Source organism: Devosia lucknowensis (assembly GCF_900177655.1).
Lineage (GTDB): Bacteria > Pseudomonadota > Alphaproteobacteria > Rhizobiales > Devosiaceae > Devosia > Devosia lucknowensis.
This window is the reverse complement of record NZ_FXWK01000001.1, coordinates 1,468,215-2,364,772: the sequence shown is the minus strand read 5'-3', so window position 1 is coordinate 2,364,772 and position 896,558 is coordinate 1,468,215. Positions and strand designations below refer to the sequence as shown.

The window sequence follows — 896,558 nt, the reverse complement described above, 5'->3', positions numbered from 1 at the left end:
TTTTCGGCGCGGCCGTTACTGGGATCGTCATGCTCGCCCTCTTTGGCGGGGGACTTGGCGAGGTGACCAAGTTGGCCCAAATGTCGCCGATGGTTTGGGTAGTTATCGCCTATGTGGCGGTATTTCCCTCGATGTTCAGCCAGGTTGCCTATGCTCGCGGCGTCGAACTTGTCGGTGCCAATCGAGCCGCGCCCACGCACAACCTTATCCCCGTGTTCGGCACGCTGGGCTCCATCCTGATCCTGGGGGAAAGGCTCGAGCCCTATCACCTTCTCGCCGCGGCAATCATCGTGTTCGGTATCGTGCTCGCCGAAATGGCGGCGCGGCGTATCAGCCATCGATGACTGACATGGCATGGGACCCGGAACGTTCGGCTGTCCTGCACATTTAATTGCCGATGCTCGGTAAAGCCAAGGAGACGACGCCATGCTTTGGACAATTGCGGTTATCCTTCTGGCGCTCTGGGCGGTCGGGCTGGCTTTCAAGGTCGCCGGCGCGCTTATCCATCTCTTGCTGGTGCTGGCACTGATCGTCGTTCTCTACAACCTGTTTCTCAAGCGCAAAACTTGAGACGGCAGAGCAGCACTGAATAAAAAAGGCGGCTCGGAAGCCGCCTTCTTATTGTGTCTTGCGAGGAATTCAGAAGCTCAGTGCCTTGGCCTGCTTGACGCCTTCAAGCGCGGCGATCTGGCCAAGCTGTTCTTCGGTCAGGGTACCGTCGATCGAGACGAGCGCGATAGCGTCGCCGCCGACTTCGGCGCGGCCCAGGTTGAAGTTGGCGATGTTGATGCCGAGGGTGCCCAGCGTGGTGCCGAGGCGGCCGATGTGACCGGGCTTGTCGGCATTGGTGACATAGAGCATGTGAGGGGTGATTTCCGCTTCCATGTTGATGTCCTTGACCTGGATGATGCGCGGCTTGCCGTTGGCAAAGAGCGTACCGGCGATGGCGCGGGTCTGGCGCTCGGTGGTCACCGTGAGGCGGACATAGCCTTCATAGGCGCCCTGCTGGTCGCGGGTCGTGGTCTCGACGGTGATGCCGCGATCCTTTGCGATCTGGGGAGCCGAAACCATGTTGATGTCGCCCAACGAGGGCTTGAGCACGCCGTTGATGGCCGCGGCCACCATCGGTCGGGTGTTGAGGCCGGCGGGCGTGCCTTCGAACTCGATCTTGATGCCCGAGATGGCCGTTTCGGTGAGCTGGCCGGCAAAGGATCCCAGCGTCTCGGCGAGCTTGACCCAAGGGGTGATGATCGGGGCTTCTTCGGCCGAAATCGAGGGGAAGTTCAGGGCGTTGGTGATTTCACCGGTCATCAGATAGGCCGAAATCTGCTCGGCCACCTGCAGCGCGACATTTTCCTGGGCTTCCGTCGTCGAAGCGCCGAGATGGGGGGTGCAGATAACGTTGGGCAGGTCGAACAGCGGATTGTTCTCCGCCGGTTCGACGAGGAACACGTCGAGCGCTGCACCGGCAACCTGGCCCGACTTCAATGCAGCGTAGAGCGCCTCTTCATCGATGAGACCGCCGCGGGCGCAGTTGACGATGCGCACGCCCTTCTTGGTCTTGGCGAGGCTCTCGGCATTGAGGATGTTGCGAGTCGCATCGATCAGCGGCGTGTGCAGCGTGATGAAATCGGCGCGCGCGAGGAGATCGTCGAGCTCGACCTTTTCTACGCCCATGGTCTGGGCGCGTTCCGGCGTCAGGAACGGGTCGAAGGCGACAACCTTCATCTTGAGGCCGAGAGCGCGGTCGGCGACGATCGAGCCGATATTGCCAGCACCGATCAGACCCAGCGTCTTGTTGGTGACTTCGACGCCCATGAAGCGGTTCTTTTCCCACTTGCTGGCACGTGTCGAAGCATCGGCCTCGGGCAATTGACGGGCGAGGGCGAACATCATGGCAATGGCATGCTCGGCCGTCGTGATGGAATTGCCGAAGGGCGTGTTCATCACGATGATGCCCTTCTTGGTCGCGGCCGGAATGTCGACATTGTCGACACCGATACCGGCGCGGCCAATCACCTTGAGGTTGGTTGCCGCCGAGATGATCTTTTCGGTCACCTTGGTCGCCGAGCGGATGGCGAGACCATCATACTGGCCGATGACTTCGAACAGCTTGTCCTTGTCCTTGCCCAGATCGGGCAGGTAGTCGACGTCCACGCCATTGTCCTTGAAGATCTGGACGGCGGTGGGGCTCAGCTTGTCGGAAACGAGAACTTTTGGCATTTTTTTGATCCTGGTTGCGTGAGCAGGATTTGGACCTGCGACCTCGCATGAATGGAACTCCGCGCCCTCCCCACCGTCACCACCCGGCTTGTCCGGGTGGTCCATGGATTGCCCGGACAAGCCGGGCAATGACGATGAACGAGAGGGTGCGGTCTAAATCAGACTTAAGCAGCGGCCTTGAGGGCGGCCTTCTCCTGGGCGAAGGCCCAGTCGAGCCAAGGCGTCAGCTTCTCGAGATCCGAGGCTTCGACCGTCGAGCCGGCCCAGATGCGCAAGCCCGCAGGTGCGTCCTTGTAGGAGCCGAAATCATAGGCAACGTCGAGCTTGTCGAGGCGTGAGACGATGGCCTTGGCAAAGGCGGCCTGGGCGTCTGCGTCGAGAGCCGTCACGGCCGGATCGGTGATGGAGAAGCACACCGAGGTATTGGACCTCTGGTCGGCGTTTCTGGCCAGGAATTCGACCCAGTCGGTCTTTTCGACCCAGTCTGCCAGGACCTTGAAGTTGGCATCGGCGCGTGCCTGCATGGCCTTGAGGCCGCCGATGTCCACGCCCCATTGCATGGCGTCGATGGCGTCTTCGATGCAGAGCATGGAGACGGTGTTGATGGTCTCGGCCTTGAAAATGCCCTCGATCAGCTTGCCGCCCTTGGTCATGCGGAATATCTTGGGCAGCGGACGGTCAGGCTTGTAGGTTTCAAGCCGTTCGACGGCACGCGGCGAGAGGATCAGGATGCCGTGTGCGGCCTCGCCGCCCAACGCCTTCTGCCAGGAGAAGGTCACGACGTCGAGCTTGGCAAAATCGAGCTTCTGAGCAAAGGCGGCCGAAGTAGCGTCGCAGATGGTGAGGCCTTCGCGGTCCGCCGGAATCCAGTCTGCATTGGGCACGCGCACGCCCGAGGTCGTGCCGTTCCAGGTGAAGACCACGTCGCGCTTGAAATCGACCTGGGCAAGGTCCGGCAGTTCGCCATAAGGCGCGTCAAGGACACGGACATCGTCCAGCTTGAGCTGCTTCTGGACGTCGGTGACCCAGCCGGCCCCGAACGATTCCCAGGCCAGCATATCGACGCCACGAGCGCCGAGCGCGCTCCAGAGGAACATCTCGACGGCGCCGGTATCGGACGCAGGAACAATGCCGATGCGGTAGTCGGCCGGCACTTCGAGCAGCTCACGGGTCAGATCGATGGCCTGCTGGATGCGGGCCTTGGCGATCTTGGCGCGGTGCGAACGGCCGGTGAGGGCGCCGGAAAGGGCATCGAGCGTCCAACCTGGACGCTTGGAGCACGGACCCGACGAGAAATTTGGATTAGCCGGTTTTACCGCCGGTGCGGTTTGGGGCATTTCAGCCATTCTATACGGCCCTCCCAGGCCTATGCGCCTCGCGTTAGGGCGAGGTGTCCTGAGGCCGGAAATACGCCCGGTCGGGGACCGCCGTCAATGGAAATGTTGGAAATTGCACCAGTGACGCCGGAAGCCGTCGGGACGCCGGCTCAGGGCCTGGGTCAGACCCCCGCGAGACAGACGTATTTGATTTCGAGATAGCCCTCGATGCCGTATTTCGAACCCTCGCGGCCGAGGCCGGATTGCTTGACCCCGCCAAAGGGTGCCATTTCATTGGCGAGGGCGCCGGTATTGACCCCGACCATGCCGGCTTCGAGGGCTTCGGCAACGCGCATGATGCGGCCCATGTCGCGGGCGTAGAAATAGGACGCGAGGCCGAATTCGCTGTCATTTGCCTTGGCGATGACGTCGGCTTCGTCCTTGAAGGTGATGATAGGGGCGAGCGGCGCAAAGGTTTCTTCCTTGGCGACGAGCATGGCCTGGGTGACGTCGGCGATGACTGTGGGCTCGAAAAACGTGCTGCCGAGCGCGCTGCGCTTGCCGCCGAGAAGCAGTCGCCCGCCCTTTTCGAGTGCGTCTGCGACGTGCTGCTCAACCTTTTCGACGGCCTTGCCATCGATCAGCGGACCCTGGGTAACACCAGGCTCGGTTCCGTGGCCGAGTTGCAGTGCGCGGGCCTTGGCGACGAGCTTTTCGGCAAAGGCCTCGGCAACACTCTCCTGCACATAGATACGGTTGGCGCAGACGCAGGTCTGACCGGCATTGCGGAATTTGGAAAGCATGGCGCCGTCGACGGCCGCATCGAGATCAGCGTCGTCGAAGACAATAAAGGGGGCATTGCCGCCGAGTTCGAGCGACAGACGCTTGATGCCACCGGCCGCCTCGCGCATCAGCCAGCGGCCGACTTCTGTCGAGCCGGTGAAGGTGATTTTTGCGATCTTTGGATTGGTGCAGAATTCCTGGCCGAAGGGTTTTGCCGAACCGGTAACGACGGAAAAGACGCCAGCGGGCACACCGGCGCGTTCGGCGAGCACGGCGAGGGCCAGGGCCGAAAGCGGGGTCTGCGATGCGGGTTTGAGGATCATGGTGCAGCCGGCGGCGAGCGCCGGGCCGGCCTTGCGCGTGATCATCCCGTTGGGAAAATTCCAGGGCGTGATGGCCGCGCAGACGCCGACGGGTTGCTTCAGCACCAGAATGCGTTGGCCGGGATTGGCTCCGGGAATGATGTCGCCGTCGATGCGCTTGGCCTCTTCGGCAAACCATTCGATATAGCCTGCATTGCTCACGATCTCGCCTTTCGCTTCGGCGAGCGGCTTGCCCTGTTCGCCGGTGAGGATCAGGGCGAGATCGTCGGCATTGGCGATGATCAGATCGAACCAGCGGCGCAGGATTTGCGCGCGCTCCTTGGCGGTCTTGGCGGCCCAGGCGGGCTGGGCCTCGTGGGCAGCATTGATCGCCTGGCGAAGAACATCGACGCCAAGACTGGGGACGGTACCGATGACGGCGCCATCAAAAGGGTCCGTGACGTCAATTTTTGCGCCATCGGTCGCTGCCACCCATTGGCCGCCAACGAGGGCTTTGTCGACGAGAAGCGACGGGTCCTTGAGGGCGAGCGAACGGGTGGTCATCAATCAATATCCTGAATCTACTGCTTCTGCTTGAGCTGGCGGAGCGCCAGGATTTGCCGGTCGCGCCATGCCGCACGATCGGCGATCGAAGCGATTGGAATGCGCTCAGCAAGTTCCGCATGGGCTGCTGCAACCTGCTCTGGCGTCCAGTCATAGTCCGTCTGCGCCGCAGCGCCGAGACGCTTCATCATCGGGCCCAGACGATCGACAAAGCCCTGGAAGCCGTCAGGGGCGTTGAGATGTGCGACTTCGAATGGGCCGATGGAGGCCCAACGGAGAGCCAGGCCATCGGTGAGAACGGCGTCGATATCCTCTGGCGTGCAATAGCCCTCGCCAACCAGATGCAGCGCCTCGGCGACGAGGGTAAACTGCAGGCGGTTGAGGATAAAGCCGTCGATTTCCTTCTTGAGCAGGATCGGGCGCATGCCTGCATCGGTCATGATCCCCCAGGCCTCGGACAGGGTTTCAGGTGCGGTCCAGTGCGTGCCGCAGAGTTCAACCAGCGGGATCAGGGACGGTGGATTGACCGGGTGGACGACGAGGGCGCGCTCGGGATGAGCAAAATGCCCAAGAAAATCTGAACCCGGAATGGCCGATGTCGAAGAGGCAAGGATGGCGTCGGCAGGCGCATGTGCCGCGATTTCCGCGAACACCTCGCGCTTGACGTCGACATCCTCGCGCACGCTTTCCTGAACAAGAACGACGCCGGTGACGGCCTCGGCGATGGACGCAGCCGCGCTGATCCGGGCGACCACCGTTTCGACGTCCTCCGTGAGGAGGCCATTTTCCGACAGAAGCTCAAGTGTGCGGCGCGCACCGGGAATGGCGGTGCGCGTGACTTCGCCCTCGATGGCGTCATAAAGCCTGACATTGTGACCGGCCCGGGCAAAGACCACGGCCCAGGCGCGGCCGACAGTGCCCGCACCGATACAGGCGACGGTGCTCATTCTGCAGCCGTCGTGGTCGGGCGAGCCCAGCGGCGCTCAAATTCCCAGACTTCTTCAAACCCGATCAGGGTGTTGAATTCGGAGAAGTTGAAGAGTTTTGAATTGGGCGAGTTGGAGGTGCCTTCGTTCTTCAAGACCTGCAGCGCGTTTTCGGCGGCGGCAGCGGCAGCAAGGCCGGTAGCGGAGGGGAAGATCGCGAGCTTGTAGCCGATATCGGCCAGTTCCGCCTTGGACCGGATCGGCGTCTTGCCGCCATCGGCCATGTTGGCCATCATCGGCTTGCTGACGCGCGCGCAGGCATCGCGCATTTCCTGTTCGCTCTCGAGCGCTTCGAGGAAGACGATATCGGCGCCGGCTTCACCATAGGCGATGCCGCGCTTGAGTGCGCCTTCAAAGCCGTCGGTCTGGCGGGAGTCGGTGCGGGCGATGATCAGGGTTTCGGGGTTACGGCGCGCTTCGACGGCGACCTTGACCTTTTCCACCATGTCTTCGAGCGGGACGACACGCTTGAAGGGTGTGTGGCCGCACTTTTTCGGGAATTCCTGATCTTCGATCTGGATGGCGCAAACGCCGGCTTCCTCATAGCCGCGCACGGTGTGGTGCACGTTGAGAAGTCCGCCGTAGCCGGTGTCGGCATCGGCGATCACGGCAGCATTGGCCGTGCGGCAGAGCGTAGCGACGCGATCCACCATCTGCGTGTAGCTGGCAATGCCGGCATCGGGCAGGCCATAGGCCGAGGCCGTCATCCAATAGCCCGAGGCATAGACGAAATCGAAGCCGACCTTGTTGCTGACCACGGCGGTGATCATGTCATGGATGCCGGGGGCGACCACGAACTGGCCGGAGGCCAGAGCGGCCTTGAGGGAGGGCTTGCTCATCAATTTCGTCCTAGATTTCTGAGATATGAAACGGTTTCCTCTTCGGAGACGACGTCGCCATATTTGGCGTCCATGTCGAAGAGGTTGGCCTCGTGCGGTGCCGGATGACGGTCACCGACCGCATCGCGTACGATGATCGGAATGAAGCCGTAGGAATTACAGTCCACGCAGGTGGCGCGCACGCAGCCGCTGGTTGAAACGCCGGTATGGATCAGGGTGTCGATCCCGAGCGATGTCAGCGTCGAGGCGAGCGACGTCCCGAAGAAAGAACTTGCGTACTGCTTGGAAATGACGAGCTCGTCTTCGGACGGAACGAGGCCCTTGGGCCAGCGGCCCATCGGGTTGCCTTCGATGAAGTGGTGCAGCGTCATCGACTTCTGGAAGAAGCGGCCGCCGTTGAGCGCCGTCTTGTTGAAGACCACATTGGTGTAGATCACGGGTATACCGACCTCGCGCGCCACTGCCTGGAGGCGCAATGCGCTGGCCAGGGCATCCTCGGCGCCCGCGTAGAGCGAACAGGACGGATCGAAATAGGCCTCGACGAAATCGATCATGATCAGCGCTGGCTTCTTGCCAAAGCCGATGCGCTTGCCGAACGCGCCCTTGTAGTTCTGCGACAGGTCTTGTTCGGTCATGCTTTGTCCGTCTGGCTGAAAAGGGTGTCGAGCCGGCCATCGTCGAGGAAAAGCCAGGGCTGGGATGCGCGGAGGCGCTTTTCGAAGGCGGCGATGTCATTGGCATCTTCGGCCAGGATACCGCCGATTTCGTCGAGCCCGAGCATCAGGGCCTTCTTGCGATAGGGGTCGATCTCGAAATAGAGGGACGGGCCATTGGGAAGGATGACCAACTGCCTTTCGAGATCGATGGTGAACGGCTCCCCGCTGCCGGCCGCCAACAGTGCATTGGCATGGGCTTCGCCGGTGATGACGATGGGAAGGACGCCGTTTTTGAAGCAGTTCGAATAGAAGATTTCCCCGAAACTCGGGGCGATCACGCAGCGGATGCCGAAATCGGCCAGCGCCCAGACAGCTTGCTCACGGCTCGAGCCCGAGCCGAAATTGGCGTCGGCCACGAGTATTTTCGCCGCGTTGAAGGGAGCGATATTGAGCACGAAATCGGTGCTTGTGCCGTCCGGCCGGTGACGGCGTTCATGAAAGAGGTGCTTTCCGAGGCCAATCTTGTCCAGCAACAGGAGGAAGCGGGCCGGAAAAATGATATCGGTATCGACATCGGCTTCGGGCAGGGGGGCCGCGACGCTGGTGAGGGTAACGAATTTCTCCATCAGGCTGATTTCCCCAGGGTGCGGACATCGACAAGATGGCCCGATATCGCAGCGGCAGCCGCCATGGCCGGGCTCATCAGATGTGTGCGGCCACCTTGTCCCTGACGCCCCTCGAAGTTTCGGTTCGACGTCGAGGCGCAGCGCTCGCCGGGGGCGAGACGATCGTCGTTCATCGCCACGCACATCGAACAGCCCGAATCGCGCCACTCAAAGCCGGCTTGCTTGAAGATCTTGTCGAGCCCTTCGGCTTCGGCCTGGATGCGCACGGAGGCCGAGCCGGGGACAACGATGCCGGCGACGGTGGATGCCACGTGGCGGCCTTCGACGACTTCGGCGGCGAGACGCAGATCCTCGATTCGGCCATTGGTGCAGGAGCCAATGAAGACGCGATCTATGGCAATCTCGTCGAGCTTCATGCCCGGTGCCAACGCCATGTATTTGAGGCTCCGCTCCATCTTGGCACGGCGCGCCGGATCAGTTTCGAGCGCGGGATCGGGGATGCGGTCGGAAACCGGCGCGGTTTCGCCGGGATTTGTGCCCCAGGAGACATGCGGCACGAGCGCCGAAACATCGAGCTCGACTTCGCGATCGAAGCTGGCGTCGGCATCGCTGCGGAGGCTCATCCAATGCGTTTCAGCAGCGGCCTGCATGTCCGGGGTCGGCGCAAGCTTGCGACCGCGGACATAGTCCAGCGTGATCTGGTCCGGCGCGATCATGCCAACACGGCTGCCGGCCTCGATCGACATGTTGCACAGCGTCATGCGGGCTTCCATCGAAAGCGTCGCGATGGCGGGTCCGGCATATTCGATGGCGTGGCCGACGCCGCCATTGGTGCCAATCTTGGCGATGAGGGCCAGGATGATGTCCTTGACCGCAACGCCGGGTTGCAGGGCGCCGTTCAGCATCACCCGCATGGTCTTCTGCTTCTTCTGTCGCAAAGTCTGTGTTGCGAATACGCATTCACACTCGCTTGCGCCAATACCGAAGGCGATGGCTCCGAAGGCGCCGTGTGTGGAGGTGTGGCTATCGCCGCAGACAAGCGTTACGCCCGGCAGTGTGAAACCCAGTTCCGGCCCGATGACATGGACGATGCCATGTCGATTGTCGTTCATGCCGATATAGTGGATGCCGAAGCGTTCGCAGTTTGCCTCGAGCCGCGAAACCTGGCGCGAAGCCAGCCCGTCGGGCAGCGGCAGGTGCCGCAGGCGCGTGGGTACGGCATGATCGGCAACCGCGATATGAGCCGCGGGACGCACCAGATTCCGGCCTTCTGCAACCAATCCGGCGAAAGCCTGGGGGCTCGAAACCTCTTGCACGAGATGTCGGTCGATATAGAGCAGACTGGTGCCGTCGTCGTAGTCCTTGACGACGTGCTGCTGCCAAACCTTGTCGTAGAGAGTGAGTGCGCTCATAGCCCGCCGTGACCAGGAAACCCTATTCATGAACTGTAGTGATGCAGCGGTTGCGGGCTATTCTAGAAATCTGGAGAGGCCTGCAATCTTTGCACTTGCGAAGGTGTCGAATGGCAATCTATGCTTGAGTGAATGCGCATGCAATATCCAAAATTGGATGAGGGTGCAGGCGTGACGGGGAAGACTTTGAAGACAAGGGTAGAACCATGAGATTGGGCGTAGACGTTGGCGGGACATTCACCGACCTGCTCCTCCACGACGAGAAAGGCCGGCGAACATTCCAGGCCAAGACACCTTCAACGCCCGAGGATCAGTCGATCGGCGTCGTCGAAGGCGTGAAGCTGATCTGCGAGAAGGCCGGCATTTCGCCCGCCGATATCGACCTGATCCTGCACGGCACGACCGTTGCCACCAATGCAGTGCTTGAAGGCAAGGGGTCGCGCGTTGGCCTCCTCGTCACCGAGGGCTTTGAATACACGCTCCATCTCGCCAAGGCCTGGACCCCGGGTCCGCTGTTTGGCTGGATCAACATGGACAAGCCCGATCCGCTGGCATCGCTGGCCGATACGCGTGGCATTCCCGAGCGCATGAATGCGCGCGGCGAAGTCGTCCGCGAGCTCGATATGGCAGCAGCAACCGCGCTGATCGATGATCTCTGCTCCTCGGGCATCGAGGCGCTGACCATTTCGCTGATGCACTCCTATGCCAATGCGGCGCATGAGCGCCAATTGCGCGATATCGTGGCCCAGCGTTTCCCGGATATTCCGGTCTCGCTGTCGTCCGAAATCCTCCCTGAATTCCGCGAATATGACCGCGCCATCACCACGGTGATGAACGATTACGTCCGCCCGATCATGAAGCGCTATCTCTCGCGCATCGAAGATCGCCTGGCCGACAACGGCGTCACGGCGCGCCTTCATATCGTCCGCTCGGACGGTGGCCTGATGAGCGCGGCGGCAGCATCGGAACGTCCGGTGCACACTGTGCTGTCCGGCCCTGCGGGTGGCGTCACCTCGACCATGATGCTGTCGCGCCGTTCGGGTTTCCCGAAACTTCTGGCCTTCGACATGGGCGGCACCTCGACCGACGTGGCCGTGATCATCGATGGTGAAGCGACCATCTCGCGCTCCACCGAAGTCGGCATGTTCCCGGCAAAGGTGCCGACGCTCGACGTGCGCAGCGTGGGCGCTGGCGGCGGTTCGATCGCCGATGTTTCGGAACTGACCGGCTCGCTCCGCGTCGGTCCGCGCAGTGCCGGTGCTCGTCCTGGCCCGGTGTCCTATGGGCGCGGGGGTACGGAACCGGCCGTTAGCGACGCCAATGTTGTGCTCGGCTATCTCCCGCCAGTTCTCCTCGGCGGCGAAATGAAGCTCGACGTCGAAGGCGCCCGCAAGGCCGTTGCCAATGTCGGCCAGCAAATCGGCCTTTCGCCCGAAGACGCGGCCAAGGGCATTATCGATATCGCCAACGAAGTGATGCTCGGCGCGCTCCGCGTCATCACCGTGCAGCGTGGTCTCGACCCCAGAGAATTCGGTCTCGTCGCCTTTGGTGGCGCCGGCCCGCTCCATGGCAATGCCATGGCAGAACTTCTCGGCTGCTATCCCGTGCTCGTGCCGCCCAATCCGGGCGTGCTTTGCGCGCTCGGCTTCCTCGAAGCCGACTTCCGCAACGAATTCGTGCAGACCTATATCCGCTCGACGGTGGGTCTTGACCCAGCCGAAGTCTGGAGCCGCTTTGCCGAACTTGAAGCCAAGGCGCAGACCTGGCTGACCGAGCAGGAAGTGGAAGAGGCCGATGCCTCGATCACCTATTCGCTCGACCTGCGCTATGAGCAGCAAGGCTTCGAAGTGGCCGTGCCGGTCAGCGCTGCCGACGTGCGCAGCAAGGGCGCGTTGACGCAGACCCTCGCGGATTTCCACGACATCCACGAGCGCCTCTATGGCGTGCGTTTCACCGTACCGGTCGAGCTCGTCGCCATGCGCGTCGTTGCCCGCGGCGCGACCGAACCTGTCGAAGAATCCTTCGCCGAAGCCGCCTCGACCGACGTCAAGGCCGCCATCATCGAGACGCGTCCGGGCTATTTCAACGGCGCCTGGCAGGACACGGTCCACTATGACCGCAACAAGCTCGGGGTTGGTTCGCGCGTCGAAGGCCCGGCGATCATCCGCCAATACGACACCACGACCGTGCTTCTCCCGGCGCACTACGCCGAGATCGATGCACACGGCAATATCCTGATCTGGCCCGTTTCGAAGGGGAATTGAGCGCCATGACCAACGCAACCGACACAGCCACCGTCGATCCGATCACCCTCGACATCATCGAGAACGCGCTCAAGAACGCCCGCTATGAAATGGACGGCGTCGTGGTGCGCATTTCGCTCTCGCCGGTGATCCGCGAGCAGCACGACGAATTCCCGATGATCTGCAACGAACGTGGGCAGATGATCGTCGGGCAGTTCGGCTCCTATATTCCGTCCGTCGTCGAAAAGTTCGGCGGCGACGTCAATGAAGGCGACATCTTCGTCTGGAACGACCCCTATGCCTCGAAGGGCTCGATCTCGCACAACAATGACTGGTGCGTGATGCTGCCCATTTTCCATGAGAAGGTTCTCGTGGGCTTCTCCTCGATCTTCGGCCACATGGTCGACGTGGGCGGCACCGTGCCGGGCTCGATGCCCGCCAATGCCCGCACCATCTGGGAAGAAGGCCTGCGCGTCCCGCCGGTCAAGATCTACTCCAAGGGCGAGTTGAACCAGGGTGTCCTCGACATCATGCTCAACAATTCGCGCACCCCGGACATGAACCGGGCCGACCTCATGGCCCTGATCGCCGGCTGCCGCACCGCCGGCACGCGCGTCAAGGAACTTTGCGACCGCTTTGGCCGCGAGACGTATATGACCGCCTGCGACATGCTTCTGGCCCGCACCCGCGAAGCCATGCGCGTTGTCATCCGGAAATACATTCCGGAAGAGCCGGTGAGCTTCACCGACTATGTCGATGACGACGGTCTCGGCAATGGTCCGTTCAAGATGACGCTGACCATATCCCGTCGCGGGGATGTGGCCGTGTTCGATTGGACCGGAACGGACGCGCAGGCGGAAGGCCCGATCAACTTCCACATCCATGAAGGGCTCTGCAAGCTCTTCTTCGGCGTCTACATGATCATGTCGTTCGATCCTTCGGTGCTGTTCAACGAAGGCTTTTATGACCTCTTCGAGATTGTGCTGCCCGAGGGAAGTCTGCTCAATCCGCGCTTCCCGGCAGCGCTCTCGAACCGCCTCAACACCCACACGCGCTTCTTCGATTGCCAGGCCGGCGCGCTGGGCAAGTTCGTGCCGCAGTTGTCGATGGCTGCCGGTTACGGCACCAGCCCGCACTTCATCTTTTCGGGCACCGACAAGGACAACAAGTATTTCCAGCTCATGGAACTGCTGTTCGGCGGCGTGCCGGGTCGTCCCAAGGGCGATGGCTTCGACGGCCATGCCTGGTGGCCGCTGTTTTCGGCGACCCCGATCGAATATATCGAGAACTACTACCCCGTTCTCATCGAGCGCTATCAGCCGATCCAGGATTCCGGCGGTCCCGGCCTTCACCGTGGCGGCGCCGGCATCGAGAAGGTCTATCGCCTGCTCGAAAAGGGCCAGGTCTCGATCCATGACGACCGCGAAGTGGTGCCGCCTTGGGGCATCAATGGCGGCCTCCATGGCGGCACATCGAGCAAATGGGTGATCAAGAACGGCGAGACCGAGCCGAGCCGCATCCCATCCAAGATCGATAATCTCAAGGTCAATCCGGGCGATCGCGTCGTGTTCAAGACTGCCGGCTCCGGTGGCTGGGGCGATCCGCTCGAACGTGCGGCCGAGATCGTCGCCCGCGACGTGCGCTATGGTCTCGTCTCCCGCGAACAGGCCGAAAAGTCCTACGGGGTCATCCTGACCGCGGACAACGAAGCCGACCTCGCGGCCACGGCCAAGCTGCGCGAAGCCGCCAAGAAAGAGCGCGGCGAGCCTCCAGCTTTCGACTTCGGCTACACGCCGCCGGAACGCCAGGCAGCAGAATAAGCGAACGGGGCCGAAAGGCCCCGTTTTTCATTTCGCACTCGGGTAAACCCTAGTCTTCGGACTTTGTGACATCCGCCTCGCCGCGATAAGCCGGCGGAACGGGAATGGTGTGGCGCCATATCAGGCGACCCTTGATTGGCCGGTCGATGCCGCGCGCGATCGGTTCGGTCGGATCGTCGAGATGGAGGATCGAGAGCGTTTCGTTCACCATCTGCTCGATCGGTTGGCGCACTGTGGTGAGCTGGTAGGGGAGGCGGCGGCCCTCGGGAATATCATCGAACCCGCCAACCATGATGTCGTCGGGCACCCGCAGGCCGAGCCGATGACGCAGGGCGTCGATGGCGCCCATGGCCATGATGTCGTTGACGCCAAAGAGTGCATCGGGCCGTACGCGGTTCTTGTCGCGGATCAGCTTGATCGTCGCATTGAAGGCGCCCTCGTAGGAGGAATGCCCGTGCACCTCGACGATGTTGGAGCGCTTGACCCCGCCATCGAGCAGGCGTTCGACGAAACCGCGGACGCGGTCACCACTTGTCGTGCCCTTCAGGTCGCCGGTGATCAGCGCGAAATTCTGTGCGCCGGCAGCCAGAAAAGCCTCCGCGATCAAGGCACCGCCTGCAACATTGTCGCAGCGCACACCCGACGCATCGGAGCCCGGGATATAGCGGTTGAACAGCACGATGGGGATGCCGCGATCATGGCAAAGGCTGATCATGCGGGTGGACAGCTGCGCTGCCGTGAGCACCACGCCATCCACTTGGTATTTGAGCAGATGCATGATCGCCTCGTCGCTCTCGGAATTCGGCTCGACGGTGAAGATCAGGACCTGCCGACCCTGTTCCTGCAGACGCCTGCTGAATGTGTGCAGCACGTGGACATAGAACGGGTTGTCGAGATTGCCGATGATCAGCGCGACGATATTGGTGCGTTTCGTCGTGAGGCTGCTGGCAATCGAATTGGGCACGTAGTTAAGCTTGAGCGCTGCTTCGAGGACTCTCGTGCGGGTTTCGTCCGCTATGCGCGAGCCGGGCGTAAAGGCCCGCGATACCACCGATTGAGAAACGCCAGCCAAGGCGGCGACATCGAACGAGGTTGATCTGGAGCTCTTGCGCGCCATCAATTTTCTTTCCGTGGGCCTGCCGTCAGAATGCGCATGCATTTCCTGCCCTCGTTCTATCGTTAACCCCAGCCGTTCTGGGTTTCAATGCCAACCTGCATGCTTGGTGTGCAACTCGCCCGGAAAATCAGCGGCGAAACTGGTTCCGTCACCATAAAGATTTTTCGAACGCCGATTGACTTGGGTCTTGAGTTGCGCTCACTATGAATACGCATTCACTGTCACGAGCCCGAGGGGGGTCCGACAGTGAAATACAGGGAGATTCTCATGAACAAACGAGCGCTACTCGCGTCGGTTGGCGTCTTGACCATGTTCGTTGGCTTTGCCGGTGCTGCTCAGGCAGACGAGGTGAGCGACGGTCTGGCGCGGGCCCAGGAAAACATCGCCAAGTACACTTCAAAGCCGGAATTCGTCGCCCCCGGCGATGCCTTCGACGCAAAGACCTGCGCGGCTGGCAAGAAGATGATGTCGATCCCGAACAACAGCGGCAATCCCTTCCTCAAGGGCATCATTGATCGCATGAAGACAGCCGGCGCCGAAGTTGGTCTGGAAGTGCGGGAGTGGGAAAACCAGGGCCAGCCGAGCCAGTGGGTCCAGGGCATCGAGCTCGCAACGCGCGAGCAGTACGACATCATCGATCTGATCTCGGGCATCGATCCGGCCACCGTCGCCCCGCAGCTGCAGGCTGCCAGCGATGCCGGCGTCAAGGTGATGACGTCGCACTTCTACGATCCGAGCTTCGAGCAGCACCCGGTCGTGTCGAGCTCGCTCACCATCGGTTTTGGTGAAATCGGAACGATCCTGGCCGATTGGTCGACCGTGGCGACAGAAGGCAATGCCAATGTGGCTCTGGTGATCTCCACCGACGTGCCGCCGACCATTCCGCTGGTCGAGAACTTCAAGAAGCAGCTGGCCGAAAACTGCCCGAACTGCAAGATCGTCACCGAGATCAATGTCGGCGTCACCGAATGGGGCACCAAGATCCAGCCGGCTGTGCAGACTGCTGTCCAGGCCAATCCCGACATCAATGTCGTGATCCCGATTTATGACTCCATGAGCCAGTTCGTGGTTCCCGCTCTTCGTCTCGCTGGCAAGACCGGTCAGGTGAAGGTCGCAACCTTCAACGGGACGCCTTTCGTGCTCGACTATATTGCCCAGGGCCTCGTCGACATGGACATCGGCGAAAGCCTCGACTGGATCGCCTACGCGACCATCGACGGTCACCTGCGCGATGCATGCGACCTGCCCACGCCGACCGCGCTCAACGTGCCCTTCTACATCTTCGACAAGAACAACATTGCCGAGGCCGGCACCCCCGCTCAGTTCGATACCGGCTATGGCGATGCCTACAAGTCCGGCTTCCGCAAGCTGTGGGGCCTCGAATAATGACCGCCCTGTCGGATCAAGCACTCCCCGATCCGACCAACCATCCGGGGGCGCCTCAGGCGCTCCCGGTGCTGTCGGTGTCCAATATCTCCAAGACCTTTGGCGGCGCCAAGGCGCTGCAGAACGTGTCGTTCAAGGTCATGCCCGGCGAAGTCCATGGACTTCTCGGCAAGAATGGCTCTGGCAAATCGACCCTCGTCAAAATCCTCGCCGGTTTCCACGCGCCCGATGAGGGCGGCACGCTGGAATTCAACGGCGAACGTGTCAGCCTTCCCTTGAAGCCGGGCGATTATCGCCGGCTCGGCATGGCTTTCGTGCATCAGAATCTTGGTCTCATCCCGTCGCTGACGGTGATGGAAAACCTGCGCCTCGTGCCGCTGACCACGGCCAAATCGGCCTATATCAACTGGTCGGCCGAGGAACGCGCTACAAGGCAGGCGCTTGCCCGTTTCGGTCTCGATATCGACCCCAATGAACGCGTCGATCGCCTGACCCCGGTGCAGCGCGCCCTGCTCGCCATCGTGCGCGCCTTCGAGGAAATCGAAGCCTCCCGCGCCGTCACCGGTCGCCCGGGGCTTGTGCTGCTCGATGAACCCACGCCATTCCTGCCAGCAGCCGGCGTCGCCCAGCTGTTCGAGATGGTGCGCTCGATCACACGATCGGGCTCGAGCGTCATCTTCATTTCCCATGACATTGACGAGGTCATGGAAATCACCGACTCCATCACAGTGCTCCGCGACGGCGTCATGGCCGGCGAATTGAAGCGCGCCGACGCCACGCACGATACAATCGTCAAGATGATCGTCGGGCGAAGCCTCTCCAAAACCGATCGTCCGTCCGGTCCAGCTATCAGCCGCCTTGCCTATGCGCGCATTTCCGGCCTGGCGGGCAAAATGCTGCAGCCGTCCGATTTCGAGGTGGGCAAGGGCGAGATCCTGGGGCTGACCGGCCTCATCGGCTCAGGCTATGCGGAAGTGCCCTACCTCGTGTTCGGCGCGCACCCGGCACGATCGGGCACCATCTCCATCGAGGGCAGGGCGGCAATGGAGCAAAACGCCCTGTCGCCCAAGGCCGCCATCGATATGGGCTTCGCCCTGCTCCCCGGCGATCGCCAGGGCGCGAGCGGCGTCGATAGCCTCCCCATCGTCGACAACATGTTCCTGCCCGATGTCTCCCGCTTCTTCCGCGGCGGGTTCATGCGCAACGGCGCCATGGTGCGCGAGGCCAGGAATTTAGGGACGACCTTCGAGGTCCGGCCCAACGATCCCGGCCTCAAGCTGTCCGCGCTCTCCGGCGGCAATGCCCAGAAGGTGCTGATCGCCCGCTGGATGAACCGCTCGCCCAGCCTGCTCCTTCTCGACGAACCTACCCAGGGCGTCGATGTCGGCACGCGCCAGCAGATCTTTGCCGCCCTCCGCGCCGCTGCGGCCAAGGGAATGTCGGTGATCTGCGCAAGTTCCGAAGCCGAGCAGCTCGCCGAAATCTGCGATCGCGTGCTTGTCTTTTCAAAAGGCATGATCTGCACTGAAATTTCGGGCGATGCCGTCACCAAGGACGGGATCTCCGAAGCCTGTTACGCGACGGCGGCGCCGTCCTCTCCATCATCTTTTTCTTCGCGGGTTGCATCATGACCGACGCCGTTTCCACTCCGTCTGCCACCAAGCCCGCGGTCAACTATGCGCGCCAGTTCGAGCGTATCGCGCTGTTGCTGGTCTGGGTCATCATCATCGGCCTTTTCAGCGTCGTGATGCCCTCGGCCTTCTTCAACTGGGGCAATTTCTCGATCATGTTCGCCTCCTATGCCCCAGCAGCCCTGCTGGCATTGGCGATCATCATTCCCCTCACGGCGGGCGACTATGACCTTTCGGTCGGTGCGACGCTGACGCTTTCGGCCTCGACCATCGGCGTGCTCAACGTCTGGCACCAGATGCCGATCGGCCTCGTGCTCTGCATCGTCCTCGCCATGGGCGTTTTCGTCGGGCTCTTCCACGCGCTCTTCATCATCTATTTCCGCGTTCCGTCGCTGGTCGTGACCCTTGGGTCGACCTCGCTGATGAGCGGCGCGGTGCAGTGGATGACCAATTCCTCGACCATCGGCGGCATCGACAATAACCTGATCATGGCCGCTGTCGGCTATCGCCTCTTCGGCATTCCCTATGCGTTCTACTACGCTTTGGCCGCTGCCCTGATCATGTGGTACATTTTCGACTACACACCGCTTGGCCGAAAGCTGCTGTTTGTTGGGCGCGGACGCGAAGTCGCGCGGCTCAACGGCATCGCCGTCAATCGCGTGCGTGTTGGCGCTCTGGTGATGTCAGGTGTTCTCGCGTCGGCGGCTGGCATTCTCTATGCAGGCGTGCTGGGTTCGGCTGACCCCTATTCTGGCCTCAACTTCCTGCTTCCCGCCTTTGCCGCCGCTTTCCTCGGCGCCACCACCATCCAGCCGGGGCGCTTTAATCCCTGGGGCACGCTGGTCGCGGTCTATTTCCTCGCCACCGGCATTACCGGCCTGTCCATGCTCGGTATTCCCCTCTGGGTCACCAACGTCTTCAATGGCGGTGCGCTGATCCTGGCGGTCACCATTTCTCAGATCACCCGTGGTCGCGAAGCTTCCGATCTCGGCTAAACTCAAGGCGCAAAACGCGCAGGAGGTCCATCTTGGCCACTCATCTCAAAACTGCCGAGGCCGCCGCCGGGCGCGCCGAGGCGGACAGCAAAGTTCGCTCTACGGTTGAGGGCATCTTGGCCGACATCGAGGCGCGCGGCGACACCGCAGTGCGTGAGCTCTCGGGCAAATTCGATAACTGGTCGCCCGAAAATTTCAGGCTTTCAGAGCAGGAAATCGAAGCCGCGATGTCGAAGGTTTCGGCGCGTGACCTCGAAGACATCCGCTTTGCCCAGGCGAATGTCCGCCGATTCGCCGAACACCAGAAGGCAGCGCTCAAGGACGTCGAGGTCGAAACCGAGCCAGGCGTATTCCTTGGCCACAAGAACATCCCGGTCGATGCCGTGGGCTGCTATGTCCCCGGCGGCAAATATCCCATGGTCGCCTCGGCGCATATGAGCGTCCTCACCGCGAAGGTGGCGGGCGTCAAGCGCGTTGTCGCCGCCGCGCCTCCGTTCAAGGGTGGTGCTCACCCCGCCATTGTTGCTGCCATGCACCTGGCCGGAGCCGATGAAATCCTGGTTCTCGGCGGCGTGCAGGCCATCGGCGCCATGGCGCTCGGCACCCAAACTATTGCGCCGGTCGATATGCTCGTCGGCCCGGGCAACGCCTTCGTCGCCGAAGCCAAGCGCCAGCTTTATGGCCGCGTCGGCATCGACCTCTTTGCCGGACCCACCGAAACTCTCGTCATTGCAGATGATACTGTCGACGCCGAGATCTGCGCCACCGACCTTCTCGGCCAGGCCGAGCACGGCCCGACTTCGCCGTCGATCTTGCTCACGACCTCTGAAAAGCTCGCCCGTGAAACCATGGCCGAGGTCGAGCGTCTGCTGACGATCCTGCCGACGGCCGAGATCGCCCGCATTTCCTGGCGCGACCATGGCGAAGTCATCCTCTGTGCCGATGATGCTGAAATGCTGGCTGTCGCCAACAAACTCGCCTTCGAGCACGTCCAGGTCATGACCCATGATCCCGATTATTTCCTCGACAACATGACCAATTATGGCGCCCTGTTCCTTGGCGCCCGCACCAACGTTGCCTTTGGCGACAAGGTCATCGGCACCAACCACACCCTGCCCACCAAGCGGGCCGGCAGGTTCACTGGCGGCCTCTGGGTCGGCAAGTTCCTCAAGACCTGCACCTATCAGCGCATCACAACCGACGCGGCGAGCGCCAAGATCGGCGCCTATGGTTCGCGCCTGTCCATGCTCGAAGGCTTTGCCGGACACGCCGAACAGGCCAACATCCGCGTGCGCCGCTTCGGCGGCCGCAACGTCCCTTATGCCAGCGCCGCCGAGTGATGTTTTGATCGCACTGCCTCCCATCCCGTCGTTCCGCCTCGAGGGCAAGCGCGCGCTCGTAACCGGTGCAGGCCGGGGCCTCGGGCTGGCTGCCGCGACGGCCCTGGCCCATTTCGGCGCCGAGGTGACCCTGGTCGCCCGCAGCCGGGATGAGATCGAACAGGCGGCCGCAGCACTGACCGCTGCCGGCTTCTCTGCCGAGGCATTGCCGCTCGACGTCACCGATACCGGCGCTGTGCGGCAGGTCCTTGCGAACCGCCCGGCCCTCGACATCCTCGTCAACAATGCCGGCACCAATCGTCCGGGCCCGTTCGTCAAGGCAAGCGAGGACGACTACGACGCCGTTTTTGGCCTCAATGTCCGGTCGGTGTTCTTTGTCGCGCAGGTTGTTGCGGAACGCCTGATCGCCGAATCCAGACCCGGTTCGATCGTCAACATGTCTTCGCAAATGGGGCATGTCGGTGCGGCAAACCGCACGATCTATTGCGCATCCAAGCATGCGATCGAGGGGCTGACCAAGGCCATGGCGGTGGAGCTTGGCGGAGCGGGAATCCGCGTCAATTCGGTTTGCCCCACCTTTATCGAAACGCCTCTGACCCAGCCCTATTTTGCCGACGAAGCTTTTCGCGCCAGCGTCCTTTCGAAGATCAAGCTGGGGCGCATCGGCACGGTCGAGGACGTCGCCGGCGCGATCGTCTATCTCGCGTCCGATGCTGCGGCGCTGGTCACGGGAACGGCCCTCAAGGTCGATGGCGGCTGGACCGCCGAATAGGAGACTTCATGCAGATCCGTGCAGCCATTCTCGAACAGTCCGGCCTGCCGGCGCCCTATGCCCAGTCAAAACCCCTGCGCATTGCAGAGGTTGAGCTTGCCGGTCCAGGGCAGGGCGAGGTGCTGGTCAAGGTCATGGCCGCCGGACTTTGCCACTCCGATCTTTCCGTTATCGACGGCAATCGACCTCGCCCCCTCCCAATGGCACTGGGTCACGAGGCTGCCGGTATCGTCGAAGCCCTCGGACCCGGCGTCGAGGGCCTCGCGGTGGGCGATCATGTCGTCTTCGTGTTTGTGCCGAGTTGCGGCTCCTGTCCCTGCTGTTCCGATGGCCGGCCGGCACTCTGTATCCCCGGCGCAGCCGCCAATGGCGCGGGCACGTTGCTCTCGGGCGAGCGGCGGCTTTTCGAGCGGGACCTCGCCGTCAATCACCACCTGGGCGTGTCTGCCTTCGCCCAATATGCCACCGTCTCGCACCACTCCCTCGTGCGCATCGATCGCGCCCTGCCATTCGAGCACGCGGCGCTGTTCGGCTGCGCAGTCTTGACCGGCGTCGGCGCCGTGTTCAACGCCGCCGCGGTTCGTCCCGGTGATAAGGTCGCCGTCATCGGGCTGGGCGGCGTCGGCATGGCAGCCCTCCTCGGCGCTCGTGCGGCCGGCGCAGAACAGATCGTCGCCATCGACCTTTCGCGCGAAAAGCTCGATCTCGCCCTGTCCATGGGGGCAACCGATGTCTTTCAGGCGAGCGCCGAAGGCGTCGTTGACGCGGTCAAGGATGCGACCGATGGTGGCGTTGATCACGCGATAGAACTTGCCGGCTCCGGTGCGGCGCTGCAGACGGGTTACCATATCGTCCGGCGCGGCGGCCAGTTGACGACGGGAGGACTGCCCGGGCCATCGACCAGCTTCGCCATTCCGCCCGTCAATCTGGTGGCCGAGGAAAAGACCGTGCGCGGCAGTTATCTCGGCTCCTGCGTGCCCAGCCGCGACATTCCCCGCTTCGTCCGGCTGTATCAGCGCGGTCTCCTGCCGGTTGATCGCCTGCTTTCCGAGACGATGTCGCTCGAGGCGATCAACGCGGGCTTCGACAAGCTGCGCCAGGGCGAATTGCTGCGTGGCGTCGTTGTCATGGAGCACTAGCGCGGCCGGTTGTCGATCGGAAAAGTCTCTTCCGGCGACACCGAAAAAATAACCGGCGGCACTGGTTCTTGGACGGCAAAGGCTTTAGCGTTGCCATCTTTTCCGTTCCCTATTTCCCGATTTCCGAGCAGACCCATGGCCCAGACCAGTTTTTTTGCCCGTCTTGTTGCGCTTGTCGGCGGCGCCGCCGTTGCCATTCGCCATTCGGGCGATGGTCCACGCCAACCAGCCTATGGCACGGCGCCCAGCATTCCTGATCCCAAGCCGCAGGGCAAGATTCCGACGCTCAAGATGCCGACCGCAAAGGGCTGGGAAGGCGACCACAAGCCTACTCCGGCGCCCGGTCTCAAGGTCAATGCGTTCGCTCGCGACCTCATCCATCCGCGCAATATGTTCGTGTTGCCCAATGGCGACGTCCTGGTGGCCGAATCCATGGGTGAGGATGGTAAGCCAAGCGGAATCTTCGATCACGCCATGGCGGCGACGATGAAGCGCGCCCGCGCCCGCGGTATCAGCGCCAACCGGGTGACGCTGCTGCGCGATGCGGACGGCGACGGCATTGCCGAAGAGCGCCACGCCTTCATCGAAAACGTCCGCCAGCCTTTTGGCATCGCGCTGGTCGGCGACACGCTCTATGTCGGCGCATCCGACGCCGTATTCGCCTACCCCTATGTTGCAGGTGAAACGCGTATCGCCACGCCCGGCAAGAAGCTGATGGACCTCATCCCCGGCGGACACTGGACGCGCAATCTCATCGCCTCCAAGGACGGCAAGAAGCTCTATGTCGCGGTTGGCTCGCTGAGCAATATCGGCGATGCCGGCATGGCAGCCGAAGAGAACCGCGCCTGCATCCACGAACTGGACCTGGCGACCAACCAATCCCGCATCTTCGGGTCGGGCCTGCGCAATCCGGTCGGAATGGCCTGGGAGCCCGTCGGCGGCCATCTCTGGACAGTCGTCAACGAGCGCGACGGCCTCGGCGACGAAACCCCGCCCGATTATCTGACGTCCGTGGTCGATGGCGGCTTTTATGGCTGGCCCTACTGCTACTGGAACCGCGTGGTCGATGATCGCGTGCCGCAGGACAAGGCCAAGGTGGCGTCGGCGCTGCAACCCGACTACGCCCTGGGCGGTCATACGGCTTCGCTGGGTCTATGCTGGTTGCCCGAGGGCACATTGCCCGGCTTCCCCGCCGGCATGGCCATCGGGCAGCATGGCTCGTGGAACCGCTCCAAGCTCTCGGGATACAAGCTGGCCTTCGTGGAGTTCCAGAACGGCAAGCCGGTGGGTATGCCGCGCGAGATCCTCAAGGACTTCCTTTCGGCAGATGAAAACTACTCCTACGGTCGTCCCGTTGGTGTGGCTCTGGCAAACGACGGCGCCGTCCTGATGGCCGACGACGTCGGGGACGTCATCTGGCGCGTCACAGGCGCCTGATGATCCGAGCGATCCATCTGTCGTTACACACTTTATCTTAAGTGCATTCGCGTAATTGGGTGTGAGAACATGCCGCGCCGATACAGTATCGGCCGGCATGGAACCCGAGAGAAACGCAGTGTCTGCAGCCAGTGCTGCCAAATCGCTACTCGATACCGCCCAGTATTCAGGGCGGTTCGTCCTCGCCTATCGCTGGGTTGCTTGCGCCGTCGGTATGCTCAGCCTGTGCTGGTCGATTTTCTTTGCCTTTCACGGCGATTATCTGCTTTCGGCTTCGCAGGCCGGTGTCGCCGCCGTTGCTGCGCTTAGTGTGGCGTTGGCCAATCGCGGTCAGCTTGCGACCGCGCTTCTGATCACGCAGGCCGCGTTCCTCTTCTTCATCCTGGCGCTGTGCCTGGTGTTCGATGTTCCGAGCGCCGATGTGCCGCGGGTCTCGCATATCTTCCTTCTGGTGCTGGCCATGGTCGGCTACCTCAATTTCAAGCGGCAGCCGTCTAGAATGCAGATGGGCCTTCTGATCGCCAGCGTTGCCAGCTTCGTGATCATCGCCAGCAGCAATGTGACCCTGCCGTTCACCCTGCCGATCCCCGATGACATCAGGCTTTACGGGGCCTGGCTCAATGCCGGTTTCGCGACCCTCATGCTGGTCGCCTGCGTCTACATCTTCCAGCTCGAGCTGGAACGCAGCGACCGGCACGAGGTCGAACTCAAGAGTGCCCTTTGGAACCGGCAATTCGAACTCTTCTACCAGCCTCAGGTGAACCGCGATGGGGTTCTCATTGGTGCGGAGACGCTGATCCGCTGGAAGCATCCGTCCTGCGGTTATGTCTCGCCGGGCGAGTTCATTCCCCAGGCCGAGGATGCTGGATTGATGAGCGAGATCGGGCAGTGGGTCCTTGAGACCGCGCTGCAGACCCTGCAGGAATGGCGCAATGATCCACGTCGGCGACACCTGACGCTTTCGGTCAATGTCAGCGCCAGCCAGTTCCTGGACGAGGATTTCGAGCAGGTCGTCGTGCAGTTGCTCGACCGATACCCGATCGATCCGACGCTGCTCAAGCTCGAGATCACGGAAAGCGTCATGGTCACCAATACCGACCTCGTGGCCGCCAAGATGCAGATCCTGCGCGGCATCGGCATCGGCCTGGCGCTGGACGATTTCGGCACCGGCTATTCATCTCTCGCCTACATCCGTGGCTTGCCGTTGACCGAACTCAAGATCGACCGCAGTTTCGTCAAGGATGTCACCGAGAGCGGCCGCAGCGCGGCACTGGCGCGGAGCATCGTGCAGCTCGGACGAGACCTCGACCTGACGGTTCTCGCCGAAGGAGTGGAAACACCCGAGCAGTTTGCTTTCCTGCGCGATTGCGGATGCCAGGAATTCCAGGGCTTCTACTTCGGTCGCCCGGTTCCACTCCAGGACTTCGAAGCCACCGGAGACCGGCAGGCCGCCTGAACTCTGGCCGGTGGTGGGTTCGCGTGTCGCCTAGCGCACAGTGCCACCCATCTCATCCTCGATATGGGCGCGGACGATATCGTCAAAATTCGTTTCGGCGCGGAAACCCAGGTCAAGCGCACGCCGCGCGTCAAAATTCTGTGGCCATCCCGCCACGATGCGCGAAATGACCGGGTCATGTTCCCGTCGGACAAGCCCAAGTGCCCTCGTACCGCCAAAGCGTTCGAGAGCCGCCAGTTCTTCGGCAATGGTGGCCGAGAGCCCGGGCATCGTCAGGTTTCTGCGCTGCCCCAGAGGCGTGGTGTCTATGCTGGATGCGAGGACGAGGAAACCCACTGCCGAGCGCGGCGAGGCGAACCAGTGCCGGACGCTGTCGTCCACCGGCAGCACGGTCTCGATGCCGTTGAGTGGCTCGCGGATAATGCCCGAGAAGAAGCCGGACGCGGCTTTGTTGGGTGCTCCGGGTCGCACCACGATGGTGGGGAGGCGAATGCCGATGCCGTCGAAAAACCCGCGGCGCGAATAATCGGCCAGCAGAAGCTCGCAGATTGCCTTCTGGGTGCCATAGCTGGTCAAGGGCGTGTGCGCCATGTCGTCCTGTATGGCCGGCGGCAGCGGCGTGCCGAAGACGGCGATCGACGAGGTGAAGACGAGACGCGGGCAATATGGCGCGCTCAGGCTTTCGTGCCTGATGGCGTCGAACAGGTGCCGGGTGCCGTCGAGGTTGATCGCATAGCCCTTGTCGAAATCGGCCTCAGCTTCGCCCGAGACGATCGCAGCGAGATGGAAGATAAGGTCGGGCCGTGTTGCGATCAGCTGCTGCGCGACGCCGGGGGCGGAGAGGTCCGCCGAAAGCGTTGTCATCGGAAAGGGTGCCTCGTGCGCAACCGGCTCGACAATGTCCACAAGGGTCATGCGCGACACCGGCCGAGCCAGTACGCCCGCCAGGATGGCAGCGGTAAGTTTGCGACCCACCATGCCCGCTGCTCCGATGACGAGAATATGCATGCCGGTCCTCCTTCGGTACCCGCTCCATTGAGCACCGGGCACGGGCCGGCGTCCAGAGCGCCACAACAAAAGAGCCGGTGTCTTCTGACACCGGCCCGGATGGAAAATGGCGGTCGTGGCTCGCCGCCACGAACCGGTCAGTTGAAGCGGTAACGCAGGGTGCCGCGCACTTCGTGAACGAAGTTGTTGTCGATCGTGTAGGGGTAGGTGGCTGCGTTGTTCTGGACGCGGTTGATGTAGAGGCCGCGATAGCCCACATCGGCCACGACCTGACCAAAATCATACCCCACGCCGACCATGGCAGCGGCGGCGAAACTGGTGTTGTAGCCGCGGGTATCCGGCACGGCCGAACCCTGGCTGATCACGTCGTTGAAGGCGACACCGGCACCGGCGCCAACATAGCCGAACATGCCGCCGGCAGCGCCATATTCACCGCCGGTAAGCGGGAAATCATAATAGGCGTTGGCAAGGACCACGGTCGAGCGCAGCGACAGGGTATGGTCGCCATTCGTCAGCGGGGGATCGGCGTCAACGAGCGTCGTACGCATGTTGTCGTTGGCGAAATAGTCGACCGTCGCGTCAACGCGGAAGCCGTTGCCCAGTTCGTAACCGGCGCCGGCACCGATGGAGTAGCCGTAGCCGAACTGGTTGATGGCGAAAATGCCCGAGCCATTGACGACCGACGGGTGATTGACGTGGGGCGCCCACATCAGGTTCAGCCCGGCGCTGCCGCGCAGGTAGAACGAGCCGGAATAGCCATAGTCGACGTCAGGAATTTCGATGACGGGTGGATAATAGGGCATGTCGGCGGCGAGAGCCGGTGCGGCAATGACTGCGGCTCCTGCCATCAGCACCGCTGCATAAAGCGTACGCATGAAGAACTTCCTTTGGTTGCCACGACACCAAGTCGATTGCGACCAATATCCGTCAAACTTCTTAAAGCGTACTTAACCTAAAAACTTAACCCTAACTGGTACGTAAGAGAAATGGCTTACAGAGTATTACTGCAAGCCATTTCAATTAAGTCTTCGTCAATGAGTTTGGCTCAGGCAACCTGCTTGATTGCAGCCTCGACCTGACCGACGACCGTTTCCACCAGTCCGGCATCATCGGCCTCGCCCATGACGCGGATGACCGGCTCGGTGCCCGAGGCGCGCACCACGAGGCGCCCGCCGCTGCCCAGCATGGCCTGACCATCGGCAATGGCCTGGATCACCTGCTTGTGCTCGAGCGGCTTGCCGGACTTGAATTTTACGCTGCGCAGCAGCTGCGGCACCTTTTCGAAGCGGCGGCAGATGTCCGAGACCGGGCGCTCCATCTGCTTGAGGACGGCAAGCAGCTGCAGAGCGGCCACGAGACCGTCGCCCGTGGTGGTGAAATCGGACAGGATGATGTGGCCCGATTGTTCGCCACCGACGTTGAACCCCTTGGCGCGCATGGCTTCGAGCACGTAGCGATCGCCCACCTGCGTCCGCTCGAGCGTGAGGCCGAGCTTGGACAGATGCCGTTCGAGGCCCAGATTGCTCATGATGGTGGCGACGATGCCGCCGCCGAGCAGCATCTCGCGCTGCATCCAGCTTTCGGCGATCACGGCCATGAACTGGTCGCCGTCGACCACGTGACCCTTCTCGTCGACGATGATGACGCGATCGGCATCGCCATCGAGCGCGATCCCGATGTCGGCACGCACTTCCTTGACCTTGGCAGCAACAGCTTCGGGTGCTGTCGAGCCGACCTTGTGATTGATGTTGAAGCCATCGGGCTCGGCGCCGATGGTGAACACCTCTGCGCCAAGCTCCCAGAGGGCAATCGGGGCCACCTTGTAGGCGGCGCCGTTGGCGCAATCGAGGACGACGCGCAGTCCCGACAGGTCGACGCCGCGGGGCAGGGTGCGCTTAGCGTATTCTATGTAGCGGGTGCGCGCTTCTTCATCGCGATGGGCGCGGCCGATATCGCGTCCCTTGGCGAGGTGGCGCGTCATGTCGCTGTCGATCAGTGCCTCGATCTCGAGTTCGAGTTCGTCGCTGAGCTTGTAGCCATCGGGGCGGAACAGCTTGATACCGTTGTCATCAAAGGGATTGTGCGAGGCCGAAATCATCACGCCGAGATCGGCGCGCAGCGAGCGCGTCAGCATGGCGACGGCAGGGGTCGGCATCGGCCCCAGGAAGTAGACATCCATGCCCACGGCGGTGAAACCGGCGCCCAGCGCGCTCTCGATCATATAGCCGGAGCGGCGGGTGTCCTTGCCGATCACCACGCGATTGCGGTGGTCGCCGCGCACGAATTTCGCGCCGGCGGCCATGCCCACCTTCAGCGCCAGTTCCGGGGTCAGCTTGTCACCATTGGCAAGGCCGCGAATGCCGTCGGTGCCGAAATATTTGCGGGCCATAGCCTGCTCCCCGATTCACTGGTCTTGTAAGAATGATACCACTTCGCGCTGCAATAGCGGAGTGGCAAACAAAGCGAAAGGGCCGCCGGAGGCGACCCTTTGATGGTGTATGCCTGATCCTCAGCTTTCGGGCTGGGGCTCCATGCCGGCCTCGGGCGGGCTGTCGGGGCGCTTCTTGCCCGTCTTGCCGGCCGAGGGGACGCCCGTGGCCTTGGGAGCGGCCGGACCACTGTCATCGGGGCGCATCGGCTGCTTGCCATCCATGAGAGCACGGAGTTCGTCGCCCGTTAGGGTCTCGAATTCGAGCAGCGCCTGGGCGATGGCTTCCCACTGGTCGTGGTAGGTGGTCAGGATATGGCGGGCCGACGCTTCGCCATCCTCGATCAGCTTGCGCACTTCCTGGTCGATGATCCGTGCCGTGTCGTCTGACATATGCTGGCTCTGGGTCACCGAATGGCCGAGGAAGACTTCCTGGTCGTTCGATTTGTAGCGGACGCGGCCGAGCTTTTCGCTCATGCCCCATTCCATCACCATCGAGCGGGCCAGCGAGGTGGCCATCTGGATATCGCCCGAAGCACCCGAGGTCACCTTTTCCGGGCCGAACTTGATGATCTCGGCTTCGCGCCCACCGAACAGCATGGTCAGGCGGGCAAGCGCCTTTTCACGGCTGAACGAATAGGTGTCGGTTTCGGGCAGGGTCATCACCATGCCCAGCGCGCGGCCGCGCGGGATGATGGTGGCCTTGTGGATCGGGTCGATGCCGGCAACCTTGAGCGCGATGATGGCGTGGCCAGCTTCGTGATAGGCGGTCAGCTTCTTTTCGTCATCGGTCATGGCCATGGTGCGGCGCTCGGCGCCCATCATGATCTTGTCCTTGGCGTCTTCGAATTCCTGATGGGTGACGAAGCGCTTGTTCTTGCGCGCCGCCATCAGAGCCGCCTCGTTGACGAGGTTCATGAGATCCGCGCCGGAGAAGCCGGGCGTACCGCGCGCCAGAACCTTGAGATCGACGTCGGGCGCCAGCGGCACCTTGCGGACGTGGACCTTGAGTACCTTTTCGCGGCCCGAAACATCCGGGTTCGGCACGACGACCTGGCGGTCGAAACGGCCGGGACGCAGCAGGGCGGGATCGAGAACGTCGGGACGATTGGTCGCCGCGATCAGGATAATGCCTTCATTGGCTTCAAAGCCGTCCATCTCGACGAGGAGCTGGTTGAGGGTCTGTTCGCGTTCGTCATTACCACCGCCGAGACCGGCACCGCGCTGGCGACCGACGGCGTCAATTTCGTCGATGAAGATAATGCAGGGCGCATTCTTCTTGGCTTGTTCGAACATGTCGCGGACGCGCGAAGCACCCACACCGACGAACATTTCAACGAAGTCGGAACCCGAAATGGTGAAGAACGGCACGTTGGCTTCGCCGGCCACCGAGCGGGCCAGCAGCGTCTTACCGGTACCCGGAGGGCCGACCAGCAGCACACCGCGCGGGATACGACCGCCCAGGCGCTGGAACTTGCCCGGATCGCGCAGGAATTCGACGATTTCCTCCAGATCCTGCTTGGCTTCGTCGACGCCGGCGACGTCTTCGAAGGTCACCTTGCCCTGCGTTTCCGTCAGCAGCTTGGCGCGCGACTTGCCAAAGCCCATGGCGCCGCCACGGCCGCCGCCCTGCATCTGGCGTATAAAGAAGAACCACACGCCGATAATGACGAGGAAGGGGAGCCAGCTCGAGAGCAGGATCGACCAGAACGGGCTGGTGTCCGGCGCGCGCGCGGTGATGTTGACGTCGCGGTTTTCGAGCTTGGTGATGACATCGGCGCCATCGGGGATGATGGTCTCAAAGCGCGTCCCGTCCTGCAACTGTCCGGACACCACGTTATCGGTGATGGTGACGGTCGTCACCCGGCCCGCATCGATGTCGGAAACGAACTGGCTGTAGCTCTTTTCGGCTACGGACATGGTGCGCGTAGACGACTGGAAGACCTGGAACAGGCCCATCAGCATGAAGAGAATGACCAGCCAGATGGCGAAGTTGCGGAAATTTCCGTTCATCAAATCCTGTCCCGGAGAGGCCGGCGCGAAATGCGCGCCAGTATTTGGGCGAATGTAAGTCCCCCATTGGGGCGTTACAAGGGCAAGCCCTCTGCGTTTCCGGGCCCGTCGTCCAGTCATATTGTCGCGACGGGGTTAATACGCAGTGGCCGGCGAAAGGATGCATCGGGCAAGCGGCATCGTCCGGTCGGCTGTCGGCCTGCGGTTGGACTGCTAGTGACGGACCCCGAGGCGGACAGCGCCCCAGAATGGTAAAAATACGAGACGCGAACCGCCTCGGGGCGCCGGTTTTTGGAACTGTCCGGCGGCGGGGGATCGCTCGTCCCGTCGCGGCCGGACTGGAACCTGTGAGAGAGGCAAAACCCCCACCCGGCTCACCCGACCACTGTTCGCCTGCAGGCCGCCGCGCCGGGTGATGGGCAGGAGTATGCCGCAGGTTCGGGGCGCGGGGATATCTTTACGCCGCGATGGCAGAAATCGACCCCATTTCAGCCATTTGGTGAGCCACATTCAGTTGCTGAAACCAGCCGCCCATGATCAAGTCAAGGCATGAATGAGCAGGACTTCCACGCCAGCGTACTGAACAATCCCTTCAACAAGGAGTTGCTTCCTCGCCTCGCAAAGATCGGGTTGGGACAATGTCATCTCACCGCGGGATGCTTGTTTCAAACGATATGGAACCAGATGTCTGGTCGATCGCCAGAGTGGGGAATCAAGGATTACGACGTCTTCTATTTCGACGACACAGATTTGTCTTGGGAGGCTGAGGACCGAGTTATCCAGCATGTCGCAGAAGCATTGGCCGACCTGCCAATTAGCGTAGAAGTTCGTAACCAAGCGCGGGTCCATCTTTGGTATGGCCAGCGATTTGGGGGCGATTATCCGCAACTGCGTTCGACGCGATCAGGCATCGATCTTTATCTGATCTCCGGCACATGTGTCGGAATTGATGTTCAGACCTCAGAAGTATATGCGGCCGATGGCTTGAACGATCTGACCTCTGGCTTGCTGCGGATGAACCCAAGAAATCCTAAGCCTGACCTCTTTATTCAGAAGGCGATGAGTTATCAGGAACGTTGGCCTTGGCTAGAAATTGTGGCGTGACGGCTATTTTAGTCATCTCGCTCAACAGCTGACAGTCCGCATTCCACCCCGTAGACGCCGTCTCCTGACGACCCCATGGCCGCCCTAGATAGCAACGCCAAACCTGATATTCGCCTTACCTGTTCGTGCGGAGGCAAACTCTGCAGCAGGTTGAAAGCGCCTTGGGCCTATGCCGGACCGCGGCCGCAGTCGCATTCTTGAAGCTCAAATCTACCAGCGAAGACCCACGGCGCTTGGGGTTCAGTTCATCAGGAGGGCAAAGACCTTTCGGGCCCTGCGCACCAGGAAAACAGCCGGGACGACAGCCAGGGCCAGGAATCCATAACCGAAGAGCGCGCCCTGACGCTTCTGATGCGCGCTCAGGTCATATGCCGCTTGCGGGTCCACCAGCAGTTTTCCGTCTTGAGCGACGCCGTGAACTTGCAGTTGCGGGAAGACATTGGGCCACTGCCGGCGCCGTTCCGCCTGCTCCGCGAGGCTCGAGGTGAGATAAAGGTCGAACACGACCGGAGGAATGATTGAAACGCCCGCAGCAGCTCCAGAAAATCGAAACGTAATGCCCGGCCAATCGTCCGACTGCGCCAAAGGTAAAGCGACGCCGGTTCTCAGTGATGGACCAGACGGGCCAGCGGGCTCCCTGGTGTGCTGGACACGATCAATCCGCACGCGTTCCACGATCAGGGTATCTGGCGACGGCGGAGCCGCGTTTCGGTCCGCGCCGGAGAAACCTAACCCCGAAGCAACAAGCAGGGAAACCAGCGCCAGGGACGGCACCCAAATTGGCCTCAGGGTCTGGCGTAGGCTTCTCATTTCATCCATTGCCTAGACGGCCTCCCTTTGTGAAAAATCCGGTAAAGAGACCTTATGGCGCGCGCCAGGCGTTGACCAGCAAGGCGACAAAAACGACGCCGGCACCCACACAGAGCGATCAGGCGATGGCCCTAAAGACCCCACCCGGCTCCCCCGGCTACTGTTCCCTCCATCTGGGCATAGCCCATATGGCCTTCTCACCTAAATCGCTCCACACGAGCGATTTTGCCCAAGGGCCGGGTCGAAGCCTGTAGGCCGCCGCGCCGGGTGTGCGGAAGAATGTGGGGGATGGTGTATCTTTGTCCCTGTGGCAGCTCCCGACCCGAATAGCGACAGTATTTGCCCAACGGTTGCCCGTCCTCTTCCCGCCCCATTCCCGCCAAAACAAAAACGCCCCGGCTTGTCACCGGGGCGTTTTCAATTCTCAACGGCGCCGAGCCTGAAGCCCCCGCCAGCGAAGTCGCCCGAAATCGTCACCGGAGCGATTTTGTTTTCAGGCGCCCGCGGCTTCCTTGACCGCGTCCTGCACCTTTTCAAAGGCACGCACTTCGATCTGGCGGATGCGTTCGCGGCTGACGTCGTATTGCTGGGCCAGTTCCTCGAGCGTCGAGGGATTGTCCTGCAAACGACGGGCCTGGAAGATGGCGCGTTCACGCTCGTTGAGCACATCCATGGCCTTGTTCAGCATGCCCATGCGCTCGGAGAATTCCTCGGTCTCGCCGAGAGCGGTCTCCTGATCCGGCGTTTCATCGACCAGCCAGTCCTGCCATTCGGACGAGCCCTCGTCGGCCCGCATGGGCGAGTTGAGGGAGGCGTCGCCCGAAAGACGGGAGTTCATCTGCACCACTTCGTCCTCGGTCACATTGAGGGTGGTGGCAATCTGCTTGATCTGGTCGGGGTGCAGCGAGCCGTCGTCGAGCGCGGCGATCTGGCCCTTCACCTTGCGCAGGTTGAAGAACAGCCGCTTCTGGGCGGCAGTCGTGCCGATCTTGACCAGGCTCCACGAGCGCAGGACGTATTCCTGGATCGCGGCGCGGATCCACCACATCGCATAGGTCGCCAGCCGGAAGCCCTTTTCGGGCTCGAAGCGCTTGACCGCGTGCATGAGGCCCACATTGCCCTCGGAGATCACCTCGGAGATCGGCAGGCCGTAGCCGCGATACCCCATGGCGATCTTGGCAACGAGGCGAAGATGGCTGGTGATGAGCTTTTGCGCCGCGCCGGGGTCCGCATGTTCCTTGTACCGCTTGGCCAGCATGTATTCTTCATCCGGTTCCAGCATGGGGAACTTGCGGATTTCCTGAAGATATCGGCTGAGGCCACCCTCGGACGAGAGGACCGGAAGATTTGTTTGGGCCATGGACGCACCCCCTTTACGGCATCCCCCGCAAATCCGCGGGCGGAGAGCAGCTCCTGTCCAAGAAGGCACAGGCGCTGACGTGAGCTTATATAGGTCGCAGTTTGGCGAATTTAAGAGGATCGGGGAGAACAATCGTTACAAATTGGACAGGTATGCCCGACCCAATCGCCATTCATCGTCATAATACGATAAAGCGCGCGGAAGTTCAAACACGTTGACGTGAATCGCGCGAAGCCGCTTTGGTTGGCGCACCTTTCGACTGCAATAAGGTGGTTCTATGTCCGCGCCCGTCATCCTGCCCGTGCCTGTGTTTTCCCTGCTCTCCAATGCTGCCTTTGCCCTGCGGCGCGAGGTCTTCGTCTGGGAGCAGAAGGTGCCGGAAGAGGAGGAGCATGACGCCTACGACATTACGGCCACGCATTTCGTCGCCATCGACGCGGGAGAGGTAGTGGGGACGCTGCGGCTGATCAGCCTGCCGGAGCACACAAAGATCGGGCGGGTTGCCGTGCGGCAGGCATTTCGCGGTCGCGGCATTGCGCAGGCGATGATCGTTGCCGCCATGGACCATGCGCGCGCAACCGGCCAGGACCGCTTCTACCTGACTGCCCAATCGGACAAGCTCGGCTTTTACCAGCGGTTGGGCTTTGTTGCCTTCGGACCCGAATTTCAGGATGGCGGCATGCCGCACCGCGCGATGCGGGACTATGACAAGGACAGCGCGGCGTTGATCGATTAGGCCTTCATTAACGCATTAACCCGGCGGAGCCTCGCGGGCCACACGGCTTGCGCTATTGTGCGCTTGTCGGCCCCCTTGCGCGCCCCATGCCGCGCCGCGGGAGGCAGGTTCCGACCGATGATCAAACACATCGGCGGTCAAAATAACCCGTCTTAACGGGAGGCGCAAAAAAGCCGGCACCGGGAAGCCCCCGTCTGCCGGCTTTTTCCATGGTTTCAGCCATTGCGAGAAAAAAGCTTCGGAACGTGTGGCGACATGCGTGCGTTGCTGAAGCATCAATGGGCCGCACGACGCGTCACCGGCAAAGTTTTGCGTCGCACGGCCCTGTTCACCGCAACGATGAACCATTGGAGCCTACAATGATCCGCACGCTTCTGACCAGTTCCGCCATTGCCCTGGTGCTCAGCACTGCTGCAATTGCGCAGACGACGACCGAAACCCCGGCCACCACGACCGAAGCCCCTGCCAACGAGATGGCTCCGGCGAACGAGATGGCTCCCGCCAACGAAATGGCACCTGCCAATGAGATGGCGCCTGCCAACGAAATGGCCCCTGCCAACGAAACCGCTCCCGCGGCGACCGACAGCATGGCTGCTCCCGCCGATGCGATGACCACCCGTACGCCACTCGACATGGCTTCGGGCTACACCGCAGGTGACGGCGACGCCATCGTCTCGCAGGTGATGGGTGCCTCGATCTTCTCGAGCGCCGCTGACGATGCCGAGGAAATCGGCAAGGTCAACGACCTCGTCATTTCCGCCGATGGCCAGATCCTGGCCGTTGTGATCGGCGTGGGTGGCTTCCTCGGCATCGGCGAAAAGAACGTCGCCGTGGACTTCTCCGAGCTCGAATACACCGCTGCTGCGGACAACACCTGGCGTTGGGTCCTGCCGACCACGGCAGAAGCCCTGACTGCAGCTCCGGACTTCGTCTGGGAAGATCCGAACGCTCCCGCCATGGACCCGGCAATGGCTCCGGCTGACCCGGCCATGGCCCCGGCTGATCCGGCTGCCCCGGCCGTTCCCCAGTAAGCGCCTGGCGCTAACGCAAAAGGCCCGCTTCGGCGGGCCTTTTTGTTTGGGCTGTCCTTGCTGGATTACTGACGGCGGAAGCGCAGTCGCGCGACCTCGTCATAGCCTTCCTGCTCGATCTTGGCCTGCTCGTCCTTTTCGCGCTGATGTTCGCGCTGGTCGAGCAGTTCGACCTTCTTGAGGTCCTCGAGCGCTTCGGCAAGGGCATCCTGGGCGGCCTCGAGCTTGCCCTTCATGTCGTTGGCTGATGCCAGAAGGTTGTCGCGGCGGGAGAGGGCGGCTTTTGCGAAGGTCGAGTAGGCAAAGTGGGCGACGTCGGAAATGCCGGTCTTGGTGTGCTCGATCTCGATCTGCTGGTCGAGTTCGGACGCCATGCGCTCGAAGTCGGCAACCATCATCTCGATCTGCGCAACCTGGCGGCGCTTTTCGTCAACCTGGAATTTCTTGAGCCGGATGAGGCTCTCGCTGCGCGATTTCAAGACCTGTACTCCTTACACACCAAGTCAGTTCCGGAATGGCCCTTACTGGCAGCCATTCCATCAGCCCCGCGCATCCGCCTCGGCGATCAGCTGGGCCAGCATGGCATAGCCCTCTGCGATCGACGTCGTTTCATCCCGCTGCTGGCCCAAAAATGCCTCCAGCTGCGGGTTGATGGCGATGGCGCGGTCCACGTTCGGATCTGACCCTTTCCGGTAAGCCCCCAGCCGGATCAGTTCCTCCATGTCCGAAAAGATGGACATGAGCTCCCGCGCCCGAGACAGGGTGGGCCGGACTTCGGCCGGCACGCATCCTGGCATGGTCCGCGAGATGGACCGGAGCACATTGACGGCGGGGTAACGCCCCCGTTCGGCAATGCCGCGCTCCATTACGATGTGCCCGTCGAGAATCCCGCGAACGGCATCCGCGATAGGCTCATTGTGATCATCACCTTCCACCAAAACGGTAAATAGACCGGTAATGGAGCCGGTCGTGGGTGTACCGGGTCCGGCGCGCTCGAGAAGGCGCGGCAATTCGGTGAACACCGTCGGCGGATAGCCCTTGGCGGTGGGCGGTTCGCCGATTGACAGGCCGATTTCGCGCTGCGCCATGGCAAAGCGCGTCAGGCTGTCCATCATGCAGAGCACGCGCTTGCCCTGATCGCGGAAAAATTCCGAGATCGACATGGATATATAGGCGGCCTGGCGGCGCATCAGCGCAGCCTCGTCGGACGTGGCGACCACGACCACGGCGCGCGCCAGACCCTCTTCGCCGAGATACTCCTGGATGAACTCGTGCACCTCGCGCCCGCGCTCGCCGATCAGCCCGATCACCGAGACGTCGACATCGGTATTGCGCGCCAGCATCGACATCAGCACCGACTTGCCGACCCCGGAACCGGCAAAGATGCCCATGCGCTGGCCTTCGCACATGGTGGTAAAGGTGTTGAGGCACCGAACGCCCAGCTCGATCGGCTCGCCGACCCGCGTGCGGTCATGCGCGGCCAGGGGGGATTGGCGCAGCGGATAGGGCGTGGGGCCGCGGGGCAGGGGGCCGAGGCCGTCGATGGGTTCGCCATTGGCGTTGACGACGCGGCCCAGCCAGCCTTCCGAAGGATTGACCGAGCCGTCGTGGCGGCGGAACACCGCCTTGCAGCCCAGCCGCACGCCGCCCAGCTCGCCGAACGGCAGGCAGAGCGCATGACCGTCCCGGAAGCCGATGATTTCGGCGGCGAGGTGATTGCCATCGGTCGTCTCGATGATCACGCGGCCACCCACGCGCAATTCGCGCACCGGGCCCACGATCTCGATCAGCAGGCCCTGGACGGAGCGGACGCGGCCGAACACCTCCACATCGTCGATGGCCTCGATGGCCGAGATCAGCGGCTTCATGCTCATCGCGCGTTCACAGATCGTTCATCAAGGGTAGCCAGGGGCCGGGGCGAGCCATAATTATGGTTTCCGGTCGGGGTCGAATCGCGGCGTTTACCGAATCGGATCGTAACCGAACATTAACGTAAAAGCGCTATTGGCAGTGATGATCGGCGAAATGTGCCCTTAGCCACAAATGTGGCAAAACCTGCCCCAAATGCTTCGAATGCATGAGTCCCAAGAGTCTCTTGGAACCCTTTCTTAATGTAGAACCTTAAGAATTTTTCACCGCATTTTACGTTGATTTTCAATAACTTAATATAAATTCACCCTAACGCGCTTTGCGTATTGCGGATCAGAATTAAACTTTGTTAACTAGTTGGGCTTAGGCTTCAGTCATATCCAGTAGGGTTGGAGCGGGACAGGCAATGTGGCCTTGCCTCTCGCGGGTTCCAGCAGGAACGAATGACAAGGGGAATATAATGCGGGTACTCCTTATTGAGGACGACAGCGCTACGGCGCAGAGCATCGAGCTGATGCTGAAGTCCGAAAGTTTCAACGTCTACACCACCGATCTCGGTGAGGAAGGCGTCGATCTCGGCAAGTTATACGACTACGACATCATTCTGCTGGACCTGAACCTGCCCGATATGAGCGGTTACGAAGTCCTGCGGACCCTGCGCGTGGCGAAGGTGCAGACGCCGATCCTGATCCTTTCCGGTCTGGCCGGCATCGAGGACAAGGTGCGCGGTCTCGGCTTCGGCGCCGACGACTACATGACCAAGCCGTTCCACAAGGACGAACTCGTGGCCCGCATCCACGCCATCGTCCGCCGTTCGAAGGGCCATGCTCAGTCGGTCATTTCGACCGGCGACCTCATGGTCAACCTCGATACCAAGACGGTGGAAGTTCAGGGCGCCCGCGTGCACCTGACCGGCAAGGAATACCAGATGCTGGAGCTGCTTTCGCTCCGCAAGGGTACCACCCTCACCAAGGAAATGTTCCTCAACCACCTCTATGGTGGCATGGATGAGCCGGAACTGAAGATCATCGACGTCTTCATCTGCAAGCTGCGCAAGAAGCTCAGCGTTGCTACCGGCGGCAAGAACTACATCGAAACCGTCTGGGGCCGTGGCTACGTGCTGCGCGAGCCCGACGAGAACGAAGTGTACAGCGAGAACGTCGCCTGATCGGCTGACTTTTCGGACCATTCGAAAAAAAACCCCGCGCCTCCGAGCGCGGGGTTTTTGTTTGGGGACAGCAAAAGCCGGTGCGGTTCGAACTCCTCCTCACCGATCCCATCTGTCCGCCCTCGGATCGAGAGTGCGGAACTGTGGCCGTGGCTCGTACAGTGCGAGCGGGATAACTGAGGGGTACAGCCTCCACTCACACATCGCCAAAAAACTTCACGCTCCGATGTCGAACGGGCATCTGCCGTTCCGTCGTCTCCATGAAGGCGCCAGTCGCGCCATTGGAGGAAACGACATGATCCGCACCCTGATTGCCGCCGCGACCCTCGTTGCTGCTGGCCCGGCACTCGCCCAGTCCGCGCCTCAAGGCGACTACTCTTCGGTCAACGGCATGGAGATGTATTACGAGGTTTCGGGTGAAGGGGAGCCGCTGATCGTGCTCCATGGCGCCTACATGAACATTCCGGCCATGGGAGACATCATCGCGCGCCTCGCCGAGACCCATAAGGTCTATGCGCTGGAAACGCAGGGTCACGGCCGCACCAATGACATCGATCGGCCGATCACCTATCCCAACATGGCCGGCGACGTCGCCGCCTTCATGGATGCGGTCGGCATCGAGAAAGCCGATGTCTTCGGCTATTCGATGGGTGCCGCCACCGGCCTGAAACTGGCCATCGACCACCCCGAAAAGGTTGATCAGCTGGTCGCGGCCTCGGTCTCGTTCGACATGCAGGGCGGCCAGCCCGAATTTCTCGCCATGATCCCGTCCATGGCGCCGGAAATGTTCGTCGGCACGCCGATGGAGGATGCCTGGAAGGCGCTTTCGCCCGATCCTGATGGCTTCCGTCCGTTCGTCGAGCGCATGATTGCGCTCGAGCACGAGCCCATGGCCTGGGGCGAGGCGGTCGCCAAGCTCGAGGTTCCGGTGCTGATCATTGCCGGGGACGCCGACATGATGACGCTCGAGCACCTGGTTGAAATGTTCAAGCTGCTCGGTGGTGGCATGGCCGGAGACATGGGCAAGCCGCTCTCGGCCTCGCGCCTCGCCATCCTGCCAGCGACCTCGCATACCGCCGTCATCAATCAGACCGATCTCCTGATGGGCTTTATCGACCCGTTCCTTGCCGGTGAAACGCCCAAGGGCATGTTCGATTGAGCGCGCCATTTGCCTCGCCTTTTTCTTGACCTCGCAGATGGAGCCGTGATGCTGTCCCCCGCCGAAGCCGAACAACATCACGGGAAGGGTGGGCGCCATGGGCGATGCTGCAGTGCAGGCGCGACGGGAAACCGATCGTGCCATCGCAACGGTCTGGCGCCTCGAGCAGGCCAGGCTCATCGCCGGACTGACGCGCATGGTGCGCGATATCTCCCTTGCCGAGGAACTGGCGCAGGAAGCGCTGATGGCCGCGATGCGCGCCTGGCCCGAAACTGGCGTGCCGCGCAATCCGGGCGCCTGGCTGATGCAGGCGGGCAAGCGCAAGGCCATCGACTATTTCCGGCACCGCAAGATGGCGGCCGGCAAGCTGGAAAGCCTCGGCCGCGACATGGAGGACGAGGTGCCTGACACCGAGACCGCGCTCCATGAACAGCTGGACGACGATGTCGGCGACGATCTCCTGCGCCTCATCTTCACCTCCTGCCATCCGATCCTTCCGGCTGAAAGCCGTGTGGCCCTGACGCTGCGATTGATCGGCGGGCTGACGACGGAGGAAATCGCGCGCGCCTTTCTGGCCAACGACACGACCATCGGCCAGCGCATCGTGCGCGCCAAGCGCACGATTGCCGAGGCAGGCGTGCCTTTCGAAGTGCCGCGCGGCGCCGACAGGGAAGAGCGCGTCGCCTCCGTGCTGGGCGTGCTCTATCTGATCTTCAACGAAGGCTATTCTGCCACCTCGGGCGAAGACTGGATGCGCCCGCAATTGTGCGAGGAAGCGATGCGCATGGGGCGCATCCTCACCCGGCTCATGCCGGAGGAGCCGGAGGTGCATGGTCTGCTGGCCCTGATGGAGCTGCAGCACTCGCGCGCCAAGGCGCGCACCAATGCCAAGGGTGAGCCGGTTCTCCTGCCGAACCAGAACCGGGCGACATGGGACCAGCTCATGATCCGCCGCGGCCTTGCTGGCCTGGGCACGGCACAGCAACTGGGCGGCGTGGCCGGACCCTATACGCTGCAGGCGGCCATCGCTGCCTGCCATGCGCGGGCCCGCAAGGCCGCGGACACGGACTGGGGGCAGATCGCGGCGCTCTATGGTCTCCTCAACCAGGTCGCGCCGTCGCCCGTCATCGAGCTCAACCGCGCCGTGGCCGTGTCGATGGCGCAGGGACCCGAGGCCGCGCTCCCGATTGTCGAAGCCCTGCGCACGACGCCGGCCCTGGAAAGCTACCACCTGCTCTATGGCGTGCGGGGCGATCTCCTGCGCAAGCTCGGGCGGCACGCCGAAGCGAACGACGAGTTCCGCAAGGCCGCCGGGCTCACGCGCAATGCACGCGAAAAGGCGTTTCTGCTGAGCCGGGCGGAAGAGGGCGTTTGAGGGTATCTTTCCCCGCAAACCAGGTTGATCGAAGCGCATATTGCTTCAGAGAGCCGGTGGAGCGAACGAAGGCTGTTCTCGACCTGCCATATTGCCCGGCTTGTCCGGGTAGTCCTGAAGACAAGATGGATCACCCGATCACGTCGGGTGATGACGCCGAACATGGGGTAATGGATATGCGGTCAGGCGGCCGCGGCCTGGAATTTGGATTCCAGCACCAGCCTGTCGAATGGCTTCATCATGTAGTCGTTGGCGCCGGCCTTGAGAGCCAGGGCGATGGCGCCGATATCGTTCTCGACCGTGCAGTAGATGACCCGTGGCTTCTCGCCGCCGACATAGGCGCGCAGCAGCTTGAGGAATTCCAGCCCGCTCATGATCGGCATGTTCCAGTCGAGCAGGATGGCGTCCGGCATTTCCTGGCGGCACTTGTCGATGGCTTCCTGGCCGTCCTCGGCCTCGTCCACGACATAGTCGAGATCTTCCAGAATGCGGCGTGCGACTTTGCGCACGACACTGGAATCATCGACGATCAGGCAGGTGCGCATGTGCCGGGCCCCGGGTTGAAACGCTTTGCCGACTATGCCCCGCAAGCGTTTGCGAAAGGTTAGCGCGACGGGCTCAAATATGTCCGTCGCAACCACGGTGCGCCGCGATTTTCGCACGCCCTCAAGCGGTTAAGTGGGGTCAGGCGGCTTCGGACTTTGCCTTGGGAACGGCCGTCAAGAAGAACACGTCGTTCTCGATGCCGATATTGACGTCCATATCGGTCATCCGCGCCAGGAGGCCAGTATAAAACGGCTGGATGCCGCGGGCATCGACGCTGCCTTCTTCCGGCATGCCGGAAAGCAGGCCCGCAGAGCCAGAGGGGACCAAGGTCTTCTGGCGCTTTTCAGGATCGCTCCTGGAGGTGAACTCGAATTTTTCCTCGCCGGCGGGGCCAGTGATCGAGGCCGTCACCATGCCGCCGCGCGGCACCGAACCGGCGGCGATCAGCAGCATGTTCATGAACAGCTTGGCCTTGTGCTTGGGCAGCAGGATCAGCGGCACGTTCCATTCGAGGTCGGCCTTCTCGATCTCGAACAGGATGCGGGCGACGCGCTCGCATTCCCTGGTGTCGATGTCGGTGCCGGCGGTCGAGGAGGCGCCATAGGCCAGGCGGGCGAATTCGAGCTTGGCGCGGCTCTGCTTGGCGGCGCTGGCAATCAGGTCGCGCGCGCCTTCGGCCATTTCGCTCTGGTTCGGATCACCCAGCACTTCAAGGCCATTGCCGATGGCTCCGATGGGGTTGATGAGATCGTGGCAGACCCTGGAACACAGCATGGCGGCGAGGTCGGTTGCCTTGAGCTCGATGATATCCATGGTGGCGGGTCTCCGTGGGCGCTATGGCGCAAGAAAGTCGAGAATCAGTCAGGCGACAATAAAGCGCCGGGCAGGCCCGCACTACCGGGTCGAGAGCGTTTTGGACAGAACCTGCCAATGTTGCTCGGCCCTGAGCGCTGCCGCATCGGGCGAAAGCAGGAACGCCTCGCGGTTGGAGGCCGAGTAGAACAGGTAGAGCCGCTGCTTGTAGACGGTGTAGATCATCGGGTCGGCATCCGAGATGAAGCCGCGCGACATGCTCATGGCCCCGTGCCCGCCGAATTGCGGCGCATAGATCTCGGGATGCCGCTTGAAGATTTCCATGTTCGCTTCGTTGGCGAAAAGGAACGGCGCGCCCATCCAGCTGAATTCGAATTCCGAACGTCCCGGCATCGGCGCAGGCTCGGTGAAGTAGGATACCGGGTCCATGCCGCCCAGGGCGATCCCCGTCAGCGGGTCGGTGCGGATCCAGGTGACGATCGACTGTGCGAGCGCAGGTGAGACTGTGGCGCCGGCAAGCCCCAAAAGCGGCAGAACAAGGGCGATCATGGTTAAGATTTGTTTAGAGGTTTGCTTCATGATTGGCCCAAATGGTCGCCATGCCAGACCCTGAGACTAGGGACCGGACCTTAAGGTCTTCGTAAACGCAAGCGACCGATACGGGAGAATTGCCATGTTGAAGCGTCTAGCCCAGCTTGCTGCCACACTGCTCGCCCTTGTCGCGGTGGCGGTGCCGGCGCATGCCCAGGGATCGCTGAGCGATACGTTCTCGGGCGAGGAGCTGGTCGAGAGCGGCCGGGAATTCTTCGGATCGGCCGCGCAGGGCCTTGCCTCCGTGGTCGAACGCGCCGTCAGCGAATATGGCCAGCCCAATGGCTACATCCTGGGCGAGGAAGCGGGCGGCGCTCTGTTCATCGGCGCCAAGTATGGCGAGGGCACGCTCTACACGCGCAATGCCGGCCAGTTCAAAATTTTCTGGCAGGGTCCCAGTATCGGGCTCGATGTCGGCGGCGACGGCTCCAAGGTCATGATGCTGGTCTACAACCTGTCCAGTATCCAGGAAATCCTCGGGCGCTATCCCGGCATCGACGGCTCCGCCTATGTGGTGGGCGGCGTCGGCATGACTGTCACCAAGCGCGGCAACGTCATCGTGGTGCCGATCCGCTCGGGTCTCGGTGCGCGTCTCGGCATCAATGTGGGCTATCTCAACTTCACCAGCGAGCCGACCTGGAACCCGTTCTGAGCGTCATCGACGTCATCAAACCTGCGCAAGCCGGGGCCGCAAGCTCCGGCTTTGTCGTGACGGCGCGTCGCAAAGGCGTTAGGGTTAACGAGGGCCAAAGATGGTCCGATGCCGTGTTTGCTGGCAAAGACGGTTGGGTAAAGTCCAAGGCAGGCGTCTCGCCGCCCGGAGACCGCTAGGATGCTGATCGAGAATATCATGTACTTCGCGCTGGGCCTGCTTGTGGCAGGGCTGGTTGCGCTCATCATCATGCCGGCCGTCTGGAAACGCGCCGTGCGCCTGACCAAGCGGCGCATCGAGGCGGCGACCCCGATCACCATGGCCGAGTTCCGGGCCGACAAGGACCAGTTGCGCGCCGAGTTCGCCCTCTCCACCCGTCGGCTGGAAATGAATGTCGAAGCGCTGCGCAAGCGCCTTGCGGAACAGCTCAGCGATGTCAACCAGAAGCGCACAGATCTCGGTGCCCTCAAGGCCGAGCGCGAAAGCCACCTGGCGGTCGTGCGCGAGCTCGAAAGCCGCGAGGTCGAATTGCGGGCCCGCATTCTCGAGCTTGAAAAGGAGGGGGCCGATCTCGGCAATCGCCTGCGCAAGCGCGATCGCGAACTGGAAACGCGGGCCGGGGAGATCGAGACGCTGCGCAATTCGCTGCGCGGCGGTCTGGCGAAAGCCACGACGATCGAGGGCCTGGCCCTGTCGGGCGAGTATGAGAGCGATATCGACCAATTGACCGCCGCGCTTGCCATCGAGCGCAAGCGGGCGGCTTTTCTTGAAGACCAGGCCCATAGCCTGATCGAGCGGCTGGAGAATTCGGACCGCCGCAGCGCCGAGGCCAGCGCCGCCATTGCGCAGATGCGCGATGCCCTTGCCGGCCGCGATGCGCAGCGCGAGGCCGATGCCGAGGGGCTCATGGCGGCAGAAGCCCGGATCGCCAGCGCCGAGAACCGGCTCAATGCGCTCCTGGCCGAAACCACGGAGGTGGTGGAAAAGAGCGAGGGCAGGGTCGAGCAGTTGCTTGCCGACAAGCTCTCCATGGAAGACGAGCTGGAGCGCCTGCGCGCCAAGGTCAGCAATGTCGAGGCCGGGATCATGGCCGATTGGGAGACGGAGCGCTTCGAGGAAGCGCATCTGCGCGAAAAGCTCAACGACATCGCTGCCAGCGTCAGCCGCCTCGTCTATGCGGTGGACAACGAGGCGCCCGCCAGCGTCATGCCCGAAGAAAGCCTCTTCGACCGCGTGCAGCGGTTCGCAGATGATGGCGAGAGCGTCGACATTCTCCCTACGCCCCAGCCCAACAGCAATGGCCGGGTATCCGAGCGCCTCGCGGCGCTCAAGGAAATCCAGGGACGCTAGGGGCTGCTGTCACTACGCTCCGCCCTCGGACCTGATCCGAGGGGTGGCGAGAGGCCGACGAAACACCTAATCCGTGCCGATGGTGACACTGCGCACCAGTTCACCGGTGCCGGCATCGTAGATGTTGAGCATGGTGGCGCCGCCGGCCGAGAAGGTCACCTGGATGGTGCCGTCGGTGTTGAGCGCGGAAAGAATCTCGGCGCCTTCGGGAACCGCAACCTCGGCCGCGATGGCTGGCGGCGGGCTATCGCGCATCACGCGATAGACAAGCGCAACACCAATCGCCATAAAGCCCAGCAACAGTATGCCCATGGATACCGCGAACGAGCGGCGGGCTTTTCCCAGCATAGCCAGGGCTTCGGGCGTCAGTTCGGTGTCGGCCGCGCCGGGCTTGTTTGGTTCAGGATTGCTCATGGCTGACGATACCGATTTCGAGTTTGAGGGCGAACCCGTCGAGGTTGTGGTGGATGCCGCCATGGCCGGCGGCCGGCTCGATGCGATGTTGGCAAAGGCGCATGACGCGCTAAGCCGCAGCCGTATCAAGGATCTGATCCTGTCGGGCGCCGTCGCGGTGGACGGCAAGACAGTTGCCGAACCCAAATACCGGCTCAGGGACGGGGAGACAATCGTCCTTCTTGCCCCACCCCCCGATGACCCCGAACCGCAACCCGAGGACATTCCGCTCGACATTCTCTACGAGGACGAGCACCTGATCGTCATCAACAAGCCGGTCGGCATGGTCGTCCATCCGGCGCCGGGTTCGCCTTCGGGCACGCTGGTCAATGCGCTGATCTTCCACTGCGGGGACAGCCTCAAGGGCATTGGCGGCGTCAAGCGGCCGGGCATCGTGCACCGGCTCGACAAGGATACGTCGGGTGTCATGGTCGCGGCCAAGACCGAGAAGGCGCACAAGCATCTGTCCGAACAGTTTGCCGATCACGGCCGTACGGGCCCCCTCCATCGTGCCTATATCGCCTATGCCTGGGGGTCGACCCAGTCGGGCATGGGCACGGTGGATGCGCCGCTCGGCCGCGATCCGGGCAACAGGCTCAAGCAGGCAGTGCTCAAGAGCGGCCGCGAGGCGATCACCCACTATGCGGTGGAAGCGCGTTATGGCGAGCCGGGCTGGGACATCACCCGGATCCAGTGCCAGCTCGAAACCGGACGGACTCACCAGATCCGCGTGCACATGGCCCATATCGGCCACCCGCTGGTCTCCGACCTGCTCTACGCGCCGGGCTTTGCCACCAAGATCAACAAGCTCCCCGAAACCGTCGCCGCGGCGGTGCAGGCCCTGGGCCGCCAGGCCCTCCATGCCGCCGAGCTGGGCTTTGAACATCCGGCCACGGGCGAGGAAATGATGTTCGAGGCCGAGCTCCCCGACGACCTGCAGGCGCTCGACGATGCGCTGGCACCCTATGACCAGGTGGTCAGGCGCGGCTGAGACGCTTCAACTGCTCCAGCGCGGGCGCCTGGTGCACCAGCGCGTTGATGAAGGCCAGCTTGTCCATGACGGGCGGGGTCAGAACGAACGGATAGGCATCGGCCTGGCCCACGGCGCGGTTGAGGTTGTTGAGCAGCGACGTCAGCGGGATCCAGTGCTCGATGATCGTCGCCATGTCGGGTTCGAGATAGGGGTCGAAGGTCACGGGAGGAATGGCGAGCGCGTCGTCGCCGGTGCGGGGGCGAGCGCGAAGGCCGAAGGCTGCCGCCATTTCCACGGTGTCGATGATATGCAGCAGGTGCGCGAACGTCTCGGCGAAATCCTCCCAGGGATGCGCCGTGGCATAGGCGCTGATGTGGAATTGCGGCCAGTCGGGCGCTGCACCCTGGGCGTAGTAGGTCTGTAGCGCCTGTCCATAGTCGGTGCGCTCGTCGCCAAAGAGCCGGCGGAACTGCTCTTCGGCCGGCTGCGCCCGCACCAGCAGGTCCCAGTAGTGGTGGCCAATCTCGTGGCGAAAATGTCCGAGCAGCGTGCGGTAGGGTTCGTTGAAGCTCGTGCGCCGGTATTCGCGCTCGGCGTCGTCGGCTTCGCTCAGCGCAATGGTGATGATGCCGGTGTCGTGTCCGGTCATGACGGGTTCGGGGGCGGCGCTTTCGGCCAGGAAACGGAAGGCCAGGCCGTGCTGGGGATCTTCGCTGCGCGTCTCCAGCGGCAGGCCGAGGCGGATCAGCGAATAGACGAGCCGCTTCTTGGCGCGTTCGATGGTCTGCCAGCGCAGCAGGTTGCGCGGATCGCCGATGGGCGGAATGGTGTCGTTGTGGCGGCACGCCGCGCAATAGATGGCGCCGCCGGGCGCGGCCGGGATCAGCCAGTTGCAGGCGCCGTGCGCGGCGTTGGCGCAATAGACGAAGGCGTGATCGGGCAGGGCGGGACTGACCCACACCCCATCTTTGGCCTCGAGCGAGAGCAGGGTGCCGTGATCGGGGGAATAGCCCAGCGCGTGGCCGCAGCGCTCGCACACCGCGTTCTCGAAATAAAGGGTGTTGCCGCAATGGGAGCAGGAAAACAGTCGCATGACGAAAGACCTCGTGGTCTTCCCTTCAATGCGGCCGGTTACATTGGCGTTCCGGAGCAACCCGAAAGCCCGGCTGGCGTTGCACAGATATTGCAGGAGGAGGATGCCATGCACACCGTCGACGAGGACAAGATCCGCGACCGCGCCTACCAGCTTTGGGACCAGGCCGGACGGCCTGAAGGGCGCGAACAGGAATTCTGGTACGATGCCCAGCGCGAGCTGGCCGAAGAAGAGGATGTCGATACTTCGGCCGAGGCGGCGGCGCTCGATCTGCCGCCCTTGGTGCCGGGCCGTCTCAGCTGATTTCGCGCTGAAGACTGCCGTAGGCGCGCTGCCTCCGCAGCGCGCTCTTTTGTGTCAAGGTCATGCCTGGCGCGTCGACAGCCACCAGGTCGTGCCCGAGGCGTCCATGATGCCGCCGCGAAGGTCGGGGTCGTCCTTGCGCACTGGCTCCTGCACAACCTTGCCGCCGGCGCTCCTGGCGCGTTCGAAGCTCTCCATTACATCAGGCACATAGACGTGCACATGGGCGACAGCATTGCTGCCCTTCCATTCGCCCAGCATCAGGATCGTATCGTCGATCCACACTTCGGCATGGGCCACACTGCCGTCATTGCGGTGCACGGCATGCGGCTCGGCGTCGAACACCGCCTTGATGAAATCCAGCAGGGCCTGGGCGTCGTCGACGATCAGGTAGGGTGATAGGCTCGTATAACCGTCCGGCTTGTACATGCTGTCCTCCTCCATTGCCCTTTCACAATGCGTGGGGTCTCAGGTGAGTTCAACGCCTTGGGATAACGGGTCGACGGCGGCACGGGCTCTGGCGAAGTCGGGCGCAAACCGCCATTATGTCGTCCTGACCAGGAGGCCGTCGTGAGCTGGGAATTTTTCGTCACCACCCTTGTTGTCGTCGTGTCCCCCGGAGCCGGCGCGCTCTACACGGTCGCGGCCGGTCTCGGGCGCGGCAGCAAGGCCAGCCTCTGGGCGGCCTTCTTCTGCACCCTGGGCATTGTCCCGCACATGATCGCTGCGATTACCGGTCTTGCCGCCGTGCTGCATGCCAGCGCTCTGGCCTTCGAAATCATCAAGTATTTCGGCGTGGCCTACCTTCTCTACATGGCCTGGGCCACGCTGCGGGATACTGGTGCGCTGGCGGTCGAGGCGCAGCAGGAGCGCAAGTCGTTGCGCGCCATGGCCACCGAGGTGGTGCTGATGAACCTCCTCAATCCGAAGCTGTCGATCTTCTTCTTCGCCTTCCTGCCGCAGTTCGTTCCGGCAAGCTCTCCCGATGCACTGCCGCGCATGCTCGAGCTCAGCGGCGTGTTCATGGCCATGACCTTCGTGGTGTTCGCGTTCTATGGTCTTTTCGCTGCCGCCATCCGCGGGCAGGTGACCTCACGCCCCGAGATCATGACCTGGATGCGCCGAACCTTTGCCGCCGCATTCGTTGCCCTCGGCGCCAAGCTGGCCCTCACGCAGCAATAACCACACGCGGTCAGCGCGCGGGCCGCCGACGCATCAGATGCTGCCGACGGTCTTGAGGCGGACGCGCGGGTGCACTTCGTTCTGGCTCATGACCACGGTCTGGGGGCGGAAGCGCTCGATGATCGAACGCACATGCGGGCGGATCGAGGGCGAGGTAATCAGCACGGGCAATTCGCCCTGCTGGGCAGCGCGCTCGAAACCGGACTGCACCGCGCCGATGAATTGCTGCAGCTTGCTCGGCGCCATGGCGAGATGGCGGTTTTCGCCGTCGCCAGCCATGGACTCGGCGAAGTCGCGCTCCCATTGCGGGGACAGGGTCAGCAGCGGCAGGTTGCCGTCCGGTCCGACATTGGCGGCGCAGATCTGGCGCGCCAGCCGCGAGCGGACGTGCTCGGTGATGGTCGCCACCGAGCGGCCACTGCCGGCGATTTCAGCCACTGCTTCCAGGATCGAGGACAGATCGCGGATCGAGATGCGTTCCGTCAGCAGCGACTGCAGCACCCGCTGCAGGCCCGAAACCGTGATCTGGCTCGGCACCAGGTCTTCCACCAGCTTCTGCTGGTCCTTGGGCAGGCCCGAGAGCAGCGACTGCACGTTGGCATAGCTGAGGAGGTCGGCGACGTTGGCCTTGAGCACTTCGGTCAGGTGCGTGGAAATGACCGTCGACGGATCGATGATGGAGAGGCCGCGCAATTCGGCTTCGTCGCGCAGCGCCGGCTCGATCCAGGTTGCGGGCAGGCCGAAGGTCGGCTCGGTGGTGTGGTTGCCTGGCAGATCGATGGGGTTGCCATAGGGGTCCATGACCATCAGCTGGTTGGCGTAGATCTGGCCCGATCCGGCTTCGACTTCCTTGATGCGAACCTTGTAGTCGTTCGGCTCGAGCTGCATGTTGTCGAGGATGCGCACGGGCGGCATGACGAAGCCCAGTTCCAGCGCCAACTGGCGGCGCAGCGCCTTGATCTGTTCGGTCAGGCGGTCCTGGCCGTTGGCATCTTCCTTGACGAGGCTCAACAGCCCATAGCCCAGTTCGAGCTTGAGGTCGTCGATCTTGAGGCTGTCGGTGATCGGGGGCTCGCTGGCCTGCGGCGGCGGCGCGGCCTTGGCCACCTCGACCGCCTTTTCCTCGACTTCCCGAACCGCCTTGGTCTGGCTTGCCCGCCAGGCGACATAACCGACGCCACCGGCCAGCGCCATGAAGGGAATGAAGGGCATGCCCGGCAGGAAGGCGAGGGCGCCCATGACGGCGGCCGACATGCCGAGGGCCCGCGGATAGCCGGTGAACTGGCGCGTGAGGGCCTTGTCGGCAGCGCCGGCAACGCCGGACTTCGACACGAGGATACCGGCAGCGGTCGAGACGATCAGCGCCGGAATCTGCGAGACGAGGCCGTCGCCGATGGTCAGCAGCGTGTAGACATTGCCCGCTTCCTGGAAGCTCAGGCCCTGCTGCATGATGCCGATCAGCATGCCGGCGGAAATGTTGATGAAGGTGATGATCAGGCCGGCAATGGCATCGCCGCGCACAAACTTGCTGGCACCGTCCATGTTACCGAAGAAGGCGCTCTCGCCTTCCAGTTCGGCGCGACGCTTCTTGGCCGTGTCCTCGTCGATCAGGCCCGCCGAGAGGTCGGCGTCGATGGCCATCTGCTTGCCGGGCATGGCGTCGAGGCTGAAGCGCGCCGCGACTTCGGCGATACGGCCCGAGCCCTTGGTAATGACGATGAAGTTCACGATCACGAGGATGATGAAGATCACCGTCCCGATGATGAAATTGCCGCGGGTAATGAAATTGCCGAAGGCTTCGATGACGTGGCCGGCGGCGCTGTGGCCGTTGTGGCCTTCGCTGAGGATCAGGCGCGTGGTGGCGAGGTTGAGGCCCAGCCGCAGCATGGTGGCGATCAGCAGAACCGTCGGGAAGGAAGAGAATTCCAGCGGCTTCTGGATGAACAGCGAGGTCATGAGGATCATGACCGAGAACACGATCGAGATGGCCAGCAGCACGTCTACCAGCAGCGGCGGCATGGGGACGATCAGGATGACGATCAGCCCCATCACGCCCGCGGCGAGAGCGATGTCACCCGAGCGCAGGGTATCCAGCACCGTCTTCACGGACGGCGGCTTGAAGCCCGGTCTACCGCTGGTTGGGATATCGGTCATTGATAGAACCTTGTGGTCGCGACGATAGCCCCCTCACCGTCTCGGCTGCGCCGAGCCACCTCTCCCCGAGAGGGAGAGGAACAAGAGGCGCGCTCGGGGCCATTCTTCTCCCACTCGGGGAGAAGGTGGCGCGCAGCGCCGGATGAGGGGGTGGTTGCCACGACCATCAAGCTCAAGCCGCCCCGCGCTTTTCGCCCGGTTCAGGCACATGGACGCCCTCGTCGGAATACTGGTTGAGCTTGTTGCGCAGCGTGCGGATCGAGATGCCCAGGATATTGGCGGCGTGGGTGCGGTTGCCCAGCGTGTGATCGAGCGTGTCGAGGATCAGGTCGCGCTCGACATCAGCCACGGTGCGGCCGACGAGGGCGCGGTTCATGGCCTCGGCAGTCTGGGCGAGCTGGGCAGCCGGAGAGGCGGCTCGCGCCGCTTCGGCGAGGCCCATGCCGTCGGGCAGCACGATGGCGTCCGGGCCGATCACGTCGCCCGAGGACAGCAGTACTGCGCGGTGCAGCGTGTTTTCCAGTTCGCGCACGTTACCCGGCCAGGGCGCCTTTATGAGGGCATCGCGGGCTTCAGCCGAAAGGCTGCGCGGCGGCAGGCCATTGGCCTTGGCGTATTTGGCGACGAAGTGCTCGGAAAGCGCGACGATGTCGCCGGGCCGGTCGCGCAGCGCGGGCAGGCGCAGATTGACGACGTTCAGGCGGAACAGCAGGTCCTCGCGGAAGCTGCCTTCGCGCACGGCTTCGGTCAGGTTGCGGTTGGACGTGGCGAGAATGCGGATATCGACGGCCACGGGCTTGGTGCCGCCGACGCGGTCGATGACGCGCTCCTGGATGGCGCGCAGAAGCTTGGCCTGCAGGCGGACGTCCATTTCCGAGATTTCGTCGAGCAGCAGCGTGCCGCCCGAGGCTTCCTCGAACTTGCCGATGCGGCGGGCGATGGCGCCGGTGAAGGCGCCCTTTTCGTGGCCGAAGAGCTCGCTTTCGAGCAGCGCCTCGGGAATGGCGGCGCAGTTGACGGAGATGAAGGGCTTTTGCGCGCGCTTGCTGCGTGCATGCACGTATTTGGCAATGACTTCCTTGCCGGTGCCGCTTTCGCCGGTGATGAGGATCGAGGCCTCGGAGCCGGCAACCTGCTCGGCCATCCTGACCACGCGTTCCATGGCCGGATCGCGATAAAGGAAGTCCGAGCTTTCCCGCGCAACGGCGGCGATGACGGCGGCGATCAGCTCGGCGTCGGGGGGCAGGGGGATGTATTCCTTGGCGCCGGCGCGGATGGCGTTGACGGCGGCGGCCGCGTTGGTTTCGACGCCGCAGGCGACCACGGGAATGGCGATGCGCTCGGCTTCGAGCCCGGCGATCAGGCCGGCAATGTCCATCATGACGTCGACCAGCAGCAGGTCCGCGCCCTTGCCGGCACGCAGGGCGGCCAGGGCGATCTCGATGGACGGCGCGTGGGCGACCTTGGCGCCGCCATCCATGGCCATCTTGGTCGCGGTGGAGAGCTGGCCCTCGAGGGCCCCGATGATGAGCAGGCGCATGGTCTCGGGCTCCCTTACTGCGGCTTGATGATTTCGGTCATGGTGACGCCGAGGCGGTCTTCCACCAGCACGATTTCACCACGGGCGACCAGGCGGTCGTTGATGAAGATCTCGACGGCTTCGCCCACCTGGCGGTCGAGTTCGATCACCGTGCCGGTGTCGAGCTTCAGGAGGCTCGATACCGGCATCTTGGTGCGACCGAGCACCACCGAGACACGCACCGGCACGTCGAACACGGCTTCGAGATCGGAGGCGCTGCGCTCGATATAGCCTTCGCCGCGGGTATCGCGCTCGGGGGCGGTCATTTCGTCGAGGCTGAGGCCTTCGGATGCAGTGATGTCGTCCTGAGGATCGGTCATGAACCGTTCTCCTTGTGCTGACCGCGCGTGCGCGCAGCAAGATAGGTGGCAATCTGGCGGTCGATCTGGCGCGAGGTCTCGGCGATGTCGCGCACGAGGCCGCCATCGACCCATTCAAGCCGGCCGTCGCCGATGCGGATGTCGGGATCGCCCATCACCACCAGCCGGCCGGCAAAGCCTGCATGGGACATCTGGGCGGTGGCCATGTCGCGGATGGCGTCGGCCAGGTCGGGGTGGCAGCGGATGACCAGGTGCGGCACGCCCGAAAGGCTGGGCAGGCATTCGGCCACCAGGGCTTCGAGTTCGGCCAGCGGAAAGCGCGCGACCAGGTGCAGCGACAGCTTGCGGCCGACGCTGAGCGCCAGTTCGACGGCGTCCTGGTGGTGGCCATTGCGCGCCTCGTCGAGCGCCGCCGCCATTTTGGCCGACTGGGTGGCGAGGCTTCCCGCTGCAGCGGCGATGGTCTGGGCGGCCATCGAGGCGGCGTTCTGTTCGCCGGCGCGCATGCCCTCGGCATAGGCTTCCTCGCGCGCATTGGCGATGAGCTGGGCCACCACGTCCTCGGGGATGGAGGGTGCGGGAGGCGGCGCGGCGCGGCGGCTGGCGCGGGGCTGAAGATCGAGATCGAAGGTGAAGCGTGCGGGGCTGGCCATGGCGTCACGCAATCATCTGGTCGTCGGATTTGGACTTCATGATCAGGATTTCGCCCTTGGCGGCGAGATCCTTGGCCGTGGCGACCATGCGGGTCTGGGCCTCGTCGACGTCCTTGAGACGCACCGGCCCCATGCCCGCCATGTCGTCCTGCAGCAGCTTGGCGGCACGGCTCGACATATTGGAGAAGAAGCTTTCCTTGACCTGTTCGTTGGCGCCCTTGAGCGCCAGCGCCAAGTCGCGCTTGTCGAGCTTGGAAAGCAGCGTCTGAATGGCCGACATGTCGAGCTTGGCCAGGTCCTCGAAGGTGAACATGAGCTGCTTGATGCGCTCGGCGTCGTCGCGGTTGACCTCTTCGAGATTAGTGATGAACCGCGCCTCGGTCTGGCGATCGAAGGCGTTGAAGATTTCGGCCATCTGCTCGTGGCTGTCGCGGCGCTTGGTGTGGTTGAGCGTCGACATGAATTCGGTCCTGAGGGTCATCTCGATCTTTTCGAGGATTTCCTTCTGCACCGGGTCGAGCCCGAGCATGCGGGCGACCACGTCCATGGCCAGTTCCTCGGGCAGCACGGCGAGCACCTTGGACGCGTGCTCAGTGGCGATCTTGGAAAGGACCACGGCGATGGTCTGGGGGTATTCGTTCTTGAGGTAGGCGGCCAGCACGTCGGCCTGCACGTTGGAGAGCTTCTCCCACATGTTGCGGCCGGCCGGGCCGCGGATTTCTTCCATGATGGCGTCGACCTTGTCCTGGCTGAGAAAGCTCAGCAGCAGGCGTTCGGTCGTGTCGGTATTGCCCGAGAGCGAGCCGTTGGACGAAATCGTCGTGACGAATTCGATCATCAGGTCGTCGAGCATTTCCTGGGTAATGGGCCCGAGGCGCACCATGGCGCGCGAGAGCTGCTTGACCTCGAGCTCGTCGAGTTCGTCGAAGATCGGCTTGCCGTAATCGGGTCCGAGGGCCAGCAGCAGCGCCGCGGCTTTTTCGTCGCCTTTGAGCAGGCGCTGTTCGCCGCCCACCTGCAGCTGCGCGCCGGCCATCGGCATGGGGGTGGAGGCGGCGATGGCTTCTGGGCTGGATTGTGAAACGAGTGCCATCGATCTTACGCCGCGTTACCGAGCCAGTCGCGCACGATCAGCGCGGCCTGCTTTGGATTTTCCTCGACCAGCGTCCCGACCGTCTTGAGGGTCTGGAGCTGGGTTTCGCCCATGGACTTGGCATTGGCCACCCATGCCGGGGTCTTGTCGCGCGGTGGCGCCTCAGGTTCGGCAATCACCTGGCCGTCGGCCCCGAGCACGCCATGATGGCCGACCTCGGCCGCCACGGGCAGCGCCAGCGGCTGGGTTTCGGGTGTCAGTGCCTTCTTGAGCAGCGGGCGCATGATGAAGAACACGAGGGCCAGCGCGATCAGCAGCGTCACCGCCATTTCGGCGCCGTTCATGATGTCGTCGCGGGTGAAGTCCAGAAGGCCGCCGTTTGCTTCTGTCCCGAGCGGAGCAAGGTCGGGACGCTCGGCGAACTGCATGTTGACGACTTCGACGCTGTCGCCGCGTTCAGCCGAGAAGCCGACGGCGGAGCGCACGAGGGTCTGGATCTGGGCAATCTCGTCGGCGGTGCGCGGGGTATAGGTCAGGTTGCCGGCGCCGTCGTCGGCATAGGTGCCATCGACCACCACGGCCACCGACAGGCGCTTGACGGCGCCGGCCTCGGTCACGTTGGTCTGGGTGGTCTTGGAAATCTCGTAGTTGACGATTTCCTCGCTCGACTTGCCTTGGTCGGTGACGCCTGCGGCGCCGTTGTTCTGGCTGGCGCCCGGCAATTCGTTGGCAACCGTCACCTGGCCATTGTTGCCGCCGGTGAGGTTTTCGGTTTCCCGCGTCTGTGTCGAGCGCACGACCTGCGATTCCGGGTCGAAGCTTTCCTGGGTGGTTGTCGAGCGATTGAAGTCGAGCTCGGCCGACACCTCGACGCGGGCACGGCCACCGCCGACGACATTGGCCAGCATGTCCTCGACGCGGGTCCGCAGACGGTTTTCGAAGCCCAGCGTGCGCTCGTCGTTCTGTGCGGTCACGATGCCGTCGGCATCGTCGCCTGCGCCCGAAGCCAGGAGGTTGCCCTGGTCGTCGACGATGGACACGCGGCTCGGAGCGAGACCTTCGATGGCCGACGCGACAAGATGCTGGATGGCCCGGATTTCGCCCGCCGACAGTTCGCCGCGGGTGGTGAGGACGATCGAGGCCGACGGGTCCTTGCGCTCGCGGCGGAACAGTTCGCGTTCGGGCAGCACCAGATGCACGCGCGCGCCGGTGATTCGATTGAGCGAACCGATAGTACGGGCCAGCTCGCCTTCGAGGGCGCGGACGTTGTTGATGTTCTGGACAAAGCTCGTGGCGCCCAGCGTCGACTGCTGGTCGAAGATCTCGTAGCCGACCTGGCCGCGGCTGGGCAGGCCTTCGCCGGCCAGCGACATGCGGGTGGTGGTGATCTGGTCGCGCGGGATCAGAATCGTGTCGCCTTCGCCGCGCAATTCGTAGGGGATGTTAAGCGTTTGCAGCTCGGTTACGATCGCCGACGAGTCTTCCAGGCTCAGCCCGGAATAGAGCGGCGCCAGGTTGGGGGTTTGCGAGCGCATGATCAGGAAGGCGAAAAAGCCCAGCATCAACACGGCCACGATGACCATGGCGGCGATGCGGGGCAGGCCGATCCGGTTGATGAGTTTGGTTAGACTGTCCACGCCGCCACTCTGGTCTACATGCTGCGGTCGCTGGTGCCCCCAGAACCGATGGGCAAAAATTACCTACCGGATGGTAAACAATGTATTAACCGGCTGTCGCAGCTTGCGAATTTAGGCAAGAACTGCCGGGTTCAGTTAACAAGGGATGAATGGCATGCGCGTGCTTGGCCGGGTGACGTCGATCAATGTCCGAAAGGTGCTCTGGGCCCTGGAAGAAATGGGTCTCGCCTATGAGCGGGAGGACTGGGGCCTGCCCCTGGCCGATCCCAACGTGCCCGAATTTCTGGCGCGTAATCCCAACGGGCAGGTGCCCGTGCTGATCGATGGCGATTTTTCCATGTGGGAAAGCAATGCCATCCTCGTGTACCTCGCCGAAAAGGACGTCAGCGGTGCGCTCTTGCCGACCGATCTCCGGTCCCGTGGCCATGTGCTGCAATGGCTGGGCTGGCAGGCGACCGAGCTCAATCCACCCTGGGGCTACGCTGTGAACGCCCTGTTGCGCCGCAACCCTGACTATTCCGACCATGCGCAGATCGATGCCAGTGTGGCGCGCTGGACGGGGAAGATGGGCATTCTGGAAGCCGCGCTGGCCAAGGGCGAAGGCTTCATCGTCGGTGCGGATTTCACCATAGCCGATATCGCGCTGGGTCTTTCATGCCATCGCTGGTTCATGACGCCCTTCGACAAGCCGGTCATGCCCGCTACGGAGGATTACTATCAGCGCCTGCGCGGACGCCCGGCAGGTGCGCGCTGGATGGGCCAGGAGACGCCATAGCATGGATATTGCCGCAAAAACGCATTGGGACGGATACGACATGGGGCACTTGACCCTCCACGTCGATCTGTTCGACGCTGAGCTGCCCTTCACGCTCTTTCCCGCAGACCGCGCAGGTCCTGTGGTTACCGAAAAAATGGAAGCCACTGTCCGCGACGTGCTCGCCTTGCCACGCAGCCACATCGAGCGGATCGCGTCCATGCTCTGGGACGAGGCGAACTTTGCCTTCCAGGTGGCAGACTACGGGGTCGAGGCCGAAGCGGGCGAAACGCCGCTTGAGGCACATCTGCGCGACTTCGGCATTGCAGGCCCCGATGATGCGCTCCGCAAGAGCGTGGTCCGCGGCGTCCAGGTCATGGACGAATTCGAGAGCCGGTTTGCCCAGATCAAGATCGAAAGCGCGGCCAACAATCTCATCGCCATCATCGTCAGGAACGGCAGGATCATCGACTGGGATGACGACGGCACGTATCTGGGCTGGTTCGAAGAGGACGAGCAGACGGCCGCGAAACGTCGTGCCAAAATCCTGGGCTGAAACTCTGCTGCATCACCCTCAAGCAGGAAGGTGGTCACCACGATTGTGCCCAAACCCCGATGTCACCCTGCCCTATAGGGGAGGGTAGTGAAGCTAGGCCGCCAGGCCGTAGCGAAACTTAGGAGGGGGCGCTTTGCACGACCATAAACAAAACCCGCCGGATGGCTCCAGCGGGTTTGGTTCATTCTACCGATGATCCGGCCCGGCTTCTCGCGAAGCTCGAAGCGTGATCCTCTCAAATCTGTCCACCGGACAGATTTGACCGCCAACGGCGGTCGAGGATCACCCTTCCCGGTAATGCTGGATCCAGGTGGTCCGCAGACCTGCCAAGCCGTGTTTGTCGATGGCGGCCTGCCAGTTCAGGAATTCGTCGACACTGAGCGTATACCGCTCACAGGCTTCTTCAAGGCTGAGCAGGCCACCGCGAACGGCAGCGACAACTTCGGCCTTGCGGCGGATAACCCACCGTCTCGTATTGGCAGGCGGAAGGTCCGCAATCGTGAGCGGGCTGCCGTCTGGACCAATTACGTACTTCACGCGAGGACGCATCTGTACGGTCATTTTACTCTCTACTCAAACCTGACCATATGAGCCTGAGAGTAGGGCAGTGAGCTTAAAATACCCCTAAGGGGAAACTTACAACAGGTTAAGAAACGCGAGCCGTTTCAATCAATTGTGCTGCAAAATGCAATCGGCGATTTCCCAGCCGAAACCGCGCGCACCCTCTCAACCATCCACGGTTCCGCCCTCGGGCTTCGACCCCGAGGGTCTGTCAGCGAACACATTGTTGCAGGTGGGCGCGTGTCGAGTAGCCCTCGGGTCAGGCCCGAGGGTGGAGCTATGTTTGGGACCTGTAACCTTAAGCACCACCGCCAGCACAAAATGTGCCGTTCTCCGGCTTCGACTTGAGGGCCGCTATGGGTGTGCCAGAGCTCAGCTGTCGGTTTCTTCCGGTGTCGGGGTGGGAGCAGGCGTCGACTGGGTTACCTGGCGGATGCTGGTGATATCGGACAGGGCGACCTTGTTCTTGCCGACGGTCAGCATCGGCTCCTTGCCGGAGAAATCGACGGCCGTGACCACGCCCACCGAAGAGGTCGACACCTTGACGGTATTGCCCGCCAGGTTCGTGCCCTTGATCTCGATGGTATAGATGCCATCGGGCTTCTTGGTGCCGTCGGTGCCCATGCCATCCCACAGGAAGTTGCCTGGACCGGCATTGAGCGAGCCATTCTCCGAGTAGACGATCTGGCCGGATGCGTTCTTGATGGTCACGGTCGCGTTGGCGACGTTGGCATCGGCATTGTAGGCCCAGTAGGCGCCGCCTTCCTTGAGTTCGGCGGTCTCGCCCGACGCGGTGACTTCCTTGCCGATATAGGACACGGCGTCCGAGCGGCCCGCATTCTGCGTATTGAGCAGCAGCGCTTCGAGGAAATCGTTGGTCTTGAGCTGCTGCTCGACGCCGGTGAACTGCACCAGCTGCTGGGTAAACTGGTTGGTGTCCAGCGGATCGAGCGGGTTCTGGTTGCGCAGCTGCGTCGTCAGGATCGACAGAAAGGTGTCGAAGTTCTGCGCGATCGTCGTGCGCGACGCTGCGTTCTTCGCACTGGCCGAGCTCGAGCCGGAAACGCCATCGATTGCCATGACACCTACTCCTTACGCGATGATGTTGACGCCGCTGGCCTGCAGCGCGCCACGATAGAGATTGACCATTGGCGGCTGCTCGCTCTCGGCTGCACCCGCACCATTGTCATTGGCCGACACGCCGCCATCGGCGCCGCCCTGGCCCTTGCCGTCACCCATCTGGCCCTGCTGGCCGGCGAATGGGTTCTGCTTGAGCGAAAATTCTAGATTGGTCTTGGAGCTGTCGAGCCCTGCCTGCTGCAGGGCACGCTCGAGACCGCGCTGGTCGCGCTGCATCAGGTCGAGCGTCTCGGCCTTCTCGACGGTCAGGCGTGCATGCACCTGGCCGGATTCGTTGATGTCGAGGCGCACGTCGATGCGGCCGAGTTCGGGCGGATCGAGGCGGATCTGGAAGCGCGTATTGCCGTCCTGGACCTGCCGGGCCAGTTCGAAGGCGATCTGCGGCAGGTTGAGCTGCTGCTGGCTGGTCTGGTAGCCGGCCTGGATGATGCGCGGATTGGCCGTCGCATCGATGCGTGCGCCAGCAGGTTGCTGCACGCTGGCATCGGCCGACGGCGCCGGCGTATTGGATGCGTCCATCGCGGCGGGCGCGGCATGGGCTGCGGTCCGCGTTTCGCGCGTCGCCGGTTCGGGACGGTCGCGGCCGCGATCGGATTGCTGTGCGTCGCTGCCGGTGCGGTCCTGCCCGGTATCGGCCTGGCGGTCCGGGGCAGGGGCGGACTGGACCGGCTCGGGAGCATCGGCTTGCTGGGCATCGCCGGCCTTGCCCGTCAGCACCGGTTCGCTCACCTTGAGCGTGGGCATGGCGAGGGTCGGCTCATCGGGCACCGCAGCGTTCTGGGCCGACAGGCCGGCGGCAAAGCGGCTGAGGGCGGCTTCGATGTCCGCATCGAGCGGCTGGCCCGGCGTCATGCCGAGAGCGGCCAGCTTTTCGGCGGAAACCTTGCCGTCTTCGAGGGCACCGAGCAGTGCGGCGAGCTTGTCGCCCAGTGCCTGCAGCTGCGTGCTGGTGGCCGACGCATCGATGCTGGCCTGGGCGTTGGTGGCCGGGGTCGCCGTCGCGAGCGACTGGGCCAGCGGCGACAGCAGCTGCGTCAGGGCACCGGCGAGACCCGTTTCATCGGCGCCGGTCGTCTGCAACAGCGCGGCGAAATCGTCGGGCACCGGCAGGTCGTCGAGCTCAAGGCCAAGTGCATCGGCAAGCGCGGTCAGCGCGCCTTCCACCTGTTCGAGCAATTCGGGATCAAGCGGTTCGCCCTTGTCGAGGCTGGCCTTGAGCGCGCCGAGGGCCTCGACGAAGTCGACCATGGGCTTGGGCTCGGCCGGGATGGCCGGCACAACCGGGCCGTCGATGGCTGCGGCCAGGGCGTCTGGGTCGGCGGTGTCGTCGTCCGAGGCGTCGCCGAAATTGCCGTCGAGGCCGAGGCGGAAAAGTCCGGCGAGGTCGAGATCGCCGGTTGCCTGGGTGCCGACTGTGCCGGGGACGGCAGGCGCGGTGGGTGCCGTGGACATGGCATTTCCGAGGAGTGCCGAGAACAGTCCCATCAGCCCGCCCGGTTCGGTCGTGGCGTTCTGGGCGCTGGGCTGCTGGCCGGCAAAAGCCCGGGCAGAAGCGCTGGCGCCGCCGGTACCGCTGATAACAGTCAGATGTGAAGCCACTTGGGCGCCCCTGAACAAACACTCATCCGGCATCAGCGATGCAAGAGCCTTGCCAGATCACGGCATTTTCGAAATCCCTGTTCTCATAAGCTCTTAGCTTGGTTCGCGAGCGGCCTTTGGCCCCGGCGTCGGGGCAGTCCTGCCGGGCAGGCGGCAAAAGCTGCCGGGTGCGATGATGGACAGGCGCGGCGCTTTTGCGTATGGAAGCCCGACATCGTAGCCGCTGGCCCTTGAACCCAACCGGATACCCAGGAAATGCTGAACTCGCTTGATATTGCCAAGCGCCCAGAGGACACGCGCGTCGTCGTCGCCATGTCCGGGGGCGTGGATTCCTCCGTCGTTGCCGGATTGCTCGCCCGCGAGGGTTATGAAGTCGTCGGCGTCACCCTGCAGCTTTACGATCACGGCGAGGCCGTGCACCGCAAGGGCGCCTGCTGCGCCGGGCAGGATATCCACGATGCGCGCCGCGTCGCCGCCACGCTGGGCATCCCGCACTATGTCCTCGATTACGAGGAGCGGTTCAAGAACGCGGTCATCGAGCCCTTCGCCAATGCCTATCAGCAGGGTGAGACGCCGGTGCCGTGCATCGCCTGCAACCAGTCGGTCAAGTTCGTCGACCTGATGACGGTCGCGCAGGATCTGGGTGCCGACGTGCTGGCCACCGGCCACTATGTGCAGACCAGACTCGGCGCCGACGGCAAGCGGCATCTGTTCCGGCCGGTCGACAACGATCGCGACCAGTCCTACTTCCTGTTCGCCACCACGCAGAGCCAGCTCGATTTCCTGCGCTTTCCTCTGGGGGGCATGGGCAAGGCCGAAGTGCGCCAGCACGCGCGCGACATGGGTCTCGAAATCGCCGAAAAGCACGACAGCCAGGACATCTGCTTCGTGCCGCAGGGCAAGTATGCCGACATCATCGCCAGGATGCATCCCGAGGCGCTGGCCAAGGGCCAGATCGTCCATCTCGATGGCCGGGTGCTGGGCGAGCACGAAGGCATCGTCCATTACACCATCGGGCAGCGCAAGGGCCTGGGCATTGCCGCCGGCGAGCCGCTCTACGTGATCAAGCTCGATCACCGCACCATGCAGGTCATCGTCGGTCCGCGCGAAGCGCTCAAGACCCACACCGTGCGCCTGCGCGATGTCAACTGGCTGGGCGGCATGCCCCTGGCCGAGGCGGCAGCTGGCAATGGTGCACCGGTCGAGGTCAAGGTCCGCTCCACCCGCGGCCCGCAGCCCGCCGTCATCCAGATGCAGGGCAGCGATGTCTATGTCACGCTGATGAGCGGCGAATACGGCATCTCGCCGGGCCAGGCCTGCGTCTTCTATGCCGATGACAGCGAGAGCAGCGAAGTGCTGGGCGGCGGCTTCATCGCCGAGGCCGTGCCCCAGGCGCTGGTGGCCTAGTTCTTCCCGCCAGGGGAGGAGGCGGGGCGGCGTCAGTTCCCCGCCGGCTGCACCGCATTCGGGCTGTTCGCCTGCGCTGCTTCCTTGAGCGCGTTGTATGAGCCGAGGCCGCCCATCATCATCGAGACGGTGATCAGCAGCACCAGCGCGCCCATGGCGAGCAGGAAGATGCGGGTGCGGTTGAGGCCGAAGGGGCCGTTTTTCTGGTCGGTCATGGCACCTTCCGCAAGCGTGGAAATAATCGGCAGCCCGCCCAAAGGAGTGGCCGGGCCCCGTCGTCATAGGCACTAGAATAGCCCGGAGAGGCAAGAAGTGCATGCTCAAGTGATGGGACTGACCGCCGCACCCCCGCCGGACCCGCAGGACGCGCTTACCGACGCCCTCGTGGCGCGCGCCCGGCGCGGCGACGGCGACGCCTTCGGGGCACTGATCGAAAGTCAGTACGATCGCATCTACCGCACCGCCTGGCGCTGGTGCGGGCATCCGACCGATGCGGAGGACATCGCCCAGGATGTCTGCGTCAAGATCGGCCGCGCCATTGCCGCCTTCGACGGGCGCAGCGCCTTTTCCAGCTGGGTCTATCGCATCACGCTCAATGCCGTGCGCGACTGGCAGCGGGCCGGCGCGCGGCGCGGCCGCCATGCCCATGCCTATGCCGAGGTCAGCCCGAGCGAGGTCGAACCCGAGCAGGAGGCGGCGGCCACCAGCCGTCAGCTCTGGGAGGCGGTCCGGACCCTGCCGGAAAAGCAACGCGACGCAGTGCTGCTGGTTTATGCCGAGGAGCTGAGCCATGCCGAAGCTGCCGCCATCATGGGCATCAAGGAGGCCACTGTCGGCTTCCACGTATTCGAAGCCCGCAAGACATTGAGGGGGCTGCTATGAGCTTTCCTGAAGACCACGATCCCCTCGAAGGCCTCAAGGCCGGTGCCGTGCCCGCGCCGCGTGCGGAGGCGAAGACCCGTGCTTTGTCCGCCGCGCGCGCCGCGTTCGATGCCGAAGCGAAAAACTCCTCCGCCGCAACCAAAGGACGTGCCCCGGGCAGCCGTCTCAGGTCCATCATCAATTCCTTGAAGGGGATTTCGATCATGGACTTGCGCATTCCCGTCGGCACCGCTGCCATCGCCCTCCTCGTGCTGCCGCTCGGCTGGCAGCTCTACACGTCCACCGCGCTGACCCCGGGCGGGCAGGGGCCAGAATTCGCCCAGGTCGCTCAGCCGGCCGAGGAGCCGGTCGTCGCGCCGCAGGGCGAAACCAAGGTCGCGGCCCCGCGCGAGAAGGTCATCACTGCGGCCGACTCCCTGGCCGCTGCGCCAGAACCGATGATGGCCGAGAGCGAGATGGCGCCTCCCGCGCTCGTCGACATGGCCGCGCCGCCGGCTCCCATGCCCGCACCAACAGGCATCGTGCCGCAAATGATGACGCGCTCGGCCGGCCAGAGCCTTTCCGTGCCGCTCAGCCAGGCCGCCCAGCCCAGCGGCGACCAGTTCACGTCGTTCGACGAGCAGCGCCTCAAGGTCGCCGCGGAAGAACCTGTCTCGACCTTCTCGCTCGATGTCGACACGGCGAGTTACGCCTATACCCGCCGGATGCTCGAGGACGGCCTCGTTCCCGAGCGCGACGCGGTGCGCATCGAAGAGTTGATCAATTACTTCCCCTACGATTACCCGCCGGCTCCCAGCGCGGAAACGCCTTTCGAGCCGACCATTTCGATCTATCCCACGCCGTGGAACGCCAAGACGCAGATCATGCAGATCGGCATCAAAGGGTTCGAACCGTCTTTTGCCGATACCAGGAGCAACCTTGTCTTCCTGATCGATACGTCGGGATCGATGGACGCAGCCGACAAGCTGCCGCTGCTCAAGCGCGCCTTTGGCCTGCTGCTCGAGCAGCTTTCGGAGAACGATACCGTTTCCATCGTCACCTATGCCGGCTCGGCCGGCGTGGCGCTAGAGCCGACGCCCGCCAGCGACAAGGCAAAAATCATGGCGGCGATCGACCAGCTCAACCCCGGCGGCAGCACCGCCGGCGCGCAAGGCATCGAACTCGCCTACCGGCTTGCCGACCAGGCGCGCATTGCCGATGGCACAAACCGGGTGATCCTCGCGACCGATGGGGATTTCAACGTGGGTCTCGACGACCCAGAAAAGCTCGAGGACTTCATCGCCGACAAGCGCCGGACTGGCATCAGTCTGTCCGTACTCGGCTTCGGTCGCGGCAATCTCGACGACGCGACCATGCAGGCGCTGGCCCAGAATGGCAATGGCAATGCCAGCTACATTTCGAGCTTCGCGGAGGCCCGCAAGGTGCTGGTCGAGGAGATCGGCGGCACGCTGCACACCATCGCCAAGGATGTGAAGGTGCAGGTCGAGTTCAATCCTGCCGTCGTCGCCGAGTATCGGCTCATCGGTTATGAGACCCGCCACCTCAATCGCGAGGACTTCAACAACGATGCCGTGGATGCCGGCGACGTCGGGGCTGGCACGACCGTCACCGCCCTTTACGAAATCACGCCGACCGGCTCGGGCGGCGAAGTGGTCGATCCCCTGCGATACGGCGCCGGCACCGAACCGACCGCGTCCGGGGAAATCGCCTTCCTCAAGATGCGCTACAAGTTGCCCGACAGCGATGTCAGCCAGCTGATCGAGGAGCCCGTGACCTCGAGCGTCGTCTATGGGGACATTGCCGATGCGGGCATCGACGCCCAGTTCGCCGCAGCCGTCGCCGCCTTCGGCCAGAAGATCAAGGGGAGCGTCTATGGCGCGTCGATGCGCTGGAGCGAAATCGAGGCGCTTGCCCAGGCCGGTCGCGGCAGCGACGAAGCCGGTTACCGGGCCGAGTTCATCCGTCTGGTGGATACGGCAAGCCTGCTGAAGCCGGATACCGATACGGATGGGTGTGAGGTGGGTGTGAGCGGCTGCAACTAGCACACTGCTTGGCGGGGATAGATACCCCCACCCGTCCTCCCCCTGAAGAGGGGGAGGGGGCCGCCGGTGGTTCACATTTTTCGAAGCGCACTCGATGCATCCCTCCCCCTTCTTCAGGGGGAGGTCAGGTGGGGGTTCTTCCCCCAGGGCTCAAACCAGCGGCTTCAATCCCGCCTCGATCTGGGCGCGCCGACCTTCCAGGAAGGGCGGCAGGCTCAGGGTTTCGCCGAGGCTTTCCATCGGCTCGTCGGCGGCAAAGCCGGGAACGTCGGTTGCAATTTCGAACAGCACGCCGTTGGGCTCGCGGAAATAGAGCGAGGTGAAGTAGAACCGCTCGACTTCGCCCGACGAGCGGATGCCGAAGCTGTTCACCCGTTCGATCCACTCGCGCAGCGAATCCTGGTCCGGAGTGCGGAACGCCACATGATGGACGCCACCGGCACCGGGCCGGGCCCGCGGCAGGCTCGGGTCAACCGAGACATGCAGTTCGGCGGCCGGGCCGCCCGGACCCATTTCATAGACGAAGACTTCGCCATTGCGCTCGCGGGCCGGATAGTGCCTCACCTGCCGCATGTTCATGACGCGGGTCAGCATGGCGTCGGTGGGTTCGAGCGCGGGGACCGACAGGGTGATCGGCCCGAGGCCGATGATCTGCCTGTCTTCCGGCACGGGCGACTTGCCCCAGGGAATGACCTTGTTCTTCTCGTCGACGACGAGGCGGAAGCGCTGGCCTTCGAAATCCTCGAAATCGAGCGAGACATGGCCGAAGCGTTCCTTGATGCCTGAGGTGCCGACATTGTGCGACTGCAGATGATCCTTCCACCACTGCAGCGTTTCCGCGCTATCGACGCGCAGGCCGGTGCGGCCCACGGTGTGGTTGCCGCGCTGCTCGCGCAGGGTGTTGAAGTCGAAAAACGTCAGGTCCGCGCCGGGCGAGGCCACGCCATCGCCGTAGAACAGGTGATAGGCCGAGGTATCGTCCTGGTTCACCGTCTTCTTGATCAAGCGCATGCCCAGCGTCTGGGTGTAAAACTGCAGATTTTTCGGCGCGTCGGCCGTTACAGCGGTCAGGTGATGGATGCCGCCAAGTTCGAGGGTCATTTCCAAAACTCCCATTCGTCGCGGCGCCCGGCGCCGTGTTTCGAGAGGGAATGTATGAAAGGAACCAAGGCTTGCCTAGCAAGCCAGTCGTGACGGATTGGTGTCGATTATTGAACGATGGTCGATAGCGGTTGAAGAAACGTCAGGACCGAATTGGGTTCGGTGATCAGCTCACGCAGCGCCGCATTGAAGACCGCACCGTAATCGGCGCCGATATGTGCTTCGAAAGCAGCACGGTCCTGATAGACCTCATAGACCACGAACCGCGCGGGATCGTCCAACCGGCGATGACAGTCGAAGACGATATTGCCCGGTTCCTGCCGCACCTTCTGGGCTAGGCCTGCAAGAAGAGCGTCCACCGCGTCGGCCTTGCCAGGGCGCGCGGTAAATTCGGCAATCAGCGTCACCGCTCGGTCGGCGGGCAGTCGCGCCAGAACATCCATGTGTCTCTCCCCGCCCCGATCACAAAATCCGGACATATGTCATTTTGACATGCGCTTGCGGACCAAGCCAGCTATTCATCTGGAACAAAGGATGAACAATGGTCGCCCTGAACCTTACGCGCAAGCTTGCCATTCTGGCAGATGCTGCCAAGTACGACGCTTCCTGCGCCTCCAGCGGCAGCGAAAAACGCAACTCGGCCGGGACCAAGGGTATTGGCTCCACCGAAGGCAGTGGCATTTGTCATTCCTATGCGCCGGACGGCCGCTGCATCAGTCTCCTCAAACTGCTGCTGACCAATTTCTGCATCTACGATTGCTCCTACTGCATCAACCGGTCGTCCTCGAACGTGCAGCGGGCACGTTTTTCGGTGGACGAAGTGGTGCAGCTGACGCTCGATTTTTACCGCCGCAACTACATCGAGGGGCTGTTTCTCTCTTCGGGCATCATCAAATCGCCCGACCATACGATGGAGGAGATGGTCCGCGTCGCCCGGACGCTGCGCGAGGTCCACCTCTTCCAGGGCTATATCCACCTCAAGGTCATTCCCAATGCCGCGCCGGAACTGCTGGTCGAGGCGGGACGCTGGGCCGATCGCCTGTCCACCAATATAGAATTGCCGACGGACTCGGCGCTCGAAACCTTCGCGCCGGAAAAGCGCCCGTCCGAAATCCGGACTGCCATGGCCCGGCTTCGCGGCAAGCTCGATGAGGCAAAGCTGGAAGGAAAGCCCAAGGCCAAACCACAGAAATTCGCTCCCGCGGGGCAGTCGACGCAGATGATCGTCGGCGCCGATGGCGCCAATGATGCTGCCATTCTCAATCGCGCGGCGGGGCTCTATTCCGGCTACCAGCTGAAGCGCGTCTATTATTCCGCGTTCTCGCCCATACCCGATGCCAGCGCCAAGCTGCCGTTGAAGCCGCCACCGCTGATGCGCGAGCATCGACTCTATCAGGCCGACTGGCTGATCCGCTTTTATGGGTTCGATGTTCCCGAGATCGTTGCGGGCGGGCAGGGCGGCGATCTTGATCTCGCGATCGATCCGAAGCTGGCCTGGGCGCTGAAGCGCCGGCAGGAGTTCCCTGTCGACGTCAATCGTGCCGAGCGCGAGCGGCTGCTGCGCGTGCCGGGCCTGGGGATCAATGCGGTCGACCGGATCATACGGTCGCGCCGTCATCATCGCCTGTCGTTGGCCGATGTGGCGCGCATGGCCGCATCCATCGACAAAGTGCGCCCCTTCATCATCTGTTCGGACTGGACGCCAGGTTCGGCGCTCGACGACGGCAAATTGCGCCAGAAGCTGACGCCGGCGCCCATGCAGCTGAGCCTCTTCTGATGCTCGCCGTTCGCCTCCAAAAGCTGAACGACTTTTCCGAGTGGCGCGACAAGGCGCGCCGCCTGCTTGTTGCCGGCATGCCACCGAGCCAACTGGTCTGGCGGGCCGCTTCGGACGAGAATGGTTTGTTCGAGGCAGGCGACGACATGTTGCCTACAGCCGACGGTCCGGTCGGCACTGTGCCGCGATCGTTCATCGATCTTGCACACGAAGTTATCCAGCATTCCAATCTGGAACGCTTCGCCATTCTTTATCGCGTGCTGTGGCGATTGCAGGCCGATCCGCGTCTTCTCAGCAACGCCGGCGATAAAGATAACAGTCTGCTAACGAATATGGCTTCTGCGGTGAGGCGAGACGCACACAAGATGAAAGCTTTCGTGAGATTTCGCTCGGTTTTGAGCGAAAACGGCGAAACCTTTCTCGCCTGGTTCGAGCCCGACCACTACGTGCTGGAAGCGACCGCTCCATTCTTCGCGCGGCGCTTTGCGGGCATGCGCTGGGGCATTGTTACCCCCTATGCAAGTGCTTGGTGGGACATGGAAAAAATCGAATTCGGGCCGGGCGGAAACAAGGGCGATGTGCCGGCCGAGGATGCCGTGGAGGATGACTGGAAGACCTACTACGCCTCGATCTTCAATCCGGCCCGTCTAAAGGTCTCGATGATGAAGAGCGAAATGCCGGTCAAATACTGGCGCAACCTGCCCGAGGCCGAGATCATTAGCCCCTTGATTCGAAACGCAAAAGCGATGGAGCAGGAGATGATAGAGCGTGCCGCAACGCAGCCCCCGGCCCATCATCTGCGTCGCAAGGCAAGAGAACCGGAAGTTCAGCAAAACCATGAACTTACGTCGCTCGCCGCCGCGCGCGAGGCGGTTCAGGACTGCCGCCGGTGCCCCCTTTACGAACAGGCGACCCAGGCCGTTTTCGGGGAAGGGCCGGAGCAGGCGCAGGTCATGTTCGTGGGCGAACAGCCGGGTGATCAGGAGGACCTGGCCGGGCGCCCCTTCGTCGGCCCTGCGGGCCAAGTCTTTGACGAAGCTATCGAAAAGGTCGGCATCGATCGCAAGCGCATCTATGTGACAAATGCCGTCAAGCACTTCAAATTCGAGCCGCGCGGCAAGCGCCGCATCCACCAGCGGCCCGATGGCGGCGAGGTCCAGGCCTGCAAATTCTGGCTCAACCTCGAGCTGCAGTTCGTAAAGCCCCGTCTCGTGGTTGCGCTGGGTGCCACGGCGGCCCAGAGTCTTCTTGGCAAGGCCAGCGTCACCATCAGCAAGCTGCGTGGTCAACCCATTGAAATGCCTGACGGATCGATGCTGCTGGTGACCAACCATCCATCCTATCTGCTGCGCATCCCCGATGCCGAAGGCCGACAGGTCGAGCGCGCCAAGTTCGAGGCGGACCTGGCCCTGGCGCGGGACATGCTGCTCAGTCTGGAAAAATCCGGGAGCGCACGTGGCAATGCTTGACAGGACAAGTGCCTAAACCTAATTAGGCCACATCGGCGTTGCCGGTGCCCCTTGGGGCGGAGTAGCTCAGTTGGTTAGAGCAGCGGAATCATAATCCGTGTGTCCCCAGTTCAAATCTGGGCTTCGCTACCAATCAAACCCCCGGGAAACCGGGGGTTTTTGTTTTCCTGGATTGGTGATGCGGACGCGGTGGGGATGCGCAATCGCGCGGTTCATCCTCGTTCAACCCATTGCCAGGTCCTTCAATTCCCAGCATGTTTGCTCGCAAACCGTTGAAGGACAAACGCAATGAGCTTTTCGGACCGCGATCGAAGACTGGGTATGGATCGGCCGATCTCGCGCCGCGATTTTCTGAACGGTGTCGCCATGGCCACGGCTGGTGTCGCTGCGACGGCCCTTATGCCGAAAGGCGTTTTCGCGCAGGGAGCGGCTCCCGCCGGTGGTGATCCAAGCAAGCTGACCGGCCTTCGCGGTCACAGCGAAACGGCGATGAACGTCATGCATGCGGTGCGGGACGGGACGTTCTGGGATTCTGCCCCGACGGTGACCGAGACGGGCGAGCGCTACGATCTGGTCGTGGTTGGTGGCGGCATTTCCGGGCTTGCGGCGGCCCGCTTGTTCCAGCGGCAGAAGCCTGACGCTACCATCCTGATCCTCGAGAACAACGATGATTTCGGCGGTCATGCGCGGCGCAACGAGTTCGTCGCCAGCAACGGACAGACGCTGATCGGCTATGGCGGTTCGCAGTCGCTGCAGACACCGACCTATTTTTCGCCGCTGGTCAAAGACCTGCTCGCCGACATCGGGGTCGAGTACGAGAAGTTCGAAACATACTACGATCGCGACTGGCACGAAGAGCGCGGCCTGGGCGATGCCATCCTCTTCCGCAAGGAAGACTGGGACATGGCAGAGGACGTGCTTGTTGTGACCGCCGACAGCGCTGCCGAATGGGTGCCAGCGACGCCGCTCAACGACGAAGCGAAGGCCAATCTGATCGAGCTTCTGGACTCTCCGCCCGATTACCTTGCCGGCAAGAGCCGCGAGGAAAAGTTCGAGCAGCTGGCGCAGACCACCTATGCCGACTTCCTGACCGAAATCTGCGGCTATGATCCGCAGTTGGTCAAATATTTTCAGCGTTCGACCGAGGCCTATTTCGGCATGGGCATCGACGGCACCACGGCGCTCGATGCATGGGGCAACTGGAACCCCGGCTTCGACGGCATGGATCTGGGTGACCGGCCCTACAAGACCATGAGCCCCTCCGGCCGTCTCGCGCTCACTGACCCCGATCCCTACATCTACCACTTCCCCGACGGCAATGCGGGCGTGGCCCGCTCGCTGGTGCGCACGTTGATCCCCGAGGCTTTGCCCGGCACGACGATGGAAGACCTGGTGACGACCTCCGTCGACTACGCGCAGCTCGATGTCGAGGGCAATCCGGTGCGCCTGCGCCTCAATGCATCCGTGGTCCGCGTCAAGCACGACGGCGAACCGGAGGCCGCGACCGGCGTGACGGTGACCTACCTCGAGGGTGACACGCTCCAGACTGTCGCTGCGGAGCAGGTCGTGCTTGCCTGCTGGCACCGCATTATCCCCTACCTGACCGACGAACTCGGCGCCGAGCAGGTCGAGGCCCTCAACGACCAGCACAAGATCCCGCTCATCTATACCAATGTGCAGCTGCGCAATTGGGAAGCGCTGGACAAGGCCAAGATCGCCGGCTTCTCGGACCCGACGGGTTTCTGGAAGGGCGCCGAGATCGATTTCCCCGTCTCCATGGGCAGCTACCGTTTTGCCCAGGAGCCGGCTGATCCGATCATTCTGCACCTGAGCAAAATCCCGCTGACCGGCGATCCGTCAATGAGTGCGCGCGAGCAGGCGGCCGCCGGGCGGCATGCGCTGACGCAGATTTCGTTCGAGGACATGGAGCGCGAGATCCGCGACATGCTGCAGCGGGCGCTCGGGGCTCACGGGTTCGATGCTGCCCGCGACATCGAGGGGATCACCTGCAACCGCTGGAGCCACGGCTACGCCCTCGAATACATGCGCCCATGGGATCAGTTCTGGCCCGATGGTCCGCTGCCCATCGAGACGGCGCGCCAGCCGTGGGGACGCGTGGCGATCGCCAATTCGGATTCCGGTGCCTATGCCTATGTGCATTCGGCCATCGATCAGGCAGCGCGCGCGGTCCACGATCTCCTGGGCGACAGCGCCACGCTGACGGACTATAGCCGCTTCCCCGGCCCGCCGGTCGAGATGCTCGACCTGGTCGAGTAGCGAACGGGCACGCTCGGGGCGTCAATCCTCGAGCGTGTCGTCCACATCGGTCTCCGGCCTGTCGCCGCCCTGCGCCAGCTCTTCGTGCCACTGGCCCTTGCTGTCCTGATACTGGATAGCCTCGCTGTCGCCCGCGACCTGCTGGCGCTGAGCGGCTGCAAGGGCCGCCTCATGGGCCGCCCGGTGTGTGGGATAGGTTTCGGAAAAGACGTCTCCGACCTTGTAGGCAAAGCCGCCGTCGTGTTCGACCACGTCGTAGGTCACATGCGCCATGGTGTGTCTCCTTGTGTCAGAGGCACAAACCAACGAGGGCGACCGAAGTTGCCCCAAACAATATGATAGCGCTGAGATCGGCGGGTCTGAACTCCCGCGCGCCGTGCCTCGGGTTCAGAGGGAATGGACGTGGTTGATGGCGCCCCAGTTGGCCGAGTAGCCCACGAATTCCTCCAGGCCGCCGGCGATTATGAAGCCGTCGGCGAGAAGTATTTCGGCGGCAGCCCAGATGGCGCTTTGATAACTCTGCGGAGTGGGAAAGCGGGTCAGGATATCTGGTCTCGGATCGGCCGTCAGCGCAGCCTGCTCGGGCGTTTCCGGGAATGGGAGGTAGGCGCCCATGAACGGGAACATCTTGCCTTGGGCGTGACCGGGGCCTCGCAAATTCCAACCGGTGTAGGTTCCCAGAGGCGCCGAGAGCATGGGCGGACGGATACCCGCGATATCGTTGCCATCTCGGTCAGCCGCAGGGACCAGAACGGTGTAGGAGCCTTCGCCGAGAGGCGGATTGGCGGGTGCGGCGCCGCCGCGGGCAAAGTCTGCGCCGTAGTCGATCAGCGGCAGGGCGTTGACATCCCGTGGCAGAATTGATCCCGCTATGCCGGGAAAACTCTCGACATAGCGGGCCACCGGCACCAGCGTGCCGTCACCGACACTGGGAATGCGGGACGCCGGCGGTTGCTGTCCATCCCGCAGCCAGGCCTGCATCAGGACCAGAGTCCCGACGTCGAAGGGCGCGGTGATGACATTGTTCATGAGATAGGCGCACGGTCCTGCGACCGGCTTCATCGGCGGGGAGAACGGCGTGTGATGCGATCCCGTCCAGAGGTAGACGCGCACATCGTCTGGTTGCGCCAGATCGTTGCCCGCAGTGTCTGTGTGTACCAGGGAGCCGCGGCGGTGCCAGTATTCGGCAGAGCTTTGTGTGTGGATGACCTTTGGATCGGTCGGCGGACGCTTGAGAATGGCGTCTTGCGCGCCCGTCAGGTGGTCGGTCGACCGCGCATAGGAGAAGGGGAAGAGATCGGAGGGGTTGTCGTGGTCCTCATAGTCCCGCGCCGCTGCGATCGACAGATTGGAATAGCGGTTCATGGGGATCTTGCCTGCCCCGGCGATGTGGGGCAGCGCGCCGTCAAAGATCCGCCGGCCCCGGTGATCGGCATTGAAGCCGCGCCAGAGGAATTCGCGAAGAGCGCGACCGGCCTGTGACCGCCCTGCGCCTATGGTGCGGGAGATGGTCCCGCAAAGCGGATTGCCATCGGTCTCGTGCCGGAGAAACGAAACCAGTTCGCCCATGACCAGAAAGCCGACATCGAGTGCGAGGGCGCCGGTGGCATCGTATTCCAGCTGATAGATCCAGCCCGGACGAAAACCGGTGGAAAGGCGCAGATGGCTGTCGCTGGGCCAGATGGCGTTTTCGGGTGGAGGAAATCCGAGCTTGCCGCCGGGAGACGTTTCCACCCGCTCGAAGGCCCAGGCGTCCGAGGCAATCTCCTCGCGCGCGCTGTCCGGATAGCGCCGCCGGGTCAGACGGGCGCGGGATGTATCGAGCGACGCAGCGGGATAGGAGCGCATGCTGGTCATGCCCGAAAGGGGGACGACCGAAATCCCTTCCTCGAAGACGACATACTCCGTTGCGATACGGGTAGGGGCATCGTCGGTATAGCCGGGCAGGCTCATGGTCAGACGACCGTCGCCGGGCAACACGTCACCCTGCCAGGCGACTGAGAGAAGAGTGTAGCCTTCCTTGAGCAACCAGCCATTGCCCGCATCGGCGGGACGACGGGGCAGGTTGGTCATCGGCCCGTTGTTGTAGGTGTGCAGCAGGCGCCTGCCGCCGCGGTTCACAAGTTCGACCAATAGCGTGCCATTGGCCATCGTGGGATCGGCGGGAGCGAGAATGGAGAAATCGCCCCAGGCGTGGATCAGTCCGTCGGGCCCGGTAGTGATACTGGCCGGCGTGTAGATGCCGTCCGCACCGATGGCCTCGCCCCCGATGGCGAGATGAGCGCAACCCTCGATCAGCCGGTAGGCTCCTCGTTCGCCAAAAGCCTGCGCATTGGCGAAGGGAATGTCGGTCTCAATCTCAAGGCTTATCACGCTCATGCCGCGATCCTGTTGGCTTGTTTACGACGTGGCCGCGAGGGCTTCGAAGGCCTTGCGCCGCTCAATCTGGCGGATGGGGTGGGCCACGGGAGCAGCGAGCATCAGGCGGCGGGTATAGGGATGTTCGGGGCGTGCGGTGACCTGATCGCAATCGCCATACTCGACGATCTCGCCGCGGCTCATCACGGCGACGCGGTGGCTGATATGTCGGACGACGGAAAGGTCATGACTGACAAAGAGATAGGCAACGCCGGTCTCCTTCTGGATATCCACAAAAAGGTCGAGGACGCGGGCCTGCGTTGACAGGTCGAGAGCAGAGACCGGTTCGTCGCAGACGATGAGCTTGGGTGAGAGCGCCAGGGCCCGGGCGATGGCAACGCGCTGGCGCTGTCCGCCGGAGAACTCGCGGGGATAGCGCTGACCGGCATCGGAGGGCAGCGCCACCTGATCGAGCAAAGTGCGAACGCGCGCAAGGGCTTGCGGACGGGCCATGGTGCCGGTCGCGACAAGCGGTTCGGCAAGGATGTCCTCGATGGTCATCGAGGGATTGAGCGAGGTGTAGGGGTCCTGAAAGACCGCCTGGATATTGATGTTCCTCAGTCGCCGCTGGCGCGGTGTCATCTTGCCGATGTCATGTCCGTCGAAAGTAATTTCGCCCGATGTCACCGGTCCGATGCCGAGGACCGATCGGCCGAGGGTGGTCTTGCCCGAGCCGGATTCTCCAACCAGACCAACAGTTTCGCCGGGGCGAACGTCGATGGACACGCCATGCAGAGCGCGGAAGCCGCGGCGCTTGAGGCCCTTGGCGCCGAATTCGACGACGAGGTCGCGGACGGTGAGGATGGGTTGGATCGTCATGCCGCAACTCCTGTCGACGAGGGCGGGACATAGGCGGGCGGCGTCGAGTTCTCGAGCGTCGAACCGAGCAGCATCCTGGTGTAGTCGTGCTGCGGATTTGTGAACAGGTTGGTAACGTCTGATGCCTCCACCACGCGACCATCACGCATGACGGCGACCCGATCGCAGCTATCGGCGACGACGCCGAAATTGTGGGTCACAAGGATGACCGACATGTGGAACTCTTCCTTGAGGTCGCGCAGGAGTTTGAGCACTTCGGCCTGGACGGTGACGTCGAGGGCGGTAGTCGGCTCGTCGGCGATGAGCAGGTCGGGATTGCAGGAGACGGCGCCGGCGATGAGGACACGCTGGGCCATGCCACCCGAGATCTCGTGCGGGTAGGCGTTGAAGGCACGCATGGGATCGGGGAGCCCGACTCGGGCCAACAGCGCCAGGGCGCGCTTTTTCGCCTCGGCTTCGGAAATTCCGAGAACAGTGCGCATGGGTTCGACGAGCTGGAAGCCGATGCGGAAGGCCGGATCGAGATTGCTCATCGGCTCCTGGGGCACATAGGCGAGGCGCTTGCCGCGCAGCTTGTGCATGGACGCTTCGTCTAGACTGGTCAGGTCCTGGCCGTCAAAGACGATGGAACCCGAGACCACGCGGCCGCCGGACGACAGAAGACCGAGGACGGAGAAGGCCGTCTGGGTCTTGCCCGAGCCGCTTTCGCCGACGAGGCCGAGTGTTTCGCCGCGCTTGAGTTCGAGGCTGACGCCCTTGACCACTTCCTTGAGACCTGACGGCGTGTCGTAGCCGACGACGAGATCGGAAATGCGCAGGATGGTATCGGCCGGAGGCAGCGCTACCGGCTTTTGCGTGAGGGCGCGGCTCGCTGCGAGCTTGCGGGCCCTGGCACGGGCGCCGTGGCCGCCGGACGAGGATTTCTGCATCCAGTCGCGCATGGTGTTGCCGAGCAGGACCAGCGAGGCGACGGTCAGGGAGATGGCGAGGCCTGGCCACAGGATCGAGGTTGGCGCCACGTAGATGTTGGCAAAGGCGTCCTGCAGCATGCCGCCCCAGGTCGGGGTGCGCGGGTCGCCAAGCCCCAGAAATTCGAGACCGGACTGGATGACAATGGCGACACCCGAGACGATGGCGATCTGAATGACGATGGGCGCGCGGATGACGAGCAGGATGTGACGGGCGATGATGCGGGCATCCGACAGGCCGGAAACGCGGGCGGCATCGACGTAGAGCTCGTTCTTGACGCCCATGACGAGATTGCGCGTCAGCCGGAAAAAGCCCGGCGCCAGCATGACGCCGAAGACGGCCATGGAGAGATAGACGGAGGAGCCCAGGACCTTGAAGAAGGCGAGGAGGACGATGAGCGAGGGCAGGGCCATCAGCGCGTCCGACACCCAGCCGGCGATGAAGTCGAAGGCCTTGCCGAAATAGCCGGCGATGAGGCCGGTGGTGACGCCGAGGATGGTGGCGACGCCGACGGCGACGAGCGCTCCAAGCAGCGTGTTCCTCGCGGCAAAGAGCAGGCGGCTGAAAATGTCGCGACCGCCGCTGTCCCCACCGAGCCAGTAGGAGGTATCGGCGGCTCCGTTCATCATGTCGAGGCGCACATTGCCCGGATTGTTGGGTGCAACAAACGGCGCCAGCACAGCGGCCAGGACCATGACGACGAGCACGAGGCTGGCGGCAATGCCGAGGGGGCTGCGCAAAACGGCCTTGAGGGCGCCCTTGGTGGGATTGGTCGCTGCGGGAGCGGCTGCGGCAGTGCTCATTTGAGGCGCACCTTCGGATTGACCCAGGCATTGGCCAGGTCGATGAGGAGATTGACGAGGCTGACCAGCAGCACCAGCACAATAACGATGCCCATGATCACGGGCGTATCGCCTGAGAGCGACGCATCGACCGTCAGCGAGCCCATGCCGGGGATGGCGAACACACGCTCGATGATCACGGCGCCCGAAAGCAGCGCGATGAACTGCAGCGAGAGGACGGTGAGGGCGGGCGGGGTCGCATTGCGCAGGGCATGGCGGAAGAGAATGGAGGCCGGCGAGACGCCGCGGGCCCGCAGGGTGCGGATATAGTCCTGCTCGAGCACGTCGATGACGGCGCCGCGCACCTGCTGGGCGGCCGAGGCGATGCCCCCGACCACGAGGGCCGCCACCGGCAATGCGAGGGATGCTGCCCATCCCGAGACTGAGCGGGTGAGCGGCACATAGCCGGTGGCGGGGAACCAACGCAGGGAAACTGCGAAGGTGAGGACGAGAATCAGCGCAATCCAGAAATTGGGCAGCGAGAAGCCGAGCACCGAGATGAACTGGATGAGCCGATCGAGCCAGCCACCATACACCGCCGCCGCGACGCCCAGCAGAACGCTGATGACGGTCATGACCGTTATGGCAGTGATGACCATGGAGAGGGTCACCGGCAGGCGGTTGGCGATCGCCGAGGCCACCTGTTCATTGGTGGTCCAGGATTTCCCGAGATTGCCGGTGACGGCTTTGCCAAGCCAGGTCACATATTGAGTGGGCAGGGGCTGATCTAGCCCCAGCTCCGCATTGAGCGCGTCGACCTGTTCCTGGCTCGCGCTTTCTCCCAGGATATTGCGGGCCGCGTTCTGCGCCGAACTGAACACCAGCACGAAGGTGAGGCTGGTCAGCACGAAGACGAGGATGGCGGCGGCGCCCAAGCGCCTGAGGAGAAAGCCGAGCATCGGAGAAGCTCCTTAGTTGGCCGGCGCGAAGTTGCGCGGCCAGGGGACGATGTTCTGGTTCTGCATCTCCACCTTGGTGTCCGCATCGGTCAGGTAGATGGCGTCGACCATGAACCAGGGGGCGAAGAATGCATTTTCGGTGATGTAGCGGTTGGCCGCCTTCATCGCCTCGTCCTGGGCTTCACCAGTGGCGAGCTGGGCCGCTGTCAGCAGGTCATCGAGCGCCGGATCATCGACATGCGAGGTGTTCCAAGGCGATTCAGCGAAGGCGAAGCGACGGAAATCCATCCAGGCGGTCTGGCTGGCGAGCGACATCAGGAACAGCGGATACTTGCCGGCGAGCAGGTCGGCGATAAAGGCATTGGCCGCCACCTTTTCCCACTCGATGGTGATGTTGAGCTGATTGAGCGTCTGCTCGATGATTGGCTCATAGGAGGCAAAGCCGGGGGTCGAGGGCATCTTGACGGTGAAGCCGTTCTCGAAGCCAGCCTCCTTCATAAGCTCGCGCGCCTTGTCGATGTTGTAGGAATAGGTGCCCACAAGCGTCTCGTCGAAAGCCTGGCTCTGCAGATTGAACGGCTGGTCGATGACCGCGCCGCGATCGAGCAGCAAGTGCTTGACGAGAGCTTCCTTGTCGAAGGCGAAGTTGAGAGCCTGGCGGACACGGACGTCGGCGAGAGCCGGAACGACCTTGCCTTCGCGGTCGGCGATGATGAGGCCCTGCCAGTCGACCTGGGTGGCGTTCACAGTGAGACCCGCGCCTTCAGCCTCGGCAATGGATTTGGCGTCGGCAGCAGCGGCGTCGATCTGGCCGGACTTGAGGGCGTTGAGGCGCGCGGAAAGATCGTTCATCGGAATGATGACCATCTTTTCGAACGGGTAAGCGTCCTTGTTCCAGTAGTCGGCATTGCGCGTATAGACGTATTGGCGACCGGCAACAGTTTCGGTGGCATCGAGCACATAGGCGCCGCTGCCCACCGGGGTGGTGGCGCTGGCTTCGGTGCCGAGCGTCGCCGGGCTGGCCATGGCGCCGCCGACCATGCCGAGGTATCCGAGGAGGCCCGGATCGGGGGCGTTCAGCACGAGGTTCACTTCGTAGTCGGAGACGATCTCGACGTCCTTGACCGAGCCGACCATGTAGCTGTTCTGGCCAGCCGCATCGCGGATATATTCGATGTTGGCCTTCACGGCCTCTGCGTTGAACGCAGCGCCATCGGTGAAGGTCACACCCTCGCGCAGCTTGAGATTGAGGACGGTATTGTCGTCATTGTAGGTGAATTCGGTTGCCAGATTGGGCTGGGCGACCATCTGCGGATCGAGCACCAGCAGCGTATCGAACACCGGCATCCAGTACTGGACGCGGTGGCCAATCTGCAGGGCGCCGACATCGAAGCTGTTGTTGTCAACGGTGCTGGCGAGGCTGAGCGTCGTCGCGTCATCGTCCTGTGCCAGGGCCGGCACGGCCAGGTTGAGGGTCATCAGGCTGACTGCCACGAAGGCAGAGCGCATAAAGGTCTTCATGTTTTCCTCCTACCGGCGTGCAGAGCCGGCTGCGGCCCACACCATGTGAGACCGCATTGCTACCGTTGAGGGTGCGTTGTGAGTTTGGTGATTGCCGGTGCGGTGCTCAGGACGAGACGCTGCTGGACGGCGGGTTCAGGCCTAGCGGATGAAGCGGGTCGTGCTGGTCGTCATCGTTCCTCCCAGTCGGTCAGACTGTCTTTGCTGTTTTTTTGTCGTCGGCACGCAGGCTTGCGACGAGGTCGCTGAACCTGTCGCCCTGTACAGAAATGTGTGAGCGCATCACCAGGCGTGCGTCATCCGACCGGCCCTCGAGGATAGCCTCGACGACGGCGATGTGCTCCGCCAGGGAATTCTTGAGGCGGTTGCGGACGCGCAGCTGCAGGCGTCGATAGGGACGGAGCCGGCGATGCAAAGTGGTGCACTGGTCCTGCAGGAAATCGCTATGCGACGCCACGTAGACGAGGCGGTGGAATTCCTCGTTTTCGTAGTAGTAGGCGTCGGCATCCTCGGTTTCGGCTGCGGTTTCACACGCGCGGATCGCAGCTTCGAGCGCGAGCTTGTCCTCGACGGTGTGCCGGCGCGCGGCGAGGCTGGCGGCCATGCCCTCGAGTTCGGCCATGACCTCGAACATCTCGTACAGTCGTTCCGGCGTCGGATCGTCGACGATCGCGCCGCGGCGGGGGCGGATTGAGACGAGGCCGATAGCGCTGAGCTGCATCAAAGCCTCGCGGATCGGCGTGCGGGACACGCCAAAACGCTGCGCAAGCTGAACCTCATCGAGGCGTTCGCCCCGAGCGAATTCGCCCGTGACAATGCCGTTCTCGATCTCGTCGCGCAATTTATGGAACGCGTTGGCGCTCACATCTCTCTCCCGTGTTGCTGGCTTAATATGCGAGATTGCAGTTTGTGTATACAAGAAAATTGACTTTGCATAATTTAGGTCTTAGTCCTCGGTCATCAGCATGGTTTCACATGTGGAGGGAAACAGTGCCTGCCGCTTCCTTTTTGAACGACATGCTGCAAGCCCTGGCGATCAAGGGTCGTCGCCTGATCGGGCAGTGGGACAATGCTGCTCTCGATGTTGCACCCACCGTCGCCATTCCCAGCCTCGAAGACGAACTCGATGCCCTCGTGTCCAGCCGCGGAGAGGCGTCGGGCACGGCGCTCGCGCAGTCCATTCTCGCGCGATGGCAGGGGCTGGATAAGGAGGGGCAGCGCGATTTCCTCACGATTCTCAACCGCGATTTCGGACCTGACCGCGCCCGCCTCGATGTGGCGATCGAGCGCTATCGGCAGGATCGGAGCGCCGCCGCCCTGACCGCGCTCAGCCATGCCGCCGAGCCGCGCCGACAGGAGCTGCTGCGGCGGCTCAACCTGGCGTCGGGCGGCACGGCGACACTAGTGAAGATGCGCGAAGTCCTGCTCAAGGCGATGGCCGATGATCCGGAGCTCAAGGCGGTGGATGCCGATTTCCTCCATCTGTTCACCTCGTGGTTCAACCGCGGCTTCCTGATCCTCAAGCCGATCGACTGGACGACACCGGCCAATATTCTTGAAAAGATCATCCAGTACGAGGCGGTGCACGATATCGGCGGCTGGGACGAGTTGCGCCGGCGACTCCAGCCTTCCGACCGGCGTTGTTTCGCCTTCTTCCATCCCCAACTCAACGATGAACCGCTGATTTTCGTCGAAGTTGCCCTGACCTCGGATATCCCGCAGCGCATTTCCGACGTGCTGACCGAAAACCGCCAGAAAGTGCGGCCGGACGAGGCCAGGACGGCGGTGTTCTACTCCATCTCGAACTGCCAGACCGGGCTGCGCGGCGTGTCCTTCGGCAATTTCCTGATCAAGCAGGTAGTCGACGACCTGCGCCGGGAATTGCCAAATCTCGAAACCTTCGTGACGCTTTCACCGGTACCCGGCCTTGCCCGATGGTTGGCTGCGGAGCGCGCGTCGCCATCGGTGCTCGACGACGAATTGCTGGGCCAGCTCGATGGCCTCGACATTGCCAACTGGCAGAACGACCCGGTGGAACGTGCGGCCCTGGCTCCGGCCCTCAGCGCTGCCACGGCCGCCTATTTCCTGCGCGCCCGCAGCAACGGTCGCCTGCCCGATCCTGTAGGACGCTTTCATCTGGGCAATGGCGCGCGCCTGCACCAGATCAACGCCCTGGCGGATCTGTCGCCACGTGGCCTGCGCGAAGCGCATGGCATGATGGTGAACTACCTCTACAAGCTGGACGAAATCGGCTCGAACCACGAAGCCTTCGCGGTGCAAGACAAGACAGTGGCGTCGGACGCCGTGCAGGTCCTGTTGCCCGATCCTCGCCCCACCTCAACACAAGAAGAAGTCGCTGCCGAACGCGCCATCGCCTGAGCGGTGCGTCGGGAGCCCAGGAGGAGACCCTTTATGGGTAATCATATGTTCGATGCCATCCGTGCCGCCGCGTCGCGACGGGAGGCGCCCTTCATCGTCACGACGGAAGGGCAGACATGGACATATGGCAAGCTCCTCGACTTTACCGCCGGGCTGGCCCAGCGCCTCGTCGACCTCGGTGTTTCGCCGGGGGACCGCGTTGCCGTGCAGGTCGAGAAGAGCCCCGAAGCGCTGATGCTCTATGTGGCGTGCCTGCGCGCCGGGGCGATCTACCTGCCGCTCAACACCGGCTATACGTTGGCTGAGCTCGACTACTTCATCGGCGACGCCGAGCCCCGGCTGGTCGTTGCGACGCCAAAGGCCCGTGCAGGCATCGCGCAGCTGGCCGAGCGTCATGGCGGCCGCGTGGAGACGCTGGACGAAACCGGCGGCGGTTCGCTGCTGGAGGGACTGACCGTCGGTACCGACTTCAGCGATGCCGAACGCGGCCCGGATGACCTTGCGGCGATCCTCTACACATCCGGCACCACAGGGCGTTCCAAGGGCGCAATGCTGAGCCACGACAACCTCCTGTCCAATGCGAGGACGCTGATCGATTATTGGCAGTTCTCGGCAGCGGACCGGCTGATCCACGCGCTGCCGATCTTCCACACGCATGGCCTGTTCGTGGCCAGCAACGTGACGATGCTGTCGGGCGCTTCGATGGATTTCTTGGGGAAGTTCGAGCCGGCGCGGATCATGGCGCTGATGGACACCGCCACCTGCCTAATGGGCGTGCCCACATTCTATACGCGGCTGCTGCAGGAAAGCGCACTGACCGAGGAAAAGACGGCCGGCATGCGGCTTTTCATTTCCGGCTCGGCGCCGTTGCTGGCGGACACGCATCGCGCGTTTTCCGAGCGCACGGGCAAGGCTATTCTCGAGCGCTACGGAATGACCGAGACCAATATGAACACCTCAAATCCCTATGAAGGCAAGCGGATCGCCGGGACCGTCGGTCATCCGCTGCCGGGCGTGGCGCTCCGCATCTGCGATCCGGAGAGTGGCGCGGTGTTGGGGCAGGGCGAGATCGGCATGATCGAGGTCAAGGGGCCGAACGTCTTCAAGGGCTATTGGCGCATGCCGGAAAAGACCGCATCCGAGTTCCGGGACGACGGCTTTTTCATCACCGGCGATCTCGGCAAGATCGATGACGAGGGCTACGTGCATATCGTCGGGCGCGGCAAGGACCTCGTGATATCAGGGGGCTACAACGTCTATCCCAAGGAGATCGAAACCGAGATCGACCAGATCGCGGGGGTCGTCGAGAGCGCGGTGATCGGCGTGCCGCATCCCGATTTCGGCGAAGGCGTCACGGCCATCGTGGTGCGCTCGGCCGATGCAGCCGTCAGCGAGAGCGACATCATGTCCGCGCTGACCGGGCGTCTGGCCCGCTACAAGCAGCCCAAGTCCGTCCATTTTGTCGCCGACTTGCCGCGCAACACCATGGGCAAGGTGCAGAAGAACGTCCTGCGCCAGACCTACGGCCACATTTACGAGAACCAGGCATGAGCCCGGGTGGAGAAAAAGACATGACTGCAACGCGTATTCGCCAGCTGCTGGAGCAGATGACCCTTGAAGAAAAGGTCGCGATCCTGTCGGGCGAAGACTTCTGGTCGGTACCGTCGATCGAGCGTCTGGGCATCGGCAAGCTGCGTGTTTCCGACGGCCCAAACGGCGCGCGTGGCGGCGGTTCGCTGGTCGGTGGCGTCAAGTCTGCAAGTTTTCCCGTGGGGATCGCCATCGGCTCGACCTGGAACGTGGAGCTGGCGCGCGAGATCGGCACCGCGCTGGCCGACGAGGTGAAGTCCAAGGGCGCGCATATGCTGCTCGCCCCCACCGTCAACATCCATCGCTCGGTCACCAATGGCCGCAACTTCGAATGCTACTCGGAAGATCCGCTGCTGAGCGCGGAGCTGGCCGTCGCCTATATCGGCGGACTGCAGGATCAGGGGATCGGCGCGACCATCAAGCATTTCGTGGGCAATGAAAGCGAGATCGAACGCACGACCATCTCGAGCGAAATCGACGAGCGCAGCCTACGCGAAATCTATCTCATCCCGTTCGAATGGGCAGTGAAGAAGGCCGGCACCTGGGGCATCATGAGCTCCTACAACCGGCTCAACGGTACATTCACCTCCGAGCACAACTGGCTGCTGGGTACCGTGCTGCGCGACGAGTGGGGCTATGACGGCATCGTCATGTCCGACTGGTTCGGCTCGCACTCCACGTCCGAGACGGTCAATGCCGGTCTCGACCTCGAAATGCCTGGACCGCCCCGCGATCGCGGACAAAAGCTGGTCGACGCCGTCAATGCAGGCTCCGTCACGGTGGAGACGCTGGACGATCGCGTTCTCGCCATGATGCGGCTGATGGAACGTGTCGGATCGCTCGACGATCACCGTCCACACCAGGAACGCGCAGACGATCGGCCCGAACACCGGGCCCTGATCCGTCGCGCAGGGGCGGAAGCGGCGGTGCTGCTCAAGAATGACGGCGTTCTGCCGCTGGCGGGCGAAGGCAAGATTGCCGTCATCGGACCCAATGCCAAAACAGCGCAGATCATGGGCGGGGGCAGCGCCCAGCTCAACGCGCATTATCGGGTCTCTCCATGGCAGGGGCTGGTATCGGCCCTGGGCGAAGGTCGGTTGAACTATGCCAAGGGTTGCACCAACGACCGGTTCCAGCCGGTCCTGCGCGGCGAATTTGCGGTCGACTATTTCGATAACCTCACCCTCTCGGGCGAACCGGTGTATCGCGGCAGCATCGAAGACGCGCAGACGTTCTGGATCGGCCAGGTCGCCGAGGGGAAGGTCGATGCGCTGAACTTCTCGGCCCGTGTCCGGGGTACGTTCACACCTGAAGCCAGCGGCGTGCACAAGGTCGGCATCTATTCGGCCGGCTTCGCCAAGGTCTTTGTAGACGGCAAGCTCATCGCCGATGCCTGGTCGAACTGGACCAAGGGCCGCACCTTCTTCGAGGAAGGCTGCGACGAGGTCGTCGGCGAGATCATGCTTGAAGCGGGTCGCGCCCACGAGGTGATGATCGAATTCTGCACCAAGGATTTCTCGACGCTCGGCTTGGCGGCCTTTGCCTGCGGCATCGGCCTGCCGCTCGGGGACGAGGCGATTGCCGACGCCGTCGCCGCTGCGCGCGGCGCCGAAACAGCGTTGGTTTTCATCGGCCGCAACGGAGAGTGGGACACCGAGGGTAGCGATCTTCCCGGCATTGTCCTGCCCGGGCGCCAGAACGAGCTGGTCGAAGCCATCGCGGCCGTCAATCCGTGCACCGTCGTCGTGCTGCAGTCGGGTGGTCCAGTCGAGATGCCGTGGGCCGGCAAGGTCGCGGCCGTGGTCTCGGCCTGGTATCCGGGTCAGGAAGCGGGCAATGCCATTGCCGACGTCCTGACCGGCGCCGCCGAGCCCGGCGGACGCCTGCCGCAAACCTTCCCGGTGCGCTGGGCCGACAATCCGGCCCATAGCCAGGACCGCGAGGTCTATCCGGGTCTCGAAGGCAAGGTGCGCTACGAAGAAGGGATCTTCGTGGGCTACCGTCACTACGACAAAGTGGGCATGGCCCCGCTGTATCCGTTCGGTTTCGGCCTTGGATATACCAGCTTCACGCTCAGCGACCTCAAGGCCGATGACAGCCGTTTCGAGGCCGACGGCACCGTGACCGTGACGCTGACTGTCGCCAATACCGGCAAGCGTGCCGGTTCGACCGTGGTGCAGCTCTATGTTTCCGATACGGAAGCATCGGCCCAGCGCCCCGAAAAGGAACTCAAGGCTTTCAGCAAGCTCAAGCTTGATGCGGGAGAGAGCCGAAGCGTCGAACTGTCGCTCGACGCACGGTCCTTCGCCTTCTTCGACTCAGAGAAAAAGTGCTGGGTGGTGGAAGCCGGAGACTTTGTCCTGCATGCCGGCCAGTCATCTGCCGACCTGCCGCTCAGTGCCACTGTAAGGCGCGAGAGCTCAATGACCTTGCCGGTCTGAGGCCCGTCCTCGACCGCTCCCCCCGGTGTCGACGGCTCCCCTGGCCGCGACGCCCGTGCGCCCGGATCCTCCCATCCGGGCGCGCCCCCAAATCTGACGCGGCTCAGAGCCGCAGTCCGGCCTGATCGAATGCCAACAGCGCACCAGGCTCAAAACCGACCGTAATCGGGGCGCCGTCGGCGATGCGCGAATGTCCCTTTTGCTGGATCGTGACCTTGGTTTCTCCATCATTGCCCACGGCATAGACGAAGGATACGCCGCCCAGTTGCTCGACGACCTGCGCCCTGGCCGTCAGGTTGGGCCCGTTGGCGGTCGCCTCGGAAAAATGCTCGGGACGTATGCCGACGCTGATGGCATCGCCGATGGCGCCGCCCTGGCTGCGTCGGCGCACCACGAGCCCCGGGGCGTCGAAGGCGTCCAGCGCGACGGTGAGGTCGTTGCCGTTGATGGCAGTGATCTTGCCGTCGAGAAAATTCATGCGGGGCGAGCCGATGAAGCCAGCGACAAACCTGTTGTCCGGGTTGTCGTAGAGTTCGATCGGGCTGCCCTGCTGTTCGATGCGACCGGCCCGCAGGACGACGATGCGATCGGCCAGCGTCATGGCTTCGACCTGGTCGTGGGTCACGTAGACCATGGTCGCCCCAAGCTGCTGGTGCAGCCGGGCGATCTCGATCCGCATCTGCACGCGCAATTCGGCGTCCAGATTGGACAGGGGTTCGTCGAAGAGGAAGGCCTTGGGCTGACGCACGATGGCGCGGCCAATGGCGACGCGCTGGCGCTGGCCGCCTGACAATTGACGCGGCTTGCGGTCCAAGAGCTCCGTGAGCTCGAGGATGCGGGCCGCCTCGTTTACGCGGTCTGCAACCTGATCCCGCGGCATGCCGCCCATTCTGAGGCCAAAGCCAAGGTTTTGTTCGACGGTCATATGCGGATAGAGCGCATAGGACTGAAACACCATGGCCACGCCGCGTTCGGAGGGGTCATAATCGGTGACGTCCTCGCCGCCGATCAGCACCTGCCCCGATGAGGGCTCCTCCAGCCCGGAAATGGTGCGCAGCAGTGTCGACTTGCCACAGCCCGAGGGCCCGACAAAGACCACGAATTCGCCGTTGCCTATGTCGAGGTCGATATCGTGGATGACCTTGACGGTGCCGAAGCTCTTGTTGATGCCTCTGAGTTGAAGTTCTGCCATCGTCTCCTCCTTGCCGATGGTTGATTTCGGTCAGCGGCTGGCCCAGAGGGCGCCGCGTTCAAACATGGTGCGCATCTGCGGCACCTGGAATTCGTCGGCCACATGACCGAGCGCCGAATAAAACACCCGGCCCTTGCCGAAGCGACGCTTCCAGGCAACGGGCATGACCACGCCCTCGAGCTCGTCGAAATACTCGCCCGAAAATGTCGTCGTCGCCAGAACTTCGACGCTTGGGTCGAAGTGCATGTAGTATTGCTCCGAGTGATAGGTGAAATCGCCGATGCCCTGCATGATCGGGTCGTCCGGCCTTGTGATGTTGACGGTAAAATCGATGATGTTGCCCGGATGGGCGACCCACTGGCCACCGGTCATGAACTGGTAATCCGGCTCATTTCGAAAACTGTCGCACATGAGGCCGTGGAAGCCGGCCAGCCCGGTTCCGCCACGCACGGCGGCGATGAGATTGGTCAGTTCCTCGCGCTCGATGCGCGACATGGTGATGGCGGGAATGATCAGGTCGTAGCGCGCCAGACCGGCATCGGCAAAGGCTTCCGTGGTGGGTTCGATGTCGACGGCATAGTCATGCGCCTCCAGCATCGATCCTACCAGGCGCGCACTCTGTTCGGGGGTGTGGCCATCCCAGCCTCCCCATACGATGAGGGCGGATTTCGTCATTGTTGTTCCTCCTGGTAGGCCGACGTCCATGGGGCGCTGTAGATGTCTCGCAGCATCAGGGCTGCGGCGCCGCGAGCCCAGAGCTGATCGTCCAGCGCATGCATGATCAGTTCGGTCGATGCGAAATGTGCGCGGAAGCTGTTTGCCGAGGTCGCGGCGATGAATGCCGGCTCGACCAGCTCGCAAAAGCGCGGCGAGTCGAGCACGACGATGATTTTCTGGGGGTTGATCAGGTTGATGACATGGGACACCCCGATGCCCAGCTTGGTGCCATAGCCATCGATGAGGCCCTGAGCGCCATGCAGTCCTGCGTCACACGCCTCGGAGAGGGCCGCGAGAATGCTGGTGCGGGCGAGGGGCGTTTGCAGGAAATCGGGGCCAAATGTCTCGCCGGCCTTCTGGCGCAGGGCAGCTTCGCTGATATGGGCATTGAGGCAATCGACCTGCCCGCAATCGCAGGCAATGCCCTCGCTGCCGACCTTGAGATGCCCGAAGGTCGGGCCCAATGTGCTGGCGCCCCGATGCACGTCGTCTTCGAGCCAGATCCCCAGGCTCGCCGTCTGGTCGAGGACGACGACACCGAAACTCTTGTCCCGTTGCGCGTAGCCGAACCAGGCTTCGGCCAGTGCCAATAGGTTGGCCGGCTTTTCCAGCTTCACCGGCAGCCCGGTCCGTTCGCCGAGAAGGGCGCTGAGCGGCACTTCGCGTTCGCCGAAAACCGAACTTGAATAACTGCGGCCGGAGCGCGGATCGACCAGACCCGGCACGCCTATGCCGATGCCGCGTATGCGCTTGCGATCGACGCCTGACTTGTTGATGCAATCGTCCATCGCATCTTCGATGAGATCGGCGATGACTTCGACGGGCTGGCGGGAAAGACGGATGGGCAATTGGACCGAGGTGACCACTTCGCCCTGAAAGTCTATCAGCGTAACGGTTGTGGTTGCCTCCGAGATCTTGATGCCCAACACGTATGCGGCATCCGCCACAAGGCCGAGAAGCACGCGGGGGCGGCCCCGATGGGACTCGCCGTTGACCTCGGTATGGGTGGCGTGGATCAGCCCCTGCTCGATCAGGGCGCCGGTGATCGCGGATACGGTTGTGCCGCTCAGGAGCGTCCGTTCGGAAATCTCGACGCGCGAAATCTGCCCGTGACAGCGGATGGTTTCCAGCACGTGATATTTGTTGATCTCCCGCATCAAAAGCGGATCGGCGATTTTCACGGCCACGAAGCACCTGGAAGACTGGTTCAGGAACGCTGATTTAGTTTGTGATCTGTATCAAATAATGCTCGAATTTTCGAGAAGGGGTGTCCTTTCGAATTCGCACTTTATGATTTTTTTCTTTGTATCCGGTGGTTTGACCCCGTTTTTCCCGCAGGTTTATCGCTTAAGCATCGATGTGAGGTACGTCCCTCTTGCGCCTTTAATAAGGGATGCGTAGAAAGTAGCAAGTGCTGAGTTCAGTGGGGACTGGCTTGGCGCTGCGGCCCGGGAGGACTTTCCGGATGCGAATCCGGCGGCCGCCACAGCAACAGGAGGAACTCATGAAGCATATTGCGCTCGCCGCTATGCTGGGCCTGGCGGCCATTGCGCCAGTGCAAGCCCAGACCGTGGTCAAGCATCTGCACATCACGTCCATTCCGGCGGAAGTGGAGCTGATGAACAGCATCGCCGCCGATTTCATGGCTCAGAATCCCGACATCGTCGTGGAGCTGCCCTTTCTCGAGAACGAGGCCTTCAAGGCCAAGCTGACGACGCTGCTGCAGTCGGCAGATGCGCCCGATGTGTTCCATACCTGGGGCGGCGGCGTGTTCTATGAGCAGGCGGCCGCAGGCGTGCTGCGTCCGGTTGAAGACGTGCTTTCCGACGAGGCCAAGGCCAATGTCGGCACGGCCGGTGTCTCGGCCTTCACGGCGCCCGATGGCCACCTCTATGGCGTCGCGCGCGACGTCAGCGAAGTCGTGCTGTGGTACAACAAGACCCTGTTCGAAGAGGCGGGCGTCGATCCGGCAAGCATGTCGACCTGGGATGGTTTCCTCGCGGGCGTACAGGCGTTCAAGGATGCCGGCATCACCCCGATCGCCATCGGCGCCAAGGACAAGTGGCCGGCGCACTTCTGGTGGTCCAAGCTTGTCGTGCGGCTGGCTGGCCAGGAAGGCTTCGAAGCCGCAGCGCGCGGCGACGGCGATGGTTTCGCCGGCGAGGATTTCGTGAAGGCCGGCGAGTACTTCCTGCAGCTTGCAGAGCTTGAGCCGTGGCAGCAGGGTTTCCTGGCCGCCAGCTATGGCGACGCATCGGGCCTGTTCGGTGACGGCAAGGCCGCGATGCACCTGATGGGCGACTGGGACTACGGCGCCATGAAGGACAATTCGGCCGACAAGAACGGCATCCCGGACGAGGAGCTTGGCATCTTGCCGTTCCCCACGATCGAAGGCGGCAAGGGTGACCCGACCGACACGCTTGGCGGCCTGGGCGGCGTACTGTTCTCCAGGAACGCATCCGACGCGGCGGTGAAGTGGGTCGAATTCTTCAACAGCCCGGAAAATCAGGCCAAATACGCCAAGGACGCCTATTACATTCCGATCGCCAAGGGCGCTGCGGATGTGATGACCAACCCGTTCAAGGTGCAGATCGGCCAGAACATTTCGGGTGCCCACTGGCATGCCCTGTTCTTCGATCAGGCGCTGGGCCCCAATGTCGGTGGCGTCGTAAACGACGTTTCGGCCGAGCTCGCGGCAAATGCCATGAGCGCCGACGAAGCCGCGGAGCTGATCAAGGAAGCCGTCGACGACTCCCTGTGAGCGTTCGCTAGGACACGGCGGACGGGATGACCCGTCCGCCGGATTTCAAGTTCCATATCGCCGGACCATTCCACCCAACAGGGTCCGCGCGCGAGGAGAGCTGCCATGAGCACCGTCGTCGCCGGAGCGGGTCTGGAGCGCGCAAGCACCGATCGCCGCCGCCGCTATATGGACCGCAAGAGCCTCGTGCCGCTTCTGCTGTTCCTGCCGCCTTCGCTTATTCTTTTCACCCTGTTCGTCGTCCTGCCGATGGTGGACGCTGCCACGTTCTCGTTCTTCGACTGGAACGGGTATGGCCCGATCACGGATTTCGTCGGCTTCGAGAACTACGCCGATGTGATCACTCACCGCAATTTCGGCACGGCGGTCCGCAACAGCCTGATCGTTGTCGCGGTTTCACTCCTGATCCAGCTGCCGCTGGCCATGTGGTGCGCCATCGCGCTGGCCGAACGTGGGGCTCATATCAATCTCATCCGCGTGCTTTTCTTCCTGCCCTACATGCTGGCCGAAGTGGCGGCAGGACTGATCTGGAAATTCGTCTATGACGGCAATTACGGGCTGCTACCGGCCATCGGCGGGGCCATCGGCGTCGAAATGCCCTTCGTGCTCGGCGACAAGCTCTGGGTGATCCCGGCGATCATGCTGGTCATCACCTGGAAGTATTTCGGCTTCCACATGATGATCTTCATCGCGGGACTGCAGTCGATCCCCAACGAGGTGATCGAGGCGGCCCGGCTCGACGGCGTCAAGAAGTGGCAGATCGTGCGCCATATCAAGATCCCGATGATCCGCTCGGCAATCGTCATCTCGGTTTTCTTCGCCATCACCGGTGCGCTGCAGCTGTTCGATCTGATCATTCCGCTCAGCAACGGCGGGCCATCGCATTCGAGCCACACGATCGTGACGTTCCTCTACCAGTTCGGCATCCTGCGCATGAAGCTCGGGTTCGGCGGCGCGGTCAGCGTGCTGCTGTTCATCGCCTGCGTGGTCGTCGCCCTCGCCTATCGCCGCGTCCTGTTCAGAGTGGAGCAGAATTGATGACAGTCGCTTCCAAGAAACGCCGTCCAGTGGTTTCGCCGGTGCAGTGGGTGACGCTGTTCATCGTCGCCGCCTTCGTGGTCGTGCCGTTCTACACGACCGCGCTCGGCGGCTTCAAGGAGATCGGCGAATTGCGGGTCAATCCTTTCGGCTTGCCCGCAAGCTGGGATCCGGTGCGCTTCACCGAAATCCTGGGCGGACCGCGCTATTTCTCGTCGCTGGGCAATTCGCTGCTGATCGCGGCGGGCACCGTGATCCTCTCGACGCTGATCGCCTCGATGACGGCCTTCGCGCTGGCTCATATCAAATTTTTCGGCAGCAAGTTCGTGCTGGGCTACCTGATGCTGGGGCTGCTGTTCCCGTCGGCCACGGGCATCCTGCCCCTGTTCATCAAGATGCGCGACCTGGGCATGCTCGACAGTCACTGGGGCATCATCACGGTGCAGGTGGCGTTCAGCGTGTCGTTCTCGGTGCTGCTGTTCCACAACTTCTTCAAGGAGCTGCCCAAGGAACTGATCGACGCCGCGCGCATGGACAATTGCGGCTATATCCGCATCTACTGGTACGTGACGCTGCCGCTGTGCCTGCCGATCATCGCCACCGTGGGCGTCTTCAACTTCGTGGGGAGCTGGAACAGTTTTCTGCTGCCGCTGATCGTCCTCAACTCGGAGGCCAAATATACCTGGCCACTCGGGATCATGCAGTTCCAGGGCCAGTTCGGCTCGGACTGGCCGCGCATCTTGGCGTTCCTGACGCTCTCGATCATGCCGGCGATCGCATTCTTCCTGCTGGCACAGCGCTACGTGATCTCGGGGCTGACGGGAGGTGCAGTCAAGGGCTAGGCACGGATGCCGGGCGCTGACGCCCGGCTTCACCTGCTAGAGGCGAATGCCGTCGGCACCGAAAAGATGCACGCTGCCGGGTGCGAAACCAAGCCCGATGGTCTGGCCCACTTCGAGCTGTCCCTGGCCGGGCAGTGCAGCGGTAATCTCGCTGCCGTTCGGGAGGGCGACGCGAATGACGGTTTCGTTGCCGAGGCGCTCGACCAGTCTGACCTCGCCGCGCAGGGGACCGTCGGCCACGAGTTCGAGATCGTGCGGACGCACGCCGAAGGTCACCGATTGATCCCTTGCCCCAACCGTTGGCAGCGCGAAGTCTGACGCCAGCACAGCAGATGTCAGGCGGTCGCCGCGGATCTCGCCTGCGAGCAGGTTCATCTTGGGCGAGCCGATAAAGCCGGCCACGAACAGATTGGCGGGGCGATTGTAGAGCTCGAGCGGCGAGCCGACCTGCTGGACGACACCGGCGTCGAGCACGACGATCTTGTCGGCCAGCGTCATGGCCTCGACCTGATCATGGGTCACATAGATCATGGTGGCGCCGAGGTCGGAATGCAGGCGCGCCAGTTCCATGCGCATGTCGCCGCGCAGCGCGGCATCGAGATTGCTCAGCGGTTCGTCGAACAGAAACACGTCGGGCTCGCGCACGATTGCCCGGCCAATGGCAACGCGCTGGCGCTGGCCACCCGAGAGCTGGGAGGGGCGACGATCGAGAAGGTGCTCCATCTGCAGCACCTTGGCGGCGGCGCGGATCTTGGCGTCGCGCACCGGCTTGGGCGTGCCGGCGAGCTTCAGGCCGAAGCCGACATTGTCGTAGACGCTCATATGCGGATAGAGCGCATAGGACTGGAACACCATGGCGACGCCGCGGTCCCGCGGTTCGACATCGTTGACCACCCGGTCGCCGATGCAGATTTGGCCGCCGGTGATGTCTTCGAGACCGGCAATCATGCGCAGCAGGGTCGATTTTCCGCAGCCCGAGGGGCCGACGAAAACCACGAACTGGCCGTGCGCGATGTCGAGGTCGACGCCCTTGATCACCGGCACTTCGCCATAGGTCTTGTGGACGGAACGAAGGGTCAAGCCCGCCATGTCAGGGACTCCTGTTAGCCCTTCACCGCGCCCTGCATGAGGGCGGCGACGAACTGGCGCTGGAAGAAGAGGAAGAGAAGGATGGTGGGTGCAAGGATCAGCAATGCACCGGCACACAGCAGCGGAATATCGGTGCCCCACTGCCCCTGGAAAGCGCCCAGGGCGCCTGCCATCGTGCGCTGCATCGGATCCTGCACGAGGACCACGGGAAGCAGGAACTGGTTCCAGGTCCAGAGAAAGAGCAGGATGGTCAGCGACATGATCGCCGGACGCGCCAGCGGCACCTGGACCAGCCAGAATTCCTTCCAGCGGGTCGCGCCATCGAGCTGAGCCGCTTCGGTCAGGTCATGTGGCACATTGAGGAAGTGGGCGCGCATCCAGTACACGCCGAAAGGCATGTAGAGGCCGATAAGCGGCAGGATGATCGCGAACCGCGTGTTGAGCAGGCCAAGGGCGCGGACTTCGTAGTAGAGCGGAGTGATCACCGCCTCGAACGGCAAGGTCAGGCCGAAGACGAAGATCAGGTAGAGCCATTTGTATCTGTTGGTGGTGAGCTTGGCCAAGCCGTATCCGGCCATGGTCGCGATCAGCACGGAGAGCGGCACCACGCCCAGCACGATCAGCACGCTCGAAAGCAGCAACTGATCCATCTTGGCCACTTCGAAGGCGCGAGCGAAGTTGCCCCATTGCGGATCGGCCGGCCACTGGATGCCGTTCGGGTAGCTGCCCTGCGGCGCCAGGGCAGCCGTGAACATGGAAAGGAATGGCAGGAGCGTTATGGCCATCAAAAGGATGATGAGGCCGCGCGCAAGGATGGTATTGGGGAGGCCGGCCTTCATTTCTTTTCTCGCGCGAACCATTGGATCGGAGCGATCGAGATCAGCACCAGAACCATGAGAACGATGGCCAGAGCCGAGGCGAGGCCAACCTGCCGGTGCGCGAATGCCAGCCGGTAGATTTCGAGGCCTGGCACCGTCGTGGTGATGCCGGGTCCGCCAAGGGTCGAGATGTAGACGATGTCGAAGCTCGCCAACGCGGAAATGACGGTGAGCGTGACGCAGACGGCGATTTCCTGGCGGAGGCCGGGTAGCGTGATGTAGCGGAATTCGTGCCAGGGGCGGGCGCCATCGAGCCGCGCCGCTTCATAGAGGCTGGGGTCTATCTTGGTGATGCCGGTGACGAGCAGCATGGTGCACAGACCGAGCAGGACCCAGGCACCGATGATGCCGACGGCGGGCAGGGCCCAGACGAAGTCACCGAGCCAGCCCCGTGCCCAGCTCGACAGGCCGACGGCCTTGAGCATCTGGTTGACGACGCCGGTGGAGGCGAACATCCAGCTCCAGGCGATACCGGCGGCAACCAGCGGAATGACCTGGGGCAGGAAGAGGATTGTCCGGGTGGCCGTGCCGAATGGTCCGGCCATGTGGCCACGGATCACCGAAGCGACGGCAAGGCCAAGGCAGACCGGAATGATGGTGAAATAGCCAACGAGCTGGAAAGCGTTGCCGATGATCTGCAGCAGCTTGGGATCGGTCAGAACGGTGATGTAATTGGTCAGGCCGTGAAAGCGTGCCTCACCGATGCCGTCCCAGCGCAGGAACGAGTAGTAGAGGCTCATGGCCAGCGGCAAGAGCACGAAGGCAGCATAGGCGATCGCGGCGGGCGCGATGAAAAGCCATGCGGTTCGAACGGATTTGCGGCTCCCCCTTATCGTGGGGAGCCGCGTCTCTGGCCGCTGCGCGGCCTTTGTGGTGTTCATATTACTCACCATTGCTCATTGGGTAGCGCGCAGCGGGACGAGGACGTCAGCGGGACAACTGCGTCTCGTATTCGCGCTGCACGGCTTCGAGGAGGCCAGCTGCATTCTGCTGACCGCCTACCATCTTCTGCAGCTCGGGAGTCCAGCCAGCGGCGAAGATGGCGCCGGTGGCATTGGCGATGAAGTCCATGGCGCCATTGTCCTGGGCGAGGGTAGCGCCAGCGGCAAGGGACTGCTCGGTCACGGAGCCGGGCTCGACTGCCGGCATCGGCAGGTCGGTCGGGCCACCCGGGTTGGAGCCGCCGACGGCGACGTTGATCTTGCGTGCTTCTTCGTTGCGGGCAACCCAATCGAGGAAGAAGGCGGCGCATTCGGGATGCGCGGCCTTGGCGCCGATGCCATAGGTCAGCGGCGAAGACATGGACGCATGGCGGCCACCTTCTTCGAGGCTGGGCATGATGAAGAAGCCGAACTTGTCCTTGGCGTTGGTATCGAGATTGCCCGACTCCCAGTCGCCGTTGAACATAAACAGGCCTTCACCGCCGATGAAGCGGCTCATCATCTGGAAATATTCGATGGCATTGGCATCGGACGGGAAATAGCCGTTCTTGACCCAGCCTTCGAGATGCTCGGCCGCTTCCAGGTTGTCGGGCGTGTTGATGGTGGCGCCGTCCTTCTGGAAGATCCAGTCGTTGATCGGCTCGGGTGCGCCATAGGCGCCCATCAGGTTCTGGAGCGGGAAGGCAAAGCCGCCCGTGCCCTTGTTCCACTGCATGATCGGCAGAATGCCGGCTTCCTTGGCCTTGGCCATGGCCTCGTCGAGTTCGGCCAGGGTGGTTGGCGGCTCGGTCATGCCGATCTGGGCGGCCAGCTCCTTGTTGAAGAACACGCCGGTCATCGAGTAATTGAGACCCATGCCGTAGAGCGAGCCGGTGCCGCGCGGACGGCCACCTTCCTCGACGCGCAGCTGCACCAGCTGGCCTTCCGGGAACTGGTCCCAGCCAAGGGCGGCAAAATCCTCATCGAGGTTGCGCAGGAGGTTGTTGGCGACGAGATCGGTGATGGAGGGGACGCGGATGAGGTCCGGCGCATTGTCCTCGGAGAGGATACGCGGCGAATTCTCCATCATGTTGGCAAACTGGTCTTCCTTGATGTCGAAAGTGACATTGGGGAACTGCTTGGTGAACTCTTCGGCCAGCCGAGTGGGGAGCGGAAAGCCCGTCTCGAAATAGGAATTGAGCACGACAGGATCGGTGCCGCAGTTGGGTGCGGCGGCCATGGCGGTGCCAACCAGGGCGCTGGCGGTCATACCGAGCGTGGCGATGCGAAGCGCGTGGCGGGATGATTTCTTCACGACTACCTCCTCCGGGGTAAAGTCTGCAACGGATGTTTCCGTCTGCTAAATGGATTTAGCGCATGCGCACAAAGTGGAGTCAATATGCCTTTGTGCGGAGCGCGGCTACGAAGTGACCTTGCGCAACGCCGTGATGATTTCCGTTGCGCGCTGGTCTTCCGGGCCCATCATCCAATTGGTGATGAAACCGAAACCGATACGGTGCCGAGGGTCGGCAAAACCGACCTGTCCCCCGGCGCCGTCATGTCCGAAACAGCCGTCGCCAAGATAACGCCGCGCTTCGGAGTCGAGCTGGAAGCCATAGCCCCAGCGAGAATAGGGAGGATCGCCGCCAAAGACCGGCCTGCCTTCGCTTTGCGTCCTGGTCGCGGTGGCGATGACGGCGTCGCCGACAAGTCGTTCGCCCTTGACGGGCACAACGGTTGCCGACCAGATCGAAGCCAGGGCCGCCGCAGTGGCGATGCCGCCGGCGCCGGGGATCTCGGCGGCACGGATGCGCTCGTGGTTGAAGCCGCCATCGGCCGTGACCAGATCGGCCGGCAGAGCGTCGCCCAGCGTCATGGCCTTGTATGGCCAGTTCGGGCCGGGTTTGCCTGCCTCGTCGGCCCAGAGGGCGGAAAGGGGAGGACTGACCTGCAGATGAGCCACCCGGGGCTGCACCGCATCGGGCAGGCCGATCCAGGCGTCGACGCCCAATGGCTCGGCGATAAGCTGACGAAAATAGGCGCCAGGGGAAACGCCGGTCACCCGGCGGACGAGTTCGCCTGCGAGCCAGCCGTGGGTCAGGGCGTGATACTGATAGCCTTCGCCGATCGGCCAGAGCGGCTCCTGATCGGCGAGTATGGCGGTGACGCGATCCCAGGTCAGGATATCGTCCTCGGTCAGTGTCTGGCGCGGGGCGGAGAGACCAGCCCGATGCGCGAGGGCCTCGCCTACCGTCACCGACGCCTTGCCCGAAACGGCGAATTCCGGCCAGTAGCGGGCAACGGGCGCAAGATAGTCGAGCTTGCCGTCCTGCACGAGCCTGGCGATCAGGATCGACATCAGGCCCTTGGTGCACGAAAAGATCACCGAGGGGGTATCGGCGGTCCAGGCGCGGTTGTCGCGCGCGTCGGCAACGCCGCCCCAGAGGTCGACGACGGTCTGCCCGTCCATCTTCACATGCAGGGCCGCACCCATGGCCGGGCGACCGGCGAAGGCCGCCGCAAAGGCATCGGCAACCGGTTCGAAGCCGGGCTCGGCGGAGCCGTGTATGACGGTGCTCATGACGCCACCCGCAGGTAGCCGTCAGCGCCTGACGTGATGGGTAGCGGGTCGCAGATGCCGCCGCGGAAGCTGCCGTTTTCGGTGACGTTGTGGAATGCCAAAAGGCATGGCTGGCCGTCTCGATCAAAGCTGATGCGGCCGGCATAAAGCGTTTCGTCCACGAGCAGGCGTGCTGCGGAGAAGTCGACCGGACCGGGCAGGTCGCCGACGGGCAGGCTCCAGATGCCCCCGGTTTGTCCGACGCGGGCGCCACAGAGCTTGGCTGTGTCGCAGCAAAACACCAGATGGCGCTGACCGGCGACTTCCACGATCTGGAAGACTTCGAGGTGGGCAAATCCCGACCCGACATGCCCGATAGGCTCGTTGACCGTCCAGGTCTTGAGGTCGATCGAGACGGCGTGACCCATGATGCCGCGGTCCGGCTCGCTGCCATGCTTGCCGCGCGCGGTGGTCAGCATGTGCCAGCGCTGGTCCGCCTGGCGCCAATAGACCCAGGGATCGCGCCACGCCTCTTCGGGCCAGGACGACGTGCCCAGGGTTTCGTAGTGATCGGGGTCGGCGACGCAGACCGGGCCGGGTTGCTTGGTCCAGGTCACGAGATCGGGCGATGTGGCGAGGCCAACGGTCTCAATGTTCGCGACAGTGTCGGGCGAAAGGAAGCGCGAGCCGGTATAGAATAGCCTCCAGAGATTGTCCGGACCGCGCACGACGCTGCCCGTCCAGGTGGCGCTCCCATCGAAACTGCCTTCCGGCCCTGCGTTAAAGATCTGGCCGTGATCGGTCCAGTTGCGCAGGTCCGTCGACGTGGCGCGACCGATCCGGGCATTGCGATGCCTCAGGTCGGGATTGCCGAGCGATTTGGGGGCGTGCAGGTAGAACAGGTGATAGCTCTCGCCATCGTCGGCGAGCCAAAAATCCCAAACCCAGTGGTCCGGCAGGTGGAACGCCATTCCTCAGGCCCCTTTCCGAGGTCTTTGCTAAAACCATTTAGCCCATGCTATGATGCCGCCAACTTGTCAAGGCGGTGGCGCATGGATATCCAGTGCGAACGGATCGGCAGGACCAACGGGAGGACGAGCGGGCGTGGCAAAGAAGCGCGTGACACTGGCGGATGTCGCCCGTCTGGCAGGCCTGTCGACCACGGCTGCGTCGATGATCCTGACGGGCAAGCCGGATACGCGCCTGTCGCCCGAGGCGCACAAGAAAGTGCACGATGCCGCCGCGAGCCTCGGCTATCGGCCCAATGTCGCGGCCCGCGCGCTGCGAACCGACAAGTCGCGTTCGTTCGCGTTCATTTCCGATTATGTCGCGACGACGCGTTTTGCGAGCGGGTTGATCCGGGGGGCCCTTGGTGCAGCCGAGGACGCCAAGCACGTCATGCTGGTGCTCGAGACCGGTGGCGAACCGGCCCGCGAAATCCAGGCGGTCGAGGCGGCCCTGGATCGGCAGGTGGACGGGCTGATCTTTGCGGCCATGCGGTCGCGTGAAGTGTTCGTGCCAGATCTAGCAATCAGCGTGCCCGTGGTGATGCTCAACGGCACGAGTGCGCGCTTTCCCGTCTCAGTCCTGCCCGACGAGTATGAAGGCGGGCGCGCGGCGGTCAAGCTCCTCGCGCAGTCAGGTGTGCGCGATGGTATCGTGCTTCTCGGTCACAACGCCAAGCAGGAAGAGGGGTTGTTCAGGTCGGAGAGTATTTCGCGCAGGTTTCTCGGTATCCGCGAGGCCATGGACGATGCTGGCCTTCGCTTCAGCGCCGAACTCAGCTGCTGGAACTGGGAGCCCAATTTCGGTTACGACCTGACCCGCAAACTGCTCAAGAGCCAGCGACCGCGCGCGCTGCTATGCCTCAATGATCGGCTGGCATTCGGGGCCTATCAGGCGCTGGCCGAGGCGGGCCTGTCCATCCCCGATGACGTGGCGCTGGTCTCGTTCGACAATGACGAAATCGCGTCCTACCTGCGTCCAGGTCTCACGACCATCGGCCTTCCACACGAAGACATGGGGCGAAGAGCCGTCGAGCTGCTGCTTGAGGGACAGCAAGCGGTCACGCCGCATCTGATGACCATGCCCACCATCTCCCGGGGGTCGCTGCCTGGGGTGACGGCCGCTAAAGCATGAAGTCGGCCAGGTCCAGGTCGTCGCCCGGCGCGGTGCCGTTGGCGGGCTGCTGGACCACGCTGGCGGGGCGCGGGAAAAGCCGGTCGTGCGCCTGCCGTTCCGCCTCCATCGTGTAATGCTTGCGCAGGGACGCGAGGACCTCGATCAGCCCATCGGACGGGGTTTCGGGCACGTCATCGCGCGTCAGCGCCGCGATCGCAAGAGCGATATCGTCCAGCAACTCGGCCATGGAGGACTGGCCGGCGAGCCCGCTGGCCGCGTCCTGCAGCAAGCGGATCACCTTGGGACCATCCTTGTTGAGACGAACCAGGGCGGCGGCCATGTGCTGGTCGAGGCGCGACAGGATGTCGAGCGCCAGCGTCGCCTGCTGTTCGAGTTCACCGACCTTGCCGCCGCCCTGTCCCGCGGCCGCAGCGCTGAACGAGCCGGCAAGCTGCGACGACTGGTCGAGCCTTGCCATGGCAGCCTCTGCCGCCACCACGGTCTCGCTGGTGAGTTCGCGCAACTGGGTTGCAATCACGGTGAGGGAGGCCCCGCGCGGTCCGAGCTGGGCGCAGCGCACCGCCGCGTTGAGGCTGACGAGGCGCATATTGGCCTCGATCTCCTGCACGGCGACGACATGTTCAAGGAGGGTGCGCACGGTTGCCTGTACGGCGGAGGCAACGATTTCAAGCTTGGCACGCTCGGCTTCGAAGTCCGCGAGAATGGTGACCGCGGTCCGCAACTGTGCGGACAGGCTTGCAATTGCGGAACTCTTGCCGCGTTCGTCGCCGCCAAAGTCCCGGCTGCGGTCCATGATGGTCCCGGCATCGGCGGCCAGGGCGGACAGATCGGCCTGAGCCTGTTCAAGCTCCTGGGCAAAGCTGGCAGCCGTCTGGGACAGCTGAGTCTGCTGCAGATTGGCGATTGCTGCCAGTGCGGCAGGTCTGTCGTCCTCGGCAAAGACGTGGCCGCTGACTTCCTGTCCGTCGAGAAGATCGGCGAGGGTGGAGAGTGACGTCTCCACATGTTCGATGCGTTGCCGCGTCGCGTCGCCGACCTGAAGGGCCATGACGGCGCTACCGATGCGACCGACGATCTGCCGGGAAACCCGTCCGGTCTGGGCACTGCTTTCGAGAGCCGTGGTACGCTGCGCGCCGAGAGCCTCGAGGGTCGCGGCGAGACTTGCTCCCAGATGCGACAGCGTTTGTGCGTGCGCGGTCTCGAAGCGCGCACGCTGTGAAGCGGCGCGGTCTACCTCGGTGGTCAGCTGGCGATAGACCTGCGCGAAATCCTGGATGGTCTTGCCGGCCGAATCCGAAAGCGTCGCGATATCGGTGGTGAAGACGTCGAAGTCGTCGATATCGCCGACGATGCCCGCCGCGGTCACGCGTGCGTTGACGGAGACGATGCCCATCATCTTGACGGCACGCTTGAGGTCCGAGATCGGCGCATTTGCGGCGGCGACGACATCGACCAGCCGCGCCAGATCGGTCTTTTCCTGGCTGAAGGTGGCGGCCAGCTCTTCGGCTCGGGACGCAACGGAGTTGAGGCGAGCCGTGGCTTCCTCGACATCCTGGCCGCCCAGCGTGCCGGGAAGGGCCTCGAACACCTTGCTCAGTGTGTTGAGCAGGGCGGCGCCTTCGGTCAGCCGCGCGCCGACGGCAACGAAGGCGGTTTCGATTTCCTGTCGAGGGCTGGCGAGATTGCAGACGAGTTGCCGGACAGATGCGGGATCGACGGTGGGCATCACGGGTTGGCTCCCATGCTTGAGACCTTCTTGCGGCCGAAGGCGGTGATTTCCGCGGCCATTTTCTGGAGGGGCAGGGTGCGGACCGCAGCCCCGCGCTGGATGGCTTCCTTGGGCATGCCGAAGACCACGCACGTGGCTTCGTCCTGCGCCAGGGTCAGGCTGCCCATCTGCCGCATTTCAAGCAGCCCGCGCGCGCCGTCATCACCCATGCCCGTCAGGATCATGCCCATCGCGTTCACCCCGGCAGATTGCGCGGTGGAGCGAAACAGCACATCGACCGAAGGGCGGTGGCGCGAAACGTGCTGACCGTCCTGAATCTTGACGGTGTAGCGGGTGCCGTTGCGCACCAGTAGCATATGCAGATTTCCCGGCGCGATCAGCACCTGTCCGGCCTGGACGATGTCGCCGTCCTCGGCCTCCTTGACGCGCACCGCGCAGGTGGAGTCGAGCCGTCGCGCGAAGGCAGAGGTGAATTTTTCGGGCATGTGCTGGACGATAAGGATGGCCGGGCTCGTCGAAGGCAGGGCTTCGAGCACTTCGCGCAGCGCTTCGGTGCCACCCGTGGATGCGCCGATGGAAACGATGGGCTCGGTGACGGGCAGGCGGGCGATCAGGCTTTCGCGCCGAGCGTCCGAAATGGCTGGAATGATCGCGTCGGCCGTGAGCTTGGCCTCAACCTTCACATCGGGGCTGGGCGCCCTCAAGGCGGGGGCGACCTTGGAAATGCCGCGCATCTTGGCGTGCGCTGCGGCCTTGGCGGCGTCGCAGATGCGCATGCGCGATTCCTGGAGGAAATGGGCGGTATCGACGCGCGGCTTGGCTACGACATCGACCGCACCTGCCTCGAGCGCCTGCATGAAGGTGTCGGAACCATCCTGAGCCAGGCTCGAGCAGATCACGACCGGAATGGGCCGCTGCGACATGATCTTCTTGAGGAAGGTGATGCCATCCATGCGCGGCAGTTCGATGTCGAGAAACATCACGTCGGGTACTTCCTGGCGGATGCGCTCGACGGCGACATAGGGATCGGCTGCCGTGCCCATCACTTCAAGTTCGGGATCGGCATCGATGATGTCGCTGAGCGTCGTGCGCACCGAAGCGCTGTCATCGACGATGAGGACGCGGATTTTGCGGCTCATGGAGGCTTCAGACCTTCTGGAATACGGCGGGTGCGACCTGGCGCATGGTGATCGAGGTGCCGATCATGGACTCGGAATGACCAAGAAGAAGATAACCGCCGGGGCGAAGATGGCCGACGAGACGGGTGATGACCTTCGCCTGATCCGCCTTTTCGAAGTAGATAAGGACGTTGCGCAGGAAAATGATGTCGACGTCCCGGTCGTATGGATAGGCAGCGTCCATCAGGTTCAGCCGCTCGAAGCGCACGTGCCGGCGCAGTTCGGGGACGATACGAACCTCGGGACGCGCCCCTGAGCGCCTCGAATGCATGAGGTAGCGTGTCTGCATACCCGGCGGTACAGGCGCGATCTGCTCGGATGGATAGATGGCGCGCTGGCCGGTCTCGATAACATCGGTGGAAATGTCGGTGCCGAGAACGGCGAAACGAAAATCCCGCCGCGCGGCGTGGAGATCGGCCAGGACCATGGCGATCGTGAACGCTTCCGCTCCGGTCGAGCTGGCGGCGCTCCACACCTTGATCAGGGGCGAGCGGTCCTTGCGTTGCTCGATCAGCGTCGGCACCAGGGTTTTGACCATGCAGTCGAAGTGTTCCGGCTCGCGGAAGAAGTCGGTCTTGTTGGTGGTCACAGCGTTGATCAGATAGGGCAGTTCGCCTTCCAGACCATCGCGGCGGAACAGCAGATCGCCGTATTCGGCGAATGTCGCCAATCCAAGGTGGCGAAGGCGGCGGCGGAGGCGGCCCTCGACCATCAGGCGCTTGGCTGGGGGCAGCTTTATGCCCACTTCGGTCCCGATCAGTGTGGCGATGCGCTGGAAATCGCGCATGTCCAGATGGTCATCGACGTCAGTCGTGATCTGGCTGGCTAAGGCTGGCACCCAGGATACTCCAATACTTGGTGATGCCGGCCGGATTTCCCCGGCCGGAAACGCGATCAGGCGGCGATGTTGAGGCCGGCGGTCTCGCCGAGGAGACGATCGAGATCGAGAACGGTCACGAAGCGGCCATTCCGACGGCCGATGCCCTGGATGCAGTGTCCGCTCCAGCTGGCGCTGACGGCCGGGGCCGGGTCCAGTGTTTCGCTGTCGAGCACGGTCACTTCGAAGACGCGGTCCGCACGGAGGCCGACGACGACCTGGCCATTGGCACCACAGACGGCAAGGACTACGATGCGGGTGTTTTCCGTATCGGGTGCCGGCTCGATACCAAGCGTCTGCCGCAGGTCGAGGACGGGCACGCCTTCGCCGCGCACGTCGATCATGCCGAGCAGGTTGTCGGGCGACCTGGGCAGGCGGGCAATGGGCCGCATGTCCAGGATTTCCTGCACCTTGGTGACAGGGGCCGCGAAGAGTTCGTCGGCGACACCCAGGGTCACGTATTGAGAAAGTTCAGCCATGGTTTGTCCTGTGCCCACCGCGGCGGTTGAGGTGGACGGTCACCCGTCCACCATGTCGTTGATGTTGAGCGCGATGATCCCGGGCCGGCGCTGCCTGAGGCCCGGGAGCGCTCGGATCAGGCCGCGCCGCGACGGGAGAAGTCGCTGTCGAGGTCATCACCCATGTCGCCCATGTCGAGATCGAACCCGCCGCCGGCATTGGAGGACTTGGGCTTGCTCTTGGCGGGCTTGGCTGCCTTGGCGCGCGGCGCCATGTGCGGTGCCTTGGCCATGATGGCGGCCTTGAGCTCGTCATGCTCGACAGCGTCGTTGGCGGCCGGTGCGTGGGTCGAGGCATCGACGCGGAAGTAGCTGATGGCGGCCTGCAGCTGTTCGGCCTGGCTGGCCAGCTCTTCCGAGGTCGCCGACATTTCTTCGGCGGCCGAGGTGTTCTGCTGGGTGACCTTGTCGAGCTGCTGGATGGCCGTGTTGATCTGGGCTGCACCGGCATTCTGCTCGCGGCTGCCGGCGGAGATTTCTTCCACCAGTTCGGCCGTGCGCTGGATATCGGGCACCAACTTGCCGAGCATTTCGCCGGCGGACTGGGCGGCCTTCACGGTCGTGCCCGAAAGGGTCGAGATCTCGGCTGCTGCAGCCTGGCTGCGTTCGGCCAGCTTGCGCACTTCGGATGCCACGACTGCGAAACCGCGGCCATGTTCGCCGGCACGAGCGGCTTCCACCGCGGCGTTGAGGGCGAGAAGGTCGGTCTGGCGGGCGATTTCCTGCACGACCATGATCTTTTCGGCAATGGTCTGCATCGCCGTGACGGCGTTGTTGACGGCCTCGCCGGAGGCGATCGCATCGGCAGCAGACTGGCGGGCGATCTTTTCGGTCTGCGAAGCATTGTCGGCAGACTGCTTGATGGTGGCGGCCATTTCTTCCATGGATGCCGAGGCTTCTTCGGTCGAGGACGCCTGTTCGGTGGCACCCTGCGAGAGCTGTTCGGCCGTGGCCGACATTTCCTGCGAGCCCGCGGCGACATTGCGGGTCGCGGCGGTCACTTCGGCTACGACTTCACGCAGCTTGCGGGTCATGGCGTTGAGGGTCTTGATAAGGTCGCCGACTTCGTCGTCGCCGCTGACCTTTGCGGTGGCGGACAGATTGCCAGCCGCAACTTCTTCGGCAAGGCGTGCAGCGCTGGAGAGGGCGCGGGAAATCGACACGACGATCCAGATGGCCGCGACGGCAGCAATCAGCACCGAACCGGCGAGCAGCGCGATCAGCAGCAGGCGGCTCTGTTCGTACATGGCATTGGCATTGGTCACTGCGTCAGCGAGCACCTGGTCATTGCGGGCGACGATCTCGTCGACGAGACCGCTGATGGAGGCGCGCAAGGGAGCCGCCTCGGTGGCATTGAGCTCGTTGGCCAGGAACTGCGAGCGTTCCTGTGCGATGACGTTTGCGGCGGCACTGGCTTCGAGCAGGGTCGTCACGTCGGTGCGGACCTGGTTGAGCTGGCTGACCTCGCCGCCGGTGACCATGCGTGCAAGGCGTTCCATCTCGACCGGCAGGGCTGCGGCAGCGGCCTCGAAATCGGCGAGCCATTCGGCCTGCTTGACCGGATCACTGGAGGCCAGCAGCACGTTGCGGTGCTGACGGAAGGCGTTGGACACGCCAACCTGCAGGTCGCTGGCGACCTGATAGGCCTGGTTGGCCGAAACGTCGCCGGTCGAGATACGGCTGGTCAGGGTGCTGCGCAGCAGGCCGATCGAATTTTCGGCGGCAGTGATCGCGGCGCTGCCGCGGGTGGTCGAAATTTCGAATGCTTGCTGGTCGCTATTCTTGGATGCTTCTTCCTGAACGCGTGCAAGAGCCGTCTCGTAGGCTCCCATGGTGGTCACGATGGTCTGCATGCGCTCGTTCAGCTCGGGGAGAGCGAACTGGCCGACCATGCCCTCGGCGTTGCTGGTGAGCTTGCCGATCCGATCCGCGACATCGCGACGAAGGGCCGAGATTTCGGCATCATCGGTGCTGATGATCATGGAGCGGATATCGTTGGAGACCGACGCCATGTCATACTGCATCTGCTTGAGCGCCAGCGAGCGGGTGACAGGGCCGTTGACGATCGTGTCCATGCGCTCGTTGATCGTACCCAGGTTCTGGATGGCGATGAACATGCCGGCGCCCGAAAGCGCCACGACGGTGGTAAAGACCGCCGCCAGTTTTGTCTTGATAGTCAGTCTCACGATACTGGCCTTTCTTCTGTAGCCGTGGACGAGTTTCTGCCGTCCGTCGTTTCGAAAATTCGTTCCATGTCCGGAATGATGATGAAGCCGCCATTGCGCTTGCCGATGCCCTTGATGAATTCGGGGCGCCAACGCATGCCGACCTTGGGCGCTTCCTCGATGGAAGCGGCCTCGATATCGGTGACGTCATGGACCTTGTCGGCGAGGATGCCGGCTATGGTGGCTTCGCCATCCATATCCACTTCCATCACCACGATGCGGGTGTCCTGGTCCGGCTCGGGCCGGTTCATTCCGAACATTACCCGCAGGTCGGCGAGGGGCACGACGCGCCCCCGCACATTGATGAGGCCGCCGACGAAATCGGGAGCATTTGGGACTTCGGTAATGGGGACGAGATCGAGGATCTCGCGCACCCGTCCGGCTTCGACGGCGAAGAGTTCGTCGTCGAGCCTGATGGTCAGCGCCGTCATGGTGGACGATGCGTGTTCCTGGATCTGGCTCATGCAGCCCTCCCGGTGATGGTGCGATCGACATAAGACTGGCCTGACGCCACCAGGTGCGCTGTGTCCAGGATCAGGGCGACGGTGCCGTCACCCAGGATGGTTGCGCCGGAGAAGGACTTGATCCCCGAATGAAGCTTGGAGAGCTGCTTGATGACCGTCTGGTTGTTGCCGATGATCTGATCGACGACGAGGCCCACCCGGCCTTCGCCTGAGGAGACGATGACGACCTTCTGGTGCGGCTCGGGCTCGCTCGTGGTGCCGAAGACCTCGCGCAGCCGGAGATAGGGAACCAGCGCACCGCGGATATCGAGGAAGTTGCGGCCCCTGGCGTGGGCCTCGATGCCTTCTGGAAGCTCGACGCACTCCTCGACCGCCGATAGCGGAATGGTGTAGCGGCCGTTGCCCACCCGGATCAGCATGCCATCGATGATGGCGAGCGTCAGGGGCAGGCGCAGGGTCATGATCGAGCCCTCGCCCGGCTTGCTGGCCACGTCGATGGTGCCGCGCAGACTGTCGATCGTGCGCTTGACCACGTCCATGCCGACGCCGCGTCCGGAGAGCGACGTCACCTCCTTGGCGGTGGAGAAGCCGGGCGCGAAAATCAGGTGGTGCAGCTCCTGATCGGTGAGCTTGGCCTCGGGCGTGATCAGGCCGTTTTCTTCGGCCTTGGCGCGGATGCGGGCGGTGTTGAGCCCGGCGCCGTCGTCGGTGACCGAAATCGCGACTTCCGCACCTGAGTAGACAGCGGACAGGCGGACGACACCCTTGGCCGGCTTGCCGGCTGCGATGCGCTTTTCCGCGCTTTCGAGACCGTGGTCCACGGAATTGCGAATGAGGTGGACCAAGGGATCGGCAAGCCGCTCGATCATGGTCTTGTCGAGCTCGGTTTCCTCGCCCGTGGTGATGAACTCGATGGGCTTGCCCAGTTCGCCGGACAGGTCGTGGATAAGGCGACGGAAGCGGCTGAAGAGCGTCCCGATCGGCACCATGCGGATGCCCATCGTGGTGTCCCGCAATCCCGATGACAGGCGTTCGAGCTCTTCGGCTATGGTCTTGAGCGCCGTGTCGGAGCTGAGCCCGGCGATCTGGCTGAGACGCGCCTGGGCAATCACCAGTTCTCCGACCCGGTCCATCAGCTCGTCGAGACGTTCGGCTGGGACACGCAGCGAAGAGGCGGCGGTGCGGTCGGGCGCGTCGCCGGCCGGTGCGGGCCTTGGCTTTGCCGCCTGGTTCTGAACCTGAACAGGCGCGACGGCGACGGGCACGACGTCGAGCGCGACCTCGTCTGCCGCAGCAGCGATGTCTGCCTGGGCGGCAGCCGCGACTGCATCGTCGAGGCGAACCAGGCTCAGTTCCATGTTGTCGCGCAGGAACAGAAAGACGTCGTCGATCGCAGCGGTAGGGTCGTTGGCTTCGATATCCACGCGCCAGCCGATATGGGGCACTTCCGGGTCGAGCGCCGCGAGATCGGGGACACGGCCGGTCAGCGCAGTGACGGTCGTGGGGCCGATGCCGGCAAGTTCTTCGAGCAGAAGAAGGGGATTGGTGCCGTAGATCAGGGCATCCGAGGGCAGATAGAATTCCAGCCGCCAAATGGAGCGGGACGCGGCGACAGGCGCAGCCGGCTCATGTTCCACTTCCTGGGCGATCGACACGACCGGTGCATCATCCTTGCCGGTGACGCCGGCAATGACGGCGCGCAGACGCGTCAGGATTTCATCGCCGCCGCTGATCTCGCTTTCGGGCGACTCGATCAGCAGGTGGATATGGTCCTTGGCGTCGAGGGCGACACGGATCAGCGCCGTATTGGTCTGGCTCTGGCCCTTGCGGACCTGATCGAAAGCGGTTTCGAACTCGTGCACGAATTCGGCCACCGCGGTGAAGCCGAACATGGCGCCGGAGCCCTTGATGGTGTGCAGGGCGCGAAAGGTCGAGTTTATGAGATCGGCGTTTGACGGGTCCTGCTCGAGATCGAGCAGGCCGGCTTCGAGCTGTTCGAGCAGCTCGCGCGCTTCCTGGCGGAAAGTTTCCGAGGGATCGGAGATGTTCATGCGCCCGTGACCTTCTTGATGATCGCCAGCAGCTGATCCTGCTTGAACGGCTTGACGATCCAGCCCGTGGCGCCGGCTTCCTTGGCCTGGCGCTTCAGCTCCTCATCGGACTCGGTGGTGAGAAGGATGATCGGAATACCCTTGGAGGATGGGTGCTGGCGGTACTTGCGGATGAACTCGATGCCGTTCAGCACCGGCATGTTGAGATCGGTCAGAACGGCGTGAACCGTGTTGGTGGTGGCCTTGTCGTAGCCTTCGGCGCCATTGCCGGCTTCAATGACATCGAGCCCTGCGGCCGTCAGCGTCATGGCGACCATCTGGCGGATGGAGGCGGAATCGTCGATGGTCAGGATGGTCTTGGTCATGCTCAGTGTCCTGCTGGCTGGTCGGGCGTGGCGGACCAGAAGCCCAGGTGCTCCTGTCCGGGCGAAAGAAAGCCCGCCTGCTCCAGGACCGCCTGCAAGGGCGCGCCGAGCGGCGTCAGCATGTGCAGCGTTTTGTGGCGGGCGTTGGCAGACACCCGGGCCGACAACAAAGTCTGCACAGTCGTGATGTCCGCAGCAGACACAGTTTGCGTGTCGACTTCTATGCGGGCGTTTTGTTCGATTGCTTCATGCAGGACAGCCGCAACATCCTTTGCGGATTTGATGCCTGCATCGCCCGTCATGACGAGCGTGTGGGTACGTTCCTCGGTCATGGTCATGACCGGATACAGATGATTGAGAATGACATTCTGTCTCTCTACCGCGAATAACACAGGGAAAATCGGTAGGCGATGTGGATCGGGGGCGGGGCTATTCTCGCTCTGCTCGTTCGGGTTCCAGTTAGTTGGCCGTATTCCCATCCGGCTTTAACGTATACTTGCATTCAGTGCTTAAACATTGGTTACGCTTGAAAATTTTCCTGAAAAACAACATCCGACTTTCAAGTGTTACTTCGCGAAATATTTGTTTTAATAAAATTGTCTCTATTGTTTCGGCTTGAATCATCGTGAATCAAAGGCTGTCCCGACTGAATCGAGCGCGTTTGACTCTGAATCGATCCGGAAGAATTGGCGCAAGTATACTCGATGATTCACTTGCGGCGAAAAGTGCAGATTTGAAAATCCAGACAGGCGTGCGCTGGCCCACAAACGCAACGGCCCGCACTCAAGACCAGGGATAAAGGATCAAAACCCGACAGCTTGTGCCTGGGGAGCCGGGAGCATCGCCGCGGAAATTTCCGGCCACTTGGCGCGGAAGGCAGCGACGCAGGCAGGATCAAAATGCGAGCCGCTGCACCGCACGATTTCCGCATAGGCTTTTTCGATCGGCCATGCTGCCTTGTAGGGCCTTTCGGAACAGAGCGCGTCGAACACATCGGCGATGGCGACGATGCGCGCTTCGATCGGAATGTCGGTGCCCGAGAGGCGATCGGGATAGCCCGTGCCGTCCCACTTCTCGTGATGGCTTTGCGCGATGAGTTCGGCGGTGCGGATGAGGTCCGAGCCGCCGCGCTCTAGAATGCGTGCGCCGATGGTCACATGCTGGCGCATGATGTCCATCTCCTCGGGCGTGAGCTTGCCGGGCTTGGAAAGAATTGCGTCAGCGATGCCGATCTTGCCGATGTCGTGCAGCGGTGCGGCCAGGTAGATCATCCGGCATCGATCGGCGGGCAGGCCGATGCCCTCGCCGATCAGCTGGCTGACCTGGGCCACGCGGGACACGTGCTCGCCGGTATCGCCGTCACGATATTCGATCGCGCGGGCGAGGCGATAGATGATCTCTTCTTCGCGAGCGAGGAGATGGGCCGTGGCCCGTTCGACTTCGCGCGCCAGCCAGTTGGCGCGATCGGCCAGTTCAACCTGCGCCTGACGCAGGGCGAGTAGGTTGGCGACGCGCGCCTGGAGTTCGGTGGGGTCAAACGGCTTGTGCAGAAAATCCGTCGCACCGGCCTTGATCGCGTCGATGCGCACGGTCTTGTCGTGGTCGGAAGTGACCATGATGATCGGCACGATGCGGTAGGCGGGGCGGGCGCGCAGCGCAGCGGTAAAGGCGACCCCGTCCATTTCGGGCATGATGTGATCGACGATGATGAGGTCGAATTGTTCGTCGCGACATTTTTCCAGCGCTTCGAGGGGATTGAGGCAGAGTTCGACATCCCCCATTACAGCGTCTTTGACTATGCTGCCGATGAGCGCAAGACTTGATCGGCTGTCATCGACAATCAACATGCGCATCGTCAGGCCCCCGCCAGAAACGTCGTAATCATATGTGGCGATCTATTAGGCGAAACTTAACGGGACTTGACGAGAGGAGCGCGTTTGCCGCGGCGCTGAACATGCGCTATTGCCCACGCAACGAGCATTGGACAGGCATGGCGCGGATCGCAATCATTGGGGGTGGACCCGCCGGACTGATGGCTGCCGAAGAAGCGGCAGGACACGGCGATGACGTGGTGGTCTTCGAGGCCATGCCCACGGCAGGTCGAAAATTCCTGATGGCCGGAAAATCCGGGCTCAATATCACCCATGCCGAGGACAAGGCCCTGTTCGACCTGCGCTACGGCGCTCCCTTGCCGCGTCTCCAGGCCGCGCTTGATGCGCTTCCAGCCGCCGCGGTGCGCGCATGGTGCGCGGGGCTGGGGGTCGAGACCTTCGTCGGTTCGTCCGGGCGCGTATTTCCGGTGGCCATGAAAGCCTCGCCACTGCTGCGCGCCTGGCTCCGGCGGCTGGGTGACGTCGGTGTCAGTCTTAAAGTGCGCCACCGATGGATGGGTTTCGATGGTGATAGGCTGGTCTTCGACACGCCCGATGGCAGGGTGCGGGAAGCCTTCGATGCCGTGGTTCTGGCGCTTGGCGGAGCCAGCTGGCCCGAGCTTGGATCTGATGCGGCCTGGGTGCCGTGGCTGGTTGGGAAGGGTGTCGGCGTCGCGCCATTCCGTCCGGCAAATTGCGGTTTCCACAAGCATTGGAGCGACGTGTTCATCGAGCGCTTCGCCGGTGAGCCGATCAAGGCGGTGATCGCCACGAGCGATGCGGGCTCCATTCAGGGGGAGTTCGTCGTCACGCGCGATGGCATCGAGGGCAGCCTTGTCTATGCCCACGCCGCACAGTTGCGCGACCGGATCGAGCGGGATGGCTCGGCGGTGCTGACCCTCGATCTCGTTCCCGGGCGGACGTTGGAGAAGCTCGCTGCAGACCTGACGCGGCAACCGGCCAAGACCAGTTTTTCCAATCGGCTGCGCAAAGGCGCCGGGCTCGACGGGGTCAAGGCGGGTCTTGTTCGCGAGCTGTCACCCGATGCGCAGACCTTGGCGCCCGCACGCCTCGCAGCCCTGATCAAGGCGCTGCCGCTTGTGCTCGATGCGACGCAACCGATGTCTCGGGCCATTTCCGTAGCGGGCGGTGTTGCCTGGGATGGGGTCACCGAGGACTTCATGCTCGAAGCTTTACCCGGGGTCTTTGTCTGCGGCGAGATGCTCGACTGGGAAGCGCCGACTGGAGGTTATCTCCTCTCCGCGTGCATGGCGACCGGGCGTGCCGCCGGGCTTGCCGCCAGGCGCTACGCACATGGGCTGAACAGGGCCTAAGCCGCAGGCCTGCCCGCCGGGCACTGCATGCCGTTTCCACTCCAGTCGATCTCCACTGTGGCATGCCCGATATCGTGTTTCTTCGCGAGGTTTTGCTTGACCTCCTTGGCGACCGCAGCAGGTTCGGCACCCGTCGCAACGGCGATTTCGAGAGTTGCCATGGTCTGGCCCGATGACAGCGACCAGACGTGGAGGTGGCCTACATTGGCGAGGCCAGGGACCGTCGCCAAAAGATCTGCCTTGAGCGTTTCGAGTTCGACGCCATCAGGCGCGCCTTCCATCAGAATATTGAACGTGCGCGTCAGCAAGGTCCAGGCACTGCGCAGGATCAAAAGGCTCACCAGCACCGACAGGATGGGGTCGATCGGCATCCAGCCCGTGAGCCAGATAATCACTGCCGCAGCGATGGCGCCGACGGAGCCCAGCAGGTCGCCCAGGACATGCAGCAGCGCACCTTTGATGTTGACGTGATCGGAATCGGCTCTCGAAAGGATCCGGAAGACGACGAGATTGACGATCAGTCCCAGTACCGCAACGGCCAGCATCGGCCCGGCCAGCACGTCCTCGGGGCGGAACAGACGTTGCACGGCTTCCCAGGTGATCCAGCCCACCAGCCCGAACAGCGTCAGGGCATTGAGCAGGCCGGCCAATACTTCGAGCCGCGAGTACCCGAAACTCCGGCGCGCGTCGGCCGCCCGGCTGCCCAGGCGGAAACCAAGCCAGGCGAGGAACAGCGCAACCGTATCAGTCAACATGTGTCCGGCATCTGCGATCAGCGCGAGAGATCCCGAGAGATATCCGCCCACCAGTTCGGCGATCATGAAACTGCCGGTCAGACACAGGCCGATCAATACCGCGCGCTCGTTCGAGCGGCTCACCTTTGGCGCGTGGCTGTGCCCGGCATGGTCGTGGTGAGTGTGATCGTGGCCGGCGTGGTCATGGTGCGGATTATGGTCGTGATGCGCGGTCATCTTCGATATCCAATATGTCAACATATGAATATCTGTTTATATGTAATTCCGTCAAGCGTCGTCGGTGTGGTGCCGCTATCTGTGAAACTATGGAACGAGCCCGGTTTCCCGGAGGTCGCGCAGCAGCGCATCGTAAACCCTTGCGGCGTGAACGTCGCGACGGCGGTATAAGGTGGAGAGCTGCGGTTGACGGGCGAGGGCCCTGGCGATGGCGTCCGCATCGTTGCTGCGCGGCTCGAAACCCGCCAGCAGCTCCTTGATCTCGGGGTTTTCATCGAGATGACCGAGAATAGTGACATAATCGGCGAGAACATTCGCGCGCAGTTGTGACACACCATGTCCGACCAGGATCTCATCGCCAGCCTGCTGCGACAGGCGCAGAAACAGCGCGATCAACGTCCGTTCGGCGCCCGAACCGAACACATATCGTTCGGTTGGGCGCGCGCTGGCGACGGGCCAGTCCAGGGACAGAACCGGTGCGAACAGTCCGGCTGCGGCATCCGGCAACCAGTCGCCGGGTAGGGGCGAAGGCGGGCGGAGCCTGACGGTGGTATCGCGGCCACCCAGTGTGGCGGCCGCGGTCGACGGCTCATCGGTATCGTAACCCGCATGCCACGATGCGATGGTCGCGTCGCCGTCGCTTGAAAGAACAAGACCAAGCCGGGCGGGCAAGCGATAGCTGTCGGCGGATTGGCCTGCCGGGACCCACAAGGGCGTGGCGAGGTTCAGCCTGCAGGCCGTTGCGCCGGCTCCGGGGATGCGGTCGCAAATGATGATGCCGCCCAGTTCTTCATCCTCGCCCGCACCGGAATAGTCGAGATGAAGGCGCGGAAACGGATAGTTGGACATGTTTTGGGTGCGCTCTTCGAGCGAAACCGCCCGCACGGGCGCCAGCCACTCGCGCGGAGCGCCGTAAAGCCTCATGAGCCCAGTGGTCGCCGCGCTCACCTTGGTGTGGGGCACGAAGGGAGAGGAGGAAAGCGGGCCGATGATCGTCAGCAGAGAGTGGAGGCAGAAGCACGCCGTCGCGCCGGACAGGATTATCGGGCCGCGCTGAAATCCCCAGAGCGGACGGGCGAGCCACTGGCGAAAGGCCCAGAGAGGCGGCAGGCGGCCGCGACGGGCCGCGTGTCCGTCGATGGCGCGCAGGAGCCGGGCGCCAAGGCGCTTGGACAGCACCACGAAAATGATCAGTACGCAGAATGCGAAGAAAAATCCCATGGTCAGACGAACATCAGCGCGTGGAAAGCGAAGATGAGGACGGTGTAGCCGACGAGCGCATACCACCTCAGGGCAAGCGGCAGCGGTCGAGCCCGCACGGGCGTATGCCGGGCGGGTGCGCCGTCGTATGCAGCGTAGAGCTCCGAGAGCAGATGTCTGGAAGCGGGGTGCCGCCGCGCGAACCCGACACTGTCCTCGGACCAGCCGAAATGCCGGTCCACGAGGTCGATCCAGGTCAGCGACGGAGCGTTGCCACGTTCGAGGCCAAGCTCGAGATCCCGGACGAGGAGGCTTTCGACATATTGCTGCAGGGCCGGTGTGTCGATGTCGGGCGCGGTGAGCAGAGGCTGCCAGGCATCGGGCGCAAAGTGCCGGCTCTGCAGCAGCCAGATGATCTTGCCGATCGAGGATTCAGCGTCGCGCTCGTCGGCTTCCGGACTGTCCGGAGCGGCGATGCGACCGAAGTCAGGATGCTGACCCGAGAAGGACGGTCCGCTGTCCGCGGCGCTCGTGCTCAGTCGATCAAGGGCGGCGTCATAGGCGGCGCGGAGCGCTTCGAAGCCGGCTATGTCGCGGTCGATATCGATCAGCCGCAGACGTGCGGCATAGGCGCGCTTGATGTCGCGCTCGCCTGTGGCGGGTTCATCGAGCCCCAGTGCGGACCATGGCCATTCAGCGGACAAGGGCTCGCTCCAGATGGTCAAGCAGCGGGACGATCCGCTCCCGTTCGAGTTCGATCACCTTCGGATCCTGTCCGGCCAGCGCGACCTCGAACCGAATGCGCAGTGCCTGCGCCTGCGCGCGATCTTCGCCCAGCAGCATGGCATGGAGCTGGTCGATGGCTTCGAGCAGCGCGCGGTTGCGGGCGTCCTCGCGGGGATGAACCTTGAGCGCGTCCATTTCCTGCAGCCGCCTCGCCTTTTCAGCAGGAGACAGCGCCTGGGCGAGATTGTCGATCAGCGTCGAGAATTTGGCGCTGGTCGAGAGGATCGTAGTGTCGACGGCCAGGAGCCCGCTGGTGTCATAGGTGAAGCGGACATCGATGGCTTCTCTACCCGCCGGGGCCGGCGGTACGGGTACATTGAGCTTGCCGAGCGCGATGTTGTCCGCAACGGTCGCCGCTTCGCCCTGGTAGACCTCGATTTCGATGATCAGCTGGTTGTCGCTGATGGTCGAGAATGTGCGACTGCGGCTGGCGGGCAGGGGCGTGTTGCGCTCGATGATGGGTGCGAAGAGGCCATCGAGCAGGTGTTGTCCGCTTCGGGTGGCGCTGCTGATCCCGAGGGAAAATGGCGCCACGTCGGTCATCACCACGTCATCGAGAGCCGCGTCCCTTGTGGCGAGTCCCGCCTGGATCGCGGCGCCGAGGGCGATGGCGTGATCGGGATCGATTATCTGCACCGGTAGCTGCCGGAAAATGCGCGCGGCAAGTGAGCGGACAGCGTGCATACGCGTTGCGCCCCCGACCAGGACGACCTTGTCTATGCGCGCGACATCAATCCGAGCATCATAGAGACAGCGGTCGATGGGGCGGCGCATACGCGCCAAGAGGTCCGCTGTGGTCTTCTCGAAGGCGTTGCGATTGATGCGGAAGTCGTGGATGCGTCCCGCGATTTGCGCCGAGGCGGTCGCCTGGTCGCCCGTGGCCAGTTCGCGCTTGAAGCGCTCGGTGATGGACAACAGATGCTCGGCCTCGGTGGCAGGTAGGGACGAGAAGTCGATGCCCGCCTCACCCGACAGATGCCTGGCAAGCTGACGGGTGAAGTCCTCGCCGCCGAGCATGGCGTCACCGGCGCTGGCCCGAACCTCCATGACGCCGTCGAACATTTCGAGGACGGATACGTCGAACGTGCCACCGCCGAGGTCGAGCACCACGAAGGTCGTCTCGGCGGTACGGTCGAGCAGGCCGGTGGCCAAGGCCGCTGCGGTGGGTTCATTGATGAGGCGGGTCACCTTGAGCCCGGCAATCTCGGCAGCGTCCTTGGTTGCCTGCCGCTGAATGGCATTGAAATAGGCCGGTACGGAAATGACCGCCGCATCGACCGGGATGCCAAGTGCCGCTTCGGCGTCCGCCTTGAGGGCACGCAGCACGAATGCCGAAAGCTGGGTGGCGTCGAAGCTGCTGCGGCCCAGCTTTATCGAGGTCTTCGTTCCCATGAGGCGCTTGAAGCGCGCTGCGGTGCGGTCCGGATGAAGCGCGAGGCGGCTCAGCGCAGCCTTGCCCATCAGCATTGTCCTGCCATCGTCGGCAAGGCCGACGACTGATGGGGTCAGATAGTCGCCCAGGGCATTGGGCAGCAGCCGGGCACGTCCGTCTTCGAACACGGAAACCAGGGAATTGGTGGTTCCCAGATCGATGCCAATTGCAGTCATGTTCAATCCACCATGCCCCGGAAGGAGGCTCATGGCGTATCAAAGCTTTCAGATCATTGAATATTTCCGGGCAAAGATGCGAGTTCCAGTTCAATCGACGTGGGTATCGTCGTCCACATCTTCTGCCGCATGCGCGATCATGTCTGCGAGCATGCTCGCGATATGGTGGTCGGCCGCTTCGTAAAGTACCTGCTTGTTGCGCCGCGTGCCGCGCACCAGCCGGGCCGCCCGCAACAGGCGAAGGTGGTGGCTGACCAGCGATTGGCTGGCGCCGGTCGCCTTGGCGATGTCGCCCACGGCAATCGGGCCTTCGAGGCAGGTGAGCACGACCTTGAGGCGCGTGGGGTCTCCAAGCAGCCGGTAGGTCTCGGCGATGACGGTGAGATGGTGGTCTTCCGGCAGGGGCACTGTTGGGATCCCGTGAGGCACATCGTCAATAGTTAGGGTGGTTCGTGCGGGCTGACCAGCCTGGCACCTCAGCTTGTCCGGGCGCCTTCAGCGATATCCGGCGGCCTGGAGTTCGAACAGTTCGGCATAGCGGCCGCCAAGAGCGACCAGTTCTTCGTGCGTCCCTGCTTCGAGAATGGCGCCGCCGTCGAGCACGAGAATGCGATCGGCCATGCGCACGGTGGAGAAGCGATGTGAGATGATGACCGCGGTCTTGCCCTGCGCCAGCCCCTTGAAACGGGCAAAGACCTCCGCTTCCGCCTTGGCATCGAGAGCGGCGGTGGGTTCGTCGAGAATGATCAGCTGCGCGTCACGCATATAGGCCCGGGCTATGGCGACCTTCTGCCATTCGCCTCCCGAGAGGTCGCGGCCCTCGCGGAACAGCCTGCCGAGTTGCTGGTCGTAGCCCTTGGGGAGCTTGGCAATGACGCCGTCGGCGAGACTTTGCTCGGCGGCCCGGTCGATGCGGGTGGCATCCTCGCGCGCCGCGATCCTGCCCACCGCGATATTGTCGCGCGCGGTCAGCGAATAGCGGATGAAGTCCTGAAAGATGACGCCGATATTGGCATGGATTTCGGTCAGCGACAGCTCACGAAGGTCGACGCCGTCAATGGTCACGCGCCCTTCGTCCGGATCGTAGAGGCGGGTGATGAGCTTGACGATTGTGGTCTTGCCCGCCCCGTTTTCGCCCACCAGGGCCAGCGTCTCGCCGGCCTTGAGGTCGAAACTGAGATTGCGCACCGCCCAGGTATCGGTATCGGGATAGCGGAAACCCACATTCTCGAAGCGGATGCCCTGGCGAAGCGGCGCAGGGAAGGGCTTTGGCGTGGCAGGTGACACGATGCCGGGCTGGATCTCGAAAAACGAGAACAGGTCGTCGAGATACATCGACTGCGCGGCGACCTGAGTGAAGCCGAGCAGGATCGCCTGGAAGAGACCATTGAGCCTCAGGAACGAGCCCGAAAGGAACGCCAGATCGCCGATGGTGAACTCACCGGCAATGGTGCGCCACACGATAAATCCGTAGGCGGCGTAGTAGGTCAGGGTGGATATCGCCGCAAAAATGGCGCCCCAGAAGGCGCGCTGACGGGCGACGCGGGTGTTTTCGACAAAGATCGTGTGGGCCAGCGTCCGGAACCGCGAGACGAGGAAGTCGCCGAGGCCAAAGAGCTTGATCTCCTTGGCGGTTTCGGGTGTCGCGCCGATGTAGCGGATGTATTCGAGTTCGCGGCGTTCGGGCGTGCGCCAGCGCGAAAGCCAATAGGCGAGCTGGTTGAATCGGGTTTCCCCCAAGACCGCCGGCATGAAGGAGATGGGAAGCAGCAGGATGAGCCAGGGGGCATAGATGAACAGGCCCGCTGCCAGGGTGGCGACGGTGATCACGTTCTGCGCCTGTCCGAACAGCACGGAGAGCAGCGCATTACGGCCGGCGGCCTGCCGTCGGGCGCGTTCGAGCCGGTCCTGATATTCCGCGCTTTCGAAATGCCGCAGGTCGAGCTTTGCCGCATGCGCCATCAGATCGACGCTCATCTGGTTTGAATGCAGCTCGCTCAGGATCGAGTCGACCAGGTTCATGGCCCGGTTGATGATGTCTATGCCGACGACCAGCGCAAGTTCGATCAGCAGCAGCGTGACGACGTGATTGAGCGTGCCGCTGGCCCACCAGTCACCAAATGCCGGGCCGGGCGCGGTGATGCCGCTGAGGCGTACGACCTCGTCGATGATGAGCTTGCCCACCCAGAGCATGGCGATGGGCTGCAGTGCGCCGAGAAGACGCAGGCAGACGCTGGCGACCGCCAGAGGAGGGCTGGTGTGCCAGATCTGCACGAGCAGCCGGCCGAGCAGCCGAAAATTCTCGAGCTGCTCGCGAAAGGTGAGAGCCGTTTCAGGAAGGGGCGGCGGGCGTCGCCCGGGAAGGTCGGTCATACCCTAAATCTAGTGCTGCTCCGTCGCGCCGCCTAGGGGCTAGTTCGGCGATAATGCGCAACCTGCGCTCTCTCCCGACGTTCCGGTGATAGCAAGAGGCGAGGATGCGAGATGCTCAAGGACAAGGACAGCGCGGCCATCGTGGCCGTCGCGGACATGAAGCGCGCGACCGAATTCTACGGCACCGTGCTGGGGCTCGACTATGTCAGCGGGGACGATGACGTGGCCGAATTCCGAACCGGCAGGACCACGCTCGTGGTCTATCGGTCCGACTTTGCCGGTACCAACAAGGCCAATGCGGTCGTCTGGGGTGTCGGCGACGAGATCGACGCGATCGTCAGCAGCCTCATGGGAAAGGGCGTACGCTTCGAGCGCTATGACGGCATGGATTTCGCCGACGGCATTCACAGCGCCGGCGATTTCAAGATGGCGTGGTTCAAGGATCCGGACGGAAACATCCTTCACCTCAACAACATGTAGATCAGGGCAGGTTGCGCAGAAATCCGGCCAGGTCCGCGGTGACGTGATGCACATGCGGCCCGGTCGAGCGCCCGAGCTCCCAGGCTTCCACCTGCTCATGGGCGAAGTCGTCGCCGGCCACAACCTGCACCGTTGCCATCCCCACTTCGTGCGGCACGACGAGGTTTTTCTCGAGATCGTCGAACATGATGGCGCGGGTGGGATCGATGCCGTGCAGGGCGAAGAAGCCGTCATAAGCCGCGCGATGCGGTTTGGGCACGAAGGTCATGGCGCGGATGTCGTGCACATGTTCGAACAGTTCGTCCCCGCCCAGGCGCCTCAGCACGGAGCGGGCATGGCCGGTATCGCCATTGGTCAGGATGAACTTGCGGCCGGGCAGGGCGCGGATGGCTTCGACCAGGTCCGGATGCGGATCCACCGGTGTGTAATCGATTGCGTGGACAGTATTGAGGAAATGGTCCGCGTCGATGCTGTGCCGGTGCATCAGTCCGTTCAGAGTCGTGCCGAAGTCGCGATAATAGGTTTTCTGCAGCTCGCGGGCGCTGGCGAAATCGAGCGCCGTGACGTCCATCACATATTGGGTGATGAGCGTATCGATCTGGGCGAAGAGATTGCACTCGCGCGGATAAAGGGTGTTGTCGAGGTCGAACACCCAATCGGTCACGTGGTCGAGGCTGGAGCGAGGCATTGAGGTGAGCGCGGTCATGCGGGCATTATGGCACAGAAGCATGAAGGCTTCATCATCGCCGTGATCAAAGCGGCGGGACCTGGGTCCCGCCGCTCCGGCAGTCTTACTGGTTCGAATTGACCGCAAATCCCAGGGCCTGGATCAGGCTGGCCGGGTTGGAGGCGGCAGCCGCCAGGACCAGGACGCTGGTCGGGGTCGGGGGCTGGACCACCACTTCGAGGTTCTTGGGATCGTCGAGGAAGGCCGAGACCGGCGGCACGACGACGTCGTTGAGGGCCGGAACGCCGCTCTCGGCGATCATGGCCGGCAGCATTGCCTTGAGACCTTCGACGAAGGCGGCGCGGTCGGCACCGGACTGTGCGGCGAACATGTCGAGCAGTTTCGGGGCCAGGCCGGCGTCGTCATAGCGGATGGATGCGCTGGTGATGGTCATCGCCTGGGCGATCTCCATTCCGGCCATCATCTGCTGAGCCTGGGCTTCCTCGCTTGCCGGGTCGAGGTCGGAGCTCTGCATGGCGTAGATCTTGTCGAGCATTTCCGGGGTGAAGCCGGAGAAGTCGAACTTGATGTCGAGCTTGCCGATATCGGCGAAATCGAACAGGAATTCATCCATGACGATGTGGCCATCGGCCATGGTCCAGGTCATCGACTGGCTGATATTGCCGGCGATGTTGGTGAGCCCAAGCGCGGTGATCACGGCGCCGGCTTCCGGCTCCTCTTCGCCGACGGTCGACAGATCGGCCCAGATGTTGCTGATGGTGAAGCTCGAGATGACTTCCTCGAGGGCGTCGGAGGAGTCGTAGGTGAACTCCGAGCTGAAATCCATGCCGTCGAACTTGATCACTTCGGCCCCATCGCGGGTGATGGTCAGCGGGCCGGAGGCGACGCGGCCGACGGTCTGGAGCAGCGACACGGCGCTGGTATCACCCTCGGGCGGAAGCCAGAGATCTTCGGCGACCATGTCGACCAGGGTCAGGTGACCCACCGGGTCTTCGGCGAATTCGGTATCGATGTCCGGGACGGAGAGGCTGTCGACGGAGTAGCTGCCGTCATCGTTCTCGACGACGCCGCTAAAGGTCAGTTCGGTGTCGACGACCATCGGCTCGTCGGCGCCCTGCATGTTGACCGTCACACCGTCGACAGTGATGGTATCGCCATTGAGGGTCGCTTCGCCGAAGCTCAGGTCATAACCCATTGCGCCATAGACGGTGGCCACGCGCTCGATGAAGGCGTCGGCTTCCAGCGCCATGGCCGGCTGCATGAAGAGAACAGTGGCGAGGCCAGTGGCGGCCAGAAGGCCGGTAGTCTTGATCGTGCCGATCATTATGTAATCCCTCAATAACGTCACGCGCGGCAGGGGTTCCGGGCCGCGCGTCTCAGTTTCAGATTGCCCGCAGCAAACGCAATTGCAATGGGCTCGTGGCGGAAATAGGTCCGCGCCTTGTAGTTGCAGTTTACGTCAGCCTAATGTCGCCACCCATTTGGGTGGTTCCCATCGCTATTCCAGAAATTGCTGATAGGCCGTATTTTTTGTTTCGTCCCAATAGGGAAAGCCGATGGCATCGATGTGCGCGAAGAGGTCTGATCGGGTCTCGGGCGGCACCTCGATCCCCACCAGGACCCGGCCATAGTCGGCACCGTGGTTGCGGTAGTGGAAGAGGGTGATGTTCCAGGCGTCGTTGAGACCTTCCAGGAATTTCAACAAGGCGCCGGGGCGCTCGGGAAACTGGAAACGGAACACCATCTCATTGGCCAGGCCCGCTGCCCGGCCGCCGACCATGTGGCGCACATGCAGTTTGGCGACCTCGTTGTCCGTCAGGTCGGTGACGGCGTGGTCGTTCTGCTCGAGCATGGCGATGATGTCGTGCTTTTCCGCGTCGCCGCCGGCCAGCTTGATGCCGACGAAGATATTGGCGCTGGCGCCTGCCGCGTAGCGATAATTGAATTCGGTGATGGCGCGGCTGCCGATCAGCCGGATGAATGCACGGTAGGCGCCGGGACGCTCGGGAATGGTCACCGCCAGCAGCGCTTCGGCGCGTTCGCCGATTTCCGCGCGTTCGGCCACGTAGCGCAGCCGGTCGAAATTGACATTGGCGCCGGAATTGATGGCGATCAACGCGCCTTCGGGCGCGTTGCCGTTTTCAATATCGCGGCGTAGTCCTGCAAGGGCCAGCGCGCCCGCAGGTTCGGTGATGGCGCGATGGTCGTCGAAGATGTCCTTGATGGCGGCGCAGATTTCGTCGGCGGTCACCGTCACGATGTCATCGAGCAGCTCGCGGCAGAGGCGGAAGGTCTCGTCGCCCACCTGCCGGACGGCCACGCCATCGGCAAACAGCCCGACCTGGTCGAGCGGCACCGGGTGGCCAGCCGCGATCGCGGCCTTCATGCTCGCCGCTTCCTCGGGCTCCACGCCGATCACCCGGATTTCCGGGCGCAGGAACTTGACGAAACTGGCAATGCCCGCCGCAAGGCCGCCACCCCCGACCGGAACGTAGATGGCGCCGATGGCTTCGGGATGCTGGCGCATCAGCTCGAGGCCGACCGTGCCCTGGCCGGCGATGACGTCGGGATCGTCGAACGGGTGGACGAAAACATAGCCATGCCGCTCGGCGAGGCCCGCAGCGTATGCGCGTGCCGCATCAAACCCATCGCCGAAGAGCACGACTTCACCGCCCAGTCGCCGCACGGCATTGACCTTGATGAGCGGGGTGGTGGTCGGCATCACGATGACGGCGCGGATGCCCAGCCTTGTGGCTGACAGCGCGACACCCTGCGCATGGTTTCCGGCCGACGCGCAGATTACGCCGCGGGCTCGTTCCTCGGGCGATAGATGGACAATGCGATTGTGAGCGCCGCGGATCTTGAACGAGAAGACCGGCTGCAGGTCCTCGCGCTTGACCAGGATCGTCTGCCCAAGGCGCGCGGACAGAAGCTGCATCTTTTCAAGCGGCGTCTGTTCGGCGACTTCGTAGACAGATGAGGTCAGGATCTTGCGGACATAGTCGGTCATGGCGTGCTCCGGAAATCGCGGGTGATGGACGCCTGCTGACGAAAAATGTCAACCGTACCCGGCAAAAGTGCGCGTGAGAGGGAAGCTAAAATTTCTATCAATCAAGTGATTGATTGTGACAAGGTGGAGGTATATGCGGTGCGGTCATGCAAACTGAAAACCAAAGACGTGAAACCGGCGATGACCGGCGTACCGCCATCGCTCAAGCCGCCCGCGACATCATTGTCGAAAAGGGTCTCGAGGGCCTGCGGACGCGCGACATCGCCGCGCGCGTGGGCATCAATATCGCCACCCTGCATTATCACGTGCCCAGCAAGGAGGCGCTCGTCGCGCTGGTGGCGCAGAGCGTTCGCGAGGAATTCCGGGCACAGGACACGGCTCGGCCGCGCGCCGGCAAGACCGGGATCGAGCTGTTGCGCATGGAGTTCGAGGATGCGCTCGAATCCCAGGAACAGGCGCCCGAACGCATCGCCATCATGGCCGAGCTCAGCGAACGGGCCCGGCGCGATCCCGATATCGCTGCCATCATCCAGCCGATGCGCAGCTACTGGCATGCCTCGCTGGCCGAGATTTTTCGAAAGGGCGTTTCCGACGGCACGCTTCGTGCCGACATCGATGCCGATGCGGCCGCCAAGATATTCATCGGAATGATCGCCGGCTGGCGCAGCCGCACGCCGGATCGTGCGCAAACTCTTTCCATCTTCGCCGAATTCGAACGCGCCTTCATCGCGCGTTCACCATCTGACACCCGAAGGACAGACCTATGACAACCTACGCGGCCGAGACGGCCTCACCACCCGACCCGCGTCGGTGGCTTTCGCTGGCGATCCTGCTGATCGCCAATTTCATGAACCTGATCGATGTCACGATCGTCAACGTGGCGCTGCCATCCATGCGCGAGAGCCTGGGCGCCAGCGACAGCCAGATCGAATGGGTGATCGCCGCCTATGTGCTGGCTTTCGCGCTCGGTCTGCTGCCCTTCGGGCGCCTGGGCGACATCGTCGGGCGCACCCGCATGTTCCTGGCCGGCGTCGTGGCGTTCACCGCTGCCTCGGCCTTGTGCGGCCTTGCACCCAATATCGAGATGCTGATCGCCGCCCGCGTGCTGCAGGGCCTCGGCGGCGCGATGATGACGCCGCAGGTGCTCGCCATCGCCACCGTCACGTTTCCGCCGCACGAGCGGGGTCAGGCCTTCTCGCTTTTCGGTCTTTCGGCAGGCCTCGCCTCTGTCTGCGGGCCGATCCTGGGCGGCGTGCTGATCGATGCGCAGCTGTTTGGGCTGGACTGGCAGCCGATCTTCCTTGTCAACGTGCCGATCGGCATTGCCGCCATCGTGGCCGGCTGGTTCCTGATCCCGCGCCTTCCGGGCCATGCGGATCTCAAGAACGACTATGTCGGCATCCTCCTGTTCGGCCTGGGCATCGTCGCCGTGGTGTTTCCGATCGTCGAGGGCCGTGCCTATGGCTGGCCGCTCTGGGCCTTCGGCATGATTGCCTTTGGTGTGGTCATGCTTGGCCTGTTCTATCTCTGGCAGGGCCGGCGCGCCGCGGCAGGAGAGCCGCAGTTGCTCAACTACGCGCTGCTGCGGAGCAAGGAATTCATGTTTGGTGCCTTCGTCGTGACGGTGTTCGCATCCGGCATTCCCGGCATGTTCCTCGTCATTTCGCTGCTGCTGCAGTCGGGCTTCGGCTTCTCGCCGCTCGAATCGGGGCTCACCAACACGCCGTTCTCGGTGGGCGTGCTGATCGCCTCCGCCATTGCCGGCCGTTTCGGGGCGCATTACCTGCGCGGTCGGCTGGCCGCTGCCGGTGCGCTGCTGACTTTCGGCATCGGCTGGCTGCATTTCATCATTGCCGGGGTCGGCGACACGATCGACCATTGGTGGTTCCTGCCGCCGCTGCTCGTCGCGGGTATCGGACTTGGACTGGGCTTTTCCTCGCTGTTCCAGCTGGTCCTGCGCGCCGTGCCGCCGCGCGATGCCGGTGCCGGATCGGGCGCCCTTCAGGCGTTCCAGCAAGTGGGCGGCGCGCTGGGGATCGCGCTTGTGGGCGAAATCTTCTTCACCCATCTCGGCTCCGCCTTTGCGTCCGGATCGGGTCCGCATGCCGCATTCGCCGATGCGACGGCGCTGGCGCTCTGGTATCAGGTCATCAGCTTCGGCCTCGTCATGCTGCTCGCCTTCTTCTTCAAGGGGTCGGGCGGGCAACCGCAGGGCAGGCCCGCCGCCCCAATACCGGTGGAAGCATAAAAAGAAAGGCCGCCCTGGAGGCGGCCTTTTCATGTCGTGGCGGGCTCTACTTAGCGCACGATCAGCGTACCGGCACCGAATTCGGTGAACAGCTCGACCAGCACCACGTGCGGCTGCTTGCCGTTGAGGATGACGACGCCTTCCACGCCATTGTCGAGTGCTTCGAGGCAGGTCTCGACCTTGGGGATCATGCCGCCCGAGATGGTGCCATCGGCGATCAGCGCCTTGGCGTCGCGCACGGTCAGCTCCGGGATCAGCTTGCCGTCCTTGTCGAGCACGCCCGGCACGTCGGTCAGGAACAGCAGGCGCTTGGCGCCCAGCGATCCGGCGATGGCGCCGGCAAAGGTGTCGGCGTTGATGTTGTAGGTATTGCCGTCGCGCCCGGGGGCGACGGGAGCGATGACGGGGATCATCTCGGAGCGGGCCAGCAAGTCGAGCAGGGTGCGGTCGACTTCCACGGGTTCGCCGACGAAGCCGAGATCGAGCACGCGCTCAATGTGGGAATTGGGGTCGATGACCTTCTTTTCCGCCTTGCGGGCGAAGACCATGTTGCCGTCCTTGCCACAGAGGCCGATGGCCCATTCGCCTTCGGCATTGATCAGCGCCACGATCTCCTTGTTGATCGATCCGGCCAGGACCATTTCCACCACTTCCATGGTGCGCTGGTCCGTGACGCGCAGGCCGCCTTCGAACTTGGATTCGATGCCGAGGTTCTTGAGCATCGAGGCGATCTGCGGCCCGCCGCCGTGCACGACGATGGGATTGACCTTGGACTGCTTGAGAAGCGCGATGTCGCGGGCGAAAGCCTGTCCCAACTTCAGGTCGCCCATGGCATGCCCGCCGTATTTCACCACGACGGTCTTGCCCTCGTAGCGCTGCATGTAGGGCAGGGCCTGCGCGAGGATGCCTGCATCGTGGCTGAACCGGTCGGTCTCGGCTTGATCGGTCATGGTGGTAAGCGGCTCCCTGGCAAGGCCTGTCGTTCGGGGAAAAGGGTCTAGTCGATTTCCGGTTGCGATGAAACGGCATTGGGCAGGTTTTTTGAAGGCCATTGATCCGATTGTCCCAATCGGGCGTTATGTGCCAAAACAGAAAAACGACTATTGGACGGGAGGGACGCCAGTCCATGGCCAGGCAGAACGATACGGCTGAAATCGCCGACATGATCTCGCGCTGCGCGCTCGCAGATCGCGCGGCATTCCGGACCCTTTACCAGCGGACCAGCGCGAAACTCTTCGGAGTAGTGCTGCGTATCTTGAGAAACAGGGCCGAGGCCGAAGAGGCCATCCAGGAGGTCTATATCAAGATCTGGCAGCGTGCCGATCGTTATGTGCCGGGGCAGTATTCCCCCATCAGCTGGCTTGTGGCCATTGCTCGAAACCATGCTCTCGACATGGTTCGGGCGCGGCGTCCTGCTGGCGACGATCTGGACGCTGCCATGGAAATACCCGATGCCGCGCCGGATCCGGAGCGGATGACCGAATCGAGCGAGGATGGCGCCAGGATCGAAGCGTGCCTCGGGCAACTCGAGGCCGACAGGGCCGACGCCGTGCGCGGCGCCTACCTTGATGGCTACAGTTATGAAGAATTGGCGGAGCGCTTCGCTGTGCCGATCAATACGATGAGAACCTGGCTGCGACGCAGCCTGATACGATTGAGAGAGTGTCTGACGGCATGAGTGACGAACGGGGCAGCATCGAGGGGGATCGGCGTGGAGCGCTGGTGGCCGAGTATGTTCTGGGCCTGCTCAGCGCCCCCGAGCAGGTGCGCGTCGGCCGTCTGATCGAGGCCGATCCGGCGCTGCAGAAGGAGCGCGACTTCTGGATGGCGCGCTTTGCAGCGCTCGATGGCGAATTTGCCGAAACCCCGGCACCCGCTCATGCCTTGCAGAAGATTGAAAGGCGCCTGTTCGGCATCGATGCCCCGACGGGCTTCTGGAGCAGCCTTGCGCTCTGGCGCGGCATCGCCGCGGGCGCCGTGGCCGTTGCTGTTGCGGCAGTCGGTTTCAACCTCCTGCAACCTGCGCCAAGCGTCACCGCTCTCACCACGCAACTGGTGGCGGCGCTCGAGGCCGAAGGCAGCGATGTGCGCTTCCTTGCCCTTTACGACGGCGCGGGCGCGGTGCGGTTGACGGCACTTTCGGGCGACGTGAGCGACCAGCAGGATCTCGAGCTCTGGGCCATCCAGGGCGGCGCCGATCCGATTTCCATGGGCGTCATCCCGGTCAACCAGCGTTCCGTGGTCGAGCTTTCCGACCAGGTTCGCGCCGGGTGGGGCGAAGGGTCCGTGCTGGCTTTGACGGTCGAACCCAAGGGCGGGGCGCCGGAAGGCAAGCCGACCGGCCCGGTGGTTGCCGCCGGCGAAGTGCACGAGATCTAGTCGATCAAAAGCTCGACCTTCACCCGCTCGTCGAACGACCAGCCGCCGAGCGCCAGCACGTCCCCGGCAGCGTCGCGCACCAGCGGCGCCGTCCTTATTGCTTCGGCCGGCGTGGTCACCTTGAAGCCGAGGAAATCCTCGAGCCGGTGGCGCGGCATGAAGTCCGTTGCGCCGGCGACCAGGCTGCCATCCTCGGACACATTCGTGATCAGGAAGCGCTGGTCCCACACGAGGCCTTGCCTGGGCAGGATGACGATGTCCTGGGGCAGGGCGCGGCCGGGTTCGCGCGACACGGTGAGCGTGTCGCTCCTCAGCCGCGCGACGGCGCCGAGCAGTGTCGCCGCCCGCGGCAGCGCACCCTCGATGATCTGGTCGTAGAGCCGCTCCACCTGACCCAGCGCGCGGGGTTTCTGCCGTCCGCCGACGATGTTGAGCACACGGCCCAGGAGGCGCCGGCCGATGGCCGGGCTCAGCGCGTCGAGGGCAGCCCGGGGCACGCTTGCCGCGCCGAAGCCGTCGAGCACGACGAGTTCGGCGAAGGCCGCTTCGGCCATCTGGGCCAGGGCCGCGTCGGCCTCGGCCATGCGCGCCGCCAGGCGTGTAAGGGTCGCGCTGTCGAGGCCTTCTTCCGCCAGGGCCGGCAGGAGCTTGCGCCAGCGGACACGTTCGTAAGCCAAATCATGGTTGGATGGATCGCGTGCCGGGCTCAGTCCTGCATCCTGCACCAGCACGGCAAGGCTGGCCGGGTCGACATCGAGCAGCGGCCGGAACACCGCCACCCCTTCGACGTCGCTCACCGGTGTCATCGCCTTGAGCCCCTCGATGCCGCTGCCATGCGCGAGCCGCATCAGCACGGTTTCGGCCTGATCGCTGCGGTGGTGGCCGGTGAGGAGCAAGGTTGCGCCATCGGTCTTCATGGCCTCGCCGATGAGACGATACCGCGCCTGTCGCGCTGCCTCCTGCAGACCGGTTTCCGGTTTCTCGCCGGTCCAGCAGAGACCACGCGCGGCAAGGCCTAGGCTGGCGGCGGTGTCCAGCACCATTGCCACTTCCTCGTGGGCTTCGGCGCGGAGTTCATGATCGAGGCTGTAGACGAAGAGCTTTGGAGGCGCGGGGAGCGATGCGGCCCAACGGTGGGCCAGCAGCATCAATGCCAGACTGTCGGGTCCGCCGGAAACGGCGAGGCCGATTGCCCTGTGCCTGCCGGCTGGCGCGAACATCCGCGCCAGCACATCGGGGTCACCCAGGTCGGGTGTCAGGCCGGCGGACATTCGGCCTTGGCCTTTTCCTCGGCGAGGCGGGTCTGGAAGGCCGGGATGGTGTCGGGATAGCGGGTCGATACTTCCGAGAAGGTGCGGCAGGCGGTTTCCCTTTCACCCACGCCGGCCAGCGAGACGCCGAGCTTGAGCAGCAGGTCTGGCGCGCGCGCATGGTTGGGATCCTTCTGATAGGCATCCACCAGGACGTCAGCCGCCTCGGCATAGCCGCCCCGCGCGATCATGGCTTCGCCCAGCCAGTTGCTGGCATCCATGATCTGCGGATTGTCCGGATACAGTTCGAGGAACTGGGCGAACTGCTCCTCGGCGAAGGTGTAGTCGCCCGCGACCAGCGCTTCGTAGCCGGCGCGATATTGTGCGTCGGCATCCGGATCACCCGAGCTCGCGCCCGGATTGTAGCTGAGGTCGAGCGGCTGGCCGGTGATAAGGTCGACGCCACCGGACTGGCCCGTGCCCACGAGGGGATCGCCGGATTGGCCCAGCTCGTCAGTTGCTGCTGCGCCGTCGGTGAAGGTGGGGTCGAATTCGACCTCGCCGGGCAGCGGTTGCACACCTTGCTCGGGAATGTCTGTCAGCGGAACGTCAGCTTCGGTGGTGGCCGGGTCCTGCGGCAACGCCTCGGGCTGCGTCACGCCGCCCGGTTGGGTTGCCGCCTCAGTTTTTCCCCCAGCACCGCCTTCCAGCTGCTGGAAGCGGAATTCGGCATCTTCCTGGAAGCGGTTGAGAATTTCCTGGAGCTGGGTGAGCTGGAAGGTCAGCCCCTCGATCTGGCCGTTGAGCAGGCGGTTCTGCTCTTCGAGCTGCTGAATGCGCACCATCAGCTGCGCACTGTCGGCCTGGGCGACGAGAATTCGCCCGCCATCGTTGTTGTAGGTCAGGCCGCTCAATTCGCCCGGCGGAAACACGCTCTGTGCCTGGACAGCCGGCGCCGTAAGGCCCACTCCCAGCGCACAGAGCGCGGCGCGCCCCAGCTTTCCAATTCTTGATAGCGTCAAAGCTGCCTCCAGTATGAGCGGTGTTCCCGCCGAGATGGGTATTCTGCCCTCGCGGATAAAGAGCAATTTTGGTGAAAAGAAAGCGCCCGGGCCATTTTGTGGCTCCGGGCGCTCTTGCCTCCAGTTTTCACCGGATGGGCTCGGCCCGCCGCGTGGCGGGCCAGTCGATTACTGCACGACCGTGACCGCGCGGCGGTTCTGGCTCCAGCAGGAGATGTCGTTACAGATAGCCACAGGGCGTTCCTTGCCGAAGGACTGGGTGGTGATGCGCTGGGCGTTGACGCCGCGCGACACGAGATAGTTGACCACCACCGAACCGCGGCGGGCGCCCAGGGCGATGTTGTATTCGCGGGTTCCGCGTTCGTCGGCATGGCCTTCGATCATGATGCGGTAGTTCTGGTACTGGTTGAGCCACTGGGCCTGCTTGTCGAGGGTGGCCATGGCTTCCGACGTCAGCGAGCTGGAGTCGGTCTCGAAGAAGACGCGGTCGCCGACGGTGACGATGAATTCCTGCTGGCTGCCCGGGGCGCCGGCGCCGGTATTGCCGACCCCTGTCAGGCCGACATTGTCGGTGGAGGAACGGGAACAGGCGGCAATCACGACGACGAAAAGCATCATCGCGGCAGCGCGCATAACGGTATTGATGGGTGCGGGGATGACCACGTGAGGCTCCTGAAGACTACAATCTTAAGCGCAGCATTTACCGCGCTTAATCTTAAAAGCCGGTTTGCGGGCATGGTTAATCATTGCCTATTGGGGCGTCGGTGTGGCGGGAATCCTGGCTTTTCTGTGGCGTTGCCATGAAGCAACAGCGGCGGGCGCTCCGCTGTTAAGGTTAAGCCCGTCGTGGCTGAGCTGCGCTGCCACGGTCGTTCCGCCGCTTTTTTGCTGTGCCAGCTTCCGCCAAACGTGCCACTCTGCTAACGCACGGCGCAACACCAATCCGACCCCGGAGGCAGCACCATGGGCAATGGTTTCAAGACGCTCGACGAACTCGATCTGACGGGCAAGCGCGTGCTGCTGCGGGCCGACCTCAACGTTCCGGTTGCCGATGGCAAGGTCACCGACGCGACCCGCATCGAGCGTCTGGTTCCCACCATCCGCGAGATCGTCAAGAAGGATGGCAAGGCCATTCTTCTCAGTCATTTCGGCCGTCCCAAGGGGAAGGTCGATCCGGAATTCTCGCTCGAGCAGGTCTGCGAGGCAGTCGCCAATGAGACCGGCCATCCGGTCGGCTTCGTCGCGACCGACTGGGTCGACGTGAGCGCCGCCAAGAAAGCCATCGATGAGGCTCCGGCCGGTGCGGTGCTGGTGCTCGAAAACACCCGTTTCCATCCGGGCGAGGAGGAGAACGATCCGGAACTGGCCAAGCGCATGGCCAGTCTCGGTGACGTTTATGTCAACGATGCCTTCTCCGCCGCGCACCGCGCCCATGCCTCCACCGAAGCGCTGGCGCGGCTGCTGCCTGCCGCTGCAGGTCTGGCTATGGAAGCGGAGCTCAAGGCGCTGGAATCAGGTCTCGGCAAGCCGAAGAAGCCGGTGGTGGCCATCGTTGGCGGCGCCAAGGTTTCCTCCAAGATCGATCTGCTCGAGAACCTCGTGACCAAGGTCGATGGTCTGGTCATCGGCGGCGGCATGGCCAACACATTCCTGTTCGCGCAGGGTCATGGCGTGGGCAAGTCGCTCTGCGAGAAGGATCTCGCCGATACGGCCCGCCGGATCATGGACAAGGCGGACAAGGCCAACTGCGCCATCATCCTGCCCATCGATGCCGTGGTGTCGTGGCATTTCAAGGCCAATTCGCCGACCCGTCTCTATGGCGTCGACGCCATCGACCCCGATGGCATGATCCTGGATATCGGGCCGTCCTCGATCGAGCGCATCAACGGCGCCATCGACGATGCGCATACGGTGGTCTGGAACGGTCCGGTCGGCGCTTTCGAAATGGAGCCGTTCGACGCGGGCACCGTGGCTATCGCCAAGCATGTCGCCAAGCGCACCCATGACGACCTCCTCGTTTCCGTGGCCGGTGGTGGCGACACGGTGAGCGCACTGGCCCACGCCGGGGTCAAGGACAAGCTCACCTATGTCTCGACGGCCGGCGGTGCGTTCCTTGAATGGATGGAAGGCAAGCCGCTTCCGGGCGTCGAAGCGCTGAAGAAATAGCAGGGCTGGAACCCAAACACTTCAGGCAGGGGCGCCTCCGGTGCTCCTTCGACCTGTTTTAGGTTCCAGTAAAATCTACCATACAAGATCATCCTTTCGTCTTATAACCGGACGTCTAATCGAAAGCGGCGTGACGAAAGTCTAATCTCTGGATCAACGAAGATCCGAGGTTCACACCGCCATGACCAAGTCGCTCAATGCGATCGCCCAGAAGCTCATGACACCAGGCATGGGCATTCTTGCCGCCGATGAATCGGAGGGCACGATCGGCAAGCGCTTTTCCAAGATCAACCTGCCCAACACGCTCGAATTGCGCCGCGATTATCGCGAGATGCTGTTCGGCGCGTCCGACGCCATGCGCAAATACATCTCCGGCGTCATCCTCACCGAGGAGACGCTGAAGCAGGAAGCCGCCGACGGCACACCGTTCCGCGCCATCCTCGCCGATGCCGATGTCATTCCCGGAATCAAGGTCGATCGCGGCGCTTTCCCGATGCCGGGCGAGAGCGGCGAGAAGATCACCGAGGGTCTTGATGGGCTGCGTCAGCGCCTGGAGCAATATGCCCAGCTGGGCGCAGGATTTGCCAAGTGGCGTGCGGTCATCACCATCAACGACATCGCCCCGACCCGCAACAATATCCGCGCCAATGCCCATGCTCTGGCCCGCTATGCCATGCTGTGCCAGGAAGCCGGCATCGTTCCGATCGTCGAGCCCGAAGTGGTCGGTGATGGCGAGCCCGGCAATCATTCGATGGAACGTTGCGCCCAGGTGACCGGCGACGTGCTGGAAAATGTGTTCAAGGAACTGCGCCTGGCCGGTGTCGATCTGGCCGGCATGCTGCTCAAGCCCAACATGATCCTGCCCGGCATCAACTCGCGTGAGCGTCCAAGCATCGACGAGGTGGCCCGCCGAACCGTCGACGTGCTGAAGGAGCATGTGCCGGCTGCTGTTCCGGGGATTGCCTTCCTTTCCGGCGGGCAGACCGACGAAGAAGCGACCGGTCACCTGTCATCGATGAACCGCATTGCGGGCAAGCCCTGGCCAATGACCTTCTCCTACGGTCGCGCCCTCCAGAACGTGGCCCTGCGCACCTGGGCGGGTCGTCGCGAAAACTTCACCGCCGCCCGCGAGGCTTTTGCCCACAGGGCCCACATGAATTCGCTGGCGGCGCTGGGCGAGTGGTCGAACGATCTCGACCGGGCTGCCTGAGCGAGGTTCCAGGCCGCGAACCCAACGTCGCGGTCGCGCGCGTTCCCTGCCCCGGGGACGCGCGCTTTTCATTTGCGGCGCCAGCCATTGCCTATATCTGGTCCAGCCCCTATTGAGGCGTGTCCCTTTCTTGCCAAAATGGCGTCCTAGGGAGCGTCGTCCTTACCCGGGAACACCATGGCTCCGCAGCTCTATCTCATCACTCCAGAGGCTCCCAATCCCGAGCAGTTTCCGCGCCAGCTGATGGGCGTGCTGTCCGGCCCTGAGGTCGCGGCACTGCTGATCCGCCGTGGTGCGCTTGATGATGCCGGCTACGCGGCAATGGCCGAACGGATCGTGCAGATCGGACAGGCCGCCGGTGCGGCTGTGCTCATCGAGGATGATGTCGAAATGGCACGAACACTCGGTGCGGATGGCGTCCATGTGACCTCGGGTGGCGTAAAGGCCATTCGTGCCGCCGTCGCCGCACTCAAGCCCGACGGGATCGTCGGCGCCGGCAATGTCCGCACGCGCCACGATGCCATGAGCTTTGGCGAACTGGATGTGGACTATCTGATGTTCGGCCCCTTGGGCGGCGCCACCGATCCGCAGGCAGCCGAACTCGCGCAATGGTGGGCCGAGACCTTCGAGGTTCCTGCCATCTATTCCGATCCGGCCGCCGACCAGGCGCTGGTCACATCGACGCCCGCCGAGTTCCTGGCGTTGTCCGACTGCGTCTGGGCGGCCCCGGATGCGGGCGCCGCGCTGTCGGGCTTCGACAAGGCGGTCAAGGCCTCCGCATGAAGCTGATCCGTCCCCTGGCGCTCCTGCTCCTTTGTGGCCTCGCCACCCCGGCCTGGGCGCAGAACAATGCGGCCGACGCCATCAGCAATGATGTGTTCGGTCCGCGCGTCCCAACAGATTATGCCTTCGGTGCCTTTCAGCGCGGCTATTACCTGACGGCGCTCGAACTGGCCTTGCCCCGCGCCGAGCAGGGCGATGCGGCTGCGCAGACGCTGATTGCGGAGATTTATGCGCGCGGTCTGGGCGTGGCGCAGAATGACGAACGCGCTGCCGGCTGGTACCAGCTGGCGTCGCGCAATGGCGACCGGCTCGCGACGTTCGAACTCGGCATGCTCTATCAGGCGGGCACAGGCGTGCCGCGCAATCGCGAGCGGGCCGCCGAGCTGTTCGAGGCTTCGGCGGAAGCCGGATACGTGCCGGCAAAGTACAATCTGGCGCTGCTCCATGTCGAAGGCGTGTATGCCGAGCCCAGCCTTACGGTCGCCGCAAGCCTCATGAAAGAGGCTGCGGACGCCGAATTGCCCGAAGCGCTCTACGACTATGGCGCCATGCTGCTCGAAGGCGCGGGCGTCGCTCCCGACCTCGCAGAGGGGGCGCGATACATGGGTCTGGCGGCCGAAAAGGGGCTGGTCGATGCGCAGGTCGACTTTGCCACGCTGCTCTATCTTGGCCAGGGTGTAGACCGTGACATCGCCGAAGCGGCGCGCTGGTATGGCATTGCCGCAGAGGCGGGCAGTGTGGTCGCGCAGAATCGCTACGCCAAGCTTCTCGCGGTTGGCGAGGGCGTGCCGGTCGATCTCGAGGAAGCGGCCATGTGGCGCGCACTGGCCCGGCGCCAGGGCCTCAACGATCCTGATCTTGATCGCATGCTGGTGTCTCTGACCTCGGATGGGTTGGCGCGGGCCGAGGAAAGGGCACGGTTCTGGCCTTCGACGCCGCCGGGCGCCCAGGCCGAAGTGGCGCCTGCCGCGGTCCAGGGCCCGGTCCTGCCGGCGCCGACCGATGCTGGAAACGCACCAAGCCAGGTCGTCGACCCCAATCCGGCCGAGAGCGGTGCGGCGACATCCGAAGAAACCCCGGCCGAGCCCGATCCGGCGCAAGACCCTTGAACCTCAAGCTGTTCTGGGGCAATAAGCCCGCCACACTTCAATCCGCGGCGTCCCGTGCCGGCAGGCAGTCCCTCTGCCCGCCCCGTCCGACCCGCTTGAGCTAGCGAGCAATTTGCAATGGCGCGTTCCGCCCTTCTCAACGTCATGGTCAGCGCTGCCATCAAGGCCGGCAAGTCCCTGGGCCGCGACTTCAACGAGGTCGAGAACCTGCAGGTATCGCGCAAGGGCCCTGCCGATTTCGTGTCCAAGGCCGATCTGCGGGCCGAACAGATCGTCTATGACGAGCTGCGCAAGGCCCGTCCGACCTATGCCTTTCTGATGGAAGAGGGTGGGGAAGTCGCCGGCACCGATGGCCAGCACACCTGGATCATCGATCCGCTCGACGGAACCACCAATTTCCTCCATTCCATCCCGCTCTTTGCCGTGGCCATCGCGCTGCAGCGCGGCGACGAAATCGTGGCCTCGGTGATCTACAATCCGGTCATGGACGAACTCTACACCGCCGAAAAGGGCGGCGGCGCCTGGCTGGCCGATACCAAGCGCCTGCGCGTCGCCGGCCGCCGCCACCTGTCCGATGCCGTGGTGTCCACCGGCATCAAGACCCAGGGTACCTCCAACGACACGCTGCAGCTGCGCCAGCTCGGTTCGGTCAATCCGGCGGTCGCCGGCATCCGCCGTTCCGGCTCCATCGCGGTGGACATGGCCTGGCTTGCCGCTGGCCGTTTCGATGCGCTGTGGGAAGCAGGGCTCAAGCCCTGGGACGTGGCGCCCGGCCTGCTGATGGTCAAGGAGGCCGGCGGCCTCGTGTCGGATTTTGCCGGTACCACCGGCTCGGTCTGGAATGGCCAGATCGTTGCGGGCAACGAGACACTGCACGGTCAGTTGCTCAAGACACTGCGCACGATCCAGTAGGGAAGGCGTGCCCGCCCTTCACGTCTGGGCGCGTCGTTAACCTTTTCCATTGTCACGCCTTTCGCCCGCCTCTAGTCTCGGCGACGGATGATTTGCGCGTGAGGGGCAAGGTTCGGCAAAGATGACGCAGACTTACGATCCCTACCATCTCGCCAGCCCGACGGTTTACCTCGTCAAGATCATCATCTTCCTCGTGCTGGTAGGCCTCGTCGCCGCCATACTGTTTACCAACATCGTCACCTTCTTCTGGGCGAACCCTTTCATCAATTCGATGATCTTCTTTGCCCTGTTCATCGGCATCTTTCTCAGCTTTCGTCAGATTTTCCGGCTCTTTCCGGAAGTGAAGTGGGTCAATTCCCTGCAGGACGGCTCGGTGTCTTCGACGCGTCCGCCGGTGCTGCTGGCCCCTGTCGCCGGGCTCCTGCGCGAGCGGATCGGCGAGGCGGTGATCACCCCGTCCTCGATGCGCTCCATTCTCGACAGCGTGGGCAATCGCCTCGATGAAGCCAAGGATACCTCGCGCTACCTCACGGGCCTGCTGGTATTCCTCGGGCTCATGGGCACGTTCTACGGCCTGCTCGAAACCGTGGGCTCGGTGGCGGGCGTGATCAATGCGCTCGACGTCACCTCGGCCGACAGTGCCGCGCTGTTTTCCAACCTCAAGGAAGGCCTCGCCGCACCGCTGGGCGGCATGGGCACGGCGTTCTCGTCCTCGCTGTTCGGCCTTGCCGGCTCGCTGGTGCTGGGGTTCCTCGACCTGCAGACGAGCCAGGCGCAGAACGCCTTCTATACCGATCTCGAGGACTGGATGACCTCCATGACCGAGCTCGATCATCCGGTCAGCGCCATGCAGGCCAATGCCGGCGGCCCCGACATGACGGCGGCCATCGAGCGGCTGGGCGCCAACATGCAAAACCAGAATTCATCGCAGAATGCCATCCGCGCCATGGCCGAGCTGGCGCGCGGCATCGATGGTCTGGTCAAGCACATCCGCACCGAGCAGGACGACCTGCGCAAGTACATCACCGAGCAGGGCGAGACCAACAAGAAGCTGCGCGACCTGATCGAGGCGATGCTGAACGAAGCCGACAACGAGCGCCGGAACTGATCCATGCCTGGAGCGCGCGCCCGTCGCAGACAGGAAGCCAATTACTGGCCAGGCTTTGTCGATGCGCTGTCGAGCCTTTTGCTCGTCATCATCTTCATGCTCAGCCTGTTCATGCTGACGCAGTTCTTCCTGGGGCAGGAAATCCAGGGCCGCGACACGGCGTTGGCGCGGCTCAACAGCCAGATCGCCGAGCTTACCGACCTGCTGCAGCTCGAGCGTGCCAATTCCGATGATCTGACCTCACAACTGGCGACGCTGACGGCGACGCTGGCCGGCGCCCAGTCCGAGAACCAGTCCCTCACCGACCAGCTGGCCGGCATTGGCGCCGGCCTCGGCGACCGCGACGCGAGCATCGCCGGCCTCGAGTCGGACCTCCTTGAAGCGCAGCAGCTCTCCGATGAAGCCAATGCGCAGGTGGCCCTGCTCAACCAGCAGCTTGCCGCGCTGCGCACGCAGATCGGCGCGCTGGAGGCGGCGCTTGAAGCCTCCGAAGACCGCGATGCGGAATCGCGGACGCAGATCGCCGATCTCGGCCGCCGCCTCAATGTGGCGCTGGCGCAGCGCGTTCAGGATCTCAGCCGCTATCGATCCGACTTTTTCGGCCGTCTGCGCCAGATCCTGGAAACACGCGCAGATGTGCGGGTCGTGGGCGACCGCTTCGTGTTCCAGTCCGAAGTGCTGTTCGATCCCGGCCAGGCCGATATCGATCCGGCTGGCACGCCCGAGCTCGACGCCTTGGCCGATGCCATCCTGCAGCTCGAGACCGAAATTCCGCCCGATATCAATTGGGTGCTGCGCATCGATGGCCATACCGACAGCCGCCCGATTTCCAATGCGCGTTTCCCGTCCAACTGGGAACTTTCGGCGGCGCGCGCCATCTCGGTGGCCCAGTATCTGGTGTCGCGCGGCGTCTCGCCCAATCGGCTGGTTGCGGCCGGCTTCGGCGAGTTCACGCCGCTCGACCCCGGAACGAGCGAAGAAGCCTATCGCCGCAACCGTCGCATCGAATTCAAACTGACGGAGGGGTAATCGGCGACGGCGCGCAGTGCCGCCAGAATGCTCCGGCGGAGCATTGTGAGCCGATCACGGGTTGAGCTACGCGAAACCCCGGGGCCCTTCTACTCCCACACAACGTTCAGCACTCCGGTCAGGCCCGAGCGAATTCCCGTGGTCTGGAGGGGTTCCTGCCCACCATCACCCGAGCCTTCCAGCGTCACTCCATGCGCTCGAACAGCTGTGAATAATTCACGACCAGTCCGTCTGCGTCCACTTCCAGCACCGCTTCGAAATCGGCTGATTGAAAGCGGAAATGCGTATCATCGAGCTTGGTCAAGATCTGCTCGGACCGCTTGAAACTGAAATCGGTGGCGTCGATCCAGGCCATGGCGAAACGAACGGGTTGGTCGCTCCAGGCGGTGCGCCAGATGGGCAGGGCGTTGGTCATCGGGGTGGGCCAGATGTCCACGTCGAGGCATCCGCGCAGGGCGGGTATGGGTTCGGCCCGATCGTCCGACCAGCCGCCGGCGCCGTCCGCAAAGAGTTCCAGCACCTTGCCGTCGGTGCGCTCGATCTTGACGGTGCGCGTGTGGCCGTTTTCATCGAGCTTGAGGCGGTAGAAAAGTCCGAAATCAGGCCCGATGATGGCGCCGCGGATCCTGACGTCGCGTCCATTGGCGGTGACGTGGGCGTGCTCGAGCGTGGCAAGATCAAGCCCGCGCCAGCGGATGGATCGATTGAGCGGCATTCTTTTCCCAAACTCCGTGCCGTCCTCGGGCTCGACCCGAGGACCACTCGCCGGTGACGCATCTGCCTCAGTGAGCGCTGGTGCTGGCCCCCGGGTCAAGCCCGCGGGCGGCCCGGCGTATGGGCAGGCTATCAAAAAAAGGGCGCCCCGGAGGACGCCCTTTACCGTTCAATGCCTCAACCCGCTCGCTTAGAGCGTCTTGGCCAGCGCGACGGCGGTGTCGCCCATGCGGTTCGAGAAGCCCCACTCATTGTCGTACCAGCTCAGCACCGACACGAAGTTGCCGTCCATGACCTTGGTCTGGTCCAGCGCCATGGTCGAGGAATGCGGATCGTGGTTGAAGTCGATGGAAACGTTGGGCTGGTCGGTGTAGCCGAGCACGCCCTTGAGTTCGCCATCGGCATACTTCTTGACCGCAGCGTTGATTTCCTCGGCCGTGACATTGCGCTTGGCAATGAACTTGAAGTCGACGCAGGAGACGTTCGGGGTCGGCACGCGGATCGAGACGCCGTCGAGCTTGCCCTTGAGTTCGGGCAGCACGAGGCCGATGGCCTTGGCGGCGCCGGTCGAGGTCGGGATCTGCGAGAGTGCAGCGGCGCGGCCGCGATAGAGATCCTTGTGCATGGTGTCGAGCGTCGGCTGGTCACCGGTATACGAATGGATCGTGGTCATCATGCCCTTTTCGATGCCGAATTCCTTGTGCAGGACATAGGCAAGCGGAGCGAGGCAGTTGGTGGTGCACGAGGCGTTCGAGATCACCACGTCGTCCTTGGTCAGGCTCGTGTGGTTGATGCCGTAGACGATGGTCTTGTCAGCGCCGTCGCCGGGGGCCGAAATGATCACCTTCTTGGCGCCGGCCTTCAGATGAGCCGAGGCCTTTTCCTTGGAGGTGAAGATGCCGGTGCATTCGAGCGCGATATCGACGCCCATTGCGGCATGCGGCAGGTTGGCGGGATCGCGTTCCGCGGTCACCTTGATCGGGCCACGACCAACGTCGATGGTGTCGCCGGCAACGGTTACGGTGTGGGGGAAACGGCCATGCACGCTGTCGAAGCGCAGCAGGTGGGCATTGGTTTCCACGGGGCCCAGGTCATTGATGGCCACGACTTCGATATCGGTGCGGCCGCTCTCGATGATGGCGCGGAGAACATTGCGGCCGATACGGCCAAAACCATTGATGGCGACGCGAACTGCCATGGGAGACGCTCCTAACGGGGAGGGAAGAGAAAGGGAGGCGAGGCTCTCTTACAACTGTGCGGTGACGGCTTCAACAACGGCCTTCGACGTAATGCCAAAGTGGGCATAGAGCGCGTCGATCGGGCCGGATGCGCCGAACGAATGCATGCCGACGAAGCGACCCTTGTCGCCCAGCAGCTTGCTCCAGCTCATTTCGATGCCGGCTTCGACGGCAACGCGCGCCTTGGCCTTGCCCAGCACCTCGGCCTTGTAGGCGTCGGACTGCTTGGCAAAGAGCTCCATGGACGGCACGGAGACGACGCGGGCGGAAATGCCCTTCTCGGTCAGCTCCTTCTGTGCCTCGACGGCGATGGCGACTTCCGAACCGGTGGCAAAGATCACTGCGTCGGCATCGGCAGGGCCGACCAGGGTATAGGCGCCCTTGGCCGACTTGTTCTCGGCCGAGTATTCGGTGCGGACGGCCGGCAGGTTCTGACGGCTCAGCGCCAGGATCGAGGGGCGGTCGGCCGTTTCCATCGCCAGTTCCCAGCACTCGGCCGTTTCCATGGCGTCGGCCGGACGGAACACGAGCAGCTGCGGAATGGCGCGCAGCGCCGTCAGGTGCTCGACAGGCTGGTGGGTCGGGCCGTCTTCACCGAGGCCAATGCTGTCATGGGTCATCACATAGATGACGCGCTGTTCCATGAGGGCCGAAAGGCGGATCGCCGGGCGCGCGTAGTCGGTGAACACCATGAAGGTGCCGCCATAGGGGATGAGACCGCCATGCAGTGCCACGCCATTCATGGCCGCGCCCATCTCGTGTTCGCGGATGCCGTACATCATGTAGCGGCCAAGACGGTTGTCTGCCTGGAAGGGCAGGGTCTCGGGCGTGTTGGTCAGGTTCGAATGGGTCAGGTCGGCAGAGCCGGCCAGGGTTTCGGGCACGGCCCTGTTGATGACTTCCAGAGCCATCTGCGACGCCTTGCGGCTGGCAACCTTGGGCTTGTCGGCGGCAAGCTTCTGCTTGTAGTCGGCCATTGCCTTGGCGAAATCGGCAGGCAGCTTGCCCGACATGCGGCGGGTGAACTCGTCCTTCTTGTCCGATTTGGCAAGACGGGCTTCCCACTCACCGCGCACGTTCTGCGAGCGGGTGCCGGCAGCGCGCCAGGCGTCGAGAATGGTCGCCGGGATTTCGAAGGCGGGGTAGGTGATGCCGAGCGCGGCCTTGGCGCCTGCGAGCTCCTCGGCGCCGAGCGGAGCGCCATGAACCTTTTCCGTGCCGGCCTTCTTGGGCGCGCCAAAGCCGATCGTGGTCTTGGCGGCGATCAGGGTCGGCTTGTCGCTCGAGGCCTTGGCGTCGTTGAGCGCCTTTTCGATGGCATCCTGGTCGTGGCCGTCGATTTCGATCGTGTTCCAGCCCACGGCCTTGAAGCGGGCGATCTGGTCGGTCGAGTCCGCGTTCGAGACCTTGCCGTCAATGGTGATGTTGTTGTTGTCCCAGATCACGATCAGCTTGTTGAGCTTGAGATGACCGGCCAACGAGATGGCTTCCTGCGAGATGCCTTCCATGAGGCACCCGTCACCGGCCAGGACAAAGGTATGGTGATCGACGACGTCAGAGCCGAATTCGGCTGCGAGCTTGGCTTCGGCGACGGCGAAACCGACCGAATTGGCCAGCCCCTGGCCGAGCGGGCCGGTCGTGGTCTCGATGCCGGTGGCATGGCCGAATTCGGGGTGGCCGGCGGTCTTGGAGCCGATCTGGCGGAAGTTCTTGACCTGGTCGATGGTCATGTCTTCGTAGCCGAGCAGGTAGAGCGAAGAATAGAGCAGCATCGAGCCGTGGCCGGCCGACAGGATGAAGCGGTCGCGATCGGCCCAATGGGGGTTCGCGGGGTCGAACTTCATGACCTTGGTGAAGAGCACGGTGGCGATGTCGGCGCAGCCCATGGGCAGGCCAGGGTGACCGGAATTGGCTTTTTCGACGGCATCCATGGAAAGGGACCGGATCGCATTGGCCAAGTCGTTCTGCTGGGCTGTGTTCGTCATGGGAGGACCGCTCGCTTGCTCAAAAGTCTGGGATTTCTCGGGAGCGGCAGCCGGGCAGCCTCCTCCCAAAGGCGGGTTCGAGGCATAACAGGTTCGGCTTGCCTGTCAATGTCACCAACGGTCTTTGCCGTTCGCCTGTTTGCCGGATTTCCGGGGAGTTGGGACGGATAGCCAGTTGCAATGCCACAATCGGTGGGGCAGGCTGGCGGGGTTGGAATCGTCGCGTCTTGAGGGCAGTAGCGGCCATGAGTGAGACGGAACTTGAAGAGGGCCTGACCTCCGCCGCCGCCCGGTTCGACCGGGCCCTGGCGCGGCTGGGTACGAGCGTCCGCGATCTCAATGCCAGGGTGCAGCGCCAGCAGCGCATGGAAGTGGACACCCAGCGGCTGATCCACGAGCGGGCGCGCCTTGCCACCGAGCTCGACAAGACGGCAGCGCGGGCCAAGCGGCTCGACGACAGCGCCCACGAAGTGTCGCGACGCCTCGTCGTTGCCATGGAGACGGTGCGCTCGGTGCTGGAAAAGTCGGAGTAGCCGCGTGCCCGAAGTCAATGTCGAGATCAATGGACGCAAATACCGTATGGCCTGCGAGGATGGCCAGCAGGGCCACCTGATCGGCCTTGCCGAGCGGTTCAATACGCAGGTCGAGGGCCTCAAGGGGGCTGTTGGCGAAATCGGCGACAACCGGCTGACCGTCATGGCCGGCATCGCCGTGCTCGACGAACTGTCCGAGGCCGAGCGCCGCATCCAGGCGCTTGAAACCCAGGTGCTCGAACTCACCCGCGCGGGGCAGGAGATCGCCGTCGAGCTCGAGAATACCGAGGCCCGCTTCGCGCTCAAGCTTGCGGATGCCGCCAAGGTGCTCGAAGGCGTGGCCGATACGCTGGATCAATCCGCGATCCTGCCCTGATCGCCTTTAGCCCTCTGCGACACTGTCCATGAAGGCCTGTTCGAGGTCGAGTTTTTCGAGCATGTCGCGCACGATGGTGTCGTCGAGCTCCAGCTGGTCGCGGGCGGCGACGAGACGGCTGCGGCGTGCTTCGAGCAGCAGCTTTCCGAGGACGAGCGCTTCGTCGGTGTCGATACCGCGCGGCTTTTCCGCCTTTTGATCATGCAGGATGCGCTGGCGCATCATGGTGACGAGGCGCTCCGAGCGTGGGCCCGAGTGATCCCTGGCATAGGCGTCGAGGGCCTCGTGGGACGCGGCCTCAATGAGTTGCTCAGCGCGGGCGCGTTGCGTCGCAACAAAGCGGTCGTGGTTGGGGTCGTCGAGCTCCAGCCGGCCGATCAGCCAGGGCAGCGTCAGGCCCTGGATCAGGAGGCTGGCAATGGTCACGAGGAAGGCCAGCGAGACGATGGCCTCGCGCCCCGGAAACGGATCGCCGGTCGCTGTCAGCAGCGGCGTACCGGCCGCAGCGGCGAGGGTGACGACACCTCGCATGCCGGTCCAGGCGAGCACGGTGTTCTCCTTGGAAGTCAGCGGTGCGGGCGGCGCCGGACGCTGCCGCCGCCCGGCCCTGAGGGGGCGCTCTCGCCGGCGGATGACCCGGCGCCGGCCCACCCAGGCCGAGGCAAAGACCCAGATCGCGCGGATCGCCACCAGGGTCACGAAAATGGTGAGCGTCGTTACGGTGAGTTCTGTGGCATCGAGGCCGGCCTCGTTGGCATCGGTGATGACGAAGCGCAGCTGCAGCCCGATATAGGCGAAGACGAAGGTTTCGAGCAGCGTATCGATCGTGCGCCAGAAGGCGCTTTCCTGCATGCGTTCCTCGTATCCGGCCTGTACCGCGTGGTGGCCGATGGAAAATCCGGCTGCCACCACGGCCAGCACGCCCGAGGCATGCAGTTCTTCGGCCGTCAGGTACGCCGCGAAAGGGACGATCACCGAAAAGGCGGTGGCCAGTGACGGGCTGGCGATGCGCGAGCGCACCCAGTGGGCCAGATTGCCCACGAGCAGGCCCACGGCGATGCCGACGGCCGAAGCGTAGAGGAAATAGAGCGGCACATTGTCGATGAAGGCATGGGTGCCGGTGGCCACCGCGACCAGCACCGAAAACATGGTCAGCGCGGCCGCATCGTTGATCAGGCTTTCGCCCTTGAGCACGGTCATCAGGCCCACCGGCAGGCCGGCGCGGCGACCGATGGCGATGGCGGCCACGGCGTCGGGCGGCGCGACGACGACGCCCAGGATCAGCACGGTGATCGGCAACAGCTCGGGCAGGGCGCCGATACTGGCCGCTCCGACGCCCACGGCCGTCGCGAACACCAGGAAGACCCCGAGATTGACGATCGAGCCCATGCGGCGGAGGAATTCGGCGAAGGAGAAATCGCGTGCCGCCGAGAACAGCATGGGTGGCAGCACGATGGTCAGGATGACCTGCGGATCGATTTCGAGCTGGGGAATGCCGGGGATGTAGGAGGCGGCGAGGCCTACCATAACCACGAGCAGGGCCGGCTGGAAATTGCGGCGCTCGGCCAGGGCGCTGACGGCAATGGCGACGGTGACGACGATGAGAACATAGGCCAGCATGAAAGTGCTCCGCTTGCACCGGCTTATGCCGGCTCACAGAACTGTGCAATCCCGATCAAACCGCCATCGCCCCCTTTGCAGGATGGGCGACGCGGCCTATATCTTGGTTCGCTGCCCGGCGCGTGAGGACACACATATCCCCGGGGCCTTAATCGATCCTAAGGGAGCTGTCCCTGACCGGGCCCGTGGGCTCGGACATACGGCGCCCACCTACGTATGTAGGTTCCCGGGATCGCTCGTCCCACGGCCAGGGTGGCACTGAATTCTTTAGTGACGAGGGCGCATGGCGGACCAGGCAATCGAAGAAGCAAAGGCCGCCCTGCGCAAGGATGCACATGCGGCGCGCGCGGCGCTGTCAGGCGAAGAGCGGGCCGATGCCGCCAAGGCCGTTGCAGCGCATTTCTTCGAGCAGGTCGCCTACGCGCCCGAGGATGTCATCGCCGGCTATTGGCGCATCCGCGACGAACTCGACTGCCAGCCCATTCTCGTGCGCCTCATGGATAGCGGGCAGAAGGTAGTCCTCCCGGTGGTTCAGGGCGACGACGCGCCGCTCGATCTGCGCGTCTGGGAGGCCGATGCGCCGCTCTATGAGGCCGGCTTCGGCACGCTCGCGCCGTCCGATCTGGCGCCGCGGGCCTATCCCGATATCGTGCTGATGCCGCTCCTCGGGTTCGATAATGCGGGCACGCGCCTCGGGTACGGCGGCGGCTACTACGACCGGACGCTCGCCGGCCTGCGCAAGAGGCCGATGCTGATCGGTCTGGCCTTCGCGGCACAGGAACTGGGCCATATCCCGCGCGAGGCGCATGACGTGCCGCTCGATGCCGTCATCACCGAGAGTGGCGTCCGTTTCTTTGGGACCTCCGCATGAGACTGCTTTTCCTGGGCGACGTGATGGGCCGCTCCGGCCGCGATGGAGTGGCTGAACGGCTGCCGGGGCTGATCGCGCGCCACAAGTTCGATTTTGTGGTCGTCAACGGCGAGAATGCCAGTCATGGCAAGGGGTTGATCGAGAGCCACTTCCAGGGATTGCGCGACGCGGGCGCCGATATCGTCACGCTGGGCGACCATGCCTTCGACCAGCGCGAGGCGCTGACCTATATCGAACGCGAACCGACGCTGATCCGTCCCATCAATTATCCGCCGGGCACGCCGGGCCGCGGCGCCATGTTGGTCGAAGGGCGCAACGGCCATCGCGTGCTGGTAGTCAATGCGCTCGGCCGCGTGTTCATGCCGCCCATCGACGACCCGTTCCGCGCCGTCGATGCCGCCATTGCCGAGGCGCCGCTGGGCGATGTCGCCGATGCCGTCATCGTCGATTTTCATACCGAGGCGACGTCCGAGATCCAGGCCATGGGCCACTATCTCGATGGCCGGGCGACGCTGGTCGTCGGCACCCATACCCATATTCCCACTGCCGATCATCGTGTGCTCAGGGGCGGCACCGCCCTGATGGCCGATGCCGGTATGTGCGGCGATTTCGACAGCATCATCGGCACCGATACCGACGAGCCGCTCAACCGCTTCATCACCGGTATTCCCAACGGCCGTTTCACGCCCGCCGAGGGTGAGGCAACCCTTTGCGGTGTTGCGGTGGAAACCGATCCGCGCACCGGGCTTGCGAAGAAAGTCATGCCGCTGCGCATCGGGGGTGTGTTGGCGCAGGCCGAGCCGGTCTTCGATTGATCTGGACCGTGAAGTCGATCCTTGCCGCCGTCGCCCTGCTGGCCTTGGCCGCTCCAGCCGTGGCGCAATCCAACACCGTGCTCGAGGTCATGTCCGCCAGCGTCGGCCGGGACGACCAGACCGGCCAGCCTGCCCTCAAGATCAGCCTGACGGGCGATGGCCGTGCCGGACTGGCCGAGTTTACCGCCCGGCATGTGAACCGGGTGGTCGACGTGCTTGTCGAAGGCGCCGTCGTGACGTCCCCCTGGATCGGTTCGCCGCTCGATAGCGACTGGATCATCGTCACCGGGCCGTTTTCCGGCAGCGAGCTCGACGCCATGGCCGAGCAGATCAACCGGGGCAGTGGCGAAGTGGTGCTGCGCGCCCGCAAGGACAAGTCGCGCCAGTAGCGCCGTTCCGGGCGCTTCACAAAAACCCGGCGCTTGCCTATAAGGCGCCACCAACAGCAAATTCTCTCAGAAGCGGAGTGCGCGAATGGCCGGCCATTCACACGCCAAGAACATTATGCACCGCAAGGGCAAGTCGGACGCGATCCGTTCGAAGATCTTCTCCAAGCTGGCGCGCGAAATCACCGTGGCCGCCAAGATGGGCCAGCCCGACCCGGCGTTCAATCCGCGCCTGCGCCTCGCCATCACCAATGCCCGCGCCCAGTCCATGCCCAAGGACAATATCGAGCGTGCGGTGAAGAAGGCTTCCGGTGGCGATGCCGAGAACTACGATGAAATCCGCTATGAAGGCTACGGCCCGGGTGGCGTTGCCGTCATCGTCGAGGCACTGACCGACAATCGCAACCGCACTGCCTCGAACGTGCGCTCCTACTTCTCCAAGAACGGTGGCGCCCTGGGCGAAACCGGTTCGGTCGGCTTCATGTTCGATCGGGTCGGTGAAATCACCTATCCGGCAACCGCGGGATCCGAGGACAAGGTCATGGAAGCGGCCATCGAGGCCGGGGCCGACGACGTCGAGAGCGACGAAGAAGGCCACTACATCTACACCTCGTTCGAAGGCATGGCGGAAGTGGCCGCAGCCCTCGAAAAGGTTCTGGGCGAAGCTGAGTCCGTCAAGGCGATCTGGAAGCCCCAGAACGTCACGCCGATCGACGCCGAAAAGGGCGCGACGCTGATGAAGCTGATCAACACGCTCGAAGAAGATGACGACGTGCAGAACGTCTATTCCAACTTCGACATGAGCGACGAAGACGCCGCCAAGCTCGACGCCTAGTCCCCGGACGAAACCTCACACGAGCGTTCAGGCTCACTCGGTTTCAACTGGTGCAGCAACGTTTCAGTTCATCGTCATTGCCGGGCTTGTCCCGGCAATCCATTCCGCTGCGACATGGACCCACCGGACAAGCCGGGTGGTGACGACCGTCGCGCATGCGGCCTCGATGGCCCCGGAAAGCTTTTCAGTTCAGCCCTAGGCGCTGCGTCTGAGGTTGATGGTCGGATGGTCCTCGACCTGCACCACCGTGGCCCGGTTGCGGCCGGCGTGCTTGGCGCCGTAGAGGCGCTGGTCGGCAATGCGAAACAGCCGGGTAAAGCTCGTGTCTTCGACGAAAGCGGCGCCGCCGATGCTGACCGACAGGGACCGCTGCTGACCATCGGGCACAAAGCTGGCGCTGTTGACCGCTGCGCGGATCCGCTCGGCCACCAATTGCGCCTGATGCTGGCTGACGCCGGGCAGGAAGACGCCGAATTCTTCGCCCCCCATGCGGCCCACGATGTCGCCATTGCGCAGGATGGAGCGGATGGAACGGGCGATGATTGTCAGCGCTTCGTCGCCGACGTCATGGCCGTAGACATCATTGATGGCCTTGAAGTGGTCCGCGTCGATCATCAGCAATGCACCGGACCGGGCGGTAGTGGGGTCGCGCAGCCAGCTGTCGATGCGGCTGGTAAAGGCGCCCCGGTTGAGGCAGGCGGTCAGGCTGTCCGTGCGGGCCACGCGTCCCAGCCTGGCATTGGCCATGGTCAGGCCGCGCAGCTTCAGGCTGAACAGGAAGAACAGTGGAGCCCCGATAATGATGGGCAGCGCTGTCGCGCTGACCAGAACGCGCTGGCCCAGTTCGCCGTCAATGTCGCCGAATGCGAGCATGGTGAAGCTGATGGAGGCCGCCACGCAGGCGAGGGTGCCGAAAAGCGTCCACCGGCCGACGCTCGACCAGGCCATTGGTGAAAGATTCTTAAGAAGCATCATTGGACTGAAATCGGACCCGCATTACTGGCAACACACAAGGCTAAAGTCTTGCTGGCCTGCAATTGTTCCGCCCGGTCAATGACTTGGCGAAACCTCGGTTCGGCGCGATCGAAAAGGTATAAAACCACCCCAGTCATAAGCGCCCCACTCGTCTGCATTCCCGGCCCGATTGGTAGCCGCCGGTTCCTCAACATCATCTTGTACCAACGCATACAAATTGAACGATGGTCTTCCTGTCGACAGCTTGTTGCTCATTTGTTCACTTTGTCCTTGGTAAGCTGAAAGCCGCTCACTACAAGGGATGCCATGACACGTGCAGTACGAATCATCGGGATCGATCCGGGCCTGCGCCGTTGTGGCTGGGGCGTCATCGATGCTGTGGATAATCGCCTGAGCTTCGTGGCCGGCGGCACCATCACGCCGCCGATCGAGGGCGCGCTGGCCGAAAGGCTTGCAGCATTGGCGCTTGGGCTTGGCGAAGTCCTCGACAGCCATCGTCCCGACGAAGCCGCCGTCGAGGAAACCTTCGTCAACGCCGGTGCCCGCTCGGCACTGATCCTGGGCCAGGCGCGCGGCGTTACGCTGGTCGTGCCGGCACTGCGCGGTCTCGTCGTCGCCGAATACGCCACCAATCTCGTCAAGAAGTCCGTGGTGGGGACCGGTCACGCCGAAAAGAACCAGGTGGCCTTGATGGTCAAGACATTGATGCCGACAGCGGTGGTCAAGGGCGCGGACGCTGCCGATGCTCTGGCCGTGGCCATCTGTCATGCCCACCATCGGGTGTCGGCGCAGCGCATGGGAGCCTACGCATGATCGGCAAGCTCAAGGGCCTCGTCGACAGTTTTTCCGATGACAGTGTGCTGATCGATTGCGGCGGCGTCTGCTACGAAGTGTTCTGTTCGGGCCGCACGCTGCAATCGCTGCCCCGGGTCGGCGAGGGCGCCGTCGTCTTCATCGAGACCATCGTGCGCGAGGATTTCATCAAGCTCTACGGTTTCGGCAGCGAAGCCGAAAAAAGCTGGTTCAACCTGCTCACCACCGTGCAGGGCGTCGGGGCGCGGGTGGCGCTGTCGATTCTATCGATCATGAGCCCGTCCGAACTGTCGAGCGCGGTAGCGCTCCAGGACAAGGGCATGATCGGCCGCGCCAATGGCGTCGGTCCCAAGCTGGCGCTGCGCGTCGTTACCGAACTCAAGGGCAAGGTCCCCGCCATCGGCGCGGTGGATGCCGGGACGCTGGGTCTGCAGACCGCGCTTGGCGAAGGTGTCGCCTCGAGCAATGTGGCAGATGCGGTTTCGGCGCTGACCAATCTGGGCTATTCCAGCGCCCAGGCCTCGGCCGCGGTGGCGCGCGTCGTCGCCCGGGAAGGCGATAGTACGCCCACCGAGAAACTGATCCGCCTCGGCTTGAGGGAATTGAGCGTTTGACCGAACTCACCTCCGCATCCGCTGGCCGCGACGACAATCTCGACGTGTCGCTCCGGCCGTCCGGCTTTTCCGATTTCGTGGGGCAGGCGGCCGCTCGCGCCAATCTCGAAGTGTTCATCGAGGCCGCCAAGAAGCGCGGCTCGGCGCTCGATCATGTGCTGTTCGTCGGCCCGCCGGGTCTGGGCAAGACCACGCTGGCGCAGATCATTGCCAAGGAACTGGGCGTCGGTTTCCGCGCCACCTCCGGTCCGGTCATCGCCAAGGCCGGGGACCTTGCCGCCCTGCTCACCAATCTCGAAGAGCGCGACGTGCTTTTCATCGACGAGATCCACCGCCTGAACCCGGCGATCGAGGAAGTGCTCTATCCGGCGATGGAGGATTTCCAGCTTGATCTCATCATCGGCGAGGGCCCTGCCGCGCGCTCGGTGCGCATCGATCTCGCCAAGTTTACCCTGGTGGGCGCCACGACGCGCGCCGGTCTGCTCACGACGCCACTACGCGACCGCTTCGGCATTCCTGTCCGGCTCAATTTCTATACACCCGAGGAACTCGTGCAGATCGTCACGCGCGGGGCGCGGCTGCTGGGCATGCCCATGTCCCCCGACGGGGCGATGGAGGTGGCGCGTCGCTCCCGCGGCACGCCGCGCATTGCCGGCCGCCTGCTGCGCCGGGTCATCGATTTCGCGCAGGTGGATGGGGCCGGGGAGGTCAGCCGCACGCTGGCGGATAAGGCGCTCTTGCGCCTCGACGTCGACGCGCGCGGTCTCGACCAGCTCGACCGGCGCTATCTCACCACCATTGCCGACTTCTACAATGGCGGCCCGGTTGGGATCGAAACCATTGCCGCTGCGCTCAGCGAACCGCGCGACGCCATCGAGGAAATCGTCGAACCCTATCTGCTGCAGCAAGGCTTCATCCAGCGCACGCCGCGCGGCCGCATGCTCACTGCGATCGCCTTCCAACATCTCAACAAGATCGTGCCGCAGGGCTTTGTGGGCCTGCAGGCGAGCCTGTTCGAGGAGAGCGAGGAATGAGCGCGCGTCACGTCATCAGCTTTCCCATCGACGGGCAGCGGTTCAATTTTCGCGTCGCCGCCATCATCGTCGCCGACGATCACGTGCTGATCTGCCGCGAGGACGATGACGACTATTGCATGCTGCCCGGCGGCCGGGTCGAGCTGGGGGAGGACAGCCGCCTCAGCCTCACCCGCGAAATCGCCGAAGAACTGGCCCTTCCCGCCGACGTGGGCGCCCTGCTGGCGACCTCGGAAAGCTTCTACCGTCGCGAAGACCAGGATTTTCACGAGGTCGGCTTCTTCTACCGCGTAGACCTGCCGGGCCAGGCGCCCGACGGCAAGTCGCCCTGGCTCAAACGCTTCGACGAGGGGCACGACCTCAGCTTCCACTGGGTGCCGCTCGCCGGCGATGCGCTGGAAAGCTACAACCTGCTCCCCGCATGGCTGCCGGAATTCCTGCGCCGGCGGACGGGCGAACTGACCCACGTCGTCGACGACAAGAGGAGCAGGGCATGAGCCCGGACGATCCCATCGCCGATACGCTCAAGCTCAGCCGTCCCGCGCATCGGGCGCTGCTTCATGCCGGGATCGTCACCTTCGCCGACCTGGCGCAATGGTCCCGCCCTGACGTCGCCGCTCTCCACGGGATCGGTCCCAAGAGCTTCGTCGAACTCGATCCCGCCCTCGCGGAACGGGGCCTCGGATACAGGCCCGCATGAGCCAGCATACGCTCCCCGTCCGCATCTACTACGAAGACACCGATTTTTCCGGCAATGTCTATCATGCCGCCTATCTCAAGTTCTTCGAGCGCGGCCGCACCGAGTTCCTGCGCGATCTGGGTATCCACCACCATGAGCTGGCTCAGGAGGGCATTGCGTTCGCCGTCCGCTCCATGACGCTCGAGTTTATCGCCGCGGCGCGGATCGACGATCTTCTCAGTGTCGAGACGCGCGTGGCCGAGACGGGCGGCGTCCGACTGGTGCTCGATCAGACAATTTCGCGTGATGGCAAGCTCATGACCACGGCCCGCGTCACCGTCGTGGCCATCAGGATGAGCGGCGGCGCCGCGCGTTTGCCCGCCGAAATCCGCAAAAAGCTCGTTCCAGACGCGTGAGCGCGGAATCGGTTTGTTAACTCCTTGGTGACCATAAGGAGGGCATTGGCAGATCTGCGCCGTGCCGGCCCGTCACAAGGCCCGGAAACGCGGGCATTTCTCTTAATTTTGACAGATTTCGTCCCCATCGCACCACGTATGGGGCCGGATGTACGGGCCGGCCGGAAGGAAACTATTTCATGGAAGCCATGGACGCAGTGGGAGCAGCCGCTCCGCATGCCGACCTCTCCATCTGGGGTCTGTTCTGGATGGCCGACATCGTGGTCAAGTCGGTCATGCTCGGTCTGCTTGCCGCTTCGATCTGGTGCTGGGCCATCATCATCGACAAGACCATCACCTACCGCCGCACCCAGGCCGAGATGAACCGCTTCGAGCGTACCTTCTGGTCGGGACAGTCGCTCGAGGAACTTTACCAGCAGCAGGCTGAAAAGCCTTCCGGGGGCCTCGGTGCCGTGTTTGTCGCGGCCATGAAGGAATGGAAGCGCAGCCACGAGCAGAATGCGGCCAGCTTCGTGGGCATGCAGCAGCGCCTCGACAAGGTGCTCGATGTCGCCATCGCCCGCGAGAGCGAATATCTCGAAAAGCGCCTCGGCTTCCTCGCCACCGTTGGTTCGGCAGGCCCGTTCATCGGGCTGTTCGGCACGGTCTGGGGCATCATGAACGCCTTCACCAATATCGCGGCTTCGTCCGATACCAATCTGGCCGTCGTCGCCGGTCCCATCGCCGAAGCACTTTTCGCCACGGCCATCGGTCTCGTGGCCGCCATCCCGGCCGTTATCGCCTACAACAAGCTCAGCTCCGATGCCGGCAAGATGATCGGCCGTCTGGAAGGCTTTGCCGACGAATTCTCCACCATCCTCAGCCGCCAGCTCGAAGCGCGGAGCCGCTGACATGGGCATGGGTGGTGCAGCAGGCGGAGGAGGTGGCGGCGGACGCCGCGGCCGACGCCGCCGGAAATCGGGCGTGATGAGCGAGATCAACGTGACGCCGATGGTCGACGTCATGCTGGTGCTGCTCATCATCATGATGGTGGCCGCCCCGATGATGACGGCGGGCGTGTCGGTCGATCTGCCGCGCACCGCTGCCGGCGAAATGGCCAGCCAAACGCGGCCGATCACCGTCGCCGTCACGCCGGAAGGCGCCATCTTCGTCGATGAAACGCCGGTGACCGAGGCGGACCTCGTCACCACCGTCGGCACGCTCGCCACGGTCGAAGACCGGGTGTTCCTGCGCGGCGATACCACTGCCAATTACGGTACGGTCATGCGGGTCATGGGCCTGCTCTCGGCCGCCGGCTACACCAAGATCGGGCTCGTCACCGAGCGCGAGAGATAGGCCCCAGCGTATGCGCACTGGCCTTGGCGTATCGGTATCTGTTCATGTGTTGCTGCTGGTTATCGGCCTGATCAATCTTGGATCGACCGAGCCCCTGCAGGTGACCACGCAGTCGATCGCCGTCGACCTGGTGCCCATCGAGGAATATTCCAACATTCGCATGGGCTCGCTCAACAGCGAGGTCGTCGAAACCGACACGCCTTCTGTGGTGGAATCCGATGAGCCGGCACAGCTGGCGCAGCCCACAGGCAATACCGAAGAAAACCAGGTGACGCCGTCCCCGGCGGATATCCCCACGCCCGCGCCAGTCACCGAGACGGCCCCTGCGCCCGAGGCCGAGCCGACGCCAGAACCCGAGCCGGAACCGGAACCGGAGCCTGAACCGGCGCCGGAACCCGAACCCGCTCCAGAACCCGCTCCCACGCCTGCGCCCGTCGCTCTGCCGCAGACCCGGCCCGACGATCTCGCGCCGCCGCCCGAGCCGGAGCCCGAACCGGCCCCGGAGCCGGAGCCGGAGCCCGAACCTGCGCCCACGCCCGAGCCGACACCGGAACCTGCACCCGAGCCTGAGCCGGAACCGACACCGGAGCCGACGCCGACACCGCCGCAGGTGAATGTCGCGCTGCCCACATCGCGTCCCAACGATCTCGCCCAGATCCGCGAGCAAGCCTTGGCTGCCGAACGCCGTCGTCGCGAGGAGGCGGAACGTCAGCGCCAGGCCGCCGCCGCTGCGCAGGCCGCGCCGCCCACCAATATCAGCTCGGAAACCGCGGACGATATTTCCGCGATCATCAACAATGCGCCCACGACCGGCGCCACCACGGGGCAGGGCGGTTCACCGACCCTGGGCGATACGACAGGCACGTCCGCGCGGTTGAGCCAGACCGAGATGGACGGCCTTTCCGGTCGCGTCAAACGCTACTGGAACCTGCTGCCGAGCGATGTGAACAGCGGCATGACCGTGGTGCTGCGGCTCAACATGAATCGCGACGGTACTTTGGCGGGCACGCCGCAGATCGTCAGTTCCGACCCGTCGCCGGCCGGCCAGCAAGTGGCACGCGCCGCGCAGCGCGCCGTTGTCGCTTCGAGCCAGGAAGGCCCGTTCCAGCTTTCACCCGATGCTTACGATCAATGGCGATCGTTTGAATTGGAACTCAGACCCTGACCTTGAATTTGCCTGTTTACTGGCCAAACTGCGGCCAAAACGGCAAGACCGGAGAGATCTAGACCCATGACCCTGATGACGCGACGCACCGCGCTCAAGCTTGGCCTTGCAGGCGGCGCCCTGCTGGCCACTGCTCCCATGTCCCTCGCGCAGCTGCGCATCGTCGTGGAAGGCGCCAACTTCCAGCCGCTGCCGATTGCGATTCCCGATTTCGCATCGTCCGATCCGGCCTTCGGGCGCGAGATCGCCGACATCGTGCGCAACAACCTGCGCCGCTCGGGCCTGTTCCTGCCGCTCGATCCGGCGTCGCTGCCGGTCCAGGTCGGCGATGTCAACGCCACGCCCGATTTCAATGTCTGGCGCACGGCCAATGTCGATGGCGTCGTCATGGGCTCGGTCGAGCGCGGTGGCCAGGTTTCGGCGCAGGTCCGCGTCTGGGATACCCAGCAGGCCGCGCAGGTCGTTGGCAACAGCTATGCCACCGATCCCAATTCCGCCCGCCGCATCGGCCACATGGTGTCCGACGCGATCTATTCGCAGCTGTCGGGCGGTTCGGGCTATTTCGATACACGCGTCCTCTACGTGGCGGAAAGCGGCCCGAAGGCCAACCGCGTCCGGCGCCTCGCCATCATGGACCAGGATGGCGCCAATGTGAGCTATCTGACCGACGGGCAGAGCATGGCGCTCACGCCGCGCTTTTCCGCCAATGGCGATCTTGTCACGTACATGAACTTCGCCGACGGCAATCCGCAGGTCTACCTGCTGCAGCTGTCCACCGGCCGGCAGCAGCGCCTCGCCAATGTCGGCGCCATGACCTTTGCGCCCCGCTTCTCGCCCGATGGCGGCACTGTCGTGTTCTCGGTGGAGCAGGGCGGCGCCACCAATATCTACGCCATCTCGACCGGTGGCGGACAGCCGATGCAGCTGACTTCGGGCGCAGCCATCGATACGTCTCCGTCCTATTCGGCCGATGGCAGCAGGATCATCTTCGAAAGCGATCGTGGCGGCTCGCCCCAGATCTACATGATGGGTGCAGGCGGCGGTAATGCCCAACGCATCAGCTTCGGCCAGGGCAGCTATTCGACCCCCGTCTGGTCGCCGCAGGGCGATCTGATCGCCTTCACGCGCCAGTCGGGCGGACAGTTCCACATCGGCATCATGGCGCCCGATGGCTCGGGCGAGCGCCTGCTCTATTCGGGCTACCACGCGGAAGGCCCGACCTGGGCTCCCAATGGTCGCGTCATCATGTTCTACCAGGATCCGGGTGGAAACGACGGTCCGCGCCTGATGAGCGTCGATATCTGGGGGCGTGCCGCCCAGGCCGTTCCCACCGAAAGCTACGCGTCTGACCCGTCCTGGTCCAACCTCAGGACCTGAACACCGGCACGGTCCTCGAGCCTCGGTGCGGGAAAAGGCATGCACCACCCGATCAAATCGGGTGGTCACGCTGTGGGATGCCCGCTGCCATCTGAGGCCAACAATTCGATGCGGTCATCGTGGCGTCACGGTGACCCTGCGAATTTTGCCGCGATGCAGCGCCTTCGCATGATCGACTGTTGAGACAGTCTATTCGGTCCCTGCGCTGGACTCATGCACCGTCAGCACCGCCTGCGCCAGAATAAGCGTCGTCCCGCTCTCATCCCGCACGCCGACAGTGATGCTCGAAGCATCCCAGCTCCGCTTATGGTGATCCTTAACAACTTCTCCCAAAGCTTCGATCGCTTGGGCGCGCGCATCGGACAGCGCATTGACCTCGAGGCCGATGTCGTCATGCAGCGCATTGCCGTTGATGCGAATGTCGAAATAAAACTTTGGCATTTATACCCTTCACAAAATCACATACGGTCGGGCGCCACGCAAAGTTTCTTTGGACATGTGGTGTGAAAAACAAGATGCAGGAATTCATCCGAAAACTTGCCGGTTTCAGCCACTTGCATGCTGATGATATCGAGGCGATCCACGCTCTTGACGCTGAATTGATTACTATCGATCGCGGCGTCGACATAATCAGCGAAGGCGATAAGCCGAAATTCCTGAATCTTGTGCACGCGGGTCTTGCCTGCCGCTACAAGCTGCTTGAGGATGGACGGCGCCAGATTACGGCCTATCTCATTCCTGGCGACCTCTGCGATCTCAACGTCTACGTGCTGGACAAGATGGATCACGGAATAATGGCGCTGACGCAGACACTGATCATGCGCATCGACCGCACCGACATGGACGCACTTTTGGAGCGGCCCCGCATCGCTCTGGGGCTTTTGAAGTCGACTTTGGTTGATGAAGCCGTGTTGCGGCAATGGATTATCAGTGCCGGACGCCGCCGAGCGATCGAGGCGATCGCCCATCTTTTCTGCGAAGTGCATGCGCGGATGGCAGCAGTCGGACACGTCCAGGACGGCTCATTCTTCTTGCCGATCACCCAACAGGATTTGGGTGACACGATCGGACTGACCCCCGTGCACGTCAACAGGTCATTACAGGAGATGCGCTCGAATGACTTGATCCGCATGGATCACGGAGCACTCCACATTCCCGATATCGCCCGCTTGCACGACATAGCGGGCTTCGAACCGCTCTATCTTCATCTGCTGGAAAAAAGCGCGGCTCCTGGCAGGGCCGCGGACTTGGTCGGCAGGCCATAAAAAGCCAGGGTATAATTTCTCTGGATGCTGCGCTGGCAGACGAGCCGCAAAATTTGCTGGTATTCGTCCATGTTGCTGCCTGTCGTACGCATCACGGCGTCCGCGACTTCCCGGACAGGCACCACAACGCCGTGAGGACGAGTGCTATGCTGCAGATAGTCTAGAATAGCATTCGTCTATGGCGATGATCTGTTCGGGCAACGAAGCGGTCATGATGGCCTCCTCCTGAGACCATTCTTGATAGAAACATCGCCGTCACACTCACAAATGTTAACACGGCGAACCATCCATCGAAATTGTTCGATGAGCGCTGTGCCTAAGCCCTGAGGTCTCGGCACAGCCTCTGAATCCCGCAAAAGTGTGGGTGATCTCGACTTCGCTTATCGTGTGCAGAAGGCTGGTTCCACGAACGCAAAAGCCAAACGTTAATGGATGGCACTCGTCATTCTCCGCCATGCGGCGCAAGGGCAGCCATTCCAGGTTCGCCCTCTGAAAGCTGTCAGATCTCGGGACGACCGCAATGGGGTCGGTAAGTGACCGGCCGCTCTGGGCACCAGCTTACCGGCGGCGTTGGGGTGGAAAACGGACTGGCGGGTCTTGGCTCAGTCAGCCGAAAAGCGGACGTTATCTGTTGATGCGTGCTGGCAACCTATGGCGAGAAGGCCCGTAGTTGAGCGACACTGACAATAGCTTAGTACGGAGCGTGAGGTATGCCTGATATCGACGCGCGGGTTCAGGAGGCAGCAAGGCGCGCTGCTGGTGAGAAGACAGCCGCCGCGAACAGCCACGCTCAAGAATTGAACATGCAATCGATTTTGCAGGGGCGTCAGGGCGGGTCGCGTACCTTAGCGTTTCTTGCCGACTACCTGCGGTCGGCGCTAAAATTGGCCATGGAAGCTGCAGACGCTACCTTAGTTAAGTTCGCTCCAAATAATGTTTTCGACTATCGGGAATCGTATGCTGCCCTAATTCGTCGGGTGTCGTCGGAACTAGTGGAGATATTCAAATCGAACGGAGCGGTGGCGATTCCATTCGGGCGTACTTCGGAGCATGAAGTTTCCGAACTCGAACGCGCCCTTAGGTCTGATGGTAGTGCCCTTCTTGAAGAGTTCGATCTAGCCCATGAGGCGTCGAGACCCGCGCACTCACAATCTAGCGACGCCGCTGACGATATGCGAACGGCGATACTTAGAATCTATGCGCGGGACGGAAAATCTCACAAGATCAACGTGCTTGGTCGACCTTATCAGGCTGGTGCCCTTGAAGCAGCGTTGGGGGTGAAGTTCGACACTGAACAACGAGCATCGGCTGCGAAGGCATTCTCGGAACTGCTGTCTAGCAGCCTGTTGCAGCCGACCCATGACGATATCGCCGACCCGGAAAACTGGCTGGTCATCACAGAAAAAGGGAAAAATGCACTCAGCACTGGCACCTTTGATAGACTCGATGGTGCTCTAAACGAACTGTCGCCATCGTTTGTCACAATGAGGCGCGGAGCTTGGGCTACATCCCTAAGCGTCGGCATGGATGCTCCCCGTCAAGCGGCTCATTCTGGAAGGGAACTTCTCGCCCAAGTTCTTAGGCACCTGGCTCCTGACTTATCAAACGGAGAACGGCTTACTCGAAAAGAACGCGTCCGCATTGCCATCAAGCAAAGGCCATCAGGTACGTCGGGAACTGATGTCGAGGTGGTCGAGCATGCCGCATCCTTGGTTGACAGCCTGTACAACAAGCTAAGTGGAATTGCGCACGGACCGGGCGGTCGTGCGGAAGTGAATGTGCTTCTTCGCATGGTTGATTTGATCTTGGAGCTGCTGCTCTTCTGAGACACCACAAAGCACAAGGCCGCTTTGTTCAAGCGGCAGATTTAGGGCTGTTTGCGACTTGAACTCAATGTCCGAAACGGGGTCGGCACCTGCCATTCGGCTCTGCGCCCCATTTCAGTCATTGCGGCAATAACCCGCGCTGTCCGGAAGCGGACATCCCTCTGGGCACACGGTTTGGCTTCTTTGCGCCAAAGGCGGTCTCTTGCCCAACGGAGGCATGGCTCGGCTGGTGGCCAAATGATGCACTCTCAACCTCTATAGCAAACCCATCCCCTGAAGCTCAGACCTGCAAAGAACAGACTGGTCCGCTCGAACCCGGCCTCGGCCAACATCGCTTCCTCCTCGTCTGGCGACAGGATGGTCAACCTCATGCCGATCGCCTCTCGGGCCGCGGCAAGATGGGCAGGATCTGTGCCGGGCGGTGCGCCATAGGCCGCGTGTCGGGCGATCCATTGCGACCGCTCAGGCTCGGCCTGCGGAAAGCTGATATGCATCAGCACCAGGGGCGCCCCGGGTCGCAAGCGTTGCCGAAGCCCAGCAAGTATTCGCGCCCGCTCCGTGATCTCAATGAAGTGAAAAACCAGAAGGCAGGTCGCGCCATCGAACGGCCCTCTTGGGGCGGCTTCGATGCCGCCGTGATGGAGCCGAACCCGATCGGTATGCGGCCGGACTGTCTCAGCCGCCAGTTCAAGCATGTTCGCCGAGGGATCGACCCCGTCGAATGTCCAGCCGGGTTGCGCATCCGCAAGTGCCTTCAGTTCCATGCCGCCGCCCGCGCCCAGAATCAGCGCGCGTCCGTCTTCCGGCACTCGTTCTGCGAGCAGCATCTCGACCATGCGATGCAGGCTCGCGAAGCCCGGAACCTGGCGAGGCGGCCCCTCGAGATAGCCTCGGCCATGTCCGGCGAATGTGTTCTTCATTGCATCGTCCTCTGCCTCTGTGTGTGGCGAGGAGCAGGCTTGCCCCTCGCCCTAAAGCGGTCAGGCCATCGCTTCCTGATGCCGCGGGCCACGCAACAGCACGAAGACCAGCAGCAGCGCCATGACCACGACGCCTGCCCACATGGCCTGCTGCCACGCCTCGACGAACGCTTCCCGCGCCGAGAGTAGCACCCCAGCCGAGGCCTCATCGTTCGCCAGATCGAGTGCCCCGGCAATGCCCTTGCTGACCTCCGCCGCGACGTCGGCGGGCACGCCCACCAACCGCCTGGCAATGGCACTGCCATAGCCTGAGGTGAACATAGCCCCCAGCAACGCTACCCCCAGCGAGGTGCCGAACTCGCGCGTCACATCGTTGAGCGCCGAGGCGACGCCCTGCCTGTCACGCGGGAGCGACGACGTGATCGCCTCGGTGGATGGGGCCATGGAGAGCCCCATGCCGAGCCCCATCGCGATCATTCCCGGCAGCACGCCCACATAGCCGGCATCGACCGACACCAGCATCGACATCAGTGCCAGCCCGCTGCCGCCGAGAACCATGCCCAGCGCCATTGTAAGCCGCTGCCCGATGGCCTTGGCCACCTTCGCGGCTAGCGCCGACGACACCATCATCAGGATCGCCATGGGCATCAGCCCCAGCGTAGCCAAGAGGCCCGACCAGCCGAGCACGGCCTGGAAGAAGGGGAACAGCACCACGAACACACCGGCCTGCACACCGAACCAGACCAGCAGCGTCACCGACCCGCTGGTGAGGCTGCGTTTGGCGAAGAGGCGGATATCCAGCAGGGGCGCCGGGTGCCGCAGCTCCCACAGGGCAAAGCCGATGCTTGCTGCCACCCCAGCGACCAGACCGACCAGCGTGATCGGCGCCGTCCAGCCCTCCACCGGTCCCTCATGCAGGAACAGGATCAGCCCGACGACCGCCACCGCCGCCAGGACCGCGCCACCCAGATCGAACCTATGCGCCGAATGCTCGCGCGAGTTGGGGATGGCCCGCAGCGACAGCAGAGCGGCAGCAATCATGAGTATAACCGGCAGCACGAACAGCCAACGCCAGTCGAGCACGTCGACCAGCAGCGCCGAGAGGAACATGCCGAGAATCCCGCCGCCGCCGGCAACGCCGGTCCAGATGCCGATGGCCTTGGACCGTTCCTCCGCCGGAAAGGCCGAAGTGATAACTGACAGCGTCACCGGCATGATCATCGCCCCGCCGACCCCGGCCAAGAGCCGCGCACCGAGCATCACCGGCACCGAGAAGGCCAGCCCCGATGCCACATTGGCAACGCCGAACAGCAGCAACCCGATCAGCAGCACCGGCTTTCGCCCCCAGCGGTCGCCCACCGCCCCAAGCGGCAGCAGCAGCGCGGCCAGCGTGATGGCGTAGATGTTGATGATCCACAGCACATCGCCCTGCGAGCCATCGAGCGCGAGCGCCATTTGCGGCTGCGCAACATTGAGGCCGGACACGGCGGCGATCACCGCCATCAGTGCAATGCAGACGGCCAGGAGGATCGCGCCGCGCCGCTTGGGATCATCGATGATGGGTTCGGCGGGCGCTCTGCCCTGATCCGGGAGATTGAGGGGTGACATCACAGCTCCTTTTCACGTATCTTTTGCAGATACGAGACATTGGAGGCGACGTCAACCACTGTGATAGCGGATCAGATATGAGCGAATGCGGGAGACTGGGATGAACAAGGACACGCGCCTGTCGGGGGTTCTGCATGTGCTGCTGCATCTTGGCCAGGTCTCGGTTCCGCTGACCTCCGAGGTGCTCGCCAACACCATGGGCACCAATCCGCCGGTGTTCCGCCGCACCATGGCGGGCCTCCGTGAGGCGGGCTATGTCACCTCCGAAAAGGGCCATGGCGGCGGCTGGATGCTGGCTCGCCCCCTCAGCGAGATCACCCTTCACGACGTCTATGTCGCGCTGGACCGCCCAGGCCTCTTCGCCATCGCCAGCCGCAACGAGGAGACCGAGTGCAAGGTGGAACGCGCCGTCAACCACGCCTTGTCCGACACCATGGCCAAGGCCGAGGCGCTGTTCCTCGAGACCTTCCGCGGGATCACCCTGGACCAGCTCATGCCCGAAAGCGCACAGGGCCTCGGCATCCACTGCAAGCCGGTGTCCGCGGCCTAGGACAGCCCTGTCCTAGCGTCGCGCCAGCGCGACATAGGCCCGGCACATGGCGAGCAGCTCCACCTGCAACGCATCGATCGCCGCCTGCGACAGGTTGCGCTCGAAAGCGTTGCGGATGGTGCCAAATATCACAGTGACCAGCGCCAGATTGACCATCTGCACGTCGCCGAACGTCGCATCGGGCGCACTCCCAAGCATGGCTGTCGTCGCGGCATCCACCCGCCGGGCGAAGGCCTCAATCAGCGCTTCGTTGTCCATCTCCACCACTGACCGATACAGCGCTCGGGTCACCTCGGCCCGCTCGGTCTTGGCCCGCCAATAGGTCTCGATCAGCGCGGCCAGCATCTCGGCAACCGGCCGCCCGGCCTGCGTCTGGCAGGTCGCCTCGACCTTGTCCGCCAGCACCTCGAGATAGCGCTCGTTCAGCGCATAGATCAGCGACTGCTTGTGCGGAAAATACTGGTACATCGTACCCACCGAAACGCCGGCCCGTTCCGCCACCCGCGTAGTGGTCAGCGCCCGCATTCCGTCTGCCAGCAAAACCTGAATGGTCGCCTCGAAAATCGCGTCCAGCGTCGCCGCCGATCGCGCCTGACGCGGCTTTTTCCGGGGACTTAGGGTGGCGGGCGTGGTCGTCGGCATATGCGAATTCTCAAACTGAAGGAAGCTTCACATATTACGGCCGTTCCACGTCATTGGAAAGGTTCATCCATGGACAACAAGCGCATTGCCCTCGTCACCGGTGCCAACAAAGGGATTGGGCTGGAGATCGCCCGCCAGCTCACCGAGGCTGGCGTCACCGTCATCATCGGCTCGCGCGATGCCGGACGCGGCGAGGAAGCGGTCACCAATCTCGCGGCGCATGGCCTCGCGGCGACCTGCCTGCAGCTCGACGTGACCGACGAAACCAGCATCGCGGCCGCCGCTGCGGCCATTTCGGCGGAGCACGGTCGGCTCGACATCCTCGTCAACAATGCCGGCATCTTCGACTTCGCCGACGCCGCCCCCAGCAGCGCATCCATCGCGGCCGTCCGCAAGGTGCTGGAGACCAACTTCATCGGCGCCCTCGCCGTCACCCAGGCCATGCTGCCGCTGCTGCGCAAATCGCCGGCCGGGAGGATCGTCAACGTCTCGAGCTCGCTCGGCTCGCTCAGCGTCAACTCCGACCCGTCTTCGCCCTACTTCGCGCAACGCTATATCGGCTACAACGCCTCGAAGGCCGCGCTCAACATGCTGACCATCCAGCTCACCGAGGAATTGCGCGACGCCGGCATCGTCGTCAATTCGGTGAGCCCCGGCTTCGTCAAGACCGACCTCACCGGCTATGGAGTCATGACGCCCGAAGAGGGAGCTATGCTGCCGGTTCAGCATGCGCTGGGCGGAACCGACAATGGCCGGTTCATCGAGCCCGGCGGCTATACGCCCTGGTAGGCGGATACCGGCATAGACGGAGAATCTAAAGGCTCTGGCACGTCAGTTATCTGGATTGGGGGCGCCTCCGCCAGTCGGCAGTGCGCCCTCAGGGGCTCTCCGTGCGTTTACTGCCCTCCCGCGTGACTTCACCGCGGGACGGCTCGGATAGTGACCATCGCCGACTGGGGGCCCGGTCTTTCGGAAGAGGCGCTGCACCATGCCGTCGACCCCTTCTGGCGGCCCAGGTCAACGTCGGCAATGCGGTCGACACCTGCCAGCAGAAACGCGCCCCATACCGGCCTCTCAGCACCCTTCGACATTTGCCTGAAAGCTGCCCTGCAGTTCAAGCCGCTGCTGAGATCAAGGCGGCGAAATTAGCGGACAGGCTTCTTTCAGAAGACGACAACGGGATACGGAGCGCCGTACGACATTTCTTAGCTTGATAACGGTTGAGGTAGGTTCGTTGCTGGAGCAAGCTGTCCCAGCTATGAAGCCAGGTGTGCGCGGCCCTGGCGAAGTCGGACACGCTATCAAAACTGGAGCTACAGGCGCCAACTCGATCAAGAAATCGCGTCTATGGGTGTGCGCTCCAGTATTTGAATGACGGGTTCCCCCGTGTCTGCATCCAGCAAGGTTGCTCCCGTGTTCGGATCCATCGCGTACTGCACGACATAGTTTTCCTGCAGAAGCCGGTAACCCGGCAATTCCACCGGCGTCATCTCGGCATGCGCACGTTCCATGAACTCGGTCCAAATGGCGACCGGGAGCGTTCCGCCGTAGATGCCTGCGGATTTGTCGTCGTCCCGACCCAGCCAGACGCCGGTCACGATGTTGGCCGTGTAGCCGACGAAGCTGGCGTCCCTGGAGTTCTGGCTCGTGCCGGTCTTGCCTCCAACTTCCCAGTTCGCCAAACCGGCGCGATGCCCGGTTCCGTTCCGTACTGCTGCCACCAGCATGTCGTTCATCTGGGATACCGTCAGCGGCGATAGCACCCGCCCGGGACCGGCGTCGTCTTTCCGGTAGAGCACGCGCCCGCCCTTTGTCTCGATGCGCTCGATGACACTGGGCACGACGCCGTAGCCCTTGTTCGCGAACGGGACGAATGCTCCCGTAAGCTCCAGCAACGAGATTTCCGCCGTGCCGAGTCCTATCGACGGCACCGGCGGCATGTTCGAGCTGATACCCAGTCGTGCCGCCATCTCGATCACGGCTTGCGGCGTCACGTCTATGGCGAGGCGGGCCGCGACCGTATTGAACGAGTATGCTAGCGCGTCCCGCAGGCTGACCATGCCATGATATCGGTCACTGTCGTTCTTGGGGCTCCAGCCGTTGAAGTCAAATCGGGCGTCCTCGGCGACGGTGTCCGGGGAGTATCCCTTCTCCATGGCCGCCGCGTAGACGATCGGCTTGAACGTGGATCCCGGCTGGCGTCGAGCCGTGACAGCCCGGTTGAACTGGCTGCGTGCATAGTCGACGCCGCCCACCATGGCGATCAACTCCCCGGAAGCATCCATCGAGACGAGGGCGCCCTGGTTGAACTTGCCGTTGCCGCCCTCGCGCCGGACGTAGTCCCGTACGGTCCGCTCGGCGAACGACTGAAGGTCGCGGTCGATGGTCGTATAGACGACGACGTCACCCTCCAGCTCTCCGATGTAGCTCGTCATCAGGGCCTCGACCCAATCGGCCACATAATGTCCGGTGCTGCCGCGCGAGGCCACGACATCGCCATCGGCGCCCCGAGCCTGGTCTGCCTCCGCAGGCGTGATGGCGCCATCGCGAACCATGGCGTCGAGCGTCAGTCGCTGCCTCTTTCTCGCGAGTTCTGGGTCGGCCTTGGGGTTGTAGGTGGAGGGCGCCGGCAAGATGCCGGCAAGCATCGCCGCCTGACCGAGGCTGAGGTTGCGTGCAGACTTGGCGAAGTACACCTGGGCCGCCGCCTCGATGCCGGTGGCTCCGCTGCCGAAGTAGATCCGGTTAAGGTAGAGCTCGAGGATCTGGTCCTTGGTGAATTCGCGCTCGAGCCATAGCGCAAGCACTGCCTCCTGGATCTTTCGGGACAGGGTCGGATCCGAGGTGAGAAACAGGTTCTTCGCCACCTGCTGCGTGATCGTCGAGGCGCCACGGGTGATGCCGCCGGCTTTCGCGCTGTCCAGGAGAACAGATGCCAAGCCGACCAGATCCACGCCGAAATGCTCCCGGAAGCGTCGGTCCTCGGCGGCGATGAAGGCCGCCGGTACGTACCAGGGAAGGTCCGTGAAGCCGACTTCCTCCCCCCCGGTCTTGCCCCGGTTCGAGATCAAGGAACCGTCACGGGCAAGCACACGGATATTGGGCGCGCGGTCCGGGACCGTCCATTCGCTGGAGGCAGGCATCTGCCGTACCTGCTGTCCCACGATGGACATGATCGCCATCGAACCCGTTACCGAAAGAACGAGCGCGGCATTCATGACGTCGCGCAGCCGCAGCCATCTCGTCCGGCGCCGGCGCGTCCTGCGCTTGCGGGGTGACGGGCGGGTGGGGTTTGGACGTAGCCGGTCCTCGTGCGGGAGTTCGATCTGCATGGCTCTTCTGTGTTCGGGCCTGCCACCCCGGCTCTCCGTAGAAGGCCGGGGCGAACACTTACCCTCACGTGATGTCGCGGGAAATCAGACGACTAGAAGCGGCGATCCGCTGCGAACGTTGTCGTAGAGATGGATGATGTCCTGGGGCAGCAATCGCACGCACCCGCTGGAGATCGCCTGGCCGATCGTCTTCTCGTCCTCGTTGCCGTGGATGCGGTAGAGCGTGTCCTTGTTGCCTTGGTGGATGTAGAGAGCACGCGGACCCATCGGGTTCTCCGGACCCGGCTCCATACCGTATCGGTAGATCTCCAGCTCCGGATGACGCTTGATCATGTCGGAAGGCGGCGTCCACCGCGGCCAGGACCGCTTGTAGGCGATGTGGGCACGGCCCGACCAGGAGAAGCCGGCTGCGCCGATGCCGACGCCGTAGCGGGTCGCCATTCCGTTGTCCCGCACGTGGTACAGGAACCGGTCGGTCGTATCGACGACGACGGATCCCGCTGGTTCTCCGGTGGTGTTCGGGACTTCCTGACGCCAGAATTGCTCGGGCACCAGTGACATGTCTGACGCGCGGATCGGGTATTCGTCGTCCAGCACCGCCGCGTACATCGACGCCACCTCGGGAGGCACCGGACGGCGGACCGGCGTGCTGCCTTGCGACCGTGCCGAACTGGCGGTGGTGGCACATCCTGCCAAGGAGGAGGCGAGAAGTGCTGCGGAGCCAGCGAGGAGCGCGCGGCGGTTCAAGGTGATCATCGTGTATTGTCCTGTTGTTCGATGATTGGCGGGCCGGGGCTCAGCCCTGAAGTGCATGCGCCGGGATGTTCTCCCACTCGGTGGGGAGGACGCCGAGCATGGGTGCGATGCGGTGGATTATCCGTCCGGAGATGTCACCGGCGTTGTAGGCGGCGGTGCGCCCGGTGCCCGGCCTTTCCGGTTGGGGTTCGTCGACCATGACGACCATCGCGTATCGAGGGGCGTCCAGCGGAAAGACGGAAGAAAAGAAGGTGGTTACCTTCTCGCTGGAATACCGACCGGCGACGACTTTCTCGGCGGTTCCGGTCTTGCCGCCCATGCGATAACCATCGGCCAAGGCGTTGGCCCGGCGGGCGGAGCCCTGCAGGGCGTTTAGGCGCAGCAGGTACCGCATCTTCATGCTGGTGGCCTCGCTGATCACCTGCTGTCTGACCAAGTCGGCGCCCGCCTCTTGCTTGAGGAGCGTGGGACGAACGAGGTAGCCCCCATTCACAAGGGCCGCCGTTCCGGTCAGCATCTGCAAGGGCGTGACGCTGAGCCCGTGGCCGAAGGACACCGTCGCCGATGCGACCTCTGATAGCTTTGCAGGCACGATCGAGACGGTCTTTTCCGGAAGTTCGATCGCAGGCAAGGAGTCGAAGCCCATGCGGCCCAGGAAGGCGCGGAACTCCGTCGGCCCGATCTTCTCCGCGATGCGAACGGTGCCGATGTTGGAGGAAAAGGTGAGCACCTCCGCCACTGAGAGGTAACGGTGCTTGCCGTAATAGTCGGAGATGGAATGACGACCGAACCGTACAGGTGTGCGGGCGTCCACCTGATCGGAGATGGTCACGACGCCAGCGTCGATAGCGCCGGCTATGGTTATGGGCTTGAAGATGGAGGCAGGTTCGAACTTTCCTGCCGTTATGCGATTAAAACGCCCTTCCTCGAGCATCGTCCCCGGTCGGTTGGGATCGAAATCGGGCAACGACACCAGGCCGACGACTTCGCCGGTGTGGACATCGATGACGGTCCCAGCCGCGGCGATCGCCTGGTAGCGGGAAAGCGCGTCTTCCAGTTCCCTATGCAGCACGTTCTGGATGCGCATGTCGACCGATAGCGTGACTGGCTCCAGGGCGGCGTCTCGTCCAAGACCGGTGGAATGAAGGACGTCAAGGCTATAGAGCTCGTCGATATGGGCCTCGATTCCCGCTATGCCTGCATTGTCCACGTTCACGGCTCCCAAGACATGGGATGCCTGCCGGAAAGCGGGATAGACGCGTCGCGTCTCGGACAGGAAATCGAGGCCGGGGATACCCTTCCTCATCAGCTCGGACTGCTGGACCGGAGACAATTCCCTCGCGATCCAGGCGAAGCCAGCGTCGCCGTCGAGCCGGCTCCGCAGCCAGGTTTCCTCCAGCTCGGGCAAGACCGACGTGATCGCCGCTGCCGCCTCGTTGACATCGATGATGTGCCGCGGCTCGGCGAAGAGCGACGGCACCCGGATGTCGAGAGCCATCGGCACGCCGTTCCTGTCATTGATGACGGGGCGGGAGGCGAGCGTGGCGTTGAGGACCCGCCCGTCGAAACGGGGCTGTTCATCCGCCGTGCCCAGCTCCACGAGGCGGCCGCTGATGACGGCGAAGCAAGCCAGGATGACCCAGGTGGCGATCTTCAACCGCTTGCCGGAGACTTCGAGATTGCCGGTCCGGGCACCTTTGAGGACGATCGGCGTTTCGACGCTTGCCGAACCCGTGGTCTCGCGGTCTGATGCTGGCAGAAGGTTCTGCATGTTCAGGTGCACTCGGCAGTTGGACGTGACTGGTCGGCCCCGGGAAAAACCCGAGGTTTGAAGTTGAGACGAATGAATTTATGTAGTATGCTGATGATCAGCATACTTGTCAAATGTAGGGATGGCTGTATTGGACCTGAAGCATCTCCCCGGCCACCTCGCCCGCCGGTTCCATCAGATCTCCACCACGCTTTTCGACGTGGAGATGTCCCGTGTCGGGCTGGTCCTCACCCCTGTCCAATTCGCGGCGCTCGTCGCACTAAGGGATCGTCCGGACGTCGATCAGGCGACGCTGGCAGCGACGATCGCCTATGATCGAACCACGATCGGCGGCGTGATAGACCGTCTCGCGGAAAAGGGTATGGTCGAGCGAAATGCCGATCCTTCCGATCGGCGCTGTAAACGGCTGAAGCTCGCGCCAGCCGGACGAGACGCCTTGGCCATTGCCGAACCGCTCGTTGCTCGTTCCCAGCAAGAACTGGTCTCCAGCCTTTCGGCTACGGAGCAAGAGCAACTGCTTGGCCTCATGCAGAAAGTGGTCGATGCGTTGGGTGACAAGAGTCGAACATCGCGCTCGCACTAGTCCGGACACGATCGACCGTACTCTCGATGAATGCCGCGAACATCGTCCGCGACATCATCTGGTGTTCACCGCTCAAGCTTCGATAGGCCTATTCGAAGCCGACGCGATCGAGCTGTCCGACACCGGGAACGGTCAACACATGTTTCTTGCCGTCGCGGGCAAGCCATGTGATCGACTGCCCGATCCTAAGACCGATCAAGGCGGCACCGACCGGCGTCAATACCGATATTCGTCCCGCCGATATGTCGGCGTCGGAAGGACAGACCAGTGTCACGTCATTAAGCTCGTCGTCGTCCGTCCGGTATTGGACGCGCGACCCCATGCGGACCGTGTCGGCAGGAAGCCTTGCATCCGGAACGACGCGTGCACGCTCCATCTCGTCAAGCAGTGTTTCGGCTGCGGCGGACGAGCCGCCGCCGGCCATTGCGAGCAATTGCCGGTGTTCGCTTTCGGCAACGACTATCTTGGGCCTTAGAGTGTGACTGCGCATACTCATCTATGTCTCTCTTTCGATAAGAATCGTCGATCGGGCGTGTTGGCTACCCCGATCACTTCGACCCAGTCGCAAGCACCTTCGGCAGTGCGCCAGGACAGCCGCTGGCCCGGTCGTAAGCCCAACAAAGCGGCGCCATGCCTCGAGGTCACCGACAAACGATAACCATCGTGCCTCACTTGGCCATGTTCATCCGGGACCACGATCTTCGCGGTGCGTTGGCCGCCCGGCCCGGAAAAACGGACGACGCTGCCCAGTCGAACGACGTCGGACGGAAGCCGATCGTCGGCAATGATCCTTGCCCGGTCCAGTTCATAGAGCAGGAAGTCGATCCGCTCGGCGTCCTCGGTGATGTCTGTCAGGGCTGTCGCGACGAGGCGGCGGTGCTCCTTCTCGCCGACAATGATTTCAGGCGACCGTTCGGCCATATGGGTCAACGTCGTCATTCTTCTGACCTCTGCCGTGGGCCTTCGCGGCCGAGGCGCTCGAAGGCCGCAAACAGGTGTTCGGGTGTCGAACGCGGAGCCGAGTAGTCCTTGAAACACCAAGGGCACCTGCGGGCCGCACGCGGACGCGGTCCCGAGCAGGACCGGCAAAATCTGAGAACTTGCATGATCGGCCTCTACCTTCGGGATCGGAGGGCGCAACCAGGCTTTCCCGCAGGGTACGGGAAGCCAATGGAGATAAGGGAAGTCATCGCGATTGCCTTCAAGACAAGCAGTGTCCCCAGCCGTAGATGCTGGCGGCGGGACATAATCAGAATGGAGGATTGTCAGAGCACCCTGGCGCCACTCTTGCCCGCAGGCAGGTAGCAGCACCAGGCAATCAGCCTATCTGGCGACGACCGGAAAACGGTTGGCGATTGAAAAACAACTCGGGGCTCATGACCTCGATCATGGCCATATCCGCAGCTTTGTCAAATCGAGCGCCCGCCGCTACTCGACCAGGCCGTCCGAGACCCGGATGCGCCGGCGACAGGTGTCGGCGATCTTCTCGTCATGGGTAGAGATCAGGAACGTGGTTTTCTCGTTCTGGTTGATCTCGGCGATCAGCTCCATCACCTGGGTGGCGGACCCGCGGTCGAGGTTGCCGGTCGGCTCGTCGGCCAGGACCAGTTCGGGCTGGTTCATCAGGGCCCGGGCGATGGCCACCCTCTGCTTCTGGCCGCCGGAAAGTTTCGTCGCCAGAAAGTCCATGCGCTTCTCGAGCCCCACCCTCGCCAGGAGTTCACGGCCACGCTCGCGCGCCGCCCAGGTTTCACGCCCCGCACGGACGGCGGAAGGGAAGATGACGTTTTCCAGCGCCGTGAAGTCCGGCAACAGGTGATGAAACTGGAAAACGAAACCGATGTGGCGGTTGCGGAACTCCGTCAGGTCGCGATCGCTTGCCTTTGTGAGGTCCTCGCCGAGCATGACATGCTTGCCCGAGCTGGGCTTCATCAAGGTCCCGAGAATGGCCAGCAGGGTGCTCTTGCCGGAACCGGAGGGGCCGAGCAACGCGGCGAGTTCCCCTGTTTCCAGCTGCAGGTCGAGACCTTTGAGAACACGCGTTTCCGCCTCTCCTTCCCCATAGGTCTTGACCAGATCCATTACCTCCAGAAGCGGCCTCATTGTTCGATCACCTTGACGGGGTCGACGCGAGCGGCTGCACGCGCCGGAAGGATGGAGGCGAGAATTGCTCCGATAGCTGTGAGGGCGATGGCCAGACCGTAGGCGCCCTGCCGGACGTCGACGGGAAGGCCGCCCGGGGGCGCCAGGACGGGGCGTAGATGATCACCAGGTTCTTCAGCTACGGGCTCTGACTTCTTCCACGCGAGAAATTTGCGGCGCCATCGACGCTGATTGGCGGAGCGCGTCCTCTCGCCTTCAACGGCGCATAGCTCGACGGTACCTATATGTCTGCTTTCGGAGGGAGGCCAAGCCGGCCACAACGACTGCAATGGGGTCGCTTTCTGCCATCACGGGATGAAGATATCCCCGCTCCTTCACCGTCCCCTATACTCTCACCCATCACCCGGCGCGGCGGTCTGCAGGCGAACAGTGGTCGGGTGAGCCGGGTGGGACTTTTGCCTGTCCCACAGGTTCCAGTCCGGCCGTGACGGGACGAGCGATCCCCCGCCGCCGGACAGTTCCAAAAACCGGCGACCCGAGGCGGCGACGTCTCATTGCTTTTCCATCATCGAGACGCACGCGCCTCGGGTCCCGTCCACCCAAGCAACCGGAAGCCTTCAGGGCCGCCCGGCGGACAGCCATGCCGACCAATTGGATGCCAAAAAAGGGCCGCGCGTAGCAACCTCCTTGTGTAAGGCGCCTTCTTACGGCTCCCGCACACGATTGGATCACTGCGGAAATGTTTTGAGTTTGAGCCGCGAAAAACCGGATACTTTCAAGTTAAGTTATTGAATTATATGATGAAAATAGGCGAAAAAATTCTTTGTGCGGTTTTAGGCTGATCCGCGAAACTGCCCGGAGCGCCCTTCCGTAACTAACTTCGATCCTGCCGATGAGCGGGACCCGAATTCACACAGGAAGGAACTACCAGATGACTCTTTCTATCCGTGCCCTCTCCGTTGCCGCCGTTCTCGCTTTCGGCTCGCTCTCCGGCGCTGCCGTCATTGCCCAGGACGCTCCGATGGTTGGCGGTGCCGCCATGCCGGCCACCAACAACATCATCGAAAATGCCGTGAACTCGGCCGACCACACCACGCTCGTTGCCGCAGTTCAGGCTGCCGGCCTCGTCGAGACCCTGTCCGGCCCGGGCCCCTTCACCGTGTTCGCCCCCGTGAACGCAGCCTTTGAAGCGCTCCCGGCCGGCACCGTTGAAAACCTGCTGCTGCCCGAAAACAAGGACCAGCTGACTGCCGTCCTCACCTACCACGTCATTGCCGGTGACATTCATTCGGCTGACCTCGTCAAGATGATCGAAGACAATGGCGGTGAGTACAAGGCTGCTACCGTGCAGGGTGGCGAGCTGACCTTCAGCCTCGACGGCGACAAGGTGAAGATCACCGACGCAAACGGCGGTTCGGCTCACGTCACCATCCCTGACGTCGACCAGTCCAACGGCGTGATCCACGTTATCGACGCCGTGCTGCTGCCGGCCTCGTAACCAAAGCCTGCATCCGAGCGAATGATGTAGGTCACAGAGGCTCCGTGTCCGTCCCTCATGCGGAGCCTCATCTTGATGTGATCGCGTAGACCGCCTTCGGAATTCGTGATCACGTCACATTGCAAGGCGCTGTCTGGCCAGTCCTCCGGCCGGGCGGCGTCTCTGCCTTAAGGAGCCGTCCATGTCGTTCGATCGTCGCACCTTTCTGATTTCCGGATCGCTGGCCGCGATGGCTGCGGCCCTCGGCCTCAGCCGGGCGTCGCATGCAGCCGAAGGCGATTTCCCATTCACGCTCACCGATGCGGAATGGCAGAGCAAGCTGTCTCCGGAGGCCTATCGGGTCCTGCGCCACGAAGACACCGAGCGGCCATACAGCTCGCCCCTCAATGACGAGAAGCGCAGCGGCACGTTCCATTGCGCCGGCTGCGATCAGGCGCTGTTCGAATCCGCCACCAAGTTCGACAGCGGCACCGGCTGGCCCAGCTTCTACGATTTCATCCCGGGCGCCATCGGCACCATGGAAGACAATTCGCTCTGGATGAGCCGCATCGAGGTTCATTGTTCCAACTGCGGTGGCCACCAGGGCCATGTCTTCGACGATGGCCCGGCGCCGACCGGGTTGCGCTATTGCATCAACGGACTTGCACTGACCTTCCAGCCTGCCGCTTGATCCAGGGCCTGACGCTCCCTAAATCACAGTCGAACTGTTTGGGGTGCGTCATGCTTCGCGTCAGCGTCGAAAAATACAGAGATGGCCGCCAGGAATCCGGTTTCTGGGTTCCTGTGCCGGTGGTGAAATGGGCTGCAGGTGTCTTGCCGGAGGCGGCCAAGCGCGGTCTTCTCAAATCCGGCATCTATCTCGACGAGATGGTCAATGCGACCGAGGCCGAGACCCCGTTCGCCCGCTGGATCGAGGTCGAGGAAAAGGGCGTCCGAAAATCCATCAAGTTCACCGTGACCAGCTGATAGAGCGAGGGCTGGTCTGCATGGCGCGCTGTTGCCCGTTGCCCCTGGCCTCGGCTAGAAGCGGGGCAGCGAAAGAGTTGCCATGAAGATCACCCTTATCGAAGTCGGCCGCGTGCCCGATGCCCTGCAGGACCGGTTCTCGCCCTATCGCGATATGTTCGGACGCATGTTTGCGTCGTCCGGTCGCGATTTCGAGCTCGACGTCATCGACGTGCTCGGCGGGCAGGCATTGCCCGATCCCGCTGGCCTCGAAGCCATTGCGATCACCGGCTCGTCGGCGGGCGTCTACGAGGACCATGCCTGGCTTCCGCCGCTGCGCAGCTTCATCCGCGATGCCTATGCTGCCGCAACGCCGATGGTCGGCATCTGCTTTGGTCACCAGGTCATGGCCGATGCCCTTGGCGGCGATGTCCGCAAGTCCGAAAAGGGGTGGGGCCTCGGACGGCACACTTACGACGTGGTGTCCCGGCCGGCGTTTCTGGCCGACATACCAGCCAGCGTGAACGTGGTCTGCTCCCATCAGGATCAGGTGATCACCCCGCCTGCGGAGGCAGATGTCATTCTTGCCTCCGAATTCACGCCCAATGCGGGACTGTACTACCGCAACGGCGCAGCGTTGAGCTTCCAGCCGCATCCGGAATTTCTCGACGATTACGGCAGCGCCCTGATCGAGCTGCGCAAGGGCCGGGCCGGCGACGACGTGCTCGAGACGGCCAGACAGACGATGTCCAAGCCGTCGGATAGTGACCTCCTGGTCAAATCAATCGCCGCCTTCTTCCTGGATGGCGATCGCGGACCTGGATCAGGGCGTTAGGCCGGGCTCAGCTCTCGAGCAAGAGGGCGATTTCCGTTCGCAGCTGGGTCAGGCCCTCGCCCTTTTCACTCGATGTCAGAATGACGTCGGGATGCGCAGCCGGGCGCTTGGCGATGGATGCCACCGTCCGGGCGATGTTGGTCTCGAGTTCCCTGGCGGAGGGCTTGTCGATCTTGGTGAGCACGACCTGGTAGCTGACGGCCGCGCGGTCGAGTTCGTTCATCACCGACAGGTCATTGTCCTTGGGGCCGTGGCGGCTGTCCACCAGCACGTAGACCCGGCGCAAGGTGGCGCGGCCCGTCAGGTATTGATGGATCAACGCGGTCCAGGCCTTCACCTTCGGCTCGGGCGCCTTGGCATAGCCATAGCCGGGCATGTCGACGATACGCAGGTTTTCACTCTGGCTCTCGAAGATGTTGAGTTCCTGCGTTCGCCCGGGCGTGTTGGACGTCCGCGCGAGACCTGACGTGCCGCACAAGGCGTTGATAAGGCTCGACTTGCCGACATTGGAGCGGCCGGCAAAAGCGATCTCCACGCGATCCATTGGCGGGAGGTCGGCGAGGCGGACGCAGCCTTTGATGAACAGGAAAGGGCGGGCAAACAGCAATCGGCCGCGCTCGAGGATGTGGGGCGAGTAGTCGGGCTGCGTCATTCGGGAACCCTCAAAATGAGAGGCCCACCGGATGACCGGCGGGCCCAGATAAGTCGTGCCGCTGTCAAAATCAGCTTTCGCTGGTTCCGGCCGTCTTGGGCTTGCGACGGAAGCTGCTGACGATGTTGCCGAGCAGGTTCACCTCGACGCCGTGGCGCTTCATGATGAACCACTGCTGGGCGATCGACAGCGTGTTGTTCCAGGCCCAGTAGATCACCAGACCAGCCGGGAAGGTCCCGAGCATGAAGGTGAAGATGACCGGCATCCAGTTGAAGATCATCGCCTGGGTCGGATCCGGCGGCGGCGGGTTGAGGCGCATCTGCACCCACATGGTGATGCCCATTATGACAGGCCAGATACCGAGGTGAAGGAAGGATCCGATGATGGGGAGGGCCATCGGGTTCCACGGGATCAGACCGAACAGCGTGAAGATGTTGGTCGGATCGGGCGCCGCCAGATCCTGGATCCAGCCGAAGAACGGTGCATGGCGCATCTCGAGCGAGATAAAAATCACGGTGTAGAGCGCGAAGAAGACCGGGATCTGGATGAGGATCGGCCAGCATCCGGAAAGCGGGTTGATCTTCTCTTTCTTGTAGAGCTCCATCATCGCCTGCTGCTGGGCAGGACGGTCGTCCTTGAGACGCTCCTGGATAGCCTTCATCTCGGGCTGCACGCGGCGCATGGCGGCCATGGAGGCATAGGAGCGGTTGGCCAGCGGGAAGAAGATGGCCTTGACGATAACGGTCACGGCGAGAACTGCGAGGCCGAAATTGCCGAGGATGCCGTAGAGCGTGACCAGCAGCCAGTGCATCGGCTTGGTCAGGAAGTGGAACCAGCCCCAGTCGATCAGCAGTTCCAGGCGATCGAAGCCGTAGGTCTCCTGATAGCCGGTGATGATGCGGTCTTCCTTGGCGCCAGCGAAGACGTAGGCTTCGTGACTGACAGTGGCTCCAGCCGGCACCATGACCGGCTGGGTCTCGACGTAATTTGTCTGGAAGACGTTGTTGCCGTTGACCTGGTTGTAGGCAAAGCGTGCATTGATGGACGTGCCTGCCTTGGGCAGCACTGCGGTAGCCCAATATTTGTCGGCGATGCCGAGCCAGCCGGTCGTCGAAGACCAGTCGACCTGACGCTCGTTCTGCAGGTCGCCGTACTTGCGCGATACATAGTTGTTCGATCCCAGCACGCCGATCGGGCCTTCGTGCTGGATGAAGAAGTTCTGCACCTTGGGGTTGCCGTGGCGGACGACACGCGAATAGGGGAACAGGGCAACGTCGCCAGTGCCGGTGTTCTCGACCGTCTGGGTGATGGTGAAGAGGTAGTAGTCGTCGACCGCAAAGGTGCGGCGGAAGACGAGACCGGCCCCATTGTCGTAGCGCAACGTCACCGGTGTCTGTGCCGTCAGGGTGCTGTTGTCGCCATCAACGGTCCAGATCGACTGGCCATCGGGAACTGCGACCGACGTGCCTGCAGCTGCAGCCCAACCCTGTTCGACATAGTAGGCGTCCTGAAGACCCGCGGGCTTGAGCAGCGCAATGATCGGGGAGCTTGGGTCCGTCGTTTCGCGATACTGCTTGAGCTGAAGGTCGTCGATGCGGGCGCCGGTGAGGTTGATCGAACCTTCGAGATCGGCGGTCGAGATATCGACGCGGCTGGTTGCCGCAATGGCGCTGTCGCGATCGGCGAACACCTGCGGCGCATCCGCGGCCGGCGCTGCTGCAGTGCCGTCGGCACTGGTGGCAGGAACGGCAACCTGCTGCGTCTCGGCCTGCTGTGCGGCACGGATCTCGGCCTGGCGCTGCGCTTGCTGGAGCTGCGGGCCGGCAATGAAGAACTGCCAGCCGAACAGCACGATCATGCTGAGCACGACGGCGAGGATCACATTGCGATTGTCAGATTTCATTGTCTCGGGTTCCGTTGGCCGCGGCCGGTAGAATTTCGATTGTCGCCTGACCGGGTGTCATGCACGCGAGCGATGAGGCCGGTCAGATCAGCGACCATCTTTTCGAAGGGTTGGCTGAGAGCTTCGCGCCGCGCCAAGAGGACATAGTCATGTCCGGGCACAAAGTCACGCGCGCAAGCTGCCGCAGCAGCCCGGAGCCGCCGTTTCATGCGGTTGCGCTCTGGGGAATTCCCAACTTTCTTGGTCACGGTAAAACCCACGCCGGCTTCGCTATCCGGGCTGGGGATGACCTGCAGTCCAAACGCAGAGCGCCCGGCGCGATTGCCCCGGGCAGCCCTCAAAAACTGTGAACGCCGCTTGAGACGACGAATCGGAGCGTCTGGCGAAGAGACATCGGCCGTCATCCGGCCAACAATCCCTTAGGCCGAAAGCTTCTTGCGGCCGAGCGCGCGGCGGCGGTTCAGAATGATACGACCGTCCTTGGTGGCCATACGGGCACGGAAACCGTGACGACGGGCACGCACGAGCTTGGAGGGCTGGTATGTACGCTTCATGACATCAGACCGCGCTGTCGCACGGTTCCTCTCGTTTGGTGCTGCTTGAAAGCAGAAATAGTTGTGACGGCTGACAGATGCACCGTCTTCCGGGTTGGTGGCGTCTATAGGGAAAAGAGTCTCGCAAGTCAACGCGCCTTGGCGGCTCGAACACGCCTTGCGCACCAGTTGTCAAGCTCCGCATTCCCTCGCATAAGGAACAGCATTCATTCAAGCCTCAGGCGGACATGGCTGAGATTTCACGACCCGAGCTGTGCGTCGTCGGCGCTGGCGCTCTCGGACTGGCTCTGGCGCAATATGCGCGCAGGCTCGGCGCCGAGGTGACGCTGGTGGACCGCGGCTTTGAAGAACCCGGCGATGCGCCACAGCGCGATCTGGTCGTCGCCTCCATAATAGAGAGCGCAAGGCGTGCGCATGCGATCCGGACCGCCGGGGCCGTTGGGGTGTCGGCCGCGGCTCCCAAGATCAGTATCAAGGCGGTACTCGAGCGTGCGCAGCAGGTCGCCGAGGATCAGGCCGTGCTCGACGGTGTCGATCGACTGAAGGGCCTCGGTATCTCAGTGTTTGCAGGTGCTGCTCACTTTGTCGACGCGGCGACGCTGGCCGTGGGTGACGTGCTCGTCAAGCCACAGGCAACCGTGCTCGCGTTGGGAGAAACGAGCCTTATCCCCGCCGTGGCCGGACTTGAGGAAGCCGGATTTTTCACGCTCGATACCCTTATAGACAACACGCGAAAGCTCACGCATCTCCTCGTGATCGGCAACGATCCGGAAGGTCTGGCGCTGGCCCAGGCATATCGGCGGCTGGGGTCCGAGGTTACGGTGGTGCCGCAAGGGCAGGCACTGGCTGGCTTCGATGCCGAGGCCGCTGCCATATGGTCGCATTTTCTTCGCGAGGACGGTGTGAGCCTGCTTGATGGTGCCAGCGTCAGCGCCATCCAGCCGCGATCGCAGGGGATCGGTGCGACCGTCGCTCTTGCCGATGGTAGCGAGCTCACGCTCGATCTTTCCCACATCCTGGTCGCCAATGGTCAGGCCGCAGAATTGGCGGACCTGAATCTCGATGCTGGCAACATACGGGCTCTCAAAGGGCAGGGCGGCCTCTACGCGTCCGGGGACCTGGGACAGACAAGCAATCGCAAGGTCAGGGTCGTTGGCGCGGCGGCCGGCCTCAACCAGTGGCAACATGCTCTCGCTCATGGGCGAGCCGTGGTCGACGCTGTGGTGATCGGATCGAACCAGAATCGATCTGGAGCACAGCCTCGGATCGTGCCGACGTCTCCCGCCCTCGTGCAAATCGGGCAGCATGTCTCAGGCGATCTGCCTGCGGGATACTCGATCCTGCGGGCCAATCTGGCCGAAAACGCCCAGATCCGTAGTCAGGGCGAAAGTGGTGGGCTGATCAAGGTCATCCTCAATCCCAAAGGGCGCATTGCCGGTGCGAGCCTTGTCGGAAGCGGTGCACAGGATCTGGCTGGCGTCCTCTCGCTGGCGATGGATCAGGGGCTGCCGTTCGAGGCGTTGGCGGGGATGCCGCTGCCGCGCCCCAGTCTCTTGTCCAGCCTTGTCACGCTTTCGGAAAACCGATCGGCGCCTCAAGTCGTTGCTTCAGCAAGAAAGCGCTCCAGCGCCGTGATGCGGATGCTGCGACGTTAGTGTCGGCCTAAACTGCTGACGCCGGACAGCGAACGGCTTAGGATCGTCTCGATGAAAGACCAGCCCAGCGTCATGACCGGTCGATTTTCTGGCCTCTCGAGCAAACTGATCGCCACGATCATCGGGGTGATCCTGCTTGTGGAGATCGTCGTCTATCTGCCATCGCTGGCGAGCTTTCGAGCCACATGGCTCGAAGACCGTCTGCGGGTCGGTATCGTGGCTGCGCGGGTTCTCGATGCCGTTCCCGACGTGATGGCACTGCCGCGCAACCTCACCGATCGATTGCTCAACTCCGCCGGCGCCCATGCCATCGTCTATCGGCGCGAGGGACAAAGCCAGCTGATCGAGTTGACCGATCCGATCATCCCGGATGTCGTCGTTACCGCCGACCTGCGGCTAAGGGATTTGCCGACACAGGTCCTTGGCGCTCTCGACACGTTGTTCGCCGGGCCGGGGCGTACCTTGCGCGTCGTGGGAGCCGGCGACACCGACGAGAGCCTCGTCGAGCTCCTGATGCCCGAAACTCCGCTGCGGCGCGACATGCTGGACTATTCCCGATCCATTGCCCTGGTTTCCCTTGGGATCGCGGCGGTCACCGCGTTCGTGCTCTACGTTCTCGTCAGTCGCCTGTTCATCGATCCCGTGCTGCGCATGACCAACAACATGCTGGCCTTCAGAAAGGCGCCGGAGAATGGCTCGCTGATTCTCACGCCCACGAGACGGCGGGACGAGATCGGCATTCTGGAGCGCGAGCTGGCGGACATGGAGAGCGACCTTTTTTCCATGCTGCGCCAGCGTCGTCACCTGGCCGATCTCGGCCTTGCGGTGGCGAAGATCAATCACGACCTGCGCAATACGCTGACTTCGGCGCAATTGTTGTCGGACCAGGTGGCAACCCTCGATGACCCCAAGGTGCAGCGACTTGCGCCCCGGCTGGTCAACACGCTCGACAGGGCGACGGGGTTCGTACAGTCCGTGCTCGACTACGGGCGGGAAACGACGACCGTGCCGCAATTCAGCAGTGTCGGCCTATACGATCTCGTGGAAGATGCGGCATTCGAGGCGCGGGTCGCTGGGCACCCCCTGGTGACATTCCAGAACGACATCGACCCGGAGCTTTTTGTCGACATCGACCCGGGACAGATGGGCCGGGTTCTGGTCAACCTGATCAAGAATGCCCGCGAGGCGCTCGAGGCCGCCCAGACCGAACAGGCTATCATTGCCGTCGAAACGCGGGTGGGTGACGGTAAACTCATCATCTCCGTGCGAGACAACGGACCTGGTCTCGCACCACGCGCAAGAGCCAAACTTTTCGTGGCGTTCGAAGGCTCGGCGCGGTCGGGGGGAACTGGGTTGGGTCTCGCCATCGCCCGGGAAATCGTCGAGGCGCATGGGGGAACCCTGACCCTCGCCGAAACAGGTTCCGGGACCCAGTTCGACATCGCGCTCCCATGGCGCGGGCCTCTCGACTGATCGTTCCACAAAAATCGCCACGACCCGCTTGCATTGCCCAATATGCCCATGTATGGGTTGCCCCGCTTCGATCGGAAGCGCCAAGACGCACCGATCAAATGAAGTTCGCCGCTTGGTCGGCATGCGCGCCCGTAGCTCAGCTGGATAGAGCACCAGACTACGAATCTGGGGGTCAGGAGTTCGAATCTCTTCGGGCGCGCCATTCTTTCACACACACAGTTCTGCATTCTGCTGTCGAGGCGCGACGGATGTGGATGACCCCTGTCGTCATTGTGTTGCGCAAGTCGGGTACGCTTGGATTTTATCCTCGTGAGAACCGACCGTGCTCAGATTTTCTTCGCTCCTCGCCTTTCCATTTTTCATCCTTGCGACAATCGACGTTGGTGCAGAGTCTCATGCCCATGGTGAGCATGTCGCCAGCATTGGCGAACTCGTCGTGCTGCATGCCTGGACGATGCCAGCGCGGGCCGGCGAGGATGCTGTTGTGTTCTTCGAAGTGGAGAACGGCGGCGAGGCGGTTCTGCTCCGGGGCGGAGAGTCGGAGGCTGCCGCGACTGTGGACGTTGTTGGAGCATCGATGGCCGCTGATGGCACGCGCTCGTACCAGCCTGTCGGGGCTTATTCGATCCCTGGCGGCACAATGGCATTCGATCCAGGAGGGCTCGGACTGCGCCTTAACGACCTCCACTTCGATTTGGTGGAAGGGCAGGAGGTGCACCTTCACCTGCTGCTTGGCAGTGGCGAACTCGAGATGAGTGTCGAGGTGCAACCCGCCGGAGCCACTGCGCACAGCCATGCGGGTCACAGCCACTGAGAGGATTCAGCGTAGCGCTTCGACCACGGGCCGGCGATAGATTATCATCGCCGGCACCAGTGCAAGAACCAGCCCGATGCCCACTATCGTGCTGACCAGCGAAAGTTCGCGCGCACCGATTTCGGCGCGCATCGACACGCCGGTGGATTGGGCGATGAAGTCGGACACGACAGCTGCCAGACCCCAACCAAAACAGAGCCCGACAAGAGCACCGCCCAGCACGATGGTGGCGACGTAAACCCACACAGTGGCGCAGATAAAGATCGGCGAGGCGCCAAGGGCGCGCAGCACGGCAAAGCGCTGACGCTGCAGGTCGAGAATGGCGACCACACCCGCCAGGATTGCGGCTACCACCAGACCTTGAGCCGCCAGGGTCAGGGCCCCCATGATCGCGGTTGCATTGCCGAGCAGGCCATAGAGTTCCACCAGAACTTCGGCTGGAAAGAACGCAGTGGATTGCGGTGTGCGGTAAGCGTTGCGCAGGCCATAGGCAGCCGCCACGTCGGTGGGCTTGACCACCACGGCCGGTACGCCGGGCAGTGCCTCCTGATCGAAAGGAGGGCCGATATGGGTGTCGTCGGGGCGGTGTCCGGTGCCCAGGCCGTGAGCCACCCAATTGTACTCGATCGGGACGACGATTGCCCGATCCCACGGCGTGCCGGTTGGCTGCATGCGCCCCACCACGACAATCGTGGGGTGGTCGTCCTCCCCCGGAACGGCCTCGCCGGCCTCGATGGCGTCCGCTGCGACATCCGCGTCGGCACCGCCACCTGCACCATGTGAATGGGAGACTTCCAGTCTGTCGCCGATGGCATGTGGAGACAAGGCGCCGACGACCGTTTCGTCCACCTTTTCGAAGAGGCGGCCGTCCGCCAGTCCACCGGAGAGATGATCGACAAAAGCCGCTGTCGTGCCGACAACCGCCGCGCCCTCGATATGATCGCCGAACCCGATGGGAGCGACGATCTCTGCCTCTTGGTCGTCCAGCAGCAACGCCGTGATGGCAGGGTCGAGGAGTTCAACGGCGGTGGCGTCGAGATACACGGTCGAAAACAGGACGTCGTTGTGGCTGCCAGGCGCGGCGACGATCAGGTCGAACTTGTCTGCGGCGCGGGCGCTGCCAGTGCGAAGAGCGCGTTCCTGAGCGGAAATGGCGATACCAAGGGCCACGGCAAGCGCGACAATGGTTGCAAAGAGGATGGCCGTAAAACTGTTGCGGCGGAGCGACGCCCAAGCGAGAGGGAAGGGGTTCATGTTCGGCTCCTGGCAATCGAGACGGTATGGCCATGATCGAGCATGACCAGCAGGTGGGCGGCAGACTTGACCGCAGGATCGTGGGTGGCGGCGACTACGGTCCGGCCATCTTCTTGGGCGAGCTGACGAAGCACGTCGATCACCGCTTCCCCCGATGCGGCATCAAGACTGGCGGTTGGCTCATCCGCAAAGATGACCTGTGGGTCCGTGATGAGGGCGCGCGCAATGGCGACGCGTTGTTGCTGGCCCCGCGAAAGAAGGGCGACCTGCGCACGGCGGGACGGAACAGCAAGGCGGTCGAGTAGTTGTAGCGCCCGCTGGCGCGCAGACGCGGCCGAGAACCTGTCGAACCACAGCGGCACCAGCACATTGTCGAGCGGACTGAGCTCTTCGATGAGGTGAAAACTCTGGAAGATGAAGCCGGCATGTCGGCGGCGCCAGCGATCGCGGTGCCTCTCGCCCAAAGCGGCTATGTTTTCACCGGCCCAGAAGAACGCGCCGGAATCAGGCCGAAGCAAGCCGGAGAGAAGATAGAGCAGGCTTGATTTTCCCGATCCCGAAGGCCCGACAAGGGCGACAAGCGTTCCGGGCTCGACCGCGAGTTCAGGGAGTTCTACGGCGGTTTCACCCGCGTAGGAAAGGCGCAGGCCGGAAGCGGCAAGTGGTAGTCCCGGCATGCAAAAATCCAGCGTTAGAGGACAGTATAACGCGTATCGAGCAGCCGCACCTTGCTGACGAAGCCCGTGGGCTCGTCGGTCTTGATACCGGTGTCGAACGTCCCTTCCACCCGGATCAGGTTGGAAAAGCGCGTGAATGCCTGTTCGCCGGCGAAATAAGACAGGACGATATCATTGGGCCAATCCGCAGCGTCGTCGCAGAATGGGCAGGTTGCCATCGGTGTCTTGGTCAGGACGAAGAAGTTGATCTCAGGCTTGAGCGGGGGCGCCATGTAACCCGTCATGGCAATGCGCTGGCCCTGGAGTGACAGCGACAGATCGGAAAGGTCCTTGCCGCGGGCATACATGTCCCGAAAGCGCAACGAGGGGAGGTCGGCGAACGCCGGCCCGGTAAATCCGAGAAGGGTTCCGGCTGCTGCGAGGCTCATGAAATTGCGGCGATGCATCTGGTTTTTCTCCTCTGCTCGTCAAGTCAGGATCTTGAAATGGCATGCAGGAAGCGGAAACGCTCTTGGTCATGGCGTGAGAGGTTGTCGTAGTAGGTTCTTGCAGCTTCGAGCAGGCTGTACGTCCCCATGACGTTGGTGCGCATGAAGTCTTCGGCATCGGATATGGACCGATCGACATGGCTTTCGGCTGCCAGATGCACCACCTTGTCGGGTCGGAAGGACGCGAAAATGTTGTCCATGGCACACCGGTCGCAGATGTCGGCCAGAACGAACGTGTGTTCTGGGCGGCCAGCGATGTCGCGCAGGGATCGCAGTGATCCCGCATAAGTCAGCTTGTCTACCGTGAGGACAGTGTCGCCCTTGTCGCGTATCAGATGGCGCACGAGCGCCGAGCCGATGAACCCTGCTCCGCCGGTAACCAGCACGCGCATTATGCTGCACTCCCTATCGTAAAATAGGGCTGCATTTTCCTGAAGCAGGGAAGGTGTCGGTCCTTGTCGGACAGGAGGGACGGCTCAACGCAATCGGGCCAGGCGATCCCGAGATCGGCATCGTTCCAGCGTACGCCACGATCTGCCGACCGATCGTAATAGGCCGTGACCTTGTAGGCGACGACGGTGTCATCTGTGAGGGTACAGAAGCCATGAAGGAAACCCTCGGGCACCCAGAGCTGGTTACCGCGCTCCGCCGTCAAAATCCGCGTGACACAGTCGCCATAGGTCGCAGAGTTCTCCCGGATATCCACCGCGACATCGAAAATCGCACCACTCAGGCACTGAACCAGCTTTCCCTGGGCGGCAGGTGGCGCCTGAAAGTGCAGGCCCCTTATGGTGCCGCGCCTCAGGGTGTGGGACTGGTTTTCCTGAATGAAACGCCGGTCGCCAATATTGGAGCAGAACCAGTCGTCTCGAAACGTCTCGGCAAAATTGCCGCGCTCGTCCGCGTGCCGTGTCGGCTGAAGCTCGATAACATCTGGAATTGCCAGTTTTTGTGAACGCATTCCGGTACTCGAACTCGATGATCGATTGCTTGCGGATCAGTTTCCAGACGGTCGAAAAAGCTCGCGCCGGACTGTCATCAGGATGATCCTGAGGTCGAGCCACAGCGAGAAATTGCGGATATAGGCGAGGTCGTGGTCGACACGCCGCCTTGCGGCTGCAGCGCTGGCGATTTCACCGCGCAGTCCATTGGCTTGTGCCCAGCCGGTCAGGCCCGGGAGAACACTGAGGCGCAGATGATAGTGGGGTACGAGGGCTCGGTAATCCGCATTGCCGGCGCGCATGCCCGGAACGTGGGGGCGCGGGCCGACGAACGACATTTCGCCCCGCAGGATGTTGATCAGCTGCGGCAGCTCGTCGAGGCTGTAGCGCCGCAGAATGCGGCCAAGCGGGAAAACCCGCGGATCGCCGTCCGTGGTCTGCTGCAGTCCGGTTGGATCCATGTCGCCGGCGTTGAAGGTGCGAAATTTCCAGATCTCAAACGGACGTCCATGAATCCCCTCGCGCTTTTGCCGGAATAATACGTCGCCAGGACCTGACGCCTTGATGGCGAGAGCGAGAAGGGCGAGCACAGGCAGCAATGCAACAAGCGCCAGCGTCGCAAGCACGATATCGAACACGCGCTTGGCATCCCGTTCAGTATCGGTCAGAGGCCTTTCGGGCAGGATGGGTGCGCCGTTGAAATGCGGCAGCGGCAGTCCGCTCTGAGAGACAAAATCGTGGGGCCAGGTACCACAACCCGTGCATGACGTTGACGACCGCAATAACGCATGACTTGGCGCGGTCAGTCTAAACTCATGAAACCTCTGCAGGCCCGCCATGGTTTTACTCGCACAACACGGCAGATCCCCAATGCTGCCGCAGGATTTATATTAACAAAACATTAATACTTGGCAAGATGACGTTTTTGACTTTGTTGACGCGAAGTTTGAGGGGCGGGTGGCACGGTCAAGGGTCTGACGAACAAGCGAAATCGGGTCCATCCAGCGCAATTGGCCAGATGCTGATCTCTCCGCCGTTACGATTTATTGCGCGGCGACTGGCGCCGGCGCCTGCACACCAACGGGGCGGTACGGAAACAGCAGATTGAACTTCGAGCCCTTGCCCTCGACACTGCGGATATCGATGCGGCCACCATGCAGCGTCATGATCTGCGACACGAAATTGAGACCGATACCGGTTCCCGATATGCCTTCTGCTGTCCTTGCCCGGAAGAAGCGCTCGGTGATGAAGCCGATCTCATCGACGGGGATGCCAACGCCGTTGTCTTCCACCGAGATGGAAATGTCGCCGCCGTGACGTTCCCCCCGGACGGTGACGCGCTTATCGGCAGCGGAATATTTGAGGGCGTTGGAGACGAGGTTCTGCACGGCCTGCTCCAGAAGGGTACTATCAGCGATGGTCATGCGCGGCAGTTTTTCGATGTCGAGCACGATACGGCCCTGGTCTTCGTCGGGCTGGTTTTCGCAGACCGAGCGCATCAGTTGATGCAGGTCGCAGTCGCGTGCGTGGAAGCTGATTTCACCCTGTTCGAGGCGCGCGGCGTTGAGCGTGCTCTCCATGAGACGGGTGAGGCGCTGGCAGGCATTGCGGATTTTGGTGACGCGGTTCACCAGTTCGTCCTGCGTCATGGCGGAGCCGCGGCGCAGCATGCGCTGGGCGCTGGCGTCGATGATCGACAAAGGCGTCCGGAACTGGTGCGACACCACCGAGGTAAAGGCGCGATGCAGCCGTGATACTTCGCGCTCGTGCTGCAAGGCCGCCTGTGCCTTGGCGGTATTCTGAAGGCCTCGTACAACGATGAACGCGACGAGGATGCCGGCAGCAAGGGTTGCCAGCAGATAGCCCAAAACTTCAAACAGGATGCGTCGCCTGCCATCTCGGACGGCATCCTGGCGGTTGCGTCCATCCAGCATGCCGGCATTGGCGAAGTCGCGCATGGTCTGGGCCATGGATCGCGCAACGTCATGGAGGGCGACGATCGCCATTACGTCCCGACGCTGAACATTGGGCATCTGCTGGCGCTGCGCGTTCATGGTCGCGCGCAGGGCGGCAATGTCGTCGTCGTAACCCATGTCGGCGACGCGACGCGTCATCTGTCCTTCCTCGAACAGGCGCAGCCGACTGTCGAGCAGGTCGAAGCGAAGCATCAACTCGTCGCGCGAGACGCGGCCGGTTTCGTAGAGCAGGGCCGCATCTGCAAGGCGCATGGCTTCATACTGGCCCTGACTGGCGAACCAGATCACGCCTTCGGCAGGCTCGCCGGCGATGCGGCTTTCGTTGAGAGCGAGGCGCGTCACGGCTGCAATCAAAAGCGCGAACAGCACGGTCAGCGCAAGGGCAGCCGCCAGGAATGGCCGCGATCGCCACGGCCGGGACATCATTGGATCTTCAGCGCCTTCAACTGCCAGACCCAGCGTTCGTGCAGTTTGCGGTCTTGCAGCGCAGGAACGTCGTCGCGCGGATAGACGATCCAGAGCGGGCCCTTGTCGCTGACCTGCATCTCTTCGCCATTGAGCTCCATGGCCAGCATCACGTCATAGTCCATGAAGTCCGACATCGGCACCTCGACCGTGTAGTCGTTGAGCGCCGAAGCCAGGATGAGCGTGCCGTCGGCGCCCACGCGCTCGAGCACCGTGCGCCCCAGGACCCCGCCGAAGGTAACGACGCCATCGGTCCAGGGGGTGGATGTCCGGATTTCGGCTATGCCGAGGTCGGTCAGCATCTGACGATCGAAGGCTGCGCCTTCGGGCGTGTTGGTCACCTCCACATTGCCGCTGACGGTGAGGATCACCGGGCCGGTGGGCGCTGGCAGGGGGTCTGCAGCCTGCGTGGCGGGCAGAACCGTGAGCATCAGCGCAGCGACGGTTGCGCAGCGGGTCATCGGCCTCGCCAGCGCGTGCAGACGGGTGGTCCACTTCGAGTAAGACACGGCAATCGCCTCAACAAGGATCGGAAAAAACTGGGAACAATATGTACGCGGTGGCGAGGTGTTCTGCATCAAGATTCTTACGGCCGGATGTCGCTTTGCATCGCGGGGTAAGTCTTCGGTCGCTAGCGGAGCCATTTCAACTTTCCCGCACAAACAGGTGGGGAACAGTCGTCGGCGTTTCATTATCACGCCCCGCCATGCGGCGCCTCTGCGCGCCATTGTTTGGAGCGAAAGAAATGAACGTCCACATGCGCAAGGCGCAGGGCATGATCAGTCCGCCGCTGGCGCTTGAAATCGAAGCGTTGCGGATCCGGTTCCTGGGTCTGATTGCCCTTGGCGATGACCCGGACTACGAAACCCTGCGCGCAGTTGCCAGCAGCAACTGGGATCATCGGCCCATGCTGATCGCACGCGTCGCCAACGCAGCCGATGTCGCAGATGTCGTCGATTTTGCGCGGCGCAATATGCTGGAAATCGCCGTGCGGAGTGGCGGTCACTCCGTGTGCGGTCACAGCACCAGCGAAGGTGGCGTCGTCATCGATCTGCGCGACCTCAAGGCCATCGACATCGATCTTGACGAGATGACGGTCTGGGCGGGAAGCGGACTGACGGCGGGTGAGGTCACGCGGGCGCTCGACGGCCATGGTGTCGCGGTCGGCTTCGGAGACTCCGCATCGGTCGGTATCGGCGGACTGACCCTGGGTGGCGGCGTTGGCTATCTCACGCGCAAGCTAGGTTTGACCATCGATGCTCTGATCGCGGCGGAAATCGTCACCGCTTCGGGCAGCATCCTCACAGTCAGCGAGAGCAGCTATCCCGATCTGTTCTGGGCCATTCGGGGCGGTGGCGGCAATTTCGGCATCGTCACGCGGTTCTGCTATCGGCTGAGCCCGTTGCCCGAGTTTGTCGGCGGACCGTTGATTTTGCCGGCGACGCCGGAAAACATCGTGGGGTTTGTCGCCGCTGCGAAGGTCGCTCCGGACGACCTGACCACGATCCTCATGGTCATGCCGGCGCCCCCGATGCCGTTCATTCCACCGGGCCTCGTGGGCAAAACCGTCCTTCTGTGCATGATGGCCTACGCCGGACCGGCAGCGGAAGCAGACCACGCGTTAGCGCCTTTCCGTGCTCTCGATAACGCCATCGCCGACCTGGTTCGTCCCGGTCCCTATGGAATGATGTACCTGCCGGAGGCCCCTGGGCCCGTGCCGACGGTTTCCATCCGCAGTCTATTCCGCGACGATATCGATCTGGCTGACGCCTCCGAAATCATCAAGCGGCTGGATCTGTGCGAGGCGCCCATGCGCGTTGCGCAGATCCGCATCCTCGGTGGAGCAGCCTCCCGCATTCCTGCAGAAGCTACAGCCTATGCCCATCGCGATGCCGAAATCCTCGTCGCCTTCATGGCCATGGATAACAGCGTCGAAGCGGCGGTCGCGCATGAGCGGTGGACCGGGGTCTGCACGCTGTCCCTTGGCGGCGCGCAGGATCGCGGGACCTATGTGAACTTCCTTGCCGAACAGGGCGAGGACATGGTGCGTGCCTCATACGGAGACCAAAACTGGCAAAGGCTGCGGCAGGTCAAACACCAATATGATCCCACTAATCTCTTCCGTCGAAACCATAATATCCCGCCCGCGTGAGCCGAGGCCGGCCTCGCAGCACGACGGCGCCGGACCACATCGTCCGGCGCCGTTTTGTTTCTTCCAAGTTTCGTATTTTTTCTTTTTACTTTCGCATCCCACCCGTTTGAGGGGCGTTCGGGCGCTTCGAATGTCGTTAATGGCGCTTGTCGGAACGGGAACGCTCCCGTTCAATCTCTGAGGAAAACCACCATGCGCCGCACGCTCATGCTCTCCAGCCTCTACATGTTTGCCCTAACGGTCCTCGCGCTTCCCTACGCGCTGGCCATGTGAACCATCAGGAAAAACGAAACATGCCTCGTCTTCCCCATACCATCGACTTCGATGATCGGGCATTCCCCGAACTGGCCGAAATTTTCCGCGGCATCGATCTGGGTATCGCCGCCATCGTGGCCAGCGATCCCACAATGCGGCCCAAGCCGGCGCAAAAGCGCAGGCAGGGTCAGGGGCATGTCAGTGCACCGGGTCGTCCCCGCCGACAGGCCAGCCGTCGTGCCGCAGCCTGAACTCAGTCCTCGCCGATGGCGAGGGGGTTCGACATGAACAGGCTGATCAGGTCAGCCTGCCGATCGGTCTCGGTCTTTCGGAAAAGGTTCTTGAGCGTGTAGCTCACCGTATTGCGCGACAGCCCGAATTCCTCTGCAATCTCGTCCAACCGCAGGCCGCGAACCAGGGCAAGCGCCAATCGCGTCTCGGCCGGCGACAATCCGTAAAGCTGGGCCACGGTTTCAGCCGCATCGCTCGATCGCCATTCGGGGTCTGTCACGAACAGTCCCACGGCCGGTTCACCCGCTTTGGCTGGACCGCGGCCGAGCGGGCAGGCCACCGCGATCAACGAACGCCGACCACTTTCACGGGACAGGGCGACCGCTTCGCTGCCCTGTCGGCTGCTGCTCCCGACGCGGGCGATCGCGGTATCGACGATATCGCGCAGGGCCTGCGTCTGGGCGGGCTTTTCGCCGCGCAGCAACCCTTCGCGCGAGAGGCTCAGGCCGTCGGCTTCGTCCAGCAACTCGTCGGCGCGCCGGTTGCGGAACAGCACCTTGCGCTCGATATCGATCAAAAAGACACCCACGGCAATGCGATTGAGCGCTTCGTCAGCACCAAGCAGCGCCGCGCGCAGGGTGTTGCTGGCGTCCTCATCACGGCTCGCCGTGCCCTTGATCCGCGCGACCTGATCGAGCCGGGCGGCGATGGTGATCAGCATGAGATCGAAGTCGATCGGCTTGGTCAGGTAGTCGTCGACGCCAGCCTGCTTGCCCGCAATGATGTCCTGCCGTCCCGCCAGCGCCGTCAGGAAAATGAAGGGCAGGTCACCCTGGCCTGGTTCCTCGCGCACGGCGCGCAGCAGATCGAGGCCAGACATGCGCGGCATGGTGATGTCACAAAGCACGAGATCGTAGCTGCCCGCCCGCAGGCGCTCGAGCGCTTCCTGGCCGTTGCCGGCCTCATCCACGTCATAGCCGGCAGCCACCAGCTCCTCGCAGATGTCCGAGCGCAGATCCGCCTCGTCCTCTACGCATAAGATCCTAGTGATCATGAGCTGGATGCACCCGTCTGTCCCCGTGCCGTCCCTTGCACGGCAGGTATATTGAATTGACGTCTTGCGCAGGTCTAGCGGGTGTCGTGATCAAATCAGACAAAATTTCTGCCCAACACTCATTTGGGTGGGGACACTTTGTTCTGCATCGCCATGCACAGAAACGGTGCAAGTAATGGACCACTCGTTTGGGTGGCGACGCCGTGACTTGTTCCGTGGTCATAGGCTGCATTGCATCGCCGGAGCCGCCCATGCCAAGAACATTGAACGATTTGTCCATCATCTCCTATGCGGGGCTGGCTGCCTTTGTCGTCGGCCACGAAGTACTGGGGCTACCCATTGCGCTTGTTGCGACTGCTGTGCTTGCAGCCGTTTGGCTCGTCATCTCGCTGATCGCAGGACTGGTTGAACGCATTCGGGCGCACAGGGAGGACGACGGCGCCCCCCATATTTGGGTGGGGCGCGATTCAGGGGGGCAACGCTAGGGTGAAATCTAACCAGACCTCCTGACTGACACTGCCGCCCCATCGGGGCGGCATTTTTATTTTGGCTCAGCCTTTTAAGGCAGTCATTATGTGTCGAGTGCCCGCTCAAACAGGTGGGGCGATGTTGCGGCGAGGGCACTAGAAGCGCGCCATCACAAACGGACGCAACACAATGATCGACATTCTCGACACCTGGCGCAAACAGCGCCGCATCAACAAGACCCGCCGACAGCTCAATGGCCTCAGCGATCACATGCTCTCCGATATAGGCATCAGCCGGTCGGATATCGCCTCATATGGCCGTGTGGGCATGTCCGGTCGCCAGACCGAAATCTGAGCCGCGATTACCCATGTTTATGCGAAAGACAACCCGCCGGCGCCTGGTTCGCGCCGGCTTCATCATCCTGGCGCTGGTCGTGCTGATGCCCAAGATGGACCTTTCCGCCTTGCCGCAGTTGACCGCCATGTTCGGTGTCGCCGGGCTTGAACTCCCCACCATTGGCTAAAGCCACTCCTGCATCGTCGGCGCCTGTTCGCGGGTGTCGTCGCTGCAGACAAGCAGGCGCGTCTGTCGTTCGTTCAGAGACGGTAGATGCGCCGCGCATTGCCGTTGAGAAGACGTTGCTGCTCACTGGTACTGGCTTTCGCGATGATCTCGCGCGTGGCATTCACCCAGTCGGTCAATGTGCCGCCCAGCGTCACGACGGGATGATCCGACCCCCACACCACTCTGTCCCAACCGAAACAATCGATGATGTGCTCGACATAGGGACGTAGTCCGTCGACCGTCCAGCCTCTCCCGGCATAGGCCATGATCCCGGACACCTTGGCGTTGAGGTTCGGCAGGCGCGCGATGGAGCGGATGTTTTCGCGCCACGGGCCGGGCTGGGTGAGATCGATATCCTGTGCGCCGCAGTGGTCGAGCACAAAGGCGACGTCGGGGCAGCGGCGGACCAGCGCTTCACCGATCGGCAACTGGTCATGGCGCACGCAGAGGTCGAAAGTCAGGCCGTAGTGCGGCAGCCGCCTCAAATGCTCGGCAAACTGCGCCGTCTGGCTCAGCTCGTCTGGCGCCTCATGCAGGATACGCCTCAATCCGCGGACGCCGGGCATTGCCGCCAGACGCTCGAGCTGGGCCGGAAAGTCCGGGTGCTCGGGGCGGCAGGCCGCGATGGCGCCAACCACGCCATCCAGATGCAGGACATAGCGCGTTTCGGCCTCGATATCGGCTTCGGCAACGTCGACTTCCATGTGCACCGACGCTTCGATGCCGAGGGGGCGCGCTTCCTTGAGGTATGCTTCGATACTCCAATGACCGCTCAGCGGATGAGCCGGCGTAATCCAGGGATAGGCAAAGCGGTCAGGGTAGATCAGGTGCAGGTGCGTATCGATGATCGGGATCATTTGGTTGCCTTTGAAGTCGCTCAGCGTCTGACGCCGAGGCGGGACATTTTTTCGCTCAGCGTCCGGCGCGGCACCTGAAGCGCTTCGGCCGCCGCGGCGATGGAATTGTCATTGCGATCGAGTTCCGCTTCGATCAGGTGGCGCTCATACGACGCGAGCCGGTCCGCAAGCGATTCCCCTGTCGGCTGCGAGAGCCTTTGCCCAAGGATATCCCCGATCGAGCGGCCGGTGGCGCCGAGACCAAGGGCGAACCGGTCGGCAGCGGCCTTGAGCTCGCGGACATTGCCGGGCCAGCCATGGGAAAGCAGCGCGCTGATATCGGCGGGATGAAGCGTCGGCGCCGGGCGACCGAAACGCCGGGCCGCCTCGGACAGGAAATGATGCAACAGGATGACGCAATCATCGCCGCGATCGCGCAGGGGCGGCAGGGCAAGCGTTGCCATGTTGAGACGATAGTAAAGGTCGGCGCGGAAGCGTCCGGCCTGGCTTTCGGCCGCGAGGTCGACCTTTGAGGCGGCGATGATCCGCAGGTCAAGCGCGACCTGCTTGTTCGAGCCGAGCCGTTCCACCACGCGCTCCTGGATCACCCGCAGCACCTTGGCCTGGGCCAGCAGGGGCATGGACTCGATCTCGTCCAGCAGAAGCGTGCCGCCATTGGCATATTCGAACTTGCCGATCCGCTGGCCCGCAGCGCCCGTGAACGAGCCGGCCTCGTGTCCGAACAGTTCGCTCTCGATCAGTTCGGCCGGAATGGCTGCACAGTTGACGGCCACGAACGGACCACCAGCGCGCGGTGAAAAGTCGTGTAGGCAGCGGGCCACCACTTCCTTGCCGGTTCCGGTTTCTCCGAACAGGATGATGTCTGCGGGGATAGGCGCCAGCTCCAGCACCGAGCGACGCAGTTCCCCCATGACCCGCGATGCACCGACAAGCCGGGTGGACAGTTCGCTTTCTCCGCCGTCGAGCTTGCGTCGCAGGTCTGCCAGCTCGCGCTTGAGGCGTGCCTGCTCGGCGGCACGCGAAATGGAATGCACCAGCTGGTCGGGCACGTAAGGCTTTTGCAGGAAGTCGAAAGCGCCAGCGCGCATGGCTTCCACTGCCATGGGCACATCGCCGTGGCCGGTAATCAGGATGACCTCGGTGGGCAGGCCGCGCTCGGCGATCGAGCGCAGCAGATCCATGCCCGAAAGACCCGGCATGCGGACGTCGGTGAGGACGATGTGCGGATGCCGGTCGTCGATGGCGGCCAGTGCTTCCTGAGCATTGGCGGCCGTTGCCGTCTCGAAGCCGGATAGCCGGAGCCATTGCTCGAGTGCGGTGCGCACCATGTCTTCGTCGTCGACGATGAGCACTGTGGGGATCATGGGGTCAGGTCTTCCTGTGCACTGCTGTTCCAACCACGGCTCCGCCCTCGGGCCCGACCCGCGGGCCTTCAGGGGAGCCGCGATGGTCGGGACTATGCGCGTTGAGGGTGACCCTGGGGTCGAGCCCGATGCTGGGGTGCGGATTGAGGCTTATCATTACGCCGAAACCTCGAATGGAACGGCCGTCCCGGCCTTGGCTCCGGCAAGCGGCAGCGTCACCGTGAAAGTGCTGCCCTTGTCGGTCGTGGAGCGGACCGTGATCGTGCCGCCGGCATCGCGGATGAGGCCGGAGGAGATGGCCAGACCCAGGCCGAGCCCTTTGCCGGCCGGTTTGGTTGTGAAAAAGGGATCGAACAGGTTGGACATGTCGGCCGCTTCGATGCCCGAGCCCGTGTCGGTCACGGCGATCGAAGCGGTGTCGTGCCCCGGCGAAACGCCGATCGACAGCACGCGCATCGGCTGATCCTGCATGGCATCGGCGGCGTTGGCGATGAGATTGATCAAAACCTGTTCGAGGTGGATCGGGTTTGCCACGACGCTAACGGAAGGGTTGGGCCTTCTGTATTCGACATCGACGCCGACCTCTCGGAGGCGGTGATCCGTGAGATCAAGGGCATTGGCGATGACCGCCCCTATATCGGCCTGCATGGCGACGCGCGTTTCCTTGCGCGAAAACGTCTTGAGGTGACCCGTCAGGTTGGCCAGGCGCTCGACCACCTTGTCCATGGCGCCCAGGATCGGGCCAAGTTCGCTGCCGCCGCGGCGCTGCTCGATGAGCCGGGCGCTGGCCATGTGCGTCGCGAGGGCGGCCACCGGCTGGCTGACCTCGTGGGCGACGCCCGCCAATGTCTGGCCCAATGTGGCCAGCTTGGCGGCCTGTACCAGCCCTTGCTGGGCATCCTCTTCGGCCTTTTCGGCGCGAATGCGCTCGGCGATCTCGGCGCGCAGCTGTTCGTTCATGGCGTGCAGGTCTTCGGTTCGCTCCGCAACCCTCAGCTCGAGCTGGTTGTGGTCGGCCAACCGCTGCGCCACGAGCCGACGGCGCTGCTCGAGCAGCACGAGGATGAGCAATAGCGCGGCACAGGCGAGGGCAGCAGCCGTCGCCATCGTCAGTGCGCTGCCATAAAGCGGAGCCAGCGGCGTGAAGGACAGGAGCCGCCAGCCATGCTTGGGCAGGCGGAGTTCCTTCAGCACGAAGTATCCCGAGGTTTCCGGATCGGAGCCGGTGAGCAGGGTGAATTCCCCGCCGCGCGAGAACCAGCGGTCGGTGATGATGCCGTCATTGTCGACGCCTCGCTCGCCGTAGCGCTGTTGGTCGGCGATGGCGGCAAATTGGGTGCGCGGAATGGTCTGGAGCGGACGGTATCGCCAGTCCGGCCGTGTGGAGAGGATGATAACGTTGTTGAGGTCGACAATGCCGATCAGTTCTCCCGATCGCCACCAGGCCGCCTCGATCTCCCCCAGGTTGATCTTGGTCACGGCGACGCCCAGCGGGCCGTCCGGCCCGTCAACGCGCTGCGACAGAAACAGCCCCGGCACGCTCGTCGACATGCCAAAGGCGTAGAATTCGGCTCTGCCACGCGCCATGGCGTCGGCGAAGTATGGACGGAACGAATAATTCGTCCCGACCAGACTGGTAAGGGTCCACCAGTTGCTGGCCGCCACGACGCTTCCTGTGTCCTCCATCAGGAAAATTTCGCTCGCGCCCGCAGTCTCGTTGAGCTTGCTCAGGAAACCGTTGGCGGCCTCCACCGCCTGGGCATTGTCAGGGTTTTCCAGCGCGGCACGGGTTTCCGGTGCCTGCGAAATCGCGACGGGCAGATAATGGAAGCGCTCGATGATGGCTTCTAGCGTGCGATCGAACAATGCCAGCCGGCGTTGGGATTGCACATTGGCGTCGCGCACTGCGCCAGCCAGCGTGACCTCGAAAGCGATCCAGAACACCACGGCGATAAGACCGGCCGCCGCTCCGGCCAGGATCAGGCGCCGCCGGCGTCTCAGTCGCGCCGGTGATGTAGTCCCCTTCGTCATGGCCTTCCTTGGCAAGATATTGCCAGCACTCTGCCCGATGCACGGCAAGTTCTTGCCAGATCGATTAACACGATCCGTGCCGATTGCATATCTGCCTTGCATTTTTGCCTTGGCACGCGGTTTGCAAGAGGGATGGCAGCTCCGGGCAAGCCGGGGTGCCCCACATCATCTGGGGACATGCAATTCGGGAGGATACAATCACCATGAAGACCGTTTTCAAGGCGCTGGCACTCAGCCTCTTCGCCGCTTCTGCCCTCGGGTCCGTCGCCGTCATGGCGCAGGACTATCCCACGCAGCCTGTCACGATCGTCGTGCCGTTTGCGGCCGGTGGTCCAACCGATACGGTCACGCGTCTCGTGGCTGCGGCGATGAGCGAGGATCTCGGGCAGCAGGTGGTGGTGCAGAACGTAGGCGGCGCCGGTGGTACGCTGGGTGCCGGTCAGGTGGCAGCGGCGACCAACGATGGCTACACGCTGCTCCTGCACCACATCGGCATGTCCACGGCGCCGGCGCTCTATGCCAGCCTGCCCTATGATCCGATGACCGACTTCGCCACGATCGGCCTCGTCACCGAAGTGCCGATGACCGTCGTCGCCCGCAGGGACTTCGAGCCCGCGTCGCTGGAAGACCTGATCGCCTATATCAAGGAAAATGGCGAAAACATCACTTACGCCAATGCCGGCATCGGGGCGGCGAGCCAGCTCTGCGGCCTGCTCATCATGGATGCGCTTGGGACCAAGATGACAGAAGTTCCCTATCAGGGCACCGGTCCGGCCATGACCGATCTGCTCGGTGGCCAGATCGACATGATGTGCGACCAGACCACCAACACCACCAGCCAGATCCAGGCAGGCGAGATCAAGGCCTACGCTGTTACCACGCCCGAGCGCGTCGCCGTGTTGCCTGACCTGCCGACGCTGGCCGAAGGCGGTCTCGATAATTTCAATCTCTCGATCTGGCATGGCCTCTACGCGCCTGCCGGCACTGATCAGGCCATCATCGATCGGCTGAGCCAGTCGCTCCAGAAGGCCCTGGCCGATCAGAACCTGGGCAACAGCTTTGCCGAGCTGGGCACCTATCCGGTGCCCGCCGACCAGGCCACTCCGGCTGCGTTGTCGGAAAAGCTCGAAGGTCAGATCGGTCTCTGGGCCGAGGTTATCGCTGCTGCCGGTGTTTCCGCGCAGTAACATCAGCACTGGCGCCGGACGTGTCCGGCGCCAGTCACTCATCTGACACTGCGAAAAGCCGGACACCACGAACCGGCGCGGCAGGACCTGGGGGAGACAATGGCGCTCAACGCTTCGCGAAATGATCTGGCTGCCGGAGGCATGTTCGTTGCCTTTGGCGGCTTCTTTGCCCTGCAGGCGCTGGGCTACGAATTCGGAACGCCGTTCCGCATGGGCCCCGGCTTCATGCCGGTCGTGCTCGGCGGCATCCTTGTCGCCCTCGGCATTGCCGTCGCGGCGAAGGGCTTTGGCAAGCCCGATGACGGCGAGGCTGCGCCCTGGCCCTGGCGCGGAATAGCGCTGGTTCTGGGCACCATCATCTTCTTTGGCGCGACCATCCGGGGACTTGGCTTTGTCCCTGTCGTCCTTCTGGCCGCTTTTGCAACGGCACTGTCGTCGCGCAAGAACAACGTCGTGCAGGCCCTGATCATTTCAGTCGGCCTCACCTTCCTTTGCTACCTCATCTTCGTGGTTGGCCTGGGCATGCTGGTGCCGCTGGTCGGCCCCTGGCTGCAGTTCTAGGAGCGCGCGATGGATCTCTTCTCTTCACTGTCGCTGGGTTTTTCGGTCGCGCTTGACCCCTACAATGTCCTCTACTGCTTCGTCGGCGTGCTGCTCGGCACGCTGGTGGGCGTTCTGCCGGGCATCGGGCCTACGGCCACGATCGCCATGCTGCTGCCGATCACTTTCTCGCTCAATGCCGAGACGGCCCTGATCATGCTCGCCGGCATCTACTACGGTGCCCAGTATGGCGGCTCCACCACTGCCATTCTCATCAACCTGCCGGGCGAAAGCTCGTCCGCCGTCACCGCCATCGACGGCTACCAGATGGCCCGAAAGGGTAGGGCGGGTGCGGCCCTGGCCACCGCGGCGCTGGGTTCGTTCTTCGCCGGTTCGGTGGCGACCTTCCTACTGGCGGCTTTCGCGCCACCACTGGCCCGGGCGGCCCTGAATTTCGGCGCACCTGAATACTTTTCGCTCATTGTGCTGGGGCTACTCGTATCGATCGCCCTCGCGCACGGGTCGATCCTCAAGGCTTTAGCCATGATCGTGCTCGGATTGCTGTTGGGCATGGTCGGTCAGGACATCTACACCGGAACGCCGCGCTTCACTTTCGGGCTGCGCGAACTTTTCGGCGGTCTCAACTTCGTGGCGGTGGCCGTCGGCGTGTTCGGTATCGCCGAAATCCTGCGCAACCTCGAAAACGAACACGAGCGTGAAGTCGGGGTGAAAAAGGTCACCAACCTTTTCCTGACCCGCGAGGATATCAGGCGCATCATCTGGCCGATCCTGCGCGGCACCGGTCTCGGTTCGCTGCTCGGCATCCTGCCTGGAGGAGGGCATATCCTATCGTCCTTCGCCTCGTATTCGGCCGAGAAGCGTCTTTCCAAGCATCCGGAAGAATTCGGCAAGGGCGCTATCGAAGGCGTGGCCGGCCCGGAATCGGCGAACAACGCGGCGGCACAGACCTCGTTCATTCCGCTCATGACCCTTGGCATTCCTGCCCATCCCGTCATGGCGCTGATGATCGGTGCGTTCATTCTTCAGGGCATCACCCCGGGTCCGAACGTCATCAACGAACAGCCCGCGCTGTTCTGGGGCATCATCGCCTCCATGTGGATCGGCAACCTGCTGCTGGTCATCCTCAACCTGCCGCTAGTTGGGCTGTGGGTGAAGATGCTCTCGATCCCCTATCGCGTGCTGTTTCCGGCCATCGTGCTATTCGCCTGTATCGGCACATTCTCGATCAACCAGAATATCTATGATATCTACGCGATCGCCTTTTTCGGCATCGTCGGCTACCTGCTGATCCGCTTCGGCTGCGAGCCGGCGCCACTGCTGCTCGGTTTCGTGCTCGGGCCATTGCTGGAAGAGCACCTGCGGCGGGCCATGATCATCTCGCGCGGCGATCCGACGATTTTCGTCACCCGTCCGATCTCGGCGACGCTCCTGGCCCTGGCCCTGCTCGCCGTCCTCATCGCGGTGCTCCCGGCCATCCGCAAGAAACGCGCCGAAGTGTTCGTCGAAGACGATTGATCGGCCCCGCTGGCCTCACCGGACAGGGGAACGGACCTGTCTGGTGGGGCAATCACCTGCAGCAAACGCTATTCCGTCCTCGGGCTCGCCCCGAGGATCATTCGCGTCAGGCACGCCGCATGCGCGGGGCGACATGGAGCGGCTTGAAAGGGCGTGGTCAGGCGAGGCGGTTGCGGACTTCGGCCAGTCCGGCGGTCGTGCCCTTTGCAGGTCGGTATTCCAGCCCCACGCGACCGTCATAGCCCTGATCGAACAGCCATTTGAGCGGTGTCTTCAGGTCCAGCCCGCCCGTGCCCGGGTCCTGGCGGCCGGGATGATCTGCGACGTGCACGTGAATGACGCGGTCGACGCGGCCAGTCAGAACGTCCTGGGGTACCTCGTCCATCACGAGGGAATGGTAGAGATCGTAGAGGATGCCGATTTCGGGCCGGTCGACATCGTCGACAATGTCGAGCGCCTCGCTGGTCGAGGGCAGGAAATAGCCAGGGTGATCGATCCGCGTGTTGAGCGGCTCGACGCCAAGGCGCACTCCGTAGCCGGCCAGGACGTCGGAAGCAGCGGAGAGACAGGCCGTCAGGGCTGATCGCTGCTCGGTCCGGCTTCGTCCGGCCAGATCATGGCCTGCCTGTGCAATCAATATCCGTGCACCCAAGCGTTGCGCGACATCCACGGATCGCTTGAGACCCTCCAGGAAGGCGTCCTTATTTGCCGGATCGGTCAGCGGGATCATGGGCTCGGCGACGAAACCCGAGAGCGAGACGCCGGTCTCCCTGAGCGCGGCTTCGATCGCGTCCAGGTCCTTGTCGCTCCAGCGCCAGAACTCGACCGCATCGAGGCCCGCCTGCCGGGCGAGCCGGATACGCGCGTCGACGCTTTTCGCCTCATCGGCGAATAGCCATTCGATACATGCGGATAACTGCATCAGCCTGGTCTCGCAAAACCGCCGTCAGCGGAAGCTTGGAATGACGTGCCGCCCGTAGTTGGCGATGATTTCCTCTTCGTCGCCACTGTCGAGATAGATGTTGAACTGGGTGACACCGGCCGTTTCCAGATCGCGGATCTTGGAGATGTGGTCTTCCGGCTCGCCGAGAACGCAGAAGCTTTCGACGACGTCGTCGGAGATGAAGTCGAGGAAGGGGTTATCGGCCTGTCCGTGCTTGGAATAGTCGTAGCCGCGGCGCTTTTCGATATACGAGGTGAGCGCAGCCGGCACCTTGTCGCTATCAGAGCCGTACTTCTCGACGATATCGGCCACGTGGTTGCCGACCATTGCCGGGAACCACTTCACCTTCTCGATGGCGCGCTTCTTGTCGCCGAAATAGGCGGGCGCCGCCGCCATGGAGCGGAAGCCGGTCATGTCCTTGCCCGCAGCCTTGCCGGCATCGATGCACTGGTCGGTGAACCATTTGCACAGGCCGGGGTCGGCAATTTGCAGCACGACGCCATCGGCATGTTCGCCGGCCGTCTTGAGTGCCAGCGGGCCATAGGCGGCGATCCAGCTCGGCATGTCGTGGCCGACAGCCCAGGGAAATTTCACCGGCGCTGGGATTTCGCCATAGGTGACTTCCTCGCCACGCACCATAGCCTTGGTCTTGTGGATGAAGTCGGCAACGCGCGCGAGGGTGGCCGGCTTCTTGCCCATCACGCGCATGGAGCTGTCGCCGCGTCCCACGGCCAGGTCGAAGCGGCCTCCCGACTGCTTGGACAGCGAGCCGAAGATCGAGGCGGCCACCGACCAGTCGCGGACATCAGGGTTGGTCACGAGCGGGCCGAAGCGCATGTCGCTGGTGTGTTCCATGCACATGGCGATGGCGGCATAGCAGTCGCGCCAAAGGATATGGCTGTCGTAGAACCAGCAGTAGGAAAAGCCGGCATATTCGGCAGCGCGCACCAGATAGCGGGCGCGCTCGTGTTCAATAAAACCCTTGAAGGTGATGCCGAATTCCATGGTGTCCCGCCGCTCCCTTGATGGATCAGAAATTTGACCAGTCGATCAAATTTTTGAGTGGCCCAGGCATGATTGTCAATCGGGAATCTGGTGGGGCGGAAAGGCGTCGGCGTCGTCGTATACGATGAGCGGCCTGCCAGCCTGGGGATCACGGACTAGACGTGCGTTGACGCCGTAGATTTCCTGCAAGCGAGCGGGCGTCAGCACTTCATCGGGTCGCCCTTCGGCCGCCAGCCTGCCTTGCGAGAGCAGCACGAAATGTTCGCAGTAGCGTGCCGCGAGGTTAAGGTCGTGCAGCACCAGCAGCACCGTCATCCCGGAGGCGGACTTGCGCTTGAGGAGCGCCAGCAATTGCAGCTGCGCGGCAATGTCGAGATGGCTCGTGGGCTCGTCGAGTAGCAGCAGGCGCGGCTGTTGCGCCAGTGCCCGTGCCATATGCACGCGCTGCTGCTCGCCGCCCGAGAGGGTATCGAAGCGGCGGTCGGCAAAGGCCGTCATGCCGGTTTCATGCAGTGCCATGGCGATGATGCCGGCATCCTCGGGGGAGGGCGCCGCCTGCCAGGCCGCCTCGTGCGGGATGCGTCCAAGGGCAACGACGTCGCGGACCAGAAGGCGTTCTTCGGTCGAGGCGGACTGTTCGACCAGCGCGACCATGCGGGCCCGCTCGCGGCGCGGCATGGTGGGCAGCTCCCGGTCTTCGAACCGTGCGCTGCCCGTGGCGGTGAGGAGGCCAAGCATGGCCGAGAGCACGGTCGACTTGCCGGCGCCATTGGGGCCGATGATCCCTGTGATGGCACCCGTGGGGGCCGTGAAGGCGATGTCAGAGACGATGGCCTTGCCGGACTTGCTGACCGAGAGTCCTGAGACCACGAGGCTCATGTGACCCTCCGGTAGCGCAGGAGCACGATCAGGAAAATCGGTGCACCGATAATGGCCGTTATGATGCCCACCGGCAGTTCGCGCGGATCGAACAGGGTGCGTGCGGCAGTGTCGGTCCAGAGCATGAAGAGTGCCCCGACCAGTACGGCATGAGGCAGCAGCGCGCGGTGCTTAGAGCCGACGGCAAGCCGTACCGCATGCGGTACGACGAGGCCGACGAAACCGATGGCGCCGCCAATGGCAACCATGACACCGGTCAGAAGGGCCGTGGCGCCGAGCAGGGTCCAGCGCAGCCGGGGCACGTCGATGCCCAGGGCGGCGGCGGCGGTGTCGCCGAAGGCGAAGGCATCCAATGCGCGTCCGGCGAGAACGATCACCGGACCGCAGACGGAGAGTGCGAGAAAGGCCAGGCCCGTATCCGCCCAGAGCGAGCCGGAAAGCGAGCCCATGAGCCAGGACAGGATTTCGCGATAGCTGTCGCCGGTGGCGTACCAGAAGATGATCAGCGAGGTGAGGGCCGAAGCGAGTGCCGAAATGCAGATGCCGGCGAGGATGGCGCGGCTCGGCGTGGCGCCGCCGAGAAGGCGCGCGATCAGCAATGCCAGGGCCAGCGCGCCGAGGCTGCCGAAAAAGGCGCCAACGGGCATCAACAGCGTCAGGCCCACGAGCGCAAAACTCACCGCGCCGAGCGCAGCGCCCGAGGACAGGCCCAGCAGATAGGGATCGGCCAGGGGATTGCGGGTCAGGGCCTGCACAACCGTGCCCGACAGGGCCAGACCTGCTCCGACCGCCAGGGCCGTCAGCACGCGCGGCAGCCGCAGCTCCCAGACGATGGCGTCGCGCAGCCGCGAGACCGGACTTTCGGGCACGATGCCCAGATGATGCAGGATCACCGACCACACTTCGCCAGCCGTGATGTCGGCTGGACCGAAGGTGACGGCCACGATCGCGCTGAGGACGACGAGCAGCGCTAGCGTGGGAAGGGAGAGACGGGTCATGCTTGTATCGCGTGTGCCGGTACCTCTACCCAACATCCGCCTCTCAGGGAGAGGTTGGCTAAGGGGATTCTCCAAGACTAAACGCTCAATCTCCGAAATCCAGTCGCGCCAACTGCTCGGCCATGTCAGCCGTCGCCGGGACATTGCGAACGCCCGCTTCGGCGGCGGGGAAGGGTATGATCAGATAACGCTCGTTCGTGACGGCATCGAGTTCCCGGGTGATCGGGTTCTCGGCAAGCAGCTGCTTTTTCTGCGCGGCCGAGTTCCAGGCGGCGTCCACCAGCACGATGACATCGGGGTTGGCATCGACGATGGCTTCCCAGCTGGCCGAGGTCCAGCCGTCGTCGACATCGGCGAAGATGTTGGTGAGGCCGAGTGCCTCGAGGATCATGGCCGGCGCATTGCTGCCGGCGCCGACATAAGGGGTCTTTGTGCCGGAGGAGTACCAGACCGCGGTCAAGTCGCGGGTATCGGACTCCACCCGCTCAAGCATTGCCTGCTGTCCCTCGACGACGACTTCGGCATCGAGGGCCACGTCGAAGATCTCTCCCATTTCGCCAATCTCATCGAAGAGCTGATCGAAGGTGAGTTTGGTCGGCTTGATCGAGCGGCAGGCGGCGGGCGCGACATAGGTGGCAACGCCAAGCTGTGCCAGCGTCGGCCGTTCGCCGGCGCCGTCGGCGGCAAAATTGCTTTCCCAGCCGCCATAGACGAAGTCGGGTTCGGCCTCGAGCACAACTTCCTGGCTGGGCAGCTTGTCGGAAAGGACGGGGAGGTCCGTCGCGAGCGCCTCGGGCAAGGGCCCGTCCTGGAAGCCGACCCCGACGATCCGGTCAGCGAGGCCAAGCGAAAGCAGAAGTTCGGTCGCGGTCGACTTGATGGTCACCACACGCTCGGGCGGTGCATCGAAGGTGACGGTCTGGCCGCAATTCTCGATGGTCAGGGGGTAGGTAGTGGCCGCGAATGCCGGCGTAGCGCCGGCGAGGGCCACGAGTGGGATGACTGCGACGAACCGCATGGTGATCAATCCTGACGCTGCTTGGATTTGGATTTGACGTCCGCCAGCGCGGCATCATAGCCGAGGCGGTAGGCTTCGGCCGAACCGAAGCGGAACATGTCGTCGTCGCCGGTGCGGCTGAGGGTGCGCGCGCCAGGCGCATCGAGCCCCAGCACGAAGCGGCCGAGGCCGCGCACGACCGCCACTGGGATGCCCGTCGTCTTGCCCTTTACCAGATCCGCCGCTCCGGCGATCTCGTCGGCAATGACGGCCTGCGTGACATGGAGCGGCCGCCCGTTGGCGTCATTGCTGCCGCGCAGGTCGTCGGTCAGCTGCACGCCTGCCGCGCCGATCGCCATGTCGGTCTGTCCGATGCGCCAGGCACGGCCGATCGTGTCCGTGACGATGATGCCGATATCGACGCCGAAATGCCGACGCAGCCCCTCGCAGAGAACCCGGGCCGAGGCATCGGGGTCGGCGGGAAGGCGCAGGGCCGTGCCCTCGGGAACGTTGGACATGTCGATGCCCGCGGCGGCCATCACCAGGCCCTGCCGCGTTTCAACGATCCGGAACGTGCCGCCCGGGTGGACGCGCTCGGCAACGACGCGAACCGTGTCGGCCGCGATGGCCTGTTCGCGCTCTGCGGCCGGCACCTGCATGCCCTCTGCCTTGGAAACGATCTTCGAGGTTACGACGAGAATGTCCCCGGGGAGGAGGGCAGCATCCGGGTCGGCTGCCGATTGGGCCTCGATGGCGGTAGCGATCAGTGCGACGAGGTCGTCACCGGGTCCGATTTCCGGAATGCCGGGAATGCCCCAGACGGTGAAGCGTGGGGTCATGGAAGTTCCTCACCACGCCTCGGGAAGTGGTCACCCCCACCTGGCCTCCCCCTGCAAAAGGGGGAGGGACCGATCCAGTTGGTCGCGGGACCGGTCGCTAGCTTGATGTACCCCGCCCCCTGGCAGGGGGAGGTTGGAAGGGGGTTCTTACCCATCTTACGCCACCATCCTGCGCAGCCGTGGCAGGATTTCCTTGGCGTAGAGCGCAAGGAAGCGGCTCTGGTCGGTGCCGGGGGCATGGAAGACCAGATGGTCAAAGCCGTAGTCCATGTAGGTCTTGATGGCCGCGATATGCTCGTCCGGATCCGACGATACGATCCAGCGCTTGGCGACGCGCTCGATCGGCAGGGCATCCGCCAGGCGTTCCATCTCCTCGGGGTCCTTCACCGAGTGTTTTTCCTCTGCCGAGAGCGACAGTGCCGCCCAGTTGCGCGTGTCGTTGAGGGCACGCTCCGGGTCGGTATCGAAGGATACCTTGACCTCGATCATGCGCTCGAAGGGCTTGTTCCTGAGAGCGCTTTCGGCGCGGCCTGCCTCGACATTGGGCAGCAATTCCTTGGTGTAGAGATCGGCTCCCTTGCCCGAAGTACAGATGAAGCCATCACCGGCCCGACCGGCATATTTTGCGTTGAGCGGGCCGCCGGCCGCGATATAGATCGGTAGCGGCTCGGCCGGCTTATCGTAGATGGTGGCGTTTACGGTCTTGTAGAAGTCGCCCTCGAAGCTGACGCGATCCTCGGTCCAGAGTTGGCGGATCAGCCGGACGGCCTCGCGCAGGCGGGCCGAACGTTCTTTGAGTTCGGGCCATTCGATACCCGTCGCGGGCACCTCGTTGAGGCCTTCGCCGGTGCCGACGCCGAGGATGACGCGGCCCGGGAACATGGCGCCCATGGTGCCGAAGGCGTGGGCGACGACGGTCGGGTGGAGCCTGAAGGTCGGCGTCAGCACCGAGGTGCCGAGAATGATGCTTTCGGTGCGGGCCAGCACGGCGGACATCCAGCCGGGTGCAAAGGGCGCATGTCCATCGGTGTGCTTCCAGGGCTGGAAATGGTCCGAAACCCAGACGCTGTCGAAGCCGGCCTGTTCTGCCTCGACCGCAAAGCGCAGCAGGTCATTGGGTGCAAATTGCTCCGCCGATGCCTTATAGCCAAACCGCATATCGACCCTCCCGAAGCCCAACATCCGTATTTTTGATCGTTTGGTCAAAAATGGTTCATAGTCAAGCCGCTTCGTGATACACACCCGGGTCAAGCGACGACACAAGAGAAAAGCAAGAACAATGAAAGTTATCTTTGACACCGATCCCGGCATCGACGACGCCATGGCGCTGCTCTACCTGAGCAAGCTGCCACAGATCGAGCTTCTCGGCATCACCACCGTGGTCGGCAATGCCAGTCTCGACACGACCACGCGCAATGCGCTGTTCCTGCGCCAGAAATTCGGCATTTCCGCCCCTGTCGTGCGCGGCGCCGGCAAGACGCTCGATGGTGTCGAGAAGGCCGAGCCCGTCATCGTCCACGGTCTCAACGGCCTGGGCGAGATCGAGATTCCCGATGTCGACCAGAGCGGGCTCGCGGACGGCGAAGCCAGCCAGTTCATCATTGATACGGTTCGTGCGCATCCGGGCGAAGTGACAATCATTGCTGTCGGTCGCATGACCAATCTGGCGTTGGCGCTGCGAGCGGACCCGGAAGTCGCCAGGCTGACCAAGCAGGTCATCATCATGGGCGGCGCATTCGGCTACCAGGGGCGCAGCGGCAATATCACGCCGGCGGCCGAAGCCAACATCCATGGCGATCCGGTGGCTGCGGACGAAATTTTCGCTGCCGAGTGGCCGGTCGTGGTAGTCGGCCTCGATGTCACACATGACATCATCCTCGATACCGACTATCTCGCCGCCCTGTCGCGCGATGCCGGCGAGAATGCCGAACTGCTGCGCCAGATGTGCGACCACTACGCGCGCTTCTACAAGGAAATCATGGGGCTTTCCGGCGTCGTGGGCCATGACCTCCTCGCCGTCACCTATGCGCTTCATCCCGAATGGTTCGAAACGCGCCGCGGTCCGATCGTGGTGGTGCGCGACGGCATCGCCGTGGGGCAGACCATTCAGATGCCGGTTGAGCGCAAGGGCGGACACCCCGCATGGGCGGGACGACCGGTGCAGACCATCTGTACGGCGGTTGAGGGCGACAAGGTGCTGGCGCACTTCCGCGACACCGTCGCTGGCTGACATCAGGCGTCTATCAAAGGCATGTGCGTAACGAACCCGGCGCACTGGATACGAAGCGGCGGCAGGTGCAATCTGCCGCCGCCTTTCTTTCCAGTTCCGGATATCCGTCATGCCATTTCCCGATCTCGTCCATCCTGCCCTCGGCGCTTACGAGAGCGCGGTGACCATGCCGGCCGATTTCGCCGCATTCTGGCAGGCGACGATTGCCGAGGCGCGGACGATCGGCGGAACAGTCAGCATGGTGCCGGCCGATACGACGCTGAAGCTGGTCGAGGTCTTCGATGTCACCTTTCCCGGCTTCGGCGGCCATCCGGTCAAGGGCTGGCTGGTGTTGCCCAAGGCGCGCGAGGGCAGGCTGCCGCTTGTCGTCCAATATGTCGGTTATGGCGGCGGTCGCGGGTTTCCGCACGAACTCCTGCACTGGGCGGCGTCGGGCTTTGCCTATTTCCGGATGGACACGCGCGGGCAGGGCAGTGGCTGGAGCACGGGGGCAACGCCTGATCCGGTCGGCTCGAACGGTCAGATCCCCGGCGTCATGACCAAGGGCGTGCTCGACAAGCAGGACTACTACTACCGGCGCCTCTTCACCGATGGTGTCAGGGCAGTCGATGCCCTTGTGGCACAGGATTTCATCGATCCTGAGCGCATTGCCGTGTGCGGTGGCTCGCAGGGCGGCGGCATCGCGCTGGCCGTGGCCGGGGTCGACGACCGGGTCAAGGCGGTCATGCCCGACGTGCCGTTCCTCTGCGATTTTCCACGGGGCGTGCGTACGGCCGGGCGCGATCCCTACGGCGAGATCGTCCGCTACCTTGCTCAGCACCGCGACAAGGCGGACGTCGTGTTCGAAACCCTGCGGTATTTCGATGGCGTCAATTTTGCCCGCCAGAGCCGGGCGGCCGCGCTTTTTTCGGTCGCGCTCATGGACGACGTCTGCCCACCCTCGACGGTCTATGGCGCCTTCAGGGCCTTCGCTGGCAGCGACAAGACCATGGTCGAGTATGAATTCAACAACCACGAAGGCGGCCAGACTTTCCAGGACCGGCGGCAGATGGTGTGGCTCGCCGAGCGGTTTCGGCCCTAGCCATCGTTAAATGATCGTTGCGGGCTGGAACTTCGGTTCCGGCCCGCCGTTGCCCGGCCAGCGTCATCATCCAATTCAGAACTGGAGCTGAAGACAAATGGCTGAAAAGCAACTCGACGACCTGTTTCTCGATACGCTCAAGGACATCTATTACGCCGAGCGTCAGATCCTCAAAGCCCTCCCCAAGATGGCCAAGGCCGCCACATCGCCCGAGCTGAAAGCCGGGTTCGAACAGCACCAGGCCGAGACCGAAGGTCAGGTCGAACGCCTGCAGCAGATTTTTGAACTCCTCGGCAAGCCGGCTCGCGGCAAGACCTGCGACGCCATCCTCGGCATTATCGAGGAAGGCAAGGAAATCATGGACGAGTACAAGGGTACCGCAGCCCTCGACGCCGGTCTCGTGTCCGCGGCGCAGGCCGTCGAGCACTACGAGATCGCCCGTTACGGCACGCTGGCCACCTGGGCCAAGCAGCTCGGCCATACCGAAGCGCTGAATCTTCTCCTTGAAACGCTCAAGGAAGAAGAAGCGACCGACCAGAAGCTGAGCCAACTCGCCAAGAGTTCCGCCAACGTCAAGGCTGCGGCCTAACCGAGATCAGATCGCGTCGCCGATGCAGAAGAACACTGTCGTTGCCGAGCAGATTCGGCAAACCGCCTACTTCCTTTGGGAGCAGGACGGACGCCCGGAGGGCAACGCCACGGCCTATTGGCTGCGCGCGAAGGACATGTTGTTGCGTCAGCGCGCCTATGACCGGTGGCTGGCGGGCGGTGCGCCGCCCGACCAGGCAGAGTTGTTCTGGACCGAGGCCGAGCGTGATCTTGGTGACGAATGAAAAACGGGCCCGAAAGGGCCCGTTTGCTTTGGAGTGCACGTGGCGCTGGGCGCCTCAGTCCTTGGCGCGTTCCACGTAGGAATTGTCTTCAGTGAGGATGACGATGCGCGTGCCGGCGTCGATATGCGGCGGCACCATGACGCGCAGGCCGTTGTTGAGCGTGGCAGGCTTGTAGGACGACGACGCCGTCTGGCCCTTCACGACCGGTTCGGTCTCGGTGATCTCGAAGGTCATGCGCTGGGGCAGTTCCATGGAAAGGGCAATGCCCTCATGGGTCATCAGGTGCACCTTCATGCCATCGGAAAGATAGGCCTTCTGGTCGCCGATGACGTCGTCGCCCACCACGAGCTGCTCGTAGGTCTCGGGCTCCATGAAGTGGTGGCCTTCGCCGTCGGAATAGAGATAGTCGTAGACGCGATCGTCGACGTCAGCCTTCTCGACCATTTCCACGGTGCGCCAGCGGCCGATCACCTTCACGCCGTCGGAAATGCGGCGCATGGTGACGTTGGTCACCGAATTGCCCTTGCCGGGATGCACGTTTTCGGCGGTGAGCACCACGTGCAGATTGCCGTCCTGCTCGACCACATGGCCCTTGCGCAGGGACGAGGCGATGACCTTGACCATAATTCTTCCTTGTTCCAATCACTGGCGCGGTCTAGAGGCAGGGCCGTCCGGGCGCCGAAATTCCGTAGTGTGGTGCGCCCGATACAATATTCCGCGCCCTTTCGCCAGACCGGACGGCAAGAAACCCTGTTATGAGCGCTGCTGAAACATCGCCCTGGTGGCATCCCGATCGCCATGCCGATCGCCGGCCCGCGTTGCTGGCGCGGTCGCGCATCGATGCGGCCGTGCGCAACTGGCTGGCCGAGCGCGATTTCCTGGTCGTCGACCCGCCTGGCCTGCAGCGCTCCCCGGGCAACGAGACGCACCTGCATGCCTTCGGCACCAGCATGATCGGCAATGATGGGATCGGGCAGGCGATGTATTTCCATACCTCGCCCGAATTCACGATGAAGAAGCTGCTGGCGGCCGGCGAAACGCGGATCGCGAGCCTGCAGCATGTCTGGCGCAATCGCGAGCGTTCGGCGCTGCACCATCCCGAATTCACCATGCTCGAGTGGTATCGAGCCGATGCGCCCTATGACGCGATCATCGCCGACACCCTGGCCATCATCCGCCTTGCTGCTGACGTGACCGGGGTCGCGCAGTTCGCATTCCGCGGCCGGGTCTGCGATCCGCGCGCCGAGGCCGACCGCATCAGCGTTGCCGAGGCGTTCCAGCGTTTTGCGGGCATAGACCTGCTCGCGACCATGGACTGTTCCGGCGTGCCCGACGATGCAGCGCTGGCCCAGCAGATGCAGGCTGCCGGGATGAGCGTTCCCGATGACCGGCGCTGGAGCTACCTTTTTACCCAGGTGCTGGTGGACAGGGTCGAGCCGCAGTTGGGCAATGGCCGCGTCACCGTCCTGGATCGCTACCCGGCCTGCGAGGCGGCCCTGGCGCGCCGCGTGCCCGGCGATGCGCGCGTGTCGGAACGGTTCGAAGTCTATGCGTGCGGCGTCGAGCTCGCCAACGGCTTCGGCGAGTTGACCGATGCAGCCGAGCAGCGCGTGCGCTTTGCGGCCGAAATGGAAGAAAAGGCGCGGATCTACGGCGAGCGCTACCCGGTGGACGACGATTTCCTGGCCGCTCTCGACTTCATGCCCGAAGCCAGTGGCGTGGCCCTGGGGTTTGATCGTCTCGTCATGCTGGCGACCGCGGCGCAACGGATCGAGGCGGTGCTCTGGGCGCCGGTGGCGGAATGAGCGTGGTGATGAAACGGCACGTCGTCTCACCCCAGTCAACGGCAAGGGGTGCGGTGAAAACCGTGACCGAGCTGGAGGCGTCCGGTCTCGTGCCCGAGAAGTCCGGCCTCGCCGCCGTCGCCGAAAAATACGCCATCGGCATCACCCCTGACATCCTCGCCCTCATCGATCCGAGCGATGCCGATGACCCCATCGCGCGTCAGTTCGTACCCACCGCGGCTGAACTTATCACGACGCCAGAGGAACGCGCCGACCCGATCGGGGACCTCGCGCATGCGCCGGTTGAAGGCATCGTGCATCGTTACCCCGATCGCGTGCTGCTCAAGGCCGTCCATGTATGCCCGGTCTATTGCCGTTTCTGTTTCCGCCGCGAGATGGTGGGCCCCCAGGGCCTGGGCACGCTGACACCCACGCAGCTCGATGCAGCGATCGGCTATATCGCCGAGCATTCCGAAATCTGGGAAGTGATCCTCACGGGCGGCGATCCGCTGGTGCTGTCGCCGCGGCGGCTGCGTGATCTTATGGAGCGGCTGGCCGGGATCGAGCATGTCCGGATCGTGCGCTTTCATACCCGCGTGCCCGTGGTTGAGCCCGAGCGGATCGACGACGCCATGGTCTCGGCCCTCACCGCAAGCGGCAAGACCACCTATGTTGCCGTCCACGCCAATCATCCTCGCGAGTTCACGCCGTCCGCGCGGCTGGCATTCAGGCGTCTTTTCGAGGGCGGTGTGGCGCTGCTCAGCCAATCGGTGTTGCTCAAGGGCGTCAACGACGATGTCGAAACCCTGGCGGCCCTGATGCGCGGCTTCGTCGAGAACCGCATCAAACCCTATTACCTGCATCACCCCGATCTGGCGCCGGGGACCGGGCATTTCCGGGTGACCATCGAACAGGGGCAGGCCTTGGTGACGGCTCTGCGCGGACGGATTTCAGGGCTTTGTCAGCCCACCTATGTGCTCGACATTCCGGGCGGCCATGGCAAGGCCGATATTGGCGCGGCGAGCATTGTTGGTCAGGACGGGTGCTTTACCGTGCGCGACTGGCAGGGTGGGGAGCACGAGTACCGTTCTGGGAACGGCATCCCCACCTAACCTTCCCCTGAAGAAGGGGGAGGGACTCATCGAGTTTGCTGTGCTGCTTGTGAAAGACGCGGGTCTGCACCTCCCCCTTCTTCAGGGGGAGGCTGGGTGGGGGTGAATCCTCAATCCACGACGCGCGGATCGACGTCCTTGGAATAGTCCACGCCGCCAACGGCAAAGCCGAAGAGTTTTAGGAACTCCTCGCGATACTTGGGCAGGTCGGCGAGTTCGGCCAGGTTCTCGGTATCGAGAATTTCCCAGCGCTTGGCCAGTTCGGCCTGCATGGCGGGGGACAGCTCCCAGTCGTCGACGCGAATGCGCTCGGCTTCGTCGAGCACCACGGTGCCCTGCAGCTTGTCGCGGAACAGCCGGTCGATCTGCTGGATCGGGCCTTCGCCCAGCCCCATTTCGTCCTCGACCTTGATCAGCAGCGTGCCATAGAGCGGCACCACCGGAATGGCCGAGCTGGCTTGTGTCACCACGGCCTTGAGCGCCACGACGTGCGCGGCGTTGTCGCCGTGCTTTGCACGGATGGCCGCCGCGGCCCGGTCGAGATCGCCCTTGGCCTTGCCCAGCGTGCCCTTGTGGTAAATCGGCCAGGTCAGCTCGCTCCCCAGATAGGTGTAGTTCAACGAACTGAAACCCTCGGCGAGGACGCCGGCGTCGCTGAGCGCGGCGATCCAGAGTTCCCAATCCTCGCCACCCATCACCTTCACGGTAGCGGCGGCCTCTTCTTCGGTGGCCGGTTCGACGGAGATGGTGGAGACTTCGCCCGTGCCGGTGTTGAGGGTCTTGGATGTGACCTGCTGACCGTAAGGCTTGATGGCAGAGCGATAAGTCACGCCGTCAGCCGGATCGGTGCGGACCGGAGAAGCGAGCGAATAGACGATGAGGTCGACCTGGCCGAGCGTTTCCTTGATGGCGTCGATGGTCTGCGCCTTCACCTCGTTGGAGAATGCGTCGCCTTCGATGGTCACGGCCTTGGACCCGGCCGCACGCGCACGGTTTTCGAAAGCGCGGTTATTGTACCAACCTGCCGATGCTGGCTTGGTCTCGCCCGGCTCGCGCTCGAAGCTGACGCCGACGGTGTCGGCCCCGCTCCCGAATGTCGTCACGATGCGTGAAGCCAGGCCATAACCCGTCGAGCAGCCCAGCACCAGCACGCGCTTTTTTTCCGAAGGGATTGGTCCCTTGATCACCACATGGTCGATCTGGCGCTGCACATTGGTGGCGCAGCCGGTCGGATGGGCGGTGGTGCAGATGAAGCCGCGAATCTTGGGCTCGATGATCATGGGAATTTCTCCTCGTGTTCTTCCTGCCAATAGCCCGGATAAGGGCCGAGTGCCAGCGCCTGCCGACGTTTTGCCCCAGGCCTTGACGGCAACCTTTCAGTGCTAATATAGTTCGTTAGTGAACTAATGAACTAGTGAGGCAATGGTGTTTAGCGATCACGCTCCGATATACCGGCAGATAGGGGACCGTATCCGCGCCGATATCGTGACCGGCACGCTGGGCGCCGATCAGCAGGTCATGTCCACCAATCAATATGCGAGCTTTTACGGCATCAATCCGGCCACCGCCGCGAAGGCGTTTCAGGACCTGATCGATGAGGGCCTGCTCTACAAGCGCCGCGGCGTCGGCATGTTCGTCAGCCCCGACGCACGGGAAAAGCTTCTCGGCGTCCGGCGGGCACGGTTCTTCCAGGAGCATGTCGAGCCCATGATCGCCGAAGCTAAGGCCTTGGGCATGTCCCTCGACGACATTGCGGCACACGTTCGCGCTGCTGCTCAAACTCAGCCAAAAACCAGCGAGAAGGACCCGAAATGAGCCCAGTTCTCCAAATCAACAACCTCACTGTCCGCTATGGCAACACCGTCGCCATCGACGGACTGACGCTCGCGTTGCAAGGGGATGGCATTCACGGCCTGCTCGGCCGCAACGGGTCTGGCAAGTCATCGCTGCTTTCGGTGATTGCCGGCTTGCGCAAGGCCAGCGGTGGCAGCGTTTTGCTCGATGGACAGCCCATCTTCGAAAACGAGGCAGCAACGACGCGGATCTGTCTCATCCGTGAAGGCGGCGACACGGTCGAGGACAGCGAGACGGTCGCCACAGCACTTCGCTACGCGTCCGACATGCGACCCTTCTGGGACGGCGCCTGCGCCGAGCGTCTGCTGGGCACGTTCAAGCTCGATGCGCGCAGCCGGATTGGATCGTTGTCGCGCGGTCAGCGCTCGGCACTGGGTTGCATTCTCGGGCTCGCGGCACGGGCACCCGTGACCCTCTTCGACGAGGTCTATCTCGGCCTCGATGCGCCATCGCGCTATGCCTTCTACGAGGCGCTGCTTGCCGACTACATGGATCACCCGCGACTGATCGTGCTCTCCACGCATCTGATCGAGGAAGTAGCGCGGCTGTTTTCCGATGTCATCATCATCCACGACGGCAAGCTGCTGCTGCGCGAGGACGCGGAGACGATACAGGGCCGCGGCCTGTCGCTGATCGGGCCCGAAGATGCCGTAGCCCGCGCGACGTCGGGCCTCACAGTGCTTGCCACCAAGTCTCTCGGGCCGACGCGGTCGGTCGCCGTTTATGGTCAGGCCGAAGAGGTTGAGCGACGCGCCCGGGACGAGGGTCTCGAAGTGGGCGCCCTGCCTCTCCAGGATTTGTTTGTCCACCTGACTGCGGAAGGAATGCAGAAATGAGCGCACCATCCATCACACCGACGGTTTCGCGACGCTTTCCACATCTGCCGCTCCGCATGATCGGCGACTACGCGATCTTTGCGGCCATGGTCGCGGGTGGAGCGGTGGCTTCGATCATGCTGATCACAGTGGTCGTCTCGTTCTTCCGGCCGATCGAGGCCAGCGGCTGGGATATCGCTCAACAGCTGGGCAACTGGTTCGCCCTGGGGATCGCCGCGCATGTCGGTGCCCGTGAATTCTGGCTTTATGTCACGCACGGACAAACACGTCGCAATTTTTTCGGCGAAGCGTCGATCTTCGTTGCCATTTTCGCCCTGGTCCTGGCCGTCTTCTATTCTGTGGGCTTCTGGGTCGAAGCGCCGCTTTATGGCGTCACCGGCTGGCCGCAGCTGGCGCATCAGCCGACGCTCTATACCGACGTCCTGGCTCTGCCGATGGTGCTGCTCGAAAGCTGGCTCACCTACTTCCTTTGGGGCGCGGCGGGCCTGGCGATCGGCGCTGCATTCTATCGAAGCCTGCTTTGGGGCAGCGTGATGTGTGGCCTCTGCCTTTTCGTCGCGCAGCTGGCTTCCCTGGGCCTGGGCCAAGATGCAGGTCCCGTTGGGTCTCTGGTGCGCACTGGCGTCGTTCCGGCAGAGCCCAACCTTGCGCTCGCCATTGCCGTGCATGTGGTTGGTGGCGCCGTGCTTCTCTGCGGTGCCTGGATCGCCATGAAGGACGCGCCGATCCATAATCGCAAGTGAAAGCGATGGGCCGGGCTAGAGCGCCCGGCCGGCGGGGAATATTCCCGACATGACCGTGAAACCCGGCACGCGCCGCACCCTATCGGTCCAGCGGCGCAACGCCGGGTAGTCCTGGCGCGCGATGCCGCCTTCCTCGCTCAGCATCACATAAGGAAAGCAGGCGATGTCGGCAGTGGTTGGGTGGGCGGGCGCACACAGCCAGTCCCGCCCGGATTTTTCGCCAAACCACAGGTGCTCGTCCATGATCCTGAAAATGCGGTGGGCACCCTTTTGGGATTTTTCGATGTCGAAGGGGTAGTCGTAGCCCAGCGCGAGGCGTGCGGCCGAGGATGTCGCGGTGATGTCGTCCGCCACCGCATGCCAGCGCAGCACTTCGGCGGTGATGGCCGGGTCATCCGGGAACCACTGGCCCGAACTGTCGTAGGTCTTGGCGAGGTAGGCGAGGATGGCGCCACTATCGGACAGCACGAGGTCCCTGTCCTTGAGCACCGGCAACTGGCCGAAGGGATTGAGGCGCAGGAACCAGTCTGCCTTGTGCTCGCGACCAGGAAAGAAGTCCACCGGCACGATGTCGTAGGGAACACCGAGGATATTCATCAACAGCCGCAGCTTGTAGCAGTTGCCGGAGAGTTCGAAGTCGTAAAGGGTTATGGTCATCAGCGAACACTCATAGCGGTCGTCATTGCCCGGCGGACAAGCCGGATGCGGAGAAAACGGCGCATCGTTAGATATCCAGAACGAGGCGGCCGGATTTGGCGCGGCTGACGCAGGTCATCATGCAGGTGTTCGAGGCTTTCTCGGTCTTGTTGAGGTAGACGTCCTTGTGATCGATCTCGCCCTCGATGACACCGGTCAGACAGGTGCCACAGGCGCCCTGCTCGCAGGATGAGGGGACGGTGAGGCCCGCTTCGCGCATGGTTTCGAGGATGGTCTTGCCAGCCGGAACATGCAGCGTCATGGCCGAGCGCGCCAGTTCGACGTCGAAGGCCGATGAGGCATCGATCGTCTTGTCGTTCTGGAAATATTCGAAATGGATGGCTTCGTCCGGCCAGCCGAGGTCCGCCGCCACCTGCTGCACCATTTCGAGCATGGCGCCGGGACCGCAGATGTAGACGTGGTTGGCAAACTGGTAGGGCCCAAGGACATCGCGCACCTTGGCGCGAATGGCGTCGCGGGCCAGGCCCACATGCTTGTCGATCCGTCCGTGCAGCACGCCGAGTTCGCTCGAAAAGGCGGCGCTTTCGCCCGAGCGCACGAAGTAATGCAGCTCATAGTTGAGGCTCGACTTGTCCAGGAAGCGGGCCATGGAAAGCAGCGGCGTGATGCCGATGCCGCCGGCGATCAGCACGGTGCGAGTGGCGTCGCGGCGCAGCGGAAAATTGTTGCGCGGCTCGGAAATGGCGAGCACGTCGCCCTCGCGTACCGTCTCCACCAGCACCTTGCTGCCGCCCTTGGAGGCGCTTTCCTGCTTGACGCCGATGACGTAGCTCGACAGATCACCCGGCCCGTTGGTCAGCGAATACTGGCGCACCAGCCCATTGGGCAGGTGCACGTCGATATGGGCGCCGGGCTGGAACGTCGGCAGGTGCCTGCCGTCACGATCGGCGAGCTCGAAGCCGATGACGCCATCGGCCGATGTCCACTTGCGCTTGACCATGACGGTCAGCGTGTTGCCGCGCGGCACGGCGATGTCGGGCATGCTGGCCAGATCGACCGAAACCTTCTCGAACACCGGCTGCAGCGGTTCGGGCGCCGGCTTTCGTGCCGCGGCGCGTTCGAGGCTGTCGCGCAGCTTGGTGAGTTGCTCGTTGTAGTAGCGCAGCGTCGCCAGCGCATCGGCCGGCCGGCCGGGCAGGATGCCGCGAATGACCGCGCGATTGGCATCGACGGGCTGCACGAAGAAGAGTGCACTGCCCAATTTTACCGCCAGGCCCGGCAGAAAATCGGTGGGTTGGTCGTCGGGCGCGAGGCGGCCGAGGCCGGCGAGCACGTCTTCGGGTGTCGCGTTGACCGGCAGTGGCCGCAGCGGGAACCAGTCATGGCCCTCGGCGCCGGGGAAGGGCTCAAAGGGCTGGTCATCATTGGCGGCTGACCAGACGAGGCCAAACGCCTCGCGGATGGGGTATTTGCGGTTCTCGATGCGGCGGGCAGGCGCATCGGCCGGATGGGCGGGGATATAGGTGCAGCCGGCGGACTGATTGGCATAGCGCCAGCCGTGATACTGGCACTTGAGTTCCTGGCCCTCGTTGATGCCGATGGACAGCCGCACGCCGCGATGGAGGCAGCGGTTTTCCCACACGTTCACATTGCCATCGTCGGCCCGCCAGACGGCGAGTTCACGACCGAGCAACTGGCCATGATAGACATGGCGGAACGGCAGGTCGTCGCTCGAGGCGATCGGGTACCAGGTGGGGTCGGACAGACTGAGGGGCATTGTCGATCAGATCCAATGTTACAGGGATCGCGCCACGATCGGTGTTTGGTCAAGTCGCGGTCCTGGCGTACGGGACTCTGACTTCCTCTTCCTTTGGGAGAGGTGAAAGGTCAGGACGCCTGGGGAATGACCCCATAGGTGATGCCCTTCTGGCTCAACCATCTGCGGTAGGCGATGGCGCTCTTGTCGGCGCGGATCGGCGTTTCAGCGCGCGGGTCGAGTGGCAGCTTCTTGGGATACTGGTTTTCCAGGATCGGCTTGTCCTGGCCGAAAATGGTCTGCTGGAAGCGCCGGAGGTCGGTGATGGTCGAGGTCGAATCGATCATGGACTGCAGCAGGTGGGCGCGGCAGCGTTCCTCGGTCATGGGCTGGAGGAAGATGCCGATGACGTCGCGACGGCTCTCGTCCTCCGGACAGGATTTGTACAGCACCGAACAGAAGGGATGCGGCACGCGATAGACGTACTCCACCTCCATCGCGCCGGTCGCCGACTTGGCAGCCATGGGCTGAATGAAGCGGCACTTGGTGGCCAGCACCTCGTCGCGCTCTTCCGACACCTCGACGTCGTATTCCTTGACCTCGGTATGCGGCTCGGAGCCGAGGATATCGGTGTGGACATAGGGGAAGTGGCCCATGTCGAGGAAATTTTCCACTGCCCGCGGCGCCGAGACGTGGATGCCGATCGAGCCGCAGCTCATGTTCTTGCGGTCGGTCTCGGCATATTCCGGGATCGGGAAGAGCTCGGCCGATGGGGTGCCGAGACAGGTCCAGGTATAACCATAGGCGGTGCGCACCGGGAGACGTTCGAGCACGGTCTCGGCGTCGATCTCGTCACCGTTTTCTTCGTCGGTGCGGCGCCACACCACCGGCATGCCGTCGGTGCCGCGGGTCATGGCGAGACGCGTATCGAGCAGCAGCGTGGTTTCGACGAGGCCGATCGGCAGCTCCTCGGTCGCGGCAATGACGTGCCAGAGATTGGCGGTGATGGGATCGGGGCTTTGGGGCATGGGCAGTCTCAACTTTGGCGCCAGCATAGTGCGCTCACCTCAGAGTGCCAACAAAAAGCGCGCTGCCGCCCCATGCGCTCACCGCATGGCCGGGCATTTCACCCCGTCGCTCCCACAACACATCATGCGATGACGGCAGGAGACCGATCGGGCACAATGGCGCACGAGGAGTATTTTCATGCAGGCCGACGACACACGACGTTTCCCCGAAGCTCTTCTGCGCGAGTGCGTGGAGGCGCGCCTTGCCGAGGCCGGCGCCAGCCCCGGCTCGCGCGCGGCTGCCGGCCGCGCCATGCTGCATGCCTCGCTTGTCGGCGTCGACAGTCACGGCGTGCGCCTCGCCGAACATTACTGCCGCATGCTCGGCGGCGGGCGCCTCAAGCGCGATCCGCTCCTGTCGGTCGAACACCGCGGCGCGGGCAGCGCCATGGTCGATGGCGATGACGGCCTCGGGCACTTCGCGGCCTACAAGGCGGTCGAGGTCGGCATCGCGCTCGCCAGAACGGCCGGCGTCGGCGCGGTCGGGGTCAGGCGCTCTTCGCATCTTGGGGCGGCCGGCGCCTACGCCCTGGCCGGTGCGGAACAGGGATTTGTCACCTTCGCGACCACCAATACCGATTCCATGGTCGCACTCTTCGATGGCGCGCAGAAATTCCACGGCACCAACCCGCTGGCCTTCGCCGCGCCCCTGCCGGGCGAGCGGCCCTGGCTTCTCGACATGGCCACGAGTTCGATCCCGCTCAATCGGGTCATGCTGCATCGCTCTCTCGACAAGACCCTGCCCGAGGGTGGGGCCGCCACGCCGGACGGGGAGCCGACCACCGATCCCTACGCCGCGGACATGCTGCTGCCGCTCGGCGGCGTCGACTATGGCTACAAGGGCGCGGCGCTGGCGGGCGTCGCCACACTGTTTTCCGCGCTGCTCACCGGCACCACGCTCGATAGCGATTTCATTCCCATGTATGGCGGGGATGACATCTCGACCCCGCGCAATATGGGCCATTTCGTCCTAGTGATCGATCCGGACAAGTTTGCCGGCCGGGCCGCGTTCGGCGCCGCCATTGCCCGCTATGTGCAAAGCCTGCGCGGCTCGGTCCCGCGCGCCGGTGGCCGGGTCATGGCGCCGGGCGATCGTGAATGGGCCGAAATGGACGAGCGCCGGGCAACGGGTATTCCCGTCGATCCGGATACGGTCAGGTTTCTGGGGCTCTGAGCCTGTTGCCGTTGATGTCCACACCCGGGCCCACATAGGCGATGGCGGAAGGGTAGATGGGGCCGGCGACGTTGTCGTCGCCAAAAATGCCGCGCAGTTCAGCCACGATGGCGTCGCCCTCCTTGCGGTGGGCGGCCTCGTCCTCTCGGTCTTCAAAGGTGGCGATCGGCGGTGCCTCGCGATCCTCGGTCTCGAAGGCCATGCTCCACCAATGAATGCGGTTCGCCAGTTCGAGCGGCATATGGTGCTCCGGCGGGTGGTCGATGCCGGTATCGGCGTCGACGAAGGCATGGCGGCCCTGCCGGGGCTCGATACGCACCCTTGTTATCGGTTGGGTGCTGTCTGGTGCGCCGTAGCAGATCTTGTCGGGGTAGTAAGGCCCACTGGCGTTGGCATCGCCGAAGATGATCTTGAGTTCGGCGACGATATCCTCCCCTTCCTGCCGATGCGCCGCCTCATGCGCTTCGTCATCGAACTGTCCGAAAAGCGTCTGGCTATCGTCGTCGGCCGCGAAACTGTGGCTCCACTGGTGGATCCTGTTCGCCAGGTCGATCGGGATATAGTCATCGGGCAGGCGTTCTTCGCCGCTATCGGCATCCATGAACGGATAGCGGCCCCAGCGCGGTTGGAGCCGCACCCGGGTCAGCGGCGGAACCGGCCTCGGTTCGGAATAGTAGACGTCGTCGAAACCCTCATCGTCGGGGCGGAGTCCGAACTTCGCCTTCGAGGCCTGCCAGAATAGGCTCCGGGCCACACTGCCCAGCAGCACGATGCCGGCAAGGGGAATCGCCAACGCCCATATGTCGAACCAGGGTCGCAACAGGCCAGACCAGGCTGCGGCGAAAACGCCGATGGTAACGACGGCGTAGACGACTGCGGCATTGATGGTCTGGCTGCGGCCTTTCCTGGCATCGTCACCGTCTGGAACAAGGGCCGATCGCGCCCAGCCCAGATAGATCACTTGCGTCGCAAGGCCGAGACTGAACAGCGGCAAGGCCCAGAGGCTCAATACCATCAGTGCCGCTCCGCCCAAGGTGATGACCATGCCGGAGATGGCCCAAAGCCAACGCTTGTGCGCTTCGCTGCCTGGTTGTGCCTCGAGCGTCAGCGCGCTCAGCATCTGGTCCATCGTTCGGTCCATGACGACCATGCGCATCACCAGGAAGCCGGCGAAAACGTAGAAGGCACCGCCGAGTCTGAGTCCGATCTCGACAGCAACCATGTCTATTCTTCCGCGGGTGGCGTGTATTCCACGTCCTTGCCCACCAGCGTATTGCCTTCGATTTCGAGGGAAATCACGGCGCTGCCGCCGCTCGGGCAGCAGTTGCCGTCTTCGCTCTGCCACAGGGCCGTGCGGGCCACGTAGCCCGACCACGGATTGGAGAAATCGAAGGTCACGCCCTTCCAGATCTCCTTGCCTTCGGGCAGTTCGACACCGGCCAGCCAGTTGTCCATGTCGATCGGCGTCCAGGTCGTTCCGTCTTCCTCCAGCCGATACAGCCGGTCGGTATTGAAGACGCCGGTGCCTTGGCTGTAGCCGGGAATATGGAGGATGTTGTCGTCGTTGAAGGTCGGAACCTGGAAGAAGCCGTCCGAGGCCTTGTCGAGCACGTCCCAGCCCGTGCCGCTATGGCGGAACAGCACGAAGCCGCCGATGACACCGTATTCGCCGGTGCCGGCATGGGTCTGCCAGGCGATCAGCGGCTCGCCTTCGGCATCGCTATAGTCCGCCCGGTTGAAGTAGCCGGCCGTCAGCACCTTGCAGGTGTCGAGGTCGCTTTCAAGGCAAGTGTCGCCGATGGATTTGAGCGACACCTGGGCGTTGGCCGGAAGGGCGGTAAACAGGGTCAGGGGCAGCAAAAGGGCAAGGCGCAGCACGAGGGGTCCCTCCATGGTGCGCCCATACTGCCCGTTTGCGGGAAGCCTGTCAGCCCTCGCGATGGATGGCGAACGGTCCGATGGCCTGCGTCGTCGCCATCAGCTGGATCTTGTTGACGTTGACATGGCTTGGCAGGCTCGTCGCCCAGAAGATGCTCTCCGCAATGTCCTCGGCGGTCATGGCCTTGGTTCCGGCATAGACATTGCCCGCCTTGTCCTCGTCGCCCTTGAAGCGCACCACCGAGAATTCGGTTTCCGTCAGTCCCGGCTCGATATCGGTCACCCGGACATTCTTGCCCTGCAGGTCCGAGCGGAGATTGAGCGCGAAGTGCTTCACGAAGGCCTTCGAGGCTGCGTAGACCGAGCCGCCGGGATAGGCGAATTCGCCCGCCACCGAGCCCAGCGTCACCACATGCCCGCCGCCGCGCGCGATCAGGCCGGGCAGCAGCAGCCGCACCGTGTAGACCAGTCCCTTGATATTGGTGTCGATCATGGTTTCCCAGTCGTCGAGGTCGGTCTCGGCGGCCGGCTGCAGGCCGAGGGCGAGGCCGGCATTGGCGAGCACGATGTTGATCGCATCGAAAGGAGCAGGGATGGCGGCGATCGCGGCCTCGACGGCGGCGCGGTCGCGCACGTCGAGCGGGATGATGTGGCACTTGTCGTGTCCGAGCTCGTCGCGCAGCGCGAGCAGGCGATCCTCGCGCCGCCCCGTTGCGATCACCTTTGCGCCCGCCGCCACATAACGGCGAGCCGCGGCGGCCCCGAAGCCAGACGTGGCTCCGGTGATGAAAACGACGAAGCGGCTGGGGTCGAGCAGCGAATACATGGCATATCCAGAGGAGACAAAAGACGTCGCGACGTTGGACCCTTCGGCCGCTCACCGTCAACCACTCCCGACCCTTTGATTGGCCTCGCCCGTCAAAGCTTGCCAACCTTACGAAGTCCTAACGTGTGCCGGGGCAGGGATCGTATTATCTTGGGGCGACATCGAATTTTGCAGGACGTGGTGATTTGAAGACTTTGGCGAAGTGGCTCGTCACATTGGTGGTTCTGGGCGGCGCAGGCGCGGCGGCCTGGTGGTATTTCCTGGCTCCGACCCAGGCGAGCACGGCGCCGGATACGGTGAGCGTCGCGCGCGGCGATATTGAAACCACGGTTCTTGCGTCGGGCGTCTTGCAGGCCAGCAGTCTTGTCAGCGTTGGTGCCGAAGTCTCGGGCAGCATCAAGGCCGTGCACGTGGCTCTGGGCGATGCGGTCGAGGCCGGCGACCTCATCGCGGAGATCGACAGCCTCAATCAGGAAAATGCCGTGAAGTCGGCGGAGGCGGCGCTCGCTGGAATCGAGGCGCAGAAGCGCAACCAGGAGGCCAGTCTGGTTTCAGCCGAGGCGGCTCTCGCGCGCCAGCAGCAGCTCAGTGCCAGCAGCCTCGTGTCGCAGACAGCGCTCGAGACAGCGCAGGCCACCGTGGATCAGGGCCGGGCCCAGATCGATCAGCTGCAGGCGCAGATCGCGCAGGCTGAACTGACAGTGGAGTCCGCCGAACTCGACCTGGCGCGGACGCGCATCGTCGCACCAGCCGATGGTACCGTGGTCGCGCTCTTGGTCGAGGTGGGGCAAACGCTTAACGCCAATTCCGCGACGCCCACCATCGCCAAGATCGCCAATCTCGACACCATGGTCATCAAGGCGGAGATTTCCGAGGCCGATGTCGTCAAGGTCAAGCCGGGCCAGAAGGTCTACTTCACCATCCTCGGCGAACCCGACGAGCGCATCGAGGCCACTTTGCGCGAAATTGAGCCTGCGCCGACGTCCATCGCCGACGACACAGCCACGTCCGGCAGCGCGGTCTACTACAATGGGCTGTTCGAAGTGCCCAACGAGAACCATCGCCTGCGCATCTCGATGACCGCATCGGTGACCATCGTGCTCGACGAAGCCCGCGACGTCCTGACCTTGCCGTCCAGCCTGGTGACCCGACGCGGTCCCGATGGCGCCATTTCCGTGATGGTCTACGACCCAGCGAGCGAGGAGACCCGGCCGGCTACCGTCGAGGTGGGCCTCAACAACAATATCAGCGCCGAAATCATTTCCGGTCTCGCCGAGGGCGATCAGGTCGTCAACGCCACGGGCGCCCGGCTCTCCGGTGGTAGCCAGGGTGGCGGTTCGCGTGGCGGGCCGGGCGGCATGGGCATGATGCTGCCGCGCGGGGGTGGTTGATGAACCGGCCTTTCAGCCCCCGTGAGGGCGTCGGCGCCCAGGCCCATGATGCTGGCCGTGGTCAGCCGATCATTTCCATCTCCGGTCTCATCAGGCGCTTCCAGGCGGGCGGCGAAGCCGTCGCCGTGCTCAAGGGCGTGGACGTCGATATCCATCGCGGCGAGATGGTCGCGATCATCGGCCAGTCGGGGTCGGGCAAGTCGACCCTGATGAACATTCTGGGGTGTCTCGACCGCGCCAGCGAAGGCACCTACCGGTTCGCCGGCAAGGATGTCAGCAAGCTCGATGCCGATGCTCTGGCTGCCCTCCGGCGCGAGCATTTCGGCTTCATCTTCCAGCGCTATCAGCTTCTGCCCGATCTCGACGCCGTCGAGAATGTCGAAGTGCCGGCCGTCTATGCCGGAGCCGACGCCTCGGCGCGGCGCGAGCGGGCGATTGCCCTTCTGACGCGCCTTGGTCTGGGCGAACGTCTCGATCATCGCCCCAATGCCCTTTCAGGCGGACAGCAGCAGCGGGTCAGCGTCGCGCGGGCACTCATGAATGGCGGCGAGGTCATTCTCGCCGACGAACCCACCGGTGCGCTGGATTCGCGCTCGGGCAAGGAGCTGATGGCGCTGCTCAAGGAGCTGCATGCCGACGGACACACCATCATCATCGTCACCCACGATCCGCAGATCGCGGCCCAGGCCGAGCGTGTGATCGAGATTGCCGACGGTGAGATTGTGGCCGATCGCCTCAACAGCGAACCGCGCCGCGTCGAGGCCAGGCCGGCCGAGATCAAGGCCGCAGCCAGCTGGCGTCGCGGTCTCGACCGGTTCGGCGAGGCCCTGCGCATGGCGCTGCGGGCCATGGCCGCACACAAGCTGCGCACGTTTCTCACCATGCTCGGCATCATCATCGGCATCGCGTCGGTGGTGTCTGTCGTCGCGCTCGGGCAGGGTAGCCAGCAGGCGGTGCTGCAGAACATTTCCGCCATCGGCACCAACACCATCAACGTCTATCCGGGCAGCGGTTTTGGGGACATGCGGTCGGGTCGCGTTCGGACCTTGCGCGCAACCGACGCCGAGGCCCTTGGTGGACAGCCCTATGCCGACAGCGTCACGCCGCAGGTGACCGCCAACGCCACCGTGCTCTATCGCAACACGGCGACCAGTGCCTCGGTCACCGGCGTCGGGGCCGACTTTTTCCAGGTGAATGGCCGGACCTTCACGGCCGGATCCGGCTTTGGCGCCGACAGCATCGATGACATGGCGCAGGAAGCCGTCATCGATCAGAACGCGGTCAATGCCATCTTCACCAATGGCGAAGATCCGGTCGGACACGTGATCATGCTGGGCAAGGTGCCGGTCCGCATCATCGGCGTCGTGGCCGCCTCGACCGGTTTCGGCGGTGGACGCGACAATGCCAATGTCTATGTGCCCTACACCTCCGCCATGAGTCGCATCCTCGGGCAGAACTGGCTCAACGCCATCGCCGTGCGCGTCACCGACGACTATGACACGGCGCAGGCCGAGGCCGAGATCACCGAGTTGCTGACGCGTCTGCATGGCGGGACACAGGACTTCTTTCTCCAGAACACCGACACCATCCGCGAGACCATCCAGTCGACGACCGCGACGCTGACCATCCTGATTTCAACCATTGCCATCATTTCTCTGGTGGTGGGCGGCATCGGCGTCATGAACATCATGCTGGTCTCGGTCAGCGAACGGACCAAGGAGATTGGCATCCGCATGGCCGTGGGCGCGCGCCGCGGCGACATCATGCGCCAGTTCCTGATCGAGGCTATCCTCGTGTGCTTTGCAGGCGGGGCGGCCGGCGTGGCCCTGAGCTTTGCGCTGGGGCAGGGCCTCACGGCAATCGTGCAGGGGGCGCAGCTCGCCTATTCCACCGAATCGATCATCCTCGCCATCGTCTCGGCGAGCCTGATCGGCATCATCTTCGGCTTCATGCCTGCCCGATCGGCCTCCCGTCTCGACCCGGTCGAAGCGTTGGCCCGGGAATAAAATCTGTCGGATCAGAAGGCCGGGGCAGGGCGTCAACCGTGGCGCATCGGCCACGCCTCGGCCATCAAAACTCAACCGAGCCAACACAATGGGTGGCCCTCGGCGCCCGCTCGCCCTAAACTCGCCATGAAACCTCCGCCATTTGGGCGGGGGCGGCCGGAAGGATTAACGCAATCTTTCCGCCCGTGTGGCAATCTTCGTTTCGGCCCGGTTTGGTTGAAGCGTAAAAGGGCGGGATAGACCACTGCAACGCGCGCGTTTGGTAACGAGTATTGGCGCTTTGTGCGTCGGCCTGGCCTTGGCGGCCGGCGCCGCGCCCGCCTCTGCATTTGAGCTCTTCGGCATCAAGTTCTTCGAGGACCAGGCCGAGGAAGACGCGGCCGCGGTGATCGTCGATCCGCAGCCCTATTTCGTCACCTTCACCGCCAGTGATGGCGCCGTGGAGTCGGCGTTGCGCAATGCCTCCGCGCTGATCGCCGACGAGGCCGAACCCGCTTCGGGGGCCGCCGGGCTCATTGCCAAGGCACGCGGCGATTATCGGCGCCTGCTCGCCGCGCTTTATGGCGAAGGCTATTACGGCGGCACCGTCAGCATCCGCATCGGTGGACAGGAAGCGGCCAACCTGCCGCCTGACACCAATCTGCCCGATCCGGTGGACGTGACCATCGCCGTCACGGCCGGTCCGCTTTTCCGGTTCGGCAATGTCTCCATCGTCAATCAGGCGCCCCCGACCTCCGATCCGCACGATCAGGTCGACCTGCCGATCCTGCGCGGCTACGGCACCGGCGAGATCGCACGCTCGGCGGTTGTCCTGCGCGCTGAACAGCTGGCGCTCGAAGCCTGGCGGCAGCAGGGCCATGCCAAGGCCGAGGTCGTCTCGCGCGATGTCGTCGCCGATCATGCCACCAATACCGTCGATGCGGTGATCACCGTCAATCCCGGGCCGCGCGCGGCCTTCGGCCCGGTGCGTGTCACCGGCACCGAGAATATGAATCCGGAATTCGTTGCGCAGCAGACCGGACTCGCCGTGGGTCAGGAGTATGACCCCGACGATGTCGAGCTGGCGCAGAAGCGGCTCGATCGTCTCGAAGTCTTCCGCTCCGCGCGCCTGCAGGCCGCCGAGAGCATCGGGGCTGATGGCCTCCTGCCTTACGACCTCATCGTCGAAGAATTGCCGGGTCGGCGGTTCGGCGTCGGCGCCACTTATTCCACGGTGGATGGCCTGGGGCTCGAGGGCTACCATCTCTGGCGCAATCTCTTCGGCCAGGCCGAACGGCTGCGCCTCGACGCGCGCGTCGCCAGCATCGCCTGGCCCATCGACACGGCGCAGTTCGACTACATGATCGGCGGTACCTTCACCAAGCCCGGCTTCTACCACCCCGACGTGGATCTCGTGGCCACGGTCTCGGCTGAACGCACCATCTATCCAAAATATACCGAGACGTCGGCCGGCGGTCGGGTGGGCCTCAGCTGGTTCTTCTCCGACGAATTGACCTTCGAGGGTGGCGCCAGCTTCGAGGTAGCGCGGTTCGACGACGTCTTCGGCACGCGCGACTTCCAGACGGCCGGCGTTTATGCCGGCGTGATCTATGACGGGCGCGACAGCACGGTCGATCCGACCGAGGGCTGGTATGCCTCGGCCAATCTCGAGCCCTATTTCGACCTGCTCGGTGGCAATCCCGGCGCGCGGCTCGTGGTTGAGGGCCGCACCTATTTCGGCTTCGGCGAAACCGATCCCTTCGTCCTTGCGGGCCGCGTAAAGGCGGGGGCGGTGGTGGGGCCCGACCTCATCGATATCCCGCCCGACAAGCTGTTCTTCGCGGGCGGCGGCGGTTCGGTGCGCGGCTATGGTTTCAAGTCCATCGGCGTCGATGACGGCAATGGCAACATCACCGGCGGGCGCTATCTGCTCGAAGCCTCGCTCGAGGCGCGCGCCAAGGTCACCAACGACATCGGCGTGGTCGGCTTCGTCGATGGCGGCTATGTCGCGGCCGATACGTTCCCGGGCCTGGACGACCTGCGTCTGGGTGCTGGTGTCGGCGTCCGCTACTATACCGGTCTCGGCCCGCTCAGGCTCGACCTCGCCATCCCGCTCAACAAAAAGGCCGGCGATCCCGATTACGCCATTTATGCCGGCATCGGGCAGGCATTCTGATGCCCAGGATTTCGCCCATCACTCGCCGCCGTCTGTTCATCGCCGCCCTGCTGCTCGCACCCGCCGCCGTTCCGGTGGCGCTGGTTGCTCAGGATATGAATAATGAAGAACAGAAGGACTGGCTGACCAGCTTCGTCCAGGATCGCCTCTCGACGCCCGAGCGCCAGATCCGCCTGTCCAATATCGATGGCGCGCTCGGCTCGGATGTCTCGATCCGCGAGATCACCATATCCGACGCCGAGGGCGTCTGGTTGCGCGTCAACAATGCCAGCCTCAACTGGAACCAGGCCGCGCTCTTCACCGGGCGGCTCGAAGTCAATTCGCTGCGCGCCGATTCGATCGAATATGTGCGCAATGCCATTCCGGTCGAAGGGGCGGTCGATCTGCCATCGCCGGAAGCAGGCACGCTGGAAATTCCGGATTTCCCGGTCGCCATCAATATCGGCGAACTGGCCGTGCCGAGCGTCACCTTCGGCGAAGGCGTGTTCGGTCTCGGGTCGCAGATATCGCTCAATGGCTCGATGCGGCTCGAAAGCGGTAATCTCGATGCTGCGCTGGATATCGTTCGCCTCGACGGACCCGGCGGCACGCTCGACCTCGATGCCATCTACCGGCGTGAGGGCAATACCATCGATCTCGGGCTGTCCCTCGTCGAGCCGCCCAATGGCGTCATCGCCAATCTGCTCAATATCGAAGGGCGTCCCGCCGTTACGCTGACGCTCGACGGCGAAGGTCCGGTTTCCGACCTCACCGCCCAGATGCGCCTGCTCGCCAACGAGCAGGAAGCCTTGGCAGGAACGGCCACCATCGCCCAGACCGATGCCGGCTTTGCCGTTGATGCCGATCTTGGCGGACCGCTCTCCACACTCGTCGCCGAACCCTACCGGGCCTTCTTCGGCGCCGAAACGCGCCTTGCCGCATCGGCGCTGCTCCGCGACGAAGGCGGCATCGATATTTCCAGTCTCACCCTCAGCGGCGGCCAGCTCGGCCTGACGGCGCGGGCGCAGACCACCGCCGACAATTTCCTGTCGCTGCTCGATCTCGAGGCGACCATCGCCGATCCCCAGGGCAACAAGGTCGTCCTGCCGGTGCCCGGCAGCTCGACGCTGGTGCAGGGCGGGCAGGTTCGCATCGCCTTCGGTACCGAAACGAGCGAGAACTGGCAGGCACGATTCGATCTCGAAGGGTTCGAGACCGATGGTTTCGCCGCGCAGACATTCGGCCTCGGCATCGGTGGCGTCGCCCGCAATCTGGACGATCCGGCGACCCGTATGGTGACGTTCAACGGCGATGGCAGCCTGTCTGGCATCACCGCGGATCCGGGCGTCGAGGCAGCTTTGGGCGACAGTGTCGGCCTCGGCATTGCAGGCCTCTGGAACGCGGGCGAACCGATCGAGCTGGCTGAGCTGCGCGTGGTCGGCGAAGCTCTGGTTGCCGGCATGACCGGTACGATCGACGGCACCGATTTCAACGGCCGTATCCAGGTTGAAACCGACAGCATTGCGCCCTTCTCGGGCCTGGCAGGGCGGTCACTGACGGGGGCATTGAGCCTTGTTGCAGATGGCTCCGTTATGCCGGTTTCGGGCGGTTTCGATCTGGTGTTCGACGGCACGGGCACCAATCTCGCCATCGACGATACCACCGCCGATGCGCTGCTGGCCGGCACGGTCAACCTGTCGGGGCGTCTGGCGCGAACCGAGGCAGGCATCACTGCCGACGACTTCGCCATCGCCAATCCGCAGGTGCAGTTCCGTGCCGATGGTGCCTTTGCCACCGAGACATCAGACTTCACCATCGCCCTCGATCTCAGCGATCTCCGACTGATCTCGCCCGAAGCATCCGGCGCGCTGACGGTGCGCGGGTCGGCGCGGTCGGACGCGCCCGAGGCGCCGCTCATGCTGCTGCTCGATGGCCAGGTGCCTTCGGGTACGCTGGGTCAATATACGCTGCGCGACGCCAAGGTCGGCATTGCCGCCAGCTTGCTGGGCGGCACGATTTCGGGCGACGTCACCGGCAATGCCATGCTCGATGGGCATCGCGCAACGCTCGCGACCCATCTTGAAACCGACGATGTCAGCCAGGCGCTGACCGGCATCCGCTTCGAAATAGCGGGCACCCAGGTGTCCGGTGCGGTCACCCGCACTGTTGAAACCGGCCTTCTCGATGGTCGTCTCGACGTTGCGGCAAGCGACGTGTCGCTGGCTGCCGCGCTGCTGCTCACAGAAGCGTCGGGTGCGGTCAATGCCGCCCTCGAGCTGACGCCGCAGGATGGCAAGCAGGGAGCGGGCGTGACCGCCAATGTGTCCAATCTCGTCGTCAACGATATCGTCGTGGGACGTGCCGACCTTTCGGCAGGCATTTCCGACCTTTTCGGCGTGCCCGTCGTCAACGGCACGGCCAGCGCCAGCGCCATCGAAGCGGGCGGCGTTGAAGTCGACACGCTCAATGCACGTGCCAGCCAGTCCGGCGATACAACCAGTTTCGATGCCCAGGCGGCGCTCGCCACGGGCACCGATGTCGATCTTGCCGGATCGCTGAGCCCGGTTCAGGGCGGCTACCGTCTCTCGCTTGATCGCGCAAACCTGGTTCAGGGCCAACTCTCGGCCCGTCTTGCCAACCCCACCGCGATCATGGTGCAGGGCGAGACCGTGACGCTCGATGCGCTCCGCCTCAGTGTGGGCTCGGGCAGCATCACCGCAACCGGTAGTGCCGGCAGCGAGCTCGATATCATCATGGAAATCGAGAACCTCCCGCTCTCGATTGCCAATGCCGTCGCGCCCGATCTCGAGCTGTCCGGTACTTTGAACGGCCGCGCCGATCTCTACGGCCCGGCAAGTGATCCGCAGGTCGCCTTCGAGGCACGCGCCACCGGCGTCGGCGCCGGTGCCATCGCTCAGTTCGGCATCACGCCGCTCAGCGTGGTGGCAAGCGGGTCCTATGCCGGGAACCGAGTGAGCATTTCCGGCCTCTCCATCGATGGCAATGGCGGGCTTTCGGTCTCCGGCTCGGGCACCGTTCCGCTGGCGGGCAACGGCCTGTCGCTGTCGCTCAACGGCTCGGCGCCGCTCTCACTGGCCAACCGGTTCGTCGCCGATCGCGGCGCGCGGGTGTCGGGCACGGCGAACTTCGATGCCCGCATCGGCGGCAGCCTTTCCAGCCCGCAGTTCTCGGGCGGCGTTTCGGTGGCGGGGGGCGAGTATGTCGATCCCGACCTCAACCTGCGTCTCACCGGCATCAACGGTCGTGCCAATCTCTCGGGCACCAATGCCACCATTGAAAGCCTCACGGCGAATCTCGCGACCGGGGGCAGCGTCTCCGTGTCCGGCAGCGTTGGTCTCACCGGGGGCATGCCAGCCAATCTGACGGCCACGCTGAGCTCGGCCCGCTATGCCGATGGCGATCTGTTCGTCGCCACTCTCTCCGGCGGTCTGACCCTCACAGGCAATCTGACGGGCTCCCCGGTTCTGGGCGGCAACATTTTCATCGAGAATGCCAATATCACCGTGCCCGAAGGACTCGGCGGCGGCGCGCAACTGATCGATGTCGCGCACCGGCGCACGCCGATCGAGGTCATGCGTACGCTCGAACGGGCGCGGCTCAACGCCGTCACCGGTCAGCCGATCGAGGCGTCGCGCGGCGGTGGTGCCGGTCCGGCGCTCCAGCTCGACGTCACCGTCGACGCACCCAACCAGATCTTCATTCGTGGCCGCGGCCTCGATGCGGAAGTGGGCGGCTCCGTGCGTCTGACCGGGTCTCTGGCCAGCATCCAGCCGGTCGGCGCATTCAGCCTCATTCGTGGCCGCCTCGACGTGCTCGGCCGCCGTCTCACCTTCGAAACCGGGTCCGTCACTCTGGTGGGCGATCTCGACCCGCAGCTCAATTTCGTGGCCCGCACCGAGGGTGATGGCATCACCGTTTTCGTCACCATAGCGGGCCGTGCCTCGCAACCCGATGTGAGCTTCAGTTCCAATCCGACGCTGCCGCAGGACGAAGTCCTCAGTCGTCTGATCTTCGGCCGCTCGATGGGTGAGCTCTCCCCGATCCAGCTGGCGCAGCTGGCGGCAGCGGCAGCCGAACTCGTGGGTGGTGGCGGTGGAGGCGGCCTCGTCGACGGTCTTCGTGGCGCAGCCGGGCTTGCCGATCTTGATGTCGTCACCGACGATCAGGGCAATGTCGGCGTCCAGGCCGGGACCTATATCCAGGATAATGTCTATCTGGGCGTCACCGCCGGTGCCAATGGCCAGTCCAAGGTCACGATCAACCTCGACGTCACCGACGATCTCACCATCAAGGGCGCCGCCGGCCAGGACGGAAATACCAGCCTCGGCGTGTTCTACGAGCACGATTACTAGCGCCGTTGCGACGCCCCTCCAATCCCGCCGTTCCGTCCTCGGGTCTGACCCGAGGACCACTCGCAGCCAACACCAGCATGGCGACAGCCCCCAGCCGCCCTCGGATCAGGTCCGAGGGCGTATTGGTGCGTCTTGTATCCCGGTCCGGCTGCGGCGCTACTGCACCGCGCCGCCGGTCTTTTCGGCCTTGGCTTCGTCCCACCACCAGAGCGTGGGGAAGCCCGAGGAGAATTCGGGGAGGTTTTCGGGCCGGCTGAAGCGGTCCCAGCGGGCCGAGCGGGTCATGCGCAGCGTGTAGCTGGGGATGACGAAATGCTTGGCCAGCAGCACCCGGTCGAGGGCCTTGGTGACGGCTTCCTGCGTCTCGCGATCGTCGGCAACGATCAACTGCTCGATCAGCGCATCCACCGCCGGATCGGCGATGCCGGCATAGTTCTGCGCGCCCTGTTCATTGGCGGTCGACGAGCCGAAGAAGAAGCGCTGTTCGTTGCCCGGCGAGAACGACTGCGTCCAGCCTGCATAGATCATGTCGTAGTCGAAGCTGCGGGCCCGGTTGATGAATTGCGGGCTGTCCACCGTGCGGATCGTGGCGGCGATGCCGATCTGCGCCAGGTTGGTGACGAGGTTCTGCGCCACTGGCTCGATGGTCGGGCCGTTGAGCAGGATCTCGAAGGTGAACGGCTGGCCATCAGGGCCGATCATCTGGTTGCCCTGGAGGCTGTAACCGGCCTGGGTGAACAGATCGAGCGCCGTACGCAGGTTGGCGCGCAGCTTGGCGGGGTCGCCGCTGACAGGATTGGTGTAGGGCGTGTCGAACACCTTGGCCGGCACTTCGTCGCGCACGCTCTCGAGCACCTCGAGTTCCTCGCCCTCGGGGAGCCCGCTGGACTTGAACGGCAGGCCGAAGAAGAAGCTGTCGATGCGCTCATACTGGCCATAAAACATGGTGTTGCTGAGCTCTTCGAAATCGAAGGCATAGTTCAGCGCCTCGCGCACCCGTTCGTCGGCGAACTTGTCACGCCGCAGGTTCATGACGAAACCGACCATGAGGCCGTTGTCTGCATAGTCCTGCGGGAACAGCTCCTGCACCACGCGGCCTTCCTTGACCGCCGGGAAATCGTAGCCGGTAGCCCAGCGGCGTGCCTGGTTCTCGGTCCACCAGTCGAACTGGTCGCCCTTGAAGGCCTCGAACATCACGCTGAGGTCGAGGAAATACTCGATCCGATATTCGTCGAAATTGTTCTGCCCGACCTGGGACGGATGATCGGCACCCCAGTAGTCCTCGACGCGCTCGTAGACGATCGAGCGGCCGGCCTCGAAACTGGCCAGCCGATAGGGTCCCGAACCCATTGGCGGCTCGAGCGTCGAATCGGCGATGTTGCGCTGCTTGCCGCTGGCATCGGTGCCTTCCCACCAGTGCTGCGGCAGCACCAGCAGCTGCCCCAGGATCAGCGGCAGTTCGCGATTGTTCTTCTGGTCGAAGGTAAAGGTCACCTCACCCGGCGCCGTCACCTCGGCCGAGGTGATGTTGGCGTAGTATTGCGCGCGATCGGGATTGACCTCGATCAGCTTCTCGAACGTCCAGACCACGTCCTCGGCCGTCACCGGCTCGCCGTCGTGCCATCTGGCATCGGGATCCATGCGGAAGGTGACCGAGCCATAGTCGGGCGCGATCTTGAGCGCCTCGGCCAGGTGCACGTAATAGGTGTTGTTCTCGTCGGACGAGGGGCCCATCAGCGTTTCGTAGAGAAGCCCGATGCCGCCGGCCGGTTCGCCCTTGGGCAGGATGGGGTTGAACGTGTCGAAACCGCCCAAGTCCCCGAGCCGCACGACGCCGCCCTTGGGCGCATCGACGTTCACGTAGTCGAAATGGGTGTAGTCCATCCCGTATTTGGGCTCGCCTGACAGGGTGAAGGAATTGGTCCAGACATCGGTCTGCGTCTGTGCCATGGCTGGCACGGCGAGGCCGACTGTCACGAAGGCCGCAAGGAGCAGCGATGAAAGCTTGAAGGCGCGCGTCATGGTACGGCTCCGCAGGATGGGTCGAACGAAAGGTTAGACGGTTCCCGGTGCATTGGGCAATCGGTCCGTATTCACTGCATCGGGAGGGACGAGGTCGAGCGCCGCCGCCAACAGCTGGCGCGTATAGTCTTCCTGCGGCGCGGCGAAGATATCGGCCGCAAGGCCCTGTTCCACCACCTTGCCGTGCCGCATCACGATCAGCCGGTGCGCCAGCGCCCTGATCACCCGCAAGTCGTGGCTGATGAACATGTAGCTCAGCTGCCGCCGTTCCTGCACGGCGCGCAGGAGGTCGATCACCTGCGCCTGTATGGAAACGTCGAGAGCCGAGGTCGGCTCGTCGAGCACCAGGAAATCAGGTTCGAGCACCAGCGCCCGGGCAATGGCAATGCGCTGGCGCTGCCCGCCGGAAAATTCATGCGGGTAGCGGGACGCCGTGGCCGGGTCGAGCCCCACCTCGCGCAGCGCGGCCGCCACCTTCTCCGCCCGCTCCGGCCGGGATAGGCGCGGAAAATGCACGCCGAGCCCTTCCTCGACGATTTCGCCGACTGACAGGCGCGGACTGAGCGATCCGAATGGGTCCTGGAACACGATCTGCATGTGCCGCCGCAGAGGCCGCAGGGCACGCCAGGAACGCGACTGCACCTCGTTGCCCAGCACCACGATCCGTCCTTGCGACGGGATCAGGCGCAGCAGCGCATAGCCGAGCGAGGATTTTCCCGAGCCGCTTTCTCCCACGACGCCCAGCGTCTCGCCCTTGCGCACCGTCAGGTCGACGCCGTCCACCGCCCGGATATGTCCGACCGTACGACGGAAAAAGCCGCGGCGGATCGGAAACCACACCTTGAGGTCGTCGGCGGCGACGATGGCGGGGGCATCCTTCTTGGGCACCAGTGGCGTGCCGCGCGGCGCTGCGGCCAGAAGATGGCGGGTATAGTCATGCCGGGGCGCCGAGAAGATCGTCTCCACCGCACCCTTTTCGACGATCTCGCCCCCGGTCATCACACAGACCCTGTCGGCGATGCGCCGCACGATGGACAAATCGTGGGTGATGAACAGCATGGCCATGCCGTTCTGGCGCTGCAGCGACTTAAGCAGCTCGAGAATCTGAGCCTGTACGGTGACATCGAGTGCAGTGGTCGGTTCGTCGGCGATCAGCAGTTTCGGATCGTTCGCCAGCGCCATGGCGATCATCACGCGCTGCCGCTGCCCGCCCGAAAGCTGGTGCGGATAATCGTCGAGCCGCGAGGCCGGATCGGGAATGCCCACTGCGTCGAGCAGCTCGAGCGTGCGAGAGCGGGCCGCGTTGCGCCGCAGGCCCTGATGCACCGCCAGCACCTCGCCGATCTGCTTGCCGATGGTGTGAACCGGGTTGAGCGAGCTCATCGGCTCCTGAAAGATCATGCCGACGCGGTTGCCGCGCACCTGGCGCAGCGTTGCCTCGGGCGCCCCCACCAGTTCGGCGCCATCGAAACGGATCGATCCGCTCAAGGTCGCGGTCGGCGGCAACAGTTTGAGGACCGACAGCGCCGTCACCGACTTGCCCGACCCGCTCTCGCCCACCAGCGCCAGCGTCTCGCCCGGCGCGATGTCGAAGCTGACATTGCGGACCACCGTTGACGCGCCGAACGCGACGCTCAGGTCTTGGATGGAGAGCAGCGGGGCAGTCATCGGAACGTCTTTCGCGGATCGAAGGCGTCGCGGACGGCTTCGCCGATGAACACCAGCAGGGTCATCATGATGGCGATGGTGAAAAATCCGGTGAGGCCAAGCCAGGGGGCCTGGAGGTTGTTCTTGCCCTGGGCGAGGAGTTCGCCGAGCGAGGGCGAGCCGGGCGGCAGGCCGAAGCCGAGGAAGTCGAGCGAGGTCAGGGTTGCCACCGAACCCGACAGGATGAAGGGCATGAAGGTCAGCGTCGCCACCATCGCATTGGGCAGCAGGTGCCGCCACATGATGACACGGTTGGAGACGCCCAGCGCCCGGGCGGCGTTGACATATTCGAAGTTGCGCGCCCGCAGGAACTCAGCCCTGACGATGCCCACCAGCGTCACCCAGGAAAACAGCAGCAATATGCCCAGCAGCACCCAGAAACTGGGTGCGATCACCGACGACACGATCAGCAGCAGGTAGAGCGAGGGCACCGAGGTCCATATTTCGATGAGCCGCTGGGCAATGAGGTCGATCCAGCCGCCGAAATAGCCCTGCACGGCCCCGGCCAGCACGCCGATGACCGACGAGGCGACGGTCAGCACCAGCCCGAACAGCACGGAGATGCGGAAACCATAGATCAGCCGGGCCAGCACGTCGCGGCCGCGATCGTCGGTCCCGAGGTAGTGGTAATTTCCCGGCACGCAGTCGGGATCTTCGGTCCCTAGCGGGTAGCGCTGGCAGATCTGTTCGCGGCTCAGCAACCAGCTGGGCGGGTTGGCGCCGGAAAAGGCGACATAACTGTCCACGGTGGCGAAGTTGAAGCGGACCGGCGGCCACAGCGTCCAGCCATTGGCCGCGATCTCCTGCGCGATGAAGGGATCGCGGAAGTTGGTGGTGGCGAGGAAGCCGCCGAACCTGGATTCTGGATAGTCGACAAGGGCAGGCACCATCAGCTCGCCCTTGTAGGATACCAGGATCGGCCGGTCGTTGGCGATGAATTCGGCGCCCAGCGTCACCGTGAAGATGACGAGGAAAATCCAGAAGCTCCACCAGCCGCGACGGTTGGCGCGGAAGTTGGCAAGCCGCCGGCGGTTCAGCGGCGACAGGATGCCGGGACGGTCGGAGGCGAGGGCAGGGGACGTCATACGTCGCGCCCTTCGAAGTCGAGCCGCGGATCGACCCACATATAGGCGAGGTCGGAGATCAGTCCGATGATGAGGCCCAGCAGCGAGAAGATGTAGAGCGTGGCGAACACCACGGGATAATCGCGGTTGGCGACCGACTGGAAGCCGAGCAGGCCGAGGCCGTCGAGGGAGAAGATGGTTTCGATCAGCAGCGATCCGCCGAAGAACACGCCGATGAAGGCCCCGGGAAAGCCAGCGATGATGAGCATCATGGCATTGCGGAACACGTGGCCGTAGAGCACCTGACGCTCGGTCAGGCCCTTGGCGCGGGCCGTCACCACATATTGCTTGCCGATTTCGTCGAGAAACGAATTCTTGGTCAGGAGCGTCGAGGTGGCGAAGGCGCCCAGGCCCATGGCGATGATGGGCAAGACGAGGTGCCAGAAATAGTCCAGGATCTGCCGCCACCACGGGAATGTCGCCCAACCGGGCGACGTGAGGCCGCGCAGCGGGAAGATCGACCAGAACGAGCCGCCCGCAAACAGCACCACCAGCGCAATGGCGATCAGAAAGCCCGGCACGGCATAGCCAATGATGACGACAGTCGATGTCCAGACGTCGAAGCGGGAGCCGTCCCTGATGGCCTTGGCGATGCCCAGCGGGATCGATACCGCATAGGCGATCAGCGTCATCCACAGGCCGAGCGAGATGGAAACCGGCATCTTTTCGAGCACGAGATCGATCACCGAAATGTCGCGGTAATAGCTCTCGCCGAAGTCGAACCGGAGGTAATTGCCGATCATGGTGAAGAAGCGCTCGAGCGGCGGCTTGTCGAAGCCGAACTGCTTTTCGATGCGTTCCACGAGTTCGGGTGGCAGGCCCTGGCTGCCGCGGTATCCCGTCTGGTTGCCCTGTCCGGGCTGGGCCGAGAAGTCGCCAGCCTCGCTGCCGGTAATGCGCTCCGCCAGGCTTGCATTCTGGCCCGAGAGATTGGCCAGCGCCTGTTCCACCGGTCCGCCCGGCGCAAACTGGGTGATCAGAAAGCTGACGGCCATGATGCCGAACACGGTCGGGATCATCAGCAAGAGACGGCGGAGAATGTAGGCGCCCATCGCTGCTCCGGCGAAATGCTTCGTCCTTTCCGCAGCTTGGCGCGATGTGCCAAATCAACCGCGGGCGGGATTGAACCCAATGCAACACTTCGATGAACGCTTGGCAAGCCGTCGAGCGGGGGTACGTATGGACACGAAATTGCGACATGATGCGGGGTGCGGCGCGCTTGCGCGATCGTCGCCGAATGCGCACCATGACCTCACATGAGGAGCAGAGCATGAAATTGACGCCCATCGTCCAGGTCAAAAGCCGGTCCGCCGCGCAGGTTCTCATCGTGGCGCTGCGGGCACACGGCTTTCACCCGCTCGACACGCGCGAGGGCGGCCTGCCCGGCGTGCCGAACTTTTTCGGCGCCGATGGGTTTATCGTGGAAGTGCCCGAGGACGAGGCGGCCGATGCAACCTTGCTGGCCACCGATCTGCTTAAGGACATGGAAGGTTCGGCCCGCTGATCGAGCCTAAATCGGCCACATTGCTGTGAGACCGGGAATGTTGCGGGACGGGCAATTGAACCGGGTGGCAGCTTTGGGTATAAGCCGCCACAAGTGTTAATGTGCATTAAGCCCTAGCGGCAGGAGTGATCAATGCAGGATTGGAAGCGCGGCGCTTCATCCGTAGCCGGCCTTGTGGCCCTCGCCCTCGTGGCGGCGGCCTGTTCCCCGACCAGCCGGACCAATACCGCCAACCTCAATGTCGTGGGCCAGCCAGGCCAATTGCAGCCGGTGCAGAATTCCACCGTGCAGCAGACGACGCTGCCGGCCATCGGCGCCACTGGCACGCCGGCCCCCGGTCTTTCCGGCCAGCCGGTCCTTGGCGGGCAGACCACCACGACGACAACCGTCGCCGCTGCGACGCCGGGCGTGGGCATGGGCACCAACAGCTCCATCCAGACCCTGGGCACACCGGGCACGGCGTCCGCGCCGATGACCACCGGCGTCTCGAGCGGTCCGGAAGGCGCGTGGAACGTGGTTGCCGGTGGCGCCACCTGCCGCCTAAACCTGCCGCTCACCTCCAAGACCGGCACCAATTACTATCGCGCGTCGGCTCCGGGCTGCACCGTGGGCCAGATCGCTGCCGTTACCGGCTGGCAGCAGGTCGGCAGCCAGCTGCAGCTTTACGATGATAACGGCAACATCGCCGCGTTCCTCGCGCCCTCGGGTGGCCGTTACATCGGCACCATGAGCGGCGGCCAGGCCGTCTCGATGGCCCGCTAATCCCGAAAGCCGGTCCGATGGGCCGGCTTTTTGCTTCCGGACACCCATCCGGGCACAGTTCCTGACCAAAACTCCAGAGCCCTGAATCGCCCACCGCCCAGCCCTCGGGCTTGACCCGAGGGCTACTCTCAACGCATGGGATGGGGCGACTGGCCCTCGGGTCGAGCCCGAGGGCGGCACGGTGTTTTGATGTCTTCTGATCGTTCCCTTTCTCCCGTCCGCGCCGCCTATGACGAGCTCGTTGCCCGCGGTTCACTGACACCCGATCCGGCGCAGGTCGATGCCGCACGCGAGCTGGACCGCGTGCTCGCGGATCTCGTTGCCACGAGGCCCCGGAAACGCTTCGGCATCTTCGAGACGTCACCCCAGGCGGTGCGCGGTCTTTACCTCCATGGCGAAGTGGGGCGCGGAAAGACCATGCTGATGGACCTGTTCTTCGCGGCGGTGCCGTTCCGCGAAAAGCGGCGCGTGCATTTCCATGAATTCATGGACGAGGTGCATGCCGGCATTGCCGCCTTCCGCAAATCGCCGCGCGGCAAGAACGACGATGCCGATCCGGTGGAGGCGGTGACCAGGCCGATTCTCAAGTCAGGACTGCGCCTGCTTTGCCTTGACGAATTCCACGTGCACGACATCGCCAATGCGATGCTGCTCGACCGGTTGTTCTCGAAGCTCTTTGCCGGCGGCGTGACCTTGGTCGCGACGTCCAACGTGGTCCCCGACGGGCTCTACAAGGATGGGCTCAACCGCCAGCTGTTCCTGCCCTTTATCGCGCTTCTCAAGGAAAAGACCGTCGTCGCCGACCTGCCGAGCCAGCAGGACTATCGGCGTCTCAAGTTTGCCGGCCAGAGTGTCTATGCTTTCGGCACCGGTCCTGAGGTGAAGGCCGCCATGGACGGCATGTGGCTCAGGATCACCGGTGGCGAGCCCGGTGTGCCGGGCGTGGTCGAAAGCATCGGGCGCGAGATTCCCGTTCCGCTGGTCGCCATGGGCGCCGCGCGGTTCGGCTTTGCCGACCTCTGCGAAAAGCCGCTGGGCACCCGCGACTTCGTCCGCATCGCCCATCAGTTCGATTCCCTTGTCCTTGACGACGTTCCGCAGATGGACCGGACCCGGTCTGATGCCGCCAAGCGCTTCATCCTGCTCATCGACTCGCTCTACGATCGCGGCGTCAAGCTCGCGGCAAGCTTTGCCGTGCCGCTCGAACAGCTCGGCGCCGACGACAAGACCGCCTTCGAATTCCAGCGCACCCTGTCGCGGCTGACCGAGATGCAGTCCGAGGAATATCTGGCCAAGGGTCTTCGCGACTTCGAGGCGAGAAGGCCATGAGCGCTACGCGCGAATGGCGCGCGGAAACGTCTTTGTCCTATCCTCCGGACCACCCCTCGCCCCTTGCGGGAGAGGGTGGTTTTTCGCGTTCAGCGAAAAACCGGGTGAGGGGTTCTCTCCGCGCACTCGGCGTGTTTTTTGGGATCGCAAAACCCCTAATCCGCCCTTCGGGCACCTTCTCCCGCAAGGGGAGAAGGGGGTGCCGAGAATGTGGCGTCATCTGAGATGGTCGAATTCACCTTTGCCCATCCGGCATCGCCCCATCGCCCATCGGCATGAGCTATTCACCCTTTACGACGAAGGGTTCACTTGCCCGGTAAGGCTCCTAGGGTTAAGACGTGCGCCAATTCAACGCAGTCTGGGGATGAAGACTTATGGCCCGCAAGAAGATCGCCCTTATCGGTGCTGGACAGATCGGGGGCACGCTGGCCCTGCTGTCTGCGCAGAAGGAACTCGGTGATGTCGTGCTGTTCGACGTGGTCGACGGCGTCGGCCCGGGCAAGGCGCTCGATATTGCCCAGTCGGCCCCGGCGCAGGGCATGGCTGCCACGCTCAAGGGTACGTCCGAGTACAAGGACATCGAAGGCGCCGACGTCGTCATCGTCACCGCCGGCGTGCCGCGCAAGCCGGGCATGAGCCGCGATGATCTGCTCGAGATCAACCTCAAGGTCATGGAGCAGGTGGGTGCCGGCATTTCCAAATATGCCAAGGACGCGTTCGTCATCTGCATCACCAACCCGCTCGATGCCATGGTCTGGGCGCTGCAGAAGTTCTCCGGCCTGCCCGCCAACAAGGTGATCGGCATGGCCGGCGTGCTGGACTCGTCGCGCTTCATCCACTTCATCGCCGAAGAGCTCAAGGTCTCGACCGAAGACGTCACCGCCTTCGTGCTCGGCGGTCATGGCGACACCATGGTGCCGCTGACCCGCTATTCCACCGTTGCCGGCATTCCGCTGACCGACGTGGTCAAGATGGGCTGGATGAGCAAGGAAAAGCTCGAGGAAATCGTGCAGCGCACCCGTGATGGCGGCGCCGAGATCGTCGGCCTGCTCAAGACTGGTTCCGCCTTCTACGCGCCCGCCGCTTCCGCCATCGCCATGGCCGAGAGCTATCTCAAGGACAAGAAGCGCGTCATGCCGGCCGCCGCCTTCCTCAACGGCGAATACGGCGTCAAGGGCACCTATGTCGGCGTGCCCGTGGTGATCGGCGCCGGTGGTGCCGAGAAGGTCGTCGAGATCGCGCTCAACTCCGCCGAGCAAAAGGCGTTCGACAAGTCCGTGGGTGCCGTCGAAGGCCTCATCGAGGCGTGTAAGAAAATCGCGCCCAAGCTGGCGTAATCCATCCAAGCCGCTGGCCCCGCCCAGCGGCTTTTGGCTTTCCGGCTCCAGAAATGCCGGATTTCTGTCTGCCCATCCAAGGGGAATTGAATGAACATCCATGAACATCAGGCCAAGGCGCTGCTGAAGGAATTTGGTGCGCCCGTCGCTGCCGGCGTCGCCATCTTCTCGGTCGACGAAGCCGAAGCCGCCGCCAAGTCGCTGCCGGGCCCGCTCTATGTGGTCAAGTCGCAGATCCATGCCGGCGGTCGCGGCAAGGGCAAGTTCAAGGAACTCGGTGCCGATGCCAAGGGCGGCGTGCGCCTCGCGCGTTCGATCGAGGAAGTCGTTTCCCATGCCCGCGAAATGCTGGGCAATACCCTCGTGACCGCCCAGACTGGCGACGCCGGCAAGCAGGTCAACCGCCTCTACATCGAAGACGGCGCCGATATCGCCCGCGAACTCTACTGCTCGCTGCTGGTCGATCGCTCCGTCGGCCAGGTGGCCTTTGTCGTTTCCACCGAAGGCGGCATGGACATCGAAGCCGTCGCCCATGACACCCCGGAAAAGATCGAGACCATCGCGATCAATCCCGAAGCCGGTGTGACCGATGCCGACATCGCGCGCATCGTTAAAGCGCTCAAGCTCGACGGGGCTGCCGCCGAAGACGCCAAGAGCCTCTTCCCGATCCTCTACAAGGCCTTCAGCGACACCGACATGGCGCTGCTCGAGGTCAACCCGCTGATCGTCATGGAAAACGGCCATCTGCGCGTGCTTGACGCGAAAGTGTCGTTCGATGGCAATGCGTTGTTCCGCCACGACAATATCAAGGCGCTGCGCGACGAGACCGAAGAAGACAGCAAGGAAATCGAGGCCTCCAAGTGGGACCTCGCCTATGTCGCGCTCGACGGCAATATCGGCTGCATGGTCAATGGCGCCGGCCTTGCCATGGCGACCATGGACATCATCAAGCTCTACGGCAAGGAGCCGGCGAACTTCTGCGACGTCGGCGGCGGCGCCGGCAAGGAGAAGGTTGCGGCAGCCTTCAAGATCATCACGGCCGACCCGAAGGTCGAGGGCATCCTCGTCAACATCTTTGGCGGCATCATGAAGTGCGACGTCATCGCCGAAGGCGTTGTCGCAGCCGTCAAGGAAGTGGGTCTCAAGGTGCCGCTGGTCGTGCGCCTCGAAGGCACCAATGTCGATCTGGGCAAGAAGATCCTCAACGAGTCGGGTCTCGCGATCACGGCGGCCGACGATCTCGACGACGCCGCCAAGAAGATCGTCAAGGCGATCGAAGGCTAGTCCGGTGCGCGCGGGCCTCGCTCTCATTCTGGGCCTGGTGCTGGCGGTGACGCCGGCCTTTGCCCAGGGCAAGACCAAGACCGCCCCGGCCGACGAGGCCGTGGCGGCGCTTGAAGTGTGCGAGGCTTTTGCGAGCCGGGACAGCGGTGCGCTCGACAAGGCGATCGAGGCCGGCTGGGACGCCTATGACGAAGTCTCGGAAAGCCCGTTCGTGGTCCAGTATGGCGCGGCGCGGGAAATGCCGGGCATCGGCTGGGCCGACCTCTACGTGCTGCAGGAAGGCTATCCGGGGACCGAATTCGGCTATTGCCGCATCGACGTCACCGAGCCCAAGGGCAAGGGTGCCGCGGCCATCGAAGCCATTGCGGGTCTTGATCGCTATGAGGGCGACGTGACCACCGAGGGGCAGGGCACCTATGCCAGCCTCGAAGGCACGGGCGAGGGCCAGACCCTGCTGATGACGCATTGGGACGAAACCGGCTTTGTCCTCCAGCTCACCAAGATCGCGCCGAAAGCCGCTCCGAGCGAACAGTAAACCTCCCGCAGCCACGCGGGGAATGATTGCGGGCCAAGGCCCCAGACGGAAGAGAAACACATGTCCATTCTCGTCAACAAAGACACCAAGGTCATCGTTCAGGGCCTGACCGGCAAGACCGGCACTTTCCACACCGAACAGGCATTGGCCTATTACGGCACCCAGATGGTCGCCGGCATCCACCCCAAGAAGGGTGGCGAGACCTGGACCGGCGCCAAGGGCGAAACCCTGCCGATCTTTGCAACCGTTGCCGAAGCCAAGGAACGCACTGGCGCTGACGCCTCGGTCATCTATGTGCCGCCGGCCGGCGCTGCCGATGCCATCATCGAAGCCATCGATGCGGAAATCCCGTTCATCACCTGCATCACCGAAGGTATCCCGGTGATGGACATGGTGCGCGTCAAGGCGCGCCTTGATCGCTCCAACTCGCGCCTGCTCGGCCCGAACTGCCCGGGCATCCTGACACCGGAAGAGTGCAAGATCGGCATCATGCCGGGCTCGATCTTCCGCAAGGGTTCGGTCGGTATTGTTTCGCGCTCCGGCACGCTTACCTATGAAGCCGTGTTCCAGACCTCGAACGAGGGCCTGGGCCAGACCACCGCTGTCGGTATCGGCGGCGATCCGGTCAAGGGTACGGAGTTCATTGACGTGCTCGAGATGTTCCTGGCCGACGACGCCACCGAATCCATCATCATGATCGGTGAAATCGGCGGCTCGGCAGAAGAAGATGCAGCGCAGTTCCTGATCGACGAAGCCAGGAAGGGCCGCAAGAAGCCGATGGCCGGCTTCATCGCTGGCCGCACCGCGCCCAAGGGTCGCACCATGGGCCATGCCGGCGCCGTGGTTTCCGGCGGCAAGGGTGATGCCGAGTCCAAGATCGCAGCGATGGAAGCCGCGGGCATCCGCGTTTCGCCCTCGCCGGCGCGTCTGGGGACGACGCTGGTTGAAGTTCTGCGCGGCTAAAGACGGTCGCGACCCCCACCTAACCTCCCCCTGGAAGGGGGAGGGACTTATCGGGTTTGGCTCGATTTTGGTGGGCCACGGACAGATTCCTCCCCCTTCCAGGGGGAGGCCAGGTGGGGGTCTACCCACCCATGAAATTCCCATCTGCGACCAATGTCGGTCGCGCTTCGGTCACGGTTCGGTGTTAACCGGGACCGCGCTGGCTGGAATCGGTACGGTGCAGTGCCGGTTGAACTGGAATTGAGCCGCGTTCCTGCTCAGGGAACGCATCACTTAACAGGATACTAAGGATAAGCGGTCAGTATCCGCGCAAATTTAGGGACCGCATGAAACCGGCTTGGCCGGTTCGTTGAGAAGGATGGCAGGGCGAGAGGTCCTGCGACACAAAGCGATGACACGACAGGAAAAGAACGACACGTTCTTGCTGACCTCGTTCCTCTATGGTGGGAACGCCGACTACATCGAGCAACTCTACTCCCAGTTCAAGACTGATCCTTCCAGCGTCGATCCGACCTGGTCGAGCTTCTTCTCCCGGCTCGACGATAGCCAGGCCGATGCCCAGAAGAGCGCTGATGGCCCGAGCTGGGGCCGCAAGGACTGGCCCAAGGCCGAAGGCGGTGACCTCGTCAACGCAATCGACGGCGATTGGGGCCAGGTGGCGCTGAAGGTCGAAAAGGCCGCGGGCAAGAAGGCCGTCGCCGAAGGCAAGCCGGCGCCCGCCGCAGCCGATGTGCTGCAGGCCACGCGCGACTCGATCCGTGCCATCATGATGATCCGCGCCTACCGCATGCGTGGTCACCTGCATGCCGATCTGGATCCTTTGCGCCTCAAGTCCGACGAACCGGCACCCGAGCTCGATCCGACGAGCTACGGCTTCACCGAAGCCGACTTCAGCCGCAAGATCTTCATCGATAACGTCCTGGGTCTGGAATACGCCACGATCCCGGAAATGCTGGCGATCCTCAAGCGCACCTATTGCGGTACGCTGGGCATCGAGTTCATGCACATCTCCGATCCCGACGCCAAGCAGTGGATCCAGGAGCGCATCGAGGGTCCGGACAAGGAAATCACCTTCACCGCCGAAGGCAAGAAGGCAATCCTGGGCAAGCTCGTCGAGGCCGAAGGCTTCGAGAAGTTCCTCGACGTCAAGTATACCGGCACCAAGCGCTTCGGTCTTGATGGCGGCGAAGCCACCATTCCGGCGCTCGAGCAGATCATCAAGCGCGGCGGTGCCCTGGGCATCAAGGACATCGTGCTGGGCATGGCTCACCGCGGCCGTCTCAACGTCCTGACCCAGGTCATGCAGAAGCCGCATCGCGCCCTGTTCCACGAATTCAAGGGCGGCGCCTTCTACCCTGACGACGTCGAAGGTTCGGGCGACGTGAAGTACCACCTCGGTGCCTCGTCCGACCGCGATTTCGACGGCAACAAGGTGCACCTGTCGCTGACGGCAAACCCCAGCCACCTCGAGATCGTCGATCCCGTCGTGCTCGGCAAGTCGCGCGCCAAGCAGGACCAGCACATTTCGCCCGACCACAAGCTCGTCAACATGGCCGTCGAGGGCAAGCCGGACCGGTCCATGGTCTTGCCGCTTCTCATCCATGGTGATGCGGCTTTTGCCGGCCAGGGCGTCATTGCCGAATGCCTGGGCCTGTCCGGCCTCAAGGGCCACCGGACCGGCGGTTCGATCCACTTCGTGATCAACAACCAGATCGGTTTCACCACGAGCCCGATGTTCTCGCGCTCCTCGCCATACCCGACCGACGTCGCCAAGATGATCGAGGCGCCGGTGCTGCACGTGAACGGCGACGATCCGGAAGCCGTGGTGTTCGCGGCCAAGGTTGCGGTCGAGTTCCGCCAGAAGTTCGGCAAGCCTGTCGTCATCGACATGTTCTGCTATCGTCGCTTCGGCCATAACGAAGGCGATGAGCCCAGCTTCACCCAGCCGCTCATGTACTCCAAGATCCGGAGTCACAAGACGACGCTCGAGCTCTATGCTGAAAAGCTGATCGGCGAGGGTCATGTCACCCAGGCCGATGTCGACAAGCTCAAGGCCGACTGGAAGGCCAGGCTCGAAGGCGAATTCGAGTCGGGTCAGGACTACCGCCCGAACAAGGCCGACTGGCTCGATGGCCAGTGGAAGAGCTTCAAGCCTGCCCATGACGAAGGTCCGCGCCGTGGCGAAACCGGCGTCGACGTCGATCGCCTGGTTGCCATCGGCACGCAGCTCACCAAGGTGCCGCCCGACTTCAACGTCCACAAGACGGTGAAGCGCTTCATGGACAATCGCCTCAACGCCATCGAGAGCGGCGAGGGGATCGATTGGGCGACCGCCGAGGCTCTGGCCTTCGGTACGCTCGTCACCGAAGGGCACCCGGTTCGCCTTTCCGGCCAGGATTGCGAACGCGGTACGTTCAGCCAGCGCCATTCGGTGCTCAATGACCAGCAGGTCGAGAACAAGACCTTCACCCCGCTCAACAACCTCACGCCCGACCAGTCGCGCTACGAAGTCATCAACTCGATGCTTTCGGAAGAAGCGGTGCTCGGCTTCGAATACGGCTACTCGCTGGCAGAGCCCAAGGCGCTGACCCTGTGGGAAGCCCAGTTCGGCGATTTCGTGAACGGTGCACAGGTCGTCATCGACCAGTTCATTTCTTCGGGCGAGCGCAAGTGGTTCCGCATGTCGGGCCTCGTGATGCTGCTGCCGCATGGCTATGAAGGGCAGGGCCCGGAGCACTCCTCCGCGCGTCCCGAGCGCTTCCTCCAGCTTTGCGCCGAAGACAACATGCAGGTCGCCAACTGCACGACCCCGGCCAACTACTTCCACATCCTGCGCCGTCAGCTGAAGCGCGATTTCCGCAAGCCGCTGATCCTGATGACGCCAAAGAGCCTCCTGCGCCACAAGCGTGCGGTTTCGGGTCTGGTGGAACTGGGGCCGGACAGCGTCTTCCACCGTCTCCTCTGGGACGATGCCGAGGCGCCGGGCCTGCCCAAGACCACGGTCAAGCTCGCCTCGGACGAGAAGATCCGCCGCGTCGTGCTGTGCACGGGCAAGGTCTATTACGACTTGCTGGAAGATCGCGAGAAGAAGGGCATCGACGATGTCTATCTCCTGCGCGTCGAGCAGCTTTATCCGTTCCCGGCCAAGGCGCTCCTCGATGAACTCAACCGCTTCCCCAATGCCGAAGTGGTCTGGTGTCAGGAAGAGCCGCGCAACATGGGTGCGTGGGCGTTCATCCAGCCCTATGTTGAGTGGGTGCTCGACCAGATGGGCCGTGGCAATCAGCGCGTCCGCTATGTCGGTCGAGCCGCTGCTGCCTCGCCGGCGACCGGCCGCATGAGCGTGCACCTGGAACAGCTCCAGGCGTTCCTCGACGACGCGTTTGCGCAGTAACCCGAACAAGAAGGACAATTTTCAATGTCGACAGAAATCCGCGTCCCGACCCTGGGTGAAAGCGTCACCGAAGCCACCATCGGTCAGTGGTTCAAGCAGGTGGGCGACGCCGTCTCCGCCGATGAGCCCATTGTCGAGCTCGAAACCGACAAGGTGACGATCGAAGTCCCGGCGCCGGCCGCCGGTGTGCTTGAAGCCATCGCTGCCAATCCGGGCGATACGGTTGATGTGAACGCCCTTCTCGGCATCATCGCCGCAGCTGGTGCTGGCGCCGCGGCATCCACTCCGGCTGCTGCCCCCCCGGCTCCCGCCAAATCCGAAGTCCCGGCTGCAAATGCTGCGGGTCCGGAAGTGATCAAGGCGACCTCGACCACCGATCGCGCCCCGGCGCCGTCGGCACAGAAGCTCATCAACGAGAACGGTCTCGATGCCGGCGCCATCGCCGGTTCGGGCAAGTCCGGTCAGGTGCTCAAGGAAGACGTGCTGTCCTCCCTGGCTCGTCCGGCCGCTCCGGCTGCAGCTCCAGTGGCTGCGCCTGCTGCCGCTCCGGCGCCTGTTGCCGCCAAGGCACCGGCCGCGCCGCGCGCTCCGGTTGCCGCCGACGACGCCGCCAACGAAGAGCGGGTCAAGATGACCCGCCTCCGCCAGACCATCGCGCGCCGCCTCAAGGACGCGCAGAACACCGCCGCCATGCTCACCACCTTCAACGAGGTGGACATGAAGCCGGTCATGGACCTGCGCAATTCCTACAAGGAGCTCTTCGAGAAGAAGCATGGCGTCAAGCTGGGCTTCATGGGCTTCTTCGCCAAGGCCGTGGTTCATGCGCTCAAGGAAATCCCGGCCGTCAACGCCGAGATCGATGGCGATGACCTGATCTACAAGAAATATGCCCATCTCGGCGTCGCGGTCGGCACCGACAAGGGCCTCGTGGTTCCGGTCGTGCGCAATGCCGACCAGATGTCGATCGCCGAGATCGAGAAGGAAATCGGCAATCTCGGCAAGAAGGCCCGCGATGGCCAGCTGTCGATGGCCGACATGCAGGGCGGCACCTTCACCATCTCCAATGGTGGTGTCTATGGCTCGCTGATGTCGACCCCGATCCTCAATGCCCCGCAGTCGGGCATCCTCGGCATGCACAAGATCCAGGAGCGTCCGGTTGTTGTCGGCGGCCAGATCGTCATCCGACCGATGATGTATCTCGCCCTCAGCTACGATCACCGGATCGTCGACGGCAAGGAAGCCGTGACCTTCCTCGTGCGCGTCAAGGAAAGCCTCGAGGCGCCGGAGCGCCTGGTGCTCGACCTCTAGGTCTCGCCACAGTTCAGGACTAGAAAAGGGCTCGCTCCAGCGGGCCCTTTTTCGTGGCTCACCGAAAGGTGTGCCTGGTCCCATCGAGTGCTAACAGTCTGTTAGCAAATTGCCTGTTTATGCATGGAATATGCGCGATTTCGGCACAGCGCTGATCGGAGATTTCGAGTTGCGACGACACCAGTTTTTCGCCGCTGCCCTGTTGATGACCCTGCCTGTCCAGGCCCAGGATCAGGCGTCTGACCCCGCCCTTGTCGGCGAGCTGATGGCTTTTCACGGCTCCAAGGCCATCGTCGAAGTCATGACCACCCATTGCTACGAAACCACCGGTCTCGACACCGTCTACAAGGATGCTGCGGCCAACTGGTACCTGAGGAATATCAGTTACCTGGACCTCGCCGACCGCGTCATAGCGCGTCTTGGCGGCGGTACGGAAGGTCAGCTTCAGGCGGCCGAAACCTATGGCGGCAGCCAGATCATGACCGCCTATAACCAGGCGCCCGACAAGAACGTCTTCTGCCGGACCTTCCTCGAACAGGTCGTGGGCGGCAGCCTCGACATCGACAAGCAGCTTCCCGATATCCTCAAGCGCGCGCAGGATATTTCGGCGTCCTGAGTTTTGGCTCTGGTCAAAACCGGATGGTCGGCGCTAGGTTGCTCCAGTCTTGAGGGGGGCGGTTATTGTGCGGCGACACGTCGTTATTGTTCTTGCACTTGCGGTTTCAACGCCGGCAATCGCGGCTGACTGTACGCTCTACAACGCCCGCTACAAGCAGCCCGATGCGCCTTGGTGGCTCACCTTCACCCAGGTGCCGCAATTCGCGGCCGCCAACCAGACGGCGGCCTTCTATATCGAATTGCCCAATTCCGGCGTGAGGCTCGAAGGCGGCGTCAGCGTTCCCAATGGCTTTGGTGCGCCCCTCTGGTCGATCTCCGGGCCCTGCAGTGCCGAGGCCGATGCCGAAACCTGTACCTTCCTCAACGAAACCAGCATGCCGTCCATCTATGGCATCTACGATGGCAAGGTCACGTTCCTCGGCATCGAGCGCGGCTCGGTCGCGCCGGACCAGGTCATCCTGCCCGAACTGGCCGCGAGCCTCTGGTATTCCAGCTACCGCCAGGACGAGTGGGACGCGGACGACCTCTCCCCCGGCGATGCTTTTGAACTGGTCGGCTGCGAATAGCGTTTCGGCCACAGGTTTTTCAGAAAGCGAATTCGATCATGACCATTGAGCTCAGCCTCCTCATCTGGAGTGCGATCCTGGCCTTTGCCTATCTGGGCGTACAATCCATCGTCTATCGAATGGACTACGGCATCAAGCATGCCAACAGCCAGCGCGACAACGAGCGGCCGCCCAACAAATGGACAGTTCGGGCGCAACGCGCGCTGGGCAATTTCCTCGAAACCTATCCCGTCTTCATCGTGTTGGCGGTGGCAACTGAGCTCTCGGGCCGTTCGGACGGGCTGACCCAATGGGGCGCCATCATCTGGTTCGCCGCCCGCTGGGCCTATCTCCCGGCCTACTTCATCGACATCAAGCAACTGCGCTCGAGCATCTGGTCGATCTCGCTGATGGGCCTGTTGCTGATGTTCTTCGGCGTGGCGTTCTGACAGCGGATACCCCCACGCGCCTCCCCCATCTGCAGGGGAGGCCGGGTGGGCTGCATTGGCAACCCACCCCATGCTCATAGGGCAGGGGGAGATCGTCCAGGGCGCGTTGCCGGAGCCGCATGGGTGGTGTAACCCTTTGCCCAACTCTTGCGGCGGTGCCTCCCGATGACCTTCCCCTGGTTCGAATTTCTCGGCCTGATGCTGGCTTTCGGCATCAATGCGGTCATTCCGGGCGCCGATTTCGCCATGGTGCTCAGGCAGTCGGTCGTCCACGGCCGGCGCGAGGCGCTGTTCACCTCTGCCGGCATCGCGACGTCGATCCTCGTCCACGGCACCTATACGCTGCTCGGCGTGGGCGTCATCGTCGGGCAGTCGCTGCTGCTGTTCAATATTCTCAAGTGGGCGGGCGCGGCCTATCTGGTCTACCTGGCCATAGCGGCCCTGCGCAGCCCGCCGCCCCAACCGCCCGTCGTGGGCGATGGCGCCGTGGCGCGCAAAGGGGACATGGCCGCGTTTGCCCTTGGCTTCCTGACCAATCTGCTCAATCCCAAGGCCGTCCTGTTCTTCCTCGCCCTCTTTACGTCGCTGGTTTCGGTCCAGACGTCCGGCGAGGTCAAGACGATCTATGTGGGCAGCATGTCGCTCATGCTTTTTGCCTGGTTCGCATTGGTCTCGGTTTTCTTTACGACACCAGCTGTGCGGCAGGGGTTTTTCCGCGTCGGCCGGTGGTTTAATCGGATCACCGGCATTACATTCCTGGCGCTGGCTGTGCGTGTCGCACTCGCCCAGCAGCGCTGACAACGTTGAGGCTTCAGACAATGGCAGACCAATTCGACCTTACCATCATCGGCTCCGGCCCCGGCGGCTATGTCTGCGCGATCCGCGCGGCGCAGCTGGGAATGAAAGTGGCCGTGGTGGAGAAGTGGGCGACACTGGGCGGTACCTGTCTCAACATCGGCTGCATTCCCTCCAAGGCGCTGCTGCACGCCTCGGAACTGTTTGAGGAAGCCGGCCACGGCTTCAAGGCGCTGGGCATCGATATCCCCGCGCCGCAGCTCAACCTCAAGCAGATGCAGAACCACCGCTCCGAAACGGTGGCGTCCAATGTCGGCGGCGTCGATTACCTGTTCAAGAAGAACAAGATCACCGTGTTCCGCGGCATCGGCTCGATCCCGTCTGCCGGCAAGGTGCTGGTGACGCCGCAGACCGGCGCGCAGCAGGAAATCGCAACCAAGAACATCGTCATTGCCACGGGTTCTGTTTCGGCAAACCTGCCTGGCATCGAAATCGACGAGAAGCAGATCGTCACTTCCACTGGCGGTCTCGTCCTTGAGCAGGTGCCGAACCGCATGGTCGTCATCGGTGCCGGTGTTATCGGCCTTGAGCTCGGTTCGGTCTGGATGCGCCTCGGCGCGCAGGTCACGGTGGTCGAATATCTCGATCGCATCCTGCCGGGCATGGACAGCGAAGTTGCCCGCCAGTTTCAGCGCATGCTGCAAAAGCAGGGCATGGAATTCAAACTGTCGAGCAAGGTTGCCGGCATCGACAAGCAGGAAGATGGTTCGCTCAAGGTGCGTGTCGAGCCCGCCAAGGGCGGCGAAGCCGAGACGCTCGATGCCGATGTCGCGCTGGTCGCAATTGGCCGCAAGCCGTTTACCGAAGGTCTCGGCCTCGACCTCGCCGGCGTGGCGCTCGATGAGCGCGGCCGCGTGCGCGTCGATGCTCACTACAAGAGCTCGGTCGATGGCATCTATGCCATTGGCGACGTGATCGTCGGCCCCATGCTGGCCCACAAGGCCGAGGACGAAGGCATTGCCGTCGCCGAGATTCTCGCCGGTCAGGCGGGGCATGTGAACTACGCCGCCATTCCTGCCGTGGTCTACACCAATCCGGAAGTCGCCTCCGTGGGCAAGACCGAGGACGAGCTGAAGGCCGACGGCGTCAACTACAAGATCGGCAAATTCCCGTTCACCGCCAATGGCCGCGCCAAGGCGATGCTGGCGACGCAGGGCTTCGTGAAGATCCTGGCAGATGTCGAGACCGATCGTGTCCTGGGCGCCCATATCGTGGGCAAGAATGCCGGCGAGATGATCCACGAGCTGGTCACTCTCATGGAGTTTTCCGGGGCGTCCGAGGATCTGGCACGCACGACGCACGCACACCCGACGCTTTCCGAGGCCATTCGTGAAGCCGCGCTCGCCCTCGGCGACGGCGCCATTCACATCTAGCATCGGGACATCCTTCGACGGGCCATACCTGACTGAAAAATGAAGGGAGCCGGGGACTTGGCCTCGGCTCCCTTCTTCATTTCAAATTCATCATACAACATACCAATTATTGTATGTTGACTTGTCACTTCATCTTCCATACCAGTTTCTCCCAAGACCCGTCGATCGGTGACGATACCGGGTCGGGCGGCCGCGCCGCTGCAGCAAAGGGGGGAGGACCCCTGCGCTGAAAAATGGACCTATGGGAGGACATCCATGTTTCATCTGCCCAAGATGGCGGCTGTTGCCGTCGTCGCATCCAGCCTTATGATTTCTGCTGCCAGCGCCCAGACGGTGCTGCGCTCTTCGGATACCCATCCTGATGGCTATCCCACCGTTGAAGCGGTGAAGAAGTTCGGCGAATTGCTCTCCGAAAAGACCGACGGCCGCTATTCGGTGGAAGTGTTCCACTCGGCCCAGCTCGGTGCCGAAGCCGATACGATCGAACAGACGCAGTTCGGCGTGATCGACCTGAACCGCATTTCCATCGGCGCCTTCGGCACGCAGGTTCCGGCCGCGACCGTGACCCAGCTGCCCTACATCTTCCGCTCGGCCGACCATTTCCACAACGTGCTCGATGGCCCGATTGGCGAAGAAATCCTGGCTGCCTTCGATGCCGTGGATGTCGTTGCCCTGGCCTTCTACGATGGCGGCGCCCGCTCCTTCTACAACAGCTCCAAGCCCATCAATTCGCCCGAAGACATGGCCGGCATGAAGTTCCGCGTCATGCAGTCGGACATTTTCGTGGACATGGTCGGCGCGCTGGGCGGCAATGCCACCCCGATGCCCTATGGCGAAGTCTATTCGGGCATCCAGACCGGCGTCATCGACGGCGCTGAGAATAACTACCCGAGCTATGACACTGCCGGCCACGCCGAAGTCGCCAAGTTCTACTCGCTCGACGAACACCTGATGGTTCCGGAAGTCCTGGTCGTGTCCAAGATCATCTGGGACGGCCTGACCCCCGAAGACCAGGCCGCCATGCGCGAAGCCGCCAAGGAATCCGTAGCGACCCAGCGCGAGCTTTGGGCCGCCAAGGAAGTCGAATCCAAGGCTGCCGTGGAAGCCCTCGGCGCGACCATCAACGAAGTCGACAAGCAGCCCTTCATCGATGCGATGAAACCTGTCTACGACAAGTACGTCACCGATCCGGCCCTGCAGGACCTCGTGGCCCGCATCCAGGCCACCGAAGGCTAAGATGAAATAGCCGGGCCGGCGCAAGCCGGCCCGGATTCTATTCGGAGGACATCCTCGTGAGACAATGGCTCCTGCCTGTCAGCAATGCGCTGCGGGCCACATCCAACGCTGCTCTCTGGCTTGCCGGGGTCATGCTGGTGGTGATGACCGTCATCGTGGCCTATCAGGTCTTCATGCGCTACGTGGTCAACGCGTCTCCGTCATGGACGGAAGGAACCGCCATCATGCTGATGAGCTGGTTCATTTTCCTGGGCGCGGCCGTGGGCGTGCGCGAGAATTTCCATATGGGGTTCGATGTGCTGACCTATGTGCTGCCGCCGCGTGCCAAGGGTGCACTGCGCACCATCAGCGACCTGGCTGTCTTCGCCTTCGCTTTCGGCATGGTCTACTACGGTGGCCTGCTCGCTATCCGGGGCTGGGGCGTCAACATTCCCGTTCTGCATGTGCCGCAGACCATGACCTACTTGCCCATCGTTATCTCCGGCTTTCTCATGTGCCTTTACGCAGTCGAGCGCATTCTGCGGCGCCTCGCTGGCGAGCCCATCGATGAGCCCCCTGCCGAACTCGTGACCGAGGCCTGACGTCATGGAATACTGGATCCTCTTCGGTGTATTCACCGCGCTCATGCTGGTCGGCACGCCCATCGCCTTCTGCCTCGGCATCGCCAGCTTCGCCACCATCATCTATCTCGGCCGCCCGGCCATGGTGGTGTTCCAGCAGCTCAATTCCGGTCTTGCCGGCTTTACCCTCCTGGCCATTCCCTTCTTCATCTTCGCCGGCGACCTGATGATGCGCGGCGGCATCGCTGCGCGCATCATCCAGTTTGCCGGTGCACTGATCGGCCACGTGCGTGGTGGTCTGGGCCAGGTCAACGTCGCAGCGTCTACGCTTTTCGGTGGCATTTCCGGTTCGGCCGTGGCGGAAGCGGCGGCGGTCGGCGGCATCATGATCCCGCAGATGAAGGCGCGCGGGTATGGCGCGGACTATGCGGTGAACGTGACTTCGATGGCAGCTCTGATCGCGCTGCTGCTGCCGCCCAGCCACAACATGATCATCTATTCGCTCTCCGGTGGCGGCCGCATTTCCATTGCCGACCTCTTTACCGCCGGCATCATTCCGGGCCTGCTGCTGGCCGTGGCGCTCAGCATCACCGCCTATATCGTCGCAGTGAAGCGCGGCTATCCGACCGAGCCTTTCCCCGGCTTTGCCAAGGCCTTCCAGTATCTGCTGATCTCCATCCCGGGCCTGATGCTGATCGTCATCATCTTCGGCGGCGTGCGTTCGGGTATCTTCACCGCCACGGAAAGCTCGTGCATCGCGGTGATCTACGCGCTGCTCGTGACCCTGCTGGTCTATCGGTCGCTGACATGGAGCGAGTTCGTGCACTCCGTCATGGGGGCCGTGCGCACCACCTCCATGGTGCTGTTCATCATCGGCGCCGCCGCCTCGTTCGGCTGGCTCATGGCTTACCTGCGGGTTGCGCCGATCCTGACGGATCTGATCTCCAATCTCACCACCGATCCGCTGATGGTGCTGCTGCTGATCAACGTCATGCTGCTGCTGCTCGGCACGTTCATGGATATGGGCCCGCTGATCATCATCACCACGCCGATCTTCCTGCCCATGGTTCAGAAGTTCGGCGTCGATCCGGTGCATTTCGGCGTCATCATGATCCTCAACCTCGGTATCGGCCTCAATACGCCGCCCCTTGGGCCGGTGCAGTTCGTGGCCGCGGCGGTGGGCAAGATATCGATCATGACGGCGATGAAGAGCGTCTGGCCCTTCTACCTGGCGGGTCTCATCGTTCTCGGACTCGTCACCTACATCCCGGCGCTGTCGCTCTGGCTGCCGAGCGTGTTCAGGTGATGCCATGTCCCTGATCGACGTCACCGCCCCGGGCCGCAAGCCCAAGCTGGCCGAAATGGTGGTCGATGCGCTGCGCAAGCGCATCGGTGCCGGCGAGTTCGGCCCGGGCGAGAAGCTGCCGACCGAGAACCAGCTGACGACGCATTTCGGCGTCAGCCGGACGGTGGTGCGCGAGGCCATTGCGGCACTGGCCGCCGATGGCATGGTGCAGCCGCGGCAGGGGGCGGGCGTCTTCGTCATGGCGCAGCCCACCTCGGCGTTCAGCTCAATCGCCGGCGATCGCTCGAACAAGATTTCGGTGGCGCTCAACGTGCTCGAAGTGCGCATGGGCATCGAGATCGAGTCGGCGGGGCTGGCCGCGCAGCGCCACAGCACCAGCCAGGTCGCCGCGATCCACGAATCGTGGAACGAGTTCGGCCGCCTGCTCAAGCTGGGCAATCCCACCGGCAAGACGGACTTCGCGTTCCACCGCGCCGTTGCGGTCGCGACCAACAATCCGTTCTATCTCGAAGTGCTCGATGCGCTGGGCAGCCGGACCATTCCGTGCGACGTCGCCTCGCCCTGGGGCACGGAAAGCGTGCTCACCTACGAATATCAGGTGGGCCTGCACGAGGAGCATCGCCGCATCCTCAATGCCATCTCCGCCCGTGACGCCGATGGCGCTCGCGAAGCCATGCGCGACCACCTTTCGCGCAGCCAGGATCGCTATCGCAGTCGCCTGGCCGAACAAAGCCAAAGCAACTAGGACACCTCATGAGCACAGACTTCGACATTCGCTTCGCAATCGATCCCGGCACGGCTGCCGCCATGGGGACCGACGAGCTGCGCGAAAACTTCCTGATCGATGATCTCTTTGCCGCAGGCGAGGTGCGCTGGACCTATACGCATTACGATCGCATGGCCGTGGGTGGCGCCGTGCCGAATGGCGCTCCGCTGGCGCTCGAGGCCATCAAGCCTACGGGTACGGCCGGCTTCCTTGACCGGCGCGAACTGATCGCGGTCAATATCGGCGCGTCCGGCACGATCTCGGTGGATGGCACCGATCACGCCGTCGGCCCGCGCGACATGCTCTATATCGGCATGGGTGCAGCCGATGTGCGCTTCGGCGGCGCGGGTGCGAAATATTATCTCCTCAGCGCCCCGGCGCATGCCAGCCATCCGACGCGGCTGCTGCAGCAATCGGGCGCCAAGCGCCTCGATATGGGCAGCGCCGAAACCGCCAACGAGCGCTCGATCTTCCAGTACACCAATGATCTCAAGAGCTGCCAGCTGGTGGTCGGTCTCACGCAGTTCGCGCCGGGCTCGGTGTGGAACACCATGCCGGCCCATGTGCACGACCGTCGCATGGAGGCCTATCTCTATTTCGATCTCAAGCCCGATGCCTTCGTCGTGCACCTGATGGGCGAGCCGGACGAGACGCGGCACCTCATCGTGCGCAACGAGCAGGCGATCCTGTCGCCGCCGTGGTCGATCCACTGCGGTGCCGGCACCGGCGCCTATACCTTCATCTGGGCGATGGCCGGCGACAATGTCGACTATACCGACGCCGAGAAGGTCCCGATGGAAGATCTGCGCTGATGGATCTGCAGGCCTTTTCTCTCGCCGGCAAGACCGTCATGGTCACCGGCGCCAATACCGGCATCGGCCAGGGCATCGCGCTGTCGGTCGGTCGTGCTGGTGGCAAGGTCATCGGCGTTGGCCGCTCCTCGATGGAGCAGACCGCCGCATTGATGGCGGGGCAGGGCGCCGACTTCGTCGCCGTCAGCGCCGATCTGGGCTCGACCCAGGCCGCGCAGGCCATGTTCGAAGCCGCCTGGGACGCGCATGGCCCCATCGACGGGCTCGTCAACAATGCCGGCATCATCAAGCGGGTCGATGCGGTGGACTTCACCGAAGACGACTGGGATCAGGTGATGGACATCAATCTCAAGACGATGTTCTTCCTCAGCCAGTCCATCGGCAGGAAGGCCATCGCCGCTGGTCGCCCGGCCCGCATCGTCAACATCGCCTCGATGCTGAGTTTCCAGGGCGGCATCCGCGTCGCCAGCTACACCGCCTCCAAGAGCGGCGTGCTCGGCATCACCCGGCTTCTGGCCAATGAATGGGCGGCGAAGGGCATCAACGTCAATGCCGTAGCGCCCGGCTATATCGAGACCAACAATACCGAAGCGCTCCGCAACGATCCGGATCGCTCGGCCTCCATCCTCGGCCGCATACCGGCCGGCCGCTGGGGCGTTCCATCGGATATCGGCGATGCCGCCGTGTTCCTGCTCGCCCCTGCTTCCAACTACATGCATGGCGCCGTCATCCCCGTCGATGGCGGATGGCTTGCGAGGTAACCGACATGACCGAACCCAAACTCTTCGCCCAGCCCAACGAAACCGAATGGACGGTGCTGGCACCGGGCAATACCCGGCGCGTGCTGATCCACCTTCCTGAACTGATGCAGGTCGAGTTCGGCTTCGAAAAAGGTGCGGTGGGGGCGCTCCACAGCCACCCGCACATTCAGGTCAGCTACGTCGCCGAGGGCAGTTTCGAGGTGACGATCGACGGGGTCACCCAGGTGGTGGGGCAGGGGGGCAGCTTCATCGTGCCGCCCGATGTGGTGCATGGCGTCGTGGCGCTGGAAAAAGGGCGTCTGGTCGACGTGTTCACGCCGCACCGGGCCGATTTTCTCTAGCGCAAATCCTCCAGCATGGCGGCGTAGGCGTTGCCATGCTCGCCGTCATGGTTCTCCATGCCCGGCTTGGTCAGCCAGCCGCGCCGGGGTGGGATCATGGAATAGATCTGCCGGACAGGCTCTTCGCGCCACTGCAGGTTGAATGCCGCAAACTTGGGAAAGAACTCCATCGCGGAGTAGGGCAAGTGATCGTGTATCCACCAGGCCAGGGCCTCCCAATCGCCCGTCCGCTCATAATAGGGAATGAAGCGGTTGACGATGACGCAGGCCGTGGCACCCATGCGCCCGGCGGCATCGCGGCGGTCCCAGATATGGTGGGCAAGGTTCTTCTCGTTGCTGGCGCAGTTGAGCCGATTCTCGTTGCCGAAGCGGTTGACCTCGGGCGATCGATAGGCCGAGCGGATCGAGATGCGGCCCAACCGTGCCTGCAGGGGCTCGAGCAGCTCTTCGCAAAGCCGTCGGCCGGCAGCGATGGCGAGGTCCGGATCGTCGGGCAGGTTGGTGAAACCGTTGATCGCGGCGATCTCGGAATACAGAAAATCGCGCATGAAAAAGCTCTTGGAGAGCCTCACGCGACTGAAGGCTTCCAGCGCGCGGACGGAGCGGGGCTGACGCATGGGGCTTGCTTCCCTTGTGAGCTGCGGGCACATGCTCCATGCATAAGGGAAGCCACACAACCCGGTTTCGACCATGCTGCTGATCGCCTTCTACATCGCCGTCGCCGCCGAAGCGATGACCGCCGCCCTTGCTGCCGGGCGGCGCAGCATGGACTGGTTCGGCGTCTGCCTCATCGCCTGCGTTACGGCGCTGGGGGGCGGTACCATCCGCGATATCCTGCTCGATCACTATCCGCTGGTGTGGGTGGCCAATCCCTATATCCTGCTCATGGTGTGTGCGGCCGCCCTGCTCACCATTCCGCTGGCGCGCCTTGTCGATCGGCTGCGCTGGCCGTTCCTGCTGCTCGACGCCCTCGGTCTCGTGGTCTTCACGGTCATCGGCTGCAATATCGGCATCGAAGCGGGTGTGCACCCGATCATCGTCATCGTGGCCGGCATGGTCACGGGGACGGCGGGCGGCATCCTGCGCGACGTCCTCTGCAACGACGTGCCGCTGATCTTCCAGGGCGAACTCTATGCCAGCGTTTCGATGGTCGCCGGCATCGTCTACTTCCTGGGCCTCAGCGGCGGCGTCCAGCAGGATCTGATGGCGCTGATCGCCATTGTCCTCGGCTTTACCCTGCGCGTCCTGGCGATCGCGTTCAAATGGGAAATGCCCAAATTCGTCTACGACAGGGACATGCGCAAATGAGGCCGCAGCGGATCGTCCTCTCGCGGCGCGCGGGTTTCGATCTGCAGGCGGCCTCGCGCGCACTCAACGGTCTCGCTGCCCAATCGGTCGCGCGGCCCGGTCCCTGGGGCAATCCCTTCACGATCGATGCCGTAATGGCCGAAACCGGGCTCGATCGGGCTGCCGCACAGGCAGAAGCCGTCCAGCGTCATGCGCGCTGGATGCGCGGCGAGATCGAAGCGGCACGGCCCCGTCCGCCCCTGTCAAAAGTCCGCGCCGACCTTGGCGGCAAGAACCTGGCGTGCTGGTGCCGTGAAGGCACACCCTGCCACGTCGATACCCTCATTTCGCTGGCCAATGACTGAGCCGGCTTCATAGGAACGGAGTTACCCAGTGCGACAGACATGGCGTTGGTTCGGCCCAAAGGACCTCACCAGCATCGACGACATCACCCAGGCCGGTGCCGTCGGCGTCGTCAGTGCGTTGCACCATGTGCCCAATGGCGTCGTCTGGACGCCGGACGAGATCGAAAAACGCCATCGCGAAATCGCCACCCGCAAGGATGGTTCTGCATCCGGCCTCACCTGGGACGTTGTCGAAAGCCTGCCGGTCAGCGAGGACATCAAGAAGCAGAAGGGCGACTGGCGCGAGCACATTGCCAACTACAAGGTGTCGATGAAGCACCTTGCCGACAGCGGCATCGAGACCATCTGCTACAATTTCATGCCGGTGCTCGACTGGACGCGCACCGATCTGCGCTGGACAGTCGCGCATGGCGGCTCCTGCATGCGCTTCGACATCAACGATTTCGCGGCCTTCGATATCCACATTCTCCAGCGTTCCGGCGCTGCCGCCGATTTCACCAATGCCATCGCCGACGAGGCGGCCCGTCGCTTCGAGGCGATGGACGAAGATGACAAGAAGCAGTTGGCGCGAAACGTCACCATGGGTCTGCCCGGGTCTACGGAAAGCATGTCGCTGCAGGACGTCCAGGCGCACCTGGACGAATATGGCGCCATCAACCGCGACCAGTTGCGCGAGCATTTCATCGCCTTCCTCGAAGAGGTCGTTCCGGTCGCCGAAGATCTGGGCCTGCGCCTCTGCTGCCATCCGGACGATCCGCCGTTTGCGCTGCTCGGCCTGCCGCGCATCATGTCCACGGCCGAGGACTACAGCTATATCCTCAACGCGGTGGACAGCCCCGCCAACGGTATGACCTTCTGCACCGGCTCGCTCGGTGCGCGCCCGGACAATGACCTGCCTGCCATGTTCGGGCAGTTCGCATCCAAGGTCCATTTCCTCCACCTTCGCAACGTCAAGCGCGACACCGATGACGTCGCCGGCTCGTTCTACGAAGCGGAGCACCTGGCCGGCGACACCGACATGGTGTCGGTCATCGCTGCTATTCTTATCGAGGAACGCCGCCGCAAGGCCGAGGGGCGCGCCGATTGGGAAATCCCGATGCGCCCCGATCATGGTCAGGACATCCTTGACGATCTGGGCCGTCGGTCGCAGCCGGGTTATCCCACGATCGGGCGCATGAAGGGCCTCGCCGAACTGCGCGGCGTCATGAAGGCGCTCGAGCATGCCCAATGGGGTCTCGGTCGCGCCTGAACAACAGGCAGGTGGCAGGGCTATTTGCCCTGCCATCCCCGTCGTTGCCAATATTGCCAGCAAATCTTCCTGGTTTATTGCGTCGATCGGACAGTTCTAAAGGGCCGAGCACACTCAATATTAAGGCGAACTGATGCAGGGTCGCGCCATGTCGGGGCCCACGAATGCATTTTCTCGGATCAACGGTTTCGTCGATCGCGCCATAGGCGCGGACGGCCTGTCCCATGCATTGCGCGACAAGCTGCTTGGCCAGCAACTGGCCTCCGTGGCGCTCATGGTTCCGTCGCTGATGGCGGCGTCGCTGATCGTCTCGGCTGTCTTCATGGTAGTCACATGGGGCCAGCCGATTTTCGGCCCGCTGGCAGCGCTGCTCAGCATCATCAATGCCATTCACCTCTACGCGTCCATTCAGGCATCGCGCGGCCGTCCGCAAAAGCGGGATTCCCGTCGCGCCGTCCGCAAGGTTCTTGGATTGGCGCTGACGGTCGGCGTGCTCTGGGGCGCCGTCCTCTCCATGCTGCCCGTCGAACAGGATGCGGCCATCCGTACGGTGGCCCTGCTTGGGGCAGGCGGTCTGTTGTGCATTTCGCTGATTGCCCTCATCAATTATCCGCAGGCTCTCGCCGCTTTCACTATTCCCATCGTCATCGGATCGGCCCGAGGCCTCACCGGGCTCGGCCAGTCCGGCGACCTTCTGGTGCAGGCGACACTGATCGCAGGCTTCACCTTCATCCTGGTGACGGTGGTGTTCAATCACGCGTCCGGCTTCGTGGCCCTGCGCGCTTCGGAGATGCTGGTCGAAGAAAAACGCCAGATTATCGGCCTGCTCCTGCGCGAATTCGAACAGACGGCATCTGACTGGGTCTGGGGCGTCGATACGTCGGGGGTGGTCAATCGGCTCTCGGGTGGGTTTACCAAGGCCACGGGCGCATCGGAGGCCGACATGCTCGGCGTGGACCTCCTGGCCTTCCTCAAGGACATCACGGCTCCCGGCGATGCCATGATCCGCCAGATCGAGCGCGCCATGGCGAGTGGCGAAACTTTCCAGGATGTCGAAATCGAGATCATGGGCACGGGCCGCGAGTGCTGGTGGCGGCTGACGGGCAAGCCTGCCTATGACGAGGCCGGCAAATATCTGGGTTATCTCGGCACCGGGTCCGATATCAGCGAGCGCAAGATTTCCGAGCGTCGCATCACCCTTCTCGCACACCACGATTCGCTGACCGGGCTGCTCAACCGGACGCGGTTCACCGAGCAACTGTCACTCAACGTCTCCCGGCTCGAGCGGTACGGGACGCCATTTGCGGTCATGTATCTCGATCTCGACCAGTTCAAGGGCGTCAACGACACCAAAGGGCATATGGCCGGCGACCGGTTGCTGGCTGAAGTGGCGGCAAGAATGCAGTCGGCGCTGCGCGATATCGACCTGGCGGCCCGGTTCGGCGGCGACGAGTTTGCCATTCTGCTGCCCGAGACCGGCGACAAGGGGGCGGTGGACGCGCTGGCCGCCCGGCTCGTCGCCATGATGCGCGAGCCCTTCGTCGTGGATGGCGACATGTTCCTGATCGGGGCCAGCATCGGCATTGCCATGGCGCCCAGCGATGGCGCACGCCCCGATCACCTCCTGCGCAATGCCGATCTGGCGCTTTATCGCGCCAAGTCCGACGGACGCTCGACGTACCGCTTCTTCGAGAACCAGATGGATTCCGAGGTGCGCGAGAAGCGCATGATCGAGGCCGAATTGCGCGGTGCCATCGCGCGCGGCGAACTGGTCCTGCACTACCAGCCCCTCGTCAATGCAGATGATGGCCAGCCCACCGGCTTCGAAGCCCTGGTGCGCTGGAACCATCCCACACGCGGGCTGGTCCCGCCTGCCGACTTCATTGCCATCGCCGAGCAGTCCGACCTCATCGTCGACATCGGCGACTGGACTATCAACCAGGCTTGCCTCGCCGCCTCGTCCTGGCCCGACCATCTGACCGTCGCGGTCAACCTCTCGGCCCGCCATTTCCGTCGCTCCGACATTGGCGGCGTGGTGGAAACAGCCCTGCGCAGATCCGGCCTCGCGCCTGAACGCCTCGAAATCGAGATCACCGAAGGTCTGCTGATCGAGAACCCCGAAGAGGTGATCGAGAAGCTCGGTGAGATCCGCGCCCTTGGCGTGACCATTGCCATGGACGATTTCGGCACCGGCTATTCGTCGCTCAGCTATCTGCTGAAATTTCCGTTCGACAAGATCAAGATCGACCGCTCCTTCGTGGTCGCATCGACCAATGACCCGATCGCCCGCGACATCCTCAGGGCCATCGCCACCATGGCCAAGACGCTGAAGCTGCGGATCACGGCAGAAGGCGTCGAGACGGCCGAGCAGGCGGCGTTCCTTTCGGAAATCGCCTGCCACCAGCTTCAGGGTTTTTACTTTGCACGTCCGCTTTCGCAGGCTGACCTGCCCGCCTACCTGCTGGCGAGCATCCCGGCAGAAGCCCATGAGGAGCGGTTTCCTCAGGCGTTGGCCAGCTAGTCAGTCTTCGAGCAGGTAGCCACCCGCGCGCGTGGGCAGGATGTCCTTGCCAACGATCTTGGCGACCGAGGATCCGACGACGACATACTTGGCGCTGGCGCGCGAGAGGATGATGCCATCGGTCCCGGCACGGAGCGGGCTGCGGGCGAGGAAGGCTTCGGGACCATCCATTGCAATGATGTCGGCAACGACGTCGCCCTTCTTGACCCGGTCGCCGAGCTTGACGCGATAGGCCAGGAGACCGGGCCGGTCCGCCCGCAGGACTTCGGTCGCTTCGAAAGGCGTTGGGCCAGGCGCCGGTTTGGCTGCGGGCGGCGTCGTCTGGATGAGGCCGCGACCTGCCAGGAAATCGAAAAGCCCCTTCGCATCCTCGGCGCCGATCTCGTCATGGGTATCGGCTTGTCCCCTGTATTCGAGCGTCGCCGTCTCGGCCGCCATGGGGATCGGCACATCCGGATTGTCGCGCTGCGCCTTGCGGTAGAGATTGGGCAGAACCTCGTCGAAGGAACCGCCGCCGCTGTCTTCCGCCGTCAGCGTCGCCGCCACGCCCATATGGTCGGCGAGGTCCTGCAGACCCGGCATCAGGTCGGGCGAGGTGAAGATGTGTTTGAGGCTTTCGTCATCGCAATGCAGGTCGAGGACAATGTCGGCATCGTGTGCGGCCAGCATGATGTGACGACGCAAGCGCTGGATTGTCGTGGCGGGACTCTGAAAGGCTAGCATTTTGCTAACCGCTTCGCGGATGACGCGAATATTTGCCGACGGATCAGTGGAAAATTTATCCGAAACGGCGTCTTTTATCAGCGGATAGAGGTCCGGCCAGCGCCGGTTGAAGTTGACGCCGGTCTCCAGATCATAGCGGCCGATATGCCGGCGCAACACCCGGGTTGCAAGGCCCAGCGGGTTGACCGAAGGGTAGATGACGAAGCGCGCGTTCAGCTGACCCGCCGCATCCGCATCGCGCAGTTTTGGGAGCAGATGGTGGAGAGCCATGGTGCCGGGCTGCTCGTCGGCATGCAGGGCGGCCTGCATGTAAACCTTGGTCGCGGCGGTCGTGGGGCCGATCGTGTACCAGTAAAGGGTGTGCGTCTGGCCGGGAGTGTCGCCGGCCAGAACTTCGGAATGTTGCTGGAAAGTCATTGGGTTAGCGGATCCATTTGGGCGCGAAGCGCATGCGGGGCTGCGCCGGAAGGTGCCGCATCAGTCGCTGGTAGACGAGACCGAAGATGAAGAACACGATCAGCGAGACCATGAGGAAGTAGAGCGCCGCGACCGAAAAATGCAGGAACGCATTGAAGTCGCGCTCGAACAGGCCCTTGGCCGTAATCATCAATTCTCCCTGGCCTGAGAGCACCGGCAGGGCGAAGTAGACGATGGCGGTGGCGTGGAACAGGAAGACCACTTCGTTGGTGTAGGCGGGCCAGGCAAGGCGGATGAGATTGGGCCAGATCACCCTGGTGAACTGCTGCCGCCTGCTCATGCCATAGGCGCGCGCCGCCTCGACGGCACCACGGGGTACGGCCCGAAGCGCGCCGTAAAAAATCTCGGCCGTATAGGCCGCCGTGTTCAGGATGAGGACCAGAGGGCCCATGAACAGGGGATGGAGCACCACGCCCGACCATCCCATCGGCTTCCAGAGGCCGACATTGAGCGACAATGCCAGCGAATAGAACATGAAGAACTGGATGAAGAGCGGCGAGCCGCGGAACGCGTAGATATAGCCACGCGAGAGGCGGTTGATGAGCGGGTTCGGCGAGGCCTTGCCCAGGGCCAGGAATACGGCGAGCACGAAGCCTATCGGTATCGAGGCCAAGGCAAAATAGATGTTGAACAGAACTGCCGGCGCCATGATGGCCAGATCGTTGAAGAACCCGTCCATCAGGCCTGTGCCTCGCTGAGAATACCGCGACCGGCCCGGCGCATGATGGCTTCGAACGCACGCTCCGACAGCCAGGTGACGAGGATGTAGAAAACGAAGAGGACGAGGTAGTAGCGCCAGCGCCAGTCGTCATGCACGAGGCCGACCGAAGGCAGGAAATTGGGTGCGCCGAGGCGATCGGCCCAGAGCACGATGTCGGCGATCTGCAGCAGCGAAAGCAGCGAGGTGGCCTTGATGATCAGCATCCAGACATTGGAAAGGCCGGGGAGGGCATAGACCCACATCTGGCGGATATGGACGCGCCAGAGAACCTGCCGGGCCGACATGCCGAATGCCCGCGCCGCTTCGAGCTGTCCGGCAGGAACAGAGCGTAGCGCGCCATGGATCACGTTGGATGCGAAGGCCCCGTAGACGAGGCCGAGGGATACGCTGGCCAGGAGCAGGTATTCGGTGGTGCCGAGGAACCAGTTGGCTTCTCTGCAGGGCGGCCAGGGCGCGGTCTGCGCCGCGATCATCTCCGGGCTGCACACCTGCGTGGCGACCAGCCATTCCACGCCCTGCTCGAATGCTAGCGGAAAGAACAGGAAGAAAAGGACGTCGGGCACGCCCCGCACGATCGAGGAATAGAACCAGCCAATCATCCGGAACGGAAGAAAGCGAGAATTCTTGGCCGTGGCTCCAGCCAGGCCGAAGACGACCGCCAGCGCGCCGCCCATGAGGGCCGCGAAGATGGTGAACTGGAAGCTGGCATACCAGGTCAGGTGCTTGCCGTTGGTGAGGTAGCTGACCCAGAAGGCGATGTCGTCGAACATGCCGTCCTACATTCTGGTTGCCCCTCCCGTGGAGGGAGGGGCGTGAGTGGATCCGATTACTCGGCGAAATAGGGACCGCGGCCTTCGAACCACTGTGCGATCAGCTTGTCGACAGTGCCGTCGGCCTTGAGAGCGGTCAGCGCTTCATCGACCTTGGCCTTGAGGTCCGCATCGTCCTTGCGCAGGCCTGCACCGACGCCGTTGCCGATCATCACGTCTTCGCCCACGAAAACGATGGCGTCGGGCGAGGCCGCAACGACCGGCTCGAGGTAAGCGCCATCGGCGAGGATGGTGTCGAGATTGCCGGCCATCAGGTCGGCCATTGCCTGGTCAGCCGTCGAGAAGGTCACCACGGTGTTGCCCGAAGCGAGGTTTTCCTCGGCATAGGCAGCCTGGATCGTGCCACCCTGGACGCCAATGCGCGCGCCCGAAAGATTGGCGGGATCAACCGTGTCACCGGCAGGCGCAACGAACTTGGACGGATCGGGCGGGAAGTAGTTCTGCGAGAAGTCGATGGTCTCGAGGCGCTCGTCGGTGATCGACATGCCAGCCATGATCAGGTCGTAGTTGCCGGCGAGCAGGTTGGGGATGATCGAATCCCAGTCGTTGATGATCCATTCGCAAGACAGGCTGGCCTTCTCGCAGATGGCATTGCCGAGGTCGATTTCGAAGCCAGCCGGCGCGCCGGAATCGTTGAGGAAATTCCACGGCGCATAGGCGCCTTCGGTGGCAATGCGCACGGTTTCCTGTGCGAATGCAGGAGTGCCGAGAGCGAGGACGGCCGTGGCCGCGAGCATCAACTTCTTCATGGTTGTTCTCCGTTTTGTTTTACGTCTGCATTGTCGCCCGGCATTCCGGGTCGTTTCTCAATGCCGTCAGGCATGGCTGGCGGCATTCAGGAATTGCTTGAGGCGCGCCGATTGTGTGGCGCCGAAAACCTGTGCGGGTGTCCCCTGTTCCTCGATGTGGCCCTGGTGCAGGAAGATGACATGGTCTGAGACAGATCGAGCAAAGTCCATGTCGTGGGTCACGAGGATCATTGTGCGACCCTCGTCGGCGAGCAGCTTGATGACGCGCAGAACTTCGACTTCCAGTTCGGGGTCGAGTGCCGATGTCGGCTCGTCGAACAGCATGACGCGCGGATTGACGCAGAGTGCGCGGGCAATGGCGGCTCGCTGCTGCTGGCCGCCCGAAAGCTGGGCCGGGTAGGCATCTGCCTTGGAGCCGATGCCGACCTTGTCGAGCATGGCGCGCGCTTCGGCTTCCACCTCGGACCGCGCCCGTCTTTGCACGACCAGAGGCGCTTCCATGACGTTTTCGAGGATGGTCATGTGCGCCCAGAGATTGAACGACTGGAACACCATTCCCAATTCGGAGCGAATGCGGCGGATCTGGTTTTCGTCCGCGATGCGACGGGTCTGGCCCGACCCGGACAGGGCAATGGCTTCGCCGTCGATCAGCACGTCGCCCTGATCGGGCACTTCGAGCATGTTGATGCAGCGCAGCAGGGTCGACTTGCCTGAGCCGGACGAACCGATCAGCGAAATGACCTGTCCCTCTCGCGCTTCAAAGGAGATGCCCTTGAGCACTTCAAGCGCGCCAAACGACTTGTGAATTTCGCGCAGTACGACGACCGGCGACGCCCCCGCCTTGGCGGGTTCAGCATGCTGCATGCTCACCTTCGGCCCCTTGCAGGGCCCTTCCTGACCGGCGATCGCCTTATTTCGCTGGCAATCTTGACCGTCTGGTAGAAAACCAGAAGCGAGTGAGATAGCAAGCAAAAAAGCGGGTTTTGCCCGCCCAGGCGAAAAGGGAGCATGATGTTTTTTGCGGCCTCCAAAGCATTCTGGCTGTTTGCCCAACCGGTCAGCCTCGTGCTGCTTCTCCTCCTGGCCGGTCTTGCCTTCCTGATCCTGAAGAAGCGCCGAATGGCGATCGCATCATTGTCGCTGGCCGCTACGGCTCAGTTTCTGGTCGGTTTCACCAGCCTCGGCTATGTCCTGATTCAGCCGCTCGAGGATCGGTTCGAGCAACCCAGTGAACTGCCGACGAATGTCGGTGCGATCGTGGTGCTGGGCGGGGCCACCATGGCAAGGCCAAGCAGCGCGCGCGGTGTCGCCGAGCTCAACCAGGCAGGCGATCGCCTGACGACGACGTTGTGGCTGGCCCAGAGATATCCTGACGCCAGGGTGATCCTCAGTGGGGGCGGGGGTTTCCTGATGGGTGAGACCGAGAGCGAGGCCGAAACGATGCGCCGGTTCTTCACGAGCTTCGGCATTGCTGACGACCGGTTGATGCTCGAGGGAAATTCCATGAACACGGACGAAAATGCGAGCTTCACGCGCGCGATGATCGATCAGGCCGAAGACGGTGCGAGAGCGGTGCTTCTGGTCACGTCCGCCTTCCATATGCCCCGTTCGATCGGCATCTTCAGGAAGCAAGGTATTGCTGTCATGCCCTGGCCGACCGACTATCGAAGTTCAGGACGTCAAGGTTTCGAGCTCGATATCGCCAATCCGAACCAGAACCTCGAGACTGCGACGGTCGCGGTTCGAGAGTGGATCGGACTTCTCGCCTATCACCTGACCGGACGGACCGACGACCTGTTTCCCGCCCAATAAAAAAATGGCGCCGAGTGGGCGCCATTTTCTTTAAATCGTTATCGACCGTCAGGTCCTGCGGAACAGGCCGACGACCAGGGAAATGACCAGGAAGGCCAAGAACAGGAAGAACAGGATCTGCGCGATACCTGCCGAAGCGCCGGCAATACCACCGAAGCCAAGAACACCTGCAATCAGCGCGATCACCAGGAAGACAAGAGCATAGTACAGCATGGGAAACTCCATGATTAGAAACTTGCCATATCAACGCGGTGCTTGGGCTGGCGGTTCCGGCAGCAATGAAAAAGGCCGGCTGGAGCCGGCCTTGATCGGATAACGGGATTTCAGGCTCACGCTGCGGCGCGTGAACCCTCGTCGAAAAACAGAGCCTGGCTGATCAGCGCCTTCACCATTTCAGGGTTGAAGGGCTTGGTCACGAGGAAGGTCGGCTCGGGACGTTCGCCGGTCAACAAGCGCTCAGGGAAGGCAGTGATGAAGATTACCGGGACAGAGTGGGTATTGAGGATGTCGTTCACCGCGTCGATGCCCGAGCTACCATCGGCCAGCTGAATATCCGCAAGGATCATGCGCGGCTGGGTCTGGTTGAACAGATTGACTGCTTCCTTGTGGGTCCGCGCAATGCTCACGACCTTATGGCCAAGACTTTCGACCATCTGCTCGATATCCATAGCGATCAGCGGTTCGTCTTCGATGATCATGATCTCGGTCGCAACCTGGCGGGAGATATCGGTCGACGCCTGGTCGAGGAGTTCGGCGAATTCTGCTTCGCTGCTGTTCAGGATTTCGGCGGCCTGTGCATGGGTGAAACCTTCAACCGCAACAAGCAGGAAGGCCTGACGCGGAAGTGGCGCCAAATTGGCAAGGTTCGCCGCAGCGCGCTGTTCCCAGGCAAAGCTCGAGGACGGCTGCGGAATGGTCACTGCCGAGGACGAAAACAGGGCGGAGAAGAGCTTGTAGAGCGAGATGCGATCGCTGGACGCTTCAGGAAAGAGCGAAATATCGGCGATCAGGGCTTCAAGCGTGGCGGCAACATAAGCATCGCCCGAGGTCTGCGAGCCTGTTACCGCGCGGGAAAAACGGCGCAGGTAGGGCAGGTGCGGGGCGATCCGCGTGGACAATGACATAGACGAAACTCCCAAGATGACGCTTTAGTTCAGGACCTCACGAAGGCAGAAAACGCCGCCTTCCGATAAAAGTTCCAGCAGGTTGGAACTTTTATGCAAACGGCGCATTTCTGGGTCTGAAGTGCTAGCGGTTTCATGGACTGAGCGGTCGAAGGCGGAATGACAAAGGATGATCTGGTGACGCAGCAACGTGTGCGGATGCAGGCGGGGCGGGCGGAAGATGGGCTTGGTCCGACAACGGACATAGGCTCGCGTCTGCGCGCGCTATACGGTGCTGTCCAGGACGAAGGGGTCCCGGACCAACTGCTCGACCTGCTCGAGAAGCTGGACAATGCCGAGCAAGCGCAAGGCAGCAAGCAGAACAGCAAGGGTGGGGAGTAACCGCATGAGTGCGGAAGGAACCTCGTTCAAGCGCGAGATGCTTGCGACTCTACCCAGCCTGCGCGCGTTTGCTGTTTCGCTGACAGGCAAGCACGACAAGGCCGACGATCTGGTCCAGGACACCGTCATGAAAGCCTGGGCCAAGCAGTCCAGTTTCGAGATGGGCACCAATATCAAGGCTTGGCTTTTCACCATCCTGCGCAATGAATTCTACAGCCAGATGCGTAAACGCGGCCGCGAAGTTCAGGACAGCGATGGTGTTTTCACCGAGCGTCTTGCCGTGCATCCGTCTCAATACGGCTCCATGGATCTGGAAGATTTCAAGGCAGCGCTGTCGAAGCTCCCGGATGATCAGCGCGAAGCAATCATCCTGATCGGTGCGTCCGGCTTCTCCTACGAGGAGGCGGCGGCGATCTGTGAGTGTGCGGTGGGAACCATGAAAAGCCGCGTCAGCCGCGCGCGGACGCGCCTGACCGAACTGCTCAAGATCAGTGGCGAGTCCGATTATGGTCCGGACGCCGTTTCCGCTCAGGTCACGTCCGGCAACGGGTTCTGATCGAGCCGCAGACGGATTGCCCGGATTATGTCATCGTCCGGGACTGGCTTGACAATCACTGGGGTGCCGGGAAGTTCCGGCACGCCTTCGCGTAGGCGAAAGTCGGCGGTGATGCCGACGATGGGTATGCCGCGCGAATGAAGCTTGCGCGCCAGCTCGAACGAGGCCGGGCGGTGCAGTTCCAGTTCGATGATCGCCAGTCCAACCAGGGACAACGCGTCATCGTCCTGAGCGTCCCGCGGATTGCCGGCGATGGTGATGTGAGCAGCGTCGAGCGTTTCGAGAACGGACTGGATGCTCAGCGCGATGATGATTTCGGTCTCGACAACGAGAACCGTGCGTCCGGCAAGCATGTATCCGCCTTCATCCGTGGAAGCACTTCATCGCGGTTACCGACCGAGAAGTCATTTAACTTTGACATGCGGGAACACGCTTGGGCGGCCGTGCGTTTGAGCCTCCGAATTCCAAAGCGTCAGGAAATCTCGTGAGTCTTGTTCTTCCATCAACGGGGCGGCGAGTGCCCTGCGAACAATGTCCGTTGCGTCCCTTGCCGACGTTCCGCGACTTCACCGTACCGGAGTTGAAGTTCGTTTCGAGTTTCAAGACCGGTGAGATGACTGCCGAGCCCGGCGCGGCGATCGTCTCGGAGGGCGCCCACAGCGCCCACCTTTACACCGTGCTCTCGGGATGGGCATTCCGCTTCAAGACCCTTGATGATGGACGACGGCAAATTCTCAACTATCTGCTGCCCGGTGACCTTGTCGGGCTGCAGGGTTCGATCATCGGTGAGATGGAACACTCGGTGGAAGCCCTTTCGCCGCTCGTGCTCTGCGTGTTCCAGCGGGATCGGCTGGACGAGCTTTTCCGCAACCATCCAGGACTTGGTTTCGATGTTACTTGGCTTGCGTCCCGGGAAGAGCGCATGCTGGACGATCATCTGCTCAGCCTGGGTCGACGTACGGCAATAGAGCGGGCGGCCTACCTACTGGCCTTCCTGCATGAACGTGCGATTGCCGTCGGACTTGGGAAGGGCAATGTGCAGATCCCTCTCACCCAGCAACATGTGGCCGATACGCTCGGGCTCTCGATCGTTCACACCAACAAGACGTTGCGCAAGTTGACGAACAGGGGTCTCATCCGCTGGCTCGGCCGCAGCTGCGAGATTCTGGATGCCGGCGAGCTGGCGCGCGTTGCAGGCTGGGATGGACCAGCCGAACGTGTTCGACCGCTGATCTGAGAGGCCTCAATGCTGCCACCGGCACACTGCATTGCTAGCCGAGGCTCCGGACCTTACCGCGCCGTGAGCAGGAGATGAGCGTCTTGACCGATCGTGCGCGCAGCCCGGAGGCCATCAGGCTCGGCAAGCGAGGCACCAGACGCCTTGCTGTCTGGGTTTCGCTCGGCTTGCTGTGCCTGGCCGCTGTCGCCGCATTGCTGATGATGCAGGGCATAGATCGCCAGCTCAACGACATTACCAAGACCTATGCCGTGCGCAACGCGGCGCGCGAGCTGACGCACGCGCTCAGCCAGGCCGAGGCCAGCCAACGGGGCTACCTGCTGACCGCCGACCGGCAGTTCCTGCAGCTGTATCGCGATGCCGTGTCCGGTCTCGATCAGCGCGTGTCCACCCTGTTGGAAATGACCGCCGATGATGATGCGCAAAGCCGCCGCGTCATCAGCATCACGGGCGACATCGCCACCAAGCTGGCCGAAATGAACCGCACCGTGGAGCTCGTGAACACCGAACGCAGTGAAGAAGCGCAAACGCTGACCGAAACGGGCATGGGCGCCCGCCTGATGGCGGAAGTCAGCAGGACGCTCGAAGACTTCATTGCGGAAGAAGACATCAAACTTGAAACCCGTAACCAGGCGATCGATACGACCCGTACAGGGCTCGTCGCAGCGCTGATCGCGGCGCTTTGCGCAGCGGCGATCCTGGCCTATGCGTTGCTGATGCGTACGCAGAGACAGGTGAGCGCGCTGGCGCAGAGGCAGCACGGCCTTGTGACGCAGAATGAGGCTCTCGAAGCAGAAGTGGCTGCTCGCACGAGAGATATCGAAGAAGCGCGCGCTTACGCCGAACGCGAGCGGCAACGCGTCGAAGCCTTGCTGCAGGATACAAATCACCGGATCGGCAATTCGCTCGCGACCGTCTCGTCGCTTCTGGCACTGCAGATGATCCGCAGCAAGTCCGAGGCCGTCCGCACGGCTCTGGAGGCCGCCCGGTTACGGGTGCACGCGGTTGCGTCAGCGCATCGGCGGCTGAGACTGGGCAGCGACCTCGAGCGGGCGAGTGCTGACGAGTTCCTGGCAGCGGTGCTGGAAGATATTGCCGAGACCCAGACCGATGGCGGGCGCATTCTCCTCAGCGGGCAGATCGATGCCATCGAGGTCAGCGCGCGTGACGCGACCACCCTTGGCATTCTCGTTGGGGAGCTGGTCACCAACGCGCTCAAATATGCCTTCCCCGACGAACGGCGTGGTGAGATCAACGTCACTTTGAAGCTGGACGACCGCGACGTGCCGGTGCTCATCGTGCGCGACAATGGTGTGGGCATGCCCGCACCGGCCGGGGATTCCGAGCAAGGCCTCGGTTCGGTCATCATCCGACAATTGTCCGAGCAATTCGGCGGCCTGCCGGACTATACCGTCCCCGAAGGCGGAGGAACCAAGGTGACAATCCTGTTGCCGGAATTGACCAAGCCGGTGGTTATGGCGGGGGACCGAACGCTTTGAAAATCCGCGCCATTCTCAACCGGGACGGTGGGACGCTCCGCACCATGAACCTCGAGGAGTTCGCCAGGCGGGCCGAGGCACTCTATGCGCAGGAGGGACATGCCCTCCAATGCCGGATCGTGCCTGGGAAATCGGTTGAAGCGGAGTTGCGGAGGGCCAACCAGGATTCTGATGTCGAAGCCATCATTGCCGGTGGTGGAGACGGTACCATTTCCACGGCGGCCGCCATGGCGTTCCGTAGCGGCAAGCCGCTTGCCGTCCTGCCTGCCGGCACGATGAACCTGTTCGCGCGAGCACTCGGCATGCCGCTCGATCTCGACGGGGCGCTGCTGGCAATTGCCCGAGGCCGCCTGGACCGTATCGACATCGCGACGGCGAACGGCCGTCCGTTCGTGCATCAATTTGGTGTGGGCATCCATGCCCGCCTGGTGCGCATCCGCAATGGCATGGTCTATCGCGGGCGGGTGGGAAAAATGCTGGCAAGCCTGCGCGCCATTGCCGCCGCGGCTTTAGACCCGCCACGCTTTGAAATGGAACTGCATACTGAAAAGGGCGATCGCACCGTGACGGCGTCCGGACTGGCGGTGTCCAACAATCCGCTCGACGACAGTCCCGTCCCGGTTGCGGAGTCGCTCAAATCTGGACGGCTGGGAGTCTATGTCGCAAAGACAGTGACGACCGGAGAGCTGCTCAGCCTTGCTCTCGACGTGATGACCGGCCGGTGGCGGGCTAACCCGGTGGTGAGTGAAACCGAGGTTCGCGACCTGGTGCTGCGCTTTCCGAAACGGAAGCGCGGCACATTTGCGGTGCTTGATGGCGAGCTGATCGATCTCGAAACCGCAGTCACTTTGCAAATACATCCGCTGGCACTATCGGTGATAATGCCAGCGGCGCAGATCCGTTCAGAAACCTAGTCGCGCTTGTTGTCGCGAAGCAGGGCAATGGCGGCAATCGCTGCCGCTGGCAGGCCCAGACGAAGGATCGCGGGAGACTTCGCCAGCAACGGCAGGGCCGTCAGAGCGGCGGTGGTCAGGAATGCCCCGCTCTCGCTGGCACGCCGCTTTTCGGCCAGTTCACGCTGTCGCTTGTTCCGACCCACCATCGACCCGAGATAGACCGCGAGCGCGAGCAGCAGGAACACACCGGCCATGATCTGCGCCGCTGCGAGCGGACCGAATTCGTCAGCCAGAACCATGAACCCGGCTGCCAGAAGGAAGCCGATGGCAATAGCGGAAAACAAGCCGATCAAGCCGTAGACGAGCGCCATGGCTTTGGCGCGCGCCGCGATCCCCTCGACCTCCAGGCCGAGGAGTGCTGCAAGAGGGCCAATCAAACCCATGACTAGTGCCGGGTGAGAAGGGCGAAAACGAAGCCGATGCCAGCTGCCGCAGCCACTGCGGTGAGGGGCTTCTCGCGGATGCTGTCCTTGAGCTGCTTTTCGACTTCGCCGGCCTGATCCTGAGCTTCGCTGAGAAGCTGTTCGCCCTTGGCCTGCAGATGGCGCATCTCGGTCTTGGCAATAGCACGCGCTTCGCCGACCTTGTCGCCAGTGAGCTTGGCGAGCGTATCGGTGATGGCCTTCAGGTCATCCTGCAGCTGTGCCACCTGTGCTTCGAGCTGGCGTTCGCGCGTATCGGCGACAGCGCCACGCACACTGGCTTCAGTTGCGGCTGCTGCCTTTGCGGCGCGGGCGCCGGTTGCGGACTTGCGGCGAGTGGGTGCCATATCGGATGTGGTAGCCATGTGGACGCTCCTTTTCGTTGTCTCAATAACGCGATGGATGTGGCCAAGTTCCCTTGCACCGGCCTGCAAAAAGTAGTCCCGACAAGCGATTGCCTGCCGGGACTAAAGGCGCGGACCGTCAGGGGGCGACCGTTGGTCCGCTTAAGGCACATTCCGTTTATGGAATTCCAGAGGGACCTGGCGTGCCTGTTCGCACGTTCTGCGCTAGATGCGGCCCATAAGCACCAGGATCAGCACCACGACCAGAACGACACCGAGAATGCCGGACGGGAAGTATCCGAACCCTCGCGAATAGCCCCAGTTCGGCAAGGCGCCGATCAGCAGCAGAATAAGAATGATGATGAGAATTGTGCCAAGTGTCATGAAACCCTCCTGAAACCCAAGGCTTGGTGCGCCGTCTGACCCTAGATCAGCGCTACCAGCAGCGCGGTAGCCGTTGCCAGGATCAATGACGCTGGCAGGAGAGCGACGGCCACTTCAGCAAAGCGCGGCTGATGGTTCAGCACGTCATCACCCCATACGGCGGTGGTTGCACGGGCTGACTTTTCATACGGCTTGAGCTGAGAGTGGTTCATGTTCTTCTCCTGCGACCCGGGGTGCCGGATCTATCCTGGCGGGACTTTCGAACCGCGTGCGATATGAACGGAGAAGTATTCGAATTGGTTCCGCCGCCGCGCTATTCGACCCTCACGACATCCACAGACTGGCGAGTTTCGTGGGAGCCGTGGGTTCGCAGGACGCCGACGATCGGCGAAATGTCGGCATAGTCCCGGCCTGAGCCGATGGAAATATGGTCGGGTCCGGCGACCATGGCGTTGGTTGGGTCGAACTCCACCCAGCCAAGGCTTTTGCCGCACCACGCACGGACCCATGCATGCATGGCGTCCGCGCCTTCGAGGCGTGGTTTTCCCGGGGGAGGGTTGGTGCGCAGGAAACCGGACACATATCCCGCCGGTATGCCCAGCCCGCGCAGTCCGGCGATCATGACGTGCGCAAAATCCTGGCAGACACCCTTGCGCAATGCGAAGGCTTCGGCTGGCCGGGTTTCGACATCTGTCGCCTTGGGATCGTACTGGAAGTCCTTGTGTATCGCCATGCAGAGGGCTGTAACCGCTTCGAGCGTGGTCTGCGTGCCTGAGGTGACATCCGTCGCGTAGGCGGTGATTTCGGGTACGACCTGCACGCGCGGCGACGCTGCGAGGAAGTGCTGCGGGCTCTCGGGGGAAATGGACCAGTATTGCGCGATTTCACGAGCCAGCTCCGCCAGGGGTGGCGAGAGGTCCGCAGGCGGCGTGAGATCTTCGACGTAAACCCGCGCCGAAAGCTTTATCGTCAGCTTTTCATGCGGCTCGACCATGGTGATGGCGGTCACCGCATTGCCGAAAAAGTCGAGAAAGGCCGTCTGTCGCGCGGGCCTGGGATCGACGGTCAAAGAGGCGGCAATGACGCGCTGAATACCTTGCACGGTCGTCGGAGCGACACGGATGTGATGGCGGCCGCCATGAACGGGCGCATCGTAGTCGTATTCGAGCGTCATGCGGATGTCGTAAAGCATCGCGGCGCCTCAGGTGAAATACGCTGCGGCGATCAGGCCGGACAACATGCCGATCTCCGATGCGACGCGATCCAGCCCCTCAGGGGGCAGTTCTGCCGGCTCGGCGATCATGAGATCGGTGTGAATCTGCAATGCCAGCTTGGCGGCCGGCGAGAGTTGCCCATCCTCGACACCCCCTGGGAGGGTTTCGATTTGTGTGCGCAACTCGGCAAGCTGGAAGAGGGTGGACCGCGGATTGAGCGGGTCGAGGATCAGCAGATCGACGACGCTCTGGGTTCCCGCGCTCACCGAGTAGCGACGGCGATGCGACATGACGCTGTCACCGATTTCGAGCAGCATTTCCAAGGATCCATCGGGAGCCGACTTATCGGTCAGCCACGAAGTGGCCCGTGTGATCTGGATGGCTCGCTCGAGACGGCGGCCGAGTTCGAGGAAGCGCCAGCCAGCGAACCGATACATGTTTTCGTGTACGAGGCCGGAGAAGCCCGCAAGCTTGCGCAACAAGACCGTCATCGCTCGGGTCGCGTCATCGCCTGGGCCTACCCGCGTGGCGAAGCGCTGCGCTGTCTTCTGCAAGTCGTTGAGCGCCAGCCAGCCATCAGGCGAAAACCGATCGCGTATCTGGCCTGCACTGTGCACGGCGCTGTCGATCGACGCCAGCAGGCCGACCGGCATCGCTTCGGATGCATCGACGTCCAGCGTTTGAAGAAAAGCCGTAGTATGGCTCAATATCGGTAGGTCAGGCTTGGACAACTCGGCGAGGCGCGCATTGTAGGCCCGCAGAATGCGGACTGTGGCTTCGCACCGCTCGGCATAGCGGCCCAACCATATGAGGTTGTCCGCTGCCCGGCTCGGCAAGCTTCCAGGCGAATTTCGGACCAGCCTCTGGCCTTCCACCGGCAAGAGAGAGACCTGCTCGACGGGTTTGGACGACATGACCCAGACGTCCGCTGCCTGGCCGCCGCGCTGCATGGCGAGCGCGGTGGTGTCCGTCGTCGATCCGACCCGGGCGAAGCCGCCCGGCATGATGGTCCAGCCTGCCTCGGTCCGCGCAGCGTAGACGCGCAGCGTGATGGGCCGCGGCTCGAGCCTGCCATCGGAATAGACCGGCGCCGTGGACAGGCGGACGGGCTCCTGGCCGACATAAAAGCCGCCCTGAGCGGCGATCCGATCCCGCAACTGCGCTTTCTGCTCGACCGTCATGCTCGCACCCAGAGCGGTGCCTCTGAGGTCGTCGAAGGGCAGCTGGGTGGAGAATGCCGGGCCGATCATCAGGCTGTCGAAATTGTCGAGGACATATTCCTGTTCAGCGCCCTGGCCGCACCACCACGTGGCAATTTCGGGCAGTTCGAGACCGGTCCCCAGCAGGTGCTTGCAGATGCGGGGCATGAAGGCTGCAAAGGCGCGGGTTTCGAGAATGCCGGTACCCAACGCGTTGATCATGGATATCGAGCCCGAGCGCAGCGCCTCGACCATTCCGGGCGTGCCGATATGGCTGTCGTAGCGCAGCTCGAGCGGATCCGCGAAGCTGGCGTCGAGCCGCCGCCACAACACGCTCACGGGCCGCAAGCCGGCAACCGTCCGCACCATGACCTGACCGTCCTCGACGACGAGATCCTCGCCCTCGAGCAGCATCAATCCCAAATAGCGGGCGATGTAGGCGTGCTCGAAATAGGTTTCGTTCAGCTGCCCCGGCGTCAGGATGCCCACACGCCCGCCGTCGCGGCGGGCCTGGGCAAATAGCGCGTCGCGGAAGCCACGAAAGAAGCCCGCCAGGCGATTGATGTTCAGTCCCGAATATATGTCCGAGAGCGCGCGCGTCGTCGCCACGCGATTTTCGAGGGCAAAGCCCGCGCCGGAAGGTGCCTGGGTGCGATCGCCTAGGACCCACCAGGTCCCATCGGGGCCCCGGCCGAGTTCGAAGGCGCAGAAGTGCAGGAAGTGACCGCTGGCGGGCCGGATTCCCACCATGGGCCGCAGGAACTCGTTGTTCTGAGCCACCAGTTCGGCAGGTAGAAGGCCTTCCTGCACCAGCGTGTTGTTGCCGTAGATGTCGGCGACGATCCGCTCGAGCAATTCGGCCCGCTGCGTCAGGCCACTCGAAATCTGGATCCAGTCGGCCTCGTCGATCAAGAGCGGGATATGGGCAAGCGGCCAGGCGCGTTCCTTGCCCTCGGCGCCGTCATACTTGCGGTAGAACACGCCAGCGTCGCGCAGATATTGGTCGGCTCGTTCGAAGCGGGCAGCAAGCTCGGTCGGCCCCAGCGCATCGAAGGCGGCCATGAGCTTGTCCCAGCCCGGACGGAGCCGGCCGGACGGGTCGACCATTTCGTCGGGCACGCCCGGCAGCAGATGGTAATCAGCAATGATGCCATGACCGGCCGGAGGCTTGCCGCGGGTCTGGGAAGTGCGCGAGGTCATGGCATCACGTGAAGCGCGGCGGACGCCGGAGGTCAAGCGTCAGCGGGAAGTCATCCGCAGGCTTTTCGGGCCGCAGGACATAGGGGCCCGGTGTGTAGTCATGGGGCACGAAGCGGGCGAGGCGCCGGGCTTCGGCTTCGTTGCCATTGACGGGGAAGGTCTCGTAGTTGCGCCCGCCGGGGTGGGCGACATGGTAGGTGCACCCGCCGACGGCGCGGCCGCTCCAGGTGTCGTAGATGTCGAAGACGAGCGGCGCGTGGACGGGCATGACCGGATGCATGCCGGAGGCGGGCTGCCACGCCTTGAACCGAACACCCGCCACCAGTTGCCCCGACACCCCGCTCGGCCTGAGCGGGACGTCGCGCTGGTTGCAGGTGACCCGATACCTATCCCGATCCGGGGTCGCGAGCCTGACTTCAAGCCGTTCGACAGAGCTGTCGACAAACCGGACAGTGCCACCGATGGCGCCCTGTTCGCCCATGACATGCCAGGGTTCGAGCGCCTGGTGGAGCTCAAGCGTCACGCCTTCGACGCTGACTTCGCCACAGAAGGGAAAGCGGAATTCGCGCTGGGCGGCGAACCAGGCCGGGTCGAAGTCGAAGCCATGCTGGCGCAGATCGTCGAGGACGCCCAGAAAATCCTGCCAGACAAAGGTCGAGAGCATGAAACGGTCGTGCAGGGCCGTGCCCCACCGCGTAAAATCGCCAGCGAGGGGACGGTCCCAGTAACGGGAGATAAGGGCACGCACCAGGAGTTGCTGAGCCAGCGACATCCGTGCATTGGGCGGCATCTCGAAGCCGCGGAATTCGACGAGGCCGAGCCTGCCGGTCGGACCATCGGGCGAGTAGAGCTTGTCGATGCAGATTTCGGCCCGGTGCGTGTTGCCGGTGACGTCGACCAGCAGATTGCGGAAGAGGCGGTCGGTCAACCAGGGCAGGGGCGGCTCGCCCTCTCCGAACGACGGGACCTGGGCGAGGGCGATTTCGAGTTCGTAGAGACTGTCGTGCCGCGCTTCGTCGAGCCGGGGCGCCTGACTCGTCGGCCCGATGAACAGGCCGGAGAACAGGTAGCTCATGGAAGGGTGCCGCTGCCAATGCAGCACCAGCGATTTGAGCAGGTCCGGACGCCGCAGGAACGGGCTGTCATTGGGCGTAGCGCCGCCGACGACGACGTGATTGCCGCCACCGGTTCCGACATGCTTGCCGTCGATCATGAACTTGTCGGCTCCCAGGCGGCACTGGCGGGCCTCTTCGTAGACCGCGTTGGTCGTGGCGACGCAGTCGTCCCAGCTGGATGCGGGGTGGATATTGATCTCGATGACACCGGGGTCCGGGGCGACCCGGATGACATTGAGACGAGGATCGTGCGGAGGCGCATAACCCTCGACATGCACCGGTTTGCCGATGTCCCGCGCTGCAGCTTCGGTGGCGGCGATGAGCTCGAGATAATCCTCGAGTGCTGCGACTGGCGGCAGGAAGACGCAAAGACGGCCTTCGCGCACCTCTACCGTGACCGCAGTGCGGACGCTGGAGTCGATTTCGTCGAGGACCTGCTCGTTGATCACCTGTCCTTCGGTGGCGGCCGTGAAGCTGGCGGCAGGTTGAGGGCGGATATCGGCGGCCGATCCATTGTCTGAGGTGGCGATGATTCCCGGCTCTGGCAGCGGGCCCCGCGGCGCCCCGGGATCCATTGGCACAATGTGAGGATAGTTGGTGGCGTCGAGGTGCCGGAGGCTAGACAGGGGAAGGCGGTAGCCGGCGGCGCTGTCGCCGGGCGCCAGGTAGAGTTTGCCGCGGCGCGTCTTCCATTGCTCGGTGACCCAACGCCGGTTGTCGCTGGCCGGGGCGTTCCAGCGCTGGACAGGCAAGACATAGCCAGTGGGCGTGCTCAATCCGCGATCAAACACCCCGGCAATGCGCGCACGCTCTTCGGGATCGGCCAACCTGGAGTTGGACGGGTCGACATTGTCCGGAAGCCTGGCTTCCCGCAAAATCCATTCCGCTGGATCTTCGTATGCAGCCGCAATGGACTGCGTACCGAGACCCAGGTTGGAGGCGATGGACTGGCTCAGCGCCTCGGCATGATTGTTGGTGACGCCATAGTCGATGCCTTCTTGGGCGATGAGCTTTGCATCCTGCCAGACGGGTTTTCCGTCCACCCGCCAGTAAAGCGAGAAGGTCCAGCGCGGCAGGCTTTCTCCGGGATACCACTTGCCCTGACCGTGGTGCAGCAAGCCGTTGGGCGCGAAGCGACTGCGCAGGCGACGAATGAGATCGTCGGCCAAACGACGCTTGGTCGGCCCGACCGCGCCGGCATTCCATTCTTCGGACTCGAAATCGTCGATGGAAACGAAAGTCGGTTCGCCGCCCATGGTGAGGCGGACATCCTGCTGAGCGAGTTTGGCATCGACCTGCTTGCCCAAGGCATCGAGGCGCTCCCAACTCTCGTCAGAGAATGGTTTCGTGATCCGCGGATGCTCGGCCACCCGTGTGACCTTCATATCGAAGGCGAAATCGACTTCGGCGAAGGACGCATAGCCCGAAATCGGAGCAGCGTTGCGATAGTGCGGGGTGGCGGCAAGCGGCACGTGGCTTTCGCCGGTCAAAAGGCCTGAAGTGGGGTCGAGACCGATCCATCCGGCACCGGGCAGGTAGACTTCGCACCATGCATGCAGGTCGGTGAAATCGTGGTCAGTGCCCGCAGGTCCATCGAGCGAGACAAGGTCAGGCTTGAGCTGAATCAAGTAGCCGGAGACGAAACGCGCAGCGAAACCGAGGTGGCGCAGAATATTGACCAGCAGCCAGCTTGAATCCCGGCAGGACCCCTTGCGGTTGTGGAGTGTCTCTTCCGGCGTCCACACACCGGTCTCCATACGAACGATATAGCTGATGGTCTGCTGCAGGTGGGCATTGAGCTCGGTGACGAACGTCACCGTGTTCTTCGGGTGCTTGTCGATTGCGTCGAGATAATCCTGAAGGAGCGGCCCGGCGGGCTGGGGTTGGCGGTAGACGGCAAGGTCGGCGCGAATGTCTTCCGGGTAGTCGAACGGCCAGGTTTCTGCGCTTTCCTCGACGAAAAAGTCGAATGGATTGTAGACGGTCATGTCCGCGACCAGATCCACTTCGATCTTGAGTTCGGTCACCGGCTCGGGAAAAACGAACCGCGTGAGGAAGTTGCCGTATGGATCCTGCTGCACGTTGACAAAATGCAGCGATGGCGAGACCCGCAGCGAGTGGCTCAAGACCTTGGTGCGCGAATGCGGTGCCGGCTGCAGCCTGATAATCTGCGGCTGCAGAATGACCGGTCGATCATATTTGTAGTGGGTGAGGTGGTAGATGGCGGCTTTGATCGACATGCGGCTTTGTCGCTCGCTCTGAGGCCACAGAATAAGACTTCCCGGCAAAGAGCTTAGCCGGGAATGCGGCGCTTGGGTAGCGGGCTACTCGAGGCTGTCGATGACTTGTCGTTGGCGCAGCATTTCGAGGAAGATCTGGTAGTCGCGCTCGAACTGCGCGCGGGCCTGTGGGTTTGGCGCTCGCGATGTGCCGCCCTGCTGCATGGACAGGCAGGCCTGGTCGAGACTGGGATAGAGCAGTGCGGCGTTGGCTGCGACCATGGCCATGCCCAAAAGGGTAGCGTCAGGGGTCGACGGCTCGACCACGGTACAGCCGGTGGCGTCGGCGTAAAGCTCCATCAGCAGTGGATTTTTCGTGTGGCCGCCAGTGATGTGGAGGGTGTCGATGGCGTAGCCGCGCGTGTTCAGCGTTTCAAGGATGTGGCGGACGCCGAGGGCGATGGAGACACAGGTGCGCCAGTAGAGGCGGCAGAGCGAGTCGAAGTCACTGTCGAGTGTCAGGCCCGAAATGACGCCGCGGGCGAAAGGATCACCCAAGGGGGAGCGGTTGCCGTGGAAATCAGGCAGCACGTGCAAGCGGTTGGCGAGGGCGAGGCCCTCGCTTTCTCGCAGCTCCATGACGCGACGACAGATTGCAAGGTGCCTCTCGCGTGTCGGTTCACCGCCAGCGCCGTGCCAACGGATGATGTGATCGAGCAGCGCGCCGGTTGCGGACTGACCACCTTCATTAAGCCAGACGCCGGGCAGGACAGCACCGAAATAGGGTCCCCAGACGCCCGATGTCGGACGGTCCTCGGCCGATAAAGCCATGACGCAGCTCGATGTTCCAGCGATAAGGGCCAGATGGCGGTCGATGGTGCCGACATCGGAGGTGAAGGCACCAAGGACGCCGAGCGCGCCGGCATGAGCATCGATGAGGCCTGCGCCGACGCGGCAGTTTTCGGTCAGTCCGAGCTGGCTGGCCGCGGCCTTGGTCAGTGGGCCCAGATCGGCACCAACGGGACTGGCGCGTTCAGGAAGGGCCGCTTTTTCCAAAAGGTCGCCGAGACCGACGCGTTGGAGGAAATCCTGGCTCCAGCCGGGCGTGCGGTGGCCAAGATAAGTCCATTTGCAGGTCAGGGTCGATTGCGAGCGGGCGAGCGAGCCGGTCGCCTTCCAGGACAAAAAGTCAGCAAGATCAAACATCTGGCCGGCGCGCGCCCAGCTTTGCGGCAGGTGGCGCTTGAGCCACATGAGCTTGGGCACTTCCATTTCCGGCGACATGACGCCACCGGCAAAATGGAGTACTTCATGGCCGGTGCGATTGCATTCATCGGCCTCTTCGAGGGCGCGATGGTCAAGCCAAACGATTGTGTCCCAACGATCTTTTCCATCGTCGGAAACCGTGACCTGCTCACCCCTGATATCCCGGACGACGAGGGAGCAGGTTGCATCAAAGGCGATGCCGACGACGTCGCTACTCTTGACGTTGGCCTGCGCGATGGCGGCCTGCACCGCCTGACAGACGGCGGACCAGATATCCTCGCTGTCGTGTTCGGCGAAGTTGGCGCCGGTGCGCCTCATGGCGATGGGATTTTCGTGGCGACCCAACAGTTTGCCGTGGCGCGTGAAGACGCCGGCCCGGGCGCTGCCAGTCCCGACATCCACTCCCACCAGGAGGTCTTGCGCCACGCCGGCCTCTCTTGTTCAGTCCGGGCGGACCTTAGCGGAAGCAGGACTGAGGGGCTAGAGGCGGTCGGCGAGATAGGCTTGGAGCGTCGCCTCGGTTCCGTTTTTCCAGATGTGGTTCAAGGACTTGGTGAAAGCGGCAACGAAAGATGGAGCCTTGGCGAGGTCGCCATAGATGTCGGTCATTTCGAGCCAGGCCGCCGGGTTTTCCCTGGCTTTCCGGGACTGGGCAGTCAGCCGATCCCAGCTCGGATCATTTTGTGCGATTTCTTCGCCAGAATCCGTCGTTCCGTAGCAATAACGACACCAAAAAGCAGACACCAAAGCCAATCCGGTTAGCGAATGGTCAGCATTTGCGCGGTCGAGCGCGCTAGGGATGATGAACTTGGGCTGACGGTTCGATCCATCGAGAGCGAGACGACGGATCGTGTCGCCGATCTTGGGGTTGGCGAAGCGCTTTTCGCAGAGCGCGAGATAGTCATGAAGGTCGGTGTCCGGCACGGGAGGGACGACCGGGATGATCTCTTCGGTCTCGATCTTCCTGAGGAAGGCGGAAACGAGTGGATGCTCCATGGCCTCGTGAACGAAGTGGATATCCATAAGACCGGCCGGGTAGGCGATGGTGGCATGGCCGCCGTTGAGGATGCGGATCTTCATGTGCTCGTAGGGCGCGACATCGGGCACGAACTGGACGCCGACCTTTTCGAGAGCAGGGCGGCCGGCGGGGAAATTGTCCTCAAGCACCCATTGCTTGAAGTTTTCGCAGAAGACCGGCCAGGAATCGTCGATACCGAAATTCTCGGCGAGAAGTTTTTTCTCGCGGTCGGAGGTTGCCGGAGTTATGCGGTCGACCATGCCATTGGGGAAGGCGACCGAGGTCTTGACCCATTCGGCCAGCGCCGGATCGACCAGGCGAGCGAGGCCGGCGACAGCGTTTTCGGTGACATGGCCGTTGCCGGGAATGTTGTCGCAGCTCATGACGGTGAAGGGCTGCAGACCCGCGTTCTTGCGCGCGACGAGACCGGCAAGAATCAGGCCAAACGCGGTTTTCGGCGCGTCGGGGTTGGCGGCGTCGTAGACGATGTCGGGATGGGTCGGGTCGAATTTCTGCGAGGCCGGGTCGATATAATATCCGCCCTCGGTGATGGTCAGGGAGACGATGCGGATGGCGGGATCGGCGAGCCTGGCAATGACCGCGGCGCTGTCGCCGGGTTTCAAGTAGTCGATCATCACGCCGGTGATGCGCGCCGAGCTAGAGTCGGCCTCCTGCTCGACGACGGTGGTCAGCCAATCCTGGCCCATGAGTTTCTGGCGCATGGCTTCGTCGGCTTCGCGCACGCCAGCGCCGATCAGCGCCCAGTCGTGACCCTCGCCACGATTGAAGAGCGCGTCGAGATAGACGGCCTGATGGGCGCGATGAAAGTTGCCGACGCCGAAATGGACGATGCCGGGGGTCAGGGTGTCGCGGGAATAGGCGGGCCTGGCGGCGGTGGTGATCGAGGGAAGGGTGGCGACGGAGAGTTTGGTCATGTCGAGATAAACCTCGGAGTCATAGCCGCGAAAGCGGGAGCCTCCGTTACAGGGAAACAGGGGTTCCCGCTTTCGCGGGAATGACATTGAGGATGAGACGCGACGCTCCCATTCGTCGTCATTGCCCGGCTTGTCCGGACAATCCAGCTTGTGGCCGGATGGATCACCGGGACAAGCCCGGTGATGACGATGGTGGGTGGTGCGGTGCGCATTCAGATCGCCTGCCCTGCAGCGTCGAACTTGTAGATGCGGTTGGGATCGGGGGTGAGCCAGATCTTGTCGCCGTGGGTGAAGGTCTGGTCGCCATCGGTGCGGACCGTCATCAGTCCAAGGCCGTCCACATCGACGTGGAGGAAGGTATCGGAGCCGAGCTGTTCGGCGACGTTGACGGTCCCGCGCCACTGGCCTGCGCCTTCGGTCGTCGAAAGCGTGAAATGTTCGGGGCGGACGCCGATCGAAGCTGCCTGATGCTTCTGCGCCTCGGCGCCGTCCACGAAGTTCATCTTGGGCGATCCGATGAATCCGGCGACGAAGCGGTTTGCGGGGCGCTTGTAGAGCTCGAGCGGTGAGCCGAACTGCTCAACATTGCCGGCATTGAGCACCACAATGCGGTCGGCCATGGTCATGGCTTCGACCTGGTCGTGCGTGACGTAGATCATCGTGGTCTTGAGCTGCTGGTGCAGTTCGGTGATCTCGAGGCGCATGTTGACGCGCAGCGCTGCGTCCAGATTGGACAGCGGTTCGTCAAAGAGGAACGCCTTGGGCTCGCGGACGATGGCGCGGCCGATGGCGACGCGCTGGCGCTGCCCGCCGGACAGGGCGCGAGGCTTGCGATCGAGATAGGAAGCGAGATTGAGGGTGCGCGCGGCGTAGTCGACCTTGCGGTCGATCTCGGCCTGCGGGACCTTGGCCATCTTGAGCGGGAAGGCGATGTTGTCGCGCACGCTCATATGCGGGTAGAGCGCATAGGACTGGAAGACCATCGCGAGGCCACGGCGCGCGGGCGGAGCGTCGGTGACATCCTCTCCGTCAAGCTTGATATGGCCGGAGGTCGTGTCCTCAAGGCCCGCAATCAGCCGCAGGAGTGTCGACTTTCCGCAGCCCGAGGGCCCGACGAAGACGACGAACTCGCCATCCTTGATGTCGAGTGAAATGTCCGGGATGACCTGGACCTCGCCGAAGGACTTGTTGACGTGTTCGAGGGTGATGGAACCCATGTTTTTGGTCCTTCTAGGCTGAGCGTTTCGTGGAGGTGGGTGAGAACCCCCACCTGGCCTCCCCCTGGGAGGGGGAGGGATGCATCGAGTTTGGCAGGAGGCTGGTGAGCCACCACACGACTCCTCCCCCTACCAGGGGGAGGTTGGGCGGGGGTGTAAGCTCCTTCATTTCACCGCCCCGAACGTCAGACCACGCACGAGCTGCTTCTGGCTGAACCAGCCGAGCAGCAGGATGGGGGCGATGGCGAGGAGGGAGGCGGCGGAGAGTTTGGCGAGGAAGAGGCCCTGCGGCGACGAGAAAGACGAGATGAAGGCGGTCAGCGTGCCGGCACGGCCCGAGGTGAGCGTGATGGTCCAGAACGCTTCGTTCCAGGCGAGGATGACGTTGAGCAGGAGCGTCGAGGCGATGCCGGGGATCGCCATGGGGATGAGGACGTGGGTGATCTCGTTCCAGAGCTCGGCGCCGTCCATGCGGGCGGCTTCGAGAATGTCGACCGGGATTTCCTTGAAGTAGGTGTAGAGCATCCAGATGATGATGGGCAGGTTGATCAGGGTCATGATCAGCGTCAGGCCGTGCACGGTATCGAGGAGCCTGAGATCGCGGAAGATCAGGTAGATCGGGATCAGCACGCCGACGGCCGGCATCATCTTGGTCGAGAGCATCCACATCAGGATGTCCTTGGTGCGCTTGGTCGGGGCGAAGGCCATGGACCAGGCCGCGGGGATGGCGATCAGCAGGCCAAGAAGCGTCGAGCCGACCGAAACGATGATCGAATTGGTCGCGTGCTTGACGTAGTCGGAACGGTCCTGCACGGCGCCGAAATTGTCGAGCGTGAAGGTCTGCGGCAGGAATGTCGGCGGCGAGGCTATGGCCTCGGCCTCCGTCTTGAAGGCCGTGACGATGGTCCAAAGGATGGGCGAGAAGAGCAGGAGGGCAATGCCCCAGGCGAGGATGGTGAAACCGATGCGGGTTTGAACAGGGACGCGGCGGGCCATTTTATTTCTCCCACCCTTCCGTCGACCACCGAGTCATTCCGGCGCAGGCCGGAATCCAGGCGCGAAGCGGACCGAGAACGCAGTGGTCGAGGGAAGATGCGGACATGGATTCCGGCCTGCGCCGGAATGACACGGTGGGTGAGACGGGCATTGCGTTACGCATCGAGGTTCTTCCCCACGGAGCGCATCAGGAAGATGGCGACGATGTTGGCGATGATGACGGCCACGACGCCACCCGCGGAACCGGCGCCGATGTCGTTGGACAGGATGCCGGTGCGGAAGACGAGGAAGGCGATGTTGGTGGAGGCATAGCCCGGGCCACCGCCGGTTGTGACGCGGATTTCAGCGAAGATGCCGAGCAGGAAGATGGTCTGGATCAGGATCACGATGGTGATCGCCCGGGCCATGTGCGGCATGATGATGTAGCGGAAGCGATTGACAGCATTGGCGCCGTCCATTTCCGCGGCCTCGCGCTGTTCTTCCGAGAGGGACTGCAAGGCGGTCAAGAGGATCAGCGTCGCAAACGGCAGCCATTGCCAGGCGACGATCACGATGACCGAGAACAGTGGATACTGGTTGAACCAATCGACCGGCTGGAGACCGAAGAACTTCCAGAGATGGCCGAGCATGCCATAGCCGGGGTGCATGAAGCCGTTCTTCCAGATCAGGGCAGCGACCGGCGGCATGACGAAGAAGGGCGAAATGACGAGGATGCGCAAGATCCCCTGGCCCCATATGGGCTGATCGAGCAGGAGAGCGAGGAAGGTGCCGCCGACAATGGTGATGACCAGAACCCCGCCCACCAGCAGGAGGGTGTTGACCAGCGCCTGGGTGAAGCTTGGATCGCCGATGACGTAGACGTAGTTCGCCCAACCGGCAAAGCCCGTCATCATCGGGTTGATGAGGTTGTAGTTCTGGAACGAGAACCAGACGGTCATGACCAGTGGCACGATCATCCAGATGAAGAGCACGATGACGGCAGGCGCCATCATGGTGCGGGCAAGCGTGCGAGTCTGTCTCGTGGCCAATTTCTACCCCAGAGTCTCGGTGGACGGGGAAGAACCCCCACCCGGCCTCCCCCTGAAAAAGGGGGAGGAGTTCGCTTCACTCGGTGGCGAGATCTCGCCACGAACACCTGTTCGCTCCTCCCCCTTTTCAGGGGGAGGTTGGGTGGGGGTGCCGGAGCATCCCCACCCCATTGCCGGGCCATTCGAGCGTAGCTCTCATGGCTTTCTCGCCTCAAATCGCTCCACCGGAGCGATTTGCCCTTCGGGACGGCTCGAAGTTACTTGATGTAGCCGGCGCGGGTCATATCGCGGGTGGTGGCGTCCTGGGCCTGGGCCAGCGCGTCGTCGGCACTCATCTGGCCGGCGAGAGCGGCGGAGAAGAGCTGGCCGACATTGGTGCCGATGCCGGCGAACTCCGGAATGGCCACGAACTGCACGCCGGTATAGGGCACCGGATCGACAGTCGGGTTGTTCGGGTCGGCGGAGTTGATCGAAGCCAGGGTCATGGCGGCGAAGGGTGCGGCGGCCTGATAGTCCGCATTCTCATAGAGCGAGGTGCGGGTGCCGGGCGGCACGTTGGCCCAGCCGTCCTGTTCAGCCACGAGCTCGAGATAGGCCTTGTCGGTTGCCCAGCCGATGAACTGCTCGGCGGCCTCGGCATTCTGGGAAGACGCCGGGATGGCCAGCGACCAGGCCCAGAGCCAGTTGCCGCGCTTGCCCAGGCCATTGTCGGGCGCCTGAGCAAAGCCGACCTTGTCCGCGACCGTCGAGTCGTTGGGATTGGTCACGAAGGACGCGGCGACGGTGGCGTCGATCCACATGCCGCACTTGCCCTGCTGGAACAGGGTCAGGTTTTCGTTGAAGCCGTTGGACGAGGCACCGGCGGGGCCGGCATCGGCCATCAGCGAGAGGTAGGTATCGAGCGTTTCCTTCCACTGCGGCGTGTTGAACTGGGGCTGCCAGTTTTCGTCGAACCAGCGGGCGCCGAAGGAATTGGACATGGCGGTCAGGAAAGCCATGTTCTCGCCCCAGCCGGCCTTGCCGCGCAGGCAGATGCCGTTGATGTCGTTGGCACGGTCGGTCATGGCGCGGGCGGCCTCGCCGATGAATTCCCAGGTCGGGGCATCGGGCATTTCGAGGCCGGCTTTTTCCATCAGATCGGTGCGGTACATGATGAAGCTGGATTCGCCGTAGAAGGGCGCTGCGTAAAGCTTGCCATCAAGCGAAAGGCCGCCGCGGATAGCGGGCAGGAGATCGTCGACATCGTAATCGGCATCGGCGGCGAGGCCATCGAGGGGCTTCAGCCAGCCCTGCTTGGCCCAGATCGGGGCTTCGTAGGTGCCGATGGTCATGATGTCGTACTGGCCACCATTGGTGGCGATGTCGGTGGTGACGTTCTGACGGAGCGTATTCTCCTCCAGCACCACCCAATTGAGCTCGATGCCGGTTTCTTCGGTGAAGGCGCTCGAGAGACCCTGCATGCGGATCATGTCGCCATTGTTCACCGTCGCAATCGTCAGTGTCTGCGCCGAAGCCGAGCCAGCCAGGGCAAGCAGAATTGCGCCCGCGAAAAGGGGTGTGAGTTTCATTGATATCCTCCCAAGGACGGAGCGAGTTTTTGCTCTCATCTTGGGCAAATGTTCACCAGCTGAGCGAAAGTGTCAAGCGGGGTATTTTTGCTCGTTTGGGGTCGAGGGTGTGAAAACCGCTATTTGGGTGGGCGTCAGGCGATGCGGGAACAGAGCCGCGACGCCTGCACTATCGTCATTGCCCGGCTTGTCCGGGCAATCCACCGCGCAGCCAGATGGACCACCCGGACGAGCCGGGTGGTCACGGCCGCCGAGAATTCAGAGTGGGTCAGGCCAGCAGCATCTCGGCCGTTGCCTCGTCGGTGATGACGCCATTGGCCAAACCACTTTTCAGGGCGGCGCGGATGGAGGCGGCTTTGCTGCGGCCCATGGCGAGGGCGATGACGGGGCCCTTGGGAATCGGGGCGGAGGCGACGCGATCATTGGTGAGGCCAGCGATCAATTCGCCTGCGGCATCGAAGGTCCAGCCGCAGATTTCGCCGACGGCGCCGGCTTTCAGCAGTTCTGCGTGTTCGGTTTCGGTGATGAAACCATCGAGGAGCAGCGGCGCGTCGGGGCCGAGATGGCCGACGCCGACGAAGGTGACCTGGGCTTGCGCGGCGAGGACCAGCGTCGCTTCGATCATCGCCTGGGTGTGGAGCAATTGGCGCTCCCTGGCCGAAGAGGCAATGACCGGCAGGGGCATGGGGAAGGACCGGGCCTTCACCGTATCGGCGACGTTGAAGATGACGTTGTAGAACGCAGCGGAGCCATCGGGGGCGATATTGCCGGTGAGCGAGACGACCTTGTGGTGCTGGCAATCCATGGGCTGGAGCTGCTCGATGGCGGCTTTGAGCGTTCGGCCAGTGCCGATGGCCATGACGATTGGGTCTGTGCTCTTGAGGTAGCGCTCGATCTCGGCCGCGCCGGCTTCGGCGACCCCGATGGTGGTGGACCCAGAGGCTGGATCGGAGGGCACGACTTCGCACTGGACGAGGCCGAACCGGTCGGTAAGGCGCTGGGCAAGATCGAGGCAGCGGCCGATCGGGTGATCGAGACGGACTTTGATCAGGCCCTCGCTGACCGAGAGCGAGACGAGGCGCTGCGCGGTCTGACGCGAAATGCCCATCTTGGCGGCGATCTCTTCCTGGGTATTGCCGGCGACATAGTAGAGCCAGCCCGCCCGGGCGGCATCGTCGAGCCGGGTCGCCATGTTTTCGGTTCGCGCAGCCATCGGGCCCTCGTCGTGACGGTCACGCGATTATTCCGATCGGGCCGCCGGCCGCAAGGGCATTTACCGGCTGCGCGTGCGCGGGGGACGATCGGCCATGCTGGAGAGGGCGTTGCGGATGTCGCGCTCGGTATCCTTGAGATGAAGGCGCATGGCCTCTCCGGCGGCACGGCCATTGCCCGAGCGGATCGCCTCGAGGATGCGCTCGTGGGCGGCGATGGTGTCGAGCAGGGTGTGGCCGCGGTTGGCGTGACCGCGACGGCTGATCTGGATGCCCTGGCGCAGCGGCACGGACATGGCTTCGAACAGGTAACCCAGGATGCGGTTGCCGCTGGCGAGGGCGATGGCCTCGTGAAAGGCGACGTCGCAATCGTGGAAGCGGCGATCGGCTTCCGGGTCGTCGGCCATGGCTGATGCAGCGGTGTCGCGCATGCCCTGCAGGGCGCTCTCGATCGCCGCGGTGCCGGCACGACTGCCGCGCTTGGCGGCCATGGTGGCGCTCTGCACCTCGAGTGAGAGACGTACCTCAACGAGGTCGAACAGACCCTTGGAATCGTTGTGCAGCAGTGCGGTGAGAAAATCGGCGAAGGCGGCGCCATCGGGTTCGCGCACGACCGCGCGGCGACCGCGCGACAATTCGAGCAGGCCGCGGCCGGCGAGGAGCTTGACGGCCTCGCGGATGGTCAGGCGGCTGACGGAAAACCGCTCCGCCAGTTCGGCCTCGCTGGGCAGGTTCGCGCCGGGCGTCAGTTCGGTCAGAATTTCATTGGCCAGATCGTCGGCCACCGCTGCCGCGGCACTGGCCTGATCGGGCCGGCTTTCACCGGTCAAATCGATATAACTCCTCAAAGGTATCTGATACCTTTGAGCTGTTGTTGATCATTGGTTGACCAATTTCAACAGCTCCTCCCCGAGACGGCCGCACCATATCGAGGGTAGAAGTCGCCAGCAAGCGGGCATTCGATTTTATTGCAAGCGTCGAAAAATATACGAACCGAACGAATCCACGCTTTACAGTCCTGTCTGATTATCCTAGCGTTCGGCGCCATGGGCTTGGGAGAGTCCATGGCGACAAAAATGTCGTCCATGCCGGAGGACTTCATGCAGTTCCGAGTGGTGGCGCTTCACGGTGCCGGCCGCAGATCAAACGGTGGCAATCGATGCTCGATGCTGCGGCCTTGTGGTCGCCGCGTCCCGGGTCGCGCCCTCGCCGCCTGAAGCCAACCAACCCAGCAGACCATAAACAAACCAATCTCGAATATTTTTAGGGAGTCGAGACGTGAAGGTTCTCAAAACAATCGCGACGCTGGTCGCCACCGGTGCGCTGCTCGCCACCGCCGCCACCAGCGCCTTTGCCCAGGACAAGGGCCTGATCGGCATCGCCATGCCGACCTCGTCGTCGCTGCGCTGGATCTCGGACGGCAACGAGCTCAAGGCCGCTCTCGAAGGCATGGGCTACACCGTCGACCTTCAGTACGGCGAAGATGAAATCCCGAACCAGCTGGCCCAGGTCGAGAACATGGTCACCAAGGGCGCGAAGGCCCTGATCATCGGTTCCATCGACGGCACCACGCTGTCAGCCGTGCTGCAGCAGGCTGCCGACCAGGGCATCAAGGTCATCGCCTATGACCGCCTGATCCGCGACAGCGCGAACGTCGACTACTACACCACCTTCGACAACTTCCAGGTGGGCGTGCTCCAGGCAAACAGCCTGGTGAAGGGCCTCGAAGAGCGCTTCGCCGACGACAAGCCGTGGAACGTCGAGCTGTTCGGCGGTTCGCCGGACGACAACAACGCCTTCTTCTTCTATGACGGCGCAATGGCCGTGCTGCAGCCGATGATCGACGCTGGTGACATCGTCATCAAGTCGGGCCAGCAGGGCATGGAACAGGTCGGTACCCTCCGTTGGGACGGTGCTGTCGCTCAGGCCCGCATGGACAACATCCTGTCGGCCAACTACTCGGACGGCACCCGTGTGCACGGCGTCCTGTCTCCCTATGATGGCCTCTCGCGCGGCATCATCTCGTCGCTCCGCGGCGTTGGCTATGGCTCGGGCGACCTGAGCTGGCCGATCATCACCGGCCAGGACGCTGAAGTCCCGTCCGTGAAGGCGATCATCGCCGGCGAACAGTACTCGACCATCTTCAAGGACACCCGCGAACTGGCCCAGTACACCGCACAGCTCGTCGACACCGTCCTTTCGGGCAACGAGCCGACCGGCCTCGACACCGAGACCTACGACAACGGCGTGAAGGTCGTCCCGTCGATCCTGCTGACCCCGTATGAAGTCGACGCGACCAACTACAAGGAACGCGTGATCGACTCGGGTTACATCAAGGAAGAAGAACTGCAGTAAGCTGCGGTTCGACCGAAATGGGGCTCCGCGGCGACGCGGGGCCCTTTCCGGCCTCAAGATATCGGTTCGACGCTGCGTCATTCCCGCGAAAGCGGGAATCGTCGTTTGAGATCTGAAACGGCGGACAGGCGGTTCTCGCGGCAGCGAGCGGGCGAGAGCCAGGCAGGGCGATGTCTTTTGAAGATGGAACGAGAATGACCAATACGATCCTGGAGATGCGCAGCATCACCAAAACCTTCCCCGGCGTGAAAGCGCTGTCGGACGTCAATCTCGACGTCAAGGAAGGCGAAATCCACGCCATCTGTGGCGAAAACGGTGCCGGAAAATCCACCCTGATGAAGGTGCTGAGCGGGGTGTACCCAGCCGGCAGCTATGATGGCCAGATCATCTACAAGGGTGAGGAACAGCAGTTCAAATCCATTCGCGACAGCGAGCACAAGGGCATCGTCATCATCCACCAGGAGCTGGCGCTGGTGCCGCTGCTGTCGATTGCCGAAAACATCTTTCTCGGAAACGAACAGGCCAAGAACGGCGTGATCGACTGGGATGAGACCCGCGACGGCGCGCGCAAGCTGCTGCACATGGTGGGCCTCAGCGAAGACCCGGACACGCTGGTGACCAATATCGGCGTGGGCAAGCAGCAATTGGTGGAAATCGCCAAGGCGCTCAGCAAGCAGGTGCAGCTGCTGATCCTCGACGAACCGACAGCATCGCTCTCGGAAAAGGATAGCCAGGCGCTGCTCGAGCTGCTGCTGGAGTTCAAGAAGCAGGGCATCACCTCGATCATCATCAGCCACAAGCTGAACGAGATTTCGCGCGTTGCCGACCGCGTGACGGTGATCCGCGACGGCCGAACCATCGAAACGATGGACACCGACCAGATCACCGAAGACCGGATCATCACCTCGATGGTGGGACGTTCGCTCGAAGATCGCTACCCTTCGCGCGAGCCCAAGATCGGCGATGTGGTGTTCGAAGTGCGGAACTGGAACGTCTACCATCCGCAGCATCGCGAACGGCAGATGATCCGCGACGTCAGCGTCAACATCCGCAAGGGCGAAGTGGTGGGCATTGCCGGCCTGATGGGATCGGGCCGTACCGAATTTGCCATGAGCATTTTCGGCAAGTCCTATGGCCAGAAGATCTCGGGCGAAGTGTTCATGCACGGGCAAAAGATCGACACTTCGACGGTCGACCGGGCGATCCGCAACGGCATCGCCTATGCCACCGAGGATCGCAAGACCTATGGTCTCAACCTCATCGACCACATCAAGCACAATACGACGCTCGCCAATCTTCTGGGCGTGTCCAAGTGGGGCGTGATCGACGACCTGGCGGAACTCGACGCCGCGAACGATTATCGCAAGAAGACCAATATCCGGTCGTCCAGCGTCTATCAGGTGACGGGCAACCTTTCGGGCGGCAACCAGCAGAAGGTCGTGCTGAGCAAGTGGCTCTTCGCCAACCCCGACCTGCTGATCCTCGACGAACCGACCCGCGGCATCGACGTGGGCGCCAAGTACGAAATCTACACGATCATCAACCAGCTCGCGGCCCAGGGAAAGGCGATCCTCGTGATCTCCTCCGAAATGCCCGAGCTGCTCGGGATCACCGACCGTCTCTACGTAATGAACGAAGGCCGCATCGTTGGGGAAATGCCCACCAGCGAAGCCAGCCAGGAAAAGATCATGCGCTCCATCGTGCGCGCTGAAGGAAAAGCATCATGACAACCGAAACTGCACCGACCGGCGGCGCCGCCAAGCCGGCACAGTCCCAAGAGATGAGCCTGGTGGGGGCCCTGCGCGCCAATCTGCGCGATTACGGCCTGCTGCTGGCCCTCGTGCTGATCATGCTGTTCTTCCAGTTTTACACCAACGGCGTGCTGTTCAAACCGGTGAACCTGACCAACATCATCCTGCAGAACAGCTACATTATCGTCATGGCGCTGGGCATGCTGCTGGTGATCGTGGCCGGCCATATCGACCTGTCGGTCGGCTCGGTTTCCGGCTTCATCGGGGCTCTCGCCGCGATGCTGATGATCGGCTGGAAGTTCCCGCCGGAACTGGCTTTCCTCGCCAATCCGATCGTGGCCGGAGCCATCTGTCTCGTCGCCGGCGCCGCCATCGGTGCGGCGCAAGGCTACATCATCGCGTATCACAAGGTCCCAGCGTTCATCGTGACACTGGCCGGCATGCTGATCTTCAAGGGCCTGTCGCTGGCGATCCTCGGCGGCAAGTCCGTGGGTCCGTTCCCGGCTGAATTCCAGCTGCTTTCGGCAGGTTTCATTCCCGACGTGATCGGGCCGACCACCACGCCGTTCATCGCTGAAAACGGCAATCCGGTCGTGCTGCACACGACGACCATGGTCATCGCGATCCTGGCCATCGTCGGCATGGTGTTCTTCGCGATCCGCACCCGCGCGCGCCGCAAGGCCCGCGGCTACGATGTCGAGCCGTTCAGCCTGTTCGTGATCAAGAACATCGTCATCACCGCGCTGGTGCTGTTCTTTGCCTATATGCTCGCGTCGTATCGCGGCCTGCCCAACGTGCTCGTGGTGATGGGCATCCTGATTGCCGGCTTCGTCTTCCTGACCAAGCGCCTGACCTTCGGACGCCGCATCTATGCACTGGGCGGCAATCTCAAGGCGGCGGCGCTGTCGGGCGTGAAGACCGAACGCACGACGTTCTATATCTTCGCCATCATGGGTGCGCTGGCGGCGCTGGCCGGCATGATCTATGCGGCCCGCCTCAACTCGGCGACCCCGAAGGCCGGCCAGGGGCTCGAACTCGACGTGATCGCCGCCGTGTTCATCGGTGGTGCCTCGGCACTGGGCGGCGTGGGCCAGGTGGCCGGTGCCGTGATCGGCGCGTTCATCATGGGCGTGATGAACAACGGCATGTCGATCATGGGCGTCAATATCGACTGGCAGCAGATGATCAAGGGCGTGGTCCTGCTCGCCGCCGTGTTCTTCGACCTCTACAACAAGAACCGCTCGGCCTGACCTGATCGGTCTGAAATCAGGGGCCGCCGGGGAAACCCGGCGGCCTTTTTTGTTGGGTGGCTTCTCGGGGCAAGGGCGCTTGACGGCAGGCTCGTTATGTAACTAATAAAGTTACATTTAACAAAGTTGACCGCGATGTCCAATCCCATGCCGCTCAATGCCTACGCCGATAGTGCAATCAAGCAGGTGCCCGGGCTGCTGAGCCTGCATCGCATGACCGGGGTGCTGCTGGCCGAGAGGGTGGGAGCGGACGGACGCGTGCTGGTGCTGGGTGCCGGCGGCGGGATGGAATTGAGCACGCTCGCATCCACCCATGCGGACTGGCGCCTGGACGGGGTGGATCCGTCAGACAGCATGCTGGATGCGGCTAGAGTCGCAACGGCCAAGTTCGGCGAGCGGGTAACCTTGAGCAAAGGAACGATCAATGAGGCACCCGAGGGGCCATATGACGGCGCGACATCTATCCTTGTGTTTCATTTCATTCCCCTGGCCGAACGGCTGGCGACGCTGAAGGGCCTGCACAAGCGGTTGAAGCCCGGCGCGCCACTGGTGCTCGCCCATATGAGTTTTGCGCAGGATGGACCCAGCCGGTCGCGCTGGATGCAGCGTCACGCAGCCTTTGCCATCGCCAATGGTATCGATCCGGCTCATGCTGAAAGTGGCCGGCAGGCCATGCTCGAGCGGCTGCATCTGCTGTCGCCAGAGGCTGAAGAGGCAATGCTGGACGAAGCGGGGTTTTCGGGCGTGAGTCTCTTTTACGCCGGCTTCGACTTTCGCGGTTGGGTCGCCTACGCCTAGGTTGCGGCGGGGCCGCGTGCTGCAGCTTCGATGTTGTTGCCGTCCGGATCGAGAACGAAGGCGCCGTAGTAACCACCGGCGCCCTGGCGCGGGCCGGGTGCGCCGTTGTCGGTGCCGCCATTGGCAAGGGCGGCCTGGTAAAAGGCCTCGACCATAGCCTTGTCCTTGGCCTTAAAGGCGACGTGCATCTGGTTGATCCCGGCGCGAGAGCCCTCGGCCCAGTAAGAGGGGCGCGTGGTGCCGATCCAGAGATAAGGAATTGGCTCGGCGGCACTTTTGCCGAACAGGAAGGCTTCGGGACCGTTATCGGCTGTCTGCAAGCCGAGTGCCCTGGCGATGGCGTCGTAGAAGCGGCGAGCCCTCGCCAGGTCTGTAACGACTATTCCGGTGTGGTCGAACATGGCGGTCTCCTCTCACAAGGAGAAAGCGTCAAGCGCCACGGTTGTTCCGTCAGCTTTCGATCTCGGCGTCCTTGTGGGCGCCCCATTCGGCCCATGATCCGTCGTAGACCGATACGTCGGTTGCGCCCGCCTGTTCGAGCGCGAGGGCAAGAGTGACGGCGGTGATACCCGAGCCGCAGGAGGTGATGATGGGCTTGCCCAGATCGACCCCACGATCGGCGAAGAGGGCCCGGAGCTCGTCCGGCGACTTGAGCCTGCCGCCTTCGCTGAGCAGCCCAACCGGGACGTTGAGACTGCCCGGAATGTGGCCGGACTTGAGCCCCTTGCGCGGTTCGGCGACTTCGCCGTGGAAACGCGGCGCCGGGCGGGCATCGATGATCTGCGCGGCGTGGGTTCGCAGGTTGGCGAGAACCGTGTCGAAGTCGACGGCGGCGTCGGCATCGAAGCTGGCGTCGAAACGGACGCGGTCGCGCGTCACGAGGCCCGCTTCGATCGGGCGCTTTTCAGCGCGCCATTTCGGCCCGCCACCCTCGAGCATGACGACGTTGCCCGCGCCGAAGGCGCGGAAGGTCCACCAGACGCGGGGCGCGCTGAACAGCCCGATCTCGTCGTAGACGACGATGGTTTGCGCCTCGGAAATGCCGAGAGCACCGACGGCACGGGCGAAGTCGGCCGGCGCTGGCAGCATGTGCGGCAGGTCGGTCGTGGTATCAGCGATGCCGTCGATATCGAAGAAGACGGCGCCGGGGATGTGGCCGGCCAGATACTCGGCCTGGGCGTTGCGCGAAGCATTGGGCATGTGCCAGCTGCCATCGACGACGACCACGCCCGGGTCCCTGAGGTGGGCGGCCAGCCAGTCGGTGGAAACAAATGGATTGTCCAAGGCGCAACTCCCGTTTGATGGAACGGACAATGGGCCGATGCGGGCTTGGGGTCAAACGCTTAAAGCAGGTCAGGCGGCGCCCAGATCGAGCACGTCGCGGCTGGCGAGATGCAGGGTGACGCGATCGCCGCGCCGGGGCGGGGTGGCCGCATTTGCATTGAAGGTGTCGATACTGAGGGACGTGCCTTCGACATCCACGCGCAGTCGCAGGACAGAGCCCAGAAAGCCGATATCGGTGATGGTGCCGTCGAGCGTGGTATCGGTATCCGGCGCCGGGGCGAGCGAAATGAGCTCGGGGCGAATGGCGCGGTCAGCACCGAAGCGCGCGGCGGGTAAGGCGTTGAGGTGACCCACGAAGGTGGCGGCGAAGCGGGAGGCAGGACGATTGTAGATGTCATGCGGGGTGCCGAGCTGTTCGATATTGCCGGCATTCATCACCATGATGCGGTCGGAAATGGAGAGCGCCTCTTCCTGGTCATGGGTGACGAAGACTGTGGTGATGCCGAGCTCGCGCTGGATGGCGCGGATTTCCTCGCGCAGGGACACGCGAATCTTGGCGTCGAGTGCAGAAAGAGGTTCGTCGAGCAGCAGCAGGCGCGGGCGCGGTGCAATGGCCCGGGCGAGTGCAACGCGCTGCTGCTGGCCGCCGGACATTTCGTAGGGAAACCTGTTCTCGAAGCCGGGCAGGCCGATAAGCGCGAGCATTTCGGCGACCCGCGCCCGTCGCTCCTCGCGCGGGACGCCCGCGACTTTCAGACCGAAAGCGATGTTGTCGCCGACGGTCAGGTTGGGAAAGAGCGCATAGGCCTGGAACACCATTCCCAAACGACGCTGATTGGGCCTGAGGGCGGTCATGTCCTCGCCATCGACGTGGATGGAGCCGCCAGATGGCGTCTCGAAGCCGGCAATCATGCGCAGGATCGTGGTTTTGCCGCAGCCCGAGGGGCCGAGCAAGGAGATGAACTCGCCCTTGGCAAAGCCGCAGCTGATGCCCTTTATTACCTGGTTGACGCCGTAGAACTTGGAAAGGTTGTCGACGCGGAGGAAGTGCTGGTCGCTCATGGGAACTCAGTCCGTGCGGGCGGAGGTGCGGGGGGCGAAACGCGCCAGGAGCTGGATCATGCCCATTGCCCCCCAGGTGATGACAAAGGAAATGATCGCCAAAGCCGAGGGCTCATAGGCGCGATTGGCGCCGACGGTCTGGAGATAAGGGCCGAAGGCGGGGCGATTGAGGAGGCTGGCGATGGTGAATTCGCCGATGACGATGGCGAAGGTCAGGAAGGCGCCTGAAAGAACCGCGATGAGGATATTGGGCAGGATGACCGTCGCGATGATGCGCAGCGTGTCGGCGCCCATGATCTGGGCCGCCTCGGTGAGGGTCTTGATGTCGATGGCGCGCATGCCGGTATCGACGGCGCGATACATGTAGGGCAGGGCCAGGGTGACATAGGCGCAGGTCAGCAGGAAATCGGTGCCCAGTGCAGAGCCGGTGAAGGGAATGATCGAGCTCGAATTGTAGAGCCGGATGTAGCCATAGACGAGCACGATGGCCGGGATGATCAGCGGCAGGAGCGTGGTGAATTCCATCAGCGGGCGCAGGCGGGGCAGGCGCAGGCGCACGAAATAGACTGCCGGCACCACGACCAGAATGCCCACGACGATGGCGAGGAGCCCGACGACGGCGGAATAGAGGAAGGTGGCCTGGAAGGCAGGGTCGGAAAAGACCGAAGCGTAACTGTCGAAGCTGTAGTAGCCGCGCCGCATCTTGAGCGAGAACTCGAAGGTGGCGAGCAGCGGCACGATGAAATAGGCGGCGCCCAGTCCGAATACGACCCAAGCCCAGAGCTTGCTCTGTTTCATCGCATCCACCTTTCGGCACGGGCGGAGATGACGAGGTAGATGATGTTGGCGAGCGCGGTAATGGCGATCATGCCGAGGGCCAACGCGGCGCCGAGGCCGGGATTTTGCAGCGCGTCACCGCGGATCTGCGCGTAGAGCAGGATGGGCACGATGTTGAGCGAAGAGCCGGTCAGCGCATAGGCGGTGGCGATGGCGCCGAAGGCGTTGGCGAAGAGGAGGCTCAGCGTTCCGAGGAAGCTGGGCCAGAGAATGGGGAAGCCGACGTAACGCCAGAACTGCAGCGGCGTGGCGCCGAGGGTCTGCGAAGCCTCGCTCCATTCCTTCTTGAGGCCATCGATCGCCGGGGCGATCATCAGCACCATCAGCGGAATCTGGAAGTAGAGGTAGGTCAGCGTCAGCCCCCAGAAGGAGAGGATGTTGAAGCCGGCGCGGTAGATGTCGATGTCGAAAACGGTCTTGAGAATGACGGTGACGAGGCCGAGACGCCCAAGGGTGGAGATGAAGGCAAAGGCCAGCGGGACGCCAGCGAAATTCGAGGCGACGCCGGAAAAGGTCATGACGGCGGAACGCAGGCCATCGGGCAAGCGTCCGCGAATGATGGCGAGGGCAATGGCAAGGCCGATCAGAGCCCCGAGAATGGCGGAGGCGCCGGAAATGCGGATGGAAATCCAGTAGGCGGCGAGGATCTGGTCGGTAAAGAGCCCCGCAATGTTGTCGAGAGTGAAGCCGCCGTCACGCCCGACAAAAGCAGCGCCCACGAGGTAAAGCGTGGGCAGGATGAGAAACATCACGGCAAAGACGATGAATGGCGCGAAGCCCAGCCATTCGAGGGAGAGGCGGCTTCGGCGATGCGCGGTTGTGGCGGTCATTTCAGCTCTGAGCAGATTTTCTCGACATGCATCGGCCCGTCCTCAGGCTTGACCCTAGGACCGGTTGCAGCATTGACCGTGTGGAGAGTGGCCCCCGGGTCGAGCCCGAGGGCAGTTCGGTGGATGGGGAGGGCGTGGGTTCCTCCCCAAGGGCGCCCTATTCAGAGACGTTGGCGCCGACGGTGGAGTCCCAGCCAGTGGTGATCACTTCCTTGGCGGCGTTCTGCTGCTCGATGGTCGGGAACACGGCCTTGGCATAGGCTTCGGCGGGAGGCAGGGCGTCGAGCAGGTTCTGCGGGATCTTGCCGGCATCGGCGAGCGCGTTGAAGCGGATCGGGTGGCAGTAGCCTTCGAGCCAGAGCAGCTGACCCTCGTCGGAATAGAGGTATTCCATCCAGAGCTTGGCAGCGTTGGGATGCGGGGCGTGGGCCGAAATGGCCTGCACGTAGACGCCGGCCACGACGCCAGTTTCCGGAACGACGATCTCGGCCTGCGGATTGCCTTCGAAGCTGTCGCGCCAGGCGAGCAGATTGTAGTCCCAGGCGACGAGAACCGGGGTGGTGCCCTGGGCGACCGAGGCGGCCTTGCCGATCACCGGAACGAAGTTTCCGGCGTCGTTGACGGCCTTGAAGAAGTCGAGGCCGGCCTGGGCAGCGCCTTCATCCGAGCCGGTCTGCGCAAGGCCTGCGGCGTAGACGGACTGGATGGCCTGGGCGGAGGCACGCGGGTCGCCGGCCAGCGCGACGGAATTGGCGTATTCGGCGCCGGTGAGGTCGGACCAATCGGCGGGGAGGGTCGAGACGAGGTCGGTGTTCACCAGCATGGCCATGACGCCATAGTAGTCGCCGTACCAGTAGCCTTCTTCATCCTTTGCGTCGGCCGGGATTTCGTCCCAGGTCGAGACCTTGTAGGGCTGGAGAAGGCCTTCTTCCTTGGCCTGCGGACCGAAGGCGAGGCCGATATCGAGCACGTCGGGCGCCTGCGGGCCGGTGTTGCCGATATTGGCGCGCACCGCTTCCAGCTCGTCGGCCGAACCGGCATCCGGGTTCAGTTCGTTGACAGTGATGCCCGGATACTTGGCCTTGAAGCTCTCGATGACCTTGCTATAGCCGCACCAGTTGTGGGGCAGGGCGATGGTGGTCAGCGTGCCCTCTGCCTTGGCGGCTTCATAAAGGGCGTCGAGATCGGTCTGGGCAAAAACCGGAGCGGAAAGGCTCAGGACGGTCAGCAGCGAGACCGAGGTGGTCAGGGCGGACTTGAAGGTCATTTGGGAAATCCCTCTGATGGCGTTCGGTCGCGGGGAAAGCGCCGAATGGCTGCCGATTAGAGGGCGGTCATGTCAGTCCGATAACGGTTCGATGACACCGATGCGACAGTCCCTGGGAATGCGCTCAGCTCCGTGGTGCGGGGCCCGAGCTTTCACGCAGGACCAGCTCCACCGGCCAAAGTTCATGGATATCGGCCTGCGACTTGCCGGCGAGGATCTGCATGATCAATTCCGAGATGCGCGTGCCGGCCTGCCTGATCGAGGAGCGCGTCGTCGACATGGACGGATACATGTTGTCGGCGTTGAGATAGGGGAAAACGTCGTCGTGCGCGATCATCGACACATCGGTGCCCAGCTGCAGTCCGGCCTGCCGGATGGCGCGGAAGACGCCCAGCGCGGTCATCATGGAGCCGGCAAGGAAGGCGGTGGGGCGTGGACGCAGTTCGAGCATGGATGCGGCCATGCGGAAGGCGATTTCGTCGGTGAATGCGGTATGGCCAAGGAGCGCCGGATCGAGCGGGACCCCGCGCGCAGCGAGCGCGGCGCGATAACCGATATCCCGATGTTCGGCGAATGTGCGGCCTTTCACGCCATTGAGCATGGCGATGCGGCGATGACCGAGATCGAGCAGGTGGCCCGTGGCGCGTTCGAGCGCGCTGGTATTGTCGATATCGAGCCAGGCGACCGGCTTGCCAATGTCGGTGCGACCGTGAAGCACAAAGGGGATATTGAGCTCGGTCAGCAGCTCGGCCCGCTCGTCCCGCACGGTGGGCGAATGAAGAATGACCGCATCGACCTTCTGGCTCGCGGCGAGGCGGCGGTAGGCGGCGAGTTCTTCCTGGTGGCTGGCGACCGTCGTCACCAGCATGTCGATTTCCTGACCGGCCATGTAGCTGCCGACGCCGGACAGGAACTCCGACATATGCGGACCAAGCTCGTCGGCGCCGCGCAGCACCAGGCCGATGGCCCCGGCCCGGCCGGTGGCCAGGCGCAAGGCGCTGGCATTGGGCCGATAGCCGAGCGTGTTGGCAGCTTCGGCCACGCGACGGCGCGTGGCTTCGTTCACTTCCGGGTAGCCGTTGAGGGCACGGCTGACCGTGGTCTGCGACAAGCCGAGATGTTCGGCGAGGTCTTTCAATCTCATAGCGGCGATGCGGCCCGGTGGTATGACGCTCCGGCGCCCCGCGGCCGCAAGGACGCGCAAGACCGGTCGGCACAGCCATTAGGGCAGGCGGCGCCCTTTGAACAGGGCCTGCCGTCATTCTCCTCCACGGGTCATTCAAAGCGATTTCAAATTTTCCTGCAAGAGGCGGAAATCGTTTCCATTATTTGAGGTGCGTACATCAGGGTGGATGATACGAATTTTAACGAATGCTCGCCGGCTTACTGTTTAAATCATTGAATTACATAATGTTTTTACGTTCGTACTCCGAAATTTATGAAAATCGGCGCGTGGGCTGCTTGACAGTTTTTAGAGCCTCTGGTTCCTTATCGTCCAAAGCGCTTTAAATCTGGACGGCAAAATCGGTTCGGCAGAGTGCTTTTAAGGGGGAGGAGTTCTGGTCCGGCGCCGTGGCGCGGGTCAGCTCTGCATGCCTCTCCCGCACATTGTTTTTCTCGGGAGGATTTCCAATGATGTTGAAGACGCTGCTCGTAGCGATGATGGCGAGCGTGACTCTTGTGTCGGCCTCTGCCCAGGCCGCGGAACTGTCCATCGTTTCGGGTGACACCGGCAACGGCCTCGAGTTCCTGCGCAGCCAGCTCGACCGTTTCGAAGCCGAAACCGGTCATAAGGTGACCGTGGTGCCGATGCCCTCGTCCACCACCGACCAGTTCGGCCAGTACCGCCTGTGGCTCGCCGCAGGCAACGCCGATATCGACGTGTACCAGACCGACGTGATCTGGGCGCCGCAGCTGGCGGAGCACTTCGTCGACCTGACCGAAGCCGCTTCCGACATCGTGGGCAACCACTTCCCGTCGATTATCGAGTCGCAGACAGTGGACGGCAAGCTCGTCGCCCTGCCGGCCTTCACCGACGCGCCGGCGCTCTACTACCGCACGGACCTGCTCGAAAAGCACGGCAAGTCGGTTCCGACCACCTGGACCGAGCTCGAAACCACCGCCAAGGAAATCATGGATGCCGAGCGCGCCGAAGGTGCTTCGGAGCTCTGGGGCTTCGTGTTCCAGGCCAACGCCTATGAAGGCCTGACCTGCGACGCCCTGGAATGGGTGATGTCGAATGGCGGCGGCCAGATCGTCGAAGCCGACGGCACCGTTTCGATCAACAATGAACAGGCTGCTGCCGCCATCGACCGTGCTGCAGGCTGGGTCGGCACGATCGCGCCCGAAGGCGTGCTTGCCTACATGGAAGAAGAAAGCCGCGGCGTGTGGCAGCTCGGCAATGCCGTGTTCATGCGCAACTGGCCCTATGCCTACGCGCTGGGCAATGGCGATGACTCGGCCGTGAAGGGCAAGTTCGACGTGGCTCCGCTGCCGGCCGGTGACGGCGAAGGCGGGCGTTCGGCGGCCACGCTGGGCGGCTGGAACATGGCTGTGTCGAAGTACTCTCCGGACCAGGACGCCGCCATCGAGCTGGTGAAATTCCTGGCTTCGGAAGACGTGCAGAAGGAACGCGCCATCAAGCAGTCGAACCTGCCTACCATCCCGTCGCTCTATGAAGATGCCGACGTGCTGGCCGCATCGCCGTTCATGGCCAACTGGCAGGCGATCTTCGAGCAGGCCGTGCCGCGTCCGTCCGCACCGACCAAGACCGACTACAACGAGGTCTCCTCGCTGTTCTGGAGCGCCGTCCATGACACGCTCTCGGGCAATGGTACCGCCGCAGAGAACCTCGAAGTTCTCGAAGCCGACCTGAACGATCTCAAGGGCGACGCCTGGTAAGTCCTCCCAGCAGTCCTGGCAAGCGGGCGGTGGGGCTTCCTCCGCCGCCCGCTCCGCGCAAGTATCGAACACGACGGGGAGGGGACGATATGGCAACCGATGCAATGGCGCCGCTGGCAGTGAGCAAGGCGCCCAGGGTGAAATCGGAACTGATGCAGCAGCGGGTTCGTGCCGCGCGCTGGTTCCTGGTACCCATGCTGATCGCACTGGCCGTGGTGGCCGGATGGCCGCTGGCCCGATCGATCTATTTTTCCTTCACCGACGCGACTCTCAACAACCTCTACGGCGCCGAGTGGATCGGCTTCGGGAACTACCTGCGCTGGCAGGTGCTCGAAAGCGGCACGGTGCGCTACCGGGGCGTGCTGGCCGACGCCGACTGGTGGAACGCAGTATGGAACACGATCCGCTTCGCCTTCTGGTCGGTGTTGTGGGAAACCGTCCTGGGCATGATCGTGGCGCTGGTGCTCAACGCCGAATTCAGGGGCCGCGGCATCGTCCGCGCCGCCATCCTCATTCCGTGGGCCATCCCCACCATCGTTTCCGCCCGCATGTGGAGCTGGATGCTCAACGACCAGTTCGGCATCATCAATGACCTGGGCATGAAACTGGGCCTGCTGGCTGCGCCGGTGGCGTGGACCGCGTCGGCCGACACGGCCATGACCGCCGTGCTGATCGTCGATATCTGGAAGACAACGCCGTTCATGGCGCTGCTGATCCTGGCAGGCCTGCAGATGATCCCCAAGGACATCTACGAAGCGGCAGCCATCGACGGGGTGCATCCTGTCAAACAGTTCTTCAAGATCACGCTGCCGCTGGTGCGGCCGGCGCTGATGGTGGCGATCATCTTCCGCGTGCTCGACGCGCTGCGCATCTTCGACCTGATCTATGTGCTGACGCCAAACTCGCGCTCGACCAAGACCATGTCAGTGCTGGCGCAGGAAAATCTCTTCCAGTTCAACAATTTCGCCGAGGGCTCAACGCAATCGACGCTGCTGTTCCTGCTGATCGCGATTTTCACGATCCTCTATATCTGGCTGGGCAAGGTCAATTTCGAGGGGGGAGACCGGTAATGGGCGCGACATTCGACCTTTGGAAAGTCACCAAGACGGTGCTGTTCTACGCCCTCGTGGTGTTCATCGTGGTGGTGTCGGTTTTCCCGTTCTACTACGCCATTCTCACCAGCCTCAAATCGGGCACGGACCTGTTCCGCATCACCTATTGGCCGACGTCGCTGAGCTTCGACAACTTCCGCCAGGTGTTCACCCAAGGGGCGTTCCCGCGAAACCTGCTCAACTCGGTGTTCGTGGCGAGCGTGACGGTGATCCTGGCGCTGTTCCTTGCGATCACGGCCTCCTTCGCTCTCAGTCGCGTGCGGTTCCGGGGTCGGGGCCTGCTGCTGATGACGATCCTCGCGGTATCGATGTTTCCGCAGATCGCGGTGCTCGCCGGGCTGTTCGAAGTGATCCGGTTCCTCGGCATCTACAACACGCCCTGGGCGCTGATCTTCGCCTATACGATCTTCACGCTGCCGTTCACAGTCTGGGTGCTGACCACCTTCATGCGCGACCTGCCGGTGGAGATCGAAGAGGCGGCGATCGTCGATGGCGCCACGCCCTGGGTGATCATTACGCAGGTATTCATGCCGCTGATGTGGCCGGCGCTGGTGACGACGGGCCTGCTGGCCTTCATCGCGGCCTGGAACGAGTTCCTGTTCGCCCTGACCTTCACGGTCTCGAACGAGACGCGCACCGTGCCGGTGGCCATCGCGCTGCTTTCGGGCGGATCGCAGTACGAAATTCCCTGGGGCATCATCATGGCTGCCTCGGTCATCGTCACGGTGCCGCTCGTGGCCCTGGTGCTCATCTTCCAGCGCAAGATCGTCAGCGGCCTCACCGCCGGCGGCGTCAAGGGATAAGAGCGATGCCCGACCAACGCAGGATGACCTGCACACTCTCATCGACCGCGCCGGCGGTTTTCGCGGGTCGCGATGCCGATGCCGCGGGTGCCACCGGTTCGACCCATCCCAAACTGACTGTCCACTCGGCCTGACGGAGTCACAGAATGGCAAGCATAGAACTTCGCAACGTCCGCAAGTCCTTCGGCATGGTCGAGGTGATCAAGGGTGTCGACCTCGAGGTGCGCAAAGGGGAATTCATGGTCTTCGTCGGCCCGTCCGGCTGCGGCAAGTCCACCCTGCTGCGCCTGATCTCGGGCCTAGAGGACATCACCTCGGGCGAGATGCTGTTCGATGGCAAGGTGGTGAACGCGCTGACGCCGTCCAAGCGCGGCATCGCCATGGTGTTCCAGTCCTATGCGCTCTATCCGCACATGACGGTCTACGACAACATGGCCTTCGGCCTGAAGCTCGAGAAGGGGCACAGCAAGGACGAAATCCGCCAACGCGTCGAGCGGGCCGCGGACATGCTGCAGATCCGGCAGTATCTCGACCGCCTGCCCAAGCAGCTTTCGGGTGGCCAGCGCCAGCGCGTGGCCATCGGCCGGGCCATCACCCGGGATCCGAAAGTGTTTCTGTTCGACGAGCCGCTCAGCAATCTCGATGCGGCACTGCGCGTCGCCACCCGCATCGAAATCGCCAAGCTGCATGAAGGCATGCATGACGTGACGATGATCTATGTGACGCACGACCAGGTCGAGGCGATGACGCTGGCGGATCGCATCTGCGTCCTGCGCGACGGCCTGGTCGAACAGGTCGGTACGCCCATGGAACTCTACGAGCGCCCGGACAGCATTTTCGTGGCCGGCTTCATCGGCTCGCCGAAGATGAATTTCATCACCGGCGACAAGGCCGCCGTGCATCAATGTTCGACCCTGGGTATCCGCGGCGAGCATATGGTGGTGTCTCCCGACGGACAGTGGGAAGGCACGGTCATCCATACCGAGAACCTCGGCGCCGATACTTATGTCTATCTCGAGATGGGACAGGAAGAGCCCGTGGTGGTGCGCATCGAGGGCGCGGCCGAATATCCGAGCGGCACGACGCTGCGGGTTTCGCCGGTGGCGGACAAAGTCCACCGCTTCGACGAAACCGGCAAGCCCATGCGCTGAGGGCGATTTTCGGATGACGGTCCCGGGATCGTCATCTTTTCGATCCACCGTGTCCGAAGCAGACGGGAACCTCGAGCGCAAACAGGGGTTCCCGCCTTCGCGGGAAAGACGCGGAATTCACAAGGCCCTCTCCCCCGGGCCGATATCCTAGGAGCCTAGCAATGCCGATCCGTACCCTGGTGTGGGGCGAAAACGTCCACGAGCAAAAGAACAAGGTTGTCGCCGAGAACTACCCGAACGGCATGCACAACCAGATCGCCAAGCTCCTGTCGGAAGATGGCAACCTGTCGATCAAGACAACGACGCTGCAAGAGCCCGAGCATGGCCTGACCGATGCCGTGCTGGCGAACACCGACGTGTTGCTGTGGTGGGGTCACGCGGCCCACGACAAGGTCGACGACGTGGTGGTCAAGCGCGTCATGGAGCATGTCTGGCAGGGCATGGGCCTGATCGTGCTGCACTCGGGCCACCACTCGAAGGTATTCAAGGGCCTGATGGGTTCGCCGGCAAACCTGCACTGGCGCGAAGCAGGCGAGCGCGAGCGCCTGTGGGTGGTCAATCCGGGCCATCCGATCGCCAAGGGCCTGCCGCCGTATTTCGAACTCGAATACGAAGAAATGTATGGCGAACCCTTCACTGTGCCGGAGCCGCTCGAGACGGTGTTCGTTTCATGGTTCCAGGGTGGCGAAGTGTTCCGTTCGGGCCTCACCTATCGCCGCGGCGCGGGAAACATCTTCTACTTCCGCCCCGGCCACGAAACCTACCCCACTTATCATGATGCCAATGTCGGCAAGGTACTGCGCAATGCGGTGAACTGGGCCTATGACGGCACGCGCCATGCGCATCTGATGAAGGCGCCGAATACGCCGGTGGGCGAAGCGATCGAGGCCATCGAGGAGCGCGGCGCCAAGCTTTCCGCCGCCGACCACGCGGGCGAAGTGAAGAAGTAAGGCTGCCCGGGTGTCGTCAATGCCCGGGTTGTCCGGGCATTCCATCCTCCTGAAGCATGGACCACCCGGCATGCCGGGTGGTGACGAAATTCAGGGCTGGAGCCAGGCGGGATCACCCGCAAAGCCGGGTGAGCAGATTGTGAAAATGGTCGCGGTCAGTTCCCGCTTGCGCGGAGCCGGCGCGATGATAAAGCAGCGGGCGATTTGTCCCCTCAAGGAATAGAAGAATGCGTATCCTCATCCTGGGTACCGGCGGCATGGCCAATACGCATGCCAAGAATTTTGCGGCGATCGAGGGCGTGACCCTGGCGGGCGGCGTCGACGTCGATCCGGCGCGCGTCGAGGCGTTCTGCGCAGCGCACAATATCGAGCGCGGCTTCGGCTCGCTCGATGCCGCCATCGCATGGGGCGAGTTCGACGCCGTCGCGAATGTGACGCCCGACAGCGTGCACTATCCGACGACGATGGCTGCGCTGGCGGCCGGCAAACACGTTTTCTGCGAAAAGCCGCTGGCAACCGACCACGCCCGCGCGATGGAAATGACCGAGACGGCCGAACGGCTGGGCCTCGTCAACATGGTCAACCTGACCTACCGCAATGTCGCGCAACTCCAGAAGGCGCGCGAGATCGTGCAGTCCGGCCAAGTGGGCACAGTCAAGCATTTCGAGGCGAGCTACCTGCAGAGCTGGCTGGTCAGCAAGGCGTGGGGCGACTGGCGCACGGAAAGCCAGTGGCTGTGGCGCCTCAGCAAGAAGCACGGCTCAAACGGGGTACTGGGAGATATCGGCGTCCACATCCTGGATTTTGCAGCCTATGGTGCCGGCAGCGATTTCTCGAAGGTGTTCTGCCGTCTCGAAACGTTCGACAAGGCGCCGGGCAACCAGATCGGCGAATACGATCTCGATGCCAATGACAGTTTCGCCATGACGGCGCAGCTGGAAAACGGCGCCCTGGGTGTCGTCCATGCGACGCGCTGGGCCACCGGACATTTCAACGAGCTGCGACTGCGCGTCTATGGCGAGCTCGGGTCAGTGGAAGTGCAGCACCGGCATGACTGGTCGAAACTGTTCACCTGCCTTGGCGCAGACGTCGAGACGGGAACCTGGACCGAAGTGGCCGTAGACCCGGTGCCGACCAATTACCAGCGCTTCGTCGACGCGTGCAGGACCGGACAGAATCTCGAACCGAGCTTCCGCCACGCCACCAATATCCAGAAGGTGCTGGACCTCGGCACGGTCACGGACCGCGACCGCATGGAACATTCGGTGTAGAAAAACAGGAAGGCCGGACAGATGTCCGGCCTTCGTGCTGCAGATCGGCTTAATGCCGCTCAATAGCTCTGAAATCAGTCCTGGCTGTTGGTGTAGATCACCAGCGAACCATCCTGATTATTGCTCAGGGCGATAACATCGGACACGTCCACTGCGTTATCGCTGAGGATGCCGGTCAGGGCCTCGTTGCCATTGATGGCGTCTTGGAGAGCAGTGATGTTGCTGGCATTGCCGTTGAGCGCGTCGTTGAGCGCGTTGGCGTCGAAGTTCGCTACGTCAGCGACGTCGATAACCTGGACATCACTCACGCCGGAAATGTCGCCGATATCGGTGTTGCCGGCTTCAATCATGGACAGGATGTTCGAGAGATCGGCATTGCCGACGTCACCCACAGTGTTGCTGACATCGCCGACCGAGCCGGACGCATCGCCGCCAACATCACCGGAATTGGTCACGCCGTCGACTGTCGAATTCACGCCTTCAACGGTGGAGTCGAGCGTGTCGTTGAGTGTATTCACCGTTCCATCGACAGTATTGGTGACGCCATTTACTGCGTCGTTCAAAATATTGCTGTTATCTCCGCTCTGCGCATATGCGGCTGCGGAAGTGAGCGTGAGGGCTGCAACGGACGAAAGTAGAATTTTATGGATAGAGCGCATGGTTCCATCCTCCATTTTTTTGTGAATTATACTAAACCTTTATGGTTCGGTATCTTAATCCGTTCGGGATGATATTGTTCCGGGCAAATTCATATTGTGATCGGTCTCGCTTTGACTGGGCTTTAAGAAAATTGTTTCTAGAGAGGGGTTTAACGGCGGTGCGAGACGCCGACGATCACGGCAGCGTCATTGATTGTGATCGCAACGACGTCCTCAAAATCAATTCCAGCGTCGGAAATGGCGGCGCGAAAAGGGGAGCTTTCGTCCCAAACATGTCGCTGGTCCTGTTGCGGATCGCAAACCGCTTGCTGCACCACGATAGAGAAGCCACCAGCCAAGGCACGGTCGAGGGCATCTTCCGCAACGGTGGTACAGGGAAGACTCGAAGATCGCGCGCCCTGTGAGGCAAAGGGGCCGGCAACCTTGACTGCGGTTGCCGCTTCTGGCGTTCCCGTCGGGCTGGGCGCGTCTGCTGGAGTGTCGGGTCTGCCACCCAGTTGAATCGGGTTGTCGTTCAATGTGACGCCAAGGTCGACCGCGACATGATCATCGCCGCGACCGAGCGACAGGGAGCCACCGGAGTCAATGGATAGCGATAGGGCATCGTTTGCCAGTTCGACCGTCTGTGTCTGCGAACCCTGTCCCTCCAGGGCGGGCAATCCCTGCCCGAGCGATGGTGCGGCGCAGAACAAGACGATGGCGGGTGAAAGAAGGGTTCTCATGGTTATCTCCTGGACCGGGCCAACGGTCGCGATCCGTCCTTGTTCCGCTAGGAGATCATGACGATCGGGAGACAAAAAGAAGGCCCCGGTGAACCGGGGCCTCTTTCAATGCGTGGACCTTGCGATCAGGCGCGGTCGTCGACGTAGACGATAACCGAGCCATCGGCATTGGACTTGACGGCGACGACGTCGGACGATGCGTAGCCTTCGCTCTCAAGCTTGGCCTTGATGGTAGCGTTCGCATCAATATTGGCGTGCAGCGTCGTCTGACCCTCGGCGTCGGCCGACAGAGCTTCGTCGAGCGCAGAAGCTTCGTTAGCGGCGTTGCCCTGCAGCGACGAGAGCAGCACGATGGTGACGTTGGCCTCATCGGTCACGCCGGAGAGGTCGACGCTGGCCGAGCCTGAAATCGAGGACATGACCGAGCCGTAGGTGTTGTCGGACATGCCGCCAGCATTGGCGTTTGCATTTGCATTCGCGTTGGCGCCGGCTTTGGTCGTGTCAGTGGTGGTGGCGGCACCCGCATTGGCGTCGGTCCCGACCGAGACATCTCCGGCAGGGGTTTCGGCGTTGACGCCAGCGCCTGCGCCCGCGTTGACCCCGGCATCCTGAGCAATTGCCAGCGAGCCGGCGCTGACGAGGGTCGCGATGGAAAGTGCAGTCATGAACTTAATCATTGTTCTTAGCTCCAGTAGGTTGCTTGCCCACCCGCGGCGACACAACGTGCCCTGCGCCCGACGGTTGCAGGAGATTCGTTCACAAGTGGAATGAATTCGATTTTCAGCACGTGCTGCAACCGGTCGACGGGATCAGAACTTATTGGCTGATCACAACTTGGAGCGTCAGCACATGAATATTCTCTGGGCCATCATCATCGGATTTTTTGCCGGCCTTATCGCCAAATGGGTCACGCCCGGGGACAACAAGCCGCGGGGGTTCATTCTGACCACCCTGCTGGGCGTCGTCGGTTCGGTCCTGGCCACCTGGCTGGGGCAGCAGATCGGCTGGTATGAGGCGGGCGACGGAGCGGGTTTCATCGCCTCGATCGTCGGTGCCGTGATCATCCTGCTGATCTGGGGGCAGTTGGCGCGGCGGCGCTAAAAGGCCATTCCCGTGGCTTTGCGCAGCGTTCACTTTGTGACGCTTACAAAGTGATGACAGAGGTTGGAACCGTCCGATCAGCGTGAGGATTACCGCACAGTATAATGGTGGCGGGATTTTCAATGAGTACGAATGTTTCCCCTCGAAAGTGCTTCCTCGTCGTCGACGACGAACCGTTGATCCGCATGGACATCGTCGACCTGATCCAAGAGCATGGATTTGTCGCCTGGGAAGCGAGCAACGTGGCCGAAGCGCTCAGCATTCTCGACAAGGCCGGGGCCGATTTCACGGGGCTGATCACGGACGTGAACATGCCGGGCTCGCGCAATGGTATGGTGCTGGCAAACCACGTTCGCACAATGTGGCCGCATATCAGGATTGTCGTCGTTTCTGCGGGACGAAAGCCGATGGCGGGCGAGCTGCCTGAAAACACGGCCTTCGTGCCAAAGCCTTGGGAAGCACACGGCCTGATACAGGCCATCGGGAACTTCCACTAAGAAAAAGGGCGCCTTTCGGCGCCCTTCGCATTTCTGTCTTCAAACTGGATCACTGAAGGATGGTTATGCGCCCATCGGTGTAGGGGGTGTATTCGCCACCCTGCTTGGCGATGTAGTCGGCCAGGACCTGCTCAAGAGGCGGGCCGAAGTCATAGGGATTGTCGCCTTCGGCAAAGGTGCCGTAGCCGTCGCCGCCACCACGCATGTAGTTATTGGTGACGACCTTGTAGGTGGCTTCTTCGTCGATGGGAGCCCAGGCATCGCCGCCGACCAGCACCTGTACATCGCTGATGCGTTCGCCGACCGGATTGGTGAGGGTGTAGCTGTACTTGAGGCCCGAAACCTGCGGGAAGCGGCCTGCGCCGTTCTCGATATCGGAAACACCATTTTCCAACGCATCGATGACGTCGGCACCGGAAATTTCCACGGTGGCCAGAGTATTGGAGAAGGGCAGGACGGTCAGCACTTCACCCATGGTGATCTCACCAGCATCGATGGAGGCACGCAGACCGCCGCCGTTCTGGATGGCGATAGTGGCACCCTGATCGGCAACGCGGTCGAGCATGGCGTCGGCCACGAGATTGCCCATGGTGCATTCCTCGACGCGACAGACTTCACGACTGCCGTCGATGGCTTCGGTCGCCGTGCCAATGACTTCGGCCATCAGCTCCTGGATCGGCTCTTCGAGCTCGGCCAGGCGGGCAACGTAGCCGGCGTCGGGCTCGACGGAGGCATCGAGGAGGATAGGCGCGCCCTCGGCGGAGATGACCTTGCCCTCGTCGTCCCAGGTGACGACGATGTCGCCAAGATACTTGCCGTAGGAATAGGCAGTGACGACCGGCACTTCGACGCCGTCAGGGTTCTTCACCAGGGTCGGGTAGGGGCCGGCGGCACCTTCCTCGGTATTGGAAAGAAGCGTGTGCGAGTGGCCACCGACGACGACGTCGATGCCCGGCACGTTGGCTGCGATCTCGAGGTCATGCGTGTAGCCCACATGCGTGAGGGCGATGATCTTGGTGACGCCGGCGGCAGTCAGCGCATCCACCTGTGTGCGCAGGCTGGTGATGGTGTCGTCGAACTCGACATTTTCGCCGGGCGAGGAGGTTTCGTCGGTGTCTTCGGCCAGAGCGGAAACGAAGCCGATCTTCTCGCCGCCGATTTCGAGCACATGGGTGCCCTCCACCTTGCCAGCGAGCAGGGGTTCGTTCTCGACATTGGTATTGCCCGAGATGATCGGGAAATCGGTGGCGTCGATGAGCTTGGCCAGCTCCTCGGGGCCATCGTCGAACTCGTGATTGCCGACCGCCATGACCTCGATGCCCAGATCATTGGCGAACTCGGCAATGATCTCGCTGCGGTACTGGGTGTAGAAGAGAGAGCCCTGGAACTGGTCGCCGGCATCCACGAGGACGACATTCTGCCCATCGAGCTCGGAGCGCTTGCCATCGATGGCGGTCTTGAGGCGGGCAACACCGCCAAAGCATTCGCCGGCAGCATCGGTTTCGGCATCGCAGTTGGAATCCGTGCCGGTGATCGGGCCGAAGCGAGAGTGGAAGTCGTTGATGTGCAGAATATTCAGCGTGTACTCAGCCTGAGCGGCTGTCGAATATCCGGCGCAGAGCGCGAGCGCCGTGGCGCCCAGAAGCAGTCTCTTCATCCCTGTTTTTCCCTTTTGCTTATTGTGTTCGACGGTCTCTCCATTTCGCCGGCGCACGGAGGCGTGCACCAACCGAAAGCGTCAGCGGGCAGTTAAGCAGGGAATTGTGACAGTGGAAAGTGGACCTTCTGGTCAAATTTCCCCGGCGTTTACCGCGATCGAGAATGGTGCGGCGACGTAAACGCGACCGCAACGGATCAACGCTAGTATCAGGCAGATCCAACCAGAGCCGGATTTTTTCGATCATGAGTGCCGCCCTCCAGAGCCTGATGCGGGAGCCAGTCCAAACCTTTGGAGACGCACCACGCGCCGGCGGAATTCTGTCGTTTCTGCTTATCGGCGGCGGGGCCGCTCTTGGCTTCGTCGCGTTGTCGAGCGTGCTCGTGCCGCTGCTGCCGACGGTCGAGGAATGGCTGGTGAGCGCAGCCTGCTATGCGGCTTTCATCGTTCCGGTCTACCTGCTGCACCGACGTTTCACCTTTGCATCGGATGCGAACCACTGGCAGGCGCTGCCCCGCTACGTCGGCGTGCAGATGATGGCGCTGCTTCTGGCCGCGGCGTTTGGTCTGGTGTTTCACGGCACGCTGGCGCTGCCCAGCCTGCCCGCGGCGGTCCTCGTGATCGTGCTAACCTCGGGCGTCAACTACGTAGTGCTCAAGGGCTGGGCATTTGCGGCGTCGCGCCGGTTCGAGACAGTGGCGGCATGACGGGTATTCATCCGGGCAAGCAATTGCTCAATGCCGTGCATGGACGCCTGATTTTCGAGCGCCGGGTCGAAGCCCTGGCCGATGCGCTGGCGGCGGCGATTCCAGAAGGCCCGGCACGGGTCCTCGACCTGGGCTGCGGGGACGGGCAGGTGGCCGTGGCGCTGATGCAGCGGCGTCCGGAGCTCAGCATCGAAGGCATCGATGTGCTGGTCCGTCCGGTCACGCATATTCCGGTGACGGCATATGACGGGGCGACACTGCCGTTCGTGGATGGTGCCTTCGACTATGTGACGATCGTCGATGTGCTGCATCATACCGACGATCCCGCGCGCGTGCTGGCCGAGGCGGCGCGGGTGGCGGAGCGGGGTGTGATCGTCAAGGACCACCTTCGGGAAGGATGGCTTGCGGGTCCGGTGCTGCGGCTCATGGATTGGGTGGGCAACCGGGGACATGATGTCCGGCTGCCCTACAATTATCTCGACGAGCCGCAATGGCGGCATGCCTTCGCGGAGGCCAGCGTTTCAGAGGCCGACCGGCAAGAGCAAATCGGGCTTTATCCAGCGCCGCTCAGCTGGGTGTTCGAGCGTCGGCTGCATTTCGTGAGCAGGCTCGTGCACGCCAATCGCGTCTGACGGGCTTCCCATACCGGCTCACTCGGGTATTCTCCGCGCCGTTTGATTTGCGGGGTATCGCATATGCGCAGTGCTTTGATCGTTTACGGCGGCTGGGAAGGTCACGACCCGGAAGAATGCGCCACCATTTATCGCCGGTGGCTGCATGAGGATGGCTTTTCGGTGCGGACCGCCACCGAGACCAGCGCCTTCGCCGATCCCTCGATTGCCGACCTGTCGCTGATCATCCCGATCTTCACGATGAGCAAGATCACCAAGGAAGAGGCGGAGAACCTGACCAAGGCGGTCGAGAACGGCGTGGGTCTTGCCGGCCATCACGGCGGCATGAGCGATGCATTCCGCGAGGCGGTGGACTACCAGTTCATGGTGGGCGGCCAGTGGGTGGCCCATCCGGGCAACATCATCGACTACTCGGTCGACATCACGAAGCCTGACGATCCGATCATGGCGGGCCTCCCGACGTCTTTCCCGTACAAGTCCGAGCAGTATTACATGCATGTCGACCCCTCGAACGAGGTGCTGGCGACGACGACCTTTACCGGCGAACATGCGGCGTGGATCGATGGCGTGGTGATGCCCGTCGTGTGGAAGCGTCGCCATGGAGAGGGCAAGGTGTTCCACATGACGCTCGGCCATGCCGCCAAGGAATTCGAGAACACGAACATGGCCACCATCATGCGCCGCGGCATGAACTGGGCGGCGCGCGACGAGTAGACCTGGATCAGCCCCGGTCCCACGATATTACCCATCTCGCCCCCGGCGAGATGGTGCCTTGCCGGGATGCCGGCACACGACCAACAAAAACGTCATCGGCGTGATCGCAACCGCTCCGGGTGGGTGGGGTTCTGCCCCCATGCCCATTCAAGGAGCCCTGATGATGAAAGCCCTCATACCCGCGATCGCGGCCATGACCATTGCCGCCTTCTCGCTGCCTGCCGTCGCCCAGACCGACGGTCCATTCACTCTGCCCGACCTCGACTACGGCTATGATGCACTCGAGCCCGTGATCGACGCGCAAACGATGGAGCTGCATCACAGCAAGCATCATCAGTCGTTCGTCGACAACCTCAACAAGGCTGCTGCGGAAGGTGACGACAACCTGACCGACGTGGCGCTCGAGGACATCCTGGCCAACACGGCCGACTATGCGACGTCCATCCGGAACAATGCCGGCGGGCACTGGAACCACACGTTCTTCTGGGAAATCATCGGGCCGCCGGCCGAGTCCGGAGAACCGAGCGCGGAACTGTCCGCAGCAATCGAGGCCTCCTACGGCTCCATGGACGATTTCAAGACCGCGTTTCAGGATGCTGGCGCTGCGCGGTTCGGCTCAGGCTGGGTCTGGTTGATCGTCAACGATGCCAACGAACTCGAAATCACGACCACGCCGAACCAGGACAATCCGCTGATGGATGTCGCCGAGGTGAAGGGCACTCCCGTTATCGGCAACGATGTCTGGGAACATGCCTACTATCTTACGTACAACAACCGTCGTGCCGAATATCTCAGCAAGTGGTGGGACGTTGTGAACTGGGACGAGGTCTCGATCCGCTATGCAGAGGCGCTGGCCGAGCAGTGAGTCAAGAAAGGCTCCCGGTTCCTCCGGGAGTCTTTCCTACCAGCGCAACAAACGCTGACCCAGCAGGGCCCCGAGCCCGGCGGTGAGCGCAATGCCGAGCGAGTACCAAAGTGCCATGAAGAGCATGCCGGTCTCGGCGCAGTAGAGTGCATAAACGGCTGCGCCGAAACCGCCGGATAGCAACCCTGCTGCAAATCCGGCCATGGCTGGCGAGCGTGGAGCAAAGCGGCGCATGGCAACGATCAGCACGCCAAGCAAGGGCAGGCTGACGACGAGTATCAGCCAGGGGCATACCAGTGCCGTGGCCCCCATCAGCATAGGCATGGGAAAATCGGCACGCATCCAAAGCATGCCACCCGCGCCCAGCGCCGCGAGCACCAGGATCGCGGCGCCCACCAGAGGCCACATGATCCTGCCGTCAGGACGCGAAAGGGCAGGTGCTGTGGCAACGCCGATGAGGCCGAACGCCAGTGTGTAGGCGAGCTTGATCCAGAACATGGATCCACCAAATGCGCCGCCAAAGGGTCGACCCATGACCATGCCGACCAGCACGACGACCAGGACCACGCTCAGCGCCAATCCAGTCAAAAGGGCCATCAGGAGCCGTCGCTCCATGGCCCGTGCGGGGACGGGTGTGAGATCGCTTGCCAATTTTTCGATCAGGGCGTCGGTCATTTGTCGCCCCCGAACCGTCCCATCAACGACTTGATCCCGCGGTGAATTGATACTTTTGCAGCTGTTTCGCTGATGCCGTGGCGCGCAGCGGCCTCGGCAACGCTGGCGCCTTCAATCCTGGTCTGACGAATAAGATCGGCGGTACGGTCCGATACGGTGGCGAGTACTGCGTCGACGTCTCGGCGGTCAGCGGCGTTGGCGCTGTCGTCGGCGGCAAAGACGGGGGCATCGTCCTCTAGGTGAACCGTGGGACGGATGGCCGTGCGCCTCACATGATCTACATATTTGTGGTGCGCGATTGCATGCAACCAAGCCGTGAAGGGGCGGCTTCGATCATAGGTCATGCGCCGCGTATGGACGGCAAGCAGGGTTTCCTGCACGAGATCCTCCGCATGCGATGCGTGAGCGGGCCCCAGGCGTCGCGCAAACCAGGGGCCCAAGTAGCGCGCCAGTTCGGCAAGCAGCGCCCGATAGGCAGATGTATCGCCGTCAAACGCAGCGAGCATCAGCTCTCGCAGTCGCTGTTCGATCCCATCCACCTTTATTTCAACTCCATTCGCGGCCCTGTGGTTCGACGTTACACGCCGCAGACAAAAAAGCGAGCGGCGGTAACGATCGGCACCGGGAGAACGAATGAAAGTTACGTGCTGCAATAACATCGACGTGATGGCGAGCAGCACCGGGTTGCGTTAGCGTTACTGCAAGTGGGCCCAGCATTCGGCCGGGAGGGGAGACCATGACAGACCAACAGAGCCTGCCGCCGCAGCGCGGCCCGCTGGTGTATCGCCAGTCCATCTGGACCCGTCTGACGCATTGGACCTGGGCCATCTGCCTCTTCTTCCTGCTGCTGTCGGGACTACAGATCTTCAATGCCCATCCCGCGCTCTACATCGGTCAGCAGTCGGGTTTCGAGTTCGACAATGCCATTCTCGAAATCGGTGCGATCAACACTCCAAACGGACCGCGCGGGCAGACGACGGTATTCGGCAATACGTTCGACACGACCGGCGTGCTGGGGATGAGTGGTTCGGCAGAGCAGCCGCAATATACCGGCTTTCCCGGTGCGGTCACGATCCCGTCCTATCGCGACCTTGCCACGGGACGCGTGGTGCATTTCTTTTTCGGCTGGATCTTCGTTGCGGCCCTGTTCGTGTGGTTCCTGGCGAGCCTGATCAACGGCCATATGAAGCGGGACATCATTCCTCAGGGCGCAGACCTCTCCGGCCTGCCGCGCGACGCGCTCGATCACGCGCGGTTCCGCCTGCACCATGGCCGCCGCTATTCGCCGCTGCAGAAGCTCAGTTACTTCACCGTGTTCTTCATTCTCTTTCCGCTGATCATCCTGACAGGCCTCACCATGAGTCCGGGCATGGATGCGGCATGGCCCTGGCTGCTGGATGTCTTCGGCGGCCGGCAGACGGCTCGAACCATTCATTTCATCGTCATGGCTCTGCTGGTGCTGTTCTTCATCGTGCATATCGCGATGGTGCTGCTGGCCGGGCCGTTCAACGAATTGCGCTCGATGCTGACAGGCTGGTACCGCACGAGCCCGGGTACGCCGACCCAGGAAGGGGACAAGCCATGAGCCGGCTCATCGTCAATCGCCGCAAGTTTCTCCTCGGCTCCGCAGCGGTGGGGTCGTCCCTCGCACTGAGCGGCTGCAATCAGTTCGACTTCCTCGGGCAGCGCGGCAATCCGATCCGCGAGGCCATCGAGAGCGCCAATGTGCTGACCTATCGGGCGCAGCGGGCGCTGATCGGCGACGAAGTCCTTGCACGCGAATATGCAGAGAGCGAAATCCGGCAGGGGATGAAGCCCAATGGCTCGACCGAGCCGACGACGGCCGAATACATGTTCCTGCGCCAGGCCGAATTCGAGCCCTACCGCCTGACCATCAAGGGCATGGTGGACAAGGAAGTCAGCTTTTCGCTGGCGGAGCTGCGCAACATGCCGGCCCGGACGCAGATCACCCGGCATGACTGCGTCGAGGGGTGGAGCTGCATCGCCAAATGGACCGGTACGCCCCTGGGACCGGTGCTGGATCAGGCTGGCGTGAAGCCCGGCGCGCGTTTCGCCGTCTACCACTGCTACGACAATATCCAGCGGACGCTATCGGGCGACGTGCTCTATTATACCAGCTCCGACCTGGTGGATGCGTACCACCCGCAGTCGATCCTGAGCTACGGCCTCAATGATCAGGTTCTGCCGGTCAGCAATGGCGCTCCGATCCGCCTGAGGATCGAGCGGGCGCTGGGCTACAAGCAGCCAAAGTACCTGCACACGATCGAACTGGTCGACGACCTCACCCCCTTCGGCCGGGGCAAGGGCGGCTACTGGGAGGACAACGGCTACGACTGGTACGGCGGCATTTGAGGCTTCTGATCACCATAGCGCGGTGTCGTCCCGGCGCAAGCCGGGATCCATGTCCGCGTCTGGCAGCACCCCACCCATGCGCCGGCCGCGCTTGCACTTTTCGTGGATTTCCCCCATATGAGCGGCACGTCGCGGCAGAATGGCCGTCGATGGACTTCCCTTCTTACTCATGCGGTGAGCGGCGAAGTCACCCCGGATACCTAGATCGCCGACCGGCAATCGGTCCGGGTTTGAGCCAGCACCCGCGCGATACATCCCGTTTCGCCCGATTGCATTTTTTGACAGCGCCACCCGCCTTCGGGCCGGCGCATGCGCGATTTCGCGCAAGAGGAAAGACAACATTTTGTCCGATTTCATTTCGCTCGGCCTGCCGACCGTTATCACCGACAGCCTGACTGCCGGCGGCTTCACCGAGCCCACTAAAATCCAGACCCAGGCAATCCCAAAGCTGATCGAAGGCCGGGATATGCTGGGTATTGCCCAGACCGGGTCGGGAAAGACGGCCGCCTTCGGCCTTCCGATCCTGGCTGGCCTGCTGACCCTGACCGGGCGTCCGCGCCCGATGACGACGCGTGCCCTGGTTCTCGCGCCGACGCGTGAACTGGCCGTGCAGATCGAAGAGAACCTGCGCAAGTTCGCCGGCTCGAAGATGAAGCTCGACACCGTGCTCGTGCTCGGTGGCGTGTCGCGCTACCACCAGGTGCAGAAGATTGCCAAGGGCGTGGACGTGGTCGTGGCGACCCCGGGCCGCCTCAAGGACCTGCTGGACGACAACAAGATTCGCCTCAACGAAACGCGCTGGCTGGTGCTCGATGAAGCCGACCGCATGCTCGACATGGGTTTTATCGCTCCGGTCCGTGCCATCGCCAAGGCGATCGGCCTCAAGCGCCAGACCATGCTGTTTTCGGCGACCATGGCCGCAGAAGTGGAAGACCTGGCCAAGACACTGCTGAAAGATCCGATCAAGGTGGAAGCAGCGCCGCAGGGCTCGACGGTGGTCAAGATCGATCAGCGCGTGATCATGTCCGGATCGAAGGCCAAGCGGGGCGTTCTCAACGAGCTCCTGGCCGACGAGAAGGAAGGCATGGAGCGCGTCATCATCTTCTCGCGCACCAAACACGGCGCCGACCGCGTTGCCAAAAACCTGGCCATCGACGGGCACGAGGCCGCAGCGATCCACGGCAACAAGAGCCAGAATGCGCGTCAGGCTGCGCTCAAGGGCTTTGCCAATGGTTCGGTGCGCATTCTCGTGGCGACCGATATCGCCGCGCGTGGCATCGACGTCAAGGACATCACCCATGTGGTGAATTATGAGCTTCCCGACGATCCAGAGAACTATGTGCACCGCATCGGCCGCACCGGCCGCAACGGGGCATCGGGCATCGCCATCACGCTCTGCGACGGCACGGAGAAGAGCAAGCTGCGCGATGTCGAGCGTCTTATCCGCCGCACGTTGCCGGTGAGCGGTGACGTCAACCTGGTTGAGGAAGCTCCAGCACCGCGCCAGCCGCGCAACGCTCCCGGCGCGCCGGCAGGCGTCCGCTCGGCACGCAATCCAAAGCCCAATCCGCGCAAGTTCAACACGCCACGTCCCGGGGGGGAGCGGACCAAGGCAGCCGATGGCAAGCCTGCGCGCCGCGACGGTGAAGTGGCTCCCCAATCGGCCCGTCCCGCCGCAAACAAGCCGGGTGGTGCAAAGTCCGGAAAGCCGCGCTGGAACAAGAGCCAGCGCGAAGCCGGCCGGGCGCGTCGTGCCTCGGCAAACTGATCGAAACCGAAAGGGCGGCTCCAAGGCCGCCCTTTTTGTTTAGAGCGACAGGTCAGGCGACCGACGCGAGATAGAGAATATCGCGCGTGCCGCTACCCGGCCGCAGTGAGCCCGGAGCGAGGCGATCGAGGAAGCTCACCGCCCAATCATCGACATTGTGGCGTTGCGCGGCATCCATCAGGGCGCCCCAGCGTTCGCGCCGCTCCTCGACCGGCATGTCGAGAGCCATGCGCAGGGCCTCGGAGGTTTCGTCGGTATCGAACGGGTTGACCAGCAGGGCCTCCGGGAAGATTTCGGCGGCGCCCGCAAAGCGAGACAGGACCAGCACGCCGGGATCTTCCGGGTTCTGCGAACCAACAAACTCATGGGCGACAAGGTTCATGCCATCGCGTAAAGGGGTGACCAGGCCGACGCGAGCCAGCCGGTAGAGGCCTGCAAGACTGGGCTGGCCGTAGGCGCGCTTGACATAGGTGAGGGGCTGCCAATCCGGCTCGGCGAAATGTCCCATGACCCGGCCGCACATGGCATCGAGCGTGTCGCTCGTTTCCTGGTATTCCTTGATGCTGTCGCGCGAGGGCGGCGCCACCTGCAGCATGTGCACGGAACGGCGGAGGCGCGCGTTATTGGCGAGAAGCTTTTCGTAGGCCTCGATGCGCTGCGGCAGACCCTTGGAATAATCGAGCCGATCGACGCCCAGGATCAGGCGTTGATCGCCCAGCGCCCGCTTCATGCGGTGCACCATCTTGGTCGCGGCAGGGCTCACGGCGAGCCTGGCAAATGCGTCCGGATCGGAGCCGATGGGGAAGGCGTCCACTTCGGAACGGCTGAAGTCGATGTTGCGCACTTCGTGACCGCCGAAGGTGGATGGCGCCTGATGCTCGGCGAATTCGGTGAAGGCGGCGACGTCGCGCCGAGCCTGCATGCCGACGAGATCGTAGCGCGAGAGGTCGCGCATGAGTTCCTCGTGGTGCGGGATGGCGTAAAGTGCATCGGCCGTGGGGAAGGGAATGTGGAGGTAGAAACCGATGCGGTTACGAGCGCCCAGCTGCCGGAGTTCGGAGGCCAAGGGGATCAGGTGATAGTCATGCACCCAGATGATATCGTCCGGCTTGAGCATCGGCAGAAGGGCGCGGGCGAACTGCTGATTGACCCGGCGATAGCCCTCGTACCAGTGGCTCTCGATGGTCGCGAGATCAAGGCGCAGGTGGAAGCTGGGCCAGAGGATGGAGTTGGAGAAGCCTGCATAATAGGCGTGATGATCGTCGCGAGTGAGGTCAACCTGCGCCACTCTAAGCCCGTCGATATCCTCGAACCGCGCCTCGCGCGAGGGATCATCGGTCAGCTTGCCGGACCATCCGAACCAGAAGCCCTCCCGTTCGCTCAGTACCTTGCGCAGGGCCACAGCGAGGCCGCCGGCGGCGGGGCCTTTGCCCGGTGTGCGGTTCGATACGACAACGATGCGGCTCATGGCGGTAGCGTCTCCTTCAAGGTCAGGCTGAGCGGCCGGACGCGTCCGGCCGGGCGGTTCAGTGCGCGGTGGTTTCGGCGAGGATGGGATCTTCCTGCTCAAGCTCTTCGGCTGCCTGCGGACGCGTGGTGATTTCCGCGAGGCCGCGGAGCAGGGCGTGAACGGAAGCCACGTCGGCGATGCGCATGCGGGCAACGGTTTCGCCAGGCCCGAGCTTGATGCCGATGCCGCCCAATTCCTGGGCCACGCGGAAGGCATCCTCGTCAGTGGTGTCGTCGCCGATGAAAATCGGCGTGCGGCCGCGGAACGGTTCTTCCTGCATGAAGGCGCGAAGGGCGCTGCCCTTGTCGTAGCCGGACGGTCGTGCCTCGATCACCATTTTCCCGTGCACTAGAGTGAAGCCCGGATGGTCAGCGATCGCTTCCTGCATCACGAGAACACATTCGTTTTCGAGCTGTTGGGCCTGTCGATAGTGGAGGGCGACGGCACCATCCTTGGCCTCGAGGATGAGCTCGGGATGCGTCATCAGGAACGGCTGAACAGCCTCGGCGATGGCTTCGGCGGCGGCGCTGATTTCGTCATCGAGTTCGAGCAGCGTGCCGTCGGCGCGCCGCCGCTGGGCGCCGTGGGCACCGGCCACGGGCAAGTGCAGAGGTGAGAGGAAGCGGTCGATGTCGGCGATTTCACGTCCGGTGATGACGGCAAACGCGTGATCGAAATCTCGGGATGCCTGATCCAGCTGGTCGGTCAGTTCCGTGGATACTTCAACGGCATCAGGGGTATCGGCGATTTCGACCAGTGTGCCGTCGAAATCCGTGAAGATGGCAAGACGCGGCGCGATGGCGCCGGGATTGGTTGCGGGCTCGGACATGGCATCCCTCTTGAAAGCGTCAGGTGAAGGTTGAACGCCGGGCTAACCCAAAAGGTTCGGGGACGAATGGCGGCCATGCGCCTGAGCCATGCTGGTGAACGCAGGCTGAATGGCCCATTGGCTGGCGGTTCAACCGGCGCCCGCTAGACAAAGGCACAGGCCCAGTTGGGTCGAGCGTCAGATGAGGGTTTGACCGATGTCCAAGGTAATTTTGACGGCGCTGTTCGCCATGTCGCTCAGCTTCCTGACTTTCGCCGCATCTTTTGCGGAAGTGCCGCAGAGTGAGGCGACCTTGGAGCACTAAGCGAGGGGAATGCCCTTGCTGCCCTTGTCCCGCTGGTAGCGGGCAGACAAATCGGCATAGAGCGCGTTGAGGTCGTCGATCCGTGCCAGCAGCGTTTCCCGGTTGCCGCGGTCAAGCCCGGCAATCATGTCCTGCAGGCTGTGGCTGTTCCAGAAATCATTGCGACGGTTGTAGAGATCACGACCAGGAGAGACCGTGCCCGTTTCCGGCTCGGGTACGGCGTACACGGCCTTGAGGATCTGGATATCGTATGGGATGGCAAAGCTGTCGCGGCTGTCCTGGTGGCTGAAGAGATAGTAGAAATTGTCGAAGCCCGACCAGGTGATCCCCGAGAGGCAGAGCGAACAGGGCTCATGGGTGGCGAGGAACAGGCAATCCGCGGTTGCAGGTCGCTCGTCCGCAGGGAGTTCGAAGAAGCGCTTTATGGCATGCATCTCGCCATGCCAGAGGGGGTTTTCGATCTCGTTATTGGTTTCCGCGACCACCACTGACAGATCGGATTTGCGCAGGATCGCCGCACCGAAGAGCTTGTTGCCGCGGTCGACACCGCCTGCTGTGACGGGAGCGATATCCTTCTCGATGATATCGAGAAGGCGTGAAATCAAAGCGGCAGTTTCCACCGAACTACTCCGTCGCGCGAACCAGACCGATCAAAGGAATGCCAGCAGCATCCTTGAGCCGCAAGCTGTCGCCGTCATGTTCGAGTGAGGCGATGGCGGCCAAGGCGGCGAGGTAAGCGCGCTCCTGCTCCATCAAGGCCGGTTCGCAGGCCTTTCGCGTGGCAGCGGCGGGCCCGAAGGACATTGCGTTGTCCTCGATGCTGGCTTCAGCAAAGTAGTTGTTACAACCGGCTGAGCCGCTGGCGCGGTAATCGGCCGCGACCGAGAAGGTGAGCGGCGTCGACCCGGTGACAGGCCTGCCGCCGATGCTGGTAACCGTCCAGACCTGGTCCACCAGTTCGGCGGGCGGAAGCGGCAGGGTGGGGGGCGGATCATGCGGCGGATCGGGGGAGAAACTGACGACGATTTCCACTGGTGTGGCGGTCTGCAGGTCGACGGGGACAGGCTGCATGGCGCGGAACATGACCCGGCCTTCGCTGCTGATTTCAGCTAGAAGACCATAGGCGATGCCGGTATGCGCGACGCCGCTGCGCACATTCAGCGTGAAACCGACCGGTACACTGGCTTTGGGCGCCAGGCGCGCTGCAGCCCCCACAACAGGCTGGGCACGATCGAGAGTAACGAGCGTGACGCGAAGCTGCGCGTCCGAAGGCAGGGCGATGCGCTCCCGATAGGTCACCGTTCCGGTCAGGGTGACGTCATCGGCCCACACCGGAGTGGTCAGCATGACCATGAGCGCCAGGAGGGCACCGAGAAGTCTGGACATGTGCAACGAGCCTCCATCCCTTTGATGGGAGACTACTTCAGGCCCTGAATGGTTGCGAGGAAAGACGGGATTTAGGGTTACGGACCTGCCGTAGACGCGGAAATGGTCCAGGGCCGGTCGAAGTGATGTTCTTCCAGATTGTTTCCATCGCCGCCGCGGTCGACCACCAGGTAGGTGCTCGCACGATCGATCGGCGTGAGGACGCCATGCCAGGTATTCATGGCGATATTGATGCCCTGACCGGCAGATGGGTGGAAGGCGCGGAGCCGAACAGGCAAACCGGCATCGTCTTCGGCAACGATGACCAGCCAGGGGGCGTCCGACAAAGGGTAGAATGCCTGGCTGCCAAGCGGGTGACGCTCCACGAGCCGCAATGAGAGCGGGAGACTGTATGGCTTGCCCTCGAAAATGGAGATGAGCGGGCGCGGGTGGACGCCGCCGAGTTCGATCCGGGCGAGATCATGGTAACGCTCCGTCATCCCTGCATTGATGGGATAATGGTGCGCACCGCTCCGCTCGATGACTTGTCCGAACGGGGCGAAGGCTGCGGCCGTCAATGGCTCGATGACGATGGTCCTTGTCTCGGTCATCGTCAGAACGGCAACTTGGCGTGGCGGTTGACATCCTTGTAGAGCAGGTAGCGGAAGCGTTCCGGACCGGCGTAGCAAGCCTGGGGGCAAAAGGCGCGCAACCACATGAAGTCGCCCGCCTCGACTTCGACCCAGTCACGGTTGAGCCGATAGACGGCCTTGCCCTCGAGGACGTAGAGGCCGTGCTCCATCACATGGGTTTCCTCGAAGGGAATGACCGCGCCGGGTTCGAGCGTGACGATGTTGACGTGCATGTCGTGGCGCAGATCGCTCGGCTCGACGAAGCGCGTCGTGCCCCAGGTGTCGCGGGTCCCGGGCATCCAGCGGATGGCGATATCCTGCTCGTTGGTCACGAATGCCGGCGGAACATCGATGCCGTCGACGCGCTCGTAGCGCTTGCGGACCCAATGGAAACGCGCAGGAGCGGCGCTGCTATTGTTCAGCGTCCACCTGGCAGCTGGCGGCAAGAAGGCGTAACCGCCTTCGCTGAGTTCGTGCGCCTGCCCATCCACTGTAAGGTGGACCTGCCCTGCAACGACGAAGAGAACGCCTTCCGCCTCCGGGTTCATCTCCGGCCGCTCGCTGCCACCCCCGGGCGCGACTTCGACGATGTATTGCGAAAATGTCTCGGCAAAGCCGCTCAACGGACGAGCGATGGTCCAAACGATGCTATTGCGCCAATGGGGCAGGTAGGAGGTGACGATATCGCGCATGACGCCATGCGGAATAACGGCGTAGGCCTCGGTGAACACGGCCCGTCCGGTATGGAGCTGCATTTGCGGGGGAAGGCCGGCGGAAGGGGAGGCGTAGCTGGTCATGGAGCGATCCGTCAGGTTGTGCGTCTCAGGTCTTCGATGATCGTGCCGGCAGCCAGAACTTCGGCCTCGTGGTCGGGCTCGCGCCATGTTTCGGCGATCGCGGCTTCATACCACTCGCGCATCGGTGGCAAATCGAGCAGACGACGGGCGTAGGCATCGGCGACAGTTCCAAGACTGATGCTGTAGGTCTGCAGTCGAAATGCCACCGGCGCATAGAAGGCATCGGCTGCGGTAAAGTCCTCACCGGCAATGAACGGTCCGCCAAAGCGCTGGATGCCGGTGGTCCAGATTTCGGCAATGCGGGCGAGATCGCGCTCAAGCCCGGGCGTGCGCGCATGCAATGCGACGCGCAGTCCGCAATTCATGGTGCAGACATTGCGCAAGTGGCTAAAGCCTGCGTGCATCTCGGCGGTAACGGCGCGCGCATAGGCCCGAGCGGTCCGGTCGGTGGGCCACATCGCCGGATGGATTTCGGCGACGTAATCAACGATGGCCAGGGAATCCCAAACCGTGATGTCTCCGTCCACCAGGAGCGGCACGCGTCCGGTCGGCGAAAATGCCCGGAACGCGTCATGGCTGCCGTGGGCGACGAAGGGTTGCAAATGCTCTTCGAACGGGACGTCGAGCATGCGAAGCGCCAGCCAGGGCCGCAGCGACCACGACGAGTAATTCTTGTTGCCGATGATCAGCCTGAGCATTGTGGACACCCTTCCCGCTCAAGGAAGTAGCGCGGCAACAGGCAAGGCGGCAAGAGCCGCCACCGAGATGGTGGCGGCTTGTCTGGGTCAGACCGGGTAGCGCAGGATGGCGGCCAGATCGGCATCGCGCGGCAGATCCTGACGGCGCACAGCCATCACCTTGGCGCCCGACGCAAGGGCGCGGCCGGCGATCTCGTCTACAATCCCGTAGTCGAAGGCATCGTTGGTATCGGAGAATTCCACCGCACCGGTCTCCTCGTCCACATAGCCGCTGACCATATTGTCCATGTCGACCAGCAAAGTATCGATCGCGCCGAAGGTGGCAGCGCGGGCCGCGTCGGACAGGTCGGAAACCGCGCGGTTCTGCCCGGCCCGGCTTTCGAACAGCTCGGCAAAATCGCTGACGCGTCGGGCATAGCGCCCGTCGAGAACAGGGCGTGCCGCAGTAGCCAGTTCGGCTTCCGTCAATCGGTCCGGACTGCCAGCGATAGTGTCCGTCTCGAATTCGATGCCGCTTATCGATCGGACCATTGATGCGACCGGCTCGGTTGCCGCGAGGACGACGGGAAGGTCATCATTGGCGAGTACGGGACGCAGGGCCGCGTCGACGCGGCGGATGTACTTGGCGAGTTGGACCTTTTCGCCTTCGGAGCCGTGGATGCGACGGCTGGGCGAACGATCATTGATCGTCGCCTGATTGACGGAGTCGGCGGCGCCATCCGGCAGGCCGGGCACGCTGACCTCGACCGGCGGCAAATCGGCGGCGATCTTGATCAGGCGTACGGCATTTTCCGAAACTGCGAGAATGTTTGCGGCGTTGCGGAACGTCACTGCCCGCAATAGCGGTTTGAGATGGAAGCGGTCTGAAACCTCGACCATCTCGCTCAGCCTGTTGGCGAGGCGGAACGTGCGAATGGCATCGGGGGTAGCGAATATTGCGAGAGTATGCGCCTGGAAGCGCCAGAATTCGTTGTCGTCGGCGAGGTCGTCCAATTCTTCGCGCAACGCCTCCAGGCGCCGCTTGTCGAGACCTGCTTCGGTCAATTGCGCTATGGCTTCCTTGCCGAGGTTGCCCAAGCTTATGCGGCTCTTTTCGATATCCTGAGTGAGCGGCGTTGTTTCGAGGTAGATCGAGACACAGGCCTCGTCGCGGACGGCGCGAAGGGTGGTGAGATCCTTCTGGGTCGGAACATCGAGATAGAGCATGCTGGACAGGTCCTTTCCTGCTTGGGGTACGGGAATCGAACGTGTCGCAGACGTCAGGGTTTCGACTTCACCTGGCGATCTGGTCTGAACTTTTTGTCATTCCGTCAGCTCTGACATCGTCTTCAGTCGGCCGAGCATGCTTGCCGCATAGGCCGCGTAAGGTCCGATCCAGCGTTCGTGGATGGCGTGAACCGGGAGCGCGTCGAGATGGTTCCAGCGTTCCCGCCCACGTCTTTCGGCAACGACAAGGCCTGCTTCTTCGAGCACGCCAAGATGTTGCATGACGGTGCAGCGATCGAGCTCCGGAAATCGCGCGCAGAGCATGCCGGTTGTGAGCGTTTGCGCTTTCAGCTGGTCGAGGATGCGTCGCCGTACGCGATGGCCAAGCGCCTTGAAAATCAGGTCATCAAGATCGTCATTTGACATGTTATGAAATTATAACATAATGCCTCACAGGTCAACGGAGGACTGCGGTCATGGCGTATGAATTCACGGTGAAAGGACGAATTGCAAAGCCAGTGCACGAGGTTTTCGAGGCCGTGGCTGATCCAGGGGAGTTATCTGCTTACTTTACGACAGGCGGTGCGCAGGGCAGGCTTCAGACCGGAGCGACCGTGACTTGGGACTTTCACGACTTCCCCGGCGCCTTTCCGGTGCATGTGGTAGAGGTCGTGCCGGACAGGAAGATCGTGCTGCGCTGGGACGCCGCGCCCGATGACGACCCTGCAGGTCTCTACCAGACGACGGTGACGATGCTGTTCGAGGGGCTGGAGGATGGGCGGACGCTCGTGACCATCCATGAAGGCGGATTTCGCGAAACCGATGCCGGCCGCAAGGGTGCCTTCGGCAATTGCGAAGGCTGGACCGGCATGCTCTGCGCCATGCGCATATGGAAGGAGCACGGCATCCGCTTTCGCGAGGGGTTCTACAAGTAGACGTTAGCGCGGCGGTAAGGTTACGCAATCTTCAACACTTGGCGATAGCCTCTCAAGACCATGCGTAATGTGTTGTTGAGTATCGGTGGTCCTCCGCATCATTGGGTGCAGCATAATCTGCCCTGGCTGGCAGTGCTGGCCATGATGTTCGGTTTCGACAGGGACGAGACGGTGGACGAAGCGCCCCGTCACGACGGCTAGGGCAGGACCGCCTTCAGACGCAGATAGGCGATGCGCTCGACCTGCGCGCAGGCGGCGGCGAACTCCTCGGCTGCCGAACTGGCGACACGCCGTTCGAAATTTTCCAGGATCGACGCCTTGGTGTGGTCACGCACCGCGATGATGAACGGGAAGCCGAATTTTTCGACATAACTGGTGTTGAGCGCCGTGAAGTGGGCACGCTCAGCGTCGGTCAGGGCGTCAAGGCCGGCGGAGGACTGCTCGGCCGTGGATTCCGCCGTCAGCCGCTTGGCCGCTGCAAGCTTGCCGGCGAGATCGGGGTGGGCGCGCAAGACGGCGAGACGCTCCTCCGGCGTTGCCATGCGAAACTGGGTCCGCAGCGCGAAATGCAGGCCGATTGCGGTATCGTTGGCAGGACCCATCTCCGCTTCCCATGCACGCTCGGCGATCCAGTGTGAATGCTCGAAGATGGAGCCATAGCGCGAAACGAATTCCGCCTTTTCCAGCTGGCTGGGGATGACATCGGGCGCAACATAGGGATGATGCTCAGCCCAGTGGCGGGCTATGGCGAGACGCGTCGGCACCCAGACCTTGTCGAACGTGCCGATGTAGTCGACGAACTTCTTGAGACCCTGATAGCGGCCGGGCTGACCCACCAGCCGGCAATGAAGGCCGATCGACATCATTTTGGGCGAGCCTGCCTGGCCTTCGGCATAAAGGCAGTCAAAACTGTCCTTCAGGAACGTGAAATACTCGTCGCCATTGTCGAAGCCGGGCGCTGTTACGAAGCGCATGTCGTTGGCGCTCAACGTGTAGGGAATGATCAGCTGCGGCTTGCCGGCAATGACTTTCCAATATGGCAGGTCGTCGTCGTACGTGTCCGAAATATAGGCGAAGCCGCCCGCCTCGGCCACGAGATCAACCGTATTGAGGCTGGAGCGGCCGGTGTACCAGCCTTGCGGACGCTCGCCCGTAGCGATGGTGTGGAGGCGGATGGCCTCGGCGATCTGGGCGCGCTCGTCGGCGGGCGACATGTCCTTGTGCTGCACCCATTTGTAGCCGTGCGAGGCAATCTCCCAGCCGGCCTCCTGCATCGCGGCAAGCTGGGCGGGGGCGCGCATCAGCGCCGTGGCCACGCCGTAGATGGTGACCGGCAGGTTGGCTTCGGTGAAAAGGCGATGTAGCCGCCAGAAGCCGGCACGGGCGCCATACTCGTACATGCTCTCGACATTGGCGTGGCGCTGGTTTGGCCAGGGCTGGGCCCCGAGGACGTCGACCAGAAAAGCCTCGGAAGCTGCGTCGCCATGGAGGACGTTGTTCTCGCCGCCTTCTTCGTAGTTGAGCACGAACTGCACCGCGACATGAGCGCCGCCGGGCCAGTTGGCATGGGGCGGGGTCTGGCCGTAGCCATGCATATCGCGGGGGTAGCGGTTCATGAGCAGGTCTCATCGATTCAGTCAGGAGACCAATGGTATGCGCAAGCCGGTGGCGACCGCTAGTCCTGTGCCGCGGCCACCGTTTCGAGCTTGTCGAGGAAGCTTTTCCAGCCGGCATGGGCGCCGCCATAGGCCTGCTTCTGACTGGGGTGAAAGCCCGATTGCTCGACGCGCAGGTGCGTTCCGGAGACAGTCGGGGTCAGGGTGTAGGTGACGATGCTCTGGAGCGCGTAGAGCGGATCGTCATTGGCAAAATTCCATGTATAGGAAAGGCTGCGCTCTGGCTCGATCGCCAGCACTTCGCAGTCGAGGATGCCGCCCCACTCGCCACGCAGCTTGAACTTATGACCGACCTTGAGGTCAAAGTCGTTGTTCATCAGCCATTCGGAAATGAGGTGGGACTGTGTGAGCGCCTTCCAGATCCTGGATGCAGGTTGGGCGATCTCGCGCTCAACGACAACCGAGCGCAGTTCCGTGGAAGCAGACATGACCTAACTCCTACCTGTTGCCGTTGGCGGCAGAGGCGGCGCGGATGAGTGCCTGGAAGGCCGCCGCATCGATGGGCTCGGATTCGAAGAAGTCGATAGCGCGGCGGACATTGCCGTCCATGCTGGAATTGAAGAGGTGGTCGGGATCGTCGAGCGAAGCTCCCTTTGGGAAGGTCGTCTTCACGTAGCCCTTGTAGACCTCGCCGGTGCACAGGATGCCATTGTGCGACCAGACCGGCTTGCCCCACTTCCACTCTTCAACGACATCGGGGAGCGCCGTCCGGATGAGCTTGCGGATTTCGGCCAGCTTTGCGCCGCGCCAATCCGACAGATCGGCGATGCGCTTGTCGATCAGTTCCGTCGGCGTGGCGCCGGTCGCGAGGTCGGCTGCACTGTTCTTGCTGAACGTCATATTGTCCTCCGCTCAGAGTTTTTCACCAGGCAGGATGCTGGCCTGCCTCACCCAATCGGCGAACTGCGTTTCGTCGATCGTATCGTTTTCGTAGATATCGAGATAGCGCACTTTGGCCTGTTTCGAGGTGCCGGGCGGCAGCGGATCGAGCTGGCTTCCCTTGTGGAAGGCGACTTTCACATAGCGGGTGAGGCAGTGGTAGCTGACGAAGTAATGGTCCGGCTCGACGCCATAGAATGGCGTGTTCCACTTGACCGCCTTGAGGACGCCGGGAACGGTCTTTTCGATGATGGCGTCGAGGCTTCTGCCGACTGCGCTTTACCAGCCGGGCATTGCGGCGATGTATTGCTGTACCACGGCATCGCCATACCCCTTTGCGATCTGCGGGTTGCCGCCCGACAGCCGAACGATGCCATCCGGTCCGGGCTGCAACGCCGGGCGAGACTGCGCACTGCTTGCCATGGCTTACCCCACCATCGCAGGACGCCGACGCCGGGCATAGTGCTGCACGAACATGACAAGTCCGGACGCCAGGAGAAGGAAGAGCGGGGGCAGGGGTGCGTAGGTGACGAGCGGCGGGACGCTGGCGTAGCCCATCGTGCCAATGGCCACGAAGTTGGCCACCACGGCCAAGGTGAAGACTATCGAGGTCCAGCGGTGGAAGCTACGGACGAAGCGGGTCATTGGTCCATCCTTGTGAGCAGGTTTTCGAGGGCGTCGAGGCGACCTTCCCAGAAACCGGTCATCTCCCGGGTCCAATCCGTTAGCGGCGCGAGCGCCTCGATGCGGGCAGAATAGTGGGTCTGGCGACCTTGGGGACGATCTTTCACGAGCCCGGCCTGCTTGAGCACGGCGAGATGCTTGGAAACGGTCGGCTGTGCGACGCCGGCACTGCTGGTCAGCGTGCCTACGGTCTGTTCACCGCTTTTGCAGAGGTGCTCGAAAATGGCGCGTCGCGTGGGGTCGGCCAGAGATCTGAACAGGGCGTCCTGAAGGTCACTCATGTCATTCATTCGCGTTTGGCTATGAATCCAATCAATAGCTCGTTGGCTATGAATGTCAAGGCTGGATCGCACCCGGCAGGGCAAGACCTTCGAAAAAGGCCTTGGCGTGATCGTAGAAAATGGCGGGTGCCAGATGCAGGCTGCTGCCGGAACGCACCATGATCCCGAACCGGTTGGTCGGCAGGCCGCTGTCGCCGAGAGGCCGGAAGATCAGGCGGCCGGCAGCGATTTCGTGCTGGGCGCCGATCGGCGTCATGATGGATGCATAGTGGCCGCCGAGCGCCAGTTCGACGAGCAAGCGAATGGAATTGACCTCGACCATGGGCGGGGTGATGCCGGACGAGCCACGCAGGAATGGCTCGATGACCTCGCGGATGGAAATTTCGGGTTTGCCGACCGCCAGGGGGTAGTCGAGGCATTGCGCCACCGTCAGCCGATCGACGCTGGCAAGCGGATGGGCGGGGCTCATGACGACGCCGATCGAGACATCGCGGCGGAAGGCGATGTCGACCTGCCGGGGCGGCTTGGCAATGAAGCCGAAGCCGATATCGATGCGCTCGTCGACCAGCCGCTCGATCACTTCGGCGGACGGGATGATGGAGACGTCCAGCGTGAGGCGCGGGTAGCGCTTGCCGAAATCGCTTATGAGGTCGGGCAGGAAGGAAAGGCCTACGCTTTCGGCGGTGGCGATCCGAACCGATCCGGCGCGAACACCTCGCAACAGTTCGATCTCGGACACAGCCGCCTCGATAGGTGCTGCCAGCCGGCGTGAATGGCGGAACAGGATTTCGCCGGCCGGGGACAGCCGAAGCCGGCGCTTTTCCCGGAGGAACAGTGCAATGCCGAGGGCGTCCTCAAGCTGAGCGACCTGGCGCGTGACCGCGGACGAAGCGACATCAAGCCGTCGCGCTGCCTCGCGAATGGAGAGATAGGTGGCTACGGCGTTGAAGTAGATGAGCGACGGCTGGTGAAAGACGCGGGACAGGAGTGCCGCGGAGAGGGCATGCTCGCGGGGGCGGTCCGGTGGATGACGCATGTCGAACCTCAAGCCTCGATCTGTTGCTCCTTCGGCAGCATAATGCTCCCAATTTGAGAGTATCAAGAGCAAGTCTGCGTGCTATGGTGCTAGAGGGGAACGACGAACGCGCTCACTGCCAGGGCCCTCAAAGCCATATTCGGCCGCGGCGCGCAGAAGGAGCAGCACTATGGCGGGCGGAGCCCTCACCACCCACGTCCTTGATACCATGCACGGCACGCCGGCGCGCGGCATGCGGCTGGAACTGCATTACGTTCATGGCGACCACACCCATCACCTGGTCGACAGCTATACCAATGCCGACGGACGCGTGGACCAGCCTCTGCTCAGCGATCAATTCCAGCAGGGCGAATACGAAATCCGCTTCCATGTCGGGCAGTACTTCGAACGGATCGGGGTCGAGATCGAGACGCCTTTTCTGGACGTCGTGCCGATCCGATTCACGATCTCCGAAGACAGGCACTATCATGTGCCGCTGCTGGTCAGCCCCTTCGCCTACTCCACCTATCGCGGGAGCTGAGCCATGGTCGAAGTCGCCAATGCCATCCGGTTCCTGCTCAATGGCGAGGAGGTGACGCTAACGGATGTGGCGCCCGACCTGACGCTGCTCGACTGGTTGCGGCTTGAACGCCGGCTGCGAGGCTCCAAGGAAGGATGCGCGGAAGGCGACTGCGGCGCCTGCACGGTCCTGGTGGGCAAGCTGCTGGGCGAGGAAATCATTTATGACTCGGTGACGGCCTGTATCCGGTTCGTGGGCAGTCTCCACGGCACGCATGTGGTTACGATCGAACATCTGCGCGGAGAAAACGGTGCGCTGCATCCCGTGCAGCAGGCCATGGTCGATCATCACGGTTCGCAATGCGGCTTCTGCACGCCGGGCTTCGTCATGAGCCTTTATGGGCTCTGGATGCGCAATCCCGATCCATCGCGGGTTGCGATCGAGAAGGCTCTGCAAGGCAATCTCTGCCGCTGTACCGGCTACGCGCCGATCATCCGGGCGGGACAGGCGATTTCGAGCCATGGGCGGCCGGAAGGTGATCCGCTCTGGGCGGAACGGATTGCAGTCAAGGATAAGATTCGCGCCATGCATGACGGTCGCCGCGTTGAAATCGGCGAAGGCGACAGGCGAATCATCATCCCCGCAAGCCTCGATGATTTCGCCACCATATACGAGTCGTATCCGGACGCGCGGATCGTGGCTGGCTCGACCGATGTCGGCCTCTGGGTCACAAAGTTCATGCGGCCGATCGGCCCGGTGATCTTCATCGGTCACTTGCAGGAATTGAAGCGCATCGCCGACAATGACAGCGAAGTGCGCTTCTATGCTGGCGTGACATATTCGGAGGCCCTGCCGGTCATCGAGGCTAACCTTCCCCAGTTGAGCGAGCTCTGGAACCGGTTTGCGGGAGAGCAGGTGCGCAACATGGGGACGATCGGCGGCAATATCGCGAACGGTTCGCCGATCGGCGACACACCGCCGCCATTCATCGCGCTGGGCGCAAAGCTCAGCCTGCGGCGTGGCGAGCATCGGCGAGAGATCAAGCTGGAAGATTATTTCATTGCCTATGGCAAGCAGGACAGGCAGCCCGGCGAGTTCGTCGAGAGCGTCACCATTCCGTTGCTGCCAGCCGGTGAGACATTTGCGACCTACAAGCTCTCCAAGCGGCGGGAAGAGGATATTTCAGCGCTGTGCGGGGCCTTCCGGGTGTTCGTCAACGACGCAGGCACAGTGGGCATGGCACGGATCGCCTTCGGCGGTATGGCAGCAACACCCAAGCGCGCCAAGTCTGTGGAGACGGCACTGATCGGAAAGCCCTGGACCATGGAGACGGTCGAAGAGGTGGTTGCCCATTTCGCCGAAGACTACCAGCCGATCAGCGACATGCGGGCATCAGCCGACTATCGCTTGCTGGCGGCGAAGAACCTGCTGAAGCGCTTTTTCCTCGACAGCCAGGGACAGGGTGAGCGGCTGAAGCGGGAGGTGGCGTGATGAACAAGCAGAGCGCCATTTCTCTCGCGACTCTCCATCAATCAACCCGCCATGACAGCGGGCCAAAGCATGTCACCGGTACTGCCGAGTATATCGACGACATGATCGAACCGGTGGGCACGATGCATGCCTATCTCGGGCTGTCCACGCGGCCACACGCCGAGATCGTTTCGATCGATTTCTCGGCTGTGAAAGCTGCGCCGGATGTCATCGGTGTGCTTACGGCGGACGACATTCCCGGCGAGAACGACGTCTCGCCCAGCCATCGGCATGACGAACCGATCTTCGCCGTCGACACGGTGCAGTTCTGGGGCCAGCCGATGTTTGCGGTGATCGCGGAAACGCGCGATGCAGCTCGCCGGGCGGCACAGCTGGCGAAAATCGAATACCGCGACCGCGAATGGTTGCCCGACGTGCGTGCGGCGCAGGCGGCGGGCGGCAAGCTGGTGACCGATCCGCTCACGCTTGAACGGGGCGACATCGCAGCCGGGATGCAGGCGGCGCCGCGCCGCGCCAAGGGCGCCATTACCATTGGCGGGCAGGACCACTTCTACCTCGAAGGACAAATCGCCTTTGCGGTGCCGGGCGAAGACGAAGATATCGTCATTCATTCTTCGACCCAGCATCCGAGCGAGGTTCAGTTGATGGTCGCGCAGGTGTTGGGCATCCGGCACAATGCAGTGACAATCAATGTCCGTCGCATGGGTGGTGGGTTTGGCGGCAAGGAAACGCAGGGCAATCTCTTCGCGGCGGTTGCGGCTCTCGCGGCCAAGAAGTGGAACCGGGCCTGCAAGATTCGCCCAGATCGCGACGACGACATGCAGGCGACCGGCAAGCGGCACGACTTCGTGGTCGACTACGAGGTCGGCTACGACGACACCGGCAAGATTCTGGCGGTCGACGCTGTCTATGGCGCGCGCGCCGGATTTTCGTCAGACCTGTCCGGGCCAGTGACCGACCGTGCGCTGTTCCACGCGGACAATGCCTATTGGTATCCAGCGGTGCGCGTGCGGTCCGAGCCGCTCTACACCAATACGGTATCGAATACCGCCTTCCGGGGGTTTGGCGGTCCGCAGGGGATGATGGCCGCCGAGCGCTGGATCGAAGACATTGCCTATGCGCTGGGCAAGGACCCGCTCGATATCCGCAAGGCCAATTTTTACGGCACGGATACAGACAACGTGACGCCGTATCACCAGACGGTGGCGGACAATGTCGTCCATCGCGTGGTGGAGGAACTCGAAGCGTCGTCTGACTACGGGTCCCGGAGAGAGGCGGTACTCGCCTTCAACAGGACCAGCACGGTGCTGAAAAAGGGCATTGCGCTGACACCCGTGAAGTTCGGCATTTCATTCACGGCGACCTGGTACAACCAGGCCGGTGCGCTCGTGCACGTCTACAAGGACGGCTCGATCCATCTCAGCCATGGCGGCACGGAGATGGGGCAGGGGCTCTATATCAAGGTGGCGCAGGTCGTCGCCGATGCGTTCGGTGTCAATCTCGACACAGTCAAGATCATGGCGACGTCGACGGGCAAGGTGCCCAATACCTCGGCTACGGCAGCGTCATCCGGGTCCGATCTCAACGGCATGGCCGCTTTCGATGCTTGCCGGCAGATCAAGGAGCGGCTGATTGCGCATGCGGCCAAGCTCCACCAGGCGCAGGAGAGCGACTGCATCTGGGTACAGGGTGGGCTGCAGGTCGGTGCGGATTTCGTTCCCTTCGCGGAACTGGCGGCGTCGGCGTATCTCAACCGCGTGCAGCTCTCGGCCGCGGGCTTTTACAAGACGCCCGATATTCATTGGGACCGTGCGACCGGTCGTGGGCATCCCTTCTATTACTTCGCTTATGGCGCCTCGGTCTCGGAAGTAACCATCGATACGCTTACGGGCGAATATATCGTCGATCGGGTGGATATTCTTCATGATGTCGGGAAGTCGCTCAATCCGGCGATCGATATCGGCCAGGTTGAAGGCGGATTTATTCAGGGCATGGGTTGGCTGACGACCGAGGAGCTGGTCTGGGACGGCAAGGGGCAACTGCGCACGCATGCGCCGTCGACCTACAAGATCCCACTGGCGTCGGATGTGCCGCCTGTGTTCAACGTTCGTCTGGCGGAATGGTCGGTGAACAGGGAGCCGACCATCGGCCGGTCCAAGGCCGTGGGCGAGCCGCCCTTCATGCTGGCCATGAGCGTCGTCGAGGCCCTGGGAATGGCGGTTGCCAGCGTGGCGGATTATCGGGTGGCGCCGCAACTGGACACGCCGGTGACGCCCGAAAGAGTACTGATGGGCGTGGAGCGGATGAAGGGGGGAGCGACGCTGACATGACCGCCGCCACCGCGCTGGAAGCTTTCTTCGCTGCCAATCCCGACGCGATTGCGTGCGAACTGACTTCGGTGCGGGGATCCTCGCCGCGCGAACAGGGCACTTTCATGCTGGTGGGGCTCGGGGCGATCTACGGCACGATCGGCGGCGGGGCGCTCGAATACATGGTCATAGACCATGCGCGGCGGCTGATCGCCGAGGGGCGAGCCGAAGAGGCCATGGATGTACCGCTGGGTCCCGCGATCGGCCAATGCTGCGGCGGGCGCGTCAAAGTGGGACTGCGTTACGCGAACCCGGCGCTGCGGCGCGCGCTTCTGGCGCGGTTAGTCGCCGAGAAAGCGTCTCAATCCCATGTGTACGTGTTTGGCGCCGGACATGTGGGACGGGTTCTGGCGCAGATCCTGTCGCTGCTGCCGATCAAGCTCGAAGTCATCGACACGCGTCAGGAGGAGCTCGATAGCTTGCCGCCGGGCATTGCCCGCCGGCGGGTCGCCATGCCTGAGGCAGTGGTGCGCTCTGCGCCTTTTGGCAGCGCCTACGTCATCCTGACCCACGACCATGCCCTCGATTTCATGATTGCCAGCGAGGCGCTTGCGCGGGTGGACAGCCCTTATGTCGGCATGGTCGGCTCGCTGACGAAGCGGGCCAAGTTCAGCAGCTGGTATCTGGAACACGGTGGGGACCGTGCCGCCCTGGATCGACTGATTTTGCCGATCGGGGCGCAAGGGCTTGGGGATAAACGTCCCGGGGTTATTGCGGCACTAGCGGCGGCTGAAGTTATGGTCCAGATTGGGGGACGGGAAGCTTCAGTCGGGCACGGGTCCATCCCCATCAAACAGGGGATGGCGAGTGGATTCTGATATGCCCAATCGGCTCGAATTGAGCGGCATCACCAAGCAGTTTCCGGGCGTTCTGGCCAACGACAACGTGTCGTTCGTGGTCAAACCGGGCGAAATTCACGCTCTCCTGGGTGAAAACGGAGCGGGCAAGTCGACGCTGGTCAAGATGATCTACGGGATCATGCAGCCCGATGCCGGCGAAATCCGCTGGAACGGCGTTCCGGTGGTGGTGCCAAACCCCAAAGCGGCCCGCAAGCTCGGGATCGGCATGGTCTTCCAGCACTTTTCGCTGTTCGAGGCGCTGACGGTGCTGGAGAATATCGCCCTCGGCATGGATGCCAAGATCCCATCGCGCGAGCTCGAGGCGCGAATCCGGGACATCATGCAGACCTATGGCCTGCTGCTCGATCCACATCGTACGGTGGCGACGTTATCGGTTGGTGAGCGCCAACGTATTGAAATCGTTCGAGCTTTGCTGCTCGATCCGCGCCTGCTGATCATGGACGAACCAACCTCGGTGCTGACGCCGCAGGAAGTGGACCAGTTGTTCACCGTGCTGCGCAAGCTGGCGGCGGAGGGGTGCTCGATCCTCTACATTTCGCACAAGCTCCATGAAATCAAGGCGCTGTGCGATACGGCAACGATCCTGCGGGGCGGCAAGCTCGTGGATACCTGTGACCCCAAGCAGGAGACCAGTCGCTCGATGGCCGAGAAGATGATCGGGGCCGGGCTCAAGGATATCGTCAAGCCGGAAGCCAGGGTGTTCGGGGTACCGAAGCTGCATGTCAACGGACTGTCCATGCCAGCGCCGGGACATTTCGGGACTGCCCTCGACAGAGTCTGTTTCTCAGTGCGGGCGGGGGAAATCTTCGGGATTGCCGGTGTCGCCGGCAATGGCCAGAACGAATTGCTGCTGGCGCTCGATGGCGAACTGAGCAGCGATGCCTACGCGATCAAGCTCGGAGACGTGCCTGCGGGTGCATTGACGCCCAGCGAGCGCCGGAAGCTGGGCATGTGTTCGGTGCCCGAAGAGCGCAACGGCCACGGGGCGGTCAGCGGATTCAGCCTGGCGGACAATTCCATTCTCACGGCACGCGAACGTCCGGGAATGGTCAATCTGGGGTTCATCAACTTCGGCGCTGCAAGAAACTATACCGGCAAGGTAATCGCAGATTTTGCGGTCAAGGCTCTCGGTCCCAGTTCGACCGCTGGGTCGCTGTCGGGCGGAAATCTGCAGAAATACATCATGGGCCGCGAAATCCTGCAAAAGCCGAGCGTGCTCGTGGTGAGCCAGCCGACCTGGGGCGTCGACGCGGGGGCGGCGGCCGCCATTCATCAGGCGCTGGTGGACCTGGCCGCGGCGGGATCGGCGATCGTGGTCATCAGCCAGGATCTCGACGAATTGCGGGCTTTGAGCGACACGCTGGCCGTGATCAATATGGGGCGCCTGAGTGACGCGCGCCCGGTCAAGGATTTCAGCGTGGAAGAAATCGGCCTCTTGATGGGTGGTGTGCATGGCAAGGAGGCGGCAGCATGATGATGCCGTTCCGCCTGGAAAAGCGCCGCGATCCCTCGCAAGTCATGATTTATGCGACACCGGTCGCAGCTGTGCTGCTGACCATGATCGTGGGGGCGATCATCTTCTCGCTCATCGGTTTCGACGGGGTCGGGGCAGTGCGGGAAATCTTCCTCACGCCGCTGACAAATTCATTCAAGTGGCAGGACCTGGGGGTCAAGGCTGCGCCGCTGATCATCATCGGTGTCGGTCTATCCATCGCCTATCGCGCCAATGTCTGGAATATCGGCGCCGAAGGCCAGTACATCATGGGCGGACTGGCGGCCACATGGGTCGCGCTGTCGACGCATGGCATGGGCGGATGGTGGACGCTGCCGCTGATGGGCATCGCCGGCATGGCCGGTGGCATGGCCTATGCCGCCATTCCCGCGCTGCTGCGCACGCGCCTCAACGTCAACGAGATCCTGACCTCGCTAATGCTGACCTACGCGTCGGTGCAACTGATCTATTATCTGGTGCGGGCACCGTGGAAGGACCCCATGGGCATGGGCTTTCCGCAGACACGCCGCTTCGCCAGCGAGGCGCTGCTGCCCAACATATTCCCCGGCACGATCGTACATGCCGGGGTGCCGATCGCCATCATCGTGGCGCTGATCGCCTGGTTCGTCATGAGCCGCTCGGTGTTCGGCTACCAGATGAAGGTGGTTGGGGCGGCTCCGCACGCGGCCCGCTATGGCGGATTTTCGGAAAACAAGACGATCTGGCTGGCGCTGCTGGTATCGGGTGGACTTGCCGGTCTGGCCGGCATGCTCGAGGTCGCAGGACCATTCCAGCGCATGGTGCCAGGTTTCCCGACCAATTATGGTTTTACCGCCATCATCGTGGCCTTTCTCGGCCGGCTCAATCCGCTGGGTGTCATCTTCGCCGGTATCGTCATGGCGATCACCTTCGTGGGCGGTGAAGTGGCGCAGACAACGATCGGTCTTTCGAGTTCGGCGACCGGCGTATTCCAGGCCATGATGCTGTTCTTCCTGTTGGCGGGCGACATTCTCGTGCGCTACCGAATCAAGCGGCTCGCCCCGCAAGGGGAGGCGCGCGCATGACGACCGAACTCATCATCGCCATCATCGTGACGGTGGTCGGTGCTTCAACGCCGATTCTGATCGCCGCGATGGGCGAACTGGTGGTGGAAAAATCCGGCGTGCTGAACCTGGGCGTCGAAGGCATGATGCTGGTGGGTGCCATCACCGCATTCGTGGTGCTGTTTACCACCGGCAACCACTATCTCGCCATTCTGTGTGCGGCCGGCGCCGGCATCGCCTCGTCCATGATCTTCGGTTTCCTGACGCTCAGCCTGTCGGCCAACCAGACGGCCACCGGCCTTGCGCTGACCATTTTCGGCACGGGATTTTCGGCGCTCGCCGGACAGGGCTATTCGGCGCGACCGGTGACGCTGCTGGGTCCGCTGTTTCCCCCTGAAATCGCCATGCATCCGATCTGGCGCGTGCTGTTCGGGTATTCCGCGCTGGTCTATTTTTCCTTCGCACTCGTGATTGCCGTCTGGTGGTTCCTCAAGAGGACCCGTGCCGGGCTGATCCTGCGGGCGGTGGGCGAAAATGATCTGTCGGCGCATTCCATCGGTTATTCGGTCATCGGTGTCCGCTATGCGGCGGTGGCATTCGGCGGTGCAATGGCCGGTATTGCAGGTGCATGCTTCCCGCTGCTGCTGACGCCGCAATGGGCGGAACGCATGACAGCGGGCCGCGGCTGGATCGCCGTGGCGCTCGTGGTGTTTGCCAGCTGGAAACCATTCCGGCTGCTCGCTGGGGCGTACCTCTTCGGCCTCGTCATGACCATGGAGCTCTACGCCAAGGCCAGTGGCGGACCGCTATCGGCCATTCCGGCCGAGCTCTGGGCCGCAATGCCCTATATCGCGACCGTCGTGGTGCTGGTGCTGATCTCGATCCGCCGCGACCCTTCATCAAATGCACCGGCCTGTCTCGGCAGGCCGTTTCTGCCCTCGAATTAGGCTGGCACGGAATGACCAGCCTGATCAACAAAGCCCGTCATTCAGGAGAAAAATGATGACTCTGAACCGCCGTACACTGCTCAAGGCCGGTGCCGCCGCCGCGGCTCTGCCGCTGCTGGGCTCCAAGGCCTTCGCCCAAAGCGAACCGCTCAAGGTCGGCTTCGTGCTGATCGGCACCATCAACGACAATGGCTGGAACTTCGGCCACTCGGAAGGCGCCAAGTTCATGAAGGCCGAACTCGGTGATGCGGTCGCCGAGCCGACCATCGTCGAAAACGTACCGGAGGGCCCGGACTGCGAACGCGTGCTGCGCGAACTGGCCCAGTCCGGCCACAAGCTGATCTTCGCGACCAGCTTCGGCTATGGCGACTATGTCATCAAGGTTGCCCAGCAGTTCCCGGACGTGCGTTTCGAACACGCCACCGGCTACCAGCGCTCGGACAATGTTGCGACCTACAATGCGCGCTTCTATGAAGGCCGCGCCGTGTGCGGCACCGTGGCCGGTCATCTCTCCGAAACCGGCAAGGCCGGCTATATCGGCTCGTTCCCGATCCCGGAAGTGGTGATGGGCATCAACGCCTTCGTGCTCGCCGCGCGCAAGGTGAATCCCGAATTCACCATCACCCCGGTCTATATCTCGACCTGGAACGATCCTGCCAAGGAAGCCGACGCCGCACGCGCGATGATCGACCAGGGCATCGACATCATTGCCCAGCATACCGATGGTCCCGCTGCCCTGCAGGTGGTTGAAGAGCGCGGCGCAGTTGGCGGTTTCGGCCAGGGCGCCGACATGTCTGCCTTCGCACCAAACGCCCAGTTGACCTCGATCATCGACCATTGGGGCCCGACCTATGTCGAAAGCGCCCAGGCCGTGATCGACGGCACCTGGACCAGCGCAGACCGCTGGCCGGGGCTCAAGGAAGGCGAAGTGATGATCGGCGCCTACGGCCCGAAGGTCACCGAAGAGGTCAAGGCTGCTGCTGAAGCCGTCAAGCAGGGTCAGATCGATGGCTCGTTGCACATCTTCACCGGCCCGATCAACGACCATACCGGCGCCGAAAAGGTGCCGGCCGGCGTAACCCTGACCGATGCCGAACTGCTCAGCATGGACTGGTATGTCGAAGGCGTCATTCCGCCGGCTTGATCTGGCCTTTGATCCAAGGGCCGGCGGATCGCCGGCCCATTCTTCTCCCCATCGGGGAGAAGGTGGCGCATAGCGCCGGATGAGGGGGGTGCTGCCACGCGCGCTGCGTCTGTGGGAACATCCCCCTCACCCGTCTCGGGCTACGCCCGATCCACCCTCTCCCCGATGGGGAGAGGAATAAGGAGGAGGGGTCGATGCCCGAATATGTAATTCTCTACGAATGGGCGATGTTTGCGGCGCGGTGGCTGCATGTCGTGACGGCAATCGCCTGGATCGGCTCGTCTTTCTATTTCATCGCGCTCGACCTCGGCCTGCGGAAGACGCCGAGCCTACCGCCGCTCGCCCATGGCGAAGAGTGGCAGGTGCATGGCGGGGGCTTCTATCACATCCAGAAATACCTGGTGGCGCCAGAGTTTCTGCCCGAGCACCTGACCTGGTTCAAATGGGAGAGCTACGCGACCTGGCTGTCGGGCGCGATGCTGCTGGTGCTGCTCTATTATGTCGGCGCCGATCTCTTTCTGGTCGATCGCAACGTGCTCGATGTGCCGAGCTGGGTCGCGATCCTGCTGTCTGCCGGCTCGATCGTCCTGGGCTGGCTGCTCTACGATACGCTCTGCAAGTCGCCCATCGGCCAATCCACCACCGGCCTGATGCTGGTGTTGTTCGCCATTCTCGTAGCCATGAGCTGGGGCTATACGCAGCTCTTCACCGGGCGCGCCGCCATGCTGCATATGGGCGCTTTCACCGCCACGATCATGACGGCCAATGTGGCCATGATCATCATTCCCAACCAGAAGATCGTGGTCGGCGACCTCAAGGCCGGGCGAGTGCCGGATGCGAAATATGGCAAGATCGCCAAGCAGCGCAGCCTCCACAACAACTACCTGACGCTGCCCGTCATCTTCTTCATGCTCTCCAGCCACTACCCGCTGGCCTTCGCCACGCAGTGGAACTGGATCATCGCCTCGCTGATCTTCCTCGTCGGCGTGGTCGTGCGTCACTATTTCAACACCCGGCATGCGCGGAAGGGCAATCCGCACTGGACCTGGGCGGTCGCCGTGATCCTGATGCTGGTGATTGCCTGGCTTTCGACCTCGCCCAAGCTTCCGGGCGTCGACAGCGAAACCCTGGCATCGGCGACAGGCGAGCGGTTCATGGCGACCGAGCATTTCGCGTCGGCCAGCCTTACCGTGCAAACGCGCTGTGCCATGTGCCACACGGCGGAGCCTGTCTACGAGGGCGTTTACGAGGCACCCAAGAACGTCATCCTCGACAGTGACGTCGCGATCGCCAACCACGCGCAGCAAATCGCCATCCAGGCGGGATGGAGTCACGCGATGCCGCCTGGCAACGTGACTGAGATGACCGAGCAGGAACGCGCGCTGCTGGTGGAATGGTACAGGGAGGGCTCGGGCTCATGAGCCGGACCATCCTGCGCGGGCGGGTGCTGAGCTTCCATCGCGCGCCGCTGGCCATCGACGACGCGGAAAGCTACCTCTATCTCGAGGACGGCGCCGTCAGCATCGAGGACGGGATCGTCACGGCCGTGGGTGACTATGCCGAGGCGGAGACCGCTGGCGCTGTCATCATCGACCACCGGCCCAACCTTATCCTGCCAGGGTTCATCGACCTGCACCTGCACTATGTGCAGAGCCAGATGATGGCTGCCTATGCCGGTTCGCTGCTGGAATGGCTCAATACCTACACCTTCATCGAGGAACAGAAGTTCAGCCAGCAGGGGCATGGCGATGCGGTGGCGATCGACTTCTACGATGCGTTGATCCGTCATGGCACGACCACGGCGGTTGCCTATTGCTCAAGCCATCCACGTTCGGTCGACGCGTTCTTTGCCGAGGCGCAGCGGCGCAACATGCTCATGGTCGGCGGCAAGGTCATGATGGACCGCAACGCGCCGGAAGAGCTCTGCGACACGGCGCAGTCGGGGTATGACGACACCAAGGCGCTGATCGCGCGCTGGCACGGCCGAGGCAGGGCGCTCTACGCCATCTCGCCGCGCTTCGCCATTACGTCGACGCCTGAGCAGATGGAAGCGGCACAGGCATTGGTGGCGGAGCATCCCGAGTGCTACGTGCAGACGCATCTGAGCGAAAACGATGCCGAGATCAGCTTTTCCATGGAGCTCTATCCGCGCGCCAAGGACTATACCGGCATTTACGAGGGCTATGGGCTGCTGGGCCGAAAGACGCTTCTCGGCCACTGCATCCATCTCAACCACCGTGAGGCCGCCGTCCTTGCCGAGACGGGATCGGTCGCGGTTTTCTGCCCGACGTCGAACCTATTTCTGGGATCGGGCCTTTTCGACCGCGAGCGCCTGCTCAACAATGGTGTGCGCGTCGGTATCGCCACCGATATCGGCGGGGGGACGAGCGTCTCCATGCTGCGCACGCTCGACGAGGGCTACAAGGTCTTGCAGCTGCGCGGGCAGCGGCTCAACCCGCTTGCTTCCTTCCACATGGCGACACGGGGCAATGCCGAGGCGCTTGGGCTGGAAGACACAATCGGCTCGATTGCGCCGGGACGGGCTGCCGACCTTGTGGTGCTCGATGCGGCCGCGACGCCGACGATGCGACTGCGGCATGCGACGCTGTCGAGCCTCGTCGAAGAGTTGTTCCTGCTGCAAACGCTGGGTGACGACCGGGCCATCGCCGAAGTCTATGTGGCTGGCGCAAGGGCGAAGTCCACTTTGGTCGGGTTGTAAGGGCCGGTGGCTTTGGCCTAAACCAAGCAGCGAGTTACGTTTGGGGAGCCTTCAACCATGACTGACTATCTGACCAAATCCGGTCTGTCCGTGCACAGACTGCTTGTCGACTTCGTCGAGAAGGAAGCGCTGCCGGGACTTGAGGTATCGGCAGATCAGTTCTGGGACGGATTGGCTGGACTGGCGCGCGAGCATGTGCCCACCAATGTGCGGCTGCTGGCCAAGCGCGACGAGATTCAGGGTAAGATCGACGACTGGCACCGAAGGTATGGACCGGTGGCCAATAACCCGCAGGGTTACGAATTCTTTCTCAGGGATATCGGTTACGTCGTCGACGAGCCGGATGATTTCACCATCGAGGTCGAGGGGCTGGATCCCGAGATTTCGTCGATCTGCGGGCCTCAACTGGTGGTGCCCGTCAGCAATGCGCGCTACGCGCTCAACGCCGCCAATGCGCGCTGGGGCAGCCTCTACGACGCGCTTTACGGCACCGACGTGATTTCGCGTGAAGGTGCGCTGGCGCCCGGCAAGGCCTACAATGCCGACCGCGGCGCAGCCGTGGTCAGCCGGGCGGCACAATTCCTCGACGAGGCGTTTCCGCTGGCGGAGGGCAGCCATGCCGATGCCACGGGCTACCACGTGATCAAGGACGGCGAGCAGCAGGTGTTCGTCGTCGATACCGCGGCGGGCCGCACCGGGCTGCGCGATCCGTCGGCATTCGTCGGCTATGGCGGCACCGAGGAGCGGGGCGAGCTGGTGCTTCGGCACAACGGCCTCCACGCTGTGCTGGTGATCGATCCCAAGAGCACGATCGGGGCGACGCATGCGGCGGGGCTGAGCGATGTGATCATCGAGGCGGCGCTGACAACGATCCAGGATTGTGAGGATTCGGTCGCGGCCGTGGATGCGGAGGACAAGGTCGGCGTCTACCGCAATTGGCTGGGCCTGATGCAGGGCACGCTCGAGGATACGTTCGAGAAGGGCGGCAAGGCCCTGACGCGGCGGCTGAACGCCGACCGGGAGTACAAGGGCGTCAACGGACAGCCGTTGGTTCTCAAGGGGCGCTCCCTGCTGCTGGTGCGCAATGTTGGGCACCTCATGACCACCGATGCGGTGCTGCTCGAGGGCAAGCCTATCGGCGAAGGGCTGATGGATGCGGCGGTGACGGCGCTCTGTGCGATGCACGACAAGGGTGGCAATTCCCGCAGCGGCGCGATCTACGTCGTCAAACCCAAGATGCACGGGCCGGAAGAAGTGTCCTTTGCCTGCGCGATCTTCGCTTCGGTGGAAGGCTTCCTCGGTCTTGCGCCCAATACCATCAAGATCGGCATCATGGATGAGGAGCGCCGCACGTCGGCCAATCTCAAGGCAGCCATCCATGCGGCGCGGCAGCGCGTATTCTTCATCAATACTGGATTTCTCGATCGCACCGGCGACGAAATCCACACGTCGATGGAAGCCGGCGCCGTCTTGCGCAAGGACGAGATCAAGTCCGAACGGTGGATCTCATCCTACGAGGATCGCAATGTACTGATCGGGCTCAGCTGCGGCTTTTCGGGTCGGGCGCAGATCGGCAAGGGCATGTGGGCACGGCCCGACGACATGGCCGCAATGATGGACGCCAAGGCCGGCCACCCCAATGCCGGTGCCAATACGGCGTGGGTGCCTTCGCCGACCGCAGCAACGCTTCATGCGCTGCACTATCACCAGGTCGATGTCTTCGAAGCGCAGAAGCGTCGGCACAACCAGGCGCTGCCTGGGCTGGGTGACCTGTTCTCGATGCCGACGCAAGTCGCCTATTCGCTCAGCCGCGAGGAGATCGTCCGCGAGCTCGAGAACAATGCCCAGGGTATTCTGGGCTATGTCGTGCGCTGGGTGCAGCAGGGCGTGGGCTGTTCCAAGGTGCCCGACATCAACAATGTGGGGCTGATGGAAGACCGCGCGACCTGCCGGATTTCCTCGCAGGCCGTGGCGAACTGGCTTCGGCATGGTCTGGTGAGTCGCGACGAGGTGACATCGGTTTTCGAACGCATGGCAGCTGTGGTGGACGAACAGAATGCGGGCGATCCGATCTACCGTCCAATGGCTGACAATTTCCAGTCGGTGGCCTTTCAGGCGGCGCTCGACCTGGCTCTGCACGGGGCCGACCAGCCAAGCGGCTACACCGAACCGCTCCTGCATGCGGCTCGGCGCAAGGTCAAGGCGCGCGACGCCAAGTAGGCTTTGTCCCATCGAAATTCGCGCCACCGGCGCGAATTTGCCATTGGCCAATTCGAAGCCCGCCTTTCGGCGGGCTTTCGCTTATTGGCACGTGAAGCTTTCGTGGCTCATCTCGTCCGTGCCGGTGAAACGCGGGATGGCGGGATGCGGGCAGAGCTTGCGTGTGATGCCGATCATCTCGGGGATATACTGGTTATCCGGCGTGACTTCGGCCACCAGATGCGTGGGTGCCGTACCGTTTTCGACCCAGTCGACAAGGGCCGTGAAGGCGTCGAACTTGTCAGTGGCCGGGCTGCCGGGGCCGTGACCCATGCCCGGCACCGTATAGAGCAAGGCAAAATCTTCGGCATTGCCGTCGCTGTTGGCGTCGAGCCTTTCGTACCAGCCGATCGTGTCCATGACCGAGAAGACCGGGTCGCTTACGCCATGGAAGACGATCATCTTGCCGCCCGCTTCACGGAACTCGGCCATTGTGGGATCGTCCATGTCGGTTGGCGTCATGAACTCTACCGGAGACTCCTGAAACGCAGCATCGGTGGCGGTGACGGTGGCGTCGGTGTCGAAGTTGTAGTCGAGCAGAAATTGCTCGAGCGACGCCGGGTCGCCTGCCACATCAACGGGCGGATTGGAGAAGATCATGGCCAGCGAGGATGCCCCCATGGTGGCGATCAAGGGCAGGTTGTCCCAAGGCTGAATGGGGCTTTCCAGCTTCCAGAAGCGCCAGTCGCCGGTCGCAAGGCCGCGGTCCCAGGCCCAATTGGTGTACAGCGCCTCACCAGCGGAATTGGTGGGACCGGCATGAATACGCCGCAGGGCCTCCACCTGTGCCGGGGAGATGCAGTTTTCGGTGGCGTCGGCTTCGCAGGCAAGCGTCGCGATATCGAACGTCGCCTGGCATGCGGGCGTATCTGCAATGATACCGTCTTCAAGTCCATCAAGCCCATCGCATGCGGCGACGATGGCATCGCCCACGATTGTCAGGTCTTCAGGCGGGAATGCCTTGCGGATGTCGCCGTTGATCGCCTTGAAGCTCTGAACGTCCCAGGCGTGCTGAACGGCGGCGCGCGGCAGGTTGAAACCGGGATAGCCCGCAAGGATGCCATCGAAAGCGTCGGGCGAGCGTGTGGCCTGAACCATGGCGTGCCGCCCGCCGTTCGATCCGCCCACGCCGTAGCTGAAGGCGATTTCTTCGCCATAGTGGTCTTCGACAATTCCGGTCGCGACTGGATTGAGCTTCATGACAGCGCCGTAGCCGTAGTCGCTGCGTGCTTCGGGGTCGAAGCCGAACTTCGCGCCGCTGGCCAGGCCGGCCTCGGGATGGGCTGCACCATCGTGGCCGGCGTCGCTCGACACCACAGCATAGCCGCGTGACAGAGCGGTGTCAGCGGGATCGGCATTGAGCAAATTGCCCGTGGCCGGCACCACGGCGCCGTCGTTGCCACCGTTGAATTGGTGGACGAAACGACCGTTCCAATCGTCCGGAAGACGTAGCTCGAAGCTTATTCGATACGTGTTGCCATCCACGCCGGTTCGCTCGCCAACATGGCCACGGACAAGGCAATGCGCCACCGGCGAGTCATCACCGACCGCTTCAGCGGCGGCCTCGGTGATGACCAGCCCCTCGGCGGCAAAATCGTGGCTAGTGAGTTCGGCGCAATCAAGCGCCTGTGCGTTGGCGGCACCGGTCCAGCCGGTTGCCGCCAGGATAGCGCCTGTGGCCGCGGCATATTTCCATTGCAGTCGCATCTCGTCTCCTCCCTGAGTTTCGGAATGCGCTAAAATAGTTATGCAGAATAACTAATTTGGCAATGGGAAATCGGCGAGCCGGACCGACGGAGCGAGACGCCTCACGTCAAACCTTGCACGCTCCAGAGGTCAATCCAGTTGATAGGTGGGCAGGTTAAGCACGGTTCCGGCGCGAATGATTTCGATGTCGTTGGCCCGCATTGAGACGGCCGTGCTTATGCTTTCGTCGGTTCCCAAATTCCTCGCAAAGCGAGGATGGGCACCCGAGGCTATGACAAGGCGCAGACGATGGCCGGGCAAAAACGTGTGCGCGGTTGCATGCAGCGGTATGGTGAGGCGCCAGGAGCCATCGGCTTCGCACGGCGTTTGTGGCGTGACGCGAACAAATCCGTCACAGATGTTCCGTGAAATGCCGTCCGGCCCGACATCGTTGATCCGCACGAAGAAATCGGCGTGGGGCAGGCTGGCTCGCGCGATCAGGGTGACCTTGCACTGGCCGATGACTGTCACTTCGCTGGTGAGGACGCAGCCAGTATAGGTCAGGACATCGCCTCGGCTCTCCAGCGACGCGTTGTCCACGGCGCCAGCACCTGTGAAGGCAAAGATGGCGCCACCCAGGTTGGGTGTGGGGTCGGCAGGGTCATATCGATATGTGTCACTGCCGTCCGCAGAGGATCCATGTTCGACAAGGACGCCTTCGGCAGCAGGATACCAGGTCTGGGGCGCGGGTGGACCTGGCGGATAAGCGTCGAATTCATGCCATTGGTCGCGGCCGGATATATGCAGCCGCACCGGTCGGGCGCGCAGGCCGGTGCGGTCGCCGATCAGCCAGGCACGCATCCAGACCAGCGTCTCGCGCAGGTTGTCGCGCTGCAGTTCTTCGGCAATGTGAAACCAGGTTCCGACCGTGAGATAGGGACGGTGGCCAAGCTCGACGAGGCGCTGATAGTCAGCGAGCAATGGATCGATCATGAAATCGTACCAGCCGGAAATAAAGTGGACCGGTGGGGTATCCGCAGAGAGGCGATGGCTGTGATCGAGCTCGGTCCAGAACGCGTCATTGCCGATGGCATGGTCGAACCAATGCCGCCAGAAGCCAATCTCGTGGCCCACCGCGATCTTGTCGGCGTCGATCAGTGGCAGGGATGACGCGGCCTTGAGCGTGCGGCGTTCGATATCTCCCGAGAACATGCGGGCTGCAGTGGCCAGGGGGCGCTTGCGCAGACCTTCGATGACCTGCACCCAACTCAACCAGAGATTGAGATGGAAGGCGCCCGATGGAAACACGACGGGCCGGAAATTTGACGTGGTGACCTTGGTTGCCAGCGCTGCGGTGGGTGGAAGGGCATCGCTGATGGCCCATTGCGCATAGCCCAGATAGGACGGTCCGGTCAGTCCTATGCGACCATCCCACCAGTCCTGCGCCTTGATCCATTCGAGTGCCGCGAGGCCGTCGGCCCGCTCGTTGGCGAAGGGATCGAATTCGCCGCCGGAGCGCTCGGTGCCTCGACAGGCCTGGATGACGACGTGGAAACCGCGTTCGGCATAGGCTTCGGCAATGCCCGCAAAGCCCCTCCGTCCATAAGGCAAGCGCATCAGGATCGTCGGATGCGGGCCAGGCGCTGCCGGAGCATAATGATCGGTCTTGAGCAGAACGCCGTCGTCCATCGGTACGGAAATGCCGCGCCTGCGCTTCACGCTGTTGAGACGCGGGGGCAAATCCTCCACCCAGGCCAGGTAGAGCGACGGCAGGCTCATGGTCAGCTCACGAAATCGAATTTATCGACATCGAAAAGGCCCCTGTCAGTCATTTTGAGATGCGGAATGACGGGGAGTGCCAGGAATGCGACCTGAAGGAAGGGTTCGGGCAGGACGCAATCGAGCGCCTCAGCGGCATCGCGCAGGCGATGAAGGTCATGGGCAACCGCCTCGAACGGTTGGTCGCTCATCAAGCCTGCAATCGGCAGGGCCAGTTCGGCGGTAACGGCGCCACCATCAGCCACGGCAAATCCGCCGCCGAGTTCGATCAGGCGATTGACGGCGACAGCCATGTCCTCGTCGCTGGCACCAACCACCGTGATATTGTGGCTGTCGTGGCCAACCGAGGACGCAATGGCGCCCCGCTTGAGGCCAAAGCCCGAAACGAAGGCGCGACCGATATTGCCGTTCTTTCCGTGACGCTCGATGACAGCAACTTTGATCACATCGGCGGCGAGATCCGGCTGGAGGCCCAGATCGGTGGTGGCCAATGTCGTTTCTTCGCGGAAGGTGAGAATGAGACCCGGCTTGACGCCGATGACCGGCACCCGGTTCTGCCCGGGCCTGGGCTCCGTGATAAAGGCCTCCGCAGCGACGGGCCTGGCCTTGACCGAACCAAGGCCGACCGGGGAAACCGGCTGCCGTGCGGCGAACAACTCGGGCGACAGCAGACGCCCGCCCACGACCACGTCCGAAACGCGGCAATCCTCCAGGCTGTCGAGAACGGCAATATCGGCCCGCCAGCCAGGGCCGAGCAAGCCGCGATCGGACAGGCCGAAGATGCGGGCCGCCGAGTGGCTGGCCGCCCGATAGACGTGGTGCAGGGGGCGTCCCTTGGCGATCAGGCGTCGGATGGAACTATCGAGATGGCCTTCCTCGGCAATGTCGAGCGGATTACGATCGTCCGTGCAGAGAGCGACGAAGCTTGACGTGTTCTCGTCCAGAATCTCGGCCAGCGCATCAAGGTCTTTCGACACCGAACCTTCGCGGATCAGGATAGCCATGCCCTTGGCAAGCTTTTCGCGCGCCTCATCTGCACTGGTCGCTTCATGGTCGGTGCGGATGCCGGCGGCGAGGTAGCCATTGAGCGCCATGCCCCGGAGCAGCGGAGCGTGACCGTCGATATGCCCATCCTGAAAGGCGGCGAGCTTGGCGAGGATGCCCGGGTCGGCGTTGAGGACGCCCGGAAAATTCATCATTTCGGCCAGGCCCACCACCTTGGGATGGCTGCGGAAAGGCAGAAGATCCTCAGTTTCGAGGCGAGCGCCTGAGGTTTCGAAGGGGGTGGCAGGCACGCAGGAGGACAGATTGACCCTTATGTCCATGATCGTGCGTTCGGCACTATCGAGGAAATAGCGCAGACCTTCGGCACCGAGCACATTGGCGATCTCATGGGGATCGCACAGCACAGTGGTGACACCGTATGGCAGCACGCAGCGGTCGAATTCGAGGGGCGTCACCAGCGACGATTCGATATGTAGGTGCGTATCGATAAAGCCCGGCACGGCAAACCGGCCGGTGCCGTCGAGGAATTCGCGACCTTCATAATGCCCGTGTGTGCCGACGATACGGTCGGCGACGATGGCGATATCGGTCGTTGTGACCGTGCCTGTGATGACGTCGAGCATCCCGACGTTGCGCACGACGAGGTCAGCCGGCTCCTTGCCCTGCCCAGCCAGGATCATGCGGGTGAGCAAAGCAGGGTCGGCCATCGTTAGGTTCTCGGTTTTGGTCATGCCGAAGGGTCGGTCCGCGGCCCTTCGGCGTCAAGTCCCCGTGAAGTGCGTCACGGAACCGCAAGTGCATGGGCTCGTTGCATAAGCGAGACAAGTCAGGAGCACGCAATGGAAACCTATGACCCGAACAAGAACACCACAGAGGTGCGGCAGGCCAGCCCCCGCAAGATGAACCTGCGTGTTCTGACTGTATCGCTGATCGGTATCGTGGTTGTGTTTGCCGTGCTGTTCTTTGTCTTCGGAATGATGCAGCCGGCATCGACCTGATTGGCCCAATTGCTGCGGTGGAACCTGCCTTCAATTCGTGTGTTGTCGCCCTAGCGTCACACGATTGGGGGCTTTTATATGGATGTGGGTAACGAGTTCGGCTGGGTGGAAACATACCTTCCAGCCCATATCATCGCCATTCGCCTTGCGATCGCGGCAGCACTGGGTGCCTTGATCGGGTTCGAGCGAGAGGTCAACACGGCCGAGGCAGGGCTGCGCACGCATATCCTGATCGCCGTGGCAGCGGCGCTTTTCACCATTCTCGCCTTCGAGATTTTCCATACTATCGAATTCGGTCAGCAAGGGCCCCAGGCCGACCCGATCCGCGCGGTCGAGGCGGTCACTGCCGGCATCGCCTTTCTGGGGGCCGGGGCGATCTTCCGAAGCGGTGCGGGCGTGCAGGGGCTGACGACCGGTGCTGGCATGTGGCTGGCCGGCGCGGTGGGCGTGGCAACGTCACTCGGCTTTTACCTACTTGCGGCTGGCGTGGCGCTGCTGGCGGTGCTGGTTATGGCGGCACTGCGGTTCTTTGCCCACCACATCATCCGCGCCACGAAACCGCTCAACGACGACTAAGAGGGGCCGCGGGGAGAAGCAAACAGGCATGCCGGGCTGCGCTGAGGGACATGCGCCACCGGCGATTTGCTTCTCCCCCCGTACGAATACGACCGGGAGGTGCCGCATTCGTGCCCATGCGCTTGACCCTGCCGGGCAAGGTCGCGCTTGAGGATCGACGGTGGTGCAGACCGACGATCTTTTCCGAAAGCGGAGAGCGATACTTGGGAATGCAGACCGCCGGGAGGCAGGGCTGCAGCATCACTCTCCGCCATAAGGCATGTAACCTGTGGACGCAGGAGCTACATACCAACTGCATCCAGACGCTGATGGCGCGCCCAGAAGCTGACGATGGCAGCCACCTCATGCCTGTAGGCATCGAGTTGAGGCTGCCGAAAGAAAACGGCCGAAGCCCCTGCATCCTGCAGGACCCGGCGGCATTCCCGATCCATGCGCTGCGTCATGACGGCAAGGGGGATGCCCTTTTGCCGGAGCAGCGCATGATTGCGGCTGACGAACTCAAGATTTGCCCCGCTATGGGCCTTGAGATCGACGATCACCAATCCCGGCCACTCGCGACCGGTATCGGCCAGAATGGTCGCCAAGCCGGCTTCGCCAGCAGCGGCCGTGCCGAAATGCATGACCTCCGGAGCATCATGGGTCCGCAACATGCGGGTCAGCAGATGCGCGGAGTGGCCGTCGTCATCAATCAACGCGATGAACGGGGCCTCTTGGGCTTCCACAAACAAAAATCACCTCACACCTGCACGTGGCAGGGTCGACCGGAACAAAACGCCATCATTGTCCAAAGCCGAAATGGCCAGGGCAGGATGGATCAGACGATTTGTAGAACACGCCCGGCGGGGCCTGACCGCTCGGGAAGCATGTCGCGTTCGGTACGGCGACGAGATGGCCTATGATCGATCCGCGCGCCCGGGGGGAGGCAAATTCAGGTAAAACACACGTAATCCGCCTTGTGTTTTACATGTAACGTGGCGCAAGGTTCCGGGAGCGGCGGGGAGTCAGCGTGTCGAGCCTGGAGACAGACAGAGACCGGATCGACCAGGCATTGGAGCGTCTGCTCTCCTGGCCCGAAGTCGCGCGATCGCCGCAGCTTGCCAGGTTTCTGGGGTATATCGTCGAGCGCCGGCTGAGCGGCGACACGCAGTCTATCAAGGCATACTCCATTGCCGTAGACGTTTTCGGGCGGTCGCCCGATTTCGACCCGCAATCGGATCCGATCGTCCGGGTCCAGGCACGCCGGTTGCGCGGCCTGCTCGATCAGTATTACCGAGGTCCCGGCAGCGACGAGCCGGTGCGTATCGAGCTTCCGATCGGGCGGTATGTGCCAGAATTCGTGGATGCGCAAACGGCGGCGGCACCGCTGCCTATCGGCCGTGAGCCAAGCGTGCGGGCGCTGCCCGCTTCCCAGCCGAAACCCAAGCGGCCCAAGGGGCATGTCACGCTCCCCTGGTTCCTGCTGCTGCTTCTGGCGCTGGGCGCAGCGGCACTGACATATTCCCTTTCGACCTGGGGTCCACAGCGCGGCACTCCAGCGGTGGCGCAGCTGGGAGCGCTGCAGATGCCCAGGCTGCGGATCATGGAATTCCAGAACCTCACCGGAGATGCCAGTCTTACGCCCACCATCGCTGCGCTGGCCGTGGAACTGGTCACCGACTTCACGCCGGTGCTCATAGTCGACGCCGCATTTGGCGGACGAGGCACGGTGGGCGTTGATCCGGACCGGCAGAACGACTTCGTGCTGACGGGTGTGGTTCGCAACAGTCCGCAGCCGGACTCCTACGAATTCGACGCTATCCTGACCGACGCCGACGCGAATATCGTTGTGTGGAACTGGTCGGAAACCGTGCCACGCATCGACATCACCGAGCGCGGTGGGATCGATCTCGTTTCCCAGGAGCTCATCAGCCGCATGGGTGGTCCGCGCGGTGCGCTGCATGCCGAGGCACGCGCATTGCTGGCGCGGACGGACATAGAAGGGCGGGAAAACGGCTATCTCTGTGCGATCCTCTTTTCGATGTATCGCACTGCGCCGACGAGTGCCGCTTCCGCGCGGGTGCTCTCATGCCTCGACGCGCTACCGGAGGATCAGCAAGCCAACGGAAATATTCTGGCGGCGCGAGCGAGCCTCGTCGCCGAAGCACAGGGTGACGGAAACTGGCGCAGTGCCGAGCAGGCAGGCCGCTATGACGAAGCAAGTGCGCTGATGGAACGCGCCTTGCGCATCGCGCCGACCAGCAGCTTTGCGTGGGAGCAGCAGGCCCGGCTTTATGAAGCGACGGGACACCACGCCGATGCGGAAGCTGCCTACAGTACGTCCTTGCAGCTAAACACGGCTAATATCGACGCAGCGGCAGCGCATGGCAGACACCTGGCGCTGATCGGGCGCCTCGACCTCGCAATGCCGCTGGCGCGCCGTTCGCTTGATGCCTTGCCCGTGTCTGATACGCCCAGTTGGTTCAACTGCGTTCCGGCGATGAAGGCGCTGGCCGACCGCACCTTTATCCGCGCCGAGCGACTTGCCCAGCAATGTGCGCGCGTAGACGCGGAACTTGGTTCCGTGCTGCTGCTCCTGGCGGCCCACACGGCAGGGGACAGTACCGTGGTCCGTCAGTCCTTGCCGACGATCCTCGAAGTTCAGACCTTTCGCAGCAGCGGGATCATGCCGCGGCTCGAGCGCCGGATTACCGACAGGGTATTGCTGAGCAAGATGCGGGCTGCATTGCTCGATTCCGGTGTGCCGGAAGCAAATCTCGTCAGCGCATACTGAGGCTCAATCGCCAGCGAACCGGGCGCGGCAAAGCTCCACGAAGCGGTTGCCGCGTTCCTCGAAATTCTTGAATTGATTGTAGGACGGTGCGCCCGGCGACAGGATGATCGTGTCGAAACGGGATCTTGCGTTTCCAAGGTAGTCAATCGCCGCTTCGATGTCCTGGGCTTGATGAACAGCAATGTCCGCCGATTGGGCCAAGGTAGCGGCAGCGAGGCGCTCGCCGGTTACCGGCAGAGTGACGAGCGTGTTGACGCCGCGAGTGACGAGGAGTGATGCCAATTCGGCATAGTCCTGCTGCCGCTCGTGGCCGCCAGCAATCAGAGCGATACGGCGTCCCGGATAGGCTGCGAGCGCGGCCTTGGTCGCTTCGGGCGTGGTGGAAATAGAGTCGTTGACCACGGTCACGCCGCCGAAGACGTGTTCTTCCAGCCGGTGCGGTAGCGGGCGGAAAGCGGCAATACCCTGCAAGATGCCGTCGAGCGTTGCTCCAACCGCCAAGGCGATCTGAGCGGCGAGTTGGGCGTTGTCCAGATTGTGCGAACCACGCAGGCGCGAGCGTGCAACGGCCTGCTCGATGGTCGTGCTTTGCTCGGGCGTCAGGTCGGGGAGGAGACGGCGGTGATCGCGGACGGCCCTGGCGACAAGGGCGTTTCCGCGAGCGGCCCGCCCGAGAGCGACGGCGAAGTTGCCGTCCCGATCGACGAGGTGAAGCTTGTCGGCGTAATAGCGCTCCACCGAGCCATGCCAGTCGACGTGCTCGGGATAGAGATTGGTGATGGCCGCGACATCGGGCACGAAGGTCATGTCGGATGTCTGGTAGCTCGAGAGCTCAAAGACGACGACCGCGTGCTTGTCCGCTATTTCGAGCGGCGCCAGACCGACATTGCCGGCCAGACCCGCATCGATGCCGGACCGGGTGAGCATGAGGTGAGTGAGCGTGGCCGTCGTCGACTTGCCCTTGGTGCCGGTGATGGCAATGACCGTGCGGTTGTGCCGGAAGACGGCGCCCCAGAGATTGAGGTTCGAAGTCACTGGGATGCCGGCGGCGCGAGCGGCTTCGAAAATGGGTTTGTAGCGCGACACTCCCGGACTTTTCACGATCAGCCCGAAGCGACGGTGAGCTATCGCGTTGGGAAGGCTGTCAGGCGCGAGCTGTTCAGTATCGGGAATATCGGATGAGCCGCTATCGACTGTGACGTAGACCTTGAGACCGGGTTGACGGGCTTGCAGGAAGGCTCGCGTGGATCGGGCCTCGCGACCCGCGCCATAGAGGAGAACCGGCGCATCAAACTGCATAGGCGGCCACCTTGGCGGCAAGCGCAGGGGGAATATGGTGATCGTGGCTGTCGGTCAGACATTCGGCCATGGCGCGCTGCAGTTTCTCTTCTCCGTACTGGGCAAAGAGATCGGCCTTGATCGAGCGGACGACGGCATCCTCATGCCAATCTGCATGGCGGGTGAGGGTATAGAAACAGGCAGCCGCCTCAAGGATTTCGCCCACGCATTCCCACGGTTTCTGTCCGGTCAGTCCGGCCAGTTCGCGGAACGACTGTTCGTTTGCCGGTTCGTCCAGAAGATTCTTGCCGAAAATCTCCAGCATCCGCTGCTTGGCCATGAAGGGTGCGAAAATCAGGAAGACGAAGTGGCACTTGGGACACTCGCCGCACCAGAGCGGTCCATCATTGCCATTGAGGCGGAAATTGCGATTGCAGCTGGAAAAGACGCTGTCGAACTTGTTCTGCTTGGTGAACAGGGACGCAATGCGCGCCTCGGAATAGGGTCGCAGCAGGGAGAAGTACTTCAGGGCGCCGCCTGTGGCGTTGGCCAGCGTATCGGCGATCAGCAATTCGAAGCCAAGGGACTTGGAATATTGATGATTGGTCTCGCGGCCGTCGAAGATGACGTTGCCTTCGCTGGCCGAGCGCTCATTGGAGAGCGCAATCTGGTTGTAGCCGAAGAGGACTGCGCAGAGAGACGCGATCATTGAATTGATGGCAGTCGAGGGGACGTGGCCGTTATAAAATCCCTCTGACTGACCCAGGCGGATCATTTCGGGATCCAGCTTGCGCGTCACATAGACCGGCGCGGTGCCGATGGCATCGACCGACGAGACGATCGGTCCTTTGGGATTGACCGCGAAGGGTGTGAACTGCTGCCCGACGTGGGTCAGAAGATCCACGCTGACGAGCGAGTCCTTGCCGCCGCCAATGGGCAGGAGAGTGCGCTCCGCCAATACGACGGGCGGCTTGCGTTCCTCAGCATCCCCGGGCGCAACCAGTGTTAATTTGCCGAAGCGGGCCAGCTCGTTGCGCGCATAGAATTCGCCAAGACCATTTTCGTAGACGTCGATGACGAAGGCGCGTTCACTCGCGGTCAGCGGAATGCCTGGTGCCTCGATCTGGAAAGGGGCGCGCAACTTGAAATAGGAGACCCCGAGAACAAGCGCGGTGAGACCGAGGAGCTTCTGAAATGCGGGTGAAGCAACCGCGGCTGCGGTGGCGCCCTGGGGCAGGGTCAGCACTTCCGTGAACCGAAGATCGTTGAGAGTATAGGAAAAGCGCGCTTCGCCGGTGGCGGGGTCGAAGGAGGGCGCTTCTATGCGGAAAAATTCGGTCACGGGCAACTCGCTGGCTTTGACCACGATATAGGTGATTTGTGGGCGTGGCGGGAGTAGGGCTGTGCGCTGCATGGCTATGCAAGAGCGCCAATGTCAGTTGCGCAGAACCTTTTCCATAGGCCGACCCTTCGCCAGTTCGTCGACCAATTTATCCAGATAGCGGATTTCGCGCATGGTGGGGTGATCGATTTCTTCGATGCGCACACCGCAGATGACACCCTTTATGAGGGAGCGCGACGGATTTGGCGCGGGTGCGTGGTCGAAGAAATCCTGGAATGTCGTCTTGTCGGCGAGAGCCGCTTCAAGGTCGGCCTGGCTATAGCCTGTGAGCCAGCGCGTCACCTCGTCCACCTCGGCTCTGCTGCGCCCCTTTCGCTCGACCTTCGTGACATAATGGACATAGACGCTGGCAACGCTCATGCCATAGATGCGGTGGTTTACGTGGTTCATGGAAAAAGTCTAGCGCGGCGGCGGTATCGCTGTCGATGCCGCGACGCGCCACTCGTCGCCTTCCCAGACGCAACGAGGGAGTGGGTAGATGCTGCCAGTGCTAACCGTATTCAAATGGTCGCCCGATGGGGGCAAGGGTCTTGCCCGCGACATGCGGGTGCGGTGGGCTCTCGAAGAGGTTGGCCAGCAGTACGACGTGCGGTTCGTGACGTTCAAGGAAATGAAGGAGCCTCCTCACAAAGCGAGGCAACCTTTCGGACAGATTCCGGCCTTCGAGCAGGATGGTGTCAAGCTCTTCGAGTCTGGTGCGATCATCCATCACCTGGCGCAAGTTCATCCAGGATTGCTCCCTGGGGATCCCGACGGGAGGGCCCGAGCCGTTACCTGGATGTTTGCCGCAGTCAGTACGGTCGAACCGCCAATCGTGGAACGCGAGCAGGCTGATTTCACCGACCCCGGCCAGCCCTGGTTCAGCAAGGAACGCCTCGCGTTTCTCGACGATCGAATTCGGGCCCGTCTGGCCGACCTGTCACTTTATCTTGGCGAACGAGAGTGGCTGGAAGGCGCATTCACCGCAGGTGATCTCATGATGGTCATGGTGCTGCGCCGCGCCGATGCGTGGCTACTCGAAGAATTTCCAAGCCTTGTCGCCTATGTGCGGCGTGCCGAATCGCGTCCGGCTTATCAACGTGCATACGCGGCCCAGAACGCGCTTTATTCTGGGGAGCCGCCGCCGGTTTCGGAGTGGTAGGAGTGTGGCAACGGCCTGCCGCAGCTTGTCTTGGGCCTGTGCCTAGACAAGTCGCTCCAGCGCACCCCGGCGCTTGACGATATTCTTGTAGTCCCACTGAACGGATCGAGACTCTTCGAGCCAATTTGCCAACTCGTCGGGATCGATCTGGGTGACCAAGGTATATCGCTTTTCGGCGGCCTTGAAGGAGCCTTCCTTGTCCAGTCCCGGGGTCTGGAAGGACTGTCCGCTCCAGAACAGCAGCCGGACCGGACCCTTGAGTTTGGAATAACCCACGATCGGATTGCCGTCGAGAAACCAGACCGGGTGGGCATGCCAGATCTTGCTTTCTGCATCTTGCAGAACGCGGTCGATACTTTTGCGCAGCTCGTCGCAGATCAGACGGATGTGGTCTTCCTGAGCTGCATTGTAGGCGTCAATGGTGGCGGGCTTGGTGGTGGTCATGGGTTGTTCCCTCGGGTCGACTATAAATGGGCGACGAGGGAGGAGGGGAGATTTCGACGGCGAGAATTCAGCGCACAGCTATTCGAGCGTAGCTTTCATGGCCTCCTGATCTCAATTCGCTCAGCTGGAGCGAATTGCCCTGCGGGACGATCAGTAGATCCGCATTTGCATCCGCATGACGATGTCCGGTCCGAGGCGCTGGAAGCCGAATTCGCGCATGGTGCAGCGCCATTCCTCGCCCGCTTTTTCGATACGGAACAGGTTGTAGCGGGCTGGATCGTCGAGTGTGCCACCCTGGGCGGCGCTGGCAGCAGCGACGCCGATAACCGGTACTTCGTGGTTCTTGCCGGGGATGTGGTGGATCGACGAGCGGTGGGTGTGGCCGTGGAGAACGAGCTCGGCCCCATTTTCCGCAATCACCTGGCGGAACAGGCGATGCCCCTTCAGCCCGAACGAGGGATGCTGCAATTCGGCATTGGGCGGGTGATGGATGAGCACCACCCTGAAATAGTCGGCGTCGCCGAGAAGCCTCAGGATACGGCTGAGACGGGCCGCCTGTTTTTCTTCGAAGCGACCGATCGCCATGAAGGGTGGCGTTGGCACGGCGCTTGAACACGAGATGATCGCCACCTCGCCGACCCGGCGCACGAAGGGGAAGGCTTCGCCTTCGACGGTCTCGCCTTTCATGTAGTCGCCCCAGTGCTCGCGGGCGTAGTCCAATGAGCCGGGCACGTAGGCGTCGTGATTGCCCGGACATACGGCAGTCCGATCAGCGGAGCCAAGGGCGCGCAGCCATTCGCCAGCGCGCTCGACTTCGGCGTTCATCGCCAGATTAACGAGGTCACCGGTTACGGCGGTGAAGTCGGCGTTCTGCTCCTGCATGTGGGAGACCAGCCGTCCCAGCGTTTCGGTGTTCATCTCGCCGTGACGCTTCAGCTTCCAATTTAGGAAGCCAGTCAGTCGCTTGCCCATCAGATCGCGCATGCCAACGTCGGGCATGGGCGAAAGATGGATGTCGGAGATGTGGGCCAAGGTGATCATCGCGGGGTTTTGCCAGAACGTCGGCGCCAAGAAAACGTTCAATCGTCACAGTGCACGATTTTGTCGCGGCGCAAGCTCTGCTACCCAATGGCAAACGGAGAACGTGCCATGATGAACCGCTTCCAACGCGTCCGCGCCAAGGCCTTCCTGACGCTCAAAGGGCTGTGGCACCGCATGACCGTTGGTGCACGGGTTATGGTCGTCGATGGGGACAAGGTGCTGCTGATCCGCCATACGTATGTACCGGGCTGGCAATTTCCCGGCGGCGGCGTCGGGCCCGGGGAAACGTTTGAAGAAGCAGGTGCCCGTGAAACGCTGGAAGAGACTGGGTACCGGGTGATCGGAGCCATGGAGCTTTTCGGGCTCTATCACAATACCAGCCCGGTGACCGACCGCGACCATGTGGCGTTTTTCGTGGCCAAGACCTTCAAGCACGAATTCGAGCGCAAGCGCGACCACGAGATCGCGGAAGTGGGCTGGTTCGACCGCCACGCCCTGCCCAATGGCGTATCTCCCGCGACGAGCCAGCGCATCGATGAGTATTTCGACGGCGTCGAGAAGCGCACGGTTTGGGGGTATTGAGGGGTGGTGACCAAGTATCCCATGACCTCCCCCTTTGTCAGGGGGAGGCTGAGTGGAGAGGTGCCGTCAATCCAGGAACGGCAGTTCCGGACCGATCGGGATGATGCGGTGCGGATTGATGGTCGTGTGGCTCCAGTAATAGTGGGTGCGGATGTGGTCGAGATCGACCGTGTCCTTGACGCCAGGCACCTCATAGAGCGCTTTGAGGTAGTGGCTGAGGTTGGGGTAGTCGGCGATACGCCTGCGGTTGCACTTGAAGTGGCCGACATAGACGGCGTCGAACCGCACAAGCGTGGTGAACAGCCGCCAATCGGCCTCGGTTATGGTTTCACCGGTGAGATAGGCGGTTTCCCCGAGCAGGCCTTCAACCCAGTCCAGTGCGTCGAACAGCTTTGACACGGCTTCGTCATAGGCTTCCTGAGTAGTAGCGAAGCCGGCCTTGTAGACGCCGTTGTTGATGTCGTCGTAGACCCGCGCATTGATGGGGTCGATCTTCTCGCGCAGGTCGGCCGGGTAGTAATCGTCAGTATTGCCGGTCAATTCGTCGAAGGCCGAATTGAACATGCGAATGATTTCCGAACTTTCGTTCGAAACGATTGTCCCGGTCTTCTTGTCCCACAGCACCGGCACGGTCACGCGTCCGGTGTAATCCTTTTGTGCCTCGACATAGACCTGCCACAGCGTGTCCTTGCCAAAGAGGGCGTCGCCGGTCGAGCCTTCGCTCTTGTCAAAATTCCAGCCTGTTTCGTCGGGCATCTTGGGCGACACCACCGAGACCGAGATCAGGCTTTCCAGTTCCTTGAGCTTGCGAAAGATCAGGGTGCGGTGTGCCCACGGACAGGCCAGAGAGACGTAAAGATGGTAGCGCCCGGCTTCGGCAGCAAAGCCGCCATTGCCCGTTGGGCCCGCAGCGCCGTCAGGGGTGATCCAGTTGCGGAAACCGGACTGCGAGCGGACGAATTTCCCGCCGGATTTCTTGGTGTCGTACCACTGTGTGGACCACTTTCCGTCGATCAACTGTCCCATCGAAACTGCCTTTCCGTCATCTTGCTGTCGGTTTCTTCTGTCACTCACGCAACAGTTTCAACCGTTCATTGGTTCGGCCTACAGCTAATGGCATCGGTGCCTCGCGATAAGACCGGGTTGACGTAACAATCCGTTATGCGTCCGGGGCACAGCCATCCGGTGATGGAGGAAATGAGGTACATGGTTCGATATTCCCATTTACGCCCGTCCAAGCTGGTGCTAATGCGGATTCAGACGTGGAGGCGTCCAGGATGGTGAAAGTTTTGCAGACGAACCGACGACGCTAGGCGGTCGTTACAAGCGGATGGCTTCGGCTGACCGCATCTTGTCCTGCACATTCCTTTCCCTGGATGAAACCCATGACCACGCTCGTTGCGGCCGAGGCCGCTGCTACCCCTGTCGCCGGCCAGCCCGCTGTGCGCGTCGCTACGCCTGCGGACGACGTTTTCGTCGAAGAACTGCAGGCGACGGCCTTCGGGCCGGGCCGGTTCGCGCGAACCGCGTTCCGGGTGCGCGAGCGATTCCCGATCGATCCCACGCTCAGCCTCATCGCTGAGGTAGACGGCACGCCCTGCGGTTCGGTGTGGATGACGCCGATCAGCGTCGACGGCAAGAAGGGCTATCTGCTTGGACCGTTGGCAACGCATCCCAATTTTCGCAAGCGCGGTGCTGGCAAACTTCTGGCGCGGGAAGTCAGCAAGATGGCGCTGGCGCGCGGTGACGGGGAATTCGTGTTGCTGGTGGGTGACCAGGATTATTATTGCCCGCTCGGGTGGGACATCACCACGCCGGGCAATATTCAGTTTCCAGGGCCGGTCGATCCCACGCGTGTGTTGCTGATGGCTGAGGACAAAACGCTCGCCGCGTCGCTCAAAGGCAGCATTGCCGCCTTCGACGCCGGGTGAGGGTGTCGAAAGAGGATGCAGAAGCGTGGCCGCTGAATTAGTGTTCGGCGGCCTTACTCTTTGTTCCGAGCGTTAGCGGTCCATGGATTTCGATATCGTGAACAGCCTTGCCGGACGCCTGCTGCTCGAGCCGCCCGCTCTGGAGCTCGCGCAGGAACTGGTACCGGACTGGAAGCCCTTGCGGCCGTTCGAACGCCCACCGGTGCCGGCTGCAGTGCTGATCGCGCTGGTGCGGCGGCCCGAGGGGCACACCGTGCTCTACACAGAACGTTCGCCGGACCTGCGCGCCCATTCGGGCCAGGTGGCGTTCCCGGGCGGGAAGATCGACCAGTCGGATGCCGGCGCAGCCGCAGCTGCCTTGCGGGAAGCGCAGGAGGAAGTGGGCATGGAGCCAAGCGATGCGACGATCCTGGGCTATATGCCGAGTTACTATACCGGCACCAACTACCTGATCGTACCCGTCGTAGCCGAAGTGGAACCGAGCGGCCCGTTCGTCCCCAATCCCGGCGAAGTGCATTCCGTTTTCGAGGTACCGCTGAGCCGCATTCTCGACGTGCAGACTTATGGGCGCTTTCGGATCAGCCGGGGCGGCAAGGAGCATTCTACGTGGCAGATTGACCACGATGGACATGTCATCTGGGGTATCACCGCCAACCTCACGAGGCTTTTCCGCGACAGGGTGATGGGCGAGGCCGCGGCATGATCCCGGACCGTATCGAGAACGCCGAATGGCTCGAACGGGCCGAGGTACAGGCCATTTTTGCTGCACTGGACGGAGCGGACGGGCGGACGCGTGCCGTCGGTGGCGTGGTCCGCGATAGCCTCGCGGGCATGACGCGAAACCATGCCGATATCGACATGGCCACTGAATTTTTGCCGACCACCGTGATGCAGCGGGCCAAGGCCGCTGGAATCAGCGCTTATCCCACCGGGATCGAGCATGGAACCGTGACCCTCAGGGTCAATGATACCGTGGTCGAGGTCACCACGTTGCGTGAGGATGTGGAAACCGATGGGCGACGGGCCATCGTCAGGTTTGGAACGAATTGGCAGGCCGATGCCGAGCGACGGGATTTCACCATCAACGCCCTCTATTGTCTAGCTGACGGCACGATCGTCGATCCGATCGGCGGGGTAGGGGATCTGCTCGGAGGCCGGATCAGGTTCATCGGCGACGCGCGCCAGCGGATTGCGGAGGACGGTTTGCGCGTCTACCGGTTCTTCCGGTTCTCGGCCAGTCATGGTGGGGAGATCTATGACGCTGATGGCTTGGCAGCCTGCAGTGCGGCGGCAGACGAGTTGGATCACATTTCGCGCGAACGCGTCGGCGCTGAGATGATGCGCATGCTGGCGCTGCCGCGAGTGGCGAAAACCATAGGCGTTATGGATCGTCTCGGGCTGATCCGTGTCGCGCCCGGCGCGGCGGAGGCGCTTGTTCGCTACGAGGTGCTGGGTGGTCGCTCAGCAACCACTCGACTGGCCCTTCTTGGGCGAGAGAGCCTCGATATCCGGCAGGCCGACTGGCGATTGAGCAAGGCCATCGCCGTTAAAGCTGAACGCGTTGCAGAGGCCGCAGACCTTTTGCGCGTGGGTGATGTCGCTTGGGCTGCCTATCGCTACGGGGAAGATGCGGTGGAAGGCCTTGCCGTTGTGGCCGCATCAGATGGCTGGCCGCGCGAGCGCCTTGCGGAAGTGGCGCGGGAGTTGGGAAGACTGCGCGTCGCGCCGCTGCCGGTCGATGGCAGCGATCTTGCCGCTCGCGGCATGCGGCCCGGGCCAGAAATGGGAACGGCATTGCGGCTACTCGAGCGGGCCTGGGTGGACAGTGAATTCACGCTCCAAAAGGATGAACTGCTGTCACGCCTCTTCCACTAGCAGCCAACAAAAAGCCCCGGAGAACCGGGGCTTGGAGAGGTCAGTGCCTGGTGTCGCTGCCCGGATCGAAGTCGACGATCCGTTCCTTGATGCGCTCGACCATATCCGGGCGCACCTCAGTCTCACCGTTCAGATTGCGCATGTTTTCGACTGCGCGACGGACGACCTCGGCTTCAGACTCGGCTTCGGCCTTCCAGGTCGAGCCGGGGATGAGCGTGCCGGAATCAAAGCGTTTCATTGCATTTCCTCCTTGGTCTCTGGTGGTCTGACTTAACGGGAGGGGTGGGGTTTGGTTGCAGGGAACCTGGGTCTGCTCTGACCACGCATCAGTCGCCGGGAAAGATGCCGATGTCCGAGAGGCCTTCGATCCAGGTCCCGCCATCACGACGGATGACGCGGTGCGGCGTGACGCCAACGGCATCCTCGATTGCGCTTGCGAGAAGGGACGAGTGGGTCACGACCCATACCTTCGTGCGTTCGGCGGCACGGGCGATGGCTGTGGCCATCGCCGGAATAAGGTCAGGATGGAGCGAGGCCTCGGGTTCGTTAAAGGCAATGAAAGGCGGCGGGCGATAGCTGAGGAGCGCGCCAAGGAGCGCAAGAAACTGCAGCGTGCCGTCGGAGAGTTCGCCTGGGCCAAACGGGTGGTTCGGCATTTCAGGAAAGACCATGGCGAAACTGGCGTCGCGCCCGGGCGGAGGAATGTCGAGGCGGGCACCTGGAAACGCCTGGTCGATGGCAACGTCGAGATCCCTCGTGTCGCCGCGAATATGCTTGAGCGTGGCGAGAACGGCGCCAAGGTTTCCGCCGTCGGCATCGAGCGTCGGTGCGGTGACGGCAAGGGCAGGGCGGCGCAGCGGCGAATCCCGGTCGGTGCGGAACCCGTGATAGAAGCGCCAGCTTGAAAGGAGTTCGCGGACAATGTCGACTTCGGGCAGGGTGCCGCGCAGCTCGGACAGCGCAGTTTCACTGGCGAGAAGCGGACGATCGACCATGCGTCGTGCGCCGGTTTCGTCACGATACCAGGCAGAGGGCCCGGCGCGTTCCAAAAGGGTCACGGGACGACGGCCGGCGAGCAAGAGGCTCTCTGCCTTGATCTGAGGCTCTTCACCGAAAACAGCCTCATAGCGCGCGTCGCCAAAGCCGATCTCGACTGTATAGCGGGGCAGGAAGGCCGCGGCGTCCTCGCCGGGAAAGAGCGTGTCGAGGCCAACTTCGAGGCTGATGCGCGGCGGCTCGTTGCGCCTGCGCTCGCCCGCCCACATGGCAGAGCCGAGGCCGCCTTCGCGAGCAATGGACAACGTCAGATTGCCCGTGGCCGCGGCCTGGACGAGTTCCAGGGCGCGGTAGAGATTGGTCTTGCCCACGCCATTGCCGCCAGTGAGCACAGTCAGGCGGCGGAGGGGAAACCGGATGGATCGGATGGAACGATAGAACTTGATTTCCAGATCGGCGAGGGACATGTGTTCTGCCAGTTTTCCGGACACACTGCGCAATGGTTCGATTATGACGAAACGCTCGGGCGTGTCACTGCGTGACCGAATATGGCCGCGCATGGGGCTCCGGCGCTATGTGATTTATCTCCAGAAGCGGTTGCTGCGGCTTTCTGGTAGCCCGCACGCCGTAGCAGCAGGAGTGGCGGCGGGAGCCTCGGTTGCGATGTTGCCGCTGTTCGGCTTGCATTTCGTCCTTGGGCTGGCGCTTGCGTTTATCACGCGGGGCAGCATTCTGGCTGCGGCCATCGGGGCGTTGTGGGGCAACCCTCTGACCTTCCCGCTCTTCGTGGCTGCAGGATACGCCCTAGGCGACTGGATGCGTGGTGGTGGCGGCATGAGCCCCGAAGAAGCGACAATCGTGCATGCGGTGGCGCAGAAACTGCCGCACGGCCTGATCTCGAACGAGCTCGAAGCGATCTGGCCCACGTTCAGCACCAGCCTGATCGGTTCGATCCCGCTGGCAATCGCGGTGTACGCGATTGCCTATGTGATGGTGCGCTGGATCGTGGTGCGCTTCAGGGATGCGCGAGCCGAGCGGCTTGCGCGCAAAGCCTGATCAGGGCCACTTCACCGCGGGCGGCATGGACGAGAGGATCGAATTGACGTTGCCGCCGGTCTTGAGGCCGAACGTCGTGCCGCGGTCGTAAAGCAGGTTGAATTCGACGTAGCGACCGCGACGCACAAGTTGCTCGTCGCGCTCTGTTTCGGTCCACCTTTTTTGGAAATTGCGGCGGACCAATTCGGGGTAGATACCGAGGAATGCTTCGCCGACGGCCTTGGTGAAGGCGAAGTCCGCATCCCAGTCGCCACTGTTGAAGTGATCGTAGAAAATACCGCCGACGCCGCGCGGTTCGTTGCGATGGGGCAGGAAGAAGTATTCGTCGCACCAGGCTTTGAGTCGTTCGTAGTCCACTCCGGGGCGGCCGTCGCAGGCCGATTTCATGGCAGCGTGGAAATCCACGGTGTCTGGATCGTCCTGATTTCGCCGAGCGTCCAGCACGGGGGTGAGATCGGCGCCGCCACCCCACCATTGTTTGCCGGTGACGATCATGCGGGTGTTCATGTGCACGGCTGGAACATGCGGGTTCCAAGGGTGGATGATCAGCGAAATGCCCGAACTCCAGAACGCCGTGCCAGCCTCGGTGCCGGGCATCTGGCGAGCGAACTCCTCGGAAAAGTTGCCGTGAACAGTGGAGATGTGAACGCCGGCTTTTTCGAAGACGCGGCCGTGAAGCATCGACATTTCGCCACCGCCGCCGGCGGCACGGTCCCAGGGGCTGCGCTCGAAATGGCCGGGCGCAAGATCCTGATGGTAGGTCGAGACCTCGGTTTCGATACCTTCCAGTTCGCTGCAGATGCGGTCGCGAAGGGCACGGAACCAGGCGCTGGCGGCGGTCTTCTTGGCTTCGATGTCTGGGGGGAGGGTCATGGAGTGGAAATGAACCTTCAGGTCAGTTCTGTAAAGTGCTGCGTCTGTCGCAGTGCCTCGCCCAGTATCATGCTGCCGGCAACGGCAACATTGATCGAACGCAAACCTGGCTGCATGGGAATGCGCAGGCGCAGGTCGGAGACGTCAGCTACCTGATCTGGGACTCCTGCGCTTTCACGCCCGAGCAGCAGGATGTCCTCGCGCGTGAAATGAGCGTCATACGCAGATGTGCTCGCCTTTGTCGTCAACAGAACCAGGCGACGGTTTTTATCCCTGCGCCAGGCATCGAACGCAGCGAAGCTGGCATGTTCGGTCAGGGTGGCCTTGTCCAGGTAGTCCATTCCGGCGCGCGCGAGGTTGCGGTCGGTAAGGGCAAATCCGGCGGGATGGATGACGTGTACCGCCACGCCAAGGCAGGCGCCGAGGCGGAGGAGGGTGCCGGTATTTGCGGCGATGTCGGGCTGGTACAGCGCTAGCGCGATGGTCAAGGCGGTTTGCTCCGGACGCTCTTAAAGACCCGGAAACCGGGCTTCGTGCGGGTATAGTGTCGCAGTTTACCGCTGTCACGGTTCGTGCACTGGACAAGTGTCTGTGACAGTGCAAAAAGGACCGTACCTGACGGGCCGCTTGAGGGCGCACGGCGGTCGATTCTGCTTATGCGGTCGATTTTGCCGGTGCCGGAACCGTCAAATATGCATGTTACGGGGATACGGACCTTGGCCACGCAAGAACATTCATCTACCAACCGGCGCGACTTTCTCTACGTCGCTACCGGCGCTGTCGGCGCGGTCGGCGCTGCCGCCGTGGTCTGGCCGCTGATCAACCAGCTCAATCCCGACGCTTCGACCCTGGCGCTGGCCAGCATCGAGTTCGACGTCGGCGCCATTCCCGAGGGTCAGTCGGTGACGATCACCTGGCGCGGCTTGCCGGTTTTCGTGCGGCATCGCACGGAAAAGGAAATCGACGAGGCCAAGGCAGTCCCGCTGAGCGAGCTCAAGGACCCTGAAACCGACGAGCAGCGCACCAAGGAAGGCCACGAACAGTGGCTGGTGATGATCGCCAACTGCACGCATCTTGGGTGTATCCCTGTGGGTGAATCGGGCGATTTCGATGGCTGGTTCTGCCCGTGCCACGGCTCGCACTATGACTCCGCAGGTCGTATCCGTCGTGGCCCTGCACCCAAGAACCTGGTTGTGCCGCCATATGAATTCGTCAGCGATACGCTGATCCAGATCGGTTAGTGGGGGCTTTTCCGATGTCCGAACATTCAACTTACATTCCCGGAAATGCCGTCGAGAAGTGGCTGGACGATCGCCTGCCGGTCGTTCGCTTCGCCAAAGAACACTTGATGGACTTCCCCACGCCGAAGAATCTCAACTACTGGTGGACCTTCGGCGCCATCCTGGTGATGTGTCTCGGTGTGCAGATCGTCACCGGCATCATCCTGGCGATGCACTATACGCCGAACGTGGCTATGGCCTTCGACTCGGTGGAGCATATTCGCCGTGACGTCGCTGGCGGCCGTATCATCCAGGCCGTCCACGCCGTGGGCGCGTCGATGTTCTTCGTCGCTCTCTACATCCACATGTTCCGCGGCCTGTTCTACGGCTCCTACAAGGCGCCGCGCGAAATCATCTGGATCCTGGGCGTTCTGATCTTCATCCTGACCGTTGCGACCGCCTTCATGGGCTACATCCTGCCCTGGGGCCAGATGTCGTTCTGGGGCGCCACGGTTATCTCGAACATCTTCTCGGCCATCCCGCTGGTGGGCGAAAACATCAAGCAGCTGGTGCTGGGCGGCTTCGCCGTCGGTAACCCGACGCTCAATCGCTTCTTCTCGCTGCACTACCTGCTGCCCTTCGTGATCGCTGCCATTGTGGGCCTCCACATCTGGGCGCTCCACGTGCCGGGCAACAACAACCCGATCGGCGTTGAAGTAAAGGAAAGCCGCGATACCGTTCCCTTCCATCCGTACTATACGATGAAGGACCTGTTCGCGATGGTGCTGTTCATGATCCCGTTCGCGTGGTTCGTGTTCTTCGCCCCCGACATCCTCGGCCATCCCGACAACTACATCATGGCCAACAGCCAGGTGACGCCGGCTCATATCGTGCCCGAATGGTACCTGCTGCCGTTCTACACGATCCTGCGCGCCATCGACTTCAACGTGCTTTTCATCGACTCCAAGCTTGGCGGCGTGATCGCCATGGGCGGCGCTCTGGTGATGTTGCTGATCGTGCCGTGGCTCGATACGTCCAAGGTCCGCTCGGGCACGTTCCGTCCGCTGTTCAAGTGGTTCTACTGGCTGTTCGCCATCAACTTCGTCGGCCTGACCTATCTGGGTGCTCAGCCGGCCGAAGGCATCTACACGGTGATGGCAAAGGTCTGCACGGCGTACTACTTCCTCTACTTCCTGGTCATCCTGCCGGTGCTGTCGCGTATCGAAACGCCCAAGCCGCTGCCGACCAGCATTTCCGAGAGCGTTCTCGGCAAGGCACACGCGTGATCGGGGCGATTAACATGTTCAAGACCAAGATCATCATCGCCGCCGTTGCTGCCGTGGTCGGCCTTGCCAGCATGCCTGTGCAGGCTGCCGAAGGCGGCGCGCATGTGGAGCGCCAGAGCTGGAGCTTTGCAGGCATCTTCGGAACCTATGACGAGCACCAGCTGCAGCGTGGTTTCCAGGTGTTCCGCGAAGTCTGCTCGAGCTGCCACGGTGCGCATCTGCTCTCTTTCCGCAACCTGAGCGAAGCGGGCGGCCCTGGCTTTTCGGAAGCCCAGGTCAAGGCGCTTGCGGCCGAATATGAGGTCAACGATGCAACCGCCGAGGGTGGTCGTCGTCCTGCAGTGGCGGCAGACCGCTGGCCGTCGCCATTCGCCAACGACCAGGAAGCCCGCGATGCCAATGGCGGCGCGCTGCCGCCCGATTTCTCGGTGCTGGCCAAGGCCCGCGGCGTGACCGATCCGTTCCCGACCTGGATCTTCAACTACTTCACCGGGTACCAGGAAGGCGGCGCTGACTATATCCATGCGCTGCTCAACGGCTACCATGCAGAAGTGCCGGAGACGGCTCCGGAAGGCTTCGAGCTGGCAGAGGGCAAGTATTACAACGACTACTTCCCGGGTCATGCCATCGGCATGGCGCCACCGCTTGCCGACGGTTCCGTGACCTACACTCCCGGCGAGGATGGCGTTGCCGTTCCTGAAACTCTCGAGCAATACTCGACCGACGTCTCCGCCTTCATGATGTGGATGGCCGAACCGCACCTGGTGTCGCGCAAGCAGACCGGTTTCGTGGTTCTGCTGTTCCTCGTGCTGTTCGCCGGGCTGATGTACGCCACCAAGCGCAAGCTCTGGGCCGGCATCGAACACTGAGCCAACACCAGACCGAATTGGAGAGGGCCCCGGACGGGGCCCTTTCTTTTTGTGGTCACCGCGATTTGCAGGATCGGCGGTCGTCCGCCCCTTGCCATTGCACGGCACAGCCGCGATATTGCAACGTATTCGAATTGTTCAAGGAGATCGCGATGTCGGCCGTTCGCATTGCTGTCACAGTCGTAAGTACTGCGATCGCATTGAGCCGCCATCCCGTGGTCCGTGCCGGCGTAAAGGCCGTGGCAACCAATCCGAAGGCGCGTGAGACGGCCATCGCCACCACCCGCAACGTGGCCTACAATGCCGGCGTCATTGCCCGGCACGTGCTAGGCCGCAACAAGAACTGATCTCCATCCTTTCATTGCAAGGCTATCGATGTCGCTCGACCTGAAGTCGCTCGTCCGGACGATCCCCGACTACCCCAAGAAGGGGATCCTCTTCCGTGACATCACCACGTTGATCGAGCACCCCGAGGGCTTTAAGGAAAGCGTCGAGCGTATTGCGGCGCTCTACCGGGGGCAGGGCATCACCCACGTCGCCGGGATCGAGGCACGCGGCTTCATCTTCGGCGCGGGCGTCGCCATCGCACTTGGCGCCGGCTTCGTGCCGGTGCGGAAGAAGGGCAAGCTGCCCGGAGAGACGATCGGTCAGAACTATGCGCTGGAATACGGCGTCGACACGATCGAGATTCATGCTGATGTGGTCGACAGCCGTCACAAGGTGCTATTGGTCGATGACCTTATCGCAACCGGCGGGACGGCCATCGCCGCCATCGGTCTGTTGCGCCGCACGGGCGCCACCTGCGACGACGCAGCATTCGTCATCGACCTGCCTGATATCGGCGGCGCGGCAAAGCTCGGCGCAGAGAGCGTGAAGGTCACCGCGTTGATGGCTTTCGAGGGGCATTGAGCCAGTTCGTCTTCATCCCCCCGAAAAACATGGAGTCGTCCTCGGGCTCGATCCGAGGACTATCTAGAGCGCCTGTCATCCGGCGAGTGGCCCTCGGGTCAAGCCCCAGGCGGCTCGGAGCGTGCGGCGGGCTATGAACTGCGGCGTGAGATGCTGCTCCGTTGCGCCGCTGCAGTCGCCTACCAATTGTTGCGGCCGTCGAGCTGTTCGATTTCAACCCTGGACCAATCGAGATCGTCGACGAGGTTCAAGTTGACCTGGCACTTGGTCTTTTCAGGGATGACGGCAACGTCGCCCTTCGGCGTGCCGTCATTGTTGTAAGCCGAAGACCAGTCGACGCTCTCGCCCCAGGTGTGCATGCCGCACTTTCCGCAGAAATAGTGCAACCCATAATCGGGGTTGGTGGAGTAGCTGCTCTGCCCCTCGGCCTGCAGCACCTCGATCTGATCGTGGGTGTAATAGGCCCAGACCGCGCCGGCGCGCTGGCAGAAGGTGCAGTTGCATCGCGCTGCCTGGGTGGGGTGCTCAGGCAGTTGGATGCGGGTGCTGCCGCAATGGCAGGAAGCGATAAGGGCCATGGCCGGTCTCCGTCCTTTGTTGATGAGGACGTTAGTCCGGTCGGATGACAGGGCGTGTCAGCACCAGCCCGCCATGGGCGTGTCAGGCGGCGACGCGGGTAGCCTCGGCCGGCCGGTCGACAAGCACGAACTGATTGCCTTCAGGATCCCGCATGACCGTATAGGTGGGCAGAACCCGATCGACGCTGGCGCCGGCTTCCTTGAGGCGGTCGACCTCGTTGGCACGGTCGGAGACCTGGACGTCGAAATGTACCCGGTTATTGTCGGGACGCTGGCCATCAACATTCTGAAAGCAGATGGACGGACCCGGACCATCGAGCATGATCGTGGTCGGCACATCGGGGTCGAGGCCGAGCGCGGCGCTGATCGCGGCATCGGCCTGATCGCCCGGCCGCACGCTGTAGCCGTCCAGCAATGCGGCCCAGAACGCGGCCAGCACGGCCGGCTCGGCACAGTCGAAGACGATTTCGTGGATGGCTCCCATGTGCCAGTCTCCTTGTCGTTTCACCATTCGTTAACGGGCAATTGCGGCAAGAAAGGTGCAGGGGCCATTGAGCCCCCGCACACTACTTCCGGCGGTACTCGAGCAGCATGTGCCCGTTGCCGAAGTTGGTCTGGCCAAGCATGTCCCACTCACCGAGGCCATCCGACCCTTCAAAGATCCTGATGCCGCTTCCGTAGGTGATGGGCGCCAGCTTGAGCCTGAGGATGTCGATGCGCCGGTGCTCAAGCAGGCAGCCTGCCAGGCGCCCACCTCCGCAGAGGTAGATCGGGCCTTTGGCGTCAGCCTTGATCCGGTCGATGGTCGCCAAAGTTTCGGCCCGTTCGATATGGAGGTGCTCCCGTTCCGGCAGGTCGATCGACCTGCTGAAGACGTGGTGCGGGCGGCGCCCGTAGGGCAGGTCACCCGGCTTCATGCCGTAGGCATAGCCAATTTCATAAGTGGCCCGGCCCATGACCACCGCCGCATACGCGCCCAGTTGCCGCTGATAGGCGTCTACATGCGGACCAGTCATGACAAAGCCGGGTGCGGATCCATCAGGCCTTGCAATGTAGCCGTCGAGCGTCATAGCGACGTGGTAGATAAGGTCTTGCATCAGATTTCCTTTTGTAGGGCCCGGCTGACGCCGGGCCTTTTGTTCAGTTCTGCGGCGACTTGGCCAGCAATGTCTCCAGCGGCGGCAGCGTGTTGGTTGACAGCTTCGACAGTCGCTTTTCCGCCGACTTCGCCTGAGGTGGTTGGGGCTTGCCGTGGCGCGGCACATTGCCGGTGTGCTGGATGGGTGCAGGGCGCTGGAACTGGTTTTTAGGCATGGCGATATCCTTTCCCGCCCGGTGGTCAGACACGGGCTGGCTCAAGAAAACAATGCGCAGCAAAGCCACGCGACGAAGCGAGTTTTGGGAGGACGCCAGGGCTGCAAGGAAACGCGAAGGACGGACTAGTCCGTCAGGGCACCCACGTCTGTCGATCTCGTCGAACTTGCAGCCAGCACAAGCCGGTCACACGCATGGCGTGGAGCGGAAGCGGGGCCGGTGTCCTGGACGAGTTCTCAGATCATTTCGGGTGCGAAACCTCCGTGGAAGGCCTCAAAGATAGACAAACAAAAAGGCCGGCGTCAACCGCCGGCCTTTCCAGGTCAGGTCACGAGCGGACCAATTAGGGCTCCAGCTTGCCGGTTTCCGGATGGTCTTCGGCACTGATGTTGGGCTCGTTGCGGGTCTTCCACAAGGAGTAGCCAACACCGGCGGCGAGGATGCCGATGGTCAGCGCCAGCGATAGAGCTGTCGGGACGTGGTAGCCGAATGGCACCAGACAGATCTTGAAGCCGATCAGAACCAGGATGATCGCCAACGAAATCTGCAGATAGCGGAAGCGGTTCATCGCCGCTGCCAGCGCGAAGTAGAGCGCACGCAGGCCAAGGATGGCGAAGATGTTCGAGGTGTAGACGATGAAAGTATCCTGCGTCACCGCAAACACGGCCGGAACCGAGTCGACGGCGAAGATTAGGTCGACGATTTCGACCATGATCAAGGCCACCGCGAGTGGCGTCAGCCAGGTGACGATCTTGCCCGTCTTGGGATCAGGCTGCTTGATCGTGAACTTGCGGCCATGCAGTTCCCTGGTGATGCGGAAGCGCTTGTTGAGGAACTGGAAGATCTTGTTGTCTTCCAGGCTCGGCTCCTCGTCATCGTTGTGACGGAACATCCTGATGCCGGTGAAGATCAGGAAGGCACCGAAGAACAGCAGTATCCAGCTAAACTGGTAGACCAGGGCTGCGCCGACGCCGATCAGGACGGCCCGGAACAGGATCACGCCCAGAATGCCCCAGAACAGCACGCGATGCTGGTAGAGGCGGGGGATGTTCAGGAAGCCAAATATTGTCGCTATGACGAACATGTTGTCCATGGCCAGGGACTGTTCGATCAAATAGCCGGTAAAGAATTCGAGGCCAGACTGGGCACCACGGCTGAACCAGACCCAGGCGCCGAACGCCAGGGCAATACAAACATAGAACCCATAAAGCAGCAGGCTTTCCTTGGCTTCGATCTCGTGCTCATCCCGGTGCAGGATGCCGAGGTCGAAAACAAGCAAAGCGATCACGATCGTAATGAACGCGACCCAAAAGTAGACGGGAGTACCGAGAAAATCGCCCGAAAGGGCGGCAAAAAGCGATTCCATCGCCGGACCTTCTCCATGTAGCAGGTGGAGTAACTCCGACATCGCCATGGAGAGTCCATGACCAGAGGGGCCCGGCGTTACGTGCTCTAAATGCGCGAAATCGGGAAAAAGTTCAAGCCCCCGCCGGGGACCACGAAGGGGGCGCAGGCTGACTGGAATGGCTTACGGGCGTCACGTCATTGCCTGCGCTCAAAGTTTGTGGCTAGCTTCAGCGATGACGAGAACGCTGATCATCCTGTTTGCCGCGACGTGCACCACGCCGGCTTTGGCCTGCAATCCAGGCCTTTTCGAGCGCGTTGACCAGCCGGTGCGCGATACGGCCGATATCAGCTTCGATGTTGCGGAAATCCAGTCCACCGAAGGCGGTGAGTGGAAAGTGTGGCGCGATGCGGACGGGGACACCAATGAGGTGGCCCGGATCGACTATGGGGAGATGGGGCGGCTGGAAACGCGCATGGTGGTTGAGAGCACCGATGCCTATGCGGTGCTGGCGACGCGCTATGGCTACGCCGCCCCAATTTATGTCGAAGGCGCGATGACTGTGCGCGTCGAGACCGACATCTACATGTTCTGCGATGGGGAGCTGCTGACCCCGCCGGAGGATTTCGGCCTCAACGAGGACTATGCGAAGGCCGCGGAACGTGCGCGCGCAACCTTCGATGCGCCGGAAATCCTGGAGTATCTGCCGGCGCGTTAGCGCGGGTTGCAGAGCATGACAATGGCCTCGGCAGTCTCGAGCTGCAGGGCGGAGCCATAATTGACGTCATCGATGAGGCGACCGGCCTGGATCGACTTGTTGGCTCTCAAATTGCCGTCGTTGAAGCCGACGCCATCCTGATAGCCGGTCAGAGTTCCTGTACCGGAAGACGTGTCTCCCGCTATGCGGGAGGCCCAGCCATAGACATCGCCATAAATGGTCAGAATGCCGACCCGATTGGTGGTCTCGTCGCGGCAACTCCAATTGCCCTGGTAGGCCTGCGCAAAGGCGGGCGTTGTGGACAGGGCGGTGAGGGCGAGGCAAAGGGCGAATCGGCGCATGGACAGAGAATGCCGACGCGTCCGGGGTCTATCAAGGGGCCCGGCGGATCAGCTTTCCGAGAACAGGCACCTTTGTGAGTGCGAGCAACACGCGCAGCTTGAGGGGCATGGTGTAATCCCGGAGCTTGGAGAAACCCACGAGATCAGCGCGGTAAACCAGATCTCCGTGCTGGTTCACCGCCTCCAGGTGGTTGAACAGCAGGCCCCAGCCGGGGATGGAGTTTGAGGGGCGCTTGCCGGTTACCGTAAGAGTGTAGGTGACGACATCGCCTGGACGAACGGGCGCCTTGAATTCCATGGCGTTAACGCCGGGGGAGGGGCCGGAGACGCCGGGTTCCTGTCCGAGACCGCGCAGGCGCTGTTCCTCGGCGAACAAGGCGTCGACCATCTTGCGGTGACCGACGCTTACCGTGTGCCAACCCGATGCAATGATACCTCCGAAATGGCTGTGCCGGGCCAGCTCAGGGTCGGTGTGAAAATACTGCGGATCATACTTCGAGGCGAAGCGCACAATTTCGTCCGCCGTAAAAGTGTGATCGCCCAGCGGGAAGACTTCGTCGATCGTGATATCTTCGAACCAGCGGGTCATGCGGATGCCTCGACAGTACGGCACTCGACGAGGTTGGCCAGCCGCATGGTCATGACGGGCCTGTCCTTCTGGTTGCGGATGTCGAAGTCGAGCGTGACAATCCCCCATTGCGGGTGCCCGGAGGAGCGGCGCAACTCGGCGATAGTGACGGTGCCCCCGATCGTGTCGCCGACCATAACCGGCGCCTTCCACTTTAGATCCTTGAAGCCAAGGCCTCCGGCCGAAGCAACCTTGGACAGAAACGCATCGACCAGCATGCGCAGGCTCAACGCGCCCGTCTGCCAGCCGCTGGATGCGAGGCCGCCCAAAAGGCTTGCCTTAGCTGCGGCTTCATCGAGATGGAACGGAAAGGGGTCGAACTCCCGAGCGAAGGTGATGATCATTTCTTTCGACACTGTTGTCCGATCCAGCGCGATCACTTCGCCCACGGCGAGATCTTCGAAATGACGCCGATCTTGAGTGACAGGATTGGTCATTGGCTTGCCCTATACGTCAACGTGAGTGTTTTGGCATGGGCAAAGGGGTGGAGGCAAGGCTGCGAACGAGCCGAGCCCTGTTCTTCTCCCGATTGAAGAAGGTGCCCGCCACCGGCGCGATTGACCTCTTCGCGACCGCTCGGAGATTGACATCTCCCTCGATCCGACCCAATTGGAACCCAACAATTTCCCGGAGATACCCATGGGCTTCAAGATGGGCATTGTCGGCCTGCCGAATGTTGGCAAGTCGACGCTTTTCAACGCGCTTACCCGCACTGCCGCCGCACAGGCAGCGAACTTTCCGTTCTGCACTATCGAGCCCAATGTGGGCGAAGTCTCGGTGCCCGATCCGCGGCTCGAAAAGCTCGCATCCATCGGCAAGTCGGCGCAGATCCTGCCCGCGCGCATGAGCTTCGTCGATATTGCCGGCCTCGTGAAGGGTGCCTCGCAGGGTGAAGGCCTGGGCAATCAGTTCCTAGCCAATATCCGCGAGACAGACGCTATTGCCTATGTGCTGCGCTGTTTCGAAGACAGCAATGTCATCCATGTCTCCAATCGGGTCGATCCGCTGGCCGATGCCGAAGTGGTCGAAACCGAGCTGATGCTCGCCGATCTGGAAAGCCTCGAAAAGCGTCGCGCTGGCGTGGAAAAGAAGGCCAAGGGCAATGACAAGGAGGCCAAGCTGACGCTGGAGCTTATCGACCGCTCGCTGGCGGTCCTGCGCGATGGCAAGTCGGCCCGCTTCGTGCAGCGTGATCCCGAAGAAGAGAAGGCATTCACCGAACTGCAATTGCTGACCAGCAAACCGGTGCTCTACGTGTGCAATGTCGACGAAGGCTCCGCTGCGACCGGCAATGCCCTCTCGGAGAAGGTGGCCGAGTACGCCAAGGCCAACGAAGCCGGCATGGTGATCATTTCCGCGGAGATCGAAAGCCAGCTGGCACAGCTTTCCGACGAAGAGCAGGCCGAATATCTCGGTTCGCTCGGCCTCGAGCAGCCGGGCCTCAATCGCCTGATCCGGGCCGCATACGATCTCCTGCACCTGCAGACTTATTTTACCGTCGGCCCCAAGGAAACGCGGGCCTGGACCATCCATCGTGGCGACAAGGCTCCCCAGGCCGCCGGCGTCATCCACACCGATTTCGAGCGTGGCTTCATCCGCGCCCAGACGATCGGCTACGACGATTTCGTCACCTTGGGTGGGGAAGTGCCCGCAAAGGAAGCGGGCAAGGCACGGGACGAAGGCAAAGATTATGTCGTCAAGGACGGCGATGTCATGCTGTTCAAGTTCAACGTGTAGTCCCAGGCGCTGAACAGATCCAATTGCATTGCAAAAACCGGTGTCCGAGAGGGCGCCGGTTTTTCCATGTTGCGTCCACCGCGATAGTCGACGAGATCGCCCCAATCCATGTTCCACTCGACCCCGTCGTCCAACACGACGAATATTCCAACGAGTCCGTATCGGATACGGGCCAGCGCGGCGCGAAACAGCATCAGGTCCGGCGCCGCTTCTTCATTTTCGAGATCGCCCTCGATGCGGGCCGCCACACCGGCCGGGGTTGCACGGATGCGCACGAGCGCGGCCTGAACCGGTAGCTCGCTACCGGGCAATAATCTGTAATACCGGTCCCGCATCATGTCCTCCCGGAGAGGACGTTGCGCCGCGATGGTAAAGCGTTGGCTGCAGGATGGATTGGGAAAAACGCGGATCGATACCGGCTGACGGCGAACGCATCGGGCGATTTCCGTCTGCCCTGGCGCAATTTGCGGCAAAGGCAGGCTCTGGCGGGCATCGCGAAGAGCACGCCATCATCCCCGGTGGGCCGTTAGAAAAATATTCCTCCAATCTGTTGCCACCACGGGGCGGCGGGTGCAGTTTCGCGCTCAAGGATGGGGCCGTCGAGGCGCCCACTAAACAAGGATACGATCCATGAAGCTCACGACCCTGCTTCTCGCTGCTGGCATGCTGTCGCTGGCTGCACCGGCCTTCGCACAGAACGCGCTCGATGACGTCAAAGCCGCCGGCGTCCTGCGCATCGGCACCGAAGGCACCTACGCGCCCTTCACCTTCCACGATGCGAGCGGCGCTCTCGTGGGCTTCGACGTGGAAATCGGCCGGGCGATCGCCGAACATATCGGTGTGCAGCCCGAATTCGTCGAAGGTCCCTGGGATGGGCTCATCGCCGGTATCGACGCGAACCGTTATGACGTGGTGATCAATCAGGTCGGCATCAACGAAGAGCGCCAGGCCAAGTACGACTTCTCCGAGCCCTATATCGCCTCGAAGGCCGCGCTCATCGTCAAGGACGACAATACCGACATCACCAGCTTCGAAAGCCTTGCCGGCAAGAAGTCGGCGCAGTCTCTCACCTCCAACTTCGGCAAGCTGGCCGAGAGCTTTGGCGCCGAGCTCGTCGGCACGGAAGGCTTCGATCAGTCGATCGCGCTGGTGATCCAGGGTCGTGCGGACGCCACCATCAATGACAGCCTGTCGTTCTACGACTTCAAGACCCAGCAGCCGGATGCGCCGGTGAAGGTTGTCGCCACTGCCGAAGATGCCGATTTCTCCGGCGTGATCCTCGCAAAGGGCAAGCCTGAACTTCTCGCCGCGATCAACGAGGCGCTGGAAGCCATCAAGGCCGACGGCACCTATGCCGAGATTTCCCAGAAGTACTTCGGCGAAGACGTCTCCCCGTAAGCGATCCAAACGCATAGAGTAGCAAGGGATCGGCCGAAACCGGCCGGTCCCTTATTTCATGAGTGTGCCCATGCCGCATTGGCTGTCCCTGATGCTCGACTCGCTGCCCTCGCTTCTTTGGGCATGCATCCAATTCACCGTGCCGTTGACGCTGCTGAGCTTCGTCCTCGGGCTGATGGTCGGGTTTCTCGCGGCGGTTATCCGCCTGTTCGCGCCGGCGCCCCTGGCTTGGGTTGTCCGCTTCTACGTCTGGATCATCCGTGGTACGCCGCTTCTCGTACAGTTATTCCTGATCTTTTACGGGCTGCCGAGCGTCGGTATCGTCCTCGACGCCTTTCCTGCGGCCCTGATCGGGTTCACGCTCAACGTCGGCGCCTATACGTCCGAAATCATTCGTGCCGTGCTGCTGGCCGTGCCCAAGGGACAGTGGGAAGCGGCTTATTCGATCGGCATGACCTGGCAGCAGGCCATGCGGCGCACTGTCCTGCCGCAGGCCACGCGTATTGCCGTTCCGCCGCTGTCCAACACTTTCATTTCCCTCGTCAAGGATACGTCCCTGGCGGCGGCGATCACCGTGCCGGAGCTTTTTCGTGCGGGGCAGCGGATCGTGGCGACGACTTACGAGCCGCTGATCCTTTATGTCGAGGTGGCGCTCATATACCTGGTGGTGAGTTCGGTGTTGTCGAGCCTGCAGGGCCGGCTTGAAAAGCGTCTGTCTCGGTATGGCGGTACGATCGAGGCGGCGTCATGATCGAGCTTCAGAACATTCAAAAATACTTCGGCGAGAACCACGTTCTCAAGGGCGTCAGCGTGACTGTGCCTGCCGGCGGCGTCACCGCACTGATCGGCGCTTCCGGTAGCGGCAAGAGCACGCTGCTGCGCTGCACCAACATGCTCGAAGTCCCGCAATCGGGTACCATCCAGATCGGCGACGCAGCGGTTACTTTGGCGGCAGGTCGAAAGCCCGGCCGCGACGAGATCCTCCGGTTGCGCCGCAAGACGGGAATGGTGTTCCAGAATTTTCAGCTGTTTCCGCACCTGACGGCCGTCGAAAATGTCATGGAAGGGCTGGTGACGGTGCAGGGGTGGCCACGCGAAAGGGCTCGCGCCCGCGCCATGGAGCTGCTCGAAAAAGTCGGCATGACCGTCAAGGCAGAAGCGTGGCCGGCAAGCCTGTCGGGTGGCCAGCAGCAGCGCGTCGCCATCGCTCGTGCGCTGGCGACCTCTCCGGAAGTGTTGCTTTGCGACGAACCGACGTCGGCGCTCGATCCGCAACTGGCCGGCGAAGTCGTCGAAGTGCTGGCGCAATTGGCGCGGGAAGGCACGACAATGCTGATGGCGACGCACGACCTGCGGCTGGCGGCGTCCATCGCATCGAACGTGGTGTTCCTGGCCAACGGCGAAGTCGTCGAGGCAGGCGAGGCGAGGCAGGTTTTCGGCAGCCCGTCGGATGAGCGCACCAGGACGTTTATTTCGTCGCTGACTGCGCAGTATCAGACGGCGCTGTAACGCGCGGGGTCAGAAGGGTTACTCGCCCTTACCGAACAGCTTGTTCAGCATGTCGGCCATCGGGCCGGATTTGGGGACTTCGGCCTGCGGCTTGGATGAGCGTGCCTGCCGGATATGGCTCTGTGCTGCTGGTGCTGGCCTTTCCGGCTTTGCGGGCTCATCGCCCTTTACGGCAAGCGCCAGTTTGTTCATGAAGCCGCTGTCGTCGCCCTTGAGCAGCAGTGGCGTTTGACGGGCGATTTCGTCGAGCAGGGGGTCGAGCCAAGTCCTGTCGGCCTTGGCGAAATCACCCAGAACGTGGTGGGTGACGTTTTCCTTGCCGGGATGGCCGATACCGAGCCGGACGCGCTTGTAGTCGAGACCGATCTGGGGATCGATGGACCGAAGGCCGTTGTGGCCGCCATTGCCCCCACCGATTTTAACGCGGACCTTGCCCGGGGCGAGGTCGAGCTCGTCGTAGAACACAACGATGTCGGCCGGTGGGATTTTGTAGAAGCTCGCGACCTTCTGCACACTGTCGCCAGACTTATTCATGAAGGTTTGTGGCTTGAGCAGGAGGACGCGTTCGGAACCGATCGTGCCTTCGGCAAGGAGGCCGGAGTTCTTGGATTTCCAGCTGGCAATGCCGTTTGCGCGGGCGATGGCGTCAATGGCCATGAAGCCGATATTGTGCCGATTGCCTTCGTATTGGCCGCCCGGATTGCCCAGGCCGACGAGGAGTTTCATGGCGCGCTCGTTCTTGATCCAAGTCTCTGTTTGATCGCGTTCCAAGAGGGCATAACGCATCAATGGGGCAAATGAAAAGGGCGGCCCGGAGGCCGCCCTCAACGCTTGGAAGCTCCGACGATTACTCGGCGGTTGCTTCGCCTTCGCCTTCGTCGTCAGCGGCCTCGTCGCCACCGCTGGACTTCAGAGCCGAAGGAGCAACAATCGTGGCGATCGTCACGTCGTCTTCGTGGCTGTGGTCAGCAGTGCCCTTGGGCAGCTTGATGTTGGAGATATGGACGGTATCGCCGATATCGAGACCGGTCAGGTCAACACTCACGAATTCGGGGATGTTGTCGGCCGAAACGGTGAGGTCGAGCGTGTGGTGCACGATGTTGAGGGTACCGCCACGCTTCAGGCCGGGGCTCTGCTCTTCGTTCTCGAAGTGCACCGGAACCTGAACGTTGATCTTGGCGCCCTTGGACACGCGCAGGAAGTCGATGTGGATCGGCTGATCCATGACGACATCGAGCTGGTAGTCACGCGGGATGACCTTGTGGACGGTGCCGTCGACGTCGAGGTCGAGCACGTGCGACTTGAAGCCACCGGCGTAGATGAACTTCAGCGCGTCCTTGTAGGCCACGGAAACGGTGACGGGGGGCTTCTTGTCACCATAGATAACTGCGGGAACGAGTCCCTGACGACGAGCTTCGCGAGCGGCCCCCTTGCCCACTCCGTCACGCGCCTGTGCCTTGAGCACCTTATTCTCAGCCATGGAAAGCATCCATTGGGTTGGTGTATGCGTCATCACAACAACATACGCGCCCGTCCTCCAGGGGTGACGAGCGCTTCATGCGCCGGGCTATAGAGGAAAGACCACCGGCGGGCAAGGGATTCCCGCACTCCAGGGCATGGATTGTAGGCTCAATCCTCGGGCGGCCTCGCAAGGGCGCCTGGAGCCCTCGTGGCCCTAGTCAAGTAGGCTGGAAACACTCTGCTCGCTTGCCGTGCGGGCAATCGCTTCGCCGATGAGCGGCGCGATCGACATGCGGCGGATATTGCCGGCAGCGCGCGTGGCATCGGTTTCGGCGATCGAGTCGGTGACCACCAGTTCCTTGAGCTTGGATGCGGCGACGCGCTCGGATGCGCCCTGGGACAGCACGCCGTGCGTAATGTAGGCGGAAACGGCCTTTGCGCCGGCGTTCAGCAGCGCCTCGGCAGCGTTTACCAGGGTGCCACCAGAGTCGACGATGTCGTCGATCAGGATGCAGGTCTGGCCCTCGACATCACCGATGATGTTCATCACCTCGGAGACGCCGGCCCGCGGGCGACGCTTGTCGACGATCGCGAGGCTCGCGCCGATGCGGCTTGCCACATTTCGTGCGCGCACCACACCGCCGACGTCGGGCGAAACGATCATCACGTTACTGACTTCGTAATTGTCGCGGATATCGCGCACCATGACCGGCGCGGCAGTCAGGTTGTCGGTCGGAATGTCAAAGAAACCCTGGATCTGCGCGGCATGCAGGTCGAGCGTGAGCACACGGTTTGCGCCCGCTTCGGTGATGAGATTGGACACCAGCTTGGCGGAAATCGGGGTGCGTGACGCCGATTTCCGATCCTGGCGGGCATAGCCGAAGTAGGGGAGAACGGCCGTGATGCGGCGAGCGGAGGAACGGCGGAGCGCATCGGTGATGATGAGCAGTTCCATCAGATTGTCGTTGGCCGGGTAGCTGGTCGACTGGAGGATGAAAACGTCCTCGCCGCGGACGTTCTCGTGCACCTCGACATAGACCTCATTGTCGGCGAAGCGCTTGACCGTACAATCCGTCAGGGGCAGTTCGAGATAGCTGGCGACAGCCTGAGCCAGCGGGCGGTTGGAGTTGCCGGTCACCAGCTTCATAAGGCGCGATCCTGTCTCAACCGGCCCCGGAGGTGAGGGCCATCAGTTTCGCGGGCAGCTTTAGCGGGTCGAGTCGAGCCTGACAACGCCACTTTGGGCGAAGGGGTAAATAAACCTCATGTCAGTCCGATGACGGAAATCTGACGTCCTGTCCGCGTCTGCCTGTGCGTCGCATAGCGGTGGGAAAAATAGCGGTCGGGATGGGCGTAGGTACAGGCGCCCACTTGCTCCACCGTCGCGACTCCAGCAGCGCGGAGTTGTTTGGCCACGAAGCCAGGGAGGTCGAAATGCGGTGCCCCCTCGGGCGGCGTGTGGAAGTGGCCGGCGCCATCGGGGTGTAAGGTCAGGAAGTCACGCCGGAAGCTGTCGCCCACCTCATAATTGGCGGCATGGATCGTGGGGCCGAAGGCCGCGATGATCGCGTCACGGTGCGCACCGAGGGTGACCATCGCGGATACGGTCTCTTCTATGATCCCGTCAACGGCGCCGCGCCAACCGGCATGGGCTGCACCAATGACCCCCGCCTGCGGATCGAAAAACAGGATGGGGGTGCAATCGGCGGTCAGGATCCCGAGCGCAAGGCCAGGCGTGGCACTGACGAGGGCATCGGCGTCGATGCTGCCGGGCTCGATGGGTTCCACGATGGTCGCAACGCGCGTGGAATGGGTCTGCCTGAGGATGGCCAGCGGACCGACGTTCAGTGCGCCGGACACCAAAAGGCGATTGTTTTCAACTGTTTCTGGATCGTCTCCGACGGATGTGGAGACGTTGAGACCAGCAAAATCCACCTGCGACCTGCCGCCTGCACGGCCGAAGAAGCCGTGGCGGATGGATGTCTGGGCGGCGAGGGACGGGGCTGTTTCAAAAGGGATCATGCGACAAATCCTGGCGGCATGAGGCCGGGGCTGTGGGCGCACAGGACCTTGAACAGAGTGCCCATCTGGTCGTCTGCCGTCAGGCGGCTGAGGGCAGTCCGGATGTCGTCAGCAGATCCAGGATTGGAGCGAGACAGGGCGGAGGCTCGTTCGCCGATGCCAAGACGCGACAGGAATTGTCCCTGCGTAACAAGGGGTTGGGTCGCAAGGCCAGCGGAGCGGGCAACAGTGCTCAGGGCGCCGAAATCGACATGGGCGGAAAGATCGGTTTCCCCCGGCGCGTCGAGCACGTCGGCATAGGCGTGACGGCGGACGGCCTGAAGGGTGTCGCCGGTCTGGGTTCGGACGTAGCCATAGTCGATTGCGAGGATACTACCGCCTTGTTTGGAAATGACTTTTGCTAGCTGACGCATGACCTCGGCAGCTCCGAAAGACACTTCGAACAGGGTGTCGGGTTCGGCGTCGGCGACCGCCTCAGGCATGGCGCTGGCCGGGATCGGGGTGGGTGACAGGCCGAAGGCGCGCTTGCCATCGACCAGGCCGACCTGACGCTCGTGCCAACCATCTGGCTTGCGGATAAACTGCCGGATGGGAAGGGCGTCGAAGAATTCGTTGGCAACGACCAGAGCAGGACCCCCTTCGAAATTCTCAAAGTTTTGCAACCACTTGGGTTCGTAAACCTCGAGCCTTGCGGCCTGTTCGGCCATAAGGGGAGGGCTGGTTTCGAAGAGGCGGAGGTTAAGGGCGTCCCGGAATCCGGGCGCGCGGCAGGCGACGCGCAGGATATCGGCCATCAGGGTGCCCCGGCCGGGGCCGAGTTCGAGCAAGGTAAAGGCCTTCGGCTCGCTCATCTGTTGCCAGAGATTGACTAGCCAGAATCCGATAAGTTCCCCAAACATCTGCGAAATTTCGGGCGCGGTGATGAAGTCGCCAGCGGTGCCGATGGGTTCGCCGGTGCGGTAGTAACCCTTGCTGGGATGGGTGAGGCAGAGGCCCATATAGGTCGCTACCGACATTGGCCCGGATGTGCGGATTTGCAGCTCGATCTGCTCTTCGAGTGTCAAAGTCTGGCTCATTTTTCGCCTCTCACGGGCAATTTGCTAACAGACTGTCAGCATTTCAGGGGCGCAGCGGATTGTCGCGACGCGTTGCGGCATAGACGACGAGGACAAGGCCGCCGACGAGGATGGGGAGGCTGAGGAGCTGACCCATGGTGACCCAGCCGAGATAGAGGTAACCGAGCTGTTCGTCGGGCAGGCGGACAAATTCCACGGCGATGCGCGACAGGGCATATCCAATGGCGAAAATGCCGGCCACGAGGCCCGGCTTGCGCAGCGCATAGAAGACATGCGTGGCGACGCGAATGACGAGGAACAGAACGATGCCTTCCAGAGCGGCTTCGTAGAGCTGGCTGGGATGGCGGGCGACCTGCAGCGGATCGGTGGGAAAGATGACGCCCCAGGGAGCGGTCGTGGGCGCGCCGTAGAGTTCGGAATTGATGAAGTTGGCGATGCGGCCGAGGAAGATGCCGATCGTGGCCACCGCCGCGATGAGATCGAGCGAGGACAGCCAGTTGCCGCCCTTCGAACGGGTGAACAGGATAGCGGCCAGCATCAGGCCGAGCATGCCGCCGTGATAGGACATGCCGCCATCGAGCGTGTTGATGATCTGCGTCGGGTTCGCGAGATAGAAGGGCAGGTTGTAGAAAAGGACATAGCCCGCACGTCCGCCGATGACGATGGCGAGCATGGCCCAGAAGGCGAAGTCCCAGATGTCCTTGGCGGGGAAAGGCGGATTGCCGCGGTGCCAAAGGCGCTGGTTGGCAAGCAAGAGGTAGCCGTAAGCGGCGCCCAGCAAGACCCCGAACAGGTAGGCCAGCGCATACCAGCGGATGGCGACCGGACCGATGGCGAAGGCGATGGGGTCGATATTGGGGAAGGGCAAGTGTGGTTCTCCGAAATGTCGACCCTGAACGGCCACGGCATCTGTGCGCCCTGTCTGCCATAGCCCCGCCGCCGTTCGCTACTCAAGGGGGCGTGACAAAAAGGTGGCGTCCGCGGCCCCGTCGCGAGTGTTTGGGACGGCCAAGCGCATCGTCGTAAACAAAGAGTTAAACACTAGTTGATAGACAGAGATGGGTTTGCCTTGTCTTGCGCAGCGCGCGCCGACAACTGCCAATCCGGCGCGAAAATTTGCCCGAAAAGGCCCTGATGAGGTCGGGCCAAGATCACGTTGTCGTCGATAAACTATTGTGGACGTTTGGTTTTGCGAAACAAAGTCAAGGTGTTGCTTAAAATCTATGGACTTTGCTGAGGGGGTCCGCGATGTTCAATCCAGGTTGGGAGGCTGGCAGAATCGTGCGCCCGTATAGACAAATATTCGTCCTCGCGGCGATCCTGGCGACGACCAGCATTGCATCGGCCCAAGAGTCCAGCGACTACGATCCGTCGCCGTTTCTGACTTCGCTGATTGGCCTGCGCGCCGCGGCGGTGACCTGCGAACCCTTTGTCGCCAACAGCCCGGCAAGCCGCACCGAAAGCGTGGTGGAGTTCTTCGCCAGCATCAACCAGACGCTGCCTTCGCTCGTGGATACCGAGACGCAGGCAAGCCTCAACCGGTTCATCGGTTCGCAGGCCGCTTCGCTGTGCCGCGACAAGCTCGACGCCAGCTTCAATGCCTATGGCGTGCAGCTTCAAAACTACAACAGCAGCAAACCAGAGGAATGGCCCGCTGCTCCCGAAATTTCCCGAGCTCCCTGGTGCAGTTCCGAGAACTGCCTGGAGTTCTGAGAGCCTGTCGGCTCGTGGCGAGGAGGCCAGCATGACACGACTTTCCAAATTGGCTCTGGCGCTCGTGGCGGTTTGCGCCATTGCGTCGCCCGCAATGGCCAATGGCCTGGGCGAAGGGCGTCCCTACCAGTTCCGTACCGACAGCCAGCGCTCCGTCAACCTGACGGTGGAGCGCTCCCGTCTCGAGCTGCTTGGCCTGCTCGGTGGCGGCGGTGTCGGCGGTGGCGGCGGCGGCACTGGCCAGACCGGCAATTCGAGCTCGATCAACATCAGCGGCTCGAACAATACCGTCACCATCAACCAGACCAATAGCGGCGCGCAAACGCAGTCGCGCGATTGCTCGAGCTCAAGCTTCAACATTACCGGGGGCATGTACGGATGCTGAAACTTTTCGCGGTTTCCGCCTTCGCCCTGGCCCTGGCCGGGTGCACGTCTCTGAGCCCGATGAGCAAGCCCGAGCCAGCCTTTCACGGCCCGGTGCCGATCGCCACGGCGACGCCCGCCGACGAGGCGCTGGTTTGCCTGAGCAAATCGAGCGAAGTGCGCCATTCGGGCATCGTGATGGCCGTGCATACGGTGACCGACCAAACGCAGAAGTTTACCTCGGAAGAGGGCGGGTTCGTTCCGCGTGACGCCGCCGCCATGCTGGTGACAGCGTTGCAGAAGGCGGGCATAGCCCAGGTCAACCGCAGCAACACCGTGGTGACCGAGTGGGAAATTGCCCGCGCTCGCGAGCAGATCCTGGGTGATGGCGGCCAGAGCACGGTGGGCAACCAGACCGTGGACTTCCGTCCGGTGACCAAGGGCTCGATCCGTGGTTCAGACTATGTGATCGACGGGGCCATTACGCAGCTCGATTTCAATACGTTCTCGGGTGGCGGCGAAGCCACGGTTGGCGGCATCGGGGGTGGCGCCCGCGTGTTCGCCCTGACCGCAGCGGCCGATATCCGCGTGACCAACACCCAGTCGACCCGCATCGTGCGTGCCGGCTCCTACGCCAAGCAGGCCGTGGGCACGGAAGTCTATGCCTCGGTATTCCGCTTCTTCTCGAACGAGATGTTCGATATCAAGATCGGCGAGAAATCGCAGGAAGGCCTGCATGCCGGCGTGCGCTGGCTGATGGCCGAAGCAGCCTACGACATCGTCAGCTCGCTGGTTCACCACAATGGCTCGTGCGACAAGTACCTGCCGACGGCAACCCAGGAACTGCGCGCCGAACAGGGCGCCGCCCTGGCCGCGATCACGCCGAACTGAGGTCGCGCAAATTTCCAAAAGCCGCCCGGATGACGGGCGGCTTTTTGTTGTGCCTCGAAGGACGCGTCGGTTCAGCGGCCGGGCGGACTTGGAACGTGGGGCTTTCGCTCGGAAAGTGTGGCTGCGGCGTTGATCGTTGAACGTGGTGCAGAGCGTGCTGGTGCTGGTCGCGTGGTGGCCCGAGTTGGCGACGGGCCTAGCGGCTGATCGACACCGAGTTGCCGGTCTGCGAGCCGCCGCCGCCAGAGCTCGACTGCGGGAAGTTGGCGTTCTGGTCGACGGACAATTGGCCATTATCGTTGCCGCCCTCGGGCGGGGTCAGGACCGTGAGGTTGACGATGTTGTCCGAGGTCTGGATGATGTTGTCGCCGCGCACCGGCCTGCCGTCCGGCCCGATAACCTCGTTGATGACGGTCTGCGTACCCTCTGACGTCTGCGAGATGTTGCCGATCTTGCTCGACTGGATGAAGTTGGCGATGTTGACGCCATGCTGCTCGATCCGGCTGTCAGTAAGTTCGGCGAGGGTAACCTTGTTGTGCACGATCTGATCGCCGGCAAAAACGCGTGAGGCATTTTCGACGGTGTCGGAAATCATGATGTTGCCGGAGTTTGAGCCGTACTGCGAGATGAAAGCGCCGACGCTTGCCGTGGCGGCGAGTGCCAGGCGATTATCTATGCGTTGTTCTGCGCCCAGTTCAATTGTTTGGGCAGCAGTGCCGATAGCGTATTCGGCTTTTGCCACATTGGCGATGTTGCTGCCGCGCTGTTGGATGGAGCCGGTCAGCAGGGCAAATTCCGCGCTGTTGAGGATGAGCTGACTGGCGTCGGCGGCAAACAATTGGTCGGCCACCGTAAGTGTGTTGCTGCTTACCGAGCCGGCAATATTCGTCGCATCCTGGAAGATGACGCCACCGATGGCGTGGCCTGCCAGAGAAATGCTGTTGGTGAGGCTTTGCGTGCCATGAAAACGCTGCACCACCAGGTCCAGGTCACCGCCATAGACGATGGTGTTGACCGTATTCATCCCGAGCTGAGTGAGGTTTACGGACGTGTTGTAGTCGAGCTGTCCAGCGAACAATTCGAGTGAGGTTTCGTCGAGCTGGTTCGTCCCAGTCTGATTGCCGGACGCAAACTGGTTGATAGCCGTATCCTGCGCGATGGCGGGCGTTGCGCCTATTCCAGCCAGCAAAATTAGAACGTGCCACCGCATTTTCTTACCTCACAATAAGGGAGGGGCCGCACCGAAATGCGACCCCCAAGAGGTGTTACTCGTTGCCGCTTGGCACGCTGATCGAGTTGGCAACGTTGGTTGCCGACTGGATGGCGTTGTTGACGTCGCCCATGGTGCGGATCAGGTTCTGAGCGGTCTGTTCGGCATAGGCGTGCTGGTTGACTTCCCAACCATCGTAGCAGCCGCAGAAGATCGAAGGATCGATCTCGCCAACCGTCACGTTGTTGAGGACGTTGGTGGCCGACTGACCCAGATCGTAGACTGTGCCCCACTTGGCAAATTCGGCCGTGTTGAGGGCCGTCTGCGGGTTGTAGGAGGCGTGCTGGGTGATTGCACCGGTGAGCTCGCCGAGGTTCACGAGGTTGGCGGCATTCACAGCAGTCTGAGTCCGAACGGCGTCTTCATCATCCCATTCAAATGTCCCGCCAACATCGGCATCGTATCCACCCCAGCCGCCGCTGATGTTATTGGCGGCGTACTGAGACGTATGACTGGTCTGCTCGATGGTCTTGGACATGCCGGCGGTCAACGTGTTCACGACGTTGGTCGCTGCCTGTTCCAGATTGGTCAGCTTGCTGTGGTAGTCACCAGAGATGTTGTTGGTGGCTTCCTGGCTGCCTTCCGACTTCTGTTCGACTGCCTTGACAAGGTCGCCGGAGATCGAGTTGACAACGTTGGTTGCCGACTGGGTGGCGTCGTCGATATCGCTCGAGTTGAACCACGAACCGCCGTCGATGTTGTTGGAGGCCTTCTGCAATACGTCGGCGTACTGGTGAACGTTTGCCAGGTCGATGGCAGCGCTATCGGCATCGCCAACGTTGATCAGATTGCCGGCGTTGACAGCTTCCTGAACGATCTTGGTCGCATCGTCAAAGTCGACGATGTTGTTGATCGCTTTCTGGAAGCCGAGCAGCTTCTGGTTGAAGTCTGCGTCATCGGAGCAGAAGCCCGTGCCGCAGAAGTAGTTTTCCCAGGAACCAGTCGCGAATGCAGATGGAGCTGCGAGCACCGTGGTGCCAACAAGTGCAGCAGTAATCACGAGTTTCTTCATTTTAGTTCTCCAGTGTTTAACGTCCCAAGTGAGTACAACTCGAGCCTCTGCGGGCTCTGAGTTGCGGTGATTGAGAAAAAGCGGACACGAAGGGCCCCCGCGCGGACCGCGAGCGGTCAGCGCTTCTTTCCTTGTTTCGTCCGGATTTTCTCATCAGCAGGCATGGTTCGCCCGTCCACGCGCCAGTGGCGTCATGGTAAAATGCGGCTATGCCTGTGATTTCGATGCTTGCAGCGGTAAAAGGAGCAAAAACAACTCCTGCCGCACTTCATGCTGAAGTGTGGAAACGTCTATATTCAATACTGCAAGGCAAAACGCCCTAGAGGCGTAAGATTTCCAACATTGGCGTGATCCCTCCCGGATGACCTGCCAAAAGCGTCCCTTGTTTGAGCCTTATTTATGCCACAGCGAATTTGCCGAGTCTATATTGCATTAAGAAATCGTTAACGCTGGTTTTTTTCTTTGGCTGCCGATATTTATGGGATGATCGTGCAAGGGACGACTCGCGCGGCGAAAAAAGTGATCGCCATCATTTGGTCAAGACGAGCCCTGGTGACTTTCCACAATTTGTCATTTCGGTGACGATTATTTGGAAGCGGGCCTCGTGCACGGGCCGGCGGGGAGGGCGCATGCGGTCCGTTGCCAAACGCGGACCGGGGCTTGCCTAAACAAAAGTGGTTTGTTTGCGCTTTTCGGATAGCTTGCCGCTCGGCTCCCCGGCGGATAGGCCGGATCCGATGATTTCGGGGCCGGCGAACCATACCGATCCAGCGCCCCTGTGCGTCACCCACCTTGATGTTGAGAACCGCGATGACCCTTTACGCCGATTACCTGGCTGAAATCGAAACCAGAAAAGAGCAGGGCCTCGCTCCCAAGCCGATCGATGGCGGTGCGCTGACCGGCGAGATCATCGCCATCATCCGCGATACGGCCAATCCGCAGCGCGCCGATGCGCTGAAGTTCTTCATTTACAACACGCTGCCGGGCACGACGCCCGCCGCAAGCGTCAAGGCGGCATTCCTCAAGCAGGTGATCACGGGCGAGGCGATCGTTCCCGAGATCACACCGAGCTTTGCGCTGGAGCTGCTCTCGCACATGAAGGGCGGCCCGTCGGTGGCCGTGCTGCTCGACGTGGCGCTGAATGGCGGTCCACATGCCGCGGCCGCGGGCGACGTGCTCAAGACCCAGGTCTTCCTCTATGACGCCGACATGTTCCGCCTGCGCGACGCGTACAAGACGGGCAATGCGGTGGCCAGGGATGTACTCGAGAGCTATGCCAAGGCCGAATTCTTCACCAAGCTTCCCGAGGTCGAAGACGAGATCAAGGTCGTGACCTTCGTCGCCGCCGAGGGCGATATCTCGACCGACCTGCTGTCGCCGGGCAACCAGGCGCATTCGCGCGCCGACCGCGAGCTGCACGGCAAGTGCATGATCTCGCCTCAGGCGCAGGCCGAGATCGTGGCCCTGCAGCAGCAGCACCCGGACAAGCGGGTGATGATGATCGCCGAAAAGGGCACGATGGGCGTGGGCTCGTCGCGCATGTCGGGCGTCAACAACGTGGCGCTGTGGACCGGCAAGCCGGCCAGCCCCTATGTGCCCTTCGTCAACTTTGCCCCCATCGTGGCCGGCACCAACGGCATCTCGCCGATCTTCGCCACGACGGTCGATGTGACCGGCGGCATCGGACTCAACCTCAAGAACTGGGTCAAGAAGCTGGGCGAGGACGGCAAGCCGATCCTCAACAATGAGGGTAACCCGGTCCTCGAGCAGAAATACTCGGTCGAGACCGGCACGGTTCTGACCATCGACACCAAGGCCAAGACCCTGCGCGACGCCGACGGCAAGGAGCTGGTGGACATCGCGAGCGCCTTCACGCCGCAGAAGGTGGAGTTCATGAAGGCCGGCTCGTCCTATGCCGTGGTCTTTGGCAAGAAGCTGCAGACGTTCGCGGCCCAGACCCTCGGCGTCGAGGCGCCGCAGGTGTTCGCGCCCAACAAGGAAATCGCTGTCGAGGGCCAGGGGCTGACGGCAGTGGAGAAGATCTTCAACCGCAATGCGGTGGGCGTGACGCCGGGCAAGGTGCTGCATGCCGGCTCGGACGTGCGCGTGATCGTCAATATCGTGGGCTCGCAGGATACGACCGGGCTCATGACGGCGCAGGAACTGGAGGCCATGGCGGCCACGGTGATCTCGCCGCTGGTCGATGGCGCCTATCAGTCGGGCTGCCACACCGCTTCGGTGTGGGACAAGAAGGCCCAGGCCAATATCCCGAAGCTCATGGCCTTCATGAACAATTTCGGCGTGATCACGGCCCGTGACCCGATCGGCAAGTATCACGCGATGACCGACGTGATCCACAAGGTGCTCAACGACATCACCGTGGACGACTGGGACATCATCATCGGCGGTGACAGCCATACCCGCATGTCCAAGGGCGTGGCCTTCGGCGCGGATTCAGGCACGGTTGCGCTGGCGCTGGCCACGGGCGAGGCGACGATGCCGATCCCGCAGTCGGTCAAGGTGACCTTCAAAGGCCAGATGAAGCCGCACATGGACTTCCGCGACGTGGTGCACGCGACGCAGGCTCAGATGCTGCAGCAGCATGGCGACAACGTGTTCCAGGGTCGTATCATCGAGGTGCATATCGGCACCCTGCTCGCCGACCAGGCCTTCACGTTCACCGACTGGACGGCCGAGATGAAGGCCAAGGCGTCGATCTGTATCTCGGAAGACGCAACGCTGATCGAGTCGCTCGAGATCGCCAAGTCGCGCATGCAGATCATGATCGACAAGGGCATGGACAATGCGACCGGCACGCTCAAGGGCTTGATCGCGAAGGCGGATCGCCGCATCGCCGAAATTCGTTCGGGCGAGAAGCCGGCGCTGAAGCCCGATGCCAATGCCAAGTATTTCGCCGAAGTGGTGGTCGATCTCGACCTGATCGACGAGCCGATGATCGCCGACCCCGACGTCAACAATTCCGACGTCTCGCGCCGCTATACGCACGATACGATCCGCCCTGTCTCCTACTATGGCGGCACCAAGAAGGTGGACCTCGGGTTCGTGGGATCGTGCATGGTACACAAGGGCGACATCAAGATCGTCGCGCAGATGCTCAAGAACCTCGAAAAGGACACGGGCAAGGTCGAATTCAAGGCGCCGCTGGTGGTTGCCGCACCGACTTACAACATCATCGACGAGCTCAAGGAAGAGGGCGACTGGGAGATTCTCCAGAAGTATTCCGGCTTCGAGTTCGACGATGTGGCGCCCAAGACGGCCAACCGCACGGAATACGAGAACATCCTTTATCTCGAACGCCCGGGTTGCAACCTCTGCATGGGCAATCAGGAAAAGGCCGAGAAGGGTGACACCGTGCTGGCCACGTCCACCCGCCTGTTCCAGGGACGCGTGGTGGAAGACAGCGCCGAAAAGAAGGGCGAGTCGCTGCTGGCTTCGACGCCGGTGGTGGTGCTGTCGGCAATCCTGGGCCGTACGCCGAGTGCCGACGAATACAAGAGCGCGGTGGAAGGCATCGACCTGACGAAGTTTGCCCCCCCGACCTCGAGCAATCCGATCGACAGCAAGTCGGTCCACTACTAGGACGGAGCGGCGTCCGCGCCGCTCAGGCGAATGCCAGCCAGCTGCTGCATTGTTCGGCCCACTTGCCGGACTGCAGCCGCTGGCGAACGTCCTCGTCCTGACCGCCATAGATCTGCCCGATGGTGCGGTCGATGAAATACCAGAGCTTCTGGTTCATGCGGTATGTCTGGCCATTCATGACGGTGGCGTAATCGACGCGGGCGCCGCTGGCGTGGCGCTGGACGAGGGAGCTGATGAGTTCTTCGTGCAGGACGCAGAGCTCGTTCACGCCCGCCGATGCAGACTTGTTCTCGAGACCGAAGCTGCCGAGCACGGTTTCGGGCAGGAATGTCGCCAAGTCAGCCCGATTGCACCGCTCGAGCGTCTGGGGCGCGGCGGTGGGCAGCGCAATGTGCGGTGGGTAGATCGTGGCCAGGGACTGCTGGTCTCCCGTGGGCGTCATTTCCAGCACCGTGACAATCCCGCCCGCTTCGACGGCGACGCGCGTTCCGGAAAGGAAAATGGCGTCGTAAAAGCGTGTCCCGGACGGCTCGTCGGCCCAATGAGCGATGCCGCTCCTGGCCGTTACCTGCCAGGCGCCGAGATTGCAGAGCGCCTTGCTGCCGAAAAATCCGTGAAAGGCCGGCGGCACATCCGGCACCTGCCGCCATGGCGTGCCGTCGACATAGGGTTCGAGGCGCTGGAAATCGGATACGGAGGCTTCGCGCTGGGCCGGCAGCGGTTCAGAAGTCGGACCGGTCGTGGCTGCCGACACGACTCCCGAGGGCGCAAAGGCGGCGAGGTCAAAACCATCGTAGCGGGCGAGCAAGGCGGTGCAGTCAATGTGAGGGAGGGTGCCGAAGAAGCCGATGCGCTGCTCGACAGCGTCTTCCCAGATGCGACGGATGCGGTCGTTGTCGATTTCACGGTCGACCCAGCCGGCAATGGCCAGACGAGCACTCTCGGCCGAACCGTTGCAAAAGGTCGCGCCGGCGACCACGTCCACCGTTGCCGCCAGCTGATCGAATTTTGCATTGGCCGCGACTGCCGGCGAGGCCAGCAGAAGAGCGAGTGCGAGGGCGGCGGGAAATCGCATCAGTGGGTCCATTGCCGGTTGGGCTGTAATAGGGGTACTGCCAGGGCGGCGGTCAATTTTGTTCGGCGACAATGACTTACCGAATATGAACGCGACGCCGTACACGGTAGCCGCGATCGCACCATTCGCCGCACTGGCCAATCGCCGGCTCGTGCCCTACATATCGAGCAGAGACGAAGCACTAGCGACGGAAGCGCGCCATGAACCAGAACAATCGCATTTTTGACGGGTTGGGCCGGGTGATGAACGAGGCGGCAGGTGTCGCCGACGGCGTTCGCCGCGAAGTCGAGACCGTGGTAAAGAGCCAGGCGCAGCGGATCGTCAATGACATGGACCTGGTCAAGCGCGAGGACTTCGACGCGCTTCGTGAACTCGTTCAGGTGCAGGGCGAGGAAATCGAAGCCCTGCGCAAGGAAATCGCGGCCTTGCGCGGCAGCCAGGCATAAGCGCATCGGGCACGAGCCAGACGGTGCGCGTCGCAGTCCTGTCCGACGTTCATGGCAATGTGCCGGCGCTGGATGCGGTGCTCGCCGATATGGCGGGCCAGAGCTTCGACGCCATCGTTTGCCTGGGTGATCATGTCAGCGGTCCCGTCGATCCCTCGGGTGCGGCGGAGCGGATCATGGCGCTGGGCGCCATCTGCATCGCGGGCAATCACGATCGCTGGACGGTGGACACCACGCTCAAGCGGGCAGGCCGTATCGACAGGTTTTCGCGCTCGCGGCTCAGTGCAGAGCAACTCGACTGGCTGGCTAGCCTGGCGCCCACGGCAACATTGGGGAACGACATGTTCCTCTGCCACGGCACGCCTTCTGACGACGAGACGCCCTGGCTCGACAATTTCTATGACGGCCGGACAACGGTGCTGCCATCGGAAGAGGCTGTGGCGCGGGAAGCCGAAGGCATCGTGCAGGAGGTGATCCTGTGCGGCCATACGCATATCGCGCGGACGCTGCGGCTCAGCGACGGGCGCCTGCTGGCCAATCCGGGATCGGTGGGGATGCAGCTGGTGCGGGGGACGCCAGACGCCCACTACGCCGTGATCGAGAAGCGGCGGGCCGGATGGCAGACCGCATTGATCGGCGTGCCTTACGATACGGAAGTAGCCGCGCGGATGGCCGAAGACAATGGCTTTGCCGGTTGGGGCGCCGCGATCCGGCACGGGTGGGCCGGGCCTGAGGCATTGAGCTGAGGCTCGAGCCGGGCGCCATTGTTGAAAACCCCTGGTACGCCCCAAATCGGGACAGGGCCGGGCCGTCTCTTTAACGGTCCGTTAACCATAAGCTGGCGATCATCATCCACAAGAGATTGCCGTTCTCCCCAGACCCCGCGTCCCCTGAATCAGACGCGCAGTGTAGGGTTCACCCAGGAGGACGATTCGAACGCTGCAGTTGCAGCGCTGTTGTTCTCCAGTGTACCCGAAGCGTAGTGGCGAAAAGCCGCGTGGACGACTAACTCCTTTTGAGGACGGACTTTTTATGTCCCTGATTGAATTCGAGCCCGACCGTGTGTCCCACCCCGTGGACCTTGTCGAGCATATCGCATCGATCAACGACTGGACGTTCGAACGCCAGGATGCCGACGAGATCTCCATCTCGGTGCGTGGCGGCTGGAGCGACTACCATGTGTCGTTCAACTGGATGGAAGACCTCGAAAGCCTTCATATCGCCTGCGCCTTCGACCTCAAGGTGCCTGAAGGGCGCCGGGCCGAAATCAAGCAGCTGATCAGCCTGATCAACGAGCAGCTCTGGATCGGCCATTTCGACATCTGGCACAAGGAAGGCGTGGTGCTGTTCCGCAATTCGCACCTGCTGACCGGCGGAGCTGACGTATCGCCGCAGCAGTGCGAAGCCCTGCTGCGTTCGGCGAGCGACAGCTGCGATCTTTACTATCAGGCCTTTCAGTTCGTGGTGTGGGCCGGCAAGTCCGCCGCGGATGCGCTCAGCCACGTGATGTTCGAGACCGTCGGCGAAGCCTAGGTCCATCCGCATTCCCCCTCGTCTTCATTGCCCGGCTTGTCCGGGCAATTTCATTTGGATCTGGCCATTGCCTTGCCGGGCGCAGATGGGGCATTCCTGAAGCCGTATCAACGTCGGTCCAGGGAGTTTCAGCATGACAAATCTTCGTTCGATCGGTCCGGTCATGCTTGTCGGCGCGGGCAAGATGGGCATGGCGCTGGCGACCGGCTGGCTCGATGCCGGCCTGCCGCCGACCAACCTGATCCTTGTCGATCCGTCGCCGGGTGAGGCGGCCAGGGAACTGGCGGCCGACTACGAACTCGTCATCCACCCAGAGGCCGCCGGGCTCGTGCCAAACGTCCTGGTGCTCGCGGTCAAGCCGCAGATAATCGATGCGGTCATGGACGGGCTCAAGGCCGTCGTCGGGCCGCAGACGCTGATCGTGTCGATCGCAGCGGGCATTTCGATCGCGCGGCTTTCGGCCGGGCTGGACACTGGCCGGGTGGTCCGGACCATGCCCAATACGCCGGCACAGATCGGCAAGGGTATCACCGGGGCCGTCGCCGGTTCCGAGATCGACGCCGACGATCGGGCTGTCACCGATGCGCTGCTTTCGGCCGCGGGGCAGGTGGCCTGGTTCGACGCCGAGGGCGACCTCGACGCGGTGACGGCAGTGTCGGGCTCCGGGCCGGCCTATGTATTCAACCTGGTCGAAGCCATGGCTGCGGCCGGCGTCGCGCAGGGGCTGCCCGAGCATGTGGCCATGCAACTGGCGCGGCAGACGGTGATCGGCTCGGCTGCGCTGATGGAGGCCGATCCCGCGCCGGCCAGCGTGCTGCGGCAGAACGTGACATCGCCCAATGGCACGACGGCCGCCGCGCTGGCCGTGCTGATGGCCGATGATGGCCTGACGCCCCTGATGGAGCGGGCGGTGGACGCAGCGCGCAAGCGTAGCGAGGAACTCGGCCGCGGCTGATTATTCGCCGGGGTGCTGCCGCGCGAGGGCAGCGCCGATGGACCTGAGCCAGTCCAGCACCTCCGCATCGTGGCGTTTGCCGAGGGGGTCAGCCTCATCGAGAGCGATGCGGGCCGAGAGCAGATCGGCCTCGTTGCGTCCAATGGCATGGCGCCCGAGGTGTGCGAGCGCCAGATTTCCGAGCACGGTGGCCGCGACAGGAGACGTCGAGCCGACCGATACGGTGCGGGCCTGCACGAGAACGGCGATTGCCCTGTCTATCCTGCGTGCGGCGAGATTGGCATCCGGTTCGGCCATGGCCTCGCGAAGCAGGGCGGCGCCGCAATTGGCGAGCGCTTCGACATGCAGGTGCAGACGTGCGGCCAGACCGGGATCGCCGAGGCAGGCCTGATAGGTGGCGACGGCTTCGGCATAGTGCCCCGCCGCAATGGCGTCGCGCGCCTGAACCAGATGCTGGTGGAAGAGATCGCCTGGGTCAGTATCCGGGGGCGGGACGATGTCTGGTGCCATCCTCCCGCTCCCCCGGTTACAGCTTGGCGGTGAGGTTCAGGCGATCCAGCACCGAGCGATCGGCCGGGTCGACCATGCCGACAAGAAACTGGCGGACATAGTGTGCCGCCTCTGGCTGCATGGCGCCGATGGCGGCGTCGATGCGGCTGGCCTGCGTCACCGACAGTTGACCGAAAAACGTACGGCCCTTGTCGGTGGCATGCAGCAGGCGCTGGCGGCGGTCGGCGTGGCCCGTCTTCTGTTCGACATAGCCGTTGTCGATCAACTGCCGCAGCACACGGGCAAGGCTCTGCTTGGTGATCTTGAGGATGTCGAGCAGGTCGGCAACCGGCATGCCGGGACGCAGATTGACGAAGTAGAGAACGCGATGGTGCGCGCGGCCGAAGCCCTGTCGCTCGAGCAGCGCGTCGGCGTCGCCGGTGAAGTCGCGATAGGCGAAAAAGAACAGCCCCATGATGTCGAGCGGAAGGTGCGCCTGCTCAGCGAGAGAATTTATGTCAGCTATGTTGACATTTTTTCGGTCCGCTGGCATGGTCCCTCCGTCAGCGTGAACATAAGGTCTTATCCCAAAGCCATTCCGGTTTGCCAAGGGTATGACCCTGATGCATGATTGCGCAAAAGGCCACGCCAGGAGGCGCGGCACAAGAACGGAATTCGGAGAGGAAAGATGGCAGGCGTGCCCATGGACCAGCGCGATGGCTGGATCTGGTTTGACGGTGAACTCAAGCCCTGGAAAGACGCAAAGGTGCACGTGCTGACGCACGGGCTTCATTACGCCAGTTCCGTATTCGAGGGTGAACGTGCCTATGGCGGCGAAATCTTCAAGTCGCGCGAGCACACCGAGCGCCTGATCCGTTCGGCGGCGACGCTGGATATGCCGTTCCCCTATACGGTGGACGAAATCGAGGCTGCCAAGCAGCTGGTGCTGGAAAAGAACAACCTGGTGGATGCCTATGTGCGTCCCGTGGCGTGGCGCGGTTCGGAAGAACTGAGCGTGCCGGCGCGCAAGAACAAGGTGCATGTGGCGATCGCGGCCTGGGTGTGGCCGAGCTATTTCTCGGTCGAGGAAAAGCTCAAGGGCATCCGGCTCGAATGGAGCAAGTGGAAGCGCCCGAGCCCGGAAACCATCCCATCCTCGGCCAAGGCGGCGGGTCTCTACATGATCTGCACGCTCAGCAAGGACGCGGCGATGGCCAATGGCTATGCCGATGCGCTGATGCTGGACTATCGCGGCTATGTGGCGGAAGCCACGGGCGCCAACGTGTTCTTCATCAAGGGCAAGGAGATCACGACGCCAACGCCGGACTGCTTCCTCAACGGCATCACGCGGCAGACGCTGATCGCGCTGGCCAAGGAGAACGGGTTCACCGTGACCGAGCGGCACATCAAGCCCGAAGAACTGGACCAGTTCGACGAGTGCTTCCTGACCGGCACGGCCGCGGAAGTGACGCCGGTGTCGCTGATCGGGGACTACAAGTTTACCCCGGGCGATGCCTGCCGGACGCTGATCGATGCCTATGCCCGCGCCGTGACGCCGAAGAAGGCCGCAGCCGAATAAGGGCGTTGCCGCCCCCGCGTTTCGATGCCCGCCGAAAGGCGGGCATTTTTGTTTGGACTAGGCGGCGGGAATGGATGGAGCGCCGAAAAGGGTCTCGCGCACGAGGCCGGTGGTGTAGCCGCGGGTGTTGTGGGCGCGCGCGACATAGGCCGGATTGGCCATGAGCGCCCGATGCAGCGCCGGGAGATTGTAGAAGGGCACGCTGGGATAGAGGTGGTGCTCGAGGTGGAAATTGACTTGGTGCGGCGCGAAAAAGGCGCGCTCCCAGAGATACGGGAGCACGGAGCGGGTGCTGCCCAGTTCATGGCTGTAGTCCATGGAGCCGAAATGCTCGGCCACGCTGCGGATGTGCATGAGCAGGAAAAAGGTCGTGAGATAGGGCACGAACCAATAGAGCAGCACATCCATCCAGATGCCGAGGGCGGTGAACAGCGCCGCCATCGCGATGTAGAAGCCGAGGCGAACCAAGCGATAGTGGAGCGGCGGCTTTTCGGCGGCGCGGAGGCGATGGAGCATGCCGAAGATGTCGACGATCGAGCCCAGCACGACCAGATAGCTCAGGATTTCAAGCGCACCCTCCTGCCAGGCCTTGGGGAAGGTGAACTTGCGATGCCCGAGCTTGAACACCCAGTCGGGGTCCTTGTCGGTATTGGTGTAACGGTGATGGGCGAGGTGATTGGCGCGATAGCTGGCGACGGTCGTGAGGATCGGCCAGGCGAGGAACAGGTCGCAGACCCAGTCGCTCAGGGCCTTGTTGCCGCCGATGAAACGGTAGTGGGCGAAATCGTGCAGCAATACGCCGAAACCGTGCATGCGACCGCCGATGACGGCGACGGCGAGGAGGTAGACCAGCGGGTTTTGGGCCCATTCCGAAAGCGCGATGGCGGCGGCTATCACGGCCCAATCAAAGGTGATGGCGAGGGCGGTGCGCCAGGGCCGGAGCGTCGACAGGCGCTTGAGCGTGGCAGCGTCCACATAGGCTTGTGACACCTGTTATCCCCCCTGTTGTCATGGTGAACGAAAGGTTAACACAAAGTTCGCGGACGGGCGGCACCGTTTCCGCACGCGGTTAACGCGACCAGCGGGCGCGGGCGTCGTCGTCTGCGGGCTTCGGCTCGACCCAGCGCAGGCCATGGGGCGTTTCCTCCTGTTTCCAGAAGGGGGCGCCGGTCTTGAGGTAATCCATGAGAAACTGCGCGCCGTCGAACGCCGCCTGACGGTGGGGGGCGAGAGTGACGACCATCATGATGGTCTGGCCCGGTTCGAGACGGCCATAGCGGTGGATGACGGCTGCATCGATGAGGCCGAAGCGGGTCTTGGCCTCCTCACGGATGGCGGCGAGCTCGTTTTCGGCGAGGGCCGGGTAGCATTCGAGAATGAGGGCGCTGATGGGGTCGTCGGGGCGGGAGCGGACGATGCCGGTGAAGGTCACCATCGCGCCCGCTTCGGTATGGGCGGACTGGAAAGCGTTGGCTTCGGCGCCGGGATCGAAGCCGGCCGCGGTGACGCGGATCATTTCAGCCGCCGGTCATGGGAGGCAGGATGGCGACTTCGCGCGCGCCGGCCAGGGGCGTATCCCAGGGGACGATGCGGGCATCGCGCGACAGCTTGAAGATCGCAGGATTGACCATGGCCAGGTCAAGCGCTTCGTCCCGCTTGCGCAACCAGGCGACAAGGTCTGCCATTGTCTCCACGTCGGCAGGTGGCTCGACCTCGTCGCTGGCGCGATTGAGGCGCTCGCGCAGCCAGGCGAAATAGAGGATCTTCATTTGCCGATGCCGGAAAGATGTGGCCAGGACGCCCTGAGGTAGTCCCAGCCGGTCCAGAGCGTGATGATGCCGGCGATCCAGAGGACGATGTCGGCCACAATGCCGAGGACGGGCATGATGCCTTCGGCAATGACGAGGCCAAGGGCGACGAGCTGGATCGTGGTCTTCCACTTGGCGAGCTTGGTCACCGGCAAGACGACGGTCTTGTTGCCGAGAAACTCGCGCAGCCCGGGGATGAAAGTTTCCCGGAAGAGAATGGCGACGGCGGGGAACAGATCGAGCGCGGACAGGCTGCGGTCCCAGGCGAGGATGGTGATGAGGATAATGACGAGAATCTTGTCCGCGATCGGGTCGAGCATGCGGCCGAGGTCGGAATACTGATCCCAGGCGCGGGCGAGGTAGCCATCGACCCAGTCGCTGGCTGCCGCCAGCACGTAGAGCGAGAGGGCCACGGCGCGCAGGATCGGATCTTCGGCCAGAATAAAGGCCGAGATGGGCACAATCGCCGCGATGCGGGCGATAGTGATGATGTTCGGGACAAGGGTCAGCGGATTCCGGGTCATGACGTGACATGAACAGGATGGTGACGGGGGGTCAAGGCACCTCTTTCCCTCTCCCCTTGTGGGAGAGGGTGCCCGAAGGGCGGGTGAGGGGTGCCTGCTGCAACTTAACCTCCCTCATCCGGCGCTGCGCGCCACGTTCTCCCACAAGGGGAGAAGGGGTGCGCTGGGGGATGGATTGCCCGGACAGGCCGGGCAATGACGATGAACATGAAACCCGCGTCCCTTCGTCACCACCCGGATTGTCCGGGTGGTCTATGGTTCTCCGTCAGGCCACCGCCTGATTGTTCACCGCCCGGCGCTGTCTTACCGAGCCGGCCATGGCGCGGAGGGCGGTGACTGTCGTGTCCCAGTCGATGCAGCCGTCGGTGATGGACTGGCCGTAGGTGAGTTCCTTGCCCTCGACCAGATCCTGGCGGCCGGCGACGAGATTGGATTCGACCATGACGCCGACGATGCGCTTGTCGCCGGCAGCGAGCTGCGTCCCGATGTCGGCGAGGACCAGAGGCTGGTTTTCCGGGTTCTTGGACGAATTGGCGTGGCTGGCGTCGATCATCAGGGCCGGGTTGAGGCCAGCCTTGACGGCTGCTGCGGCGGCGGCTTCGACGCTGGGGGCGTCGTAGTTGGTGGTTTTCCCGCCGCGCAGGATGATGTGGCAATCCTCATTGCCCGAGGTGGCGGCGATGCCGGAACGACCATCCTTGGTGACGGCCATGAAATGGTGCGGCTGGCTGGCCGACAGGACGGCATCGAGGGCGATCTTCACATTGCCATCGGTGCCATTCTTGAAACCGACGGGGCAGGACAGGCCCGAAGCGAGTTCGCGATGGATCTGCGATTCCGTGGTGCGCGCGCCGATGGCGGCCCAGGCCACAAGGTCGGCGAGGTATTGCGGCGTGGTCATGTCGAGGAATTCGCAGGCGGCGGGCAGACCGAGATTCGCGATGTCGAGCAGCAGGGTGCGCGCGGTGTCGAGGCCCTGGGTGATGTTGAAGCTGCCGTCGAGATCGGGGTCATTGATCAGCCCCTTCCAGCCCACTGTGGTCCGCGGCTTTTCGAAGTAGACGCGCATGATGATCTCGAGATCGCCGGCGAGTTCCCCGCGCAGGGCGGCGAGGCGGCGGGCGTAGTCCATGGCGGCGGCGGGGTCGTGGATCGAGCAGGGCCCGACGATGACGGCGAGACGGTCATCCTGCCCCGCAAGGATGTTGTGGAAGTCATGCCGTGCCGCAATCACGGTGCGCGTGGCCGCGTCGGTGCGGGGATGGTTGCGCATTACCTCGATCGGCGTGGGCAGCGGTTTGATCTCGGTTATGCGGAGGTCGTCGGTGGACTTGAGCATTTGATGGTCTCTCGGTTGGGTCGAGGGGCCAACAAAAAAGCCGCCTCGGAAGTCGGGCGGCTGGCTTGCGATTTGGGTCTGGTCTTGTCGGGATCAGGACGCGCGCGCATTAGCCTCCGCCGGGAGCGGATAGCTAAAATACCAATAAAAGGTGGCTGCGTTGATCATGACGCGAGCGTAGCGACGAGTCGGGAGCTTGTCGAGTCCCCACTTTGGTAGGGGTCGGGGGCCGCCGCGAGAACCGTTGTGGTGTCAATGCCCATCGGCTCAGGCCCGAGAGGGGAGCGGTGATGGGATCTGCTTCCGCGACCCCATCACCAGCGTCAACTTCAGAGCGTAGCCTTGCCGGTTTCACCCATGTCGGGCTTGGCACCGGTCGCGGCTGCCACGAGCATCTTGGCGGTGCTGACGATCATGTTGGGGCTATCCCAGACTTCGCCATCATCGGGGGTGACGCGCAGCAGACGGATACGCGGGTCGTTGGCATCGTCCCACCACGCCTTGTCGAAGGATTCCCAGAGCTCCGCGATCTTGGCACGATCGTCGAGCACCTCGGCCTCGCCAGCGATGACAGCATATTTGTGCCCGCCATTGTCGGCCCAGGCGAGGGAGACGTGGGGATACTTCTCGATTTCGGTGAGCTTGTGGCCTTCGATATCGGTGAGGAAGTAGATTGCATCCTCTTCGCGCCGGACGCGGGCCGACATCGGGCGGCTGCGCTGTTGCTGTCCATCCCAGGTGGTGAACATGCAGATGTCGATCTTCTTGGCCAGTTCCCAGATACGGTCTGCGGCCTCGTTGGGAGGAAGGATGTTCTCTTTTTCGTCGCTCATGGGACACTCCGTTTGCTGGCAGCGTAACGGGTGGCGGGCGCGGAAGTTGCCGGTACGACAAAAGGTGATCTAGCCACCCGCGCCCTGATAGTTGCGAATGCTCCAGCGCCAGTGGGTGGACGCAATCAGGGCGGCGACAGGTCCTGCAATGAGGGTAGCGACGGGCGCAAGATCGTCCAGGATCGGCACGGGTTTGCCGAGCAGAACCGCCGCGGGAATATAGGCAAGGAAAGCCAGCGGGGCGAAGGTGAGCATGAGCGCCTGCAGCGGCAGCGGGAAGATGTTGAGCGGATAGCGCGCCAGTTCCCAGAAGCCGAAATAGATCGCGAACAAGTGGCGCGACCGCACCCAGACGATGGCAGTGGCGCCGATCATGGTGAGGATCGAAGCCGTGAGCATGGCCGAACTGACGATGGCCGCTCCGAAATAGATGGCTGTGCCGACCGACCAGTCGATGGAGAGGTTCATGAGGGCCCAGATCATGAGACCGATGGCCAGCGCGATGTGTCCGCCATATTCGATATTGAGGCCGGAAAAGGCCAGAAACACCCAGGGGCTGATCGGCTTGGTCAGCAGCGCGTCGAAGGTGCCCAGACGAACCTTTTCCTCCATGTCGCGGAACTGCACAAAGCTCAGCGACGCGCCCAGCGCGTAGGCGAGCAGGTGGATGGCGAGAAGCAGCGCCATCTGCGGCCAGGTCCAGCCGCCGAGGTTTTCGAAGCGGGTGATGATGAGGGCAATGGCCGCGTAGGTGCCGGCATAACCAACGGCCTGCGCGAACCAGGCCAGCACGAGCGCACCGCGATATTGCATGTGGGTGCGGATGTGGATGGAGACGAGGTGGGGGAGAACCCGGAGCGTTGCCAGCATCGCCTCAACCTCCCTGTACGATGAGACGGTGGCGGGCCCGGGACCAGAGCCAGGCGACGAAACCGGTCATGGCCAGAAGCCAGGCGCCCCCGATCAGCAGGTGAAGGCCGGCAGAGGCCAGGTCGAGCTTCCCCAGATATACCGCTGCCGGGTAGTAGCTGACCCAGGCGAAGGGGAGGTAGCCCAGGATATTGGCGATGGCTGAGGGCATGAACCAAAGCGGGATGACCCCGCCGGAGGCGACGGCCATGATGCCGCGCAGGAACCAGTCGAGTGCAAAGGCGGTGAGGATCCAAAAGGCCAGGAGACTGACGCAGGTGGCGATCATGAACAGCATCAGCCACGAGACGATCCAGTAGCCCAAAAAGAGGATGCCATGGCCCATGCTCGCCGGGGGCAGAAGGCCGAAGCTGACGCCCACGATGAGAGCAACGGGCAGGAATATGGCCAGGAAATCGAAGGCATAGCTGCCCAGCTGGTTGGACATCAGCAAGGCAGGATAGTGCAACGGCTTGAGCAGAAACACAGTGACATCGCCGGTGCGCACCGCGCCGCCGACTTCGCGGATGAAACGCGTGGTGTTCCAGTTGAGCAAGGGGCCGGCGATCAGCACATAGGTGATCATTTCGGGGAGGGTGACGCCATCGACGCTGCCGACGGCGGCGAGGCCCGCGGTCCAGACGGCGATATAGGCGAAAGTGGTGACGAGTTCTCCGAAGAGCCCGGACCAAACCTCGTTGCGATAGGCGAGGCGAGAGAGGAAAGCGGTGGTGGTGAAGGCCGGGTAGGCAGAGGCCCTCATGCCCCGACTCCCGCCAGCCGGGTCTTGTTCTGGTAGAAGGTGCGGATCACCTCCTCGATATCGGGCTCCTCGAGCTTGACGTCCTTGAGGCCGTGTCCACGGCCAACTTCGTTGAGAACATCGATGATGGAGGTGGCCTCGTTCTCGAGGACATAGTGCTTGGCGGCGCCGTCATCGCGGGCAAGGGTTGCCGAGGTGAGGGCGAGGGGACCGGGGTCAGTCGCGAATTCGAGTGTCAGGCGGCGGCGCGATCCGAGGCTGGCGCGAAGATCCCCAAGCGCTCCATCGAAGAGCAGCTTGCCATCGTCGACCATGATGAGGCGGGGGCAGATTTCCTCGATGTCCACGAGGTCGTGGGTGGTGAGGATGATGGTGGTGCCGCGCTGGCGGTTGATTTCGGACAGGAACTTGCGGACCACGTCCTTGGCGACGACGTCGAGACCGATGGTGGGCTCGTCGAGAAAAAGGATCTTCGGATCGTGCAGCAGGGCCAAAGCGATCTCGGCACGCATGCGCTGGCCGAGGCTCAACTGGCGCACGGGGCGATCGACAAAGCCGGCCATGTCGAGCATGCGGGTGAGAAAGGCGAGGTTGTCGTCGAAGCGCACCTCGGGGATATCGTAGATGTGGCGGTTGAGCGCGAAGCTGTCGTGGACCGGCAGATCCCACCAGAGCTGGCTGCGCTGGCCGAACACGACGCCGATCTCGCGCGCGTTGGCCATGCGGTTGGCATGCGGGGCGCGGCCGAGCACGCTGAGATGGCCGGCACTGGGCGTCAGAATGCCGGTCATCATCTTGATCATGGTCGATTTGCCGGCGCCATTGGGACCGAGATAGCCCACCGCTTCGCCCGGCTCGATGGAGAAGGAGATGCCATCGACGGCGCGGATATCGAGATAGTCGCGCGACACCAGGCTCTTGATGGCTCCGCGCAGGCCAGACAGGCGCTTGAGCTGGCGGAAGGTCTTGCCGACGCCAGAGGCGGAAATGATCGGTGACATGGCTGGCTCCCCTCAGGGAGGGAAGCTAGCCGATTCTCTCCATCAGTCGATGCGATTGGCGGCGTTGTCGATGCCGCCCATGTCGATGCGCGGTTCGGGGGCGCCGTCGGCAAGCGACCAGTTGAGCACCTGCTCGGTGCCGTTGATCGAGATGTCGGTGGCCGAGGCCAGATCGAGGTTGAGAACCTGTTCGGCGCCCGCGATCTCCACCTGCGCATCGGCTCCGTCGGATGCCATGGTCGCGTTGACGGTATTGCCGGCGGTGTCGACGACAAGCTTGGCAAGGTGACCGGCATTGACGACGTGGCCGGCGCCGGAGACGGCCAGTTCGACGGCCTTCTCGATGGAGACTTCGTGGCCATCGCCGTGCACAATGACCTTGCCGCAATTGCCGGTCAGGTGGATGCGGTTATCGGCGCCATAGATGCCGATGTTCTGTCCCTCGCAGGGAATGTCGCGCGACAGGCTGACGCCTTCGATGACGACTTCGTCGGCATCCTGGGTTTCGGCAGTCTGGGCGTGGGCGGCCACAGGCATGGCCAGAAGGAGAGCGAGGGGCAGGGCAAAACGCATTCCGGTATCCATTGAACAATTGTCGATGGCGCCAGAATGCGCGGGACTTCGGCATGAATGGGGCGAGCTGGGTCAGCCGGCCATATTGAAGGTCTGCAGATGCAGGATGGTCACTTCGCCATCCCATTCAGGCCAGTGCTCCCGGTGGAGCGCCACAAAACGCTCGGTCCAGTCGACGATCTCGGCTTCGGTTTCGAGCTCGTAGATGGCGTAACCGCCGACCAGTTCCTTGGACTCGGCGAAGGGACCGTCGACGACCATCTGGCCCTTGCGGGTGGTGACGGTGCCGGCCAGCGCCATGCCGCCGGTCTCGGTCATCTTGGCGCCAGCTTCCATGCCGAGCTGAACGATGGCCTGCATCAGGGCAGGCGAGGGGAAACCAGCGGTTTCGGGATTGAGGGTCTTGACCATGGTGAGGAATTTCATGGGATGCTCCGGTGTTGGTGCAAGGGCGACGAGCGGCGACTGGGAATTTCGACAGCGGGCGCTGAATTCGCGTGCGCCCAGACATTCCCCTCTTCCGGCAGCATCGTATGTGGCGTCGTTCATCTCCACCAGAAATGGAAGATGCTACGTCCGGTTGAAATGGTCGTAGACCAGCTGGGCCATCGCTTTGGAAATGGTGGGCACGGATTCGAGATCGGACAGCGAGGCGCGGGCTACGGCCTTGGCGGAACCGAAGTGGTTGAGAAGGGCGCGCTTGCGGGTGGGCCCGATGCCCTCGATCTCGTCGAGCGGGTTCTTCACCACGTCCTTCTTGCGCTTGGCGCGGTGGGTGCCGATGGCAAAGCGGTGCGCCTCGTCGCGCAGGCGCTGCACATAGTAGAGCACCGGATCGCGGTGGGGCAGCATGAAGGCGTCCTTGCCCTCCATGAAGAATTTCTCCCGGCCCGCATCGCGTTCCTCGCCCTTGGCGATGCCGATGAAGGTCACTTCCTTCTGGAGGTTCAGCCCGGCGATGACCTCGCGCACCGCATTGAGCTGGCCTGCGCCGCCATCGATGAAGACGACGTCGGGCCAGTCGGGCATGCCGGTCTGGTCATCCTCGGCATCGGTCTCGCTTTCGGCGGCGAGGCGGGCGAAGCGGCGGGTGAGCACTTCGCGCATCATGCCGAAGTCGTCACCGGCGGAGATGTCGGATTTGATGTTGAAGGTGCGGTAGTGCTTCTTGGAGAAGCCCTCCTCGCCCGCGACCACCATGGCGCCGACCATGTTGGTCCCCGAAATGTGGGAGTTGTCGTAGACCTCGATGCGGCGCGGGATGTCATCGAGGCCAAAGCAGTTGGCAACGCCTTCGAGCAGGGTGCGGTTGGATGCGCCCTCGGCGAGCTGGCGGCCGAGCGCCTCGCGGGCATTGTTGAGCGCGTGATTGACGAGATCGCGCTTTTCGCCGCGCTGGGGGATTTCGAGGCGGACCTTGCGACCGGCGCGGGTGGAAAGAGCCTCCTCGATCAGCGCCGGCTCGGTCATCTCGTGGCTGAGGAGCACGAGACGCGGCGGGGTGCGGTCCTCGTAGAACTGCACGATGAATGCCTCCAGCACTTCGGCATCGGTGAGGCTGTCGTCGGCCTTAGGGCGGAAGGCATGATTGCCCCAGTTCTGGAAGGCGCGGAAGAAGAACACCTGGACGCAGAACTGACCGCCCTCGTGATGGATGGCGAAGACGTCGGCCTCTTCGACCGAGCGGGCCGTGGCGTCGCCCTGCGACTGCACGAGCGCCAAGGCGGAGAGACGGTCGCGGATAAGGGCGGCGCGTTCGAAATCCAGGTCCTCGGCGGCCTTGTTCATGTCGGCCTGAAGGTGATTGCGCACTGCGTCGGACTTGCCGGAGAGGAATTGCCGGGCGTCTTCGACGAGTTCGGCATAGCCCTCGAGGCTGATCTCGCGGGTGCATGGGCCTGCGCAGCGCTTGATCTGATATTGAAGGCACGGCCGGGTCCGCGCGGCATAGAAACTGTCCGAGCAATTGCGCAGGAGGAAGGCCTTCTGCAGGCTGGCAATGGTGCGGCTGACTGCGACGGCGGAGGCAAAGGGACCGAAATAGTGGCCCTTGCGGCGACGCGAGCCGCGATGCTTGGTGAGCTCGGGTGCTTCGTGGTCGGTGGAAATCAGGATGTAGGGGAAGCTCTTGTCGTCGCGCAGCAGCACGTTGAAGCGGGGCTTCAGGCGCTTGATGAGATTGGCTTCGAGAAGCAGAGCCTCGGACTCTGTTTCGGTGCGCACGAATTCCATACTGACCGTTGCCGCGATCATGCGCTGAATGCGGACGGGCAGACCTTCGGGACGCGTATAGTTGGTGACGCGCGATTTCAGCGAGCGTGCCTTGCCCACATAGATGACGCCCCCATCGGCATCGAGCATGCGATAGACACCGGGCGCTGCCGGCAGCGTGCGGACAAAGGCGCGGATCACCTCCGGGCCGGAAGGTTGGGGCGTCGTGGGCGTGTCAGTCATGATCGAGGGGTGGGCGCGCGTCGGGCAGACCAGGCCAGATGCTGGCCGCCATCGAGCGCCAGCATCTGGCCGGTGAAGGACGGCATGGACAGAATGTTGAGAACGCCCTGGGCGATGGCTTCCGGGCCGGCGTGGCGTTGCAGCGGCAAGCTCTCGACGGATTTGTCGAACTCGGCCTGGCTCTGTCGGGCATGCGGCAGGACCGGGCCGGGGCCGATCGCATTGACGCGAATGGCCGGTGCGAGCGACTGCGCCAAGGTCTGGGTAGCGGTCCAGAGAACAGCCTTGGAGAGATAGTAGCTGAAATAGGCAGGGCTGGGATTGAGGACACGCTCGTCGACGATGTTGACGATATTGCCCTCGACGCCGGCGGGAAGCTGCGCGGCGAAATCGCGGGCGAGAAAGACTGGGGCCTCGGCATGTACAGCGAAATGGGCATCCCACATGGCTTCGTCAACATCGCGGGCGCTGTCGGGCTCGAAGGTTGACGCATTGTTGACCAGGACGGTCAGGGGGCCGAGCAGGCTGGCGGCGCGTTCGATCAATGCCTGGCGCTGCGCGCGCTTACCCAGGTCGGCGCGCAGGATCTCGGCGGAGCCGCCCTCGTCACGGATGCGCTTGCGCAGCGCCTTGGCGTTTTCAGGATCCGACCGGTAGTGGATGATGACGCCGTGCCCCGAACGGGCCAGCGCAAAGGCGATGGCGGCCCCGATGCGATCGCCGGCGCCAGTGACCAGGGCCACTGAGGAAGGATGATTCGGCGAAGACGGTTTCGAACTGGACATTGCGCAGACCATAGGCCGGAACAGGGGGCGGCTTCAATCCGGCTCCCCGGGGATTGGCGCGGCTTATGGTGCTCTGCTTGGTCATTCCGTGGCAGCAGGACCGATGGCAATGCAACATCGCCCCCAAGGCGCTGTTCGAAGTCTGCAATGGCGGAATGTCTGCGCGTAAACTAGGCTCCAGAAGCCTTTAAACATCGTCGCCGCCAGGTATTTCGATTCGAGTTCGTTGATGTCTTCTCCGTTGCAGCCTGACCGTGCCGACCAGGTCGGACGCGGGATCGTCCTGACGCTTATCACCATAGGCGTGTTCGGCATTCAGGATGCCGTGGCAAAATTGGTGATGCAGGACTATTCGCCGTTCCAGATCACCATGATGCGGTACTGGGCCTTTGCAGCCTTCGCCCTGTTCCTGGTGGCGCGACAGGCGCCGCTGCGCCAGGCCTTGCGGTCGCGCGCGCCAAAGTGGCAAATCTTGCGCGGCGTCCTGCTGATGGCCGATATCTGGTTTTTCGCCCTGGCCCTGCAGTCGGTACCACTGGGGGAGCTGCAGGCCATCGTCATCGTCTATCCGCTGCTGGTGACGGTCTTCGCTATCCCCATCCTGGGCGAGAAGGTCGGTCTGTTTCGCTTTGCGGCGGTCGGTGCAGGATTTGTCGGCGCGCTCATCATCATGCGGCCCGGTGGCGTACCGATCACCTGGGGCGTCGGGTTCGCACTCGCCTCGGCCACGCTTTATGCGCTCTATATCGTCATCACCCGCAAGGTCGGCGCCATAGACAGTCCTGCCACGAGCATGACCTACGCCGCGCTGGTAGGCCTCGTGCTGTCAGGTGGCGTCGGCATCTTCTTCTGGCAGCCGATGAGCTGGCCCGATTTTGCCCTGACCGCGGTGGTGATGGTGACCACCTGTGCGGGTCACGGGTTGATGACCGTGGCTTTGACCAAGGCACCGGCGAGCGTTCTACAGCCCTTTAATTACTTCTCGCTGCCCTGGGCCATCGTTCTGTCGATCGTTGTCTTTGGGCAATGGATCGATCCGATCTCGCTGCTTGGCGCCGCGGTGATCGTGGCCGCAGGCCTCGTCGTGATGGCGCGCGAGCGTGCTCGGCATGTCACCAAGGTTGCGGACGAGGCCCGGCCAGCCGTCGAATAGCGGTCTTGAAGTCACCGACCTCAAAGGGCATGTGTGTGCTGACAATGGAGGGACAGGATGATCTGGCTGATCGAGATCGCGCTGGTTCTGCTGCTCGTAGGCGGCGGCTGGACGATGATGACGCACAAGCGGCAGAGCAGCCAGCGCGAGGCGATGACCATGCGGCGTGTCGATGCCTATATCGAGACCATCCGCAGGGAACGCCGCAACCCTGATCTCGCCGCCATGACCGACTTGGAGCTGCGCGACCTGCTACATTCGGGTGCCCGCAATCTCAAAATCGCCGAACAGCGCAAGGGCTGGATCGTGCTCGGCTGCGGCGTGGCCAGCGTGTTGGGCGCCGCCGTTGCCGGCAGCCAGGAGGGATGGCTGAGCTTCGGCATCGTCGCCGCGATCGGCGCCATCGTGACCTATGGGATCAACGAATATCTGGGCCGCCGCATGCGGGCGCCACTCGAGAAGCGCGGCGTGGATATCGACCGGCTCATGGTGGAATAGGGCCCTGACGCCGACATCGCCAGACGCCCAAAACGATTGCGCCGCCCTGGTGGGGGCGGCGCTGTAGATCACTCCGGGCGTATCAGGTGCCCATGCAGAAGTAGCCGTTGGGGCCGTTGAAGCACATGCTGGCGCTCGGATTGCTCGGGTAGACCGGCTGCGGGCGCGGCGGGCGCGGGTTCCAGTGAGGCGGACGCGGGGGACGCGGATTCCAGTGCGGCGGGCGCGGCGGACGCGGATTGTTCCAGCCGCCATCATCCCAGCCCCAGTCGTCATTCCAGCTCGGACGGCCGCTGCTCAGATAGCTCGAGGAGACCCAGCCATCCGGGCCTGCCTTCTGGACGTAGCACCAGCTGCCGCGACAGTACTGGACATCGACCCGCTCGCCGCGGCGCAGGGCGTCGACGACGGCGAAGCCGGTGCCGGGACCGGAGCGAACGTTGACGTTGCTGGTCGCGACTGCCGGAGCGGCCGAGGCCGCGGCAGTGGTGACCATGATGGCGGCAGCGGCAAGACCGGCTGCAATCAGTTTGTTCTTGAGGGCCATGGCAAGTATCCTTTCCCTGTAAGTGGCATTGACGCCTTGCCCACAGAAAAGCCTATTGCGGATGAACCCAAGCTGAACGGTTCGTTTAGGCAGGCGGCATCTGCGCTAGAAACGCAGAAGATCGACAAATCGCCCAAGCGCTTCGGCGAATTTCTTGCGTTGCTTGGACTTGAGCTCGCCCAGCAGGGCTTCCTCGAGCTGCGACCAGTGATCGGCAAGACTGTTCCGGATGCGCACGCCGCGCTCCGTGAGGGCAATGCCTGGCTCGAGTTCGGGGCCAACGGCCTGCCGGGTGATGAAATCGCGACTGGCAAGCCGTTCCAGGCGCCCGGACAGCAAATCCGGAGTCATTCCGAGTTCGTCGGCAAGGTCCCTTTCGGTGGTGCCAGCGCGGCCGAGAACGAAGAGGATCGCATCGTCTCCGGGTTCGAGACCCTTCTCGAGAACCGGCACCAGCAGTGCCTTGTGCGCAAGTTGGCCGGCTTCGATGAGCCGATAGAGCGCGGAACGAGATGAGGGTCTGGACATAGGCGGGAAAATAGTCCGAACTCCTTGGCGCCGTCGATTGGCCTTGCATCCTATCGTTAATCGGCAAACGACCAAGGGCCGTTATTGTTCACCGGATGCAGATGAGTTATGCGTCGATTGCTCGTCTCTGACCGAACGGACCTCCATGACGCAGGATCTCTCCCGTATTCGCGCCTTCGTGCAGGTCTTCGATTCCGGCGGCTTTTCGGCTGCGGCCCGACAGTATGGGCGTTCCAAGGCGCTGCTCAGCAAGTACGTCACCGATCTCGAGGATTATCTCGGCGTGCGGCTGATGAACCGGACGACACGACGGCTCAGCCTGACCGAGGCAGGCGAAGCCTATTACCGCGAGGCCTCGGGCCTCCTGCAGCAGCTCGACGATCTCGACGCGACCATTGCCGACCAGACGGCGGAGCCGCGCGGCCTGCTGCGGGTGTCGGCGCCACGTAATTTCGGCGAAAGCACGCTGGCGCCGGCGATTTTCGCCTACCTGTCGAAGTTCCCCAAGGTGACGCTGGACCTGCGTCTCGAGGATCGCTACGTCGACCTGGTCGACGAAGGCATAGACGTGGCGCTCCGCATCTCGACGCTGGCGGACTCTTCGCTGATTGCCCGCAAGATCGCCGACATGCATGTGGTGATGGGGGCGTCTCCGGATTTCATCAAGCGGGTCGGCACTCCAACCCATCCGGAAGACCTGCGACACCTGCCATGTATCGTGGACGTCAATCTGCAGGGACAATCGAACTGGCGCTTCACCGAGGATGGCAAGACCATTTCCGTGCCGGTGAGCGGGCCGGTCCGCGTCAATTCGCCCCTGGCTGCGCGCAAGGCGGCGATTATGGGTCTCGGTTTCGTCGTATTGCCGTCGTACCTGGCTGAACCCGCAGTGCAATCGGGCGAGTTGGTGCCGGTGCTGGCCGACTATCTGCCAACCGGCCAGACGCTGCAGGCGGTCTACCCGCACCGGCGGCATCTTGCCGGCAAGGTGCGCGCGCTGATCGATCATCTGGTGGAATGGTTCGCCATCCACCCCGTGCACTAACGACTATTCCGGGGCCCCACTTGAAGCTGACTTTACTGCCATCGATCGGTGCGATGCTCGTCGTGCTGGGTGTGGCGCAGCCTGCACAGGCCCATCCGCACATCATGATCGATGCCAAGACCACAATTGGTTTCGACAATGCCGGTCGGGTGGCGCGACTGCACCACAGCTGGACGTTCGACACGGCCTTTTCAGTGTGGATGGTGCAGGGGCTCGACGCCAACGGCGACGGTGAAGTGACTTCGGACGAAATGCAGGAACTGGCCGACGAGAACATGCTCGGCCTCGCCGATTTCGGTTTCTATACCTATGCCGGCGATGGCATGGCGTTCCAGGCGGTCGGCGACCAGCGCATGGTCTACGACGACAATCGCGTGACCCTCGATTTTTCTATCGATGCCGTGACGCCGCAGGCCGCAGGTGAACGGTTCGAGCTGGGCGTCTATGATCCGGAATACTACGTCGCCATCACTACCGACGATGTCAGCGACGTGACGCTCGAGAATGCGCCGGAGGGGTGCGTGGTGCGGCTCGAACCGCCGGTGCCGATGGCGCGCGATGTCGAGGAAAGGCTCTATGCCCTGGGCCCGGAAGTGCTTGAACTGCCACCGGATCTGGCGGCGGCGATGCGCGGAACGCAGGGGCTGACCGTGGTGTCGTGCGGCGCCGCGGCCGTGCCGCAGACGGCCATGGAGGCGGTAACCGATGTCGCGGCGGCGCGACCGGCAATGCCCTTTGGCGGCCCCCCGCCGGAAGTGGGACTCAACCTGCCGCGCACCGGCTTTTTCGGCTGGCTGCAGAACCAGCAGCGCGATTTTTACGCCGCCCTGACGGCATCGCTCGATGCGTTGCGCACGGACTGGACTGCGTTCTGGGTGCTCGGTGGGCTGAGCTTCCTCTACGGCGTGTTCCATGCCGCCGGACCGGGGCATGGCAAGGTGGTCATCTCGTCCTATGTGCTGGCCAATGAAAGCCAGCTGCGACGGGGCATCGTGCTCAGCGGGCTCAGCGCGCTGCTGCAGGCGCTGGTGGCCATCGGGTTCGTGCTGGTGCTGGCGGGCATCCTCAATCTCACCAGCACGGCGCTGGGCGAAGCAGCGCATTGGGTGGGTGTGGTGTCTTATGGCCTTGTGGCCCTGCTGGGCCTGTGGCTGGTGGTGCGCAAGGTGTTCGGGCTGGGGCACAGCCACGGTCACCACGCGCATCATGATCATGATCACGATCACCACCACGATGGCGATCATCACCATGACCACCACCATGACCACGATCATATGCACCACGCGATCGGGCCCGGGGATATCCGTGGCTCCTGGCGGGAGCAGTTGGGCGTGGTCCTGGCCGTGGGCTTGCGACCCTGTTCGGGAGCGCTGGTGGTGCTGGTCTTCGCGCTGTCGCAGGGGCTCCTTGCAGCGGGCGTCGTCTCGGTACTGCTGATGAGCCTCGGGACCGCGATCACGGTGGCGAGCCTCGCCACGCTCGCGGTCATGGCCAAGGGCCTTGCCGGGCGCATCGGTGGCGCCGACAGTGCGCTGGCCGGGCATATCGTGTGGTGGGCCGAGCTGATCGGCGCACTGGCGGTGCTCGGCTTCGGCGTGCTGCTGCTGGTGGCCAGTCTCTAGCGCGACCCATCGCCGCCTTGCGGTCGGGGCGCAAAACGGTATGGTGCGGGCAATTCTGGAACCTTTCCAAACTGGCCCCGATGTCGAACCACCTGCCTCCCAACCATCCGCCCGTGCCGCAGCAGAAGATCGGGGTGCTGCTGCTCAATCTGGGTACGCCTGACGGCACCGACTACTGGAGCGTCCGGCGCTATCTCAAGGAATTCCTCTCCGATCCGCGCGTGATCGAGACCAACAAGTTCCTGTGGTGGCCGATTCTCAACCTCGTCATCCTCAGCTTCCGGCCGCAGAAGAGCGGCCATGCCTATGCGCAGATCTGGGACAAGGAGAAGAACGAAAGCCCCCTGCGCGTCATCACGCGCGAGCAGACGGAGAACCTAGCACAGCGCCTTGCAGGCGAGGATATCATGGTGGAATTCGCCATGCGCTACGGCAATCCCTCGACCCAGTCGGTGCTGGAGAAAATGCAGAAGGCAGGTTGCCAGAAGATCCTGCTGGTGCCGCTCTATCCGCAGTATTCGGCCACGACGACCGCAACCGCCAACGACAAGGCCTTCGACGCGCTCAAGACCATGCGCTGGCAGCCCGCGGTGCGCACGGCACCGGCCTATTTCGACAGCCCCGACTACATCAGGGCGCTCGGCGACTCGATCCGCGAGGGCGTCGCCAAGCTCGATTTCGAGCCGGACCTGGTGATCACCTCCTACCACGGCATGCCGGTGGAGTACCTGCAGAAGGGCGACCCCTACCACTGCCAGTGCTTCAAGACCACGCGACTGGTGCGCGAGTATCTGGGCTGGGACAAGGACCGCCTGATGGTCACGTTCCAGAGCCGTTTCGGACCCACCGAATGGCTGCAGCCCTATACCGACAAGACGCTGGAAGCGCTGCCGGGCAGGGGCGTGAAGAAAGTGGCGATCCTGGCGCCGGCCTTCCATGCCGACTGCATCGAGACGCTCGAGGAAATCGCCATGGGCGGGAAGGATACGTTCATGGAAGCGGGCGGGGAAAAGTTCGCCTATATCCCGTGCCTCAACGCCTCGCCCGGCGGCATGGACTTCCTCGAGTCTATGGTGCGTCGCGAGCTGGGCGGCTGGCTGTAGGCCATCGGACCACGGCCCGGCTTACCAGCCGGGCCCGAGGAAATCGGGCGGGGTGACGTTCACGAGGCCGCGGCCGACGAGGTAGGAGCGGTTGACCCAGCCATAGTCGGGAATGCGGCACCACTGGGTGGCATTGGCCGGCCAGAGCGTGTGTCCGGCATCGCCGATCCACGAGCCGCGATTGCTGTCGCTGTCGACCTGGGTGCACTGGTCGACGGGAATTTCCTGTCCGTCCCTGACATAGCCGACCACGGCGTAGCGATCGTCGGGACCGGAATGGACGGCGATATTGCCGCCCGAGACGCGGGCGGTGATGGTGATGGCCTGGGCCGGTCCGGCCAGGGCCACGGCGGCAAGGGCCGCGAGGGAAAGGGCTGCAAGGGCGCGCATGGGGGCCTCCTCTTACTGTCTCATGCTTCAATGATGCAGAACCGGGTCGGGTTCAATGCCGCCGGCTGCGGTCTTTCATCGCTTCGGTCGCGGTGCACCCATCTTGAGATGGGCATAGCGGTCCTCGAAGTGGAGGCTCGCCGCGGTGAGGCGGGCGACGGTGATGACGAGATCGGCCTGGGTCATCGGACCCTGCGTATCGACCGGGAAAAAGCGCGGCAGGTCGGGGTGGCGCCGGAACAGCCGCCGCGCCACCATGATCAGCCCGTTGAGCGTGAACAGCGTGTGGCTGTCGACCGGCCCGGATGGTTTGGCAAAGCGCAGCGCATAGTTGAAGGCGGCGAGCTCCTTGGCGAAGCGGTTGTACGCGTCGATGGCTTTCGGGCCGAGATGGGGCAGGTCGGTCATGGTGTCCTCGCGATTTCCCGCAGTGTGCGCCCTGCGGGCAGGGGCGGGGATAAGCGGACAGGGGAGCGCGCAGAAACCGCGCCCGGCCATGCGGCTTGCGCTTTGGGCGAACCCTGCTCGGATCAACGGAACGTTGATCGGGTTCACGGGTAACGGGCGGCCTTTGACTCAAGCCTGGTAGAACAGAGGGGAGCCAAGGGCCGCCCGTCACGGCATCGGCTTGCTTAGGGGGCCCGGAACACAGGCGGTACCTTTGGGGTCCGGCTGCCGGCGCATCGATGCCGCCCTTGATATGGCCCGGCTGGCGCCCGCTCCGCTTTCGGCGGAACCGGTTCGGCCGGCGCCTGAAGGCACCGAAGTTTTCTACCCACGCAGGAGAGCGCCCTCTCCATCCGATCCTCCCCGCCCGACCCTGCGTCGGGACCGCGTAACTGGCGGGGATGGGAGAACAATAGCCAAGGTTCTGGCAGCGGGGATATTTTTTTGCGCGCGCGGGCAGCTGACAATTTGCTGACGGGCACAATCATTGAATTATAACAATAAAATCAATGGTTTATGCGGAACTATCGGTTCGGTCGCGGGTTGTTGGGGCGAGGGCTTTCCGTCCCGGAGATGATCCATGCGTAGCCTGTCCGTCCTGGCGCTGGCCGCCACATTGATGACTGCACCCGCCGCCCTGGCGCAGGACAGTGTCGCTGTCGACCTCAGTTATATCGGCGCAAGGCTCGCGACAGAGCTGGGCATCGCGCCGACCGATTTGCCCGCCAGGGTCACGGTGTCGCGCGCCATTGCTGCCGATGTGTGCGGCATAGAGGACAGCAGGCTCGGCACCGGCTGCCGTGCCATCGTCACCTCGCCCGCCCTGCTGCTGGCGGTCGAACTCATCGTCGGCGACGGCAACAGCGCCCGCTCCTTTGCGCCGGGGCAGCAGGATGGTCCGGCCCGCGATTTCGCTCCCGGCCAGCAGGACGGCCCGGCCAGGAACAGCGCCCCCGGCCAGCTCAAGAAAAACTAGCGATCCCATTCCGCCTTCCGGCAGCACCATCGCCCCCCGCGTGCTGACGGTCCCTCGGGGCGTCCGGCTTCATCCCCGGACGCCCCGAATTCCTTTGCAGCGGCGTTTTCGTGGAGGGGGAAATCCCGCGTCGCTTCCCATGCGAAGGGCGCTGGGCGCGGAGTTTTGCGATGTCACAGGGCGCGTCGAAGGCCTTCTTCTTCGCCGCCATCCCGCCATTCGGCCAAAGGCCTCACGGCCTTCTCTGCCTTGAAAAGCTCCACCGGAGCTTTTCATCCGCTATGCGGAACGGCTCCGAAGCCATTCGAAATAGCGGCCAATGCCATTCCTGCCCCAGGGCGGGGTGTATCTGTCATCATAATCGAGCGGCGGGCCGCCGTTGGAGAGAAGCGCTGATGTCATAAGGGGAGTGTGGTGCCGGACGGTCGGGGTGTCCAATGAAGGGTTCTTATTGTTCCCATCAGTTTGCCAAGTCGAAAATCCCTAGGCAAATCGGGCTGACAACTTATTTCGGATGGCTGCCAGGCGCACGCGGAGCATTGTACGACCTCCTGCACTCTTCAACCTCTGGACAATACGGAAATGCACTTCTGCTGTGGTCTCTGCATTTTGCGAACCTGCCAAATACCACAGCACACCCTGCCAGTCGCAAATTCTGTCGTCGTTCCGCATAACAAAATCTAACCATCCTTTAAGCACACCGATATTGCTATCAAGGTCGGTGAGTAGAATTCCAAATTCGTGGCAATGTTGGTTTGCACTTCTGAGAAACGACTGCGAGATATCCTGTCGATCTTCACCATCAAGTTGGCCCAACACCGCCATATAATACGGTTGAACGATGATGTCCTTCTCGTCTGATAGCTTTCTCCTTGCGAGGTCCAACACTGAATTGCTATGACTACGCATTCCTAGCAGTAGCAGAGACTGTGATCTCAGGCCGAAATCCTTCGTTCCAACGCGAACGTGGGAAAGTGCTCGCTTCCATAGGTCGTCTGGAACAGCGCTGAGATATCGCGCCGCGCGTAATAATTCTGCTTCCTGCTGCAGGTGTATGTTTGCCTCACTGTTCAAAAAGCTAACGATGTTATTTCCCAACTTGCTGTGTCTGGGAAAAGTCTTGCATGTGTTTAAGAAAATTCGAGAAATTCTCTGGTCTGGATTTGTTCGAATGTGTTGAAGTAGCGTTTCAATATATGTTGGATCATCGGACTCTATGCAGAGATTCATCCAAAGTCGTAGTGCTCGGTCGGTGAGGTTGTTGGTCGGACCTTTTACCCGATGAAGCTTCTTGGATTCCGGGTTAGCCGGCGTCTTCCTTGAAATTTCCGACAGCCTCAACTTCAAATTTTTGGGTTCAATGCCTTTCTTGTCTAGCGCCTCTCTTAGTGCGACTAGCTCGTCAACTCTGTCGTCAAACAAGTAGTTTGTTATTTGTTTATCTGATGGTTTTTCTTCCAGAATTTTGGTCTTCGCACTCTGTAAATTAAGGTGTAGCGCCCGAGTTTCGTCTTCGAGGAGGAATGCTGCCTTCCTCGCCGTAGTTACATCTTTGCAGAATATGCGAACGTCATCCATATAGCGGATGTACAGGCATGAGTTTTGTTCTGAGAACTCTTGGAAGGCTTCATCAACCGGCATCAAGTAGATGTTGCCGAAAAAACCACAAACTCCGGAGCCTTGTGGAATTCCGCGTTGTGCCTTAGTGCCAGTATGCGTACGAGTGGTCCAGTTTCGGAATATATCATGCAGTAAATTGCAGATTTTTGGTTCGTTTTTCAGGTGAACCATCAATTGATGTGACAGTATTTCTAGGTTTATATTCTCAAAATAGGCTGCGATGTCGGATACAACCAAGAATTTGTACCCTTCGCCAATGGCCTCTTTTGTTCTGTCCTCAAAATCAGGCCATAAATTGTACCAAGCTTCGAAGGGGTCGAGCTCCGCAGATATGTCCTTTTTCTTGAGGAACGGCAAAGAAAGCACATCCGATTCTCTGAATAGCTCGCCTTGCTTTGGGTGCTCTTTCAGATTGTAGCTGTATACTTTGCTATTTAATGTTGAATATACTTGCTCAGCGATGGTCCTGACTACTGACCATAGAAGAATACGGTCACGAAGCGGTATGACCGAACCTGGTCGAGTAGAGAGGTGACTTTTTGGTACCGGTGTCGCGCGCAGTGGCCGCGGTGAATACGTGCCAGCCGCCAAGGCCCGTTGTAGCTCACTGATCTGCGGTGCCAAAAAGTTCGCAAACGCTTGCTGATAATAAAAATCATTGAAGAAGTCCGCACGTAGCTCGCTACGAGTAAGGTGCCAGCCGGCTTCAAGTGATTTCTGCTCGATCGCCTTTTTCCACAAGGCATCAGCCATCGTGGTCCCCCTATTTTTTCACTTGAGGTACAGTGAGACGGCAGACTTATCAACTTGTGTGAATGAGCGGAGCAATGGAAACCACATTGGGGAAGGGTTTGAGCGAGCGCCTATGGCGAACGAAGGGGACCCGATTTGTAGCAATGGAGAGGCATAAAACAACAAACGTCGTCTCTATCACCACGATCGCTCTCCTATCTGTGTATGTGATCTGTACATCCCTTGTGCAGGTAGCATTTGCTTCGCAGTTATCAGATGACGCTGGAACGTGGTTGAATGTCGTAAATATCGCGCTTTCTATTCTGGTAATAGTATTCAGCTTAATTGAATGGGCGCGAGATCATGTTGGATCAGCTCAGATAATGAACGATTCGGGGCTTAAGCTAGGCGAAATATATGGTGCTCTATTCGCAAAAATTGAGGCCGGCACTCTTACCCCTTCCGAACTTGAAACCTTTGAAGCGAAGTATGCTTCTGCCTTGCGTGAGTCACGATTAAATCACCACGACGGCGATTATCTTCTTTTTAAACTGGATCGCTGGAGAGAGTTTCGATCAGATCACGAGTGGATGGAAAACGCACTGGCGCGGTGGGGCATCGGCAATTGGGTGCGGCTTAAATCGTATGGCCTTTATATACTGGCGATAGCTTTCTACCCGATGCTCGCGGTCCTAACTTGGCAGCATTTGTGGCGTCTGCCGGCAGGCTAGTCGTTATCAATGCAATGCCGCCGGCTGGAACGCATGGACATCTAGGCCTTTGGCGCGAGCCCCTTACCCTCTAGCAAGCCCTCGGCGCGGACAGCCTGCGGACAATGCGGACGGTGTGGGACTAGCGAATGTGAAAGGTGTTACGACACTTCGCCTTCAAAAGTGTCCAGTCCATTTCGCAAAGGCGCTTGACCTAGTCCCTGAGACTTGCCTGCCGTTCGAGCGTAGCTCTAGGGGCCTTCTCCACTCAAATTGCTCCACTGGAGCGATTTCGCCGCGTGGCGGCCGGGGCGAAGTAAGGCCCCCGGCGCTGCGCGCCGACTTCTCCCCCCAGAGGGAGATGACTACGAGACCTCGCCTTCCAACGTATCCAGTTCCATTTCGCGCAGGCGTTTGACTTCGTCGCGGAGGCGGGCGGCTTTCTCGAATTCCAGATTCGTCGCCGCTTCGCGCATCTCGCGTTCCAGGTCCTTGATAACAGTGGTGAGATTGTCGCCGGTGACGGTTTTTTCCTTGCCGTCCTTGCCCTTGCCGATACTAACCGTGACGTGGTCGCGTTCGGCGGTGGAGTCGATGATGTCGTTGATGCGGGCTTTCACCGATTGGGGCGTGATGCCGTTGGCCTCGTTATAGGCGATCTGTTTTTCGCGGCGGCGGTTGGTTTCGGCCAGGGCGCGTTCCATGGAGCCGGTCATATTGTCGGCATAGAGGATCACCTTGCCATCGACGTTACGCGCGGCGCGGCCGATGGTCTGGATGAGGGAGGTTTCGGAGCGGAGGAAGCCTTCCTTGTCGGCGTCGAGAATGGCGACGAGGCCGCATTCGGGGATGTCGAGGCCTTCGCGGAGGAGGTTGATGCCGACCAGCACGTCGAAGGCGCCGAGGCGGAGATCGCGGATGATCTCGATGCGCTCGATGGTGTCGACATCGGAGTGCATGTAGCGCACGCGGATGCCCTGTTCGTGCATGTATTCGGTGAGGTCCTCGGCCATTTTCTTGGTGAGGACGGTGCAGAGCGTGCGGTAGCCGGCCTTGATGGTCTGGCGGATCTCGTCGATGACGTCGTCGACCTGATGGGTGGCAGGGCGGATCTCGACCGGGGGATCGATGAGGCCGGTGGGGCGGATGACCTGTTCGGCGAAGACGCCGCCGGTCTGTTCCATTTCCCAGGAGCCGGGGGTGGCCGAGACATAGACCGATTGCGGGCGCATGGCGTTCCACTCCTCGAAGCGGAGGGGGCGATTGTCCATGCAGGAGGGGAGGCGGAAGCCGTATTCGGCGAGGGTCGCCTTGCGGCGGAGGTCGCCGCGATACATGGCGCCGAGCTGGCCGATGGTGACGTGGCTTTCGTCGACGAAGACCAGGGCGTTGTCGGGCAGGTATTCGAAGAGGGTCGGGGGCGGCTCGCCGGGCTTGCGGCCGGAGAAGTAGCGCGAATAGTTCTCGATGCCGGCGCAGGAGCCGGTGGCTTCCATCATTTCGAGATCGAAGAGCGAGCGCTGTTCGAGGCGCTGGGCTTCGAGGAAGCGGCCGGCGCCGTTGAGCTCCTGGAGGCGCGCGGCGAGCTCGGCTTTGATCTGCTTGATCGCCTGGTTCATCGTGGTGCGCGGCGTCACGTGGTGGGAATTGGCGTAGACGCGGATGAAGGTGAGGTCGGCGCTCTTCTTGCCGGTGAGGGGGTCGAATTCGGTGATCGACTCCACCTCGTTGCCGAAGAGCGAGACGCGCCAGGCGGCGGCTTCGTAGTGGGCGGGGAAGATTTCGACGGTATCGCCGCGCACGCGGAAGGTGCCGCGCACGAAGCCGGTATCGCCGCGCTTGTATTGCAGGGCGACGAGCTTGGCGAGCAGCTGGCGCTGGTCGATCTTTTCGCCCTTCTGCACGTCGATGGTCATGGCGGTATAGTCTTCCACCGAGCCGATGCCGTAGATGCAGCTGACCGAGGCGACGATGATGACGTCGTCGCGTTCGAGGATCGCGCGCGTGGCCGAGTGGCGCATGCGGTCGATCTGCTCGTTGATGGTGGATTCCTTCTCGATATAGGTATCGGTGCGCGGAACGTAGGCCTCGGGCTGGTAGTAGTCGTAGTAGGAAACGAAGTACTCGACCGCATTGTCGGGGAAGAAGCCCTTGAACTCGGAATAGAGCTGGGCGGCGAGGGTCTTGTTGGGCGCGAGGATCAGGGCAGGGCGCTGGGTCTGGGCGATGACCTGCGCGGCGGTGAAGGTCTTGCCCGAGCCGGTGACACCGAGCAGGACCTGGTCGGTCTCGCCATTGTTGACGCCCTCGATGAGTTCGGCGATCGCCGTAGGCTGGTCGCCGGCGGGCGTGTAGGCGGTGTCCAGGCGGAAGGGCTTGCTGGCGCCGCGCTTGCTGGGGCGCTCGGGGCGATGCGGCACCCAGGGCGCGGAGCCTTCCACTTCCTTGCGGCCATGGAGGATGATCTGCTCGAGGGCCTTCACCGTGGCGGTGACGCCGACGGTGGTGGCGCCGGACACGTCCTCGCCCTTTTTGGCCTTGTTCTTCCTGACCGAGGCGTCGAGCGCTTCGCGTAGCTTTGCCTGGGTTTCGGGATCGGCGGCGGCGGTGCGGGAAATGTCGCGGGCCGTCAGCGGCTTCGACGGCACGTGGCCGAAGCCGGCCTGCGGCGCTTCACCCATGCCATCGAAATCGACGCGGTCGACCGAATTGATCTTGGTCTTGCCGGTCTTCTTCGACATGCCGGTGGCGGTGTCGTTGTTGGACTTGGTGGTCCGGCGCTTTTCGAGTGCGGTCTTGGGCTCGGAGGCTGCCAGCTTCTCGGCGGCATCGGCGCGATCGAGGGCGCGCTTGTTCTTCATGCGCTCGGCATAGAGCGGCTTGGATGCGGCGATGTCCTCGGCCTTCTCGATCTCGCCGAGGAAGTCGTCGATGGAAAATTCGGCCTTGCCGGGGCGGGTCGATTTGGGGGCCATGGCGCGCTCGTGAGGGTCAGCAACAGGGGCGGTACAGATGAACCCATAGATGGGGACTCCGTCACGCAATGTCAGCAGGGGAATGGATCACGGTTGTTAGCACGATGCGAACGGAATGGGAACGGGGTGGGTTGCATCGGGACGTAATTCAGGGTTGCTCGGCGCGGGAGGCGCGGGAGGCGCGGGAGGCGCGGGAGGCGCGGGAGGCGCGGGAGGCGCGGGAGGCGCGGGAGGCGCGGGAGGGGTGAGACAGAGGAGGGGCCGCCTGGTCAGGTCGGCAGAGTTCGCCTAGCATTGGGTGCAGGGGGCAAAATGGGTTTTGGTGTTTTCATCCACCGGGCAGATTCGGTCTACGAGGACGACCCGGCGCGACAGTATCAGTTTCCGGCAATGTATTTGTCGCGGGCGACCAAGTTCATTGGCGACTGGATCATCTACTACGAGCCGACCAAAGTGCGGCGCTCCAAGGGATATTATGCTGTCGCCAAGGTCGAGAAGATCGTTGCGGACCCAAAGGCGCAAGGCATGTACGTCGCGCTGATTGAACCGGGCTCGTATCTCGAATTTGCCTCGCCCGTCCCCTTTGTCGTCGAGGACGGGGTGACAGAGACCGGCCTACTCAACGATGCGGGACGAAATTCCGGGCGGGCGCAGGCGGCAGTGCGACCGCTTTCTCCGCATGATTTCAGCCGGATTCTCTATCGGGGTCTGGTGGAGATGGACACGCTGCTGCCGCGCGTCGGTGTGGCGCTCGACAACGACATCGCGGCGCCCGAATTCGGCGAGGATACACAGGTACCGTTCGAGGCCGAACGGCAGCGGGTTGAGGGGCTGACGTCGCGGCTTGTGCGGGACAGGGTGTTTCGCCGCCTGATTCTGCGGGCCTATGACGAACGATGCTGCGTCACGGGCCTCAAACTGATCAATGGCGGTGGGCGTGCCGAAGTTGAGGCGGCCCATATACGGCCGGTGGAAGCGAACGGCCCGGACCGGGTGCAGAATGGGCTGGCGCTATCGGGGACTGTGCACTGGATGTTCGACAGGGGGCTGATCACTTTCAGTGACCAGCACGACATCATGGTGTCACGCCATGTGAATGATCGCGACAGCGTCGACGCATTGATCAATCGTACGGGCAGGTTGATAGCGCCGTCTGACGAGCGAAACTGGCCGCATCCGGTGTTTCTCGCCTGGCACCGCGAGAACAGGTTCAAGGTTTGAACCTGCTTGTCTGATGTGTGGCCGACATCCGGCGGCAGAAATACCGCCGGAACGCATGGGCAAGCGTGGAATGAAATACCGGTGCTCGCCTTCGACGCGGCCGGAGCGGGCGAGGCAGATGGTGGTGAGCGTTTCCAGAAGGGAGGCGCGTGAGGCGGCGCCTCATTTCATCCCCATTCGCAGGGTCGGGTGGGCTTTTGGGATGAAGGGAGTGCCCGGATGCGAAATGTTGTCGCCCTCGTTGTCATGCTGGCGCCGCTTGTCCTCGCCACGGCCGATGCGCAGGACGCGGTCGACCCGGCGCCGGTGGGACTGGCCGAAGCCCGGTCGGCGCTGCCCGACCATCGGCGCTATCAGGTGGATCTCCTGCCCAACGACATGAGCGCCGACCAGCAGACCCAGCTCGCCACCATGATCGGGGACGCGGCTGCGGGGCAGCATTTTTATGGCGCGGTAGTGTCCTATCGCCCGGCAGCGGGCGGCACGACCGAATACAAGATGCGGTCAGGGCTGCATTCGCGCGATGCCGCCAAGGCCGGCGCAATGGCCGATTGCGAAGCGGCGCGGGCTGCCGATGACGGTGCCTGCACGCTGATAGGGGAAATCGTGCCGGAGGGCTGGAGCGCCGACATGCCGGAGCTGAGCCACCTGGCGGTGCAGGCGCTGACGGAAACGGCAGCGGACCTGCCGGGTAATGTGGTGGTCGCGCGCTCGCGCGCCGGCGACGGGTTCGAAATCCGGTCGGGCGACGACGTGCGGCAGGCAACACTGACGGCCTGCAACGCGGCCAATGTCGTGGCCGGCCTGCCGGAGGATTGCGACATCGTCATCGACGACCTCGCGGGGCGCTAGTCCGAGCGGGGGAGCGCCGACGACGGCGGCAGCGGCACCCAGATGGCGCTGTCGGCATCGCCATACGGGACGGCGCGACCCTCCAGGGCACAGATGGCGATCCAGGCGCAGATGATGGCGTCAAGCGTGTCCTCGAAGCTCTTGAGCCGGGCGGCGGGTGCTGCAGGTTCGGGCAGGGGCAGGGCTTCCGTGGTGCCGGGAAGGACGGCATCGAGCGCGATCCGGATGTCATGCCACTGCGCAAGCAGCGCCGCGCGGCGGGCTGCGGGGGACAGGTGCGGCCAGTATTTGCCACGGTTGTGAGCCTTGTAGGGCAGGCGGCGCGGGGCGCCGGTCAGCTCGATCAGGGCGGGGTGGGGGTAGACCTCCAGCGTACCACGGCCGGTAACGGGACTGGCTGTCAGCAATGGGTAGCCGGCACGGGTAAGGCCATCGAGCATGGCCACGGCCAGGGGGCCCGGACGCAACGCGCCCGGACTGTGCGTGCCCGCGCCGCGCGCGCCATAAGCGCTGGATATGGCGTTGTCGCTGACCCGGCGAGCCGAGATCAGCGTGGCCATGAGGGGCATATCGATGGCAACAAGCGCGGGCGGAACACCGGTAATGGTCGTCGTGTCGGCAAGAAGGCGATGGGCGTCAAAGAGGGTTTCAGTCGAATTGCCGGCAAGGGTGTGGAAGGCGGCATAGGAGCCCGCCGCCGCGACCAGGCGCCAGCCGGCACCATCGTCCCGGGCTACGGCGACGCCGCTGGGGTTGCCTGGCGTCCAGGCCGCATCGATGCCAAGAACACTGCGCATGGTCAGAGTGTGCCGCAACGACGATGTTTCGTCATGTCCGTTGCGAACCTGACACGACGCTGACACTTCGCGACATGGAAATATAACAAGCTAATCAATGGTTTATTGAAACCATACCGGCCGGGGCGAGTTGGGTATGCAACGGCCGGATAGAAGCGCGCGTGTTTCGCCGGCCCCGCTCACAGGATATGGAAGGAAGCCTCGATGATCAGCCTTGTCTTGTTCGGACTGTGCTGGATCGCCGGTTGTATCGGCGCCGTGATCCTGCTGATGCCCAATGCGGAAACCGCGGCAGAGGATCTGCTCTCGCTCACTGAGCGGCAAGGGGAAGAGTTATCCTGACGCGCAGTCCACCGCTCTCGGAGGCGCTGAACTCCACCTGTCCGTTGTTGAGTGACAGGATTTCGTAGGCGATGGCAATGCCATGGCCGTTTCCTGGAACTGCCTCATCGAAGCGACGTCCACGTTCGCCCAGTTGCGCCAGTCGTTCGGGCGGAATGCCCGGGCCATCGTCGATGACTTCGAGACAGACGCCGTGCGCGGCGAGAGCGGTCTTGACGGTCACGCGTGTCGTCGCCCATTTGCTGGCGTTCTCCAGGATGATCCCGACCAGTTCGATAAGGTCCTGGCGATGGATGTCCACCTGCCAGTCCTTGGCCAGTTCCGCTACCCAATGCAGGCCTTCGCCACGCCCGGTTTTCTTGAGCACGGTGATGGTGCGCAAGATGGCCGAATTGAGCGAGGCACTTTCACCAAGGTCGGTCTTTCGCAGCCGGAGGGCGCTGAGGCGCATCTGGTAGTCGACGCGCTTCGACATCTCGAAGGCGAGGTCGTCGATCAGGTCAGCTTCGGAGACGCTGCCGTTTTCGCGCACGCGCAGGGCGATTCCATGCAAGGCGGCCAGAGGGGTCTTGAGACCGTGGGCCAGATCCGAGGCACGCTCCCTGGCGCGCAGGATATTTGCTTCGCGCTCGTCGAGGAGGGCATTGACCTCGGCGACCAAGGGTTGCACCTCGCGTGGGAAGCCATCGCCCAGACGAGACTGCCGACCCTGCCTGATGTCATCGACGGCTCGCCGCACGCGGTCGAGGGGACGCAGACCCAGCCAAAGCTGCAACCATGCCGCCACCAGGATGACTGCGCCGAGAAGGATGAGCAGCCGAATGACATCGTGCTGAAAGGCCGTGGCCGCGCGATGCACCGGCTCGTGGTCCTCGCCGATCGAGATCCGGAGACTCCGGCCCGCAGCCTCGATGGTGCGGCTGAGATAGATCAGGTGGAGATCCTGTGTGCCGATGTAGTGATCGAGCGTGTAGTCGGCGCTGGAATCATCGGGCAAGGTCACATCCCAGAGGGATCTCGAGCTGATGCGCTCGCCCGTTTGCGTGTCGACCAGCTGCCAATATCGACCGCCCAGAGGCGTATCGTATCGCGGGTCGGGCATGGGCGCGGTCAAGGCGAGATCGGCTGACTGCAGGTCGATCAAGGCGACCAGACGGGTCATGGCGGCCTCGAGATCGTCGCGAACGCTTCGCTCCATCGTGGTGACGAACAGGTATTGGAGGACAAAGGCCGCCGCCGCGAGCGAGCCGATGACCCAGAGAACCGACAGCCCCATGAGCCGGAGCTTGATGGATACGCGGCTCAATAGCCTTCACCGAGCATGTAGCCGAAACCGCGCCTGGTCTTGATGACATCGGGCGTGAGCCGCTTGCGGACGCGGGCCACCAGGACCTCGACCGCATTGGAGTCCCGTTCGTAGTCCTGGCGATAGAGGTGTTCGGTGATCTCGAGCTGGGAGACCACCCGGCCCCGATTGTGAAGAAGATAGGAGACGAGCTTGTATTCCTGAGGGCTGAGATCGAGCGGCATGCCCTCTTCGGTCACCTGCTGGGTGCGGGTATCGAGCTCGTAAGGACCGAATGGAATGCGGGCGGTGGCGTGTCCGCCGGCGCGACGGATAAGGGCGCGCAGGCGCGCTACGATTTCCATGATGTGGAAGGGTTTGACGACGTAGTCGTCGGCACCGGCTTCGATGCCTTCAACCCGTTCCTCCCACTGGCCGCGGGCGGTGAGAATGAGGACCGGCATCGAGAGGTTGGCCCGACGCCAGCGTTTCAACACGGTGAGGCCATCCATCTGCGGCAGGCCGAGGTCAAGGATGACCGCGTCGAATGTTTCGCTTTCACCCCGGAACAAGGCCGCTTCGCCGTCGCGTTCGACCTGCACGGTGAAGCCTGATTTTTCAAGTGCAAGCTGGATGGACTGGGCGATCTGGTCGTCATCTTCGCACAGAAGGATGCGCATCATTCGCTCCCGATATAGACGCCGGAGCGTGCGTAAAAATACTGGATGGACAAGCGGCCGGAGTCGTCCAGAACCTTGAGGGCATAGACGAGCATGCCGCGCACCCGAAGCAGATTGGCGTCGACAATTTCGCCGCCATTGCGCTGGTGGACCGCTTCGCCGAAGTCGGCAAGCGACATGGCCTGACGGGACGCGACCGCATCGCGCACCTGATCGCCGGACAAGGTAATGGCACTGACCGGCGGCGGCCCCCCTTGCGGAGGCGAAGCGGCAGGCGGAACGAAGGCCGGTGGTCGGGCTGATCCGATTGGCGAAGGGGTGGCCGGTGCCGCGCCGCCTGATCCGCCACCGGCAGGTAATGATGGCGACGACTGGCCGGGAGCGTTGCCGCTGTTGCCCGGGCTGCCCGCCCCTCCCTCACCCGGGGCATTGCCGCTATTGCCGGGAGAAGTGCCGCTGTTGCCGGGGGCATTGTCCGAACCGTTGCCGTTATTGCTGTTCGACTGGCCGGGCGCATTGCCGCTATTGCCGGGACTATCGCTGCCGCCATTGCCAGGAGCATTGCCGCTGTTGCCGGGCGAACTGTCCGAGCCGTTACCGTTGTTGCCGTTGGACTGGCCGGGCGCATTGGCGCTGTTTCCCTGCGCCAGCGCAGGCGCGGCGCAGGCGAGCGCTAGACAGACGACGATGACGTAACGCAGGTTCATTGGAGCCAGGATAAGACTTGCTTGCTGACAAATCGCTTACAGCGGGACGAAGCGCTTCATCAGCGGGGTCGTGCTAGCTTTGGGTCGTTGGCGTCCGCCCATGCTGGAATGCGTCGACGAACGAGGCCCTGGCTGCCGGCACCCCGCCCCCCATTTTGTCGTCAGCCAGGGCCGCGCTTTCCCCGCTCGCCCAATGCCGTGTCCTACCGCTGGTCGGACGCTTCGGTGGCCTGAACCGAAGTGACCGGGTTGAGGCCATTGAGGACAGTATTCACTGCCGAAAGATCCTTGGGCAGAAAAACGAGAATGCCGAGACAAGCCAGGATGGCTGCTCGAAACCGGCGCTGCCTCTGCTGTCGCTGCTGATAGGTAAAGTACATAATCAAGCCCTTAAATGAAACGAGGCGACGCCGATCGGTGCAATCGGCGTCGCCATGACCTGACGTCATCTGACGCCTGAGCGTCAGGTCGATGGAACGCTTACCGGACCACGTAAACGATCTGGCGGGTGCCTGGATCCACCAAAACTGCCTGTCCGTTGATATAGACGTAGCGGTAGTTGTAGTCGGGGATGGTCTGCAGGGTGACATTGTCCGGCACGCCGGCGCCGATCACCACTTCACCGTCGAGATAGACCGGGTCGATGGGATTGGACGCGACATAGGTGCGTGCGGTTTCCGGTGGGTCGATGATGGCACCGGCCGTGCCGCCACTGGCCGCGCCGATGGTGCCACCCACGGCGGCGCCGATGGGGCCGCCGACGAGAGCGCCGATGACCGCGCCGCTGGCTGCGCCAACTGCGGCGCCGCCGGCTGCCGAGCCGTCATCGGTATAGGTGACGGTGCTGAGGCCGACATCGGCATAGCGGTCGGTGAGCACCACCACGTCGCCGGACAGATCGGCCGTGAGGTAGTCGGAATAGGCCCAGCCTTCGACGCCGTTGTAGTTGACGCGGCACCACTTGCTGCCCTGGAGGCAGCCATCGACGACGGTGGTGTCACCCGAGGCGATGAAGCCGACGGATGCGTATTGCGGCCCCGGGCCGGAGCGGATGTTGAGTTCGGCGGTCGCGGTGGCCGAAGCCGACTGCGCGAAAGCCATGCCGGTAAGGGCGGTGGTGGCGATGATGGCGCCTGCGGCGACCTTGAAAATGCGGTTCATGGAAAATTCCTCCTTGCGACGGACGAAGCCGCCGGGTCTTCGATGCGTGGCGGCGTTATTCGGTGACCGTCACATTGGGCAGATCGACGTTGACGGCGTCGCCATCGCTGGTGATGCCGCCATTGACGAGCCAGAGGATGAGCAGCACCGCGACGACGGCGGCGATGATGCCGCCGATGAGGCCGGCCGGGCTGCCGCCGCCGGTCACCACGGTTTCGCGGTGCACAGGCTGTTCGATGATGGTTTCGCGTTCGATGGACATGGATTGTCTCCGATACATCTGTGATGCGGAAACAACGCGCGCATGTCGGTCTGGTTTCGCTAAGTGACTGAAATATATATTATATTTCAATGTATACGGATGTCAGCGTGTTGTCAGCTGCGCGTGGCGAACCACAAGGTGTGGCGATCGCCCTTGCCGTTGTTGCGCGCCCGGACGGTGATTTCGTCCACCTGCATGCCGGTCTGCCTGAGGCGTTTGGTAAAGCGCGCATCGGGGTGGGATGACCACACCGCGAGATGCCCGCCGGGCGTGAGGGCAGCGCGCGCCGCTGCCAGGCCCGCGGCGCCGTAGAGGCGGTCGTTGGCGGGTCGAAAGAGCCCGTCGGGTCCGTTGTCGACATCAAGGAGGATGGCGTCGAAGGGCTTGCCGCCGCCGATGGCCGTGGCGACATCGCCCAGATGGATGCTGACGCGCGGATCGTCGAGGCTGTCGCCGTGCAGCGGCCGGAGCGGGCCGCGGGCCCATTCGACGATTTCGGGAACAAGTTCGGCGACGACTATGGCGCTGTCCGCGGCAAAGCACTTGAGAGCTTCTCGCAGGGTGAAGCCGAGGCCGAGGCCGCCGATGAGGATGCGTGGGGCCGGCCGCGCGCCGAGGCGGGCGGCAGACATTTTGGCGAGCTGTTCCTCGGAATTGCTCATGCGGCTGTTCATCAGGGTGACGACGCCCGACATGACGGAGAATTCGCTGCCCCGCTGCATCAGCGTCATCGGGCCGCCGCCGGGCATGGTGGTCTCGCCGAGCTTTTGCCAGGGCAGCATGGGAATTCTCCTCGTTGGGACAATGGGGGTATCCCATCGCGAACCGTTTTGCAGCTTTTTGTTGGCAGAATTGTCGAAACGGCGGTGCGGTCTCCGTCGCTTGGGCAAAGGGCTGCATGGTGCGCCCGGGGGATACGAGAATGAAAATTGCTGGTTGGATTCTGAGTGTGTTGATCGCGCTGTTCCTGGCAGGAGCCTCGGCGACGCCGAAAATCCTCGGGATGGAGGCGGCCATCGAGCCCATGCAGGTGGTGGGCTGGCCGACCAAGTACATGCTGCTGATCGCGGCCATCGAAATCGGCGTGATGGTGCTGTTCCTGATCCCGCGCACGGCGCTGCTCGGCGCAGTGCTGACGACGGGTCTGCTGGGTGGATCGCTGGCGGCGAACCTGCGGGTGGACAATCCGCTGTTCAGCCACACGCTGTTTTCGATCTATCTGGGGATCGCGGTCTGGGTGGCGCTGTGGCTGCGCGAGGAGAAGGTGCGGCAAGTCTTTCCGTTCGTCGCCCGCTAATCACGCGCAGACGATCTCAAATCGCCGCAGCGGTTTAAGGGAGTGTCAGCAGTTTTGTTCTATCGAACATGAGCATGGCACTGAAGTTTGTGGAAGACTCGGTCAATCTGTCGGAGATCGGCTTTCTGGTAGCCGATCCGAGCGATCTTTATCGCGAGTTATTCCGCCGCCTCCTGTTCGGCTTCGGCGCCAAGGCGGTGCATGAAGCGAGCGAGGCCCAGACCGCGGCCCGGTTGCTGACCGACCGGGACGTGGATTTCCTGATCGTTGCCGCCGACCTGCCGGCGCCGGGGCGCGAGCGGCAGCAAGCCAATGGCATCGAATTCGTGCGAGCGATCCGGCTCGATACCAGGCATATCCGGCGTTCGATCCCCATGGTGATCACCATGGGTACGGCCCGGCGCATCAGCGTGCACGAGGCGCGCGATTGCGGCGCCAATTTCGTGCTGTCCAAACCGGTGGCGCCGGTGGTGCTCTACGACCGCATCAACTGGATCGCCCGTCGGCCACGGCCATTCTGGGAAAGTCCCACCTATTACGGACCGGACCGCCGGTTCCGGGAAGACGAACACGAGGGCGTGCCGAAGCGGCGTCAGGGTGACGCCGGGGCCGACGCGACGCTGGAGGATGCCGATGTCTGATGCAGTGACAGGCCGGCTGGTGACCGTCAGCACCAAGTTCCAGCGCGAAGCGCTGCGGCCGGGCGGCATCAATCGCAGTGGTGCGAATGCGGCTTCGGACCGATCGGTCAAGGCGATGAAAGCGGACGTGGAAACGCAGATCGAGGCCGCGATCGTGCCCCTTGTGACGCTGCTGCAGGACTGGGTGCCGGCGCAGGCGGCCAAAGGCTGCGGCTGGGCGGCTTCGACGCGCGACCTCGCCGGACTTGCAGGCCGGCATCTGCTCACCGAAGTGGCGATGCATGCCTTTGACTGCCTCGACGCCGTCATGATCGACGGCGTGGATATGCGGCAGGACGAGGCGAAGGTCTATGCCGATGCGCTGGTCTTCGCGCAGCAGGACATGTGCCGGGGTAACGATATCGAGCCGTTCCGGCCGCTGCTCAAAAATCTCAAGACGCTGACCGACCGGATCGTGGCTCGCGCAATGCCTGCCGAGGCGGCGCGCTGATTTTCCAGCGCGCCGGCCGGTTCAGAGGCGATCGGGCATGAAGATGATGACCGCAAACAACAGCACGCCGACGAAGGTGACGATCGAGGCGCCGGCGACGACGGGCACGAGCGCCGTATTGCCATCGAGCATGAGGTAGAGCGAGGCGCCCATGACGGTGACGCCTACGACGTAGATGAAGTATTGCAGGCGGGGCAGCAGACCCGAGGCCTTGCCCGGATTGAGCGCGAGATAGGTGCCGAACAAGGCGCTGGTGACCCAGCCGAGCAGGTTGATATGGGCATGGGCGCCGACGACGGCGTGGTTTTCGCTCATCGACATGTAGATGCCGATGCAGATGCCGGCGATCAGGAACAGGATGGCCGTGCGGAAATAAACATGTGCCAGGCTTGGCATGATGGAAGTCCCCCAGGACGTGGCGAGCGCCGGGATGGCGACTCTTGGCGCCGGGCACAAGATATCATGCCGCCGTTATTGTGTAGCGTGCGCCGTTTTGCGGCCCGGATGGCATAACGACAAAGTATTGACAGGTTTAGGATTTGGCCTAGCCTAGACCGCTTTCAGATCGGGCAATTGCATGGCGGAATGGTTGTTTTCAAGCGGGGGCTGCTCGTGGTCGCACCGTTTCGCACAATCGGACCGGCTGCGCTTCCGGCATGGCGCAGTGCGTGCCTATGTCGAGGAAACCCAGGTTCTGCCCGGCATCTGGCTCTATCGGGGCGAGGCGTCGGCCAATTGCCGTTTCCAGATGGATGTCGGCGATCAACAGCGCGAAGGCAGGATCGTCCTGGGCAGCGTGCTTTCAAGCCGGGGCCTCGTGACCATGGATGGCTGCGAGGAATTGCCGTGGCGCGACGAGGGGCGGTTCTATGCGATCTCGCCCACCGATCGGCGTTGCCATTATGAAATCGATGCCGAGCGCGGATGGCGGTCGGTGGCGGTACGGGTGGAGCGCGAAGCCATGGACATGCTGGGCGCCGATACGAAACTGCCCACGACGGTAAGCGATGTGCTCGATCAGCGGCGGGACGACGTGGCGGACATGGGCGCCTTGCCCGGTTCGGTCGGCCGGCTGAGCCAGGCGCTGCTGCGCCAGCCGTTCGAAGGTGGCATGGGGCGGCTGTTCATGCAGGCCAAGGTGCTGGAGTTGCTGGCCCATCAGTTTGCGCATCTGGGGTCTTGTCCCGACCCGCAGACCCTGTCGTCGCCTGAGCAGAAGAAAGTGCGGATGGCGCGTGATCTGATCCTCGCCAATCTGCGCGAGCCGCCCGATCTCGAAAGCCTCGCGGCATCGGTCAGGCTCTCGTCCAAGAAGCTCAATCGCGGGTTTCGGGATCTCTATGGCACCACTGTCTTTTCCTATCTGCACGACGCGCGGCTCGATGCGGCCCGGGCGGCGCTGGAAAGCGGATCACCCCTGCCGCTCAAGCAACTGGCGTGGGACCTCGGATATGGCCAGGTCAGCAATTTCGTGACCGCCTTCCGCCGCAAGTTCGGCGTGACGCCGGGCGGTCTGCGCGACGGGCATTATGCGACCCGGAAATGATTATGACTGATCCGACGCAGCGTTGAGCGATATCCCACGCTCTCCTAGTTCGCAAAGCCGGTCCTTCGGGGCCGGCTTTTGCTTTCGGGGAGACTTTCATGACTGCGCATTCTTTTGGCATCCGGAAACGGCGGAACGAGGGGAAGTGGCTGCTGGCCTGCATGCTGATGGGGACGACGGCGCTTGCCATGACCCCGAAAGCAGAAGCAAAGGAGTTGGGGCTGACGGCGTCCGATTTCCTTGTTGTCGCCATCAATGGCCGCGGCACGCTGTTTGCCGGTAACCGCAATAATCTGGCCTATATCGGGGACCTGGACGGCAATTTCAGGCAATTGCCGGGTCTCGGCGGCACATCCATGACTGCGATGGATATCAACCTCGGCGGTAACGTCGTCGTGGGCTACGGCAGCAATGCAGACGGTCGCAACCGCGCCTTTCGCGCCACCGGCGATGTCAGTGCCGTCACCACGACGGATCTGGGCACGCTCGTGCCGACGATCAACACCGCCTCGAGCATTGGCTTCGGCGTATCCGACGACGGCTCCCGAGTGGTCGGCTACTCGGCGTGGCAGGGGATCATGCGCGGGTTCGTCTGGATCGACGGAGCCACGGGTGGTGTCGTCGGCAATGAGCAGATGTACGCACTGGATGGCCTTTCGGGCGGCTATAACCGAAGTTCCGCGCGGGCGATCTCGGGCGACGGACGCTATGCCGTCGGCTGGAGCGACGGCGCCGGGATCATTGAAATCGCGACCCGCTGGGATCTGAGCGGTATCCCCGGCGGCGGCGCGGCGACTGCCGAAAGCCTGGGCTCCATCACCGGCATGACCGGAAATTCCTATGCGAGGGCCGTTTCGGGTGACGGATCTGTTGTCGTTGGATCGTCGGTCGATGCCGACGGACGGTACCGGGCCTTTCGCTGGCGGGAAGGCGCGACGGATGGCGTGGCCGACAATCTCCAGATGCGCGACCTGGGCGACCTCGGCGGCCAGAATGCCAACGCGAACGCGGTATCGCGCGACGGACGCTGGGTGGTCGGGGACAGCGAAGATGCCCAGGGCGACGCACAGGCGTTTCGCTGGTCGGAGGCCGATGGCATCGAGTCTATTTCAGGCTGGCTCGAACGGCAGGGCATTTCGACGACCGGCTATACATTGAATTACGCCAGCGACATTTCCGACGACGGCTCGGTTGTGGTTGGCGAGATGTATGACGATGAAGGCGACTGGTTCGGCTATCTCGCACGCGGCGAGAGCGAGGCGCATGGCGCGGGGCTGATGAACATCGCGGAGTATCAACGCTCCCTGTATTCGGCTGCCGGAATAGCCAGCATGGGAGAGTTTTTGACGTGGCTGCCGATGAATGGCGCTCACCATCGGCCGCTGATGCTCAGCCCCGATCTCGCGGGCGACATGTGTGCCTGGGCGACCGGCGATTTCGCCTATCACGGTCCTTCATCCACGGGACTGGCGCTGGCCGAGGCCGGCGCCTGTACCGACCTTGCCGGTGGTTCGGTGCGGATCGGTGGGGCCGTGGGCACGTCAGGCTCGTGGCAGCAGCTGGCCCTTGGCGGCTCGGCGCGGATGCAGGGGCAGTATGTGCTGAGCGAAATCGACTGGCAGCCTGATGGCACGCCCCTCTTACTTTCGCTGACCGGCATGCTCGGTGGTTACCAGGCGCATATAGATCGCGCCTACTCGAACGGCGCGGCGACAACCCTGTCGAGCGGGGACACCAATGCGGTCGGCGGCGTCGTGCGGCTGCGCGCCGACTGGCTGGATGCCGCAACCATCGGCAAGACCAGCATCAGCCCATACGCCTCCCTGGGCTTGGGCGGGCTGCATGTCAGCGGCTATACGGAAAGCGTCGGACCTTTCCCGGCCGTGTTCGACGCACAGACCATAGGACATGCAGACCTGCGGCTAGGCGTGACTGCGGTGACCGAGCTCTCGAGCCAGACGACGCTATCGACCACATTGGAAGTGGCCCATCGGACGGGTGACGCGTCGCGCGCTGCCGGTACGGTCCAGGGGCTTTTCGATTTCTCGCTGGGCGGCGGCAGCACATCGCAGACCTGGCTTCGCGCCGGCGCCGAGCTCGACCACGAAATCACCGACAGCATGTCGCTTTCCGCATCGGTTCACCTTGCGAGCAATGGTCGCGATCCGTCCGTCGCCGCTTCGGTCGGCCTCAAGGGAGCGTTGTGATGAACTTCCTCTGTCTCACAGCAACCTGCCTCTCGCTTGCCGTGGGCGCCTTGAGCGCAACCCTTGTCGCCATGGCCCTGCCGGTGCCCGCCAGCGCCCTGGAGATCCGGGAGGCGGAGGCAGTGGTCGCGGTCATGGACGTGCTGACCGAGGACATGGGCGAACCCATGGTCACCGATGCAGCAGGGATCTTCTACGACTATGACGCCTATAGCGGCGCTCTGATCCCCGATGCAGGGTTCGACAGGGCAGGGTGGATCGCCGCCTATGATGCGGTGGCGGCCGGATATCTCGCCATGCTTTCGCAGGCGGAGTTCGATGCGATCTTCACCGGACCGCTGGCCAGGCTCGAAGCCTCGCGCCTTCCGGAGGACCAGAAGGCCGAGATGCGCAGCCAAGTCGACGCGCTCAAGGCCGAGGCCGCTTCGGTGCGCGCCATCGGGGCGGCGCATGCGGAGGTGGTTCGTCCGCTGGAAGGCCGGCTGCGAGTGCTGTTCGGGAGCGGCGACGCACAGTGAACCGATAACGGTCACGCATCCGGTCGCCGCGGTGTTTTTCCTCCCTTTTACCGCCCGGCGACCGGGCATGCGAAAGGCGCCGCCCAATGGGCGGCGCCTTGATTTCAATCAAGCGGGGTCAGAAGGCCTGGAAGCTCGAGATCGCGTTGTTGTAGCCCCCAAGCAATGGCTTGTCGGAGGCGATCGTGGTGCAGGCGCCGCTGTAGAAATTGTCCAAGCAGACGGTGACCTGGGCGCCGCCCTGAAGCTTGATGGAGGAAATGGAGTCGTTCCATCCGCCGAGCAGATTGGGGTCGTCGGTGCCGGCATTGACGCAGAACTGGGCGCCGCTGAAGTTGTTGCCCTTGAAGAAGCAGACCTTGGCGGGCACGGGGACGGGCGCTGGCGGCGGTGCATCGCCGATGCCGAACGAGAAGCTCGGTCCGCCGGAGCCGACCGTCATGCCGAAGTTGAACGGAATGTCGGGCTTGGACTGGCCGCCACCATTGCCCTGGTAAGGGGCGAGATAGTTTTTCGAAGCCCAGCCGTCGGTGCCGGAGGCGCGATCAACAAAGCACCATGAACCCTGGCACTGCTTGACGTCGACGACTTCGCCGGCTGACAGACTACCCACCTTGGCGTAACCGGTGCCAGGACCAGTGCGGACATTGACGCTGCTGGTGGCGTAGCCGGGCGCGGCCAGGACCGCGATGGTGGGCACAAGCGAAATGGCGGCGATAGCGGCGCCGAAGACGATGCAAGACTTGGACATTCTGATTCCCTCAGTGACTGTTTACGGCGCCCTCGGGCGTTCCGTTTCTGAGGGACAAGAAGCACCCATGCCGCTGAACCGGCGCTGAATGTGGCGTTTAGGTGGCGGATAGGCGTGGGCGACGGTTGTCAGTAGACGCGGATCGACGACAGGTTGCGCGACAGCAACGGGTCAAGGACAGGTTCGCTGGACACGATCCGCTCGCAATAGGACTGGAAGCCCCGGTCGCGGCAGATGGCGGCGCTGGTGGGGACAATCACCTCGATGGAGCGGATGCGATTGTCCCATCCCCAGGTGGCCAGATCGGTGAAGACTTCACCCGTGCCGGCGCAGAAGGAGCGGCCGGAATAGTTTGCGCCCTCATAAAAGCACATGCTGCCGCCGGCCAGATCGGGCCAGGTGTTATCACCGTCGAACAACGGCCAATGCGGATCCTTGCCGAAGTCGAGCGCGCCATTGCCGGTCCAGCCCCGGCCGCCGGGGCCATCGACCATGCACCAGTGCTTCTGGCAGCGGAGGATCTTGATGGCCACCTCGCCGGGGATTTCGCCGGTGACCGCGTATTGGGCGCCGGGTCCACTGCGCAGCACCAGCGTTTCGCGGCTCCAGCCGTGGCTTCCGGCTTCCGATCCGGCAGATGCGGAGGCCGCAGGCAGCAGCGTGAGGGCAAGGGCAAGGCCAAGTGCAGCGAGTGAGCGCATGAGGAGATCCCGGATTTGAACATCGGTGAGGTTAGCGCGGAAATGACGCCGCGCAAAGCAAAGCGCCGCCCCTTGGGAGGGCGGCGCCATGTTCAGCGCTGAAAGTGCATCAGCGGGTGCGGATGGAGGCGATGTAGTCGTCGAAGTCACCCAGCGAGGAGGCGCTGGTGGTGTAGGTGCGGCAGGAGCGATAGTTGGGCTCCGAGCAGACCTGGACTTCGTAGCCGCCCGGGTTGTCGATAGAGGAAATACGGTCGGTCCAGCTGCGCAGGTCGCGGGTCGATTCACCCGGGGTCATGCAGAAGCTGTCGCCGCGGAAGCGGGCGCGATCGTAGAAGCAGATTTCGTCAACCGGCTGCACGACGGGCGGGCGCGGGCCAGGACGCGGCGGCTGGGGCTGCGGCTGGTTGCCGACACCGATGCTGATCTGCGGGCCGTTCGGGCCGCCGACCGTGAAGCCGAAGCTGAGGCCAGGGTTGGACGGATTGACCGGACGACCGCCAGCGGTGAGGTAGGTGGACGACACCCAGCCATCGGGACCGGGCTTGGAAATGTAGCACCACGAACCCTGGCACTGCTGCACGTCTACCTGCTGACCCGAACGGGCCACGTCGACGACGGCATAATTGGTACCCGGACCGGAGCGAACGTTGACATTGCTGGTCACGGTGCCCGGCGCAGCATAGGCGGCGGGCAGGAAAACAACCACGGCCGCTGCTGCAACGGCGACGCCGGTGGCCATGTTCAAAAGATTTTTGCGGGTCTGACGATGCATGACATGCTCCCTCAGGCTTGGCCGATCCGGTCCCGGACATCCGGGACAACGCTGTGCGGTAGCCGCGCCGGTTAGTTTCTTACTCCAGAAACGGAGTCTTGTTGAAAAGAGTTCCGGCTTCTACTTGGCAGTCCCCAAAGTTCCTGCAAGCGACCGGCCGGTTGCTTGCGATTAAGCAGGGGCTGGCTGAACGCAGTCTGAACGGGATTGTCAGCTTTGGGGAATGGCGCGCTTCTGGCCGCTGTCGTCGAGAGAGACGTAGACGAAGCGGGCCTCGGTGACCTTGGTGCGATCGTCGAGCCGGTTGCGGCGTACCCAGGCTTCCAGGCCGATAGTGATCGAGGTGGTGCCGACCCGCTCGACGCTGGCATAGACGCACAGCACGTCGCCGACCTTGACCGGGGCGATGAAGGTCATGCCTTCCACGGCGACCGTGACGACGCGGCCCTTGGCCCGCTCGACCGCGGCAATGGCGCCGGCAATGTCCATCTGGCTCATCACCCAGCCGCCGAAAATGTCGCCGGCCGGATTGGTGTCTGCCGGCATGGCGAGGGTGCGGATGGTGAGGGCGCCCGTGGGCTCGGTGGTGTCGGTGTGCATGGTGTCAGGGTCCCTTTACCGGCCAGCGGCCAACGGCTTCTTCCCAATGCTTGCGGCAGAGGGACAGGTAGACGGATTTCTCGATCGAGACCTGGTCGCCATCGGTCAGGACGCGCCCGGACATGTCCTGGCGCACGACCATGATGGCCTTGGCGCCGCAGGTGCAGATGGTGCGGATTTCGCGCAGGGCATCGGCCACGGCGAGCAGCTCCATGGAGCCGGGAAAAAGCTTGCCCTGGAAATCGGTGCGCAGGCCATAGCACATGATCGGGATGCCGAGCCGGTCGGCCACGCGGGCGAGTTGCCAGACCTGGTCGCGCGTGAGGAATTGCGCCTCGTCGACGAAGACGCAGTCGACCTTGGATTCCTCGTGATTGTCGCGGATGGACTGATAAAGATCATCGCCCGCGGCGTAGAGTTCGGCTTGTTCGGCGATGCCGATGCGCGAGGTGATGAGGCCGACCCCGCCTTCGGCATAGAGCGCGGAGGTGTAGAGCAGCGGACGCATGCCGCGCTCTCGATAGTTGTAGGCGGCCTGCAGCAGCAAGGTGGATTTGCCGGCATTCATCGCCGCATAGGAAAAATAGAGCTTTGCCATGGTCGCGCCTGAGGGATCGCTCCTGTTTTGGCGCAGGGTCGGCCGGGGCGCGAGGGGCTATCGGGCGCACTCCACAAAAAAAGGCCGCCCGGAGGCGGCCAAGACCGACTTGGATCGGTTTGGACGACCGGGCTTGGCGAAACCGGGCCGTCCGCTGACGGCGCGGCGTTGGGGACGCGGGGCCGACATATCCGGGCCCTGGGGGAGGCCGGGATCGCCAGACCGTAACCGGCCAGGATGACGACGGCGTGACGGTCTTACCAATGGCAGCGCGGATGGCGTATGAGCGATGTTCAGCTTGGGTTCAGGTGTCAGATCGCACTGTCGTGCCACACTATCGCAGAGGTTTCAGATGCCCGCCTTTCGTCGCGTTTTCGCCATTGCCGCCTTCGCTGCCGCATCCATCGCGCCGGCATTCGCTTCGCCAGTGGGTATGTGGGAAATCGAGATGCGGGACTCCCGCTATGACGTGCAGCTTTGCGGGGACGGAACGCAGCTTTGTGCGGAACTGGTGTGGCTGGGCAATGGCGCAGACAATGCCGAGAACCTGCCCTACATGAACACGCTGCTGATCGACCATGCGCGGCAGACCCGCCCCAACCAGTGGAAGGGCGAGCTGCATATCTATGGCCAGAAGGCTGCGGGCACGATCACCCAGGTCAGCGCCGACCAGATTACCCTCAAGGGCTGCGTGGCGCTCGTCATCTGCAAGACCTACCAGATGTATCGCTACAACCAGTAGACGGGCTGCGCCGTCAGTTAGCGATGCGCGGCTCGTGCATCTTGCGCCGGGCCAGTAGCGCCGGGACGGCCTCGACGAGCACGATGGCGCAGAAGATCAGCGTGGCGCCGGCATAGCCGACCAGAGGCAGGCGCTCGCCGAGCAGCAGGGCACCGCCAATGGCCGCGAAAAGGCTTTCCGCGGATAGAATGATGGCGGCATTGGCCGGTGGCACGTGCTGCTGACCGATGGCCTGCAGCGTGAAGGCAACGGCGGTGGACAACACCGCGGCATAGGCAATCTCGAGCCAGCCGGCCGATATCGCGGCGATGGTCGGCGTTTCGGTAGTGAGCGCGAGGGTGCTGGCGAGAACGCCGGCGACCAGGAAGCTGATGGCCGACACGAAAATCGGCAGGCCGGTGAGCCGGGCGATGTGACCGAGCAGGACAACATGCATGCCCCAGAAGAGCGCGCTGCAAACGACGAGCCAGTCGCCGCCGTTGAAGCTTGCGAGGCCGCCGCCATTGAGGAAATAGATGCCGACCAGGGCCAGCGGTACGCCCACGAAGATGATCGGGTGGGGGCGGCTGCGGAAGATCAAGAAGCCCAGGAGCGGGACGAAAAATACGTAAAGGCCGGTGAGGAAGCCGGCATTGGTGGCGGTGGTGGTGGCAAGACCTGCCTGCTGCAGCCACGAACCGAGGAAGAAGGCGCCGCTCATCGCCAGTATGAGCGTCCAGTGGTGGGCCGTGAGCCTGACACCCTTGCGCCGAAGCTCGTTCAGCGCCAGCGGCAGGACAAGAAGACCGCCGATAAGAAAGCGCACGCCGGTGAAGGTGAGCGGCTCCATCGCATCCATGGCCGATTTCTGCGCGATGAAGGCAAAGCCCCAGAACATGGTGCAGATCAAAAGCAGCAGCGAGGCGACGAGGCGGGACATGGGGATGGCGTTCCGTGGAGCCGATCTACGAGCCTATTGCGGGCCGTCCTCGGCTTGACCCGAGGACTTCTGGCGGCAAGCGCCTAAGCGTCGGTGTCCGTTGATGTTGGCCCTAGGGTCAGGCCCGAGGGGGCACGGTGGGTTAAATGGCGTTCAGAGTTCCGCGTCGAGCGCCCGGATGAGCTGCTGGATTTCTTCGGGGCTAGTGTAGTGCACGAAGGAGAGGCGGAGCACGCCGTGGTTGACTGGGTCGATGCCAAGCGACTCCAAGAGACGCACGGCGTAAAAATTGCCGCCGGAGGCCATGACCCCGTGGTGGGCCAGGCGCGGCGCGATGTCGATGCCCGGTTCGCCCGCGAGGATCGAAATGGTGGGCGCGCGGAGCTCGGGATCCGAAGGGCCGATAAGACGGATATCGTTGCGGGTGCGCAGATAGTCGAGCAAGGGACGCGCGAGCGCGATTTCCTGGGCGCGCATGGCAGTATGGGCGCGGCGGAACGGGTCGCTGCCGTCCAGGGTCGCAGGCGCAAGATCGGCGACGCGTTCGAGATAGTCGACGATGCCTGCCGTGGCTGCGATCTGCGCATGGTCCGGACCCGCCGGCGTCAGGCGATAGCGCAGCTTGGTGTCATTGAAGTAATGGCCCTGATTGGGCAGGGCGCGCGCCAGTTCGGGGCGAATGGCCATGATGCCCTGGTGAGGGCCATAGGTCTTGTAGGCAGAGAAGAAATAGATGTCGGCGCCCAGTCCCCGGAGGTCAGGCAGACCATGCGGGGCATAGCTGACGCCATCCACTGCCAGCACCGCGCCAACGGCGTGCGCCCGCTCAGCTACATCGGCGACGGGATTGATGTCGCCCACGATATTGGAGCAGTGCGGCACGGCCACGAGCTTGACCTTGTTGTCGAGCAGCGCATCCAGCGCCGGCAATGACAGGCGGGCGGTCTCGGTATCGACCTTCCACTCGCGCACTTCAATGCCGCGATGGGCGAGTCGACGCCAGTTGCCGGTATTGGCTTCATGGTCCTGGTTGGTGACGACGATGGCGTCGCCGGGCTTGAGCCACGCGCCGAAGGCATTGCCCAAGACATAGGTGTTTGCCGAGCTCGACGGACCGATATGGATCCAGTCGCTGGAGACATTGAGCGGGCGCGCCAGACGCTCGTAGGCGTGATCCATGAGGCGACCGGCTTCTTCGGATGCCGCATAGACGCCGTAGGGCTGGACCTTGGTCGCCCGGTAATAGCGGTCAAGAATGTCCAGTGTCGCTTGGGCCGTGTAGGAGCCACCGGCGTTTTCGAAAAAGGCCTGGCCGGAAAGGCTCGGCTCGGAAAAGGCCGGAAACAAGGCGCGAATGCGCTGGGGATCGAGCGGGAGAACGGTCATGACATGCCTGAACAAACAACCGTTCCACTGGTAGTCGAGACGCCAGCAAAAGCAAGCCCCGGCCGTTGAGGACCGGGGCCGGCGGCACACCTTCCGGGGCAGGAAGGGCCGCATCGATCCGCCCGATGAGGCCGGCGGATCACGCAAGTGGGACCGGGTTAGCGGTTGCCCGGACCCATTGGACGCTGGGCATCGCCGCCATGCCCGGGACGGAAACCGCCCTGATGCCGTTCAGCACCTGCGTGCCGCTCGCCGCGCGCCGGCATCAGTTCAGCCTTCTGCTCGTCGGTAAGGCTATCGAAGAAGGCTGTGAAGGCCGGCTGGACGGCTTCATGCGCGGCAAGGCGCGCCTTGTCGAGCGCGATCCGATTGTTGAAGCGCTCGGAAATGTCGGGTGCGACGGCAGCTTCACCCTCGGCGGGCGGCGTCGGGCGGAGGCCTTTAGTGGCCGTTTCAAACTCGGCTGCGGCGGCAAGCGCATCGGTCTTGAGCGTGTCGAACAGCGTCGTCTGGTCGTCGGACAGATCGATGGCATGGCTGAGGCGCACGATAGCGACTTCGATGGCCTCGGCGCCACGGTCGACATCGAAGAGGCCAGCCGGTCCGCCCATGCCGCCATGGCGCGGGCCAGGACCATTGCGCAAGTTGCGATCAGCGCCCGGGGCGGGCATCGTGTTGTCGGGAGCAGCGGGTTGTTCGGCCGCCGGTGGAGCGAGATTGTCCTGAGCCAGGACTGGCGCGACGGCGCCAAGGCCGATGGAGGCGGTCATCAGAGCCACGATGGCGGTGGTGGAAATCGTCTTCAAGGTCATTCATCCTTTGCATGGGATTGGCCGGTAACCGGCACTGCGATGACCATAGGCAAGCCGACGTGGTCGTGACCTTGCGAGAGGATGAAGAGTTGGAGAGATTGGTAATGTACGGGTGGAGCCAGTGATCACTTATCGGGTCGATCCCCACCCGGACGCGGCCGAGCTCGACGCTTTCTGGCGCCGCGCCTGGGGCAGCGCGCCGCCCGAGCGCTATGGGCAGGTGCTGTCGCGGAGCCTCGGACATCTCGGAGCATTCGACGGCAAGAGGCTCATCGGCTTCGTCAATGTCGCGTGGGACGGAGGCGTGCATGCCTTCATTCTCGATACCGGCGTCGATCCCGATTTCAGGCGCCGGGGGATCGCCACCGACCTGGTTCGGCGGGCGGCGGACATCGCCCGGCTCGGCGGCGCGCACTGGCTGCACGTCGATTTCGAGCCGCATCTGGCACCATTCTACCGGGCGTGCGGTTTCCGTCCCACCGAAGCGGGACTGATGTCGCTGGTGGGCTGAGCGGGCCTCAGCTGGCGATGTATTCGCGCAGCGCTTCGGCTTCGTGCTCGACTTCAGCGATCTTGAGCTTGACCACGTCGCCGATCGGAAATGATCCCGGCGAGCTTGCCGTCCTCGGCGATCGGCATGTGGCGAATGCGTCGCCTGGTCATGCGCTCCATGACCTCGTCAATCGAGGTTGTGCGATCGGCGGTGACCACATTGCGGGTCATGCACTCGCCTATGGTGAGCGCAAGGGCACCCGTGGGGTTGCGCCCGAGCTGGCGGACGATATCGCGCTCGGACAGGATACCCACGATCGTGCCGGCCCCTTCGGTTATAACCACGGCGCCGATATTGTGCGTGTTGAGCAAGGCTACGGCGTCGGCCAGCGTGCCGTCGTGGCTGAGGGTGTGCACCGCGGCACCCTTGGTCTGCAGGATGGTATCGACATGCATCGGACAGTCCTCCTGGTAAGATGCGCAAGTGTGCGCCCGACGGCGGTGGCGGGCAACAGCAGAATCGTCACAAAGAAAATGGCCGGCGCACCGGCCGGCCATGAATAGTCTCGGAAGGCTGTCTCGTCAGGCCGCCGGGGGCTTGCCGGAAAGGCTCGGGGGGCGCGATGCGCGGGAAGGAACCTGGGCGGGCAGGGTGCCGCGCCAGACGAACCGGCCCACTTCAAACAGGAGGACAAGGACGAGGAGGGTCAGGGGCACCATAAAGACCGCAACCTGGGTATCGGGCTGGCTGGCAAAGTTTGCGGCTTGGGCGGGGGAGACACTGGCCAAGAGCGCGCCGGCCGAAACCGTCACGACGCCAAGAGTGCCGACAAGCGCCAGGAGCCTGAAACTTTTGCGCTTGGGGGACGTAGATATTTGCATGGGATCGACGTCTGCTTCCTCGTTTCGATGCTGTCCAGAGAACCACGCAAAAGCGGTTCCACTGTGAGGCGAAGGCGGAGGGCGCGCGACCATTTGAAGGCAGAACTGTGGCGGCGCGGCTGTCCGCGCCTCGGGAGGATTTTCATGCGATCGATCCTTGCTCTTATCTTGAGCGCGTTTGCGCTTGTCGCACCCCTGGCGCAGGAGGATGCAGGCCGGCCGGCATGGCAGGACAGTGTCAGCGCGCAGATCGAAGCCCTTCGCGCGGATGACGGGGAGGCTGCCCTTGCGATGGCAGGCGCTGCGTTCCGCGCCAGTTATACTGACCCCGAGCGGTTCATCGCCGACATCAAAGGGGCCGGGTATGCGCCGATTGCCGCCTCGCGCAGCCACAGCTTCGGCTCGTCGCGGACGCTCGTGACCGGCATGGTGGTGCAAGAGGTCGAATTCATCGGTGTCGACGGCAAGGTCTGGGAGGCGATCTACCAGATGGCCGAGGAGCCGAATGAGGGCTGGCGCGTGCAGGGGGTGATCCTGCGCGGCACGGCGGGCATCGGAATCTAGGACTGGTCTGAAGTTTGCGCTTCGCATCACCGGGGGTGATGCACTAAACCCCTGGCAGCGAAGTTCATCGCGCCAGCGCGTCCATCGACCCGTCCGGCGCCTGCCGGGAGATGATGATGGGTTTTCTGTCCGAAGCATTGGGGCGCGTGGCGCCGTCCGCGACCGTGGCGATCAGCCAGAAGGCGCGCGTCATGGCAGCCGAGGGCAAGGATATCATCGCGCTCTCGGCCGGAGAGCCGGATTTCGATACCCCGCAGCATGTGCGCGATGCGGCCAAGCGCGCCATGGACGAGGGCAAGACGCGCTACACGAACGTCGACGGCATTGCCGAACTCAAGGAGGCCGTGGCGGCCAAATTCCGACGCGACAACGGCCTCGACGTGACGGCAGCGGACTGTTTCGTGTCGTCGGGCGGCAAGCAGATCATCTTCAACGCGCTGATGGCGACGCTCAATCCCGGCGATGAAGTCGTCGTGCCGGTACCCTACTGGGTGAGTTACCCGGAAATCGTGCGGCTGTGCGGCGCCGAGCCGGTGTTTGCCGTGGCCGATGCATCGACCGGGTTCAAGCTGGCGCCGCATGTGCTGGAGGCGGCGATCACGCCGAAGACCAAGTGGTTGCTGCTCAACACGCCGTCGAACCCCACCGGCGCGGCTTATTCCGCCGACGAGCTTCGCGGCCTGGCCGACGTTCTGCTGCGCCATCCGCATGTGCATATTCTCACCGACGATATCTATGAAGTGCTGGTCTATGACGGCGGCACCTTTGCGACGATCGCGCAGGTGGAGCCGAAGTTGCAGCCGCGCACGCTGACGATGAACGGCGTTTCGAAGTCGCATGCCATGACCGGCTGGCGCATCGGCTATTGCACGGGCCCGCGGCCATTGCTGGCGGCGATGACCAAGCTGCAGGGGCAGTCGACCTCCAACCCGACGTCGATCTCGCAGTGGGCCGCAGTGGAGGCCCTCAACGGACCGCAGGATTTTCTCGCCGACTGGCGCAAGGTTTTCCAGGAGCGTCGCGACCTGGTGGTAAAGGGGCTCAATGCCAATACAGGGCTCGATTGCCTGACGCCGGAGGGGGCCTTCTATGTGTTCCCCTCGTGCCAGCGATTGTTGGGCAAGACCAGTGCCGGTGGCACGGTGCTGGCGACCGACGAGGACTTCGTGCTGGCGCTGCTAGAAGAGACCGGCGTGGCGCTGGTGCATGGCGCGGCCTTCGGCCTGCCCGGGCATTTCCGGCTGAGCTATGCGGCGAGCAATGCCGAACTGGAAGAAGCGGTGCGGCGCATCCAGCAGTTCTGCGCGGGGATCAAATAGGTCGACGTTCTACGCTTCCACCGTCTGGCTTCGGCGGTGCGGCGGATGTGGAGCCGTGCGGGTGAACCCGCGCATGCAGTGCCAGTGAGGTCCGAAAAGCTTTAGCCGCCCAGCAGCGACGCGAGGCTGCCGGGGCCGGCGGGCGTCGATCCGCCGCCGGTGGCCTGACCAAACAACTCCATGAGCTTGGAGGTGCTGGCATAGGATTGCATGGCGGCCTTGTAGAGCTGGTCGGACCAGCCGACGGCCTGGCGTTCCTCGCTGCTCATTGAGTTGAAGGCAGCGATGATGTTCTGGCTGAAGGCGGTGGGGTCGCCGGACTTGCTGGCCGACTGGAAACCCGCGAGCAGCGTGGCGCCGCTCTTTGATTGCAGGGCGAAGCGGGCGGCGTTGACTTCGGTCGGGGTGAACGTGCCCTCCCTGTCGAGGACGATCGAGGACAGGGCGCGGCTCGAAAGCTTGCCCAGGTCGACATAGGTGCCGGTCGTGGTATTGCGGTTGAAGGTGGCGAGTTTGCCGTTGGCCTTGGCCTGAGCATAAATCTGGTCGAGTGCCGATCGGGTGTTGCCGGCAAGGTCGGTCATGGATACCGGCTCGGCCCCCTTGCCCACGGCCGTCAGCGCGAGATAGAGCGCGACCGGGTCGCTGTCACCGGCATCGGGCAGGGTGCCCGGCTTGGTCTGCAACTGCTTCAGCCCTTCGGCGACGGCATCGCGGCCGGACTTCCAGTCGGTGCTGGCCCGTTCCTCGGCGCCGAGGCCGTCGAGATAGGCAGCGGCGGCCTTGTAGAGATTGGTGTAGTTGCCCGTGACCTCGGCGATGGCGGCGGGCCCGGAGAGCGCAGCCTCGAAGCGGCGCTGCATTTCAAGCCCCGCCGCGTCGCGTTCCTCGGCCGAAAAGCTGGCATCGCTCGACATCGCGTAGAGTTCGCGATGATCGAGGCTGGACATGTCGAGCGCCAGCTTGCCCTTCTGCAGCGGCGAGGTGCGGCTCGCATCCTTGAGCAGGGTTTCGAGCTTGCTCCGGGCGTCGGTGATGACGGATGCGAAGCTGCGCTCGGACAGTGCAGCCTTCGCTTCGTCGGACAGCACGACCTCGGCGGCCGATGGTGCCGCTTCCTGACTGGTTGAGGCGGTAGTGCTGGCCCGGGTCGCGGCGGCGGACGTGTAGGCCGTACCGTAGCTCTGATAGGCGGCATAGGCGGATGTGGAATTGACGGCGACCATGGCGATGCTCCGGCTTTGCCGGATGTGTTGCAAGCGGTGTGCCGAAATAAAGCGCTGTCAAATCAATGATGAAAGCGCTGCGAAGCCGGGCGCGAGGCAGTTTGTGCCGGGTCGATCCTGCCATGTGGGGAAAAAAAGAGGCTCCGCCCGAGGGGATGGGCGGAGCCATTGGGCCTTCGGCCGAAGCCTCTGACCTTGGAGGGGCGGGTCACCACGAACGCCGCCGTTGAGGTGACTATCGGTCCCGGCGCAGGATTTCACAAACGCGCAATTGGAAGTGCTGCCATGCAGATTCTGCTGAGGCCGGCGCAAAAAAAGAGGCTCCAACCGAAGTTGGAGCCTGATGATAGGGCCGAAGCCAAATCGCAAGTTTTGGCCCTGCGCATGGGAGGAGGATATGCGCCAGACCGGTGGACCGTTGCTGAGGGAGGAGGATTCAGCGTCGGTCCGGTGTCGCAAGAAGCGGGTCCGAGGGAGGAGGATACGGAGCGGCTTCACCAGCGACACAGGCAATATAGGTTTTGACCGTTTGGTCAGCAATGCATGGCTCGTCATGACAGCTATGCATTAGGCACAGCGACAATCTGTCCAATAAGTAGGCAACTCGACAGGGTGGTGACAGGTTGCATGGCCGAAAAGAAAAAGGGCTCCATCCGGAGATGGAGCCCGACCGGCTGAGCCGGCGAAAGTGGGGCAGAGAGCAAGGGAGGAGGATATGCCGCTCTGCCATAGACCTCGGATCAAGGGAGGAGGAGATGATCCTTAGTCCGCTGTTGCGATGCGGGGTCCGAAGGGAGGAGGAGATCGGAGCGCGCCTCAGCAACAAGGCCTATATGAACTCTACTGGTTTGATAGACAATCCAGAAACTGACATGTCAGCCATGCGTTTTTGCATGGGTGACGTCAGGGCAAAAAGAAAGGCCCCGCTCGAGGGGAGAGCGGAGCCCAAGGGTGACCGACCAAAGGTCAGGTCAGGAGGGAACGCAGCGGGCGCAAGGGAGGGAGGAGAAACACCCGCTGTGATGACCGTGCATATAGGCCCGGTCGGCGAGATCGCCAACCTAACCTGGATCATGTCAGCCATGCGCATGACGCATATGGCGATAAAAACATCAATGAAATCAACGACTGAGTGCTGAACTGCGACCGGCGGTCGCGGGGTTTGCGCGCCAAAACTGCGCATAAAGCGGGCGACATGCTGCCTATTATTGCGCCGCGTCGGCTGCAAAAGCCGCATCGAGGAGCGCTCGCATGCTGTTGCCGCCCACCATTTGGACGTCGTCGACACGCCAGACGTGCGGCATGTCGGGCTCGAAATTTTCCGACAGGAGCAACAGTGTGTCGCTGTAGCTAGCGTCGGTCGCATCGGAAAAGGTATAGTGGATCTCGACTGTCGCCGTCGAAACATCCTCGCTCACCGCGCCGACCGAACAACCGTCGGCATAGTCCGGGAAGCTGCGCCAGGGCAGGCCGTCGCCGAGCGGCGGTTTATCGCCGGGATGGGCCAGTTCAAAGGCTGTGTTCGCCTCGATCGCCATTTCGATGACGGTGCGCAGGTCGGCCGTGAGCATGGCCGCTACAGGCGTCATGTCGTTGCCGAGACTGCCGATGCAGAAGATTTGTCCAACCTGCGCGGGCTCGATGGTTGCCATCTGTGCCTGCGCCGAGCCTGCAAGGGCGGCGCTGATCGGAAGTATGGCGATTGCGAGGGCAGGGCGCATGGTCGATCTCCCGGAGAAGCGTCCCGAGACTACGCTTGCGCATCAAAGCCGTCGATGGCGGACTGCAATTGTCCGAGGTGTTCGATTCTTGTGTAGCGCGCATGCCCAACGGGTTCGTCGGCATGCTCATAGGACCAGGTGAGGTCATGGGGGACATAGGCGGCGAATGCGCCCGCCGCGAGCGCCGGAAGAATATCGGACTTCAAAGAATTGCCGACCATGATGGTCCGGGCTGGTCCTTCGGTGTGGCGATCGAATAGTCGACGATAGACGGGTTCGGTCTTGTCGGACACGACCTCGACGGCGGCAAAGTAGTCGGCAAGGCCGGAGGCGGCGAGCTTGCGCTCCTGATCGAAAAGATCGCCCTTGGTGATGAGGATCAGGCGGTGGGTGTGCTGCAGCCTGTTGAGCGCGGCGTCGACGTGAGGGAGCGTCTCGAGCGGGAAATCGAGCAGTTCCCGGCCCGCGGCGAGAATTTCGGCAATGACCGTGCCAGGAACACGATGGTCGGTGACCTCGAGCGCGGTTTCCACCATGGACAGGGAAAAGCCCTTGGCGCCGAAACCGTAGAAGCGGAGATTGCGCGCCGTAGCGGCGACAAGGCGATCGGCAAGATCGGGGCTATCGGTGTAGTCCCGCAGCAGATCGGCGAAACGCTGTGCCGTCAGCCGGAAAAACTGTTCATTCTGCCAGAGCGTGTCATCGGCATCGAAGGCGATTGTCGAGATGCGGGGCATTTTGCGATTCCCGGTTTGCACTCACTCATTTACTTACCGAATCGCCCTCGGGCTCGACCCGAGGGCCAACATCCGCACCGCTGATCTGGCGAGTGGCCCTAGGATCAAGTCCGAGGGCGGCACGGTGGGCGAGGCTGTCAGAGCGATCCACCAAGGGATCTCAGGATGGGCCCCGGCTTTCGCCGGGGGGACAGTCATGGAACGAGAAAGTGCCTGTCTAGAAGCTCCACTCCCTGGCCTTCGACACCAGGAAGTCTCGGAAGACGCCGACGCGCTTGGAATTCTTGAGGGCAGGGGGGTAGACGAAGTAGGCTTCGTAGGACGGCAACTCGATTTCGGGCAGGACCTGCACGAGCCCGTCTTCCTTCTCGGTGACATAGGCGGGCAACATGGCGATGCCGATGCCGGCGCGACAGGCCTGCATCATGCCATAGATGGCATTGACGCGCAGCGCGGCACGGCGCGGACTGGAGTCGCTGCGCCCCATGCGCTCGAGATAGTTGATGTCGCCGAGGTAGGATGGCACCGGCTCGCCGAAGCTGATGATGCGATGATTGTCGAGATCCTCGGGCGTGGCGGGCATGCCATGCTCGTCGACATAGGTATTGGACGCATAGAAGTAGTTGTGCACGGTGAACAGCTTGCGCTGGATCATTTCCGACTGGTTGGGCCGGTGCAGGCGGATGGCCACGTCGGCCTCGCGCATGGCCAGATCGAGCTCGGCATCGTTGAGGCGAATTTCGAGCTGGATCAGCGGATAGAGCTTGAGGAATTCGTCGAGGCGCGACGAGAGCCAGGTCGACCCGATACCCACGGTGGTCGTAACGATCAGGGGGCCGGTCGGCACGTCCTGACTTTCCGACATCTGGGTCTCGACCTGCTGAAGCTCCCAGTGCATGCGATGGGCGGTGCGGAACAATTGCTCGCCCACTTCGGTCAGCACCAAGCCGCGCGCGTGTCGAATGAAAAGCTTGAGGCCCAGGTCGTCTTCAAGCGCCGAAATCTGCCGGCTGACGGCCGACTGGCTCATGCCGAGCTTTTCGGCGGCATGGGTGAAAGAGCCCGACTCGGCGGCGGTGTGGAAAATCCGAAGCTTGTCCCAGTCGAGCATTTCGTTGACGCTTTCGTTGTTGTTCAGCCAGGTCGGACGCTGGCCCCCGCCGGCGGCGACGGAGGCACAATAATTGTGACACGAGCGTGACTTGCTACGGACATTCTCGGCTTATTCCGCAGCTTCCGCCAGTTCGTGTTCCGCCAGGAAGCGTTCCGCATCCAGCGCGGCCATGCAGCCCATGCCAGCGGCGGTTACGGCCTGCCGATAAACATCGTCGGTGACGTCGCCTGCGGCGAAGACGCCCGCAATATTGGTTTCGGTGGACCCCGGCTTTACCTGCAGGTAGCCGCCCGGCTTCATGTCCAGCTTGCCGGCGAAGACGGCAGTGGCGGGGGCGTGGCCGATGGCGACAAAAACGCCGTCGATGGGCTGCTCGTAAGTCCTGCCCGAGACACGATCCTTGAGGGTGACGGTATTGACCGATGGCGGCATGGGCGCGCCGCCGACCTCGACCACCTCGGTGTTCCAGCGCACCTCGATCTTGGGGTTCTTGAACAGTCGGTCCTGCAGGATGCGCTCGGCGCGGAATTCGTCGCGGCGATGCACGACGATGACCTTTTCGGCGAAATTGGTGAGGAACAGGGCTTCCTCGACGGCAGTGTTGCCGCCGCCCACGACCAGCACCTGCTTGCCGCGATAGAAAAAGCCGTCACAGGTGGCACAGGCCGAAACGCCAAAACCCTGGAACTTCTGCTCGGACGGCAGGCCGAGCCACTTGGCCTGTGCGCCGGTGGCGATGATGAGGCTGTCGGCGGTGTAGGTGTCGCCGCTATCGCCGGTCAGCACAAAGGGCCGGCGATCAAAATCGACATGGGTGATGATGTCGTTGACGATCCGCGTGCCGACATGCTCGGCCTGGGCCTTCATTTGATCCATGAGCCAGGGACCCTGGATCACATCGGCGAAGCCGGGATAGTTCTCGACATCGGTGGTGATGGTGAGCTGGCCGCCCGGCTGGAGGCCCTGAATCATGACCGGTTCGAGCATGGCGCGCGCCGCATAGATGGCAGCGGTATAGCCGGCCGGGCCTGAGCCAATGATGATGACCTTCGCGTGCATCGCGACGTTTCTCCAGAATTCCAGGAATGCTCCTCCCGCCTAGTTAAGGGGGCAAGGGGGAATGTTTCAAGGCAAACTCACACCCTGCGAGCTTATGCCCGGGGGAGTGCACATGAAAGACACAGGAAAATCGGGAAATGCCGCGCCGGGAGGCAATGACGCCGCCGCGCAAGCGCAGGGACGGGGCCGGACGATGCGCCGGCCCCGTGCTGATTCTCAGACGAACCGGATCTTGACGATTTCATAGCTGCGGGCGCCACCGGGAGCGGCGACCTCGAAGGTGTCGCCTTCTTCCTTGCCGATCATGGCGCGGGAGATGGGCGAGGAAATGGAGATCCGGCCGGCAGAGGCATCCGCTTCCGGATCGCCGACGACCTGATAGGTCTTTTCTTCCTCGGTATCCTCGTCGATGAAGGTGACGGTGGCGCCAAACTTGACGGTGTCGCCGCTGAGCTTGGAGACATCGATGATGTCGGCCAGCGCCAGCATGGTCTCGAGTTCCTTGATGCGGCCTTCGTTGAGGCTCTGCTGTTCCTTGGCGGCGGAGTATTCGGCATTTTCGGACAGGTCACCGTGGGCGCGCGCTTCGGCGATGGCGTCGATGATGCGACGGCGCTCGGTGCTGGTGCGATGTTCGAACTCGGCGGCAAGGGCCTTGTGGCCCTGAACTGTCATCGGAACCTTGTCCATAATCGTGTCGCCTCCAATGGGCTTGGCATAAAAAATACCGCCGCAGGGCCGGGTGACCGGACCGCGACAGGTCTCGATTGATACTGGGCCGGACGACGACGTGCTGTCTCCGGCATGACCTCTCCCTGCCGAACCGGGTCCGGCGACCGCTTGGCGCTGGTTTTTGCAGGAGATGCGACAGCTTGCCCGGCGGGACGCTTTCGGTCAAGCGGTTGCAGGCGGTGAGCCTGGTGCCGGGTCAAACAAAAAGGCGCGGTCCCCCTGGACCGCGCCTCTTATCCGGAATGAACCGTCGGTTCAGGAGGCCGTCAGGTTGTCGGCGGCAGATTTGCCGGTCCGCTTGTCCTTGACGATCTCGTAGTTGACCTTCTGGCCTTCATCCAGGCCATTGAGGCCCGAACGCTGGACGGCGGAGATGTGGACGAACACATCGGCCCCACCCTCGTCCGGCTGAATAAAGCCATAGCCTTTTTGGCCGTTGAACCACTTAACGGTACCAGTTGCCATGATGCGCGTTCCCTCGTGCAGTCGCTGCTGGATCGGCCCCGGTCATGCACCTGACCAGGAACCTTGTTGATATCGAAATATCGGAAGATGACGTCAGCAGTTGCGAATGGAATTCGCGTCTTCAGATCAGTCGGCCGCAATATTCGATGGCGCGAAGCGTAGCCTGAAACGATGCAGGCATCAATATGGTGCATGGGCGCGCAGCATCACGCAGTCGGAACTATTATTCCGCTGATGAGCCAAGGGGTTAGTCTCACTACAGTCCGGAGCCGGCGGGGCCCGAAAGTGGGGGCACGGGAGAGTGCCTCGGCCATGTTCGCGGGGTATCACCCAATTCGACGATGGCCTGGTGCACAATAGCGCATGAAGCAGGATTGGAAAGTGAACAATTGGTCATAGTCGATCGCGCGCATTTTGCTTGCGTTCGCGACTGCTTTGCGGCACATCCCGCGCGCCGCGCCAAGAGGGCCGGTGTTCTCGAAAGTTCTCGTCTTGACCAAGGCGTTTTATTCCTCCGGCGATGTGATCGCTGACCGGCGCGCGGACTATGCCCGCATGCTGGCCGACCAGGGTGATCACCAGGCAGCGTCCGAGCTGATGGAACAGGCGCTGGAGATTGCGCCCGACTGGGCTGCGGGCTGGGACCTCGCCGGCGGCTATCACCAAAAGGCCGGCAACATCGCCGCTGCGATCGCCGCCTGGCGGCGGCTCGAGGCGCTGGACGACGACGGCGTCTTCGGCGCGCGGCTGAAGCTGGCTGCGCACAATGCCGGGCCGGCGGGCGAAGGCACCGCCGTGGGCTATGTCGAGGCGCTGTTCGACCAATATGCGGCCAAGTTCGAGGACGCCCTTGTCGGCAAGCTCGGTTATCGCGTGCCCGATCTGCTCGACGATCTGGTGGGCGCGGAAATGCAGCGGCTGGGCATTGCGGGCTTCGAGCGCGCGCTGGACCTGGGCTGTGGCACCGGGCTGATGGGCGAGAAGCTGCGCGCCAAGGTCGGGCATCTTGAAGGCGTGGACATTTCCGCCGCGATGATAGCCGAGACCGCCCGCAAGGGCATTTATGACAGCCTGCAGAAGGCCGAGCTGGTGGCCACGCTCAATAGCCGCCGGGCCGACGCCGACCTGGTGACCGCAGCCGACGTGCTGATCTATTGCGGCGCGCTGCAGCCCATCCTCGCTGCGCTCCTGCCGGCCATGCGCCCGGGTGGGCTGGTGGCGTTTTCTCTCGAAGCGCATGACGGGGACGAGGAGCTGTTCTTGCGCCCCAGCCTGCGCTACGCCCATGGCGTCGAGGCGGCCCGCAAAGCGCTGCTGCTGGCCGGGCTCGAGATCCTGCGGTTCGAAACCGCCGTGCTGCGCTTTGACCGCGGTGCCCCTATCACCGGAATTCTCGTCGTGGCGCGCCGGCCGCCGGTCGAACTGACCGCCGCCAATGACGCAGTGGAAGGAGGCGACGTCGCGGCCTGACGCCGGGGCTCTAGCCAGCGCGTCGCATGCCTGCAAAAAGAGCGTTCAAACGGAGAACCGCCATGAACGCCATTCGCCACGATTTCCGCTCGGACACGGTCACCCAGCCGAGTGCAGGCATGCGCGCCGCCATGGCGAAAGCCGAAGTGGGTGACGACGTGTTCGGCGACGATCCGACGGTGAATCTGCTCGAGCAGCGGATGGCCGGCATGCTGGGCAAGGATGCCGCGCTCTTCGTGCCATCGGGGACGATGTCCAATCTTCTGGCGCTGATGAGCCATTGCGGGCGCGGCGACGAGTTCATCGCCGGGCAGAAGGCGCATCTTTACGTCAACGAGGCCGGTGGCGCGGCGGTGCTCGGCTCGATCCAGCCCCAACCGATCGCGCACCAGGCGGACGGCACAATGGCGCTCGCCGAGATCGAAGCCGCGATCAAGCCTGATGACAATCACTATGCGCGAACGCGCGTGATCTGCCTCGAGAACACATTCGGCGGCCGGGTTATCCCCGTGGACTACATGGCGGCGGTGTCGGCCATTGCGGACCGGCATGCTTTGGGCCTGCACCTCGATGGCGCGCGAGCGTTCAACGCCTCCCTTGCGCTCGGCATGGATATCCGCGATTTCACGGCTCCCTTCGACACTGTTTCCATCTGCCTTTCGAAGGGATTGGGGGCGCCGGTGGGTTCGGTGCTGATCGGCCGGCATGACCTGATCGCCACGGCCCGACGGCATCGCAAGATGCTGGGCGGGGGTCTCCGGCAATCGGGTATTCTGGCGGCGGCCGGACTCTATGCCATCGAGCACAATGTGCACCGGCTTGCCGATGATCATCGCCGCGCGCGGCAGCTAGCCGAAGGGCTTTCACGCCACGAAGCGCTCTCGGTCAGTATGCCCGATACCAACATCCTCTGGGTCAATGCGGCGGCCGATATCGCCGACCGGTTCGACGCCTATCTCGAGGCCAATGGCATCGCCGTGACCGGGCGCTATGGCCAGCAGCGCTGGGTGACGCATCTGGATGTGGGCGATGACGATGTGGCCGGTGCGCTGGCGCTGGTCGACCGGTTCTTCGACAAGGCCTGACCGCTCTTTACCATTGAGCCGGAAACCCTTTGTTTGCCGTGTCGCGCAACGGCATGTTCAGACGCCGATGCTTTAGTCCATCCGGACATAAGGGGGGAACGGCGCTGATGCCGGGGAAAGGCAATCTGAACAGTCGCGTGCTCGCCACGCTCGAGGAGATCGACGCGATCGCCGATGCATGGCGCGCGCTCGAAGCCGACTGTGCCGATCCCTACGGCTATTTCCAGACCTATGACTGGTGCCGGAACTGGGTTGCCACCTTCGGCGACGACGGCGTGCACGCGCCCTATATCGTGACCGTTTGGGACGGCGACCTGCTCGTGGCACTCTGGCCGCGCATGGTGGTGCAGGCCGCCGGCATCCGGCGCCTCGAAACACTGGGCGTGCCCCACACACAATATTGCAGCATTCTGGTTCGACCCGGCCCTTTCAACCACGGCGATCTGGTGCGCGTGCTGCGCGCAGCGCTGCGGCAGTCGGGCTGCGACGTCATTCTGTCTCGCGCGGTTCTTGCGGGCAGTACGCTCGAAGCGGTGCTGGGCGACAAGCCGGTGATCAAGGGATCGGCCAATGTTGCATCCATGCTCGATCTTTCGGACTTCGAGCACGCCGAGGATTACGTCGAGCAGCTCGGCAAGCTGCAGAAGCGCAATCGCAACCGGCGGCGCAACCACCTGGCCCGGCTCGGTGCGCTGTCGTTCGAGGTGGTGTGGCCCGGTGACAAGAATTTTGACCGGCTGGTGGAGCGCTGCGTCCAGATGAAGCGCCGCTGGCTGACCGAAACCGGCCGGCTCAGTGCCGGTTTCGCCATGCGCAGCTACGACGATTTTCTTGCCGCGCTGCCCGGACGCCGCGATGGCATGAATGGCGCCTGTCTTTCGGTGTTGCGGAGCGGCGACCGCGTGGTAGCGCTGGAACTCGGTTTCCTGCACCTGGGTCATTATTACGCCTATGTGGGCGGCTTCGACTGGGACCTGCGCCACCTGTCGCCGGGCAAGGTGCAGATGGATTCCACCGTTGCCTGGCTGATCGAGCATGGTGCGCAGCGCTATGATCTCCTGATCAATCCAGCCGAATACAAGGCCAGCTGGACCAATAGCACGGTCGCCGTGTCGAGCCGCGCCGAGGCGCTGACCTGGCGTGGGCGTTTCTACGCTTCGACGTGGCTGCCGAGCCTGCGGCCGGCGCTGAAACAGTTCCACGGTCGCATTCCGGCGCTGATCGACCGCACCGTTTCGCTGTTGCGGCCCGCGGCCTGCCTGTTGCTGTATGTCTGAGAGGGCAGGGACGCTCGACGCGGTCATTGCCCTCGCCATCCGCATTCTCGGTGCAGGGCTGGTGTTCGGGCTGCAGGTGCTGCTCGCGCGGCTGCTGCCGGAAGAAGGCTATGGCGGCTTCGTGACGCTCTGGACCTGGATGCTGGCGCTGGGCAGTTTTGCCGCCCTTGGGTTCGCAGAATCCAGCCTGCGTTTCCTGCCCCGCTATCAGCTCCGCGGCAGGCACACCATTCTGCGCGGTTACTGGCGTTTCGGCCTCCGGACGGTCGTGGGCGCGGGCCTGGGCCTCGTGCTGCTGGGCGGCCTTGTCGCCACAGGTATGGGTCTCGACGGGCCGGGCATGACCATCCTGCTGATCGGTCTGGGACTGCCGGTGCTGGGTCTCGAATACTATTTCGAGGGCGTCGCGCGCAGTTTCGGGTGGTTCCGGCTGGCGGCTCTGCCGGTCTATGTCATTCGCCCGGTGCTGATCGGCGGGACATGCGTCTTACTTCATGCGCTGGGCGTGGAGCTCAGCCTGCCGATCGTGGGCGCAGTGCTGATCGGCAGCATGGGGCTGGTGGTGGCCGTGATGGCCTGGCAGCTAAGCCACAGATTGCGACGTCTGGATGCAACGCGCATGCCCGCCTCGGCCAAGCAGAAGCGGTTGTGGCTTGCCGCCTCGCTGCCTTTGCTGGTGCTTTCGGGCCTCGATGACCTGACAAGCTATGCCGACGTGCTGGTCCTGAGCCTCATGGTCCCGCCTGAGCTTGTGGGAATGTATTTCGCCGCAGCGCGGGCATTGGCCCTGGCCGGCTTCGTAGCCTACGCCATGACACTGGTGGCCGGGCGGCGGTTCGCCGTCGACCTGGCGTCATCAGACCGACAGGTGCTGCAGGCCAGCGTCTTGCAATCGACGCGACTGACGCTTTGGGCCACGGTGGCTGCGGTGGCCCTGACATTGATGGCCGGGCCCTGGCTGCTGGGTGCTTTCGGCGACGCATATGAAGCAGGCTACCCCGTGATGCTGATCCTGGGCGCCGGCATGGTGCTGCGCGCCATGTCGGGTCAGGCGGGCGAGGCGCTGATCGTGCTCGGGCGACAGCGCGAGGGCCTGCTGGTCGGCTGCGCAGTGCTTGGTCTCACGGCTTCGCTCGCCGCAATTCTCGTGCCCGGGTTCGGTATTCTCGGTGCTGCCCTGGCCAGCGCGGCGGCGATGGCCGGGCGCACGCTGGCCCTTGTCATGGTGCTCTGGCGCACCGACCGGCTGCGGGTGTTCAGCCTGCGCCTGCCATCACTGGCTTCCGCCTAAGGCGTGTCCCAGGCTTGCATCCACGACACCTGGCCTCCGACCTCGGCGCGCCGGAACAGCACCTCGCCCCCTTCGTAGCCGATGGGTGCGACCTCGCGCCAGACGGTGTCGATGGCGTCCTCGTTTCCAAGATTGCGATCAATCGAGATAAACCGGAAAGGCGCGGCGTCTGCTTCTGCCTCCGAAGGTTCGCTTCCGGTCCATTGGTAGTCGCCGCCTTCCGCATTGGCCCAGAAACCGACGACAGCAAGCTGGGAAACGGCAAAGGCCGGGGTGGCCAAGCCGCCTTCGCTTTGGGGATAGAGGGGCTCCCAATCGGGCAGGGCGATATCGGTCATAGGCTCCCAATCGGCCATTTCGTCGAGGCTCGGGCCGTAGTCGAGGCAGGGACGGCCATCGCAATCGTGCTTGGCTGCCGATTTCTCGGGAATGACCTTGTTGCTCACATCGATGAGTGCCGCGCTGTTGCCCATCAACGGCTGGAACACGAAACGCCAGGCCATGTGGTCGCCCATGCCAAAGGCTTCTTCGTCGGCCACGTCGCCTTCGCCATAGGCCTCAATCAAATCCGCCCGGATCGCCGGACCGAGATTGTAGTGCCGCACCTCAATGAAACTGACGGCACCGTCCTCCTCGGTGACGATCTCGCCATAGGAGAGGGCCGTGCGGGTGCGCACCGACGGGATTTCGGCGGTCGCGACGATCAGCGCCTTTTCGATCGGGCCGATCGAGCCGCCTGGAGCGATTTCGCCAACATCGAAGAACTGGTCGAGCAGAACCTTTTCGATGAGATCGAGGTCCAGCCGCTCGAAGCCGTCAGCCTCTGTGAAGGCCTCGATTTCGGCCTGGATATCCTGTGCCGTTGCGAGCGTGGTGCCGCCAAGGAGGACGGCGAGGGTGGCGACGATGCGGATCACTTGGATGCTCCGGTGAAAGCTGATGGTCCCTGGTATCGAGAGCAGCATGAACCGGAGATGAGCGAAAGGGGCTGGCGGACGCGATCGAGCCGCCAGCCCCAGATTTTCACGCGCCTGATCAGGCCGCGAAGTATTCCTGCAGCGCCCGAACCTGCAGGGAGCCCTGTTTGAGGGCGACGATGCCTTCCACGGCGGCGAGGGCGCCGTCGATGGTGGTGTAATACGGAATCTTGGCGAGCAGGGCCGTGCGGCGGATGTCGCGACTGTCGGAGATCGACTTGATCCCATCCGTCGTGTTGATCACCAGCTGCACGCCGCCATTCTTCATCGAGTCAACGATATGCGGGCGGCCTTCGAGGACCTTGTTGATCTTGGTCGCCGGCACATTGTTGTCGTTGAGGTAGCGGGCCGTGCCGCCGGTTGCGAGGATTTCGAAGCCGGCCTCGACGAGGTGGCGCGCCATGTCGACGATGTACTGCTTGTCGTCGTCGCGGACCGAGATGAAGGCCTTGCCCGAGGTCGGGACCTTCTGGCCGGCACCCATCTGCGATTTGGCAAAGGCGACGGCGAAATCGGTATCGAGGCCGATGACTTCGCCGGTCGACTTCATTTCAGGGCCGAGAACCGTGTCGACGCCGGGGAAGCGGTTGAACGGGAAGACGGCTTCCTTGACTGCAATGTGTTTGAGCTTCTTTTCAACGAGGTTGAAGCTGGCAAGGCTTTCGCCGGCCATGACGCGCGAGGCGATCTTGGCGATGGGTTCGCCGATGACCTTGGCAACGAAGGGCACCGTGCGCGAGGCGCGCGGATTGACCTCGATGAGGTAGATCGTGTCGTCCTTGTAGGCGAACTGCACGTTCATGAGGCCACCGACCTTGAGCGCAAAGGCCAGTTCGGTGGTCTGGCGCTTGAGTTCGGCGATGACCTCGGGCGAGAGCGAGCGCGGGGGCAGGGAGCAGGCGCTGTCGCCGGAGTGAATGCCGGCCTCCTCGATATGCTCCATGATGCCGGCGACGAACACGTCCTTGCCATCGCAAAGCGCATCGACGTCGATTTCGATGGCGCCCGAGAGATAGGCATCGAACAGCAGCGGGTTGTCTGACAGGACCGAGTTGATCTGGCCGGTGCGGTCATTGGGGTAGCGCTGCAGGATATCGGGCGGCACGAGGCCGGTCAGGGTATCCTGAATGTACCGTTCGAACTCGGCTGCCGAATGGACGATGGCCATGGCGCGGCCGCCGAGCACGTAGGACGGGCGAATGACCAGCGGATAGCCAAGGCGCTCGGCAACGAGACGCGACTGTTCGAGGCTGTAGGCGATGCCGTTCTTGGGCTGGGTCAGCTCAAGACGATTGAGCAGCTTCATGAACAGGTCGCGGTCTTCGGCCAGATCGATGGCATCGGGCTGGGTGCCGAGGATCGGCACGCCGGCCTTCTGTACGGCTTCGGCCAGGTTCAGCGGGGTCTGGCCGCCGAACTGCACGATGACGCCATGGAGCGTGCCATTCTGCTTTTCGGTGAGCAGGATTTCGATGACGTCTTCTTCGGTCAGCGGCTCGAAATAAAGGCGATCGGAGGTGTCGTAGTCGGTCGACACGGTTTCCGGGTTGCAGTTGACCATGATGGTTTCGTAGCCGGCATCGGCCAGCGCGAAGGCCGCATGGCAGCAGCAATAGTCGAACTCGATGCCCTGGCCGATGCGGTTGGGTCCGCCGCCGAGGATGACGACCTTCTTGCGATCGGACGGGCGCGCTTCATCGTCGACCTTGCCGCCAAACGGGGCTTCGTAGGTCGAGTACATATAGGCGGTCGGAGACGCGAATTCTGCGGCCGAGGTGTCGATGCGCTTGTAGGCCGGGCGCACTTCGAGGCTGTGGCGGAGCTTGCGGACGTCGGAGGCTTTGAGACCGGCGAGCTGGGCGAGGCGGGCATCGGAGAAGCCCATGCTCTTGAGCTGGCGCAGGGTGGCGGGATCCTTGGGCAGGCCGAATTCCTTGACCTTCTGTTCCATGTCGACGATGCCGCGCATCTGTTCGAGGAACCAGGGGTCGATCTTGCAGGCTTCGAAAATGTCTTCGTTGGAGACATCGAGGCGCATGGCCTCGGCCACATGCAGCAGACGCTGGGGCGTGGCGGTGCCGAGGGCGGCCTTGATGGCGTTCTTGTCCTCGCCTTCGCCGATGCCGGGAATGCCGATCTCGTTGAGGCCGGTGAGGCCGGTTTCGAGCGAGCGCAGGGCCTTCTGAAGCGATTCCTGGAAGGTGCGGCCGATAGCCATGGCTTCGCCGACCGACTTCATGGCCGTGGTCAGGCGCGGATCGGCGCCCGGGAATTTCTCGAAGGCGAAGCGCGGGATTTTGGTGACCACGTAGTCGATGGTCGGCTCGAACGAGGCCGGGGTGGCGCCGCCGGTGATGTCGTTTTCGAGTTCGTCGAGGGTGTAGCCGACAGCCAGACGCGCGGCGACCTTGGCAATCGGGAAGCCGGTGGCCTTGGAGGCAAGCGCGGACGAGCGCGAGACGCGCGGGTTCATCTCGATGACGACCATGCGGCCGTCCTTGGGGTTCACACCGAACTGAACGTTGGAACCGCCGGTTTCGACGCCGATCTCGCGCAGGACCGCCAGCGAGGCGTCGCGCATGATCTGGTATTCCTTGTCGGTCAGCGTCAGCGCCGGAGCGACGGTGATGCTGTCGCCGGTGTGGACGCCCATGGGGTCGAGGTTCTCGATCGAGCAGACGATGATGCAGTTGTCCTTCTTGTCGCGGACAACTTCCATTTCGAACTCTTTCCAGCCCAGGACGCTTTCCTCGACGAGAACTTCGTTGGTCGGCGATGCGTCGATGCCGCTTTCGCAGATGGCGAGGTATTCCTCACGGTTGTAGGCGATGCCTCCGCCCGTGCCGCCCATGGTGAAGCTGGGGCGAATGATGGCGGGGAGGCCGATCACCTCGAGCGCCTGCAGGGCCTCGATGGTGTTGTGGGCGAGCATGGAGCGCGGGGTTGCGAGCCCGATCTTCTTCATGGCGTCGCGGAACAGCTCGCGGTCCTCGGCCTTGTCGATGGCCTCGGCCGTTGCACCGATCATCTCGACGCCGAATTTTTCGAGCACGCCCATCTTGCGCAGCGACAGCGCGCAGTTGAGCGCCGTCTGGCCGCCCATGGTCGGCAGCAGCGCGTCGGGGCGCTCCTTCTCGATGATCTTGGCGACGACTTCGGGGGTGATCGGCTCCATATAGGTGGCGTCGGCCAGCTCCGGATCGGTCATGATCGTCGCCGGGTTCGAGTTCACCAGAATGATCCGGTAGCCCTCTTCCTTGAGCGCCTTGCAGGCCTGGGTGCCGGAATAATCGAACTCGCAGGCCTGCCCGATGATGATCGGACCCGCACCGATGATGAGGATCGACTTGATATCGGTACGTTTTGGCATGGCGCTCGCTCGGCTAACTGGACCTGTAGGCGGGCGAGGAGAATCGCCCGGACGCACCTGTCCGCGCGAAACCCGCGTGACAGTTGAGCACTGCAGCGCAGGGGAAGAGACCGAACATGGTGGTTAAGCGGGCGGTGTAACCGAAGAGTCGGCGGAAGGGAAGGGAGAGGAAGCCACAAAACCGCCAATAAAATGCGTTCCTATTCTGTTCTATGCTAGAGTTTGTTTACCCGAATTGTCCAGAGTCTTGTTTGGAGGCTTGAATGGCAGACACATCGATTGAGTGGACAGACGCTACATGGAACCCAGTAGCCGGATGCACCATAATCTCGCCGGGATGTACCAATTGCTATGCGATGCGGATGGCGGCCCGCCTGGAGGCAATGGGCCTAGAGAAATACTCTGGTCTAACGCGGCAATCTGGTGGGCGAGCGAAATGGACTGGCCGAATTTCACTTGATTATCTCAGCCTGGATGCTCCTCGAAAGTGGCGTAAACCGCGCCGCATTTTTGTAAATTCCATGTCTGATCTGTTCCATGAAGATGTTCCGGACAGCTTCATCTTGGCTGTCTGGAAAGTTATGGCAGAAACGCCACAACACACCTTCCAAATTCTCACTAAGCGTCCAGAGCGGATGTCAGCAGTCTTCGAGCGGATTGGCTTACCTGTCCTAAAAAACGTCTGGCTAGGCACAAGCGTTGAGGATGGGGGGGTAGTGAACCGTCTAGATAAACTGCGCTCAGTACCTGCGGTCGTGAGATTTGTCTCCTTTGAGCCGCTTATCGGTTCGGTGGCCGCTGCTCAACTATCGGGGATACACTGGGCCATCGTTGGAGGGGAGTCTGGACCACAAGCAAGACCTATGGAGTCGGAATGGGTCGATGAAATACATGAGCTGTGCATCATGTCGCGAACAGCCTTCTTCTTTAAGCAATGGGGCGGCACAAACAAGAAAGCCACTGGAAGAGTCTACCGCAGGCGCACTTGGGATGAGCTTCCTCACTTGAGTATGTAACTCGCAATTCTCTTTGCCAGAGCCACGGCCGCTGGCTTAGGGTTGGACACCGCGAAGAACAACGATGCCATCGGTGCTCCATTGTTGTGACGCAATCTGACGGGGTCCATCACAAGGCCTTTGAAAACGGATTGCAGCCTCGACTTAACGTAAGCTTCTATCGCGTCCACGTCCGAGCGCCGTATGGCCTGCTGCTCATCTTCAAACAGCGTACGTTTTTCAAAGTCGTGTTGATACCACTTTTCTCGCCAGTCCCGTGTGCCCAACACCCGGTCCAGGCTTTGCTGTTTTCCTGCATCCAACTTCGTGGGGTCGTGGGGGGCGTTGCGGTAAAGACCGGACAACGGGAAAAAATACCAGCAGTCTAGGGCTTGGGTGTTAGCAATGGCCTCCACCGTGGCCCACTCTACTTCCATTCCAAACGGGTCCAAAAAGACCACGCCGCGCATGCCTCGAATTGGGCCGTTGGCCTTATGCCATTGAACGCCTGCGCAGATCTTTTTGACGCTCTCGTTTGCATCACCGTGCTTGATAGCAATCTTGCGGTCGGGAAACTCTTCTTTAAGCTTTTGTAACTCGGCGAAGCGGCCGGCATCTTGCTCAATCAGCGCCAAAGTATGAAACGGTGGGTCTATGGACAGTGCTATCCGTGCCGAGCCCGGGGTATCTACCTCCTGTGACTGAGCCTGATCGCCATCAAACAGCGGGAGCGACGCGCGCGTTTCTGTTTTGCTACCCGTGCCTGCGAACGCATCGATGTAAATCCTTGCGAAGCCCTGATCTTTGAGTGCTATCGAATAGTGTTGCAGATAATCGCGAAGGCGTTTGAGTTTCGCGTCTGTGTCGATACTGCCTCTGAAGGGCTTTCTCATAGTTCACCGGAGCAAATAACGAGCGTTTCATCTCTTCATATTGATCGTCATAAGTCTCCCTTGCGCAACACTTTTTATTATTCGAGATCCCATCACAGTGACAGTTGCGACGTCTAACCGATGTCCACAATCTCCACCTCTGCATCTCCCAACGCCGCCACATCCCCCACACCCTTGCCCATCAGCGCCCGCGCCAGGGGTGACGCAAACGAGATCGTGCCTGCCTTGGGATCAGCCTCGTCCTCCCCGACAATCGTAAATGTCTGGGTGCGGCCGTCGTCGCGTTCGATGGTGATGCGGGAGCTGAAGGCGACGGTGTCGGTGGTTTCGGGCGGCGGGACCACCTGGGCAGTGCGGAGGCGTTCGGTGAGGTAGCGGAGCTCGCGCCAGGGGTTGGCGGAATGGCGACGGCGTTCGTTGATGTCTTCGATTCTGAGGGCGGTTTCGTAGGCGGCGGTGGCTTCGGCCAGTTGCCGTTCAAGCATGGCGAGGCCATTTGCGGTCACGAGGTTCGGGCCTGATGGGACCGGCTTTTCCGGCAGCATGGTTTCGGCCGCCGTCTCGGCACTGTCTTCCTTGGTAAAGGCTACGCTCACTGCAATGGTCCTGATTGTGAGATTGGGCCAAGGATACCCCCACCCGGCCTCCCCCTGACAGGGGGAGGGGCAGATTTGGGTGTTCGGATAGATCGAGGCAAGTCCGATCTGTCGCACGACTTGACATGCAAGCATTTGCTTGCATATAAACATGCAATAAAACACTTGCCTATCGGAGCCATGACCCAGGACCAACTCGACGCGATCTTCAAGGCGCTGGCGGACCCGACGCGGCGGCGGATCTTGGATCGGCTGGCGACGCGGCCGAACCAGTCGCTGTTCGAGCTCTGTGCGGGAGCGATGGCAGAGGGCCAGCCGGCCTTGTCGCGGCAGGCCGTGAGCCAGCATCTGGATATGCTGGAGCGGGCGGGGCTGGTGCGGGTGGAATGGTCGGGGCGGACCAAGCTGCATGCGCTGGAACTGGGGCCGCTCAGGGCGGCGCAGGCGGCCTGGCTGGGGCGGTATTTGTGAGGGGCGATGGACGCTTAGGGCCTTGGTGAGGGTGGCCCTCGGGTGGAACTGCGGATTTGACTGAAAAGGGACCAAAAATGAAAATCTATGTGACCAGCGTGCCTGTCAACGACCAGCGGAAGGCGCTGGACTTCTACCGGGACAAGCTGGGCTTCGTGGTGAAGCACGATATCGACATGGGCGGGGGCAATCGCTGGCTGACGCTGACGTCGCCCGACAATCCCGAGGGGACCGAGTTGCTGCTGGAGCCGAGCGGGCATCCGGCGACCAAGCCGTTCAAGGACGCGCTGGTGGCCGACGGCATTCCCTATACGTCGTTCATGGTCGACGACATGGCCGCAGAAGTCGAGCGTCTGAAGGGCCTGGGCGTGAGGTTTACCGTCGAACCCATGGATGCCGGCACCGTGCGGATGGCGGTGTTCGACGACACCTGCGGAAACCTCATCCAAATCGTGCAGATGAAATAGGACCCTGCCGAAAAGGGCAAAAGTTGGGTTCGGGCGCCAACGTTTATGTGACACGGGGGCGGGCAACCATTCCGCCGCCGTGGCTTTCCGACAGGAGCCGCCGCAAGGCGCCACACTTCTCAAGGAGCCCATCGATGACTCTGACTGCCAGATTGCTTGTCGGCACCATGCTGACCACGCTCGTTGCCATGCCGGCGATGGCGCAAGGCGAAACCGCCAATCCGGCGCCGCCCAATGCCCCCGACCAGACCCCGGCCTTCGAAGGCCAGACACGGGCGCCGCTGCCTGAAACGGCGACTGCCGTGGAGACCGAGGTCATCGCCGAGGGCCTGCCGCACCTGTGGGCCATGGAGTTCCTGCCCGATGGGCGCATGCTGGTCACCGCCAAGGAGGGCAAGCTGCACATCGTGACGGCGGAAGGCGAGGCGACGGAAGTGGAAGGCGAAATGCCCGCAGTGGCCTTCGGGGGGCAGGGCGGACTGCTCGACGTGGCGCTGGCGCCAGATTTCGACAGCAGCGGCCGCATCTACCTATCCTTCGCGGAGCCGCGCGACGACGGCAATGGCACGGCGCTGGCCGCTGCGACCCTGACTCTCGATGAAGCAGGCGGCGCGACCATCAGCGATGTCGAGACCATTTTCCGCCAGGAGCCGACCTATGATGGCGAGCTGCATTTCGGATCGCGCATCGTGCCGACCGAGGATGGCAACCTGTTCCTGACCGTTGGTGAACGCTCGGACGAGCCGATCCGCGACCAGGCGCAGGAGCTGGCCAGCGGCCTGGGGAAAATCTTCCGCATCACGCCCGAAGGCGCGCCGGTCGAGGGCAATCCGTTCGCCGATACGGCGGATGCGCTGCCCGAGATCTGGAGCCTGGGGCACCGCAACGTGCAGTCGGCAACGCTCGACGGCGAGGGACGGTTGTGGACGGTCGAGCATGGCGCCAAGGGTGGCGACGAGCTCAACAAGCCCGAAGCGGGCCTCAACTACGGCTGGCCCGAGGTGACCTATGGCGTCGCCTATAGCGGGGCGGCGATCGGCGAAGGCATTACCCAAAACGAAGATACCGAGCAGCCGGTCTATTATTGGGATCCGGTGATCGCTCCCTCTGGCATGGCCTATTACGAAGGCGAGGAATTCCCTGATTGGGACGGCGCCTTCCTCGTGGGTGGCCTCGTGTCGCAGGGCGTGGTCGTCCTGAAGATGGATGGTGATCGCGTGGCAAGCGAAGAACGCGTGGATGTCGGAGCGCGCGTGCGCGATGTGCGTGTCGGACCCGATGGAGCGGTCTATGCGGTGACCGAGAACCGGGATGCCGGAACCTCCACGATCGTGCGGATCAGCAGCGGATCGTAAGGCGAAAAAAGAGCCCGGCAGCGATGCCGGGTTTTCTTTTTTCAGGCGGCGCGGGCGACGACCTGCCGCTCGAGTGCCGCGACGATCGTTGCGGTGCTGTATGGCTTGGGAATGAAGACGGCGCCCACGGGCAGGTCATCGGCCTTTGGCGTGACCCCGCCGGATACTACGACGATGGGCATGCCCGGGCGGGCGGTGGCCGCGAACCGTGCCAACTGCAGGCCCGTGTAATTGCCGGGCAATTCGACATCGGTCACCAGGGCGTCGACCTGATCGAGCAGGCTCATGGCGCCGCGGGCGCTGGTCACCGGCACGGCATCGAGGCCCAGATCCTCGAGGTCATCGATCAGCGAGAGCAAAAGGATGATCTCGTCTTCCACCACGAGAACGCGAGACAGGTCGGTCATGGTACACCCCCTAGTTGGCTTCACGTGTGGAATGAAGACATCCGCGGCCCGACAGTTGCATGTTGCATGTGCATGGCTGCCAGTATGGTTACCATTTGGTTCAAATTTTACGTGTCGCCCCCCGAAGGCCAGCGCCTGAAGCGTGGGAAGAGAGTCGTTTAAGCATTTTCCCTTAGCCTGGGCGTCGTCAGGCGGGGGCCCTTCATGCATAGAAACGCAGTCATCCAGCTTTCCCAAGTCGTGGGTGCGCTCAGCCTTGCGCTCGACATCACCGAGGGCCAGCCGGTGGGACACAGCCTGCGCTGCTGCTGGATCGGCATGCATATCGGCGCCCGGCTCGGCGTCGACGAAACCGCGCTTTCGGACCTCTACTATACGCTGCTGCTCAAGGATATCGGCTGCAGCTCGAACGCGGCGCGCATCTGCCAGCTCTACCTTGCCGATGACCTCAAATTCAAAGGCGCCTACAAGGTGGTGGACAACAAGCTGCCGGAAATCCTGCGGTTCCTGATCGCGAATACGGCGCGGCAGTCAGGCTTTGTCGAACGGCTGCAGACCCTTGTGCATATCGCGCGCAACGGAGGGGAAATCTCCAAGGAGCTGATAGAAACGCGATGCCAGCGCGGGGCGGACATCGCGCGGAGCATGCGGTTTTCCGAAGCGGTCGCACAGGGCATCCTCGATCTCGACGAGCATTGGGACGGCAGCGGCCAACCCGTGGGGCTGATCGGCGAGGGTATTTCGAAGTTCGGTCAAATCGCGCTGCTGGCGCAGGTGGTGGACGTCTTCTTCATGCGTGGCGGCATAGATGCGGCCCTGCGCGAGGTGGAGGAGCGGGCAGGCCGCTGGTTCGACCCAGCACTTGTCGCGGAAGTGGCGCGGCTTCGGGACGATGCCGCATTCTGGGACGGCCTGCTCGCCAACGACCTGCCGGATCGCGTGATGACGCTCGAGCCCAAGGCGCTGGCGAGAGAAGTTGACGAGGACTATCTCGATGACATCGCAGCGGGCTTTGCGCAGGTGGTCGATGCGAAAAGCCCGTTCACCGCTGGCCACAGCGACCGGGTGGCCCTGTTCTCCGACCTCATCGCGGGCGAATTGGGCTATTCCGCCGATCGCCGGCGCTGGCTCAAGCGTGCGGCGCTGCTGCACGATATCGGCAAGCTCGGCGTGCCCAACAGCGTGCTCGACAAGAATGGCAAGCCGGATGACAGCGAATGGGCCGAAATCCGTCGGCATCCGGAACTGGGACGGATGATCCTGGGCAAGATCGATGCCTTTGGCGATCTGGCGCGCATTGCCGGGGACCATCATGAGAAGCTCGATGGGAGCGGCTATCCGATGGGCCTGCGCGGGGAGGAAATCGATCTGGATACGAGGATCGTAACGGTGGCCGACATTTTCGATGCGCTGACGGCCGACCGGCCCTATCGCAAGGCCATGCCGGTGCACACGGCCTTCGAAATCATGGCACGCGAGGTTGGCACGGCAATCGATGCCCAGGTGTTCGCGGCCTTGCAGCGCGGCTTCCAGCTGCTCGAAGATGTTGCGGAAGCGGAAGCCGATCGCGCCGCCTAGAGATGGGCGCGGTAGAGCGCGACGCGAATGCCGCCGTGGAGCACGGGTGGCAGGGGCGGCTCGAAGGCGAGGCCAGTGGCTTGGGCGAGTTGCTTGTCCGCAGTAATGATGCCGACCCGCCATCCGGCAAAGCGAGCCTTGAGGACATTTCCGAGGGTGCGATGGACACCGATCAGCGGACCTTTGGCGCCGATGCGGGTACCATAGGGCGGATTGACGATGACGAGACCTGCCGGGCCGGGCGGCGGGGTCAGATCCTCGATGGTTTGACGGGTGAAGCGGGTAAGACCGGCAACGCCCGCGCGGGTGGCATTCTCCTCAGCCATGCGGATGGCGCCAGCATCGCGGTCGTAACCGAAGAAGCGCTGGTCGACGGTCCGGCTCTCCGAATTGGCCCGGAGCGTGGACCATGAACGCTCGTCAAAGCCTGGGACCTGTTCGAAGGCGAAGCTGCGCTCACGGCCGGGACGAAGGCCGAGGGCTATCTCGGCAGCTTCGATGACAAACGTGCCCGAACCGCACATGGGGTCGAGTACCGGCTGGGCGCCGGAATAGCCACACTGGCGGAGGAACAATGCCGCCATCGTCTCCCGCATGGGGGCCTTGGCGACGCCCTCCTTGAAGCCGCGCTTGTGAAGCGACTCGCCCGTCGTATCGATGCTGATGGTGACGAGGTCATCCTTGATGCGGACCATGACACGCAGGGTCGCGTCCTCGGAGATCGGAGCGCCGATGGTTTGGGCGATGGCCGTTGCGACGCGCTGGGCGGCGGCACCGGCATGATAGATTCGAGAGCGCTTGCAGCTGGCCTCGACATGGACCGGAACGTCGGCACGGAGCAGCTCAGCCCACGGCACCTTGCGGGCACGCTTGTCAAGCTGCGCCAGATGCATGGCGCGGAAGGATGCCACGCGGGCCAGGATGCGCGTCGCACCACGGAGAACGAGATTGGCGCGCCAGACATCTGGCCAGATGCCCGGGAACGTGACGCCGCCCTCGATGATCTTCGCCTCGCCAAAGCCGGCGGCACGGGCTTCGTCTGCGAGCGGTGCCTCGAGGCCGGGCGTGGCGACGAGGAAGATGTCGAATGGGGCAGGGCTGTTCATGGCGGAGGCTTAGCGCGGGGGCCGACCTGACCGCAATGGCGAAGAATTTGGGCCGGGTGGGTTACGGTCCGTCTGAACTGTGCTTATATCGGCAAAAGGCGATGGAACTGCGCCGACAAAATCCACATCATGAGAGCTTCGCGATGACCGAATACGTGCCGCCCAAAGTCTGGACCTGGGATCAAAACAAGGCTGCGGGGTTCTCGACCAACCGTCCGATCGCGGGTCCGACGCATGACAAGGTGCTGCCGCGGGGTGAACACACACTGCAGCTGCACTCGCTGGCGACACCGAACGGCCAAAAGGTCACCATCATGCTCGAAGAGCTGCTGGCTGCCGGGCACGACGCGGAATACGACGCCTATCTCATCAATATCGGCAAGGGCGACCAGTTCGGCTCGGGCTTTGTCGAGATCAACCCCAATTCCAAGATCCCAGCGATGATCGACTATGGTCCGTCCGAGCCGATCCGCCTGTTCGAGAGCGGCTCTATCCTGGTGTACCTCGCCGACAAGTTCGACGCGTTTCTGCCCAAGGATGTGGCCAAGCGCGCCGAGGCCATGAACTGGCTGTTCTGGCAGATGGGTAGCGCTCCGTTCATGGGCGGCGGGTTCGGGCATTTCTATGCCTATGCTCCGATCAAGATCGAATACGCGATCGATCGTTATGCGATGGAGACCAAGCGCCAGCTTGACGTGCTGGACAGGCAGCTGGCCGAGCACGAATATGTGGCGGGCAGCGACTATACCATCGCCGATATGGCCATCTTCCCCTGGTATGGCGGCATGGTGCTGGGCCGTGCCTACAATGCGGCCGAATTCCTGCAGGTCGAAGACTACAAGAATGTGCTGCGCTGGGCCAGGCAACTGGATGCGCGCGAACCGGTCAAGCGCGGACGAAGCGTCAACGCAGCCACCGGCCCCGAGGACGAGCACCTCTATGAGCGCCACTCGGCAGCCGACGTGGACAAGGTGGTTGCATTGCGCAAGGAGCGCGGCACGGTCTGACCCTGGCAAATCCCCGCGAAAGCGGGGATTTTCTTTTCCGGCGCTGCAGATTTCTGGGTGCCATCGTCGAATTGGGGGCAGGCGGCTCGTCGTTCCGGCAAGGCATGAGCGGAGGATGCGATGCGTTTCATGGCGCTGGTCTATTTCGAACCGGGATCGATGGATCACCTCACGGCAGCGGATTTCAAGCAATTGGACGATGCCACCATCGAGCACGACCACATGTTGCGCGAAAGCGGACACCTGATCTTCGCCTCGCCGCTGGCGGGGCTGGAGGCGGCACGTTCGCTGCGGACAGTCGATGGCAAGCTGATCACGACCGACGGACCCTATGCGGAAAGCAAAGAGGTGGTGGGCGGTTTCCTCCTGCTCGAAGCCGAGAGCATCGAGCTCCTGACGCCGCTCTTCGCCGACGACCCTATTCTCCGGTATGCGCGAATGGAAATCCGGCCTCTGGTGGAACACACCCATAGCGAAACCGGACAGGGACGGCCCGAATTCTTGCAGTAACAGAATAGGCTGGTGCGCGGCGGCAGGCGGGATAATGTCCTGGCATGAGCGCTGCACCCAATGCCTTGCTGTTGATCGCCTTCGCCATCCTGGCCACCGCTTTTGTCGTGGCACTCCTCGGCTTTCTGGGCCGCAGAGCCAGGCCAGCTGTTGCTCCGGCTGGAGTGTCTGCCACCCTTTCGGATCGGTTCGAGGCCGCAAACAGCAGGCTCGCCGAGGTGATCTCAAAGGAAAACAATGCCCTTCTGGCGGTCACAACCCTGCCTGAAGACGTCGGGCCGATGGAGGCCGAGGCAGCGCTGCGCGCGGCGACGCCGGACTGGTCCATGCATGACCGTCAGGTCCTGATGCTGCAGGCGTGGGAGGTGCAGAGGCGTCCGCAGGCGCTTGCGGCGCTCGCAGGCCTGCCACTGGCAAACCCGGACAAGAGCTTCGCCATGCTCAACGGCACGCTTGTGCGTGCGCTGCGCGATGGCGAGCCTGCATTGCTCGGGCAGATTGCAGAGGCCATCGATGCCAGGTTCGACGCGCTCGGGGCGCTTGCCGACGCCGGAGGCATCGTGGTGACGATGGAACGAGCGGCAGAGCGGATCCGCCTCCAGGCCCCCGAAGTTGCCACCGTGCTGGAGGCAACCATGGAGCGTATGTGGCCGCGCACGCGGAGGCAGATGCTCGCAGTCCTGCGGATCAGGATAGACGAGTGGGACGATGAGCGCCCGGTTGATCCGCGTGGCATGGCGGAGGATCTGGCGCAATATTCCTGGCCCCGGCTACCAGAGCTGATGGCAGAGGTGCACGAGGCACTGGACAAGAGGAACGGACCGGAATGGGAGCGCGCCCAGCTCTGGTACGACAAGGCAGTGCTGCAGCGCTATTGCGACGTCGAAGATGCACTCAAGGGGTTCGATATCGGTGCCGTGGTGGAACGGCTGGCCAAGGCGCTGATGTCCCCCGATGCAGAGACTTCACGATTTGCGGCCGAAACGGCAGCCGATCTGATCGGCGACTATTTCATCGAGAATCCACGGCATTTCGCAACGCTTAAGACTGCACTGACATGGGCCGGCAGGACCCACGAACTGACGCCCAGCCATGAGTGGCTAGCGCAGTCTCTCGATCCGACCGACGCCGGTGAAGACGTCACGCTCGATGCCGAACGATACGGGCAGATCCGTGCGGGCATTGAGCGGTTTATCGACACAACCGCGACAACCGACCCGCTGGTCGCGCGCGCCGAGCTTCGTGCAATCTTGCCTGATGCACCGATAGACATCCTGCGCGTCGCGTTGATCGCCCGATGGAAAGACAGCCGTGACGAGGTGCTACTGGTCGCGCTTGCGGGCCTTTCCATCGAAGCACTGGAGGACGGCGAAGATGGGCGAATGGCGCAGCTTTGCCTTCACTGGCCGCTGAAAGCAGGCTCTGCCGATCTGGTCCTGTCGATTACTGCCGAACTGGACGAACGATCAGAGCGCCTCGATCCCTGGTTGCGGACGGAAGACGGGGTGCGTGACCTGCTGCGCGCGACCGGGAGGGTTTCGGCAGCGGGCAGGGGCCTCGACAGGGCCGCAAGGGACTTCCTGGATTGGGCGGAGGCGCGCCACGTCGTGCTGCTGACCGAGATGGTCGCTGCCAGGCTCGAGCGCGATAGCGGAGATGACGACGGAGCCCTGCAGCTCGCTCTGGACCTTTACCGCATGGTGCTACCCGATGAGCCGGCCTTGCTCTGGCCCGTGCAGAAGTACATGCGCGAGCGGGCCGCGGCGCCGGCATGGCGAGAGGCGCTGCTTCACTTCGAGAGCATGCGCGCAAATCATTTCGCTGCGCTAGGGGAGGCCGATGCGGCCGAGCTCGCAGAGCTCGTCGATCTCTTTTGCGAGGCGCTCCGGGACTCACCCTCGGATGTTGCGCGCCTTGCGGCCTATCAGGCCGCGCAGCTGGTGACGCTTGGCGTGATCGCGCGACCGGAGCATCTCGCCAAGCTCGACGAGAGGCTTACCTGGGCCGGAAACCTTCATGGCATGGTGCCGGACAGTTTCGTCACGCTGCGCGCAGCCTTGTCGGCGGCGTCGCCGAAGGGCGAAGACTTAGTCAGGGATAGACCGAGATGATACCCCACTGCGTTTCCTCGCAGGCGTCGTCAAGGCAAACGTTGGTGATCCAGACGGCGCCATTACCGACCCCAACCCCTTCGCTGGTGACGACGAGGTCGGCCGGGTCCTGCTCGAGGACGGCCTGCTGCACTTCAGGCGTGAAGATATTGTCGAAATCAGCGGTCAGGTCGTCAGGCTGCAGCACTTCGTAGCTCTCGCCACCAACGTTCACGGCCAGCGGAAAGAAGGCGTATTGGCCAAAGGTCACCGGATCGCCAAACATCACCGCATCCTGGAGCAGCGAGAGGACTTCGAAAAATCCATCCGCATTGCCGTGGATGGATTCGATGCTGTCATAGACTTCCTCTTCGGACTGAGCCGTCGCCGGCATGGACGTGGACGCAAGCGCCAGGATGGCGAGTGCCGAAGCGGCGAGACGCGTGATCATTGGGGTGTTCCTCGAAGCGGAGTGATGCTGGAGCATATCAGGGCAATCAATCGTGTCATCCGCATGGTTGCGGAGCCAAATACACGGCCTGTTAAGCCTAATCAGACCAATATCCGGTTCGCGGCGCCGCGTTCCATGGCCCCGCTCGCTCTTTTGTGCCCGAGTTCGAGTAAGCCCAATGCGTCTGATTGTCGGTATTCTGGTCGTCTTCGCCTGCGTGTTCGGCGGCTATTCGGCGATGGGCGGGCACGTCGAGGTGCTCTGGCAGCCATTCGAATTCGTGATCATTCTCGGCGCGGCGATCGGCGCCTTCATCATCGCCAATGGCGCCCCGGTGCTCAAGGGCGTGCCGACCATGTTCGGCACCCTGTTCAAGGGGCCCAAATACAACAAGAAGGCTTATCTCGAACTGCTGGGCGTGCAGTTCTCCATGTACAAGCTGATCCAGCAGAAGGGCATCCTCGGGATCGAGCCGCATATCGAGGACCCGCATAACTCCACCCTGTTCAACGCCTTCCCGACCTTCGCCAAGAACCACCACGCGGTGGAATTCGTGTGCGACTACATGCGCATGGTGACAATGGGCTCCAACAATGTGCATGAGATGGATGCGCTGATGGACGAGGAGCTCGAGACCCACCATCAGGAGCAGGAGCGGCTGGTTTCGGCCATGCAGGCGATTGCCGACGGCACGCCAGCCCTGGGCATCGTGGCCGCGGTGCTCGGCGTGATCAAGACCATGGGCGCGATCTCCGAACCGCCGGAAGTGCTCGGCCACCTGATCGGCGGCGCACTCGTGGGTACATTCTTTGGCGTGTTCGTGGCCTATGGTTTCTTCGGCCCGATGGCGCAGTCGCTCAAGAGCACGTTCGAATCCGAATCCAAATATTTCCTGTCGCTCAAGGTGGGCCTGCTGGCCCATATCGGCGGGCAGCCGCCCGTGATGGCCATCGAATTCGCCCGCAAGGCGCTGATGAGCGAAGTGCGCCCGACCTTTGCCGAAGTGGAAGCGGCAACCGCCGCGCTGCCTGCGACAACCTGATTTCTTCCCAGCCTCCGGATCAGCCAGAATGGCGAACTACGATCAGCCGATCATCATCAAGAAGGTCAAGAAGGCCGCCCATGGCCATCATGGTGGCGCCTGGAAGATCGCCTATGCCGACTTCGTGACCGCCATGATGGCGTTCTTCCTGCTGATGTGGCTGATCAGCATGACGACGCCGGAGCAGAAGGAAGGCCTGGCAAACTATTTCGCACCCGCTTCGCTAAGCATGACCACCAGCGGCGCGGGCGGCGTCATGGGCGGCAATGCGATGGACAATTCGGGCAGCCAGATGTCGGGCTCGTCCGCCGATATCGTCGAAGACAAACCGGCATCGCCGCAAAGCTCGGACCAGGGCACCACCGATACACATATCGGCGGACCGGCACGGCAGCAGGGCAGCGAGATGCAAGCCAGCAGCGACAGCGAGTTCAACCTCAAATCGCTCGACAACGAAGCCTTCCACAGTGCCGCGGCCAGCATCAAGCAGGCATGGCAGTCTCTGCCGGAAGTCACGCCGTTCATGGATAACCTGCTCATCGAGGAGACCAACGAGGGTCTCGATATCCAGATCGTCGACCAGCAGGGACGACCGATGTTCCCGGAGGGATCGAAATATCCCCTGGAGCAGACGCGCGCCGCCATCGCCGCGATCGGGCCGATCCTGCAGCAGCTGAATGCCCAGGTGACCATTTCGGGCCACACGGCGGCCGGCGGCCGATACGACAATCCTCGCTATGGACCGTGGGAGCTTTCGGCGGACCGGGCCAATGTGGTGCGTTCGATCCTCGGGGAATTCGGTATGAGCGACGATCGCTTCAAGGCAATTTCGGGACGCGCGACGGACGATCCGTTCTTCCCCAACGACCCCTATATGGCCGCCAACGAGCGGGTGAAGATCACCGTGATCCATTCTCCGCCCCCGGTGCCCGTGGGGCTCAAACCTTAAGACTCTGGCGGCATTCCGGCACGATGGGTTAACCCTCCGGCCGGATGTGAGCAGTGGCGTATGCGCCCATAGGCGGTCCGTAAGGCTCGGTTAAGCAGTGGCGCGCCGTAGTGACCCCAGCATGCAGGCAGAACGCCCGCAGAGGGGATTATTAAAATGCGTATTGGCAAAGCCGCTTTCCTGGCGATCATGATGGCGTCGGTCAGTTCCGCGGTGCTCGCGGATGACTGGATCGCCGAACGCCTGCGGGGCAGCGTGATGCAGTTCCAGGGCGGGGACTGGGTCGCCCTGCAGCGTGGCGACGTGGTGCCCGATGGGCGCAAAATCCGCACAGCGGGTGACGGGCGCGTAGAGTTGGTGCGGGGCCAGGAGCGCATTGCCCTTGCCGCCAATACCGAAATCGCCGTCCGCGATGCTGCCGGCCAGAAGATGACCACTGTGGTGCAGACGCTGGGCAGTGTGACAATCGAAGCCGAGCGACGGAACGTGCAGCACTTTTCGGTGCAGACGCCGGTGCTGGCAGCCGTGGTCAAAGGGACACAGTTCACCGTCACCTACCGTAACGGACAGGCCCGCGTCGATGTCGAACGTGGCGTCGTGCAGGTGCAGGACAGCTCGCACAGCATGGTCGTCGATGTGACGCCAGGGCAGTCCGCGGCCGCGAGCCAGTCGAGACCGCTGGACGTGAGCGGACCGGGATCGGATCGTGTGACTTATCTCATCGAGGGCGAGGTTGTTCCTGCGGCTGCTCGTGACGCCGTGGTGAGCGGCGAGATCGCCGCGAAGGATGCGGTGGCGGTCGTGGAAGGGCGCGGCGTCTCCGGCAATCCCGGCAACGGAAACGGCCCTCGCAATTCCAACGGTAACGGGAACGCCTCGGGCAATGCCAGCGCATCGGCAGGGATCGGTGTCGGACCAGTCAATGTCGAGGTGCGGGCGAGTTCGCCCGGAAACAACGGCAATGGTGTTGGCCAGGGGAACACAGGCAATAACGGGAATGGCAACCGCGGCAATGGCAATGTTTCCGTGGATGCCGGTCCCGTAAGCGTCGATGTCCGGTCCGGAAACTCCGGCAACGGCAATTCAGGCAACGGCAATTCAGGCAATGGCAATTCAGGCAATGGGAATGGCAATTCTGGGAACGGGAACGGGAACGGGAACAGTGGGAATGGGAACGGAAAAGGCAACAGTGGGAATGGAAACGGCAACGGCGGCGGCGTCAATGTCGGTGTCGACCTGGGTATCGTATCGGTGGATGTGAATGCCGGCGGCGGCAACGGCCTTGGGCTTGGCCTGGGCCTCTGACGTCAGGCCGACTGTTTTTCAACCTGTCCGAGCAAGAGCGCGATGAGTGCATCCTCGGGCAGGGGGCGCCCAAAATGGTAGCCCTGGGCGAAGGTACAGCCCATGGCGCGGAGGATGGCGGCGGTTTCGGCGTCCTCGACGCCCTCGGCCAAGGTCTGCTTGCCCATTTTGCGAGCCAGTTCGACGATCGCGGCCAGAAGCACGCGGTCGCTTTCGGATTTTCGGTCGCGGACAAAACCCTGGTCGATCTTGACCATGTCGAAGGGTAGATCGCGGAAGTGGCTGAGGGCAGAGTAGCCCGTGCCGAAATCGTCGATGGACAGGTGAACGCCCAGTTTCTGGAGATGCCACATCACGTCATGCACGCGTGACGGATCGGTCACCCTGCTGCTCTCGGTGATCTCGAGGTCCAGCCGTTCCGGGGGCAGTCCGCTGCGGGACAGCGCCGCCTCCACGCTCGCGATCAGGTCGGAGCGGAGGAATTGGACCGGAGAGACGTTGACGGCAACAGAGATGGGCACCGGCCAAGCGACTGCTTGCGAACAAGCGCGGTCAAGGATCCAGCGACCCAGTTCAACGATGAGGCCGGTTTCTTCGGCCAGCGGAATGAATTCGGCGGGTGAGACAAGTCCAAGCTCGGGATGTTCCCAACGCATCAGGCTTTCGACGCCGACGATGCGTCCGTCGCTGAGATCGACCTGGGGTTGAAACAGAAGTCGCAGCTGGTCGCGCGACAAGGCTTGCCGCAGATCGCTGTCGAGGCGGCGATGGCGATCCAGCGCCGACTGGTCGGCCCGGCTGAAGCCACGAGCCGGAAGGCGTTCCGAGCGGGCATGGATCAGGGCGATTTCGGCCTGGTTCAGGAGTTCCGAGGGATCGGCCGAACCTGCGGCGAAGCCTGCCAGGACATCGACGTGCAGGGTGTGACTGTCGACCGTGTAGATATCTGTCAAGGTCGACGCGAGGTCGCGGGCCGCGGCGGCTAGCCGATGAGCGTCGTCGAAATCCACCGCAACAAGTGCGAAATTGGCCGGGGCCGTTCGTGCGATATGGGTGTAGCCGGTCCGCATCAGACGTCCGGCGATTTGTGCGAGCAGCTGCTCGACGATGTCGTGGCCCAGCGTTGCCCTCAGCTCGTCGAGCGCCTGCACCTGCAGAAGGATGAGAATGAGCGTTCTCTGTTGCGCGTGGAGGTCGACCAGTCCCTGGCGGGACAGGAGCCCTGTTGCCGGATCGTGCGTGGCTAGGAATTTCAGCCGCTGCTGGGCAGCACGACGCGCGACAAGATGCGCATAGCCGCTGTCGGCCAGGGCCAGGCCGAACAGCATCAGCAAACCGGTATGGAGCACGGCCGTTCGCACCAATATGCCCGCCCCGGAATAGGCCAGGAGGGCGCTGGCTTCCGCGAGTGCGGAGCAGAAAAGCAGCGCCAGGCCGATGATGGCAACGTTGAATCGACCCCGGTGGAGCAACAGAACGAGTGCGACAAGACCGGTGAATGCGAGACCGGGGAGCCAGCCGAGGTTGGTGAGAATGCGACCGGACTTCAGTGTCTCGACGGCCAGTACCTGCAGGAGCGGCCCGGGAACGACGCCGTAGCGCGGCACATTGAAGAAGTCCCGCAATTCGATGGCGCTGGCGCCGACGACGACCTGCCTGCCGGCGAGGCGTGCGGGGTCGACGCGGCCGTAGAGGACGTCGACGAAGCTGTAGCGGGGAATGCCGGCCAGTTCGATGCTGAAGTCGATCTCGAGAACCGGCGGGAGTTCGCCTTGGGGGCGGGCCAGTTCCACGGCCAGCGCGGGCACGGTGCCGATCGCGTCGGACGCGGCGACCGGCAGACTGCGGGTGCGGGCCGTGACGGGATCGAGGAGGACGTTGACGAGGACGGGTTCGGCCTGCGCTGCGAACTCGGGCAGGGGCCGCGAGAAGCGAACGACGCCGGTGTTGTCGGTCTGGGCAAAGGCGGCAAGGCGTGCATAGCCGCCTGCGCGTTCGAGTGCGGCCGTGAATTGAGCATCCTCGAACGCCGTGCTGCTGCTCGAGAAGTCGATGTCAAAGGCGACATCTTCCACGCCGGCCGCCATCAGCCGGTCCAGGAGATCCGCATGCAGCGATCGCGGCCACGGCCAGACGCCAACTTCCTCCAGGCTGGCACTATCGATTTCGACGAGGACCACAGATCCGGTCGCTGGGACGGAGCTTGCGATGAGGCGCCAGTCGCTCAGGCGTGTATCGACCGAAGCGAGCGCGCCGCTATAGGCAAGGCCCAATAGCACGAGCATGGCCATCGCGGCCGAAAGCCATCTAGTCAGTTGCCACACGTCGGGTCTCCGTCTTGGCCAAGACAGTGCCAGACATGCTTATCGATCGCGTTAAGAGGAGGTGAGTGGAACGACCTAGCAGGGGCGATCGTTGCCCAGCGGCAACGGAGGTTCACCACAGCATGCTGCAGCTTCTTCTCATTCTGATCGTCGTGGCAGTCGTATCGGGGGCGATGGGCTTTACCGGCCTGGCCGGTGCTGCCGCGACCCTGGCCAAGATCATCGCTGCGATCATGCTGATCGGCATCGTCCTGATCCTGATCCTCGCGTTCATGGGCCTCGCCATCCTCTTCTAAAGGTAGAGCTTGAAGCCTTCGTGCGTCGCCTCGAAGCCGAGCTTCTGGTAGAAGCGATGGGCATCGAGGCGCACCTTGTTGGACGTAAGCTGGACGATGCCGCAACCAGCCTTCCGCGCTTCCTCGACGGCCCACATGACCATCTCGGAGCCCAGACCATTGCCGCGCTGATCGGCGCGAATATGCACGTTCTCGAGCATGGCCCTGCTCGTGCCGAAACGCGGCAGGCCGGGAATGATGCTGATCTGGAGCGTGCCGACGATCTCTCCGCCGACTTCCGCGACGATGAGGCGTTCTCCAGGATCTGCGGCAATGGCGTCAAACGCGGCACGATAGCGCGGATCGGCCAAGGTCGCCGCATCTAGTGGTGGCGTTTCGCTCCCCCGTGCATCACCGGCGTGACTGAGCTGGACCATGACGGGAATGTCCGCCGGCGTGGCGTCTCGGAAAAGCAGCGAAGTCATGACGATCCGATCAGTTTCTGGGGGCGATGAGTCGTGCCGAGCCTAGTATGCACAGAGCCAGCATGGCAGGGCCGATGGCGAGGATCGATCCCGCCGCCCATAAGGCGCCGGTGGCTGCCCAGAGGATCGAGGAAAAGGCCTCGCAGAGGGTGGCTGCGCGCGAAGCGACCTGGCGGCGACGAAACATGGATCGCTTGGCGACTACCCGGAACCAGAGCTGGATTGCTGTCGAAGCGGCCGCAGCGGCAAGCGCGCAGGCAGCGCAAATCAGCGCCATCGGCCAGGACGCGACGGCGACCAGGATCAGCAGCGGCGTCAGCACGGCGACGATGACAGCGAGGACGGCTTCGATCTTTGCGCGCAGGATGGTCCAAGAGTTCAATGGAGCGGTGGCGACGAGATCGTGTGCGTCCTCACCTGAAATGGCCAGCCAGGCGAGCCCGCCTGCCAATTGACCCGAGGCCATGACGATGACGGGCACCACGACGATGAAAGTGCCATCGCCGGCGCCTGATCCGTAGTTGATCCAGAGGAGCAGCGCAGGGGGCACAAGATAAAGCAGTTGCATCAGCGTCTGCGAAAGGAGCCATGGATCGCGTTGCAGCAGCTTCCATTCCTTGCGGCGCAAGGCCTGCCGCTGCGTCACTGCCGTAAAGGTGCGGTTGGATAGCCGGCGTCGTGACCTGACATGGGTCGCGCCTGCTGCCGATGCAGCAAGGCGGCCGTAGCTGGGTGCGATCAGCATGACCGCAAGCAGCAGAATGGCCAATGACGCGCCGACAAGTACCGTAGCGGCCAGTGGTTCGCCGAGAGCGGCCCTGGCCGGAATCCAGAGCATGCTGTTTTCCGCAGGGGCCGAGGCGATGACCTCGGCGGACTGGAAATAGGCCAAGCGCGAAAAGCCGTCGTGAGACAGGATCGCGGCTGCCTGGATACCGATGACAAAACCGGCACCGACAATTCCGGCGACAATCTGTGCGGCAAGACGGGTCCTGCGCGGACCGACCAGGCGAAACAGCAGCCGCGTGATCGCCATCGCAATGGCCACTGAAAGTGCGGCCAGCGCGACAAGCACCAGGAAGGCAGAAAGCCAGTGCGGACCGTCCTGAATGGCAAGAGACAGGACGATGGGGGATATGAGCAGGGCCCCGAGGGCGGTGGTGCTCAAGAAAACGGTGCCCGCACGGACTGCGAACAGCCGGTCGCTGGAGGTGGGCGAGGAGAGAATGAGATCGAGGTCCGAACGGCCGTAATACACACGTGTGACCGCCTCGAGAGCCTGGGACAAGGTGACGGCCCAGAACAGGAGGCCGGTTCCCGAAATCAGCACCAGCGCCTGTTTGTCAATGACAGGGCCCGCGACGACCCAGGGCTTCAGGGTGAACCATGCGATAACCAGCATCAGGCCGTAGATGAGGCCGCCACCGACAATCCAGCCGACCAGCCGGACCCGGCGACCGCCAGTCATCATGGCCATGGTGTCCCGCCAGGCCAGCCGAAGTTCGTGGGCGGCGAGCCAGGGCAGGGATGCAGGGGGCAAGCTCACGCGGCGTCCTGTCCAGCATCCTGGCCCTGGGCGACCAGGTCGAGGAAGATTTCTTCGAGTGTCGTTTCACGGCCGATGCGCGCGCGCAGCTCGGCCAGGGTGCCCTCGGCGATCAGGCGGCCCTCGGCGATGACGCCGATGCGCTCGGCCATGCGTTCTGCCACTTCGAGGATGTGGGTGGTCATGATGACGGTGACGCCGGCGGCCGTGCGCTGGCGCAGCACGTCCTTGACCTGGCGGGCCGAGCCCGCATCGAGACCGGTGAGGGGCTCGTCGAGGATGATGAGGTCGGGTTCGTGGACCAGGGCACCGGCGAGCGCTACTTTTTGCAGCATGCCCTTGGAAAAGCCGCCGCAGAGTTCGTTGGCGTGCGGCGCCAGGCCAAGCCAGCCGATCAACTCCTGCGCAGACTGCCGGGCACGAGCCGGTTCGACCTGCCAGAGACCGGCCACGAAATCGAGATATTCGAGCGGGGTGAGGCGATCGTAGACCATGGGTTCGTCGGAGACCCAGGCCATCCGCCGCTTGGCGGCGACAGGATCGGCGAGAGCATCGATGCCCAGAATGGATATGGCGCCGGCATCGGGCTTCAACAGCCCAGCAACCATGCGCAGGATCGTGGTCTTGCCGGCGCCATTGGGGCCGAGAAGCGCATAGAATTCGCCGGAGCGGATCGTGAGATCCACGCCGCGGACCACTGGCCGGTCGAAAGCCTTGGCGAGGCCGGATATGGCAAGGGCGGCGGGCATGGCGGGCTCCAGTTGAGATGGAGACGCTAGCCTTGCCGCCCTTTCAGGCCGGTGAATGGCGATCGTTAACGAAGTGATCAGACGACCGACAAAGACACGTAGATTACGCGACGGTCAGGGTCACATCGACATTGCCGCGCGTGGCATTGGAATAGGGGCAGACTTCGTGGGCCTTGTGGACGAGGTCTTCAGCCTGCGCCTTGTCGAAGCCGGGCAGGGTCACCTTGAGTTCGACGGCGATGTTGAAGCCCTTGGCGCCTTCGTTCGCGTTCTCGCCGAAGGAGACGGAAGCGTCGATGGTGGCTTCGTCGGGGATTTTCACCTTTTCGCCGCGGGCGACGGCCTTGAGGGCGCCGAGGAAGCAGGCGGAATAGCCGGCAGCAAAGAGCTGTTCGGGATTGGTGCCGGGGCCATCGTTGCCGCCCATTGCCTTGGGGGTATCGAGCGTGACTTCAAGGCGGCCATCGTCGGTCTTGCTGGTGCCGGTGCGACCACCGGTGGTGTGAGCGTGGGCGGTGTAAACTGCGGACTTGATGCTCATTGGACTGCTCCTTGGCTTGAGTTCGAGATACATATCGCGCAATTAAATTGCGTGCAATAGAATTTTGTGTTGTATAATTGGGTCCGTGATCCGGAGACCGAAAATGGCGGAGAAAACCATGGCGACAATCGACCAGATGTTGTGCTTTGCCGTGTATTCGGCAGGCCACGCGTTCACGCGGTTCTACAAGCCGCGATTGGATGCCCTGGATCTAACGTATCCGCAGTATCTGGCGTTCCTGGTTTTATGGGAACGCGACGACATCACGGTGAAGGCGCTCGGCGATAAGCTGTTCCTCGACTCCGGCACGATTACGCCGTTGCTCAAACGGCTCGAAGCGCGGGGGCTGGTGAGTCGCAGGCGCGACGAAGACGACGAGCGGCAGGTGCGGATCAGATTGACGCCGGAAGGACTGGCGCTGAAGGACAAGGCACTGGCAATCCCTCTTGCGGTGATCGAGGGCACAGGCATGACGCTGGCAGCAGCCGAGGCCATGCGTCAGGAATTGCTGGCCTTGCGCGGACGTCTCGACGATGCCGTGGATCAGCGGAAGCCCACCCCGTCGACCTGACCAGATCGGCAACCGCCGGCGGCTGGTCCGGCGGCGAGCATAAGCGGACCGAGATCGTCGGGATCCGAGATGTGGCCACTCAAGGTGATGCGCAATTCGGTAATGAGGGTGCGATTGCCGTCCTGTTCGCAGTCCAGGGCAACGCGATCGCCTGCACCCTGTCCGAAGGCGCGGTCAAAAGCGGCGCGGATGTCCGCGAGAGTAACACGCTTGCCTATATTTCCGGCGAACAGGTCGGCGACTTCGGACGCGTTCAGCGCCCGCATGAGGTCGAGTGCGTGGGCAAAATATTCGCGCTGGCTGGCGCCGTAACAGGTGCCATGCTTGATCCATTCATGACGATCAAGGCCGGACAGGCTGCCGGGCATGACCTCGTCGAGCTCGCGGCGCTGAGCAATCGTGAGATCGAGCATGGGAAGCTCGCGCCAGCGGCCGTCGCGGCTGGCCCAGATATCGCGCTCGGCCACGCCGCAATATTCACGCTCGCGCGGTTGCGGCCACAGACCGTGCAGTGTGAACTTGGTAGCGCCGAAACTGTCGGGCTGTTGGGTGCGGCACTCGGCGACATGCGGGGCGGTTTCGCAAAATGCCGGTTGCCAGTTGACGGCGAGTATATACTCCGCCCCGGGGTCGACACGGACCGGCGCGGTCGTTCCGACAGCAATGTCTGTCGTCCCGCAGTCGATTTCCACCCATCGGCGCGAGGGGCTTGCGCCTGGTATCACCACTGAAAAATGGGTGGGCGGCGTTTTGTTCGCGGCGACGACCTGGTAGGTGCTGCCGGTATCGAGCGTGACGGCGCCGGGATTGGTCCCTCGGCTGATGGACTGATAGGCAGAGCAGGCATGTGTGGCGCGCAAGGTGCCGGACAGTGGGACTTCGGCCAACGCAGCAGTGGGCGCCAGAAGCATCAGAATAATCAACAGCCGCTTCAACACTTTACGATCGTTTCCAGGTTCGGTTGAAGAGGGGCGCGGAACTTGGTGGGCGAAGGCGTCGTTCTTCTGCCACATTTTCTGGAGGCATGAACATGCATGAATCTGATCGTGAAACCGTCATCTTGGATCGCGGTGGCAGCGGCGCGGGTATCGTCGTCGGCATCATCGTGGCAGTGGCCATTCTGGCAATCGGCTACCTCGTTTTCTTCAACGGCGCGCCGACCGGCGGCACCGTAGATGTAGACGTGCCTGCCGTGAGCGTGGATGTCGTTCCCGACGGCCAATAACCGCCGGATCGATGAATAGACGGGCGCCCAGGAGGCGCCCGTCTTCGTTTCAGAGCGTGATGCGATAGATGCCGAACCCTTCGGCATCGGTATCGCCGGTCGCTTCGATGCTGACGGCGGTAACGTCGTCCACTTTATCGGCCGCCTTGGGACCCGTCGCGAACAAGACAGTGGTGTCGCCGATCGGGGCCAGCGACCAGTTGCTGTCGGCCTTGGGATCGATCGTCCCGTTTTCGATGATGAAGCGAACGATGATGTCGCGATTGGTATCGGGGCCGATGAAGACGATCTTGTCTGGCCCGATGCCCGGGAATGAACCGCCGCCGCCGGCGCGATAATTGTTGGTGGCGACGATGAATTCCTGCGCCGGATCGATTGGGGCGCCGTTGTACTGAAGGTCGACGATGCGGCTGGCATCTGCATTTTCCAGTGCACCACCATCGGCGGCATATTTCGACGGTTGTGTCAGATCGATCCGATAGGTCACCCCATCGATGACGTCGAAATTGTAGGACGGGAACTCCGGATTGATGAGTTCGGCGTCGGTGGCGCCAGCTTCAACCTGGTTGAATATGCCGGCCGAGCGCTCGAGCCATTCCTTCACATCCGCACCAGTGATTTTCACTGCCTGGATGGTGTTGGGATAAAGGTAGAGGTCAGCGACGTTCTTGATCGCGACGGGGCCGACGGGAACGTCGGTGTAATAGTCGGGGCCGCCGCGACCGCCTGCTTTGAAGGGTGCCGCTGCGGACAGGATCGGCAGTGCCTCCCACTCGGTACCCTTCATCATCTGCTCGATGTACCAGGACTGTGCCTGCGACACGATCTGTACGGACGGGTCGTCTGCCACAAGGGCGAAGTAGGAATGCAGGGGGGCAGCCGTTTCGCCGACCGGGCGGCGGATATAGTCGAGGGTTTCTTCGTGTTCGGCCTGAACCGACGCCTCGACCTCAGGCACGGATTCGACGGTCGGTACGTTCTTGTTATCGATGCGCTCGACGATCGGGCGCGCTTCGGACGTATGAGAGACGACCGTCCACTTGCCGTCAGCATCCACTTCAAGCAGCAGGTCGATGAGACCCATATGCGAGGCCCAGAAGCCCGGCATGACAGCTGGGGTGCCGTTGAGCGTGCCCGCTTCGCTATCGGCGCCCTCGACTTCGGCATAGTCGGGTCCGGGGAACACGCGGTGGTGGTGGCCGGTGAGTACCGCGTCGATGCCTTCGACGGCGGCGAGCTGGAGCGAGGCGTTTTCCATGCCCTGTACATGCGGGCCAGCTTCGATGCCCGAATGGGAAAGGGCGACAATGATGTCTGCGCCTTCTTCCTTCATCTTCGGCACCCAGGCCTGCGCCGCCTCGACGATGTCGCGTACCACGACCTTGCCGGTGAGGTGGGTCGAATCCCAGGTCAGGATCTGGGGCGGCAGGAAGCCGATAACGCCGATCCTGATCGTGTGCGTGGCACCCGAGCCGTCCGTCAGTTCCTTTTCGAAGATGCGGTAGGGCTCGACATAGGTCTCGTCCTGGGTCGGATCCTCGGCGAGCTCGGTGCCGCGCACGAGATTGGCGGACACGAAGGGGAACTCGGCGCCTTCAAGGGCACGGTCGAGGAATTCGAGGCCATAGTTGAACTCGTGGTTGCCCAAGGTCGCCGCGTCATAGCCAAGCGTATTGAGGGCGGCGACGGCCGGGTGGATGTCACCCTGATTGAGGCCCTTCTCATAGGCCATGTAGTCGCCCATGGGATTGCCCTGGATCAGGTCGCCGTTGTCGAACAGGACCGCATTGCCCGCTTCGGCACGGATCTGTTCGATAATGGCGGCGGTGCGGGCCAGCCCCATCGTGTCATTGGGCGCATCGGCATAATAATCGTAGGGCAGGATGGCGACGTGTATGTCGGTCGTTTCGATGATGCGCAGGTGTGCCTGGTTGGACTGGGCGAGCACCGCAAAGGGGTGCAGGGCAACCACGGCGCCGGCGCTGGCCGAGCCGACAAGGAAGCTGCGCCGGGAAATATTGGGGAAAAAGTTCATGATCGTCTCCGTGTGAAATGTCTTCTCACGGGGGCAGTCGCTCCCGGGAGGCCCGGCATGGGTGCCGGTGCTTGACACTTCCCCGCAAAAGGGGAGCGTGCCGCTCATGCCCCGGAGAGGTGACGCTGGCATGACGGCTGGAGATGGGAGGCTAGGGAGTTTTTACCGGGCGGTCAATTTATGACAGTTCGATGACATGGCGTGCTGTCTCCTTCCACCGCTTGCGGGGGAGGGCAGAACGAGCCGCGGCTACTGCACCAGCTTTGGGTCGACCAATGCGCCCTTGTGGCCGATGACGATGCCAGCGGTGCGATGGGCGGCTTCTGCCGCTTCGCGAAGTGACTTGCCATTGAGACGTGCCGAAAGGTAGGCGCCGTTGAAGCTGTCGCCTGCGCCGGTGGCATCAACGACCTTGGCGCCTGGCGGCGGAGCAACACGCACGCGCTCGTGAGCGGTAGCAATGAGAGCCTCGTTGCTGCCGTCCTTGACCACCACTTCCTCGACGCCCAGCTCCAGGTAGCGGTCGGCCGTGTCGTCGACGGTCTTGTCGCCAAACAGCGGAGCCTCGTCGGAATGGGTGGGGAGGACAATGTCGCAAAGGCTTGCGGCGGCCGTCAGGACGCCAGCCATGACCCGAGGGCTGGACCAGAGCGCGGGCCTGAGATTGGTGTCGAATGCAATCCTTGCGCCGTTGTCGCGCGCCTTGACGATGGCGCCGAGAAGGCGGCCGCGGGCGCGCGGGGCGAGAATGGCCAGGGTGATGCCGGAAAAATAGACAAGTTCGGCACCTTCCACAGCGTCGGACAAGGCTTTCTTATCGTCGGCGAGGAGTTTGGCGGCCGAGGTGTCGCGCCAATAGGTGAAGTGGCGATCGCCCTTTTCCTGATGGATCATGTAGAGACCAGGACGGCGGTTGGCGATGGCCTTGATATGGCCGGTTCCGATGCCGTTGTCCTTCAGGAAGGCGCGGATGTCGTCGGAGTACCGGTCTTCGCCGAGCGCAGTGACGTAATCGACCGACCAATCCTTGCCCAGGAGGGCGCGCAGGTACCAGGCGGAATTGAGCGTGTCGCCGGCATAGCCGAGGCGATAGGAGCGGTCTTCTCCGCCGCTCATCTCGATCATGCATTCCCCGATGGAAACGATGCGTCTGGTCAAGACCAATCCTCCCTGAAGCCCCCTATGGGCTTATGCCGCTCCGGGCTTGCTCCGGCAAGGGCTTGCCACTAAACAGGCTCCTACCCTGCGCGCAACTTCCATACAAGATGCCGCGATAGAACTGGAGATCGTCTTGAGCCCCGTACGCCTCAGCCAGAACAGCCTTGCCAATGTCGCCAGGGGCACGGCCGTGCCGGACTATGACAGGAGCCTGGTGAAGCCGGGGATAGTGCATCTGGGCATCGGCGCCTTCCACCGGGCGCATATGGCCGTCTATGTCGACGACCTGCTCGCGAAGGATCCGAGCTGGGGCATTGTCGGCGCGAGCCTCAGGCGGCCGGACACCAAGGACGCGCTGGAACCGCAGGACGGACTTTATACGATTGCCGTTCGCGATGCCGCCGGGACGCATCCGCGTGTAATCGGCTCGATCCTCAAGGTGGTTGACGCCAATACCGAGCGCGAAGACTTGCTGGCGTTGATGGCCGATCCGGCCATTCGCATCGTATCCCTGACCGTGACCGAAAAGGGTTACTGCTACGAGCCCGCGACGGGGGAACTGGACCAGCGCCATGCCGATATCGTGCATGACCTGGCCAATCCCACCGCGCCGAAATCCGCGCCGGGCATACTGGTGGAGGCGCTGGCGCGCCGCAAGGCGGCGGGGGTCGCACCGTTCACCGTGATGAGCTGCGACAACCTTCCCAGCAATGGCGAGACGGCGCGGCGCATCGTCACCAAGTTTGCGTCCTTGCGCGATGCCGAGCTGGGCGCGTGGGTAGAGCAGGTGGCTTTCCCCTCGACGATGGTAGACCGGATCGTGCCCGCAACCACCGATGCCGATCGCGCCGAGGTGACTGAGCTGATCGGGGCAGAGGATGCTTGGCCGATCATGACAGAGCCCTTCACCCAATGGGTGATCGAGGACCATTTTCCTTCGGGCAGACCGGCGTTCGAGAACGTGGGTGCGCAACTGGTTCAGGATGTCGAACCGTTCGAGCACATGAAACTGCGCATGCTGAACGGATCGCACTCGACGATGGCATATAGCGGCTATCTCGGCGGCTATGAGTATATCGCCGAGGTCATGGGTGATCCGGCCTATGTGAAGCTCGTGCATGGATTGATGACCGAGGAAGCCATGCCGACCCTCGACATGGCCGGCGTCGACCTCGGCGCCTACCGCGATCAGCTGCTGGACCGGTTCCGCAATCCGGCGCTCAAGCACCGCACCTGGCAGATTGCCATGGATGGCAGCCAGAAGCTGCCGCAGCGACTGCTCGGCACCATCCGCGACCGGCTCAAGGCCGGACAGAGCATCGACCGGCTGGCGCTCGGGGTCGCGGCATGGATGCGTTATGTGACGGGCGTTGCAGAAGACGGCAGCGATATCGATGTTCGCGATCCGCATGCGCTCAAGATGCATGCGATTGCCGCCGATGCGGGGGACGATCCGGACGCGTTGTTCGACGGACTGGTGGGCATGACTGAGGTTTTTGGCACCGACCTGCCGGAAAATGCCGCTTTCCGGGCAGCCGTCGTCGCGCATCTCGAACGTCTGTTCGACAAGGGGGCTCGGGAGACGGTGGCGGCCGTCGCTGGATAAACGCGCGCTGCCCACAGGCTCATTGGAACCCGTGTTCAGCCTCGACACTTACTGCTAACGTCTTCGTGACTTCGGAAAGGCGTCAAAGATGAAGTGGCAAGGTCGGCAGCGCAGCTCGAATATCGAAGATCGGCGCGGAGCAGGCGGAGGCAGGCTTGGCGGCCTGGGTGGGCTCGGCGGGCTGGGCCGGGGTGGTGGCATCCGCATTCCCACTGGAGGTGGCGGTGGAAGCCGAGGCGGCATTTCCAGCCTGATCGGCATCGTGGTGGTGCTGGGTATCATCTGGTTCGCCACCGGTATAAACCCGATCGACATACTCAGCGGTTCGAGCAGCTCCGCGCCGGCATCCAACGTATCGTCGCGGGAGCTTCCGGCGGAGGGCGAAGACCAGCTTGCCGATTTCGTCGCCGTGGTCGTCAAGGAGACAGAGGACCTCTGGAGCGAGCAGTTTGCCGCGATCGGTGAAGATTACCCTGAACCCAATGTGGTGTTGTTCACCGATGCGGTGAACACGGCCTGCGGCGCCGCCGACGCGTCAGTGGGACCCTTCTATTGCCCGGGCGACCAGAAGGTCTACATAGACCTCAGCTTCTACGACCAGTTGCACCAGCAGTTCGGCGCGCCGGGCGATTTCGCCCAAGCCTATGTTCTGGCGCACGAAGTGGGTCACCATGTGCAGAACCTGACCGGCGTGCTGTCCGAATTCAACCAGCGGCGCCAGTCGATGAGCCAGGAAGAGGCCAATGCCTATTCGGTCCGGGTGGAACTGCAGGCGGATTGCTATGCGGGGGTCTGGGCAAATTATGCGGGCCAGCAGAACCTGCTCGACAATGGCGATATCGAAGAGGCGCTGAACGCCGCAAACCAGATCGGCGACGATACGCTGCAAAAGCGCATGCAGGGGTTCGCGGTGCCCAAGACCTTCAATCACGGCACGTCCGCCCAGCGCCAGAGCTGGTTCGAACGCGGCTATCGCTCCGGCGATCCGGGTGATTGCGATACGTTCTCCGGAAACATCTAAAGCCCGATGAGATGCCGCGACGCCATGGCGGCAGCCCAGCCGGCTGCCAGCATGACCAGCCCCGGGTAGCGCAGGCTGACCAGCGCCGCGACCATCAGCGCGATGCGTACGTCCCAGCCACCGGTGAAGAAGGCCGGCGCCCAGAGCGTGGTGAGCACGGCGGCGGGTACGGCGTTGAGAGCCTGTTCGAGCCTTGGGGGCAGGGTGCGCATGCGGGTGATGAGCACATAGCCGCCGATGCGGGTGAGATAGGTGGCGGAAGCCGCCGCCAGAATCAGCCAGAGCGTGGAGAGATCATCCATCAGTGGCTGGCCTCCTCGACGGCCGCAGGCCTGGGCGGCAGGGGGAGGAGGGCTGCCACCAGGACGCCGCAGATGGCGCCAATGCTGACATGCCAGGGAGAGCCAACGAGGTAGTACGCGGCCACCGAGCACAGCATGCTCGTTGCGACGACCGGATAGAATCCGGGTTTGCGACGGAAGCCGACGACGAGGCCGAGGAAGTAGATGGGCAGGAGCACATCGATGGCCCAGACCCTTGGATCGCCGAGCATGGAGCCAAACCATGCGCCGAGGACCGAAAACAGGATCCACGGGAAATAGATCACCAGGGCGAAGGCCATGTACCACGAAAAGCTCAGCGACTTTCCCGACTCACCGCGTCGGATCGCTTCGGCAAACTGCGGATCGATCAGGAAGAAGAAAGCGAGGGCCTTCTGCACGGGGCTGTAGCCGCGGATATAGCGGGCGATGGCCGCCGAATAGAGGATGTGCCGGAAGTTGACGGCAAAGACGGAGAGCACGATCAGCCACGGGGCGACGTGATTGCCGAATAGCTCGATGCCGACCAGCTGGCTGGCACCGGCATAGATCGTCGCGCTCATCAGTCCGGCATCGACAATGGTGAGGCCGTTGTCGACTGCGACGGCACCGAACAGGACAGCAAAAGGTGACGTGGACAGCGCGATGACCGCGCCGGCCTTGAGACCGTCCAGGACGTCGTTGCTCATTGGGATACCGCTGACAGACTCGACCGTGAGCCGAATGGATCAGGCCGCGGTGCCCGGCGCAACATATTCCGCCTTTTCGGGCAGACCCTTCTGCTTGCGCACCTGATTGAGGAAACGCGTGAACAGATAGTGGCTGTCCTTGGGACCGGGGCTGGCTTCCGGGTGGTACTGCACCGAAAAGATCGGCTTGCCGTCGACGGCGAGGCCGGCATTGGAATTATCAAACAGCGAGATGTGCGTCTGGGTGACGCCAGCAGGCAGGCTCTCGGCATCGACGGCAAAGCCGTGGTTCATCGAGGTGATCTCGACCTTGCCGGTGGTCAGGTCCTTGACCGGGTGATTGGCGCCATGATGGCCCTGATGCATCTTCGAGGTCGTCCCGCCCAGCGCGAGGCCGAGCAACTGGTGCCCGAGGCAGATGCCGAACATCGGCTTGCCTGTCTCCATCAGCTTCTGGATGGTCGGGACGGCATATTTGCCGGTTGCGGCCGGATCGCCCGGGCCGTTGGAAAGGAAGATGGCGTCCGGATTGTGCGAAAGCACATCGGCGGCAGTCGCGGTGGCGGGCACGACGGTGACCTTGGCGCCCTGGTCAGCCAGGCAGCGCAGGATATTGCGCTTGGCGCCATAGTCGATGGCGACGACATGGAATTCGGGGTTGTCGAGCGTGCCGTAGCCCTTGTCCCACTGCCAGCCGGTCTGATCCCAGTGATAGGTCTGGGCAGTGGTGACTTCCTTGGCGAGATCGAGACCCTCGAGGCCCGGGAAGGCGTCAAGCTCCGCTTTAATGGAACCTTCGTCGAACTGGCCGGTCGGTTCGTGCGCGATGACGCCGTTGGGCATGCCGTTCTCGCGGATCAGCGCGGTCAGGGCGCGGGTGTCGATCCCGGCGATGCCGACGATGTTGCGCTTCTTGAGCCAGGCGTCGAGCTTTTCAGCGGCGCGATAATTGGACGGATTGGTGATGTCGGCCTTGAGGACCACGCCCCGGACGCCCGACAGCGCAGCCATGTTGACCGTCTCGATGTCTTCGTCGTTGGTGCCGACATTGCCGATATGAGGGAAGGTGAAGGTGATGATCTGGCCCGCATAGGAGGGGTCGGTCAGCACTTCCTGGTATCCGGTCATGGCCGTGTTGAAGCAGACTTCGCCTGCTGCGTGCCCCACTGCGCCGATGCCGTGGCCCTCAAGGCGCGTGCCGTCCGCCAGAATAAGAACTGCGGTCGCGGGGGTGTGCTGCCAGCCGGTCACTTTGGGTCTCCAAGCTCGGTTTATCGTGGTCGCGCGCAACGAGAGCGGTGGCGGAGAGCCTGCCCTTGCGCGTGGCGAAGATGTCGGTTGAGGCCTCCTCTTAGAAGGCCGAAGCGGACAGCGCAAGTGGCGAAGGCCGCGTTATTTGCCTATATGGGGGCAACAATCTGCATAGCAAGGAGCCGGACGGCACATGCGCGAAGACATCAGCGAAGGCCTCAAACTGGCGCTCAAGGCCCGTGACCAGCGCCGCACAGCGACACTGCGGTCGATCAACGCAGCCATCAAAGACCGCGATATCGCCAATCGGGGCGAGGGCAAGGGTCCGGCGACCAACGACGAAATCCTGTCCATGATCCAGAAGATGGTGAAACAGCGCGAGGAAAGCTTTGCGATCTATGCGCAGGCCGGACGCGCAGACCTCGCAACAGTAGAAAAGGAAGAGATCGACATCCTCAACGAGTTCCTGCCCAAGGGTCTCACCGATGAGGAGGTGACCGCTGCCATCGCGGCTGCCATCAGCGCGACCGGCGCCGAAGGTCCGAAGGACATGGGCAAGGTCGTCGCCCAGTTGAAGGCTGCCTATCCGGGGCGAATCGATTTCGGGAAGGTGAGCGGACAGGTGCGCGCTGCGCTCAGCGTGTGACCCGGGAGGCGGGCGCTTGTCGCCCGCTTTTTCAGGCCACGAGGCGGAAAGGAGCGACGTGCACCTGGTTGCGCCCTGCTTCCTTGGCCTTGTAGAGGGCCGCATCGGCCCTGCTCAAAACCGACGAGAACGGCTCCTGCTGACCACCAGTTGCCATTCCGGCGCTGACTGTCGCGATCTCGCTATCGTCGCCGATCGGCAACCTGAGATCGGCGTAGGCCTTGCGGATGCGTTCGGCCACGGAGCGAGCGATCTCCCAATCGCGGTCCTGAAGAATGACGCAAAATTCTTCGCCGCCGATGCGCGAGATGATGTCCTCGTCGCGCAGTTCGCGCCGGAGCACACCGGCAAATTGCTGCAGCACCCAGTCGCCGTGCGCGTGGCCCCGGCGGTCGTTGATCTGCTTGAAGTGATCGAGATCGAACATGATGACGGCGACGCCGGCAATCACGTCAGTGTCGCGCAAACGCTGGAACAGCGCGCGACGGTTGAGTACGCCGGTCAGGGCATCGGTATTGGCCTCGATGTGGTGGCGGCGGGCCGAGCGCGCATGGTGCAGCGTCAGGGTGATGGCGCCGATGCCCGTGAGCCCGACCAGCGACATGATCGAATTGACATCCTCTGCCCAGTTGTCGGGCGGCGCGCTGATGATCCAGGCCTGATCGAGCACCAGCATCAGAGCGCAGGCGAAAAAGGATATTGCGACCAGAGCGTAGAGAGCCGCATTTGCCGACATTGCCAGTGTCGACTCCGAGCGCCCGCGCCAGAACTCGCGACCGCATAGCGCCATGATCACCCCGGCGCTGACGTTGAGCATGATCGTCCCCACGCCTGACAGTCCCGCCAGCAGCGGCAAAACCGTGACGGGGATCACGAGGCAGGCCACGAAAACGGCGGGTCTGGCTGTCCTTTTGTTGAAGAGCCGTGACCCCGAAAGAATGAAGGCAAAGCCACCCAGAAGAATCGGGAACGGGATCAATTGATTGATGAGGCCGTAATTGCCGTCTCGCAGGCCGAGCCCGGTCAGGGCGAGGACTACGAGGCCAATGCCGGCAGCCCCATGAATGAGGTAGATCTCGGCGCGGGCATTCAGCCAGCCGATCACCAGCGCCACCACAAGGGAAGCGCCGGAAAAGGCAATACCGATCAGCAACGATGCATTGTCGATCATGCGGCTGGCACTAAGGTTCCCAGGAGTGGTGTGAGAAAACCTCTTAGCGCGACGAAAAACAATAGTGGGTTACGGCCGCAGACCCAATTGCAGGATTAGTGACCGAACCGTTAACCCGCGGTGGCCGGCAAGGCGCCCGGGGGCAAGGCCGAGGCACGGCGCTCGAGCCAGCCGGACCAGATCGCCAGAATAACGGCGAGCGTCAGCGCGCCTGCGCCGATGAGGGGCAGAGACCGGTAACCCAAGGCTGCGTCGAGCATGACGGCGCCGAGAACCGCCCCGATGGCGATGCCGATGTTGAAACCCGATGGGATCAGCGCGGCAGTGAGGTTCGGTGCGTCCGCAGCCCACATCAGCATGCGCGACTGCAGGGGCGAGCCGAAGGCGAAGGTGGCGCCGCCCCAGAGAACGATGAGAATCGACATGGGGACAGGATAGGGCGCCGCAAGATGCAGCCCGAGAAACAGCATGGCCTGAAGGCTGAGAATAGCGATCAGCGACGGCATCAGGCGCCAGTCCGCGAGGCGCCCACCCAGGAAAACGCCCACGGTTGCACCTGCGCCATAGAGCAGCAGCAGGACGGGCACGGCTTCGACCGGCAGTCCCGTGACGTCGCGAAGCAGCGGGGCGATGTAGGTGAAAAGGCTGTACTGGCCGATCATGACCAGGATGGCGATGATAAAGCCGAGATAGACCTGCTGACGGCCGAGCGCCAGGAATTCCCGGCGGAAGCTGCCCCTGCTGGCTTCCGCTCCGGCGTGGGCCGGCAGAACCATGGCCAAAACCACCGATGCGGCTAGGCCCAGGAACCCCACGCACCAGAAGGTCGCGCGCCAGCCGAAGACGTTGCCGATGGCCGTGCCGCCGGGCACGCCGAGGACGTTCGAGACGGTGAGCCCGGCAAGGATCATGGCCATCGCAAAGCCCCGACGCTCTGGCGGCACGATACTGGTGGCAAGAATAAAGGCGATGCCGAAATAGGTGCCATGCAGCACTGATACAACAATTCGGGCGGCGAACAGCAATTCGAAATCGGGCGCGACGGCGCACAGGAACTGGCCGAGCGAGAAGCCGAGACCCAGCAGCACGACGAGGCGCTTGCGATTCATCTTCTTGGTAAGGATGGCCAGGAGAGGGCCGCCGACAGCAATGCCCATTGCGTATCCCGACACCAGATAGCCTGCGACCGGAATGGATACATTCAGACCGAGCGCAACTTCCGGGAGCAATCCCGCAATGACGAACTCGGCGGTGCCAAAGGTGAATGCAGCCAGGAAAAGCGCAAGCAGGGACAAGGGCATGGAATATTCTTCAACAGAAAGAGCTGCATGCTCTTTCCACGCCGCGGACGTGCGGGCAATGCAGATTATGCCGCCGCAGCTATAGAAAAACTACATGCGCAGGGATGTTGGCGCGACTCTCGCCACGGCGTAGGCTGCGACCTGAGAGAGGGTGCGGCGCTGGCCGCGGGGAGATCTGAACATGACTGTTTCTGCACAAACGAAGCGACGTTTTGCGCTGGCGACCGCGCTGCGCGGCGCATTGATGCTGCTCGCCGGTCTCTATGCGGTGATCTGGCCGCTCGAAGCGCTGGCGGTGCTGGTGCTGTTCGGCGGCATCCTGCTGCTGATCGACGGAGCGCTCGGGCTCTGGAGCCTGACCTTCGGCGGAGGAAAGTCAGGCAATTACTGGTTCGACGTGATTGCCAATGCCGCCTCGCTGATCCTTGGCATCATCATCCTGATCAGTCCGTTTCTCGCGACGGTTTTTACCGTCACGTTTCTGTCGACGATGGTGGGGCTGGCGGCAATTGTCGTGGGCGTGATGCAGATCGTGGTGATCGTCCGCGAGCGCGACAGTTATGCGCGGATCTGGCCGGTGGTGCTCTCGGGCGTCTCGTATGTGCTGATCGGGTTGATCTTCCTGCTGTTCCCGCTGCTGAGCGCTTCGATCGGCATGATCGTCGGCGGCATCCTGCTGATCATGTTCTCCATAGGGCTGTTCGGCTGGGCGTGGCGGCTCTACCAGCAGACCAAAGCCTGAGCGCAGACAAGGACCGCCTGATGGACGAATTTTCGGCAAGCGGGCGCTGGATCGCATCACGTGCGCGGGACTGGTACGAGCGCCTGCCCTGGCTCGTCGGAGCGAACTTCGTGCCGTCGTCGGCTGCCAACCAGCTCGAGATGTGGCAGGCCGAGACGTTCGACCCTGAAGGCATTGACCGCGAACTGGGCTGGGCGGCTGACATCGGCATGAATTCGATGCGGGTGTTCCTGCACGATCTGCTCTGGTCTCACGGCGTGCGCGGATTTGAAGACCGGATTTCGCGTTATCTCGACATCGCATCCAGCCGCGGCATCAGTACAATGCTGGTGCTGTTCGACTCGGTGTGGAACCCGGATGTCGCCCTAGGACCGCAGCCGGAGCCGCGACCGGGCATTCACAATTCCCAATGGGTACAGGGCCCCGGACGAGCGTTGGCGGACCGAGCGGACTGGGCGCGACTCGAGGATTACGTGTCAGGCGTGGTCTCGGCCTTCGGACAGGACGAGCGGGTGATCGTCTGGGATGTGTGGAATGAGCCGAGCAATCTCAACGGCGGACGTTTCGCCGAATTGACGGACAAGTGGGAGCTCATCAGCGAACTTCTGCCGCAAGTTTTCCAGTGGGTCCGTGCCGCTGCGCCAAGCCAGCCGCTGACCTCGGGTGTGTGGGCGGGCAAGACGCTCTATGACGACGCGCATGCCCGGATCCAGATCGACAATTCCGACATCATCAGCTTCCATGACTACCAGACCCCGGAGCGCTTCGAGGCCAAGCTCAGGGACCTTCCGCGCGACAGGCCGCTGTTTCTGACCGAATACATGGCGCGAACGCCGGGGAGCACATTCGAGGGCATCCTTCCCATTGCCAAGCGCGAGCGGATCGCAAGCTATTGCTGGGGACTGGTCGCGGGGCGGAGCCAGACGCTCTATCCCTGGGACAGTTGGAGCACGCCCTATATCGAGGCGCAGCCCGATCCGTGGTTTCATGACGTGTTCCACAAAGACGGGCGACCCTATCGCGCGGACGAAGTGGCCCTGATCAGGGCGATCACAGCATAGCAGCGGCGCGGCGTTCGGATTCGCGCTGCAGTTCGGCATTGAAGGTTGCACCGAGGACGACGATCAGCGCGGAATTGTACATCCAGAGCAAGAGGACAATGGCCGTGGTAAGCGAGCCGAACGTGGCCTCGAAATTGCCGATCTGCTCGACATAGAAGGAAAAGACGGCGCAGGCGGCCAGCCATAGCGTCGTCGCAAGGAGCGCGCCGGGCCATATCCACTTGGCGCGCTTGAAGCGCCGGTCGGGGGCATAGCGGTAAAAGGCCGCTATGGCGCCAACCCCCAAAAGCAGGAGCAGCGGCCAACGCAGCGTGAGGATCAGGCTCTGGTCAGGCGAGAACCAGGGCAGGGTGGCGAATATTGCGGGCAGACCGGCAACCAGCGCAAGGATCACGACCATCGCGATACCGGCCATGAACGTGGCCACGACGGATATGATGATCGTCGCGACGATCCCGCGCTTTTCATCGGCCGAACGGGTCCGTGAAATGGCGAACATCAGCGCGGCTATGCCACGCGATCCGCTCCAGGCCGCGACGACCAGGGACAGTGCCAGTCCGATGCCGAGGCCGGCATTGGGTTGCGATGCAAGGCGGGAGAGCTGACCGGCTATGGTCTGCCGCACCATTTCGGGGACGATGCCATCGAGCTTGTCGACGATCTCCGCCATGAAGCTGACAGGCATCAGGAGGCCGATAAGGATGATGATGGCGGTCGCGGCGGGAAAGAGCGACAGGAAGCCGAAATAGGCGACACCGGCGCAATGCATGGTCGTTTCCATGCGGGCCATGGAGGCAATGGTGCGCCACAGGACGCGACGCCAGCGACGGCGCGGCTTGTCGCGCATCGCGGTCTGGGCGGGATGGATGGACGCTGCGTTACTCATCGAGGGAGGAACGACAGTTGGGGAAGCGAAGTTGCCTTCAGCGATAAATCACGTCGATCCCGGCGACGGTGGTGTCCTGGCGCAGGATTTCGGCGCCATCGGGGAGGGTGATCCCGATCTCGCCGTCGGCTGTCCAGCCCGGTTCGAGATCCGCCGCTGCGAGCACCGAAACGAAGCTGGCCGCATCGAACGGGACCTGCTCGTTGAGTGGAACGAGGGCAGCCTGCATATTCTCGGGCGTGTCGCCGCAGGTGCGCGTGAAGGTGACGAGATCGTAGGCGCCGTCGGGCGCGGGCATGCGCTGAAACTCGGTGATCGAACAGGTGGGCACGATGTCGCTGACGAGCCAGAGGGTTGCCCCGATCAACGCCACGGGTGCCATGGTCAGCGTGAGAAGGACGGGCACCGGCATTTTGGCCTTGGGCATGGCTGTGGAAAACTCTCTCTTGATGACTTTGCCGCGGCAAATGCCTAACTAGCACATATGCGCTTCACCGATACGTTTCTGGACGAAATTCGCCAGCGCCTGCCGATCACGCAGGTGGTGGGCGAACACGTATTGTGGGACAAGCGCAAAAGCCAGCCCGGCAAGGGGGACATGTGGGCTTGCTGCCCGTTCCACGCGGAAAAAAGCCCAAGCTTCCACGCTGACGACCGTCGCGGGATCTATCACTGTTTCGGTTGCGGCGCGTCCGGCGATCATTTCCGGTTTCTGACGGAAAAAGCGGGCATGAGCTTTCCCGAGGCCGTGGAAAAGCTGGCCGCCATGGCTGGCGTTCCCATGCCCGCACGGGACGAGCGCACGGAAAAGCGCGAAGCCGCGCAGCGGACGCTGGTCGATGTCATGGAGCTGGCGACCAAATATTTCGAGGCTGCACTGGCGCACAATATCGGAGCGCGCGCGCGAGGTTACCTGTTCGAACGCGGCGTATCGCCCGCCAACCAGGCTCGTTTCCGCATCGGCTTTGCGCCCGACAGTCGCAATGGCCTCAAGGAACACCTGGCGGCCAACGGAGTGAGCGCTCAGGCGATGATCGACACAGGGCTCGTTACCAGCCGCGACGACGATCCGCTGACCTATGACCGATTCCGCAACCGGGTCATGTTCCCGATCACCGATTTCCGCGGGCGGGTGATCGCCTTCGGCGGCCGGGCGATGAGTGCCGACGTGCCTGCCAAGTATCTCAATTCGCCCGAGACGCAGCTCTTTTCCAAGCGGCAGACGCTTTACAATGGCTTCACCGCCAAGACGGCGGCGCGCGAAGGCGCCAGCGTCGTCGTCGTGGAAGGCTATCTCGATGTCATCGCGGCGGTCTCGGCCGGGTTCGAGGGTACGGTGGCGCCGCTCGGGACCGCGCTGACCGAAGAGCACGTGCAGCTGCTTTGGCGAATGAGCGACACGCCGATCCTCTGCTTCGATGGCGACAAGGCGGGCCTCAAGGCCGCGGAGCGGGCCGCCGAACTGATCCTTCCGCATCTCAAGCCGGGCAAGACGGTGAAGATTGCGACGCTGCCCGAGGGGCAGGACCCTGATGACCTGATCAAGGCGCAGGGCAGGGCCGCCTTTGCGGAGGTGATCGAAAAGGCGCGAAGCCTTTCGGACATGGTGTGGAGTTTCGAGACGGGCGGCCTCGTGCCCGAAGCGCCAGAAGAGCGCGCGGCCCTGCAGGCCCGATTGCGCGAAAAAGCCAACGGCATCCAGGATGCCACCGTTCGCTTCCACTATCAGCAGGCCTTCGACGAAAAGCTGAAGGCGTTCTTTGCGCCGCTGCGCCAGAGCGGCCGGGACGGGTGGCGGGGCGGTGGCAAGCCGGCCTACGGCCAGAGTGGAGCTTATGGCTTTCCCGGCCGTGGCACGCCGCGCCTCGTGGTTTCCGACACTTTGCGCAATTCGCGGCTATTGCGGGCCGGGGCCATCGCCGATGCCAGTCCGCGAGAGGCCACCGTCATCCTGACGCTGGTGAACCATCCGGCGCTGGTGGAAGATCACTTTGAGGCCCTCGCGGCGCTCGATTGCGAGACGCCGGTCGCCCAGAAAGTGCTGGGCGACATCCTGACCTTGGCGATCGGGCATCACGATATTTCCGCTGATGACATGCGCTCGGCGTTGGGTGCGAGGGGGCACGGGCCGGCACTGGCACGGATGACCGATACATTGACGCGACAGGGCGTGTGGCAGGTTGGGGCGGAGACAGCGCGCGTTGATGCCGAGACGGGATTAAGCCATGCGCTGGCCTTGCATAACAAGAAAGTTCAGCTAAATAGAGAGCTCAAGGCAGCCGAAGCGGCGCTGGGCGAAGACCCGAGCGAAGAAACCTTTGAAAGGCTGCGAGACATCAAGAACCAGATTACCACTGTCGATGGCACAGAGGCATTGATCGAAGGATTTGGTTCGCTATCGGGACGCGCAACTCGCAGTTTTTGAGGGGAGACCCACGGAGGCTGGCGACGCTGCGCGATTTTGCGTTATGGCGAATCAGCGCCGGCGTGCCCGAAAGCGAACGATGGGGCTATTGAGGCGTTAACGCTTGAGTGACCCAACCTTTACCTTGTCTTGAGTTGTCACCACCTAAGACACAGCCGGGACCATCCGCCCACCGGGTCCCGAGGAGTACCAGATGGCCACCAAGGCAGCGAACAAAGCCAGCAAGGACACGGAGAAGCCGGAAGCCGGCGCACCGGAAGCCTCCAACGACAGTCCCCTGATCGATCAGAACGATGCGGCCGTAAAAAAGCTGATCAAGGTCGCCAAGAAGCGTGGCTATGTGACCTACGAGGAACTCAACGCCGTTCTGCCCTCGGACGAGGTAAGTTCCGAGCAGATCGAAGACTTCATGTCCATGTTCTCGGAAATGGGCATCAACGTCGTCGACGAGGACGAGGTCGAGGAGACCGAAGTCGAGAAGGACGAGGACGACACCGGATCGGAAGTCGCCACCTCCTCCGGAACCGCCGTCGCCAACACCTCGAATACCAAATCCGGTTCGGATCGCACCGATGATCCGGTGCGCATGTATCTGCGCGAAATGGGCTCGGTGGAACTGCTCAGCCGCGAGGGCGAAATCGCCATCGCCAAGCGGATCGAGGCCGGTCGTGAGACCATGATCGAGGGTCTGTGCGAATCGCCGCTAACCTTCCAGGCCATCATCATCTGGCGCGAGCAGCTGGCACAGGGCGAAATCCTGCTGCGCGACATTATCGACCTCGAAGCCACCTATGCCGGCCCAGACGCCAAGCAGGCGGCGCCGGAAGTGCCTGTGGCTCCGCCCAAGCCCGAACCCGAGCAGGCCAAGGCTGCCCCGAAGGCCGCGCCAAAGCGCGCCACGGGCAATGACGAGGACGACTACGTCCCCGAGGAGCCGGAAGCGCCACAGGATCCGGTCGAGGACGACGACGACGAATTCGATAATGCGCTGTCGCTTTCGGCCATGGAAGCCGAGCTCAAGCCGCAGGTGGTGGAGACGTTCGACCGCATCGCCGATGCCTATGGGCAGATGCGCGAAATGCAGGATCGGCACGCTGAAGACCGCACCGCCACGGTGTCGGACGCCGAGAACTCCAAGCTGGGTGCCCTGCGCGCCGACGTGATCACCGACGTGAAGTCGCTGTCGCTAAATGCCGGCCGTATCGAGAGCCTCGTCGAGCAGCTCTACGACATCAACAAGCGCCTGGTGCGCCTCGAAGGTCGCCTGCTGCGCCTGGCCGAAAGCTATGGCGTCAAGCGCGAATCCTTTCTGCAGAACTACTACGGTCGCGAGCTCGATCCGAGCTGGGAATGGTCCCTGGAGACATTCGAGGGCAAGGGCTGGGCGGAGTTTGCCCGTCGCGAGACCGATACCGTCGCAGAAATCCGCAACGACATCGCGACGATCGCGACCGAAGCCGGCCTCGATATCGGTGAATATCGTCGTATCGTGCACAAGGTGCAGAAGGGCGAGCGGGAAGCCGCCATCGCCAAGAAGGAGATGGTTGAAGCCAACCTTCGCCTCGTGATCTCCATCGCCAAGAAGTATACGAACCGCGGCCTGCAGTTCCTCGACCTGATCCAGGAAGGCAATATCGGCCTGATGAAGGCCGTCGACAAGTTCGAGTATCGCCGCGGCTACAAGTTCTCGACCTATGCGACGTGGTGGATCCGGCAGGCCATCACCCGCTCGATCGCCGACCAGGCGCGGACCATCCGTATTCCGGTGCACATGATCGAGACGATCAACAAGATCGTCCGGACTAGCCGCCAGATGCTCCACGAAATCGGCCGCGAGCCGACGCCCGAAGAGCTCAGCGAAAAGCTGCAAATGCCCTTGGACAAGGTCCGCAAGGTGCTCAAGATCGCCAAGGAGCCGATCTCGCTCGAAACGCCTATCGGCGACGAGGAAGATTCCAACCTGGGCGATTTCATCCAGGACGTGAACGCGATCCAGCCGATCGATGCGGCGATCCAGTCCAACCTGCGTGAAACGACGACCCGCGTCCTTGCGTCGCTGACGCCGCGCGAAGAGCGCGTGCTGCGCATGCGTTTTGGTATCGGCATGAACACCGACCACACGCTCGAGGAAGTCGGCCAGCAGTTCTCGGTGACCCGCGAACGTATCCGTCAGATCGAGGCCAAGGCGCTGCGCAAGCTCAAGCACCCGAGCCGCTCGCGGAAGCTGAGGAGCTTCCTGGACAACTAGGAGCCGTCCGATGGCGGCTCCCCGTCTCACGCTCACATCGCTGCGCGCGGCCATTCCGTTCAAGCTGGTGGTGACATTCTCGGACGGCACCTGGGGTACCTTCAATGCTGCCCCGATGCTGGCGGAGCGGGGTGAGGGAACTGAACCGCTGCGCGATCGGGGATATTTTGCCAAGGTGGAGCTGACCAACGGCAAGCCCATCTGGCCCAACTATTTTGACATCTCGCCGCTTTGGCTGCAGGAGGAGATGGACAAAAACGGCGAGCTGGAGCGACCCCGGCCCGCCAGGAAACCAAGAGCCTAGGGAGACCAGCCATGTCGTTCTTGAAGAAGCTTTTCGGAGGCGGGTCTGCGCCGGCCGGGCCCGCAGGCGACACGGTCATGGGCGAAGAGAGCTACAAGGGCTTTCTGATCAAGGCCATCGAGATGAAGGCGGGCGGCGAATTGCAGCTGGCGGGTCTGATCGAGAAGGATATCGGTGGCGAGCTCAAGAGCTATCGCTTCATCCGCGCCGAGCGCATGACCTCGCGTGATGATCTCGTCGCATTGGCGCTGATGAAAGGCCGCCAGATCATCGACGAGCAGGGCGAGCAGATCTACCGCTAGCCTGCGACACAGCAACTGTATTGACGACCGCGAGCCGTCCGGCTCGCGGTTTTGTTTGGAAGGATGCCAGAATGGCCAAGAAACCCACCGCCCGCACCGAATTCGTGATGTTCGACGTGATCTATGAGGACGGTTCGCAGCGTTCCAACCGCAAGGTCGATGCAAACCTGCTGGGCGGGCTGGACGGCGACGAGCCGGCGCGTACCGCGATCATGGAACAGGATCTGGCCATCTCGGAGAAGTCAGGGCAGCCACCGCTGGCAATCAAATCAATCAAGCGGTCTGGCAAGTAGGGCCTAGCGGATCGCCGCTGCCAGCACGGCGGCTCGCTCGGCAAATCCAAGCCCCCGCGCACTGGGATGCGCAGTCTCAACATGCGCAATCCCATGGCGGCGGCAGAGATGCGCCGCGGCTCGACCAAGCGCGATGACCCGGCGGCCTTCGCATTCGAGCCTGCCGACCATGTCAAATGACCGGTCGAGGTCGGCCCGCGGCACTGAAGTAGACCGCGCTGCCGGTAGCATATGGAAGGCGTGGGTTACGTAAAGGTCCGAACGCCCGAGCCCGACATGCCCTAGCGGCCGGTCCAATACCCGATTGAAGGGCATGTCCGGCAGAAAGCCGATCCGAAGCAAGGTCTCCCGGTGCGCGCGGGCCGAGGGAGCGTCGAGATAGTTGTAGGTAAGTAGCACCGGTCCATCAAGCGCGCAGGACGCAAGGTGGTAGGGGGTGGTCCAATCTCCATCGAGGCCGACATCCGCAAAGCTGGCGTAGCCGGGCAGGTCGAGTGCCCGACGGCGCTCGACCCAATGGCGGTAGCGTAGTCGGTCGGGCTCAGCCCAATGCCTTGTCGATGGCGGGCTTGACGACGGTTCCATAGAGTTCGATGGCCTTCATGACCTTGTCGTGGGGCAGGGTGCCAACGCTGAGCTGCAGGCCGAAGCGGTCGTGTCCGAACCACTCGTGCTGCATCAGGATCTTATCGATCACTTCCTGCGGCGAGCCCATGTAATAGGCGCCTTCCGGCGTGGTGCCTGCCTCGAACTGGGCACGCGTGGTGGGCGGCCAGCCGCGCTCGGCGCCGATCCTGCTCATGGTGGCACTATGAGCCGGGAAGGCGACGTCCCGGGCGTCCTGGCTATCCTCGGCGATGAAGCCGTGCCCCGACACACCGATCTTGAGCGTTGCCAGATCGTGGCCCACCTTTTGCGCGGTTTGCCGGTAAAGCTCGGTCAGCGGCTGGAACTGGCGCGGACGGCCACCGATGATGGCGATCATCAAGGGCAGACCATAATAGGCAGCGCGGGCGACGGAATTGGGCGTGCCACCGACGGCAATCCACAAGGGGATTGGTTTCTGCACGGGCTGAGGAAAGATCTCGAGGCCGGGGATGGGCTTGGTATGCTTGCTGCCCGGCCATGCCACCTTGCCGCCCTTCCGGATGCTGAGCAGCATTTCGAGCTTTTCCTCGAAGAGATCGTCGTAGTCATCGAGGTTCAGGCCGAAGAGGGGGAAGCTCTCGATGAAGGAGCCGCGTCCGGCCATGATCTCGGCGCGACCATGGCTCAGGAGATCGAGGGTTGCGAACTGCTGCCAGACGCGGACCGGGTCTTCGGAACTGAGGACGGTCACCGCGGTGGACAGTTTTATCGACTTCGTGCGGGCGGCGGCAGCGGCGAGGATGGTGACCGGTGCGGAGGCCACGTAATCGGATCGGTGGTGCTCGCCCAGACCATAGAAGGCCAAGCCCAGCTGATCGGCCAGCTCGATTTCCTCGATCAAGTCAGCGAGCCGCTCCTGCGGTGACTGAATGCGATTGCCCTTGAGCGGGTCGGGCGTGTTTTCCGCGAAGGAATAAAGACCAAGTTCCATCAGGTGTCTCCTTGGAGACCCATTTGGAAGGGCGCAGCGTGTGGTTCAAGAACGCACATGGGTGATACCGCGCGGCTGTTCGCCGCGCGGTCCGTGCATCAGACGTTGCTGTTGCCCGGCGTGTAGGCGAAGGGCGAGGGCGGTGTTTGGGCCGGCTCTGGCGCCTTTTCGCCCGCCTGACGATGGATTTCCGTCACGAGGGCCGGATCGAGCTTAAGCTTGATCGCCAGCGCTTCGAGATAGGCCTGTTCCGCGGCCGTATCGGCGCTGATGGCAACCAGGGAGGCGGCGTAAATCTCGGCTGCGTGTTCGGGCGTATCGGCTCGAGCGACGACGGCGTTGATATCGAGCGGGGTGGAGAGTTCATCAAACACCCAGGCCTTCTCTTCAGCCGAGAGCGGCATGCTCTTGAGCTTTTCGAAGATGGCCTCTTTTTCTTCGGCGTCGATCCGGCCATCGGCCTTTGCCGCCGAGATCATGGCGCGCACAAGCGTTTTGCCAAGTTCTTCCTGCGCGCGTTCATCGGAGGGCGCCGGGATGAATGCGTCTTCACGCGGGGCAGGTACCGAATTGTTCTGGCTTTGCTGGTGGTTTTGCCAGGCTTTGTAAGCAAGGCCGCCGACCGCGGCCAGTGCACCTGCCTTCACCGCGCCGCCCAAGAGCTTGCCGGGCTTTCCGCCGGACAGAAGCATGCCCGCGGCCAGGCCAGCTGCGCCCGTCATGGCGGTGCGCTGCATGTTCTTGTCGGTCTGCAGGGTCTTGAGAATCTGATCGATGTTGAACACAGGCGTCTCCCGTTCTTGCTGTCGCTGTGAGATGGGTACGGATCACCCTGTTGGCAATGTGCGCGGCATTTTTGTTGCGCCGGTGCTTGCACCATAAAGAAAGACCCCGGTGGGAACCGGGGTCCTTGTTGGTCCTGGAGGGAGGGGCCAGAACCAGTGAGGTCGCTATATTAGGCGCCCGGGGTAGCCGGAGCCGTTTCGGTCGTAGCCGGGGCCTCGGTTGCCGGAGCGGTCGATTCAGCGGCCGGAGCGGCTTCAGTCATCGGGGCCGCATCAACTGCCGGTGCTTCCGCTGCGGGAGCCGGAGCCGTTTCGACGGCCGGAGCTTCGGTCATCGGAGCCGGGGCGACAGCAGGATCGGTCGTGGTCGACTCGATCGCCGGGGTATTATTCACGTCAACCGTGGTAGCCGGGCCCGAATTGGCCGAGAACACCAGGTAACCAATGGCCAGCAGGGCCAGCGCAACGATGATACCGACGAACCAGCCGGTGCCATTGCTCTCACGAGTGTAGACAGTGCGATTGTTGTCGCGGGTATAAACAGTATCGCGTTCTGGGGTAGCCATCATTTGCTCCTATGTTTCAACGCTGGCAAATAAACGCAGCGTTTAGCGAAGGAGTTCCCGCAAACGTGAAGAAGCCGGGAATTGTGAATGCTTCCCGGATTCCATGTTGTGATTCAAATGCTTGTGAAAAGCGCTCAGAGGTCCGGACCGGACATTTTCTGTGGCTTTTTTGAGATTTTATCGATCAGTGCCAGGAAAAGCGCCGAGACGATAAACGTCAGGTGCAGCACCGTGTACCAGAAAATCTGTTCGTTGGTGTACGTGGGCACATTGAGGAAGATCTGCAGCAGGTGGATCGAGGAAATCGCCACGATGGTGGAGGCGACCTTGATCTTGAGAGATCCGGCGTCGATCTGGCCGAGCCAGTGGACGTCGCCCTCGTCATCGAAGCGCGATACGAAATTTTCGTAGCCGGAAATGATGACCATGACGACGAGGCTGGCGATCAGCGCGGCATCGATGAGGCCCAGGACCTTGAGGATGGCTTCGGTTTCGTCGATGACGAAAAGCTTGGCCCCGAAGTCGAAGAGTTTGACGCCGAAGGTGATGGCGTAAAACACCAGCGCGAAGCCGAGGCCGATGTAGAAGGCCACGAGCAGCCAGCGCGAGGCGAGAATGATGCGTTCGACAAAGATTTCCAGCTGCTTCATTTGGGTCTCCGGGACAGCCGCGGAGAGATAGCAATTCCTTGGCCGCTTTCAAGCGGCTGCATGAGCGACATGCAAAGAAAAGGCCGGGCAATTGCCCGGCCTTCGTTGCTTGCAGACTACGCCAGGATCAGCGCTGAGCAACCGTGATCAGCGGCGTGATGCGGCGGATCGTGACGCGGCGGTTTTCGCGTTCGGCAGCCTCGGTGCGGATCTTCAGGTAACGTTCGCCATAGCCCTGGGTAGCCAGGTTTTCGGGCGGAACGCCGTAGAAGTCGGTCAGCACGCGAGCCACGGTTGCGGCACGGCTATCCGAGAGGCGCAGGTTGGAAATATCCGAACCCACGGCGTCGGTATGGCCTTCGATGAGGAAGGTCTCGTTGGGGTTGCGCTCCAGCAGTGCCAGCATGGCGTTGGCAACGCCCGAGAGCGAACGGACCTGGTCACGACCGATGGTTGCGGCACCGGTATCGAAGGTCAGGTTGCCCACTTCGAGACGACGGACGCTGTCGCGCAGACGGGCCGAGCGCTTCACTTCGTCGATTGAGTAGAGGCGAGCCACCTGCTCAACCGGAGGCTGGGCGAAGAAGGTCTCGAGCTCACGCTCGTCGGCGTAGCGGGCATCCAGCACGTATTCCCGCACCGGAATGGTCAGGCGCAGCGGCGGCAGGTCGGCAGCCGGGTCGCGCCAGTTCTGCAGATCGTCGTAGTAACGATCGTCGAAGTAGGCGAGCACGAATTCGGTGCCGTCGGGCGTGATGCGCGAGCGACGGAGGATATCACCGTTGCGGTTGCGGACCGTAACGATCTGGGTGCCGTCCGGACGGGTGATCACTTCACGAACGCGGCCATTGCTGAGATTTTCGTAATAAATCTCGTCCTGGTCGGGGTTGTAGAAGCGGTCGGTATCCTGGCCGATCGAGTTGACGATCAGCTGGGCGCCCACCTGGAGGATGACCTGGGCGATGGTATCGCCAGTCGGCGTCTGCACTTCCGGGGCTTCGACGACGGTGATCGGGGTCTGCTGCACACCCGTCTGGACCGTGTTGTTGTCACCCGTGACAGTGGTGTTCACCTGGGTCACGTTGTTGGTGATGTTGGTGACGTAGTTGTTGATGACAGTCTGATTGACCGTGGTGTTGCCAGTGGCGGTCACCTCGGTGCCGGCTTCGGCCGTGACGGCATCCATCGGCTCAGCTGCGAACGTGCGGAGCACTTCGGCCTGGGCTTCTTCGTCATTGGTCGGAGCAGGCTCGCTTGTTGCCTGTACGTCGGCCTGGCCCTGAGCTTCGACGGCAGCTTCACCTTCGACTGCAGGCTGGCCTTCGACGGCAGCAGCCGGGGCTGCTTCCTGATCCTTGGCGCTGTCGAGGACTGGCGCGATCTGGTCGGCATCGACGCCGGCAGGCAGATCTTCAACCAGCTCGGCCGGCTGTCCATCGGAGGTGACTTCCTCGACAGGCACGGGCTGATTGTCACCCGGCTCGACGGCAGGCTGCTGTTCGCCCGTCGGCGCCTCGGTCAGCGGCGACAGGGTGAGCCCGAAGTCGGCAACGCAAGTCTCGTTATCGGTGTATCCGAGGACACCGCAGATCGATGCGATTTCAGCGGATGCAGCGTCGATGCGCGCCTGTGCGTCAGGCACGCCAGCGGCGAGGTCGACAACAGCGGCATTATAGGCGTCGACAGCTGCGGCGAGGCGCGCTTCGACATCACCTTCGGCAGCGACAGCCGGCTGTTCTTCAGCGGCAGGAGCGGCTTCTTCGACAGCGGGCTGCTCAGCAGCTGGCTGGTCGATGACCGGTTCCGCATCGGCCGGAGCTTCCATGGTCTGTGCGTCGGCGGGAGCGGTTTCTTCCATCACCGGCTCTTCGGCCGCGGGAGGCGCGGCCTCGACGGCGGGCTGTTCTGGGGCAGGGGCGACTTCTTCTACTGCCGGCTGTTCAGGCGCTGGTGCCGCCTCAGCAGGGGCTGGTTCCTCTGCAACCGGTGCAGGCTCCTCAACAGGTGCCGGTTCGGGAGCGGGTTCCTCGGCTACCGGTTCTTCAGCAGGCGCAGGCTCAACCGCTGCGGGTTCTTCTGCTGCAGGTGCAGCGCCGCCAGCGGAAATGGCTGCGATACATTCATCGAGGCTGGCAAAGCCACCCACGATACAAAGTTCGGTCAGAGCGGTCTGTGCGGCTTCGAGCGCAGCAGCGTCTCCTGATGCCTGGGCCTGGACATAGGCCTGATAGGCAGATTGCAGCTCCGCATCCTGGGCGTTGGCCGCGATGGGCGCAAAGGCCAGCATGCTGATGCTGGTACCGGCAAGGAGCCAGTTCTTGAGGCGCATTGTTCTTATCCTTTGTGTTCGAAACACTTCCCGTCGAGCATTGTGGGCCGTTCCTGAACGCTCCATGAACAGCAGTCAGTCACGCCAGACATGGTCGGCAGGCCCCGCAATCCCTTGAACGCAGGGAATTGGCTGTGGTTCCGCGGCGGACGTTATCTGACTGAAAGCGGTGCATTGCGGCGCGATTGCGGCACTCCTCCGCGGCGCGGCGAATGCAACTTTGAGTGTCCACAACCGCATGCTAGGCCGGACGAATGCAGCAATCGATCAAGACAGTCGTCGTCACCACATCAGGAGAAGGCCTCTACGAGGTCAGCGACAACCTCGTCGGGTTTATCGAGGCCAGCGGAATCCGCACCGGACTCGCGACAGCATATGTACGCCATACGTCGTGCTCACTCGTGATCCAGGAAAATGCCGACCCGGATGTGCAGATCGACCTGCGGGGCTTCTTCCGGCGGCTGGTACCGGAGGGCATGGACTGGCTGGTGCATACGACAGAAGGGCCCGATGATATGCCCGCGCATATCAAGTCGGCTCTGACCCAGACATCGATAGGCATTCCCGTCAGCGGCGGGCGACCCGTTCTGGGCACATGGCAGGGGCTGTATCTCTTCGAACACCGCAGACAGCCGCATCGGCGCGAGATCATCTTCCACGTCATTGGCGAATGACGCCAATCAGTGATTTTCGGCCCGGAGGAGGCAAGGGCATGCGCCCGGAGTGAGTAAGATGGACACGCCTTGGAGGTGAGGGGTTGGTGGGGACGGAGTGACTACGGTGGAACCGTCCCCACCGCCCAAGCCCCCTCAAAGAGGGGATTCGGGTTCAAAGGCGGACCGGCGACCGGCCCACCCCTGAGAGAAGACAACGCCGCTTTGGCCGCGTTGGTTTGGCCAAAACATGGCGAAGGCGTGGTTGTGCACCGATTAGTCGGCGCTGTTGTTCAATTCCCACGAGACATTGACCGAGATGGCAAAGCTCATTTCACCAGCTTCCACAGGGACATCGGCCGAGGCAGCCATCTCTGCGCGGGCATACATGGGGTAGGGCTGAGGCGTATTGAAGCTCTGCTGCTCGGTGATCGACTCAAGATCGCCCAGTGTTGCACCGGAGACGCCAGCATAGAGTTCAGCCTTTTCGCGAGCCTCGGCATAGGCAGCCTTGCGCGCCTCGTCGAGCAGCTCGGAGGGATCGGCAACCGAGAAGGTAACTCCGTTGACCGTGTTAGCGCCGACGGTGACGGACTTGTCGAGAATGCTGCCCAGGTCCGCCAGATCGCGTACCACGACGGTCACCGTGTTGGCCACCTGATAGCCATTGATCTTGGGCGGCAGGGTATAACCATTGGCGTCGCGGTCGTCGGAATAGACATAGTTGGGATTGACCGAGAAGCCCGAGGTCTGGATGTCACGCGACTCAATACCGGCTTCCTTGAGGGCCGCAATCAACTCGTTCATGGCCGCGGTGTTGGCGTCGAGTGCTTCGCGTGCGGTCTCGCCCTGGGTCATGACGCCGGAATTGATGGTCGCCATGTCTGGAGCCGCGCGTACCTCGCCGCGGCCTTCGATCGAGATTGTGCCTGCATAGGCGGGCAGGGCAGTGGCGAGCAGGGCGAAGGGAACGAGGACGCTAAGGGCACGCATGGCAAACTCCTTGAAAAGTACGGGACGAGATGTCCCGGGCCAATGCGTCAGTATTGCGGCGCAGATGAATGGCACTTGAACGGCCATCAGACGGGGTGGCATTGTTCATTAGTATGACTTATATGGCAGAGCACTTGCGTTCGTTCGGGGGCGTGGGCTAGTGACGAGCGTCAATCAAAGGGGCGGTGCATGAGCGCGAGCGACATTCCTGATGGCCTTTTGCTGGGCCGCGCCCTGTTGCCCGGGTTTGCGTATCCCCGCGTGGTTACCGTGCGTAACGGGCAGATCGTCGACATCACTGCGCGCGGCATGGCGACGGTACGCGATATCGCCGAAAGCGGGCGGGCAGCAGACCATGTGAGAACGGCGCCCGGACAGCCCGTCGGCGATGTCGCCGCCGTGCTGGCCGGCAAGGGGGATTCCCTGCCCCGGCTTCTGGCGCCGATCGACCTGCAGGCCATCAAGGCGTCCGGCGTAACCTTTGTGGTATCGCTGCTCGAGCGGGTCATCGAGGAACAGGCGCGCGGGGATATCTCGCGGGCAGATGCACTGCGGGGCGAAATTCTCGACCTCATCGGGACGGATCTTTCGGAGCTGGTGCCCGGCTCGGACGCGGCGATGAAGGTCAAGGCAGCGCTGATCGAAAAAGGCGTGTGGAGCCAGTATCTCGAAGTGGGCATCGGGCCTGACGCGGAAATTTTCACCAAGGGCCAGCCGATGAGTGCGGTGGGCCATGGCGCCGAAGTGGGCCTGCACCCGATCTCGCAGTGGAACAATCCCGAGCCGGAAGTGGCTCTGCTGGTCACCAGCAAGGGCGAAATCATCGGTGCGACCTTGGGCAATGACGTGAATCTGCGCGACGTTGAGGGCCGCTCGGCGCTGCTTCTGGGCAAGGCCAAGGACAACAACGCATCGGCATCGCTGGGGCCTTTCATCCGGCTGTTCGATGGCGAGTTCAGCCTCGAAACGATCAAGCAGGCGGAGATCGCGCTACGCGTGGAAGGTGTAGACGGCTTTGTGCTCGAAGGCCGGTCAAACATGGCCCAGATATCGCGGACGCCGGAATCGCTGGTTGCAGCGACGGTGGGCAACCATCATCAGTATCCCGACGGACTGGTGCTTTATCTCGGGACCATGTTCGCACCGGTGAAGGATCGCGACGGGGACGGCAAGGGCTTTACCCACAAGCTGGGAGACGTCGTCTCGATTTCGACACCCACTCTTGGTACGCTCACCAATGTCGTCAATCTCTCCACGAAGTGTCCGCCCTGGACCTATGGCACCAGCCATCTGATGCGCGATCTGTCGCGCGCCGACCTCCTCTAGTTTCTTCTGCGCCTTGTTCCTGAGGCGCTGTTTCTGAAAGGCCTTTCCATGACCGAATTGCACAAGAACCTGATCGACGGCGAATGGGTCGGCGCCGATGGTGTCGAAAACATCAACCCGTCCAACATCAATGAGGTCGTGGGCGTCTATGCGCGTGCGACTGCCGAAGAGACCAAGCAGGCCATCGCCGCTGCCAAGGCCGCGTTTCCGGCCTGGTCGCGCTCGGGCATTCTCGAGCGTCACGCCATTCTTTCAAAGACCAGCCAGGAAATCCTCGCCCGCAAGCAGGAACTGGGCGAGCTGCTGAGCCGGGAAGAGGGCAAGACCCTTCCCGAAGGCATCGGAGAGGTGACCCGCGCCGCGCAGATTTTCGACTTCTTCGCCGGCGAAGTGCTGCGCTTGTCCGGCGAAGTGCTGCCATCCGTGCGTCCGGGAGTGGGTGTCGAGATTACCCGCGAACCCGTTGGCGTCATTGGGATTATCACGCCGTGGAACTTCCCGATCGCTATCCCGACCTGGAAGATCGCCCCGGCACTGGCCTATGGCAATACGGTCGTCATCAAGCCGGCCGACCTGGTGCCGGGCTCGACCTGGGCGATCGTCGACATCCTGGTGCGGGCCGGCCTGCCCAAGGGCGTGCTCAACCTGGTCATGGGCAAGGGCTCGGTCGTGGGCCAGACCATGCTCGAAAGCAAGGACGTCAATGCCATCAGCTTCACCGGTTCGGTGGGAACGGGCAAGCGGGTCGCAGCGGCCTCGATCGAGGTGGGGCGCAAGTTCCAGCTCGAAATGGGCGGCAAGAATCCGACCATCGTGCTGGACGACGCCGACCTTAAGGTGGCGGTCGAATCTGTGGCGCAGTCGGCGTTCTTCTCCACCGGCCAGCGCTGCACGGCATCGAGCCGCGTGATCGTCACCGAGGGTATCCACGACAAGTTCGTGGAAGCGCTGGCGGCGCGGACGGCAGGTCTGCGCGTTGGTCATGCTCTTGAAAAGGATACAGAAATCGGTCCTGTCGTGGATCCGAGCCAGCTCAAGCAGGACACCGACTATATCGAGATCGGCAAGTCCGAGGGGGCACGGCTGGCGGCTGGTGGCGAGCGCGTCAACTGCGGAACCGAGGGCTATTTCCTGCAGCCGACGCTGTTCACCGAGGCTACGAACTCGATGCGGATCGCGCGCGAAGAGATCTTCGGACCGGTCGCGGCCGTCATCAAGGTCAAGGATTACGAGGAAGCGCTGGCTACCGCGAACGACACGGAATTTGGCCTAAGTGCCGGTATCGTAACGACTTCCTTGAAGTACGCGACGCACTTCAAGCGCAATTCCGAAGCCGGCATGGTGATGGTCAACGTTCCGACCGCAGGTGTGGACTTCCACGTGCCGTTCGGCGGGCGGAAGGGGTCGAGCTACGGTCCGCGCGAGCAGGGCAAGTATGCGGCCGAGTTCTTCACCATCGTGAAAACTGCGTACACCGCAGCCGGCTAAACGGTGCACATCATGCTAGCGCTACGGGCCCCTCGGGGCCCGTATTGTTAGCAGGGGGTTAACCTTTGCGCTGCGTCAGCGCCATGCCCGCGAAAATCAGAACAATGCCCAAGGTGCTGGCCAGGAGATTGACCGAGGCGCCGCGCAAAAAATCGAAGACGACGCCAGTGACCATCTGACCGGCCATGACCAGAAGCGTCGAGTTCACCGCCCCGATGCGGGTGATGAGCCAGGAGCCGGATGCGACGAAGACGACACCGATGGCACCGCCTGTGAATACCCACCACGGGATCTCGCCAATATTGGGCGGGATCAATCCGCCGATGGCAAGGCCGAGCAGGGTGATGACGACGAAGCCGACAAAGTGGTTCCAGAACGACGAGATCATCGCCGTTGAGGACAGGGATAGGCGGCCATTGACCTGGCGACTGAGGATGATCAGCAGGCCGACGCTGAAAGCGAAGAGGATCGGAACGATCATGCCGCGCCTCCGCCGAGGCCAAAGAGGATGATGAGAAGGCTTCCAGCGGCAATGAGAATGACCGCGCCCGCATCACGCAAATCGAGCCGGCGCCTGGGGAGGCCGAGAAGGCCCCAGAAATCGGCGGCGAGGCTGAGGGCCACCTGACCGGCAAGGCCGAGGGCCAGCGTGCCGGCCAGGGCCAGCGGAGAATTGACCGCCTCGGAGGTCAGCATGACGGTCACGGCGCCGAAAATGCCGCCGAGATAGGCCCATAATGGGGCCGGCCCGACCGCGGCGCGCGCGGCAGCTGCTTCGCGGCGCTGCTGCCGCCACAGCACGGCAAGGATCAGCACGGCAAAGACAGTGCCGACACCATGGGCCAGCCACGACGAGAACAGCGGACCGCCATAGCGCCCGGCCTCGCCATTGACGAACACAGCCATGGTGAGGAGGCCGCCGCTGCCAAAGGCGGCCAGCAGGTGCAGCGGGCTGGGCCGCTGAGCAGTGGGGAAGTTCATCAGTCGATCCGACTCAGGGAGGTCGTCCGAGCTTAGCCCATGCTGGCGTTGCGGCGTAGCAGGCCGAGGAAGAAGATGCCGCCCACAAGGCCCGTGATGATGCCGATGGGCAGATCCTGTGGGGGGATAATGACGCGGGCCAGCATATCGGCCGCGACAAGGAAAATTGCGCCGACCAGGGCCGACAGCGGCAGGACCCGACGATAGTCTCCGCCCACGACCATGCGCACGATATGCGGGATCATGAGGCCGACGAAGGAAATGACGCCGGAAAAGGCCACGGCGGCCCCGGTGAGAATAGCGCAGGCCACAAAGACTGCGAGACGGAACCGGCCGGCGGGAATGCCGAGGGCCGTGGCGGATTCATCGCCCAGGGTCATGGCGTTGAGAAAACGGGCCCGGCCGATCAGCCAGGCGCCGCAGATGGCAAGAGCCCCGAGTGGAAACACCAGCTGGCTCCATTGCGCAAGACCGAGGCCACCCAGCATCCAGAAGAGCACCGTGTGGGCGGCGCGGGGATCGCCGAGAAAGATGCCGAGGCTGCCGGCCGAGGTGATGACGAAGCTGACCGCGACGCCGGCAAGCACAAGACGGCTCGCCCCGGTCGAGCGGGTAAGGGTGGCGGCGCCGACGACGATGAAGGTTGTGAGGAGCGCGCCGACAAAGGCGAAGATGGGCAGGGTGGCCAGCCCGAAAATCATGCCGACATGGAGTAGCACGATGATGGCGCCCAGCGCCGCGCCGGACGAGATGCCGAGCAGATGCGGGTCGGACAGGGGATTTCGGGTGACCGACTGCAGGGCCGCGCCCACCAAAGCGAGGCTTGCGCCGACGATGGCCCCGAGGATCACGCGGGGCAGGCGGACCTCCCAGACGATGTTGTCACGTCCGGGCGACCAGGTGACCTCGACGCTGCCTGGTGCCAGATGGCTGGCGATGACGCCCCAGACGACGTGCGGCTCGATGCCGACGGCGCCGACACTGACGCCCAGGGCCATGGTGGCGACAAGGATGAGAGCCAGGGCGGCCACGAGCAGCGGGACGTGGTGGAGGAGCCAATGGCGCGGACCGTGGACGAGGTGGTGGTGGGACATGTCGTTCCGTTTAGGGAGAACCCCCACCCGACCTCCCCCTGAAGGAGGAGGAGGGGTGTATCGAGCGGGTGGAGATGGCGCGGTATAGTAACGGATGGCTCACCCTGGCAGACCAGGGTGATTGTGGTGTCTATTCCCGAAACGCTGCGGCGAGGCGCTTGATGGCTTCGATATTGCGGGGACCGGGGGTGGCCTCGACATATTCGAGGACGACAAAGTTGTCGTTGGCAACGGCAGGGATGTCCTTGAAGGCCGGGTTGGACTTCATGAAGGCAATTTTTTGTTCAGCGGTGACCTCACCGTAATTGACGATGACAACGACATCGGGATTGCGCTCGATCACCGGCTCCCAACCGATCTCCACCCAGGACGAATCCAAGTCGTCCATGATGTTGGTGCCGCCGGCCGCTTCGATCAGCGCGGTGGGCATGGCGAAATTGCCAGCAGTAAAAGGTTTGTCCTCACCCGAGTCGTAGACGAAGACACGCGGGGCGCTTTCGAGCGCCGGCAGGCCCTCGTCAAAGCTCTCGAGCTCGGCCTTGTAACCGTCGACGAGCGCGATGGCGCGTTCCTCGACGCCGAAGATGCGGCCCAGGTTGAGAAGGTCGGCATAGAGATCGTCGATGGAGGCCTTGGACTTCTGCATGATGTGGATGCAGCTCTCGGTGAGCTCGTAGACGGCGATGTCGAACTCGGCGAGGGATTGCGGCGTGACTTCGCCGCCGACGCGCATGCCGTAATTCCAGCCGGCAAAGTAGAAATCCGCATCCGCTCCCAGGAGCACTTCCTTGGTCGGGTAGTTGGGCGACAGTTCGGGCAATTCGGCGACGCCTTCGCGCAGCCGCTCATCGAGGGTCTTCCAGTCGGAAACGCCGGTATAGCCGGCCATGTGACCGGTGAGATCGAGCGCCAGCATCATCTCGGTCAAATTGACGTCGTTGGAAATGGCGCGCTGTGGCGCCGCATCGAAAGTGACCTCGCGATCACAGCTCTGGACGGTGACAGGAAAGGTGGAGGCGAAAGCCGGACTGGCGAAAATCGATAGCGCGGCGAGAGCGGATAGGCGACGCATGTTTGGCTCCTGTTGAACGATCAATCGAGGTGGAAGGAAAAGCGCGGCTGCCCGGTGGTGGGGTGACGATCCACAACGGTGCCCACGGAAAAGGTGGCGCGGATGGCATCGGGCGTGAGGACATCGAGCGGGGCGCCCAGGGCGACCTGCCGGCCACGCTCGAGCACGAGGACCGCATCGGCATGGGCGCTGGCCAGCGCCAGATCGTGCAGCGAGACCACCACGGTGGCTGGCAGGCGGGAAAGGAGAGCCAGGACTTCGAGCTGGTGGCGAATGTCGAGATGATTGGTAGGCTCGTCGAGGATCAGCAGATCTGGCCGCTGGACAAGAGCCCGCGCGATCATGACGCGCTGTTTTTCGCCGCCAGAAAGAGTTGCGAAGTCGCGACCGGCGAGATGGGCCAGTTCCATGAGGTCGAGCGCCTGCTCGACCGGTTCATAATCGTGGCCACCGCCGCCGGGCTGATGCGGGATAAGGCCAAGCTCGACGATTTCGGCGACCGAAAGGGCAAAATCGGAGGCACCTTCCTGCAGGACGGTGGCGACGCGGCGCGCACAATCGCGCGGAGAGAGTTGCCAGATATCGGTTTCGTCGAGCCGCACATGCCCGGAGGAGGGGCGATGATAGCGATAGAGGCAGCGCAGGAGGCTGGATTTGCCGGCGCCGTTGGGACCAACGACGGCCAGCATTTGTCCTGGCGCGACTGAAAAGGACAGATCCTCGACGATGGATGCATGACCCGATGGTCCCCAGGCGAGGGACGAGACCGTGAGCTTGGCAGGGCGTTGGCTGGAAAGGCGATCAGGCAAGGTCACGGCGCATACCCACAGACATGGGGTATCCGCCGGGCAAACCGATCAGCTTCAGACTCGCAATGAAAATAGTCGCGTCTGCCATCGTCTTCCCCTTGGCTCACCCCGGCCAGGTCTCAGTACAGTCGACGGCAGGTCTCCTGGCTTGCGGGTCACAGCGCTTCCGAACCTTCCCGGCCGAGGCCAGTGGCATTGACGGAAGAACTCACCGCTCACAGTTGCGGGGGCAGCCACGGTCTTGCGCCCTGATGGGTACGTCGCACCGTGTTCCCTTTTAATCCCCCTTGGGTGTTGCCCGCGGGGAAACCAAACGACGGGTGGGTTATGGGCGAGGGGCGTGGGGGAAGTCAATGGGGACTGGCCGACCGATGGGTAGACCGTTCGCAAAAAGCCTTCCGGCCCCATGCCGGATGGGCAGGGGCCGGAAAACGACGACGCGGAGATCAGTCCTTGAGCGTGCGGGTGAAGAAATCAACGAGAGCGTCGGTGACCTCGGGAACACTGGTCATCTGTTCAAAATCGTGGCCCACGCCATCGACCACGACCAGCGTGGCATCGACGCCGCCGGCCTCGAGGGCCGCATAGAGGCGTTCGCTTGAACTGAGCGGAACAACCTGATCTTCGGTGCCCTGAATGACGATAACGGGCGGGCTGTCCTCGCCGATATGCGTTTCCGGGAAGGCTTCGCGGACAGCTTCGGCATTGGCCTTGTCGTGCACGGAAAGGCCCATATGCATGCTGGCAAGATCATAGCCAGGCTCGCCAGTCTCGCCGAAGTAGGCGGCCGGGTAAAAGGTGGCGATGGCCTGGACTTCCGAGGAAACATCGGAGAGACGCTCATCCACATAGTCTGGATCATTGCCGGTCAGGCCGGCCATCAGCGCGAGGTGACCGCCCGCGGATGGGCCGAAGACAGCGATGTTATCGGCATCGAGATTGTAAAGGTCCGCATTGGCGCGGAGGTAGCGCACGGCCGCCTTCACATCCTTCTGCGGCTCGGGGAACTTGGCTTCGCCGATGCCTCGGTAGTCGATGGTCGCGACGGCAAAGCCGGCCTCGGCAAAACGGACGAGCTGCGGGATCAGGCGTTCGCGCTCGACGGCGCGCCAGCCGCTTCCCGTAATGAAAACGATGACAGGCGCGGGCTCGGCGGAGGTTGGGCGGATCAGATCGAGATACAGCTCATTGCGCATGAGGCCGAGGGCGGATGTCGAATACTGGATATCGGAATAGAGCTCGACACCGCTGAACTGAACCTGCGTTGCGTCGATGTTGACCGTTTCCGCCACGGAAACAGAGGTCGCAAGGGCGGCAAGAGCCGCGCCCAAAAGCGTGCGCTTCAGCATTTGATTTCTCCTCAAAACTGCGGGCCTGGACGTGGTCTCTATGGTCCCGCGCCGGACCTGAGCAGAAGCGCTCAATGGTGCCAGCCGCCACAAGCAAGCAGAGGGCAGGACTTGTTGTCAACAATTGAAGATGCAAAAACTTTTTGCAACTCAAGTCATACTTTTGAATTTATCGTTCTTATTCAGTGGCTAAAGAAGAATCGACGCTGGGCATTCCAGCGGGACTTGTAACCAAAATTTACAACTAATGGGTGTCGATGGGCCGGATCCGAGTCGCGAGCGGAAGGCAACATTTCCGTCATTCCGGAACGGTGGAGTCGTGGCGCCGTTCTGGTGGGGAGATTTCGTTCTTACGCCAAAAAGGAGAGCATCCATGGCGACCCAATCGATCGGCCTGCACACTGAAGACACCGGCGGCAGCGGCCGCGCCGTTATCCTGATCCATGGCTGGCCGCTTTCAGGCAAGGCTTGGGAGCATCAGGTGCAGGCGCTGGCCGGGGCCGGTTTTCGCGTCATCACCTATGACCGGCGCGGGTTCGGTCAATCGGACAAGCCCGAGAGCGGGTTCGATTATTCGACGCTGGCGAATGACGTGGCAGACATCATCGAGGCCAAGGCCCTCACCGACGTGTCGCTGGTGGGCTTTTCGATGGGCGGGGGCGAAGTCGCCCGCTATGTCGCCGAGCATGGCGAGAGCAAGCTGCATTCGGTCGTCTTCGCGGCGGCAGTGCCGCCCTACATGATGAAGACGCCTGATAACCCCGATGGTCCGCTGACCAAGGAAAAGGCCGACGAGATGGAGGCGGGGATCAAGGCGGACCGCACCGCCTTCTTCGACCAGTTCACCAAGGACTTCTTTTCGGCCAACGGCGTGCTCAAGGTGAGCGAGGACGAGCGGCAAAAAGCGATCGCGCTTTGCCACCAGTCGGACCAGACCGCCGCGCTGGGCTGCATGGCATCGTTCGGCACGACCGATTTCCGCGATGATCTCAAGGCGATCACGGTGCCGACGCTGGTGATCCATGGCGATGCCGACGGGATCGTGCCGGTGGAAGGATCAGGCGCGCGCACGCATGCCGCCATCCCGGGCAGCGAGATGGTCGTGGTGCTTGGGGCGCCGCACGGCTTCAATGTGAGCCATGCCGAGGAATTCAACCGGCACCTGATCGCGTTTCTGCGCAAATAACAGAAAGGGCCCGCTTCGGCGGGCCCTGCTATTTTCAGGCGACGGCGGCGAAGCGCTCGTCGAAGGCGTAGCCTGCGCCGCGCACAGTGCGGATCGGATCGGACTCCTTGCCCCGGTTAATGGCGCGTCGAAGGCGGCCGATATGGACGTCGACGGTGCGCTCGTCGACATAGACGTCGTTGCCCCAGACGCCATCGAGCAGTTGTTCACGCGAATAGACACGGCCCGGGTGGCGCATGAGATATTCGAGCAGCCTATATTCGGTGGGGCCAAGGTGGACGTCCCTGTTGGCGCGGCGGACGCGGTGGGTGGTGCGATCGAGCTCAAGATCGCCGACCTTGAGGGCGGCGGTGACGAGGTTGGGGTTGGCGCGGCGCAGGAGCGCATGAATGCGCGCCAGCAGTTCGGGCACCGAGAAGGGTTTCACCACGTAGTCGTCGGCGCCGGTGGAGAGGCCGCGTACGCGCTCCTCTTCCTCGCCGCGGGCGGTGAGCATGATGATCGGGACGCGGGCGGTTTCCTCGCGGGCGCGCAAGCGGCGGCAGAGCTCGATGCCCGAGATTTCGGGCAGCATCCAATCGAGCAGGATCAGATCGGGCAGTTTTTCGGCGATGGCCTGCTGGGCTTCGTCGCCGCTTTCAGCCGTGACCACGCGAAAACCCTCGGCTTCGAGGTTGTAGCGCAGGAGGATGGCGATATCGCCTTCGTCTTCAACGACGAGAATGGTGGCGGGCATAATGGCGTGCTCCGTCGATCGGACTGACCGAGGTCGCCCGAGAGTTCTGAATTCTTGGCTTTATCCCCACCTCACCTCTCCCTGAAGGAGGGGAGACGGGGAGCGGCGTTCGGACTAAGGCCTCCTCACCCGGCGCGGTGCGCCGACCTCTCCCCAGGGGGAGAGGCAAGGCAATCACGCCTTGATCTGCTGGCGCTGCAGCTGCTGGACGTCGCTCGTCAGCTGCTTGCCGGTGGCCAGATAATAGGCGCGTTCGGCGATATTGGTGGCGTGGTCACCGATGCGCTCGAGGTTCTTGGCGCAGAACAGGAGATGCGTGCAGGTGGTGATGTTGCGCGGATCTTCGAGCATGTAGGTCAGGAGTTCGCGGAACAGCGAGGTGTGCATGGCATCGACCTCGTCATCGCGGTTGCAGACCTCGACCGAAGCGGCCGCTTCGCGGTTGGCATAGGCGTCGAGTGCGTCCTTGACCTGACGCGAGACCAGGGCTGTCATGTTCTTGACGCCGTTGTAGAAGGTCGGCTGCAGGTTGATGCCCTCGAGCTTCAATGAGCGGCGGGCAAGCTGCTTGGCCATGTCGCCAATGCGTTCGAGATCGTTGGCGACGTGGATGGCGGTGATGATGGCGCGCAGATCGCTGGCCATGGGCTGGCGACGGGCGATCATGGAGACGGCCATCTCATCGATCTGGCGCTGCATGTCGTCGATGCGCTGGTCGGCGATGATGGTCACGTCGGCCAGCTCGCGATCGAGCCGGAGGAGTGCACGGGTGCCGTTCTCGATGGCGACTTCGACCTGACCGCCCATTTCGGCGATGGCCTGGGCAAGGGCGGCGAGTTCTTCGTTGTACGACGTGACGATGTGGTCGGTGCCGGTATTGGGCATGGTAATGGTCCTCCGTCGCCCGGCGATCAGCCGATGCGGCCCATGATGTAGTCCTGGGTCTGCTTGTTCACCGGATTGGTGAAGATGTCCTCGGTGTCGCCCTGCTCGATGAGGTTGCCCAGGTGGAAGAACGCGGTCTTCTGCGAGACGCGGGCGGCCTGCTGCATGGAGTGGGTCACGATGACGATGGTGTAGTTTTCGCGCAGCTCGTCGATCAGTTCCTCGATGATGGCGGTGGCGATCGGATCGAGGGCCGAGCAGGGCTCGTCCATGAGGATGACTTCAGGGCCGACGGCGATGGCGCGAGCAATGCAAAGACGCTGCTGCTGGCCGCCCGAGAGGCCGGTGCCGGGTTCGCTGAGGCGATCCTTCACTTCCTCGAACAGACCGGCCTTGCGCAGCGAGGAAATCACGATCTCGTCGAGATCGGCCTTGTTGCGGGCGAGGCCGTGGATGCGCGGGCCATAGGCGACGTTGTCGTAGATGGACTTGGGGAAGGGATTGGGCTTCTGGAAGACCATGCCGACCCGGGCGCGCAGTTCGACCACGTCGAGGTCGTTGGCGTAGATGTCCTGGCCGTCGAGCGCGATCTTGCCGCCGACCTTGGCGCCTTCGATGGTGTCGTTCATGCGATTGATGCAGCGCAGGAACGTCGACTTGCCGCAGCCCGAGGGCCCGATGAAGGCGGTGACGGCGCGATCGGGGATGTCGATCGAGATGCCGTGCAGGGCCTGCTTGGCGCCGTAGTGAACGGTGACGTCACGGGCGGTGAGGCGGATCGGATGGTCCATCATTTCGGCGGGGTTCATGGTCTGGTCCAGAGTCTTGGAGGTCACTTTAACCTTGCCGGCAAGAACGTCCATTTGATGTCTCCTTAAGCACGCTTCTCAAGACGCGACCGCAGGAAGATGGCGACGGCGTTGAGCGTAATCATGAAGGCCAGCAGCACCATGATAGCAGCAGATGTGCGTGGCTCGAAGAAGTTGCGGTTTTCATTGGCCTGCCAGAGGTAGATCTGGACGGGCAGGGCGGTTGCCTGATCGACCGGGGTGGCTGGCACGGCGGCGACGAAGGCATTCATGCCGATGAGCAGCAGCGGTGCGGTTTCGCCCAAGGCCTGCGCCACGCCGATGATGGTGGCGGTGAGAATCGAGGGGAAGGTGACCGGCAGCACGTGGTGGAACACCATCTGCGTCTTGGATGCACCCATGCCCAGGGCCGCCTGACGCAGGGCCGGAGAGACGCCCTTGAGAGCGGCGCGGGTGGCAATGATGATGGTGGGCAAGGTCATGAGGGTCAGGACCAGACCACCGGCCAGCGGCGCCGAGAGCGGCAGCCGGAACCAGTTGATGAACACGGCCGCGCCCAGAAGGCCGAAGACGATGGACGGCACGGCGGCGAGATTGTTGATGTTGACCTCGATGAGATCGGTCAGACGCGACTTGGGCGCGAACTCCTCGAGGTAGATGGCGCTGCCGACGCCGATCGGGACGGCCAGGACGACGACGATCAGCATCATCCAGAGCGAGCCCATGAGGGCGCCGAGGAGGCCGGCCGCGGCGGGAGCCGAGCGGCTGTCCACGTTGGTGAACAGCGACCAGGCGAAGCCCTGGGTGATGGTGCCGTTGGCCTCGAAGGTATCGATCAGAGCACGAGCCGGGGCGGAGAGCTGCTGCTGGGTATCGCCCAGCTCGCGGTTGATGTTGCCCTTGACCCAGTTGTCGGCGTTGGCGGACGCCAGAAGCTCAACGGTGGCCGTGCGGCCCAGAAGGCTCGGGTCGCGGACGAAGAGCTCGCGGACGCGGTGACGGGCGTCGGTTTCGGTGACGGTGAGGATCTGGCGGCTGTCGATTTCGAACCCGGCAGGCGCTGCGGCGCGCAGGGCCTGCTCGACGACCGTGTTCCAGTTCAGCATCGCCACCTGACGTTCCCAGGCGAGACGCGCCGCACGGAAATCGGCATCGGACTGACCTGCGGCCCGTTCGGGCGCCGGATCGACCTTGAGCACTTCCGGATCGAACGAGACTTCGAGGCGGATGTTGGACTGGGTGAAGGCGGGGATGCCCTTGCGCAGCACGTCCGTGAACAGCAGGGCCACGAAGCCGAGTGCGAGGACGATGGCGATAATGCCGAAGATGCGGAACAGGCGTTCGTTGAGGTGCCGGCGTGCCAGTCCGTTGCGGACGCGCAGGCGCCGTTCGGCTGCCGCGTCGATGGTCGTATCGGTCATTCGTACTGCTCCCGGAAGCGGCGGACGATGTAGAGGGCGACGATGTTGAGGCACAGCGTCATGATGAAGAGCGTAAGGCCGAGGGCGAAGGCGACCAGGGACTGCGGTCCGGTGAAGTCGGTATCGCCGGTAAGCTGATTGACGATGGAGACAGTGATGGTGGAGACCGGTTCGAGCGGGTTGCCGCGCAGGATCGGTGCATTGCCGGCAGCAAGAACCACGATCATGGTTTCGCCGATGGCGCGGCTGACGGCGAGCAGGAAGGCGCCGACAATGCCGGGCAGGGCCGCCGGGATCAGGACGTTGCGGATGGTCTCTGACTGGGTGGCGCCCAGGCCGTAGGCGCCGTCACGCAGGGTGCGCGGTACCTGGTTGAGGATGTCGTCGGAGAGCGAAGAGATGAACGGGATGATCATCACGCCCATGACAATGCCGGCGGTCAGCGCGCTGGTGGCGCTGATGCCAAGGCCGATGGACGCGCCGAAGTCACGCAGGAACGGGCCGACGGTCACAAGGGCAAAGAAGCCGTAGACGATGGTCGGGATGCCGGCGAGGATTTCGATGATCGGCTTGACGATCTTGCGCACCGAGCGGTGGGCATACTGGTTGAGGTAGATCGCGGCCATGAGGCCGACGGGCACGGCCACCAGCATGGCGATGGCCGAAATCATCAGCGTACCAGTGAGAAGCGGCAGGATGCCGTACTGGCCGGCGTCGCCGCCACCTGTCGACGAGAATTTCGGTGCCCAAACGGTGCCGAAGTAGAAGTCGATGGGGTTGATGTAGGTGAAGAAGCGGAAGGCTTCGGTGACCAGCGAGGCGACGATGCCGACCGTGGTGAGGATGGCAACGGCAGAACAGGCGAGGAGCAGCCAGGAAACGGCGCGCTCAACCTCGTTGCGGGCACGCAGGCGGGCGGTGATGCGGCGGCGGGCAAACAGCAGGCCCAGGACGCCGAGGCCCGCGGCAGCCGCTATCATGATCAGAAAGGACAGGAGCTGGAAGCGGGCGACATTTTCGCCAGCGGCCTGCTCGAAAGGCTGCAGTTCGCCGGCGACGCCGAAGCCTGAGGCCAGGTCGCGGATGCGCTGCATCTGCTGGTTGAGACCGATCTGGTCGAGCGTCGTCAGCACATCCGCTGGGATCTGCGAGACAGTGTACCAGTGGAGGACGCCGGGCGAAAAGAAAGCCCAGATGCCGAGGATCAGCAGGGCCGGGATGAGAGTCCAGAGCACGACGAGAGTGCCGTGATACTGGGCGCGGGAATGGACGCGCACGCCCTGGGGCGTGACAAGGGAGCGGCTCCTGGACCAGCCCAGCTGGTAGGCGATGCCAAGGAGTACCAGGAGCAGTCCGGCAACGATCAGGGTGTTCACGGGTCAGGTCCCCATTGGCCTTCAAGGGAAGCGGGCCGCAGAAACTGCGGCCCGCCTGTTTTTCGATTACTGGCCGGCCTGGAAGGCGGCAAGCACTTCAGCGGTCTTGTCGGCCGGCTGCGGGATCAGGCCAGCGGATTCCAGGATGCCGCCGGTGCCCGAAACGCCTTCCGACAGGAAGTATTCGGTGAACTCGGCAAGGCCCGGGATCACGCCGATGTGCTGACCCTTCACGTAGAAGAACAGCGGGCGGGAAACCGGATACTCACCCGAGGCAACGGTGTCGAGCGACGGGGTGACGCCATCCACAGTCGCAACCTTCAGGGTGTCCTTGTTCTGGTCGTAGAAGGACAGGCCAAAGACGCCAACGGTGTTCGGATCAGCGGTCAGACGCGCAAGGGTCTCGGTGTAGTCGCCGGCGATTTCCACCACGACGTCCTGACGGAAGGTGGTTTCGACGGCTTCGACTTCTTCTTCCGACAGTCCTTCGGGAAGCTCGGCGGCTTCGGCACCGGGGGTCACGACCTTTTCCTGGAAGACTTCACGGGTGCCGTGGTTGGAGCCCGGGATGGCCAGGGCGATCGGCTGGGCCGGCAGGGACGGGTCGATCTGATCCCAGGAGGTGTAGGGGTTGTCGACGAGTTCGCCATCGACCGGAACCTTGGCAGCGATGGCCTTGAACACCTGGACCGGGGTCAGGGCGAAATCGGCACCCGACGCGGACGAGGCGAAGACGATGCCGTCGAAGCCGAACTGGACTTCGCGGATGTCGGTGACGCCGGCAGCGGTGCACGCTTCACGTTCGCTGTCGCGCATCGGACGCGATGCATTGGCGATATCGATGGTGTTGTCGCCAACGCCCTCACAGAACTGACGGAAGCCGCCGCCGGTGCCGCCCGAACCCACGACCGGGGTTTTGAACTCGGGGAAGGTGGCGCCAAACTCTTCGGCGACGATCGAGGCGAAGGGCAGAACGGTCGAGGAACCGGCGATCTGGATGGTGTCGCGCGACTGGGCGAAGGCGGAGGTGGTGCCGAAGGCTGCGAGAGCGATAACGGCGGCACTGGCGTAGAGTGCGGTCTTCATGGAAAGTCCCTTCCGGAATTCATTTGCGGGTGGCCAACCATTCAGGGGCGGCCCTCAGACGCGGCAGACCATAGGAGCGCCTGGCGACAGTTTTATTGCAGTCACATGACTGGTTTGTGACAGGTCAAGCGATTGTAAATATTGGGATATGTCGCGAATAAGTCGTCGGATGACGGGATTTTGTGACGCTGTTTGCGACGTCAGGGCAGAGCCTTTGTGACAGAGCGTCAATGCAATGCTGCTGCGCAAATGCATCCGAAGGTGGACACCGTATCGGCAGGATGCGACGGTTTGCTGACGGCTCCCATCAGCGCAGCAGGGGACGCACCTCGGCCTGCACCTTGCGCATCAGGGGCAGGAAATGGGCTATCATCCGCGAGGTGGGGGCGCGGGCGGTCTGGGCACCGATGTTGATGGCTGCCACCACCTGGCCGAGGGCATTGTAGAGCGGCACGGCGATGGAGCAGAGCCCGAGCTCCAGTTCCTGATCGATGACGGCAAAGCCCTGGGCGGCAACAACGGCGAGCTCGGTGGTGATGGTGGCCATGTCCGCCTTGGTGCGCTCGGTATAGGCGACGATGTCGGAGCGATCGAGGATGGCTTGCGCCTCGTGCGGCGGCAGGGCAGCCAGGAGCGTGCGGCCCATCGAGGTGCAATAGGCGGGCAGGCGCGCGCCGGCGCCAAGGTTGATGGACATGACCCGGCGCGTCGAGGCGCGGGCGACATAGAGAATATCCGGACCTTCGAGCACGGCCGCCGACGTGCTCTCGCTGGTGGCATGAGACAGTTCTTCGAGAAAGGGCTGGATCAGGCGGGGCAGCGGGGTGGCGGCGAGGTAGGAATGGCCCAGATTGAGCACACGGGGGGTCAGCTGAAAGAACTTGCCGTCGTAGGTGGCGTAACCGAGATGGGCGAGGGTGAGGAGACAGCGGCGGGCCGTGGCGCGCTCGAGGCCGGTGCGCTGGGCAACATCAGTGATCGACATGCGCGCATGTTCCTCGTCGAAACACTCGATGACGGCAAGGCCGCGCATCAGTCCGTGAATGATGTCTCCGACTCGCATGGGCGCTGTCCGACTTCGGGGCGTATGGCGCACAGGATAGCCTTTGGTTCGGCGGATGGGTAGGGCGAGGCAACGAGCGCGGCGCAGGCGGGACGCGGGAGCGGCGTCTCGTTGCGTGTGTGGGCATCTGCGCGATGTATCTTTGACAGCCGCCGCGACCCTGCTATGAGGCGGGCACGGGCCTATAGCTCAATGGTTAGAGCCGACCGCTCATAACGGTCTGGTTCCAGGTTCGAGTCCTGGTGGGCCCACCAGAAGTCCGGCGGTTTCCGAGCGATCGGGGGCCGCCGGTTGCGTTTCCGCGGTGCCTTTCATGACGGTTCCGAGAGGAGTAGTCTCTGCCAACCTGCGCTTGGCTGGCGGGAGATGGCATGAGCCAGAAGCATACCGGGCGGGCTTCGCCGCATCCGTGGATCGATACGGTCTGGCAGACAGTATGCCTCGCCGACGGCATCTATCGCGCGACGCCTGATGGGTCCTGGGACCTGTTGCTCAGCGTCTCGCCGGAGGGTGACCCGATCGTCTTTCTCACCGGGCAGGCGACCGAGCCGGTGGATGTGCCTTATCTCGCGGGCGAGCATTCGGTGGTGATCTCGTTTGCCGCTCATGTGTATCTGGCGACCGAGAGCGCGGTGCGGACCGGGGCCGCGATCCGGATGCTGCCGGTCGAGGACGACCAGTTCGAACTCGATGGGGTGAGATTGCCACTGCCTGCCTTCGCGGATGCCGAGGGTCTGGTCGACCGGATGATCGCGGCCGGGCTGCTCAAGTCCGATGACCTCGTCGCCAAGGCGTTTTCCGACCGGCCCAAAGCGGCCTCGAAACGCTCGGTGCAGCAGCATTTCAGGCGGACGACGGGGATTACACAGAAGGATTTCCAGATGATCCGGCGTGCCCAGGAGGCGGTGCGGCGCATCAAGGCCGGCGAAGCGCCGGCCGCGGTCGCGGTCGACCTGGGCTATACCGACCAGCCGCATATGATCAAATCGATCAAGACCATCATGGGGCACCTGCCGTCGGACCTGGAGCTGGTGCACAAGATTTAGGGACCGGCGCTGACGATGCCGGCCCCGAGACTGTCAGAGTCCAAGTTTCAGCGCAGGCGCGCGGCGAAGGCACGGATATCGCCGATGAAGACGTCAGGGTCTTCCCAAGCCGCGAAGTGACCGGCCTTTTCCATGTCGGTAAACTGGACGACGTTGCCGCCCGTCTGCCGTTCCGCCCACTCGCGCGGGAGCCGGACGCCCCCGGGAATCGGCACTTCGGTGGCCACGGCGACCGGTACTGCAGAGTTGATCCCGGTGATGGTGGGCGGCTGCATCATGTTCTGGCTGTAGATGCGGAACGAGGACGCGGCGGTTTCGGTGAGCCAGTAGATCATGATGTTGGTGATGAGCTCGTCGCGACCGAAACGGAGGTCGGCATCCTGGCCGAGGCCCATGCCGGCCATGAAGCTCATGATCCAGGCGGCGAGGCCGACGGGCGAATCGTGCATGGCGAAGGCCAGGCTCTGCGGCTTGGTGGCATGGATGAGGTTGAAGGCGCCGTGGGCGAAGAACCATTGCTGGATGGCGCCGGCATAGGCCTGTTCGGGCGGGGTCAGTGCAGCAAAATCGGTGTTCTGGTCTGGGTAGCCGACATCGGTGACGTGATAGCCGAGCAGACGGTCGGGGTGACGCTGGGCCAGCGACATGGAAATGATGGAGCCGCCATCGCCGCCGGCGGCAATGAAGCGGCCGTAACCGAGCGTTTCGCTCATGAGACGGGCGAAGAGGTCTGCGACCTGGTCCATGGGCAGGGCCGTGCGGCCGGAAAAGCCGGTGCCGGGGATGGACGGGACGACGACGTGAAAGTCGCGGGACAGTTCGTCGATGACGCGGTGATAGCGGAAAAACGAATCCGGCCAGCCGTGAAGAAGCAGCAGCGGGACGGCATCGGGATTGGTCGAGCGGCGGTGGACGAAGTGGAGCTCCACGCCGTCGAGTTCGACCTTGAAATTGCCCAGCGCATTGAGCCGCTGCTCGGCCTGTCGCCAGTCGTATTCGTCGATCCAGTAACGGGTGAGGCTCCGCATGTAGTCGAGATTGGTGCCCAGGGCCCAGCCGGCATCGGCGGGCTCATCGGGCCAGCGGGTGCGCTCGAGCCGATCCTTGAGGTCGGCAAGCTGGGCGTCTGATATGGCAATGGTGAACGGGCTGGGCGTGCTCATGGCTGTGGTCTCCTCTGCGAGCGCGGATTTTCCGATGCCACCAAGCAGGGCTGAGGCGAACAGCGACTGGGTAAAGGTGCGGCGGTTCATCTCTCATCTCCATCTGGCGTCGATGGAATGAGGCTAAGCCGCGGGCTTGCGCCGAGATTGTAAAAATACGCAAAGATGCGGTCAGATGGGCGCCGTCCAACCATCCAGACGGTCGTAGATGCGGTCGCGGATGCGGCGGATATCGGCGTTGACCCGCGCCAGTTCGGCGGCCGTCTCACCCGTGCTGTCGAGAAGGGCATCGGCGAGGCACCCTCCCTGGAGCCTCAGCGCCTTGCCCTTGTCGGTCAGTCCGATGATGACCTGGCGCTCGTTCTCCGGATTGCGCGTGCGGCGCAGGAGGCCGGCGGTTTCAAGCCGCTTGAGGAGCGGGGTGAGGGTGCTCGGGTTTTCCCTAATCCCGGGGCAGGCCCAGACGGACGAGGTCGGCGATGATGCGGTCGCTTGCCGCCAGCATGATGGGGCTCATGGTCTCGCTTGTCGGAAAGATGTTTCCGACGGTGGAGGCGGGGCGCAGTTCCATGGCGCGGGCCAGTGCGTCGGCGGCCTCCTGCAGGCGACCGAGACGGACATAGGTCGCGGCGAGCAACATATGCGAGCGGCCGGACGCCGGTGTGATGGCGATGGATTGCTCTATCCAGGGCAGGGCCTGGTCTGGACGATCGAGGAGAAGATTGGCCCAGCCGGCACCGAGACGCCAGGTCCAGCGCGAAATGGCGGGTGTGTCGTATCTATCGGCGAGGAGGAACGTCGCCAGCGCGTCGTCGAAACGCCCCAGATAGAGCTGACCCAGACCTACCAGATAAAGTGCCGACCCGTTCCACGGGTCAAAGCTCAGAACCTGGCTGCAGGCCACGAGGCTTTCGGCGAAATCGGTAAGCGTGCTCAGAAGGCGGCATTGCGCTTCGAGTGCAGGGATGGAGTTGGGATTGGCGGCGAGGGCACTTTCGAGCAGCATGCGCGCACGTTGCTCAATTTCGGGGCGCTGTTCTGCCGGATACCAGAGCATCTGGACGCCGCGCAGTTGCAGCGAGGCGAGGGCAACCTGGAGTTCGGGCATGTCCGGTTCGGCGCCCAGCGCATTCTCGAGCAGCCCTTCCGCAACGCCAAAACGCTCCCGGGACGTCTGATTGATCGACGCTGCGGCCTGTTCGATGGCCACTTTGCCGAAGTTGGAAATGGGACGCTGGCGGGAGCGGTTTTGGAGGAGGCCATTGATGCTGCGCGCCAGTTGGTCACCGACGCCGGCAACGAGACGAGCATGGAGCAGGGCGGGCGCAGAGGACGAGGGCACTTCGCTGGTTGCGATGGCATGAACCTGGCCGGTTCCGCGATCAAGGAGGCGCGCTTTCAAAATCCAGGTGTCCGGCGAATTGGACAATTCGCTGACGATGGCGAGACCGCCCGCGGGCGACTGCCCGGTGGGCACCGCGACGGACAGTCCCGCGATTGACGCCAGACCTTCCACCAGCATCTCGCTCATGGCCGACGCGTGCGCGACGTTAGCCGCATCATTGCCGGTGGTGGCGATGGGGCTGACCGTTACGGTGTGATGCTGCGGCGAGCCAGTCAGCATGGAGATGGCAAGCCCGCCCAGGACCGTCAGCACAGCCACCGCCGCGAAGACCAAGGCAAGCCGCGGCTTGACCTCAGGTCGCGTTGACGTCCGCGAGGCGTCGGCGACAGGCTTTGGCGAAGCGGAGACGTCGCTCTCCACGGTGGCACTGAAAAGGTAGCCACGCCCCGATACGGCCCTGATCAGCTCCCGCCTGCCGTCGCCCAATGCCGTGCGCAATTCCTTGACGCACTGGAACAAACTGTCGTCGCTGACATGGATGCCCGGCCAGACGGCAGACATGATCTCCTGCTTGGTGACGACGCGTCCGCTGTTCGCTGCGAACAGGGTCAGCAGTTCGAACGCCTTGGGGCGAAGCCGCACGGGCATGCCGTCGGGCGCGCGCACCTCCGCGCGCTCCACATCGATAACGAAGCCCTGAAACCGGATCCCCATTGCGGCCAGTATCCCGATCCTACCCTAGACCTAGCCAATAGTGCCCAGCCCCAGGCGGACGAAGGGCTAAATGCAGATTTCAGAAAAATTTCAGAATTTCTTCGCCGTCGCATCAGGACATGTGCGCCGGACCGGGTCAAAAGCGACGCAGGGATGTGGGGGACCGCATCGCGCCGGGAACGCCTGCCTGCGGCACGGGGCATTCCGATCCTCGATCGGGATAGTCGCAGGAACCTCATGTTCATGTCGATCGGTCCCTCATGTCTCAGCCTCCTCAAAGACCAGCGCGGCAGAGACTGCGACGCTTGTGAGTGTGGATGACGGCGATTGATTCCGGCCCAACCGTGCGCTAGGTCTTGGCACGGTCTGCAGTTCACCAAGGCGTCGCCGTCCCGCACAGGGAAGCTAAACCTGCCCGATCCCAATGTTTTCGACACGCACCCTCCATGGTGCCCGTCGCAAGCCGGCGACCATCGACACCGTCCCCCGGGCGGCTAGGGCACCGCTCGAGGATGAGCCATGTCGAGACAAACCCTTTCCCTGACCATTGCCGACCTGTCCGCTTTCGCGAAGACCTTGCGCGCCGAGATCACGACGCGCGACACCCCGCCGAGCCATGTCGAAATGCTGAACATGCTGGCGCGGTCGGCCGGCTTCAGAAACTACCAGCACCTGAAGGCCGCGACGGAAAATGCGCCGAAGGCCGAGGCCATCGACCTGATCCTGGTTGAAAAGGTGGGACGGCATTTCGATGCCGACGGGGTGCTGCTGCGCTGGCCGGCCAAGAACAGTCTGCAGCCGCTGTGCCTGTGGGCGCTTTGGGCGCGAATGGAGCCGGGGCATGACTATTCGGACCGCGACAATACCGATCTTCTCAATGCATGGGCGAGTTTTGGCGACCATGCGCTGCTGCGGCGGGCGATGGTGGATATGGGCTATGTCACGCGGACGCCCGACGGACGGACATACCGCCGGATCGAACAGAAACCGCCGGCTGAACTTTCAGCCTTGCTGAAGCGGATCACGCAAGTGGCTGAATAGTCAGGCCTTTTTATAGATGCGCTGCATGGCGATCTTGGAAATGAGATCGCCGGTGGCCTGCGACTGGTTCTGCTGGATCGCCGCGAAACTGCCAGCGAGACTGGCGCTTTTCTGAACCATCGCGGCCGCTTCGGCACGGCGGGCACGCATCTGCTGCATCCGCTCATAGGGCGGGAGCTGGTGCATGTTGAATCGCGTGATCTTGCCTGAAATTGCCATGCCGACAGTTGGCGCATCAGCACGTTAAGCAAACATGAATCTCACGGCCAGGTGATCGCGTTGGATTGTCGCGATTACGCAATCTTGGACATGCGGCTCATGGCGATCTTCGAGACGATGTTGCCGGTCTCGACGACGTTGCTTGACTGAATATTGGCAAAGCTATTGGCCATATTGGCCTGTTTCTGGGCCGTTTCAGCGGCCATGGCCCGGCGCTCACGCTGATACTGCATCCGCTCGTAGGGCGGTAGCTGGTGCATATTGTAGCGATTTATCTTGCTGGAGCCGTAAGCCATCCACCGAAAGTGGCGGATTATGGTTAAGTAAGGGTGAACTGGTTAGCAGACTGCTAACACTTGCCCTCAGTGCTGAAGCACGACCAGACCGGCTGCCCCCGCCATCATGGCGCCAGCGGTCTTGTTAAGGCGACCCAGCGCTTTTTCGCTACGGAACATTTCGCGTGCCGCCGATGCCAGCCAGGCATAACCGCAACCGATGATGAGCAGCACGACGACGACGATAAAGGTCAGCTCGACGAGGGCGAGGAGCGTGATGTCGGCGAGGGGGACCACGGTGGGCAGGATGGCCAGATAGAAGACGATGGTCTTGGGATTTCCCATGGTGAGGGAGAAGCCGGCCGCGAAGGTCTTCCAGGGCGATTCGCTCTTGGGCTTCATCTGCTCGGCGCCGGGACGGGCGGTCCAGAACTTCCACGCGATGTAAAGCAAATAGGCAGCGCCGGCCCAGCGCACGATGGTGAAGACCGGGCCGAAGAGCGTGGCAATGGCCGCAAGACCGAAGACGGCGAAGAAGAAGTAGACGAGATCGCCGGCCAAGATGCCCAGAACCATGGGGAAGGCGCCTTTGAAACCGCCACCCAGGGCGCGCGCGACGACGGCGGCGACGCCGGGGCCGGGCACGAGCACGGCGATGGCATAGGCGATGGTAAAGGCGGAAAGGGTGAAGAGGTCCATGGCAGTTCTCTGACGCTGAGCGGGCGGACACTACGCCCGGGCGCGGCGATTTGCCAGCGGGAGGTTGACGTGGGCGCGCGGAGGACTATCCTTTGTGCATCGCAACCCGACCGGACGGTTCCCAATGGAACGCATCCTCACAGCAATGCCCACCTGCCTTGCCCCTGAGGACGCTTTGAACCATGCCTTCCGTAACGCTTTCGCGACTTTCCTATTCCGGCCCTGACGGCCAGACCCTTTTCTCCAATCTCGACCTGAGTTTCGGCAGCGGACGCACCGGGCTTGTCGGCCGCAATGGGGTGGGCAAGACGACACTGTTGCGCCTCATCACCGGCGATCTGACGCCTGCGACAGGCACGATCAGCGTCGCGGGGCGCCTCGGCGGGCTGCGGCAGCAGGTGCAGCCCGGCCCTGACGAAACGGTGGCCGATCTCTTCGGTGCGCGGCACGCACTGGCCCTGCTCGAACAGGCCGTGGCGGGCCAGGCCGATGCCGATACGTTGGCAGAAGCCGACTGGACGCTGGAGGCGCGGCTCGAAACGGCGCTCCAGATCCTGGGTCTCGACGTCCGGCCCGACGCGCGGCTCTCGACCCTTTCCGGAGGGCAGCGCACGCGGGCGGCCCTCGCTGCCCTGGTGTTCGACGCGCCGGACCTGATCCTTCTCGACGAGCCCACCAACAATCTCGACACCGACGGACGCGCCGCGGTGGCGCAGATGCTGGCGGACTGGCGCGGCGCGGCAATCGTCATCAGCCACGATCGCGAGCTGCTCGAGATCATGGATGCAATCGTCGAACTCACGGGGCTGGGCGCCACGACCTATGGCGGCAACTGGAGCCACTACAGGGAGCGCAAGGCGCTGGAACTGGCGTCGGCGCAACACGATCTCAATGTAGCCGAGCGGCAGGTGCGCGACGCGGCGAAGGCCGCGCAGGAGGCACGCGAGCGGCAGGACAAGCGCGATGCCGGCGGGAGGCGGAAGGCGGCCAAGGGCGACATGCCCAAAATCCTTCTCGGCGGGATGAAAAGGCGCGCAGAAGCGACGGCGGGTGGCCTCGACCGGCTGGCCGAGAAGCAGACTGATGCCGCCCAGATGCAGGCTGCGGAAGCCCGGACCAGGATCGAGGTCCTGACGCCCTTCGCCGTGAAGCTGAAACCGAGCGGCCTGCCGGCGGGCAAGGTGGTCTTGCGGGCGCAGGACCTGAGTGGCGGCTACGATCCGGAGCGGCCGATCATCACTGATTTCTCGATGGACATGATCGGGCCGGAACGCGTGGCCATTACCGGGCCCAACGGGGTCGGCAAGACGACGCTGCTGAAGCTGCTGACGGGTGAGATCGCGCCGGTGTCCGGGAGCGTGCAGATCGGTGGACCCATGGTGCTGCTTGACCAGCAGGTGGGTCTGCTCGACCGGCGGGAAAGCATTGTCGACAATTTCCGGCGACTCAATCCCGACAGCACGGTCAACGATTGCCGGTCGGTGCTGGCCGCGTTCAAGTTCCGCAACGATGCGGCGCTGCAGACGGTGGGCACGCTGAGCGGTGGCGAGATGCTGCGGGCGGGGCTGGCCTGCGTGCTGGGCGGTGCAAAGCCGCCCATGCTGGTGGTGCTGGACGAGCCGACCAATCATCTCGACATCGAGGCGGTTGAGGTGGTGGAAGCCGGGCTCAGGGCGTTCGACGGGGCGCTGCTGGTGATCAGCCACGACCGGGCGTTTCTGGAGAATGTGGGCGTGACGCGGGAAGTGGGACTGGGGTGAGGGCAACTTGTTGGCCGGCGCACCGTTGCCCGCTCGAAAGGCGGGTAGAGCCATGTCCACTTCAAAAAAGCCAAATACCGAGTTCGACGATCCTGCAAAGCGACCGAGCCTTGACGACCAAGGCAGCGGTCCGGCGGAACGGGCAGTGCTCGGAACGATGGGGCCGAACGGAATGATCAGGCTGGTCGTGGCCATCCTGATCTTCATCGTCGTTGGCGGGACGGCGTTCTACTTCATGAACGGGTAGGGGCGGCGGTCGCGTCCGCACGCTGATGGATGGACCACGGGGACAGGCCCGGTGGTGACGATCGTGGGTGCGGTTGCGTCGGCGGTGAGTGGCCCTCGGGTCGAGCCCGAGGGCGGTGCGGTGGTGGGGGAGGCCTCGGACCTCAAGGCAGGCGCGCGAGGCGGTCGTTGAGGAGGGTGTAGAAGCCGTCGGCGTTTACGGAGCGCATCCAGGTGGCGTTGTAGGCGCGGCCGGTGACGTGCCAATAGTCGCAGACGGTCATGCCCACGGTCAGTTCGCTCGCCGTCTCGATGGTGACGTTGCAGTGACGGCCTTCGAAGAGATCGGGCTGCAGCAGGTAGGCGATGACGGTGGGATCGTGGAGAGGCGCGCCCTCCCAGCCGTATTTCTTGAGGTCGAAGGTTTCCGAGAAGGTCAGCATGGCATGGACAGCCTCGCCGGACTTGTTGCCCAGCGCGCGGATGGCGTCGAGGCGGGCCGGGGTGGACTGGACGGCATGGGTGACATCGAGCGACTGGATGGTGATGGGTGCACCACAGCGCATGACGACATCGGCAGCCTCGGGGTCGACATAAATGTTGAACTCGGCCGCCGGCGTGATGTTGCCCACCTCGAAATAGGCGCCGCCCATCATGACGATTTCCTGGATGCGATCGGCGATCCGCGGCTCCTTGATGAGGGCCATGCCAATATTGGTCAGCGGTCCGAGGGTGCAGAGGGTGATGGTCCTGGGCTCGGCATTCATCAGCGTTTCGATGATGTAGTCGACGCCGTGCTGATCCTTGAGGGGAATGGTCGGATCGGGCAAGTCGGGGCCGTTGAGGCCGGTGTCGCCATGCACGTGCTCCGCGGTCACGAGGTGGCGACGCATGGGACGCGAGCAGCCGGCATAGACCGGGATGTTGGTGCGGCCAGACAGTTCGACGATTTTCCGGGCATTGGTGGCGTTGTGGTGCAGACCGACATTGCCCGCGACGGCGACGATGCCGAGCACGTCAAGCTCTTCGGGCGAGGCGAGCGCCAGAAGGATGGCTACGGCATCGTCCTGGCCGGGGTCGGTATCAATGATGATCTTGCGGGGTGCCTTGGCTGACATGGGAAATTCCGTCGACTCGGGAAGGGTTTGGCGGCGATCTTAGCGAAGCGGTTTCATGGGGTCGACGGGGAGGTTGAGCACAACATGGGCGGCACTGTGGGAAAGGCGGAACGAATGCGGTTCGCTCCACGTTTGAGAGGTGCCCCAGACCCCGGAATTTTCGATGCGTTTACCCTACGCCAAGCCAACGCCTGAGAGCTTCGAGGAGAGCCAGTTCGAGCGCATCCTCAACAATGTCGCGCGTCTGGCGGTGGTGGGTATCGGATTTGCGGTGCTGCTCACCGTGCTGCAGGCCGGGCAGGTGTTCCTGGCGCCCGTGACGCTGGCCATCGTCATCGGCCTGATGTTCGGGCCGGTGGCCGACCGGGTGGAGGCCTGGGGCGTGCCGCCAGCGCTTTCGGCGGGCGTCGTCGTCATTCTTCTTTTGTCGGTGATTTTCGGATTTGCGACGCTGTTCGCCGTGCCGCTCAGCGAATGGGTGGCGCGAGCACCGCTGATATGGGAAAAGCTTCAGGCGCAGGTCGCGAACCTGCGCGAACCGCTGGAATCGATCGGGGAATTCCAGAAGCAGGTCGGCTCGATCTTCGGGTCGGATACAGCGATGTCGGTCCAGGTTGAAGACGGCAGCGCGGTGACCGGCGTAGCCATGCTGGCGCCGGCGATTCTGGCGCAGGTCGCGATCTTCCTGGCCAGCCTCTATTTCTTCGTGGCGACGCGCGACCATATCCGCATGTCTGTCCTGTCCATGTGCGTAACGCGCCGGATGCGGTGGCGGACGGCGCACGTGTTCCGCGACGTCGAAACCAAGGTCAGCCGGTTCCTCCTGTCGGTGACGATGATCAACCTCTGCGTGGGGACCGCGGTCACCATCGCGATGTGGATCATCGGGATGCCGTCGCCGATCCTGTGGGGCGCGATGGCGGCGGTGCTCAACTATATCCCCTATGTAGGCCAGGCGATCATGATCACGGTGCTTCTGGCCGTGGGTCTGGGCACGCAGACCGAGCTTGTGCAGATCCTGTTGCCGGTGGCGTGCTACGCCAGCATCAATTTCGTCGAAGGTCAGATCTTCACGCCGCATTTCATCGGCCGCACGCTGACGCTCAACCCATTCGTCATCTTTCTTTCCATCACGTTCTGGATCTGGGCCTGGGGTCCCGTCGGCGGCCTCGTGGCCGTGCCGACGCTGCTGATTGCGCAATCCGTCATTTCCCATGCATTGCCGAGCAAGCCAGTGGCGCCCAAGCGCCCGGTGCGACGCACGGCGCGGATGACCGAGCGTGAACTGGTGCTGGCCAATGCGGCGCAGGTCATCAAGGAACAGCGTCGCGAGGAAGAAGAAAACGACAAGCGCAAAGCGGAGCGCGACGAGCCGCCCGCCGGGACCGCACCGACCGGCGTAGAGCCGGCTGGCTGAGCGCATTATCTTTCCCATAGGAACCATGCAGCGAACTGCCTTGACGGCGGAACGGCGGAACACCAGTGTCGCGCCATAGCGACATGGGATTCACGGCAAAATGGCGGGCGAAGTTGTAGCGCATGCGGCGGAAGCGGCGCATCACGGCGTGGATCTGGTGCCGGTGGTGGCGCTTCTGGCAGCGGGTGCACTCGCTGTCCCGATCTTCAAGCGCGTGGGCCTCGGCGCCGTGCTCGGTTACCTCGCAGCGGGACTGTTGCTGGGGCCATCGGGCTTCGGGCTGATTTCCGATCCTGCGTCCGTGCTGGCGACCGCCGAAATGGGCGTGGTGCTGTTTCTCTTCATCATCGGCCTCGAAATGGAGCCGAGCCGGCTCTGGGCCCTGCGCAAGCAGATTTTCGGGTTGGGCATGTTGCAGGTGGGCACGTGTGGCGCATTGTTGACGGGGGGCGGGGTGATCCTGGGGTTTGCACCCGTGGTCGCCTTCGTCTTCGGCATGGGCTTCGTGCTGACGTCGACGGCCATCGTCATGCAGATTCTCAGCGAACGGGGGGAGCTGGCGACGGATGGCGGGCAGAAGATGGTGTCCATCCTGTTGCTCGAAGACCTGGCCATCGTGCCGCTGCTGGCCGTGGTCGCGCTCTTGGCGCCCTCGAGCGACGATGTCAGCATCCTGACCCGACTGGTTTCGCTGGGCGTGGCGCTGGGTGCGATCCTGCTGCTCATCTTCCTCGGGCGTCGGATCATGAATCCGTTCTTCGCGATACTGGCGCAGGCCAAGGTGCGCGAAGTGATGACGGCGGCGGCGCTGCTGGTGGTGCTCGGCGCGGCGCTGCTGTTCCAGGTGAGCGGGCTGTCCATGGCGATGGGGGCATTCCTTGCGGGCGTGCTGCTCTCGACATCGACCTTCAAGCATCAGCTCGAGGCGGACGTGGAGCCGTTCCGCGGACTGCTGCTGGGGCTGTTCTTTCTGGCCGTGGGGATGTCGCTCGACCTCGATGTGGTGGGCGAGAACTGGCAGATCATCGCGCTGAGCGTGGTGGCCTACATGCTGGTCAAGGCAAGCGCGATCTACGTCATCGCCCGGCTACTCAAATCGAGCCACGGCGAAGCGCTGGAGCGCGCGGTGTTGATGGGGCAGGGCGGCGAATTCGCCTTCGTGCTCTATACGACCGCCGCTTCGAGCGGGCTCATCGATGGGCCGACCAATGCGATCTTCACCGCGACGGTCATCGTCTCGATGGTGCTGACGCCCTTCGCCATGATCGGCATGCGCTACCTGATGCCCAAGCACGTGCAATCGATGGATGGCGTCGAAGAGGTCAACGGCCTTTCCAACCGCGTGCTGATCATCGGCTTCGGGCGTTTCGGGCAGATCGCCAGCCAGCCACTGCTGGCGCTCAAATATTCGGTGTCGATCATCGACAATGATACCGAAATGATCCGGGCCGCGGCGCAGATCGGGTTCAAGGTCTATTACGGCGACGGCACGCGTCTTGACATCCTGCGCGCCGCAGGGGCCGGCGCGGCCGACCTGATCCTCGTGTGCACCAATGACAAGGTGCAGACGACACGCGTGGTGGAGCTGCTGCGCGACGAATTTCCGCTGGCACGGGTCATGGCACGCGCCTTCGACCGCGTGCACGCGATCGAACTGGTGCGGGCGGGAGTCGATTTCCAGCGGCGCGAGCTGTTCGACAGCGCCATCACCTTTGGCGGCGAAGCCATCCGGCAGATGGGCGCGGACGAGCAGCAGATCGCCGATGTGATCGAGGGTGTGCGCGACCGCGACAGGGAGCGCTTCGAGTTGCAGCTCAACGGCGAGGATTGGCGCGTCGGGCGGAACCTCTTGATCAGCAATGCGCGCGATCAGGCGCGCGAAGGCGGGGTCACCGTAGACGAAGACGATGCGGAGGCCGCGGCGCGCCAATCTGCGCAGCAGCCGCAGCCGGGCTAGACAATAAGGAGGGCGCGGGGGCTTTTCGATGCACAAATTAAGTGCAAGAGTGGGCCTGTTCTGAGGGGAATATCGTCATGAATACTGGATTGCGAAATGCCGCAAAAGCCGATCGTCTACGATGCTCCCACGCCCGAACCCCGCGCCACGACGGTTGAGGCGCTTCAGGCGGAGATCCTTGAAAACCTGATCTATTCGGTCGGCAAGGACCCGATCGTCGCGCGGCCGCATGACTGGCTGCGGGCGACGATCCTGGCGGTTCGCGACCGGGTGATGGACCGCTGGATGGAAAGTTCACGCGAGACGTGGCGGACCTCCAACAAGCGCGTCTATTATCTCAGCCTCGAATTCCTGATCGGCCGGCTCATGCGCGACGCGATGAGCAATGTGGGCCTGATGGAGCCGGTGGCCGAGGCCCTCAAGAACCTCAATGTCGACCTGGGCGAACTGATCAATCTCGAACCGGACGCGGCGCTGGGCAATGGCGGCCTGGGGCGGTTGGCGGCGTGCTTCCTCGAGTCCATGTCGTCGGTGAAAATCCCGGCCTATGGCTATGGCATTCGCTATGTGCACGGGCTGTTCCGGCAGGAAATGAGCGAAGGCTGGCAGGTGGAACTGCCCGAGGACTGGCTGACGCACGGCAATCCATGGGAATTCGAGCGGCGCGAAAGCGCCTACGAGGTCGGGTTCGGCGGGCATGTCGAGCCGGTCACGGACCCGGATGGCGAAGTGCGGCAGGAATGGCGGCCGAACGAGCATCTCCTGGCGGTGGCTTATGATACGCCGATCGTGGGGTGGCGCGGCGCGCGCGTTAATACGCTGCGGCTCTGGAGCGCGCAGCCGATCGATCCGATCCTGCTCGACAAGTTCAATTCTGGCGACCATATCGGCGCGCTCGAGGAAAGCGCCAAGGCCGAAGCGATCACGCGCGTGCTGTATCCGGCAGATTCGACCGCTGCTGGCCAGGAACTGCGCCTGCGGCAGGAATTCTTCTTTTCGTCGGCCTCGCTGCAGGACATCGTGCGGCGGCATCTGCAGCAGTATGGCGATCTGGGTACGCTGCCCGACAAGGTCGCGATCCAGCTCAACGACACGCACCCGGCGATCTCGATCGCGGAACTGATGCGCATCCTCGTCGACGACAACGGCATCAAGTGGGCCGACGCGTGGAGACTGAGCCGGGCGACGTTCGGCTATACCAATCACACGCTGCTGCCAGAGGCGTTGGAAAGCTGGCCTGTGGCGTTGTTCGAGCGGCTGCTGCCGCGGCACATGCAGATCATCTACCAGATCAATGCCGACGTGCTGGTGGAGGCGCGCAGCAAGGCCGGTTTCACCGACCAGCAGGCGGCTGCGGTCTCGCTGATCGACGAACATGGTGGCCGCCGCGTCCGCATGGGGCAACTGGCCTTTGTCGGCTCGCATTCGATCAATGGCGTGTCCGCGCTGCATACCGAGCTGATGAAGCAGACGGTGTTTGCGGACCTGCACAAGCTCTATCCCGAGCGGATCAACAACAAGACCAACGGCATCACGCCGCGGCGCTGGCTGATGCAGTGCAATCCCAGCCTCACCAAGCTGGTGAGTGAGCGGATCGGACCGGAATTCCTCGACAATATCGACAAGCTGCACCAGCTGATGCCGCATGCCGAGGATCCGGGCTTCCAGAAGCAGTTCGCCGAGGTGAAGCTCAACAACAAGAAGCGCCTGGCCAAACTGATCAAGGACCGGCTCAATATCGCCGTGTCGCCGGATGCGCTGTTCGACGTGCAGATCAAGCGCATCCACGAATACAAGCGGCAGTTGCTCAACATCATCCACGCCGTGGCGCTTTATGACGAAATCCGCGCGCATCCCGAACGGGAGTGGGTGCCACGCGTGAAAATCTTCGCCGGCAAGGCGGCCCCGAGCTATTGGAACGCCAAGCTGATCATCAAGCTGATCAATGACGTGGCGCGTGTGATCAACAACGATCCGGCGGTACGGGGCCTGCTGAAAGTGGTGTTCCTGCCCAATTACAATGTCAGCCTTGCCGAGGTCATCGTGCCGGCGGCTGATCTTTCGGAGCAGATATCGACGGCCGGCATGGAAGCCTCGGGCACCGGCAACATGAAGTTCATGGCCAATGGCGCCATCACCATCGGCACGATGGACGGCGCCAATGTGGAAATGCACACGGAAGTGGGCGCGGACAATATCGTCATCTTCGGGCTCACCACCGAGCAGGTCGAAGACAAGCGAGCCCGGTCGGAAGTTCCGCGTTCGGCCATCGATGCCTCGCCGCGCTTGCGCGAGGCGCTGGACAGCATCTCCTCGGGCGTATTCTCGCCCGACGATCCGCACCGCTATCGCGACCTGATCGGCGGTCTCTACGACCATGACTGGTTCATGGTCGCCCGGGACTTCGACGCCTATGCCGCAGCGCAGGCGAGGGTCGACGATATCTGGCGCGACAAGAAGAAGTGGACGGCCATGGCCATCCGCAACACCGCGAGCGTCGGTTTCTTCTCATCGGACCGTACGATCCGCCAATATGCGGAGGAAATCTGGGGGGTGCCGACGGGCTGAGGGAGCGGCCGAGACGTCGATGTCGATGCGCGCTGGTGAGGACCCGCAACGAATAACGGGTTGGCGCGTAGTGAGTATCTGGGCCTGCATGACGTGCGGGCCGACCGGGGGAGTGCGGGCGTGAGCGTTACCAAAGAAAAGTGGCAGGCCGACGGGCGGGAAATCGAAGCCATCGTGGCCGGCCGCCACAGCAATGCCTTTGCGTTCCTCGGGCTGCACGAGGTCGACGGGGACTGGGTGCTGCGCGCCTTCGTGCCCCATGCCGAGACGCTCAACGCCTATACGCTCGACGGCACGCCGCTAGGGCACATGATTCCGCGCCACTCGGCCGGGTTCTTCGAAGCCAAGGTCGATATCAAATCGCGCCAGCCGGTGCGCTACGACGCTAAGAATGCAGGCGGCAGCTGGACCGTGTTCGACCCGTATTCGTTCGGGCCGGTGCTGGGGCCCATGGACGACTATTACATCGGCGAAGGCAGCCATCTGCGGCTGTTCGAGAAGATGGGCGCCCATGAAATGGAGTTCGAGGGCATCCACGGTACGCATTTCGCGGTGTGGGCCCCCAATGCGCAGCGCGTTTCGGTGGTCGGACCCTGGAACGAATGGGATGGACGCCGCCATCCGATGCGCAACCGGCAGGGCATCTGGGAAGTGTTCATCCCGGTGCTCGGCACAGGCACGATCTACAAGTACGAAATCGTGGGGCCGAACGGGCAGGTGCTGCCGCTGAAGGCCGACCCCTATGCGCGCCAGGCCGAAGTGCGTCCGCGCAACGCGTCGGTGGTCCCGGACCCGACGCCATTCACCTGGACCGACGACAAGTACATGGACGAGCGCGCACGCCGCGACTGGCGGCGGACGCCGATGTCCATCTACGAGGTGCATCTGGGCAGTTGGCGCCGCCGGCCGGACGGCTCATTCATGAGCTACGACCAGTTGGCCGAGCAGCTGGTGCCCTATGCCGCGGACATGGGATATACGCATCTCGAATTCCTGCCCGTTTCGGAACACCCGTTCGACCCGAGCTGGGGCTATCAGCCGACGGGCCTTTTCGCGCCGACGTCGCGTTTCGGTGACCCGGCCGGGTTCGCGCGGCTGGTCAATGCGGCGCACGAGGCCGGGCTGGGCGTGATCCTCGACTGGGTGCCGGCGCACTTTCCGACCGACGAATTCGGGCTCAGCCATTTCGATGGGACTGCGCTCTACGAGCACGAGGACCCGCGCCAGGGCTTCCATCCCGACTGGAATACGGCGATCTACAATTTCGGGCGCAAGGAGGTTTCGGCCTTCCTGACGAACAACGCGCTATTCTGGTTCGAGCAATTCCATATCGATGGCCTGCGCGTCGATGCAGTGGCATCCATGCTCTATCTCGACTATTCGCGGCAGCCCGGCGAGTGGGTGCCCAACAAGCACGGGGGCAACCAGAACCTCGAGGCCGTGGCCTTCCTGCAGCGCGTGAATGCCGAGGTTTACCGGCAGTTTCCGGGCGCCTTCATGATCGCCGAAGAATCCACGTCGTGGCCCGGGGTCAGTGCGCCCACCTATGCCGGTGGCCTGGGGTTCGGCTTCAAGTGGAACATGGGCTTCATGAACGACACGCTGCGCTTCATGAGCCGCGCGCCGATACATCGCCGCTACCACCACAACGACATGACCTTCGGCATGGTCTATGCGTTCTCGGAGAATTTCGTGCTGCCGCTCAGCCATGACGAAGTGGTGCATGGCAAGGGATCGCTGCTCAACAAGATGCCCGGCGACGACTGGCAGCAGTTCGCCAACCTGCGGGCTTATCTCGCCTTCATGTGGGGGCATCCGGGCAAGAAGCTGCTGTTCATGGGCCAGGAATTCGCACAGCGCGAAGAGTGGAGCGAGAGCCGGTCACTGGACTGGTGGCTGCTCGATTCGCCGCCGCACGAAGGCATGCGCCGGCTGATTTCGGACCTCAATGCGGCCTATCGCAGCCTGCCGGCATTGCATGCCCGAGACTGCGAACCGGAGGGCTTCGAATGGGTGATCGGCAACGATCACAACAATTCGGTGCTGGCCTGGGTGCGCAAGGCGCCGGACGCCGACCCGGTGCTGGTGATCTCCAATTTCACGCCCGTGCCGCGCAGCGGCTACAAGGTGCCCGTGCCAAAGACCGGGCGCTGGGTGGAGCGTATCAATACCGATGCCGGCTGGTATGCCGGCGGGAACACAGGGAACCAGGGTGCCGTTGTGGCCAAGGCTGTCGAAGGACAGCACTGGCCGGCGGAGCTGGAAGTGTTCCTGCCGCCGCTGGCGACGCTGTTTCTGAAATACGAGCCGGACTGACGCCGGCGCATAGGGCGGCCTGACCCGGCGACCATTCCAGGGTTCAGGCAAATGGGTACAAGACCCGGTTCATCCGGGCATTCGTGGAGGGACGTAGAATGGCTGACTATAGAGTACCATCGCCGCTGGCGCGCGAGGCCATGGCCTATGTGCTGGCAGGCGGGCGCGGTACGCGCCTGATGGAATTGACCGACCGGCGCGCCAAGCCCGCGGTCTATTTCGGCGGCAAGGCGCGCATCATCGACTTTGCCCTGAGCAATGCGATCAATTCGGGCATCCGCCGCATTTCGGTGGCGACGCAGTATCAGGCGCATAGCCTGATCCGCCACCTGTCGCGCGGCTGGAACTTCCTGCGCCAGGAACGCAACGAGAGCTTCGACGTGCTGCCTGCCTCGCAGCGCGTGGCCGAAGACATGTGGTATGCCGGCACTGCCGACGCCGTGTACCAGAACATGGACATCATCGAGGATTACGGTGCGCGATACATCGTGATCCTGGCGGGCGACCACATCTACAAGATGGACTACGAAATCATGCTGCGGCAGCACGTGGATACGGGCGCCGACGTGACCATCGGGTGTCTCGAAGTGCCGCGCATGGAGGCCACCGGTTTTGGCGTGATGCATGTGGACGGGCGCGACCGGGTGGTGGACTTCGTGGAGAAGCCCAAGGACCCGCCGGGCATTCCCGACCGGCCGGACATGGCGCTGGCCTCCATGGGCATCTACGTGTTCGAGACGCGCTTCCTGATGGAGCAGCTGCGCCGCGACGCGGCCACGGAAGGGTCGAGCCGCGACTTCGGCAAGGACATCATTCCCTACATCGTCAAGAACGGCACGGCCTGGGCGCATCGCTTCAACCGCTCCTGCGTCCGCTCGAGCAACGAGAAGGTCAGCTACTGGCGCGACGTCGGGACGGTGGATGCCTACTGGAAGGCCAATATCGACCTTACAGACATCAACCCGCAGCTCGATCTCTACGATCGCGACTGGCCGATCTGGACCTATGCGGAGATCACGCCCCCGGCCAAGTTCGTGCACGACTTCGACGGACGGCGCGGATCGGCGGTGAATTCGCTGGTGTCGGGCGACTGCATCATTTCGGGCGGGCACCTGCAGCGCACGCTGCTCTCGACCGGCTCGCGCGTCCACTCCTACTCGGTGCTGGAAGAGGCCGTCGTGCTGCCCTATTGCGACATCGGGCGGAACGCGCGGCTCAAGAAGGTGGTGATCGATCGCGGCGTTTCCATTCCGGAAGGACTTGTCGTGGGCGAGGATCCGGAGTTTGACGCCAAGTGGTTCCGGCGGACCGAGGAAGGCGTCACGCTGGTCACGCAGGCGATGATCAACAAGTACCTGGCGGATCGATGATCGAGGTTCTGTCGGTCGCATCGGAGCTTTATCCGCTGATCAAGACAGGGGGGCTGGCCGACGTGGCCGGCGCCCTGCCGGGCGCGCTCAGCGAATCCGGCGTGTCCATGCGCACGCTGGTGCCCGGCTATCCCGCAGTCACCAGCAAGATGACCGGCGGCCGGGAAGTGGCGACGTTTTCTGACCTGTTCGGAGTGACCGGGCGACTGGTGGCAGGGCGCGTCGAAGGGCTCGACCTGATCGTGCTCGACGCACCGGCGCTCTACGACCGTCCCGGCAACCCCTATATGGGACCCGAGGGGTGGGACTGGCCGGACAACTGGAAGCGCTACGCGGCCTTGAGCTGGGTGGCCTCGGAGCTCGGGCTGGGGCTCGTGGAGGGCTATCGCCCGCAGGTGATCCACGCACATGACTGGCAGGCCGGGCTCGTGCCCGCCTACGTGAAATATGGACCGTCGGCGACGCTGAAGACGGTCATGACCGTCCATAACATGGCGTTCCAGGGGACGTTCGGCTCGGACATTTTCGGGCAATTGCGACTGCCGCCGCACGCGTTCTCCGTGGAGGGCGTCGAGTATTACGGCGGCGTGGGCTATCTCAAGGCCGGCGTCGAATGCGCCGATGTGGTGACGACGGTGTCGCCAACCTATGCCGGAGAAATCCGCACGCCGGATTTCGGCATGGGGCTAGACGGCCTGCTGAACAACCGGTCGGAGACGGTGTTCGGGGTGCTCAACGGCATCGACATGGGCGCCTGGAATCCGGCGACGGATACGGCGCTGACGCAGAATTACACCGCCAACAGCATCCAGGGCCGGCAAAGCAACAAGCGCGCCGTGCAGGAAGCCTTCGGGCTCGAAGCCTCGGACGGACCGCTGTTTGCGGTGGTCAGCCGCCTGACCTGGCAGAAGGGCATCGATCTCCTGGCCGCCAATATCGGACTGATCGTGGCAGCCGGCGGGCAGCTGGCGGTGCTGGGATCGGGCGAAACCGCGCTCGAGAACGCCATTCGCGGCGCCGCGCAGGAGCATCCGGGACGGGTCGGGCTCGTCACGGGCTACAATGAAAAGCTCAGCCACCTGGTGCAGGGCGGGGCGGATGTGATGGTGGTGCCGTCGCGGTTCGAGCCATGCGGGCTGACGCAACTCTATGCGCTGCGCTACGGCTGTATCCCGCTGGTCAGCCGTGTGGGCGGGCTCAATGATACCGTCATCGATGCCAATGTCGCGGCCCTGCAGGCCGACGTGGCGACCGGGGTGCAGTTTGCCCCGCCCAGTGAAGGCGCGCTCGCCGACGCCATCAGGCGGACACTGGCGCTCTATGCCGATGAAAAGACCTGGAAGAAAATGCAGAGGCGCGGGATGAAGTCGGACGTGAGCTGGGAAACCAGCGCGGCCCGCTATGCCCAGATCTACGCTTCGCTGACCGGATATGCGACCCATGACAATCAAGACGATTAACACCACGCCCTATGCCGACCAGAAGCCGGGGACGTCGGGCCTGCGCAAGCGGGTGCCGGTGTTCCAGCAGGCCAACTATGTCGAGAACTTCATCCAGTCGATCTTCGACAGCCTCGAAGGCTTTGCCGGGCAGACGCTGGTGATCGGCGGCGACGGCCGCTTCTTCAACGACGTAGCGATCCAGAAGGCGATCCGCATTGCGGCGGCCAACGGTTTCGGCAAGGTAATGGTGGGGCAGGGCGGCATCCTGTCGACGCCGGCGGCCAGCAACATCATCCGCCAGTACAAGGCGTTCGGTGGCCTCGTCCTGTCGGCGAGCCACAATCCCGGCGGTCCCGACGGCGATTTCGGCATCAAGTACAATGTCGGCAATGGCGGCCCGGCGCCGGAAAAGATCACCGATGCGGTGTTTGCGCGGACCAAGGTGATCGATAGCTACAAGTCGGTCGACACGCCGGATGTCGATCTGGGGACGGTCGGCACGCAGCAGGTCGGCGACATGGTGGTCGAGGTGATCGATCCGGTCAAAGACTATGCCGCGCTGATGCAGACGCTGTTCGACTTCGAGGCGATCAGAGGGCTGTTTGCGGGCGGCTTCCGCATGACGTTCGACGCCATGCATGCGGTGACCGGGCCCTATGCCCATGCCATTCTCGAAGGCATGCTCGGCGCGCCGAAGGGTACCGTGCAGAACGGAACGCCGTCGCCCACCTTCGGCAATGGGCATCCCGATCCGAACCTGGTCTATTGCAAGGACATGCATGACCTGCTGATGACGCCAGACGGGCCGGATTTCGGCGCCGCGTCGGATGGCGATGGCGACCGCAACCTGATCATCGGCAAGAACCGGTTCGTGACGCCGTCGGACTCGCTGGCGCTGCTGGCCGCCAATGCGCACCTGGCGCCCGGCTACAGGCAGGGCATCGCGGGCATTGCCCGCTCCATGCCGACCAGCGCCGCGGCAGACCGGGTGGCCGAAAAGCTCGGTATCGAGATGCACGAAACGCCGACGGGCTGGAAATTCTTCGGCAACCTGCTCGACGCCGGGCGCGTCACGATCTGCGGCGAGGAGAGCGCGGGGACGGGTTCGAACCACGTCCGCGAGAAGGACGGGCTGTGGGCGGTGCTGCTATGGCTCAACATCCTCGCCGTGCGCAAGCAGGGCGTCGATGCCATCGTGCGCGAGCACTGGAAGACGTATGGCCGCAATTATTATACGCGCCACGACTATGAAGAGGTCGACAGCGCCATCGCCAATACGCTGGTCGACGATCTGCGGGCACAGCTGCCGTCCCTGCCGGGCAAGATCCTTGGCGATGACCTGCAGGTGGCCTATGCCGACGACTTTACCTATCACGACCCGGTGGATGGTTCGACCAGCGCCAAGCAGGGCGTGCGCATCGGCTTTACCGACGGATCGCGAATAGTCCTCCGCCTCTCAGGAACCGGCACGGTGGGCGCCACGTTGCGCGTCTACCTTGAACGTTATGAGGCCGCCGATGGACGCCACGATCTCGACACCCAGCTCGCCCTCGAACCCCTTATCGGGATCTCCGAACAGCTGGCAGGGATCAAGGCCCGAACCGGACGGACCGAACCCAGCGTCATTACCTAGATCGGCCCTATCGATGAAACCAGAGCTTGTGCCCAATGCAGGGCGCACGGACACCCTCGGCGCAAGCATCACGCCCGAGGGCGTGAATTTCGCTGTCTATTCGGAAAGCGCCACCACTATCTGGGTGTGCCTGTTCGACGAGGCCGACCAGGAAATCGAGCGTTTCGAGCTCGATGTGCACGAGAACCATATCCGTGCAGGCCTGATCACCAATGTCGGGGCGGGGGCACGTTATGGCCTGAGGGCCGACGGGCCGTACGATCCGGACCAGGGGTTCTTCTTCGACCCCAACAAGCTCTTGGTGGACCCATATGCGCGGCACCTCGACCGCGTGTTCGTGCGCTCGCCGAGGCTGCGGCTGGGCCGCGAAGAGGCCGTTGATACGGCTCCGCTGGTGCCCAAGGCCATCATTCGCGGCGAGGCGGAGGAAAAAGCCAAGCCCCGCCGCAAGAAGGTGCCGAACCTTTTCTACGAACTCAATGTGCGTGGCTTCACCATGCGCCATCCGAGCGTGCAGGGGCCCCTGCGCGGGACCGTGGCAGCGCTGACGACGAAGCGGGTGATCGACCACTTCAAGTATCTGGGCGTTGATACGGTGCAGCTTATGCCGACGGCGGCATGGATCGACGAAGGGCATCTGCCGGCACTCGGGCTGACCAATGCCTGGGGCTATAATCCGGTCGCCTATTTCGCGGTGGATCCGCGGCTGGTGCCGCGCGGCCCGCAGGAATTGCGGGTGATGACGGACGCCTATCGCAAGGCCGGCATCTCGGTCATCCTTGACGTGGTGTACAACCACACCGGCGAAGGCGACCAGCAGGGCCCAATCCTGTCGATGATGGGTCTCGATCCTCAGACCTATTATCGCTGGGTCGAGGTCGATGGGAAAAAGTACCTCGTCAACGATACCGGCACCGGCAATACGCTGCGCTGCGACCATCCCGCCGTGCAGCGGCTGGTGATCGACAGCTTGCGCTACTATGTCGAGGAATTGGGTGTTGCCGGGTTCCGCTTCGACCTCGCGACGGTGCTGGGCCGCGATCCGGGTTTCAATCCGGAAGCCGAGATGCTCAAGAAGATCAAGGCCGATCCGGTGCTTAGCAAGGTGATCCTCGTTGCCGAGCCCTGGGATCCGGGTCCGGGCGGTTATGCCGTGGGCAAGTTCGGCCAGGAATTCCAGGAACACAACGACACCTATCGCGACGAAGTGCGTGCGTTCTGGCGCGGCGAACCGGCCAAGATCGGCGCACTGGCAGGGAAGGTTTCGGGATCAGCCGAACTGTTCGACTTTGCGGGCCGGAAGCCGCATCACGGCGTCAACATGCTGGCTGTGCATGACGGGTTCACCCTGCGCGATCTCGTGAGCTACAGCGACAAGCACAACGAGGCCAATGGCGAGAACAACAAGGACGGCCACAACAACAACCAGTCGTGGAACTGTGGCGTCGAAGGCGAGACGGACGACGAGCATATCAATGCCGCCCGCAAGCGCGACGTCCGCGCGATGCTGGCGACGCTGTTCCTTTCGCGCGGAACGCCGCTGATCCAGCAGGGCGATGAAATGTATCGCACCCAGCAGGGCAACAACAACGCCTATGCCCAGGACAATGAAATCACCTGGGTGGACTGGGAAGGCGCCGATGGCGACCTCGTCAACTTCGTGGCGGCGGTCAATACGTTCCGCAAGGAGCATCCGGCCGTAAGCCACGATCACTGGCTGACGGGGCAGGACCGTAACGGTGTGCGCGACGTCGCCTGGCTGCACCCCGACGGTCGTGAAATGAACGAGGGTGACTGGAACGACACCGGCGCCTCCGTGCTCGGCATGCGGCTGAATTTCAAGGATGACGAGGTCGTCGTGTGGTTCAACCGGCGGATCGAGCCCGTGGTGGCGCATCTGCCGGAAGGCACCTGGGCGATCGGCATCCAGTCCGATCCGGGCGAGCCTGCATCCATCACCGAAGGTACGGTCACACTGCCGCCGCGATCGGTGGTGGCGGTGATCCATCCGGCCAACCACTAGCCTGAGCGACGGGCCGCATTTCGAGCCCGTCCGGCGTCCCGCCGGGCGGGCTCAGCCTTTGGCGTTTCCGGACGGCAAAGCCTCGATCGCAGCGTCGAGATAGTGCACGAGCGGCCCGGTGCCGCCATCGACCCGCCAGGCATCGAGCGACAGGCGTGACAGGCTGATGGAGAGCATGGCCGCCATCCTCAGGCTCATGGCTTCGGCCGCGGGCCAGCGTTGCTGCAGGGCGGCGAAGATGAGCTTCTCGTCCCTGATGTAGCTGGCCTGCTTGCGCTGCTGTACGGCCTCGATGGACATCATCATCCGGTCAATGGCGACCAGTTCGTCCACCGGATAGGAGGCGGCGATCCTGCGCATGGCGGAGGCGAGGGTCTTCCACGGGCTACCTGCGTCCGGTTCGGCGGAGAGGGCGGCAATCAGCTGCTCGCCCATGCCTGCCTGCTGGGAGAGCAGGATGTCGTCCTTGGACTTGAAGTAGTGGAAAAACGTGCGACGGGAGATACCGGCTGCGGCCGCCACGGCATCGATCGTCGTCGCTTCGTAGCCTTCGCGCGCGAAAAGCGTCATGGCGCATTGCGTAATGCGCTTGAGTGTTTCTTCCCGCTTCTGTTCGCGAATGCCCATGGCCAAGTGCATACGCGCGAAATCTGCCTCTTGCAATTGTGCACTGAGTGCAATATTAAAAATGCACTGAGTGCAAATTTAGGGGTGAGCAGATGAGCAAGTGGACTTTGGCGGACATGCCGTCACAGCAGGGCAAAGTGGCCGTCGTGACGGGGACAGGCGGGTTGGGGTATGAAGATGCCCTCGCGCTGGCACAGGCTGGAGCAGACGTGATCGTGGCCGGACGAAATGCCGGCAAGGGCGATGAAGCGGTCGCCAAGGTGCGCCAAGCCGTGCCCGGCGCGACGATCGGTTTCGAGCAGGTCGACCTGGCGAGCCTCGCTTCCGTGCGCAGCTTTACCGAGCGGCTGGCCAAGAGCCACAGCAAGATCGATATCCTCATCAACAATGCCGGCGTGATGGTGCCGCCGCAACGACAAGTGACGACGGATGGGTTCGAGCTGCAGTTCGGCACCAATTATCTGGGGCATTTTGCCTTGACGTCCGGACTGATGCCGCTGCTGAAGGCGGCTGGCAATGCGCGCGTGATCAGCCTATCGAGCGTCGCAGCGCGGAATGGCCAGATCCATTTCGACGACCTGCAGTTTGCAGGCAATTACGTGCCGATGGCGGCCTATGGTCAGTCGAAGGTGGCCTGCCTGATGTTCGCGCGCGAGTTGCATCGGCGCAGTGTGGAAAACGGATGGGGCGTGACCAGCATCGGGGCGCATCCGGGCGTATCCAGAACCGACCTGCTGCACAATGCGCCGGGACGCATGAGCCTGATGGGACTGACCCGGACCTATCTGTGGTTCCTGTTCCAGCCAGCGGCGCAGGGCGCTCTGCCGACGCTTTATGCCGCCACTGCAGCCGAGGCACAGGGCGGGGCATATTACGGTCCCAATGGCATGAGCGAAATTCGCGGCTATCCCGCACCCGCCAGGGTTCCTCCCGCCGCCCTCGACGCCAAGGCATCGAAGCGGCTCTGGGAGGTCTCGGAAGAGCTCAGTGGCGCGCGCTTCAGCTAGCGAGACGAGATTTCCATCATGCCGAGCCGCGCGTAGAATTGGCGGCCGGCGTGATTTTCGATGTCGACCTTGAGATCGACATGCGCCGCACCGCGCCGGGAAAAGAGCGTGAATGCGTGCTGCATGAGGCTGGTGCCGATGCTGTGTCGCCGCCAGTCCGGTGCGACGGCAAGGTCCTTGACGAAGGCGCTGGTCCAGCACTGAACGACGCCGACGACTGCGCCGGCGCCGGTGACGGCCGCCACGCAGAGTTCAGGGTCGTATTCGCTGTCTGATAGAAGGGTTGCGTGCCAGTTGTTGAAGTCGGCAACCGGCAGCGATGCGGCGAGGACGGCGTGAGCCGCACGCGGATCGATTTCGGCTATGGCCACGGGTGCGATGCCGGCGGCCCATACCGGCGGAGCGATATCGGGGCCGAGGTGCTTGCGCAGACGCAGATGCGGGACCGGCACGGCCGATTTCACTCGGCCGCTGCCGCAGCGAAGCCACCGTGCTTTTCGATGAAGCCAATGATCTGGTCGAGGCTCTCGCGGCGGAGAAGATCGGTGAACACATAAGGGCGGCCTTCGCGGACCTTCTGCGTGTCGCTTTCCATGACGTCGAGGCTGGCGCCGACATAGGGCGCGAGGTCGGTATGGGTGATGACGAGAAGGTCCGACCGCGAAATGGCCGGGCCGCCCTTGCGCGGCACCTTTTCGCCCTGGGCGACCGAAATCACGTAGATGGTCAGATCGGCCAGATCCGGGGAGAAGGTGGCGGCGAGATTGTCGCCGCCGCTCTCGATCAGGATGATGTCGAGATCGGGAAACTTGCGGTTGAGGTCGTCGATGGCTGCGAGGTTGAGCGAAGCATCCTCGCGAATGGCGGTATGCGGGCAGCCGCCCGTTTCGACGCCGACAATGCGATCTTCGGAAATGGCCTGGACCCTGGCAAGGATCAGCGCATCTTCCTGGGTGTAGATGTCATTGGTGACCACGGCCATCGAGTAGCGATCGCGCATGGCCTTGAGCAGCATTTCGCACAGCGTGGTCTTGCCGGACCCGACCGGGCCACCAATGCCGATGCGGAGGGGGCCGTTGAGGCTTTTGGTCATTGGCAGCTCCGATCAGAGATGACGCAGAACGACGAGGCCGAGAAAGCCCAGCCCGAGGAAGATGCAGAGTGGAGAATAAACCTTGCGGTCGTTGAGGCGAAAGTTCGGCTCGGGGAATTGCGCGGCCCACCAGGCGGTGTAGCCGGCAAAGCCGCGTGCCAGAAACAGCAGGGCCAGGCCAAGGCCAGCTATATCCATGAGCGGACCGCCGCTGTCGTGATCGGCCAGAGCGAGCGCGAAGACGGCTGCCGCGAAGGCAAGTATACCGACCACGAGCGATGGCAGACGCGGCACGCGCTCGACGCCGGGGGTGCCGACCACGGTCTGGGCCAACAGTTTCTGATTGCGGATCGGCCAGGTGCGCCCGGCGGACCACAGCAGATGGGCGATGGACACCGCAAACAGGGCGATGAACATGAAAGACGACAGGACCATGTTCATGATCGAAAAATCCTCGTGGGCAGCGTTTCGTGCTGCATCTGGGCAATATCTGCGCCATAGGCCACGCCGCCGACATCGTCCAGTGTGGCATTGAGGCACAGAGTGGCGAGGGCCGCTACGTGTGGTTCCAGCGCCGCCATGATGGCGAGGCCGTCGGTCTGACCTATGGGCACGAGACGGACCGCAACGGAAACCTGACTGTGTACGGCCGTGGTGAGAAACGCCACCAGCGTATCGTGCCGGTCGATGCCATGTGCACCGGCAAGTGATCCGATGGCAATGGGGTAGGGGCAGGGCCTGGGCAGGGCTGGCGCCTCATCGAGTGGCCAGGCGGCACTGGCGAGAACGAAGGCATTGCCCGTGATGAGGGTTTCGGCATGTCGCTCCCGCGCCGGGTTGAGGGCCAGCGCCAGATCGGCGAGCTCGCGGAGCGTGGAGGCATCTGCATGCGCCGCATGCGCGTGGCTGAGCAGAATGCCATCGGTCTTGAGACTGCCGTGCCGCAGCGTGCCAGCGATCCAGTCCTCGGTGGTCGCGCGGTCCATGACCTTGCGCTGCACGATCGCGGTTTCGAGGCCCGCCGACCAGGCGAAGGCGCCGACGGGGAAGGCCGGTGAAAGCCAGGTCAGCAGTTTCTGGAGGTCGGCACTCACTTGCGGTTGAGCAGAGCATGGCCGGCGTCGCCATGCGAATGACTATGGTAGGCGCCATGTTCGGCGAAGAACGGCTCGGAGACGTTGGCAACCGTGGCGCCCAGGCCTTCGAGCATGGTCTTGAGCACATGGTCGCGCTTGATGAGAATGCGACCGGGCTCGAGCTGGGCGGGGGTGTGCCGGTTGCCGATATGCCAAGCGAGACGAAGGAGGTGACCCGCATCGCGCGCGCGGATCTCGTAGAGCAACTCATCGGCGGCGATGACTTCGACCAGCCGGCCATCGTCCAGCTGCAGCACGCTGGCATTGTCGAGGGTCACGGTCTGGGGGAAGTCGAGGAGCACTTCATCGCCCCTGGCAAGGCGCAGCATCTTGCGGCGGACGCGTCGCTCGTCATGCTCGAGCACGACAGTATCGAAGGGTGTGCCCTGGCCGTGGTTGGCAGGGAGCAAGGCGGATACGCGCAGCATTGACGAAAAGGGCTCCTCGGCCGGGTCAGGGCGTGTTGCTGATGGCGGTACAGGTGGCAAGCGGCTCGGCATCCTCATCCTGAGTTAGGTCGCGCAGTGTGGCCTCGCCCTGATGGGTCCACCACTCGTAGGGGCCGCCGACATAGCGGGCGCCCGAAGCCGAAAGCGCCGTGGCCATCACCAGGTTCTGCCCGTCCACCGGGACGATGGCGAGAAAATTGGGGACGGCATTGATGTACTGCACGCTCAGCGACTGGCCATCGTCGCACTGGTAGGGCGTGACGCTGCGCTCGATGTCGCCGGCGCTCTCGATGGTGATGACGAGGCTTGCCGAGGTCGATGGACCCGCAACGGGTGCGACGGCGGCGGATGGCGGGGCAACGTCCTCCTGCGCAACGGCGGATGTGGCCAGGGCAGCGCCGAGCACGGCACCGAACAGTATTTTCGCCTTGGTCATGGCAGTTTCTCCAGTGGGACGAAGCAGATGCAATTACTTCATCCCACCATCATGTCGATAACGCGACCGCGCAAGGGGTGGTCAGAACAAGAAATAGCGCTGCGCCATGGGCAGCACTGTGGCGGGTTCGCACGTCAGCAGGACACCGTCGGCGCGCACTTCGTAGGTTTCGGGGTGCACGTCGATCTTGGGGGTGGCGGTGTTGAGCTTCATCGAGGACTTGCCGATGCCGCCGCGGGTGTTGTGGACGGGCAGGAGGTCCTTTTCGACGCCGAGGCGATTGCGCAGACCGGCGTCGTGGGCGGCCTGCGAGATGAAGGTGACCGAGGAGCGGCTGACAAGTTTGCCATAGGCGCCGAACATCGGGCGATAGTGCATCGGCTGGGGCGTCGGGATCGAGGCGTTGGGATCTCCCATGGGCGCGGCAGCGATGGATCCGCCGAGGATGACCATTTCGGGCTTCACGCCGAAGAAGGCCGGGTTCCAGAGCACGAGATCGGCGCGCTTTCCGACTTCCACCGAGCCGATGTGCTGGCTGAGCCCGTGGGCGATAGCGGGATTGATCGTGTATTTGGCGATGTAGCGGCGGACGCGGTAATTGTCGTTGTCGCCGGTTTCCTCGGCGAGCTTGCCGCGCTGGCGCTTCATCTTGTCGGCGGTCTGCCAGGTGCGGATCAAGACTTCGCCGACGCGGCCCATGGCCTGGCTGTCGGAGGAGATTACGGAAAGCGCACCCATGTCGTGGAGGATGTCCTCGGCCGCGATGGTTTCCTTGCGGATGCGGCTTTCGGCGAAGGCGACGTCTTCGGGGATCGACTGATCGAGGTGGTGGCAAACCATGAGCATGTCGAGATGCTCGGCGATGGTGTTGACCGTGTAGGGACGGGTCGGATTGGTCGAGGAAGGAATGACGTTGGGCAGGCCCGCGACCTTCAGGATGTCCGGGGCGTGACCACCGCCGGCGCCTTCGGTATGGAAGGCATGGATGGTGCGGCCCTTGAAGGCGCCGACCGTGTCCTCGACAAAGCCCGATTCATTGAGCGTGTCGGTGTGGATCATCACCTGTACATCGTAGTCGTCGGCGACCGAGAGGCAGTTGTCGATGGCGGCGGGGGTGGTGCCCCAGTCCTCATGCAGTTTCAGGGCCGAAGCGCCGGAGAGGATCATTTCGACGAGCGGGGCGGGGACTGAGGCATTGCCCTTGCCGGCCAGCGCCAGGTTCATCGGGAAAGCGTCGAAGCTTTCGATCATGCGCTCGACATGCCAGGCGCCGGTGCAAGTGGTGGCGAGAGTGCCGTGGGCCGGGCCGGAGCCGCCGCCGAGCATGGTGGTGACGCCACTCATCAGCGCTTCCTCGATCTGCTGGGGGCAGATGAAATGGATATGGGCGTCCATGCCGCCGGCTGTGAGGATCTTGCCTTCGCCGGCAATGGCTTCGGTCGAGGGGCCGATGATGATGTCGACGCCGGACTGCGTGTCGGGATTGCCGGCCTTGCCGATGCCAGCGATGCGGCCGTTCTTGAGGCCGATATCGGCTTTGTAGATGCCAGTGTAATCGACAACCAGCGCATTGGTGATGACGGTATCGACGGCGCCCTCGGCACGCGTGCGCTGCGACTGGCCCATGCCGTCGCGAATAACCTTGCCGCCGCCGAACTTGACCTCCTCACCATAGGTGGTGAAGTCCTTTTCCACTTCGATGAAGAGTTCGGTATCGGCCAGACGCACCTTGTCGCCCGTGGTCGGGCCATACATATCGGCGTAGGTGGCGCGAGAAATACGTGCTGGCATGTCGTGTCCCGTATGACTGTCCGGGACGATGATGGCCCGGGGCTGACTTGGCTTGCCGCATCCCGAGGGTGCGGATCGTGAAGCCGTTGCGCCCCGGTGGATCAGTGCCGCGGGCGTGTCCGGCGATATTGAGCGACGGCGCTGTCGATCACCTGATCGAGCAGTTTCTCGCCGGCGGCGATGTCGGCATCGCCACGTTGGGTGGTGGCGACGAGGGAGACGCCGAGCAACTGGATGGCGTAGGCGTGCTTGGTCTTGCCATCCTGATAGAACTGGTTACCGCGCTTCTGAAAGGATTCCAGCAAGGCGTCGTAGACGGCAGACGTCATGGCCTGCTTGCTGGAAGTCCAGCTCTTCTGCTCGAGATTGTCGGCAAGTTCAGCGGCGAGGCTTCCCACCAGTCCCATGGCCTGGGGATCCTTGACGCCGTCTTCCTGCAAATCCGCCAAGACGGAGATGAAGCGCTGCTTGAACTGGGCTTCCTTGGTGGGCTCGATGGTCATGGCACGGTCCTGAATAGGGATCGCAGTCCTTAAACCAGTTTTCGCCGCGGAGCGCCATGCTTGGGGGCAAGCAAACTGCGCCTTGCCAACAGAGTCAAAGACCTCCCATTACCTGTTGACGGAAACCGTAAATTTGCCGATCGCCGCCTATGGGCACGAGGCGCACCTCCCGGGTCTGACCGGGCTCGAAGCGGACAGCCGTGCCGGCGGCAATATCGAGCCGCATGCCGCGCGCCTTGTCGCGATCGAAGCGCAGACCGGCATTGGTTTCAAAGAAATGGTAGTGCGAACCGACCTGGATTGGTCGATCGCCAGTGTTGGCGACCTCGAGCACGATCTGTGCGGCACCGACATTGAGTTCGATATCGCCGTTGGCGGAAATGACTTCTCCGGGCATCATGCGCGTTCCTCTCAGCCGCCGACGGCCAGATAGACGCCGCCGAGCGCGGTGGCTGCTCCGGCGATGCGGGTGAGGACCTTGCCACTCACCTTGCCAAGCGCGAGGCCTGCAACGATGCCTGCAACATGCAGGAGGGCGGTGGCGAGAATGAAGCCGGTCGCAAATTCCCAGGCGCCGGCCTCGCCCAGTTCGCCGCCATGGGCGTGGCCATGGAAGAAGGCGAAGAAGCCGACCATTGCGGCGACTGCCGAGGTTGGGACCGGCAGGGCCAGCGCGACGGCGATGCCAATGAAAATGACGGATGCCAGGATGACGGGCTCGACGAAGGGCAAGGGAATGCCGGCGATGGCCAGCGCGAAGCCGACGGCCATGGTGCCCACGAAGGCCGACGGCACCAGCCACAGAGCGCGGCCCCCCTGCTGTGCCGCCCAGAGGCCGACGGCAACCATTGCCAGAATATGATCGAGGCCGAATAGCGGGTGGCTGAAGCCGGCGGCGAAGGACCCATGCTCGGCCGGATCGAGATGGGCAAAGGCCGGCAGGGTGGCGGCAAGGGTGATGGCCAGAGTGAGAAGGCTGCGCTTGAGCATGGAGGCCTCGTTAGCGGATCGGCTGGTGGACGGTGACGAGCTTGGTGCCGTCGGGGAAAGTTGCTTCGACCTGGACGTCGTGGATCATCTCGGCGATGCCGTCCATGACCTGATCGCGGGTGATCACATGTGCACCGGCTTCCATCAGCTCGGACACCGCGCGACCATCACGGGCGCCCTCAACCACGAAATCGGTGATGAGCGCGATCGCTTCGGGATGGTTGAGCTTGACGCCGCGTTCCAGGCGCCGGCGGGCGACCGTGGCGGCCATGGCAATCAGCAGTTTGTCTTTTTCGCGGGGCGTGAGGTTCATGGTGGACCGTCTTGGTATGGGCGGAAGTGTCAGAGATGCCAGAGGCGCGGCAGGGTTCCGGCACCGCTCAGCTGCAGCAAAACTGGAACAATGAGGCGGCGCAAGGCAAGCCCCGTGGGCGCCATGGCACGTATGACGAGACGTTCTCCGTTGGCGCTGGCAGCGATGGCCCCGGCAGGATCGAAGCGGGTGCGCAGGCGCATGCAGGTTTGCTCGGCCACATCCGCGTCGGGGGCAATGTGGAGAATGGTTGCGAAAGCGCGATTGCCCGACAAGAGCGACAAAGCATTGCGCTCCGCAGGATCGGCTTCGAGCCGGGTCGCCTCGGCATGGAGCAGGCGGCCATTGCGGCGAATACGCCAGCGATCATGGAGGAGGGCGTCGGCGGCATCCTCGCCCATTGCATCGCGGCCGAGAATGACGGACTCGATGGCGGTGAGGGTGGCGCCATCGGCCAGGTTGGCCTCAAGCACGCGATCGAGCTTGCTGCCGGCGAACAGGATGGTTTCCTGAGGCAACCAGTCCAGATGGGCACCGGCGGCAACCTCAAGACGGGTCGAGACGGTCGCGAAGTCGCCGGTGGAGCGGTAGCTGCGTTCGCAGGCCTGGGTGGTGAGGACCAGATGGCCGCCTTCGGAGACGTCCGCCTGCCAATCCAGCCGGTCACCACCGGTAATGCCGCCGGCGGTATTGATGAGCACAGCCTCGAGACTGGATGAGTGCGTATTGGGCAGCCGGATCTTGCCGCACCCTTCCTGGAACAGCGTATCAAGACGCGTCCGGCCGGCGACATTCTTGGTCGCCACGCGACCAATACCGCGTGCCCGCTGGAGAACCGGCTCGCGTAATTTTGCATTCGAAGAAAAAATCACTGCAACGATCCTGGCATTTGCCCGTTCTGTTTGCGAGCAAGCGCTCTTTCAGAGATTTCTTTCAAGAGGTTATATAAAATGACCATTAAGTCCGCTCTTTCCGTCGTCGCCCTCGCCGCTGGTCTTGTTGCCGCTCCCGTCCTGGCCCAGGCCCCGACGATGATCGGTTCGCAGACTGTCGCCGAAGCCGACGTCGGTGCAGTGCAGGGTCGTTGCGCCGACCTGAAGACCCAGGCCGAAACCGAGTCGCTGACCGCTGAAACGGCTACGACCGAAGAAGACGATAACGAAACCGCTGTTGCTGGCGATGCCACTGTCACCAACGAGCCGGCCCTGACCGAATCCGCTTCGGCTAGCGCTGTCGACCTCGCCGTCGTGACGCTGGAAGACTGTGAAGCCGGCGGCTGGTTCAACAACATGTAATCTGGCCTCTCCGGAGGAAAGCGCCCGGCTTCGGCCGGGCGTTTTTTTTAGACCATGAGGTGACGACGAACCTCAGGGCGGTCGAGATCGCTGGCGGGTCCGGAATGCATGATCTCGCCTCGGTCCATGACGTAGATGTCGTCGGCGATTTCGCGGCAGAAATCGAGAAACTGCTCTACCAGCAGAATGGTCATGCCCTTTTCGTCGCGCAGGAATTGAAGGGCGCGGCCGATATCCTTGATAATCGAAGGCTGAATGCCCTCCGTGGGTTCATCGAGAACCAGAACCTTGGGGCGGGTGACGAGGGCGCGGCCAATCGCGAGCTGCTGCTGCTGACCACCCGAGAGATCGCCTCCACGTCGTCCCAGCATGGATTTGAGCACGGGAAACAGCTCGAAGATGTATTCGGGAATGTTGCGCTCGGCGCGTGCCAAGCCGGCATAGCCGGTTTCGAGATTTTCTTTCACCGTCAAAAGCGGAAAGATTTCGCGACCCTGCGGAACGTAGCCCAGCCCCATGCGCGCGCGCTTGTAGGGTGGAGAGCGTCTTAATACTTCATCGCCGAAATTTATCGCGCCTGATGAGATGTGATTGACCCCGGTAATGGCCCGCAGGGTCGATGACTTGCCTACGCCGTTTCGGCCGAGAACGGCAGTGATGCGGGCGGGGCGGCAGGTGATGGATATACCCTTGAGTGCCTGGGCGGCCCCGTAGTGGAGGTCGATTGCGTCGACGGAAAGGGAGGTGGTCATCGTCCGAGATACCTTTCGATCACGACGGGATTGGCGCTGACCTGTTCGAGTGTGCCTTCGGCGAGCACGGAGCCTTCGGCCAGGCAGACAACCCGGGAGCCCAGTTCGCGGACGAAACTCATGTCGTGTTCGACGACGACGACGGATCGAGTCTGCGAGATTTCGCGCAGGAGCTTGGCGGTCTCTTCGGTTTCGCTGTCGGTCATGCCCGCGACTGGCTCGTCGACGAGCAGGAGTTTTGGGTCCTGCGCCAGCAGCATGCCGATTTCGAGCCATTGCTTCTGGCCATGACTGAGATTGGCGGCGAGTTCGTCCTTGCGGTGGAGGAGACGCACCGTCTCGAGAATTTCGGTGATGCGCGCGACGTCGTCGTTGCTGGCGGTGTAGAACAGCGCCGAGAAAATCCCGCGCGGTTTTCTCAGCGCCATTTCGAGATTGTCCCAGACGGTGTGGCTCTCGAATACAGTTGGCTTCTGGAATTTCCGGCCAATGCCCAGATTGGCGATGGCGGCCTCGTCGAGTTTGGTCAGATCGGTGCGGCCATCGAACAGGACTTCCCCGGCATCCGGGCTGGTCTTGCCGGTGATGATGTCCATCATCGTGGTCTTGCCGGCGCCGTTTGGACCGATGATGGCCAGCATTTCGGCGGGACGGACGATGATCGAGAGGTTGTTGATGGCCTTGAAGCCGTCGAACGCGACGGAGACGCCGTCGAGATAAAGCATCGTGTCAGTGGCTTTGCTCATCGCCGTTACTCCGCGGGCTTGGGTTGCGCGCCATCGAAAGTCGCAGGATCTTCACCGCGTTCGATATCGGCAGACTGGGCAGGTGTGGGCGACGCCGGCTGGGACGGCTTGATCCTCCGCCTGCCGGCGAACTGCGACCACAGTCCGACGATGCCCTTGGGAAGGAAGAGCGTAGTGAAGATGAAGAGCGCGCCGAGGGCGAAGAGCCAGAACTCGGGCAAGGTGGTGGTGAACCAGGACTTGCCGAGATTGACGAGGATGGCGCCGATGATGGGGCCGATCAGCGTACCGCGCCCGCCGACTGCGGCCCAGATGACCACCTCTATGGAATTGGCGGGATCGAATTCGCTCGGGTTGATGATGCCGACCTGCGGCACGTAGAGGGCGCCGGCGGCACCGGCCATGACAGCCGACACGGTGAAGGCGAAGAGTTTTACGTATTCGACGCGATAGCCGATGAAGCGGGTGCGGCTCTCGGCGTCGCGGACGGCCACCATGACCTTGCCGAGCTTGGAATTGACGATCATCGAGCAGACGAGGACCGACAAGGCTAGGGTGACGGCGGTAGCAGCAAAGAGCGCCAGGCGCGTGGTCTGGGCCTGAACCGGCGCGCCGAGGATATCCTTGAAGTCGGTGAGGCCGTTATTGCCGCCAAAGCCCATGTCGTTGCGGAAGAAGGCCAGGAGCAGGGCGAAGGTCATCGCCTGGGTGATGATCGAGAGATAGACGCCGGTGACGCGGCTGCGGAAGGCAAAGAAGCCGAATACAAAGGCGAGAAGGCCCGGCACCAAGACGACCATGGCCATGGCGAACCAGAAATTATCGAAGCCCAGCCAGTACCAGGGCAGTTCCTTCCAGTTGAGAAACACCATGAAGTCGGGGAGCGTCGGATTGCCATAGACGCCGCGACTGCCGATCTGGCGCATGAGATACATGCCCATGGCATAGCCGCCGAGCGCGAAGAAGGCGCCGTGACCGAGCGAGAGAATGCCGCAATAGCCCCAGACCAGGTCGAGCGCGAGGGCGAGTATGGCGTAGCTGAGATACTTGCCGAGGAGGGAGACCATGTAGGTCGGGACGTGGCCGAATTGACCTGGCGGGATGAGCAGGTTGGCCATGGGCACGAGGATGGCGACAGCAAGGAAGATGCCGATGACCCAGACGGCCTTTTTGTCTAGGGCGCGGAACAGGGCTTGGGTCAGCATGGGCAGGCTCCGAGTGAATAGATAATCCCCCTCATCCGGCGCTGCGCGCCACCTTCTTCCCGAGAGGGAGAAGAATAAGGGGTGAGCGCCATTCCTCTCCCACTCGGGGAGAGGGTGGATCGGGCGAAGCCCGAGACGGGTGAGGGGGCCTTGATGCTCACTGCTCCACCGCCCGTCCCTTGAGGGCAAACAGTCCGCGAGGGCGCCGCTGGATGAAGAGTATGATCAGCACCAGGATCAGGATCTTGCCCAGGACCGCGCCGGCATAGGGCTCGAGGAATTTGTTGGCGACGCCGAGCGTCAGTGCGCCGACCAGTGTGCCCCAGAGATTGCCGACGCCGCCGAAGACCACGACCATAAAGCTGTCGATGATGTAGTTCTGGCCGAGGTTGGGGGAGATGTTGTCGATCTGGGTGAGCGCGACACCGGCAAGGCCGGCAATGCCCGAGCCGAGGCCGAAGGTCATGGCGTCGACGAAGGGGGTGCGGATGCCCATGGAGGAGGCCATGCGGCGGTTCTGCGTGACGGCGCGCATCTGGAGGCCAAGCGGGGTGCGATTGAGGATCAGCAGCAGCATGAAGAAGACGATCAGCGCGAAGATGACGATCCAGAAGCGGTTGTAGGTGATGGCGAGGCCGAAGAACTCGGTGGAGCCGGACATCCAGGTGGGGGCGATGACCATCTGGTTGGTCGGCCCGAAGATCGAGCGCACGGTCTGCTGCAGGATCAGCGACAGGCCCCATGTGGCGAGGAGGGTTTCGAGCGGGCGCCCGTAGAGCCAGCGGATGATGCCGCGCTCGATACCGACGCCGATGGCGCCGGTGACGAGGAAAGCGCAGGGCAGGGCGATCAGCAGGGAATAGTCGAGGAGGCCCGGAAAGTTCTGACGGATGACGAGCTGGACGAGGAAGGTCGTATAGGCGCCGAGCATGACCATTTCGCCGTGGGCCATGTTGATGACGCCCATGACGCCGAAGGTGATGGCAAGGCCGATGGCGGCGAGCAGGAGGACGGATCCAAGCGAGAGGCCGAACCAGACGTTTTGCAGCGCGGCCCAGACGGCGCGGCCCTGCTCGAGGCCGGCGATGGCGGACTGGATGGTAGGTTTCACTTCATCAGGGGCATTCGCGAGCGCGCCATTGAGGATGGTGATGGCATTGCGGCCAGCGCCAGCGACCACTGCGGGAACGGCGGCCTGCTTTTCCTCGATGCTGGCTTCGTCGTCCGAAAGGATGGTGACGGCGCGCGCGGCCTGCATGGTGCGCAGCACGCTGGCGTCGGTTTCGGCTGCTATGGCTTCATCGAGCAGAGGAATGTTCGCGGGATCGGGCTTGACGAGGAACCCCTGCGCAGCCGAAAGGCGCGTCGCGGGATTGTCGCTCATCAGCGTCATGCCTGACAGGGCAGCCGAGATATCGCGCCGCAGGCCGTTGTTGACGCGGATGCGAGAAAGGTCGGCTTCGGTGCCGAGGTCGACGGCGTCGCCGCTCAGTGGATCGGTGGTTGTCGAGCCAGACTGGATGACGATGCGGCCGGAGGTGTCGTCAATGTAGAGGTTGCCCTCGCCCAGAGCGGTGAGGACAGGGATGACGGCGGCATCGCCGGTGGCGGCCAGATCGGTGACGATCTGCGTAAGTTCGCGAAGGTTGGCTTCGCCCATAGCGGCGATGCGGGCGGGGATGTCGGTGGTTTGGGCTTGCGCGAGCGCGGGGCAAAAGAGCGACAGGGTCAGCAGCGCCAGGCGGAGAAGATGAGTCAGCATCGCTTGGGAAGTCCTTGTCGTGCTTTTGGATTTGGTGGGAACCCCCACCCGGCCTCCCCATGGTAGGGGGAGGGGTAGATTGTGTGGGGGCAAGATCTTGCCCGAGCCACCAGCCAGTTCCTCCCCCTGTTTCAGGGGGAGGTCAGGTGGGGGTGACGTTACTGCGCAGCGGCGCCGCAGGTCTTGGTTTCGGTGTTGTAGTTGCCGCAGTTGATCGGAGCGGTCCAATCGGCTTCGAGCATCTTGGATTCGGGCAGGAAGTCGGACCAGGCGTCGCCGGGGACCAGGTCTTCGGTTTCCCAGACCACGAAGAACTGACCGTCATCCTGGATTTCGCCGATCAGCACGGGCTTGGTGATGTGGTGGTTGGGAAGCATGGTGGCCATGCCGCCGGTGAGGTTCGGGGTTTCGAGGCCGACGATCGAGTCGATCACGGCGTCGGCATCGGTCGAACCGGCGGCTTCCACGGCCTTCACCCAGAGGTTGAAGCCGATCATGTGGGCTTCCATGGGGTCGTTGGTCACGCGGGTGTCCGAACCGATGAACTTCTGCCAATCAGCGATGAAGGCTTCGTTTTCGGGGGTATCGACCGACATGAAGTAGTTCCAGGCGGCGAGGTGACCCACGAGCGGGGTGGTGTCGAAGCCTGACAGTTCTTCTTCGCCGACAGAGAAGGCGACGACGGGGATGTCCTCGGCCTTGATGCCCTGGTTGCCCAGCTCGCGATAGAACGGCACGTTGGCGTCGCCGTTGATGGTCGAGACCACGGCGGTCTTCTTGCCCTCGGAGCCGAAGGCCTTGATGTCGGAGACGATGGTCTGCCAATCGGAATGACCGAAAGGCGTGTAGTTGATCATGATGTCTTCCTTGGCGACGCCCTTGTCGAGCAGGTACTGCTCGAGGATCTTGTTGGTCGTCTGCGGGTAGACATAGTCGGTGCCGGCCAGGACCCAGCGCTCGACGCCTTCTTCGTTCATCAGGTAGTCGACGGCCGGGATGGCCTGCTGGTTGGGCGAAGCGCCGGTGTAGAAGACGTTGCGCTGGCTTTCTTCGCCTTCGTACTGGACAGGGTAGAAGAGCAGGGAGTTGAGTTCTTCAAAGACCGGCAGGACCGACTTGCGGCAGACCGAGGTCCAGCAGCCGAAGACGGCGTCGACGCCATCGACTTCGATGAGCTGGCGGGCGAGTTCGGCGGCCAGCGGCCAATCCGAGGCGATGTCGACCACGACCGGCTCGAGCTGCTTGCCGAGAACGCCGCCCTTGGCATTCTGCTGCTCGATGAGGAACAGCATGGTGTCCTTGAGCGTGGTTTCCGAGATTGCCATCGTGCCAGAGAGCGAGTGGAGAATGCCGACCTTGATGGTGTCGTCCTGCGCCATGGCGGGAACCATGGGCAGGGTGAGGCTGCCGGCGAGAGCGGCAGCGAGCAGGGCGCTTTTGGCGCGCGAGAAGTTCATGTTTTCGTCCCTCAAGTTTGTTTGACCCCAGGAGACCGCCAAGGGAGGCGCCTCGATGGAGGGCACCTGAGACGATTTTTTAACTCTGCCCTATACGTCGATTGACGTAAGCGCTTTGCAGGCAGATTCCGCCATTGCCCGGAAAGGCCTGAGAAACCGCGTGATTTTGCCGGAAATCATGCTAGAACGGGCGTGATGTATTTTTGGGCATATCGGCGTACTGGTTAAGGCTTAAGCGGATCATGGCGCGGCAACGGATCATTCCCATCAGGCGCGAATACAATCGCTGGGTGGCCGACCAGACGCTTGAAGACTATGCGCTGCGCTTCACGGCCAAGTCGGCGCGGCGGTTTTCAAGCGACAGGATTTCGCAGACGGCGATCGGGGCGATCTCGTTTCTGGCGCTCGAGGCCATTGGCGCCAGCATTACGCTCTCATACGGCACGACCAATGCACTGATCGCGATCGTCATCGCCTCGATCGCCATATTGCTGGTCGGTGTGCCGATCTCGCGCTATGCCAGACGGCACGGTGTCGACATTGACCTGCTCACCCGCGGAGCCAGTTTTGGCTATATCGGCTCGACGATCACGTCGCTGATCTATGCCAGCTTCACCTTTATCCTCTTTGCCATCGAAGCCTCGATCATGTCGAGCGCGCTGGAACTCGCCTTCGGTATTCCGCTATGGATCGGCCACATCATCTCGGCCTTGGTGGTCATTCCGCTGGTGACGCATGGCATCAGCATGATCAGCCGATTCCAGCTGCTGACGCAGCCGATCTGGATCGTGCTCAACATCCTGCCGTTCTTTTTCATCGCCTTCATGGATTGGGAGACGTTCGACCTCTGGCGTGCCTTCGAGGGCCTTGGCATGCCGACCGGAGAGCCGGGCACCATCGCCGCATTCGAAGTGGCCAAGTTCGGCGCTGCCTCGGCGGTGATCCTGGCGCTGATGACGCAAATCGGCGAGCAGGTGGACTTCCTGCGTTTCCTGCCGGCCGAAGGGGTATCGAAATGGCGGCACCGGCTGGGGATCTTCCTTGCCGGAGCAGGCTGGGTAGTGGTCGGGGCACCCAAGCTGGTGGCGGGATCCTTCCTTGCCGTGCTGGCCCTATCGGCAGGGGTGTCGCCCGAGCACGCATCCGAGCCGGGCTACATGTATGCCGTTGCCTTCGGCTACATGATCCCCAACGAGTTCGTGGCACTTATGCTGATGGCGGTGTTCGTCGTGGTCAGCCAGCTCAAGATCAACGTGATGAACGCCTATGCCGGGTCGCTGGCCTGGTCGAACTTCTTTTCGCGGCTGACGCATAGCCATCCGGGTCGCGTCGTGTGGCTGCTGTTCAATGTCGCCATTGCGCTGCTGCTAATGGAACTTGGCATCTACCGGCTGCTGGAGGAGACGCTCGGCATCTTCTCGATCATCGCCATGGCGTGGCTTTGCTCGATTTCGGCCGATCTCTTCGTCAACAAGCCGCTGGGGCTGGCGCCTCCCGGCATCGAGTTCAAGCGGGCGCATCTCTACGACATCAATCCGGTGGGCGTCGGTTCGATGCTGATCTCAGCCACCATCGCCCTCGTCGCTCACTTCGGCGCTTTCGGAGAAACCGCATCGGCGCTTGCGCCCTATATCGCGCTGGTCGTGTGCTTCACCGCTTCGCCCGCCATCGCCTGGGCGACAAAGGGTCGTTACTATCTGGCGCGCAAGCCACGCAAGTCCTGGGCAGCGAAGAGTTCGCTGACCTGCTCGGTCTGCGAGCATCCGTTCGAGCCGGAGGACATGGCCTGGTGCCCGGCCTATGCGGCGCCGATCTGCTCGCTGTGCTGCTCGCTCGATGCCCGCTGTCACGACATGTGCAAGCCGCATGCCCATTTCCGGGCGCAAACGCATGCGGTGGCGGCGACGGTGCTGCCACAATGGGCAATCGACAGGTTGCGGACGCGGCTTGGGCGATACGGAATTGCGATGGCTTCGGCGCTGGCAATCCTGGGGGGCATGCTCGGGCTGATTTACTATTTCGCAAGCCGTTCGGCGCCGCAGACGAGCGAAGTGGTCGGCGGCACGCTGCTGGTGGTGTTCTTCGTGCTGGCGGTGGCGGCTGGGGTCATGACCTGGTTCATCGTGCTGGCGCATGACAGCCGGCTGGTGGCGGAGGAGGAAAGCTCGCGACAGAACACGCTGCTGCTCAAGGAGATCGACGCACATTCGCGCACCGATGCTGAATTGCAACGGGCCAAGGACAAGGCGGAAGCGGCCAACCAGGCCAAGTCGCGCTATGTGGTCGGTCTCAGCCACGAATTGCGCACGCCGCTCAACGCGGTCATGGGCTATGCGCAAATCCTCGAAAGGGACGCGCAATTGCCCGAGAACCGGCGCGGGTCGGCGCAGGTGATCCGCCGCAGCGCCGAGCATCTGTCGGGCCTCATCGACGGTCTGCTCGACATTTCAAAGATCGAAGCGGGACGCCTGCAGGTCTATTCCAACGAAATCAACATCCAGGATTTCCTGGACCAGATCGTCGACATGTTCCGGATGCAGGCCGAGGCAAAGGGCCTGACCTTTGTTCACGAGCGCGCCAAGGCGCTGCCCGTGCATGTGCGCACGGACGAGAAGCGGTTGCGGCAGATCCTCGTCAACCTGCTGTCCAATGCCATCAAGTTCACCGCTTCGGGCCAGGTCAGGTTTGACGTCGGCTATCGCATGCAAGTGGCGACGTTCACTGTCGAGGACACCGGAAGCGGCATCGAGCCTGATGACCTGCCGCACATCTTCGAGCCGTTCGTGCGGGGCCAGGCCGAGCGAAACCGGTTTACTCCGGGGCTTGGTCTTGGGCTCACGATTACCAAGCTCCTGACCGAAACACTGGGCGGGGAAATCACCGTGGCTAGCACTGCGGGGCAGGGCACGCGGTTTCAGGCCCGGCTCATGCTGGCGAAGGTAGAGCGGCCAACCCGGCGGATCGCCCCGGCCCGGCAGGTCGTGGGATACAAGGGACCCCGTCGCACGATCATGGTCGTTGATGACAATATCGACCATCGCGAACTGATGCGGGAGATGCTCGCACCGCTCGGATTTGACGTGGTGACGGCCGTGAGCGGCGAGGCGTGCCTGGCAGGGATGGAGTCCATCGAGACGCTCGGGCAGACCGATATCGACCTCTACTTCGTCGATATCCGCATGCCGGGCATGAGCGGCTGGGAGCTCGTGCGCGCCTTGCGAGAGGGCGGCATCGTCGTGCCGATCATCATGCTATCGGCCAATATCGGTGACGGAGCCAATCCGACCGGAGCCGATGCCGGGCATTCGGACACGCTGGCAAAGCCCATCGACCTGGCGCAGCTGATCGACAGACTGGGCACCCATCTCGGGATCGACTGGGTGCATGTCGAGCCCGTCGCGCCAGCCGAGAAGAAGGTGCTTGTGTCGCCGGGAGCGGAGCACTTGCGCGAACTCGCCAGCCTGGGGCAAATCGGCCATGTTCGCGGGATCGAGGCAAAGCTGACCGCTCTCGAGGCCGACGCCAAACATGGGCCGTTCGTGGATGCACTGCGCAAGCACCTGCGGGACTTCGACTTCGACGGCTTTGCCGAAACGTTGGAACGGGTGGGGCATGAGCCGGATTGAAAAGGAACAGGATATCGTCCTGCTCGTCGACGACTCCCCGGAGGCGCTCGGCTTCCTGACCAGCGCGCTGGAAGACGCGGGCGTAACGGTGCTCGTGGCGCGCAGTGGTGAAGCCGCACTTGGTATCGTGGCGCGGATTACACCGGATGTCGTGCTGATGGATGCTGTCATGCCGGGCCTCGACGGGTTCGAAACCTGCCAGCGGATGAAGGCGCTGGCGCCGCTGGCGCATGTGCCTGTCATCTTCATGACCGGGCTGACTGAAACCGAGCATATCGTGCATGCCCTCGAAAGCGGCGGCGTCGACTATCTGTCAAAGCCGATCAATGTCGATGAACTGCGGGCCCGTATTCGGGTGCATCTGGCCAATGCGCGGCGCGCGCAAAGCGCCCGGATCGCCCTCGATGCAGCGGGGCGGCATCTGGTTGCTTTCGCTCGCGACGGCGGCGTCTTGTGGTCGACACCGCAGGCGACCCGGCTTCTCGATCGGGCCGGCGTGAACGCAGCAGGGCAACCGGATATGTCGCAGCGCTTCACGGAATGGCAGGCGACGCATGACGAAGCGGGCGTCCCGGGCGGTGGTTTCGATCTCGGTGGGGCTGGTGGGCCTGAGTTGCAATTTGCCTTTCTGGGACTGGTTGGCGGCGAAGAGTACCTGTTTCGACTTTCGCGCATGCAGGCCGCGGGGGAGGAAGACGCACTGCGCCAGCACTTCGGCACCACGGCTCGCGAAAGCGACGTTCTGCTCTGGATCGCCAGAGGCAAGTCCAACAAGGATATCGGCGACATCCTTGGTCTCTCTCCGCGCACCGTGAACAAGCATCTGGAACAGGTTTATGCCAAGCTGGGTGTGGAAAATCGCGCATCGGCAGCCATTAAGGCGATCCAGGCCCTCCAAGCTTTCGCCGACCTGTAGCGCCGGCCTGCGGGTTCGGGCTGTTCCAATCACAAATTTAACGAAGATGCGTCCCGCCGGAACCGCTGGCCCATCCAGGAGTTGAGGCAGCGAACCGGACGCCAAGCGTTCGGGCCTTACAGGCGGAACGCCAACAGAGCCTCCGCCCATGGATCGGTGGCCGGCCGCAGAGGCTGACGCTCCTTTGCTGGTGGCCCCGGAGGGGCGCGAAACTTCGGTTTCGCGCCCTGTTTTTTTTACCGGTATTTTCAGTTCTTTGGAATTATTCACAGTTTCTGCGAATACGGGGAAAATGGATTCCAAACTATAGATTTTTTGGACTCCAGTTGTTTATCAGCATCCGGATTTTTGCTGTAAGTAAAGAAACCTATTCTGGACTCATCCGTGTCTCTCCGTGTGTGGCAATTTGCCATGTGAGGAGATGAACTATGAAACTGATGACTAAGGTGTGTCTTGCGACTGCCCTGCTCGTTGGGGCATCGGCGTCAACTCAGGCTCAATCATTGCTCGGCGGTATCCTGGGAGGGTCGGGGGATTCCGCCCTCGTCACGATCGGGTCGGGCGATGCCGGCCAAAGCGGTCTCGTCAATGTGGGTGTCGGAGGAAGCAACCTCGTCGACGTCAATGTGGGCAATGGCGAGGTCGCCAGCGCTACGGTCGGCACCAGCAACGGTGTCAGTGCCGACGTGCGGCTGCTCAACGACAATGCCCGCGTCGGCATAGGCGTCGGTGGCGACAGCGTGCTGGATGTCGACATCGGCATCGGGGGCGGCGGCAACGGTGGTGGCGGCAACGGCGGTGGCGGAAACGGAGGCGGAAATGGCGGCGCGGGGAGCAATCCCGGCGTGCTTCCGGGAGGTGGCATGGCCAGCACCGGCGGGTCGCCCATCGTCTGCCAGGGAGTTTCGAGCGCCCAGATCGAGCGTTTGATCCGCGGTACCCGGATCGACAACTCCTGGAGCCGCGCCAGTGCCGTGGAAATCCAGAAGGTGAGCGTATGTCCCGAGCTCAGGGCCTGGCTCGTCGCCGCCCTGAACCAGACAGGCATCGGTCATTCGCTGCGTTCCGCAATCGTCTCCGACGAATTGCTCACCGCGTCGCTCAACCGCTCGCCGCACTCAGCCGATCGCGTGTTCGCTGTGCACAATTCGCGTGGTCGACTTACAGTGTTTGTTTACTAACACTCGACCGGCCCGTGGAAGGCGGGCCGGTCACTCTCCCTGTGACTTGTCATCATCAGCGACGGGTCGCATGCTCCGGCCATCCACTGTCATGTCCGGAGACGTGCGTTGCCCCTGCAACCTGATTCCATCGACCGTAAGTTGCTGCGCGAATTGCAGCGCGACTCGCAGCGCAGCGTGCAGGTTCTGGGCGATGTGGTGGGCCTTTCGCCCTCGGCCTGCCATCGGCGCATCAAGGTGTTGGAAGAGGCGGGCTATATCCAGGGATACCGGGCCGAGCTCGACGCTTCGCGACTCGGCTATGCGATGCAGTTCTTCATCGAAGTCGGGCTGACCAGCCAAAGCGAAATGGCTCTCGATGCGTTCGAGGCAGCGGTGCAGGAAATTCCGGAAGTGCTGGAATGCCACCTGATGGCAGGGCACGCCGACTACATCCTCAGAGTGATCTGCCGCGATCACGAAGACTTCGAACTCCTTCATCGTCGTCTCAGTGCACGGTTGCCCGGCGTGGCGCGCATCCATTCAAACATGAGTATCAGGCGCGTGAAGGCGCGAACCGGATTGCCGGTGTGATGCCGTTTTACGCGAACGTCTGCACACAATATGGGCGACGCAGAATTCTGGCGTTGATTTGATCGAATTTGCTTGCGCGGGCGTGATTTCAGGTTTTCATTTCCGGGCAGGCCGGGGCGATTAAGGGACGCTCAGGTGGTCCGTCCCAGGCGGCTTTTTCGAGGGAACGAGAGCCTTGCCCGGGGCGGACGTTTTAGCCATGACGTGGCTTGCTCGCGCATGCCGAACTGGCCGAGAATGGTCACGAGGAGAATGCTCGTGACCGATACCAGCCAGATCGTGGGCGGCGGCCCCAAAAAGGTGCTCTATACGCTTGCTACCATCAACCGCATCGGGGTGGGCAAAGCGGCCAAGGCCCTGACCGCAAAGAACACCTGCAAGGCGTGCGCCTACGGTATGGGCGGTCAGCACGGCGGCATGACCAACGAACTCGACGAGTTCCCATCGGTCTGCAACAAGAGCGTCCAGGCACAATCCACCGATATCCAGCCGCCTATTCCCGAAGGCATCTTTGCTCACACGATCAGTGAGCTGGCGGAATTGACCGGGCGCGAAATGGAGCGACTTGGCCGCCTGGGGGTCCCGCTGTTCCGGCGCGCTGGCGCGGACAGATTTGAGCCACTGAGCTGGGACGATGCGCTCGACCACGCGGCGCACCGGCTGGCGGAGACCGATCCGCACCGGACGTTTTTCTATTCGTCGGGCCGTTCGTCCAACGAAGCCGGCTTCCTGTTCCAGCTGCTGGCGCGCGCCTATGGGACCAACAACGTCAATAACTGCTCCTACTATTGCCACCAGGCGACGAGCGAGGGTTTGGCGACAACGATCGGCAAAGGCACGGCGACGATCGAACTCGAGGACCTGACCGGTGCGGACCTGATCTTCGTGATTGGCGCCAACCCGTCGTCCAACCATCCGCGCTTCATCCACATGCTCAAGAATTGCCGCGAGCGCGGTGGGCAGGTGATCGTGATCAACCCGGCAAAGGAGCCGGGCCTGGTCAAATTCGCAGTACCGAAGTCACCGTTGTCGATGCTCAAGGGCGGCAGCGATATCGCGTCGGACTACCTGCAGCCGCGCATCGGGTCAGACATCGCGCTGTTGAGGGGGCTCGCCAAGGCAGTGCTCGATCAGGGGACGGAAGATCGTGCGTTCGTGGCTCAGCACAGCGATGGGTTCGAGCCTTTCGTCGCCGATATCCAGGCGCAAAGCTGGGAGGACATTGAGGACATCTGCGGGCTTTCGCGCGAAGAGATTTCTCGCGTGGCGGCCGCCTATGGTCGATCCAAGCATGCGGTCTTCGCCTGGGGCATGGGGATGACCCATCATGTGCATGGGGTGGCCAATGTCGAGGCGATCGCCAATCTCGCCCTGCTGCGGGGGATGATCGGCAAACGCTTCGCCGGACTTCTGCCGCTACGGGGCCATTCCAACGTGCAGGGGATCGGCACGATCGGGGTCAAGCCGGTGCTGGCGCGCGATGTGCTCAAGCGTATGGAGCAGGTGTTCGGCGTCAGCTTCCCAGAGGAAAAAGGCCTCGACACGATGGCCTGCCTCAAGCGGGCAGAGGCAGGCGAAGTGGATGCGGCCGTCATCATGGGCGGCAATCTCTGGGCGGCGACGCCGGATACGGCTTTTGCGACGCGCGCCATGGGTGCGATCGGGTTCAAGCTGTTCCTGACCACCACTCTCAACCAGGGCCATGTGCACGGACTGGGCGAGGGCGAGGTGATGATCCTGCCCGTTACGGCGCGTGACGAGGAATGGGAGCCGACGACTCAGGAGTCCATGTTCAACTACGTGCGCCTGTCTGATGGCGGGATCGAGCGCATCGGCACAGTCCGGCCGGAAAGCTGGATATTGGGCCAGCTGGGCAAGCGCATGCTGCCTGACTCGAAGATCGACTTCAACGCTTTCTCAGGCCACGCCAAGCTGCGCGATGCCATCGCGGCCATTGTGCCGGGGATGGAAGAACTGGCCGATATCGATGTCGCCAAGCGCGAGTTCCATATCCGCAACCGGGTGATGCACGCGCCGAGCTTCAGCACTTCCGATGGCAAGGCGCATTTCGTCGTGACGCCCGTCCCTGAGCGAGGCAAGGGGCAATTGATGCTTGCGACAGTGCGCAGCGAGGGCCAGTTCAACTCGATCATCTATGAAGAGACAGACAGCTATCGTGGCAAGGCCGGACGACATGCCGTGTTCCTGAGCGCCTCGGACATGGTCGAGCGCGACCTGGAGGACGGGCAGCAGGTCAAGGTGTCGTCGGATGCGGGCGTGATGCTGGGCGTAGCCACAACGTTCGACCTGCCGAAGGGATCGGTCATGGCCTACTACCCCGAGGCCAATGTTCTGGTGGGGACGGCGGTTGACCCGCGCAGCAAGACACCGGCATTCAAATCCGTTGCGGTGACCGTTTCAAAGATTTGACGATCGGTGCCTCGGTGGTGGGCAACGCGCGAATATCCAAAATCTATTCGCGCGTCGCCGGGGCGTCGATGACATGAAGCGGCCCGGTCGGCCTTGGTTTACTCCGCTGCGTCCTCCGGCGCGGCGCCCGGACCGACCAGCATCAGGCTCGGGTCGGTGCCGAAGATGCGCTGCGCGACGGCCTTGACGTCCTCGGCCGTCACCGCCTCGATCTTCTGCGTGCGTTGCTCGACATAGTCGATCGGGAGATCGCGCAACTGTTGCCCCACCATGGATCCGGCGATGGAGACGGACGAGCGCAGCTGATTGATCGGATAGGCGCCGATCAGATAGCGCTTGGTGCGTTCGAGCTGGGCAGGATCGGGGCCGTCCTCGACCATGCGGGCGATCGTGCTACGAATGACATCGATGGTTTCAGCGGCCTGATCTGGCGCCGTTGATGTGCTGATCAGCATGGCATCGGCATGATCGAAGTTGGTGAGCCCGCCCGATACTCCGTAGCTCAGGCCACGCTTTTCGCGCACCTCGACGTTGAGATCGGAAAGCAGGCTGCCGCCGGCGAGGATTTCGGACATGAGGTAGGCGGCGAAAAAGTCGTCATCACGCTCGGCGATGCCGGGATAGGCCAGGTTGATCCAGGTCTGGGGGAGGGGATAGTCGACGGCCAGTTCCTGCCCGAACGTCATCTTGGCATCGGGGATATCCTCAAGCCTGGGCGATTGCGGAAGATCTCCGAAAACCTGGTCGATCAGGGCCGCGGCCGTTTCCTCGTCCAGAGCCCCAACGATGCCGACGGTCAGATTGTCCCGAGCAAAAATGGCGTCGTGGAGAGCGCGCAGATCGTCGGCTGTGATTGCCGTCAGTGTCTCCTCGGTTCCCTCGGTGGCGCGGCCGTACGGGTGATCGCCGAAGAGGGCTTCGTTCCACATGCGGCTGGCCGCGTAATTCGGGTCCTGCGAGCGCGCGACGAGGCGGGACACGAGCTGGGCGCGCATGCGGTCTATGGCCGGCTGGTCGAAACGCGGCTCGGTGACCGCCAGGGTCAGCAATTCGGTCGCGTCGTCGCGCTGCTCTACCAGCATGCGGGCCACGCCTGAAAAGGCATCGAGACTTGCCGAAAAGCTCATTTCGAGCCCGACTTCATCCTGTCGGGTCTGGAAGGCATCGCTGTCGAGATCGCCCGCGCCTTCATCGAACAGCGTGGTCATGAGGTTGGCGCGGCCGAGCTTGTCGTCGGGGTCCTGAGCGCTGCCGCCGTCAAAGGCGAAGGCCATGGTGATGATCGGGACGGTATAGTCTTCGACCATCCAGGCGGTGATACCTGCGGGCGTGGTGATTTCGCGGAAGGCGACCTCCGCCCGGGCAGGCAGCGAAACGGCTATCAGGAGAGCCGGAGCAACGAATGCCGCAAGGGAGATGCGTAGGATAGCCTGGGAAAGCATTACTTGGTCTCCTCGGTCCTGGGGAGAAGATAACCGGTTACGGCATTGGCAGGATTAAGGTATTTCGCGGCGACAGCCTGAACGTCCGCGAGCGTGACGGCGCGGATGCGATCGGGCCAGTCGGCAACGTCGTCCACGGTGCGCCCGGTGGTCAGCCACACGCCATAGGTCTGGGCCATGTTGCCCTGATCGTCGCGCGCAAAGATGGTGCTGCGGATAAAGCGGGTCTTGACCATATCGAGCTCGGCTTCGGTGATGCCGTCGGCAATGATGGCGTCGAGTTCGGCATATGTCGCCTGCTCGAGGGCATCGAGAGTGGTGCCGGGACGGGGCGTGCCGTAGAGCGTGAAGGTGCCATCGTCATAGGCGGAGCCGTCGTAGCTCGCGCCGGCCCCGGCGGCCATGCCGGTGTCCACAACCAGTTTCTGGTAGAGCCGGCTGCGGCTTCCATCGCTCAGGATCGCGGACAGGACGTCGAGCGCTTCGGCCTCGCCTTCGGGCGCGACGCGATAGCTTGGGACGACCCAACTGCGCGTGAAGCTGGGCAGGGTGACGCGCGCATCGGAATACGTGACGGTGCGACTGGTGTCCTGGGGAGGCTCCTGCGGGCGCTGGCGTTCGGGAAGCTCGGGCCCCCGCTCGACACGGCCATACGTCGCCTCGGCCAAGGCAAGGACCTCTTCGGCGTCGACGTCGCCGGCCACGACCACCAAGGCGTTATTGGGCGCGTAGTAGCGGTCGTAGAAGGTCAGGGCATCCTCGCGGTCGAGCGCGGCGATCTCGTGCTGCCAGCCAATGACGGGGATGCGATAGGGGTGGTTCTGGAAGATCGTGGCCTTCATCTCCTCGCCCAGAATGGACTGGGGCTGGGCCTCGACGCGCTGGCGGCGCTCGTCGAGCACCACTGCACGCTCCGCGGCAATGACCGCTTCGGGCAGGACCAGATTGCGCATGCGGTCAGCCTCGATATCCATCATGGTTTCGAGCGCGTCGGGCGGGATGGTCTGGAAATAGGCGGTGACGTCGGCATTGGTAAAGGCATTGGTATCGCCCCCCAGTTCGCTCACCAGGCGATCGAGGGTGCCCGCCGGATACTTCTCCGTGCCTTTGAACATGAGGTGTTCGAGGAAATGGGCGACACCCGACTGCCCGGCCGGGTCGTCGGCGCCGCCGACGCGGTACCAGACCATATGCGTGACGATCGGCGCGCGGCGATCGGGAATCACCACCAGTTCCAGCCCGTTATCGAGCGTGAAATGACTGACGTCTGCCGCCGGCTGGTCCTGGGCCAAGGCTGGAAATGCCAGCGCGGCCGTGGTTGCAAGGGCCAGTAGGATACGGTGCATGGTCGCGAAGCTCCCTGTTCTCAGCGTTTTGTGGGCGCGCTGCCTGGGTAGGCACGCGTGGTGGCCGGATCAAGTCCAGCGGTTGCCTCGTACGGCCCTATCCCCTAAATACGGCGCAAATTCCTTAATCGAGGATCGCGCCGCATGGCCCGCCAGTTCATCTATCATATGCACGGAATGTCGAAGGCCTATGCCGGAGGCAAGAAGGTGCTCGATAATATCCATCTTTCGTTCTACCCCGATGCCAAGATAGGCATCCTGGGCCCCAACGGCTCGGGCAAGTCGACGCTGCTCAAGATCATGGCCGGCATCGACACCGAATTTACGGGCGAAGCCTGGGCTGCCGATGGCGCGAAGATCGGCTATCTCGCCCAGGAGCCGCAGCTCGATCCGGCCCTCAATGTGCTCGGCAACGTCATGATGGGTGTCAAGGAAAAGAAGGACATCGTCGACCGCTACAACGAGTTGATGATGGAATATTCCGACGAGACCGCCGACGAAGCGAGCAAGCTCCAGGACATCATCGACAGCCAGAACCTGTGGGACCTGGAATCGCAGGTCGAAGTGGCCATGGAAGCGCTGGGCTGTCCGCCGGGCGATGCCGACGTCACCAATCTTTCGGGCGGCGAAAAGCGCCGCGTGGCCCTCTGCGCGCTGCTGCTGTCCAAGCCCGACCTGCTGCTCCTCGACGAACCGACCAACCATCTCGATGCCGAAACCACGGCCTGGCTCGAACGCCACCTGCGCGAATTCGAAGGCGCGGTGCTGATCATCACCCACGACCGCTACTTCCTCGACAATGTCACGGGCTGGATCCTCGAGCTCGATCGTGGCCGCGGCGTGCCTTATGAAGGCAATTACTCGGCTTACCTCGATGCCAAGGCCAAGCGCTTTGCCCAGGAAAAGAGCGAAGACGCGGCCCGCGCCAAGGTGCTGGAGCGCGAAAAGGAATGGATGGGCCAGTCGCCCCAGGCCCGCCAGGCCAAGTCCAAGGCGCGTATCCGGGCCTATGACGAACTGGTCAAGGTCAACGAGGCCCGCACCCAGTCGCACACGGCGCAGATCATCATTCCGCCGGGCGAGCGTCTCGGCCACAATGTCATCGACGTGGAAGGGCTTTCCAAGTCGTTCGGCGATCGCCTTCTCATTGATAACCTGACCTTCAAGCTGCCTCCGGGCGGTATCGTCGGCATCATCGGGCCGAACGGCGCGGGCAAGACCACGCTGTTCAAGATGCTCACGGGCCAGGAAAAGCCCGACAGCGGCTCGGTGACGGTCGCAGAAAACGTGCACCTCGGCTATGTCGACCAGAGCCGCGATGCGCTCAACCCGAACAAGACGGTCTGGGAGGAGATCTCCGAAGGCGACGACGTGCTGATGCTGGGCAAGCGCGAAATGAACAGCCGCGCCTATACCTCCACCTTCAACTTCAAGGGCGGGGACCAGCAGCAGAAGGTCGGCAACCTCTCGGGCGGCCAGCGCAACCGCGTTCACCTCGCCAAGATGCTGAAGTCGGGCGCCAATGTCCTCCTCCTCGACGAGCCGACCAACGATCTCGACACCGAAACCCTCGCCGCTTTGGAAGAAGCGCTGGAGGAATTCGCCGGCTGCGCGGTGATCATCAGCCACGATCGCATGTTCCTCGATCGCCTTGCGACCCACATGCTCGCCTTCGAGGGCGACAGCCATGTCGAATGGTTCGAAGGCAATTTCCAGGATTACGAGGCGGACAAGGTGCGGCGCCTCGGCGCCGATGCGGTCAACCCGAAGCGCGCGACGTATAAGCCGCTGACGCGATAAGACGCAAAAGGGCGAGGCGCAGGCTTCGCCCTTTTTGTTTTGCCAAGAAGAATTTTCTGTCCATCCGCATGCAGGCATTGGGAAATTTGCCGTGGCTGGCGCAAATTTGGGCTGACAAAGTTCGCTTTCACGACTGGACCAATCTAGATTTGGTGCAGATTTCGACCGGAGCATCGACATGCGTTTTGCATCTATCGTCGCCGCCGTGGCCATCGTGGCCGTGGCTCCCGTTTTCGCCCAGGCGCAGGACGTCACGCCGCTGGTGACTGCCGAATGGCTGAAAGCTCATTCGGCGGATGACAATGTCGTGGTGATCGACATTCGCGATGACATCGAGGGCACGGATCTGGGTGATCTGCCCTATGTCGCGCATGCGGTTGTCGCCCCCTATGCCAGCTATGGCTGGCGCACTGAAGTCGAAGGCGTGCCGGGCCAGATTCCGCCCGATGCGCAGATCGCGGAACTGGTCGCCAATCTTGGTGTCAACGCCGACGATCACGTGGTGATCGTGCCGTGGGGCACGGACTCCTCGGAATTTGGTGGCGCGACCCGCGTTTACTGGACCTTCAAGTATCTCGGCCACGACGCCGTCTCGATCCTCGATGGCGGCTGGCGTCAGTATGACGCCCAGGGCGGCGAGCGCGTTGCCGAGGCCGTAACCCCCGAGAAGGGCGATTTCGTCGCCAATGTGCGTCCCGAGCTGCGTGCCACGACCGCTGACGTGGAAGCGGCGCTGGCCTCTGGCGTCAAGCTGATCGATGGCCGTCCGGAAGAACAGTTCCTCGGCCAGTCCAAGAGCCCGGTGGTGCGGGTCGAGGGCACGATCCCGGGCGCCCTGAATATTCCCAACGGCAAGTTCTACAGCGCCGAATATGCAAGCTTTGCGCAGCCCGAAACCATCGCGGCGCTGACCGAGGCCGTGGGCCTGGCCCAGGACGAAGAAAACATCGTCTTCTGCAATACCGGTCACTGGGCGTCAGTGGTGTGGTTTGCGCTCCACGAAGTACAGGGCAACAGCAACACGGCCATGTATGACGGCTCGATGGCCGAATGGGCTGCCGATCCGGCGCGCCCGATCCAATAAGACTGGGGAGGCGAGCGCCTCTCTCGCCACCGTCCTTGCCCGGCTTGTCCGGGCAATCCATTTCGCTACAGGTGGACCACCCGGACAAGCCGGGTGGTGATGGTAATCCAGGTGGCTGAGTTGCCGATTGGATGTTGCGCCGGGAGGCTGCAGCATCCAAACCTTTTGGACGACATCAGATTTCGAGAATCATGAGCGATATTTCCGCCCCACTGCCGAAGTTCCTGCCGCCTGCGGTGGCGGATCGCGGCCCGCTGGCCGTTGCGGCCATTATGCTGCTGGTCGGCTTTGCCTTCATCACCTGGCAAGTCGACCTGCGACAGGGCGCACTGTTCCTCGTCGGCGGCGGGCTGGGTGTCGCGCTTTATCACGGCTCGTTCGGCTTTACCGGTGGCTGGAAGCGGATGGTGGTGGAAAAGCGCGGGCGCGGCATGCGGGCGCAAATGCTGACCATTGGCGCTGCAGCGCTCGCGATGATTCCGCTGGTGGCGGCCGGCAATATCGGTGGGCAGGGCATGGTCGGGGCCATGGCGCCGGTTGGTGTTTCCGTGCTGCTCGGCGCGGCGATCTTCGGGCTCGGCATGCAACTGGGCGGCGGTTGCGGCTCGGGCACGCTATTTACCGTGGGCGGTGGGTCGGCGCGCATGCTGGTGACGCTGGTGTTCTTTATCATTGGTGCACTGGTGGGCACTGCGCATCTGCCGTTCTGGCTCGAGCAGCCGGCACTGCCGGCGATTAGCCTTGGCGCAGAACTAGGGGTCGGTTTTGCGCTGGCGGCGACCATCGCCGGCCTTGCCATCGTCGCACTGATCACGGCTATCATCGAAAAACGCGTGCACGGGACTATCGAAGCCGAACCGGCTCCGGCGCGACAGGGATGGAGTTGGATTCTTTATGGCCCGTGGCCGCTGGTCGGCGCAGGTCTGGTGCTGGCGCTGCTCAATGTCGCGACGCTGTTGCTGGCAGGGCACCCTTGGTCGATCACTTACGGCTTTGGCCTCTGGGGTGCCAAGATCGCTTCGGCCGTCGGCATTCCGGTGGCGAGCTGGGAGTTCTGGACCTGGCCGGCACAGGCGCAGGCGCTCAATTCGAGCGTGCTGGCAGACAGTGTGTCAGTGATGGATTTCGGCCTGGTGCTCGGCGCGGCTTTGGCGGCGGCGATTGCGGGCAAGTTCGCGCCCAAGGCCAAGCTGCCCCTGGGTTCGCTGCTGGCGGCGGTCGTGGGTGGCCTGCTGATGGGGTACGGCGCACGTCTGTCGTTCGGATGCAATATCGGCGCGCTGTTTTCAGGCATTGCGACGGGAAGCCTGCACGGTTGGCTGTGGTTCGCGGCGGCCTTTGTCGGCTCTATTGGCGGGATCTGGCTGCGTCCGGTCTTTGGTCTCGATGGGTTCAAGAAATGAGCGGTCGCAACACACTTCTTTTCGGTGCCGCGCTGGCCGTGAGTACGGCGGCTATTGCCGCTGACCATCTGACCAAGCCGGTGCCGGTTCGGGCGAGCGCGACGGTTTCGACTGCTGCGTCCGGTGGAGCGCCCTGCGCGGCGGGCGCTGCGCCCTGCGCGGCTGGTTCGATAGCACCCTGCGCGGCGGGGGCTCCGGCAGGGGCTGCGGCGGCACCGTGTGCGGCGGGCGCGCCTGCCAAAGCCGCACCGCCACCACCACCGGCAGTGCCGCCGGCCGCGCAGCAAAAAGCCGCTCCGCCGCCGCCACCAGCAACGCCTCCAGCGACGGCGCCAGAAAAGCGTGCCGCGCCGCCGGTGCCGAAGGTCAAGCCCGAGGGGCAGGAGGCGCCTGACCTTGCGTTGTAATGGCGTGTGAACGGATGCAACCAACCGGACTGACGTACGTTAAGCCAGTTGGGAGCGCTTGCGTCTCCGTCTGAATCCTGGGGGCGCATACACATGGGCGACGTCGACTTCGGGCGCATCTTCGAGGCGCTTCCGAGCCCTTTCATGATCCTCGACAAAGACCTTCGCTACGTCACCGCCAATGCTGCCTACCTGGAGACAACTGGCGCTACGCTAGACGATCTGGCCGGGCATTATGTCATGGAACGCTTTCCAGAGCCGGGCGAAAGCGGCAAGCGGTTGCTGGCATCGTTCGAAAAAGTGCTGGCCACAGGCACGCCCGACACACTCGCCTATCTGCCCTATCCCATTGCCGAAGCCGATGGAACGGTCCGTCATCGGTACTGGACGGCAGTCCATGTGCCGCTGACCGATGCAGATGGTCAGGTCGAGTTCATCCTGCAAAACACCGTTGACGTGACCGAATTCGCACGGTTGCGCGAAGCGGCGACGCTGCCATTCTCGTCTTTGTCTGCCGCCACGCGGCTGATCGAGCGCACGCGCGAAGCGGAAGCGGCCAGCGCTGATTTTCGTCGTCTCTTTCAACAGGCGCCTGCGTTTTTCGCGGTGCTTTCAGGGCCGGCGCATGTCTTCACCTTCGCCTCGGATTCCTACGTTCGGCTGATTGGCGGACGCAATGTGGTGGGGCAGGACATCAAGACGGCCCTGCCCGAAGTGATAGAGCAGGGCTTTGTTGATCTACTCGATAGGGTGTTCCACGAGGGTCACGTGCATTCAGCCGAAGGCGCCCGCGTCATGCTCGTGAACGAGCCGGGGCAACCGGCGCAAGAAACGTTTCTCGATTTTTCCTACGCCCCAATCCGGGATGCCGCGGGCATCATCACCGGCGTGTTTGTACAGGGCATGGACCGGACGGAATCGGTCCGCGCGGCGCAGCGGCAGCGCCTGCTGATCGACGAACTCAATCACCGGGTGAAAAACACGCTGGCCACAGTGCAATCCATCGCCAGCCAGACCCTGCGCAGCACCAGCGATATGGCGGTGGCGCGGCAGGCTTTCGAAGCCCGCATCATCGCGCTTTCCAAGGCGCATACGATGCTGAGCGACCGGCAGTGGCACGACACTGAAATCGGGCACCTGGTGTGTCAGGAGCTCAGTGTCTTCGACAGCGAACAGGTCCGTTATGAGGGCCCGGTGCTGATCGTCAACGCCAAGGCCACGGTTGCGCTGGCGCTGGTTCTGCATGAAATGGCCGCCAATTCGACCAAGCATGGATCGCTATCAGTGCCCGAAGGCACGCTGATGGTGAACTGGCATGAAGATGGAAACGACAATCTGGTGATCGACTGGGTCGAACGCGGTGGGCCAGCCGCGCGCGAACCCGACCGCAACGGCTTCGGCTCGCGCCTGCTGCGGACAGTGATCACCGGCGAAATGGCGGGCGATCTCGACTTGCGATATGATGGCGAGGGGCTGACGGCGCGGCTCACCGTCCCACACGCAGCCTACAAGGTGCAGGAGGCAGCAATTGCCTGATAACGGACGCCGCATTTTCGTGGTCGAGGACGAAAGCCTCGTCCTTCTCAATCTCGAAGACATTCTGGCGGACCTGGGCTGGTCGGTCGCAGCGCAGGCCATGTGGCTGCCGCAGGCCGAGCGGCTGGCCGCCAGTGTCGAACTGCCCGACGCGGCCATCCTCGACGTCAATATCGGGGGCACGCAGGTGTTTCCCGCCGCGCGCATCCTGGCAGAACGCGGTGTGCCGATCCTGTTTGCGACGGGCTATGGCAAGGACGGTCTGCCGCCCGAATGGCAGGACCGCCCCGTCATCGTGAAGCCCTATACGCGGCAGGACGTCGAAACAGCGCTGGAGCGCCTGGTCCCAGCCGCCGCCTGAGGCCTCCGAGCTTTGCCGAACCTCGACAGAGCTGACGAAAACCGTTGGTTTTTGTTGGTCTTTTTGCAATAGGCTGACGGCACGGGTGCGAAATCCCGGGCGCGTTCGGTTCGTTGGGGGACCCTATGAGATTTTTGGTGACGGGGGCGGTGTTCGTATGCGGCCTTGCCCTCGCCGTTCCGGCTGCTGGTGCGCCGGGACAATGTTCGATGACCGGCCACGGTGAGTTCGGCTGCGACGTCAATGTGGACGGTGGCGGCATCACCTTCGTCCTGCCCGAAGGCGACGTGTTCGTTTTCGCGCATGAGGCGGACGGTGAGGGGCTGGGCTACCTGATCGCAGCAGACCAGCAACCGGGTCGCTCTCCAGACGAACTGGGTCGGTTCGTTCCGATCGAGGGCGAGCAAAGCTGCTGGTTCGGGGCAAAGGACGACATCACCTTTTGCGTCGCCGTGGAGCAATGACGGATATGACGGCTGAGGAATTTTCCATCGACATCGGTGGCGCGACACTGGCAGGGATCGAGCAGGGCGACGGCCTGCCCGTCGTGTTCCTCCATGCCGGCGTTTGCGACAAGCGGATGTGGCTCGATCAGATGGCCGCGGTGTCCGAGGCGGGCTGGCATGCCATTGCCTATGATCGTCGCGGTTACGGCGAGACCGTCAGCCCCGATGAGCCGTTCAATCATCTCGAAGACCTCGAAGCGCTTCTCGATGCGCTCGATATTCACGCCGCGGTGCTTGTCGGCTGTTCGATGGGCGGCGGGCTTGCCGTGGATTTCGCGCTGGCCAATCCCGGGCGCGTTCTCGGCCTGACGCTGATCGGAACGTCGGTCACCGGAGCGCCGTGGACGTCGACTGCCGACGAACGCGCTATCGAACTCGCGGAAGAGGACGCCTGGGAGCGGGGCGACCTCGACCTTCTCAACAAGGTACAGGCGCATGAATGGCTCGACGGTCCGCGCTGCCAGAGCGGCCGAGTTGGTGGATCGGTTCGCGCGCTTTTTCTGGACATGAATGCCAAGGCGCTGAACAAGCCCGAGCTGACACAGGAAGAAAAGCGGCCCGACGCATGGGGCCGTGTGGACCAGATCAATGCACCCACGCTTCTTGTCGTGGGCGACGAGGATTTCACGGCCCTGGTCGACCGTCACGAAACGCTCTCCGAAACGATGCCGAATGCGTTCGCCGTGGTTTTGGAAGGCGCTGCGCACATACCCAGCATCGAGAAACCCGAACTGGTCAACTCGCTGCTTCTACAGTTCCTCGATGCCTTTGAGGGCGACGTCGATGACGACGACGACGCGTCTGACGAATAGCGGCGCAAACCTGGTCGGTTGCGCCGCCGTGGCTGTGACTCCGATTCAAGCGCTTCATGCAGTGAGTCCGCTTCGTCACAGCGAGATTCATGTCCATTGCATGCAGGGCGAAACTGGCCTGGCAAGTCGTTGAAGCAGAATCTGTTTCGGGCGTGCCGCTAGACCGCGATGATCCCGTCAAAGTGCTTGTTCAACTGCGGGGTGGGGACGTTGGTCAGGTCCTTGTCCAGTTCAGCGACGACGGCTTTCCGGACATGATCCGACATGGCCTTGCGCAGATTGCCCAAGGCGATCGGAGCCGCCGCGATCACGAGGCGATCGAATTCGCCGGCCTTTGCCTTGCCATCAAGAGCCTCGGCGACGGATTTGACGAACTCAGTTTCGCGGTGCTTGGAGGCGTCATTGCCGGAGGTCATGGCGCCTCCCGTGGGGCCGCGACCATACCCGTCGCTGTCGATGTCCTGAGATTGCAGCGGTGGAATTGACCATTCGAGGCCCTTCACGCCCGTGAGACCCTTTCCGGGTCCGGCGTGTTCGAGCACACGGGCCTGGGTGCCATCGGCGATCAAAATCCAGGTTACGCTCTTTTTCATTTGCTGCTCCTCTTTGTTGGCGGGCATCGGGCACAGTTCAGGCGGCCCGGAGCAAAACGCCTCACACACTCAAAGGTTGGCGCGAGACGCCATGTTTGCGCGATTGGTTCATCACAAACTCTGATTGGCGGAGGTGATTGCCGACTGTTACGAGGCAGGACGCCCTGGTGCGGAGTATCCCATGAGTCTGCCCGAACAAGCCCCGGACGTCGTTGCGCAGGCGCCGCGATCGGTGGGTGTCGATCCCCGCGAAACCAGGAACGGCGTCGTCGCGGCGCTGTCCGCCTATCTGCTGTGGGGGGTCCTGCCGATCCTCTTCCATCTGGTGGAGGAAGCCGGAGCCGTCCTGATCGTTGCCGAGCGCACCCTGTGGTCGTTCCTGCTGCTCGCGGTGATCATCGCGGCCAGGGGCGGATTTGGAGAAGTGCGCAAGCTGCTCGGCGATGGCAGGCGGATGGGAGTTGTCGCGCTTTCGTCGATACTGCTGGCCGGAAACTGGTTGCTCTACGTCTGGGCGATTGCCACCGGACAGGTTCTGGAAGCAAGTTTCGGCTATTTCATCAATCCGCTTGTTAACGTCGCTATCGGGGTGATTTTTCTGGGCGAACGGCAGAACCGGCTGCAGGGGATAGCCATCGGAATTGCCACAGTGGCCATCCTGATCCAGGCGCTGGGGCTCGGCAATTTTCCATTCGTCGCGCTGGGGCTGGCGCTGACTTTCGGCTTTTATGGCTTCCTGAGGAAAACCGTGCAAACCGGTCCGGTGACCGGGCTATTCGCGGAAACCATGATGGTCGCGCCATTCGCACTTGCCTTCATTGCCTACGATGTCACGACCCGCGGCATGGGCGTGCACAGTGATCCAGGGATGCTGGTACTGCTTTTGCTGACGGGGCCCGCAACTGCGATTCCGCTGCTGCTATTCGCGTATGGCGTACGCCGGTTGCGACTGACAACGATCGGGATGTTCCAGTATCTCTCGCCATCAATCCAGTTCGTGCTCGCCATCACCTTGTTTGGCGAGGAGCTCAACGGCCTGCGACTGGTGAGCTTTGCGCTGATCTGGCTCTCCCTGGCCGTGTTCTCGTGGGACAGCTTCCGCCAGCGTCGACGAGTTGTCGCCTGACCTAGCCGTCGGCCGGCTCGCCGATGCGCATGATCACATCGGTGATACGATCAAAGATCGCGGTGTAGGGTGTGCCCTCGCGCCATACGAGGCGAAGCTGTCGCCCAGCCGAAGGATCGTCGATGGGATGAATGGCGATCCGCGGGTCGCTGGCCTCCTTGCGCAAGGCAATCTGGGGCAGGAGCGTCACGCCCTGGCCGTTGGCAACGAATTCGACGATGGTGGCGAGTGACGTGGCGGCAAAGGCATGAGCGACCTGATCGCCGTCGAGCCGGCAGGCGGAGAGAGCCTGATCGCGGAAGCAATGTCCCTCGTCGAGCAACAGAATGCGTTCGGGTGGCAGGGCGGAGAGGGTGACGGGCGTCGCGGCCAGTTCGCTCCGTGGCGTAGCGAGTACGAAGGGGTCGTCGAACAGGAGGCGGCTCATGAGGCGTGGGCCGCCGGGCGGCGGATCGGTGGCAATAAGCGCCAGATCGAGCCGTCCATCCTGGAGAGAGGCAAGCAGCGCTTCGGTGCGACTTTCACTGACTGCGAAAGCGATCTCGGGGAGGTTTTCGGTGAGTGCGGGATAGATGCGCGGCAGGAGGTAAGGAGCCACTGTCGGAATGAGGCCGAACCGCAAGGGCCGCTCAAGGCGTCCGGTGCGGCCGAGGGCGAAGTCATCGAGGGCATCTGCGGTTTCGACCGTCGTCTTGGCGAGAGCGATGAAATCGCGGCCGAAGGGCGTGAGCCGTACGCCGGTCTTCAGGCGGTCGAACAGCGGCGTGCCGCACAGAGCTTCCAGCGCCAAGATCTGTTGGGAGAGCGCAGGTTGGGAGACTGCGCATGCCGCCGCAGCCCGTCCGAAGTGACCGGATGAAGCCACCGATATCGCGTAGCGCATCTGCCTGAGCGTGATCGTCGTCATAAGTTCTTCCTATGGGGATAGGAAGAATAATCGATTGGCCTAATCAAAGCCAGACTTCTATAACCGCCGCAAGTTTAGACAGGAGGCCCCCGCCATGACCGATCCCAACCCCAAGACCGAAGGCGGCAAGTGCCCCGTTTCCCATGGTGGAAAGACTGGGCCGCGTAACCGCGACTGGTGGCCGGAGGCGCTCGATGTGCAGGTGTTGCACAACAATTCGTCGCTCTCGGACCCGATGGGCAAGGATTTCAACTATCGCGCTGCGTTCAACTCCCTCGACCTCGATGCGGTCAAGGCGGACCTGACCGCCTTGATGACCGATAGCCAGGATTGGTGGCCGGCCGATTTCGGTCACTATGGTGGTCTCTTCGTGCGCATGGCCTGGCACAGCGCGGGCACGTACCGCATCACCGACGGTCGCGGTGGCGCGGGCATGGGACAGCAGCGGTTCGCGCCGCTTAATTCCTGGCCTGATAACGCCAATCTCGACAAGGCGCGCCGCCTGCTCTGGCCGATCAAGCAGAAATACGGCAATGCCATATCATGGGCCGACCTCATGATCCTCACCGGCAACGTCGCTCTCGAATCGATGGGCTTCAAGACCTTCGGTTTTGCGGGTGGCCGAGCCGATGTCTGGGAGCCCGAGGAGCTCTATTGGGGACCGGAAGGCACATGGCTGGGCGACTCGCGATATAGCGGCGAGCGGCAGCTGGAAGAGCCGCTTGCAGCGGTCCAGATGGGTCTAATCTACGTGAACCCCGAGGGTCCCGAGGGCAATCCGGATCCGCTCAAGGCCGCGCGCGACATCCGCGATACCTTTGCGCGCATGGCGATGAACGACGAGGAAACCGTCGCGCTGATCGCCGGGGGTCACACGTTTGGCAAGACGCACGGCGCCGGTGATCCGTCCTTTGTCGGCGTCGATCCGGAGGCGGGCGCCGTCGAAGACCAGGGCCTGGGCTGGAAGAGCAAGTACGAGTCCGGCTTCGGCACGCATTCGATCACATCGGGCCTCGAAGTCACCTGGACGCAAACGCCGGTGCGCTGGAGCAATTTCTTTTTCGAGAATCTGTTCAAGTACGAGTGGGAATTGACGACGAGCCCGGCCGGCGCCAAGCAGTGGGTCGCCAAGACCGACGATCAGGTCATCCCTGATGCGTTCGATCCGTCGCGCAAGCATCGTCCGACGATGTTGACCACCGACCTGTCGCTGCGCGTCGATCCCATCTACGAGAAGATCTCGCGCCGTTTCCTTGAGAACCCAGACCAATTCGCCGATGCCTTCGCGCGGGCCTGGTTCAAGCTGACGCACCGCGACATGGGCCCGAAGGTGCTTTACCTCGGCAAGGAAGTGCCTGCCGAAGACCTGATCTGGCAGGATGTCATTCCGGCGGTCGACCACACCCTGATCGACGAGGCCGACATCGCCGCACTGAAGGCCAAGATCCTCGGCGCGGGCCTCTCCATCTCGCAGCTGGTCTCCACCGCATGGGCATCCGCTTCGACGTTCCGCAAATCGGACAAGCGCGGCGGCGCCAACGGAGCCCGCATCCGCCTGGCACCGCAGCGCGATTGGGCCGTGAACAAGCCGGCTCAGCTGGCATCCGTTCTCGCCAAGCTGGAGGCCATCCAGGGCGAATTCAACGCAGCCGCATCTGATGGCAAGAAGGTGTCGCTGGCCGATCTCATCGTCCTGGCCGGTTCGGCGGGTATCGAAAAGGCCGCGAGCGCGGCGGGGCAATCCATCACGGTGCCGTTCACGCCGGGCCGCATGGATGCTTCGCTCGAGCAGACCGATGTCGCCTCGTTCGCCGCACTCGAGCCGCGCACCGACGCCTTCCGCAATTACCTCGGGCCGCGTCGCTTCATGCAGCCGGAGGAGGCCATGGTGGACCGCGCACAGCTCCTTGGGCTGACTGGCCCGGAAATGACGGTCCTTTTGGGCGGACTGCGTGTGCTCAAGACCGGCGTAAACGAGCACGGCGTGTTCACCGACCGCCCGGAAGTGCTGAGCAACGACTTCTTCCTCAACCTCCTGACCATGGACACGGTGTGGGCGCCGAAGGAAGGCGAAGACGGGATCTACGAGGGTCGCGATCGCAAGACCGGCGCCATCCGGTGGACGGGCACGCGCGTCGATCTGATCTTCGGCTCGCATTCGCAGCTGCGCGCCTTTGCCGAAGTCTACGGGCAATCGGACTCCGCTGAGAAGTTCACGAAGGACTTCGTTTCAGCCTGGGTCAAGGTGATGAACGCAGACCGCTTCGACCTGCGCTAATCCACCGTTCAATTCGCATTCTTCGGAGCCCCGGGTCCTTGCGATCCGGGGTTTTTGCATGCGGTAGCAGTTTGTCTGCAATTTTATTCAAATGCCGCGGGATGCCTTCAGGCGACGCAAGCATGTGAGGGGCCAGTCTCCAAGTGAAATGTAGCGGCAGAAGCCGGGAGATCGACCCATGACCGAGTTCGAAGAAGGCCACCGGGCGTTTGCGAATTTTCGCGTTCTCAATGGTGAGGACAACCAGTTCGAACGCGAACAGCTTTTCCGCACCACGGCGCAGCTTTTCAGCTATGTCTCGGACCGCTGCGACGACGACCAGGTTGCGCAGTATGACGAAGTGCTCTGCCAGCTGGCGGAGCTGGTTGAAGTCGAGGCCCGAGTCCATGTCGCCAAGCTCTTGGCGCCGCTCGAGCGCGCGCCGGGCACCGTGCTGGTGAAGCTTGCCAACGACATCATCGAAGTCGCGCGGCCGCTGCTCGAATTCTCCAATGTGCTGAACGATGACGATCTCATCGACATTATCGCCCGGCAGACCGAAGAGCATCGCGTGGCCATCGCCGGCCGCTCGTCGCTCACAGAGCGCGTAGGGGAGGCCCTGGTCGAACATGGCAAGACCGCCTCGGTCGTGCGCCTCGTGCGGAACCCGAAGGCCGAGTTCGATCGCGCTACGCTGGAAAAACTGGTCCATCGCGCGACTCAGGACGCCGAGATCGCTGCCGACCTTCGCGGTCGCAGCGATATCGACTGGAAATCGCTGCGCGGCGAGATCGACACGGTTGCCGGCAAGATCCTGCAAACGCTTGGCGATGCGGACCGCCAGGTCGATCCGGTCGCGGCCGGTAAGATCAACACCGTCGTCTACAACCGCATCCGCAACCGCGCAGGCTTCAATGCGCAGGAGTGGAAGGTCGCCTACAATCAGGTCAAAGGCCTCGCGGACCGCAAGCAGCTCAACGATCGCGCCTTGGCCCGTTTCGCCCGCTTCGGCTACGGTCATCATGCCGCCGCGGCAATGGCGGTGCTCCTCCATGTCGGCCCGGAAATCGTGGTGAAGTGGTTGGCCGCACAGGACTATGTGGCGGTGATCGTGGCGCTGCGCGCGGCAAACATGAGTTCGGATCTGTTTGAAGCCATCGTTGCCACCCTGCCTTGGCGTGACCTGCCGAGCGACGGCGACAAGAAGATGGTGCTGTCGCGCTTCGAAGCGCTGGACAGCGAAGATGCCCGGCATATCTTCGAACTCTGGCGCGCGCATTCGTTCCGCAAGCGTGGCATGACCGAAGACCGCCAGACGGCTTGACAACTGGCGCGCAGGATCGCCACTTGCGCGCATGAAAAGTGCCAAATCCATGCTCGTGCTGTCCGGCGTCAGCCGTCGGTTCGGTGACGTCGAGGCCCTTCGGGACGTATCCCTGGAACTGGGCTCGGGGCAAACGCTATGCCTCGTCGGCCATTCCGGCTGCGGCAAATCCACCCTGCTGCGCGCCATTGCCGGCATCGAGACCCTGGATGGCGGCAGCATCAGCATCGACGGGACGATCGTGTCAGGGGATGGCGTATTCGTCGAACCCGAGCATCGCCGCATCGGCTTCATGTTTCAGGACTACGCGCTGTTCCCGCATCTGACGGTACGCGAGAACGTGGCTTTCGGGCTCTCGGCGCTACCGCGGGCCGAGCGAGCCGCCCGTGTTGCCGAGACCATCGAACGCATCGGCGTGACGGCGCTGGCCGACCGCTACCCGCATATGCTTTCCGGCGGCGAACAACAGCGCGTTGCGCTTGCTCGCGCCCTTGCTCCGCAGCCCCGCCTATTGCTGATGGACGAGCCTTTTTCCAACCTGGACCGGGGGCTGCGCGACAAGGTGCGGACCGAGACCCTGTCGATCGTCCGCGACCATGGAACGACGGCAGTCGTCGTAACCCACGACCCGGAAGAAGCGCTGGCAATAGGCGACATGGTGGCCCTGATGCAGGGAGGGCGACTTGTGGAAGCGGGGACGGGCGAGCGCATCTACGACGCGCCCTGGACGGCCTACGCCGCGTCGTTCTTCTCGCAGGTCAACGAAATCCCGGCCCGACTTTCCGGTGGGGGACTCGACACGCCTCTCGGCCGCTTTCCGCTGCCCACCGGGCTGGAGGGGCTGCCGCGACTGCTGGTCCGACCGCAATCCATCTCGCTGGCCGAAACCGGCATAGCCGCGCAGGTGCAGCATCGGGCGATCCTGGGTGAAATCGAGGAACTGTCGCTCAGCGTGGAGGGGCTCAGCCAGCCACTGATCATGCGCGGCACCGCGCGCCACGATGTCCGTGTCGGCGACGACGTGTTTATCCAGATAAATCCCGGTAGGGCCCTGATTTTCCCCGACGATCGCCTGGACGCCTGATTGTGGATTATAATCAACAGTTTAGAGTCATTCCAAAGTCGGGCAATTAAACTTGACTTGAATGCTCTCCTATGGCTGTTGCGCCCTATCGAGGGCGTGCGTCAGGCCTCCAGTCTCCTCGATGTCATGCAACGAAGGGACAAAAAATGCGCAACATCCTCCGTACCGTAAGCGTCACCAGCCTCCTCGCCCTCGGCGCTGCGATGCCTGCCCTCGCCCAAGAGGTTAACATCTATACCACCCGCGAGCCTGGCCTGATTCAGCCCATTCTCGACGCGTTCACCGCCGAGACGGGTATCACCGTGAACACGGTGTTCCTCGAGAGCGGCCTGATCGAGCGCGTGCAGGCGGAAGGCGAAAGCTCTCCTGCCGATCTGTTGATGACTGTCGATTTTGGTGCCTTGATCGATCTGGTCGGCGCGGGCGTGACCCAGCCAGTCGACAGCGACCAGCTGGAAGCGGCGATCCCGGCCTCGCTCCGCGATGCGGACGGCAACTGGTTCGCGCTTTCGGGCCGCGCCCGCGTGGTCTATGCGGCCAAGGATCTCGAGCTTGACGCCATCACATACGAGCAGCTCGACGACGAGGAATTCCGCGGCACGCTCTGCATCCGCTCGGGCCAGCATCCCTACAACACCGCTCTGTTCGCAGCCTACATGGCTAAGCATGGCGAAGAGGCAACAAAGACCTGGCTGGAAGGCATCAAGGCCAACCAGGCGCGCGCTGCAGCCGGTGGCGACCGCGACGGGGCCCGCGACATTGCGGCCGGTATCTGCGACATCGCCGTCGCCAACTCCTACTACTACGGCCTGATGGCCAGCGGTGCAGGTGGCGACGAGCAGAAGGCGTGGGCCGACGAAGTCAAGGTGATCCTGCCTACTTTTGAGGGCGGCGGTACGCTGGTGAACATCTCGGGCGCGGCCGTGGCAGCCCATGCCCCGCATCGCGACGAAGCTGTGCAGCTGCTTGAATATCTGGCATCCGACGAAGCGCAGAAGCTCTACGCCGAAGCCAATTTCGAGTACCCGGTTTCGACCACTGCAGAAGTCGCGCCGATCATCGCGGCCTTTGGTACGCTCAATCCGGACAGTCAATCGCTGACCGACGTCCTGCCGTTCCGTGCTCGCGCCAGCGAACTCGTCGATGAAGTGAACTTCGACACATTCAGCAACTGATGACCCGACGGCGGCTCCGGCCGCCGCTCTTTCGATGGCAGACATGACCGGAGAGCGCCTTAACCGGCGCCGGACAATCAGCATCAGCCCCTGGGCCGCCGTGGCAATCGCTGCGGCGGCTCTCGCGCTCGTGCCGATTGCCGCCATCGCCGCTACTGCGGTGGCCGATACCGGAGGCCTCTGGGGTCACATCATCCAGTTCGTCCTGCCGCAATCGACCTGGAACACGCTGGTGCTCCTGGCGGGTGCGGGGCTGATCGCCAGCGTCGTCGGTACCGGTTCGGCATGGTTGGTCAGTGCCTACGATTTCCGGGGCAGGGGGCTGCTGGAATGGGCGCTGCTGCTGCCGTTGGCCGTGCCAACCTACATCATGGCTTACGCCTATCTCGACATCCTGAACCCGCTTGGCCCCGTTCAGGGCGTGTTGCGCTGGATGCTTGGCTATTCGAGCCCGCGGCAATTTCGTCTACCCGACATAAGGTCCATGTGGGGCGCCATCCTCGTCTTCGGCTTCGTCCTCTATCCCTATGTCTATCTCACCGCACGCGCGATGTTCCTGACCCAGGCGGCCAACGTCGTCGAAGTGGCGCGCACGCTGGGCGTGCCGCGCTCGGGCATTTTCTGGCGGGTGGCATTGCCACTGGCGCGGCCAGCCATTGCCGTGGGCGTGTCGCTGGCGCTCATGGAGGTGCTCAACGACGTCGGTGCCTCGCAATTTCTCGGTGTTCGCACGCTAACTGCCACCGTCTACACGACCTGGATCGTGCGTACGGACCTGGCGGGGGCGGCGCAGATCGCCATCGGCATGCTGGCCATCGTACTCGCTGTTCTGGTTCTGGAGCGATGGGCGCGCCGGCGCCAGCGATTTGCGTCGACGGCGCAGAATTCAAGGCAGATGCAGCGGATGTTGCTCACGGGACCGACAGCCGCCCTGGCGTTCGGTCTCGGACTCCTGCCAATCGTCATCGGCTTTGCAGGACCGGCGATCTATCTCGTCGTTGCGGCCGTGCGGCGCATCGAGTTCGCCGGGTTTTCGACTGCGCTCCTGCGCGCGACCGTCAACACGGTTGGCGTGTCGGCCATCGCGACGGTCGTCATCCTCGCGCTCGGCTTCTCGATCGCCTATGCAGCGCGACTGCATGCGGCGACGTGGTCTTCGGCGGCGATGCGCGTGGCTTCGCTCGGCTATGCCGTGCCCGGAACCGTCCTGGCGATCGGGATCCTCGTGCCAGTTGCGGCAGTCGATCGTACCATCAGCGGCTGGTGGACGAGCTGGACGGGAATGCAGGGCGGTCTGTTGCTGCTCGGCTCAGGTGCGGCGCTGATCTATGCCTACGCATCGCGCTTCCTCGCCATCTCCGTGGGCGGCATCGAAGCTGGGCTCAGCCGTATCCCTCCCGCCTATGACAATGCTTCGCGAACACTGGGGCAGACCTCGAGCGGTACGCTGCGCAAGGTGCACCTGCCGCTTTCGCGGACCGCGCTGATCGCTGCCGGGCTTCTTGTATTCGTGGACTGCATGAAGGAGCTGCCTGCGACGCTGCTGCTCCGGCCGCTCAATTTCGAAAGCCTGGCGACACTGCTCTATGGCGAGGCGGCGCGCGGGACCTACGAAGATGCGGCGCTCGCGGCGCTGATCATCGTGGCGATCGGTATCCTGCCGGTGATCCTTCTCGCCAGGACATCGAAACTATCGCGATAGCGCGTCCGTCTCCCGCTCAAGCGTGATGGAACAATTCGGAGTTCACGGCCATTTGCCGGGCATTGGAGTTACCGATGTTTTCCGAAAAATCAATTTCATCCCGTCTGCAAGAAGATCTTGAAGATTTCATCCTCGATAGCAAGTTTCCCTGTGTCGGCGCGAAGTCTGCGCTGCGCAAGGGTCAATTGACGACCTACGTCGCCCGCAGCATCGAGAGCGCCTGGAACGACGTGGAAATCCAGGACAGGCTCATGCAATTTGCCTGGACGTATCACGAACAGCCGACATTGTTCACAAGCTTTGCGGTGATCTTTGAGCAGCCCGACGATCTATCGGAAGCTGAGTTCGAAACGCATATGTGGGCGCGGCTCCAGTCGTTGACGGCCAAAGATGACTGGCGCGGACAGAGGCCCGATCCGAGGGTGAGCCCTGACCCTGACGATCCACATTTCGCATTGAGCTTCGGCGGTGAGGCGTTCTTCGTCGTCGGGCTGCACCCCAATGCAAGCCGTCCCGCGCGGCGGTTTGCGCACCCGGTCATGGTGTTCAACCTGCATGACCAGTTCGAGCAGCTGCGTCAGCAGAACCGCTACGAGAAGCTGCGTGAATCGATCCTGGCGCGCGACGAGGAGCTGGCAGGAGGCCCCAACCCAATGCTGGCTCGACACGGGTCGATTTCCGAAGCCCGGCAGTATAGCGGGCGGCAGGTGCCCGAGGGGTGGTCTTGTCCCTATCACCGAAATGAGCCAGACCCCGCTGCGGCGGATCCACTCGGAGCACTCGAGGGAAAGTCATGAACGGCGTTGTCTATGAAATCCCACCAAGATCGGGGACGTCGTTTTTCCTCAACAAGGGACAAATCCTGACCGTCATCGATCCAATGGGCGGGCAGGTGGCTGATCTCCTCTCCATCTCGCGGGCTGATACCGGCGAAAAGATTTCTTCTGGACGTACCCTCGACTACGCAGAAACGCTCTATCTCACCACCGGCTTCCAGCTTTACTCAAACCGGTCAAACGTCATGCTCGACATCATCGAGGATACGGTTGGGCGGCATGATTTTTTGCTGACGCCGTGCAGCGAGGCAACCTTCCGTCTGTGCTATGACGATGAGCCTACGCATCAGGGATGTCACGGAAACCTCGTCAATGCGCTGGCGCAATACGGCATCGCCGACGATGACATTCCGGTTGCTTTCAACTGCTTCATGAATGTGCCTGTCGATGGTGCAACCGGGCGCTTCAAGGTTGAGCCTCCCTTGAGCCGGGCGGGGGACTACATCCGCTTCCGCGCGCAGATGGACCTGATCATCGGCCTCACCGCGTGTTCCGCGCCGGCCAGCAATGGCGGCAGTTTCAAGCCCATCCATTATACGATCGACGACTAAGTCGCCGAACAGGCTGGACCTGGCTGCGAACTGGATATAAAGATATCTTTATATCTGAGGTGCGAATGGCCGGGCTGGACGAATTGGTAGTGGTGCTGAAGGCAGCGGGTGAAGATACCCGCCTGCGGCTGCTTGCGCTTCTGGCCGATGGCGACCACTCGGTCAAGGACCTGACGGCCATTCTCGACCAGAGCCAGCCGAGGGTGTCCCGGCATCTGAAGCTCCTGGCCGATGCCGGCCTTGTCCAGCGCCATGCGGAGGGAGCTTGGGCGTACTATCGCCTTGCGCCCGATGGGCAGGGCGCAGACCTTGGACGCTGGATCACGGCCCGTCTCGATGCCGAAACTCCGGAACGTCAGCGCGATCGCGCCCGGCAAGCCGAGATGCGGGCCGAGCAGCAGTCGCTGGCGGCGGACTATTTTGCCAAGGTCGCCGAGAGCTGGGACCTGCTCAAGACGCTCCATGTGCCCGAGGCCGCCGTCGAGGCCGCGGTGCTGGCCGAACTGGGTGGTCGCAAGGTCGACCTGCTGGTGGATTTGGGGACGGGTACTGGCCGGATGCTGGAAGTGCTGGCGCCTGCCTATGAGCGCGCCGTGGGCGTCGATTCGAGCCGGGAGATGCTCGCGGTCGCCAGGGCGCGCCTGGCCGCTTCCGGCATCAGCCATGCACAGGTTCGGCTGGGCGATATCGGTGGTCTCGATCCTTCCATCGGTCCGGCGGACGTTATCGTCATCCATCAGGTGCTGCATTACTTCGACGATCCTGGCCGGATGCTGGCCCAGGCGCGCCGGCTGTTGAAGCGGGGCGGCGAAATCCTGATCGTGGACTTCGCGCCGCACGATCTCGAATTCTTGCGCACGGACCATGCCCACAGACGGCTTGGCCTGTCGCGGCAGCAGATGTCCGACTGGGCATCGCTGGCCGGGCTCGATGTGCTCGGCATGCGCGAATTTCCCAGCGATACGAAAGATCGCGGCCTGACCGTGTGCCTGTGGCACCTGGGCGACCGCACCAGAACGGAATAGACGATGCTAGACGATAATCTGCGCGCAAGCCGGAAAACGGCCGACCAGCGCCCGCCGCTGCAAATCTCCTTCGAATTCTTCCCGCCCAAGACCGATGCGATGGAAGAGCGCTTCTGGGACAGTATCGCCAAGCTGGCGCCCCTCAGCCCACGTTTCGTTTCGGTGACCTATGGCGCGGGTGGGTCGACGCGAGAGCGCACGCTCCGCATGGTCAGCCGCATCACGTCGGATACCGGAGTTCCTGCAGCCGCGCACCTCACCTGCGTGGGGGCGACGCGCGACGAAGTGGATGAGGTTGTCCGTGGCTACAAGGCGGTAGGGGTCAACAGCATCGTGGCGCTGCGTGGCGATCCGCCCGAGGGCGTCGGCCAGCCGTTCACGCCTCATCCGCAGGGCTATCAGAACGCCGCGGACCTGGTTGCAGGGATCCGCAAGCTCGGCGATTTCGACATCTCCGTGGCGGCATATCCCGAGAAGCATCCGCAAAGCGCTGACTGGCAGGCCGATATCGACAACCTCAAGCGCAAGATCGATGCCGGCGCCAACCGCGCCATCACCCAGATGTTCTTTTCGAACGGCGATTACCTGCGCTATGTCGAGCGCGCCCGAAAGGCCGGCATCACGGCGCCGATCGTGCCGGGCATCCAGCCGATCCATTCGTTCAAGCAGATTTCGGGTTTCGCCGCCCGTTGTGGGGCCTCGATCCCGGGCTGGCTGGCCGAGCGCTTCGACGGCCTCGACGACGATCCGGAAACCCATGCGCTGGTTGCTGCGGCCGTCGCGGCGGAACAGGTAACGGAGCTGCTCGACGAGGGCGTAACCGAGTTCCACTTTTATACGCTCAATCGCTCCAACCTCGTGCTTGCTCTCGCGCGACTGCTTGGGCGGCGGCCCTAGGACACGGTTTCGTTCATTGCCCGTTCAGGCAGAGGGCGGGATGATGGTGCATGGCCGCTTCATATTGTGGCCATGAAGACAGGCCATGTCCCCGCGCACGGGCGGAGAATGTTGGAAGACGTACTGTATGCCGATTGATCGCCGTATCACCAATGGACTGGCCTGGGCCGGTGCCCTGCTTGTCGTTGCCATCCCCGCAGCGGACATGGTCATGAAACAATTCAGCGGTTCACCGCAGGTGGCCGTGGTCGATCCGCAGGTTGAGGCCGACGAAACCGAGGCGGTGGCGCCCAGCCTGCCCACGCCGTCGTCACAGCGCCCGCAGGCGGAGGATGTGGCGGAAGCGCCCGCTGCCACTCCGACTCCTGCGCCCGAGCGATCGACCCAGACACCCGCCAAACCGCAAGCAACCGATCCTGTTACAACGGCGGCGACCCGTCCGGGTGCCGCAACCGGCGATGCGGTCGACGATTTCCTGACGTCCGGGCGGCCGCTGCCAAGTTATATTTCCGGCGGCAGCGGCACGACACCGTCTGCTACGGCCGCAACCGCGCCGACTCGGACCCCGACAACCACGCCCGCGCCAACGACAACGCAGCCTGCGCGCGAGGCTGTGGCTGCCGTTCCGCCCGCGCAAACTGCGGCGCCTTCAGTCCCGTCCTCAGCGACTTCGCCATCTGCCCCTTCGGGTACGGCCACTACAGCGCCCGCGAGCCGCGTGGTTGGTTTCCCCACGCCGGTGTCGCAGCGCCCCACCCAAATTGCCCGTACGACCGCTCCGGCACCGGTTGTTCCGGCGATATCGCCGCAGCAGCCTCCACTGATCATCGACACGCAGGACCCGATGACCACTGCCCAGGACCTCGAGGAATGGGAAAGCGGTCCGCTGTCCGAATTTCTCGCCAACCGCCAGGGTGGTGCGCAGGCTCGGACACCTTCGGACTACGATCCCAACGGGTTCTTCCTCGACCAGGGCCCTAATCCTGCCAATCGTGTCCAGCGCTTCCCCCGGGCCTATGACGACGATTACTACTACCCATTCCAATAGTCCGCAGGCCGGCCATGCCTGCATGGACATGGACCTGAGGCAGGGAAGGGGATAGGTGTGTCGGCCATGCGTGAGAAAGGCGTCCCCATGCTGTGCTGCGTCCGCAAGGCCGATGAAAACCGCGATGTCTGGCAGAAACTGGCGCAGTTCCTGGGCTCGTTTTCCCAGCGCACCGGCGTGGCCGGGCATGTCGCCAATATCCTCGATCCCGACACCTGGCTGCCCGGCGGGCGTGACGCCGCCTTCACGCTGGCGCTCATTGCCCTTTCGGCAAAGATGGCCGTCGCGGACGGAGCGGTGACCGCATCGGAGGTACGGGCGTTCAACGCTACGGTGGAGATCGCCAAGGGTAGCGAGCCGCAGGTCGAGCGCCTGTTCAACCTCGCCAAGCAGGACGTGGCCGGATACGACGCCTATGCCCGCAAGGTGGCGCGGTTCTTCCATGATACGCCCGATACCCTTGAACACGTTCTGGACGGGCTGTTCTTCATCGCCACGGCCGATGGGCTCGTGCACGAGGCGGAACTCGATTACCTGCGGGACGTGAGCACGATTTTCGGCTTCGACGAGGCGCGGTTCGAGCAGATCGCGTCGCAGCACGTAATGCTGGGCAGCGATGTCGACCCCTATACCGTCCTCGGCCTCAGTCATGATGCGCCCCCTGAGGAAGTCCGCCGCGTCTATCGGCTGCTGGTGGCCGAGCATCACCCCGATCGTCTCATTGCCAAGGGCGTGCCCGAGGACCTTATCGACTTGGCGACGGCGCGCATGTCGGCAATCAACCTCGCCTATCAGGCTATCACCAAGCCCAGGCCGCAACCGCTGCTGACTTGACGGCGGGCGAGTCCTCACGCACATAGGCCGCGCCAGTTGACCGGGTGACCGCTGGCGGACGGGTAACTGTCCGTTGGAGGAAAGTCCGGGCTCCATCGAAACACGGTGACGGCGAAATGCCGCCGGGGGCGACCCCAGGGAAAGTGCCACAGAAAGCAAACCGCCGCTCTTCGGAGCGGCAAGGGTGAAAGGGTGCGGTAAGAGCGCACCGGGCGTCTGGCGACAGAGGCCGCACGGTAAACCCCACCGGGAGCAAGACCAAATAGGGATGACGCGGGGCTTGCCCCAGCCTGTTTCGAGGCCATGTCGTCCGGGTTGGTTGCACGAGCGCGCTGGCAACAGCCGCCTCAGATGAATGGTCACCACGTCGCGGCAACGCGGCCCTACAGAACCCGGCTTACAGGTCAACTGGCGTTGACTTTCGCGCTCCATCGTCGCTAAACGATGGCTTCCCTTCCGCCGTTCTCCGGCGGGCACACGCTGTCTGGAGTTGGCGCGATGCCCCTGGCCACCCCCTATTACCTGATCGACGAGACGGCCCTGGCGCGAAACCTCGAAAAGGTGGAACGCCTCCGAGCCGCCTCAGGCGCGAAGTGCCTGCTGGCGCTGAAGTGCTTTGCAACCTGGTCGACGTTTCCGCAGATTGCGCCGTATATGGACGGCACTACCTCGTCCTCGCTTTACGAACTGAAGCTCGGGCGTGAAAAGTTTGCCGGCGAAACCCACGCCTATTCTGTTGCCTGGTCCGATGGCGAGATCGACGAGGCCATTGCCCATTCCGACAAGGTCATCTTCAACTCGGTCGCCCAGCTGGAGCGGTTTGCAGGCAAGGCAGCGCATTTGCCTGTCGGCCTTCGGGTCAACCCGGGTGTCAGCCATTCGCATTTCGACCTTGCGGATCCGGCGCGGCCGTTCAGCCGTCTGGGCGAGAGCGATCGCGGCCGCGTCGAGGCCGCTATGGACCGTGTCTCGGGCTTCATGCTGCACTGCAATTGCGAGAACGACTCGGTTTCGGCCTTTTCGGCGCTGCTGGATACGATCGAAGAACGGATCGGCGATCTGCTCATGCGGCTCGACTGGGTGAGCCTTGGCGGAGGCATTCACTTCACCAAGAATGGCTACGACATCGATGGCCTCGCGGCGCGTCTGAAGTCATTCGCGACCAAGTTCGGCGTGCAGGTCTATCTGGAACCGGGTGACACCGTGGTCACTGACACGACGACACTCGAGGTCTCGGTTCTCGATATCGTCGAGAACGGCAAGTCAGTGGCCATCGTCGATAGCGCCGTTGAAGCCCATATGCTGGATCTGCTGGTTTACCGCGAGAGTGGAGCAGTTGCTCCCAATGCGGGGCCGCATCGTTATCAGATTGCCGGAAAATCCTGCCTTGCCGGCGATGTGTTCGGCGAATTCGACTTTCCCCAGCCGCTGGCAATCGGGGACCGGATCTCGCTGCTCAATGCCGCAGGATACACGATGGTGAAGAAAAACTGGTTCAACGGGGTGGCAATGCCCGCTATAGCCATCCGTAGAAAGAACGGCACGACCGACCTCGTCAGGTCGTTCGACTATGCCGACTACGTCGCCAGTCTGTCCTGATCGGCGGACTGATCCCCAGCACTTGGAAAAGGTGTTTCGTGCCAATTGAAGAAGAACGTCCTAATCATCGGCGCCGGAGGTGTCGCGCAGGTCGCTGCCTATAAGGCAGCAATGCACAACGATGTGCTCGGAGACATCAACATTGCCTCCCGCACGCTGTCCAAGGTCGAAGCGCTGGTCGCCGGCATCCTGGACAAAAAGGCGCTGAAGCGTCCCGGCGTCCTTGCCGCACATGAGCTCGATGCGCTCGACGTCGAGGCGACCAAGGCCCTGATCCGCCGCACCAAGAGCCAGATCGTGCTCAATGCCGGGTCGGCTTTCCTCAACATGAGCGTGTTGCGCGCGTGCCTCGATACCGGTGCGGCCTATATCGACACGGCCATCCACGAGGATCCGACCAAGGTTTGCGAGCAGCCGCCGTGGTACGGCAACTACGAGTGGAAGCATCGCGACGAGTGCGAGCGCAAGGGCGTGACCGCCATCCTCGGCGCTGGTTTCGATCCTGGCGTGGTCAATGCCTATGCCGCACTTGCCGCCACGGCCTGGTTCGACCGCGTCGACAGCATCGACATAATCGACGTCAATGCCGGCAGCCACGGCCGCTATTTCGCGACCAACTTCGACCCGGAAATCAACTTCCGCGAGTTCACCGGTACGGTCTGGAGCTGGCAGCAGGGCCAGTGGACCGCGAACAAGATGTTCGAGGTAAACCGCACGGATGACTTGCCCGTGGTCGGCACGCAGACGACTTACCTCACCGGCCACGACGAGGTTCATTCCCTGTCGGCAAACCTGAATGTGCCTGACATCCGCTTTTGGATGGGGTTCGGCGATCACTACATCAACGTCTTTACGGTGCTCAACAGCTTGGGCCTCCTGTCCGAGCAACCTGTTACTACGGCTGAAGGTGTCGAGGTGGTGCCGCTCAAGGTGGTGAAGGCTGTTCTGCCGGATCCGGTGTCATTGGCGCCGGATTATACGGGCAAGACTTTTATCGGCGACCTCGTGAGAGGCGTGCGCGACGGCGTCGAGAGCGAACTGCTGATCTACAACATCGCCGATCATGAAGAGGCCTTTGCGGAGACCAATAGCCAGGCCATTTCCTACACCGCGGGCGTGCCGGCCATCGCTGCCGCGCTGCTGATCGCCAAGGGGGAATGGGACTGTCACCGCATGGCCAATATCGAAGAGCTGCCGCCGGTGCCGTTCATCGATCTGCTTGGCAGGATCGGCCTCACGACGCGCGTCCGCGACGCCGCCGGAGATCGCGCGTTCAACGCGGCGGAATTCCGCGAACGTGCCGCACATCGTGACGAACGCCTGCGCGGCGCCTGATTAAGTTCAAACGGCCGGGGCCTGTCCCGGCCGTTGCCTTTTTGTCCAACCTGCATTGATCGTCGCAACGTTCGTCGGGCAGGGCGGTGTCGTGGGGAGGGAGGTCAGGCCTCGAACGTCACCAGAACCTGGGTTCCCGGGCCCTCGCCGTAAGCAACGGTGGCGCCTAGGCCGGTCGCCATGGCGCGAACGATGCGGCTGCCAAGCCCCGTGCCCTGGGGTTTGCCCGTGCCTCTCCAGCCGATGCCGTCGTCCTCGACCACAAGGCGAACCATATTGTCGGTGCGCTGCATATGGACGCGTACTTCGCCCGGATCGCGATCCAGATACGCATATTTCAGTGCGTTGGTAACGAGTTCCGTCACGATCACACCGAGCGACGCAACCTTTTCGGTGGGAAGCGGGAAACCCTCGACGTCGACACGAATGCTTGCGGTCTGGCCTTCAGACTGGAGCGTGTTTTCCAGTTCGCCGACAAGACTGTTGAGGTAGTCGCCAACCTGGACGATCCGTACGTCGTCGGACGTGTAGAGGTGACGATGCACGCCGGCGATGGCCTGAATGCGCATCTGCGTCTCGGCGAGGGCACTCTTGGCCTCGGGATCGTCGACTGCGTTGGCCTGCAAACCCACGAGCGCGGCAACCATGGCTAGCGAATTGCCGACGCGGTGATTTACCTCGCCCAGCAGCATTTCGGCGCGTTCGCGCGCTTCCTGCATGTCCCGTTCCGCCTTTGCCTTGGCACGCATCAGGCGCACGTGGTCAATGGCATGATCAATGGCAGCGGCCAGGAGTGCCATGAATTCTTCGGACCCAGTCTTGGGTACGAAGTCGGTGGCGCCGGCCTTCAGTGCATTGACGGCGATGGACATCTCGGCCGATGCCGTGACGTAGACGACGGACGGGTGATCTTCCATGCCTTCCATGCCGGCAAGGACATCTAGCCCGGTGCCGGTGGGGAGGTTGTGATCGAGAGCGACCACGTCCACTCCGCCCTGGCGGATAATCTCGAGGCCGTCCTCACCACAGGAGGCATGAGTGAAAGTGTAGCCGCGCCGCTGCATGGCCTTTTCGACCAACCGGGCCAAACCGGGATCATCATCGATATAGAGAACATGCGGCGTACGGCTGGGCATGCTGGTCTAGTCAGCCTCGGGGATTTGCATGACCGAAAAGAACAGACCCAACTGCTTGATGGCATTGGCGAACCCGTCGTAGTCGACCGGCTTGGTGATGTAGACGTTCGCGCCCAGATCGTAGCAACGCTGGATTTCGCGCTGATCGTCCGTTGTCGTCAGGACGACGACCGGCGAGCGGCGCGTGTGCTCGTTGCCCTTGACCTTCTCGAGGATGTCGATGCCGGTCATGTCGGGCAGGTTGAGGTCCAGCAGGACCAGAAGCTGACGCCCCTTGTTGACGAGGCCGGTGCCATCGGGTCCCATCAGAAACGCCAGGGCTTCGGTGCCATTGGTAAAGGCAACGATTTCGTTGGCGACACCCGCTCGACGGATGTTCTTCTCTATGAGACGCGCGTGCCCCTCATCGTCCTCGACCATGATAATGGTCACGGGCCGTGCATTGTTCATGCGGCCATACTCCCAAGGTAGCTGCGCGAATCTCGCGGCAGATTAATGATAAAAGTCGTGCCGTGCCCCAATTTCGAGGTCAGGGTAACATCGCCGCCCAGGCTTCGCACCATGGTGCGGACATGGGCAAGGCCGATGCCTTCTCCGGGGCTCGTCTGCGAGCCGGAGCGGCGGAAAAGTTCGAAGACCCGCTCATGATCGGTATCGGCGATGCCGCGGCCGTTGTCTTCCACTTCGATGAAAACGCGATTGCCCGGCGTATGCCTGGCGCGGATCTGGACGCGGAGCGGTCGATCCGGATCCTGATACTTGACCGCATTGTCGAGCATGTTGCCAAGAATCTGCTCGAGCGAAAGCTTGTCGGTGATGAGCTTGCCGACCCGGATGTCGGTCACGACTTCACCGCCGCGCTCGGAAACCTGATGGTGAACGGCGGCTGCGCTGGCTTCGGCGAGCTCGGCGAGGTCGACCGTCTCTGGCTTGAGCTGGCGGCGGCCCTCGCGTGAAATCTTGAGGATGGCATTGATCAGTCCATCCATCTTGCGCGTCGCGGCACGAATAAAGGTGACGGCCTCGGGCAGGTCCTCGGTCGCCGCGAGCCGTGCTTCCCTAGCCATCGGGTCGGCGTCGGTGTCCGGCTGGGCCTGCATATAGGTCTTGACCTGATCGACACCGGTTTCGAGCTCGGCTGTGAAGCCCATGATGTTGACCAGCGGCGCGCGCAGGTCATGGGTGACGATATAGGCGAAGCGCTGGATTTCCTCGTTCGCCTTGCCCAGGTCTGCAGTCCGTTCCCGCACCCGTTCCTCGAGGCCGGAGTTAGCCTCTTCCACGGCGCGGCGGGCCTGAGCCAGCTCGCGCGTATAGTTCAGCACCGCCCATATGGCGCCGCCGACGACAGTGAGGATGACGATGCCGCCGATAATCGACACCCAGCGCAGGATGTTGATGGTATTGCGCTGATTGCCGACGCCGTCGACCAGGATCACGTCGATGGCTTCCAGCAACTGGGTGATGAACGTGCGGATGCCGTCCATGGCCTGCTTGCCGACATCCGTCTTGATGCGATTGACGGCATCTTCTGCGCGGCCTGCACGCACCATGTCGACAGTGATCGCCATCTCGTTGAGTTTGAAGTCGATGTCGGCCTGCAGCTGGTCAAGCGGCTCCTTGGCTGCAGGGAAGGGGGCCAGGATTTCCCGCAAAGTCTCAGCCTGCTCGTCGACCTGGGGAAGCGCCAGATTATAAGGCTCGAGATAGCTTTCATCCTCAGTGATGACGTAGCCGCGCTGGCTGGTTTCGAGGTCCTGCAGGAGGCTGCGCAGATTGGTGGCGGCCCGATGCGCGCGCCGCGCCTCGATGACTTCATCGAAATACGTCTGGGAGCGTTCGACCAGCCACACATTTGTGCCGACGATACCAAGGAGCGCCAACAGGCCGACAAGCAGCAAGAGAGCGGTGGACCGCACGAATGTCTGGCTGGTGATTGGCATGCTGTTCCCGACTGGCTCAGCCCTTCATCGCCCGAACTGCCCATAAGGGCAATATGCATAGATTAATCGAGGCACGGTTTTGCGTGGCTAATTCGCGCGGCACCGACAAGCGGCATGGGAAACAGAATCTTAAGCGTCCCCATGCAAGATCGGTCGCTAGTTTATGTAACCGGCCAATCGGTTGGAGTGGAGTAGTAGCGGATATGGGCAAGCCTTCCCTGCCCGAAACCGATGAGCCAGGCGGTCCGCATGTGCCCGTGTTGCTGGACGAAGTGGTCGCGGCCCTGTCGCCTGTCGATGGCTGTCGTATCGTCGACGGCACCTTCGGCGCGGGTGGCTATTCGCGCGCACTGCTGGCCGCCGGAGCGCATGTCATAGGCATAGACCGTGATCCCTCCGTCGCGCCGCACGTCCAAGCCCTTCAGGCTGAGTATCCCGATCGTTTCACCTTCGTATCGGGCACCTTTTCCGAGCTGGATACGCTCAGCGCAAATCTGGGACCGATCGACGCGGTGGTGCTCGATATCGGTGTCTCTTCCATGCAGCTCGACCAGGCGGAGCGGGGATTCTCGTTCATGCGCGAGGGGCCGCTCGACATGCGCATGAGCCGTTCGGGGACAAGCGCTGCCGATCTGGTGAATACCCTCGACGCGGAAAACCTGGCGAACCTGCTCTATGCCTACGGCGAAGAGCGCAAATCGCGCCGTATCGCCCAGTTCATCGTGGCGGCACGCGAGACGGGGCCGATCGCATCCACGCTCGAGTTGGCGCGCATCATCGAAAAGGCCATCGGCCGCAAGCCCGGCGATGCGCATCCGGCCACGCGTTCGTTTCAGGCCCTGCGCATCGCCGTCAACGGCGAGTTCGATCAATTGGTCGAGGGGCTGTTCGCGGCGGAACGTCTGCTCGATGAAGGCGGCCGTCTGGCCGTAGTCAGCTTCCATTCACTGGAAGACCGGATCGTCAAGCGGTTCTTCGATCCCGACAAGGGTGGACCGGCGTTGTCGCGCCACTTGCCGCAGACGGCGGCCGAGCCTCTACGCTGGCGCAAGGCGGGCAAGGCCATCAAGTCTGGTGCAGCGGAGCTCGCACGCAATCCGCGGGCCCGCTCGGCGGTCCTGCGCAGCGGCATTCGCACGGCTGAAGATGCGCGCATGACCGACTATTCAGGCTTGGGCGTGCCCCAGATCAGGGGTGCCGCATGATCCGCAGCATCAACATTTTCCTGCTCTTCAGCTCGGTCGCGATGTTGGCAGGCGTCTATGGTCTCAAGTTCTCCATCGAAGGAACGGCCGCCGAGCGGACCGCCATCACGGCCCATATCGGCGAACAGGAAGGCGAGTTGTCGCTGCTCAAAGCTGATTGGGCGGTGCTCAATCAACCCGGGCATATCGATCCGATCGTCCAGCGCCATCAGGCTGAACTGGCCATCGCGCCGGTCAAGCAGGAGCAGTTTGGCTCCTTCGCCGCTCTGCCGATGCGCCCTGCGGCACCCGACACCGCAGCCATGGATGCGCTGTTCGCGGCCATTTCAGAAGGTATCGATCCGATCGACGCCATTCTCCAGCTGGAGGGCATTGAATAATGGCCGTGGTCTCCGAAGATTTCTCCCCGACGATTGCGCTCGAGGGGACGCGCAAGCAGCGCGGCAATCTCACGCAGGCGCGCATCCGCTGGATGATGCTGGCCGTGGTGCTGGGGTTCGCGCTGGTCGGCGGGCGCCTTGTGCAGCTCGGCATGGTCGAGACCGACCAGACCATTGAAGGGCAGGCCCGCGATGTTATCCAGGCCAGCCGCCCGCCCATCCTTGATCGGAACGGTCTCGAAATGGCAGTCGATATCCGGGTGCCATCGCTTTTTGCCGAGCCCCGCCGGATCATCGATGTCGAGGAAGCCGTGCAGGCGCTCCGCTCGGTTCTCCCCGATCTGGACGAGACCTGGCTGCGCAATCGCCTCACTGGCAACCAGGGTTTCGTCTGGGTCAAGCGCGAACTGACCCCGGCTATCCAGGAAGCGGTGATGCGGCTCGGCATTCCGGGCATCGACTTTATTACGGAGTCCAAGCGCTTCTATCCGGGCATGAACGAGGCCGCGCATATCCTCGGGTCGACCAATGTCGACAACCAGGGCATTGCCGGCATCGAGCGGCACATGGACCGTGAATCCATCGCGCTCTTGCAGGAGCTGGGCCTGGCCCGTGGCAATGCGCTGACGCCGGTGGAGCTGAGTGTCGACATGCGCGTGCAGCATGTCATGCACCAGCAGGTGCTCGACGCCATGACCCGCTACCAGGCGATCGCGGCTGCGGGCGTGATGATGGACATCTATACCGGAGAAATCATCGCACTGGCTTCGGTGCCCGATTTCAATCCGAACGAGCCTGCCTCGGCCCTCGTGAAGGACACGTTCAACCGCATCACCTCGGGCATTTTCGAGCCGGGTTCCATCTTCAAGACGGTCACCATTGCCGGTGCTCTCGACAGTGGCGCGGTTTCCATCACCGATGAATTCGACGCACGCTACGGTATCCGGTTCGGCCGCTTCACCATCGATGACTTTCACGGCAAGCACCGCATTCTCGCGCTTCCCGAGGTCTACAAGTATTCCTCCAATATCGGCACGATCCGCATCATGCAGGCGATGGGCAAGGAGGCCTATCGTGACTTCCTGAGCCGGATGAAATTCGACGAGCGCGTCGATTTTGAACTGCCGGAAATGCGCGTGCCGACGGTGCCCAAGAGCTTCTCGGAAGTCGGCGCGGCCACCGCTTCATTTGGCCACGGCCTTTCGGTTTCGCCCCTGCATATGGTCACCGCCTATGCCGCCTTCGTAAACGGCGGCAACTACATCGCTCCGACGCTCTACAAGCGCGAGATCGCGCAAGCCGAGCCACTCTATGAGCGTGTGGTCAGCGAAGAGACCAGCGCCAACATGCGCTATCTGATGCGCCTCAACGCCATTTCCTCGGGCGGTTCGGGCTCGCAGATGAACAAGGCGGCGCTCGGCTACCGCGCCGGCGGAAAGACCGGCACGGCTGAAAAGGTCGTGGATGGGCGCTACTCGTCGAGCAAGGTCACCAACTTCTTCGCTTCCGCCTTCCCACTAGATAATCCCCGCTACGCCATGGTGATCATGGTGGATGAGCCCAAGGCGGAAAATCCGCAGTCGGGCACGACCGCGGGCTGGAATGCCGGCGCCATTACCGGCCGCGTCATCCAGCGCGTGGCGCCCATGCTCGGCGTCGCGCCCGATTTCAGCGACGTTCTCGACCAACAGATTGTTCCGCCCGCCGTCAGGCGTTTGTATCCAGAAGGATTCTGATCCGTGTCCATCAGCGTTACCCAGCTGCTCGAAGGTTCAGGCGCCCGCCCCAAGAAGGGGCTGGGTGCGGTCTTTGGGCTCAACTCCGACAGCCGCCGGATCGAGCCGGGCGATATTTTCTTCGCGCTGCCAGGCGCAAAGGTGCATGGAAACCAGTTCGTCACGGACGCCGTGGCACGCGGCGCGCTGGCCGTGGTCACCGACACCGCGCCTCCCGGTGATCCTGGGGTGCCTGTCATCATCGTGAAAGATGTGCGTGCGTCCTATGCCCGTGCGGCGAGCCGCGTGTTCGAACCGCAGCCGGAAATCCTGGTTGCGGTCACTGGCACCAACGGCAAGACGTCAGTCGCGTCTTTCGTGCGTCAAATCTGGGACTACGCCGGCGTTCCCGGCGCCAGCATCGGTACGCTCGGCATCGAGACGTCGAAGCGCACCATCGAGGGCGCGCTGACCACGCCGGATTCGCGTACACTCCACCAGGCGATGCGCGCGCTCAAGGCGCAGGGCATCGACCATGTGGCGCTCGAAGCCTCGAGCCATGGACTCGACCAGCACCGTCTGGATGGCGTGCATTTCGAGGCAGTCGCCTTCACCAATCTCAGCCGCGACCACCTCGACTATCACAAGGACATGGACGAATACCGCAACGCCAAGTTGCGCCTGTTCACCGACCTCCTGGTCGATGGCGGGGCAGCCATCGTCAATGTCGACGATCCGGAGCATGAGCAGTTCATGTTCGCAGCGCTTTCGGCAAGCGCGACGCTGCTGACCGTCGGGCGGGAAGGCGCCTATATTGAAATCCTCTCGATCGAGCCCGAGGGTTATGGGCAGCGTGTCGAGGTGCGGCACATCGGCGAGAAGGTCAACTTCCACCTGCCGATCCCCGGCGAGTTCCAGGTATCGAATGCCCTGATTGCGGCCGCCCTGGCCATGTCGTCGGGCGTCGACAAGACTGCGGCCTTTGCCGCGCTGCCCGAGCTGGTCGGTGCGCGTGGCCGGCTGGAACTTGTTGCTGAACACAATGGCGCGGCCATTTTCGTCGATTACTCGCACAAGCCGGAAGCGCTGCGCATGGCGCTCAAGACGCTGCGTCCCTATGCCAAAAACAAGCTGCAGGTGGTTTTCGGCTGCGGTGGTGATCGCGACAAGGGCAAGCGACCACAAATGGGCGAGATCGCCAGCGAGATGGCTGATGTGGTGATCGTCACGGACGACAATCCGCGCACGGAAGATGCTGCATCGATCCGTGCCGAGGTGCTCGCTGGCGCCAAGGGCGCAAAGGAAATCGCCGATCGCAAGCAGGCGATCGAGACGGCGGTGAAATCGCTCAAGCCCGGAGACGTGCTGCTGGTGGCGGGCAAGGGGCACGAGACCTACCAGATCATCGGCACAACCAAGTCGCATTTTTCCGACCACGAGGAAGTACTGGCCGCCGTGCGCGGCTAGGCTCTGTACCCACGTCGGTTTGATCCGCTCGGTGGGGGTTGCGGCACAGGAGGGTCTGGGCGTATCCCAGACCACCTTTCTGTCGGCGCGGCGAGCAATCATGACCCCACCTCTCTTCACCCTCGACGCTATCCTTGCTGCTACGGGTGGCCGGGCAACAGGCGTGCCTGCCACCGAGATCAACGCCATCTCCATCGATAGCCGGGAGCTGGGGGAGGACGCGCTCTTCGTCGCCATCAAGGGCGATCGCTTCGACGGCCACGATTTCGTGGATACCGCGCTTGCCAATGGCGCAGTTGCCGCCCTGGTCGGCCGCGGCGAGGGTGCGGGGCGCATCGTTGTCGATGATGCCCTCGAGGGATTGACCGACATCGCCCGCGCGGCGCGACAGCGCAGCCGCGGCTTCATTGTCGGCGTCACCGGAAGTGTGGGCAAGACCACGACAAAAGAGGCGTTGCGGGTGGTGTTCGAGGCCGCCGGGCAAACCCATGCATCGATCAAGAGCTTCAACAATCATTGGGGTGTGCCGCTGATGCTGGCGCGAATGCCAGAGACAGCGCAGTTCGGCGTCTTCGAAATGGGCATGAGCGCACCCGACGAGATCCGCCCGCTGAGCCAGCTGGTTCGACCGCACGTGGCGGTCATCACGACGATTGCACCGGCACACCTCGAAAAGCTGGGCAGTCTCGAAAACATCGCGCGCGCCAAGGCGGAAATCTTCGACGGTGTCGAACAGGGTGGTACGGCCGTCCTCAACGGCGACCATCCTCAGATCGGCATACTGCTCGAAGCAGCGACTGCGGCCGGCATCGGCAAGGTCATCACCTATGGTTTCGCCCGCGGCGTCGATTGGCAAATCACCGAGGTGGAAACTGCCGCCGACCGAAGCTTTGCGACCATCGTTCATGGCGACGAACGGTATGCGCTGGCGCTGGGCGTTGCCGGACGGCACATGCTCGCCAATGCCACCGCCGCGCTTGCCGTGTCGCACATTGCCGGCATCGAGGCCGAGGTGGCGCTCCGGGCCCTGGCCGGGTTCGGCGCACAGCCCGGCCGTGGCCAGCGGCTGGCACTTGGTCCGGCGGAAAAGCCGTTGCTGTTGATCGACGAAAGTTACAACGCCAACACGGCGTCCATGCAGGCAGCGCTCGACGTGCTGGCATCGATCGAGCCGCCAGGTGGCCGCAAGGTGGTCGTCCTGGGTGACATGCTCGAGCTTGGCGACGCTGCGCCGCAGCTTCATGGGGGGCTGGCGGATGCCGTCAAGGCAAGTGGAGCAGAGAGGGTGCACCTCGTCGGAACCAGCATGGCGCAGCTTGCCGCCGCACTCCCGCCACATCTGGTGGCCAGTCATGCCGCCACCATCGCGGAAGCCGTGGACGGTATCGTCGCCGATCTTGCCTATGGCGACGCAATCATGGTCAAAGGGTCCAACGGCGTCGGGCTTTCCCGCCTCGTCGCCGATATCAAGTCGCGCTTTTCGCAGAGCTGACACACTCACAAGAGTAGCCATCCAGAATGCTCTATTTCCTCGGCCTGCTGGGCGAACAACTCGCCGCATTCAACGTCTTCCGCTACATCACCTTCCGAACGGCAGGTGCGGTGGTGACGGCGCTGTTCTTCGTCTTCCTGTTCGGGCCGGGAATGATCGCGCTGCTGCGCGTCAAGCAGGGACGCGGCCAGCCCATCCGTGAGGACGGACCGGCGGGACACCTGTTGACCAAGAAGGGTACGCCCACCATGGGCGGCCTGATGATCTTGTCGGGCGCGGTGATCTCCACGTTGCTGTGGTCCAACCTCAGCAACGGCTATGTATGGGTGGTCCTGTTCGTCACTGTCGGCTTTGGTGCCATCGGCTTTTACGACGACTATCTCAAGGTCAAGCGCATGAGCCATGCCGGGTTTGGCTCCAAGCAACGGCTGATCCTCGAGGCGCTGATCGGCGGTATTGCCGCCTTCGCCATCTCGCAGCTGGCGTCGGGAGCCTACGGCACATCGCTGCTGTTCCCCTTCGTCAAGGACCTCGCGGTCAATCTGGGTTATTTCTACATCCTTTTCGGCGGCTTCGTCGTGGTGGCGGCGGGCAATTCAGTGAACCTGACCGACGGTCTCGATGGCCTCGCCATCGTCCCGGTCATGGTCGCTGCGGCGTGTTTTGGCCTCATCGCCTACCTCGTCGGCTCGCAGAATTATGCCGACTACCTGCTCCTGAACTCTGTTCCCGGCACCGCCGAGCTGGCGGTCGTGTGCGGCGCGCTGATTGGTGCGGGCCTTGGCTTCCTGTGGTTCAACGCACCGCCGGCCCAAATCTTCATGGGTGATACCGGGTCGCTGGCCCTGGGCGGCGCACTCGGCACAATCGCCGTTGCTACCAAGCACGAGATCGTGCTGGCCATCATTGGCGGTCTCTTCGTGCTCGAGACGGTGTCGGTGATCGTGCAGGTCACATCGTTCAGGCTCACGGGCAAGCGCGTGTTCAAGATGGCGCCGATCCACCATCACTTCGAGCATCTGGGCTGGACCGAGAGCCAGGTGGTGATCCGGTTCTGGATCATTTCCTTCGTGCTCGCGCTGATTGGGCTATCCAGCCTCAAGCTTCGATAAAAGTCGACGGATCACGGCGCCGTGATCCGCTCTCCCGAAACCCATGGTCAATCTCACTCGTAGCTGCAGGTGACGATAGCGTTCGTCCCACAGCCATCCCCCGGCCGAAGCAACGGCCGAAAACGAGGAGACTTTCCGTGACTGCTACCGCCCGTCTTACACTGCTTGCAGCCGTTCTGGCATCGTCGACCGCATTCGCGGCATCTGCGCATGCAGCCCCCGCCGTCGGACTTGTCGACGGCAAGACCCTGGTGATGTTCGACACCGAAACCCGCGCCGTCTCGGGAACCATGGAGGTCACCGGCGTCGATGGCCTCGCAGGTATTGACGTGCGGCCTGCCGACAAGATGCTCTACGGTGTTTCGCTCGCTGGCGAAGTCGTCACCATCGATACCGCGACTGGTGCTGCAACGGTGAAGTCCACGCTCTCCGAAAAGCTCCCGAACTATGAGGGTGCCATCGTCGACTTCAATCCCATGGCCGATCGTCTCCGTCTGATGGGAACTGATGGCACCAATCATCGCGTCAACGTCGATGACGGCATGGTCACCGTCGATGGCTCGCTCGCGTTCGAGGCCGGCGACATGCACGAGGGTGAGACGCCGGCAATCGTTGCCGCTGCCTATACCAACTCGATCGGCAAGCCGGAAGCGACGGCCATGTACGACATCGACGCAACCATCGCCGCGCTGATCCAGCAGGTTGCGCCCAATGACGGTACGCTCAAGGCCATTGGCAAGCTGGGGGTTGAGGGCTCGAGCTATGCCTTGGATATCGCCGCCACCGAGGACCTGACCAACACCGCCTATCTGGTGGTCGACAACGTTCTGCATACCGTGGACCTCGAAACAGGAGCCGCCGAGGCTTGGGGCGCGATCGAGGGTGTCGAGGGCTCGATAAGCGATATCGCCATTCTTCAGTAAGTTTTTCGGCTGGCCGAAACCACATGGTGTCGGCCCACGTTCCTGATGCCAACCTGTGGACGCAGGACGGGCCCCGGCAATGCCGGGGCCTGTGCATTTCTGCTGTCGGATTCGCAAAACGCAAATGGCCTTGGCAAATCGGTAACCAAAGCACCGGTACAATTGTCAGCAGTTTGTATCGCGTTCCGGTCAGCCCACATGATGTTTTCCCGCGCCGAAAAGACCCCTCTAGCCGAGTGGTGGTGGTCGATTGACCGCGAGCTTCTGGGTGCTCTCATCATGCTTCTGGTCTGTGGCATGGTGCTCAGCTTCGGCGCCAGTCCGGCAGTGGCCGAGCGTATCGGAGTGGACGAATGGCACTTTGTCATCCGCCACGCCATGTTCTGCGCCCTGGCCGTGCCGGTGATGCTGGCGGCCTCGCTTCTCAATCATCGCCAGGCACGCCTTGCCGCCCTGGGCACCCTGATCGTGATGACGATCCTGCTCTGGGCGACGCTGCGTTTCGGTACCGAGGTCAAGGGCGCGCGCCGCTGGATGTCGTTCGGCGGTCAATCGATCCAGCCGTCCGAATTCGTCAAGCCGGCCTTTGCGGTCATCGGCTCATGGCTGGTGTCCGAATATATGATCCACCGCAATGTGCCGGGCCGATTCCTTGCCATGGTGCTCATGGGCATCATTGTTTCGGCGCTGCTTCTGCAGCCCGACCTCGGGCAGACGGCGCTGGTGATGGCGACCTGGGCCGTGCTGCTGTTTTTCTCCGGCATTTCGTGGTGGATCATCTTCGGACTTGCGGGTGCGGCCGGCGGACTGCTGTTTGGCGCCTATGCCTTCTTCCCCCATTTTGCCCGCCGCATCGATACGTTCCTCAATCCCGAAGGTGGTGGCAACACCTACCAAATCGACCGGGCGCTCCAGTCGCTAATGGAGGGCGGCTGGTTCGGCCGCGGCCCGGGTGAGTCCATCGCCAAAAAGCTGATCCCCGACGCGCATGCCGACTACGTGTTTTCGGCGGCCGCCGGCGAATTCGGCATTCTTTTCTGCATCGGCCTCGTCGGTCTTATCGCCTTTATCGTGATCCGCGCTCTGATCGCTGCACAAAGGCAGTCGAGCCTCTTCGCGCGCCTTGCTGCTTCAACCATCGCGGTGCAGTTCGCCATGCAGTCGGGCATCAATCTGGCGGTGAACCTCAATCTCATTCCGCCCAAGGGCATGACCCTCCCATTCGTGTCCTATGGCGGCACGTCCATGATCGCGGTGGCCTTCGGCATGGGGCTGATGCTGGCGCTGACCCGCACCAAGCCCGAAGAGCGCATGGTCACCGGCCTTCCCACTTACCGCAGCGCCGTGGTAGCCCCCGCCGAATGAAAACCTTTGTCCTCATCGCGGGCGGAACGGGTGGGCACCTGTTTCCGGCCATGGCCCTTGCCCAGGAGCTGATCCGTCGCGGTCACGCCGTCGAACTCATGACCGATCACCGGGTCGAGAGCTATGGCGCCGAATTTCCTGCGCGGCAGATCCACATCGTGCCCGCCGCGACCCCGTCGGGAGCAAATCCCATCAAGCTCGTTGGCGCAGGCTTCACCATTCTGCGCGGCATCCACACTGCATGGCACAAGCTGCGCAAGGTGCGACCGGATGCGGTTATCGGCTTCGGGGGCTATCCGACCTTTCCGCCATTCATCGCTGCCAACTTTCTCGGTATTCCCGGCATCCTGCACGAGCAGAACGCGGTGATGGGTCGTGCCAACAGGGCGCTTGCCCGGTTTGCCGACATCCTTGCCATGAGTTTCCCGACCACCCGCTTTGCAGATCAGCAAAGCCTCGAAAAAGTACTCACCGGCAATCCGGTGCGCGACCGCGTTCGGCCTTTGGCCGGCAAGCCTTATCCTGTGCTCGATACCAATGGCCCTATTCGCATCGTCATCACGGGCGGAAGCCAGGGTGCGCGTGTGCTTTCCGATGTCGTTCCCGCCGCCATCGCCCTCTTGCCCGATAGCCTGCGCCACCGCTTGCAGGTGGTTCAGCAGGCTCGCCCCGAAGATATCGACCGTGTGGCCGAAAGCTATCGCCAGTCCCGCACCAGCGTCGAGCTCGCTTCGTTCATTCCCGACCTGCCGGAACGGATCGGCGATGCGCACCTCGTGATCGGACGGGCAGGGGCCTCGACTATTACCGAGCTCTGCGTAATCGGACGTCCGGCCATCCTTATTCCGTTACCGGGATCGCTGGACGCAGACCAGAAATTCAACGCTCTGCATCTGCAGGAAGGCGGCGGCGGATGGGTGGTCGAGCAGGCCACGCTTTCACCGCAATCGCTTGCGACTCGACTGACCGAATTGCTGGCAGATCCGGACAAGCTCAATCGAGCAGCCTCTGCGGCCCAGAAGCTCGGTCAGCCACGAGCCGTCGAGAAACTCGCGGACCTGGCGGAGATGCTGGCCGGCAAACATACCCAGATCGAAGGGAGACCCACACAATGAAGATGCCCCGCAATATCGGGCCGGTTCATTTCATCGGCATTGGCGGCATCGGCATGAGTGGTATCGCCGAAATCCTCCACAATCAGGGCTATGTCGTCCAGGGCTCGGACGCGTCGCTCAATCCCAATGTGCAGCGCCTGCGCGAAATGGGGATTACCGTGGAGATCGGACAGAGCGGGGACAATCTCGGCAAGGCCGAGGTGGTCGTCGTTTCCTCGGCAATCAAGAAGGACAATCCTGAATTGATGGCCGCGCGTGCCCGTGCGCTGCCGGTCGTCCGGCGTGCGGAAATGCTGGCCGAAATCATGCGCTTCAAGACCGCCATCGCCATTGGTGGCACGCATGGCAAGACCACCACCACAACGCTGGTCGCCACCTTGCTCGACGCCGGCAATCTCGATCCGACGGTAATCAACGGCGGAATCATCAATGCCTATGGCACCAATGCGCGCCTCGGCGGAGGCGAATGGATGGTGGTCGAGGCGGACGAAAGCGACGGCACCTTTGTCAAGCTGCCCGCAGATGTAGCGGTGGTGACCAATATCGATCCCGAACACCTCGATCACTACGGCGATTTCGAAGGCGTCAGGAAGGCGTTCCACCAGTTCGTCGAGAACGTCCCGTTCTACGGCTTTGCGGTGATGTGCCTCGATCATCCGGAAGTGCAGGCGCTGGTCGGAGAAATCCGCGACCGTCGCGTCATCACCTATGGGCGAAATCCGCAGGCGGACGTGCGGCTGATCGATCTCGAAAATCGCGGTGGCATTCAGCATTTCTCCGTCGAGATCCGCGATCGGATCCGCCAGACGCAACTGCGCATCGATGGGCTGGAACTGCCCATGCCCGGTATCCACAACGCCCTCAACGCCACGGCTGCCATCGCTGTCGCCGATCAGCTCCATGTGCCGGCCGAGTCGATCCGCAAGGGCCTGCGCAATTTTACCGGGGTGAAGCGCCGCTTCACCAAGACTGGCGAGGTCGCGGGCGTCACCGTCATCGACGATTACGGCCATCATCCGGTGGAAATCTCTGCCGTGCTCAAGGCCGCCCGGCAGTCGGCCCGTCGTGATGTCGTCGCTGTGGTGCAGCCGCACCGCTACAGCCGCGTGCATGACCTGTTCGATGATTTCGCCGCCTGTTTCAACGATGCCGACACCGTCATCGTGGCGCCGATCTATGCTGCCGGCGAACAGCCGATCCCGGGTATCACACATGAAGAGCTGGTCAACCGCATCCGCGCTCGCGGCCATCGCGATGCCCGGGTCATCGACCGGCCCGAGGCACTGGCGCCGTTGCTGGCTTCGCGCGTTGCTGATGGCGACTATGTCGTTTGCCTTGGCGCGGGCAACATCACCCAATGGGCTGCGGCTTTGCCAGGTGAGCTGGAAGCGCTGATCGGCGAGACTGCCAAATGAGCAAGCATGTCGCCGTCCTGATGGGCGGGCTTTCCAACGAACGCCCCGTATCGCTCAGCACGGGCAAGGGCTGCGCCGACGCGCTGCGCCGGGCCGGTTATCGCGTCACCGAGATCGATGTCGGCTATGATGTGGCCGAGCGGTTGCGGGAGGTTGCGCCCGATGTTGCCTTCAACGCCCTGCACGGACGCTATGGCGAGGACGGGACGATCCAGGGCGTGCTCGAGTTTCTGCGCATTCCTTACACGCATTCCGGCGTACTCGCCTCGGGCCTGGCTATGGACAAGCATCAGGCCAAGATCATGCTCAAGGCCGCGGGCATTCCAGTGACCGACCACGTGATTGCCGGCCGCGCCGAGGTCGGGCGCTCGCACGTCATTGCGCCCCCCTATGTGGTCAAGCCAATTGCCGACGGGTCGAGCTTCGGAGTCATCATCGTCAAGTCCGACCAGTCGCATCCGCCGCAGGAAATACTGGGCGAGGACTGGACGGGTGGCGAAGAGCTGATGGTGGAGCGCTACATTCCGGGGCGTGAACTGACCTGTGCCGTGATGGGCGACGTGGCGCTGCCGGTCACGGAAATCGTGACCGATCTGAGCTTCTACAATTACGAAGCAAAATACGTCCAAGGCGGCTCGCGTCACATCCTTCCGGCAAACGTTAAACCTAAAATTTACGACAAAGTGCAAAAGCTTAGCCTTGCCGCTCATGCGGCTCTCGGCTGTCGGGGCATTACGCGGACGGACTTCCGCTACAATGACGCGGTGGGCGAGGATGGCGAACTCGTCTGCCTGGAAATCAATACCCAGCCAGGCATGACGCCGACCTCACTGGCGCCTGAACAGGCCGCCCATGTGGGGCACAGTTTCGAAGATCTGGTCGCCTGGATGGTGGAGGACGCGAGTTGCAACAGGTAAAGAGCGAGACCTTTCTCGCCGGAGCGCGGCTGGTAGATCCCCGCGCTCTGCCTGTTCCCGTTCGTCCGCGCAACAAACTCGCCAACCGCGTCAACCGCGCCTTTGTGCTGCACGGCAGGATGATCCGCCGCAGCATGATGGTGGCGGCGCTTTTGGCCGGCTGCATCGCGCTCTATCAGGTACGTGAGCCGATCGGTGCGCTCGCCGCAACGCTGGGCGACATGGCGCAGGGCAATTTTGCCCAGGCTGGTCTCGCCATCGGCGAGATCGTGATTTCGGGCCAAACCCTCACCAGCGAGCAGCAGATCTTCGATGCCCTCGGCATCCAGCCTCATACGTCCACCCTCGGCTTCGATGTAGAGGCGGCACGGCAACGCATCGCGGAACTGCCGGCGATCGAAACCGTCACCGTGCGCAAGAGTTATCCGGGCGACGTCACAGTTCTGGTCACCGAGAAGCAGCCGGTTGCACGCTGGGCAGTGGACGGCGTCACCTTCCTCATAGACGGGCGTGGCGAGCAGATCGGCGAGGCCAAGGGTGGCTATACCGGCTTGCCGCTGGTCATCGGCGATGGTGCGGCCGACGACGCGCTGGTGATGATCCGGGCACTGGCCAATTTTCCCGTGCTCGAAGAGCGTCTGGTGGCGCTTTCGCGCATTGCCGACCGCCGCTGGGACCTGATCTACGATACCGGCTTGCGGGTGCAACTGCCGGAGCAGGGCGTCGCCCAGGCCATGCGCCGCCTCGTGACCTACCAGACCGATTACGAACTCCTTGATCGCGACATAAGCATCATCGATCTGCGGATCGACAGCGTTGTCGCCGTTCGCCCCAACAAGCACGACGACACCGAAGACGCACAATCATGATGACCGATGCGATGACCTCAAGGCTGCGGCCGGTTCAGCCTGGCAAGACCACGCTGGTGGCAGTGCTCGATATCGGCTCGACCAAAATCTGCTGCGTCATCGCCCGGCTGGCGCCGCGTGCCGAAGGCAAGTCGCTTCGCGGCCGTACGCATCAGGCCGAGGTGATCGGTTTCGGCTATGGCCCGGCCTCAGGGGTCAAGAGCGGAGTCGTGACCGATATCGACAAGGCCGAGCAGGCTATCCGCAATGTCGTCGGCATGGCCGAGCGCGTTGCCGGGCTGACGCTCGAAACCGTTCTGGTCAATGTCACAGCCGGTCGCCTCGGCTCCGAAACCTTTTCGGCAGGCGTGTCGCTGGACGGGCAGGAAGTGGAGAAGGGCGATATCCTGCGCGTCCTCAAGGCGGTCAATTCCCGGTCCGTGCGCCCGGAACGATCGATCATCCATGCGTTGCCGATCGGTTACGCTTTGGATGGCCAGAAGGGCATCCGCGATCCCAAGGGGCTGGTCGGTGAGAAGCTGGGCGTCGACGTCGCCGTCGTGAGCGCCGAAACGCTGGCTATGCGCAATCTCGAACTCGTGCTGCACCGGTGCCACCTGCAGATCGAGGCGCTGGTCGCCACCCCTTACGCTTCCGGCCTGGCGACCCTGGTCGACGACGAGGCGCAGCTCGGCGTTGCCTGCATCGACTTCGGCGGGGCAACAACCACCGTTTCTGTCTTCAACGATGGCCACATGGTCTACGCAGACGCCATCGCCATCGGCGGTCATCACCTTACGCTCGACATCGCGCGGCAATTGTCGGTCAGCGTGATAGATGCCGAGCGCCTCAAGACCCTTCACGGCTCAGTGCTGCCCGGTCAGGCGGACGAGCGGGAGATGATCCCGATCCAGCCGGTGGGGGCTTCGCATGACGAGGCGCCCGGGCAGATCCCGCGCGCTGTGCTGACCCGCATTATGCGCCCGCGTATCGAGGAAATCCTTACGGCGATCCGCGATCGCATGCAGGCGACAGGTATGATGGACGTCTGCGGCCGCCGTTTCGTTTTGACGGGCGGCGCCAGCGAAATGACCGGCCTGCCCGAAGTGGCCCGTCGCACGCTCGCGCGAAATGTGCGCAATGGCCGCCCCATGGGCATTGCCGGGCTTCCGGAGATCGCAAAAGGCGCCGCTTTCGCCACCGTTGCGGGCATGCTGGTTTACCCGCAGGTCTGCTCGCAGGAATACATGGAGCCGCGTGGCACCCGGAAATTGACGGGCACCGACGGCTACATCGCCCGCGTCGGCAACTGGTTGCGATCGAGCTTCTAGGATCGAAGGCGGGGCAGGGCCGGTCGTTCGGACACTTGTCCAAAGGTCATCCGGGCGGGCAGGATCTCACCGGACGGCGGTTGGTGGTTAACGAGACCACAACAGGTAACCTCCGGTTGTCGCATTTTGCGCAAAAGTTAACCGGGAAGGTGCACTTGTTAGGGTGGGGTTAACGAATTGGCGGGTAAATCTTAACCAACCACGCCACTATGGGGCCACCTATGACCATCAATCTCACGATCCCAGACATCCAGGAACTCAAGCCCCGCATCACCGTGTTCGGTGCTGGTGGTGCCGGCGGTAACGCCGTCAACAACATGATCGAGTCCGGTCTGGATGGCGTCGATTTCGTCGTTGCCAATACCGACGCACAGGCACTCGCCCTGAGCAAGGCGCAGCGCATCATTCAGCTCGGTGTCGGTGTGACCGAAGGTCTGGGTGCCGGATCGCACCCGGAAGTGGGTCGCGCGGCTGCGGAAGAAAGCTGGGACGAGATCAATGATCATCTCAGTGGCTCGCATATGGTGTTCATCACCGCTGGTATGGGTGGCGGTACCGGTACCGGTGCTGCGCCGGTCATTGCCCGTGCCGCTCGCGAACAGGGCATTCTGACGGTTGGCGTGGTCACCAAGCCGTTCAATTTCGAAGGCAATCGCCGTGCGCGTCTGGCGGAAGACGGCATCGATGAGTTGCATCGCCATGTCGATACGCTGATCGTCATTCCGAACCAGAACCTCTTCCGCGTCGCCAACGAGAAAACCACGTTTGCCGACGCCTTTGCGATGGCCGACCAGGTGCTGTTTTCCGGCGTCGCCTGCATCACCGACCTGATGGTCAAGGAAGGCCTGATCAACCTCGACTTCGCCGACGTGCGCGCCGTGATGCGCGGCATGGGCAAGGCGATGATGGGTACCGGTGAAGCGTCGGGTGAAGATCGTGCTCGTCACGCTGCCGAGGCCGCCATTGCCAATCCGCTGCTCGACGATGTGTCTATGCATGGTGCCCGTGGTCTGCTGATCTCGATTACCGGCGGTCCGGACCTGACCCTTTACGAAGTCGACGAAGCGGCCAGCCGCATCCGCGAGGAAGTCGACGCCGACGCCAACATCATCCTTGGCGCAACCTACGATCCGAACCTCAACGGCACGATCCGCGTGTCGGTCGTTGCCACCGGCACCGATGCTGCCATGGTCCAGGCCATGGAGCCGCCGAAGCCCAATGCTTCGCGCACCCCGCTGTCGGTCAAGCGCCACGTTCCGGCCGAGCGCTCGGTCATCCCGCAGGCCGCTCCGGCGCCTGTGATGGAATTCGAAGCCGAGGAAATCGGTCACCAGGTCGAGGCCGCCGTGGCCGAAGCCTTCGCCGCTCATCAGCCGGCACCGTCCTATGCCCAGGAAGACGACGGCATCCTGGTCGAGCCCTATGTGCCCGCCGCTGAGTCGCTCGTCGAGCCGGAAGAGGCTCCGGTTCTTCAGGAACAGCCGATTCCCAGCGTTTATGTGCCCTCTCACGCTGCTCGTCCCGAGGGACAGCGCCGCATGCCGCGTACCGAAGAGCTGCCGGTTGTTGCGCGCCGGACACAGGAAGCGCAGGAACGTCAGGTCGAAGAGCCGCGCAATGCCCGTGCTCTCTTCAAGCGCCTGGCCTCCAATGTCGGTCTCAATCTCGGACAGCAACAGGCAGAGACCCGCGCCGAGCCAAAGGCTTCCATGGCTGACGATGCCGCTGCCCGCAGCGCCATTGAAGCTGGCGGCGCAAGGACTTCCCGTGTCGCTCCGCCCGCCGAGGGCGCGCGCGGCCAGCTGGATAACCAGGGCCGCGCACCCGCGGCTCCGGCCCAGAAGGAGCATCTCGAAATTCCGGCCTTCCTGCGCAAGCACGGTTGATCCGGCGTTGAACATCAACGAAAAGCTCTCTCGGTGCGGCTTCCGCACCGAGTTTTTTTTGGCTAACAGTTCTTTGAGCGCACCGGCGGAGCATTTCCAGGCATGAACAAACTTTCCACGCGCCAGCGCACGCTTGCTGGCGAGGTCAGCTTTTCGGGCTATGGCGTGCACAGCGCGCAGCCGGTGACGCTGTCCATGGCGCCTGGCGCGCCGGACAGTGGCTACATGATCCGGCGCGACCTGGGTAACGGCGCGTTCACCAGGCCGGTGCAGGTGCACCATTCGCGCGTCACGCGCACCACGCTCTGCACCACGCTCGACCTGGGCAACAGCTACAGTGTCGCGACGGTCGAGCACGTGGTTTCGGCCCTTTCCGGCATGGGCGTCGACAACGTTCTGATCACGCTCGATGGACCGGAATGCCCGATCATGGACGGTTCGGCTCATCCGTTCGCGTCCGCTATTCTGGCGGTGGGCCTGGAAGTCCAGCCGGCGCAGAAGAAATTCCTCAAGATCGTGCGCGCCGTCACTGTGCGCAACAACGACGCGTTTGCCGCGCTCGAGCCCTATAACGGACGGGCCCTCGACCTCGAAATCGACTTCGATTCCAAGGTGATCGGCCGGCAGCGGATGATTTTCGACTGGACGCCGCGCCGCTATTTCGAGGACGTTTCGCAGGCCCGCACCTTCGGCTTCGTGCGCGATGCAAAGATATTGCGCCAGGCCGGTTATGCGCTGGGCTCCAGCCTCGACAATTCCATTACGCTGCATGAGGACCGCGTCCTCAATCCGGGTGGCTTGCGCTACGAAGACGAATTCGTGCGCCACAAGTTGCTCGATGCCATCGGCGACCTGTCGTTGGGTGGTCTGGCCATCTGGGGCAAGTTCCGCTCCTACAAGGGCGGCCACGCGCTCAATGCGCACGTCCTGGCCTCGCTCTTTTCCAGCGAAGCCAATTATGAAATAGTCGAGGCCGAAGACCTGCCGCTGGAATTCGAGAGTTTCGAAGACCAGCCGGATGGCCTTGAAGTCCATCACTACTTGCGGTCCGTACGCTGAGGGGGCCGGGCGGTCCTTCAGCCACGCCACAGTTTTGATCCAATTGCCAAATAGGCCCGCAGTCTTGCTGCGGTATGATTTTGAACGGGGCAGTTCGTGAAGCTTGACGTTGTGAGCCAGTATTCCAGCCGGGCCATCCGGTTCGCTGCCATGGGCCTGATGGCCGTGGTCCTGACGGCCTGTGCAGGCGGGGGACTGTTCGGTCCCGTGAAGCTCAAGGAAGAGCCGATCGTTCCGGCGCAGAGCCTCTACCAGGGCGCGCTAGATGACATGGACCGTCAGTATTACCAGACCGCCATCGAAAAGCTTGAAAAGCTCGAGCGTCAGCATCCGCGCGATCCGCTGACCGAGAAGGGCAAGCTGATGCAGGTCTATGCGAATTATCGCATCGGCAAGTTCGACGAAGCCATTCTTGCTGCCGACCGCTACATGGCGCTCTACCCGTCGAGTTCGGAAATGGCCTACGTGCTCTGGCTCAAGGGCACGTCCTATTACGCTCAGATCAAGGACATCACGCGCGACCAGCAACTGTCGCGCGACGCCATCGACACCTATAATCTGCTGATCAACAATTATCCCAAGTCCGAACATGCGGCGGACGCCAAGGAAAAGCTGCTCGTCGCCTACGATCAGCTGGCCGGCAAGGAAATGTCAGTTGGTCGCTACTATCAGGGCAATGGCCAGTATGCTGCCGCCATCAACCGTTTCCGCGAAGTGGTGGAACGCTGGCAGACTTCGACCCATATCGAGGAAGCCCTCTATCGCCTCACCGAGACCTATTTGCTGCTCGGCCTATCGAATGAAGCCATGTCGGCCGCCGCTGTCCTGGGCCACAATTATCCGGCGAGCGACTGGTACAAGCGCGCTTTCGAAGTGCTCGGCAAGCAGGGCCTTGCCCCACAGCTCAATTCTGGCAGCTGGCTGGCGGCACACCGCAGCTAAGCATAACCAAATCGATGTTGCTATTTTGTTCCGGGGCGCTATCATGCGTCCCGGTTTCGTTTGTACGGTCTAAATTGTGGACGACGCCGCGCTCCGGGGCGGCTTCGCGACAGCCGATGCTACAAGCGGGACCAGTCAGTGGTGGCCACGGGAAGAAACGCGCATGCTGAACGCGCTCTCAGTCCGCAATATCGTCCTTATCGACCAGCTCGATCTCGCCCTCGATTCCGGCATGACGGTGCTCACCGGTGAAACCGGCGCCGGCAAATCCATCCTGCTTGACGCCTTGACCCTGGCACTTGGGGGCAGGGGTGATGCGTCGCTGGTCAGACAGGGGCAGGACAGCGGCCAGGTGGTGGCTGTGCTGGAACTGGCTGTTGATCACCCGGCACGGGCGCTCCTGCGAGACAATGCCATTGCCGACGACGAAGACGTTATCCTGCGCCGTGTGCAGTTTGCCGATGGGCGGACCCGGGCCTTCATTAACGACCAGCCGGTCTCGGCTTCGCTTTTGCAGAAGGTTGGAAGTCAGATCGTCGAAATCCATGGACAGCATGATGACCGTGCCCTGGTCGACGTGGCGACTCACCGGGCCGCCCTCGATGCGTTCGGTGAGTTGGCCTCGGAGGCCAATGCGGTACGCGAATGCTGGGCGCATCTGGTCGAGGCGCAGCAAGCGGTGGCCGAACAGCGGGCCTTGGTGGCCGAAGCTGTGGCCGCCGAGGATTATGCCCGCCATGCCGTGGAAGAGCTGGGTAAGCTGAAGCCGGTGGCGGGCGAGGAGGGGGAACTCGCTGAACGGCGCCAGCAATTGCAGCAGGCCGAGAAGGCCGCATCCGATGTCGTGGAAATCGACGAAATTCTCAATGGACCCAATGCACCGAGCCCCGCCCTGGCGTCGCTGATGCGGCGATTGATGCGCAAGATCGATGGTGGGTCTACGCTGTTCCAGCCCATTGTCGATGCGCTTGATGCGTCCCTCGTGACGCTGGACCGGACCACCGATGCGCTTGAAGACCTGAAGCGCGAAATGGCCTTCGACCCCGGCGAATTAGAGGCGGTGGAAGAACGCCTGTTTGCGTTGCGGGCAGCGGCCCGAAAGCACCAGACCACGCCGGACGAACTCGTGGTTGTCCTCGAAAAGTATCAGGGCGATCTCGACACGCTGCAAAGCGGTGAAAGCCGGCTCAAGGCGCTTGAGGTCGAGGAGACGGCCGCACGAGCCCGCTATCGCGAGGTTGCGGACATTCTCAGCGCGGGACGGAGGGCCGCTTCCCAGGCGCTCAGCAGCGCTGTCGAGGCGGAGCTGCCCGATCTCAAGCTCGGTGCGGCGCGTTTCATCGTCGACCATCAGGTCGATGCGGACCGGATTGCGGCGACGGGCTTCGACCAGATCGCCTTCCATGTTCAGACCAATCCTGGCACTGCCGCTGGTCCCTTGCTCAAGGTCGCTTCGGGCGGCGAGCTCAGCCGGTTCCTGCTGGCTCTCAAGGTGGTTCTGGCCGATCGGGGCTCAGCCCCGGTCCTGGTGTTTGACGAAATCGACACCGGCGTGGGCGGTGCTGTGGCCGATGCGATCGGTCGGCGTCTCGCGCGCCTTGCCTCCAACGTGCAGGTTTTGACAGTAACTCATGCGCCGCAGGTCGCGGCCCGCGCCAATCGCCACCTGCTGATCGAAAAGCAGATGGTGGAAGAGGGCGCCTTCATGCGCACGCATGTGAAGCCGTTGGACAAGCCGGCCCGCCAGGAAGAGGTGGCGCGCATGCTCGCTGGTGCGGAGATCACCAACGAAGCCCGTGCTGCTGCCAAGAAATTGCTCGGAGCCGTGGGATAGGGCTGGGTTGTGGCTCCCTCCCGGCCTCCCCCTGAAGAAGAGGGAGTCCGTCTCAGAGTGAGCACGGACTTTGTACGTCCCATTCTGTCCCTCCCCCTATCAGGGGAAGGCCAGGTGGGGGTATCTTCCTAGCCAGAATCCCCGTTCGAGTAAGCCCATGTCCGATCTTCCCCTCAAAGACGTTTCCGACCTCAGCGAAGCCGAGGCCCGCGACGAACTGGAGCGGTTGGCCGCGGCCATTGCCGAGGCGGATCTCGCCTATCACCAGAATGACGCACCGGAGATCACTGACGCCGAGTACGACGCCTTGCGCGTCCGCAATGCCGAGATCGAGACGGCCTTTCCCGATCTCGTGCGCAGCGACAGTCCCACGGGGAAAGTCGGTGCGGCTCCCGCCGAAGGCTTTTCCAAGGTCCGGCACGCCGTGCCGATGCTCAGCCTTGCCAAAGCTTACACCGATGACGATGTCGCCGATTTCATCGAGCGCGGCCGGCGCTTTTTCCAGAAGGACGAGGGACTGGAACTGGCCTTCACTGCCGAACCCAAGATCGACGGCCTTTCCGCATCGCTCCGATACGAAAACGGCGTCTTCGTGCAGGGCGCGACCCGGGGTGACGGTTCGGTAGGCGAGGACATTACCGCAAATCTCAGGACCATTGCCGACATCCCGCACAAGCTATCCGGATCAGGCTGGCCGGAGGTGATCGAAATTCGCGGCGAGGTCTACATGACCTATGCTGAATTCCAGGCCCTGAAGGAGCGTTCGGCCGCCGCGGGCGGGCAGAACTACGTCAATCCGCGCAACACGGCGGCGGGCTCCCTGCGCCAGAAGGATCCATCGGTCACCGCGAGCCGCAACCTCAGGTTCTTCGCCTATGCCTGGGGCTTTACCACTGAGGATCCGGCGCCGACCCAATACGAGGCCGTCCAGAAGTTCGCGGAATGGGGCTTCCAGATTAGCCCTCTGATGGCGCGGGCCAAGTCGGTGGACGAGCTCATTGCTCACTATCACAAGATCGAAGAGCAGCGGGCGTCGCTCGGCTACGACATCGACGGCGTGGTCTACAAGGTCGACCAGCTCGAGCTGCAGCGCCGATGGGGTTTCGTGACCGGCGAACCGCGATGGGCGGTGGCACATAAATTCCCGGCGGAGCGGGCGACGACGCGCGTACGCGACATTGAAATCCAGGTGGGCCGCACAGGCACCCTGGCGCCCGTCGCGCGGCTCGATCCGGTGGGCGTCGGCGGGGTCACAGTGGTCAACGTGACGCTCCACAACGAGGACTATATTGCCGGGCGCGACAGCAATGGCCTGCCGATCCGCGAGGGCAAGGACATCCGCATCGGCGATACCGTGACGATCCAGCGCGCCGGCGACGTCATTCCGCAGATCGTCGATGTTCTGCTCGACAAGCGTCCGAAGGATGCCGAGCCGTATCACATGCGCGATACCTGTCCGGTCTGCGGGTCGCCGGCCGTTCGGGAAATCAACGAGAAGACCGGCAAGGAAGATTCGCGCCGACGCTGCACGGGTGAACTGATCTGTCCCGCTCAGGCCGTCGAAAGCCTCAAGCACTTCGTCTCGCGCGGCGCCCTCGATATCGAGGGCCTTGGTGCGGAGAATATCGAACTCTTCTTCGCCAGGGGGCTCGTGAAGACCCCGGCTGATATCTTTGCGCTCAAGACCCGACGCGCCGAGGTCCAGCAGGCCCTGGCGCACCGTCGCGAGGAGCAAGCCCGGGCGCGCGAGGACGCCTCGGGCAAGACGCGCAAAAACGTCCGTGCCGTTGAAGAGCGCAACTACGAAGGGCTCGACAAGCTCTTTTCCGCCATCGATGCGCGGCGTGAGCCTGAGCTCGACAGGTTCATCTTTTCGCTCGGGATCAGGCATATCGGCGAGACAACTGCTGCAGTGCTCGCGCGGACCTTCTCGAGCATCGACGAATTGCGCGCCAAGGGCATCGAGGCGGCCGCCGCGAGCGGCGATCTGCACCAGGTCTTTCCGTCGGTGAACGGCCTCGGCGATACCGTATGGGAAGCGTTGCGCGATTTCTTCGACAACCCGCAGAACGTGGAAGCGCTCGACAGGCTCTTGGTGGAGGTGAAACCAAAGGACTACGTCGTCACCATCTCCGCCGACAGCCAGGTAGCGGGGAAAACCGTGGTGTTCACCGGCACGCTCGAAAAAATGTCACGATCCGAAGCCAAGGCTATGGCCGAGAGGGTGGGCGCGAAGGTGGCCGGATCGGTTTCGGCCAAGACCGATATCCTGGTGGCCGGTCCCGGTGCAGGTTCCAAGCTGAAGGCGGCGCAGGAGCTGGGCGTGGAGGTCATCAGCGAGGACGAGTGGTTCGCGCGCGTCGGTAAGTAGATTTCGGGAGAATCGTGTGAAGCACTGGATGATTGCGACTGCGGCGCTGACGCTGGCATCTTCGGCCGTGCAGGCAGGTGAAAGCGGCGACCAGCTCGCGGCCAGCCTCTACGATGGCTCGCTAAGCCAATTGGCCGAGCAGGGGCAGCCCGGTTGCGATGCCGGAGAGGGCGACGCCTGTTTCTTACTGGGTCTTGATAGCCTGATTTCGGGATATGAGACCTTTGCGCAGGCGCTCTATCGCCATGGCGCCGTGTCGCCGGATCTTTCGCCCCTGGCGCTTGTGCTGGGGTCGGGCATCGAGGCCGGTGCAACCCCGGCCAATCCCGATCCCGAGCCACTCACCTACGATCAGTTGCGCGACATCCTCGACGATTTCGTCACTGCCCTCGACGCTGCTGCCGTGCACATGCAGCAGGCCGGGGAGGGCACCGACTTCGTCATTCCCATCGATCCGCTGCTTGTGCGCATCGACCTCGACGGCGACGGCGAGCGTGGTGAGACTGAAACGCTGGGCGTCCTCCTGGCCGGTCTCGGCGATTTTGCGCTGCCCGAGGTGTCGGAAAAGAGCAAATCGAAGGGCGTGACCACACCGCCCGAGTTCATCGTGGGCTTCGACAACGCCGATGCGATCTGGTTCGCGGGTTATGCAAATGTCACCGCTGCGCCGTTCGACCTGACTCTGGCGCACGATTTTTCGGCCTTCTTCGATGCCTACCTGCACCGCCTGTTCCCGGAAGCGGGCTTGCCGCTGGCCGAATTCGGTCGGGGCTCGACGCTGATGGTGGACCCGACGAGCGATGCCATGATCGCCGACCTCGTGGCGGCCCTCCATACGGCGAACTTCCCCGTCATCGACCAGACGCGGCTGGCGGGCGTGCGCGAGCGGCTGCTCGCCATCACCAGCCTCTCCCGGAAAAACTGGGAAATGATCCTGGCCGAAACCGACGACAACAGGGAGCTCGTTCCCGCGCCGAGCCAGACCTCGATCATCCCGGGGCAGTCGGTGACGCAGGAGATCGTCGATGCCTGGCTCGCCACCCTCGACCAGGTCGACCTGATCCTCGAGGGTGAGTTGCTGCTGCCGCATTGGCGCTTCACCAAGGGCTTCGACCTCAAGGCGTATTTCGATACGGCCACGAAGACCGATATCGTGATGCTGTTCACCGGCCATGACGCCCTGCCGTACCTCGCCGACGGGCCAATCGCGGATGCCGAAAGTTTCAGCGAACTCAACCGCGTCATGGGCGACGACTGGCCCTTCTTTGCGCTCTGGTTCAACTGAAGGGACGACCTCCGGTGCTCGCTCCAGAGGTCGCCCAGACGATCAGATCGCCTTGGTGGCCTGCGCCAGCCAGTTCTTGACCTCTCCAGTCACGCGCGGCCCGATTTCAGCCCAGACCTTGGCATGGAAGGCATTGAGCCAGTCCACTTCGCCCGGTGTCAGCAGCGACCGGTCAATCAGCCTTGTATCGATCGGGGCCAGGGTGATCGTTTCGAACTCGAGATAGCCGGGGAAGCGGTCCGCGTCGCGCACTACGATGAGGTTTTCGATGCGAATGCCGTATTCCCCGGTCTTGTAGAAGCCCGGCTCGTTGGACAAGACATTGCCCGCTTCCAGCGGCGTCGCGTAGCGTGACGAGATGCCGACCGGCCCCTCGTGCACGCCCAGAAATGCCCCGACGCCGTGGCCGGTGCCGTGGTTGTAGGTCACGCCATCCTGCCAGAGGAACTGGCGCGCCAGAATATCGATCTGGGCGCCGCTGGTGCCCCGTGGGAAGCGGGCCTGCGAGATGGCGATCATGCCCTTGAGGACGCGGGTATAGCGATCCTTCTGTTCAGCGGTGGCGGAGCCGGTGAAGAGGGTGCGGGTGATATCGGTGGTCCCCGACAGATATTGCGCGCCGCTATCGAGCAGCATCAGTTCCCCGGCCTGCAGAATGCGGTCGGTCTTGGTGGTCACTCGGTAGTGGACGATTGCGCCATTGGGGCCGGCTCCCGAAATGGTATCGAAGCTGGCGTCGACGCAGGTTTCGTCCTCGCGACGAAAGCTTTCGAGCGCGGTCACGATGCCGATTTCGGTGAGCTGCCCCTTGGGCGCCTCGCTGTCGAACCAGTGGAGGAACTTGGCCAGCGCCACGCCGTCGAGGCGATGCGCCTCCCGCATGCCCGACAGTTCCACCTCGTTCTTGACCGACTTGGGGCCAAGCACAGGATCGCGTTTCTCGATCAGTTTTGCCCCGGCGTTGCCCAGTGTATCGGCAACGGCGGCGGGGGCCGATTGGGGATCGATCAGTACGGTCTTTGCCGCCGCGCCCAAGGCCTCAAGATCGGTGGCGAAACGGTTGGCGTCTGCCACTTCAGCGACGCCCTCAAGCGCTTTATGCAGTTCCGGCGTGATCTTGGCAGCGTCCAGGTAAAGCGTCGGACGGCCCGCATCGGGCACGATCGCGAAACCAAGGACGAAGGGCGTGTTGGGGACATCGCGCCCGCGCATGTTCAGCAGCCAGCAGATGCTCTCGGGCAGGGTCAAAACGACGGCGTCCGCATGGTCGGACACCAGTGCTTTCTGGAGATCCGCGATCTTGTCGGAAGCCGACTTGCCGGCGCGATTGTGGCCGAGAAATTCGATCGGCGAGACCGGTGCGCCGGGGCGGTCCTTCCAGATGGCGTCGACGAGGTTGGCATGCGGCACGACCTGCGCATGGCCCGAGAGTTTTTGCGCGATATCGCGCACCTCGCCCGGCGTGTGCAGCCACGGATCATAGGCCAGCGTGCCACTCTTTGGCACGTAGAGGCGGACGTCCTCGCTGATGCCGCCCTGACCGGTTTCATGCACCGTCACAAGGCTGGTATCGGTCTGGGCAGGCGCCTGAAGCGTGTAGCGGCTGTCCACGAACAGGCCGGCTTTTTCGGAGCCTACGACCGCCAGGCCCGCCGATCCGGTGAAGCCGGTGATGTACGCGAGACGCGCCTCGCCGGGGGGGACCGATTCACCGCGATGGGCATCGGCGCGCGGAATCAGAACGGCGTCGATACCCGCCTTGTGCATGGCTTGCCTGAGTTGACTCAGTCGCGGGGCAACATTGGAAGGATCGGATTTTTCGTCAAAGCTCTGGAAAACAGCGGGTTGGAAAGTCTGGGATGCCATTATCTGTCCTTGGCCCATGCTCGAGCGAAATGCACTCGGAGCATGGCTGTTCTGTCGTCTTGGGTCTGGTCCCGTGTAAGGGGGGACCTATCTTAAGGTCAGGAAACAGGAGACGGATGAAATGAGCAAGCAGAACAATATCTTCCAGCGTGCCCTCGAAGCGATCGTCGAAGGCCGTACCCGCCAGGCCCAGCGCTATGTCGCACAGTTCGAGCGCAGCCATGGTCATGACCGCAAGGTAAACGGGCGTTAATCCTGCCCTGCAGAACCGGCATGGCTGGTTTGCCTGCCAAGGGCTTACCAGGCCTCAGCAAACAGCCTAGATAGGCATTGTCGGGTGGCAACAGACCGCCCGTCGCATGGAGTATAAGATGACCGAGAGCAAGAATGGTTTCCGCAGCGCATTGGGTGGTCTTATCGACGCTCGTGGCCGCGAAGCCTCCCGCCAGGTCAGCTACCGCATGCAGCATCAGTTGATCGGCGCTGTCACCAAGCGCCCGTAAGGCTGCTGCTGCACCGAAGCTGACGATCAAACCGATCCCCGAAGCCTGCTTCGGGGATTTTCTTTTTGGCAAAGCGTTCAGAGGCCCCCCGGCCTACCCTACTGCAAGGGGCGGCTGGGTGAGGTGCCCTCACGCCCGTTCCAGCACCAGCGTCGTCCAGTCCTTGCGCTTCAAATGGTCCTTGAGCGCAAAGCCGGCGTTCTGGTAGGCGGCGATGACGCCGTCAGCCTGTGTATTGAGGATGCCCGAAAGGATTGCGGTCCCGCCTTTCTGGGTGATGCCGCCAACCCCGGGCGCAAGGTCGGTGAGCGGGCCGGCCAGAATATTGGCGACCACCAGATCATACGGAGCCCGTGCCGCGATTTCGGGGTGGTCGAGACCGGTAGCCTCGATGGCGTCGATCTGTTCTCCCACGCCGTTCTCCACCGCGTTGTCGACTGTCGTCGTCACGGCGATGGGGTCGATGTCGGTGGCGAGAATGACAGCCTCCAGCCGCTTTGCGAGGGCGATGGCCAGGACGCCCGTGCCGGTTCCGATATCGATCATGCGCGCGGGAGTGCGCTCGGTCAGCAGGGTCTCGATGGCCTCGAGGCACCCCGTCGTCGTTTCGTGGTGCCCGGTCCCGAAGGCCTGTGCGGCGTCGATCTTCATCGGGGTAAGGCCATCGGGGATGGGGCCGGTCTCATGGCTACCGTAGACGTAAAAGCCACCGGCAATGACGGGGGCCAGACCCTCGAGCGATTTGGCGACCCAGTTGATCTCCGGATCGATCGCCTCGACGGTGAAAGTGACGTCTCCCCCGAGCACTTGGCGGGCCAGTTCAGAAAATGATTCAAGATCGGGAGGGCTGTCGCAGGTGGCTTCGAACACCCATTCACCGGTTTCCTCGTTTTCATGCGCTGATACGGTCAGCGCCAGCTCGTCATTTTCCGACACGGCGTCGACCAGCGCATAGGCCTGCTCTTTGGTAAGGGCGTTTGACGAGAGCTGATCGACGGACATGGAAACCTCAAATGGCGTTTGTGCCATTGGGGCAGCAGTCGCCGATCTGTCAACTCCGGAGGCTTTGGTGAGGTCTCGCGGCCGAAAAGAAAAGGCCCGGCGCTTGAGCCGGGCCTTCTGTTATCAGTGATGATGCTCGGGCATCGACTTGAGCTGGTCCTTGGTCCATCCGGTCACCGCGTGGACGTCGCCATCCTCGTCGCGCATGAATTCCAGGTCGCTGAGCGGAACCGCGACCGGCTTGGCGCCCAGGCCCAGGAAGCCGCCGACATCGATGATGACCGTGTCGAGACCGTGTACATGGTCGACCTTGCCCACCTTGTGGTCGTCGGCACCATAGATCGTGGCGCCTTCAAGGATCGAGGGTGTCAGCTCGGACGATGACAGGCGAACGTGATTGGTGTGGTCCATCGGGCAATCCTTTCGGGTTTGGACCCAATCAACATCCGGGTGGACCTATCCGTTCCATCAGAGTTTGACGGCGGTCCCCGATACCGAAACCATCAACATCGAGCCATTCTGGCCGACGACTTCATAGTCGATGTCGATGCCTACCACCGCGTCCGCCCCCATTCTCCGGGCTTCTTCCGCCAGTTCGCGATAGGCCTGCTGTCGCGCGTCGCGCAATGTCGACTCGTAGGCGCCCGCCCGGCCGCCGACGATGTCGCGAATGCCGGCGAACAGATCCTTGAAGATATTGGCGCCGACGATGACTTCGCCTGTTGCGATGCCGAGATAGTCGCGGATCGGGCGGCCTTCGAGGGTGGGCGTGGTCGAGAGAATCATGGGTTTCCTCCTGCTGTGTGGAGGATGTGGAGATGATCCTGCCGATAACAAGGGCAGGGGCCAGGAGGGAATCTCGCCCCAGCCACAGTCGCCCCGTCTCACCCCTTGCGGATGAAACTCTCCAGCACCTTCTTGGTACCGGCCTTTTCAAAATCGATGGTCAGCTTGTTGCCTTCGATCTGGATGACTTCACCATAGCCGAACTTGAGGTGGAACACGCGCTCGCCCAGCTTGTAGCCGCTGGATTCGCCGCCCAGATCGACCGAGCGGGCCACGAGTTCGCCTTCGATCGTCAGCGGGCCGCCGCCCTTGCGGCTTTCCTGGTTGGCGCGGGCGCGCTTCCAGCCCGGCGTCTCATAGACGCTCTCGAATGGATCGGCCTTGTTGAAGCGGCTCGCAGCGCCGCCGCCATAGCTATAGCCGCCGTAGGCCGAGCCCTTGTCGGTGACTTCCACAGCGTCGGGAGGCAACTCGTCGATGAAGCGGCTCGGGATGGCCGATTGCCAGAGGCCATGGATGCGCCGGTTCTGCGCGGCCGAGATGCGGACCCGCTTGCGTCCACGGGTTATCCCGACATAGCCCAGCCGCCGCTCTTCCTCGAGCCCGGCGCGACCGCTTTCGTCCATGGATCGCTGACTGGGGAACGTCCCATCCTCCCAACCCGGCAGGAATACGGTGTCGTATTCCAAGCCCTTGGCCGAGTGGAGGGTCATGATGGTCACGGCGTCGCTGGCGTCGGCGCTGTCCCGGTCCATCACCAGGGCAATGTGTTCGAGAAAGCCGCCGAGCGTGTCGAATTCCTCCATGGAGCGGCTGAGTTCCTTGAGGTTTTCCTTGCGCCCTTGGCTCTCGACGGATTTCTCGGCCTCGAGCATGTCGGTATAGCCGCTTTCTTCCAGGATGTTTTCGACCAGCTGATAGGGCTTGAGGCTTTCGCTGCGCCAGGCCCAGTCGTCGAACTGGGCGATCAGTGCCCGCAGCGTCGTGCGCTGCTTGGGCTTGAGTTCCTCGGTTTCGACCAGCATGCGCGTCGCTGCCAGGAGCGGCACTTTCATGCCGCGCGCGGTTTCCATCAGCATCTTGACGGTGGAGTCGCCGATGCCGCGCTTGGGGACGTTGACGATGCGCTCGAAGGCGAGGTCGTCGGCCGGTTGCGCCACCAGCCGCAGATAGGCCAGGGCGTCGCGGATTTCCTTGCGTTCGTAGAAGCGGGGGCCGCCGACGACGCGATAGTTGAGGCCGAGCGTGATGAAACGCTCTTCGAATTCGCGCATCTGGAACGAGGCGCGGACGAGGATGGCCATGGAATTGAGCGGTTCGCCCTGTCGCTGAAACTGCTCGATTTCCTCGCCGATGGTGCGCGCTTCTTCCTCGGAGTCGTAGACCTGCGTGAAGGAGACCAGATCGCCGCCATCGGCGACATCGGTGAACAGGGTCTTGCCGAGCCGCCCTTCGTTGAAGGCGATCAGTGTCGAGGCTGCTTTGAGGATGTTGGCGGTGGAGCGATAGTTGCGCTCCAGCTTGATGACCTTGGCGCCGGGGAAGTCCGTTTCGAAGCGCAGGATGTTGTCCACCTCGGCGCCGCGCCAGCCATAGATGGACTGGTCGTCGTCACCCACCACGCAGATGTTGGCTTCCGCGGCGGGCTTGCCCTGCGCGAGCAAACGCAGCCACAGATACTGGGCGGTGTTGCTGTCCTGATACTCGTCCACCAGCATGTACTTGAACTTGCGATGGTACTCGGCCAGCACATCCGGGTTCTCGCGGAACAGACGGATGCATTCGAGCAGCAGGTCACCGAAATCGGCGGCATTGAGCGCCTTCAGGCGCGCCTGATAGTCGTGGTAGAGCCTGCCACCCTTGCCATTGGCGTAGTAGCTGCTGTCGGCTGCGGGCACGTCCTTGGGCTGCAATCCGCGGTTCTTCCAGGCGTCGAGCATGCCAGCGAACTGTCGGGCCGGCCAGCGTTTTTCGTCGATGTTTTCCGCGGCCAGCAGCTGCTTGATCAGCCGGATCTGGTCGTCGGTATCGAGAATGGTGAAAGTGGATTTGAGGTCGACGAGTTCGGCATGCTTGCGCAGGATTTTTGCCGACATGGAGTGGAAGGTGCCCATCCACTGTAGCTCAGGGAGCGGCTTAACAAACGAGTCAATCCGAACCTTCATCTCGCGCGCTGCTTTGTTGGTGAACGTCACCGCGAGAATTTCCCATGGCTGCGCTCTGCTTTCGAGCAGGATGTGGGCAATTCTAGTGATGAGAACCCTTGTCTTCCCTGTTCCTGCACCAGCGAGCACGAGCAGTGGACCATCGGTCGCCAGAACTGCTTCACGCTGCTCTGGATTTAGCCCAGCTAGATAGTCCACTTTCGCGGAGTACTTGCCCTGCCGCTGTAGTTGGCTTGTGATGGGCCCACCCATAGGGCGATATGCGGGTACGGGTTCAGTCATGCTGCTTTGTGTTCCAAGGGTGCGGGCCACGTGGGGCGAGGGCGCCGGACCTTGATGAATCTCATTTTGTTCTTTTGCGCAATATAGGGCGCGTGGCCGCTCCTGTATAGAAGTCCGGACTGTCACGGCATTGTCACGGCAGTGTCATCGATCTGTTTCGGCACATGCCTAATGGGCTCCGCATCGTTCCTGGGGACCCATCATGCTTGCCCAAAAGCGTCTCGTAGCCCTGAGCGCAGCCCTGCTGCTCTCCACCGCCGGCGCCCACGCCGCGGAATCATTCAATCGCATCGCCAGCTTTCCGGTCGCGCTCAATGCGCCTGACGCCGAAGCCACCTCGTCCGAGATCATCACCGCCAGCGAAGACGGCATGACGCTGATCTACTCGGACAGCCCGGGCGGCGGCATCGGCTTTGTCGACATTACCGAGCCCGGCGCGCCCAAGCCTGCCGGCTATCTGCCGCTCGAGGGCGAACCGACATCGGTGGCGATCATCGGCGACAAGGCCTATGTGGGCGTCAACACGTCCGAAAGTTACACCGCCCCCTCCGGCAAGCTGGTGATCGTCGACATCGCGACGCAGTCGGTGGACGCCGAACACGCGCTCGGCGGGCAACCGGACTCCGTTGCGCGCAACAAGGACGGTACGTTGATCGCCATCGCCATCGAGAACGAACGCGACGAGGAGCTCGGCGATGGCGGCCTGCCGCAGATGCCTGCCGGCTTCCTGGTCATTTTCGATGTCGAGGCGGCCACTCTTAAGACTGTCGATGTCACCGGGCTTGCGGATGTTTTCGGCGAAGACCCCGAGCCCGAATTCGTCGATTTCAACGACAACGACGAAATCGCCCTGACGCTTCAGGAAAACAACACCATCGTCGTCATCGATGGCAAGACAGCCGAAGTCACCGGCCGTTTCTCCGCCGGCACCGCCTCGGTCTCCGATGTCGATACCAAGCGCGATGGCGCCCTGCGTTTCGAGGGCAGCATGTCCGACGTGCCGCGCGAGCCGGATTCGGTGAAGTGGCTCGACGCCGATCGCATCGTCATCGCCAACGAAGGCGACTGGAACGGCGGCTCGCGCGGATTTTCCATCCTGTCGCGCACCGGCGAAGTGCTGTTCGACAGCGGCAACGAACTCGATCATACCGCCGCAACACTTGGCCACTATCCCGAGCACCGCAACAAGAAGGGCGTGGAGCCGGAAGGCCTGGAAGTCGCGACCTTCGGCGACACGCAGTATATCTTCGTCGCCGAAGAGCGCTCGTCGCTGATCGCGGTTTACAAGGATACCGGCGCCGATCCCGAATTCGTGCAGGCGCTGCCGTCAGGCATCTCGCCCGAGGGCGTGGTCGCCATTCCCGCGCGCAATCTCATCGCCACCGCCAATGAGGCGGATCTGCGCGAAGATGGCGGCGTCGGCAGCCACGTGATGGTCTACGAAATGACCGACGGCGAGGCCAGCTATCCCCAGCTGGTGTCCGATCTCGATGCAGACGGCCGTCCGATCGGCTGGGCCGCGATTTCCGGCGCGGTGGCCGATGCCGAACAGTCCGGCTTGCTCTATGCCGTCAGCGACAGCGTGTTCCATGCCCAGCCGGCCATCTACACGATCGATGCCACGGCAATGCCGGCGCGCATCATCAAGAAGACCGTCATCACCCGCAACGGCGATGCCGCCCAGAAGCTCGATGTCGAGGGCATCACGCTCGATGGTGAAGGCGGCTTCTGGCTGGCCTCGGAAGGCGACAGCGCCAAGCTCGTGCCGCACGCGCTCTACCATGTCGATGCCGATGGCGCGATCCAGGCGGAAGTGCCTTTCCCGGCAGCAGTGTTGGGCGGCGAAAAGCGCTTCGGCGCCGAAGGGATCGCGCGCACCGGCGAAGGCGATGATGAAACGCTGTGGGTCGCCATCCAGCGCGAGTGGGGAGACGATCCGGTGGGCCAGGTCAAACTGCTCGCCTACAAGCCGGCATCCGCCACCTGGGGTGCGGTGGCCTATCCGCTCGAAACCCCTGCCGAAGGCGCCTGGGTCGGGCTCTCGGAAATCACCATCCATGGCGATTTCGCCTACATCGTCGAGCGCGACAACCAGATCGGCGACAAGGCAGCACTCAAGGCGCTCTACCGCGTCCCGCTGACCGATCTGGTGTCCGCCGAACTCGGCTCCGCGCTTCCTGTCGTCAGCAAGGAACTGGTCCGCGACTTCATTCCGGACCTCGCGGCCACGAACGGCTACGTGCTCGACAAGGTCGAGAGCTTCGCCATCGACGCCGACGGCGTGGGCTATGCCATTACCGACAATGACGGTGTGGACGACGCCTCGGGGGAGACCATGTTCTGGTCCATCGGCGCACTCTAAGGTCACCTCCCTTGACCTTGACGGCGGCCGGGCATCTGCCCGGCCGTTTTCCTGTGCTCAAAAGGACCTGAGGCGGCTTGCGCACGCCCGCCAACTGCCTACACTCACACCGGTTTCAGCCGGGACAGAACAGGCACAGTGCTCAATCGCATCTATATCGTGGTCGGCATCTTCGCCATCGTTGTGCTGGCCGGCGCATTTCTTGTTCCGCGCTTCATCACCTGGGGCGATTATCGGGATCGCATGGAAGTCCTGGCCAGCGGCGTGCTGGGCGCCGATGTGACGATTCGGGGCGATATCTCCTTCTCGCTCCTGCCCAGTCCACGGCTCGCCTTTACCGATGTGGTCGTGGGCGATGCTGAATCGCCCGCCGCCACCGTCGGCGCGGTCGAGGCCGAATTCGTGCTCATGGATTTCCTGCGCGACATCTACAATGTCACCGCGCTCAGCCTCGAGCGGCCGGTCGTCAATCTCACAATCGATGAAAATGGTCTTCTGAGCAGCGGCGTCGATCTGAGCGGCGCGGGAGCCGGCGTTGCGCTCGGCCATGCCGGCATAGCCAATGGCAGCCTCCGGCTGGAGGACCTCCGATCGGCTGAAACTTATGTGCTGGACCGTGTCGACGGTGACTTGCGGCTGTCGAGCCTGTCCGGACCCTTTCAGTTTCAGGGCGCGGGCAATTACGGCGAGACGCGGTACGACCTTCGGTTCAATTCCGCCGCGGTCGATGGCGACGGAAATACGCGGGTATCGAGCTTCCTCCGCGAGGCGCTGGGCGCGTATTCGCTGACGCTCGATGGTACTCTTTCGCCGGGCGCGGCACCGCGCTTTGCCGGTACGATGGCCTATCGCCAGGCGCCGCCCCAGGCCGATGCGGCCGACGATATCAGGGGCGACCTGCTGCTCGAAAGCGAAGTGACGATCAATACCGACCGCGTCGTGTTGTCCGGCTATACGCTCAATCCCGACCAGAACCGGGCCGGCATGCGCCTCACGGGCGCGGCCAGCATTCGCCTGGGTGTCCGCCCCAGCTTCGATGCAGTCGTGTCGGGTGGCGTGTTCTCCCTGCCGCCTCGAGATGCCAGCGAAGTGGCCGCGGAACAGCCCTACGAGTTCGTTCGGCTGCTCTTGGAAATCCCTGCGCCGCCGCTGCCGCCCATCGAGGGAAGGCTGGGCATCGACCTCGCGGAAGTCGGCCTGCGTGGTTTCGCCCTGCGGGAAGTGCGGGTGGACGCCACCACGGATGGCGCAACCTGGACTGTGGAACAGGCGGTGGCGCGATTGCCGGGCGAGACGGAAATGCGCTTTTCAGGCACCGCCTCCAATGACGGCGGCGTTGCTGGTTTCGTCGGGGATGTCAGCGTCGTGTCGCGACGGCTCGAAGCGCTGTCGCAGGTCTGGAAACGACCGGTCGAGAACAATCCGCTGTTCAACATGCAAGGCTCGCTCACCGGACGGCTGATGCTGGCCGGCGATGCGTTCGGGCTGAGCAACGGACGGCTGACGCTTGACGGGCAGGAGCATGGCCTGGAATTGCGCATAGGGTTCGGAGCGGAGCCTCGCCTCGATACCGTGCTGACGTTGGGCCAACTCGATACCCTTCGCACCCAGGCGCTCGAGGCGCTCGTTCCCGATGTTACCGGCGACGCGAATTTTGCCATCAGCTTTCCCGATGGCAGTTTCTCGATCACGGCCGGGCGGGTCGACGTGATGGGGCTGCCCGCGCAGGATCTCGTCGCCGAGGCGCAATGGTCTCCGTCGGCTGTCCGGTTCTCCCGGCTTGCCGCGAGCGACTGGGGCGGGGTGATGCTCAATACCACGGCCCGCATTTCCGGAACTCTTGCCCAGCCCTGGGTGACGGGTTCGGGGGATCTCGGTGTCGCCGATCCGGACGCGCCCGGGCTCGGTGTGATCTATGAGATGGCGGGCATACCCTTCGGATGGCAGCAGGCCATTGCCAGGGCGCTTCCGTTCAGCCTGCAGTTCATTCTCTCCGACGTCGATGGCGGGGAGGGGCAGGTGCTCACTGCGGGCGGTGATGTCGGCGCGGCGCGGCTCGACCTGCGCGCGGAAATGGCCGGTGGTCTGCCCGCCCTCGCGGTGGAGGATCTGCGTCTGGTTGGCTCCCTCGAAGCGCAGGACAGTGCGGCGGCGCTGAGCCAGTTCGGCTGGGACAGCGTGGCATTTGCGGATGGCGAAGGCAGTCTGCTGGCCAGCCTGTTTGCCGAAGGCAGCGGAACCGATGGCTTCGAAGGCCGCGTGGCATTGAGCCAGGGCAGCCAATCGATCAGCTATGCCGGTGGCCTACGCCTTTCCGGTTCGGGCGAAATCGCGGGCGAAGGCACGCTCGAAGTGCTTCTCGACGATGGCTCGGCCATTGCGACCCTGGCCGGCGTCGGCGGCTCCAGCCTGCCGGGCCTCGAAGCGACGGCGGCCCTTCAGTTCGAAGGACTGCGGAGCCTCGCGCTCGACGGCATTTCCGGCGTCGCCGGCGATACCGGTTTTGGCGGCCGCATTGCAATGCAGCGGAGCGGGCAGATGCCCAGTTTCAGCGGAGCGATCGACGCGGACGGTCTGGAGCTCGCTGGCCTCGCAGGTGCCCTTTTTGGCGAAAGTGCATTCATTGGTGCAGTGGGCGCCGTTTGGCCCGAGGGTCCATTGGCGGCCAGCGACATCGCTCGTCCATCGCGCGGCGACATCACGATCACCGCGCCATCGATATCTCTGGGGGGACGCACTGTCTCCGGCGAGACCACGTTCAACTATGTATGGGGTCCCGAAAGTGTCTCGATAAAGGGGCTCGGCGCAGCCGTGGGCGGCGGCTCGCTCGACCTGACCGTCGACCTGTGCTGCGCGGGACCGTTGACCGATCGGACGGTCTCCGGTCAGGCGACGGTTTCCGGAGTCGATCTCGGAGCCATTGCGCCGGGCCTCCTGGCGCAGGGGCTTTCGGGCAGGCTCGATGGCGGGGTGCAGTTCGAAGGGAGCGGCGCAAGCCTTGCCGACGTCATGCGGGGCATGACCGGAGAGGGCAACTTTGCCGTGGCGGATTTTGCTGCCGAGGGTCTTGCGGGCGAAGTCTTCCCAGCGATCTCGGCTTTTGAGGATGTGCTCAATACCGATGCGGATGCGCTCGAAACGCTGATCAGCCTCGCGCTGGCGCGTGGGCCATTCACCGCCGATCAGGCGCAGGGCGCTTTCACCATTGCGGGCGGTACCGTCCGTCTGGCCAATCTCATCATCGAAGGCACCGGCGCGCGACTTGCCGGCAGCCTCAACCTGATGCTGGATCAACTCGATCTCGACGGGCGGTTCGTGTTGACGCCGCGCGACTTCAACGACCCCAACGGCCTCGTCCAGAGCGACACGGCGCGTATCGTGGCACAGATCGCCGGCACCCTGCTTACGCCTGAGGTCACCGTCGATCTCGCTGAAATGGTCGCGTCCATCCAGGTCCGCGCCAATGAGCTCGAAGTGGACAGGCTCGAAGCGTTGCGGCTGGAGGACGAAGCCCGGCAGCGGGCCGCGGCCGAGGAGCGCAATCGCCTCATCGAGGAGCGTCGTCGCAGGGAAGAGGCACTGCGGATGGAAGAGTTGCGTCAGCTCGAAGAGGAAATGGACCGCATCGACCTGCCGCCTGAACTCTCCACTCCGCAGCAGCCCGAGCCCGCAGCGCCCTCAGGCCCGCTGAACCTGGGCTTCCAGCCCGGCGTCAATCAGCCCATCGGCAACGACGTCAACCAGCCGATCCAGCTCTTCCCGAGCCAATAGTTTTGCCCATCCACGGTACCGTCCTCGGGCTTGACCCGAGAACCTGTCAACACTCCGGCATGCGTCGAAACGGGCCCTAGGATCAAGTCGGAGGGCGGTAGGGTGTTTTTGGGGAGGGAGATGGTGATGGCCTAGCTCTCGCGGCCGTCCCGGTACCACGCGAGTACGGCCAGCCGCACGGCAGAAGACAGGTTGGTCGTGGTTCGCGTTTCATCGATCTCGCGAACGAGGCTGGCGAGGCTCAATTGCCGCTCGCTGGCAATGGCCTCGAGCGCGTCCCAGAATTCGGGCTCGAGGGCTATCGACGTACGGTGTCCGGCAATGGAGAAGGATCGCTTGTCCATGCCTGGTGCAGGATCAGGGTTTTTTGCGGAAGGCGTCGAGGCTCACGACCTTTTCGCCAGACGCTTCGCCGGATGCGGGCTCGCCATCGGCGGCCTCGGTGCGGGCATCGGCCGCCTTCTCTTCGGCGTCCCGGTCGTCCGGTGCGGTTGCCGGATCGAACTGCAGGCCGAACTGCACGCTGGGATCGAAGAAGCCCTTGATGGCCGAGAAGGGAATGTGGAGCATTTCGGGCTGGCTGTTGAAGCTCAGGCCGACTTCGAACGCAGCCTCGGTGACCTTGAGGTCCCAATACTGGTTCTGCAGCACGATCGTCATTTCCTTGTCGTATTGCTTGAGCAACTCTTCGCTCAGGCGCACGCCGGGGGCGCGCGTCGCAAAGGAAATAAAGAAGTGATGGTCACCGGGCAGGCCGGTCCGGGACACTTCGGCCAGCACCTTGCGGACGACGCCGCGCAGGGCTTCCTGGGCGAGAATGTCATATCGCATGTGGTCTTCGGCCATTTTGCCCTTACTCCAATAGTCAACCGGACAGAATCCGAACGGCCCATATCAGCCCTACGTTCCCGGATAATTCAAGAACAAAGGGTGCAAGTTCATGCGGCAAATGGAATTGAGTGCAGGCTTCTGTTGCCAGGTGCCTGCGAACCCCGCCTGCCACCCGGCTAGGAGTGGAGGACTTTAATTCCCAGTGCTAGCACCGCTTACGCGGCGAGAGCGACCGGAGCCTTATGGTTGTCATTGGCAACTATAAGTTTTAGCCCGATAACGGCGGTACAATGCCGAGCGAAAGCACACTCTTTACGCCCTCGTCGATCCTATTTCGTCCCCAGTGGCTCCTCCCCGAAAGGGGGAGATGGTGGAGACGCCGGGTACTGCCCCCGGGTCCGATGGGTTTATTACAATGACAGTTTATCGCCATAGCTCTTGCGAGCAGACCCTATATAGGTGACGCCCCGGCCGGATGCAAATGGCGGCCGCCAAATTCAGCGCTGATTAACAGGTCACGAGCATGCTCCACCTCCACTGGAGGCGGGCATGAATACGAATACGAGAGCCTATTGGCAGAAGCATGCCAGGCGTCAGCGGCTACAGACGCTACTCGCGCGACTCTCCATCGTGCCGACGGCGATGGTCGCCGTGATGCTCGGCGCGCTGGGCGTGATGGCGCTTCAGGATACGACGGCGGGGCAGTGGCTGGAAAACGTCCGCATGCCGGACATGCTCGTCGCCGCAGCACCACAGACCTCGGTTGCGCAGGATTGGTCGCGCAGTTTCGGTCTCTGCAGCGGGTCGGTTCGGGTCACTTGCGTCGTCGATGGCGACACGTTCTGGCTCGACGGCACCAAGTACCGCATCGCCGACATCAACACGCCCGAAACCGGCTCGCCGCAATGCGCCCACGAAGCGCAACTGGGGCGCAGGGCGACCGAGCGGCTGACGCAGCTGCTCAATGCCGGCGTCTTCTCGCTCGCATCGATTGATCGCGACGAGGACCAGTACGGACGCAAGCTGCGCATCGTCGAGCGCGACGGCCGCTCCCTCGGCCAGCAACTGGTCTCCGAAGGTCTCGCCCACGAGTGGCGTGGACGCCGCGAGGGCTGGTGCTAGGTCACTCCGCGCTGAGGTGTTCGAAGACGAGGCCGCGGGTCGTCCGCTCGCCAAAGCCTTTCCAGGTCCGGTCGCCGGCCGGCGCGTTCCAGGTTCCGCCGTCGAGTTCGAGATAGGCAGCCTTATCTGCATCGCCCTTGAGGTGCAGGTCGAGGAACGCCGTCACGAAATGCTGGGCGATATTGTTCATCCGCGCATTGTCCCAGACGAAGTCGGCATAGTGCTCGAACGGACTGCCCGGACCGCCGGCTGTAGCCTCTTCGGGCGGCGGCATCGGTGCGCCCGCATTGTGGCCAGCGCCCTGAAAGGTGAGCATGGAGCGGTCCGCGTTGACCGCACCTTCGTAGATGCGGCGGATGCCGTTCTCGTAGTCCGAAACTTCGTCGACCGATCCGCCGATCATGAGCAGCGGAATGTCGATGCCGGCAAGGCCTGTATCGTCCCAGAGGCCCAAATGCCCGCCCCAGGGGGCAACCGCGACGACGGCCTTCAATCGCGGGTCGCGAGCGGCTGCGTAGGCATCCGAACCGGCCATCAATCCCGCCAGTGCCTCGGGCGAAGCCATTCCCATCTGTCCGGCGGCTTCGGCTAGACCCGCTCCCGCACTCAGCACCGCGCCGTAGCCGCCCATGGAATAGCCGATGATGGCGCTGTTGTCGCCGTCGACCATGCCTGCTAGGAAATCGCCGGCCCGGGCCATCTCGTCGAGCACGAACAGCTGGTCGGGCGAGCGGTTGGCCAGCGTGCTGGCGAAGCCGAGCTGGTTTTCATAGGTGCTCTCGAAGTGATCGATGCTGGCGACGACATAGCCCTTGCTGGCGAGATTTTCGCCGAAGTGGCTGATCAGGAAGCGGTTGCCGGGAAAGCCGTGCGACAGAATGACGAGCGGGTAGGGGCCATCGGCCGCCAAGGGGGCCGCGTCACGAACCGCCTGGCCGTGCAGGGTAACCTTAAGGTCGCTGTTGGCCATCTGCACGTCTGTGTAGTCGCCCCCCGGAGTGCCACCGGCGAGATCGGCCGGGTACCACACTTCCACAGTCAGCGGGCGGTCATAGGTGCCCCCACCAAGCACGTCGGGTTGATCCGCGTGCACAAGTTCGAGCGTGCGCACGCCGATGTCGAAATCCCCCGGTGCGGCCAGTTCCGGTGCATCCGGTCGCTGGATGTCAATCCGATTGCCCTCAGCCATGCTTACGCCTCCCATGCTCGTCAGGAGCGCCACTGCCAACATCAACCGCATGTCTTCCTCCTCGATTGCGCGCAGCCTATCCGTCCAAAACGAAAAGGCAAATCATTCATTTGCTTTCGAATGGCTTTCGATATTGCAGGCGCTGGACAGCGTGGGCGCTTTGCCGCTTAGTGCGGGCAAGGAGTGTCGCCGTGTCGCTTGAAGTTCTGGAAGGCCGTAGTTGCGGATCGTGTACCGCCTGCTGCTCCTTCGCCCCTATTCGCGTCGAAACGCTGCAGAAGCCGGCGAACAGCCTTTGCCGTCATTGTGCGGAAGGGCGTGGCTGCACCGTCTATGACGTGCGTCCCGCGGTCTGCCGCGGCTTTTACTGCGGCTATTTCTTTCTGCCCGAGCTCGGGCCCGAATGGCATCCCGAGCGCAGTGGCGTCGTCATCCGCTCGGAAAGTTTCAATAACGACACCATTACCATCCTCGTGCTCGAACTCACGGAGTTCCTCATCTCCGAGGATTTTGCCGGCATGGTTGGAGCCTGGGTTGCCGAAGGCATCGCCGTCGAATTCGAGCGGGTAGGGCCCGAGGGGCACCTGCCAGCCAAGATGCGGGTCAACGAGCTCCTGGAAGATGCGGTGGCCGCGCGCGACCTACGGGAGATGCACAAGGTCTTTGCCTGGTCGCTCGCCCATATCGACCAGAGCCACGCCTGGGAGCGCGACGAAACGGTGTTCTACAGCGCCTTGGCGTAGCGCTCGGGACGCAGGCCTAACTGGCGCCGTTCCATTTCATCTTCATGTAGACGCCTCCAGCTTCGAGCTCGTCGAGCATCTGCGCGAGGCGCTTCTGCTTGGTTTCGTCGCGTTTGGCATTGTTGATCCACATCAGGTAGTCGTTGCGCTGGTAGTCCGGCCTTGCCTCGTATTTTTCGACGAGGCCGCGCGCCTTCAGCGCCGCAGCCACGAAATCGGGCATGGGCTGGAGCGGCCGGAACAGCTTGTTTGGAATGGGCGAGCCCAGGATGTTGTGGTCGATGTCGGTCTTTGGCCGGCCCATGTCACTCTCCGAATGCGGCGTGGGCACAGACTATACCGGTCTCCCACGCAAAGCTGTCAGTTGAATTCGCCGAGGCCCGACTCGGTTCAGCGAATCACGCTAGATTTGTCGGATGCAGCCCTACCTCAAGCTCCTTTCCGACATTCTCGAAACCGGCACCGACAAGTCCGACCGCACCGGCACCGGGACGCGATCGATTTTCGGCTACCAGATGCGTTTCGATCTTTCGAAGGGCTTTCCGCTGGTCACCACCAAGAAGCTGCATCTCAAGTCCATCATCTATGAACTGCTCTGGTTCATCCGTGGCGAAACCAATGTGCGCTGGCTGCAGGAGCGTGGCGTCACGATCTGGGACGAGTGGGCCGACGAGAACGGCGATCTTGGTCCCGTCTACGGGTCGCAATGGCGCAGCTGGCCGGCGCCCGACGGTCGCCATATCGATCAGCTTCAGGCCGTGATCGACCAGATCAAGGCCAAGCCCGACAGCCGCCGACACATCGTTTCGGCCTGGAACCCGGCCGAGGTCGACAACATGGCGCTGCCGCCGTGTCACGCGCTGTTCCAGTTCTACGTCGCCGACGGAAAACTGAGCTGCCAGCTTTACCAGCGCTCCGCCGACACCTTCCTCGGCGTGCCCTTCAATATCGCGTCCTATGCACTTCTGACCCATATGGTGGCGCAGGCCTGCGATCTCGAAGTGGGTGATTTTGTCCATACACTGGGCGACGCGCACATCTATTCCAACCATTTCGAGCAGGCACAACTACAGCTCTCCCGTGACCCGCGACCCTTGCCGAAGCTGGTGATGAACCCGGACCGCAAGCGCATCGAAGACTTCGTCTACGAGGATTTCGCCTTCGAAGGTTACGATCCGCATCCGGGCATCAAGGCGCCGATCGCCGTATGAGCCGGTCTCTGGCCGAGCTGTCGGAGCTGGTGGCCGAAGTCTCGGATACCTATGCCTCGCGCAACGACATCGCCCGCGACAATGACTGGTATCTCCTCAAGGTGCAGGAAGAACTGGGGGAGCTCAGCGCCGAGTATCTGAAGTCGACCGGGCGCGGGCGGCTCGAGGGCGCCGACGCCGGGGAGATCCGCCAGGCACTGGAAGACGAAGCCGCCGATGTGCTGGCCATGCTGCTGCTGTTCGCGCGCAACAATGGCATCGATCTCGACGCTGCGCTGGAGCGAAAGTGGTTCCAATATCTCGGGCGGTCCCCGACGCCGTAACCGGGTGCCCATTCTCGGGCTCGGGAAAAGCGGCTAAGACTGGCTGAGTTCAAGTTGCGGCCGAGAATCGGAAACCGGCTGCACAGGGTTGAAATCCCAAGGGGAGGATCGATGATGAAGCGCTTGCTGACCGGGCTTCTGGCTCTTTCCGTCATGCCTGTCGCCGCAAACGACACGGCGGCCGTTCTGACCACGGGCGGCCTCGAATTCGTTTCGCATGGCGAGATTGCCATGGAGCGCGAGGAGCTGTTCATTTCCCGCGACGAGATCCGGGTCGTCTATACATTCCGGAACGACAGCGACACCGACCACGACCTGCTCGTCGCCTTCCCGATGCCCGATATCGTGCCCGACCATTTCTCTCCCGTGGCCTTTCCGATGGGCCCGCCCGACAACCTTTTCGAATTCCGCACCACCTTCAACGGCGATCCGGTGGACGCGACCTTGCACGAATATGCCTTTGCGGCCGGCGTCGATCGGACCAAGCTTCTCCAGAAACTCGATATTCCCATCGTGCCGATCAGCCAGGAGGCGATCGACGCCGTCGACGCGCTGGGCGCCGATCAGGTCGCCGAACTCCTGCATCTGGGCATGGCCATTCCGGACGAATACGATGCCGGCGAGGGCTGGGAGAAGCATCACTGGCCGAACTGGACCTATCGCGCCACCTACACCTGGGAAGCGACGTTTCCGGCGCGCGAGACGGTGACCGTTGAGCATCGCTACAAGCCGAGCGTCGGCGGCACGGCCGGCGTGGCCTTTCTCTCCGAACCCTACGAGGACTACGATCCGGCGGCGGAGTATGCGCAGAAGTATTGTACCGACGATGCTTTCCTTGCGGCGGTCCGCAAGACGCTCGCAAGTGCCGACGAGCCGTGGTCGGCTCCGTTCACCGAGAACTGGATCTCCTACATCCTGACGACGGGTGGCAATTGGGCTGGCGGCGGCATCGAGCATTTCCGGCTCGTCGTCGACAAGGGCGAAGAGGGCAACCTCGTCTCGTTCTGCGGAGAGGACGTCAAGAAGATCGGGCCAACCACCTTTGAGATGGTCAAGGAGAACTTCTGGCCCGAGCAGGAACTCGAAATCCTCATTCTTCAGCGCTACGAGCCGCAATAGCCGCGATCTATGTCCGATCCCCTCAACATCCGCCCCGCGACGCCGGCCGATGCCGCGCTAATCGTCGAATTCATCCGCCGGCTCGCCGCATACGAGAAACTCGAGCACGATGCCAAGGCCACCGAGGCCGATATCGCCCGCGACCTTTTCGGCGCGGCGCCCAAGGTGTTCTGCGAGATCGCCGAATGGGACGGACAGCCCGTCGGCTTTGCCCTCTGGTTCTACACCTATTCGACGTTCCAGGGGCGCCATGGCATCTGGCTGGAAGACCTGTTCGTCGATCCGGCCCTGCGCGGCAAGGGCATCGGCAAGGCGCTGCTGGTGCATCTGGCGCGCCGCTGCGTGGAAGAGGATCTTGGCCGCTTCGAATGGTGGGTGCTCGACTGGAACGAGCCGAGCATCCGCTTCTACAAGAGCCAGGGCGGGGTCATGCAGGACGAGTGGACCAAGGTCCGGATCGATGGCGACGCCCTGCAAAAGCTGGGCGCCGCGAGCTAGCGGACAGTTTCAGTTTGCCTCGACGCACATGGCGATGCCCATGCCGCCGCCGATGCAGAGCGTTGCCAATCCGCGCTTGAGCGAGGACCGCTGCAATTCGTGGAGCAGGGTGACGAGCACGCGCGCGCCCGAGGCGCCGATCGGATGGCCCAGCGCAATGGCGCCACCATGCACGTTGACGATATCGGGATCCCAGCCCATGCCGGCATTGACGGCACAGGCTTGGGCGGCAAAGGCCTCGTTGGCTTCGACGCGCTCGAGATCGGCCACACTCCAACCCGCTTTCGCCAGCGCTTTGCGGGAGGCCGGGATCGGGCCCGTGCCCATGATGGACGGGTCGACGCCGGCCGTGGCCCAGGATGCGATCCTGGCGAGTGGCGTCAGACCGCGCCGGCTTGCTTCATTGGCATGCATCAGCACCAGCGCTGCCGCGCCGTCGTTGAGACCCGACGCATTCCCGGCGGTGACGCTCCCGTCCTTGTCGAAGGCAGGTCGCAGTTTGGCGAGCGTTTCGACGCTGGTCTCGGGGCGCAGGTGGTCGTCGGCATCGACGACCGTGACACCCTTGCGCGTCTCGATCGTGACGGGAGCGATTTCCGCGTGGAAATGGCCGCTGGCCTGGGCATCTCCGGCCTTGCGCTGGCTCGATGCCGCGAAGCTGTCCTGCTGGTCACGGGTAATGCCGAACTGGCGTGCCACATTTTCGGCCGTCACGCCCATATGGTAGCCGCCGAAGGCGTCGGTGAGGCCATCGCTGAGCATGGTGTCGACGAGGCTGACAGCGCCCATCTTCGTGCCCGAGCGCAACATCTGGCAATGCGGCGACTGCGACATGGATTCCTGGCCGCCTGCCACCACGATGGTCGCGTCGCCCGAAAGGATCTGCTGCATCCCGAGGGCGACTGCGCGCAGGCCTGAGCCACACAGCTGGTTGATGCCGAAGGCGGTCGCCGATGCCGAAATGCCGGCCTTCATGGCGGCTTGTCGCGCCGGGTTCTGGCCGGCTCCTGCCGTCAGGATCTGGCCGAGGATGACTTCGTCCACCGTTTCGGGCCCGACGCCTGCGCGTTCGAGCGCTGCCGTGATGGCGACGCTGCCCAGGTCATGTGCCGGCAGGCTCGAAAGCGGGCCGAGAAAACTGCCGACAGGGGTCCGTGCGGCACTGACGATGACGATGTCGCTCATGCGGCGCGCTCCTCGAGATCAACGATGAAGTGGGCTTCGGTCTTGGCCTTGATCTCGTCCACGCTCACCGCGTCTGCCAGTTCGATCAGACGCATCTCGACCGGGCCGCGGCGGTTGATGGCAAAGACGCCGAGATCGGTGATCACCAGGTCGGCCACGCGCTGCCCGGTGAGGGGCAGGTTGCATTGGCGCAGCAGTTTCGGTTGACCCTTGGCCTCGTGTTCCATGACCACGACGACGCGTTTGACGCCGGCCACGAGGTCCATGGCACCGCCCATGCCCTTCACCATCTTCCCCGGGATCATCCAGTTGGCGAGGTCGCCGTTTTCCGCGACCTGCATGGCGCCCAGGATCGAGAGATCGATATGGCCGCCGCGGATCATGCCAAAGCTGTCGGCGCTCGAAAAGAAGCTGGTCTCGGGCAGGGCGGTGATGGTCTGTTTGCCGGCATTGATGAGGTCTGCGTCCTCTTCGCCCGCATAGGGAAACGGGCCCATGCCCAGCATGCCGTTTTCGCTCTGCAGGCGCACATCCATGCCCGAGGGAATATAATTGGCCACCAGCGTCGGAATGCCGATGCCGAGATTGACGTAGAAGCCGTCGCGCAGCTCCCGGGCGGCGCGGGCCGCCATCTGATCGCGGGTCCAGGCCATCAGGCAATCTCCTCGCTTCGATTTCGGGTCGTGCGCTGCTCGATATGCTTGACCGGGCTGGGCACGTGAACGATGCGGTCGACGAAGATGCCCGGGGTATGGATATGGTCGGGATCGAGCGTGCCAGTGGGTACCAGATGCTCGACCTCGGCTACCGTCACCTTGCCAGCCGTCGCCATCATCGGATTGAAGTTCCGGGCGGTCATCCGGTAGACCAGATTGCCTTCGGCATCGCCCTTGAAGGCATGCACCACGGCGAGGTCTGCGACCAGGCCGGTTTCCATCACGAAGTCTTCGCCATCGAAGTTACGGACGTCCTTGCCTTCGGCGATGATGGTGCCCACACCGGTTTTGGTGAAAAAGGCCGGAATGCCCGCGCCACCCGCGCGGATGCGCTCGGCCAGGGTGCCCTGCGGATTGAATTCGAGCTCAAGCTCGCCTGACAGGAACTGCTCGGCAAAGAGCTTGTTCTCGCCCACATAGGACGAGATCATCTTGCGGATCTGGCGCGTTTTCAGCAGCCGGCCAAGACCGATGCCGTCGACCCCGGCATTGTTCGAGATGACCGTCAGTCCCCGGGCGCCGGAGAGTTCGATGCCCTCGATCAGGGCCTCGGGAATGCCGCACAGCCCAAAGCCGCCGGACATGATCGTCATGTCGTCGCGAAGAAGCCCGGCAAGGGCTTCAGCGACGGTGGAATGGACCTTGCGCATGGCGTCCTCCCCATCCTCCAATAGGTTCTTTCCCAAACGCTAGGTCTTGTCGGGGCAGGGCTGTTAGTCGTATTTCTACCACATGGCCTCGCCTCCGATTTTCACCCTCGCCGACATGCCCGTGCCGATGGTTTTCGCCACCCACCGGATCATCCGTGACTGCAATGCCGAGTTCGCGGCGCTGTTCGGCTATGCCAGGCAGGACCTCGTGGACACGAGTTTTTCAAGGCTCTATCCGGCCATTGCCGACTTTGTGCGCACCGGCGAGATGTGGCGACATCATCTGCCGGGCGGCGCCGTCTACCATGACGAGCGGGTGATGGCGGGTGCCGATGGCAAACGCTTCTGGTGCCGGGTGAACGGCCGGGCGCGGGACGCCGCCGATCCGTTCGCCGCGGCGCTCTATTGCTTCGAGCCGATGAGCCGCCCGGTCTCGGCGACGACGCTCAAGCTGACGGGGCGGCAACGCCAGATCATGACGCTGGTAGCGCAGGGCAAGACCAACACCGACATCGCCCGGGAGGTCGGCTTGTCCCGACGGACGGTGGAGGCGCACCGTTTGCGGCTTTCGCGCTCTGTGGGTGTCGCCAATTCGGCGGAGCTGGTGGCCTGGTTCCTGTCGCAGCCGACGACGCTAGAGTGACGCCTGAATGTAGGTCGCCTTGAGATAGAAATCCTTGGGCCGCGTAATGTGACCGTGCACGATCTCGGCAAGCCGCGCGCCTTCTCCCTTTGCTATGGCGTCGACCATCCCGAAATGTTCGGAAATCGCGATTTCGCGAAGCTCTTCGCTGGGAAAGGCGCGGGTGCGGATGGGGTGCGTGGCGAACGTGTAGTGGAGGATCGCATCGGCAAGCTGCTGGTTGCCCGCAGCGCGATACAGCACTTCGTGAAAGGCATTGTTGAGCGAGAACACGTCCGCAAAGCGCTGCGCCCGCGAGGCATCGCGGTGCTGGCTGGCGATATCGGTCAGCCGCTGCACCAGGGCGTCGTCGGCGGGTTGGGTAAAACGGTGCGCGGCCCGTCGCTCCAGGCAATCGCGAATTTCATAGAGTTCCTCGATCTCGTTGATCGAGTAGTCACGCACCTGCACGCCCTTGTTGGGCTGGCGGATGACGAGCCCCATGCGCTCGAGTTCGTCGAAGGCCTTCCGCACGGCGTGGCGAGTCGCGTCGGTGCGGGCCATGATCTCGTCTTCGACCAGCCGTTCGCGCGGCCTCAGCTGTCCGGCGATGATCTGGCGCTGCAGCTCCCGATATACGGATTCCCAGGATTTTGACTGGTCTGTCGGTACTTTAGGGGCGCGCATCGATAGGCCGGCTCCAGCTGATTTGGTCGCTTCACCATAGCCAGAGTTCCACAGCCACACAATCATCGTTGACATTATCGATAATCATCTCGATGATATCAGCGATCAGGGAGGATCGTTGTGGTTCGTATCGGCAGTGGTGCAGGTTTCTCGGGCGATCGGATCGATGCGCCGCAGTCCGTGGTAGCGTCGATCGCTGCCGCAGGGCAGGGCGGCGCCGTGATCTTCGAGACCCTCGGAGAGCGCACGCTCGCCCTTGGACAGATCGCCAAACGCAACAACCCCGCCAAGGGCTACGAGCCGCTGCTCGAGGATCTGCTCGAACCCGTGCTTGCCCAGTGCGTCGCGGCCGGCATTACCATCGTCGGCAATTTCGGCCAGGCCAATCCGCCCGCCGCGGCCAACGCTATCCAGGATATCGCGAACCGGTTGGGCCTTGGCCGACTGCGGATCGCCGTCGTCGCTGGCGACGATCTCGCAGGCCGCATCGACCTCGATGCGACCGAGCGCTGGGAGGGCGACGGCCGCCTCCCCGATCTCGATGGCGACGTCATCGCCATCAACGCCTATCTCGGGGCCAAGCCCATCGCCGACGCTATCCTCGCCGGTGCGCAGGTTGTCGTCACCGGCCGCGTGGCCGATCCGGCGCTGGCACTGGGGCCGCTGGTGGCCCATTTCGGCTGGGACTGGAACGATCTCGACCGCCTGGCCGCCGGCACGCTGATCGGGCACCTGCTCGAATGCGGGTCGCAGGTCTCGGGCGGGTTCTTCGCCGATCCCGGCTTCAAGGATGTTCCCGATACGGCCAATATCGGCTTCCCGATTGCCGAGGTCGAAGCCGATGGCAGCTTCGTCATCACCAAGGCCGAAGGCACGGGTGGCGTGGTCGACCTCAGGACCGTCAAGGAACAGCTGCTCTACGAGATCCACGATCCGTCCTCCTACCTCACCCCCGACGTGACGCTCGATGTCACCGGCGTGGAACTGGCAGAGGTCGGTCCCGATCGCGTCCGGGTTTCCGGCGCCAGGGGCCATGCTGCACCCGCCAAGCTCAAGGCTACCGTCAGCTTTTACGGCGACTGGCTGGGCGAGGCCGAAATCTCCTACGCCGGCTCGAATGCCCTGGCCCGGGCCAAGCTCGCCATCACCACGATCAACGAGCGCATCGAAAAGCGCGCCCTGCAGGTGCGCCATCGCGCCGATATCTTCGGCACGGTCAGCGCCTTCGATTCCGACCATGGCGACCTTCTCGCCGAATTCGACGACACGCCTTCAGGCGACTACCGCGTCCGCTTCGCCTTCGGTGCCGCGTCGCAAAAGGACGTCGAGCGGGCGGTGCAGGAAGTGAACGCGCTTTATTGCTGCGGGCCGGCCGGCGGCGGCGGCGTGCGCCAGAGCGTGCGGCCTCGCGTGCGCACGCTGTCCCATCTCGTGGAGCGCGATCTCGTCTCGCCGAGCTTCCATTTCCATGAGGCGCAATCATGAGCGGTGGAACACGCGTCACCAAGCTCCACGCCATCGCACACGGGCGTTCGGGCGACAAGGGCAACCGGCTCAACGTCAACGTCATCGCCTATGACGAGCGGTACTGGCCGATCCTGCGCGATCAGGTCACGGCCGAGCGCGTGGCGGCCCTTTTCGCCCATCGCGGCGTCACCGACGTCCAGCGCTATGAACTGCCCAAACTCGGCGCCCTCAACTTCGTCATCGAGGATGCGCTCGAGGGCGGCGTCAATTCCAGCCTTGCCGTCGATACGCACGGCAAGTGCCTCAGCTATCTCGTACTGGGTCTCGATGTCCTGGTGCCGGTCGAACCGGGCGGCGGCCAAACGCCCCAGCCCGCATTGCAAACGGTCCCCTAAGGACCAAGGGAGGAAGAACATGAACACCAAGACCTTGCAGCGCATGCTGCTTGCCGGCGCTTCGCTCGCCGTCGTTGCCGCGCAGCCGGCATTGGCGCAGGACCTGCAGCGCGGCGGCAATCTGCGCATCGGCATTTCGCAGATGGCGCCGTCGCCCGATCCAGTGGTCACCACCTTCGGCGTCAACTGGCTCACCGCCTCGATCGCCTGCGAAGGCCTCTTCGGCGTCGATGAATCCTGGACGCCACAGCCCATGCTTGCCGACAGCTTCGAATATAGCGAAGACGGCAAGACCCTCACCGTCACCCTGCGCGACGGTCTCAAGTTCCAGTCCGGCGCGGACCTGACCTCGGCCGACGTCGTCGCCTCGCTCGACCGCTTCCGCGAATCCGCGGGCATCGGCGCTTCGTTCAAGGGCGTGACCGACTCCATCGAGGCCGTCGACGACCGCACGATCCAGTTCAATCTCAATACGCCGACGCCGATCCTGCCGGGCATTCTTGCCGGCCAGCAGGCCATTATCCTGTCGCAGGCTTCGCTCGAAGGCGCCAGCCCGACCGAAGCGGCCCGCAATCTCGATTGCACCGGCCCTTACACGATCAGCAGCTACACGCCCGACCAGGGCGCGACGCTCACCCGCTGGGAAGACTACCAGTCGCGTAGCGAACCCTCGTCGGCCGCTGCTGGCGCCAAGCACGCCTATGCCGATACCATCCAGCTTCGCCTGATGCCGGAAGCCTCGGTGCGTCGTGACTCGCTGATCACGGGCGAAATCGACATCGCCATGGAACTGCCGACCGATTTCTACGACGCGCTGCAGAACGACCCGAACACCGAAGCGGTCGTCGTGCCCAACAATCAGTCGCTGGCCGTGGTGCTGAACACCAAGGACGGCCCGATGGCCGACGTCAACTTGCGCCGCGCCTTCTACTACGCCCTCGAGATGGAGCCGATCATGCTCGCCTCGGTCGGCAATCCCGAATTCTACACGCTCGATCCGAGCTGGATCCCCGATCCCAACTCGTTCTGGTACACCACTGCTGGCGTCCCCGAAGGCTTCGGCACGCCGAACCCGGACAAGGTCAAGGAATACCTCGCCGCCTCCAACTACAATGGCGAGCCGATCCGCTGGCTGGTGGCATCCGAGCAGTACCAGAAGCACTACCTGACCGCGATCACCGCTTCCCAGCAGCTCGAGGAATACGGCATCAACGTCGAAATCGTGGAATCGCCGATGGCCAACTACATCCAGGCCCGCGCCGACTCCGCGCAGATGGACGCTTTCTCGAGCTTCCTGCCGACCTATGTCGATCCGACCTCGATCGCCTACCTCAACGCCACCTATCCCGGCTTCTGGACCGACCCGACCAAGATGGAGCTGATGGACAAGCTGGCCTCGACCATCGATCCCGATGAGCGCAAGGAAATCTTCGAGGAAATCCATGCACTGGCCTATGACCAGTTCCCATGGGTCAAGTACGGTACGGAATCCAACATGTACGGCATCCGTGAAGGCGTTGGTAATCCGGCTCGCGTCCCGGCGCGCGGCTACGATTTCTACAACGTCGCACCGCCGGCGGCGAACTGAACATGAGCGTTCCTCAGGCGATATCTCCCGACCGCCTGACCGGTGGTGACGAAGAAGTCTTCGTCACCACCAACAAGTCGGTCTGGCAGCGGCTTCTGGCCAATCCCACGGCGATGGTCTCCATCGCCATCCTCTTGGTCATTTCCCTGGGTGCGATCCTCGCGCCGGTGCTTGCACCGGGCAATCCGCTCAAGGTAAGCCCTGCCGACCGTTTCATTCCGCCCGGCGCCGAGCATTTCTTCGGAACGGACAATCTCGGCCGCGACATGTTCAACATGGTGCTCCATGGCGGACGCACGTCGCTGCTCGTCGGCCTTGTCGTCACCGTCATCTCCATGTCGATCGCCGTTGTCCTCGGCGCCATTTCCGGCTTTTACCGCCAGGTCGACGTCGTGCTGATGCGGCTGGTCGATGGCCTCATGGCCTTCCCGGGCATTGTTCTGGCTACGGCGGCCGCCGGCATCATGGGTCCGTCCATGACGACTGTCGTGACCTCGCTTTCCATCGTGCTGATCGCACCGTCCCTGCGCATCGTGCGCGGTCAGGTGCTGGTGGTGCGCGAATTGCAGATGATCGAAGCTGCACGCTCAGTGGGCGTGCCGACGCTGCGTCTCTTCACCCGCTATATTCTTCCTGCCGTTTCCTCTCCCATTCTGGTGCAGGCGTCGTTCATCTTTTCGGCCGCAGTGCTTGGAGAAGCCGGTCTCAGCTTCATCGGCGTCGGCATCGGCCCTAAGGAGCTGAGCTGGGGTAACGCTCTCACCGAAGCCCGCAACTACATCGCCCAGGCGCCCTGGATCGTCATTTTCCCGGGTCTGGCGCTGATGCTCACCATCCTTGCCCTCAATCTTCTGGGCGACAGTCTGCGCGATATTCTCGATCCGCGCCTGGCACGGAGGCGCTGACATGCTGCGCTATCTCGGCAAACGCTTTCTCCTTATCCTGCCCACGATCTTCGTACCGCTGATCCTCGTCTTCCTGCTGCTCCGCCTGTCACCGGGCGATCCGGCCGGCATGATGCTGGGCGATCAGGCAACACCCGAACAGATCGCGGCACTGCGGACGCAACTGGGGCTCGATCAACCGATCTGGATCCAGTTCTTCATCTGGCTCAAGGGCATAGTCACGCTCGACCTGGGGAATTCGATCTTCTTCCGCGAGCCCGTGATGCAGATCATTCCGCGCTATGCCACCGTCACGATCCTGCTGACGCTGGTGGCCCTGACCCTCGCTATCGCCATCGGTGTCACCATGGGCCTGATTTCAGCGATGAACCGGAACAAGCCGATCGATCGCGGCGTCGTCACCACGGCGGTGCTCGGCATCTCGCTGCCCGAATTCTGGTTTGCGCTGCTGTTGATCTTCCTGTTTTCCGTCACGCTGCGCTGGTTCCCGGTCGCGGGCTACAATCCGCCTGATGCTGGTCTCATCGCGTTTGGCGCCACCATTTTTCTGCCGGCGCTCGCATTGGGTGTCCGCCAGTCGGCCCTGATGACGCGCATGATGCGCTCGTCCATGCTCGACGTGCTCAACGAGCCCTACATCACCACCGCGCGGGCCCAGGGCCTGCCGGAAAAGACGGTGATCGGCCGCTACGCCATGCGTACCGCCGCCATGCCCGTCGTGACCGTCGCGGGCCTTTCTGCCGGCTATATGCTCGGCGGCGCTGTGGCCATCGAGATCATCTTCGCGCTGCCCGGTCTTGGGCGGATGCTCGTCGAGGCTGTCGGTCGGCGCGACTATCCGCTGGTTGAAGGCGGCGTCCTGACCATTTCGCTGGTCCTTGCGGTTCTGAACCTTATCATCGACCTCATCTACGCCCTTCTCGATCCCCGGATACGCTACCAATGACCGCGCATATTGCCCCAATGCCGGCCGACAGGGTTTCGCCTTCAGCCGATCCCAGGACCGTGCTGGAGGTCGAAAACCTCAGCCTCTCATTCCGCAACGCCGATGGCCTCTTGCCCATCGTCACGGATGTATCCTTTGCCATCCGTGCCGGCGAGGCCGTTGCACTGGTGGGCGAGAGCGGCTGTGGCAAGTCCATCACCGCCAGCGCCATCATGGGCATCGCGCCCGAGAATGCTGAGATCGGCGGCACTATCACCCTCAACGGCAAGGTCATTTCGGGCCTGTCGCCGAAAGACCGGCGCAAGCTTTGCGGACGGCATATGGGGTTCATCTTCCAGGAGCCGATGACGGCGTTGCATCCGACGCTGAGCATCGGCAGGCAGATGACCGATACGCTCAAGCACAATCTCGGGCTCAGCCAATCGGCCGCGACGGATCGCGCGGCGGAACTGCTCGACCGCGTCGGCATCCCGCGTGCGCGCGACATCCTCAAGGGTTATGTGCACGAACTCTCGGGCGGCATGCGCCAGCGCGTCATGATCGCCCTCGCCATTTCCTGCGGGCCGTCGCTCATCATTGCCGACGAGCCGACGACGGCACTGGACGTCACCATCCAGGCACAGGTGCTCGACCTCCTCGATGATATGCGCCGCGAGTTGAACCTCGCCATGCTGTTCATCACCCATGACCTTGAAGTGGTTGGCGATTTCTGTGATCGCGCGGTGGTCATGTATGCTGGCGACGTTGTCGAGCGCGGCCGCAGCGAGGACGTCGTTCATCGTCCGGCTCATCCCTATGCCCGCGGCCTTATCGATGCCGTGCCGGCCCATGACGATGGCCGCACGCGGCTGACGCCTATCCTCGGCACCGTGCCTCCTGTGGGGCAGTGGCCCTCTGGATGCCGCTTCGCGCCGCGCTGCACCCGGGCCGACGCGCAATGCGCCACGCGTCCTGCGCTGGCCCCGCATGGCAAAACCGACATCCGCTGCTGGCACCCCCTGGAGGCAAGCGCATGAGTTCCGAACCGATGCTGGCCGTATCCGGCCTCTCCAAGAGCTTCAAGTCGGTCAAGGCCGTGCGCGACGTCAGCTTCACCATTCCGCGTGGCAAGACCTTTGGCCTCGTCGGCGAATCCGGCTCGGGCAAGTCCACGACGGCGCGCCTGGTGCTGCGTCTCACCGAGCCGACCGCCGGCACCATCAACTTCCGTGGCCGTGACCTGGCGACGCTGTCCTCCCGCGACCTGCGGGCCGAGCGGCGGCATATGCAGATGATCTTTCAGGATCCGTTCGGGTCGCTCAACCCGCGCATGAGCGTGCGCGACACGCTGGTCGAGCCGCAACTGGTCCATGGCGTCGGCACGCCCTCCGAGCAGTTGCGGACGGCTGAGCGTCTCCTCAGCGAAGTCAGCCTGCCGCGCGCTGCGCTCGACCGCTATCCGCACGAATTTTCCGGCGGCCAGCGCCAGCGCATCGCCATCGCCCGGGCGCTCGCGACCAATCCCGAGCTGATCGTCGCCGATGAACCGGTGAGTGCGCTCGACGTGTCGGTGCAGGCGCAGGTGCTGAACCTGATGCGTGACCTGCAGGACCGGCATAACACCACCATGCTGTTCATCTCGCACGATCTGCGGGTCGTGCAGTTCATGTGCGATGAGATCGGCGTCATGTATCTCGGCGAAATCGTCGAGCAGGGCCCCCGCGACCGCATCTATGGCGCGCCCGCCCACCCCTACACACAAGCTCTCCTTGCCTCTGCACCGGGCAAGGGGAGTGGCCAGAGGGCACGGCTCAAGGGTGAAATTCCCAGCGCCCATGCCGTTCCCTCCGGCTGTGCATTCCGCACGCGCTGTCCGCATGCCTTCGATCGTTGCGCCACTGAAAAGCCGGCAATGCGCGATGTCGGTGGCGGTCAGAAAGCGGCGTGCCACCTGCTCGACAAGGCCATGGCGGCATGAGCGAGACCATCGACGTCCGCAGCCGCGAGGCGCAGTATCGTGGCCTGCGCACGGCGCTGGGCGAGCGCTTCACCGGCATTCGCTACGCCGAACCGCCCATCGGTCCGCTACGGTTCAGGCCACCCGTGCCGGTGGAGCACAGTGGGCTGGTTGATGCCACGCACTTCGGTTTCGCGCCGCCGCAGGTCAAGCGCACCATGCCGGCCTGGGCGCCGAGAGGCGATGGGTTCGAAACCGGCGAGGATTGCCTCAACCTCAATATCTATACGCCCAAAGCCGACGACCGGCGCCGACCGGTCATCGTCCATGCCTTCGGTGGCGGCTTCCAGACGGGTTCCGCCCACGGTACGTTCCACCGCGACGAGGCCTTCGCGCAGGATGGCGACGTCGTCCTGGTCCGGCCCAATATGCGCGTCGGCGCCCTGGGTTTCCTGGCGCTGGGCGATGCCTTCGGGTCGGACTACGCCGCTGCCAATCGCGGCATGCTCGACTTCGTCGCGGCCCTGCACTGGGTCCATGACAATATCTCGGCCTTCGGCGGCGACCCCGATAACGTGACGCTGGCCGGCATGTCCTCGGGCTCTTTCACCATTTCAGCATTGTTCGGGGTGGATGGCATCGACCATCTTTACCGCCGCGTCTGGCTCATGAGCGGCCCTGCCAGCCGCATCATTGCTCCCGAAACCGCGGCAGCGCTGGCCGACGATTTCCTCGACAGGGCGGGCGTGGCCAGAGGCGATGTCGCAGCGCTCGAGGCGCTGCCTGTTGAAACCATTCTCGAGGTTCAGGACAAGGTCCTCGCCACCCATCTCGGCGAGCGTAACGCGCCCGGTGGCCGCACCTTCGGGATCGTTCTCGACGGGGCGAGCCTGCAGCGACACCCGCTGGACGGACTTGCCTCCGGCCGGTTCGCCGCGCATCGGATCGTCACCGGCTGGACCCGGGACGAAGCGCGCATGTGGTATGCCTTCGGCATGATGCCCGACGTCACGAGCCGGGAGGCCTTGCTGGCATCCATCGGCCGGTTCCGGCCTGACGACGCCGAGGCGGCGCTGGCGGCATTGGAAGCCGAGCAACCCGGCCTCGGCTTCACCCAATACGAAGAAATCTTCCTCTCGCGCGCCATTTATCGCGATCCGGCACTGAAGACCCTCGCGGCTCATGCCGCTTCCGGCGGCACAGGTATTGGCTATCAGTTCGAGTGGGTGCCGGCCTTCGAGGGCGGCAAGCTCGGCGCCGCGCACGGGTTCGACGAACCGTTTGTCTTTGGCAGTCTCGCCAATACGCCGCTCGCAGACGGCGACAGTGCGGCGGCAGTGCTCGCCAGACGGATGACGCGGACGCTGTTGGGGTTTGCGCGAAACGGCACCTGCGACTGGCCCGCCTTCATCCCGGACGAGCCGCTCTACGCGACCTTTCCCTGACGCTCAGCGCTGGGGCAGGAACAGGCGGTCCCGCGACCCCTGCAGGTGGTCGCGCATCAGGTTATGCGCCAGCTCGGCGTCAGAGGCCGCGATCGCCGCGAGTATGTCGGCATGCTCGACCAGCACGCGCGCCAGGCCATCGGTCGTGCTCTTGAGCGACAGGCCGTGCAGGCGCATGCCCACCGCGATGTGCTCCTCTAGCGCCTGCATCGCCGTGACGAAATAGGGGTTTCCTGCGGCCTGCGCGATGCTGAGGTGAAACATGAAATCGGCGTCGGCGCGGTGGGCCTGGCGGTTGGTGGCGTCGCGCAGGAGGTTCAGCGCTGTCCGGATTTTCTGCAGGGACTCGGGGGTATGCCGTCTGGCTGCCACGGCGGCCGCTTCCGGCTCGATGGTCAGGCGGAAATCGTAACAATGCTGGAGATCGGAAAGGTTCTCCATCTGCCCGAAGCCGAGCGGCTCGCGCACGCCCTGTTCGCGCACGAAACTACCCGCGCCGCGCCGCGAATAGATCAGGCCCTGGTCCCTGAGGCGCTGCAGGGCGTCGCGGATGACGGGGCGCGACACCTGGAATTCGCTGGCCAGGGCATGCTCGGTGGGCAAGCGTTCGTCGACGGCATAGGCGCCCGACTTGATGGAGCGCTGGATGCGCTCGAACACCGTATCGGCAAGGCTGCGGCGGCCGACCAAACTATCCGACATGAGACTGCACTGGGCTCCTGGCGCTGGCATAGGGGGCAAGTAGACGGCTGAGGCAGTCCGGTGCGCCAAAACCGCCCGATTTCGTGACCACAGTCAAGCCGCCCGCTTGCGCGATGGGCAGGCCGGGCTGCACTTCTCCCAAGAGAATGAGCATATCGATCCCGATCGCCTCGAGAATGACCTGCGCCGTGGCGCCGCCAGAAAGGACGAGCAGGTCGCCCTTTCCCGGCGAGAAGCGCCGCAGCGATGCGGCCAGGGCGGCAGCGACGGCCTTGCCGTCCAGTTCGTCCGCTCCCTGCGCTGCCTGGATCAGGGTCAGCCGTAAGTCCCCGGCAGATGTCGGGGCGACGCCGTTGGGGGCGACGAGGTCTGCCATCTCCCCGGCGCTGGCGCGCAGGTCTGCCAACTGGGTCATGGTGATGGGGTCGGTCGAGCCGATGACGCAGAAGGCTCTGCCGCCTGGAAGAGGGGTGGGCCGCGCGCCGGCGTCCGGCGCCATCATTTGCGCCATTGCTTCAGCGAGGCCGCGCGCGCCGATGACGAGATCGTACTGATGCTCGAGGGCCCGCTCGATATCGGCCGGCGTCATCGCATCGGGGATATCTGCCCTCAGCGCATGGTTGCCCAGGCGTGAGGCGATATCGATCGGGGTCCCGACGCCAAAGCCCTCGATGTGACCGGCGCGTGTCACGCGGCCGAAATCGGGAATAGCCGGAACCACGAGACTGCGTCCGTGGGGTAGGACGTCGAGTTCGGCGGCGATATTGCCCTTGAGGCGGGAATCCACCTTTTTGAAGATGCGCGTACCATCCGACAGCGATCTAAGCGTCCGGCGCACGGCGGCTGCTGCTGCCTCGGGCGCGATTTCGCGGCTGTCGGTCGAGACGCCGACGATACGTGCCCCACTGGCGATCGCTTCGGGCAGCGACCCGTTGCCGAGCGCAACTGCCGTCGCAATCCCGCGTGCGGCGAAGGGCGCGGCAGCGTCCAGAGCTCCCGTAAGGTCGTCGGCGATGATCGCCAGCTCAGCCATGGTCGAGGCCGGCACGCCGGCTGGCCTGCACGTCCGGGTCGGGATCGAGGTTGGCCGCGAGCAGGCGCTGCGTATAGGCGTGCTGCGGATTGTCGAAGATCTGGCCGGCCGGGCCGCGCTCGACGATTTCGCCTGATTTCATGACGATCACCGTGTCGGCGAAGTCGCGCACCACGCCGAGGTCATGGGCGATGAACAGGAAGGAAATCCCAAGCTCTTCGCGCAGCTTGTCGAGAAGCGCGATCACCTGGGCCTGGATCGAGACGTCCAGCGCCGAAACGGCTTCGTCGCAGATGATGAGTTCGGGCTCGAGCGCCAGGGCCCGGGCAATGGCGATGCGCTGCCGCTGTCCGCCCGAAAACTGGTGCGGATAGCGATCGACATGTTCTGCCGACAGGCCCACCTGCTCGAGCAGTTCGATCACCCGTGCGCGGCGCTTCGCCTTTTCCGGCATCAGCTTGTGGATGTCCCACCCCTCGGCGATCAGCTGGTACACCGACATGCGGGGATTGAGCGACTGCGTGGGGTCCTGGAACACCATCTGGATTTCGCGCCGGCATCCGAGCAGGTCGCGCGCATTCATGCGGATCAGGTCGCGACCCTTCCACAGCGCCTCGCCGCTATCGGCATCTTCGAGCCGCAGGATGGTCCGCGCCAGCGTGGACTTGCCCGAACCGCTTTCGCCAACGACGGCCAGGCTCTGCCCGCGCGCCAGGGTCAGCGAGACGTCCTTGAGCGCGGCGAACTTTCCATAGGTCTTGCAGAGCTTTTTGGCTTCGAGGAGCAGGGGCGCCGCTTCATCGGTCTGCTTGATCGCGCCCTTGCCGGGAGCGGCGGCAATGAGCTTTTTCGTGTAGGCGTGCTGGGGCGAATGGTAGACATCGCGGGCCGTCCCGGTCTCGACGATCTCGCCCTTGTTCATGACCACGACGCGGTCGGCGATTTCCGCTACCACGCCCAGGTCATGGGTAATCAGCACCAGCGCCATGCCGGTCTCGGCCTGCAATTCCTTGAGCAGCGTCAACACTTCGGCCTGGATGGTCACGTCGAGTGCGGTGGTCGGCTCGTCGGCGATCAGGATGTCGGGCTTGAGCATCAGCGCCATGGCGATCATCAGGCGCTGCCGCTGGCCGCCCGAGAACTGATGCGGATATTTGTGCATCGCCTGTTCGGGTTCGGGCATGCCGACGCGGGTGATCAGCTCCAGTGCGCGCGCCCGGGCCATGTCGGCAGGGCGGCCGTGGGCCGTCATCATCTCGATGATCTGCCAGCCCACGGTATAAACCGGGTTGAGGTGGCCCAGCGGATCCTGGAAGATCATGGCGATCTTCTTGCCGTTGAGCGCCCGGTGCTTCTCGTAGGAAATCTTGAGCAGGTCTTCGCCGTCATAGATGATCTCGCCCGAGACGATTTCCGCGGGTGGAATATCGAGCAGGTTCATCACGGCATTGGCCGATACGGACTTGCCCGAGCCACTCTCGCCCAGGATCGCCAGCGTTTCCCCGCGCGACACCGACCAGCTGACATTCTTGACGGCGTTGACCGTGCCGCGCGCGGTGTGGAAGTCGACGGAGAGGTTTTTGACCGACAGCAACGGCTCAGACATTTTTCGTCTTCCTCGATTCCAGGCGCCAGCGCTGGGCGGGGTCGAGGGCGACGCGCATCCAGTTCGACAGCAGGTTGAGCGACAGCGCGGTGATGACGATCATCAGCCCGGGCCAGAAGGCCAGCCACCAGGCGGTATTGAGGTAGGGACGGCCCTGCGCCACCATCAGGCCCCAGGTGATCTCGGGCGGCTGCACGCCGATGCCGAGGAAGCTCAGCGACGACTCGGCCAGCATGACGAAGGCGAAGTCCAGCGTGGCGATCGTCACCAGCGTGGGGGCGACGACCGGAAGGACGTGCCGCAGGATGATGCGGCCATGATTGGCGCCCATGACGATGGCCGCCTGGACGAACATGCGTTCGCGCACTTCCAGCACCTCGGCACGGGTGGTGCGCAGGTAGATCGGGATGCGGGTGATGGCCAGCACCAGGATCATGTTCGGGATCGATGGGCCGAGCACGTAGAGCACCACGACGGCGATGAGCAGCGACGGGAACGACATGATGACGTCGGCCAGCCGCATGATGACTTGCGAAGTGGTCTTTCCCATGTAGCCGGCCACGAGGCCAAGCCCGGCGCCGACCACCAGAGCCGAGAACACCGTGCCCGCGGCGATCAGGATGGTGCTGTGTGCGGCGACGACCAGGCGCGCCAGCATGGGGCGGCCGAGCGAGTCGCCGCCAAGGAAGAACTGCCAGCCGCGGTCGAGGCTGAAGGGCGGCAGGTTGCGGCCGCGCAGGTTCTGCTTGATCGCCATGTCGCCCAAAAGCCATGGACCGAACAGGGCAAACAGCACGATCAGGATCAGGATCACGGCAGAGATGAAGGCCAGCTTGTCGCGCCAGAGCATCGACAGCAGGTTGGGGCCGCGCTGGGCGGTATCTTTCGGGGCCTTGGCGAGCGACAGGTCCGTCATCACCGCCTCCTAGTGTCGGATCCGCGGATCGAGCAGGCCGTAGGCGATGTCGATCAGGATGTTCATGATGAAGATGGCGAGGGCGGTGACCATGATCGCCGCCAGCACGACATTGAAGTCGCGCTGAAGGATGGAGTCGATCATCAGCTTGCCGATGCCGGGGAAGCCGAAAATGGTTTCGACGATCACCGCACCGTTGAGCATGGCGGCGGCCTGGTCGCCGATCACGGTGATCACCGGAAGCATGCCGTTGCGCAGTGTGTGGACGAAGATCAGCGGCAGGTTCTTCACGCCCTTGGCGCGAGCCGTCTTCACATAGGGTGCTGCGAGCGCCGAGAGCATGGATCCGCGCACCACCTGGACGACGAGACCGAAGGGACGAATAAAGAGAACCGCGACGGGAAGGATCCAGTGCCAGGGCGTTCCTACGCCCGAGGTCGGTAGCCACCCGAGGCCCAAAGAGAACACCACTATGGCGACGATGGCGATCCAGAAGTCGGGGGCGGAGGCCCCGACGAGCGAGATGATGGAAACGAGGCGATCAAAGAAACCGCCGACATTGAAGGCTGCCAGCGAGCCCAGCATGATGGCTGCCACCACGACAAGGCTCATGGTGATGAGCGCGAGGGGCAGGGTCCAGGCATAGGCTTCGAGAACGATGTCGATGGCAGGGCGCGCCTTGCGCAGGCTTTCGCCGAAATCGAGATGCAGGAGATCCCAGACATAGCGGCCGAACTGCTCGATCAGCGGCAGGTCGAGGCCATGCAGGGTCCGGAACTGCTGCTTCATCTCCTCGGTCGCGTCGATGGGGAGAAACAGCACGGCGGGGTCGCCGGTCAGGCGAGACAGGAAGAACACCAGAACCATCAGGCCCAGCAGGGACAGGAGGCTGGCGATGGCGCGCTGTCCGATCATTTTGGTCATGGCGATGTTCCCTGGTCGGCAAATGGGCGACGCCGGATGGTCCGGCATCGCCCTTTTCGAGACAAGTGGCTTACTTGAAGCCGATTTCGCTCAGCTGCAGCTGGGCATTGGTCGCGATGGTCGGCGTGAAGTCCAGGCGCTCGCTGACGCGGCTGAGACCGACCATGTGGAACAGCAGGACGTCGGCGACGATGTCGTCGTGGACATACTTGAACACTTCGGACCAGAGGGCGGCGCGTTCGTCACCGGTGGCAGCGGACGCTGCGGCGATCATCTCGTCGAGCTTGGGATCGGCCACACCGGACTGGGTGCCTTCGCTGGCATACTTGAAGAACATCGAGAAGACCGGGTCGCCGCGGCTGTTGTCGTGCTGCGCCATGATCAGGCGCGTGCCTTCGCTCTCCGGGTAGGGCTTGGAGTAGAACTGCTCGTGCTCGGCCACTTCCACCATGCGCACGGTTGCGTTGAAGCCGACATCGACCAGCATCTGGGTGATGGCTTCTGCCACTTCCGTCACGTTCGGGAAGTTTTCGGTGCGGGCAATGATTTCGATCGGCAGGCTGGTGTCGACGCCATCGGCCTTGGCTTCCTCGAGCCAGGCCTTGGCCTGGTCCGGATCATAGGCCGGCGGGGTCAGGTTGGGGTTCCAGCCAAGCGTAGTCGGCGGCACCATGGCAACGGCCAGCTCGGTGCCTTCGGGCAGGACGGTGCCGATGAAGGCTTCGCGGTCGATCGCGGCGTTCAGCGCCTTGCGGACACGGATGTCGTCGGTCGGTGCGTCCTGGTTGTCGATGCGCAGGTAGACCGTTTCCGAATTCGGGTAAGCGAAATCGAGGTCCTTGTTATCCGCGGCTTCGGCAGTAATCTGCGGAGCGATGTCGGCTTCACCGGCTGCAACCATGCCAGCACGAACGGCCGGCTCGGAGCGGAACACGTAGGTCGCCTTGGTGACTTCGGGCTGTTCGCCCCAATAATCGTCGCGGCGGTCGAGAACGATCTGCTGCCCGGCGGTCCATTCGGACATGACATAAGGGCCGGTGCCGATCGGGTCGCGCACGAATTCCATCGGGGTTTCCGAGGGAACGATGGTCACGAGGCTCATCAGCAGCGGCAGGATCGGCTGCGGCGGATTGGCCGTGACGTTGAGCGTGTGGTCATCGACGATTTCGAAGCCCAGCTCGGTATCGGCGAAGTAGCGGGCGCTTTCGCAGGTGATCTGGTCCGAGAACACGCGATCGAACGAGTGCTTGACGTCGGCGGCGTCGAAAGTCGAGCCATCAGAGAAGGTCACGCCCTTGCGGAGCTTGAACTGCCAGGTGCCCTCACCGAGGTCTTCCCACGATTCAGCCAGGCGCGGCATCAGGCCGGCATCGCCCCGCACGTCGAGTTCGGTCAGCGTTTCGCTGATGTTCTGCATGACCACGCGACCGATGTTGGAGCGGGTCGCCATGCAGGGCTCGACCAGGTCAAGCTCTTCGCTCAGCACCACGGTGATGTCGGTATCGGCCTGGGCAAAGGCCGGGACGATCGTGGTCGACGCCAGTAGTGCGCCGATCAACAGGGTTTTGACTTTCAATGGTTCCTCCCATCGCAGCTAGGCGGCGGCATGAGGCGCGCTGCGTTGGCTCTCATGCGAAATGGATGTGCGTTCGAGTGCACGCCATGGGCCGGCACTATTCGCATTTGCCTTGAGGTTGTCAAATTAAAACGTCGGAAAGTTTTTACCAGCCGTCATCATCATCGTTTAATTCATTGAATAAAAACACGAAAAATGTAACGCTGCGCACTCTATGGACCGAATTTGTATGTCAATGAACTTGACAACATGTGCTTGTCCGTGAATTTTGCGGCGACGAGACAAGGGGAGAAGCATGTCGCCAGACGAGATTGCAGCGCGCATGGATGGACAGCTGGTGCAGGGCGTTGAGGGTCGTTCCGAGGCCTTTCTGCCGTCGCCCATGGTGCAGAATCATGCTGCCTTCATCGAGCGCCTGGACGACGGCACGCTGGCGTGCCTCTGGTTCGGCGGCTCGCTCGAGGGCAAGTCCGATATCTCCATCCATGCGTCGACCCTTGCGCCCGGCGCTACCCGCTGGAGCGAGGCCGTACAGCTCAGCGACGATCCCGATCGGTCGGAGCAGAACCCCGTGCTCTGGCGCAATGGTCGTGGCGAGTGGCAGCTGTTCCATACCGCTCAGCCTTCGGGAAATCAGGACGAGTGTCTGCTGCGGGCGCGGCCCGTCTCGCTGGAAAACGGCGCGCTGTCCGGTGGCCGTCCGCGCGAGATCGACCTGCCGCTCGGCAGCTTCATTCGCGGCCGCTTCATTCGCCGGGCCGATGGCGCCTGGATGATGCCGGTCTTCCGCTGCATCTCGCGCCCCGGCCAGCGCTGGAACGGCAGCCACGATACCGCAGCCGTCGCCGTCAGCCATGACGAGGGCGCGACCTGGACCATGTCCGAAGTGCCCGGCTCGATCGGCTCGGTGCACATGACAATCGTGCCAACAGATGGCGATCACATGGTCGCCTTCTATCGCCGCCGCCAGTCCGATTTCGTGCATCGCTCCGAAAGTCGCGATGGTGGCGTCACCTGGTCCGAGCCCGCGCCGACCGACGTGCCCAACAACAATTCCTCCATCAACGTCATACGCCTCGCTGATGGGCGGCTGGCCATGCTGTGCAACCCGACATCATCAGCCACCTCGGCCGATCGCCGGACTTCGCTCTACGACGAGATCGAGGAGGGCGACGACCGGCCCGATGCCAGCGGCGGCTGTGCGCCGATCTGGGGCGTGCCGCGTGCGCCGATGACGCTGTGCATATCCACCGACGGCGGTCTCACCTGGCCCCTGCGCCGCGTCGTCGACGACAGCCCCGGCACGTGCCTGTCGAACAACTCGGTCGACGGGCGCAACAAGGAGCTGTCCTATCCTTACCTGCTGGAAGGCGAGGGGGGCGAACTGCACCTCGCCTACACCTATTTCCGGCGCGCCATAAAATACGTCCGTCTCCCTGCGGGATGGATCGACGGAGACAAAGCGTGAGCGACATTATCGGTATCACCATGGGCGATCCGGCCGGCGTCGGCCCCGAGATCGCGGTCAAGGCCCTGGCGGAGATGGGCGCCGACGAGCGCGCCCGCACGCGCATCTACGGCAATCTCGCCACGCTGGAAAAGGCGCGCGATGCCGTCGGCGCCGATCTCGATCTCGCCGGCCTCGTGGTTGACCTCCCCATCGAAGGCGGCCCGCTGCCGTGGGGCAAGCTCGATCCGCGCGGCGGCGACGCCGCTTTCCGCTTCATCGAAAAGGCAGTGCGCGATGCCGAGGCCGACACCATCGGCTGCATCGTCACCGCACCGATCAACAAGGAAGCGCTGAACCTTGCCGGCCATCACTATGACGGCCACACCGGCATGCTGGCCCACCTCACCGGCCAGAAGACCGCCTGGATGCTGCTCGGTTCGGATCGCCTCAAGGTGATCCACGTCTCCACCCACGTGTCGCTCAAGACCGCCATCGACCGGGCCACGCCCGAGCGTATCCTCGCCACCATCCGCACCGGCAACGAGCACCTCAAGCGCATCGGCTACGACAAGCCGCGCATCGCCGTCGCCGGCATCAATCCCCATTGCGGCGAGAATGGCCTTTTCGGCAGCGAAGACGATGCGCAGGTCGTGCCGGCCGTCGCCATGGCGCGGGCCGAGGGTATCGACGTGCAGGGGCCGATCTCGGCCGACACCGTCTACCACCGCGCCTATAACGGCGCCTTCGACCTCGTCGTCGCCCAATATCACGATCAGGGCCATATCCCGATCAAGCTCGTCGCCTTCGATACCGCCGTCAACGTGTCGCTGGGCCTGCCCATCGATCGCACCTCGGTCGATCATGGCACGGCCTTCGATATTGCCGGCTCCGGCAAGGCCAACCACACCAACATGAAGTCCGCCATCGCCTATGCGCGGCGGCTCGTTTCGGGGAAGACGCAATGAATCCCGCCCGCAATCTCCCCGTTTCCGGCGTCTACTGCGCCTCCGCCACGCCGGTCCTGGCCGACGGCACGCCGGACCACGAAACGTTCCTTGCGCATTGCAAGGCGCTGATCGCGGAAGGCTGCGATGGCGTCGCGCTCCTCGGCACTACCGGCGAAGCCAATTCCTTTTCCCTCGCCCAGCGTCGGGACCTGCTCGAAAAGGTCATTGCCGGCGGTCTCGATCCCCAGCGCCTTTTGCCCGGGACGTCGCAGACCAATGTCCCGGACAGCGTCACGCTCGTAAGACATGCCGTCGACGCCGGGGTCAAAGCCTGCGTCGTGCTTCCGCCCTTCTACTACAAGGGCGTCAGCGACGAGGGCCTGTTCCGGTTCTATGCGGAACTGGTCGAGGGCGTGGGAAGCGATGACCTGCGCGTCATTCTCTACCATATCCCGCCCATCGCCCAGATCGGCATTTCCATCGAGCTGACCGCTCGTCTGCGCGAAGCCTTTCCGGGCGTCTTCATCGGGGTCAAGGATTCGTCGGGCAAGATCGAAAGCATGCGCGCCTTCGCCGAAGCATTCGACGATTTCTCCGTCCTGGCGGGCGCCGATCCATTCATGCTGCCGCTGCTCAAGTCCGGTGGGGCAGGGTGCATCACCTCGAGCTCCAACCTGATCGGCAAGCACCTGCGCGTGGTGTTCGACAACTGGTTCGACGAAAGCCGGGAGTCCACGGTCGATGCGGCGCAGGCGCGCATCAATGCCTGGCGCGACCTGTCGAACGCCTATGTGCAGCTTCCCACCATCAAGGCCATGCTGGCCCGTCGTCGCAATCATGATGGCTGGACCCGGGTGCGGCCGCCGCTGGTCGAGCTGACCGCCGACGAGATCGCCACCGTCTGGGGGCAGATGGATGCGCTGGAGGCCCAGGACAATGTCTAGTCCGGCGCTGTCGATGGCGCGCGCCATCACTCTCATTCAACCGGCACGGCTGGAAATCGGCGTGGGTGCCATCGCCCGCCTGGGCTCGTGGGCCTCAGCCTATCGGCGCATTTTCGTCGTCGCCATGGCGCCCACCGCCGGCTTTGTCGATCGCATCGGCCTTGCCGGCGCGGTCGAGACTTATGTCGACATTCCGCCCGAGCCCGATCTGCCGGCGGTGGAGGCCGTACTGGCCGCGGCGCGCCAGTTCAAGCCCGATCTTGTCATCGGTCTGGGCGGCGGCTCGGTCATGGATGTGGCCAAGCTCGTTGCCGTTCTTTGGGACGGTGAGCAGTCCGTGCTCGACGTCGTCGGCCCCAACAAGGTCGCCGGCCGGCGCACGGCGCTGGCGCAGGTGCCGACAACCTCCGGCACCGGCTCCGAAGCGGGCATTCGCGCGCTCGTCACCAACCCGGAAACGCTTGCCAAGCTGGCGGTCGAAAGCCCCTTCATGCTGGCCGACATCGCCGTGCTTGATCCCGAGCTTACCTATTCGGTACCGGCAGCCGTGACTGCAGCGACCGGCATCGATGCTCTGGCCCATTGCGTCGAAGCCTTCACCAACATCAAGTCGCACCCGCTCATCGATGGCTATGCCACCCTTGGCATCGAACTGGTGGGAAAATATCTCGCTCGCGCCGTCGCCGACGGGTCCGATACCGAGGCGCGCGCCGGCATGATGCTCGCGTCGTATTACGGTGGTGTGTGCCTGGGTCCGGTCAATACTGCCGCAGGCCATGCTCTGGCCTATCCGCTGGGTACCCGCCTCAAGCTGCCGCATGGTCTGGCCAACGCGATCATCTTTCCGCATGTCCTGGCGTTCAACGCGCCCGACCGTCCGGAAAAGACCGCCGCCATCATGCGTGCCCTGGGCCTGCCCAATCACGCGGACGAACGTATCGTCCGGGCCAGCGCGCACGAGTTCTGCCGCCAACTGGGTGTCGAAATGAGCCTTGCGGCGCACGGCGCGGCGAGCGACGACTTGCCGAGCTGGGCTGCGGAAGCGCATGCCATCCGCCGGCTCATGGACAACAATCCGCGAAACATGTCCGTCGAGGACGTTCTCTCGATCTACCGGGCAGCCATGGCCTGAAACCGGCCCGCAGCCGCAATCCGCCGCGGGACGTGAACCCCGAATTTGCCCTCCACGACGTCAGCTGCCACACTCGGTCGCGTGTTCGGGGAGGGCGGATGAAGGCGTAGCAGCGGCGTCATGGCCTATCGCCTTGGGCGGCTCGAACCGATACCTTCGGCTGCATGACCAAGATTTCCCTGATTGCCGCGGTTGCCCGCAACAATGTCATTGGTGCCGACCAGACCATCCCCTGGCGCATCCCCTCTGACTTCGCCTGGTTCAAGCAGACCACCATGGGCAAGCCAATGGTCATGGGCCGCAAGCAATTCGAAACCTTTCCCAGGCCATTGCCCGGTCGCCCGCATATCGTTGTCACCCGGCAGCACGACTACGTGCGCGAGGGCGTGATCGTGCGCCGCAGCCTTGCGGAGGCGCTGGCAGCCGCCAAGCGGCTCGCGGAAGCGAGCCCCGAGGACGAGATCATGGTGATCGGTGGCGGCGACATTTACGCGCAGGCGATCGAGTTGGCCGATCGTCTCTACATTTCGCATGTCGACTTGGAGCCCGAGGGCGATGTCCGCTTCCCCCGGATCGATCCGGCAATCTGGGCGCCTGTAGCCGAACCGGACGTGCCGCGATCGGAAAAGGATGACGCTCCATATTCGGTAAGGGTTTACGAGCGCATTCACGGCTCCGCGCATTGATCGGGCGCGCGCCTTGCCTATATATGGCAGCACAGATTTTTCTCAGACACCGAAAGGAATGCGATGCCTTGGGAGAATAATGGTGGCGGAGGCGGCCGCAATAATGGCGGCCCCTGGGGCCAGGCGCCGGGTGGAGGCGGCGGCGGTCCACGCCGTCCGGGCAATAATACTCCCAATCTCGAAGACATTCTGAACCGCGGCCGGGCCCAGTTGGGCGGTGGTCTGCCCGGCGGCCGCTGGCTGCTGGTCGGCGGTGTGCTTGTTCTGGTGGCCTTCTGGGCGCTGAACTCGATCTACACGGTCGATCCTCAGGAAGTCGGCGTCGAATTGCGCCTTGGCAAGCCCAAGGAAGAGCTCGCCACGCCAGGCCTGCATTTCCATCTCTGGCCCATCGAAACCGTCGAGAAGGTTACCGTCACCGTCAATCAGACGACGATCGGCACCTCGACCGGCAGTGGCCGTGCGGGTGACGACGACGGTCTCATCCTCTCGGGCGACCAGAACATCGTCGACGTGCGCTTCTCGGTCTTCTGGGCCGTGGCCAACCCGATCGACTACCTGTTCAACGTCCGCGATCCAGAGGCTATGGTGCAGAATGCGGCCGAGAGCGCGATGCGCGAAGTCGTCGGTCGCCGTCCGGCCAACGATGTCTTCCGTGACGATCAGGCCGGCATCGAAACCGAAGTTCGTGAGATCACTCAGACCATCCTCGACAGCTATGGCCTCGGTGTGACCGTGAGCCAGATTTCCATCGAAGGCGCACAGCCTCCGGCGGAAGTGGCTGATGCCTTCAACGAAGTGCAGCGCGCCGAGCAGGACGAGGACCGCGTTCAGGAAGAAGCCCGATCCTACGCCAACACCCTCCTGGGTGATGCGCGCGGTCAGGCTGCTGCCCAGCGCGAAGAAGCGGCGGCCTATGCCAACCAGGTCGTTCAGGAAGCGACCGGTCAGGCGGAGCGTTTCAATTCGGTCTATGCCGAATATGTCAACGCGCCCGACGTCACCCGTCAGCGTCTCTACCTCGAAACCATGGAACAGGTTCTCAGCACGTCCGAGAAGGTCCTGGTCGAAAATGGAGCCGGCGGCTCTGGGGTCGTCCCCTATCTGCCGTTGCCGGAGCTCCGCTCCCGCGCCAACACCAGCACGGGGCAGTAAGTCATGACCAATCGTCTTTTTATCATCGGCGCGGTCGTGCTGGCCGCTCTCTACGTCCTGTTCTCGTCGGTCTACGTGGTCAACGAGCGCGAACAGGCCATTGTGACACGCTTTGGCCAGATCACCGATGTCCGCACCGACCCGGGTCTTTACTTCAAGATCCCGACCGACTTCGTCGATCAGGTGCAGATCATCGAAGATCGTCTGCTGCGTCAGGATCTCACCAACCTGCGCGTGCAGGTTTCCGGCGGCGCCTTCTATGAAGTCGACGCGTTCCTGACCTATCGCATCACCAATCCGCGTCTGTTCCGCGAGCGCGCCCAGGGCTCGCTGGCCGTGGTCGACGATCGTATCGCGACGCGTTTTGCCGCCGTGCTGCGTCAGGTCTACGGTCTGCGCGAATTCAACGCGGCTCTCAGCGAGCAGCGTCCGGAAATGATGCGCGAAGCCCGCGACCTCATCCGTCCGGACGTCGAGCAGATCGGTATCGAGATCATCGACGTGCGTATCCTGCGCACGGAGCTCGCAGCGGAAGTCTTCGAGCGGACCTACGAGCGTATGCGCGCCGAGCGTCTCGCCGAAGCCGCATTGCTCCGCGCTCGCGGTGACGAACAGGCCCAGAGCCTGCGCGCTATCGCCGAACGTCAGGCGTCCGAGATCGTGGCGGCGGCAACCCGTGACGCGGATATCATCCGTGGTCAGGGCGACGCCGAGCGGAACCGTATCTTTGCCCAGGCCTATGGGCAGGATGCGGAGTTCTTCGAGTTCTACCGCTCGATGGAAGCCTACCGCACGGCTCTGGGCAACACGGGCACGACCATGGTCCTGTCTCCGGAAAGTGCCTTCTTCCGTTACTTCGGTTCGGATGGTCAGCTGCCGGCAGCGAGCCCGACCTTCAACCCGCCCATCACCCCGCAGCCCGCGCCCAATATCGGCACGGGTTCGGATGAGCCGGCGCTCGATGGTCTGGGTATCGAGGAAACCATCGCGCCGACCATGACGCTGGAAGATGGATCGGAGCTCTCGCCCACGATCGGCACCGAGGCACCGGCTCCCGCGGAGGAAACCGCTCCGGCAGCAACGCCGGCGCCCGCACCGGCAACCGCTCAGTAAGGCGCTGAGACGGACGAAAACGATGGGCCGGCGCAGTGATGCGCCGGCCCATTTCGTTTTTCGCATCTGCAGCAGGTCAAACGCTGACCAAACGTTAGCGAAGTCCGTTCCGGTGCTGTGCCAGGAACGCAAGAAGTCGAAAAATTATCGAATAAAATCGTCTTCTGCATAACCTTGTAGGTAGAGCAGGGCGGTGAGGTCACCGTGGTCGATGCGGATGCCGGCGGCCTCCGCAACCACGGGTTTGGCGTGGATGGCGACGCCGAACCCGGCCGCGCCGATCATGTCGAGATCATTGGCCCCGTCGCCGACGGCCATGGTTTGGCTGACATCCAACCCACGCTCGCTTGCAAGGGTCAGTAGCCTGTTTTTCTTGGTGTTTTTGTCGACGATCGGCTTGCTCACCGTGCCGCTCAAGCTGTCACCGTCGAATTCGAGCACATTGGCGATGGCCTCGTCGAAGCCGATGCGCCTGGCGAAGTAATCGGCAAAGAAGGTGAAGCCGCCCGAGACCAGCGAGGTGTAGGCGCCATAGGCCTTCATGGTCTGCACCAAAGCCCGGCCGCCGGGCATGAGCGTAATCGCCTCGCGCCGAATTTCCTCGATTTTAGAACGCTCTAGCCCCTTGAGTAGGGCGACGCGCGTGTCCAGCGCCTGCCCGAAATCCAGCTCGCCCCGCATGGCGCGTTCCGTGATTTCGGCGACCTGCGGCTTGAGGTCGAGGGCGGCGGCCAATTCATCGATGCATTCCTGCTCGATCATGGTCGAGTCCATATCCGCAACGAGCAGGAGCTTCCGCCGACCTTCGCTGGGAAGCAAATTGGCATCCACAGCCTTGCGGCCGATAAGGTCTCGTGCCAGTTCAAGGGCTTGCGGCGCGGTGGGCTCGACAATATCGCAGGCGACGCCGTGGTTGAGCCAGTTCAATTCGCCACCGGTTTCGGCCAATACGGCCTGGGCCAATGCCGTATCCAGTTCGGGATCGGCGGGATTGGCGATTAGCGAGAGGACCGGCATGGTGGCAGCAACTTTCGGGAGTTTTCGGTGACAGGCCAAAGGCGCGCAGTGCTGATAGCGGGTCCGACTGCGAGCGGCAAGTCGGCGCTGGCGCTCGAGCGCGCCCGTATGTCGGGCGGGCTCATCATCAACGCTGACTCCATGCAGGTCTATGACACGCTGCGGGTCGTCACCGCCCGTCCCGACGCTGAGGATGAAGCACTGGCCGTGCATCGGCTCTATGGCACCGTTCCAGCTTCGGAGCGCTTCTCGACCGGACAGTGGGTGCGCGCAGTGGGCGATGTTCTTGCTGGAGCAGACTGCGGCCGTGAGGTTATTTTCGTCGGTGGGACAGGACTTTACTTCGATGCGCTGACAAATGGATTCGCCGATGTGCCTGAAGTCGATGCGCGTTTGACGCTTGAAGTTCAGCAAGAGATTCAAGAGCTCGGCGAGGCTGAACGCATGGCCCTTTTGCGGGCCGAGGATCCGGACACCGCCAATCGCCTCAAGGTCGCCGACCCCCAGCGGGTAACGCGCGCGATAGCCGTGAAACGAGCGACCGGCCGTACGCTATCGAGCTACCAGGTTGACCAGCGGCCAGGTCTGCTTTCGGGGTGGACGCTGGAGCGCATGCTTCTCGACCCTGACCGCGAGGTGCTGCGCGAGCGGATCGCACGACGCTTCGCCACTATGTTCGAGACGGGCGCCGTCGCCGAGGTGGAGGCCTTGCGACGCATGCGACTGGACCCGTCGCTGCCTGCGATGAAGGCGATCGGGGTCCGCGAAATTTCTGACTGGCTTGATGGTCAGATGGACAGAGAGCGGGCCATTTCGCTCGCAACCATCGCCACGCAGCAATATGCCAAGCGCCAGCGCACCTGGTTTCGCAATCGGATGGGTGACTGGCCGCAGGTGGAAGCCGGCCTTTATCGCCGCTAGGCCTCGATCGTCCCCATGCGCCGCAGCAGACCCAGCCGCTCCCGCATGGCAAAACGCGTCACCAGAATAACGGCAACAACGGCCAATCCCACGGCCAGCCCCGTCCAGATGCCGACGCCGCCCCAACCGAGCACGATGCCCAGAACGTAGCTGGTGGGCAGGCCGATCAGCCAGTACCCGAAAATGGCGAGAAACATCGGGGTCTTTGTGTCGCTCAGGCCGCGCAAAGCATGGGCCGCCGTGACCTGTGCGCCGTCCACCAGCTGGAAGATCCCTGCTATGGCCAGGAAGGACACCGCAAGGCCGACGGCATTCGCGTTTGCTTCTATGTCCGGATTGAGAAACAGCGAAACGATAGGCCGGCTCAGGAAAAGGAAGGCCAGGCACGAGATCACCATGAAGCCGGTGCCGAGCATGAAGGCCATCCAGCCGGCCTTGCGCACGGCCTCGCGATCGCCGCGCCCATAGGCTACCCCGACCCGCACCGTGGCGGCGATCCCCAGGCCCAGGGGCACCATGAAGGCCATCGACGCGCATTGGAGCGCCACGGCATGGGCAGCCACTTCGTCAGTGCCGATGCGGCCCATCAGCAGTGCTGCGGCCGTGAACATGCCAACCTCCGCAAGGACGGTCAGGGCAATTGGCGTGCCGATGATGAAGATCGAGCGGAAGTACCCCCAGTCGGGCTTCCAGAAGCGCATCAGGATGTTGAAGCGCTTGAACCGCCGATGTCGCACCACATAGGCCAGCATCACCAGGAACATGACGATATTGGTCAACAGCGTCGCAATGGCGGCCCCTCGGAGTTCGAGGCGGGGGAAACCGAAATGTCCGAAGATCAAGGTGTAGGCGGCGAGGGCATTTACGACGACGCCGAGCACCGTGATGACGAGGACAGCGCGCGTAGCATCGAAGGCGGACAGGAAAGAGCGCAATGCGATGATGCCGATGGCGGGAAAGAGGGACCAGGCAACGATCTGCACGAATTGCTCGGCCATATCGGTCGCGACAGGATCCTGGCCGAGAACGCGGTAGATTGGCTTGATCTGCAGAACGATGGGCAAAAGGAGGGCCGCAAGAAGGATGGCAACCCAGAAGCCCTGCCTTACCACCCGCCTGATCGCCTTGATATTGCGCGCGCCACGCGCCTGGGCGACGAGTGGTGCAACTGCGCCCACGACCCCGACGCCGAACAACAGGAAAGGCATGAAGAAGGTCGTGCCCAGCGTGCCGGCAGCAAGGTAGGCAGGACCAAGCCAGCCGAGCAGGATGACGTCGGTAGTATGAAGCGCGTTCTGTGCCAGCTGGGCTATGACAAGCGGCCAGGCCAGGGCAAAAGTGGCGCGGAGTTCATCGCCCCAACCTATGGAGGCGGGGGCAACCGCGTGCGCGGGTACTGCCAGCGCGGCATTCTCACTCATCGTTATTTCTCTCACTCGCGGGTCATGCTGTAGTCCAAACCAGTGCGATGCGGAAGCACATACAAGGAGGTTTCTCGATGCGCGTGCTATCCAGAGTTCTGCTGATTTCTGCGGGCGTCATTGGTGCGGCTGGAGTGGCTGCCGCAGCAGCGGCATCCCATGAGGGCAGTCGGAACCTCTCTGCCCTCTCCACGATCTATCTCGCGCACGGACCGGCGCTTCTGGCCCTGGCTTTCCTTGCCCAAGGCCGCATGCTGGTCGGTTCAGGCGCATTGCTTGCCTTCGGTACCCTGCTTTTCGGCGTGGATCTGACCTTAAGGGAATGGTTGGGCCATGCCGTTTTCCCTGGCGCCGCGCCACTTGGAGGAGCGGCGATGATCCTTGCTTGGCTGGGCATCGCCATCGCTGGCGCGGTGCGCCGCCGATAATCGATTAAGAAAGATTAAAACTGCTGCGGAACCATTCACGGGACCGTGCATTTCCCAGTGCGAGCATCTCGTTGGAGGAATTCATGCACAAGATCCTGATCGTCGCCGCCACTGCGCTGTCGCTGGCCGCCTGTACCACTACTCAGCAGGGCGCCACGGTCGGCGCTATCGGCGGCGGCATCATCGGTGCCACTGCAACCGGCGGCAATGTCGTCGGCACCGCCGTTGGTGCCGGTATCGGCGCTGTTGCCGGTGCTGCTGCCGGTGAACTGCTGGGCTATTATGGCACCAGCCGTGACCGCTGCGTGTACCGTCGCGCCAACGGCACCCAGTACATCGATACCTGCCCGCGCGGCTAATCGATTTACCCCTATGCCGCAGCGCCCCCTGCGGCCAAGCGCCCCCAGGCGCCAGACACCCGGTTGGCCCCCCAACCGGGTGCTCTTTTTTGTGCAAGACGACCGCTGACGTCGGCAAGATCGGGTGGCTTGAAAAACTTTCGGGAAACATCGATAGTTATCAAATACGTGCCACTTGTCTTGCGCTATCTGAACGACCGGCCTGACCGGAAACTAGGCTACCTCCTGATCTCGTGAACCGTAAGTCCTGGATCGCACGTCCCGGACGAACCCTTCCGCCACTTCGTGGCACAACAGACCAAGAGGACCATTGATATGGCCGCCATCACCGGTACCGTGAAGTTCTTCAACACCACCAAGGGCTACGGTTTCATTTCGCCCGACAATGGCGAGAAGGATGCATTCGTCCACATTTCCGCCGTTCAGCGTTCGGGCCTGCAGGGCCTTTATGAAGGCGACAAGGTCAGCTTCGAGCTGCAGACCGGTCGCGACGGCAAGGTTTCCGCAACCGATCTCACCCTGCTGAGCTAACTCATTTCTTTCTCAGTTTCGAAAGGGCCCTCCGGGCCCTTTTTTGTTTGTGCGCGCCTGTGACTGACCTATAGCAGGGCCACACTGACGATTCCGGAGGCGGGATGCGCGACTTTCTACGGCATTGGAGCCCGCGGGCAGAAACACAGTCCGACCTGCGTCAGGCTGGGGCTCTACCCTATGCGCTCGTTGAAGGCCGCGTTGCTTTCTTGCTCATCACATCGCGCCGCAGCGGCAAGTGGATCTTCCCCAAGGGGGCGATCGAGCCGGACATGACCCCTTGGGATAGTGCGGCTGTCGAAGCACTTGAGGAAGCCGGTGTGTCCGGCAGGATCGATCACGAGCCCGTCGGCAGCTATCGGGCCAGCGTTGGCGCAGATGGGGTCGCGTTGGTGGATGTCGACCTCTACCCGCTGCTCGTTACCGAGCAACGGGATTCCTGGCGGGAGCAGGACCAGCGCCTCCGGCACTGGGCGACACTTTCGGAGGCACGCCGTTTGCTGACGGATCGCTCGCTCGGCAATCTGGCCCTGAAGCTGCACAACAGGCTGGTGCCGGCGGCCGGCAAATGACGTCGCCTAAGGAATGACGACGCTCAGCACGAAGTAAAGCAGGCCGGCCAGCGCGGCGGAGGCGGGGACCGTCACGATCCAGGCCGCGGCGATGCTGAAGACGTGGTGACGGCGCACCAGCAGGCGCGACTCTACCTTGCGCGCTTTCGCCAAGGCCTCTTCGGGTGTCGCATTCAACTGGCTGGCCGCCACCATCCTGGCATTGACCGGCACCGCCGACCCCTCCATGTCGCGGCGGGAGATGTATTCGCGCAGGAAGCCGACGCCGAACACCGCGCCCACCGCGATGTGCGTCGATGAAACCGGCATGCCGAGCGCCGAGGCGACCAGCACCGTGACAGCCGCCGAAAGAGCCGCGCAAAAGGCGCGGATTTCGTTGAGCTTGGTGATCTGTTCTCCGACGGTGCGGATCAGGCGCGGGCCAAAAAGCGCCAAGCCCAAGGAAATGCCGATGGCGCCGATCGCAAGGACCCAGAAGGGCAGTTCGATCCCGGCCACCTCGCCGTGTCCCGTCTGGATTGTGGTGACGATCGCTGCAAAGGGGCCGATGGCATTGGCGACGTCGTTGGCGCCATGCGCGAACGACAGCAGTGCGGCCGATACGATGAGGGGCAATCGGAACAGGCGCGAAACGTGTTTCTTGCGGTTCTCCATGTCTCTGGATTGTCGACGGACCCAAGGCATTGCGGCTAGCCACCCGAGGGCGCCAAAGGCGACGCCGAGGGCAATGGTGGTTCCAAAGCCTGGCTTCCAGATGCGGCTCAGGCCCTTGGTCGCAAGGTACATGGCGAAGACGCCCGTCATCACCGCCACGAAAATGGGGACCCACACGCGCGCGGCCGTGATCTTGTCCAATCTTGTCGTGATGGTGGATCGGATGATGATCAGGAAGGCCGCTGCAATGATGCCGCCGAGAATCGGCGAGATGACCCAACTCGTGGCGATAGCGCCAATCACTGGCCAGTTCACGATGCCGAACCCGGCCGAGACGATGCCCGAACCGACCACACCACCCACCACGGCGTGCGTTGTCGAAACGGGAGCGCCGATATAGGTGGCGAGGTTCACCCAGAGCGCCGATGCCAAGAGCGCCGCCATCATCACCATGATGAACGTGCGCGCCTCCATTTCGGGCGAAATAAGCAGGTCGCGGGCAACGGTGTTAACGACGTCGCCGCCAGCGAGCAGAGCACCCGCCGCCTCGAATATGGCCGCAATGACGAGGGCTCCGACCATGGTGATGGCGCGTGCGCCGACCGCCGGCCCCATGTTGTTGGCGACGTCGTTGGCACCGACGTTGAGCGCCATATAGCCGGCAATCAGGGCACCGATTACGACCACGTAGGTGCCCGGGCCCTGTCCGGTCGCGAACGCCGCCCATACGCCCGCCAGAAGGAGAAAGACCAGCGCAATGCCGGGCGCTGCCAGAGATCGGCCGAGATCGGAACTGGCAGACTCGTAGCCCGAAACCTGCTGCAGATCCTTGTCGAGCGCGCTTTTGGTCATGTCATCATACTGTCAAATAATCTTCGGGCCTCCGCCCATAGCATCTCAGCAAGGCGTTACCAGACGTAAAGTTGCTTTTCTCGATGATGTTCGTGCGCCGCTTGACTTCGGCCGCCGTCTGCCCGTATCAATGCACCGTCTTTATGTTTTGGAGAGGTCCCGTGCGGGCACTCATTCTCGTAGTAGGTAGGCGCATCGGCAACGTGGGGTGAAACCCGCGGACGAGCTGGTGCGCCGAAAACAGGTCCCGAACGGGGCCTTTTTTATTGCCTTTTTTCCGGCGAAGCGGTTTTAAGGCAGAAAGCACGTAACGCCCGGTACGGCGGGCCCCGAAGAAATAGGAAGAGCGCAAATGGCCGAGAAAATGACCGGCGCGGAAATGGTGATCCAGGCGCTGACGGATCAGGGTGTGGAGCATATGTTCGGCTATCCGGGCGGCGCTGCCCTGCCGATCTACGACGCGATGTTCCAGCAGGATTTCGTCAAGCACATCCTGGTGCGGCATGAGCAGGGCGCAACGCACATGGCGGAAGGTTATGCGCGTTCCACCGGCAAGCCTGGCGTGGTGCTGGTGACGTCGGGTCCGGGTGCGACCAACGCCGTTACCGGTCTCACCGACGCGCTGCTCGACTCGATCCCGCTGATCTGCATCACTGCCCAGGTCCCGACGACGCTGATCGGCACCGACGCGTTCCAGGAATGCGATACCGTCGGCATCACGCGCTCCTGTACCAAGCACAATTATCTCGTGAAGTCCGTGCAGGATCTTCCGCGAATCCTGCATGAGGCCTTCCTGATCGCCACGACCGGTCGCCCCGGCCCCGTGGTCATCGACATACCCAAGGACGTGCAGTTCGCTGTCGGCGAGTATTATCGCCCCGACGCCGACACGCTGCGCCACCAGTCCTACCGTCCACAGGTTGATGGTGATCTGGCGGCGATTGAAGCGGCCGTCGATCTTATGCTCAATGCCGAGCGCCCGATCTTCTACACGGGCGGCGGCGTGATCAATGCGGGTCCCGAGGCTTCGGAGAGCCTGCGGGAGCTGGCTGAACTGACGGGATTCCCCGTCACCTCGACTCTGATGGGGCTCGGCGCCTTCCCGGCATCCAATCCGCAGTGGATGGGCATGCTGGGTATGCACGGCACCTACGAGGCCAACATGGCCATGCATGACTGCGACGTCATGATCAATATCGGTGCGCGTTTCGACGACCGTATCACAGGCCGTATCGATGCCTTCTCGCCCGACAGCAAGAAGATCCACGTCGATATCGACCCGTCATCGATCAACAAGGTCGTGCAGGTGCATGTGCCGATCATCGGCGATTGCGGCAGGGTTCTGGAAGAAATGATCCGGATCTGGCGCAGCCGGACCAATGAGCCGCGGACCGAAGCCATTTCCGGCTGGTGGAAGCAGATTTCCCAGTGGCGCGACGTCGGCTCTCTGAACTTCAAGAATTCGGACACCGTCATCAAGCCGCAATGGGCGATCCAGCGCCTTTACGAGGCGACGAAGAAGCAGGGCAAGGACGTTTACATCACGACCGAGGTTGGCCAGCACCAGATGTGGGCCGCGCAGCATTTCCACTTCGACAAGCCCAATCGCTGGATGACGTCGGGTGGCCTGGGCACGATGGGCTATGGCCTGCCCGCTGCCGTCGGGGTGCAGGTCGCTCATCCCGATGCGCTGGTGATCGACATCGCCGGTGAAGCGTCGGTGCAGATGACCATGCAGGAAATGTCCACGGCGGTTCAGTATCGGCTGCCGATCAAGATCTTCATCCTCAACAACGAACGCATGGGCATGGTCCGCCAGTGGCAGGATCTGCTGCATGGTTCGCGCTACGCGCATTCCTACTCGGAATCGCTGCCGGACTTCGTCAAGCTGGCCGAAGCCTATGGCGGCAAGGGTATCCGTTGCGAGAACCCTGCAGAGCTGGACGCCGCCATCGCCGAGATGATGGACTATGACGGCCCGGTCCTGTTCGACGTCATCGTCGAGAAAGATGAAAACTGCCTGCCGATGATCCCGTCAGGCAAACCGCACAACGAGATCATCCTGCCCGATACCGCCAATATCGGCGACATCATCGACGAGAAGGGACGCCAACTGGTCTAGTGGCCGGTTGCGGAGCATTGCCATGAACGCACATTTGCAGCCGACAGGTTCGGCTTATTTCCTCACCCAGGAAACCCAGCAGGCGGAACGTCACACGCTTTCCGTTCTCGTCGACAACGAGCCAGGCATTCTCGCTCGCGTCGTGGGCCTCTTTTCCGCCCGCGGCTACAATATCGAGAGCCTGACTGTCAGTGAGACCGAACATGATCGGCGACTTAGTCGCATCACTGTTGTTGTGGTCGCCACGCCGAAGGTTCTGGTTCAGATCAAGACGCAACTGGAGCGCCTCGTGCCCGTCCATCGCGTGCATGACCTAACGGCCGAAGGTGCCTTTCTCGAGCGTGAATTGGCGCTGATCAAGGTCAAGGGCAGTGGCGAACATCGCGCGGAGACCCTGCGCCTCGCCGACGCCTTCCGTGCGCAGATCGTGGATGCGACGGTCGAGAGCTTCGTGTTCGAGGTGACCGGCAAGCCATCGAAGGTCGACAGTTTCATCGCCCTGATGCAGCCGCTCGGATTGGTTGAAGTGGTCCGCACCGGGCTCGCCGCAATTTCCCGCGGACCTGAAGGTATGTAAAAGCCTCAGAGCTGAAAAAACAGGCGGTCGGGCGACTTCGCTCCGGCCGCATTCTGCCGGGTTCGACGCATGCGCCGCCTTGCGCAGATTGATCGGCATCATCACAAGGTTCGATTGGGCCTTGCCGCAAGTTTCGTGTAATGGCTCATCCGGTTCTTTCGGATACATGCCATGACGCTTCTCTCAGTCAATCTCAACGCCGTCGCCCAGCTGCGGAACCGCCGGGACCTGCCGTGGCCGAGCGTCACGGGAATTGCGCGCGTAGTCATGGATGCCGGTGCCAACGGCATTACCGTGCATCCACGGCCTGACGAACGGCACATTCGCCGCACGGATGTGTATGAGCTGAGCGCTCTGCTGCGCGACGTCTATCCGGAGGCCGAATTCAACATCGAGGGCTATCCCAGCGACGATTTCCTCGACCTCATAGAAGACGTCAATCCGCAGCAGGTTACGTTGGTGCCCGACGATCCGGCACAGGCGACGTCCGATCACGGCTGGGATTTCCTGGGCCAAGGCGATTTTTTGACTTCGGTCGTGCAGCTTTTGCAGCGTGGGGATCGTCGCGTTTCGCTGTTCTGCGATCCCGATGCAGGGCTTGGGGGCGTGACTGCAGCCAAAGCGACCGGCGCGGAACGAGTGGAACTGTTCACCGGTCCCTATGGCGCCTGCTATGGCGATCCAGTGCGTGCGCAGGCCGAATTGGTCGCGCTGGCCGAGACCGCTGCGGCGGCGCTTTCAATCGGTCTCGAGGTCAATGCCGGTCACGACCTCACTCTCGAAAATCTTCCCGCCTTCCAGCTTGCGGTTCCAGGCGTAGCTGAAGTGTCCATCGGGCACGGCCTAACAGCCGAGGCTCTGCTTGTCGGTTTTGCGCAAGCGGTGCGGGCGTACAATGCTGTGCTCAGATGAAAAGGGCGCCTTTCGGCGCCCTCCCTTGTTCATTCCGTATAGTTGAACTCGGCTAATTCGCAGACGTTATTGCCGTATTTTTCCAGTTCTTCGCCGTCTTCAAACACAGCCTTGAAGTCGAAAACGCAGTATCCGGTGCCATCGTCGATATTGATCATCACGCTGCTTCCTGCAGGTAGGATGTCTCTACCGAGTATGTCTTCCTGCCAGTTCGAGGCATCGGTGTGAGATGCATAGAACTCGATGATGTCATATGACGTGTAGTTGTTTATCCGTACGCGTCGGTCGAGTGCATTTACTGAACTGACGCCGAAAGCAAACAATGCAGTTGCGAGCGCGATTCGTGCGATTTTCATCTTGTCCCTCCAAGTAACCCCACATGCAGTGGCGTATTCCGGGTTTTCGAGGGCGTCAAGGTGAGCCCATCGAAGGCTGGTGGGCATTGTTACGGCGTTTCGAACAGTCCGTTGCAGCCGAGGATAAGTTTAGCCCTCGATGGATTTCCATCGTCCCAAAACCGCTGAAAACTGCGCGTTTTCCTATACTTACATTTGTGTTCCTGAGGTACGCCGTTGTGTCCGGCTGACACTGGCGTGCCCTCTTGAGGGTTTGGGTGACAGGCACATATATCGCCTCAGTTACGATTTGTTACCAAGGAGGGCACCCAAATGTCCAAGCTCAAGATCGGCGTTGTCATCTCGTCCACCCGTCCCACCCGTTTTGGCGAAGTTCCCGCCAAGTGGATCGTCGACAAGGCAAACGAACGCCCTGAAATCCAGGCCGAGATTGTCGACCTGCGCGATTTCGACCTGCCGTTCTTCGACGAAATGGCTTCCAACCTGTGGATGCCGTCGAGCAACGAGAAGGCTGTTGCCTGGCAGAAGAAGGTCGGAGAGTTCGACGGCTTTATTTTCGTCGTTGCCGAGTACAACCGTTCGATCACCGGCGCGCTGAAGAACGCCCTCGATCAGGCCTACAACGAGTGGAACAAGAAGCCGTTCGGCATCGTGGGCTACGGCACAGTCGGCGCGGCCCGCGCTGCTGAGCACCTGCGTGGCATCGGCGTCGAGTTGCAGATGGTTTCGACCCGCTCGGCCGTGCATATCGGCGGCGCAGACTTCTTCGCCGTGCACCCGCTCGGCCAACAGAACAAGCCGATGAGCGAGATCGAAGGCTCGATCGGTTCCTCGGCCAAGGACATGCTCGACCAGATCATCTGGTGGGGTCAGGCCACCAAGGCCGCCCGTGCCGACGACGCAGCGGCCGCCAAGGCTGCTGAATAATACGAAGACCTCCAAGTCCTCGTTTGCCAGTCAGGGGTCGTCCGGATACGGCCGGCCCCTGACTGCTTTTGAACTATTCCGAGACGCGGGTGTTGTTTGTGATCATGAGCGGGTGTATAGCGGCGCCCGCCTTCACCAGCGAGAGCCCAAAAGCTCATGACGCATACGGAAAATGCCGGTCAGTCGACCGGTAACGTAGCGACCCACCAGGCCAGCCACGAAAAAACCTCTCTCCCCATCCTGACCCTGGGAGCGATCGGTGTCGTCTACGGCGATATCGGCACCAGTCCCATCTATGCGTTCAGACAGGCGACCCACGTTCGACCGGGCGCAGCGTCGTCCGACGTCGAGATTTTGGGCTTGTTGTCGCTGATCGTCTGGGCGCTGACCCTGACAGTCGCGGTCAAGTACGTTTTCTTCGTGACCCGTGCGGACAATAACGGGGAAGGGGGCACGCTCAGCCTCATGGCCCTCGCGCGCAAGACGTTCACCAACCCGCCGCTGTGGATAACGGCGCTGGGTGTGCTCGGCGCAGCGCTGTTCTACGGCGACGCCCTGCTTACGCCCGCCATCTCGGTGCTGTCTGCAGTAGAAGGCGTGGAGCTTGTTGCGCCTGGAATGACCCGTTGGGTCGTGCCGATCACACTCCTCATCATCATCGGCGTTTTTGCGGTGCAGAGGTTCGGAACGGCAAAGGTCTCCATCGTCTTCGGGCCCATCACCGCCATCTGGTTTCTCGTGCTCGGAATATCTGGGCTTGTCCACATCGTCGCTTATCCAGAGGTGTTGCTGGCTCTCAACCCCTTGCTGGGTTTCAGTTTTCTCTTTACCCATTTCGGTATCGCCTTCGTGGTGATGGGCGCCGTGTTCCTGGCCGTCACCGGAGCCGAGGCGCTCTATGTCGACTTGGGGCATTTTGGGCGTAAGCCGATCGTGCTGGCCTGGTTTGGGCTCGTGTTCCCGGCACTGCTGCTGAACTATTTCGGCCAGGGCGCCTACGTCCTGCAGATGGGGCCCGAAAACGTCGCGAGTCCCTTCTTCCAGATGCAGCCGGAATGGGCGCTGTTGCCCTTCGTCATTCTGGCGACGCTGGCCACCATCATCGCCAGCCAGGCGGTGATCACCGGGGCTTATAGCCTGACGCAGCAGGCCATCGCGCTCAACATGCTGCCGCGCATGGTCGTCCACCATACTTCGGCGACGCAGAGCGGGCAGATCTACATGCCGCAGATCAACACCCTGCTGATGATCGGCGTTCTTATCCTGGTCGCTGCATTCGGAAGTTCCGATGCATTGTCAAATGCTTACGGCATTGCTGTGTCGGGCGTGATGATCGTGACGCTGGCACTGCTGCTGGTGGTGATGTGGCGGCACTGGAAGTGGCATCCGGCCGCCGTCATCGCCTTCGGTATCATCTTCGCGGTGATCGACGGATCGTTCTTTGCGGCCAATGTGGCCAAACTTTTCCAGGGCGGCTGGGTGCCGGCGGCGGTCGCCATCGCGGGTGCTCTGCTGATGTGGAGCTGGATGGCGGGCCGCCGGCGGTTGGCGGAAAAGACGCGCCGGGACGAGGTTCCGCTGGAGTTCCTGGTGGAAAATCTGTCGAAGAAAAAGCCGACGACGGTGCCTGGAACGGCGATTTTCCTGACCTCCGACGTCGAGGGTGCGCCGACGGCCTTGCTCCATTCTCTCAAGCATTACAAGGTCTTACACGAGCAGAACGTCATTCTGACGGTGCGGACTTCGACCTCGCCGCGCGTGCCGGACGACGAAAAGGTGACCATCGACGCCTATAACGAGCTGTTCTTCCGTGTGGTCGTGACCTTCGGTTTCATGGAAGAACCCAACATTCCCAAGGCCTTGGCCCTTGCCCGCAAGCTCGGCTGGAAGTTCGACATCATGTCGACTTCGTTCTTCCTGTCGCGACGCTCGTTGAAGCTCGGACAGAAGTCCGGTCCGCTAAGGTTCTGGCAGGACAGGGTTTTTATCCGTCTTGCGCGAAATGCCAGCGATGCGACGGAGTATTTCCACATTCCGACCGGTCGCGTCGTCGAAATTGGTACGCAGGTTGTCATCTAGGAGCAATTTGCTAGCACATTGCTAGCATTTGGAGTCTCATCTCGGCAGGTCGGGGCAAACATAGGGTACTTCGGCCGGAGCAAAGCGCTGTTCTTCAGCGCCACCCACCAGCTTGAGGTTGAGGACCAGCTCGTCGGCGGTGACGGACATGATGTCGGCGCTGATCGTCATGCCATCCTCGTCCCACGAGATTTCGGTGTCCGAGAGCTGTTCCCACTTCGAAAGGCGATAGGTTTCCCAGCAACTGTCGGAGACCAGGGTGCCGTCCGAGAGGAAGATGTGCATGACGCCGGGCATGTCGGTGTCGCTGCCCTGCTTGACCCAGATCCGATTGAGGAGAGGATTGGCTTCGGAAGCCTCTCCCTCCTCGGCGGCGGGGTCGGCATCCTGCGCCATGGCCGGCACGCTTGCACAGGCACCTACGCCCCAGATGGTCATGAGGGCAAAGACGGCGGCTTTGGTGTCCATGGCAATTCTCCCTTTTGCCTGCCTCGCCGGCTTATGGCGACGCAAGGCACAAGGGTGACCGTGCGAACTGGGCGGAATTGCGTCCGCCCAGTGCAATGGTCGGAGTTCAGTCCCGGATGCCGAGAACCTGGTCCCGGCCGGCAACGCGGCGGGCCTGTATCGGCCAGAGGGCATAGTCGCCGTCGAGCACGCGGGCGGCATGGGCGGCCCAGTTGGGATCGTCGAGGGCACCACGGGCGAGGGCGATGAAGTCGGCTTCGCCGTTTTCGAGGATCGCTTCGGCAGCAGCGACGTCGCCGAGGAGGCCCACCGCCATCGTCGGGATATCGGCACCCTCGCGGACCGCCTTGGCGAATGGCACCTGGTAGGCGGCCGCAGAAGTGATGCGCCCCTGCGCAAGGCCACCGCTGGAGCAATCGATGGCATCAACGCCACGGGCCTTCAGTTCGCGGGCCAGGACCACGCTATCTTCCGGCGTCCAGCCGCCCGGCGCGTTGTCGCTGACCGACAGACGGGCAAGGAGCGGCTTGTCAGCCGGCCAGACGGCGCGCACGGCCTCCGTGATCTCGAGGACCAGACGCATGCGGTTTTCGAGACTGCCGCCATACTCGTCGGTGCGGTGATTGGAGAGCGGGCTGAGGAACTGGTTGAGGAGGTAGCCGTGTGCGGCGTGGATCTCGACCGTGTCGAAGCCGGCCTTTTCGGCCCTGACCGCAGCAGCGACGAAACCGTCGATGACATGCTTGATGCCGGCTGCGTCGAGGGCAGTCGGCACCTGGAAGTCGGGATCGTTGGGATCATGCGACTGGGCGCTGGGAGCGACGGGCTGCCAGTGTTCATAGCCGGCGGCGCGGCGCTGCTCTTCGGTCTCCAGATCGGCCGGACCGCGCCAGGATACCGGCGTCGACGCCTTGCGGCCCGCATGGGCCAGCTGGATGCCGGCGGCGCTTCCGTGTTCGTGGAGGAAGTCGACGATGCGGGCGAGGGGGGCGATATGCTCGTCCTTCCAGATGCCAAGGTCGCCATAGGAGATGCGTCCCTCCGCGACGACACCACTGGCTTCGAGAATAACGAGGCCGAAGCCGCCCAAAGCAAAGCGGCCGAGGTGGACGAAGTGCCAGTCGTTGGCAAAGCCGTCGATGGACGAATACTGGCACATGGGGGCGACGACGGCGCGATTGCGCAGGGTGAGGCCGCGCAGGGTAACCGGCGTGAATAGCTTGGACATAAAAGTTCCTTGGCAGGAAATGCTGCAGTCGAGGCGCCCTACATGCAACTTTTGCCTTTCATCGGCAAGTGCCGATGGTTGGCGGCTGCCTTGCGGCAGGCGCATCGGGTGGCGCGGATGGGCAGAATCGCCAGCTTGCAGTAGCGTTCCGGCGAGGGCATGGAGATGAAAACATGAAGGTTACGCTCGACCTCGACGCGCTGGTCCGGTCCGGCCAGATCACGCCGGCCGAAGCGGAGCGTCTCAAGGGCTTTGCGGCTGCCGATACCGGCGCCCTCGGCGCCAATGTGCTGTTCGCGCTCGGCGCCACCGCCGTGGCATGCGGCGTGGTCGCCCTGTTGCCAGCACTCGAAACGGTGGTCGCGCTCGGCGTCCTGCTGTTCGGGACGGGTCTCTTCATCCGGCTTCAGGGCTTTGCACGCATGCAGCTCTTCGCCCAGATCATCATCGTCATAGGCGCCCTGGCGCTCTGCGCGGGAATTGGCGGGCTTTACGGCGAACACTGGCCGGTGCGTGTCGGGATGACGCTGGGCCTGGCGGCGAGCGCAGTGCTCGCGCGGTCGGGCCTGCTGGCAGGCCTTGCCGTCATCGGGTTTGCCGTCACCATCACCTTCGATCCAGAAATCTGGCCACCAAACCATTTCCTGGTCGTGGTCATTGTCGCGCTTTCGGCGCTAGTACTCGGACTCTATATCCTGTCGCTGCGGCTGGCGCCCGAGCATGAGCGGCTGGCCATTATCGCGATGCGTGTCGGCATCGTGCTGGTCAACGTGGCTTTTCTCGCCGGCTCGGTTTTCGGTGACGACAATCTGGGCGTCAACGCAGTGGCGTTCTCCGTCGCCTGGGCCCTTGCGCTCCTGGCTTTCGGCGCCTGGGCGGTGTTTGCCAACAGGCGCTGGGTGGTCAACAGCGTCGCGGTGTTCGGCGCCATCCATTTCTTCACCCAGTGGTTCATGGTGCTCGGCGCGCAGCCGGTTTCAATCGTGGGCGGCGGCATTCTCCTGATCGTCTTCGGGCTGGCGCTGGCGCGCTTCAACAACTGGGTGGGCCAGCGACCCGCAAGCAAGAGCGCCTGACATGAGCATTACGCCAGAGCGGTTCCGCGACTTGCTGGGTTTCGAAACCCGCCCGGTCGAACTGGTCGCGTCCCAGACGGAGCGGATGGACGATCATGTGGTCGAGCATCTGCGGCTGCGTATTGGCGGCAGGGACGTGCGCGGAATTCTGACGCGGCCCGCCGACGCGACAGGCCCAATGCCGGCCATTCTTTACGGACATTCGCATGGCGGCGGCTACGCCATCGGCGCGCGCGAATTGCTGGATGGCCGCGAATATCTGCTGGACCCGCTGGGCCCGGTTTTCGCCCGGGAAGGGTATGTCACACTGGCGATCGACATGCCGGTCTTCGGTGAGCGTGCCACGGTGAGCGAGAGTTTCGCGGCCAAGGCGCTGCTATGGGAAGGCAAGTCGCTGTTTGGCGACATGTTGAGCGACCACGCTGCAGCCCTTACCTATCTTGCCGGCCGCGCGGATGTGGATGGTGCACGGATCGGCGCCTTCGGGATATCCATGGGGTGCGTGCTGAGCTACTGGCTGGCCGCCATCGACACCAGGATCGCCGCCGTGGCGCATCTATGCTGCTTCGCCGACTTCCGCACCATGATCGCGCTTGGAGCCCATGATGGGCACGGGATCTACCTAACAGTACCCGGATTGCTGAAAGAAGCTGACGGCGGGAGCATTGCGGCGCTGATCGCGCCGCGGCCGCAACTGATCTGCGTGGGTGAGGCCGACCACCTCAGCCCGCCAGCGGCTGTCGCCGCGGCCATGGCGGAACTGCGACCAGTCTATGCCGCGCATCCCGGGCGGCTGGAATTCCTCAGCGAAGCGGGGGTGGGCCACCAGGAAACCGCTACGATGCGGGCTGCGGTCATCCGGTTCTTCGACGCCTGGCTCCGCTAGGGCAGGGCGCCGCCCAGAGCGTTGTACGTCTCAAGTCGATCAGGCGTTTCAAGAACTCAACCGCGCCGTCATTGCCCGGCTCGTCCGGCAATCCACCTTGCTGAGCATGGACCACCGAGCAGGGACCGGTGGTGACGGAGGCGGAGGGGCGAGACGCCTCAGGTCAAACGCGCGACGCTCTAGCGCATGCCGACCATGGCCATGGCCTGACGGAGCAATTCCGGATTGGTCCAGACCATATAGGCGCCGAAGGCGATGGCGGCGATGATGGCCAGGCCGAACAGCTTCTTCATGACCGAGAAGACAAGCCAGAGCAGAATGGCCGCGCCGATGCCGAGTGCGATGAGGGTCGACGGATCACTGGGCATGGTTTTGCTGGTCCCGGGTTTCATGCTTGGCTGGATTTGAGCGGCGGGTGCCGTGAATCACCGATGTATACGCTAACGTATCGCGCGCCAAAGCGCCGGAATTTTGCTCCGCAAAAGAAGCTGGATCACCGGCAAGGAACGATGGTGTTCGAGTTCCGTTGAGCGGTGCGTCTCTATCCGGTACCATTCCATGACACCACTTTTCGGTCCTCTGCTCGACGGCGAATTCACCCATTTCCGGTTCTGGTCGCCGGGCGCCGAGGCAGTCGACGTCATCTTTCCCGACAGGGAGAGCGTGGCTCTCGTGAGAGATGCGGATGGGTGGTGGGCCGGACGGGCAACGCAATGCGGTCCGGGGACGCGATACAAGTTCCGTATCGGCGCGCTCGAGTTCCCAGACCCAGCATCGCGCTTCCAGGACGGTGACAGTGCAGGGTGGAGCATCGTGTGCGCGCCACTGGTTCCCAGCGGCCGCACGCAGCCGCTGCGCCCGTGGTCGGAAACCATCATCTGCGAAGTGCATGTCGGCACAGTCTCGCCAGAGGGAACTTTTGAAGGCCTCGAAAAGCGGCTCGAATACTTCCGGGATGCCGGCTACACCGCGCTCGAAATCATGCCGATCAACGATTTTCCCGGCACGCGCAACTGGGGGTATGACGGGACCTTGGTGTTCGCCCCCGATGAGACCTATGGCACAAGGGAAGCGCTGCGCAGCCTCGTCGACCGGGCGCATGAGCTGGGGCTCTGCATGATCCTCGACGTGGTCTACAACCACTTCGGCGACGTCGGCAACTTCATCGACAAGCACACGCCGGAATGGTTCGACGACAGTGTCGAAACGCCGTGGGGTACCGGGATCGACTTCACGCAGGAGATGGTGCGGCAGTTCTATTACGAAAACACCCGCATGTGGCTCGACGAGTTCGACTTCGACGGCCTGCGGTTCGATGCGGTGCATGAAATGAAGACCGAGGATCGCGATCGCTTCCTGGGGGACCTGGCCAAGGTGGCGCGCGATGCCAAGGGGCATGCCAAGCTGATCCTCGAAAACATGGACAACTGCGCATCGTGGCTGACCCGCGACCCCGGTGACGAGCCGGTGGATTTTACCGCGCAGTGGAACGACGATATCCACCATGTCCTGCATCACCTGGTGACCGGCGAAGAGCGCCAGGGCTATGACGATGCCGATGTCGATCCGGTCGCCGATCTGGAAAAGGCGCTGGCCGACGGCTTTGTGCATGACGGCGAGGCGGAGGGGGAAAGCGACGGCACGACGCGTGGGGAGCCGGCGAGCCGCCTGCCGCCTGAGGCATTCGTGTCCTTCGTGCAGAACCACGACCAGATCGGCAACCGTGCCGACAGCAAGCGCCTGGCGTCGCGCGTTGATCCGCAGCGGCTCGACTTCCTCCATTTCGTGACGATTATGGCGCCGCAGATCCCCCTGCTGTTCATGGGCGAGGAAGCACAGGTGCGCTCGCCTTTCCCCTATTTCTTCGACCTGCCGGAGGATGCCGCCGCACCCAAGCGGGAAGACCGGTACCGGCAGATGCGCGAAATCTTCGAGCAGCCGGTCGAGAACGGCACACTCCCCGATCCGAATGCCGTCGAGACTTTCGAAAGTGCGCGGCTCGACTGGGCGGTGCTCGACGGGCCGACGACACGGCCCGCGCTCGAGCGCTTCCGCCAGCTTGCGGCGTGGCGGAGACAGCATGTGTGGCCGCTGCTGGCCACGAAGTGCCTCGACGCCAAGAGCAGCCGCAGCGGCAACGCCATCCATGTGCGCTGGATCTTCGAGGGCGGAGCGCTGGCCATGGTGCTTAACGCGTCGGCAACGGCGGACGAGATCGGGTGCGTGATGGCGGGCGAAGTGGTGACCACGGGCTCGGTGGCGCAGCATGGCGCCCGGGTGAGGCTGGGCGCATGGAGTGCTGTGGCATGGAGCGGGCCGAACTGATCAGCGCCTTCAGAGGACAGTCCTGCCAAGCGTTCGACAGTATGACAGCATTATACCGAGCGAACAGTCTGTGGCGGTCCAAGTCTTCATGATGCACGGTCATGCGGCGAAGGGACCGTTTCCGAGCGGCAATGTCTGATTAAAATTCTGATGCGAAACAATTTTGTATCGCGACCGTCGGCGTCGTCGCGTGCCGGTTTAACACTCCCTTAATTGCCTTCGGACTCACTATTGCAAGTAGGACTGCGAGTGATTTGGGCGACGCCATCGCTCGATTGCCGGTGTCGGGAGAATTTCATGAACATCTCGGGCGCAGATCTTCAAAATCAATCGACCTGGCGCGTGATAAGCGATACCGCGACGTTGCTCCGACCGGGTGTCGGCGCCAGCGGAAGCAGCGCGGTCCCTGCCGCTGAAAGCGATCCGGCGGTGAAGAAAACCATCGGGGCGCCGGAAGGCGAGGGCCTGACGGCACTCCATAGCGAGGCCGAACTGGAGGCGCGCCGGCCGCAGTTTCAGGCCATGCTGCTGCTGAGCGCCGCGGAACGCCGCAATCCCGAGGGCGCGACGGCACTGCGGGAGGCGCTCGCCAATGGCACGGTGAAAACGCAGAAGGCGTCAGATGTGCCCGGCGTGAACTACAAATCGAGCGAGACGCGGACCTACGACGCGAACGGCAAGCTGACCTACCAGAAGGTCGGGACGGAGTATTTCAGGCCGTCGCCGGAAATCCAGGCAATCATCGACGCCGGCCGCGGCGCCGCGATGTGGCAGAGTGGTGTCGGCGACGTCTGGGTGACCTGGTAGCGGCCGGCGGAGCGCCCGTCAGGCGCGCTCCTCCCACACCTTGGCCAGTTCGACGATGGTCGCGACGGCCTTGTCCATGTCCTGGCGGCTGACCCATTCGAGCGGCGAATGGAAGGCGTGACCGCCGGCGAAGATATTGGGGCAGGGCAGGCCCATGAAGGACAGCCGCGAGCCATCGGTGCCACCACGAATGGAGCCGCGAACCGGGGTCATGCCGGCGCGACGGATGGCTTCCTCGGCGTTGGCGACGATTTCCGGGTGCTGATCGAGCACCTGCTTCATGTTGCGATACTGCTCGCGGCGCGTGGCGGTGAAGGACGAGCCGGGGAAATCGGCGAGGACGGCGCGGGCGATGTCCTCGACCATGCGGTGTTTCTGGGCGAGGCCCGCTTCGGTGAAGTCGCGCACGATGAAGCTGATGCTGGCCTTTTCCATGGAGCCGGTGACATCGACCGGATGCACGAAGCCGTCGCGGCCCTCCGTGCCTTCGGGCGAGACGTCGCGGGGCAGGCGGGCAATGATGGCGCCAGCGATCTTGATGGCGTTTTCCATGCGATCCTTGGCAAAACCGGGATGCATGGCCACTCCCGAGATCTCGAGCGTGAGGGCATCGGCGGAGAAGGTCTCATCCTCGAGCGTGCCGGCAGTTTCGCCATCCAGCGTATAGGCGAAGCGGGCGCCGAGCTTTTCGAAATCCACCTTGTCGACGCCGCGGCCGATCTCCTCGTCGGTCGTGAACAGGAGTTTTATCGTGCCGTGGCGGATGGTAGTGTCGTTGAGGAGGATTTCAGCGGCGGTGACGATTTCGGCGAGGCCCGCCTTGTCGTCGGCGCCGAGCAGGGTCGTGCCGTCGGTCGTGACGATGTCATTGCCCAGCTGGTTGGCCAGTTCGGGGTGTTCGGCGACGCGGATGGTGCGGCCGGAATTGCCGAGCACGATGTCGCCGCCGGCATAGTTCTCGACGATGCGCGGCTGGACGTTGGCGCCGCTGAAATCGGGCGCGGTGTCCATGTGGGCGCAAAAGCAGATCACGGGGACGTCCTTGTCAGTGTTGGCCGGGACGGTGGCGTAGACATAGCCGTGTTCGTCCAGATGCGCATCCGCCAGACCAATGGCCTGCAGTTCGGCGGCGAGCAGGCGGCCAAGGTTTTTCTGCTTTTCGGTGGAGGGCTGCGTGTCGGAAGCCGCGTCGGACTGGGTGTCGATGGCGACATAGCGCAGGAAACGGTCGAGGACGGTATCAGTCATGGGGGCCTCCGGATCAGTCTGGGGACACCCATAGCGCCGGCGTGCGAGAGCCCGCAATAGCCGAGCAGGCACAAGGTCTTGAAGGCGGGGGCAGGCGGGACCATGTAAGGCGGGAACTGGAGACGCTGATGACCAACGACCGCGCCTATGCCCAATACGACATCGAGAAGAAGTCGCTGCTGGTGGCTTACCTGCTGTGGTTTTTCCTTGGCTATGTCGGCGCCCACCGCTTTTATCTCGGCCGGCCGCTGAGCGGTATGTTCATGCTGGCGCTTTCGGGCGTGATCCTGCTGCTGACGCTCATCAGCTTCGGCTTCCTGAGCTTCCTCTGGGCCATTGTCGGGCTCTGGTGGCTGATTGATGCGCTGCTGATCCCCGGCATCGCGGCGGGCAGCAACTATCGCACCGCGGACCGGCTGCTCGGCCGCAGGTAGCCCAAGAAAAAATCTTTGGATCGGATGGAAGGGTTTGGCGCCGCGCTCGTATATGAGACATCATGAGCGCCAAACTCCCCAGGGTTACCGAGACGATCGCCGATCTGCGGCGCTATGCGCTCGCCCTCACCCGCAATGGTCAGGATGCCGAGGACCTGGTGCAGGAGGCGCTGACACGGGCCTATGCCCGCAGAGCCAGCTTCCGCGCCGGGCAGCCGCTTCGGCCCTGGCTCATGTCCATTCTCCACAATGTCTTTGTCGACGGCGTCCGCTCGCAACAGGTTCGCGAGCGGCATGAGCGCACTGCGGCTACGGCGGCCGATTTCGCCCCCGCGGCCCAGGAGGACGCTGCCCAGCTCTCCGAGGTACGGCGCGCTTTTCTCGACCTGCCCGACGACCAGCGCGAGGCGCTGCATCTGGTGGGTGTCGAGGGTCTGACCTATTCCGAAGCATCGCAGGTGCTGGGCGTTCCCGAGGGTACGGTGCTGTCCCGCGTCTCGAGGGCGCGGCAGGCGTTGCGCAACCGGGAACAGGAACCCATCCGGCGTTTGCGTATCGTGGGAGGCGCGGATGCCGACTGAACCGATCACCGACCAGGACCTGGCCCTTTACGTCGATGACCAGCTCGAGCCCAAGCGGCGGATCGCAGTCGAGGCGCACCTGGCGCGCGAACCCGCGCTGGCGGCGCGTGTCATGGAGGATCTGAGGATCAGCCACGCTCTGCGGCTGACGGCAGCGAGCGACACAGACCAACCGAACCCGCGTACCAGCGAGTTGGCGCGCAAACTTCAGTCTGCGATGCTGCGCCGCGCGGTGCTGCATCGGCTGCGTCCGAGCATGGCCGCATGTGTCCTCCTCGTATCCGGAGCGGTGCTGGGCGGCGCCGTGACGGGTCTGATGTCGAAGCCCGGCGTGCCGGACTATGTCGAAGTCGCACTACAGGCACATGCGGTGAGCCAGGTGCGGGCGGTGATGATCTCGCAGCCGGAATCTCCCGACTATGACCGGGACGAGTTGCTGTCCGCAACCGCGATCGTAATGCCAACCCTGCCGGACGACTGGGTCGTCACCGATGTGCAGGTTTATCCCTCGCGCTTCGGCCCCAGCGTCGAAATGGCGATCGATGCCGGCGAGCTGGGGCGGGCGTCGATCTTTGCGGCGCGGCCGGGCGACTTTGCCGTCATAGCGCCAAGCACATCACAACATGAGCAGAGCGCCTTCGGGCACTGGCAGATGGGCGAGATCGCCTATGTCCTCGTGGGCAGGGCGGAACCTGCCGAAATTCTTCACGCTGCGGAAGCACTCGCTTCCACGCTTTACTGAACGGAGACCACCATGGCTACGCAGCCAAACTTCCGCTGGAGCAATCCCGCTTCGACCATGTCCGGGGCAGCCTTCGACGAGGGCCTGCGCCGGCACATGCTGCGCGTCTACAACTATATGGGTCTGGGCCTTGTGATCACCGGCCTCGTGGCCTGGTTCGTGGGGACGACACCGGCGCTTTACGTGCCGATCTTCTCCTCGCCCCTTCAGTGGGTCATCATGTTCGCACCGCTGGCCTTCGTGCTGTTCTTCTCGTTCAAGATCAATTCGATCTCGGCGGGCGCGGCGCAGGCGATGTTCTGGGCGTTCTGCGCGGTAATGGGCCTTTCGATGGCCTCGATCTTCCTCGTGTTCACCGGCGCCAGCATCGCGCGCACTTTCTTCATCGCCGCCGCCATGTTCGGCGTGATGAGCCTTTATGGATACACGACGAAGACCGACCTCACCAAGTTCGGCTCGTTCCTGATCATGGGCCTGATCGGCGTGGTGATCGCCTCGGTCGTCAACATCTTCCTGGGCTCGAGCGTCCTGCAGTTCTCGGTTTCGATCATCGGCATCATCGTGTTTCTCGGCCTGACGGCCTGGGATACCCAGACGATCAAGGAACAGTATGCCGAGAGTGCCGGGGCGGAAGCGAACCAGAAACTCGCCGTTTTCGGTGCCCTCTCGCTTTATCTGAGCTTCATCAATATCTTCCAGATGCTGCTCAGCCTGACCGGCCAGCAGGAATAGGGGGCGTCATGCCGTTGTTGGACGAGGCTGTGGTCAAAGAACCGCCGGACGATCGTTCCGGCTGCCGCGACGAGGGGTTCTGAGCCAGCACATGCCAGACCCCAGTCGAAGTCTCGCCGGAGACGAAGCGCCGTCACCTGACGACCATCGTCTCTCGGCAACCCTGTTGCGTATTGCGACCCAGCCCGGACGCGAGCGCATCTTCATCCGAGACCTGCTTGCCGAACTTGATCATCGCGCCATCGCAGCGATGCTGTTCATCTTCGCGGTTCCCAACACCATTCCCGTGCCGCCGGGCGTTTCCGGCGTGCTCGGTGCGCCGCTTATCTTCCTTGCGGCGCAGCTGATGTTGGGGCGTCCGCCCTGGCTTCCGCGGATCATTTCCGACCGGTCCTTTGCGAGAAGCGACTTCGAAAAGGTTGTGCTCAAGGTCGGCCCATGGCTGGGCAAGGCCGAAAAGCTCATGCGACCGCGCCTGGAAGTGCTGGCAAAGCCGCCCCTGGAATACGTGGTGGGGGCCATCACGCTGCTGCTGGCGATCATCCTGTTCCTGCCCATCCCGCTCGGCAACATGCTGCCGGCCATCGCCATCTGCATCTTCGCCCTCGGGATGATCGAGCGGGACGGCGTGTGGATCCTCCTGGGCATGGCAACTTCGGTCGCGTCCGTCATCATTGTTTCCGGTGTGATCGCCGCGTTCGCCTATGCAGCGTGGCTGGCCATCACAACCATTTTTCACGTCTAAGAAATTTCCATGTTCGAACCGATCCTTTTTCTTCTCCTGGGCATCATCGTGATCCTGGCCATCATCGCGGCCAATGGATATTTCGTCGCGCAGGAATTCGCCTACATGGCGGTCGACCGCACCCGACTTGCAGCCCAGGCAGCAAGTGGCGATGCCGACGCCAAGCGGGCGCTGACGGTCACAAACCGCACGAGCTTCATGCTCTCGGGCGCGCAGCTGGGAATCACCGTCACCGGCCTGCTTGTCGGGTACGTCGCTGAGCCGCTGGTGGGTGTTTCACTGGGGACGCTGCTGGGCGGCGTTGGCGTGCCCACCGAAGTCGGCATCGGGGTGGGCACGACGCTCGCACTGGTATTCGCGACGGTCGTGCAGATGATTTTCGGCGAGCTCTATCCCAAGAACCTCGCCATCGCGAGCCCGGACCCTCTGGCGCGGGCGCTGGCCGTGTCCACGCTTGTCTATCTGCGGGTATTCGGATGGCTGATCAGCTTTTTCGATATGTCCGCCAACCTGTTCCTGCGGATGCTGCGGATCGAGCCCGTGCACGACCTGGATGTCAGCGCGTCGGTTGAGGACTTGCCGCGGATCATTTCGGATTCGCGAGACAGCGGTGACCTGCCGGTCGAACTGTCGCACATGATGGAGCGCATCATCGACTTTCCCGAGCAGGACGTAGCGCATGCCATGGTGCCCCGGTCCCGCGCCGACTGGGTGAGCCCCGAGACAACGGTCGGCGAGGTGCGGCAGCTGATGGCCAAGGCGCATACGCGCTATCCTGTCATCGACGAGAGCGAGACCCCCATCGGCGTCGTTCACCTGCCAGATGTGATGTCGGTGCTGGACGAGAGCGCGCAGCGCGAACCGGTGACGACAGTGATGCGGCCAGCCTTCGTGCTTCCGAGCCTGATGAGCCTGCCGGATGCGCTGGAACAGATGAATACGGGCGATGTGCAGCTGGCTTGCGTCGTCAACGAATATGGCGGTTTCGACGGACTGCTGACGATGGAAGACATCGCCATGGAGATCGTGGGCGAAATCACCGACGAACATGATCTCGTCAGTGAAGCCGCCGTGGTGCAGGAGTCGGACGCCGTCTGGGTCATGGATGGAGACGTGCATCTCGACGAGGTCGCACGCCTGCTCGACCGGACCTTGCCGGAGGAGGACGTCGAAACAATTGCCGGCCTGCTCATCCTGGAGGCTGGAGCACTGCCTGCGGTGGGAGACACCGTCACTGTCGCGCTGCCGAAGGACCCAGACGAGGTGGTGGACGACAATCCAGCCGAACGCCGCCTCAAACTGGACGTGCTCAAGATCGAACGCCACGTGCCGACCCGGATCCGGGTTCAGCTTATCGAAATCGCGGAGTAAACGATGTCCGGTCCTCTTTATGTGACTGTCGTCACCGCAATCCTGATCCTGCTCAGCGCGTTTTTCGTGATCATCGAGTTTGCGCTGATGGGCGCCCGTCGGCATCGGCTAGAAGACGTGGCAAGTCACAGTGCATCCGCGCGGGCGGCGCTGCGCGGGATGAACGATCTCACCCTGATGCTTGCCGGCGCGCAACTGGGCATCACCGTCTGTACTTTCGCGCTCGGCGCGATCACGAAGCCGGCCATCGACTACTGGATCGGGCCGAACCTGATCGGGCTGGGCGTGCCCGAATTCCTGGCGGGGAGTGCCTCGTTCCTGATCTCGATCTTCCTCGTCACCTTCCTCCATCTGGTGGTCGGGGAAATGGCGCCGAAGTCCTGGGCCATCGCAAACCCGGAGCGATCGGCCATGGCCATAGGGCTGATGGCGCGTGCCTATATCTGGCCGCTCCGGCCGGTGCTGGGCTGGGTGAACCGCGTGGCCAACAGGCTGGTCGCCGCCAGCGGCGTAACACCGGTGGAGAGCGCCGCGGTCGGTGGACGCGACATGGCGACGATCCGGCAGCTGGTGGAGCACTCTGCCAAGGTCGGTACCCTCGAACCGCAGGTACAGAAGCAGATTTCGGGACTGATCGACCTGGGGACGATGCCTGTTCGAGACATCATAGCCGTCGGCAACCGGCTGGCTTCCGTCGCGCCAGATGCAACGATCGGCGACGTTCGCGCCATGGCCCAGAGTTCGGGACATATGCGGATCGTGATGTTGGGAGCCGACCCGTCGAAATTGCGGGTTGTGCACGCGCGTGACACGCTGATGCTCGGGGACGGGGTGCCTGCGGCCAAGATCGCGCGCAAGGCGGTCTCGATGGATGCCCGCACACCGGTCTATGAAGCGCTGGCGCAGATGCGGGAGGCAAGCGTGCAGCTCGCCGTGGTGCTGTTCGACGGCAAGGTGGCAGGGCTGGTGACGCTGGGTGATATCACCAGCCGGCTGCTGCCGCGCGGCGGTGAGCTGGTCGCTGAAGCCAGTCGTCGATAAGGCCGGCAGCTTCTCAAGCGTGCCGGGACCAAGGTTTCCGGCACGCAAGGCGTCTCACCGTGGACGATGACCTGAAGGGACCCAGAGCGTGCATTATCAACCAATGCCCAAGCGACTTGTCGCGCTGATCTTTCCGGTTCTCATTCTCGGGATAGCGGTAGGCGTGACGCCGACCTTCATTGCTGAAGGTCTCGCCTGGTGGCCGGTCTTCATTTTCGGGCTGCCGGCCATGCTCTCCATCGTCATGTGCGTGGAATACTGGAACGCTTCCATCGCCATGGACGAGAATGGGCTGCGATTTCAGAGTGTTGGCTACGGCATCGCAGCGCGTTGGGATCAGGTGTCGGTGCGGGAGGGCAATGGGAAGACCAGCCTGCTCCTGACCGATGCGACGCCGGAATTCCGGCCTTGGATGGGCGCGATGTACCAGGTGCTGACCGTCTTCATGGCACCACGGGCCCGTTACGCTCGGGGGCTTATGGCGCTGGTGCCGCTGAGCCTGTTCTCGACCGGCCCCGACGACGCCGTAATGCGCGAGTTCAGACGATTTTTTCCGGCACAAGGAACCTAGCGCTCAGCATTCTTCGCGCTGGGAGCTCGTCACGGACGTGGCTTGTCGTCTTCGTAGAGAAGGCGTTCAGCGGCGCCGTCGAGATCCTCATATTGTCCGTGGCGCAGGGTCCAGAGAAAGACCAGAAGCCCAAGAAGCCCCAAAATGATAGATATTGGAATGAGATAGAAGAAGTCGCTCATGCTGCGTGGCCTTTGAGATTCGCGATGGGGTGGGCGCGGAGCGGGTGCCAGCCGAGACGGAAGGCGTTCAGGACGACGACGACCGAGGACGCCGACATGGCCACTGCGGCGACGAAGGGATTGACGAGACCTGCTATGGCGACCGGAAGGGCGATGGCGTTGTAGAGGAGGGCCAGGACGAGGTTCTGGCGGACAAGGACGCCGGCTTCGCGGGCGACCGAGACTGCGGTGGGCACGGCGGTCAAGTCATTGCGGAGAAACACGAAATCGGCGGCATTGCGACTGATGTCGATGGCGGTTCCGGGCGCCATGGAGGCGTGCGCGCGGGCCATGGCCGGGGTGTCGTTGAGGCCGTCGCCGACCATGAGGACGCGGTGGCCGGAGGCCTCAAGACGGTCGATGATGTCGAACTTGCCCTGCGGCAGCAGCCCGCCAGTGCCGCAAATCTTCAATTTTCGTGCTGTTTCCGTCACCAGATCTGGACGATCGCCCGACAAGATGCGCGTTTCGAGGCCATTTGCTAGCAGACTGTCAACGCTTGCCGCGGCGCTGGGGCGAAGATGGTCCTCGAAGACGAAAGCGGCCCGGATTTCGCCGTCGCGCGACAGGATGGTGCCCGCATCGAGCGCGTCGGCAGCGCCGGACCAGCCGGGTCGTCCGAGCCGGTAAAGGTGCCTGCCCTGCCGCCCCTCGATGCCCAGGCCGGGATGTTCGGCGACGTCGTGCCAATCGAGCGCGGGCGCGTCGGGACGGGTGCGGGCGATGGCGAGCGAATAGGGATGGCGGGACCGGGCGGCAAGCGCGGCGGCGATGTCGATATCGGAAGCTGTGCCCATGGTGACGGTGGCCATGGCGAGGCCCGACGTCAGCGTGCCGGTCTTGTCGAAGATCACGGTGTCGACTTCGGCGAGGCGTTCCAGCGCGGCGCCATCGCGGACCATGACGCCCGCCTCGAAGAGGCGGCGCGCGGCCATGACCTGGACCATGGGGACGGCCAGACCCAGCGCACAGGGACAGGTGATGATGAGGACCGCGATGGCTGTCGTCGCCGCGCGGTGGAGATCGCCGTCGACGGCGATCCAGACGGCGAAGGCCAGGACGGCGGCGAGGTGCACCACGGGAGAATACCAAGCCGCGGCGCGATCGGCGATGCGGCGATAGCGGTTGCGGCTGCCTTCGGCATCCTCGAGCAGGGCGACGAGGCGATTGAGTGTCGAGCCGCGCTCGTCGGCCGTGGTGCGGATGGTCAGCGGGGCCGAGAGGTTCAGCGCACCCGCGGGGACGGACTGACCCGGGGCAACGGGTTCGGCAAGGCTTTCACCGGTCAGGAGGCTGCGATCCAGTGCGCTGCTGCCGCCGACCACGTCGCCGTCGAGCGGGATGCGTTCGCCGGGTGCAACGGCAAGCATGGTGCCCGGCGCGATTTCGGCCAGAGACAGGTAGGCCGGGCCGTCGACGCGATCGATGACCAGGGCGCCTGATGGGGCCAGGCGGGCAAGGCCCTTGACCGCATTGCGGGCACGCTCGCGCATGGCGTGGTCGAGGGCGCGACCGATGAGGAGGAAGAAGATCAGCGAGGCGACGGCATCGAAATAGACTTCGGTGCCTGACGTGGCCGTGTCGTAGAGACTAAGCGCGAATGCCATGACGATCCCGACCGTGATCGGCACATCCATATTGGTGTGACCGGCACGCAGGGCAGTCCAGGCGGACCGGTAGAAAATGCGGCCCGAATAGAGCAGGGCCGGCAGGGTAAGGGCGGCGCAAATCCAGTGGAGGATATCGCGGGTGGGACCGTCGGCACCGGCCCAGACTGAGCCCGAAAACATCATGATGTTCATGGAGCAGAAGGCGGCGACTGCGAGCGCGCGTATGAGAGCGGAGAAGCCTGCGTCCTGCCCGGCCCGCTCGAGCGAGAAGATATTGGGCTCGTAGCCCAGCTCCACCATGCGCCGGACCATTGGCGGCATGGGCTGCGCCTCCTGCCAGCGGACGGTGACGCGCTTGCCCGAGAGATTGACGCGGCTCGAGACGACGCCGGGCAGGACGTCGAGCGCGGTCTCGATGGTGCGGATACAGGCGCCGCAATGGATCGCGGGCACGGAGAATTCGGATTGGCGAAGACCATCTCCCAGGGAGCGGCTGGCGAGGCGGACCTCGTTTTCGGACGGACCACGATCGGGTCCACCGGCAAGGGCTTCGGCGAAGGCGGGGGGTGGCGCGCAGCAGGTCATGGCTTGGTCTGGGGCTTCTCTAAGACACCCCCACCCGGCCTCCCCCTGAAGAGGGGGGAGGTGTTGGGCCGGTGCCTGTGAGGGCATGGCGCGCCAAGCTGGCTGATATCTGCCTGTTTGCCTGCGTACGCGACCATATTCTGCGCCTATTCTCCCCGCACCGCGACATAGGCGTGCCAGGTGGCGTGGCCGAGGAGGGGGAAGATGATGACGAGGGCGAGGAGGCCGGTGCCGATGCTGAAAAGGACGAGCGCCACGACGAGCGCCGCCCAGACCAAGGTGGCCGGCGTGTTGTTGGTGACGAAGGACAGCGACAGGCCCATGGCCGAAAACGCATCCTTGCCGCGGTCGAGCATCAGGGGAATGGAGAAGGCGCCGATGGCGAAGGAAAAGGCCGCGAATAGACCACCAACGGCGGTTCCGACCAGCAGCATGGCCAGGCCCTCGGGCGTGGTGAACAGCGTGGAAACGACCTGATCGAAGCCGGGAAAGGCGCGCCATCCGAAAAACAGCGCATAGAGCAGCACCGCTGCCCGGACCCAGACCAGCATCAGGGTCATCAACACCGCGCCGACGAAAAACAGGTGCATGCCGCCGCGTGGAAACAGCATGTCGAACAGCGTGACCTGCTCGCGGGCGGCGAGCTTGCGGCTCTTGACGTAAAGGCCGGTGGCGAGGAGCGGGCCGACGACCAGGAAGCCCGCCAATGCAGGGAAAAGGATCTGCGCCCAGCCGAAATGAAACATGGCGTAGACGATGGCCCAGGACAGGAGCGTGACGCCGAGGCCGTAGGCCAGACTCAGGCCCGGCTTCGTCCACAGGTCGCGCCAACCTCTTGCTAGCCAGGTGAGCGGAGCGGTGGGCGACAGGCCGCGATTGTGATCGACCGACCGGGGCAGGGCCGGCTCATGGGCAGGGATGGTGTCAGCGTGCGTCATGGGCGGGTTCTCTCAGTTCACCGGGCGAGGGAGCGGGGGACAAGGGCACCCCCACCCGGCCTCCCCCTGAAGGAGGGGGAGGGGAAGGAAGGCTCGCCGTGCCGTTGTGGGCATCGGCGGCCGGGCTCCCTCCCCCTTCTTCAGGGGGAGGGTTGGGGAGGGGGTGCACTGGATCATTGTCAGCATTTCAGCTTCAACATCCCGACTTGGCGGCGCGGAAATGGTCGGTGCTGCCGTCGGGAAGCTTGAGGTGGCTGACGCAGGCCGGTTGCGAGGTGAAGGCGACATAGACCAGGTGCGCATTGGCGCCGATGAGTATGGCGGTGATGCCCAGGCCGACGATCCAGGCGAGCGAGAGGCGCCGCCGACGGGTCGCGCCGATGGCGGTCATGGGGTGGATCCCCGCAGGTCCATGACATAGAGCGAAAGCAGCCGGATCTGCGTCGGGCTGAGGCGGCCTTCCCAGGATGGCATGGTGCCTTGGCGACCGTTGTAGATAGAGTGCCGGATGGTGGAGCGGTCGCCGCCATAGATCCAGAAGCTGTCGGTGAGATCGGGCGCGCCGGTTTCCACCAGGCCACGCGCATCTTCGCCGTGGCAGGCGGCGCAATTGTCGGCAAACAGCGTTTCAGCCGTGCCCGTTTCTTCGACCGTCAGGGACTTTTCGCCCTGCAGGGACACCAGATAGTCGGCGAGGGCGCTGATTTCGGCACTGCCCAGCATCTGATCGCGACCGAAGGCCAGCATCTGCCCATAGCGGGTGTCGGGGTGCGTGGAATTGATGCCAACGCGAATGGTTTCCGCGATGGTGTCGACGTCGCCGCCCCACATCATGGGCGCCTCGGCAATATTGGGATAACCGGGATTGCCCCCGGCATCATTGCCATGACAGGCCGCGCAGTTATCTCCGAAGAGCGCCGGACCGGTGGTGCGGACCACGTCCATGATGGCTGGGTCGGCAGCGAGGGTGTCGAACTTTTCGACCGCGAGGCGTTCGCTCCAGCCGGCCCTTGCGGCTTCGGCCTCGACCAATGACTGGCGCACGGCCTGATGCTGGTCAGCCCCGAGAAGGCCCCGGAAATAGCCGCTGACGCCGGGCCAACTCGGCATCAGCACCGTCCAGACGATGGCGAACAGACCCAGTGTCGCGAGGAAGGCCCAAAGCAGCCGTGGGACAGGGGTGTTGAGTTCCTTGATGCCGTTCCATTCGTGGCCCGTCGTCATCTGCCCCGAGAATTCGTCGCGTTCCTTCAGCGCCATGGCCGGTCCTCCTCGTCGAGCACGGGCATGCGCGCCGCCTCGTCAAATCCCTTCTTGTTAGATGGCCAATAGGTCCAGGCCAGGCAGATGATGCTGAGCACGACCAGGTAAATCAGCCCGAAGCTCTTGGAGAACCCGACGACGGTGTCATGATCGAACGGCATCACTCGGCCTCCGCCGTTTCGCTGGTAAAGGCAGCATCGGTCAGGGTGCCGAGCATCTGCAGATAAGCGACCAGCGCATCCATGTCGGTGAGCGGTCCCTGGGTACCGTCGAAGGCACGGATATTGGTGGCCTCGCCGTAGCGTTCGGCGACGCCAGGGGCTTCGGCGCTATCGGGATTGGCCTGGCCGTAGGCGTCCTGTGCGGCATTGGCGATCTGCTCGTCGGTATAGGGTACGCCCACGATACGCAGGGCGGCCAGCTGGGCGCCCAGATCGTCGGTGCGGAGCTGATCGCGCAGCAGCCAGCGATAGGCCGGCATCTTCGACTGTGGCACGAGATCGCGCGGGTTGTTCAGATGGCTCACATGCCAGGCGTCGGAATATTTGTTGCCCAGCCGCGCGAGATCCGGCCCGGTCCGCTTGGAGCCCCAGAGCTGGGGATGGTCGTACTGGCTTTCCACGGCCAGCGAATAGGGGCCGTAGCGATCCACTTCGTCGCGCAATGTGCGGATCATCTGGCTATGGCAGGCATAGCACCCTTCGCGGATGAAGATATTGCGGCCGGCCACTTCGAGGGGCGTGTAGACGCGCATATCCTCTGCGTTCTCGACAGTCTCGTCGATGGTGAAGAGCGGCGCGATCTCGATGAAGCCGCCGATGGAGGCGACCACGATGATGAAGGCGACGAGGCCAAGGGCCGAGCGTTCGAGGCGGTAGTGAAGCTTGAACATGGGACTATTCTCCGGCCTGCAGGGCAGGTTCGGCGGGCACGTCGAGACCCCGCTGAGAGGTTTCGATCGCGGCCGGCATGCGGATGGTCATGATGGTGTTGTAGAGGGCGACAATGGCGCCGAGCACGAAGAGCAGACCGCCGAAGGCGCGGGCGATGTAATAGGGGTGCATGGCCTCGAGGCTGTCGAGGAACGAGTAGCTCAGCGTGCCGCTCTCGTCGTAGGTGCGCCACATCAGGCCCTGGATGACGCCCGAATTCCACATGGCGAAGACGTAGATGACCGTGCCCGAGAGGGCGAGCCAGAAGTGCACCTCGACAAGGCGGTTGGAATACATGCGCTCGCGCTTCCACATGGAGGGAACCAGCGAATAGAGCGAGCCGAAGGTGATCATCGCCACCCAGCCCAGGGCCCCGGCATGCACGTGGCCGATGGTCCAATCGGTGTAGTGGCTGAGCGAATTGACCGCACGGATGGCCATGAACGAGCCTTCGAACGTGGTGATGCCGTAAAAGATCGCCGCCAGGGCCATGAAGCGCAGCACCGCGTCGTCGCGCACCTTGTGCCAGGCGCCGTTGAGGGTGAGCAGCGCATTGCCGGCCGAGGCCCAGCTGGGGACGAGAAGCACGACCGAGAAGGCCATGCCCAGGGTCTGCACCCAATGGGGCAGGGCGGTGTAATGCAGGTGGTGCGAGCCGGCCCACATGTACATGAAGGTGATGCCCCAGAAGCTGATGATCGACATCCGGTAGGAGAAGATCGGCCGGTTGGCGCGCTTGGGCAGGTAGTAATACATCATGCCGAGGAACCCGGCGGTGAGGAAGAAGGCGACGGCGTTGTGGCCGTACCACCACTGGGTCATGGCATCCTGAACGCCAGCGAAGAGCGAGAACGACTTGGCCGAGCCGAACGAGACGGGGACGGCGAGATTGTTGACGATATGGAGGATGGCCACGACCAGGATGAAGGCCATGTAATACCAGTTGGCCACGTAGATATGCGGTTCCTTGCGGCGGGCGAGGGTGCGCATGTAGATGGCGAAATAGGTGACCCAGACCACCACCAGCCAGATATCGGCATACCATTCGGGCTCGGCATATTCCTTGGACTGGGTGATGCCCATCAGGTAGCCGCTGGCGGCGATGATGCAGAAGAGATTGTAGCCCAGGAGCACGAACCAGGGGCTGAGGGCATCGGGCAGGCGCGCCCTTGTGGTGCGCTGCAGCACGTGGAGCGAGGTGGCGATGAGCGCATTGCCGCCGAAGCCGAAGATGACGCCCGAAGTGTGGATCGGCCGGAGGCGCCCCCAGCTCAGCCAGGAAACATCGAAGGTCATATCGGGCCAGGCAAGGAGCGCCGCCACCCAGAAGCCGGCCGCCATGCCGACCACGCCCCAGAGAAGGGTGAGGATGAGACCGGCGCGCGTCGGGGCATCGTAGTATTCGGCGAGGCGCTCGGCAGTGGGCTCGGGCAGGTCGAACTGCCGGATGGCGCCGAAGGTGAAGGCCAGCGCCAGGCCGAAGACCATCCAGCCGTGAATGCCGAGGAGATCACCGCGTCCGGCAATGGCCATGGCGAGGCCGACGACGACGAGGCCGCCCAGAATGACGAGCGCCCCGACCCGTTCGTTGCGCGTGAAATCAGCCAGCATTGCCCTGTCCCCGGCGGTTGATGGAAAGCGGATTGCCCCGCATGGGGAAAGCCGTAGCCAAATGGCGGACATGATCCTTGACCTCGATCAAAGATCGGGCGCGGGACGGCGCTTTGCTGCAGCCGGGACTATTGAGCGGGCGCCGAAACCGGCTAGGGTCGCGCCGGAGCAGAGGAATGCGCATGACCGCGAATGGACGAGAGCCCGACCAGACCGACCTGGTGGGGCAGGCCCGCAAGTTGCAGGCGATGCTGGAATCGGCGGTGGATGCGATCATCACCATCGATGGCAAGGGCATCATCACCACGGTCAATCCGGCGGCCGCGCGGCTGTTCGGTTATCCGCAGGATGCGTTCATCGGCCAGAACGTGCATTTCCTGATGCCCGAGCCCTATCATTCGGCCCATGACGGCTACATCGCCAATTACCGGGCGACGGGGGCGCGCAAGATCATCGGCATCGGCCGCGAAGTGACCGGGCGCCGGCGCGACGGCACGACGTTTCCGATGCACCTGGCGGTGAGCGAATTCGAGATGGACGGGCGGGTGCACTTCACTGGCATCATCCACGACCTCTCGAGCCAGAAGGCCACCGAGCAGGCGTTGCGACAGGCGCAGAAGATGGAGGCGATGGGGCAGCTGACCGGCGGCATCGCCCACGATTTCAACAACCTGCTCACTGTCATCATCGGCAATCTCGAAATGCTGGAGGCGAAGCTGTCGACGACGGGGCAGCGCGAACTGGCGACCGAGGCGCTGGAGGCAGCCGACCTCGGCGCCAGGCTGACGGCCCGGCTGCTGGCCTTTGCGCGGCGTTCGCATCTCGAGCCGGAGGTGGTCAACCTCAACGACTTCGTGCTCGGGCTCACCGACATGCTGCACCGCACCATGGGATCGACGATCTCGCTGTCCAATGCGCTGACGCCGCGGCTGTGGATGACGCGGATCGACCCCTCGCAGGTGGAAAGCGCGATCGTGAACCTGGCGGTCAACGCACGCGACGCCATGCCGGCCGGCGGGCGGCTGATCATCGAGACGGGCAATGTCGTGGTCGACGCGGTCATGTCGGAAGATCTCGACGGGCTGGCGCCGGGGGACTATGTGCGGCTTTCGGTGGCCGATACCGGGGAGGGGATGCCCGCAGAGGTGCGCGAGCGGGCGTTCGAGCCGTTCTTCACCACCAAGGAGAAGGGGCGCGGCACGGGGCTCGGGCTGTCGATGATCTATGGCTTTGCCAAGCAATCGGGCGGGCACGCGACGATCTACAGCGAGACCGGGCGGGGAACCACCGTCAACATCTACCTGCCGCGGCACGGGGCGGGCGAAGCGCCTCCTGTCGGAGCGGACATGGTGGAGCCAGTCGTCCCGGGGCGGACGGTGCTGGTGGTCGAGGACGATCCACGGGTGCGCAGGCTGACGGTCAATCGGCTCGAAACGCTGAGCTATGCCACGCTGGTGGTGGCCGATGCGCATGAGGCGCTGGCGATCCTGGGCAGCGGGGCCGAAGTGGACCTGGTGTTCACCGATCTCGTCATGCCGGGCGGCATTTCGGGGTATGAACTGGCGCGGCGGGTGGCGGCAGAGTGGCCGGGCCTGCCGGTGCTGCTGACCTCGGGCTACGCCGACGAACTGGTGCGACGCGACGATGACGCCATCGCTCATCTCAAGGTGCTGAGCAAGCCCTACCGGCTTGCCGACCTGGCGCAGGCCGTGGCCGAGGCGCTGGAAACTTAGGGTTCAGCTCAGGGTGCGCGGGGTAAAGCTGTAGCCGGCGCCCCGCACCGTCTTGATGATCTGCGGGTGGCGGGTATCGGCCTCGATCAGCTTGCGCAGCCGGGCGACCTGGTTGTCGATGCTGCGGTCGTTGGGCGCCCAGTCGTGGCCCTTGAGCAGGTCCATGATGCGATCGCGCTCCAGCACCATGTGGGCATGGCGGCAGAACAGCAGCAGCAGGTCGAATTCGCCCGTGGTCAGCGCGATGTCGTTCCCATCGGGGCCGGTCAAGCTGCGGCGCGCGGGATCGAGCATGAAGCCGTCGAAGGCGATGACCGCGGCGGGGGGCTGCACGGGGGCAGCAGGCCCGGTACTGCGGCGCAGCACGCTGCGGATGCGGGCGAGCACTTCGCGCAAGTGAAAGGGCTTGGCGATGTAGTCATCGGCGCCGATTTCGAGGCCGACGATGCGGTCGATCATGTCGCCCTTGCCGGTGATCATGATGATGGGGACGTCGGAGGTCTGGCGGATGCGCCGGGCCAGTGCGAGACCGTCGGTGCGGCCGAGATTGAGGTCGAGCGTCACGAGGTCGAGGCCGGCGCGCAGAATCGGGTCGATATTCTCGCCGTCACTCGATTCGCTGACGCGAAAGCCCTCGTCCTCGAGGCAGCGGCGCAGCATGCGGCGGATCTGCGGGTCGTCGTCGACGACAAGGATATGGTGGCTCTGCATCACGCTCGGGGGCAGGGTCGCGCCGTTACAATCGGTTACAGATATCGGATAGGCCGATTACGTCCCCGTGGTCAATTCCGCTCGCCACAGCAGAGCGAAGCGCACGATGTATCTCTTTCCCCATGCCGCCCCCGATGTCCCGAATGGCCCGATGGGCGCTGCCGAAGGGCAGGGCCGGATCGTCGGCGCGACGACGGTGCTGTTTCACCAAGGGGACCGCGCGGAAGACCTTTACGAAGTGGTCAGTGGCGTCTTCCGGGCCACCAGGGTGTTCCAGGACGGACGCCGCCAGGTCGTCGCCTTCGCCTATCCCGGCGACGTCATCGGCTTCGGACACGGTGACCTCTACCGCTTCGACTGCGATGCGCTGACCCCGGCCAAAGTGCAGATTACCGCGCGCGGGCAGATCGGTGACGCGATCCGCAACCGGCCCGAATTCGGCGAGAGGCTGCTGGCCATGGCCGCCGGCGAAGTGGCGAGCATGCACGACCTGTCGGTGCTGCTGTGCCGCAAATCGGCGCTGGAGCGGATCGCCGGGTTCCTGATCTCGCTGGCGACGCGGACGGGCAAGCTGGCCAACGATCAGCGTGTCAGCCTGCCGATGTGCCGTGCCGATATCGCCGATCACCTTGGCCTCACCATCGAGACGGTCAGTCGAAACCTGACCAAGCTCAAGCTCAGGGGAATCATCGACCTCCCTGGTCGCGGCAGTTTCGTGATCCGAGACCTCGACCGGCTGCAGGATCAGGTCGAGTGCGAACAGGTCCACTGAACCCCATGCGCAATCGCATCGCCATCGCCCATTTCCCCAGTCCGGTTTCCGCGCTCCGCGTGCGGCTCTCGCTGATCTCGCAGGGCGGAACCGCAACCGCATTCCCCGAGGAGCATGGCAATGACGAGTCGTGCCGGCTCAGGGTTGTCCTCTCGCCCAAGCTGGAAAGGCGGCTGCTAGACCTTCTGCTTGGCAGCGATGCCCTGAGGGTGGATGTCCACGACGCCTAGCGCTCAGCAAGCAGGCGGCCCGGTTCACGACCCGGCTTTGCCGGCTGCAGTCTTTGTTCGTCCCGAAATCGATGCGACCTGGCATTCGCCGACCAGCCATGAGAACAGCACAATGGCGATGTCCGCGCACGACGGCATGCAATGACAGCTAGGTGACAGGTTTGTATGATCTCTTGGCTTCAGGGCAAGCCAAAAATGGCACCCTGGGGAGGAAGAAGGGTCTGGCGCAATGCGCCGCGCCACCTCCTGTCGAAATTGTGCCGCTGTTCCGGCAGCGGTGACCCTAGGAGGAAATAGTGAAGACTCGTAACAGTTTCATTCTGACGGCTTCGGCCATTGCGCTCGTCGCCTCGATGGGTTGGGCTGGCGCCGCCAATGCGCAGAGCGCCCGCCCTGCGACGGACGCCAGCACATTCGTGTATCGCGACCTGAGCAAGGAACTCGCCAACAAGATGACTGGCGACTACACAATTGCCGTGGTCGGCGATGTGCTCATGCAGGAGCCGATGGGCAAGCGGATCGATGATACGCTGCGTGGCATCCTGCAGAATGCCGACACCACGATCGGTAACATGGAAGTCTACATGGTCGATCGCCAGTTCTGGGCGGGCGAGCACGGCTATGGCAACAACTGGGCTCCCAAGGAAGTGGCGACCGACTGGGCCGAGCTGGGCTTTGACCTGATGGGCTCGGGCGAGGCCGCCGGTGGCGAAGAAGCCATGAAGTCCACCCTGCGCATAATGGATGACGCCGGGATCAAGGTGGCCGGCTATGGCCCCAACATGACCATCGCGCGCACCCCGGTGTTCCAGGAGCTGGAGCAGGGCCGCGTGGCCATGGTTTACGCCTATCCGATCGGCCCGGTAGCAGACGGCCCGACGGCACGCGACAAGTCGGGTAATTCAGGCGGCGAAGAATGGGGCATGAACGTTCTGCGTCTGACCCAGAACGTGACGGTCACGCCCGAACAGCTCGAGCAGATCCGCGAGATCCGCGCATCCATGGTCGAACGCCGCACCGAAGCGGACGTGGCGCGCGCCATCGATGTCCCCAAGGAAGAGGACAATTCCGTGGAGTGGCTGGGACGCACTTACGTGGCGGCCGACAAGCCCGGCGACTACCAGTACGTCATGAACAACAGCGATCGCCAAGCCCAGGTTCTGGCTGTGCGCGGCGCCAAGGAATATGCCGACTACGTGATCTTCTCGTCGCACATTCACGAAAACCGCTACGTCTTCCAGGCCTATTCGCAGGACCACTATCCGCCTGACTACGTCGAAACCCTGGCTCGCGAACTGATCGACAATGGTCTCGACCTCTTCCATGGCCATGGCAACCACACCATCCAGGGCATCGAAATCTACAAGGGTCGTCCGATTTTCTACAATCTGGGCAATCTCTCGGTGCACCGCTTCGGCGCCGGTAGCAATGACGGTCGTCCCGCATCGGGCCCGCAGACCTACATCGAGGCCGGTGAAGTGGGCGAACACTGGCTGCAGCAGGACATCAACCTGATGGCCTTCGCCGCCGAGGTTGACTACAAGGATGGCGTCGCCACAGAAGTGCGCATCCATCCGGTCGATCTGGGTCTGCGCAAGGAACGGCCGTGGTCGCGGATGAACATCCCGATGACGCCTTCGGCAGCTGATGCCCAGATGATCCTCGAACTCATCCAGGAATATTCGGAGCCTTACGGCACGGAAATCGAGATCCGCGACGGCGTGGGCTACATCACCATCGACCCGTCCGAAACGGTTCCGGTCGGCACCGAACTGCGCGCCAGCTGGGAGAACTGATACATTGCACGCGGGCGGCTCCGGCCGCCCGCGTCTTTGTCCGGTTTTTTTCAAATGGAACTCGTCTGGCTTCTCGATTTTGTCGCGTTGGCCAGGATCGGCAGTTTTACCGAAGCGGCAAAAGCCCGAAATTCCTCACAAGCTGCCTTTAGCCGACGCATCCAAGCTCTGGAACACTGGGTGGGAGCGCGGCTGTTCGAGCGAGCAGCCTTCCCGATCGACCTCACCCCGACAGGCAAAAAGTTTGCGCCCATAGCGCAAAGCCTGATTACCCAAATAGAAAATGCCAAGATCGGAAATTCTTAGCGCGTACATTCATAGATGATCATGCATTATTTCGATGTAATGCCAAGTTTCGATATGTAAGTCGTTCTAATTCAACGGCATTTTGAATCCGTATAGCCTCCAAAAATCTCGCCAAAAACAAAATGGGCGAGAATTTGGAGGTTATATATTATGCCGTCAACAAGGCGACTCAGTGCGCTCTGCGCAACTTCTATAGTTTTTCTAAGTGCTGCTGCCCCGAGCTTCGCGGCAGACTTTGGGGTTCTGACAAGCGTCGATGTTTGTGACTCCCTTGGGGTAAGTGGCCTGACACTGTCTTCGGGTGACGCCTGCCTGAAGATTTCCGGGGAAGTGGAATATGTTTTTCGGTGGGGCAACTACGATCGCAGCTACCGTGCCATCAATGATCTGAAATATTCGAGCGGCCCCACCATCTTCCTGGGCAATGGCGCGCTTGACTGGGACAGCGAGCTGACGTCGACCCTGACGTTCGACGCCTCTTCGGCGAGTGATTTCGGTGTCGCGCGCGGCGTCATCACGCTCGAGGGCAAGGAAGAAATCGTCTTCGAAAACCTGGCCCTCGACAGCCGGGAACGCGAGATGAACGTCGATGAGGCCTATATAGCCATTGGCGACAAGACCGTCCTCATGGCTGGCATCAAGGACACCATCGCCAAAACCGGCAACGACACGTCTTTCACGTTCCAGCAGCTGTTCCATCAGAACAGGGCAAGCGGCGTCGGCTTCAATGCCAATGTCACCGGTACCGATATCGACACGGACGGTCATGTCATCCAGGTCACAACCGACCTGGGCAACGGGGTCACGGCCGGCGCCGCTCTAGAGGACCTCGACGACCTCGGTACGCTCGTCGGCGTCGTGACCTACAAGAGCGATATGCTCGATGGACACGTCACTGTGCTCGCCGATGAAGTGCTCAGCGGCATGGTCAACGACTGGGCAATCCATGCCGGGCTCACCGCCGATTTGGGTGACTATCGTGTGCGCGGCGCCCTCGCCGCCAACAATGATGGCTGGTGGAACGTGTTGGGCACAGCCGATGCCGAATTCGACATCTTCACCCTGGCGACCGGCGTCGAGGCGACCTCAGAGGACGAGTTCGGCGCAGCCGCCTCGGTCAGCGTCGAACTGGACGCCGTCACCGTCAATGTCGGCTCTCGCATGTTCCGCGAATTCGACGGCGATGTCACGATCGATACCGGTTTCGAGGTCGAATACGAGATGTCGGCAACCATCACGCTGGTGGCCGGGGGCGGCTACATCCACGAATCCGACAGGGCGGCAGGTATCACTTATGGCGAGGCGAGCCTTGAATGGGCGCCCTCGCGCAATTTCGATACCGAGCTGACCGGACGCGTGCATAGCCGCCCCGGCGACGATCTTGGGTATCGGCTGAGTTTCACCGCCACCAAGTCTTTCGAGTAAGCCAGCCGGAAACCGGCGGGGCGAAGCCGTTCCGCCGGTTTGACCTCCGGATGCATTCGATTCCGCCGATGTCAGGCTCAAGTCAGCTTGGTGTGATCTTGTGCTTGGCGGCACGTCGCGGAAGACGACTGGCCTGGTGAGGAGAGCCCTTGTTCTGCAGTACCCGGCTGACCGGGGGCGGCAGAGATGCGCTTTTTGAGCCAGCCGCCCGAGTTGGCAAAATAATCTTCGGTGGAAATATGAAACACCTGCTTCTCTCGACCGTCCTGGTCTCCACTCTGACCGTTGGCGCCTTTGCCGCCGACTACAACATCATGGCGCCTGCCGCGCCCGGCGGCGGCTGGGATCAGACCGCCCGCGCCCTGCAGCAGACCATGCAGGACGAGGGAATCGGCGGCAATGTTCAGGTCGTGAACGTTCCCGGTGCAGGCGGTACGATCGGTATCGCCCAGTTCGTCAATCAGTCCGCAGGCGATCCGAATGCGCTGATGGTCGGCGGCTATGTGATGGTCGGCGCCATCCTGACCAATGCCTCCCCCGTCACCCTCAACGACGTGACCCCGATTGCCCGTCTCACCGGTGAATACGAAGCGATTGCCGTGCGGGCCGAGTCGCCGCTCCAGACCATCGACGACCTGGTCGAAATGTTGCGCGCCGATCCCGGTTCGGTCTCCTGGGCGGGCGGGTCTGCCGGTGGCGCCGACCATATCGCTGCCGGCCTTTTTGCCAAGGCCGTCGATGTGGATCCCACCCAGGTCAACTACATCGCCTTCTCGGGCGGTGGCGAATCCCTGGCCGCGATCCTGGGCGGTCAGGTGACCGTCGGTATCTCGGGCTATGGCGAATTCCAGGGCCAGGTCGAGTCTGGTGACCTGCGCATCCTGGCCGTCACCAGCGAGGAGCGCATCGAAGGCATCGACGCACCGACACTGACGGAAAGCGGCATCGACGTGGTCATGCAGAACTGGCGTTCGGTCTCGGCGGCCCCGGGCCTCACCGACGAACAGGTTGCCACCATCATCGCCGACCTCGAAAAGGTCGTGGCGTCCGACACCTGGCAGTCGATCCTGGCCGAGCGCGGCTGGCAGGATACGTTCCTGGCCGGCGACGCCTTCGCTGCCCAGCTTCAGGAAGATATCGCGGCCACCGAGGTGATCCTGAAAGACATTGGTCTCGTCCAGTGAACGAGAACACCACAACAAATGAGCGTCGCCCCAATTGGGCGGCGCTTGTTACCGCAGCCGTGCTGATGGCAGTGGCGGTGCTCATCGTCGCCGAAGCGGTGAAGCTAGGCAATGCGGCGCGCTATGCCCGCGTCGGACCTGCCACCTTCGCCTATGTCATCGGCTTTTTCCTGGCCGGCCTGTCCCTCTGGACCCTCATCCATGCTCTGCGGGACAAGTTTCCGCGCTGGACAGTGCCGGAGCTTGGCCCGGTCGCCTGGGTTGCAGGCGGCATGATCGCGCAGATGGTTCTCCTGCCCTATGCGGGGTTCAGCATCGCGACGGGCCTGCTCTTTGCCCTGACGGCACGCGGCTTCGGACAAAGACCATTCTGGCTCGGTCTGGCCGTCGGCGTCCCACTTGCCTTCTTCGTGTGGCTGGTCTTTGCGCGTCTGCTGATGCTTTCGCTGCCCGCCGGTCCGCTCGAGCGGCTCATACCCTGAGGCCGAAATGGAAACTCTAGATCTTTTGCTGCAGGGCCTGCTGATCGCAGCCCAGCCATCAAACCTGCTGTTCGCGCTTTTGGGTGTGCTTCTGGGCACTGCCGTGGGCGTCTTGCCCGGCATTGGCCCGGCGCTCACCGTGGCGCTGCTTCTGCCCGTCACCTATAGGCTCGATCCCGCCGGTTCCCTGATCATGTTTGCCGGCATCTATTATGGCGGCATGTATGGCGGTTCGACCACATCCATCCTGCTCAATACGCCCGGCGAAAGCGCATCGATCGTGACCGCGCTCGAGGGCAACAAGATGGCCCGCAAGGGGCGCGGTGGGCCCGCATTGGCGACAGCTGCCATCGGTTCTTTCGTTGCGGGACTGATCGCCACTTTCGGGCTGGCGTTTATCGCTCCGTGGGTCGTCAAACTGGCCTTGATGTTCGGTCCGGCCGAATATTTCGCGTTGATGATGCTCGCCTTCATGACTGTGTCCGCCGCCTTTGGCTCGTCCGCTTTGCGCGGGCTGACGGCTTTGGCTCTCGGCCTTGCCATCGGGCTGATCGGCATCGATCTGCAGACGGGACAGGCACGCCTTGCCTTTGGGGTGCCGGACTTGCTTGATGGGATCGAAGTCACGACCATCGCGGTGGCCATGTTCGCCATCGGTGAGGCATTTTTCGTCGCCTCGCGTGGACTGAAGGGCCAAGAGGAGATCGTGCCCGTCAAGGGCAGCGTCTGGATGAACAAGCAAGACTGGGCGCGCTCATGGAAGCCCTGGTTGCGCGGCACGGCCCTCGGATTTCCGATTGGGGCGATGCCGGCCGGGGGCGCCGAGATCGGCACATTCCTGTCCTATACGACCGAACGACAGCTCACCAAGCATCCAGAAGAGTTCGGCCATGGCGCCATCGAGGGTGTCGCCGGGCCGGAGGCTGCCAACAATGCGTCGGCTGCCGGTACGCTCGTGCCGCTTCTGACCCTTGGACTGCCGACGACGGCCACCGCTGCCATCATGCTGGCCGGGTTCCAGCAGTTCGGCCTGCAGCCCGGTCCGCTCCTGTTCGTGAACAACCCAACCCTGGTCTGGGGCCTCATCGCCAGCCTGCTGATCGCCAATCTGATGCTTCTGGTGCTCAACCTGCCCCTGATCGGCATGTGGGTGAAACTGCTCTCGATCCCGCGCCACTGGCTCTATGCGGGTATCGTGATGTTCGCGACGCTCGGCACGATTGGTGCAAATCCTTCGATTTTCGAACTCGGTGTGCTCCTCGCATTCGGTCTGCTGGCATTCGTCATGCGTGTGCTCGATTTTCCCATTGCCCCGGTGGTCATCGGCCTCATCCTTGGACCCATGGCCGAGCAGCAACTGCGACGGGCCCTTGCCATCAGCCAGGGCGATGTCTCGGTTCTCGTTACCTCGCCCATTGCCGCGGGTTTGCTGCTGCTCGCCGTTGCCGCGGTTGTCGTTCCTCTCGTCATGCGGGCGCGCGGCAAGGGCAAAATCCTCAACGAACTGGCAGCGAACGACGACTGATGAACATCTCTTTCAAAACCTCTCTATTCGCCGCAGCCCTGTCCTGTCTGGTCCTCCTGCCCGGTGCTGTAGCCGGGCAGGAGTCCGACCAGGCCGGGAACCTACGAGCCGAGCAGCCGACGGTCATTGCGCGCGTGGGCGATGTCGAGATCACCGGCGTCGATATCGCCGTGATCGCCGAAAAATCTCTCGACCGCCTCGCGCAGATGTCGGCGGAAGAGCGGGCCGACTATCTGATGCAGACCGCCATCGACCTCAACCTCATGGCACTGGCCGCGCAGGATCTGGGACTTGACGACAATGAAGTCTTTCAGCGCCGGTTGGCTTTCGAGCAGACACGGTTGCTGCAGGAGCTTTTCATCCAGCATGTGGTGAGCGGAGCGACCGATGAGACGGCTTTGCAGGGCGCCTACGAAACGTACGTCGCCGGCTACCGGCCGGTCGCAGAGCGCAGTTTTGGCCACATCCTGGCCGAAACCCAGGAGGCAGCAGACCAGATCCTGGCGCGGCTGGAAGCCGGAGAGGATTTTGAAACTGTCGCCCGGGAAATGTCCGCCGATCCCTCCGCGCAGGTTTCGGCCGATCTCGGCTTCATGGCGGAAGGCGAGATGATCGCCCCGCTCAGCGACGCCGGTTTCGCCCTTGGCTCGGTGGGCGATATCACATCGCCCATAGCCACTCAGTTCGGATGGCATATCCTCAAATTCGAGGACGAGCGGACGAGCGCGCCGGACAGTTTTGAGGACAAGCGGTCCGAGCTTGGCTCGACGCTGGTTGAAGCGGCATTGGCGTCCGAACTTGCCGCCTTGGGAGAAAAATACGGCACCGTCATTCTCGAGAGCGACACCGGGGCCGACCCGGCCGACTGATACGATCCCGCAACGGTGAATGAACGCACGTTCCGAGGCGCTCGGAGCGTGCGTTTTCTATTGGGCATCCGGCGCGGCGGGCAGGGTGATCGCGGCAAGGAGTCCCGTGCCATTGCGCCCGTTGCCGATGGTCAGGGCACCCCCGAACAGGGCGGCGATCTCATCGACGATGGCAAGGCCAAGGCCAGAGCCTTGGCCGCTGCTGCGGCCGCGCAGGAAGCGTTTGCGAACGTCGCCCTGCAGATGCAGGGGAATGCCGGCGCCTGTGTCTTCCACGCAAAGCCGCGCCAGGCCGCCTGACTCGATGACGCTGACCGTAACGGAGGCGCCCTTGCCGGCATATTTGAGCGCGTTGTCGATAAGGTTGCGCAGCATCTCGCCCAGAAGGATTTCGTCCCCGAGCACATGAACCGTCTGGTCCCCTTCATAGCCGAGGTCGATGTCGACGCTGCAGGCCAGCGGGATCAGGTCGGCCACGAGCTCGCGTGCCACGAGCGTCAGGTTTACACGGTCTGCTTCCCGCGTCTGCGATACGGCCTCGTCCACCCGCGCCAGAAGCATAAGCTGGGCAAGAACACGTTCGGCATGGACAACGGCCTCGTCACCATCATCCAGCGCCGCCTTGGCCTGCTGGCTGCTGGTCGCGCGCCGCGCCAGCGCCAGTTGCGTGCGGATAATCGCCAACGGCGTGCGCAGCTGATGGCTGGCATTGCCGGTAAAATGGCGCAGGGCATCGATCGATGTGCCAAGCCGATCCATGAAATTGTTGATGGTGTCGACCAGGCCGCGCACCTCGGTGGGCACCTCGTCGTCGATGCGACCCAACTCGGACGGGCTGCGCTGTGCAATGGATTCGCTCAGGCGGTACAGCGGACGGATGGAGAGGCTGACGGAGATCAGTGCGATGGCAATTGCCGCCGCGATCAGCAGCGCCAGCCGGATGGCCGAATTGACGATGATGCTGTCCGAGAGCAGCCCGCGCGAAAGCGTCGTCTCAGCCACGGTCACTTCAAAGGGAATAGCCGCGAGGCCTGACGATCCGGCGCGTCGCAACATGGCGATGCGAACCGCGGTGCCCCTGAATTCACCATCCATGAATTCGATTTCTTCGACCACATTGGGGCCGGAATCGGGGATGCGCGGCAGGTCGGCATAGCCGGTAATGAAATTGCCCGGCGGGCCTTCCACGCGATAGAACACATTGTCCTGCGCAGTCGAGGTCAGCATTTCGAGTGCAGCATAGGGGATGTCGACGTCCAGCGTGCCGTTTTCGGTCACCACGACGCGTTCGGCGATAGCCAGGGCCGAGCCGGCCAGGACGCGGTCGGACACGCTGGTGGAAATGGTCGCTGCCTCCTGGCGCGAATTGAGCAGGCCGATCAGCCCGATCAGCGCCAGCGGGACCAGAAGAGACACCAGCAGGCGGCCACGAAGCGATTGAGGGATCAGTCTCACGCCGAGGCCTTGCTCAAATAATAGCCGATGCCGCGCGCCGTATTGATGGTCACATCGTAGGGAATGAGCTTGCGCCGCAAACGCGAGACATATTGCTCCACCGCATTGGGCGTCAGGTCGTCGTCGAATGCGCTGAGGGATTCGATAATGACGTGTTTGTGGACGACTTTGCCGGAGCGCGAGAACAGCAGCTCCAGCACCGACAGTTCCCGCGCCGGCACGTCGACAATCCCCTGTTCGCTGGTCAGGGTGCGGGCGTTGAGATCGAAGGTGAGCGCGCCAAAACTCACCAGCGGGCTGCGTGCTCCGCTCTTGCGCCGGATCAGGGCCCGCACCCGGGCTTCGAGCTCGCCGACATCGAAGGGCTTGGTAAGATAGTCGTCCGCACCCAGATCGAGCCCGCGGATGCGGTCGGCCGGTGCATCCTTGGCGGTGAGAATGAGAACTGCCGAATCCAGTTTTCGGTCTCGGATGCTGCGCAGCACCGACAGCCCATCCAGTTCGGGCAGGTTCAGATCAAGAATGACGACATCGAAGGCTTCCGTGCTTACGACTGCTTCGGCCGAAAGCCCGTCATGCACGCAGTCAACGGCATAGCCGCTCTGCTTGAGCAACCGCTCGATGCCACTGGCGAGGGTCAGATTATCTTCGACCACCAGAATGCGCATGGTCCCACCCCCCAGAAGGCTGATTGTAGTCTTTTTTTACTTGTAGCAGACTGATTTGCATGCGCGCCATTATACTCCTGACCATGTTTTTCCTCACTGCCGCTGGCGGCGCGACGGCTGCGGGGGTGAAATTCTATCCCGCGCTCGACGGCAATGCCGACGCGAGGGTGCTGCTGATCTACTCATCGCTGGATCTGCCGACCGCAGACCCCATGCTATCCTCGTTTCAGCGGCGTTTTCCCGGTATCGCCGTGCAGTACGAAGAGTTCCTGACCAGCGAGATCCATGACCGGGTGGTGCGCGAAACCGACGCGGGCGAGGTGACTGCCGACGTCGTTTTTTCCTCGGCAATGGATTTGCAGATCAAGCTCGCCAACGACGGCTATGCGCAGCAATCCAACCTGCCATTGAGCGATAGCTGGCCGCGCTGGGCGAACTGGCGGAACACCGCCTATGCGCTGACCTACGAGCCCGTCGTCTTCGTCTACCACAAGCCCTCGTTCGCAAACATGGCGCCGCCGTCCACCCGCGGCGAGCTCGAGCAGTGGCTGATACGCAACAAGGACACCATCCAGGGCAAGGTCGGCACCTACGACATCGAAACGGCCGGCCTGGGCTTCCTTTTTTTCTCCCGGGATCAGGAACAGTATCGCGACATCTGGGAACTGATGGCAGCCATGGGCGCCGCCGGTGCCAGGTTGCATTCCACCACTTCCGAAATTCTCGATCGCGTGGCCGATGGCCGCTACATATTCGGCTACAATCTTGTGGGCACCTACGCCGCCGAATGGGCGGTTCGCGAGCCCAATATCGGCGTGGTGCTGCCCGAGGATTACACGATCATCATGTCGCGGATCGGCCTTGTGCCCAAGGCCAGCGCCGCGCCCGATCTGGGCGGCCTGTTCCTCGACTACTTCATGTCCCAGGAGGGACAGACGGTCATGGCCCGCGAACTGCACATCGCTGCGCTCAATCCGAGCGTCGAGGATGGCAATACCGCGGACGCCATGCGCACGGCCCTGTCGGGCCAGCTGCGGCCCGTGCCAGTCAGCCCCGGCCTCCTGGTCTATCTCGATCAGGTCAAGCGAGCCCGACTGATCGACCGCTGGCGATCCGCATTCGATGTATCGGTCTTGCGCAATGAGACACCGGTCGAAGCCGACGACCTTTATGTCGACGGCGACCTGTGGCCACAGAGCTGGCAGTAGGGTGAACCAACTCGAACGGGACGGCATCTGACGATGTCTGTCGCCAGATGCCGTTTTTGGAAGTTCCGAGCTTATCCGCTACTCGGCTTCCACCAGCGCCGTTTTGCGCCAGCGGGCAATTCTGGGCAGGATCATCGGCAGCAACAGGGCGCCCACGGCCATAGCCCAGAGCACAATTGCGATTGGGCTGGACCAGATGATCAGGGGGTCGCCGCCGGAGATGGACAAGGCCCGGCGCAGGCTCTGCTCCAGGATTTTGCCCAGCACCAGCCCGAGGATCAGTGGTGCCATCGGGACGCCTGAACGCCTGAGGATGTAGGCGACCACCCCTATGCCCACCATCAGGACGAGGTCGAACGTCGCGGACTTGCCCGAGTAGACGCCGATGGCGCTGACCACCACGATGAAGGGCACCAGCACCCAGGCCGGAACCGAAAGCATCTTGGCGAAAAAGCCGACCAGCGGGATGTTCAGCGCCAGAAGCATAACATTGCCGATGAACAGGGAAGCAATCAGCCCCCAGACCAGATCCGGCTGGCTGTTGAACAGGGCGGGGCCCGGCGTCAGATTGTAAAGCGTCAACACGCCCAGCATGATGGCCGTCGTGCCCGAGCTGGGAATGCCAAGGGTCAGCATGGGAATGAAGTTGCTGTTCGAGGCGCTGTTGTTGGCGGCCTCGACGCTTGCAAGTCCGCGCAGATCACCGTCGCCGAACTTGCTTCCGGCGCTGTCGCTTCGTTCGACGACCCGTTTCTCGGTCGTATAGGCGAGTGCTGAGGCCACCGTTCCACCGGCGCCGGGCAGGATACCGACGAAAAAGCCGATGACCGAGCCGCGGATCGCCGACATGGCGACAAACAGCGCCTCGGCCCGATTAAAGAGCGGCCGCCCCAATTGCTTGACCGGCTGGGACGTGCCGCTCCGCATGCCTTCGAGCATGATCAGCAGCTCACTGATGGCAAAGAGCCCGATCACCACGGTCGCGAATTGCACGCCATCCACCAAGTTGGCCGACCCGAAGGTGTAGCGGTAGACGCCCGAATTCGCGTCGATGCCGATCGTGGAAATGCCCAGGCCGATGGCGATGGCAAGCAGGGCCTTGACCGGCTTGTCGGTGAGAAGCCCGGTCAGGCAAGCAAATGCGAAGACCATCAGGGCGACATATTCCACGGGTCCGAAGGCAAGCGCCCAGCGCGCCAGAAGCGGCGCGGCGATGACGATGCCGAGGGTGGCAATGGCCGAACCAACGAATGACGTCCCTGCCGAAAGGGAAAGTGCGATGCCCGCCTTGCCCTGGCGTGCCAGCGGATAGCCCTCGATGGCGGTCATGACCGCGGAAGCTTCTCCCGGCACGTTGATCAGGATGGCGCTGATGCGTCCGCCATATTCGGAGCCGATATAGATGGCAGCCATCAGAATGAGGGATGATTCAGGGGGCAGGCCCAGCGCGAACACCACGGGGACCAGCATGGCCACCGCATTGACCGGCCCGAGGCCCGGCAGAACGCCCACCATTGTGCCCACGATCGATCCGAGCGCGGCCAGCAGCAGGTTGAGGGGGCTGAATGCGACGCCAAATCCATTCGAGAGATAGCCCAGGGTATCCATCAGATGATCCCTCCGAGAATGCCTGCAGGCAGCACGACGGAAAGCGCGCGGTCGAACAGGAGGTAGCCAAAAACTCCAAGCGCTGCGCCCGTCAGCAGCCCTTGCCACCAGCGAGCCCCGAAAATCATGGCGATGGGCACCATGAGCAGTGTGGTGGAGACGATGTAGCCGAGCGGCTGGAACAGGACGGCGTATGCAAGAAGGGATAGGCCGAGAAGCAGCAGGGCCCGGCCAACGCCGGGTCCTGCCTTTTCGATCGCACCGCCGCCCTTGATCACGAGGACCAGTCCGCAGATCGCTATCAGCCCTGCTGCGAAAAGCGGAAAGGCCTTGGGCCCGACAGGCTCATAGACGAACGGTGCATCAAGTCCGTAGCCGTAGGCGATCATGATTGCCGCCAGGGAGAGAGCGGCAATCCCGAGAGTACGATCGTTTGTCATGTCGATGCCTACTGCGTGACGAGTTCGAACTCGGTCGCAAGCGCCTTGTAATACTCGACCTGTTCCTTGACGAAGGCATCCGTATCTTCACCGACCAATGGCAACATGAAGAGGTTGCGCTGGGTCAGGGCATCCTGGTAGCCGGACCATTCCATGGTCTGAGTGAATGCGTCGACCCACCACTGGTAATCTGCATCGCTGACATCGGGGCCAACGTAAAAGCCACGCGCGATCGGCCAGCGAATGTCGAAACCTTGTTCCGCGGCAGTGGGAACCTCGGAGAGTTTGCCGGGCAGGCGGCTCTCGTTGAGGACGGCGAGCAGCTTGAGCGGCGCACCGCCGTCGATGGCCGCCTGGCTGTCGCCGACGTCGTTCATGCAGACATCCACGTGACCGCCCTGAAGCGCCGTAGCGCAGTCGCCACCACCTTCAAACGCAACAAAGCGCATGGCCTTGTAATCAATGCCGGCGGCCCGAGCCAGCATGGCGGCTTTCATCCAGTCCTGGCTGCCGATTGTGCCGCCAGCGCCGATGATCACCGATGTCGGGTCCGCCTTGATCGCGTCGACCAGAGCCGGCAGCGAGTCGTATTCGCCGTCCTGCTGAACCACGACGGCCCCGAAGTCGGCGCCGACAACGGCGACCCAGCGAACGTCGGCTTCGGTATATTCACCAAACTTGCCCTGCGCGATATTCAGGAGCGACCCGGCCGAGAAAGCGACGATCGTGCCGGCCTCGGCGCGCCGCTGCCCGACGATCGTGTTGTATGCCACCGCGCCGATGCCGCCGGGCATATAGGATACACGCATCTGGGTGTTCAGCGCGCCGGATTCGGCCAGCGACGACTGCGCCAGCTTGCAGGTGATGTCGAAGCCGCCGCCGGGCTGCGCCGGTGCGATGCATTCTGGATTTGCAGGCTCTGCAAAGGCCGGCAGAGGCGCGGCAGCGATGCTGCCCATAACCGCGCAAGCTGCCACGGCACGTAGAGTGCTCTTCATGATTGTCTCCTCCGAGATTTTTGGTTCGGGTCCTCCAACCCGCACCGCATGGATAGCTGATGCTAGCTTTCAACCGGCTTTCAGCGCTCTATGGGGAGCCTGATCGTCGCGGAAAGCCCCGATCGATCCTCGCGATTGGCCAGCTTGATCGTTCCGCCACAGGCGCGCAGGGCGGTCTGTGCGATGGCCAGCCCAAGGCCGCTACCGGTCCGCCCGTTGCGCGCGGCACTACCTCGCCGAAATCTGATGCCGGCATTGGCGAGTTCGCCCTCGGCCATGCCGGGCCCCTCATCCAGAATTTGAAGAACGGCCTCATCCTCCGTGCATGTCAGACGGGCATCGATGACTGATGCGCGCGGGGCATAGTTGATGGCATTGTCCAGAAGGTTGGATACGGCTTCTTCCAGAAGGGCGCGATTCGCGCGAACCCATACCGGCTGTCCTGGATCGTGAAATTCGCACTCCATCCGCCGGGCCCGCAGCTTCGGCCAAAGGCCCCGGATGACCTCGGCAACCGTTTCGGCGAATTCCAGGCTGTGCTGGGGATAGATATCGGTCCCTTCGGAGGCTTGCGTTCGTGCCAGCGTCAGCAATTGCGTCGTCGTCCGCGTGGAGCGGTCGAGAACGTCCATCGACGAGCGCAGCGTCTCGTGGATCGTATCGACGTCACGATCATGCAAAGCCAGATCGATCTGCGTTCGCAGCACCGCCATGGGTGTGCGCAGCTGATGGGATGCATCGTCCAGGAAGCGACGCTGGAGATCGGCCAGCTCCTGGCGCCGGTTCATCAGCCTGTTCACTGCTTCCACGAGCGGGCGAACTTCAGCCGGAAGCTTCTGTCCAGCAATGGGTTTCAGGTCATCCGATGCCCGGCGATCAATTTCGTCGCGCAGTCGGCGCAGCGGCCGCAACGCCATGAACACACCAAGCGTCAGCAGCCCCACAAGGGCCGCCACGACCATGACGTCTCGCAGAATTGCCCTCTCGATCAGCGTGTTCTGGAAGGCGTTGCGGGAAGACTTGGTCTCGGCGACCTGTATCGTGATGCTCGTTCCGGCTGGCTCGGTTGGATCAAGCGGCCTGCGCAATGCGCCGATGCGAATGGTTTCACCGAAATATTCACCGTCGTGAAAGCGTATCTCTCCAGGTGACAGATCCAGCGTCGGAGGCAAGAGAACGTCGCCGATCTGCACCAGGCCGTCGTCCGTGGAGACGTTGAAATAGACCCGTCCCTGGGCAGTAAGCTGGAAAAACGAGAACAGATTGTATGGCAACTCCACCCCCACGCCGCCGCTTTCGGTGGAGATATTGGCGTCAATCGCTCTGACGGCACCGGCCAAGGACCGGTCATAAGCGCTATCGGAAAGCTCGACGATCGTTGTCGCGCTCATCCACAGACTGGTACCCATGGTCAGCATCACCGCGGGCAGGATCCACAGCGCCAGCGTAAGGGCCAGTCTTCGGCCTTTTTGGGCGTGAGCAGCACCCTCGCTCACGTCGGATTGGACTCCAGGACATACCCAAGCCCGCGCAAGGTCCTGATGACGACCCGGCTGCCGATTTTCTTGCGCAGCCGATGGGCTATCACCTCGATCGCCTCGAGATGGATGTCGGCATCGTAGTCGAACATTCGATCCATGATCTTTTGCTTCGACATTGGCTCACCCGCATGTTGGAGCAGGATGCGGAGCAATGTGTGCTCTCGCGGCGTCAGTTCGAGTGGCTCTCCGGCCAGGGTGAAACGCTGCTCCGCCGGGTGATACGTGAGCTCCCCCAGGGAAAAAGTGCCGCTGTTCCGGCCGTGAGAACGTCGCACGAGGGCAGTCAGCCGCGCTTCGAGCTCTTCGATGGCAAATGGCTTGCCGAGGAAGTCGTCGGCACCGGCATGCAGGCTGTCTATCCGCTCTGTGAGGGAATCCTTTGCCGTAAGGATCAAGGTCGGCGTGGTGTCATTTCTCTGGCGCATCCGCTCCAGCACCGTCCGACCGTCGATTTCTGGAAGGCCGAGATCGAGCACGACAACGTCGAAGCCGTCATTCTGCAATTGGCGATCCGCCGACAAACCGTTGTCTGCCCAGTCGATGACGAAGCCATATCGCTTGGTCAGGGCGCGAGCAGTCCACTCCGCCAGCTCGCTGTCATCCTCCACGAACAGGACACGCATCGCTCTTTACCCTTCCTGCACAGCTTAGCAGCGCAATCGATAATTCTGATATCAATGCTCGTGCCACTGTAGTTGCAGATTGCGGTGCGGTGTAAGCGGGCTTGTAGGAGTCCGCCATAATCTACTATCCGACTGCGAAAAAAGCTCAACGTTTTCAACGGTCGCTATCGGCAGGCATTCAGTATTCGTGAAATTTATCCGCGATAATCAGTGAAATCGCTCCGTGATAATCCGTAACGGAACACCAGCATAATCTCTGAAATTCCTCCGCGATAATCCGTCATCTTCCACCGGCACAATCAGTGAAATTCGGAATCCAGGCACAAAAAAACCCGGCTCGAGGCCGGGTTTTCCACGCGATGGCGACGGAGTACTAGTCGAGGCGGTCCCTCTGGTACACGTAGGCGCCGGCCGGGAACGTTGGGTCGTGCCCTATCCCACGTCGCCGAAGACTGGCCAGCTTGCTTTTGGAGGTGACGCCATCGATACGGGCCAAATCCCTAAGGCTGACGTAGCGGCTCTTGAAAGCGTCATAGACGCCGCGCTCGACGACGCGCTGCGGGCGTTTCTTCGAAGGGTGCATTTCCAAGGTCGTCGGCAGCCGTGTGTCGAGGAGCTCCGACAACGCCGCATGGGCTATCCCGAAATCTTCGATGATGTCGTTAGGGACGACACCTTCGAAAGTTTTCCGGATCATGGGGCCGATCTCGTCGGGGTCGACAAGCAGGGCCGGGTAACCGCGTCGACCGGCTAGAACGCCCACGCGTGAGAGTCGTCTGTCCAAAATGAGATTGGCCACCTCGGCGTGGGTGCACGACAAGCGCCGGCGCGCCTCGACCACGCCGGTCATCCCCTCCGGCACGGCATCGTAAACGACGGCCTTTTCCACGAGACAGTCGAGGAACCGCTCTAGGTCTTCGACGTCGTAGAGGGGGTAGCCGGTATCAACGTCGACGACCGGAGCCAGTATTCCGGCTTCAACGAAGGGGAAGAAGATCGACCGGTCGCAGTCGATACGCTCTCTGGCTTCCTGGGCGGTGATGCCGCGACCCAGACGCCGAAGCAGATCCTCGTTCGGCGCCGCTGGAAACAGCATGAGGTTTTCGGGGACCTCGGGTCGGTCTTCGATCACGCCGGCCTGGACGAGCTGGTTCCTCAGCACCTTCGCATGCACGCCGTGTTCGATGGCGGCGCTGGTAACCGAATGCATCTTCCGCTCGGCCGCCGGCCGTCCGAGGATCTTCCTGCCCTTGGCGATGGCGTAGTTGGAGGCGATGAAGTCGCGGGCCAACTCCAGCAACGGAGAGAGCTCGGGGTCCCGCGTCTCCTCGAGCCAGTCGTGCAAAATACCCCAATCGATATGTGGGCCGTCCCGCGGATCCCGGCTATCCTTGTCCTTGAGCGTTGAAAGGAACGGCAGGATGCCGTCCGGTCCTCGGCTGGCGATAGCGTATCCTTCCCCGCCGCCCAGATGCCACCGGTCCTCGCCGATCCCCTTCAGCAGCGGCCGCGGGCCAAACTTCGCGACCGACCCGATGACCTCGCAGAAGCGCGCTGCCACGCTGTAACCCAGACCATCGAGGTAGGCCGATCCTTGGGAATAGAACCGCTCGCTAAGGTAAAGCTCCAGGCCGTTAGCCCTTGCCGGTGCTGCAGCTGCATCCAGTTCTCCCAGGTTTCCGAGGAACGGTCTGAGCGCTCCGGCGAAGTCGTATTGGTGATCGCCGCGCCGAGCGTCGACCGCGGAAAGCGCTACCCCGTGTCTGACGCATGTCCTGATCTGCGAGCAAAGCCAGTGCGGCCGTCCGTATACGTGGTGCTCAGGGTGACGCGCACCCGCGGTGACGGCTGCTGCGATGTCTTCGCACAGGCACCTCGCGCAGAAGCGGACGCTTCGCGCGGATCGAGATTGCTGGGTGAGGCGCTGGCCCCGGAACGAGAGCGAACCGTCCGACGCATATCTGAATGCCGAAAGCGCGACGGTATCGGGGTCGTTGCCGGAGATCTCCGCCATCCTGGCGATGGCGTCGTCCTCGCCGAGCGCGACCTTGCGAAGCGTCGTCCCCATGTCCTTGCAGAAATCCTCCGTGCTCGGCTGGTGGTTCATCGAAGCGAGTTGGCCGGCGAAACTCGCCAAGGTCTGGTCGCTACGGATCGGCGCGGTGATGCGCAGCCTGCTTACCATGGAGTGTCCTTCCTGCGGCGCCGGCGAGGTCGTTTCGGCTCCACGAAATCCCGGTCCCGGTGGAGAACGGTGTCGATGCCGGACCAGTCGTCGGCGGTGAACGGATTGTTGTCGGCGTCGCAACCGCTGATGTCCGAATAGGCGTCGGCGAAATGTTCGATGGCGAGCCGGTCGGCTGATTCCAGGAGGGCGACGCGGATCGCCTCCAAAACCAGATCCAAGGTCCACCCGATCTGCCGCGTGCCCGCATGGATCAGCCGAGGCATAAAGTCCTCCAGCGAGCTGTCGATCCCCAGGTCGACCTCGCGTGCATAGCGGGCGATCATCCGGCGCAGGTGTGCGGTATCGGCGTCCGCCGTCAGCTCCGGCGACTCAACGACGAGGAAACGCCTCCGAAACTCCCGTGTCTCGAACAAAGCCGCCAGCTCTGGGGTGCCGCTGAGGATCAACAGCGGTCGGTGCTCGTGCGCCATCCACCTCTTGAGGCTCGCGCGGAGGATCGTCATCGTGTTGGGGCCGCCGTTGGCGAGGTCGTGTGCCTCGTCGATCCACAGGCCAAGGATATCGAGGTCCGCCGAGATCTTGCGGGCTTCGTCCCAGATGTCGCTCAGGCGGCTCGCCGAGTCCATGTTAGCCTTCGGACCCGTAGGCGGAACCGTCCGCTGCTGGGGATACATGCTCCTGAGGACGGCCAGGCCGAGCGACTTGTTGGTGACGGGCGACGGAACGTCGATGCCGATGAAGTTGCTGTCATCTCCTGCGAAGTCATGCACCCGCGGGTGGGCGGCCAGAAAGCGACTCATCATCCTGGTCTTTCCGGCGCCGGACGGAGCCATGAGCAGAAGACCTGCCCAACGCCGTATAGGATTCGGGGAATCCCGCTCCTTCAGCAGCCGTTCGAAATTGCGGGCGAGGACGGCGTCGCGACCGGACGCCACGTAGAGCGAACGAAGCGCCAGTAACTTGGCATCCACCTCGTCCTCGAACGCAGCCCCGTCGTCGTCTGCGACGTCAATGCCATGCTCCCCGTCAAGCGCCTGCGGATCCCAGTCGTCGAGCTCGATGTCCCGTTCGTCACTCATGATCCCATGCTCCATGTCGTACCCGTGCCCTTGCGGGATCGCGCCCTGCGAACCGGCTTCGCGACCGGCTTGGATTCGGCCACCCCGTTCGAGGCGCCGCTATCCGGTCCGTTGTAGGGTTCCACGGCGACGCCCAGCTCGCCGCCCTTGAACGGCTGGTCTTCCTCGGCATGCTGGTACTTCCCGAAGATCTGCCGTTCCGCCCGCTCGATCATCTCGGCGGTGATGATTTCGGGCGGCGTGTCCGCACGACTGCGGGCATGTTCCTGGATCTGCGTCATGGCTTGCTTCGCCAGCCGGCGTGCTCCACGCCTCTTGGCGGCGTTATCGTTGGCGAGGTCTTTCTGGGGGGCGCATGCTGCCTTCCAATCCAACCACCTCACGCCCCGCATGTCGGGATCGGTGCACGGCGCCTCGTACCACGTATCGCCGATGCGGACGGAAATCGCGCCCAGGTCTTCAGTGTCACCGGCGATTTCGAGCGGACCGTGGCCGTGCAGGTAATGGTAGTCGATCAGCGGGTTGGTGTAGCTCAGACCTGCGAAGGGGACACCGTACCGCGTGACCGGCCTGGTGGAGTGACGGCCGTAGCTGACCCGTTTCCGGTTGGGATCGGGCAGGGCGTTGACGCCGTAATCATCGATCAGGCGCTCCCACTCGTCTGCCGGCGTCCGGCCGTCCAGTTCCTGGTGGGGGGTCTGCTGATAAACGCCCACCACGCCGATCGCCAACATCTTCCAAAGTTCGTCGATCGTCAGAGAGGCGCGGCCCTCTGGCCGATACCTGCGGCGATCGACGACGTTTGAGCCCGTGCGCGCGTCGATGAAAGAGTAGATGTACGAGCCGAAAGTCCTGAAAATCCGCTCTCCGACGCCGCGATGGGAGGGTCGGCCGGCCTCGGCGATGACGATCGGCACCCCCAGGTTTGCCAGTAGCGTTCGCGACTCGTCGGAAATGTTGGGGGCTCCTTGGTCGAGGACGACGGCGCCGATGCCACCGTGTTGGTGCCAACTGAGCTTGCCTCTCAATTCCGGTGGCAGGTAGTTGGTCTTGTCCTCGCCGATCATGCGGAACGTCGCCACGGTCTCATCGCCGTTCCCGGCTCGGTAGATTCGCATGCCCACGATGCAGCGTGTCGCCACGCAGATCGCGACGCCGATGACCATGCGGACGCGCTTGACGAGCTTCTTCTCATCGTCGGTCAGGAAGACCCATGCTCCGCTTTCCGTAAGGAGCGTGATCGCGTCGACGATGCTTTCGTCGTATTCGACTCTATCGAGCGGCCCCAGGGTATCGGGCTTGCCGCGGACCGCCGGGTACAGTTGCACCGCCACGTCCACTCCGCGCCTGCCGATTTCCCTGTGGAACGGGTCGAGCTTGCTGCGCGCTGCCCGGATGGTTTTGATGTCGGGAACTCTCAGCAGTTCGGCGTCGAAGAACGAATTCTCGGCCTCGGCTTGCGCCCTGCGCAGGATCGTCTTCTCGTTCCGTTCCTCGATTTCGTCTTGGATATCGTCGTGGATGCTCCTGTCGGTCGCCGACGGGTTTGAGATGGATTGCGCGAGGTGGACCGCGATGATCGCGACGACTTCGGGCTGGAGTTTCGCCTCTCTGTTGCCGGACCGGTGGCGACCGTCCCGCAAGGCGGCGAAGCCACGGGCGAGGTAGTCTCGTCTCTTCTTTAGCAGGGCGGTGGCGGAGATGTCGTAGACGACGAAGGGCCGTCCCCCGGGAGATTTTTCCCCCAACTGCCGCGTCCGCAACTTCTGCAACGCCGACTGCCCCATCTCGCCGTCGAGAAGCGCCTGGACCAGAGTGGGGTCCAGCGTCGTCTCGCCGGCCCGCCGACGGCGTTCAAGGTCGATGACAAGGTCTTCGAGCCAACGCATGCGTCGGATCTGCTCGCTGGGGATGTCGCTGATGAACTCCACGCCGGCGATGTCGCGGATCTTGGGCGCGTTGGGGCCGTGCAACCCCTTCTCGTGTTTGAACCCGATCTGGGTGCGGATGACATCCCACGCCTGGTGGTCGTGGAAGGCGCGGACCGCGGGTCGGGCGGTTTCGTAGAGAAGCTGCCCGTCACGATCGCTCCTTGCGACTCGATACTCGACGCCCTCGATCACCAGGCCATCATGGACGTCCAGGCGCTGCCATGGCTTCCGTTGAGAGTGACCTTTAGTCCGCATCGCGTACGGTCCTCACCATGCTGTCGACGTGGAGGCGCTTGCCGTCTGCCTTAGTCAACAATCCGTCCCGGTACGCGCGGACGACGGCGCCGAAAGCGCGACCTTTGAGACCGGACAGATCCTTGATCGTGCGCACCGGGTAGCTTCCCTGCAGCGACCGGACGATATCGCGCACGACTGCGTCCGCCTCGGGATCGGATTGCCGCGACCAGCGATGCATAAGGCGTGCGTCCTGGACCTGGGACCGGCTGAAGCTTTTCTCGGTGACGATCCGGATCTCGAACCCTGCGGCCGTGCGTACACGGCCCATCAGTTCGACGAACTCGGTCGGATTTCCGTGCTCGTCGAAGACCTTCCGCGAGGGTTTGACGGCGTAGCCGACCTTGCGCCCGTCCGCATAGACCGCGAGGTAGTCGAGCGTATGCGTGGTCTTCTTTCCGGCGCGGTTTCGCAACGGGATCGGCGGCGGCTGATCCCAAATATCGATAAGCGATGTGTCGCTGAGCAGGATGTGGAGGGTGTGAAGCTCGAGCAGGGACTCGAACACCACCATCCTCTCGAGACCGCCGTACTTGACGTGCGTCGCTCCCCTCTGGGAGCCGCGGCCGCGAAGGGCGATGTACCGCGTCGCCCGGCTCTGAGACGGAGGCACGAAAGGCGGGGCCAGGTTCATGGCCGTCATCGCCGCCAAGACGTCGGGAGGAATGGCGTAGTGCGGGGCGCGAGATTTGGAGAAACGGGGCAGGGCGTTTCCGCCGATACGGCCGAGGTCGAGCTTCGGGGCGGCGTCGGGCGAAGTGATAATCTGGTACTTCATGATCGGTTCGCTTCGGACAGGGCTATCCGTTCCGCGAAGCGATGCCGCGCGGTCGAGACGTGCCGATTGATGGGATGTCGAATGCCCTTGCGTCGCGCGCCGTTTCGGGTACGCTATACGGGCGAGGCTTTGCTAGGCTTGCGCAATCTGGGCGTGGATCGTGGGTGCGATCCACGCCCGCTTCGTTTCATGCTTTCTTCACTCCATGGGTGCTCAATGGCGAAACCGCTTTCCTGCGGCTCGCACCAGGCTGTCTGGCAAAGCGATCTTCTGTCGCCGGCTCGGTTCGGTCGGGTTGCGCCCGACCTGCGACTCATGCTCAGAGGGATTCTTGCCAATCGCAAGCTTTTTTGAGTCAAAACAACGGCTTAGACTCCGCGGCTAACGTTTTGAGTCAATATTTTCAATAGCTTGGCGCCGGTTCCGGCAGCGAAGTTTCAGCTTTGCCATCGGGACGAAATCGTCGGCGTTCAAACTGAAATCTTCCCGCCGTCGGCAGCCGCGCATTCGGTCATGGGTGTTCGAAGTTCAGTGAAACCCCCGGATCTCCGGGCGTTTCAGGCGAGCGGAACCGACGACGAGCAAACGAATCGGTTCGCACCGATTCGTTTTCGCTTCCACACAAACCGCTCACCTGGCCGGCCCCCGGTCGGGAAATCTTATGACGTTGCCGTCCGAAACTTCATCGTCGTCCAGTCCGGCATTGCGGTGGGCGACGTCGACCGCCACACGGCCGATCGTCAACAGGGCCGCCCGGCTCGCTCGCTCGAAGGCCTCTTCGCCCAGGGCGACACGAAGCTGAAGCAGCCTTTCCAGCACGGAAAGCAATAGTCCATCGCTCATCGGGAGGACACCGGCGTTCGATGACGCATGATCTCGAGGAAACGTTCCGCGCCGACCTGGCGCTTTTCTACGAGTTCCTCCGCCAAGCTTCGAACCGTTTCCGAGTGCGTCGACATCAGCTGCAGTGCCTCGGCATAGAGCCGCTGCAGATCCCGATCCACAATCTTCGCAAGTTTCGGATCGGAAGCGATCAGCGCGGGCATGTTGTCCATGTCCGCCCGGAAAACCATCTCGTCACCGAGTCCGGCGCCGAAATGCACCAAGCCGACATATCCGGTCGCGCGGGCCAGGTCGCTATACGCAGCCCCACCGGCACCGGAACCCGGTTCGCCGAGGAGGATCTCCTCCGCCGCCCGGCCGGCAAGGCATTGGACGACGTTTCCCTCGATGTCATCGCGCGTCGACCCCAGATCCCGCCCGTCGAGTTTGACGAAACCTCCAATGTCGCCGCGTCGCACCAGCGTCACCACCTCGACATGGCCCACGTCCAGGACATGTGCTGCCACCGCGTGCCCTGCTTCGTGGAGCGCGGTGCGCCAAAGATCCTTTCCCGTACGCGTGTCGGCAGGGGCGATCGCGCCCATCAGGTCTTCCATGGTCATCGGCCTGCCCGCCAGGCGGGCGGTTCGCCTTGCCTGGCGCACCCAGCCTACGGCCGTCGCACCGGTGTTGCCGGCTCCCAGACGCGCGGCGTCCGACAAGTCTTCGCCCGAAAGGTCATCGCCTAGGTGTTGTCGAAGGATACCCCGCATCCCGACGTCGTCTGGAGGCCGTACGGTGACGATCCGGCTTAATCTTCCTTCCCGGATCATGGCCGGGTCCAGGACCTCGGCGTGGTTTGTGGCCGCCACCACGATCAGGCGTTCGTCAAGGCCCGTCACCGCCCTTTCCAAAGTGGTCAAGAAATGGGTGACCACCGGCGTCCACCAGTCCGCATTTCGACTGTCGAGTCGAAGACGGCTTGGAATCGCGTCCACTTCGTCCAAGAAAATGATTGCCGGGGCAGCTTCCCGGGCGTCGGAGAAAATCTTGTCGATCTGCTTGATCACGGAGTCCAGATAGCCGGGGCCGGCGCTGAACCATTCCCCCACCGAAGTCGTGAACAAGGGGAGGCCGCAACTTTTCGCCAGACTTCTCAGCAGGGTGGTCTTGCCGACCCCGGGCGGACCCGCGAGCAGCGCCGCGGGACTTCCGATATCCCGGAACGAGATCGTCCCGGCGCGCCAGTCGGCGATGTCCTGCGTCAGCTCGATCGCCCAATCCCGCGCTTCGCCCATGCCGTGGATATCCTCGACGCCGGGAACGTCGTGGTCGACTTCAGGAGCTCTTGCCGCCTTTCCGGCGGTAAGCCTCCTGACGCACTCTGCGGCTGTGCTCCCTTTCCGGATCCCCGCGACCAGTTCCTCGAAGCTCAGGCCCTGGCCCAGGTTATGGGGAACGTCGATCGGCAGATCGCCGGTGATCGACTTGATGACGATGGCGATGATTTCGGGCGAGGGGTGGGGTACGCGCAAGGACATGTCCGCTGCGGACACGAGGGCGCGCGGCAGAAACTCCATGGGGTGCTGCGAGACCCCAAAGACCCGGCGCCCCCTGGCCAGGGCAACCGTGGTGTGCTCGACCGCCTGATCGTCGTCGGTGAGCTTCCTTCTTTTCGTCTGAGTGCAGCTGAAAGCCCAGTCGCCCGCTTTCCTGATGGCCTTGCTTATCGGGGCCACGAAATCCGCGGAGGGCGCGTGGACCACGACGCAGAATCCTTGCCGTTCGGCCAGCTCCTTCATTCCTGGTTTTCCAACGGCGGCTTCCAGCATGACGCGCGGCAGGATCAAGCCCGCGTGCTCCCGCGAGCCGCCGTCATCGTCTTCGTATTGACCGTCCACGATGTCCTCCAAGATGGATGCCTGCTCGGTGCTCATGTCAAAGTCCCTCCAGTCGCGGTGCGCCGAGGGCGTAGAAGCGGGAAAGGCTTCGCACCCATGTGCGCCCGGGATCGATCGCGAAAATTTCCGAAGTCAGCGCTTGATGGCCGTCCTCGATCGTGGGGTGGCCGTACACGGTGCCGCGCAGGCAAAGGCTAGGGCGCCGATCGAGCACCCAGTGGCGGAGCAGCGGGGCTGCATCGAGCTGCGCGGGCGTCGGCACCTCGCCGCGATCCAGCTTTTCCAGATCGTCAGCCAACCGTCTGAGCCGGTCGACAATCACACATGTCGTCTCACCGGTAAGGTCGAAGTCCCGGCTCATGGCCGGACTCCGTTCCCGGCGAGGGTGACGCGGCTCCGGCTGGAAAGTATGCCGTCGTCGATGCTCAATGCGCCGTCCACGTCGAGTTCGAGGATCGCGGCTACGGGGTTTTCGTGTTCGAGACGCGCCGCCAGCTCGAAGAGCCCGGCGCTACCGTGCCGGAGGAAATGATCGAGGACGCGGAGTCGATCGTCCGCTTTCACGGCCGTCGCGGCGCCGGCGTCGCGGCCGGACGCCGCGCTGGCCCTGAGCAATGTCTCGGGCACGGCGAGGAAGCGAAGGCCGAGCGCTTCCGCCTTCCGGCCGTACCGCCGCACATGATCCGCCGTCATCGCGTCGCGGGAAAAGCGGCGGGGTATCACGAGAAGGCAGACGGCATCGCCGTCGACGTCGATCTCGAAGCTGCAGCATGCTTTGTCGTCTAAACCTATGTCCCGCAATCGGTTCACCGGTTTGGGATCCAGTCCTCGGGTGTGGAGAAGGTTCTCGACGAAGCTGTGAAGACGCTCGTCCGGCAAGGGAAAGGCGTAGGCGGATCGGTCGGAATCAAGGCGAAAGACATCGTTCATGCGAGAACACCTCGTTGCATGGGAGATCGACGCCGGCCGGTAAAGGCCGTCGAGGGTTTTAGTGACGATCAAGGGCGGTGGGGCCGCGTCAGCCGGTGCAGACGCGGCCGGTCAGGGAGGTGATGGCGAAACAACCCGCCGGGTCATGTCTTTCGTCGGCGACGCACCAATGCTCGAAAGAAAGCCCTCCGGCGACGACCGCGAAATAGTGCTGCAGGATAGGTCCGCCATGGTTTACGGGATTCCGGATCCTGCTTTCCAGCGCGGCCTGCGGTATGACCAAGCAACGAAGCCCTAAATCGCGTAGCACGCGCAACGCCGCCTTGAGCCGCTCCTGCGAATTGGAGCAATGCCATGCGCGGTTGGACATCCCGATGACGTGGAGGATGCCGAACGCGCTGTCCACCCTATGGACGGACACCGCGTCGGCGGGGATACCATGCTGGGTGAGAACGTCACGGACGGCACGGTCCTTGCCGAGAGACTTGACGCCTTCGACCTGGCGAAGTCCTTCGGCGAGCAGGGAGTTGAATTTTCGACGGCGGCGTTCGCTACGGTCACGATGGGACCGCTTCGCCGATTTGGCGGGATCGGGAGTCGCAATCATACCTTCTCTGCCCGCGGGCAGCCCCTGTACATCGGTCTGAGGAGATGGCGCATATGGCGCCCGAGAAGGAAGGTTTTGATCGGCAGGCCACGCTGGTGACCGCACGCTGCTTCCATGCTCTAGTCACTAGAGGAATTACACATGATTGTCAAGTATGTTTGCGCAAATTGAGCAATGGCGGCGATTAGGGTTAAGCTGGGGTTACCTACCGATTCGCGAGGACACCCCGGTGGAATCCAAGCCTGACGCCGCCCAGATCCGGGCAGGACGCGCTCTGTTGGCCTGGTCGCAGGAAGACTTGGCGGTCCGTAGCGGCACGAGCCGCCGGACCGTCAATGCAGCCGAGAGCGGTCATGCGGTTACGCCGGAAACCCTGCAGGCCCTTGCCGATGCCTTCGCGGCTTGCGGCGTCGTTTTCCAGAGGTATCGGGACGGTGTCGGCGTGCGTCTGATCGAAACGCATTAGCCCAGGAACATGCGACATCGACCCAGGTTGTCGCCGTGATTTCGGTCGGAACCGCTTTAACCTTCGTCGATAAGTCGCCTGATCTTGGCCAGCCGGACGTCGAACCCCTCTTCTGCGGCAAGCGTGCCGAAGAACCGGCCGTCCGCGGTCACCAGCTGGATCGAAGCCTGATGTTCCATCGTGTAGTCGCCTCCTTCCATCGGGACCTTCTCGAAGAAGATGTAGCGATCGCGCGCCATGATGGTGACCTGGTCGAGATCGCCCGTCAGCCCGGCAATGCGCGGATCGAAGTAGTCGACGTAGTCCCTCATGATCTCGGGGGTATCTCGCTCGGGATCGACGGAGACGAAGACCACCTGGAGCTTGTCTGCGTCCGGTCCTAGTGCATCGAGGATCGCCGACATCTCCGAGAGTGCGGTGGGACAAACGTCCGGGCAATGCGTGAAGCCATAGAACCAAGCCGACGGCCTGCCGATGAAATCGGTTTGGGTGACCTGTGCTCCGGCCTGGTTCACAAGCGTGAACGGCTTGGCGTAGATGGCTTCTCCGGCATCGGCCGTGGAGACCCGGGGGCCGTATGCAAGGAACGCGGCGCCGCCGGCGGCCACCGCCACCAGCACCCAGAGGACGATGCGCAGGTTGCGCAGGCTGAAGTTACCGGCCATCAGCCGCCATGCCCCACATGCGAGGATCCTGCGCCGGATGTCCGCTCCTCGACCTTGAAGGTGACGTCGATCCGACCGGCTTTCTCGAATACCAGCGTTGCCGGAACTTCGTCGCCCACCACGTAGCGCCGGGAAGGCTTGATGAACATGGCGTGCATGCCGTCGTCGAGCCAGACGGTCTCGCCGGCGGGGATCGACAGGCCCTCGGTCATCGGCTGCATGCGGGCGATGCCGTCCGTCACCGTCGAGTTGTGCATCTCGACCTTTTCGGCGGCGGTGCTTTCGATGGCGACTAGGCGGTCGTCGGTCTCGCCCATGTTCTGGATGGACAGATAGCCGCCCAGCACCGGAGCGTTCGGCGGCGCCTCCTCGATCATTGGATGATCCAGGTAGATGGCGCCCCGGGTGAAATCGTGGGCGGTTGCGGGCAAGGCCAGCAGGCCCAGGACCGCCGACAAGAGGATCTTTTTCATCAAAGGTGCTCGGTTCAGGGCTGGAAAGGATGTCGTGGTCGACATTAAAGGTGGTCGGGGTCGACGCCCATGCGACGGGTTGCACCTCGCAAGCGTCATGGTGTCGCTGGCATCTGCGAGGTTGCAGGAGGTAGGGACTGCCTAATCTCGCTCCTCATGGCTAGGGATACGCCCACGAACCAGAGGACCAGCACCGCCATCGCTCCCCACAAGAAGTATTGGAAAATGCGCAACGACAGGGGCGCTCTGTACCGCTGCTTCTCCATTACCGCCGACCCTTACCGCTCCACGCCAGAAGGCGCATGGCGTTCGCGGTGACCAGCACGGTCGCGCCTGTATCTGCCAGGATGGCCGGCCACAGCCCGGTCACGCCGATCACCGTGGTCACGAGGAAGACCGCCTTGAGGCCGAGTGCGAGGGTGATGTTCTGCCAGATATTGGACATGGTGGCTTTGGACAGGCTGATCATGTCAGCGATGTCGGTAACTCGTCCATGCAGGACGGCGGCGTCCGCCGTTTCCAATGCCACGTCGGTACCGCCGCCCATTGCGATGCCGATGTCGGCAGCGGCAAGGGCAGGGGCGTCGTTGATGCCGTCGCCGACTTTCGCGACGATCTTGCCTTGGGACTGAAGCTCGCGAACGATGCGCTGCTTGTCCTCGGGCAGGAGGCCGGCGCGGACATCCATGCCGAGCGAGGCGCCGATGGCGCGCGCGGTCCGCTCGTTGTCACCGGTGAGCATGACGGTGCCCACGCCGACGTCGCGCAACGCCTGCAGGCCGGCCTTGGCATCCGGGCGCGGTTCGTCGCGGATGGCGAAGATGCCAGCGAGCTCGTCATTGGCGAGGAGCACCGAGACGGTCTTGCCTTCGTCGTTGAAGGCGACGATCCGGGCCCGGACATCTTCCGGGATGGCCACCCGCTCTGCCGCTGCCTCGAGCGAGCCGAGAAAGACCTTGTCGCGTCCGACGCTTCCGTTGACGCCCTTTCCGGGGACGGCGGTCAGATCGAAGCCCGGCGGCACCGGTGCCTTGTCGACCTTGGCACGAGCGATGATCGCCAGGGCCAGCGGGTGGCTGGAGCCCGTCTCGAGCGACGCCGCCATGGATAATACCTGGGTCTCGCTGCGGCCCACCGCAACGATATCGGTTACCTTCGGCCTGCCTTCGGTCAACGTGCCGGTCTTGTCCATGGCGACCATGGTGATGGTCCGCAACTGCTCGAGCACGGCGCCGCCCTTGAGAAGCAATCCGCGACGAGCGCCGGCCGACAGGGCGGCAGCGATCGCCGCCGGTGTAGAGATCACCAAGGCGCATGGGCAGCCGATCAGGAGGATGGCGAGCCCCTTGTAGACCCATTCGCTCCAGGAACCTCCTGCGAGCAGCGGCGGAACGATCGCGACCAACGCCCCGACGATCAGCACGCCGGGGGTATAGTATTTGGAGAAGCCATCGATGAAGCGCTCGGTCGGCGCCTTGCTCTCCTGCGCCTCTTCCACCAGGGCGATGACGCGGGCGATGGTATTATCCGAAGCTGCCGCGGTGACCCGCACCTTGATGGCCGTCTCGGTGTTGATGGTGCCGGCGAACACCATGTCGCCGACGATCTTGTTCTTGGGCACGCTCTCGCCGGTCACCGGTGCCTCGTCGATAGCGCCTCGACCCTCCACTATCTCGCCATCGGCCGGGATGCGGTCGCCCGGCCGCACCAGTACCACCTGTTTCAACGCCAGGCCGGCCGCAGGCACCTCCCTGACCTGGTCGCCCTCCACTAACAGCGCCGTCTTCGGCACCAAATCGGCCAGGCCCTTGATGCTGGCGCGGGCGCGGCTGGCCGCGAACCCTTCCAGCATTTCACCAACCAGGAACAAGAGCACGACGGTCGCGGCTTCCTCGCTAGCGCCGATGATCACGGCACCGATGGCGGCGATCGACATCAAGGTTTCGATCGAGAACGGCGAGCCGGCCATGGCGCCGGCGACGGCACGCTGCGCGACCGGTATCAGCCCGACCAGAAGCGCGACGAGGAAGGCCCAGTGGCCGACGTCGGGGACGATGCGGCCGATCAGATAGGCAGCCACGAGCGCGACGCCGCAGGCTCCGGTCAGGATCGCTTTCCTGGTTCGCCACCAGGGCGTTTCGCCACCGGCATCGTCGTGGCCATGCATGTGGAGGTGTAAGCCTCCACCTCGGTCGTGCTCGGCATGCTCGTCGTGATCCGCCCGCGGGCCCGAGGCAGCCGCCATCGGCTTGGTCGGATATCCCAGGTTGGTCACCCGGCGGGCGACCTCGACCAGGTCCGTAGCCGCCGAGTGCTTCACCGTCATCGAGCCGTTCATCACCGACACCGAGACGTCGTCGACGCCATCGATTCGCCGCGTGACGGTATCGACCTTGGTCGCGCAGGCGGCGCAATCCATGCCTTCCACACGGAACCGTGTCGTCGTCGGGGCGTCGGTCAAGAGAACTCTCCTTGCAATCCTGACCACGTGCCTACAACCTCCAGCGACTGTAGGAGCAAGCGCAAATGATTCACGGAATGGCGATCGGCAAGGCATCTGCCTCCAGCGGCGTGAAGTCGACCACGATCCGGTATTACGAGGACATCGGCCTGCTGCCTTCGCCGCCTCGAACCGATGGCGGCCGCCGCACCTATGACCGCAAGGATGTCGAGCGGCTGACCTTCATCCGGCATTCGCGCGAGCTTGGTTTCGAGATCGAGCAGATCCGGACATTGTTGGCACTGCAGGATCATCCCGACCAGTCATGTGCAGATGCCGACACCATCGCCAAGGCTCGCCTGGTGGAGATAAAGGCCAAGATCGCCAGCCTGACCGCACTGCAGGCCGAACTCGAACGCATGGTGGACGGCTGCAGCCATGGTAGGGTCGAAACATGCAAGGTCATCGACATCCTGGCCGACCACGGCAAGTGCGAGCATCATCAGGACTCAAGAGCACCTTAGTTGCCTAGGCCCTTCAACACCGATTATCCATCAATGCCGAAGGTCGTCGAGGGACGAACATGAGCATCGAACACGTCAAGACCGAGATTGATGGCTTCATCAAGGGGACAAGTCCGGCGGTGCTCTGCCTCCGAGGGCCTTGGGGTGTAGGGAAGACCTATACTTGGCGGGGCTTGGTGGATGAGCACGCAGCCAAGCGAACCAACGGCCTCAAGCGCTACGCACTCGTATCGCTGTTCGGCGTCAATTCGCTCGACGCATTGAAGGCGGCGATCTTCGAAAGCTCGGTACCACTGGAGGGCGCGGCACCTCAGCCCGATGAAACGACAGTCGCGGATTTGTTCAATAAGGCCGAAAAGCATGGTCGGCCATTGATCAAATTCATGGAGGGGCTTCCCGTCCTCCGCACGCTGGTACCTTCCGGCATCACCTCCATGCTCTCCTTTCTCTCGGTTCGAAACATGATCATCTGCTTCGACGACCTTGAACGTAGAGGGAAAGGTTTGGACCTTGCCGACGTGCTGGGATTGGCTTCCCTGCTGAAAGAGCAGCGGGGCTGTCGGGTGGTGCTGCTGCTGAATGAAGACAAGCTGGATGCCGAGAAGCCTGTTTTCGATCGCTATTTGGAAAAGGTCGTGGACGTATCGCTGAAGTTCAGCCCCACAGTGGATGAAGCCGTTGCTATCGCATCGAGCGGAGAGACTGCAATCGAGGCCAGCACCGCGGATATCTGTCGGCTCCTCGGTCTTCAGAACATCCGCATTATGCACAAGATCGACGTCAATCTCCGAAAGCTCCGGCAGCTGCTGTCGCGGTACGATCCGGAAGTTTTCGAGCGCATGAAGCTCAGCATGGCGCTGTTCTCGTGGTCTCATCTTGATCCAGATGCGGCCCCGTCGATGACCTTTGTCCGTGCCTATAACCGTTACATCCCCAACGAGAAGATGACGACGGAGGAGCTTGGTTGGGTCGCGGTACTCGAGGCTCTGAGATTCAGCCATGCTGACGAGGCCGACCTTGATCTGATGAGAGCGGCGGTAGACGGATTCTTCGACGTCGAAGCTTTACACCGCCATGCTGACGGCTACGCCGCTGCGATCGAGGCTGAGCGTCAGGATGGTTCTTTTGAAAAGGCTTGGGACCTGTATCACGACTCATTCGATGAGGACGAAGACGATGTCTTGTCCGCGATCGAGGCCTCTTTCAGAAGGAGCTTCAAGCGTATTTCGCCTACCAATCTCAACGGCACCATAAAGCTCTTCAAGGAATTAGGCAGACCGGAAAAGGCCAAAGAGCTCCTCGATCTCTACGTTCAGGGCAGAGACGACGAGGCAAGCTTCTGGAATTTGGACGAGTACATGTTCGAAGAGAATGTATCAGAGCCGGAGGTGCGTGAGGCATTCGCGGAAAAGCTCTACGCCATTCCGGACGAGCGCGATTTCCGAAGCGCATTGGAGGGGCTGCGGAATGGGTTCAACGAAGAAGATCTCGTAATGCTCGCGGCTGTCCCGGTGGACGAGTACTACAAAATGTTCAAAGAAGCCAAAGGCCCTCAGCTGCGACGACTTCTGGCCGGGGCATTCACGTTCGCCAAGGTGGTCAATCCGAGCCCGCCGATGACTGCGATCATGGGCCGGGCCAAGGAGGCGTTGAAGAAAATAGGTTCGGAGTCGCCCATAAACGCTCGAAGGGTCGCAAAATACGGGATTGCCGTTCCTAAGAAGAACCCGGCTGAAGGCTCTGGGTCTATTTCCTAGCACGCGCCCCAGAGCTAGCCTTCGACACGGTCGAACGGCTATACCAGAGCAAGGCCTGACTCACCTCCACGGCGAAAATTCGATCTTGTCTTACATCCCTGAGGATGTTCGGTCTTTGGGACCCGTTCCCGTTCGAGGGCCGGCGTTCTGAATGGCGACATCGACGATCTTTTCGGCCGTCGGCGCCCCGGGAAGCGCACCCGTGTAGTGCATAATGATTTCGCCGATCGCCTGTTTCACCAGTACGAGCAGTCGGTGCATCTGATCATGGCTCAAGACCAACCTTTTATCCGGCATAGGAAGATCAGCCATCTTTTTCAGTTTGGCGTGTTCGCTGGCGGCAACCATGCCTCCGGCATGGATGATGGCATTTCTGAGTATGCGTAGATCGCCCATGGCATCGATGCGGATCGAGTTCGGCTCTACCCCCCTGACGCGGGCTATCGCGGGCCGTACCTCCTCGTCCCAGTAGGCGAAAATGAAGACGATGATTGACGCGCAGAGCTGTTGCTCGTTGAAGCCGCCGTGGGAATTGTCGTCCAGATAGTCGGTGGCCCGACGAATGGTCGAGAGGATGACGTCCGGCTGGCTCGGATCCTCGGCACTGGTCCAGACCACGACGTTCTCGCCGTTCTTTGTCTCGATATGGTCCGGGCGGGTAACCCGGTGCACCTGCCGCCCGATCCGGACCGTATTGCCCTCGAACCCCGCGAGGCTGTCCATGTAGACGGCGGATTGTTTGTTCACGAAGTCGATGAAGTCCCGCAGGATCGGAAGCTCGGCGGTCGCCTTGTCGAAATCGGCCATGACGGATCCCTGCATCTTCTCATGATTTTTGGCGAACAGGGAACAAGCCCTGCCGGCCATCGCCGGATTCGCCTGAGAACCGCTCGATCTTGACCGCTGCCGGCATCTTGGACGGCGGGTCGTTGTTCTCGATGACGTAGACCTGGCCGAGTTCGCCCAAGCCTGCAAGGTGCCTGTAGAAGGCCACGTCTAGAGCGGTGCTGGCGATCGCCTTCTCGTCGGCTTCCAGATCGCCGTGACGTTTGTAATGGATCGGCTTGCGGTAGGTGACCAAAGGCGAATCCAGCACCACGAAGCCTGGATGCGGCAAACGATTGGTCCGGCAGTAAATCATCACGGCGACTGCGAAAGCGGAATGGAACACCGCCTTCACGCCCTTGCCGTTCTGGCTGCGCGGCCGGCCGTTGATGGCGATGTCCTGACGGCTCTCGTCCCACGTCACCGCTTCGATGCCAGGATATTCCCAGGCGGTGAGCACGTCCTTGACGACCTGCGCGAACTTGTGGCCGGTGGGGCCGTCGATGCCGATCATCAAGCCGTCGGCCTTCTGCCGGCCGACCTTCGCTACGGCAATGGCATCGCGCTTGACCTGGAGCACGGCCCGTCGCGATCTGAGATCCGAAATGCCTTCCAGTTTGGCAAGCCGCTCGGCCAGCGTCTGGTAATCGCGACGGGTGTTCGCTTCCTGGGGCTTGAGCCGAGCGATGTCGGCTTCCCGATCTCGCACCTCCGCCGCACCGAACTCGATACGGAGATTTAAGGCGGCCTGCTCCGTTTCGACACCGGCCAATGCCGCCTCGAGACCGCGCATATCGCGCTGGATCTTGGCGATTTCCGCCCGCGCCGCCGCATGCTGACGGTCCAGGTCGCCAAGTTCGTGCGGCAGGTGCTGATCGCCGGGCAGGGCCCCGCACATGGGGCAGGGCTGGTTCTCGAACCGCTGAAGCAGGAAGCCGCCTTCCTCGATCGCCTCGAGCCTGCGGATGTCTGTGCTGTAGGTGTCCCGCAGTTCGAGGAACCGTGCCTTCATGGCCACCAACTGACCGAGCTTGAAGCGGTCGGCGTCCAACGTCTCCATGAACCCGCGACGTTCCCGGCTCGCCGTGTCGAGGCGCTGCTGGACATCCCCCAAGGTGTTGCCGAAGTCCTCGAGGCGATCGCCGAGCCGCTCGATGTCCTGGTCGAGCGTGCCGGTGTCGAATTCTGCGATCTGACCGTCGATGTCGGCGATCATCTCCTCGAGCAGTTCGACCTTGCCGTCGTTGCTGGCCTTGAGCGCCTTCTCGTTCGGAACCTCGATGACGTCGCGGTCGTCCTGGCCGGTCAGGATGAAGCGGAAGACGTTCTTGTTGAGCGTAGGGCCGTTCTTCGGGCTGACGATGGTCGGGCTGTCCGCGGTGAACATGCGGTCTTCGTTCACCGCGATATAGGGCATGAAGTGCCGGATGGAGAAAGGGATCAGCTGAGCCGCCTCGGTGGCGGCGATCTTGGCGTCCTTGATGCCGATGCTCTCCAAAAGCACTTCCGAGACGCTGCCGAACTTGCCCTTGCCGTGATCTGCCGCCAGCGGGACGGAGGCTCGGCCGCTGACGTCGCCGTCCTTGGCCAAGCCCTCATATAGCTTGAAACCGGCTCCCCTGCGCGCCCGCTCCAACGTCACCTGCCGGCCGTCGCCGAGGGTGAGGCCGAGCAGCACCCGGGTGTATTCGGCACCTTGCTCCAGGACGTCCGGCGGGCTGCCGCCAAGCATGAAGTCGAGGACCTGGAGGGAATAGGACTTGCCTGCGTTCGAGCCGCCATAGACGATGGTCAGGCCTTCCGCGAACTCAATGCCCGCCGGTTCGAGGCCGTCGCCCGTGAAAGTCAGGTGCTCCAGCCTGAGTTTCGGGCGCAACGATTCAGGCATCGGCCGCACCGCCTTCTTCCCCGAATTCCAGGCTCCATCTCTCGATACTTGCACGCAGGCGGCTCACGAACTCATCGCCGGAAGATTTCCATTGCTCGGCCAGCCATTTCGACCGCGCGAAGAGGTCGCGGTTGTAGTCGGTCCCCATGAGCTTGACGAAGGCCGGGGCGTCTTCTGACGCGGTGAAGCGAACGCCGTCCTCGGCCTCGACGACGTCGATGAGGCTGGCACGGCGCATGAGCCTCAAGCCGTCCTGGATGACGCGTCGGCGCACATGGTATTCGCCTACGCGGGATCCGATCGCCGGGTGCAAGCTTACCGGCCCGCCGATGTCCTTGGTGTGCACCACGAAATAGTCGAACAGCGACATGGTATCGATGTCGAGGGTCGCAGGGTAGCAAGCCTCGAGGATCAGCAGGGAGCGCACGCCGGTCTCGACGCTGCCGTTGAAGAGGCGAGGGGGCTCGGTCAAGGCTTCTTCCATGGCATCACCCCCTCGTTGGCGAGATGGTGGCAGGTGCCCTGTCGCACCTGCACCGATGCCCGGCGATGCCGGCCGAAGATTCCGGTGACGTCAAGCCGGCCGGCGCGGTCCATGACCTGCGTCAGCCGGTCGAACCCGCTGGTTGCCGCGTATGTCTCGAAGACGCCGGCGTGCACCTCGTCGTTGAAGTGCCGCAGATGCTCCGGATCAAGATTGTCGCGGAAATGTCGGCGGAAGGCGTCCGTGTCGTAGTAACGGCGGCGCTGCATCGCCAGATGCATGCCGTGTTCGGGGTGGTCCATCACCGCGTCGGCATCGGCGAACGGGATGCCGGCATGGTCGGAATAGATCGAGACCAACTGTCCGACATAGACGGCTTCCTCGTCGGCCACGCCGACCGGTACCGAACCGCCGGGCGCTTGGCCGGGATCGTCGCCGAAAGTGTCCGCCAAGACCAAGTCCATGCCCGGCAATGCCAGCATCTTGTCGACGTCCCAGCCTTCGATGTTCCGGAACGGGTGCCGTTTTATAAGGCGCTGCAGTGCCGGCGTCATCGGCACGTGCTCGCCGTTGCTCCTGATCTTTCGCGCGCACCGCGTGTCCCATTCGGCCAGCATGGTTGCCCGGAATCGCTCGGGGTTATGCAGCAGCTCTTCGGCGCTGCGGTTGAAGCCTTTGGGCGCCACGAAGAAGTATTTGCGCGGGGCGGTGAAGTGGCCTTCGGCCGCGAAGTGGAGGATCTTGCCGACCTCCTCGAACAACGTCGGCGCGTCGAGCGGTTTCGCCAGCTTCTTGCACTGGAAGTTGTCCCACTCGCCCTCATGCCTGGCGGCGGTGACGAAGCCGCCGACGTCGCGACCCATGTCCGAGGAATCGCCAAACTCGTAATGATCCATATAGTCGATCATCCGCGTCGCCACCCAGCGATGGACGAAACGCTCCAGTGCCTTGGCGGAAAGGAGCAGGATATCGTCGCGATAGGTCAGCTTTCCGCCCATGCCGGCCTACGCCCCCTCTCAATCGGAACCTGCACCATCTTCATGAGCGCCATGGAAAAAGTCCAGAGGTACGGCCGCATATCTCTCGTCCCGACGGCTTCGGTGAACTGGTAGTTCGGGTCGAACTCGGTGATGGCCTGCATCATCGATTGGCGGACCACTGAAGCCCGCGCCGTCCCCATGCAGACGGCATCATCGCCAAGGTGTCGGTCCGCTCTCGTCGTCCTCGCCAGGCAGGACAACTCGCACCGGGCCTTCCAGCGTGCTTCCGAGGACTTCGGAGCTGGGGTGGAAATAATCCAGGTCGTCGATGCCATGCAGTGGATGTCGGCCAGCGCGATGGTTGGCGAGCATCGCAAGCGCAGGCAGCCGCATGAGGGTGCTGAGCAGTTCCATGCCTGTTGTGGCCATCAGGATTTCGTATTGCCGCAATGCCGGCTCTCTGTCCTCCGTCACGTCCTTGAGCCAACCCATGGTGACATCGGGGTCATCGGTCAGGACCTTCCGCAATCCGGCGACCAGTTTGTCGGTGGTCACGACCCGGTCCGGGTTCACGGCATATCCTCCGGCGGCGATGTTGCTGAGCGCATAACGCGCAGCGGACAACCGGCTCTTGCCCGCATGCGGAGCCCGCAGATGGCCGACGATGTCCTTGGCAAGCCTTCGCCGGAACGACATGGCCATGCCCGTCTCCGCGATGGCGCGGTCCGTGTCGATCGAGCGGACAACTATGTCGAGGAGCCTGTCGACTTCCTGTGCCATCAGCCATTCGTCCCGGACCATGCAATGCGCCATGAGCTCGGCGACCAGGCCGACGCCGGCATAGCGGCTGGCGTGCTCGATCTCCGGAGCGTTGCGCACGCGCAGCTGCAAGGCATCCCGCAGGACCGACATGAACATCTTGAGCGTTTGGCCACGGGATTCGCGGTTGGTCTGCGCCCGCGCTTCGGCAGTGATCGAGGCCACCCTGAGTTCGCATTCGCCGGTACCCGGCTTGGCCGCGTAGTGGGACAGGAATTCGGTGACCTCGGTTTGGGTCGGACGCTCGACCTTGATCACGGGATCCTTGCAGCACGGGCAGACGATCTGGAAGCCCGCGACGTCGCCGTAGCGGACTTGATCCGCAGGTACGTATTCGCCCAGCAGCAGGGAGTATCCGACCTTCATTTCCGCACCTCTTTCCACCGGAGGGTACGGGCCGAACATGAAAGGCACCAACGGGTGGTCAGAACCACGACCTGCTGGTCTCGGGCAACCGATGCTCAGCGCTTCATCCTGGACCAGGCGGAGTCGGCATCGGGTCCGAAGTGCGAAAACGATCGAACGCGTCGAGCACGGCGGTTGCCAGGAACAGCCGGTTGCAGCGCCCTTCACCAGGTAGAACTCGCAGGTTCGTGGAACCTCGATCGCGGGAACTAGAGCACGGCCATGGTCGAGTACGAGATCACAGGGCAGGCGCCATCGTATGGCAGCGGCGCATCGCCAGGATTGGTTCGATTGAAAACGTAGCGCCTCTCGCAGACGTCGACCCGCGGCGGCACCCTGCCGGCGTCAAACAGGTCGGTGCCCTCCTTGAGGTTGCGCCAGAAGCCGGCATGCGGGCTGGCGGCATGCCGGGCGAGGTTCGCCTCGGTCATCCGGAACGGCAGGAGCTGGAGCGGAACGGTGCCGTTCCCGCCTTTGAAGCTCTCCCTGACCATGGCGTAGATCTCCTTGATCCCGTCGTCGGTCATGGCGTAGCAGCCCACCGACAGGCAGTCCCCATGGATCATGAGATAGCTGCCGGTCCGACCCCATGCCTGGTCGAATTTGTTCGGGAAGCCGACGTTGAAGGATAGGTAGTAGCTGCTCTTGGGGTTCATCATGGCAGGGGTGACGTCGTAGAAGCCTTCCGGCGACTGGTAGTCCCCTTCCTTGACCTTGGGTCCGAGGGCTCCCGACCACTTGCAGATCGGATAAATCTTGAGCAGCGCATACTGGCCGGAGCCGGTCCGCTTCCAGACCTCGAGCTCCGAACTCTCCTTGAAGACGCGGATCATCATGGGCTGCGCCGGCGAAGAGCCTATCTGGGCCATGCGGTCGACCAGAGCCTTCGGCAAGGGAACGTTGTGCCGGTTGTCGCCGACGAACTGGCTGCAGCCGGCAAGGACGAGAACCGCAAGGGCGAAGGCGGTGGCGTTGATGAAACGGGCGAGCATGCGAGTATCCGATATTCGGTCGGTCGCAGGGTAGGGGTTCATGGTTACCCTTTCGTTTGCCCGAGGACGACGAGCCGATCACGAAAGCATGCGTGTTGTCGCAGGGCCGGATTTGGTGTTGCGGCATCGTCGTCGGGATGGAACTGTCGGCGCATGAAACAGGCCTTGATCTCCATTCTGGTTTCCGTCTCCTGCATGACCCCTGTCGTTTCGCAGGAGCTGCCGGTGGCCGTCGTCGACGGTTTGTTGATCGAAGAGGCATGGGCATCGACCGGACCGGCGGGAACGGAGATATTCCTTGTCGTCAACAACACCACCACGACCGGTATCGGGCCGATCGGGATCGAGGTGGACGGCGCCTCGTCGACGCGCGTGCTGCGATCGGACGGGCAAGAATTCGTTCCGTCGCTGCCGCCGCATGCCGAGCTGTACATGCAGCCTCGCGGTGTGCGCATCGAGGCGATCGGTCTACCGGTTACCGCATCGATCCCGGTGACCGTTTCGGTCGGCGAAGCCAGCGCGACGGTGGAGGCCCGTCTGCTCGGGCCCGGCCAACCGCCGCCCGATCACCATGACTATCGTCACGGCTGACCAAGTTCGGCGAGAACTCGATCGATGACGGTTTCCGAGTCTCTTGCCGCGCCGAGAACCAGGCCCGACGCCCGGTTGCGCAACCATGGTCGACCGAGACGATGGACACCTGATCCATCGGCTCCCAGCCAGCCATCGTCGTCCCTGTAGCCCACCGCCCAGATAACCGCGTCCACGTCCTTGGTGGTTCGGTTCGCGAACTGGACCCGACGACCGCCGGCGTGTTCGAGTCGAGGCCAGACGTCGATGCCCATCGCTCTCAGCGCCTTCAGCGATCTCCCCCTGTCGGGGAAAGGGTCGGCGGCTTTCATGATCCTGCCGATCGCAGAATTCGACGTAGCCGACAAAAGGCCGAGACGGTCCATCCAGGTCCACGTGCTCTGCCCCAGAAACCTTTCCGGGAACAGGCGGCGCGGCTTGCCGGTGGCAAGCAGGACGCGATGGGTCGCCGCGAGATCGACGGCTATATCGCGTCCGGATGCGCCATCCCCGACCACCAGCACGGTTCCGGGAGGGACGTCCGCGGGATTGGAATATGTACCCGACGTCAGCTGCAGGACGTCGTCGCCGAACTGGTCCGCCATGCGCGGCACCCACGGTCGCTGGAACGCGCCGGTGCAGTCGACGACCGATCGGCATACGATGACGCCACCGCCGGCCAGCCCAGCCTCGACTGCACCGTCGCTCCTGCGGAACAAGCGCTCGACCCGGGTGCCGGTCAGGACAGGCAGCGAAAATGTCTCGGCATAGTTCTCGAGATAGTCGGCGAACTCGTCTCGGCCCGCATAGCCCTCCGGTTCGCCAAGAAGCGACAGCCCTGGCAGGGCGCTGAGCGTGCGAGGGGTGAAAAGGGTCAGGCTGTCATAGCGCCGCCGCCAGCTGTCGCCGATCCTGGCGGAGGCATCGACGACGATGTGCGACGCTCCGGCCCGGGATAGGCGATACGATGCGGCAAGACCTGCTTGCCCTCCGCCGACCACCAGGACGTCGACGCGATCGTTCATTCCGCCGCGGCGACCTCGCTCGCCACCAGGTCTGCCAAGGCCTGGGGGTCGGGGCTGTCGGGAGATTTGCCGTTAACGAAGAAGGTGGGGGTCTGCTGCACGCCGAGCAGTTCGACATCGGCGGTATCGGCGTTCAGCACCGCCACCATCGCGGGCCGCAATACGTCCTGCCGAGCGAGCTCGACGTCTAGCCCCGCTTCTCCCGCGATCTGCCAGGCCAGGTCGAGGTTCGGTGCCCCATGGACGGCCCATTCCGGCTGACGCGCCAGAAGCGCTTCGAGCACCGGAAGGAAAAGGTCCTGCAGGCGCGCGGCCTCGATGATCTTGACCGCGGTGTCCGAACCCTCGTGGAAGGCGGCGTAGCGCAATACCAGCCGGACATCGTCGGGATGACGATCCATGATCTGCTTCACGATCGGGTAGTACGCTCGGCATGCCTCGCAACTAGGGTCGAAGAACTCGGTGATGGTGACCGGCGCCTCCGCCGGCCCGATCACCGGGGAATGCGCACGGACGTAGCCGGCTTCCTCCAGTGTCCCCACGACCACGGAGGCGTCCGGGGCCGGGGCAGGGCGGTAGAGCCAGGCCGCGGCGGCGAAGACCGCGATGGCGACAATGGCGACACCGATGACTAGGAGGCGCTTGTTCATGTGCGTTTTCTCGTGAGGGGCAAAAGCAGGAGGGTGATGCCGGCGAAAGCCGCCGCGGAGAGGTACGGGATGGGCATGCCCATGACGACCATGCCTTCGCCGGAACAAGACGGGCCACTCGCCTGGCAAGGGACGATCGGCGTCGGCAGAAGGCCAGCATACTGGAGCGAGTGGTAGCCCGCGATGACCAGCCCGATGACCGACAGCGGCAGGCCATGGCGCCAGACGCCGAGTTCGCCTCGGTATGCGGCGACACCGAGGATGACCGCCAACGGGAACATGGCGATGCGTTGGTACCAGCACAGGGTGCACGGCATCTGTCCCATGACCTCGCCGATGAACAAGGCGGCGAGCGTGGCGACCAGCGCCAGGCCCCACGCCGCCATCAGCATGAGGGGATCGATCCCGATCGATATTGTCTTGTTTTCCATGCCCGTGACCCTACGATCTCCAGCCGCTGGAGGAGCAAGGCATAATTCGTCGCAGGCTGCCGAGAGTGCCCAGCGTCACCCGGGCATATCCATCGAATGCAGTGTCCTCGACGGAAATCTGAACTGCCAGGTTTCGATCAGGAACAGCGAGGCGGCGCTGGCGGAATGGATGGCGAGCCTGGCGATGCGCCGGTCGATGATCCTTTTGGTGCCGCGTTCCCGGCCATGGGCGTCGCCGCCATGGGTCCGCAAGGCACCGATGCCGCCGATGGTGGTGTTCAAGCCTCCGAGGATGGCGCGCACGTCGTCGGCGACCAGGTCCGGCACGCCGGTCTTGGCCGGGTCGAGACCCAACGGACCGCGAACCGCTCTGTAAAGTCCTTGGATGTCCTTGTGCGCCGGCAACGGCAACCCCAACTCCACCAGGATGGATCGGCAGACGCTTTCCAAGATGGAGCAGGCGGCGGTGACGGCGTCCTCGGGATCCGCGTCCGCGTTCGCCAAAGCCCGTTCGAGATCGTGGTTGACCGTGTCGAAATCGATCACGGCCACCGTCGCGACAAGGGCGTCGATGACCGCCGCGGACTGCCCGGCCTGCAGCAGGCGTGCCTTGCCTCCCACGATCTGCAGTTCGAGCCCGTCGTAGCGCAGGCGCGCATTGAGGTAGTCTACCACCGCTTGCTGACGCTCGGGTTCATCGAGGAAGTCCCTCGGGTCGGCGGCCTGCTCGGCGATGTTCCGGAGGATCGTCTGGTCCTCTGAGCGGTTCGCGTCCTCGATCGCATCGACCAGCGTAGGCAGGCGCGAGCCGCTGCCCACCCGCATGCTGACATTGCAACCGCGCATGAACGATTCGAGCTTCGAGCCGGACCGGTAGATGCCGATGCGGTCGGTGCCATCGCCACCGGAGATGACCTGCGCCAGTGCCCCGATCGTCTGAGGGGAGAAATGGATATGCATCAGTTTACCCTGGTGTAGGTTTGGCCGTCGATCACCCGCTGGACCTGTTCCTTGTTGAGTGCTCCGATGCGCTCCGCGATCAGATCGGGGGGGTGCTCGTCGGCCAGGCGCCGTATGGCGCGCACCTGTTCGACGGATAGCCTGCCGTCTCGGCCGCAGATCTGCGCGACCGCCCACTCGTCGTCCTTCCACCTTTCGGACACCCATGGTGCCGGAAGTCCGCGCCGAGGATTTTCGCGAAGCCACTTTTCCAACAGGACGTCGCGCTCGTCGGGCGAAGGAACGACCCGCGGCGCCAGGAGCCCATGCTCACGCAGATACTTCAATCCGGACTTCCCTCCGGGGATCATGTTCAGCCTGCGGTCGTCGTGCCAGTGGCCCTTCACCAGATATTCCTCGGTGTCGTAGAGTACTTCGACGTCGTCGGTAATGCCCATGACCTTGTGGTGCACGTAGGTGATGCGGCCCGCGTCCATCTCCTCGCGAAATTTCCGGTGGAACAGCAGCGGGCTTCCGGTCTCGATCTGGCGCCGGTGCTCGGACCACCTCTTCTGCCAGCTGCGCGTGGTGACGCCGACATAGAAGAAGCCGTCGATGGGATAGGAGGCGCCGTTCCCGAAGATATGTTGGTAGAGCACGTATGACTTCTTCACCCATGTCTTGGGTATGAGCAGCATCTTCGCCGGGGCCGAGAACAACAGGGATGGCACCTTGAGGCCGGGGATATTTGGATTTGAATTGGGCCTCTGACCGGCGCCGATCCGCTCGGCGGTGCGCTCGGCAGCCTCCAACTGAGCGGGGTCTGTTACGACGTCGACCTGGATCGAAGGCTCGATGGCGAGTTCTCCGTCGGCAAGCGCCTTGCCCGAACCGAAATGTTCCGGCCCGATAGTCCTGTGCCCCTCGCGCACCTTCATCTGGGGTGCCACGAACATGGGGCGATCGCCCAAGGCGATGATCTGCACAACGGGGATCGGCTGGCCCGGCTTTACCCTGATGACGCCGTGCTCGGTCATCGCGCTACCGAGCCAGTGCCTCCCGTAGGGTGTTTCGCACCATTGGCCGAGCACACGCTCCACCTCCCGCAGCCGGCGGTGCATGGGTTTTGGCGTCAGGTGCTCCCACCAGTCCACGTTGATCTTGACCATTCCGAAGCCCCCGAGGACATCGAGATTGTCGTCCGGGTAGCCGCGGACATCAAGTCTTGCCGAAGCGTCGGTACAGATGGGACAGCCGCACCATCCTTATCGAGCGTTTGTCCGACATGGATGGGATGTCGGCCTGTCGACTTTGACGCGCGTCTGGTAAGCAGCGGACATTCTCAACTTGGAACGTTGCCGCATGAACGTCCGCAAGACCATGGAAGCGCATCAGGTCGCAATCTACTTTGTCGCCATTTTCGCGGCGATTGCGTCGTCCGTGGCCTTGCCGACTGCCGGTCTCGCCGTTGTAATCGAGCCGGCTCTGGCGCTGATGCTGTTCGCCACCTTTCTTCAGGTTCCTCTTGCTGATCTCGGGCGCGCCCTCTTGCGCGTACGTTTCCTCACCGCTCTTCTGGTCGCGAACTTCGTCGCCCTTCCGATGTTTGTGCTTGCCCTCGTCCAGTTTGCGCCCGCCGATCCGATGGTGCGTCTCGGCGTCCTGATGGTGCTACTCACGCCTTGCATCGATTATGTCGTGACGTTTTCCCATGTCGGGCGAGCGGACGCGCGTTCGCTGCTCGCCTCAACGCCGATACTTCTCCTTCTCCAGATGGCACTACTACCTGTGTACCTCGGTTTGTTCGTTGATGATGAAGCCTCCAGTCTCGTTCGGCTCGAACCCTTCGTGCATGCTTTCGTGTGGCTGATCGTAGTGCCCTTGGCGCTGGCGGCTGCCGTGCAGTTCGTGGCAGCACGTCGGTCGTATGTGGAGTCGACGCTGACCGCTCTCGATGTCCTGCAAGTTCCTGCCACGGCACTCGTCCTGTTTCTGGTGTTCGCATCGGTCGTCCCGCAACTTGGGTTGGCGGTCGACAGCGCGCTTCTGGTTCTACCGATCTATGCCGCATTCGCGGTGGGAGCACCCGTCATCGGATGGGGTATCGCCCGCACCGCGCGTCTTACCGCTCCCGAAATGCGGGCAGTCGCCTTCAGCGCGGGCACACGCAATTCGCTTGTGGTCCTGCCTCTCGCGTTCGCGGTGCCAGGAGCCGTGCCACTTCTGCCTGCTGTGATCGTCGCTCAAACGGTTGTCGAGCTTGTCGCCTCACTTTTCTACATGCGGACGATGCCGGTGCTTGGCAATGCTGCTGCAGCCAGAAACTGACACCGTGCCGTGGAGATGACGGCTTCCTTGGACACAAAAGCTCGCAGCCAGTGAGCGAAAATGGGTCGAGTGCCGACGTGCGTTACCGATGTCGAATTCGGCCACCGGAACCACCCCCGGCCGCACTGTTGGTGCCAAGGCCACCTCGCGACGCAATACCGTCAAAAATTTAACCTTAGGCTAAGGACGATGTGTTCCAATGCGGACCTCCCCCTTGGATGATGGATGATCTACGAGCTGCGCCATAGGCTTTTGCTGCCCGTCTTGTTCGGCGTGATCGCACTGATGATGTCGGTGCATCAGGCGGCGGCGTTCGGCCTTGCCGAGGATCCTGCGCACGCACATGCGAGCGAGATTACCTCGGAACACGACGTAAGCCACCCACTGCATGCCCCGAGCTGCTGCACTTTGGCGTTCGGTATTCCGGCGCCGGATTTCACCGCGGCCTTCGAGGCCGTTGCAGCGCCGATCGCCGGGTCGGTTTCCGACGACGTCTCGACCTCCCTCGATCTCTTTTCGAAGCATTTCCGACCGCCCCGCCTAGCCTGATCCTCGACCAAGACGATGCCGTTCCCGCCGCCTCGCGGTCGGTCGGCCCGCCATGCCTTTCAAGGATCAGAACGATGAAGAGACGTGATTTCCTTCGACTGCTGCCCATGAGCGCAGCCCTTACGTTGCCTATGATGCAACCCGCCCGGGCGCAGTCGCTCTGGGACATGATGAACCGGAACCAGTCGTTGACCGACGCCGAGCGGGAGGCCAACAGCGCCGCGGCGATTGCGTCGATCGACACGGTCGAACCCATCCTCAGCTACGACACCGCCAACAACCTTCAGCTGGCGATCGGCCAGTACGAACCCTTCGTCAACGCTGGCGGGTGGGAGCAGGTGCCTCAGGAGACTTACGGGCTGAGCATGGGGATGGCCCGCGAAGGAGTGGTGCAGCTCAAGCGTCGGCTGCTGTCCTCGTCCGACATGCCCATGGTAGAGAACGTCGACGGCACCTTCGATGCGGCGACCGATGCCGCGTTGAGACACTTCCAGGCCCGGCACGGCCTGCAGGTCACCGGGCAGGTCGACGAGGCCACCTGGTACACCCTCAACGTTCCGGCGGAAACCCGCCTCCACCAACTGCGCCTCAATCTTCTGCGCGTCCAGAACATGGCGCCGGCGCTGGCGAACCGCTACGTGGTCGTCAACATTCCAGCCGCCTTCATCGAGACGGTTGAGAACGGCATGGTGGTAAAGCGGCATACGGCAGTGGTCGGTCGCATCGACCGGCAGACGCCGATCCTCAAGAGCCGAATACATCAGATCAACTTCAACCCGTACTGGAACGTGCCGGTCTCGATCATCCGCCGCGATCTCATCAAGTACATGAACGAGAACCCGAACTATCTCACCGAGCAGAAGATCAGGATACTCGACGGCAACGGCCAGGAGATCCAGCCCAGCTCGATCAACTGGCAGACCGAGGAAGCCGTGAACTATCGCTTCCGGCAGGATCCCGGACCGCTCAACTCGATGGGGAACGTCAAGATCAACTTCCACAATCCGCATGCGGTGTATCTGCACGACACTCCGACCAAGGGCTTGTTCGGCGACAATGCGCGTTTCTATTCCTCGGGCTGCGTGCGCGTGGATCAGGTGCAGGATTTCGTCGGCTGGGTCCTGCGCGACAACGCCGCCTGGGGGCCGACGGAGATCGGCAACGTCTTCGCCAACGGCGAGCGTACCGATGTCGACGTCCAGAGTCCGCCCGAGATCCACACGACCTACATTTCTGCCTGGGCGAACCGGAATGGCGTAGTCAGTTTCCGCGACGACGTCTACGAGTTCGACATGGCCGGGAAGGTTACCTTCGAAGCATGACCGGCCCGGGCAACCTATTCGGTTTCCGGGATGGGGTGCGAGGACTGCGTCATTGTCATCGAGAACGCGGTCAATCGCCTGCCCGGCGTTGCTTATGTCGGCGTGTCGCTATCGGGCGGCACCATGACCGTTAGATCCGGCGAAGGCTTTGACGCAACCGCGATCGTCTCGAAGGTCCAGGCGCTTGGGTACGGCATGGGAGGGGCCGACACGGCATCGACTGCTGCGAAGGTCTGCCGATGCCGTGTTTGACCGCTATCGATAGCTAACTCGCTCTCGACGCGACGCTCGCGTCAAGCTTGGCGATACCTTCCTTGCGCTCGCTGTAACGGCTGGTGAGGCAGCTGGCGATACCACGGTTGACGAGCGTGAACTTCACCAACTCTTCCATGACGTCGACCACGCGATCGTAATAGCTGGACGGCTTCATCCGCCCGGCTTCGTCGAACTCCTGAAACGCCTTGGCCACCGAGCTCTGGTTCGGGATGGTGACCATGCGCATCCAGCGACCAAGGATGCGCATCTGGTTTACCGCATTGAACGACTGCGATCCGCCTGAGACTTGCATGACTGCCAGGGTTCGACCCTGGGTCGGTCTGATCGCGCCGCCGGGTAAGGGTATCCAGTCGATCTGGGATTTTAAGACCGCGGACATGGCGCCGTGTCGTTCTGGCGAGGTCCACACTTGGCCCTCTGACCAAAGCATGGCTTCGCGCAGCTCTTGAACCTTGGGGTGGGTGTCGGGGGCGTCGTTCGGCAGCGGCAGGCCGTTGGCGTGATAGATCCGGACTTCGGCGCCGAAGGCCTCGAGCAACCTTTGCGCCTCGAAGGTCAGGAAGCGCGAATACGACCGGTCGCGCAACGAGCCGTAGAGCATCAGGATGCGCGGCTTGTGATCGAGGACAGGTGGGGTCAAACGAGCGAAATCCGGGGTCTCGAAAACATCACCCACGACATTGGGCAGATCAGACAATACGCTTACCCTCGGCATCGATGACGACCTCGCCGTCTTCCTTGGTGAAAGGTCCGATGTCGGGGTTCTCGAGGATGTCGAGCACCACCTCGGACGGCCGACATAGTCGGGTGCCGATCGGCGTCACGACGAAGGGCCGGTTCAACAGGATCGGATAGGTGCCGATGGCGTCGAGCAGCGCCTCGTCGGACAGGGAAACATCGGCCAGACCGAGTTCGGTGAAGGGTGTTTCCTTTTGCCTTAGGGCCGCGCGAAGCGAGATGCCGGCGCTTCGCACCAGCTTGGCGATCCGATCCCGGCTCGGTGGGGTTTTGAGGTATTCGACGATGGTCGGCTCGACCCCCGATTGCCGGATCATGGCCAGCGTGTTGCGCGAGGTGCCGCAGTCGGGGTTGTGGTAGATGATGACGGTCATGGCGTTGCCCTAGCTTCGGTGTTTCGGCGCACGGCGTCACCCTTGTCGTACCAGCCCTTGGTTCGGTTCACGATCCAGACCACCGACAGCATGACCGGCACTTCCACCAGCACGCCGACGACGGTGGCCAGCGCGGCACCGGAGTTGAAGCCGAAGAGGGCGATGGCGGCGGCAACGGCGAGCTCGAAGAAGTTGGATGCCCCGATCAGTGCCGAAGGTCCGGCGACGCAGTGCTGCTCTCCCGAAACCCTGTTCAGGAGATAGGCGAGGCCGGAATTGAAGTAGACTTGGATGAGGATCGGCACGGCCAGGAGCAGGATGACCGTGGGCTGGGCGATGATCTGCTCGCCCTGGAAGCCGAAAAGCATCACCAGCGTCACCAGCAGCGAGGCGATCGATATGGGCTGCAGGACTGCCAGCACGCGGTTCATTGCGTCGATGCCGCCATGGGATAGCAGCCAGCGGCGATAGACCTGCGCCGCGATCACCGGAACGAGGATATAGAGGCCGACCGACAGCAGCAGCGTGTCCCAGGGAACGGTGATGGCCGAAAGGCCCAGCAGCAGCCCGACGATGGGCGCGAAGGCGACGACCATGATTGCGTCGTTCAAGGCCACCTGGCTCAGGGTGAAGTGCGGCTCGCCCCGCACCAGGTTCGACCAGACGAATACCATTGCCGTGCACGGAGCCGCGGCAAGAATGATCAGGCCGGCGATGTAGCTGTCGATCTGGGCTTCGGGGAGCAAGGGGCGGAACAGCCAACCGATGAAGAGCCACCCCAAGAGCGCCATAGAGAAGGGTTTGATAGCCCAGTTGATGAACACCGTGACGCCGATGCCCCGCCAATAGGCTCCCACCTGGCTCAGGCTCATGAAGTCGATGCGGACCAGCATCGGGATGATCATCAGCCAGATGAGCACCGCCATCGGTAGGTTCACTTGAGCGAACTCGAGACTTCCAATGCTCTGGAAGACGCCGGGGAAAAAGTGACCGGCGGCGACGCCGACGACGATGCAGATGGCGACCCACAGGGTCAGGTAGCGTTCGAAGATGGACATGGCAGACCTAGACGTCGCGTGAAAGCAGAGTGGCGCTGGAGCAGATGGAGGAGGCCTGCCGGGTGCCGAGGATCGTTGCCGGAGCATCCGCACGATCGGTCAGGACGAAGCCGAGATGCTCGAAGAACGTCGCAGCAGACGTGGTCAACAGGTAGACCCGCTTGCCGCCGGCGTTGCCGATCTCACGAAGCATCCCCTCTGCAACCATGCGGCCTGCGCCGGCTCCACGGCTCTCCTCGGGCACGACTATGGACCGTAGCAGGGCATCCCTGTCGTAGAGTTCGAAACCGCCATAGCCGAGGAGGCACCCGTCCTTCTCGAACCGGAAGAACGACCGTCCAGCCTCGCCGACATCGTCGACCGGAAGCTTTGCGCTGGAAAGGGCCGCAACGAAGTTCCCGTCACTGCCTGGGATCGGCAACGAACGGATCATGCTACGTTCGACGATCTAGTGGTGGTGCCGTCCATCGCGCCGATGCCCTCGAGCTTCGAGTTCAAGGCCATTCGGTCGATGGTGGCGAGCGGCAGGTTGATGAAGGCGCCGATCCTGTTGCGAAGGAACCGCATGGCATCCTCGAAGGCCGCGCGCTGCTTGAATTCGGATCCCTCGACAGCAGCCGGATCCTCGATGCCCCAGTGGGCGGTCATCGGTTGTCCGTCCCATATCGGGCAAGCTTCTCCGGCGGCGTTGTCGCAGACCGTGAAGATGAAATCCATTCCGCGCGACCCAGGGGCAGCAAACTCGTCCCATGCCTTGGAGCGCAGTCCATCAATTGAAATGCCGGCTTTGCCCAAGGTGTCCAGCGTGAGCGGGTGCACCGCTCCTTTGGGTGTCGAACCGGCTGAGAATGCGCGAAAACGACCTTCGCCGACATGGTTGAGGATCGCCTCGCCCATTATGGAGCGTGCCGAGTTGCCCGTGCACAGAAACAGGACGTTGTAGACGCGATCAGCAGACATTCCTTGTCTCCAGCGGGGCGTTGCAGCATGGGGTGAATTCGGCAACGAGTGGCTCGCAGAGTTCCGGGCGCCCGCCGCAGCAGTCCTGTACGAGGAAGCTCGCGATCTCGCGTACTCGGTCGACGACGGCGCGGTAGACGATGGAACGGCTATGGCGCTCCGACGCGATCAATCCGGCGCGGGCAAGGATGGCGAGGTGCGAGGACATGGTGTTCTGAGGCACTCCGAGACAGCGCGCGATCTCGCCGGCAGGCAGTCCTTCCGGTTCGTTCTGCATCAGCAATTTGAACGTGTCGAGCCGGGTGGCCTGGGACAAGGCGGCGAACACTTCGATGGCGTCATTTGATTCCATATATCCAGAATTACCGATATGGAGAATTCTAGTCAAGCCGGGATTGCCCTTGACCTTGCCACCGTGGGAACCCTCATGATCGAGTTTTCGAAGAGGAATTCCCATGCACAGTTTCAAAGTCGAAGACATGACCTGCGGCCATTGCGCGGCGACGGTGGAGAAGGCGATCAAATCGGTGGACGGTCAGGCCGACGTCAAGATCGACGTTGCCAACCGCGCCGTCGAGATCCGCAGCGATAAGACTGCCGAGGCGTTCGCGACCGCCATCGGTGAAGCCGGTTATACCGGTGCAGTCCAGGGCCGCTGATGCGCCTTACACGTTGCGCAGCGATCCTGGTGGCGATGCTGACCGGAACCGCGGCGACAGGCGCGGGGCATGATGGAGAAGCCCTCTATCTGGATAACTGCTCCAGCTGCCACGGCGTCGAACTCGAGGGACAGCCGGACTGGATGGTCCGGCTTCCCAACGGCAGGCTGCCGGCGCCGCCGCACGACGAGACCGGGCACACCTGGCATCATTCGGACGAGCAATTGTTCCGGATCGTCAAGGAAGGCTTGGCGGTCATCGCGCCCGGTTACGAGACGGACATGCCGGCCTTCGGCTCGACCATGACCGACGACGAGATCCGCGCCGTGCTCGACTACATCAAGAGCACCTGGCCGGATCGGGAGCGCGAGTCACAGGCGCAGCGGTCGCAATAGTTCAGGGCGTATCGGTGCGACCGACCGTGCTCGACCGCCGATGGCGAAGATGCAGCCGCGCCACGACCAGGGCGACGGTCGGCCAGAACATGGTATTGACCACGTCGACGATCGCGCCGCTGAGGTCGACTTCGTGGAACAGGTCGAGAGCCTCGTTGACCAGTTCGAACCCCAACACCGCCAACCATGGCAGGATGCTTGCCGGACCGCGCCTGAAGACGAGGATCGCGATCACGTAGATGGCAAGGCCGAGATGGATGTGCAGTGCATCCCGGCTGAGGTGCATGAAATCGGTCGCAAGGATTTTGAGGTCGTTCAGCAAGATCGTCTCCCGCGTTGAACCTTAACAGTCAATGATTTCGGGAAGCTGAAGGGGGTGGGGAACGCGCCATGGCGCGTCCCCCGATCGTCGGACTACTCGTCGGCGCCTTCGCCTTCGAGCCAGGCGATCATGTCGGCGATTTCTTGCTCCTGGGCGTCGATCACCTTCTGCGCCATGTCCTTGGCCCACTGGTTGTCGCCATGGGCGAGCTCGGCCTTGGCCATGTTGATGGCGCCCTGGTGGTGCGGGATCATCGCGCAGACGAATGCCACATCGATGTCCTCGATCATCATGGCGTCCATCATCTGCTTGTTGGTCTCGTCCATGCCGGCCATCAGGTCCATGTGGGCCTGGTCCATCTCGTGGTCCATGCCCATGGCCATGTCGCCGGCCATGCCTTTGGCCGACTTGCAGATCTCGGGCAGCTCGACCGAGTTTTCGGCGCCGCCCATGGCGGACATGTCATGGCCCGCCATGGCGTCCTGGGCGAAAGCCGGAGCCGCGGCGGCGACGATGAAGGTCGAGACGAGAAGCGAGGTCTTGAAGAGGTTCATTTTCGATTTCCTTGATCGATGGATTGAGAAAGGTCAGGCACGATCGAGGAGTGGCTTGGGCGGACGATCGATCCGGTCGATCGGCCATCGCGGATCGGTCATGTCGGGCTCCGGCACTTTCACCGAAACCGGTGCCATCCGCAGCGAAGCCTGTGGCGATACCGGAAGCCCGGAAAGACATAGACCCATGCCGCAGCACATCGGCATCGAGTGGACGCCGCCGGAGCAGTCGCCATGGCAATCATCGCCATGGTGATGTTCATGGGAAGCGTGGGATGTCGACAGTACCGGACCCGAAGCCATGGCGCCGTGGTGCAGCGTCATGCTGGCGGCAACCGCCACCATCACCATCAGCACCAACCGCACGCGCATCCGCAGGGCAAGCAATGTCGAGCTTCGAACCATGCCCGCTAAACCCCGCCAGGAGGCCGACGTTCCAACAAACATCCTCATTGCGCACTCCTTTCCTGTCCTAGGTCGAGCAGGTAGGTGGCTATATCTTCCAGGTGCGTCGTCAGCAGGTACTTGGTGCTGCCGTGGACGACCTCCGCCATCGAGCCGCCGAACACGTCGCCGTCCGGCGTCACCCCGGTTCTCAACGCGTCGACCAGCGCTGCCTTGGTGTAGCCACGGGCAGTGAGATCGCGAGCCGTCAGCGGTGGGGCGGCGTCGCCGTCCTGCATCGCGGGATCGCCGGTCAGCTCCTGGGATTCCGGTAGCCCGCCCATGGCGCTCCGAGGCGCGTGGCATGCGGCGCAGTGCGCCGGCCCCCAGACCAGGTAGCGCCCCCGGTTCCATTGCGACGTTCGGGTGGGATCTGGCTCATAGGCTACAGGCTTCTCGAAGAATGTCCGCCACAGCTTGATGCCGCCACGCACGTTGAATGGAAAGCCGACGTCGTGGGGGCGCGACGGGGTGGTGTCGGCGGGCGCCGCCGCGATCGCCGACCAGAGGTCTGCCACGTCCTGGTCGGTGAGGGTGGCGTAGAACTCGTAGGGGAATGCCGGATAGTAGGGATCGCCGGCAGGCGAGACCCCTTCGCGGACGGCTCGGGCGAACTGCTCGAAGCTCCAGTTTCCGATGCCCTCGTCGGGATCGGCGGTGATATTGGGCGCATAGAACGATCCGAAGCGCGACACCAACGCGGCGCCGCCCGACAGCGGCGTGGCACCGGCTTGGGTATGGCAGGTAATGCAACCGGAGAGCCGGGCCAGATAGGCGCCACGTTTCGCGTCGCCGGAGGGCGACGTGACCGGGCGGGCAGGGGAGATCGGCCAGACCTCGACCGCGATCACGCCGATGCTGGCGAGGACGAGGGTTGCGACCATGAGGGAAGCGAGCCGCCTTATGGTCATTTCCTGAACGCGCCGTGGCAGGATGCGCACGTTCGCGATATGTCGTCATAGACCGCGGCGGCCGTTCGGACCTGAGGGCGCTCCGAAACCGAGCCGGTCTCGACCAAATCCACCGACTGCAGACTTGGGGTCGGGATTCCCATGAGCGATGCGAAGCTCATCCTGTCCCACTCCGACAACGGAGGCGGGGAAGGCTCACTGACCGCGGTCGCGGCGGGCGGGGCGTCGGCCGTAGTGCGGAGTTCTTCCCCGAGCACGGCGAGCCGGTCGGCGAGGCCGGAGAACTCCTGCCATCTCGCCCAGATCTCGGGGGTCGCCTCGGTCGGTGCTTCGAGGCTTCCTTCCGGAAAAAGATCGGTCATGGCGGGGCCGCCGTGCATCGCGATCATTGCGGCGGCCTCGCGGATCACCTCCGGCTGAACCGACGCGCCTCCGGCCAGAGGCGCAAGCACCTTCATCTGTTCGCTGAGCATCATCATGCCCATCATGCGCTCACCCACGATCCCGGTGGCGCCTCCATGTCCAAGCACCGCGACGGCGCTCGCCAGGACAAGACCGCAGGCCAAAGGCCACGGATATTTCGTCTTCGACATTTTCTTCGATTTCCACGTTGCTCGATGCCGTCATGGGACGGCGGCGATACGAGCTCAGGCGCGTGGAGGTCGCAGGTCTTCGTGCAACGGGTCGGCGAAGGCCGGGGAATCGATGCCGTCATAGGCGATGCTGGACACCCGGAAGGTGCAGCCGATCGCTAGCGGCTCGACCGCGAGCAGGGGTGCCCCGCAATGGACGGCTGGGTCGTCGTGCTGGTGGCCTTGTTCAGGACCGGCGGGATGATCGTGGCCGGCAGCGGCCATGTCGGTCACGGCGTCGTTTGCCTGCAATCCGTGGTGCAGGTCGTGCGCATGAGCCGGCACCGCGCTGAGAACCAGCACGGCGACCAAGGCCAGGGCGTTGACGAACCTGAGGACCAGATGCAAGCGAATCTCCCGATACCCGCTTTGACCGCGACATTGTGGCGGCCGAAAGACGGAATGCAAGGGTGACGACCGCCGGAACTCGAAACCGTCGGGCGTTGACGATCAAGCCGATCGACGAAGGCGGAGGAACGAGATGATAGCGGCGACGAGGCTTCCTCGAATTGCACGACGCCTCTGGAACCCCGGTAGGACAATACCCATTATACCCCCATAGGGTATTTGGATATTTATATGTGCGACGGCGAAACATTGGCGATCCGCAACCGGCTCAACCGTATCGCGGGGCAGGTGAACGGCGTCTCCCGCATGGTCGAAGAGCAGGCATACTGCATCGACATCCTCAATCAGCTGCAGGCGATCAAGTCGGCCTTGGCCAAGGCCGAAGATGAGATCCTCAAGCAGCATGCCCGCTCCTGCGTCGCCGAAGCCATCGCTTCGGGCGATGCCGGTGCTCAGACCAAGAAATTCGAAGAGCTGGTCGACCTGATCGCCCGCTCCAAGCGCTGAAAGGACAGTGCGCATGACCACCGCCAAGACTGCCGTCCTCCATAGGATGGTCACCCCGGAGCATACGTGTCCCTATGGCCTGAAGGCGCTCGACCTGCTCAAGCGCAAGGGGTTCGAGGTCGAGGACCATCACCTGGAGAACCGTGAGCAGACCGAAGCCTTCAAGGCCGAGCACAACGTCAAGACCACGCCCCAGACCTTCATCGACGGCAAACGGGTAGGGGGTTACGACGACCTGCGGCGCTACTTCGGCCTCAAGGTCAAGGACAAGGACGCCGTGACCTACACGCCGGTCATCGCCCTGTTCGCCATGGCTGCCGCCATGGCCCTGGCGACCAGTTGGGCCGTCTACGACCAGCTCCTGACCGTCGCTGCGGCCGAATGGTTCGTCGCCTTCGCCATGTGTCTCCTGGCGCTCCAGAAGCTCAAGGACGTCGACGCCTTCGCCACCATGTTTCTCAACTACGACCTCCTGGCCAAGCGCTGGGTTCCGTACGCCTATATCTACGCCTATGCCGAAGGCCTGGCCGGCGTGTTGATGGTGTCGGGCGCCCTCATGTTCGTCTCGATCCCTGTCGCGCTCTTCATCGGCACGGTCGGCGCCGCCTCGGTGTTCAAGGCGGTCTATATCGACAAGCGCGAACTCAAGTGCGCATGCGTCGGAGGCGACAGCAAGGTGCCGCTCGGCTTCGTGTCTCTGACCGAGAACTTGATGATGGTCGCCATGGCCGTCTGGATGCTGCTCAAGCCCGCCGGCATGGCCATGGGCATCGGACACTGAGGAGAACGACATGACCGACCACGCGCACCACGGGCACGAAGCCCACGACAACCGATCAATGTCGCCCGGCCATAGCGGACACGGGCGGCCCTACTTGATGTTCTGGATCAACATGGTCCTGGGCCTGATCGTCATGTACGTCGTCATGTTCTCCATGATCGACGGCTGGCACGACTACCGGAACAACCTCAACATGTTCTACATGGCCGTCACCATGTGGGCGCCCATGGGCATCTTCATGCTGGCCACCATGCCCGGCATGTTCCCGAACAAGCGCATGAACGTCGTCCTCTACGTCGCGTTAATCTTGCTGACGGTGCTGTCGTTTTGGGGCACGCGAGCCCAGGCCCTCATCGACGACCGCCAGTTCGTCGACAGCATGATCCCGCACCATTCCGGGGCCATCCTCATGTGCCGCGAAGCGGACCTCGAGGACGCCGAACTGGTAGCCTTGTGCGGCGAGATCATCGAAGCGCAGCGTCGCGAGATCGAGCAGATGCAGGCAATCGGCGATCGTTTAAATTAATTCAGTCTTTTCAAAGATGTCTCTCCGGCCGACTTGATCGTTGGCCAGGCGTGCTGCCCTAGTTAGCTGATGAAGAAATCGGTCATGTGGTATCCCTGCGTCCGCTCGGTTGAATCGACGGCTCACTATCCGAGCCTGGCCGGGATGGCGCAAGCGCCGCGACCATCAATGGCATAGAGGCAGCTCGTCCCATCGCGTCGTGTAGCGGGGCGAACGCTTTTCGAACTTCGTTGAGAAAGCGGATTGGCTCGCCAAGCCGACCGCCGCCGGCACCACGGTTGCGCGCCCCCATCTCAGATTGGCCTTGTCCATCGCCGCCATGACCTTCGCTGCCTTGGCGTGGTCGAGATTGTCGAATAGGGACCGCTGGGACAATTCCGGCGGGACGAGGTCCTGCGTGATGATGCCCGCCTTGGAATACCGGAAACCGGACTTCCAAAGGCCATCCACCGCGCGCTTGGCGGCACGGATCAAAGCCATCGTATCGTTGGTAGCCTCGGGCAGGTCGATGGTCATGCTGACGTTGCGCCGCGGCTCGCCGTCCGCGAACTGACTGGTATGCATGAACACCGTCACATGGTTCGTCGCCAATCCATGTTGGCGGAGCTTCTCGCCCAACCTGGCGGCATAACCCGCGACGGCCTGCTCCATGGCCGGTTTGGTGGTTACCCGCTGGCCGAAGCTACGGGTAACGGCGCAACCCTGCCGCTGCGGCGCTACCGACTCCAACTCCATGCATGGCCGACCATTCAGCTCGTGGACGATCTTCTCCCCGACCACGGTCATAAGTGCCCGCGCGCGCTTGGGCTCCAGGTCGCGCAGCTGTCCGGCGAACTCGATACCTTCGGTTGCAAGCTTGGCTAGGCTGGCCCGACCGATCCCCCACACGTCGCCGACCGGGAAGTCGGCCATGACCCGTTGCTGCTCGCGAGGATCCGTCAGGTCCAGCACGCCGGAAGAAAGCGTCTTGGCGGACTTGTTCGCAAGCTTGGCCAGGGTCTTCGTCGGTCCGATCCCGACGCATGTCGGAATGCCCGTCCACTGTTTGGTGGTTGAGCGTAGATCGCTGGCCCATTGGGCTCTCTTGGCGACCGGAATGTCATCCACGTCCAAGAAGGTCTCGTCGATGGAGTAGACTTCCGTGGCGGGCGAGAAGCGGCCGTAGATATCGTTCATGCGCCGGCTCATGTCGCCGTACAAGGCGTAGTTCGAGGACAGCGCCGCGACACCGTTCAATTCGCAGAGCTCTTTGATCTGGAAGTAAGGGTGCCCCATCTTGATCCCGAGCGCCTTCGCCTCCGCGGTGCGGGCCACGGCACAACCATCGTTGTTGCTCAAGACGATGACCGGGCGCCGTTCCAGCTTAGGGTCGAAAACGCGTTCGCAGCTGCAATAGAACGAGTTGCCGTCGCTCAGCGCGAAAGCGGTCATTTGTGCAGGTCGCGGATCGTCGCCGTCACCACGCCCCAGATCGTGATTTCGGTACCCTCGTCCACGGTGAATGGGGGTAGCTTGGCGTTCTCGTTATGGAGCACCAACGTTTTCCCGCGTCGGTTAATGCGCTTCAAGGTTGGCGAATTATCGATGATGGCCAGGACGATCGAGCGGTGGCGAGCAGCGATGCTACGATCCACCACCACGACGTCGCCCGGGAAAATGCGGACGTCGATCATGCAGTCCCCAGCGACCCTCCACAAAAATGTCGAGGTGGGATTGCTGATCAGAACCTCGTTGAGGTCGACGGACTTTTCGATGAAATCGTCGGCCGGGCTGGGAAATCCGGCATGCACGGTCTGCCCGACGAAACGGACGTGCACCGGCCTGAATGACACCAAGGGCACCGGCATGCCGTTCGGCAAGGAGATGTCGTCGATATGCATGTCCGCTCCTGGAATATCCTGCGAGGAAGCATTCCGGAGCGACGAAAACAAAACAAGAACGAATTTCGGCGATCGGTCGATTATTACGCTGGGCAGATTGTCGCTGATACTTCTGGCAGGACCACCGCGTCGGGGATATCAGAAGAAGCCGCTGCCGGGCTCCAGTTCCCAAAACCAGCCTGGCTCCCAATCGCCATCGCTCTCCTCGGGAGCTTCGAGGGGCCGTTGGATAGGGTTTGCATCGAGGCCCCCGGTCAAGTTAAGCGATGGTTCGCCAGGTTGGCGGACGTGTTCAAGAGTGCTGGCGAAGTCCGCCGGCGCGCCCGCGATCAAGGTGCGTAGGTCAACCTCGCCGTCGGCTTCGTTCCGCAGCTCGGCCGTCGCTGGATGCACTTGGAACTTACCGGCAGGAGTAAGCAGAACGAAAAGCGGTCCGAGGGAGACATAGCGGTCGAAACCGTTGCATTCTCTGGCGGCGGTGCACCATCGGGTACCCATGCCCCACCAGGTTGCGGCCGCTCTCGAATGGAGCTGGATGACGGCCCACCGACCGTCCCGATAGAGAGCAGTGCTTTCTCGATAAGCCTGCTCGCGGGCAGCCTTCCTGAGCCCTGTCGTCGATGCCTTGTCTAGGGTGAATTCGCACATGGCGAGTTCGTCCAAGGTTTTGAAAGAAGAGATGTCCCTCCGATCCGTAGGCAAGAACTTGTGCAGGCGGTGGAAGTCTTCGAGAGCCAAGTGCAGTCGGCTCAAATCCTTGTGGCTAGGCACTACGAACCTACCGTGCGCCCTCCACTGGGATCGCCGCCATTTCAAGATCCAAGACAGGCTTCCGCTGTGCATCGAAAACAGCGGGAAGAGCCGCTCCTCCCGCTCGACGAACAGGTATGGATCTAGCCGTTGCGATCTCGCGAAGTCCCACGCGCACTGGAGGTGAGCGTTTAAGAGAAAGTCCGATCGTCGAAGTGCTGGCGACTTTCTCATCTGCTTCCTTCTTTAATCCTACCGGCTTCGGCAGCAGGGGCAGCGACGCCCTGCGCCGAGAACCATTCGTCGAGGCAACGCCACCCTGGAAACGGTCCCGGAATGACATATTGACGTCGAATCGACAACAACGTGCCCAAACTGCTGGCGAGTCGACGTCAATATGCACGTTTTCACGTCGAGTGGACATCAGCACCGGCCATTCCACGCAAGCCACATCTACTGGATGTCGATTGACGTCGACTCGACAACAAATATGCCAAACTGTTGTCGAGTCGCCAGCAGTCTGGTGTCATTGTTGTCGAGTCGACGTTAAAAGGTCGGTTCATGGCGGCGCACTACTCGGCTGGCGCAAATTGACGTCGAATCGACAACAACGGCTCAGGATTGACGTCGACTCGCCAGCAGTCTGGGCGAATAGACGCCGAGTCGACGTCTATGCGATTTAGCTTCAAGAATTTCGAAAGGGAGGGAGCGGTACCCTAGGTCTGACGGGGGACATCCATGCCTAGACCAACTTTCAAGCCGAACCTCAACCTTGGGGACTTGCTGGTGCTGGCTGACTTAGCCGACGCGACCCAAGACGGGAAAAAGACCGGCGTGTCCAAGGCAGTGATGGAGAAGACGGGGGCCAGCAGTACTCGGGTCAGGAACGCGCTGCTGCGTATCGAGTCCGAGCTCGGCCCTGTCGAGTACGAGGGAAAGATGCGGCGGACACATCGGCCTAACCCACGCGGTAGAAACGTGGGCGGCGCCGGCGTTGTCGCTGACTTGCTCATCAAGATAGCCAGCGATCCTGACACTGACCAGACCAGGCTATCGAGAGAGATCGAGAATATAATCCATCACATAAGAAGACAGCGGCGAGCTGGCAACTACAGCAAATTACCCGAATAAGGCGCTTGTCACCCTAAGCTCTTATGCACGCAGGCGTTTTTTCGACTTAGCAGTCCAACGGATCCGCCAGGACGCATACCCCAATAATCACACTTTACGGATTATGGCGGTGCTATTTGCGATCTATTCGTAAAAAACCGCAGATTATGGCGGACTCCTACATGGCTCGATGTCAGACACAAGATTCCGCTTGCCTGGAACCGTACCGTACGGTACGCCAGCGGACGAAAAGGCGCCGGAGCGTTCGGCGGGCGTTTGCAGGGAGAGGGTCCGTGGCCCTTGCCATCAAGGTCAACGAAGAGACATTCACCCCCCGCCAGCAGGCTGTGCTGACGGCGGCGCTGGATCTGCTTGTCGAAAACGGCGATGGCCTGACCATGACAGCGGTGGCGCGGCGCGCCTCGTGCTCCAAGGAAACGCTCTACAAGTGGTTCGGTGATCGGGACGGTCTCCTGACCGCAACCGTGCAGTGGCAGGCTGCCAAGGTGCGCATGCCCTTTGTCGACCGCAGCCACATCAATCTCAAGGCGCTGCGCCTCAGCCTCGAGCAGTTCGCGCGCGACCTCCTGACCACCATCATCGGTGAAGTGTCCATTACCCTCAATCGCACCGCCATTACCCATGCGGCGCAGGAGAAGGACGATCTGGGCAATATCGTGCTGGAGAACGGCCCCATGGCCATCCGCCGGCGCCTCAAGCCCATTCTCGAGGCCGCGCGGGATGCGCGCCTCTTGCGGTTTCCGTCCAGCGAAGACGCGTATCGCACGTTTTTCGGCCTTGTCGTGCGCGACGTGCAGATCCGTCTGCTGCTCGGCGACAAGGGCCTCACCCAATCCAATGTCGAGGCCAACATCGAAGCCGATGTGAAGACCGCGGCGGACCAGTTCCTGGCTCTCTACGGGGTCAAGGCCAACACCTAGGATGTGTGGATATTCATGTGATGGCTGCCTGCAAACGCCGACTTTCTGCGCTTCCGGTGCTCACGTCCCAAACGTACGCTGCGCGCCGGTTCTCGAAAGCCGCCGTTTTCGTCGCGCCCTGACATGAATCTCCACACATCCTAAAACAATCGCAAAATCCAAGGGAGCACCCCAATGCGCGTCTATTACGATCGTGATGCCGATCTCAACATCATCAAGTCCAAGAAGGTGGCCATCATCGGCTACGGTTCGCAGGGCCATGCCCATGTGCTGAACCTGCGCGACTCGGGTGTCACCAATGTCGCCGTTGGCCTGCGCCCCGGCTCGCCGTCGGCCAAGAAGGCCGAGGGTGAAGGCCTCAAGGTGATGAGCGTCGCCGAGGCATCCGCCTGGGCAGACGTGATCATGCTGCTGACCCCGGACGAGCTCCAGGCCGATATCTACAAGAAGGACATCGAGCCCAATATCCGTGACGGCGCAGCGCTGGCCTTCGCGCACGGCCTCAACGTGCACTTCAACCTGATCGAGCCCAAGTCGACCGTCGACGTGATCATGATCGCGCCGAAGGGGCCGGGCCATACCGTGCGCGGCGAATATGCCCGTGGCGGCGGCGTGCCGTGCCTGATCGCGGTGCACCACGACGCATCGGGCAATGCCCATGACATCGCGCTGGCCTATGCCTCGGGCGTTGGCGGCGGCCGTTCGGGCATCATCGAGACGAACTTCCGCGAGGAATGCGAAACCGACCTGTTCGGCGAGCAGGTCGTGCTCTGCGGTGGCCTGGTCGAGCTGATCCGCGCCGGTTTCGAAACGCTGGTGGAAGCCGGCTACGCTCCGGAAATGGCCTATTTCGAGTGCCTGCACGAAGTGAAGCTGATCGTCGACCTGATCTACCAGGGCGGCATCGCCAACATGAACTACTCGATCTCGAACACGGCCGAGTGGGGCGAATACGTCACCGGTCCGCGCATCATCACCTCGGAAACCAAGGCCGAGATGAAGCGCGTGCTGCATGACATCCAGTCGGGCAAGTTCACGTCCGAATGGATGCAGGAAATCAAGTCGGGCGGCGGTGCCCGCTTCAAGGCGACCCGTCGCCTGGCCGACGAGCACCCGATCGAAGAAGTCGGCAACAAGCTCCGCGACATGATGCCGTGGATCAAGGCCGGCGCCCTTGTGGACAAGGCCAAGAACTAAGGTTCGGAGACGGGGGCTGCGGCCCCCGTTTTGCTTTATGACCATTCGCATTGAGACCATCGCCGGAACCGACCTGCCGTTGCGGCCGGGTGGCTTTCCGCTGCCGCAAGATCTGCGCGGGCAGGTGCCCGCCGTGTGGGCAAAGATGATCGCGCGCAATCCCACCATCTGGGACGGACGGCTCTATGGCTTCACGCCGCCGGTGGTGGATGCAGCAGGCATCCTGCGGGCCGAGGCGATGGAGGACGACTATTCGGCACACCTTGCCTGGCGCGAGGCCGAGTTCCCGGAGATCGGGCTTTGCCACATGTTCGTCACCGCCATCATCTGCAGCTCGGATGGTGCCATCATCCTGGGGCGGATGAGCGGGGACACGATCAATGCGGGGCGCGTCTATCCGCCGGGCGGGGTGCTCGACCCGCGTGACCTGGGCGCGGACGGCCGCATCGATGCGGAGCGGGCCATCGGGTTCGAACTCAATGAAGAGACCGGGCTCCATGCCGCCGACGCCCGCAAGGGCGCTTTGCTGGCGATCAGCGACGGACCGCGCATGGCGCTGGGCAGGGTGCTCCATTTCGACCGGACGGCCGACGCGCTGGTGCAGGAGATCACGGCGACGCTGGAGCAACAGGACGAGCGCGAGCTCGATGCCGTGGTGGCCTGTCGCTCGACGGCAGACGGTCGTGCCGCGGGCAACCTGGCGCCCTATGCCGAGGCGCTGCTCGACGCCGTGTTCGGGGGCCGGATCGACCTCCTGAGACCCCGGGTCTGGTAGACCCGCATCGGTGCTTCAAATCGGCGTGCAACTGGCCTAGAAGTTTCGCGCAGAAGAGGGAGGCGACAGATGGCATTGCCGGAATTTCCAGTAGATGGCGGATGTTCGTGCGGGGCGGTGCGCTACCGGCTGAAGGCCGCGCCGCTCAGCGTGTACAACTGCCACTGCAAGGACTGCCAGCGGTATTCGGGCGCGGCATGGTCGATCTCGATGATCGTGCGCGAGGGTGACTTCGAGCGCGTTTCGGGCGAGACGGAAACCTATGATCGCAAAGCCGACAGCGGCAATGTCATCGTCATGCATTTCTGCGCCGCCTGCCACACCTGGCTCTGGAACGATCCGCCGCTGCCGGGCATCAAGGTGCTGCGCGCCGGGTCGCTCGACAGGATGGACTGGACCCGTCCGGTCGGAAACATCTGGACCGACAGCAAGACCGCCTGGGTCGACATCGACCCGGCGCTGGTCAATTTCACCAAGGGCGCCGTGGACCGCACGCCGCTGTTCGAAGCCTTCACTCGAGCCCATCAGGACTGAGCCATGACCACGCATGACGATATCGAGCGCGTGAAGCGCCAGGAACTGGAACTGACGCTGCCGGCCTTCGACGAGGCGGTGGCGTTCGCCATCGGTGCATCCATCCGCGAGCGGGCGCTGGCCGATGGACTTTCGCTGGTGGTGGACCTCAGGACCTGGGACCGGCAGCTGTTCTTTTCGGCCACGCCGGGCACAAGCGCTGACAATGCTGAATGGGTTCGGCGCAAGATCAATTCGGTGCGCCGTTTCCAGCGCGCCAGCTACAGGCTGGTGCTGGAGCGGGGGGAAGCGCCGTTTCCACCGCAGTCGGGCGCGGACCCCGCAGACTACGTGATCGCCGGCGGCGGGTTTCCTATCCGGGTGCCGGGCGCCGGCATCATCGGCACGCTGACGATTTCCGGCCTGCCCGGTCGCAAGGACCATGCCGTGGCGGTCGACGCGCTGTGCGATCACCTGGGCAAGACCCGTTCCGATTACGCCCTGCCAGAGGTTGCCAGTTGAAGCTTCCCTATCTGATCCTCGACGTCTTTACCGATACGCAGCTCAAGGGCAATGGCCTTGCCGTCGTGCCCAAGGCCGACGGGCTGATGGACAACGAGATGCAGGCGATCGCCCGCGAGTTCAATCTCAGCGAGACGGTGTTCATCTGCAAGCCGCAGAACGAGCGCAACACGGCCTCGCTGCGCATCTTCACGCCCTATGAGGAGCTGCCCTTCGCGGGCCATCCCACCGTCGGGGCGGCGGTGACGCTGGGCCTCAACAGTCGCGCTTCCGCCATCCGCATGGAAGAAAAGGTCGGGCTGGTGACGGCGCTGTTCGAGCGGGTCGACCGGCGCACGGGGGAAGCGCGTTTCACGCTGCCGCGACTGCCGCAACGCCTGGCGGATATGCCCGACAGGCTGCCCATTGCGCAGGCGCTGGGGATCGACGTCGACGATATCGGATGCGACGTGTTCAAGCCCGCCGTGTTTTCAGCCGGCGTGACCTTCCACCTGGTCCCTGTCCGCGACGCAAAAGTGCTGGCCGCCATCAAGCTCAACCGCACGGCCTGGAACGAGGTGTTCCACCACGAGCACAACTCGGCCTATGTCTTCACGCTGACGCCCGACGAAGCGGACAACGACATCGCCGCCCGCATGTTCGGGATGAATCTGGGAGAGGACCCGGGTACGGGGTCGGCCGCGGCGGCGCTGATCGGCATGCTGGCCGAGCGCGAGATGGGGAGCGGGCAGACGGACTATGTCCTGCGCCAGGGTCATGAGATGGGGCGCCCCTGCCGGATCACGCTGCAATCGCGCAAGGATAATGACAAGCTGGTGCATGGCGCGATCGGCGGGCACGCCGTGGTGATCGCGGAAGGGGTGCTGGACCTCGATTGAGGGGTGCTCCCGCAACCGCCAGCTGAAGGCGGATCGCGCGGCTTCGACCAAAGGGAAAGCAAAAAAGTAACGCAATCGGGCCTGCTGGTCTTGCACGACCCGCAGGATTCGAGCATTGTTGCTGCAACAACAAGCGTACCAGAGCGTACTCATGCAGCGCCGCCGCGCCAAAGCCATTGCGATTGCACAGACCGAGGCCCTGAAGGCCCGTTTGCTGCTGGCTGCCGGTCTGCTGCTGCTCCCCGCGCTTCTTCTCCTTCTTATCAGCCCCTGATCACCGGCAGCTCGAACAGTCGAGCGGGTCGTCAGGGGAATGCGCCATAAACCGAACACTCACGATGTCCGGTCCAGCGAGCCATTGCCTCGGGGCCGATAGGAAAAGAGCCTGAAATGTCTGCTTCTGCATCCAATTCCAACAAAGAACGCGTCTTCATCTTCGACACCACGCTGCGCGACGGCGAGCAATCGCCCGGTGCCACCATGACGCTGGAAGAAAAACTGCAGGTCGCCGAAACGCTCGACGACATGGGCGTCGACATCATCGAAGCCGGTTTCCCGATTGCGTCCAATGGTGACTTCGAGGCCGTGGTCGCCGTGGCCAAGCAGGTGAAGAACGCCACTGTGGCGGGCCTGGCCCGAGCCATCAGCGCCGATATCGACCGGGCGGGCGAGGCCGTGCGCCACGCCAGGAAGGGCCGCATCCATACGTTCGTTTCGACCTCGCCGATCCATCTGGCGCACCAGATGAAGAAGACCGAGGACGAGGTGATCGAGATCATCGCCCGCACCGTGGCGCAGGCGCGCAACCTGGTGGACGATGTCGAATGGTCGGCGATGGACGCGACGCGCACGCCGCTCGACTTCCTGAAGCGCTGCGTCGATACCGCGATCAAGGCCGGCGCGACGACGATCAACCTGCCCGATACGGTTGGCTATGCGGTGCCGGAAGAGCATTTCCGCATGTTCAAGACCATCATCGAGAGCGTGCCGAACGCCGACAAGGCGATCTTCTCGGTGCACTGTCACGACGACCTGGGCATGGCCGTCGCCAACTCACTGGCCGGCGTGGCTGGCGGCGCGCGGCAGATCGAGTGCACGATCAATGGTCTGGGCGAACGCGCTGGCAATGCGGCGCTGGAAGAAGTGGTGATGGCGCTGCGCACCCGTGGCGATGCCATGCCGTTCTTCACCGAGATCGATTCGACCCAGCTCTCGCGCGCCAGCCGCGTGGTGTCGGCGGCCTCGAACTTCCCGGTGCAGTACAACAAGGCCATCGTGGGCAAGAACGCTTTCGCGCATGAAAGCGGCATCCACCAGGACGGCATGCTGAAGAATGCCGAGACCTACGAAATCATGACCCCGGCCAGCGTCGGCATCAAGGAAACGACCCTGGTCATGGGCAAGCATTCCGGCCGCGCCGCCTTCAAGGACAAGCTCAAGGAGCTGGGCTACGAGCTGGGCGACAATGCCTTCCAGGAAGCTTTCCAACGCTTCAAGGATCTGGCCGACCGCAAGAAGCACGTCTACGACGCCGACATCATCGCGCTGGTCGATGACGAAGTCGGTTCGGTCGGCGACCGCATCAAGCTGGTGGACATGGAAGTCGTGTCCAAGACTGGCGGCACCCACAAGTGCAACCTGGTCGTGACCATCGACGGCGAGGAGACCAGCGTTTCCTACGAAGGCACCGGATCGGTCGATGCGATTTTCAACGCCATCAAGACCGTATCGGGCCAGAACCCGCATCTGGTGCTCTATGCAGTCGATGGCGTGACGGGCGGTACCGACGCGCAGGCGTCGGCCCATGTGCGGCTGGAGATGAACGGCCGCATCGCCTCGGGCAATGCCGCCGAGCCCGACACGCTGGTGGCTTCGGCCCGCGCCTATCTCAACGCGCTCAACCGCGTGATGATCGAGCGCGGCGCCGCAGCGCAAGGCGCGCTGGCTGGATAGTCCGCTTCGATGCATTCCGAAGGCTCCGGCTTGGTCCGGGGCCTTTTTCACGCGTGTGTGCTGGCCTCTGGACAGCACCCGACTTGCGGTCGTCGCCCAAAACTGGTCTAGCCAGAGGCAAGCGACAGGGGGTGCGGACGACATGCTGAGCTGGGCAGAATTTCGCGGTGCGCTGCTGGCGCTGGGTGGGCTGCTGGTTCTGGTCTTCGCCGTCATCGTGGTGCATCCCGGGCTGCCGGGCGAATTGCTGCTGCAATCGCTGCGCTTCCACCTGATCCTTGCAGGGCTCGGTCTGGCGGTGCTGACGATGATCGTCGGCGCGCGCTGGCGGGGCGGCCTGCTGCTGGCGATCGTCCTGGCAGCGGGCGTGCATGGTGCGCTCTATGTGATGGAGTTCCAGCAGCGCCGGGTCGACTATGCCGGTCCGCCGGCCGCCACGCTGGATTTCCTCAGCTTCAACGTGCTCACCGGCAATCGGCGCAGCGAGGAGCTCGTGCAGTCGATCCTCGCCGATCCGCCCGATGTGGCGCTGATCATGGAGACGCCGGGCATCGAGGACTATCTCGACCAGGTGGCGACTGTGCTGCCGTACCGCGCGGGATGCTCGCGCAGCGAAACCTGCGATATTTCCCTCCATTCCTCGATCCCGTTCGACTCATTCGAGGTTCGGGACCTTCCGCCGCTCGGCCGCGAGCGAGTTGTGATCGGCAAGATCACGGTGGCGGGGCAGGGCGTGACGGTGGTGGGTATTCACCTCAGCAAGCCCTATTACGACAACACATCCGAGATCGAGTTGTGGCTGATCAACCGGATGCTGAGCGAGATCGAGGGGCCGCTGATCCTGGCGGGCGATTTCAATTCGGCGTCGTGGACCGACCCGGTGGCCGAGATCGGCCGCAGCCAAAACCTGGCACCGGGCCCGACGCAACCGGCGACATGGCCGGTGCGGCTCGGCCCCCTGGGCGTGCCGATCGACAATATGTTCACGCGTGGCTCGGCCCAGATCATGAGCCTCGTCTCCGGTGACAGCCACGGCTCCAACCATCGGCCGCTGCGGGCGGAGATCGGGCTCTATCCGGCCGAGGACTGAGCCCGGACGAGGGCTCGCGGAAGGCTTTCGGCGAGAATGTCGAGGGCAGAAGGCGGCCCCGCGCTGATGCGGATATGCTGGTCGAGACCAACAGCGGCAGGCTTGCGCACGAACACACCGTCCACCGCGAGGCCTTCAAGCACCGCCAGCGCGTAGGCTCCGTCGCGGCCACAATCTATGGCAACAAAATTGGTGGCGGAGGGCAGGGCGCGCAGGCCGTTGTCCGCGGCAATGCGCGCTATCTGCGTGCGGGCATCGGCGATGGCAGCAACCGCGCTCCGGAGGTAGGCCTGATCTCCCAGTGCCGCGAGCGCTGCGACCTGTGCGGCCTTGTTGACCCCGAAATGATTGCGGATGCGATTGAAGGCACCAATGAGACGCCGGTTGCCAATGGCGTAGCCGCAGCGCAGCCCAGCTAGCCCATAGGCCTTGGAGAAGGTGCGGAGGCGGAGGAGGTTGGGCTGGGTCGTATCGAGGGGCAGGGGCGCTTCGGGTGCCGTTTCCATATAGGCCTCGTCGAGGACGATGAGGCAATCCCCGGGCACAGTCGCGATGAAGCGAGCGATATCGGCGGCCGGCCAGAACGAGCCCATCGGGTTGTCGGGATTGGCGAGATAGACCATGCGGGCACCCGTCTCACGCGCCAGGGCAGCGAGCGCTTCCGGATCCTCATGCACGCCGCGATAGGGCGCGAAGCGCAGATCGCCGCCATAGCCGACGACATGATAATTGAAGGTGGGGTAGGCGCCGAGCGAGGTGACGACGATATCACCGGGGGAGATGAAGAGACGCACGAGCAGGCCCATGAGCCCGTCTATGCCCTCGCTGATCGTCACTTCGTCGCCAGCGATGCCGAGCTGTTCGGCGATGGCGGTGCGCAGGACATGATTTTCAGGATCGGGATAGGTCCAGAATTCGGGCGCGGCGTCGCGGAGGGCGGCGATGACCTTGGGGCTGGGCCCGAAGCCTGACTCATTGGCGCCTATGCGGGCCCGCGTCGGGATGCCGGTTCGCCGCTCGATCGCTTCCGGACCGACAAACGGAACGGTTTCGGGCAGGGAATCGACAATCGGGGTGAAGGCTGGATGAGACACGGTCGAACCCTTGCGGTGAACTGCTGCGGGCGACAATAGCGTGCCGTGGAACTCGCCGCACCCTCGGCGCGCGTAGCCTTGCGGTTACGTCCCCAGTGTTTTGCACAGAGCGCGAAGCAGGCACCGGACGCCAAGCCCCTGATACGCGGCGCTTTCCGGGCGGCTGTCCGATGGACGCAATTTTAGTCAAATGCGCTGCAGCCGGGCAAGGAGTGGACAACTATGGCGGGCCAGTTTGGAAGCACGCCTCCCACGGCGATTCTTCGTGACATACTCATCTCAAGGAGACTGCGCGTGCCTCCAACCTACGTGCTTGCGCGTGATCATCTGCAACGGGCCGCAACCATTCTGCAGGGGACGGACCAGCGGTCACGTCAGCTGCGCCACATTATCGAGCGAACCATCGGTCTCATGGAAGAAGTCCGATCCGAACCCCTGACCCCGGCAAGCAACGTGCTGGAGCTGGACGACTACCGGCATCGCCGCCAATAGCGCCTACGCCCGGCCAGAAGGCCGGGCGTCGCCTACCCCTGCGACATTTTGTGTGTCGCACTTTATCCACATAATCGCCGAATGGGCGCTGGACAGGTCGAAAACCGTTCGCTATAGAGGCGCCACTTTGGTGACGGCGGTTCACAAAAAACCGCCCTCGGGTGCATAGCTCAGATGGTAGAGCAGCTGACTCTTAATCAGCGGGTCCAAGGTTCGAGCCCTTGTGCACCCACCAAAGTCCTCCAACTCCGACGCTAAACTAAATCAGCTGCAACATAGGCTTGCGCGCTATTGCTTGAGTTGTTTCTCAACCTTGGCGCGGCTTTTGCCAGCCGTTTTCACGGCCTTCCTGACCGCCTCGGCAGACTTGCCGGTCTTGTCCGCTTCGTAACGAACTTCATGATCCTGCTTGCCGGCGACACGGGCACGGTCCTGTGCGGTATTGGGCATTTGCTGTCTCCACAAAAGTGAACCTGAGCATGGCCAACGGCTCATGGAATCCGTGGTTCCACCGGTGTGGCAGGATCACCTGTCCAAGATGTCATGTGACGGATGGGAAGCGGCAAGGTGGGGACCGATAGGTCTCGATAATTCCGCCGCGAATGCCTTCTAGGGTTCGCGGCAAGCCAGGCCTCGAGAGGACATGACCTTGCCCCACGATCACGATGACGACCTTCACGCCCATGATCTCGGATTTGCCCACGACCTGCCCATGATGGTCGGCCGCCGCAGGCTGCTGGCCCTGATGGGCGGGATCGGGCTCGTGTCCCTGACCGGGGGCGCTGCTGCCGCGCTCGAATGCGTGGCGCTGCCCTGGGAAACGGCCGGCCCCTATCCGGCCGACGGCACGAATGTGAAGGGCGGGCAGGTGGTCAATGCGCTGACCGAAGACGGCGTCATCCGACAGGATCTTCGCAGCTCGTTCGGCACGCTGACGCCGGTGGCAGAAGGCGTGCGGCTCGATGTCGAACTCACGATCGTCGATGCGGACGGGTGCACGCCGCTCGAGGGGCACGCGATCTATCTCTGGCACTGCGACGCAGTCGGCCAGTATTCGCTCTATGATCTGACCGACGCGAATTTCCTGCGCGGCGTCGGGGTGGCGGATGCCGAAGGCAAGGTCCGGTTCACCACCATTTTCCCGGGCTGCTACGACGGGCGCTGGCCGCATATGCATTTCGAGATCTTCGAAAGTGCATCCGCGGCGGTCAGCGGGGACGGTTCGCTGTTGACCGCCCAGATCGCGATGGCCGAGGCTGACAGTGCCGCCGTCTACGTCGCCGATCCGCGCTACAGCAATGGCACACGCAATCTCGGCCGGATCAGCATTGCGACCGACGGGGTGTTCCGGGACAATTCCGAGGCCGAGATCGCCCAGCAGACGATGGCGCTGAGCGGCGATCCGACATCGGGTTATTCCGGCACGGTGACTATCGCCGTCGATCTCACTGCCGAGCGCTCGAGTGGCGGCATGCCGGCACCACCTCCGGGCCAACCACCACGAAGCTGAGGCGGCGAGGCGGCTGCGGCCGCCTTAATACCCACGTTTTCTGGGCTTTCCTGTCGCCAAGCTGTCAAAACCGTGACCCGGCGCGATCAATTCTCAGACTTTCGTCTTCAGCGGGTGTCGGAGCACTTGCAGTGCGAAGCGCGCAGCAGTAGCAGCGTGTCACATCTTCGTTATGTGCCCCCGCAAGGACAGCTCTCATGTTCGATCCGAGTTTCTTCTCATCGCTGCTGCAGGTCATCCTGATCGACCTGGTGCTGGCGGGCGACAATGCCGTCGTGATCGGTCTTGCCGCTGCCGGCCTCGCCCCTGACCTGCGTCGGCGCGCCATCCTGATCGGCATCCTTGCCGCGACGGGCCTGCGCATCTTCTTTGCGCTGATCACGACGCAGCTGCTCTCGCTTGGCGGCGGCCTGCTGATCGCGGGCGGCGTGCTGCTGCTTTACGTCTGCTGGAAGATGTATCGCGAGCTCACGGTGAGCCATGCCGAAGAAGGCGAGGCGACCGAAGCCCTGTCCGAGGCCGACCACAATGCCGACGGCACCGTGGCGGGCAAGGCGCCCAAGAAGACGCTGCGCCAGGCGGTGATCCAGATCATCATCGCCGACGTGTCGATGTCGCTCGACAACGTGCTTGCCGTCGCCGGCGCCGCCCAGCATCATTTCGAAGCGCTGATCTTCGGGCTTGCTCTTTCGGTCGTGCTGATGGGCGTTGCCGCGACCTTTATCGCCCGACTGCTGCACCGCTTCCGCTGGATTGCCTGGATTGGCCTCATCATGATCCTGTTCGTCGCTATCCGCATGGGTCTCGAGGGTCTGGGCGCCTTTATCACCATCCCGGAAATTCCGTTGCTCTACACGCCGCATGCGGCAGGTGTTGTCGCAGCGCACTGATCGACGAGCGACCACAAGCTTCCAGAAATCCCGCCAGTGGCGGGATTTCGCTTTTCGGCGACCGCATTTCAATCGGTGGCCATGCTCGCAAAGCCTACAGCGTTTGGTAACCACCGCCGAAGGTTTGCGGCATTTTCGCCCTGGCAATAGGGATTTGCTCACCTCGCGCGGGATAGCGTCCGGACAAACGATCGCAGCCGAAAGACCTGCCATGTCCGCCACCGCTGGAATGTCCCTGACGACGCCGCATGCCGCACCGGTCATGGAGCGCACGACCGCGCCCGCCCTGGTGTCGCGAAAAGTGGATGGGCAGGAATGGGACGCCGTCATCTCCGGTTTCGACGGGGTGTGCCAGGAACAACTCCACGCCTTTGCCGCCGTACGCTGGCCGGGCGTGGCACCCGAACCGCGCCTTTTCGAGCGCGGCGGCCGCGTCGTCGGGGGCGCGCTGGTGCTGGTCCAGAGCCTGCCGCTGGGGCTGGCCAATATCGCGATCATCAAATGGGGGCCGATGCTGGCCGACGCCCAGGCCCCCGATGCCATGGCCGTCTATGCCGGCATGGTCGAGGCGCTCAAGGCCGAATATGCCGACCAGCGCGGCATGATGCTGTCGATCCTGCCGCATGCCGCGCTGGGCGTACGGAACGACGAATACCGGACCCTCAGGCAGGCGGGGTTCAAGCGGGGCGCGCCGCTGCGCTTCTACGATCGCTACATCGTCAACCTGCGCCTCCCAGACGAGGCGCTGCGCAAGAGCTTCGACCAGGCCTGGCGCCGCCAGCTCAACAAGGCCGAGAAGTCGGGCCTGGGTTTCGAACATGCCGGAGCCGAACGGATCGGCGCGTTCAAGGCGCTCTATGCGGCCATGACCGACCGCAAGCAGTTTCCGGATTATTCCGCCTTCGATACGCTCGACGCGCTGATGGCGCTCGAAGAGCCGCTGCGCCCGGAACTGTTCTTCGTGCGGCACGAGGGCGAGATCGTCGCCGGCGCGCTGATCTTCAAGGCGGGAGAGCGGACGGTATATCTTTACGGGGCGACCAACGACCGCGCCTTGCCACTGCGCGCTGGGTATTTCCTCCACTTCCATATCATCAGATGGCTGCGCGACCATACGCGGGCCAACTGGTACGATCTCGGCGGCACCGATGGCTACCAGGGGCTCCACCAGTTCAAGAAGGGCATGGTGGGTACGGAGGGCATGATCCGGCCCGTGCCGCCCGTCGCCAACTATGCCTCGCGGCCGCTGGTTTACCTCCTCGGGGCCGGGGCATTCGCGGCGCGCGAGAGCTTCAACGAACTGCGTCGCCGCATCGAGATGCTGCGGCCGGCCAAGGCGCGACCGGAAGGTACGCCGCAGCCGCTGCCGGAAGAGTTTCGATGAGCCTTGCCCACCGCCTGGCGTCGCAATCGACCGTCATCTTCGGAGGACGGCTGTTTGGCGCGGGCCTGATTTTCCTCGTACAGGCCTTTATCGCGCAAGCGTGGGGCGCTGCGCTCCTGGGCGATTTCCTCGTCATCACCGCCGCTGTGAACCTGATTGCCGTGGCCATGCCGATGGGCTTCCAGACCATCGGTACCTACTTTGCGGCCGAATACCGGGCCAGGGGCGACAGGCGACAGCTCATCTCCTTCCTGAAACGCGCCTATGGCCATGTCGCGATCGTACTGATCGCCGTGCTTGCCGGCGGGCCGTTGCTGCTGGGCGCGCTCGGGCTCGAACAGAATGTCATCGCCGTGCATTTCGTGCCGGTGGCGCTGCTCGCGCTGGCGACGGCGCTGGTCTATGTCAACGGTACGGTGCTGATCGGGCTCAAGCGGCCCTTTGCCGGGTTTTTCGCCGATGGCATTTTCCGCCCCATGCTGATGATCGGGACGGTGCTGATCTGCGCTGCGATGTTCGGGACGCCCATTGCTGCATTCGAAGCCATGCTGTGGATCACTTCGATCGGCTATGTGGCCATTGCGGTGGTGCATTTCGGCTTCGTGGTGGTGACCGTGCGGCGACTGGATGAGCGGGCCGAGGCGCGCGCCGCCGAAGTGCCGCGCTGGTGGCGGTTTGCCGCCCCTTGGGTGCTGATCACCCTGGCGACGGATTTCTTCTTCGATATCGACCTGCTGTTGCTGGCGAACCTGCTCGATCGCGAGGAGCTGGCGATCTTCGGGGTCTGTACCCGCATTTTTGCGCTGGTGTCGTTCGGCGTGGCAGCCGTCTACGCGGTGATCCTGCCCGACATGTTCGAGAGCGAGGCCAATGCCGACCGCGCTGCCTTCCATCGCAAGGTCGGGGAGGCAAACCTGGCAGCCAGCGTCGTATCGCTCGGCCTCTTCGTCGTGGTGCTGATCGGCGCGCCGTTCGCGCTGCTGCTGTTCGGGCCGAGCTTCACTGCCGGGGCGCTGCCGCTGGCGCTGCTGTGCCTCGCCCTCGTGATCCGCTCGGCCCTGGGGCCGGCATCAATGGTGCTGTCGATCCACGACCGCCCCTGGTCAAGCCTTCCGGCCGTGCTGCTGGGCATGGGCACGCTGGTGGCGGGCAATTTCCTGCTGGTGCCGATGTTCCACCTGATCGGGGCGGCGGTGGCGGCGATCATCGCCATCTCGGCCTGGTCGGTGTCGCTGTGGCTCATCGCCCTCAAGACCGCCCATATCGACGTGTCGATCCTGCAATGGTTCCGGAGCCGGCGCGTCGCGCCGGCCGAATGATCAGGCGCCGACGAGGCTCCTGACCTTGTTCTTGATCCGCGCCAGGCGGCCCACATAGCCGCTGTCATATGGGCCTTCGGGGCGGTTGTAGAACTTTTCGATCAGCAGATAGTCCTCGCCGAAGATGTGCTTTTCGAGCAGCGCGGTTTCCCGGTAGCCGTAGCGCTTGAGCAGCATGCGGGCGACCTCGTTATCCGGGCGCACGAAGGTGTAGGCCTTGTGGAAGCGGGTATTGTCCCAATGCGCATCGAACTCGCGCATGCCGAACATGCCCAGCTTGGTCTGGCGGTGGCTGGGGAAGACCCAGCTCCAGTAGCGGAAGATCGAGCCGCAGTCCGGGCCCGACACCATGGCGCCGCCGGGAACGCCATCGGAGCACATCAGCATGACGTGCCAGGGATCCATGGCCAGCAGGCCCTTGAGGAAGGTCTTGTCCAGCCGTGCCGCCTCGTGCTGCTTGAAGCGCTCGCTGTAGTGCGGCGATGTCAGTATGACGTCCGTCAGTTCGCGATGGACGAGATCGATATCGGCGTGGGTTGCGGCGCGGATGGTCATTTCGGCCATGGTGCGAGGCTCCTCCCGAGGGTTCAGCGCGCTTCGATGCTAGCGGCATCGGGTTAACACGCGGTGCCCTGCCATTTCGGCACATGCCCTTGCCGCAAATAGCGCTTAAGTCGCGGGCGGCAGGCCTTGCCGCGATGGGAGCACGTCTTTAGAACGGTTCTCGGGAGAGATAAGGGAGGAAGACGATGAGCGAGCAGCTCTTGTTCCAGCCAAGCGCGGCCGCGATCGCGCGCACCCACACCACTGCGGAACAATACGATGCGCTCTATCAGCGCTCGATCACCGATCCGGACGGGTTCTGGGCCGAACAGGCGAAGCGCCTCGACTGGGTGCGGTTTCCGACAAAGATCAAGAACACGACGTTCGCCTATCCCGATGTCTCGATCAAATGGTTCGAGGATGGGGTGCTGAACGTTGCCGCCAATTGCATCGACCGCCATCTGGCCGAGCACGGCGACGATATCGCCATCATCTGGGAGCCCGACAATCCCAATGACCAGGCCGAGCATATTTCCTATCGCACGCTGCACGAGAAGGTCTGCCGCTGCGCCAACGTGCTGAAGTCGCTCGGTGTCCGCAAGGGCGACCGCGTGACCATCTACCTGCCGATGATTCCGCAGGCTGCCTATGCGATGCTGGCCTGCGCCCGCATCGGCGCCGTGCATTCGGTCGTGTTCGGCGGTTTCTCGCCGGATTCGCTGGCCGGTCGCATCAACGACTGCGATTCTGCGGTCGTCATCACCGCCGACGAGGGGCGCCGCGGCGGCAAGACCGTGCCGCTCAAGGCCAATGTCGACAAGGCACTGGAAGACTGCCCGGGCGTGCAAAAAGTGCTCGTGGTGCACAATACCGGTGCCGACGTTGCCATGAAGGGGAGCCGCGACGTGTGGTGGCATGAAGCCGCCGCCGGCGTCGAGCCGTTCAACGATCCCGAGCCGATGAATGCGGAAGATCCGCTGTTCATCCTCTATACGTCAGGTTCGACCGGCAAGCCCAAGGGCGTGCTGCACACGACCGGCGGCTATCTCACCTATACGTCGCTGACCCACGAGCTGAGCTTCGACTACAAGCGCGGCGAGGTGTTCTGGTGTACGGCGGATGTCGGTTGGATCACGGGCCACAGCTACATCGTCTACGGTCCGCTGGCCAATGGCGCGACCACCGTGATGTTCGAAGGCATTCCCTCCTGGCCCGATGCGAGCCGTTTCTGGCAGGTGGTGGAGCGCCATAAGGTCAACATCTTCCACACCGCACCGACCGCGATCCGATCGTTGATGGGGGCAGGGGCCGAGTATGTCGAAAAGCACGACATGCCGAGTCTGCGCCTGCTCGGCACGGTGGGCGAACCGATCAATCCCGAAGCCTGGCTCTGGTATTACAACAAGGTCGGCAAGGGGCGCTGCGAGATCGTCGATGCGTGGTGGCAGACCGAGACCGGCGGCCACATGATCGCGCCATTCCCGGGCGCAATCCCGACCAAGCCGGGATCGGCCACCAAGCCGTTCTTCGGCGTCATACCGGAAGTGCTTTCGCCTGAGGGCAAGGTGCAGGAGCAGACCAAGGCCGAGGGTGTGCTCGTGATCAAGGACAGCTGGCCCAGCCAGGCGCGCACGATCTGGGGCGACCATGGCCGGTTCGTCTCGACATATTTCGAGACCTACAAGGGCACCTACTTCACCGGCGATGGCTGCCGCCGCGACGAGGATGGCTATTACTGGATCACCGGGCGCGTCGACGACGTGCTCAATGTGTCGGGCCATCGCCTCGGTACTGCCGAGGTGGAAAGCGCGCTGGTCGCCCATCCCAAGGTGTCGGAAGCGGCAGTGGTTGGCTTCCCGCACGATATCAAGGGGCAGGGCATCTATTGCTACGTGACCCTGATGGCGGGCGAGGCCTATGACGACGGCCTGCGCGGCGAGCTGCGGAACTGGGTGCGCAAGGAAATCGGCCCTATCGCCTCGCCTGATTTCATCCAGTGGGCGCCAGGCCTGCCGAAAACCCGATCCGGCAAGATCATGCGGCGCATTCTCCGCAAGGTCGCGGAAAACGACTTCGGATCGCTGGGCGATACTTCGACGCTGGCCGATCCATCGGTCGTCGACGATCTGATCGCCAACCGGCAGAACAAGCCGGCCTAGGGTAGAGCCGATACCAGAAAAGCAGGGCGGGGGTGCCGTGGCGCCGCCGCCCTTGTCTTTTCGCCTGACACAATCGCGGCGGGATCATTGTCTCGCCGCGTTTTGCTGGGCATGGTGCGCATCCGATTCAACCAATGCCGGTGAGCCCGCTTGCTCCGTATCCTTCTTGCCTCCGCCGCCCTGATCGCCGCTGTTCCGGCCGCCCATGCCCAGAGCCTGGAGCAGATGGCCGGGCAGATGATTGTCGTGGGATTTGAAGGCAATAGCCCCGATGATTCAGGTGTTGAATCGGTCCGTGAGGACCTTGCTGCGGGGCGCCTGGGCGGGGTGATGTATCTCAAGAAGAACGTCGCGAGCCTTTCGACGGTGCGCGAGATGAATGTCCAGTTCCGCGCCGCCGCGCCGGACCTGCTGCCATTCATCACCCTCGACCAGGAAGGCGGGGCCGTCGAGCGCCTGACCAAGGATGTCGGGTTCAAAGAGATTCCGAATGCGGCGACCGTCGCGCAGCGCAATTCTCCCGAAAAGGCCAAGGCGATCTACGCGGCGATGGCCGAAGGCATCGCGGCCGAGGGCTTCTCGGTGAATTTCGGGCCGGTGGCCGATCTCAACACCAATCCCGACAACCAGATCATCGCCCGGTTCGGGCGGTCCTATTCGGCTGATCCGGCCGTGGTGACCGCCTATGACGCCGCCTTCATCGAGGCGCATCGCGCGGCCGGCCTTGCAACCGCACTCAAGCATTTTCCCGGCCATGGATCGTCCACCGCCGACAGCCATGAAGGCTTCGTCGACATCACGGCAAGCTGGGACGCGGCCGAACTCGAACCCTATCGGGCGCTGATCGCGGATGGGCTGGCCGACATGGTGATGGTGGGTCACCTGTATCACGCCGACTATGCCGACGGGGACGGGGAAACGCCGTCTTCGCTGTCGCCGCGCTGGATCGATGGCGTGCTGCGCGAGGATCTTGGCTTCGACGGCGTCGTGATCAGCGACGATCTCGAAATGGGCGCCATCCGTGATCATTTCACGCTCGAGCAGACGGTGACCAGGGCCGTGCGGGCCGGCATGGATATCCTGCTGTTCTCCAACACCGCCGACTATCGGCCGGGCCTGTCGGATGAAATCCTCGCCATCCTGCTGGCCGAAGCCGAGGCCGACCCAGAGTTCGCGGCGCGGATCGAGGAGAGCTATGGCCGCATCGTCGCTCTCAAGGCCCGCCTCGACTGACGAGCCGGCTCCGCACTATCCCCGGCTTTCTTGGGCGGCATATTTTCTCCGTCGTTTTTGGGCGCTAAGGTGACCGCGAATATTCGGGGGACCCGAAGCTGATGTCGGAAGACCGCGAAATCCGGCGCGTTCGGGCGCTTTTCCTGTCCGATGTGCATTTGGGCATGAAGCCGATCCGCAGCGCGCAGCTGGCGGAATTCCTGCGCGCGCATGATGCCGAGACCATTTATCTCGTCGGCGATATCCTCGACGGCTGGCGCCTCGCCAAGCAGTGGCACTGGCCGGAGCAATATAACGAGCTGATCCAGCTCATGCTCGACAAGGCCGCGGCCGGCACGCGCGTGGTCTACCTGCCGGGGAACCACGACGAGTTCCTGCGCGAATATCTGGGCACGTATTTCGGCGAAATCGAACTGGTGGATCGCACGATCCACACTTCGGCGACGGGCAAAACCTACCTCGTCATCCATGGCGACCAGTTCGACGTCGTGGTGATGAATGCCAAGTGGCTCGCCCATGTCGGCGACTGGGCCTACAATGCGGCGCTGCGGATCAACATCGCCATCAACTGGGTGCGGCGGCGATTGGGGCTGCAGTACTGGTCGCTGAGTGCCTGGGCCAAGCAGAAGGTGAAGAACGCCGTGTCGGTGATCGGGCGTTTTGAGGAGGCCCTGGTGCACGAGGCCAAGCAGAGCGGAGTGGATGGCGTGATTTGCGGCCACATCCATTTCGCCGACATCCACGACCGTCTCGGGATTCAGTACATCAACACCGGTGACTGGGTGGAAAGCTGCACGGCCATCGTCGAGAATTTCGACGGGCAATTCGAGCTGATCAAGTGGACCGAGATGGTCACCGGCGATCCGCGGAAGGTCAGGCCGCGGCGCGCTTCGGGCCAATAGGGCGGGGCACGCGAGCAAAGGCCGGCCTGCCGGATATTTGCCCTTGCTTCAGTCGCAATTGCGAGTCAGTGGAAAGAACGCGGCGCATTTTTCTGCGTCGGGAGTCCTTTTCAGATGTCACCGGTTTTGTCGCGCTTGGATTCGCCCGAGCTGCGTGCCTCGATTTATCAATTTACCGTCTACCTGCCCGGTGGCGTCGCCTCGGTCTTCCTGGGCATCTGGCTCAGCGAACACGGCATTCCCGCCGACCAGATCGGCGTGATCAACGCCCTGCCGACACTGGGGCTGTTGATGCTGAACATGATCGTCGGGCGCGTTGCCGACAAGGCCGATGACTGGCGCAGCGCGCTGATCGTGCTTTCCATCGCCTCGGCGCTGGCGCCGCTGCCGCTGTATTTCGTGTCCGAATTCTGGGGCATCCTGCTGGTCTGGGCGCTCTGCGCGACCAGCAACGGCCTCGTGGCGCCCGTGATTGACGCCGCAACGGTGCGCATGACGCGCCGCAACGGCACCGATTTCGGAGTGATCCGGGCGTGGGCCACGGTGGGCTATATCGTGGGGGCAGGTGGCCTGGGGATGCTGCTCAATACGCTGGGCTCGGGTGCCTTCGTGACGCTCTATGTCGCCATGGTGGCGGCGCGCGCCTTCCTCGCCTTCCTGCTGCCGCGCTTCCGCGCACCCGCACAGAAGGTGACGCTGGCAGAGCCGGTGGCGGCAGGACCGGTGCCCTCGAGCCGGCTGCGCGATGCGCTGCAGCCGTGGTTCGTGCTGCCGCTGCTGGCCTTCGCGCTGGTCAACTCGTCCAACTCGATCATCGGCAGCTTCGGGGCGCTGTTGTGGCACGAGAACGGAATTCCGAGCTATTTCCTCGGGCCGTTGCTGGGCTTTGCAGCTGTTGGCGAGGCGATCCTGATGTTTGCCTGGCGCCGTTTCGGCGGCCGGGTCACGGCGCGCAACATGATCCTCGTCGGCGCCATAGCCGGCCTGATCCGCTTCACCATCATGGCCTTCAATCCGCCGGTCGAAGTGTTGTTCATGACCCAGTTCCTCCATGCCTTCAGCTTCGGCATGGGCTATTTCGGCGTAGTGCACTTCATTGCCAACTGGACCAACGAGGCCAATGCCGCCGAGGCGCAGGGCTTTGCCAATATGCTCAACATGGCCATGGCCATGCTCGCGCTGATCGCCTTCGGTGTGCTGGTGGAGCATTTCGGCTCCCATGCGTTCTTCTTCTCGACGGTCACATCGCTGCTGGCCGTGGGCTGCGTGCTGCTGTCGCTCAAGCTGCGGCCGCCCAAGGCGCTGCTCTCGTAATCGGTGCCGAAAGAATGCAAACTTCACCTGACCGATGAGTGATCCAAGGCAGGATGAATGACGGCGAAATGGTGGGTGGCGCTCGTGTTGTCCTCGATCGGCGCGGGCAGCTGTTTCGCGCAGGCCAGCGACCACGCCCGATATGAGCAGGCTCTGGAGGCCTGCAATGACGCTTTCGACGCCCTGGTCGGAAGCGACGACATCTGGGTTTCGGAAGACCTCTGCACGCTGGACTTGGCGACGGGGCCGGTAACGTTCGCAATTACCAAGGCGGGACGCTCCCTGTTCATGCAGTCGACACTGGAGGCCTATGGGGAGCTTTACGCGCCAGACGGGTACGTGATGGAGCCATTCGGCGACGAGCGGACGTTCCGGCTCGGCGCCCTGGTCGAGGGGGAGGGACGCGCGGTGTTCCTCCATCCCGATCTTGGCGGTGTATACTCATTCGCGCACTTCACCGGGGATCGCGTGGCCTGGATCCGCTGCAACACCACGCGATCCGGCTGCGTCTACTACGATGATCTGCTGATGCCGGTGACCGTGACGGATCGTTGGGACAGGCAAGTCGAATGCCACCTGCGCTGGACGGTGTTCCTGCCACCGCCGGCGGATGGCAGCGCGCTATCCGCCTTCATGGACGTCATCGGGCCGTTCATCGCGGACTTCGGCTCGCGCAAGGGCGATGACCTGCTGCTCGGCTGCCTGCGGCCGAGCCAGCGGGTTGAAGCAGGTTAGGACGCATCATAATTTGCTGGATAGAAAAAGGCCCCGGACAATCCGGGGCCTTTTTTCGTTCGGTTCGGTGAGGAACGAGTGATCAGCTCAGACGGCCGCTGGCATGCGCGAGGGTGGTATAGACCTTGCCCTTGTCGGACAGCAGATATTCGCGCGTTTCGGCAGCCGGATTGGAGCCGGCGGCGGCGCGCTTCAGCAACTGCTCGAACTCGCTCATATAGGCCTGGGCCGTGCGGGCGAAGTCGGGCTCGCGCTGGATGCGCTTGCGCACTTCGTCATAGGTGCCCTGGCCGGTCAGCGTGTAGATGCGGCGGGTGAAGACATTGCTCTCGCCAGCCTGATAGCGGGCCCAGGCTTCGCCGAGGGCAGCATCGTCGATGGCGCGGGCAATTTCCTCGCTGAGGCCGGAGAGCGCCTGCGGGGCCTGCTGTGTGCCGGCCTGCTTGGCAGAAGCATTGCGCAGCACGTCGCGCAGCCAGCCGCCGCCCTCGGCGTCGGCGGTCTGCCGCGGTGCGGCGGTTGCGGCGACGGGTGCGGTCTGAACAGGGGCGGGAGCAGGGGCCTGAACCGGCGCCGGAGCGACAACCTGGGCGGGCTGTTCCACCACGGCGGTGGTGCGGATCGGGTCGACCAGCGGCTGACGTGGCTCAGGCCGATAGGTCTCGCGCGGCTGCTCGACCTGGCGTGGCGGCTGGTAGGCCGGCGGTTCGGGCTGGCGTGCCGGACGCTGCGGTGCGCGGCGATCGGTGAGGTCGTGGCTGGCCGGCTGGGCCCGCACGATGGCGTTGAGCTCGCTGAGGGCCTCGATCTGCTCGGCCACGACGCGGCGCATGGCAGCGGCGCTGGCACGGGTTTCCTCGGGCAGGTCGTTGACGCTGCGGGCCAGTTCGGCGCGGGTGGCCTCGAGTTCGCCACCGACTTCGCGGGCCGTGTCGCGCATGGCTCGGGCGGTGTCGGCGAAGCGGGCAGTGGCTTCCTCGATGGCACGCTGCATCTCGGTGACCATGCGCTGCTGGGCATCCTGCAGGGCCTGGTTGGCGCGACGGCCTTCGGCATCCGCCGTTTCGTGGAACTCGCCCAGCTTACCGGTGACTTCGCCTGCGGTCTCGTCCAGCGCGCGGCGCAGCTGACCGGTGTTCGAGGCGATGGCATTGCGCACAGAATTGCTGGAATCCGCGATGGTGTCGGCCAGCGAGCTTGTGGTCGAGGTAAGCACGTCGGTGACGCTGCCTGCTGTAGAAGCGAGCACGTCACTGACGCGGTTAGCGTTTTCCTCGAGGGCCGAATTGACCTGGCCGGTCTGTTCGGAAAGCGACATGCGGACCTGAGCGGAGGTCTGGCTGAGCGCAGCGGCAGCGGCTTCGGCAGCGCGCTGCACGGCGTTGTCCATCTGCGAAACGTTGCCGCTGAGCGCAGTGGAGAACCGCTCGTTGGTCGCATAGAGCGCGTCGTTGACGCTGGCCGCGTTCTGTTCGAGCGCCGCGGTGAGCGTGGCGGTGGTTTCGGACAGCGTGTCGGTCACGGTGTGGGTCGTGGCGTTGAGGGCCTCGTCCATGGCGCGACGCGCACCGATCAGGCGGCGTTCGGTATCGTTGACGGTGTCCGCGATCGACTGGGCAAAGAGGCGCATGCGGCCGTCGATGTCGTCTGCACGGGCAGCAAAGCTCTGCGCCAGGGCGTCCATGGCGCCGCGACGATCCTCGAGGTTTTCGAGGGCCGTGGAGCTCGATGCATCAAGGGTCTGCGCGGCCTGATTGAGACCGGCGGCCTCGGCATCGAGGCGGCCCAGGATGGAGCCGAACTGCTCGACCATGCCGCGGATGGTGTTCTGCAGGGCACCCACATGCTGGGTGACCATGACACCGGCTTCCTCGGTCTGGCCCATGGCTTCGCGCATGGTGTTCGAGTAGGTCGCAGTCTGCTGGGCGACGCTGGTCTCGAGGCTGGCGAGGTTCGCGGTAGAAGCGTCGAGCACCCGCTGCAGCAGCAGGTTGGAGTCGTTGAGCTTGTTGAGCGCGTTGGTGACATCGCTGAGGATACGCGAGGTCGACACCGACATGATGGCCTCGGCTTCGCGCGCATTTTCGCCCAAGGCGTCGCGCAGCAGGTTGCCGTGGCTGGCCAGGGCGTTCTGCAGTTCGGCCGACTTGGTGTTGACCAGATCGGCGAACTGGCTGGTCTGCTGTTCGACCGTGCGGTTGATGGTATCGAGGCGCGTCTCGATGGCGTCGGCAGCGTTGACGGCGCGAACCGAAACCAGCTGGTCGATATTGGTGGCGGCAAGACGGATCTGCTCGAGGGCGCCACGCACAGCCGAGTCCATGCGGTTGGCGGTGTTCTCGACATCGGCCGAGATCGCGCCGGTGGCCGCGGTGATGCGGGTGGCGATTGTCTCTTCGATGCGGTCGGCACCGGCCTCGAGATCGGCCATGGACTGGGTGATCGAGGTGCTGATCGATGCATTGAGGGCCGCGAGGCGCTCGGCGGTGATGTCGGCGCGGGCCGTGATGGCCTCGGGCAGGGTGCCCAGACGCTGGTCGACCATGTCGGCGATCGCCTTGCGGGCGGAATTCACGCCGCTTTCGATGAGCTCGGCAGCCTGACGGGCGCTTTCGCCCACGGTCGCACTGGCGCTTTCGATACGGGCGGCGACACCGGCTTCTGCGTCGGAAATGCGGATGATGGCGTTGTCGAGACCGGCGCCGAGCGTGTCGTTGACTTCACCGACCTTGGAGGACACGCGGGTCGACAGGTCGTCGAGGCGGCCTTCCATAGTGCTGGTGACCTGGCGCAGCGAGGCATCGATGCTGTCACGGGCGCGGGCGCCGTGCTGGTCGAGCGTTTCGGCGAGTTCGCTCGTGTGCAGGCCGATGGTCTCACCCATGGATGCGGTATGGGTGGCAAGGGTATCGGAAAGGGCCTGGGTCCGGGCGTTGAGCGCTTCGGAAAGCTGCTGGGTGCGCGTGTTGACCGCCGACGCCAGTTCCTGGGTGCGCTGATCGAGCTGGCCGCCCAGAGCGTCGGCGTGGGTATCGAGCGTCGAAGCGAAGGTCGCGGTGCGTTCCTCGATCTGGCTGGCAAAGGCGGAGGTGCGCTCGTCGATCTGGCTGGCGAGGGTCGCCGTGCGCACATCGATGGTGGTCGCGAGGCTTGCAGCACGCTGGTCGAAACTGTCGGCCAGCTTTGCGGTCCGGTCGTCGAGACTGGTGGCAAGAGTTGCGGTGCGCTCGTCGATCTGGCTGGCGAAGTCGCCGGTGCGCGTTTCGAGTTCGAGCGAGAGCGCATTGGTGCGCTCGGAAATGGTCTCGGCAAGACGCTGCGTGCGGCCGGCAATGGCCTGATCGAACGTCTGCGTGCCTGTGAGCAGGGTATCCCCAAGCTCCTGCGAGCGCAGGCGAATGGATTCGCTGAGCTGTGCACCACGGTTGGAGAGCGTTTCCTCCAGATCGCCAGTGCGGCTGGTGATGGCTTCGCCCACTTCAATGGCACGGCTCGCCAGCATGGCGTCGAGCTTGCTGGTGCGCGTGTCCAGAGCCTCGGTCAGGGACAGGGCATGGCCGTCGAGATTGTCGGAAATTTCCTGGCCGCGGTTGGCCAGGGTCTCACCGATGGCCTTGGTCTTGGCGCCGATGACTTCGCTGAGCTCACGAGTGCGTTCGGCAACCACGTCGTTGAAGCGGCCGGACTCTTCGTTCAGTGCCATTTCGAGCACGTTGGCGCGAGCCGCGAAGCTCACGCCCTGCTTGTCGAGGCGCTGAACAAGCTCTTCGCCCTTATCGCCGATGACGTTGTCGAGCGCATGCAGCTTGTCGTCGAGCAGACCCGTGATCTCGGTCAGGCGCTGGTCGAAGAGGCTGAGGGAGTCGTGGCCGGCAGTCGAGAGCGTGAGGCGGGCCCGCTCGGACGTGTCATCGAGGGCGCCGTTGATCTCGATAATGGCCGACTGCAGGCGGCTATCGAGCGCATTGAGCTGGATCGAGACGGATTCGTCGAGCTGGCGGGACAGGGTGGCCAGCAGCAGCTCGGCTTCGGTCGAACGGCTGGAAATGTCGCCCGAAACGCGCGCGCCGATGGAGGCCAGCGCCTCGCTGACTTCCTCGCCACGGGTGCGCAGTTGCTCGAGCAGCGTCGTGCCACCGTCGGAGAGCAGATTCGCCAGGGCGGCGGTGCGCTGATCGAGAGCCGTCGACAGGTCGCCGGTGCGCGATTCGATGAGGGCGGCAATGGTCTGGGTGCGGTCTTCGAAGGTACCGGTCAGCACTTCGGTGCGGTCATTGAGCTGCTGGGTGCGGCTGTCGATCGCCAGGGCAATGCTGTCGGCATGGTGATCGAGGGCCTGGCTCAGCTTGCCGATGCGCTGCTCGATACCGGAGTTGATATCGTTGGCGCGTTCGTCGAGCGACCGGCCGAGGTTGGCTGCGTTGTCCTCGAAGCTCAGGGCAAGCCGGTTCGAGCTCTGGTCGATGGCGGAGAGGAAGTCGCCGGTGCGGTTGTCGACGAGGCTGACGAAGCCGTCGGCGCGCTCGGAGAAACCGGTTGTCAGCGTATTGCCGGCGGTTTCGAGCGCACGGGTGAGGTTGCCGCCGCTTTCCACGATGGTGCCGGCAATGCGCTGACTGATCATGTCGAGGTCGAAGACCAGACCGGTATGACTTTCGGTAATGGCTTCGCGCACGCGCTCGGTATTGGTCAGGACGCTTTCGCGCTGGCTAGCGAGTTCGGCAATGAGGGCGCGCATCCGCGATTCATTGTCGGAATAGGTGCGTTCAAGCGCGGTGACCTCGTTGTGGATCATCACTTCGAGTTCGCCGGCGCGGGAGAGGGCGCGTTCGAGCCCGTCGCCCAATGCGTTGACCTCACGACGAACGGCCTGGCCGACGGAGGCGACCTTGTCGGCGGCGGTCACTTCGGGCTCGGCGAGGCGGATAGCGGCCTGGGTGATCGACGATGCGGCGTTGCGCAGGTCGGCGGCACGGCGGAAAAGGCTGGCGACGGCGAAGAAGCCGAGCACCGGCAAAATCATGATGGCGAGCGTGGCGACGAACTCGATCGAGCCCATGAAGGCGCCGAAATTTGACATCTCCGTGCCAAAGCGCATCCAGGCCACGATGCCGACGGCTGCGATCCAGACGATCGAGAGCAGGGTGGCGAGCCAGGTCGGCGCTGGCGATGAGCGACCCTGGAGGGTGTAAAGAAGCTTGCTGGCCGAGACGCGATCGTCGTTGGCGACGGCGCTGGCCTGCTGAGCGATGCGGTCGGCGGCACGAAGGCGATCCGAACGGGCAGGATCGGGCTTCTTGTCCTGCTTCTTTTCGGGGGCGGGTTGGCTCGTGGGCTCCAGATTGAACACCGAATCCTTGAGTGCATCCTCGACAGCCGAGAAGGCCAAGGCGGCCGGATCGTTCTGGGGGGTCGGATTCTTCGCCATACTCTTTACAACTCTCGCGTCGGCACAACAGCTTTACGGCGGACTTGACGAGCAGTCATGACAGCCCCGCCTTTCCGGGCAGGTCGCCAAACCGGAACAATTCGATGCAAATGCGTCGCATCATCCCCTCAACCACCGCCGCCGCGCGCTGGTTCAAAGCCCATTCATACATTCAATTTTATGCAAACCGAACGGTTTCTTACTCAAAGGTTAATTTTTGGGTGGGAAACGTTAAGGAATGGAGGGGCAAACAAAGGCGAAGATGTGGCTTAATTCCCTGTTCACGCGCGAGGCTTACGGTTGCCCACAATGGAGGTTCAACCCTCCCGGACCACCAGGAGCAGACTGCCATGGCGCAAAGAGCTATCGTCGAACACGCGCCCGCGGAAAATGCCAAGCGGCCCATGCGGCCGGTGGACCTCGTGCATCTGGCAAAGCAGTGCCTCGGGGATGAAAACCTCGAACTCGAGATCCTGCGTCTCTTCGACACAACGCTGAGCACCTATTTCGGTCGGCTGAAGCTGTCGACGAGCTTTGACGACCTCGCAATCAATCTGCACTCCATCAAGGGTGCGGCAGCCGGCGTCGGAGCATGGGGGGTCAGCGACCTGGCCACCGCGCTCGAAAAGGATCTCAAGGCCGGCCGGCCCCTCGCGCCTGAGCGGGTAGGGGACCTCGGCATGGCGGTAGAAGAAGTGCGCGATTTCATCGCGCGCATGCTGGCCAACGAAGAGGTTTAACGGGCTCGGCACCAGGGGTGTAGCGGGGCATCGGCCGCGTTTAATCGGCCATTAAGCATAATCCCGCAGAATCCTCCCATGTACCGGAGGGTTATCATGCGTCGTTTTTGTTTCAGTACCGCACTCGTCCTTGCCGCGTCCCCCGTGACGGCGGCCGATTATTCCTTCGCGCCCCTGACCCCGGTGCATGAATTCACCGAATACGGCTATTCCTCCTCGACCTGGTCCGGCCAATATCTGGGTGCGTCGATCGGCGGGCAGAACAACCGCATCACCGTGCCCGGAAACGGGGTGCTCGAAGGTTTCGGTCTCATCGGCGGCTTCTTCGCCGGCGTGAACTACGAGCAGGACGGTCTCGTCTATGGCGTGGAAGCGGACGTGGACTGGAACGGCTACGACCAGGCCGCGGCCTGCGCCACGCCTGCCTGGTACTGCGCCGTCCAGGGGTCTTTGCGCTCCCGCCTCGGCTATGCGGTCGACAGCTTCCATGTCTACGGCACAGCCGGTATCGCGGCGGCCACGGTCGGTGGCTATGGCTGGACGGCAGGTCTTGGCGCGGAATTTGCCTTCAGCGATGAACTTTTCGCGCGCGCCGAATACCGCTACACCGCGCTCGGTTCGGCCAATTCGTGGCACGACCAGACGCAGACGGGCGTGGTGTCGCACGCTTTCCGCACGGGTATCGGCTACAAGTTCTGAGATCGGACGCTGATCGGGGCAGGGCCGCGGTTTGACCGCGGCATTGCCAGCGCCTATAGAGCGCACCATATGATTTTGGGCCTTTTGCCCCGACAGCATTCAGCAGATCCATGTCCTTGTCCAATGCCGCCGCGGTTTCGCCCCGGCCCAGTACTGAACCCTTTCGCCTGCGCCGCACCTTTGCGATCATCTCGCACCCGGACGCCGGCAAGACCACGCTGACCGAGCGCCTCCTGGCGGCGGCCGGCGCCATCCAGCAGGCCGGCGCCGTGCGCGGCAAGGCAGGGGCGCGCTCGACCCGTTCGGACTGGATGGAAATGGAGCAGCAGCGCGGCATCTCCATCACCTCGTCGGTGATGACCTTCGACTATGACGGTCTGACGCTGAACCTGCTCGACACGCCGGGCCACTCGGACTTTTCCGAGGACACCTATCGCACACTGACGGCCGTGGACGCCGCGATCATGGTGATCGACGCGGCCAAGGGCATTGAATCGCAGACGCTGAAGCTGTTCGAAGTCTGCCGGCTGCGCGACATTCCCATCATCACCTTCATCAACAAGGTGGACCGCGAAGGACAGTCGCCGCTCGACCTCATCGACGAAATCCAGAGCAAGCTGGCGCTCGACCTGACTCCGGTGCTGTGGCCGATCGGGCAGGGTGTCGATTTTGGCGGCTATATCGATCTCGTGGAAAAGCGGGTGCTCAATCCGCAGGGAAAGAGCATCGCCGAGTTCGAGAGCCTCGAAGATCTGCTCGATGTCGAGGAACTGGTCGACAACCCGGTGTTCATGACGGCGCTGGAAACGCTGGAAATGGCGCAGGCCATGCTGCCCGGCTTCGACCTGGAGACGTTCCACGAAGGTCACCTGAGCCCGGTCCTGTTCGGCTCGGCGCTCAAGGGCGTGTCGGTGGCCGAGTTGCTGCGCACCCTGGGTGACTGGGGGCCGGAGCCACGGCCGCAGCCGGCCGTGCCGGCGCCGATCGAGCCCAGCGATAAGAAGGTCACTGGTTTCGTGTTCAAGGTGCAGGCGAACATGGACGCCAATCACCGCGACCGTATTGCCTTCGTGCGCTTGTGTTCGGGCAAGTTCGAGCGCGGCATGCGTCTCAAGAACGTGCGGTCCGGCAAGGACATGGCGGTCTCCAATCCCATGTTTTTCTTCGGTAACAACCGAGAACTGGCGGAAGAAGCGGTGGCCGGCGATATCGTGGGGATTCCCAATCACGGCACGCTGTCGGTGGGCGATACGCTGACCGAGGGCGCGGCAATCAACGTCACCGGCATTCCGAATTTTGCGCCGGAAATCATCCGCCGCGTGCGCCTGACCGACGCGATGAAGACCAAGCAGATGTCGAAGGCGCTGTCCGACCTGGCCGAGGAGGGCGTTACCCAGGTGTTCCGGCGCATGGTGGGCGCTGACTGGATCGTCGGCGTCGTGGGACAACTGCAGCTCGAAGTGCTGGCGGCGCGAGTCGCGGGCGAGTACGGGGTGCCGATCACCTTCGAGAGCATGGGCTTCGAGGTCGCCCGCTGGGTCGAAAGCGATGACCCGGATGAATTGAAGCGCTTTATTGCCGCGCAGAAGGTGAACATGGCCGAGGATCGTGCCGAGGCGCCGGTCTTCCTCGCGCAGAATTCCTGGTGGGCGGACCGTGCGAAACAGGACTGGCCGAAAATCCGCTTCCTGACGACGAAGGAACGGCATTGAGTGCACCCGATCGCATCGGCGAGTTCGTGGCGGCCTTCGGCGACGCTTTTGCCGATGGCACGATCACGCGACTGAAGCTGGGCGGCTATCACGGGGCAGAGGCCGATCTCAAATCGGTCGAGGGGCGCAAGGTCGCGATCAAGGCGGGAGAGCGGCTGAGCCTGGTCTTTCGCTACAAGACGCGCGACATCACCAAGAATATTCCGCTCGATGAGGCTAAGGCATTTCTCGCGGACGGACTCGCTACGGAATATCGCAGCGCACGGCTCGAGACGACGGGGATCGACCTGCAATTCGAGCGGCAGGGCGACAAGCAGCGGCTCAAGCGCAGTGAAGTGGCCGGGCGCGATGCCGTCGAGGCCAGCCACGACCGGTCGAAAAATCGGGCGCTGAGCGATACATCCTCCCCGTGGCTGCATGCGCTCGGCATCACCGGCAAGGACGGCGCCGTGCGCAACGACGCGCAGGACAAGTTCCGCCAGATCAACAAGATGGTCGAAATCTTTGCGCCGCTGATTCAGCAGCTCAAGGCGAAGACGCCACGCATTCTCGACATGGGTGCGGGCAAGGGCTATCTCGATTTCGCGCTCTACGACTACCTTGCCAACCGGGTAGGGCAGGCGGCCGAGATCATCGGTGTCGAACTGCGCCCCGCGCTCGTGACCTCCGGCAATGCCTTGGCCAAGGACAGCGGCTTTGCGGGCCTGCGCTTCGAGGCGGGCTCGATCCTCGACTACGACGCGTCGGGCGCCGATGCGGTTATCGCGCTCCATGCCTGTGATACGGCGACCGACGACGCCATCTATCAGGGCATCAAGGCTGGGGCGGGGCTCATCGCGGTTGCACCCTGCTGCCACAAGCAAATCCGTCGCCAGATCGAAGCCGGCAAGTCGGATGACCGGCTCGATTTCCTCCTGCGCCACGGCACGTTCATGGAACGGCAGGCCGAGATGGTGACGGACGGCCTGCGGGCGCTGTTGCTCGAAGCCTGTGGCTACAGGACCAAGGTGTTCGAATTCGTTTCTGACGCGCATACGCCCAAGAACAACCTCATCGTTGCGCAGAAGGGTGCTGCCGGGTCGCGTGAGGCGGCACTTGAGCGCATCGCTTCGGTCAAGGCTATGTTCGGCATCGAAAAGCACTATCTTGAAGGTCTGCTCGACCTCTAATCCGCACTGAAACAGGCCCAACATGACCAAGATCACGTATGTCACCACGCATGGCGAACGCATCGATACCGAAGCGGAGAATGGCGCGACGGTGATGGAAACGGCCATCATGAACGCGGTACCGGGCATCGTGGCGGAGTGCGGTGGCGCCTGCACCTGTGCGACTTGCCATGTCTATATCGACGATGCCTGGCGCGAGACGGTCGGTGGCCCCTCGTCGATGGAAGAGGACATGCTGGATTTTGCGTTCGACGTGAAAGATTCGAGCCGTCTGAGCTGCCAGATCAAGGTGCGGGATGCTCTGGACGGCCTGGTGGTGCATGTGCCCAGCCGGCAGGGCTGAGCAAAATTTTCTCCGGCTGCGGCCGCCGAAGATTCATTTGGCGGCGCGGGCGCAAACGCCATCGTGCCTTTCCATCGGCGTGACGCGCAGGGAAATATAAAAGCTATTGAATTCCAACGCCTTGTTGCGGGTGCCCGGTTCGGCGTATTTTCCGGCATCTTTCGAACAGGACGATTATGGGCTCCCTCAACACTTTCCCGTTGAGTTTCAAGGTCAAGGGCAAACGGATCATCATCGTCGGCGGCGCCGACGAAGCCCTGAACAAAGTCCGGTTGGTTTCTAAGACTACTGCTTCGATAGAGATTTATTCCCGACAGATCGAAGCCGATTTTTCCGCATTTCCAGTCAGCGTTCATCAGCGCGGCCTGAACGTCGACGACATCGTTGGCGCAGCGCTGGTGTTCGTTGCCGAGGAAAGCGACGATGCCGAACTGGCAAAGCGCGAAGCCCGGCGGCTGGGTATTCCACTCAATGTCGTCGATGTGCCGGCGGAGTGCGATTTCTACACGCCGTCCATCGTTGAGCGTGCGCCGCTGACGGTTGCCATTTCCACCGAAGGCGATGCGCCGGTGCTGGCCCGGCTCGTGCGCGCTCAGATCGAAGCGCTGCTGGCGCCGGGAATCGGGAAAATCGCTAGTCTTGCCGGTGGCTTGCGTCATCGGGTTGAAAGCCTGATTCACGACGGCGCCGCCCGCCGTCGCTATTACGAGGACCTCGTGACCCGCCCCGGCATGGATCGGGATGCGGCCGAGGCTCTGCTCGACCAGCATGTGGCCGTGGGTTCGCGCCAGGGCGTGGTCTGGCTGATCGGGGCCGGTCCCGGCGCCGAGGACCTGCTCACGCTGAGGGCGCAACGCCTGCTGCAGCAAGCCGATGTCATCGTGCATGACCAACTGGTGCCTTCGGCCGTGGTCGAAATGGGTCGCCGCGATGCCGAGCAGATCTGCGTGGGCAAGGCGCGCGGCCATCACTCCTTCAGCCAGGCTCAGATCAATACCCTGATCGTCCGGCTGGCGGGAGAGGGCAAGCGGGTAGCGCGGCTCAAGTCGGGCGATCCAATGATTTTTGGCCGGGCAGGCGAGGAAATCGCAGCGCTGCGCAAGGCCGGCATTGCCTACGAGATCGTGCCGGGGGTGAGCGCGGCGCTTGCCGCCGCCGCCGACACGGCGACGCCCGTGACGCTGCGGCAGGTCTCGACCGGCTTCGTGGTCGCCACGGCCCATGGGGCGGACGACGGCGACCTCAGCCACTGGGCCGCATTGGCGCAGTCCGGCCTGACGGTGGCGCTCTATATGGGCAAGGCGATTGCGGCCGATACCGCGCGGCGGCTCATCGCGCATGGTGCGGCGCCTGACCTGCCCGTTGGCATCGTCGTCAATGCCGGGCGATCGGACAGCACATCCTACGCCGGGACGTTGGGCGGACTGGCCGATGGCGCCGTGGATTTCGTGGATGGCCCTGCGGTCATCCTCGTCGGACGGGCCGTGGCGCACGGCGACTGGTCCGAAGCGGCGAGCGCCGCCGCAAACTCTTTCAAGGTGGCTTAGCGATGGAAATCCTTACCGGCAACGAACTGACATCGGGCGCCACGGTCTATCTGGCCGGGAACGGCAACTGGGTCGAGGACCTGCAGGCGGCGCGCATTTTCCCAAAGGAAGCCGCAGCCGAGCGCGATGCCGCGCTGGCCGCCACCAAGGCGACCGGCCGGGTGATCAGCCTCGAAATCGAAGAAATCGAGCAGGTGGACGGCCAGATCGTCCCCAAGCGCCTGCGCGAACGTATCAGGGCGGCGGGCCCCACCGCTCCCCTCTCTCTCAACGGGCAGGCGTATGATCGCCAGCACTTAGGTGAAGACGGGCATGTATCGATATGACGAATTCGACGCCGCTTTCGTGGCGGGTCGCACGGCGCAATTCGCGGACCAGGTGAAGCGTCGCCTTTCGGGCGAGCTTTCCGAAGACCAGTTCCGGCCACTGCGGCTGATGAACGGTCTCTATCTGCAGCTGCATGCCTATATGCTGCGCGTTGCTGTGCCGTACGGCACGATGAGTTCACGCCAGATGCACAAGCTGGCCCATATCGCGCGCACCTATGACCGCGGCTATGGCCACTTCACGACGCGGCAGAACATCCAGTTCAACTGGCCCAAGCTCAAGGATATACCCGTGATCCTCGAGGAACTGGCCAGCGTCGAAATGCACGCCATCCAGACCTCGGGCAATTGCATCCGCAATGTCACGACCGACCAGTTCGCCGGCGCTGCCGCCGACGAGATCATCGACCCGCGGCCGGTGGCCGAGATCATCCGTCAGTGGTCGAGCCTGCATCCGGAATTCTCGTACCTGCCGCGCAAATTCAAGATCGCCATGACCGGTTCGCCCAATGACCGGGCTGCGATCCGCTTTCACGATATCGGTCTGCAGGCGGCGGTGAATGCCGCCGGCGAAATCGGCTGGGAAGTCTGGGTCGGTGGAGGCCTGGGTCGTACGCCGATGATCGCCAAGCTGATCAACAGCTTCGTGCCCAACGCGCATCTGCTGGCCTATCTGGAAAGCATCATGCGGGTCTACAACCGCTATGGCCGCCGCGACAACAAGTACAAGGCGCGCATCAAGATCCTGGTGCACGAGGAGGGTCTCGAAAGCATCAAGGGGCAGGTAGAGGCCGAGTTCGCCGAAGTGCGCGGTGGCGTACTGACCCTGCCGCAGGACGAGATCGACCGCATCACCGCCTACTTCGCGCCGCCCGATTTTGCCGATCGCGGCGCGGATAGCGTGGATGTCGCCTATCAGTCGATCATCGACCCCGCCTATGGTCGCTGGCTCGACAACAACCTCCATCCGCACAAGCAGCCCGGTTATGCTTCGGTGACGATTTCGCTCAAGCCCGTCGGCGGCGCGCCGGGCGATGCCACCGATACCCAGATCGACGTCGTGGCTGACCTGGCGCAGCGGTATTCCTACGACGAGCTGCGCGTCACCCACGAGCAGAACCTCGTCCTGCCGCATGTGGCGGTCCGGGACCTGCGCGCCGTCTATGACGTGCTGGTCGCCAATGGCCTGGCTGAGGGCAACAACAACCTCATCACCGACATGATCTGCTGCCCGGGCCTCGATTTCTGCGCTCTGGCCAATGCCCGCTCGATCCCGATCGCGCAGGAAATCTCGCACACTTTCGCCTCTCCGGAGCGACAGAAAGATATCGGCGATCTCAAGATCAAGATTTCCGGTTGTATCAACGCCTGTGGGCACCACCATGTGGGGCATATCGGCATCCTGGGCGTCGAGAAGAAGGGCGGCGAGCTCTATCAGATCACCCTGGGCGGCGACGCTACCGAGCATGCTTCGGTCGGCAAGATCATCGGGCCCGGTTTTGAGGCCGACCAGGTTCCCGGCGCCATCGAGAAGCTCGTCGATTTCTACATCGCCCAGCGTGAGAGCGAGGCCGAAACCTTCCTCGCCACCTACCGCCGGCTGGGTGAAGCTCCGTTCAAGGAGGCCCTCTATGGGACTGCCTAAACTTGCACCCGCTCAGGCGGCGCATGACAAGCTCAAGGCGCTGGGAATCCTGGCGCTCAACGGCATGTTCGACGAAATGGACGCGCTGGGTGTGCTCCGCTACGCCGTGAGCGATGTTCTGCCTGGCGATCTCGCCATCGTTTCGTCTTTCGGTGCCGACTCTGCCGTGCTGCTGCATATGGTGGCCCAGGTCGATCCGTCCATGCCGGTCTACTTCCTCGAGACGGGCAAGCATTTCCGCGGGACACTCGACTATGTCGAGACGCTGAAGCGGCAGTTCGGGCTGGTCAACGTGCATGCCATCCACCCCAATCCGGATGACGTGAAGCGGTTCGACCCCGAGGGCAATCTGTGGGAAACCGACCCTGACTCGTGCTGCCATATCCGCAAGACCGAGCCGCTGGAGCCGATCACAGAGCAGTATGGCGGCTGGGTTACGGGGCGCAAGCGCTACCAGACTACAGAGCGCGGCGTGCTGCCGCATTTCGAACTGACCAGCGACGACCGGATCAAGGTCAACCCGCTGGCCTATTTTTCGGATGCCGATGTGGTGGCCTACAGGCAGGCGCACAACTTGCCCGAGCACCCGCTCTATGCCAAAGGCTACAAATCCATTGGTTGCGCGCCCTGCACCTCGATCGTTGCCGAGGGTGAAGATCCGCGTGCCGGACGGTGGCGCGGCCTCAACAAGAAGGAATGCGGCATCCATTATGACTTCAGTGGAGCGATCGCCAATCCGATGAAAGCCGCAAATCGCCACACGCTCTGGAAAGACGGCGCCTTTATCGCCGATCCATTCAAGGAGTGGGAAGAGGGTGCAGACGCCTCCGAAGCCCGATATGTGCATGTGCCGCTGCCGGTCTTCCTCGCCAACCGCGCGGCGTTCCTCGCCAATCCGCATCCGCTGGGGCTGCTGATCGTGCCGGGCGACAAAATCGAAGAGGCGGAAGCCGACCTGTCGCGCTTCGCATCGGTGGCGATCAAGTTCCCGTCGTTTTCGGATGGTCGTGGCTATTCGACTGCGCGCCTGCTGGTCGAGCGCTTCAAATATGCAGGCGAAATCAGGGCTGTAGGCGATGTCTTGCAGGATCAGATTCCGCATATGCGCCGCTGCGGCTTCAACGCGCTGGTGGTGACGCATGAGCCGACCCGCGAAGCCCTGATCGAGAACCGCCTGCCGGAAATGACGCTGTTCTACCAGCCGGTCGGCCTCACGGAGATTCCACTGGGCACGCGGCCCTTTCTTCGCCGCGTCTCCTGATATAAGTGGAGCGGATTAGTCGCCTTTAGGCGAGAGCCGGGGCCGCTGGTGACAGCGGCGGTTCCCATACAGCAGAGCGGGGCAGGCGCCCCGATGGGACCAATTCCGTGGCCAGCCGGCTGCGGGTTCGAATGGACTTGAGACATGAGCACTGAGATCACTACCGATGTCGTCGTCATTGGCGCGGGCCCCTGCGGGCTGTTCGCGGCCTTCGAACTCGGGCTGCTCGACATCAAATGCCACTTTATCGACATCCTCGATAGGGCCGGCGGACAATGCGCCGAGCTCTATCCGGAAAAGCCGATTTACGACATTCCCGGCTTTCCTGTTGTCACCGGCCAGCAGCTGACTGACAACCTGATGGCGCAGATCGCGCCGTTCTCGCCCGAATTCCATTTTTCGCGCATGGTCAACTCGATAGAAAAGCAGCCAGATGGCAGCTTCCGTCTCGAAACCGATGCCGATGAGATCTTCCACACCAAGGTCGTGGTCATCGCCGCGGGTGGCGGCTCGTTCCAGCCCAAGCGCCCGCCGGTGGAAGGCATCGAGCAGTACGAGAACAAGTCGGTCTTCTATGCTGTGCGGAAGATGGAAGACTTCCGCGACCAGGACGTGGTGATCGTCGGCGGCGGCGACTCGGCTCTGGACTGGACGTTGAACCTGGCCCCGATCGTGCGCACGCTGACGCTTGTGCACCGCCGCGACGCATTCAAGGCGGCCCCGGCGTCGGTCAACAAGATGAAGGAGCTGGTTGCTGACGGAAAGATCAACTTCCAGCTCGGCCAGATCGCCAAGCTCGACGGCAAGGACGGCCAGATCGACCACGTGCACCTGACGACCGATGCCGGCGATCTTTCCATTCCGGCGACGCGCCTGCTGCCGTTCTTCGGGCTCACGATGAAGCTCGGTCCTGTGGCGGACTGGGGGCTGGAGCTCAACGACAACACGATCGTCGTCGATACGGAAAAGTTCGAGACCTCGGTGCCGGGCATCTATGCGATCGGCGACATCAACTGGTATCCGGGCAAGCTCAAGTTGATCCTTTCCGGCTTCCACGAGGCGGCGCTGATGGCCCAGGCCGCCAAGGCCGTAATCTCGCCGGGCGAGCGCGTGGTGTTCCAGTATACGACATCGAGCACCAAGCTGCAGAAGAAGCTGGGCGTGGCCTGAGGGCCTGCGCTTCCACACCCACATTGTCACCCCGGCGAAGGCCGGGGTCCATGCTAAGTTGGCGAAATGGATCCCGGCCTTCGCCGGGATGACGGCGGTGCAGGTGGAGGCAAACTGCCCTTGCGGGTCGCCCACCAACCCGCTATCCCCATCGCGCTGTTGAGGAGCGCCCCATGAAGATCACCGTTACCGACCAGGCAGGCGATGTGCACGAGCTCGAAGGGCTCGAGGGCTGGCGCGTCATGGAGGTCATTCGGGACTGGGGCCTCAACATCAAGGCCGAATGCGGCGGGGCATGCTCCTGCGCCACCTGCCACGTCTATGTGGATCCGGCATGGATGGATGCCGTGGGTGCGCCCAGCGACGAAGAAGAGGACATGCTCGATAGCGTCGGCGACGTGAAGAGCAACTCGCGGCTCTCGTGCCAGATCCTCTGTTCCGATGCGCTCGACGGCCTGACGCTCACACTGGCGCCGAGCGCCGCCAAGGATTTTTAGTCCTTCAATAGACGAATTCAAACATCCAGTTGCCGCCCTCGGACTTGATCAGAGAGCCGTAAAACGGTGCTGTGCAGGTGAGACTTTGTGTATGCCTTAAGACCTATCGGTGATGATGAGGAAATACTGTAGTCCTCATTATAACATAGGTTAATTATGGCCACGTCCTGCCAAGGCTGCCGCGATGGCGAAGACTTTCCTGTTCCCTTCACCATGGCCTTTCATCCCATCGTCGATGTCGCTGCAGGTGAAATTTGGGGCTACGAGGCCCTGGTCAGGGGTGTGGACGGAGCCGGCGCCCATACCATTCTCTCGGCGGTAACCGAGGCCAACCGCTATATTTTCGACCAGGCCTGCCGGGTCAAGGCGATCGAGTTGGCGGGAGCCCATCTTCCGGCCTCATCCACGGCGCGGCTATCGATCAACTTCATGCCCAACGCGGTCTACGAGCCACGCGCCTGCATTCGCGCCACGCTGGCCGCGGCCGCCAAGACGCAGTTCAACCCGCGCCGCCTGATGTTCGAATTCACCGAGAACGAGCGCATGAGCGACGTGTCGCACGTCGCCAACATAGTGGCCGAATACAAGCGCATGGGCTTTCTGACGGCACTCGACGATTTCGGTGCCGGTTATGCGGGGCTCGGCCTTCTGGCCAAGTTCCAGACCGACCTCATCAAGATCGACATGGATATCCTGCGTGGCATCGACACCTCGGTCGCCCGGCAGGCCGTGGTCGCAGGGATCGTTGGCATTGCGCGACAGCTGGGCATCATGGTGCTGGCAGAGGGCATCGAAACCGAAGCCGAGCTGATGACCCTCAAGGCTGCGGGGATCACGCTTTTCCAGGGCTACTATTTCGCCATGCCGCAGCTTGAAGGTTTTGCCGCGCGGGACGATCTCAAACTAGCTGCCTGATGTCTTGCTTGCATCGGTGGTCACCTTGACCAATTCCGGAATGAAGTCGCGCACCGTCGGCTGGGGCAGGGCCTCGAACGGCAGTGGCCTGACAACGCGCATTGCGGCTATACCGACGCGCACGGTCATGAGGCCGTTGACCACACCTTCCCCCAGGCGTGCGGACAGCTTTGCCGCCAGCCCCTGGCCTACGAGTTGCTCGACGATGCCATCGGTGAGCACGAGGCCGCCGGTGACGGCTAGGTGGGCCAGAACCGAGCCGGTCAGCCGCCAGAAGCCGAAGAGGCCTGGACGCGCGCCGTAGAGCGCAGCGATGGCGCCGGCCAGTCGGATGCTTTCGTAGATCACGAAAGCGACGTCGATCAGCGCCCTCGGTGAGACGGCGGTCACCAGTGCGACACGTCGGGCGGAGGCTGCCGTGAGGGACCGGGCGCGGGCGTCGAGGCCTGCCATCAGTTGGCGCTCGGCAAGCGTGATGACTTCATTGCCGTCGAAGAGGTTGGGCAGGTGCATGTTGACCGCCTCGCGGGCACGAGCGAGATCGGGCCGCGTTGCGTAGATCACGCGCAAATGGTCGACCACGGCACCCGCGCCCTTGCGGTCATTGTCGCGGTAGGCGCGGCTTGCGTCAGCCCGCGTCGCGTCGAGCACGGAGAGGCGCCGCAAAGCCAGCATTTCGCGAATAATCAGCGCTGCCACCGCGAGGAGGAAAGCGCCGAGGACTCCGAGGCCGAGCCATCCGAGCCATTCCTGCGTGGCGAAGAGATCGCGAATCAGGCGATCTGCGGCCAGACCCAGGCCAGCAGAAACAAGGATGCCGCCCGTGGTCCAGACAAGCTTTCCGAGCCAGCCCATGCGGCGAGGTGGCGGGGCCACGAGAACGGGTTCGGCTTCGGGCTCGAAGGCGACTTCAACGATTTCCGCGCGCTGGGGCGTGAAAGCGCGGGGCGCACGGGTGGCCTCGGCGGATATGTCTGCCGCAGCCGTGGGGCGGGCGATAGGACGCTTCATGCCATCCAGTCTCCGATAAGGTAATCAAGGGCCCGGTCTAGCCGGATATGCGGCAGCACCACGTCGCCGGCGGAGTTGCGCTCGAGCTTTTGCGGCGGGGTGAAGCGCAGAAAGTTCAGCGCCACCGGATTGCCATCCTTGAACAGTGAATCCGGACGTTCCGGCAAGTCTCCGGGAAACAAGGCAATTTCGGTTATCCCATCGTAGGAAACGTCGTCCAGCACCTCGCCCGGCATGGGGGTCCCGATCAGAGTCGGCAGCGTTTCGCCGCCTTCGCGGATCGTGCCTTCGCTGGTGGCGCGTATGCCGGCCATGGCGACGGACCGCGTTTCGGCGCCGGCGAAATGGGCGCGCCTCGCGGCATTGGCGACGAGGCGGTTCAGGATCGCTTCAAGACGGTCGTGACTGGTGTGGTGAACGTGATCGGCCTTGGTGGCCGCGAAAAGAATGCGGTCGATACTGCGCACGAAAGGCCGCAAGAGCGGATTGGCCTCGCCCTGACGGAAACAGGCGAGAACGGAGCTCAGCGCAGTTTCGAGATCGTTGACCGCCTCGGGACCGGTATTGAGGGCGCGCAGGGTATCCACCAGCACGACCTGACGATCGAGGCGAGCGAAATGATCGCGGAAAAAGGGTCGTACGACCTGGGCCTTGTATGCTTCGAACCGCTTTTCCAGAACGGTGTAAAGACTATCCCTCGGAGCACCGCTCTGCGGCGGCGGCAAAGGCGCGAACGTGAGAGCGGGGGAGCCTTCGAGGTCGCCCGGCAGGAGAAACCGCCCCGGTGGCAAGGTCGACAGTGCGCCGTGTTCACGGCTGCGCCGGAGGTAGGTGGTAAAGGCCGAGGAGAGCCGCTCCGCCGATGGGTCGTTGGCGTGCTGCGAGACATCAATACCGTAGAGAGCCGCGAGGAAGTCACCGGCTTCCCTCGCATGGCCCGGCTGCCGTGCGCGCTCGAGGGCTTCGGCGCTCCATTCGGCAAAGCTCAAGCCCAGAAGCGGCAGGTCGAGCAGCCATTCGCCGGGATAGTCGACTATGTCGAGGTTGAGCGTGGCCGGTCCGCGCAGGCCTGACCACCATTTGGCCGACTGATATCTGAGCACGATGCGCAGCTGGGAAATCCGCCTAGTGCTTTCGGGCCAGGACGGAGGATCGGCCGTCAGCGAAGCCAGATGCTGCTCGTAGGCGAAGCGAGGAATGGTGGCGTCGGGATAGTCAGCGAGGCGTGCCCCGATAAACCGTCCTTCGGCGAGCGGCCCGAAGCCGGGCAGGCGGCCCTGGGTCAGCAGGTTATGCACCAGCGCCGTTATGAAGATGGTTTTCCCGGCGCGGCTGAGGCCGGTCACGCCGAGGCGCAAGGTGGGCGTGAACACGCCCGTCGCACTGTCCGCCAGATTAGTGAGGGCAATGCCCAGTTCGTCGGTGATGGTCGTCGGCGTCTGCGGCAAATTCGGCTGTCCCCTATGTTGCCCAAAGGTAGGGAGCGGGGACAGGTTTGGAAAGGGCCGGGGAGGCGCGAAGCGTCACCGACGGTCGGTGTTCAGGTCGCAACCTGCCCCTCCTAGCAGCGGGGAGGGACAGGCAAAGCACGTTCAGCCGCGTCCCGGCTATTTCCCGATTTCGTCCAGCCGGTAAGGCGTCGTCTGGTAGATCTCGTTGATCCAGTTCTGGAACAGCAGGTGGGCGTGGCTGCGCCAGCGGTTCTCAGGCTCGAGGTTGGTGTCGCCGTTGGGAAAGAGGTTCGCAGGGGGAGGCGTGTCGAGGCCCGACTTGATGTCGCGTTCGTATTCATCGGCCAGCGAGCGATTGTCATATTCAAGGTGATTGAGGAAGTAGACGGCGCTGCCGTCCCGGCGCTCAAGCATGCAGAGGCCGAGATCGGGGTTGTCGATAAGAACCTCGAGATCACCGCCGATGCTCTGGCGGTCGATGTCGTTGTAGCGCGACACCGGGATCATCGGGCTGTCGGACATGCCGCGCAGCCACGGTGAGCCGGGCTTCAATATCTGGTGTCGGAAGACGCCGAACGCCTTTTCTTCCATGCGGTAGCGGCGCGCGCCGTGGAAGTGGTGCAACGCAGCCTGGGCTCCCCAGCAGATGAACATGGTGTGGTGCACGTTGGTGCGCGTCCATTCCATGATTTCGAGCATTTCGGGCCAGTAGCGCACGTCCTCGAACGGGATATTGGCGATGGGCGCGCCCGTGACGATGAAGCCGTCGAACTTGCGATCCTTCACCTGCTCCCAGGTCTGGTAGAACGTGTTGAGGTAGTCCTCCGACGTGTTCTTGGACTGATGATCGGTGACGCGGACGAGGCTGAGATTGATCTGCAGCGGCGTGGCGCCGATCAGGCGGGCGAACTGGGTTTCCGTTCGCTCCTTGTTGGGCATCAAGTTGAGAAGGCCGAATTCGAGTGGCCTTATGTCCTGCCGCGAGGCACGGCTGGAATCCATGACATAGACGCCCTCATGTTCGAGGGTCTTGCGGGCGGGCAGGTCGTCGGGAATACGAATAGGCATATCAGCCTCTTAACTGGGTGAAGCGAGAAAGCGATTTAAGCCGGCGCGCCATCGTCCCAGCGGGACGAAGCGCGCTATCGCATTCGCTTCTCGATGGCGGCGGCAACCAGATCGACGAATTCGTCGCCGTCACGCACCATGGCCAGATCGGATGCTTCCACCGCATAGCCGAAATTGTCCGCCAGCGCCTGATAGCGGGGCAGGCGGTCATGCAGCAAGGCTTCGAAGCCCCAGGCACCGAATCCCGCCGGATCGACGTCGCAGTCGTCGAGGATGCCGTGCATCAGCTTGTATTCGGCCCATTTCTCGAGGAGGAACGGTGGCCGGTAGTACATGGGCTTGGGCGACTTCTTGAAGCGCTTCACCAGCTCGGTGGCATCCTTGTCGGTGCCGCGGATGTAGAGCAGGGCGGTGTGGGCGGCGAGGGTCCTGACCACCGGATCTTCCGGGTCAGCCGGGTCGATCACCTCGATCAGTGAGCCGCCGGTATCGGCGATGAAATCGTCGTAGCCATAGAGCGCCTTGGCCCGCTCAATGAAGTAGGGCAGGTCGCAGAGCGCCGCGATCTCGGCCACCCGATGCTGCTCCTGACGCCGCTGGTACTCTTCCAGCGGCAGGCCGCCGCGATTAGGGTCACCGGGGGTCCCGAGATAGGTGGAGAGCGGGTCGAGATTGTCGAAGGTGATGTTGGACGAAATGTAGATCGAATCGGTGCGCAGAAGCTGGGCCAGGAACGGCACCTTCATGGCTTCGCGCTTGAAGTTGTCGACGATGAACTCGCCCATGTAGCGCGTGCCGATGCGATAGTCGGCCGAGTAGTGGAACCAGTGATCGGCGCGCAGCATGTTGCTCAACCGCGTCTTGCCCACACCGGCCATGCCGAAAACCGTCACCGCCCGGCGCGGCGCCTTCACAAACTCATCGACGCTGGAAAACAGCATTCACCGCTCCGCAAGGCCAAAGCACGGCCTGTTTCGTCCGTTGCGTTTAAAGCAAGCACGTCCCGATCTCAAGCAATCGGCAAAAGTTGCCGTAGGCCCGGACTCAATTGCCGCCTTGTCGCCGCATTTTGGCTCGTCGGGAACGAAAATGTATTTAGTTTCAATGGCTCCGCGGTTTGGCACTGCGTTTGCATTGTCTTGTTCGAACGCGCCCGTCGGCGCAACGGGCATTACGGAGTTACAGATGGGTATCTATGGAGCTCTTTCCAGTGCGGTGACTGGCCTGCGGGCGCAGAGCCACGCGCTTGAAAACATTTCTGGCAATATCGCGAACTCGCAGACCACCGGTTACAAGCGGATCGAAACGAGCTTCGTGGACCTGATCCCGGACGCGCCGCTGAAGTCGCAGGTGCCTGGTGCGGTGCTGGCGCAGTCGCGCGGCACCAACAACATCCAGGGCGATATCCAGACGAGCTCCAACGAGACCTATATCGCTCTCAACACCAACGGCTTCTTCGTCGTCGAGCCCAAGGTTGGCCAGTCGGACGGCAACTCGGTTTTCGCCGGTTCGAACTACTATACGCGTCGCGGCGACTTCGAGATCGACAAGGATGGTCTGCTCGTCAATGGCGCCGGATACTATCTCAAGGGCCTCGATATCGACCGCAAGACCGGCAATATCTCGGGTTCCGTGCCCGGCGTGATCCGTCTTTCCAATGCCTTCCTCGAGGCCAATGCAACCGCGCAGGTTGAGTATCAGGCCAACCTGCCGCAGCTGCCGAAGACCGCGAACTACAACGCCAACAACTACAATAGCGAGCTACTCGGCGTCGAAAACTTCACCACCAGCCCATCCTCGCCGCACAAGGTGACCGGCACAGTCACCACGCTGACGGCTGGCCAGCCGGCCGTCTCGGTTGCTCCCGATCCGGACCTGTTCGTGAACGGCCAGAAGATGACCATTTCGGTCAAGGGTGTTGACGTCGAATTCGAATTCGTCACCTCCGCCACGGGCTATGCTGGTACGGCGCAGCCGATCGAAATCGGTGGCCGGACCGTCGGCCAGGTGCTGGCGGACATGCAGACGGCGCTGCGCGACAAGGGCGGCAAGGCTGCGGCGACTGCCACGGTCGGCCTCGATGGCGGCGCTTTCCAGGTGACGCTGGGTACGGACTACCACGCCACCGCCGAGTTCAAGAACGTGACGCCAGCGCTGAGCACAGCCCTGGGCCTCGGCACGCCAATCGTCACGCCGCGCGTTCTGCCTACCGCGACGACCATTTCCAAGGACCAGGAAAACAGCTTCATTGCGCGCTCCATCGAAGGTGGCGCCGTGACTGTCTATGCCGAGAATGGCGCGCCGGTGCACATGGTGATGCGCTGGGCCAAGATCGACAGCGAAGCGTCGGGCGGTACCGACAAATGGCAGTTGTTCTACCACTCCGACAGCGCCGCCGTTGGCGGATCGCCGGCCTGGACCAGCACTGGCCAGGTCTACAGCTTCGGTTCCGACGGCTCGCTCGATCCGACCGTCAATATCGAACCGGTGCTCTCCAGCGTCCGGATCAACGGCGTCGAAATCCAGAACGTCAAGATCAAGCATGGCACGGGCGGCGTCTCGCAGTTCGCCGACGTCAACGGCACGGTCAGCGTGTCCAAGCTCAACCAGAACGGCTATGGCGCCGGTGAATTCCTGTCCGTCGCCATCACTGACAGCGGTCGCGTCGTCGCCACCTATTCGAACGGCGAGCGCATCGAAATGGCGCAGGTCGTGACGGCGCAGTTCAACGGCATCAACTCGTTGAAGCGTCTCGACGGCGGTGTCTACGAAGCCACGTCCGAGTCCGGTGAGCCGATCCTTGATCTCTCCGGTTCCGGCATTCTCGGTGGCGCGCTCGAAGCGTCCAACACCGATATCTCGGACGAATTCACCAAGCTGATCATCACCCAGCAGGCCTATTCGGCCGGTACCCGCATCGTGTCGACCGCCGACGAGATGCTGCAGGAAGCGCTCAACATGGTCCGTTAAGGACCCGCACGAACTGCCGGCCCGGGACACCCCGGGCCGTCCTTGAGCTAGAGGGCCAAAATGGGTCTAGTTTCTTCGCTGTCGAATGCGGTTTCAGGTCTCCGGGTCACCCAGGATTCCATCACGATCCTGTCGCGCAACGTGGCCAATGCGGGCACGCCCGGCTATCATCGGCAGTCGCTGAACATCGTCGACCACAATTCGATGAACAGCACCTACGCCCGTACCGCGGGTGTGGATCGCGCGTTCAGTCTTAGCCTCCAGACCTATTACAACCGTCAGGTGTCGGACACCGCTTCGTCCAACGTCCAGGCGAACTACCTCAACAAGCTCCAGGGATTTCTGGGCAAACCCGGCTCTGCCGGCTCGCTGGACACCATGTTCGGCAGCTTCAAGAATTCGCTCTCGGCGCTGGCGACGAGCCCGGACGACTATTCGACGCGCGCCAATGCGGTATCCGAGGCGCAGGCCATGGCCCGCCGTCTCAACGAATTGTCCGGCGTGGTGCAGGAGCTGCGCCAAGAGACCGAGACCCGCATCACGAACGATGTGAACGAAGTCAATGCCATGCTCATCTCGCTCAACGAGGTGAACAACCGCATGCTCGACCTCGGCATGACCGACACGGCCCGCGCCGCGCTCTACGACCAGCGCGATCGCCTCGTGGGCTCGGTTGCCGAAATCATTGACGTACGCGCCGACTATCGCGCCGATGGTACGGTTGCGCTGATGACGCGGTCCGGCGTCGGCTTGCTCGACAACGGTGTGTCGACGTTCAAGTTCGAAACAGTCGGCTCGCTGTCGCCGACGGCGACCGCGAGCTTCGACCCCGACCGCAACAAAGTCGGTACGCTCACGCTGACAACGCCTTCCGGTCTCAGCATCGATCTCGTCCGCCAGGGCGTGTTGCAGGGCGGTGAACTGGCCGGGCTCATACAGCTCCGCGACAAGACACTCGTTGAAGCGCAGAACCAGCTCGACGAACTGGCAGCGGGCCTGGCTTCGGCCTTTTCCACTATCAATACGCCCGGCACGGCGGCGTCGGATGGGGCAGGGGCGACGGGTCTCAGCGCAAACCTGTCAAGCCTCAAGCCAGGCAACGACATCCAGGTGACCTATACGGTCGACGGCGCCGAAAAGCGCGCGCGCATCGTCAATAGCGACCACGGCGAGCCCTATACCGATGCCAGCGGACAGCGCGTCATTCCGATCAACTTTGCGGCGCTCGGCGATCCGGCGGCCCTGGGCGACGCGCAGGCGCTGCTCGACAAGGAGTTTCCTGGCTTCGACGTGACGCTCAGCGCAAGCTCGCTGACCATGCTGGATGACGGCACCACTGGCGTGCGCGATGTGACGGGGCTCAACACCCGCACGACCGCGACCGGCCTTCTGGCTGGCGAATCCGCCATGGCGCTGTTCACCGACGGCGATGCGGCCTTCACCAACAACCTCGATACCGATCCGCCGCAAAAGGTCGGCCTCGCTGCCCGCATCAAGGTCAATCCGGCTGTGCTCTCGGACAATCGGCTGCTGGTGCAGACGGATGTGGGGCAGACGCTTGGCGATGCCGAGCGGCCCGAATATCTGCTCAACCAGCTCAAGACGATGCGGTTCGTTTCGGGCGGCACACCGGCGGAGAATGTCGGCCGTCACCAGCTGAACGGTTCGCTCGAGCAGATGATCGAGCAGGTGCTGAACTTCCAGGGCACTTCGATCAGCGCCGCGCTGACGACCCGGGACAACCGGCAACTGACGCTCGATACTATCTCCACGCAGATGGAAACCGAATACGGGGTCAACACCGACGAGGAAATGGCCCGGCTGACCGAGTTGCAGAGTGCGTATGCGGCTAACGCCCGCATCGTGTCGGTGGTCAAGGAACTGCTCGACACACTGTTCGCGTCGACTTGAGGAGTAGGACATCATGATCGTCAATAAGTCGATGTTCCCGCTGCAGACCGGTTTCTCGGTCATCTCGAAGATGCAGGACAAATTCGCCCTGCTGCAGACCCAGCTTGGTACAGGCGTGAAGGCGCAGACGCTCGCCGACATGGGCCGCGACCTGCCGGTGTCCTTGTCGGTGCGGTCGCGCCTCACGGCGATCGAGGGCTATGGCGCCAATATCGATCAGGTCGACCTGCGGCTCAGCTTTTACGACAACGCCCTGACGCGGCTCGACCAGATCGAAGGGCAAGCCCGCAATTCGGCTGTGCAGGGCCAGTACGGCTCGAATAACATCAACATGGCAACCATCTCGAGCCTGTCAAAGGCCCGGCTGGACGAGATGGTGACGCTGCTCAATTCCGATATCGGCGGTCGGTACCTGTTTGGTGGCAACAAGACCGACAAGGCGCCGCTGCCAACGACAACAGAGCTGCTTGACGGCGCCGGCGGCCGTGCGGGCTATCGCACCGTGGTTACGGAACGCCAGGCGGCCGATCTGGGCGAATTCGGGCAGGGCCGCCTGACGACCAGCATTGCGCCTGCGGTACCGGCGTTGCCGACGGATCCGGTAACGGTGACCCTCGCCGAGGACGGCAATCATCCGTTCGGCTTGAAGCTGTCCACGGTGTCGGCGATCGGCGCCAATATCGGTATCGTATCCGATTTCGCCGCCTCTCCTGCGGACATCGAGTTCACCTTCCCCGGCGACCCCGGCACGGTAGCCGAGGGCGATAGCGTCACGATGGGCTTTACGCTGCCCGACGGCACCGAGACCCAGATCACGCTCAAGGCCGTCAGCGCCGCAAACGCGACGGGCGCCACGAATGAGTTCGTCATCGGCGACACAATCACGACGGCAGAGAACTTCGACGCAGCGCTCAAGGCCACGTTGCAGAAGACGGGCGAGAGCGAACTCAAGGCTGCATCGACCTTCGCCGCGGCCCAGAATTTCTTCAACGCGGCCGGTGAGCCGGTGCTGCGCATCGATCCCGGTTCGCCGGCGGATCCCTTCAATGCGACCAGCCTGCGCGTGGCGCAGAAGACCGATACCGTCATGTGGTATAGCGGCGAGACGGCCGCAGTGTCGGCAATCGGCATGGGGCGGCTGACGGCTGCCAGCAATGCCGGCACCGTGACCCTGACCGAAAACCAGCCCGCGTCAGCCGCGCATGGATTCCAGATCGCGGGCCCGGTGGCGTCGTCCAACACGACCGGCATCACGGCCGTGCGCAATGCCGGACCACCGGTGGACATGACTATCTCGGTCGTCGACAATGCAGAGATCGATGCCAACGATACCGTCACGTTCACGCTCAAGGAGCCGGGCGGCAAGACGCGTGAAGTGACGCTGACCGCGGTTGCCGGCAAGGCCGGTCCGGGACAATTCAAGATCGGTGCGGATGCGGCCGAGACCGCCGCCAATATCCAACAGGCCATGACGCGTTCGGTAACCGAAGCCGCTTCTGCGGCTGAAGGCAATCCGCGCCAGTCGGTGACCGCATCGGTGGAGGATTCCGGGCGCGTTGCCTATGGCATGCAGGCCAACGAGAGCGGTTACCTGCGCATGGTGCGCTCGATGGCGGCGATGACCGTCGAGACCTATCCCGAGATCACCAACGCTGCCGATCCCAACTCGGTCAATCTCAATCCGGCCAAGGCGCGCTTCGATGCCATGGCTCGGCGCCAGCAGCTCGAGCTGTCCGAATCCCGGAATTCCGAGCGCGGTTCGATCGAACTCATCACCATGGAACTGGGCGTCGCGCGTTCGGCACTGAAGTCCGCCGGCGAGCGCCACACCAACTACAAGGCCCAGCTTGACAACTTGCTCAGCGACGTCGAGACGGTGAGCAAGGAAGACGTGGCCATGGAATTGCTGGCCTTGCAGACCCGTCTCACGGCGAGCTACCAGGTGACGTCGATGGTCAGCAAGCTGAGCCTCGTGAACTACCTCTAAGCCCGTTGGGCAGGGGGCTTTCCCACAGCGCTCCGCCCTCGGGCCCGACCCGAGGGCCACCCAGACACGTATAATATGCCGGTGGAAACTAGTCCTCGGGTCAGCCCCAGGACGGAACCGGGTCGTTAGCGGGCATAATCTCAACCCCAAAAGAAAAAGCCCCGCATCGCTGCGGGGCTTTTTTGGTCACGACCCAACGGCTTACATGCCGCGCAGGCCCGCCGCAATCTGTCGGTTGAGCTGTACGAGGACGGTCAGCTGGTCGGCCTGAGGAACGCCTTCGTAGAGAATTTCGCGCGTCTGGTTCATGACGAACATGCCGAGATTGGCGATGTTCTGACGCACTTCGCCGGGCAGGGGGCTGTCGTCCTGAGTTACCGCGGACATGAAGATTGTCCAGAGCTTGCGGTTGAACGTCAGCGCCGAGCGCAGTTCGTCCTGGGTGGAGGTCTCCCACTCATCCTTCACCTTCTGGAGGCCGGCGGCGGCCTTCATCAGCAGGGCGGATTCACGCTGGCGCGGAGTTTCAACGACTTTCGCCGTCTGATTGTACGCCTGGGCGCCTGTTTGATGCATGATTGAGCAGGTCCTGTTCGTATTCGATGAGCTTCTGAGCAGCCTTCAGAGCCTTGTACAGGGACCCGGTTAATATCTCGTTATTGATTTGGTCGACAATCGGTAGAGAACTGGGCACTGCGGCCACAAAGTCTCTCGACATCTCGCTGTAGGTCGCCTGCGCCTTTTCAGCATCTTCCTCGATATACATGAGCTGAACCGCCAGATAGATGCGTTTGGCCGGCGTGTTGGCGGTATCGGAGGTGAGGATATCCTTTTCGCGCAGGATAGGGGCGTTGCCGTCGATGAAGAGACGGGTGCGCTGGTCGGAATTAGTAATGATGCAATTGCCGACGAGCAGTTTCTCGCCCGGCTTCAGTTCGACCTTCAGCGCCATTATCGTCGGTGCCCCGATGTGTGGATTGACCGAATCTGTCTAGCCCGAGATTGCGGCAAAAACAACGAAGGCGGGCTTTGGGCCCGCCTTCCGAACGTCGGTTGGTAACCGATTTACTGCAGGAGCTGCAGGATCGACTGATCGGCCTGGCTGGCCAGCGACAGCGAGTTCTGCGAGAGCTGCTGGCGGGTCTGGAGGGCCAGGAGGTTGGCCGCTTCCGTGTTCATGTCGGCCAGGGTGAGGTTGCCCGCGCCGGTCTCGAGTGTGTTGATCATCGCCTCGGTGAAGGCCTTGCGGTTCTGCACGATCGAGAGGTTCGAGCCGAAGGTCGACGCCTGCGAACGGACCTCGTCGAGAGCAGCCTTGAGACCAGTCAGGAGCTGGTCGATGGTCACGTCGCTGTCGAGCTGCTTTTCCTCGAGCTGGGTGGGTACACCTAGGTTCAGCGCGTTGACGGTCTCGCCATCCTTGGTCTGGATGTCGATGGCCGAAGTGCCGGTTTCGTTAAAGGTGATGGTCAGCTTGTCGCCGCGCAGCAGGTTGATACCGTTGAACGAAGCGTCGTCGGCCAACTTGTCGAGCTGGTCGCGCAGTTCGTTGAACTGATCGGCCAGGCCGGCACGGACGGCGTTGCCGTCGATCGAGCGGCGCAGGTCGGGATCGGCGATGCTGACACCATTGGCGACGCCCTGGCTGTTGATGCCGTCGACCAGGAGTTCCTGGGTCGACTGGTTCTCGATGCGCAGCTTGCCGTTGTCGTTGGACGCACGAATCTTGCCCTTGAGCGGGTTATCGGTGCCGTCGGCAATGGTCTTGGAGTTGATCTCGGTGACCAGCTCATCGATCGTCTTGGTCGCGCCGCCAGTGGTGGAGGCGAGCTTCACGTCGCGCTGTGCTGCGGTGCCGAAGACCGTGTCGGCGCCAAGGCCGCCGATAACCGGATCCGCACCGGTGCCGTCCGCGGCTCCGGTAATCACCAGGCGTCCGTCCTTCACCGATGCGGTGAACGGCAGATCGTCATCTGTGCCAGCCAGCGAGTCATTGAGCGTCTTTATGGCGTCGTTGATGGCCTTGGCAGCCTTTTCGGGCGTGTTGTGGTCATCGCCGTTGAGATTGATGTTTGCGGTTGTGTTTGTGCCGTCGCCAATGGTGATCGTGGCAATGCCAGCAGGGGTGTCGTCCGGCGCGACAGAACCCCATCCAGAGCCGGCGGCGACAAGGTTGTTGGCGCCGCCGTTGGTGTAGGTGGCAGCGCCCAGGATCACTGCGGAGTTCGAGCCGCTGGTGGCAGACTCGACCTTAATGACACCGGCGGTGTTCGTGATCTTGAAGCTTGCGGCGTCATGACCGGCGGCAACGAAGGCTGCCTTCATCGCGTCGACCATTTCGTCTGCGGTGCTGATGTTGCCATCGTTCCCGACGGTTGCTGCATCGGCGATGGCCTTGGTGATTTCAACCGTTTCGGTCTTGCCATCAATGGTGACGTCGAAGGCCATTTTGTCAGTGGCTTCGTCGAAGTTCAGGCCCGTGCCGAAGGTGAAGTCGGCGCCAGCGATTGTGCCGGCCAACGCAAAATCAGAGCCTGCCGTGACCGTAGCCGGCTGGGCCTTGGTCAGTGAAACGGACGAGGCAGCCTCCAGGGCGCCGCCGGAGAAGGACAGGTTGCCGGTTGCATTCGGCGCGATCGTATAGGAGCCGGTCTGGAAGGACTTGTCCTGGCGAGCCTGGCGCAGGGTCGACTGCATCGATTCCAGGGTCTTGGTCATGGCCGAGAGGCCATTGTCCGCAGCCTGAAGGGTCTGGATGCATTGGCCATGGAGTCGATCAGGGAGCCAAGGTCGCTGGCGCGGTTGGTCAATCCCTTGGCCGTGAACCAGCTGGAGGGGTTGTCGAGGGCGGAATTCACCTTGTTGCCGGTGGCGAGACGATTCTGCGTCGTCGCCATCATATCGGCCGTGCCCTTGAGGGAGAGAAGATTGGCCCGAACGGCCTTCGAGAGTGAGATGTCCGCCATCTAATGCAATCCTTGCCTCAGGCCGTTTCTGGCCCCTTGGCAAAAGAGTTAACCGCAGTTTCTTAAAGGGGTGTTAACCATGCGGATTGACGGCGCATAAACCATATTTTTCAGCGGTTTGGCGGGCCTAAAAGGGAAGGGGCGGGTCTTGCGACCCGCCCCTTCGTATTGGTTTCGAGCTCGATTCGATTAACGGATGAGCTGGAGAATCGACTGATCGGCCTGGCTCGCCAGCGAGAGCGAGTTCTGCGACAGGGACTGACGGGTCTGCAGAGCCAGCAGGTTCGCAGCTTCCGTGTTCATGTCGGCCAGGGTCAGGTCGCCGGCGCCATCTTCCAGGGTGTTGATCATCGCCTTGGTGAAGCTCTGGCGATTTTCGACGATGGAGAGATTGGAACCGAAGGACGAGGCCTGCGAACGGACTTCGTTCAGTGCAGACTTGAGCTTGCCCAGTTCTTCGTCGATCTTGGCGTCGCTATCGAGATCGGCCTTGTTCAGCGTGGTGGACACGCCGAGGTTGGACGAGTTGATGGTTTCGCCATTCTTGGTCTGGATGTCGATGGACGACGTGCCAGTTTCGTTGAAGGTGATGGCCAGCTTGTCGCCGCGCAGCAGGTTGATACCGTTGAACGAAGCGTCGTCGGCGAGCTTGTCGAGCTGGTCGCGCAGTTCGTTGAACTGATCGGCCAGGCCCGAGCGAACCGAGTTGCCGTCGATCTTCTTGATCAGCGTGTCTGCAACGGTAACGCCATCTGCCACACCGAGAGAGTTCACGCCGTTGACCGACAGGTCAGAGGTGGACTGGTTTTCGATGCGCAGCTTGCCGTTGTCGTTCGAGGCGCGGATGGCACCCTTGAGCGGATTGACATCGCCGTTGGCGAGAGTAGCCGAGTTGATCTCGGTGACCAGTTCGTCAACAGTCTTGGTTGCACCGCCGGTGGTGGAAGCCAGCTTCGTGTCGCGCTGGGCAGCTGTACCGAACACTGCATCAGCACCGCCGCCACCGATGACGGGGTTTGCGCCCGTACCATCTGCAGCACCAGTGATCACAAGGCGACCGTCCTTCACCGATGCGGTGAACGGCAGATCGTCATCGGTGCCAGCCAGCGAGTCATTGAGCGTCTTGATGGCGTCGTTGATGGCCTTGGCAGCCTTTTCGGGCGTGTTGTGGTCATCACCATTCAGGACGATGTTGGCGGTGGTGTTGGTGCCGTCGCCAATGGTGATCGTGGCGGTAGCAGCAGCAGTATTGTCGGCAGCGACCGAGCCCCAGCCAGAACCGGCAGCGACAAGGTCGTTGGCGCCGCCGTTGGTGTAGGTGGCAGTACCCAGGGTCACGGCGGAGTTGGAACCGCTTGAGGCGGACTCGACCTTGATGACGCCGGCGGTGTTCGTGATCTTGAAGCTTGCGGCTTCATGGCCGGCGGCAACGAAGGCTGCCTTCATCGCGTCGACCATTTCGTCCGCGGTGCTGATATTGCCGTCGTTGCCGGTAGTTGCGGCATCGGCAATGGCCTTGGTGATTTCAACCGTTTCGGTCTTGCCATCAATGGTAACGTCGAAGGCCATCTTGTCAGTGGCTTCGTCGAAGTTCAGGCCCGTGCCGAAGGTGAAGTCAGCACCACCTACGGAACCGGCAAGTGCAAAGTCGGAACCAGAAGTAACGGTGGCCGGCTGTGCCTTGGTCAGCGAGATCGACGATGCTTCGTCGAGAGCGCCACCGGCGAAGGTCAGGTTGCCGGTTGCGTTTGCACCGATCGAGTAGGAAGCGGTCTGGAAGGACTTGTCCTGACGGGCCTGACGCAGGGTCGACTGCATCGATTCCAGGGTCTTGGTCATGGCCGAGAGGCCATTGTCCGCAGCCTGGAGGGTCTTGACGCCATTGGCCATGGAGTCGAGCAGGGATCCCAAATCGCTTGCGCGATTGGTGAGGCCCTTTGCAGTGAACCAGCTGGAGGGATTGTCCAGAGCCGAGTTCACCTTGTTACCAGTGGCGAGGCGGTTCTGGGTGGAGGCCATCATGTCGGCAGTGCCCTTGAGGGACAGCAGGTTCGAGCGGACGGCTTTGGAGAGCGAAATATCGGCCATTTGGCTTCAAGTCCTTTTCTAGGATTACGCATACAAACACGCCTCTTCCTGAGGCTGCGGCGATCCTCATCCGGCAGGACATAAAGAAGCGTTAAATGGATGCCGAAACTTTGGGCAAAAGGCGCTGCTCCGGCGGCACCGTGAAAACGAAAAAGCCCCGGAAATCCGGGGCTTTGAAGTTTGGAGCCGTCTTGGGAGGTCTAGGAATGCGTTAACTTAAGCCAGAAGGTCCTTGAGCCGGGCCTGGGATTCCTCGGGAATTTCGGCTGACCCGATGCGGCGGAGCAGCTCCCCCATCGTCTGCGGCGTCGGCGAGAGTGCACCGGCAATGACAGCTGCTGCAAAGTCTGCCGAGCGATCGCGCTCGGTTTCCGCAGGCTGCTCCTGCTTGTCGGCCTTCGGCTCAAAGGGAAGACGATCACGGTCGCCCGGCCTGGCGCCGGCGGGAGACTTCTGGGGGCCATCTGGCAGTACGGTCCGCTCGCCCATGGCGGGGCGATAGCGGAACTCGCTCATATGTGTTGCGCCCGAAGTGACGGGCTCGACGGCGAGGCTCAAAACCATGACGTTCCCCGAATGCACCTATTCGATGAAACGGTAAGTCCTGCCTCTTATGCTCGCGTAACCGCTGCGTTGCGCATTTGAATAAAATGGCAGACGTTACAAGGCGCGGTTGATGGCGATGCCCTTGGCTGCCGACGCGCCGTCGCTGGCCACCGTGCCGGCCGTGCCATACGTCTTGGCGCGGTTCTGTTGTCCGACCATGCGGGCGACATCGGTCAGCACGTCTTCAGTCACCGACTTGGCCGTGGCCAGCACGCGCAGGTTTTCCGCCATCTGGGTGGCGAGGCTTTCGTGCCCGGCGCGTAGACGCTGGACGAGGGCAGGTGCTTCGGCCGCAAGACGTGCGCTCTGCCGTTGAATGGCCCGCGCGAACGTGACGTAGTCCTGAGCGAGACGGGTCTTGTCGGGCGTCAACTGTCCGGCCTGGCGCATATGGCCGGCGCGCAGCAGGGTGGTTTCCTGGTTCATGACGTCGACCAGTGCGGTCAGGGCCTGCTCGGCATGGGTGCACAGCTCCTGTGCGGGCAGGGCGTCGAGGGCGGCGAGGCGGGCGGCTGCGGTCATTTCCCGTATACTCCGGAACTGGCAATCATGTTGGAACTGGTAAGGTCGCGGCTGGTATTGGCCGCTTCCTGAAGGGTGATCATCTGGCTCATGAGGTCATCGGCGAGGCCGATGCCGCCATTTTGGGCCATGGTGTTGGCGAGTTGCTCGGACTGCATGGAGCGCCAGGTCTCCTCGCCAAAGCCGCCGCCGCCAACCGTCTCGTTGCCCTTGATCGAGGCGAACATCTCCTTGGTCAGCATGTTGAGAAACACGCCTTCGAGTTCTTCGGCCTGGCGGCGGATGGTCTGGAGCTGATGCGGGCTGAGGGTGGTCTGAGCCGACGGATCGATCGTGTTCATCACAGCACCTCGATCTCGGCCTGAAGGGCGCCCGTAGCCTTGATGGCCTGGAGGATGGCGATGAGGTCGCGTGGCGAGATGCCCAGCGCATTGAGCCCGTCCACGAGCTGTTGCAGCGTCACCGACTCCTCGACAACCTGCAGTGCGGTGTCGGACTGGTTGACGTTGAGATTGGTATTGGCCTCGACCGCCGTCTGGCCGGCGCTCAGCGGATTGGGCTGCACCACCTGAGGATTTTCGGCGATCGTCACGGTGAGGTTGGACTGGGCCACCGCGACGGACGAGACGCGGACATCCTTGCCCATGACGATGATGCCGGAGTTTTCGTCGATGACGATCTTTGCGGGCTGATCCGTCTGCACGATCAACTGCTCGATATCGGTCAGGAGATCGACGATGTTGCCATTGAAGCCACGCGGCAGCGTCAGGCGCACGGTTGCGGGATCTTCCGGTACAGCGGTCGGCGCGCCGATGAAGTCATTGACGGCCAGGGCGATGCGCCGCGCCGTTGTGAGGTCGGGATTGCGGAGCGCGAGGCGCAGGGATTGCTGCGAGCCAAGATGGAAGTCGATTTCCCTTTCGATCAGCGCGCCTGAGGAAATGCGGCCGGTGGTCGGGACGCCGGAGATGACGCTGGCAGCGTCACCCTGCGCGCTGAAGCCGTTGATCACCACCGGGCCCTGGGCGATGGCATAGACTTCGCCGTCAGCGCCGAGCAGGGGGGTCACCAGCAGTGTGCCACCCTGAAGGCTGTCGGAATCGCCCAAAGCTGCCACGGAGACATCCATGCGCGATCCCTGGGTCGCAAATGGCGGCAGGTTCGCGGTGACCATGACGGCCGCCACGTTGGCGGTCCGCACGTTCTCGCCCTGCGTGTTGACGCCAAGGCGCTCGAGCATGGATTGCAGCGACTGCCTGGTGAATGGCGAGTTGTTGAGACTGTCGCCGGTGCCGTTGAGGCCGACGACGAGGCCGTAACCGACCAGCTGGTTTTCGCGAATGCCTTCCATGTCCACGATGTCCTTGATGCGCGCGGGTGCGCCCTGGACAGAGGTCAGCGGCGCTACCACAAGGGCGACGCTCAGGATCGTGGCGGCGATGGTGCGAAACAGGCGGTTCGGCATTTGTGTCCCCGAGTGATGCCGTTCCATCCCCATGGCGCGGCCTTCGGATCCATCAATGCCAGAACCGTGCCAATTCGCATGATCCGGATTAGTTGATTGATTTAATTGTGGTATTTGCAGCGGTCCCGACCGACTGTCGACAGTCGCAGGTTGCGCCCTGCAATTCTTGCCGGGCCCGTTAATGCCCTGTTAACCTCGGTGGGCAGATTTTGCCGGTAGTCGCATCTGAAGTGAGTCAGGTCTCGTGCGTATCGACGCCACAAATCGAACCAGCGGTGTTGCTGGGCGGAGCGCCACCGGCAAGGCCGGCAGCGGACCCGCCTTCGTGCCAGCGGGTGAGACCAGTGCCGCACGCGTCAATACCTCCGCGCCTGTCGCGCCGACGGCCGGGCTCGACGCCATCCTCGCTTTGCAGGCAGTGGGCGATTTCACAGAGAGCCGCCGCAAGTCGGTCAAGCGCGGCCGCGGCCTGCTCGATCTGCTCGAGGCCATGAAGGCCGACCTTCTCGTGGGGAAAGTCTCGGCGGAGCGTCTCGACACGATGGTGCTGCAGCTGGGGCAGTTGCGCGAGCGGGTGGAGCCTGGCCTCGACGCCGTGATCGACGATATCGAGCTCAGGGTGCGGGTCGAACTCGCCAAGTTGGGGCGCTTTCCCCAGTTTTGAGCGAGGCACAATTGCCCCTTCGTCATCAAGATGTTGTCAGCGCAAAGCTATGCTGCTGGCAGGGCAATGTTTCCTGCGTTAACGAGACGTAACTTGTTTGCTTGCCGGGGCCCGAGGACGCGCATATATAGGCCGCCAAGGGCGCATTGGAGTTGAGTCTGCTGATGTCTTCGGTTGAACTTACGGATTATCGACCCAGCGAGGACGAGCCGTTTATGAACCCGCGCCAGCGGGAGTATTTTCGGAACAAGCTTCATGCCTGGAAGGACGAGATCTTGCGGGAAAGCCGCCTGACGCTCGAAAACCTGCAGGAAGAAAGCCAGAACCACCCCGATATGGCCGACCGGGCCAGCTCGGAGAGCGACCGTTCCCTGGAACTGCGCACACGCGACCGTCAGCGCAAGCTGATCTCCAAGATCGATGCGGCACTCAAGCGCATCGATGATGGTACCTACGGCTATTGCGAGGAAACCGGCGATCCGATCGGGCTCGCCCGTCTCGATGCGCGTCCCACCGCCACCCTGAGCCTGGAGGCCCAGGAGCTGCACGAGCGCCGCGAGAAGGTCTATCGCGACGAATAGTCTGGACCACGTGAGGAATTGAAAAAGCCCGCAGCAGTGCGGGCTTTTTTGTTTCAGCGCTGCATCTGATCGCGATTACGGTCATGGATCGCCTGAATTTCCGGGGTCATCTGCTCCTCGAAGGCGTCCAGCTCAAAGACAGGGCGAATTTCGATCTCGCTGTCTTCCATCATGGGGTTTGGGCAGCGCTTTACCCAGGCGACCGCCTCGTCCATGTCGCGCACTTCCCAGATCCAGTAGCCGGACACCAGCTCCTTGGTCTCGGCAAACGGGCCATCGATTACCGACCGGTCGGAGCCGCTGAAGCGGATGCGCTTGGCATACTGGGTTGGCTTCAGTCCATCGCCGCCCAGCATGATCCCGGCATTGATCAGCTCCTCATTATAGCGACCCATGGCTTCGAGCAGTTCGCTGGGAGGCATGACGCCCTTTTCACTGTCGGCAGTGGCCTTGACGAAAACGATAACGCGCATTTCTGGCTCCTTGAGACTGAAGGCATCATCGCCTTCCTGCCGAGCCGACGAGTGGTCTCGCACGGCTTCGACATTTTCTCGCACATTCTTTTCCGCGAAGGCGAAAAAACAAAGGCGGGCCCGTGGACCCGCCAGAGGCATGCTGTAGCGATACGTTCAGAAGCCGAAGACAGTCGTGATGCCGGACTGGTTGTCGCCGTTCTGAAGGCACTGGGCGTCGGTGGCTTCGCCGAACTGGAACAGGCCGCAACTGTTGTTGTTTCCGTTCTGGTGCACGGTGCCGTTGTGGCCATTGCCCTCCTGCCAGATCAGGCCGTGGTTGTTCGATCCATTCTGGCTGCCGCCGGCCGAGTTGCCGTTGCCGTTCTGGTAGACGTCGGCTCCGGTTCCGGACAATCCCTTGACCAGAGAGAACATCTGCAGGCCCACCCCCAGTGCCTTGGCCTGATCCGGGTCGCTCGGTGCGAAGCCGAAGGAAATTTGTCCGGCGGCCATGGCCGGGCTGGCGGCCAGGCCGATCAGGCTGGCGGTGAGGGCGACGGCGATCGTCTTGGTGAAGCGAGTGGTCATCTGATTTCTCCCGAAGGTGTTTGTGTTCCCTTGCCGGCCTTACCCGGCGCTTGGGATGACCCTAGAGCGCATGGCCTGAACCGGTTCGGAGCGCTCCATTCAGATGGCGTTCATCGAAACGGCCAAAGCAAACAAAAGACCCCGCCGAAGCGGGGCCAGTGGTTGTGATGTGCTGTAGGTCAGGTGTGGGTCGTCAGGGGCGCGGAGCAGTCGAACTCCTTGCCGCCGTGGGTGATGGTGAAGTCGATATCGATTTCTGAGCCTGCATTGACCATCACCTTGCCGAGCGCCAGAGGCGTACCGGCCGCTGCGGTGAACGCGCCGCCCTGGTTGATGTTGCTCGAGCCGCCATTGCCGTGGCTATTGAGCGAGAGCCGATACTCGCCCGAAAGGGCAACGGGGCTGTTCACCACCGCCTCGATGGCAATCATGCCGCCCTGGGTCTGACTGTTGATGCCGCAGTCGAGGCCGGCACTGCTGCCGCCATTGGCCTGCGCTGCAATGCCGCCAATCGCCACGGCCCCGAGGGCCAGCGCGGCGATACGGAAACTCGATGGAACCATGATGTCCTCCTCTGGTCACGGGCGACCGGGCTGGCCAAAGGCCGGCCCGGCAGGGTGCCGTTACGGGCAAACCTGGACGAATGCACTCACATTGCCCGAACCGTGCTGCACCATATTGGCGTTGCAGCCCTTGCCGACCTGAACACCGGCGGCGACGTTGCCATTGCCGTCCTGGGTCAGGATCGCGTTATGGTCCTGGCCGAACTGCCCGACACCACCCTGGTTGTTCCAGCCATTCTGGTAGACGTCGCCGTAGTTGTTCTTGCCCTGCTGGCCGACGGCCGAGGTGTTGTTGCCGCCATTCTGGTTGGAAACGGCAGTGTTCCACTTGCCGTTTTGGTAGGTGCCGAACTTGTTGTTCCAGCCGGACTGGCCGCCGCCGACGGCGTTGCCCCAGCCATACTGCTCGATGTAGAGGCTGTTGGCCATGGCAGGTGCTGCAGCGCTGACGATCAGGGTGGCGGTCAGGGCAGTGACGAGAAGCTTGCGGATCATTTCAGACGTCTCCTTTAGGGGCTGCGGTCCCTCCGACCGCTCGTTGATGAGACTGTTCTAAAAGACTGATCCGGAATGCCACCTGAAGTGTCGATTCAGATTGGGTTCATGAACAAGGCAGCGAAACGCCAGAGTCCGCTGCCTTGTGCAAGTTGATGATTTTCCAGCGTTTATGCGCCGTAGCGCCGCTGCAGGTGTGCCTTGAAATTGTCGGCGTTGAGAGGCTCGCCAGTGGCGCGGGTAATGAGGTCCGGGGTAGACCCACGCGACGCCTGGGACCAGATGCGATCGGCACGCCACTGATTGATGGCGCTGAAGTCGCCGCGCCGTACCTGATCCTTCATATCGGGCAGATCCTTGGCCATGGCGGCGCCAAGCTGCGCGGCGATCATCGCGCCCAGGGTATAACTGGGGAAGTAGCCAAAGGCGCCGCCTGGCCAGTGCACGTCCTGCATGGGGCCGTCCTTGGCATCGTTGATGGTGGAAATGCCCAGATACTCCGACATTTTCGCATCCCATGCTTCTGGAATGTGGCGCGCTTCGAGTGCCCCGGAAACCAGCTGCTGTTCGAGTTCGTAGCGCAGGATTACGTGGAGGGGATAGGTGACCTCGTCCGCATCGACGCGGATGTAGCCGCGCTCGACGAAGTTGACCTCGTTGAGCACGTCCTCGATCGTCCAGCCGGCCAAAGCGTCGGCCCCGAGCGTATCGTGCACGACAGGCAGCAGGAACTCCCAGAATTCCGGGCTGCGGGCGATCTGCATTTCGACGAAGAGGCTCTGGCTCTCGTGCATGCCCATGCCACGAGCCTTGCCGAGCGGCCAGTGCGACCAATCCTTGGGAAGGCCCTGTTCGTACAGCGCATGACCGGTCTCATGAAGAACGCCCATGAGCGAGGACAGGAACTCGTCGGTGCGATAGCGCGTGGTCATGCGCACGTCCGTGGGAACGCCGCCGCAGAACGGATGGTGGGATACGGCAAGTGAGCCGTGGGTGAAGTCGAAACCGACGGCCCGCATGGCGGCCAAGCCGAGTTCTCGCTGCCTCTCGATGGGGAAGGGGGCGTTGAGCGCCTTGCGCGGCGTGCGCGACAGACGCTCTTCCTGAACCGAAAGGGCCGTGGGGACAAAGTCCTTGAGGAAAGACTTCAGGTCGGCGAAGACGGCGTCGATGCCTGCGGTGCGATTGCCGGGGTCATATTGGTCCATCAGGGCGTCGTAGGGTGCCAGGCCAGTGGCGGCCGAGCGCAGCTCGGCCTCTTCGCGGACAAGCCCGATCACGCCCTCCAGCGCAGGCAGGAAACTGTTCCAATCGCCCTTGGCCCGGAGGTCGCGCCAGAGCTGTTCGGAACGCATCGTAGCGGCCGTGCGCCGCTCTACGAATTCGGTCGGAAGGCAGGTCGCGTTGATATAGTTGCGTTCAAACTCGTCGAGTGCGATGCGCTGATCGGCGTTCAGATCCTCGTCGCGTGCGTCGGCGATCCAGTCGGCGATCTGGGGCGAGGTGGCCTGAGCATGGTACATGCCGGCGAGGTTCGACATGGCCTCGGCACGCTTTTCGCCGCCACCGACTGCCATATGCGTGGCTTCGTCGGCGCCGAGGATGGAGAGGGCATGCTCGAGCGCCTCCAGCTTGTGGCCAAGGTCATCGAGTTTCTGAAAGGACATGAGAGGCTCCTGAAGTCACCACTTGGTCCCACAGTCGCGCCGGAGGATCAAGCGCCGGTAGCGCAGAGCTCTATTTGTCGGGCCGCTCCGACTGCAACGCGTAGATCGCGCCACCCAGTGCCATGCCGATGCCCGCCCCGATCGCGATCCCCATGCCGATATTGTCCATGACAGCGCCGATCGCCACACCAACCGCTACGCCAATGGCCAGTCCAACACCAAAGCTCATCTGGTCTTGCTCCTCTTTCATCGGTCACGACCTGCGCCAGATACGCGGCAGAAGGAGGCCGCCGACCAGTGCCCCGACGAAGGCGCCAAGAAATATCCCCACGAGGGTATTGCCTATGACTACTCCGATGCCTCCGCCGATGCCCGTGCCGAGCATGGTTACGATCATCATGGGCATGCCGTTCTCCTTGCTTGCCTGCCAGTTGAACAGGGCAAAGCTCTGAGGGTTCCCAAAAAGGGAGAGGCGCAGCCCGGGGGAGCTGCGCCTCGTTGGGGAAGGGCTCCGAGCCTGGGGAGCAGGAGCCCTGGAGAAGGCCCGGCGCATTCTGCGCTTGGGGCCGTGCCGAACTCTTCTGGTTCGGCCGGGGAACGCGGCGGCGCATGGGGGAGGCGCCGCCGAACTTGTTGCCTTCTAAAAGGGCAGGATGGCGTCGAGTGCCTGCTGGCCATAGCGCGGCTGCTGCACGTCTGTGATCTGACCGCGGCCACCGTAGGAAATGCGGGCTTCGGCAATCTTGGTGGACGGAATGGTGTTGTTGGCCTGGATATCGGAGGGACGGACGATACCGGCGACGATGAGGTCGCGGACTTCGAAGTTCACGCGCACTTCCTGTCGGCCCTCGATGACAAGATTGCCGTTCGGCAGTACCTGGGTGACGACAGCGGCGACCGAAGTCTCCAAGGCTTCGCTGCGGTTGACCGAGCCATTGCCGGCATCACGGATACCGGAGTTGAATTCCACTGCGGCGCCCGGATCGACGTTGAGCTCGGCTTCGCTGGTCGCGTTGGAGAAGGCAGCCCCGAAGAGGCCGCCCATGCCTGCCGTGTTGCTCGACGTCCGATTGCGCTGGGTGTTGTTGTTGATCTTGGCGCTGTCGTCGATGGTGACCATCACCGTTAGGATGTCGCCGACCCGGTGAGCGCGCTCGTCCTTGAAGAAACCCTTGGCCGAGGTGCGATAGAGCGAATTGGGCTGGTAGGTGTCGGCAATGGGTTCGGGCATCGGCATGCGCACCGGCTGGTAACCTGCGGTGGTGGTGGGGTCGGCAATGGCGGTCAGCGCCGGGGCCTGTCCGACATTGGCGAGGCGATCCATGGTGTTGCACGCGCCCAGCATCAGGGTGAGGGTCAGGATGGTTGCGATCTTGGCGATGTTCATTTTCATCTGTCCCTTGGATTAGAGGCCGGCCAGCGTCATCGGTGCGGAAGTGACTTCCACGGCACCCGGGGCCACGACGGTGGCGCTGATGACACGACGCGAAACGAGATTGAGGACCTGGAGAGGGGCGCCTGTTGCAGCGCCGGTAACGGCCTGGCCCTTGACGGTCAGGGTCATCGGACCCTGGCGGAAGTAGATGGTGACGGGGTCGTTCTTGGCGACGGCCAGGGGTGTCGACACATCGCTGGCGCGCAGCAGCATGCCGTCCCGGCTCTGGCGATTGAGCGCCATGCCGACAAGCTGGTCGAGCGAAGCGACGCCTTGGGCGTCGGCTTGCAAGACAGGCATGGGCCGCATCACGATGTGGTCGGGGCGCAGCACGGTGCCGGCGGGAAGGCCGGAGACCAGGTGCGGAGCGTCAATGCTGAGCTCGATCGTTCCGGTGACGTCGAACGGCCGTTCGATGCCCGAGAGCAGGAAGCGCGCCGAGAAGGTGCCGTTGCCCGGAAGGTAGCGCAGGCTCTCGAGGCGGGCGGGGGTGTCGCTGATGGCGACCTTGATTCCCTCGACGGGTACGCTGAACAGCATATTGGCCGTCATGCCGTTGCCGAGGATACCGCGGTGGCGCATGTCATCGGCGATAAGGCTTGCGAGAAGGTCGTGGTCAATGACTGCTGCGTCACGGGAGACGCGCACCTGCGACAGACCGTTCACATTGATGTCGGTGACGCCGATGCGAGCCATTGCCGAACGAACGGCGTTGAGATCAACATTGCCGGTTGTGCCCGGAAGCGGCGAGCGGAACAGCGGCTGCTCCGCGAGCAGGCCTGCCTCTTCGAACATGTCGCCAACGGTGACGACGGGGGCGCTCACGGTGACGTCGGCGCGCAGCACGGGTGCGGCGATAACCGTGCCAGAAACCGAGAACGCGAGGGCCAGGGTAAGAAGGCGAAGTGTGTTCATGATCAACCTCCTCAGCTCAGCTGGCTTGTGGCACGCATCATCTCGTCGGCGCCCGAGATCACACGCGCGTTCATCTCATAAGCGCGCTGGGCGGCGATGAGGTCGGCGATTTCCGTGACGGAATTGACGTTGGCCATTTCGAGGTAGCCCTGCAGAAGGTCGCCGGTGCCGTTGGCGTTCGGCACGCCAACCTGTGCCGCACCGCTGGCCGCGGTTTCGAGGAACAGGTTGTCGCCCATCGACTCGAGGCCGGACTTGTTGACGAAGCGGGCCAGCTGGAGCTGCCCAATCTGCGTCGGAATGGTGTCAGTGCCGACAAAAGCCTCGACCGTGCCATCGGGCGAAATGGACACGCCGCGGGCATCGCCCGGAATGCTGATGCCGGGATCGATGGTGTACCCGTTGGAGGTGACGAGCGTGCCTTCGGCATCGCGCTCGAAGGAGCCGTCGCGGGTATAGGCCGTGCGGCCATCCGGCAGCTGCACCATGAAGAAGCCTTCGCCGCGGATGGCGACGTCGAGCTCGCCTTCGGTCATGTTGACCGAACCCTGGCTCATGATGCGCGGGGTAGCCACAGTGCGCACGCCCGAGCCGATTTCAAGGCCAGCGGGAACCATGGTGCCCTGGTCCGACGTCTGGGAGCCGGCGCGGGTGATCTGGCTGTAGAGCAGGTCCTGAAACTCGGCGCGCTGGCGCTTGTAGCCAGTGGTGCGCATATTGGCGATGTTGTTGGAAATGACTTCGACATTGCGTTCCTGGGCGCCCATGCCGGTCGATGCGATATAAAGAGCTTTCATCGGTCAGGTCCTCAGGTTCAAGCGTTGGTGTCGCCAAGGCGCTGGATGGCGTTGCGGCGCATTTCATCCTGCTTCTGGGCCAGCGACGCGGCGGACTCGTAAGCCCGCTGCACGCGGATCATTTCGGCCATCTCGGAGACGCCGGAGACGTTGGAGCGCTCGACATGGCCCTGCATGACGCTGGTGGCGACCGCCGGCGTCGGCTGACCGCCAGCGAACAGGTTCGAGCCTTCGCGCGTCAGTTGCTGGGCATTGGCGAATTCGACGATCCGCAGCTGACCCTTGGCCCCGGCGCTGGACGAGATCGAACCGTCAGCACCAATGGTTATGCCCACTTCCTCGGGGCCGAAAGTAATTGGGCCGCCGGAGCCGAGCACGGGATTGCCCGAGAGATCGACCAGCGTGCCCTGGTTGTTGAGCTGGAAGGAGCCCGAGCGGGTCCAGCGTTCGCCGCCAGCGGTCTGGACGGCGAAGAAGCCATCACCGTTGAGCGCGACGTCGAGCTCGTTGCCGGTCTGGACGATGGCGCCGCCGCTGAGGTCGTGGACGGTCGCCCAATCCTGCACATAGGACAGTGGCTGATCGAGCAGGGGGAAATCCTGGTCACGGGCGACGGGCATCACATACTCCTCGAACAGGAGCTGCTCGGCCTTGAAACCGGACGTGTTGAGGTTGGCGATGTTATTGGCCACCACATCCATCTGGCGCTGCAAGGCGATCTGGCGACTAAGGCCGATGATTTGCGCGTTTTCGATCATGATCGGATCGTCCCCGGTTTTTCCCCGAGACGGCCTGCTTCCCCAAGTCGGTCGCCTCGCCATTTACCTTGCAGAAACCGTGCCAATGGAACAATTTTAATAAAATCAATCACTTAATGAAACGGCGTCGGCAACCTCGTACAGACCTTATCGTTGCAATCGGCAATTGCTGCCCGGCAAAAACTGCCGCTTTAGTGACTTTGGTAAGACTTCGTTAACCAACTGCGCCTTAGCTGGTCCGGAAGCCGGGTTTGTCCGGAATCGCAGGCGTTTGGTAGGGCCGTGATATGGCTGCGGAAGCAGAAGTTGGAACCGAGGCACCGGCCAAGAAGGGTATTCCAAAGCTCTTCATCATCATCGGTGCGGCTGTGGTCGTGCTGCTGCTGGCCGGCGGCGGACTCTTTTTCTTCATGTCATCCTCGGGCAGCGGCGAAGCGGCAGCCGAGGGTGCTCATGGCGAGGCTGCGGCCACGGAAGCGCACGACACCTTCATCTTCAATCTGCCGCCGATGATGGTGAACCTCAACTCCGAGGGGCAGGCCAACCCGTCGTTCATGAAGCTGACGGTGGCCCTCGAAGTCGCCGACGAGCACATGATGACCGAAATCCAGCCGCGCCTGGCCAAGGTCATCGACGCCTTCCAGGTTTATATGCGCGAGCTGCGCAAGAGTGACCTCGAAGGCTCGGCAGGCATTTACCGGCTCAAGGAAGAGCTGCTGCGCCGCGTGAACCTGGCTATCTACCCCGCCCACGTGAACAGCGTGCTGTTCAAGGAAATCCTGGTGCAGTGATGGCGGGGCCGAGCGATCAGGACAAGCTAAGCGAGGATTGGGGGCTGGACGATATCGGTTCGGCGCCCAATGCCGACGCGCCCGTCGATGAAAGCAGCATGACCGACGAGGAGCGCGCCGCCGCGGCCGCTGCTGAGTGGGCTGCCATGCTCGAAGGCGGTGACGGCGACGGCGAGAACGGCGCCGATCGTGTGCTCAACCAGGATGAAATCGACAGTCTCCTCGGCTTCGATGCCAGCGCTGGCAGCAACGTCGAACTGACGGGCGTCCAGGCGCTGATCAATTCGGCTCTCGTCAGCTACGAGCGCCTGCCGATGCTCGAAATCGTCTTCGACCGCCTGGTGCGATTGTCGACGACCTCGCTGCGCAATTTTACCAGCGACAATGTCGAAGTGACGATGGATTCGATTTCCTCGGTCCGTTTCGGCGACTATCTCAATTCCATCCCGCTGCCCGCCATTCTTTCGGTCATCAAGGCCGAAGAATGGGAGAATTACGGCCTGCTCACGGTCGACAGCAATCTGATCTATTCGATGATCGACGTGCTGCTCGGCGGGCGTCGCGTCGGCGGCAATATCCGCGTCGAAGGTCGACCCTACACGACCATCGAGATGGCGCTGGCACGCCGGATGATCGAGGTCATCCTTGAAGACACCCACCGCGCCTTCGAGCCGGTGACGACCATCAATTTCAAGCTTGAGCGGATGGAAACCAATCCGCGCTTTGCCGCTATTTCGCGGCCGGGCAATGCGGCGATCCTGATCGAGCTCCGCATCGAGATGGACGATCGCGGCGGCAAGATCGAAATTCTGCTTCCCTATGCGACGATCGAACCGATCCGCGAACAGCTGCTGCAGATGTTCATGGGTGAAAAGTTCGGCCGGGATCCCATCTGGGAAGGGCATCTGGCGACCGAAATCTTCCAGGCCGACGTCGAGATCGAGGCGGTGCTGCACGAGCAGCAACTGCCCCTTTCGAAAGTTCTCGACATGAAGCCGGGTCAGACGCTGATGTTCGAGCGCAGCCCGAGCGATCCGGTGCGGCTGCGCTGCGGCGATGTCGAACTGACCGAGGCCATCATGGGCCATATCGGCAATCATGTTTCAGTGCGGGTCACGCGCCCGCTCAACCCGCCCAAGGTCACCATGGCGGCCTTCGAGGCAATCGACGAGACGATGGAAGGACGATGATGTTCGGGCTGCCTCTTGGACTTTTCGTGGAAGGCGCCGTGGCTATCCTGCTGGCCATGACCATCGGCTATTGCATGATCCTGAATGGGCGTCTCAAGCGCCTGCATCAGGACAAGGATGCCATGCGACAGATGGTGGCCGATTTGGTCGGCGCGACCAATATGGCCAACCAGGCCATCAAGGAGCTCAAGTCGAGTGCCGTGGAGGCCGATCTGGCGCTGACGGCACGGCTCGAGGAAGCCGAGCGCTTCGGCATCGAGCTGGCCAATCACGTCACCGCAGGCACGGTGCTGATGGAGCGCATCGCCAAGATTACTAGCGTCGCGCGCCACAGCCAGGCCATCGAGCCCGTGGTGCCCGTGGAAACTCCGAACAAGGTGCAGAGCGCGCTGGCCCAGTTGTCCGAGCGCGTGCGCAGCCGCGGAGCCGCTGCGTGACCAAAATTCGCCTGCTGCCGATCGTCATTCTCGCGATTTCCGCGCTCCTGGTCCTCAAGACCCTGGGCCTGGTGACCAATGGGGGCTATGTGCTCTCCGGCGTGGCGATCGCGCGGGCAGCCGGCGGCGGGTCGGGTTCAGGGCATGGCGCGGCTGCTGCGCCCGGAGAGACAATCACTCTGCCCGGCGAACCAACCATCGAAGATTCCAGTCCCACTGTCAGCGACGGCACCCCGACGCTGGGTGAGGCTCCCGCCAGTGGCGGCCATGGAGCGCCTGCAGCGGCCGGCCACGGTGCCCCGGCAGCTGCCGAAGGCGGGCATGATGCTCCGGCGCCGGAGGACGGCGCGCATGACGCTCCCGTTGGTGCCGCCGGAACTCCAGCGACAGGCGAGGGCGGGCAGCCGACCAATATCGTTGCCGAAGAAAATGCCTGTGCGCCGCGCCCGGTATCCGAGGAGACGGAAGCCGATACCAGCGAAGGTGAACTGGTCGTGCTGCCGGCCGATTGTCCGCCCCTGGCGGACGCCGTGCCGCAACTGCTGACGCCCGAGGGCGCTCAGCCCCTTGGGGGCGGCGAAGGCTCTCTGACCGAGCAGGCCTTGCTTGAACGCCTGTCGGATCGCCGCACGGACCTCGACACCTACGAGCAGGAACTGGCGATGCGCGCGTCGCTGGTTGAAGCCGCCGAGAAGCGCCTCGAGGAACGTCAACAGGCCCTCAGCGCCATCGAGGCGCAAATCGCGGGGCTGGTCGAGCAGCGCAAGGAAATGGAAGAAGGGCAGTTCGCGGGCATCGTCGCTATGTACGAGACCATGAAGCCGCGTGACGCTGCCAATATATTCAACGCGCTCGATATCGAGGTGCTGTTGCGCGTCGCCAAGATGATGAGCCCGCGGAAGATGGCGCCGATCCTGGCAGAAATGGATACGGCCCGAGCGCAGGAACTCACTGTGCGCATGGCGTCCGCGTCGAACGATCCGCTCGACCAGATGGCTCCGGAAGACCTCGCAGCACTGCCGCAAATCGTTGGACAATAGATAATTGCACCGCATGCCCTTAGGGGCGCGTTAAGTAGCCGACGCTAGGGTTGGAACAGTGGGGCTGCGGTCGTCCAGAATGGCGCGGTGTCCCGTGTGTTGTAACCCTCGCGTTTTTTGAGGATACCGGAGCCTTCTCCGGCCCAGATGCGCGTCATACATGCGTCGGGCGGGCAGAAGCCGGTGAAGACCGCAAGCAGGACAGGTTGGCGCCGGGTCTCCGTCGCCTTTGCGACGATGGCGATGGTCAGCATGCTGGCCGTTATTCAGCCGGCGTTTGCCCAGGACCAAGGCCAGCTCTACGGCACCGAGGAAGACGGCTACGCGCGTCTGATCCTGAGTTTTCCATCGCTCGATACGCTTCCGCCCTATCAGTTTCGCGTCGACAACAACGTGGTCTCCATCGAATTCGAGGAGCCCGTCGATATCCTTTTGCCCGACGTTGCCGTCACCATGCCGAACTACCTCTCGATGGCGCGGGTGGATCCCGACCGCCGCGGCCTGCGGTTGGCGCTCAAGAGCGGGTTCAATTTCAACCGGATCGAAGCCGGCGAGAAGCTCTTCATCGATCTGATGCCCGCCACATGGCAGGGCATGCCGCCTGCATTGCCGCAGGAGGTCGTGGCTGAACTGGCCGAGCGCGCCCGGATCGCTGCCATCGAGGCCGAACGCGAACGCAAGGCCCGAATGGCCGCCGAACTCGACCCCAAGGTCAACGTGCGTATCGGCCGCAACGCGACTTTCCTGCGCCTCCAGTTCGACTGGACCGTGCCCACCGAAGGCGAGTTCGTGCAGCAGGGCGAGATCGGCGCTGCGACCTTCGAATGGCCAGTCACCATCGATCTGGGCAACCTGCTGACCGATATGCCGGCGGAAATCGTGTCGGCGCAGTCCGGCGCTTCGGCGGATGGTGCGGCAGCGACGTTCATTTTCGCCGAGGGAGTCACCCCGCGGTTCTACGCCACGTCGCCATCGCAGTATGTGCTCGATATCGATCTGGCCGGCCTCGATCTGCCGACGCTGACGCCGGCGGCTCTCTCGGCCGAGGCTGAGCAGCATGCCGCGGAAGCCGCTGCCGCCCATGGTGCGACCGAGGCGCCCCGGATCGCGGCGTTACAGGCGACAGCGGCTGAAAGCGTCACGCCGTTTGTCAACGTGCTCGGCAATACCGTTCGTCTGGTCTTCCCGTTCGAGCAGGATACGCCCGCAGCGGTGTTCCGTCGCGGCGACACGGTTTGGATGATGTTCGACACCGTGAGTGGCATCGAGGCGCCTTCCGACATGGCTGCGCTCGATCCGATTGCCAGCGAATTCGCGGTCCTGTCGTCGGGCGACACGCAGGTGGTCCGCCTCGATCTTTCTCAGGACCGGTTGGCGACCTTGGGTTCGGAAGGCATGGCCTGGGTGCTGTCATTGGGTGACATGATGCTCAGCCCGACCGAGCCGATGTCGCTATCGCGCCGGCGTGATGTCGAAGGGTCATTCGAAATGGTCGCCGACATTGCGCGGCCCGGTCGTGTCCATGATTTCCGCGATCCTCTGGTCGGTGACGTGCTCAAGGTCGTGACCGCCTATCCACCGGCGCGGGGTTTGACGCGTTCGCTGGACTATGTGGATTTCGCCGCACTGAGGAGCGTTCACGGCCTTGTCGTGCAGCCGAAGTCGCCCAATGTCGATGTCAGCATCGACAGCCCCAATGCCCTGATTTCAACCAATGGCGGGCTGACCGTCTCCGCGATCGACACGCTTCGCACAGTTGGTGCGCAGGCCCGCGAACAGGCCCGCGCCGGTTATCTCGACCTCGGGACGCTTGAGCAGCGCGACCCGAAGAAATTCGTCGAGGAACGCGATCACCTGGAGGCTGCGGCCGCGGCGGGCGAGGGCAGGGACCGTGACATTGCCCGGCTCAAGCTGGCGCAGTACCTCACTGCCAATCGTCTGGCGATGGAAGCCGTCGGCGTGCTGAAGGTGTTGCAGGACGAATTGAAGGCCACGGACCTGACGCGCGAGATTCGCAGCACCGCGTCCATCGCCGACATCCTCGCCGGCCGGCCACGCGATGCGCTCGCGATCCTCAATGCGCCTTCGCTGGATCAGGACGTGGACGCTCTGTTCTGGCGTACGGTTGCCCGTGCCGACACCCAGGACTACAAGGGCGCACGGCTCGACGCGCTCGAGGCCCGCACGATTGCCGAGAGCTACCCCGAATGGGCACGCAATCGCTTCCGGCTTGCGGCGGCACGCGCTGCCGTCGAGGCGGGCGATTCAGGCTTTGCGCAGCGGATGCTCGACGACGTCGACTTCGCCAGCCTGAACGTCGAGGATGCCTCGCTGCATCAGTTGCTCTCCGGACGCGTCGACGAAGCCGAGAGCCGCAATCAGGAGGCGCTGGATACCTATGGCCAGGTCATCGCCTCCGAGGTTCGGCCCACGCGCGCCGAAGCGGTCTATCGCACTCTGCTCTTGCTGGACAAGGAAGGTCGGCTGGATCTCGCCAAGGGAACGCAGACGCTCGCCGCCGAGACGCTGCTGTGGCGGGGCGATGCGCTGGAGGCCGAGATGCAGACGCTGCTGGCGCAGCTCTATTTCCGAAATTCCGACTATCGCCTGGGGTTCGAAACGGTGAAGTCGGCCGTTGCCAACTATCCCGAAAGCCCATCGGTCAACGCCCTGCGTGACCAGGCTCAGGCGATGTTCTCGGACCTTTTCCTCAACGGTGTGGCCGACTCGATCGGCCCGGTGGAAGCGCTGGCGATCTATTACGACTTCCAGCACCTGACCCCATCGGGCGCCCGCGGCGACGAAATGATCCGCAACCTTGCGCGCCGCCTGGTACGGGTGGATCTGCTGCCACAGGCGGCGGACCTTCTGCAGTACCAGCTGGACAACCGCCTTCGCGGCGTTGCGCGAACCCAGATCGCATCGGACCTGGCAGTGATCTACCTCGCAGATCGCAAGCCGCAGGACGCCATTCGCGTGCTCAATGCCACGCAATTACCGGGCCTGCCAGAGTCGCTGCAGCGCCAGCGCAGGATTCTCGAGGCCCGGGCGATGATCGATGGCGGTCGCGACCAACTGGCGCTCGATCTGATCAGCACAATGGACGGCAAGGATGTCGAACTGCTGCGCATCGACGCCAACTGGAAGGCGCGTCGCTACAGCCAGGCCGGCGAGATGATCGAAGCGATCTATGCCGCCGAGCCCAAGGGCAAGCCGCTCAATCAGGCTGCGCGGATGAGCGTGATCAAGGCCGCGGTAGGCTATGTTCTGGCCGGGGACGACTTCGGCCTGTCCCGGCTTCGCGCCAAGTTCGGGGAGCAGATGGTGGCTTCGCCGGAGTGGCCGATGTTCGACTATGTTACCGGGCCGATCCAGACCACCAGCCTGGAGTTCAAGCGGGTGGCGGCTGAGGTAGCAGCCGTGGACAGCCTCGGCGCATTCCTCTCGTCCTATCGCGAGACCTATGCGGGCGAGGGCGCGTTGACGCCGCTCACTGCCAGTACGCCCAACAATGGTGTCGCGTCGCTCTAGCTCGTGAAACTTCGCACAAGCGAGCCCGCCACAAGGTACCAGCCGTCCACGAGCACGAAGAAGATCAGCTTGAAGGGCAGGGAAATCACCACTGGCGGCAGCATCATCATGCCCATGCTCATGAGCACGGACGCCACGACCATATCGATGACCACGAAGGGCAGGAACAGCAGGAAGCCGATTTCGAAGGCTCGCCGCAATTCGGAAATGATGAAGGCCGGTACCAGCAGTTGCAGCGGAATGGCCTCGGGTTCGGCCGGTACTTCGGCTTCCGTCAGGTCGAAGAAAAGTTCGAGATCCTTGTCGCGGACGTTGGCGCGCATGAATTCGTGCAGCGGTGCGGCGCTGGCATCAAAGGCTTCGGCGAACTCGATCTGACCAGCCATCAGCGGCGCGATACCCTGGTCGTAACTGGCCTGCAGCGTCGGCTGCATGATGAAAGCTGTCAGAAACAGGGCCAGCGACACCATCACTGTGTTCGGGGGCGCAGTCTGCAGGCCGATCGCCGTGCGCAACAGCGACAGGACGACCACGATGCGGGTGAAGCTCGTCACCATCACCAGGATGGAGGGCGCGAGCGAGAGCAGTGTGATCAGGCCGATGAGCTGGACGGCGCGCTCGGTCAGCGTCGCGTCATCACCGAAATCGATCGAAAGATCCTGCGCGAAGGCGCCGCTGGTCCAGAGGATCAGGAACCCTGCGGCGGTGACGAGCGGCAGGTAACGACGCCAGCGCGGGCGTCGCGCCGGATCAGTTCCGGTTGGCCTGGTCTCCGTCGTGATGCTCAACCGCGTTGCCTTCGCTCGCCGTGTCGTTGCCAAACTCTTTAGCTGAGTCGGCCCGCTGGCCGGTCGCGGCATCGGGGTTTTGCACGGATTGCGTCGCGGTTTTCTCGGTCACGGGACGCAGCAGGCCAGTCTGACGGAGGGAGACCCGGGCCTTGCGGTCGCCAGGGTGCCCGGACTTCTGGAGTTCGGCGAGAAGGGTTCCCGGCGCCGCCTCGGGAGGGGGGGCTTTCACTGGAGCCTGGGGCTGAGGGGCCGGAACCGGCGGTACTGTGGCCAGTGGTTCAGCCGGGCGCTGGCGGGCGATCGTGGGAAGGGGGCGGCGGGAGGGGGCAGTCGCTACCGGGACGTCCTCGACCTCGATGCCGCTTTCGACGACAAGGTCCTGCGGGCCACCGACAAGGATCAGGTGCTCGACATCGTCGCGCCGGATGATCACCAGTTGCCGCTTCTGGTCCAGCGACAGCGTGTCGACGACGGCCAGCCGCTTGTTGCGGCCGCGCACGGCGTTGCCCGAAAGACTGGAGATCCACTTCAGAAGCCAGACGGCCAGCACGATGAGCACCAGGACGATGCCCAGTGCGAAGACCACTGTAAGAATGGTGTTGCCGCTGCCGCCAAACAGGCCGGTGAGAAATTGCACGGACGAGGCCTCCAAGTATATTCCGCCGAGGCTGGGACATAGCGCGATTCCGGCCGGGGCAATAGCCGCAGGCCCATCAAAGATCGGCAATTCCTGCCCGGTGTTGCCCAGAAATTCTCAAAATGCATCGCTGGATTAGCGATATGGCGGCGTTGGTTAACGGATGGTTAACCATTTGCCCGGCAATTATTGCCCAATTGAGACGTTCCCGGAGATCGGCCCATGGGCCTCATGGATATGCCCGTCTTTTCGGCTCTGACCGACAAGATGCGTTGGCACCAGACCCGCCAGGGACTGCTCGCCGAAAACGTCGCCAATGCGGATACGCCGAACTACCGCGGCCGTGACCTCAAGCAATACGACTTCAACGAGCGCCAGGGGATGATGGGCTCGTCCGCGGTGTCAACGACCGTGACGCAGCCGATGCACTTTTCGGCTTCGTCGGGCGAGGGCGCGTTTGCAGCGCAGCGTATGGCCAATTTCGAGGTCACACCCGAAGGCAACGGCATCACGCTCGAAGACGAGATGATGAAGGTCACGACCAACATGATGGATTATCAGGCCGCGACCTCGCTGTACCAGAAATCCATCCGCATCCTGCGGGTCGCGATGGGCAAGAACGCATAAGGGGCTAGGTCATGGACTTCAATTCGTCGCTGCGCATCGCCGCTACCGGACTTCACGCCCAGACGGCGCGCATGCGTGTCATCGCTGAAAACATCGCCAATGCCGACTCGGCCGGCAAGGCGCCGGGCGACGAGCCGTATCGCCGCCGCATCCCGACCTTCCAGACCAGCTACGACGCCGAGGTTGGCGGGCGCGTGGTGGAGATTGGCCGGCTGGCCTACGACCAGAGCCCGTTCAGTTCCCGTTACGAACCGGGTCATCCGGCTGCCGATGCCAATGGCTACGTGCAGTATCCAAACGTGAACTCGCTGATCGAGACGGTCGACATGCGCGAAGCCCAGCGCAGCTACGAGGCCAATCTCAACGTGGTCACCGTGACCCGCCAGATGCTCGGGCGCACGCTCGACATCCTGCGCGGCTGATCGTTTCCTGAAAGGTCGCCAGAATGGCTATCAACGCTCCCTTCAATGCCGCTGCCGCCGCTTACGGCAATGCCAGCCGGCTGATCAACCAGGCCGCCAAGCCGCAGGCGGACCTGACCGCGACGGCCCCGGCCGCCGGTGGCAATTTCGCCGACCTCCTGGCACAGAACGTTCAGGGTCTGGTCGACCACGGCAAGCAGGCCGACCAGATGGCGCTCGACATGGTGAACGGCAAGGCCAATGTCGTGGACATGGTGACAGCCCTCAGCGAAACCGAAATGGCCATCGAGAGCATGGTCACCATCCGTGACCGGGTGATCTCTGCCTATGAAGAGATCATGCGGATGCCGATCTAGGCTCGTTTCTGCACCATTTCCCGGGCCCGCCATGGCCGCAATGGATGTTGACAATGGTCGTCGGGTCGAGCCCGAGGGCGGACCGGTGATGATGTTGGGTAGCGCGATCTGCTAGACTACTTGTCGATTCGACCAGGAAAGGCCCCATGACCGGCGCAGAAGTGCTCGACATTGCCAGCCAGGGCATCTGGACGCTGATCATCGTGTCGATGCCGATGATGCTGGTGGGTCTGATCGTCGGCGTGGTGATCGCGCTGTTCCAGGCGCTGACCCAGATCCAGGAAATGACGCTGGTCTTCGTGCCCAAGATCATCGCGATCTTCGTGACCATGCTGCTCACCCTACCGTTTCTCGGGGCGACCATGGCCGGCTATATGGATCGCGTGGTCGACATGATCATCGTGGGCGGCTGACGGTGACGCTCAGCCTCGACTGGCTGCCGGCCACCGCCTTCACCTATTTCATTTTGTTCATGCGCATTGGCGCCATGCTTATGCTGATGCCGGCGCTGGGCGAGCAGACCATTCCGGTACGCATGCGCCTCGGCTTTGCCCTGGCGTTCACGTTCGTTGTTTTTCCATTGTTGAGCTCGGTCATTCCCGCCATGCCTGATGACCTCACCGGGATCATCGGCCTGCTTTTCCACGAGCTGGCCGTCGGGCTGATCATCGGCGCAATCATCCGGATCACGGTCATGGCGACAACAGTGGCCGGTACGATCGTCGCGTTCCAGACCGGTCTTTCGGGCGCCCTGGCCGCAGACCCGACGCAGGCCGGTGCACAGGGAGCGGTGTTTTCCAGCTTTCTGTCGTTCCTCGGTATCACGCTGATCTTTGCCACCGATCTCCACCACATGGCGCTGGCGGCGATCTACGACAGCTACATGGTGTTTTCGCCCACCGACCCGCTGATGTTCGACGACGCGATGCAGATCGCCATACGAACGGTGGCCAACGCCTTCATGGTCGGCGTCCAGATGTCGGCTCCCTTCATTGTGTTCGGTCTTGTGTTCAACCTGGGCGCTGGCATCCTGGCCCGCCTGATGCCGCAGCTGCAGGTCTACTTCGTGCTGATGCCCGCCAACATCATCGTCGGCCTGCTGCTGTTCGCGATTCTCCTCGTGATGATGATGGGCTGGTACATCACCGCCTTCGAGAATCATCTGGCGATGTGGAGGGGTTAGCGCATGTCGGACGAAGCCCCGGAACAAGACTCCAAAACAGAAGACCCTTCCCAAAAGAAGCTCGACGATGCCCACAAGAAGGGCGATGTCGCCAAGAGCCAGGAAGTCACCACCTGGTTTATGCTGCTGGGTTCGGCGGTGGTCTTTGCAATGCTGTCGCCATGGGTGAGCAGCGAACTGGGCCGCTCGCTGGCGCTGATCATCATGAATGCCGACCAGTTCGACGTTGAAGGTGCGGGCTTTTCAAACTTCTTCAACGGTCTGGCATTTGCTGTCATCGGCGTGACGACCATTCCGCTCGTGATCCTCATGGTGTGCGGCATCCTTGCCAATCTGGTGCAGCACCGGCCTGTCTGGTCGGTCGATCCAATCACGCCGAAGCTGTCGAAGATTTCGCCACTCAGCGGCGCCAAGCGATTGTTCTCGCCCGATGCGCTCGTCAATTTCGGCAAGGGCCTCGTCAAGATCGCATTGGTCGGGGTGATCGTCGTCGTGGTGTGCTGGCCGGAACGGGACCGGCTGGAGACCATGGTTACCGTCGAGCCGATCATGATCCTGCTCGATTTCCAGGAAATCGGGATCAAGATCTTCATGGCCGTGCTGGCCGTGGTGACTGCCATCGCGGCCGCTGATTTCTTCTACATGCGGCAGAAATGGTGGAAGCGTCAGATGATGACGGTCCAGGAAACGCGCGAGGAATACAAGCAGCAAGAAGGCGACCCCCACGTGAAGGGCCGCCTGCGGCAATTGCGGCAGGAGCGGTCGCGCAAGCGCATGATGGCGGCGGTGCCCGATGCAACCGTGGTCATCACCAACCCGACCCACTTTGCCGTGGCGCTCAAGTACGACAAGTCCATGGCGGCGCCGATCTGCGTAGCCAAGGGCGCGGACGCGGTGGCGTTCCGCATCCGCGAGCTGGCCAAGGAAAATGACGTCCCCATCGTCGAAAATCCGCCGCTGGCGCGAGCGCTGTTCGCAGCGGTCGATATCGACGACACCATTCCGGGCGAGCATTTCAAGGCCGTCGCCGAGGTGATCGGCTTCGTGATGCGCCTCAAGCGCTCCGGCGGTGGCTGGCGGCCAAGCGCGTAGGCCGAAACAGTGGCAGGCTTCCCACCATCCACGGCAAATCGCTGCTTCGCACTCCCAAGCGGGCAGACCATTTGCTAGACCTTGGGAATGTCCCGATTCGGGACTGTCTCAAGCGCGCTGGAGCAGATCATCATGGCATCGACGCCGCTCGGCGAGGGCAGCTATCCCGAACCCGTCCTGGATAGCGGGCGCGGTGGCGCAGGCTTGTGGCGCGTCCTGTTGCTGGCCATCGTGCTGGTGGTGGTCGCCGTGGTGTTTTCGCTGTTCGGCGACAGCATCCCGCCCGAGCTGGTGATGACCTTTGTCGGCCTGCTGGCCGTGGCCGGGGTTTTCTTCCTGTTCGGCATTGCGGCAGGCCTCTTCCGCTTCTCGACCAGCGACGACGGGCGAACCCTCAGCCATGCCGTGGTGGACAGCCTGCCGTTCGGCGCGGTGATCGCCGATCGCGAGGGCAAGATCACCTATGTGAACCAGCATTACGGGAGCTTTCCCGGCGCCATCACCAATGGCGTACCGGTGGGCGTTCCGCGCCTCTTTTCTGGATATGCCGATGCCGGGGAAGCCATCTACCGGCTTTCCCGCGCCGCGCGGGACGGCCGCAGCGCCATCGAGGACATCCGCGTGCCCGGTGGGCTGGGCGGGTCGCAGTCGGAAGCCAGCCGCGTTTTCTGGTACCGTGTTTCGGTGCGGCCGCTGCCGCAGACCGAGGATGCCCGCAAGCCGCTGGTGGCCTGGCAGGTCGAAGACATCACCCGCGACCGCGAGAACAACGAAACGGCCTTTCGTGACCTGCAGCGGGCCATCGATTACCTCGACCATTCGCCTTCGGGGTTCTTCTCGGCCGATGCGCAGGGCCGCATCCAGTATCTCAATTCGACGCTGGCCGACTGGCTGGGATACGACCTCGCCGAGTTCAATGCCGGTCAACTTTCGCTGTCCGACATCGTCCGCGGCGACGGCGCTTCGCTGCTGATGCGGGGCAGGGGTGACGGAGAAATCCGTACCGAGATCATCGATATCGACCTCGTGCGTCGCAACGGCACGTCGCTGCCCGTGCGCCTGCTGCATCGCGCCGCGCGCCTCGCGGACGGCGAGCTGGGCGAAACCCGCACGCTGGTGCTCGACATGTCGAGTGCGCCCGATACCGAGGAAGAGCTGCGCGCCGCCGAAGTGCGTTTCTCGCGCTTTTTCAACGATACGCCCTTTGCCATCGCGACGCTGGACGGCGACGGTCGGATCGTGCGCACCAATGCGCCGTTCGGGCGCATTTTCCATTGGGCCGGCGAGGACAAGAGCCTCGAACTTCAGCCGTTGCGCGACCTGATCGGGGAGGCGAGCCGCGACAAATTCGTGCGCGCACTGGCCGATGCCTCGGCGCAGCGGTCCGAGGTAGAACCGGTCGATGCGGTTCTGAGCGCCGAAGGCGAGCATGCGGTGCGCCTCTATATTTCCGCCTCGGAAGCAAGCGCGGGATCGCCCGAACGGGTCAATGTCTATGCGCTCGACATGACCGACCAGCGCAAGCTCGAGGCGCAGTTTGCGCAGAGCCAGAAGATGCAGGCGGTCGGCCAGCTCGCCGGCGGCGTGGCGCACGACTTCAACAACCTGCTCACGGCCATCATCGGCTTTTCGGATCTGCTGCTGCTCAAGCACAAGCCCGGTGATCCCTCGTTCAGCGAGCTGATGCAGATCAAGCAGAACGCCAACCGTGCCGCCGGCCTCACCCGCCAGCTGCTGGCCTTCTCGCGCCGGCAGACGCTGCGGCCGCAGGTGCTGGAGCTGCCGCTGATCGTCGACGACCTCACGGTGTTGCTCAAGCGCATGATCGGCGAGAAGAACAATCTCACGGTCGAGCATGGCCGCAATATCTGGCCTGTGCGTGCCGACGTGGTGCAGCTCGAGCAGGTGATCATCAATCTCGTGGTCAATGCGCGCGACGCGATGCCCAATGGCGGCTCGATCACCATTCGCACGGCCAACGTGACCGAGGCGGATACGACAGGCATGAAGTTCGAGGGCCTGGCGGCCGCCGACTATGTGCTGATCGACGTCGAGGATACCGGGACGGGCATGAGCGCGGAAGTTCTGGCCAAGATCTTCGAGCCGTTCTTTACCACCAAGGAACTGGGAAAGGGCACGGGCCTGGGGCTCTCGACGGTCTATGGCATCGTCAAGCAGACCGAAGGCTTCATCTATCCGGTGTCGACCGTGGGCGTGGGCACGACGTTCAAGATTTTTCTGCCACGCTACGTGCCGACGGCCGAGGAAGCCGCGGCCAAGGCTGCCGTCGCCGCCGCCCCGGCAAAGGATCTTACCGGACACGAGCGCATTCTGCTGGTCGAAGACGAGGAGAGCGTGCGCGCCTTCTCCGCCCGCGCCCTCAAGGCTACCGGCTACGAGGTGTTCGAGGCCGATGGTGGCGAAGAGGCCATCGAGGTGCTCGAAGACCTCGACTACCAGGTGGACCTCATCATCTCCGACGTGGTGATGCCCGAAATGGACGGGCCGACCATGCTCAAGGTCATTCGCGACAAGATGCCCAATCTCAAGATCATCTTCGTGTCCGGCTACGCCGAAGAAAGCGTTCGCCGCGATATCGAGGACGACCAGAGCGTCGACTTCCTGCCCAAGCCCTATTCGCTCGACCAGATCAATTCCAAGGTCAAGGACGTGCTGCGGCGCATGGACAAGGCGGAGTAGGTGGTCCACCCTCCCTCTGTCGTGACCGCGTCGCGGCGACCCTTGAGGCAGTGCAGATGACAGTGGTTCCCCGCATCGAGGGCCAAGCCGAACTCAACGTGCTGGGCGAGGCGCTGCAGCCCTGCTCGCACGATCCGCTTACCGGCTATTTCCGGTCGGGATATTGCGCTGCCGGCACCGAGGGCGCGGCGGTGCACCTCGTGTGCATCGAGGTGAGCAGCGCCTTCCTCGCCTATTCGAAGAGCGTCGGGAACGACCTCTCCACGCCGCTGCCGAATTTCAGCTTTCCGGGCCTCGTGGCCGGCAATCGCTGGTGCCTCGTGGCAGCGCGATGGGCCCAGGCGCATAATGCCGGGATGGCGCCGCGGGTTTATCTGCGGCAAACCAACCAGCGCGTGCTCGACCTCATTCCGCTCGAATTCCTAAAGACTTACGCGCTCGACCTGAACTAGTGATTCCGACGCGTTCACACCGGTCCGCCGGGCACGGGCGTGCCGGGCGCGAGAAGGCCTTCGTCAGCCAGCGTCGACCACAGGGCATCGGGAATGGTCGCGTCCCACCAGGCGAGAATGCCGTCCAGTTCCCCCGGCGAGCGCGGGCCGGGCAACACGTTGCAAACGGCAGGGTGGGTCAGCGGGAATTGCAGAGCGGCCGCGGGCAAGGGCACATTGAAGGCCTTGCAGACCGCCTCGATGGCGCGCACGCGGGCGACGACCGCCTCGGGTGCCCTTGCATAGTTGAACGTGTCACCACCGACCAGAATGCCGGAATTGAATGGTCCGCCGACCACCACCGAGGCACCGCGGGCGATGCAGGTGGTCATGAACGGCTCAAGCGCGGTCTGTTCGAGCAGCGTGTAGCGCCCGGCCAGCAGGAACACGTCCCAGTCGCCGAGGCCAAAGGCGTCCATGCACACTTCCCACTCGTTGACCCCGAGGCCAATGGCCTTGACGGCGCCGCTGTCGCGCAGCTCCCGCAACGCCTCGTAGCCGCCACCTGACAGCTGCGCCCAGAGCGGCCGGTTGCCTTCGACGCCGTGCGTGGCAGTGCCGATGTCGTGCACGTAGAGGATATCGACCTTTTCGACGCCGAGGCGCTGGAGGCTGTCCTCATGCGAGCGCATGACGCCGTCGTAGGAATAGTCGTATCGCTGGTCGAAGGGCAGGGGATCGATCCAGTTGCCCTTGTCCTGCCGGGCAGGGTCGACCGGCCGGAGCAGGCGGCCGACCTTTGTGGAAATCACCGGGCGGGGAGTGGCCTCGCGCACGATCTCGCCCACCAGGTGCTCGGACCGGCCGAGGCCATATTGGGGTGCCGTATCGACATAGGTGATGCCGGCAAGGAGAGCGTGGCGGACGGTGGCGCGCGCCTGATCCGACGGGACGGCCGAGAAAATTCCGGCAAGGCTGGCGCCGCCGAGGCCGAGCGTCGTGACTTCGAGCCCGGTCTTGCCCACCTGGCGCTTTTCAAACCCGCGACCTGCCATTTCAGCCTCCCAACTGTCTGGAAGATAACTGACATGTTAGTTGCCGGGAGTAAAGCAGGGCCGGCGCCTGGTGGCGCCAACCCCGCACACAATTGCGCCCGTGGGCCTGACCCAGGGCGGCTTCGTGCACCAGAGTTAGTAGAGTCCGGCAACCACGACCGGCTTTTCGGCCTCGACCCGGATCGGGTTGCGCAGCGGCAGGCCGAACTGGCTTTCCTCGATCTCGAACGTGTCGCCGGTGCGGTTGGAAATGCCATCGGCAAAGCTCAGCGTGGCCGTGCCGAACATGTGCACGTGGACGTCGCCGGGCTGGCAGAACAGGTCATATTTGAAGTGATGGTATTCGAGGTTGGCGATCGTGTGGCTCATATTGTCCTCGCCCGAGAGGAAGGGCTTTTCCCACACGACCTGGCCGTCGCGGATGATGCGCGACTTGCCCTCGATGTGGCGCGGCAGGTCGCCGACGCGGAGTTCGGGGCCGAACGAACAGGCGCGCAGCTTGGAATGGGCAAGGTAGAGATAGTTCATCCGCTCGGTGACGTGGTCGGAAAACTCGTTGCCCAGCGCAAAGCCGAGGCGCCGGGGCTGGCCGTCTGCGTCGATCACGTAGATGCCGGCGATCTCGGGTTCCTCACCTGCGTCGAGGGCAAAGGACGGCGACGGGATGGGCTTGCCCGGATGGGCGACGATATGGCCGTTGCCCTTGTAGAACCATTCGGGCTGGACGCCCTTTTCGCCGGCCTTGGGCTTGCCGTTCTCGAGGCCCATGCGGAACATCTTCATGCTGTCGGTCAATTCGCCCGCGGGCTTGTCGCCATTGGCCTTGTGCATGGCGTCGCGCGTGGCGGCGGAGCCCAGGTGCGTGAGGCCGGTGCCTGTGACGTGCAGGTGGGCCGGATCGGGATGGTCGATCGGGGTGAGGAGACGCCCCTCCGTCGCCAGCGCCAGCTTGTCCACCGGCGCGCCTATTCCCCTGGCTTCCACCGCAGCCCCGAGGCCCGACCCGGCTCCGAGGGCGGCCTGCACCAGTTCATACGTGCTCGACACGCCATTGATCCGGTGGGTTTGGCCATTGCGGGTCACGCCGACGGCGCGCTTGCCCTGGTCATCGATATATTGAAGGAGATGCATCGGGTGGTCCTTGGTCGCATGGATTTTGCCGCATAAAACGTGTCCGGCGTCCACGTGTCCAGCTAAAAATCATACTTTTATGGTCGGGCTAACGGGAGCAGCAGAATCGCTTTATTGCGAGCCTGAGCAGCGTCCCGCGCCGATGTGACCGTGTTCTCATTTTGTACCTTGACGGAACCGAAACAAAATGAGAACAAATAAAGCACGGAACAAACACATCAGCCATCATCCGCCCCTCGTTGCGCAGCATCGGAGAGCGTGAAATAAGGAGACAGCATCATGGCAGCTTCGCCGCTTCGCGTTGTAGAGGGTGGATCGATGGACAAGGACAAGGCGCTTCAGGCGGCTTTGAGCCAGATCGAGCGGAATTTCGGCAAGGGCTCGATCATGCGCCTTGGCGAGAATTCCGCAATCGAAGTGGAATCGATCTCGACCGGCTCGCTCGGCCTCGATATCGCGCTTGGCATTGGCGGGTTGCCCAAGGGGCGCATCGTTGAAATCTTCGGGCCGGAAAGCTCTGGCAAGACCACGCTGGCTTTGCATGTGATTGCGGAAGCGCAGCGCAAGGGCGGCATCTGCGCCTTTGTCGACGCCGAACATGCGCTTGATCCGGTTTATGCCCGCAAGCTCGGGGTCAATGTCGATGATCTGCTGATTTCCCAGCCCGATGCCGGCGAGCAGGCGCTCGAAATTACCGACACCCTGGTGCGTTCGGGCGCCATCGATGTGCTCGTCGTCGACTCGGTTGCGGCGCTGACGCCGCGCGCCGAACTCGAGGGCGAAATGGGCGACGCGCTTCCTGGCCTCCAGGCTCGCCTGATGAGCCAGGCCATGCGCAAGCTGACCTCGTCGATCTCCAAGTCGAAGTGTCTCGTCATCTTCATCAACCAGATCCGCATGAAGATCGGCGTCATGTACGGGTCGCCCGAAACGACGACGGGCGGCAATGCGCTGAAATTTTATGCCTCGGTTCGTCTCGACATCCGCCGTATCGGTGCGCTGAAGGACCGCGAGGAGATCGTGGGCAACCAGACCCGCGTGAAAGTGGTCAAGAACAAGCTTGCGCCGCCGTTCCGCCAGGTCGAGTTCGACATCATGTATGGCGAGGGTATCTCCAAGACGGGCGAGCTCCTCGACCTGGGCGTCAAGTCTGGCATCGTCGAGAAGTCGGGTGCCTGGTTCTCCTGGGACAGCCAGCGTCTGGGACAGGGCCGCGAGAATTCGCGCCAGTTCCTCAAGGACAATCCCGAGATTGCCGCCACGATCGAACAGGGCGTGCGCGAAAGCTCCGGCCTTCTGGGCGAAGTGCTGCTGGTCGCCGGTGGCGAAGACGACGCCGGTAGCGACGAATAATCATCCAAGATCCCATGCACTCTTCAAGGCACCGGTTTCCGGTGCCTTTTTTCTTTGGCCCGAGCCAATCTCGATGCCTTAGCAATGCTGGACAGGGTCAAGTTCGGCGCGATAGAAAGCCCGCAATTCTTTGTCTGGGCGCGACGGCGCCCGCTCGCCATGAAAGCCTCTACATGACCAGCGTAAACGACCTCCGTTCGAGCTTTACCGGCTATTTTGCCCGCAATGGCCACGAGGCTGTTGCGTCCAGCCCGCTCGTTCCGCGTAACGACCCGACGCTGATGTTCACCAATGCCGGCATGGTGCAGTTCAAGAACGTGTTCACCGGCGTCGAGAAGCGTCCGTATTCGACCGCCACCACGGCGCAGAAATGCGTGCGCGCCGGTGGCAAGCACAACGATCTCGACAATGTGGGTTTCACCGCGCGTCACCACACCTTCTTCGAGATGCTGGGCAATTTCTCGTTCGGCGACTACTTCAAGGACCGCGCCATCGAGCTGGCCTGGAACCTCCTGACCAAGGATTGGGGCCTGCCCAAGGAAAAGCTGATGGTCACCGTCTACCAGGACGATGACGAGGCGATGGAGCTCTGGAAGAAGATCGCTGGCCTCTCGGAAGACCGAATCGTGCGCTTGGGCGCCAAGTCGAACTTCTGGCAGATGGGCGATACCGGCCCCTGCGGCCCATGCTCGGAAATCTTCTATGACCATGGCGACAAGATCTGGGGCGGCCCTCCGGGGTCGCCGGATGAAGACGGCGACCGCTGGATTGAAATCTGGAACCTGGTCTTCATGCAGTTCGAACAGCATGCCGACGGTTCGCGAAGCGGTCTGCCGCGCCCTTCGATCGATACGGGCATGGGCCTCGAGCGCATCGCCGCAGTCATGCAGGGCGTGCACGACAACTACGATATCGACCTGTTCAAGGCGCTGATCGCGGCTGCCGCCAATGCGACCAATGCCGATGTCAACGGCCCGGGCAACCGCTCGCTGCGCGTCATCGCTGACCACCTGCGTTCGATGAGCTTCCTCATTGCCGAAGGCGTGCTGCCGTCCAACGAGGGCCGCGGCTACGTGCTGCGTCGCATCATGCGCCGCGCCATGCGCCACGCGACGCTGCTGGGCGCCACCGAGCCGACCATCTTCAAACTGGTGCCGACGCTGGTGCGCGAGATGGGCCAGGCCTATCCCGAGCTCGCTCGTGGCGAAGCCATGATCGCGGAAACCGTCCGCCTCGAAGAAGGACGCTTCCTCAAGACGCTGGGCAGAGGCCTGCAGATTCTCGAGGCTGAAACGGCCAGCCTGGGCGAGGGCGCGACGCTTGATGGCGCGACTGCCTTCAAGCTTTACGACACCTATGGCTTTCCGCTCGACCTGACGCAGGACGCGCTGCGTTCGCGCAATATTGCCGTCGACCAGGCCGGTTTCGATGCCGCCATGGCGCAGCAGAAGGCGGAGGCCCGCAAGAACTGGGCGGGCTCGGGCGAGGCGGCGACCGATACCGTGTGGTACAGCCTCGCCGACAAGCTCGGCCCCACCGAATTCCTCGGCTATGAGACCGAGACGGCGGAGGGCGAGATCAAGGCCCTGCTGGTCGACGGCGCTGAGGTGGCCGAAATTGCTGCCGGCCAGGACGGCATCGTCGTCGTAAACCAGACGCCATTCTATGGCGAAAGCGGTGGCCAGGTCGGCGATACCGGGACCATCAAGGGCGACGGCTTTGCCGCTTCGGTGACCGATACCGGCAAGCATCACGGTGTTTTTGCCCACAGGGTCTCGGTGCGCGAAGGCACGCTGAAGGTCGGGCAGGCGGTCGAGCTCGTTGTCGATCACGATCGTCGCTCCTCGATCCGTGCCAACCATTCCGCCACGCACCTGCTGCATGAGGCTCTGCGCCTGGTGCTGGGCGACCATGTCGCGCAGAAGGGCTCGATGGTGTCGGCCGACCGGCTGCGCTTCGACTTCGTGCACACAAAGCCGATGACCGCGCAGGAAGTGGCCGAGGTCGAGGACATCGCCAATTCCATCATCCTGCAGAACACAGCCGTCGAGACGCGGCTCATGGGTGTCGAGGAAGCCAAGGAATCCGGGGCCCGGGCGCTGTTCGGCGAAAAATACGGTGACGAGGTGCGCGTCGTCTCCATGGGCGAACCGACCGGCAATGGCCTCGGCTGGTCGGTAGAGTTGTGCGGCGGCACCCATGTGCGGCGCACGGGCGATATCGGCCTCGTGTCCATCGTCACCGAAACCGCGTCGGCGGCCGGCGTTCGCCGCATCGAGGCGTTGACCGGTTCGGCAGCGCGTCACCGCGGCAACGCGAATACGCAGATCGTCGCCTCGGCTGCCAACCTGCTGCGCTCGGGCACGCATGATGTGCTCGACCGTATCGAGGCGCTGCAGAACCAGATCAAGAGCGTGGAGAAAGCGCTCAGCGACGCACGCCAGAAACTGGCGCTCGGCGGAGGCGGCGAAGCTGGTCCGGCCAGCGAGACGGTCAACGGCGTGACCTTTGTCGGTCGCGTGGTCGAGGGCGTGGCTGCCAAGGACATCAAGTCGGTAGTCGATGCCGAGAAAAAGCGCATCGGCTCGGGCGTCGTGGTCATCGTGCTCAAGGGCGAGGACGGCAAGGGCACGGTCGCCATCGGCGTGACCGACGACCTCACCGGTCGCTTCGCCGCCGGCACGCTGATCAAGTCGGCAACGGCGGCCCTGGGTGGGCAGGGTGGCGGCGGCCGTCCCGACATGGCCCAGGGCGGTGGCCCCGATGGGGCGAAGGCCGGCGAGGCCATCGCAGCGATCAAGGCGCTGCTTTAGATCTCATCGACAAGGGGCCATCCAGTCCCATGGACCCCGGCGCAGGTCGGGGTCCGCTGAAGCGCCAAGATGGATCCCGGCCTGCGCCGGGATGACATCGATGCTGGCAGCGGCCAAGCAGGATCACTGCCCGGCGCGGAAGAAGAACAGGCGTGGCTTCCAGCGGATCGGCCGGCGTTCGCTCAGGACATTGAGCAGGCCGGCGCCAACCACCACGACCATGCCCACGATCGAGATCCAGTCAGGGTATTCGCCGAAGAACAGCGCGCCGAAGAGGATGGCCCAGATCAACTGGCTGTACTGCACCGGCGCGACAAGATTGGCCGGGGTGCGCTTGGTGGCGGCGATCAGCATGAGCCCCCCCAGCCCGCCCAGAAGACCGATACCGGCAAAGATGGCCAGCTGTTCGGGCGTCGGGATCACGAAGGTCGGGATCATCAGGAGGCCATTGAAAATGGCCGAATAGAGCACCTGCAGCCCGACAAGGCTGACGCGGCGCTCGCGCGGGGCGACGTGGCGGAGCACGATCGTCGTCACTGCCCCCAGGGCCGCGCCGATCATGATCACGACGTGGCCGGGCTCGAGTTCGCGCATGCCGGGGCGAATGACCAGCACGACGCCCAAGAAACAGAGCAGCAGCAGCAGCCAGCGCTGCGGCGTCACCGTCTCCCTGAGGAAAAAGACCGACAGCACCGTGACGATGACCGGCGTGGTGAAGCCGATGGCATAGACGTCGGCGAAGGCGATGTGGGTGAAGGCGTACATGACGCAGGCCGTGCCGAGAATGGCCGTGGTGCATCGCAGGTGCACCAGCCAGGGGTGGTGCAGCTTGTACATGTCGCGGAAGCGTTCGCCCCGCTTGGTCAACATGAGCGGAATGATGGAAAAGCTGGTGGTGAAGAAGGCGATCTCGAAGACCGACATGGCCGGCCCGGTGGCTTTGATCAGGGCATCGGAAACGGAAAAGATCGCGTAGGCCGCAAAGGCCAGAATGACGCCGACGGGCATCTGTGACTATCCAGAAATAGGGGAAAGCAGGCAGTGGCAATGCGCTACCATACTAGCTGCCCGCCGCTGCGTCATCAGGGAACGGGCGGGATTTGTGGCGTCTCGACGCCTTTCCAGGCCGGTCCGATGATCTCGACGCGATTGGTCCAGAGATAGCCGTGGAAGTCGCGCGGGACGCGGGCCAGCGTTTCCAGATCATCAATGCCGGCCGTACCGGGATCGCCCGCGCCATAGGCGCCGACGAGGATGATCGCGCTGCCGGCGTCGGCGAGGCGCTGCTGGAGGAGGTTGGGCCAGCCCCAGAGCCAGGGAGCGATATTGATCGGGATCATCACGTGGGTATCACGGCACGCATCGGGCACGATACCGGTCCAGCCCAGCGCCACATACTGGGTGAGACAGTCGATGAGACCGCGGCGGGACCAGACATTGAGGTCTTCAATGAGGACGGCCGCGCGGTTGGTCGGCTGGTCGCCGCCATAGGCGCCCCAGATCGCCTCGCGCCATTCGGGATGGGCCGAAACCAAGGCGGCGAGCATGTCACCCTCGCGCTCTTCCCGGCTCTTGAAATTGACGAGAAATTTCCGGTTCTGCATGGCCGCCAAGACTTCGCGCAATTCGGGCATGAGGCCGATGCCGGCGCCACGGAACGGGTAGGTCCGGCCGCTATCGGCGGTGTAGCCATGGCCGATGTCGAGTGCGCGCAGTTCGGCCATGGAATGGCGGCGCGTTTCGCCGGAGCCCTCGGTGCGGCAATCAACGGTCCAGTCGTGCATCACGGCAAACTGTCCGTCGGTGGTGGGGTGGACATCGAGCTCGACGATATCGGCTCCGGAGGCGAATGCAGCCTGCATCGAGGGCAGGGTGTTTTCGAGCAGGCCATGCGTGGGCGGGTAGATCCGCTCGGCGGTGCAGGTGTCGTTTTCGAGGTTGTCGCGCGGATAGGTCTGGTGCACGCCGCGATGGGCGATGATCTGCACGGAATGGCCATCGCGCGGGGGGACGCGCCAGCCGGCATTGAACAGCACAATCGCGCTCAGCATCGCCACAATGACGAGCATGGCCCAGTAACGGCGCTTCATGGCGAATCCCCCTGTTCGGCGCAGTCGGCCGGGAGCAAGATGCGGAAATCGCGGGGGGCGGGCAAGCCGGGGCTGAACCTGACGTTCATGCTGGCTTCAGGCGCTGCATGGCCTTCTGCCGCGCGGCCGCCGGGCGTGGCGACCGATTGCACTTGGAGGGCAATTCATGAGGTTTCTGAGCAAGGTCATTCTGGGTGCTGCCATGGCGCTTGGTCTGGCATTTCCGACCATGGCGGCCGAGCGGGCCATTATCGTGCTCGACGGGTCTGGCTCGATGTGGGCGCAGATCGAGGGCAAGGCGCGCATCACCATCGCGCGCGAGACGCTGTCCGAAGTGCTGGCGGAGCTGCCCGACGATCTCGAACTGGGGCTGATGACCTATGGCCACCGCGAGAAGGGCAATTGCGAGGATATCGAATTGCTGGTGCCACCGGCGAGTGGCGCCGGACCGGCCATCGCCGCAGCGGCGGAAGGCATCAACCCCAAGGGCATGACGCCCATTTCCGATGCGGTTCGCCTCGCGGCCGAGGACCTGCAATATACCGAGGAAAAGGCCACGGTCATTCTCATCACCGACGGGCTCGAAACCTGCGAAGTCGATCCGTGCCAGCTGGCTTCGGATCTCGAGCAGCAGGGGATCGACTTCACAACCCATGTGCTCGGCTTCGGACTGTCGGACGAAGAAGGGCAGGAGGTCGCGTGCCTGGCTGAAAACACCGGCGGTAAGTACCTTTCCGCGGCCGACGGGGCGGGCCTCGTCGATGCCCTGACACGGACCGTGGCGGAGGTGGTGCAGGCCGAGGCGGTGGCCGAGCCCGAACCGGCCCCCCAGCCCGAGCCGACCCCGGCTGTCGAATACAATCTCAAGCCGACGGTGTCGCTTTCGGAAGGTGGCCCGGATCTCGAGCGGGGCGGATACGAAGTGGTGTGGTCCTGGTACAAGCCCAATGCCGACGGCACGGAAGGCGAGCATGTCGGTACGGACTATTATGCCGACTTCGAGGGCGACCTCGAGCCGGGCGACTACATCCTCAAGGCGGAAGTGGGCTATGCGGCCGTATCGCAGCCTGTCTCAATCGTCGATGGAAAGGTCGCAGCGCCGCATTTCGTCATGAATGCCGCTGTGCTCAAGCTTCACCCCCGTCCCAGCGAGGGCGCGGATGCCGACGGCAATGCCGCGCTCGAGATCCGCCATGACGGCGAGTACGTGACCACGCAGTATGGCGACAAGGAGCTGGTCGTTCCTGCCGGCGCGCTCGAAGTCGATGTGTCCATCGGTGAAGGCAAAGTCACGCGCAGCTATGAGGCCAAGGCCGGCGAAGTCATCGACGAAGACGTGATCGTCGGCGTAGGCCTCGCCTTCTTCACCACCGAATATGTACCGGGCCAGGCGGTCGAGGACGACATCTTCATGGAAGTGTTCGACGCCAAGACGGCGCTCGACGGCACCCGCAATTCGGTGGCCTACAATTACGGGGGCGAGCAAGACTTCACCCTGCCGGCCGGAAGCTACGTGCTGGCCTATTCGCTCGACGGCACCAAGGGCGAGATCCCGTTCGACGTGGCGACGGGCGAAAGGACCGACGTTGCGATAGTGCTCGATGCAGGGGTGCTCAACGTGGTCGCGCCGAACGGCGACTATATCGAAGTCCTCTCGGCCAAACCCGATATCGCCGGCAATCGCGAGTCGTTCGACTACGGCTTCGGTCCGGAATGGATGACGACGCTCAAGGCGGGTGACTACCTCGTGAGGACCGACAAGAATGATGCGACGAGCGAGACGGCGTTGACGATCACGGCGGGAGAGCGCTTCGAGCTCTCGATCGAAGCGAAGCCTGCCAAGACCAAGACGAAATAGCCCCGTCGCCCCGCGAAACAAAAAGGGTCGGTGCAGCGCACCGGCCCTTCATCATATCCAGCGGCCTACGGCTCAGGCGGCCATTGCCTTCTTGAGGTTTTCGTCGACGGCGTCGAGGAAACCGATCGTGGTGAGCCAGGGCTGATCGGGGCCGACGAGCAGAGCCAGATCCTTGGTCATCTTGCCTTCTTCGATCGTGTCGATGGTGACCTTTTCGAGGGTGTCGGCGAACTTGGCCAGTTCGGCATTGTCGTCGAGCTTGGCGCGGTGGGCGAGGCCACGGGTCCAGGCGAAGATCGACGCGGTCGAGTTGGTCGAGGTTTCCTTGCCCTGCTGGTGCTGGCGGTAGTGACGGGTCACGGTGCCGTGGGCAGCTTCGGCTTCCACGATCTTGCCATCGGGCGTTGCCAGAACCGAGGTCATCAGGCCGAGCGAGCCGAAGCCCTGTGCCACGATGTCGGACTGCACGTCGCCGTCATAGTTCTTACAGGCCCAGACGTAACCGCCGGACCACTTGAGGGCCGAAGCGACCATGTCGTCGATCAGGCGGTGTTCGTACCAGATCTTCTTGGCTTCGAACTTGTCCTTGAACTCGGCGTCGTAGATTTCCTGGAAGATATCCTTGAAGCGCCCGTCATAGGCCTTGAGGATGGTGTTCTTGGTCGAGAGATAGACCGGGACGCCACGGGCCAGACCATAGTTGAAGCTCGAATAGGCGAAGTCGCGGATCGAGTCGTCGAGGTTGTACATGGCCATTGCCACGCCCGAACCCGGTGCCTGGAACACTTCGTGCTCGATGACCGTGCCGTCTTCACCGGCGAACTTGATGGTCAGCGTGCCCTTGCCGGGAAAGGTGAAATCGGTGGCGCGATACTGGTCGCCGAAGGCATGGCGGCCGACGATGATCGGCTGGGTCCAGCCGGGAACGAGGCGCGGCACGTTCTTGCAGATGATCGGCTCGCGGAAGATCACGCCGCCCAGGATGTTGCGGATGGTGCCGTTGGGCGACTTCCACATCTTCTTGAGCTTGAATTCCTCGACGCGGGCTTCATCGGGGGTGATGGTCGCGCACTTGATGCCGACACCATGCTTCTTGATGGCGTTGGCGGCATCGACCGTCACCTGGTCGTTGGTGGCGTCGCGGTTTTCGACCGACAGATCGTAGTACTCGATGTCGAGATCGAGATAGGGATGGATGAGCTTGTCCTTGATCGCCTGCCAGATGATGCGGGTCATCTCATCGCCGTCGAGGTCCACAACCGGGTTGGCGACCTTAATCTTGCTCATCGGAAAACTCCCTTTGCGTAACCGCTTTCGGCCCTCTGGCCAGTTCGGGGGCCCGTATAGCATCGCTGGCGCAAAGCGCAAAGACAGGCTCGGCAAGGGGGCATGCCGGACGCTTGCGAGAGCGGGACGCTACTTGGGCGGCAGCGTCCTGACAAAGGCGCGGGCGCGGTCAAGCCATTCTCCGAGGACGAATTCGTCCTCGATGGCATCGCCGGATACGACGACGAAACCGCTGACTGTGCGGCCACCCATTTCCATGACCTCGGCCCCCGGCAAGTCGAGTGCCGAAGGCACCCCGTTCTTGCCGACCCGGACGATGAGCGAACCCTCCTTTGTCGGGCAGACCAGCATGTTGCCGCCGAGCATGAAGGCGATGCCGCCGAACATCTTCTGCTCGCGGATGTTTTCTTCGGGCGGGAGCAGGGCGCGAATGCGTTCGGCCAGTTCGTCGGAAGCCATGCTCATCGGGTCGTCTCCGGTCGGTAGGCCTCGTGCCAGGGCATATGCGTGTCGATCTGGTCCCACTCCGCGTGACTGCGGCTGAAAATCAACTGGTTGGGGGCAAACCAGTCGTTCTCGCCGGCAAAAAGACCGGCAGGCACAATCCGGAAAGCGGGCGCCCTGGACGATTGCGCGCAAACCGTCGTTCCGCATTCAGGGCAGAAGTGTCGCATGAAGGTCGCGCCGGAATCGGCTGGGCGCGAGAAGGTTTTCGTTGCGCCCGTCAGGCGGATGGAGTCGGCCGGGAACAATACGACCGAGGTATGGCCGCCGCCTGATGCCTTCTGGCAATTGGTGCAGGCGCACTGGAACATCGAGATCGGCGTGCCTTGCGCGTGCAAGGTTACCGCGCCGCAGTCGCATGCTGTCGTCAGGTCGAGAATGGGTTTGTGGGATGTGGTCATGCTGTCGAGGCTGGCACGCGCCCTGCGCCGACGCAAGCATGGCTTGCCATCCCGACGCCCGAGGGGCAACAGTGCCGCGCAAGAAAGGAATGACCATGGCCGTGCGTCCCGACTATCCGCTCATTACCCAACGCCTGCTGCTGCGTCCGTTCACGCGCGGCGATGTGGATGCGGTGTTTGCCTATCGCGGCCGCGAGGACGTGGCGCGTTACCTCTTCGACCAGCCCCTCAGCCGCGACGAATGCGCTCTCGCGATCCAGCAGCGCACCTCCCAGACAGGCCTTGCCGAGGAGGGGGATCGCATGGTGCTGGCGGTGGAGACGCTGGACCAGGGCGACCTCGTGGGAGAGGTTTCTCTCATCTGGCGGTCGGTGGAGGCACGGCAAGGCGAACTCGGGTGGATTTTCCATCCGTCATTCCATGGGCGTGGCTATGCGACGGAGGCGACCAATGCGCTGCTCGATCTCGGCTTCGGTCCTGCCGACCTGCACCGCATCTATGCCCGCTGCGACGCGCGCAACGATGGTTCGTGGCGGCTGATGGAGCGGCTGGGCATGCGGCGCGAGGCCCATTTCCGGCAACACGCCCTGTTCAAGGGCGAATGGGACGAGGAATTTTACTATGCCATCCTGCGCGATGAATGGCTTGCCAGGCGGCACGCGGAGCCGTCCCTATAACATAGATTAAGGTACGATTTTCTCCGTAAAACTAGGAACTTAGCCGCGAAAGCCGCGTTCTCGACATGGGCTTGCATGTCTCGCGGAGGGTACCCGGTTATGTCGACGAAGCGTTTTCCCATTGAAACTGATCGCCTTTTGCTTCGCCCCTTCGAAAGAAGCGACCTGGACGCAGTAGCCCGCTACCATACGCTTCCTTCGGTTCAGCGTTACGTCGAGCGCCCGACGCGCTATCCCGAGGACGTCGCTGCTGCCCTGGCCGCCATGCGCAGCCAGGTCGAATTGCATCGCCCCGGCGATACGCTCACCCTTGCCATGGCGCGCAAGGGCGACCACAGGATTGTCGGGCACGTGGCGCTGAAATGGTCGGATGCGACCGCCGGGCAGGGCGAGGTCAAGTTCTGCATAGATCCTGCCGAAAGCGGCAAGGGCTACCTCACCCAGGCGCTCACAGCTATCATCGACCTGGCCTTCGATCACTTCCGCATTCACCGCCTGATGGTGCGGTGCGACGGTCGCAGTCATCATTCGATCAAGCTCATGCAGAAGCTTGGCCTGCGGCTCGAGGCGCACTACCGCGAGCATGCCCTGTTCCAGGGCGAGTGGGACGAAGAATTGCACTTCGCCATACTCGACCGCGAATGGCGCCCCAATGCCAAGGTGGTGGAAATGCCCATGCGCGGGCGTGTCGCCTGATTTGCTGAAACGCCGTAATTGAGCTATGTCGCCGCCACTCTAGCATCTCGCGGATTGGCGGCACATGGCAGGCACCGACAGCTCAATTCCTATCTCCCTGGCACCGACACCGGCGATCATCCTGTGCGAACCGCAACTGGGTGAGAACATCGGGTCGGCCGCGCGTGCCATGGCCAATTTCGGCCTGTGGGACCTGCGCCTTGTGCGGCCGCGGGACGGCTGGCCGAACGAAAAGGCCGTCGCTGCCGCCTCGCGCGCCGACCATGTGCTTGAACAAGTGCGCGTCTTCCAAACGCTCGAGGACGCCATTGCCGACCTGACGCTGGTCTATGCCACGACGGCGCGCTCGCGCGACATGCAGAAGGACGTGCTGGGGCCCGAAGAGGCCTCGCTCAACATGGCCGGCCACATTGCGGGCGGGCACAAGGCCGGTCTCCTGTTCGGTCGCGAGCGGTGGGGGCTGCTCAACGACGAAGTCGCCATGTCCGATGCCATCGTGACGCTGCCCGTCGAAGCCGCCTTTGCCTCGCTCAACATCGCGCAGGCGGTGCTGCTGATGAGCTACGAATGGCGCCGCACCAGCGCAGCGGGCAGGGCGCTGCCGTTTTCCGATGGCCTCGACGAAGCCGCCCCGCGCAGTGAGCTGGTGGGGCTCTTCGAGCATCTGGAAGGCGTGCTCGACCAGTCCGGCTTCTTCACCACGCCGGACAAGAAGCCGAGCATGGTCAACAACCTGCGCACGGCGCTCACGCGCGGCAGGTTTACCAGCCAGGAAATCCGCACGCTGCGCGGCGTCATCTCCTCGATCGACCGGCGGCACGAACGGCCCAATCCCAACCGGATGAAAAAGGCCGAGAAGCCCGGGGAACAGGGCTGATCACAGTTTGAGCGGAGTGGACGGATTTGCCGGAATCGCCTTTGACGAGGCTGCGACAAACTGTCATTGGCTTGCTCATCATGAGCGCACATGCCCCGTCCGAGCCGAACCGGCTCGCCTTCACCTATGCCGGTTTTCGGTTCTTCTGGCTGACAACGCTGTTCGTCAGCTTCGCCGTGCAGATCATGTCGGTGTCGATCGCCTGGCAGATCTTCGCGGTCACCGGTGATTACTTCCTGCTCGGGCTGGTGGGGCTGTGCCTCTTCCTGCCGGCGCTCTGCCTCATTCTCATCACCGGGCTGACTGCCGATCGGTTCAACCGGCGCGGCATCATGGCGATCTGCCTTACCGTGGAACTGCTTTGCGCCCTGGCTTTCCTGATGCTCGTCGAAGTCGAGGCGCATCAGGTGTGGCCGATCTTCGTGATCCTCGTGGTCCTGGGCACCGCCCGCGCCTTCTGGGGACCGGCCGCGCAGTCGCTGGCGCCCAATCTCGTTCCGCCTGAGGCGCTGGCCAACGCGATTACCGTCAATGCCTCGGCCTGGCAGATCGCGAGCATTGCCGGGCCTTCGGTCGGTGGGGTGCTCTACGCGATCAGCCCGATCGTGGCCTTCGGCACGGCCGCGGTGCTGCTGCTTTGCGGCGCCGTCTGCGTCATCCTCATCCCCAAGCCAACGCAGCAGCGCGGGCAACAGGCCACAAGCCTCGAGACCATTTTCGGCGGCTTCCGCTATATCCTCTCCAACAAGGTGGTGCTGGGCGCCATTTCGCTCGACATGTTCGCGGTGCTCATGGGCGGCGCCGTGGCGCTGCTTCCGGCCTTCACCGAAGAGATCCTTCATGGCGGGCCGATGGAATTCGGCCTCCTGCGCGCTGCGCCGGGAATCGGGGCGCTGGCCATGGCGCTGACGCTCACCCGCTTTCCGGTGCGCAAGCATGCGGGCAAGACCTTGTTCGTCTTTGTCGGCCTCTTCGGCTTCTTCACCCTCGTCTTCGGGCTTTCCACCAGCGTCTGGCTGTCCATCGCGGCGCTGATGCTGGTGGGGGCTGCCGACATGGTCAGCGTCACAATCCGGGAGACCATCATGCAGCTGTGGACGCCCGAAGACGTCCGCGGCCGCGTCAACGCCGTCAACTCGGTGTTCATCGGCGCGTCCAACGAGCTGGGCGAGTTTCGCGCCGGCACCGTGGCCCACTTCATCGGCCCGGTGGCGGCGGTGGCGGTCGGCGGCGTCGGGGCGATGGTCGTCGCCGGCCTCTGGAGCAGGCTGTTTCCGCAATTGCGCGAGCAGGACAGCCTCGACAAGAAGATGGCCTAGCATTTGGGCCGTTCGGCTTGACTCAGGGGCAGCACGCCTCTATGACGCGCCCACCTATTCAGGCCTTCGGGCCCATAGGCGCACCCGAGATTCTCTGTTGGGAGTCTGTCGGTCCTCTCGCAAGAGAGGGCAGAGGAGGGCGCGATCCATTCAAACCATGAAAGGGATACGCGATGTCGAAGCGTCATTCTGTAAAGTATAAAATTGACCGTCGTCTTGGCGAAAACATCTGGGGCCGTCCGAAGTCCCCGCTGAACACCCGTGCCTATGGCCCCGGCCAGCACGGCCAGCGCCGCAAGGGCAAGCTCTCGGACTACGGTCTGCAGCTGCGCGCCAAGCAGAAGCTCAAGGGCTACTACGGCTCGATCACCGAGAAGGCCTTCCGCCGTCTCTATGACGAAGCTGCCCGTCGCAAGGGCGACACCGGTGAGAACCTGATCGGTCTGCTCGAAGGCCGCCTGGACGCCATCGTCTACCGCGCCAAGTTCGTTCCGACGGTGTTTGCTGCACGTCAGTTTGTCTCGCACGGCCACGTGCTGGTGAATGGCAAGCGCGTCAACATCCCGTCCTACCAGGTCAAGATCGGCGACAAGATCGAAGTGCGTGAGCGTTCCAAGCAGCTCACCGTCGTTCTCGAGGCCGTTCAGCTCGCAGAGCGTGACGTTCCGGATTACGTGGAAGTCGACCACAACAAGCTGGTCGCGACCTATGCCCGCGTCCCGACCTTGTCGGATGTGCCGTATCCGGTCCAGATGGAACCGAACCTGGTCGTCGAATTCTACTCGCGCTAATCGCAAACGACAGACAATTTTGGAAAGGGCCGCTCTTCGGAGCGGCCCTTTTTACTTGGGTTATTGTCAAACGATTCAGAATTGGCTTCTTTAATGCCTGCGCGGGCTCAAGAATCGAGCCCGGATTGATGTGCTAAATCGATAGAAGGGCGGTCTAGCAGATGCATTTGCAGAGTGTGACGACGGATGAGTTGGCGTCGGCCGTAGACGAGCGGCCGATGGTGCTTTCGCCCCAGGTCACCGAAAGCATCAGCCGCGTGCTGCGCGCAATTCGCCAGCATCTGCATATGGATATCGCTTTTGTCACGCAGTTCCTGGGGTCGAGCCGGGTGTTTCGCACCGTCGATTCCAACAGTCCGGTCGAGGGGGTTTTCCCCGGAAGCATCCTGCCGATCGCCTCGGGATATTGCCAGCACGTGGTGTCAGGGCGCCTGCCGGAGCTTATTCCCGATACCAGCCGCGTACCTTTTGCCATGGGTATAGCGGAAACGGCGACAATTCCGATCGGGGCCCATCTGAGCGTGCCGATCCGGCTCGAAGGCGGGCGGATATTCGGCACATTCTGCTGCTTCAGCCATCGCGCCATGCCCGATCTGGGCGAGGCCGAGCTGGACCTGATGCACACGTTCAGCCGCCTCATCGCCCGTGAAATGCAGGACGATGTCGCGCGCGACGAGCGGCAGCAGCGGATCATCCGTGACGTGCAGCTTGCCATGGCGAACGGCGATCCGCAGATCGTCTTCCAGCCGATCCTGCGCCTTGCGGACAACCGGATCGTTGGGTTGGAAGCGCTGTCACGGTTTCGAGCCGAACCGTATCGCACGCCCGACATCTGGTTCCACGAGGCTGCAGAAGTGGGCATGGGCACGATGCTGGAGCTGATGGCTCTACGCCGTGTTTTGCAACAGGCGGGCAATCTGCCCCAAGACCTCAGCATTCATCTCAATGTATCTCCGGCCGCTGTTATTTCGCCCGAGCTGCCGGCAGCACTGGCTGGCTTCGATCCGAACCGCGTGATCATCGAAATCACGGAACATGAGCCGGTCGCTGACTACGAGCCGATCCTTGATGCGCTGATGCCGCTGCGTGCCGCGGGCATCCGTATCGCCATCGACGATGCGGGTGCGGGATATTCCAGCCTCAGGCACGTGCTGATGATGCGGCCGGACATGGTCAAGCTCGACGTTAGCCTGACGCGCGGGCTCGACAGCGATCCGATCCGTCATGCCATGGCGGCGGCGCTGACCGAATTTTCGCGCCGGACCGGGACGATCATCGTCGCCGAAGGGGTGGAGACCGACGCCGAGCTGGCGGCGCTGCGTGGCCTGGGCGTCAGCGAGGTACAGGGCTATCTAATCGCCCGGCCGCAACCAGCCGAGGACGTGCTGGCCAAGATCGCCTAGCCATAGCCGCCACCGCCCCTAATGTTTGGGGGCGATGGCGTCGTTTTCAGATCGTCGCCGCGTCGCTGACCGAGGGATTGATCGGTGGCGCATCCTTGGGGATGAAGCTTTCGAAGCGGCGCAGGCGCTTGTGCACGGAAAGCAGTTCGATGACGGTGCCCCAGGCGCGGGCCAGGAACTGGAATGACGACGCTACCTGACCGAAAGCCTGCTGCACCTGCTGGTAGAGCCCCAGGGTCAGGGCGCCGGCCAGGATGGACGGTGCCAGCACCAGGATCGGGATATAGCCGGCCAGCTGCAGATAACCGTATCGGGCGAAGTTGAAGTAGGTGTAGTGCCAATAGATGCGGTAGTAGTTCTTCTGCACATTGGCGAAGAGCTCGCGCACCGTCATCGGTTCGGCACGGTCGCCATTGTCTTCGCCGTAGACCAGTTCCTTTCGATAGGCCGCTTCCACCTTCTGATTTTCGAACTGCAGTCCGGGCAACCGTATGCCGACGACGCCGAGGAACAGCGTGCCGAACGCGGCCGAGGCAAGCGCGACCCAGACCAGGCTGCCGGGAACAATGCCGAAGATGGGCAGTTCCGTCACCACGCGCGACAGGCCCCACAGGATGGGGATGAACACCGCCAGCGTGATCAAGGCATCGAAGAAGCTGGTGCCGAGATCCTCGACGATCTGAGCAAAGCGCATCGTATCTTCCTGCACACGCTGTGCCGCGCCTTCGGTCGTGCGGATGGCGGGCCAGTACTGCATGTAGTAGGCGTTCATCGCCTTGCGCCAGCGGAACACATAGTGACTGGTCAGGAAGGCCAGCAGCACCAGCACCAGAATACGCGGTACGACTACGGCCATGATCGTGAAGATTTCGCCATAGAGGGTTTCTGGCGAGACCGATCCTGGCGTCGAGAGCGCCGACTGCAAGGTGTTGAAGAACGTGCCTTGCCAGTTGTTGATGAAGGCATCCACCTGAACGTTGAAGTAGAGCACCAGCAGAATGGCGGTGGAGCCCACGACCGACCACCAGTACCACTCGTTGCGCCGGTAGATGTACCAGAAGGCGCAAAAGATCAGGGCGATGAGCAGAACGTATTGATAGAGGAAGAACTGCTCGCCGGTGAGGAAAGCGCCTTCCGGCGTACAGGCGGGCGCGGCAACGGCATTGGTCACTGCACTTTCCGCCGGGGCAGCGGCTGCGGGCGAAGCCTGTTCGGGCTCTCCTGACGGTGGCGTGCCCGGGGCAGTTTCGGCTGGATTGGTCTCTGGCACCGGATCCGCGGCGGGCGCGCACATCGGCGCGATCACGAAACGGTCGAGGCTTATGGCGTTGCGGATGGGACCTTCGAACGCATACCAGCCGGTGGTTGCGAGGAGCAGCCAGACCAGGGCAGAGGTAAAGAACAATTTGGGGGAGGGGAAGAACGAGCGAAACACCTTGAGACTCCAGAGGGTGCGTTTGACACCCGATCCAGACGCCTGAATCGTGATTAAATCAAGTGCGAGAAGTTAATCTTTGGTAAGGTGACGACGGGGTGGTTTGACTTCCCAAGGCGGGCTGGGGACGCTATCAGCAAGCGATCGAACAGAAGAGAGTTTGCCCATGAGTGCGGCGATGGACGCCCCCGCCATTTCGGAAGACGATGCCGAGAGCGGTGTTCATCCGATCTTCGCCCATGCCCCGCGCTCGGTTGAATTCAACAAGCTCCGCAAGCGACTGATCCGCAATGCACGCGAGGCTCTCGACAAGTTCGGCATGGTTCGGCCCGGCGACAAGTGGCTGATCGCCTTGTCCGGCGGCAAGGACAGCTATGGTCTGCTGGCGCTGCTTCTGGACCTGAAATGGCGTGGATTGCTGCCGGTGGAGCTGCTGGCCTGCAATCTCGACCAGGGCCAGCCGAACTTTCCCAAGCATATCCTGCCAGAATTCCTGACCGGCCTCGGCATCGAGCATCGCATCGAATACCAGGACACGTATTCCATCGTGACCGACAAGCTGCCCGCCGGAGCGACCTATTGCTCGCTGTGCTCGCGCCTGCGGCGCGGCAATCTCTATCGCATCGCCCGAGAGGAGGGCTGCACGGCCCTGGTGCTCGGGCACCATCGCGACGACAGCCTCGAAACCTTCTTCATGAACCTGTTCCATGGCGGCAAGCTGGCGGCCATGCCGCCGAAGCTGGTCAATGACGAGGGTGACCTCGAAGTGCTGCGCCCGCTGATCTATTGCGCCGAGGAGGACCTGCAGCGCTTCTCGGATGCCATGGCATTTCCGATCATCCCCTGCGATCTCTGTGGTTCGCAGGATGGACTGCAGCGCAACGTGACCAAAGCCATGTTGAACGACATGGAAAAGGCCATGCCGGGGCGCAAGGATGTGATGATCCGCGCGCTGGGCAACATCAATCCGAGCCACATGCTTGATCCGCGCCTTTTCGATTTTGCCGCGCTCGGCGCCCGGCGGGCAGTTACGGACGAGTAGAGACGGACCACCGGGACACGCCTGCTGACGATAGGGTGAAATCCCGGTGGCCGAACGGCCATCCTCCCGAAAGGACAGACAATGAATGTCGATCGCCTCGCCGCCATCCTGAAACAGGCTGCCCAGGAGGAGATCATGCCGCGCTTCCGGCGGCTGGACGAAGGGACGATCAAGACCAAGTCGAGCGCCTTTGATCTGGTGACCGAAGCGGATGTCGGTGCCGAGCGGGCCATCACCGCCGCCATCCGGGCGCATCGCCCGGACTATCTGGTGATCGGCGAGGAAGCAGTCGCGGCCAATCCAAGATTGCTCGACACCAGCCTCGAGGATCGAATCGTGATTTTCGTCGATCCCGTTGACGGCACTGCCAATTTTGCCGGTGGCCTGCCGCTTTTCGCGGTCATGGCGGCCGTGGTGGACAATGGCGAAACGGTTGCCGGCGTGATTTACGATCCACTGGGCGATGACGTGGTGATGGCGGAGCGGGGCTGCGGCGCGTTCCAGGTTTTTCCGGATGGCCGTATGGTTCGCCAGGCTTTCGCCGAAGCCGTTCCACTGTCAGAAATGGGCGGCCTTGCCTCAACCTCCTTCCTGCCCATGGAGCAGCGCCGCGAGGTCATGACCAACCTCGCCAAGGTCCGGATGTTTGCCAATTATCGCTGTGCCGGCCACGAATATCGCTATGCTGCCGGTGGCAATGTGCACTTCATGATGTATGGCAAGCTCATGCCCTGGGACCATGTCGGCGGCGCCCTGATCATGCGCGAAGCAGGCGCTCATGTCGCCAAGCTCGATGGGAGCGAATACCGCCCGACTGACACGTCAGGCGGCCTGCTCGTGGCCTCCGACAAGGACAGCTGGGACGAGTTGCGGCGGGAAGTGTTCACGGTCTGACGTATCGAACGCGCTGGATTTGTCGAAATCGGGTGCATCCGCGCGTCGCGTTTCCAGAACATCCTCAGGAGCACAGCATGTCGTTTCAGGCCTATCTCGATGCCGTGGAAACAAAGACCGGCAAGACCCCACGCGAAATCGTGGCACTCGCAAAAGCCAAGGGTTTTGACGATCCCAAGGTGAAGGCCGGCCAGATTCTCGACTGGCTCAAGGCCGAATTCGACCTGGGGCGGGGCCACGGCATGGCCATGGTGCACGTGATCCAGAAGGGGCCGCAGATCGACGCCAGGCACGTGGGCACGACCGGCGTGCATCGCGACGAGAGCGACACGCTCTGGCTCGATGGCGCCGCAACCAGGCCGCGCTGAGCCTCTTGCGTCGACTCATAAGTCTGTGCTTATGTGTTGTGCATGAGCGAGACCGAAATCTTCAAAGTCCTGGCCGATCCCACCCGTCGCGCCATCCTCGAGCGCCTGTCGGCCGGGGAGGCGACGGCGACCGACCTGCGCGAGGGCTTTGCCATTACCCAACCCGCCATGAGCCAACACCTCGCGGTGCTGCGCGGGGCGGGGCTGGTGCAGGAACGCCGTGAAGGGCGCTTCTCCCACTACCGCATTCATGCGGACGGTTTCGCACCCTTGCATGCGTGGTTGGCCCGCTACCGTGCCTTCTGGCCCAGCCGCATCGACAACCTGCGGGATCTGTTGAAGGAGATGGATCAATGAGCGATGCCGAGACCGACCTGGTGTTCGAGACGGTGCTCGACGCGCCGCCGGAGAAAGTCTGGCGCGCGCTCACCATCCCGGAATACCGGGATCGCTGGTTGCAACCTCCCGACGACGTCACAGTCGAGCTGGATGCGGTGGACGGTGGCTCCCTGACATACCGCTGGCGCGAT

At 63.0% G+C, this 896,558-nt stretch carries 885 protein-coding genes, 4 tRNA genes, 3 other RNA genes, 5 pseudogenes and 1 riboswitch (2 of these 898 cut by a window edge); of the genes and pseudogenes, 445 read left to right on the top strand and 452 right to left on the bottom strand.

Translation table 11 applies throughout. The features are described from left to right. On the top strand, positions 1-344 hold the 3' end of the coding sequence (locus CCK88_RS11620) for a DMT family transporter (RefSeq protein ID WP_086470579.1). It extends 607 nt beyond the left edge of the window; only the last 344 of its 951 coding nucleotides appear in the window; its start codon lies off the left edge, out of view; it ends in the stop codon at positions 342-344. An 82-nt stretch (positions 345-426) separates the two neighbouring features. Next, positions 427-570: a lmo0937 family membrane protein gene (locus tag CCK88_RS18245; RefSeq protein WP_140048970.1), complete on the top strand. Its 144-nt coding sequence runs from the start codon at positions 427-429 to the stop codon at positions 568-570. 69 nt (positions 571-639) lie between these two features. On the opposite strand, the gene serA is transcribed toward CCK88_RS18245, so the two are convergent. The 8 genes from serA to leuC all read right to left on the bottom strand — a co-directional run bounded on the left by serA (position 640) and on the right by leuC (position 9,737). After that, positions 640-2,223, bottom strand: a complete 1,584-nt coding sequence (gene serA / locus CCK88_RS11615; protein WP_086470578.1) for a phosphoglycerate dehydrogenase — start codon at positions 2,221-2,223, stop codon at positions 640-642. A 164-nt stretch (positions 2,224-2,387) separates the two neighbouring features. Further along, on the bottom strand, positions 2,388-3,560 hold the full coding sequence (locus CCK88_RS11610; protein WP_086470577.1) for a phosphoserine transaminase: 1,173 nt from the start codon (positions 3,558-3,560) through the stop codon (positions 2,388-2,390). Between the two features lie 161 nt (positions 3,561-3,721). After that, positions 3,722-5,188: an NAD-dependent succinate-semialdehyde dehydrogenase gene (locus CCK88_RS11605; RefSeq protein WP_140048969.1), complete on the bottom strand. Its 1,467-nt coding sequence runs from the start codon at positions 5,186-5,188 to the stop codon at positions 3,722-3,724. 17 nt (positions 5,189-5,205) lie between these two features. Next, positions 5,206-6,135 carry a 3-hydroxyacyl-CoA dehydrogenase gene (locus CCK88_RS11600; protein ID WP_086470575.1) on the bottom strand — a complete coding sequence of 310 codons (930 nt, stop codon included), beginning with the start codon at positions 6,133-6,135 and terminating at the stop codon, positions 5,206-5,208. Further along, the gene (locus CCK88_RS11595; protein WP_086470574.1) at positions 6,132-7,013 is read right to left on the bottom strand and encodes an isocitrate lyase/PEP mutase family protein; all 882 of its coding nucleotides are present in this window, start codon (positions 7,011-7,013) and stop codon (positions 6,132-6,134) included. Before CCK88_RS11595 ends, CCK88_RS11600 begins: the two co-directional genes overlap by 4 nt. Next, positions 7,013-7,648: an isochorismatase family protein gene (locus CCK88_RS11590; RefSeq protein WP_086470573.1), complete on the bottom strand. Its 636-nt coding sequence runs from the start codon at positions 7,646-7,648 to the stop codon at positions 7,013-7,015. Before CCK88_RS11590 ends, CCK88_RS11595 begins: the two co-directional genes overlap by 1 nt. Beyond that, positions 7,645-8,295: a 3-isopropylmalate dehydratase small subunit gene (gene leuD, locus CCK88_RS11585; protein WP_086470572.1), complete on the bottom strand. Its 651-nt coding sequence runs from the start codon at positions 8,293-8,295 to the stop codon at positions 7,645-7,647. The genes CCK88_RS11590 and leuD overlap by 4 nt, the downstream gene beginning before the upstream one ends. Further along, entirely contained in the window at positions 8,295-9,737 is a 1,443-nt protein-coding gene (leuC, locus tag CCK88_RS11580; protein WP_425290621.1) for a 3-isopropylmalate dehydratase large subunit, read from the bottom strand. Before leuC ends, leuD begins: the two co-directional genes overlap by 1 nt. 176 nt (positions 9,738-9,913) lie before the next feature. Between leuC and CCK88_RS11575 the strand changes: the two genes are divergently transcribed. Beyond that, positions 9,914-11,971 (top strand): hydantoinase/oxoprolinase family protein, encoded by a 2,058-nt coding sequence (locus CCK88_RS11575; RefSeq protein WP_086470570.1) that lies wholly within the window; start codon positions 9,914-9,916, stop codon positions 11,969-11,971. Between the two features lie 5 nt (positions 11,972-11,976). Beyond that, on the top strand, positions 11,977-13,770 hold the full coding sequence (locus tag CCK88_RS11570; protein WP_086470569.1) for a hydantoinase B/oxoprolinase family protein: 1,794 nt from the start codon (positions 11,977-11,979) through the stop codon (positions 13,768-13,770). A 49-nt stretch (positions 13,771-13,819) separates the two neighbouring features. Here CCK88_RS11570 and CCK88_RS11565 read toward each other — a convergent pair whose 3' ends face one another. After that, positions 13,820-14,887 carry a LacI family DNA-binding transcriptional regulator gene (locus tag CCK88_RS11565; RefSeq protein WP_086470568.1) on the bottom strand — a complete coding sequence of 356 codons (1,068 nt, stop codon included), beginning with the start codon at positions 14,885-14,887 and terminating at the stop codon, positions 13,820-13,822. 267 nt (positions 14,888-15,154) lie between these two features. On the opposite strand from CCK88_RS11565, the gene CCK88_RS11560 reads away from it, so the two are divergent. The 8 genes from CCK88_RS11560 (at position 15,155) to CCK88_RS11525 (ending at position 25,043) form a co-directional block, all read left to right on the top strand. Beyond that, entirely contained in the window at positions 15,155-16,273 is a 1,119-nt protein-coding gene (locus CCK88_RS11560) for a sugar ABC transporter substrate-binding protein (RefSeq protein ID WP_210189926.1), read from the top strand. Then, positions 16,273-17,904, top strand: a complete 1,632-nt coding sequence (locus CCK88_RS11555; protein WP_086470567.1) for a sugar ABC transporter ATP-binding protein — start codon at positions 16,273-16,275, stop codon at positions 17,902-17,904. The genes CCK88_RS11560 and CCK88_RS11555 overlap by 1 nt, the downstream gene beginning before the upstream one ends. Further along, complete coding sequence (locus tag CCK88_RS11550; protein ID WP_086470566.1) at positions 17,901-18,899, top strand: ABC transporter permease; 999 nt, start codon at positions 17,901-17,903, stop codon at positions 18,897-18,899. The genes CCK88_RS11555 and CCK88_RS11550 overlap by 4 nt, the downstream gene beginning before the upstream one ends. Positions 18,900-18,928: 29 nt before the next feature. Beyond that, complete coding sequence (gene hisD, locus CCK88_RS11545; protein WP_425290629.1) at positions 18,929-20,239, top strand: histidinol dehydrogenase; 1,311 nt, start codon at positions 18,929-18,931, stop codon at positions 20,237-20,239. A 4-nt stretch (positions 20,240-20,243) separates the two neighbouring features. Then, complete coding sequence (locus tag CCK88_RS11540) at positions 20,244-21,011, top strand: SDR family NAD(P)-dependent oxidoreductase (protein ID WP_244557476.1); 768 nt, start codon at positions 20,244-20,246, stop codon at positions 21,009-21,011. A gap of 8 nt (positions 21,012-21,019) precedes the next feature. Further along, positions 21,020-22,150, top strand: coding sequence for a zinc-dependent alcohol dehydrogenase family protein (locus CCK88_RS11535; protein WP_086470563.1), 1,131 nt, complete (start codon positions 21,020-21,022; stop codon positions 22,148-22,150). Positions 22,151-22,285: 135 nt separating this feature from the next. Then, positions 22,286-23,587 (top strand): PQQ-dependent sugar dehydrogenase, encoded by a 1,302-nt coding sequence (locus CCK88_RS11530; RefSeq protein ID WP_086470562.1) that lies wholly within the window; start codon positions 22,286-22,288, stop codon positions 23,585-23,587. 118 nt (positions 23,588-23,705) lie between these two features. Beyond that, on the top strand, positions 23,706-25,043 hold the full coding sequence (locus tag CCK88_RS11525; RefSeq protein WP_170926441.1) for a putative bifunctional diguanylate cyclase/phosphodiesterase: 1,338 nt from the start codon (positions 23,706-23,708) through the stop codon (positions 25,041-25,043). A gap of 30 nt (positions 25,044-25,073) precedes the next feature. Here the strand turns inward: CCK88_RS11525 and denD are convergent, their stop codons facing one another. The 4 genes from denD to ftsH form a co-directional block, all read right to left on the bottom strand. Then, positions 25,074-26,051, bottom strand: coding sequence for a D-erythronate dehydrogenase (gene denD / locus CCK88_RS11520; protein WP_086470560.1), 978 nt, complete (start codon positions 26,049-26,051; stop codon positions 25,074-25,076). Between the two features lie 137 nt (positions 26,052-26,188). Next, positions 26,189-26,926 carry an outer membrane protein gene (locus tag CCK88_RS11515; RefSeq protein ID WP_086470559.1) on the bottom strand — a complete coding sequence of 246 codons (738 nt, stop codon included), beginning with the start codon at positions 26,924-26,926 and terminating at the stop codon, positions 26,189-26,191. A 170-nt stretch (positions 26,927-27,096) separates the two neighbouring features. Then, positions 27,097-28,440, bottom strand: coding sequence for a phosphoglucosamine mutase (glmM, locus tag CCK88_RS11510; protein ID WP_086470558.1), 1,344 nt, complete (start codon positions 28,438-28,440; stop codon positions 27,097-27,099). A 120-nt stretch (positions 28,441-28,560) separates the two neighbouring features. Beyond that, positions 28,561-30,492 carry an ATP-dependent zinc metalloprotease FtsH gene (ftsH, locus tag CCK88_RS11505; protein WP_086470557.1) on the bottom strand — a complete coding sequence of 644 codons (1,932 nt, stop codon included), beginning with the start codon at positions 30,490-30,492 and terminating at the stop codon, positions 28,561-28,563. A 549-nt stretch (positions 30,493-31,041) separates the two neighbouring features. On the opposite strand from ftsH, the gene CCK88_RS11500 reads away from it, so the two are divergent. Further along, positions 31,042-31,596, top strand: a complete 555-nt coding sequence (locus CCK88_RS11500) for a nucleotidyltransferase family protein (protein ID WP_086470556.1) — start codon at positions 31,042-31,044, stop codon at positions 31,594-31,596. Between the two features lie 240 nt (positions 31,597-31,836). Here CCK88_RS11500 and CCK88_RS11495 read toward each other — a convergent pair whose 3' ends face one another. Together CCK88_RS11495 and rpoH are read right to left on the bottom strand one after the other, a co-directional pair. Then, on the bottom strand, positions 31,837-32,415 hold the full coding sequence (locus tag CCK88_RS11495; RefSeq protein ID WP_086470555.1) for a hypothetical protein: 579 nt from the start codon (positions 32,413-32,415) through the stop codon (positions 31,837-31,839). 484 nt (positions 32,416-32,899) lie between these two features. Beyond that, positions 32,900-33,766 (bottom strand): RNA polymerase sigma factor RpoH, encoded by an 867-nt coding sequence (gene rpoH, locus CCK88_RS11490; protein WP_086470554.1) that lies wholly within the window; start codon positions 33,764-33,766, stop codon positions 32,900-32,902. A gap of 277 nt (positions 33,767-34,043) precedes the next feature. On the opposite strand from rpoH, the gene CCK88_RS11485 reads away from it, so the two are divergent. Further along, a complete protein-coding gene (locus CCK88_RS11485) occupies positions 34,044-34,502 on the top strand; it encodes a GNAT family N-acetyltransferase (RefSeq protein ID WP_086470553.1) in 459 nt (152 codons plus the stop codon). Positions 34,503-34,861: 359 nt separating this feature from the next. Continuing rightward, entirely contained in the window at positions 34,862-35,533 is a 672-nt protein-coding gene (locus tag CCK88_RS11480) for a PRC-barrel domain-containing protein (protein ID WP_170926440.1), read from the top strand. Between the two features lie 65 nt (positions 35,534-35,598). On the opposite strand, the gene fliJ is transcribed toward CCK88_RS11480, so the two are convergent. After that, on the bottom strand, positions 35,599-36,012 hold the full coding sequence (gene fliJ / locus CCK88_RS11475) for a flagellar export protein FliJ (protein WP_086470551.1): 414 nt from the start codon (positions 36,010-36,012) through the stop codon (positions 35,599-35,601). 60 nt (positions 36,013-36,072) lie between these two features. Further along, positions 36,073-37,401, bottom strand: a complete 1,329-nt coding sequence (gene fliI / locus CCK88_RS11470) for a flagellar protein export ATPase FliI (RefSeq protein ID WP_086470928.1) — start codon at positions 37,399-37,401, stop codon at positions 36,073-36,075. A gap of 461 nt (positions 37,402-37,862) precedes the next feature. Between fliI and ctrA the strand changes: the two genes are divergently transcribed. From ctrA to CCK88_RS11455, 3 genes are all read left to right on the top strand, one after another. Then, the gene (gene ctrA, locus CCK88_RS11465) at positions 37,863-38,570 is read left to right on the top strand and encodes a response regulator transcription factor CtrA (RefSeq protein ID WP_086470550.1); all 708 of its coding nucleotides are present in this window, start codon (positions 37,863-37,865) and stop codon (positions 38,568-38,570) included. Between the two features lie 295 nt (positions 38,571-38,865). Further along, entirely contained in the window at positions 38,866-39,729 is an 864-nt protein-coding gene (locus CCK88_RS11460) for an alpha/beta fold hydrolase (RefSeq protein ID WP_086470927.1), read from the top strand. A 97-nt stretch (positions 39,730-39,826) separates the two neighbouring features. Then, the gene (locus CCK88_RS11455; protein ID WP_086470549.1) at positions 39,827-41,104 is read left to right on the top strand and encodes an RNA polymerase sigma factor; all 1,278 of its coding nucleotides are present in this window, start codon (positions 39,827-39,829) and stop codon (positions 41,102-41,104) included. Between the two features lie 182 nt (positions 41,105-41,286). Here the strand turns inward: CCK88_RS11455 and CCK88_RS11450 are convergent, their stop codons facing one another. The 3 genes from CCK88_RS11450 to CCK88_RS11440 all read right to left on the bottom strand — a co-directional run bounded on the left by CCK88_RS11450 (position 41,287) and on the right by CCK88_RS11440 (position 43,012). Further along, positions 41,287-41,649: a response regulator gene (locus tag CCK88_RS11450; protein ID WP_086470548.1), complete on the bottom strand. Its 363-nt coding sequence runs from the start codon at positions 41,647-41,649 to the stop codon at positions 41,287-41,289. A 139-nt stretch (positions 41,650-41,788) separates the two neighbouring features. Further along, positions 41,789-42,463 carry a histidine phosphotransferase ChpT gene (gene chpT / locus CCK88_RS11445; protein WP_086470547.1) on the bottom strand — a complete coding sequence of 225 codons (675 nt, stop codon included), beginning with the start codon at positions 42,461-42,463 and terminating at the stop codon, positions 41,789-41,791. Between the two features lie 81 nt (positions 42,464-42,544). Beyond that, positions 42,545-43,012 (bottom strand): YHS domain-containing (seleno)protein, encoded by a 468-nt coding sequence (locus tag CCK88_RS11440; protein WP_086470546.1) that lies wholly within the window; start codon positions 43,010-43,012, stop codon positions 42,545-42,547. A 124-nt stretch (positions 43,013-43,136) separates the two neighbouring features. On the opposite strand from CCK88_RS11440, the gene CCK88_RS11435 reads away from it, so the two are divergent. Both CCK88_RS11435 and CCK88_RS11430 read left to right on the top strand, forming a co-directional pair. Then, entirely contained in the window at positions 43,137-43,706 is a 570-nt protein-coding gene (locus CCK88_RS11435; protein ID WP_086470545.1) for a DUF1134 domain-containing protein, read from the top strand. A gap of 180 nt (positions 43,707-43,886) precedes the next feature. Next, positions 43,887-45,056, top strand: a complete 1,170-nt coding sequence (locus CCK88_RS11430) for a coiled-coil domain-containing protein (RefSeq protein ID WP_086470544.1) — start codon at positions 43,887-43,889, stop codon at positions 45,054-45,056. A 66-nt stretch (positions 45,057-45,122) separates the two neighbouring features. Here CCK88_RS11430 and CCK88_RS11425 read toward each other — a convergent pair whose 3' ends face one another. Next, positions 45,123-45,470 (bottom strand): DUF6476 family protein, encoded by a 348-nt coding sequence (locus CCK88_RS11425; RefSeq protein WP_086470543.1) that lies wholly within the window; start codon positions 45,468-45,470, stop codon positions 45,123-45,125. Between CCK88_RS11425 and CCK88_RS11420 the strand changes: the two genes are divergently transcribed. Beyond that, the gene (locus CCK88_RS11420) at positions 45,469-46,500 is read left to right on the top strand and encodes an RluA family pseudouridine synthase (protein WP_086470542.1); all 1,032 of its coding nucleotides are present in this window, start codon (positions 45,469-45,471) and stop codon (positions 46,498-46,500) included. The two genes, CCK88_RS11425 and CCK88_RS11420, sit on opposite strands and share 2 nt — an antisense overlap. Here the strand turns inward: CCK88_RS11420 and CCK88_RS11415 are convergent. Continuing rightward, on the bottom strand, positions 46,487-47,575 hold the full coding sequence (locus tag CCK88_RS11415) for a zinc-binding metallopeptidase family protein (RefSeq protein ID WP_086470926.1): 1,089 nt from the start codon (positions 47,573-47,575) through the stop codon (positions 46,487-46,489). The genes CCK88_RS11420 and CCK88_RS11415 overlap by 14 nt on opposite strands. A gap of 108 nt (positions 47,576-47,683) precedes the next feature. Here CCK88_RS11415 and CCK88_RS11410 point away from each other — a divergent pair, with 108 nt between their 5' ends. Then, entirely contained in the window at positions 47,684-47,878 is a 195-nt protein-coding gene (locus CCK88_RS11410) for a DUF2934 domain-containing protein (protein WP_086470541.1), read from the top strand. Between the two features lie 60 nt (positions 47,879-47,938). On the opposite strand, the gene CCK88_RS11405 is transcribed toward CCK88_RS11410, so the two are convergent. Further along, the gene (locus tag CCK88_RS11405; protein ID WP_210189925.1) at positions 47,939-48,307 is read right to left on the bottom strand and encodes a VOC family protein; all 369 of its coding nucleotides are present in this window, start codon (positions 48,305-48,307) and stop codon (positions 47,939-47,941) included. Positions 48,308-48,448: 141 nt separating this feature from the next. Between CCK88_RS11405 and CCK88_RS11400 the strand changes: the two genes are divergently transcribed. Continuing rightward, positions 48,449-49,060 carry a LysE family translocator gene (locus CCK88_RS11400; protein WP_086470539.1) on the top strand — a complete coding sequence of 204 codons (612 nt, stop codon included), beginning with the start codon at positions 48,449-48,451 and terminating at the stop codon, positions 49,058-49,060. Between the two features lie 33 nt (positions 49,061-49,093). Here CCK88_RS11400 and flhA read toward each other — a convergent pair whose 3' ends face one another. From flhA to fliF, 6 genes are all read right to left on the bottom strand, one after another. Beyond that, the gene (gene flhA / locus CCK88_RS11395; RefSeq protein ID WP_086470538.1) at positions 49,094-51,214 is read right to left on the bottom strand and encodes a flagellar biosynthesis protein FlhA; all 2,121 of its coding nucleotides are present in this window, start codon (positions 51,212-51,214) and stop codon (positions 49,094-49,096) included. A gap of 172 nt (positions 51,215-51,386) precedes the next feature. Beyond that, on the bottom strand, positions 51,387-52,754 hold the full coding sequence (gene flbD, locus CCK88_RS11390; protein WP_086470537.1) for a sigma-54-dependent transcriptional regulator FlbD: 1,368 nt from the start codon (positions 52,752-52,754) through the stop codon (positions 51,387-51,389). A gap of 14 nt (positions 52,755-52,768) precedes the next feature. After that, positions 52,769-53,059 (bottom strand): flagellar motor switch protein FliN, encoded by a 291-nt coding sequence (gene fliN / locus CCK88_RS11385; protein ID WP_244557516.1) that lies wholly within the window; start codon positions 53,057-53,059, stop codon positions 52,769-52,771. Between the two features lie 50 nt (positions 53,060-53,109). Next, a complete protein-coding gene (locus CCK88_RS11380) occupies positions 53,110-53,766 on the bottom strand; it encodes a FliH/SctL family protein (protein ID WP_086470535.1) in 657 nt (218 codons plus the stop codon). A gap of 4 nt (positions 53,767-53,770) precedes the next feature. Then, positions 53,771-54,802, bottom strand: coding sequence for a flagellar motor switch protein FliG (gene fliG, locus CCK88_RS11375; RefSeq protein WP_086470925.1), 1,032 nt, complete (start codon positions 54,800-54,802; stop codon positions 53,771-53,773). Positions 54,803-54,864: 62 nt separating this feature from the next. Then, positions 54,865-56,496, bottom strand: a complete 1,632-nt coding sequence (fliF, locus tag CCK88_RS11370) for a flagellar basal-body MS-ring/collar protein FliF (protein ID WP_086470534.1) — start codon at positions 56,494-56,496, stop codon at positions 54,865-54,867. A 154-nt stretch (positions 56,497-56,650) separates the two neighbouring features. On the opposite strand from fliF, the gene CCK88_RS11365 reads away from it, so the two are divergent. Both CCK88_RS11365 and CCK88_RS11360 read left to right on the top strand, forming a co-directional pair. Then, positions 56,651-57,271 (top strand): glutathione S-transferase family protein, encoded by a 621-nt coding sequence (locus tag CCK88_RS11365; protein ID WP_210189923.1) that lies wholly within the window; start codon positions 56,651-56,653, stop codon positions 57,269-57,271. A gap of 1 nt (position 57,272) precedes the next feature. After that, the gene (locus CCK88_RS11360) at positions 57,273-57,806 is read left to right on the top strand and encodes a hypothetical protein (RefSeq protein WP_086470532.1); all 534 of its coding nucleotides are present in this window, start codon (positions 57,273-57,275) and stop codon (positions 57,804-57,806) included. Positions 57,807-58,088: 282 nt separating this feature from the next. Here the strand turns inward: CCK88_RS11360 and sciP are convergent, their stop codons facing one another. From sciP to CCK88_RS11345, 3 genes are all read right to left on the bottom strand, one after another. Beyond that, entirely contained in the window at positions 58,089-58,367 is a 279-nt protein-coding gene (gene sciP / locus CCK88_RS11355; protein WP_035085775.1) for a CtrA inhibitor SciP, read from the bottom strand. Positions 58,368-58,739: 372 nt separating this feature from the next. Then, complete coding sequence (locus tag CCK88_RS11350) at positions 58,740-59,447, bottom strand: flagellar hook assembly protein FlgD (protein WP_086470531.1); 708 nt, start codon at positions 59,445-59,447, stop codon at positions 58,740-58,742. A 12-nt stretch (positions 59,448-59,459) separates the two neighbouring features. Next, positions 59,460-61,106 carry a flagellar hook-length control protein FliK gene (locus CCK88_RS11345; protein ID WP_086470530.1) on the bottom strand — a complete coding sequence of 549 codons (1,647 nt, stop codon included), beginning with the start codon at positions 61,104-61,106 and terminating at the stop codon, positions 59,460-59,462. Positions 61,107-61,361: 255 nt separating this feature from the next. On the opposite strand from CCK88_RS11345, the gene mnmA reads away from it, so the two are divergent. Next, a complete protein-coding gene (gene mnmA / locus CCK88_RS11340) occupies positions 61,362-62,513 on the top strand; it encodes a tRNA 2-thiouridine(34) synthase MnmA (protein WP_086470529.1) in 1,152 nt (383 codons plus the stop codon). A 32-nt stretch (positions 62,514-62,545) separates the two neighbouring features. On the opposite strand, the gene CCK88_RS11335 is transcribed toward mnmA, so the two are convergent. After that, positions 62,546-62,728 carry a hypothetical protein gene (locus tag CCK88_RS11335; protein WP_140048968.1) on the bottom strand — a complete coding sequence of 61 codons (183 nt, stop codon included), beginning with the start codon at positions 62,726-62,728 and terminating at the stop codon, positions 62,546-62,548. Positions 62,729-62,825: 97 nt separating this feature from the next. Between CCK88_RS11335 and CCK88_RS11330 the strand changes: the two genes are divergently transcribed. Both CCK88_RS11330 and CCK88_RS11325 read left to right on the top strand, forming a co-directional pair. Next, positions 62,826-63,395 carry an RNA polymerase sigma factor gene (locus CCK88_RS11330; protein ID WP_425290620.1) on the top strand — a complete coding sequence of 190 codons (570 nt, stop codon included), beginning with the start codon at positions 62,826-62,828 and terminating at the stop codon, positions 63,393-63,395. Further along, positions 63,392-65,437, top strand: a complete 2,046-nt coding sequence (locus tag CCK88_RS11325) for a vWA domain-containing protein (RefSeq protein ID WP_086470526.1) — start codon at positions 63,392-63,394, stop codon at positions 65,435-65,437. Before CCK88_RS11330 ends, CCK88_RS11325 begins: the two co-directional genes overlap by 4 nt. Before the next feature lie 150 nt (positions 65,438-65,587). On the opposite strand, the gene CCK88_RS11320 is transcribed toward CCK88_RS11325, so the two are convergent. Both CCK88_RS11320 and CCK88_RS11315 read right to left on the bottom strand, forming a co-directional pair. Then, positions 65,588-66,538, bottom strand: a complete 951-nt coding sequence (locus CCK88_RS11320; protein WP_086470525.1) for a ring-cleaving dioxygenase — start codon at positions 66,536-66,538, stop codon at positions 65,588-65,590. A gap of 107 nt (positions 66,539-66,645) precedes the next feature. Continuing rightward, positions 66,646-66,981 (bottom strand): putative quinol monooxygenase, encoded by a 336-nt coding sequence (locus tag CCK88_RS11315; RefSeq protein ID WP_086470524.1) that lies wholly within the window; start codon positions 66,979-66,981, stop codon positions 66,646-66,648. A gap of 98 nt (positions 66,982-67,079) precedes the next feature. On the opposite strand from CCK88_RS11315, the gene CCK88_RS11310 reads away from it, so the two are divergent. The 4 genes from CCK88_RS11310 to CCK88_RS11295 all read left to right on the top strand — a co-directional run bounded on the left by CCK88_RS11310 (position 67,080) and on the right by CCK88_RS11295 (position 72,061). Then, complete coding sequence (locus tag CCK88_RS11310; protein WP_086470523.1) at positions 67,080-68,315, top strand: putative DNA modification/repair radical SAM protein; 1,236 nt, start codon at positions 67,080-67,082, stop codon at positions 68,313-68,315. Continuing rightward, the gene (locus CCK88_RS11305) at positions 68,315-69,784 is read left to right on the top strand and encodes a UdgX family uracil-DNA binding protein (protein WP_086470522.1); all 1,470 of its coding nucleotides are present in this window, start codon (positions 68,315-68,317) and stop codon (positions 69,782-69,784) included. Before CCK88_RS11310 ends, CCK88_RS11305 begins: the two co-directional genes overlap by 1 nt. Before the next feature lie 55 nt (positions 69,785-69,839). Then, a tRNA-Met gene (locus CCK88_RS11300) sits at positions 69,840-69,916 on the top strand. Positions 69,917-70,072: 156 nt separating this feature from the next. Further along, on the top strand, positions 70,073-72,061 hold the full coding sequence (locus CCK88_RS11295; RefSeq protein ID WP_086470521.1) for an NAD(P)-binding protein: 1,989 nt from the start codon (positions 70,073-70,075) through the stop codon (positions 72,059-72,061). 21 nt (positions 72,062-72,082) lie between these two features. Here the strand turns inward: CCK88_RS11295 and CCK88_RS11290 are convergent, their stop codons facing one another. The 7 genes from CCK88_RS11290 to CCK88_RS11260 form a co-directional block, all read right to left on the bottom strand. Then, on the bottom strand, positions 72,083-72,334 hold the full coding sequence (locus CCK88_RS11290) for a hypothetical protein (RefSeq protein ID WP_086470520.1): 252 nt from the start codon (positions 72,332-72,334) through the stop codon (positions 72,083-72,085). 114 nt (positions 72,335-72,448) lie between these two features. After that, complete coding sequence (locus tag CCK88_RS11285; RefSeq protein ID WP_086470519.1) at positions 72,449-74,440, bottom strand: alpha/beta hydrolase domain-containing protein; 1,992 nt, start codon at positions 74,438-74,440, stop codon at positions 72,449-72,451. A gap of 21 nt (positions 74,441-74,461) precedes the next feature. Beyond that, positions 74,462-75,298: an ATP-binding cassette domain-containing protein gene (locus tag CCK88_RS11280; protein WP_086470518.1), complete on the bottom strand. Its 837-nt coding sequence runs from the start codon at positions 75,296-75,298 to the stop codon at positions 74,462-74,464. Continuing rightward, the gene (locus CCK88_RS11275; protein WP_086470517.1) at positions 75,295-77,070 is read right to left on the bottom strand and encodes a dipeptide/oligopeptide/nickel ABC transporter permease/ATP-binding protein; all 1,776 of its coding nucleotides are present in this window, start codon (positions 77,068-77,070) and stop codon (positions 75,295-75,297) included. The genes CCK88_RS11280 and CCK88_RS11275 overlap by 4 nt, the downstream gene beginning before the upstream one ends. Next, positions 77,067-78,008, bottom strand: a complete 942-nt coding sequence (locus CCK88_RS11270; protein WP_086470516.1) for an ABC transporter permease — start codon at positions 78,006-78,008, stop codon at positions 77,067-77,069. The genes CCK88_RS11275 and CCK88_RS11270 overlap by 4 nt, the downstream gene beginning before the upstream one ends. A 12-nt stretch (positions 78,009-78,020) precedes the next feature. After that, positions 78,021-79,529, bottom strand: coding sequence for an ABC transporter substrate-binding protein (locus CCK88_RS11265; protein ID WP_244557475.1), 1,509 nt, complete (start codon positions 79,527-79,529; stop codon positions 78,021-78,023). 190 nt (positions 79,530-79,719) lie between these two features. After that, positions 79,720-80,394, bottom strand: a complete 675-nt coding sequence (locus CCK88_RS11260) for a GntR family transcriptional regulator (RefSeq protein WP_086470514.1) — start codon at positions 80,392-80,394, stop codon at positions 79,720-79,722. 125 nt (positions 80,395-80,519) lie between these two features. On the opposite strand from CCK88_RS11260, the gene CCK88_RS11255 reads away from it, so the two are divergent. From CCK88_RS11255 to CCK88_RS11245, 3 genes are read left to right on the top strand one after another with little or no spacing between them, the layout of a single operon-like run. Next, positions 80,520-81,908, top strand: coding sequence for a malonyl-CoA decarboxylase (locus CCK88_RS11255; protein ID WP_086470924.1), 1,389 nt, complete (start codon positions 80,520-80,522; stop codon positions 81,906-81,908). 33 nt (positions 81,909-81,941) lie between these two features. Next, positions 81,942-83,459, top strand: coding sequence for a malonate--CoA ligase (locus CCK88_RS11250; protein ID WP_086470513.1), 1,518 nt, complete (start codon positions 81,942-81,944; stop codon positions 83,457-83,459). Positions 83,460-83,479: 20 nt separating this feature from the next. After that, positions 83,480-85,939 carry a beta-glucosidase gene (locus CCK88_RS11245; RefSeq protein ID WP_086470923.1) on the top strand — a complete coding sequence of 820 codons (2,460 nt, stop codon included), beginning with the start codon at positions 83,480-83,482 and terminating at the stop codon, positions 85,937-85,939. Positions 85,940-86,042: 103 nt separating this feature from the next. On the opposite strand, the gene CCK88_RS11240 is transcribed toward CCK88_RS11245, so the two are convergent. The 3 genes from CCK88_RS11240 to CCK88_RS11230 are packed head-to-tail and all read right to left on the bottom strand — an operon-like array spanning position 86,043 to position 89,029. Beyond that, a complete protein-coding gene (locus CCK88_RS11240) occupies positions 86,043-87,131 on the bottom strand; it encodes an ABC transporter ATP-binding protein (protein ID WP_086470512.1) in 1,089 nt (362 codons plus the stop codon). A 30-nt stretch (positions 87,132-87,161) separates the two neighbouring features. After that, positions 87,162-87,806, bottom strand: a complete 645-nt coding sequence (locus CCK88_RS11235) for a ThuA domain-containing protein (RefSeq protein ID WP_086470511.1) — start codon at positions 87,804-87,806, stop codon at positions 87,162-87,164. Further along, a complete protein-coding gene (locus CCK88_RS11230; RefSeq protein WP_140048967.1) occupies positions 87,803-89,029 on the bottom strand; it encodes an ROK family transcriptional regulator in 1,227 nt (408 codons plus the stop codon). The genes CCK88_RS11235 and CCK88_RS11230 overlap by 4 nt, the downstream gene beginning before the upstream one ends. A 323-nt stretch (positions 89,030-89,352) precedes the next feature. Here CCK88_RS11230 and CCK88_RS11225 point away from each other — a divergent pair, with 323 nt between their 5' ends. From CCK88_RS11225 to CCK88_RS11215, 3 genes are all read left to right on the top strand, one after another. After that, positions 89,353-90,609 carry an extracellular solute-binding protein gene (locus CCK88_RS11225; RefSeq protein ID WP_170926439.1) on the top strand — a complete coding sequence of 419 codons (1,257 nt, stop codon included), beginning with the start codon at positions 89,353-89,355 and terminating at the stop codon, positions 90,607-90,609. A 105-nt stretch (positions 90,610-90,714) separates the two neighbouring features. Next, positions 90,715-91,647 carry a carbohydrate ABC transporter permease gene (locus CCK88_RS11220; protein ID WP_086470508.1) on the top strand — a complete coding sequence of 311 codons (933 nt, stop codon included), beginning with the start codon at positions 90,715-90,717 and terminating at the stop codon, positions 91,645-91,647. Continuing rightward, positions 91,647-92,489, top strand: a complete 843-nt coding sequence (locus tag CCK88_RS11215) for a carbohydrate ABC transporter permease (RefSeq protein ID WP_086470507.1) — start codon at positions 91,647-91,649, stop codon at positions 92,487-92,489. Before CCK88_RS11220 ends, CCK88_RS11215 begins: the two co-directional genes overlap by 1 nt. 36 nt (positions 92,490-92,525) lie before the next feature. Here CCK88_RS11215 and CCK88_RS11210 read toward each other — a convergent pair whose 3' ends face one another. The 6 genes from CCK88_RS11210 to CCK88_RS11185 all read right to left on the bottom strand — a co-directional run bounded on the left by CCK88_RS11210 (position 92,526) and on the right by CCK88_RS11185 (position 98,907). After that, the gene (locus CCK88_RS11210) at positions 92,526-93,578 is read right to left on the bottom strand and encodes an ABC transporter ATP-binding protein (protein WP_086470506.1); all 1,053 of its coding nucleotides are present in this window, start codon (positions 93,576-93,578) and stop codon (positions 92,526-92,528) included. Positions 93,579-93,592: 14 nt separating this feature from the next. After that, positions 93,593-94,417, bottom strand: a complete 825-nt coding sequence (locus CCK88_RS11205) for a carbohydrate ABC transporter permease (RefSeq protein WP_086470505.1) — start codon at positions 94,415-94,417, stop codon at positions 93,593-93,595. Further along, on the bottom strand, positions 94,414-95,337 hold the full coding sequence (locus tag CCK88_RS11200; protein WP_086470504.1) for a carbohydrate ABC transporter permease: 924 nt from the start codon (positions 95,335-95,337) through the stop codon (positions 94,414-94,416). The genes CCK88_RS11205 and CCK88_RS11200 overlap by 4 nt, the downstream gene beginning before the upstream one ends. 46 nt (positions 95,338-95,383) lie before the next feature. Further along, a complete protein-coding gene (locus CCK88_RS11195) occupies positions 95,384-96,691 on the bottom strand; it encodes an ABC transporter substrate-binding protein (RefSeq protein WP_210189922.1) in 1,308 nt (435 codons plus the stop codon). A 105-nt stretch (positions 96,692-96,796) separates the two neighbouring features. Beyond that, the gene (locus CCK88_RS11190) at positions 96,797-97,957 is read right to left on the bottom strand and encodes a serine hydrolase domain-containing protein (RefSeq protein ID WP_086470502.1); all 1,161 of its coding nucleotides are present in this window, start codon (positions 97,955-97,957) and stop codon (positions 96,797-96,799) included. Next, entirely contained in the window at positions 97,954-98,907 is a 954-nt protein-coding gene (locus tag CCK88_RS11185) for a glycoside hydrolase family protein (RefSeq protein ID WP_086470501.1), read from the bottom strand. Before CCK88_RS11185 ends, CCK88_RS11190 begins: the two co-directional genes overlap by 4 nt. A gap of 133 nt (positions 98,908-99,040) precedes the next feature. Here CCK88_RS11185 and CCK88_RS11180 point away from each other — a divergent pair, with 133 nt between their 5' ends. Beyond that, positions 99,041-100,075 carry a LacI family DNA-binding transcriptional regulator gene (locus CCK88_RS11180; protein WP_086470500.1) on the top strand — a complete coding sequence of 345 codons (1,035 nt, stop codon included), beginning with the start codon at positions 99,041-99,043 and terminating at the stop codon, positions 100,073-100,075. Here CCK88_RS11180 and CCK88_RS11175 read toward each other — a convergent pair. The 10 genes from CCK88_RS11175 to CCK88_RS11130 form a co-directional block, all read right to left on the bottom strand. Then, positions 100,065-101,807 carry a coiled-coil domain-containing protein gene (locus tag CCK88_RS11175; RefSeq protein ID WP_170926437.1) on the bottom strand — a complete coding sequence of 581 codons (1,743 nt, stop codon included), beginning with the start codon at positions 101,805-101,807 and terminating at the stop codon, positions 100,065-100,067. The genes CCK88_RS11180 and CCK88_RS11175 overlap by 11 nt on opposite strands. Further along, complete coding sequence (locus CCK88_RS11170) at positions 101,804-102,946, bottom strand: protein-glutamate methylesterase/protein-glutamine glutaminase (RefSeq protein WP_086470498.1); 1,143 nt, start codon at positions 102,944-102,946, stop codon at positions 101,804-101,806. Before CCK88_RS11170 ends, CCK88_RS11175 begins: the two co-directional genes overlap by 4 nt. A 7-nt stretch (positions 102,947-102,953) precedes the next feature. Beyond that, on the bottom strand, positions 102,954-103,823 hold the full coding sequence (locus CCK88_RS11165) for a CheR family methyltransferase (protein ID WP_086470497.1): 870 nt from the start codon (positions 103,821-103,823) through the stop codon (positions 102,954-102,956). 56 nt (positions 103,824-103,879) lie between these two features. Further along, complete coding sequence (locus tag CCK88_RS11160) at positions 103,880-104,341, bottom strand: chemotaxis protein CheW (protein ID WP_086470496.1); 462 nt, start codon at positions 104,339-104,341, stop codon at positions 103,880-103,882. Positions 104,342-104,457: 116 nt separating this feature from the next. Further along, the gene (locus CCK88_RS11155) at positions 104,458-106,566 is read right to left on the bottom strand and encodes a HAMP domain-containing methyl-accepting chemotaxis protein (RefSeq protein WP_170926436.1); all 2,109 of its coding nucleotides are present in this window, start codon (positions 106,564-106,566) and stop codon (positions 104,458-104,460) included. Further along, the gene (locus CCK88_RS11150; RefSeq protein ID WP_244557474.1) at positions 106,563-107,069 is read right to left on the bottom strand and encodes a chemotaxis protein CheW; all 507 of its coding nucleotides are present in this window, start codon (positions 107,067-107,069) and stop codon (positions 106,563-106,565) included. The genes CCK88_RS11155 and CCK88_RS11150 overlap by 4 nt, the downstream gene beginning before the upstream one ends. Beyond that, a complete protein-coding gene (locus tag CCK88_RS11145) occupies positions 107,066-109,120 on the bottom strand; it encodes a chemotaxis protein CheA (protein WP_086470494.1) in 2,055 nt (684 codons plus the stop codon). Before CCK88_RS11145 ends, CCK88_RS11150 begins: the two co-directional genes overlap by 4 nt. Beyond that, positions 109,117-109,485, bottom strand: coding sequence for a response regulator (locus CCK88_RS11140; RefSeq protein ID WP_086470493.1), 369 nt, complete (start codon positions 109,483-109,485; stop codon positions 109,117-109,119). Before CCK88_RS11140 ends, CCK88_RS11145 begins: the two co-directional genes overlap by 4 nt. Positions 109,486-109,487: 2 nt before the next feature. After that, entirely contained in the window at positions 109,488-109,817 is a 330-nt protein-coding gene (locus CCK88_RS11135; protein ID WP_170926435.1) for an STAS domain-containing protein, read from the bottom strand. Positions 109,818-110,288: 471 nt separating this feature from the next. Further along, on the bottom strand, positions 110,289-111,338 hold the full coding sequence (locus CCK88_RS11130) for an HD domain-containing phosphohydrolase (RefSeq protein ID WP_086470491.1): 1,050 nt from the start codon (positions 111,336-111,338) through the stop codon (positions 110,289-110,291). Between the two features lie 137 nt (positions 111,339-111,475). Here CCK88_RS11130 and CCK88_RS11125 point away from each other — a divergent pair, with 137 nt between their 5' ends. Next, a complete protein-coding gene (locus CCK88_RS11125) occupies positions 111,476-112,690 on the top strand; it encodes a TIGR03862 family flavoprotein (protein WP_086470490.1) in 1,215 nt (404 codons plus the stop codon). Here CCK88_RS11125 and CCK88_RS11120 read toward each other — a convergent pair. The 6 genes from CCK88_RS11120 to CCK88_RS11095 all read right to left on the bottom strand — a co-directional run bounded on the left by CCK88_RS11120 (position 112,687) and on the right by CCK88_RS11095 (position 119,628). Continuing rightward, positions 112,687-113,661: a cation diffusion facilitator family transporter gene (locus tag CCK88_RS11120; RefSeq protein ID WP_086470489.1), complete on the bottom strand. Its 975-nt coding sequence runs from the start codon at positions 113,659-113,661 to the stop codon at positions 112,687-112,689. The genes CCK88_RS11125 and CCK88_RS11120 overlap by 4 nt on opposite strands. Positions 113,662-113,748: 87 nt before the next feature. Next, positions 113,749-114,882: a hypothetical protein gene (locus CCK88_RS11115; RefSeq protein ID WP_086470488.1), complete on the bottom strand. Its 1,134-nt coding sequence runs from the start codon at positions 114,880-114,882 to the stop codon at positions 113,749-113,751. 2 nt (positions 114,883-114,884) lie between these two features. Next, positions 114,885-115,565: a hypothetical protein gene (locus CCK88_RS11110; RefSeq protein WP_140048965.1), complete on the bottom strand. Its 681-nt coding sequence runs from the start codon at positions 115,563-115,565 to the stop codon at positions 114,885-114,887. Continuing rightward, positions 115,555-117,255 carry an Hsp70 family protein gene (locus CCK88_RS11105; protein ID WP_086470486.1) on the bottom strand — a complete coding sequence of 567 codons (1,701 nt, stop codon included), beginning with the start codon at positions 117,253-117,255 and terminating at the stop codon, positions 115,555-115,557. Before CCK88_RS11105 ends, CCK88_RS11110 begins: the two co-directional genes overlap by 11 nt. Positions 117,256-117,345: 90 nt before the next feature. Next, positions 117,346-117,663 carry an ArsR/SmtB family transcription factor gene (locus CCK88_RS11100; RefSeq protein WP_244557473.1) on the bottom strand — a complete coding sequence of 106 codons (318 nt, stop codon included), beginning with the start codon at positions 117,661-117,663 and terminating at the stop codon, positions 117,346-117,348. An 87-nt stretch (positions 117,664-117,750) separates the two neighbouring features. Continuing rightward, positions 117,751-119,628: an ABC transporter ATP-binding protein gene (locus tag CCK88_RS11095; RefSeq protein WP_086470484.1), complete on the bottom strand. Its 1,878-nt coding sequence runs from the start codon at positions 119,626-119,628 to the stop codon at positions 117,751-117,753. Between the two features lie 111 nt (positions 119,629-119,739). On the opposite strand from CCK88_RS11095, the gene CCK88_RS11090 reads away from it, so the two are divergent. Further along, the gene (locus CCK88_RS11090) at positions 119,740-120,108 is read left to right on the top strand and encodes a VOC family protein (protein ID WP_086470483.1); all 369 of its coding nucleotides are present in this window, start codon (positions 119,740-119,742) and stop codon (positions 120,106-120,108) included. Position 120,109: 1 nt separating this feature from the next. Here CCK88_RS11090 and CCK88_RS11085 read toward each other — a convergent pair whose 3' ends face one another. The 3 genes from CCK88_RS11085 to ilvA form a co-directional block, all read right to left on the bottom strand. Continuing rightward, positions 120,110-120,814 carry a pyrimidine 5'-nucleotidase gene (locus CCK88_RS11085; protein ID WP_086470482.1) on the bottom strand — a complete coding sequence of 235 codons (705 nt, stop codon included), beginning with the start codon at positions 120,812-120,814 and terminating at the stop codon, positions 120,110-120,112. Positions 120,815-120,899: 85 nt separating this feature from the next. Next, a complete protein-coding gene (locus tag CCK88_RS11080; protein WP_086470481.1) occupies positions 120,900-122,120 on the bottom strand; it encodes a hypothetical protein in 1,221 nt (406 codons plus the stop codon). 174 nt (positions 122,121-122,294) lie between these two features. Beyond that, positions 122,295-123,806, bottom strand: coding sequence for a threonine ammonia-lyase, biosynthetic (gene ilvA, locus CCK88_RS11075; RefSeq protein ID WP_086470480.1), 1,512 nt, complete (start codon positions 123,804-123,806; stop codon positions 122,295-122,297). A gap of 146 nt (positions 123,807-123,952) precedes the next feature. Here ilvA and CCK88_RS11070 point away from each other — a divergent pair, with 146 nt between their 5' ends. Together CCK88_RS11070 and CCK88_RS11065 are read left to right on the top strand one after the other, a co-directional pair. After that, positions 123,953-124,573 (top strand): TetR/AcrR family transcriptional regulator, encoded by a 621-nt coding sequence (locus tag CCK88_RS11070; protein WP_086470479.1) that lies wholly within the window; start codon positions 123,953-123,955, stop codon positions 124,571-124,573. After that, positions 124,570-126,054 carry a DHA2 family efflux MFS transporter permease subunit gene (locus CCK88_RS11065; protein WP_244557472.1) on the top strand — a complete coding sequence of 495 codons (1,485 nt, stop codon included), beginning with the start codon at positions 124,570-124,572 and terminating at the stop codon, positions 126,052-126,054. The genes CCK88_RS11070 and CCK88_RS11065 overlap by 4 nt, the downstream gene beginning before the upstream one ends. 50 nt (positions 126,055-126,104) lie before the next feature. Here CCK88_RS11065 and argB read toward each other — a convergent pair whose 3' ends face one another. Then, positions 126,105-127,004 carry an acetylglutamate kinase gene (argB, locus tag CCK88_RS11060; RefSeq protein WP_086470478.1) on the bottom strand — a complete coding sequence of 300 codons (900 nt, stop codon included), beginning with the start codon at positions 127,002-127,004 and terminating at the stop codon, positions 126,105-126,107. 176 nt (positions 127,005-127,180) lie between these two features. Between argB and CCK88_RS11055 the strand changes: the two genes are divergently transcribed. After that, on the top strand, positions 127,181-127,732 hold the full coding sequence (locus CCK88_RS11055) for a sigma-70 family RNA polymerase sigma factor (protein ID WP_086470477.1): 552 nt from the start codon (positions 127,181-127,183) through the stop codon (positions 127,730-127,732). Then, positions 127,729-128,433, top strand: coding sequence for an anti-sigma factor (locus CCK88_RS11050; protein ID WP_086470476.1), 705 nt, complete (start codon positions 127,729-127,731; stop codon positions 128,431-128,433). The genes CCK88_RS11055 and CCK88_RS11050 overlap by 4 nt, the downstream gene beginning before the upstream one ends. Here CCK88_RS11050 and tilS read toward each other — a convergent pair. The 3 genes from tilS to pal form a co-directional block, all read right to left on the bottom strand. Next, positions 128,430-129,704 carry a tRNA lysidine(34) synthetase TilS gene (tilS, locus tag CCK88_RS11045; protein ID WP_086470475.1) on the bottom strand — a complete coding sequence of 425 codons (1,275 nt, stop codon included), beginning with the start codon at positions 129,702-129,704 and terminating at the stop codon, positions 128,430-128,432. The genes CCK88_RS11050 and tilS overlap by 4 nt on opposite strands. Beyond that, positions 129,689-130,705 (bottom strand): tol-pal system protein YbgF, encoded by a 1,017-nt coding sequence (gene ybgF, locus CCK88_RS11040; RefSeq protein ID WP_140048964.1) that lies wholly within the window; start codon positions 130,703-130,705, stop codon positions 129,689-129,691. Before ybgF ends, tilS begins: the two co-directional genes overlap by 16 nt. Positions 130,706-130,873: 168 nt before the next feature. Beyond that, the gene (pal, locus tag CCK88_RS11035) at positions 130,874-131,338 is read right to left on the bottom strand and encodes a peptidoglycan-associated lipoprotein Pal (RefSeq protein ID WP_086470920.1); all 465 of its coding nucleotides are present in this window, start codon (positions 131,336-131,338) and stop codon (positions 130,874-130,876) included. 330 nt (positions 131,339-131,668) lie between these two features. Between pal and CCK88_RS11030 the strand changes: the two genes are divergently transcribed. From CCK88_RS11030 to CCK88_RS11000, 7 genes are all read left to right on the top strand, one after another. Beyond that, positions 131,669-132,871: a phosphoglycerate kinase gene (locus CCK88_RS11030; protein WP_086470473.1), complete on the top strand. Its 1,203-nt coding sequence runs from the start codon at positions 131,669-131,671 to the stop codon at positions 132,869-132,871. A 181-nt stretch (positions 132,872-133,052) separates the two neighbouring features. Continuing rightward, positions 133,053-134,081 (top strand): class I fructose-bisphosphate aldolase, encoded by a 1,029-nt coding sequence (locus CCK88_RS11025; protein WP_086470472.1) that lies wholly within the window; start codon positions 133,053-133,055, stop codon positions 134,079-134,081. Positions 134,082-134,258: 177 nt separating this feature from the next. Beyond that, positions 134,259-134,864 (top strand): thiamine phosphate synthase, encoded by a 606-nt coding sequence (locus CCK88_RS11020; RefSeq protein ID WP_086470471.1) that lies wholly within the window; start codon positions 134,259-134,261, stop codon positions 134,862-134,864. Beyond that, the gene (locus tag CCK88_RS11015; protein ID WP_170926434.1) at positions 134,861-135,973 is read left to right on the top strand and encodes a tetratricopeptide repeat protein; all 1,113 of its coding nucleotides are present in this window, start codon (positions 134,861-134,863) and stop codon (positions 135,971-135,973) included. The genes CCK88_RS11020 and CCK88_RS11015 overlap by 4 nt, the downstream gene beginning before the upstream one ends. 117 nt (positions 135,974-136,090) lie before the next feature. Then, a complete protein-coding gene (locus CCK88_RS11010; RefSeq protein ID WP_086470469.1) occupies positions 136,091-136,885 on the top strand; it encodes an inositol monophosphatase family protein in 795 nt (264 codons plus the stop codon). A gap of 121 nt (positions 136,886-137,006) precedes the next feature. Next, on the top strand, positions 137,007-137,993 hold the full coding sequence (locus tag CCK88_RS11005; protein ID WP_086470468.1) for a flagellar motor protein MotA: 987 nt from the start codon (positions 137,007-137,009) through the stop codon (positions 137,991-137,993). A gap of 3 nt (positions 137,994-137,996) precedes the next feature. Continuing rightward, complete coding sequence (locus CCK88_RS11000; protein ID WP_086470467.1) at positions 137,997-139,022, top strand: peptidoglycan -binding protein; 1,026 nt, start codon at positions 137,997-137,999, stop codon at positions 139,020-139,022. 184 nt (positions 139,023-139,206) lie between these two features. On the opposite strand, the gene CCK88_RS10995 is transcribed toward CCK88_RS11000, so the two are convergent. The 3 genes from CCK88_RS10995 to tkt form a co-directional block, all read right to left on the bottom strand. Continuing rightward, on the bottom strand, positions 139,207-139,737 hold the full coding sequence (locus CCK88_RS10995) for a putative glycolipid-binding domain-containing protein (protein ID WP_086470466.1): 531 nt from the start codon (positions 139,735-139,737) through the stop codon (positions 139,207-139,209). Between the two features lie 189 nt (positions 139,738-139,926). Continuing rightward, a complete protein-coding gene (gap, locus tag CCK88_RS10990; RefSeq protein ID WP_086470465.1) occupies positions 139,927-140,934 on the bottom strand; it encodes a type I glyceraldehyde-3-phosphate dehydrogenase in 1,008 nt (335 codons plus the stop codon). Positions 140,935-140,982: 48 nt separating this feature from the next. Continuing rightward, positions 140,983-142,959, bottom strand: coding sequence for a transketolase (tkt, locus tag CCK88_RS10985; RefSeq protein ID WP_086470464.1), 1,977 nt, complete (start codon positions 142,957-142,959; stop codon positions 140,983-140,985). Between the two features lie 245 nt (positions 142,960-143,204). Between tkt and CCK88_RS10980 the strand changes: the two genes are divergently transcribed. Both CCK88_RS10980 and CCK88_RS10975 read left to right on the top strand, forming a co-directional pair. Next, positions 143,205-143,492 (top strand): DUF4164 family protein, encoded by a 288-nt coding sequence (locus CCK88_RS10980; protein WP_086470463.1) that lies wholly within the window; start codon positions 143,205-143,207, stop codon positions 143,490-143,492. A gap of 4 nt (positions 143,493-143,496) precedes the next feature. Beyond that, positions 143,497-143,868, top strand: a complete 372-nt coding sequence (locus CCK88_RS10975; protein ID WP_086470462.1) for a cell division protein ZapA — start codon at positions 143,497-143,499, stop codon at positions 143,866-143,868. A 6-nt stretch (positions 143,869-143,874) separates the two neighbouring features. Here the strand turns inward: CCK88_RS10975 and CCK88_RS10970 are convergent, their stop codons facing one another. Next, positions 143,875-145,488: a cation:proton antiporter gene (locus tag CCK88_RS10970; protein ID WP_086470461.1), complete on the bottom strand. Its 1,614-nt coding sequence runs from the start codon at positions 145,486-145,488 to the stop codon at positions 143,875-143,877. Between the two features lie 105 nt (positions 145,489-145,593). Here CCK88_RS10970 and ssrS point away from each other — a divergent pair. The 5 genes from ssrS (at position 145,594) to CCK88_RS10945 (ending at position 148,395) form a co-directional block, all read left to right on the top strand. Next, a non-coding RNA gene (gene ssrS, locus CCK88_RS10965) (6S RNA) lies at positions 145,594-145,751 on the top strand. A 20-nt stretch (positions 145,752-145,771) separates the two neighbouring features. Continuing rightward, positions 145,772-146,359 (top strand): 5-formyltetrahydrofolate cyclo-ligase, encoded by a 588-nt coding sequence (locus tag CCK88_RS10960; protein ID WP_086470460.1) that lies wholly within the window; start codon positions 145,772-145,774, stop codon positions 146,357-146,359. Further along, positions 146,356-147,174, top strand: coding sequence for a TIGR00282 family metallophosphoesterase (locus tag CCK88_RS10955; RefSeq protein WP_086470459.1), 819 nt, complete (start codon positions 146,356-146,358; stop codon positions 147,172-147,174). Before CCK88_RS10960 ends, CCK88_RS10955 begins: the two co-directional genes overlap by 4 nt. A gap of 8 nt (positions 147,175-147,182) precedes the next feature. Further along, positions 147,183-147,563 carry a SecDF P1 head subdomain-containing protein gene (locus tag CCK88_RS10950; RefSeq protein ID WP_140048963.1) on the top strand — a complete coding sequence of 127 codons (381 nt, stop codon included), beginning with the start codon at positions 147,183-147,185 and terminating at the stop codon, positions 147,561-147,563. A gap of 85 nt (positions 147,564-147,648) precedes the next feature. Further along, positions 147,649-148,395, top strand: a complete 747-nt coding sequence (locus tag CCK88_RS10945) for a YebC/PmpR family DNA-binding transcriptional regulator (protein WP_086470457.1) — start codon at positions 147,649-147,651, stop codon at positions 148,393-148,395. A gap of 195 nt (positions 148,396-148,590) precedes the next feature. Here CCK88_RS10945 and CCK88_RS10940 read toward each other — a convergent pair whose 3' ends face one another. Further along, on the bottom strand, positions 148,591-149,370 hold the full coding sequence (locus CCK88_RS10940; protein ID WP_086470456.1) for a GGDEF domain-containing protein: 780 nt from the start codon (positions 149,368-149,370) through the stop codon (positions 148,591-148,593). Between the two features lie 306 nt (positions 149,371-149,676). On the opposite strand from CCK88_RS10940, the gene ruvC reads away from it, so the two are divergent. From ruvC to tolB, 10 genes are all read left to right on the top strand, one after another. Further along, positions 149,677-150,183 (top strand): crossover junction endodeoxyribonuclease RuvC, encoded by a 507-nt coding sequence (ruvC, locus tag CCK88_RS10930; RefSeq protein WP_086470454.1) that lies wholly within the window; start codon positions 149,677-149,679, stop codon positions 150,181-150,183. Beyond that, positions 150,180-150,797 (top strand): Holliday junction branch migration protein RuvA, encoded by a 618-nt coding sequence (gene ruvA, locus CCK88_RS10925; protein ID WP_086470453.1) that lies wholly within the window; start codon positions 150,180-150,182, stop codon positions 150,795-150,797. Before ruvC ends, ruvA begins: the two co-directional genes overlap by 4 nt. Further along, entirely contained in the window at positions 150,794-151,831 is a 1,038-nt protein-coding gene (ruvB, locus tag CCK88_RS10920; protein WP_086470452.1) for a Holliday junction branch migration DNA helicase RuvB, read from the top strand. Before ruvA ends, ruvB begins: the two co-directional genes overlap by 4 nt. Next, entirely contained in the window at positions 151,828-152,328 is a 501-nt protein-coding gene (locus CCK88_RS10915) for an NUDIX hydrolase (protein ID WP_086470451.1), read from the top strand. The genes ruvB and CCK88_RS10915 overlap by 4 nt, the downstream gene beginning before the upstream one ends. Beyond that, positions 152,325-152,531, top strand: a complete 207-nt coding sequence (locus tag CCK88_RS10910; RefSeq protein WP_086470450.1) for a helix-hairpin-helix domain-containing protein — start codon at positions 152,325-152,327, stop codon at positions 152,529-152,531. Before CCK88_RS10915 ends, CCK88_RS10910 begins: the two co-directional genes overlap by 4 nt. Further along, positions 152,528-152,926 carry a tol-pal system-associated acyl-CoA thioesterase gene (gene ybgC / locus CCK88_RS10905; protein ID WP_086470449.1) on the top strand — a complete coding sequence of 133 codons (399 nt, stop codon included), beginning with the start codon at positions 152,528-152,530 and terminating at the stop codon, positions 152,924-152,926. The genes CCK88_RS10910 and ybgC overlap by 4 nt, the downstream gene beginning before the upstream one ends. Before the next feature lie 188 nt (positions 152,927-153,114). Further along, positions 153,115-153,816: a protein TolQ gene (tolQ, locus tag CCK88_RS10900; protein ID WP_086470919.1), complete on the top strand. Its 702-nt coding sequence runs from the start codon at positions 153,115-153,117 to the stop codon at positions 153,814-153,816. A 1-nt stretch (position 153,817) separates the two neighbouring features. Continuing rightward, positions 153,818-154,261 carry an ExbD/TolR family protein gene (locus CCK88_RS10895; RefSeq protein WP_086470448.1) on the top strand — a complete coding sequence of 148 codons (444 nt, stop codon included), beginning with the start codon at positions 153,818-153,820 and terminating at the stop codon, positions 154,259-154,261. A 10-nt stretch (positions 154,262-154,271) separates the two neighbouring features. Next, positions 154,272-155,426 (top strand): hypothetical protein, encoded by a 1,155-nt coding sequence (locus tag CCK88_RS18565; protein ID WP_210189921.1) that lies wholly within the window; start codon positions 154,272-154,274, stop codon positions 155,424-155,426. A 66-nt stretch (positions 155,427-155,492) separates the two neighbouring features. Continuing rightward, positions 155,493-156,803, top strand: coding sequence for a Tol-Pal system beta propeller repeat protein TolB (gene tolB, locus CCK88_RS10885; protein WP_086470447.1), 1,311 nt, complete (start codon positions 155,493-155,495; stop codon positions 156,801-156,803). A 189-nt stretch (positions 156,804-156,992) separates the two neighbouring features. On the opposite strand, the gene CCK88_RS10880 is transcribed toward tolB, so the two are convergent. Further along, positions 156,993-157,244, bottom strand: coding sequence for a DUF6894 family protein (locus CCK88_RS10880; RefSeq protein WP_086470446.1), 252 nt, complete (start codon positions 157,242-157,244; stop codon positions 156,993-156,995). 62 nt (positions 157,245-157,306) lie between these two features. Here CCK88_RS10880 and CCK88_RS10875 point away from each other — a divergent pair, with 62 nt between their 5' ends. Next, a complete protein-coding gene (locus tag CCK88_RS10875; RefSeq protein ID WP_140048962.1) occupies positions 157,307-158,068 on the top strand; it encodes a Crp/Fnr family transcriptional regulator in 762 nt (253 codons plus the stop codon). Between the two features lie 710 nt (positions 158,069-158,778). After that, the gene (locus CCK88_RS10870) at positions 158,779-159,894 is read left to right on the top strand and encodes a pPIWI-associating nuclease domain-containing protein (protein WP_086470444.1); all 1,116 of its coding nucleotides are present in this window, start codon (positions 158,779-158,781) and stop codon (positions 159,892-159,894) included. Between the two features lie 248 nt (positions 159,895-160,142). On the opposite strand, the gene CCK88_RS10865 is transcribed toward CCK88_RS10870, so the two are convergent. After that, positions 160,143-160,814, bottom strand: coding sequence for a class I SAM-dependent methyltransferase (locus CCK88_RS10865; protein WP_086470443.1), 672 nt, complete (start codon positions 160,812-160,814; stop codon positions 160,143-160,145). 60 nt (positions 160,815-160,874) lie between these two features. Beyond that, positions 160,875-162,422 (bottom strand): MFS transporter, encoded by a 1,548-nt coding sequence (locus tag CCK88_RS10860; protein ID WP_210189920.1) that lies wholly within the window; start codon positions 162,420-162,422, stop codon positions 160,875-160,877. A gap of 100 nt (positions 162,423-162,522) precedes the next feature. Between CCK88_RS10860 and CCK88_RS10855 the strand changes: the two genes are divergently transcribed. Next, a complete protein-coding gene (locus tag CCK88_RS10855; protein WP_086470442.1) occupies positions 162,523-162,972 on the top strand; it encodes an Rrf2 family transcriptional regulator in 450 nt (149 codons plus the stop codon). Positions 162,973-162,984: 12 nt separating this feature from the next. Here the strand turns inward: CCK88_RS10855 and CCK88_RS10850 are convergent, their stop codons facing one another. Further along, positions 162,985-163,614: a TetR/AcrR family transcriptional regulator gene (locus tag CCK88_RS10850; RefSeq protein WP_086470441.1), complete on the bottom strand. Its 630-nt coding sequence runs from the start codon at positions 163,612-163,614 to the stop codon at positions 162,985-162,987. A 69-nt stretch (positions 163,615-163,683) separates the two neighbouring features. Between CCK88_RS10850 and CCK88_RS10845 the strand changes: the two genes are divergently transcribed. Next, positions 163,684-164,403: an SDR family NAD(P)-dependent oxidoreductase gene (locus CCK88_RS10845; protein WP_086470440.1), complete on the top strand. Its 720-nt coding sequence runs from the start codon at positions 163,684-163,686 to the stop codon at positions 164,401-164,403. A 542-nt stretch (positions 164,404-164,945) separates the two neighbouring features. On the opposite strand, the gene CCK88_RS10840 is transcribed toward CCK88_RS10845, so the two are convergent. The 3 genes from CCK88_RS10840 to CCK88_RS10830 all read right to left on the bottom strand — a co-directional run bounded on the left by CCK88_RS10840 (position 164,946) and on the right by CCK88_RS10830 (position 169,473). Further along, positions 164,946-166,946 carry a transglycosylase domain-containing protein gene (locus tag CCK88_RS10840; protein WP_086470439.1) on the bottom strand — a complete coding sequence of 667 codons (2,001 nt, stop codon included), beginning with the start codon at positions 166,944-166,946 and terminating at the stop codon, positions 164,946-164,948. 84 nt (positions 166,947-167,030) lie between these two features. Next, a complete protein-coding gene (locus tag CCK88_RS10835) occupies positions 167,031-167,702 on the bottom strand; it encodes a L,D-transpeptidase (RefSeq protein ID WP_086470438.1) in 672 nt (223 codons plus the stop codon). A 40-nt stretch (positions 167,703-167,742) separates the two neighbouring features. Continuing rightward, entirely contained in the window at positions 167,743-169,473 is a 1,731-nt protein-coding gene (locus CCK88_RS10830) for a peptidoglycan D,D-transpeptidase FtsI family protein (RefSeq protein WP_140048961.1), read from the bottom strand. Positions 169,474-169,603: 130 nt separating this feature from the next. Here CCK88_RS10830 and CCK88_RS10825 point away from each other — a divergent pair, with 130 nt between their 5' ends. Next, entirely contained in the window at positions 169,604-170,056 is a 453-nt protein-coding gene (locus CCK88_RS10825) for a MarR family winged helix-turn-helix transcriptional regulator (RefSeq protein WP_244557471.1), read from the top strand. 88 nt (positions 170,057-170,144) lie between these two features. On the opposite strand, the gene rnk is transcribed toward CCK88_RS10825, so the two are convergent. From rnk to CCK88_RS10810, 3 genes are all read right to left on the bottom strand, one after another. Further along, the gene (gene rnk, locus CCK88_RS10820; RefSeq protein WP_086470435.1) at positions 170,145-170,552 is read right to left on the bottom strand and encodes a nucleoside diphosphate kinase regulator; all 408 of its coding nucleotides are present in this window, start codon (positions 170,550-170,552) and stop codon (positions 170,145-170,147) included. Beyond that, positions 170,549-170,995, bottom strand: coding sequence for a GreA/GreB family elongation factor (locus CCK88_RS10815; protein ID WP_086470434.1), 447 nt, complete (start codon positions 170,993-170,995; stop codon positions 170,549-170,551). Before CCK88_RS10815 ends, rnk begins: the two co-directional genes overlap by 4 nt. Positions 170,996-171,484: 489 nt before the next feature. After that, positions 171,485-172,159 (bottom strand): ABC transporter ATP-binding protein, encoded by a 675-nt coding sequence (locus CCK88_RS10810; RefSeq protein ID WP_086470433.1) that lies wholly within the window; start codon positions 172,157-172,159, stop codon positions 171,485-171,487. Between the two features lie 931 nt (positions 172,160-173,090). Between CCK88_RS10810 and CCK88_RS10800 the strand changes: the two genes are divergently transcribed. The 4 genes from CCK88_RS10800 to CCK88_RS10785 all read left to right on the top strand — a co-directional run bounded on the left by CCK88_RS10800 (position 173,091) and on the right by CCK88_RS10785 (position 175,437). Beyond that, positions 173,091-173,657, top strand: a complete 567-nt coding sequence (locus CCK88_RS10800) for a fasciclin domain-containing protein (protein WP_086470431.1) — start codon at positions 173,091-173,093, stop codon at positions 173,655-173,657. 181 nt (positions 173,658-173,838) lie between these two features. Then, entirely contained in the window at positions 173,839-174,327 is a 489-nt protein-coding gene (gene msrB / locus CCK88_RS10795; RefSeq protein WP_086470430.1) for a peptide-methionine (R)-S-oxide reductase MsrB, read from the top strand. A gap of 50 nt (positions 174,328-174,377) precedes the next feature. Continuing rightward, positions 174,378-174,623 carry a hypothetical protein gene (locus CCK88_RS10790; protein ID WP_086470429.1) on the top strand — a complete coding sequence of 82 codons (246 nt, stop codon included), beginning with the start codon at positions 174,378-174,380 and terminating at the stop codon, positions 174,621-174,623. Between the two features lie 82 nt (positions 174,624-174,705). Beyond that, positions 174,706-175,437 (top strand): type 1 glutamine amidotransferase, encoded by a 732-nt coding sequence (locus tag CCK88_RS10785; RefSeq protein ID WP_086470428.1) that lies wholly within the window; start codon positions 174,706-174,708, stop codon positions 175,435-175,437. A 7-nt stretch (positions 175,438-175,444) separates the two neighbouring features. On the opposite strand, the gene yihA is transcribed toward CCK88_RS10785, so the two are convergent. The 4 genes from yihA to rpmH all read right to left on the bottom strand — a co-directional run bounded on the left by yihA (position 175,445) and on the right by rpmH (position 178,546). Next, positions 175,445-176,089 (bottom strand): ribosome biogenesis GTP-binding protein YihA/YsxC, encoded by a 645-nt coding sequence (yihA, locus tag CCK88_RS10780; protein WP_086470427.1) that lies wholly within the window; start codon positions 176,087-176,089, stop codon positions 175,445-175,447. Between the two features lie 70 nt (positions 176,090-176,159). Next, positions 176,160-177,992 (bottom strand): membrane protein insertase YidC, encoded by a 1,833-nt coding sequence (yidC, locus tag CCK88_RS10775; RefSeq protein WP_086470426.1) that lies wholly within the window; start codon positions 177,990-177,992, stop codon positions 176,160-176,162. Beyond that, positions 177,989-178,396, bottom strand: a complete 408-nt coding sequence (gene rnpA / locus CCK88_RS10770) for a ribonuclease P protein component (protein WP_086470425.1) — start codon at positions 178,394-178,396, stop codon at positions 177,989-177,991. Before rnpA ends, yidC begins: the two co-directional genes overlap by 4 nt. Before the next feature lie 15 nt (positions 178,397-178,411). Next, positions 178,412-178,546 carry a 50S ribosomal protein L34 gene (rpmH, locus tag CCK88_RS10765; protein ID WP_086470424.1) on the bottom strand — a complete coding sequence of 45 codons (135 nt, stop codon included), beginning with the start codon at positions 178,544-178,546 and terminating at the stop codon, positions 178,412-178,414. A gap of 227 nt (positions 178,547-178,773) precedes the next feature. Between rpmH and CCK88_RS10760 the strand changes: the two genes are divergently transcribed. From CCK88_RS10760 to CCK88_RS10745, 4 genes are all read left to right on the top strand, one after another. After that, positions 178,774-180,201 carry an FAD-dependent oxidoreductase gene (locus CCK88_RS10760; RefSeq protein WP_086470423.1) on the top strand — a complete coding sequence of 476 codons (1,428 nt, stop codon included), beginning with the start codon at positions 178,774-178,776 and terminating at the stop codon, positions 180,199-180,201. A gap of 51 nt (positions 180,202-180,252) precedes the next feature. Continuing rightward, complete coding sequence (locus CCK88_RS10755) at positions 180,253-181,674, top strand: sensor histidine kinase (protein ID WP_086470422.1); 1,422 nt, start codon at positions 180,253-180,255, stop codon at positions 181,672-181,674. 125 nt (positions 181,675-181,799) lie between these two features. Then, positions 181,800-181,876, top strand: a tRNA-Arg gene (locus CCK88_RS10750). Between the two features lie 120 nt (positions 181,877-181,996). Continuing rightward, positions 181,997-182,488, top strand: a complete 492-nt coding sequence (locus CCK88_RS10745) for a copper chaperone PCu(A)C (RefSeq protein ID WP_086470421.1) — start codon at positions 181,997-181,999, stop codon at positions 182,486-182,488. A gap of 6 nt (positions 182,489-182,494) precedes the next feature. Here the strand turns inward: CCK88_RS10745 and CCK88_RS10740 are convergent, their stop codons facing one another. The 8 genes and pseudogenes from CCK88_RS10740 to CCK88_RS10705 form a co-directional block, all read right to left on the bottom strand. Next, positions 182,495-183,742 carry an FtsX-like permease family protein gene (locus tag CCK88_RS10740; protein ID WP_086470420.1) on the bottom strand — a complete coding sequence of 416 codons (1,248 nt, stop codon included), beginning with the start codon at positions 183,740-183,742 and terminating at the stop codon, positions 182,495-182,497. Continuing rightward, on the bottom strand, positions 183,739-184,419 hold the full coding sequence (locus CCK88_RS10735) for an ABC transporter ATP-binding protein (protein ID WP_086470419.1): 681 nt from the start codon (positions 184,417-184,419) through the stop codon (positions 183,739-183,741). Before CCK88_RS10735 ends, CCK88_RS10740 begins: the two co-directional genes overlap by 4 nt. 14 nt (positions 184,420-184,433) lie before the next feature. Further along, positions 184,434-184,865 carry a hypothetical protein gene (locus CCK88_RS10730; protein WP_210189919.1) on the bottom strand — a complete coding sequence of 144 codons (432 nt, stop codon included), beginning with the start codon at positions 184,863-184,865 and terminating at the stop codon, positions 184,434-184,436. 44 nt (positions 184,866-184,909) lie between these two features. Next, a pseudogene (locus CCK88_RS10725) lies at positions 184,910-185,299 on the bottom strand (GDP-mannose 4,6-dehydratase); the annotation flags it as partial. Further along, entirely contained in the window at positions 185,299-185,868 is a 570-nt protein-coding gene (gene rfbC, locus CCK88_RS10720; RefSeq protein WP_086470417.1) for a dTDP-4-dehydrorhamnose 3,5-epimerase, read from the bottom strand. The pseudogene CCK88_RS10725 and the gene rfbC, both read right to left, overlap by 1 nt. Before the next feature lie 36 nt (positions 185,869-185,904). After that, on the bottom strand, positions 185,905-186,687 hold the full coding sequence (locus tag CCK88_RS10715) for a sugar transferase (protein ID WP_086470416.1): 783 nt from the start codon (positions 186,685-186,687) through the stop codon (positions 185,905-185,907). A gap of 204 nt (positions 186,688-186,891) precedes the next feature. Continuing rightward, a complete protein-coding gene (locus CCK88_RS10710; protein WP_170926433.1) occupies positions 186,892-188,247 on the bottom strand; it encodes a sensor histidine kinase in 1,356 nt (451 codons plus the stop codon). Continuing rightward, the gene (locus CCK88_RS10705; RefSeq protein ID WP_170926432.1) at positions 188,247-188,750 is read right to left on the bottom strand and encodes a putative pterin-binding protein; all 504 of its coding nucleotides are present in this window, start codon (positions 188,748-188,750) and stop codon (positions 188,247-188,249) included. The genes CCK88_RS10710 and CCK88_RS10705 overlap by 1 nt, the downstream gene beginning before the upstream one ends. A gap of 284 nt (positions 188,751-189,034) precedes the next feature. Between CCK88_RS10705 and CCK88_RS10700 the strand changes: the two genes are divergently transcribed. Together CCK88_RS10700 and CCK88_RS10695 are read left to right on the top strand one after the other, a co-directional pair. After that, positions 189,035-190,441, top strand: a complete 1,407-nt coding sequence (locus CCK88_RS10700) for an FAD-binding oxidoreductase (protein WP_210189918.1) — start codon at positions 189,035-189,037, stop codon at positions 190,439-190,441. A gap of 293 nt (positions 190,442-190,734) precedes the next feature. Next, positions 190,735-190,947, top strand: coding sequence for a hypothetical protein (locus CCK88_RS10695; protein ID WP_086470413.1), 213 nt, complete (start codon positions 190,735-190,737; stop codon positions 190,945-190,947). A 2-nt stretch (positions 190,948-190,949) separates the two neighbouring features. Here the strand turns inward: CCK88_RS10695 and CCK88_RS10690 are convergent, their stop codons facing one another. Next, entirely contained in the window at positions 190,950-191,981 is a 1,032-nt protein-coding gene (locus CCK88_RS10690; RefSeq protein WP_086470412.1) for a response regulator, read from the bottom strand. A 251-nt stretch (positions 191,982-192,232) separates the two neighbouring features. Here CCK88_RS10690 and CCK88_RS10685 point away from each other — a divergent pair, with 251 nt between their 5' ends. From CCK88_RS10685 to CCK88_RS18450, 3 genes are all read left to right on the top strand, one after another. After that, a complete protein-coding gene (locus CCK88_RS10685; RefSeq protein ID WP_086470411.1) occupies positions 192,233-192,466 on the top strand; it encodes a hypothetical protein in 234 nt (77 codons plus the stop codon). A gap of 172 nt (positions 192,467-192,638) precedes the next feature. Further along, the gene (locus tag CCK88_RS10680; protein ID WP_086470410.1) at positions 192,639-192,803 is read left to right on the top strand and encodes a DUF1127 domain-containing protein; all 165 of its coding nucleotides are present in this window, start codon (positions 192,639-192,641) and stop codon (positions 192,801-192,803) included. A gap of 19 nt (positions 192,804-192,822) precedes the next feature. After that, positions 192,823-192,972: a hypothetical protein gene (locus CCK88_RS18450; RefSeq protein WP_170926431.1), complete on the top strand. Its 150-nt coding sequence runs from the start codon at positions 192,823-192,825 to the stop codon at positions 192,970-192,972. Positions 192,973-193,045: 73 nt separating this feature from the next. On the opposite strand, the gene CCK88_RS10675 is transcribed toward CCK88_RS18450, so the two are convergent. The 3 genes from CCK88_RS10675 to CCK88_RS10665 all read right to left on the bottom strand — a co-directional run bounded on the left by CCK88_RS10675 (position 193,046) and on the right by CCK88_RS10665 (position 197,265). Further along, positions 193,046-193,870, bottom strand: coding sequence for an amidohydrolase family protein (locus CCK88_RS10675; RefSeq protein ID WP_086470409.1), 825 nt, complete (start codon positions 193,868-193,870; stop codon positions 193,046-193,048). A gap of 20 nt (positions 193,871-193,890) precedes the next feature. After that, positions 193,891-195,234, bottom strand: coding sequence for a sigma-54-dependent transcriptional regulator (locus CCK88_RS10670; protein WP_086470408.1), 1,344 nt, complete (start codon positions 195,232-195,234; stop codon positions 193,891-193,893). 156 nt (positions 195,235-195,390) lie between these two features. Then, positions 195,391-197,265 carry a sensor histidine kinase gene (locus tag CCK88_RS10665; protein WP_170926430.1) on the bottom strand — a complete coding sequence of 625 codons (1,875 nt, stop codon included), beginning with the start codon at positions 197,263-197,265 and terminating at the stop codon, positions 195,391-195,393. A gap of 203 nt (positions 197,266-197,468) precedes the next feature. Between CCK88_RS10665 and CCK88_RS10660 the strand changes: the two genes are divergently transcribed. From CCK88_RS10660 to CCK88_RS10650, 3 genes are all read left to right on the top strand, one after another. Beyond that, positions 197,469-198,452, top strand: a complete 984-nt coding sequence (locus CCK88_RS10660) for a tripartite tricarboxylate transporter substrate-binding protein (protein WP_086470406.1) — start codon at positions 197,469-197,471, stop codon at positions 198,450-198,452. 99 nt (positions 198,453-198,551) lie between these two features. Then, positions 198,552-199,013, top strand: a complete 462-nt coding sequence (locus CCK88_RS10655) for a tripartite tricarboxylate transporter TctB family protein (RefSeq protein ID WP_086470405.1) — start codon at positions 198,552-198,554, stop codon at positions 199,011-199,013. Positions 199,014-199,022: 9 nt separating this feature from the next. Continuing rightward, positions 199,023-200,528, top strand: coding sequence for a tripartite tricarboxylate transporter permease (locus CCK88_RS10650; RefSeq protein ID WP_086470404.1), 1,506 nt, complete (start codon positions 199,023-199,025; stop codon positions 200,526-200,528). 157 nt (positions 200,529-200,685) lie between these two features. Here the strand turns inward: CCK88_RS10650 and CCK88_RS10645 are convergent, their stop codons facing one another. From CCK88_RS10645 to fgd, 7 genes are all read right to left on the bottom strand, one after another. After that, positions 200,686-201,453 (bottom strand): TIM barrel protein, encoded by a 768-nt coding sequence (locus tag CCK88_RS10645; protein WP_086470403.1) that lies wholly within the window; start codon positions 201,451-201,453, stop codon positions 200,686-200,688. A gap of 21 nt (positions 201,454-201,474) precedes the next feature. Beyond that, positions 201,475-202,476, bottom strand: coding sequence for a TIGR03842 family LLM class F420-dependent oxidoreductase (locus CCK88_RS10640; RefSeq protein ID WP_086470402.1), 1,002 nt, complete (start codon positions 202,474-202,476; stop codon positions 201,475-201,477). Between the two features lie 75 nt (positions 202,477-202,551). Further along, positions 202,552-203,355 carry an ABC transporter ATP-binding protein gene (locus tag CCK88_RS10635; protein ID WP_086470401.1) on the bottom strand — a complete coding sequence of 268 codons (804 nt, stop codon included), beginning with the start codon at positions 203,353-203,355 and terminating at the stop codon, positions 202,552-202,554. After that, positions 203,352-204,353 carry a putative F420-0 ABC transporter permease subunit gene (locus CCK88_RS10630; protein WP_086470400.1) on the bottom strand — a complete coding sequence of 334 codons (1,002 nt, stop codon included), beginning with the start codon at positions 204,351-204,353 and terminating at the stop codon, positions 203,352-203,354. Before CCK88_RS10630 ends, CCK88_RS10635 begins: the two co-directional genes overlap by 4 nt. 85 nt (positions 204,354-204,438) lie before the next feature. Then, complete coding sequence (locus CCK88_RS10625; RefSeq protein WP_086470915.1) at positions 204,439-205,371, bottom strand: putative F420-0 ABC transporter substrate-binding protein; 933 nt, start codon at positions 205,369-205,371, stop codon at positions 204,439-204,441. Positions 205,372-205,376: 5 nt separating this feature from the next. After that, positions 205,377-206,189, bottom strand: a complete 813-nt coding sequence (cofE, locus tag CCK88_RS10620) for a coenzyme F420-0:L-glutamate ligase (protein WP_086470399.1) — start codon at positions 206,187-206,189, stop codon at positions 205,377-205,379. 156 nt (positions 206,190-206,345) lie between these two features. Then, positions 206,346-207,347: a glucose-6-phosphate dehydrogenase (coenzyme-F420) gene (gene fgd, locus CCK88_RS10615; protein ID WP_210189917.1), complete on the bottom strand. Its 1,002-nt coding sequence runs from the start codon at positions 207,345-207,347 to the stop codon at positions 206,346-206,348. A gap of 121 nt (positions 207,348-207,468) precedes the next feature. On the opposite strand from fgd, the gene CCK88_RS10610 reads away from it, so the two are divergent. From CCK88_RS10610 to CCK88_RS18560, 4 genes are all read left to right on the top strand, one after another. Beyond that, the gene (locus CCK88_RS10610; protein ID WP_086470397.1) at positions 207,469-208,419 is read left to right on the top strand and encodes a nucleoside hydrolase; all 951 of its coding nucleotides are present in this window, start codon (positions 207,469-207,471) and stop codon (positions 208,417-208,419) included. 109 nt (positions 208,420-208,528) lie between these two features. Then, complete coding sequence (locus CCK88_RS10605; protein WP_086470396.1) at positions 208,529-209,500, top strand: acetylxylan esterase; 972 nt, start codon at positions 208,529-208,531, stop codon at positions 209,498-209,500. 97 nt (positions 209,501-209,597) lie between these two features. Then, entirely contained in the window at positions 209,598-210,089 is a 492-nt protein-coding gene (locus CCK88_RS10600) for a YciE/YciF ferroxidase family protein (RefSeq protein WP_086470395.1), read from the top strand. Positions 210,090-210,111: 22 nt separating this feature from the next. After that, on the top strand, positions 210,112-210,333 hold the full coding sequence (locus CCK88_RS18560) for a DUF2934 domain-containing protein (protein WP_086470394.1): 222 nt from the start codon (positions 210,112-210,114) through the stop codon (positions 210,331-210,333). 54 nt (positions 210,334-210,387) lie between these two features. Here CCK88_RS18560 and efp read toward each other — a convergent pair whose 3' ends face one another. Further along, positions 210,388-210,957: an elongation factor P gene (gene efp, locus CCK88_RS10590; RefSeq protein WP_086470393.1), complete on the bottom strand. Its 570-nt coding sequence runs from the start codon at positions 210,955-210,957 to the stop codon at positions 210,388-210,390. A 131-nt stretch (positions 210,958-211,088) separates the two neighbouring features. Here efp and epmA point away from each other — a divergent pair, with 131 nt between their 5' ends. Together epmA and CCK88_RS10580 are read left to right on the top strand one after the other, a co-directional pair. Continuing rightward, positions 211,089-212,138, top strand: coding sequence for an EF-P lysine aminoacylase EpmA (gene epmA / locus CCK88_RS10585; RefSeq protein WP_086470392.1), 1,050 nt, complete (start codon positions 211,089-211,091; stop codon positions 212,136-212,138). A gap of 8 nt (positions 212,139-212,146) precedes the next feature. After that, positions 212,147-213,229 carry a lysine-2,3-aminomutase-like protein gene (locus tag CCK88_RS10580; protein WP_086470914.1) on the top strand — a complete coding sequence of 361 codons (1,083 nt, stop codon included), beginning with the start codon at positions 212,147-212,149 and terminating at the stop codon, positions 213,227-213,229. 110 nt (positions 213,230-213,339) lie between these two features. Here CCK88_RS10580 and fabV read toward each other — a convergent pair whose 3' ends face one another. Beyond that, a complete protein-coding gene (fabV, locus tag CCK88_RS10575; RefSeq protein ID WP_086470391.1) occupies positions 213,340-214,509 on the bottom strand; it encodes an enoyl-ACP reductase FabV in 1,170 nt (389 codons plus the stop codon). 145 nt (positions 214,510-214,654) lie between these two features. Between fabV and CCK88_RS10570 the strand changes: the two genes are divergently transcribed. From CCK88_RS10570 to CCK88_RS10560, 3 genes are read left to right on the top strand one after another with little or no spacing between them, the layout of a single operon-like run. Continuing rightward, on the top strand, positions 214,655-215,044 hold the full coding sequence (locus CCK88_RS10570) for a GntR family transcriptional regulator (RefSeq protein ID WP_086470913.1): 390 nt from the start codon (positions 214,655-214,657) through the stop codon (positions 215,042-215,044). Beyond that, positions 215,041-215,919 (top strand): ATP-binding cassette domain-containing protein, encoded by an 879-nt coding sequence (locus CCK88_RS10565; protein ID WP_086470390.1) that lies wholly within the window; start codon positions 215,041-215,043, stop codon positions 215,917-215,919. Before CCK88_RS10570 ends, CCK88_RS10565 begins: the two co-directional genes overlap by 4 nt. Beyond that, complete coding sequence (locus tag CCK88_RS10560) at positions 215,916-216,662, top strand: hypothetical protein (protein WP_086470389.1); 747 nt, start codon at positions 215,916-215,918, stop codon at positions 216,660-216,662. Before CCK88_RS10565 ends, CCK88_RS10560 begins: the two co-directional genes overlap by 4 nt. 15 nt (positions 216,663-216,677) lie before the next feature. Here the strand turns inward: CCK88_RS10560 and CCK88_RS10555 are convergent, their stop codons facing one another. From CCK88_RS10555 to CCK88_RS10545, 3 genes are all read right to left on the bottom strand, one after another. After that, positions 216,678-217,319 carry a glutathione S-transferase family protein gene (locus tag CCK88_RS10555; RefSeq protein WP_086470388.1) on the bottom strand — a complete coding sequence of 214 codons (642 nt, stop codon included), beginning with the start codon at positions 217,317-217,319 and terminating at the stop codon, positions 216,678-216,680. A 67-nt stretch (positions 217,320-217,386) separates the two neighbouring features. Next, positions 217,387-219,096 carry a Rieske 2Fe-2S domain-containing protein gene (locus tag CCK88_RS10550; protein WP_086470387.1) on the bottom strand — a complete coding sequence of 570 codons (1,710 nt, stop codon included), beginning with the start codon at positions 219,094-219,096 and terminating at the stop codon, positions 217,387-217,389. A 110-nt stretch (positions 219,097-219,206) separates the two neighbouring features. Continuing rightward, positions 219,207-220,103: an aromatic ring-hydroxylating oxygenase subunit alpha gene (locus tag CCK88_RS10545; RefSeq protein WP_086470912.1), complete on the bottom strand. Its 897-nt coding sequence runs from the start codon at positions 220,101-220,103 to the stop codon at positions 219,207-219,209. A gap of 178 nt (positions 220,104-220,281) precedes the next feature. On the opposite strand from CCK88_RS10545, the gene CCK88_RS10540 reads away from it, so the two are divergent. After that, positions 220,282-221,316 (top strand): Ldh family oxidoreductase, encoded by a 1,035-nt coding sequence (locus CCK88_RS10540; RefSeq protein ID WP_086470386.1) that lies wholly within the window; start codon positions 220,282-220,284, stop codon positions 221,314-221,316. On the opposite strand, the gene CCK88_RS10535 is transcribed toward CCK88_RS10540, so the two are convergent. The 3 genes from CCK88_RS10535 to CCK88_RS10525 are packed head-to-tail and all read right to left on the bottom strand — an operon-like array spanning position 221,297 to position 224,020. Further along, the gene (locus CCK88_RS10535) at positions 221,297-222,538 is read right to left on the bottom strand and encodes a hypothetical protein (RefSeq protein WP_086470385.1); all 1,242 of its coding nucleotides are present in this window, start codon (positions 222,536-222,538) and stop codon (positions 221,297-221,299) included. The two genes, CCK88_RS10540 and CCK88_RS10535, sit on opposite strands and share 20 nt — an antisense overlap. A 2-nt stretch (positions 222,539-222,540) precedes the next feature. After that, positions 222,541-223,209, bottom strand: a complete 669-nt coding sequence (locus CCK88_RS10530) for a hypothetical protein (RefSeq protein WP_086470384.1) — start codon at positions 223,207-223,209, stop codon at positions 222,541-222,543. Between the two features lie 34 nt (positions 223,210-223,243). Next, positions 223,244-224,020 (bottom strand): SDR family NAD(P)-dependent oxidoreductase, encoded by a 777-nt coding sequence (locus CCK88_RS10525; protein ID WP_086470383.1) that lies wholly within the window; start codon positions 224,018-224,020, stop codon positions 223,244-223,246. Between the two features lie 185 nt (positions 224,021-224,205). Between CCK88_RS10525 and CCK88_RS10520 the strand changes: the two genes are divergently transcribed. From CCK88_RS10520 to CCK88_RS10505, 4 genes are all read left to right on the top strand, one after another. After that, complete coding sequence (locus tag CCK88_RS10520; protein ID WP_170926428.1) at positions 224,206-225,411, top strand: efflux RND transporter periplasmic adaptor subunit; 1,206 nt, start codon at positions 224,206-224,208, stop codon at positions 225,409-225,411. Continuing rightward, entirely contained in the window at positions 225,411-227,417 is a 2,007-nt protein-coding gene (locus CCK88_RS10515) for a MacB family efflux pump subunit (RefSeq protein WP_086470381.1), read from the top strand. Before CCK88_RS10520 ends, CCK88_RS10515 begins: the two co-directional genes overlap by 1 nt. 280 nt (positions 227,418-227,697) lie before the next feature. Continuing rightward, on the top strand, positions 227,698-229,572 hold the full coding sequence (locus CCK88_RS10510) for an autotransporter assembly complex protein TamA (protein ID WP_244557470.1): 1,875 nt from the start codon (positions 227,698-227,700) through the stop codon (positions 229,570-229,572). Beyond that, positions 229,572-233,924, top strand: coding sequence for a translocation/assembly module TamB domain-containing protein (locus CCK88_RS10505; RefSeq protein WP_086470380.1), 4,353 nt, complete (start codon positions 229,572-229,574; stop codon positions 233,922-233,924). The genes CCK88_RS10510 and CCK88_RS10505 overlap by 1 nt, the downstream gene beginning before the upstream one ends. A 156-nt stretch (positions 233,925-234,080) precedes the next feature. Here the strand turns inward: CCK88_RS10505 and CCK88_RS10500 are convergent, their stop codons facing one another. Genes CCK88_RS10500 through CCK88_RS10485 form a run of 4 tightly spaced genes read right to left on the bottom strand, consistent with a single transcriptional unit; the run spans position 234,081 to position 239,829 of the window. Beyond that, positions 234,081-235,946, bottom strand: a complete 1,866-nt coding sequence (locus tag CCK88_RS10500) for an extracellular solute-binding protein (RefSeq protein ID WP_086470379.1) — start codon at positions 235,944-235,946, stop codon at positions 234,081-234,083. Between the two features lie 33 nt (positions 235,947-235,979). Next, positions 235,980-237,614: an ABC transporter ATP-binding protein gene (locus tag CCK88_RS10495; RefSeq protein WP_086470378.1), complete on the bottom strand. Its 1,635-nt coding sequence runs from the start codon at positions 237,612-237,614 to the stop codon at positions 235,980-235,982. Continuing rightward, positions 237,611-238,738, bottom strand: a complete 1,128-nt coding sequence (locus tag CCK88_RS10490; protein ID WP_086470377.1) for an ABC transporter permease — start codon at positions 238,736-238,738, stop codon at positions 237,611-237,613. The genes CCK88_RS10495 and CCK88_RS10490 overlap by 4 nt, the downstream gene beginning before the upstream one ends. After that, on the bottom strand, positions 238,735-239,829 hold the full coding sequence (locus tag CCK88_RS10485; protein ID WP_086470376.1) for a microcin C ABC transporter permease YejB: 1,095 nt from the start codon (positions 239,827-239,829) through the stop codon (positions 238,735-238,737). The genes CCK88_RS10490 and CCK88_RS10485 overlap by 4 nt, the downstream gene beginning before the upstream one ends. Positions 239,830-240,047: 218 nt before the next feature. On the opposite strand from CCK88_RS10485, the gene CCK88_RS10480 reads away from it, so the two are divergent. The 21 genes from CCK88_RS10480 (at position 240,048) to CCK88_RS10380 (ending at position 260,815) form a co-directional block, all read left to right on the top strand. After that, positions 240,048-240,281, top strand: a complete 234-nt coding sequence (locus CCK88_RS10480) for a hypothetical protein (protein ID WP_140048960.1) — start codon at positions 240,048-240,050, stop codon at positions 240,279-240,281. Between the two features lie 132 nt (positions 240,282-240,413). Continuing rightward, entirely contained in the window at positions 240,414-241,043 is a 630-nt protein-coding gene (locus CCK88_RS10475) for an AprI/Inh family metalloprotease inhibitor (protein WP_086470374.1), read from the top strand. A 189-nt stretch (positions 241,044-241,232) separates the two neighbouring features. Beyond that, complete coding sequence (gene zapE, locus CCK88_RS10470) at positions 241,233-242,372, top strand: cell division protein ZapE (RefSeq protein WP_086470373.1); 1,140 nt, start codon at positions 241,233-241,235, stop codon at positions 242,370-242,372. A 374-nt stretch (positions 242,373-242,746) separates the two neighbouring features. Next, positions 242,747-243,709, top strand: a complete 963-nt coding sequence (gene mdh / locus CCK88_RS10465; protein WP_086470372.1) for a malate dehydrogenase — start codon at positions 242,747-242,749, stop codon at positions 243,707-243,709. Positions 243,710-243,799: 90 nt separating this feature from the next. Further along, entirely contained in the window at positions 243,800-244,993 is a 1,194-nt protein-coding gene (gene sucC, locus CCK88_RS10460; RefSeq protein ID WP_086470371.1) for an ADP-forming succinate--CoA ligase subunit beta, read from the top strand. Between the two features lie 4 nt (positions 244,994-244,997). Further along, a complete protein-coding gene (locus CCK88_RS10455; protein WP_086470370.1) occupies positions 244,998-245,528 on the top strand; it encodes a hypothetical protein in 531 nt (176 codons plus the stop codon). Between the two features lie 60 nt (positions 245,529-245,588). Beyond that, positions 245,589-246,491 carry a succinate--CoA ligase subunit alpha gene (gene sucD / locus CCK88_RS10450; RefSeq protein ID WP_086470369.1) on the top strand — a complete coding sequence of 301 codons (903 nt, stop codon included), beginning with the start codon at positions 245,589-245,591 and terminating at the stop codon, positions 246,489-246,491. Between the two features lie 391 nt (positions 246,492-246,882). Beyond that, the gene (locus CCK88_RS10445) at positions 246,883-249,885 is read left to right on the top strand and encodes a 2-oxoglutarate dehydrogenase E1 component (RefSeq protein ID WP_086470368.1); all 3,003 of its coding nucleotides are present in this window, start codon (positions 246,883-246,885) and stop codon (positions 249,883-249,885) included. Positions 249,886-249,909: 24 nt separating this feature from the next. Further along, positions 249,910-251,193, top strand: coding sequence for a 2-oxoglutarate dehydrogenase complex dihydrolipoyllysine-residue succinyltransferase (gene odhB / locus CCK88_RS10440; RefSeq protein WP_086470367.1), 1,284 nt, complete (start codon positions 249,910-249,912; stop codon positions 251,191-251,193). 130 nt (positions 251,194-251,323) lie between these two features. Continuing rightward, a complete protein-coding gene (locus tag CCK88_RS10435; protein WP_086470366.1) occupies positions 251,324-251,809 on the top strand; it encodes a hypothetical protein in 486 nt (161 codons plus the stop codon). A 67-nt stretch (positions 251,810-251,876) separates the two neighbouring features. Then, positions 251,877-252,377: a hypothetical protein gene (locus CCK88_RS10430; protein ID WP_086470365.1), complete on the top strand. Its 501-nt coding sequence runs from the start codon at positions 251,877-251,879 to the stop codon at positions 252,375-252,377. Positions 252,378-252,415: 38 nt separating this feature from the next. Further along, a complete protein-coding gene (locus CCK88_RS10425) occupies positions 252,416-252,805 on the top strand; it encodes an MAPEG family protein (RefSeq protein WP_086470364.1) in 390 nt (129 codons plus the stop codon). Between the two features lie 165 nt (positions 252,806-252,970). After that, a complete protein-coding gene (locus tag CCK88_RS10420; RefSeq protein ID WP_086470363.1) occupies positions 252,971-253,603 on the top strand; it encodes a LysE family translocator in 633 nt (210 codons plus the stop codon). Positions 253,604-253,623: 20 nt separating this feature from the next. Continuing rightward, positions 253,624-255,033 (top strand): dihydrolipoyl dehydrogenase, encoded by a 1,410-nt coding sequence (gene lpdA / locus CCK88_RS10415; protein WP_086470362.1) that lies wholly within the window; start codon positions 253,624-253,626, stop codon positions 255,031-255,033. 255 nt (positions 255,034-255,288) lie between these two features. Beyond that, positions 255,289-256,269: a TRAP transporter substrate-binding protein gene (locus tag CCK88_RS10410; protein ID WP_086470361.1), complete on the top strand. Its 981-nt coding sequence runs from the start codon at positions 255,289-255,291 to the stop codon at positions 256,267-256,269. Between the two features lie 56 nt (positions 256,270-256,325). Beyond that, positions 256,326-256,850, top strand: a complete 525-nt coding sequence (locus CCK88_RS10405; RefSeq protein WP_425290619.1) for a TRAP transporter small permease — start codon at positions 256,326-256,328, stop codon at positions 256,848-256,850. A gap of 4 nt (positions 256,851-256,854) precedes the next feature. Continuing rightward, positions 256,855-258,135, top strand: a complete 1,281-nt coding sequence (locus tag CCK88_RS10400) for a TRAP transporter large permease (RefSeq protein ID WP_086470360.1) — start codon at positions 256,855-256,857, stop codon at positions 258,133-258,135. Positions 258,136-258,139: 4 nt separating this feature from the next. Further along, the gene (locus CCK88_RS10395) at positions 258,140-258,880 is read left to right on the top strand and encodes a FadR/GntR family transcriptional regulator (protein ID WP_086470359.1); all 741 of its coding nucleotides are present in this window, start codon (positions 258,140-258,142) and stop codon (positions 258,878-258,880) included. An 8-nt stretch (positions 258,881-258,888) separates the two neighbouring features. Beyond that, positions 258,889-259,713: a 5-dehydro-4-deoxy-D-glucuronate isomerase gene (gene kduI, locus CCK88_RS10390; RefSeq protein ID WP_086470358.1), complete on the top strand. Its 825-nt coding sequence runs from the start codon at positions 258,889-258,891 to the stop codon at positions 259,711-259,713. Continuing rightward, a complete protein-coding gene (gene kduD, locus CCK88_RS10385) occupies positions 259,713-260,474 on the top strand; it encodes a 2-dehydro-3-deoxy-D-gluconate 5-dehydrogenase KduD (RefSeq protein WP_086470357.1) in 762 nt (253 codons plus the stop codon). Before kduI ends, kduD begins: the two co-directional genes overlap by 1 nt. A gap of 5 nt (positions 260,475-260,479) precedes the next feature. Continuing rightward, positions 260,480-260,815 (top strand): cupin domain-containing protein, encoded by a 336-nt coding sequence (locus CCK88_RS10380; RefSeq protein WP_086470356.1) that lies wholly within the window; start codon positions 260,480-260,482, stop codon positions 260,813-260,815. Here CCK88_RS10380 and CCK88_RS10375 read toward each other — a convergent pair. Further along, positions 260,812-261,432: a peptidase M15 gene (locus CCK88_RS10375; protein ID WP_086470355.1), complete on the bottom strand. Its 621-nt coding sequence runs from the start codon at positions 261,430-261,432 to the stop codon at positions 260,812-260,814. The two genes, CCK88_RS10380 and CCK88_RS10375, sit on opposite strands and share 4 nt — an antisense overlap. 73 nt (positions 261,433-261,505) lie before the next feature. Between CCK88_RS10375 and CCK88_RS10370 the strand changes: the two genes are divergently transcribed. The 4 genes from CCK88_RS10370 (at position 261,506) to CCK88_RS10355 (ending at position 266,237) form a co-directional block, all read left to right on the top strand. After that, positions 261,506-262,123 carry a trimeric intracellular cation channel family protein gene (locus CCK88_RS10370; RefSeq protein WP_086470354.1) on the top strand — a complete coding sequence of 206 codons (618 nt, stop codon included), beginning with the start codon at positions 261,506-261,508 and terminating at the stop codon, positions 262,121-262,123. After that, entirely contained in the window at positions 262,120-262,467 is a 348-nt protein-coding gene (locus CCK88_RS10365; RefSeq protein ID WP_086470353.1) for a DUF4326 domain-containing protein, read from the top strand. Before CCK88_RS10370 ends, CCK88_RS10365 begins: the two co-directional genes overlap by 4 nt. A gap of 28 nt (positions 262,468-262,495) precedes the next feature. Continuing rightward, the gene (gene uxuA / locus CCK88_RS10360; RefSeq protein ID WP_086470352.1) at positions 262,496-263,716 is read left to right on the top strand and encodes a mannonate dehydratase; all 1,221 of its coding nucleotides are present in this window, start codon (positions 262,496-262,498) and stop codon (positions 263,714-263,716) included. A gap of 148 nt (positions 263,717-263,864) precedes the next feature. Next, complete coding sequence (locus CCK88_RS10355; RefSeq protein WP_170926427.1) at positions 263,865-266,237, top strand: putative bifunctional diguanylate cyclase/phosphodiesterase; 2,373 nt, start codon at positions 263,865-263,867, stop codon at positions 266,235-266,237. Here CCK88_RS10355 and CCK88_RS10350 read toward each other — a convergent pair whose 3' ends face one another. The 5 genes from CCK88_RS10350 to CCK88_RS10330 all read right to left on the bottom strand — a co-directional run bounded on the left by CCK88_RS10350 (position 266,238) and on the right by CCK88_RS10330 (position 270,601). After that, complete coding sequence (locus CCK88_RS10350; RefSeq protein WP_086470350.1) at positions 266,238-267,377, bottom strand: succinylglutamate desuccinylase/aspartoacylase family protein; 1,140 nt, start codon at positions 267,375-267,377, stop codon at positions 266,238-266,240. A 4-nt stretch (positions 267,378-267,381) separates the two neighbouring features. Beyond that, positions 267,382-268,116 carry an ABC transporter permease subunit gene (locus CCK88_RS10345; protein WP_086470349.1) on the bottom strand — a complete coding sequence of 245 codons (735 nt, stop codon included), beginning with the start codon at positions 268,114-268,116 and terminating at the stop codon, positions 267,382-267,384. Further along, positions 268,116-268,928 carry an ABC transporter permease subunit gene (locus CCK88_RS10340; RefSeq protein ID WP_086470348.1) on the bottom strand — a complete coding sequence of 271 codons (813 nt, stop codon included), beginning with the start codon at positions 268,926-268,928 and terminating at the stop codon, positions 268,116-268,118. Before CCK88_RS10340 ends, CCK88_RS10345 begins: the two co-directional genes overlap by 1 nt. A 56-nt stretch (positions 268,929-268,984) precedes the next feature. Continuing rightward, positions 268,985-269,737, bottom strand: coding sequence for a transporter substrate-binding domain-containing protein (locus tag CCK88_RS10335; protein ID WP_086470347.1), 753 nt, complete (start codon positions 269,735-269,737; stop codon positions 268,985-268,987). 66 nt (positions 269,738-269,803) lie between these two features. Next, positions 269,804-270,601: an ABC transporter ATP-binding protein gene (locus CCK88_RS10330; protein WP_086470909.1), complete on the bottom strand. Its 798-nt coding sequence runs from the start codon at positions 270,599-270,601 to the stop codon at positions 269,804-269,806. Between the two features lie 144 nt (positions 270,602-270,745). Between CCK88_RS10330 and CCK88_RS10325 the strand changes: the two genes are divergently transcribed. Beyond that, positions 270,746-271,549, top strand: coding sequence for a YdcF family protein (locus CCK88_RS10325; RefSeq protein ID WP_244557469.1), 804 nt, complete (start codon positions 270,746-270,748; stop codon positions 271,547-271,549). A gap of 48 nt (positions 271,550-271,597) precedes the next feature. Here CCK88_RS10325 and CCK88_RS10320 read toward each other — a convergent pair whose 3' ends face one another. Both CCK88_RS10320 and CCK88_RS10315 read right to left on the bottom strand, forming a co-directional pair. Further along, on the bottom strand, positions 271,598-271,762 hold the full coding sequence (locus CCK88_RS10320; protein WP_086470907.1) for a DUF1328 domain-containing protein: 165 nt from the start codon (positions 271,760-271,762) through the stop codon (positions 271,598-271,600). 116 nt (positions 271,763-271,878) lie between these two features. Beyond that, positions 271,879-272,673, bottom strand: a complete 795-nt coding sequence (locus CCK88_RS10315) for a response regulator (protein ID WP_086470346.1) — start codon at positions 272,671-272,673, stop codon at positions 271,879-271,881. A 177-nt stretch (positions 272,674-272,850) separates the two neighbouring features. On the opposite strand from CCK88_RS10315, the gene CCK88_RS10310 reads away from it, so the two are divergent. Together CCK88_RS10310 and CCK88_RS10305 are read left to right on the top strand one after the other, a co-directional pair. Next, the gene (locus CCK88_RS10310) at positions 272,851-273,054 is read left to right on the top strand and encodes a NepR family anti-sigma factor (protein ID WP_425290618.1); all 204 of its coding nucleotides are present in this window, start codon (positions 272,851-272,853) and stop codon (positions 273,052-273,054) included. Positions 273,055-273,058: 4 nt separating this feature from the next. After that, positions 273,059-273,610, top strand: coding sequence for an RNA polymerase sigma factor (locus tag CCK88_RS10305; protein WP_086470344.1), 552 nt, complete (start codon positions 273,059-273,061; stop codon positions 273,608-273,610). Here CCK88_RS10305 and CCK88_RS10300 read toward each other — a convergent pair. Beyond that, positions 273,583-273,963 (bottom strand): response regulator, encoded by a 381-nt coding sequence (locus CCK88_RS10300; RefSeq protein WP_086470343.1) that lies wholly within the window; start codon positions 273,961-273,963, stop codon positions 273,583-273,585. The genes CCK88_RS10305 and CCK88_RS10300 overlap by 28 nt on opposite strands. A 131-nt stretch (positions 273,964-274,094) precedes the next feature. Between CCK88_RS10300 and CCK88_RS10295 the strand changes: the two genes are divergently transcribed. The 3 genes from CCK88_RS10295 to CCK88_RS10285 all read left to right on the top strand — a co-directional run bounded on the left by CCK88_RS10295 (position 274,095) and on the right by CCK88_RS10285 (position 277,260). Continuing rightward, positions 274,095-274,847, top strand: coding sequence for a Crp/Fnr family transcriptional regulator (locus CCK88_RS10295; RefSeq protein ID WP_086470342.1), 753 nt, complete (start codon positions 274,095-274,097; stop codon positions 274,845-274,847). Positions 274,848-274,930: 83 nt separating this feature from the next. Beyond that, a complete protein-coding gene (locus CCK88_RS10290) occupies positions 274,931-276,346 on the top strand; it encodes a sensor histidine kinase (protein ID WP_170926426.1) in 1,416 nt (471 codons plus the stop codon). Continuing rightward, a complete protein-coding gene (locus CCK88_RS10285; RefSeq protein ID WP_140048959.1) occupies positions 276,343-277,260 on the top strand; it encodes a diacylglycerol/lipid kinase family protein in 918 nt (305 codons plus the stop codon). The genes CCK88_RS10290 and CCK88_RS10285 overlap by 4 nt, the downstream gene beginning before the upstream one ends. Here the strand turns inward: CCK88_RS10285 and CCK88_RS10280 are convergent. The 15 genes from CCK88_RS10280 to CCK88_RS10215 form a co-directional block, all read right to left on the bottom strand. Then, entirely contained in the window at positions 277,257-277,685 is a 429-nt protein-coding gene (locus CCK88_RS10280; RefSeq protein WP_086470339.1) for a hypothetical protein, read from the bottom strand. The genes CCK88_RS10285 and CCK88_RS10280 overlap by 4 nt on opposite strands. 2 nt (positions 277,686-277,687) lie before the next feature. Further along, positions 277,688-278,089, bottom strand: a complete 402-nt coding sequence (locus tag CCK88_RS10275; RefSeq protein ID WP_086470338.1) for an ElaB/YgaM/YqjD family protein — start codon at positions 278,087-278,089, stop codon at positions 277,688-277,690. Positions 278,090-278,293: 204 nt separating this feature from the next. Then, a complete protein-coding gene (locus tag CCK88_RS10270; protein WP_084620373.1) occupies positions 278,294-278,452 on the bottom strand; it encodes a DUF3309 family protein in 159 nt (52 codons plus the stop codon). A 41-nt stretch (positions 278,453-278,493) separates the two neighbouring features. Continuing rightward, positions 278,494-278,664 carry a hypothetical protein gene (locus CCK88_RS18440; RefSeq protein WP_170926425.1) on the bottom strand — a complete coding sequence of 57 codons (171 nt, stop codon included), beginning with the start codon at positions 278,662-278,664 and terminating at the stop codon, positions 278,494-278,496. Between the two features lie 101 nt (positions 278,665-278,765). Next, the gene (locus CCK88_RS10265; protein ID WP_086470337.1) at positions 278,766-279,644 is read right to left on the bottom strand and encodes a transglutaminase family protein; all 879 of its coding nucleotides are present in this window, start codon (positions 279,642-279,644) and stop codon (positions 278,766-278,768) included. 9 nt (positions 279,645-279,653) lie between these two features. Then, on the bottom strand, positions 279,654-282,065 hold the full coding sequence (locus CCK88_RS10260; protein ID WP_086470906.1) for a circularly permuted type 2 ATP-grasp protein: 2,412 nt from the start codon (positions 282,063-282,065) through the stop codon (positions 279,654-279,656). Between the two features lie 4 nt (positions 282,066-282,069). Further along, a complete protein-coding gene (locus CCK88_RS10255; RefSeq protein WP_086470336.1) occupies positions 282,070-285,420 on the bottom strand; it encodes a transglutaminase family protein in 3,351 nt (1,116 codons plus the stop codon). 84 nt (positions 285,421-285,504) lie between these two features. After that, positions 285,505-287,091, bottom strand: a complete 1,587-nt coding sequence (locus CCK88_RS10250; RefSeq protein WP_086470335.1) for an FGGY-family carbohydrate kinase — start codon at positions 287,089-287,091, stop codon at positions 285,505-285,507. A 54-nt stretch (positions 287,092-287,145) separates the two neighbouring features. After that, positions 287,146-288,618: a mannitol dehydrogenase family protein gene (locus tag CCK88_RS10245; protein WP_086470334.1), complete on the bottom strand. Its 1,473-nt coding sequence runs from the start codon at positions 288,616-288,618 to the stop codon at positions 287,146-287,148. A 212-nt stretch (positions 288,619-288,830) separates the two neighbouring features. Next, positions 288,831-289,835 (bottom strand): ABC transporter ATP-binding protein, encoded by a 1,005-nt coding sequence (locus CCK88_RS10240; protein WP_086470333.1) that lies wholly within the window; start codon positions 289,833-289,835, stop codon positions 288,831-288,833. Positions 289,836-290,000: 165 nt separating this feature from the next. Next, positions 290,001-290,831, bottom strand: coding sequence for a carbohydrate ABC transporter permease (locus tag CCK88_RS10235; protein WP_086470332.1), 831 nt, complete (start codon positions 290,829-290,831; stop codon positions 290,001-290,003). A gap of 155 nt (positions 290,832-290,986) precedes the next feature. Then, entirely contained in the window at positions 290,987-291,859 is an 873-nt protein-coding gene (locus CCK88_RS10230; RefSeq protein WP_086470331.1) for a carbohydrate ABC transporter permease, read from the bottom strand. Between the two features lie 257 nt (positions 291,860-292,116). After that, complete coding sequence (locus CCK88_RS10225; protein ID WP_086470330.1) at positions 292,117-293,427, bottom strand: ABC transporter substrate-binding protein; 1,311 nt, start codon at positions 293,425-293,427, stop codon at positions 292,117-292,119. A gap of 268 nt (positions 293,428-293,695) precedes the next feature. Beyond that, the gene (locus CCK88_RS10220) at positions 293,696-294,640 is read right to left on the bottom strand and encodes a sugar-binding transcriptional regulator (RefSeq protein WP_086470329.1); all 945 of its coding nucleotides are present in this window, start codon (positions 294,638-294,640) and stop codon (positions 293,696-293,698) included. 60 nt (positions 294,641-294,700) lie between these two features. Continuing rightward, the gene (locus CCK88_RS10215; protein WP_140048958.1) at positions 294,701-295,468 is read right to left on the bottom strand and encodes a FadR/GntR family transcriptional regulator; all 768 of its coding nucleotides are present in this window, start codon (positions 295,466-295,468) and stop codon (positions 294,701-294,703) included. A gap of 448 nt (positions 295,469-295,916) precedes the next feature. On the opposite strand from CCK88_RS10215, the gene chvE reads away from it, so the two are divergent. The 4 genes from chvE (at position 295,917) to CCK88_RS10195 (ending at position 300,792) form a co-directional block, all read left to right on the top strand. Next, the gene (chvE, locus tag CCK88_RS10210; RefSeq protein WP_086470327.1) at positions 295,917-296,993 is read left to right on the top strand and encodes a multiple monosaccharide ABC transporter substrate-binding protein; all 1,077 of its coding nucleotides are present in this window, start codon (positions 295,917-295,919) and stop codon (positions 296,991-296,993) included. A gap of 194 nt (positions 296,994-297,187) precedes the next feature. Further along, positions 297,188-298,720 carry a multiple monosaccharide ABC transporter ATP-binding protein gene (gene mmsA / locus CCK88_RS10205; RefSeq protein ID WP_086470326.1) on the top strand — a complete coding sequence of 511 codons (1,533 nt, stop codon included), beginning with the start codon at positions 297,188-297,190 and terminating at the stop codon, positions 298,718-298,720. After that, positions 298,717-299,994, top strand: a complete 1,278-nt coding sequence (gene mmsB, locus CCK88_RS10200) for a multiple monosaccharide ABC transporter permease (RefSeq protein WP_086470325.1) — start codon at positions 298,717-298,719, stop codon at positions 299,992-299,994. Before mmsA ends, mmsB begins: the two co-directional genes overlap by 4 nt. 135 nt (positions 299,995-300,129) lie before the next feature. Continuing rightward, positions 300,130-300,792, top strand: a complete 663-nt coding sequence (locus CCK88_RS10195; protein ID WP_086470324.1) for a class I SAM-dependent methyltransferase — start codon at positions 300,130-300,132, stop codon at positions 300,790-300,792. Here CCK88_RS10195 and CCK88_RS10190 read toward each other — a convergent pair. The 7 genes from CCK88_RS10190 to CCK88_RS10160 all read right to left on the bottom strand — a co-directional run bounded on the left by CCK88_RS10190 (position 300,789) and on the right by CCK88_RS10160 (position 307,216). Then, a complete protein-coding gene (locus CCK88_RS10190; protein ID WP_086470323.1) occupies positions 300,789-301,193 on the bottom strand; it encodes a VOC family protein in 405 nt (134 codons plus the stop codon). The two genes, CCK88_RS10195 and CCK88_RS10190, sit on opposite strands and share 4 nt — an antisense overlap. A 49-nt stretch (positions 301,194-301,242) precedes the next feature. Further along, complete coding sequence (gene sseA, locus CCK88_RS10185) at positions 301,243-302,076, bottom strand: 3-mercaptopyruvate sulfurtransferase (protein ID WP_086470322.1); 834 nt, start codon at positions 302,074-302,076, stop codon at positions 301,243-301,245. A gap of 69 nt (positions 302,077-302,145) precedes the next feature. Then, on the bottom strand, positions 302,146-303,138 hold the full coding sequence (locus CCK88_RS10180; RefSeq protein ID WP_086470321.1) for an ABC transporter ATP-binding protein: 993 nt from the start codon (positions 303,136-303,138) through the stop codon (positions 302,146-302,148). Positions 303,139-303,144: 6 nt separating this feature from the next. Next, a complete protein-coding gene (locus tag CCK88_RS10175; RefSeq protein WP_086470320.1) occupies positions 303,145-303,936 on the bottom strand; it encodes an ABC transporter permease in 792 nt (263 codons plus the stop codon). After that, a complete protein-coding gene (locus CCK88_RS10170; protein WP_086470319.1) occupies positions 303,933-304,805 on the bottom strand; it encodes an ABC transporter permease in 873 nt (290 codons plus the stop codon). The genes CCK88_RS10175 and CCK88_RS10170 overlap by 4 nt, the downstream gene beginning before the upstream one ends. Positions 304,806-304,962: 157 nt before the next feature. Then, a complete protein-coding gene (locus CCK88_RS10165; protein ID WP_086470318.1) occupies positions 304,963-306,072 on the bottom strand; it encodes an ABC transporter substrate-binding protein in 1,110 nt (369 codons plus the stop codon). Between the two features lie 124 nt (positions 306,073-306,196). Beyond that, on the bottom strand, positions 306,197-307,216 hold the full coding sequence (locus tag CCK88_RS10160; protein WP_086470317.1) for a LacI family DNA-binding transcriptional regulator: 1,020 nt from the start codon (positions 307,214-307,216) through the stop codon (positions 306,197-306,199). 488 nt (positions 307,217-307,704) lie between these two features. Between CCK88_RS10160 and CCK88_RS10155 the strand changes: the two genes are divergently transcribed. From CCK88_RS10155 to CCK88_RS10130, 7 genes are all read left to right on the top strand, one after another. After that, positions 307,705-308,973, top strand: a complete 1,269-nt coding sequence (locus CCK88_RS10155; RefSeq protein WP_086470316.1) for an ABC transporter substrate-binding protein — start codon at positions 307,705-307,707, stop codon at positions 308,971-308,973. A gap of 89 nt (positions 308,974-309,062) precedes the next feature. After that, entirely contained in the window at positions 309,063-310,043 is a 981-nt protein-coding gene (locus CCK88_RS10150) for a carbohydrate ABC transporter permease (protein ID WP_210189916.1), read from the top strand. Then, positions 310,043-310,888 carry a carbohydrate ABC transporter permease gene (locus CCK88_RS10145; RefSeq protein ID WP_086470315.1) on the top strand — a complete coding sequence of 282 codons (846 nt, stop codon included), beginning with the start codon at positions 310,043-310,045 and terminating at the stop codon, positions 310,886-310,888. The genes CCK88_RS10150 and CCK88_RS10145 overlap by 1 nt, the downstream gene beginning before the upstream one ends. A gap of 5 nt (positions 310,889-310,893) precedes the next feature. Next, positions 310,894-311,022 (top strand): hypothetical protein, encoded by a 129-nt coding sequence (locus CCK88_RS18780; RefSeq protein WP_280173815.1) that lies wholly within the window; start codon positions 310,894-310,896, stop codon positions 311,020-311,022. Between the two features lie 12 nt (positions 311,023-311,034). After that, complete coding sequence (locus tag CCK88_RS10140) at positions 311,035-312,039, top strand: ABC transporter ATP-binding protein (RefSeq protein ID WP_086470314.1); 1,005 nt, start codon at positions 311,035-311,037, stop codon at positions 312,037-312,039. Between the two features lie 161 nt (positions 312,040-312,200). Further along, positions 312,201-312,989 (top strand): ThuA domain-containing protein, encoded by a 789-nt coding sequence (locus tag CCK88_RS10135; protein ID WP_086470313.1) that lies wholly within the window; start codon positions 312,201-312,203, stop codon positions 312,987-312,989. 227 nt (positions 312,990-313,216) lie between these two features. Then, a complete protein-coding gene (locus CCK88_RS10130) occupies positions 313,217-314,260 on the top strand; it encodes a Gfo/Idh/MocA family protein (RefSeq protein WP_086470312.1) in 1,044 nt (347 codons plus the stop codon). Between the two features lie 74 nt (positions 314,261-314,334). Here the strand turns inward: CCK88_RS10130 and CCK88_RS10125 are convergent, their stop codons facing one another. The 3 genes from CCK88_RS10125 to CCK88_RS10115 form a co-directional block, all read right to left on the bottom strand. Continuing rightward, on the bottom strand, positions 314,335-314,823 hold the full coding sequence (locus CCK88_RS10125) for a hypothetical protein (protein ID WP_170926423.1): 489 nt from the start codon (positions 314,821-314,823) through the stop codon (positions 314,335-314,337). A 245-nt stretch (positions 314,824-315,068) separates the two neighbouring features. Then, on the bottom strand, positions 315,069-315,641 hold the full coding sequence (locus tag CCK88_RS10120; RefSeq protein ID WP_140048955.1) for a hypothetical protein: 573 nt from the start codon (positions 315,639-315,641) through the stop codon (positions 315,069-315,071). A gap of 125 nt (positions 315,642-315,766) precedes the next feature. Beyond that, positions 315,767-316,306 carry a hypothetical protein gene (locus CCK88_RS10115; RefSeq protein ID WP_086470309.1) on the bottom strand — a complete coding sequence of 180 codons (540 nt, stop codon included), beginning with the start codon at positions 316,304-316,306 and terminating at the stop codon, positions 315,767-315,769. A 184-nt stretch (positions 316,307-316,490) separates the two neighbouring features. On the opposite strand from CCK88_RS10115, the gene CCK88_RS10110 reads away from it, so the two are divergent. Continuing rightward, the gene (locus tag CCK88_RS10110; protein ID WP_086470308.1) at positions 316,491-316,742 is read left to right on the top strand and encodes a GlsB/YeaQ/YmgE family stress response membrane protein; all 252 of its coding nucleotides are present in this window, start codon (positions 316,491-316,493) and stop codon (positions 316,740-316,742) included. A gap of 122 nt (positions 316,743-316,864) precedes the next feature. Beyond that, positions 316,865-317,239, top strand: a complete 375-nt coding sequence (locus CCK88_RS10105; RefSeq protein ID WP_086470307.1) for a response regulator transcription factor — start codon at positions 316,865-316,867, stop codon at positions 317,237-317,239. 49 nt (positions 317,240-317,288) lie between these two features. Here CCK88_RS10105 and CCK88_RS10100 read toward each other — a convergent pair whose 3' ends face one another. Continuing rightward, positions 317,289-318,896 (bottom strand): bifunctional metallophosphatase/5'-nucleotidase, encoded by a 1,608-nt coding sequence (locus tag CCK88_RS10100; RefSeq protein ID WP_086470306.1) that lies wholly within the window; start codon positions 318,894-318,896, stop codon positions 317,289-317,291. Positions 318,897-319,141: 245 nt separating this feature from the next. Here CCK88_RS10100 and CCK88_RS10095 point away from each other — a divergent pair, with 245 nt between their 5' ends. The 4 genes from CCK88_RS10095 to CCK88_RS10080 all read left to right on the top strand — a co-directional run bounded on the left by CCK88_RS10095 (position 319,142) and on the right by CCK88_RS10080 (position 321,814). Then, positions 319,142-319,603, top strand: coding sequence for a GtrA family protein (locus CCK88_RS10095; RefSeq protein ID WP_170926422.1), 462 nt, complete (start codon positions 319,142-319,144; stop codon positions 319,601-319,603). Next, positions 319,600-320,235, top strand: a complete 636-nt coding sequence (locus tag CCK88_RS10090; protein ID WP_086470304.1) for a class I SAM-dependent methyltransferase — start codon at positions 319,600-319,602, stop codon at positions 320,233-320,235. Before CCK88_RS10095 ends, CCK88_RS10090 begins: the two co-directional genes overlap by 4 nt. A 63-nt stretch (positions 320,236-320,298) precedes the next feature. Then, complete coding sequence (locus CCK88_RS10085) at positions 320,299-320,949, top strand: ThuA domain-containing protein (RefSeq protein ID WP_086470303.1); 651 nt, start codon at positions 320,299-320,301, stop codon at positions 320,947-320,949. Between the two features lie 160 nt (positions 320,950-321,109). After that, positions 321,110-321,814 (top strand): superoxide dismutase, encoded by a 705-nt coding sequence (locus CCK88_RS10080; RefSeq protein WP_086470302.1) that lies wholly within the window; start codon positions 321,110-321,112, stop codon positions 321,812-321,814. A gap of 36 nt (positions 321,815-321,850) precedes the next feature. Here the strand turns inward: CCK88_RS10080 and CCK88_RS10075 are convergent, their stop codons facing one another. Together CCK88_RS10075 and CCK88_RS10070 are read right to left on the bottom strand one after the other, a co-directional pair. Then, a complete protein-coding gene (locus CCK88_RS10075; protein ID WP_086470301.1) occupies positions 321,851-322,489 on the bottom strand; it encodes a DUF1109 domain-containing protein in 639 nt (212 codons plus the stop codon). Further along, positions 322,486-323,007, bottom strand: a complete 522-nt coding sequence (locus CCK88_RS10070; protein ID WP_086470904.1) for a sigma-70 family RNA polymerase sigma factor — start codon at positions 323,005-323,007, stop codon at positions 322,486-322,488. The genes CCK88_RS10075 and CCK88_RS10070 overlap by 4 nt, the downstream gene beginning before the upstream one ends. A gap of 218 nt (positions 323,008-323,225) precedes the next feature. On the opposite strand from CCK88_RS10070, the gene CCK88_RS10065 reads away from it, so the two are divergent. Further along, positions 323,226-324,074 carry a cytochrome b/b6 domain-containing protein gene (locus tag CCK88_RS10065; RefSeq protein ID WP_086470300.1) on the top strand — a complete coding sequence of 283 codons (849 nt, stop codon included), beginning with the start codon at positions 323,226-323,228 and terminating at the stop codon, positions 324,072-324,074. Further along, on the top strand, positions 324,071-324,862 hold the full coding sequence (locus CCK88_RS10060; protein ID WP_086470299.1) for a molybdopterin-dependent oxidoreductase: 792 nt from the start codon (positions 324,071-324,073) through the stop codon (positions 324,860-324,862). The genes CCK88_RS10065 and CCK88_RS10060 overlap by 4 nt, the downstream gene beginning before the upstream one ends. 9 nt (positions 324,863-324,871) lie before the next feature. Here CCK88_RS10060 and CCK88_RS10055 read toward each other — a convergent pair whose 3' ends face one another. Further along, positions 324,872-325,219 carry a hypothetical protein gene (locus CCK88_RS10055; protein ID WP_140048953.1) on the bottom strand — a complete coding sequence of 116 codons (348 nt, stop codon included), beginning with the start codon at positions 325,217-325,219 and terminating at the stop codon, positions 324,872-324,874. Between CCK88_RS10055 and CCK88_RS10050 the strand changes: the two genes are divergently transcribed. Next, positions 325,206-326,630: a DEAD/DEAH box helicase gene (locus CCK88_RS10050; protein WP_244557468.1), complete on the top strand. Its 1,425-nt coding sequence runs from the start codon at positions 325,206-325,208 to the stop codon at positions 326,628-326,630. The genes CCK88_RS10055 and CCK88_RS10050 overlap by 14 nt on opposite strands. Before the next feature lie 52 nt (positions 326,631-326,682). On the opposite strand, the gene CCK88_RS10045 is transcribed toward CCK88_RS10050, so the two are convergent. The 9 genes from CCK88_RS10045 to CCK88_RS10005 form a co-directional block, all read right to left on the bottom strand. After that, positions 326,683-328,098, bottom strand: coding sequence for an alpha,alpha-trehalose-phosphate synthase (UDP-forming) (locus CCK88_RS10045; protein ID WP_086470296.1), 1,416 nt, complete (start codon positions 328,096-328,098; stop codon positions 326,683-326,685). Positions 328,099-328,156: 58 nt separating this feature from the next. After that, a complete protein-coding gene (gene otsB / locus CCK88_RS10040) occupies positions 328,157-328,969 on the bottom strand; it encodes a trehalose-phosphatase (protein WP_086470295.1) in 813 nt (270 codons plus the stop codon). 300 nt (positions 328,970-329,269) lie between these two features. Next, the gene (locus CCK88_RS10035; RefSeq protein ID WP_086470294.1) at positions 329,270-329,893 is read right to left on the bottom strand and encodes a nucleoside deaminase; all 624 of its coding nucleotides are present in this window, start codon (positions 329,891-329,893) and stop codon (positions 329,270-329,272) included. Positions 329,894-329,897: 4 nt separating this feature from the next. Beyond that, on the bottom strand, positions 329,898-330,659 hold the full coding sequence (locus CCK88_RS10030; RefSeq protein WP_086470293.1) for an META domain-containing protein: 762 nt from the start codon (positions 330,657-330,659) through the stop codon (positions 329,898-329,900). 77 nt (positions 330,660-330,736) lie between these two features. Beyond that, positions 330,737-331,249, bottom strand: a complete 513-nt coding sequence (locus CCK88_RS10025; RefSeq protein WP_086470292.1) for an ureidoglycolate lyase — start codon at positions 331,247-331,249, stop codon at positions 330,737-330,739. 2 nt (positions 331,250-331,251) lie between these two features. Then, positions 331,252-332,067 (bottom strand): bifunctional allantoicase/(S)-ureidoglycine aminohydrolase, encoded by an 816-nt coding sequence (locus tag CCK88_RS10020; protein WP_086470291.1) that lies wholly within the window; start codon positions 332,065-332,067, stop codon positions 331,252-331,254. A gap of 11 nt (positions 332,068-332,078) precedes the next feature. After that, positions 332,079-332,765 carry a glutathione S-transferase family protein gene (locus tag CCK88_RS10015; protein ID WP_086470290.1) on the bottom strand — a complete coding sequence of 229 codons (687 nt, stop codon included), beginning with the start codon at positions 332,763-332,765 and terminating at the stop codon, positions 332,079-332,081. Between the two features lie 87 nt (positions 332,766-332,852). After that, complete coding sequence (locus CCK88_RS10010) at positions 332,853-333,971, bottom strand: baeRF11 domain-containing protein (RefSeq protein WP_086470289.1); 1,119 nt, start codon at positions 333,969-333,971, stop codon at positions 332,853-332,855. A gap of 96 nt (positions 333,972-334,067) precedes the next feature. Then, entirely contained in the window at positions 334,068-334,397 is a 330-nt protein-coding gene (locus CCK88_RS10005) for an ArsR/SmtB family transcription factor (protein WP_086470288.1), read from the bottom strand. A 50-nt stretch (positions 334,398-334,447) separates the two neighbouring features. Here CCK88_RS10005 and CCK88_RS10000 point away from each other — a divergent pair, with 50 nt between their 5' ends. Further along, positions 334,448-334,906 (top strand): SRPBCC domain-containing protein, encoded by a 459-nt coding sequence (locus CCK88_RS10000; RefSeq protein WP_086470287.1) that lies wholly within the window; start codon positions 334,448-334,450, stop codon positions 334,904-334,906. A 197-nt stretch (positions 334,907-335,103) separates the two neighbouring features. On the opposite strand, the gene puuE is transcribed toward CCK88_RS10000, so the two are convergent. From puuE to CCK88_RS09965, 7 genes and pseudogenes are all read right to left on the bottom strand, one after another. Further along, entirely contained in the window at positions 335,104-336,522 is a 1,419-nt protein-coding gene (gene puuE / locus CCK88_RS09995) for an allantoinase PuuE (RefSeq protein WP_086470286.1), read from the bottom strand. Positions 336,523-336,581: 59 nt separating this feature from the next. Continuing rightward, positions 336,582-337,010 (bottom strand): SRPBCC family protein, encoded by a 429-nt coding sequence (locus tag CCK88_RS09990; RefSeq protein ID WP_086470285.1) that lies wholly within the window; start codon positions 337,008-337,010, stop codon positions 336,582-336,584. 10 nt (positions 337,011-337,020) lie between these two features. Next, complete coding sequence (locus tag CCK88_RS09985; RefSeq protein ID WP_086470284.1) at positions 337,021-337,422, bottom strand: DUF1801 domain-containing protein; 402 nt, start codon at positions 337,420-337,422, stop codon at positions 337,021-337,023. 12 nt (positions 337,423-337,434) lie between these two features. Continuing rightward, a pseudogene (locus CCK88_RS09980) lies at positions 337,435-337,884 on the bottom strand (DUF1801 domain-containing protein). Between the two features lie 3 nt (positions 337,885-337,887). Next, positions 337,888-338,106: a hypothetical protein gene (locus tag CCK88_RS09975; RefSeq protein ID WP_086470283.1), complete on the bottom strand. Its 219-nt coding sequence runs from the start codon at positions 338,104-338,106 to the stop codon at positions 337,888-337,890. Next, the gene (locus CCK88_RS09970) at positions 338,103-338,426 is read right to left on the bottom strand and encodes an ArsR/SmtB family transcription factor (RefSeq protein WP_086470903.1); all 324 of its coding nucleotides are present in this window, start codon (positions 338,424-338,426) and stop codon (positions 338,103-338,105) included. Before CCK88_RS09970 ends, CCK88_RS09975 begins: the two co-directional genes overlap by 4 nt. A 55-nt stretch (positions 338,427-338,481) precedes the next feature. Then, entirely contained in the window at positions 338,482-339,462 is a 981-nt protein-coding gene (locus tag CCK88_RS09965) for a LysR family transcriptional regulator (protein ID WP_086470282.1), read from the bottom strand. A 169-nt stretch (positions 339,463-339,631) separates the two neighbouring features. Here CCK88_RS09965 and uraH point away from each other — a divergent pair, with 169 nt between their 5' ends. The 11 genes from uraH to CCK88_RS09910 all read left to right on the top strand — a co-directional run bounded on the left by uraH (position 339,632) and on the right by CCK88_RS09910 (position 354,246). Continuing rightward, the gene (uraH, locus tag CCK88_RS09960) at positions 339,632-339,982 is read left to right on the top strand and encodes a hydroxyisourate hydrolase (protein WP_086470281.1); all 351 of its coding nucleotides are present in this window, start codon (positions 339,632-339,634) and stop codon (positions 339,980-339,982) included. Between the two features lie 3 nt (positions 339,983-339,985). Further along, entirely contained in the window at positions 339,986-341,452 is a 1,467-nt protein-coding gene (gene xdhA / locus CCK88_RS09955; RefSeq protein ID WP_086470280.1) for a xanthine dehydrogenase small subunit, read from the top strand. Continuing rightward, positions 341,452-343,782 carry a xanthine dehydrogenase molybdopterin binding subunit gene (xdhB, locus tag CCK88_RS09950; protein ID WP_086470279.1) on the top strand — a complete coding sequence of 777 codons (2,331 nt, stop codon included), beginning with the start codon at positions 341,452-341,454 and terminating at the stop codon, positions 343,780-343,782. Before xdhA ends, xdhB begins: the two co-directional genes overlap by 1 nt. Next, entirely contained in the window at positions 343,779-344,639 is an 861-nt protein-coding gene (gene xdhC / locus CCK88_RS09945; protein ID WP_086470278.1) for a xanthine dehydrogenase accessory protein XdhC, read from the top strand. Before xdhB ends, xdhC begins: the two co-directional genes overlap by 4 nt. Before the next feature lies 1 nt (position 344,640). Next, entirely contained in the window at positions 344,641-346,155 is a 1,515-nt protein-coding gene (locus CCK88_RS09940) for an ABC transporter ATP-binding protein (RefSeq protein ID WP_086470277.1), read from the top strand. Beyond that, positions 346,152-347,237, top strand: coding sequence for an ABC transporter permease (locus CCK88_RS09935; protein WP_086470276.1), 1,086 nt, complete (start codon positions 346,152-346,154; stop codon positions 347,235-347,237). The genes CCK88_RS09940 and CCK88_RS09935 overlap by 4 nt, the downstream gene beginning before the upstream one ends. Further along, positions 347,234-348,163 carry an ABC transporter permease gene (locus CCK88_RS09930; protein WP_086470275.1) on the top strand — a complete coding sequence of 310 codons (930 nt, stop codon included), beginning with the start codon at positions 347,234-347,236 and terminating at the stop codon, positions 348,161-348,163. Before CCK88_RS09935 ends, CCK88_RS09930 begins: the two co-directional genes overlap by 4 nt. Positions 348,164-348,218: 55 nt before the next feature. Beyond that, the gene (locus tag CCK88_RS09925; RefSeq protein WP_086470902.1) at positions 348,219-349,307 is read left to right on the top strand and encodes a BMP family ABC transporter substrate-binding protein; all 1,089 of its coding nucleotides are present in this window, start codon (positions 348,219-348,221) and stop codon (positions 349,305-349,307) included. Between the two features lie 194 nt (positions 349,308-349,501). After that, positions 349,502-350,728, top strand: a complete 1,227-nt coding sequence (locus CCK88_RS09920; protein WP_086470274.1) for a urate hydroxylase PuuD — start codon at positions 349,502-349,504, stop codon at positions 350,726-350,728. Continuing rightward, positions 350,725-352,026, top strand: a complete 1,302-nt coding sequence (guaD, locus tag CCK88_RS09915) for a guanine deaminase (protein WP_086470273.1) — start codon at positions 350,725-350,727, stop codon at positions 352,024-352,026. Before CCK88_RS09920 ends, guaD begins: the two co-directional genes overlap by 4 nt. Before the next feature lie 57 nt (positions 352,027-352,083). Further along, entirely contained in the window at positions 352,084-354,246 is a 2,163-nt protein-coding gene (locus CCK88_RS09910) for a malate synthase G (RefSeq protein WP_086470272.1), read from the top strand. An 81-nt stretch (positions 354,247-354,327) separates the two neighbouring features. Here CCK88_RS09910 and CCK88_RS09905 read toward each other — a convergent pair whose 3' ends face one another. From CCK88_RS09905 to ade, 3 genes are all read right to left on the bottom strand, one after another. After that, the gene (locus tag CCK88_RS09905; protein ID WP_086470271.1) at positions 354,328-355,992 is read right to left on the bottom strand and encodes a tannase/feruloyl esterase family alpha/beta hydrolase; all 1,665 of its coding nucleotides are present in this window, start codon (positions 355,990-355,992) and stop codon (positions 354,328-354,330) included. A gap of 129 nt (positions 355,993-356,121) precedes the next feature. After that, positions 356,122-357,750: a CocE/NonD family hydrolase gene (locus CCK88_RS09900; protein WP_086470270.1), complete on the bottom strand. Its 1,629-nt coding sequence runs from the start codon at positions 357,748-357,750 to the stop codon at positions 356,122-356,124. Between the two features lie 2 nt (positions 357,751-357,752). Continuing rightward, a complete protein-coding gene (gene ade, locus CCK88_RS09895) occupies positions 357,753-359,462 on the bottom strand; it encodes an adenine deaminase (protein ID WP_086470901.1) in 1,710 nt (569 codons plus the stop codon). A 132-nt stretch (positions 359,463-359,594) separates the two neighbouring features. Here ade and CCK88_RS18435 point away from each other — a divergent pair, with 132 nt between their 5' ends. Both CCK88_RS18435 and CCK88_RS09890 read left to right on the top strand, forming a co-directional pair. Beyond that, positions 359,595-359,753 carry a hypothetical protein gene (locus CCK88_RS18435; protein ID WP_170926421.1) on the top strand — a complete coding sequence of 53 codons (159 nt, stop codon included), beginning with the start codon at positions 359,595-359,597 and terminating at the stop codon, positions 359,751-359,753. Positions 359,754-359,831: 78 nt separating this feature from the next. Continuing rightward, entirely contained in the window at positions 359,832-360,329 is a 498-nt protein-coding gene (locus CCK88_RS09890) for an MgtC/SapB family protein (RefSeq protein WP_086470269.1), read from the top strand. A 281-nt stretch (positions 360,330-360,610) separates the two neighbouring features. On the opposite strand, the gene CCK88_RS09885 is transcribed toward CCK88_RS09890, so the two are convergent. Beyond that, complete coding sequence (locus tag CCK88_RS09885; protein ID WP_086470268.1) at positions 360,611-361,051, bottom strand: response regulator; 441 nt, start codon at positions 361,049-361,051, stop codon at positions 360,611-360,613. A 284-nt stretch (positions 361,052-361,335) separates the two neighbouring features. Between CCK88_RS09885 and CCK88_RS09880 the strand changes: the two genes are divergently transcribed. Continuing rightward, positions 361,336-363,099, top strand: a complete 1,764-nt coding sequence (locus CCK88_RS09880) for a tetratricopeptide repeat protein (protein ID WP_140048952.1) — start codon at positions 361,336-361,338, stop codon at positions 363,097-363,099. Between the two features lie 3 nt (positions 363,100-363,102). Here CCK88_RS09880 and murD read toward each other — a convergent pair whose 3' ends face one another. The 3 genes from murD to CCK88_RS09865 all read right to left on the bottom strand — a co-directional run bounded on the left by murD (position 363,103) and on the right by CCK88_RS09865 (position 366,169). After that, positions 363,103-364,398: a UDP-N-acetylmuramoyl-L-alanine--D-glutamate ligase gene (gene murD / locus CCK88_RS09875; protein ID WP_086470266.1), complete on the bottom strand. Its 1,296-nt coding sequence runs from the start codon at positions 364,396-364,398 to the stop codon at positions 363,103-363,105. Beyond that, the gene (locus tag CCK88_RS09870; protein WP_140048951.1) at positions 364,388-365,719 is read right to left on the bottom strand and encodes a MurL-like N-terminal domain-containing; all 1,332 of its coding nucleotides are present in this window, start codon (positions 365,717-365,719) and stop codon (positions 364,388-364,390) included. The genes murD and CCK88_RS09870 overlap by 11 nt, the downstream gene beginning before the upstream one ends. 93 nt (positions 365,720-365,812) lie before the next feature. Next, positions 365,813-366,169, bottom strand: coding sequence for a DUF2200 domain-containing protein (locus CCK88_RS09865; RefSeq protein WP_086470264.1), 357 nt, complete (start codon positions 366,167-366,169; stop codon positions 365,813-365,815). Between the two features lie 88 nt (positions 366,170-366,257). Here CCK88_RS09865 and CCK88_RS09860 point away from each other — a divergent pair, with 88 nt between their 5' ends. Further along, complete coding sequence (locus CCK88_RS09860; RefSeq protein WP_086470263.1) at positions 366,258-366,920, top strand: glutathione S-transferase family protein; 663 nt, start codon at positions 366,258-366,260, stop codon at positions 366,918-366,920. Between the two features lie 42 nt (positions 366,921-366,962). Here the strand turns inward: CCK88_RS09860 and CCK88_RS09855 are convergent, their stop codons facing one another. After that, positions 366,963-367,364: a DUF1801 domain-containing protein gene (locus tag CCK88_RS09855; RefSeq protein ID WP_086470262.1), complete on the bottom strand. Its 402-nt coding sequence runs from the start codon at positions 367,362-367,364 to the stop codon at positions 366,963-366,965. Positions 367,365-367,514: 150 nt separating this feature from the next. Further along, a complete protein-coding gene (locus tag CCK88_RS09850; RefSeq protein ID WP_086470261.1) occupies positions 367,515-368,405 on the bottom strand; it encodes a metallophosphoesterase family protein in 891 nt (296 codons plus the stop codon). 108 nt (positions 368,406-368,513) lie between these two features. On the opposite strand from CCK88_RS09850, the gene CCK88_RS09845 reads away from it, so the two are divergent. Next, on the top strand, positions 368,514-368,987 hold the full coding sequence (locus CCK88_RS09845; RefSeq protein WP_170926420.1) for an NUDIX domain-containing protein: 474 nt from the start codon (positions 368,514-368,516) through the stop codon (positions 368,985-368,987). Between the two features lie 66 nt (positions 368,988-369,053). On the opposite strand, the gene CCK88_RS09840 is transcribed toward CCK88_RS09845, so the two are convergent. Next, on the bottom strand, positions 369,054-370,013 hold the full coding sequence (locus CCK88_RS09840) for a glutathione S-transferase family protein (protein WP_086470260.1): 960 nt from the start codon (positions 370,011-370,013) through the stop codon (positions 369,054-369,056). Between the two features lie 359 nt (positions 370,014-370,372). On the opposite strand from CCK88_RS09840, the gene CCK88_RS09835 reads away from it, so the two are divergent. The 3 genes from CCK88_RS09835 to CCK88_RS09825 all read left to right on the top strand — a co-directional run bounded on the left by CCK88_RS09835 (position 370,373) and on the right by CCK88_RS09825 (position 372,793). After that, positions 370,373-370,918: a GNAT family N-acetyltransferase gene (locus tag CCK88_RS09835; protein ID WP_086470259.1), complete on the top strand. Its 546-nt coding sequence runs from the start codon at positions 370,373-370,375 to the stop codon at positions 370,916-370,918. Positions 370,919-371,000: 82 nt separating this feature from the next. Beyond that, positions 371,001-371,621 (top strand): CoA pyrophosphatase, encoded by a 621-nt coding sequence (locus CCK88_RS09830; RefSeq protein ID WP_086470258.1) that lies wholly within the window; start codon positions 371,001-371,003, stop codon positions 371,619-371,621. Further along, positions 371,618-372,793: a CCA tRNA nucleotidyltransferase gene (locus tag CCK88_RS09825; protein ID WP_086470257.1), complete on the top strand. Its 1,176-nt coding sequence runs from the start codon at positions 371,618-371,620 to the stop codon at positions 372,791-372,793. The genes CCK88_RS09830 and CCK88_RS09825 overlap by 4 nt, the downstream gene beginning before the upstream one ends. A gap of 40 nt (positions 372,794-372,833) precedes the next feature. Here the strand turns inward: CCK88_RS09825 and CCK88_RS09820 are convergent, their stop codons facing one another. Continuing rightward, positions 372,834-373,031 (bottom strand): DUF1059 domain-containing protein, encoded by a 198-nt coding sequence (locus CCK88_RS09820; protein ID WP_086470256.1) that lies wholly within the window; start codon positions 373,029-373,031, stop codon positions 372,834-372,836. Between the two features lie 88 nt (positions 373,032-373,119). After that, positions 373,120-374,256 carry an AAA family ATPase gene (locus tag CCK88_RS09815; RefSeq protein ID WP_086470255.1) on the bottom strand — a complete coding sequence of 379 codons (1,137 nt, stop codon included), beginning with the start codon at positions 374,254-374,256 and terminating at the stop codon, positions 373,120-373,122. Between CCK88_RS09815 and CCK88_RS09810 the strand changes: the two genes are divergently transcribed. Beyond that, positions 374,255-374,845, top strand: coding sequence for a DUF2062 domain-containing protein (locus tag CCK88_RS09810; protein ID WP_086470254.1), 591 nt, complete (start codon positions 374,255-374,257; stop codon positions 374,843-374,845). The two genes, CCK88_RS09815 and CCK88_RS09810, sit on opposite strands and share 2 nt — an antisense overlap. Here CCK88_RS09810 and hemF read toward each other — a convergent pair whose 3' ends face one another. Together hemF and CCK88_RS09800 are read right to left on the bottom strand one after the other, a co-directional pair. Next, positions 374,846-375,718: an oxygen-dependent coproporphyrinogen oxidase gene (gene hemF, locus CCK88_RS09805; RefSeq protein WP_086470253.1), complete on the bottom strand. Its 873-nt coding sequence runs from the start codon at positions 375,716-375,718 to the stop codon at positions 374,846-374,848. A 17-nt stretch (positions 375,719-375,735) separates the two neighbouring features. Beyond that, a complete protein-coding gene (locus CCK88_RS09800) occupies positions 375,736-376,200 on the bottom strand; it encodes a tRNA (cytidine(34)-2'-O)-methyltransferase (protein WP_086470899.1) in 465 nt (154 codons plus the stop codon). Between the two features lie 234 nt (positions 376,201-376,434). Between CCK88_RS09800 and petA the strand changes: the two genes are divergently transcribed. The 5 genes from petA (at position 376,435) to CCK88_RS09775 (ending at position 380,002) form a co-directional block, all read left to right on the top strand. After that, entirely contained in the window at positions 376,435-376,959 is a 525-nt protein-coding gene (petA, locus tag CCK88_RS09795; protein ID WP_244557467.1) for a ubiquinol-cytochrome c reductase iron-sulfur subunit, read from the top strand. A 14-nt stretch (positions 376,960-376,973) separates the two neighbouring features. Next, positions 376,974-378,224: a cytochrome b gene (locus CCK88_RS09790; protein WP_086470251.1), complete on the top strand. Its 1,251-nt coding sequence runs from the start codon at positions 376,974-376,976 to the stop codon at positions 378,222-378,224. A 14-nt stretch (positions 378,225-378,238) separates the two neighbouring features. Beyond that, entirely contained in the window at positions 378,239-379,093 is an 855-nt protein-coding gene (locus CCK88_RS09785) for a cytochrome c1 (protein ID WP_086470250.1), read from the top strand. 152 nt (positions 379,094-379,245) lie between these two features. Then, positions 379,246-379,440: a hypothetical protein gene (locus tag CCK88_RS09780; protein WP_140048950.1), complete on the top strand. Its 195-nt coding sequence runs from the start codon at positions 379,246-379,248 to the stop codon at positions 379,438-379,440. Positions 379,441-379,468: 28 nt separating this feature from the next. Beyond that, positions 379,469-380,002 (top strand): adenine phosphoribosyltransferase, encoded by a 534-nt coding sequence (locus CCK88_RS09775; RefSeq protein WP_086470248.1) that lies wholly within the window; start codon positions 379,469-379,471, stop codon positions 380,000-380,002. 179 nt (positions 380,003-380,181) lie between these two features. On the opposite strand, the gene CCK88_RS09770 is transcribed toward CCK88_RS09775, so the two are convergent. The 5 genes from CCK88_RS09770 to CCK88_RS09755 all read right to left on the bottom strand — a co-directional run bounded on the left by CCK88_RS09770 (position 380,182) and on the right by CCK88_RS09755 (position 383,260). Next, a complete protein-coding gene (locus CCK88_RS09770) occupies positions 380,182-380,580 on the bottom strand; it encodes a GFA family protein (RefSeq protein WP_086470247.1) in 399 nt (132 codons plus the stop codon). An 82-nt stretch (positions 380,581-380,662) separates the two neighbouring features. Next, entirely contained in the window at positions 380,663-381,064 is a 402-nt protein-coding gene (locus tag CCK88_RS09765; RefSeq protein ID WP_086470246.1) for a VOC family protein, read from the bottom strand. 82 nt (positions 381,065-381,146) lie between these two features. Next, positions 381,147-381,677 (bottom strand): dihydrofolate reductase family protein, encoded by a 531-nt coding sequence (locus CCK88_RS09760; protein WP_170926419.1) that lies wholly within the window; start codon positions 381,675-381,677, stop codon positions 381,147-381,149. A gap of 43 nt (positions 381,678-381,720) precedes the next feature. After that, a complete protein-coding gene (locus tag CCK88_RS18430) occupies positions 381,721-381,963 on the bottom strand; it encodes a hypothetical protein (protein ID WP_170926418.1) in 243 nt (80 codons plus the stop codon). 274 nt (positions 381,964-382,237) lie between these two features. Further along, positions 382,238-383,260, bottom strand: coding sequence for a TerC family protein (locus CCK88_RS09755; RefSeq protein WP_086470244.1), 1,023 nt, complete (start codon positions 383,258-383,260; stop codon positions 382,238-382,240). A 214-nt stretch (positions 383,261-383,474) separates the two neighbouring features. Here CCK88_RS09755 and CCK88_RS09750 point away from each other — a divergent pair, with 214 nt between their 5' ends. Continuing rightward, complete coding sequence (locus tag CCK88_RS09750) at positions 383,475-383,957, top strand: hypothetical protein (protein ID WP_086470243.1); 483 nt, start codon at positions 383,475-383,477, stop codon at positions 383,955-383,957. On the opposite strand, the gene CCK88_RS09745 is transcribed toward CCK88_RS09750, so the two are convergent. From CCK88_RS09745 to CCK88_RS09735, 3 genes are read right to left on the bottom strand one after another with little or no spacing between them, the layout of a single operon-like run. Further along, entirely contained in the window at positions 383,954-384,298 is a 345-nt protein-coding gene (locus CCK88_RS09745; RefSeq protein ID WP_086470242.1) for a hypothetical protein, read from the bottom strand. The two genes, CCK88_RS09750 and CCK88_RS09745, sit on opposite strands and share 4 nt — an antisense overlap. 31 nt (positions 384,299-384,329) lie before the next feature. Beyond that, positions 384,330-384,887: a MaoC family dehydratase gene (locus tag CCK88_RS09740; protein WP_170926417.1), complete on the bottom strand. Its 558-nt coding sequence runs from the start codon at positions 384,885-384,887 to the stop codon at positions 384,330-384,332. Beyond that, the gene (locus CCK88_RS09735; RefSeq protein WP_210189914.1) at positions 384,884-385,315 is read right to left on the bottom strand and encodes a MaoC family dehydratase; all 432 of its coding nucleotides are present in this window, start codon (positions 385,313-385,315) and stop codon (positions 384,884-384,886) included. The genes CCK88_RS09740 and CCK88_RS09735 overlap by 4 nt, the downstream gene beginning before the upstream one ends. Positions 385,316-385,565: 250 nt before the next feature. Between CCK88_RS09735 and ychF the strand changes: the two genes are divergently transcribed. Then, complete coding sequence (gene ychF / locus CCK88_RS09730; RefSeq protein WP_086470239.1) at positions 385,566-386,663, top strand: redox-regulated ATPase YchF; 1,098 nt, start codon at positions 385,566-385,568, stop codon at positions 386,661-386,663. Here ychF and CCK88_RS09725 read toward each other — a convergent pair. After that, positions 386,615-387,136 carry a hypothetical protein gene (locus tag CCK88_RS09725; RefSeq protein ID WP_140048949.1) on the bottom strand — a complete coding sequence of 174 codons (522 nt, stop codon included), beginning with the start codon at positions 387,134-387,136 and terminating at the stop codon, positions 386,615-386,617. The two genes, ychF and CCK88_RS09725, sit on opposite strands and share 49 nt — an antisense overlap. Before the next feature lie 157 nt (positions 387,137-387,293). Between CCK88_RS09725 and CCK88_RS09720 the strand changes: the two genes are divergently transcribed. The 3 genes from CCK88_RS09720 (at position 387,294) to CCK88_RS09710 (ending at position 389,570) form a co-directional block, all read left to right on the top strand. After that, a complete protein-coding gene (locus CCK88_RS09720; protein ID WP_086470237.1) occupies positions 387,294-388,061 on the top strand; it encodes an amino acid ABC transporter substrate-binding protein in 768 nt (255 codons plus the stop codon). 70 nt (positions 388,062-388,131) lie between these two features. Then, on the top strand, positions 388,132-388,812 hold the full coding sequence (locus CCK88_RS09715; RefSeq protein ID WP_086470898.1) for an amino acid ABC transporter permease: 681 nt from the start codon (positions 388,132-388,134) through the stop codon (positions 388,810-388,812). Further along, positions 388,809-389,570 carry an amino acid ABC transporter ATP-binding protein gene (locus tag CCK88_RS09710; RefSeq protein ID WP_086470236.1) on the top strand — a complete coding sequence of 254 codons (762 nt, stop codon included), beginning with the start codon at positions 388,809-388,811 and terminating at the stop codon, positions 389,568-389,570. The genes CCK88_RS09715 and CCK88_RS09710 overlap by 4 nt, the downstream gene beginning before the upstream one ends. Before the next feature lie 18 nt (positions 389,571-389,588). On the opposite strand, the gene pth is transcribed toward CCK88_RS09710, so the two are convergent. The 6 genes from pth to lgt all read right to left on the bottom strand — a co-directional run bounded on the left by pth (position 389,589) and on the right by lgt (position 394,997). Then, complete coding sequence (gene pth, locus CCK88_RS09705; protein WP_086470897.1) at positions 389,589-390,296, bottom strand: aminoacyl-tRNA hydrolase; 708 nt, start codon at positions 390,294-390,296, stop codon at positions 389,589-389,591. A gap of 121 nt (positions 390,297-390,417) precedes the next feature. Beyond that, positions 390,418-391,050 (bottom strand): 50S ribosomal protein L25/general stress protein Ctc, encoded by a 633-nt coding sequence (locus tag CCK88_RS09700; RefSeq protein WP_086470896.1) that lies wholly within the window; start codon positions 391,048-391,050, stop codon positions 390,418-390,420. A 195-nt stretch (positions 391,051-391,245) separates the two neighbouring features. After that, complete coding sequence (locus CCK88_RS09695; protein ID WP_086470235.1) at positions 391,246-392,178, bottom strand: ribose-phosphate pyrophosphokinase; 933 nt, start codon at positions 392,176-392,178, stop codon at positions 391,246-391,248. A 116-nt stretch (positions 392,179-392,294) separates the two neighbouring features. Continuing rightward, entirely contained in the window at positions 392,295-393,053 is a 759-nt protein-coding gene (gene pgeF / locus CCK88_RS09690) for a peptidoglycan editing factor PgeF (RefSeq protein ID WP_086470234.1), read from the bottom strand. Next, positions 393,050-394,129 (bottom strand): class I SAM-dependent methyltransferase, encoded by a 1,080-nt coding sequence (locus tag CCK88_RS09685; protein ID WP_210189913.1) that lies wholly within the window; start codon positions 394,127-394,129, stop codon positions 393,050-393,052. The genes pgeF and CCK88_RS09685 overlap by 4 nt, the downstream gene beginning before the upstream one ends. Before the next feature lie 43 nt (positions 394,130-394,172). Then, positions 394,173-394,997, bottom strand: a complete 825-nt coding sequence (gene lgt, locus CCK88_RS09680) for a prolipoprotein diacylglyceryl transferase (RefSeq protein WP_086470233.1) — start codon at positions 394,995-394,997, stop codon at positions 394,173-394,175. A gap of 413 nt (positions 394,998-395,410) precedes the next feature. Between lgt and CCK88_RS09675 the strand changes: the two genes are divergently transcribed. Genes CCK88_RS09675 through CCK88_RS09665 form a run of 3 tightly spaced genes read left to right on the top strand, consistent with a single transcriptional unit; the run spans position 395,411 to position 397,096 of the window. Further along, on the top strand, positions 395,411-395,842 hold the full coding sequence (locus tag CCK88_RS09675; RefSeq protein WP_140048948.1) for a hypothetical protein: 432 nt from the start codon (positions 395,411-395,413) through the stop codon (positions 395,840-395,842). Positions 395,843-395,873: 31 nt separating this feature from the next. Further along, positions 395,874-396,227 (top strand): hypothetical protein, encoded by a 354-nt coding sequence (locus tag CCK88_RS09670; RefSeq protein WP_140048947.1) that lies wholly within the window; start codon positions 395,874-395,876, stop codon positions 396,225-396,227. After that, positions 396,221-397,096 carry a CsgG/HfaB family protein gene (locus CCK88_RS09665; protein ID WP_086470230.1) on the top strand — a complete coding sequence of 292 codons (876 nt, stop codon included), beginning with the start codon at positions 396,221-396,223 and terminating at the stop codon, positions 397,094-397,096. Before CCK88_RS09670 ends, CCK88_RS09665 begins: the two co-directional genes overlap by 7 nt. A 196-nt stretch (positions 397,097-397,292) precedes the next feature. Here the strand turns inward: CCK88_RS09665 and CCK88_RS09660 are convergent, their stop codons facing one another. Both CCK88_RS09660 and CCK88_RS09655 read right to left on the bottom strand, forming a co-directional pair. After that, entirely contained in the window at positions 397,293-398,306 is a 1,014-nt protein-coding gene (locus tag CCK88_RS09660; RefSeq protein WP_086470229.1) for a hypothetical protein, read from the bottom strand. Positions 398,307-398,361: 55 nt separating this feature from the next. Continuing rightward, positions 398,362-399,378: a hypothetical protein gene (locus CCK88_RS09655; RefSeq protein ID WP_086470228.1), complete on the bottom strand. Its 1,017-nt coding sequence runs from the start codon at positions 399,376-399,378 to the stop codon at positions 398,362-398,364. An 810-nt stretch (positions 399,379-400,188) separates the two neighbouring features. Here CCK88_RS09655 and CCK88_RS09650 point away from each other — a divergent pair. Further along, on the top strand, positions 400,189-402,978 hold the full coding sequence (locus CCK88_RS09650) for a bifunctional aconitate hydratase 2/2-methylisocitrate dehydratase (protein ID WP_086470227.1): 2,790 nt from the start codon (positions 400,189-400,191) through the stop codon (positions 402,976-402,978). 22 nt (positions 402,979-403,000) lie between these two features. On the opposite strand, the gene CCK88_RS09645 is transcribed toward CCK88_RS09650, so the two are convergent. After that, positions 403,001-404,053: a hypothetical protein gene (locus CCK88_RS09645; protein WP_140048946.1), complete on the bottom strand. Its 1,053-nt coding sequence runs from the start codon at positions 404,051-404,053 to the stop codon at positions 403,001-403,003. A gap of 200 nt (positions 404,054-404,253) precedes the next feature. Between CCK88_RS09645 and CCK88_RS09640 the strand changes: the two genes are divergently transcribed. From CCK88_RS09640 to proC, 4 genes are all read left to right on the top strand, one after another. Further along, the gene (locus CCK88_RS09640; RefSeq protein WP_086470225.1) at positions 404,254-404,499 is read left to right on the top strand and encodes an accessory factor UbiK family protein; all 246 of its coding nucleotides are present in this window, start codon (positions 404,254-404,256) and stop codon (positions 404,497-404,499) included. Between the two features lie 23 nt (positions 404,500-404,522). Next, positions 404,523-405,245, top strand: coding sequence for a metallophosphoesterase family protein (locus CCK88_RS09635; protein ID WP_170926416.1), 723 nt, complete (start codon positions 404,523-404,525; stop codon positions 405,243-405,245). 286 nt (positions 405,246-405,531) lie between these two features. Further along, positions 405,532-406,032, top strand: a complete 501-nt coding sequence (locus tag CCK88_RS09630; protein WP_086470223.1) for a type III secretion system chaperone family protein — start codon at positions 405,532-405,534, stop codon at positions 406,030-406,032. 133 nt (positions 406,033-406,165) lie between these two features. Beyond that, positions 406,166-406,987, top strand: a complete 822-nt coding sequence (proC, locus tag CCK88_RS09625) for a pyrroline-5-carboxylate reductase (protein WP_086470222.1) — start codon at positions 406,166-406,168, stop codon at positions 406,985-406,987. Here the strand turns inward: proC and CCK88_RS09620 are convergent, their stop codons facing one another. Beyond that, entirely contained in the window at positions 406,988-407,497 is a 510-nt protein-coding gene (locus tag CCK88_RS09620; protein ID WP_086470221.1) for a hypothetical protein, read from the bottom strand. A 16-nt stretch (positions 407,498-407,513) separates the two neighbouring features. Continuing rightward, the gene (locus CCK88_RS09615; protein WP_342068310.1) at positions 407,514-408,029 is read right to left on the bottom strand and encodes a MarR family winged helix-turn-helix transcriptional regulator; all 516 of its coding nucleotides are present in this window, start codon (positions 408,027-408,029) and stop codon (positions 407,514-407,516) included. Positions 408,030-408,164: 135 nt separating this feature from the next. Here CCK88_RS09615 and CCK88_RS09610 point away from each other — a divergent pair, with 135 nt between their 5' ends. After that, on the top strand, positions 408,165-409,055 hold the full coding sequence (locus tag CCK88_RS09610) for a branched-chain amino acid aminotransferase (RefSeq protein ID WP_086470219.1): 891 nt from the start codon (positions 408,165-408,167) through the stop codon (positions 409,053-409,055). A 57-nt stretch (positions 409,056-409,112) separates the two neighbouring features. Here CCK88_RS09610 and CCK88_RS09605 read toward each other — a convergent pair whose 3' ends face one another. From CCK88_RS09605 to CCK88_RS09545, 13 genes are all read right to left on the bottom strand, one after another. Continuing rightward, positions 409,113-410,045 (bottom strand): fatty acid desaturase family protein, encoded by a 933-nt coding sequence (locus CCK88_RS09605; protein WP_086470218.1) that lies wholly within the window; start codon positions 410,043-410,045, stop codon positions 409,113-409,115. Between the two features lie 79 nt (positions 410,046-410,124). Continuing rightward, complete coding sequence (locus tag CCK88_RS09600) at positions 410,125-410,571, bottom strand: molybdenum cofactor biosynthesis protein MoaE (RefSeq protein WP_086470217.1); 447 nt, start codon at positions 410,569-410,571, stop codon at positions 410,125-410,127. Position 410,572: 1 nt separating this feature from the next. Then, on the bottom strand, positions 410,573-410,824 hold the full coding sequence (locus tag CCK88_RS09595) for a MoaD/ThiS family protein (RefSeq protein WP_086470216.1): 252 nt from the start codon (positions 410,822-410,824) through the stop codon (positions 410,573-410,575). After that, positions 410,821-411,387: a CDP-diacylglycerol--glycerol-3-phosphate 3-phosphatidyltransferase gene (gene pgsA / locus CCK88_RS09590; protein WP_086470215.1), complete on the bottom strand. Its 567-nt coding sequence runs from the start codon at positions 411,385-411,387 to the stop codon at positions 410,821-410,823. The genes CCK88_RS09595 and pgsA overlap by 4 nt, the downstream gene beginning before the upstream one ends. Before the next feature lie 265 nt (positions 411,388-411,652). Further along, positions 411,653-412,726 carry a 3-deoxy-7-phosphoheptulonate synthase gene (locus CCK88_RS09585; RefSeq protein ID WP_086470214.1) on the bottom strand — a complete coding sequence of 358 codons (1,074 nt, stop codon included), beginning with the start codon at positions 412,724-412,726 and terminating at the stop codon, positions 411,653-411,655. Positions 412,727-413,055: 329 nt separating this feature from the next. Continuing rightward, complete coding sequence (locus CCK88_RS09580) at positions 413,056-413,559, bottom strand: pyridoxamine 5'-phosphate oxidase family protein (protein ID WP_086470213.1); 504 nt, start codon at positions 413,557-413,559, stop codon at positions 413,056-413,058. 69 nt (positions 413,560-413,628) lie between these two features. Then, positions 413,629-414,429, bottom strand: a complete 801-nt coding sequence (locus CCK88_RS09575; RefSeq protein ID WP_086470212.1) for an ABC transporter permease — start codon at positions 414,427-414,429, stop codon at positions 413,629-413,631. A gap of 4 nt (positions 414,430-414,433) precedes the next feature. Continuing rightward, a complete protein-coding gene (locus tag CCK88_RS09570) occupies positions 414,434-415,231 on the bottom strand; it encodes an ABC transporter permease (protein WP_086470211.1) in 798 nt (265 codons plus the stop codon). Continuing rightward, on the bottom strand, positions 415,228-416,232 hold the full coding sequence (locus tag CCK88_RS09565) for an ABC transporter ATP-binding protein (protein ID WP_086470210.1): 1,005 nt from the start codon (positions 416,230-416,232) through the stop codon (positions 415,228-415,230). The genes CCK88_RS09570 and CCK88_RS09565 overlap by 4 nt, the downstream gene beginning before the upstream one ends. Positions 416,233-416,274: 42 nt before the next feature. After that, positions 416,275-416,805, bottom strand: coding sequence for a DUF3060 domain-containing protein (locus CCK88_RS09560; protein ID WP_170926415.1), 531 nt, complete (start codon positions 416,803-416,805; stop codon positions 416,275-416,277). A gap of 72 nt (positions 416,806-416,877) precedes the next feature. Further along, a complete protein-coding gene (locus CCK88_RS09555; RefSeq protein ID WP_170926414.1) occupies positions 416,878-417,231 on the bottom strand; it encodes a YciI family protein in 354 nt (117 codons plus the stop codon). A 144-nt stretch (positions 417,232-417,375) separates the two neighbouring features. Continuing rightward, complete coding sequence (gene uvrC, locus CCK88_RS09550) at positions 417,376-419,259, bottom strand: excinuclease ABC subunit UvrC (protein WP_086470207.1); 1,884 nt, start codon at positions 419,257-419,259, stop codon at positions 417,376-417,378. Further along, complete coding sequence (locus tag CCK88_RS09545; RefSeq protein WP_086470206.1) at positions 419,256-420,044, bottom strand: SDR family oxidoreductase; 789 nt, start codon at positions 420,042-420,044, stop codon at positions 419,256-419,258. Before CCK88_RS09545 ends, uvrC begins: the two co-directional genes overlap by 4 nt. Before the next feature lie 229 nt (positions 420,045-420,273). Between CCK88_RS09545 and CCK88_RS09540 the strand changes: the two genes are divergently transcribed. Continuing rightward, positions 420,274-421,197 carry a DMT family transporter gene (locus tag CCK88_RS09540; protein WP_086470205.1) on the top strand — a complete coding sequence of 308 codons (924 nt, stop codon included), beginning with the start codon at positions 420,274-420,276 and terminating at the stop codon, positions 421,195-421,197. Positions 421,198-421,254: 57 nt separating this feature from the next. Next, positions 421,255-421,695, top strand: coding sequence for a hypothetical protein (locus CCK88_RS09535; protein WP_086470204.1), 441 nt, complete (start codon positions 421,255-421,257; stop codon positions 421,693-421,695). An 82-nt stretch (positions 421,696-421,777) separates the two neighbouring features. On the opposite strand, the gene CCK88_RS09530 is transcribed toward CCK88_RS09535, so the two are convergent. Next, entirely contained in the window at positions 421,778-422,242 is a 465-nt protein-coding gene (locus CCK88_RS09530; protein WP_086470203.1) for an SH3 domain-containing protein, read from the bottom strand. A gap of 105 nt (positions 422,243-422,347) precedes the next feature. Continuing rightward, entirely contained in the window at positions 422,348-422,770 is a 423-nt protein-coding gene (locus tag CCK88_RS09525) for a MarR family winged helix-turn-helix transcriptional regulator (RefSeq protein WP_086470202.1), read from the bottom strand. A gap of 145 nt (positions 422,771-422,915) precedes the next feature. Between CCK88_RS09525 and CCK88_RS09520 the strand changes: the two genes are divergently transcribed. The 3 genes from CCK88_RS09520 to hemH all read left to right on the top strand — a co-directional run bounded on the left by CCK88_RS09520 (position 422,916) and on the right by hemH (position 426,540). Beyond that, positions 422,916-423,815, top strand: coding sequence for a LysR family transcriptional regulator (locus tag CCK88_RS09520; RefSeq protein ID WP_086470201.1), 900 nt, complete (start codon positions 422,916-422,918; stop codon positions 423,813-423,815). A gap of 20 nt (positions 423,816-423,835) precedes the next feature. Beyond that, on the top strand, positions 423,836-425,437 hold the full coding sequence (locus tag CCK88_RS09515) for a HoxN/HupN/NixA family nickel/cobalt transporter (protein WP_170926413.1): 1,602 nt from the start codon (positions 423,836-423,838) through the stop codon (positions 425,435-425,437). Between the two features lie 80 nt (positions 425,438-425,517). Continuing rightward, positions 425,518-426,540 (top strand): ferrochelatase, encoded by a 1,023-nt coding sequence (gene hemH / locus CCK88_RS09510; protein WP_086470199.1) that lies wholly within the window; start codon positions 425,518-425,520, stop codon positions 426,538-426,540. Between the two features lie 21 nt (positions 426,541-426,561). On the opposite strand, the gene CCK88_RS09505 is transcribed toward hemH, so the two are convergent. After that, positions 426,562-426,930 carry an SH3 domain-containing protein gene (locus tag CCK88_RS09505; RefSeq protein ID WP_086470198.1) on the bottom strand — a complete coding sequence of 123 codons (369 nt, stop codon included), beginning with the start codon at positions 426,928-426,930 and terminating at the stop codon, positions 426,562-426,564. Positions 426,931-427,005: 75 nt separating this feature from the next. Beyond that, complete coding sequence (locus CCK88_RS09500; RefSeq protein WP_086470197.1) at positions 427,006-427,338, bottom strand: hypothetical protein; 333 nt, start codon at positions 427,336-427,338, stop codon at positions 427,006-427,008. Between the two features lie 619 nt (positions 427,339-427,957). On the opposite strand from CCK88_RS09500, the gene CCK88_RS09495 reads away from it, so the two are divergent. Beyond that, positions 427,958-428,353: a hypothetical protein gene (locus tag CCK88_RS09495; protein WP_086470196.1), complete on the top strand. Its 396-nt coding sequence runs from the start codon at positions 427,958-427,960 to the stop codon at positions 428,351-428,353. Positions 428,354-428,836: 483 nt separating this feature from the next. Here the strand turns inward: CCK88_RS09495 and CCK88_RS09490 are convergent, their stop codons facing one another. Beyond that, positions 428,837-430,726, bottom strand: coding sequence for an RNA-directed DNA polymerase (locus CCK88_RS09490; RefSeq protein WP_086470195.1), 1,890 nt, complete (start codon positions 430,724-430,726; stop codon positions 428,837-428,839). 74 nt (positions 430,727-430,800) lie between these two features. Here CCK88_RS09490 and CCK88_RS18235 point away from each other — a divergent pair, with 74 nt between their 5' ends. After that, a complete protein-coding gene (locus CCK88_RS18235; protein WP_170926412.1) occupies positions 430,801-431,436 on the top strand; it encodes an SLATT domain-containing protein in 636 nt (211 codons plus the stop codon). 344 nt (positions 431,437-431,780) lie between these two features. On the opposite strand, the gene uvrB is transcribed toward CCK88_RS18235, so the two are convergent. Further along, the gene (gene uvrB, locus CCK88_RS09480; RefSeq protein WP_086470894.1) at positions 431,781-434,096 is read right to left on the bottom strand and encodes an excinuclease ABC subunit UvrB; all 2,316 of its coding nucleotides are present in this window, start codon (positions 434,094-434,096) and stop codon (positions 431,781-431,783) included. Between the two features lie 606 nt (positions 434,097-434,702). On the opposite strand from uvrB, the gene CCK88_RS09475 reads away from it, so the two are divergent. Then, positions 434,703-435,611 carry an HNH endonuclease gene (locus tag CCK88_RS09475; RefSeq protein ID WP_086470193.1) on the top strand — a complete coding sequence of 303 codons (909 nt, stop codon included), beginning with the start codon at positions 434,703-434,705 and terminating at the stop codon, positions 435,609-435,611. Between the two features lie 219 nt (positions 435,612-435,830). Beyond that, entirely contained in the window at positions 435,831-436,463 is a 633-nt protein-coding gene (locus tag CCK88_RS09470) for a hypothetical protein (RefSeq protein ID WP_086470192.1), read from the top strand. Here the strand turns inward: CCK88_RS09470 and CCK88_RS09465 are convergent. Continuing rightward, positions 436,460-437,260: a DUF429 domain-containing protein gene (locus CCK88_RS09465; RefSeq protein WP_086470191.1), complete on the bottom strand. Its 801-nt coding sequence runs from the start codon at positions 437,258-437,260 to the stop codon at positions 436,460-436,462. The genes CCK88_RS09470 and CCK88_RS09465 overlap by 4 nt on opposite strands. A 204-nt stretch (positions 437,261-437,464) precedes the next feature. Here CCK88_RS09465 and CCK88_RS18425 point away from each other — a divergent pair, with 204 nt between their 5' ends. After that, positions 437,465-437,602, top strand: coding sequence for a hypothetical protein (locus CCK88_RS18425; protein ID WP_170926411.1), 138 nt, complete (start codon positions 437,465-437,467; stop codon positions 437,600-437,602). On the opposite strand, the gene CCK88_RS09460 is transcribed toward CCK88_RS18425, so the two are convergent. The 7 genes from CCK88_RS09460 to CCK88_RS09435 all read right to left on the bottom strand — a co-directional run bounded on the left by CCK88_RS09460 (position 437,571) and on the right by CCK88_RS09435 (position 442,479). Next, a complete protein-coding gene (locus CCK88_RS09460; protein WP_086470190.1) occupies positions 437,571-438,908 on the bottom strand; it encodes a sensor histidine kinase in 1,338 nt (445 codons plus the stop codon). The genes CCK88_RS18425 and CCK88_RS09460 overlap by 32 nt on opposite strands. Further along, the gene (locus CCK88_RS09455; protein WP_086470893.1) at positions 438,905-439,567 is read right to left on the bottom strand and encodes a response regulator transcription factor; all 663 of its coding nucleotides are present in this window, start codon (positions 439,565-439,567) and stop codon (positions 438,905-438,907) included. Before CCK88_RS09455 ends, CCK88_RS09460 begins: the two co-directional genes overlap by 4 nt. After that, a complete protein-coding gene (locus CCK88_RS09450) occupies positions 439,567-440,274 on the bottom strand; it encodes a PepSY domain-containing protein (RefSeq protein ID WP_086470189.1) in 708 nt (235 codons plus the stop codon). Before CCK88_RS09450 ends, CCK88_RS09455 begins: the two co-directional genes overlap by 1 nt. Positions 440,275-440,477: 203 nt before the next feature. Next, complete coding sequence (locus tag CCK88_RS18420) at positions 440,478-440,654, bottom strand: hypothetical protein (RefSeq protein ID WP_170926410.1); 177 nt, start codon at positions 440,652-440,654, stop codon at positions 440,478-440,480. A 100-nt stretch (positions 440,655-440,754) separates the two neighbouring features. After that, positions 440,755-441,435: a DUF1236 domain-containing protein gene (locus CCK88_RS09445; RefSeq protein ID WP_086470188.1), complete on the bottom strand. Its 681-nt coding sequence runs from the start codon at positions 441,433-441,435 to the stop codon at positions 440,755-440,757. 55 nt (positions 441,436-441,490) lie between these two features. Further along, positions 441,491-441,697, bottom strand: a complete 207-nt coding sequence (locus tag CCK88_RS09440) for a hypothetical protein (RefSeq protein WP_086470187.1) — start codon at positions 441,695-441,697, stop codon at positions 441,491-441,493. A gap of 113 nt (positions 441,698-441,810) precedes the next feature. After that, positions 441,811-442,479, bottom strand: a complete 669-nt coding sequence (locus CCK88_RS09435; protein ID WP_086470186.1) for a spermidine synthase — start codon at positions 442,477-442,479, stop codon at positions 441,811-441,813. A 140-nt stretch (positions 442,480-442,619) separates the two neighbouring features. On the opposite strand from CCK88_RS09435, the gene CCK88_RS09430 reads away from it, so the two are divergent. The 3 genes from CCK88_RS09430 (at position 442,620) to CCK88_RS09420 (ending at position 444,125) form a co-directional block, all read left to right on the top strand. After that, positions 442,620-442,994, top strand: coding sequence for a DoxX family protein (locus CCK88_RS09430; RefSeq protein ID WP_086470185.1), 375 nt, complete (start codon positions 442,620-442,622; stop codon positions 442,992-442,994). Between the two features lie 74 nt (positions 442,995-443,068). Beyond that, positions 443,069-443,635 carry a response regulator gene (locus CCK88_RS09425; protein ID WP_170926409.1) on the top strand — a complete coding sequence of 189 codons (567 nt, stop codon included), beginning with the start codon at positions 443,069-443,071 and terminating at the stop codon, positions 443,633-443,635. Beyond that, complete coding sequence (locus CCK88_RS09420; RefSeq protein WP_086470183.1) at positions 443,628-444,125, top strand: hypothetical protein; 498 nt, start codon at positions 443,628-443,630, stop codon at positions 444,123-444,125. The genes CCK88_RS09425 and CCK88_RS09420 overlap by 8 nt, the downstream gene beginning before the upstream one ends. A 21-nt stretch (positions 444,126-444,146) precedes the next feature. On the opposite strand, the gene CCK88_RS09415 is transcribed toward CCK88_RS09420, so the two are convergent. Continuing rightward, entirely contained in the window at positions 444,147-444,521 is a 375-nt protein-coding gene (locus CCK88_RS09415; RefSeq protein WP_086470182.1) for a hypothetical protein, read from the bottom strand. A gap of 181 nt (positions 444,522-444,702) precedes the next feature. Between CCK88_RS09415 and CCK88_RS09410 the strand changes: the two genes are divergently transcribed. From CCK88_RS09410 to CCK88_RS09400, 3 genes are all read left to right on the top strand, one after another. Beyond that, the gene (locus CCK88_RS09410; RefSeq protein WP_086470181.1) at positions 444,703-445,671 is read left to right on the top strand and encodes a helix-turn-helix domain-containing protein; all 969 of its coding nucleotides are present in this window, start codon (positions 444,703-444,705) and stop codon (positions 445,669-445,671) included. Positions 445,672-445,769: 98 nt separating this feature from the next. After that, positions 445,770-447,878: an autotransporter domain-containing protein gene (locus CCK88_RS09405; protein ID WP_086470180.1), complete on the top strand. Its 2,109-nt coding sequence runs from the start codon at positions 445,770-445,772 to the stop codon at positions 447,876-447,878. Next, positions 447,878-448,396: a hypothetical protein gene (locus CCK88_RS09400; RefSeq protein WP_086470179.1), complete on the top strand. Its 519-nt coding sequence runs from the start codon at positions 447,878-447,880 to the stop codon at positions 448,394-448,396. Before CCK88_RS09405 ends, CCK88_RS09400 begins: the two co-directional genes overlap by 1 nt. A gap of 118 nt (positions 448,397-448,514) precedes the next feature. Here the strand turns inward: CCK88_RS09400 and CCK88_RS09395 are convergent, their stop codons facing one another. From CCK88_RS09395 to CCK88_RS09375, 5 genes are all read right to left on the bottom strand, one after another. Beyond that, the gene (locus CCK88_RS09395) at positions 448,515-449,147 is read right to left on the bottom strand and encodes an SH3 domain-containing protein (RefSeq protein WP_086470178.1); all 633 of its coding nucleotides are present in this window, start codon (positions 449,145-449,147) and stop codon (positions 448,515-448,517) included. Positions 449,148-449,275: 128 nt separating this feature from the next. Continuing rightward, positions 449,276-449,848, bottom strand: coding sequence for a peptidase inhibitor family I36 protein (locus CCK88_RS09390; protein ID WP_170926408.1), 573 nt, complete (start codon positions 449,846-449,848; stop codon positions 449,276-449,278). Between the two features lie 109 nt (positions 449,849-449,957). Then, on the bottom strand, positions 449,958-450,623 hold the full coding sequence (locus CCK88_RS09385; protein ID WP_086470176.1) for an SH3 domain-containing protein: 666 nt from the start codon (positions 450,621-450,623) through the stop codon (positions 449,958-449,960). A 210-nt stretch (positions 450,624-450,833) separates the two neighbouring features. Then, on the bottom strand, positions 450,834-451,223 hold the full coding sequence (yciA, locus tag CCK88_RS09380) for an acyl-CoA thioester hydrolase YciA (protein WP_086470175.1): 390 nt from the start codon (positions 451,221-451,223) through the stop codon (positions 450,834-450,836). Between the two features lie 4 nt (positions 451,224-451,227). Further along, positions 451,228-451,821, bottom strand: a complete 594-nt coding sequence (locus CCK88_RS09375; RefSeq protein WP_086470174.1) for a thymidine kinase — start codon at positions 451,819-451,821, stop codon at positions 451,228-451,230. Positions 451,822-452,173: 352 nt separating this feature from the next. On the opposite strand from CCK88_RS09375, the gene CCK88_RS09370 reads away from it, so the two are divergent. Next, the gene (locus CCK88_RS09370; RefSeq protein ID WP_086470173.1) at positions 452,174-452,563 is read left to right on the top strand and encodes a DUF2147 domain-containing protein; all 390 of its coding nucleotides are present in this window, start codon (positions 452,174-452,176) and stop codon (positions 452,561-452,563) included. Between the two features lie 13 nt (positions 452,564-452,576). On the opposite strand, the gene CCK88_RS09365 is transcribed toward CCK88_RS09370, so the two are convergent. The 3 genes from CCK88_RS09365 to CCK88_RS09355 all read right to left on the bottom strand — a co-directional run bounded on the left by CCK88_RS09365 (position 452,577) and on the right by CCK88_RS09355 (position 455,674). Next, positions 452,577-453,482 carry a DMT family transporter gene (locus CCK88_RS09365; protein ID WP_086470172.1) on the bottom strand — a complete coding sequence of 302 codons (906 nt, stop codon included), beginning with the start codon at positions 453,480-453,482 and terminating at the stop codon, positions 452,577-452,579. 153 nt (positions 453,483-453,635) lie between these two features. Beyond that, on the bottom strand, positions 453,636-454,868 hold the full coding sequence (locus CCK88_RS09360; RefSeq protein ID WP_086470171.1) for an aminotransferase class V-fold PLP-dependent enzyme: 1,233 nt from the start codon (positions 454,866-454,868) through the stop codon (positions 453,636-453,638). A 158-nt stretch (positions 454,869-455,026) separates the two neighbouring features. Beyond that, positions 455,027-455,674 (bottom strand): Spy/CpxP family protein refolding chaperone, encoded by a 648-nt coding sequence (locus CCK88_RS09355; protein ID WP_170926407.1) that lies wholly within the window; start codon positions 455,672-455,674, stop codon positions 455,027-455,029. A 127-nt stretch (positions 455,675-455,801) separates the two neighbouring features. Between CCK88_RS09355 and CCK88_RS09350 the strand changes: the two genes are divergently transcribed. Beyond that, a complete protein-coding gene (locus CCK88_RS09350; protein ID WP_086470169.1) occupies positions 455,802-456,191 on the top strand; it encodes a GNAT family N-acetyltransferase in 390 nt (129 codons plus the stop codon). Between the two features lie 7 nt (positions 456,192-456,198). Here the strand turns inward: CCK88_RS09350 and CCK88_RS09345 are convergent. Both CCK88_RS09345 and CCK88_RS09340 read right to left on the bottom strand, forming a co-directional pair. Next, positions 456,199-456,628 (bottom strand): annotated as a pseudogene (locus CCK88_RS09345) (CBS domain-containing protein). Positions 456,629-456,754: 126 nt separating this feature from the next. Further along, positions 456,755-457,054, bottom strand: coding sequence for a hypothetical protein (locus CCK88_RS09340; RefSeq protein ID WP_086470168.1), 300 nt, complete (start codon positions 457,052-457,054; stop codon positions 456,755-456,757). A 144-nt stretch (positions 457,055-457,198) separates the two neighbouring features. On the opposite strand from CCK88_RS09340, the gene CCK88_RS09335 reads away from it, so the two are divergent. Next, entirely contained in the window at positions 457,199-457,618 is a 420-nt protein-coding gene (locus CCK88_RS09335) for a DUF4864 domain-containing protein (protein WP_170926406.1), read from the top strand. A 116-nt stretch (positions 457,619-457,734) separates the two neighbouring features. Next, positions 457,735-458,937, top strand: coding sequence for a pyridoxal phosphate-dependent aminotransferase (locus CCK88_RS09330; RefSeq protein ID WP_086470892.1), 1,203 nt, complete (start codon positions 457,735-457,737; stop codon positions 458,935-458,937). Between the two features lie 101 nt (positions 458,938-459,038). Here CCK88_RS09330 and CCK88_RS09325 read toward each other — a convergent pair whose 3' ends face one another. From CCK88_RS09325 to CCK88_RS09285, 7 genes are all read right to left on the bottom strand, one after another. Further along, the gene (locus CCK88_RS09325; RefSeq protein WP_086470166.1) at positions 459,039-460,163 is read right to left on the bottom strand and encodes a hypothetical protein; all 1,125 of its coding nucleotides are present in this window, start codon (positions 460,161-460,163) and stop codon (positions 459,039-459,041) included. Between the two features lie 1,205 nt (positions 460,164-461,368). Further along, the gene (locus CCK88_RS09310; RefSeq protein WP_086470163.1) at positions 461,369-461,884 is read right to left on the bottom strand and encodes a hypothetical protein; all 516 of its coding nucleotides are present in this window, start codon (positions 461,882-461,884) and stop codon (positions 461,369-461,371) included. Positions 461,885-461,913: 29 nt separating this feature from the next. Beyond that, positions 461,914-462,621 carry an HAD family hydrolase gene (locus CCK88_RS09305; RefSeq protein ID WP_086470162.1) on the bottom strand — a complete coding sequence of 236 codons (708 nt, stop codon included), beginning with the start codon at positions 462,619-462,621 and terminating at the stop codon, positions 461,914-461,916. A gap of 217 nt (positions 462,622-462,838) precedes the next feature. Continuing rightward, complete coding sequence (locus CCK88_RS09300; protein WP_086470161.1) at positions 462,839-463,732, bottom strand: LysR family transcriptional regulator; 894 nt, start codon at positions 463,730-463,732, stop codon at positions 462,839-462,841. A gap of 111 nt (positions 463,733-463,843) precedes the next feature. Further along, complete coding sequence (gene trxB, locus CCK88_RS09295) at positions 463,844-464,794, bottom strand: thioredoxin-disulfide reductase (RefSeq protein ID WP_086470160.1); 951 nt, start codon at positions 464,792-464,794, stop codon at positions 463,844-463,846. A gap of 216 nt (positions 464,795-465,010) precedes the next feature. Next, positions 465,011-465,484, bottom strand: coding sequence for a transcription elongation factor GreA (greA, locus tag CCK88_RS09290; RefSeq protein WP_086470159.1), 474 nt, complete (start codon positions 465,482-465,484; stop codon positions 465,011-465,013). Positions 465,485-465,781: 297 nt separating this feature from the next. Then, entirely contained in the window at positions 465,782-465,991 is a 210-nt protein-coding gene (locus CCK88_RS09285) for a cold-shock protein (RefSeq protein WP_086470158.1), read from the bottom strand. 492 nt (positions 465,992-466,483) lie between these two features. Between CCK88_RS09285 and CCK88_RS09280 the strand changes: the two genes are divergently transcribed. The 4 genes from CCK88_RS09280 (at position 466,484) to CCK88_RS09265 (ending at position 471,114) form a co-directional block, all read left to right on the top strand. After that, a complete protein-coding gene (locus tag CCK88_RS09280; protein WP_244557466.1) occupies positions 466,484-467,461 on the top strand; it encodes a methyltransferase in 978 nt (325 codons plus the stop codon). A 62-nt stretch (positions 467,462-467,523) separates the two neighbouring features. Further along, the gene (ltaE, locus tag CCK88_RS09275) at positions 467,524-468,546 is read left to right on the top strand and encodes a low-specificity L-threonine aldolase (protein WP_086470157.1); all 1,023 of its coding nucleotides are present in this window, start codon (positions 467,524-467,526) and stop codon (positions 468,544-468,546) included. Positions 468,547-468,653: 107 nt separating this feature from the next. Then, positions 468,654-469,823: a GNAT family N-acetyltransferase gene (locus tag CCK88_RS09270; protein WP_170926405.1), complete on the top strand. Its 1,170-nt coding sequence runs from the start codon at positions 468,654-468,656 to the stop codon at positions 469,821-469,823. Beyond that, positions 469,816-471,114 carry a lipopolysaccharide biosynthesis protein gene (locus CCK88_RS09265; RefSeq protein ID WP_086470155.1) on the top strand — a complete coding sequence of 433 codons (1,299 nt, stop codon included), beginning with the start codon at positions 469,816-469,818 and terminating at the stop codon, positions 471,112-471,114. Before CCK88_RS09270 ends, CCK88_RS09265 begins: the two co-directional genes overlap by 8 nt. Here the strand turns inward: CCK88_RS09265 and CCK88_RS09260 are convergent. Further along, on the bottom strand, positions 471,111-472,031 hold the full coding sequence (locus CCK88_RS09260; protein ID WP_140048942.1) for a hypothetical protein: 921 nt from the start codon (positions 472,029-472,031) through the stop codon (positions 471,111-471,113). The two genes, CCK88_RS09265 and CCK88_RS09260, sit on opposite strands and share 4 nt — an antisense overlap. A 118-nt stretch (positions 472,032-472,149) precedes the next feature. Continuing rightward, on the bottom strand, positions 472,150-475,461 hold the full coding sequence (gene carB, locus CCK88_RS09255) for a carbamoyl-phosphate synthase large subunit (RefSeq protein ID WP_086470153.1): 3,312 nt from the start codon (positions 475,459-475,461) through the stop codon (positions 472,150-472,152). Positions 475,462-475,724: 263 nt separating this feature from the next. Here carB and CCK88_RS09250 point away from each other — a divergent pair, with 263 nt between their 5' ends. After that, the gene (locus tag CCK88_RS09250; protein ID WP_086470152.1) at positions 475,725-476,477 is read left to right on the top strand and encodes a DUF5131 family protein; all 753 of its coding nucleotides are present in this window, start codon (positions 475,725-475,727) and stop codon (positions 476,475-476,477) included. Here the strand turns inward: CCK88_RS09250 and CCK88_RS09245 are convergent. Beyond that, on the bottom strand, positions 476,462-477,349 hold the full coding sequence (locus CCK88_RS09245) for a three-Cys-motif partner protein TcmP (RefSeq protein WP_086470151.1): 888 nt from the start codon (positions 477,347-477,349) through the stop codon (positions 476,462-476,464). The genes CCK88_RS09250 and CCK88_RS09245 overlap by 16 nt on opposite strands. Positions 477,350-477,462: 113 nt before the next feature. Beyond that, entirely contained in the window at positions 477,463-477,945 is a 483-nt protein-coding gene (gene greA / locus CCK88_RS09240) for a transcription elongation factor GreA (RefSeq protein WP_086470150.1), read from the bottom strand. A gap of 180 nt (positions 477,946-478,125) precedes the next feature. Here greA (CCK88_RS09240) and CCK88_RS09235 point away from each other — a divergent pair, with 180 nt between their 5' ends. From CCK88_RS09235 to CCK88_RS09225, 3 genes are all read left to right on the top strand, one after another. Further along, on the top strand, positions 478,126-478,416 hold the full coding sequence (locus tag CCK88_RS09235; RefSeq protein ID WP_086470149.1) for an ArsR/SmtB family transcription factor: 291 nt from the start codon (positions 478,126-478,128) through the stop codon (positions 478,414-478,416). A 77-nt stretch (positions 478,417-478,493) separates the two neighbouring features. Further along, a complete protein-coding gene (locus CCK88_RS09230) occupies positions 478,494-478,883 on the top strand; it encodes a VOC family protein (protein ID WP_086470148.1) in 390 nt (129 codons plus the stop codon). Between the two features lie 134 nt (positions 478,884-479,017). Further along, positions 479,018-480,238 carry a PQQ-dependent sugar dehydrogenase gene (locus CCK88_RS09225; RefSeq protein ID WP_086470147.1) on the top strand — a complete coding sequence of 407 codons (1,221 nt, stop codon included), beginning with the start codon at positions 479,018-479,020 and terminating at the stop codon, positions 480,236-480,238. Positions 480,239-480,279: 41 nt separating this feature from the next. On the opposite strand, the gene CCK88_RS18415 is transcribed toward CCK88_RS09225, so the two are convergent. After that, positions 480,280-480,645, bottom strand: a complete 366-nt coding sequence (locus CCK88_RS18415) for a response regulator (protein WP_170926404.1) — start codon at positions 480,643-480,645, stop codon at positions 480,280-480,282. Between the two features lie 204 nt (positions 480,646-480,849). On the opposite strand from CCK88_RS18415, the gene CCK88_RS09215 reads away from it, so the two are divergent. After that, positions 480,850-482,223, top strand: a complete 1,374-nt coding sequence (locus CCK88_RS09215; RefSeq protein WP_086470146.1) for an HD-GYP domain-containing protein — start codon at positions 480,850-480,852, stop codon at positions 482,221-482,223. Here CCK88_RS09215 and CCK88_RS09210 read toward each other — a convergent pair. Next, positions 482,220-483,329, bottom strand: coding sequence for a THUMP domain-containing class I SAM-dependent RNA methyltransferase (locus CCK88_RS09210; RefSeq protein ID WP_086470145.1), 1,110 nt, complete (start codon positions 483,327-483,329; stop codon positions 482,220-482,222). The genes CCK88_RS09215 and CCK88_RS09210 overlap by 4 nt on opposite strands. Before the next feature lie 143 nt (positions 483,330-483,472). Between CCK88_RS09210 and yghU the strand changes: the two genes are divergently transcribed. The 3 genes from yghU (at position 483,473) to CCK88_RS09195 (ending at position 486,957) form a co-directional block, all read left to right on the top strand. After that, positions 483,473-484,336: a glutathione-dependent disulfide-bond oxidoreductase gene (gene yghU / locus CCK88_RS09205; RefSeq protein ID WP_086470144.1), complete on the top strand. Its 864-nt coding sequence runs from the start codon at positions 483,473-483,475 to the stop codon at positions 484,334-484,336. A 120-nt stretch (positions 484,337-484,456) separates the two neighbouring features. Then, positions 484,457-484,846, top strand: a complete 390-nt coding sequence (locus tag CCK88_RS09200) for a YciI family protein (RefSeq protein WP_086470143.1) — start codon at positions 484,457-484,459, stop codon at positions 484,844-484,846. Positions 484,847-484,890: 44 nt separating this feature from the next. Further along, positions 484,891-486,957 (top strand): hypothetical protein, encoded by a 2,067-nt coding sequence (locus tag CCK88_RS09195; protein ID WP_086470142.1) that lies wholly within the window; start codon positions 484,891-484,893, stop codon positions 486,955-486,957. Here the strand turns inward: CCK88_RS09195 and CCK88_RS09190 are convergent. Further along, entirely contained in the window at positions 486,938-487,387 is a 450-nt protein-coding gene (locus CCK88_RS09190) for a hypothetical protein (RefSeq protein WP_086470141.1), read from the bottom strand. The genes CCK88_RS09195 and CCK88_RS09190 overlap by 20 nt on opposite strands. Before the next feature lie 178 nt (positions 487,388-487,565). Here CCK88_RS09190 and motA point away from each other — a divergent pair, with 178 nt between their 5' ends. From motA to CCK88_RS09175, 3 genes are all read left to right on the top strand, one after another. After that, positions 487,566-488,429 (top strand): flagellar motor stator protein MotA, encoded by an 864-nt coding sequence (gene motA, locus CCK88_RS09185; protein WP_086470140.1) that lies wholly within the window; start codon positions 487,566-487,568, stop codon positions 488,427-488,429. Positions 488,430-488,457: 28 nt separating this feature from the next. Then, on the top strand, positions 488,458-489,378 hold the full coding sequence (locus CCK88_RS09180; protein ID WP_086470139.1) for a flagellar motor protein MotB: 921 nt from the start codon (positions 488,458-488,460) through the stop codon (positions 489,376-489,378). A 156-nt stretch (positions 489,379-489,534) separates the two neighbouring features. After that, complete coding sequence (locus tag CCK88_RS09175) at positions 489,535-490,683, top strand: FecR domain-containing protein (protein ID WP_086470138.1); 1,149 nt, start codon at positions 489,535-489,537, stop codon at positions 490,681-490,683. A 2-nt stretch (positions 490,684-490,685) separates the two neighbouring features. On the opposite strand, the gene CCK88_RS09170 is transcribed toward CCK88_RS09175, so the two are convergent. Beyond that, on the bottom strand, positions 490,686-493,007 hold the full coding sequence (locus CCK88_RS09170; RefSeq protein WP_140048941.1) for a putative bifunctional diguanylate cyclase/phosphodiesterase: 2,322 nt from the start codon (positions 493,005-493,007) through the stop codon (positions 490,686-490,688). A gap of 122 nt (positions 493,008-493,129) precedes the next feature. Between CCK88_RS09170 and CCK88_RS18230 the strand changes: the two genes are divergently transcribed. Continuing rightward, on the top strand, positions 493,130-493,303 hold the full coding sequence (locus CCK88_RS18230) for a DUF1328 family protein (RefSeq protein WP_140048940.1): 174 nt from the start codon (positions 493,130-493,132) through the stop codon (positions 493,301-493,303). Here the strand turns inward: CCK88_RS18230 and CCK88_RS09165 are convergent. The 4 genes from CCK88_RS09165 to CCK88_RS09150 all read right to left on the bottom strand — a co-directional run bounded on the left by CCK88_RS09165 (position 493,300) and on the right by CCK88_RS09150 (position 496,603). Beyond that, the gene (locus CCK88_RS09165) at positions 493,300-493,767 is read right to left on the bottom strand and encodes a GNAT family N-acetyltransferase (protein ID WP_086470136.1); all 468 of its coding nucleotides are present in this window, start codon (positions 493,765-493,767) and stop codon (positions 493,300-493,302) included. The two genes, CCK88_RS18230 and CCK88_RS09165, sit on opposite strands and share 4 nt — an antisense overlap. Before the next feature lie 10 nt (positions 493,768-493,777). Beyond that, on the bottom strand, positions 493,778-495,313 hold the full coding sequence (locus CCK88_RS09160; protein WP_140048939.1) for a permease: 1,536 nt from the start codon (positions 495,311-495,313) through the stop codon (positions 493,778-493,780). Continuing rightward, positions 495,310-496,062 carry an ABC transporter ATP-binding protein gene (locus tag CCK88_RS09155; protein WP_086470134.1) on the bottom strand — a complete coding sequence of 251 codons (753 nt, stop codon included), beginning with the start codon at positions 496,060-496,062 and terminating at the stop codon, positions 495,310-495,312. The genes CCK88_RS09160 and CCK88_RS09155 overlap by 4 nt, the downstream gene beginning before the upstream one ends. A gap of 103 nt (positions 496,063-496,165) precedes the next feature. Beyond that, positions 496,166-496,603 (bottom strand): organic hydroperoxide resistance protein, encoded by a 438-nt coding sequence (locus CCK88_RS09150; RefSeq protein ID WP_086470889.1) that lies wholly within the window; start codon positions 496,601-496,603, stop codon positions 496,166-496,168. 103 nt (positions 496,604-496,706) lie between these two features. Between CCK88_RS09150 and CCK88_RS09145 the strand changes: the two genes are divergently transcribed. Then, entirely contained in the window at positions 496,707-497,174 is a 468-nt protein-coding gene (locus CCK88_RS09145) for a MarR family winged helix-turn-helix transcriptional regulator (protein ID WP_086470133.1), read from the top strand. Here CCK88_RS09145 and CCK88_RS09140 read toward each other — a convergent pair. Then, positions 497,147-498,085, bottom strand: coding sequence for a ribonuclease T2 family protein (locus tag CCK88_RS09140; RefSeq protein WP_086470888.1), 939 nt, complete (start codon positions 498,083-498,085; stop codon positions 497,147-497,149). The two genes, CCK88_RS09145 and CCK88_RS09140, sit on opposite strands and share 28 nt — an antisense overlap. 119 nt (positions 498,086-498,204) lie before the next feature. On the opposite strand from CCK88_RS09140, the gene CCK88_RS09135 reads away from it, so the two are divergent. After that, a complete protein-coding gene (locus CCK88_RS09135) occupies positions 498,205-498,399 on the top strand; it encodes a hypothetical protein (RefSeq protein WP_140048938.1) in 195 nt (64 codons plus the stop codon). A 49-nt stretch (positions 498,400-498,448) separates the two neighbouring features. Here CCK88_RS09135 and CCK88_RS09130 read toward each other — a convergent pair whose 3' ends face one another. Together CCK88_RS09130 and CCK88_RS09125 are read right to left on the bottom strand one after the other, a co-directional pair. Next, positions 498,449-500,434 (bottom strand): bifunctional 2',3'-cyclic-nucleotide 2'-phosphodiesterase/3'-nucleotidase, encoded by a 1,986-nt coding sequence (locus CCK88_RS09130; RefSeq protein WP_086470131.1) that lies wholly within the window; start codon positions 500,432-500,434, stop codon positions 498,449-498,451. Between the two features lie 249 nt (positions 500,435-500,683). Further along, complete coding sequence (locus tag CCK88_RS09125) at positions 500,684-501,592, bottom strand: sugar kinase (protein WP_086470130.1); 909 nt, start codon at positions 501,590-501,592, stop codon at positions 500,684-500,686. 133 nt (positions 501,593-501,725) lie between these two features. Between CCK88_RS09125 and CCK88_RS09120 the strand changes: the two genes are divergently transcribed. Both CCK88_RS09120 and ypfJ read left to right on the top strand, forming a co-directional pair. Further along, positions 501,726-503,198: a mannitol dehydrogenase family protein gene (locus CCK88_RS09120; RefSeq protein WP_086470129.1), complete on the top strand. Its 1,473-nt coding sequence runs from the start codon at positions 501,726-501,728 to the stop codon at positions 503,196-503,198. Positions 503,199-503,286: 88 nt separating this feature from the next. After that, positions 503,287-504,219 (top strand): KPN_02809 family neutral zinc metallopeptidase, encoded by a 933-nt coding sequence (ypfJ, locus tag CCK88_RS09115; protein ID WP_086470128.1) that lies wholly within the window; start codon positions 503,287-503,289, stop codon positions 504,217-504,219. Here the strand turns inward: ypfJ and CCK88_RS09110 are convergent. From CCK88_RS09110 to carA, 3 genes are read right to left on the bottom strand one after another with little or no spacing between them, the layout of a single operon-like run. After that, positions 504,216-504,521 carry an AzlD family protein gene (locus CCK88_RS09110; RefSeq protein WP_086470127.1) on the bottom strand — a complete coding sequence of 102 codons (306 nt, stop codon included), beginning with the start codon at positions 504,519-504,521 and terminating at the stop codon, positions 504,216-504,218. The two genes, ypfJ and CCK88_RS09110, sit on opposite strands and share 4 nt — an antisense overlap. Then, positions 504,521-505,228 (bottom strand): AzlC family ABC transporter permease, encoded by a 708-nt coding sequence (locus CCK88_RS09105; protein ID WP_086470126.1) that lies wholly within the window; start codon positions 505,226-505,228, stop codon positions 504,521-504,523. The genes CCK88_RS09110 and CCK88_RS09105 overlap by 1 nt, the downstream gene beginning before the upstream one ends. Before the next feature lie 39 nt (positions 505,229-505,267). Next, entirely contained in the window at positions 505,268-506,479 is a 1,212-nt protein-coding gene (gene carA, locus CCK88_RS09100; protein ID WP_086470125.1) for a glutamine-hydrolyzing carbamoyl-phosphate synthase small subunit, read from the bottom strand. Between the two features lie 193 nt (positions 506,480-506,672). On the opposite strand from carA, the gene CCK88_RS09095 reads away from it, so the two are divergent. After that, positions 506,673-507,125 carry a GatB/YqeY domain-containing protein gene (locus CCK88_RS09095; RefSeq protein ID WP_086470124.1) on the top strand — a complete coding sequence of 151 codons (453 nt, stop codon included), beginning with the start codon at positions 506,673-506,675 and terminating at the stop codon, positions 507,123-507,125. Positions 507,126-507,156: 31 nt separating this feature from the next. Here CCK88_RS09095 and CCK88_RS09090 read toward each other — a convergent pair whose 3' ends face one another. Both CCK88_RS09090 and CCK88_RS09085 read right to left on the bottom strand, forming a co-directional pair. Further along, the gene (locus CCK88_RS09090) at positions 507,157-508,296 is read right to left on the bottom strand and encodes a GGDEF domain-containing protein (protein ID WP_086470123.1); all 1,140 of its coding nucleotides are present in this window, start codon (positions 508,294-508,296) and stop codon (positions 507,157-507,159) included. A gap of 110 nt (positions 508,297-508,406) precedes the next feature. Continuing rightward, entirely contained in the window at positions 508,407-509,597 is a 1,191-nt protein-coding gene (locus tag CCK88_RS09085; protein ID WP_086470122.1) for an MFS transporter, read from the bottom strand. A gap of 181 nt (positions 509,598-509,778) precedes the next feature. Here CCK88_RS09085 and CCK88_RS18555 point away from each other — a divergent pair, with 181 nt between their 5' ends. Further along, complete coding sequence (locus CCK88_RS18555; protein WP_086470121.1) at positions 509,779-510,339, top strand: HdeD family acid-resistance protein; 561 nt, start codon at positions 509,779-509,781, stop codon at positions 510,337-510,339. Positions 510,340-510,359: 20 nt separating this feature from the next. Continuing rightward, on the top strand, positions 510,360-511,400 hold the full coding sequence (locus tag CCK88_RS18550) for a cellulase family glycosylhydrolase (protein WP_086470120.1): 1,041 nt from the start codon (positions 510,360-510,362) through the stop codon (positions 511,398-511,400). Here the strand turns inward: CCK88_RS18550 and CCK88_RS09070 are convergent. Then, positions 511,390-512,286 carry a YihY/virulence factor BrkB family protein gene (locus tag CCK88_RS09070; RefSeq protein WP_086470119.1) on the bottom strand — a complete coding sequence of 299 codons (897 nt, stop codon included), beginning with the start codon at positions 512,284-512,286 and terminating at the stop codon, positions 511,390-511,392. The two genes, CCK88_RS18550 and CCK88_RS09070, sit on opposite strands and share 11 nt — an antisense overlap. A gap of 37 nt (positions 512,287-512,323) precedes the next feature. Then, positions 512,324-512,713, bottom strand: a complete 390-nt coding sequence (locus CCK88_RS09065) for a hypothetical protein (RefSeq protein ID WP_086470118.1) — start codon at positions 512,711-512,713, stop codon at positions 512,324-512,326. A gap of 57 nt (positions 512,714-512,770) precedes the next feature. Here CCK88_RS09065 and dnaG point away from each other — a divergent pair, with 57 nt between their 5' ends. The 5 genes from dnaG to CCK88_RS09040 all read left to right on the top strand — a co-directional run bounded on the left by dnaG (position 512,771) and on the right by CCK88_RS09040 (position 517,858). Beyond that, a complete protein-coding gene (gene dnaG / locus CCK88_RS09060; protein WP_086470117.1) occupies positions 512,771-514,711 on the top strand; it encodes a DNA primase in 1,941 nt (646 codons plus the stop codon). 193 nt (positions 514,712-514,904) lie between these two features. Beyond that, on the top strand, positions 514,905-516,959 hold the full coding sequence (gene rpoD, locus CCK88_RS09055; RefSeq protein ID WP_086470116.1) for an RNA polymerase sigma factor RpoD: 2,055 nt from the start codon (positions 514,905-514,907) through the stop codon (positions 516,957-516,959). 10 nt (positions 516,960-516,969) lie between these two features. Further along, on the top strand, positions 516,970-517,263 hold the full coding sequence (locus CCK88_RS09050) for a DUF2442 domain-containing protein (protein WP_086470115.1): 294 nt from the start codon (positions 516,970-516,972) through the stop codon (positions 517,261-517,263). 11 nt (positions 517,264-517,274) lie between these two features. Beyond that, positions 517,275-517,565: an HlyU family transcriptional regulator gene (locus CCK88_RS09045; RefSeq protein WP_086470114.1), complete on the top strand. Its 291-nt coding sequence runs from the start codon at positions 517,275-517,277 to the stop codon at positions 517,563-517,565. A 71-nt stretch (positions 517,566-517,636) separates the two neighbouring features. Next, on the top strand, positions 517,637-517,858 hold the full coding sequence (locus CCK88_RS09040) for a hypothetical protein (protein ID WP_086470113.1): 222 nt from the start codon (positions 517,637-517,639) through the stop codon (positions 517,856-517,858). A gap of 3 nt (positions 517,859-517,861) precedes the next feature. On the opposite strand, the gene CCK88_RS09035 is transcribed toward CCK88_RS09040, so the two are convergent. The 6 genes from CCK88_RS09035 to CCK88_RS09010 all read right to left on the bottom strand — a co-directional run bounded on the left by CCK88_RS09035 (position 517,862) and on the right by CCK88_RS09010 (position 523,767). Beyond that, on the bottom strand, positions 517,862-518,443 hold the full coding sequence (locus tag CCK88_RS09035; RefSeq protein WP_210189912.1) for a hypothetical protein: 582 nt from the start codon (positions 518,441-518,443) through the stop codon (positions 517,862-517,864). After that, a complete protein-coding gene (locus CCK88_RS09030; RefSeq protein WP_086470112.1) occupies positions 518,400-519,437 on the bottom strand; it encodes an LLM class flavin-dependent oxidoreductase in 1,038 nt (345 codons plus the stop codon). The genes CCK88_RS09035 and CCK88_RS09030 overlap by 44 nt, the downstream gene beginning before the upstream one ends. Before the next feature lie 98 nt (positions 519,438-519,535). Continuing rightward, the gene (locus CCK88_RS09025) at positions 519,536-520,222 is read right to left on the bottom strand and encodes a tellurite resistance TerB family protein (RefSeq protein ID WP_086470111.1); all 687 of its coding nucleotides are present in this window, start codon (positions 520,220-520,222) and stop codon (positions 519,536-519,538) included. 170 nt (positions 520,223-520,392) lie between these two features. After that, the gene (locus tag CCK88_RS09020; protein ID WP_210189911.1) at positions 520,393-520,788 is read right to left on the bottom strand and encodes a hypothetical protein; all 396 of its coding nucleotides are present in this window, start codon (positions 520,786-520,788) and stop codon (positions 520,393-520,395) included. A 134-nt stretch (positions 520,789-520,922) separates the two neighbouring features. Continuing rightward, positions 520,923-521,438 (bottom strand): TIGR00645 family protein, encoded by a 516-nt coding sequence (locus CCK88_RS09015; protein ID WP_086470110.1) that lies wholly within the window; start codon positions 521,436-521,438, stop codon positions 520,923-520,925. A 127-nt stretch (positions 521,439-521,565) separates the two neighbouring features. Continuing rightward, entirely contained in the window at positions 521,566-523,767 is a 2,202-nt protein-coding gene (locus CCK88_RS09010) for an OmpA family protein (RefSeq protein WP_140048936.1), read from the bottom strand. 254 nt (positions 523,768-524,021) lie between these two features. Here CCK88_RS09010 and CCK88_RS09005 point away from each other — a divergent pair, with 254 nt between their 5' ends. Further along, positions 524,022-524,441: a secondary thiamine-phosphate synthase enzyme YjbQ gene (locus CCK88_RS09005; RefSeq protein ID WP_086470108.1), complete on the top strand. Its 420-nt coding sequence runs from the start codon at positions 524,022-524,024 to the stop codon at positions 524,439-524,441. Positions 524,442-524,696: 255 nt separating this feature from the next. Here the strand turns inward: CCK88_RS09005 and CCK88_RS09000 are convergent, their stop codons facing one another. Next, positions 524,697-525,413, bottom strand: coding sequence for an SIMPL domain-containing protein (locus tag CCK88_RS09000; RefSeq protein WP_170926403.1), 717 nt, complete (start codon positions 525,411-525,413; stop codon positions 524,697-524,699). 189 nt (positions 525,414-525,602) lie between these two features. Between CCK88_RS09000 and CCK88_RS08995 the strand changes: the two genes are divergently transcribed. Beyond that, positions 525,603-526,739, top strand: a complete 1,137-nt coding sequence (locus CCK88_RS08995) for a fumarylacetoacetate hydrolase family protein (protein ID WP_086470106.1) — start codon at positions 525,603-525,605, stop codon at positions 526,737-526,739. Between the two features lie 48 nt (positions 526,740-526,787). Next, positions 526,788-528,227: an aldehyde dehydrogenase family protein gene (locus tag CCK88_RS08990; RefSeq protein ID WP_086470105.1), complete on the top strand. Its 1,440-nt coding sequence runs from the start codon at positions 526,788-526,790 to the stop codon at positions 528,225-528,227. A gap of 58 nt (positions 528,228-528,285) precedes the next feature. Here CCK88_RS08990 and CCK88_RS08985 read toward each other — a convergent pair whose 3' ends face one another. The 6 genes from CCK88_RS08985 to CCK88_RS08960 form a co-directional block, all read right to left on the bottom strand. Continuing rightward, positions 528,286-528,708 carry a DMT family transporter gene (locus CCK88_RS08985; RefSeq protein ID WP_086470104.1) on the bottom strand — a complete coding sequence of 141 codons (423 nt, stop codon included), beginning with the start codon at positions 528,706-528,708 and terminating at the stop codon, positions 528,286-528,288. Then, complete coding sequence (locus CCK88_RS08980) at positions 528,705-529,208, bottom strand: DMT family transporter (RefSeq protein WP_086470103.1); 504 nt, start codon at positions 529,206-529,208, stop codon at positions 528,705-528,707. Before CCK88_RS08980 ends, CCK88_RS08985 begins: the two co-directional genes overlap by 4 nt. Before the next feature lie 32 nt (positions 529,209-529,240). Continuing rightward, complete coding sequence (locus CCK88_RS08975; RefSeq protein WP_086470102.1) at positions 529,241-530,302, bottom strand: FecCD family ABC transporter permease; 1,062 nt, start codon at positions 530,300-530,302, stop codon at positions 529,241-529,243. 130 nt (positions 530,303-530,432) lie between these two features. Next, the gene (locus CCK88_RS08970) at positions 530,433-531,374 is read right to left on the bottom strand and encodes an ABC transporter substrate-binding protein (protein WP_086470885.1); all 942 of its coding nucleotides are present in this window, start codon (positions 531,372-531,374) and stop codon (positions 530,433-530,435) included. A gap of 20 nt (positions 531,375-531,394) precedes the next feature. After that, positions 531,395-532,189: an ABC transporter ATP-binding protein gene (locus CCK88_RS08965; RefSeq protein ID WP_086470101.1), complete on the bottom strand. Its 795-nt coding sequence runs from the start codon at positions 532,187-532,189 to the stop codon at positions 531,395-531,397. Between the two features lie 110 nt (positions 532,190-532,299). Continuing rightward, a riboswitch (cobalamin riboswitch) is annotated at positions 532,300-532,513 on the bottom strand. Positions 532,514-532,629: 116 nt separating this feature from the next. Further along, on the bottom strand, positions 532,630-533,532 hold the full coding sequence (locus CCK88_RS08960; protein WP_086470100.1) for an alpha/beta hydrolase: 903 nt from the start codon (positions 533,530-533,532) through the stop codon (positions 532,630-532,632). A gap of 373 nt (positions 533,533-533,905) precedes the next feature. Between CCK88_RS08960 and CCK88_RS08955 the strand changes: the two genes are divergently transcribed. Continuing rightward, positions 533,906-534,718 (top strand): alpha/beta fold hydrolase, encoded by an 813-nt coding sequence (locus tag CCK88_RS08955; RefSeq protein ID WP_086470099.1) that lies wholly within the window; start codon positions 533,906-533,908, stop codon positions 534,716-534,718. A 34-nt stretch (positions 534,719-534,752) separates the two neighbouring features. Here the strand turns inward: CCK88_RS08955 and phoB are convergent, their stop codons facing one another. From phoB to CCK88_RS08920, 7 genes are all read right to left on the bottom strand, one after another. Then, positions 534,753-535,454: a phosphate regulon transcriptional regulator PhoB gene (phoB, locus tag CCK88_RS08950; protein ID WP_086470098.1), complete on the bottom strand. Its 702-nt coding sequence runs from the start codon at positions 535,452-535,454 to the stop codon at positions 534,753-534,755. Between the two features lie 174 nt (positions 535,455-535,628). Beyond that, positions 535,629-536,339: a phosphate signaling complex protein PhoU gene (gene phoU, locus CCK88_RS08945; protein WP_086470097.1), complete on the bottom strand. Its 711-nt coding sequence runs from the start codon at positions 536,337-536,339 to the stop codon at positions 535,629-535,631. Between the two features lie 26 nt (positions 536,340-536,365). Next, positions 536,366-537,148, bottom strand: a complete 783-nt coding sequence (pstB, locus tag CCK88_RS08940; protein ID WP_244557509.1) for a phosphate ABC transporter ATP-binding protein PstB — start codon at positions 537,146-537,148, stop codon at positions 536,366-536,368. Positions 537,149-537,213: 65 nt separating this feature from the next. Further along, entirely contained in the window at positions 537,214-538,569 is a 1,356-nt protein-coding gene (gene pstA, locus CCK88_RS08935; protein WP_086470095.1) for a phosphate ABC transporter permease PstA, read from the bottom strand. Further along, a complete protein-coding gene (gene pstC / locus CCK88_RS08930; protein ID WP_086470094.1) occupies positions 538,566-539,945 on the bottom strand; it encodes a phosphate ABC transporter permease subunit PstC in 1,380 nt (459 codons plus the stop codon). The genes pstA and pstC overlap by 4 nt, the downstream gene beginning before the upstream one ends. A 66-nt stretch (positions 539,946-540,011) precedes the next feature. Continuing rightward, positions 540,012-541,031, bottom strand: a complete 1,020-nt coding sequence (locus tag CCK88_RS08925; protein WP_086470093.1) for a PstS family phosphate ABC transporter substrate-binding protein — start codon at positions 541,029-541,031, stop codon at positions 540,012-540,014. Between the two features lie 307 nt (positions 541,032-541,338). After that, the gene (locus CCK88_RS08920) at positions 541,339-542,094 is read right to left on the bottom strand and encodes an IclR family transcriptional regulator (RefSeq protein WP_086470092.1); all 756 of its coding nucleotides are present in this window, start codon (positions 542,092-542,094) and stop codon (positions 541,339-541,341) included. A 178-nt stretch (positions 542,095-542,272) separates the two neighbouring features. Here CCK88_RS08920 and CCK88_RS08915 point away from each other — a divergent pair. After that, positions 542,273-542,348: transfer RNA gene (locus CCK88_RS08915), tRNA-Ile, on the top strand. A gap of 117 nt (positions 542,349-542,465) precedes the next feature. Then, the gene (locus CCK88_RS08910; protein WP_086470091.1) at positions 542,466-543,140 is read left to right on the top strand and encodes a helix-turn-helix domain-containing protein; all 675 of its coding nucleotides are present in this window, start codon (positions 542,466-542,468) and stop codon (positions 543,138-543,140) included. A gap of 47 nt (positions 543,141-543,187) precedes the next feature. On the opposite strand, the gene CCK88_RS08905 is transcribed toward CCK88_RS08910, so the two are convergent. From CCK88_RS08905 to CCK88_RS08895, 3 genes and pseudogenes are all read right to left on the bottom strand, one after another. After that, entirely contained in the window at positions 543,188-544,393 is a 1,206-nt protein-coding gene (locus tag CCK88_RS08905; RefSeq protein ID WP_086470090.1) for an epoxide hydrolase family protein, read from the bottom strand. An 81-nt stretch (positions 544,394-544,474) separates the two neighbouring features. Then, positions 544,475-544,735, bottom strand: a pseudogene (locus CCK88_RS08900) (transcriptional regulator, SarA/Rot family); the annotation flags it as partial. Positions 544,736-544,745: 10 nt separating this feature from the next. Further along, positions 544,746-546,362: a winged helix-turn-helix domain-containing protein gene (locus tag CCK88_RS08895; protein WP_086470089.1), complete on the bottom strand. Its 1,617-nt coding sequence runs from the start codon at positions 546,360-546,362 to the stop codon at positions 544,746-544,748. Between the two features lie 519 nt (positions 546,363-546,881). Between CCK88_RS08895 and CCK88_RS08890 the strand changes: the two genes are divergently transcribed. Continuing rightward, positions 546,882-547,403 carry a DUF2087 domain-containing protein gene (locus CCK88_RS08890; RefSeq protein WP_086470088.1) on the top strand — a complete coding sequence of 174 codons (522 nt, stop codon included), beginning with the start codon at positions 546,882-546,884 and terminating at the stop codon, positions 547,401-547,403. On the opposite strand, the gene CCK88_RS08885 is transcribed toward CCK88_RS08890, so the two are convergent. The 3 genes from CCK88_RS08885 to CCK88_RS08875 form a co-directional block, all read right to left on the bottom strand. Further along, positions 547,404-547,589 (bottom strand): hypothetical protein, encoded by a 186-nt coding sequence (locus CCK88_RS08885; RefSeq protein WP_140048935.1) that lies wholly within the window; start codon positions 547,587-547,589, stop codon positions 547,404-547,406. It lies immediately after the preceding gene. 107 nt (positions 547,590-547,696) lie between these two features. Continuing rightward, positions 547,697-547,882 carry a hypothetical protein gene (locus tag CCK88_RS08880; protein ID WP_140048934.1) on the bottom strand — a complete coding sequence of 62 codons (186 nt, stop codon included), beginning with the start codon at positions 547,880-547,882 and terminating at the stop codon, positions 547,697-547,699. Between the two features lie 102 nt (positions 547,883-547,984). Next, positions 547,985-548,596, bottom strand: coding sequence for a LysE family translocator (locus CCK88_RS08875; protein WP_086470085.1), 612 nt, complete (start codon positions 548,594-548,596; stop codon positions 547,985-547,987). Positions 548,597-548,778: 182 nt separating this feature from the next. Here CCK88_RS08875 and CCK88_RS08870 point away from each other — a divergent pair, with 182 nt between their 5' ends. Both CCK88_RS08870 and CCK88_RS08865 read left to right on the top strand, forming a co-directional pair. After that, positions 548,779-550,356 (top strand): ABC-F family ATP-binding cassette domain-containing protein, encoded by a 1,578-nt coding sequence (locus CCK88_RS08870; protein ID WP_086470084.1) that lies wholly within the window; start codon positions 548,779-548,781, stop codon positions 550,354-550,356. A 52-nt stretch (positions 550,357-550,408) separates the two neighbouring features. Beyond that, a complete protein-coding gene (locus CCK88_RS08865; RefSeq protein WP_086470083.1) occupies positions 550,409-550,603 on the top strand; it encodes a hypothetical protein in 195 nt (64 codons plus the stop codon). A 142-nt stretch (positions 550,604-550,745) separates the two neighbouring features. Here the strand turns inward: CCK88_RS08865 and CCK88_RS08860 are convergent, their stop codons facing one another. Next, the gene (locus CCK88_RS08860) at positions 550,746-551,699 is read right to left on the bottom strand and encodes a nucleoside hydrolase (RefSeq protein ID WP_086470082.1); all 954 of its coding nucleotides are present in this window, start codon (positions 551,697-551,699) and stop codon (positions 550,746-550,748) included. Between the two features lie 163 nt (positions 551,700-551,862). Between CCK88_RS08860 and CCK88_RS08855 the strand changes: the two genes are divergently transcribed. From CCK88_RS08855 to glgX, 8 genes are all read left to right on the top strand, one after another. After that, on the top strand, positions 551,863-553,116 hold the full coding sequence (locus CCK88_RS08855; RefSeq protein ID WP_086470081.1) for an AI-2E family transporter: 1,254 nt from the start codon (positions 551,863-551,865) through the stop codon (positions 553,114-553,116). 100 nt (positions 553,117-553,216) lie between these two features. Continuing rightward, positions 553,217-555,073 (top strand): monovalent cation:proton antiporter-2 (CPA2) family protein, encoded by a 1,857-nt coding sequence (locus CCK88_RS08850; RefSeq protein WP_086470080.1) that lies wholly within the window; start codon positions 553,217-553,219, stop codon positions 555,071-555,073. 96 nt (positions 555,074-555,169) lie between these two features. Further along, on the top strand, positions 555,170-557,641 hold the full coding sequence (locus CCK88_RS08845; protein WP_086470079.1) for a glycogen/starch/alpha-glucan phosphorylase: 2,472 nt from the start codon (positions 555,170-555,172) through the stop codon (positions 557,639-557,641). Between the two features lie 120 nt (positions 557,642-557,761). Next, complete coding sequence (gene glgB / locus CCK88_RS08840) at positions 557,762-559,957, top strand: 1,4-alpha-glucan branching protein GlgB (RefSeq protein WP_086470078.1); 2,196 nt, start codon at positions 557,762-557,764, stop codon at positions 559,955-559,957. A gap of 98 nt (positions 559,958-560,055) precedes the next feature. Beyond that, entirely contained in the window at positions 560,056-561,327 is a 1,272-nt protein-coding gene (glgC, locus tag CCK88_RS08835; protein ID WP_086470077.1) for a glucose-1-phosphate adenylyltransferase, read from the top strand. Beyond that, entirely contained in the window at positions 561,327-562,787 is a 1,461-nt protein-coding gene (gene glgA / locus CCK88_RS08830; protein WP_086470883.1) for a glycogen synthase GlgA, read from the top strand. Before glgC ends, glgA begins: the two co-directional genes overlap by 1 nt. Beyond that, the gene (locus tag CCK88_RS08825; protein WP_086470076.1) at positions 562,768-564,402 is read left to right on the top strand and encodes an alpha-D-glucose phosphate-specific phosphoglucomutase; all 1,635 of its coding nucleotides are present in this window, start codon (positions 562,768-562,770) and stop codon (positions 564,400-564,402) included. Before glgA ends, CCK88_RS08825 begins: the two co-directional genes overlap by 20 nt. Positions 564,403-564,415: 13 nt before the next feature. After that, the gene (gene glgX / locus CCK88_RS08820; protein ID WP_086470075.1) at positions 564,416-566,425 is read left to right on the top strand and encodes a glycogen debranching protein GlgX; all 2,010 of its coding nucleotides are present in this window, start codon (positions 564,416-564,418) and stop codon (positions 566,423-566,425) included. A 51-nt stretch (positions 566,426-566,476) separates the two neighbouring features. Here glgX and CCK88_RS08815 read toward each other — a convergent pair whose 3' ends face one another. Continuing rightward, a complete protein-coding gene (locus CCK88_RS08815) occupies positions 566,477-567,052 on the bottom strand; it encodes a TetR/AcrR family transcriptional regulator (protein WP_170926402.1) in 576 nt (191 codons plus the stop codon). A gap of 92 nt (positions 567,053-567,144) precedes the next feature. Between CCK88_RS08815 and CCK88_RS08810 the strand changes: the two genes are divergently transcribed. Further along, positions 567,145-568,059 (top strand): SDR family oxidoreductase, encoded by a 915-nt coding sequence (locus CCK88_RS08810; RefSeq protein WP_086470073.1) that lies wholly within the window; start codon positions 567,145-567,147, stop codon positions 568,057-568,059. Here the strand turns inward: CCK88_RS08810 and CCK88_RS08805 are convergent. The 12 genes from CCK88_RS08805 to CCK88_RS08750 all read right to left on the bottom strand — a co-directional run bounded on the left by CCK88_RS08805 (position 568,056) and on the right by CCK88_RS08750 (position 575,576). After that, the gene (locus tag CCK88_RS08805) at positions 568,056-568,523 is read right to left on the bottom strand and encodes a GNAT family N-acetyltransferase (protein WP_086470072.1); all 468 of its coding nucleotides are present in this window, start codon (positions 568,521-568,523) and stop codon (positions 568,056-568,058) included. The genes CCK88_RS08810 and CCK88_RS08805 overlap by 4 nt on opposite strands. Then, the gene (gene ureG / locus CCK88_RS08800; protein ID WP_086470071.1) at positions 568,520-569,152 is read right to left on the bottom strand and encodes an urease accessory protein UreG; all 633 of its coding nucleotides are present in this window, start codon (positions 569,150-569,152) and stop codon (positions 568,520-568,522) included. Before ureG ends, CCK88_RS08805 begins: the two co-directional genes overlap by 4 nt. A 12-nt stretch (positions 569,153-569,164) precedes the next feature. Next, complete coding sequence (locus tag CCK88_RS08795) at positions 569,165-569,593, bottom strand: DUF3995 domain-containing protein (protein WP_086470070.1); 429 nt, start codon at positions 569,591-569,593, stop codon at positions 569,165-569,167. Further along, positions 569,590-570,246 carry an urease accessory protein UreF gene (locus CCK88_RS08790; protein WP_086470069.1) on the bottom strand — a complete coding sequence of 219 codons (657 nt, stop codon included), beginning with the start codon at positions 570,244-570,246 and terminating at the stop codon, positions 569,590-569,592. Before CCK88_RS08790 ends, CCK88_RS08795 begins: the two co-directional genes overlap by 4 nt. Continuing rightward, on the bottom strand, positions 570,243-570,716 hold the full coding sequence (locus CCK88_RS08785) for an urease accessory protein UreE (protein WP_086470068.1): 474 nt from the start codon (positions 570,714-570,716) through the stop codon (positions 570,243-570,245). Before CCK88_RS08785 ends, CCK88_RS08790 begins: the two co-directional genes overlap by 4 nt. Positions 570,717-570,741: 25 nt before the next feature. Continuing rightward, positions 570,742-571,173, bottom strand: a complete 432-nt coding sequence (locus CCK88_RS08780; RefSeq protein ID WP_086470067.1) for an MliC family protein — start codon at positions 571,171-571,173, stop codon at positions 570,742-570,744. An 81-nt stretch (positions 571,174-571,254) separates the two neighbouring features. Then, on the bottom strand, positions 571,255-572,964 hold the full coding sequence (gene ureC / locus CCK88_RS08775) for an urease subunit alpha (RefSeq protein WP_086470066.1): 1,710 nt from the start codon (positions 572,962-572,964) through the stop codon (positions 571,255-571,257). 101 nt (positions 572,965-573,065) lie between these two features. After that, the gene (locus tag CCK88_RS08770) at positions 573,066-573,467 is read right to left on the bottom strand and encodes a hypothetical protein (protein WP_086470065.1); all 402 of its coding nucleotides are present in this window, start codon (positions 573,465-573,467) and stop codon (positions 573,066-573,068) included. Between the two features lie 94 nt (positions 573,468-573,561). After that, positions 573,562-573,867: an urease subunit beta gene (locus tag CCK88_RS08765; protein ID WP_086470064.1), complete on the bottom strand. Its 306-nt coding sequence runs from the start codon at positions 573,865-573,867 to the stop codon at positions 573,562-573,564. A gap of 11 nt (positions 573,868-573,878) precedes the next feature. Further along, positions 573,879-574,457, bottom strand: coding sequence for a HupE/UreJ family protein (locus CCK88_RS08760; protein ID WP_086470063.1), 579 nt, complete (start codon positions 574,455-574,457; stop codon positions 573,879-573,881). 10 nt (positions 574,458-574,467) lie between these two features. After that, a complete protein-coding gene (locus CCK88_RS08755; RefSeq protein WP_086470062.1) occupies positions 574,468-574,770 on the bottom strand; it encodes an urease subunit gamma in 303 nt (100 codons plus the stop codon). Positions 574,771-574,799: 29 nt separating this feature from the next. Further along, positions 574,800-575,576 (bottom strand): urease accessory protein UreD, encoded by a 777-nt coding sequence (locus CCK88_RS08750; protein WP_244557465.1) that lies wholly within the window; start codon positions 575,574-575,576, stop codon positions 574,800-574,802. Between the two features lie 144 nt (positions 575,577-575,720). Here CCK88_RS08750 and CCK88_RS08745 point away from each other — a divergent pair, with 144 nt between their 5' ends. Further along, on the top strand, positions 575,721-576,065 hold the full coding sequence (locus CCK88_RS08745; protein ID WP_086470060.1) for a hypothetical protein: 345 nt from the start codon (positions 575,721-575,723) through the stop codon (positions 576,063-576,065). A gap of 47 nt (positions 576,066-576,112) precedes the next feature. On the opposite strand, the gene urtE is transcribed toward CCK88_RS08745, so the two are convergent. The 5 genes from urtE to urtA all read right to left on the bottom strand — a co-directional run bounded on the left by urtE (position 576,113) and on the right by urtA (position 581,987). Then, complete coding sequence (gene urtE, locus CCK88_RS08740) at positions 576,113-576,817, bottom strand: urea ABC transporter ATP-binding subunit UrtE (RefSeq protein WP_086470059.1); 705 nt, start codon at positions 576,815-576,817, stop codon at positions 576,113-576,115. Then, positions 576,814-577,563, bottom strand: coding sequence for an urea ABC transporter ATP-binding protein UrtD (gene urtD, locus CCK88_RS08735; RefSeq protein WP_086470058.1), 750 nt, complete (start codon positions 577,561-577,563; stop codon positions 576,814-576,816). The genes urtE and urtD overlap by 4 nt, the downstream gene beginning before the upstream one ends. Positions 577,564-577,568: 5 nt before the next feature. Beyond that, entirely contained in the window at positions 577,569-578,768 is a 1,200-nt protein-coding gene (urtC, locus tag CCK88_RS08730) for an urea ABC transporter permease subunit UrtC (protein WP_086470057.1), read from the bottom strand. Between the two features lie 157 nt (positions 578,769-578,925). Then, the gene (gene urtB / locus CCK88_RS08725; protein WP_086470056.1) at positions 578,926-580,530 is read right to left on the bottom strand and encodes an urea ABC transporter permease subunit UrtB; all 1,605 of its coding nucleotides are present in this window, start codon (positions 580,528-580,530) and stop codon (positions 578,926-578,928) included. Between the two features lie 158 nt (positions 580,531-580,688). Beyond that, positions 580,689-581,987: an urea ABC transporter substrate-binding protein gene (gene urtA / locus CCK88_RS08720; protein WP_086470055.1), complete on the bottom strand. Its 1,299-nt coding sequence runs from the start codon at positions 581,985-581,987 to the stop codon at positions 580,689-580,691. Between the two features lie 239 nt (positions 581,988-582,226). On the opposite strand from urtA, the gene CCK88_RS08715 reads away from it, so the two are divergent. From CCK88_RS08715 to CCK88_RS08695, 5 genes are all read left to right on the top strand, one after another. Further along, positions 582,227-585,613 carry a hybrid sensor histidine kinase/response regulator gene (locus CCK88_RS08715; RefSeq protein ID WP_086470882.1) on the top strand — a complete coding sequence of 1,129 codons (3,387 nt, stop codon included), beginning with the start codon at positions 582,227-582,229 and terminating at the stop codon, positions 585,611-585,613. Further along, positions 585,600-586,529, top strand: a complete 930-nt coding sequence (locus tag CCK88_RS08710) for a response regulator transcription factor (protein WP_086470054.1) — start codon at positions 585,600-585,602, stop codon at positions 586,527-586,529. The genes CCK88_RS08715 and CCK88_RS08710 overlap by 14 nt, the downstream gene beginning before the upstream one ends. A 428-nt stretch (positions 586,530-586,957) precedes the next feature. Beyond that, entirely contained in the window at positions 586,958-587,710 is a 753-nt protein-coding gene (locus tag CCK88_RS08705) for a hypothetical protein (protein WP_140048933.1), read from the top strand. A gap of 108 nt (positions 587,711-587,818) precedes the next feature. Continuing rightward, a complete protein-coding gene (locus CCK88_RS08700; RefSeq protein WP_086470052.1) occupies positions 587,819-588,283 on the top strand; it encodes an Lrp/AsnC family transcriptional regulator in 465 nt (154 codons plus the stop codon). A 258-nt stretch (positions 588,284-588,541) separates the two neighbouring features. Further along, positions 588,542-590,713, top strand: coding sequence for an FdhF/YdeP family oxidoreductase (locus CCK88_RS08695; RefSeq protein WP_244557464.1), 2,172 nt, complete (start codon positions 588,542-588,544; stop codon positions 590,711-590,713). 98 nt (positions 590,714-590,811) lie between these two features. Here the strand turns inward: CCK88_RS08695 and CCK88_RS08690 are convergent, their stop codons facing one another. Further along, positions 590,812-592,155: a M16 family metallopeptidase gene (locus tag CCK88_RS08690; protein WP_086470050.1), complete on the bottom strand. Its 1,344-nt coding sequence runs from the start codon at positions 592,153-592,155 to the stop codon at positions 590,812-590,814. After that, a complete protein-coding gene (locus tag CCK88_RS08685) occupies positions 592,155-593,501 on the bottom strand; it encodes a M16 family metallopeptidase (protein WP_086470049.1) in 1,347 nt (448 codons plus the stop codon). The genes CCK88_RS08690 and CCK88_RS08685 overlap by 1 nt, the downstream gene beginning before the upstream one ends. A gap of 144 nt (positions 593,502-593,645) precedes the next feature. Here CCK88_RS08685 and ettA point away from each other — a divergent pair, with 144 nt between their 5' ends. The 7 genes from ettA to CCK88_RS08645 all read left to right on the top strand — a co-directional run bounded on the left by ettA (position 593,646) and on the right by CCK88_RS08645 (position 601,410). Further along, positions 593,646-595,301: an energy-dependent translational throttle protein EttA gene (gene ettA, locus CCK88_RS08680; RefSeq protein ID WP_086470048.1), complete on the top strand. Its 1,656-nt coding sequence runs from the start codon at positions 593,646-593,648 to the stop codon at positions 595,299-595,301. Between the two features lie 178 nt (positions 595,302-595,479). Next, a complete protein-coding gene (locus tag CCK88_RS08675) occupies positions 595,480-596,385 on the top strand; it encodes a sulfurtransferase (protein ID WP_086470047.1) in 906 nt (301 codons plus the stop codon). Between the two features lie 191 nt (positions 596,386-596,576). Continuing rightward, complete coding sequence (locus CCK88_RS08670; protein ID WP_086470046.1) at positions 596,577-597,788, top strand: YeeE/YedE family protein; 1,212 nt, start codon at positions 596,577-596,579, stop codon at positions 597,786-597,788. A 500-nt stretch (positions 597,789-598,288) separates the two neighbouring features. Next, positions 598,289-599,731, top strand: coding sequence for an HWE histidine kinase domain-containing protein (locus CCK88_RS08660; RefSeq protein WP_086470044.1), 1,443 nt, complete (start codon positions 598,289-598,291; stop codon positions 599,729-599,731). Beyond that, the gene (locus CCK88_RS08655; protein ID WP_086470043.1) at positions 599,724-600,092 is read left to right on the top strand and encodes a response regulator; all 369 of its coding nucleotides are present in this window, start codon (positions 599,724-599,726) and stop codon (positions 600,090-600,092) included. Before CCK88_RS08660 ends, CCK88_RS08655 begins: the two co-directional genes overlap by 8 nt. Positions 600,093-600,217: 125 nt before the next feature. Next, positions 600,218-600,556 carry a hypothetical protein gene (locus CCK88_RS08650; protein WP_140048931.1) on the top strand — a complete coding sequence of 113 codons (339 nt, stop codon included), beginning with the start codon at positions 600,218-600,220 and terminating at the stop codon, positions 600,554-600,556. Between the two features lie 5 nt (positions 600,557-600,561). Next, positions 600,562-601,410 (top strand): alpha/beta fold hydrolase, encoded by an 849-nt coding sequence (locus tag CCK88_RS08645; protein ID WP_170926400.1) that lies wholly within the window; start codon positions 600,562-600,564, stop codon positions 601,408-601,410. Positions 601,411-601,568: 158 nt separating this feature from the next. Here the strand turns inward: CCK88_RS08645 and CCK88_RS08640 are convergent, their stop codons facing one another. Continuing rightward, entirely contained in the window at positions 601,569-602,003 is a 435-nt protein-coding gene (locus CCK88_RS08640; protein ID WP_170926399.1) for a host attachment protein, read from the bottom strand. A 181-nt stretch (positions 602,004-602,184) separates the two neighbouring features. Here CCK88_RS08640 and rarD point away from each other — a divergent pair, with 181 nt between their 5' ends. Further along, a complete protein-coding gene (gene rarD, locus CCK88_RS08635) occupies positions 602,185-603,129 on the top strand; it encodes an EamA family transporter RarD (RefSeq protein ID WP_086470039.1) in 945 nt (314 codons plus the stop codon). A 1-nt stretch (position 603,130) separates the two neighbouring features. On the opposite strand, the gene CCK88_RS08630 is transcribed toward rarD, so the two are convergent. Beyond that, complete coding sequence (locus CCK88_RS08630; protein ID WP_086470038.1) at positions 603,131-604,036, bottom strand: hydrogen peroxide-inducible genes activator; 906 nt, start codon at positions 604,034-604,036, stop codon at positions 603,131-603,133. Between the two features lie 94 nt (positions 604,037-604,130). Between CCK88_RS08630 and katG the strand changes: the two genes are divergently transcribed. The 14 genes from katG (at position 604,131) to CCK88_RS08560 (ending at position 619,703) form a co-directional block, all read left to right on the top strand. Continuing rightward, on the top strand, positions 604,131-606,314 hold the full coding sequence (katG, locus tag CCK88_RS08625; protein ID WP_086470037.1) for a catalase/peroxidase HPI: 2,184 nt from the start codon (positions 604,131-604,133) through the stop codon (positions 606,312-606,314). A 178-nt stretch (positions 606,315-606,492) separates the two neighbouring features. Next, positions 606,493-607,617, top strand: a complete 1,125-nt coding sequence (locus CCK88_RS08620; protein ID WP_086470036.1) for a DUF2336 domain-containing protein — start codon at positions 606,493-606,495, stop codon at positions 607,615-607,617. A gap of 31 nt (positions 607,618-607,648) precedes the next feature. Next, the gene (locus CCK88_RS08615) at positions 607,649-608,701 is read left to right on the top strand and encodes an ABC transporter ATP-binding protein (protein WP_244557463.1); all 1,053 of its coding nucleotides are present in this window, start codon (positions 607,649-607,651) and stop codon (positions 608,699-608,701) included. A 146-nt stretch (positions 608,702-608,847) separates the two neighbouring features. Next, on the top strand, positions 608,848-609,876 hold the full coding sequence (locus tag CCK88_RS08610; protein WP_086470035.1) for an extracellular solute-binding protein: 1,029 nt from the start codon (positions 608,848-608,850) through the stop codon (positions 609,874-609,876). Between the two features lie 43 nt (positions 609,877-609,919). Further along, positions 609,920-611,578: an ABC transporter permease gene (locus CCK88_RS08605; RefSeq protein WP_086470880.1), complete on the top strand. Its 1,659-nt coding sequence runs from the start codon at positions 609,920-609,922 to the stop codon at positions 611,576-611,578. 74 nt (positions 611,579-611,652) lie between these two features. After that, positions 611,653-612,375 carry a guanitoxin biosynthesis heme-dependent pre-guanitoxin N-hydroxylase GntA gene (gene gntA / locus CCK88_RS08600; protein WP_086470034.1) on the top strand — a complete coding sequence of 241 codons (723 nt, stop codon included), beginning with the start codon at positions 611,653-611,655 and terminating at the stop codon, positions 612,373-612,375. Further along, the gene (locus CCK88_RS08595; RefSeq protein WP_086470033.1) at positions 612,372-612,965 is read left to right on the top strand and encodes a DUF1989 domain-containing protein; all 594 of its coding nucleotides are present in this window, start codon (positions 612,372-612,374) and stop codon (positions 612,963-612,965) included. The genes gntA and CCK88_RS08595 overlap by 4 nt, the downstream gene beginning before the upstream one ends. Positions 612,966-613,030: 65 nt before the next feature. Beyond that, positions 613,031-613,990: an ArsR/SmtB family transcription factor gene (locus CCK88_RS08590; protein ID WP_086470032.1), complete on the top strand. Its 960-nt coding sequence runs from the start codon at positions 613,031-613,033 to the stop codon at positions 613,988-613,990. Between the two features lie 3 nt (positions 613,991-613,993). Then, entirely contained in the window at positions 613,994-614,887 is an 894-nt protein-coding gene (gene metF / locus CCK88_RS08585) for a methylenetetrahydrofolate reductase [NAD(P)H] (RefSeq protein ID WP_086470031.1), read from the top strand. Between the two features lie 127 nt (positions 614,888-615,014). Next, positions 615,015-615,935: a hypothetical protein gene (locus tag CCK88_RS08580; RefSeq protein WP_086470030.1), complete on the top strand. Its 921-nt coding sequence runs from the start codon at positions 615,015-615,017 to the stop codon at positions 615,933-615,935. Positions 615,936-616,001: 66 nt separating this feature from the next. Then, positions 616,002-616,769 (top strand): J domain-containing protein, encoded by a 768-nt coding sequence (locus CCK88_RS08575; RefSeq protein ID WP_244557462.1) that lies wholly within the window; start codon positions 616,002-616,004, stop codon positions 616,767-616,769. A gap of 32 nt (positions 616,770-616,801) precedes the next feature. Next, positions 616,802-617,185: RNase P RNA component class A (gene rnpB / locus CCK88_RS08570), an RNA gene on the top strand. 82 nt (positions 617,186-617,267) lie between these two features. After that, positions 617,268-618,368 (top strand): carboxynorspermidine decarboxylase, encoded by a 1,101-nt coding sequence (locus CCK88_RS08565; RefSeq protein ID WP_086470028.1) that lies wholly within the window; start codon positions 617,268-617,270, stop codon positions 618,366-618,368. Between the two features lie 45 nt (positions 618,369-618,413). Beyond that, positions 618,414-619,703, top strand: a complete 1,290-nt coding sequence (locus CCK88_RS08560) for a saccharopine dehydrogenase family protein (protein ID WP_086470027.1) — start codon at positions 618,414-618,416, stop codon at positions 619,701-619,703. A 104-nt stretch (positions 619,704-619,807) separates the two neighbouring features. Here the strand turns inward: CCK88_RS08560 and CCK88_RS08555 are convergent, their stop codons facing one another. The 3 genes from CCK88_RS08555 to CCK88_RS08545 are packed head-to-tail and all read right to left on the bottom strand — an operon-like array spanning position 619,808 to position 622,782. Continuing rightward, complete coding sequence (locus CCK88_RS08555) at positions 619,808-620,839, bottom strand: histidine kinase dimerization/phosphoacceptor domain -containing protein (protein ID WP_086470026.1); 1,032 nt, start codon at positions 620,837-620,839, stop codon at positions 619,808-619,810. A 6-nt stretch (positions 620,840-620,845) separates the two neighbouring features. Further along, entirely contained in the window at positions 620,846-621,289 is a 444-nt protein-coding gene (locus tag CCK88_RS08550) for a response regulator (RefSeq protein ID WP_086470025.1), read from the bottom strand. Then, positions 621,286-622,782, bottom strand: a complete 1,497-nt coding sequence (locus CCK88_RS08545) for a sensor histidine kinase (RefSeq protein ID WP_086470024.1) — start codon at positions 622,780-622,782, stop codon at positions 621,286-621,288. Before CCK88_RS08545 ends, CCK88_RS08550 begins: the two co-directional genes overlap by 4 nt. 203 nt (positions 622,783-622,985) lie before the next feature. Here CCK88_RS08545 and rsmH point away from each other — a divergent pair, with 203 nt between their 5' ends. The 19 genes from rsmH (at position 622,986) to CCK88_RS08450 (ending at position 647,444) form a co-directional block, all read left to right on the top strand. Beyond that, the gene (gene rsmH / locus CCK88_RS08540) at positions 622,986-623,987 is read left to right on the top strand and encodes a 16S rRNA (cytosine(1402)-N(4))-methyltransferase RsmH (protein WP_086470023.1); all 1,002 of its coding nucleotides are present in this window, start codon (positions 622,986-622,988) and stop codon (positions 623,985-623,987) included. Continuing rightward, positions 623,984-624,367 carry a cell division protein FtsL gene (ftsL, locus tag CCK88_RS08535; RefSeq protein WP_086470022.1) on the top strand — a complete coding sequence of 128 codons (384 nt, stop codon included), beginning with the start codon at positions 623,984-623,986 and terminating at the stop codon, positions 624,365-624,367. Before rsmH ends, ftsL begins: the two co-directional genes overlap by 4 nt. After that, the gene (locus CCK88_RS08530) at positions 624,367-626,103 is read left to right on the top strand and encodes a peptidoglycan D,D-transpeptidase FtsI family protein (protein WP_086470021.1); all 1,737 of its coding nucleotides are present in this window, start codon (positions 624,367-624,369) and stop codon (positions 626,101-626,103) included. Before ftsL ends, CCK88_RS08530 begins: the two co-directional genes overlap by 1 nt. A 9-nt stretch (positions 626,104-626,112) precedes the next feature. Beyond that, entirely contained in the window at positions 626,113-627,549 is a 1,437-nt protein-coding gene (locus CCK88_RS08525; RefSeq protein WP_086470879.1) for a UDP-N-acetylmuramoyl-L-alanyl-D-glutamate--2,6-diaminopimelate ligase, read from the top strand. A 100-nt stretch (positions 627,550-627,649) separates the two neighbouring features. Continuing rightward, positions 627,650-629,041: a UDP-N-acetylmuramoyl-tripeptide--D-alanyl-D-alanine ligase gene (locus tag CCK88_RS08520; RefSeq protein WP_086470020.1), complete on the top strand. Its 1,392-nt coding sequence runs from the start codon at positions 627,650-627,652 to the stop codon at positions 629,039-629,041. A 26-nt stretch (positions 629,042-629,067) separates the two neighbouring features. Continuing rightward, the gene (mraY, locus tag CCK88_RS08515; protein ID WP_086470019.1) at positions 629,068-630,153 is read left to right on the top strand and encodes a phospho-N-acetylmuramoyl-pentapeptide-transferase; all 1,086 of its coding nucleotides are present in this window, start codon (positions 629,068-629,070) and stop codon (positions 630,151-630,153) included. Positions 630,154-630,290: 137 nt separating this feature from the next. Next, positions 630,291-631,076: a DUF4394 domain-containing protein gene (locus CCK88_RS08510; protein ID WP_086470018.1), complete on the top strand. Its 786-nt coding sequence runs from the start codon at positions 630,291-630,293 to the stop codon at positions 631,074-631,076. Positions 631,077-631,274: 198 nt separating this feature from the next. Further along, the gene (locus CCK88_RS08505) at positions 631,275-632,441 is read left to right on the top strand and encodes an FtsW/RodA/SpoVE family cell cycle protein (protein WP_425290617.1); all 1,167 of its coding nucleotides are present in this window, start codon (positions 631,275-631,277) and stop codon (positions 632,439-632,441) included. Further along, a complete protein-coding gene (gene murG / locus CCK88_RS08500; RefSeq protein WP_086470017.1) occupies positions 632,438-633,556 on the top strand; it encodes an undecaprenyldiphospho-muramoylpentapeptide beta-N-acetylglucosaminyltransferase in 1,119 nt (372 codons plus the stop codon). The genes CCK88_RS08505 and murG overlap by 4 nt, the downstream gene beginning before the upstream one ends. Next, complete coding sequence (murC, locus tag CCK88_RS08495) at positions 633,553-634,971, top strand: UDP-N-acetylmuramate--L-alanine ligase (RefSeq protein WP_086470016.1); 1,419 nt, start codon at positions 633,553-633,555, stop codon at positions 634,969-634,971. The genes murG and murC overlap by 4 nt, the downstream gene beginning before the upstream one ends. Continuing rightward, the gene (locus CCK88_RS08490; protein WP_086470015.1) at positions 634,968-635,888 is read left to right on the top strand and encodes a D-alanine--D-alanine ligase; all 921 of its coding nucleotides are present in this window, start codon (positions 634,968-634,970) and stop codon (positions 635,886-635,888) included. The genes murC and CCK88_RS08490 overlap by 4 nt, the downstream gene beginning before the upstream one ends. Continuing rightward, on the top strand, positions 635,876-636,757 hold the full coding sequence (locus tag CCK88_RS08485) for a cell division protein FtsQ/DivIB (protein ID WP_086470014.1): 882 nt from the start codon (positions 635,876-635,878) through the stop codon (positions 636,755-636,757). Before CCK88_RS08490 ends, CCK88_RS08485 begins: the two co-directional genes overlap by 13 nt. Beyond that, a complete protein-coding gene (gene ftsA, locus CCK88_RS08480) occupies positions 636,754-638,067 on the top strand; it encodes a cell division protein FtsA (RefSeq protein WP_086470013.1) in 1,314 nt (437 codons plus the stop codon). Before CCK88_RS08485 ends, ftsA begins: the two co-directional genes overlap by 4 nt. Before the next feature lie 221 nt (positions 638,068-638,288). Next, positions 638,289-639,953, top strand: coding sequence for a cell division protein FtsZ (ftsZ, locus tag CCK88_RS08475; protein ID WP_086470012.1), 1,665 nt, complete (start codon positions 638,289-638,291; stop codon positions 639,951-639,953). Between the two features lie 102 nt (positions 639,954-640,055). Next, positions 640,056-641,012 (top strand): UDP-3-O-acyl-N-acetylglucosamine deacetylase, encoded by a 957-nt coding sequence (lpxC, locus tag CCK88_RS08470; protein ID WP_086470011.1) that lies wholly within the window; start codon positions 640,056-640,058, stop codon positions 641,010-641,012. Positions 641,013-641,108: 96 nt separating this feature from the next. Beyond that, positions 641,109-641,954, top strand: a complete 846-nt coding sequence (locus CCK88_RS08465) for an outer membrane protein assembly factor BamD (protein ID WP_086470010.1) — start codon at positions 641,109-641,111, stop codon at positions 641,952-641,954. A gap of 163 nt (positions 641,955-642,117) precedes the next feature. Further along, a complete protein-coding gene (recN, locus tag CCK88_RS08460; RefSeq protein WP_086470877.1) occupies positions 642,118-643,788 on the top strand; it encodes a DNA repair protein RecN in 1,671 nt (556 codons plus the stop codon). A 157-nt stretch (positions 643,789-643,945) separates the two neighbouring features. Continuing rightward, positions 643,946-646,159 carry an NAD-dependent DNA ligase LigA gene (gene ligA, locus CCK88_RS08455; RefSeq protein ID WP_086470009.1) on the top strand — a complete coding sequence of 738 codons (2,214 nt, stop codon included), beginning with the start codon at positions 643,946-643,948 and terminating at the stop codon, positions 646,157-646,159. Positions 646,160-646,175: 16 nt separating this feature from the next. Further along, positions 646,176-647,444, top strand: a complete 1,269-nt coding sequence (locus CCK88_RS08450) for a hypothetical protein (RefSeq protein ID WP_140048930.1) — start codon at positions 646,176-646,178, stop codon at positions 647,442-647,444. Between the two features lie 42 nt (positions 647,445-647,486). On the opposite strand, the gene CCK88_RS08445 is transcribed toward CCK88_RS08450, so the two are convergent. Beyond that, the gene (locus CCK88_RS08445) at positions 647,487-649,310 is read right to left on the bottom strand and encodes an aminopeptidase P family protein (RefSeq protein WP_086470007.1); all 1,824 of its coding nucleotides are present in this window, start codon (positions 649,308-649,310) and stop codon (positions 647,487-647,489) included. Between the two features lie 121 nt (positions 649,311-649,431). Here CCK88_RS08445 and CCK88_RS18775 point away from each other — a divergent pair, with 121 nt between their 5' ends. Both CCK88_RS18775 and CCK88_RS18770 read left to right on the top strand, forming a co-directional pair. Next, the gene (locus CCK88_RS18775) at positions 649,432-649,563 is read left to right on the top strand and encodes a hypothetical protein (protein ID WP_280173813.1); all 132 of its coding nucleotides are present in this window, start codon (positions 649,432-649,434) and stop codon (positions 649,561-649,563) included. A gap of 118 nt (positions 649,564-649,681) precedes the next feature. Then, the gene (locus CCK88_RS18770) at positions 649,682-649,813 is read left to right on the top strand and encodes a hypothetical protein (RefSeq protein WP_268905699.1); all 132 of its coding nucleotides are present in this window, start codon (positions 649,682-649,684) and stop codon (positions 649,811-649,813) included. Between the two features lie 129 nt (positions 649,814-649,942). Here the strand turns inward: CCK88_RS18770 and CCK88_RS08440 are convergent, their stop codons facing one another. From CCK88_RS08440 to CCK88_RS08425, 4 genes are all read right to left on the bottom strand, one after another. Beyond that, positions 649,943-650,815, bottom strand: a complete 873-nt coding sequence (locus CCK88_RS08440; RefSeq protein WP_170926397.1) for a 50S ribosomal protein L11 methyltransferase — start codon at positions 650,813-650,815, stop codon at positions 649,943-649,945. 123 nt (positions 650,816-650,938) lie between these two features. Next, complete coding sequence (locus CCK88_RS08435) at positions 650,939-651,226, bottom strand: PRC-barrel domain-containing protein (protein WP_086470005.1); 288 nt, start codon at positions 651,224-651,226, stop codon at positions 650,939-650,941. Positions 651,227-651,283: 57 nt separating this feature from the next. Beyond that, entirely contained in the window at positions 651,284-651,601 is a 318-nt protein-coding gene (locus CCK88_RS08430; protein ID WP_086470004.1) for a heavy metal-binding domain-containing protein, read from the bottom strand. Positions 651,602-651,699: 98 nt separating this feature from the next. Next, the gene (locus CCK88_RS08425; RefSeq protein ID WP_086470003.1) at positions 651,700-654,048 is read right to left on the bottom strand and encodes an ATP-dependent helicase; all 2,349 of its coding nucleotides are present in this window, start codon (positions 654,046-654,048) and stop codon (positions 651,700-651,702) included. Positions 654,049-654,250: 202 nt separating this feature from the next. On the opposite strand from CCK88_RS08425, the gene CCK88_RS08420 reads away from it, so the two are divergent. Together CCK88_RS08420 and CCK88_RS08415 are read left to right on the top strand one after the other, a co-directional pair. Beyond that, positions 654,251-656,410 carry an esterase-like activity of phytase family protein gene (locus CCK88_RS08420; protein ID WP_086470002.1) on the top strand — a complete coding sequence of 720 codons (2,160 nt, stop codon included), beginning with the start codon at positions 654,251-654,253 and terminating at the stop codon, positions 656,408-656,410. A gap of 138 nt (positions 656,411-656,548) precedes the next feature. Further along, the gene (locus tag CCK88_RS08415; RefSeq protein ID WP_086470001.1) at positions 656,549-660,181 is read left to right on the top strand and encodes an AsmA family protein; all 3,633 of its coding nucleotides are present in this window, start codon (positions 656,549-656,551) and stop codon (positions 660,179-660,181) included. Positions 660,182-660,312: 131 nt separating this feature from the next. On the opposite strand, the gene CCK88_RS08410 is transcribed toward CCK88_RS08415, so the two are convergent. From CCK88_RS08410 to ssrA, 3 genes are all read right to left on the bottom strand, one after another. Then, positions 660,313-660,525: a ribbon-helix-helix domain-containing protein gene (locus CCK88_RS08410; protein ID WP_086470000.1), complete on the bottom strand. Its 213-nt coding sequence runs from the start codon at positions 660,523-660,525 to the stop codon at positions 660,313-660,315. 13 nt (positions 660,526-660,538) lie between these two features. Further along, positions 660,539-661,027 (bottom strand): SspB family protein, encoded by a 489-nt coding sequence (locus CCK88_RS08405; protein WP_086469999.1) that lies wholly within the window; start codon positions 661,025-661,027, stop codon positions 660,539-660,541. 112 nt (positions 661,028-661,139) lie between these two features. Then, positions 661,140-661,497: a transfer-messenger RNA gene (gene ssrA, locus CCK88_RS08400) on the bottom strand. 64 nt (positions 661,498-661,561) lie between these two features. On the opposite strand from ssrA, the gene CCK88_RS08395 reads away from it, so the two are divergent. Further along, positions 661,562-662,134, top strand: a complete 573-nt coding sequence (locus CCK88_RS08395; protein WP_086469998.1) for a thermonuclease family protein — start codon at positions 661,562-661,564, stop codon at positions 662,132-662,134. Between the two features lies 1 nt (position 662,135). Here the strand turns inward: CCK88_RS08395 and CCK88_RS08390 are convergent, their stop codons facing one another. Further along, a complete protein-coding gene (locus CCK88_RS08390; RefSeq protein WP_086469997.1) occupies positions 662,136-663,374 on the bottom strand; it encodes an alpha/beta hydrolase family protein in 1,239 nt (412 codons plus the stop codon). Between the two features lie 140 nt (positions 663,375-663,514). Here CCK88_RS08390 and CCK88_RS08385 point away from each other — a divergent pair, with 140 nt between their 5' ends. Then, positions 663,515-664,066 carry a YkgJ family cysteine cluster protein gene (locus CCK88_RS08385; protein WP_140048929.1) on the top strand — a complete coding sequence of 184 codons (552 nt, stop codon included), beginning with the start codon at positions 663,515-663,517 and terminating at the stop codon, positions 664,064-664,066. Between the two features lie 16 nt (positions 664,067-664,082). On the opposite strand, the gene CCK88_RS08380 is transcribed toward CCK88_RS08385, so the two are convergent. Then, complete coding sequence (locus CCK88_RS08380; protein WP_244557461.1) at positions 664,083-664,370, bottom strand: YdeI/OmpD-associated family protein; 288 nt, start codon at positions 664,368-664,370, stop codon at positions 664,083-664,085. A gap of 112 nt (positions 664,371-664,482) precedes the next feature. On the opposite strand from CCK88_RS08380, the gene CCK88_RS08375 reads away from it, so the two are divergent. The 4 genes from CCK88_RS08375 to CCK88_RS08360 all read left to right on the top strand — a co-directional run bounded on the left by CCK88_RS08375 (position 664,483) and on the right by CCK88_RS08360 (position 667,217). Continuing rightward, on the top strand, positions 664,483-665,277 hold the full coding sequence (locus tag CCK88_RS08375; protein WP_086469995.1) for a thymidylate synthase: 795 nt from the start codon (positions 664,483-664,485) through the stop codon (positions 665,275-665,277). Further along, positions 665,274-665,600 (top strand): nucleoside triphosphate pyrophosphohydrolase family protein, encoded by a 327-nt coding sequence (locus CCK88_RS08370; RefSeq protein WP_086469994.1) that lies wholly within the window; start codon positions 665,274-665,276, stop codon positions 665,598-665,600. The genes CCK88_RS08375 and CCK88_RS08370 overlap by 4 nt, the downstream gene beginning before the upstream one ends. A gap of 111 nt (positions 665,601-665,711) precedes the next feature. Then, complete coding sequence (locus CCK88_RS08365; RefSeq protein ID WP_086469993.1) at positions 665,712-666,719, top strand: DUF4424 domain-containing protein; 1,008 nt, start codon at positions 665,712-665,714, stop codon at positions 666,717-666,719. 9 nt (positions 666,720-666,728) lie between these two features. Continuing rightward, positions 666,729-667,217, top strand: a complete 489-nt coding sequence (locus CCK88_RS08360) for a GNAT family N-acetyltransferase (RefSeq protein ID WP_086469992.1) — start codon at positions 666,729-666,731, stop codon at positions 667,215-667,217. 9 nt (positions 667,218-667,226) lie between these two features. Here the strand turns inward: CCK88_RS08360 and CCK88_RS08355 are convergent, their stop codons facing one another. From CCK88_RS08355 to CCK88_RS08345, 3 genes are read right to left on the bottom strand one after another with little or no spacing between them, the layout of a single operon-like run. After that, positions 667,227-668,402, bottom strand: a complete 1,176-nt coding sequence (locus CCK88_RS08355; RefSeq protein WP_086469991.1) for an acetyl-CoA C-acetyltransferase — start codon at positions 668,400-668,402, stop codon at positions 667,227-667,229. Then, entirely contained in the window at positions 668,399-669,055 is a 657-nt protein-coding gene (locus CCK88_RS08350) for a 3-oxoacid CoA-transferase subunit B (protein WP_086469990.1), read from the bottom strand. The genes CCK88_RS08355 and CCK88_RS08350 overlap by 4 nt, the downstream gene beginning before the upstream one ends. Continuing rightward, positions 669,055-669,768 carry a CoA transferase subunit A gene (locus CCK88_RS08345; RefSeq protein WP_086469989.1) on the bottom strand — a complete coding sequence of 238 codons (714 nt, stop codon included), beginning with the start codon at positions 669,766-669,768 and terminating at the stop codon, positions 669,055-669,057. Before CCK88_RS08345 ends, CCK88_RS08350 begins: the two co-directional genes overlap by 1 nt. Before the next feature lie 82 nt (positions 669,769-669,850). Here CCK88_RS08345 and CCK88_RS08340 point away from each other — a divergent pair, with 82 nt between their 5' ends. Continuing rightward, positions 669,851-670,411, top strand: a complete 561-nt coding sequence (locus CCK88_RS08340) for a helix-turn-helix transcriptional regulator (RefSeq protein ID WP_244557460.1) — start codon at positions 669,851-669,853, stop codon at positions 670,409-670,411. Here the strand turns inward: CCK88_RS08340 and CCK88_RS08335 are convergent. Further along, positions 670,403-671,152 carry a GntR family transcriptional regulator gene (locus CCK88_RS08335; protein ID WP_086469988.1) on the bottom strand — a complete coding sequence of 250 codons (750 nt, stop codon included), beginning with the start codon at positions 671,150-671,152 and terminating at the stop codon, positions 670,403-670,405. The genes CCK88_RS08340 and CCK88_RS08335 overlap by 9 nt on opposite strands. Positions 671,153-671,197: 45 nt before the next feature. On the opposite strand from CCK88_RS08335, the gene CCK88_RS08330 reads away from it, so the two are divergent. Genes CCK88_RS08330 through CCK88_RS08295 form a run of 8 tightly spaced genes read left to right on the top strand, consistent with a single transcriptional unit; the run spans position 671,198 to position 679,759 of the window. After that, a complete protein-coding gene (locus CCK88_RS08330; protein WP_086469987.1) occupies positions 671,198-672,562 on the top strand; it encodes an acyclic terpene utilization AtuA family protein in 1,365 nt (454 codons plus the stop codon). After that, entirely contained in the window at positions 672,559-672,939 is a 381-nt protein-coding gene (locus tag CCK88_RS08325) for an AtuA-related protein (RefSeq protein WP_086469986.1), read from the top strand. Before CCK88_RS08330 ends, CCK88_RS08325 begins: the two co-directional genes overlap by 4 nt. 19 nt (positions 672,940-672,958) lie before the next feature. Continuing rightward, complete coding sequence (locus CCK88_RS08320; protein WP_170926396.1) at positions 672,959-674,527, top strand: ABC transporter substrate-binding protein; 1,569 nt, start codon at positions 672,959-672,961, stop codon at positions 674,525-674,527. A gap of 2 nt (positions 674,528-674,529) precedes the next feature. Then, positions 674,530-675,432, top strand: a complete 903-nt coding sequence (locus tag CCK88_RS08315; RefSeq protein WP_086469984.1) for an ABC transporter permease — start codon at positions 674,530-674,532, stop codon at positions 675,430-675,432. Position 675,433: 1 nt separating this feature from the next. Continuing rightward, entirely contained in the window at positions 675,434-676,378 is a 945-nt protein-coding gene (locus CCK88_RS08310) for an ABC transporter permease (protein WP_086469983.1), read from the top strand. Next, positions 676,375-677,394 (top strand): ABC transporter ATP-binding protein, encoded by a 1,020-nt coding sequence (locus tag CCK88_RS08305; RefSeq protein WP_244557459.1) that lies wholly within the window; start codon positions 676,375-676,377, stop codon positions 677,392-677,394. Before CCK88_RS08310 ends, CCK88_RS08305 begins: the two co-directional genes overlap by 4 nt. Continuing rightward, positions 677,391-678,335, top strand: coding sequence for an ABC transporter ATP-binding protein (locus CCK88_RS08300; RefSeq protein ID WP_086469982.1), 945 nt, complete (start codon positions 677,391-677,393; stop codon positions 678,333-678,335). The genes CCK88_RS08305 and CCK88_RS08300 overlap by 4 nt, the downstream gene beginning before the upstream one ends. Then, positions 678,332-679,759, top strand: coding sequence for a carboxylesterase/lipase family protein (locus CCK88_RS08295; RefSeq protein WP_086469981.1), 1,428 nt, complete (start codon positions 678,332-678,334; stop codon positions 679,757-679,759). The genes CCK88_RS08300 and CCK88_RS08295 overlap by 4 nt, the downstream gene beginning before the upstream one ends. Before the next feature lie 3 nt (positions 679,760-679,762). Here the strand turns inward: CCK88_RS08295 and CCK88_RS08290 are convergent, their stop codons facing one another. The 6 genes from CCK88_RS08290 to CCK88_RS08265 form a co-directional block, all read right to left on the bottom strand. Beyond that, complete coding sequence (locus tag CCK88_RS08290) at positions 679,763-680,461, bottom strand: FadR/GntR family transcriptional regulator (RefSeq protein ID WP_086469980.1); 699 nt, start codon at positions 680,459-680,461, stop codon at positions 679,763-679,765. After that, a complete protein-coding gene (locus CCK88_RS08285; protein WP_086470873.1) occupies positions 680,451-681,494 on the bottom strand; it encodes a four-carbon acid sugar kinase family protein in 1,044 nt (347 codons plus the stop codon). Before CCK88_RS08285 ends, CCK88_RS08290 begins: the two co-directional genes overlap by 11 nt. Continuing rightward, positions 681,487-683,100 (bottom strand): ABC transporter ATP-binding protein, encoded by a 1,614-nt coding sequence (locus CCK88_RS08280; RefSeq protein ID WP_086469979.1) that lies wholly within the window; start codon positions 683,098-683,100, stop codon positions 681,487-681,489. The genes CCK88_RS08285 and CCK88_RS08280 overlap by 8 nt, the downstream gene beginning before the upstream one ends. After that, positions 683,093-684,016 (bottom strand): ABC transporter permease, encoded by a 924-nt coding sequence (locus tag CCK88_RS08275; protein WP_086469978.1) that lies wholly within the window; start codon positions 684,014-684,016, stop codon positions 683,093-683,095. The genes CCK88_RS08280 and CCK88_RS08275 overlap by 8 nt, the downstream gene beginning before the upstream one ends. A gap of 9 nt (positions 684,017-684,025) precedes the next feature. Further along, positions 684,026-684,940 (bottom strand): ABC transporter permease, encoded by a 915-nt coding sequence (locus CCK88_RS08270; RefSeq protein ID WP_086469977.1) that lies wholly within the window; start codon positions 684,938-684,940, stop codon positions 684,026-684,028. Between the two features lie 70 nt (positions 684,941-685,010). Then, on the bottom strand, positions 685,011-686,516 hold the full coding sequence (locus CCK88_RS08265) for an ABC transporter substrate-binding protein (protein ID WP_086469976.1): 1,506 nt from the start codon (positions 686,514-686,516) through the stop codon (positions 685,011-685,013). Positions 686,517-686,811: 295 nt separating this feature from the next. Between CCK88_RS08265 and CCK88_RS08260 the strand changes: the two genes are divergently transcribed. From CCK88_RS08260 to hflC, 7 genes are all read left to right on the top strand, one after another. Then, positions 686,812-687,984, top strand: a complete 1,173-nt coding sequence (locus CCK88_RS08260; RefSeq protein WP_086469975.1) for a sialidase family protein — start codon at positions 686,812-686,814, stop codon at positions 687,982-687,984. Further along, entirely contained in the window at positions 687,981-688,931 is a 951-nt protein-coding gene (pdxA, locus tag CCK88_RS08255) for a 4-hydroxythreonine-4-phosphate dehydrogenase PdxA (protein ID WP_086469974.1), read from the top strand. Before CCK88_RS08260 ends, pdxA begins: the two co-directional genes overlap by 4 nt. Continuing rightward, the gene (locus CCK88_RS08250; protein WP_086469973.1) at positions 688,928-689,857 is read left to right on the top strand and encodes a dihydrodipicolinate synthase family protein; all 930 of its coding nucleotides are present in this window, start codon (positions 688,928-688,930) and stop codon (positions 689,855-689,857) included. The genes pdxA and CCK88_RS08250 overlap by 4 nt, the downstream gene beginning before the upstream one ends. Next, the gene (locus tag CCK88_RS08245; RefSeq protein WP_086469972.1) at positions 689,850-690,989 is read left to right on the top strand and encodes an iron-containing alcohol dehydrogenase; all 1,140 of its coding nucleotides are present in this window, start codon (positions 689,850-689,852) and stop codon (positions 690,987-690,989) included. Before CCK88_RS08250 ends, CCK88_RS08245 begins: the two co-directional genes overlap by 8 nt. Positions 690,990-691,153: 164 nt before the next feature. Further along, complete coding sequence (locus CCK88_RS08240) at positions 691,154-691,675, top strand: dihydrofolate reductase (protein ID WP_086469971.1); 522 nt, start codon at positions 691,154-691,156, stop codon at positions 691,673-691,675. Between the two features lie 63 nt (positions 691,676-691,738). Then, the gene (gene hflK, locus CCK88_RS08235) at positions 691,739-692,830 is read left to right on the top strand and encodes an FtsH protease activity modulator HflK (RefSeq protein ID WP_086469970.1); all 1,092 of its coding nucleotides are present in this window, start codon (positions 691,739-691,741) and stop codon (positions 692,828-692,830) included. 3 nt (positions 692,831-692,833) lie between these two features. Continuing rightward, positions 692,834-693,943, top strand: a complete 1,110-nt coding sequence (hflC, locus tag CCK88_RS08230) for a protease modulator HflC (RefSeq protein WP_086469969.1) — start codon at positions 692,834-692,836, stop codon at positions 693,941-693,943. 144 nt (positions 693,944-694,087) lie between these two features. Here the strand turns inward: hflC and serB are convergent, their stop codons facing one another. Further along, positions 694,088-694,705 carry a phosphoserine phosphatase SerB gene (gene serB, locus CCK88_RS08225; protein ID WP_342068314.1) on the bottom strand — a complete coding sequence of 206 codons (618 nt, stop codon included), beginning with the start codon at positions 694,703-694,705 and terminating at the stop codon, positions 694,088-694,090. A gap of 282 nt (positions 694,706-694,987) precedes the next feature. Between serB and miaA the strand changes: the two genes are divergently transcribed. Next, entirely contained in the window at positions 694,988-695,881 is an 894-nt protein-coding gene (gene miaA / locus CCK88_RS08220) for a tRNA (adenosine(37)-N6)-dimethylallyltransferase MiaA (protein WP_086469967.1), read from the top strand. Here miaA and CCK88_RS08215 read toward each other — a convergent pair. After that, entirely contained in the window at positions 695,878-697,302 is a 1,425-nt protein-coding gene (locus CCK88_RS08215; RefSeq protein ID WP_086469966.1) for an MATE family efflux transporter, read from the bottom strand. The genes miaA and CCK88_RS08215 overlap by 4 nt on opposite strands. 77 nt (positions 697,303-697,379) lie before the next feature. Here CCK88_RS08215 and CCK88_RS08210 point away from each other — a divergent pair, with 77 nt between their 5' ends. From CCK88_RS08210 to CCK88_RS08195, 4 genes are all read left to right on the top strand, one after another. After that, positions 697,380-697,730, top strand: coding sequence for a DUF423 domain-containing protein (locus CCK88_RS08210; RefSeq protein WP_086469965.1), 351 nt, complete (start codon positions 697,380-697,382; stop codon positions 697,728-697,730). Positions 697,731-697,813: 83 nt separating this feature from the next. Next, entirely contained in the window at positions 697,814-698,089 is a 276-nt protein-coding gene (locus CCK88_RS08205) for a hypothetical protein (RefSeq protein WP_086470872.1), read from the top strand. A 315-nt stretch (positions 698,090-698,404) separates the two neighbouring features. Beyond that, positions 698,405-698,620: a cold-shock protein gene (locus tag CCK88_RS08200; protein ID WP_046104661.1), complete on the top strand. Its 216-nt coding sequence runs from the start codon at positions 698,405-698,407 to the stop codon at positions 698,618-698,620. Positions 698,621-698,724: 104 nt separating this feature from the next. After that, positions 698,725-699,192, top strand: coding sequence for an NUDIX hydrolase (locus CCK88_RS08195; protein ID WP_140048928.1), 468 nt, complete (start codon positions 698,725-698,727; stop codon positions 699,190-699,192). Positions 699,193-699,198: 6 nt separating this feature from the next. Here CCK88_RS08195 and CCK88_RS08190 read toward each other — a convergent pair whose 3' ends face one another. Then, positions 699,199-700,698 carry an inorganic phosphate transporter gene (locus tag CCK88_RS08190; RefSeq protein ID WP_086469963.1) on the bottom strand — a complete coding sequence of 500 codons (1,500 nt, stop codon included), beginning with the start codon at positions 700,696-700,698 and terminating at the stop codon, positions 699,199-699,201. 352 nt (positions 700,699-701,050) lie between these two features. Between CCK88_RS08190 and CCK88_RS08185 the strand changes: the two genes are divergently transcribed. The 3 genes from CCK88_RS08185 (at position 701,051) to CCK88_RS08175 (ending at position 704,309) form a co-directional block, all read left to right on the top strand. After that, positions 701,051-702,820, top strand: a complete 1,770-nt coding sequence (locus CCK88_RS08185) for an acetolactate synthase 3 large subunit (protein ID WP_086469962.1) — start codon at positions 701,051-701,053, stop codon at positions 702,818-702,820. 22 nt (positions 702,821-702,842) lie between these two features. Continuing rightward, positions 702,843-703,397, top strand: a complete 555-nt coding sequence (gene ilvN / locus CCK88_RS08180) for an acetolactate synthase small subunit (protein WP_086469961.1) — start codon at positions 702,843-702,845, stop codon at positions 703,395-703,397. A 171-nt stretch (positions 703,398-703,568) separates the two neighbouring features. Next, on the top strand, positions 703,569-704,309 hold the full coding sequence (locus tag CCK88_RS08175) for a pyridoxine 5'-phosphate synthase (RefSeq protein ID WP_086469960.1): 741 nt from the start codon (positions 703,569-703,571) through the stop codon (positions 704,307-704,309). 29 nt (positions 704,310-704,338) lie between these two features. Here CCK88_RS08175 and CCK88_RS08170 read toward each other — a convergent pair whose 3' ends face one another. Then, positions 704,339-704,665 (bottom strand): hypothetical protein, encoded by a 327-nt coding sequence (locus CCK88_RS08170; RefSeq protein ID WP_086469959.1) that lies wholly within the window; start codon positions 704,663-704,665, stop codon positions 704,339-704,341. Positions 704,666-704,977: 312 nt separating this feature from the next. Here CCK88_RS08170 and CCK88_RS08165 point away from each other — a divergent pair, with 312 nt between their 5' ends. Both CCK88_RS08165 and CCK88_RS08160 read left to right on the top strand, forming a co-directional pair. Then, entirely contained in the window at positions 704,978-705,592 is a 615-nt protein-coding gene (locus CCK88_RS08165; protein WP_086469958.1) for an NADPH-dependent FMN reductase, read from the top strand. A 156-nt stretch (positions 705,593-705,748) separates the two neighbouring features. After that, the gene (locus CCK88_RS08160; protein WP_086469957.1) at positions 705,749-707,671 is read left to right on the top strand and encodes a potassium transporter Kup; all 1,923 of its coding nucleotides are present in this window, start codon (positions 705,749-705,751) and stop codon (positions 707,669-707,671) included. Between the two features lie 36 nt (positions 707,672-707,707). Here the strand turns inward: CCK88_RS08160 and CCK88_RS08155 are convergent, their stop codons facing one another. Both CCK88_RS08155 and CCK88_RS08150 read right to left on the bottom strand, forming a co-directional pair. Continuing rightward, positions 707,708-708,139 carry a hypothetical protein gene (locus tag CCK88_RS08155; protein WP_086469956.1) on the bottom strand — a complete coding sequence of 144 codons (432 nt, stop codon included), beginning with the start codon at positions 708,137-708,139 and terminating at the stop codon, positions 707,708-707,710. 106 nt (positions 708,140-708,245) lie between these two features. Next, a complete protein-coding gene (locus CCK88_RS08150; RefSeq protein ID WP_086469955.1) occupies positions 708,246-709,367 on the bottom strand; it encodes an NADH:flavin oxidoreductase/NADH oxidase in 1,122 nt (373 codons plus the stop codon). 173 nt (positions 709,368-709,540) lie between these two features. Here CCK88_RS08150 and CCK88_RS08145 point away from each other — a divergent pair, with 173 nt between their 5' ends. Continuing rightward, on the top strand, positions 709,541-710,443 hold the full coding sequence (locus CCK88_RS08145; RefSeq protein WP_086469954.1) for a hypothetical protein: 903 nt from the start codon (positions 709,541-709,543) through the stop codon (positions 710,441-710,443). 1 nt (position 710,444) lies between these two features. Further along, positions 710,445-711,329: an alpha/beta hydrolase family protein gene (locus CCK88_RS08140; protein WP_086469953.1), complete on the top strand. Its 885-nt coding sequence runs from the start codon at positions 710,445-710,447 to the stop codon at positions 711,327-711,329. 179 nt (positions 711,330-711,508) lie between these two features. Here the strand turns inward: CCK88_RS08140 and CCK88_RS08135 are convergent, their stop codons facing one another. Further along, a complete protein-coding gene (locus CCK88_RS08135; protein ID WP_140048927.1) occupies positions 711,509-711,697 on the bottom strand; it encodes a hypothetical protein in 189 nt (62 codons plus the stop codon). Positions 711,698-711,887: 190 nt separating this feature from the next. On the opposite strand from CCK88_RS08135, the gene CCK88_RS08130 reads away from it, so the two are divergent. Together CCK88_RS08130 and CCK88_RS08125 are read left to right on the top strand one after the other, a co-directional pair. Further along, positions 711,888-713,654, top strand: a complete 1,767-nt coding sequence (locus CCK88_RS08130; protein ID WP_086469951.1) for an alpha-amylase family glycosyl hydrolase — start codon at positions 711,888-711,890, stop codon at positions 713,652-713,654. Positions 713,655-713,951: 297 nt separating this feature from the next. Then, the gene (locus CCK88_RS08125; protein WP_086469950.1) at positions 713,952-714,461 is read left to right on the top strand and encodes a hypothetical protein; all 510 of its coding nucleotides are present in this window, start codon (positions 713,952-713,954) and stop codon (positions 714,459-714,461) included. Positions 714,462-714,479: 18 nt separating this feature from the next. Here the strand turns inward: CCK88_RS08125 and pepT are convergent, their stop codons facing one another. Next, a complete protein-coding gene (gene pepT / locus CCK88_RS08120; protein WP_086469949.1) occupies positions 714,480-715,709 on the bottom strand; it encodes a peptidase T in 1,230 nt (409 codons plus the stop codon). A 128-nt stretch (positions 715,710-715,837) separates the two neighbouring features. Between pepT and CCK88_RS08115 the strand changes: the two genes are divergently transcribed. The 8 genes from CCK88_RS08115 to CCK88_RS08080 all read left to right on the top strand — a co-directional run bounded on the left by CCK88_RS08115 (position 715,838) and on the right by CCK88_RS08080 (position 721,926). Beyond that, entirely contained in the window at positions 715,838-716,143 is a 306-nt protein-coding gene (locus tag CCK88_RS08115; RefSeq protein WP_086469948.1) for a TM2 domain-containing protein, read from the top strand. A gap of 62 nt (positions 716,144-716,205) precedes the next feature. Further along, a complete protein-coding gene (locus CCK88_RS08110) occupies positions 716,206-716,724 on the top strand; it encodes a sigma-70 family RNA polymerase sigma factor (protein ID WP_086469947.1) in 519 nt (172 codons plus the stop codon). After that, a complete protein-coding gene (locus CCK88_RS08105; protein WP_086469946.1) occupies positions 716,714-717,466 on the top strand; it encodes an anti-sigma factor family protein in 753 nt (250 codons plus the stop codon). The genes CCK88_RS08110 and CCK88_RS08105 overlap by 11 nt, the downstream gene beginning before the upstream one ends. Before the next feature lie 12 nt (positions 717,467-717,478). Further along, entirely contained in the window at positions 717,479-718,198 is a 720-nt protein-coding gene (locus CCK88_RS08100; protein ID WP_170926395.1) for a Bax inhibitor-1/YccA family protein, read from the top strand. A gap of 91 nt (positions 718,199-718,289) precedes the next feature. Continuing rightward, positions 718,290-718,943, top strand: a complete 654-nt coding sequence (locus tag CCK88_RS08095; protein ID WP_086469945.1) for an exopolysaccharide biosynthesis protein — start codon at positions 718,290-718,292, stop codon at positions 718,941-718,943. A gap of 9 nt (positions 718,944-718,952) precedes the next feature. Beyond that, the gene (locus CCK88_RS08090; protein WP_086469944.1) at positions 718,953-720,314 is read left to right on the top strand and encodes a hemolysin family protein; all 1,362 of its coding nucleotides are present in this window, start codon (positions 718,953-718,955) and stop codon (positions 720,312-720,314) included. 3 nt (positions 720,315-720,317) lie between these two features. Next, on the top strand, positions 720,318-721,355 hold the full coding sequence (locus CCK88_RS08085) for a CNNM domain-containing protein (protein ID WP_086469943.1): 1,038 nt from the start codon (positions 720,318-720,320) through the stop codon (positions 721,353-721,355). A gap of 103 nt (positions 721,356-721,458) precedes the next feature. Beyond that, positions 721,459-721,926 carry a hypothetical protein gene (locus tag CCK88_RS08080; RefSeq protein WP_086469942.1) on the top strand — a complete coding sequence of 156 codons (468 nt, stop codon included), beginning with the start codon at positions 721,459-721,461 and terminating at the stop codon, positions 721,924-721,926. Positions 721,927-721,955: 29 nt separating this feature from the next. Here CCK88_RS08080 and ccoS read toward each other — a convergent pair whose 3' ends face one another. The 8 genes from ccoS to ccoN form a co-directional block, all read right to left on the bottom strand. After that, the gene (gene ccoS, locus CCK88_RS08075) at positions 721,956-722,108 is read right to left on the bottom strand and encodes a cbb3-type cytochrome oxidase assembly protein CcoS (RefSeq protein WP_086469941.1); all 153 of its coding nucleotides are present in this window, start codon (positions 722,106-722,108) and stop codon (positions 721,956-721,958) included. Beyond that, positions 722,105-724,342, bottom strand: coding sequence for a heavy metal translocating P-type ATPase (locus tag CCK88_RS08070; protein ID WP_170926394.1), 2,238 nt, complete (start codon positions 724,340-724,342; stop codon positions 722,105-722,107). The genes ccoS and CCK88_RS08070 overlap by 4 nt, the downstream gene beginning before the upstream one ends. Before the next feature lie 146 nt (positions 724,343-724,488). Next, on the bottom strand, positions 724,489-725,280 hold the full coding sequence (locus tag CCK88_RS08065; RefSeq protein ID WP_086469939.1) for a DUF2189 domain-containing protein: 792 nt from the start codon (positions 725,278-725,280) through the stop codon (positions 724,489-724,491). 193 nt (positions 725,281-725,473) lie between these two features. After that, the gene (locus CCK88_RS08060; protein ID WP_086469938.1) at positions 725,474-725,671 is read right to left on the bottom strand and encodes a hypothetical protein; all 198 of its coding nucleotides are present in this window, start codon (positions 725,669-725,671) and stop codon (positions 725,474-725,476) included. Further along, positions 725,668-726,540 carry a cytochrome-c oxidase, cbb3-type subunit III gene (gene ccoP, locus CCK88_RS08055; RefSeq protein ID WP_086469937.1) on the bottom strand — a complete coding sequence of 291 codons (873 nt, stop codon included), beginning with the start codon at positions 726,538-726,540 and terminating at the stop codon, positions 725,668-725,670. The genes CCK88_RS08060 and ccoP overlap by 4 nt, the downstream gene beginning before the upstream one ends. After that, the gene (locus CCK88_RS08050) at positions 726,531-726,704 is read right to left on the bottom strand and encodes a cbb3-type cytochrome oxidase subunit 3 (protein WP_086469936.1); all 174 of its coding nucleotides are present in this window, start codon (positions 726,702-726,704) and stop codon (positions 726,531-726,533) included. The genes ccoP and CCK88_RS08050 overlap by 10 nt, the downstream gene beginning before the upstream one ends. Next, entirely contained in the window at positions 726,704-727,435 is a 732-nt protein-coding gene (gene ccoO / locus CCK88_RS08045) for a cytochrome-c oxidase, cbb3-type subunit II (RefSeq protein ID WP_086469935.1), read from the bottom strand. Before ccoO ends, CCK88_RS08050 begins: the two co-directional genes overlap by 1 nt. 4 nt (positions 727,436-727,439) lie before the next feature. Continuing rightward, entirely contained in the window at positions 727,440-729,086 is a 1,647-nt protein-coding gene (gene ccoN, locus CCK88_RS08040; RefSeq protein ID WP_086469934.1) for a cytochrome-c oxidase, cbb3-type subunit I, read from the bottom strand. Between the two features lie 176 nt (positions 729,087-729,262). Between ccoN and CCK88_RS08035 the strand changes: the two genes are divergently transcribed. After that, on the top strand, positions 729,263-730,819 hold the full coding sequence (locus CCK88_RS08035) for a PAS domain S-box protein (protein WP_244557458.1): 1,557 nt from the start codon (positions 729,263-729,265) through the stop codon (positions 730,817-730,819). 3 nt (positions 730,820-730,822) lie between these two features. Here CCK88_RS08035 and CCK88_RS08030 read toward each other — a convergent pair whose 3' ends face one another. Further along, positions 730,823-731,530, bottom strand: coding sequence for a response regulator (locus tag CCK88_RS08030; protein WP_086469932.1), 708 nt, complete (start codon positions 731,528-731,530; stop codon positions 730,823-730,825). 106 nt (positions 731,531-731,636) lie between these two features. Between CCK88_RS08030 and CCK88_RS08025 the strand changes: the two genes are divergently transcribed. The 9 genes from CCK88_RS08025 to CCK88_RS07985 all read left to right on the top strand — a co-directional run bounded on the left by CCK88_RS08025 (position 731,637) and on the right by CCK88_RS07985 (position 740,119). Beyond that, complete coding sequence (locus CCK88_RS08025) at positions 731,637-732,302, top strand: helix-turn-helix domain-containing protein (protein WP_086469931.1); 666 nt, start codon at positions 731,637-731,639, stop codon at positions 732,300-732,302. Positions 732,303-732,307: 5 nt separating this feature from the next. Further along, the gene (locus CCK88_RS08020; protein ID WP_086469930.1) at positions 732,308-732,532 is read left to right on the top strand and encodes a hypothetical protein; all 225 of its coding nucleotides are present in this window, start codon (positions 732,308-732,310) and stop codon (positions 732,530-732,532) included. A 296-nt stretch (positions 732,533-732,828) separates the two neighbouring features. Then, positions 732,829-734,328 carry a CapA family protein gene (locus CCK88_RS08015; RefSeq protein ID WP_086469929.1) on the top strand — a complete coding sequence of 500 codons (1,500 nt, stop codon included), beginning with the start codon at positions 732,829-732,831 and terminating at the stop codon, positions 734,326-734,328. 54 nt (positions 734,329-734,382) lie between these two features. Further along, positions 734,383-734,634, top strand: a complete 252-nt coding sequence (locus CCK88_RS08010) for a LysR family transcriptional regulator (RefSeq protein ID WP_086469928.1) — start codon at positions 734,383-734,385, stop codon at positions 734,632-734,634. Between the two features lie 150 nt (positions 734,635-734,784). Continuing rightward, entirely contained in the window at positions 734,785-736,059 is a 1,275-nt protein-coding gene (locus CCK88_RS08005; RefSeq protein ID WP_140048925.1) for a porin, read from the top strand. A gap of 239 nt (positions 736,060-736,298) precedes the next feature. Continuing rightward, positions 736,299-737,243 (top strand): Bug family tripartite tricarboxylate transporter substrate binding protein, encoded by a 945-nt coding sequence (locus CCK88_RS08000; protein WP_086469926.1) that lies wholly within the window; start codon positions 736,299-736,301, stop codon positions 737,241-737,243. Next, complete coding sequence (locus CCK88_RS07995; RefSeq protein ID WP_244557457.1) at positions 737,240-737,725, top strand: tripartite tricarboxylate transporter TctB family protein; 486 nt, start codon at positions 737,240-737,242, stop codon at positions 737,723-737,725. Before CCK88_RS08000 ends, CCK88_RS07995 begins: the two co-directional genes overlap by 4 nt. A gap of 7 nt (positions 737,726-737,732) precedes the next feature. Next, a complete protein-coding gene (locus CCK88_RS07990; RefSeq protein ID WP_086469925.1) occupies positions 737,733-739,250 on the top strand; it encodes a tripartite tricarboxylate transporter permease in 1,518 nt (505 codons plus the stop codon). Beyond that, complete coding sequence (locus tag CCK88_RS07985; protein ID WP_086469924.1) at positions 739,250-740,119, top strand: peptidylprolyl isomerase; 870 nt, start codon at positions 739,250-739,252, stop codon at positions 740,117-740,119. Before CCK88_RS07990 ends, CCK88_RS07985 begins: the two co-directional genes overlap by 1 nt. Before the next feature lie 57 nt (positions 740,120-740,176). Here CCK88_RS07985 and CCK88_RS07980 read toward each other — a convergent pair whose 3' ends face one another. Both CCK88_RS07980 and CCK88_RS07975 read right to left on the bottom strand, forming a co-directional pair. After that, the gene (locus tag CCK88_RS07980) at positions 740,177-741,574 is read right to left on the bottom strand and encodes a sensor histidine kinase (protein WP_086469923.1); all 1,398 of its coding nucleotides are present in this window, start codon (positions 741,572-741,574) and stop codon (positions 740,177-740,179) included. Beyond that, on the bottom strand, positions 741,571-742,242 hold the full coding sequence (locus tag CCK88_RS07975; RefSeq protein WP_086469922.1) for a response regulator transcription factor: 672 nt from the start codon (positions 742,240-742,242) through the stop codon (positions 741,571-741,573). Before CCK88_RS07975 ends, CCK88_RS07980 begins: the two co-directional genes overlap by 4 nt. A 59-nt stretch (positions 742,243-742,301) precedes the next feature. Between CCK88_RS07975 and CCK88_RS07970 the strand changes: the two genes are divergently transcribed. Beyond that, positions 742,302-743,450 carry an ABC transporter substrate-binding protein gene (locus tag CCK88_RS07970; protein ID WP_086469921.1) on the top strand — a complete coding sequence of 383 codons (1,149 nt, stop codon included), beginning with the start codon at positions 742,302-742,304 and terminating at the stop codon, positions 743,448-743,450. A gap of 78 nt (positions 743,451-743,528) precedes the next feature. On the opposite strand, the gene CCK88_RS07965 is transcribed toward CCK88_RS07970, so the two are convergent. The 14 genes from CCK88_RS07965 to CCK88_RS18220 form a co-directional block, all read right to left on the bottom strand. Then, positions 743,529-745,058, bottom strand: coding sequence for a tripartite tricarboxylate transporter permease (locus CCK88_RS07965; RefSeq protein ID WP_086469920.1), 1,530 nt, complete (start codon positions 745,056-745,058; stop codon positions 743,529-743,531). Continuing rightward, positions 745,058-745,498: a tripartite tricarboxylate transporter TctB family protein gene (locus CCK88_RS07960; protein WP_086469919.1), complete on the bottom strand. Its 441-nt coding sequence runs from the start codon at positions 745,496-745,498 to the stop codon at positions 745,058-745,060. Before CCK88_RS07960 ends, CCK88_RS07965 begins: the two co-directional genes overlap by 1 nt. An 8-nt stretch (positions 745,499-745,506) precedes the next feature. Next, positions 745,507-746,496 (bottom strand): Bug family tripartite tricarboxylate transporter substrate binding protein, encoded by a 990-nt coding sequence (locus tag CCK88_RS07955; protein ID WP_086469918.1) that lies wholly within the window; start codon positions 746,494-746,496, stop codon positions 745,507-745,509. Between the two features lie 80 nt (positions 746,497-746,576). Continuing rightward, entirely contained in the window at positions 746,577-747,992 is a 1,416-nt protein-coding gene (locus CCK88_RS07950; protein ID WP_086469917.1) for a sensor histidine kinase, read from the bottom strand. Continuing rightward, positions 747,989-748,660, bottom strand: coding sequence for a response regulator (locus tag CCK88_RS07945; RefSeq protein ID WP_086469916.1), 672 nt, complete (start codon positions 748,658-748,660; stop codon positions 747,989-747,991). Before CCK88_RS07945 ends, CCK88_RS07950 begins: the two co-directional genes overlap by 4 nt. A gap of 373 nt (positions 748,661-749,033) precedes the next feature. Beyond that, positions 749,034-750,845, bottom strand: coding sequence for a TniQ family protein (locus CCK88_RS07940; RefSeq protein ID WP_086469915.1), 1,812 nt, complete (start codon positions 750,843-750,845; stop codon positions 749,034-749,036). Then, positions 750,839-751,927 carry an ATP-binding protein gene (locus CCK88_RS07935; RefSeq protein ID WP_170926393.1) on the bottom strand — a complete coding sequence of 363 codons (1,089 nt, stop codon included), beginning with the start codon at positions 751,925-751,927 and terminating at the stop codon, positions 750,839-750,841. Before CCK88_RS07935 ends, CCK88_RS07940 begins: the two co-directional genes overlap by 7 nt. After that, positions 751,924-754,050, bottom strand: coding sequence for a transposase family protein (locus tag CCK88_RS07930; RefSeq protein WP_140048924.1), 2,127 nt, complete (start codon positions 754,048-754,050; stop codon positions 751,924-751,926). The genes CCK88_RS07935 and CCK88_RS07930 overlap by 4 nt, the downstream gene beginning before the upstream one ends. Before the next feature lie 52 nt (positions 754,051-754,102). Beyond that, positions 754,103-754,930 (bottom strand): hypothetical protein, encoded by an 828-nt coding sequence (locus CCK88_RS07925; RefSeq protein WP_086469912.1) that lies wholly within the window; start codon positions 754,928-754,930, stop codon positions 754,103-754,105. Positions 754,931-755,560: 630 nt separating this feature from the next. Beyond that, a complete protein-coding gene (locus CCK88_RS07920; protein ID WP_086469911.1) occupies positions 755,561-755,773 on the bottom strand; it encodes a hypothetical protein in 213 nt (70 codons plus the stop codon). Then, a complete protein-coding gene (locus tag CCK88_RS07915; RefSeq protein ID WP_086469910.1) occupies positions 755,770-757,689 on the bottom strand; it encodes an AAA family ATPase in 1,920 nt (639 codons plus the stop codon). The genes CCK88_RS07920 and CCK88_RS07915 overlap by 4 nt, the downstream gene beginning before the upstream one ends. 1 nt (position 757,690) lies before the next feature. Next, a complete protein-coding gene (locus CCK88_RS07910; protein WP_140048923.1) occupies positions 757,691-758,014 on the bottom strand; it encodes a DUF6634 family protein in 324 nt (107 codons plus the stop codon). Beyond that, positions 758,011-758,583 carry a hypothetical protein gene (locus CCK88_RS07905; protein ID WP_086469908.1) on the bottom strand — a complete coding sequence of 191 codons (573 nt, stop codon included), beginning with the start codon at positions 758,581-758,583 and terminating at the stop codon, positions 758,011-758,013. Before CCK88_RS07905 ends, CCK88_RS07910 begins: the two co-directional genes overlap by 4 nt. Before the next feature lie 88 nt (positions 758,584-758,671). After that, positions 758,672-759,190 carry a hypothetical protein gene (locus CCK88_RS18220; RefSeq protein WP_140048922.1) on the bottom strand — a complete coding sequence of 173 codons (519 nt, stop codon included), beginning with the start codon at positions 759,188-759,190 and terminating at the stop codon, positions 758,672-758,674. Between the two features lie 229 nt (positions 759,191-759,419). On the opposite strand from CCK88_RS18220, the gene CCK88_RS07890 reads away from it, so the two are divergent. Next, positions 759,420-759,656 carry a helix-turn-helix transcriptional regulator gene (locus CCK88_RS07890; RefSeq protein ID WP_244557456.1) on the top strand — a complete coding sequence of 79 codons (237 nt, stop codon included), beginning with the start codon at positions 759,420-759,422 and terminating at the stop codon, positions 759,654-759,656. 56 nt (positions 759,657-759,712) lie between these two features. Here CCK88_RS07890 and CCK88_RS07885 read toward each other — a convergent pair whose 3' ends face one another. The 3 genes from CCK88_RS07885 to CCK88_RS07875 all read right to left on the bottom strand — a co-directional run bounded on the left by CCK88_RS07885 (position 759,713) and on the right by CCK88_RS07875 (position 763,255). Further along, positions 759,713-760,321 carry an SCO family protein gene (locus CCK88_RS07885; protein WP_086469904.1) on the bottom strand — a complete coding sequence of 203 codons (609 nt, stop codon included), beginning with the start codon at positions 760,319-760,321 and terminating at the stop codon, positions 759,713-759,715. Continuing rightward, complete coding sequence (locus CCK88_RS07880; RefSeq protein WP_086469903.1) at positions 760,321-760,794, bottom strand: copper chaperone PCu(A)C; 474 nt, start codon at positions 760,792-760,794, stop codon at positions 760,321-760,323. Before CCK88_RS07880 ends, CCK88_RS07885 begins: the two co-directional genes overlap by 1 nt. Positions 760,795-761,059: 265 nt before the next feature. Continuing rightward, a complete protein-coding gene (locus CCK88_RS07875; protein ID WP_280173812.1) occupies positions 761,060-763,255 on the bottom strand; it encodes a heavy metal translocating P-type ATPase in 2,196 nt (731 codons plus the stop codon). 65 nt (positions 763,256-763,320) lie between these two features. Between CCK88_RS07875 and CCK88_RS07870 the strand changes: the two genes are divergently transcribed. Together CCK88_RS07870 and CCK88_RS07865 are read left to right on the top strand one after the other, a co-directional pair. Continuing rightward, positions 763,321-763,758 (top strand): MerR family transcriptional regulator, encoded by a 438-nt coding sequence (locus CCK88_RS07870; protein ID WP_425290616.1) that lies wholly within the window; start codon positions 763,321-763,323, stop codon positions 763,756-763,758. A gap of 59 nt (positions 763,759-763,817) precedes the next feature. Then, complete coding sequence (locus CCK88_RS07865) at positions 763,818-765,515, top strand: hypothetical protein (protein WP_086469901.1); 1,698 nt, start codon at positions 763,818-763,820, stop codon at positions 765,513-765,515. A 90-nt stretch (positions 765,516-765,605) separates the two neighbouring features. On the opposite strand, the gene CCK88_RS07860 is transcribed toward CCK88_RS07865, so the two are convergent. From CCK88_RS07860 to CCK88_RS07835, 6 genes are all read right to left on the bottom strand, one after another. Continuing rightward, positions 765,606-766,322, bottom strand: coding sequence for a hypothetical protein (locus tag CCK88_RS07860; RefSeq protein WP_140048921.1), 717 nt, complete (start codon positions 766,320-766,322; stop codon positions 765,606-765,608). 19 nt (positions 766,323-766,341) lie between these two features. Then, positions 766,342-768,228, bottom strand: a complete 1,887-nt coding sequence (locus CCK88_RS07855) for a coiled-coil domain-containing protein (protein WP_086469899.1) — start codon at positions 768,226-768,228, stop codon at positions 766,342-766,344. Beyond that, positions 768,221-768,700, bottom strand: a complete 480-nt coding sequence (locus CCK88_RS07850) for an ABC-three component system middle component 2 (protein ID WP_244557455.1) — start codon at positions 768,698-768,700, stop codon at positions 768,221-768,223. Before CCK88_RS07850 ends, CCK88_RS07855 begins: the two co-directional genes overlap by 8 nt. Continuing rightward, complete coding sequence (locus CCK88_RS07845) at positions 768,697-769,710, bottom strand: ABC-three component system protein (RefSeq protein WP_086469897.1); 1,014 nt, start codon at positions 769,708-769,710, stop codon at positions 768,697-768,699. Before CCK88_RS07845 ends, CCK88_RS07850 begins: the two co-directional genes overlap by 4 nt. Positions 769,711-769,902: 192 nt before the next feature. Continuing rightward, on the bottom strand, positions 769,903-770,877 hold the full coding sequence (locus CCK88_RS07840) for a hypothetical protein (RefSeq protein WP_086469896.1): 975 nt from the start codon (positions 770,875-770,877) through the stop codon (positions 769,903-769,905). Positions 770,878-771,125: 248 nt separating this feature from the next. Then, positions 771,126-771,908: a L,D-transpeptidase family protein gene (locus CCK88_RS07835; RefSeq protein WP_244557454.1), complete on the bottom strand. Its 783-nt coding sequence runs from the start codon at positions 771,906-771,908 to the stop codon at positions 771,126-771,128. 153 nt (positions 771,909-772,061) lie between these two features. Here CCK88_RS07835 and CCK88_RS07830 point away from each other — a divergent pair, with 153 nt between their 5' ends. Beyond that, the gene (locus CCK88_RS07830; protein ID WP_086469895.1) at positions 772,062-772,499 is read left to right on the top strand and encodes a hypothetical protein; all 438 of its coding nucleotides are present in this window, start codon (positions 772,062-772,064) and stop codon (positions 772,497-772,499) included. Here CCK88_RS07830 and CCK88_RS07825 read toward each other — a convergent pair. From CCK88_RS07825 to CCK88_RS07805, 5 genes are all read right to left on the bottom strand, one after another. Next, a complete protein-coding gene (locus CCK88_RS07825; protein WP_086469894.1) occupies positions 772,490-773,503 on the bottom strand; it encodes a flavin-containing monooxygenase in 1,014 nt (337 codons plus the stop codon). The genes CCK88_RS07830 and CCK88_RS07825 overlap by 10 nt on opposite strands. After that, a complete protein-coding gene (locus CCK88_RS07820; protein ID WP_086469893.1) occupies positions 773,500-774,153 on the bottom strand; it encodes a DsbA family protein in 654 nt (217 codons plus the stop codon). Before CCK88_RS07820 ends, CCK88_RS07825 begins: the two co-directional genes overlap by 4 nt. Continuing rightward, complete coding sequence (locus CCK88_RS07815; protein WP_086469892.1) at positions 774,150-774,584, bottom strand: disulfide bond formation protein B; 435 nt, start codon at positions 774,582-774,584, stop codon at positions 774,150-774,152. Before CCK88_RS07815 ends, CCK88_RS07820 begins: the two co-directional genes overlap by 4 nt. Positions 774,585-774,659: 75 nt before the next feature. Then, positions 774,660-775,544 (bottom strand): abortive infection family protein, encoded by an 885-nt coding sequence (locus CCK88_RS07810; RefSeq protein WP_086469891.1) that lies wholly within the window; start codon positions 775,542-775,544, stop codon positions 774,660-774,662. After that, the gene (locus CCK88_RS07805; RefSeq protein WP_086469890.1) at positions 775,544-776,692 is read right to left on the bottom strand and encodes a GIY-YIG nuclease family protein; all 1,149 of its coding nucleotides are present in this window, start codon (positions 776,690-776,692) and stop codon (positions 775,544-775,546) included. Before CCK88_RS07805 ends, CCK88_RS07810 begins: the two co-directional genes overlap by 1 nt. A 193-nt stretch (positions 776,693-776,885) precedes the next feature. On the opposite strand from CCK88_RS07805, the gene CCK88_RS07800 reads away from it, so the two are divergent. The 4 genes and pseudogenes from CCK88_RS07800 to CCK88_RS07785 form a co-directional block, all read left to right on the top strand. After that, the gene (locus CCK88_RS07800; protein WP_086469889.1) at positions 776,886-777,851 is read left to right on the top strand and encodes an arsenic resistance protein; all 966 of its coding nucleotides are present in this window, start codon (positions 776,886-776,888) and stop codon (positions 777,849-777,851) included. A gap of 225 nt (positions 777,852-778,076) precedes the next feature. Next, the gene (locus CCK88_RS07795) at positions 778,077-778,400 is read left to right on the top strand and encodes a hypothetical protein (protein ID WP_086469888.1); all 324 of its coding nucleotides are present in this window, start codon (positions 778,077-778,079) and stop codon (positions 778,398-778,400) included. Between the two features lie 74 nt (positions 778,401-778,474). Continuing rightward, on the top strand, positions 778,475-779,722 hold the full coding sequence (locus CCK88_RS07790) for a L,D-transpeptidase family protein (RefSeq protein WP_086469887.1): 1,248 nt from the start codon (positions 778,475-778,477) through the stop codon (positions 779,720-779,722). 24 nt (positions 779,723-779,746) lie between these two features. Beyond that, a pseudogene (locus tag CCK88_RS07785) lies at positions 779,747-779,974 on the top strand (heavy-metal-associated domain-containing protein); the annotation flags it as partial. Positions 779,975-779,987: 13 nt separating this feature from the next. On the opposite strand, the gene arsH reads toward CCK88_RS07785, so the two are convergent. The 6 genes from arsH to CCK88_RS07755 are packed head-to-tail and all read right to left on the bottom strand — an operon-like array spanning position 779,988 to position 783,480. Next, positions 779,988-780,713 carry an arsenical resistance protein ArsH gene (gene arsH, locus CCK88_RS07780; RefSeq protein ID WP_086470867.1) on the bottom strand — a complete coding sequence of 242 codons (726 nt, stop codon included), beginning with the start codon at positions 780,711-780,713 and terminating at the stop codon, positions 779,988-779,990. Continuing rightward, positions 780,688-781,110, bottom strand: a complete 423-nt coding sequence (arsC, locus tag CCK88_RS07775) for an arsenate reductase (glutaredoxin) (RefSeq protein ID WP_086469885.1) — start codon at positions 781,108-781,110, stop codon at positions 780,688-780,690. Before arsC ends, arsH begins: the two co-directional genes overlap by 26 nt. After that, entirely contained in the window at positions 781,107-782,168 is a 1,062-nt protein-coding gene (gene arsB / locus CCK88_RS07770; RefSeq protein WP_086469884.1) for an ACR3 family arsenite efflux transporter, read from the bottom strand. Before arsB ends, arsC begins: the two co-directional genes overlap by 4 nt. A 7-nt stretch (positions 782,169-782,175) precedes the next feature. Beyond that, positions 782,176-782,601, bottom strand: coding sequence for an arsenic resistance N-acetyltransferase ArsN2 (arsN2, locus tag CCK88_RS07765; protein WP_086469883.1), 426 nt, complete (start codon positions 782,599-782,601; stop codon positions 782,176-782,178). After that, the gene (locus CCK88_RS07760; protein ID WP_086469882.1) at positions 782,598-783,128 is read right to left on the bottom strand and encodes an arsenate reductase ArsC; all 531 of its coding nucleotides are present in this window, start codon (positions 783,126-783,128) and stop codon (positions 782,598-782,600) included. The genes arsN2 and CCK88_RS07760 overlap by 4 nt, the downstream gene beginning before the upstream one ends. Next, on the bottom strand, positions 783,118-783,480 hold the full coding sequence (locus CCK88_RS07755; RefSeq protein ID WP_086469881.1) for an ArsR/SmtB family transcription factor: 363 nt from the start codon (positions 783,478-783,480) through the stop codon (positions 783,118-783,120). Before CCK88_RS07755 ends, CCK88_RS07760 begins: the two co-directional genes overlap by 11 nt. A 103-nt stretch (positions 783,481-783,583) precedes the next feature. On the opposite strand from CCK88_RS07755, the gene CCK88_RS07750 reads away from it, so the two are divergent. Both CCK88_RS07750 and CCK88_RS07745 read left to right on the top strand, forming a co-directional pair. Beyond that, positions 783,584-783,787 carry a heavy-metal-associated domain-containing protein gene (locus CCK88_RS07750; RefSeq protein WP_086469880.1) on the top strand — a complete coding sequence of 68 codons (204 nt, stop codon included), beginning with the start codon at positions 783,584-783,586 and terminating at the stop codon, positions 783,785-783,787. Next, positions 783,787-784,182, top strand: coding sequence for a c-type cytochrome (locus CCK88_RS07745; RefSeq protein WP_086469879.1), 396 nt, complete (start codon positions 783,787-783,789; stop codon positions 784,180-784,182). The genes CCK88_RS07750 and CCK88_RS07745 overlap by 1 nt, the downstream gene beginning before the upstream one ends. A 1-nt stretch (position 784,183) precedes the next feature. On the opposite strand, the gene CCK88_RS07740 is transcribed toward CCK88_RS07745, so the two are convergent. From CCK88_RS07740 to CCK88_RS07715, 6 genes are all read right to left on the bottom strand, one after another. Beyond that, positions 784,184-784,504 carry a hypothetical protein gene (locus CCK88_RS07740; RefSeq protein ID WP_086469878.1) on the bottom strand — a complete coding sequence of 107 codons (321 nt, stop codon included), beginning with the start codon at positions 784,502-784,504 and terminating at the stop codon, positions 784,184-784,186. Positions 784,505-784,596: 92 nt separating this feature from the next. Then, positions 784,597-785,058 carry a DUF305 domain-containing protein gene (locus CCK88_RS07735; RefSeq protein WP_086469877.1) on the bottom strand — a complete coding sequence of 154 codons (462 nt, stop codon included), beginning with the start codon at positions 785,056-785,058 and terminating at the stop codon, positions 784,597-784,599. A 33-nt stretch (positions 785,059-785,091) separates the two neighbouring features. Beyond that, a complete protein-coding gene (locus CCK88_RS07730; RefSeq protein ID WP_170926392.1) occupies positions 785,092-785,511 on the bottom strand; it encodes a hypothetical protein in 420 nt (139 codons plus the stop codon). Next, on the bottom strand, positions 785,508-786,386 hold the full coding sequence (locus CCK88_RS07725) for a cytochrome c (protein WP_086469875.1): 879 nt from the start codon (positions 786,384-786,386) through the stop codon (positions 785,508-785,510). The genes CCK88_RS07730 and CCK88_RS07725 overlap by 4 nt, the downstream gene beginning before the upstream one ends. Before the next feature lie 23 nt (positions 786,387-786,409). After that, positions 786,410-786,901, bottom strand: a complete 492-nt coding sequence (locus CCK88_RS07720) for a cytochrome c (RefSeq protein WP_170926391.1) — start codon at positions 786,899-786,901, stop codon at positions 786,410-786,412. A gap of 159 nt (positions 786,902-787,060) precedes the next feature. Further along, positions 787,061-787,393, bottom strand: a complete 333-nt coding sequence (locus CCK88_RS07715; RefSeq protein ID WP_086469873.1) for a hypothetical protein — start codon at positions 787,391-787,393, stop codon at positions 787,061-787,063. A gap of 231 nt (positions 787,394-787,624) precedes the next feature. Between CCK88_RS07715 and CCK88_RS07710 the strand changes: the two genes are divergently transcribed. Genes CCK88_RS07710 through CCK88_RS07700 form a run of 3 tightly spaced genes read left to right on the top strand, consistent with a single transcriptional unit; the run spans position 787,625 to position 789,207 of the window. Further along, positions 787,625-787,900, top strand: a complete 276-nt coding sequence (locus CCK88_RS07710) for a metal-sensitive transcriptional regulator (protein WP_086469872.1) — start codon at positions 787,625-787,627, stop codon at positions 787,898-787,900. A 13-nt stretch (positions 787,901-787,913) separates the two neighbouring features. Then, entirely contained in the window at positions 787,914-788,681 is a 768-nt protein-coding gene (locus CCK88_RS07705; protein ID WP_086469871.1) for a MauE/DoxX family redox-associated membrane protein, read from the top strand. A 10-nt stretch (positions 788,682-788,691) separates the two neighbouring features. Next, positions 788,692-789,207, top strand: coding sequence for a DUF305 domain-containing protein (locus CCK88_RS07700; protein ID WP_086469870.1), 516 nt, complete (start codon positions 788,692-788,694; stop codon positions 789,205-789,207). 165 nt (positions 789,208-789,372) lie between these two features. Here CCK88_RS07700 and CCK88_RS07695 read toward each other — a convergent pair whose 3' ends face one another. From CCK88_RS07695 to CCK88_RS07685, 3 genes are all read right to left on the bottom strand, one after another. Beyond that, entirely contained in the window at positions 789,373-790,638 is a 1,266-nt protein-coding gene (locus CCK88_RS07695) for a Y-family DNA polymerase (protein WP_086469869.1), read from the bottom strand. Beyond that, positions 790,635-791,087: a LexA family protein gene (locus tag CCK88_RS07690; protein WP_244557453.1), complete on the bottom strand. Its 453-nt coding sequence runs from the start codon at positions 791,085-791,087 to the stop codon at positions 790,635-790,637. Before CCK88_RS07690 ends, CCK88_RS07695 begins: the two co-directional genes overlap by 4 nt. A 138-nt stretch (positions 791,088-791,225) precedes the next feature. Next, the gene (locus tag CCK88_RS07685) at positions 791,226-791,825 is read right to left on the bottom strand and encodes a hypothetical protein (protein WP_140048919.1); all 600 of its coding nucleotides are present in this window, start codon (positions 791,823-791,825) and stop codon (positions 791,226-791,228) included. Between the two features lie 750 nt (positions 791,826-792,575). Here CCK88_RS07685 and CCK88_RS07680 point away from each other — a divergent pair. The 10 genes from CCK88_RS07680 to CCK88_RS07640 all read left to right on the top strand — a co-directional run bounded on the left by CCK88_RS07680 (position 792,576) and on the right by CCK88_RS07640 (position 800,816). Continuing rightward, on the top strand, positions 792,576-792,968 hold the full coding sequence (locus CCK88_RS07680; protein ID WP_086469867.1) for a hypothetical protein: 393 nt from the start codon (positions 792,576-792,578) through the stop codon (positions 792,966-792,968). 272 nt (positions 792,969-793,240) lie between these two features. Then, positions 793,241-793,888, top strand: a complete 648-nt coding sequence (locus CCK88_RS07675) for a TetR/AcrR family transcriptional regulator (RefSeq protein WP_244557452.1) — start codon at positions 793,241-793,243, stop codon at positions 793,886-793,888. A gap of 174 nt (positions 793,889-794,062) precedes the next feature. Further along, positions 794,063-795,085 carry a ketol-acid reductoisomerase gene (gene ilvC, locus CCK88_RS07670; protein ID WP_086469866.1) on the top strand — a complete coding sequence of 341 codons (1,023 nt, stop codon included), beginning with the start codon at positions 794,063-794,065 and terminating at the stop codon, positions 795,083-795,085. Between the two features lie 37 nt (positions 795,086-795,122). Continuing rightward, the gene (locus CCK88_RS07665) at positions 795,123-795,860 is read left to right on the top strand and encodes an NUDIX hydrolase (protein WP_086469865.1); all 738 of its coding nucleotides are present in this window, start codon (positions 795,123-795,125) and stop codon (positions 795,858-795,860) included. Between the two features lie 69 nt (positions 795,861-795,929). Continuing rightward, positions 795,930-796,394 carry a GFA family protein gene (locus CCK88_RS07660; RefSeq protein WP_086469864.1) on the top strand — a complete coding sequence of 155 codons (465 nt, stop codon included), beginning with the start codon at positions 795,930-795,932 and terminating at the stop codon, positions 796,392-796,394. A gap of 3 nt (positions 796,395-796,397) precedes the next feature. After that, the gene (locus CCK88_RS07655; RefSeq protein ID WP_086469863.1) at positions 796,398-796,895 is read left to right on the top strand and encodes a heme-degrading domain-containing protein; all 498 of its coding nucleotides are present in this window, start codon (positions 796,398-796,400) and stop codon (positions 796,893-796,895) included. Then, entirely contained in the window at positions 796,892-797,773 is an 882-nt protein-coding gene (locus CCK88_RS07650; RefSeq protein WP_086469862.1) for a PhzF family phenazine biosynthesis protein, read from the top strand. Before CCK88_RS07655 ends, CCK88_RS07650 begins: the two co-directional genes overlap by 4 nt. Before the next feature lie 115 nt (positions 797,774-797,888). Beyond that, complete coding sequence (locus CCK88_RS18410) at positions 797,889-798,047, top strand: hypothetical protein (RefSeq protein WP_170926390.1); 159 nt, start codon at positions 797,889-797,891, stop codon at positions 798,045-798,047. Between the two features lie 116 nt (positions 798,048-798,163). Further along, positions 798,164-799,726 carry a 2-isopropylmalate synthase gene (locus CCK88_RS07645; RefSeq protein WP_086469861.1) on the top strand — a complete coding sequence of 521 codons (1,563 nt, stop codon included), beginning with the start codon at positions 798,164-798,166 and terminating at the stop codon, positions 799,724-799,726. Between the two features lie 142 nt (positions 799,727-799,868). Beyond that, positions 799,869-800,816 carry an endonuclease/exonuclease/phosphatase family protein gene (locus CCK88_RS07640; RefSeq protein WP_086469860.1) on the top strand — a complete coding sequence of 316 codons (948 nt, stop codon included), beginning with the start codon at positions 799,869-799,871 and terminating at the stop codon, positions 800,814-800,816. Here the strand turns inward: CCK88_RS07640 and CCK88_RS07635 are convergent. Continuing rightward, complete coding sequence (locus tag CCK88_RS07635) at positions 800,798-801,910, bottom strand: pyridoxal phosphate-dependent aminotransferase (protein WP_086470864.1); 1,113 nt, start codon at positions 801,908-801,910, stop codon at positions 800,798-800,800. The genes CCK88_RS07640 and CCK88_RS07635 overlap by 19 nt on opposite strands. Positions 801,911-802,204: 294 nt before the next feature. Between CCK88_RS07635 and CCK88_RS07630 the strand changes: the two genes are divergently transcribed. Both CCK88_RS07630 and CCK88_RS07625 read left to right on the top strand, forming a co-directional pair. After that, positions 802,205-802,402, top strand: a complete 198-nt coding sequence (locus CCK88_RS07630; RefSeq protein ID WP_140048918.1) for a hypothetical protein — start codon at positions 802,205-802,207, stop codon at positions 802,400-802,402. 159 nt (positions 802,403-802,561) lie between these two features. After that, positions 802,562-802,637: transfer RNA gene (locus CCK88_RS07625), tRNA-Lys, on the top strand. Positions 802,638-802,690: 53 nt separating this feature from the next. Here the strand turns inward: CCK88_RS07625 and CCK88_RS07620 are convergent. Then, positions 802,691-802,852 (bottom strand): DUF3606 domain-containing protein, encoded by a 162-nt coding sequence (locus tag CCK88_RS07620; RefSeq protein ID WP_086469858.1) that lies wholly within the window; start codon positions 802,850-802,852, stop codon positions 802,691-802,693. A 193-nt stretch (positions 802,853-803,045) separates the two neighbouring features. On the opposite strand from CCK88_RS07620, the gene CCK88_RS07615 reads away from it, so the two are divergent. From CCK88_RS07615 to CCK88_RS07600, 4 genes are all read left to right on the top strand, one after another. Further along, the gene (locus CCK88_RS07615; protein ID WP_086469857.1) at positions 803,046-803,912 is read left to right on the top strand and encodes a dioxygenase family protein; all 867 of its coding nucleotides are present in this window, start codon (positions 803,046-803,048) and stop codon (positions 803,910-803,912) included. Positions 803,913-804,109: 197 nt separating this feature from the next. Beyond that, entirely contained in the window at positions 804,110-804,802 is a 693-nt protein-coding gene (locus tag CCK88_RS07610; protein WP_086469856.1) for a YjbE family putative metal transport protein, read from the top strand. Positions 804,803-805,013: 211 nt separating this feature from the next. Then, positions 805,014-806,186 (top strand): lipid II:glycine glycyltransferase FemX, encoded by a 1,173-nt coding sequence (locus CCK88_RS07605; RefSeq protein ID WP_170926389.1) that lies wholly within the window; start codon positions 805,014-805,016, stop codon positions 806,184-806,186. Then, complete coding sequence (locus CCK88_RS07600) at positions 806,183-807,505, top strand: lipopolysaccharide biosynthesis protein (RefSeq protein ID WP_086469854.1); 1,323 nt, start codon at positions 806,183-806,185, stop codon at positions 807,503-807,505. The genes CCK88_RS07605 and CCK88_RS07600 overlap by 4 nt, the downstream gene beginning before the upstream one ends. Here CCK88_RS07600 and CCK88_RS07595 read toward each other — a convergent pair whose 3' ends face one another. Continuing rightward, entirely contained in the window at positions 807,506-808,069 is a 564-nt protein-coding gene (locus CCK88_RS07595) for a hypothetical protein (RefSeq protein ID WP_086469853.1), read from the bottom strand. It lies immediately after the preceding gene. 185 nt (positions 808,070-808,254) lie between these two features. Between CCK88_RS07595 and acs the strand changes: the two genes are divergently transcribed. From acs to CCK88_RS07570, 5 genes are all read left to right on the top strand, one after another. Beyond that, the gene (acs, locus tag CCK88_RS07590; RefSeq protein WP_086469852.1) at positions 808,255-810,207 is read left to right on the top strand and encodes an acetate--CoA ligase; all 1,953 of its coding nucleotides are present in this window, start codon (positions 808,255-808,257) and stop codon (positions 810,205-810,207) included. Positions 810,208-810,357: 150 nt separating this feature from the next. Then, positions 810,358-811,440, top strand: coding sequence for a glycoside hydrolase family 3 protein (locus CCK88_RS07585; protein ID WP_086469851.1), 1,083 nt, complete (start codon positions 810,358-810,360; stop codon positions 811,438-811,440). 101 nt (positions 811,441-811,541) lie between these two features. Then, positions 811,542-812,342, top strand: a complete 801-nt coding sequence (locus CCK88_RS07580) for a UDP-2,3-diacylglucosamine diphosphatase (protein WP_086469850.1) — start codon at positions 811,542-811,544, stop codon at positions 812,340-812,342. A 114-nt stretch (positions 812,343-812,456) separates the two neighbouring features. After that, on the top strand, positions 812,457-813,656 hold the full coding sequence (locus CCK88_RS07575; RefSeq protein ID WP_086469849.1) for an MFS transporter: 1,200 nt from the start codon (positions 812,457-812,459) through the stop codon (positions 813,654-813,656). Positions 813,657-813,713: 57 nt separating this feature from the next. Beyond that, positions 813,714-814,391: a hypothetical protein gene (locus tag CCK88_RS07570; protein ID WP_086469848.1), complete on the top strand. Its 678-nt coding sequence runs from the start codon at positions 813,714-813,716 to the stop codon at positions 814,389-814,391. Between the two features lie 82 nt (positions 814,392-814,473). On the opposite strand, the gene CCK88_RS07565 is transcribed toward CCK88_RS07570, so the two are convergent. Then, positions 814,474-819,819, bottom strand: a complete 5,346-nt coding sequence (locus CCK88_RS07565) for an apolipoprotein A-IV repeat region-like domain-containing protein (protein WP_086469847.1) — start codon at positions 819,817-819,819, stop codon at positions 814,474-814,476. 350 nt (positions 819,820-820,169) lie between these two features. Here CCK88_RS07565 and CCK88_RS18405 point away from each other — a divergent pair, with 350 nt between their 5' ends. The 12 genes from CCK88_RS18405 to CCK88_RS07505 all read left to right on the top strand — a co-directional run bounded on the left by CCK88_RS18405 (position 820,170) and on the right by CCK88_RS07505 (position 831,843). Continuing rightward, positions 820,170-820,559: an Hpt domain-containing protein gene (locus CCK88_RS18405; RefSeq protein WP_086469846.1), complete on the top strand. Its 390-nt coding sequence runs from the start codon at positions 820,170-820,172 to the stop codon at positions 820,557-820,559. A 96-nt stretch (positions 820,560-820,655) separates the two neighbouring features. Further along, positions 820,656-821,258, top strand: a complete 603-nt coding sequence (locus CCK88_RS07555) for an outer membrane protein (RefSeq protein ID WP_170926388.1) — start codon at positions 820,656-820,658, stop codon at positions 821,256-821,258. Positions 821,259-821,368: 110 nt separating this feature from the next. Continuing rightward, complete coding sequence (locus tag CCK88_RS07550; RefSeq protein WP_086469844.1) at positions 821,369-822,970, top strand: peptide chain release factor 3; 1,602 nt, start codon at positions 821,369-821,371, stop codon at positions 822,968-822,970. Then, positions 822,967-824,139: a class I SAM-dependent methyltransferase gene (locus tag CCK88_RS07545; protein WP_086469843.1), complete on the top strand. Its 1,173-nt coding sequence runs from the start codon at positions 822,967-822,969 to the stop codon at positions 824,137-824,139. Before CCK88_RS07550 ends, CCK88_RS07545 begins: the two co-directional genes overlap by 4 nt. Before the next feature lie 22 nt (positions 824,140-824,161). Beyond that, a complete protein-coding gene (locus CCK88_RS07540) occupies positions 824,162-824,482 on the top strand; it encodes a 2Fe-2S iron-sulfur cluster-binding protein (protein ID WP_086469842.1) in 321 nt (106 codons plus the stop codon). Positions 824,483-824,658: 176 nt separating this feature from the next. Further along, positions 824,659-826,029 (top strand): siroheme synthase CysG, encoded by a 1,371-nt coding sequence (gene cysG / locus CCK88_RS07535; protein WP_086469841.1) that lies wholly within the window; start codon positions 824,659-824,661, stop codon positions 826,027-826,029. Positions 826,030-826,031: 2 nt separating this feature from the next. Next, on the top strand, positions 826,032-826,355 hold the full coding sequence (locus CCK88_RS07530; RefSeq protein ID WP_086469840.1) for a DUF2849 domain-containing protein: 324 nt from the start codon (positions 826,032-826,034) through the stop codon (positions 826,353-826,355). Continuing rightward, positions 826,342-828,000 (top strand): nitrite/sulfite reductase, encoded by a 1,659-nt coding sequence (locus CCK88_RS07525; RefSeq protein ID WP_086469839.1) that lies wholly within the window; start codon positions 826,342-826,344, stop codon positions 827,998-828,000. The genes CCK88_RS07530 and CCK88_RS07525 overlap by 14 nt, the downstream gene beginning before the upstream one ends. Next, positions 827,987-829,261: a phosphoadenylyl-sulfate reductase gene (locus CCK88_RS07520; protein WP_086469838.1), complete on the top strand. Its 1,275-nt coding sequence runs from the start codon at positions 827,987-827,989 to the stop codon at positions 829,259-829,261. The genes CCK88_RS07525 and CCK88_RS07520 overlap by 14 nt, the downstream gene beginning before the upstream one ends. 144 nt (positions 829,262-829,405) lie before the next feature. Beyond that, entirely contained in the window at positions 829,406-830,431 is a 1,026-nt protein-coding gene (locus CCK88_RS07515; protein ID WP_086469837.1) for an NAD(P)/FAD-dependent oxidoreductase, read from the top strand. Between the two features lie 173 nt (positions 830,432-830,604). Further along, positions 830,605-830,928, top strand: a complete 324-nt coding sequence (locus CCK88_RS07510) for a 2Fe-2S iron-sulfur cluster-binding protein (RefSeq protein WP_086469836.1) — start codon at positions 830,605-830,607, stop codon at positions 830,926-830,928. A 156-nt stretch (positions 830,929-831,084) separates the two neighbouring features. Next, positions 831,085-831,843, top strand: a complete 759-nt coding sequence (locus tag CCK88_RS07505; RefSeq protein ID WP_086469835.1) for an EAL domain-containing protein — start codon at positions 831,085-831,087, stop codon at positions 831,841-831,843. Here CCK88_RS07505 and CCK88_RS07500 read toward each other — a convergent pair. From CCK88_RS07500 to CCK88_RS07485, 4 genes are all read right to left on the bottom strand, one after another. After that, positions 831,832-832,854, bottom strand: a complete 1,023-nt coding sequence (locus CCK88_RS07500; protein ID WP_086469834.1) for a YcjF family protein — start codon at positions 832,852-832,854, stop codon at positions 831,832-831,834. The two genes, CCK88_RS07505 and CCK88_RS07500, sit on opposite strands and share 12 nt — an antisense overlap. Then, positions 832,851-834,302: a YcjX family GTP-binding protein gene (locus CCK88_RS07495; RefSeq protein WP_086469833.1), complete on the bottom strand. Its 1,452-nt coding sequence runs from the start codon at positions 834,300-834,302 to the stop codon at positions 832,851-832,853. Before CCK88_RS07495 ends, CCK88_RS07500 begins: the two co-directional genes overlap by 4 nt. 159 nt (positions 834,303-834,461) lie before the next feature. Continuing rightward, positions 834,462-835,373: a homoserine O-succinyltransferase gene (locus CCK88_RS07490; protein WP_086469832.1), complete on the bottom strand. Its 912-nt coding sequence runs from the start codon at positions 835,371-835,373 to the stop codon at positions 834,462-834,464. A gap of 74 nt (positions 835,374-835,447) precedes the next feature. Beyond that, a complete protein-coding gene (locus CCK88_RS07485; RefSeq protein WP_086470863.1) occupies positions 835,448-836,314 on the bottom strand; it encodes an ATPase in 867 nt (288 codons plus the stop codon). A gap of 244 nt (positions 836,315-836,558) precedes the next feature. Here CCK88_RS07485 and CCK88_RS07480 point away from each other — a divergent pair, with 244 nt between their 5' ends. From CCK88_RS07480 to CCK88_RS07470, 3 genes are read left to right on the top strand one after another with little or no spacing between them, the layout of a single operon-like run. Further along, the gene (locus CCK88_RS07480) at positions 836,559-838,343 is read left to right on the top strand and encodes a flagellar hook protein FlgE (protein WP_170926387.1); all 1,785 of its coding nucleotides are present in this window, start codon (positions 836,559-836,561) and stop codon (positions 838,341-838,343) included. A 60-nt stretch (positions 838,344-838,403) separates the two neighbouring features. Then, positions 838,404-840,254 carry a flagellar hook-associated protein FlgK gene (gene flgK / locus CCK88_RS07475; protein WP_086469830.1) on the top strand — a complete coding sequence of 617 codons (1,851 nt, stop codon included), beginning with the start codon at positions 838,404-838,406 and terminating at the stop codon, positions 840,252-840,254. Between the two features lie 13 nt (positions 840,255-840,267). Then, on the top strand, positions 840,268-842,241 hold the full coding sequence (locus tag CCK88_RS07470; protein WP_086469829.1) for a hypothetical protein: 1,974 nt from the start codon (positions 840,268-840,270) through the stop codon (positions 842,239-842,241). A 201-nt stretch (positions 842,242-842,442) separates the two neighbouring features. On the opposite strand, the gene flaF is transcribed toward CCK88_RS07470, so the two are convergent. From flaF to CCK88_RS07425, 9 genes are all read right to left on the bottom strand, one after another. Beyond that, complete coding sequence (gene flaF / locus CCK88_RS07465) at positions 842,443-842,817, bottom strand: flagellar biosynthesis regulator FlaF (RefSeq protein WP_086469828.1); 375 nt, start codon at positions 842,815-842,817, stop codon at positions 842,443-842,445. Beyond that, positions 842,768-843,193 (bottom strand): flagellar biosynthesis repressor FlbT, encoded by a 426-nt coding sequence (gene flbT, locus CCK88_RS07460; protein WP_086469827.1) that lies wholly within the window; start codon positions 843,191-843,193, stop codon positions 842,768-842,770. Before flbT ends, flaF begins: the two co-directional genes overlap by 50 nt. Before the next feature lie 113 nt (positions 843,194-843,306). Continuing rightward, positions 843,307-844,959, bottom strand: coding sequence for a flagellin (locus CCK88_RS07455; protein WP_086469826.1), 1,653 nt, complete (start codon positions 844,957-844,959; stop codon positions 843,307-843,309). Beyond that, a complete protein-coding gene (locus tag CCK88_RS07450; RefSeq protein ID WP_086469825.1) occupies positions 844,956-845,207 on the bottom strand; it encodes a flagellin N-terminal helical domain-containing protein in 252 nt (83 codons plus the stop codon). The genes CCK88_RS07455 and CCK88_RS07450 overlap by 4 nt, the downstream gene beginning before the upstream one ends. A gap of 189 nt (positions 845,208-845,396) precedes the next feature. Beyond that, a complete protein-coding gene (locus CCK88_RS07445) occupies positions 845,397-847,295 on the bottom strand; it encodes a flagellin N-terminal helical domain-containing protein (RefSeq protein WP_086469824.1) in 1,899 nt (632 codons plus the stop codon). Between the two features lie 216 nt (positions 847,296-847,511). Then, positions 847,512-847,859, bottom strand: a complete 348-nt coding sequence (locus CCK88_RS07440; RefSeq protein ID WP_086469823.1) for a hypothetical protein — start codon at positions 847,857-847,859, stop codon at positions 847,512-847,514. Between the two features lie 96 nt (positions 847,860-847,955). Continuing rightward, the gene (locus tag CCK88_RS07435; RefSeq protein ID WP_086469822.1) at positions 847,956-848,423 is read right to left on the bottom strand and encodes a hypothetical protein; all 468 of its coding nucleotides are present in this window, start codon (positions 848,421-848,423) and stop codon (positions 847,956-847,958) included. Further along, positions 848,420-848,764 carry a rod-binding protein gene (locus CCK88_RS07430; RefSeq protein ID WP_086469821.1) on the bottom strand — a complete coding sequence of 115 codons (345 nt, stop codon included), beginning with the start codon at positions 848,762-848,764 and terminating at the stop codon, positions 848,420-848,422. Before CCK88_RS07430 ends, CCK88_RS07435 begins: the two co-directional genes overlap by 4 nt. Further along, positions 848,764-849,888 (bottom strand): flagellar basal body P-ring protein FlgI, encoded by a 1,125-nt coding sequence (locus CCK88_RS07425; RefSeq protein WP_086469820.1) that lies wholly within the window; start codon positions 849,886-849,888, stop codon positions 848,764-848,766. Before CCK88_RS07425 ends, CCK88_RS07430 begins: the two co-directional genes overlap by 1 nt. A gap of 244 nt (positions 849,889-850,132) precedes the next feature. Between CCK88_RS07425 and CCK88_RS07420 the strand changes: the two genes are divergently transcribed. Together CCK88_RS07420 and dksA are read left to right on the top strand one after the other, a co-directional pair. Next, positions 850,133-850,552 (top strand): flagellar assembly protein FliX, encoded by a 420-nt coding sequence (locus tag CCK88_RS07420; RefSeq protein WP_086469819.1) that lies wholly within the window; start codon positions 850,133-850,135, stop codon positions 850,550-850,552. A 164-nt stretch (positions 850,553-850,716) separates the two neighbouring features. Then, positions 850,717-851,133 (top strand): RNA polymerase-binding protein DksA, encoded by a 417-nt coding sequence (gene dksA / locus CCK88_RS07415; protein ID WP_086469818.1) that lies wholly within the window; start codon positions 850,717-850,719, stop codon positions 851,131-851,133. Between the two features lie 53 nt (positions 851,134-851,186). On the opposite strand, the gene CCK88_RS07410 is transcribed toward dksA, so the two are convergent. The 11 genes from CCK88_RS07410 to flgF all read right to left on the bottom strand — a co-directional run bounded on the left by CCK88_RS07410 (position 851,187) and on the right by flgF (position 858,803). Continuing rightward, positions 851,187-851,606 carry a YciI family protein gene (locus tag CCK88_RS07410; protein ID WP_086470862.1) on the bottom strand — a complete coding sequence of 140 codons (420 nt, stop codon included), beginning with the start codon at positions 851,604-851,606 and terminating at the stop codon, positions 851,187-851,189. A gap of 156 nt (positions 851,607-851,762) precedes the next feature. After that, complete coding sequence (locus CCK88_RS07405; protein ID WP_086469817.1) at positions 851,763-852,176, bottom strand: hypothetical protein; 414 nt, start codon at positions 852,174-852,176, stop codon at positions 851,763-851,765. A gap of 179 nt (positions 852,177-852,355) precedes the next feature. Further along, a complete protein-coding gene (gene csgH / locus CCK88_RS07400; protein ID WP_086469816.1) occupies positions 852,356-852,739 on the bottom strand; it encodes a curli-like amyloid fiber formation chaperone CsgH in 384 nt (127 codons plus the stop codon). A gap of 60 nt (positions 852,740-852,799) precedes the next feature. Further along, positions 852,800-853,234, bottom strand: a complete 435-nt coding sequence (locus CCK88_RS07395) for a curlin (RefSeq protein WP_086469815.1) — start codon at positions 853,232-853,234, stop codon at positions 852,800-852,802. A 170-nt stretch (positions 853,235-853,404) separates the two neighbouring features. Then, complete coding sequence (locus CCK88_RS07390; RefSeq protein ID WP_086469814.1) at positions 853,405-854,901, bottom strand: carboxypeptidase M32; 1,497 nt, start codon at positions 854,899-854,901, stop codon at positions 853,405-853,407. 70 nt (positions 854,902-854,971) lie between these two features. Then, positions 854,972-855,130, bottom strand: a complete 159-nt coding sequence (locus CCK88_RS18400; RefSeq protein ID WP_086470861.1) for a hypothetical protein — start codon at positions 855,128-855,130, stop codon at positions 854,972-854,974. 24 nt (positions 855,131-855,154) lie between these two features. Next, complete coding sequence (locus CCK88_RS18395) at positions 855,155-855,307, bottom strand: hypothetical protein (protein ID WP_170926386.1); 153 nt, start codon at positions 855,305-855,307, stop codon at positions 855,155-855,157. A 234-nt stretch (positions 855,308-855,541) separates the two neighbouring features. Next, positions 855,542-856,288, bottom strand: a complete 747-nt coding sequence (gene flgH / locus CCK88_RS07375) for a flagellar basal body L-ring protein FlgH (protein WP_086470860.1) — start codon at positions 856,286-856,288, stop codon at positions 855,542-855,544. Positions 856,289-856,306: 18 nt separating this feature from the next. After that, positions 856,307-857,251, bottom strand: coding sequence for a flagellar basal body P-ring formation chaperone FlgA (flgA, locus tag CCK88_RS07370; RefSeq protein ID WP_140048916.1), 945 nt, complete (start codon positions 857,249-857,251; stop codon positions 856,307-856,309). A gap of 11 nt (positions 857,252-857,262) precedes the next feature. Further along, positions 857,263-858,048, bottom strand: a complete 786-nt coding sequence (gene flgG / locus CCK88_RS07365; protein ID WP_086469811.1) for a flagellar basal-body rod protein FlgG — start codon at positions 858,046-858,048, stop codon at positions 857,263-857,265. A 17-nt stretch (positions 858,049-858,065) separates the two neighbouring features. Continuing rightward, positions 858,066-858,803 (bottom strand): flagellar basal-body rod protein FlgF, encoded by a 738-nt coding sequence (gene flgF / locus CCK88_RS07360; RefSeq protein ID WP_086470859.1) that lies wholly within the window; start codon positions 858,801-858,803, stop codon positions 858,066-858,068. 290 nt (positions 858,804-859,093) lie between these two features. Here flgF and CCK88_RS07355 point away from each other — a divergent pair, with 290 nt between their 5' ends. From CCK88_RS07355 to CCK88_RS07340, 4 genes are read left to right on the top strand one after another with little or no spacing between them, the layout of a single operon-like run. Further along, positions 859,094-859,597: a flagellar basal body-associated FliL family protein gene (locus tag CCK88_RS07355; protein WP_086469810.1), complete on the top strand. Its 504-nt coding sequence runs from the start codon at positions 859,094-859,096 to the stop codon at positions 859,595-859,597. Continuing rightward, positions 859,597-860,787 carry a flagellar motor switch protein FliM gene (gene fliM / locus CCK88_RS07350; protein ID WP_086469809.1) on the top strand — a complete coding sequence of 397 codons (1,191 nt, stop codon included), beginning with the start codon at positions 859,597-859,599 and terminating at the stop codon, positions 860,785-860,787. The genes CCK88_RS07355 and fliM overlap by 1 nt, the downstream gene beginning before the upstream one ends. Further along, positions 860,787-861,224, top strand: a complete 438-nt coding sequence (locus CCK88_RS07345; RefSeq protein WP_140048915.1) for a DUF6468 domain-containing protein — start codon at positions 860,787-860,789, stop codon at positions 861,222-861,224. The genes fliM and CCK88_RS07345 overlap by 1 nt, the downstream gene beginning before the upstream one ends. After that, positions 861,221-862,264 (top strand): MotE family protein, encoded by a 1,044-nt coding sequence (locus CCK88_RS07340; protein ID WP_086469807.1) that lies wholly within the window; start codon positions 861,221-861,223, stop codon positions 862,262-862,264. The genes CCK88_RS07345 and CCK88_RS07340 overlap by 4 nt, the downstream gene beginning before the upstream one ends. Before the next feature lie 44 nt (positions 862,265-862,308). Here the strand turns inward: CCK88_RS07340 and CCK88_RS07335 are convergent, their stop codons facing one another. Then, positions 862,309-862,518 carry a hypothetical protein gene (locus CCK88_RS07335; RefSeq protein WP_086469806.1) on the bottom strand — a complete coding sequence of 70 codons (210 nt, stop codon included), beginning with the start codon at positions 862,516-862,518 and terminating at the stop codon, positions 862,309-862,311. On the opposite strand from CCK88_RS07335, the gene CCK88_RS07330 reads away from it, so the two are divergent. Then, complete coding sequence (locus CCK88_RS07330; RefSeq protein WP_140048914.1) at positions 862,517-865,795, top strand: hypothetical protein; 3,279 nt, start codon at positions 862,517-862,519, stop codon at positions 865,793-865,795. The genes CCK88_RS07335 and CCK88_RS07330 overlap by 2 nt on opposite strands. Here the strand turns inward: CCK88_RS07330 and fliP are convergent. Both fliP and CCK88_RS07320 read right to left on the bottom strand, forming a co-directional pair. Further along, positions 865,792-866,583, bottom strand: coding sequence for a flagellar type III secretion system pore protein FliP (fliP, locus tag CCK88_RS07325; protein ID WP_425290615.1), 792 nt, complete (start codon positions 866,581-866,583; stop codon positions 865,792-865,794). The two genes, CCK88_RS07330 and fliP, sit on opposite strands and share 4 nt — an antisense overlap. After that, the gene (locus CCK88_RS07320) at positions 866,546-867,223 is read right to left on the bottom strand and encodes a FliO/MopB family protein (protein WP_210189910.1); all 678 of its coding nucleotides are present in this window, start codon (positions 867,221-867,223) and stop codon (positions 866,546-866,548) included. The genes fliP and CCK88_RS07320 overlap by 38 nt, the downstream gene beginning before the upstream one ends. Positions 867,224-867,445: 222 nt before the next feature. On the opposite strand from CCK88_RS07320, the gene flgB reads away from it, so the two are divergent. The 8 genes from flgB to CCK88_RS07280 all read left to right on the top strand — a co-directional run bounded on the left by flgB (position 867,446) and on the right by CCK88_RS07280 (position 874,055). Next, a complete protein-coding gene (gene flgB, locus CCK88_RS07315; protein WP_086469802.1) occupies positions 867,446-867,850 on the top strand; it encodes a flagellar basal body rod protein FlgB in 405 nt (134 codons plus the stop codon). Between the two features lie 11 nt (positions 867,851-867,861). Beyond that, entirely contained in the window at positions 867,862-868,272 is a 411-nt protein-coding gene (flgC, locus tag CCK88_RS07310) for a flagellar basal body rod protein FlgC (protein ID WP_086469801.1), read from the top strand. Between the two features lie 23 nt (positions 868,273-868,295). Beyond that, on the top strand, positions 868,296-868,628 hold the full coding sequence (gene fliE / locus CCK88_RS07305; RefSeq protein WP_086469800.1) for a flagellar hook-basal body complex protein FliE: 333 nt from the start codon (positions 868,296-868,298) through the stop codon (positions 868,626-868,628). 146 nt (positions 868,629-868,774) lie between these two features. Beyond that, positions 868,775-869,041, top strand: a complete 267-nt coding sequence (gene fliQ / locus CCK88_RS07300) for a flagellar biosynthesis protein FliQ (RefSeq protein ID WP_086469799.1) — start codon at positions 868,775-868,777, stop codon at positions 869,039-869,041. Positions 869,042-869,043: 2 nt separating this feature from the next. Next, positions 869,044-869,811 carry a flagellar biosynthetic protein FliR gene (fliR, locus tag CCK88_RS07295; protein WP_244557451.1) on the top strand — a complete coding sequence of 256 codons (768 nt, stop codon included), beginning with the start codon at positions 869,044-869,046 and terminating at the stop codon, positions 869,809-869,811. A 3-nt stretch (positions 869,812-869,814) separates the two neighbouring features. Next, entirely contained in the window at positions 869,815-870,903 is a 1,089-nt protein-coding gene (gene flhB / locus CCK88_RS07290) for a flagellar biosynthesis protein FlhB (RefSeq protein WP_086469798.1), read from the top strand. A gap of 87 nt (positions 870,904-870,990) precedes the next feature. After that, positions 870,991-873,603 (top strand): cell cycle histidine kinase CckA, encoded by a 2,613-nt coding sequence (gene cckA / locus CCK88_RS07285; RefSeq protein ID WP_244557450.1) that lies wholly within the window; start codon positions 870,991-870,993, stop codon positions 873,601-873,603. Positions 873,604-873,659: 56 nt separating this feature from the next. Then, positions 873,660-874,055 (top strand): DUF2237 family protein, encoded by a 396-nt coding sequence (locus CCK88_RS07280; RefSeq protein WP_086469797.1) that lies wholly within the window; start codon positions 873,660-873,662, stop codon positions 874,053-874,055. Between the two features lie 14 nt (positions 874,056-874,069). On the opposite strand, the gene CCK88_RS07275 is transcribed toward CCK88_RS07280, so the two are convergent. Both CCK88_RS07275 and araD1 read right to left on the bottom strand, forming a co-directional pair. Beyond that, positions 874,070-875,089: an aldo/keto reductase gene (locus CCK88_RS07275; RefSeq protein WP_086469796.1), complete on the bottom strand. Its 1,020-nt coding sequence runs from the start codon at positions 875,087-875,089 to the stop codon at positions 874,070-874,072. A 135-nt stretch (positions 875,090-875,224) separates the two neighbouring features. After that, on the bottom strand, positions 875,225-876,220 hold the full coding sequence (gene araD1, locus CCK88_RS07270) for an AraD1 family protein (RefSeq protein ID WP_086469795.1): 996 nt from the start codon (positions 876,218-876,220) through the stop codon (positions 875,225-875,227). Positions 876,221-876,499: 279 nt separating this feature from the next. On the opposite strand from araD1, the gene recA reads away from it, so the two are divergent. Together recA and alaS are read left to right on the top strand one after the other, a co-directional pair. Further along, positions 876,500-877,573, top strand: a complete 1,074-nt coding sequence (gene recA, locus CCK88_RS07265; RefSeq protein WP_086469794.1) for a recombinase RecA — start codon at positions 876,500-876,502, stop codon at positions 877,571-877,573. Positions 877,574-877,746: 173 nt separating this feature from the next. Further along, complete coding sequence (alaS, locus tag CCK88_RS07260) at positions 877,747-880,386, top strand: alanine--tRNA ligase (protein ID WP_086469793.1); 2,640 nt, start codon at positions 877,747-877,749, stop codon at positions 880,384-880,386. Positions 880,387-880,509: 123 nt separating this feature from the next. Here the strand turns inward: alaS and CCK88_RS07255 are convergent, their stop codons facing one another. Beyond that, positions 880,510-881,394 (bottom strand): DMT family transporter, encoded by an 885-nt coding sequence (locus tag CCK88_RS07255; RefSeq protein ID WP_086469792.1) that lies wholly within the window; start codon positions 881,392-881,394, stop codon positions 880,510-880,512. A gap of 74 nt (positions 881,395-881,468) precedes the next feature. Next, complete coding sequence (locus CCK88_RS07250) at positions 881,469-882,476, bottom strand: glycerophosphodiester phosphodiesterase family protein (RefSeq protein ID WP_086469791.1); 1,008 nt, start codon at positions 882,474-882,476, stop codon at positions 881,469-881,471. A gap of 166 nt (positions 882,477-882,642) precedes the next feature. On the opposite strand from CCK88_RS07250, the gene CCK88_RS07245 reads away from it, so the two are divergent. Continuing rightward, on the top strand, positions 882,643-884,334 hold the full coding sequence (locus CCK88_RS07245; protein ID WP_086469790.1) for a vWA domain-containing protein: 1,692 nt from the start codon (positions 882,643-882,645) through the stop codon (positions 884,332-884,334). Between the two features lie 72 nt (positions 884,335-884,406). Here CCK88_RS07245 and CCK88_RS07240 read toward each other — a convergent pair whose 3' ends face one another. From CCK88_RS07240 to CCK88_RS07230, 3 genes are all read right to left on the bottom strand, one after another. Then, positions 884,407-885,621: an NADP-dependent isocitrate dehydrogenase gene (locus CCK88_RS07240; protein ID WP_086469789.1), complete on the bottom strand. Its 1,215-nt coding sequence runs from the start codon at positions 885,619-885,621 to the stop codon at positions 884,407-884,409. 129 nt (positions 885,622-885,750) lie between these two features. Beyond that, positions 885,751-886,086, bottom strand: a complete 336-nt coding sequence (locus CCK88_RS07235) for a TfoX/Sxy family protein (RefSeq protein ID WP_210189909.1) — start codon at positions 886,084-886,086, stop codon at positions 885,751-885,753. Continuing rightward, positions 886,083-886,526, bottom strand: a complete 444-nt coding sequence (locus CCK88_RS07230) for a GFA family protein (protein ID WP_086469787.1) — start codon at positions 886,524-886,526, stop codon at positions 886,083-886,085. The genes CCK88_RS07235 and CCK88_RS07230 overlap by 4 nt, the downstream gene beginning before the upstream one ends. 95 nt (positions 886,527-886,621) lie before the next feature. On the opposite strand from CCK88_RS07230, the gene CCK88_RS07225 reads away from it, so the two are divergent. The 6 genes from CCK88_RS07225 (at position 886,622) to CCK88_RS07200 (ending at position 892,289) form a co-directional block, all read left to right on the top strand. Next, complete coding sequence (locus CCK88_RS07225; protein ID WP_086469786.1) at positions 886,622-887,203, top strand: GNAT family N-acetyltransferase; 582 nt, start codon at positions 886,622-886,624, stop codon at positions 887,201-887,203. A 99-nt stretch (positions 887,204-887,302) separates the two neighbouring features. Further along, a complete protein-coding gene (locus tag CCK88_RS07220) occupies positions 887,303-887,899 on the top strand; it encodes a GNAT family N-acetyltransferase (RefSeq protein ID WP_170926385.1) in 597 nt (198 codons plus the stop codon). A gap of 64 nt (positions 887,900-887,963) precedes the next feature. After that, the gene (locus tag CCK88_RS07215) at positions 887,964-888,776 is read left to right on the top strand and encodes an RNA methyltransferase (protein ID WP_086469784.1); all 813 of its coding nucleotides are present in this window, start codon (positions 887,964-887,966) and stop codon (positions 888,774-888,776) included. Positions 888,777-888,856: 80 nt separating this feature from the next. After that, entirely contained in the window at positions 888,857-890,095 is a 1,239-nt protein-coding gene (locus CCK88_RS07210; RefSeq protein ID WP_086470856.1) for an MFS transporter, read from the top strand. A gap of 173 nt (positions 890,096-890,268) precedes the next feature. Beyond that, the gene (gene rpsD, locus CCK88_RS07205; protein ID WP_086469783.1) at positions 890,269-890,886 is read left to right on the top strand and encodes a 30S ribosomal protein S4; all 618 of its coding nucleotides are present in this window, start codon (positions 890,269-890,271) and stop codon (positions 890,884-890,886) included. A 161-nt stretch (positions 890,887-891,047) separates the two neighbouring features. Continuing rightward, on the top strand, positions 891,048-892,289 hold the full coding sequence (locus CCK88_RS07200; protein ID WP_086469782.1) for a sensor domain-containing phosphodiesterase: 1,242 nt from the start codon (positions 891,048-891,050) through the stop codon (positions 892,287-892,289). A gap of 46 nt (positions 892,290-892,335) precedes the next feature. Here CCK88_RS07200 and CCK88_RS07195 read toward each other — a convergent pair whose 3' ends face one another. Then, entirely contained in the window at positions 892,336-893,724 is a 1,389-nt protein-coding gene (locus tag CCK88_RS07195) for a peptide transporter (protein WP_086469781.1), read from the bottom strand. Between the two features lie 166 nt (positions 893,725-893,890). Here CCK88_RS07195 and ttcA point away from each other — a divergent pair, with 166 nt between their 5' ends. The 5 genes from ttcA to CCK88_RS07170 all read left to right on the top strand — a co-directional run. After that, positions 893,891-894,766 (top strand): tRNA 2-thiocytidine(32) synthetase TtcA, encoded by an 876-nt coding sequence (gene ttcA / locus CCK88_RS07190; protein ID WP_086469780.1) that lies wholly within the window; start codon positions 893,891-893,893, stop codon positions 894,764-894,766. Between the two features lie 81 nt (positions 894,767-894,847). Beyond that, positions 894,848-895,660: an inositol monophosphatase family protein gene (locus CCK88_RS07185; RefSeq protein ID WP_086469779.1), complete on the top strand. Its 813-nt coding sequence runs from the start codon at positions 894,848-894,850 to the stop codon at positions 895,658-895,660. 77 nt (positions 895,661-895,737) lie between these two features. Beyond that, the gene (locus CCK88_RS07180) at positions 895,738-896,028 is read left to right on the top strand and encodes a DUF4287 domain-containing protein (RefSeq protein ID WP_086469778.1); all 291 of its coding nucleotides are present in this window, start codon (positions 895,738-895,740) and stop codon (positions 896,026-896,028) included. A gap of 42 nt (positions 896,029-896,070) precedes the next feature. Then, a complete protein-coding gene (locus CCK88_RS07175; RefSeq protein WP_086469777.1) occupies positions 896,071-896,385 on the top strand; it encodes an ArsR/SmtB family transcription factor in 315 nt (104 codons plus the stop codon). Continuing rightward, a protein-coding gene (locus CCK88_RS07170; protein WP_140048913.1) for an SRPBCC family protein crosses the window boundary here: on the top strand, positions 896,382-896,558 show its 5' portion. It continues 147 nt past the right edge of the window; the window shows 177 of its 324 coding nt (coding positions 1-177); its start codon is at positions 896,382-896,384; its stop codon lies off the right edge, out of view. The genes CCK88_RS07175 and CCK88_RS07170 overlap by 4 nt, the downstream gene beginning before the upstream one ends.

What these genes read in the sequence shown, in the direction of transcription:
- CCK88_RS18245 (WP_140048970.1), top strand. Translation starts at nt 427, where the DNA reads ATGCTTTGGACAATTGCGGTTATCCTTCTGGCGCTCTGGGCGGTCGGG.
- serA (WP_086470578.1), bottom strand. Translation starts at nt 2,223, where the DNA reads ATGCCAAAAGTTCTCGTTTCCGACAAGCTGAGCCCCACCGCCGTCCAG.
- CCK88_RS11610 (WP_086470577.1), bottom strand. Translation starts at nt 3,560, where the DNA reads ATGCCCCAAACCGCACCGGCGGTAAAACCGGCTAATCCAAATTTCTCG.
- CCK88_RS11605 (WP_140048969.1), bottom strand. Translation starts at nt 5,188, where the DNA reads ATGACCACCCGTTCGCTCGCCCTCAAGGACCCGTCGCTTCTCGTCGAC.
- CCK88_RS11600 (WP_086470575.1), bottom strand. Translation starts at nt 6,135, where the DNA reads ATGAGCACCGTCGCCTGTATCGGTGCGGGCACTGTCGGCCGCGCCTGG.
- CCK88_RS11595 (WP_086470574.1), bottom strand. Translation starts at nt 7,013, where the DNA reads ATGAGCAAGCCCTCCCTCAAGGCCGCTCTGGCCTCCGGCCAGTTCGTG.
- CCK88_RS11590 (WP_086470573.1), bottom strand. Translation starts at nt 7,648, where the DNA reads ATGACCGAACAAGACCTGTCGCAGAACTACAAGGGCGCGTTCGGCAAG.
- leuD (WP_086470572.1), bottom strand. Translation starts at nt 8,295, where the DNA reads ATGGAGAAATTCGTTACCCTCACCAGCGTCGCGGCCCCCCTGCCCGAA.
- leuC (WP_425290621.1), bottom strand. Translation starts at nt 9,737, where the DNA reads ATGAATAGGGTTTCCTGGTCACGGCGGGCTATGAGCGCACTCACTCTC.
- CCK88_RS11575 (WP_086470570.1), top strand. Translation starts at nt 9,914, where the DNA reads ATGAGATTGGGCGTAGACGTTGGCGGGACATTCACCGACCTGCTCCTC.
- CCK88_RS11570 (WP_086470569.1), top strand. Translation starts at nt 11,977, where the DNA reads ATGACCAACGCAACCGACACAGCCACCGTCGATCCGATCACCCTCGAC.
- CCK88_RS11565 (WP_086470568.1), bottom strand. Translation starts at nt 14,887, where the DNA reads ATGGCGCGCAAGAGCTCCAGATCAACCTCGTTCGATGTCGCCGCCTTG.
- CCK88_RS11560 (WP_210189926.1), top strand. Translation starts at nt 15,155, where the DNA reads ATGAACAAACGAGCGCTACTCGCGTCGGTTGGCGTCTTGACCATGTTC.
- CCK88_RS11555 (WP_086470567.1), top strand. Translation starts at nt 16,273, where the DNA reads ATGACCGCCCTGTCGGATCAAGCACTCCCCGATCCGACCAACCATCCG.
- CCK88_RS11550 (WP_086470566.1), top strand. Translation starts at nt 17,901, where the DNA reads ATGACCGACGCCGTTTCCACTCCGTCTGCCACCAAGCCCGCGGTCAAC.
- CCK88_RS11535 (WP_086470563.1), top strand. Translation starts at nt 21,020, where the DNA reads ATGCAGATCCGTGCAGCCATTCTCGAACAGTCCGGCCTGCCGGCGCCC.
- CCK88_RS11530 (WP_086470562.1), top strand. Translation starts at nt 22,286, where the DNA reads ATGGCCCAGACCAGTTTTTTTGCCCGTCTTGTTGCGCTTGTCGGCGGC.
- denD (WP_086470560.1), bottom strand. Translation starts at nt 26,051, where the DNA reads ATGCATATTCTCGTCATCGGAGCAGCGGGCATGGTGGGTCGCAAACTT.
- CCK88_RS11515 (WP_086470559.1), bottom strand. Translation starts at nt 26,926, where the DNA reads ATGCGTACGCTTTATGCAGCGGTGCTGATGGCAGGAGCCGCAGTCATT.
- glmM (WP_086470558.1), bottom strand. Translation starts at nt 28,440, where the DNA reads ATGGCCCGCAAATATTTCGGCACCGACGGCATTCGCGGCCTTGCCAAT.
- ftsH (WP_086470557.1), bottom strand. Translation starts at nt 30,492, where the DNA reads ATGAACGGAAATTTCCGCAACTTCGCCATCTGGCTGGTCATTCTCTTC.
- CCK88_RS11500 (WP_086470556.1), top strand. Translation starts at nt 31,042, where the DNA reads ATGAATGAGCAGGACTTCCACGCCAGCGTACTGAACAATCCCTTCAAC.
- CCK88_RS11495 (WP_086470555.1), bottom strand. Translation starts at nt 32,415, where the DNA reads ATGGATGAAATGAGAAGCCTACGCCAGACCCTGAGGCCAATTTGGGTG.
- rpoH (WP_086470554.1), bottom strand. Translation starts at nt 33,766, where the DNA reads ATGGCCCAAACAAATCTTCCGGTCCTCTCGTCCGAGGGTGGCCTCAGC.
- CCK88_RS11485 (WP_086470553.1), top strand. Translation starts at nt 34,044, where the DNA reads ATGTCCGCGCCCGTCATCCTGCCCGTGCCTGTGTTTTCCCTGCTCTCC.
- CCK88_RS11480 (WP_170926440.1), top strand. Translation starts at nt 34,862, where the DNA reads ATGATCCGCACGCTTCTGACCAGTTCCGCCATTGCCCTGGTGCTCAGC.
- fliI (WP_086470928.1), bottom strand. Translation starts at nt 37,401, where the DNA reads ATGAAGCCGCTGATCTCGGCCATCGAGGCCATCGACGATGTGGAGGTG.
- ctrA (WP_086470550.1), top strand. Translation starts at nt 37,863, where the DNA reads ATGCGGGTACTCCTTATTGAGGACGACAGCGCTACGGCGCAGAGCATC.
- CCK88_RS11460 (WP_086470927.1), top strand. Translation starts at nt 38,866, where the DNA reads ATGATCCGCACCCTGATTGCCGCCGCGACCCTCGTTGCTGCTGGCCCG.
- CCK88_RS11455 (WP_086470549.1), top strand. Translation starts at nt 39,827, where the DNA reads ATGGGCGATGCTGCAGTGCAGGCGCGACGGGAAACCGATCGTGCCATC.
- CCK88_RS11450 (WP_086470548.1), bottom strand. Translation starts at nt 41,649, where the DNA reads ATGCGCACCTGCCTGATCGTCGATGATTCCAGTGTCGTGCGCAAAGTC.
- chpT (WP_086470547.1), bottom strand. Translation starts at nt 42,463, where the DNA reads ATGGATATCATCGAGCTCAAGGCAACCGACCTCGCCGCCATGCTGTGT.
- CCK88_RS11440 (WP_086470546.1), bottom strand. Translation starts at nt 43,012, where the DNA reads ATGATCGCCCTTGTTCTGCCGCTTTTGGGGCTTGCCGGCGCCACAGTC.
- CCK88_RS11435 (WP_086470545.1), top strand. Translation starts at nt 43,137, where the DNA reads ATGTTGAAGCGTCTAGCCCAGCTTGCTGCCACACTGCTCGCCCTTGTC.
- CCK88_RS11430 (WP_086470544.1), top strand. Translation starts at nt 43,887, where the DNA reads ATGCTGATCGAGAATATCATGTACTTCGCGCTGGGCCTGCTTGTGGCA.
- CCK88_RS11420 (WP_086470542.1), top strand. Translation starts at nt 45,469, where the DNA reads ATGGCTGACGATACCGATTTCGAGTTTGAGGGCGAACCCGTCGAGGTT.
- CCK88_RS11425 (WP_086470543.1), bottom strand. Translation starts at nt 45,470, where the DNA reads ATGAGCAATCCTGAACCAAACAAGCCCGGCGCGGCCGACACCGAACTG.
- CCK88_RS11415 (WP_086470926.1), bottom strand. Translation starts at nt 47,575, where the DNA reads ATGCGACTGTTTTCCTGCTCCCATTGCGGCAACACCCTTTATTTCGAG.
- CCK88_RS11410 (WP_086470541.1), top strand. Translation starts at nt 47,684, where the DNA reads ATGCACACCGTCGACGAGGACAAGATCCGCGACCGCGCCTACCAGCTT.
- CCK88_RS11405 (WP_210189925.1), bottom strand. Translation starts at nt 48,307, where the DNA reads ATGTACAAGCCGGACGGTTATACGAGCCTATCACCCTACCTGATCGTC.
- flhA (WP_086470538.1), bottom strand. Translation starts at nt 51,214, where the DNA reads ATGACCGATATCCCAACCAGCGGTAGACCGGGCTTCAAGCCGCCGTCC.
- flbD (WP_086470537.1), bottom strand. Translation starts at nt 52,754, where the DNA reads ATGCGCCTGCTCATCATCGGGGCCCTCGAGGGCCAGCTCTCCACCGCG.
- fliN (WP_244557516.1), bottom strand. Translation starts at nt 53,059, where the DNA reads ATGACCGCCCCCGAGCGCGATACCCGCGGCGAAGGCTATATCGAGCGC.
- CCK88_RS11380 (WP_086470535.1), bottom strand. Translation starts at nt 53,766, where the DNA reads ATGGCCAGCCCCGCACGCTTCACCTTCGATCTCGATCTTCAGCCCCGC.
- fliG (WP_086470925.1), bottom strand. Translation starts at nt 54,802, where the DNA reads ATGGCCGGCGCGCAGCTGCAGGTGGGCGGCGAACAGCGCCTGCTCAAA.
- CCK88_RS11365 (WP_210189923.1), top strand. Translation starts at nt 56,651, where the DNA reads ATGCGCGTGCTTGGCCGGGTGACGTCGATCAATGTCCGAAAGGTGCTC.
- CCK88_RS11360 (WP_086470532.1), top strand. Translation starts at nt 57,273, where the DNA reads ATGGATATTGCCGCAAAAACGCATTGGGACGGATACGACATGGGGCAC.
- sciP (WP_035085775.1), bottom strand. Translation starts at nt 58,367, where the DNA reads ATGACCGTACAGATGCGTCCTCGCGTGAAGTACGTAATTGGTCCAGAC.
- CCK88_RS11350 (WP_086470531.1), bottom strand. Translation starts at nt 59,447, where the DNA reads ATGGCAATCGATGGCGTTTCCGGCTCGAGCTCGGCCAGTGCGAAGAAC.
- mnmA (WP_086470529.1), top strand. Translation starts at nt 61,362, where the DNA reads ATGCTGAACTCGCTTGATATTGCCAAGCGCCCAGAGGACACGCGCGTC.
- CCK88_RS11335 (WP_140048968.1), bottom strand. Translation starts at nt 62,728, where the DNA reads ATGACCGACCAGAAAAACGGCCCCTTCGGCCTCAACCGCACCCGCATC.
- CCK88_RS11325 (WP_086470526.1), top strand. Translation starts at nt 63,392, where the DNA reads ATGAGCTTTCCTGAAGACCACGATCCCCTCGAAGGCCTCAAGGCCGGT.
- CCK88_RS11320 (WP_086470525.1), bottom strand. Translation starts at nt 66,538, where the DNA reads ATGACCCTCGAACTTGGCGGCATCCATCACCTGACCGCTGTAACGGCC.
- CCK88_RS11315 (WP_086470524.1), bottom strand. Translation starts at nt 66,981, where the DNA reads ATGGATGTTCTGGCGCGACTGCCCGCCGACCGAGCGGTGACGCTGATT.
- CCK88_RS11310 (WP_086470523.1), top strand. Translation starts at nt 67,080, where the DNA reads ATGGTCGCCCTGAACCTTACGCGCAAGCTTGCCATTCTGGCAGATGCT.
- CCK88_RS11305 (WP_086470522.1), top strand. Translation starts at nt 68,315, where the DNA reads ATGCTCGCCGTTCGCCTCCAAAAGCTGAACGACTTTTCCGAGTGGCGC.
- CCK88_RS11295 (WP_086470521.1), top strand. Translation starts at nt 70,073, where the DNA reads ATGAGCTTTTCGGACCGCGATCGAAGACTGGGTATGGATCGGCCGATC.
- CCK88_RS11290 (WP_086470520.1), bottom strand. Translation starts at nt 72,334, where the DNA reads ATGGCGCATGTGACCTACGACGTGGTCGAACACGACGGCGGCTTTGCC.
- CCK88_RS11285 (WP_086470519.1), bottom strand. Translation starts at nt 74,440, where the DNA reads ATGAGCGTGATAAGCCTTGAGATTGAGACCGACATTCCCTTCGCCAAT.
- CCK88_RS11280 (WP_086470518.1), bottom strand. Translation starts at nt 75,298, where the DNA reads ATGACGATCCAACCCATCCTCACCGTCCGCGACCTCGTCGTCGAATTC.
- CCK88_RS11275 (WP_086470517.1), bottom strand. Translation starts at nt 77,070, where the DNA reads ATGAGCACTGCCGCAGCCGCTCCCGCAGCGACCAATCCCACCAAGGGC.
- CCK88_RS11270 (WP_086470516.1), bottom strand. Translation starts at nt 78,008, where the DNA reads ATGCTCGGCTTTCTCCTCAGGCGCTTGGGCGCCGCCGCCATCCTCGTC.
- CCK88_RS11265 (WP_244557475.1), bottom strand. Translation starts at nt 79,529, where the DNA reads ATGAAGACCTTTATGCGCTCTGCCTTCGTGGCAGTCAGCCTGATGACC.
- CCK88_RS11250 (WP_086470513.1), top strand. Translation starts at nt 81,942, where the DNA reads ATGGGTAATCATATGTTCGATGCCATCCGTGCCGCCGCGTCGCGACGG.
- CCK88_RS11245 (WP_086470923.1), top strand. Translation starts at nt 83,480, where the DNA reads ATGACTGCAACGCGTATTCGCCAGCTGCTGGAGCAGATGACCCTTGAA.
- CCK88_RS11240 (WP_086470512.1), bottom strand. Translation starts at nt 87,131, where the DNA reads ATGGCAGAACTTCAACTCAGAGGCATCAACAAGAGCTTCGGCACCGTC.
- CCK88_RS11235 (WP_086470511.1), bottom strand. Translation starts at nt 87,806, where the DNA reads ATGACGAAATCCGCCCTCATCGTATGGGGAGGCTGGGATGGCCACACC.
- CCK88_RS11225 (WP_170926439.1), top strand. Translation starts at nt 89,353, where the DNA reads ATGAAGCATATTGCGCTCGCCGCTATGCTGGGCCTGGCGGCCATTGCG.
- CCK88_RS11220 (WP_086470508.1), top strand. Translation starts at nt 90,715, where the DNA reads ATGAGCACCGTCGTCGCCGGAGCGGGTCTGGAGCGCGCAAGCACCGAT.
- CCK88_RS11215 (WP_086470507.1), top strand. Translation starts at nt 91,647, where the DNA reads ATGACAGTCGCTTCCAAGAAACGCCGTCCAGTGGTTTCGCCGGTGCAG.
- CCK88_RS11210 (WP_086470506.1), bottom strand. Translation starts at nt 93,578, where the DNA reads ATGGCGGGCTTGACCCTTCGTTCCGTCCACAAGACCTATGGCGAAGTG.
- CCK88_RS11205 (WP_086470505.1), bottom strand. Translation starts at nt 94,417, where the DNA reads ATGAAGGCCGGCCTCCCCAATACCATCCTTGCGCGCGGCCTCATCATC.
- CCK88_RS11200 (WP_086470504.1), bottom strand. Translation starts at nt 95,337, where the DNA reads ATGAACACCACAAAGGCCGCGCAGCGGCCAGAGACGCGGCTCCCCACG.
- CCK88_RS11190 (WP_086470502.1), bottom strand. Translation starts at nt 97,957, where the DNA reads ATGAGCACCGTCATACACGGCTCCGCCGAGCCCGGCTTCGAACCGGTT.
- CCK88_RS11185 (WP_086470501.1), bottom strand. Translation starts at nt 98,907, where the DNA reads ATGGCGTTCCACCTGCCGGACCACTGGGTTTGGGATTTTTGGCTCGCC.
- CCK88_RS11170 (WP_086470498.1), bottom strand. Translation starts at nt 102,946, where the DNA reads ATGAGCCGCAAAATCCGCGTCCTCATCGTCGATGACAGCGCTTCGGTG.
- CCK88_RS11160 (WP_086470496.1), bottom strand. Translation starts at nt 104,341, where the DNA reads ATGGCTGAACTTTCTCAATACGTGACCCTGGGTGTCGCCGACGAACTC.
- CCK88_RS11150 (WP_244557474.1), bottom strand. Translation starts at nt 107,069, where the DNA reads ATGAGCCAGATCCAGGAACACGCATCGTCCACCATGACGGCGCTGACC.
- CCK88_RS11145 (WP_086470494.1), bottom strand. Translation starts at nt 109,120, where the DNA reads ATGAACATCTCCGATCCCTCGGAAACTTTCCGCCAGGAAGCGCGCGAG.
- CCK88_RS11140 (WP_086470493.1), bottom strand. Translation starts at nt 109,485, where the DNA reads ATGACCAAGACCATCCTGACCATCGACGATTCCGCCTCCATCCGCCAG.
- CCK88_RS11135 (WP_170926435.1), bottom strand. Translation starts at nt 109,817, where the DNA reads ATGACCGAGGAACGTACCCACACGCTCGTCATGACGGGCGATGCAGGC.
- CCK88_RS11130 (WP_086470491.1), bottom strand. Translation starts at nt 111,338, where the DNA reads ATGCGCATGTTGATTGTCGATGACAGCCGATCAAGTCTTGCGCTCATC.
- CCK88_RS11125 (WP_086470490.1), top strand. Translation starts at nt 111,476, where the DNA reads ATGGCGCGGATCGCAATCATTGGGGGTGGACCCGCCGGACTGATGGCT.
- CCK88_RS11120 (WP_086470489.1), bottom strand. Translation starts at nt 113,661, where the DNA reads ATGACCGCGCATCACGACCATAATCCGCACCATGACCACGCCGGCCAC.
- CCK88_RS11115 (WP_086470488.1), bottom strand. Translation starts at nt 114,882, where the DNA reads ATGGGATTTTTCTTCGCATTCTGCGTACTGATCATTTTCGTGGTGCTG.
- CCK88_RS11105 (WP_086470486.1), bottom strand. Translation starts at nt 117,255, where the DNA reads ATGACTGCAATTGGCATCGATCTGGGAACCACCAATTCCCTGGTTTCC.
- CCK88_RS11095 (WP_086470484.1), bottom strand. Translation starts at nt 119,628, where the DNA reads ATGACCGACCTTCCCGGGCGACGCCCGCCGCCCCTTCCTGAAACGGCT.
- CCK88_RS11090 (WP_086470483.1), top strand. Translation starts at nt 119,740, where the DNA reads ATGCTCAAGGACAAGGACAGCGCGGCCATCGTGGCCGTCGCGGACATG.
- CCK88_RS11085 (WP_086470482.1), bottom strand. Translation starts at nt 120,814, where the DNA reads ATGACCGCGCTCACCTCAATGCCTCGCTCCAGCCTCGACCACGTGACC.
- CCK88_RS11080 (WP_086470481.1), bottom strand. Translation starts at nt 122,120, where the DNA reads ATGATCGGCACGATCAAGACTACCGGCCTTCTGGCCGCCACTGGCCTC.
- ilvA (WP_086470480.1), bottom strand. Translation starts at nt 123,806, where the DNA reads ATGACCGACTATGTCCGCAAGATCCTGACCTCATCTGTCTACGAAGTC.
- CCK88_RS11070 (WP_086470479.1), top strand. Translation starts at nt 123,953, where the DNA reads ATGCAAACTGAAAACCAAAGACGTGAAACCGGCGATGACCGGCGTACC.
- CCK88_RS11065 (WP_244557472.1), top strand. Translation starts at nt 124,570, where the DNA reads ATGACAACCTACGCGGCCGAGACGGCCTCACCACCCGACCCGCGTCGG.
- argB (WP_086470478.1), bottom strand. Translation starts at nt 127,004, where the DNA reads ATGACCGATCAAGCCGAGACCGACCGGTTCAGCCACGATGCAGGCATC.
- CCK88_RS11055 (WP_086470477.1), top strand. Translation starts at nt 127,181, where the DNA reads ATGGCCAGGCAGAACGATACGGCTGAAATCGCCGACATGATCTCGCGC.
- CCK88_RS11050 (WP_086470476.1), top strand. Translation starts at nt 127,729, where the DNA reads ATGAGTGACGAACGGGGCAGCATCGAGGGGGATCGGCGTGGAGCGCTG.
- tilS (WP_086470475.1), bottom strand. Translation starts at nt 129,704, where the DNA reads ATGTCCGCCGGCCTGACACCCGACCTGGGTGACCCCGATGTGCTGGCG.
- pal (WP_086470920.1), bottom strand. Translation starts at nt 131,338, where the DNA reads ATGCGCGCTGCCGCGATGATGCTTTTCGTCGTCGTGATTGCCGCCTGT.
- CCK88_RS11030 (WP_086470473.1), top strand. Translation starts at nt 131,669, where the DNA reads ATGGGCAATGGTTTCAAGACGCTCGACGAACTCGATCTGACGGGCAAG.
- CCK88_RS11025 (WP_086470472.1), top strand. Translation starts at nt 133,053, where the DNA reads ATGACCAAGTCGCTCAATGCGATCGCCCAGAAGCTCATGACACCAGGC.
- CCK88_RS11020 (WP_086470471.1), top strand. Translation starts at nt 134,259, where the DNA reads ATGGCTCCGCAGCTCTATCTCATCACTCCAGAGGCTCCCAATCCCGAG.
- CCK88_RS11015 (WP_170926434.1), top strand. Translation starts at nt 134,861, where the DNA reads ATGAAGCTGATCCGTCCCCTGGCGCTCCTGCTCCTTTGTGGCCTCGCC.
- CCK88_RS11010 (WP_086470469.1), top strand. Translation starts at nt 136,091, where the DNA reads ATGGCGCGTTCCGCCCTTCTCAACGTCATGGTCAGCGCTGCCATCAAG.
- CCK88_RS11005 (WP_086470468.1), top strand. Translation starts at nt 137,007, where the DNA reads ATGACGCAGACTTACGATCCCTACCATCTCGCCAGCCCGACGGTTTAC.
- CCK88_RS11000 (WP_086470467.1), top strand. Translation starts at nt 137,997, where the DNA reads ATGCCTGGAGCGCGCGCCCGTCGCAGACAGGAAGCCAATTACTGGCCA.
- CCK88_RS10995 (WP_086470466.1), bottom strand. Translation starts at nt 139,737, where the DNA reads ATGCCGCTCAATCGATCCATCCGCTGGCGCGGGCTTGATCTTGCCACG.
- gap (WP_086470465.1), bottom strand. Translation starts at nt 140,934, where the DNA reads ATGGCAGTTCGCGTCGCCATCAATGGTTTTGGCCGTATCGGCCGCAAT.
- tkt (WP_086470464.1), bottom strand. Translation starts at nt 142,959, where the DNA reads ATGACGAACACAGCCCAGCAGAACGACTTGGCCAATGCGATCCGGTCC.
- CCK88_RS10980 (WP_086470463.1), top strand. Translation starts at nt 143,205, where the DNA reads ATGAGTGAGACGGAACTTGAAGAGGGCCTGACCTCCGCCGCCGCCCGG.
- CCK88_RS10970 (WP_086470461.1), bottom strand. Translation starts at nt 145,488, where the DNA reads ATGCTGGCCTATGTTCTCATCGTCGTCACCGTCGCCATTGCCGTCAGC.
- CCK88_RS10960 (WP_086470460.1), top strand. Translation starts at nt 145,772, where the DNA reads ATGGCGGACCAGGCAATCGAAGAAGCAAAGGCCGCCCTGCGCAAGGAT.
- CCK88_RS10955 (WP_086470459.1), top strand. Translation starts at nt 146,356, where the DNA reads ATGAGACTGCTTTTCCTGGGCGACGTGATGGGCCGCTCCGGCCGCGAT.
- CCK88_RS10945 (WP_086470457.1), top strand. Translation starts at nt 147,649, where the DNA reads ATGGCCGGCCATTCACACGCCAAGAACATTATGCACCGCAAGGGCAAG.
- CCK88_RS10940 (WP_086470456.1), bottom strand. Translation starts at nt 149,370, where the DNA reads ATGATGCTTCTTAAGAATCTTTCACCAATGGCCTGGTCGAGCGTCGGC.
- ruvC (WP_086470454.1), top strand. Translation starts at nt 149,677, where the DNA reads ATGACACGTGCAGTACGAATCATCGGGATCGATCCGGGCCTGCGCCGT.
- ruvA (WP_086470453.1), top strand. Translation starts at nt 150,180, where the DNA reads ATGATCGGCAAGCTCAAGGGCCTCGTCGACAGTTTTTCCGATGACAGT.
- CCK88_RS10915 (WP_086470451.1), top strand. Translation starts at nt 151,828, where the DNA reads ATGAGCGCGCGTCACGTCATCAGCTTTCCCATCGACGGGCAGCGGTTC.
- CCK88_RS10910 (WP_086470450.1), top strand. Translation starts at nt 152,325, where the DNA reads ATGAGCCCGGACGATCCCATCGCCGATACGCTCAAGCTCAGCCGTCCC.
- ybgC (WP_086470449.1), top strand. Translation starts at nt 152,528, where the DNA reads ATGAGCCAGCATACGCTCCCCGTCCGCATCTACTACGAAGACACCGAT.
- tolQ (WP_086470919.1), top strand. Translation starts at nt 153,115, where the DNA reads ATGGACGCAGTGGGAGCAGCCGCTCCGCATGCCGACCTCTCCATCTGG.
- CCK88_RS10895 (WP_086470448.1), top strand. Translation starts at nt 153,818, where the DNA reads ATGGGCATGGGTGGTGCAGCAGGCGGAGGAGGTGGCGGCGGACGCCGC.
- CCK88_RS18565 (WP_210189921.1), top strand. Translation starts at nt 154,272, where the DNA reads ATGCGCACTGGCCTTGGCGTATCGGTATCTGTTCATGTGTTGCTGCTG.
- tolB (WP_086470447.1), top strand. Translation starts at nt 155,493, where the DNA reads ATGACCCTGATGACGCGACGCACCGCGCTCAAGCTTGGCCTTGCAGGC.
- CCK88_RS10880 (WP_086470446.1), bottom strand. Translation starts at nt 157,244, where the DNA reads ATGCCAAAGTTTTATTTCGACATTCGCATCAACGGCAATGCGCTGCAT.
- CCK88_RS10870 (WP_086470444.1), top strand. Translation starts at nt 158,779, where the DNA reads ATGCCTGATATCGACGCGCGGGTTCAGGAGGCAGCAAGGCGCGCTGCT.
- CCK88_RS10865 (WP_086470443.1), bottom strand. Translation starts at nt 160,814, where the DNA reads ATGAAGAACACATTCGCCGGACATGGCCGAGGCTATCTCGAGGGGCCG.
- CCK88_RS10860 (WP_210189920.1), bottom strand. Translation starts at nt 162,422, where the DNA reads ATGTCACCCCTCAATCTCCCGGATCAGGGCAGAGCGCCCGCCGAACCC.
- CCK88_RS10855 (WP_086470442.1), top strand. Translation starts at nt 162,523, where the DNA reads ATGAACAAGGACACGCGCCTGTCGGGGGTTCTGCATGTGCTGCTGCAT.
- CCK88_RS10850 (WP_086470441.1), bottom strand. Translation starts at nt 163,614, where the DNA reads ATGCCGACGACCACGCCCGCCACCCTAAGTCCCCGGAAAAAGCCGCGT.
- CCK88_RS10845 (WP_086470440.1), top strand. Translation starts at nt 163,684, where the DNA reads ATGGACAACAAGCGCATTGCCCTCGTCACCGGTGCCAACAAAGGGATT.
- CCK88_RS10840 (WP_086470439.1), bottom strand. Translation starts at nt 166,946, where the DNA reads ATGCAGATCGAACTCCCGCACGAGGACCGGCTACGTCCAAACCCCACC.
- CCK88_RS10835 (WP_086470438.1), bottom strand. Translation starts at nt 167,702, where the DNA reads ATGATCACCTTGAACCGCCGCGCGCTCCTCGCTGGCTCCGCAGCACTT.
- CCK88_RS10830 (WP_140048961.1), bottom strand. Translation starts at nt 169,473, where the DNA reads ATGCAGAACCTTCTGCCAGCATCAGACCGCGAGACCACGGGTTCGGCA.
- rnk (WP_086470435.1), bottom strand. Translation starts at nt 170,552, where the DNA reads ATGAGTATGCGCAGTCACACTCTAAGGCCCAAGATAGTCGTTGCCGAA.
- CCK88_RS10815 (WP_086470434.1), bottom strand. Translation starts at nt 170,995, where the DNA reads ATGACGACGTTGACCCATATGGCCGAACGGTCGCCTGAAATCATTGTC.
- CCK88_RS10810 (WP_086470433.1), bottom strand. Translation starts at nt 172,159, where the DNA reads ATGAGGCCGCTTCTGGAGGTAATGGATCTGGTCAAGACCTATGGGGAA.
- CCK88_RS10800 (WP_086470431.1), top strand. Translation starts at nt 173,091, where the DNA reads ATGACTCTTTCTATCCGTGCCCTCTCCGTTGCCGCCGTTCTCGCTTTC.
- msrB (WP_086470430.1), top strand. Translation starts at nt 173,839, where the DNA reads ATGTCGTTCGATCGTCGCACCTTTCTGATTTCCGGATCGCTGGCCGCG.
- CCK88_RS10790 (WP_086470429.1), top strand. Translation starts at nt 174,378, where the DNA reads ATGCTTCGCGTCAGCGTCGAAAAATACAGAGATGGCCGCCAGGAATCC.
- CCK88_RS10785 (WP_086470428.1), top strand. Translation starts at nt 174,706, where the DNA reads ATGAAGATCACCCTTATCGAAGTCGGCCGCGTGCCCGATGCCCTGCAG.
- yihA (WP_086470427.1), bottom strand. Translation starts at nt 176,089, where the DNA reads ATGACGCAGCCCGACTACTCGCCCCACATCCTCGAGCGCGGCCGATTG.
- yidC (WP_086470426.1), bottom strand. Translation starts at nt 177,992, where the DNA reads ATGAAATCTGACAATCGCAATGTGATCCTCGCCGTCGTGCTCAGCATG.
- rnpA (WP_086470425.1), bottom strand. Translation starts at nt 178,396, where the DNA reads ATGACGGCCGATGTCTCTTCGCCAGACGCTCCGATTCGTCGTCTCAAG.
- rpmH (WP_086470424.1), bottom strand. Translation starts at nt 178,546, where the DNA reads ATGAAGCGTACATACCAGCCCTCCAAGCTCGTGCGTGCCCGTCGTCAC.
- CCK88_RS10760 (WP_086470423.1), top strand. Translation starts at nt 178,774, where the DNA reads ATGGCTGAGATTTCACGACCCGAGCTGTGCGTCGTCGGCGCTGGCGCT.
- CCK88_RS10755 (WP_086470422.1), top strand. Translation starts at nt 180,253, where the DNA reads ATGAAAGACCAGCCCAGCGTCATGACCGGTCGATTTTCTGGCCTCTCG.
- CCK88_RS10740 (WP_086470420.1), bottom strand. Translation starts at nt 183,742, where the DNA reads ATGAACCCCTTCCCTCTCGCTTGGGCGTCGCTCCGCCGCAACAGTTTT.
- CCK88_RS10735 (WP_086470419.1), bottom strand. Translation starts at nt 184,419, where the DNA reads ATGCCGGGACTACCACTTGCCGCTTCCGGCCTGCGCCTTTCCTACGCG.
- CCK88_RS10730 (WP_210189919.1), bottom strand. Translation starts at nt 184,865, where the DNA reads ATGCATCGCCGCAATTTCATGAGCCTCGCAGCAGCCGGAACCCTTCTC.
- rfbC (WP_086470417.1), bottom strand. Translation starts at nt 185,868, where the DNA reads ATGCGTTCACAAAAACTGGCAATTCCAGATGTTATCGAGCTTCAGCCG.
- CCK88_RS10715 (WP_086470416.1), bottom strand. Translation starts at nt 186,687, where the DNA reads ATGGCGGGCCTGCAGAGGTTTCATGAGTTTAGACTGACCGCGCCAAGT.
- CCK88_RS10710 (WP_170926433.1), bottom strand. Translation starts at nt 188,247, where the DNA reads ATGTCCCGGCCGTGGCGATCGCGGCCATTCCTGGCGGCTGCCCTTGCG.
- CCK88_RS10705 (WP_170926432.1), bottom strand. Translation starts at nt 188,750, where the DNA reads ATGACCCGCTGCGCAACCGTCGCTGCGCTGATGCTCACGGTTCTGCCC.
- CCK88_RS10700 (WP_210189918.1), top strand. Translation starts at nt 189,035, where the DNA reads ATGAACGTCCACATGCGCAAGGCGCAGGGCATGATCAGTCCGCCGCTG.
- CCK88_RS10695 (WP_086470413.1), top strand. Translation starts at nt 190,735, where the DNA reads ATGCCTCGTCTTCCCCATACCATCGACTTCGATGATCGGGCATTCCCC.
- CCK88_RS10690 (WP_086470412.1), bottom strand. Translation starts at nt 191,981, where the DNA reads ATGATCACTAGGATCTTATGCGTAGAGGACGAGGCGGATCTGCGCTCG.
- CCK88_RS10685 (WP_086470411.1), top strand. Translation starts at nt 192,233, where the DNA reads ATGCCAAGAACATTGAACGATTTGTCCATCATCTCCTATGCGGGGCTG.
- CCK88_RS10680 (WP_086470410.1), top strand. Translation starts at nt 192,639, where the DNA reads ATGATCGACATTCTCGACACCTGGCGCAAACAGCGCCGCATCAACAAG.
- CCK88_RS18450 (WP_170926431.1), top strand. Translation starts at nt 192,823, where the DNA reads ATGCGAAAGACAACCCGCCGGCGCCTGGTTCGCGCCGGCTTCATCATC.
- CCK88_RS10675 (WP_086470409.1), bottom strand. Translation starts at nt 193,870, where the DNA reads ATGATCCCGATCATCGATACGCACCTGCACCTGATCTACCCTGACCGC.
- CCK88_RS10670 (WP_086470408.1), bottom strand. Translation starts at nt 195,234, where the DNA reads ATGATCCCCACAGTGCTCATCGTCGACGACGAAGACATGGTGCGCACC.
- CCK88_RS10665 (WP_170926430.1), bottom strand. Translation starts at nt 197,265, where the DNA reads ATGACGAAGGGGACTACATCACCGGCGCGACTGAGACGCCGGCGGCGC.
- CCK88_RS10660 (WP_086470406.1), top strand. Translation starts at nt 197,469, where the DNA reads ATGAAGACCGTTTTCAAGGCGCTGGCACTCAGCCTCTTCGCCGCTTCT.
- CCK88_RS10655 (WP_086470405.1), top strand. Translation starts at nt 198,552, where the DNA reads ATGGCGCTCAACGCTTCGCGAAATGATCTGGCTGCCGGAGGCATGTTC.
- CCK88_RS10650 (WP_086470404.1), top strand. Translation starts at nt 199,023, where the DNA reads ATGGATCTCTTCTCTTCACTGTCGCTGGGTTTTTCGGTCGCGCTTGAC.
- CCK88_RS10640 (WP_086470402.1), bottom strand. Translation starts at nt 202,476, where the DNA reads ATGGAATTCGGCATCACCTTCAAGGGTTTTATTGAACACGAGCGCGCC.
- CCK88_RS10635 (WP_086470401.1), bottom strand. Translation starts at nt 203,355, where the DNA reads ATGAGCCTCGTGGTCTCAGGACTCTCGGTCAGCAAGTCCGGCAAGGCC.
- CCK88_RS10630 (WP_086470400.1), bottom strand. Translation starts at nt 204,353, where the DNA reads ATGACCCGTCTCTCCCTTCCCACGCTAGCGCTGCTCGTCGTCCTCAGC.
- CCK88_RS10625 (WP_086470915.1), bottom strand. Translation starts at nt 205,371, where the DNA reads ATGCGGTTCGTCGCAGTCATCCCACTCGTGGCCCTCGCCGGCGCTACG.
- cofE (WP_086470399.1), bottom strand. Translation starts at nt 206,189, where the DNA reads ATGACCCCACGCTTCACCGTCTGGGGCATTCCCGGCATTCCGGAAATC.
- fgd (WP_210189917.1), bottom strand. Translation starts at nt 207,347, where the DNA reads ATGCGGTTTGGCTATAAGGCATCGGCGGAGCAATTTGCACCCAATGAC.
- CCK88_RS10610 (WP_086470397.1), top strand. Translation starts at nt 207,469, where the DNA reads ATGAAAGTTATCTTTGACACCGATCCCGGCATCGACGACGCCATGGCG.
- CCK88_RS10605 (WP_086470396.1), top strand. Translation starts at nt 208,529, where the DNA reads ATGCCATTTCCCGATCTCGTCCATCCTGCCCTCGGCGCTTACGAGAGC.
- CCK88_RS10600 (WP_086470395.1), top strand. Translation starts at nt 209,598, where the DNA reads ATGGCTGAAAAGCAACTCGACGACCTGTTTCTCGATACGCTCAAGGAC.
- CCK88_RS18560 (WP_086470394.1), top strand. Translation starts at nt 210,112, where the DNA reads ATGCAGAAGAACACTGTCGTTGCCGAGCAGATTCGGCAAACCGCCTAC.
- efp (WP_086470393.1), bottom strand. Translation starts at nt 210,957, where the DNA reads ATGGTCAAGGTCATCGCCTCGTCCCTGCGCAAGGGCCATGTGGTCGAG.
- epmA (WP_086470392.1), top strand. Translation starts at nt 211,089, where the DNA reads ATGAGCGCTGCTGAAACATCGCCCTGGTGGCATCCCGATCGCCATGCC.
- CCK88_RS10580 (WP_086470914.1), top strand. Translation starts at nt 212,147, where the DNA reads ATGAAACGGCACGTCGTCTCACCCCAGTCAACGGCAAGGGGTGCGGTG.
- fabV (WP_086470391.1), bottom strand. Translation starts at nt 214,509, where the DNA reads ATGATCATCGAGCCCAAGATTCGCGGCTTCATCTGCACCACCGCCCAT.
- CCK88_RS10565 (WP_086470390.1), top strand. Translation starts at nt 215,041, where the DNA reads ATGAGCCCAGTTCTCCAAATCAACAACCTCACTGTCCGCTATGGCAAC.
- CCK88_RS10560 (WP_086470389.1), top strand. Translation starts at nt 215,916, where the DNA reads ATGAGCGCACCATCCATCACACCGACGGTTTCGCGACGCTTTCCACAT.
- CCK88_RS10555 (WP_086470388.1), bottom strand. Translation starts at nt 217,319, where the DNA reads ATGACCATAACCCTTTACGACTTCGAACTCTCCGGCAACTGCTACAAG.
- CCK88_RS10550 (WP_086470387.1), bottom strand. Translation starts at nt 219,096, where the DNA reads ATGCCCCTCAGTCTGTCCGACCCCACCTGGTACCCGATCGCCTCGAGC.
- CCK88_RS10545 (WP_086470912.1), bottom strand. Translation starts at nt 220,103, where the DNA reads ATGCCCCAAAGCCCCGATCCCATCACCGCCAATCTCTGGCACGTCATT.
- CCK88_RS10540 (WP_086470386.1), top strand. Translation starts at nt 220,282, where the DNA reads ATGCAGGCCGACGACACACGACGTTTCCCCGAAGCTCTTCTGCGCGAG.
- CCK88_RS10535 (WP_086470385.1), bottom strand. Translation starts at nt 222,538, where the DNA reads ATGGTTGCTGTCGAGATCGGACTCAGACTCGGCGGTGCCTTCTACGTT.
- CCK88_RS10530 (WP_086470384.1), bottom strand. Translation starts at nt 223,209, where the DNA reads ATGGAGGGACCCCTCGTGCTGCGCCTTGCCCTTTTGCTGCCCCTGACC.
- CCK88_RS10525 (WP_086470383.1), bottom strand. Translation starts at nt 224,020, where the DNA reads ATGTATTCGCTGCTCGACCCCAGCCGCTTCGTCGTTTTCATCACCGGA.
- CCK88_RS10515 (WP_086470381.1), top strand. Translation starts at nt 225,411, where the DNA reads ATGAACCGGCCTTTCAGCCCCCGTGAGGGCGTCGGCGCCCAGGCCCAT.
- CCK88_RS10505 (WP_086470380.1), top strand. Translation starts at nt 229,572, where the DNA reads ATGCCCAGGATTTCGCCCATCACTCGCCGCCGTCTGTTCATCGCCGCC.
- CCK88_RS10500 (WP_086470379.1), bottom strand. Translation starts at nt 235,946, where the DNA reads ATGACGCGCGCCTTCAAGCTTTCATCGCTGCTCCTTGCGGCCTTCGTG.
- CCK88_RS10495 (WP_086470378.1), bottom strand. Translation starts at nt 237,614, where the DNA reads ATGACTGCCCCGCTGCTCTCCATCCAAGACCTGAGCGTCGCGTTCGGC.
- CCK88_RS10490 (WP_086470377.1), bottom strand. Translation starts at nt 238,738, where the DNA reads ATGACGTCCCCTGCCCTCGCCTCCGACCGTCCCGGCATCCTGTCGCCG.
- CCK88_RS10485 (WP_086470376.1), bottom strand. Translation starts at nt 239,829, where the DNA reads ATGGGCGCCTACATTCTCCGCCGTCTCTTGCTGATGATCCCGACCGTG.
- CCK88_RS10480 (WP_140048960.1), top strand. Translation starts at nt 240,048, where the DNA reads ATGAAATTGACGCCCATCGTCCAGGTCAAAAGCCGGTCCGCCGCGCAG.
- CCK88_RS10475 (WP_086470374.1), top strand. Translation starts at nt 240,414, where the DNA reads ATGCAGGATTGGAAGCGCGGCGCTTCATCCGTAGCCGGCCTTGTGGCC.
- zapE (WP_086470373.1), top strand. Translation starts at nt 241,233, where the DNA reads ATGTCTTCTGATCGTTCCCTTTCTCCCGTCCGCGCCGCCTATGACGAG.
- mdh (WP_086470372.1), top strand. Translation starts at nt 242,747, where the DNA reads ATGGCCCGCAAGAAGATCGCCCTTATCGGTGCTGGACAGATCGGGGGC.
- sucC (WP_086470371.1), top strand. Translation starts at nt 243,800, where the DNA reads ATGAACATCCATGAACATCAGGCCAAGGCGCTGCTGAAGGAATTTGGT.
- sucD (WP_086470369.1), top strand. Translation starts at nt 245,589, where the DNA reads ATGTCCATTCTCGTCAACAAAGACACCAAGGTCATCGTTCAGGGCCTG.
- CCK88_RS10445 (WP_086470368.1), top strand. Translation starts at nt 246,883, where the DNA reads ATGACACGACAGGAAAAGAACGACACGTTCTTGCTGACCTCGTTCCTC.
- odhB (WP_086470367.1), top strand. Translation starts at nt 249,910, where the DNA reads ATGTCGACAGAAATCCGCGTCCCGACCCTGGGTGAAAGCGTCACCGAA.
- CCK88_RS10435 (WP_086470366.1), top strand. Translation starts at nt 251,324, where the DNA reads ATGCGCGATTTCGGCACAGCGCTGATCGGAGATTTCGAGTTGCGACGA.
- CCK88_RS10425 (WP_086470364.1), top strand. Translation starts at nt 252,416, where the DNA reads ATGACCATTGAGCTCAGCCTCCTCATCTGGAGTGCGATCCTGGCCTTT.
- CCK88_RS10420 (WP_086470363.1), top strand. Translation starts at nt 252,971, where the DNA reads ATGACCTTCCCCTGGTTCGAATTTCTCGGCCTGATGCTGGCTTTCGGC.
- lpdA (WP_086470362.1), top strand. Translation starts at nt 253,624, where the DNA reads ATGGCAGACCAATTCGACCTTACCATCATCGGCTCCGGCCCCGGCGGC.
- CCK88_RS10410 (WP_086470361.1), top strand. Translation starts at nt 255,289, where the DNA reads ATGTTTCATCTGCCCAAGATGGCGGCTGTTGCCGTCGTCGCATCCAGC.
- CCK88_RS10400 (WP_086470360.1), top strand. Translation starts at nt 256,855, where the DNA reads ATGGAATACTGGATCCTCTTCGGTGTATTCACCGCGCTCATGCTGGTC.
- CCK88_RS10395 (WP_086470359.1), top strand. Translation starts at nt 258,140, where the DNA reads ATGTCCCTGATCGACGTCACCGCCCCGGGCCGCAAGCCCAAGCTGGCC.
- kduI (WP_086470358.1), top strand. Translation starts at nt 258,889, where the DNA reads ATGAGCACAGACTTCGACATTCGCTTCGCAATCGATCCCGGCACGGCT.
- kduD (WP_086470357.1), top strand. Translation starts at nt 259,713, where the DNA reads ATGGATCTGCAGGCCTTTTCTCTCGCCGGCAAGACCGTCATGGTCACC.
- CCK88_RS10380 (WP_086470356.1), top strand. Translation starts at nt 260,480, where the DNA reads ATGACCGAACCCAAACTCTTCGCCCAGCCCAACGAAACCGAATGGACG.
- CCK88_RS10375 (WP_086470355.1), bottom strand. Translation starts at nt 261,432, where the DNA reads ATGCGTCAGCCCCGCTCCGTCCGCGCGCTGGAAGCCTTCAGTCGCGTG.
- CCK88_RS10370 (WP_086470354.1), top strand. Translation starts at nt 261,506, where the DNA reads ATGCTGCTGATCGCCTTCTACATCGCCGTCGCCGCCGAAGCGATGACC.
- CCK88_RS10365 (WP_086470353.1), top strand. Translation starts at nt 262,120, where the DNA reads ATGAGGCCGCAGCGGATCGTCCTCTCGCGGCGCGCGGGTTTCGATCTG.
- CCK88_RS10355 (WP_170926427.1), top strand. Translation starts at nt 263,865, where the DNA reads ATGTCGGGGCCCACGAATGCATTTTCTCGGATCAACGGTTTCGTCGAT.
- CCK88_RS10350 (WP_086470350.1), bottom strand. Translation starts at nt 267,377, where the DNA reads ATGACTTTCCAGCAACATTCCGAAGTTCTGGCCGGCGACACTCCCGGC.
- CCK88_RS10345 (WP_086470349.1), bottom strand. Translation starts at nt 268,116, where the DNA reads ATGGACGGGTTCTTCAACGATCTGGCCATCATGGCGCCGGCAGTTCTG.
- CCK88_RS10340 (WP_086470348.1), bottom strand. Translation starts at nt 268,928, where the DNA reads ATGTTCGACGACATCGCCTTCTGGGTCAGCTACCTCACCAACGGCAAG.
- CCK88_RS10335 (WP_086470347.1), bottom strand. Translation starts at nt 269,737, where the DNA reads ATGAAGAAGTTGATGCTCGCGGCCACGGCCGTCCTCGCTCTCGGCACT.
- CCK88_RS10330 (WP_086470909.1), bottom strand. Translation starts at nt 270,601, where the DNA reads ATGCAGCATGCTGAACCCGCCAAGGCGGGGGCGTCGCCGGTCGTCGTA.
- CCK88_RS10325 (WP_244557469.1), top strand. Translation starts at nt 270,746, where the DNA reads ATGATGTTTTTTGCGGCCTCCAAAGCATTCTGGCTGTTTGCCCAACCG.
- CCK88_RS10320 (WP_086470907.1), bottom strand. Translation starts at nt 271,762, where the DNA reads ATGCTGTACTATGCTCTTGTCTTCCTGGTGATCGCGCTGATTGCAGGT.
- CCK88_RS10315 (WP_086470346.1), bottom strand. Translation starts at nt 272,673, where the DNA reads ATGTCATTGTCCACGCGGATCGCCCCGCACCTGCCCTACCTGCGCCGT.
- CCK88_RS10305 (WP_086470344.1), top strand. Translation starts at nt 273,059, where the DNA reads ATGAGTGCGGAAGGAACCTCGTTCAAGCGCGAGATGCTTGCGACTCTA.
- CCK88_RS10300 (WP_086470343.1), bottom strand. Translation starts at nt 273,963, where the DNA reads ATGCTTGCCGGACGCACGGTTCTCGTTGTCGAGACCGAAATCATCATC.
- CCK88_RS10280 (WP_086470339.1), bottom strand. Translation starts at nt 277,685, where the DNA reads ATGGGTTTGATTGGCCCTCTTGCAGCACTCCTCGGCCTGGAGGTCGAG.
- CCK88_RS10275 (WP_086470338.1), bottom strand. Translation starts at nt 278,089, where the DNA reads ATGGCTACCACATCCGATATGGCACCCACTCGCCGCAAGTCCGCAACC.
- CCK88_RS10270 (WP_084620373.1), bottom strand. Translation starts at nt 278,452, where the DNA reads ATGACACTTGGCACAATTCTCATCATCATTCTTATTCTGCTGCTGATC.
- CCK88_RS18440 (WP_170926425.1), bottom strand. Translation starts at nt 278,664, where the DNA reads ATGAACCACTCTCAGCTCAAGCCGTATGAAAAGTCAGCCCGTGCAACC.
- CCK88_RS10265 (WP_086470337.1), bottom strand. Translation starts at nt 279,644, where the DNA reads ATGCTTTACGACATCCGCATGACGCTCGAATACGACTACGATGCGCCC.
- CCK88_RS10260 (WP_086470906.1), bottom strand. Translation starts at nt 282,065, where the DNA reads ATGACCTCGCGCACTTCCCAGACCCGCGGCAAGCCTCCGGCCGGTCAT.
- CCK88_RS10255 (WP_086470336.1), bottom strand. Translation starts at nt 285,420, where the DNA reads ATGTCGATCAAAGCCGCCATCTACCACCTCACCCACTACAAATATGAT.
- CCK88_RS10245 (WP_086470334.1), bottom strand. Translation starts at nt 288,618, where the DNA reads ATGACCAAACTCTCCGTCGCCACCCTTCCCTCGATCACCACCGCCGCC.
- CCK88_RS10240 (WP_086470333.1), bottom strand. Translation starts at nt 289,835, where the DNA reads ATGGGTTCCATCACCCTCGAACACGTCAACAAGTCCTTCGGCGAGGTC.
- CCK88_RS10235 (WP_086470332.1), bottom strand. Translation starts at nt 290,831, where the DNA reads ATGGCCCGCCGCGTCCCTGTTCAAACCCGCATCGGTTTCACCATCCTC.
- CCK88_RS10225 (WP_086470330.1), bottom strand. Translation starts at nt 293,427, where the DNA reads ATGAAACTCACACCCCTTTTCGCGGGCGCAATTCTGCTTGCCCTGGCT.
- CCK88_RS10220 (WP_086470329.1), bottom strand. Translation starts at nt 294,640, where the DNA reads ATGGCTGCGCGAACCGAAAACATGGCGACCCGGCTCGACGATGCCGCC.
- mmsA (WP_086470326.1), top strand. Translation starts at nt 297,188, where the DNA reads ATGACCAATACGATCCTGGAGATGCGCAGCATCACCAAAACCTTCCCC.
- mmsB (WP_086470325.1), top strand. Translation starts at nt 298,717, where the DNA reads ATGACAACCGAAACTGCACCGACCGGCGGCGCCGCCAAGCCGGCACAG.
- CCK88_RS10195 (WP_086470324.1), top strand. Translation starts at nt 300,130, where the DNA reads ATGTCCAATCCCATGCCGCTCAATGCCTACGCCGATAGTGCAATCAAG.
- CCK88_RS10190 (WP_086470323.1), bottom strand. Translation starts at nt 301,193, where the DNA reads ATGTTCGACCACACCGGAATAGTCGTTACAGACCTGGCGAGGGCTCGC.
- CCK88_RS10180 (WP_086470321.1), bottom strand. Translation starts at nt 303,138, where the DNA reads ATGAGCGACCAGCACTTCCTCCGCGTCGACAACCTTTCCAAGTTCTAC.
- CCK88_RS10175 (WP_086470320.1), bottom strand. Translation starts at nt 303,936, where the DNA reads ATGAAACAGAGCAAGCTCTGGGCTTGGGTCGTATTCGGACTGGGCGCC.
- CCK88_RS10170 (WP_086470319.1), bottom strand. Translation starts at nt 304,805, where the DNA reads ATGACCGCCACAACCGCGCATCGCCGAAGCCGCCTCTCCCTCGAATGG.
- CCK88_RS10165 (WP_086470318.1), bottom strand. Translation starts at nt 306,072, where the DNA reads ATGACCTTCAAGTCCGCCCTGACCACCTCGGTCTCGCTGCTGACCGTC.
- CCK88_RS10160 (WP_086470317.1), bottom strand. Translation starts at nt 307,216, where the DNA reads ATGAGATTGAAAGACCTCGCCGAACATCTCGGCTTGTCGCAGACCACG.
- CCK88_RS10155 (WP_086470316.1), top strand. Translation starts at nt 307,705, where the DNA reads ATGATGTTGAAGACGCTGCTCGTAGCGATGATGGCGAGCGTGACTCTT.
- CCK88_RS10150 (WP_210189916.1), top strand. Translation starts at nt 309,063, where the DNA reads ATGGCAACCGATGCAATGGCGCCGCTGGCAGTGAGCAAGGCGCCCAGG.
- CCK88_RS10145 (WP_086470315.1), top strand. Translation starts at nt 310,043, where the DNA reads ATGGGCGCGACATTCGACCTTTGGAAAGTCACCAAGACGGTGCTGTTC.
- CCK88_RS18780 (WP_280173815.1), top strand. Translation starts at nt 310,894, where the DNA reads ATGCCCGACCAACGCAGGATGACCTGCACACTCTCATCGACCGCGCCG.
- CCK88_RS10140 (WP_086470314.1), top strand. Translation starts at nt 311,035, where the DNA reads ATGGCAAGCATAGAACTTCGCAACGTCCGCAAGTCCTTCGGCATGGTC.
- CCK88_RS10135 (WP_086470313.1), top strand. Translation starts at nt 312,201, where the DNA reads ATGCCGATCCGTACCCTGGTGTGGGGCGAAAACGTCCACGAGCAAAAG.
- CCK88_RS10130 (WP_086470312.1), top strand. Translation starts at nt 313,217, where the DNA reads ATGCGTATCCTCATCCTGGGTACCGGCGGCATGGCCAATACGCATGCC.
- CCK88_RS10120 (WP_140048955.1), bottom strand. Translation starts at nt 315,641, where the DNA reads ATGAGAACCCTTCTTTCACCCGCCATCGTCTTGTTCTGCGCCGCACCA.
- CCK88_RS10115 (WP_086470309.1), bottom strand. Translation starts at nt 316,306, where the DNA reads ATGACTGCACTTTCCATCGCGACCCTCGTCAGCGCCGGCTCGCTGGCA.
- CCK88_RS10110 (WP_086470308.1), top strand. Translation starts at nt 316,491, where the DNA reads ATGAATATTCTCTGGGCCATCATCATCGGATTTTTTGCCGGCCTTATC.
- CCK88_RS10105 (WP_086470307.1), top strand. Translation starts at nt 316,865, where the DNA reads ATGAGTACGAATGTTTCCCCTCGAAAGTGCTTCCTCGTCGTCGACGAC.
- CCK88_RS10100 (WP_086470306.1), bottom strand. Translation starts at nt 318,896, where the DNA reads ATGAAGAGACTGCTTCTGGGCGCCACGGCGCTCGCGCTCTGCGCCGGA.
- CCK88_RS10095 (WP_170926422.1), top strand. Translation starts at nt 319,142, where the DNA reads ATGAGTGCCGCCCTCCAGAGCCTGATGCGGGAGCCAGTCCAAACCTTT.
- CCK88_RS10090 (WP_086470304.1), top strand. Translation starts at nt 319,600, where the DNA reads ATGACGGGTATTCATCCGGGCAAGCAATTGCTCAATGCCGTGCATGGA.
- CCK88_RS10085 (WP_086470303.1), top strand. Translation starts at nt 320,299, where the DNA reads ATGCGCAGTGCTTTGATCGTTTACGGCGGCTGGGAAGGTCACGACCCG.
- CCK88_RS10080 (WP_086470302.1), top strand. Translation starts at nt 321,110, where the DNA reads ATGATGAAAGCCCTCATACCCGCGATCGCGGCCATGACCATTGCCGCC.
- CCK88_RS10075 (WP_086470301.1), bottom strand. Translation starts at nt 322,489, where the DNA reads ATGACCGACGCCCTGATCGAAAAATTGGCAAGCGATCTCACACCCGTC.
- CCK88_RS10065 (WP_086470300.1), top strand. Translation starts at nt 323,226, where the DNA reads ATGACAGACCAACAGAGCCTGCCGCCGCAGCGCGGCCCGCTGGTGTAT.
- CCK88_RS10060 (WP_086470299.1), top strand. Translation starts at nt 324,071, where the DNA reads ATGAGCCGGCTCATCGTCAATCGCCGCAAGTTTCTCCTCGGCTCCGCA.
- CCK88_RS10055 (WP_140048953.1), bottom strand. Translation starts at nt 325,219, where the DNA reads ATGAAATCGGACAAAATGTTGTCTTTCCTCTTGCGCGAAATCGCGCAT.
- CCK88_RS10045 (WP_086470296.1), bottom strand. Translation starts at nt 328,098, where the DNA reads ATGAGCCGCATCGTTGTCGTATCGAACCGCACACCGGGCAAAGGCCCC.
- otsB (WP_086470295.1), bottom strand. Translation starts at nt 328,969, where the DNA reads ATGTCCGAGCCCGCAACCAATCCCGGCGCCATCGCGCCGCGTCTTGCC.
- CCK88_RS10030 (WP_086470293.1), bottom strand. Translation starts at nt 330,659, where the DNA reads ATGTCCAGACTTCTCGGTGCCCTCCTGGCGCTCATGGTCATGCTGACC.
- CCK88_RS10025 (WP_086470292.1), bottom strand. Translation starts at nt 331,249, where the DNA reads ATGACCGAGACAAGGACCATCGTCATCGAGCCATTGACGGCCGCAGCC.
- CCK88_RS10020 (WP_086470291.1), bottom strand. Translation starts at nt 332,067, where the DNA reads ATGACCAGCTACGCCTCCCCTTCCGCCGGCCTTCCCCCGCAAATGCAG.
- CCK88_RS10015 (WP_086470290.1), bottom strand. Translation starts at nt 332,765, where the DNA reads ATGCTCAGGCTGATCATCGGCAACAAGAATTACTCGTCGTGGTCGCTG.
- CCK88_RS10010 (WP_086470289.1), bottom strand. Translation starts at nt 333,971, where the DNA reads ATGCTCTATCTCGATGTTCCGACCCAGAAGGATCTCACCACCCTTCGC.
- CCK88_RS10005 (WP_086470288.1), bottom strand. Translation starts at nt 334,397, where the DNA reads ATGTCAAATGACGATCTTGATGACCTGATTTTCAAGGCGCTTGGCCAT.
- CCK88_RS10000 (WP_086470287.1), top strand. Translation starts at nt 334,448, where the DNA reads ATGGCGTATGAATTCACGGTGAAAGGACGAATTGCAAAGCCAGTGCAC.
- puuE (WP_086470286.1), bottom strand. Translation starts at nt 336,522, where the DNA reads ATGAACCGCTACCCCCGCGATATGCATGGCTACGGCCAGACCCCGCCC.
- CCK88_RS09990 (WP_086470285.1), bottom strand. Translation starts at nt 337,010, where the DNA reads ATGTCTGCTTCCACGGAACTGCGCTCGGTTGTCGTTGAGCGCGAGATC.
- CCK88_RS09985 (WP_086470284.1), bottom strand. Translation starts at nt 337,422, where the DNA reads ATGACGTTCAGCAAGAACAGTGCAGCCGACCTCGCGACCGGCGCCACG.
- CCK88_RS09975 (WP_086470283.1), bottom strand. Translation starts at nt 338,106, where the DNA reads ATGACCCGCTTCGTCCGTAGCTTCCACCGCTGGACCTCGATAGTCTTC.
- CCK88_RS09970 (WP_086470903.1), bottom strand. Translation starts at nt 338,426, where the DNA reads ATGAGTGACCTTCAGGACGCCCTGTTCAGATCTCTGGCCGACCCCACG.
- CCK88_RS09965 (WP_086470282.1), bottom strand. Translation starts at nt 339,462, where the DNA reads ATGCGTCATCCACCGGACCGCCCCCGCGAGCATGCCCTCTCCGCGGCA.
- uraH (WP_086470281.1), top strand. Translation starts at nt 339,632, where the DNA reads ATGGCGGGCGGAGCCCTCACCACCCACGTCCTTGATACCATGCACGGC.
- xdhA (WP_086470280.1), top strand. Translation starts at nt 339,986, where the DNA reads ATGGTCGAAGTCGCCAATGCCATCCGGTTCCTGCTCAATGGCGAGGAG.
- xdhB (WP_086470279.1), top strand. Translation starts at nt 341,452, where the DNA reads ATGAACAAGCAGAGCGCCATTTCTCTCGCGACTCTCCATCAATCAACC.
- xdhC (WP_086470278.1), top strand. Translation starts at nt 343,779, where the DNA reads ATGACCGCCGCCACCGCGCTGGAAGCTTTCTTCGCTGCCAATCCCGAC.
- CCK88_RS09940 (WP_086470277.1), top strand. Translation starts at nt 344,641, where the DNA reads ATGCCCAATCGGCTCGAATTGAGCGGCATCACCAAGCAGTTTCCGGGC.
- CCK88_RS09935 (WP_086470276.1), top strand. Translation starts at nt 346,152, where the DNA reads ATGATGATGCCGTTCCGCCTGGAAAAGCGCCGCGATCCCTCGCAAGTC.
- CCK88_RS09930 (WP_086470275.1), top strand. Translation starts at nt 347,234, where the DNA reads ATGACGACCGAACTCATCATCGCCATCATCGTGACGGTGGTCGGTGCT.
- CCK88_RS09925 (WP_086470902.1), top strand. Translation starts at nt 348,219, where the DNA reads ATGACTCTGAACCGCCGTACACTGCTCAAGGCCGGTGCCGCCGCCGCG.
- CCK88_RS09920 (WP_086470274.1), top strand. Translation starts at nt 349,502, where the DNA reads ATGCCCGAATATGTAATTCTCTACGAATGGGCGATGTTTGCGGCGCGG.
- guaD (WP_086470273.1), top strand. Translation starts at nt 350,725, where the DNA reads ATGAGCCGGACCATCCTGCGCGGGCGGGTGCTGAGCTTCCATCGCGCG.
- CCK88_RS09910 (WP_086470272.1), top strand. Translation starts at nt 352,084, where the DNA reads ATGACTGACTATCTGACCAAATCCGGTCTGTCCGTGCACAGACTGCTT.
- CCK88_RS09905 (WP_086470271.1), bottom strand. Translation starts at nt 355,992, where the DNA reads ATGCGACTGCAATGGAAATATGCCGCGGCCACAGGCGCTATCCTGGCG.
- CCK88_RS09900 (WP_086470270.1), bottom strand. Translation starts at nt 357,750, where the DNA reads ATGAGCCTGCCGTCGCTCTACCTGGCCTGGGTGGAGGATTTGCCCCCG.
- ade (WP_086470901.1), bottom strand. Translation starts at nt 359,462, where the DNA reads ATGGCCGACCCTGCTTTGCTCACCCGCATGATCCTGGCTGGGCAGGGC.
- CCK88_RS18435 (WP_170926421.1), top strand. Translation starts at nt 359,595, where the DNA reads ATGGAAACCTATGACCCGAACAAGAACACCACAGAGGTGCGGCAGGCC.
- CCK88_RS09890 (WP_086470269.1), top strand. Translation starts at nt 359,832, where the DNA reads ATGGATGTGGGTAACGAGTTCGGCTGGGTGGAAACATACCTTCCAGCC.
- murD (WP_086470266.1), bottom strand. Translation starts at nt 364,398, where the DNA reads ATGCAGTTTGATGCGCCGGTTCTCCTCTATGGCGCGGGTCGCGAGGCC.
- CCK88_RS09865 (WP_086470264.1), bottom strand. Translation starts at nt 366,169, where the DNA reads ATGAACCACGTAAACCACCGCATCTATGGCATGAGCGTTGCCAGCGTC.
- CCK88_RS09860 (WP_086470263.1), top strand. Translation starts at nt 366,258, where the DNA reads ATGCTGCCAGTGCTAACCGTATTCAAATGGTCGCCCGATGGGGGCAAG.
- CCK88_RS09855 (WP_086470262.1), bottom strand. Translation starts at nt 367,364, where the DNA reads ATGACCACCACCAAGCCCGCCACCATTGACGCCTACAATGCAGCTCAG.
- CCK88_RS09850 (WP_086470261.1), bottom strand. Translation starts at nt 368,405, where the DNA reads ATGATCACCTTGGCCCACATCTCCGACATCCATCTTTCGCCCATGCCC.
- CCK88_RS09845 (WP_170926420.1), top strand. Translation starts at nt 368,514, where the DNA reads ATGATGAACCGCTTCCAACGCGTCCGCGCCAAGGCCTTCCTGACGCTC.
- CCK88_RS09840 (WP_086470260.1), bottom strand. Translation starts at nt 370,013, where the DNA reads ATGGGACAGTTGATCGACGGAAAGTGGTCCACACAGTGGTACGACACC.
- CCK88_RS09835 (WP_086470259.1), top strand. Translation starts at nt 370,373, where the DNA reads ATGACCACGCTCGTTGCGGCCGAGGCCGCTGCTACCCCTGTCGCCGGC.
- CCK88_RS09830 (WP_086470258.1), top strand. Translation starts at nt 371,001, where the DNA reads ATGGATTTCGATATCGTGAACAGCCTTGCCGGACGCCTGCTGCTCGAG.
- CCK88_RS09825 (WP_086470257.1), top strand. Translation starts at nt 371,618, where the DNA reads ATGATCCCGGACCGTATCGAGAACGCCGAATGGCTCGAACGGGCCGAG.
- CCK88_RS09820 (WP_086470256.1), bottom strand. Translation starts at nt 373,031, where the DNA reads ATGAAACGCTTTGATTCCGGCACGCTCATCCCCGGCTCGACCTGGAAG.
- CCK88_RS09810 (WP_086470254.1), top strand. Translation starts at nt 374,255, where the DNA reads ATGTGTTCTGCCAGTTTTCCGGACACACTGCGCAATGGTTCGATTATG.
- CCK88_RS09815 (WP_086470255.1), bottom strand. Translation starts at nt 374,256, where the DNA reads ATGTCCCTCGCCGATCTGGAAATCAAGTTCTATCGTTCCATCCGATCC.
- hemF (WP_086470253.1), bottom strand. Translation starts at nt 375,718, where the DNA reads ATGACCCTCCCCCCAGACATCGAAGCCAAGAAGACCGCCGCCAGCGCC.
- CCK88_RS09790 (WP_086470251.1), top strand. Translation starts at nt 376,974, where the DNA reads ATGTCCGAACATTCAACTTACATTCCCGGAAATGCCGTCGAGAAGTGG.
- CCK88_RS09785 (WP_086470250.1), top strand. Translation starts at nt 378,239, where the DNA reads ATGTTCAAGACCAAGATCATCATCGCCGCCGTTGCTGCCGTGGTCGGC.
- CCK88_RS09780 (WP_140048950.1), top strand. Translation starts at nt 379,246, where the DNA reads ATGTCGGCCGTTCGCATTGCTGTCACAGTCGTAAGTACTGCGATCGCA.
- CCK88_RS09775 (WP_086470248.1), top strand. Translation starts at nt 379,469, where the DNA reads ATGTCGCTCGACCTGAAGTCGCTCGTCCGGACGATCCCCGACTACCCC.
- CCK88_RS09770 (WP_086470247.1), bottom strand. Translation starts at nt 380,580, where the DNA reads ATGGCCCTTATCGCTTCCTGCCATTGCGGCAGCACCCGCATCCAACTG.
- CCK88_RS09765 (WP_086470246.1), bottom strand. Translation starts at nt 381,064, where the DNA reads ATGGGAGCCATCCACGAAATCGTCTTCGACTGTGCCGAGCCGGCCGTG.
- CCK88_RS09760 (WP_170926419.1), bottom strand. Translation starts at nt 381,677, where the DNA reads ATGCAAGACCTTATCTACCACGTCGCTATGACGCTCGACGGCTACATT.
- CCK88_RS09755 (WP_086470244.1), bottom strand. Translation starts at nt 383,260, where the DNA reads ATGGAATCGCTTTTTGCCGCCCTTTCGGGCGATTTTCTCGGTACTCCC.
- CCK88_RS09750 (WP_086470243.1), top strand. Translation starts at nt 383,475, where the DNA reads ATGACGAGAACGCTGATCATCCTGTTTGCCGCGACGTGCACCACGCCG.
- CCK88_RS09745 (WP_086470242.1), bottom strand. Translation starts at nt 384,298, where the DNA reads ATGCGCCGATTCGCCCTTTGCCTCGCCCTCACCGCCCTGTCCACAACG.
- CCK88_RS09740 (WP_170926417.1), bottom strand. Translation starts at nt 384,887, where the DNA reads ATGACCCGCTGGTTCGAAGATATCACGATCGACGAAGTCTTCCCGCTG.
- ychF (WP_086470239.1), top strand. Translation starts at nt 385,566, where the DNA reads ATGGGCTTCAAGATGGGCATTGTCGGCCTGCCGAATGTTGGCAAGTCG.
- CCK88_RS09720 (WP_086470237.1), top strand. Translation starts at nt 387,294, where the DNA reads ATGAAGCTCACGACCCTGCTTCTCGCTGCTGGCATGCTGTCGCTGGCT.
- CCK88_RS09715 (WP_086470898.1), top strand. Translation starts at nt 388,132, where the DNA reads ATGCCGCATTGGCTGTCCCTGATGCTCGACTCGCTGCCCTCGCTTCTT.
- CCK88_RS09710 (WP_086470236.1), top strand. Translation starts at nt 388,809, where the DNA reads ATGATCGAGCTTCAGAACATTCAAAAATACTTCGGCGAGAACCACGTT.
- pth (WP_086470897.1), bottom strand. Translation starts at nt 390,296, where the DNA reads ATGAAACTCCTCGTCGGCCTGGGCAATCCGGGCGGCCAATACGAAGGC.
- CCK88_RS09700 (WP_086470896.1), bottom strand. Translation starts at nt 391,050, where the DNA reads ATGGCTGAGAATAAGGTGCTCAAGGCACAGGCGCGTGACGGAGTGGGC.
- CCK88_RS09695 (WP_086470235.1), bottom strand. Translation starts at nt 392,178, where the DNA reads ATGAAGCTGGTGACCGGCAACTCCAACCGCCCGCTGGCTCAGGCTGTC.
- pgeF (WP_086470234.1), bottom strand. Translation starts at nt 393,053, where the DNA reads ATGATCCCTTTTGAAACAGCCCCGTCCCTCGCCGCCCAGACATCCATC.
- CCK88_RS09685 (WP_210189913.1), bottom strand. Translation starts at nt 394,129, where the DNA reads ATGAGCCAGACTTTGACACTCGAAGAGCAGATCGAGCTGCAAATCCGC.
- CCK88_RS09670 (WP_140048947.1), top strand. Translation starts at nt 395,874, where the DNA reads ATGACACGACTTTCCAAATTGGCTCTGGCGCTCGTGGCGGTTTGCGCC.
- CCK88_RS09665 (WP_086470230.1), top strand. Translation starts at nt 396,221, where the DNA reads ATGCTGAAACTTTTCGCGGTTTCCGCCTTCGCCCTGGCCCTGGCCGGG.
- CCK88_RS09660 (WP_086470229.1), bottom strand. Translation starts at nt 398,306, where the DNA reads ATGCGGTGGCACGTTCTAATTTTGCTGGCTGGAATAGGCGCAACGCCC.
- CCK88_RS09655 (WP_086470228.1), bottom strand. Translation starts at nt 399,378, where the DNA reads ATGAAGAAACTCGTGATTACTGCTGCACTTGTTGGCACCACGGTGCTC.
- CCK88_RS09650 (WP_086470227.1), top strand. Translation starts at nt 400,189, where the DNA reads ATGACCCTTTACGCCGATTACCTGGCTGAAATCGAAACCAGAAAAGAG.
- CCK88_RS09645 (WP_140048946.1), bottom strand. Translation starts at nt 404,053, where the DNA reads ATGCGATTTCCCGCCGCCCTCGCACTCGCTCTTCTGCTGGCCTCGCCG.
- CCK88_RS09640 (WP_086470225.1), top strand. Translation starts at nt 404,254, where the DNA reads ATGAACCAGAACAATCGCATTTTTGACGGGTTGGGCCGGGTGATGAAC.
- CCK88_RS09630 (WP_086470223.1), top strand. Translation starts at nt 405,532, where the DNA reads ATGTCCCTGATTGAATTCGAGCCCGACCGTGTGTCCCACCCCGTGGAC.
- proC (WP_086470222.1), top strand. Translation starts at nt 406,166, where the DNA reads ATGACAAATCTTCGTTCGATCGGTCCGGTCATGCTTGTCGGCGCGGGC.
- CCK88_RS09620 (WP_086470221.1), bottom strand. Translation starts at nt 407,497, where the DNA reads ATGGCACCAGACATCGTCCCGCCCCCGGATACTGACCCAGGCGATCTC.
- CCK88_RS09615 (WP_342068310.1), bottom strand. Translation starts at nt 408,029, where the DNA reads ATGCCAGCGGACCGAAAAAATGTCAACATAGCTGACATAAATTCTCTC.
- CCK88_RS09610 (WP_086470219.1), top strand. Translation starts at nt 408,165, where the DNA reads ATGGCAGGCGTGCCCATGGACCAGCGCGATGGCTGGATCTGGTTTGAC.
- CCK88_RS09600 (WP_086470217.1), bottom strand. Translation starts at nt 410,571, where the DNA reads ATGATCCGCGTCACCGCGGCCGGCTTCGATCCCGGCGCCGAAGCCAAC.
- CCK88_RS09595 (WP_086470216.1), bottom strand. Translation starts at nt 410,824, where the DNA reads ATGAAGATCCTCTATTTCGCCTGGCTGCGCGAGCGCCTCAATCGCGCC.
- pgsA (WP_086470215.1), bottom strand. Translation starts at nt 411,387, where the DNA reads ATGACCCGGAATCCGCTGACCCTTGTCCCGAACATCATCACTATCGCC.
- CCK88_RS09585 (WP_086470214.1), bottom strand. Translation starts at nt 412,726, where the DNA reads ATGCTCAAGTCCACCGACGACCTCCGCATAACCGAGATCAAACCGCTG.
- CCK88_RS09580 (WP_086470213.1), bottom strand. Translation starts at nt 413,559, where the DNA reads ATGAGCGACGAAAAAGAGAACATCCTTCCTCCCAACGAGGCCGCAGAC.
- CCK88_RS09575 (WP_086470212.1), bottom strand. Translation starts at nt 414,429, where the DNA reads ATGCTGGCAACGCTCCGGGTTCTCCCCCACCTCGTCTCCATCCACATC.
- CCK88_RS09570 (WP_086470211.1), bottom strand. Translation starts at nt 415,231, where the DNA reads ATGAGGGCCTCTGCCTACCCGGCCTTCACCACCACCGCTTTCCTCTCT.
- CCK88_RS09565 (WP_086470210.1), bottom strand. Translation starts at nt 416,232, where the DNA reads ATGTCACCGATCATTTCCGCCTCTGGCGTCGGCAAGACCTTCCGCCAG.
- CCK88_RS09560 (WP_170926415.1), bottom strand. Translation starts at nt 416,805, where the DNA reads ATGCGTTTTGCCCTGCCCCTCGCTCTCCTTCTGGCCATGCCTGTGGCC.
- CCK88_RS09555 (WP_170926414.1), bottom strand. Translation starts at nt 417,231, where the DNA reads ATGAAATTCCTCACCATGGTCAAGACCCTCAATCCCGAAACCGCTGGT.
- uvrC (WP_086470207.1), bottom strand. Translation starts at nt 419,259, where the DNA reads ATGACTGACACGCCCACGACGCCCCAACCTTCCGGCCCGGAGGTGATC.
- CCK88_RS09545 (WP_086470206.1), bottom strand. Translation starts at nt 420,044, where the DNA reads ATGTCCAGTTCGAAACCGTCTTCGCCGAATCATCCTTCCTCAGTGGCC.
- CCK88_RS09540 (WP_086470205.1), top strand. Translation starts at nt 420,274, where the DNA reads ATGTCTTCTCCGTTGCAGCCTGACCGTGCCGACCAGGTCGGACGCGGG.
- CCK88_RS09535 (WP_086470204.1), top strand. Translation starts at nt 421,255, where the DNA reads ATGATCTGGCTGATCGAGATCGCGCTGGTTCTGCTGCTCGTAGGCGGC.
- CCK88_RS09530 (WP_086470203.1), bottom strand. Translation starts at nt 422,242, where the DNA reads ATGGCCCTCAAGAACAAACTGATTGCAGCCGGTCTTGCCGCTGCCGCC.
- CCK88_RS09525 (WP_086470202.1), bottom strand. Translation starts at nt 422,770, where the DNA reads ATGTCCAGACCCTCATCTCGTTCCGCGCTCTATCGGCTCATCGAAGCC.
- CCK88_RS09520 (WP_086470201.1), top strand. Translation starts at nt 422,916, where the DNA reads ATGACGCAGGATCTCTCCCGTATTCGCGCCTTCGTGCAGGTCTTCGAT.
- hemH (WP_086470199.1), top strand. Translation starts at nt 425,518, where the DNA reads ATGTCGAACCACCTGCCTCCCAACCATCCGCCCGTGCCGCAGCAGAAG.
- CCK88_RS09505 (WP_086470198.1), bottom strand. Translation starts at nt 426,930, where the DNA reads ATGCGCGCCCTTGCAGCCCTTTCCCTCGCGGCCCTTGCCGCCGTGGCC.
- CCK88_RS09500 (WP_086470197.1), bottom strand. Translation starts at nt 427,338, where the DNA reads ATGACCGACCTGCCCCATCTCGGCCCGAAAGCCATCGACGCGTACAAC.
- CCK88_RS09495 (WP_086470196.1), top strand. Translation starts at nt 427,958, where the DNA reads ATGCGTAGCCTGTCCGTCCTGGCGCTGGCCGCCACATTGATGACTGCA.
- CCK88_RS09490 (WP_086470195.1), bottom strand. Translation starts at nt 430,726, where the DNA reads ATGGCTGATGCCTTGTGGAAAAAGGCGATCGAGCAGAAATCACTTGAA.
- CCK88_RS18235 (WP_170926412.1), top strand. Translation starts at nt 430,801, where the DNA reads ATGGAAACCACATTGGGGAAGGGTTTGAGCGAGCGCCTATGGCGAACG.
- uvrB (WP_086470894.1), bottom strand. Translation starts at nt 434,096, where the DNA reads ATGGGTGAAGCGCCGCAGGCCGGCTTCGGCCACGTGCCGTCGAAGCCG.
- CCK88_RS09475 (WP_086470193.1), top strand. Translation starts at nt 434,703, where the DNA reads ATGGGTTTTGGTGTTTTCATCCACCGGGCAGATTCGGTCTACGAGGAC.
- CCK88_RS09470 (WP_086470192.1), top strand. Translation starts at nt 435,831, where the DNA reads ATGCGAAATGTTGTCGCCCTCGTTGTCATGCTGGCGCCGCTTGTCCTC.
- CCK88_RS09465 (WP_086470191.1), bottom strand. Translation starts at nt 437,260, where the DNA reads ATGCGCAGTGTTCTTGGCATCGATGCGGCCTGGACGCCAGGCAACCCC.
- CCK88_RS18425 (WP_170926411.1), top strand. Translation starts at nt 437,465, where the DNA reads ATGATCAGCCTTGTCTTGTTCGGACTGTGCTGGATCGCCGGTTGTATC.
- CCK88_RS09455 (WP_086470893.1), bottom strand. Translation starts at nt 439,567, where the DNA reads ATGCGCATCCTTCTGTGCGAAGATGACGACCAGATCGCCCAGTCCATC.
- CCK88_RS09450 (WP_086470189.1), bottom strand. Translation starts at nt 440,274, where the DNA reads ATGAACCTGCGTTACGTCATCGTCGTCTGTCTAGCGCTCGCCTGCGCC.
- CCK88_RS18420 (WP_170926410.1), bottom strand. Translation starts at nt 440,654, where the DNA reads ATGTACTTTACCTATCAGCAGCGACAGCAGAGGCAGCGCCGGTTTCGA.
- CCK88_RS09445 (WP_086470188.1), bottom strand. Translation starts at nt 441,435, where the DNA reads ATGAACCGCATTTTCAAGGTCGCCGCAGGCGCCATCATCGCCACCACC.
- CCK88_RS09440 (WP_086470187.1), bottom strand. Translation starts at nt 441,697, where the DNA reads ATGTCCATCGAACGCGAAACCATCATCGAACAGCCTGTGCACCGCGAA.
- CCK88_RS09435 (WP_086470186.1), bottom strand. Translation starts at nt 442,479, where the DNA reads ATGCTGCCCTGGCAAAAGCTCGGCGAGACCACCATGCCCGGCGGCGGC.
- CCK88_RS09430 (WP_086470185.1), top strand. Translation starts at nt 442,620, where the DNA reads ATGAAAATTGCTGGTTGGATTCTGAGTGTGTTGATCGCGCTGTTCCTG.
- CCK88_RS09425 (WP_170926409.1), top strand. Translation starts at nt 443,069, where the DNA reads ATGGCACTGAAGTTTGTGGAAGACTCGGTCAATCTGTCGGAGATCGGC.
- CCK88_RS09420 (WP_086470183.1), top strand. Translation starts at nt 443,628, where the DNA reads ATGTCTGATGCAGTGACAGGCCGGCTGGTGACCGTCAGCACCAAGTTC.
- CCK88_RS09415 (WP_086470182.1), bottom strand. Translation starts at nt 444,521, where the DNA reads ATGCCAAGCCTGGCACATGTTTATTTCCGCACGGCCATCCTGTTCCTG.
- CCK88_RS09410 (WP_086470181.1), top strand. Translation starts at nt 444,703, where the DNA reads ATGGCGGAATGGTTGTTTTCAAGCGGGGGCTGCTCGTGGTCGCACCGT.
- CCK88_RS09405 (WP_086470180.1), top strand. Translation starts at nt 445,770, where the DNA reads ATGACTGCGCATTCTTTTGGCATCCGGAAACGGCGGAACGAGGGGAAG.
- CCK88_RS09400 (WP_086470179.1), top strand. Translation starts at nt 447,878, where the DNA reads ATGAACTTCCTCTGTCTCACAGCAACCTGCCTCTCGCTTGCCGTGGGC.
- CCK88_RS09395 (WP_086470178.1), bottom strand. Translation starts at nt 449,147, where the DNA reads ATGTCCAAGTCTTGCATCGTCTTCGGCGCCGCTATCGCCGCCATTTCG.
- CCK88_RS09390 (WP_170926408.1), bottom strand. Translation starts at nt 449,848, where the DNA reads ATGCGCTCACTCGCTGCACTTGGCCTTGCCCTTGCCCTCACGCTGCTG.
- CCK88_RS09385 (WP_086470176.1), bottom strand. Translation starts at nt 450,623, where the DNA reads ATGCATCGTCAGACCCGCAAAAATCTTTTGAACATGGCCACCGGCGTC.
- yciA (WP_086470175.1), bottom strand. Translation starts at nt 451,223, where the DNA reads ATGCACACCGACACCACCGAGCCCACGGGCGCCCTCACCATCCGCACC.
- CCK88_RS09375 (WP_086470174.1), bottom strand. Translation starts at nt 451,821, where the DNA reads ATGGCAAAGCTCTATTTTTCCTATGCGGCGATGAATGCCGGCAAATCC.
- CCK88_RS09370 (WP_086470173.1), top strand. Translation starts at nt 452,174, where the DNA reads ATGCCCGCCTTTCGTCGCGTTTTCGCCATTGCCGCCTTCGCTGCCGCA.
- CCK88_RS09365 (WP_086470172.1), bottom strand. Translation starts at nt 453,482, where the DNA reads ATGTCCCGCCTCGTCGCCTCGCTGCTGCTTTTGATCTGCACCATGTTC.
- CCK88_RS09360 (WP_086470171.1), bottom strand. Translation starts at nt 454,868, where the DNA reads ATGACCGTTCTCCCGCTCGATCCCCAGCGCATTCGCGCCTTGTTTCCG.
- CCK88_RS09340 (WP_086470168.1), bottom strand. Translation starts at nt 457,054, where the DNA reads ATGCAAATATCTACGTCCCCCAAGCGCAAAAGTTTCAGGCTCCTGGCG.
- CCK88_RS09335 (WP_170926406.1), top strand. Translation starts at nt 457,199, where the DNA reads ATGCGATCGATCCTTGCTCTTATCTTGAGCGCGTTTGCGCTTGTCGCA.
- CCK88_RS09330 (WP_086470892.1), top strand. Translation starts at nt 457,735, where the DNA reads ATGGGTTTTCTGTCCGAAGCATTGGGGCGCGTGGCGCCGTCCGCGACC.
- CCK88_RS09325 (WP_086470166.1), bottom strand. Translation starts at nt 460,163, where the DNA reads ATGGTCGCCGTCAATTCCACATCCGCCTATGCCGCCTATCAGAGCTAC.
- CCK88_RS09310 (WP_086470163.1), bottom strand. Translation starts at nt 461,884, where the DNA reads ATGCGCCCTGCCCTCGCAATCGCCATACTTCCGATCAGCGCCGCCCTT.
- CCK88_RS09305 (WP_086470162.1), bottom strand. Translation starts at nt 462,621, where the DNA reads ATGCCCCGCATCTCGACAATCGCCTTCGATGCCGATGACACGCTCTGG.
- CCK88_RS09300 (WP_086470161.1), bottom strand. Translation starts at nt 463,732, where the DNA reads ATGCTCGACTGGGACAAGCTTCGGATTTTCCACACCGCCGCCGAGTCG.
- trxB (WP_086470160.1), bottom strand. Translation starts at nt 464,794, where the DNA reads ATGCACGCGAAGGTCATCATCATTGGCTCAGGCCCGGCCGGCTATACC.
- greA (WP_086470159.1), bottom strand. Translation starts at nt 465,484, where the DNA reads ATGGACAAGGTTCCGATGACAGTTCAGGGCCACAAGGCCCTTGCCGCC.
- CCK88_RS09285 (WP_086470158.1), bottom strand. Translation starts at nt 465,991, where the DNA reads ATGGCAACTGGTACCGTTAAGTGGTTCAACGGCCAAAAAGGCTATGGC.
- ltaE (WP_086470157.1), top strand. Translation starts at nt 467,524, where the DNA reads ATGAACGCCATTCGCCACGATTTCCGCTCGGACACGGTCACCCAGCCG.
- CCK88_RS09270 (WP_170926405.1), top strand. Translation starts at nt 468,654, where the DNA reads ATGCCGGGGAAAGGCAATCTGAACAGTCGCGTGCTCGCCACGCTCGAG.
- CCK88_RS09265 (WP_086470155.1), top strand. Translation starts at nt 469,816, where the DNA reads ATGTCTGAGAGGGCAGGGACGCTCGACGCGGTCATTGCCCTCGCCATC.
- carB (WP_086470153.1), bottom strand. Translation starts at nt 475,461, where the DNA reads ATGCCAAAACGTACCGATATCAAGTCGATCCTCATCATCGGTGCGGGT.
- CCK88_RS09250 (WP_086470152.1), top strand. Translation starts at nt 475,725, where the DNA reads ATGGCAGACACATCGATTGAGTGGACAGACGCTACATGGAACCCAGTA.
- CCK88_RS09245 (WP_086470151.1), bottom strand. Translation starts at nt 477,349, where the DNA reads ATGAGAAAGCCCTTCAGAGGCAGTATCGACACAGACGCGAAACTCAAA.
- CCK88_RS09235 (WP_086470149.1), top strand. Translation starts at nt 478,126, where the DNA reads ATGACCCAGGACCAACTCGACGCGATCTTCAAGGCGCTGGCGGACCCG.
- CCK88_RS09230 (WP_086470148.1), top strand. Translation starts at nt 478,494, where the DNA reads ATGAAAATCTATGTGACCAGCGTGCCTGTCAACGACCAGCGGAAGGCG.
- CCK88_RS09225 (WP_086470147.1), top strand. Translation starts at nt 479,018, where the DNA reads ATGACTCTGACTGCCAGATTGCTTGTCGGCACCATGCTGACCACGCTC.
- CCK88_RS18415 (WP_170926404.1), bottom strand. Translation starts at nt 480,645, where the DNA reads ATGACCGACCTGTCTCGCGTTCTCGTGGTGGAAGACGAGATCATCCTT.
- CCK88_RS09215 (WP_086470146.1), top strand. Translation starts at nt 480,850, where the DNA reads ATGCATAGAAACGCAGTCATCCAGCTTTCCCAAGTCGTGGGTGCGCTC.
- CCK88_RS09210 (WP_086470145.1), bottom strand. Translation starts at nt 483,329, where the DNA reads ATGAACAGCCCTGCCCCATTCGACATCTTCCTCGTCGCCACGCCCGGC.
- yghU (WP_086470144.1), top strand. Translation starts at nt 483,473, where the DNA reads ATGACCGAATACGTGCCGCCCAAAGTCTGGACCTGGGATCAAAACAAG.
- CCK88_RS09200 (WP_086470143.1), top strand. Translation starts at nt 484,457, where the DNA reads ATGCGTTTCATGGCGCTGGTCTATTTCGAACCGGGATCGATGGATCAC.
- CCK88_RS09195 (WP_086470142.1), top strand. Translation starts at nt 484,891, where the DNA reads ATGAGCGCTGCACCCAATGCCTTGCTGTTGATCGCCTTCGCCATCCTG.
- CCK88_RS09190 (WP_086470141.1), bottom strand. Translation starts at nt 487,387, where the DNA reads ATGATCACGCGTCTCGCCGCTTCGGCACTCGCCATCCTGGCGCTTGCG.
- motA (WP_086470140.1), top strand. Translation starts at nt 487,566, where the DNA reads ATGCGTCTGATTGTCGGTATTCTGGTCGTCTTCGCCTGCGTGTTCGGC.
- CCK88_RS09180 (WP_086470139.1), top strand. Translation starts at nt 488,458, where the DNA reads ATGGCGAACTACGATCAGCCGATCATCATCAAGAAGGTCAAGAAGGCC.
- CCK88_RS09175 (WP_086470138.1), top strand. Translation starts at nt 489,535, where the DNA reads ATGCGTATTGGCAAAGCCGCTTTCCTGGCGATCATGATGGCGTCGGTC.
- CCK88_RS18230 (WP_140048940.1), top strand. Translation starts at nt 493,130, where the DNA reads ATGCTGCAGCTTCTTCTCATTCTGATCGTCGTGGCAGTCGTATCGGGG.
- CCK88_RS09165 (WP_086470136.1), bottom strand. Translation starts at nt 493,767, where the DNA reads ATGACTTCGCTGCTTTTCCGAGACGCCACGCCGGCGGACATTCCCGTC.
- CCK88_RS09155 (WP_086470134.1), bottom strand. Translation starts at nt 496,062, where the DNA reads ATGCCCGCCGCCCTTGCCATATCCGGCCTCGCCAAGGCTTTCGACCGG.
- CCK88_RS09150 (WP_086470889.1), bottom strand. Translation starts at nt 496,603, where the DNA reads ATGAGCATCAAGTCCGCAGTTTACACCGCCCACGCTCACACCACCGGT.
- CCK88_RS09145 (WP_086470133.1), top strand. Translation starts at nt 496,707, where the DNA reads ATGGCGGAGAAAACCATGGCGACAATCGACCAGATGTTGTGCTTTGCC.
- CCK88_RS09140 (WP_086470888.1), bottom strand. Translation starts at nt 498,085, where the DNA reads ATGCTTCTGGCGCCCACTGCTGCGTTGGCCGAAGTCCCACTGTCCGGC.
- CCK88_RS09135 (WP_140048938.1), top strand. Translation starts at nt 498,205, where the DNA reads ATGCATGAATCTGATCGTGAAACCGTCATCTTGGATCGCGGTGGCAGC.
- CCK88_RS09130 (WP_086470131.1), bottom strand. Translation starts at nt 500,434, where the DNA reads ATGAACTTTTTCCCCAATATTTCCCGGCGCAGCTTCCTTGTCGGCTCG.
- ypfJ (WP_086470128.1), top strand. Translation starts at nt 503,287, where the DNA reads ATGAAGTGGCAAGGTCGGCAGCGCAGCTCGAATATCGAAGATCGGCGC.
- CCK88_RS09110 (WP_086470127.1), bottom strand. Translation starts at nt 504,521, where the DNA reads ATGGATGATCTCTCCACGCTCTGGCTGATTCTGGCGGCGGCTTCCGCC.
- CCK88_RS09105 (WP_086470126.1), bottom strand. Translation starts at nt 505,228, where the DNA reads ATGAGCAACGACGTCCTGGACGGTCTCAAGGCCGGCGCGGTCATCGCG.
- CCK88_RS09095 (WP_086470124.1), top strand. Translation starts at nt 506,673, where the DNA reads ATGCGCGAAGACATCAGCGAAGGCCTCAAACTGGCGCTCAAGGCCCGT.
- CCK88_RS09090 (WP_086470123.1), bottom strand. Translation starts at nt 508,296, where the DNA reads ATGATCGACAATGCATCGTTGCTGATCGGTATTGCCTTTTCCGGCGCT.
- CCK88_RS09085 (WP_086470122.1), bottom strand. Translation starts at nt 509,597, where the DNA reads ATGCCCTTGTCCCTGCTTGCGCTTTTCCTGGCTGCATTCACCTTTGGC.
- CCK88_RS18555 (WP_086470121.1), top strand. Translation starts at nt 509,779, where the DNA reads ATGACTGTTTCTGCACAAACGAAGCGACGTTTTGCGCTGGCGACCGCG.
- CCK88_RS18550 (WP_086470120.1), top strand. Translation starts at nt 510,360, where the DNA reads ATGGACGAATTTTCGGCAAGCGGGCGCTGGATCGCATCACGTGCGCGG.
- CCK88_RS09070 (WP_086470119.1), bottom strand. Translation starts at nt 512,286, where the DNA reads ATGAGTAACGCAGCGTCCATCCATCCCGCCCAGACCGCGATGCGCGAC.
- CCK88_RS09065 (WP_086470118.1), bottom strand. Translation starts at nt 512,713, where the DNA reads ATGCCCAAGGCCAAAATGCCGGTGCCCGTCCTTCTCACGCTGACCATG.
- dnaG (WP_086470117.1), top strand. Translation starts at nt 512,771, where the DNA reads ATGCGCTTCACCGATACGTTTCTGGACGAAATTCGCCAGCGCCTGCCG.
- rpoD (WP_086470116.1), top strand. Translation starts at nt 514,905, where the DNA reads ATGGCCACCAAGGCAGCGAACAAAGCCAGCAAGGACACGGAGAAGCCG.
- CCK88_RS09050 (WP_086470115.1), top strand. Translation starts at nt 516,970, where the DNA reads ATGGCGGCTCCCCGTCTCACGCTCACATCGCTGCGCGCGGCCATTCCG.
- CCK88_RS09045 (WP_086470114.1), top strand. Translation starts at nt 517,275, where the DNA reads ATGTCGTTCTTGAAGAAGCTTTTCGGAGGCGGGTCTGCGCCGGCCGGG.
- CCK88_RS09040 (WP_086470113.1), top strand. Translation starts at nt 517,637, where the DNA reads ATGGCCAAGAAACCCACCGCCCGCACCGAATTCGTGATGTTCGACGTG.
- CCK88_RS09035 (WP_210189912.1), bottom strand. Translation starts at nt 518,443, where the DNA reads ATGGAACCGTCGTCAAGCCCGCCATCGACAAGGCATTGGGCTGAGCCC.
- CCK88_RS09030 (WP_086470112.1), bottom strand. Translation starts at nt 519,437, where the DNA reads ATGGAACTTGGTCTTTATTCCTTCGCGGAAAACACGCCCGACCCGCTC.
- CCK88_RS09020 (WP_210189911.1), bottom strand. Translation starts at nt 520,788, where the DNA reads ATGGCTACCCCAGAACGCGATACTGTTTATACCCGCGACAACAATCGC.
- CCK88_RS09015 (WP_086470110.1), bottom strand. Translation starts at nt 521,438, where the DNA reads ATGAAGCAGCTGGAAATCTTTGTCGAACGCATCATTCTCGCCTCGCGC.
- CCK88_RS09010 (WP_140048936.1), bottom strand. Translation starts at nt 523,767, where the DNA reads ATGCGCCTCAAGAACTGGCTCCTTGCCGGTACCAGCATCAGCATGCTG.
- CCK88_RS09005 (WP_086470108.1), top strand. Translation starts at nt 524,022, where the DNA reads ATGCAGCAATCGATCAAGACAGTCGTCGTCACCACATCAGGAGAAGGC.
- CCK88_RS09000 (WP_170926403.1), bottom strand. Translation starts at nt 525,413, where the DNA reads ATGCGTGCCCTTAGCGTCCTCGTTCCCTTCGCCCTGCTCGCCACTGCC.
- CCK88_RS08995 (WP_086470106.1), top strand. Translation starts at nt 525,603, where the DNA reads ATGAGCGCGAGCGACATTCCTGATGGCCTTTTGCTGGGCCGCGCCCTG.
- CCK88_RS08990 (WP_086470105.1), top strand. Translation starts at nt 526,788, where the DNA reads ATGACCGAATTGCACAAGAACCTGATCGACGGCGAATGGGTCGGCGCC.
- CCK88_RS08985 (WP_086470104.1), bottom strand. Translation starts at nt 528,708, where the DNA reads ATGATCGTTCCGATCCTCTTCGCTTTCAGCGTCGGCCTGCTGATCATC.
- CCK88_RS08980 (WP_086470103.1), bottom strand. Translation starts at nt 529,208, where the DNA reads ATGAACTTCCCCACTGCTCAGCGGCCCAGCCCGCTGCACCTGCTGGCC.
- CCK88_RS08975 (WP_086470102.1), bottom strand. Translation starts at nt 530,302, where the DNA reads ATGTCCCACCACCACCTCGTCCACGGTCCGCGCCATTGGCTCCTCCAC.
- CCK88_RS08970 (WP_086470885.1), bottom strand. Translation starts at nt 531,374, where the DNA reads ATGCGTCGCCTATCCGCTCTCGCCGCGCTATCGATTTTCGCCAGTCCG.
- CCK88_RS08960 (WP_086470100.1), bottom strand. Translation starts at nt 533,532, where the DNA reads ATGCTGAAGCGCACGCTTTTGGGCGCGGCTCTTGCCGCCCTTGCGACC.
- CCK88_RS08955 (WP_086470099.1), top strand. Translation starts at nt 533,906, where the DNA reads ATGGCGACCCAATCGATCGGCCTGCACACTGAAGACACCGGCGGCAGC.
- phoB (WP_086470098.1), bottom strand. Translation starts at nt 535,454, where the DNA reads ATGCCCGCCACCATTCTCGTCGTTGAAGACGAAGGCGATATCGCCATC.
- phoU (WP_086470097.1), bottom strand. Translation starts at nt 536,339, where the DNA reads ATGCCCAATACCGGCACCGACCACATCGTCACGTCGTACAACGAAGAA.
- pstB (WP_244557509.1), bottom strand. Translation starts at nt 537,148, where the DNA reads ATGAACCCCGCCGAAATGATGGACCATCCGATCCGCCTCACCGCCCGT.
- pstA (WP_086470095.1), bottom strand. Translation starts at nt 538,569, where the DNA reads ATGACCGATACGACCATCGACGCGGCAGCCGAACGGCGCCTGCGCGTC.
- CCK88_RS08925 (WP_086470093.1), bottom strand. Translation starts at nt 541,031, where the DNA reads ATGAAGACCGCACTCTACGCCAGTGCCGCCGTTATCGCTCTCGCAGCC.
- CCK88_RS08920 (WP_086470092.1), bottom strand. Translation starts at nt 542,094, where the DNA reads ATGCGAGTCGGAGACATCATTCACGGACTGATGCGCGGCCTTGCCGTC.
- CCK88_RS08910 (WP_086470091.1), top strand. Translation starts at nt 542,466, where the DNA reads ATGAGCCAGAAGCATACCGGGCGGGCTTCGCCGCATCCGTGGATCGAT.
- CCK88_RS08905 (WP_086470090.1), bottom strand. Translation starts at nt 544,393, where the DNA reads ATGAACCGCCGCACCTTTACCCAGTCGCTGTTCGCCTCAGCCCTGCTT.
- CCK88_RS08895 (WP_086470089.1), bottom strand. Translation starts at nt 546,362, where the DNA reads ATGGGGATCCGGTTTCAGGGCTTCGTTATCGATGTGGAGCGCGCGGAG.
- CCK88_RS08890 (WP_086470088.1), top strand. Translation starts at nt 546,882, where the DNA reads ATGTCGAGACAAACCCTTTCCCTGACCATTGCCGACCTGTCCGCTTTC.
- CCK88_RS08885 (WP_140048935.1), bottom strand. Translation starts at nt 547,589, where the DNA reads ATGCACCAGCTCCCGCCCTATGAGCGGATGCAGCAGATGCGTGCCCGC.
- CCK88_RS08880 (WP_140048934.1), bottom strand. Translation starts at nt 547,882, where the DNA reads ATGCACCAGCTACCGCCCTACGAGCGGATGCAGTATCAGCGTGAGCGC.
- CCK88_RS08875 (WP_086470085.1), bottom strand. Translation starts at nt 548,596, where the DNA reads ATGGACCTCTTCACCCTTTCCGCCTTTACCATCGCCTATGCCATCGCC.
- CCK88_RS08870 (WP_086470084.1), top strand. Translation starts at nt 548,779, where the DNA reads ATGCCTTCCGTAACGCTTTCGCGACTTTCCTATTCCGGCCCTGACGGC.
- CCK88_RS08865 (WP_086470083.1), top strand. Translation starts at nt 550,409, where the DNA reads ATGTCCACTTCAAAAAAGCCAAATACCGAGTTCGACGATCCTGCAAAG.
- CCK88_RS08860 (WP_086470082.1), bottom strand. Translation starts at nt 551,699, where the DNA reads ATGTCAGCCAAGGCACCCCGCAAGATCATCATTGATACCGACCCCGGC.
- CCK88_RS08855 (WP_086470081.1), top strand. Translation starts at nt 551,863, where the DNA reads ATGCGTTTACCCTACGCCAAGCCAACGCCTGAGAGCTTCGAGGAGAGC.
- CCK88_RS08850 (WP_086470080.1), top strand. Translation starts at nt 553,217, where the DNA reads ATGGCGGGCGAAGTTGTAGCGCATGCGGCGGAAGCGGCGCATCACGGC.
- CCK88_RS08845 (WP_086470079.1), top strand. Translation starts at nt 555,170, where the DNA reads ATGCCGCAAAAGCCGATCGTCTACGATGCTCCCACGCCCGAACCCCGC.
- glgC (WP_086470077.1), top strand. Translation starts at nt 560,056, where the DNA reads ATGGCTGACTATAGAGTACCATCGCCGCTGGCGCGCGAGGCCATGGCC.
- CCK88_RS08825 (WP_086470076.1), top strand. Translation starts at nt 562,768, where the DNA reads ATGACAATCAAGACGATTAACACCACGCCCTATGCCGACCAGAAGCCG.
- glgX (WP_086470075.1), top strand. Translation starts at nt 564,416, where the DNA reads ATGAAACCAGAGCTTGTGCCCAATGCAGGGCGCACGGACACCCTCGGC.
- CCK88_RS08815 (WP_170926402.1), bottom strand. Translation starts at nt 567,052, where the DNA reads ATGGGCATTCGCGAACAGAAGCGGGAAGAAACACTCAAGCGCATTACG.
- CCK88_RS08810 (WP_086470073.1), top strand. Translation starts at nt 567,145, where the DNA reads ATGAGCAAGTGGACTTTGGCGGACATGCCGTCACAGCAGGGCAAAGTG.
- ureG (WP_086470071.1), bottom strand. Translation starts at nt 569,152, where the DNA reads ATGACCAAAAGCCTCAACGGCCCCCTCCGCATCGGCATTGGTGGCCCG.
- CCK88_RS08795 (WP_086470070.1), bottom strand. Translation starts at nt 569,593, where the DNA reads ATGAACATGGTCCTGTCGTCTTTCATGTTCATCGCCCTGTTTGCGGTG.
- CCK88_RS08785 (WP_086470068.1), bottom strand. Translation starts at nt 570,716, where the DNA reads ATGCTGCGCGTATCCGCCTTGCTCCCTGCCAACCACGGCCAGGGCACA.
- CCK88_RS08780 (WP_086470067.1), bottom strand. Translation starts at nt 571,173, where the DNA reads ATGACCAAGGCGAAAATACTGTTCGGTGCCGTGCTCGGCGCTGCCCTG.
- ureC (WP_086470066.1), bottom strand. Translation starts at nt 572,964, where the DNA reads ATGCCAGCACGTATTTCTCGCGCCACCTACGCCGATATGTATGGCCCG.
- CCK88_RS08770 (WP_086470065.1), bottom strand. Translation starts at nt 573,467, where the DNA reads ATGACCATCGAGCCCACCAAGGAAGCCCAGTTCAAGCAGCGCTTCATC.
- CCK88_RS08765 (WP_086470064.1), bottom strand. Translation starts at nt 573,867, where the DNA reads ATGATGCCCGGAGAAGTCATTTCCGCCAACGGCGATATCGAACTCAAT.
- CCK88_RS08760 (WP_086470063.1), bottom strand. Translation starts at nt 574,457, where the DNA reads ATGCTCAAGCGCAGCCTTCTCACTCTGGCCATCACCCTTGCCGCCACC.
- CCK88_RS08755 (WP_086470062.1), bottom strand. Translation starts at nt 574,770, where the DNA reads ATGAACCTCACGCCCCGCGAAAAAGACAAACTGCTGATTGCCATGGCC.
- CCK88_RS08745 (WP_086470060.1), top strand. Translation starts at nt 575,721, where the DNA reads ATGACCATTAAGTCCGCTCTTTCCGTCGTCGCCCTCGCCGCTGGTCTT.
- urtE (WP_086470059.1), bottom strand. Translation starts at nt 576,817, where the DNA reads ATGACCACCTCCCTTTCCGTCGACGCAATCGACCTCCACTACGGGGCC.
- urtD (WP_086470058.1), bottom strand. Translation starts at nt 577,563, where the DNA reads ATGAGCAAAGCCACTGACACGATGCTTTATCTCGACGGCGTCTCCGTC.
- urtC (WP_086470057.1), bottom strand. Translation starts at nt 578,768, where the DNA reads ATGCTGACCCAAGCCCTGTTCCGCGCCCTAGACAAAAAGGCCGTCTGG.
- urtB (WP_086470056.1), bottom strand. Translation starts at nt 580,530, where the DNA reads ATGCTGACTCATCTTCTCCGCCTGGCGCTGCTGACCCTGTCGCTCTTT.
- urtA (WP_086470055.1), bottom strand. Translation starts at nt 581,987, where the DNA reads ATGAACTTCTCGCGCGCCAAAAGCGCCCTGCTCGCTGCCGCTCTCGCC.
- CCK88_RS08710 (WP_086470054.1), top strand. Translation starts at nt 585,600, where the DNA reads ATGAGCCGGATTGAAAAGGAACAGGATATCGTCCTGCTCGTCGACGAC.
- CCK88_RS08705 (WP_140048933.1), top strand. Translation starts at nt 586,958, where the DNA reads ATGAAACTGATGACTAAGGTGTGTCTTGCGACTGCCCTGCTCGTTGGG.
- CCK88_RS08690 (WP_086470050.1), bottom strand. Translation starts at nt 592,155, where the DNA reads ATGCTTTCCCAGGCTATCCTACGCATCTCCCTTGCGGCATTCGTTGCT.
- CCK88_RS08685 (WP_086470049.1), bottom strand. Translation starts at nt 593,501, where the DNA reads ATGCACCGTATCCTACTGGCCCTTGCAACCACGGCCGCGCTGGCATTT.
- ettA (WP_086470048.1), top strand. Translation starts at nt 593,646, where the DNA reads ATGGCCCGCCAGTTCATCTATCATATGCACGGAATGTCGAAGGCCTAT.
- CCK88_RS08675 (WP_086470047.1), top strand. Translation starts at nt 595,480, where the DNA reads ATGCGTTTTGCATCTATCGTCGCCGCCGTGGCCATCGTGGCCGTGGCT.
- CCK88_RS08670 (WP_086470046.1), top strand. Translation starts at nt 596,577, where the DNA reads ATGAGCGATATTTCCGCCCCACTGCCGAAGTTCCTGCCGCCTGCGGTG.
- CCK88_RS08660 (WP_086470044.1), top strand. Translation starts at nt 598,289, where the DNA reads ATGGGCGACGTCGACTTCGGGCGCATCTTCGAGGCGCTTCCGAGCCCT.
- CCK88_RS08650 (WP_140048931.1), top strand. Translation starts at nt 600,218, where the DNA reads ATGAGATTTTTGGTGACGGGGGCGGTGTTCGTATGCGGCCTTGCCCTC.
- CCK88_RS08645 (WP_170926400.1), top strand. Translation starts at nt 600,562, where the DNA reads ATGACGGCTGAGGAATTTTCCATCGACATCGGTGGCGCGACACTGGCA.
- CCK88_RS08640 (WP_170926399.1), bottom strand. Translation starts at nt 602,003, where the DNA reads ATGAAAAAGAGCGTAACCTGGATTTTGATCGCCGATGGCACCCAGGCC.
- rarD (WP_086470039.1), top strand. Translation starts at nt 602,185, where the DNA reads ATGAGTCTGCCCGAACAAGCCCCGGACGTCGTTGCGCAGGCGCCGCGA.
- CCK88_RS08630 (WP_086470038.1), bottom strand. Translation starts at nt 604,036, where the DNA reads ATGACGACGATCACGCTCAGGCAGATGCGCTACGCGATATCGGTGGCT.
- katG (WP_086470037.1), top strand. Translation starts at nt 604,131, where the DNA reads ATGACCGATCCCAACCCCAAGACCGAAGGCGGCAAGTGCCCCGTTTCC.
- CCK88_RS08620 (WP_086470036.1), top strand. Translation starts at nt 606,493, where the DNA reads ATGACCGAGTTCGAAGAAGGCCACCGGGCGTTTGCGAATTTTCGCGTT.
- CCK88_RS08615 (WP_244557463.1), top strand. Translation starts at nt 607,649, where the DNA reads ATGAAAAGTGCCAAATCCATGCTCGTGCTGTCCGGCGTCAGCCGTCGG.
- CCK88_RS08610 (WP_086470035.1), top strand. Translation starts at nt 608,848, where the DNA reads ATGCGCAACATCCTCCGTACCGTAAGCGTCACCAGCCTCCTCGCCCTC.
- CCK88_RS08605 (WP_086470880.1), top strand. Translation starts at nt 609,920, where the DNA reads ATGACCGGAGAGCGCCTTAACCGGCGCCGGACAATCAGCATCAGCCCC.
- gntA (WP_086470034.1), top strand. Translation starts at nt 611,653, where the DNA reads ATGTTTTCCGAAAAATCAATTTCATCCCGTCTGCAAGAAGATCTTGAA.
- CCK88_RS08595 (WP_086470033.1), top strand. Translation starts at nt 612,372, where the DNA reads ATGAACGGCGTTGTCTATGAAATCCCACCAAGATCGGGGACGTCGTTT.
- CCK88_RS08590 (WP_086470032.1), top strand. Translation starts at nt 613,031, where the DNA reads ATGGCCGGGCTGGACGAATTGGTAGTGGTGCTGAAGGCAGCGGGTGAA.
- metF (WP_086470031.1), top strand. Translation starts at nt 613,994, where the DNA reads ATGCTAGACGATAATCTGCGCGCAAGCCGGAAAACGGCCGACCAGCGC.
- CCK88_RS08580 (WP_086470030.1), top strand. Translation starts at nt 615,015, where the DNA reads ATGCCGATTGATCGCCGTATCACCAATGGACTGGCCTGGGCCGGTGCC.
- CCK88_RS08575 (WP_244557462.1), top strand. Translation starts at nt 616,002, where the DNA reads ATGCGTGAGAAAGGCGTCCCCATGCTGTGCTGCGTCCGCAAGGCCGAT.
- CCK88_RS08565 (WP_086470028.1), top strand. Translation starts at nt 617,268, where the DNA reads ATGCCCCTGGCCACCCCCTATTACCTGATCGACGAGACGGCCCTGGCG.
- CCK88_RS08555 (WP_086470026.1), bottom strand. Translation starts at nt 620,839, where the DNA reads ATGCCCAGCCGTACGCCGCATGTTCTCTATATCGATGATGATCCCGGT.
- CCK88_RS08550 (WP_086470025.1), bottom strand. Translation starts at nt 621,289, where the DNA reads ATGAACAATGCACGGCCCGTGACCATTATCATGGTCGAGGACGATGAG.
- CCK88_RS08545 (WP_086470024.1), bottom strand. Translation starts at nt 622,782, where the DNA reads ATGCCAATCACCAGCCAGACATTCGTGCGGTCCACCGCTCTCTTGCTG.
- rsmH (WP_086470023.1), top strand. Translation starts at nt 622,986, where the DNA reads ATGGGCAAGCCTTCCCTGCCCGAAACCGATGAGCCAGGCGGTCCGCAT.
- ftsL (WP_086470022.1), top strand. Translation starts at nt 623,984, where the DNA reads ATGATCCGCAGCATCAACATTTTCCTGCTCTTCAGCTCGGTCGCGATG.
- CCK88_RS08530 (WP_086470021.1), top strand. Translation starts at nt 624,367, where the DNA reads ATGGCCGTGGTCTCCGAAGATTTCTCCCCGACGATTGCGCTCGAGGGG.
- CCK88_RS08520 (WP_086470020.1), top strand. Translation starts at nt 627,650, where the DNA reads ATGACCCCACCTCTCTTCACCCTCGACGCTATCCTTGCTGCTACGGGT.
- mraY (WP_086470019.1), top strand. Translation starts at nt 629,068, where the DNA reads ATGCTCTATTTCCTCGGCCTGCTGGGCGAACAACTCGCCGCATTCAAC.
- CCK88_RS08505 (WP_425290617.1), top strand. Translation starts at nt 631,275, where the DNA reads ATGATGTTTTCCCGCGCCGAAAAGACCCCTCTAGCCGAGTGGTGGTGG.
- murG (WP_086470017.1), top strand. Translation starts at nt 632,438, where the DNA reads ATGAAAACCTTTGTCCTCATCGCGGGCGGAACGGGTGGGCACCTGTTT.
- murC (WP_086470016.1), top strand. Translation starts at nt 633,553, where the DNA reads ATGAAGATGCCCCGCAATATCGGGCCGGTTCATTTCATCGGCATTGGC.
- CCK88_RS08490 (WP_086470015.1), top strand. Translation starts at nt 634,968, where the DNA reads ATGAGCAAGCATGTCGCCGTCCTGATGGGCGGGCTTTCCAACGAACGC.
- ftsA (WP_086470013.1), top strand. Translation starts at nt 636,754, where the DNA reads ATGATGACCGATGCGATGACCTCAAGGCTGCGGCCGGTTCAGCCTGGC.
- ftsZ (WP_086470012.1), top strand. Translation starts at nt 638,289, where the DNA reads ATGACCATCAATCTCACGATCCCAGACATCCAGGAACTCAAGCCCCGC.
- lpxC (WP_086470011.1), top strand. Translation starts at nt 640,056, where the DNA reads ATGAACAAACTTTCCACGCGCCAGCGCACGCTTGCTGGCGAGGTCAGC.
- recN (WP_086470877.1), top strand. Translation starts at nt 642,118, where the DNA reads ATGCTGAACGCGCTCTCAGTCCGCAATATCGTCCTTATCGACCAGCTC.
- ligA (WP_086470009.1), top strand. Translation starts at nt 643,946, where the DNA reads ATGTCCGATCTTCCCCTCAAAGACGTTTCCGACCTCAGCGAAGCCGAG.
- CCK88_RS08445 (WP_086470007.1), bottom strand. Translation starts at nt 649,310, where the DNA reads ATGGCATCCCAGACTTTCCAACCCGCTGTTTTCCAGAGCTTTGACGAA.
- CCK88_RS18775 (WP_280173813.1), top strand. Translation starts at nt 649,432, where the DNA reads ATGAGCAAGCAGAACAATATCTTCCAGCGTGCCCTCGAAGCGATCGTC.
- CCK88_RS18770 (WP_268905699.1), top strand. Translation starts at nt 649,682, where the DNA reads ATGACCGAGAGCAAGAATGGTTTCCGCAGCGCATTGGGTGGTCTTATC.
- CCK88_RS08440 (WP_170926397.1), bottom strand. Translation starts at nt 650,815, where the DNA reads ATGTCCGTCGATCAGCTCTCGTCAAACGCCCTTACCAAAGAGCAGGCC.
- CCK88_RS08435 (WP_086470005.1), bottom strand. Translation starts at nt 651,226, where the DNA reads ATGGACCACACCAATCACGTTCGCCTGTCATCGTCCGAGCTGACACCC.
- CCK88_RS08430 (WP_086470004.1), bottom strand. Translation starts at nt 651,601, where the DNA reads ATGATTCTCTCGACCACGCCCACCCTCGAAGGCCGCCCGATCCGCGAC.
- CCK88_RS08425 (WP_086470003.1), bottom strand. Translation starts at nt 654,048, where the DNA reads ATGACTGAACCCGTACCCGCATATCGCCCTATGGGTGGGCCCATCACA.
- CCK88_RS08420 (WP_086470002.1), top strand. Translation starts at nt 654,251, where the DNA reads ATGCTTGCCCAAAAGCGTCTCGTAGCCCTGAGCGCAGCCCTGCTGCTC.
- CCK88_RS08410 (WP_086470000.1), bottom strand. Translation starts at nt 660,525, where the DNA reads ATGGACAAGCGATCCTTCTCCATTGCCGGACACCGTACGTCGATAGCC.
- CCK88_RS08405 (WP_086469999.1), bottom strand. Translation starts at nt 661,027, where the DNA reads ATGGCCGAAGACCACATGCGATATGACATTCTCGCCCAGGAAGCCCTG.
- CCK88_RS08395 (WP_086469998.1), top strand. Translation starts at nt 661,562, where the DNA reads ATGAATACGAATACGAGAGCCTATTGGCAGAAGCATGCCAGGCGTCAG.
- CCK88_RS08390 (WP_086469997.1), bottom strand. Translation starts at nt 663,374, where the DNA reads ATGCGGTTGATGTTGGCAGTGGCGCTCCTGACGAGCATGGGAGGCGTA.
- CCK88_RS08380 (WP_244557461.1), bottom strand. Translation starts at nt 664,370, where the DNA reads ATGGGCCGGCCAAAGACCGACATCGACCACAACATCCTGGGCTCGCCC.
- CCK88_RS08375 (WP_086469995.1), top strand. Translation starts at nt 664,483, where the DNA reads ATGCAGCCCTACCTCAAGCTCCTTTCCGACATTCTCGAAACCGGCACC.
- CCK88_RS08370 (WP_086469994.1), top strand. Translation starts at nt 665,274, where the DNA reads ATGAGCCGGTCTCTGGCCGAGCTGTCGGAGCTGGTGGCCGAAGTCTCG.
- CCK88_RS08365 (WP_086469993.1), top strand. Translation starts at nt 665,712, where the DNA reads ATGATGAAGCGCTTGCTGACCGGGCTTCTGGCTCTTTCCGTCATGCCT.
- CCK88_RS08360 (WP_086469992.1), top strand. Translation starts at nt 666,729, where the DNA reads ATGTCCGATCCCCTCAACATCCGCCCCGCGACGCCGGCCGATGCCGCG.
- CCK88_RS08355 (WP_086469991.1), bottom strand. Translation starts at nt 668,402, where the DNA reads ATGAGCGACATCGTCATCGTCAGTGCCGCACGGACCCCTGTCGGCAGT.
- CCK88_RS08350 (WP_086469990.1), bottom strand. Translation starts at nt 669,055, where the DNA reads ATGGCCTGGACCCGCGATCAGATGGCGGCCCGCGCCGCCCGGGAGCTG.
- CCK88_RS08345 (WP_086469989.1), bottom strand. Translation starts at nt 669,768, where the DNA reads ATGCGCAAGGTCCATTCCACCGTCGCTGAAGCCCTTGCCGGGCTTCTT.
- CCK88_RS08340 (WP_244557460.1), top strand. Translation starts at nt 669,851, where the DNA reads ATGGCCTCGCCTCCGATTTTCACCCTCGCCGACATGCCCGTGCCGATG.
- CCK88_RS08335 (WP_086469988.1), bottom strand. Translation starts at nt 671,152, where the DNA reads ATGTCAACGATGATTGTGTGGCTGTGGAACTCTGGCTATGGTGAAGCG.
- CCK88_RS08325 (WP_086469986.1), top strand. Translation starts at nt 672,559, where the DNA reads ATGAGCGGTGGAACACGCGTCACCAAGCTCCACGCCATCGCACACGGG.
- CCK88_RS08320 (WP_170926396.1), top strand. Translation starts at nt 672,959, where the DNA reads ATGAACACCAAGACCTTGCAGCGCATGCTGCTTGCCGGCGCTTCGCTC.
- CCK88_RS08315 (WP_086469984.1), top strand. Translation starts at nt 674,530, where the DNA reads ATGAGCGTTCCTCAGGCGATATCTCCCGACCGCCTGACCGGTGGTGAC.
- CCK88_RS08310 (WP_086469983.1), top strand. Translation starts at nt 675,434, where the DNA reads ATGCTGCGCTATCTCGGCAAACGCTTTCTCCTTATCCTGCCCACGATC.
- CCK88_RS08305 (WP_244557459.1), top strand. Translation starts at nt 676,375, where the DNA reads ATGACCGCGCATATTGCCCCAATGCCGGCCGACAGGGTTTCGCCTTCA.
- CCK88_RS08300 (WP_086469982.1), top strand. Translation starts at nt 677,391, where the DNA reads ATGAGTTCCGAACCGATGCTGGCCGTATCCGGCCTCTCCAAGAGCTTC.
- CCK88_RS08295 (WP_086469981.1), top strand. Translation starts at nt 678,332, where the DNA reads ATGAGCGAGACCATCGACGTCCGCAGCCGCGAGGCGCAGTATCGTGGC.
- CCK88_RS08290 (WP_086469980.1), bottom strand. Translation starts at nt 680,461, where the DNA reads ATGTCGGATAGTTTGGTCGGCCGCCGCAGCCTTGCCGATACGGTGTTC.
- CCK88_RS08285 (WP_086470873.1), bottom strand. Translation starts at nt 681,494, where the DNA reads ATGGCTGAGCTGGCGATCATCGCCGACGACCTTACGGGAGCTCTGGAC.
- CCK88_RS08280 (WP_086469979.1), bottom strand. Translation starts at nt 683,100, where the DNA reads ATGTCTGAGCCGTTGCTGTCGGTCAAAAACCTCTCCGTCGACTTCCAC.
- CCK88_RS08275 (WP_086469978.1), bottom strand. Translation starts at nt 684,016, where the DNA reads ATGACGGACCTGTCGCTCGCCAAGGCCCCGAAAGATACCGCCCAGCGC.
- CCK88_RS08270 (WP_086469977.1), bottom strand. Translation starts at nt 684,940, where the DNA reads ATGACCAAAATGATCGGACAGCGCGCCATCGCCAGCCTCCTGTCCCTG.
- CCK88_RS08260 (WP_086469975.1), top strand. Translation starts at nt 686,812, where the DNA reads ATGTCGCCAGACGAGATTGCAGCGCGCATGGATGGACAGCTGGTGCAG.
- CCK88_RS08250 (WP_086469973.1), top strand. Translation starts at nt 688,928, where the DNA reads ATGAATCCCGCCCGCAATCTCCCCGTTTCCGGCGTCTACTGCGCCTCC.
- CCK88_RS08245 (WP_086469972.1), top strand. Translation starts at nt 689,850, where the DNA reads ATGTCTAGTCCGGCGCTGTCGATGGCGCGCGCCATCACTCTCATTCAA.
- CCK88_RS08240 (WP_086469971.1), top strand. Translation starts at nt 691,154, where the DNA reads ATGACCAAGATTTCCCTGATTGCCGCGGTTGCCCGCAACAATGTCATT.
- hflK (WP_086469970.1), top strand. Translation starts at nt 691,739, where the DNA reads ATGCCTTGGGAGAATAATGGTGGCGGAGGCGGCCGCAATAATGGCGGC.
- hflC (WP_086469969.1), top strand. Translation starts at nt 692,834, where the DNA reads ATGACCAATCGTCTTTTTATCATCGGCGCGGTCGTGCTGGCCGCTCTC.
- serB (WP_342068314.1), bottom strand. Translation starts at nt 694,705, where the DNA reads ATGATCGAGCAGGAATGCATCGATGAATTGGCCGCCGCCCTCGACCTC.
- CCK88_RS08215 (WP_086469966.1), bottom strand. Translation starts at nt 697,302, where the DNA reads ATGAGTGAGAATGCCGCGCTGGCAGTACCCGCGCACGCGGTTGCCCCC.
- CCK88_RS08210 (WP_086469965.1), top strand. Translation starts at nt 697,380, where the DNA reads ATGCGCGTGCTATCCAGAGTTCTGCTGATTTCTGCGGGCGTCATTGGT.
- CCK88_RS08205 (WP_086470872.1), top strand. Translation starts at nt 697,814, where the DNA reads ATGCACAAGATCCTGATCGTCGCCGCCACTGCGCTGTCGCTGGCCGCC.
- CCK88_RS08200 (WP_046104661.1), top strand. Translation starts at nt 698,405, where the DNA reads ATGGCCGCCATCACCGGTACCGTGAAGTTCTTCAACACCACCAAGGGC.
- CCK88_RS08195 (WP_140048928.1), top strand. Translation starts at nt 698,725, where the DNA reads ATGCGCGACTTTCTACGGCATTGGAGCCCGCGGGCAGAAACACAGTCC.
- CCK88_RS08190 (WP_086469963.1), bottom strand. Translation starts at nt 700,698, where the DNA reads ATGACCAAAAGCGCGCTCGACAAGGATCTGCAGCAGGTTTCGGGCTAC.
- CCK88_RS08185 (WP_086469962.1), top strand. Translation starts at nt 701,051, where the DNA reads ATGGCCGAGAAAATGACCGGCGCGGAAATGGTGATCCAGGCGCTGACG.
- ilvN (WP_086469961.1), top strand. Translation starts at nt 702,843, where the DNA reads ATGAACGCACATTTGCAGCCGACAGGTTCGGCTTATTTCCTCACCCAG.
- CCK88_RS08175 (WP_086469960.1), top strand. Translation starts at nt 703,569, where the DNA reads ATGACGCTTCTCTCAGTCAATCTCAACGCCGTCGCCCAGCTGCGGAAC.
- CCK88_RS08170 (WP_086469959.1), bottom strand. Translation starts at nt 704,665, where the DNA reads ATGAAAATCGCACGAATCGCGCTCGCAACTGCATTGTTTGCTTTCGGC.
- CCK88_RS08165 (WP_086469958.1), top strand. Translation starts at nt 704,978, where the DNA reads ATGTCCAAGCTCAAGATCGGCGTTGTCATCTCGTCCACCCGTCCCACC.
- CCK88_RS08160 (WP_086469957.1), top strand. Translation starts at nt 705,749, where the DNA reads ATGACGCATACGGAAAATGCCGGTCAGTCGACCGGTAACGTAGCGACC.
- CCK88_RS08155 (WP_086469956.1), bottom strand. Translation starts at nt 708,139, where the DNA reads ATGGACACCAAAGCCGCCGTCTTTGCCCTCATGACCATCTGGGGCGTA.
- CCK88_RS08150 (WP_086469955.1), bottom strand. Translation starts at nt 709,367, where the DNA reads ATGTCCAAGCTATTCACGCCGGTTACCCTGCGCGGCCTCACCCTGCGC.
- CCK88_RS08145 (WP_086469954.1), top strand. Translation starts at nt 709,541, where the DNA reads ATGAAGGTTACGCTCGACCTCGACGCGCTGGTCCGGTCCGGCCAGATC.
- CCK88_RS08140 (WP_086469953.1), top strand. Translation starts at nt 710,445, where the DNA reads ATGAGCATTACGCCAGAGCGGTTCCGCGACTTGCTGGGTTTCGAAACC.
- CCK88_RS08135 (WP_140048927.1), bottom strand. Translation starts at nt 711,697, where the DNA reads ATGCCCAGTGATCCGTCGACCCTCATCGCACTCGGCATCGGCGCGGCC.
- CCK88_RS08130 (WP_086469951.1), top strand. Translation starts at nt 711,888, where the DNA reads ATGACACCACTTTTCGGTCCTCTGCTCGACGGCGAATTCACCCATTTC.
- CCK88_RS08125 (WP_086469950.1), top strand. Translation starts at nt 713,952, where the DNA reads ATGAACATCTCGGGCGCAGATCTTCAAAATCAATCGACCTGGCGCGTG.
- pepT (WP_086469949.1), bottom strand. Translation starts at nt 715,709, where the DNA reads ATGACTGATACCGTCCTCGACCGTTTCCTGCGCTATGTCGCCATCGAC.
- CCK88_RS08115 (WP_086469948.1), top strand. Translation starts at nt 715,838, where the DNA reads ATGACCAACGACCGCGCCTATGCCCAATACGACATCGAGAAGAAGTCG.
- CCK88_RS08110 (WP_086469947.1), top strand. Translation starts at nt 716,206, where the DNA reads ATGAGCGCCAAACTCCCCAGGGTTACCGAGACGATCGCCGATCTGCGG.
- CCK88_RS08105 (WP_086469946.1), top strand. Translation starts at nt 716,714, where the DNA reads ATGCCGACTGAACCGATCACCGACCAGGACCTGGCCCTTTACGTCGAT.
- CCK88_RS08100 (WP_170926395.1), top strand. Translation starts at nt 717,479, where the DNA reads ATGGCTACGCAGCCAAACTTCCGCTGGAGCAATCCCGCTTCGACCATG.
- CCK88_RS08095 (WP_086469945.1), top strand. Translation starts at nt 718,290, where the DNA reads ATGCCAGACCCCAGTCGAAGTCTCGCCGGAGACGAAGCGCCGTCACCT.
- CCK88_RS08090 (WP_086469944.1), top strand. Translation starts at nt 718,953, where the DNA reads ATGTTCGAACCGATCCTTTTTCTTCTCCTGGGCATCATCGTGATCCTG.
- CCK88_RS08085 (WP_086469943.1), top strand. Translation starts at nt 720,318, where the DNA reads ATGTCCGGTCCTCTTTATGTGACTGTCGTCACCGCAATCCTGATCCTG.
- CCK88_RS08080 (WP_086469942.1), top strand. Translation starts at nt 721,459, where the DNA reads ATGCCCAAGCGACTTGTCGCGCTGATCTTTCCGGTTCTCATTCTCGGG.
- ccoS (WP_086469941.1), bottom strand. Translation starts at nt 722,108, where the DNA reads ATGAGCGACTTCTTCTATCTCATTCCAATATCTATCATTTTGGGGCTT.
- CCK88_RS08070 (WP_170926394.1), bottom strand. Translation starts at nt 724,342, where the DNA reads ATGACCTGCTGCGCGCCACCCCCCGCCTTCGCCGAAGCCCTTGCCGGT.
- CCK88_RS08065 (WP_086469939.1), bottom strand. Translation starts at nt 725,280, where the DNA reads ATGACGCACGCTGACACCATCCCTGCCCATGAGCCGGCCCTGCCCCGG.
- CCK88_RS08060 (WP_086469938.1), bottom strand. Translation starts at nt 725,671, where the DNA reads ATGACCGCCATCGGCGCGACCCGTCGGCGGCGCCTCTCGCTCGCCTGG.
- ccoP (WP_086469937.1), bottom strand. Translation starts at nt 726,540, where the DNA reads ATGGCGCTGAAGGAACGCGACGAATTCTCGGGGCAGATGACGACGGGC.
- CCK88_RS08050 (WP_086469936.1), bottom strand. Translation starts at nt 726,704, where the DNA reads ATGCCGTTCGATCATGACACCGTCGTCGGGTTCTCCAAGAGCTTCGGG.
- ccoO (WP_086469935.1), bottom strand. Translation starts at nt 727,435, where the DNA reads ATGTTCAAGCTTCACTACCGCCTCGAACGCTCGGCCCTTGGCCTCGTC.
- ccoN (WP_086469934.1), bottom strand. Translation starts at nt 729,086, where the DNA reads ATGCTGGCTGATTTCACGCGCAACGAACGGGTCGGGGCGCTCGTCATT.
- CCK88_RS08035 (WP_244557458.1), top strand. Translation starts at nt 729,263, where the DNA reads ATGCGCATGACCGCGAATGGACGAGAGCCCGACCAGACCGACCTGGTG.
- CCK88_RS08030 (WP_086469932.1), bottom strand. Translation starts at nt 731,530, where the DNA reads ATGCAGAGCCACCATATCCTTGTCGTCGACGACGACCCGCAGATCCGC.
- CCK88_RS08025 (WP_086469931.1), top strand. Translation starts at nt 731,637, where the DNA reads ATGTATCTCTTTCCCCATGCCGCCCCCGATGTCCCGAATGGCCCGATG.
- CCK88_RS08020 (WP_086469930.1), top strand. Translation starts at nt 732,308, where the DNA reads ATGCGCAATCGCATCGCCATCGCCCATTTCCCCAGTCCGGTTTCCGCG.
- CCK88_RS08010 (WP_086469928.1), top strand. Translation starts at nt 734,383, where the DNA reads ATGGAACTCGTCTGGCTTCTCGATTTTGTCGCGTTGGCCAGGATCGGC.
- CCK88_RS08005 (WP_140048925.1), top strand. Translation starts at nt 734,785, where the DNA reads ATGCCGTCAACAAGGCGACTCAGTGCGCTCTGCGCAACTTCTATAGTT.
- CCK88_RS08000 (WP_086469926.1), top strand. Translation starts at nt 736,299, where the DNA reads ATGAAACACCTGCTTCTCTCGACCGTCCTGGTCTCCACTCTGACCGTT.
- CCK88_RS07990 (WP_086469925.1), top strand. Translation starts at nt 737,733, where the DNA reads ATGGAAACTCTAGATCTTTTGCTGCAGGGCCTGCTGATCGCAGCCCAG.
- CCK88_RS07985 (WP_086469924.1), top strand. Translation starts at nt 739,250, where the DNA reads ATGAACATCTCTTTCAAAACCTCTCTATTCGCCGCAGCCCTGTCCTGT.
- CCK88_RS07975 (WP_086469922.1), bottom strand. Translation starts at nt 742,242, where the DNA reads ATGCGCATTCTGGTGGTCGAAGATAATCTGACCCTCGCCAGTGGCATC.
- CCK88_RS07970 (WP_086469921.1), top strand. Translation starts at nt 742,302, where the DNA reads ATGCGCGCCATTATACTCCTGACCATGTTTTTCCTCACTGCCGCTGGC.
- CCK88_RS07965 (WP_086469920.1), bottom strand. Translation starts at nt 745,058, where the DNA reads ATGGATACCCTGGGCTATCTCTCGAATGGATTTGGCGTCGCATTCAGC.
- CCK88_RS07960 (WP_086469919.1), bottom strand. Translation starts at nt 745,498, where the DNA reads ATGACAAACGATCGTACTCTCGGGATTGCCGCTCTCTCCCTGGCGGCA.
- CCK88_RS07955 (WP_086469918.1), bottom strand. Translation starts at nt 746,496, where the DNA reads ATGAAGAGCACTCTACGTGCCGTGGCAGCTTGCGCGGTTATGGGCAGC.
- CCK88_RS07945 (WP_086469916.1), bottom strand. Translation starts at nt 748,660, where the DNA reads ATGCGTGTCCTGTTCGTGGAGGATGACAGCGAGCTGGCGGAGTGGACT.
- CCK88_RS07940 (WP_086469915.1), bottom strand. Translation starts at nt 750,845, where the DNA reads ATGGTAAGCAGGCTGCGCATCACCGCGCCGATCCGTAGCGACCAGACC.
- CCK88_RS07935 (WP_170926393.1), bottom strand. Translation starts at nt 751,927, where the DNA reads ATGAGTGACGAACGGGACATCGAGCTCGACGACTGGGATCCGCAGGCG.
- CCK88_RS07925 (WP_086469912.1), bottom strand. Translation starts at nt 754,930, where the DNA reads ATGAAGTACCAGATTATCACTTCGCCCGACGCCGCCCCGAAGCTCGAC.
- CCK88_RS07920 (WP_086469911.1), bottom strand. Translation starts at nt 755,773, where the DNA reads ATGAGCGATGGACTATTGCTTTCCGTGCTGGAAAGGCTGCTTCAGCTT.
- CCK88_RS07915 (WP_086469910.1), bottom strand. Translation starts at nt 757,689, where the DNA reads ATGAGCACCGAGCAGGCATCCATCTTGGAGGACATCGTGGACGGTCAA.
- CCK88_RS07910 (WP_140048923.1), bottom strand. Translation starts at nt 758,014, where the DNA reads ATGAGCCGGGACTTCGACCTTACCGGTGAGACGACATGTGTGATTGTC.
- CCK88_RS07905 (WP_086469908.1), bottom strand. Translation starts at nt 758,583, where the DNA reads ATGAACGATGTCTTTCGCCTTGATTCCGACCGATCCGCCTACGCCTTT.
- CCK88_RS18220 (WP_140048922.1), bottom strand. Translation starts at nt 759,190, where the DNA reads ATGATTGCGACTCCCGATCCCGCCAAATCGGCGAAGCGGTCCCATCGT.
- CCK88_RS07885 (WP_086469904.1), bottom strand. Translation starts at nt 760,321, where the DNA reads ATGGCCGGTAACTTCAGCCTGCGCAACCTGCGCATCGTCCTCTGGGTG.
- CCK88_RS07880 (WP_086469903.1), bottom strand. Translation starts at nt 760,794, where the DNA reads ATGAAAAAGATCCTCTTGTCGGCGGTCCTGGGCCTGCTGGCCTTGCCC.
- CCK88_RS07870 (WP_425290616.1), top strand. Translation starts at nt 763,321, where the DNA reads ATGATTCACGGAATGGCGATCGGCAAGGCATCTGCCTCCAGCGGCGTG.
- CCK88_RS07865 (WP_086469901.1), top strand. Translation starts at nt 763,818, where the DNA reads ATGAGCATCGAACACGTCAAGACCGAGATTGATGGCTTCATCAAGGGG.
- CCK88_RS07860 (WP_140048921.1), bottom strand. Translation starts at nt 766,322, where the DNA reads ATGGCCGATTTCGACAAGGCGACCGCCGAGCTTCCGATCCTGCGGGAC.
- CCK88_RS07855 (WP_086469899.1), bottom strand. Translation starts at nt 768,228, where the DNA reads ATGCCTGAATCGTTGCGCCCGAAACTCAGGCTGGAGCACCTGACTTTC.
- CCK88_RS07845 (WP_086469897.1), bottom strand. Translation starts at nt 769,710, where the DNA reads ATGGGCGGAAAGCTGACCTATCGCGACGATATCCTGCTCCTTTCCGCC.
- CCK88_RS07840 (WP_086469896.1), bottom strand. Translation starts at nt 770,877, where the DNA reads ATGAAGGTCGGATACTCCCTGCTGCTGGGCGAATACGTACCTGCGGAT.
- CCK88_RS07835 (WP_244557454.1), bottom strand. Translation starts at nt 771,908, where the DNA reads ATGCTCGCCCGTTTCATCAACGCCACCGCCTTCGCCCTTGCGGTTCTC.
- CCK88_RS07830 (WP_086469895.1), top strand. Translation starts at nt 772,062, where the DNA reads ATGAAACAGGCCTTGATCTCCATTCTGGTTTCCGTCTCCTGCATGACC.
- CCK88_RS07825 (WP_086469894.1), bottom strand. Translation starts at nt 773,503, where the DNA reads ATGAACGATCGCGTCGACGTCCTGGTGGTCGGCGGAGGGCAAGCAGGT.
- CCK88_RS07820 (WP_086469893.1), bottom strand. Translation starts at nt 774,153, where the DNA reads ATGAACAAGCGCCTCCTAGTCATCGGTGTCGCCATTGTCGCCATCGCG.
- CCK88_RS07815 (WP_086469892.1), bottom strand. Translation starts at nt 774,584, where the DNA reads ATGGAAAACAAGACAATATCGATCGGGATCGATCCCCTCATGCTGATG.
- CCK88_RS07810 (WP_086469891.1), bottom strand. Translation starts at nt 775,544, where the DNA reads ATGCATATCCATTTCTCCCCTCAGACGATCGGGGCACTGGCGCAGGTC.
- CCK88_RS07805 (WP_086469890.1), bottom strand. Translation starts at nt 776,692, where the DNA reads ATGGTCAAGATCAACGTGGACTGGTGGGAGCACCTGACGCCAAAACCC.
- CCK88_RS07800 (WP_086469889.1), top strand. Translation starts at nt 776,886, where the DNA reads ATGAACGTCCGCAAGACCATGGAAGCGCATCAGGTCGCAATCTACTTT.
- CCK88_RS07795 (WP_086469888.1), top strand. Translation starts at nt 778,077, where the DNA reads ATGATCTACGAGCTGCGCCATAGGCTTTTGCTGCCCGTCTTGTTCGGC.
- CCK88_RS07790 (WP_086469887.1), top strand. Translation starts at nt 778,475, where the DNA reads ATGAAGAGACGTGATTTCCTTCGACTGCTGCCCATGAGCGCAGCCCTT.
- arsH (WP_086470867.1), bottom strand. Translation starts at nt 780,713, where the DNA reads ATGCCGAGGGTAAGCGTATTGTCTGATCTGCCCAATGTCGTGGGTGAT.
- arsC (WP_086469885.1), bottom strand. Translation starts at nt 781,110, where the DNA reads ATGACCGTCATCATCTACCACAACCCCGACTGCGGCACCTCGCGCAAC.
- arsB (WP_086469884.1), bottom strand. Translation starts at nt 782,168, where the DNA reads ATGTCCATCTTCGAACGCTACCTGACCCTGTGGGTCGCCATCTGCATC.
- arsN2 (WP_086469883.1), bottom strand. Translation starts at nt 782,601, where the DNA reads ATGATCCGTTCGTTGCCGATCCCAGGCAGTGACGGGAACTTCGTTGCG.
- CCK88_RS07760 (WP_086469882.1), bottom strand. Translation starts at nt 783,128, where the DNA reads ATGTCTGCTGATCGCGTCTACAACGTCCTGTTTCTGTGCACGGGCAAC.
- CCK88_RS07755 (WP_086469881.1), bottom strand. Translation starts at nt 783,480, where the DNA reads ATGGAATCAAATGACGCCATCGAAGTGTTCGCCGCCTTGTCCCAGGCC.
- CCK88_RS07750 (WP_086469880.1), top strand. Translation starts at nt 783,584, where the DNA reads ATGCACAGTTTCAAAGTCGAAGACATGACCTGCGGCCATTGCGCGGCG.
- CCK88_RS07745 (WP_086469879.1), top strand. Translation starts at nt 783,787, where the DNA reads ATGCGCCTTACACGTTGCGCAGCGATCCTGGTGGCGATGCTGACCGGA.
- CCK88_RS07735 (WP_086469877.1), bottom strand. Translation starts at nt 785,058, where the DNA reads ATGAACCTCTTCAAGACCTCGCTTCTCGTCTCGACCTTCATCGTCGCC.
- CCK88_RS07730 (WP_170926392.1), bottom strand. Translation starts at nt 785,511, where the DNA reads ATGAGGATGTTTGTTGGAACGTCGGCCTCCTGGCGGGGTTTAGCGGGC.
- CCK88_RS07725 (WP_086469875.1), bottom strand. Translation starts at nt 786,386, where the DNA reads ATGGTCGCAACCCTCGTCCTCGCCAGCATCGGCGTGATCGCGGTCGAG.
- CCK88_RS07720 (WP_170926391.1), bottom strand. Translation starts at nt 786,901, where the DNA reads ATGATGGGCATGATGATGCTCAGCGAACAGATGAAGGTGCTTGCGCCT.
- CCK88_RS07710 (WP_086469872.1), top strand. Translation starts at nt 787,625, where the DNA reads ATGTGCGACGGCGAAACATTGGCGATCCGCAACCGGCTCAACCGTATC.
- CCK88_RS07705 (WP_086469871.1), top strand. Translation starts at nt 787,914, where the DNA reads ATGACCACCGCCAAGACTGCCGTCCTCCATAGGATGGTCACCCCGGAG.
- CCK88_RS07700 (WP_086469870.1), top strand. Translation starts at nt 788,692, where the DNA reads ATGACCGACCACGCGCACCACGGGCACGAAGCCCACGACAACCGATCA.
- CCK88_RS07695 (WP_086469869.1), bottom strand. Translation starts at nt 790,638, where the DNA reads ATGACCGCTTTCGCGCTGAGCGACGGCAACTCGTTCTATTGCAGCTGC.
- CCK88_RS07690 (WP_244557453.1), bottom strand. Translation starts at nt 791,087, where the DNA reads ATGCATATCGACGACATCTCCTTGCCGAACGGCATGCCGGTGCCCTTG.
- CCK88_RS07680 (WP_086469867.1), top strand. Translation starts at nt 792,576, where the DNA reads ATGCCTAGACCAACTTTCAAGCCGAACCTCAACCTTGGGGACTTGCTG.
- ilvC (WP_086469866.1), top strand. Translation starts at nt 794,063, where the DNA reads ATGCGCGTCTATTACGATCGTGATGCCGATCTCAACATCATCAAGTCC.
- CCK88_RS07665 (WP_086469865.1), top strand. Translation starts at nt 795,123, where the DNA reads ATGACCATTCGCATTGAGACCATCGCCGGAACCGACCTGCCGTTGCGG.
- CCK88_RS07660 (WP_086469864.1), top strand. Translation starts at nt 795,930, where the DNA reads ATGGCATTGCCGGAATTTCCAGTAGATGGCGGATGTTCGTGCGGGGCG.
- CCK88_RS07655 (WP_086469863.1), top strand. Translation starts at nt 796,398, where the DNA reads ATGACCACGCATGACGATATCGAGCGCGTGAAGCGCCAGGAACTGGAA.
- CCK88_RS07645 (WP_086469861.1), top strand. Translation starts at nt 798,164, where the DNA reads ATGTCTGCTTCTGCATCCAATTCCAACAAAGAACGCGTCTTCATCTTC.
- CCK88_RS07640 (WP_086469860.1), top strand. Translation starts at nt 799,869, where the DNA reads ATGCTGAGCTGGGCAGAATTTCGCGGTGCGCTGCTGGCGCTGGGTGGG.
- CCK88_RS07620 (WP_086469858.1), bottom strand. Translation starts at nt 802,852, where the DNA reads ATGCCCAATACCGCACAGGACCGTGCCCGTGTCGCCGGCAAGCAGGAT.
- CCK88_RS07615 (WP_086469857.1), top strand. Translation starts at nt 803,046, where the DNA reads ATGACCTTGCCCCACGATCACGATGACGACCTTCACGCCCATGATCTC.
- CCK88_RS07610 (WP_086469856.1), top strand. Translation starts at nt 804,110, where the DNA reads ATGTTCGATCCGAGTTTCTTCTCATCGCTGCTGCAGGTCATCCTGATC.
- CCK88_RS07605 (WP_170926389.1), top strand. Translation starts at nt 805,014, where the DNA reads ATGTCCGCCACCGCTGGAATGTCCCTGACGACGCCGCATGCCGCACCG.
- CCK88_RS07600 (WP_086469854.1), top strand. Translation starts at nt 806,183, where the DNA reads ATGAGCCTTGCCCACCGCCTGGCGTCGCAATCGACCGTCATCTTCGGA.
- CCK88_RS07595 (WP_086469853.1), bottom strand. Translation starts at nt 808,069, where the DNA reads ATGGCCGAAATGACCATCCGCGCCGCAACCCACGCCGATATCGATCTC.
- acs (WP_086469852.1), top strand. Translation starts at nt 808,255, where the DNA reads ATGAGCGAGCAGCTCTTGTTCCAGCCAAGCGCGGCCGCGATCGCGCGC.
- CCK88_RS07580 (WP_086469850.1), top strand. Translation starts at nt 811,542, where the DNA reads ATGTCGGAAGACCGCGAAATCCGGCGCGTTCGGGCGCTTTTCCTGTCC.
- CCK88_RS07575 (WP_086469849.1), top strand. Translation starts at nt 812,457, where the DNA reads ATGTCACCGGTTTTGTCGCGCTTGGATTCGCCCGAGCTGCGTGCCTCG.
- CCK88_RS07570 (WP_086469848.1), top strand. Translation starts at nt 813,714, where the DNA reads ATGACGGCGAAATGGTGGGTGGCGCTCGTGTTGTCCTCGATCGGCGCG.
- CCK88_RS07565 (WP_086469847.1), bottom strand. Translation starts at nt 819,819, where the DNA reads ATGGCGAAGAATCCGACCCCCCAGAACGATCCGGCCGCCTTGGCCTTC.
- CCK88_RS18405 (WP_086469846.1), top strand. Translation starts at nt 820,170, where the DNA reads ATGGCGCAAAGAGCTATCGTCGAACACGCGCCCGCGGAAAATGCCAAG.
- CCK88_RS07555 (WP_170926388.1), top strand. Translation starts at nt 820,656, where the DNA reads ATGCGTCGTTTTTGTTTCAGTACCGCACTCGTCCTTGCCGCGTCCCCC.
- CCK88_RS07550 (WP_086469844.1), top strand. Translation starts at nt 821,369, where the DNA reads ATGTCCTTGTCCAATGCCGCCGCGGTTTCGCCCCGGCCCAGTACTGAA.
- CCK88_RS07540 (WP_086469842.1), top strand. Translation starts at nt 824,162, where the DNA reads ATGACCAAGATCACGTATGTCACCACGCATGGCGAACGCATCGATACC.
- cysG (WP_086469841.1), top strand. Translation starts at nt 824,659, where the DNA reads ATGGGCTCCCTCAACACTTTCCCGTTGAGTTTCAAGGTCAAGGGCAAA.
- CCK88_RS07530 (WP_086469840.1), top strand. Translation starts at nt 826,032, where the DNA reads ATGGAAATCCTTACCGGCAACGAACTGACATCGGGCGCCACGGTCTAT.
- CCK88_RS07525 (WP_086469839.1), top strand. Translation starts at nt 826,342, where the DNA reads ATGTATCGATATGACGAATTCGACGCCGCTTTCGTGGCGGGTCGCACG.
- CCK88_RS07520 (WP_086469838.1), top strand. Translation starts at nt 827,987, where the DNA reads ATGGGACTGCCTAAACTTGCACCCGCTCAGGCGGCGCATGACAAGCTC.
- CCK88_RS07515 (WP_086469837.1), top strand. Translation starts at nt 829,406, where the DNA reads ATGAGCACTGAGATCACTACCGATGTCGTCGTCATTGGCGCGGGCCCC.
- CCK88_RS07510 (WP_086469836.1), top strand. Translation starts at nt 830,605, where the DNA reads ATGAAGATCACCGTTACCGACCAGGCAGGCGATGTGCACGAGCTCGAA.
- CCK88_RS07505 (WP_086469835.1), top strand. Translation starts at nt 831,085, where the DNA reads ATGGCCACGTCCTGCCAAGGCTGCCGCGATGGCGAAGACTTTCCTGTT.
- CCK88_RS07500 (WP_086469834.1), bottom strand. Translation starts at nt 832,854, where the DNA reads ATGAAGCGTCCTATCGCCCGCCCCACGGCTGCGGCAGACATATCCGCC.
- CCK88_RS07490 (WP_086469832.1), bottom strand. Translation starts at nt 835,373, where the DNA reads ATGCCTATTCGTATTCCCGACGACCTGCCCGCCCGCAAGACCCTCGAA.
- CCK88_RS07485 (WP_086470863.1), bottom strand. Translation starts at nt 836,314, where the DNA reads ATGCTGTTTTCCAGCGTCGATGAGTTTGTGAAGGCGCCGCGCCGGGCG.
- CCK88_RS07480 (WP_170926387.1), top strand. Translation starts at nt 836,559, where the DNA reads ATGGGTATCTATGGAGCTCTTTCCAGTGCGGTGACTGGCCTGCGGGCG.
- flgK (WP_086469830.1), top strand. Translation starts at nt 838,404, where the DNA reads ATGGGTCTAGTTTCTTCGCTGTCGAATGCGGTTTCAGGTCTCCGGGTC.
- CCK88_RS07470 (WP_086469829.1), top strand. Translation starts at nt 840,268, where the DNA reads ATGATCGTCAATAAGTCGATGTTCCCGCTGCAGACCGGTTTCTCGGTC.
- flaF (WP_086469828.1), bottom strand. Translation starts at nt 842,817, where the DNA reads ATGCATCAAACAGGCGCCCAGGCGTACAATCAGACGGCGAAAGTCGTT.
- flbT (WP_086469827.1), bottom strand. Translation starts at nt 843,193, where the DNA reads ATGGCGCTGAAGGTCGAACTGAAGCCGGGCGAGAAACTGCTCGTCGGC.
- CCK88_RS07455 (WP_086469826.1), bottom strand. Translation starts at nt 844,959, where the DNA reads ATGACCAAGACCCTGGAATCGATGCAGTCGACCCTGCGCCAGGCTCGC.
- CCK88_RS07450 (WP_086469825.1), bottom strand. Translation starts at nt 845,207, where the DNA reads ATGGCGGACATCTCACTCTCGAAGGCCGTTCGGGCCAATCTTCTCTCC.
- CCK88_RS07445 (WP_086469824.1), bottom strand. Translation starts at nt 847,295, where the DNA reads ATGGCCGATATTTCGCTCTCCAAAGCCGTCCGCTCGAACCTGCTGTCC.
- CCK88_RS07440 (WP_086469823.1), bottom strand. Translation starts at nt 847,859, where the DNA reads ATGGTTTTGAGCCTCGCCGTCGAGCCCGTCACTTCGGGCGCAACACAT.
- CCK88_RS07435 (WP_086469822.1), bottom strand. Translation starts at nt 848,423, where the DNA reads ATGACCGCAGCCGCCCGCCTCGCCGCCCTCGACGCCCTGCCCGCACAG.
- CCK88_RS07430 (WP_086469821.1), bottom strand. Translation starts at nt 848,764, where the DNA reads ATGAACACGATCGATCCGTCGGCTCAGACCACCCTCAGCCCGCATCAG.
- CCK88_RS07425 (WP_086469820.1), bottom strand. Translation starts at nt 849,888, where the DNA reads ATGCCGAACCGCCTGTTTCGCACCATCGCCGCCACGATCCTGAGCGTC.
- dksA (WP_086469818.1), top strand. Translation starts at nt 850,717, where the DNA reads ATGTCTTCGGTTGAACTTACGGATTATCGACCCAGCGAGGACGAGCCG.
- CCK88_RS07410 (WP_086470862.1), bottom strand. Translation starts at nt 851,606, where the DNA reads ATGCGCGTTATCGTTTTCGTCAAGGCCACTGCCGACAGTGAAAAGGGC.
- CCK88_RS07405 (WP_086469817.1), bottom strand. Translation starts at nt 852,176, where the DNA reads ATGACCACTCGCTTCACCAAGACGATCGCCGTCGCCCTCACCGCCAGC.
- csgH (WP_086469816.1), bottom strand. Translation starts at nt 852,739, where the DNA reads ATGGTTCCATCGAGTTTCCGTATCGCCGCGCTGGCCCTCGGGGCCGTG.
- CCK88_RS07395 (WP_086469815.1), bottom strand. Translation starts at nt 853,234, where the DNA reads ATGATCCGCAAGCTTCTCGTCACTGCCCTGACCGCCACCCTGATCGTC.
- CCK88_RS07390 (WP_086469814.1), bottom strand. Translation starts at nt 854,901, where the DNA reads ATGTCCTTTCAGAAACTCGATGACCTTGGCCACAAGCTGGAGGCGCTC.
- CCK88_RS18400 (WP_086470861.1), bottom strand. Translation starts at nt 855,130, where the DNA reads ATGAGCTTTGGTGTTGGACTGGCCATTGGCGTAGCGGTTGGTGTGGCG.
- CCK88_RS18395 (WP_170926386.1), bottom strand. Translation starts at nt 855,307, where the DNA reads ATGCCCATGATGATCGTAACCATGCTCGGCACGGGCATCGGCGGAGGC.
- flgH (WP_086470860.1), bottom strand. Translation starts at nt 856,288, where the DNA reads ATGAACATCGCCAAGATCGCAACCATCCTGACCCTCACCCTGATGCTG.
- flgA (WP_140048916.1), bottom strand. Translation starts at nt 857,251, where the DNA reads ATGAACACACTTCGCCTTCTTACCCTGGCCCTCGCGTTCTCGGTTTCT.
- flgG (WP_086469811.1), bottom strand. Translation starts at nt 858,048, where the DNA reads ATGAAAGCTCTTTATATCGCATCGACCGGCATGGGCGCCCAGGAACGC.
- CCK88_RS07355 (WP_086469810.1), top strand. Translation starts at nt 859,094, where the DNA reads ATGGCTGCGGAAGCAGAAGTTGGAACCGAGGCACCGGCCAAGAAGGGT.
- fliM (WP_086469809.1), top strand. Translation starts at nt 859,597, where the DNA reads ATGGCGGGGCCGAGCGATCAGGACAAGCTAAGCGAGGATTGGGGGCTG.
- CCK88_RS07345 (WP_140048915.1), top strand. Translation starts at nt 860,787, where the DNA reads ATGTTCGGGCTGCCTCTTGGACTTTTCGTGGAAGGCGCCGTGGCTATC.
- CCK88_RS07330 (WP_140048914.1), top strand. Translation starts at nt 862,517, where the DNA reads ATGCTGGCCGTTATTCAGCCGGCGTTTGCCCAGGACCAAGGCCAGCTC.
- CCK88_RS07335 (WP_086469806.1), bottom strand. Translation starts at nt 862,518, where the DNA reads ATGCTGACCATCGCCATCGTCGCAAAGGCGACGGAGACCCGGCGCCAA.
- flgB (WP_086469802.1), top strand. Translation starts at nt 867,446, where the DNA reads ATGGGCCTCATGGATATGCCCGTCTTTTCGGCTCTGACCGACAAGATG.
- flgC (WP_086469801.1), top strand. Translation starts at nt 867,862, where the DNA reads ATGGACTTCAATTCGTCGCTGCGCATCGCCGCTACCGGACTTCACGCC.
- fliE (WP_086469800.1), top strand. Translation starts at nt 868,296, where the DNA reads ATGGCTATCAACGCTCCCTTCAATGCCGCTGCCGCCGCTTACGGCAAT.
- fliQ (WP_086469799.1), top strand. Translation starts at nt 868,775, where the DNA reads ATGACCGGCGCAGAAGTGCTCGACATTGCCAGCCAGGGCATCTGGACG.
- flhB (WP_086469798.1), top strand. Translation starts at nt 869,815, where the DNA reads ATGTCGGACGAAGCCCCGGAACAAGACTCCAAAACAGAAGACCCTTCC.
- cckA (WP_244557450.1), top strand. Translation starts at nt 870,991, where the DNA reads ATGTCCCGATTCGGGACTGTCTCAAGCGCGCTGGAGCAGATCATCATG.
- CCK88_RS07280 (WP_086469797.1), top strand. Translation starts at nt 873,660, where the DNA reads ATGACAGTGGTTCCCCGCATCGAGGGCCAAGCCGAACTCAACGTGCTG.
- CCK88_RS07275 (WP_086469796.1), bottom strand. Translation starts at nt 875,089, where the DNA reads ATGGCAGGTCGCGGGTTTGAAAAGCGCCAGGTGGGCAAGACCGGGCTC.
- araD1 (WP_086469795.1), bottom strand. Translation starts at nt 876,220, where the DNA reads ATGCATCTCCTTCAATATATCGATGACCAGGGCAAGCGCGCCGTCGGC.
- recA (WP_086469794.1), top strand. Translation starts at nt 876,500, where the DNA reads ATGGCAGCTTCGCCGCTTCGCGTTGTAGAGGGTGGATCGATGGACAAG.
- alaS (WP_086469793.1), top strand. Translation starts at nt 877,747, where the DNA reads ATGACCAGCGTAAACGACCTCCGTTCGAGCTTTACCGGCTATTTTGCC.
- CCK88_RS07255 (WP_086469792.1), bottom strand. Translation starts at nt 881,394, where the DNA reads ATGCCCGTCGGCGTCATTCTGGCCTTTGCGGCCTACGCGATCTTTTCC.
- CCK88_RS07250 (WP_086469791.1), bottom strand. Translation starts at nt 882,476, where the DNA reads ATGAAGCGCCGTTACTGGGCCATGCTCGTCATTGTGGCGATGCTGAGC.
- CCK88_RS07245 (WP_086469790.1), top strand. Translation starts at nt 882,643, where the DNA reads ATGAGGTTTCTGAGCAAGGTCATTCTGGGTGCTGCCATGGCGCTTGGT.
- CCK88_RS07240 (WP_086469789.1), bottom strand. Translation starts at nt 885,621, where the DNA reads ATGAGCAAGATTAAGGTCGCCAACCCGGTTGTGGACCTCGACGGCGAT.
- CCK88_RS07235 (WP_210189909.1), bottom strand. Translation starts at nt 886,086, where the DNA reads ATGAGCATGGCTTCCGACGAACTGGCCGAACGCATTCGCGCCCTGCTC.
- CCK88_RS07230 (WP_086469787.1), bottom strand. Translation starts at nt 886,526, where the DNA reads ATGACCACATCCCACAAACCCATTCTCGACCTGACGACAGCATGCGAC.
- CCK88_RS07225 (WP_086469786.1), top strand. Translation starts at nt 886,622, where the DNA reads ATGGCCGTGCGTCCCGACTATCCGCTCATTACCCAACGCCTGCTGCTG.
- CCK88_RS07220 (WP_170926385.1), top strand. Translation starts at nt 887,303, where the DNA reads ATGTCGACGAAGCGTTTTCCCATTGAAACTGATCGCCTTTTGCTTCGC.
- CCK88_RS07215 (WP_086469784.1), top strand. Translation starts at nt 887,964, where the DNA reads ATGGCAGGCACCGACAGCTCAATTCCTATCTCCCTGGCACCGACACCG.
- CCK88_RS07210 (WP_086470856.1), top strand. Translation starts at nt 888,857, where the DNA reads ATGAGCGCACATGCCCCGTCCGAGCCGAACCGGCTCGCCTTCACCTAT.
- rpsD (WP_086469783.1), top strand. Translation starts at nt 890,269, where the DNA reads ATGTCGAAGCGTCATTCTGTAAAGTATAAAATTGACCGTCGTCTTGGC.
- CCK88_RS07200 (WP_086469782.1), top strand. Translation starts at nt 891,048, where the DNA reads ATGCATTTGCAGAGTGTGACGACGGATGAGTTGGCGTCGGCCGTAGAC.
- ttcA (WP_086469780.1), top strand. Translation starts at nt 893,891, where the DNA reads ATGAGTGCGGCGATGGACGCCCCCGCCATTTCGGAAGACGATGCCGAG.
- CCK88_RS07185 (WP_086469779.1), top strand. Translation starts at nt 894,848, where the DNA reads ATGAATGTCGATCGCCTCGCCGCCATCCTGAAACAGGCTGCCCAGGAG.
- CCK88_RS07180 (WP_086469778.1), top strand. Translation starts at nt 895,738, where the DNA reads ATGTCGTTTCAGGCCTATCTCGATGCCGTGGAAACAAAGACCGGCAAG.
- CCK88_RS07175 (WP_086469777.1), top strand. Translation starts at nt 896,071, where the DNA reads ATGAGCGAGACCGAAATCTTCAAAGTCCTGGCCGATCCCACCCGTCGC.